The sequence below is a fragment of the Ancylobacter novellus DSM 506 genome, from assembly GCF_000092925.1.
GTDB classification, from domain to species: Bacteria; Pseudomonadota; Alphaproteobacteria; order Rhizobiales; family Xanthobacteraceae; genus Ancylobacter; species Ancylobacter novellus.
Genome location: NC_014217.1, coordinates 3,362,805 through 4,264,407, shown reverse-complemented (window position 1 = coordinate 4,264,407; position 901,603 = coordinate 3,362,805). Strand labels below are relative to the sequence as shown.

Below are 901,603 nucleotides of genomic sequence, written 5' to 3'. Positions count from 1 at the left end.
GCGTCCAAAGCTCCCATTCAGGCCCCATCATGGCATCCCTGCCGGACTTCGCTCATCAGGACCTGCAGCGACGCGCGCCGGACGAACCGCGCGCCGCGGCGGCGGCCGGGCTCGCCGCCGCCGGCCAGGGCCGCGAGAAGCGATGCCAGATCCTCAGGGGCGCGCGCGAAGTCTTCCTCGCTTGCGGCTTCGACGGCGCCAGCATGGGCGAGATCGCCCGCGCCGCCGGCGTCTCCAAGGGCACGCTCTATGTCTATTTCCCCTCGAAGGAGGAGCTGTTCGCGGCGCTGGTGACGGGCGAATGCCAGCGCACCGCCGAAGCCTGCTTCGACATGAGCGTCGAGGCGGATGTGCGCGAGGCGCTGATCGAGACCAGCCGCCGTTATGTGCGGGCGATGCTGGAGCCGGGCCATGTGCGCACGGTGCGCATGGTCATCGGCGTCGCCGAGAAGCTGCCGGAGATCGGCCGTGCCTATCTGCAGGCCGGGCAGGAGGCGGGCGTCGACCGGCTCACCGCCTGGCTGCGGGCCAAGATCGCGCGCGGCGAGCTCGTCATCGACGACGTCGAGCTGGCGGCCTGGCAGCTCCTCATCGGCTGCCATGCGCATCTGGTCATGCCGCTGATGTTCGGCGACGAAACCCGGCCGGACGCGGCGAGCATCGAACGCCTCGTCGCCCACACGGTGGATTCCTTCCTGCGCTCCTTTGCCGCGCCGCGCCGCAGCACCAGCCGGGCGCCGCTTCGTCAGCGCGGGCGCGATCCGGAGCGGCGGGGATCGAGCGCCGCCGCCTCGCCCTGCCCCAGCAGCGCGGTCAGCCCGTCGCGATAGGTCGGATAGGCCAGATTCCCGCCGAGCAGCGCATGCAGGCGCGCATTGCGCACGCGGCGATTATCGGCCCAGAAGGACAGCGCCATCGCCGACATGGTGGCGGAGGCCACCTCGAAGGGCTCCGGCGCCGGCCCTTCCACCCCGAGCAGCCCGGCGGCGAAGCGCACCGGCGCGCAGGCGGGCGCCGGCTCGTCGTCCACCACGTTGAGGATGCCGTCGAAACCCTGTTCGGCTGCGGCGCGGATGGCGCCGGCGATGTCGTCGACATGGATGCGGTTGAACATCTGGCCCGCACGCTCGATGCAGCGCGCCGAGCCGTCGGCGACGTCGATCAGCGCGTTGCGCCCCGGCCCGTAGATGCCCCCGAGCCTGAGGATCGCCACCGGGCGGCCCGCCCGTTCGCCGAGCGCGCGCCATTGCGCCTCCGCCGCGACGCGGCGTCTTGCGCGAGCGGATACGGCGCTGGGCGGGGCGTCCTCGTCGATCCAGGCGCCGCCGGTATCGCCATAGACGCCGATGGTGGAGAGATAGATGAGCGGCCCCCTGCCCCCGGCGAGCGCCTCGGCGAGGGACCTGAGGAAGGGGTCGCCCTCCTCGCCCGGCGCGGCGGTGGCGAGCACGACATCCGCCGTGCGGGCGGCGTCGAGCAGCTCGGGCGAGGCCGTGCCGTCGAAGCGGAGCGTCTCGACGCCCTCGCGGGCCGTGCCGTAGCGGCTGGTGGCGAGGCGGCGGGCGAACAGGCCGCCATGCAGCGCGACGAAGCGCTGGCCGCAATAACCGAGGCCAAGGCAGAGCAGCGTTTTCATGCGGCTTCGGACGCCCTGGCGAGCCGCCATTCCGCGCGCACCTCCGGGTCGCTCTCGCCGGCATGGGCGTCGCGAAGACGGGCGAAATCGGCGGGGTCGAGCAGGCGCGCGAGTGCCCACACCGCCGCGCCGCGCAGCAGCGGGTGATCGTCGGTGAGAAGCCGTTCCGCCTCCGGAACGAGTGCCGGATCGCCGGAATTGCCGATGGCGATCAGGACGTTGCGCAGGAAGCGCACGCGCCCGGTGCGCTTGATCGGGCTCTTGGAGAAACGGGCGCGGAAGGCCGCGTCGTCCAGCCGAGCGAGCTCAGCCAGCGCCGGCGCGCGGTTCTCGTCGCGGGCGGCGAGCCGCGCCTCGCGGCCGACTTGCGCGAACTTGTTCCACGGGCAGGCGGCGAGGCAGTCGTCGCAGCCATAGATGCGGTTGCCCATGAGCGGGCGCAGCTCGACGGGGATCGGCCCCTTATGCTCGATGGTCAGGTACGAGATGCAGCGCCGCGCATCGATGCGGTAGGCGGCGGGAAAAGCATTGGTCGGGCAGGCGTCGAGGCAGGCGCGGCAGCTGCCGCAATTGTCCCGTTCCGGCGCATCCGGCGGCAGCGCGAGGTCGGTGGCGACGGCGCCCAGCAGCAGCCAGGAGCCCTTCTCGCGCGAGACGAGATTGGTGTGCCGGCCCTGCCAGCCGAGTCCGGCGGCCTCCGCCAGCGGCTTCTCCATCAGGGGGGCGGTGTCGACGAACACCTTGACCTGCACCGCGTCAGGCCCGCCGACGCGCGGCACGAAGCGCGAGGCGATGCGCTTGAGCTTGCCCTTGATCAGCTCGTGATAGTCGTCGCCGCGGGCATAGACCGAGATGGCGCCGCGGGTCGCGTCCGCCAGCGCCGCGCGCGGGTCCTCGTCCGGGCCATAGTTGAGGCCGAGCATCAGGACGGAACGCACTTCCGGCCACATATTGCCGGGCGACGACCGCCGCGCGGCGGTCTCGGGCATCCAGTCCATGTCGCCATGCGCGCCGTCGGCGATCCACTGGTTGAGGCGCGGGGCGGCATGGGGAATGGCATCGGCCGAGGCGATGCCCATGGCGTCGAAGCCTTCCTCGCGGGCGAGCGCGAAGAGATGGGCCTTGGCGGCCTCCGGCGTCAGAAATCGAGGTCCGCGTAGCACGGCGCCGGCGGCATGCCCGCCACCGTCAGGGCGAGCAGCGGCCGGAAAGCCGGACGCGACTTGATGCGCGCGTACCAGATCTTCGCTCCCTCGTCCTCGTCCCACGGCACGTCGCCCAGATAGTCGACGCTGGATATATGGGCCGCCGCGGCGAGATCGGCATAGCTTAGCCGGTCGCCGGCGAGCCAGTTCCGCGCCTTCAGCAGCCAGCCGATATAGTGCAGATGATAGCGGATATTGGCGCGCGCCGCGCGGATCACCGCCATGTCCGGCGGGCCGCCGCCGAGCTCGCGCGGCATGTAGCGCTTGTAGACCTTCTCACGCACCAGCGGCTCGGAGACCTCGGCGAAGAACTTGTGGTTGAACCAGGCGGAGAGCCGGCGCACCTCGACGCGCGCGCCGATGTCGACCGGCAGCAGGCGGCGGTCGCCGAGCTTCGGCCCGCGGGTCTCGTCGAGATATTCGGTGATCGGGTCGATCCCCGGCACCACGAAGCCGTCATCCTCCACCAGCACCGGGGTGCTGCCTGCCGGATCCAGCATCAGGAAATCGGGCCGACGCTCCCACACCCGCTCCTCGATCAGCTCGGGCTCGATCCCCATCTCGCCGAGGGCGAGACGGACGAGACGCGAATGGGCGCAGAAGGGGTGATGATAAAGCTGCATTTTCCGGGAGAATTCGCGGCCGCCGCCGGGCGCGCCTGAAGATCGGTCTAGAAGGGTTCACACGACATCGCAAGCCATAGCGGCTTCAACATGGCAGGGTGTGCGTCCACGGAGCACCGCCACGGACGAGGATTTTTGCGCTATCGTATACGCCTCGTTAACGGGGCTGGGGAGCCACGCCATGGAAAACGCGCCCGCGCACGGCGTCTTCGTGTGGAACGAGCTCAACACGCATGACCTCGCGGCGGCCAAGGCCTTCTATGCCGCGACGCTGGGCTGGCGCTTCGAGACCATGCCCGTCGAGGGCCATGACGATTACTGCATCATCATGATGGGCGAGACGCGCGTGGGCGGCATCTTCATGCTGGCCGGCGCGCAGTTCGAGTGCGTGCCGGACGACTGGCTCGCCTATGTGGCGGTGGACGATGTCGACGCCCGCATCGCCGCCGTCGAGGCGAAGGGCGGCACGGTGCTGCGCGCGCCCTTCGAAGTGCCGGATGTGGGCCGCATCGCCATCGTGCGCGATTCGGGCGGGGCGGTTGCGGGCTGGATCACGCCCCGCATGTGAGTGCGAAAAGCCGGGCTAAACGCCCGTGGTCATTGACGATTCGGTCGATCTGTAACGCGCGTGCCATATAGGGGGCGTAAAAGCGGCGGCATATTTTACCGTCGCGCGCCGAGGCTATTTCGAGGGCACTCCTGCCGTTCGATATCTCTTACCCAAGGGAAGATCCACACGATGCAGCTGCACATCCCGACCTCCCCCGTCCGCGCTTCCGGCTATTCCATAAAGGAAGGCAGCCCTGAATTCGACGATGTCGGCCCCGGGCTCGACGAGGCCGAGGCGCTGGGGGTCGATGTGGTGGAGCTGCCGGTCTATGCGTGGCATCTGATCGTCGACGGCCGCGTGCTCTCCGACCGGGTGAACGACCTCAAGCGGGCGCTGGCCGGCCGCGAGCTCGGCTACACGGTGCACGGCACGCTCGCCATCAACCTGATGGACCTGCCCGAGCGCCTGCCGCGCCACGAGAAGGTGCTGGCGGCGAACATCGAGATCGCCTCGGCCATCGGCGCGCAGCACCTCGTCGTCCATACCGGCTTCGTGCGCGACGCCGCCGACGACATCGAGGTCGCCTATTCGCGCCAGCGCGACGCGCTCGCCCGCGCCGGGGAACTGGCGGCCGCGCGCGGCGTGACGCTGTGCGTCGAGAACATCTTCCGCTTCCCGCACACCCGCGAGACGGCGACCCCGTCCAAGCTCGCCGGCGAACTCGACGCCATCGACCACCCCTCGGTGAAGGCGACGCTCGACGTCAGCCACGCCTATATACGCTGCACCGACGCCCGGCTCGATCCGATCGCCGAGATGGCGGCGCTGGCGCGGCATGTCGCGCATTTCCACCTGCACGATTCCTTCGGCCGACCCAATGAGGGGCGCCCGACCGACATATGGACCTATCATCCCGCCGAGGCGGTGGCGTTCGGCGAGGGCGACCTGCATCTGCCGATCGGCTGGGGCTCGATCGACTGGGACGCGGTGGTGCAGGCGGTGCGTCCCGCGCCGGGCGCCATCGCGGTGCTGGAGCTGAACCCCGTCCACTGGCGCGAGCTGAAGGATCAGGTCCCGGTGCTGCAGGCCCTCGCCGCCCGCTTCCTGCCGGGCTTCGCGGCGGCGTCCTGACGCACTTCCGCCCGCGCCCGCCGAAGCTGCCGTCTTTAAGCGCATGCAGCTTCTTGCGGCGGAAACCGGCGCCCCCTATATCGGCCTCGAACGGCGCGCAGAGCGCCGTGCCCTATTGTTTGGGGGCCGGTCCGGGGGGACGGCGGGGCGCAAACCTGTCCGTTCTTCTCCGGGTGCTTCACGAAGGCCCGGCCGGCCTGCCGGAAGGAGAAACAATATGTCTAAAGTCATCGGCATCGATCTCGGCACGACCAATAGCTGCGTCGCCGTCATGGAAGGCACCTCGCCGAAGGTGATCGAGAATGCGGAAGGCGCGCGGACCACGCCGTCCATCGTCGCCTTCACCGAGGATGGCGAGCGCCTCGTCGGCCAGCCGGCCAAGCGGCAGGCGGTGACCAACCCCGAGCGCACCTTCTTCGCGGTGAAGCGCCTGATCGGCCGCCGCTACGACGACCCGATGGTCGAGAAGGACAAGAAGCTCGTCCCCTACCAGATCGTGCGCGCCGACAATGGCGACGCCTGGGTCGAGGCGGACGGCAAGAAGTATTCGCCCTCGCAGATCTCCGCCTTCACGCTGCAGAAGATGAAGGAGACCGCGGAGTCGTATCTCGGCTCGAAGGTGACGCAGGCGGTCATCACCGTCCCGGCCTATTTCAACGACGCCCAGCGCCAGGCCACCAAGGACGCCGGCCGCATCGCCGGCCTCGAAGTGCTGCGCATCATCAACGAGCCCACCGCGGCCGCGCTCGCCTACGGCCTCGACAAGAAGTCGGCCGGCACCATCGCGGTCTACGACCTCGGCGGCGGCACCTTCGACGTGTCGGTGCTGGAGATCGGCGACGGCGTGTTCGAGGTGAAGTCCACCAATGGCGACACCTTCCTGGGTGGCGAAGACTTCGACATGCGCCTGGTGAACTACCTGGCGGACGAGTTCAAGAAGGAGCAGGGCATCGACCTGCGCAACGACAAGCTCGCGCTTCAGCGCCTGAAGGAAGCGTCCGAGAAGGCCAAGATCGAGCTGTCCTCCGCGACCCAGACCGAGATCAACCTGCCCTTCATCACGGCGGATGCTAGCGGTCCGAAGCACCTGACCATGAAGCTCACCCGCGCCAAGTTCGAGGCGCTGGTGGACGACCTGATCCAGCGCACCGTCGAGCCCTGCCGCAAGGCGCTCAAGGATGCGGGCCTCTCGGCCGGGCAGATCGACGAGGTCGTCCTCGTCGGCGGCATGACCCGCATGCCGAAGGTGCAGGAAGTGGTGAAGCAGTTCTTCGGCAAGGAGCCCCACAAGGGCGTCAACCCGGATGAGGTCGTCGCCATCGGCGCCGCCATCCAGGCGGGCGTGCTGCAGGGCGACGTGAAGGACGTGCTGCTGCTCGACGTGACCCCGCTCTCGCTCGGCATCGAGACGCTGGGCGGCGTGTTCACGCGCCTGATCGACCGCAACACGACCATCCCGACCAAGAAGAGCCAGACCTTCTCCACCGCCGAGGACGGGCAGACCGCGGTCACCATTCGCGTCTTCCAGGGCGAGCGCGAGATGGCCGCGGACAACAAGATGCTCGGCCAGTTCGACCTCGTCGGCATCCCGCCGGCGCCGCGCGGCGTGCCGCAGATCGAAGTCGCCTTCGACATCGATGCCAACGGCCTCGTCAACGTGTCGGCGAAGGACAAGGGCACCGGCAAGGAGCAGCAGATCCGCATCCAGGCCTCCGGCGGCCTTTCGGATTCCGACATCGACAAGATGGTGAAGGACGCCGAGGCGCACGCCGAGGAAGACAAGAAGCGCCGTGCCGTCGTCGAGGCGAAGAACCACGCCGAGGCGCTGGTGCATTCGACCGAGAAGGCGCTCGCCGAGCATGGCGACAAGGTCGGCGCGACCGAGAAGGGCGCGATCGAGACCGCGATCGCCGAGCTCAAGAGCGCGCTGGAAGGTGACGACGCCGAGGCGATCAGCGCCAAGACCAACGCGCTGGCGCAGGCCTCGCTCAAGCTCGGCGAAGCCATGTACGCCGCCCAGCAGGGCGGTGACGACGCCGGCGGCGACGCGCCGAAGGACGATGTGGTCGACGCGGAGTTCACCGAGGTCGACGACGACAAGAAGAAGTCGGCCTGACCGGCTGATGCATCATGCCGCCGCCGGGACCCGTTCCGGCGGCGGATTTTTCTGGAGGCGCGGCTCGCGCAGGGCGTTTGCCGGCATGATTTCCTGCCCGGCAAGCTTCCTGCATGCCGGCCTTGACCGCCCTCCGGCCTGATGCCGGCCGGCGGCAATGGATGCGACGGCCCATCGACCCATGTCCAAGCGCGACTATTACGAGATCCTCGAGGTCACCAAGAGCTGCGAAGATGGCGAGCTGAAGAGCTCGTACCGCAAGCTCGCCATGAAGTGGCATCCCGACCGCAATCCCGGCAATGCCGATGCGGAGGTCCGCTTCAAGGAGGTCAGCGAGGCCTATGAGGTCCTCAAAGACCCGCAGAAGCGCGCCGCCTATGACCGCTTCGGCCACGCTGCCTTCGATGGCGGCATGGGTGGGCCCGGCGGACCCGGCTTCGGCGCCGACTTCGCCTCCACCTTCTCCGACATCTTCGACGACCTGTTCGGCATGGGCGGCGGGCGCCGCGGCGGCGGTGGCGGCGGCCGTGGCGGACGCGAGCGCGGGGCGGACCTGCGCTACAACATGGAAATCACGCTGGAGGAGGCCTTCTCCGGCAAGGACGCCACCATCCGGCTACCGACCTCCATCACCTGCGAGGCCTGCACGGGCACCGGCGCCAAGCCCGGCACCCAGCCCACCACCTGCCGCACCTGCTCGGGAAGCGGGCGCATCCGCCAGGCGCAGGGCTTCTTCACGCTGGAGCGCACCTGCCCGACCTGCCAGGGCCGCGGCCAGGTGATCGAGGATCCCTGCCCGGCCTGCGCCGGCGCCGGGCGCACCACCAAGGAGCGCACGCTGCAGGTGGCGATCCCCGCCGGCGTCGAGGACGGCACGCGTATCCGGCTCGGCAATGAGGGCGAGGCGGGCGTGCGCGGCGGGCCGCCGGGCGACCTCTACATCTTCCTGTCGCTGGCGCCGCACGACTTCTTCCAGCGCGACGGCGCCGACCTGTTCTGCCGCGCGCCGATCTCCATGGTCACTGCCTCGCTCGGCGGCTCCTTCGAGGTGCCGACCATCGACGGCGAGACCACCAAGGTGAAGGTCCCGGAAGGCACGCAGTCGGGCAAGCGCTTCCGTCTCGGCGGCAAGGGCATGCCGGTGCTGCGCACGCGCAACCGCGGCGACATGTATGTGCAGGTCGTCGTCGAGACGCCGCAGAACCTGACGCGACGTCAGCGTGAATTGCTGGCCGAGTTCGAGACCGAATGCTCGAAGGACACCCATCCCGAGGCGAGCGGCTTCTTCGCCAAGGTGAAGGATTTCTTCGCCGGCGACGCAGACTGAAGGTGGAAGCGTTATCACCACGTCATGGCAGGGCCTTAACATCGACAGCTAACCTCTCTAATGTCGGGCTCTGCTACTTTCGTGCTATCCATCCAAGCATGACCGCGCCTTCCCCCAACGGCTGACCGGAATCCAAGTCGCATGCCGCATCGTTCCGCTTTATCGACGGCGAAGACCCGCCCGGCCGCGAAGGGCCGTCCCGACGAAGTCCGCTTCCTTCAGTCCTGGCTGCAGAATCCGCTGGTCACCGGCGCGGTGTCGCCGTCTGGCCGGGCGCTTGCCCGCACCATGGCGAATTATGTCGATCCGAACGACGACGGCCCGGTCATCGAGCTCGGCCCCGGCACCGGCCCGGTCACTTCGGCGCTGGTCGCCCGCGGCATCGCGCCGGAGCGCCTGGTGCTGATCGAGTACAATCCCGAATTCTGCACCCTGCTGCGCATGCGCTTTCCCGGCGCCACGGTGATCCAGGGCGACGCCTACAACATGGCGGCGACCCTCGACGCGCGGCTCGACAAGCCGGCCGTCGCCACGGTCTCCAGCCTGCCGCTGTTCACCCGCCCGGCGCCGCAGCGCTACAGCCTGCTCGACCAGGCCTTCGGCCTGTCGCGCCCGCGCGCGCCCTTCATCCAGTTCACCTATGCGGTGGTCTCGCCGGTGCCGCTGGTGCCGGAGCGCTTCGACGCGCATGTGAGCCAGCGCATCTGGGCCAATCTCCCGCCCGCCCGCGTTTGGGTCTATCGTTCCAACGAGGCGCAGGCGCCGGCCGAACTGGACGCGGCCCGGGCCTGAACGCCGGCCCGCCGCCCTTTCCGATCCTGAAGCGAGAGGGAGCTCCCATGCGCGCCCCGCGTATCGTCGTCTTTGCCGGTTCCATCCGCACCGGCTCCTATTCGGCGCGCCTCGCCGCGCTGGCGGCGCGCGAGCTCGCGCTGATGGAATGCGAGCCGGTGCTGCTCTCGCTCGCCGACTATCCGCTGCCGATCTACGACGCCGACTTGGAGGCCGAATCCGGCGTGCCCGAGCCGGCGCGACAGCTGCGCGACCAGCTCGCCAGCGCCGACGGCGTGTTCATCGCCACCCCCGAATACAATGCCGGCTTCCCGCCGCTGCTGAAGAACGCCATCGACTGGGCGAGCCGCGTGCGCGGTGGCGAGGGCGACGCCTTCAAGGGCCCGGTCTACGCCATCGGCTCGACCTCGCCGGGCGGTCTCGGCGGCTACCGCGCCTCGATGATGTTGCGCCAGACGCTGGCGCTGGGCCTCAACGTGCTGGTGCTCGCCGAGCAGGTGATGGTGGCCGGCGCCGCCAACGCCTTCACCGAGGACGGCGACTTCAAGGACGAGCGCGCGCTTGAGAGGTTGCGCGCGGTGATGTCTACGCTTATCGAGCAAGCGGCGCTCAGGGCAGGTCTGCGCGCCTAGGGCATTTCGAAGAGAAATGCCCTAGCTTGTTCGATCCAGAGCACTTTCTTGTCGTTCCGATGGTTCCATCCGGACGGAAGGGGCTCTGAAGCCGCGGAGAGCTTCATGAGCGCGCCCATCCCCGACCCGCGAGACCGGCTCATCGTCGCGCTCGACCTGCCGTCGGTGGGCGCAGCCGAGAGCATCGTCTCCCGCCTCGGCGATACCGCGACCTTCTACAAGATCGGCTATGAGCTCGGCTTCGCCGGTGGCCTCGGCTTCGCCCGCGAGCTGATCGCCGAGGGCAAGAAGGTGTTCATCGACTTCAAGCTGCACGACATCGGCAACACGGTGGCGCGCGGCGTCGCCAGCCTCGCGGCGCTGGGCGCCAGCTTCGCCACCGTCCACGCCTATCCGCAGACCATGCGCGCGGCGATGGAAGGCAAGGGCGCGAGCCCGTTGCGCATCCTCGCCGTCACCGTGCTGACCTCCTATGACGATGCCGACCTCGACGAGGCCGGCTACCGCGCCGACGTCGCCTCGACCGTGGCGGCGCGAGTGGCGCAGGCGCGCGAGATCGGCGTCGACGGCATCGTCTGCGCCCCCACCGACGCGGCCAAGGTGCGCGGCCTGCTCGGCGCGAAGGGCGCCATCGTCACCCCCGGCGTGCGCCCGGACGGCGCCGCCACCGGCGACCAGAAGCGCGTCGCCACGCCCTTCGCGGCGATCCGCGCCGGCGCCGACCATCTGGTGGTCGGCCGGCCGATCCTCGCCTCGCCCGATCCCGCCGCCGCGGCAAGGGCGGTGCAGGCCGAGGTCGCCCGGGCCCTTTCCGCTCAGGTGCCGAGCGCCTGAGCGCCAAACAGAGGAACACGACGATGGCCAAGGGCTACTGGATCAGCCGCCTCGATGTGAACGACGCCGAGGGCTACAAGCCCTATATCCAGGGCGCCACCGCCGCCATCGCGGCCTTTGGCGGGCGCTTCCTGGTGCGCGGCGGCAAGTTCGAGGCGCTGGAAGGCGCGTCGCGCTCGCGCAACGTCGTGGTCGAGTTCAAGGACTACGAGACCGCGCTCGCCTGCTTCCACTCGCCCGAATACCAGGCCGCCTATACCCATCGCCTCGCCGCTTCCGAGGGCGACCATGTGATCGTCGAGGGCTATGAGGGCGTGCAGCCGGCCGCCCGCGTCATCTCCGGCCCGCCCGAAGGACCGGATCCGGGCTACTGGGTGATGCGCATCGATGTGCACGACCCGGAAACCTACAAGTCCTACGTCGCCGCCGACGCCATCGCGGTCGAGAAGTACAAGGGCTGGTTCCTGGTGCGCGGCGGGCGCTACGAGGCGGTGCACGGCATCGCGCGCTCGCGCAACGTGGTCCTCGCCTTCCCCGACTACACGACCGCGCTCGCGGCCTACAACTCGCCCGAATACCAGTACGCGCTCGGCTTCCGCACCAAGGCGGCGGTCGCCGAGGCGATCGCGGTCCATGGCGGCTGAGCCGTTTGCGCGCAGGAACGCGCGGCGGCGGAATCGGTCGAGCGGGGAGGCGAACGCGCAAGCGCGGCCGGCCCGTTGGCATTGCTGAGCCGGCGGCTTGTGGACAAGCGGGGCGCGTTCTGCTATCTGCGCCACCTTGACCGGCCGCCTGCCTCCTCGTGAGGTTACGCACCGGCCCAGAATTCAACGCATGCGTGAAGCGAAGCACGAAGAGGAACACACGTGCAGGTTCTCGTTCGGGACAACAACGTCGACCAGGCCCTCAAGGCGCTGAAGAAGAAGATGCAGCGCGAAGGCATTTTCCGCGAGATGAAGCTGCGCGGCCACTACGAGAAGCCGTCCGAGAAGCGCGCCCGCGAGGAGGCCGAGGCCATCCGCCGCGCTCGCAAGCTGGCCCGTAAGCGCGCCCAGCGCGAAGGCCTGCTGCCCTCGAAGCCGAAGACCGTTCCCGGCCGCGGCTGAGGCGACGGCTGCTTCCGCAGCCCGCAGCCGATTGAACATGCAGAGCGCGGTGACGAGGGTCGCCGCGCTTTTGTCGTTGGGGCTGCGTTGCAGCGCTGAGGATCGTCATGGCCGGGCTTGACCCGGCCATCCACGTCGTCGGCTCCACGCGGTGCGCGCTGGTCCCAAGTCGTGGATCCCCGGGTCAAGCCCGGGGATGACGGTTGGAAGGCGGCAATCACCATCCCGACGACCCTCATCCTTCGAGGCTCGCTGCGCAAGCACCTCAGGATGAGGGCGCTTTATGGGATCAGGTTTCGGGAGTACGACCGCCCAGCCTCACTGCCGGTTGAACGGCACCGTGTATTCGCCGGCGCGGATGCGGCCGGCGAGGCGCTCGGCGAAGCCCGCGGCGGCTTCCTCGCCATAGGTGGCGACCATGGAGCGGATGGCGGTGAACAGCGCCGCCTGCGCGAGGCAGTCCTCGTCCAGCCCGTCATAGACGGCCTCGTTCCACGCCTCGTCGAGATAGGCGAGCGCGGCGTGGCGCTCGTCCTCGAGCGCGCTGTCGGTCTTGCCATCGATGTCGTGCGTTTCCGGAAGCTGGGACAATTCGATCCTCCGCGTGCGAGCGACGCGCCATGAGTTGGACCTTAGCACGCCGTGCCGGCCGTTCCGCCCAAGAATTGAAGGACGGTTAATATGGCGCGGCAAAAATGCGACACGCCGGGCGAATTCGCGCCATCCTAGCCGGATCAGTTGCTGCCGTAGCGCGCCGCAATGTCGCGGGAGAGTTTTGCGCCCGTCTCCAGGTAGCGCTGGCTGGCCAGCTCGGCCGAGGGCGTGCAGGTGCGGTAGACCTGCTTGTAGCTCTCATAGCCGTTGTTGAAGGCGGCGATGAGCTGGCCGCGCCGGTCGCCGGAGGGCGCCTCGACGTCGAGCAGGCCGGCCATCTCGTCGCGCCAGCGCGTCGCCTCCGCCGCCCCGCAGAGCGGGCGGATGTAATGCAGCGCGCCGAGGATCTCCGCGAGGCGCAGCAGGTCACCCTCATAAGGCGGCGCCGCGCCCTGCGTTGTCTGCGCCGTCGCCGGCAGGGCAAGACCGAGCAGGAGGACGGCACCGAGGGCGGAGCGGAGGACGCGGTTCATGGCCGCTGTGGTGCGCTGCCTGAGAGCGAGCGTCAAGGGGCCGCGGGCGAAGGCCGGGCCCGGAGCCTCGATCTGCAATTCCCCTTCCTCATCCCCGGGCTTGACCCGGGAACCCAGACTTTCCGCCTGCACCCGGTCACTGGGTGGCCGGGTCAAGCCCGGCCATGAGGGGGAACCCCTGCGTCCCTCACGTCGAATGCGTGCTGGCGGCGGCGAAGGCGATGAGGCGCGCCGCCTCGACGATGCCGGCGAGGCCGGGCGTCGTCTCCTCGGGCAGCACGGATGGGTCGAACCAGCCGACCTCGGCCGCCTCCGGCCCGACCGCCGGCTCGCCGCCGGTCCAGCGCGCGGCATGGCTGACGACGACGAAATGGGCGGAAAGGCCGCCGGCCTCATCGCGCTGGATGACATCGAGCGCCCCGGCGAAGCCGAGTATGTCGCAGGCGACGCCGACCTCCTCCATCACCTCGCGCGCCGCGGCCTCGGCCAGCGTCTCGCCGGGTTCGACCCGGCCGCCGGGCAGGGTCCACAGCCCCGGCGAGGGCGCGCGGCCGCGCCGCGCCAGCAGCACGCGCCCGTCCCGGAAGACCGCGGTGCTGGCCGCGAGAACGGGCCGGATCGGCGTCGACATGCGCTCTTCTCCCATTGAGAGGCGAATCGGCGCCATGCTAGCGCAGGTGCCGGCGCCCGAAAGGGGCCGCATTCGGATCGGAGATTTCGGTGATGTTCAAGGGAGCGGCGATGAGACAGGTTCACGCAAGGACGGCGATCCTCGCCGCAATGCTGCTCACCGCCCTGCCGGCCGCGGCGCAGAACGGGCCGCAGGCCGCGACGACCGCCAAGCCGGACCCGGTCTGCGCCAGCTATGGCGCCGGCTTCGCCCGGGTTCCGGGCACGCAGACCTGCGTGAAGATGAGCAGCAGCGTGCAGACCGACGCCTATGGCACCGACGTCTCCGGCTCGGCCAGGGTCGATGCCCTCGCGCCGGCCCTGAAGAGCAAATGATCAGCGCCCGAACGCCGCGAAATAGCGCGCGATGATGCCGGCATAGACGTCGGTGAGCCGCTCGACCTCGTCGACCGGCGTCGCCTCGTCCACCTGGTGCATGGTGGTGCCGACCAGCCCGAACTCGACCACCGGGCAGTAATCCTTGATGAAGCGCGCATCCGAGGTGCCGCCGGTGGTGGAGAGCTCCGGCTTCTGCCCGGTAGCAGTGGCGATCGCGTCGACCACGAGGTCGACGAATTCGCCCGGCGCGGTGAGGAAGCTGTCGGAATTGCGCGGCTCGATGGCGAGCGAGAAGCGCACCTCGTTGCCGGCGGCGGCCTTCAGCCGGCGCTCGATCTCGGCGGTGAGCGTCGCCGGGGTCCACAGCTCGTTGAAGCGGATGTTGAAGCGCGCCCGCGCCTCGGCCGGGATGACGTTAAAGGCCGGGTTGCCGACGTCGACCGAGACGACCTCGAGGTTCGAGGCCTGGAAATGCTCGGTGCCGCGGTCGAGCGGCTCGGCCTGCAGCCCGGCGAGCAGCTTCACCATGCCGGGGATCGGGTTCTCGGCGAGGTGCGGATAGCCGACATGGCCCTGCTTGCCGTGCACGGTGAGCGAGCCCGACAGCGAGCCGCGCCGGCCGATCTTCACCATGTCGCCGAGCGCGGCGCGCGAGGAGGGCTCGCCCAGCACGCAATGGTCGATGCGCTCGTCGCGGTCGGCGAGCCAGCGCAGCAGCTTCTCGGTGCCGTTGATCGCCGGGCCTTCCTCGTCGCCGGTGATGAGGAAGGAGATCGAGCCCGGCAGCGCGCCGTCGCCCGACCAGCCATTGGCGCCGGCGAAATCGAGGCCGGCGGCGATGAAGGCGGCGACCCCGCCCTTCATGTCCACCGCGCCGCGGCCATAGATCAGCCCGTCATGGATGGCGCCCTCGAAGGGCGGGAAGCGCCAGTGCTCGGGATCGCCCGGCGGCACCACGTCGGTATGGCCGGCGAAGCAGAGGTTCGGCCCCTTGTCGCCGAAGCGGGCATAGAGGTTCTCGACGTCCGGCGTGTTGGGGCTGGTCAGCTTCACCCGATGGACGGTGAAGCCGGCGGCGCGCAGCAGCGATTCCAGGAAGGCGAGCGCCCCGCCCTCTTCCGGCGTTATCGACGGGCAGCGGATCAGCGCCCGCAGGATCTCGACGGGATCGGCCCTGACGACGTCTGCCATGCCACTCTCCTGTGTCCGCTCGCCGCCCGCCGGCGCCGATCAATCCCGCAGCAGGTCGTTGATCGAGGTCTTGGAGCGGGTCTGCTCGTCGACGCGCTTGACGATCACCGCGCAGTAGAGCGAGGGGCCGGGCGTGCCGTCCGGCAGCGGCTTGCCGGGGAGCGAGCCGGGCACCACGACGGAATAGGCCGGCACCTCGCCGACGAACACCTCGCCGGTGGCGCGGTCGACGATCTTGGTGGTGGCGGAGATGAACACGCCCATGGAGAGCACGGAGCCGCGGCGCACCACCACGCCCTCGACCACCTCGGAGCGGGCGCCGATGAAGCAGTCGTCCTCGATGATCACCGGGCCGGCCTGCAGCGGCTCCAGCACGCCGCCGATGCCGACGCCGCCGGACAGGTGCACATTGGCGCCGATCTGCGCGCAGGAGCCGACGGTCGCCCAGGTGTCGACCATGGTGCTGGCGCCGACATGGGCGCCGAGATTGACGAAGGACGGCATCAGCACGACGTTCGGGGCGATATAGGCCGAGCGGCGCACGATGGCGCCCGGCACGGCGCGGAAGCCGGCCGCGCGGAATTCGCTCTCGCCCCAGCCGTCGAACTTGGAGGGCACCTTGTCCCACCAATGCGCGCCGCCCGGCGCGCCGGGGATAGCGCTCATGTCGTTGAGGCGGAAGGAGAGCAGCACCGCCTTCTTGAGCCACTGGTTGACGGTCCACTTGCCGTCCGCGCCCGGCTCGGCGACGCGCGCCTTGCCGGCGTCGAGCAGGCCGAGCGCCTCGTTGACCGCGTGGCGCACAGCGCCGCCGGTCTCGAAATTGATCGACGCGCGGTCCTCGAAGGCCGCCTCGATGGTGCTCTGAAGCTCGCTCGACATGTCACTCTCCCGCTGTCCGGCGGGTCTTGTCCGGTCGCGGGCGGTTTCTGTCAACGGGGATGTGGGCGAACCGCTTGGGAGCCGGCGAACTTCGCCTCCACGGGACTGTCCTCATCCTGAGGTGCCCTATGGGGCGCGCAAGCTGTTCAGGAAGCCGGTCAGGTCGTCCGTCACCACGTCGATATGCTCGCCGTCGCGGCCCTCGTGCTCCCACGCCTCGCGGTCGGCGGGGTTCACGGCAAGGCCCGGCGGCACGACGAGCACGGTGCGCATGCCGAGCTGCGCCGGCACTTCGAGGTTCCGCGCGAGGTCCTCGAACATGGCGGCACGGCCCGGATCGACCTCGAAGCGGGCAAGGAAGCCGCGATAGGCGCTCTCCTGCGGCTTGGGATGAAACTCGGCCGAGACGATGTCGTGCACGTCGGCGAAGTGGTCGGAGATGCCGAGCTTGTTCAACACCTGCTCGGCATGGCCGCGCGAGCCGTTGGTGTAGACCAGCTTGCGACCGGGGAGCGCGCCGATCGCCTCGCCCAGCGCCGGCGCCGCCTCCAGCGAGGTCAGGTCGATGGCGTGGACCTCGGCGAGGAAGGCGTCGGGGTCCATGGCGTGCTCGATCATCAGCCCGCGCAGCGAGGTGCCGTATTTGCGGTAATAGCCCTTCTGCAGCGCGAAGGCCTCGTCGAGCGTGATGCCGAGGAAGCGCGAGATATAGGCGCGCATCTTCACATCGATCTGCCGCCACAGATCGAGGCCCGGCGGATAGAGCGTGTTGTCGAGGTCGAACACCCATGTCTCGACATGGGAGAAATCGATGGCGGAAGCATCGGCGCGGGCTGAAGTCGGCATGGCGCCATCCATAGCGAAGACCGATCAGCGAGGCGAGGCGGGATTCGCGCTCCCCGCCTGTCACGCCCTCATCCTGAGGTGCCCGGCCACAGGCCGGGCCTCGAAGGATGCTCGTCCGGGTGCGCTTAAGCGAGCATCCTTCGAGGCGCGCTGCGCGCGCACCTCAGGATGAGGTCGCGCGCGGGGTTGGATCAGCGCGTCATCAGCGTGCCGGAGCCGTGGTCGGTCAGCAGCTCCAGCAGCACCGAATGCGGCACCTTGCCGTCGAGGATCACCACCCCCTCGACGCCCTGCTCCAGCGCGTAGATGCAGGTCTCGACCTTCGGGATCATGCCGCCGGAGATGGTGCCGTCGGCGATCAGCGCCCGCGCTTGGGAGATGGTCAGCTCCTTGATCAGCTGCTTGTCGGCGTCGAGCACGCCCGGCACGTCGGTGAGCAGCAGCAGGCGCTTGGCCTTGAGCGCACCGGCGATGGCGCCGGCGAAGGTGTCGGCGTTGACGTTGAAGGTGCCGCCGTCAACGCCGGTGGCGACCGGCGCCAGCACCGGGATGAGATCGCGGCCGAGGATCTGGTCGAGCACGGTGGTGTCCACCGTCTCCGGCTCGCCGACGAAGCCGAGGTCGATCACCTGCTCGATGTTGGAATCCGGGTCGCGGACGGAGCGCGTCACCTTGGAGGCGAGGACCATGTTGCCGTCCTTGCCGCTGAGGCCGAGCGCCTTGCCGCCGGCCTCGTTGATGAAGCCGACCAGGGATTTGTTGATCGAGCCGGCCAGCACCATCTCGACGATCTCGACGGTGGCCTTGTCGGTGATGCGCAGGCCGGCGGCGAATTCGGACTTGATGCCGAGCTTGGCCAGCATGGCGCCGATCTGCGGGCCGCCGCCATGCACCACCACCGGGTTCACGCCGGACTGCTCGAGCAGCACGATGTCCTGCGCGAAGTCCCGCGCCACCTGCTCGTCGCCCATGGCGTGGCCGCCATATTTCACCACGACGATGGCGTCGTCGTAGCGCTGCATGTGCGGCAGCGCCTGCACCAGCACGCGGGCCTTGGCGTGGTCGTCGATGATGTCGGCGGCGGTCTCGGCGGCGGTCTCGGCGGTCATGGGCGGGAATCCGTGGACGCGGGCGGGCCGGTGGCGGCCGCAGGGGCGGGACAGGCGAGCCCTTCTAGCCGATTTCGGTGACGCTTCTCAATCGCCCTTGCCGGCCAGCGCCGCGGGCGTGCGCGCAAGCCAAAGGTTGCGGCCGCCCTCCTGTCCGCGACCGCCCTTCCGTGCCATATGCTCGGGCATGAGCAGGCCCGTCCCCAGCCCGCGCCCCATGCAGGCACGCTTCATCGAAGGCTCGACGCTGCGCCATGTCGCGGTGATGACCGCGACGGGATCGGTGGGCCTCGTCGCCGTCTTCGTCGTCGACCTGCTCAACCTCTTCTACATCTCGCTGCTCGGCGAGGAGGAGCTGGCGGCGGCCATCGGCTATGCCGGCACGGTGATGTTCTTCACCACCTCGGTCGCCATCGGCGTGATGATCGCCGGCTCGGCGCTGGTGGCGCGCGCGGTCGGCAGCGGCCGCATGCAGGACGGACGGCGGCTGTCGACCTCCGGCTTCCTCTACATGACGCTGGCGAGCGGGCTGATGACGGTGCTGATGCTGCCCGTGCTGGAGCCGATGCTGTCCCTGCTCGGCGCCAGCGGGCGCACGCTGGAATTGGCCGAGGACTTCCTCCTCATCGTGCTGCCCTCCACTCCGCTGCTCGGGCTCGGCATGGCCGCCTCCGGCACGCTGCGCGGCGTGGGCGATGCGCGCCGCTCCATGTGGGTGACGCTGTCGGGCGGCATCGCCACCGCGATGCTCGACCCGCTGCTGATCCTCGCGCTCGGCCTGGGCGTGGAGGGCGCCGCCATCGCCTCGGTGCTCTCGCGGGTGGTGATGGCCGCCTACGGCCTCTACGCGGTGGTGCGGGTCCACGGGCTCGCCGAGCGGCCGAGCCTGAAGGGCCTGCTGACCGACCTCGCGCCGCTCTCGGCCATCGCCGTGCCGGCGATCCTCACCAATGTCGCCACCCCGGTCGGCAACGCCTATGTCACCTATGCGCTCGCCCCGCATGGCGACGCGGCGGTGGCCGCCTGGGCGGTGATCGGCCGGCTGATCCCGGTCGCCTTCGGCCCGCTCTTCGCGCTCACCGGCGCCATCGGCCCGGTGATCGGCCAGAATGTCGGCGCGCTGCGCTATGACCGGGTGCGGCAGGCGATCCGCGACAGCCTGAAGCTGACGCTCGGCTATGTGCTGCTGGTCTGGCTGGTCATGGCGCTGGCGCGCCATCCGATCGCGACCGTGTTCGGCCTGTCGCCGGAGGGCGAGGCGCTGGTCGAGTTCTTCTGCCTCTTCGCCGCCGGCGCCTACATCTTCTTCGGCGCGCTGTTCGTCGCCAACGCCGCCTTCAACAATCTCGGCGCGCCGCTGCTCTCGACCCTGTTCAACTGGGGCCGGGCGACGCTCGGCACCATCCCCTTCGTCTGGGCGGGCGGGCATTTCTTCGGCGCCATCGGCGTGATCGCCGGCCAGGCGCTGGGCTCGGTCGCCTTCGGCGTGGCGGCTCTCATCTCGGCTTTCGCTGTGGTGAGGCGCCTCGACGCCCGCAGCCGCCCGCCCGAGCCTGCGTCCCCCCTCGCCGGAGCGGAACTGCCGCCCTTCTCGCGCGGCGAGGACGCCACCGCCATCGAGACCGAAGGGCTCAGATAGGCTCAGATGATCCCGGCGACGCCGAGCGCGGCGCCGGCGGCCAGCATCCACAGCGGGCTGAGGCGGGTGAAATAGAGCACCAACGCGGCGACCACGGTGAAGACCGCGGTCATCGGCGTACGCGCCGCGCCCTCCGCCAGCACGACACCGGAAGCGGCGATGAGGCCGATGGTCAGCGGCACCAGCCCGCCCTGCACGATGCGCCGCCAGCGCGCCGCGCGAAAGCGGTGCCAGACGCCGCCGACCACATAGGCCAGCACGCAGGTCGGCCCCATCAGCGCCAGCGTCGCCACGACGGCGCCGAGCGTGCCGGCGACATGCCAGCCGATCAGCGTGACGATGAGCATGTTCGGGCCCGGCGCCGCCTGCGCGATGGCGAAGGCCTGGGAGAACTGGGCGTCGGTCATCCAGCCGGCGACCTCGACGATCTGGCGGTGCATCTCCGGCACCACCGCGTTCACGCCGCCGACGGTGAAGGGCGAGATGGCGAGGAAATGCAGGGCGAGCGAGACCACCGGGTCGTTGTCGTTCATCGCCCCTTCCTCCGCTCGGCCCACCAGGACAGCCCGATCGACACCGGCGCCAGCGCCAGGATGACCATGGGCAGCGACCATTGCAGCACCGCGACGCCGGTGAAGGCCGCCAGCGCGATCAGCGCGGTGTGGACGCGCGGGCGCCGCCACAGCGGCTCGGCCATGCGCAGCGCCATCGAGATGACCAGTCCGGCCGCCGCCGCCGCCAGCCCCGCCAGCATGCTGGAGACCGCGCCGATATCGGCGTAGCGGGTGAAGACGACGCCCGCCAGCACCACGCCGACCGCCGGCACCACGGTGAGCCCGAGCACGGCGGCGACAGCCCCCGGCACGCCGCGGAAGCGCGCGCCGACCACGACCGCCAGGTTGACGATGTTCGGCCCGGGCAGGAACTGGGAGAGGCCGATCGCCTCGGTGAACTCGTCGGGGGTGAGCCAGCGATAGCGCTCGACCAGCGCCCGCCGGGCGATCGGCAGCACCCCGCCGAAGGCGACCATCGCCACCGAGAGAAAACCGACGAACAGCTCCAGCAACCCCGGATCGGGCGTGCTCGGGCTATCGGTCGGGGCGGGGCTGAGCATGGAATCGCAGGGCGGGCGAGCTGGCGATATCGCCGCTATAGACCAATCGCCGCCGGCTGATAATGCAAAATGCATCCTGGTACGGACAAATCCAACCGCCTCGCCTGTTCGCGGCCCCTTTCCTCCCGACGAGGAGAACGGATAGAGTACAGCCATGAGCGAACCCGCCCTCGTCATGCCCATAGACGGCCGCCAGTCGGAGATGGCCCGCGCCATCCAGCGCGGGGCGCTGCGCTATCTCGGCGCCCGTGGCCTCGTCGGCGTGCCGGAATTCTCCCTCGCCTCCGGCCGCCGCGCCGACATCGCCGCGATCGACATGCGCGGCGAGGTGTGGGTGGTCGAGATCAAGTCCTCGGTGATCGACTTCCGCACCGACCGCAAATGGACCGACTACCGCTTCCATTGCGACCGGCTGTTCTTCGCCGTCGGCCCGGACTTCCCGCTCGACATATTGCCGGAGGATACCGGCATCATGGTCGCCGACCAGTTCGGTGCCGGGCTGATCCGCGAGGCGCCGCACCACCCCATGCCGGGCGCCACCCGCAAGGCGCTCACGCTCCGCCTCGCCCGCACCGCCGCCGGGCGGCTGATGGGGCTGATGGACCCCGAGGCGCTACGCGGGATCGAGCTTTAGGGGCTGGTCGGCAGAGGAGCGTGCGTGCTTCGAGGCCAGCCTGCGGCCGGCACCTCAGCATGACGACGGTTCCTCGGTTGCACGTACTTCGTCATCCTGAGGTGCTCGCGCAGCGAGCCTCGAAGGACGCAGGCCCGTGCCGATATGCCCGATTTGAATCTGGACGGGGGAAAACCGCCCACCGCGCTTGAAACGCGACCTCCCCCTCTGCCAGCGTCTTTTCCATGGATGCCCGCGTGAACGAGATTCCACCGGACGAGGCCGCGCCCCTGCCCGCGTCGAAGGACGCGGCGGAGAACCGCGTCACGCCCAAAGCGCCCGCCGAAGGCGAGCGCGTCACGCCCATGATGGCGCAGTACATCGAGATCAAGACCGCCAATCCCGGCAGCCTGCTGTTCTACCGGATGGGCGACTTCTACGAGCTGTTCTTCGACGACGCCGAGACGGCGTCCCGCACGCTCGGCATAGTGCTGACCAAGCGCGGCAAGCACCAGGGCGAGGACATCCCGATGTGCGGCGTGCCGGTGGAGCGCGCCGAGGAATATCTGCACAAGCTGATCGCCGCCGGCCACCGCGTCGCCGTCTGCGAGCAGATCGAGGACCCGGCCGAGGCCAAGAAGCGCGGCCCGAAGAGCGTGGTGAAGCGCGACGTCATCCGCCTGGTCACGCCGGGCACGCTGACCGAGGACGCGCTGCTCGACGCGCGGCGCGAGAACGTGCTCGCCGCCGTGGCGCGGGTGCGTGGGGGCGACGGCGAGGACGGCTACGTCTACGCCCTCGCCTTCGCCGACATCTCGACGGGCAGCTTCCGCGTCGCCGAGACCGACGCTTTGCGCCTCGCCGCCGACCTCGCCCGTATCGAGCCGGCCGAGCTGCTGCTGGCCGACGCGGTCTATGACGAGCCGGCCTTCAAGGCGGTCTGGCGCGCGCTGCCTGCGGTGACGCCGCTGCCCAAGGAAGCCTTCGACGGCGCCAGCGCCGAGCGGCGCCTCGCCGGCTTCTTCCAGGTGGCGACGCTCGATTCCTTCGGCAGCTTCTCCCGCGCCGAACTCAGCGCTGCCGCCGCCATCGTCGCCTATGTCGAGCGCACCCAGCTCGGCGCCCGCCCGCCGCTGAACCGGCCGCAGCGCGAGGCGGCCGCCGACGCCATGGTCATCGACCCGGCGACGCGGGCGAATCTGGAGATCCTGCGCACCACCACCGGCGACCGGGCGGGGAGCCTGTGCGCCTCGGTCGACCGCACCGTCACCTCGGCCGGCGCGCGGCTATTGTCCCGCCGCCTCGCCGAGCCGCTGACCGACCCCTTCCGCATCGCCGCGCGGCTCGACGCGGTGGAGCATCTGGTCGACGAGACGGCGCTGCGCGCGCAATTGCGCGACCGCCTCGCCGGCGCGCCGGACCTTGCCCGTGCGCTCTCGCGTGTCGCGCTCGGCCGCTCCGGCCCGCGTGATCTTGCCGCCATCGGCCGGGGCCTCACCGAGGGTGCCACTATTTCCGCGCTGATCGCCGCCTCGCCGGCGCCGGCGGAACTGGCGGAAGCCGCGCGCATACTCGCCAGTGTCGATCCCACGCTCGCCGCCATGCTCGGCGCGGCACTCGACGACGAATTGCCGCTCAACCGCCGGGACGGCGGCTTCACCCGGCCGGGCTATAGCGAGGAGCTCGACGCCACCCGCGCGCTGCGCGACGAGAGCAGGCGCGTGGTGGCGGCGCTGGAGCGGCGCTATGTCGAGGAGACCGGCGTCCGGGCGCTGAAGATCCGGCACAATGCCGTGCTCGGCTATTTCGTCGAGGTCTCCCAGCAGAATGCCGACCGGCTGCGCGAGCCGCCCTTCGACGCCGTCTTCATGCACCGCCAGACCATGGCGGGGGCGATGCGCTTCACCTCCACCGAGCTCGCCGAGCTGGAGGCGAAGATCGCCAGCGCCGGCGAGCGGGCGCTGGCCCTGGAGCAGCGCATCTTCGACGAGCTCGCCGCCGCGGTGCTCACTCACTCGGAAGCCATCCGCGCCTGCGCCGAGGCGCTGGCGGTGATCGACGTCACCGCCGGGCTGGCGAAGCTCGCCGTGGACGAAACGCATGTGCGCCCGGACGTGCATGACGGGCTCGACTTCCTGATCGAGGGCGGCCGCCATCCGGTGGTCGAGCAGGCGCTGCGGCGCGACGGCGGGCCGTTCGTCGCCAATGACTGCGAACTCTCGCCGCCGGAAGCGGCCAATAGGGGCTCAACGTCCGGCCGCATCTGGCTGGTCACCGGCCCCAACATGGCGGGCAAGTCGACTTTCCTGCGCCAGAACGCGCTGATCGCCATCCTCGCCCAGGCCGGCGCCTTCGTTCCCGCGCGGCTGGCGAAGATCGGCGTCGTCGACCGCCTGTTCTCGCGCGTCGGCGCGGCGGATGACCTCGCGCGCGGGCGCTCGACCTTCATGGTCGAGATGGTCGAGACCGCCGCCATCCTCAACCAGGCGACGGAACGCTCGCTGGTCATCCTCGACGAGATCGGGCGGGGCACCGCGACCTTCGACGGCCTCTCCATCGCCTGGGCGAGCCTGGAGCACCTGCACGAGGTCAATCGCTGCCGCGGCCTGTTCGCCACCCATTTCCACGAGCTGACCGCCCTCTCCCAGCGCCTCGCCCGCCTCGTCAACGCGACGGTGAAGGTGAAGGAGTGGGAGGGCGAGGTGATCTTCCTGCACGAGGTCGTGCCGGGCGCCGCCGACCGCTCCTACGGCATCCAGGTCGCCAAGCTCGCCGGCCTGCCGCCGGCGGTGGTTTCCCGCGCGCGGGCGGTGCTCACCGAGCTGGAGAACGCCGACCGCGCGGCCCCGGCGCAGCGCATCCTTGACGACCTCCCCCTCTTCGCCGCCATCAACCGCGCGCCCGCGCCGGCCGCCAAGGCCGACCCGGCGGCGGAAGCGGTGAAGACGGCGCTCTCGGGCCTCGATCCCGACGAGATGACCCCGCGCGAGGCGCTGGAGGCGCTGTACCGGCTGAAGGCGGCGGCGAAGGGCGGGTAGGCAACCTCATTCTGCCAGTGGGACGGCGTGGCCAAGGATGATCGTCATGCCCGGGCTTGACCCGGGCATGACGTTGTTTTGGGAAGGCGCGGCGCTTTTTACGCCTGGCTCGCCGCCTGCGTCCTGAGCGCGGCCTGCGCCGCGGCGAGGCGGGCGATCGGGACGCGGAAGGGCGAGCAGGACACGTAGTCGAGCCCCACTTCCTCGCAGAAGGCGACGGAAGCCGGGTCGCCGCCATGCTCGCCGCAGATGCCGAGCTTGAGCTTCGGGCGCACGGCGCGGCCGCGCTCGGTGGCGATCTTCACCAGCTCGCCCACGCCCTCGACGTCGATCGACACGAAGGGGTCGACCTCGAAGATGCCCTTGCCGACATAGGTGCCCAGGAACGTGCCGGCGTCGTCGCGCGAGATGCCGTAGGTGGTCTGGGTCAGGTCGTTGGTGCCGTAGGAGAAGAATTCCGCCGTCTCGGCGATCTCGCCGGCCTTGAGCGCCGCGCGCGGCAGCTCGATCATGGTGCCGACCTGGTACTCGACCTTGGCGCCGGTCTCCGCCTCGACCTTCCTGGCCGCGGCGTCGATGACTTCCTTGACCAGATCGAATTCCTTCTTGCCGGTGATCAGCGGCACCATCACCTCCGGCACCACCGGCTTGCCGGTCGACTTCTGCGCGGCGACGGCCGCCTCGAAGATGGCGCGCGCCTGCATCTCGGCGATCTCCGGGAAGGCGATGGCGAGACGGCAGCCGCGGAAGCCGAGCATCGGGTTGAACTCGTCGAACTCGCGCTTGCGGGCGGCGAGCTTGGCGGCGGAAACCCCGAGGCCCTCAGCCACTTCCGCGATCTCGGCGTCGGTGTGCGGCAGGAATTCGTGCAGCGGCGGGTCGAGCAGGCGGATGGTGACGGGGAGCCCGTCCATGATCTCGAACAGCTCCTGGAAGTCCGAGCGCTGGGCGGCGAGCAGCTTCGACAGCGCGGCGCGGCGGCCCTTCTCGTCATCCGCCAGGATCATTTCGCGTACGGAACGGATGCGGTCGCCGTCAAAGAACATGTGCTCGGTGCGCGAGAGGCCGATGCCCTCGGCGCCGAAGTTCTTGGCGGTGCGGGCATCCAACGGGGTCTCGGCATTGGCGCGCACCTTGAGGCGGCGCACGCCGTCGGCCCAGCCCATCAGCGTGGCGAACTCGCCGGACAGCTCCGGCTGGAGGGTGGGCACCGCGCCGGCGATCACCTGGCCGGTGGCGCCGTCGATGGTGAGGATCTCGCCCTTCTTCAGCGTCACGCCGCCGGAGGTGAGCGTGCCCGCCGCGTAGTCGACGCGGATGGTGCCGGCGCCGCAGACGCAGGGCTTGCCCATGCCGCGCGCCACCACGGCGGCGTGCGAGGTCATGCCGCCGCGCGTGGTGAGGATGCCCTGAGCGGCGTGCATGCCGTGGATGTCCTCAGGCGACGTCTCGATGCGCACGAGGATGACCTTGCGGCCCTGCGACTTCAGCAGCTCCGCGTCATCCGCCGAGAACACGATCTCGCCGGAAGCGGCGCCCGGCGAGGCCGGCAGGCCGGTGCCGATAACCTTCTTCTCGGCCTTGGGGTCGAGCATCGGATGCAGCAGCTGGTCGAGTGCCGCCGGATCGACACGGGCAATGGCCTCCTCGCGGGTGATCACGCCGTCATTGGCGAGCTCGACCGCGATGCGCAGCGAGGCCTTGGCGGTGCGCTTGCCCGAACGGGTCTGCAGCATCCACAGCTTGCCGCGCTCGACGGTGAATTCGAGGTCCTGCATGTCGCGGTAGTGCTGCTCCAGCACGCCGGCGATGCGGTTAAACTCGGTGAACACCTCCGGCAGCGCCTTCTCCATGGACGGCTTGTCGGAGCCGGCCTCGATGCGCGCGGCCTCGGTGATGTTCTGCGGCGTGCGGATGCCCGCCACCACGTCCTCGCCCTGGGCGTTGATCAGGAACTCGCCATAGAGCGCGTTCTCGCCGGTGGAGGGGTTGCGGGTGAAGGCGACGCCCGTTGCGGACGTGTCGCCCATATTGCCGAACACCATGGCCTGCACGTTCACCGCCGTGCCCCAGCTCTCCGGGATCTGGTGCAGACGGCGATAGACGATGGCGCGCTGGTTCATCCACGAGCCGAACACGGCGCCGATGGCGCCCCAGAGCTGGTCGTGCGGGTCCTGCGGGAAGGCCCGGCCGAGCTCGTGCTGCACGAGCTTCTTGTAGCGGGCGACGATCTCCTTCCAGTCCCCGGCGGAGAGGTCGGTGTCGAGGTTGAGGCCGTTATCGGCCTTGTAGCCGTCCAGCACCTCCTCGAAATGATGGTGCGGGAAGTCCAGCACCACGTTCGAGTACATCTGGATGAAGCGGCGGTAGCTGTCATAGGCGAAGCGGGCATCGCCCGAGGAGGCGGCCAGCGCCTCCACCGTCGTGTCGTTCAGCCCGAGGTTCAGCACCGTGTCCATCATGCCGGGCATGGAGGCGCGGGCACCCGAGCGCACGGAGACGAGCAGCGGGTTGGCGGCATCGCCGAAAGTGCGGCCGGTGAGCTTGCCGACATGGGCGAGCGCGTCGTCGACGGCGGCCTTCAGCTCCGGGGGATAGCTGTTGCCGTTCGCGTAATAGTAGGTGCAGACCTCGGTGGAGATGGTGAAGCCGGGGGGCACCGGCAGGCCGAGATTGGACATTTCCGCGAGATTCGCGCCCTTGCCGCCGAGCAAGTTGCGCATATCCGCCGCACCTTCCGCAGTACCGTCGCCGAAGGCGTAGACCCATTTCGTCATGTCGGAAGCCCTGTTGAGGAGAGGCCGGAGGGGGCCTCTTCGCCGTGATGGAAATTCGACCAAGGCCGAATGTTGAGCACAGACAAATAGTTAGGCTACATCCCGGAAAATGGCCGAGACCCTTTTCCAAGGATCATCTAGCGCCCTGGCCCCATTCCTTCAATCCATCAATTCGCAGTGCACCATGATCCTTCGTGCCGCAGCGTCCCATCGGGGAGGCACCCGATTGCCGCGAGGTCAGCAATCAGGCAGGCTCGCGGCGCCGGCAACCCACTTCAGCCAAGGGACATTCCATGACTGGCACGTTGAACCGACTGGCCCCGCACGTCCTCAGCCTGCTGCGAATCGCCTCGGCCCTGCTGCTGCTGCAGCATGGCACCACCAAGATCCTCGGCTTCCCTCAGACCCAGGCGAGCGGCATCAGCCTGACCACCCCCGGTGGCATCGCCGGCATCTTCGAGCTGGTCGGCGGCGTGCTGCTGCTGATCGGGCTGTTCTCGCGCCCGACCGCCTTCATCCTCTCGGGCATGACGGCGGTAGCCTATTTCATGGTGCACGCGCCGCAGGACTTCTACCCGATCGTCAATGGCGGCGAGTTGGCGGCGCTCTACTGCTTCGTCTTCTTCTACCTCACCTTCGCCGGCCCCGGCCCGTGGAGCATCGACGCGCTGCGCTCGCGCGACGCGTGAGGTCGCCCCTGCAATGACGTCATCCCGGAACGGCCGTCAGGCCGTATCCGGGATCGCATGCAGGACGGAGAGCAATCCCGGCTCACGCTGCGCTTCGGCCGGGATGACGGATGTCGAGGGCTCAGAACGGCATGTGGCCGGAGCGGCCGAGCAGGCCCATCACGCCGATGAAGATCAGGTAGATGGCGACGATGTAGTTGAGCAGGCGCGGCATCACCAGGATGAGGATGCCGGCGATCAGCGCGACGATCGGCTGGATGCTGACGATGTTGATTTCCATGTGCGAACTCCCCGAGGCGGTAACTCAATAAGCGTCAGACGCGGGCGAAGTTCCAGCTTTTCCGTGAGGGAGCGGAGGGATTTCCCGCGCTGGCGCCCGGCCGCGTATCTCCCTTTCCAGTCCAATGGCCCTCATCCTGAGGTGCCCGGCCGAAGGCCGGGCCTCGAAGGATGCTCGTCCGGGTGCACGGTGTCGACCATCCTTCGAGGCTCGCTACGCTCGCACCTCAGGATGAGGTTGCTGGCTGGGGAGCGAAAAGGCGGGATGACGTCCGCCGCCCCGCTCAGCCCTCGATGCGGTCGAAATCGGCGATGGCGCGGGTCGCGGTGCGGATATCGGCGAGCAGGCGCAGGCGGTTCGCGCGCAGCGCCTTGTCCTCGGCGTTCACCGTCACCTTGTCGAAGAAGGCGTCGACCGGCGCGCGCAGGCGGGCGATCAGCGCCATGGCGCCCTCGAAGTCCTCGCTCGCCAGCGCCGCCTCGATCTGCGGGCGCAGGTCGGCGATGGCATCGGCCAACGCGCGCTCCTCCGGCTCGGCGAAGAGCGCGGTATCGACGCCGCCCTCATAGGCGATGCCGTCCTTCTTCTCCTCGATACGCAGGATGTTCGCCGCACGCTTGGTGCCGGCGAGCAGGTTCCTGCCGTCCTCTGAGCTGAGGAAGCGGCCGAGCGCCTCGACGCGCTTGACGATCAGCAGGAGGTCGTCCTGGTCCGGCAGCGCGAACACCGCGTCGACGAGATCGTGCCGCGCGCCCTGCTCGCGCAGATGAACCTTCAGGCGGTCGGCGAAGAAGGCGAGGAGGTCAGGCTCGACGAATTCGGTGAGCTTCAACCGCAGTCCATTCTCCAGCACTAACCGCACCACGCCCAGCGCCGCCCGCCGCAGCGCATAGGGGTCCTTGCTCCCGGTGGGCTTCTCATCGATGGCCCAGAAGCCGACCAGCGTATCGAGCTTGTCGGCCAGCGCCACGGCGACGGAGACCGGCGCGGTCGGCACGCGGTCGGTCGGGCCCTGCGGCTTGTAGTGCTCCTCGGCCGCGAGGGCGATCTCCTCCGGCAGCCCCTCCAGACGGGCATAGTATTTGCCCATCAGGCCCTGCACTTCGGGGAATTCGCCGACTACCTCGGTGCGCAGATCGCTCTTGGCGTAGAGCGCGGCGCGCTCGGCGAGCTCCGGATCGGCCCCGACCAGAGGCGCCAGCGCCTTCGCCAACGCGGCGATGCGCTGGATGCGCTCGAGCTGCGAGCCGAGCTTCTCGTGGAAGGTGACGTTGCCGAATTTCGCCAGCCGCTCTTCCAGCGGCACGGCGGCGTTGGTCTTCTTGTCGGTCTCCCAGAAGAACTTGGCGTCCGACAAACGCGCGCGGATGACGCGCTCATTGCCGGCGACGATGGCCTTGCCGCCGTCGCTGGCCTTGAGGTTCGACACCAGGATGAAGCGGTTGGCGAGGCGCCCGGTGGCCGGGTCCTTCAGCACGAAGCATTTCTGGTTGATGCGAATGGTGGCGCGGATCACCTCGTCCGGCACGTCGAGGAAGCCTTCCTCGAACGCGCCCATCAGCACCACCGGCCATTCGACGAGGCCGGCGATCTCGTCGAGCAGCCCCTCATCCTCGACCAGCTCCAGCCCCTGCGCCAGGGCGAGGTCCTTGGCATCATTGAGGATGATGTCCTTGCGGCGGTCGCGGTCGGCGACGACGAAGGCGGCCTCCAACTTGGCCATCCAGTCGTCGAGCCGGCGCACCCTGATCGCGCCTTCGGAGAGGAAGCGGTGGCCGCGCGTGGTGTCGCCGGATTCCAGCCCGTCGATCTCGAAGCGCACCACCTCCGGTTCCTCGGTCTCCGGGCCGAAGGTGCAGAGGATCGATTGCAGCGGGCGCACCCAGCGCAGGCTGCCGGTCTCGGCCGAGGCCTTGCCCCAGCGCATCGACTTCGGCCAGGGGAAGCCGCGCACGATCTCCGGGACGATCTCGGCGACGACGTCCGGCGTCGGGCGGCCATGGCGATGGATATGGGCGACGTAGGAATCGCCCTTCTTCGGGTCGCTCACGATCTTGGCTTCGTCCAGCGAGGACAGCCCGGCCGCCTTGAGGAAGCCCTGTATGGCCGCCTCCGGCGCGCCGACGCGCGGGCCCTTGCGCTCCTCATGCGTGTCCGGCTGGTGCGCGGGCAGGCCGTGGATCGCCAGGGCGAGGCGGCGCGGGGTGACGAAGGCCTTGGCGCCCTCATAGAGCAGGCCGCGCTCGACCAGCGCGTCGGTGACGAGCTTGCGCAAATTCTCCGCCGCGCCCGCCTGCATGCGGGCGGGGATTTCCTCGGAGAACAGTTCGAGCAGAAGATCGGGCATGGGCGCGGGTCACGTCGGCTGCGGGGGAAGAACGCCGGACGCCCTAGCACGGCGCGGCGCGCAAAGGGAGAGCGAAGTCAGCGCAGCGGGGTGGAGGCGCGCTCGGTCATGGTCAGCGCGGCGGCGAGCGGGCAGACGACGAGCAGCAGCACCATGGTCAGGGTGTTGATCTGCAGGGAGGTGCGGGCGGTGAGGCCGTCGATCCGAAGACGATGCCGCCGATGGGCCGCATCAGGAAGGAGGCGGCGAAGACCCCGAAGGCGGAGATGAGGCCGACGAAGGGATCGGAGGTCGGGAAGAAGTTCTTCGCGAACACCGCCGCCAGGAAGCCATAGGCGGCGAAATCGTACCATTCCAGCGTGTTGCCGATGACGCCGGCGAGCAGCAGGCGCGGCGACACCTTGCCCGGCCGCTCCCGCGGGCCCGTCTGCGCCGACGCGGTGGAAGCCAGGTCGGCGGTCGCGGCGAGGGACGGGCTGGTCAAGGGGCGGCTCAGGGCCGGAAGGGATCAGGCTTTTACGGCGTCGACCCCGCCCGCGGCAGTGGCGAGCCAGGCGGCGCCGCAGGCCTTGGCCAGCTCGCGCACCCGCAGGATGTAGCTCTGGCGCTCGGTCACCGAGATGACGCCACGCGCGTCCAGCAGGTTGAAGACGTGGCTCGCCTTGATGCACTGGTCATAGGCGGGCTGCGCCATCAGATGGCGGGCCCTGTCGTCGGCCCAGCCGGCCTCCAGGTACTTCGCCGCCGCGCTCTCGGCCATGCGGAACTGCTCGAACAGCATGTCGGTGTCGGCATGCTCGAAATTGTGCCGGGAATATTCCTGCTCGGCCTGCAGGAACACGTCGCCATAGGTGACCTTCTCGGCCCCCTCGCGGCCGTTGAAGTTGAGGTCGTAGACGTTCTCGACCCCCTGCACATACATGGCGAGGCGTTCCAGGCCGTAGGTCAATTCGCCCGCGACCGGGGCGCATTCGAAGCCGGCGACCTGCTGGAAATAGGTGAACTGGCTCACCTCCATGCCGTCGCACCAGCACTCCCAGCCGAGGCCCCAGGCGCCGAGCGTCGGGCTCTCCCAGTCGTCCTCGACGAAGCGCACGTCGTGCAACCTGAGGTCGATGCCGATGGCGTCGAGCGAGGCGAGGTAGAGGTCCTGGAGATCGGCCGGCGAGGGCTTCAGGATCACCTGGTACTGGTAATAATGCTGCAGCCGGTTGGGGTTCTCGCCATAGCGCCCGTCCTTGGGGCGGCGCGAGGGCTGCACATAGGCCGCCTTCCACGGCAGCGGCCCAAGCGCGCGCAGCGTGGTGGCGGGATGGAAGGTGCCGGCGCCGACCTCCATGTCGTAGGGCTGGAGCACGACGCAGCCCTTGTCCGCCCAGAAGGCATGGAGCGCGAGGATGAGCCCCTGGAACGACTTGTCGGGGCGCATATGGGGCGGCAGCGTGGGATCGATCATGGAGGCTCGGCGGATTGGCGGGAAAATCGCGCGCAACCTAGGCTGCGCAAGGTTCCCGATCAAGCTTGGAGCGACCTCCGACCCTGAACAACGTCATGCCCGGGCTTGACCCGGGCATCCACGACTTCGACTCCGCCTGGCGCCAAGGAAGACGTGGATGGCCGGGACAAGCCCGGCCATGACGGCGTGACGGCTGGGCTCCGTGTGTCATTCGGCATGCCCTCGTGTTCGTTTTGTCAGCGGCAAAAACGGACTATCTATCCGACATGTCCGACACGACGACCGAATCGCCGATCTCCAACGCCCCCGACTGGACCGTCTCCGAGCTTTCCGGCGCGCTCAAGCGCACGGTGGAGGACGCCTTCGGCCATGTGCGGGTGCGCGGCGAGATCTCGGGCTATCGCGGCCCGCACTCGTCGGGCCATGCCTATTTCAGCCTGAAGGACCAGAACGCCCGGCTCGACGCCGTGGTGTGGAAGGGCGTGTTCGGCCGCCTCAAGGTGCGGCCCGAGGAGGGGCTGGAAGTGGTCGCCATCGGCCGCATCACCACCTTCCCCGGCAAGTCGTCCTACCAGATCGTCATCGACCAGCTCGAATTCGCCGGCGCCGGCGCGATCATGGCGATGCTGGAGGAGAGGAAGCGCCGGCTCGCCGCCGAGGGGCTGTTCGCCGGCGAGAGGAAGCGCCGCCCGCCCTTCCTGCCTGTTGTCATCGGCGTCGTCACCTCGCCGACCGGCGCGGTGATCCGCGACATACTGCATCGCCTCTCCGACCGTTTCCCGCGCCATGTGCTGGTCTGGCCGGTCAGGGTGCAGGGCGACACCTGCGGGGCGGAGGTCACCGCCGCCATACGCGGCTTCAATGCTCTCACCCCCGGCGGGCCGATCCCGCGCCCGGACGTGCTGATCGTCGCGCGCGGCGGTGGCTCGCTGGAGGATTTGCTCGGCTTCTCCGAGGAGAGCGTGGTGCGGGCGGCGGCGGAAAGCGCGATCCCGCTCATCTCCGCCGTCGGCCACGAGACCGACGTCACGCTGATCGACTTCGCCGCTGATGTGCGCGCGCCCACCCCCACCGCCGCCGCCGAGATGGCGGTGCCGGTGCGCGCCGATCTGATCGCCGAGGTGGCCGGGCTGCATGCGCGGCTGCGCGCCTGCTTCGCCCGCGGCCTCGACCGCCGCGCCACCGATCTGCGCTCGCTCTCCCGCCTGCTGCCGAGCGCCGATGCGCTGCTCGCCTTGCCGCGCCAGCGGCTCGACATCGCCGGCCAGCGGCTGCCGCGCGCGCTGAAAGCCAATGCGGCGGCACATCGGCTGGCGCTGACCCGTGCCGAGGGGCGCCTGGCGCCGCAGCGCCTCGCCGTGCTGGTGGAGCGCCGGCGCGAGCGTTTCGAACTGTTCGCCGGGCGGCTCTCCAGCGCGCTGCGCGCCAATGCCAATGCCCATCGCGAGCGGATCGACCGCGCCCGCGAGCGGGTCAACGGCGTGCATGCCCGCCTCGCGCCCTGCCTGCGCCGCGGCCATGAGGAACGGGCGCGCAAGCTGCGCTCGCTCGAGCAGCTCATGCAGGCGCTGTCCTACAAGGGCGTGCTCGCGCGCGGCTACGCGCTCGTCCGCGACGCCAATGGCGAGCCGCTGCATGCAGCGGCCGAGGTCGCGAGCGGGCAGGCGCTGGAGATCGAGTTCCGCGACGGGCGCGTCAGCGCGGTGGCCACCGGCGAAGGAACGCCGCCGCGCCCGCCCGCGCGCAAGCCGGCCAAGCCCCGTGGGGCCTTGCCGGACGAGGACAGCCAACCCACCTTGTTCGGCAATTGAGCGCCCCGCCGCGCGGGCAGGCAAACCCGCGGACTTGCCGCCGGTGCCGGCGGGCCGCTATTGTCGGGCATTGAACAAGCAGGAAAGAGCGGCGCCATGAACCGCTTCGAACGTTTTTCCGCCTCCGGCGAGGCCGAGTTGCGCTATCTCGACGGCGACTTCCGGGTCGTGCGTCCGGGCACCTTCGTGCGCTGCGCCGTGACCGGCCAGCCGATCCCGCTCGACGAGCTGCGCTACTGGAGCGTCGATCTTCAGGAAGCCTATGCCAGTCCGGAAGCGGTACTGGCACGGCTGCATCCCGACCTCGCGCGCGGCCGCTGACGGCCGTTCAGCCGTTTCCCAATCCCGCCAGCATGCGGTCGAGCGCGCGCGCGCTCTGCGGCTCCAGCGCCATGCGCACGGGCAGCACGTCGGAGACGCCGAGCAGTTCCTGGCCGATCTCGCTGCCGGCGAGGCGCATCGCGTCCTTCTCGGTCGTCACCAGGAGGAGGTCCTCCTCCTCGGCCTGCGCGCGCAGCTCGGCGATCTCGGTCTGCGTGTAGACGTGGTGGTCGGGGAAGGCGCGCGTCGCCACCGGCAGCATGCCGAGCGAGCGCAGCGTGTCGAAGAACTTGGCCGGCCGGCCGATGCCGGCATAGGCGAGCACCCGCTTGCCGAACAGCCGCGCCACCGCCTGCGCATCCGGCGCGAGGCGCCCGCGCAGCACGACGATGCCGGCGGCATAGCCGTCGCGCGCCACCCGCTCGCCCGGCGCGCCCTCGCCGACGACCAGCAGCGCCTGCGCCCGCTCCAGCTGCGGCGCCAGCGGCGCGCGCAGGGGTCCGGCAGGCAGGCACAGGCCGTTGCCCACCCCCACTCCGCCGTCGACCACGAGGATGGACAGCGCCTTGGCGAGCGTCGGGTTCTGGAAGCCGTCATCCATGATGAGGATGTCGGCGTCGGCCTGCGCCGCCATCTGCGCCCCGGCGAGCCGGTCGCGGGCGACGAAGGTCGGCGCGGCGCGGGCATGCAACAGCGGCTCGTCGCCGACATCCTCGGCGCTGTGCAGCAGCGTATCGACCTTCACCGGCCCCTTGAGCCGCCCGCCATAGCCGCGGGTGAGGATGGCCGGCTGCAGCCCCTTGGCCATGAGCCGCTTGGCGATGGCGATCACCGCCGGCGTCTTGCCGGCGCCGCCCACCGTCGGGTTGCCGACGCAGACCACGGGAATGCCGACCTCGGCGCCCGGCCGGCGCATGCGCGCCAGCGTGGCGGCGCCGACCGCGGCGCCGAGCGGGGAGAGCAGCGCCGCCAGGGTGCTGCGTTCCCGCCGCCACCAGAAGTCCGGCGCTCGCATCGCGGTCAGTGCCTCTCCAGACGTATCTGAACGAGATAGGGATCGATCGCCGCCAAGGTACGCTCGAGCGCGCCGCCGAAGCTCTCGACCGTCGCCTGTCCGGCCTCGATCATATGCTGGCGCGAGGCGCGGTCCGCCAGCAGCATGAAGGCGCTCGCCGCCAGCGTGCGGGCATCGCTCACCGGCGCCGCGCCGTGCTCGGCGTCGAGCCTCGCATAAAGCTCGCTGAAATTCGTGACATGCGGACCGTGCAATATGGCGGTGTCGAGCTTGATCGGCTCGATCGGGTTCTGCCCGCCCCTGCGCACCAGCGAGCCGCCGAGCAGCGCCACCCCGGCCAGCCGATAGAACAGGCCGAGCTCGCCGATGGTGTTGGCGACGTAGATCGAGGTGCCCTTGTCCGGCAGGTAGCCGTCGCCGCGCAGCACCGCCGGGCAGCCGGCCTCGGTGGCGAGCTGCACCACCGCCACGCCGCGCTCGGGATGGCGCGGGGCGATGATGGTAAGAAGCCCCGGCATCTCCTTGGCGAGACGCTTGTGCGCCTCGATGATGATCTCCTCCTCGCCCGGATGGGTGGAGGCGGCGACCAGCACCTCGCGCCCGGCCGAGGCGGCGCGCAGCGCGTCGAAGGCGGCGAGGTCGACCGGCGGCGGCGGCGCGTCGAATTTGAGGTTGCCGGTGACGGTGACGCGCGGCGCGCCGAGCTTCTTCAGCCGCCCGCCATCGTCCGGCCCCTGCGCGAGGCACAGATCCACCCGCGCCAGCAGCGCCGCGACGCTGCGCCCGACGCGCTGCCAGCTCCCGAAGGAGCGCGGCGACATGCGGGCATTGACCAGCACCAGCGGCGTGCCGCGCGCGCTCACCTCGTTGATCAGGTTCGGCCACAGCTCGGATTCGACCAGCAGCACGAGGTCGGGCCGCCAGTGCTTCAGGAAGCGGCGCAGGAACAGCGGCGAATCGAGCGGCACGAACTGGTGCGGCACGTCGGGCGGCAGGCGCGTGCGGGCGAGCCGCGCCGAGGTCAGCGTGCCGGAGGTGAACAGCACCTGGAAGCCCCGCCCGCGCAGCCGCTCGATCAGCGGCAGCACCGCGATCATCTCGCCGACGCTGGCGCCGTGCAGCCAGACGAGCGGTCCCCTGGGACGCGGCGCCGAGGCGCGGCCATAGCGCTCGCGCAGCCGGGCCGGGTCCTCCTTGCCGCGCTTCAGCCGGCGCGCCAGCAGGAAGCCGATGAAGGGCGTCGCCAGCCAGGTCGCCATCCGGTAGAGGCGGATCAGGAAGGTGGAGCGCGCCTTAGCCATGCCGCGCCCCGGTCATCGCAGGCGCGATCCGGGCGCGCCGGTTCCCGGAGCCTGCTGGCCATGGGAAAGATTAGCCGGCTCCACATGCGCCTTGGCCGGACGCCCGACCAGCTCCTCGGCGCGGGCGGTGATCTCGTCGAGCTGGCGCTGCAACTCGCGGCGCGCGGCGTCGAGCTCTTCCGGGCCGGCATCGGCCGGCACCCTCAATCCGTCGCCGGCGACCACGGCGGCCCGGCCGAAGGGCAGATGGATGGCGGCGCGGTCCCAGCTCTTGGCGAGGATGCGGTTGGAGGTGGCGATGGCCACCGGGTAGATCGGCCGGCCGGAATGCTTGGCGATGGTGATCACGCCGAGGCCGACCACGCGCGAGATCTTCGGCACGTCGGCCGTCATCGCCACATTGGTGCCTTCGCTCAAATGGCGGATCATCTCCACCGTGGCGTTGAAGCCGCCCTTGGTGCGGAAGTCGCGCCCCTGCGCCCCCGAGCCGCGCACCGCGCCGATGCCGAGCGCCTCGGCGGCGATGGCGTTCACGTCGGCGTCGGCGCTGCGCGAGATCATCACGCGGGCGCGGTGATAGGGCCTGACGAGGAAGGGCGTGAGGAAGTGCTGGCCGTGCCAGAAGGTCAGGATCATCGGCAGCTGCGCGTCGGCCAGCTCGTAGAGATTGGCCGGCTCCATCACCACGCGCTGCGTGCGCCAGACGAGGCGCAGATAGGACGCCATCGTGCGTCCGAGCACGTTGCGGACCGTTGGGGAGGTGCGCAGTCTACGCCACATGTCGGAAGGGCCGGCGTTCAGCGGGTCGTGGCGCTGGCTTCCGGATCCAGCAGGCGATGCAGATGGACGATGAAATAGCGCGTCTGCGCGCTGTCGACGGTCTGCTGTGCCTTCGCCTTCCAGGCGGCGTGGGCGGTGGCATAGTTCGGATAGACGCCGACGATGTCGAGCTTGTCGAGATCCTTGAAGGTGATGCCGTCAATGGATTCGAGTTCGCCGCCGAAGACGAGATGGAGAAGCTGAGGACTGGCCTTGGTCTCGGTCATGCGGTTGCGTCCTAATGCGGGGCGCCGTCAGCGCGCCGCGACCATGAGGGTCGGGTGCAGCAGGGGTCCGGCGGACACCAGTGCCCCGTGCCGCGGCACCGGCGCGTTATAGGCGAGCGGACGGCCGTCCAGCGTGGTCAGGCGTCCGCCTGCTTCGTGCACCAAAAGGTCCGCGGCGGCAAGGTCCCAGTCGTTCCCGTTGGGTGACGCCAATGCCGCATCCAGCTCGCCCGTCGCCACCCGGGCGATGCGCAGCGCCAGCGAACGGATGCGCGGCACCCGGCGCAGCGTCCCGTTGCGGTCGATGTGACTGACGAAGGGCGCCGGGCCGTCGACCGTCGCGCCGGCCATCTCCGCCATCTGCGAGACCGTGATCGACCGTCCGTTGCGGGTGGCGCCGCCGCCCTGCACGGCGATGAACAGCTCCTCGGTGATCGGGGCGAACAGCGCGCCGGCGATGGGCCGGCCGTTCTCGACGAGCGCCGCCTCGACGCACCAGTCCGGCCCGCCGGCCATATAGGCGCGGGTGCCGTCGATGGGATCGACGATCCACACGCGCTTGCGCGACAGGCGCGAGGGCTCGTCCACCGTCTCCTCGGAGAGCCAGCCATATTCCGGGCCGATGAGGCTGAGCCGCTCGCGCAGCATCACGTCGACGGCGAGGTCCGCCTCGGTGACGGGCGAGGCATTGTGCTTCGACCAGGACTTCACGCCCTCGCGGAACATGGCGACGGCCACCGCGCCGGCGGCGACCACCGCGTCCGCCAGATGCCGCGCGGCGATGGCCGGGTCGGCGAGCGGGTCCGGGCGGGGCGTCTCAGGGTCGGAAATGGGATATGGCTCCATCATCGGGGATTAGTCGGCGCGGACGGCATGCGCAACCGCCATGTCGGCACGGCGGGCGCTTTCGACAAGGTTTCATCAAGCATAGGCGCCGTTTCCGGCCGCGAAGAAACGGTCAACCATTTCCTTTAAGCGGGTTGGGGGTACCGGGCGACTAGGGTGCTGCCACGACCGAGGCCATAGAGCCGGAAAATCGGCGGGGAGAGCATGATGCGTCAGCAGAAGGCAGAGGCCTGGCCTCACGATCCAGCCTATCCTTATGTCGCGCTGGAACGTCCGACCGGAGCGGAGGGATGGCCGCTCCTGTTCCAGTCGCTCGATCCGGGCGCCGATGACGGCGTGCGGCTCATCGCGCTGTGGCCGGATGCGGTGGCGCTGCGCCGCCGCGTCGCTGGCCTGCCGATGAAGATCGAGCGGCCGCTCACCGACTATGGGGGGCTGGCGGTGGCCCTGCTCGACCCGGAAGGCGACGACGAGGGCGTCGCCATCGTGCTGGTGCATGCCGATCCGGTTTTGTCGGTCACGCTCTACAGCGCCCCGCATATCGACGACGTGGTGGCCGAATGGCGCGGCTGGAGCGAGGCGCTGAGCCTGCCCATGCTGGTGACCGAGGCCGACGGCACGCGCCGCCCGGCCTATCCGATGATCGGCCGCCTCACCGTCGCCGCCGCACGGGCGCGCCGGCCGCGCCGCGGGCCGCTGAAGCACCGCCGCCCCAGCGTCTATCGGCGGCGCGCCGCCGGCCGGCCGCTGGCCGGGCTCGACGTGCATCGCGGCGAGCGCGAGCTGATCGCCAGGGACTGAACGCGCGACGGAGCGAGCCGCACCCATCATCAGGTATGCACGGCCGACACCAATGCCGCGCCCTGGTGGAACGTCGTGGTGCTAGAATGCGCGCGTCCGCCGCTGCCAGAGTTTCGACCCATGAAGCACATGCTGACCCCGCTCGCCGCCGCGCTTCTCCTCGGCTTCGCGCCGGCGGCCAACGCCTCGCCCTGCGCCGACGCGGTGACGAAGGCCCAGTCCGAGCTTGACCAGTACATCGACGCGCTCGCCGCCGCCGGCCCGAGCGCGCCGGAGACCACGGGCGCGCTGCTGAGCCACGATCCCTCGCCCGGCGAGATCGCCCGCACCGAAGCCGAGCTCGGCGACGGCGACCAGGCGGAGCAGGCGCAGGAGGCGCTCGACCGCGCCCGCGCCGCCGAGGCGAATGGCGACACCGCGACCTGCGAGGCGGAGGTCGCGAGGGCGCGCGCCACGATAGGCCGCAAATAGTCCGGCCTACTCGCCGCCCTCCCTCGCCAGCGGCCGGATGAGATGGCCGTGGAACAGGAAGGCCAGCCCGGTCAGAGCGGCCAGCAGCAGGCACGCCGCCGCCATGGCCGGGACCAGCCCCGCCGCCGCCAGCAGCAGCGCGCCGATGCAGGCGCCGGCGACGAAGGAGGCCCATGAGCCGGCATAGGCCAGTGCCTCGGACGGCCGCTCCTTGCCGCGCAGCCAGTGCGCCAGCGCCTGGCCGCAGCCGAACAGCGCGCCGGTGACGAAGCTCTTGCCGATATCGGCGCCGGCGATGACCTGATGCACGTTGTTCTGCATGCCCATCGCCACCGCGACCGGCAGCAGCGAAAGCTTGCCGATGCCGGCGGCGGTGAGCACCATCGCGAGCGCGAACAGCCCGACCTCGCTGCCGAGCACCGCCACCAGCTTCCATTCCTGGGCGGCGTCGGCGACCAGCGTGCCGAGGAGCGCGCCAAGGATGAAGCTGGCGATGACGGAGAGCGTGACCAGCACGACCTCCCACTGACCATCGGCGAGCTGGATGCCGAGCCTTGTGCTGTTGCCGCTCATGAAGGACAGGAACAACCCGCCGAGATAGGCATAGCCGACCGCGTCGACGAAGCCGGCGACGATGGTGGCGAAGCTGGCGAACAGCAGCGGGCGGCCGCCCGCGCGGAACATCTGCATCCTCACCCCAGCTTTCTCATCTTCGCACGTTCATTGGGACAGGCGCGAAAAAGGGCGCCGAGGGGCGCCCTTTCCGCGGGCCGCGACGCGGCTCGATGTCAGGCCGGGATCACCGGCAGACGTGCACCCAGCCGCCGCCCCAGGTGCGGCGCCAGAAGCAGCCCTGACGAACCGGCGGGCCCCAGGCGCGCGCATAAGGCGGCACGTACCAGTAGTTCCAGCCCGGACGCCACCAGCAATGCCAGACGCCGCAGACCCAGCGCACATTCTCGGTGAGCGGGGCGGTGGCGGGCAGGACGATGGACGAGGTGCCGAGCGCCGGGGTGGCGACGCCGGCCTGGGCAGTGCCGCCGCCAAGGCTGGTGGCGACGATCATTCCCAGCGCGAAGGCCGCGCCGAGGACGATCTTGCGGAAGGAGAGGATGAAAGACACGGAAAGGCTACGCATGAAGCACTCCCGAGCGTTGAAGACCGACGCTGAACGATAGCACGCCGCTTTTCCGACGCCAGACGTAACCCCATGGGACAGCGAAAAAAATCTGGCCCGCAGATGGCGTTTCGCGGACTGGCCCCCGGGTCAGTCCCGAGATGAGGGAGATACGAGCGTCAGGGTATGCCGGCGCCGGAACCGCTCAGCAGCGCGAGACCGACCAGCCCACCGCCCAGCACCAGGATCGCCGGATTGACCTTCTTCACGAAATAGACCCCGGCGAACACCGCCACCGCGATCAGAATCGTGAGCACGCCGTCGATGGCGGTGCGGGCGATGGAAATGGTGCCGGCCGCCATCAGACCGACCACCAGCGGCGCCATGCCCTGCTGCAACGAGCGCCGCCAGGGCGAGCCCTCGAAATGGTCCCACACCCGCGAGGCGCCCCAGGAGATGACGCCCGCCGGCACGAAGAACCCGAGGAAGGCGAGCAGCGCCCCGACATAGCCGGTGACGTGGTAGCCGATGACGATGACCATCAGCATGTTCGGCCCCGGCACCACCTGGCCGAGGCCGTATATGTCGCGAAAGCCGTCATCGGTCAGCCAGTGATGGCTCTCCACCACCAGCGCCTTGGTCTCCGGCAGCACGGCGGCGCCGCCGCCGACCGCCAGTACCGAGAGCAGCGCGAAGACGCCGAGGACGGAGAGGTTCTCGTTCATTCGGACGATCCCGGCGCATCGGCGGCCTGCCGGCGCGGCCGGTAGAGGAAGACCGCGACCGGCCCGACGGTGAGCAGCACCCAGATCAGCGAGATGTGCAGGAAGCTCACCATGCCGACGGTGACCAGGATGATGGCGATGTCGACCAGGCTGCCGAGCTGCTTGCGGCCGATCTGCAACGTCACCGCCGAGAGCATGCCCACCGCCGCCGCGCCGACGCCGACCAGTGCCGCGTTGACGTAGGGGTTGGAGGCGTTGGCGGCATAGGCGACGCCGAGCACCAGCACCATCGTGCCGCCCGGCAGGGTGATGCCGAGGAAGGCGATGATCGAGCCCCACACGCCGCGCAGCCGGTCGCCGACGATGATGCTCATATTGGTGGCGTTCAGCCCCGGCAGCGCCTGCGAGATCTCCAGCGCCGAGAGGAAGTGCTCCTCGTCGAGCCAGCGCTTGCGGATCACCAGCCCGGCCCTGAGATAGGCCACCACGCCGCCGCCGAAGCTGACCGCGCCGATGCCGAGGAAGGTGAGGAAGATGTCCCACAGCTTCACGTCGCGCGGCACCGCATAGGGCGCCGCTTCAGTGTCGGGAGCGGCGCCCGGTCCGGGCTGCGCAGGCGTGTTCATGCGGGGGAACTCGCGAGGAGGATCAGCTTTCGTGGCTGGCCACGAGCTGCTTGCCGAAATTGTAGACCAGCGCCGTCTTGGTGGCGCCGAGCTTCACCCATTCGGGGGCATGGGTCTGCGCCGCCTTGAAGAACTCCTCCGAGCGGGCGCGCGCCTTGACGTGCACCTCGTCATAGCGGTCGAACTTCGCCTGGAAGGCGAACTCGCCGATGATCGAGGTCTCGGTGGCGCGGTCGCGCCAGACCGAGATGGTCGCCTTGGCGACGAGGCCGTGGCCGAAGTCGAAGGAGCCGACATTCACCTGCACCTCCTCGACCGACAGGTTGTTCACCTGCCCGATCTTCTTCTCCTTGTCGGCCGGGCAATGCGCGGCGAGCTCGGGGAACACGGTGGCGATGCGCTCCAGCCCCTCGTCGAGCACGAGGCCGGGGCTGAGCAGCACGCAATTATGCGAGTAGAGCGAGCGGATGCCGCCCAGGCTGTCCTTCGCCGGCAGCAGCTCTTCCTTGAACTTGATGTCGGCCTTGCCGCTCAGATGCGGGATGACGTCGACGGCGGCGGCGGTGGCGAGGTCCGGGTGGCGAAACTTCAGCGCCAGCTCGTGCTCGTGGTCGGGCCAGCCATCAGTGTAGAAGGTGCGTTTCCGCAGGATGAAGGCGTTGCGGTAAAGGTCGTAGTCCGGCGTGTCGTAGAATAGCACCTCGCGGACCTGCCGCTTGAAGCCGTCCTTGTTGGTGGTGACGCCGACCTTGAACTCGGGTGCGATCAGGCACAGCTTATGCCAGTACACCTCGAACTGATGGGGGTCGAAGAAGCGTTCCGGCCGAAGCAGGATCTTGTATTCGCGGTAGTGAATATCGTCCATCGCAGGCCCCGCAGACGGCCGCTCGCCGTACGCCCGACGTCAAGCTTTACGCCGCCCCACAGTCGCCGACAAGGCCGGGTCACGCGCCCGTCACACGCGGCGGCTACCGGCGAGATACCTTGAAGAAGGCGGCTGAAGTGTGATCCAAGGAAGCTGATCACCGATCAGCGCCTGCGGAACGGCCGCCCGACGCCCGCCCCCCGCGAGAAGAGAGACAGCACCATGCCCTCCAAGCTCGACCAACTGCGTGCCATGACCGTCGTCGTCTCCGACACCGGCGACATCGAAACGGTACGCCGGCTGAAGCCGCAGGACTGCACCACCAACCCGACCCTGCTGCTCAAGGCCGCCGAGATGCCGGCCTATGCCCACCTCGTCGACGAGGCGATCGACTGGGGCGGCCGGCAGGGCGGCTCGCGCGAGGCGGCGATCAACGCCACCTGCGACCGGCTGGCGCTGAACTTCGGCGCCGAGCTCTCCACCATCGTGCCCGGCCGGGTCTCCACCGAGGTCGACGCGGACCTCTCCTTCGACACCCAGGCGACGCTCGCCAAGGCGCGGTCCTTCATCGCCGCCTATGAGGCGCGCGGCGTCGGACGCGAGCGCATCCTCATCAAGGTCGCCTCGACCTGGGAGGGCATCCGCGCCGCCGAGGTGCTGCAGAAGGAAGGCATCGACTGCAACCTGACGCTGCTGTTCTCGCTCACGCAGGCCGCGGCCGCCGCCGATGCCGGCGCCTTCCTGATCTCCCCCTTCGTCGGCCGCATCCTCGACTGGCACGTCAAGGCGGGCGAAGGTCCGTTCACCTCCGAGACCGATCCGGGCGTGAAGTCGGTGCGGCAGATCTACGCCTATTACAAGAAGCACGGCCTCCCGACCGTGGTCATGGGCGCCTCCTTCCGCAACACCGGCGAGATCGAGGCGCTGGCCGGCTGCGACCGCCTCACCATCGGCCCGGCGCTGCTCGACCAGCTCGCCGCCGATGACGGCGTGCTGGAGCGCAAGCTCGACCCCGCCAACACCGAAGGCGCGCCGGCGAAGCTCTCGCTCGACGAGAAGGCATTCCGCTTTGCCCTCAACGAGGACCAGATGGCGACCGAGAAGCTCTCGGAAGGCATCCGCCTCTTCGTCAAGGACCTGCGCACCCTGCGCGGCCTCGTCGCCAAGCGTCTGGAAGGGGCGCAGGCCGCCTGATAGAAGCGCGCTTTCGGAGGAGGGCGCCCGCCCTCCTCGCCCATCCTTCCGCGTGCCCTTCCATGATCACTCCCGACCTCGGCTTCGTGCTCGCCGCCGGCATGGCGGCGTTCTTCGTCGGCATGAGCAAGGGCGGCGTGCCGATGATCGGCGGCCTCGCCGTGCCGACCATGGCGCTGTTCATGTCGCCGATCACCGCCGCCGGCCTGCTGCTGCCGGTCTACGTCATCAGTGACATGTTCGGCGTCTGGGCCTACCGGCGCGAATTCTCCGGCCGCAACCTCGCCATCCTCATTCCGGCTTCCACGCTCGGCATCGGCATCGGCTGGGCCACCGCCTCCATCGTCACCGAGGCGATGGTGATGCTGATCGTCGGCGGCGTAGGGATCGCCTTCTGCCTGATGCGCTGGTTCGGCGGCGCGGGCAGGGTGGCGCGCCCGGCAGACCTGCCGCGCGGCGTCTTCTGGGGCGCGGTGTCGGGCTTCACCAGCTTCGTCAGCCATGCCGGCGGGCCGCCCTACCAGATGTATGTGGTGCCGCAGAAGCTGCCGAAGATGGTCTATGCCGGCACCACCACCCTCACCTTCGCCGTGGTCAACGCCCTGAAGCTGGTGCCCTACTGGGCGCTGGGGCAGCTCAACGCCGACAATCTCGCCGTCACCGCGCTGCTCATCCCGGTGGCGGTGGCGGCGACCTTCGTCGGCGTGAGGCTGACCCGTGTGCTGCCCGAGAAGCTGTTCTACCGGCTGGTGGTGGCGGCGCTGTTCCTGATCTCGCTCAAGCTCACCTGGGACGGCGCGAGCGAGATGCTCGGCTTCTGAACCCTAGTCCTCGACCGGCCGCGCCATCAGCGCCGCGCACCAGAAGCCGGCGGCGAACACCACCGAGAAGGCGATGACGGTGATCAGCACCGGGTCGTAGGAGCCGGCGGCGGTCCACAGCATGGCAAGGCCCACCGGAGCGAGCGCGCGCGAGATGGTGGCCGGCATGGCCAGCGCGCCGTTCACCGCGCCATAGGCGCGCCTTGTCAGCAGCTCCGGCACGACGAGGCCGCGCACGATGGTGACGAGGCCGTTCGCCACGCCGAGCGCAAGGGCGAACAGCGCCACCCATTCGAAATGCGGCGGCATGAACTCCAGCGCCAGGAAGGCGACGGGGAAGATCGCCACGATGAACGAGCCGACTACGCGCACCGGCACCCGCGGCGCCAGCACCGAGACGGCGACGCGCCCGGCCACCTGCGCCGGGCCGATCAGCGCGATGGCGCTGACCACGCTCGCCGTGTCGAAGCCGCGCTCGACCAGCAGCGGGTAGAGGTGGAAGGTGAAGCCGGAGAACATCGCCGCATAGGCGGTGAAGGCCGCCGCCAGCGCCCAGAACACCGGCCGGCGCAGCACCTCGGCGACCGCCCCGCGCCCCGGCGCGGGAGCACCCGCCACGCGCGGCGGGGCGGCGTCGAGCGAGGGATCGATGGAAAGGAAGTTCACCGTCCCGCAGATCACGATATTGACCGCGCCGAGCACCAGCAGCGTGTCGCGCCAGCCGACATTGTCGAGCAGGAGCTGGATCAGCGGGATGAACACGGTGGAGGCGAAGCCGCCCCAGAGCGTCAGCGCGGTGATGCCGGGCCGGGCGTTGAGCGGGCCGGCGCGCCGGGCGATCACCGCGAAGGCGGGATCGTACAGCGTCGCCGCCTGCATGCAGCCGATGCCGGCCACCGCCAGATAGAACAGCGCCATGCTGTCCGCATGCGCCCAAAGCACGAAGAGCAGTCCCGCCAGCAGCGAGCCGCCGGTCATGATCGCCCGGCCATGGCCGCGGTCTATGGCGGCGCCGACCGGATAGGCGGCGAGGCCGCCCAGCGCGAGGCCGAGGGTGGCGGCGCCGTAGAGCTCGGCCTTGGACCAGCCCAGCTCCACGCTCATCGCCTGGGCGATCTGCGGGAAGCTGTAATAGAGCGTGCCCCAGGAGCAGACTTGGCCGACGCCGAGCCCGACGATGAACAGGCTGCGCCCGTTGGGCGGGGGGACATGCGTGGCGGGGGCGGCGGCGGTCACGTCACGCGGACTCTCATGCGGCGGGGGCAGCGCCCGGCTTCAGCAGCGAATGGACGAGGTTGACCCAGTAGCTGGCGCCGACGGGGATGAGCCCGTCATTGAAGTCGTACTGGGCGTTGTGCAGGTTCGGGCCGGGGCCGCTGGCAAGGCAGAGATAGGCGCCCGGCACCCTTTCCAGCATATAGGCGAAGTCCTCGGCGGCCATGATCGGCTCGAAATCGGGGACGACGTTCTCCGCGCCGACCGTCGCGCCCGCGGCGGCCAGCGCCTGCCCGAACTCGGCGCGGTGGTTGACCAGCGAGGGATAGCGGCGCTCATAGCGAATCTCGGCGCTCGCCCCCTGCGCGGCGCAGACGCCCTCGACCACGGCGCGGAAGCGCTGCTCGACGAGGTCGCGCACCTCCGGCGTGAAGCTGCGCACCGTGCCGCGCAGCACCACTTCGTCGGGGATGATGTTCCAGGTCTCGCCGCCATGGATTTGGGTGACGGTGACCACCGCCGCCTCCTGCGGGCTCACCGAGCGCGACACGATGGACTGGAGCTGCGCGACGATCAGCGAGGCCGCCAGCACCGGATCGATGCCGCGCTGGGGCATGGCGGCATGGGCGCCCCGGCCGATCACCTTCACCTCGAAGATGTCGAAGGAGGCGAACATCGGCCCCGGCCGTCCGAGGAAGGTGCCGAAGGGCGCGTTCGGCCAGTTGTGCAGGCCGTAGACCGCCTGCGTCGGGAACAGGTCGAACAGCCCCTCCTCGACCATCACGCGCCCGCCGCCCTCGTTCTCCTCGGCCGGCTGGAAGATGAAATGCACCGTGCCGGCGAAGTCGGGATGCGCGCTCAGATGGCTTGCGGCGGCGAGCAGCATGGTCATGTGCCCGTCATGGCCGCAGGCGTGCATCTTGCCCGGCGTGTCCGAGCGATAAGGCAGGTTGGTCGCCTCGTGGATGTCGAGCGCGTCGATGTCGGCGCGCAGGCCGATGGCGGGGCCATCGCCCAACCGGCCCTTCAGCGTCGCCACCAGCCCGGTGCCGGCGAGGCCGCGATGCACGGGCAGGCCGAAGCTCTCCAGCTTTCCGGCGACGAAGGCCGAGGTGCGATGCTCGGTAAAGGCGGTCTCCGGCATGGCGTGCAGCGTGCGGCGCCATTGGGTGAACTCGTCCGCCTGCGCCGCGACCTCAGGGACGATGCCGACCGAACCGTTCTGCGCCACGCCGAGCCACCCTGCCCGTTCCATCTTCCGGTCGGATTATCGCGCCCCGGACAGGCCGACAAGGGCATGCGGCGCAGGGCTGCCGCGCGGCTTCGGCAGACAAGGCCGGCACGGGCGCCGGAACCTCTCATAGGCGAGCACGGTTGACGCAGCACAATCGCCCGCACGGAGACCTCGCCCGCGATGCCCGAGCCCGTCCATGATTTCGTCGAAAGCGCCCTCGCCGAACGTCCGGCGCCGCGCTCGGCCGGCCCGCCGGCACCGCTCGAATCCGGGCCGCTGCTGCGCCCCGGACGCAATGTCTGGCGTGTCGAGACCGCCGAGCGCGCCGCCGTGCTGGTCGACGGCGCCGCCTATTTCGGCGCGCTGCGCGAGGCGATGCTGAACGCGCGCGAGACCATCCACATCGCCGGCTGGGACCTCGACAGCCGCATGAAGCTGGTCGGCGAGAGCGGCACGGCCGATGACGGGCTGCCGGAGACGCTGGCGGCCTTCCTCTCGGCGCTGGTGGCGCGCAACCCGCATCTGCGCATCCGCCTGCTCCTGTGGGACTATTCGGTGCTGTTCGCCTTCGAGCGCGAGCTCACCCCGATCTATTCCTTCCTCTGGTCGACGCCGCCGCAGATCGAACTCTGCCTCGACGACGCGCTGCCGCTCGGCGCCTCGCACCACCAGAAGATCGCGGTGATTGACGACCGCGTCGCCTTCTCCGGCGGGCTGGACCTCACCGGCCGCCGCTGGGACACGCCCGCGCACACGCCCGACGATCCCGACCGCATCGATCCGGCCGGCAGCGCCTATGCGCCCTTCCACGACGTGCAGATGGCGGTGGATGGTGCGGCGGCGGAGGCCCTCGGCCGGCTGTTCCGCGACCGCTGGAAACGGGCGGCCTGCGAGCGCCTGCCGAACCGGCGGCGGCGCGGCGGGGCCGACCGCTGGCCCGAGCATCTCGTGCCGGAGTTCCGCGACGTCGAGATCGGCATCGCCCGCACGCTGCCACCCTATGCCGACGCGGCGGAGGTACGGGAGGTCGAGGCGCTGTTCTTCGACATGGTCGATGCCGCCGAGCGCTTCGTCTATGTCGAGAACCAGTTCGTCACCTGCGAGCGATTCACCGAGCGCCTGATCGAACGGATGCAAGCGCGCCCGCAGCTCGAGGCGCTGCTGGTGGCGCCGCAGACCTATCGGAGCTGGTTCGAGCACCAGTCCATGGGCCTCGGCCGCCAGCGGGTGATCCAGGCCCTACATGACGCCGGCATGGCCGAGCGCATACGCGTCGTCTTCCCGGAGGTCGCCGGCGAGGCCGAGACCGTGCCGGTGATGATCCACGCCAAGGTGATGATCGTCGACGACCGCCTGCTGCGGGTCGGCTCGGCCAATCTGTGCAACCGCTCCATGGGGTTCGACAGCGAGTGCGATCTGGTGATCGACGCCACCGATGCCGAGGAGCGTGCCGGCGTCGCCGCCATGCGCAACCGGCTGGTCGGCGAGCATGTCGGGCTGAGCGCCGAGGAGGTAGCGGCGGTGATCGAGCGCACCGGCTCGCTGCTGGCGGTGCTGGACGAGGCGAAAGAGGGGCGCCGGCTGGTCGAGGTGGCGCAGGTCGACACCACCGAGCTGCCTTTGCCCCTGCCGTTTGCCTCCATCGACGCGCTCGCCGACCCGATCGAACCGCTCTACGAAGAAACCGGTTCCGCCCGGAACGGATCCCGAAAGCCGCGCCGGCTGCTGCCGATCGCCATTGCCGTCGCGGTGTTCGCCGCTCTGGTGCTGGCCTGGGCCAACTCGCCCTTCGCCGAGCCGGAACGGCTCGTCGGCGCGCTCGATACCATCGCCGACCGGCCCTGGGCGCCGGCGCTGATGGTGGCGCTGTTCGTGCTGGGCGGGCTCGTGGCCTTCCCGGTCTCGGTGCTGATCGTGGCGACGGTGGCGATGTTCGACAGCTGGGGCGGGGCGGCGATCGCCGGGCTCGGCGCGCTGGCGAGCGCGGTCGTCACCTACATGATCGGCCGGCAGATCGGCACCGGCACGGTGCGCCGCTTCATCGGCCCGCGCATCAACCGCATCCGGCGAAGCCTGGCGGATCAGGGCGTCGTCACCGTCGCCACCGTCCGCCTCGTGCCGGTGGCGCCGTTCACCTTCGTCAATCTGGTGGCCGGCGCGGCGGGGCTGCGCTTCGTCGACTATGTAGTCGGCACCGCCATCGGCCTGCTGCCCGGGCTCATCGTGCTCACCGCGCTCGGCCGGCAGATCGTCGAGCTGTTCTCAAGGCCGTCGCTGTTCGGGGCCGCCGTCTTCGTCGGCTTCCTGCTGCTGTGGATCCTGTGCTCGATCGGCCTGCAACTCCTCGTGTCGCATTTCCGGAGGGCGGCTTGAACGGCCTCCCGCCGCCCGGCCGGCTGCGGCTGATGACCTGGAACATCCATGGCGGCATCGGCCCGGACCGCCGCTTCGACCTCGACCGCATCGCTAGCCTGGTGGCGAAGCACGCACCGGACGTGCTCGCATTGCAGGAGATCGACACGCGCGGGCGCGACATCGACTGCCTGGCGCCACTGCGCGGCCTCGACATCCACCATTTCACCGAGGCGCGCACCATCGCCGTGCCGGACGGGCATTACGGCCACGCGCTGTTCTCGCGCTGGCCGACCTCGGATGTCGTGCTGCACGACCTGTCGGTGTGGCGCTACGAGCCGCGCATCGCCATCGAGACGCAGATCGCCACTCCCTTCGGCCCGCTGCACCTCGTCGCCGTGCATCTGGGCCTGTTCATCTTCGAGCGGCGGCGCCAGGCCGGCATGCTCGCCGCCATGGCGCGGCGCGTGCGCGGCATGCCCACGGTGATGATGGGCGACTTCAACGACTGGTTCTCCTTCGGCCAGGTCACACGGACCATGAGCCATGTGCTGCCCGAGCGCACCCGGCTGCGCACCTTCCCGGCGCAGAAGCCGGCGCTGCGGCTCGACCGGGTCTATTGCAGCGCGCCGGGCATGCTGGCGGATGCCTTCACCGATCCCGCCGCGCGGGCGATCTCCGACCATCTGCCGATCATCGTCGATCTCGCTTTGCCCGCGCGCGGGAACGCCGTCCCGGCGGAACCGGCCGAAGCGGGACACGTTGATTCCGACACGGCACGAACGGGAGGAGTGATCGATGATCCCGAACCAGCCGAATCCCGATAGGGCAGAGACACCCGACAGGCCGGACACTCCCGTACCCGGCGTGCCGCCCATGCCCGACACCAACCCCATTCCCGACCCGGCGCCGATCCGCGATCCGGTGCAGCCGCCGGTCCACGACCCGGACGTGCCGGGCATACGCGACCCGGTGCCGCCCGACGTCAGTGACCCGCCGCCGGCGCCGCCTCCGCCGATCCGGCCGGGCGGGGCTTTGCTGAGCGGTGAGGATCCGCGCGACCCGCCGCGCGATCCCCCGCCGGACCGGCCACCGCCCGGCATCGACGATCCGACAGAGCCGCCCGACCCCGACCCCGACATCGTGCCCGATGTCGACGAGCCGATGGACGAGCCGCGCGCGCCGCCGATGGACCTGCCGCCGCGCGAGCCGGGCCAGCCGCCGATGCAGCCGGCCAATGCCGCGATTTTGCAGATAAATCCTGGAACGTTCCGCTAGCTGGTTGGTTTTTCCTGCATTCCGCAGCGCCGCTACGTGCCGCGCGCGCCAGGATACCACGCATCCTAAAGCAATACCGGCTCCTTAAGGAGGAAATTACCATGGGTCTGTTCTCGAAAGACATCAAGACCATGAACGATCTCTTCGTTCACACGCTGCAGGACATCTATTACGCGGAGAAGAAGATCGCGAAGTCACTGCCTACCATGATCGACAAGGCGACGGACGCGCAGCTCAAGGCTGACTTCAAGCACCATCTGGGCGAGACCGAGAACCACATCCTCCGCGTGGAGGAGGTCTTCAAGATGCACGGCGTGGAGCCGAAAGCGGTCAACTGCCCGGCCATCGACGGCATCATCGACGAGGCCGAGGAAGTCACCGGCGACGTGGCCGACAAGCAGGTGCGGGACGCCGCGCTGATCGCCGCCGCGCAGGCGGTCGAGCATTACGAGATGACCCGCTACGGCACCCTCGTCGCCTGGGCCAAGCTGCTCGGCCGGCCCGACTGCGCCAGCGTGCTCCAGAAGAACCTCGCCGAGGAGAAGAACGCCGACAGCAAGCTGACCAAGCTCGCCGAGTCGAAGGTCAACCTCTACGCCGCCGAGTAAGGCGCGCGTGGCCGGCGCCGGCTTCGGGGTCTCCCCTTCCCGGTCGGCGCCGGCTCCCCCAGCCGATGGAGAATCCCATGCCTGCCAAGTCCAAAGCCCAGCAGAAGGCCGCCGGTGCGGCGCTTTCCGCCAAGCGCGGCGAGACCAAGAAGAGCGAGCTGCGCGGCGCCTCCAAGTCGATGGAGAAGTCGATGAGCGAGAAGCAGCTCGAAGAGTTCGCCTCGACGAAGCGCAAGGGCAAGCCCGAGCACGTCGCCGGCCGCCACTAGGCCGACGGCCGCCGCCGCGGCCCGAAAAGAACCGAGCCCTTCGATCAGGGTGCTTTCCGTCATCGGAAAGGGCTCTGGGGGGAGTTTTTTATTGTGAGGAGACCCCGATGGACGCCGCCAATCCGAAGGCCCATCCCACGCCGCCCTTCCCGCGCCAGCCGCAACCCATGCCCGGCATGACCGCCTCGATGCAGCCGCGCCCCGACCATGGCGAGGAGAGCTACAAGGGTTCGGGCCGGCTGAAGGGCAAGCGCGCCATCATCACCGGCGGCGACAGCGGCATCGGCCGCGCGGTGGCCATCGCCTTCGCCCGCGAGGGGGCGGACCTCCTCATCTCCTATCTCAACGAGGGCGACGACGCCGCCGAGACCCAGCGTCTGGTCGAGGAGGCCGGCCGCAAGGCGGTGCTGGTGCCTGGCGACATCCAGCACGCGCAGAACTGCCGCGCGCTGGTGGAGGCGGCGATGGACGAGCTCGGCGGCATCGACATCCTCGTCAACAACGCCGCCCATCAGGCGACGTTCAAGGAGATCGGCGACATCTCCGACGAGGAGTGGGAGCTGACCTTCCGCGTCAACATCCACGCCATGTTCTACCTGACCAAGGCGGCCGTCCTGCACATGAAGCCGGGCAGCTCGATCATCAACACCGCCTCGATCAATTCCGACAAGCCGAACCCTTCGCTGCTCGCCTATGCGACCACGAAGGGGGCGATCCAGAACTTTACCGCCGGGCTGGCGCAGCTACTGGCGCCCAAGGGCATCCGCGCCAATGCGGTGGCGCCGGGGCCGATCTGGACGCCGCTCATCCCCTCGACGCTGCCGCCGGAATCGGTGGAGCATTTCGGCGAGCAGGTGCCGATGAAGCGGCCCGGCCAGCCGGCCGAACTCGCCACCGCCTACGTGATGCTGGCGGACCCACTGTCGAGCTACGTCTCCGGCGCCACCATCGCCGTGACCGGCGGCCAGCCGATCCTGTGAGTATGGGCGAAGTCCGCCTCCCCGCCCTGGCAACCTCATCCTGAGGTGCCCGGCCGAAGGGCGGGCCTCGAAGGATGTTCATCCAGGCGCGCTCGGGCGACCATCCTTCGAGGCTCGCTGCGCTCGCACCTCGGGATGAGGGTGCATGAAGATGAGCGCATCGCACGCCGGGGAACGAAGACGCCCACCGCCGCGTTCAAGCCCCGCAACGCGTATGGGGTACTTGTAAATGGCGTCGGGCAGCACCCAACCGGGCCGGCCTTCGCGGTCCTTCTTCACCCGCTTCGCGCAATGGGTCGCCGTGCAGGCGGGCAAGCCGACCACCTTCGCCGGCGCCGCCGCCATCATCGTGCTGTGGGCGATCAGTGGCCCCTTCTTCGGCTTCGGCGACACCTGGCAGCTAGTGATCAACACCTCCACCACCATCATCACCTTCCTGATGGTGTTCGTGATCCAGAACAGCCAGAACCGCGACACCGCGGCGCTGCACATCAAGCTCGACGAGCTGATCGCCAAGAACGACCTCACGCGCAACGTACTGCTCGACCTCGAGGAGCTCGACGACGGCGCGCTGGAGGAAATCCGCGGCGAGTACGAGGCGCTGGCGCAGGCCGAGCGCGACGGCAAGGCGCCGGTGGCCGCCAGCCGGAAAGGCAAGGCCGGGCCCGGCGCCTAGGTCCCGGCGGGCGGGTCAGCCTTTCCCCGCCTTGTCCTTCTTGCCGTTCTCCTTGTCCTTCTCGTCCCGCTTCATGCGCTTGGCCGCGGCCTTCTGCTCGGCATTGGGCCGTTCGCGATTGGTGAAGCGGGCATTGCCGAGCCCCGTGCCGATGGTCACCGCCCCCCAGCGCGCGACGTCCTGCATGAACGGCACCTCGCTCAGCCCCTGCACCACCGCGTCATTGTGCATGACCACGACGGTCTCGCGCCCATCGATCTCGGGGATGGCGTCCCACAGCGCCGCCGGCAGGTTGAAGCGGGCGCTCTCCCAATTGCCCGGCAGGTTCTGGCCGCCGGTCTCGATCGAGCCGTCCTCGGCGATGGCGCCGGGGCAGCCGACGCCGATGAAGGGGGCAAGCTTCACCCCCTCCTTCTCCGCCTTGCCGATCAGGTCCTTGAGCATGTCGACCATGCGGTCGATGGCCTTGTCGCGCGCGGGATCCTCGTCGCCATGGCGCCACAGCTCGATCTCGCGCACCTTGGCCTTGGAGAGGTCGTCGGCCTTGTCGAGGTTGAGGCGGACGATGCCGGCACGGATATTGGTGCCGCCAATGTCGACGGCGAGGATGTCGTCGAAGCTCTCGAACATCCAGCTCGGCGCCAGATGCACGGCACCGATCAGCCCGGCCTCGTCCGGATCGTTGCGGATCGGGTGCAGCTCGATCTCGATGTCGTCGGCGCGCAGCTTGAGCTCGGCGCGGGCCACCGCGATGGCGGCGAAGCGGCTGGCCGCGAGGCCGCCGCCGACGGCGATGCGCTGCGTGCCGCGCCAGTCCTTCGAGCGCAGCAGCCGGCGCAGCACCGCGGCGAGCTCGCCGGCATAATCCTCGATGGCGCTCAGGATCAGTGCCTGCTCGTGCGGCCTGCCCTCGGCCAGCGCCTCGTCGATCAGCGACTTGGAAAGCTCCTCCGTCGGGGTGTCGCCGAGCACGGGATGCTTGATCGCTGCGATCTTCCGCCAGCGATCGAGGCTCTCGAAGAAGGCGGCGCGGCGTGCGCGATCGCCGACGAAGCCGTCCTCGTCGCGGAGCTGGCTGTTGCAGGCGTCCACCGTGACGGCGGTGAGCGTCCCCGCGCCATGCACGCCGAGCGCAGGCGGGCTGTCCTTGGTTTCGGTCCTGGTGGCCTTCGTCTTCTCGGCAGCGGTCATGCGGAACTCCGTCATCACGCGGAAACGTCATGACGGCAAGTTGCGCACCGTCACGATAGGTAAGCTGTTAGTCTCTCGGGAGAACGGCCGAGGCGGCCGGTGCGTTCCCGCCCGTCAAGGCGCAGGGCCGCGCGAAATTTTCATCCCGCCACGGAATAGGAACGGCGGGCGCTCCGTATACGGGTCATGAGGCGCGATCAGGCGAACGGCCGGACCGGCAAATTCGACGTTCTCGGGCAGCTCGCCGTGATGCGGCGCTATGCCCGCTCGCTGACGCGCGACGATTCCGAGGCGGAGGACCTCGTCCACGACGCGCTGCTGCGCGCCTATGAGCGGCGCGGCAGCTTCGACGCCGGACGCGGCGAGGAAGGCCGTGGGCTTCGCGGCTGGCTGCTCTCGGTGCTGCACAACGTCTTCGTCGACCGCCGCCGCTCCCGCAAGGCCGAGGCGCGGCGCGAGGCCGAGGCGCTGGAGCTGGCGGAGACCGTCACGGCGCCGGCGCAGGAACACCAGTTGCGCCTGGCGCAGGTGCGCGACGCCTTCATGGAACTGCCCGAGGAGCAGCGCGCGGCGCTGCACCTCGTGGCCATCGAAGGGCTCGGCTACGCCGAAGCCGCCTCAACGCTCGACATCCCGCAGGGCACGCTGATGTCGCGCCTGTCGCGCGCCCGCGCGACGCTGCGCGCCATCGAGGACGGCACGGCGCGGCCCGCCCGCCTGCGCATTGTTGGAGGATCGGATGACCCCGCACATTGATCCCGTCTCCGACGAGGACCTGCAGGCCTATGTCGACGACCAGCTGACCGTCGCCCGGCGCATCGACGTCGAGGCCTATCTCAGCGCCAACCCTTCCGCCGCCTCGCGGGTGATGGCGGATCTGCGCATCCGCGACGAGTTGCGCCTGTCGCTCGCCGAGACCCCGCGCGGCGCGTCGACCGCCACCGCCCGCATCGCCACGGCGGAGGCAGCGCGGCGGCTGGAGCGCGCTCTGTCGCGCGAGCGCTGGCTGCGCGGCCTGCGCATCGCCGCGACGGTGGCGCTGCTCATCGGCGCCGGCTGGTTCGCCAATGCCCAGTTCGGCCATCTCGGGGTGAGCCGCGTCGTCGCCTCGGACCTACCGCCGGCCTATGTCGACGACGCCGTGCGCGCCCACCGCACCGCGCTGGTGCGCGCCGGCATGCCCTCGCAGCGCGCGGGGCAGGGCTACGACCCGGCGGAAATCCGCGCCGCCACCGCCATCGTCATGCCGGCGCTGCCGGAGGGCTGGCAGGTGGAGGACGTGCAGGTGTTCCCCTCCGCCTTCGGCCCCAGCGTCGAGCTGGCGGTGAAGACGAAGGATCTGGGCACCGTCTCGCTCTTCGCCGTCCGCCCGGGCGGCTTCGACGTAGTGCCGGCGACCACCGTGCCCAAGGACGAGCTCAACGCCGCCTACTGGCAGATGGGCGAGGTCGCCTATGCCCTCGTCGCCCAGCCCGGGCCGGAGGCGAGCCCGCGCGAAATCGACCGGGCCGCCGCCCGGCTGGCGAGATCACTTTACTGACCGCCCTCTACTGAACCGTGCCCGGCGGTAAGCCGGGCCTGTTGAAACCGCTGCACCCGACCCACATAGGTCATAGGAGACTGACATGAGCATGCCGAACCCCGGCTTCCAGTGGTCCCGCACCGCGACCGTCGACCAGGCCGTCTTCGACGAGGGCCTGCGCCGCCACATGCTGCGCGTCTACAACTACATGGCGCTCGGCCTCGTGCTGACCGGCGTCGTCGCCTTCATCGTCGGCACCACGCCGGCGCTCTACGTGCCGATCTTCTCCACCCCGCTGAAATGGGTGGTGATGTTCGCCCCGCTCGCCTTCGTGCTGTTCTTCTCGTTCCGCATGCAGTCCATGTCGGGCGCCGGCGCGCAGACGATGTTCTGGGCCTTCTGCGCGGTGATGGGCCTGTCCATGGCCTCGATCTTCCTGGTCTTCACGGGCACCTCGATCGCCCGCACCTTCTTCATCGCCGCGACCATGTTCGGCGCGACGAGCCTCTACGGCTACACGACCAAGCGCGACCTCTCGCAGTTCGGCTCCTTCCTGATCATGGGCCTGATCGGCGTGGTGATCGCGAGCCTGGTCAACATCTTCCTCGGCTCGACCATGCTGCAGTTCATCGTCTCGGTCGTGGGCATCCTCGTCTTCGTCGGCCTGACCGCCTGGGACACCCAGTCGATCAAGGAGCAGTACGCCGACTATTTCGACGCGGAATCGCAGCAGAAGCTCGCCGTCTTCGGCGCCTTCTCGCTCTACCTGAACTTCATCAACATCTTCCAGCTGCTGCTGAACTTCACCGGCGAGCGCGAGTGAGCCGGCAGCGGCGGCGCCCGAAGGAGACTTTCCGATGAATGAGCAAGACCGCCAGGCCATCGATGGCCTCTTCGCCAAGCTCGGCGAAGCGGAACGCCAGTCCGGCCCGCGCGACGCGGAGGCGGAAGGCTTCATCGCCCAGCGCATCGCCCAGCAGCCGGCGGCGCCCTACCTGATGGCCCAGACCATCGTGATGCAGGGCTACGCGCTGGAGCAGGCGCAGGCCCGCATCAGCGAGCTGGAACAGCAGGCGCAGCAGGTTCAGGAGGAGCGCCCGGCCTCGGGCGGTGGGCTGTTCGGCAGCCTGTTCGGCTCCAGCCAGCCGCCGCGCCGCAGCCCGGTGCCCTCCATGCCGCGTCCAGGCTCGCCCTTCGGGGCGGGGGCCGCGCAGGGTGGGGCGCAGGGTTATGGCCAGCAGCAAGGTGGATTCCAGCAGGGCGGCCTTCAACAGGGTATGCCCGGCCGTCCCGGCTTCGGCGGCGGTGGCTTCCTCGCCGGCGCGGCGCAGACGGCGATGGGCGTGGCAGGCGGCGTGCTGCTCGGCAATGCGATCGCCGGGATGTTCGGCGGCGACGAGGCCAAGGCGGCCGAAGCGCCCGCCGAGCCGGCGCAGCAGCCCGAGCCCGATGCCTCGGCGACCGACGCCTCCGCCAATGATCCCGGCGCGGACGACATCTCCGGCGCCGACAATGGCGGCTGGTTCGACGGCGGCGGCTGGTTCGGCGGCGACGAGGAAATCTGACCCTCGCCGCACGTCCAAGGCGTTTCCTCTCAAGGCCGGCCTTCGGGCCGGCCTCTTTTTTGGCCTCAGACCCGAAGCCCGTTCTCCAGCGCGAACTCCTTCAGCTTGCGCTCGGGGCGGGCGCCGATATGGCTGATGATCTCGGAGGCGCAGAGCGCGCCGAGCTTCAGGCAATCCTCGGCATCGAAGCCGCGGGAGAAGCCGTGCAGGTAGCCGGCGGCGAACAGGTCGCCCGCGCCGGTGGTGTCCACCACCTTCGCCACCGGGAAGGCCGGAACGCTGACGAGCTCGTCCGCCGTCATCGACAGCGCGCCCTTCTCGGAGCGGGTGACCACGGCCCGCTTCGCATCGGCGCGCAGCTGCGCCAGCGCGGTGTCGAAATCGGTCTCGTAGAGCGACATCAGCTCCGCCTCATTGGCGAAGACGAGGTCGACGACGCCCTTGCGCATCAGGTCGAGGAACTCGGCGCGGTAGCGCCCGACGCAGAAGGCGTCCGACAAGGTGAGCGACACGGTACGCCCCGCCTTGTGGGCGACGCCGGAGGCCTTGAGGAAGGCTTCCTTCGCCGCTGGCGGATCCCACAGATAGCCCTCGAGATAGGTGACGGTGGCGGCGGCGACCGTGGCTTCGTCGACATCGGCCGGGCCGAGGTCCTGCGCCGCGCCGAGATAGGTGTTCATGGTGCGCTCGCCGTCCGGCGTCACCAGGATGAGGCAGCGCGCCGTCGCCGGGCCGGAGCCGGCCGGGGGCGTGGCATAGGTGACGCCGGCGGCGCGGATATCATGGGCGAAGATGCCGCCGAGCTCGTCGTCGCGCACCTTGCCGATGAAGCCGGCCTGCCCGCCCAGCGCGGCGACGCCGACCATGGTGTTGGCGGCCGAGCCGCCGGAAATCTCCACGCCGGGCCCCATGGAGCTGTAGACCGTCTCGGCCCGCGCCTCGTCGATCAGCGTCATGCCGCCCTTGCGCATGCCTTGCCGGTCGAGGAAGGCGTCCTCGGTACGGGCGAGCACATCGACGATGGCGTTGCCGAAGCCGATCACATCGAGCTGCTGGACGGTCATGGGCGCTTTCTCTGGAGGTCGACGCTGGAGGGTGCCATCGCGGTAGCAGACGGGGCCCCGGCCCGCAACGCTTGCGGTGGCGCCGGGCCGCTTCTCGCCGCTCGCTTTCCCCTCTATTGCTTGCCGATGGCCCTGCTCCGCCGCGCCTCCACAGTCGCGCTCCTTACCCTCGCCTCGCGCGTGCTCGGCTTCGCCCGCGATGCCGGGGTGGCGGCGCTGTTCGGCACTGGAGTGGTGGCGGATGCCTCGGTGGCCGGCCTCGCCTTGCCGCAGCTCGCCCGACGGCTGCTCGGCGAGGGCGCGCTGAACGCCGCCATCCTGCCGCGGCTGGCAGGCGAGACCGAGCGACGCGCAAGGCTCGCCGGGGCGGCGCTGATCCTGTTCGGCCTCGCGGCGCTGGTGCTGGCGGGGCTCATCTTCCTGTTCATGCCGCAGGTGGTGGCGCTGCTGGCACCGGGCTTCCCCGATTCCGGCCCGCGCGAGGACGGCGCGGTGCTGGCCGGACGGCTCGCCATCGCCTGCCTGCCCCTCGCCTTGCTGGCCGGCGTCTTCGCCGCCTTCGCCAATGTCGCCGGCCGCTTCGCCCGCCCTGCCATGGCCCCCGCCGCCGCCAATGTGGTGGTGATCGCGCTGCTCGTCCTGCTCTGGCTCGCCGGCGGGACGCAGATGAGCGTGCCCGCCGCGCTCGCCTGGCTGGCGGCGGGAGCGGTGGCCGGGGCGCTGACCCAGTTCGCGCTGAACCTCATCGCCGTGCCGCGCGACTTCTTCGATCTGCGGGTCTCGAAGGCCGACCTCAAGGCCGCGCTGCCTATGCTCGCGGGCGCGGCGCCGACGCTGCTCGCCGCCGCCCTGCCGCAGCTGCGCTTCCTCCTCGCCGCCTCGGCCGCCTCCGGGATAGCCGGGGGCGTGGCGGCGCTGTTCTATGCCACCCGCCTCGTCGAGCTGCCGCTCGGCCTCGTCGGCGCCAGCGCGGGAGCGGTGCTGCTGCCGGCGCTCACCGCCAAGGACGAGGCGAAAGCCGGCATGGGCGGGATGGAGGCGGCGCTGGCGCTGTCTTTGCCGGCGGCGCTGGGCCTCGCCGTGCTCGCCCATCCCATCGTCACCGTGCTGTTCCAGCGCGGCGCCTTCGATGCCGAGGCGAGCGCGCTCACCGCCACGGCGCTGGCCTTGCTAGCGCTCACCCTGCCGTTGCAGGCAGTGGAGAAGGTGCTGGTCGCCATCGCCTTCGCCAGCGGCCTGTCGCGCCTCGTCACCATTGCGAGCCTTGCCGCTCTGCCCATCGGCGCCGTCATCGGCTTCCTTGCCGTGGATCGGCTGGGCATGGCCGGGCCGGCGCTGGGCGTGCTCGTCTCCAGCCTCGTCGGCCTGATGGGTCTCGGGACCGGCCTCGCGCGCCGCCGGCTGCTGGTGGTCCCGAACGAGGCGCGCCGTCGCCTTATCGGGCTCGGTCTCGCCACCCTCGCCATGGTGCTCGCCGTCGCGATTGCGGCACGCCTCGTCGAGGCCGCCTTGGCTGCCGGCGGGATCGTAGCCGCGACGGCGCTCGCTGGCCTCGTCCTGCTCGGTGTCGCGGTCTATGCCGGTGGCGCCCGGCTGTTCGGCGGCATGGAGATTGCGGCGCTGCGCGCAGGCCTGCGCCGATAGACAGCTTGCCCCATTGGGGCATGCGTGCCATTAGCGCCGTCGCGAAAACAGGGCGCAGACCACAGGACGTCCCCATGGCCTTTCAGCAGCGCGTGTTCTCCGGCGTCCAGCCGACCGGAAACCTGCATCTCGGCAATTATCTCGGCGCCATCCAGCGCTTCGTGGCGCTGCAGGACAGCTATGACTGCCTCTATTGCGTCGTCGACATGCACGCCATCACGGTCTGGCAGGACCCGGCCGAGCTGAAGAAGCAGATCCGCGAGGTCACCGCGGCCTTCATCGCCGCCGGCATCGACCCGACCAAGCACATCGTGTTCAACCAGAGCCAGGTCTCCGGCCATGCCGAGCTCGCCTGGGTGTTCAACTGCGTCGCGCGCCTCGGCTGGCTCAACCGCATGACCCAGTTCAAGGAGAAGGCGGGCAAGGACCGCGAGAACGCCTCGGTCGGCCTCTACGCCTATCCGAACCTGATGGCCGCCGACATCCTGCTCTACCGTGCCACCCATGTGCCGGTGGGCGAGGACCAGAAGCAGCATCTAGAGCTGGCCCGCGACATCGCGCAGAAGTTCAACAACGATTTCGGCCCGTCCATGGCCATGCTGGGGATCGAGGGCGCCTTCTTCCCGCAGCCCGAGCCGCTGATCGGCGGCCCGGCGGCGCGGGTGATGAGCCTGCGCGACGGCTCGAAGAAGATGTCGAAGTCGGACCCCTCCGACCTCTCGCGCATCAACCTCACCGACGACGCCGACACCGTCGCCTCGAAGATCCGCAAGGCCAAGACCGACCCCGAGCCGCTGCCTTCCGAAGCCGAGGGGCTCAAAGGTCGTCCGGAGGCGGAGAACCTCGTCGGCATCTATGCGGCGCTGGCGGACGTGTCGAAGGAGAAGGTGCTGGCCGAGTTCGGCGGCGGCCAGTTCTCCACCTTCAAGGCGGCGCTGGTCGATCTGTCGGTGGCCAAGCTCGGCCCGATCGGCGGCGAGATGAAGCGCCTCGTCTCCGAGCCCTCGCACATCGACGCCATCCTGCGCGACGGCGCGGCGCGGGCGCGGGTGATCGCCGACGAGACCATGCACCACGTCAAGGACATCGTCGGCTTCGTGCGCTGAGCCCGCTCAGGCGTTTGCCGCGGCGCGCGGCACCTCCTCGATCGGCATCGGCCGGCTGAGGAAATAGCCCTGCGCCCGGTCGACACCGAGCCGGCGCAGCATCTCGAACTCGCTTTCCGTCTCCACGCCCTCGGCGGTGATCGACGAGCCGATCTCATGGGCGAAGGAGATCAGCCCCTTGGCCAGCGCGCGGCGGGCGCCGTCGGTGTCGATGTCGCGCGTCAGGCTCATGTCGAGCTTGATGATGTTGGGCTGCAGATTGAGGATGTGCCGCATGCTGGCGAAGCCCGCGCCGGCATCGTCCACCGCCAGCCGCAGCCCCTTCTCGCGCATCGGCCCGAGCGCCTGCGCCAGCGCGCCGTAATCGACAACCGTGGCGTGCTCGGTGATCTCCAGCACCACCCGTGAAAGGTCGAGCCCCTCCAGCACCGGGCCGAGCCGGCCCGACAGGACCAGCTCGGGCGAAGTGTTGAGGCCGAGGAAGGCCGGCAGGGCCAGCCGCTCCAGCGCCGGCAGCGCGTTGAGGATGGCGCGCAGCTCCAGCTCCTCGCCCATGCCGACCTGCCCCGCCGCCTCGAACCATTTGTCCGGCCCGCGCTTCGGCTCGATATCGAAGCGGGCGAGGCATTCGACGCCGGCGACGCTGCGGTCGGCCACCTCGTGGATCGGCTGGTAGACCATGCGCGGCGTACCCGCCGCCATGGCGAGGCGCAGCCGGGCCGATTCGCGCTGCTTCAGCTTCTCCGCGGCGGCGGCCTCGTCGATGCGCCCGGCCAGTACCTCGGCGAAGGCATGCATCATCTTCATCTCGCGCGGGCCGAGGCTGCGGTCGCTCATATAGCTGAAGCAGCACAGCGTGCCGTAGATCTCGCCGTTCTCCAGCCGGATCGGCACGCTCAAATGCGAGCCGATCGGGATGGCGGTGGTGGCGGGGATGCACATCGCCGCCGGCACTTCGGCGGTGTCGGGAATGCATTCGGGCAATTCTCCGCGCACCACCTTCAGGCAGTAGCCCTCCTCCAGCGAGAGCGCCTGTTGCGGGGCGATCGGCGCCGGCCCGTCGGCGTCGACATGCTCGAACACCCGGTCATGGATGCGGAAATGCGAGATGAAGGCGACGTCCATGCCGAGATAGCGGCGTATGGTGCGCAGCACGCGGTCGAACCCCGAGCGCACCACCTCATGCGCGAAGACATCCTGGATAGGGCTCGACCGTTCCGAAATCGACTGACCCATGGCTCCCTCCTGGCGGCGTCTCCCCGGTCACGCATGGGAACGCCTTCGGCCGTTCGCTGTCGCGATTCTTCTGGCTCGGTACGTGTCGCGCCGGTCGGGCACGGAACGGACGAAGCCTGGCCGATTGTCGATAAATTAATTCAAATTTCTTTCGTGAAAATAGCTTCCCGCATTCGTGATGTCGGTGGGGAAGGCGGCGGGCGCAGCCGCTCACGGCGCGGCTGTGCTAAAAAGCGGGCGATGCCGCGATTCCCGGAGTGATCATGACGCGCCGGCGCCAGAGCCATGAACCCGGCCACCGCCGCAAGTTCCTCGTCGTCGCTGACGACACGCCGGAATGCGACCGCGCGCTCTATTACGCCGTGCGCCGCGCCACCCGCCTGCAGGGCGGCGTCGTGCTGCTCACCGTGCTGGAACTCGCCGACGTGCAGAGCCAGTGGCTCGGCGTCGCCGGGCTGATGCGGGCAGAGGCGACCGACAAGGCCGAGGCGCGGCTGGAGCATCTCGCCGCCCGTGCCCGCACGGTGGCCGGCGTCGAGCCGGAGCGGATCGTGCGCGAGGGCCGGATCGTCGACGAGATCCACAAGCTGATCGACGCCGACGAGGACATCGCCATCCTCGTGCTGGCCGCCGGCACCGGCCATGAAGGGCCCGGACCATTGATCGCCTCCCTGGCGACGGGGACATGGGCCGGCCTGCCCATCCCCGTCACCATCGTGCCCGGCACGCTCACCGACGCCGAGATCGACGCGCTGGCGTGATGCAGCGTGCTGCGTCTTTGCACGCCCTTCCCCTCCGGCGCGCGAGGGACTATCTAAATTCTAAATTCCCCCGTCGCCGCGGCCTTGAACCCCGGTTGGCAAGGAGAGACCCGATGTTCATCCAGACCGAAGCCACCCCGAACCCCGCCACGCTCAAGTTCCTGCCCGGCCGCACCGTTCTCGGCCACGGCACCTTCGAGGCCCGCGACGCGGACGAGGCCTCGCGCTCGCCGCTCGCCGCCCGCCTGTTCGAGGTGCCGGGCGTCACCGGCGTGTTCTTCGGCTCGGACTTCGTCACCGTGACCAAGGAGAAGGGCGAGTGGGCCCATCTCAAGCCGGCCATCCTCGGCGCCATCATGGAGCATTTCGTCTCCGGGCAGCCGGTGCTGCCGGAAGATCATGCCCATGTCGCCGACGACGCCTTCTTCGAGGAGAAGGACGCCGGCGTGGTCGACACCATCCGCGAATTGATCGACACCCGCGTGCGCCCGGCGGTCGCCAATGACGGCGGCGACATCACCTTCCGCGGCTACAAGGACGGCGTGGTCTTCCTCGCCATGAAGGGCTCCTGCTCGGGCTGCCCGTCCTCCACCGCCACGCTGAAGAACGGCATCGAGAACCTGCTCCGCCATTTCGTGCCGGACGTGGTGGAAGTCCGCCCGGTCTGATCGGCCGGGCCGGAAGGACCCGGCGCCCCTTCCCTTCGGCGGCGCCGGTGCGCATGGTGGGCGCGACAGGTATGTGACCATGCGTGATTCTCGGCCATGCTGATTCTTGCCCTCGACACCGCGCTTGAGGCCTGCTCGGTCGCGCTGCACGACCTCGAGGCGGACCGCACGTTGGTGCGCCTGCAGGAGCGCATGGCGCGCGGCCATGCCGAGGCGCTGATCCCCATGGTCGAGCGCGCGCTGGACGAGGCGGAGGTCGCGATCTCCGACGTCGATGCCTTCGCCGTCACCGTCGGGCCTGGCAGCTTCACCGGGCTGCGCGTCGGCATTTCCGCCGCGCGCGGCTTCGGCCTCGCTACCGGCAAGCCCGTCATCGGCATTCCCACGCTCACCGTGCTCGCCGCGCCGCTGCTGGCGCAGGACGACCGCGTGCCGGTCGCCGCCGCCATCGATGCGCGCCACGGCAATGTCTATCTGCAGATGATCGGCGCAGCGGGGCGGGTGCTGGTCACGCCGCGCGCCACGTCGGTGAAGGACGCGGCCCGCTCGATCGCCAACGGTCCGGTACGGCTCGTCGGCTCGGGGGCGCGGCTGCTTACCGAGGTCTGGCCCTCCGGCGAGCGGCTGCCGGTGGAAATCCAGATCGAGACCATGCCCGACCCGGTCTGGCTCGCCCGCCTCGCCGGCGTCGCCGATCCGGCCCGTTCCGAGCCGAAGCCGCTCTATCTGCGCGACGCCGACGCCAAGCCGCAGACCGCCCAGCGGATCGCCCGCCGATGACCGGGCTGCTGACGAGGCTCGGGCTGCGCCGCCGCGAGGTGGCGCTGCGCCGGGCTCGCGCGGGCGATGCCGAAGCGCTGGCGCGGCTGCACGCCCAATCCTTCCGCGTTGGCTGGGACGCCGCCGAGTTCGAACGCCTGCTCGCCAACCGGCTCAGCCGCTGCCTGGTGGCGACGGACGGGCCTTCCGGCGCACCCGTCGGCTTCATCCTGCTCAGCGGCGTCGCGCCGGAAACCGAGATCCTCTCCGTGGCCGTAGCGAGTGCCCGGCGGGGCGAGGGCATCGCCCGGCGGCTCGTCGAGGCGGCCTTCGGCACGCTGGCGGCGGAAGGCTTCACCACCGTGTTCCTGGAGGTGGAGGAGGGCAATGTGTCGGCCCTGCACCTCTATGCGCGTACCGGCTTCCGTGAAATCGGCCGCCGCAAGGGGTATTATCACAAGGCCGACGGCGAAGCGGTGGCCGCGCTGACCATGCGGCGGGATATCGCCTAGGTAGAGATTGCCCTCGGCCGGCACGCTGCGCCATAAGGCGTCGGGGACCCAAGACGGACTGACGGATGAACGACAAGCCGACCGCGATCGAGGAAGCCTGCGTCACGCTCGGCTTGCGCATGACCGACCAGCGGCGCGTCATCGCGCGCATCATCGCCGACGCGCAGGACCATCCCGACGTGGAGGAGCTGCACCGGCGCGCTGTGGCGATCGACGACCGCATCTCCATCTCCACCGTCTACCGCACGGTGAAGCTGTTCGAGGATGCCGGCATCATCGCCCGCCACGATTTCCGCGACGGCCGCTCGCGCTACGAGCCGGTGCCGGACGAGCACCATGACCACCTGATCGACATCCGTTCCGGCGGCGTGGTGGAGTTCCGCTCGGAGGAGATCGAGCACCTGCAGGAGGAGATCGCCCGCAAGCTCGGCTACCGGCTGGTGGGCCACAAGCTGGAGCTCTACGGGATCCCCCTCGACAAGCCCAAGCCCGCCGACGAACCGAAAGGCTGAGCCGTGCGCGCCTGGCTGGTGCTCGTGCCGGTGGTGCTGATTACCCTCGTCGGCATCCCGTTCCAGTGGGCCTCGGTGAAGTTGAAGCTGCCGACCCGCCGCATCATCCCGGTGCTCTATCACCGCGTCGTGCTGGCGCTGGTCGGCGTGCGGGTGACGGTGGTCGGCGCGCCCTCGCCGGCGCGCCCGCTTCTCATCGTCTCCAACCACGTCTCCTGGCTCGATATCCCCGTGCTCGGCTCGCGCCTGCCGCTGTGCTTCGTCGCCAAGAGCGAGGTTGCCGGCTGGCCGGGCGTCGGGCTGCTGGCCAGGCTCCAGCGCACCATCTTCGTCGACCGCACCTCGCGCAGCGCCACCGGCAAGGTCGCCGGCGAGATGGCCGAACGGATGAATGGCGGCGATCCGGTCGTGCTGTTCGCCGAGGGCACGTCGAGCGACGGCAACCGGGTGCTGCCCTTCCGCTCGGCGCTGGTCGGCGCGGCAAGGCACAGCATGGGCGAGGACGCCACCATCCAGCCGCTCGCCATCGCCTATGTCGGGCAGGGCGGCATCCCGCTCGGCCGCCCGCGCCGGCCGCGCCTTGCCTGGTATGGCGACATGGACCTCGCCCCGCACCTCCTCGACGTGCTCCGGCGCGGGGCGGTGGATGTGGAACTGCATTTCGGCACGCCTCTGCCGGCAGGGAATCGCAAGGCCGCCGCGCTGCACGCCGAGACCGCGGCTCGCACCATGCTGGCGGGCGCGCTCACCGGGCGCTCCGGCTGAGGCGGATATTGCGGCAAATAACGCCCCGCCTGTGGGTTCGCGCCGCCCGGCCGCATTCCCTTTTTCCGGGAATCCCGTTACACAGGGAGCATAGGTGTCATCCGTGGAGACGTAGACGATCTCGACCTGTGAGCGAGCGGCGATATGCGAGGGCGCCTGCGACTGGGCGCAACGCTCGTGCGCTCGGAATTCAAGGGAAATTGGCCGCGCCTTCCTTACCGGAAGTCACGCGGACGGGTCGATCGAGACGCAATGACTGAACCGCGCAAGCTTTACGTCCGTTCCTTCGGCTGCCAGATGAACGTCTATGACGCCCAGCGCATGACGGACACGCTGGCCAAGGAAGGCTTTGTCGAGACCGACAGCCCGGACGACGCCGACCTCGTCATCCTCAACACCTGCCATATCCGCGAGAAGGCGGCCGAGAAGGTCTATTCCGAGCTCGGACGCCTGCGGAAGGCGCAGGAGGAAGCCGGCCGCAGCCAGATGGTGGCGGTCGCCGGCTGCGTCGCGCAGGCCGAGGGCGCGGAGATCATCAAGCGCGCCCGTGCGGTCGACCTCGTGGTCGGCCCGCAGAGCTACCACAAGCTGCCGGAGCTGGTGGCGGAGGCGCAGGCCCGCCGCGACGGCAACGGCAAGCGCGCCAAGCTGGTCGAGACCGAGTTCCCGGTCGAGGACAAGTTCGACTTCCTGCCCCCACCGACATCGGCCGCCATCACCAAGCGGGGACCGGCCGCCTTCGTCACGGTGCAGGAAGGCTGCGACAAGTTCTGCACCTTCTGCGTCGTGCCCTATACGCGCGGCGCCGAGGTCTCGCGTCCGCTGTCGAAGATCCTCGACGAGGTGGTGCGGCTCGCCGATAGCGGCGTGCGCGAGATCACGCTGATCGGGCAGAACGTCAACGCCTATCACGGCCTCGATGCCGGCGGGCGCAGCGCCAACCTCGCCGAGCTGGTGCGCCGGGTGGCTGAGGTGCCGGGCATCGCCCGCGTGCGCTACACGACCAGCCATCCGCGCGACATGGACGAGGAGCTGATCGCCGCCCATGGCGAGATGCCGGCACTGATGCCCTATCTGCATCTGCCGGTGCAGTCCGGCTCCAACCGCATCCTCGCCGCGATGAACCGCAAGCACGACCGCGAGCTGTTCTTCGACATCGTCGAGAAGGTGCGCGCGGCGCGACCGGACATCGCCTTCTCCTCCGACTTCATCGTCGGCTTCCCCGGCGAGACCGACGAGGATTTCGCCGACACGATGGACCTCGTCGAGAAGGTCGGCTTCGCCTCGGCCTTCTCGTTCAAATACTCGCCGCGCCCCGGCACGCCGGCGGCCGGCATGGAGGCGCAGCTTCCCGAAGCGGTGAAGTCGGCGCGCATCCATGCGCTGCAGGCCCTGCTCGACGGGCAGAAGGCGGCCTTCGACGAGGGCTGCCGCGGGCGCCGCTTCGAGATCCTGCTGGAGAAGCCCGGCCGCTTCCCCGGCCAGCTCATCGGCCGCTCGCCCTATCTGCAGTCCGTCGTCGTCGAGGCGCCCGTCGAGGCAATCGGCACGCTGGCCATGGTGGAAGTCCGCGAAGTCAGCACCAAGAGTCTTTCCGGCGACATCATCGGCGGGGAATTCTTCGCCGAAGATTCGAAGTGGGAATCGCGTTTTACAAGGCAGAGCGAGAAGCTGGAGGCGTGAGCGTGCGTCGAGCTGGATCTGATACGGAACGTGCCTTGGTAGCCGCCCGCGCGGGCACTCCCGCCGGATCAACGACACAGACCGCGCCGCGCCCCAACCCACAGTGGATCGAGACCACCGAGGAGACGCCGAGCCAGATCGTGCTCGCCTTCGACGACAACCGCCTCGCCAGCCAGCTCTTCGGCCATTACGGCCAGAACCTCGCGCTGATCGAGCGCCGGCTGGAGATCGTCGCCGAGCAGCGCGGCAACCATGTCACGCTGGAAGGCCCGCGCGAGGCCTGCGAGCAGGCCCGCCACGTGCTGGAGACGCTCTACGCCCGGCTGAAGAAAGGCGTCGAACTGCTCCCCGGCGACGTCGAGGGCGTGCTGCGCGAAGCCGCGGCGCAGGGCTTCCTGTTCGAGTTCGACCCGGCGACCAAGAAGCAGAGCTTCGACGAGATCCAGCTGCGCCGCCGCCCGGTGCGCGCGCGCACCGCCGCGCAGGACGCCTATATCCGCGCGCTCAAGCGCCATACCCTCGTCTTCGGCGTCGGCCCGGCCGGCACCGGCAAGACCTGGCTGGCGGTCGCCTATGCCGTCCACCTTCTGGAGCGGCGGGTTGTCGACCGGCTGATCCTCTCCCGTCCGGCGGTGGAAGCCGGCGAGCGGCTCGGCTTCCTGCCCGGCGACATGAAGGAGAAGGTCGACCCCTATCTGCGCCCGATCTACGACGCGCTGCACGATCTGATGGACCGCGCCTTCGTCGAGCGCGCGCTGACCTCCGGCGAGATCGAGATCGCCCCGCTCGCCTTCATGCGCGGGCGCACGCTGGCGAACGTCTGCGTCATCCTCGACGAGGCGCAGAACACCACCTCGATGCAGATGAAGATGTTTCTCACCCGCCTGGGCGAGAACTCGCATATGATCATCACCGGCGACCCCAGCCAGGTCGACCTGCCGCCCGGCCAGACCTCGGGCCTTGCCGAGGCGGTGACGCTGCTCAAGGACGTCGAGGGCGTCGAGGTCTGCCAGTTCCACGCCGCCGACGTGGTGCGCCACGAGCTCGTCGGGCGCATCGTCGCCGCCTATGACAGGAAGGCCGCCGGCGCAACCGAGGCCCCGCCGCGATGAGCGACGACAGTAGCATCGAGGTCGACGTACTCGTGGAGGCCGACGCCTGGTCGGCCTTCCCCGAGGCGGCCGGCCTCGTCATCCGCGCCGTCGATGCCGCCTGCGAGGGTGCGTCGAGCGAGTACGAGCTCGATATCGACGGCGCCGAGATCGCCGTGAAGCTCACCGACGATGCCTCCATCCGCCTGCTCAACCGCGACTGGCGCGGCAAGGACTACGCCACCAACGTGCTGTCCTTCCCGACGCCGGAAATGGCGCGGGCCGGCGGCGATCCCCATCTCGGCGACATCGCGATCGCCTTTGAGACCCTGGCGCGCGAGGCGGCCGAGGAAGGCAAGCCCTTCGCCGACCATCTCGTGCACCTCGCCGTGCATGGTACGCTGCATCTGCTCGGCTACGACCACGAGGTCGCCGAGGACGCCGAGGAGATGGAGGCGATGGAGCGCCGCGTTCTCGCCGGGCTCGGCGTGCCCGATCCCTATTCCGAAACCGAACCCGTTCATCAACACGACTGAGGCCAATGTCCGACCCCGTTTCCAATCCTTCCTCCGGCCAGGGCAGCGAAGGCCCAAGTAGCGGCTCCGTTACCGGGCCAAGTACCGGCTCGGCTGCCGGCTCCGGCAGTCCCGGGCAGCGAAGCCCGGCCGACGCGCGCTCCAGCGAGCCGCGCGGCGGCATCTTCGACCGCCTGCGCGCGTTGATCGGCGGCTGGCGTTCCTCCGGCTCGCTGCGCACCGACCTCGCCGAGGTGCTGTCCGCCGCGAGCGCCGAGGCGGGAAGCGACCTGTCGGCCACCGAGCGGGCGATGCTGAAGAGCATCCTCGACCTGCGCGAGCTTCGGATCGGCGACCTCATGGTCCCCCGCGCCGACATCATCGCGGTGCAGAAGGACATCTCGTTGGGCGAATTGCTCACCGTCTTCGCCGATGCCGGCCATTCGCGCCTCGTCGTCTATGACGACACGCTCGACGATCCCGTCGGCATGGTCCACATCCGCGACCTCGTCACCTATCTGACCCAGCGCGCCATGACGCCGCGCCATCCGGCGCCGCGCGGCACCACCCCGAATACGTCGCCGGAGGAGAAGCCGGCGGAACAGCCGGCGGGCAAGCCTGTGCCGAGCTTCAATCTCAAGGCCATCGACCTCGGCACGCCGCTCAGCGCCGCCAAGCTGATCCGCCGCCTGCTGTTCGTGCCGCCCTCCATGCCCTCGATCGAGCTGCTCGCCAGCATGCAGGCGAGCCGCATCCACCTCGCCCTCGTCATCGACGAATATGGCGGCACCGACGGTATCGTCTCGATGGAGGACCTTGTCGAGGAGATCGTCGGCGACATCGAGGACGAGCACGACGAGGACGAGACCCCGGACATCGCCCGCCAGCCTGACGGCAGCTTCATCGCCGATGCCCGCGCCAGCCTCGAGGACGTCGCCGAGATGGTCGACCCCGCCTTCGCGCTCGGCGAGGAGGCCGAGGAGGTCGACACGCTGGGCGGGCTCCTGGTCACGCTCGCCGGCCGCGTGCCGGTGCGCGGCGAGATCGTGCTCGGCCCCGGCAATTTCGAGATCGAGGTGCTGGACGCCGATCCGCGCCGGGTGAAGCGGCTGCGCCTCTCGCCGGGCGGCGGGGAGAATGGCGGCTCCGGCTCCGCCACGGGTGAGGGCCGCCGGCCCGAGCGCACCGAAGGGCGCGCCGAGGAGCGCCCCGCCGGCAGCAGCCTGCCGCCGCCGGCCGAGCAGCAGCGCAAGGGCGCCTTCGGCACCGAGCGCACCCGCGGCACCGATGCCGCCTGAGCCGTGGCCTATCCCGAATCGGCCGCACGCCGCATGCTGACGCCGGAGCTGCTTCGGACGGCGCCACTGCGCTGGCGCGCGCTCGCCGCGCTGGCGGCCGGCGGGCTCTCCGCGCTCGCCATGCCGCCCTTCGGCCTGTGGCCGGTGCTGGCGCTCACCTTGCCGGTGCTGGTGTTCCTGCTCGACGCCTCGATGCGGCTCCCGCTCGGGCGCGCGCTGCGCTCGGCCTTCGCCGCCGGCTGGCTGTTCGGCTTCGGCTACTTCGTCGCCGGCCTGTGGTGGATCGGCGAGGCCTTCCTCGTCCAGGCGGACATGTTCGCCTGGTTGATACCCTTCGCCGTCCTCGGCCTGCCGGCCTATCTCGCGCTGTTCACCGGGCTCGGTTGCGCCATGGCGCGGCTCGCCTGGACGCCGGGGCCGGGGCGGCTGCTGATCTTCGCCGTGGCGCTCACCATGAGCGAATGGCTGCGTGGCATCGCGCTGACCGGCTTCCCCTGGAACGATTTCGGCTATGCGCTGGCCGGCGACCTGCGCTTTGCCCAGGCCGCTTCGGTGATCGGGCTGCTGGGGCTGTGCTTCCTCACCCTGGCGACGCTGGCCGCCCCCGCCGCGCTGTTCGACGGACAATTCTCCGCCCGCGCCCGGCGGGTGCCGCTGGCGCTCGCCGTGCTGGTGCTGGCGGGGCTATGGGGGGCCGGCCAATGGCGGCTCGCCACCACGCAGGTCGGCGACGTGCCCGGCGCGCGGCTGCGGCTGATGCAGCCGGACCTGCCGCAGGACGCCAAGTTCCGCTACGACGCCCGCCGCACGGTGATGGACCTCTATGTCGCCACGAGCCAGAGCCAGGGCGGGCTCGACGGCGTCACCCACCTGTTCTGGCCGGAATCGGCCTTCCCCTTCTTCCTCGAGCACGAGCCCGAGGCGATCGCGCGCATCGCGGAGCTGCTGCCGGACGGCGCGACGCTGATCACCGGCGCCGCGCGCATCAAGCCGGACCCGACCCGGGCGCGCCCGGACGTGTTCAACAGCCTCCGGGTGCTCGGCTCCGACGGCGCCGTGCTCGGCAATGCCGACAAGGTGCACCTCGTTCCTTTCGGCGAATATCTGCCGTTTCAGGAAACGATGGAATGGCTGGGCTTACAGCAGCTCACCCGCCAGCGCGGCGGCTTCGCAGCAGCGCAGGAGCGTTCCCTGCTCGCCATTCCCGGCCTGCCGGCGGCGGTGCCGCTGATCTGCTACGAGGCGATCTTCCCCGACGAGGTGATGCCCGCGGGCCTTGCCGCCGGGCAGAGGCCGGGCTTCCTGCTCAACATGTCCAACGACGCCTGGTTCGGCCTGACGCCCGGCCCGTACCAGCATTTCGAGCAGGCGCGACTCAGGGCGATCGAGCAGGGTCTGCCGCTGGTTCGGGTCACCAATAACGGCATTTCCGCCATCGTCGACCCGCTCGGACGAACCCGCGGCCTGCTACCTCTGGGTGCACGCGGAATTCTCGACGGAACGCTGCCGCTGACGCTTGAGTCGACAATATATGCTACATACGGCAATTTAATACCGCTTATCCTCGTCGTATTGGGCCTATTGCTAGCGATTGCGCTCCGGCAGCGCGATATGCACGTCTAGATTGATCGACGGTAGGATCAGCTTTGCCTAGACTGCAACCGGGCCTGGGCACTGCTTCTCTCCACCAGATCGGCGGAGGGAGGTATTTTTTTGTTTCCAGTCGGGGAAGCCGATGACCAAGAAGTCTCCTAATCCAATCGACAAGCACGTCGGCAGCCGGGTGCGCATGCGCCGCATGATGATTGGCATGAGTCAGGAGAAGCTCGGCGAGAATCTCGGCATCACCTTCCAGCAGATCCAGAAATACGAGAAGGGCACCAACCGGATCGGCGCCAGCCGGCTGCAGAACATCTCCAACGTGCTGGGTGTTCCGGTCTCCTTCTTCTTCGAAGGCGCGCCGAATGTGGGAATCGCCAATACCGGCTTCGCCGAGGATGCCTCGCCGGCCTATGTCTCGGATTTTCTCGCGACCACCGAAGGACTTGCGCTCACCCGCGCCTTCCTGAAGATCGCCGATTCCAAGGTCCGCCGCCGCATCGTCGATCTCGTCGAGGCGCTCGCCAGCGAGAACGCAAGCTAGACTCGCCGAGCCCCTGCGTTCTTTTTTCCGAACGAATCCGCCTTTACAACCTTGACCCGCCGGGGCCCGCTTGCGAAACATGCGGGGCCGGATGCCTTCCTCGCGCCGGCTTAGATCGAGGAGCCGACGCGTGTCCCGCCAAGCCTATCTGTTCACCAGCGAATCCGTTTCCGAAGGCCACCCGGACAAGGTGTGCGACCGCATCTCCGACGAGGTGGTGGACGCCTTCTTCAAGCACGGCCCGGAATATGGCTGGGATCCGAGCCAGCTGCGCGTCGCCGCCGAGACGCTCGCCACCACCAACCGCGTGGTGATCGCCGGCGAGACCCGCGGCCCGGCGCAGATCACCCGCGACTACCTCATCCACCGCGCCCGGCTCGCCATCAAGGACATCGGCTACGAGCAGGACGGCTTCCACTGGGAGAACGCCGAGATCGACGTGCTGCTGCACGCCCAGTCGGCCGACATCGCCCAGGGCGTCGATTCCGCCAACAACAAGGATGAGGGCGCCGGTGACCAGGGCATCATGTTCGGTTATGCCTGCCGCGAGACGCCCGAGCTGATGCCGGCGCCGATCTTCTATTCCCACAAGATTCTCAAGCGCCTCGCCGAGGCCCGCCATTCCGGCGAGAGCACCGTGCTCGGCCCGGACGCCAAGAGCCAGGTGACGGTGCGCTACGAGGACGGCAAGCCGGTCGAGGTCACCCAGATCGTCCTGTCGACCCAGCATCTCGACGCCGACCTGTCGTCGCACGACGTGCAGTCGATCGTGGAGCCCTATATCCGCGAGACGCTGCCGGAAGGCTGGATCACGCCGGCGACCGTGTGGCACGTCAACCCGACCGGCAAGTTCGTCATCGGCGGCCCCGACGGCGACTGCGGCCTCACCGGGCGCAAGATCATCGTCGACACCTATGGCGGTGCGGCCCCGCATGGCGGCGGCGCCTTCTCCGGCAAGGACCCGACCAAGGTCGACCGTTCCGCCGCCTATGCCGCGCGCTACCTCGCCAAGAACGTGGTCGCCGCCGGCCTCGCCGATCGCTGCACCATCCAGCTCGCCTATGCCATCGGCGTGTCCGACCCGCTCGCGGTCTATGTCGACCTCTACGGCACCGGCAAGGTGGAGGAAGCCAAGCTCGAGAAGATCCTGCGCGAGGTCATGAACCTTCGCCCGCGCGGCATCCGCGAGCATCTCGGCCTCAACAAGCCGATCTATGCCCGCACCTCGGCATATGGCCATTTCGGCCGCGCGCCGGAAGCCGATGGCGGCTTCTCCTGGGAGCGCACCGACCTCGCCGACACCATCAAGGCCGCGATGGCCTGACCGGCGCCGTTGCGCCGACAGAGCCAGTCGGAGATAAGCGGGGCGGACGGCGACGTCCGCCCTTCTCTTTTGTGTGCCGATGACCGAACCCGCCGACGATAACGCCCGCAGTGCCGCCTTCTATGGAAGGCGCAAGGGCAAGAAGCTGCGCACCGCGCAGGCCGACCATCTCGAACGCGACCTGCCGCGCCTCGCCGTCGATCTCGACACGCTGCCCGGCCGGCCGCTCGCCGACCTGTTCCCCCATCCCGTGCGCGCGGTTCGGCTGGAGATCGGCTTCGGCGGCGGCGAACACCTGATTTCCGAGGCGCAGCGCCATCCGGACATCGGCTTCATCGGCGCCGAGGCCTTCATCAACGGCATCGCCAAGGCGACCGCGATGGTCGCCGATCTCGGGCTTTCCAATGTCCGTCTCCACGGCGACGACGTGGTGCCACTGCTCGATCGGCTCCCCGAGGGCGGGCTCGACCAGGTCGACCTGCTCTATCCCGACCCCTGGCCGAAGCGCCGGCACTGGAAGCGGCGCTTCGTGCGCGCCGACAACATCGCCCGCATCGCCCGCATCCTCGCCTCCGGCGGGCGCTTCCGCTTCGCCACCGACATCGAATCCTACGCCGCCTGGACGCTGCGCCGGCTCACCGCCGATCCGCGCTTCGAATGGACCGCCGCGCGCGCCGACGACTGGCGGCGGCCCTGGGAGGGCTGGCCGGGCACCCGCTACGAGGCCAAGGCCAAGCGCGAGGGCCGCCTGCCGGGATATTACGAGTTCCGGCGCCTCTGATTACCGCCTATGCTCGGGGAACTTCGGTAACGGCGTCCGCGTTGAGGGATGTCCACCGTCAGCCGGTTTCAGGAGATCCCCATGGCTCAGCCGAACGCTCAGGAAGACTTCGCCAAGCTGTCCGCCGACCTCGCCGCGCTGCGGGGCGACGTCGCGAAGCTTGCCGAGACGCTCGCCGCCATCGCCAGGGCGGAAGGCGAGGCCGCCGCCGACGCGGTCTCCAGCCGGGTGCGCGCCGGCAAGGCCCGCGCCGAAGCCACCGCTGCCGGCCTGATGGACGAGGGCCTCGCCGCCTATGAGGATGCCAAGGGCAAGGCGCAGGCGCTCGGCGGCGACGTCGGCGCCGCCATAGAGCGCAACCCCTACGGCGCCGTGCTGGCGGCGCTCGGGGTCGGCTTCATCTTCGGCCTGCTGTCGCGGAGCCGTTGATGCTCCGCCTCCTGCTCGGGCTCGTCGGCGCCGAGCTGCGCTTCGCGGTTCGGCGCGCCACCACGACGGCGATCCTGCTCGCCATCGGCGTGCTTCTCATCAGCGTCTCGCTGTTCGCGCTTCTGGTGGCGGTCTTCATCCTGCTGGCCGAGCGCTACGATCCGGCCACCAGCGCGCTGATCATCTTCGGCTTCACCCTCGTCGTCGGGCTGATCTTCCTCGTCGTCGCGCTGATGCGCACGCGCCGGCGCCCGGCGCCGCTCGGCTACGGCGCCTATCCCGGCCTCGGCGCCGTCCCGCCGGTGACGCCGCCGCCCGGCCCCGCTCCGCCGCCCAAGGCGTCGACGGTGCTCACAATTGCAGCAGGCGCGGCGCTGATCGGCCTTATTCTCGGCCGACGTGTTTGACAATCTCGTGTCCGGGCCCTGTGGGGCCCGGTCCGCATTAGCCTCTCGTTATTGCAGGGGCGGCTAAAAAGGACCAATCTGCCAGAAAGGGGCCGAGGCCGTGCGCCGCCAGGATGCGGTGCCGCGTGGTCTGCCGCAGGAGGTTCTAGCTTTGACGTTCCGACGCTTGTCGCTGCGGCCGGGAGCGGCCATTCTCGCAATGCTCACGGCGCTGGGCGCGGCCTCGCCGGCGCTGGCGGAGGCCCCTCCGTCCGATTTCATCGCCCGCTCCGCGCCGGCCGGCAACTATCTCGCCGCCCGCCTCGCCATCGCTGAGCGCGACACCGGCGCCGCTGCCGCCTATTACCGTGAGCTGGTGCGCATGTTCCCGCGCAATGGCGAACTGATGGAGCGCGCCTTCCTCACTTTGCTCGCCGAAGGCTCGGTCGACGAGGCGGTGGACCTCGCCCAGCGCATCGTGCGCATCGATCCCGAGCATACGCTGGCGCGGCTCGTGCTCGGCGTTCGCGCCATCAAGACCAAGCAGTACGTCACCGCCCGCAGCAATCTGCGCCGGGCCGGCCAGGGCGCCATCGCCGAACTCAACGCCACCCTGCTCAGCGCCTGGAGCCAATTCGGCTCCGGCAACCCCAAGACCGCCGTCGCCATGATCGACGAGCTGCAGGGGCCGGAATGGTATGCGAGCTTCAAGGACTTCCACGCCGGGCTGATCCTCGATGCCGCCGGCATGAAGAAGGAAGCCGGCCCGCGGCTGGACGCGGCGCTCAAGATCGACCCGCGCACCCTGCGCGTGGTGGACGCCTATGCGCGCTGGGCCTCGCGCAGCGGCAACAAGAAGCTGGCGGTCGAGACCTACGAGGCCTTCGACAAGCTGGTGCCGAACGACCCGCTGGTCGCCCGCTCGCTGGAGCAGCTCGAGGCGGGCCGCACCCTGCCGGCTCTGGTGTCGACGCCCGCCGCCGGCGCGGCGGAAGTGCTCTACGGCCTCGGTGCAGCGCTCGGCCGCCAGGGCGGCGAGGACCTCGCCCTGGTCTATCTCCAGCTCGGCCGCTGGCTCGACCCCTCGCACCCGCTGATCGACATCACGCTGGCGGATCTCTTCGAATCGATGAAGCGGCACGATGACGCCATCGCGCTCTATGAGCGCGTGCCGGCCTCCTCGCCCTTCAAGGTGAATGCCGAGGTGCAGCGGGCGCTGAACCTCGACGCCGTCGACAAGTTCGACGAGGCGCGCGCTTCGCTGGAGAAGGTCGTCGCGGCCAATCCGAAGGACATGCGCGCGCTGATGGCGCTCGGCGACGTGCTGCGCTCCAACGAGAAGTACGCCGACGCCGCCGCCGTCTACGACAAGGCGATCGGCCAGCTGAAGACGCCGTCGGCCAATGACTGGATGCTCTTCTACTTCCGCGGCACCTGCTACGAGCGTTCGAAGGAATGGGCGAAGTCGGAAGCCGACCTGAAGAAGGCGCTGGAGCTCAAGCCGGACCAGCCGCATGTACTGAACTATCTCGGCTATAGCTGGATCGATCAGGGAGTGAACCTCGATCAGGGCACGGAGATGATCCGCAAGGCGGTGACGCTGCGCCCGGACGACGGCTTCTTCATCGACAGCCTCGGCTGGGCCTATTACCGCACCGGCCATTACGACGACGCCGTGCGCGAACTGGAGCGCGCGGTCGAATTGAAGCCGAACGAGACGGTGATCAACGACCATCTCGGCGACGCCTACTGGAAGGTCGGCCGCAAGCTGGAGGCGCGGTTCAAGTGGAACCATGCCCGCGACCTGAAGCCGGACGCGGACGAGCTCGCCGACATCGAGCGCAAGATCGCCGTCGGCCTCGACGAAGCCGAGCGCATCAAGGCGAAGGGCGGCGAAGTGCAGAAGACCGAGGTCGTCGCCCCGTCCGAGCCGCAGAAGGCGGCCCAGAAAGGCAATGGCGGCTGACGGCCGACGTTCGGCCGACGGACAAGGAAAAGGGGCGAGCCTCGCGGCGCGCCCCTTTTTTCATTCGGGAATCGTCACGCCACGGCGGGGCGGCCGACGAAGAACAGCGGGCGCGAGCGCAGGGCGAAGGCGCCGTCGCCGATCAGCCAGAGCGCGAAGGACGTCACGATCAGGAAGGCGGGATATTCCCAGCCGCCGCCGGTGGCCGAGAACAGCCAGCCATTGGGGATGTGCACGCTCATGGCGCCGGCCATCACCGGGATCAGCAGCAGCGCGACGTGGCGGGCATAGAAGCCGACGAGGATCAACAGGCCGCCGATAAGCTCGGCGAGGACCACCGGCCAGGCCAGCGCCTCCGGCAGGCCGAGGCTGCCGAGAAAGCCGGCGAAGCCGGGAATGGTGAAGACGACATATTTCAGCAGCGCGTGCGACACCCACATGGCGCCGAGCGCCACGCGGAGCAGGAAGACGCCATAGGGCGCGGTACGGGAATCGATCATGGCTGGTCTCGCGGAAGGTTGGAGTGTCGAAGTCAGGTCGACGCCTGAAGTGACTTCGAGGTACTCCACCGCTCCGCGCAACACGATAGCCACGAATGACGTAGCGTTATTGCGTCAGCGCAATGTCGTCGGATTGACAGGAGGACTGAAAGCGGTCCGCCGGCTCAGTTCGGCATATCGGCTTCGACGGTCTTGGTGTCGGCCGGCGCGTCGAGCGCCTTGGATTCGACCGGCACGGTCTGCGCGCGTGACACCGCCCGCTTGGCCGGCGCGCGGTTCGACCGTTCGGCGAGCCGGGTGCGCCCGCTGCCGCCGCGCTTGAACTCGCACCACAGCCGGTTGGCGCCGGCGAGGTTGCCGCGGAAGCTGGCCTCGCTGGTCTTCTCCACGTCGAAGCAGGGCTGGAACGCCATGCCCTTGAGCTTGGCGCAGACCGCCTGGCCCTTCACGAGGATGGTGCCCGCCGGCAAGGTGACATAGCGCGCCGCGCCCTTGCCGCGCATTTGGATGGTGCCGGCGACCGAGCCGTCCGGCATGATGCGGCCGGAGCCGACCGTGCCCTCGTAGCAGGTGTAGGTGAAGGTCCGGCCCATCACGAAGCGCTGCGCCTGCTGCGCGTTCAGCGTCTCGGCCGCCGCCGGCACCGCCAGAAAGGCGGCGACGAACGCAGCGGCCAGAAGGGCAGGGGTAGAGCGCATTACGGGGTCCATCGCTGGGAACGGGTTACGATGCGCTGCGAAAGCCCTGTCTTGTCAAGGCAGAGCGGCATGCCGGCCCCTCACCGCAAGGCACGCGACTTCCGCACTGTGGCATCGGCGCAACGCCTCCGGCACCACAGCACCATGATGAAGGACGATGGTTAATGTCGCGCAAACGCGCGGGCCGATTCAGGCCCGCGCCGGCTCGCCTCGTTCCACCGGCCGCTCGACGATCGGCAGGTTGATGGCGGCGGAGGCGAAGCTGAGCGCCACCGCCAGCCACCAGACGAAGTCGTAGGAGCCGAGCTGCTCATAGAGCACGCCGCCGAGCCACACGCCGAGGAAGCCGCCGACCTGGTGGCTGAAGAAGGCGAAGCCGTAGAGCATGGCAAGGTAGCGCGTGCCGAACATCAGCATCACCAGCCCGGAGGTCGGCGGCACGGTGGAGAGCCACAGCAGCCCCAGCACGATGCCGAAGCCGATGGAGGTGACGGGCGAGGCCGGCAGCAGCACGAAGGCGGCGATGGCGATGCCGCGGCCGAAATAGATCGCCGACAGCAGATAGCGCCGCGACATGCGACTCGACAGCCAGCCCGAGCTGAGCGAGCCGACCATGTTGGCGAGGCCGATCACCGCCAGCGTCCAGCCACCTATGGTCAGCGACAGGCCGCGGTCGGTGAGATAGGCCGGCAGATGGGTGGTGACGAAGGCGAGCTGGAAGCCGCAGGTGAAGAAGCCGAGCACCAAATAGATGTAGCTGGGGTGGCGGAACGCCTCGCCCAGCGCGCCGCCGATCGACTGCTGGGGCTCATGCGCCTTCACCGTCGGCTTCGGCGTCGCCAGCGCCAGCGCGAAGGGCATGACCAGCAGCATGGCGGCGCCGAACACGATCAGCGTCTGGTGCCAGCCGATGGTGGTGTTCAATCCCGCGGCGAGCGGCGGGAACAGGAACTGGCCGAAGGAGCCCGCAGCCGTGCCGGCGCCGAAGGAGATCGGCCGCCACTTCTCCGGCAGCATCTTGCCGAAGGCGGCGAGCACGATGTTGAAGGAACAGCCCGACAGGCCGAAGCCGATCATGACGCCGGCGGAGAGGTGCAGCATGCCGGGCGTGGCCGAGAAGGCCATCAACACGAGGCCGAGCGCATAGAGCACCGCACCGGCCCACAGCACCCGGACGACGCCGAAGCGGTCGGCGATGGCGCCGGCGAAGGGCGTGCCGACGCCCCAGAGCAGGTTCTGAATGGCGATGGCGAGGCCGAAAGTGTCACGGCCCCAGCCATATTCGCCGGTCATCGGAAGGAGGAAGATGCCGGAGGAAGCGCGCGGCCCGAAGGTCAGCATGGCGATCATGCAGCCGCACAGCACCACGAGCAGCGGGGCGCGGGCGGCAAGGCTGGGGCGCGGAGCGGGGCTCGTGGCGGCAGACATGGACGGACCTCGGGCAATTGGAGCAGGCAGGCGCGGTCGATTAGGAAGCACACGCGGACCGCGGCGCCACCCGATAAGGTGCCCCGGCGGCGGCGGTCACGCCGCGGCGGCATACCGCATCGCTATGTGAAATTAGCCTTCGCGACTGCATGTAGAGAAACAAATTATTTTCAGTATGAGCATCAGGAATACTGATGGAAAGTGCCGCAGCGGAAGATGCAGCGTCGCCCGGCAACCCCTTGGCAGGTGAGGCGTTTGCGCCACAGCAGGGGGCGAATGCAACCCATAACGCCACCGTGAACCTCCCGGTACGGAGCAAATCGGCGCCCCGCGCTTATAGGTGAGGCCTGCTGTCCCTTTCACTGTTGTGCGAACCATGCTCCTCGACCGTCGTCTGTTCCTTCTCGCCGCCCCCGTCGCCCTCGCCGGCTGCGCCAGCAACCCGAATGCGGGTGGCATGCGCGTGCTGCCGGCCTCCATGGACCCGCAATATCTCAGCATGTACGGGGCGATCACCGACGAGCCGTTCCCGGTGCCGGCGGTGGATCTGTCGAAGGTGGATCCGCGCTTCCTGCGCCAGGAGGTGGCCTACCAGACCCGCTACCCGGCCGGCACCATCGTCGTCGATCCGAACGAGCGCCACGCCTATCTGGTGCTCGGCAACGGGCGAGCGCTGCGCTACGGCGTTGGCGTCGGCAAGGAGGAAGGCTTCAACTTCCGCGGCGAGGGCATCATCGCCCGCAAGGCGAGTTGGCCGCGCTGGACGCCGACCCCGAACATGATCGCGCGCGAGCCCGAGCGTTATGGCCCCTATGCCAACGGCATGGCCGGCGGCCTGGACAACCCGCTGGGGCCGCGCGCGCTCTACATCTACAAGGACGGTCAGGACACGCTGTACCGCCTGCACGGCACCACCGAGCCCTGGACCATCGGCACCATGGTGTCCTCGGGCTGCGTGCGCTTCATGAACCAGGACATCATCGACCTGTTCCGCCGCGCGCCGACCGGCACCCGCGTCGTCGTCCTGCCGGCCCGCGGCACGCCGGTGAGCTGAGCTTTCGTCGACTCGCTCCCACGACGACGTCATCCCGGAACGGCCGCGAGGCCGTATCCGGGATCGTCCAAGAAGTCGTTATTACCGGGATGCCTGGATGCCCGTCATGGCCGGGCTTGGCCCGGCCATCCACGATTTCGGTAGGACCCGGCGCACCGGCAGGTCGTGGATCCCCGGGCCGAGCCCGGGGATGACGGTCCTTGCATGGGATTGGCGCATCCCATCTACGTCGCGCTCTCAGGAAGAGATCGTCACGCGATCCCGGCCCTCCGCCTTCGGCTCCGGCCGGGATGACGGCTTGCGTGACGTCCCTACGGCATGGCCACCGTCAGATACGGTCCCGACGGCTTCTCCGAGGGGCCGGTCATCGCCGGCACCTGGTTCGACACCGGCGGTAGGCTCTTCAGATAGGCGGCCAGCGCCGAGGCGTCGGCGTCGGTCAGCGCGCCGTAATGCTTGTAGGGCATGACCGGCGCCAGCACCCGCCCGTCCGGACGCGTGCCGGTGCGGATGGCGGCGATGATCTCCTTCTCGCTCCAACTGCCGAGCCCGGTCGCCTTGTCCGGCGTCAGGTTCGGCGGGAAGAACACGCCGAGGCCGGGGATCTGGAAGCCGACCTCCGAGCCGGCGAAAGGACGGCTGGCGTCCGGCTTGCCGAAGAACACGCCCGGCGTATGGCAGCCGCCGCAATCCATGATGGTGGCGAGATATTCGCCGCGCTTCACGCGGGCGTCCTTCGGCTTGGTGCTCTGCGCCTCAGCCCCCGCCGTCAGGCCAAGCAAAAGCGCGGCCGCCACGGCGACCTTCATCGTCCTATTCATGATAACGCTCCCCAATCAGCGCGGCCCGTTCCGCGCCTTCTCAAATCGACTCCCCGGCCCGGCCGGCTCCCGCAGCCGGCCTGTCGGTCGCTCGCGCGGCGCGCCATGCGCGGCACACCTCATGCGAGCGTCGCATGATGCACGCACGCGCGGCGGCCCGCCAGAGCGGTCATGGCTTCAGCTGATGGGAATCCGGGTTACGCCAGGCTGAGCTCGAAGGGCTCGTTCTCGAAGGCGTCGGCGCCGCGGCCGATGGCGGCGATGGCGGCGACCATGCGGCCGTTCCGGCCGAGCGCCGCGTCGGCGAGCGAGACGATCAGCGCGTTCGGCGTCGCCACCGGCGAGGCGGCGCGCAAGGCCAGGGCGATCTCCGCCTCGTCGCGCTCGGGCGCCAGCGCGCAGGCGGCGATATAGGCCGAGGCGGTGGAGCGGCTGATGCCGGCATAGCAATGCACCACCAGCGGCGCCGAGCGCGGCCAGCGGCGGGCGAAGCCGAGAATGGCGTCGACATGCTCGGCGGCCGGGTGGATCAGCCCCTCCTGCGGGGCGACGATGTCGTTCATGCCGACGAAGAGATGGTTCTCCTCGCTGATCCCGGTCGGCCGCACCACCGGCGTGCCGAGATTGATCACGCTGAGGATATGCGCCGCCCTGGTGCGGACGACGGTCTCTTCGAGGCGGGACAGCGGGCAGACATGGATCATGATGCGTTTCCGGCGGCAGTCGCAGCCGCGGGCTTTCCCGCGGCATCGGCCGGCGCGGCGGCCAGTTCGTGGAAGCGGGCGAGAAAGCGCGCCTTCGCCTCCTCGGCGCTCCAGGGGGTCAGGTACTCCCGCTCCGCCGCCATGTCGAGCGGGAAGGGCGTGCCGAAGAAGCGCCTGGCCTCGGCAAGCTCGAAGCCGGCGAGGCGCGTCGCCTCGAGGAAGGCGCTGGCACGGTCGGCGGATTTCACCAGCTTCACCAGCGTTGCCGGCCAATGCGCCGGCAAGCCGAAGCGCAGGCTCACCGCCATGAGCAGGCGCGCCTCTACGGCCTTGTAGTCGCCGCCCAGCACCGCCTTGAACGGGCTGATCATGTCGCCCACCACATATTCCGGCGCGTCGTGCAGCAGCGTGGCGAGCCGCCAGCGGCGGTCGAGATCGGCGCCGCGCGTGGTCGCCTGGCGGCGGGCGATCAGCTCCACCAGCACCGAATGCTGCGCCACCGAGAAGATGTGCCCGCCCTGGGTCTGGCCGTTCCAGCGCGCGACGCGGGCGAGGCCGTGGGCGATGTCCTCGATCTCGATGTCGAGCGGCGAGGGATTGATGAGGTCGAGCCGGCGCCCGGACAGCATGCGCTGCCACGCGCGGGCGTCCTTCGCACGGAAGGTCATATGGCGACACCGTGCCGGTGACAGGTGACGGCATGGTCGTTCACCATGCCGACCGCCTGCATGAAGGCGTAGACGATGGTCGGGCCGACGAAGTTGAAGCCGCGCGACTTCAGCTCCTTCGACATGGCCTGCGCCACCGGCGAGGTGACGATGGGCGGATCGCCCTCGCGGCGCCTGTTGTCCAGCACCGGGCCGTTGATGTCCCAGAGCAGCTTCGAGAAGCCCGGCCCGCGTTCCATGATGTCGAGATAAGACTGCGCCGAGCGCACGGTCGAGACGATCTTGGAGCGGTTGCGGATGATGCCGGCATCCTGCATCAGCGCCTCGACCTTTTCGGGCGAGTACCGAGCGATGATCTCCGGCTCGAACCCATCGAACGCCGCGCGGAAACCGTCGCGCTTGCGCAATATCGTGATCCAGGCGAGGCCGGCCTGGAAGCCGTCGAGGATCAGCTTCTCGAACAGCGCCCGGTCATCATATTCGGGCACGCCCCATTCGGTGTCGTGATAGGCGACATAGAGCGGATCGGTGCCGCACCAGGCGCAGCGTGTAACGCCGTCGGGATGATGATGCACGTTCACGCCAGGCTCTCCGTGCCGGGGACGGGGAAATTCACCCAGTCCGGCCGCTCGGGCACCAGCGCGGCGCCGTCGGCCTCGATGACATGGCGCGCCGCGCGCGCCTCCTCCAGCCGGTCGAGGCGGACGAGGCCGAGCGCCCGGCCCTCGACGCCCGAGCCGAGCCGGCCGATCGACTTGCCGCCGGCAAGGATCGGCGTGCCCTCGGCGGGCGAGGGGCCGCACAGGGCGAAGGGGATGATGCGGGTGCGCGCCGTGCCCCGGTGCTGCATGCGGCTGACGATCTCCTGGCCGACATAGCAGCCCTTGTCGAAATCGATGCCGCCGAGCTGGTCCATGTCCGCCTCGTGCGGGAAGGCGTCGCCATAGAGGAAGTCCATGCCGCCTTCCGGCACGCCGAGGGCGATGCGGTGGGCGTGCCACTGCGCCTCCGGCACCATGGCGATCTGCGAAGCTTCGCCCGCCGGCAGCAGAAAGCGGCGGCCGAGCTCGGGCAGGCGCGGATCGTCATAGGCGAAGGCATCGACCAGCGGGCTCGACCCGCCCCAGGCGACAGCAACGACGAGGTCGTCGAGCACGCCGATCTCCACCTTGGCCCGCAGCCGGTAGAGCTGCAGGCGCTTGACGAGGTCGGGCACCGCGAGGCGCGGCACGTCGAGCCGGAAGCCGCCCTCGGTGGCGACGACGATCATGTCGGCGACGATCTTGCCCTGCGGGGTGAGCAACGCCGAATAGCGCGCCTCCCCCGGCTCGGGCGTGCGGGCGGTGAGCAGATTGTCGAGGAAATGCGCGGCGTCGGCCCCGGCAATGCGGGCGACGGCGCGCTCCTTGAGGATCGCGATGGGCATCGGGCGCGTTCCGAATATGTGAGCCCGCAATGCGGGCGAGTTGCCCCGAGAGGTAAGCCCTGCGCCGGCTTCGGGCAAGGGAAAACGAAACGAAGCAAGAACATTGCCCGTTGCGCGGAGTTGCGCGTGCGCAGGGGAAACGCGGCGGCGCCCCTCCGGTTGCCCGCTCCCGCCGTCGCACCATCTTAGCAGGCGGCCCCCAGCCTTACGCCTGTCTCAGGGCACAACCTCCAAGGAGAGCTCCATGTCCGGCACCGTCCTCTTCACCGGCACCGCCACCGCCATTGGCGGGCGCAACGGCCACTCGCAGACCAGCGACGGCTCGGTCTCCGTCGACCTCGCCATGCCGAAGAACGGCGTGCTGGAGCCGGGCAAGACCACGCCCGAGCACCTGTTCGCCACCGGCTACGCCGCCTGCTTCGGCTCGGCGGTGGAGGCGGTCGGCCACCAGAAGAAGCTCGATGTCACCGGTGCCGCTGTCACCGTGGCAGTGTCACTGGTGAAGGGCGACGACGGCTTCAGCCTCGCCGCCAAGCTCTCGCTCAAGGCGCCGGCGCTCACCCAGCAGGAGACCAAAGAGGTGCTGGAGGCGGCGCACCAGATGTGCCCCTACTCCAAGGCGACGCGCGGGAATATCCCGGTGGAATTGAGCGTGGGGTGAGGCGGCTCATCGCACGCACTACGTCGTCCCCGGGCTTGGCCCGGGGATCCACGACTTCTTTCCAGTCCAAAGACGTGGATGGCCGGGACAAGCCCGGCCATGACGTCGTTTCAGCGGAACGGATGATCGGAAGAACCGCTCACGCCGAGCGCTTCATCTCCGGCGCGGCGCGGGTGACGAGCTCGTCGAGGCTCGGCAGGGCCTCCATCTCGCCGGTCGGGCTGACGAGGCCGCGGGCGCCTTCGAGCGCACCGGGGACCAGCTCCAGCCCGAGGAAGCGATTGCGGTCGAACGAACCCGGCAGCCACAGGCCCTCGGTCAGCGCGACGTCGAAGCCGAAGCGCGCGTAATAGGGCGCGTCGCCGACCAGCATGATCGCGCCATGGCCGCGCAGCGCCGCCTCGTTGATGGCGGTCGACATCATCGCCCCGCCCAGCCCGCGGTCGCGGAACCAGGGATGCACGGCCAGCGGGCCGAGCAGCAGCGCGGGACGGCCGGGGCCGGCCGCGACGTGCCACAGGCGCAGCGTGGCGATCACGCGCCCGTCCGGGCCGTGCGCGGCGAAGGCGAGGCCCTCGGCCGGCTTGCGGCCTTCGCGCAGGCGCTCGCTCGTCTTGGCGAGCCGGGCGGCGCGGCCGAAGGAAAGGTCGAGCAGCGCCTCGCGCTGGGCGATGTCGGCGTCGGTCTCGAGGGAGATGACCGGGGCGGCAGTGGCGAGCATGACGGCCTCCAAAACCCGGCGTGACCGGGAAAAAGAGGTGAAGGGGAATTGTGAGGGTCCGGGGGGTCGCCCCGCTCAGATCACGTAGGATCGGAGCGGTTCGAAGCCGTTGAACGCCACCGCCGAATAGGTGGTGGTGTAGGCACCGGTGGCCTCGATCAGCACCTTGTCACCGATGGCGAGCGACACCGGCAGCATCACCGGGGTCTTCTCGTACATCACGTCGGCCGAATCGCAGGTCGGGCCGGCGAGCACGCAGGGCTCCATCGCGTCGCCGTCATGCGGCGTCACGAGCGGATAGCGGATCGCCTCCTCCATCGTCTCGGCGAGGCCGCCGAACTTGCCGATGTCGAGATAGACCCAGCGCATGTCGTCATCCGCCGCCTTCTTCGAGATCAGCACCACCTCGGCCTCGATCAGGCCGGCCGCGCCGACCATGCCGCGGCCCGGCTCGATGATGGTCTGCGGGATGGCGTTGCCGAAGTGCCGGGACAGGGCGCGGAAGATCGCCTCGCCATAGGCCTCGGCGGCCGGGACGTCCTGCAGGTACTTGGCCGGGAAGCCGCCGCCGAGATTGACCAGCGACAGCGAGAAGCCGCGCTCCATGCACTCGCGGAAGATCTGCGACGCGGAAGCGAGCGCCGAATCCCAGGCCTCGACGTTCTTCTGCTGCGAGCCGACATGGAAGGAGACGCCATAGGCCTCCAGGCCCAGCCGGTGCGCGTGCTCGAGCACGTCGACCGCCATCTCCGGCACGCAGCCGAACTTGCGCGACAGCGGCCATTCGGCGCCGGCGCCGTCGCACAGGATGCGGCAGAACACCTTGGCGCCGGCGGCGACGCGGGCGATCTTCTCGACCTCGGCCTCGCAGTCGACGGCGAACAGGCGCACGCCGAGCTCGAAGGCGCGCGCGACGTCGCGCTCCTTCTTGATGGTGTTGCCGAAGGAGATGCGGTCGGGCGTGGCGCCGGCCGCGAGCGCCATCAGGATCTCGTTGACCGAGGCGCAGTCGAAGCAGGAGCCGAGCTCGGCGAGCGCGGAGAGGATCGCCGGATCCGGGTTCGCCTTCACCGCGTAGAAGACGCGGGTGTCCGGCAGCGCCCGGGCGAAGGCGGCATAGTTGGAGCGCACCACGTCGAGATCGACGACGACGCAGGGACCATCCTCGCGTCGGTTGCGCAGGAATTCGCGAATACGGTCGGTCATGGCAATTCCCCAAAGACCCGAAGCTTCGACCCGTGGATGTGAACACCCGCCCGCGGCGCGACTGTGCCGCGTCCATGGCGAGAATGCGCATCCGTTCGCCGGCCGCACGGCAATTGCCGAAAGGCCGGATAATGGTGAGCCGTGGCAGCGATGCGATCGCTCAGCGCATGTGGAGAGCGCCAGCGTCCGATCGATGCCTTCGCTTGGTTTGGGAGAACCCGAACCGCACGCCCGGCAAGAAGTAGTGCCTCTTCAGTTTCCCGACCTTTGGAGGGTCGACAGAGACCAAAAAAGCCCGCTACGTCGTTGCTTCAAGTCACGTTCCCCGCTGAGAGCGAGGTGCGCCGGTTTCGCCTCCGGCTACCGATCTTCCCGGCGGTACTCCGGCCTCTTGTCCGGAACTCCGCCGATCGGCACGCGACCACAGGCACGTGCGAAATTGGGCGAGACGCGATGTATGGATTTATGCCGTCATATGCAAGCGGGTTTTGCGAGAATTATCGCATACGCCCGAAATATCCGCGTGCTTAGAGATCAGGCGGTATTGCGAGGATGGACAACCCGCTCTGGCGGCTGTCCTTTTGTCGTCATCCCGGCCGAGCGAAGCGAGAGCCGGGATCGCGTGCCGCCTCTTCCTGGAGGCGATCCCGGATCGGCCTTCGGCCGTCCGGGATGACGTTTAACGAGAGAAGAGGAGCCGATTCGCCCCTCACCCCTCGACGAAGGGCTCGACAGACTTGGCCTTCATCACGAAACGATAGATGCCGTAGAGCGCCAGCAGGCCGAAGGCGCCCTCGAAGGCGAGCTCCCACATCCAGTTGGCATCGAACAGCGCCGCGATCGCCCAGCCGGCCGCCAGCCCCGCGCCGATCAGCTCGGCGCCGAGCAGGATGGCGGCGCTCAGCACCGTGCTGACATGGTCCCAGCGAATGCGTCGGCCCGTGGTCATACGTCTCTTCCGTCTTATTAGGCGGCGCGCAAACTGCTATGCCCGGCCGCGCGGGTCAAGCTGCCCGCCCGTCGGCGGAGATGAAGTTGGTCTACGACAGGGTTCACGAGAGCGCGCGCGCCGGCTCCGGCATGGTCGCGACCCCGCACTGGCAGGCGACGGAGGCCGGCCGCGCCGTGCTGGAGGAAGGCGGCAATGCGGTGGAGGCGGCGCTGGCCGCGGCGGCCGCCATCGCCGTGGTCTATCCGCACATGACACAGATGGGCGGCGACGGCTTCTGGCTGATCCGCGATCCCGCCGGCAAGGTCAGCTATATCGAGGCGGCCGGCTATGCCGGGGCTAGGGCAACCATCCCGTTCTACCGCGACCGCGGCCATGACGTGATCCCGCCGCGCGGCCCGCTCGCCGCGCTCACCGTGCCCGGCCAGGTCGGCGGCTGGATGCTGGCGCAGGAGGCGGCGAAATCCTTCGGCGGGCGCCTGCCGCTGCGCCGTCTGCTGGAGCCGGCCATCCACCATGCCCGCGCGGGCGTCACCGTTACCCGTTCGCAGCACGGCCTCACCGCCGAGAAGCTCGCCGAGCTGAAGGACGTGCCCGGCTTCGCCGCCACCTTCCTGGAGCCGGACGGCAAGGTCCCGGCGGTGGGCGCGGTGCAGCGTTACGGGCGGCTCGCCGACACGCTGGAGCAGCTCGCCGGCGCCGGGCTCGACGATTATTACCGCGGCGATGTCGGCCGCGAGATCGCCGCCGATCTGGAGCGCGCCGGCTGCCCGGTGACACGCGCCGACCTCGAGGCCTATCGCGCCGTCACCCGCGCGCCGCTGCGCGTGAAGCTCGCCAATATGGAGCTGTGGTCCTCGCCGCCGCCCACGCAGGGGCTGGCGACGCTGATGATCCTGTCGCTCTTCGACCGGCTCGGTGTGGCACAGCCCGAGGGCTTCGCCCATGTCCACGGGCTGATCGAGGCGACCAAGCGGGCCTTCCTGGTGCGCGACAGGGTGGTGACTGATTTCGACCATCTCACCCACGACCCCGCCGCCTTCCTCACCCCGGCCGCGCTCGCGCGCGAGGCCGCCGCCATCGATCCGCGCCGGGCCCTGCCCTGGCCGCACAAGGCCGGGCGCGGCGACACGATCTGGCTCGGCGCGGCGGACAGGAACGGCGTCAGCGTCTCCTATATCCAGTCGATCTACTGGGAGTTCGGCTCCGGCCTCTTGCTCCCCGCCACCGGCATTCTCATGCAGAATCGCGGCACCTCCTTCTCGCTCGACCCGCGGGCGAAGAATCCGCTGCAGCCGGGCCGCCGTCCCTTCCACACGCTCAATCCCGGCATGGCGGAGCTGCCGGACGGACGCTTCATCGCCTTCGGCTGCATGGGCGGCGAAGGCCAGCCGCAGACCAATGCGGCGGTGATCAGCCGCTACGGCATGTTCGGCGTGCCGCTGGGCGAGGCCATCGCCCGGCCGCGCTGGGTGCTGGGCCGCACCTGGGGCTCGGACAAGGTCAATCTGCGCCTCGAAGGGGCGCTCGACGGCGCGCTGGCGGAGCAGCTCGCAGACGCCGGTCACGATGTCGAGATCATCCCCGAGCCCTACTCCGACATGATGGGCCATGCCGGCGCGGTGATCCTGCATCCCGGCAAGGCCGGGCTGGAGGGCGCGCACGACCCGCGGGCCGACGGCGGCGCGGCGGGGGTGTGACCTACCCCAGGGGAGGTTCATGGAACGGTCACACCAACATGCGAGACGCGCGGCCATGGAAGTGATTCTCACAAATGTCCGCCTCGTCCTCGAAGACCGCGTCGTCGACGGCACGCTGGTCCATGAAGGCGGGCGCATCCGCGCGCTCGACGAGGGCCGCTCGCATGTCGCGAGCGCCATCGACGGCGAGGGCGCCTATCTCGCGCCCGGCCTGATCGACCTGCATACCGACGCGCTGGAAGGCCATTTCGTGCCGCGGCCGAAGGTGATCTGGCCGGATGCGCGCGCCGCCGCGCTCGCCCATGACGGCCAGATGGCCGCCTCCGGCGTCACCACCGTCTACGACGCCATCTGCGCCGGCGGCTTCGACCAGGCCAAGGCGGACCGGCGCGCGCTCTACGAGGTGATGCTCGACGCGGTGGAGCAGGGCTCCGCGCACGGCCTGTTCCGCGTCGACCACCGCATCCATCTGCGCTGCGAACTCACCGACCGGACGCTGCCGGAGCTGGTGGACGCCGCGATGGGCCGGCCGAACCTCTCGCTTGCGTCGCTGATGGACCACACGCCCGGCACGCGGCAGTGGCGCAATGTCGAGCACCTGAAGGTGTACCTGTCCGGCATCGGCAAGGGCGGCGCCGACATCGACGCCGAGGTCGCCGACCGGATCGAGCGTGCCAAGGGCGCGGTCTCCGGCAATTACGACAAGATGGTCGCGCTGTTCTCCTCCTCCGGCATCGTGCTGGCGAGCCATGACGACACCACGCCCGCCCATGTCGACGAGGCGGTGGCGGCTGGCTGCACTATCTCCGAATTCCCGACCACCATCGAGGCCGCCCGCGCGGCCAAGCGGGCGGGGCTCTCGACGATAGGCGGCGCGCCGAACGTGGTGCGCAGCGGCTCGCATTCGGGCGGCGTCTCCATGCGCGGCCTGGCGCAGGAAGGCCTGCTCGACGCCCTCGCCTCCGACTATGTGCCGGCGAGCCTTTTGCAGGCCGCCATCGCCCTGACCCGCACCGCCGGGCTCTCCATCCCCAAGGCGCTGGCGCTGGTCACTTCGGCGCCCGCCCGCCTCGCCCGGCTCGACGACCGCGGCCGGCTGGCCGAGGGGCTGCGCGCCGACCTTGTCCTGTTCGCCCTCGCCGACGACACGCCGGTGGTGCGCGAGGTCTTCCTCGCCGGCCGGCGAGTGTTCTGATGAGCGTCGCCGAGGCGGTGATCGCGAAGCCGGCCGAGCCGCGCTACGCGATCTATTTCGCCCCGCCGGCGCAGAGCCCGCTCTGGCGCTTCGGCTCCTCTGTGGTCGGCTACGACGCCGAGACCGGCGAGGACTGCCCGCCGCCGGCGCTCAGGCGCTTCGACGTGGCGCGCTGGCGCGAGATCACCGCCGAGCCGCGCCGCTACGGCTTCCACGGCACGCTGAAGGCGCCCTTCCGCCTGGCGCCGGGGCGCAGCGAGGCGGAGCTGCGTGCGGTCTGCGCGCGCTTCGCTAATGACCGCGCGCGCTTCGCCTGCGCCGGCGTGAAGCTCGCCGCCATCGGCCGCTTCCTCGCGCTCAGGCCGGCGGCGCCCAGCGCCGCGCTCGACCGGCTGGCCGCCGGCGCGGTCGCGGCCTTCGACGATTTCCGCGCGCCGATGAGCCCGGCCGAGCACGAGAAGCGCCTGCGCGCCCCGCTCACCCCGCGCCAGCAGGATTATCTCTCGCGCTGGGGCTATCCCTACGTGCTCGACGATTTCCGCTTCCACATGACGCTGACCGGCCCGCTGGACGACGAGGAGCGCGCGCTGGCCGAGGCCGAGCTCGGCGAGCATTTCACCGCCAGCGCCGCCGACGGACCGCTCATCATCTCGGAGATCGCACTCTACCGACAGGACGCCGGCCCGTTCCGGCTGATCGCCCGCTTTCCGTTCGGGAGCTGAAATTGGCGAAGAAGCTGGGGCTCGCGCCCACCCTCCACGACACCGCCGAGGTCACCCGCTCGACGCTCGGCCGCTACACCGAGGTCGGCGCCCGCACCAAGCTGCTGGAGGTCGAGCTCGGCGACTATTCCTATGTCGTGAACGATTCCGACATCGCCTATACGCGGATCGGCAAGTTCACCTCGATCGCCGCCATGACCCGGATCAACCCGGGCAACCACCCGATGGGGCGGGCAAGCCAGGCGCATTTCACCTATCGGGCCAGCGCCTATTTCGACGACGCCGAGGACGAGGCGGAATTCTTCGACTGGCGCCGCTCGCACGATGTGACCATCGGCAACGACGTCTGGATCGGCCATGGCGCCGTCATCCTGCCCGGCCGCAGCATCGGCGACGGCGCGGTGGTGGCGGCGGGCGCGGTGGTCACCAAGGACGTGCCTGCTTATGCCATCGTCGCCGGCGTGCCGGCGCGGGTGGTGAAGGAGCGCTTCCCCGCCGAGATCGGCGCCCGCCTCAAGGCGCTCGGCTGGTGGGACTGGGAGCATTCCCGGCTGCGCGCCGCGCTGGAGGATTTCCGCGCGCTGTCGGTGGAAGACTTCCTCGACAAGCACGGCGGGTAGGCGGCCCTCCCTTTCCGCCGTCATCCCCGGTCTTGGGCCGGGCATCCACGACTTCGTCGCGTGGCAGGCAAGGCGTGGATGGCCGGGCCAAGCCCGGCCATGACGTGGCTCTGCTTCTTGTGATGATGACCTTCGCAAGGGTGCGCCGCGACGTCGCCTTTCGTCCCCTTGCGCGCGCCACACTCGGCCTTTACCCCTGAGCGCACGGATGAAGGAGATGCCGCCATGGCCGCCAACGCGATGGATGTCGACGAGCTGCTCGCGCGCCGCCGGCTGCGGCGCAAGCTCGCCTTCTGGCGCGCCTTCACCCTCCTCGTAATCCTGCTCGGCGGCCTCGGCGCCTTCGCCTGGTGGAACGATGGCGGACTGCTGCCGCGCTCCTCGCCGCATGTCGCGCGCGTCGCCATTGGCGGCCTCATCCGCAACGAGCGCGAGCGGCTGGAGATGCTGGAGGACATCGGCAAGTCCGGCGCCAAGGCCGTGATCCTCTCCATCGACAGCCCCGGCGGCACGGTGGTCGGCTCGGCCGCGCTCTATGACGGGCTGCGCCGGCTCGCCGAGAAGAAGCCGATCGTCGCCGTGGTGGACGGCATCGCCGCCTCCGGCGCCTACATCGCCGCGCTCGGCGCCGACCACATCGTCGCACCGCGCAACGCGCTGGTCGGCTCCATCGGCGTCATCTTCCAGTTCCCGAACTTCGCCGAGCTGATGAAGTCGGTCGGCGTCGCCTATGAGGAGATCAAGTCGACCCCGCTGAAGGCGGCGCCGAACATGTTCGACCCGCCGAGCGAAGAGGCCCGCGCCGCCGTGCGCTCCCTCGTCGAGGACAGCTACGACTGGTTCAAGGGTCTCGTCTCCGAGCGGCGCCTGCTGGACGGCGACAAGCTCGCCAGCGCCTCGGACGGGCGGGTCTTCACCGGCCACCAGGCACTGCCGCTGCGGCTCATCGACGAGATCGGCGACGAGCGCACCGCCCGCGACTGGCTGGCCCGCGAGCGCGGCGTCTCCAAGGACCTTCCCGTCCGCGACTGGCATACGAAGCGCGTGGGCGACGAGTTCGGCTGGCTTCGCGGTACTTCGGTACGCCTTATGTCCCTGATCGGGCTGGGGGATCTGGCAAACCTAACTATCGGCGCCGCAAGCGACCTTGCCATGCAGGCGCGCCTTGACGGTCTTCTGGCCCTCTGGCAGGCTCGCTGACGGCTAGACGGGGCCAAGATTTTCCAAAATATGATGTTTTTGGATTTCCGACGAGCCGAACATAAAAAAGGGGCCGGGGCGTCGATGATCAAGTCCGAGCTTGTCCAGCGGATTGCCGAAGCCAATCCGCATCTTTATCAGCGAGACGTCGAGAACATCGTGAACGCGATACTCGACGAGATCGTCACGGCGCTGGCGCGTGGCGACCGGGTGGAACTGCGTGGTTTCGGTGCCTTCTCCGTGAAGTCGCGCCCCGCCCGCACCGGCCGCAATCCGCGCACCGGCGCGCATGTGGCCGTCGACGGCAAGGCCGTGCCCTATTTCAAGACGGGCAAGGAAATGCGCGAACGCCTGAACAACGGCGTCGATCTGGAATGAGCCCGCCGAGAGGTTATTCGTGCTGCTGCGCCGCCTGCTGCTGATCCTTATCGTCCTGCCGATCTCGGTGGGGCTCGTCATGCTCGCCGTGGCCAACCGCCACAGCGTGCAGCTCGTCGCCGACCCGTTCGGCGCCGATCCCGCCTTCACGCTCGACGCGCCGCTGTTCCTGGTGGTGTTCGGCGCGCTGATCGCCGGCGTGGTGCTGGGCGGCGTCGCCGTCTGGCTGAGCCAGGGCCGCTGGCGCCGTGCCGCCCGCCGCTCGGCCCGCGAGGCGCGCAACGCCACTGCGCAGGTCGAGGCGCTGCGGGCCGCCGCGGCTCCGCCCGCGCCGGCGCGTCCCGGCCTGACCTTCGGGCCGGAGCCAAGGGCGCTCGCCGACCGCCGCGACGCGGCCTGAGGATTTCGGCCGACATGAGTGAGCTGCGCTTCGTCTCGGCCGGCGAGATCGCCGGCCTTTTGACCTTCCCCGCCCTGATCGACGCGCTGGAGGCGGCCTTCCGCCGCCGCATCACCGTGCCGGTGCGCCATCATCACGGCATGCCGCGCCCCGACGGCGAGGCGACGCTGCTGCTCATGCCGGCCTGGACGAGCGAGGGCACCGAGGACGACGTGCTCGGCACCAAGCTGGTCACCGTCTTCCCCGGCAATGGCGCGCGCGGGCTCGACAGCGTGAGCGGGCTATACATCCTCAATTCCGGCGCGACGGGCGAACCGCTGGCGGTGATGGACGGGCGCTCGCTCACCGTCTGGCGCACCGCCGCAGCCTCGGCGCTCGCCGCCCGCTATCTGGCGCGCGCGGATGCGAGCCGGCTGGCGGTGATCGGCGCCGGCGCGCTGGCGCCCTATCTCGCCCGCGCCCATGCGAGCGTCAGGCCGATCCGCTCCATCGCCATCTGGAACCGGACGCTGGCCAAGGCCGAGGCGATGGCGGAGGCGCTTCGGGCCGAAGGCTTCGATGCGCGGGCGGAAGCCGACCGCGGCGCGGCCATCGCCGGCGCCGACATCGTCTCCTCGGCGACGCTCTCGCCGCAGCCCCTCGTCGAAGGGCTGTACCTGAACCCCGGCCAGCATGTGGACCTCGTCGGTGGCTTCACGCCGACCATGCGCGAGGCGGATGACGAGGCGATCCGGCGGGCGCGGGTCTATGTCGACACCCGCGCCGGGGCGGGCAAGGAAGCGGGCGACATCGTCGTCCCGCTGTCGACCGGCGTGCTGGCGCCGGACGCCATCCATGGCGACCTGTTCGAACTGACCGCCGGCACCGCCAAGGGACGCGGCAGCGATCAGGAGATCACGCTGTTCAAGTCGGTCGGCACCGCGATCGAGGACCTCGCCGCCGCCGAGCTGGTGTGGAAGGCGCTGAAGAAATAGGCCTCAATGCCCGGCGCGGCCGGCGGTCTTCTCCCGCGCGGCATCGAGCCGCTCGATGATCGTCTTGGCGATCAGCGTCACCAGCGCCACCGCGGTGAGCAGCGTCGCCACCGCAAAAGCCGCGATGGCGTTGTTGTCCTGGTAGAGCAGCTCGATCTGCAGCGGCAGCGTATTGGTCTGGCCGCGTATGTTGCCGGAGACCACCGACACCGCGCCGAACTCGCCCATGACGCGCGCATTGCAGAGTGCCGCACCGTAGAGCAGGGCGAAGCGCACATTGGGCAGGGTGACGAGGCGCAATATGCGCCAGCCGCCGGCGCCGAGCGTCACCGCCGCCTCTTCCTCCTCCGAGCCCTGCGCGATCATCAAGGGGATCAGCTCGCGCGCCACGAAGGGCGCGGTGACGAACAGGCTCGCCAGGATGATCGCCGGCACGGCGAACATGATCTTGATGTCGTGCGCCTCGAGCCAGGGGCCGAACAGGCCCTGCGCGCCATAGACGAAGAGATAGGCGACGCCGGCGATGATCGGCGAGATCGAGAAGGGCAGCTCCACCAGCGCCACCAGCAAATTGCGGCCGGGGAAGCGGAACTTGGCGATGCACCAGGCCGCCGCGATGCCGAAGCCGACATTGATCGGCACCACGATCAGCGCGGTGAACAGCGTCAGGCCGATGGCGTATTGCGTGTCGGGCGCCGCGAAGGAGGCGGCATAGGCCGCAGCGCCGTGGCGGAACGCCTCGGCGAAGATCGCCACCAGTGGCGCCACCAGCACCAGCAGCGTCACCACCAGCACCGCGCCGAGCAGCACGCTGCGCGCCACCGGGCCGTCGCCGACGCGAATGCGCCGCAGCGGGTGCTTCTTCTCCGGGGGAAGCGGCTCACGCGCCATCGCTCAATCTCCCGTCCCGATCCGGCGCTGCTGCCAGAGCTGGATCATGTTGACCGCGAACAGCATGACGAAGGCGAGGCCCAGCAGCGTCGCGGCGATGGCGGCGGCGGCCGGGTAGTCGTATTCCTCGATGCGGATGAAGGTCAGCAGCGACACCACTTCGGTCTTCAAGGGCAAATTGCCGGCGATGAAGATGATGGCGCCGAACTCGCCAAGCGAGCGGGCGAAGCCCAGCGAGGCGCCGGTGAGGAAGGCGGGGAAGATCGCCGGGAAGATCACCCGCAGGAAGATGCGCGTGTCCGAGGCGCCGAGCGTGGCGGCGGCCTCCTCGACGTCAGAAGCGAGATCCTCCAGCACCGGCTGCACCGTGCGCACCACGAAGGGGATGGAGGTGAAGGCCATAGCGACGGCGATGCCGAGCGGCGCATAGGCGACCTGGATGCCGAGGAGGTCGAGCGGCCCGCCGAACCAGCCATTCTTCACGAACAGCGCCGAGAGGGCGAGGCCGGCCACCGCCGTCGGCAGGGCGAAGGGCACATCAACGAGGGCGTCGAGCAGCCTCTTGCCGGGAAACTCGTAGCGCACCAGCACCCAGGCCAGCGCAAGGCCGTAGACCGCGTTGAAGGCCGTGGCGAGCGCCGCGGTCGACAGCGTGACGCGGAAGGCCGAGAGCGTGCGCGCGCCGCTCATTATGGCGAGATAGCGCTCCCAGCCGACATCGACCGCCTGCCACACCAGCGCGCCGAGCGGCAGCAGCACGATCAGGCTGAGATAGAACAGGGTGATGCCGAGCGAGAGCGAAAAGCCCGGTATGACGCGGTTCAACAGACGGGCTCCTCATAAAGGCCATGGCCGGGCTCGTCCCGGCCATGGCGCAATATGCTCGATATGTCCAGCCGCTAACGACGGTTCGTCCATTCTGACCGTCATGGCCGGGCTTGGCCCGGCCATCTACGCCTTCTGCTGAAGCTAAGTCGTGGATGCCCGGCCCAAGGCCGGGCATGACGTCGATCCCGAGGAACGGCCGGGATGACGATCAGGCGCGGGGCCGGGATGTCGGCTTCCGTCAGCCTCACGGCGCGACGAAGAGCTCCTCCAGCTTGCCGCCCGAGGCGAAGTGCGTCTTCTGCACCTTGTCCCAGCCGCCGAACACGTCCTCGACCTTGACCAGCTTCACCGGGGCGAACTTGGCCTTGAACTCCTCGGCGACCTTCGGGTCGACCACGCGGTTGTTGAACTGCGCGGCGATCTTCTGGCCTTCCGGCGAGTAGAGCCAGGTCAGGTAGTCGGTCGCCACCTGCCGCGAGCCGCGCTTGTCGACCACCTTGTCGACCACGGCCACGGGGAACTCGGCCAGCAGGCTGGTCGGCGGCACCACGACCTCGAAACCCTTGTCCTTGTAAGCGTCCTTCACGCCGATGACCTCGGCTTCGAAGGTGATCAGCACGTCGCCCTGCTCGCGCTCGACGAAGGTGGTGGTGGAGCCGCGCCCGCCGGTGTCGAACACCACGACGTTGGACAGCAGCTTCTTGGCGAATGCGTCGGCCTTGGCCTCGTCGCCCTTGAACTTGTCGAGCGCGTAGGCATAGGCCGCGAGATAGGTGTAGCGGGCGTTGCCCGAGGTCTTCGGGTTCGGGAAGACGAGCTTGACGTCGTCACGGACGAGGTCGTCCCAGTCCTTCACGCCCTTCGGGTTGCCCTTGCGCACCAGGAAGGCGGGGAAGGAGTACCAGGGCGACGCCGCGTTCGGCAGGCGGGTCTGCCAGTCCTTGGCGACGAAGCCCTTGTCGACGAGGAAGGTGATGTCGGTGATCTGGTTGAAGGTCACCACGTCGGCCTCGAGGCCCTCGACGATGGAGCGCGCCTGCTTGGAGGTGCCGGCATGGCTCTGGTTGACCTTGAGGTCCTTGCCGGTCTTGGCCTTGTAGGCGGGCTCGAACTGCTTGTTCACCGCGTCGAACAGCTCGCGCGCAATATCGTAGGAGGCGTTGAGGATGGCGTTCGGCGTATCCTGCGCGCGCGCCGGAGCGGAGGCGAGGACGAGCGGCGCCAGCGCGACGGCCAGGGTCGTCGTGAGGATGAGGCGGCGCGAGAGGCGCAAAGAACGCGACATGTGGGCAGTCTCCACGATGCGGCCCGACTCCAGCGCGGCCGCTATATGCATTAATATGACGTGAAATAGATAATTTCACAGATGATCGTGAGTAGCATGTCGATTGTCGTCGCGGAAGGGGTAAATTGAGGGGCGGGCGGCATTGCGATCCCCCGTCCATGCCGCGCTTCCTGCCATCCGATCGTCATGGCCGGGCTTGGCCCGGCCATCCACGCCTTGCCCGGCGTGGTGAGGCCGTATCGTGGATGCCCGGGTCAAGCCCGGGCATGACGCCGCGAGGGGTGGCCACCACCAAAATCTCGCCTCCGCCGCATGTTCCGTGCTAGGTGGCTCTCTTCGAGGAGGCGGCCTTGTCGCTTGAGATCAAAATCTGCGGGCTCAGCACCGCCGAGACGCTGGATACGGCGCTCGGCGCGGGTGCCGACATGGTGGGAATGGTGTTCTTCCCGCCGAGCCCGCGCCATGTCGATCTGTCGACCGCCGGCGCGCTCGCCGCCAAAGCGCGCGGCCGGGCACGGATCGTCGCGCTCACCGTCGACGCCGACGACGTCGCGCTCGCCGACATCGTCGCCGCCATCCATCCCGACATGCTCCAGCTCCACGGCAAGGAAAGCCCTGAGCGCGTCGCCGCCATCCGCGCACGCTTCGAGCTGCCGGTGATGAAGGCGGTCGGCATCGCCACCGCCGCCGACCTCGCCGCGCTCACCGCCTATGAGCGCGTGGCCGACCGGCTGCTGCTCGACGCCAAGCCGCCGAAGGACGCCGTGCTGCCCGGCGGCAATGGCGTGCCCTTCGACTGGGACCTGCTCGCCGGCCTCGACCTGTCCATCCCCTATATGCTGTCGGGCGGCCTCGACCCGGAGAATGTCCGCGAGGCGGTGCAGCGCCTGCACCCCTTCGGCGTCGACGTCTCCTCCGGCGTCGAGCGCGCGCCCGGCGTCAAGGACATTGCCCGCATCGTCGCCTTCATCCGCGAGGCGCGGGCGGCCGATCCATCCAACCCTTCGACCGGCGGCAAGCCGGCGCAGCCCTCATCTGCCAGAGAGACGAGCCTGTCGTGAACGTTCCCAATTCCTTCCGTACCGGCCCCGATGAGAGCGGGCATTTCGGCATATTCGGCGGTCGTTTCGTTGCCGAAACACTCATGCCGCTCATCCTCGACCTAGAGAAGGCCTATAACGAGGCCAAGGCCGACCCGGCCTACAAGGCGGAGATGGATGCCGGGCTGAAGCACTATGTCGGCCGGCCGAGCCCGCTCTATTACGCCGAGCGCCTGACCGAGCACCTGCGTGCGAAGTCCGAGCCCGGCAAGGGCGCGAAGATCTATTTCAAGCGCGAGGAGCTGAACCACACCGGCTCGCACAAGGTGAACAACGTCCTCGGCCAGATCCTGCTCGCCCGCCGCATGGGCAAGAAGCGGATCATCGCCGAGACCGGCGCCGGCCAGCACGGCGTCGCCACCGCCACGCTCTGCGCGCGCTACGGCCTCGAATGCGTCGTCTATATGGGCGCGGTCGACGTCTCGCGTCAGGCGCCCAACGTCTTCCGCATGAAGATGCTCGGCGCCACCGTGGTCCCCGTGCAGTCCGGTTCGAAGACGCTCAAGGACGCAATGAACGAGGCGCTGCGCGACTGGGTGACCAATGTCGACAGCACCTTCTACTGCATCGGCACCGTCGCCGGCCCGCACCCTTATCCAGGAATGGTCCGGGATTTCCAAAGCGTCATCGGCAACGAGACCCGCGAGCAGATGCTGGAGGCCGAGGGCCGGCTGCCGGACAGCCTCATTGCCTGCATCGGCGGCGGCTCCAACGCCATGGGCCTGTTCCATCCCTTCCTCGACGATCCCAGCGTGAAGATCTTCGGCGTCGAGGCTGCCGGCCACGGCATCCCGACGGGCGAGCATGCCGCCTCGCTCACCGGCGGCCGGCCGGGCGTCCTGCACGGCAACCGTACCTATCTGCTGATGGACGATGACGGGCAGATCGCCGAGGCGCACTCCATCTCCGCCGGCCTCGACTATCCCGGCATCGGCCCGGAGCATTCGTGGCTGCACGATATCGGCCGCGCCACCTACATCTCGGCGACCGACGAGGAGGCGCTCGCCGCCTTCCAGCTCGTCGCCAAGCTCGAGGGCATCATCCCGGCGCTGGAGCCGGCCCATGCCCTCGCCAAGGTGGCCGATCTCGCCCCGACCTTCCCGCAGGACCATCTGATGGTCGTCAATCTCTCCGGCCGCGGCGACAAGGACATCCCGCAGGTGGCGGACATTCTGGGGACCCGCCTATGACCACCCGCCTCGATGTGCGCTTCGCTTCCTGCGCGAGCGAAGGCCGCGCCGCGCTCGTGACCTTCGTCACCGCCGGCGATCCCGACTACGACACTTCGCTGGCGCTGCTGAAGGCGCTCCCCGAGGCCGGCGCCGACGTCATCGAGCTCGGCGTGCCCTTCACCGATCCGATGGCCGACGGCCCGGCGATCCAGGCCGCGGGTCTGCGCGCGCTGAAAGCCGGCCAGACGCTGCGGAAGACGCTCGCCATGGTCAGCGCCTTCCGCGAGACCAATGACGGCACGCCGATCGTGCTGATGGGCTACTACAACCCGATCTACATCTACGGCGTCGACCGCTTCCTCAAGGACGCCAAGGAAGCGGGCGTCGACGGGCTCATCGTCGTCGACCTGCCGCCGGAAGAGGACAACGAGCTCTGCCTGCCGGCGCTGCTGGCCGGGCTCGACTTCATCCGCCTGGCCACGCCGACGACGGACGACAAGCGCCTGCCGGCGGTGCTCGCGAACACGGCGGGCTTCGTCTACTACGTCTCCATCACCGGCATCACCGGCGCGGCGACGCCGAAGCCGGACGTCGTCGCCCAGGCGGTGGCCCGCATCAAGCGCCACACCGCCCTGCCGGTCGCGGTCGGCTTCGGCGTGAAGACGCCGGAGCACGCCGCCGCCATCGCCGCCGGCGCGGATGGCGTGGTGGTCGGCTCGGCGCTGATCGACGCGCTGCGCGCGACGCTCGATGCGGACGACAAGGCGACGCCCGCCACCATCCCCGCCGTCACCCGCCTCGTCGGCGCGCTCGCCGAAGCCGTGCACGGGGTGCGTCGGCAGGCCGCCGAGTAGCGGAGGCGCGGTGCGCGCTTTCCGCGCGCTTGCCTTTTCATCGCCGCCCTCGGCGATTAGATGAAGGCCGGCCGCGGCGAGCGGCCGTCCGACACCACCGTCCGGAGCCATACCATTGAACTGGATCTCGAACGTCGTCCGCCCGAAGCTCAACTCCTTCCTGAACCGCAGGGAGGTGCCGGAGAATCTCTGGGTGAAGTGTCCCGAGACCGGGCAGCTGGTGTTCCACAAGGACCTGGAGGCGAACCTCTTCGTCATCCCCGGTTCCGGCTACCACATGCGCATGGAGCCGACCGCGCGGCTGCGCTCCATGTTCGACGGCGGCAAATGGTACGACGTGGCGCTGCCGCAGGTCCCGGCCGACCCGCTGAAGTTCCGCGACGAGAAGCGCTACGTCGACCGCCTCAAGGACGCCCGCGCCAAGACCGGCGCGCAGGACGCGGTGAAGGTCGGCTACGGCAAGCTTGAGGGCCTGCCGGTCACCATCGCCGTGCAGGATTTCGGCTTCATGGGCGGTTCGCTCGGCATGGCCGCCGGCGAGGCCATCGTCACCGGGCTGGAGACCGCCGCCTCGCGCGGCACGCCCTTCATCATGTTCGCCTCCTCCGGCGGCGCGCGCATGCAGGAAGGCATCCTCTCGCTGATGCAGATGCCGCGCACCACCTGCGCCATCCAGGAACTGCGCGAGGCGCGCCTGCCCTACATCGTCGTGCTGGTGAACCCGACCACCGGCGGCGTCACCGCCTCCTACGCCATGCTGGGCGACATCCAGATCGCCGAGCCGGGCGCACTGATCGGCTTCGCCGGCCCGCGCGTCATCGAGCAGACCATCCGCGAGAAGCTGCCCGAGGGCTTCCAGCGCGCCGAATATCTGCGCGACCACGGCATGATCGACCTCGTCGTGCACCGCCACGAGATGCGCCCGACGCTGGCCCGGCTGTGCCGGCTGCTGATGCGCGCGCCGGCCGCCAACGGCGCGGCGAAGGCCTCGCTGAACGGTTCCGGCGCCGAGACCCCGGCCGTGCCGGCGGACGCCCCGGCGCTGCCGCCGCCCGCGCCGGCCGGCGTCTGAGGCCCGCCATGGCCGCCCTGCCCGCCGCCGGTTCCACCCCCGAGGGGCGCCGGCCGGTTGAGGACATATTCGACCGCCTGCTGGCGCTGCACCCCAAGCTGATCGACCTGTCGCTCGACCGCATGTGGCGGGTGCTGGAGCGGCTCGGCCATCCCGAGCGCCGGCTGCCGCCGGTGATCCACGTTGCCGGCACCAACGGCAAGGGCTCGACCGTCGCCTTCATGCGCGCCGTGCTGGAGGCCGCCGGCAAGCGCGTGCACGTCTACACCTCGCCGCATCTGGTGCGCTTCAACGAGCGCATCCGCCTCGCCGGCACGCTGGTCGACGACTCGACGCTGACCGACGCGCTGGCGCGCGCCGAGGCCGCCAATGACGGCGAGCCGATCACCTTCTTCGAGATCACCACCGCCGCGGCGTTGCTGCTGTTCTCGGAAGTGCCCGCCGACATATTGCTGCTGGAGGTCGGCTTAGGCGGCCGGCTCGACGCCACCAATGTCGTCGACAAGCCGCTCATCAGCGTCATCACGCCGGTCTCGATCGACCATGTCGATTTCCTCGGCGAGACGGTCAGCGCCATCGCGCGGGAGAAGGCCGGCATATTGAAGCGCGGCGTGCCCGCCGTGCTCGGGCGCCAGCCGCGCGAGGCGCTCGCCGCCATAGAGCGACAGGCGGCGCGTCTCGGCGTGCCCTTGCACATCATGGGCGAGCAGTATCAGGCGCATGAGGAAGGCGGCCGGCTCGTCGTCGCCGACGAAGCCGGCCTTCTCGACCTGCCGCGCCCGCGCCTCGTCGGCCCGCACCAGATCGGCAATGCCGGGCTCGCGGTGGAGGCACTGCGGGTGGCCGATCTCGGCCTGCCGTCCCATGCCTTCGAGGAAGGCATGCGCGCGGCGCAATGGCCGGCGCGGCTGCAGCGGCTCGGCCCCGGCCCTTTGACCCAGCGCGCGCCGGAAGGCGTCGACATCTGGCTCGACGGCGGCCACAACGCCGCCGGCGGGCAGGCGCTGGCCGCCGCGCTCGCCGATCTGGAGGATCGCGTGCCGCGCCCGCTGGTGCTGATCGTCGGCATGCTCGGAACGAAGGATTCCGGCGCCTTCCTGGCGCCCTTCGCCGGGCTGGCACGCGAATTGATCGCGGTGCCTGTGCCGGGCGAGCACAAGGCGCAACCGCCCGACGCCCTGGCCGCCGCCGCCCGCATCCACGGCATGGACGCCTCGACGGCGCCGAGCGTGGCCGAGGCGCTGGACGGGCTGCGCAACTTCCCCGTCGGCCCGCCGCCGCGCGTGCTGATCGCCGGCTCGCTCTACCTCGCCGGTGCCGTGCTGGCGGAGAATGGCAGCCTGCCGGAATAGGCGCGCGGCCAAATAAGCGCCGGCGAAGCGAACGCCATCATGGCCGGGCTTGTCCCGGTCATCCACGACTTCGGACTTGCTGCACGGGAACAAGACGTGGATGCCCGGGACAAGCCCGGGCATGACGTCGATCGGCGGCGGGCGTCGCGGCGACGCCAGACCATTTCGCGCTCAGCGCGGGGCGAGCACCATGGTCATCTGCCGGCCTTCCAGCGAAGGCTCGGACTCGACCTTGGCGATGGTCGCCAGCTCTTCCTTGACCTTGTTCAGCAGCTTGTAGCCAAGCTCCTGATGCGCCATCTCGCGGCCACGGAAGCGCAGGGTGACCTTCACCTTGTCGCCCTCGTCGAAGAAGCGGTGGATCGCCTTCATCTTCACGTCGTAGTCGTGCGTGTCGATGCCGGGACGCAGCTTGATTTCCTTGATCTCGACGACGTGCTGCTTCTTGCGCGCCTCGTTGGCCTTCTTCTGGTTCTGGTACTTGAAGCGGCCGTAATCGAGGATCTTGCAGACCGGCGGGACCGAATTGGGAGCGATCTCGACCAGGTCGAGGCCCGCGTCCTGCGCCATGACAATGGCCTCGCGCGTCGCGATGACGCCGAGGTTCTGCCCATCCTGGTCGATGAGCTGCACTTCGCGGATGCGGATGTCTTCGTTGACGCGCGGGCCTTCCTTCTCCGGCGCGACGGGTCTCATGGGGCGACGAATGGCGGTTCTCTCCTCTGCCATTTCAGAAGTTTCGTTTCACCGCGCCTCGGAAGGGTGCCGGCCGGCTCGTCTTGCGCGCGCGTGAAACGGTCGCAGAAGATCGTGACAAACCCGTCAGAAGTCAACGGCGTGACAGTGCGGAACGCGTGCATTTCCTGAATCGGTTGCACATCCGCGACGCTGGCGGCCTTCGCGCTGTTCGCGCGCGACGCCCACCTGTAAAGCCAAGATGGCGTGGCGGGCGCGAATCGCAAGCCGTCCCGGCCGTCGAGGAAGAGGTAAGCCGAGCATGACCGACGCCACCGAAACCCCGCCCCGCTTCATCACCGTCGGCGCGGATTCCCGCCGCATCGCGGTGCGGGTCACGCCCGGCCGTTCGACGCCCGAGCATCCCGGCGTGGTCTGGTGCGGCGGCTTCCTCTCCGACATGCGCGGCACCAAGGCGGAGGAACTGGCAAACTGGGGGGCGCGCACCGGCCGGCAGGTGGTGCGCTTCGATTATTCCGGCCATGGGGAATCGGAAGGCGCGTTCATCGACGGCACCATTTCGCGTTGGCTGGAGGACGCGCTCGCCGTGTTCGACCGCGAGACGGCCGGGCCGCAGATCGTCGTTGGCTCCTCCATGGGCGGCTGGATCGCGCTGCTGCTCGCCCGCGTGCTGGCCGCGCGCGGTGAGACGAACCGCCTCGCCGCCCTCGTATTGATCGCCCCCGCCCCGGACTTCACCGAGGAGCTGATGTGGAAGGCGATGCCGGAGAAGGTGCGCGCCGAGATCACCGGCAAGGGCGTCTGGTACCGGGAATCGCAGTACGGCCCGCCCCAGCCCATCACCCGCGGCCTGATCGAGGATGGACGCAGCAACCTCGTGCTCGGCGCGCCCTTCGCGGTCGGCTGCCGGGTGCGCATCCTGCAGGGCGTCGCCGACCCGGACGTGCCGTGGCAGCACGCGCTGCGCCTCACCACCTGCCTCGCCGAGGACGACGTGGTGCTGACCCTGGTGAAGGACGGCGACCATCGCCTGTCGCGCCCGGAGGACATCGAGCGGATCCTCAAGGCGGTGGAAGAGGTGGCGTGACGTATCCCCATAGCCGTCATCCCGGCCGAAGGCGAAGGCGCAGAGCCGGGATCGCTCTCCGTTCTGCCTGCGATCCCGGATCGGCCTGACGGCCGTCCGGGATGACGGCCTTCAGCCTGGCCCGCGCAAAATAACGATCTCGCTCGCGTCGTAGCGCCGGCGCTCCAGTTCCTCGAAGCCCTCAGGCGCGGCGAAGGCGGCCTCGACGGCCTCCTCGACGATGACCAGCGCGCCCGGCGCCAGCCATTTGCCGTCGCGCGCGCTCACGAGCGCCTTCTCGGCGAGGCCGCGGCCATAGGGCGGGTCGCAGAAGACGAGGTCGAAGGAATCGCTCGCCAGCGCCTCGCCGAGCTTGGTGGCGTCGCGGCGGAAGATGCGGGTGATGCCGCCGACGCCGAGCGCCTCGACATTGGCGCGGATGGTTCCGCGCGGCTCGGCCGCCTCTTCCACGAAAACGGCGAACTTCGCCCCGCGCGAAAGCGCCTCCAGCCCCAGCGCGCCGGTGCCGGCGAAGAGGTCGAGCACCCGCGCGCCGTCCGCCGCGTCGTCATAGGCATGGGCGAGCACGTTGAACAGCGCCTCGCGCAGCCGGTCGGAGGTCGGCCGCGTGGCGTTGGAAGACGGGCTCTTGAGCGCCCGCCCCCGGAAGCGGCCGCCGACGATGCGCATGACTTGCGTCAGCTACGCGGCGTGCGCGGCGGACGCCCGCCAGGCTTGCCACCCGGTTTTCCGCCGCCAGGTTTGCCGCCACCCGGACGTCCACCCGGCTTGCCGCCGAAGGGACGGCCGCCCGAGGGTTTGCCGCCGGGCCGCTTGTCGAAGGATTTTCCCGCCGGACGCTCGCCGCGCGGCGCGCGATCCTCGCGCTGCCCGAAGGAACGCTCGCCTTCCGGCCGGGTCGTGCGCCCACGGAACGGACGCGCCGGGCGATCACCCTCGCTGCGGGCCGGACGGTCCTCGCGGGAGCGGAAGGGCCGCTCGCCCTCCGGTCGCTCCCGACGCGGCGGACGCTCGCTGCGGTCTCCTTCGGGACGCGGGCCGCGCGGACGGAACGAACGTTCCCCCTCGGGCCGCTCGCGACGCGGGGGACGCTCATCGCCTTCCGGGCGCGGCGCACGCGGGCGGAAGGAGCGCTCGCCCTCAGGGCGGGGGCCACGCTCGCGGAACGGGCGATCTCCCTCCGGGCGAGGACCACGCTCGCGGAAGGGACGATCCCCTTCGGCGCGCGGCGTGCGCTCGCGGAACGGACGCTCGCCGCGCGGGGCGCGGTCGCCCTCGGGACGCGGCGCGCGTTCGCGGAACGGCCGCGCGGGACGCTCGCCCTCGCCACGCTCTTCGAAGCGGTCCGGTCGGCCGCGATGCTGCTCGGATTTCACCCGCCCGCTATAGGGCCGGTCGCTGCCCTCGCCGCGGAAGGTACGCCCGCCCTCGGGACGCTCGCGGCGGGGCGGACGCTCGTCGCCGGCGCCTTCGGGCCTCGGGCCGCGCGGACGGAAGGGGCGGTCGCCATCCGGCCGGGGACCGCGTTCGCGGAACGGACGATCTCCCTCGGGGCGCGGGCCACGCTCGCGGAAGGGGCGATCGCCGCGCGGGGCGCGGTCGGCCCGCTCCGGGCGATCATTACGGTTGCGGAACGGGCGTTCTCCCGCCTCGCTCTCATCACGCGGGGCGCGGTCCTCACGCGGGCGCGACGGGCGCGGCCCGCCGATCTGCCGGTCGCGGCTCGGCGTGCGCGCGGGGCGGGCGCGCATGGGGCGCTCCTCCTCGCCGCCGGGCGCCTCCTCGAAGGGTCGGGACGGACGCTTGCGGAAGGTGCGCTCGCCGCCTTCGGAACGGCCGCGGGGCGCTCGAGGCGCACGCGCGGCTTCTCGCTCGGCCTCGCGGCGTTCCACCTCACGCTGCGGACGGCGACGTCCCTCCGGCTCCGGCTCGGCCTCGGTCGAGCGCACGCGCTGCACCAGCACCTGGCGGCCCTTGCGGTCGGCGACGACGCCGGCGGTCACGCTGCGCCCCTCGCCCGGCTCGACGTCGATCGGCCGGCGGCGATGCCGGTCCTCGGCGCCTTCCGCCGCGGCGTAGCGGGCCTTGGCGCCACGCGGCTTGCCGGCCTTGGGCGCCTCGTCCTCGTCGTTGTGGTTGAACAGCGGACCCTCGAAGTCGGCCCCGGCCGCGGCGGAAAGCGCCTCGCCGAGCTGGTCGGCCAGCACGCGGGTGCGCACTTCCTCCACCTCGCCCTGCGGAATCTCGCCGAGCTGGAACGGGCCGTAGGAGACGCGGATCAGCCGGTTCACCTCGAGCCCGAGGCTGCCCAGCACGTTGCGCACCTCGCGGTTCTTGCCCTCGCGCAGCGCCAAGGTGAGCCAGCTATTGGCGCCCTGCACGCGGTCGAGCTTCGCCTCGATCGGGCCGTAATGCACGCCGTCGACGGTGACGCCCTCCATCAGCGCGTCGAGCTTGTCCTGGGTGATGTCGCCCTTGGCGCGCACGCGGTAGCGGCGCAGCCAGCCGGTCTCCGGCAGCTCCAGCACGCGCGAGAGCCCGCCATCATTGGTGAGCAGAATCAGCCCCTCGGTGTTGAGGTCGAGCCGGCCGACCGAGACCAGGCGCGGCAGGCCGGCGGGCAGGATCTCGAACAGGGTCGGGCGCCCTTCCGGGTCGTAGTTGGTCGTCACCACGCCCTTGGGCTTGTGGTACATGAACAGCCGCGTGCGCTCCTTGGCCGGCAGCGGGTTGCCGTCCACCGTGATGGCGTCCTCAGGCGTCACGGTACGCGCCGGGCTCTCCAGCACCTCGCCGTTCACCGCCACGCGCCCGGCGAGGATCCATTCCTCGATCTCACGGCGCGAGCCGAGCCCGGCGCGGGCGATCACCTTGGCGACGCGCTCGGCCTCGCGCGGCGCGGCCGGCTCCAATGCGCGCGGGGCGCGCGGCACGCGGTTGTGATCCTTGCGGGACGGCGGGTTTTTCGGCATGGGATTCAATCCAGTCTCAAGGCCGCGGGTGCTAGCACGTCCGGCGAGACGGTGCGAGCTTTTGCGAGCCGCGGGCGCGCTTTTGGGCAGGTGGGGACGTTGACGACGAACAATTCAGGCAACGGCGGCTCCGCGGCGGCGAATTCGGGTGCCGCGCGGGCACGCACCGACTTCATGCTGCTGGCACTGGCCGAGGCGGCCAAGGCCGGCGCGCGCGGCGAGGTGCCGGTCGGGGCGGTGCTGGTGCGGGGCGGCACCGCGCTCGCCGCCGAGGGCAACCGCATGCGCGAGCTCGCCGATCCCACCGCCCATGCGGAGATGATGGTGATCCGCGCCGCCGCCTCGGTGCTCGGCAGCGACCGGCTCGCCGAATGCGACCTCTACGTCACGCTGGAACCCTGCACCATGTGCGCCGGCGCCATTTCCTTCGCCCGGCTGCGGCGCATCTATTACGGCGCGCCGGACCCGAAGGGCGGGGCGGTGGAGAACGGCGTGCGCTTCTTCTCGCAGGCGACCTGCCACCACCGGCCGGAAGCCTATGGCGGCCTCGGCGAGCGCGAATCGGCGGAATTGCTGCGCGAATTCTTCGCCGAGCGGCGCTGGCCGGGGAAGCTCTAGCCCAGCACCGCTTCCAGCCGACGCTTCACCTCGTCCTTGACCGGCTCGGCGGCTTTCAGGATCGCGGTGGCGCGGAAGAAGTCGAGCACGCGGAAATCATGCACGTTCGGCCGGATCAGGATGTCCGGCGCGCCGGCCTTCAGCTTCTCGCCGACGATGGCGCTCGCCATGATCTGCAGCGTCGCGAACATGGCCTCGAAGGGCGCGGGCACGCCGCGCGTCTCCGCGCCGTGGCCGCCGGTGATGTCGACGGCGATCACGATGTCGGCCTTGGAGCGCAGGAGGTCGAAGGGCAGCGGGTTCACCGCGCCGCCGTCGAACAGCGTATGGCCGTCATGCTGCACGGCGCGGAACAGGCCGGGAATGGCGAGCGAGGCCGCCACCGCCGGGCGGATCGGCCCACCGGCGAAGGTGCGCTCGCAGCGTTCCCAATAGTCGGTCGCCACCACCTGCAGCGGGATCTGCAGATCCTCGAAATTCTGCGGCACGACGCCGGGGATGAAGCCGTCGATCACGCGCTCGGCGTCGACCAGCACCGGGTTGCCGAGGCCGCCGAACAGGTCGGTGATGCGCCCGACACGCGCGGCCAGCAGGCGCTTCATCACCTCGCCGCGGTTGCGCAGCGTGTGGGTAACGAGATGGCGGATGTCGCGGGCCGGCATGCCGGCGGCATAGGCGCTGGCGAACAGCGCGCCGATGGAAGCGCCGGCCATGGCGGTGGGGCGCAGGCCGAGCTCGTCCAGCGCCTCCAGCACGAGGATGTGCGACAGGCCGCGTGCGCCGCCCGAGCCGAGCGCAACCGCCAGGGAGGGGCGCCCCTCGGGCGCCGTCTCCGGCCCGGGCGAGACGATGACCGGCTCAGGCCGCTGCGGCGCGCGGACGCGATGGCCCGCCTCGTGCTCATGCGGCGCGTGGGGTTCCGAAGGCGAACGGCGATGCCGGGAAATGGTGGAAGAATCGTCCATGGCCACGCCCCATGCCACGGGAGCGCGGCATTTGTTTGAACATGGGGATCGGCCGCCCGCACCGCCAGAGCGGCGGCGCTATTCGCCGAGCGCGCGCCAGGCGATGTCGGTGCGGTGGAAGCCCTCCGGCCAGTCGATGCGGCCGATGGCGTCGTAGGCCCGCTCGCGGGCCTCGGCGACATTGGCGCCGATGGCGGTGACGGCGAGCACCCGCCCGCCATTGGCGACGATGTCCTCGCCCACGCGGCGCGTGCCCGCATGGAACACCTTCACGCCCGGCACGGTCTCCGCCTCCACGAGCCCGCCGATGCGCGAGCCCTTCTCGTAGGGACCGGGATAGCCGTTCGCCGCCATCACCACGGTGATGGCCGCCTCCGGCTTCATTCCGATGTCGTGGTCCTCGAGCCGGCCGGTGGCGACGGCGTGCAGCAGCGGCAGCAGGTCGCCCTCCAGTCGCATCGTCAGCACCTGGCATTCGGGATCGCCGAAGCGGACATTGTACTCGATCAGCTTCGGTCCCTGCGCGGTGATCATCAGCCCGGCGAACAGCACGCCGCGATAGGGGCTGGCGGCGTCGGCGAGCGCCCGGGCGGTCGGCCGGATGATCTCGTGCAGCGTGCGCCGCTCCATCTCGGCGCTGAAGATGGGCGCCGGGGAATAGGCGCCCATGCCGCCGGTGTTCGGGCCCTTGTCGCCGTCATAGGCGCGCTTGTGGTCCTGCGCCGAGCCGAAGGGCAGCACGGTCTCGCCGTCGACCAGGCAGAAGAACGAAACCTCCTCGCCATCGAGGAATTCCTCGATGAGGATCTCGGTGCGAAAGCCGCCGTCTTCGCCGCTCATGGCGAACACCTCGTCGACGCCGGCGAGCGCCTCCTCCAGCGTCATCGCGACGATGACGCCCTTGCCGGCCATCAGCCCGTCGGCCTTGAGCACGATCGGCGCGCCATGCTTGCGCACGAAGGCGCGAGCCTCTTCGGCCTGCGTGAACCGGCCGAAAGCGGCGGTGGGGATGTCGTGCGCCTTGCACAGCTCCTTGGTGAAGAGCTTGGAGCCTTCGAGCTGCGCCGCCACGCGGCGCGGGCCGAACACCGGGAAGCCCTCGGCGATCAGCCGGTCGGCGATGCCGTCCACCAGCGGCGCCTCGGGGCCGACCACCACGAGGTCGATCTTCTCCGCCGCGCAGACGGCGACGATGGCGTCATGATCGGTGAGCGGGATGGTCTCGAAGCAGGTGGCGTGCTCCGCGATGCCCGGATTGCCCGGCAGGGCGAAGAAGCGGCCCATGAGCGGGCTCTGCGCCAGCTTCCAGGCGAGCGCATGCTCGCGGCCACCCGAGCCGAGCAGGAGAACGTTCATGCGCCAAGCCCCTTGATGCGCCACCTCGTGCGTTCCGCCTAAACGTTCGGGCGGCGGCGGGCAAGGGTCAGCGCCGCCTATTCATAGGCCAGTGCGACCACCGGATCGAGCCCGGCCGCCTTGCGGGCCGGCAGGTAGCCGAAGACGAGGCCGGTGAGGAAGGCGCAGGCGAAGGCGATCAGCGGCGGGTGCAGCGAGAGCACGATGGAGGCGCCGAGCCATTCCAGCCCCAGCGCCGCCGCGAGCCCGAGCCCGACGCCGACCGCACCGCCGACCGAGCAGACAACCAGCGCCTCGGTGTTGAATTGCAGCATGATGTTGCTCATGCGCGCGCCGGTGGCCATGCGGATGCCGATCTCGCGCGTGCGCTCGGTGACGCTCACCAGCATGATGTTCATCACGCCGATGCCGGCGACCAGCAGCGAAATGGCGGCGACGCAGCCGAGCACGAGGGTGAGCGTGTTCTGGGTCTCCACCGCGGTCTCGAGGAACTGGGCGGTGTTGCGCACCTGGAAGTCCTCGGCCTGGTGGCGCTCGGCGATGATGCGGGTGATGGCGCTCTCCACCCGCGGAATGTCGGCAGCCTCCTGCACCTTCACCGTCACCGAATTGAGGAACTGCCGGCCGAACACCCGCACGAAGCCGGTGGAGAGCGGCACCAAGGCGACGTCGTCCTGGTCCTGGCCGAAGGCATTGGCGCCCCGGGCGCTGAGCACGCCGATCACCTGATAGGGCACGTTCTTCACCAGAACGTGCCGGCCGAGGGGATCGTCCTCGCCGAACAGATTGCGCACCACGGTCTGGCCGAGCACCACGACCGGCGCATAGGCGCGCACATCGGCGGGCGAGAACATCACGCCCTCGGCCATTGCCCAGTCGCGGGCGGTGAGATAGTCGGCGCTGGTGCCGGTGACGGTGGTGAAATAGTCCTCCGAACCGAAGCGCATGGTGAAGCGGCTGGACCGCTCCGGCGCCACCGCGTTGATGCCGGGAATGGCGCGCAGCGCCTCGGCATCCTCGGGCAGCAGCGTGGCGTTGTCGCCGGAGGAGCGTATGCCGGCGGCGCCGGGTCGCACGATCAGCAGGTTGGTGCCGATCTGCGAGATGCGCTCCAGCACGCTCGCCTTACCGCCGTCGCCCACCGCCAGCATGGTGATGACCGAGCCGACGCCGATAACGATGCCGAGCAGGGTCAGCGCAGTGCGGAAGATGTTGGCGACCATCGAGGCGAAGGCCATGCGCACGGCCTCCGCCAGATCGGGGAGGAAGCGCGCCAGCCCGCTGCGCCGGGCGGGGCCGGTGGCGGGCAGCGGCGTGCGGTCGGGCTCTCCCTCGTGCCGCTCGTCGGAGACGATGTGGCCGTCCTGGAACCGCACGATGCGCCGCGCATGCGCCGCCACGTCCGGATCGTGGGTGATGAGGATGACGGTGTGGCCGTCGGCGTTCAGCTCCTTCAGCAGCGCCAGCACGTCCTCGCCCGAGCGGGTGTCGAGCGCGCCGGTCGGCTCGTCGGCGAGGATCACCGGCGCCGCGTTCATCAGCGCGCGGGCGATGGAGACGCGCTGCTGCTGGCCGCCGGAAAGCTGGCTCGGGCGATGCTCGCTACGCTCGCCGAGGCCGAGCCGGTCGAGCAGCAGATGCGCCCGCTCGATCCGCTCCTCCTGCGGCGCGCCGGCATAGATGGCGGGGATCTCGACATTCTCCGCCGCGGTGAGGCTCGGCAGCAGATTGTAGCGCTGGAACACGAAGCCGAAAGTCGAACAGCGCAATTCGGCCAGCGAATCGGCATCGAGATCCTCGACGTCGACGCCGTCGACGAGGTAGCGCCCGGACGAGGGCCGGTCGAGGCAGCCGACGATGTTCATCAGCGTCGACTTGCCCGAGCCGGACTGGCCCATGATGGCGATGAACTCGCCGGGATGGATGGCGAGCGAGACGCGATCCAATGCCCGCACCACCGTCTCGCCGTTCGGGTAGATGCGGCTGACGTCGATCAGCTCGACGATAGGACGCGACACGCCATGCGCCGCGGTCTCATGCGCGCTTGTGGCCGGACTGTCGATGCGGGGCTGGACCTCGCTCATCGCCGCTCCTCAGCCGAGGCGCGGCGGCATGGGTGGGCGCTGCGGCCCGGCCGGGCGCGGGGTGGCCGGGGCGCCCGAGCCGACGATGACGGTGTCGCCGGGCTGAAGCCCCTCGGTGACCTGCGTCATGCTGCGGTTGGACAGGCCGGTCTTGATCATCCGCTCCTGCGGCCCCTGCGCAGTGAGCACCCGCACGCTCTGGGCGCCGCCACGCGCCGTGCGCACGGCGGCGGTCGGCACCAGCGGCACGCTTTTGGCCTCGCCAAGGCGGAAGAACACCTGCGCCGTCATGTCGGTCATCAGCATCAGATCAGCGTTCGGCACGTCGATCAGCACGTTGTAGAGCACCACGTCGTTGACGATGGTCGGCGTCGGCTCGATCTGCCGCACCGTGCCCTGCCAGCGCCGGTCGGGCAGGCCGAGGGTGGAAAAATAGGCCGGCGTGCCAACGGTGATCTTCGGGATGTCGCCCTCGGCCACCTGCGCGGTGACGGTCATGGTCTGCAGGTCGGCGATGCGCAGGATGATGGGCGCCGACTGGTTGGCATTGAGCGTCGAGCCCTCGCGGGCGGTGATCGACACCACCGTACCGTCCATCGGCGCGTAGATCTTGGTGTAGCCGAGATTGGCGAGGTCGCCCTCGAGCGTCGCCTGGGTCTGGGCGATCTGCGCCTTCAGCGCGTCGATCTTGGCTTCGCTGATGCGCTCGGTCGCTTCCGCCGCGTCGGCCGCGTCCTTGCTGCCGGACTGGTTCTTCAGGAGCTGCTGGGCGCGCTCGTTGCGCAGCTTGTCGAGGGTGAGCTGGGCTTCGGCCTGGGCCAGCTGGGCGCGAAGATTGTCGAGGCTGGCGCGGTCGCCGGCGACGCGGGTCTGGTAGACGGTGGGATCGATCTCGGCGAGCAGGTCGCCCTTCTTCACCAGCGCGCCGACATCGGGATGGATGGTGCGCAATTGCCCGGAGACCTGCGTGCCGACGTCGACATAGTTCTTCGGCTGCATCTTGGCGATGGCGGTGACCGTGGTCTCGATATCGCCGAGTTCGACCTTGGCGGTCTGCATCACCGGCGCCGCAGGCTCGGTGGTGCCGCCGTAATAGTAGTAGCCGCCCGCGGCGAGGAGCGCGACGAAGGCGAGCGCCCAGGGCCAGCGGCGGGCGCGCCGGCGGCGTGCCGTCTTTCCGCTCGTCCAGCCGCTTTCCGACTTCTGCAACATGGCGCCGTCACCCTCGTTCATCAAAAGGGGTAAGGCCCAAGTCCCGGCGGACAAAGTGAATTCGCGGTAATGATAGGGTTTGCCGGCCAGATTGGAGGCGTTCCAGGCCGATCATCCGCCACGACCTGAGAAGGCCCTCATCCTGAGGTGCCCGGCCATCGGCCGGGCCTCGAAGGATGGTCGTCCGGGCGCGCTCAAGCGAACATCCTTCGAGGCTCGCTCCGCTCGCACCTCAGGATGAGGTCGCTTTCGACGAAGGGCACTGCCCTACGAATCGCTCGGCCGGTACTCGCCGGTCGCCGGGTCGCGGCGCAGGGTGCGGCGGGACAGCGGCGCCTCCGGCTCCTCGCTGCGCCGCGCGGCGTCGAGCTCGGCATTCACGCGGCGGGATTCCCGGGCCAGCAGCTTGACCAGGGCGGCGGCGCCGAAGGCGCCGAGGGCGAGCACGATAACGGGGGGCATGGCGTGTTGTCCGGGTGTCGCGGGCGCCGGGCTATAGCCCGAAGCGCGCCCATGATGCGCGCTCCTCTGCGGCGGAAATGAGTGCTTCGGCGGCGCCCGCGCCGACCTCGCCACCGAATCCGTCGCCGAGCTTCATCACGCCCGGCGAGCGGCGGCCGAACAGGCCGCCCCTCGATTCGATCAGCGGGGTGCGGACCTTGTCGCCGTAGCGGGCGCGCAGGAAAGAGCGCATGTCGCCGATGGAATCGACGAGGCCGAGGCCCTGCGCCTGCGGCGCCGCCCAGAACTCGCCGGAGAACAGGGTGGAATCCTCCGCGCTCAGCACGTCGCCGCGCCGCTGCTTCACCAGGTCGACGAAGGCGGCGTGGATCTCCTGCTGGAGCGCTTTCAGCCGCTCGATGTCCTCTTCCTTCTCCGGCTGGAACGGATCGAGCATCACCTTGCGCTCGCCGGCGGTGTAGACGCGCCGGTCGATGCCCAGCTTCTCCAGCGCCCGCGGGAAGCCGAAGCCGGCGCTGACCACGCCGATCGAGCCGACGATGGAGAACACGTCGGCGACGATCTCGTCCGCCGCGCAGGCGAGCATGTAGCCGCCCGAGGCCGCCACATCCTCGACGAAGGCGATGACCGGCAGCTCTTTCTCTTCCGCCAGCGCGCGGATGCGCTTGTAGACGAGGTGCGACTGCGCCGGCGCGCCGCCGGGCGAGTTGATGATGAGCGCCACCGCCTTCGCACCCTTCACCGCGAAGGCGCGCTCCAGCGCCTTGGCGGTGTTGGCGAAGGTGACGCCGGGCCTGAACGGGGTCGCCATGCCGATGGCACCGCTGAGCCGCACCACCGGCACGACCGGCGTGTCGCCGCGGAACTTCGCGGGGAGGAGAGGATCGAGGCGGCGGCGGAGATCGGCGAGGAAGGATGAGTTGGCCATGGGGAAAGAGATAGGATGCGGATCGTTGCCGCTCAAGGCGCTTCGATCCCCTCTCCCCGCCGCAGCACCCTCTCGGCCTCGGTGCTGGGGCGGCCGTCGCGGTCGGCGAGCACGAAGCCGGGCAGCAGCGCCGGGGGCGTGCGCCTTCCCTTCACCGCACCGACGAGCACGCGGATCGCCGGTGCGTCCGGCGTCGCGTACACCGGACGGATCGTCACGGCACCGAAACGGCCCTTCATTCCCGCCAGTATCGCCTCCATCGCTTCCGGCCGGTGGATCAAGGCGAGCCGCCCGCCGGGTGCCAGGAGCCGCTCGGCGGCGCGCAGCCAGATGTCGAGGTCGCCATCCGCCACGCTGTGGGCCAGCGCCTTGGCCGCATGCGGCGAGGTGCGGTGGCGCGCCGGATCGTTGAAGGGCGGGTTCATAAGCACGAGGTCGGCCGCGCGGGCAGCGGGCAATGTCGGACCGGAGGGGCGGCCGAGAGCGGCGACATCCGCCGTAACCACCGCGATTCGCGCGGAAATGTCCGGCTGCTGGCGCGCCGCATTGCGCGCGGCGAGAGCGGCAGCCACCGGGTCGATCTCGACCAGCGTCACCTCGGCCTTCTCGATTCGCACGGCCAAGGCGAGCCCGGCGGCACCTATCCCGGCGCCGAGGTCGACCGCGCGGCGGGCGTCCCCCGGCGCGCTCGCCGCCAGGAGCATGGCGTCGTGGCCGGCGCGGTGGCCGCGCGCGGGCTGGAGCAGGCGCAATTTCCCGCCGAGGAAGATGTCGTCGGTGAGCACCGCGTCCGATGGCGCGTCGCGCGTGCCCGCGTCCATCGGCCTCAATCCGTGACGAGCTGGGCGGCGAGGCCGGCCTCCGCGAGCAGGCGGCGGGCGCGGACAAGCGCGTCGTCCTCCACCAGCAGCCGGCGCGGCAGGAGGCCGATGGAGCCTTCCAGCACGCTCATATGCTGGTCGAGCACGATATGGCCGATGCCGGCGCCGTCGAGCAGCGCCTCGACCGCGGAAATCAGCACGACGTCATTGGTGCGGAGCAGTTCACGCATGCCGCCATCATGGCATTATTCGACGCAAAAGCGGAGGTCGCTGCGATCTGCCGCTTTTCCCCCGTCACCGGATTGGGCTATTGCGAAGGGGCGGGGGCGTGCGGGCGCTCCGGGGGTAGGCGGTGGTGCTTCCGGTGGAGGACGGTACTTGCCGTCGCCGCCGGGCGTTCAATATGGTCTCGCGCCTCGTCAACCGGAAACAGCCCGTGGCCGTCGCTTTGCCTTTCGATCCTGCCGCCGAGGTCGCGGCCGAGCCCTCCATCGAGGGCATCGTTACCCTCGTGCGTGCCGACATGGACCGCGTCAACGCGCTCATCCTGTCGCGTACCGGCTCGGACGTGACGATGATTCCCGAGGTCGCCCAGCACCTCATCTCCTCCGGCGGCAAGCGGCTTCGGCCGATGCTCACCCTCGCCACCGCGGCGCTGTCCGGCTACGAGGGCGACGGCGCGGTGAAGCTCGCGGCGTCCGTGGAGTTCATGCACACGGCGACGCTGCTGCATGACGACGTGGTCGACGACAGCGAGATGCGCCGCGGCAAGCTCGCCGCCCGCATGCTGTGGGGCAACGAGGCGAGCGTGCTGGTCGGCGACTTCCTGCTCGGCCAGGCCTTCCGTATGATGATCGAGGTCGGCTCGATGCGGGCGCTCGACATCCTGTCGACCGCCGCCGTGGTGATCGCCGAGGGCGAGGTCGCCCAGCTCGCCGCCGCCAAGAACATCGCCACCGACGAGGACGCCTATCTCGCCGTCATCCGCGGCAAGACCGCCGAGCTGTTCGCCGCCGCCTGCGAGGTCGGGCCGGTGCTGGCCGGGCGGCCGGAGGCCGAGATGGCCGCGGCGCGCGCCTATGGCATGAATCTCGGCATCGCCTTCCAGCTGGTCGACGACGCGCTGGATTATGGCGGCTCGGGCGCCGATCTCGGCAAGAATGTCGGCGACGATTTCCGCGAGGGTAAGATCACGCTTCCAATCGTGCTGGCGGTGCGCCGGGCGAACGAGGATGAGCGCGGCTTCTGGCGCCGCTGCCTGGAAGAGGGCGAAATCGGCGAGGGCGATCTCGAGCGCGCCTTGGCGCTTCTCACCCGCCATGGCGCGCTGGCCGAGACGGTGGAGCGCGCCCGTTTCTATGGCGAAGAGGCGAAGGCGGCGCTCGTCGCCCTTCCCGCCGGCACGGCCAAGTCCGCGCTGATCGACGTGGTGGATTTCTGCATTTCGCGCGTGCGCTGACGTCTCAGCCGCGCGGCCCGAACACCACGATGGCCGCGCCGAGGACGCAGACCGCGCCGCCCATCATGTCCCAGCGGTCGGGCCGGAAGCCTTCGACCGCCCACAGCCAGATGAGCGAAGCGGCGACATAGACCCCGCCATAGGCGGCGAAGGCGCGGCCCGCCATGGCCGCATCCACTTGCGTCAGCACCGCGCCGAAGGCGATCAGGCTGACCACGCCCGGCGCCAGCCAAAGCGCGCTCGCGCCATTACGCACCACCGCCCAGAAGGCGAAGCAGCCGGCGATCTCGAAGAAGGCCGCGGCGGCGAAGAACAGGGCGGTGCGCATGTCTCTCCTCAGCCGAGAACCGTCGACTTCACCCACCACTGCGGATGGGCGGCCGCGACCATCTTCGCCGCCCGGGCGGCGGCGCGGCAATCGGCGTAGAGCGCGAACATCGTCGCGCCGGAGCCGGACATGCGCACCAGCAGCGCGCCCGGCGTCGCCTCCAGCGCCGCTTCGACCTCGCCGAGTACCGGGGCCAGCGCACGGGCCGGCGGTTCGAGGTCGTTCGGCTCCGTGCGCAGCCAGTCGAGGATCGCTCCGCGCCCCGACGGCGGCGCGACCGCCTCCCCGCGCCGGGTGCCGGGCGGGATGGCGAGCAGACGGAACACCTCGGCGGTCGACACCGGCACGCGCGGATTGACCAGAACGGCGCCGAAGCGCGGCAGCGCGAGCGGCGTGATGTGTTCCCCGCGGCCCTCCATCAGGCAGGCGCGGCCATGAAGGCAGGCCGGCACGTCCGAGCCGGTGGCGAGCGCGGCCTCATGGAGGCGTGGATCGTCTGCCGCCAGCCCGTTCGCCCGCGCCAGCAGGCGCAGCGCCGCCGCTGCATCCGACGAGCCGCCGCCGAGCCCCGCCGCCACAGGCAGGCGCTTGATCAGGTGGAAATGCCCGAGCTTCAGCCCCGGCACGCGGGCCGCCAGTGCGCGGGCGGCGCGCAGCACGAGATTGTCGTCCTCGCCGCCAAGCACGCCGGCGCCCGGACCGTCCAGCGTGAGCGACAGTTCCTCGCCGGGGATCAGGCTCAGCCGGTCGCCGGTGCCGGCGAAGGCGACAATGCTGGAGAGCTGGTGATAGCCATCCTCGCGCCGCCCCAGCACCCGCAAGGTGAGGTTCACCTTGGCCGGCGCGCGCTCGGAGAGGACGTCGGAATCCGTGTGGGGCAACAGGCTCGTGGCGGACATGGCCCGCTTATGCGCCGCCCATGCCCGGGCGACAAGCCGGCGTCATCTTGCGCCCATGCCGCCTTTGGCTATATAAGCGTCACATCCAATTATCTCACAAACGACCTGGTGGTCGGTTGAGAGTGGGTTCCGCCGCCGGGACCCGCTCTTTTTGCATTGCGGCTCGCATCGGCGATCCGGCGAGGACGATGAGCGAACAGGACACACGCGACAGCCAGACCAACGGCGCCCCGGAAGGCAGCACGGATTCGGGCCGCCTCGACGAGCCGCGCCTCGTCACCGAGAGCGGGCCGGCGGCGCGCGTCGCCGGCATTGTCGGCCCGGTGCTGGAAGGTCTCGGCTTCCGCCTCGTCCGGGTGAGGATCTCCGGCGGCAGCCCGCCGACCCTGCAGATCATGGCGGAGCGCCCGGACGGCAGCTTCGGCATCGACGAATGCGAGGCGGCGAGCCGCGCAATCTCGCCGGTGCTCGACGTCGAGGACCCGATCTCCGGCGCCTACAATCTCGAAATGTCCTCGCCCGGCATCGACCGGCCGCTGGCGCGCCTTTCCGATTTCGAGCGCTGGGCCGGCCATGACGTGAAGGTCGAGATGGCCGTGCCGGTGGACGGGCGCAAGCGCTTCCGCGGCATCCTTGTCGGTGCGCAGCGCGAGGAGGCGCTGGTGCGCCTGCCCGACGCGCCGGCCGACAAGCCCGACACCGTCGCCCTGCCCATATCCGACATCGGCGAAGCCCGCCTCGTCATGACCGACGCGCTGATCCGCGAGGCCCTGCGCCGCGACAAGGCGCTGCGCGAGGGCGCGGGCATCGACGAGGACGACATCGACACCGCCGATCTCGGCGACGTGTCCTTCGAGGACGAGGACGCGACCGAGGAAGACAATGAGGGCACCGTCGCCGTGCGCGTCGTGCCACCGAAGAAGATGCCTATCCGGGGCAAGCCCAAGGGCGCTGCCAAACCGACCAAGAAGTCCAACGCCAAACGTAGATCCACCTTCTAAGGAGACGCAGTGATGGCTGTCGTCAGCGCAAACCGGCTCGAACTCCTGCAGATCGCCGACGCGGTCGCGCGCGAGAAATCGATCGACCGGAGCATCGTCATCGCCGCCATGGAGGATGCGATCGCCAAGGCGGCGCGCTCGCGCTACGGCGCCGAGACCGACATCCATGCCGAGATCAGCCCGCGCACCGGCGAGCTGCGCCTTGCCCGCCATCTGCTGGTCGTCGACCAGGTGGATAACCCCGCGGTCGAGATCGACCTCGACGGCGCCCGCCGGCTGAACCCGGCCGCGCAGGTCGGCGATTCCATCGCCGACACGCTGCCGCCCTTCGATTTCGGCCGCATCGCCGCGCAGTCCGCCAAGCAGGTCATCGTGCAGAAGGTACGCGAAGCCGAGCGCGACCGGCAGTACGAGGAATACAAGGACCGCATCGGCGAGATCACCAACGGCGCGGTCAAGCGCGTGGAGTACGGCAACGTGGTCGTCGACCTCGGCCGCGGCGAAGCCTCGCTGCGCCGCGACGAGCTGCTGCCGCGCGAAGTGTTCAAGACCGGCGACCGCATCCGCGCCTATGTCTACGACGTGCGCCGCGAGCAGCGCGGCCCGCAGATCTTCCTCTCGCGCACCCATCCCCAGTTCATGGCGAAGCTGTTCGCGCAGGAAGTGCCGGAGATCTATGACGGCATCGTCGAGATCAAGGCGGTCGCCCGCGACCCCGGCTCGCGCGCCAAGATCGCCGTCACCTCGCGCGATTCCTCCGTCGATCCCGTGGGCGCCTGCGTCGGCATGCGCGGCTCGCGCGTGCAGGCCGTGGTGAACGAGCTGCAGGGCGAGAAGATCGACATCATCCCGTGGTCGCCGGACGTCGCGACCTTCATCGTCAACGCGCTGGCCCCGGCGGAAGTCGTGAAGGTCGTGCTCGACGAGGACCGCGAGCGTATTGAAGTCGTGGTGCCGGATGCCCAACTAAGCTTGGCGATCGGCCGCCGCGGCCAGAATGTGCGCCTCGCTTCCCAGCTCACCGGCTGGGACATCGACATCATGACCGAGGCGGAAGAGAGCGAGCGGCGCCAGAAGGAATTCGCCGAGCGCACCAAGATGTTCGCCGAGGCCCTCGACCTCGACGAGATGATGGGCCAGCTGCTCGCCTCCGAAGGCTTCGCCTCGGTCGAGGAGATCGCCTACGTGCCCGTCAACGAGCTCGCTTCCATCGAGGGCTTCGACGAGGACACGGCGCAGGAACTGCAGAATCGCGCGCTGAACCATCTGGCGCAGATCGAGGCCGATCTTGACGCCCGCCGCAAGGAACTCGGCGTCGAGGACGCGCTGCGCGAGGTGCCGGGCGTGACCTCCGCCATGCTGGTGGCGTTCGGCGAGAACGACATCAAGACGGTGGAGGACCTCGCCGGCTGCGCCACGGACGACCTCACCGGCTGGACCGAGCGCAAGGACGGCGAGACGGTGCGCATCGCCGGCGCGCTGGATGGTTTCGACCTCTCCCGCGAGGACGCCGAGGCACTGATCATGCAGGCCCGCGTCAGGGCCGGCTGGATCACCGAGGAAGAGCTCGCCGCTCCGGCGGAGGAAGCGGAAGAGACCGAGACCGACGAAGGCCAGGCCTGATCGACGGTCGTCGGCGGGAAATGGCAGGGGGCGACGGCGGTGCAGGACGAGGCGGCACTCACGGACGCCGATGAGACCGACGCCGGGCCGAACGAGGCCCGCGACGTTCTCACCCGGCAGTGCATCGCCAGCCGCACGGTGAAGCCGGTCGGCGAGATGCTGCGCTTCGTCGTGGCGCCGGACGGACAGGTGGTGCCGGACATCCATGCCCGGCTCCCCGGCCGCGGCGCCTGGGTCACGGCCCGGCGGGCCGCGCTCGCCGAGGCGATGAAGAAGAAGGCCTTCGGGCGCGCGTTCAAGGGTAAGGGTCGTGCCGATCCGGCATTGCCCGAGCTGGTGGAACGGCTGCTTGAGAAGGACGCGCTGGGCGCCCTCGCCCTCGCCAACAAGGCGGGGCAGGTGGTGGCCGGCAACGCCAAGGTGATCGAGGCGCTGCAGTCCGGCAAGGTCGCGGTGCTGGTGCATGCGAGCGATGCCGCCCCCGACGGGGCGGGAAAGCTCGACGCGCTGGCCCGGCGCATAGCCGAGGCGAGGGGTGGCGAGATCGCCCGCGTCGACGGCATGACAGGCGTGCAATTGGACTTGGCGCTTGGGCGGGCAAATGTGGTACATGCTGCCCTGCTCGCGCATCCGACGAGCGCGGGTTTCCTCGCGCGCATGAGAAGGCTCGACGGCTGGCGTGCCGATTAAGCACGCGAGTGCACGGAAAGTGGCGCATCCCCGCATGCGGCGGGGAGGCACAGGAACGGATACCGAATGACCGATACGAAGAACCCGGGCGAGAAGACGATGGGCGTTGGACAGGGGGCCAAGACCACCCTGACGCTCAAGCGACCTGTCGAGCAGGGCGTCGTCCGCCAGAGCTTCAGCCATGGACGGTCCAAGTCCGTGGTGGTGGAGAAGGTGAAGCGCCGCGTGCTCGGCCCGGGCGACAAGCCCGAGTCCCCGTCGGCCGCGCCCTCCGCACCTCCGGCATCCGCTCCGCAGGCGAGCGCCCCGGCGCCGCGCCCGGCCGCCCAGCCCCCGCGTCCCCCGCAGGGTCCGAGCGCCAGCGCGCAGCCCGGCCGTCCGCCGCTGCGCACCCAGCCGGCGCCCGGCGCCAATCTTTCCAGCCCCCGTCCGGCTCCGCAGGGCTCGCGCCCCGGCGGCGTGGTGCTGCGCACCCTCACCGAGGAGGAGGCCCGCGCCCGCGCCACCGCGCTTCAGGACGCCCGCGTCCGCGAGGCCGAGGAGCGCAAGCGCGCCGAGGAAGAGGCCCGCCGCCGCGCCGAGCGCGAGGCGCGCGAGAAGGTCGAGCGTGAGGCCGCTGAAGCGCGCAAGCGCGAGGAGGACGCCCGCCGCGCCTTCGACGAGGAGGCCAAGCGCAAGTCCGAGCAGGAGGCGCGCAAGCGTTTCGGCGAGGACACGCCGGCCCCGGCCGCTCCGACCGGCGCTGCCGCTTCCGCGCCCCGCGCGGCCCAGCCTTCCGCCCCGGCGCCGCGCCCGGAAGTCGGCGCCCCGCGGGTCGCCACGCCGCGCACCCAGACCATGGATGCCGAGGACGACGATCGCCGTCCCGTCCGCCGCGGTCCCGGCGGCAGTCCGGCCCGTCCGGCCGTTCCGCCCAAGCCGACGCGCGCGCCGGCCGGCGCCGAGAAGAGCCGCGGCCGCCTGACCGTCGTCACCGCGCAGTCGGCCGACGACGAGCGCCAGCGTTCCGTCGCCTCGTTCCGCCGCCGCACCCAGCGCATGAGCGGCCACCGCCATGTCGAGGCCAAGGAAAAGATCGCCCGCGAGGTGACGATCCCGGAGACGATCTCCATCCAGGAGCTCGCCAACCGCATGGCCGAGCGCGCGGTCGACGTCATCCGCATGCTGATGAAGCAGGGCCAGATGGTGAAGATCACCGACGTGATCGACGCCGACACCGCCCAGCTGATCGCCGAGGAACTCGGCCACTCCGTGCGCCGCGTCGCCGAATCCGACGTCGAGGAAGGCCTGTTCGACACGGCCGACACCGCCGAGGACCTGCAGCCGCGTCCGCCGGTCGTGACCATCATGGGCCATGTCGACCACGGCAAGACCTCGCTGCTCGACGCCATCCGCAAGGCCAACGTCGTTTCCGGCGAGGCCGGCGGCATCACCCAGCACATCGGCGCCTATCAGGTGACCTCGCCGCTCGGCGGCAAGATCACCTTCATCGACACGCCCGGTCACGCCGCCTTCACGGCGATGCGCGCCCGCGGCGCCAAGGTGACGGACATCGTGGTGCTGGTGGTGGCGGCGGATGACGGCGTGATGCCGCAGACGGTCGAGGCCATCAATCACGCCCGCGCCGCCAAGGTGCCGCTGATCGTGGCGATCAACAAGATCGACAAGCCCGACGCCAAGCCCGAGCGCGTGCGCACCGAGCTGCTGCAATACGAGGTGCAGGTCGAGAGCCTCGGCGGCGACACGCTCGAGGTCGAGGTGTCGGCCAAGGCGCAGACCAATCTCGATAAGCTGCTGGAGGCCATCAGCCTGCAGGCGGAAGTGCTCGACCTCAAGGCGAACCCCGACCGCGACGCGGAAGGCACCGTCATCGAGGCCAAGCTCGACCGCGGCCGCGGCCCGGTCGCCACCGTCCTGGTGCAGCGTGGCACGCTGCATGTCGGCGACATCGTCGTCGCCGGTGCCGAGATGGGCCGCGTGCGCGCGCTGATCGACGACAAGGGCAGTAATGTCGAAGGTGCCGGCCCGTCCTTCCCGGTCGAGGTGCTCGGCTTCAACGGCACGCCGGAGGCGGGCGACCGCCTCGCCGTCGTCGAGAGCGAAGCCCGTGCCCGCGAGATCACCGATTATCGCCAGCGCCAGAAGCGCGAGAAGGCGGCGGCCCGTTCCGCCACCGTCCGCGGCTCGCTGGAGCAGATGATGAGCCAGGCCAAGACGGCCGGCCGGAAGGAATTCCCGCTCATCATCAAGGGCGACGTGTCGGGCTCGGTCGAGGCCATCATCGCCTCGCTGGAGAAGCTCGGCACCGACGAGGTGCAGGCCCGCATCATCCACTCCGGCGCCGGCGGCGTGAACGAGAGCGACGTGACGCTGGCCGAGACGGCCGGCGCGGTGATCATCGCCTTCAACGTGCGCGCCAACAAGGAAGCCCGCGACGCGGCCGAGCGTGCCGGCATCGAGATCCGCCAGTACAACATCATCTACGACCTGGTGGATGACGTGAAGGCGGCGATGGGCGGCCTGCTCGCCCCGGTCAACCGCGAGACCATGCTCGGCAACGCGCTCATCAAGGAGATCTTCGCGGTCTCCAAGGTCGGCAAGGTCGCCGGCTGCCTGGTCACCGACGGCACGGTGGAGCGCGGCCAGCATGTCCGCCTCATCCGCGACAACGTCGTCATCCACGAGGGCAAGCTCGCCACGCTCAACCGCTTCAAGGATGCGGTCAACGTGGTGCAGTCGGGCCAGGAATGCGGCATGTCCTTCGAGAACTACCAGGACATGCGCGCCGGCGACGTCATCGAGTGCTACCGCGTCGAGGTCGTGCAGCGCACGCTCTGACGTCTTTAACCGCTCCCGCACGCGGGAGCGGATTTCCGCGGGGGTGAGCGGTCCAAACCCGTTCGCCCCGGTCGAGGCTGGCCATCCGTTCCGGCAATCCGGGCGAAGGCCGTGAAGGTTTGTGCATCATGAAGAACAGAGCGAGCTCGGGTTCCGGCCCGAGCCAGCGCCAGCTGCGCGTGGGCGAGCTGGTGCGCCATGCCCTCGCCGAGATACTGGCGCGCGGTGATCTGCCCGATCCCGCGCTGTCCAAGGTGATGATCACCGTGCCCGAGGTGCGGATGAGCCCGGATCTGAAGATCGCCACCTGTTACGTCATGCCACTCGGCGGCAAGGACCACAAGGCGGCGATCGACGCGCTGGCGACCAACGCCAAGCCGCTGCGCGGCGAGATCGCCCGCCGGGTGGAGCTGAAATTCGTCCCCGAGCTGCGCTTCCGCATCGACACCTCCTTCGAGGAGGGCGACCGCATCGACGCGCTGCTGCGCTCGCCGCAGGTGCAGCGCGATCTGGACAAGCACGACGCCGACAACGACAAAGAGGACGAGGAATGAACGCCCCGCTCGACCAGGACGCCCTGCGTTCCGCCGAGGCCGCCGAAGCGCCCGCCCGCAAGCGCCGCCCCAAGCGCGACGTCGACGGCTGGGTGCTGCTCGACAAGCCGGTCGGCATGACCTCGACCCAGGCGGTCGGCGCGGTGAAATGGCTGTTCCAGGCCAAGAAGGCGGGCCATGCCGGCACGCTCGACCCGCTCGCCTCCGGCTGCCTGCCGGTCGCGCTGGGCGAGGCCACCAAGACCGTTCCCTTCGTCATGGACGGGCGCAAGGTCTACCGCTTCACCGTCCGCTGGGGCATCCAGACCGACACCGACGACAGCGAGGGCAAGGCGGTCGAGACCTCCGAGGGGCGCCCTTCGCGTGAAGAAATCCTCGCCGCGCTGCCGGCGTTCCGCGGCGAGATCGAGCAGGTCCCGCCCGCCTATTCGGCGCTGAAGATCAATGGCGAGCGCGCCTATGACCTCGCCCGCGACGGCGTGCAGGTGGAACTCGCCGCCCGCATTGTCATCGTCCACTCGCTCGAGCTGGTCGAGATGCCCGATGCCGACCACGCGGTGTTCGAGACCGAATGCGGCAAGGGCACCTATGTGCGCTCCATCGCCCGCGACCTCGGCCGCGCGCTCGGCACGCGCGGGCATATCTCCGCCCTGCGCCGCACCCGCGTCGGCACCTTCGCCGAGGAGGAACTGGTGCCGCTCGCTGAGCTGCGCGCCACCTCGGAGGCGATGGACGACGCCCCGCCGATGCAGGCGCTGCGCCCGGTGGAGATCGGCCTCGACAGCCTGCCTTCGCTGCGCGTCTCGCCGGCCGATGCCGCCCGGCTCGTCCACGGCCAGCCGATCATCCTGCGCGGGCGCGACGCGCCGATCCTCGAAGGCCCGGTCGCCATCACCGCCGGCGGGCGCCTTGTCGCGCTCGGCGAAGCCGAGGCCGGCGAGATCCACCCCAAGCGCATCTTCCATTCGGGGAAGTGACGAGCACTTCGTGTTCAACGTCCTTATATTTTGTTGAACAACCGTATATGTTCAACGAAATCTCTGGACGTTGAACACTCCATGCGCCGCCGCATATCCCCGATCGCCCATGCCGCCTACCACGATCTCTTACAGTCGCTGAGAGACGAGGCGGTCTCCGAGATTCGGGGTACACCCACGCGGGTCGAGCGCAATGGAAAAGCTTACTGGTACGACACCTATCGCATCGGATCCGACGTCCGGAAGGCCTATATCGGCGAAGACACGCCGGAGCGGAGCGCAAGGATTGCGCGTCTGACTGAGATCGCCTCTGCCGGAGCAGAGCGCAGGTCCAACCGGGCGCGGCTCATCCGTATCCTGCGGGCCGAAGGCTTCCTGGGCGTGGACGCAGCGACGGGCTCCCTTCTCAATGCGCTGCAGAAGGCCGGGGCGTTCCGCCTCGGCGGGACGATCGTCGGCACCCTGGCCTTCCGCCTTTACGAAGGCGAACTCGGCATCCGCTACAGCGTCGAGCAGGCGGCTCAGACCAACGACATCGACATTGCGAGCTTCGAGCGCCTGTCCCTCGCGGTCGAGGACGTCGTTTCCGAGCCGCTCCAGCGCGTGCTCGATGGCTTCGCCTTCGATGCCGTGCCGTCGCTGGACAAGGAGAAAGTCTGGCGCTGGAAACAGAGCCGCAGCGAACTCCTGGTCGAATTCCTGACGCCGTCCTTCGAGGAGGCCGAAGAGTTGAAGCCGTTGGCGGCGCTCGGCGTGTATGCTCAGTCGCTTCACTACCTCAATTATCTGATCGCCGATCCGATCGACGTCGCGGTCACCTACCGCGATGGCGTCCTGGTCCAGATCCCTCGCCCGGAGCGTTTCGCCATCCATAAGCTGATCGTCTCCGATCGGCGGAAAGAGGGTCCGAACGGCGTGAAGGCCTACAAGGATCGACTGCAGGCCGCGTTCCTGATCGATGTGCTCGCGGATGACCGCCCCGACGATCTGGTGGAGGCCTATGACGATGCCGCGTCGCAGGGTCCTCGCTGGCGCGAGCGCCTGGCGGCGGCCCTGAAGCGCATGCCCGAAACCCAGGCTCGGCTCGCCGAGGCCGGCGTGCGGCTCCAGATGTAGGCCGTCGCCCCCTGTGTCGCCTCCTGTACATATGCCGCTAGCCTCGCTGGCGTTTTCGTGTATGTTGCGCGCGCGTTGCGGACCTTCGTCCGCGCGACCCGTTGCCATTTGACCGCGCTGGACGACATCCCGGCCCGGCCGAGCGGCAACTCCCGGCGAGGCGACCAAGGCCGAGGCCCGCGAGGGGCCGGCTACGCCCGCATCCACCGACGTCATGACCTGAAAGGATAACCGATGTCGATCACTGCCGAGCGCAAGCAGGCGCTCATCAAGGAATATGCGACCAAGGCCGGCGACACCGGCTCGGCCGAGGTGCAGGTTGCGATCCTCACCGAGCGTATCGTCAACCTGACCGGCCATTTCAAGGACCACGCCAAGGACAACCACTCCCGGCGCGGCCTGCTCAAGCTGGTCTCCCAGCGCCGCGGCCTCCTCGACTATCTCAAGAAGACCGAGGAATCCCGCTACAAGTCCCTGATCGAGCGGCTGGGCATCCGCCGCTGACCCACGCGAGGCTCGTGCCGGCACGGCGCGGGCCTTTCGTCCATTGAAAGACGGCGCATGCGGATGGTCCGCCGCGCCGAAGACCGCAAGAGCGGCGGGCATGGGGCTCGCCGCCACCGACGAGAAACGGCGCGCCATGGCAGGATCGCCGGATGCTCGGGGCCGATAGGCCGCTCTCTCCAGAGCCCATCGCCGGAGCCTCCCGCCGTCTTGCCCATGGCTCGCGTTTCGGAAAGCCAGAGACAGACATGTTCGATATTCACCGCGAGGAACTCGACTGGGGCGGGCGCACGCTCGTCCTCGAGACCGGCCGCATGGCGCGCCAGGCCGATGGCGCCGTGCTCGCGACCTATGGCGACACCACCGTGCTCGCCACCGCCGTTTCCGCCAAGGCGCCGAAGCCCGGGCAGGACTTCTTCCCGCTCACCGTCAACTACCAGGAAAAGGCCTACGCGGCCGGCCGCATCCCCGGCGGCTACTTCAAGCGCGAAGGCCGTCCGAGCGAGAAGGAGACCCTCGTCTCCCGCCTGATCGACCGCCCGATCCGCCCGCTCTTCGCCGAGGGCTACAAGAACGACACCCAGGTCGTCGTCACCGTGCTCTCGCACGATCTTGAGAACGATCCCGACGTCGTCTCCATGGTCGCCGCTTCCGCCGCGCTCACCCTCTCCGGCGTGCCCTTCATGGGCCCGATCGGCGGCGCCCGCGTCGGCTTCATCGACAATGAGTACGTGCTGAACCCGACTCTCGACGAGGTGAAGGAATCGGCCCTCGACCTCGTGGTCGCCGGCACCGCCGACGCCGTGCTGATGGTCGAATCCGAGGCCAAGGAACTGGCCGAGGAAGTGATGCTCGGCGCGGTCATGTTCGGCCACCGCCACTTCCAGCCGGTGATCGACGCCATCATCCGCCTCGCCGAGAAGGCCGCCAAGGAGCCGCGCGAGTTCGCCGCTCCCGACCATTCGGCGCTCGAGACCGAGCTGCGCGGCCTGATCGAGGCCGACCTGCGCGCCGCCTACAAGATCGCCCGCAAGCAGGACCGCTACGCCGCGGTCGACGCCGCCAAGGCCAAGGCCAAGGCGCACTACGCCGCGCTGGCGGCGGAAGGCCAGGCGGTTCCCGAGGCCCAGACCCTGAGCGAGGTGCTCAAGGAGCTCGAAGCCAAGATCGTCCGCTGGACCATCCTCGACGACGGCGTGCGCATCGACGGCCGCGACACCAAGACCGTCCGTCCGATCGTCTCCGAAGTCGGCGTGCTGCCGCGCGCCCACGGCTCGGCGCTGTTCACCCGCGGCGAGACGCAGGCCCTCGTGGTCGCTACCCTCGGCACCGGCGAGGACGAGCAGTTCATCGACAGCCTGGAAGGCACCTACAAGGAGCGCTTCCTGCTGCACTACAACTTCCCCCCCTTCTCGGTCGGCGAGACCGGCCGCATGGGCTCCCCTGGCCGTCGCGAGATCGGCCACGGCAAGCTCGCCTGGCGCGCCATCCGCCCGATCCTGCCGCCGGCGCATGAGTTCCCCTACACGCTGCGCGCCGTCTCGGAGATCCTGGAGTCGAACGGCTCCTCCTCCATGGCGACCGTCTGCGGCACCTCGCTGGCGCTGATGGACGCCGGCGTGCCGATGCGCCGCCCGGTGGCCGGCATCGCCATGGGCCTCATCCTCGAGGGTGAGAAGTTCGCCGTGCTCTCCGACATCCTCGGCGACGAGGACCATCTCGGCGACATGGACTTCAAGGTGGCCGGCACCGATAAGGGCGTCACCGCCCTGCAGATGGACATCAAGATCGCCGGCATCACCGAGGAGATCATGAAGGTCGCCCTCGCCCAAGCGAAGGATGGCCGCGCGCACATTCTCGGAGAGATGGCCAAGGCGCTGACCGGCGCCCGCGCCGAGCTCGGCGAGCACGCCCCGCGCATCGAGGTGATCCAGATCCCGGTCGACAAGATTCGCGAAGTGATCGGCTCGGGCGGCAAGGTGATCCGCGAGATCGTCGAGAAGACCGGCGCCAAGATCAACATCGAGGACGACGGCACGGTGAAGGTCGCCTCCGCCTCGGGCGAGTCGATCAAGGCCGCGCTGAACTGGATCAAGTCCATCGCTTCCGAGCCGGAAGTCGGCCAGATCTACGAGGGCACGGTGGTCAAGGTCGTCGACTTCGGCGCCTTCGTGAACTTCTTCGGCGCCAAGGACGGCCTCGTGCACGTCTCGCAGCTCGCCAAGGAGCGCGTGGCCAAGCCGTCCGACGTGGTCAAGGAAGGCGACAAGGTGAAGGTCAAGCTGCTCGGCTTCGACGAGCGCGGCAAGACCCGCCTGTCCATGAAGGTCGTCGACCAGGCGACCGGCGAGGACCTCGAAGCCAAGGGCAAGGGCGACGAGCCCGAGGCCGGCGCCGCCGAGTGATCGGCCGCAGCCTTGCAATGTTCCAGCGGGGCGCCTTCGGGCGCCCCGTTTCGTTTGGGGAACCCATTCCCCTGACGCATGGCGGCTGCGACTGACAGCTAATCGACAGCTTCGGTGAACAAGATTAGAGTAATTCTAATCAGGTTGCCGGACACCACCAATGAAACGCTTCGCCGACCTCACCGAGGCGGAAATCCTCGCCCTCGCCATCTCCAACGAGGAGGAGGATGCGCGCATCTACCTCCAGTTCGCCAACCGGGTGAAGGCGGACTATCCCGCGACCGCGCAGATGTTCGAGCGCATGGCGGAGGAGGAGAAGGGCCATCGCCATGCCCTGCACGAACTCTTCAAGCGCAAGTTCGGCGGCGAATTGCCCTATATCACCCGGCAGGACGTGAAGGGCTTCCTCAAGCGCAATCCGATCTGGCTGCTGGAGACGCTGCGCATCGACGCGGTGCGCCAGCAGGCCGAGATGATGGAATACGAGGCGCAGCAGTTCTACATCAAGGCCGCCGAGCGCGCGCGTGATGCCGATACGCGCAAACTGCTGGCCGACCTCGCCGAGGCCGAGAGCGTGCATGAGACGCTGGCGCAGGAGCTCGGCGGGGCGATCGAGACCGGCGGCGCCAAGGAAGCCGAGGACGCCACCGCCCACCGCATCTTCGTGCTGCAGATCGTCCAGCCAGGCCTCGCCGGCCTCATCGACGGTTCCATCTCGACGCTGGCGCCGATCTTCGCCGCCGCGTTCGCTACGCAGGATTCATGGGCTGCCTTCCTGGTCGGCCTTGCCGCCTCCATCGGCGCCGGCATCTCCATGGGCCTCACCGAGGCGCTGTCCGACGATGGCGAGATCACCGGGCGCGGCAGCCCCTGGCCGCGCGGCATCGCCTGCGGCGTGATGACGGTGCTGGGCGGCCTCGGCCACACCTTGCCCTATCTCATCCCAGATTTCTGGACCGCCACGGCGGTGGCCGGCGTCATCGTCGCCTTCGAGCTCGCCGCCATCGCTTATGTCCGCACGCGCTACATGGAGACGCCGTTCACCTCGGCGATCGTGCAGGTGGTGCTGGGCGGCCTGCTGGTGCTGGCCGCCGGCATACTGATCGGCAGTTCCTAAGCGTAGGCGGCCAGCGCCGCCGCGATTGCCGGCCGCTCCCATCCCGCCGCCAGGGCGAAGGTGAGCAGGAGCCGCGCCTTGGGGCCGCCGAGCAGGCCGGCAGGGAGGACGCTGCGGCCGATCAGGTCGATCTCCGAACCCGGATAACCATAGGTGCGCTCGAAGGCCGGGCCGGCCAGCGTTCGGCTCGCCAGCACCACGGGGATGGCGGCGGCGACCTCGCCGACGATCTCCGCCACCGCCGCCGGCACATGGCCGGCGCCCATGCCCTCGATGACGAGGCCGGCACAGCCGAGGCCGGGGACAGCGCGGAGGAGGCGACCGTCATCGCCCATCGTCATCTTGAGGAGCGCGACCGGCGGCAATTCGCCCTCCGGCAGCGGCAGGGACGGCAATGCGAGCGGTGCGACGCGGGTGAAAAGCCGTGCCCGACCCTCCGCCACCAGCCCGAGCGGGCCGGCATTCTCCGAGACGAAGGCGGAGGTCAGCGCCGTATGCGCCTTGCGCACGAAGCGGGCGGCGTGAATCTCGTCGTTCAGCACGACGAGCGTGCCCAGGCCCCGCGCGGCTTCGCTGGCGGCGGCGATGGCGGCGGCGAGAAGGTTCGCCGGACCATCGGCGCCGGCCTGCTGCGGCCCGCGCATGGCGCCGACGACGACCACGGGGCGCGCGTCGCGCACCAGCAGGTCGAGGATGAAAGCGGTCTCCTCGATCGTGTCGGTGCCCTGGATGACGACAGCGCCGTCGAAGTCCTCGGCAAAGGCCGCCCTTATGTCCCCGGCCACCGCGACGATGTTTTCGAGCGTGAGCGAGGAACTCGCCAGGCGGAAGGGCGAGCGCGCCTCGATCTGCGCGACCTCGTCGAGGCCCGGCACCGCCGCCACCAGTTCGGCCGCGCCGAGCGTCGGGGCGATGCCCCCGCCCGCCGCCGGCGTCATGGTGATGGTGCCGCCGAGCGAAAGGACGAGAAGGCGCGGAAGGGTCATGGGGGAAACCTTGGGAGAAAGGAGGCGCGGCGATAATAGCCGCGCCGCCGCGCTCCTGTCAGGCGGCGATGCGCACGCCGTCGAGCAGGCCCGGCTTCGGCCCGCCGGTCGCCCAGTCCAGCAGTTCGACTGTGTGCAGCACCGGGATCGAGGTGCCGCCGCCGATCTGCGTCATGCAGCCGATATTGCCGGTGGCGACGACCTGCGGCTGGGTGCGCTCGATATTGGCGACCTTGCGCGCGCGCAGGCGGCCGGCGATCTCCGGCTGCAATATGTTGTAAGTGCCGGCCGAGCCGCAGCACAGATGCCCCTCCGCCGGCTCCAGCACGGTGAAGCCCGCTTTCGCCAGCAGCGCCTTGGGCGCCACGCGCACTTTCTGGCCGTGCTGCAGTGAGCAGGCGGCGTGATAGGCGACGCGGATGCCGGCCGGGATCACCGGCGCGGGCAGTTCCTGCTCGGCGAGGAACTCGCTGACGTCCTTCGCCAGCGCCGAGACCTTGGCCGCGCGCTCGGCATAGGCCGGCTCGGTGCGCAGCATGTGGCCGTAATCCTTGATGGTGGTGCCGCAGCCCGACGTCGTGATGATGATGGCGTCCAGCCCCTCGCCCTCGATCTCGCGCCACCAGGCGTCGACATTGACACGGGCATTGGCGAGCGCGAGGTCTTCCTTGCCCATGTGGTGGGTGAGCGAACCGCAGCAGCCCCCGCCGACCGGACGCACGATCTCCACGCCCATGCGGGTGAGCAGGCGGATGGCCGCCTCGTCGATCTCCGGCCGCAGCACCGGCTGGGCGCAGCCGTCGAGCAGGGCGACTCGGGCACGGCGCGGTCCCTGGGCCGGGAAGCGGCGCTCGCTCTCGCTGGCCGAGCGCGTCGCCGGGCGGGCGGGGGCGAGGCGCAGCATGGCGGCGACGGGCTTCAGGCCGGGCACGGCGTCGAACAGGCCGGCGAAGGGACGGGCGACCATCGCGCCGCCTATGGCGAGGCGGAACAGCGCACGGCTCGGCAGCACCCGCGCCAGCATCGCCCGCAGCAGGCGGTCCATCAGCGGGCGGTTATAGGTCGCCTCCACATGGTCGCGGGCATGGTCGATCAGGTGCATGTAATGCACGCCCGAGGGGCACGTGGTCATGCAGGACAGGCAGGAGAGGCAGCGGTCGATATGCTTGGCGACCTCGGCCGTTGCCGGCCGGTCGTTCTCCAGCATGTCCTTGATCAGGTAGATTCTTCCGCGCGGACTATCCAGCTCGTCGCCGAGCAGCACATAGGTCGGGCAGGTGGCGGTGCAGAAGCCGCAATGGACGCACGCGCGCAGCACCTGCTCGGAGCGGGCGGTCTGCGGATCGGCGAGCTGGGCGAGGGAGAAATTGGTCTGCATCGCCTAAACTCCCGCATACATGCGGCCGGGGCTCAGCACCCGGCTGGGGTCGAAACCCTGCTTCATCCGCTTCACCAGCGCGCCGGTGACGGCGTCGAGCGGCTGGAACACCTCTTCGCTCGCGCGCGCCGCCGCGGAGGCGCGGATCAGCGTCGCGTGCCCACCGCCCACCGCCGCGACCGCCTCGCGCACCAGCGCGGTGCGCGGGGTGGCATCCGGCATCTCGATCCAGACGAGCCCGCCGGCCCAGTCGTAGAGGCAGGTCGCGCCCACGGCCCGCACCACCGCGCCGATGGCGGCGCCCTTCATCGGCGCGACGGAGACGCGCCAGACGGCCTTCGCGGTATCGATGTCGCCGCCCTCGGGCAGGGCGAAGGGCTCGACGTCCCGCAGCGTCCGCCAGAAGGCGATGGAGTTCTCCGCATCGAGGAAACTCAGCGTGCCCCGTGCACTCAGCATCTCCTCCAGCTTGCGGCGGCGGTGCTGGATCGACGGGCCGACGCCTTCCAGCCGCAGCGACGTCACCGCCCCGCCCGCCCCGGCGACGGCAGGGATGCGCGCGGCGACATCGGCCGGTACATGGGCGGCGCCGGAGACGTCGTAATAGGAGCCGACCGCCGCGCTCATCGCACTGGCAGCCGACGCGTCGTCGAGGCCGAGGACCAGCAACGTCTCCACCGTCTCGGGGCGCGGCAATATCTTGATGGTCAGCTCGGTGAAGGCGGCGAGCGTGCCGTAGGAGCCGGCGAGGCCGCGCGGCAGGTCGTAGCCGGTGACGTTCTTCACCACCCGGCCGCCGGCCTTGAACGCCTCGCCGCGGCCGGAGACAGCGCGCACGCCGAGCGCATGGTCGCGCGCGGCGCCGGCGCTGGGGCGGCGCGGGCCGGCGAGGTTGCAGGCCATCAGCCCTCCCAGCGTGCCACCGCCCGCCGGGCGGCCGAGCAGCGGGCCGAAATCCATCGGCTCGAAGGCCATCATCTGGTTGGAGGCAGCGACCAGCGCCTCGATCTCGGCGACGGGCGTGCCCGCCTTCGCGCTCAGCACCAGCTCCTCCGGCTCATAGAGCGTGACGCCGGTGAGCGCCTTCAATTCCAGCGTAAGGTCGGTCTGGATGTGGCGGCCGAGCGCCGCCTTGGAACCGGAGCCGGCGACGTCGAGCGTGCGCCCTTCCGCCAGCGCCCAACGCACGGCTTCCACCACTTCGGCCTCGTCGCGCGGGCCGATCCGCTGGCCCATCTCGCGCTCGCTCATCTCAGGCGCCTCCCGAAAGCGCGGCCAGCCGCGCGGCATGCTTGTTGTGCTCGGCGACGACCGCCGGCAGGTCGATGGTGACGATCTCGCCATGGGCGACGACCGGACGGCCATTCACCACGGTGAAGGCGGCGCGGCGCGGCGTGCAGAACAGCGCCGCGGCCACGGGGTCGGCGAGGCCGCCGGCGAAGGCGACATCGTCGAGCCGCAGCGCGAAGAAGTCGGCGCATTTGCCCGGCTCCAGCGAGCCGATATCCGAGCGTCCCAGCACCGCCGCGCCGCCGAGCGTCGCCAGCTCCAGCGCCTCGCGGGCGGTCATCCATTCGCCGTCGCGCGAGGGATCGGAAGTGGAAAGCTGCGTGTCCGGCCCTTCCGGCGGCCGCAGCGAAATCTGCAGCCGCGCCAGCAGCATGGCCTGGCGCGCCTCGGCCAGCAGGTTGTTGCCGTCATTCGAGGCCGAACCGTCGACGCCGAGGCCGACCTTCACGCCGGCCCCGCGATAGGCCCTCACCGGCGCGATGCCGGAGGCGAGGCGCATATTGGACGACGGGCAATGGCAGACGCCCACCCCGGCATCGGCGAAGCAGCCGATCTCATGCGCGTTCACATGGACCGCGTGGGCGAACCAGACGTCGTCGCCGAGCCAGCCGAGCTCCTCCATATAGGCGACCGGCCGCTTGCCGAAGCGCTCCAGCGTGAAGCGCTCCTCGTCGATGGTTTCGGCGAGATGGGTGTGCAGGCGCACGCCCTTGGCCCGCGCCAGCGCGGCGCTCTCCCGCATCAGCTCCGGCGTCACCGAGAAGGGCGAGCAGGGGGCCAGCGCCATCTGAAGCATCGAGCCGGGCGCGGCGTCGTGATAGCGGCCGATCACGCGCTCCGAGTCGGCGAGGATGTCGTCCTCATCCTCGACGCAATCGTCCGGCGGCAGGCCGCCTCGGCTTTCGCCCAGCGACATCGACCCGCGCGAGACCATGAAGCGCAGGCCGATCTCGCGGGCGGCGGCGATCTGGTCGTCGACCTTGCAGCCATTGCGGAAGACATAGGCGTGGTCGAAGCAGGTGGTGCAGCCGGACAGCGCCAGCTCCGCCAGCCCGACCAGCGTCGCGGTGCGCGAGGCCTCGGGCGTGCGCGCCGCCCACAGCCGGTAATGCGCCTTCAGCCAGCGGAAGAGGTTGATGTTCTGCGCCGCCGGCAAAGCGCGGGTCAGCGTCTGGTCGAGATGATGATGGGCGTTGACGAGGCCCGGCAGCACGACGTGGCCGGAAAGGTCGAGGATCTCGTCGGCTGTCGCCGGCAGCGCCTCGCTCGGCCCGACCTGTTCGATCACGCCATCGCGCGCGAAAAGGCCACCGCCGGCGATCTCGCGACGCGCGCCGTCCATGGTGACCAAAACGGTGACATTGCGGACGAGGAGGGTGGCCATCGGTGGCGTTCAGAACCTCGGAATGTCCGGGAAGGGCAGCTTGCCGCCCGACACATGCATGCGCCCCAGTTCGGCGCAGCGGTGGAGCTGCGGGAACACCTTGCCGGGGTTGAGCAGGGAGTTCGGATCGAAGGCGCATTTCAGCCGCTGCTGATGGGCGAGGTCGGTCTCGTCGAACATCGACCCCATCAGGTCGCGCTTCTCGACGCCGACGCCGTGCTCGCCGGTCAGCACGCCGCCGACCTCGACGCAAAGCAGCAGGATGTCGGCGCCGAAGGCCTCGGCCTTCTCCAGCTCGCCCGGCTTGTTGGCGTCGTAGCAGATCAGCGGGTGCAGATTGCCGTCGCCGGCATGGAAGACGTTGCCGCAGCGCAGGCCGTACTTCTCCGACATCTGCTCCATGCGGCTCAGCACCTCCGGCAGCGCCTTGCGAGGGATGGTGCCGTCCATGCAGAGATAGTCCGGCGAGATGCGCCCGACCGCCGGGAAGGCGGCCTTGCGGCCGGCCCAGAAGGCGATGCGCTCCTCCTCGCTGGTGGAGGCGCGCAGCGTCAGGCAGCCGAGCCCGTTGCCGATCTCGCCGACGCGCTCGATGAGGTGGTTCACCTCGGCCTCCGGCCCGTCGAGCTCGACGATCAGGAGCGCCTCGACGTCGAGCGGGTAGCCGACATTCACGAAGGCCTCGGAGGCGTGGATCATCATCCGGTCCATCATCTCCATGCCGCCGGGGATGATGCCGGCGGCGATGATGGCGGCGACGCAGGCGCCGGCGGCCTCGGAGGAGGGGAAGCCCATCAGCACGGCGCGGGCGGTCTCGGGCTTCTTGAGGATGCGCACCGTCACCTCGGTGACGACGCCCAGCAGTCCCTCCGAGCCGACGATGAGGCCGAGCAGGTCCAGCCCGCCGGAATCGAGATGCTGCCCGCCGATGCGGATGATCTCGCCGGTGATCAGCACCATCTCGACGCCGAGCACGTTGTTGGTGGTCAGGCCGTATTTCAGGCAGTGCACGCCGCCGGAATTCTCGCCGACATTGCCGCCGATGGTGCAGGCGATCTGCGAGGAGGGATCGGGGGCGTAATAGAAGCCCTCATGCGCCACCGCCGTGGTGATGCCGAGATTGGTCACGCCGGGCTGGGCGACCACGGTGCGGTTGGCGAAGTCGATGTCCAGGATGCGGTTGAACTTGCCCATGCCGAGCAGGATGCCGTCGGCGAGCGGCAGCGCCCCGCCCGACAGCGAGGTGCCCGCGCCGCGCGGCACAACGGGAATGCCGTTCGCATGCGCATAGGCCAGCACCTGCGACACCTGCTCGGTGGTCGAGGGCAGCACCACGGTGAGCGGCATCTGGCGATAGGCGGTCACCCCGTCGCTCTCGAAGGGGCGCATCTCGGTCTCGGTGTCGATGACCCCCTCGCCCGGCACGATGGCGCGCAAATCGGCGATGATCTGCGCCCGGCGGGCCAGGATATCGGCCTTCGGTTCCGGCATGACGAGACCGGCCATGGCGCTTCTCCCGTATGGTTCGACTGGCGTTCTTGCTTCGAGCCATTCTAGGGAAAAGGGTCTAGCGCGCCTATGGTCAAAAAACTAGACCACGGATGAAAATCCGTTGGCGGCGGCGGAGCGGGTGCAACGAAGCCGTAGACCGCCTCCCCCTTCTTCCCTCATGCCCGGGCTTGACCCGGGCACCCAGGGGGACTGGGGCGCACCGGCACCTCTGGATTCCCGGGTCAAGCCCGGGGATGAGCGCGGGAAATGTGGTGAAAGACCTACCGGCCGCCCTGCGATCACGCTGGCACGCGATCCCGGCTCTCCGCTACGCTTCGGCCGGAATGACGACGTTAGTTCACACCCGCCCGCGCAACCTTGCGCCGGATCAAGGAAGGGCACACCTCTCTCCTATAGCCGTGCGCTCTCGGCCCGGCTCAAGGAAGAGGGAGACGCCCATGAACAATGTCGCCGCCAAGCTCGCCCCGAAGGCGCTCCAGCGCATCAGGCTGCATCTCGCCCGCTCGAAGGATTTTCCCGACGGCAGCGCCCGCCATGGCTATGAGTTCGTCGCGCCGCTCGGCGAGGACGGCCATATCGATCCGGAGGCGTGGAAAGAGGTACGCGAGGCCTGCATCGTCACCCGCTTCTGGGGCAATGAGGAGCGCGAGGAAGGTCTGCTGGTGCATCGCGCCGGCGGCACGGGTGGCTCGAACTGGGTGTTCGACTACGAGCAGGGCGACAGCGAGGACGACGAGACCGGCTACCGCTTCGGCGACCACCCCTTCGTGCCCGGCGAATATGTCTCGCTGCGCGACGAGGACGGCGACATGCACACCTTCGTCGTGTTCTCGGTGGTGCCGGCCTGAAAATTCAACAAACGTCATCCCGGACGGCCGTCAGGCCGATCCGGGATCGTCGTCAGAATGGAGAGCGATCCCAGCTCTCGCTGAGCCAGTCCTCGGGCTTGCCGAAGGCAAGGCCCGTGGGCTCGGCCGGGATGACGTTTAGGTCGGGGGAACTCAGTTCGACGTGCCGACCCCGGCCGGGGCGACGACCGCGGCGCTCGGCGCGGCGGCGGTCTCGGTGCCCGCGGTGGCGGGGGCGGCGGAGCTGGAGGTCGAGGAGGCCGGCGCGACCGGGGCCGCCGGCGTGCTGGCGGGCGTCGCCGCCGGGGTCTCGGCGGGCGCGGAGGCCGGGGTCGCGTCCGGCGTGGCGGTGCTCGCCGCCGCGGCGTCGACCGGAGGCTTCGGCTTCGGCTTGGAGGCGATCGGACGCGTGCGCACCGGACGCTGGATCATGGCGATCACGCGGTTATGCAGCTCGGCCGCCTTGTCGATGTTGAAATGGCTGAGCGCGCCCGACGAGGTGAGATCGATGTTCTCCACCCGCGGGCCGGACACCGGCTTGCCCGACCCGCCGGCCTGGTAATAATTCACCACCTTGCCGATCTTGGCCGAGGCGACGGTCATGTTGACCGGGTCGAAGGTCACCACCAGCGGCACCGGCACGCCGGCGCCGGTCAGGCGGTTGCCCATATAGACAGCGGCGTCGGCGCCGAGCGAATGGCCGATGATGATCACCGGGGTCGCGCGCTTGCCCGTGGTCGCCTGCTGGATGGCGTAATTGCTCAGCGCCTGCAGGTCGGCATAGGAGTGCACGCTCGCCTTGATGCCGCGCGCATTGAGCTTGGCGGCGAGGTCGTCCATGCCCAGCGAGAAGATGTTGGCGAGGCCGCGCAGGAGATAGACGCGCGGCTGCTGCGTCTGTCTGGACTGGGCGCTGGCCGGAACGGCGAGGGCGGCGATGGCAATGGCGAAAACAGTCAGGAAAACGGCCCAGACCCGCGCGAATCTCATGTCACAAATCCTGAAACAACCGCTCATCTTCATGCGCTGCGCCCTAGACCCATTGCAAACGGGATTCTGATTCGCACCCGCTTTGCCAAAAGGCTGATGCCAAAGCGCAACAGTGCCGGACCCTAGGTAACGGAGGGCCGCGCCGCGCGCCTTCGCACCCGCTTTGTGACAGTCGGGTGACGGGCCCTGCGCGCCTTTCGACACTTGCCAGCGTCCCGCCAGCATGCAACCGACTCGGCCGCGGTAAGTTCCCTGCCCCCGTACCTTGGCAGGAGCATGCGAGGCAGAGGCATGCGATCAGGAGCAGGCGCATGAACGTGCCCACGCCGACGAAGACGGAGCCCGCCGCGGCGGGCCGGGCCTTCTACGACCACCCGCTGCGGGCGCCGGTGCTGGCGGAGCTGCATGCCCGCCCCTTCGTGCCGGTGTCGACGCCGGCGCGCATCCTGCACGTCGCCTTCCTGGTCGACCGCGCGCAGGCCATCGCCGACCGCGCCGCCTTCGCCGCCCTGTGCATGGCGCGCGGCCAGCCCGAGCCCTCGCGCGAGGCCAAGCAGCACCGCGTCTCGTTCGGCGGCGCGACGCTGCGCTGGGAGCGGCACGCCGAGTTCACCACCTATACCTGGGAGCTGCCGGCCGAGGACATCGTCGAGGGCGGCCTGCCGTTCCAGCCCTCCGCCGCCAGCCTCGCCGACGTGCTGGCGCAGCTGCCCCAGCCCGGACCGCTATTGGTGGCGGTCGACCTGCACCTCGTCACCGACACCGCCGACGCGCTGCCCCTCGACCGGCTGTTCGACCGCACCAGCCTCGCCCGTTCGGACGTCGAGGACGGCTTCGCCGAGATCGCCACCGATTTCCAGCCCGACCCCTCCGGCTTCGTGCGCATCCTCGTGCGCGATCGCGGCATGACGTCGGACGCGGCCGGCGCGCTGGTCCAGCGGGTGCTGGAGATCGAAACCTACCGCACCCTCGGTCTGCTCGGCCTGCCGGAGGCGCAGCGCCTCGCGCCGTCCGTCGCCCATATCGAGCACGAGCTCTCGGCGGTGACCGAGCAGATGCGCCAGAGCGAGGGGCTGGCGGCCAACAACAAGCTGCTGCAGGCGCTCACCTCCCTTGCCGCGGAGCTTGAGGCGGAGGCCGCCGCCTCGCTGTTCCGCTTCGGCGCCACCCGCGCCTATGAGGAGATCGTCACCTCGCGCCTCGCCACCATCGGCGAGCGGCCGATCTCCGGCTACCCGACCTGGCAGCAATTCCTGTCGCGCCGGATGCAGCCGGCCATGCGCACCTGCCAGGCCATCGAGCAGCGCCAGGGCAACCTGTCGGTGAAGCTGATCAGCGCCGCCAACCTGCTGCGCACCCGCGTCGACGTCGAACTGGAGCAGCAGAACCGCGACCTGCTCAGCTCCATGAACAAGCGCGCGCGCATGCAGCTGAGATTGCAGCAGACGGTCGAAGGGCTCTCCGTCGCCGCCATCTCCTATTACGTGATCAGCCTGCTGCACTATGCGCTGGAGGGCCTCCACGAGCGGGCCGAGGCGGCCGGCGTTCATTACGACGTCGGCATCACCACGGCGGTGGCGGTGCCGATCGTCATGCTGATGGTCTGGGCGGTGGTCCGCCGCATCCGCAAGGGCCATTTCGACGAGGTGTGAGCCACCTCGCCGCGCGCACTCGCTCCGCTACTATTGCGAGAAGCCGCCGGTCGAGGGCGCCGGGGCGCCGATCCACTGCGTCTGGCTGTCGTCCGGCTTGGCCGCGGGCGCGCTGGCGGCCGGCGCGGTCATCGGCGCCGACGGCGACGCGGCAGGGGCCGTCGTGGCAGGGGCCGTCGCCGTCGGAGCCGGCGTGGCCGGCGCGGTTCGGATGACCGGGGCGGCCGCCGCGGGCGCCGTCTGGACGGGCGCCGGCGCCGCGGTGGCCGCGGGCGTCGCCGGGCGCGGGCGCTGGGCCTGCGGCTGGGCGGAAGGCTGCGTCTGCGGACGCGGGCGCGCCTGGGTGGCCGGGCGTGCGCGCTGCGGCTTCTCCTGCGCCCCCTGCGGGTCGAAGCCGACATAGATGACATAGCGCTCGGACACCGCCGGCGTCGGGCGGGGGAAATTCACATCATCCGCCACGATGCCGAAATCGACCTGCATGACGCCGGGGCCGATCTCCACCGGCACCGAGTAGAACTTGGTCCAGACCGACTTGGGCTCGGGGCCTTCCTCCACCACGGCAAGGCGGATCGGCACGGTCAGCTTGCCCGGGCCGCCCTTGGCGCCGAGCAGCACGCGGCCCTGTATGCCGACGCGGATGTTCATGTCGGGCGCGGTGAAGCGGCATTCGCGCGAGAACTGGCCGAGCGTCGCCTGGTAGCGCACGCCGCCGTCCTGCGGATCGGTGACCTGCCAGGCGGCGGCGCCGCCGCGCACCTGGATCGGCGGGCAGGTGAACTGGGAGGCATCGAAATCGCCGGGCGAGACCGCGGCGGTGCCGGCCGGGGTTCCGCCGGCGTTAGAGGCGGCCGCGGTGGGCGAGACCGTAGTGGTCTGCATGGTCGAGCCGAACAGGCCCTGGTTGCCGGCATCGCCCGAGCCCATCGGCCCTTCATTGCCGTTGCCGCCACCAATGCCGCCCCCGGCGCAGCCGGCGAGCAGCAAGGCGAGCACCGGAAGCAGGACGAGAGCGCCCCCGCGCCCGTGTCCGAAGCCGATCTGCGTGCGCTTGCCCGCGTCCCCGTTACCCATACGCATACTCTCCCCGCCGCTGTTACGGCTGGCCGCGCGCCGCGCATATCGGTGCGCCGGCGGCCTTCTCTCCCCAATGGACCGCTGCCCGGACGCTCTTATAGCAGGCGCGGCGCGGCAGGGAACATGCTCCCGATGCAATCGCGCGACGCACCGCGCTACCGGCGCCCGAGGCCGGGCCCGGTCAGCCGCCCTTGGTGGGCGCGAGGCCGGCCGGCTTGCCGACCAGGCTGAACAGCAGCGCCGGATTCTGGTTGAACCGCGCCGCCACGCGCTTGATGTCGTCGAGCGTCACCGCCCCCACCAGCTGGTTGCGCACGTCGATATAGTCGATGCCGAGATTGTCGATCTGGATCTGCAGCAGCTGCGAGGCGACCTTGGCGGAACTGTCGAAGCGCAGCGCGAAGGAGCCGATGAGATAGCTCTTGGCGTCCTCCAGCTCCTCCTCGCTCGGCCCCTCGGTGAGCAGCCGGTTGTACTCGGCGCGGATGATCTCGATCGATTCCGCCGCGCGGTCGTTCTTGGTCGCCGTGCCGCCGAGGATCAGCGCTGCATGGTCGAGCGGGGCGAGGTGGCTGTAGACCGAATAGGCGAGGCCGCGCTTCTCGCGCACTTCCCGGAACAGGCGCGACGAGAAGGCCGAACCGCCCAGCATGTGGTTGAGCACGAAGGCGGGGATGAAGTCCGGGTCGTCGCGCTTCAGGCCGATGCCGCCGAACACCATCGAGGTCTGCGGCACGGCGAGTTCCTGAACCACCTCGGAACCGAGGCCCTGCGGGGTCACGTCCGGCACCGGGGTGAGCTGGGCCTTGGCCGGCAGCGCGCCGAACATCTTGTCCAGCGCCGGGCCGAGCTTCTCCGGCGTGATGTCGCCGACCACAGCGATCTTCAGATTGCCGCGCGCGAGGTTGCGGGCGACGAAATCCTTGAGGTCGCCCTGGCTGATCGTCGGCACGCTCTCCAGCGTGCCGTTGACCGGCCGTCCATAGGGATGGTTCGGGAAGGCGCGGGCCGACCAGTTGAGGCTCGCCAGCGTCGAGGGGTCGTTCAGCCGCCGGCGCAGCATGGCGAGCTGGCCCTGGCGGATGCGCTCCACCGCCTCGTCGTCGAAGCGCGGCGCGGCGACCGCGAGGCGCATCAGATCGAAGGCCTCGTCGACATTCTCCGACAGCGTGCGCAGCGAGCCGCCGAGCATGTCGCGCGAGGCGTCGAAGCGCAGCTCGATCGCCTTCTCGGCCAGCTTGTCCTGGAAGGCGCGGGAATCGAGATCGCCCGCGCCCTCGTCGAGCAGCGAGGCGGCGAGGTTGGCGACGCCGGGCTTGTCGGCCGGGTCCTGCGCCGCGCCGCCGAGGAAGGCGATTTCCACCGCCACCAGCGGCAGGGTGGTGTCATGCACCAGCCAGGCCTCGATACCGCCCGGGCTGATGACGCGCTGGATGCGCGTGGTCTCGGACTGGGCGGGGGAGACGGGGGCGAGGGCGATGGTCATGAGCGTGGCCAGGAGGGCGAGAGGGGTGGCGGCGAGGGAACGGAAGGGACGCGTGAGGCAGCGCGAGCCGCGTGCCGTTCCGCTCACGAACGGTCCTCCGGGGAGCGGCCGTCCGGGGCGCCGGGAGCCGGCGGCAGGGCGGCCGCAGGGGTGGGCTTGGCCTGCAGGAGCTGGCTGGTGACGGCCCGCGCCGGCAGCAGCCAGCGCCGCGCCGCCTCGCGGACATCCTCGGCGGTGACGCCCTTGACCATCTCGGGCCAGTTCTTCACGTCCTCGGCGGTGGAGCCGGTGGCGAGCGTCGCGCCATAGATGCGCGCCAGCGTCGCCTGGTTGTCCTGGGCGTAGATCGCCTCGGCGACGAGCCGGGTCTTGGCGCGCTCCAGCTCGCCGGCTTCCGGCCCGTCCGTCGCCAGCGCCCCGATCGCCTCGTCGAGCGCCTTCTCCATGGTCTCCATGGTGACTTCCGGGCGCGGCATGGCTGAGATGCCGAAGCGGGTCTCGTCGAGCGCCGTCGACTGGTACCAGGCGCCCGCGCTGGCGGCGAGGCCCTTCTCGATCACCAGCGAGCGGTAGAGGCGGCCGGTGGAGCCGCCGCCCAGCACCTGCGACAGCACGTCGAGCGCGACGCTCTCCTTGTTGTCGGTGCGGTAGGACGGCACGAGATAGGAGCGCGACAGGCTCGGCTGACCGACCCGCCCGTCCGCCAGGACAAGGCGGCGCTCGGCGCGCGGCTCCGGCTCCTGCGGGCGGATGCGCGCGGCGGTCTCGGCGCGCGGCTGCACCTTGCCGTAGGTCTCCTCGGCGAGCTTCTTCACCTCGGCCGGCTCGACGTCGCCGGCGACCACGAGGATGGCGTTGTTGGGCGTGTAGAAGCGGCGGTAGAAGGCGAGGGCGTCCTCGCGGTTGAGCTTCTTGATCTCGTCTTCCCAGCCGATGATCGGATGACCATAGGGATGGTTGACGAACATCGCCGCCTGCGAGGCTTCCGAGAGCTGGGCGCTGGGATCGTTGTCGGTGCGCATGCGGCGCTCCTCCAGCACCACGTCGCGCTCCGGCAGCACGACCTCGTCGGTGAGCACGAGACCGGTCATGCGGTCGGCCTCGAAGCCCATCACCGTGCCGAGATGCTGCTTGGCGACGCGCTGGAAATAGGCGGTGTAATCCTGCGAGGTGAAGGCGTTCTCCTGGCCGCCGAGCTTTGCCACCACCTGCGAGAACTCGCCGGCCGGGTGCTTGTCGGTGCCCTTGAACATCAGGTGCTCGAGGAAATGGGCGATGCCGGACTTGCCGGGCTGCTCGTCTGCCGAGCCGACGCGGTACCACACCATATGGGTGACCACCGGGGCGCGATGGTCGGGCACCACCACGACCTGCATGCCGTTGCCGAGGGTGAACTCGGAGACCTCGGCGGCCTGCGCGCGGGTCGGCGCGGCGGCGGTGGCAAGGCCGGCGGCACCGGCGGCAGCACCGGCGATCAGCATGAGAGCGGGCATCATTCTTCCAGTCACAGCGGCATCCGGTTGGGCGCCCGCCCGACTGGCGCCGGTTGGAAGGCGCCATGTGGCGCGCTGCCATAGGCGGCGGCGCGGGGCGGGATCGCGGGCGTCAATGTAGCGACGATGCGCCGCTCCTGCGAAGCACGGCGCGGCCCGATCACCACGAAGTGAGCGGGCCCAAGAGGTTACGCGGCCGACGTGACGCGGCCGACGTCACTTGTTCTGCTGCGTGCGGTCGAACCAGCTCGGCAGCGCCCATTCCTTTTCCTCCGCGCGGTCGGCGACGGTGCCATAGGCGGCGCCGGGCGCGGGGGTCTGGTAGCCGACCGGCGGCTGGGTCAGCAATTCGCGGTCAGGCTCGCCCTCGAACACCAGCTTCTCTTCCTTCTTGTTGCCCCAGCCGAAGAACTCGAGCTGGTTCACGGAGAGCCGGTTGTCGTCGTTCTTGCGGCTGTCGGCGAAGCCACTGCCATAGGCCGGTCTGTTGCCGGCCTTGGCGCCGCGCTCGATCTGCGAGGGCGAGAGCGTCTTGTGCGCGTTGAAGGTCTCGTCGACCAGGCTGCCGGGCGCGGAGGCCTTCTGGCGCGCCACGACGTCATGGTCCTTCGGCCAGTTCGGATTCTGCGCCATGGCGCCGGCGTCGCGCGGCGGCGGCAGCACGTCGCCGGTGGGGGGCACCACGAGGGGCGCGCGCTCGCGATAGTCGATCTCCGGCGGCGTCGGCGGGACGAGGCCGAGCCCGGTGAGCAGCTTCTCGGTCAGGCTGATTTCCGGCGGCGTGTCGTCGGCGAAGGCCGGCGCGCCACCGAGCGAAGCGGTGCAAAGCGCGGCAGCGGCGAACAGCATGGCGCGGGTCGAAAGGGTCGGTCTCGTCATCCGGTCGTCTCCTGCGGATCATGCACCGCGGGGCGGCGTCATCGCCACGCCAGCGGTCTCCGCGTCAGTCGCCGCGGAGGCTCATGCCAGTGCAGGGCGGCTATTTTGCGGCGCCGCCGATTAACGAGTCATACAAAAGCAGGCCGACGCCGGCAACAATGGCCACGTCCGACAGGTTGAACACGTACCAGTAGAAGCCGACGGCGTGCAGCGACACGAAATCGAACACCGCGCCATAGGCGGCGCGGTCGATGGCGTTGCCGAGCGCCCCGCCGATCAGCAGGCCGAGCGCCGCCGCCTCCAGCCTGCGGTCGACGCGGGCCAGCCAGAGCCAGAACAGCACGGCGGCGATCACCTTGAGCCCGCCGAGCAGCCACCAGCCATCCGCGCCCTGCGAGAACAGGCCGTAGCTGATGCCGGTGTTCCAGGCATAGACGATGTCGAGGAAGGGCGTGACGGGAACGATCCCGTTCGGCCCGAAGTCGACGCCGTGCAGCACCGCCAGCTTCGACGCCTGGTCGACGACCAGCGCGGCGAGCGCGAAGGCGCCGCCGTAGAGCGTCAAGGGACCCGCAAGACGCAGCTTCATCGGCGCAGCTTCACGGGATCATTCGGCGGCGCGGCGGGCGGTGGCGAGCTCGCGCAGCGCCATGGCGTCGCGCGGGGTTACGTCCGGATAGTCCGGATCGGTGCCGACCAGCGGCGAGATCTTCCACGAGCGCGCGCATTTGCGCCCCTCGGCCCGGTTCGGCACCACCGCCACGCCCGGCACGTCGTCGAGGCGGAAGGCGTCCTTCGGCCCCTCGTCCGGCATCAGATGCGCGTCGGAGGTGATGCACACCTCGGCGAGGTCGATGACGCTGACCGCCGCGAACAGGTTCGGGTCGGAGACGTGGATGACCGGCGCCGCCTCGAGGCTGGAGCCGATGCGCTTGGCCGCGCGCTCCACCTCCAGCGCGCCGAGCACGACGCGCCGCACCAGGCGGATCTTGCGCCACTCGTCGGCCAGCGCCTCGTCGCGCCACTTGGCGGGCGTCGGCGGGAAGGTGAGCAGGTGCACCGAGCCGGTCTCGGACGGGAAGCGCGCCAGATAGGACTCCTCCGCCGTGAAGGGCAGGATCGGCGCCAGCCAGACCACGAGGCGGTTGAACACCTCGTCGAGCACCGTCAGGCAGGCCCGCCGCGTCACCGAGGAGATCGGGTCGCAATAGAGCGCGTCCTTGCGCACGTCGAAATAGAAGGCCGAGAGCTCGCTGGTCATGAAGGACGACAGCGCCGCGTGCACGCGCTTGAAGTCGAAGGCCGCGTAGGCCTCGCGCACCAGCTTGTCGAGCTCGACGAGGCGGTGCAGCACCATGCGCTCCAGCGGCGGCATGTCGGCATAGGCCACGCGCTCGCTCTCGCGGTAATGGTGCAGCGAGCCGAGCAGCCAGCGCAGCGTGTTGCGCAGCTTGCGATAGGTCTCGACCGTGGTCTTGAGGATCTCCGGCCCGATGCGCAGATCGTCGGAATAGTCGGAGGCGCAGACCCACAGGCGGAGGATGTCGGCGCCGGACGACTTGATCACCTCCTGCGGGGCGACCACGTTGCCGATCGACTTCGACATCTTGCGGCCCTGCTCGTCGAGCACGAAGCCGTGGGTCAGCACCACGTCATAGGGCGGGCGCCCGCGCGTGCCGCAGCTCTCCAGGAGCGAGGAGTGGAACCAGCCGCGGTGCTGGTCCGAGCCTTCGAGGTACATCACCCGGTCCGGCCCGCCGGTGAAGGCGCGGTCGACCTTCAGGTCCTCGCGTACCTCCAGGGTGAAGGCATGGGTGGAGCCACTGTCGAACCAGACGTCGAGGATGTCGTCGACCTTGTGCCATTCATTGGCGCTGTAATCGGTCCCCAGGAAGCGCTGGGCGGCGCCGTCCTTGTACCAGGCATCGGCGCCTTCCGCTTCGAAGGCGTCGGCGATGCGCTTGTTCACCTTGTCGTCGCGCAGGATCTCGACCGTGCCGTCGCCCCTGTCGCGGACGAAGACGGCGATCGGCACGCCCCAGGCGCGCTGGCGCGACACCACCCAGTCCGGGCGGTTCTCGATCATGCCGGTGATGCGGTTGCGCCCGCTCGCCGGCACCCAGTCGACGCCGGCGATGCCGCCGAGCGCGCGGGCGCGCAGCGTGTCGCCGTCGGTGGTCGAGCCGTCGGTCGCCGCGATGTCCTTGTCCATCGCGATGAACCATTGCGGCGTATTGCGGAAGATGATCGGCGCCTTGGAGCGCCAGGAGTGCGGGTACTGGTGCTTCAGCCGGCCGCGTGCCATCAGCTTCTCGGCGGCGGCCAGCGCCTTGATCACCACGTCGTTGGCGTCGCCGTCCTTGCCCTTGTCGTCCATCACCCGATGGCCGGCGAAGAGCGGGACGTGGTCATAGTAGCGCCCGTCCGGGCCGACCGTGTGCGGCACCTCGCCGAGGCGGGCGGCGATGAAGAGGTTGAAGTCGTCGGCGCCGTGGCCCGGCGCCAGATGGACGAAGCCGGTGCCGGTCTCGTCGGTGACGAAATCGCCCGCCGCCACCGGCACAGGGAAGTCGAAATAGTCGCCGGCGCCCTCGACGCCCCTCAGCGGATGGGCGCAGACGAGGTGGCTCGGGTCGACTTCCTTGTGGCGCTCCCAGCCGGTGACACGCGCGGCCTTGAACACTTCCTCGGCCAGCTTGTCCGCGAGGATGAAGTGCTCGCCGACCTTGGCCCAGTTGTCGTGCGGCGCCTCGGTCACCTCGTAGACGGCATAGGTGACGTCCTTGGAGAAGGCGATGGCGCGGTTGCCGGGGATGGTCCAGGGCGTCGTCGTCCAGATGACGATGTTCGCCCCCTCATAGGAGGGGAACAGGTGGATGTCGTCCGCCTTGTCCGGCGCCTGCAGCCCGGCCGGGTCGCCGCCATGCGTCGAGTTGCACTCGCGATAGCCGGTGACGGGGAACTTCACATAGATCGTCGTCGAGGTGTGGTCGTGATACTCGACCTCCGCCTCGGCCAGCGCCGTGCGCTCCACCACCGACCACATCACCGGCTTCGAGCCGCGATAGAGCAGGCCGTTGGTGGCGAACTTCATGATCTCGCGGGCGATCTGCGCTTCCGCGTCGTAACTCATGGTCACATAGGGGTGGGACCAGTCGCCCTCGACGCCGAGCCGCTTGAATTCGGCGCGCTGGATGTCGATCCACCCTTGAGCGAACGCCCGGCATTCCTGCCGGAACTCGACGACCGGCACCTCGTCCTTGTTGCGGCCCTTGGCGCGGTACTGCTCCTCGATCTTCCACTCGATCGGCAGGCCGTGGCAGTCCCAGCCGGGGACGTAGTTCGAGTCATGGCCGAGCGCGCCCTGCGAGCGCACCACCACGTCTTTCAGGATCTTGTTCAGCGCGTGGCCGATATGGATGTTGCCATTGGCGTAGGGCGGGCCGTCATGCAGCACGAAGCGCGCGCGCCCGGCGGCCTCCTTGCGCTGCTGGCCGTAGAGGTCGATGCGCGCCCAGCGCTCCAGCAGTTCCGGCTCGCGCTGCGGCAGGCCGGCGCGCATGGGGAAGTCGGTCTGCGGCAGGAACAGGGTCGAGGAATAATCGCGCGGCGCCGTCTCCTCGGCGGCCTCGTTGTCGCTTCGACCATCGCTGTTGCGGCTCGTCATGACGCGCTCCTTACACTGCCGGACGGTTTAAGCGCAGGAGCAAGGCGGTGCAAGGGCGGGAGAGCACGCAAAGCCGTCATCCCGGACGGTCCGCAGGACCGATCCGGGATCGCGTGAAATTGGAGAGCGATCCCGGCTCTCGCTCCGCTCGGCCGGGATGACGAACCACAGGGGTGCTCAGTCCAGCGCCGCGCGTGCCCGCGCGCTGTCCTCGTTCATCTGCGCGATCAGCGCCTCGACGCTGTCGAACTTCAGCTCGGGCCGCAGATAGGCGTGGAACGCCACCCGCAGCACGCGGCCATAGAGGTCGCCTTCATAGTCGAAGATGAAGGTCTCCAGCCGCGGCGCGCCGTCGTCGAAGGTCGGGCGGCGGCCGAAGCTCGCCACGCCCTTGCGGGTGACGCCGTCGATCTCCACCGTCACCGCATAGATGCCGTGGGCAAGCGTCACCGCCGGGTCGAGCCGCATGTTGGCGGTGGGGTAGCCGAGGTTGCGCCCGCGCTTGTCGCCGTGGATCACCTCGGCCTCGATCTCCCACGGGCTGCCGAGCATGTGCGCGGCCTGCTCGACGCGGCCCTGCGCCAGCGCGGCGCGGATGACGCTGGAGGCGACCTGCGCCCCCTCGTCGAGCAGCGGCGCGACGATCTCCACCGCGAAGCCATGCCGCCGCCCGGCCTCCCGCAGGAAGGCCGGCGAGCCGCCGCGGCCCTTGCCGAAATGGAAGTCGAAGCCCGCCACCACCATGGCGACGCCGAGCCGCCCGACCAGCACGTCGGAAACGAAGGTCTCGGCATCGAGGCCGGCAAGGCCGGCGTCGAAGGTCAGCACCACCGCGCCGTCGAGCCCGGTGCCGGCGAGGCGGTCGAGCTTCATCGCTCCCGGCGTGAGCCGGAACATCGGCTCGGCCGGGCGGAAGAAGGCGCGCGGATGCGGCTCGAAGGTCACCGCCAGCGCCGGCCGGCCGAGCGAGCGGGCCTGGTCGACGGCGGTGCCGATCACCGCGCGGTGGCCGCGATGCACGCCGTCGAAATTGCCGATGGCGACCACGGGATTGGCGAGCGCGGGAGGAAGCGTCTCGGGATCGCGCAGGACGCGGAAGGGATGCGGGGAGGCGGCAGCGTGGGTCATGTCAGCCGATGCAAAGGACGGCGCCGGGTCGGGCTGGCGGATAAGTGGCGCCGCCCGCTCGCCGCGTCAATCGGGGCTTTCCCGTCCGCCGGTCCGATCCTCACCAGACGAGGCGCGTCGTCACCGCCACAGGCCGGCCCGGGCCGTCGGCGAGCAGGCGTTCGAGCGCCTTCGGGTCGACCTCGGCACCGTGCTCGAGGCCAAGTTCGCCGGCATGGATGCCGGCGGCGACGAACAGGCAGTCGATGCCCACCCCGAGCGCGCCGGCGAGATCCGTGCGCAGCGCGTCGCCGATGGCGATGGCGCGGGACTTGTCGACCGCGCCGCCGCGCAGCTTGGCGGCGACCTTGAACGCGGTCTCGTAGATCGGCCGGTGCGGCTTGCCGCAGAAGACCACGTCGCCGCCGAGCTCGGCATAGGCCTCGGCGATGGCCCCGGCGCACCAGATCAGCTCGCCGCCGCGCTCCACCACGATGTCGGGATTGGCGCAGATGAAGGGCAGTTCGCGCACCTTGGCCGCCTTCAGCGTGTCGGCATAGTCCTCCGGCGTCTCGACCGTGTCGTCGAACAGGCCGGTGCAGACGATGAGCTCGGCCGCGTCGAGGTTGGTCAGCGACAGGTCCAGCCCGTCATAGATGCCGAGGTCCCGCTCCGGGCCAAGATGCCACATCTTCGCGCCGGGACGCTCGGCCAGCAGCGCGTTGGTCACCATGCCGGAGGTGACGATGCCGTCATAGGCATCGCGCGGGATGCCGAAGCCGTCGAGGATGCGCGCCACCCCTTCCGCCGGCCGCGGCGCGTTGGAGACCAGCAGCACCGTCGCCCCGCCGGCGCGGGCCCGCTGCAGCGCGTCGGCGGCGGGCATGGAGCCCTGCGCGCCATTGTGCAGCACGCCCCAGACGTCGCAGAGCACGAGGTCGTAGCGCGGGGCGAGCGTGCCGAAGGATGGCACGAGGGGCGGCAGGGCGGTGATGGCGGAGGAGGTTGCGGTCGTCATGGGCGCGGCTTGCCACGCCGATGTGTCGAGCACAAGACCGGTACGGGCGGGCCGGGCATGCGCGGGCATCCCGGCCGCTTTCACCCACATGCCCTCATGGCCGGGCTTGACCCGGCCATCCAGGGGACCGGGTACGGGCGGAAAGTCTGGGTCCCCGGGTCAAGCCCGGGATGAGGGAAGAAGAGCGGTCTGCACGGTGGACACGCCCGCGTGGGCCGGTATTGCTAGGCAGTCCGCCCCGACCCGTCAGGAGCCCCCATGGACTTCGCCTTCGCGGCCAAGGTCTTCGCCGCCCTGTTCGCGATCATGAACCCGATCGCCAACCTGCCGATCTTCCTCTCGCTCACCTCCGACATGGGCGAGGCCGAGCAGCGCCGCACGGCGGTGCTGGTCAGCGCGACGGTGGCGGTCGGCTGCATCGTCTCGGCGCTCGCCGGCAGCGCGATCCTCGGCTTCTTCGGGCTGGACGTTGACCATTTCCGCCTCGCCGGCGGGCTGATCGTGCTCCTGATCGCGCTCTCCATGCTGCACGGCACGGACAGCGCCACCCATAGCGGCTCCGGCGAGGAGAAGGCGACCTTCGCCACCGCCAGCAACGTCGCCTTCTATCCGCTGGCCATCCCGATCCTGCTGGGTCCGGGCACCATTTCCGCCCTCATCGTCTACGCCCATGACGCGACCGGCCCCGACCGGATCACCGCGCTCGGCGCCGGCATGCTCGCCTTCCTGCTCCTGCTCGCCGCAACGCTGATCGCCGCGCCTACGCTTTCCCGCATCATTTCGCCGACGGTGATGAGCGTGACCAAGCGCCTGATGGGCATGATCCTCGCCGCCATCGCCATGGAGATGCTGGTGGCCAGCCTGCGCGCGCTGTTCCCGGGGCTGGCCTGAATCTCACGGCCGGAACGCCGGCCCGTTGGTGACGACGACGCCACCGCCGGCGACCTCGTTGCCGTTGGGATAGACGCCGCCCAGCACCTCGTCGAAATGCCGGCGCGTCTGCATGTGGCAGCCGCAGCACATGGCGCGCAGCCGGTCGGCGTCGGTGATGCGCAGCCGCCCGCGCTTCGGCTCAATGGCGCCGGCCACGCGCATGTCGCGGATCACCCGGCTGATATAGGAGCGCCCCACCGCCAGCATGCTCGCGAGCTGCTCCTGGGTGAGGCGCAGATCCTCGTCGCCGGTGCGGTCGAGCGCCGCCACTAGCCATTTGGCGGTGCGCTGCTCGATGGTGTGGGCGGCGTTGCAGGCGACCGACTGGAACACCTGCGCCAGCAGGCAATCGGCATAGCGCGCGAACAGGTTGCGCAGCGGCGGCGAGGTCGCCTTGGCGCGGTCGAGCTCGGCGGTGTCGAGCCGCAGCAGCGGGCCGCCGTTCTGCACCACGGCGCGGGCGAAGGCCGGCAGCCTGCCCTGGCTGACGATGCCGCCCACCGCGCCCTCGCGGCCGATGGTGGTGATCTCGACCACCCGTCCGTCCTCCAAGAGCACCATGAAGGAGACCAGCGTCTGCCCGCAGGGGAAATAGACGTGGCGCACGTCGTCGCCCGGCTCGTAGAGCACCGCGCCGGCGGTGCGGTCGATGCGCCGCAGATGCGGGCGCAGCAGGGTGAAATCGGCCGGACGCAGCGCCCCCAGCAGGTTGTTGCCGCCGGAGGAGACGTCGTCGCCTCCGCCCTGGCCGCCTTCGTTCTCCTCGCTGACGCGCATGCCGTCCTCCCATCCCACGGCATGCAACGCGCGGGCGGGCGAAAATGTTCACAAGGCGCTTGGGTCTATCTGGGGGTCTGCTAGAAGCAGCGACGTCTCAATCAAGGGAGCGCCGTCATGACCGAGACCTTCGACCTCCTGCTCAAGGGCGGCACGGTGGCCAACCAGGACGGCGTCGGGGCACGCGACGTCGGCGTCCGGCACGGGCGCATCGCCGGCATCGGCTCCTTCGATCCCTCCCAGGCCGGCGAGACCGTCGACTGCACGGGGCTGCACATCCTGCCCGGCGTCATCGACACGCAGGTGCATTTCCGCGAGCCGGGCCTGGAGCACAAGGAGGACCTCGAATCCGGGTCCCGCGCCGCGGTGATGGGCGGCGTCACCGGCGTGTTCGAGATGCCCAACACCAGCCCGACCACCACCTCGGGCGACGCGCTCGCCGACAAGATCAAGCGTGCCACCGCGCGCATGCATTGCGACTTCGCCTTCTTCGTCGGCGGCACGCATGAGAATGTGAACGACCTGCCGGAGCTGGAGATGCTGCCCGGCGTGCCCGGCGTGAAGGTGTTCATCGGCTCCTCCACCGGCTCGCTGCTGGTGGCCGACGATCCCGGCGTGCGCGCCATCCTCAAGGTGATCCGCCGCCGCGCCGCCTTTCATTGCGAGCACGAGCCGCGGCTCGACGAGCGCAAGCATCTGCGCGTGCCGGGCGACGCCTCCTCGCACCCGGTCTGGCGCGACGAGATCGCCGCGCTCACCGCCACCACGCGCCTCGTCAACCTCGCCCGCGAAGAGGGCAAGCGCGTGCATGTGCTGCACGTCACCTCGGTCGAGGAGATGGAGTTCCTGCGCGACGCCAAGGACGTGGCGACGGTCGAAGTGACGCCGCACCACCTCACCATGGACGATGCCTGGTACCACCGCCTCGGCACGCTGGTGCAGATGAACCCGCCGGTGCGCGGGCCGCATCACCGCGACGGGCTGTGGCGCGGGCTCAGTGAGGGCGTGGTCGACGTGCTCGGCTCCGACCATGCCCCGCACACGCTGGAAGAGAAGGCCAAGCCCTATCCCGGCAGCCCTTCCGGCATGACCGGCGTGCAGACGCTGGTGCCGATGATGCTCGACCATGTGAATGCCGGCCGGCTGACGCTGGAGCGTTTCGTCGACCTTTCCAGCGCCGGCCCCGCGCGCATCTTCAACATCGCCACCAAGGGCCGGATCGCGGTCGGCTTTGATGCCGACTTCACCATCGTCGACCTGAAGCGGCGCGAGACCATCCGCAATTCGTGGATCGCCTCCAAGCCCGGCTGGACTCCTTACGACGGCGTCGAGGTCACCGGCTGGCCGGTCGGGACGCTCATACGCGGCCGCAAGGTGATGTGGGAAGGCGAGCTCACGACGCCCTCGCAGGGCGCGCCGATCCGCTTCCTCGAATCCCTGCGCAGCCCCGCCCCGACCCGCGCGCCGACGCTGATCGAGCGGCTGGGCTAGTAGGTCACTTCCGCCAGATACAGCCCCGCCGACGGCGCCATCGGGCCGCAGCGCGTGCGGTCCTTCGCCTCCAAAGCGGCGGTGACGTCGTCGGGCGTCCAGGCGCCTTCGCCTACCTTCACCAGCGTGCCGACCATGGAGCGCACCTGGTGGTGCAGGAAGGACCGCGCGGCGGCGTGGACGCGGATCTCCATGCCCGGCCCTTCCAGCGCGACCTCTTCGACCTCCAGCCGGTCCAGCGTCTTCAGCGGCGAGGCCGCCTGGCAGCCCACCGCGCGGAAGGTGGTGAAGTCGTGCCGGCCGACGAGGCGGGCCGCGCCCTCCGCCATCCCCGCGACATCGAGCGGGCGCAGAACCCGCCACGCGCGGTTCCGCTCCAAAGCGAGGTCGGGCCGCCGCGCTATGATGCGATAGACATAGCGTCGGCCGGTGGCGGAGAAGCGCGCGTGGAAATCGTCCGCCGCACGCTCGGCGGACAGCACAGCGATGGGGTGCGGGCGTAAGTGCGCGTTCAGCGCGTCGCGCACCGTGTCCGGGCGCCAGTCGCGGGAGAGCTCGACATGCGCCACCTGCCCGGTGGCGTGCACGCCGGCATCCGTCCGTCCGGCGCCATGCACCGCGACCTGCTCGCCCGTGAGGCGCGTCACGGCTTGCGCCAGCGCGCCCTGCACGCTCGTCCCCTCGGCCTGGATCTGCCAGCCGACGAAGGGCGTGCCGTCATATTCGATGGTGAGCTTGTAGCGGGGCATCGATGAGTTCCTCGCGGCTCTGTAGCGCCGGGAAGGCGCGCCGTCACCCCAAGCACGCCCTCATGCCCGGGCTTGACCCGGGCCCCAGTCTTCTGGATCCCCGGATCAAGTCCGGGGATGAGGGAGAGGATGTCCATCGTCAACAACCACAGGCGACGTCATGCCCGGCCTCGGGCCGGGCATCCACGACTTCCTCCCGCCAAGACCAAGGCGTGGATGGCCGGGCCAAGCCCGGCCATGACGGCGTCCTGGATGGTTGCCCGGCCGATGGGCTTCGGGCATCGTGCGGCCGCCTGAGCGCAGCTCAGGCAATCGAGAATTGGGGTGGGCTTGCCCGCTCCAAACGGAGCCCCGAATGCCCGAGCACGACCCTCTGGAAGCCGGCGACCACGTCGTCCTGATCGACGGCTCCGCCTACATCTTCCGCGCCTATCACGCGCTGCCGCCGCTCACCCGTCCGTCGGACAAGCTGCCTGTCGGCGCGGTGGCGGGGTTCTGCAACATGCTGTGGAAGCTGGTGCGGGCTCAAGGATTCTCGCCGGCCCCGACCCATCTCGCCGTCGTGTTCGACAAGTCCGAGCAGACCTTCCGCAAGGACATCTACCCGCTCTACAAGGCGCAGCGCCCTGACCTGCCCGAGGACCTGATCCCGCAATTCCCGCTGATCCGCGAGGCCACCCGCGCGTTCGACCTCGCCTGCGTCGAGCAGGACAAGTACGAGGCCGACGATTTGATGGCGACCTATGCCGAACTCGCCAAGGCCAAGGGCGCGCTCGTCACCATCATCTCCTCCGACAAGGACCTGATGCAGCTCGTGGAAGGCTCCCGCGTGCGCATGTACGACCCGATGAAGGACCGCGCCATCGGCGTCGAGGAAGTGTTCGAGAAGTTCGGCGTCGGGCCGGAGAAGGTGGTCGACGTGCAGTCGCTCGCCGGGGATTCCGTCGACAACGTGCCGGGCGTGCCGGGCATCGGCATCAAGACCGCGGCGCAGCTCCTCGCCGAATATGGCGACCTCGACACGCTGCTGGCCCGCGCCGAGGAGATCAAGCAGACCAAGCGGCGCGAGAACCTGATCGAGTTCGCCGACCAGGCACGCCTCTCGCGCGAATTGGTGACGCTGAAGCGCGACGTGCCGCTGGAGGTGCCGCTCGACGACATCGCCGTTGTCGAGCCCGAAGGCAAGAAGCTCATCGCCTTCCTTAAGGCGATGGAGTTCAACACGCTCACCCGCCGCGTCGCCGAGACCTATGAGATCGAGGCCGCCGCCATCGAGCCCGATTCCGGGCTGAAGGCGGGCGGCCACGAAAGCGACGAGCTGCGCGCCGGCCTCGACCCGGACACCGACAGGTCGGCCATCCCCGAGGGCATCGAGCCCCCCGCGCCGGGCGAAAGCGGGCTCACCCCGCAGGCGCTCTCGGCCGCGCGCATCAAGGAGGCCACCGCCACCCCGGTCGACCGCTCGAAATACGAGACGGTGACCACGCTGGAGCGGCTGAAGGAATGGGTCGCCCGCGCCTTCGACCTCGGCTTTGTCGCGGTCGACACCGAGACCACCGGGCTCGACCCGATGCAGGCGGACATTGTCGGCTTCTCGCTGGCGACCGCGCCGAACGAGGCCTGCTACGTGCCGCTCAGCCACAAGGGCGGCGACGAGGGCCTGTTCAGCGAGGGGCTGCTGCCGGACCAGATCCCGATCCCCGACGCCGTCGCCGCCATCAAGCCGCTGATGGAGCATCCCGGCGTGCTCAAGATCGGCCAGAACCTCAAATATGACTGGCTGATCCTCAAGCGCCTCGGCATCGAGCTCGGGCCTTACGACGACACCATGCTCGTCTCCTATGTGCTCGACGCCGGCGCCTCGCCGCACGGCATGGACCCGCTCTCCATGCGCTGGCTCGGCCATACGCCGATCAAGTTCGAGGAGGTGTGCGGCAAGGGCAAGGGGCAGATCTGCTTCGACCGCGCCGCCATCGACAAGGCGACCGACTATGCGGCGGAGGACGCCGACGTCACGCTGCGGCTGTGGCGGGTGCTGAAACCCCGCCTCGCCGCCGAGGGCAAGACCACGGTCTACGAGACGCTGGAGCGCCCGCTGGTCACCGTGCTCGCGCAAATGGAAGAGCGCGGCATCACCATCGACCGGCAGATGCTCTCGCGCCTCTCCGGCGAGTTCGCTCAAGGCATGGGCCGGCTGGAGGCGGAGATCTCCGAGATGGCCGGGGAGACCTTCAACCCCGGCTCGCCCAAGCAGCTCGGCGACATATTGTTCGGCAAGATGCAGATCCCCGGCGGGCGCAAGACCCCGACCGGGGCGTGGTCGACCGGCGCCGACGTGCTGGAGGAGCTGGCCGAGCAAGGCCACGAGCTGCCGCGCCGCATCCTCGACTGGCGCCAGCTCCAGAAGCTCAAATCCACCTATACCGACGCGCTGCCCACTTACGTGAACAAGGAGACCGGGCGCGTCCACACCTCCTTCGCGCTCGCCGCCACCACCACGGGGCGGCTCTCCTCCTCCGAGCCGAACCTGCAAAACATCCCGGTGCGCACCGAGGAAGGCCGCAAGATCAGAAAAGCCTTCATCGCTGCGCCCGGCCACAAGCTGGTCTCGGCCGACTATTCGCAGATCGAGCTGCGTCTCTTGGCCGAGATCGCCGACACGCCGTCACTGCGGCAGGCCTTCCAGGACGGGCTCGATATCCATGCGATGACGGCGTCGGAGATGTTCGGCGTGCCGGTGGAAGGCATGCCGGGCGAGGTGCGCCGGCGGGCGAAGGCCATCAATTTCGGCATCATCTACGGCATCTCGGCGTTTGGTTTGGCTAACCAGCTCTCCATTCCCCGCGAGGAGGCCGGCGCCTACATCAAGCGCTATTTCGAGCGCTTCCCCGGCATCCGCGCCTATATGGACGAGACGCGCAACTTCGCCCGCGAGCACGGCTATGTGGAGACGCTGTTCGGCCGGCGCTGCCACTACCCGGACATATCAGCCAAGAACCCGTCCATCCGCGCCTTCAACGAGCGGGCGGCGATCAATGCAAGGCTACAAGGCTCGGCCGCCGACATCATCCGCCGCGCCATGGCGCGCATGGACGCGGCGCTGGAGAAGGCCGGCCTTTCCGCGCGCATGCTGCTGCAGGTGCATGACGAGCTGATCTTCGAGGTGCCCGACGATGAGATCGCCGCCACCATCCCCGTGGTGCGCGAGACCATGGAGCTGGCGCCGTTCCCCGCCGTGGCGCTGAAGGTGCCGCTGAAGGTCGACGCCCGCGCCGCGGAGAACTGGGACGAGGCGCACTGAGTTTTGGGGTGGTCGTCCCGGCCGAAGCGAAGCGGAGAGCCGGGATCGCGCCGCGAAAGCCTCGCCTTTGATGCATCCTCATCCTGAGGTGCCCGGCCATCGGCCGGGCCTCGAAGGATGCTCATCCGGGCGCTTCATAACGACCATCCTTCGAGGCTCGCTGCGCTCGCACCTCAGGATGAGGTCCCTTCGAAAAATCTCCCCTCAGAACTCGACGTCCAACTCCTCCATCTCCTCTGGCTCGTCGAGCGCGGCGGCGCTCCATTCCTGCATCGCCGGCAAGGCGAGCATGGTCTTGCAATAGGCCCGCGTCGGGGCGTCGAGCTTCACGTCATAGGTGGTGAAGCGCGAGCAGACCGGCGCGTACATCGCGTCCGCCATGGTCGGCGCAGGCCCGAACAGATACGGCCCGCCATATTTCTTCAGGCAGTCGCGCCAGATGGCGAGGATGTGCTCGATATCCGCCTGCGCGCCGGTCCACACCTTGAAGCCGGGATGGCTGGCCTTGATGTTCATCGGCAGCGCCGAGCGCAGATTGGCGAAGCCGGAATGCATCTCGCCTGAGATCGAGCGGCAATGCGCCCGCGCTGCCCGGTCCTTGGGCAGAAGCCCGGCGGCTGGCATCAATTCGTGCAGGTATTCGGCAATGGCGAGCGTGTCCCAGATGCGCAGGCCGTCATGGTCGAGCCGCGGCACCAGGAAGGACGAGGATTGCAGCAGCAGCTCGGCGCGGATCGAGGGATCGTCGGCCGAGACCCGCGCCTCGGCGATGTCCAGCCCGGCCAGCCGGCACAGCAGGAAGCCGCGCAGCGACCATGAGGAATAGTTCTTGCTACTGATGGTCAGGGTCGCCACAGGCGCCTTCGGCCGGGCTTTCGCCGTCTCGGATTTGGCCTTGGCGGCAGATTTGGCGCCCGCCGGCGCGGATGTGGCGGCTGCCGGCTTGCCTGCCGGCCGGGCCTTCGCCGCGGTTCTGGACTTGGAGGGCGAGGCGGGCATGGCAAGCGTCCTGTGCAGGGAAGCGTGATGATCGGTCGGCCTTCGGCAAACACTATTCGTGCCATCCCGGAGCCGGGAGCGCCCGACGGCCGTTCCTTCGCCTCTCCACCCCGCCGCCCCTACGATTTTGCCGTGAGCGCCGGGCCTATTTTCCTATCGTATGCTTTACGGCGCGGCCGCCGCGTGCTCGCATGCGACATGCGTATGACAGCCTCCCGCCTCCCCGGCGCCCGCCGCGGAACCCGCCCGACAAGCCGCCAGACCCGCCGCCGATGATCTATGCCGCCTACCAGGCCCAGGCCGACCTGTTCGATCCCGTCCGCATGGCGGCGCGCTTCACCCGCCGTGCGCTCGGCACGAGCCTGAACGGCTTCGGCGAGACCGCCTTCATGCGCAACTTCACCGCGGCGCTGGAGATGGTCGAGCGCGCCGGCCTCAGCCATGCCCGCCCGTCCTTCGGCGTCGACCGCGTGCCGGTGGGCAATCGCGAGGTCGAGGTTATCGAGGAAGTGGCGCTGGAACTGCCCTTCGGCTCGCTGCTGCATTTCGCCAAGGACGTCGACCAGCCGCAGCCGCGCATCCTCGTCGTCGCCCCGCTCTCCGGCCATTTCGCCACGCTGCTGCAGGACACGGTGAGGACGCTGCTGCCGGAGAACGACGTCTACGTCACCGACTGGGCCAATGCCCGCGACGTGCCGCTCTCGGCCGGGCGCTTCGGCTTCGACGACTACGTCGAGCACGTCATCCGCTTCATGGAGGCGATCGGGCCGGGCGGGCATGTGCTCGCCGTCTGCCAGCCCTGCGTGCAGGTGCTCACCGCCGCGGCAGTGATGGCGCAGCACGACAACCCCGCCCAGCCGCTCTCCATGACGCTGATGGCCGGCCCCGTCGACACCCGCGTCAGCCCGACCAAGGTGAACGAGCTCGCCACGTCCAAGCCGCTGGACTGGTTCGAGAAGAACCTCATCGCCACCGTGCCCGCGGGCTTTGCCGGCGCGGGCCGCCGCGTCTATCCCGGCTTCGTGCAGGTCGGCGCCTTCATGGCGATGAACATGGAGCGCCATGTGAAGGCGCATGTGGAGCTGTTCGAGAACCTCGCCATGGGCGAGCATGAGAAGGCGCACGCCACCAAGAGCTTCTACGACGAATATTTCGCCGTGCTCGACCTCGCCGCCGAGTTCTATCTCGAGACCATCGCCAAGGTGTTCCAGGAGCACGAGCTGCCGCGCGGCGTGCTCACCTATAAGGGCGAGAAGGTGGATTTCCGCGCTATCCGCCGCACGGCGCTGCTGACCGTCGAGGGCGAGCGCGACGACATCTGCGCGGTCGGCCAGACGGTCGCGGCGCAGGACATCTGCACCTCGCTGCGCCCGCATCTGCGCCGCCATCACATGCAGGCCGGCGTCGGCCATTACGGCGTGTTCTCCGGCCGCCGCTGGAAGGGCCAGGTCTACCCGCTGGTGCGCAGCCACGTGCTGGCGAGCGACGCGTAGGGCTTTTCCCTTCCCCCGCACGCCCTCATCCTGAGGTGCCCGGCCGCCGGCCGGGCCTCGAAGGATGCTCGTCCGGGCGTGCCAAGACGACCATCCTTCGAGGCTCGCTCCGCTCGCACCTCAGGATGAGGGCGTGCGGGAGAAGCGAGGCCTACCTTCCCCACCATTACCCCTGCAACCCGCCCGCACCTCGTCACGCACACGTCATCATTGACGCGGCACGCTGCGTCACCCCATGGTGCGCCCTCACTTTTCCCCTTGGAACCAAAGGAGTCCCCCCGAGAATGTCAGTTTGGCCGGTCTACGGAAAAATCGACGGTCCCATCGTGATGATCGGCTTCGGCTCGATCGGTCGCGGCACCTTGCCCCTCCTGGAGCGGCACTTCGATTTCGACAAGGATCGCCTGACCGTCATCGATCCGGTGGACGACCATCGCCACCTCCTCGACGAGCGCGGCATCACCTTCGTGCAGCAGCATGTGACGAAGGAAAACTATCGCGAACTACTCACCCCGCTGCTCACCACGGGCGGGCGCGGTTTCGTCGTCAATCTTTCCGTCGACACCGGCTCGGTCGACATCATGACGCTCGCCCGCGAACTGGGCGCGCTCTACATCGACACCGTCATCGAGCCGTGGCTCGGCTTCTATTTCGACAAGAACGCCACTCCCGCCAGCCGCTCCAACTACGCGCTGCGCGAATCCATGCTCAAGGCCAAGCGCGCCAATCCGGGCGGGCCGACCGCCGTCTCCTGCTGCGGCGCCAATCCGGGCATGGTGTCGTGGTTCGTGAAGCAGGCGCTGGTCGACGTCGCCCGCGACACCGGCGTCGCCTTCGAGGAGCCGACCACCCGGGAGGGCTGGGCGGCGCTGATGCAGCAGGCCGGCGTCAAGGGCATCCACATCGCCGAGCGCGACACCCAGCGCGCCCGCGATCCCCGGCCCTTCGGCACCTTCGTCAACACCTGGTCGGTCGAGGGCTTCGTCTCCGAGGGCCTGCAGCCGGCCGAGCTCGGCTGGGGCACGCATGAGAAATGGACGCCGGAGACCGCGCGCTCGCACAATCAGGGCTCGGGCGCGGCGATCTACCTGATGCAGGCCGGCGCCGCCACCAAGGTGCGCACCTGGTGCCCCTCGCTTGGCGCCCAGCACGGCTTCCTCGTCACCCATAACGAGTCGATCTCGATCGCCGACTATTTCACCGTGCGCAACGGTGCGCAGGTGGCCTACCGCCCGACCTGCCACTACGCCTACCATCCCTGCAACGACGCGCTGCTGTCCTGGCACGAGATGTTCGGCCATGAGGGCAAGGAGCTGGGCGACTGGACCATCCTCAGCGAGCACGAGATCGTCGACGGGCGCGACGAGCTCGGCGTGCTGCTCTTCGGCCACGCGAAGAACGCCTATTGGTTCGGCTCGCAGCTCACCATCGAGGAGGCGCGCGACCTCGCCCCCTACCAGACCGCCACCGGGCTCCAGGTCACCTCCGCCGTACTCGCCGGCATGGTGTGGGCGCTGGAGAACCCCGAGGCCGGCATCGTCGAGACCGACGAGATGGACTATCGCCGCTGCCTGGAGATCCAGAAGCCCTATCTCGGCACGGTGAAGGGCTACTACACCGACTGGACCCCGCTCGACGGCCGCCCCGGCCTGTTCCCCGAGGACATCGACACGAGCGACCCCTGGCAGTTCCGCAACATCCTGGTGCGGTGAGGCGCCGGACGGCACCGCCGAGGCGCGGTGCCGCGCCAGAGGAGCCAAGAGCCGAGGCGCGCCAAGTGCGCCGAAGGAGTTAAGGACCGAGGCGCGGTACCGCGCCTCGGGCACTCGTGATGGCGGAAGCCGCGCGAATTGGCTTATAAGCTCGCCCAGCGTAGTGGGTTTTCCCTGAGGCGAGGTGTGGCGATGAACGAGGCCGTTCCGGTGAAGGAGGGCGTTGCCCTGCGTCCCGGCCCCGATGGCGGGCTGCCGGCCGGCCATCCCGCCGTGGCCTATGGCAAGATCGGCGTGCTGATCGTCAATCTCGGCACGCCGGACGGCACCGACTACTGGTCGATGCGGCGCTATCTCAAGGAGTTCCTCTCCGACCGCCGCGTCATCGAGGTCAACCGCGCGCTGTGGTGGTTCCTGCTCAACGTCATCATCCTGTCCAGGCGCCCGCAGGCGAAGGGCAAGGATTACGAGACGATCTGGAACAAGGAGCGGAACGAGGGCCCGCTGCGCACCATCACCCGCTCGCAGTCGGACAAGCTCGGCGAGCGCCTCGGGCCGCTCGACGACCGCCTCGTCTTCGACTGGGCGATGCGCTACGGCAACCCCTCCATCGCCTCGCGCATCGAGGCCCTCCAGAGCCAGGGCTGCGAGCGCATCCTGCTGGTGCCGCTCTATCCGCAATATGCCGCCGCCACCTCGGCCACGGTCTGCGACGCCGCCTTCGACCAGCTCAAGAAGATGCGCTGGCAGCCGGTGCTGCGCGTCGCCCCGCACTGGCCGGACGAGCCGACCTATATCGAGGCGCTGGCCAATTCCATCACCTCGGAGCTGGCTAAGCTCGATTGGGAGCCGGAGCTGGTGCTCGCCTCCTTCCACGGCATTCCGAAGGAATATTTCGAGAAGGGCGACCCCTATCACTGCTACTGCTACAAGACCGTCCGGCTGGTGCGCGAGAAGCTCGGCTGGCCGGAGGGCAAGCTGCGCCTCACCTTCCAGTCGCGCTTCGGCAAGGCGGAATGGCTGCAGCCCTACACCGACAAGACGGTGGAGGCGCTGGCGCAGTCCGGCGTGAAGCGGCTCGCCGTCATCACCCCCGGCTTCGTCGCCGACTGCCTGGAGACGCTGGAGGAGATCGCCGGCGAGAACGCCGAGATCTTCCACCACAATGGTGGCGAGAAGTTCCACTTCATCCCGTGCCTCAACGAGAGCGAGGGCGGCATGAAGGTGCTGGAGGCCGTCATCCGCCGCGAGCTGAAGGGCTGGGCGGAGCTGGGGTAGAGCGGCGCGGCAGCGGGACGGGCCGACGCATCCCGAACAAGCGCCGTCATGCCCAGACTTGTCTGAGTTTCGGGCTCTCCCAAGACCAGCCTCATCCTGAGGTGCTTGGCCAACGGCCAAGCTCGAAGGATGCTCGTCCGGGCGCACTTGAACGAGCATCCTTCGAGGCTCGCGGAGCCTGTCCTCGGGCTTGCCGTAGGCAAGACCCGTGGGCTCGCACCTCAGGATCAGGATGCTCCCTGGTCGGTCCTCGAAGAGCCGAAGGCCGCACGTATCAGCCGCGAAACCCAACGTGTTTTGCACCGTCGCCCGGCTTGGCCGATGCAGGACGCCCCCGCGACATCCCCGACGAGGCGTGCCTTGCCCGACACCCCCTCCGCCGCCCGTACCGAAATGCAGAAGATGCTCGCCGGCGAGCTCTACCGGGCCGGAGACCCGGAGATCCAGGCCGCCGCCGCCGCGGCCTTCGCCTGGATGGCCCGCTACAATGCCTCCCTCGCCCTGTCGCGCGACGAACGCCGGGCGCTGCTGCGCGAAGGGCTGGGAGCGGTCGGGCCGGGCTCCGGCATCCGCCCGCCCTTCCATTGCGACTACGGCTTCAACATCAAGCTGGGCAAGGGCGTGTTCCTCAACTTCGACTGCGTCATCCTCGACGTGGTCGAGGTGACCATCGGCGACGACACGCAGATCGGCCCCGGCGTGCACATCTACACCGCCGACCATCCGCGCGATCCCGAAACCCGCGCCACGGGCCTGGAATTCGGCCGCCCCGTCCATATCGGCCGCAATGTCTGGATCGGCGGCAAGGCGATCATCCTGCCGGGGGTGACCATCGGCGACGACGCGGTGATCGGCGCCGGCGCGGTGGTGACGAAGGACGTGCCGGCCGGCGCCACCGCGCTGGGCAACCCGGCCCGGGTGCGCGGCTGAGGCGTCCCTAGCCCTCGTCTCCGCCATGGGTGAAGCGGTCGGTGAAGGCCAGCACCGCATAGGCGGCGAGGAACAGCACGCTCGCCGCCATCAGCCAGCGCACCTGCGTCTCGCTCACATCGGTCTCCAGCCGCATCAGCGCCTTGAGCAGGGTGATGGCGGCGATCGCCATCAGCGAGGCGAAGAGCTTGAGCTTCAGCCCGGAGAAGCTGATCCGCGTCATCCAGGCCGGCGAATCCGGCGCCTCGCGCCGGTCGATCCGCTCGACGAAATTCTCGTAGCCGGACTGGATCACGATCACCATCAGCCCGCCGACCAGCACGAGGTCGAGCAAAGTGAGCAGCTCCATGATCACCGCGGTCTCGCTGAGCGTGGTCAGCTGCATGGCGAACTGCCACAGCCGCAGCGCGAAGGCGACGACCAGCAGGACCAGCCCGATGGCGAGGCCGATGAACAGCGGCACCATCGCCCAGCGGCTCACCAGCACCAGCCGCACGACGAGGCGGCCGAACACTCCCGATTGCACGCGCGGCATGATCACCATGTCCCCCAGACGCGGCGGCAAGCACAGCCGATAGCGGGGGTCTGACGCATGGAAGCCTCCTATGGGCCGCGGCGGCGGCCGGAGGCGTGATGGTAACGGAGCCGCATGACGGCTTCAAAGATTCCTGCCGCTCGCGAGGCTCTCATTCATCCGTCATCCCGGACGGCCGAAGGCCGATCCGGGATCGGGCAAACATCGGAGGGCGATTCCCGGCTCTTGGGCTACGCCTACGGCCGGGATGACGGCTGGTGGAAAGCCGGGCACGCGTCGCCTCCGAAAACAAAACGGCCGGCGTGTCGCCACGCCGGCCGTCTTCGTGTCGTCTGCCGATCAGGTCGCCCGATCAGCCGGCGAGGATGATCCTCACTCGGCCTTCTCAGCCGCCTGCTTCTTCAGCGCGGCGCCGAGGATGTCGCCGAGCGAGGCGCCCGAATCCTGCGAGCCGAACTGGGCCACGGCTTCCTTCTCCTCGGCGATCTCCAGCGCCTTGATCGACACCTGGACCTTGCGGGCCTTGCGGTCGAACAGGATGACGCGGGCGTCGAACTTCTCGCCGACGGCGAAACGGTCCGGACGCTGGTCGCCGCGGTCGCGCGCGAGCTCCGAGCGCTTCACGAAGGTGGTCATGTCGGTGCCGGCGATCTTCACGTCGACGCCGCCTTCCTTCACGTCGATCACTTCGCAGGTCACGATCGCGCCCTTGCGGAGCTCGCCGGAATCCTGGAAGGGGTCGCCGCCGAGCTGCTTCACGCCGAGCGAGATGCGCTCCTTCTCGACGTCGACGTCGAGAACCTGCGCCTTGATCACGTCGCCCTTCTTGAACTCGTCGATGACCTGCTCGCCCGGACGGTTCCAGTCGAGGTCCGAGAGGTGCACCATGCCGTCGACGTCGCCGTCGAGACCCAGGAACAGACCGAACTCGGTCTTGTTCTTGACCTCGCCCTCGACGGTCGAGCCGGCCGGATACTTCTCGGCGAAGGCTTCCCACGGGTTCTGCAGGGTCTGCTTGAGGCCCAGCGAGATGCGGCGCTTGACCGGATCCACCTCGAGGATCGCGACTTCCACTTCCTGCGAAGTGGCGACGATCTTGCCGGGGTGGACGTTCTTCTTGGTCCAGCTCATCTCGGAGACGTGGATCAGGCCCTCGATCCCCGGCTCCAGCTCGACGAACGCGCCGTAGTCGGTGATGTTGGTCACGCGGCCCTTGAAGCGGGCGTTGACCGGGTACTTGGCCTCGATGCCCTCCCACGGATCGCCGAGCAGCTGCTTCATGCCGAGCGAGATGCGGTGGGTCTCGTGGTTGATCTTGATGATCTTCACCTTGACCGTCTGGCCGATGTTCAGCACCTCGGTCGGGTGGTTCACGCGGCGCCAGGCGATGTCGGTGACGTGCAGCAGGCCGTCAATGCCGCCGAGGTCGACGAACGCACCGTAATCGGTGATGTTCTTGACCACGCCGTCGATGACCTGACCCTCTTCGAGGTTCTGCACCAGCTCGTGGCGCTGCTCGGCGCGGGTCTCTTCGAGAACCGTGCGGCGCGAGACCACGATGTTGCCGCGGCGGCGATCCATCTTGAGGATCTGGAACGGCTGCGGGTTGTGCATCAGCGGGCCGACGTCGCGGATCGGACGGATGTCCACCTGCGAACGCGGCAGGAAGGCCACGGCGCCGTCGAGGTCGACGGTGAAGCCGCCCTTGACCTGGTTGAAGATCACGCCGGTGACCTTCTCCTGGGCGTTGAACGCCTTCTCGAGGCGGACCCAGCTCTCTTCGCGGCGGGCCTTGTCGCGCGAGAGGACGGCTTCGCCGAGCGCGTTCTCGACGCGCTCAAGGTAGACCTCGACCTCGTCGCCGACATTGATCGTCTGGTCACGGCCGGGGCCGGCGAATTCGCGCAGCGCCACGCGGCCTTCGGTCTTCAGGCCGATGTCGATGATCGCGAGATCCTTCTCGATCGCGACGACGATGCCCTTGACCACCGTGCCCTCGGCGGGCTCGGCATGGTTGAAGCTCTCTTCGAGCATCGCGGCGAAATCGTCGCGCGCGGCGCTCAGGGTTTGGGTTGCGGACATTAATGCTCCTGTCGCCAAAGCGCCGGCACGGGGTTGATCATCGTTCCGACCGCCGCGGGCATCGGGACATGGCGCTTCCCGATGCAACCTCTCGCGAAGCCCGGCGCATTGGCCGTGGCGTCCGGAACGTTTCCTTCGGCAGGCGCGGCGCGGGCCGTGCGGCCCGTCGGGCGATCTGCCGGAAGAAGCTGGATAGGCTCGCGCCGCCGGCGCCGAGGCGCCATCCGACGGGAGCGGAACTGATACTGGGTCGCCGCATGGAAGGTGCCGCGAAAGCTCGCGAACAGGACCGATGCGGCTCCGGCGCCGAAGCGCGGCAGGGGCGGGCTCGCCTCCAAGCTTGCGGCGACGCGCATCCCGCATCGCCGGCCCACCCGTCATCCGCCCTCATATAGGGCGCCGGGACGGGCGTTGCCATAGCGCAAGCACCCCGCAGACGCAAGGCACGAGCGGGTTATCGGCACGAGCGGGTTATCGGCACGCGCCGGCTATCGGCGGGATCATCCGGACATCCACCCGTTGAGACCGGGCGAAGATGCCGGAGCTGTGCTACCTTTGCCGAGAAGCAGAGGAACGTGCATGCGGCGCGCGCCGCCGGTCGGCCCTGCCCCGTGTCGGGTGGATCGCCGGGCGCCGCATCGAAGGAGTGCCCGTGCGTCGCTGGCGCGTGATCGTCGTCGCCGTGCTTCTTGCGCTGATCGGCACCACCGTGCCGCTCGCGGCGACGCTCTACATGTCCTGGCAGATGGCGCTGGCCGCCCAGCGCGAGCAGCTCGGCCACGCCGCCGAGCTCGCCCTCGCCCGCGCCGGGAGCATCTACGCCGACGCCGCCACGACGCTGCGCTCCATCGCGGCCACCGATTTCGAGCACTGCTCGCCCGCGCACATCGCCCTTATGCGCCAGTTCGCCATCGCCTCGCTGGCGACGCGGAACATCGGCTATGTGAACAGCGGCGTCCTCGAATGCGACATCTGGGGCATAACCCAGCAGCGCATCCCCCGCGAGGATGACGGCCGCCTGCAGCCCGACGGCCTCTCGCTCACCGTGAACGACAGGCCGCGCTACAGCGAGCAGCGCCCTTCCATGGTGCTGCGGTTCGGCGGCTACGAGGTGGTCGTCGACCAGCTGCGCTTCTTCCCCTCGCCCAGCCTGCAGCTCGCCGTGATCGAGATCCGCGCGCCGGGCGACATCCGCCTCGTCACCGAGGACCCCGGGCCGGAGGGGACGCCGATAGTCGCGGCCGAGATGAGGGCGACGCCGGGCGAGGCGCCCCTGGCGAGCGCCGCGCGCACCGCCAGGGGCTGGACGGTGATCGCCCGCGAGCCGCGCCTCTCGCTCGGCGAGCACATGCGCAACGCCCAGCTCCTGCTGCTGCCGCTGGCGCTGTTCCTCGCCGGGCTGTTCGCCGGCCTCGCCATATGGCTGTCGCGCCGGCGCCTCTCGCCGCGCGGCGAGCTGGCGCTCGCCGTGCGCAACCGCGAGTTCCTCGCGCATTACCAGCCGATCATCGAGCTCGCCACCGGCCGCTGCATCGGCGCCGAGGCACTGGTGCGCTGGCGGCGGCCGGACGGCAGCCTGGTGCGGCCGGACCTGTTCATCCCGCTGGCCGAGGAGACCGGCTTCATCGGCCCGATCACCGACCATGTGGTCGAGAGGGTCGTCGACGATCTCGGCGACCTGCTGCGCCGCGACCGGCGGCTGCACATCGCGATCAATCTCGGCGCCGCCGACATCAGCTCGGGGCGCATCCTGCCGGTGCTGGAGGCGGCGCTCGCCGACACCGGCATCGAGCCGCAGCAGATCTGGCTGGAGGCGACCGAGCGCGGCTTCGTCGACATAGAGGGCGCGCGTCACACGCTGGCGGCGCTGCGCCGGCGCGGCCACATGACGGCGATCGACGATTTCGGCACCGGCTATTCCGGCCTCAAATATCTCCAGCGCCTGCCGGTCGACGCGCTCAAGATCGACAAGTCCTTCATCGACGCGGTGGGCACGGAGGCGCCGACCAGCCACGTCACCGAGCACATCATCGCCATGGCGCGCGAGCTCAAGCTGCGCATCGTCGCGGAGGGGGTGGAGACCGAGGCGCAGGCCGCCTATCTGCGCCAGCGCGGCGTCGGCTTCGCGCAGGGCTGGCTGTTCTCGCGCGCTCTGCCGCCGGAGGAATTCGCCGCCTTCTGCACCCGCAACCGCAAGACCTTCGGCGTGCCGGCCAATGTGGAGACGCTGGCGGCGGAGTAGGGGCGGCCTGTCCGATAGTGCGCCCTCATGGCCGGGCTTGACCCGGCCACCCAGGGACCAGACCGTGCACCGGCGGAAGGTCTGGGTCCCGGGTCAAGCCCGGGGATGAGGGATTGTTGATCCCACCCAATCGCCTTCGGACGCCGGCAACCGAAGGTCTATCTTCCGACAGGCCCTAGCTGCGCGCCGCCCGCACCAGCGCGGCGGTCGAGAGCAGGATCGCCGCGATGAGGAAGCTCTGGCAACTCATAGATTGGCTAAGAGGGTGCTGTACTCATTCGACGAGGCCTTTAATGGTTAGAACTTTGGCTCCCTCACCAACCACACATCCATGATCCACCCGCGCTTCTCCCGCGCCTCGGCGCGCTGGCGCAGGATCTGCGGGCCGACCTGCGCCAGCGGGCCGGACATCAGAAGCTCGCCCTCCATGCCCAGATACGCGCCCCACCAGATGTGAAGCGGCGCGGCGCCGGCGGGGGGCACCTCGGCCTCGCGGGCGATCAGCGCGGCGAGCCCGGTGCCGTCGTCGAGCATGACGACCGTGGTGCCCTCACGGGAAAAATCCTCCAGCACCCGGCGGCCGGTGGTGAGGACGACCTTCGCGCCGACCTCGTTCAGCACCAGCCCGTGGGCGGTGGTGAGCGCCTGCACGGCGGAGATGCCGGGGACGACCTCGATGGCGAGGGGGAGCGTGGCGCGCACCGCCTCCAGCACGCGCAGGGTGGAATCGTAGAGCGCCGGGTCGCCCCAGACGAGCAGGGCGCCGACCCCGTCCTCGGGCAACTCCGCCTCGATCAGCGGGGCGAGCAGGGCCGCGCGGGCCGAATGCCAGTCCGCCACGTCGGCACGGTAGGTCGTCTCCCGCGCGGGCGTGCGGGCGCCGCCGTGGATATGCGCCTCGGCCCGGCGTTTCGGGCTGGCGAGCCGCGCCACCCGCCAGGGCGCGCGGCGATGGGCCTTGAGGATCGCTTCCCGTGCGGCCACCAGCTCGGCCGCCGCCTCGCTTTTGTCGAGTAGGAAGAACACCTCCGCCCGGTTGATCGCCTCGATCGCCTGTAGCGTGAGATGGCCCGGCGCGCCGGCGCCGATGCCGATGACGAGGAGGCGCCGGGTCATCGGCTGGCTCAGGGCTGCGGGGCGGAGGTCAGGCCGCGCTCGGCGAACACCTTGCGGGCGATGAACAGCGCGTCGAGCGCCGCCGGGAAGCCGGCATAGAGCGCCATCTGCATGATGACCTCCACCACCTCCTCCTTCGTCGCCCCGACATTCAGCGCCGAGCCGATATGCACCTCCAGCTCGCGCGCCGCATGGCCGAGCGCCACGAGGCCGGCGACGGTGGAGAGCATGCGGGTGCGCAGGTCGAGCCCCGGGCGGGAATAGATGTCGCCATAGCCGAACTCGAAGATGTAGCGGGCGAAGTCGGGCGCGATCTCGCCGAGCGCCGTCATCACCTCGGCGCCGGAACGGCCGGTGATCTCGGCGAGCTTCGCCTGGCCGCGGGCAAGGCGGTCGTCGGTGGTGCTGTCCTGCGTCATGCCGTCTTGCGTCCTCAGTTCCGGCCGATCCGTTCGGCGACGATGGCGAGCGCGCGGGCGATGCTGGCGTCGCGGTCGAGGCCGGTATTGTCGAGGGTGATCGCGTCCGGCGCCTGCACCAGCGGCGCGGCGGCGCGCCCGCTGTCGCGCGCATCGCGCCGGCGGATGTCGTCCAGCACCTGGTCGAAGGTCACCGCTTCGCCGCGCTTCAGGAGCTCGCTGAAGCGGCGCTCGGCGCGCGCCTCCGGCGTGGCGGTGACGAAGATCTTCACCTCCGCCTCGGGGGCGATGACGGTGCCGATGTCGCGCCCGTCCAGCACCGCCCCGCCCGGCTGGCGGGCGAAGTCGCGCTGGAGCTTCAGGAGCGCCGCGCGCACCTCCGGCACCGCGGCGACGCGGGACGCGGCCTCGCCCACCGGGCCGGCCTTGAGCGCCTCCTCGTCCAGCGCGGCGAGGTCGAGGCCGGCGGCGAGGGCGGCAAGCGCCGGGATGTCGTCGAAGCCGGTGCCGCTCGCCAGGGCGGCGGCGCCGACCCCGCGATAGAGCAGCCCGGTGTCGAGATGCGGCAGCCGGTGATGGCCGGCAAGCGCGCGGGCGATGGTGCCCTTTCCCGAGGCCGCCGGGCCGTCGATGGCGATGATCATGCCGCCGCTTCCACCCCTTCGACGATATCGGCGCCGAGCGCCCGCATCTGGGCCAGGAAGGTCGGGAAGCTGGTGGCGATGAAGGAGATGTCGTCCACCTTCAGCGGCGTGTCGGTGGCGAGGCCCATCACCAGGAAGCTCATGGCGATGCGGTGGTCCATATGGGTGGCGACCGTGCCGCCGCCGGCCGCGCCGGCCGCGCCCTCGACGAGGAGGTCGTCGCCCTCGATGCGGTGGGCGACGCCGGCGGCCTTGAGCCCGTCGGCGACGGCGGCGAGGCGGTCGGATTCCTTCACCCGAAGCTCGGACAAGCCGTTCATCCGCGTCGTGCCGCTGGCGAAGGCGGCGGCCACCGCCAGCACCGGATATTCGTCGATCATCGACGGCGCCCGCTCGGCCGGCACGTCGACCCCGTGCAGCGCGGAGGCGCGCACGCGGATGTCGGCGACGCTCTCGCCGCCCTCGACGCGCTCATTCTCGAAGGCGATGTCGGCGCCCATCTCCTTCAGCGTGATGAAGAGGCCGGTGCGCAGCGGATTGGTCATCACCCCCTCGATGACGACCTCCGAGCCGGGCACGATCAGCGCCGCCACCAGCGGGAAGGCGGCAGAGGACGGGTCGGCCGGCACGCGGATGGGCGCCGGCTTCAATTCCGGCCGACCCTTCAGCGTCACCTTGCGGCCATGCGCGCCATAGGGCTCGACCGAGACCTGCGCGCCGAAATGGGTGAGCATGCGTTCGGTATGGTCGCGGCTCGCCTCCTTCTCGATCACCGTGGTCTCGCCCGGCGCGCCGAGGCCGGCGAGCAGCACGGCCGACTTGATCTGCGCCGAGGCGACCGGGCTCTCATAGATGATCGGCACCAGTTCTTGCGGACCTTTGAGCGTCAGCGGCAGGCGCCCGCCCTCGGCGGCGTCGACCACCTGCACGCCCATCTTCTCGAGGGGATCGAGGATGCGGCGCATGGGGCGCTTGCGCAGGCTGGCATCGCCGTCGAAGGTGGCGACGATCGGGTTGCCGGCGACCACGCCCATCATCAGCCGCGAGCCGGTGCCGGCATTGCCGAAGTCGAGCACGCCCTCGGGCACCCGCAGCCCGCCGACGCCGACGCCCTCCACCCGCCATTCGCCCTCGCCGAGCCGCTCGACCGTGGCGCCGAGCGCGGCGCAGGCCTTGGCGGTGTTGAGCACGTCCTCGCCCTCAAGCAGGCCGGAGATGCGGGTCTCGCCGACGGCCAGCGTGCCGAAGATGAGCGAGCGGTGCGACACCGACTTGTCGCCGGGCACGCGCACCGTGCCCTTCAGCGCCGCCGAGCGGCGGGCGAAGGCGGGAACGGGGTTGGCTCCATGGCTGCTCATGACGGGATCCTGCTTGCGGAACGTTATTCGAGGCGGCCGGGAACGCGGCTTCCCGGCGCTGACGGGCGCTCGTCCTAGCACGAGCACGTTATTGCCGCCACGGCGCCCAAGATGCGGCTTGACTCCGCCTCACGGCCGGTTCAATGGGAGCACCCTTCAAATCACCTATTCCATTCCATCACCACCCGAGGTCCAAACCGTGGTGAAACCTGAACTTGGCACCAAGCGCATCTGCCCGGTCACCGGGCGGAAGTTCTACGACCTGAACAAGGATCCGGTGATCTCGCCCTATACCGGGCAGATCGTGCCGATCACGACGATCGTCGCCCGCGGCCGGCCCGAGGCTCCCCGCCCCGTCGCGGAGGCCGACAGCGACGTCGAGGAGAACACCGAGGTCGAGCTGGTCTCGCTGGAGGACGCCGACGAGGAAGCCGCCGGCACCAGCTCCAAGGCGGCGGCGACCGACGACGACATCGATGTCGACGAGGAAGTCGCCGGCGACGATGACGAGGACGCCTTCCTCGAAGAGGATGAGGACGGCGACGACGACGTCTCCGACCTGATCGGCGACGGCCTCGAGGACGACGAGGAAACCTGAAGCGCTGGGGATGGCGCGCCCGACGTGAAGTCGAGGCTTGCAGTCCGATCCGCCATGTGCTTTACGACCGTTCCGCTCCGGCCCGCGCCGGAGCGACCAGCCGGGTGAGACACCCAAGGCGTGGCGCTTTAAAAAGGCGCCCCGCGCATCCGGCGCCCCCGGTGGGGCCATAGCTCAGTTGGGAGAGCGCTTGAATGGCATTCAAGAGGTCGGCGGTTCGATTCCGCCTGGCTCCACCAATCATCTCCCTCAGATCAATCTAGAGCCTGTCGAGCCGCGACGCGGGCGTCTTGCCATGCGCCGGGTGCGACGCGTCGGTGATTCGCTCCGCCCGAGCCCTTCCCCCATCGCCACGGGCCGATTGTTAAGCTGAGCGCAACACCCCGTTTCGATCTGCGCCTATTATGCATGCCGCGGTGCACAACTATCTCCCGGTCATTCCAGGCGGCCCTAGGCCGCGCCTTTCGCCCTCTCCGGAGGAACGCAGGAGAATGACCATGAAGACGCTTGTCCTTACCCTCGCCGCCGCCACCGCGGTGCTCGCCCTCACCGCCACCGCCGATGCTGCCGGCGTCGACAAGACCTGGAACAAGGGCTGGCAGCAGAGCGTCAGCCAGACCGCTCCCGTCGTCGCGGCGCCCATCGAGGGCCGCAACGTCGCGGCCCCGGCGACGCAGGGCGTGGAGCCCTATATCGCCGACCAGATCGACGCCAACGCCCGCAGCTCGCGCTGACCGCCGGGCAGGCGACATCTCCCCGATCTTCGAGGAAGGCCCCGTTCGCGGGGCCTTCTTTTTATGGGCCCCGGCTAGGCGAAAGTTGAACGCGTTTCGCTGTCGTGCGCGTCACGCGCCCCATCTACCATGTCGGCAGTCAGACCCTCTGCCGGAGAACCCGACATGGCCCTCACCGTCATCCAGCACGTGCTCTCCCGCCTGCAGGACATCGGCATAGCCGACGTCTTCGGCGTGCCCGGCGACTTCGCCTTCCCGGTCAACGACGCCATCTGCCGCCAGCCCGGCATGCGCTGGATCGGCTGCGCCAACGAATTGAACGCCGCCTATGCCGCCGACGGCTATGCCCGCATCAAGGGCGTGGGCGCGCTCTCCACCACCTATGGCGTCGGCGAGCTCAGCGCGCTGGCCGGGGTCGCCGGCGCCTATGCCGAGCGGCTGCCGATCTTCCATCTCGTCGGCATGCCGCGCATGGCGGTGCAGCGGGCGCGCGCCATCGTCCATCACACGCTGGGCACCGGCGAGTACGAACTGTTCCGCCGCATGAGCGAGCCGGTGGTCTGCGCCCATGCGGTGATGACGCCGCAGAACGTCGCCTATGAGACCGAGCGGCTGATCGCTGAAGCGCTCTATCATCTGCGCCCGGTCTACATGGCCTTCCCGGCTGATCTCGCCAACCAGCCGGTGGTGAGCGCCGCCGCCCCGGTGCCGGCGCCGCAGAGCGACCCGACGCAGCTCGCCGCCGCGACACAGGCCGTCGTCGCCGCGCTGGAAGGGGTGGAGACCGCCTGCGTGCTGCCGGGCCTGCTGGTCGCCCGGCTGGGCATCGGCGACCGGCTGCAGGCGCTCATCGACGCCTCCGGCCTGCCCTTCGCCACCATGTTCCACGACAAGACCGTGCTCGACGAGCAGCAGCCCGCCTATGCCGGCATGTATGACGGCGCGCTGATGAACGAGGAGGTGCAGGCCTTCGTCGAGGACGCCGAGCGCATCGTCACCGTCGGCACGCTGATGACCGACTTCAACACCGGCGGCTTCACCTCCAACCTCGACCATGGGCGCACCATCGCCATCGACCATCACAGCGTCAGCGTCGACGGCCGCACCTATCCCAGCGTCGAGCTCGGCGACGTGCTGGCGTCGCTGGCGCAGGCGCTGCCGAAGCGCGACTGGCCGCGCCTCGTACCCGGCTCGCTCGGGCCGGTGACCGGCGCCGGCGACGAACCGATCACGGCCGAGGCGCTCTATCCGCGCTGGGCCGAGTTCATCCGTCCCGGCGACATCGTGGTGGCGGAGACCGGCACCGCCTCCATGGGCCTCGGCTTCGCCCGCATGCCCTCGGGCGCCAATTTCTACAATCAGGCGCTCTGGGGGGCGATCGGCTGGGCGACGCCGGCGGCGCTCGGCACCGCCGTTGCCGATCCCTCGCGCCGCACCGTGCTGATCACCGGCGAGGGCTCGCACCAGCTCACCGTGCAGGAGCTCGGCACCTTCGGCATGCTCGGGCTGAAGCCGGTGGTGTTCGTGCTGAACAATGACGGCTACCTGATCGAGCGGCTGCTCTGCAAGGACCCGGAGATCAGCTACAACGACGTCGCGCCCTGGCGCTATGCCGAGCTGCCGCGGGCGCTCGGCTGCGACGGCTGGACGGTCGCCCGCGCCGCCACCTGCGCCGAGTTCGACGCCGCGCTGACCGCCGCCGAAGGGGCCAATTCCGGCGCCTATGTCGAGGTCGTCACCGGCCGCTACGAGGCCTCGCCGCTGTCGCTGAAGCTGAGCGAGAAGCTGAAGCAGGCGGCGGCGGAGGGGTGAGGGCTACCGCCCCTCCACCCACGGGAAGGCCAGCACCTCGGCGGTATAGCTCTCGACCAGCGCGCTGAAGGGGCGGCCGTCCGGCAGGCTCAGCACCGCCCGGTGTTCCAGCACGAAGGGCGGCACGGCGAGCGGCGCGGCGCCGGCGGGCGGCAGGGGCGCACCCATCTCCCATCCCGCCGGCAGCGGCTGCCACAGCGGCTTGGCCGAGAGGGTCTGCCGGCGGAAGGAGAGCGGCTGCACCACCCGGCCGAAGGAAATATCGGTAGAATCTAGCTGCTTGTTCATGTCCTCGGTCAGCAGTGCCGGCACATACCAGTTGTCGGCCTCGGACAGCACGCGCTCGCCGCAGCGCAGCCGCACGCGGCGATATTTCACTTCTTCGTCTGGACCGACCTTCAAGACCCCGCGCATAGCGGCATCCGCCGGCTTGTCCTGGCCGGTGACCCGCTCGGCGAGGATCTTCGACCCCTCGGGTGCAAGACGGTGCGCCGCGCACCAGCGGTCCAACGTCAGCGTCGCGCTGGCATGGCTGAGCAGCTCGGCATTGAGGCTCTGCACCAGCGCCAGCGCCGCCAGCCGCGCGGTGAAGCTGTCCGGCCAGGCGGGACGCGCCGGCGGCTCCAACGCGTGCAGGGGCGAGGCGAGAAGGGCGAGGAAGCCGGCGGCGGCGAGCATTTGCGCGGCCGGGCGAGGAAGGCGGAAGGCGGGCACGGGCGGCACTCTCTGCGGGGACAAAGCGCGCCACCATGCCCGCTGCCGGCCAGATGGGGAAGGGCGGCTTACTCCGCCGCGCGGACCGGCGGCGGCTCCTGTTCCTTCGGGCGGATGGCGAGCACGGCGGCGACGTCCGGCTCGTCCATCTGGCCGCGGTCGAGATAGCGCTCGGCATAGTCGCGCCACAGGCCGGAGGTGAGGAACAGGTCCATGAGGTCCGGGTCGAGATGGTTGTCGCGCTTCATGAAGCCCATGATGCGGATGGCTTCGCTCAGCGACTTCGCCCTCTTATAGGGCCGGTCGGCGGCGGTGAGCGCCTCGAACACGTCGGCAATCGCCATCATCCGGGCGATCGGGCTCATCTGGTCGCGCGTCAGGCTGCGCGGATAGCCGGTGCCGTCCATGTGCTCGTGGTGGCCGCCGGCATATTCCGGCACCCGGGTCAGCGCGCCCGACAGCGGCAGGGCCTCCAGCATCAATATGGTGCGGGTGATGTGGCGGTTGATCTCGTAGCGTTCCTCGGCGGTCAGCGTGCCGCGCGCGATGGAGAGGTTGTAGACCTCGCCAAGGTTCAGCCGGTTGGCCGGGCGCACCAGGGTGAAGCCTTCCGCCGCCTCCATCTCGTCGAGGTGGTTGCGGAAGTGATGTATGATGTGGTGGGGGGCATCGGCCAGCAGCGGCTCCTCCACGGGGAGCGGCGCCTCGGCCACGCGCTCGCGGCGGCGGCGCTCGCTGGCGGAGATGCCGGCGCGGTCGCTCAGCGTGCGGGTCCAGGTCTGGGCGGCGATGCGCTTGAGGCGGGCGAGCCGCTCCGGCTCCATCGCCTCGCCACCGAGATTGCATTCGGCGACGAAGGCGAAGTCGTCGTCGATGCGCTGCAAGGCGGCATCGCGCGCGGCACGCAAAGCCGGCTCATCACCGCCCCCGGCGACGCCCTTCCAGTAGTCGGTCTCGGCCCTGGCCTTCAGCAGCTCGAAGCGCATCCGCACCTCATGGATGCGGTCGGTGATGGTCTCGAGCTTGGTCGCCTTGTCGATCACATATTCCGCCGTGGTCAGCTTGCCGCAATCGTGCAGCCAGCTCGCCACGTCGACCGCCTCCCATTCCTCCGGCGTCAGGTCGAAATCGGCGAAGGGGCCTTCACGCGTGTCGCAGGCGGCGCGGGCGAGCGCCTGGGTGAGCACCGGCACGCGCTGGCAATGGCCGTTCGTATAAGGCGACTTGGCGTCGATCGCCTGTGCCATCATGCGGATGACGGCGTCGAGCAGCGCCTTGCGCGACCTGAGCGCCAGCGTGGTCTCGATCGCCACCGCCGCATTGCCGGACAAGGCGCGGGCGAGGTCGAGATGGTCGTCGGAGATCTTGTCGTCCTGATCGACGCGGACGATCAGGACGAGCGCGCCGATGACGGCGTCGCCGCGGTCGAGCAGCGGGATGACGGAATGGCGCAGCACCTGTCCCAGCGTGAGCTTCAGCCCGCCGATGAGGGCCTGGCCGATGGGGTCCCCCACGAGATCGACGGCATCGAAATGCGACACCGTCTTGCGCCCGAGCGCATGGATGATGCGCCCGCCCATGCCGCCGGCATCGGCGGCGAGCCGGTTCGGCGCGTGCCCGCTCACCGGCCTGCCGTCGGCCCGGCGCATCACCAGCGCATAGCCCTTGCCGTCGTCCTCGCCGAGCAGGATCAGCCCCGCTTCGGCGCCGGTGATGCTGATCGTCTCCTGCAGCAGCCGGTCGACCAGCCGGTCCGGGTCGCGCTCGGCGGCCAGCGTGCGGCCGATCTCGATGAAGCGCTGGATGGTGAGGCGGGCATTGCGGATGGCGCGCGACAGCGTGTCGATCTCTGCCACCGAGGAATGCACGCCGTCCGGCGCGTCCTTGAAGCTGAAGGACTGGATCGCCTCGGCCTCGCGGGCGATGGCCATGAGCGGCAGGCTGACCGCACGGGCGGTGAGGCGGATGGCGACGATCACCAAGAGGATCAGGCCCAGGCTGATCCAGCCCAGCGTGGCGACGAGGCTGCGCACGCCGACCATCACCTCGTCATGCGGCATCGCCACCGCCATGGCGAAGGTCCAGGGCCCGGAATCCAGCGGCTCGACATGCATCATCCAGTCGCGGCCGCGCTCGACGATGGTGGCGGTCTCCTCGCGGGCGCCGCTGCGCACCGCCGCCAGCAGCGCCGGCACGATGGCGGGGATGGGGACGCTGTTGGCCCGGCTGCGGTTCGCGAGATTCCGGGCGGAGCTGGGCAGCGCCGCGTGCGGGTTGCTCGCCGCGATCACCGTCCCGTCCTCGTCGGCGATCAGGATCTCGGTCGAGGGCGTGCTCTTCATCCGCCGCAGCTCCTGCGACAGGTCGGCGAGGGACAGGTCGATGCCGACCACGCCGCGCCCGCTGGCCAGCCTGTGGGCGATGGTGACACCGATCTCCGCCGTGGCGAAGAAGCGATAGGGGGCGGTCAGCACCGGCCCGTCCCGCGCCATCGCCTCGTCGTACCAGCCGCGCCGGCGCGGATCGAAGGTGAAGTCCGGCCGGTCGAGCGAGCCGACGAGGCGCAGCGCGCCGTCGAGGAAGCTCAGCGTCGTCTTGGTGCCGGCCGGGCGGTGCTCGATGGTCTGCAGGAAATAGGCGGCGTCGTCCCCCGCCATCAGGCTGCGCCGGGCATCCTCGGAGGTGAGGTGGCGCAGCAGCAGGAAGTCGCCATTGTCGTAGCCGACATAGATCGCCGAGGTGTAGGGCATCGTGTCCATGACGACGCGGAACCGCTCGATCACCGCGCGCCGATCGACGATCTGCGGCGCGGCCAGCTCCGGCTCATTGGCGAAGACCCGCGTCAGCATGTCGAGCGTGTTGAAGCTCTTGTCGATATGCGAGCGACTTTCCCCGGCCATGCGGGCGAACAGGATCCCGGTCGCATCGTGCAGGATCGAGGCGGCGCGGCTGTTGACGAAGAAGACGATGCCGGCGAGCGCAACGGTGACGGTGACACCGAACACCAGCGCCAGATGGGTATCGAGACGCCTCTTCACCATGCCGGCGGCCTCCCGAGCGGACAGCGCCGCCATGCGACCGCTGCGAAGGTTCAGATTAGGAAGGGAATTCGAACTGATACAAGCGAATTTACTATCTCCGGCATGAAGAACCGCGCGGATGACGGTCTCGACGTCCGCCCCTTTCCAATTGTCGCATGCCCGGCATAGGGTTGGCCTAGATGTAACGGGCGCGGACCGTGATGGCGGACGCCCGTGCGGTCGGGGACGCTTCAGGAGGAAAATCGATGCAGCTCGGTATTGTCGGCCTCGGCCGCATGGGGGGAAACATTGCGCGCCGGCTCACCCTGGCGGGTCATAGCTGCGTGGTGTGGGACCGCAACGAGGCGGCCGTGCAGGGCCTGGCGGCGGAAGGCAACACGCCCGCCGGGGGCCTCGAGGACCTCGTCGCCAAGCTAGACGCGCCGCGCGCCGTATGGGTGATGCTGCCGGCCGGCGGGCCGACCGAGGCGACGGTGAAGGCGCTCGCCGAGGTGATGTCGCCGGGCGACGTCATCATCGACGGCGGCAACACCTTCTACAAGGACGACATCCGCCGCGCCGCCGAGCTGGCGCCCAAGGGCATCCATTATGTCGACGTCGGCACCTCCGGCGGCGTCTGGGGTCTGGAGCGCGGCTACTGCATGATGATCGGCGGCGCCAAGGAAGCGGTCGACCGTCTCGACCCGATCTTCGCCGCGCTGGCCCCCGGCCTCGGCGACATCCCGCGCACCCCCGGCCGCGAGAGCCGCGACGCGCGCGTCGAGCAGGGCTACATCCACACCGGGCCGGCGGGCTCGGGCCACTTCGTCAAAATGGTCCATAACGGCATCGAATACGGCTTGATGCAGGCCTATGCCGAGGGCTTCGAGATCCTGAAGAAGAAGGATTCGACCGACCTGCCGGAGAATGAGCGCTTCACGCTCGACATGGCCGACATCGCCGAAGTGTGGCGGCGCGGCAGCGTGGTCTCCTCCTGGCTGCTCGACCTCACCGCCATCGCCCTGACCAAGGACGACCAGCTCTCCGACTTCCCCGGCGCCGTGGCCGATTCCGGCGAGGGCCGCTGGACGGTGATGGCGGCGATCGAGGAGGCGGTCTCCGCCGAGGTGCTCTCGGCCGCGCTCTACACCCGCTTCCGCTCGCGCCAGGACCACACCTTCGGCGAGAAGCTGCTTTCGGCCATGCGCTTCCAGTTCGGCGGCCATACCGAATTCAAGTCCAAGTGAGCGGCGGGCGAGCGTTCCATGGGAAGCGAGACCGTCGTCCTCGGCCAGAAGGTGCTGGCGCCCGATACGGCGCCGGCGCCGGCCTCGACCTTCTTCATCTTCGGCGCCTCCGGCGACCTGACCAAGCGCCTGCTGCTGCCCTCGCTCTACAACCTCGCCCATGAGGGTGTGCTCGACGACGACTTTGCCATCATCGGCGTCGACCACATCGAGCAGAGCGAGGAGGACTACCGCGCCTATCTCAGCGACGAGGTGGCGAACCTGCCGGGCCATCTCGACACCGAGGGCGAGACCTGGAAATGGCTGATGGCCCGCATCGGCTACGTCGCCGGCGACTTCGAGGATCCGGCCACCTATGGCCGCATCCGCGAGAAGCTGGAACAGCGGGCGAAGCAGACCGGCAACGCGGTGTTCTACCTCGCCGTGGCGCCGCGCTTCTTCGCCACCATCTCCGAGCAGCTCGGCGCCGCCGGTCTGCTCAAGGAGGAAGCGGAGACCTTCCGCCACGTCGTGGTGGAAAAGCCCTTCGGCACCGACCTGCCCTCGGCCCGCGCCTTGAACCGGCGCCTGCTGGCGGTGGCCGGCGAGCGGCAGATCTACCGGATCGATCATTTCCTCGGCAAGGAAACGGTCCAGAACATGATGGCGCTGCGCTTCGGCAACGGCATCTTCGAGCCGATCTGGAGCAAGGAATATATCGACCACATCCAGATCACCGCCGCCGAAACGGTGACGGTGGAGCAGCGCGGGCGCTTCTACGACGCCACCGGCGCCATGCGCGACATGGTGCCGAACCATATGTTCCAGCTCCTCGCCATGACGGCGATGGAGCCGCCCAACTCCTTCGACGCCGACGCCGTGCGCACCGAGAAGACCAAGGTGATCGAGGCCATCCGGCACATGCGCCCGAACGACGCCATCGGCGCCGCCGTGCGCGGCCAATACCGCGCCGGCTTCGTCAATGGCGAGGCGGTGAAGGACTATCGCGCCGAGAAGGACGTCGACCCCAACAGCCGCACCGAGACCTATGTGGCGCTGAAATGCTTCGTCGATTCCTGGCGCTGGAACGGCGTGCCCTTCTATGTGCGCACCGGCAAGGCGCTGGCCACGCGGCGCACCGAGATCGCCATCCAGTTCAAGCGGGCGCCGGGCGTGCTTTTCCGCCATCTCCCGACCGCCTTGAAGCCTAATTTGATGGTGATCCACGTCCAGCCGGACGAGGGCGTCTCCCTGCGCTTCGCCGCCAAGGTGCCGGGCCGCAAGGTGAAGCTCTCCGAGGTGGAGATGGACTTCAAATACACCGACTACTTCAACGCCGCCCCGTCCACCGGCTACGAGACGCTGATCTATGACTGCCTGTGCGGCGACCCGACGCTGTTCCAGCGCGCCGACACCATCGAGGCGGGCTGGGAGGCGGTGGAGCCGATCCTCGAGGCCGTCGCCGGCGGCGAGGACGAGGTGCAGTTCTATTCCGCCGGCTCCAACGGACCGGCCATGGCCGACGTGATGCTGGCGCAGGACGGCTTCCAGTGGCTGCCGCTCGAAAGGGAACGCCGATGACCGCAACCGATGCCGCGCCCGCCACGAAGCACACGCCCTCCGGGCGCATCCGCCTCATGGTGTCGGATGTCGACGGCACGCTGGTGAACAAGGAGAAGCAGGTCACGCCCGGCACCATCGAGGCGGTGCGGCGGCTGCGCGAGGCGGGCGTCGCCTTCGCCGCCGTCTCGGCCCGTCCCCCGCGCGGCATGAAGCTGCTGGTCGAGGCGCTGAAGCTCGATTTGTTCGGCGGCTTCAATGGCGGCTCCATCCTGCGCGGCGACTTCTCGCTGGTGGAGCAGCACTTCGTGGCGGCGGACGCGGCGCGGAAGGGCATCGAGGTTATGAAGCCGCGCGGCGCCTATATCTGGGTGTTCGCCGACGACGAGTGGTTCATCACCGACCCCTCGAACCAGTATGTCGCCGGCGAGATCCGCACCGTGGCGTTCCAGCCGACGGTGGTGGAGGATTTCGGCGACCACGTCACCCGCGCCGGCAAGATCGTCTTCTCCTCGACCGATTTCGACATGCTGGCGGCGAGCGAGCCGGAGCTGCAGGCGCTGGTGGGCGACGGCGCCACGGCGCGGCGCTCGCAGGCCAAGTACCTCGACCTCACCCCGCCCGGCACCGACAAGGGCTATGCGGTGCGCGCCTTCGCCCGCCATTTCGGCGTGCCGCTGGAAGAGGTCGCGGTGATCGGCGACATGCAGAACGACCTGCCGATGTTCGGCGTCGCCGGCCTTCGCCTCGCCATGGGCAACGGCGCCGCGGAGGTGAAGGAGCAGGCCGACTTCGTCTCGACCGCCAACGACCAGGACGGCGTCGCCCACGCCATCGAGCAGTTCGTCCTGCCCCGCGCGGCGCGGTGATCGCCCCGCCGCCCGGCCATCCACGCCTTGGCTTCCATTGATCTGACGCGCTGAAAGTCGTGGATCCCCGGGCCAAGCCCGGGGATGACGGTGTAAATGCACCTCTCCCACAATACGCCCTCATCCTGAGGTGCGAGCGCAGCGAGCCTCGAAGGATGATCGCGACAGCGCGCCCGGGCGAGCATCCTTCGAGGCTCGGCGAAACGCCGAGCACCTCAGGATGAGGTCGCGACTGGGGGAAAGAGTCGGACCCTAGCCCGAGAACTCCGTCTCGTGCTTCAGCACGTCCTCGGCTTCCTCGTTCAGCGGGCGGGCGGTGCGCTCGGGCCGCATCAGCGGTTCCGGCGTGATCAGCGACGGGCCGCGATCCTCGCCCTCGACGATCTGCCGCCTGAGCCGCTCGAGATCGCGCTGGCGTATGTCAGCGATCGTCGTCTGCGCCGTCTCGGCGTCGATGCCGTTGGCGCGCAGCGTCGCCTCGCCGAAGGCGAGCGCGGATTCGAAGGTCTCGCGGATCTCGAAGTCGACCCCGCCATGGCGCAGCGCCACCGCATGGTTGCGGTCATAGGCGCGCACATAGAGCCGGGCATCCGGCATGTTGGCCTTCAATATCTCGACGATGCGGTCGGCGGTGCCGCGCTGGTCGACGCAGACCGCCACCACCCGCGCCCGCTCGGCGCCGGCGGCGCGCAGCACGTCGAGCCGCGTGCCGTCGCCGTAATAGATGCGGAAGCCGAACAGGCCGGCGCTCTGGATCATCTCGACGTCGTTGTCGATGATCGTCACCTCCAGCCCCTGCGCCAGCAGGCACTGCGAGACGATCTGGCCGAAGCGGCCGAAACCGACCACCAGCACCGCGCCATGCGCGTCGCTGAAATCGTCCACCGGCTCGCTCACCGTGCGCCGCTCCAGCCGGCGGGCCAGCCGCTCGCCGATCAGCGCCACCGGCGGGCCGAGCAGCATGGTCATGGCGGCGCAGGCGGCCAGCATGTCGGTCTGGCGGGAATCGATGAGGCCGAGTTCCAGCGCTAAGGGGAACAGCACGAAGGAGAACTCGCCGGCCGGGGTCAGCACCGAGGCCGAGCGTACCGCATCGGCGCGGGTGCCGTCGGAGAGGCGGAACACCGCCCAGACCGACACCGCCTTCACCAGCGTGACCAGCAGCGTGCCGGCGATCAGCAGCGGCGCATTGGCCAGCACCACGTCGAGATTCATCGACATGCCGACGCCCATGAAGAACAGCGCGATCAAGAGGCCGCGGAAGGCGTCGACATTGGCTTCCAGCTCGTGGCGGAAGCTCGATTCCGACAGCATGACGCCGGCCAGGAAGGCGCCGAGCGCCATCGACATGCCGGCCGAGGCCATCAGCACGCCGGCGCCCAGCACCACGAGCAGCGCCGCGGCGGTCATCACCTCGCGCGCGCCGGAATGGGCGAGGATGCGGAACATCGGGGTGAGCAGGTAGCGCCCGACGATGATCACCAGCGCCAGCGCGCCGAGGATCATGCCGACATGGCCGATCGATTCGGCAAGGCTCCGCTCCTCATGCGTGCCCTGCGCCAGCAGCGGCATCAGCGCGATCAGCGGCACCACCGCCATGTCCTGGAACAGCAGCACGCCGAACGCCCGCTGGCCGTAGGGCTGGGACATGCCGCCCTTCTCCTCCAGCAATTGCAGCGCGATGGAGGTAGCGGAGAGCGCCAGCGCCAGGCCGGCGACCAGCGAGGCGCGCCAGCCGAACTCGTCGCCGGCATAATGGGTGAGCACGGCGATGGCGGCGCCGCTGAAGATGAGCTGCGCCGTGCCGATGCCGAAGATCGCCTTCCTCAGCGCCAGCAGGCGCGAGACCTGCAATTCCAGCCCGATGATGAACAGCAGCAGCACCACGCCGATCTCGGCGACGGTGATGATGCGCTCGGGATCGCTGAAGGCGCCGATGCCGGCCGGGCCGATGGCGACGCCCGCCAATATGTAGCCGACGATGGGCGAGAGACCGAGCCGCCGCGCGATCGGTACCGCGATGACCGCGGTGGCGAGGAAGATCACCGCCCCGAGCAGCAGTCCGTGTCCGTCGTCATGCATGGATTGCCGCTCCTTCGCCCTGCCCGCGCCGATCCGAGGCTAGCGCATCCGATGCCGCCCGCGCATGGCGGAAGCGTGGTCGATTCGGGATGAATCGGCCATAGGCCGGGCGAGGAGATAATTTTCCGGATGGACCGGCCGGGCGGATGGCGGCCTTACTCGGCGTCATCCCGGCCGAAGCGAAGCGCGGAGCCGGGATCGCAAGCAGGAATCGGGACGCGATCCCGGCTCGCCCTATGGGCGTCCGGGATGACGGCTTCAGGGGTTGAGGCCGGGCGCCTCAGTGATGGGCGGCGGTCGGTCCGGGCGGGTTCAGCGTCGGATGGGCGGCCGGGATGGTGTCGCGCTTCACCGGCGGCAGGCTCTTCAGCGCCTCGAACACGGAGGGCGTGAGGCCCGCGCCGCCGGCGGCGATGTGGTCCTCGATGCGCGCGCGCATGCGCGGATCCCAGAAGTCCTTGATGTGCTTGGCGACGCCCTTGACGGCCTTCTCATGGCCCTGCGGCTCGAAGAACTTGCCGATCTGGTTCGCCATGTAGACGAGGCGATCCATCGTGTTAGCCGACATGGGCGATACGCTCCTTCTCTGCCCCGCCGATCTCGATGCGATGGGGGTGGGTAAACACTTCGAATCCGTCGTCGCGGGCGATGGCCGCCAGCGTGATGCCTGCCTTCTCCGCCGTGCGCACGGCGAGCGCGGTCGGCGCCGACACCGCCACCAGCACGCTCGCGCCGAGCATGGCGGTCTTCTGCACCATCTCGATCGACACGCGGCTGGTCAGCAGCACGATGCCTCCCGCGGCGTCGCGGCCCTCGCGCACGAGATGGCCGACGAGCTTGTCGAGCGCGTTGTGGCGGCCGACATCCTCGCGCACCGCCACCAGTCCCGTCGCCGGCTCCCAGAAGGCGGCGGCATGGACGGCGCGGGTCTCGTGGTTCAGCACCTGCGCCGGCGGCAGCGAGGCGATGGCACGGGAAATCTCCGCCGCGGTGAAGACACGCCCCTCCGCGACCTGCTTTGCCGGCTTCACCGCCAGTTCCAGGCTCTCGACGCCGCACAGGCCGCAGCCCGTGGGACCGGCGATCTGCCGGCGGCGCGCCACCTGCTGGCCGGCGCGCTCCTGGTTGAGCCACAGGCGGATCTCGACGCCTTCCTCGAACTCCAGCGTCTCGATCGCCTCGACGTCGGAAAGCGCGCCGATCACGCCCTCGGTGAGGCTGAAGCCGTAGCCGAAATCCTCGAGGTCGCTAGGCGTCGCCATCATCACGGCATAGGTCGAGCCGTTATGCACGATGGCGACGGGCGTCTCCTCGGGGATCGCCCGCTCGCCCGCCTTCGCTCCCGACGAGGAGACGGCAAGGCGCGAGACGCGGACGACCGGCGGGATCATCAGTCTCCTCCGCTCACTCCGCCGCGACGGCGATGCGCCGGCTCTGGCGGGCGAAGTCGTCATAGTCCTCCTGCCACTCGGACGGGCCGTTCGAGCGGGCGATCTGCACCGCCGTGACCTTGAACTCGGGGCAGTTGGTGGCCCAGTCGGAGAAGTCCGTGGTCACCACATTGGCCTGCGTGCCCGGGTGGTGGAAGGTGGTGTAGACGACGCCCGGCGCCACGCGGTCGGTGATCTCCGCGCGCAGCGTGGTGGAGCCGGCGCGGCTGTCGATGCGCACCCAGTCGCCGTCGCGCACGCCGCGCTGCTCGGCGTCGTGCGGGTGGATCTCCAGCACGTCCTCCGGATGCCAGGCGACATTCGCCGTGCGGCGGGTCTGCGCGCCGACATTGTAGTGCGAGAGGATGCGGCCGGTGGTGAGCAGCAGCGGGAAGCGGGCGCCGGTGCGCTCGTCGGTCGGCACGTATTCGGTGACGACGAACTTGCCCTTGCCGCGCGCGAACCCGTTGATGTGCATGATCGGCATGCCCTCGGGATTGGCGTCGTTGCAGGGCCACTGCACCGAGCCCATCTCGTCGAGCTTCTTGAAGGAGACGCCGGCAAAGGTCGGGGTCAGCGCCGCGATCTCGTCCATGATCTGCGCGGGGTGGGTGTAGTTCCAGTTCAGGCCGATGGCGTTGGCGAGGAGCTGGGTGACCTCCCAGTCGCCATAGCCGTTCTTCGGCGCCATCACCTTGCGCACGAGCTGGATGCGGCGCTCGGCATTGGTGAAGGTGCCGTCCTTCTCGAGGAAGGTGCAGCCCGGCAGGAAGACATGCGCGTAGTTGGCGGTCTCGTTCAGGAACAGGTCCTGCACGATCACCAGCTCCATGGCCGCGAGGCCCGCGGCGACATGCTTGGTGTCCGGGTCGGACTGGAGGATGTCCTCGCCCTGGATGTAGATCGCCTTGAAGGTGCCGTCGACGGCCGCGTCCAGCATGTTCGGGATGCGCAGGCCAGGCTCGGGATCGAGCGGGGTGCCCCACATCGCCTCGAAGGTGGCGCGGGTGGCGTCGTCGGAGATGTGGCGGTAGCCCGGCAGCTCGTGCGGGAACGAGCCCATGTCGCACGAGCCCTGCACGTTGTTCTGACCGCGCAGCGGGTTCACGCCGACGCCGCGGCGGCCGATATTGCCGGTCGCCATGGCGAGGTTGGCGATCGCCATGACGGTGGTCGAACCCTGCGAGTGCTCGGTGACGCCGAGGCCGTAATAGATCGCCGCATTGCCGCCGGTGGCGTAGAGCCGGGCGGCGCCGCGGATCAGCTCGGCCGGCACGCCGGAAAGCTTCTCGACCTCTTCCGGCGAGTGGCGCGCATCGGCGACGAACTCGGCCCAGTCCTGGAACTCGTCCCAGTCGCAGAACTGGCGGACATATTCCTCGTTCACCAGCCCCTCGGTGACCACGACATGCGCCAGCGCGGTGACGATGGCGACGTTGGTGCCGGGCTGCAGCGGCAGGTGGAACTCGGCCTTGATGTGCGGCGACTTGACGAGGTCGATGCGGCGCGGATCGACGACGATCAGCTTGGCACCCTCGCGCAGGCGCTTCTTCATGCGCGAGCCGAAGACGGGGTGGCCGTCGGTCGGGTTGGCGCCGATCACCATGATGACGTCGCTGTCCTCGACCGAGTCGAAGTCCTGTGTGCCCGCCGAGGTGCCGAAGGCCTGGTTCAGGCCGTAGCCGGTCGGCGAGTGGCAGACGCGGGCGCAGGTGTCGACGTTGTTGGTGCCGAAGCCGGCGCGGATGATCTTCTGGACGAGATAGGCTTCCTCGTTGGTGCAGCGCGAGGAGGTGATGCCGCCGACCGCCTTGCGGCCGTAGCTGTCCTGGATGCGCTTCAGCTCGAAGGCGGTGTGGTTGATCGCCTCCTCCCACGAGACCTCGCGCCACGGGTCGGTGACCTTGGCGCGGATCATCGGCTTGGTGATGCGGTCCTGATGGGTGGCGTAGCCCCAGGCGAAGCGGCCCTTGACGCAGCTATGGCCGCGATTGGCCTTGCCGTCCTTCCACGGCACCATGCGCACCACTTCCTGGCCGCGCATCTCCGCCTTGAAGGTGCAGCCGACGCCGCAATAGGCGCAGGTGGTGACCACCGAGTGCTCGGGCGTGCCGATCTCGATCAGGCGCTTCTCGGAGAGGGTGGCGGTCGGGCAGGCCTGCACGCAGGCGCCGCAGGACACGCATTCCGAGGTGAGGAAAGCTTCCGACTGGCCCGGCGAGACGCGCGAGCCGAAGCCGCGGCCGGAAATCGTCAGCGCGAACGTGCCCTGCACCTCTTCGCAGGCGCGGACGCAGCGGTTGCAGACGATGCACTTGGCCGGGTCATAGGTGAAATAGGGGTTGGACTCGTCCTTCGGCATGACGAGCTCGGAGGTGGGGGCGAAGTGGTTCGCGCCCTCCATGCCGTAGCGCACCTCGCGCAGGCCGACCGCGCCGGCCATGTCCTGCAGCTCGCAGTCGCCGTTGGCGGCGCAGGTCAGGCAGTCCAGCGGGTGGTCGGAGATATAGAGCTCCATCACGCCCTTGCGCAGCTGGGCGAGACGAGGCGTCTGGGTGTGGACCTTGATGCCCGGCGCCACCGGCGTGGTGCAGGAGGCCGGCGTGCCGTTGCGGCCCTCGATCTCGATCAGGCAGAGGCGGCAGGAGCCGAACGCCTCCAGGCTGTCGGTGGCACAGAGCTTGGGGATCTGCGTCCCCATCTCCATCGCCGCGCGCATGATGGAGGTACCCTCGGGCACCGTCACTTCCATGCCGTCGATGGTGAGCGTCACCATCTTGTCGGTCTTGGGAGCGGGTGTTCCGTAGTCGATCTCATGGACGAGGGACATGGTGGCTCCTCACTCGGCGGCTTCGAGGTGGCGCGGCGGCGCGCCGAAATCCTCGGGGAAATGGTTCAGCGCGCTCAGCACCGGATATGGGGTGAAACCCCCGAGGGCGCAAAGCGATCCAAGCTTCATGGTCTGGCAGAGGTCGGTGAGCGTGGCGAGGTTCGCCTCGACGCGCTGGCCGGCCATGATGCGGTCCATCAGTTCGACGCCGCGCGTCGAGCCGATGCGGCAGGGCGTGCACTTGCCGCAGCTCTCCACGGAGCAGAACTCCATGGCGAAGCGCGCCATCTTGGCGAGGTCCGTGGTCTCGTCGAACACGACGATGCCGCCATGGCCGATCAGCGCGTCCTTGGCCGCGAAGGCCTCGTAGTCGAAGGGCAGGTCGAACTGCCAGGTCGGCACATAGGCGCCGAGCGGGCCGCCCACCTGCGCCGCTTTGACCGGACGGCCGGAGGCGGTGCCGCCGCCGATGTCGTTGATCAACTCGCCCAGCGTGATGCCGAAGGCGGTCTCGAACAGGCCACCGAACTTCACGTTGCCGGCGATCTGGATCGGCATCGTGCCGCGCGAGCGGCCCATGCCGAAATTGGCGTAGAACTCGCCGCCATCGGCCAGGATATGCGGCACGGCGGTCAGCGAGAGCACGTTGTTGATGACGGTCGGCTTCTGGAACAGGCCCTTATGCGCCGGCAGCGGCGGCTTGGCGCGGACCACGCCGCGCTTGCCTTCCAGGCTGTCGAGCAGCGCCGTCTCCTCGCCGCACACATAGGCGCCGGCGCCCATGCGCACTTCCATGTCGAAGCTGTACTGCGAGCCGGCGATGTTGACGCCGAGCATGCCATGGGCGCGGGCGACCTCGATCGCCTTCTCCATCGCCCAGATGGCGTGGGGATATTCCGAGCGGGTGTAGACGAAGCCCTTGGTGGCGCCCACCGCGATGCCGGCGATGGTCATGCCCTCGATCAGCTCGAAGGGGTCGCCTTCCATGATCATGCGGTCGGCGAAGGTGCCGCTATCGCCCTCGTCGGCGTTGCAGACGATGTACTTGCGGTCGGCCTTGGCGTCCGCCACCGTCTTCCACTTGATGGCGGTGGGGAAGCCGGCGCCGCCGCGGCCGCGCAGGCCGGACTTCTTGACTTCCTCGATGATCTCCGCCGGGCCGAGCGCAAGCGCGCGCTCGAGGCCCTTATAGCCGCCATGGGCGCGGTAGTCGGCGTAGGAGGCGGGATCGATGATGCCGCAGCGCGCGAAGGTGAGGCGCGTCTGCTTGGCGAGGAAGGGGTGCTCCTCCGGCTTGCCGATGCGCAGCGCGTGGTCGCCGCCGGTCAGGAAGCCGGCCGCGAACAGGCCCTCGACGTCCTCCTCGGCCACCGGGCCATAGGCGATGCGGCCTTCCGGCGTCACCACCTCGATCATCGGCTCCAGCCACAGCATGCCGCGCGAGCCGTTGCGCACGATCTCGATCGGCTGGCGGCGGGAAAGCGCCGCCGCCTCGATGGCCGCAGCCACCTCGTCGGCGCCGCAGGCGATGGAACAGGCGTCCTTGGGAACGTAGATACGAACGCTCACGACTGCGCCTCCGCGATCAGCGCGTCGAGGCGACGCTCGTTGAGCCGGGCCACGATCCTGCCGTCCAGCATGGCGGACGGCGCGGTGGCGCACAGGCCGAGGCAGTAGATCGGCTCGACGGTGACGCGGCCATCGGCCGTCGTCTCGCCGAGCTTGCAGCCGAGCCGGTGCTCGGCATGGTCGGCCAGCGCATCGCCGCCCGCCGCCTGGCAGGCCTCGGCACGGCAGAGCTTCAGCACATGGCGGCCGGCCGGCTCGTGGCGGAAATCATGATAGAAGGTGACCACGCCATGGACTTCGGCGCGGGAGATGTTCAGCATCTCGGCGAGCATGGGCACGACGGCCTCCGGCACATAGCCGAAGGTTTCCTGCACCGCATGGAGCATCGGCATCAGCGGGCCTTCGAGGTGAGAGAATTCCTCGATCACCGCGCGGGCGCGCTCTTCGCTCCAAGGTTCGTAATGCGGCATTTTCTCCCGTGCCTTCTTTTGGATTTTTCCAAACGAAAGGATCGTACGCGGCGAAACTGAAATCAATTCAGGTGTTCCGTGCCTTGATAGAATTCTTCTATCGAAAAGGTGCCGTGCCGCTACGGCGCATTCCGCTGCGTCATTCGCGGCAAATGTTCGCTAAATGTTCTTGACGCGGCGCCGATAGACCTTAATCTGGCACCATCCGCGGAGGCATTCGGCGAGGGGCGGGAATGGTCCAGCGCGTGGCGACGGTGGCGTTCGAGGGTGTCGAGGCACGCCCGGTCGACGTTCAGGTGCAGGTTTCCCCGGGCCTTCCGGCCTTCAACCTCGTGGGGCTCGCCGACAAGGCGGTGACCGAGGCCAAGGAGCGGGTGCGTGCCGCGCTCATCGCCTCCGGCCTCGCGCTGCCGGCGCGGCGCATCACCGTCAATCTCGCCCCCGCGGACCTGCCGAAGGAAGGCAGTCATTATGATCTGCCTATCGCGCTCGGGCTGATGGCGGCCATCGGCGCCCTGCCGGCGGACGCGCTCGACGGCTTCACCGTGGTCGGCGAGCTGGCGCTCGACGGGCGCATCGCCCCGGTCGCCGGCGTGCTGCCCGCCGCCATCGGCGCCAATGCACGCGGCCATGGGCTGATCTGCCCCGCCGCCTGCGGCCCGGAAGCCGCCTGGGCGAGCCCGGACATGCCGGTGCTGGCGCCCCTCTCCCTGATCCAACTGGTCAATCACTTCGCCGGACGGCAGATGCTCTCGCGCCCGGAGCCGCGGCTGGAGCCGGGCACGTCGGTTCTGCCCGACCTCGCCGAGGTGAAGGGCCAGGAAGTCGCCAAGCGCGCTCTGGAGATCGCCGCCGCCGGCCGGCACAACCTCCTGCTCTCAGGCCCGCCGGGGGCCGGCAAGTCGATGCTGGCGCAGCGCCTGCCCTCCATCCTGCCGCCGCTCACCCCGGGCGAGCTGCTCGAAGTCTCGATGATCGCGTCGGTCGCCGGGGCGCTGCAGGGCGGGGCGCTCACCAGCCGGCGGCCGTTCCGCGCCCCGCACCATTCCGCCAGCATGGCGGCGATGGTGGGCGGGGGCATGCGGGCAAGGCCCGGCGAGGTCTCCCTCGCCCATAACGGCGTGCTGTTCCTCGACGAATTGCCGGAATTCGCCCCGGCGGTGCTGGATTCGCTGCGCCAGCCGCTGGAAACGGGGGAAGCGGTGATCGCCCGCGCCAATCACCGCATCTCCTATCCCGCCCGCTTCCAGCTGGTCGCGGCGATGAACCCCTGCCGCTGCGGGCGTGCCGGCGAACCCGGCCACAGTTGCGCGCGCGGCCCGCGCTGCGCCGCCGAGTATCAGGGCCGGCTGTCCGGCCCCTTCCTTGACCGGGTGGACCTGCATCTCGACGTGCCCTCGGTCTCCGCCGTCGACCTCGTGCGCCCCGGCCCCACCGAACCGAGCGCCGCGGTCGCCGCCCGCGTCGCCGAGGCGCGGGCGCTCCAGCGCGAGCGCTTCCTCGCGCTCGGCCGTCCCGATCTGTTCACCAATGCCGAGGCCAGCGGCCCGATCCTGGAGGAGATCGCCGCGCCCGACGCCGCCGGCACCGCGCTGCTGACCGAGGCGGCGCGGATCATGCGGCTGTCGGCGCGCGGCTATCACCGCGTCATGCGGGTGGCGCGCACGTTGGCCGATCTTTCCGGAGCCGAAACGGTCAGCCGCGGCCATCTCGCCGAGGCGCTGGCCTACCGCACCGCCGCCGACCGCACCGCCGCCGCGGCGTAAGGGCCGGGCCGTGGCGGGAGGACCTGCCTCGGCCGGAATGCCGACCCTTCTGTTGGCACTCTTTGGACGGTCTTATCGCGAGGGTGAGACAGGGAACTCACATCATTCCGATGCCCCTCATCCTGAGGTGCCCGGCCTCGGGCCGGGCCTCGAAGGATGTTCGCCTTGGTGTACGCTGACGAGTATCCCTCGAGGCTCGTGGCCTGTCCTCGGGCTTGCCGAAGGCAAGACCCGTGGGCTCGCACCTCGGGATGACGGTGTAGAGCGGGACTCCCAGGCTGGGCCGCTTTTCCGAAGAGAGTCCGGCGGGATGGCAACCCGAAGCGCCGTCCCGAGGCCTCTCCGGCACGCCCCGTCATCGGCCGCACCGTCCGCCACATGCCGCAACGGCATGTCCCGACCTGCCGGTCACGCTCTGTCACATGAGCGTCCGAGAAATGTGATTCTTGTCACAAATCGCTATAATGCGACCGGGCTGAGGGGCTGTTCATGACGCAAATGCTCGCCGACGGGAATGTCGAGGCGGCGCCGGCCGCGGGCGCTTCGGCGCTGCGGAATTTCCTGAAGCCGAGCCTGCTCAATCCCTTCACGCCCAAGCCCCGCGCCACGGAAGAGCGCGCCAAGGATCACGCAAAGGACCAGCGCGCCAGGATAGAGCCGCTGCGCCTCGTTCCGGCGGCCTTCACGCCCTCGCGCTTCATGCCGGCGCTGCGCTCCTATTCGGGCCTGCGCCACCGCGAGAGCCGCAGCGACCGCGGCCCGGTGACGCTCGGCCGCATCGGCCCGCTGGAGGTGCGCCTCGCCGTCACCGCGGCCGATGTGCGCCGCGCCCAGCGCCTGCGCTACGAGGTGTTCTACGAGGAGATGTCGGCCGTCCCCGCCGCCGCCATGCGGCTCGCCCGGCGCGACTTCGACGCCTTCGACGGCTTCTGCGACCACCTCCTGGTGCTCGACCACGATTCCTGCCGCATGGTGCGCGGCAAACGCGTGCCGCGCGTCGTCGGCACCTACCGCCTGCTGCGCCAGGAGATCGCCGCCCGCCATGGCGGCTTCTACACCGCCGGCGAGTTCGACATCGCCCCGCTGCTGGCGCGCCACCCGCACCGGCGCTTCCTCGAGCTCGGCCGCTCCTGCGTGCTCTCCTCCTACCGCAACAAGCGCACGGTGGAACTGCTCTGGCACGGCATCTGGGCCTATGTCCGCCACCACCGCATCGACGTGATGTTCGGCTGCGCCAGCCTCGAGGGCGTCGACCCGCGCTCGCTCGCCCGCCCGCTCGCCTTCCTGCACCATTTCGCCCCGACCGACCCGGAGTGGTCGGCCGACGCGCTGCCGAGGAACGCCGCGGCGATGGACCTGATGGCGGTGGAGGCGATCGACACCAAGGCGGCGCTCGTCGAGCTGCCGCCGCTGATCAAGGGCTATCTGCGGCTCGGCGCGCAGATCGGCCGCGGCGCCGTGGTCGACCGCCAGTTCGGCACCACCGACGTGCTGATCGTCCTGCCGATCGAGCGGATAAACCCCCGTTATCTCGATCATTTCGGCGTGAACGGCGAGCGCCACGCCGCCTGAAAACCCGCAGTCTTGCCGATTGCCCCGGCCCTTGGCGGCCGGCCTTAGGTCGCGCGCGGCGTTTTTCCGCCGTGCACGGCGGTGTCTTCTTGCGCACCCCCGCACCCCCGCCCATATGCTCACTCAACGGGATGCCCTTGTGGGGTCCCATCACGCAAAGTCGCTTCTAGACGAGGACTTTGGGAGCATGTCACGCATTCCCTCGCTGTCGAGCCCCTTCCTGCTCGGCTTCGATGAGGTCGAGCGAGCGCTCGACCGCGTCGTCAAAGGCTCCGACGGCTATCCGCCCTACAATGTCGAGCGGGTGGTGCTGCCGGGCCAGCCGGACAGGCTCCGCATCACATTGGCGGTCGCCGGTTTCACCCGGGACCAGCTGGATGTGACGGTGGAGGAGAAGGAGCTCGTCATCCGCGGCCGGCAGGTCGAGGAGCCGGAGCGGATCTATCTTCATCGGGGCATCGCCGCCCGTCAGTTCCAGCGCACCTTCGTGCTGGCCGACGGCATGAAGGTGCTCGGCGCCGATCTGAAGAACGGTCTGCTGTCGGTCGACCTTGTTCGGCCGGAACCGGAACGCGTCGTTCGGCGTATCACCATTGCGACCGACGAGTGAGGGCACCCGAAGCCGGTCTCGACAGTGAGTAACGAGGAGTCGTGGACCATGACGAACGAATTCCAGATCACCGGACCTGCCACGGGTGCCGCTCTCGCTGGTGCCCTGACCCCCGAGGCCTTCGCGAGCCTCGGTGACGGCCGCATCGCCTATGTGCGCTCCATCCGCTCGGAGGACGCTGCCGAGATGTTCCCGCAGGCGCACCTCGCGCCGGGACTGCAGCTCTTCACCCTGCACGCGGCGGACGGCACGCCGATCATGCTGACCGACAGCCGCGAGGCGGCGATCGCCAGCGCGACGCAGAACGAGCTGGTGACGCTCAGCGTGCACTGACCGCACGCACCCTAGGAATGGGATATGGGCCCGGCCGGCCGACGGCCGGGCCTTTTCTTTTGTCGGCCGCTCAGCCGCGCCGCTTGGCCTCGATCACGTCCCAGATCAGCGCCGCGATATCGGCGCCGCCGAGCCGGCGTATGGCGCGGATGCCGGTCGGCGAGGTCACGTTGATCTCGGTGAGGTTGCCGTCGATCACGTCGATGCCGGTGAAGAGGAGGCCCATGCGCTTGAGATGCGGGCCGAGCCGCTCGCAGATCTCCTTCTCGCGCGGGGTCAGGTCCGTCTCCTTCGCCGCGCCGCCGCGCACCATGTTGGAGCGCAGGTCGCCCTCGCTCGGCACGCGGTTGACCGCGCCGGCGAACTCCCCATCGACCAGGATGATGCGCTTGTCGCCGTGCTTCACCTCGGGGATGAAGCGCTGCACCACCCAGGGCTCGCGGAAGGTGGTGGCGAACAGGTCGTAGAGCGAGCCGAAATTCAGGTCGTCGCGGGTGAGGCGGAACACCGCCGCGCCGCCATTGCCGTAGAGCGGCTTGACCACGATGTCGCCGAACTCGTCGCGGAACGCCTTGATCTCCTCGAGGTCGCGGGTGATCAGCGTCGGCGGCATCAGATCGGGGAATTCGGTGACGAAGATCTTCTCCGGCGCGTTGCGCACATGAGCGGGGTCGTTCACCACCAGCGTCTTCGGGTGGATGCGCTCCAAGAGGTGCGTGGCGGTGACATAGTTCATGTCGAAGGGCGGGTCCTGCCGCATCAGGATCGCGTCGAAGCTGTCGAGCCGCACGCGGCGTGCCTCGCCAAGGGTGAAATGCTCGCCCTTCACGTCGCGGACCTCGAGGTCCTGCACGGTGCCGAACAATTCGCCGTCACGCAGGGCGAGGCGGTCGGTGGTGTAGTAGGCGAGCCTGTGCCCGCGGGCCTGCGCTTCCAGCAGCAGGGCGAAGGTGGAATCGCCCGCAATGTTGATGCGGTCGATCGGGTCCATCTGGACGGCGACGTTGAGGCTCATGGGGCGTCCCGGAACAGGAGGGGCCACGCGCGGCGCGGCATGTCCCCTCTTGTCTAGCCGCTCGCGGGGCGGGGCGCCACGCGCCCGATCTTGCACGATCGCAATGACGTCACTCGGCGTCGAAGGCGCCGGGCAGGTGCATGGGCGCGGCGCCGGGCGCCACCAGCACCACGTCGAGCCGCATGTCGAAGCCGTCATAAGACGGGTTGCGGGCGAGGAAGATCTCCGCCGCCCCGGCGATGCGTCGCCTCTGGCGCGGCAGGATGGATTCGGCCGCCACCGTCAGGCTGGCGCGTGCCTTCACCTCGACGAAGACCAGGAGCCCCTCGCGGGCGACGATCAGGTCGATCTCGCCGCGCGGCGTGCGCACGCGCTTCGCGACGACCTCGAATCCCTGCGCCTCGAACAGCGCCGCGGCCGCCGCCTCGGCGTCGAGGCCGCGGGTGAAGGCGGCGCGGCGCCGCTCAGTCATCGTCCCCTGCATCGCCCGCCTGCAAGGCGAGCGCGCGGGCATAGATGGTGCGCCTCGGCAGGCCGGTGGCGGTCGCCACCGCCGCCGCCGCGTCCTTGACCGAGAGCGTCGCCAGCGCCTGCCGGAGAGCCGCGTCGACATCCTCCTCGCGCGCCTCTTCCTCCAGCGGCGCACCGACGACCAGCACGATCTCACCCTTCGGCGCCCCGGCCTCGGCGTAATGGGCGGCCAGCGCGTCGAGCGGGCCGCGTCGCACCTCCTCGAAGCTCTTGGTCAATTCGCGGCACACCGCCGCCGGGCGCGGCCCGAGCACGTCGGCGAGGTCGGCGAGGCTCTCGGGCAGGCGCGGGCCGGTCTCGTAGATCACCAGCGTCGCCGGCAGCGTCTTGATCTCGGCGAGGCGGTTGCGCCGCGCCCCGCTCTTCGGCGGCAGGAAGCCCTCGAAGAAGAAGCGGTCGGTCGGCAGCCCCGCCGCCACCAGCGCGGCGAGGCTCGCCGAGGCGCCGGGAACGGGGATGACGCGGTGGCCGGCGGCGAGTGCCGCTTCCACCAGCTTGTAGCCGGGATCGGAGATCAGCGGCGTGCCGGCATCCGACACCTGCGCCACCGCCGCGCCTTCCTCCAGCCGCGCCAGCAGGCGCGGGCGCACCTGCTCGGCATTGTGGTCGTGATAGGCGACGAGAGGCGTTTCGATGCCGTAACGATCCAGCAGACGCCGCGTGATCCGCGTGTCCTCGCAGGCGATGAGGTCGGCCCCGGCCAGCGTCTCCAGCGCCCGCAGCGTGACGTCGCCGAGATTGCCGATCGGCGTGGCGACGATGTGCAGCCCGCGCTCGGGCCGGGCGGCGGGAAGGCTGTGGCCGGCGATGCGGAAGGAACGGCGGCTGGCCGCCTCGGTGGGAGCGTTCATGGCGCCGTCATTCTAGGCCGCGCGGCCGGCGGCGTCATGCCCGGCGGGCGCGTGCGGCGTGGATATGTCGGCGCAGCGCCCGTCACCGGCCGGTCACGAGGTGACAGGGCGCGCCCCGCCGTCCTACAAAGGGACAACGTCGGCCGGATGGCAGGCGCACCATCCGAGCCGAACCACGAGCCCGAATGAGCGAGAAGGACATATCCGCGCCGGCCGAGATCCGCAGCCCGGCGCGCGAGGCGACACGCGGCGCGGCGCATGGCGCGACCCGTCGCGGCTTCCTGCTCGCCGCCGGCGCGGCGGGAGCCGCTGTCGGGCTCGCCGCCTGTGGCTCCACGCTCGATTCCGCGCCGCCGCAGGCCGCGCTCCCCTCGTCCGAGCCGCTGCCCGATCCCAACGCCATGGCTGGCACCGGCACGCCGGTCGCGCTCATCCTGCCACTCGGCGCCAGCGGCAATGCCGCGGCGGTGGCGCAGGCGCTGCGCAATTCCGCCGAGATGGCGGTGGCCGAGTTCGCCGGCGCCCGCATCCGGCTCATCGTCAAGGATGACGGCGGCACCGGGCCGGGCGCGCAGGCCGCCGCCCAGCAGGCGCTCGACGAGGGCGCGCGCGCCGTCCTCGGCCCGCTCTTCGCCCACTCGGTGGCCGCCGCCGGCCAGGTGACGCGCCAGCGCGGCGTGCCGCTCGTCGGCTTCTCCACCGACACCAATGTCGCGACGCAGGGCGTCTATTTGCTCAGCTTCCTGCCACAGACCGATGTCGAGCGCGCCGTGCGCTACGCCGCCTCCACCGGCCGGCGCTCCTATGTCGGGCTGGTGCCGGACAATGCCTATGGCTCGGTGGTCGAGGCCGCCTTCCGCGAGACCGTGCCGACGGTGGGCGGGCGCATCGTCGGGCTGGAGCGCTACGCGGCGGGGCAATATGCCGAGGCCGCACGGCGCATCGCCGGCTCGGCGGTGCAGGCGGACGCGGTGTTCCTGCCCGACGCCGCCGACACCGTGCCGCAGGTGCTGCAGGCGATGACGGCCGCGGGGGTGAACCTTAACGGCAAGCAGCTCATCGGCACCGGCCTGTGGGACGACCCGAAGCTGTTCGCCGCGCCCTCGGTGAATGGCGGCATCTTCGCCGCGCCGGACCCGGCGGGCTTCCGCGCCTTCGCCGCGCGCTACCGCGCCCGCTACGGCCGCGAGCCGGTGCGCACCGCCGCCCTCGCCCATGACGGCGTGTCGCTGATGGCGGCGCTGGTGAACAGCTATGGCGAAGCCGGCATCACCGATCAGGCGATCCAGAACCCGTCGGGCTTCTCCGGCGTCGACGGCATCTTCCGCTTCCGCGCCGACGGCACCAACCAGCGCGGCCTCGCGGTCATGCAGATCTCAGGGGGCGCGACGCAGATCGTCAGCCCCGCCCCGCGCAGCTTCGCGCAGGGGATTTGAGCGTCCTTCTCGTCCGCCACATGGCGCGACGTCATCCTGAGGTGCAATCAACAACGCACCGTCATCCTGAGGTGCTCGCGCAGCGAGCCTCGAAGGATGGTCACCTAGGTGTGCCTGGATGAGCATACTTCGAGGCCCGGCTGACGCCGGGCACCTCAGGATGACGGTCTTCGGGAGCAGGTAGAAACGAGAGAACCTCACGCCGCCAGATCGGCCACGATGGCGTCCAGCACCGGCAGGCCGAGCGCGGTGGCGCGCAGGCGCTCGCCGGGCAGTTCCTCGATCATGGCGTCCTCGATGAGCGTCGCCACCCGGCCGGCGTCGAGATCGTGCCCGGCGAGGCGAGCGAAGCGGGCGCGGTCGATGCCTTCGGCAAGACGCAGGCCCATCAGCAGATATTCGTCGGCCTGCTCGGCGCGGGTCAGCCTCTCGTCGACGATCACGCCATGGCCGGCGTGCTCGACCCGCGCGACCCAGTCCTCCGGGCCGCGCTCGGTGGACGTGGCGACGCGCCCCTCCGGCGTGTCGAGCCGGCCATGCGCGCCCGGCCCGAGGCCGGCATATTCGCCATAGCGCCAGTAGAGCAGATTGTGCCGGCTCTCCGCGCCCGGGCGGGCGTGGTTGGAGACCTCGTAGGACGGCAGGCCGGCCTCGCGCGTCGTCTCCTGCGTCACGTCCCACAGCGCGCGGGCGACCTCGTCCTCCGGCACGATCAGCTTGCCGGCGCGGTGCAGCGCGGCGAAGGGCGTGCCGTCCTCGATGGTGAGCTGGTAGAGCGACAGGTGCTCGCAGCCCTCCTCGATGGCGCGCTTCAGCTCGGCCGCCCAGGCTTCCGGCTTCTGGTCGGGCCGGGCATAGATCAGGTCAAAGGACACCCGCTCGAAGGCCGCGCGCGCCACCGCCACCGCGCCGAGCGCCTCCTGCGCCGTGTGCATGCGGCCGAGCGCCTTCAGCGAGGCGTCGTCCAGCGCCTGCACGCCGAGCGAGACGCGGTTGACCCCGGCGGCGCGGTAGCCGCGGAAACGGCCGGCCTCGACGCTGGTCGGGTTGGCCTCCAGCGTCACCTCGGCGCGGGCGTCGAGCGGCCAGGCTTCATTGATGGCGTCGAGTATGGCGCCGACCGTTGCCGGCTCCATCAGCGAGGGCGTGCCGCCGCCGAAGAACACGCTCTGCGTCCGCCGCTGGCCGATGCGCTCGCGCGTATGGGCGATCTCGGCCCTGAAGGCTTTGAGGAAGCGCGCCTGGTCTGGCGGGGAATGGCGGACGTGGCTGTTGAAGTCGCAATAGGGGCACTTGGCCTTGCAGAACGGCCAGTGGACATAGACGCCGAAGCCGGGATCCACCGGAGGCGGCGGCGCGAGAGGCCGCCTATGGTCGACTTCAGTCAAAATTCGCCCCGAGGGAGGCCGTCGCCAGCGCGATGAAGGCGCGGGCGCGGTGCGACAGGCCGCGGCCGAGCGGCGGCAGGCCGTGCTTCTCCGCGCCGGTCATCTCGCCGAAGGTGCGCTCATAGCCGTCCGGCTGGAACATGGGGTCGTAGCCGAAGCCGGCCGGGCCGCGCGGCGGCCAGACCAGCGTGCCCTCGACCACGCCCTCGAAATCCTCGGCATGGCCGTCTGGCCAGGCGAGGCAGAGCGCGGAGATGAAATAGGCGCGGCGCAGGTCCGGCAGCTCGGCGCCGGCCGCGCGCAGCTCGGTCTCGACCCGCGTCATCGCCGCCATGAAGTCCTTCTCCGGCCCGGCCCAGCGCGCGGTGAGCAATCCCGGCGCACCGCCCAGCGCCTCGACGCACAGCCCGGAATCGTCGGCGAAGGCCGGCAGGCCGGAGGCCTTGGCGGCCGAGACCGCCTTGATGCGGGCGTTCTCGGCGAAGGTGAGGCCGGTCTCCTCCGGCTCCGGCAGGCCGAGCTCGCCGGCCGAGACCGCGTCGACGCCATAGGGGGCCAGCAGGCCGCGCATCTCCTCCAGCTTGCCGGGGTTATGCGTGGCGATGACGATGCGGCCTTCCAGGCGGCGGTGCGGCTCGGCGGCGCTCATGACACCGCCAGCTTCTGCAGGTCGACCAGCTTGGCGACGCCCTTGCGGGCAAGGCCGAGCATGGCGCCGAACTCGTCCTCGGTGAACGGCGTCTTCTCCGCCGTGCCCTGGATCTCGACGAAGCCGCCGGTGCCGGTCATGACGAAGTTGACGTCGGTATGGGCCGAGGAATCCTCCACATAGTCGAGGTCGAGCCGCGGCTCGCCGTCGACGATGCCGCAGGAGACGGCGGCGATGTGGTCGCGAAGGGGAATCGTTGCCAGCATTCCCCGCGTTTTCATCCAGCTCAGGCAGTCGTGCAGGGCGATCCAGGCGCCGGTGATGGAGGCGGTGCGGGTGCCGCCATCGGCCTGGATGACGTCGCAGTCGACGGTGATCTGGCGCTCGCCGAGCTTCTCCAGGTCCACCACGGTGCGCAGCGAGCGGCCGATCAGGCGCTGGATCTCGTGGGTGCGGCCGGAGGGCTTGCCGGCGGTGACCTCGCGGCGGGTGCGCTCATGGGTGGCGCGCGGCAGCATGCCGTATTCCGCCGTGACCCAGCCGCGCCCCTGCCCCTTCAGCCAGGGCGGCAGGCGCTCTTCCAGCGTGGCGGCGACGAGCACATGCGTCTCGCCGAACTTGACCAGGCACGAGCCCTCGGCATGGCGCAGCACGCCGCGCTCGAAGCTGACGGCCCGCATCTCGTCGGGCTGGCGGCGGGAAGGGCGCATGCGGAACTCTCCTGAAACCTTGATGGCCGGCCCTTGTAAGGGCGCCGCCGCCCCGGCGCAATCGGCCGGCCGGGCGCGGTTGCCGACGGTTGCTTGAATGCGCCGGCCGAATGCCGAAATATAGCGGGGTCACGAACGGAATAGGCGCGTGAACGCACAGATATGGTGATGCCCTTCGATCCGCTGCTCTCCGCCACCGCCCCGCAGCTCGCGCGGCTCGACGAGCGCTCGCGCGAGATCTTCCGCCAGATCGTCGAGACCTATCTCGCCACCGGCGAGCCGGCGGGGTCCCGGAATATTTCTCGCCTGATCCCCATGACGCTTTCCCCGGCCTCGGTGCGCAACGTCATGGCGGACCTGGAGGCGGCCGGGCTGATCTTCGCGCCGCACACCAGCGCCGGTCGGCTGCCGACCGAGCGGGGGCTGCGCTTCTTCGTCGACGCGCTGCTGGAGATCGGCGACGTCTCGGAGGACGAGCGCAACTCGATCGAGACGCAGGTGCGCGCCGCCGCCCGCGCCCAGACGGTGGAAGGCGTGCTGGCGGAGGCCTCGAACCTGCTGTCGGGCCTGTCGCGCGGCGCCGGCGTCGTCACCGCCGGCAAGACCGACGTGCGGCTCAAGCACATCGAATTCGTGCCGCTCGACCCGAGCCGCGCCTTGCTCATCCTCGTCTCCGAGGATGGCGAGGTGGAGAACCGGCTGGTGCCGCTGCCGCCGGGCCTCCCGGCTTCGGCGCTGGTGGAGGCGACCAATTTCCTCAGCGCGCTCACCCGCGGGCGCACCATCGCCGAATTGCGCGCCGAGGTGGAGCGCACGCTCGCCGCCCGCCGCGCCGAGCTGGACGAGGTCACCGCCCGCGTGGTCGAGACCGGCCTTGCCAGCTGGTCCGGCGGCGACAAGGCCGACCGGCGGCTCATCGTGCGCGGCCAGACCCGGCTGCTGCACGACCTCAAGGCCATCGAGGACCTCGAGCGCGTGCGCCTGCTGTTCGACGACCTCGAAGCCAAGCAGGAGGTGGTCGACCTGCTCGGCCGCGCCGAGGACGCGCAGGGGCTGCGCATCTTCATCGGCTCGGAGAACAAGCTGTTCTCGCTGTCGGGCTCCTCCACCATCGTCGCGCCCTATCGCGACGGGCAGGGCCGGGTGGTCGGCGTGCTCGGCGTCATCGGGCCGACGCGGCTCAACTATGCCCGCATCGTGCCGATGGTCGACTTCACCGCCCGCGTGGTGAGCCGCGTCCTGGCCGGTCCGGGCATCGACGCGGCTTGATTTTTCAACCATCCGACCCGATATGGCGGGCGTCCGCACGAAAAAGTGTGCGGGCAAATCCATTCTCCCGACGAGGTGCTTATGAGCGACGAGAACCGCAAGCCGGCGGACCAGCCTGATGTGGCGGACGAGGCGCGTGCCGCCGAGAACGACGCGCTCGCGGCGACCGACGACCTTGCCGCCCATTTCACCGCCGAGAAGGATCGGCTGGAAGGCGAGATCGCCACGCTCAAGGACAAGTTCCTGCGAGCCTTCGCCGAGGCCGACAATGTGCGCCGCCGCGCCGAGCGCGAGGTCGCCGACGCCAAGGTCTACGGCATCACCGGCTTCGCCCGCGACATCCTCACCGTGGCCGACGATTTCGAGCGGGCGCTCGGCGCCGTCGATGCCGAGGCGCGCGAGAAGGCGGAAGGGCCGCTGAAGACGGTGCTCGACGGCATCGACATCACCGCCCGCGCGCTGACCCAGACGCTCGCCAAGCACGGCGTCGCCCGCATCGAGGCGGAAGGCGCCAAGTTCGACCCGAACCTGCATCAGGCGATGTTCGAGGTGCCGAACACCGAGCTGCCCTCGGGCACGGTCGTGCAGGTGATCCAGCCCGGCTACAAGATCGGCGAGCGCGTGCTGCGCCCGGCGCTGGTCGGCGTCTCCAAGGGCGGCCCGAAGGCGGCCCCGGCCGAGACCCCCGCCGCCGAGGGGTGAGGGCAGGTCCTACCTACACAGGTCCTGCCTACACAGGTCCTGCCTACCAACTGAACGTCATGGCCGGGCTTGTCCCGGCCATCCACGTCTTTGGTGCCTAAGGAAGTCGTGGATCTCCGGGCCAAGCCCGGGGATGACGGCCGAGGGTGGCTCGGCAGCCGAGGACTGATCTTCAGCGCAGTTCGGTTCTGCTCGCGTCTTCCACCATTTCTGCCCTCATGGCCGGGCTTGACCCGGCCACCCAGGGGCCACGCCGTGCGTCGGCGGATAGGCTGGGTCCCCGGGTCAAGCCTGGGGATGAGGGAAGAGGAATGCCGAGCGGTGGTGATCCTCAGCGCAGCTCGATGCCGTCGCGCAGGCCGCGCATGGCGCCGAAATCGGCGTCGAAGCTCGCGGCCGGCGCCACACCCACCATACGCAGATTGGCGGTGCGGCCGAAGCGCAGCCACTGCGCCACCTTCACCGGCTTGCCGGACTTGGCGTCGAGCGCATTGGCGATCAGCTCATAGCCGGGCTGGCCGCCAATGCGCAGCGGGCCGCCACGCTCCACCCGCAGCTCCTTGACGCCCGGCACGCTGGAGATCGCCCGCTTGGCGACGCTCTCGCGCTCCTCCTCGCGCACCTCGCCCGGCCCGGCGGCGACGATGAAGAAGGGCTGGGTGGAGGGATCGGGCTCGGCATCGCCCTTGGTCAGCAGCACGGCGCTGCCGCCGAGCACCTTGAACACCTTGAAGCCTTCCATGTCGTCGAAGGTGAAGGGCAGCCGCGCCATCAGCTCCTCATTGCTGGGCGGGGCACGGAACACCACGGTCTTCAGCGCCGCCTCGACCGCCTTGTCGGGATAGCGGGCGGAGGCCTCCTCCGGGAACTGCACCGTGATCATGCCGGTCTGCTGCTTGCCGCCGGCGATCAGGATCCACTTCTTCAGCGTCGTGCCGGCGTTGGGAATGGACTGGTAGCCCTTGAGCAGCACCGCCTTGACCCCGTCGGCGAGCTCGACGTCGCGGCGCTCCTCCACCGTGACGTTCTGCTTCTTCAGTTCCGCCGGCGCGAAATGGCTGGTGATCTCCTGGAACGCCGGCTGCGGCATCTCCAGCACCAGGATCGAGGCCTTGGTGGCGCGGTCCTGGAAGCCCGGCACGTTGGGGATCTCGCTCATGCCTTCGGGCGGCACGAGGCCGATCGTACCCTGATTGGGGAAGACAGCCTGCGCGCCAGCGGGAACGCTGAGGGCAAGCAGCGGAAGAACCAGGGCGGCAACGCGGACAACAAGGCGCATTCGCAATCCTTCACATTCTGGGAGCCGACGATGGCTCAGCAGCGCAACTTGGCCTTTTCTGCGGGTTCAACAAGGCGGAATTTCGCTCGTCGCGCCCGGATGTACCCGGCGTAACGTCAGATTGATGCGGCCGGACTGCTTCAGCAGCGTCGAAGTGTCCGGCAGGATGCGGTCTATGCCGTGAAAGGCGAGCCGCGCCGGGCCGGAGAGCAGCAGCGCGTCGCCCGAGGCGAGGCGGATGGAACGCGTCGGGTCCTTTCGCGAGGTGCCGCCGACGCGGAACAGCGCGGTATCGCCCAGCGACAGCGAGAGGACGGGCGCGGCGAATTCCTCCTCGTCGCGGTCCTGATGCAGCCCCATGCGCGTGCCGGGCGCGTACCAGTTGATGAGGCAGGCCTCGGGCTGGAGCGGCGAGCCGGCGAGCGCGTCCCATGCTTTTAGAAGCATGTCCGGCATGGGCGGCCAGGGCTTGCCGGTCTCGGGATGGGTCGGCTGATAGCGGTAGCCGGTCTCGTCCGAGACCCAGCCGAGCGGCCCGCAATTCGACATGCGCACCGAGAAGGGCTTGCCGGTGCGCGGCATGCGCGGGGTGAACAGCGGCGCGCCAGCGAGCACCTGCCGGAGCTCCTCCGCCAGCGCCTCCTGCGCCGGCCGGTCGAGCCAGCCGGGCCAGTAGAGGCAGCCGGGAACGATCTCGACGGCGGCGGTCATTCTCTCACCCGTCATCCCGGACGGCCGAAGGCCGATGCGGGATCGCGACCCGATTGGAGAGCGATCCCGGCTCCACGGCTTCGCCTTCGGCCGGGATGACGACGAAGGGCATCACAGCTTCCTCAGCGAAACCGCCTCGACCTCATGGTCGCCGCCCTTGCGCAGGATAAGGTCGGCGCGCTGGCGCGTCGGCAGGATGTTCTCGCGCAGATTGACGAGGTTGATCGAGCGCCAGATCGAGCGCGCCGTGGCGTCGGCTTCCTCGTCGGAGAGGCTGGAATAGCGGTGGAAATAGGCCTTCGGGTCGCGGAAGGCTGAATCGCGCAGCCGCATGAAGCGCTCGACATACCAGCGCTCCAGGATCGCCTCGTCGGCGTCGATGTAGATCTTGAAGTCGAAGAAGTCGGAGACGAAGGGGATGGCCTTGCCGTCCTTGGGCGGCCGGCCGGTCTGCAGCACGTTCAGCCCCTCGACGATGAGGATGTCCGGCTGGTCGACCTCGACCGAGGCGTTCGGCATCACGTCGTAGTCGAAATGGCTGTAGACCGGCCCGCGCACCGGCCGCCGCCCGGCCTTGATGTCGTGCAGGAAGAGCAGCAGCGCCGGCAGGTCGTAGCTCTCGGGAAAGCCCTTGCGGCCCATCAGCCCTTCGCGTTCCAGCACCGCGTTGGGCAGCAGGAAGCCGTCGGTCGTGACCAGCGCGACCTTCGGGGTGTTCGGCCAGCGCCCCAGCAGCGCCTGCAGCACGCGCGAGGTGGTGGACTTGCCCACCGCCACCGAGCCGCCGACACCGATGATGTAGGGCATCTTGCCGTTCTCCTCGGGCCCGAGGAATTTCTGCATGGCCCGGAACAGCTTCTGCGCCGACCCGACATACATGGAAAGCAGGCGCGAGAGCGGCAGGTAGATGTCCTCGATCTCATGGATCGACAGGCGGTCGTTGAGGCCCTGCAGGCGCTGGATCTCGTCCGGCTGCAGGGGCTGGGGCGTATCGGCGCGAAGGCCGGCCCATTCCGAACGGGAGAAGTTGCGGAACGGCGATAGCCGCCCGGCTTCGTCGAGCTTCAGGTCCATAGATGCGTTTCCCGGCTCGCCCGGACATTCAAGCCGCCGGGCGTTGGTCGACTGTATACCACACGGGAACCGGCTTCGATACAGTGCCGGCCGAGGGCATCGGCCGGGCGCGGCACCGCTTCCTCATTCCTTCGAACGGGAAGCCTTCTCCTCGAGGCCGGACTGACGCGTCCGGCGGCCCAGTTCCGCATAGACGTCTTCCAGGGAAACGCCGCGCGCCTGAAGCAGCACGACCAGATGGTAGAGAAGATCGGCGGTCTCGGAAACGACCGCTTTGGTATCGGTGCCAACCGCCGCGAGCGCGGTCTCGACCGCCTCCTCGCCGAGTTTCTGGGCGCATTTGGCGACGCCCTTGGCGATCAGCGTGCGCGTATAGGAGGCCTCGCCCTCCCCGGCCGCGCGGCGGGCGACGAGCGCGGCGAGGTCGTCGAGTGTCACCCTTGATGTCACCGGTGCGGCCATGAATGTCACCTTATTGGTCACCACCGCCGAGGCGCACCGGAAGCCCGGCTTCGGCGAGGCGCTGCTTGGCGGCACCGATGGTGAAGGTACCGAAATGGAAGATCGAGGCGGCGAGCACGGCCGAGGCATGGCCGTCGCGGATGCCGTCGACCAGGTGATCGAGCGTGCCGACCCCGCCCGAAGCGATGACCGGCACCGGCACGGCATCGGAGATGGCGCGGGTCAAGGCGAGGTCGAAGCCCTCGCCGGTGCCGTCGCGGTCCATGGAGGTCAAAAGGATCTCGCCGGCCCCGAGCGCGACGACTTCCTTAGCATATTCAATGGCATCGATGCCGGTGCGGTTGCGTCCGCCATGGGTGAAGATCTCCCAGCGGTCGGGTTCACCCGGCTCCGAGACCTTCTTGGCGTCGATGGCGACGACGATGCACTGCTCGCCGAACTTCGTAGCCGCCTCGCGCACGAACTCGCGCCGATTCACCGCGGCGGTGTTGATCGACACCTTGTCGGCACCGGCATTGAGCAGCGCGCGGATGTCCTCCACCGTGCGCACGCCCCCGCCGACGGTCAGCGGCATGAAGCACTGCTCGGCGGTGCGGCTGACCACGTCGATCAGCGTACCGCGCGCCTCGTGACTGGCGGTGATGTCGAGGAAGCAGAGCTCGTCGGCGCCCGCGGCGTCATAGGCCTTGGCGGCCTCGACCGGGTCACCGGCGTCACGCAGATCGACGAACTTCACGCCCTTGACGACGCGGCCGTCCTTCACGTCGAGGCAGGGGATGACGCGCACCTTGAGCATGGAATCCCCGCCGGTTGTTGAGCGATTCATGCCGGCAATCCGGCGACGAGCGCCAGTGCGGCGTGCGGGTCGAGCCGGCCATCATAGAGCGCGCGGCCGGTGATGGCACCTTCGAGCTTGCTTGCGCGTGGCTCCAGCAGCGCCTTCACGTCGTCGAGGGAGGCGAGGCCGCCGGAGGCGATGACGGGGATGGTGATGGCGTCGGCCAGCGCGATGGTGGCGTCGAGGTTCAGCCCCTTGAGCAGGCCGTCGCGGGCGATGTCGGTGTAGATGATGGCGGCGACGCCGGCATCCTCGAAGCGCCGGGCGAGCTCGGCGGCCTCGAGGTCCGAGGTCTCCGCCCAGCCCTCCACCGCGACGCGGCCGTCGCGTGCGTCGATGCCCACCGCCACACGGCCCGGAAAGCGGCGCGCCGCCTCCTTCACGAAGGCCGGATCGCGCACCGCGGCGGTGCCGAGGATGACGCGGGTGATGCCCTTCGTAAGCCACGCCTCGACGCCCGCGAGGTCGCGTATGCCCCCGCCGAGCTGCACCGGCATGGCGACGGATTCGAGAATGCGCTCAACGGCATGGGCGTTGACCGGCTTGCCGGCGAAGGCGCCGTCGAGGTCGACGATGTGCAGATAGCGGAAGCCGTCATGCTCGAACTGCGCGGCCTGCTGCGCGGGATCGTGGTTGAACACGGTGGCGCGCGCCATGTCGCCCTGCACGAGGCGCACGCACTTGCCGTCCTTGAGATCGATGGCGGGAAAGAGGATCACGGCGTCCATTTCAGGAAATTGGCGAGGAGGGCGAGGCCGAGGCGCTGGCTCTTCTCGGGATGGAACTGGGTGCCGGCGATGTTGTCGCGGCCGACGACAGCGGTGACCTTGCCGCCGTAGTCGCTAGTTGCCACGACGTCGGCGGGGTTGGCGGCCGCGAGGTGGTAGGAGTGGACGAAATAGGCGTCCAGCCCTTCCGGACCCGTCGGAATGCCCTCCAGGATCGGGTGCGGGCGCACGACGTCGAGCGAATTCCAGCCCATATGGGGGATCTTCAGCGCGGAGTCACTGGTGACGATTTTGGTGACATCACCCTCGATCCAGCCGAGGCCACCGGTGACACCGTGCTCCAGCCCGCGCGTCGCCATCAGCTGAAGGCCGACGCAGATGCCGAGGAAGGGCCGGCCACGCTCGCGCACCACCTCGGTCAGCGCCTCGACCATGCCGGGAACGGCATCGAGCCCGCGCCGGCAGTCGGCATAGGCGCCGACGCCGGGCAGCACCACGCGGTCGGCGAGGCGCACCACTTCCGGGTCGGCAGTGACGAGGACCGTCTTGTTGGTGCCGCTCTCGCGCGCGGCCCGCTCCAGCGCCTTGCCAGCCGAGTGCAGATTGCCGGAGCCGTAGTCGATCAGGGCGACGGGGGCGGGCGGGATCATCGGCTCGCCTCCGGGAACAGGCCGAGCACGCCGCTTTCCGCCGGCCGGGCCGGGGCGTAAGCGCGGGGAGACGCTGGCACGGGCGCCACGGGCGTGAACGTGCCCAGCCGCGCCTCGAAATAGCGCTGCTCGGCGCCTTCCAGTTTCGGTGCGGCGACGGTGCCGACCTCCTCATAGCCGCGCGCGACCAGCTTGGCGCGGCGCAGGCCGGGAAGCTCCACCGCCACCATTATGTTGGCGACGAGAAGCAGCGCGAAAGCGTCGCCGTCGAGGTCGAGCAAGAAGATGGCAGCGACCACCGCCACCTGCACGAGGGCATAGACGATGAAGGCCAGCCACAGACGGTGGAACAGCAGCACCAGCGGCGCCAGCGGCAGCGCGCTCCACGACAGGCGCTCGGGCACGAAGGCGAAGCCGTCCGCCCAGTCGCGGGTCGTGCGCGCCTCGTCCGCCGCCTCGGGCTCGAAGACCGTCCACACCGCCATATTCGTCTCAGCCTTCCGTCTCAGCCAATGAGATCAGCCACCAAGGCTGCCCTTGGTGGAGGGGATCTCCCCCGCCGCCGCCGGGTCGATCGCCACCGCCGCGCGCAGTGCACGGGCGAGGCCCTTGAAGCAGCTCTCCGCTATATGGTGTGCGTTGACGCCATACAGAGTCTCGACATGCAGCGTCAGCCCGGCATTGATCGCGAAGCCCTGGAAGAACTCGCGCACCAGCTCGGTGTCGAACTCGCCGATCTTCGCCGCCGGGAACTCGGTGCGGAAGACCAGGAAGGGCCGACCGGAGATGTCGAGCGCGACGCGGGTCAGCGTCTCGTCCATCGGCAGATGCAGGCTGGCATAGCGGGTGATGCCGCGCATGTCGCCGAGCGCCTGCCGCACCGCCTGGCCGAGCGCGATGCCGACATCCTCCACCGTGTGGTGGAAGTCGATGTGCAGGTCGCCCGTCGCTTCGATCTCCATGTCGATGCGCGAATGGCGGGCGAGCAGGTCCAGCATGTGGTCGAAGAAGCCGACCCCGGTCGCGATCTTCGCCTTCCCCGTGCCGTCGAGGTCGACGGCGAGGCGGATCTGCGTTTCCTTGGTGGCGCGGGTGATGCTGGCCGTGCGCATAGCTTCGGGCTCCCGGAAGAGCCGGCGTCTTAGCAGCTATGCTGTTGCGATGCCATATGCGCGTCATCTACGCCCGCCGGGCTTGACGATGCGGTATCGCGCTGGCGCATCGTGCCGAATACCCGCATCATTCCCGCCTCGCCCCCCGGAGCCTCTCGATGGACATGGCCACGCTGCGCGCCCGCGCCCCGCTCTTCCTTGCCGTCTTCATCGACATCTTCTCCTTCGGGCTGATGTACCCGCTGCTGGTCGCCCTGTTCGAGAACGGATCGATCGTGGCGGGCTATGCGCCGGCGACGCGCGACACGCTGCTGTCGCTGGCCTTCGCGCTGTTTCCCATCGGCATGTTCTTCGGCGCCTCGCTGCTCGGCGACCTCTCCGACGCGCTCGGCCGCAAGAAGACGCTGATGATCTGCATGGCGGGACTGGCGGGAAGCTATGCGCTGATGTGGCTGGCGCTGGAGATCGGCCATCTCTGGCTGTTCTTCCTCGGCCGGCTCTCCTCCGGCCAGATGGCCGGCACCGCGCCCATCGCCCAGGCCTCGGTGGTCGATGCCGCGCCGGAGGACCAGCGCAGCGCCGCCATGGCGCAGGTTGTGCTGGTCAACACCATCGGCATGGTGGCGGGGCCGGCGATCGGCGGCGTGCTCGGCCATTGGGACTTCCGCCTCCCGCTCGGCGTGGCGCTGGTGCTGTGCCTTCTCACCCTCGCGCTGCTGAGCCGCGCGCATTTCGCCAAGGACGAGGCGCGCCGGGCGCTGAGCCTCGACTGGAAGCAGCCCTTCGTCCTGCTTGCCCGGGTCAAGGACCGGCCGGCGATCATCGTGCCGGCGCTGTCCTTCTTCCTGTTCCAGTTCGGCTTCCTGATCTACTACACCTTCATCCTCATCGAGATGCAGCGCTCCTACGGCTTCACCACCGCCGAGCTCGGCCTGTTTTCCATGGTGATGGGCATAGGCTGCGCCTTCTCCTCCGCCATCGGCTTCAAATTCGTCCGGGCCCGGCTCGGCAGCGACAAGCCGACCGCCCTGCTGGGCCTCGCGCTCTGCGGCATGTTCCTCATCATCAGCGGGCTGCCGCTGCCGGCCTGGGGGCAGGTCGCGGTCGGGCTCCTTTCGACCGCCAGCAACATCCTCGCCTTCATCACGCTGCTCGCCGCCATCTCCTCCTCGGTCGACGCGAGCGAACGCGGCTGGGCGCTCGGCATCGCCAATGCCGGAGTGGCGCTCTCGGTGTTCCTCGCCGGGCTGATGACGGGGCTGCTGGTGTTCCTGCCGGCGGATATCTTCCTCATCGCCGGCGGCGTCATCGTGCTCGCGGGCATCCTGCCGGGGCTGAAGCTGGCGGAGCCTGCGACGGGCGCAGAACCCGCCGCCGAGTTGCGCTGAAGCGGGGACGACTTAAGTAAGGCTCTCGACCCCAGCCTGCATCCAGCGTCCTGCATCCCGAGTCCTGAATGAACCACGCCCCCGACACGATCTACGGCACCACCATCGTCTCCGTCCGCTCCGGTTCGCGCGTCGCCATCGGCGGCGACGGGCAGGTGACGCTCGGCAATACGGTGATGAAGGCCAATGCCCGCAAGGTGCGGCGCCTCGGCAAGGGCGACGTGATCGGCGGCTTCGCCGGCGCCACGGCCGACGCCTTCACTTTGTTCGAGCGGCTGGAAGCCAAGCTCGAGCAGTATCCCGGCCAGCTGCAGCGCGCCGCGGTCGAGCTCGCCAAGGACTGGCGCACGGACCGCTATCTGCGGCGGCTGGAAGCGATGATGATCGTGGCGGACAAGAACATCACCCTCGTGCTCACCGGCACCGGCGACGTGCTGGAGCCGGAGAATGGCATCACCGCCATAGGCTCGGGCGGCGGCTTCGCGCTGGCGGCGGCGCGTGCGCTCGCCGATAGCGGGCAGGACCCGGAGGCGATCGTGCGCAAGAGCCTGGGCATCGCCGCCGACATCTGCATCTACACCAACGGCCAGCTCACCATCGAGACCATCGATGCGGCCTGAGACCGGCGCGACCTACGGCTTCCGGCCGCTGGCGCAGGCGGATTTCCCGCTGCTGGCGCGCTGGTTCGGGAAGCCGCATGTCGCGCAGTGGTGGAATCCGGCGGAGGAGGCGATGGCCGAGGTGGCGCAGGCGATGGCCGAGCCCTGGGTGCAGCCCTATCTCGTGCTGATCGACGGGCGTGAGGCCGGTTACATCCAGAGCTACGATCCGCATGCGGAGGACGGCCACCCCTATCGCGACCAGCCGCCGGGCACGCTCGGCATCGACCAGTTCATCGGCGAGCCGGAGCTGCTCGGGCAGGGCCATGGCTCCGCCTTCATCGCGCGCTTCGTCGAGCGATGCGGGCAGGCCGGCGCCTCCCATGTCGTCACCGATCCCGACCCGACCAATTCGCGCGCCATCCGGGCCTATGAGAAGGCCGGATTCGGCGCCCTCGACCACCGTTCTACGCCGTTCGGCCGCGTGCTCCTGATGAGACGTGCCGCAAGGATCTCCGCTCAATGACCAGCTTCTCCCCCCGCGAAATCGTCTCCGAGCTCGACCGCTTCATCGTCGGCCAGCACAAGGCCAAGCGCGCGGTCGCCATCGCCCTGCGCAACCGCTGGCGGCGCCAGCAGCTGGAGGGTCAGCTGCGCGAGGAGGTGCTGCCGAAGAACATCCTGATGATCGGCCCGACGGGCGTCGGCAAGACCGAGATCTCCCGTCGCCTCGCCCGGCTCGCCGGCGCGCCCTTCCTCAAGGTGGAGGCGACCAAGTTCACCGAGGTCGGCTATGTCGGGCGCGACGTCGAGCAGATCGTGCGCGACCTCGTCGAGGTCGGCATCGGCCTCGTGCGCGAGGTGCGGCGCAAGGGCGTCGAAGCCAAGGCACATCTCGCCGCCGAGGAACGCGTGCTCGACGCGCTGGTCGGCACCACCGCCTCGGCGGGGACCCGCGAGAGCTTCCGCAAGAAGCTGCGCGACGGGCTGCTCGACGACAAGGAGGTCGAGATCGAGGTGGCGAGCAGCGGCGGCCAGGGCATGCCGATGTTCGAGATCCCCGGCATGCCGGGTGCGCAGATGGGCGCGATCTCGATCGGCGACATGCTCGGCAAGGCCTTTGGCGGCCGCTCCAAGCCGCGCCGCGTCACGGTGAAGGACGCCCACCCGCTGCTGATGTCGGAAGAGGCCGACAAGCTCATCGACCAGGACGCCATCGTGCAGGAGGCGATCCGCGCGGTGGAGGAGAACGGCATCGTCTTCCTCGACGAGATCGACAAGATCGCCGGCAGCGACCGCCGCGGCGGCGCCGACGTGTCGCGCGAGGGCGTGCAGCGCGACCTGCTGCCGCTGATCGAGGGCACGACGGTCTCGACCAAGCACGGGCCGGTGAAGACCGACCATATCCTGTTCATCGCCTCGGGCGCCTTCCATGTGTCGAAGCCGTCCGACCTGCTGCCCGAATTACAGGGCCGCCTGCCGATCCGCGTCGAGCTGGAGGCGCTGACCCGCGAGGACTTCAAGCGCATCCTCACCGAGACCGAGGCGAGCCTGGTCAAGCAGTCGGTAGCGCTGATGGGCACGGAAGGCGTCGAGCTCTCCATCACCGAGGATGCGGTGGAGGCGATCGCCGACATCGCCGTGCAGGTGAATGCCAGCGTCGAGAATATCGGCGCGCGGCGGCTGCAGACGGTGATCGAGCGGGTGCTGGATGATCTGTCCTTCAACGCGCCGGACCGCTCGGGCGAGACCATCGTCATCGACGGCGCCTATGTGCGCGAGCGCGTGGCGGATCTGGCCGGCAATACCGACCTAAGCCGCTATATCCTCTGAGGCATAGCGGGACCGGTTTCACGTGAAACCGGCCTATCCCGGCCGGCCGAGAATCTTGAGCCGGCCGAGCAGCTCGGCCACGGCTTCCGGCGGCAGGGTGGCGATCTCGCGGGCGAGCAGGTTGGCGAGCTCGGTCGCCTCGGGTGAGAGGCCCGACGTGTCGACGACCACGCGCGGGTCGGAGATCTCCGCCAGCATGCGCAGCGCTTCCGCCTCGTCCCAGATGACGTTGAAATAGGCCGTGATGCGCTGGAGCATGAGGAAGGTCGGCTGGCCGCGCTTGCCGTGCTCCAGCGCCGAGAGATAGGCGGCGGAGACGCCGATGCCCTCGGCCATCTGGCTCAGCGTCACCCCGCGCTCGGCGCGCATCTCGCGCATGCGGCGGCCGAACGGGGTCATCGCCGGAACTCCCTGACGCGCCTTATCCGCACATAGAGCGCGCCCTCGCCGCCATGGCCGCGCGCGGCGGTCTGGAAGCCGACCACAAGCGCCCGCATCTCCGGCGCGGCGAGCCATTGCGGCACGAGGCGGCGCAGCACGCCGCGCCCGCCCTCGCCGGCCAATATCGTCGTGCCCTCGCCGCCCTTGCCCGTGATCACCAGCACCAGCGAATGGCCCTCGCCCTGCGCGCCGCGCAGGAAGCCGATCAGCCGGCCGTGGGCGGCAGCCTGGGTCATGCCGTGCAGGTCGAGCCGGGCGTCGACCTCGGCGCCGCGCGAGAGCTTTCGCCGCAGCTTCGGCTCCAGCGGCGCGAGCGGCGGCGGACCGGGCGGGGCTTTCGGTGCCGGGGCGGCGGCTTCGGCGATCCGACGCTTGGGCCGGGACTTCTCTGCCGCCTCCGCAATCTCTGCCGGCGGCTCGGCGGGCAGCGCCAGCTTCGGCGCCGGGCGCATCGGCGCGATGGAGCGGGTGACGTGCTCCCACAGCGCCTTCTCCTCCGGATGGAGGGGGCGCCGGCGCCGTGGCCGGCCGGTGCCGTCGGCGCTCATGGCGTTTCCGACATGGTGGCGGGAACAGCCGGGCGCGGCTTCGGCAGCGGCACATGCCGGCGCGAGGGATCGAGTGCCCGCGGCAGCAGCACGGCGAAGGCGCCGGGATGCTGGATGCGGCCCGCCACCGCGCCGGCCTCCTTGCCGGCACCGAAGAAAATGTCGGCCCGCGCCGGCCCGACGATGGCCGAGCCCGTATCCTGCGCGATCATCAGCCGCCCGAAGGGCTCGATCGCCCCCGCCTCGCCGGTCGGCAGGTCGGCGGCGATGAAGAAGGGCGTGCCATAGACATGGATCGCCTTGTCCACGGCGATGGAGCGGCCGGCGGCGAGCGGCAGGCCCTGCGCACCCACAGCGCCGTCGTCGCCCTTCAGCTCATGGGCGACGCGGAAGAAGATGTAGGATTTGTTCTGCCGCATCAGCTCGCGCCCTTCCTCGGGATGAGCCTCGATATAGGCGCGGATCGCGTCCATCGACATCTTCTCGCGCGGCACCAGGCCGCGATCGATGAGCAGGCGGCCGATGGGCGTGTAGGGCTGGCCGTTATGGCCGTCATAATTGAGCCGCAGCACATGGCCGTCCGGCAGCCGCACCCTGAGCGAGCCCTGTATATGGGCGAAGAAGGCGTCGGCCGGGTCGCGGATCCAGGCGACCTCCAGCCCCTTGTCCTTCAGCGCGCCGTCCTCGATGGCGGGCCGGTCGTAATAGGGCACGAGCTTGCCGTCGACCCGGCGATAGGCCGGCCCCTTGTTCACCGGCGGGCCATCCTTGGGCGGCGGGCCGAGGATGAGGTCGGGCGGGCGGCGGTAGAGCGGGATGCTGAATTCCGCCGAGCGCGTCAGCGATCCCTCCACCTCCGGCTCGTAATAGCCGGTGAGGAAGCCTGCCGGCTGGTCGATCGCGGCGATGCGGAAAGGGCGGAATTCCTTCTCGAAGAAGTGCCGGGCCGCGGCGTCGGACGGCTTGCGTGGCAGGTGTGCCGCCTGCGCGCAGACGTGCCGCAGCGCGGTGAAGACCGGGCGCGGCGGATCGACGAGATCGGGCTTGGCGTGGATGCGCCCGCAGCTCCGGCGGAAGGCGACCAGCGCACCGGCATGGTCGTCCTGCTCCCAGCCGGGCAGCGTGTCGAAACCGATGGGCTCCAGCGCGGCCTGCGGGAACAGCACGCGCGGCGGCGCCGCGGAAGCGAGGGCCGCTCCGCCGGTCAGGACACAGGAAAAAGCGAGGATGACGAGATGGGCGCGCACCTCGTCATATTCTCACGAAGCCGCTTCGGTGGCGACCAGCTTCCAGTTCGGGTCGCGCGTGCCGAGCTCGCGGGCGAAGGTCCACACATCGGTGACATCCGCCACCTGCTCGGGATCGCCGTCGATCACCCGGCCCGCCTTGTCGCGGGTCACCGAGATGAGCTGCGAGAGGAAGCGCAGGGTCATCTGGGCGCTACGGCCCTTCACCCCGGCCTCGATGATCTCGACCTTCTCGATGCCGACGAACTGGGTTTCCATCTTCTCGCCGCGCTGCTCACGCTCGGCGATGGCGGCGGAGAAGCCTTCGAACACCTCGCGGGCGAGGAGCTCCTTCAGCGCGGCACGGTCGCCATTGGCAAAGGCGACGACGATCATCTCATAGGCGGCGCGGGCGCCGGTGAGGAAATGCTGGGCGTCAAAGCCGCGCTCCTGCGCCGCGATGGCGTCGAGGCCGTTGGCCACCGCCGAGCCGACCTCGGCGACGCCGGCCCAGCGGGCGGGCGCCGGCTCGTCGCTCTCAGTGGCCTCGGCCGGCTCGGGAACGGACGGCTTCTCGGCGGCGCCGGGGAAGCTCACCACCTTGTCGGCAGGGCCGGCCGGCGCCTTGGCGGGATCACGGCGCGAATAGGGATCGTAAGGCGGGCGCTCGCGGCCCGTCCGCTGACCCAGCACACTGCGCAGCCGTATGAAGATGAACACGGCGAGGGCCAGGAAGATGATCGTATAGATATCGAACACGTCGCAGTTCGCCGTTGCTGTACGCCGCCGAAATACCCTTTCGGCGATGGGATGACTCTCATGTGGTGCGCATTCCGCCGCGTTCCAGTCGGAACAAGCCGAGGCACCCTCCATGACCTATTTACGACGTCTGGCCGATTTCGCCACCCCGTGAATGCCGCTGGGTCATCACTTCGCACGGAAGAGCCGTTGCCGGGCGATGCGATTTGAACAGTAGAGCAAGCCGGCGCACCGCGCCAAGCGGCTGCCAAGCCCCTCACCTTCATGGCGGCGGCGCAAGGCTTTCCACGGGCGCGCGCTTGCTAGCCTGCGGGCAACCATGTTAGCGACACCCGCCTTATCGCCCAAGACCGTCTGCGGCGGAATTACCGACCCAGCGGCACCATGCGCCGGCGCCCTCGCGGCGCGCCCGGCGGACCCCAGGAGATATTCATGGCCGAGACCGAAAACGCCGCGCCGATGCCGACGCTGCAGGTGCTGACGCAGTACACCAAGGACCTGTCGTTCGAGAATCCCGGCGCGCCGGAATCGCTGATCGTCAAGGGCCAGCCGCAGATCGGCATCCAGATCAACGTCAATGCGCGCCCGGTGCGCGAGGGCGGCGAGTACGAGGTCGAGCTGAAGATCGAGGCCAAGGCCGAGCTCTCCGGCAAGACCATGTTCGCGCTGGAGCTGGTCTATGCCGGCATCTTCCGCGCCCAGAACGTGGCACAGGAGACGATCCACCCCTTCATCCTGATCGAATGCCCGCGCATGCTGTTCCCGTTCGCGCGCCAGATCGTCGCCGACACCGTGCGCAATGGCGGCTTCCCGCCGCTGATGATCGATCCGGTGGACTTCGTCACCCTCTACCGCCAGCGCATGGCGCAGCAGCAGCCGAGCAACGTGCTCGCCTCCTGAGCCCTTTGGGCACAAGGCGCGGCCGGAAGAATCACTCGCCGGCCGCGTAGTCCTTCCAGATGGCGCTGTCGCCCAGCGTGGCGACGAAGGCCTCGTGCGTGGCGACCTGCGCGGCATCGAGCCGCGGCGCCAGCGGGCGCGGGCGCTGCAACGGTGCCGCTGACTGCCGCTCGGCCAGCACGACCGTGGTCTCTACGACGGTGAGCCCGAGAGCGGTCTGCCGGCCGCCGCACAGCTCGGCATAGACATCCGCCAGCAATTCCGAATCGAGCAGCGCCCCGTGCTTGGTGCGGCGCGAGCCGTCGATGCCGTAGCGGTTCATCAGGTCGTCGAGACGATTCGACGCACCGGGATGGCGGCGGCGGGCGAGGCTCAGCGTGTCCACCACCCGGTCGAAAGTGAGCGCCGGGCGGGCGAGGCGCGCCAATTCGGCATTGATGAAGCCGATGTCGAAGGCGGCGTTGTGGATCACCAGTGGGTCGCCGGCGATGAAGGCGAGGAAATCGTCGACGACCGCCGCGAAGAGCGGCTTGTCGGACAGGAATTCGGCGGACAGGCCGTGGACGTTGAACGCCTCGAGCGGCATGTCGCGCTCGGGGTTGAGATAGACGTGGAAGGTCTGGCCGGTCGGGATGCGGTTGAAGATCTCGACGCAGCCGATCTCCACCAGCCGGTCGCCGGTGAGCGGATTGAGGCCGGTGGTCTCGGTATCGAGCACGATCTCACGCATCGCGATCTCCGTTGCGCATCCCTTGCCGCAGCTCTGCCAGCAGCTTCTCGACCTCGGCGCGGGCATGGTCGAGGCCATGGCCGGTGTCGATCAGATAGTCGGCGCGGCGGCGCTTTTCCGAATCGGGCATCTGCCGAGCAAGGATCGCCGCGAATTTCTCCTCCGTCATGCCCGGACGGGCGAGAACGCGGGCGCGCTGCACAGATTCTGGCGCAGTGACGACGACGGTGGCGTCGACGCGGCCTTGCGCCCCGCTCTCGAACAGCAGGGGGATGTCGAGCACGGCGATGTCGTTGCCGGCCTGCGCCGCGCGTTCGAGGAAGGCGTGCTCGCGGGCCCGCACCAGCGGGTGGACGATGGCTTCGAGCCGCTTCATCGCCGCATCGTCGCCGAGCACCTTGGCGCCGAGCAGGGTGCGGTCGATCCGGCCACCGATGGCGACGCCGGGAAAGGCGGCCTCGACCGGCGCAACGCCCTCCTCGCCATAGATGGCGTGGACGGCCGCGTCGGCGTCATGCACGGGCACGCCGAACTCGCGGAAAATCTGCGCGGTGGTCGATTTGCCCATGCCGATCGAGCCGGTGAGGCCGAGGCGGAAGGGCTTTGATGCCGTCACGTGAGCTGCCCTTTGGCGGCGAGGTCTGCCAAGGCCAGCTCCCGCAGCTCGGGCGTGACTTCCGGGCGCACACCGAACCAGCGCTCGAAGCCGGGCACCGCCTGGTGCAGCAGCATACCGAGCCCGTCCACCGTGGCGAGGCCACGCGCCTTGGCGGCTTTGAGCAGCGGCGTCTCCAGCGGCACATAGACGATGTCGGTCACCAGCGCGTCCGGCGACAGGGCGGTGAGCTCGATATCGAGCGGCGGCTGGCCCTTCATGCTGAGCGATGTGGTGTTAACCAGAAGCCGGCAGCCATTGAGCCGCCCGGCGAGGTCGCGCCAGTCGACGGGAAGCACGCGCGGGCCGAATTTCTCGCGCAGCGCTTCTGCGCGGGCCAAAGTGCGGTTCGCCACCACCACACGGTCGATACCACGGCTGAGCAGGGCGTAGACGATGGCGCGCGAGGCGCCGCCGGCTCCCAGCACCACCGCCTCGCCGAGCGCACGGGTCCAGTCCGGCTCGGCGGCGTCGAGATTGGCGAGGAAGCCGTAGACGTCGGTATTGCCACCGCAGAGCCGCCCACCCTCCAGCCACAGCGTATTGGCGGCGCCGAGCGCGCGGGCGACCTGATCCGCCTCGGCCAGCGCCCGGAAGGCGGCTTCCTTGTGCGGCACGGTGACGTTGCAGCCCACGAGGCCACTGTCAGCAAAGTTCGCGAAGAAGGTATCCGCCTCCTCCGGCGCCACGTCGCGCAGGCCGTAAGTGCCGTCTATGCCGTGCTTCTTCAGCCAGTAGCCATGGATCAGCGGCGAGCGCGAATGGGCGACCGGATGGCCGATGACGGCGGCGTGGCGGGTCACAGGAGAACTCCGAGGCGGCGCAGGAAGGCGAGCAGCGGCAAGAGCGGCAGACCCAGTATCACCGAATGGTCGCCCTCGACACGCTCGAACAGATGGATGCCGAGCCCTTCCAGCTGGTAGCCGCCGACGCTGGAGCGCACCGCCTCGCCGGCAGCGGCGAGATAGGCGTCGAGCGCGGCGTCATCCAGCGGGCGCATGGCGAGATAGGCGCTCTCCACCGTCTCGAACAGGACCTTCCCATCCCGCGCTACCACGATGGCCGAATGCAGCGCATGGGTGCGGCCAGCTAGGCGGGCGATCTGCGCGCGGACGGCCGCGAGGTCCGCCGGCTTGTGGAAGGCCTGGTCGCCGAGGGCAAGCGTCTGGTCGGCGCCGATGACCAGCCTATCCGGGTGATGCGCGCTTCCCGCCAGCGCCTTGGCGCGGGCGAGAGCGGCGGCGACCTCGGAAGGACCGGCGCCACCGGCCACCGCTTCCGCCTCCAGCGCGCGTTCGTCGACCTCGACGCTGAGCGCCTCGAAAGGCAGCCGCGCCGCTTCCAGCAATGCCCGCCGGGCCGCGCTTTTCGAGGCGAGAACGAGCGGTGCCTCGCCCCGCCACAGAGGATTTTTCGGCGAACTATCCGACACTTGCGTCCTCGGACAGCTTGCGCCGGTGCTCCTGCAGCAGCCCGATGATGGCCGCCGCCGTCTCCTCGATGGAACGGCGGGTGACGTCGATCATCGGCCAGCCATGCTTGGCGCAGAGCCGGCGGGAGAAGGCAATCTCCTCGGCCACCGAGTCGCGATCGGTATAGGCGTCGGCCGCCTGCGCCGCGTTCAGCCCGAGCAGCCGGTTGCGGCGGATCTCCACCACCCGCTCGGCGCTGGCGACGAGCCCGACGACCAATGGCCGCTTCAATTCAGACAGGCCGGGCGGCACGGGAATGCTCGGGACCAGCGGTATATTGGCGGCCTTGATGCCGCGATTGGCGAGATAGATGCTGGTCGGCGTCTTCGACGAGCGGGAGATGCCGAGCAGCACCACGTCCGCCGCCTCCAGCCCGTCCACATGCTGGCCGTCATCGTGCATGACGGTGAAGTTCATCGCGTCGATGCGGCGGAAATAATCGCCGTCGAGCTGGTGCTGACCGCCGACGCGGGGCTCGGGAGCGCCGCCGAGATAGGCCTGGAACAGCCGCACCACCGGAGCGAGAACCGAAAGCACAGGTATGCCATTGGCGAGACAATAGGTTTTCAGCCGGTTACGCAGCTCCGGCTCGGTCAGCGTGTAGAGCACGATGCCGGGATATTCGTCGATCGCCTGGATGACTTTGTCGAGCTGCTTCTGCGTGCGCACCAGCGGATAGATGTGCTCGATCGGCTTCACGTCGTACTGCGCCGCCGCGGCGCGGCCGACGCTGATCAGCGTCTCGCCGGTCGAATCCGACACGAGATGCAGGTGGTAATAGCTTTCGGACGGGCGAGAGGGGTCAGTCACGCCGGTCATCCACAGGGCTGTGCATAGCGATGGAACAAGCCATGCCGAGCCGGCGTTAGCAAGTCCGGGCTGGGGAAAGCGGGGCACGTCCTCCACAGGGCTGCCCCTGTGATCGGAATCAAAGCCCTCTTTGCGAACTGCGTGGATAATCCGCCGCGGTTCGGATAAGCCCTTGTTTCGCCTCGATATCAGGCACGCCCGCGGGCGCCCGCCCGGAGGCCAGGCTGGGGGTGGCTTGTGAGGGCCGAGGAACCCGTCTAATGCCCTCACCTAAACAAAGACTACCTTCCTTCAATAGAGATTAAAAAAGTATGAAAGAGCCGGGGGACAAGGCGGGTTCATCCATCCTGCTGCAGGCGCTCGACGGCCATGTGCCGAAACGCACGCCGATCTGGATGATGCGCCAGGCGGGGCGCTATCTCCCGGAGTACCGGGAGGTGCGCGAAAAGGCCGGCGACTTCCTCACGCTCTGCTATACGCCCGAGCATGCGGTCGAAGTGACGCTTCAGCCGATCCGCCGCTTCGGCTTCGATGCGGCGATCCTGTTCTCCGACATCCTCGTCGTGCCGCACGCGCTGGGCTGTCCCCTCACCTTCGAGGCCGGCGAGGGTCCGCGCCTCCAGCCGGTGACCGATGCCGACGATCTCAAGGCATTGAGGGACGATCTCGATCCGTCGAAGATCGACCGCGTGCTGGAGACGGTCTCCCGCGTGCGTGCCGAATTGCCCGGCGAGACGGCGCTGCTCGGCTTCTGCGGCGCACCTTGGACGGTCGCGACCTACATGGTCGCCGGCCGCGGCACGCCGGACCAGGCGCCGGCACGGCTGGCGGCTTTGATCAACCCGGATTTCTTCGAGGCGCTGATCGACCGACTGGTCGAGGCCTCGGTGGGCTATCTCGTCGGGCAGCTCAGGGCCGGTGCCGATGCGGTGCAGATCTTCGACACCTGGTCGGGCGTGTTGGACCCGGAGAGCTTCCGGCGCTGGTCCATCCAACCGATCAAGCGGATTGTCGACGGCGTGCGGGCACAGGTTCCCGGCGCGCGCATCATAGCCTTTCCCAAGGGAGCGACGCTGGCCGGTCTGACCGAGTTGGTGCTGAGGACCGGGGTGAACGGCGTCGGCCTCGACTGGACGGCAGAGCGGCGCGCCACGCGGCTCGCTTTGGGCGGGCGCTGCGCCTTGCAGGGCAATCTCGATCCGCTGGCGCTGATCGCCGGCGGCGACGCGCTCGACCGCGGCATTGACGCGCTGATGGAGGATTTCCACGGCGCGGCGCATATCTTCAATCTCGGCCACGGCATCCGCCCGGAAACGCCGATCACGCATGTCGAGCGGATGGTCGCGAAGGTGCGGGGATTCTGAGGAAAGCGTGGATGGCCGGCGCGTCGCTCGGCCGGCACGGGGCGTAATGGGTTAGCCTTCGCCATGCTCTACGAATGGATCAAGGCGCTGCATGTGATCGCCGTCATCTCCTGGATGGCGGGGATGCTCTATCTGCCGCGGCTGATGGTCTATCACTGCGACGCGCCGGTCGGCTCGCAGCAATCCGAGACCTTCAAGGTCATGGAGCGACGGCTGCTCAAGGCGATCATCAATCCGGCGATGGGCGTCACCTGGCTCCCCGGGCTTTATCTCGCCTGGGACGGCGGCTGGTATCTCTCCGGCTGGTTCCACGCCAAATTCGCGCTGGTGCTCGTCATGAGCGGCTTCCACGGTGCGCTGTCGCGCTGGGTGAAAGATTTCGCCGCCGACCGCAACATCCGTCCGGCGCGATTCTACCGCATCGCCAACGAGGTACCGACGGTGCTGATGATCGGCATCGTCATCCTCGTCATCGTAAAGCCGTTTTGACGCGGTCAAAGCCTGTTGAGGCAGGCTTGCGTCGAATCGTGGCATTGCCTATGTTGCCGCTACTTCCACGAAGCTGGCTGACGCACCACTTTGAACGGCATCTTCCCCGGTGCTGTCCGGTGTGCCGGATAAGAGGCCGATAACCTTCGGCCCGTTCCGCAGACCAGCGCTTCCCATCTCTTCCGATGCCCGGCGAGTTGAAAGACTAGGCCGGGGTCCATCCAAAATTCGAGGCCTTTTCCCATGGGGGAAATGAAGCTCCAGGACCTCAAGTCCAAGAATCCGGCCGAACTTCTCGTGTTCGCGGAGGAACTTGAGGTCGAGAACGCCAGCACGCTGCGCAAGCAGGAGCTGATGTTCGCCATTCTCAAGCAGCTCGCCGCCCGTGAGACCGACATTATCGGCGAGGGCGTCGTCGAGATCCTCTCTGACGGCTTCGGCTTCCTGCGCTCGCCGGATGCCAATTATCTGCCCGGTCCCGACGACATCTATGTCTCGCCGAGCCAGATCCGCCGCTTCGGCCTGCGCACCGGCGACACCGTCGAGGGGCAGATCCGTAGCCCCAAGGACGGCGAGCGCTACTTCGCGCTGCTCAAGGTCAACACCATCAATTTCGAAGACCCGGACAAGATCCGGCACAAGATCAACTTCGACAACCTCACCCCGCTCTATCCCGACGAGCGGCTGAAGCTCGAGATCGAAGACCCGACGCGCAAGGACTTCTCCGCCCGCGTCATCGACATCGTGGCGCCGATCGGCAAGGGCCAGCGCGGCCTGATCGTGGCGCCGCCGCGCACCGGCAAGACGGTACTGCTGCAGAACATCGCCCAGTCCATCACCACCAACCATCCCGAGTGCTACCTCATCGTGCTGCTCATCGACGAGCGGCCGGAGGAAGTCACCGACATGCAGCGCTCGGTGAAGGGCGAGGTGGTGTCCTCCACCTTCGACGAGCCGGCCCAGCGCCATGTGCAGGTCGCCGAGATGGTGATCGAGAAGGCCAAGCGCCTCGTCGAGCACAAGCGCGACGTCGTCATCCTGCTCGATTCGATCACCCGCCTCGGCCGCGCCTACAACACCGTCGTGCCGTCCTCCGGCAAGGTGCTGACCGGCGGTGTCGACGCCAACGCCCTGCAGCGCCCCAAGCGCTTCTTCGGCGCGGCGCGCAACATCGAGGAAGGCGGCTCGCTGACCATCATCGCCACGGCGCTGATCGAGACTGGCTCGCGCATGGACGAGGTGATCTTCGAAGAGTTCAAGGGCACCGGCAATTCCGAGGTCATCCTCGACCGCAAGGTTTCCGACAAGCGCGTCTTCCCGGCGATCGACATCACCCGCTCGGGCACCCGCAAGGAAGAGCTGCTTGTGCCGGCCGACGTTTTGAAGAAAATGTACGTCCTGCGGCGCATCCTGAACCCGATGGGCACGGTCGATGCCATCGAGTTCCTGGTCGACAAGCTGCGCCAGACCAAGACCAATGGCGACTTCTTCGATTCGATGAACACCTGATCGGAGACGCCGCGAGGGCGGGGAGGAGAGAGCGATGCGTAGGAGCCGGTTCGATCTGGCGGCCGCCGCTCTCGCTTTCGCCGCCTTCGCCTCGATGGCGGCCGTCCCCGCTCATGCCACCGTCATCACCGAGCGCGAGCCGCCCTCCGCGGTGCTGTGGCTGCTGGTCATCGGCGTCGCGGCGCTGAGCTGGGTGATGGCCTGCCGGCGCTGGTGGCTGCCGCTCGCCATCTGGCTGCCCACCGCGCTGTTCGTCTCCAGCCTCGTCGCCGACTTCGCCGACCCGGTGATCGGGCCGGCGGTGCGCGAGGAGCTGGGGATCGCATACATCTTCCAGGCCGACCTCGTCGGGGCCCTTGTGCTGGTCATGCCGCTGATGTTCGCCAACATCCGCTTCACGCGGAAAGGCTGACGCGACAACTTCTGCAATCATCCATGCGAAATATACAACCAGAAATATAATTTCGCCTGCGAAACGACGCCCCTCACAATTGACTCAGGACGGCGATTTCGCATGTCGCCCGATCCATCGGTCGTAAACAGGCCCTAGCCTGCCAGCGGTCAATTCTGGCCAATCTGGCGCTTGCGGCCGTTTCATGCACAACTTGTCCACAGGCTTGTCCCCTACTGGCTGAGGACGCCCGCGCGCACCACTTCCACCAGCCGATTCGCGTCCGTAACGGGGAGCGAGCAGACAGAGCCGGCGCAGACGAAGGCGGCGGCGCCGTCGATCGACTCGGCCTTGGCGCGTGCCGGATGATTTTCCGGCAGGCTCGCCGGATCGCTGACGCGCTCGATCATCAGGTCGACGCGCGGCAGCCGGCGGGCGGCGTCGAGCAGTGCGTCTGCCACCTCGCCCGAACCGACCACGACGATCTCCGGCGCCCGCAGCCGCGTGTCGAGCGCGTTGAGCAGGCCGGCATGGCTGTAGAGGCTGGGCGCCGCGCGCGGCAGCAGGCCGTCGAACAACCGGTCCGCCCGCTCCCGATAGCCGTCATCGCCCGTCACCGCGGCGAGCCGCACGAGGTTGCGGGCGATCAGCGCATTTGGGTTGGTGACGGCATCGTCCGCCGCCGCATCCGGGCGCAGGATCAGCCCTTCGGCGTCGTCGGCGGTGAGGTAATAGCCGCCGTCCTCGGCCGCGTGATGTGCCTCCAATTGGGCCTGCCAGGCGACGGCGTGGTCGAAATAAGAGGCCTCGCCCGTCGCCTGGTGCAGGGCCAGCGCCGCGCCGATCATGGCCGCGTAGTCCGAGGACAGGCCCGGAAACACCAGCCGCCCCTCGCGCCAGCTATGGCCGAGCCGTCCCTCCCTGGCCATCGATTCGGCAATGAAACGGAAGGCGCGAGCCGCCAGCTCCACCCATTCCGGCCGCCCGAAGCGCGGCGCGACATTGGCGAGCGCGGCGATCATCAGCCCGTTCCAGTCGGCCAGCACCTTGTCGTCGCGGCCGGGCGGCACCCGCGTCTCGCGGACCTTGAGCAGCTTGTCGCGCAGCATGGCGAGGCGCATCTCGTCGGCGGGAGAGCGCTCCATCTCCTTGAGCCGGTTCGGGATCGACACGCCCTCCCAATTGCCGAAGGGCGCGATGTCATAGTGCCGAGCGAAGAACTCGGCATCCTCGGCGCCGAGCGCATCGAGAACCTGCTTCAGCGTCCAGACGTAATAGCGGCCCTCATGGCCTTCCGAATCCGCGTCGAGGCTGGCGGCGAAGGCGCCGCTTGTCGTGAGCATCTCGCGCTGAAGCCAGCCGACCGTCTCCTCGGCGCGGGCGCGGAACAGGTCGGCCAGCGTCTCGGAATAGGCGAGGCCGAGCAGCTCGAGGATCTGCGCATTGTCGTAGAGCATCTTCTCGAAATGCGGCACCAGCCAGCGCTCGTCGACCGAGTAGCGGGCATAGCCGCCGCCGACATGGTCGTAGATGCCGCCCTCGCTCATGCCGTCGAGCGCATGCAGCGCGGCGTCGCGCAGGCGCTGGCGGCCGGTGCGCTCCCAGGCCCGCCAGAGCAGCTCCAGGAAGGGCGTGTTGGGGAATTTGGGCGAGCCCTGCAGCCCGCCATGCTGCGAATCCATGATGCCGAGGATGCGGCCGGCGACGTCGTCGAGCTCGTTCGGCCCGATGGTGACCTTGCCCACCGGCGCCGCCTTCTGCCGCAGCCGCGCCAGCAGCGCCTCGCGGTTGGAGGCGATGCGCGGGTCGCCCGAACCATAGGCGTTCGCCATGGTCTTCAGCACATCGGTGAAGGCCGGCTGGCCGTAGCGCGCCTCCTTGGGGAAATAGGTGCCGCCCCAGAAGGGCGCGCCCTCGGCGTCGAGGAACATGGTCATCGGCCAGCCGCCCTGCACGCCGAGCTGCTGCAGGGCGGACATGTAGATCTGGTCGACTTCGGGCCGCTCCTCGCGATCGACCTTGATGTTCACGAACAGCTCGTTCATCACGGCGGCCGTCGCTTCGTCCTCGAAGCTCTCATGCGCCATGACGTGGCACCAGTGGCAGGCGGCGTAGCCGATGGAGAGCAGGATGGGCCGTCCGCTGCGGCGCGCCTCCTCGAAGGCTTCCGGCTGCCATTGCCACCAGTCGACGGGGTTGTCGCTGTGCTGGAGGAGATAGGGGCTGGCGGCATGCTGGAGGCGGTTCGGCACGCTGGTTCTCCGGCGAGGATCGATGGATTCGATAGATAGGGCGTAGCGGGTGGACGGTCAGCAGGAAAGCGCATTTGCCGCGGCGGGGAGGGACACCATCGCGGCCGTCTCCTCCGGCACCGGCGGCGCGGTGGCGGTGATCCGCATCTCCGGGCCGGCGGCGGGGGAGGCGCTTGTCGCGCTCGCCGACCGCCTGCCCGAGCCGCGCCGGGCGATGCTGGCGAAGTTGCGCGATCCGTCGAGCGGCGAGGTGCTGGACGAGGGGCTGGCGCTGTGGTTTCCCGGCCCGCGTAGCGCCACCGGCGAGGACATGGCCGAATTGCAGATCCATGGCGGGCGCGCCGTGGTCGCCGCCGTGCTTGGCGCGCTGTTCGCCCTGCCCGGCCTGCGCCCGGCCGAGCGGGGCGAGTTCACCCGCCGCGCCTTCCTCAATGGGCGGTTGGACCTCACCCAGGCCGAGGGCCTCGCCGACCTCATCGCCGCCGAGACCGAAGGTCAGCGCAGGCTCGCCTTCGCCCATGCCTTCGGCCATCTCGGCCAGCGTGTGGAGGAATGGCGGCGCCGGCTGATCCGCGCCATGGCGCTGATCGAGGCCGGCATCGACTTTTCCGACGAGGAGGACGTGCCGGCCGAGGCGCGGGTCATGGCGCGGCCGGAGGTGGAGGCGCTGCTCGGAGAGCTCGACGCCGCGCTCGCCGACCGGCGCGGCGCCATGGTGCGCGAGGGCGCGCTGATCGCCATCGCCGGCCTGCCCAATGCCGGCAAGTCGTCGCTGATCAACGCGCTCGCCGCGCGCGAGATCGCCATCGTCTCCGACGAGCCGGGCACGACTCGCGACGTGCTGGAGGTCGCGCTCGACCTCTCCGGCCATAAGGTGACGCTCGTCGACACCGCCGGCCTGCGCGAGGCGGAGGGAAAGGTGGAGGCGGAAGGCATACGCCGCGCCCATGCCCGCATCGCCGAGGCCGACCTGGTGCTGTGGGTGCACGATGCGGCCGAGGGTCCGCCCCCGGTCGCGCGGCCGCAGATCGAGGCGGCTGCCGGCGCCGAACTCTGGCTGGTCGCCAACAAGCTGGACGAAGTCGGCGCCGTGCCTCCCACTGGCGGCTGGACGGATCGTGCCTTTGCCATCTCAGCTAAGTACGGCACCGGGCTGGAAGCCCTGATCGACGCGGTCGGTGCCTTCGTGGCGGAACGCGCAAGAGGAGCCGAACATCCCGCGCTCATCCGCGAGCGGCATCGCATGAGCGCGCTGGAAGCGGCGGGGCATCTGCGCGTCGCGCTCTGGGAGTGGGATTGTCTCGACGACGAACTGCTCGCCGAGGAGCTGCGCCTCGCTGGCCGGGCGCTCGGCCGCATGACCGGCACGATCGGCGTCGAAGACCTGCTCGATGTCGTGTTCCGCGAATTCTGCATCGGCAAATGAGCCGCGCAGGATTCACGTGAAACAAGGCCCCGCCGGGCTCGATTCGTTAACGGAATGTTTCACGTGAATCAGCCGGCTGGGACCGGCACAGCCAAGCGTGCCTTGACGCCGCCGGCTTTCGCTGGCTTTGAAGGGCGATCATGAGCGCGCACGATCTTTCCTTCGACGTCGTCGTCATCGGCGGCGGCCATGCCGGCACCGAGGCCGCCGCGGCCGCGGCCCGCCTTGGCGCGCGCACCGCGCTGGTGACGCATGCCTTCGCCACCATCGGCGCCATGTCCTGCAACCCGGCCATAGGCGGGCTCGGCAAGGGGCACCTCGTGCGCGAGGTCGACGCGCTGGATGGGCTGATGGGCCGCGTCGCCGACCAGGGCGGCATTCAGTTCCGCGTGCTCAACCGCCGCAAGGGGCCGGCTGTGCGCGGCCCGCGCGCGCAGGCCGACCGCAAGCTCTATGCGCAGGCGATGCAGCGGGCGATCGATTCGCAGCCGAACCTTTCCGTCCTCGAAGGGGAGGCGGACACGCTGCTGATGCAAGACGGCCGCGTCGCCGGGCTGAAGCTGGCGGACGGACGGAGCATCGGCGCGGGCGCGGTGGTCATTACCACCGGCACTTTCCTCAACGGGCTGATCCATATCGGTGACCGGCAGATGCCGGCGGGCCGCATGGGCGAGCAGCCGGCGCGCGGCTTGTCCGGCTCGCTGACGGCGATCGGGTTGACGCTCGGCCGGCTGAAGACCGGAACGCCGCCGCGGCTGGACGGCCGCACCATCGACTGGGCCGGGCTGGAGATGCAGGACGGCGATTCGCCTCCGGAACCATTCTCGACCCTGACCGACGCCATCACCAATCCCCAGGTGAAGTGCGGCATCACCCGCACCACGCCAGCGACGCATGCGGTGATCCGCGCCAACATCGCCCGCTCGGCCATGTACTCCGGCAACATACAGAGCGTCGGGCCGCGCTACTGTCCGTCCATCGAGGACAAGATCGTCCGCTTCGGCGAGCGCGAGGGGCACCAGATCTTCCTCGAGCCGGAGGGGCTGGACGATCCCACCGTCTATCCGAACGGCATCTCCACCTCGCTGCCGGAGGATGTGCAACTCGCGCTGCTCGCCACGATTCCGGGACTGGAAAGGGTGGCGATGCTGCGGCCGGGCTATGCCATCGAATATGACCACGTCGATCCGCGTGAGCTGGAGCCGACGCTCGAGACCCGCAAGGCGAGGGGGCTGTTCCTCGCCGGGCAGATCAACGGCACGACCGGCTACGAGGAGGCGGCGGCGCAGGGGTTGGTCGCCGGGCTGAACGCGGCACGGCGGGCGGCTGGGATGGAGGGCGCGACCTTCGACCGGGCAGAGGCCTATATCGGCGTGATGATCGACGATCTCGTCACGCGGGGGGTGAGCGAGCCCTACCGCATGTTCACCTCGCGTGCCGAATACCGCCTGTCGCTGCGGGCCGACAATGCCGATCAGCGGCTGACTGCGCGGGGGGACGATCTTGGCTTGATAGGTTCTGAGCGACGCGCGCGCTATGCTGGGAAGAGCACAGCGCTGGCCCGCGTGCGCGAATGGAGCCGCTCGGTCGCGCTCACCCCGGCGGAGGGCGACCGCCATGGGCTGACGCTCAACCGCGACGGCCAGCGCCGCAGCGCCTTCGACCTGCTGTCCTACCCGCATGTAGGTTGGGCCGACATTTGCCGCATCTGGCCGGAGGCGTCAGGGGAGGATGCCCGCATCGGCGAGCAGGTGGAGATCGACGCAAAATACGCCGTCTATCTGCATCGCCAGGAAGCGGACATCGCTTCTTTCCGGCGGGACGAGGCGGCCCAGCTACCACAGGTCGATTACCGTTCGCTCGCCGGAATCTCCAACGAGATCAAGGCGAAGCTTGAATCGATTCGGCCCCGTACCATTGGCCAGGCGAGCCGCATCGACGGCATGACGCCGGCCGCACTGGCGCTGCTGGCGGCGCATGCGCGGCGCGCGCAATAAGCCTCGTCGCGCTATGATGGCGCATGAACGCTAGCGATTCGTCCGACCGCGCCCGAGCGCTCCGCCTCACACCTGTTTCACGTGAAACAGAGGACCGGCTGGTCGCCATAGTGGCACTTCTGGAGAAGTGGCAGCGCACGATCAATCTGGTGGCGCCAGCGACGCTGCCGGTCGTCTGGACCCGGCATGTCGCCGATTCGCTGCAGCTGATCCCGCTCGCCGGCGAGGCGACGCGCTGGGTCGATCTCGGTTCGGGCGGCGGCTTCCCCGGCCTCGTCGTTGCGGCGGTTCTCGCCGAGCGTCCGGGCGCCGACGTGACGCTGGTCGAGAGCGACAGCCGCAAGGCGGCCTTCCTGCGCGAGGCGGCGCGCATCGCCGAGCTGCCCGCGACCGTGCTGCCTTCCCGCATTGAGCAGGTGGCGCCCAAGATCGCTGAAGGCGTCGAGATCGTCTCCGCCCGCGCGCTTGCACCGCTGCCGAAACTTCTCGATCTTGCGGCGCCCTTCCTTGCGCAGGGAGCGACGGGACTGTTCCTCAAGGGACAAGATGTTGATAACGAATTGACCGAAGCCTCTAAATCTTGGAAGATTCAAGCCGAGATTAAGGACAGCCTGACCGACCCCGGCGGCCATGTCCTGATCGTCCGGGCGGCTGAGCCGCTGAAACCCGCATCCTAGGGCACCGTGCCCCATCAGCAGGGTCGACACCATGACCGATGAGGTTTCGCTCGCACCGACCGCGCCGCGCCCCGTGGCCCCGCGCGTGCTCGCCCTCGCCAACCAGAAGGGCGGCGTCGGCAAGACCACGACGGCGATCAATCTCGGCACGGCGCTCGCGGCAATCGGCGAGAGCGTGCTGGTGGTCGATCTCGACCCGCAAGGCAACGCCTCGACCGGCCTCGGCATCGACCGCCGCAGCCGGCGCGTCTCGACCTATGACGTGCTGACGGGTGAGGTGAGCTTGCGTGAGGCGATCCTCGAGACCGCGGTGCCGCGTTTGCACATCGCGGCCTCTACCATGGACCTCTCCGGCCTGGAGCTGGAGCTCGCCAGCCAGCGCGACCGCGCCTACCGGCTGCGGGATGCCATCCGTCGGCTGAACCTGCGTGACGACTCGTTCCAGGTTCGGAACAATGTCGAGTACAGCTACGTACTGATCGACTGCCCGCCCTCGCTGAACCTGATCACCGTCAACGCCATGGCGGCGGCGAACGCGATTCTGGTGCCGCTGCAATGCGAGTTCTTCGCGCTGGAGGGTCTGTCGCAGCTCCTGAAGACCGTTGAACAGGTGCGCTCGACCCTCAATCCCGAGCTTTCCATCCACGGCATCGTGCTGACCATGTACGATGCGCGCAACAACCTCTCGGCCCAGGTGGTCGAGGATGTGCGCCAGTTCATGGGCGAGAAGGTCTACGAGACCATCATCCCGCGCAATGTGCGGGTCTCCGAGGCGCCGTCCTATGGCAAGCCGGTGCTGCTCTACGATCTCAAATGCGTCGGATCGCAGGCCTATCTTCGTCTCGCATCCGAAATAATCCAGCGTGAGCGCGCTTTGCGCGCGCCAGCGGCGTAAGGGAGGCGCGTGATGGCGATGGCGGAAGATGGCGGACGTTCACGGCTCGGGCGCGGCCTAGCAGCGCTGATCGGCGACATGAGCGAGGATGCCGGCGCGGCGAACGACCGCGGTGGCCGTCCCTCCGGCGGCGGCGCGCGCAAGGTGCCGCTCGCCTTCCTCGCGCCGAATCCGCGCAATCCGCGGCGCAGCTTCGTCGAGGAGGATCTGGAGGACCTCGCTGCCTCCATCCACGAGCGCGGCATCATCCAGCCCATCGTGGTGCGCCAGGTCGCCGGCGAGCGTGACGCCTATGAGATCGTCGCCGGCGAGCGCCGCTGGCGCGCGGCCCAGCGCGCCGGCATCCACGAGGTGCCGATCGTCGTCGTCGAGGTCAATGACCGCGAGGCGCTCGAAATCGCCATCATCGAGAATGTGCAGCGCGCCGACCTCAACCCGCTGGAGGAGGCGGCCGGCTATCAGGCGCTGTCCGACCAGTTCGGCTATTCGCAGAACGACCTCGCCAAGGTGATCGGCAAGAGCCGCTCGCATGTCGCCAACACGATGCGGCTGCTGCGCCTGCCGGAGACGGTGAAGACCTATCTCGCCGATGGCCGCCTCTCGGCCGGCCATGCCCGCGCGCTGCTGACGCAGGACGACCCGGAGACGCTGGCCCGCGCCATCGTCGAGCAGGGCATGAATGTGCGCGCCATCGAGGCGCTGGCGCAGGAGCTGAACGTTGCCAAGGCGGAAGCGGCCGGCAAGCCGGCGCGCAAGGCCAAGGCGATACCCGCGCTCGACGCCGACACGGCGGCATTGCAGCGCAAGCTTTCCGACGAACTCGGCCTGCAGGTGGTGCTGAAGCACAATGGCGAGGCGGGCGAGATCCGCATCCGCTATTCCTCGCTCGACCAACTCGACGAGGTCTGCCGCCGCCTCGCAACCCACTGAGCGATCAGGCGAAAATCAGCCGCGCCGGGCCTGTCCGGCGACCTGCAGCAGCGCGCGCTCGGCGATTGCCGGGCCTAACGCCGCGTTGCGGCGGGCGGCGAGCAGCGCGTCGTCGAGGGCGAGCAGGGCGGCCTCCAGCCGGGCCGCGCTCCAGCTGCGGAGCGCCTTTTCGATCAACGGCTTGCGCCGGAAATGGATGGCTGGCCGGGCGCTCTCGATCGCCCGCTCTATGCTGCCGGCATCGGCTGCAAGCCGTAAGAGATGCAGTGCCTGACCAGTTCGGCATACCGAGCCGAGGATGATGTCCGCCCGCATGCCCTCGCCGGACGCCTTGGCGAAGGCCGAGGCCATCTCGGTCGGCTGCCCGGCAAAGGCGGAATCAGCGATCTCGTCGAGCGCCAGGCTGGAAGCGTCGCCGACGATGGCGCGCACATGCTCGGCGGTGATGCGCGGCTCGCCGGCGGCGTAGAGCAGAAGCTTGGCGATCTCGCCGCGCGAGGCCAGCCGGTCGCCGCCGAGCAGGCCCATCAGCTCGGCGCGGGCGTCGCGGTCGATCGAAAGGCCGGCCTCCGTCACCATGGTGTCGATCAGCCGGGTAAGGTCGCGGTCGGTGTCGGCATAACAGGTGATCGCCAGCGCGCGCGGGGAGGCCTCGCACAAGGCCCGCAGGCCCTGGCCACGCTTGAGGTCGCCAGCCTCGATCACCACGATCGCGTCGCCCGGCGGGGCGGCGAGCAGCGCCTCCACCGCCGGCACGACGTTGCGCGAGCCGACCCGGAGCGAGATAACCCGCCTTCCGCCGAACAGCGCCACCGTGCCCGCTTCGTCGACCAGGCGACCCGGATCGCCGGCGATCTCGTCGCCGTCGAGCCGCACCAGGCCGAAGGGGTCGCTGGAGCCTTCCGCGGCGCGGGCGAGATAGGCGCGGGCACGCTCGCGCACCAGCCCGCTATCCGGGCCGAACAGCAGCAGCACCGGACGCAGCGGATCGATGCGGGTGAGCGTCGCCTCGACGTCGGCGGGCCGGACCGCGACCATGGCGGCTCAGGTCTTGGGCGTGGCGTAGTTGGGCAGAGGCGGTGGCGCGGCGACCGGGGCGGCAGCCGTCGGGTTGACGAAATAAGCCGCCAGCTGCGTGCGGATCGATTCGGCGGCGACACGAGACGAGCGGTTCTCGGCGTCGCGTATGGCGCGGTTGCGGGCGAAGCGCTGATAGCCGCTGTCCAGCGAGGCCTTGCCGATGGCGTTGCCGGTGGCGACCGGAACCTTGAGGTTGCCAACGTCGTAGAGCTGCCAGCGGACGTCGACGGTGACCAGCTCAACCTCGGGCAGGCCGGTCAGAGGGCTCACCACCGCGGCGGCGGTGGTCGAGTTGCGGACGTTGAGCAGCAGGCGGTAGGGCGCCCCCGCCGGGTTGCCGGCGCCGCCGGTGAGCTCGAAGATGAGATCGTTGCGCACCTCGTTGGCGACACGCCCGCTGGCGAAGACGATCTCGATCTGCCCGAACTTGTCCGCCAGCGCGGAGCCCTCGCCGGGGCTCGTCTCGGCATACATGGGCCGGAAGCAGCCGGCGGTGGAGAGCGCGAGCAGCGCCGCGCAGGCGAGGCCAACGGCCCGTCGACGGGTGAGGCGGCGGGTCGGCATCGGGTTCATCCGGTCAGGCGACGACATTCACGATCCTCTGCGGCACCACGATGATACGCTTTGGCGCGCGCCCGTCGAGTGCCTGCGCCACGAGATCGAGTTCGAGCACGGCCTTCTCGACGTCGGCCGGGGCGGCATCCTTCGGCACGGTGATCTCGCCGCGCCGCTTGCCGTTGATCTGTATCGGCAGCGTAACGGTATCGTCGACCAGCAGTGCGGGGTCGACAACGGGCCAGGCGGCCTCGGCGATCAGACCCGTGCCGCCGAGCACGGTCCAGCACTCTTCGGCGAGATGCGGCACCATCGGCGAGACGGTGGCGACGAGGAAGTGCGCCGCTTCGCGCAGGGCGAAGGCAAGGTCCGCTGGCACGTCACCGGCCTTGCGGGCGGTGGTCAGCACGTCGCCGAACACATTGGCGAAGGCGTGCACGCGGGCGACGGCGACGTTGAAGCGCAGCCGCTCGACATCGTCGGCGACCTGCGCGGCCAGCTTGTGGGTGGCACGGCGCAGGGTGGTCGATTCGGCTCCGAAACTCTCCGGCCGGGCGATGTCGGCGGGCGCCAGCGCCGCCGCCTCGCCGACGAGGCGCCAGATGCGCTGGACGAAGCGCCAGGCACCTTCGATGCCGGCGCTGGTCCACTCGCTGTCGCGCTCGGGCGGGGTGTCGGCGAGCATGAACCAGCGGGCGCAGTCGACGCCGAACGTGTCGGCGACGATCTCCGGCGGCACCACGTTCTTCTTCGACTTCGACATCTTCTCCGGTGAGCCGATGGTCACCGGCTCGCTGGTGCCCGTCTTGACCGGCGTGCCGTCCTCGCGCTTCTCGACCTCCTCGGGGAACAGCCAGCGGCCTTCCGGGTCCTTGTAGGTCTCGTGGACGATCATGCCTTGTGTGAACAGGCCGGCGAAGGGCTCCTCCAGCGAGACACGGCCGAGCTTCTTCAGCGCGCGGATGAAGAAGCGCGAATAGAGCAGGTGCAGGATCGCGTGCTCGATGCCGCCAATGTACTGGTTGACCGGCAGCCAGTGGTCGGCCGCGCCCTTCTGCAGCGGCGCCGTGCCGGGCTCCGAGGCGAAGCGGGCGAAGTACCAGGACGAATCCACGAAGGTGTCCATGGTGTCGGTCTCGCGCCGGGCCGGGCCGCCGCATTGCGGGCAGTTCACGTGCTTCCAGGTCGGATGCCGGTCGAGCGGATTGCCCGGCGCATCGAAGGAGACGTCGTCCGGCAGCCGCACGGGGAGCTGGTCCTCGGGGACCGGCACCGGGCCGCAGGTCTCGCAATGGATGATCGGGATCGGGCAGCCCCAGTAGCGCTGGCGCGAGATGCCCCAGTCGCGCAGGCGGAAATTGATCGCCCGCTCGCCGACCGGCTCGTTGCCGAGCGTCTGCTTCTCCAGCTTCGCGGCCACCGCCTCCTTGGCGTCGGGAATGGAGAGCCCGTCGAGGAAGCCGGAATGATAGAGCGTGCCCTCGCCGTCATAGGCGACGTCGCCGATCTCGAACGCGGCCGGGTCGGTGTCGGGCGGCAGCACGACGGGGGTGACCGGCAGGCCGTATTTGCGGGCGAAGTCGAGGTCGCGCTGGTCATGCGCCGGGCAGCCGAAGATGGCGCCGGTGCCGTATTCCATCAGCACGAAGTTGGCGACGTAGACCGGCAGATGCGGTCCGCCCAGCGGGTGGGCGACCTTCAGGCCGGTGTCGTAGCCCATCTTCTCCTGGGTCTCGATCTCGGCGGTCGAGGTGCCGCCACGCCGGCATTCCTCGACGAAGGCGGCGAGCGCCGGGTCGTTGGCGGCGAGCGCCTCGGTTAGCGGATGGCCGGGCGAGAGGGCGAGGAAGGAGGCGCCGAACAGCGTGTCCGGACGGGTGGTGTAGACCTTGACCTCGCGCGGCAGCTCAGCCGGCGCGTTCTCCAGCGCAAAGCGCACATGCAGGCCCTCGGACCGGCCGATCCAGTTGCGCTGCATGAGGCGCACCTTGTCGGGCCAGCGATCAAGCGTGTCGAGCCCGTCGAGCAGCTCCTGCGCCAGTGCGGTGATGCGGAAGAACCACTGGGCGAGCTTGCGCCGTTCCACCAGCGCGCCGGAGCGCCAGCCGCGGCCGTCGATCACCTGCTCATTGGCGAGCACGGTGTTGTCGACCGGGTCCCAGTTCACCTCGCTCTCGCGGCGATAGACGAAACCGCCCTTGAGGAATTCGAGGAAGATGCGCTGCTGTTCGCCGTAATAGGAGGGGTCGCAGGTGGCGATCTCGCGCGACCAGTCGAGCGACAGGCCGAGCAGCTTGAGCTGCTCGCGCATGGTGGCGATGTTCTCGTAGGTCCATTCGCGCGGATGCGACTTGCGCTCGATCGCGGCGTTCTCGGCCGGCAGGCCGAAGGCGTCCCAGCCCATGGGATGCAGGACGTTGAAGCCCTTCATGCGCTTGAAGCGCGCGACCACGTCGCCCATCACATAGTTGCGGCCATGGCCGATATGGATGCGCCCGGACGGGTAGGGGAACATCTCGAGCACGTAGTACTTCGGGCGCGGGTCGTCGTTGCGGGTGCGGAAGATCCCGCGTTCGTCCCAGATCTTCTGCCAGCGGGGCTCGGCCTCGCGGGCATTGTAACGCTCGGTGCTCATGTCAGGCTTCTTGGGCAGGCAATGTCTTGAGGGATCTCGGTCCGAACGGGCCGATGGCGCGGGACTAGGCACCAAGTCGCGCGCCCGGTCAACCTTTCGCGCTGCAACGGCGGGCTAGATCGGCGCCAGCCGGGTACTGCCGGCGCTCGGCTGCACGGCACCGGCGACCCGCACCTCGTTGCGGCCGGCGGCCTTGGCCTCGTAGAGCGCCCTATCGGCGGCGACCATGAGGTCGCTGGAGGTCAGCCCAGGCTCCGGCTCGCAGGCGGCGCAGCCGATGCTCACCGTCACCACCCCAGCCGGTCCGCCGCGATGGGGTACGGCGACGGTCTCGACCGCCCGGCGCAGCCGCTGTGCCGCCTCGGTCGCCGCCCGCAGGCTGGCGCTGGGCATGAGCACGGCGAACTCCTCGCCGCCGAGGCGCGCCACCAGGTCGGTGCCGCGCAGCGTCGAGGCCATGGTCTGGGCGACGAGACGGATGCAGCTGTCGCCCTCCTTGTGGCCGTAGAGGTCGTTGAACGCCTTGAACTTGTCGATGTCGATCATCAGCACGGCCAGCTGGCTCACCGTGTTCCATTGCAGCGCCAGCGCGGCGTCGAAGCTGCGGCGGTTGGCGATGCCGGTCAGCGGGTCGAGGCTGGCGAGCGAGTTGAGCCGGTGGTTGGCGTTGCGCAGCGCCGATTCCCGCCGCGTCAGCTCGCTGGACATGGCCTCGAAGGCGGTGACCAGCGGCTGCAACTCGGTGATCAAGGTATGTGCCGTCGGCGCTTCGCCGGGCTCGCCGCGGCCGAAGCGGACCAGCCGGTCGGCCAGCGACTGCACCGGCGCGACGATGAGCCGTTCGCCGATGACCCAGAAGGTCACCAGGATGATGACGCCGAGCACCAGCAGTGCCAGGCCGGCGCTGAAGGTCGCGCGCTCGACGGGGGCGATGACGCGCCTCTCGTCGACGCCGACCAGCAGATGAAGGTTGGTGCCCGGCAGGCGGCTATAGGCATAGACCCGGCGCACATCGTCCGGTCCGGTGGCCAGTAGCGTGCCGCGGGTGCGGCTCATGGCGCGGGCCACCGGCGCCGTATCCGCAAGATTGCTGCCCAGGGTGGCTGAGCGGTCCGGATAGGCCATGATCACCGTGCCCTCGGGGCCGACGAGCATGACCTGCGCGGCGGCGCCCAGCTCGGCAAGGAAACGGCGCGGCAGCAGGTCGTTCAGTCCGATCCGCGCAAGCAGGACGGCGCTGACCTCGCCTTCCTCTACCACCACGGGCTGGGCCGCATAGAGGCTGGGCATGCCGGTCGCGTAGCTGCGCGTCACCGATTCGAGCGTCGGAATGCCCCGCATGGCGATGCGGAAATAATCGCGCCCGCTGACATCGAGACCCATGCCGGCGGCGTTGGTGCTGCAGCGGACCACGCCGTTCGGTGCGATGATCGAGATGGCATCGATCACGGCCGAACCTTCCGCGACCTTCGCCAGTCCCTGGCAGAAAGACGGCGCTTCCGGCGTGACGCCGGGATCGGGGGTCAAGGGGTCGGCGTCGCTCGGCGTGATAGAATAGCGGTCCAGCGGCACGGTGCCGGGCATGGCGGCGAGCGTCGACAACACCGCCCGGCCTTCCGTGGTCACGGTGCCGAACTGACTGACGCCGCGCTCCATCAGGTCCAGCACATGGTCCTGCGCGGCGGCGAGGTTGTCGCTGTGCAGCCGGACGATGCTGTAGAGGCGCTCGGCGGCGACGAGGGTCATGGCGAGCACGGCAAAGGCAACCAGCCGCAGCCGCAGGCTGACGGCATGCGGACGCCCCCGCTTGCTCCCGAGGAACGGGTGGCGCTCGGCCGGCTGCGCGGGAATGTCGGGGGCGAGGTGAGGACCCCGATGGCTGCTCACGTTCGTCTCGGCTGGCAATGCTCGACTAAAGGTTAACGGCGGGTTGTGCTTGCCGCAAGGACAGTTGGCGGCAAATGCCGACTTGATTTGACACTGCCGGCGCATATCAGCATTGCGTCGATCAAGGCGAGGGATGGCGATGACGGTCGAGACGGCTTCGAATGTGGCGGCGAGCGATCTGACGTCGAGGCTCGGCGAGGTGCGCGAGCGGATCGCGCGGGCGAGCCGCGATGCCGGCCGCAAGCCGGAGGAGGTGCATCTCGTCGCCGTCTCCAAGACTTTCGACGCCGAGCACATCCTCCCCGCGATCGAGGCCGGCCAGCGGATCTTCGGCGAGAACCGGGTGCAGGAGGCAAGGGCCAAGTGGCCGGCGCTACGCGCTGATTATCCCGATATCGAGCTGCACCTGATCGGCCCGCTGCAGACCAACAAGGTGCGCGACGCGCTCGGCCTGTTCGACGTGATCCACACGCTCGACCGGCCCTCGCTGGCCGCCGCGCTGGCCAAGGAGTTCGCGAAGCTGGAAGGCCGGCCGGCGCCGCGCCTGCTCATTCAGGTCAACACCGGCGAGGAACCGCAGAAGGCCGGCGTGGCGCCGCTCGAAGCGGACGCTTTCATCGCCGAGTGCCGCGACGTGCATGGCCTGACGATCGAGGGCCTGATGTGCATCCCGCCGGCGGACGAGCCGGCCGCACCGCATTTCGCGCTGCTGGCGAAGATCGCCCGCCGCAACGGGCTCTCCGCGCTCTCCATGGGCATGAGCGGCGACTACGAGACCGCCATCGGGCTCGGCGCCACCTATGTGCGGGTCGGCAGCGCCATCTTCGGCACGCGCTGAAACTCAGAGGTTCGTCATGGCCGGGCTTGGCCCGGCCATCCACGACTTCGGTTCGGCTGGGCGCTCAAGGCAAGTCGTGGATCCCCGGGCCAAGTCCGGGGATGACGGTCCGAGGGGTGGCGCAATTCAGCGAGAGCCGCCTAGCTCATCACACCACCTCGATCCGCGTGGCCCGCGTCAGCCGCGCCAGCAGGCGCTTGAGGTCCGGGCGGCGGAAGGCCACGCAGCCGGCGGTCGGCTCGAAATCTGCGCGCGCAAGGTGCAGGAACACGGCCGAGCCGCCCCGCGTCTTGCGGGGGCGTTGGTTATGGTCGAGCACGACGACGAGGTCGTACAGCCCATCGCGGCGCCACATCTCCTCATGCGAGGCCTTGAAGGGCAGCCGGACCGGGCGGTTGTAGCGCCCGTCGCGCGGGTCGTCGCACCAGCCATCCTCGGGGCGGGTACGACGCACCGGCAGGCGTGTCGTCGGCCGCAGGCCGTGATCGGCGCGGTAGCGGACCTCGCGTGGGTGCCAGACGCCCTTCGGCGTCGCGCCGTCGCCTTCGTGCTTGCCGGCCTTGATCCCCGCGCGGCCGAGCGCTACCGGGATCGCGCGTCCGTCGAGGACGAGCCAGCCGCGGGCGGGCGAGCCCGGACGCGCCACCACGCGCAGCCGCGATGCGCCCGGACGACGCGCGGCGGGGGATTTCCTGCTTGTTTCTTCGGGAAGGGGCTTCTTCTTCACGCGTTTTCCGTTCACGATCACGTCACGAACCCGCGCCTATGCCGTCCCGCGGGGCCGCCGACTCTTGCCGAACGCGTTTCGCCTGCCTACTCCGGACGCACGGCACCTCCATCCGACGCCGCGCGAGAGTGGACGCGCGGTGCCCTGCGAACAAGGGGCTTCGGGAAGCGGACCTGACGGGACGCGGTATTTTCGGGAAAGCGATATGGCGAACGCTCAGCGAGTTTTGGTGGTCGACGACGACAAGGACCTGCGCGAGGCGCTGGTCGAGCAGCTCTCGCTCTATGACGAGTTCGAGGTGGTCGCCGTCGACAGTGCCCAGGGGGCGATCAACGAGGTCGAATCCCAGCGCGTCGACCTGGTGCTGATGGATGTCGGCCTGCCCGACAAGGACGGCCGCGAGGCGGTCCGCATCATGCGCCAGGGCGGCTTCAAGGCGCCGGTGATCATGCTGACCGGCCACGACACCGACAGCGACACCATCATGGGCCTGGAGGCCGGCGCCAACGACTATGTCGCCAAGCCGTTCCGCTTCGCCGTGCTGCTCGCCCGCATCCGCGCGCAGATGCGCTCGCACGAGGCGAGCGAGGACGCGGTGTTCACCATCGGCCCGTACACCTTCCGGCCCGGCGCCAAGATGCTGGTGACGGAGCGCAACTCCAAGATCCGGCTGACGGAGAAGGAGACGGCGATCCTTCGCTACCTCTACCGTGCCGGCAAGAAGCCGGTGGCGCGGGAAATCCTGCTGCAGGAAGTGTGGGGCTACAATTCCGGCGTCACCACGCATACGCTGGAAACGCACATCTACCGCCTGCGCCAGAAGATCGAGAAGGACCCTTCGCACCCCAACCTTCTTGCCACCGAGGCGGGGGGGTACAAATTGCTGCCCTGAGCGGGGCGACTGATTCGTCCCGAGGAGGAGTTTCTCCCGCCGGATGTCCATCGAGGACGATATCGCCTTCCTGGAACGCGTGCCGACGCTGGCGCTGATCGGCCGCGAGGCATTGCGGGTGATCGCGATCAGTGTCGAGCGCTACGCCGTTCCTCGCGGGCAGGCGCTGTTTCGCGAGGGCGATGCGGCGGACTGCGCCTATGTGGTGGTGCACGGCACCTTCTCCGTCACCCGCGGCAATGACGAGGCCACCCGCCGGCCCGGCCAGGCGACGCGGGTGGGATCAACCGCGCTGCTGGGCGAGATGGCGCTGCTCACCGACACCAAGCGGCCGGCCACCGCCACGGCGCTGGAGGACGCGGAGGTGCTGCGCCTCCCCCGCATGGTGTTCCTGCGCACGCTGGAGAGCTATCCCGAGGCGGCGCACCGGCTGACGCGCGAGCTCACCGCCCAGATCAACGCCACCCTCGCCGAACTCGAAAAGGTACGCCGGCGGCTGGAGGCGATCGACGGGGAGCCGCGGCCGTGACGGCGGCCTTCCTGCGCCAGCGGCCATGATCCCGGTCACGCCGCGCATCTGGCTCGACGAGAACGAGATCGAGGAGAGCTTCGTGCGCGCCTCCGGTCCCGGCGGGCAGAACGTCAACAAGGTCTCGACCGCGGTGCAGCTGCGCTTCGACGTGCGCGGCTCGAAGACCCTGCCGGATGTGGTGAAGGCGCGGCTGGAGCGCATCGCCGGCCGGCGCCTCACCAAGGAAGGGGCGATCGTGCTGATCGCCCAGCGCTACCGCACGCAGGAGCGCAACCGCGAGGACGCGCTGGCGCGCCTCGTCGCCATGGTGCAGGAGGCGGCCGACCTGCCGGTGATCCGCCGCCCGACGCGCCCGACGCTCGGCTCCAAGGTCCGCCGGTTGGAAAGCAAGGCCCGCCGCGCCGGCGTCAAGGCGATGCGACGCGACAAGCCGGGGGGCGGCGGGGAGGAGTGAACCGCCCGCAACCCGGAGCATTTCCTTGCCGATCGGATGATTCCGCCGATCGGGAAAGGCCCTAATAGGGATGCCGGTCCTTCTTGTTCATCCACGCCTCATAGGCCTTGAGGCCGGTGGCGCGCTCGAAATTCTCGGTCACGGCGATCCGCCGCTCCGACCACGGCTTGGCGAAGTCCTCGTATTGGAAGGCGTCGTCGAAGCCGATGGCGCTGGTGTCCTTGAGGCTGGCGGCGAAATACACATGGTCGATGCGCGACCAGTAGATGGCGCTCATGCACATCGGGCAGGGCGCACCGTTGATGTAGATCTCGCAGCCTTTCAGCATCCGGGCGCGCTCGGGCACCGGATCGGGCGAGCCGGGCTCGCGCGGGATCATTTCGAGGATGGTGCCCGCGCCATAGTCGCTGCCGAGCAGCGCCTTGGGGTTGAGACGGGCCGAGGCGTCCATGATCGCCGTGATCTCGGCATGGAAGACCGGGATGCCGGTGAGCAGCACGCGGTTCTGCCCGCGGCCGATGATCTCGCCATCTTTTACGATGACGGCGCCGAACGGCCCGCCCCAGCCCTTCTCGACCGATTCGATGGCGAGGCGGGTGGCCTCCTCCATGAACTTCGCCTTGTCCGGGGAAGGCGCGGCCGCCACCGCCGGTGAAAAACCCAGGCCCGCCGCTCCGGCGGCGCCCGCCGCGGTCGCCATGAACAGGCGTCGGCTCAGTCCCCCGGGTTCGGGGCAGTTCCCGTCATGCACGGCGTCGCAGCAGCAGTTCACCGTCGTCGACATGTTCGCCTCCTTGGGCCGGTGCCGTAGGAGCGTCCGCCACGCAGACGCGCCGGAACCGGTCCCAGAAGAGCATGGGACACGGATAAGTTGAACAGCCAATCGAAATGTGGCCAGCCGGATGCCGGGTTCCGCCCGGGCGTTCAAAAATCCGAGGCGATGCCCTTCACTTCCCAGTCGCCATAGCGCACCGGCTCGGGGCCGTTGCGGCCGTCGATCTCCTTCGGCGCCTGCGCCTGCGTGCTGGCGGCGCGCCGCGCCGCGGCTTCCTCCAGCGCGCGCTTCGCGGCGGGGGTGAGCGGGCGGCGCTCGGCGGGCGCGGGCGGGGTTGGATCGGTCTTGCTCATGCGCCATTGGAACCACCGCTGGCGCGCGCCCGTCAAGGCGGGGGGCGGCGCGGCAGCCCTGCGCGGAAGGCGGTCTGACGCAGCGCCGGCAAGGATTGGCGGACGCCGTGCGATCTTGAAGCGCCCGGCGGCGCTTCCCATTCTATTGCCCACGGCCGCCTTCGCGGCCGAGATGAGGGACAGATGAACTATTTCCGCACGGCGATCCTGCTCGCGGGCATGACCGCGCTGTTCATGGGCGTCGGCTACATGCTGGGCGGCCAGGGCGGCATGGTCATCGCGCTGGTCTTCGCCGCCGGCATGAACATCTTCAGCTACTGGAATTCCGACCGCATGGTGCTGTCCATGTACGGCGCGCGCCAGGTGGATCGCGCCAGCGCGCCGGAATTCTACGGGCTGATCGAGCAGCTCGCCGCGCGGGCGCAGCTTCCCATGCCGCGCGTGTTCATCATCGACAGCGCGCAGCCCAACGCCTTCGCGACCGGTCGCAACCCGCAGAACGCGGCGGTGGCGGCGACCACCGGCCTCATCAACTCGCTGTCGCGCGAGGAGGTGGCGGGCGTGATGGCGCACGAGCTGGCGCATGTGAAGAACTACGACACGCTGACCATGACCATCACCGCCACGCTGGCGGGCGCCATCTCCATGCTCGCCAACTTCGCCATGTTCTTCGGTGGCGGACGCAACAACAACAATCCGTTCGGGCTCATTGGCACCATCGCCATGATGATCCTGGCGCCGCTCGCCGCCATGGTGGTGCAGATGGCGATCTCGCGCTCGCGCGAATACGAGGCCGACAAGCTCGGCGCGCAGATCTGCGGCCAGCCGCTCTGGCTCGCCTCGGCGCTGGCCAAGATCGCGGGCGCCGCGCAGCACATCCCCAACATGCCGGCCGAGCACAATCCGGCCACGGCCCATATGTTCATCATCAACCCGCTCTCGGGCGAGCGGATGGACAATCTGTTCTCGACCCACCCGGCGACCGAGAACCGCATCGCTGCGCTCCAGGTGCTGGCGCAGGAGATGGGTGGCGGGATGGGCACCGGATGGGGCGGCGGCGGGGCCTATGTCGAGCCCGAAGCCGCCGGTTCGGGCAGCGGATCCGGTCCTTGGGGCGGCGCCTCGCGGCGCCCGGGCTCGTCTGCGAGCCAGGCTTCGAGCAATGTCTGGGGCCGCACGGGCCGGGACGACGGCGGTCGCGGCAGCGGGCGCGGTCCCTGGGGCTGAGAAGCTTCCTGCGCGGGGTGACGCGTCCCGGCGCTTGAAAAAATGAGGCGTCGCGGCTATCAGAGCCGCGCGTGCCGCTTTAGCTCAGTCGGTAGAGCATCGCATTCGTAATGCGAGGGTCGCGTGTTCGAGTCACGCAAGCGGCACCATTTCCCCTTCCCGCGCCAGACGGCGCCGCGGGCTCATCCGACATTTCCCGCATGAACGCTCGATCCGCGCATGGGGTCGCCGCGCACAAATCGTTCGTTTTTGTCGAACGATTTGTGCGATATAATCCGTTGGATCGAATGATTTGAAGCTGCGAAGACGGATCGTCGCCGTGAGGGAGGGACGATCATGGTCGCGCATGTGGATGCTGCCGCCGATGCCCGGAAGGGTTCGAAGCTTCGTCACTACGGCCTCCTGCCGGGGCTCGCGCTCACCGCGGGCATTGCCGGCGCGGCCTTCGGCTTGCGGCAGGTGCCCATGCTCGGCGTGCTGAGCCCGATGATCCTGTCGATCCTCATCGGCATCTCCTTCCACAACCTGCTCGGCACGCCCGCCCGCGCCAAGGAGGGCGTGACCTTCGCCATGCGGCGCATCCTGCGCTTCGCCATCATCCTCTTAGGCCTGCAGCTCACCGCGGCCCAGGTCGCCGAGGTCGGCCTGAGCGGCCTTGCCGTCATCGCGCTGACCCTCCTCGCGACCTTCCTCTTCACCACCTGGTTCGGCCGGCTGATCGGCGTCGAGCGCGGCCTCGCCGAGCTGATCGCCGCCGGCACCTCGATCTGCGGCGCCTCGGCGGTGATCGCCACCAACACGGTGACCCGCGCGCATGACGAGGACGTCGCCTATGCGGTGGCCTGCGTCACCGTCTTCGGCTCCGTCGCCATGTTCCTCTACCCGTTGCTGCCGGATGTTCTGGGCCTCGCGCCGCATGCCTATGGGCTGTGGGCCGGCGCCTCGATCCACGAGATCGCCCAGGTCGTCGCCGCCGCCTACCAGGACGGCTCGGCGGCCGGCGAGTTCGGCACCATCGCCAAGCTCTCGCGCGTCATGCTGCTGGCGCCGATGGTGATCGCGCTCGGCTTCGCCGCCAGCCGCCGCGCCGCCCGGCACGGCCACGGCGCCTCCACTACGCGGCCGCCCATGCCCTGGTTCGTGCTCGGCTTCCTCGCCATGGTCGGGCTCAACAGCCTGGTGACCATGCCGGCGGAGCTGAAGGCGGCGATCGTGCTCGCCACCACCTTCCTGCTCTCCATGGCGCTGGCGGCGATGGGCCTCGAGACTGACATCGCCAAGCTGCGGGCCAAGGGGCTGAAGCCCTTCGCGCTGGGCTTCGCCGCCTTCGCCTTCATCGCCGGCTTCAGCCTGCTGCTGGTGAAGATCACGACATGAGGAAATCGGGCGGCGGATGACACTGGAGCAGCTGCGCATCTTCGTCGCCGTCGCCGAGCGTGAGCATGTCACCCGCGCCGCCGAGCAGCTCAACCTCACCCCATCGGCGACCAGCGCCGCCATCGCCGCGCTGGAGGCGCGCCATGCAGCGCGGCTGTTCGACCGGGTCGGCCGCGGCATCGTGCTGACGCAGGCCGGCCGGCTCTTCCTTCCGGAGGCGCGCGCCGTGCTGGCGCGGGCGGCGGCGGCGGAGAAGGTGCTGGCCGACCTTGCCGGCCTCGCCCATGGCTCGCTGGCCCTGGCGGGCAGCCAGACGACCGGCAATTACTGGCTGCCGGCGCTGGTCGCGCGCTTTCGCGCGCGTTATCCCGGCATCGCCGTGAGCCTCGTCATCGGCAACACCGATTTTGTCGCCGACTGCGTGCGCGACGGTGCCGCCGATCTCGGCTTCATCGAGGGCGGGATCGACGATCCCGTGCTGTCGGCGACGCCGGTCGCCGAGGACGAGATGGTGCTGGTCGCCCCGGTCACCCATCGCTGGACCTGGCGGGCACCGACCGCGCCCGAGCAGCTGCGGGAGGGGCCGTGGGTGCTGCGCGAGCCCGGCTCGGGGACGCGGGCCATCTTCGAGGCGCATCTGCGCAGCCTCGGCATTTCGCCGGGCGAACTCGACGTGGCGCTGGAATATCCCTCGAACGAGGCGGTGCGCGCGGCCGTGGAGGCGGGCAGCGGCGTCACCGTCATCTCGCGCCGCGTCGTCGAGGAAGCCTTGCGTGCCGGCGCGATGACGCTGGTCGGCTATCCCATGCCGCGCCGGTCCTTCCTCGCCCTGCGCCACCGCGAACGTTACGCCACCAAGGCGGCGCAGGCCTTTATCGACCTGCTCGGCGGGGGAGAGCCAGCGCGCCCGCGCCCGGCACCGCCCCAATGAGGAAGGGCGCGGGAATGGCGCTCCATCAGGGCATGGCAGTGGTATCCGTCGAGCCGAGCAGAGACCGACGAATCTTGTCCTTCGCGCGCTCGCCGATCAGCCTCGCGAACTCGTAGCTCAGGTGGTTCCTGTCCCAGGCGAAGGGGATCGATTTCGCGTCATCGACATAGAACTGGCATTCCGCAGGACCACACATGAGTTCGCGTTTGGACAGGAAGGTTGCGCCGTATTTGCTGGCGACCGCCTCTGCATCCTTTTCGAGCGCAAGAGGCGGCTCGAGGAATGCGGGATCGCTGCACGCCCCGCGGCCGGAGCGCTCGATGAGCTCCCAGCAGTTCTGCTTCAGCGTGTAATAGGCACCGAGTATCACTATCCTCGCATCGGGCGCCGCGGATCTGACCTGTTTCAGAAACGCTTCGAGATGGGCTGGTTTGTACCAGGACCATGAATTCGAGATCACGATTGCATCGAAATAGCGCAAGTAATCGGTATTAAATCGACGCTGATTGGCCGCGTTGCATTTGTCGATATTGGCCATACGGCCGGGGAAGATCTTCGCTATATCAGGATAGGGCGGACAACCGGGGACCGTATCGAGGATGAAATAGGCGTCGTGCAGGCTGACATCGACAATGTTCAGGCCATCAGGCGCATAGCTGTCGCCAACGACAAGCACCCGCTTCTTACTGGTCTCGACCGGCTCCCAGCACTTTGCCCACCCCCTCGCCGAGCAAAGGGCGTTCAGCGTCCGATAGCGCTTCGCGAGTTGGGCATCGACGAAGCCGGACGGGAAGTAGTTGGGCGAACGCCACGCCCAGCCGCCCTGAGCCCACACAGCGCCGGCGCCGAATATGATCGATGGAAGCACGACCACGATCGCCAGACGAGCGCCGGCCGTATGGCGGTTCCACAAGGAGCGCCGGAAGCGGTCCTCGACGGTCCAGAAAAGCATGTGCCCCGCCGCGAACGTAGCCACACCCATGGCCAGTACTTCAACGGGGGTCGGCGGGCGGAACAGGGCGTAGGTCCAGAAGACGATGATGGGCCAGTGCACGAGGTAGAGTGAATACGAAACCTCGCCGATGTAGCGGCCGGCGGGGTTGTCCAATATCCGGCCGGTCACGGCCGCTCTGCCGGCGAAGATCGCCAATGCCGTCGCGCCGCACGGCAGGAGAGCGGTCAGGCCGGGGAACGGCGTCGCTTCGCTGAGCAGGACGATGCTGGCGGCCAACGCCGCGAGCGCTGCGAGCAGAAGCACCTCCGCCACGAGCCCCCTTGGGCGGAATGTCGGAGGGGCGAGCGCCAGCAGGCCGCCTATGGCGAATTCGAAGAAGCGGAACGGCGTCAGGAAGAACGCCATCTCCGGGTCGCTTCGGGTCACCATCTCCGAGGCGATGAGCCCGGCGATCGACAGCCCGCCGAGCAGTCCGACGAGGTGCAACCGCGTGCGCTGGCGATAGGCGAGGACCAGCAGCACCGGCCAGACAAGATAGAACTGCGCCTCGACGCTGAGCGACCAGGTATGCAGGAGCGGCTTGGTAAGTGACGCGTTGGCGAAATAGCCGGCCTCCCTCCAGAAGAAGATGTTGGAGAGCCCGGTGATTGAATAGAGCGCCGATTGCGCCGTCTGCACGAACAGTGTCGGTGGAAAGAGAAGGCCTGCCGCGACCAGCGTCAGCGCTGCCGTCGCGGTCAGCGCCGGCAGGAGGCGGCGGAGGCGCTTGAGGAAGAAGGTCCCGAAGGAAAACGAACCGCTCGCGATGTCCTTCGCGATGGACGAGGTGATCACAAAGCCCGAGATCACGAAGAACACGTCGACGCCGACATAGCCGCCGGGAAAATAGGGCAGCCGGAGGTGGAACGCGATCACGGCAAGAACCGCCAGCGCGCGCAGCCCCTGGATGTCGTCACGCCTTTCCAGCATCTCGCGCCCAATCATCGAATCGGCAGGGAAGTGGTTAGCTGTCCTCGTTCATTGTGGAGCGGGCTTGGCGTTTTCTTGGCCGACGAGAATTATATCAAAGAGAGGAGCCCCGTCTCTCTGCGAGAAGTGCATCTCGAAATCCACCGGGCCACCGAAATCCGTAACTGTCCGGCGCTCCTTAACGCCGATGATGATGGCAATTTTTCCGTACTGCTTGACCAGGGTCGAGAATTCCGCGGTCGAGGGAGAGCCGATGAACGTATAGGGTATCCGTCCTCGCGTCTGGAACAGAAACTGCAGGTGCGAGCCCCAAGAAGCAAATACTGGACGGTAGTCTTTCAGCGTCGTACGGAATAATTCCGCTGGCACCGAATAAGCTTCGTTATGATAAGCGAGCCCCCCCGTCTTGTTCAGCGCTTTGTGTGCGGCATGGAGCGCGACCAAATTGGTGGCGATCAGCACGGAGCAGGCGGCAATGGCAATAGTCTTCACCACTCGGTCGGACGCGATGAGCGAAGCCATCAACATATAGACGACGACAGCGTAGGCGATGAAGTGGTGGTAATTTATCGCCTTAAGAAAAAAGGCGCCTGTGATGAAGGCCGCAACGCAGCCGGAAGCAACCAGGTAGAACGCGCTCTTGGTGCTATCGGGAGACCGGGAACGGAGTGCCGTCACCACAAGCAAAGCGAGCATCCCGCCAATGATGGCCAGCCGCACGGTGGAGTAGTTGTCGCGGAAATAGCCGACAACTCCCAGCGCATGTCCATAATAGCCGAATCCGCCCTGGATCAGGTTGGACATGCGGCGCAGATTTTCGACGCTGAATGTCGGAATAGATTCGGCCAAGGCGAAGCCCGGCATACCGAAGTTGGCTAATAATGCAGGACTTGCCAGATAGATCGAGACGACGGCGTAAATGACGGGCGAATAAGCGACGATGCCGGCGATAAGAAAGGCAACCAAGTGCCAAGGTCGACGGCGATAGGTCCAGATTGCCGTCAGGATCAACGGGATCGCGAAAAACACGCCGACGAAATAACACAGCACGGACAGGGCCGTGCTGCTGCCAGCGCCAATAGCGAGCCAAGGCGATCGGCGTGGTTGCCAGTAGTCGGAAAGCAAACAGTGCGCTGCCAGGGCGGCGAACAGGATGACATACCAGAAGTAGTGCGCCTGCGAGCGAGCCGAGAAAATATTGCTCGGGTCCGTGATGGCAATAAGGCCGAAGAAAAATGCCGGACCCCAGCCAAAGATACGGGCGATCAATGCGACTAACGACAATATAGCTCCGAAGGTCAGAAAACCTTCGAATATCCGTAAGCTTTCTACGGAGAAACCGATAGAGATGAATAATGGAATGCCGACATAGGCGCCGATGTCGGTATTATATAAGCTGCCGCCAACGATCGGGTATCGTGCTAGGCCGTCGAGCCGATCTATGAAATTGTCGGGGTAGCGATAGTGGTGGAGCCTCGCCGCACCTTCCGACAAGATGCCCGGCGCAAACGCGTAGTGATTTGCTTCGTCGGCCTGGAGACCTGGCAATCCAAAGTCCCAATAGACCATGAATATCCAGATAAGGGCGAGGATCGCAATCACGCTCCGCCCGCGTAGCGCCGCCATTCTATACCCTTGTTGCGATGGATTGATCGTCTTTGTCGGGATGAGGCGGTGTGCCAGCGGGGGGCCGCCTCGCCGGCCGAGAACGCTGGCTGTGCCAACTCATCGGAGTCACCACGGCATGCGCCAGCGCCGTCAAAGTTCGGCTGCCTTTATCCCTCGAGGACTCTCAGCTGGCTTGGTGTCCAGCTTCGGCTGAAGCGCGGCGACGAGCGACTCCTGCAACGCCTCGAGCGAGAAGTTTGCCTTGGCGAACCGCACCTGATCGTTCGAGACCTTCATCCATGCGTCGTCGTCGTTCAGCAGGGTAAGAATGCCGTCGGCGATCTCTCTCGCGCTCTCGCGGACCAGCGCGGCCTCGGTCACGCCGACGATGCCCTCCGCACCGATTGGCGTCGTAACGAGCGGGAGCCCTTGGCTCAGCGCTTCCACCACCTTCCCCTTGACCCCCGCTCCGAACCGCAGCGGCACCACGGCGAGCCTCGCTTCGGCGTAGTACTGCATCAGGCGCTCGTCGCTCACCCAGCCGGTCACCTCGATGTTTGCGGCGGCAAGGGCGCGCACGGCATTGGTCGGATGCGAGCCGACGATCGCCAGCCGCGCGTCGGGGCGGCGCGCGTAGACCAGCGGCATGATCTCGCGCACCAGGAACTCGGCCGCATCGACGTTCGGCGGGTGGGAGAATCCAGCGACGAACAGGATCGTGTTTCCTTCCGTCGGCTTGGTCCGCTCGTTGAAGTGATCGAAATGGAACGGCACGACCGCGTGCGCGTCCGTTTCGGGTTCCAGCTCCTCCACCAGCGCCGTTTCGACATGCGAGAGGTAGATGACCTTGTCGAACTGCCGCCAGAGCTGCCGCTCGGCCCGCTCCATCGCGGCTGCCTCGTTCAGAAGCTGCGGGTTGCCGGCGATCTCGGCCTGCCGCTTCATGCGCAGGAAATGGATGTCGACGCCATAGTAGCTGAGATGAGCGCGTGTGAAGGCGCGAAGATCAGGTAGAACGTCCTCCGCTATCGACGGACGACTGACGAGGACATGGTCCAGGAAGGGACCGTTCAGCCGAATCCAGTCTTCGAAGCTGCCGAGATAGCGATGGTCGAGAACCTCGACGCCGAGATCCTCAACCGGCCTCGTGTAAAGCTCCGAGTAGGCCCGGTTGTGGGGCCACAGCTTCACGACCCACCCTGCGCTTACCAGAGCGGTTAGGAAGCTCACGATCACGCGGGAGCCGGCGTCGCGGTCCGGCTCGGGCACATAGTGATCGACAACCAGTATGACCGGCTTGTGCCGGGCGCGGTCCTTGGCCCGGAAGAGATCGGCCGGGCCGTCAAAATGATCGCGCTGCAGGACGTCGCGCCACCGCTCCAGCATGCGCTCGGCATTCTTCACCTGGTGGGCCTTCACGCCGGTGTTTATATCCGTGCCGTGCGAGACGCCTTCGTGATGCACGACGGCCGATTGCGGCTCATAGACCACCTTGAACCCGGCCTGCCGGATGCGGAAGGCAAGATCGGTGTCTTCGTAATAGGCGGGTGCAAATATCGGATCGAAGCCCCCCAGTTGGGCGAACAGATCCTGCCGCACCATGATGGCCGCGCCCGAAATGTAATCGACCTCGCGTCGATAGTTATATTCCGGGCGATAGGGATCGCTTCCGCGTCCGAAGTTCCAGCCAGTGGCATCACTCCAGATGATCCCCCCCCGCCTCCTGCAGCTTGCCGTCCGGAAAGATCAGCTTCGAGCCGGTCAGGCCGACAGTCTGATCCGCCTCCAGAACGTCGACCAGGGCGTCGATGGCACCGGGAAACACCTCGGTGTCGTTGTTCAGGAAATACAGATACTTCCCGGACGCCTCCTTGGCGGCAATGTTGCAGGTATACAGGAAACCCTGGTTCTCCGGGTTCCGTATGAGCCTGATGCCCTCGACCTCGGTCTTGAGCCGCGCGACCTCCTCGCCGGGGAAGGCGTCGTCCATGACAATGATCTCGAACGGCACCTGCGGAGGATGGGCCGAGATCGACGACAGGCATCGGAGCGTGAACTCGACCTGCCCGTAGGTGGGGATGATCACCGAGACGACGGGATGCAGCGAATCCGGGATCCGGACCTTGTCGCCGCGGGGCGTGGAAGCCTCATAGCGGCGCCGTTCCAGGAACGACGGCTGGCGCGCCTCGGCGGCGAGCTGCGGGCTCCCTTGACCGCCGATTCGAGCAAAATGCCGCCCTTCGGCCTTTCCATGCGCGCAATAATGCAGAAAGGGATCCATGCCCGACGCGGCAACATCGGGATTGGCGGAAAGATATCCTCCGCGGTCGAACTCGGCGGCGGCGCGCGAAGGGAAGCGCCCTTCACCCTTGCCGTGCCTGAGGTAGTGCTCTTCTGCATCCATTCCGGACGCGGCGACATCGGCATAGGCCGAGAGATACCAGTCGCGTTCAAAACCGAAGGCTTCGTCGGCGTGGTCGAGTTTGGGCCTCGCGGACGCGGTCATGAATCGGGGTGCGCGTTCCTGCTTCCGACTTACTGATCGCGACGCTCCCGTCACCGCACGCAGCAGCGCTGTCATTCGCCAGGGCGTAGACCGCCGGAGGCGCCGGAGCTCCTGCTCCCGCAACGCCAGTTGCTGTGCCGCCGCGGCGAGTTCCCGCTCGTGCTGCCCGACCTGCGCGCGTAGGACGTTGTTCATGTTCAGCGTTTCGGCGGCTTCCCGCTCGCGCTGCTCGAGCTGCCCGTGCAGGACCTTGTTGTTCTGGGTCACGGCTTTGAGCGTCTCGGCCGCGCCGCGGGCGTCTCGACGAAAGGCCGCATTTTCCTCGGTCAGCTCGGCAAGTTGATCCCGAGCTGCCGCGATCGTCTCGTTCAGGTTGTCGCGTTCGCCCACCATCCCCGTCAGCCGGCGCGCCTCCGCCTCGGTCCGCGCCACCAATGTGCCGAGCCGCTCGATCTCGCCGACGGCACGATCCCGCTCCCTCGACAGTGCGGCGACTTCCGACCTGAGATGACCGGCGGCGTATTCGTTGGAGCAGGCTTTGCCGAGCCGGGCGAAGATCTCCTGGACGTTCCGTCGCTTCGCCTCGTCGCCGTCCGCTTCGAACAGTCGCTTCACCAGGGAGGGCTGGTCGGGGCCGACGCCGACGATGGCCAGGCCATGACCATGGGCGAACTCGAAGCAGGGGTAGGTTTTCCGCAGTTCCTCGATGAACTGGAAGACACCGAAATCGCCCTTGCGTTCGTTGCTGTCATGGAGAATGACGAGGCCTCGCTCGGACAGCTTGGGGAGCCATGCCTCGAAATCGTGCTTCACGGCTTCGAGCGTGTGGTACCCGTCGATGTGCAGCAGATCTATCTCGCCATCGGCAAAGAACGCGACCCCTTCGTCGAAGGTCGTCCGCATGAGGGCGGAGAAACGCGAGTAGAAACGGGCGTTGTGGGTGGAGACCTTCTCATAGACGTCGCCGCCGTAGAGGCCCGCATGCTCGTCGCCCTGCCAGCTGTCGACGGCGTAGCAGCGGGTGGACAGTCGCAGCCGCTCGACCGCCTGGCAGAACGCGAAATAGGACACGCCGTAATGGGTGCCCAGCTCGACGAATGTCCGCGGGCGATGGGCGCCGGTGAGCCAGAAAGCGAACGGAATATGCTCGTGCCAGGCCGAATGTTCCAAATGGATCGGCTGCATGAACGCCGCCGCGTTCACGGACAGGTTGGGCAGAGCGGGGTCGTCGTCGAAGCCGAGCGATATAGAGAAAGTAGTATCGTCAAATTCGCCGAACCTTTTACTGCTGATCGGCATAATGTCGTCCATAATTCAGTCGCTTCACTTGGCCAACGTTTCGTAAGCTCTTTGCGTATGTCGCCGGCGGCGTAAGGATCGGGAATCCTGCCTGCGGTCAACCGCGGCGGCATTCAAACATCCTCCGACGCGGCTGGCAATGAGACCGCGTTGACCCGGGGAGAAAGGACAGCGGTCCGGCTTCTCGGCGGTTGCAAATGGGGCGCGCTCATGCGCCCTTGGGCAGAATGGCCTTTGGAAAGGTTTCAGTAAGACATTAAGTGTTGCTACTGTGGTTGCACGAAACGTATGCTGGGGAAGTCAGGACTGATGGCTGTGGATATTCGTTCACTCGTCAACGGCTCAACGAATGTTACGAATTGATGTTGCTTCGCGCCGATGATTCACTGCGTTGTGCGTGGAGGCGCCGCTCCGGAATAGACAAGCGCCGTCGCGGCGCATCGCGCTCTCACGGTCGCGCAATTCTGCCATCGCCGGCGGCGTCTGGCGTCCGGTGGGGAGGCGTATGGACAAACACGCGACCCCGGTCGTCTGAGCATGCTGCATCGTCGAGGTCCAGCATTGGACCGCGGAAATGAGGCATTCAACCGGCGATGAAAGATCAATAGATACGGAGGCGCAGCTCAAAAGGATCGCGTTCGAGCCGCCGCGCCGGGAGGCGGCGCTGTTCGTCATCTGCTCACTCGGCGGACGGATCCGGGCGCATGTACGGCATTATGTTGAGTCGCTGACCGGCGCGGGGGTCGACGTCTATGTGCTGGTCCTGACCGACCGGCCGCTGACCGACGACGATTCCTGGCTGCGCCGATCGGCCAGGGGGCTTTTCCTGCGGGAAAACAGGGGGACGATCTTCGCTGCGTGGATGCAGCTCATGCGACGCTACCCTGCTCTCTCCGATGTCGAGATCCTGTACCTTGTGGATGACAGCCTGCTGGGCCCCACCAACCGGCCGGCGCTTCATGCGGCGATGGACTGCATCCGCAACAGTTCGGCAGATATTGTCGGCTTGACCGACAGCCTTGACGGCAGCTGGATGCCGGAGGGAAATTTCGTCGCGATAAAGCGCAAGGTATTGAGTTCGTTCGCGTTTCAGTCGTTCATCCGCGGCATTGCCGGCTACGTCCATCTGGGCGATGTCGGCGACAGCCAGAAAGAGCGGTTCGCGTCCCTGATGAAATCGACGGGCTTCGTCGTGGATGTCCTGTTCAGGACGGCGCAAGCGCGCCATGGAGGCGATCGCAACTGGCGCGAATTGCTCGCGGCGGGCTTCCCGTTCGTGGATATCTCCGTGCTCCAGGCTCGCGATCACCGGCATGCTGACGGCGGCTGGCGGGACGAACTGACGCGTTACGGCTACGACGTCGCCCTGGCGGAACGACTTCTGGCCGAACTGGCCTTCTATCGGAAATATCCACTCGGCCCTTCCCCGTCCGATCGCCGATTCCGGGTCAGCTTCACGGGTGCATGGAACGTCGACAACGCGCTCGGTGCCGTGTCACGCGGCTATTTGCGTGCCTTGATGCACGCCGATTTCGAGACGCGACTTCTACCCATCCAGGCGCTTTCCGCCCATCGCCGAATCAGCCCCAATATCCGCGTTTCGGATTTCGCCGGGCCGGCCGACATCGCCGTCATTCATCTCGATGCCTCGTCATGGGATGAATATCCCAACTGGGAACTGCGCGACGAGGTGGAGCGCGCTCTCAAGCGGGTCATCCTGCTCGATGCGGCTGAGGATTTCTCGCGGCGAAAGTTTCTCCACTGCTTCGAGAAGGCCGATGCGATCTGGACATCGAGCCGCTTCGTCGCCGATCTCGTGCGGCCCCATTTCCAGGGGCCGATCGACATCATCCCACATGTCGTGCCGTTGCGCGGCGTCACTTCGTCTCCATCAGAGCAGAACGCGCTGCGCCGCCGGCTGGGGATCCCCGAAGCTGCGCGCATTATGCTCGGCGCGGCCGAGCCCGGCGCTCCATCGATGGGCGGCGGGGTAGAGGATCTTGTGCGCGTCTTCGCCGAGTCGGGACTCGGCGCGCACGACTGGGTGCTTGTCCTTGAGCCGGAATGTTCTTCGGCCATCGTAGCAGGTTCGGCAACACCTGGTGTCATCGTCGCCAAGGCGATGACCAGGCAGGAGCTGAGCGTGCTCTCCGACCTCGCGGACATCTATGTTTCCAGCCGGTGCCTGCCGGGCTTCAATCCGGCGCTGGCGCAGGCGCTGGCGCGTGGAAACATCGTCGTGGCGGCCGATTACGGCGGTTCGCGTGATTACCTCGATGCAGAGACCGGTTTTCCGGTGCGCTGCGAAGGGCGGCCCCTGGATGGCGCCAGCGCCTTTGCCGCGACAGGCACTGCCGACCGGTGTATCGACATGGGCCACTTTGCCGAGTGCATGGTAATGGCCGCCGGTCTCCCGGCCGCCAAGCGCGAAGCTCTTGCGGCGCGCGCACGGGCGAAGATTGAACAGCTCCTGTCGCCTCGTACCGTCGCCCGAAGGATAGAAGATAGCATCAAGCGTGTACTGTCGGAGGTCTGATCGCCCGTGACGGCAACTGGATACCATAGAACTACATGAACACGTCATGCTGAACGCGCCGAAGCCCTTCTTCCTCACCATTCTCCTCACAGAGAGCGGCGAGCTGTCGGATCGCGTCGCCTTGAACGTTCTGCCCGAGGGCGATTCGTCCTGGTACGTGCTGACGGATGCGCAGGTGCAGCTTCATCCGACGCTTGCCGATCTCATCCGCCGATATTCCGAGCAGCGCCCGGATGTCGGCATCTTCTATGGAGACGAGGTTGCGCTCGACGAGGATACCGGCGCCGAACGGGATGTCCTCCTGAAGCCGTCCTTCGACGTCACCCAGCTCATCGCGCAGGACTATGTCGGCTGGCCGATCTTCATCCATGGACGGGCATTGCGGCGCCTGGGCCTGCCGGGCGAGGCCGGGACCGCGGTCACCTATGACCTTCTGCTGCGGGCGCAGGCTGCGGGAATAGCCGTCGAGCGCATTCCCGAGATCCTTGCGGTGCGTCGCGGCGCCCCTCGCCGCGCGAACCTTGAGGATCGCCGTCGCGTCGCGGCGACGTGGGCTGCCGGAGGGCTGGGCGATTTCGACGTCGTGCCAGGGCGCCGGCCGGATACGCTGCGCCTGACGCGGCGCCTTGCCGATCATCCGCCAGTCACCCTGGTAATCCCGACTCGGCGGGAGGCCCCGCGCGATGTCGATGGAAGGCCAGCGGGCCGGCCCTATATCCTCGACCTGCTCGAAAGCCTGACCACCGCATCATGGCCGGTGGACAGGCTGACCGTCCTTATCGGCGACGACATGGAGGACGACGGGTTCTACCGGCAGCGCGAATGGCCGTTCGACATGCGTTTTGTCGCGACGCCGCGCGCGCCGGGCGAGCGGTTCAACTATGCGCGCAAGATGAACGGTCTTTGGCGGCTAGCTGCGACCGAGCATGTCGTGCTAATGAACGACGATCTTGTCATAGCCACACCCGACTGGCTGGAGGCGTTGATGACCTTTGCGCTGGAGCCCGACGTGGGTGGCGTGGGCGCGCGACTGCTCTATCCGAGCGGGAGGCTCCAGCATGTCGGTATGGCGTTCGGCCCCAACGACGCCTGCGCTCATCTCTTCCTCGACGAGCCCGGCGCCGCGCCGACCTACGGCAACTGGGCCGATGTCCACCGGGAATATTCCGTCGTCACAGGCGCGGTCTTCGCGACCCGGCGCAGTCTGCTCGACGAGATAAATGGCTTCGAAGAGCGCTTTTCGCTTAGTTGGAATGACGTCGACATGTGCCTGCGCCTGCGCCTGCTGGGCCTGCGCATCGTCTACACGCCGCATGCCGAGCTGACTCACTATGAAAGCGCCAGCCGCGGGCAGAGTCGGGTATTGGGTAGCGAGATGGCGCTGTTCCTCGAGCGCTGGCGCGACTTGTTCGAGGACGATCCGGCCTATCATCCGCGGCTGTCGCGTACCTCCCTCATCCCGACGCCTCTCCCCGTCGATGATGTCCGGTGGTGGCAGCGCCACACATAAAGAAGGGCGCGGAGACCGCGCCCTTCCGTCTCGTTGCTTCGTGGCGATCAGTACCAGACCCAGCGGCAGCGGCGATAAGGCCGTCCCCAGCGGTTCCAGGCGCGCCGGCACACGCGGCGCTGGCGGCGGCGCCACCGACGCCGGCGACGGCGCCAGTAGCCGGGAGGCGGACCGGGGGGACCCCAATGCGCCGGCTCGACGGGGGTGCCGTCCGGCGTCGCGAGAGCCTCGTCGGCGAGCGCATCCTCGGCGAGTGCATCTTCGGGCAGTCCGTCCGGCGGCGTGAAGTCCTTCACCTGGCTGAGCGTCGTGGCCTGCGCTGGACTGAGCAGGGTGCCGGCGGCAACCATCGTTCCCGCCGCACCGGCGAGACCGAGCAGAAAACCTCGTCTGTCCACTTCAACCTCCACTATCGTCCGCTCCGGCAGGACCGGGGGCGTTCGACACCGGCAACGCGCCGGAGCGGAGATGGTTCGCCAACCGCCGATCATGCTGGCGTGTGATCACGGCCGGCGTGCGGTGGAATTGGAGCATTTACGTTACGGTCGCTTCCCGCGCCCATGCTCGAAAATCATTTTCAGCCAACAGCTTGGCGAGACAGGGTCGATGCGGCCACGTCGGGCTTCACCATCCTGCCGCAATCGCGCCTCCGGTATTCTCCTGCTTGTCCCCCGACGCCCGGCACGCGATAGTCGGCCCGACGATTCGCACGAGGCCGAACATGAGCGTTCTTCGATCGACACTGCGCGTCGGGCTTGCCCTCGCCATCGTTCTGCCGATGACGGCCGCGAGCCTGCCGGCACAGGCCAAGAACTCCACCGGCGCGCTGATCGGCGGCCTGGTGGCCGGCGCGCTGGTCGGGTCGGCCGTCACGGCCGCGACCCAGCCGAAGACCTATTACTATGCGCCGCCCCCGCCGCCTCCGCCGCCGGTCTACTACGCGCCGCGGCCGGCGCCGGTCTACGGCCCGGGCTATTGCGGCGCCCCGCCCTATCCGCCGTGCCGCACGCCGGTCTACTGAGACCCGCCCGCGGCTTCGCGTTTCCTCGGTCAAGCGCCAGGGTCATCCCATGCTCAAGACGACAGCCACCGCCCTCTGCCTGATGCTGGGCCTCGCCGCCGCGCATGCCCAAGCGCCCGCACCTTCCACGGCGCCCGCCCCGGTCGCTCAGGCCAACCCGCAAGCCAACCCGTCGGACGCCATGCCCCCGGCCGCACCGGCGGACGACGACGCGCTGCCGCCGCCGACCGCCTGCAGCTTCGACAAGGTCTATATCTGCGAGGCCAAGGGCTGCGGCCCCTCCACCGAGCTCGGCACCATCGACCTGCCGGCCCGCTTCCTCATCCATTTCGGCGAGCAGATCATCGCCAGCACGGCCGACAACGACCTGCCGCATATCAGCTCGATCCAGAGCGTGATCGGTGACGGCGACAGCCTGATCCTCGACGGCAATGACGACATGAGCGCTTGGGCGATCCAGCTCTCGCGCACCAAGCCCGAGGCCACGCTCACTACCCTTGCCGGCGGCAAGGTGCTGACCGCCTTCGGCACCTGCCAGCCGGCGCCCTGAGCACCGGCCCCATCGGTTTCCTAGAGGGTTGCCCGCGCCGCGCGGGCCGCTATAGTCCGCCGCGCTTCGCCGGCGCGGGATCGGCAGCGCGGGTGTGGCGGAACCGGTAGACGCGGCGGACTCAAAATCCGTTTCTGGTGACAGAGTGTCGGTTCGAGTCCGACCACCCGCACCACATCTCCCATGAAGGCCGAGCAGGCTGTGACGTTGGCGGCCGCCAGCGGCCACAAGGACCTGCCGACATGCGCGATTTCCAGAAGCCCGGCCGCTCCGCCGTCGTCACCCGCGAGGCGATGGCGGCGACCTCGCATCCCTCCTCGACGCTGGCGGCGATCCGCGTATTGGAGGCGGGCGGCAATGCGCTCGACGCCGCCATCGCCGCCTGTGCCGTGCAGTGCGTGGTCGAGCCCGGCTCGACCGGCTTAGGGGGCGACTGCTTCGCCCTGCTTGCCGGCGAGGACGGCAAGGTGCATGCCTTCAACGGCTCGGGACGCGCGCCGGCGGCGCTGACGGCGGCCTATCTGCGCGCCAAGGGCCTGACGCAGATCCCGCGCCAGTCGCCGCACGCCGTTACCATCCCCGGCGCGGTCGATGCCTGGACCAAGCTGCATGCCGTGCATGGCCGCATGCCCTTCGCCGAGCTGCTGGCGCCCGCCATCCGTCTCGCCCGCCACGGCTACGCCGTCGCCGAGCGCGTGCAGTATGACTGGGGCCGCGAGGCGGCGCTGCTTTCCGCCGAGGCCAGCACGGCGCGGGTCTTCCTGCCCGGCGGCAAGCCCCCCGCCGTCGGCGCGGTGCATCGCCAGCCGGAGCTGGCCGACACGCTGGAGACCGTCGCCCGCGAGGGGCGCGACGGCTTCTATCGCGGGCCGGTGGCGCAGGACATGGTCGCGTACCTGAACGGTCTCGGCGGCCTGCACACGCTGGAAGATTTTGCGCAGGCTGGTGGCGAATATGTCGAGCCGATCCGCACCAGCTTCCGCGGGCACGAGATCCATGAATGCCCGCCGAACGGCCAGGGCATCATCGCGCTGATGATCCTCAACATTCTCGCGCGCTTCCCGGCCAAGGGCGATCCGCTCACCGCCGACCGGCTGCATGTGGAGATCGAGGCGACGCGCCTTGCCTATGCCGAGCGCGACCGCTTCCTCGCCGATCCGGCGCAGGCCGAGGTGCCGGTCGCGCATCTGCTCTCCGACGCACTGGCGGACGAGCTCGCCGGCCGCATCCGGCTCGACCGTGCCGGTGAGCCGGCGCCCAGCCTCGCCGGTGCCGAGCATCGCGACACGGTCTATATCTGCGTGGTCGACAAGGACCGGAACTGCGCCAGCTTCATCAACTCGATCTTCAATCCCTATGGGTCGGGTCTGCTGGCGCCCCGCTCGGGCGTCCTGTTCCACAATCGCGGCCAGAGCTTCGTGCTCCAAGAGGGCCATCCGAACGAATTGGCGCCGCGCAAGCGGCCCATGCACACCATCATTCCCGGCATGGTGACAAAGGACGGCCGGCCGTTCATGCCGTTCGGCGTCATGGGCGGGCATTACCAGGCCATGGGCCACGCCCATTTCATCTCCAAAGTGCTGGATTTCGGCCTTGAGCCGCAGGCGGCGATCGACCTGCCGCGGCTGTTCCCGATCCCCGGCACCACGCAGATCGAGGCCGAGGACACCTTCCCGGCGGAGACCATCGCCGAGCTGCGCCGGCGCGGCTTCGACATCGTGCCCTCCGGCCGGCCGATCGGCGGCGCGCAGGCCATCCGCCTCGACCGGGCGAACGGCACCCTCACCGGCGCCTCCGATCCGCGCAAGGACGGCTGCGCGCTGGGGATTTGACGCTCAGGCGGCGCTCGCCCGGCGGTAGCGGGGGGCCGGGGTCGTGTGGCTGAGATGGCATCGACCATCGACTTCGTGCGCCGTGCCGCGGCGCAGGCAAGGCGCATCGCCGGCGCCGGCATGGGCGCCTTCCTGCTGGCCGAGGCGGGCCTGCTCGACGGCAGGCGGGCCACCACCCACTGGCTGCGCGCCCGCGAACTGGCCGAGCGCTTCCCGATGATCAAGGTCGAGGAGGACCGTATCTTCATCGCCGACGGTCCGGTCTGGACCTCGGCCGGCATGAGCGCCGGGATCGACCTGTCGCTGGCGCTGATCGAGGAAGACCTCGGCATCGAGGCGGCGCGCGCGGTGGCGCGCAAGCTGGTGCTCTATCATCGCCGCTCCGGCGGCCAGTCGCAGTTCTCCTCGCTGCTGGAGCTGGAGCCGAAGTCCGACCGCATCCAGAAGGTGCTCACCTATGCGCGGGCAAAACTGGCAAGCCGGCTGAACGTCGAAGAGCTGGCCGAGGTGGCGCATCTCTCGCCGCGCCAGTTCAGCCGCGCCTTCCAGAACGAGACCGGCCAGTCGCCGGCCAAGGCGGTGGAGCATATGCGGCTCGAGGCGGCGCGGGCGCTGATGGAGGACACCGCCCATCCCATCGACATGGTGGCCCGGCAGACCGGCTTCGCTGATCGCGACCGCATGCGCCGCGCCTTCCTGCGCAGCTTCGGCCAGCCGCCACAGGTGATCCGGCGGCAGGCGCGGGGACCGGCCCCGGCCGACGAGGCGGAGCTGGAGGACGCCTAGGGCCTGCGCCCGCCCTGCCTGCGCCAAGGCCGTCTCCGCCCTCATGGCCGGGCTTGACCCGGCCACCCAGGCTTCGCGCCGCATGATGGCGGCAAGGTCTCTGGGTCCCCGGGTCAAGTCCGGGGATGAGGGGACGTGGGACTATGGATCGGTGCCCCCCGCATAGTCCTTCAGCGCGTTGGCGAGGCGCTGGGCGAAGCGGGCGGGAGCGACGGGCAGCGAGCGCCCGCGCATCTGGCCGAGGATGAGGTTGCCGGTCGGCAGGTCGCGCTCGGCGATGGGGCGGAACACCAGCGAGCCGTCGCCGGGATCGCGCAGGCCGATGGGGATCTGGAAGCCGACCGCCCGCTCGTGCAGCACATAATGGCGGATCAGCTCGAAGCTCTCGGTCTCGACGATGGGCGCGACGCGGCGTGAGCCTTTCCGCGCGGCGAAGTCGAGCAGGTGCCGCACGCCGTACTTCGCCGCCGGCGCCACATGCGGGGCGTCTAGGCAGTCGCGCAGGCGCAGCTCCTGCTTACGCGCGAGCGGATGGTCGGCGGCCATCACCGCCACCACGGGCTGCGGCACGATGCGGATCACCTCGAAATCGACGAGATAGACCGGCTCGAAGACGAGGGCGAGGTCGCTTTCATAGGTGGCGAGCTCCTGCTCGGCTTCGGCGCGGTCGCGCACCTTCACGCCGAAGGTGACGCCGGGATGATCGGCGCGGTAGCGGGCGATCTGCTCGGGCAGGAAATAGGGCAGCAGCGCCTGCGAACAGGCGATGGAGACATGGCCGCGCCGCTCGCCGGAAAGATCGGCCACCTGTCCCTGCACGCGGGCGAGGTCGGAGAGGCTGGCGCGGTAATGGTGCAGCAGCAATTCGCCGGCGGGGTTCAGTCGCACGCCGCCGGGCAGGCGCTCGAACAGCTCGGCGCCGAACTCCGCTTCGAAACGCCGAATCCGCCGGTTCAGCGCCGAGGCGGTGATGGCCATGTCCTCCGCCGCCCGGCGCATCGAGCCGGCGCGGGCGACGGCCTCGATCAGGCGGAACGTGTACAAGTGCCGCATCGGACTGCCGATTTCCCCACGCGGTGCATTAATTGCAACGCCTTGGTGAAATCATAGCAATTTTGGCGAACACGGCGAGAGGGGCAGGATGGTAGTGGCGCAAGGAGTGGCGCCCTGCGAAGCTGTCCTTCCTTCCGCGAGGTCTCGCTCATGCCCGTTGCGCAATGTGATGCGGTGCCGCTTCTCGATCTCCCCTTCACCCTCGCCGCGCTGCGCGCCGCCTATGCCGGCGGGCTGAGCCCGGAGGCGGTGGTCGAGGAGGCGTTCCGCCGGCTCGATGCGCTCAGTGATCCCGGCATCTTCCTCTACGAGGCCCGCCATGCCGCGCTCGGCGAGGCGCGCGCGCTCGGCGCGCCGGACGGGCGCCCGCTCTGGGGCATCCCCTATGCGGTGAAGGACAATATCGACGTCGCGCGCATGCCGACGACGGCGGCGTGCCCGGATTTCACCTATGTCGCGGAGGCCGATGCGGCCGTCGTGGCCAGGCTGCGCGCGATGGGCGCCATCTGCCTCGGCAAGACCAATCTCGACCAGTTCGCCACCGGCCTCGTCGGCGTGCGCACGCCCTATCCGGTGCCGCGCAACGCCGTCGATCCCAAGCTGGTGCCGGGCGGCTCCTCCTCCGGCTCGGCGGTGGCGGTGGCGCGCAGGCTGGCGGTCTTCGCGCTCGGCACCGATACGGCGGGGTCGGGCCGCGTGCCGGCGGCGCTCAATGACATCGTCGGGCTGAAGCCGAGCCTGGGGGCGCTGTCCTCTATCGGCATGGTGCCGGCCTGCCGCTCGCTCGACACCGTCTCCATCTTCGCCGGCAGCGTGGCCGAGGCGTGGGAGCTGTTCGAATTGACCGCCTTCTATGATGCCGCCGATCCCTGGTCGCAGGCGCTGCCGGCGCAGCGCCTTTCGCCACCGCCGCCGCGGTTCCGCGTGGCGGTGCCGGATGCTCTGAGCCTGCGCACCTATGGCGACGAGGCGCAGGCGGCGCATTTCCGCGCCACCATCGCGAAGCTGCAGGCCGGCGGCGCCGAGGTGCGGGAGATCGATTTCTCGCCGTTCTACGCCGTCGCCGAGCTGCTCTATAGCGGCCCCTGGGTGGCCGAGCGCGTCGCCGCGGTGGGCGCGCGGGTGACGCAGGCGCCGGAGACGCTGCACCCGACGACGCGGGCGATCCTCAATCTGGGCCTGTCCCTCACCGCCGTCGATGCCTTCAAGGGGCTCTACCGGCTGCAGGAGCTGAAGCGGCGCTGCGAGGAGGCGCAGTTCATCTGCGTGCCGACCATCCCGACCTTCGTCACGCTGGAGGAAATCGGCGCCGACCCGATCGGGCCGAATGCGCGGCTCGGCACCTACACCAACTTCGTCAACCTGCTCGATCTGTGCGGCATCGCCGTGCCGACCGGCCCGCGCGGCGACGGCCGTCCCGGCAGCCTGACCATCCTCGCGCGCAAGGGCGAGGATGCGGCCTGCGCCTCGCTCGCGCTGAGGGTCGAGCGCGGCGGGCGCGCGCCTGTGCCCGTCCCGGCGCCGGCCGCGGACGAGATCGCCCTCGCCGTCTGCGGCGCGCATATGTCCGGCCTGCCGCTCAATCACGAGCTGATCCATCGCGGCGGGCGGTTCCTGCGCGCCTGCCGCACCGCCCCGCACTACAATCTCTACGCCCTGCCGGGCGGGCCGCCGGCGCGGCCGGGGCTGGTGCGCAATGCCGATGGGCAGGGCGCCGCCATCGCGGTCGAGATATGGGCGCTGCCGCGCACGGCGCTGGGCGACTTCCTCGCCGGCGTGCCGGCGCCGCTCGCCATCGGCACACTGATGCTGGAGGATGGCAGCGAGGTGAAGGGCTTCCTGTGCGAGAGCCATGCGCTCGCCGGCGCCCGCGACATCACCCGCGAGGGCGGCTGGCGGGAGGCGCTGGCGGCCGACGCGCCGGCGCCACGCGAATTGTCCCCGGTAGTGGAGCCTTAGGGCGCTCTGGATTCAACAAGCTGGAGCATGTGCCGGTCCGCAAAAGCCTTCAGCCTTTGCGCACAGTGCTCTGGTCGAGTTCCCGCAGCGCCTGCGCGATCCTCGTGCCGACCACCTCGAAGGAATGGTTGGCTTTGAGATAGGCATAGCCGGCGCGTGGCTTGGCCGCGGCCTCGGCCGGGCGGTCATAGATGGCGCGCAGGATCTCGGCGGCGTGGGAGACGTCGGGCTCCGCCCAGTAGCTGCCTTCCGACTCCGGATAGTCGTCCGGCGCCAGCCGCACCGGGCGGAAGGCCACCGGATAGCCGGTGGCGGGGGTGATCATGTCGCGCGGCCCGCCGAAATTGGTGGCGACGACGATCTTGCCGCTCGCCAGCGCCTCGGCGCAGCCGAGGCCGAAGCCTTCCGAGCGGTGCAGCGACAGGAAGACGTGGCAGCTCGCCATCAGCGCATCCATGCCCTCGCGGGTGAGGGTCTCGTCGATGATGACGATGCGCGGATCGCGTTCGATGAGCTCGTAGAGCCGCTCCTGCGCCTCGGTGCGCAGGTTGCCGCGCGCCTTGATGACGAGCTGGACATCCGACTTCACGACCGGGAAGGCGGCCATGAAGGCATGCACCGCGCCGAGCGGGTTCTTGCGCGTCATCACCGAGTCGTAGTCGAAGAAGCTGAGCACCCGCAGCGGCCCCTCGAAGGTCAGCATGGGCGGCGGCCGCGGCGACAGGCGGACCGGCTGCGGGATGAGGCGCACGGGCCGGTTCTGCTCGGCGGTGAGCATGTCGCGGATGAAGGTCGTCGGCGCCCAATAGGCGTCGAAGCGGTCGAAGATCGGCCGCACCGAGGACGGCGCCGTCGGCAGCTCCCAATAGGGATAGGCGATGTTGACCTGGTGCCGGGAGGCGCGGTCGGCAAAGGTCCGCAGGTCGATCAGGCCGAAGATCGACAGCGCCGCGGCGTGCTTGTCGGAGGCGGCGAGACGGCCCGCCAGCCGATCGTCGGCCTGGCGGCCGGGCAGCGGCACGTTGACCAGCCTTGAGGGGATCTGCGCGGCATCGAGCGCGCCGACCAGCAGGCGCGCCGCCTCGCCGAGCCCGATCTCGGACAGCAGATAGCCGACGACGTCGAGGCCGAAACGCTGGCGGGTCTTGTAGCCCTCGCCGATGCCGACCTCGGTCAGCAGGTCCTCGACGACATGGCCGAAGCGCCGGCGCGCGCTGCGTCTTTCCCGGCGCCCCGCCGGAACAAAGGCATGTCGAACCGACGCGTCGCTGCCGGACTTCATGGTATTATTATGACTGTCGGACGCGACATTCGAGATTCCATCGATTGCCGTCGCATCGTCCGGGCTGTCCGGCCCGGCGATAAGCTTCGCGTCACCCGGAATCTTCTTGGCCCCGTGCTCGCTCAGCCCTTTGCTCCCTGGCCACGCGCATAGACATCTTCATAGCGAACGATGTCGTCTTCGCCAAGATAGGTGCCGGTCTGCACCTCGATCAGCACCATCGGCACCTTGCCGGGATTCTCCATGCGGTGGACGGCGCCGAGCGGGATGTAGACGGACTGGTTCTCCGTCAGCAGCCGCGCCTCGTTGTCCACCGTGATGCGCGCCGTGCCGGAGACGACGATCCAGTGCTCGGAGCGGTGGAAATGGCTCTGCAGCGACAGCGACGCGCCGGGGTGCACGACGATCCGCTTGACCTGGAAGCGGTCGCCCAGCACCAGCGTCTCGAACCAGCCCCAGGGGCGGTGGTCACGCGGGAAATGCTCGGCCTGGCGCGATCCCTTGGCCTTCAGCGCGGTGACCGCCTGCTTGACGTCCTGCGCCCGCGAGCGGTCGGCCACCAGCACCGCGTCGGGCATGGCGACGACCAGCATGTCCTTCAGCCCGATGCCGACGAGCTCCAGCCCCTCGGCCTCCGAGCGCAGCAGCGATTCCTCGCAGTCGATGGCGGTGACCGGGCCATGCGCGGCGACGCCGTTCTCGTTCGGCCCGCCCTCGCGCAGCACCGACGACCAGTCGCCGAGGTCCGACCAGTCGCCGTCGAAGGGCACGACCTGCAGGTTCGACGAGCGCTCCATGATGGCGTAGTCGACAGAGATCTCCTCCGCCAGCTGCCACGGTGCCGGCGCGAGCCGCAGGAAGCCGAGGTCGGCCTGCGCCTCGCTCACCGCGCGCTTCACCGGCGCCAGCATGTCCGGCAGATGCGCCTCGAAGGCTTTGAGCGCGGTCTTCACCGACATCAGGAAGATGCCGGCGTTCCACAGATAGCGCCCATCCGCGAGCATGGTCGCGGCGCGGTCGGCGGCGGGCTTCTCGACGAATCGCTTGAGCGGGATCGCCGCCGGCTGGTCGCCCGCCGGCGGATGGGCGAGCTCCAGCCAGCCATAGCCGGTCTCCGGCCGGGTCGGCTTGATGCCGAAAGTGACAATCTGGCCGTCCTCCGCCGCTGCGAGGCCGGCCTCGACCGCGCGCACAAAGGCGTCGCGGTCGGGCATGACCTGGTCGGACGGCATGACCAGCATCGCCGCATCCGGATCGCGGGCGGCGAGGTATTGCACTGCAGCAAGAATCGCCGGGGCGGTGTTGCGCGGGCTGGGTTCGATGAGGATGGGACCGGCCTCGATCCCGGCTTCGGCGAGCTGCTCGGTGACGATGAAGCGGAAGTCGGAGTTCGTAATGATCAGCGGCGGCATGATCTTCGGGCCGGCCATCCGCCGCGCCGCCGCCTGAAAGAGCGTTTCACCGTCGCCCAGCTTGACGAACTGCTTGGGAAAACTTTTGCGGGAGAGCGGCCATAAACGTGTTCCGGAGCCGCCGCATAGAAGAACAGGGTAAAGGTTCGCCATGGGCCACGTGATGATCTGCGATGATGAAATGAGCTATCTTGGCCGGCCGGGGTCTAGAACGCAAGACGACCAAAATGACTTGACCACGATCCTTCGACAGAGTTGGCTACCGCACCGCAGCAGAGCGACGCTTTCACCGATCGATGGAGTGCCATGCCTATGCTCACCTGTTTCAAGGCTTATGACATTCGCGGACGTCTGGGAGAAGAACTTAATGAGGATATCGCCCGCCGCATCGGGCGTGCTTTCGTCGAAGCCCTCTCGGCGCGACGCGTGATCATCGGGCGCGACTGCCGCGCCTCGTCCGAGTCGCTGGCCGACGCCTGCATCGAGGGTCTCGTCGCCGGCGGTGCCGAGGTGTTGGACCTCGGCCTGTGCGGCACGGAGGAGATGTATTTCGCGGTGACGCATTTTGCCGCGGATGGCGGTATCGAGGTCACCGCCTCGCACAACCCGATGGACTATAACGGCATGAAGCTGGTGCGGAAGGGTTCCGCCCCGCTCGACACCGCCACCGGGCTCGCGGCGATCAAGATGCTGGCGGAAGGCCCGGCGCTGCCGTCGCGGCCGGGCGGGCATGTCGTCCCGGCGGAAGGCGCGCGCGCGGCCTATGTGGAGCGCGTGCTCTCCTTCGTCGACATGGCGGCGCTGCGTCCCCTGACCATCCTGGTCAATGCCGGCAACGGCGCGGCGGGGCCGACCTTCGACGCCATCGCCGAGGGCCTTGCCGCCCGTGGCGCGCCGCTGAGCTTCCTGCGGCTGCACCATGAGCCGGACGGCAGCTTCCCTAACGGCATTCCCAACCCGCTGCTGCCGGAGAACCAGCCGGTCACCGGGCAGGCGGTGGTGGCCGCCGGCGCCGACATGGGCGTCGCCTGGGACGGCGATTTCGACCGCTGCTTCCTGTTCGACCACACCGGCCGCTTCATTCCCGGCGAATATATCGTCGGGCTGCTCGCCGAGGTGTTCCTGACCAAGGAGCCGGGCGCGACCATCGTGCACGACCCGCGCGTCGTCTGGAACACCCAGCATGTGGTGGCGCGGGCCGGCGGCAACGCGGTGCAGGCGCGCACCGGCCACGCCTTCCTCAAGCAGGCGCTGCGCGACACCGGCGCCATCTATGGCGGCGAGATGTCGGCGCATCACTATTTCCGCGACTTCATGGCCTGCGATTCCGGGATGATCCCCTGGCTGCTGGTCGCGGAGCTGATGGGCCGGACGGGTAAGAGCCTGTCCGAGCTGGTGTCCGACCGCATGGCGGCCTTCCCGTCCTCGGGCGAGATCAACTTCCGCATCGCCGATCCGGAGGCGGCCATCGCCCGCGTCGAGGCGGCACTGTCGGGCCAGGAGCCGGCACGCGACGAAACCGACGGCCTGTCGCTGGCCTTCGCCGACTGGCGGCTGAACCTGCGCAAGTCCAACACCGAGCCCCTGCTGCGGCTCAATGTGGAGGCGCGGGCGCAGGACGGCATGATCGAGCGCCGGGTGGCGGAGCTGACCGACCTTATCCGGTCCTCGGCTACCCCCTGACGAATTGCCGGATGTCCAGCCGTTCCCGCGGCTGGACATCACGGACGAGTATGGTTACCTGCGGACCGAAGATTGTGGTCCCAAAGGGGGTTTTCGGTGAAGAAGGCGTTGGTCACGGGGGTGAGCGGGCAGGACGGTTCCTACCTCGCCAAATTGCTTCTGGAGAAGGGTTACAAGGTAACCGGCGCGATACGTCGCAATTCCCAGATCGAGATCGCGCGCCTGCAGAAGCTCGGGATCGCCGACGACATCGAATACGTCGATTTCGACCTCAGCGAGGTCAATAACATCACGCGCCTTATCCGCGGCACCGCCTTCGACGAGGTCTACAACCTCGCGGCGCAGAGCTTCGTCGGCTCGTCCTGGGAGCAGCCGATCTACGCGGCGGACGTGAACGGCCTCGGCGTCGTGCGCCTTCTCGATGCGATCCGCACCTTCACGCCCGAGGCGCGCTTCTACCAGGCCTCGACCTCGGAGATGTTCGGCCTGGTGCGGGCCGTGCCGCAGAACGAGGAGACGCCGCTCTACCCGCGCTCGCCCTATGGCGTGGCCAAGGTGTACGGGCACTTCATCACCATCAACTACCGCGAATCCTTCGGGCTGCATGCCTCCTCGGGCATCCTGTTCAACCATGAGAGCCCGCTGCGCGGTTCCGAATTCGTCACCCGCAAGATCACGCTGGGCCTGGCGCGCTTCGCCCATGGCCAGCATGTGCCGGTCGAGCTGGGCAACCTGAACGCCAAGCGCGACTGGGGCTTCGCCGGCGACTATGTCGACGGCATGTGGCGGATGCTGCAGCAGGACAAGGCCGACGACTATGTGCTCGCCACCGGCGTCACCACGCCGATCCGCGACTTCGTCAGCTTCGCCGCCGAGGCGCTCGACCTCGATCTCGAATGGTCCGGCGCCGAGGAGACCGAGCAGGCCGTCGACCGCAAGAGCGGCAAGGTGGCGATCAAGGTCAATCCGAAGTTCTACCGCCCGGCGGAAGTCGATCTCCTGCTCGGCGACGCCACCAAGGCGCGGACCAAGCTGGGCTGGGAGCCGAAGGTCGGCATCCGCGAGCTCGCGGGGATGATGGCGAGATCCGACTACGACGACTGGCGGGTCTGATCGGTGCGCACTGTTCCGCGCACATGAACGAAGGATCCCCGCGCGCCCTTCCTGGCGCGCGGTGGCCCGCGCGGGCGGGGATTTTCCGGCGCCACCCGCGGGCGAATGGCAGGGTCTTTGCTGAGGCCGAAGATGCCGGGCGAACGAACTGCGTGAGGCGCCGTGACGTTCATATCTTATGCGCAGAACTTTGAAGACGTCATGATCTGGCGTGCGCTCAAGCATGTGGAGCACGGCTTCTACATCGATGTCGGCGCCTTCTCCCCGGACCTCGACAGCGTCACCCGCGCCTTCAGCGAGAGGGGCTGGCACGGCCTCAACATCGAGCCGAACCCGCATTATCTGGCTGAGCTCGTGGCGGCGCGGCCGCGGGACATCAATCTCGGCGTCGCCGTTAGCGATTTCGACGGCGAGATCGAGCTGAGCGTGATCGAGGAGAGCGGCCTGACGACGGTCGATTCCTCGATCGCGAAAGGGCACGTCGATGCTGGCTGGGCACTGAACCCCATCAAGGTGCCGGCGCGGACGCTCGCCCGTCTGTGGGACGAGCACGTGCCCGCGGGGCAGGTGGTCCATTTCCTCAAGATCGACGTGGAGGGCCATGAGGCGGCGGTGCTGCGCGGCGCGGACTGGTCGCGTCACCGGCCATGGATCGTCGTGGTCGAGGCGACGCGGCCGAACACTCAGATCTCGACCCACGCCGAGTGGGAGGAGACGCTGATCCAAGCCGGCTATGCATTCGTCTACTGGGACGGCTTGAATCGCTATTACGTCGCCGGTGAACATCGCGCCCTCGCCGATTGCTTCGACGCTCCGCCTAATGTTTTCGATGGTTTCATTCTGGGCGCGCGGCAAATGGAGATCGAGAAAGTCGAACGCCTTTCGGGCGAGGTCGCCGAACTGAGGGAAGCGCTCGACCAACTGGCGGCCCGGTGGGCGAACCGGCAGGCGGGCCTCGAGCGGCGCCTGGATGAGGCGGCCGGCCGGCTGGCCCGCCTTTCCGATGAGCGGACCGAGCTGCGGCGCGCCCTTGACGAGATCAGCGGAGAGGCACGGCGGACGAGCCGCCATGTCGACTATCTCATCCGCCGCAGCATCCTGGAGCGGCTGCTGTTCCGGGCGTCGGGAAAGCCGAAGAAGACGTTCCGGCGCCTGATGTTCCACAATAGCGGCAAGCCGCGCGGCCTGTTCCGGCGCTGGGTGCTGCGCCGCGACGGCCAGCCGCGCAGCTTCTTCCGGATGTGGATGGCCAGCCCCGGCTACCAGGCGCTGCCGAAGGCCGTCGCGTTCCCCGGTGCCGGCACGGGGCTGGAGAGTGCACCGTCGGCGCCCGCCGAGCTCTCGCCCCGCGCCCGCTATTTCCAGAAGCGTCTCGACGCCTCGCAGACGCGCCGGCCGGAGGCCTGACGTGCGCATCGTCATCGACCTACAGGGCGCCCAGGGCGACAATTGCCGTCGCGGCATCGGCCGCTATTCGCTCGAACTCGCGCTCGGCATCGCCCGCCATCGCGGCGAGCACGAGGTACTGATCGCGCTCAACGGTCATTTCCGCGACACGATCGAGGATATCCGCGCGGCGTTCGACGGGGTGCTTCCGCGCGAGGCGATCCGCGTCTGGACGGCCCCCGGCCCGCTGGCCTGGCACGAGACGGCCAATGAACGGCGCCGGCAGGATGCGGAGCTGCTCCGCGAGGCGTTTCTGGCATCGCTGGAGCCGGATGCGGTGCTGGTGACAAGCCTGTTCGAGGGGCTGGGCGACGATGTCGTCACCAGTGTCGGGCGGCTGGTTCCACTGCCGACGGCGGTCGTGCTGTACGACCTGATCCCGCTGCTCAACGAGAAGGTCTACCTCGCGAACGACGTGGTGCGCGCGTGGTACCACGAGAAGCTCGGGCATCTTCGACGTGCCGACCAGCTCCTCTCGATCTCGCAGTCGGCCGCCGAGGAGGCCGTGACGGCGCTGGGCTGGGACCGGCAGCGCGTCGCGAACATCTCCACCGCCGCCGGGACGCAGTTCCGGCAGGCCGCTGTCTCGCCGCAGGACCGGGAGCTTCTTCGGCAGGGATATTCCCTGTCGCGGGACTACCTGATGTACACGGGCGGCATCGATCCCCGGAAGAACATCGAAGGGCTGATCCGCGCCTTCGCCCACCTGCCCGGCCCGGTGCGACAGGCGCATCAGCTCGCCATCGTCTGCAAGGCGAGCGCGCACGACAGGAAGCGGTTGACCGCGCTCGCCGCTTCCGTGGGACTGCCCGAATCGTCGCTCGTCATGACCGGCTTCGTGCCGGACGAGGATCTGGCCGTCCTCTACAATGGCTGCAAGGCCTTCGTGTTCCCGAGCCTGCATGAAGGCTTCGGCCTGCCGGCGCTGGAGGCGATGCAGTGCGGCCGGGCGGTGATCGCGTCCAACACGTCGAGCCTTCCCGAGGTCGTCGGCTGCGACGAGGCGCTGTTCGATCCGCGCGACGAGGCCGATATCGCGGCGAAGATCGAGCGGGTCCTGACCGACGACGCCTATCGCGTTCGGCTGGAAGCCCATGGGCTGTCGCAGGCGAGGCACTTCAACTGGGATGCGACGGCCATCCGTGCCATCGAGGCGCTGGAAGCCTCCTTCGGGACGCGCGGACAGCCGCTGCCGGATGCCTCGCCCGGCAAGCCTCGCCTCGCCTTCATCTCGCCGCTGCCGCCGGAGCGGTCCGGTATCGCCGATTACAGCGCCGACCTGCTTCCGGCGCTGGCGGAGCATTACGAGATCGAGGTGGTCGTCAGCCAGGACGACGTTTCGGATCCCTGGATCGTCGAAAACCTGCCCGTCCGGAACGTCGGCTGGTTCCGCCGAAATGCCGGCCGGTTCGATCGCATCCTCTATCATTTCGGCAATTCGCCGTTCCACGAGCACATGTTCGAGTTGCTGGAGACCATTCCCGGCGTCCTCGTCCTCCATGATTTCTTCCTGTCTGGCATCCAGATGTACCGGGGCATGAACAACTGGATGCAGTCGGTGCTGCACAGCCATGGCGTCGAGGGATTGGCCGCGCTCGCCCGCCCCGACAGCGAAGAGCACGGCGTCTGGACCTTTCCGGGCAATCTTTCCGTCCTGCAGAATGCGGCGGGCATCATCGTCCACAGCGAATGGTCGAAGCGGCTGGCCGAACAATGGTACGGCGCCGACGCCGCCCGCGACTGGGCCGTCGTCCCGTTGCTGCGCCGATCGGCCGACGGCGATGACGCCGCCCGCCTGGAGGCGCGGCGCCAGCTCGGACTGGCGGATGATCAGCTGGTCATCTGTTCGTTCGGCGACGTCACCCCGAACAAGCTGACGGTTGAGCTCGTCGAGGCCTTCGCCTCGGCCGTCGCAAAGCTCGGTCCCCGGGCGAAGCTGGTCCTCGTCGGCCGCGCGGGCGAAGCCTACAGCCATCGCGTCGAGCAGTTGAGCCGCACGTTCGGCCTGAAGAACCAGGTCGAGGTCACCGGCTGGGTCGATGCGGACACCTATCATCGCTACCAGCAGGCGGCCGATATCGCCGTGCAGCTGCGAACCATGTCGCGTGGCGAGACCTCCGCTGCCGCGCTCGACTGCATGAGGCACGGACTGCCGCTCATCGCCAATGCCAACGGCGCCATGGCGGAACTCGACGCCGATGCGGTTTGGCTCATTCCCGATCAGTTCGAGATCCCAGACCTGGCGAAGGCCCTCGTTCGCCTTGCGGAGGCACCCGATCTGCGCCAGCGCCTCGGCGCGGCGGCCCGCGCGCTGATCGCGGACCGGCACGCGCCGCCCCGCGCCGCACGGATGTACCGGGACGCCATCGAAGCCTTCAATACGCCGCTCCGGCGCGCGGTTCTCGGCCTGACCGATCGGCTGGCGCCGTCTCGTCCCGAGGCGGGGCACGATCGAGCGCTGGCGTCCGCGCTCGCCTCGAGCTTCCCGCCGCGGCCGCGCAGGCCATCCCTGTTCATCGACGTCAGCTACATTGCCGAGCTGGACGCGCGGACGGGGATCCAGCGCGTCACGCGCGCCATCGTGCAGGCGCTGCTGTCGCGATCCCATGCCTCGTTCTCGGTCGTACCTGTGCGTCGGGCGGCCGAGGGCCAATATGTCGTCGCCCTGCGATTCTCCGAGACGCTGGGTTGCATCGCGAAGACCTCGCTGCCGGAAGAGCCGATCGATGCTTTCCCGGGCGATGTTTTCCTGGGGCTCGATCTCGATGCCTTCAGGGATGAATTCGCGCAGGCCGAGGTCGACCGCATGCGCGCCATGGGGGTGAAGGTCGTGCACGTCGTGTACGATCTCCTGCCCGTGCGCATGCCGCAGCACTTCAACAGCGACACGCGCTGGTTCGTGAAATGGCTCTCGATGGTGGCCTCGCTCGACGGCGCCATCTGCATCTCCAGGGCCGTCGCCGACGATCTCGCCGCCTGGATGGTCGAGAGCGGGCCGGCGCGCAAGGTTCCGCTGGAGATCGGCTGGTTCCATCTCGGCGCCGACGTGACGAACTCCGCGCCGACCCGCGGCCTTCCGGCGGATGCCGAAGACGTGCTCGCCCGGCTTAAGCGATGCCCCACCTTCCTCGCGGTCGGCACGGTGGAACCGCGCAAGGGCTACGGGCAGACTCTCGCCGCCTTCGAGGCGCTGTGGGCCAAGGGGATCGACGTCAATCTGGTGATCGTCGGCAAGCCCGGATGGACCATGGGCGACCTCATCGACCGGCTGCGACGACACCCCGAGCTTGGGCGCCGCCTGTTCTGGCCGGACGAGGTCAGCGACGAATATCTCGAACGCCTCTATGCCGCCAGTAGCTGCCTCATCGCCGCCAGCGAGGGCGAGGGTTTCGGATTGCCGCTGATCGAGGCGGCGCAGCACAAGCTGCCCATCCTTGCCCGCGGCCTGCCGGTGTTCCGCGAGATCGCCGGCGTGCACGCCGCCTATTTCGACGGCGAGGCGCCGGAGGCTCTCGCGCAGGCGATCGAGCTCTGGCTTGCTGCTTTCCGCGAGGGACGGCATGTCCGCTCCGACGCGATGCCGTGGCTCACCTGGCAGGACAGCGCCGGGCAGTTGCTGCGCGCGGTAGGGGTGGAGGTTGAATCCGCGCCGCAAACCGCTTGTCAGTCCGCCTTCTCGAAGCGGTAGCCCGTAAGGGTCAGGTCGGTTTGATCGCTTACCCAGAGCCGGATTTCGACGTCAGCTGCAGAACCGGCGAGCTGTACCGTCTCGTCGAGTATCAAGCCGCTGGCTGCACCGTGACGGGTGATGGGGAAACGGCCGTGATTGATGGTGCCCTTTGACGAGGTCACATCGATCCAGGCTCCCGCCGGCGTTTCAAGCGTGCCCTTGACCGTCAGGCGATACGTGCCGGCTTCGGCCGGGAGATACGGACCATGGTAGAGGAATCCCGTCTGGCTGGTGGTGCGGAGCGTGCCTGCCGTCAGTTCGCCGACCTGGTGGGGCGTCTGCGCATTGAAGCTGTCGGTGCCTAGGGAATCCGGAGCGTTCCAGCGCAGCCGGCGGATGCTGTCATTCAGCGCCTGCTGGTCGGCAGCGGCGGCGAAGGCGGGAGCGAGCCTGACCACGGCATAGTTGTCCCGCTTGTCGACGGTCAGCAATCCCGTGCTCGCAAGCTCCTCGAGGATGGATTCCATGCTCTCGCGGAACACGGGCGGGCTCGGCCACGAATGGGCAGCCCACAGCAGATCGATATAAGGGAGCACGACCGCGTCGGCCTCCCTTCTTGCAAGCAGCAGCAGGACACGGCGGGCAAAATCCGCGTCGAGCTCGCCTGCCGAAAACCGGCGCATGACCGGCGGCCACTCTCGCCGTGCGAGAGATAGGTTCTTGTCGCCGCCGATGTTGTAGCTGCGGACGCCGACCGAGGGCGCGAGATAGTTGACGAAGAAGTCATTCCCATAGGGCAGGAAGGCCACCATCTCGCCCGGCCGGAGCGTCTGGCGCATATCCGTGACCAGATCACGGTCGATCGCCATGAAGCTCGCGCGGTTTGTGGTTGTCTCCCGCCAGTATCTCAGCGGATGCGGGAGGTTGCCGACGATCAGCAGCCCCGCGAGCAGGATCGCGAAGAAGGGGCGCCGGCCCTTGGCGAGGTGCGCCATCAGCAGCACCGTGAGCATCCAGAAGCCGAAGAATGCCAGCGCAACCCAGCGGTAGGAGGCGCGCATGTTTCGGAAGCCGGGAACGTTCTTCGACAGAATGGCGCTTCCGGTCGAGCCGATCGCCAGATTGCCCGGCATGAGCGCCTGGTCGACGGACATGTCCGGCGGCCGGACGGAGGCGAATTTGAGCGAGGGTCCGAGCGACATATAGAGGCCGAACAGAGCAATCAGCAGGATCGCCGTCGCGACCCATCCTTTCGATCGGGTCACGAACCATGCCGCGACACCGACGACCGCCACCGGCAGGATGAAGGTGGTGATCCAGACCGAGGCATCGCCGAAATAGCGCGCAGACGTGCGCGCCTCGCTCAGCCCGAGCATGTCCCATATCCACAGGACGCCCCTCGACGGCCAGAGGAAGAAGGTGACGTCGGCACCCCAACCCCTGAAGAAGGGAATGGACGCGGGTTCGAACTGCGGCTTGCCGATATAGGCGACATAGGCGAGGTAGGCCAGGATGAACGAGCCCGCGTGAAGAGGCGCGCCGAACAGCAGGAGATATCTCCTGCACTCCGGCATGGCGATGAATGCGCCGAGCAGGAACAGGCCCGCGCCGACCGCGAACATCATGAAGGTGTAGCCGTCCATGAACACGGCGACGAAGCAGGCGGCGAGATAGAAGGCGGCGATGCCGATCCGTCCCCGGATCTCGCGATCGAACGGAAAGACCAGCCGCACGACGGCGAGGAAATAGAACGGCAGCAAGGCGATGCCGATCGAGACCATCGAGAAGCCGGTATGTCTCCAGCCGACCGGCATGCTGATCCAGAGGAGAGCGGCGAGAATGGCGAGATAGGGGCCGAGCTGCAGGCGAAGCGCGATCCGCCAGGCCGACAGAAAGGCGACGGTGATCCAGAAGGCCGTCATCGCGGAATAGGCATCGGCAGGGTGCATCCCCGCTGCGATGAACAGTGCGGCAGGATAGGCACCGGCGAGCCCGAAGGCGATCGATGCCGGCTCGGGCGCGCCGAAATGAACGGCGAAAAGGCTCGGCGGAAAACTGTCGGCAAAGGACAGCGAAAAGCCGGAGGCCCATACGGCCTGGCCAAGGGTCGGTACGGCGATGCCGGGCAAGGCTCCGTATAGCGTCCATGCGAGCGCCAGCGCAGGGAGGAGCGCCAGATAAACGCCGATCGTCAGTTTCGGTATTGGCCCGTTCATTTCCGCATGCGCCCCAACGCCGTTCCCACGCCGAAGAAAAGCGCATCGCCGACCACGTTGACAATGCGTCCGAGCAGGACCGCCAGCAGCACCTCCGGCTCGGTGCCGATGCCGGCGAGCAGCACCAGCAGCACCGCCTCGCGCACGCCGAGGCCGGCGGGGGCGCCGGGCGTCACCAGCCCGACCAGCCACGACAGCACGAAGGCGCCGGCCACCGCCACCAGCCGTCCGGGCGCGGCGTCGATCTCCGGCGCGGCGATCACGAGGCAGCCGACGAACACCGCGCCCGACAGCGCCAGGAACAGCGCTTGCTCACCCAGCGCGATGGCGACGTGGCGCGAGAGGAAGCGGGCGGACAGCGCGATCGCAGCCGCCAGCGCGAGGGCGAAGGCGAGCAGGCTGGCGAAGGTGGGAATGTCCTTGAAGACGAGGTTCAGCGCCAGGCAGCCATAGATCGCCCCGGCGACGGAGATGAGCCCGAGCTCCCACAGCGTCGAGCGCGCCAGCGCCCATCCTCCGTAGCCGTCCGCCATGCCGATGGCGAGGCGGCCGGCGAACTGGAAGATGTTGCCGGGGATGTATTTGGCGAGCTGCGAGCTGCCATAGGCATAGATCGCCCAGCGCCGGGTCGTCGTCTCCCGGCAGAAGGCGAGCAGGTTGCGCCAGGCCAGCGCCAGGAAGGTGTTGGCGCCGCCATAGACCATGGCGAGCAGGACGAGCACCGCCAGATGCGCGCCGGTCAGCCGCTCGAAATCGATGCCGGCCGCGTGCTGGCGCAGGCGCAGGACCACGAACACGCCGCCGATGATCGCCAAGGCGCCGCCGGCCCAGTGCAGCAGGCGTTTCATCGGCCCGCAGCTAGCCGCGCGTGCTGCGGGCGCGGCACAGCATCATCGTCCACGGGATGGGCGAGCGGACCTCGATGACGTCGAAATAGCGCGAGACCAGGCCGGTGATCCCCGCCTTGGACCAGTGCTGGATGTGACCCTCGGTATTGCCGAGCGAGGTGAGGTACTTGCCGCGCGCCATGTTCATCGCACGCCACAACGGTTCGCGCGGCACGCTGATGATGAGATGGTCGGTGACGATCCCCTTCAGCGTCTCCAGCGCCGCCTCCGGCTGCTCGAGATGCTCCATCACCTCGCAGCACACGATGAGGTCGGCGCTGTCCTCCGGCGCCTTCAGCTCATAGATGCTCTTGACGCTGAAGATGTCCGAGGGGACGCCGATGGTCTGCGCGTTGGCGCGGGCCATGTCGATGACCTGCGAGGAGAAGTCGCTGCCGCGGGCCTTTATGCCCATGGCGTTCCACTGGTTGGTCCAGTAGCCCTCGCCGCACCCGACCTCGTGGATCGTCTTCGGCGCCGCCATGCCGACGAAGCCCGACAGGCTGTCGGAGAAGCCCTGCATCAGATAGCGCACGACGGGGTTACGCGACCCGTATTTGTCGAAGACATTGCCGATGGCGATGTCGTCTTCCTTCAGTCCGCCCGCGATCTTCATCTGTCCGGTCTGGTCCTGTTCCGGCCGGCTATGCCTGGCTCTGCTTCTTCTGCGCGTACCGCACCTCTTCCATCAGCCGGCGATTGGCGGCCAGGAGGTCGGCGACGAAGGCGATCAAGATGGTCTGGAAGCCCATGCCGAGCAGGATGCTGCCGAGGATGAGCGACTGAACGTGGCCTTCGCCGCTGCCTTCCAGGAAGAACCACACGAAGCGCAGGCCGATCAACGTGCCCAGCGCGAAGAGCACCGCGCCGATGGTGCCGAAGAAGCGGAACGGCCGGTAGATGACGAAGATGCGGATGATCGTCGCGATCGAGCGGCGCAGATAGGACGGGATGCTCTTGACCAGCCGCGAGGGGCGCAGGTCGCCGTTCACCCGCACCGGCACGGAGACGATCGGGATGCCGCGCTGGCCGGCCTGGATGATGGTCTCGAGCGTGTAGGTGTAGTTGTTGAAGACGATGAGCTGCTGCGCCGCGTCGCGCGAGATGGCGCGGAAGCCGCTCGGCGCGTCGGGGATGTCGGTCTTGCTCGCCACCCGGACGACCCAGCTGCCGAGCTTCTGCAAGAGCTTCTTGACCGGCGAGAAATGCTCGATGGTGGCGATGGGGCGCGCGCCGACCACGATGTCCGCGCGCCCTTCCAGCACCGGCGCGACCAGGGCGGGAATGTCGGCGGCGTTGTACTGGTTGTCGGCGTCGGTGTTGACGATCACGTCGGCGCCGAGGCGCAGGCAGGCGTTGAGCCCGGTCATGAAGCCGCGGGCGAGGCCCAGATTGACGCTGTGGCGCACGACATGGTCGACGCCGTTGGCGCGCGCGATGGCGGCCGTGTCGTCGCTGCTGCCATCGTCGATCACCAGCCACTCGACGACATCGAAGCCCTCGACCTGACGCGGCAGTTCGGCCAGCGCGATGGCGAGTGTTTCCGCCTCGTTGTAGCAGGGGATCTGGATGATGAGCTTCATGTACGGTGCGCGGCCCCGCTGGAGAGGTTGGTGTCCCTTGAGGAACCATCCATAAACAAACGACGCCGCCGTAGGAATACCCGGCTTCACGCTTTCGTGCGGAACGCGGCGGCTGAGAATCAGGGCCTCGATGCCGGCATCAGACCGCGCTCCGGCCCGTCCCGTCGGCTTCCACCACCTGACGCGGCCAGGGGTTGCGGCCGTCGCGCAGCCAGATCAGCGTGTCGAGCCAGAAGCCGGCGGCGTGGCTGTCGTGGAACAGCTCGAAATGCCCGATGGCGTCGCGGCCATAGTCGGCCGGAGCGATCCGCACCAGCGTGCGGGCCGCATTGGTGTAGTAGCGCAGCCCGCGGCGCACCGCCGGGATGGTGCCGAACTCGTCGTCGGTGACCGAGACGGCGAGGATCGCCGCCCGCACGCTCGCCATGCGGAACAGCACGTCGGCGCGCTCGGCGCGCGGATGGCTGGTCTCGAAGCGGGGGCCGCGGAAGCTCCATTCATGCGCCACGCCGGCCGGCAGGTCCTCCAGCCAGCCGAGCCGCCTTCCGGGAAAATAGCCGTACAACGCGGTCGCCGCCGGCATGGCGACATGCCATTTCAGCAGCAGAGGCAGCCGCCGGCGCGGCGCATAGTCCGGCCACCAGGCATATTGCGCGCCGACGGTGAGCATGCGCGCGATCAGCCGGCCGTTCTCGGCCATTCCCGGCAGGAAGCCGCCAATGCTGTGGCCGACCACCATGAGCGAGCCCGAGCGCGCCTGCCGCGCCATGAAGCCGAGCGCGGCGTCGACATCCTTCTCGCCCCAGTCGCGCCAGCGATAGCCGGAACCGCGCAGGCTCGCCGGACGCGAGGCGCCGATGCCGCGATAATCGAAAGTGAGCACGTCGAAGCCGTGGCCGGCGAGGAAGCGGGCGTAGAGGTGATAATAGCGCGCGAGCACGCCGGTGGCGGGATTGACGACGACCGCGCCGGCGGCGCCGCGCCGGCGTCCGGGCCAGAAATGCCCGCCCAGCACCACGCCGTCGCGGCAAGGAATCTCAACGGTGTGCGGCTCGGCCTCGAGCATGGCGTCCCTCGTCGATGCGCGAGACGCTAGAGGCGGGCCCGATCAATGTACATCGACTCGTTAGTATGCATCGGGTCCGGCGACGGCGCCGCGACGCGCCGCCCGCCAGTGATGTCAGGCCGGCGATGTCAGGCCGGCGTGGGGCGCGAGCGTACGCTGACGAGGATGATCAGCGCCGCGACGAGGAGCACCGCGCTGGCGGCGGCGAACACCGCCTGCGCGCCGCTGGCGTCGAAGATCATGCCGCCGCCGGCCGCGCCGATGGAGATGGCGAGCTGCACCGCCGCCACCAGGAGGCCGCCGGCGGTCTCGGCCTGGTCGGGCACGGTGCGGGTGAGCCAGGTCGACCAGGCGACCGGCACGGCGCCGAAGGCGAGGCCCCAGATCGCCACCATCAGCGAGTCCGCCAGCGGCGTGCTCTGCAGTGTCGCGAGACCCAGGCCGAGCGCGCCCATGAGCAGCGGCATGGAGACGAGGGCGAGGCGCAGGCTGCGCTCCAGCACCGGCCCGGCGAGCAACGTGCCGGCGAAATTGGCCACGCCGAAGCCGAGCAGAATGCCGGACACCGCGCTGATGCCGACCCCCGACACCGTCTCCAGGAAGGGACGGATATAGGTGAAGAAGGCGAAGTGCCCGGCGAAGACCAGCAGCGCCGAAAACAGGCCGATGCCGATGCGCGGCCGGCGCAGCACCTCGATAAGGGTGCGCAGGCCCGCCGTGCCGGCCGGCGGCATCTTCGGCAGGGTGGCGAGCTGGAAGGCCAGCGTGGCGACCGCGAGCCCCGCGGCGATCAGGAACACGGCGCGCCAGCCGAGCAGGTCGCCGACATAGGAGCCGACCGGCGCGGCGAAGATGGTGGCGGCGGAGACGCCGCTGAACATGAGCGACAGCGCGCGCGGCACCAATGCCTCTGGAACGAGGCGCATGGCGAGCGCCGCCGACATCGCCCAGAAGCCGCCCAGTGCCGCGCCGAGCAGCACGCGCCCGACGATCAGCGAGGCGAGGTCCGGCGCGAAGGCGACCAGGAGGTTGGAGACGATCAGCAGGAGGGTGAAGGCCAGCAGCACGATGCGCCGGTCGATGCGCCGCGTCGCCGCCGAGACGAGGAGGCTCGCCACCAGCGCCACGGTGGCGGTGGCGGTGACCGCCTGGCCGGCGGCGCCTTCGGTGATGCCGAGATCGGTCGCCATCGGCGTGAGCAGGCTGGCGGGCAGGAATTCCGCCGTCACCAGCCCGAACACGCCGAGCGTCAGTGAGAACACGGCGGCCCAGGCCGGCGCGATGGTCTGTTCGACAGGTGCCGGCATGTCGAAGGCGGACGGCTCGGCCGCGGCGTCGAGAGCCGGCGCGGGGCCGGCAAGCGCGCCCGCGTCGGCGGCGGCCTCCTGCCACTGCAATGCGTCGCTCATTGGGAGTCCTTTCGGAGAAGCGTTGTGCGTTGCAACACCAGATAGGCTGGATTCGCCGGACGATCCATGTCATCAATTCCGAGATGATTGATCATTCGTCCGGCAATGGCAGCAATGGCCGCGTGGGCCGTCTCACCGCCGATCTGGTGAGCGAGCTGCTGATGGGCATGCGCCTCGTCGGCATCGACTATCGCCGCATCGAGCTTTCCCCGCCCTTCGGGCTGCGCTTCGGCCTGGCGGAAGGGCGCGCGCAATTCCATTTCGTCGCGCAGGGGCCGGTGTTCCTGCGCCGTGCCGACGGCACCATGCACGAGATGGCGACGGGGGACGCGGTGCTGCTGCCGCGCGGCGGCGTGCACGACCTCGTCTCGGAGCCGGAACTGCCGTGCCGGGACGTGTCGGCCTATGCCGCCGCGCCGCTCTGCCCGAGCGTCAGCGCCATCAAGGCCTGCGCCGGGGAGATCTGCCCGACCACGCGGGTCCTGGTCTTCAGCGGCTGCATGGAGTTCGATCTCGGCGGCATGAACCCGCTCATCGCGCTGATGCCGGAGCAAATGTTCGCCGGCACGCTGCTCGGCCGCTATCCCGAGATAATGCCCATGCTGGAGGCGATGGAACGGGAGACGCGGGGCGACCGGGCGGGCTTTGCCGGCGTACTCGCGCGGCTCGCCGACGTCGTCTCCGCCTTCATCGTCCGCGCCTGGGTGGAATGCGGCTGCGGCGACGCCAGCGGCTGGATCTCGGCGCTGCGCGACCCGCGCCTCGGCCGGGTGATCGCCGCCGTGCACCGCGATCCCGGCCGCGACTGGACGGTGGCGGAGCTCGCCGCCGAGATGGGCGCGTCGCGCTCGGTCTTCGCCGAGCGCTTCCTCGAGGTGACCGGCATGACGCCGCTGCGCTACCTGACCGAGCTGCGCATGCGGCTCGCCGCGCAATGGATCGGCCGCGACCGCATGCCGATCGAGGTCGCCGCGCATCGGCTCGGCTATGGCTCGCAGGCGGCCTTCAGCCGGGCCTTCAAGCGCGTCACCGGCCATCCGCCCGGGGCGCTGCGCAGCGATGCGGTACCCAATCCCTGAAAACACAATCGGCCCGATCCTGCGATCGGGCCGATCAATGTCCACGCCCGAAGGCGTGATGTCCGACGGCTGAACTCAGCGAGTCGCGCGGGCGTCGAGCTCGACCTGGTTCTGGATCGCCGCGGCGCCGTTGCGCGCGGCGAAGGTGTCGGCAGCGTTGCGGCCTTCCACGACGACCGGCTGGCGGGGGCCGTAATAGGTGGCGGCGTCGGCGACGGAAACGGCGCCCAGGGCGACGGTGGCGGACAGGACGGCGAGGGTGAGGAACTTGTTCATGGTGGTTCTCCTTGATCGCTGGACCGTTGGGGGGCGTCCAGTCATGTAAGGAGGATAGGGACGGGCTCCGGCCGCCGACATCATGCCTGGGCTTAGCGCCGTCATAAGTTCGGCTGTGACCGTCATATCTTGGCATAGGTGCCCCAAGGGGACCTACCGGGCGCCGCCGACAGAGTTGGCGCGCTTTCGAAAGACCGCGCCTCGCGCCGCTCCTCAAATCGAGCCGCTGCCGATCCGGCGGCGCATGACCCGGCGAGTGCCGGGCGCTAGTCGAGGGCCCGATGATGACGTGGTGCAAGGGTGCGAGGACGGCCTGTGTCGCCGCGATGGTCCTGTCTCTCTGGCCGGGCCTCGCGCAGGCGAGCAATCCGGGCGATCCCTATGCGGCGGGTCCCCATCCGGCCGGCCCCGTCCAGGAAGGCTTCTATTCCGTCGCGCCGGCCGAGCTGCCGGGCCGCGCTGGCACGCTGATCCGCGCCGAGCCGGTTGCCCCGCCGCCCGGCGCCAGCGTCGCCTACCGCATTATCTACCGTTCGCGCAGCGATGCCGGCCGGCCCGTCGCCGTCTCCGGCGTCATCGCCGCCGGGCCGCAGGAGAGCCGGGCGCCGCGGCCGGTGGTCTCCTGGGGCCACGGCACGACCGGCATCGCGCCGGGCTGCGCGCCCTCGCTCATGCCGCAGCACGATTTCCGCTCCATCAGCGGCCTGCAGCAACTGCTCGCGGACGGTTATGTCGTGGTGGCGACCGACTATCAGGGGCTCGGCGAGGGCAGCGTCCATCCCTATCTCGACGGCCGCAGCGCGGCGCATGCGATGATCGACGCGGTGCGCGCCGCCCGCGCGCTTCCCGGCCTCCACGCCGGCAGCCGCTACGCGACCTGGGGCTTCTCGGAAGGCGGTCAGGCCTCGCTCTTCGCCGGGCAGGTCGCCCGCAGCTACGCGCCGGAGCTGCGGCTGGAGGGCGTGGCCGCGGTGTCGGCGCCGACCCAGCTTCGCCGCCTGCTGGCGTCGGATATCGGCACGCCGGCCGGCGACGTCGTCGCCTCCTTCGCCGCCTGGTCGTGGAGCCGCTCCTATGGCCTGCCGCTCGGCGAGGTCGTCCGGCCCGAAGCGGTGCCGACGGTGGCGCGCATCGCCACGCTGTGCAGCATCGGCCTGCCCGAGCGGCTGGCGCTGGGTCTGGCGGCGCTGACCTACGGCCAGACCGGCTTCCTGCAGCCCGGCGCCGCGCACCGCGCGGACTGGGGCCGCGTGATCGCCATGAACTCGGCGCAGCCGCGGCGCGGCGTGCCGGTCTTCCTCGCCCAGGGCGAGGGCGACGCGCTCGTCGCGCCAGCGGCGACACGGGACTTCGCCCGCCAGCTCTGCCGCGACGGGGTCAAGCTCGACTATCGGGAAGTTCCCTTCGCCTCGCATGGCGATGCGGCGACGGCGAGCGCCAGCGCGGCGACGGACTGGCTCGCCGCCCGGCTGTCCGGCGCGCGGCCGATAAGCGACTGTGCGACCCTCGCGGCGAGGGAACGCTCGCGCTAGCTTATTGAATCTAGAGCCCGCGCAGCTCCGCGCGCAGGCGGCGAAAGGCGCGCCGGATCCAGCGCTTCGCCGCCTCCAGGCGCAGCGCGACGACGATGCGGCGGCGCACGGCATTGGCGGTGTCGATCACCCAGGCCATCCAGCGAATCGTCATGAGCTGCGGCCGGCCGGCGGTGAAGACGCGCTCGATCAGCACGAAGCTGACGAGATGGGCGATGAGGAACAGTGCCGTGCCGCGTTTCGGCCAGCCGTCGGCGGCCCAGACGAGGCCGAGGAACTTCAGCGGCTCGACGATGGCGTAGGGCACCAGCAGCAGGATCAGCACGGCAAGCGCCGGCAGCTTCCCGATCCAGCGCTCGAAGGCCTGCATGATGCCGAGCGCGGCGAGGCGGGCGAGCAGCGGGCGGTAGATCGGCCGCACCAGCTCGTCGAGGATGATGACGAGGGCGGCGACGAGGCGGAAGATCCAGCCGAGCGCGGTGCCGAGCGTCCTGAAGAACGGGTATCGCCGGCGCGGGCCGGGCGACCGGGCGGGAAGCGGATCGGGAGCTCGGTCGCTGTCGGACATTCCGGGGCGATGATGCGTCTTATCGTCGGGATGGTCATCCATCCGCGTGGCGGAGCTCCGCGTGAAGGCGGCTCAGGCGCCCGCGGTGTCGCGCTCGCCGAGCGCACGGTCGATGCACTCGATCATGTCATGGCCGTCGAACGGCTTGGCGAGGAAGCCGACGGCGCCGGCGGCGTCCACCTGGCGGCGGATGCGCTCCTCGGGAAAGGCAGTGATGAAGATCAGCGGCGTGGCGTCGCCGTTCGAGCGCAGATGGCTCTGCAGCTCGACCCCGCTCATGCCGGGCATCTGCACGTCGGTGATGACGCAGGCGGTCTCCCCGAGCAGCGGCGAATTGAGAAAATCCTCGGCGGACGCAAAGGTGCGGGCCGAGAAGCCCAGCGACCGCACCAGGCTTTCGGTAGCGATGCGGACGGATTCGTCGTCATCGATGATCGTGATCATCGGGGGGGAGGACACGTCAGGACACCTCGATATGGAGTTTCCGGCACGCTCTCGATGGCCGGGCTGTCTTTGGTATAGCCCTGCTTATCCCCAACTTCGAATTATACACACGTTTGTCGAATTATCTTTTGGCACTGGATAGACCCAACGTTTCGGCCATGCGGACCAGCTCGGCGAGCGAATGGGCGCCCATTTTCCGCATCACATGCCCGCGGTGGATCTTCACCGTAATCTCGCTCAGGCCCACCTCCGCCGCGACCTGCTTGTTCATCAGGCCGGAGGTCACCAGCTCCATGACCTGCTTCTCGCGCGGGGTGAGCGTCTCGTAGAGGTTCTGCACGCCGGAGACCGCCTTGCGGGCCTCGCGCCGCTCGCGGTCGAGGCGGATGGCCGACGCCACCGCGTCGAGCATGTCCTGGTCGCGGAACGGCTTGGTGAGGAAGTCGACGGCGCCGGCCTTCATCGCCCGCACGGTCATCGGGATATCGCCGTGGCCGGTCATGAAGATGGTGGGCATCTCGATCTCCGAGCGCGCGAGCTGCGCCTGGAAGTCGAGCCCGCTCACCCCCGGCAGCCTTATGTCGAGGACGAGGCAGCGCGCCACCTCCGGGAGCTTGGCCGCGAGCAGCTCGGCGGCCGAGGCGAAGAGCTCGACCTGCAGGCCGACCGAGCGGAACAGGCTGGAAAGCGCCTCGCGCAGGGCGGGATCGTCGTCGACCACGATGACCAGCGGGTCGCTCGGCGGTGCGGAGGGACGGGGCTGCGGGCGTTGGGTCACGACAGTCTTTCCTTCGGCACGGGGAGCATGACGGTGAACAGCATGCCGCCTTCGACATGGAGCGTGGCGAGGATCTTCCCGCCATGGGCCTCGATGATAGAGCGCGATATGGACAGGCCCATGCCCATACCGTCCTTCTTGGTGCTGTAGAAGGCGTTGAACAGCTTGGCGAGACTGTCGGGATCGACGCCCGGCCCGTTGTCGCGGACCTCGATCAATACGGCGTCGCCTTCCTCGCTGCTGCCCATCCGGGTGGTGATCCAGAGCCGCCTGTGCCGCTCGTTCACGCCGGCCATGGCCTGGATGGCGTTGAGCGCCAGGTTGAGCGCCACCTGCTGCAGCTGCACCCGGTCGCCGAGCACTACGGGCAGCTGCTGCGCCAGAGCGAGGTCGAGCGTCACGCGGTGGTCGCTGCGCTCGCGCTCCACGAGCGGCAGCACCTCGTCGATCATCTCGTTGACGTCGACCGGCGCCTGTATCGGCTCGCCGCGGCGGGCCAGGGCGCGCAGCCGCGCCACCACCTCGCTGGCCCGGCGGCCATTGGCGATCATCCGCTCCACCGAGGCCTTGACCTCGGCGATGTCGGGCTCGGGGCGGCCGAGCCAGCGCAGCCCGGCCTCGCCATTGGTGACGACGGCGGCGAGCGGCTGGTTGATCTCGTGGGCAATGGAGGCGGTCAGCTCGCCCATGGTGGCGACGCGGGTGACGTGGGCGAGCTCGGCCTGGGTCTGGTGCAGCGTGTCCTCGGCATGCTTGCGCTCGGTGATGTCGCTGTTGGTCTCCATGGCGGCGAGCGGGCGCCCGCGCTCGTCGCGCTGAAGCGACCAGCGGCTCATCACCACGACCTTGGTGCCGTCCTGCTTGGTGTGGACGAGTTCGCCCTCCCAGCGGCCGGTGCGGAAGAGCTCGGCGCGGATGTCGGCGAGCGGGCCGGGGAACTCGGTCTTCAGCAGCTCGGCGGCCTTCAGCCCGACCGCCTGATCGCTGGTCCAGCCATAGAGCTCCTCGGCGCCCTTGCTCCAGTACTGGACGGTGTCGGCGATGTCGCGCACGAAGATGGCGTCGTGGGTGAGGTCGAGCAGGTCCGCCTGCGCGCGCAGCGACTGGGTGGCGGCCTGGTTCTCCAGGCAGAGCAGCGTGGTGACGGTGACGGCGGCGATGCTGACCAGCGCCCGCATGGTCGAGGAGAGGTCGTAGTCGCTGCCATGCATGATGAGGAAGCTGAGCACGGTCAGGCCGACGCACAGGCCGGCGATGGCGAGCAGGCCCTTGCGGTCGGAATAATTGGCCGAGAGCAGCACGACGACGACGTAGAGCACGGCGATCGCCATATCGAGCGCGGAGAAGGTGTCGATGATGAAGATCGCGGCGGCGAGTGCGGCGGCAATGACTGGCATGAACCAGCGGCTCGACGGGGTATCGTCCAAGATGACGCCTCTTGAAATGAACATCGTCCTCGCCTGCCTGTACGATCCGTCCGCCTTATTCCGGACGCTCATACTCTAAGCAAGCGCGTGACGCAGCGCGAGGCTGCCGGCTGGGAGGCCCGAGGTCTTTCCGTGGGGCCGGCCCGCTTGCGGATTCGCACGGCGGGCGATCAGATCCGGCGGGTGAAGGCGACCGCCACGGCGGCGACCAGCAGGACCCCGCCGAGCACGGCGAAGGTGTCGGAGAAGCCCATGATCAGCGACTGCTGCGCCACGAGGTTGCCCAGCAGGATCTCGGCCTGGTGATAGGCCGCGCCGGCGTCCGCCATGCCGCGCTGCATGAAATAGTGCTGCTGCTCGGTGAGGAAGTTGCGCACGGTCTCGCCATAGGGCGTCACCGACTGGCCGATGATGTTGGAATGGAACTGCTCGCGCTTGGTGATGATGGTGGCGAGGATGGCGGTGCCGATGGCGCCGCCCAGGCTGCGCATCATGTTGAACAGGCCCGAGGCCTGGCCGGAAAGCTCCGGCGGCATGCCGGCCATTGTGATGTTGGCGAGCGGCGAGAGCACGACGGCCTGGCCGAGCGCGCGCACGATGTTGGTCACCATCAGCTGGTCGCCGCCGTCGTTGAAGCTCAGATGCGTGTTCATGAAGCAGCTGGTGGCGAAGATGGCGAGGCCGATGATGACGAGGAGCCGCGGCTCGATCCGCTTCATCAGGAACGGCACGAAGGGGATGATGACGAGCTGCGGCAGGCCGACCCAGGCCAGCACCGTGCCGATCTGCTCGGAATTGTAGCCCTGCACCTCGTCGAGATAGGTCGGCAGCACATAGACCGAGCCGAACAGGGCGAAGCCGACGACGGTGTTGGCGATAATGCCGAGGGCGAAGTTGCGCCGCTTCAGCAGCCGCAGCTGGATGGTCGGCTTCTCTATCCTTAGCTGGATCACCAGGAAGATGATGAGGCAGACCGCGGCGATGATGGACAGCCGCACGATCAGCGGCGAGCCGAACCAGTCGTCCTTGTTGCCCTCGTCGAGCACGGTCTGCAGGCAGGCGAGGCCGACGATCATGAAGCCGATGCCCCACCAGTCGCCCTCGCGCAGCAGCTCAAGCCGCATCGGGCTCTTCTCCAGCGTCGGATAGAGCAGGCTCAGCATCACCGCGCCGGGGATGATGTTCACGAAGAACACGTAGGGCCAGCCATATTGCTCGGTGAGATAGCCGCCGATGGTCGGGCCGATGGCCGGGCCGAAAGTGGCGGTGAGCGCGAAGGCGGCGAGGCCGATCGGACGCTGATGCGGCGGCAGCCGGGTCAGCACCACGGTGAAGGCGAGCGGGATGAGGCAGCCGCCGAAGAAGCCCTGGAAGCCGCGCGTCACGATCATCTGGTTGAGGCTGGTGGCGAAGGCGCAGCCCATCGAGAACACCAGGAACATGACGGTCGAGCCCAGGATGAAGCGGCGCAGACCGAACATCCGGGTGAAGTAGTCGGTGAGCGGGATCATGATGATCTCGCCGATGAGGTAGGCGGTGGAGATCCAGGTGCCGTTGTCGGCGCCGGTGCCGATGCCGCCCTCGATCTGCGGCAGCGAGGAATTGGTGATCTGGATGTCCAGCACCGCGATCAGCGCGCCGAGCAGGCAGCCAAACACCGCGACCCAGGTGCGCAGGCTGGCGCCTTCGGGCCTAGCCGGCGCGGCGGCGGAGAGGGTGGCGGCGTCCATGGCTGTGCTCCCTTGGAGCGGGTTTCAAACTTCCTTCAGGCCGTCATCCTGAGGTGCCGCCACAGGCGGCCTCGAAGGATGCTCGCCCGGGTGCGCTGCAACGAGCATCCTTCGAGGCTCCCCCGGATCAAGTCCGGGGTCGCACCTCAGGATGACGGCGTGCCGGGCGGGGCCGAACGACGGTCGGTCCCACGTTCCTCACTTCCCCGCCGTCGCCGGCGGCTCGGCGGCCTGGAGCGCGGGCAGGACCCGGGCGGGCACGTCCTTTGCGGGCACCTGCTCATCCGTGCGGATCGTCGTCTCCACCGACATGCCCGGCCGGATCAGCCCGGCGAGCGGGTCGGTCGGGTCGAGGTCGACGCGCACCGGGATGCGCTGCACGATCTTGGTGAAGTTGCCGGTGGCGTTGTCCGGCGGCAGCAGGGCGAATTCCTGCCCGCTCGCCGGGGCGAGGCTCCTCACGAAGCCGCGTATGGTGACGCCCGGAAAGGTGTCGACCGAGATCGAGACCGGCTGGCCGGCCCTCACATCGGTGAGCTGCGTCTCCTTGTAGTTGGCGATGATGTAGGTCGCCTGCAGCGGCACCACGGCGAGCAGTTCGTTGCCGGGCTCGACGAATTGGCCGACGCGCAGCGTGCGCGCGCCCACCACGCCGTCGACCGGCGCCCGCAGCACCGTGTAGCCGAGATTGAGCCTGGCGGTGTCGAGCGCGGCTTCGTTGTGGCCGAGCGTCGCCTTGGCCTGCGCCAGCTGCGCATCCAGGATGGCGACCTGCTTCTGCGCGGCGTCGAGCGCGGCGGTGTCGTGGGCGAGCGTCGCCTGCGCCTGCGCGATCTGGGAAGCGGTCTGCTGCGCGGTCTCGACCGGGCCGTAGCCGTCCTTGGCCAGCTTCGTGAAGCGCTCGTCATTCTGCTGCGCGAAGGTGAGCGCGGCCTTGTCGGAATCGATCTGCGCCCTCGCCTCGGCGATCACCGCCTGCTGCTCGTCGAGCTGCGCCGCCTGGCTGTCGATCGTCGCCTTGGCCTGGGCGACGTCGGCCGTGGCCTGGTCGACGGCGGCCTGATAGTCGCGCTGGTCGATGACGGCGAGCACGTCGCCCTTACGCACCGGCTGGTTGTCGGTGACGTTGACGGTGGCGAGATAGCCGGAAACCTGCGGCGCGATCGGCACGACGTCCGCCTGCACATAGGCGTCGTCGGTCGTCGTCTCGTACTGCCACAGCGTCCAGTATTCGTAGCCGGCGTAGGCGGCGCCCGCCAGCAGGATGAGAGCCGCGAGCCCTTCAAGCGCGCGCCGGCGCCAAACTGTGCGCGAGGGCGCGGCTGGAGCGGCCGGCGCGGCGGCTTCGGCCGATGGCGGCAGTGGCGGCTGGGCGAGGGGCGGGGCAAGCGGAGGAACGGCCGGCGTCTTCAGGGGCTGGGCATCGAGCTTGTTGGGATTCGTGGAGATGTTCATCGTCGCCTCCACTCCGGTGGCGGGTTATGCCCGACCATGCGCCCGGGTGGGTCAGCGAATATTCCCTTTCTCCACGCCGCTTTCGCAATCGCACCGGCTCACGCGGTGCGCGTCAGGCGGCACTCTCGGCCGCATGGCCGGCGCGGGCGCGGCGCCGGCCGAGCCGGTCGAGATAGAGATAGATCACCGGCGTGGTGTAGAGGGTGAGCAACTGGCTCACGATCAGGCCGCCGACGATGGCGTAGCCGAGCGGCTGGCGCAGCTCCGAGCCGGTGCCGTGGCCGAGCATCAGGGGCACGCCGGCGAGCAGCGCGGCGAAGGTGGTCATCAGGATCGGCCGGAAGCGCAAGAGGCAGGCTTCGCGTATGGCGTCGTGCGGCGACAGGCCCTCGACGCGCTCGCGCTCGATGGCGAAGTCGACGATCATGATGCCGTTCTTCTTCACGATGCCGATGAGCAGGATCACGCCGATCAGGGCGATGATCGAGAAGTCGAAGCCGAACAGCCACAGCATGATCAGCGCGCCGAGGCCGGCGGAGGGCAGCGTCGACAGGATGGTGATCGGGTGGACGTAGCTCTCATAGAGCACGCCGAGGATCACATAGATGACCAGCAGCGCCGCGACCACCAGCAGCGGCTCGCTGGCGAGCGAATCCTGGAACGCCTGCGCATTGCCCTGGAAGGTGCCGACCAGCGTCGCCGGCTTGCCGATCTCGGTCTCCGCCTTGTGGATCGCCGCCACCGCGTCGCCCAGCGCCACGCCCGGCGCGAGGTTGAAGGACAGCGTCACCGAGGGGAACTGCGACTGGTGGTTGATCGACAGGAAGCTGGTCGGCTCGGAGGTCCATTTGGTCAGCACGCTGAGCGGCACCTGCTCGCCGGTAAGCGGCGACTTCACATAGATCTCGTCGAGCGCGTGCGGCGAGGATTGCAGCTCGGGCAGGATCTCCAAGATGACGTGGTAGCTGTTGAGCTGGGTGAAATACTGCGCCACTTGCCGCTGGCCGAAGGCGTCGTAGAGCGCGGCGTCGATGTCGTTCGGCGTGATGCCGAGCCGGGACGCCTGGTCGCGGTCGATGGTCAGCGTCAGCGTGGCGCCGCCATTCTGCTGGTCGGAGGCGAGGCCGGTGAGCTCGGGCAGCGTCTTCAGCTTAGCCAGCATCTTCGGCGCCCAGGTGTTGAGCTCGTCGATGTTGCCGTCCTGCAGCGTGTACTGGAACTGCGTGCGCGAGATGCGCCCGCCGACATTGAGGTCCTGCGAGGCTTGCAGGAACAGCGCCGCGCCCTCCACCTTGGCGAGCTTCTTCTGCAGCCGGTCGATGATCTGGAAGGCCGAGGCGCTGCGCTCGTCGCGCGGCTTCAGCGTGATGAAGAAGCGCCCGTTGTTGACGCTCTGCCCGCCGCCCGAGCCCACCGCCATGCCGACGGTGGCGACGTCCGGATCGGCCGAGACGATCCTCCCGAGCTCGAGCTGGTGCTTGACCATGTCGGGGAAGGAGACGTCCTGCGCCGCCTCGGAGATGCCGACGATGAGGCCGGTGTCCTGCAAGGGGAAGAAGCCCTTGGGGATGTAGTAGAACAGCGTGCCGGTGGCGATGAGCGCGGCGAAGAAGCTTGCCAGTGTGATCCGACGGTGGTCGAGCGCGAGGTCGAGCGTGACGCGGTAGCCGGCGAGCAGCGCGTCGAAGCCGCGCTCGGAGAGGCGGTAGAGCCGCCCGTGCTTCTCCTCGACCTTGGCTTTCAGGAACAGCGCGCACATGGTCGGGGTCAGCGTCAGCGACACGAAGGCGGACGCGGCGATGGTGATGGTGACGGTGACGGCGAATTCCTGGAACAGCTTGCCGACCAGCCCGCCCATGAGCAGCAGCGGGATGAACACCGCCACCAGCGACAGGCTGATCGACAGGATGGTGAAGCCGATCTCTGCCGAGCCGTCGAGCGCCGCCTGCAAGGGCGTCTTGCCCATCTCCAGATGCCGCTCGATGTTCTCCAGCATGACGATGGCGTCGTCGACGACGAAGCCGACGGCGATGGAGAGCCCCATCAGCGACAGGTTGTCGAGGCTGTAGCCGAAGGCATACATCGCCGCGAAGGTGCCGATGACGGCGAGCGGCACGGCGACGGACGGGATCAGCGTCGCCCACAGGCTGCGCAGGAAGACGAAGATCACCGCCACCACCAGGAACACGGTGATGACCAGCGTCGTCTCCACATCCATCACCGAGGCGCGGATGGTGGTGGTGCGGTCGCTGAGCACCTGCAGGTCGACGCCGGCCGGCGCGGTGGCGAGCAGCGAGGGAAGCTGCGCCTTGATGTCGTCGACGGTGGAGATGACATTGGCGCCGGGCAGCTTGAATACCGCCAGGATGATCGCCTGCTGCCCGTTGGCCCAGGCGGCGAGCTGGTCGTTCTCCGGCGCGTCGACCGCGGTGCCGACGTCGCGCACGCGCACCGGCGCACCGTTGCGGAAGGCGAGGATGGCGTCGCGCCAGGGCTTGGCCGAGGTGAGCTGGTCGTTGTCGTAGATGGTGAAGGTGCGGTGCGTGCCGTTCACGATGCCCTTGGGATTGTTCACCGTGAGGTTGACGATGGCCTGGCGCACGTCTTCCAGCCCCAGGCCGAGATTGGCGACCTTGGCCGGATCGACCTGGATGCGCACGGAAGGCTTCTGCTGGCCGAACACCAGCACCTGGCCGACGCCGCCGATCTGGCTGACGTGCTGCTCCAATATGTTCTCGGCGTAGTCGTCGACCTGGGTGATCGGCAGCGTGTGCGAGGTCAGCGCCAGCACGAGGATCGGCGGGTCGGAGGGGTTCACCTCGCGATAGGTCGGCGGCGAGGGCAGGTCGGTCGGCAATTGGCCGCCGGCGGCGTTGATCGCCGTCTGCACGAGCTGCGCGGCGGCGTTGATGTCCATATTCAGGTTGAACTGAAGGGTGATCGACGAATTGCCCAGCGTCGACACCGAGGTCATCTGCGACAGGCCGGGAATCTCGCCGAACTGCCGCTCCAGCGGCTGCGTCACCGAGGAGGCGATGATCTCCGGGCTGGCGCCGGGCAGCTGGGTGGAGACCTGGAGCGTCGGGAAGTCGACCTCCGGCAGCGGCGCCACCGGCAGGCGCGGGAAGCAGGCGACGCCGAGCACGAACAGCCCCGCCATCAGCAGCGACGTGCCGATCGGGTGGCGGATGAACCATGAGGAGAGCGACGCCCGCGGCGCCGCCGGGACATGGCTCTCGGCGGGCGCCTCGGGCGGGACCGGCGATGACGACATGATCAGCTTCCCGCCGCCCCCGGCTGTTCGGCGACCTTAGTGCCCGGCGCGAGGCGATACTGGCCACGCGTCACCACGCGCGTGCCTGCGTCGAGGCCGCTGTCGACGACGGCGACCTCGTCGGAGACCTGGCCCACCTTCACGGGCGCTGCGCTCACCTTGTCGTTCGGCCCGACGACGAAGACATAGTCGCCGTCGGGGCCGCGCTGGATCGCGTCGGAGGGCACGGTGACGACGCCCGACAGCGTCTTCACCCGCACCTCGACGTCGACGAACTGGCCCGGCCAGAGCTTGTCGGTCTTGTTGGGGAAGACGGATTTCAGCTTGAGCGTGCCGCTCTGCGGGTCGATCTGGTTGTCGATCAGTTCGACCGTGCCGACGTCGAGCACCGTGCCGTCGTCGCGCGAGACCGCCTGCGCCTCCACCGTCCCGGTGGCGAGCGCCACGCGGATCGCCGGCACGTCGCGCTGCGGCAGGGTGGAGATGACGCTGATCGGGTGGATCTGGTTGATCACCACCAGCCCGCCCGGATCGGTGGCATGGATGATGTTGCCCTGATCGACGAGGCGCAGCCCGGCGCGGCCCTCGATCGGCGAGGTGATCTGCGTATAGGAGAGCTGCGTCGCCGCGGAATCGATCATCGCCTTGTCCTGGGCGATCTGCGCATTGGTCTGGTCGACCGTGCTGCTCTCATTGTCGATCATCTGCTGGCTGGCGAAGGCGTCCTTGCCCAGCCGCGTGTCGCGGCTGAGGTTGAGCTTGTCGTTCTCCAGCGCGGCCTGGTCCTGCGCGAGCTTGGCCTTGGACTGGTCGAGCGTCGCCTGGAACACGCGCGGGTCGATGACCGCGAGCAGCGCGCCCTTCTTGATGTCCTGTCCTTCCTTGAACAGCACCTGCTGTAATTCGCCGTCGACGCGCGAGCGCACGGTCACGGTGTTGTAGGGCTCAACCGTGCCGATGCCGGTGAGATAGACCGGCACGTCGGAGCGGGCGGCCAGCACCGTCTGTACCGGCACCGCCGGTGGCGCCGGGGCCGGGAGGGCCTCGGAACGCTCGACGCGCCAGACCTGATAGCCGGCGCCGCCGAGCGTGGCGAAGAGGATGGCGAAGGAGGCGAGACGCAGGGCCGACGTTCTCTTCCGCGAACTTATCTTGGGCGAACTCATCTTGGACATGGGGCGTACACCCGAAAGACGCATGTTCGGCGCGGCGACCGGCGGAATTTCCGCGCAGGCCGGCCTTTACGGAGTTGTCGTCGATGTTGCGCTTTCGGGGGCCGAGGGTCTTTCCGGATCGCCCCACCCTTGCCGGAGCGCCGCGCCGTGAGGCTCCAGGTGGCACTTTGGACGTGCGCATACGAAGGTATGGGCCCCCCAAACTAATCATCGGTAGGTCCAAACCCACGTAGAATGGTGCCAAACAGCCCGCCCGTTACTCTGACCTCATCGCTAGCCGATGTCTGGATGCACCGAGTGATACGGGCGACTGACGGAATAGCTGCCGGGACCCACCCCTCCCCCCGGCGCATGTTGCGACAGACGACCATCGCGTGCCGGAGTTTCCAGCGGCTCTCTTTTTTCGAGGACCACGGAGTCCAGGCCATGTCGATCCATGTTTCGCCTTTCGCCGCCAGCTTCGCGCCGCGCCGCGGCACTCAGGTTTCCTCTTCCTATCCGCTCGCCGTGGCGGCTCCGCTCGCTGCCGACACGCCCGATGACGGCTTCTCGGTGCGGCTCGGCCACATGGGCGTCGTCGTCGCCATCAGCGCCCCGAACGCCGCGTCTCCCGCGGCCGAGGCGAGCGACACCATCCGCCTCGAAGTCGAGGCGGAAGGCTTCCGCCGCTGCGCCGATCTTTTCGCCGGCGGCCGCAGCGAAGCTTCCGACGGCAGCGATCCGGTGGTCCGCCGGCTGTCCCGCGCGCTGGAAGCGGCGGAACATGACGGACGCGAATTCGGCGGCCTCTATGCCGATGCCCTGCGGCTCGCCATCGTCACCCGCCTGCTGAGCACCCCGGCGCCGACCGACGGCGAGACGGGCTGCCCCCCGGCTGCCGAGACCCGGCTGGGCCACTCGCCCTTCGGCCGCCTCGATCCGGCCCCGGTGGAAGAGCCCGCCACGCCTTCGCGCCGCCCGAAGTCGGGCCTGCCCAAGTGGCGGTTCAAGCGCGTCGCCGCCTATATCGACGAGAATCTCGGCGAGAGCATCACGCTTGCCGAGATGGCCCAGGCGGCCGGCCTGAGCCGCATGCACTTCGCCGCCCAGTTCCGCATCGCCACCGGCGTGCGCCCGCACGAATATCTGCTGCGCCGGCGCATCGAACGGGCCCAGGCGATGCTGCTCGAGACCCGCGACCCGCTGGTGGAGATCGCTCTGGCGGTCGGCTTCCAGACCCAGGCCCACTTCACCACCGTGTTCCGTCGCTTCGTCGGCGACACCCCCTATCAGTGGCGCTGCGCCAACCGCGTCCGCAACTGAGCGACCCGTCTCCCTTCCCCCGAGGGGCTCCTCCCCTGAGCCCACCTTGACCCCGGCCTCCCCCAGGCCGGGGTCTTTTTCTTTGTCGCCGGAGAGTTGGCGACATTCCCCTTTCCCCTCATGGCCGGGCTTGACCCGGCCACCCAGACTTTGACCGGGGAGCAGGCGGAAAGCCCGGGTCCCCGGGTCAAGCCCGGGGATGAGGGAAAGAGGGGAAGGTCCGCCCCGTGGAGCGGACCTCGGATTCACTGCGCCGGATCGCTCGCCACGGCGGCAACCTCGCGCTCGCGCCGGCCATTTCCGGGCCGCAGGCTCGCCATGCTGCCGAACACGCCGTCGCGGAAGACGAAGCCATGGGCGAGGGCGGCGGCGAGATGGACGAGGAAGACCGCGAACAGCGTCAGCGCCAGCACGGTGTGGGCGCCGCGCAGTGCGGCATAGACCATGTCGTTCTGCGGCAGGATCGGCGGCAGCTGCAGCGTCCCGTAGAGGATGATCGGATAGCGCGCTGCCGACAGCATCGCCCAGCCGACCAGCGGCACGGCGAACATCAGCGCATAGAGCAGGAGATGCGAGGCATGCGCGGCGAGGCGCATGTAGCCGGGCATGCCGTCCGGCAGCGGCGGGGGCGGGTCGACGAGCCGGTTGATCAGCCGCACGGCCACCAGCGCCAGAATGGCGATGCCGAGCGGGCGGTGGATCGACAGCAGCCAATGATAGTCGGCTAATGAGCTCATCATGCCGATGCCGATGAACAGCATGGCGAGGATCATGACGGCCATCAGCCAGTGGAGCAGGCGGGAAAAGGCGGGGAAACGCTGCTGGGTCATGGTCAGCTGCCTTTCTGCGTGCCGGATGCCGGCGCGTCGGGAATCTGCGTGTCAGGGATCTGGACCTGGCTCGGCGTCTTCGCTTCGCCGGCCCGGCGGGTGAAGGAGGTGGAATAGGTGGCCGAGCGCGCGCTCAGGAGCGGGTCGTCGGAAGGGGCGATGCCATCGGGCAGCACCAGCGGGTCGTAATTGATGTCGCGGCAATTGCCGGGTGCCTCGGCCTCGACGTGGTCGAGGGTGAGGGTGCCGACATCGACCTGCGCGCGCTCCGCCGGCCACGGTTTTGTCGCGTCGTCGGTCGGGTCGCCCGGCTGGCCGATGGTGAAGACGAGCCGGTATTGCAGCGGCTTCTCTTCGACGCGTGCGATCAGCGCGTCGAACAGGTAGTTCGGATTGGTGTCCGGCGCCGGATCGGACGGCTCGGCCACGAAGGGATCGACCGCCACCAGCGCCCAGCGCACCGGCGTCGAGGCGCCGGCCGCATTCACCATCTGGAAGGCGTTGATGCTGTTGTAGCTCGCATTGGCGAAGCCGGTGGCGAAGGGCCGGGCGCGGATCAGCCCGAGCGCCGTGGCGCTCTCGGGATGGGCGGCGAGGAAGGCCTGGAGGCGCGCGGCATCCGGCTTGCCGGTCGCCGGATCGGGCGCGGAGGCCTGCATGAACTCGTAGAAGCTCTCCGGCGTGCGGACCGGGAAGTTCGGGATGTCGATCATCCCGCTGCGCCATTCCTCGCCGCCCGGCGGACGCAGGCTTATGGCGAGGCTGCGTACCTCGGTCTCGTTGTCGGGCATGAAGGGCTTGCCGATCGCCATGGCGAAGCGGCCGACGACCGGCACGCTGCCCGGCGCGAACACCGCCGCGCGCGAGAACTTCGCGCCGGCGCCGTTGCTGGCGAAGCTGCCGGTGGCGCAGACGCCCTTGGCATGGTTGCGGCGGAAGCCGGGATGCACGCCGTTGAGCGCCTGGAAGCGGTCGATGATGCGTGCCTGGGTGAGTTCGCCCGGCGTCAGGTACCCGCCGGTATAGGCGAAGGCGCCGGCGACGCCCGCCAGTATCAGGCCGGTGGCGCCAAACCCGGCAAGAGCGCGCCCGCCGATCGGCCACAGCCGGTAGCGCGCGCCGGGACTGTGCCCGTCGGTGTCGTGATCTTTCATCCGCTCCAACTCCCTCGGTTGCGGCGAGCCGGGCGGACGGCAGGGCGGCGCCCGGTCCTCGATCATGCTGACCAGTGGTCGGCGCGAAGATGATCGGGCGGATCGCGGCGGCGTATACCGAGTTCGAACGGATCACGCGCATGTCGCACGGAGCGGGGCGGCAATGACGCCGACGTGATCGAATAGCGTTGTGCGTCAAGCTATTATCCGAAGAAACCCACAAAGCGGGAGATGACGCTAGGTAATCGCTACTCCGATACGAAGGTTTCGTCCGCGCGAACGCTCATATGGGCCGAGGATATCTCAATAGGATTTATAGCCGTCGGCCCCGGGCGGACCATCAGGCCGAGTTCAACGCATCCCGGCCCGCCCGTTTGCTGAGCGGCGCCCCGTCCGGACGAGCATCATGCTGAACACCACCGAATCCATCTCCGCCGTCCCGCACTCCTTCATCAGCACCGCGCCGCGCCGCGCCGCGGAACGCCCGCATCCGGCGGGTCTCCTCTCGCTCGCCACCGCCGTGCCGCCGCACCGCATCGACCAGACGGAAGCGGCCGAGGCCATGCACCACATCTTTGCCGACATCTTCGCCAACTCGGCGACCATGTCCGGCGTCTTCGCCTCCACCGGCATCCGCCACCGCTACGCCGCCCGCCCGCTCGACTGGTATCTGCGGCCGCTCGGCTGGCCGGAGCGCACCGAGGTCTATGCCGAGGAAGGAACACGCCTTTTCATCGAGGTGGCGAACAAGGCGCTGGACGCCGCCGGCGTGACGCCGGGCGAGGTCGACGCCGTGGTCTTCGTCTCCTCCAGCGGCATCGCCACGCCGAGCCTCGACGCGGTGGTCCACAAGCAGATGGGCTTCCGCGCCGACATCGAGCGCGTGCCGGTGTTCGGCCTCGGCTGCGCCGGCGGCGTGACCGGGCTTGCCGTGGCGAGCCGGATCGCCGAGGCGCGGCCGGGCTCGACCGTGCTCATGGTCACGGTCGAGCTCTCCACCCTCTCCTTCCGGCTCGACCGGCCGGACAAGGCGAGCCTGATCTCCTCCGCCCTGTTCGGCGACGGCGCGGCGGCCTGCGTGCTGCGCTCGGGCGAGACCGGCCTCGCGGTGATCGAGGGCGCCGGCGAGCATCTGTGGCCGGACACGCTCGGCATCATGGGCTGGAGCATCGATCCGGTCGGCTTCGGCGTCATATTGGTGCCGGACGTGCCGAGCTTCGCCGCCACAAACCTGCGCCCGGCGGTGGAGGGCATCCTCGGCCGCATCGGGCTAAGTGTCGAGGATATCGGGCGTTTCGTCTGCCATCCCGGCGGCACCAAGGTGGTCGCGGCGATCGAGCGCTCGTTCAGCCTGCCGCAGGGCTCGCTCGATCACGAGCGCGGCGTGCTGGCCGATTACGGCAACATGTCCGCCCCGACCGTGCTGTTCATCCTCGATCGGGTGCTGAAGGAAGGGTTGCCGGAACGGGCGACGCTGGTCTCGATGGGGCCGGGCTTCACCGCCTCCTGCGTCTCGCTGGCGCGGGCCGCGTGAGGCGACAGCGCTGGTGACCGAAATGGTGACATTCGCGACGACAGCGGTGGCATTGCCGGTGACACCAGTGGTGGCATTCCTGGTGCTCGGCTTCGTCACCCTGCAACGGCTCTCGGAACTGGTGGTGGCGCGGCGCAACACGTCGCGTCTCCTCGCCGCCGGCGGCCATGAGGTCGGGGCCGGGCATTATCCGGTGATGGTCGCGCTGCACGCTGCCTGGCTCGCCGGGCTGTGGCTGCTCGCCCCCGGCCGGCCGATCGACACGATCGCGCTCGTCGCCTATTTCCTCGTCCAGCCGCTGCGGCTGTGGATCCTCATGACGCTGGGCGGGCGCTGGACCACGCGCATCATTGTGCTGCCCGGCGCGCCGCTGGTGGAAAGCGGTCCCTACCGCTTCCTCTCGCACCCGAACTACGTCGTCGTGGTCGCCGAGATCGCGCTGCTGCCGCTCGCCTTCCACCTCTACTGGTACGCGCTCGCCTTCTCGCTGGCGAACGCCGTGCTGCTCACCGTGCGCGTCCGCGCGGAAAACGCCGCGCTGGCCCGCGCGACATCTTAAGCCGGCTATACGCCGCGCAGCCGCGTCCGCGCGATGAGCAGCGCGACCAGCGTCGCGGCTACGCAGGCCAGCGCCGCGCGGTCGAGCGCATCGGTGAAGGCGGCGTGGGCGGCATCGAGCAGCGGCTCGGACAGCATCGCCGGCAGCCGCGCCGCCACCATCACCGCGCCGTCGAGCGTGCGCCGCGCCGGCTCCAAGAGGTCCGGCGCGATGGCGGGGATGTCGACGTTCGCCATGCTCAGCCGGTAGCTCGCCGCCACCAGGCTGCCGAGCACGGCGATGCCGAGCGCGCCGCCGAACTCGAAGCTGGTCTCCGAGATCGCCGAGGCCGCCCCGGCCCGCTCCGCCGGGGCGATGCGCATGACGAGATCGGTGGTGATGGTGCCGGCCGGCGACAGGCCGAGGCACATCAGCAGGATCGAGCCCATCAGCACCGGCAGCGGATCGGAGGCGTCGAGGCGGGTGAGCAGGGTGAAGCCGAGAACGGCCAGCACCAGCCCGCAGGACAGCACGTTCACCGGCCGGAAGTGCCGCACCAGCCAGGGGGTCGCCAGCGAGCCCAGCGCGAAGCAGATGCCCGAGGGCGCGGTCCACAGCCCGGCCTGCATCGGGCTCATGCCGAGCACCAGCTGCAGATATTGCGAGATGAAGACGAAGATGCCCATGGCGCCGAGCATCGCCGACATGTTGATGCCCAGCGCCGCGCCGAGGCCGGGGTGCTCGAACAGCGCGAGGTCGATCATCGGGTCGGCGAGGCGCTTCTGCCGGGCGACGAACAGCGCGCCGACGCCGAGGCCGAGCGCGATGGCTGCCGGCGCCTCCCAGCTCAGCCCGTGCTCGGCGATGTGCTTCATGCCGTAGATCAGCGCCAGCGTGGCGACGATGGATTGGACCGCGCTGATGAAGTCGAGCCGGCCGGCCTTCTCGTCGCGGAATTCCGGCAGCAGGATCGGCCCGGCGATCAGCAGGCCGATCATCACCGGCACCGCGGCGAGGAACACCGCGCCCCACCAGAAATAGGTCAGGATGACGCCGCCGATGAGCGGGCCGAGCGCCGCGCCGGAGGAAAAGCAGGCGATCCAGATGCCGATGGCGAAGGTGCGCTCGCGCTCGTCGAGGAAGATGTTGCGGATCAGCGAGAGCGTCGAGGGCGCCAGCGTCGCCCCGGCGATGCCGAGCAGAGCGCGGGCGGCGATCAGTTCCTCGGCGGTGCGGGCGAAGGCGGCGAGGATGGAGGCGGCGGCGAAGGCGGCGGCGCCGATGAGCAGCAGCCGGCGCCGGCCGATGCGGTCGCCCAACGTGCCCATCAGCATCAGCGTGCCGGCGACCATGAAGCCGTAGATGTCGATGATCCACAGAAGCTGCGAGGCCGAGGGCGCCAGATCCAGCGCCAGATGCGGCACGGCGAGGTTCAGCACCGTCAGGTCCATCGCATAGACCAGGCAGGGCAACGCGATGACGGAGAGCGCCAGCCAGTCGCGCGACGTCGCCTTGGCTGAAGTCGTCTCGGCGGGGTGGATCGGAGCCTGTGCCGCGTCCATGTCCTGCCTCCTGCCGTCCCTGCCCTGCCACGCGTCCCGCCTGAGCGGGGTGTGCTGGATACCCCATCCGGGCCGAAACGGCCAGCGCGGGGGGATTCCCGGGAAGCGGAGGGCCGCCGGAGGCTTTTAGCGGGCGCCGAGCACCATCTCGCGGATCCAGCCGACCAGCAGCGCGGAATAGGCGTCGCGCGCGGCCTTCTCGGAGAGCGCATGGTCGGCGCCGGCGATGACGCGGTAGGTCAGCGAATGCGCCTGGCGGAAGGCGGCGACGTAGTTGGCGATGGTGGTGTGCGGCACGAGGTCGTCGAACTCGGATTCGACCGCCAGCACGTCGCCCTGGAAGCGGGCGCAGGCGGCGAGCGCGCGGTTCTCCTCCGGGCTGATCTCGGAGTTGCGGTAGCTGGTCAGGTCCATGCGGTCGAGCTGGCCCTTGGCGAGCACCCAGTGCTCGTCGCGATAGAGCGCCGGCACGCGCAGCGACAGCCAGCGCACCGGGCGGAACGAGGTGAGGATGGTGGCGAGATAGGCGCCGTAGCTGGAGCCGACGATGGCCATGGCCGACTTGTCGACCATGGGGTGGTTCGCCAGCGCGTCATAGGCGGCCACCGCGTCGTGCAGGTTCTGGCGCGGCGTCACCTGCATGCGCATCGCCTCGGTGGCGGCATGGCCGCGCAGGTCGAAGGTCAGGCAGACGCAGCCGAGCGTGGCGATCTCGCGAGCCCGCTTGAGGTCGCTCTGCTGGCTGCCGGTCCAGCCGTGAAGGAAGAGGATGCCGGGAACCCCGGTGCGGGGGACGGCGAAGGTGCCGTCTATGTGGTCGTCATCGACGCTGATGCAGATGGAATCACAATGCACGGTGCCGGGCCTCGATCCTCGCATATTTGGTCAGCGGCCCGACCTCGGGGTCGTCGCCGGTGAAATAGACGAAGCCGTCCGCCGGCGGCTCCGGGCGGTCGCCATAGACTTCGACGCAGGCGGCGCGGACGCTGGCGAGCGTCGGGTCCTCGGCGAGGGCTTCGAAGGCGGCGATCTCCGCGCCGCTGGCGCCGCCGATGCGCCAGGACTGCTCGAGCACGCCGGTCTTGCGCATGCCGGCGGCATCCTGGCCGCAGATGACGTCGTAATTGCGCCGCGAGGCGATCAGGCCGGGGAAGTGTAGGAGCGCCGCATTGTCATAGGCGAGGGCGCAGCGCACCGCCGCGTGCGTGTCCTCGTCGAGGGGCAGCGCCAGCAGCCGGTCGAGCTCGCCCGGCATGACGGTGAGCGTCGAGCCGCCATAGGCGGCGCGGCCGGAATTGTCGATGGTGGCGCTCTGGAAGCCGTAATAGGACAGTACCGTGTCGCCGATGCGCACCCGGCCGATGCTGTAGACGACGTTCTCCGTGAGGTCCTGCTCCAGCACCAGCCCGCAGCGATCGAGCCGCTCCTGGTCGAGGCGGTCGAGCGCGGCGTCGAGCGCGTCGACGTCTGCGACCGCGTCCTGCTGGAGACCTCCATCGGCCCAGGCGGGCTTCAGCCGCACCGGCCCGGCCTCGATGAGCCGGCGGCCGGCCGCGTGCGCGCTTCTCAAGTCGAAGGCGGAGAAGCCGTCCAGCACGACGTGGCGCACGGCGCTCGCGAAGCCGGGCGAATAGCCGGCCGGCGCGTGCGCTTGCCTGCCGACCAGCCCATGGGTGATCGCCTTGCCGGCCTGCACCGTATAGGGCACCAGCCCGCCGAACAGGTCGAATTCGCTCTCTATGCCGAAGAGGGCCGCCTCCTCGCCGCCGATCAGCGTGGCCGTCGGCACGGCGTAATAGCGGGCGCCGGGGATCGGCGCCTCGTGGATGCCGAGGAACAGGCTGCCGCGCAGCCGGGCGATGCGCTCGGCCAGCGCGGCGGTGGTGCGCAGCCTGTGCCCGGCCGGGTCGCCGCCCTGCGGCAGCAGCACGACGGGGGCGGGCATCGCCGCGGCCGCGCCGGGAATTCCCGTCTCGTTCGCCGATAGGCGGTTCGGCATGCGACGCTCCCTGGCTGATCTTCTCGGCAGGCTAACCGTCCGGGCGGGCGGGGAGTTCCCCTATGGAGGGCGCCGGCATCCGCCGCTGTCACCAAAGCGCAATATGCTTCGCCTTACCTCGCAGCATCGCAGGAGGCTGGAAGATGACGAAACCCCAAGACGACACCGAAACCCGCGGTTGGCTGGACATCGAGCTCGAAGACGACATGGACGAGGAGCTCGAGCAGGAGGTCGACGACGCGCGCGTGCCGCCCGAGCTGCGCGCGCTGCTCGCCGAGCGCACCAAGAGCACCATCGACCGCCACACTTATTTCAACGAGCTGCTGCGCCTGCAGGGCGAATTGGTGAAGCTGCAGGACTGGGTGCGCTACAAGGGGCTGAAGCTCGTCGTCCTGTTCGAGGGCCGCGACAGCGCCGGCAAGGGCGGCGCCATCAAGCGCATCGCCCAGCGGGTCAACCCGCGCACCTGCCGGGTGGTGGCGCTGCCCGCGCCTTCCGACCGCGAGAAGACCCAGTGGTACTTCCAGTGCTACGTGCCGCATCTGCCGGCCGCCGGCGAGATCGTGCTGTTCGACCGCTCCTGGTACAACCGCGCCGGCGTCGAGCGGGTGATGGGCTTCGCGAACGAGGGGCAGGTCGAGGACTTCTTCCGCGACGTGCCGGAATTCGAGCGCATGCTGGTGCGCTCCGGCGTCGTGCTGGTGAAGTACTGGTTCTCCATCACCGACGAGGAGCAGCAGCTGCGCTTCCTCATGCGCATCTTCGACCCGATCAAGCAGTGGAAGCTCTCGCCCATGGACCTGCAGTCCCGCGTGCGCTGGGAGCAGTACACCAAGGCCAAGGAAGAGATGTTCGAGCGCACCAGCATTCCCGAGGCGCCCTGGCACATCGTGGAAGGCAACGACAAGAAGCGGGCGCGGCTGAACCTGATCTCGCATTTGCTGTCGGTCATCCCCTATGAGGAGGTGCCGCACGAGGAGATCACGCTGCCGGAGCGCGTGTTCGACCCCAATTACGAGCGCCGCACCTTGCCGGCCGAGCTCTACGTACCCCAGCGTTACTAACGGCAGCGCTATCGACTTTTGCGGGAGCGGTTTGGTCGTTCCCGCGCCCCCTAAGATAAGCCGGCAAATCAATTCGCCGCCGGCGTCATCGGAAAGCCTGACGCGGCCTGGAGGCGGCCCGGCCTTTGACACGGCTCGATGCCCCGACCGGCGCATATGCTAAGCATATAAATTGGAAGCGGCTTCGGCGGCGAACGCCAGCGCGGGGTAGACCCATGGTCTTCGCGGATCGGACGGAGGCCGGCCGCCGGCTGGCGGCGGCGCTCGAAAAATATGAGCCCTCCCATCCCGTCGTGCTGGCGCTGCCGCGCGGCGGCGTCCCGGTGGCGGCCGAGATCGCGCAGGCGCTCGGCGCGCCGCTCGATCTCCTGCTCGTGCGCAAGATCGGCCTGCCCTGGCAGCCCGAGCTCGCCATCGGCGCGGCGGTGGACGGCGCCGACCCGCTCATCGTGCGCAACGAGGCGATCATCGCCCATTCCGGGGTAAGCGAGGCCGAATTCCAGCGGGCGTGCCGCGAGGAGATGGCGGAGATCGAGCGCCGCAAGGCCCGCTATCTGCGCGGACGCGCCCGCGCGCCGCTGGCCGGGCGGGTGGTGATCGTCGTCGATGACGGCATCGCCACCGGCGCCACCATGAAGGCCGCCCTGCGGGCGATCCGCCAGCGCGGCCCTTCGAAGCTGGTGCTGGCGGTCCCCGTCGCCCCGGCCGACGCGCTCGCCGAATTGCGCCCCGAGGTCGACGAAATCGTCTGCCTCGACACGCCGGAACCGTTCGACGCGATCGGCTATTTCTACCGCGATTTCAGCCAGGTCAGCGACGAGGAAGTCATCGCCCTCCTCGCCCGCTTCCCGACCGGCCAGAGGCCCGCCAGCGGCTGAGCAACCCAGCCGCCGCTCTGGCCATCGGCACGCCGGCGGGCCAAGATCGGCCGGCGGCCGAAGGGTGCCGCGTCTGCGCGCGGGGGTGGAATGGCCGGTTTCGACTGCATGTACAGCCACGGCTTCCTGCGCGTCGCCTCCTGCGTGCCGCAGGGCCGGGTCGCCGATCCCGCCTTCGCGGCGCGCGCGCATCTCGACCTCGCGGCGCAGGGGCATGCGCGCCATGTCGGCGTGATGCTGTTCCCCGAGCTCGGGCTCTCCTCCTACGCCATCGACGACCTGCTGTTCCAGGACGCGCTGCTCGACCGCATCGAGGCCGCGCTCGCCGAGATCGCGGCGGCCTCGCGCGAGCTCTATCCGGTGCTGGTGGTCGGGGCGCCGCTGCGCCGCGAGGGGCAGCTCTTCAACACCGCCTTCGTCATCCATCGCGGGGCGATCCTCGGCGCCATCCCCAAGAGCTACCTGCCGAACTACCGCGAATTCTACGAGCGCCGGCATTTCACCCCGGGCCTCAGCGAGGGCGGCGGCACGGTGACGGTCGCCGGGCAGGAGGTGCCGTTCGGCACCGACCTCCTCTTCCGCTCGCAGGGCGACGTGGCCTTCACCTTCCATGTCGAGATCTGCGAGGACATCTGGGTGCCGCTGCCGCCCTCGACGCGGGCGGCGATGGCCGGTGCGGAGCTGCTGCTCAACCTTTCCGCCAGCAACATCACCATCGGCAAGGCGCGCCACCGCCGGCTGCTCTGCGCCAGCCAATCGGCGCGCTGCATCGCCGCCTATGCCTATTCGGCGGCGGGGCCGGGGGAATCGACCACCGACCTCGCTTGGGACGGCCAGACCGCCATCTTCGAGAATGGCGACGCGCTGGCGGAAAGCGAGCGCTTCCCGACCGAGCCGACCCTGACCGCCGCCGATATCGACCTCGAACGGCTGCGCCAGGAGCGCATGCGCACCGGCACCTTCGGCGACTGCGTGCGGGCCGAGGGGGTGGATGGCTTCCGCCTCGTCGAGTTCGGCCTCGACCGTCCGCAGGCGACGGTGGCGTTGGAGCGGGTGATCGAGCGCTTCCCCTATGTGCCGGCGGACCCGGCGCGGCTCGCCGAGGACTGCTACGAGGCCTACAACATCCAGGTGCAGGGGCTGGCGCAGCGGCTCGCGGCCACCGGTATCGCGCACGCCGTGATCGGCGTCTCCGGCGGCCTGGATTCGACGCAGGCGCTGATCGTCGCCGCGCGCGCCATGGACCTGCTCGGCCGCCCGCGTACCGACGTGCTCGCCTATACGCTGCCGGGCTTCGCCACCTCCGACGCCACCCGGGCCAACGCGCTGGCGCTGATCGCGGCGCTCGGCGTCACCGGCGGGGAGATCGACATCCGGCCGGCGGCGCGGCAGATGCTGGCCGATCTCGGCCATCCCTTCGGGCGCGGCGAGCCGGTCTACGACGTCACCTTCGAGAATGTGCAGGCGGGGCTGCGCACGGACTATCTGTTCCGCCTCGCCAACCAGAAAGGCGGGCTGGTGGTCGGCACCGGCGACCTCTCCGAGCTCGGGCTCGGCTGGTGCACCTATGGCGTCGGGGACCACATGTCCCACTACAACGTCAACGCCTCGGTGCCGAAGACGCTGATCCTGCACCTGATCCGCTTCGTCGCCGCCTCCGGCGACGTCTCGGCGGAGACGGTCGAGGTGCTGAACGCGGTGCTCGCCACCGAGATCTCGCCGGAGCTGGTGCCGACGGAGCCCGGTGCGGTCATCCAGTCGACGCAGCAGATCGTCGGGCCCTATGCGTTGCAGGACTTCAACCTGTTCTACCTCACCCGCCACGGCTACCGGCCCTCGCGCATCGCTTACCTCGCCGAGCAGGCCTGGGGCGATGCGGCGCGCGGAAGCTGGCCGGCGAACATCCCCGAGAGCGACCGGCGGGCCTTTACCCGCGAGGAGATCCGCCATTGGCTGCGGGTCTTCCTCACGCGCTTCTTCGCCAACCAGTTCAAGCGCTCGACCCTGCCGAACGGCCCGAAGATCACCTCCGGCGGCTCGCTGTCGCCGCGGGGCGACTGGCGCGCGCCCTCGGATGCGAGCGCCCGCGCCTGGCTGGAGGAGCTCGACGCCGCCCTGCCGCCGGAGGACTGACGCGGCTCACGGCGAGAGCAGCGTCTCCAGCCGATCGAGGAGCGGGCATTGGCTCGCCAGCAGCTTCACCCGCGCTTGCCGCAGGGCGAACCAGCCGGCGCGGTCGACCTCCGGATAGCTGAGCACCCGTCCGCTGCCGCGCGGCCATTCCAGCGTGACCAGCCCGCCGCCTTCTATGCGGGCGGGATCGAGATCGCCTTCGAGGGCGAAGGCGGTCACGACCTTCCCGCCGGCCTGCCGGATGCTGCCGAGCGGATGCAGCGTGCCTTTTGCCGGCCGCCCGAGCTCCTCTTCGAACTCCCGCCGGGCTGCGGCCTCGAGCTCCTCGTCCGGTTCCGGCAGGCCCTTGGGGATCGACCAGGCGCCCGCGTCCTTGCGGCTCCAGAAGGGGCCGCCGGGATGGACGAGCAGGACCTCGATGTCCCCGTCGCGGAGGCGGTACATCAGGATGCCGGCGCTCGATGTCATGCGTCTCGCCTCATCCGGACGCGCGGGAAGACATGGCCGGGCGCATGGCGGCGGGTATCAACTTTCCGGCGCCGGTCGCGAACGCGACGATCGGGGCGCGGGACTGCGGGCCGTTCCCGTTCGCCGAGGCGATGCGGGCGAGGCCCGTGGCGCGCGGGCCGGACGCGCATGAGCCGTGGTGCGCGCCGCCCCGGTGATCGCATCCGAGGTGGCCGCATCCGATGCGGCGTGGGATCCGATCCAGGTGGCGATGCGCGGCCAGACCTCGGCATGGGCGCGGCGGCCGGCGAGGATGGCGAGGTGCTGCAAGCCGACGCCGATCTCCGCCGGATGCGCCAGGATCTGCGTGTCGGTGCCGGTCATCCGGGCGAAGAAGGGCTCGACCGAGGCGCGCGGGCCGATCTCGTCGGCCTCGCTGACCGCGGCGAGCACCGGCAGGCGCAGATCGCCGGGGCCGAGCGTGCGGCCGCCAATGGCGAGGGTGCCCTTCTGGAAGCGGTTCTCCCGGTACAGCCAGTCGACCATCTGGTGGATGAGCCGTCCGGCCAGCGGCACCTCGTCCAGCGCCCAGCGCTCGATATGCATGTGGATGTCGAACGCCGCCGGATCGGCGAGGCTGAGCGCGCCGTCCATCCAGCGGTTCCAGATGAAGGTGCCGGGCGAGAGCATGGCGCAGGATTGCGACAGCTGCGAGCCCGCCACCGTGCCCTGCTCCGGCGTCGGACGCTTCTGCGCCGCCACCTGATCGCGGAACGGGCTCGATCCCGGCTCGAAGCTCAGCGGCGCGCCGAGCAGCACGAGGCCGCGGGCGATCTCCGGCTGCAGCGCGCAGGCGATGGCGGCAAGCGTGCCGCCGAGCGAATGGCCGAGGACGAAGCGGGCGGCGCCCGGCTGCTCGGCCGCGACCACCTTGCCGGCGGCGCCGATGGCGTCGACGTAGTCCGCGATGCCGTCGCTGCCGTCGCCCTGCGGCGGCAGCCATTCGATCAGATGGACGCCGAGGCCGCGTTCGAGGCAGAGGCGCACCACGCTGACGCCGGGCGTCAGATCCCAGATATAGGGCCGCTTGATCGGGGCCGGGACCATCAGCAGCGCCGCCGACGCCGCTTCGCCGGGATAGTGCCGCAGGCGCCAGTTCGGACCCGACGCGATCACATCGAAAACGCATTCGCGGGGGCCGAAGCCGAAGCGGTCGAGCGCGCCGGCCTGCAGCCGCCGCAGATTGTCCATCGCGCCGAGCTGGGCGCTGCGCAAGGCGCTGACGACATCGAAAGCGCCGATCTCCGGACTGTCGTGGAGGAAGGACCTGCTGCGCATGATGCTCTCCATGCCTGATGCCGGCGGCTGAACGGCCGGCGTGCCGCGTCCAACTCGGTTTCCCGTATCCGCCCGCACCCGATCCTCGCCCTGCATGACATAGGGCCCGTTCACCGTCGCACAGGCGCTGCGGAACGCGATTTTTCATCCAGGCATGCGCGGCGATGGTCCGCCTTGAGCCGCGTCAAGCGTCCGGCCGCCGGTGGCCGCCCCGGGCCCGCCATTTGCGCTACTCGTCATTTGAGCCCCCCATGATTGCAACATTGGGCGAGTTCACGCCTATGTTTCATGGATGTCCTACCGGGAAGGACCAGTCCGATCGACGCGCCGCATTCGCCCAACCGCCGCACAGGGGAGCCCGTCTTGAATCGTCGCGAAATTCCGGTCGATCCGCTTGCGGCGCTCTATGAGCCGATCATTCGGCATCGTCCTTCGCCGTTCGTGATCGCCCAGCTCGGCCAGTCGCTCGACGGACGGATCGCGACGCCGACCGGAAAATCCCGCGACATCAACGGCTGCTGCGGCATGGATCATCTGCACCGGCTGCGCGCCATCGCCGATGTGGTGGTCGTCGGCGTCGGCACCGTGCTGGCCGACGATCCCCAGCTCACCACGCGGCGGGTGCCCGGCCGCAGCCCGGCGCGCGCCGTCATCGACCCGAGTGGCCGCTCGTCGCGCCAGTCGCGATGGCTGCGCGAGGATGGCTGCCGGCGCATCGTGTTCTCGGAGAATGCGCACGGCTGGCCGGACGAGGTGGAGCGCATCGGCACCGACCACGACCCCGCTATTTTCGAACCCGCACGACTGATCGCCGCCCTGGCGGCGCGCGGCCACCGGACCGTGCTGGTCGAAGGCGGCGCCTCGACCATCTCGCGCTTCATCGATGCCGGCGTGGTCGACCGCCTGCACGTCTGCCTCTCCCCGATCATCCTCGGATCGGGGCGGCCGGGGCTTGACCTCAGGCCCATCGACGAACTCGACGACGCACTGCGTCCGCGGGCGCGGACCTATCTGCTCGACGACGGTAATATTCTCTATGATTGCGATCTGCGCAGCGCGGCCGACGGAGGGGCGGATGTCGTTTCCTGAGCAGGGTGCCGAGGCGGTCCGCTACAGCCTGGCCGCACGGAGGCTGCACTGGATCGTCGCGGCCTTCGTGATCTGCCAGCTTCCGCTCGGGCTCTACATGGTCGCCCGCGGCCAGGCGACGAATTTCGACGCCGCGACGGGCTCGCTCTACAGCCTGCACAAGCTGCTCGGCTTCACCCTGCTGTGGCTGGTGGTGCTGCGCGTGCTGGTCCGCCTCGGACGCGGCGCGCCGCCGCCGGTGGCGACGCTGACGCCGTTCGAGCGCATCGCCTCGCTCACCGTCCATTACGCGCTCTATGCGCTGCTGCTGGTGGTGCCGGTGCTCGGCTGGGCCGGCATCTCCGCCTATCCCGCCCTCGACATCTTCGGGCTGTTCAACCTGCCGGCGATCCTTCCCCCCGACCAGCCGCTCGCCAACCGGATCCTCGGCGTGCACGGCCTGCTCGCGCTGCTGCTCGGGCTTCTGGTGCTCCTTCATGTCGCGGCGGCGCTGCGCCACCGCTTCGTCAAGCATGACGGGGTGATGCGGCGCATGTGGCCGCCGGGCTGAAGCACCTAGCGCGCGGTCACGCCGCGAAGACGTCCCGATGGCCGATCGTCACCCGCACTGCTGCGGCGCGGCCCGCGCCCCATCGCGCAAAGGCGTCGCGTGCCTCCGGCTCGATCTCGCCGGCCGCTTGGGCGAAGCCTTCCGCGAGGCGGGCGATCAACGCGGCGTCCCGCTCCGCCAGCTCCCACGGGCTGTCGCCCGAGGCGGCGCGATAGCCGTGCTGCGACAGCAATTGCGCGAAGGTCTCGCCCGAGGCCGGCCCGAGCGCCGGCCCGAAGCCCTTGTCGCCGCGCTGGTGGCGGTTGAAGGCGGCGACCACGCGGGCATCGAGCGGGTTCTCGGGCTGCCAGCGGGCGGTGCCGTCATAGTTCAGCACGGAATAGAGCGGCACGCGTTGCCGCGCCGAGCACGCGACCAGCCGCTCCAGCCAGTCCTCTGAGACGAGATCGAACAGCGCCGCGGCCGTCACCAGCCCGGCGCCGAGATCTGTGAAGTCGAGGTCGCGGGTCGCGAGGTCCGCGCATTCGAGGTTGACCTCGATCCGGCGGCCGTCCTTGTGCAGCTCGACGCCGCCGGCGGTCGGGCGCACGTCGTCCGCCCAGTCGGCAAGGCGCTGGCGCGCCGCCGCCAGCAGGGCGGCATCGCCGTCGATCAGGCGCCAGTGCTGGCGGGGCGGCAGCGAGGGCGCCAGCGCCCGCAGGTTCGAGCCCGTGCCGCAGCCGAGATCGACCACGACGAGAGATTCCCGCCCGGCGAAATGCTCGCGCACCTGTGCCGCCAGCCCGGCGTGCCGGGAGGCGTGGTCGACGGGCTCGCGTAGGGCCAGCCAGCCGGCGTCGAAGCCGCTCATCGCGCGACGTCCCGCAGCACGGCCATGATGGTCGCCGCGGTGCGGGGCCAGTCGGGAAGCGAGGCCGCATGGTCCCAGGCGTTCTGGGCCAGCGCCTTCCGGCGGTCGGGATCGCGCAGCAGCGCACCGAGGCCCACCGCGAGGCCGGCAGCGTCGTTCGGGGCGACCAGCACGGAGGCCGCCGGCGGCACGGTGTCGGGGATCGCGCCGCCGCTTGTCGCCACCACGGGGAGCCCGTGCGCCAGCGCCTCGGTCAGCGCCATGCCGTAGCCCTCGAACAGCGAGGCGGTGACGAAGATGTCGGCGGCGTCGAACTCCTGCTCCAGCGCCTCGCCCAGAAGCGCGCCGGTCAGCGCGACGCGGTCGCCGAGGCCGTGCGCCGCGATGGCCCGGCGCAGCCGCCGCGTCTCCCCGGCGTCGCGATCGGTCGCCCCGACGATGCGGCAGGTCCAGTCGAATGAGGCGAGCGCGGCCAGCGCCTCGACGAGGACGCCATGGGCCTTGCGCGGGATGACCGTGCCGATGCTGAGCAGGCGCACCGGCGAGCCGGTGCCGCGCGCGCGCGGGCGCGGATCGGTGCCGGGCAGGGCGACGACGAGGCGGCCGGGCTCGACGCCATAGTCGCGTTCCAGCAGGCGGGCGGTCGAGGGGCTGGTGGCGATGACCGCCGAGGCGAGCGCGAGGGCGGCGCGCTCGCTGGCGACGAGGCTCGCCTTCTGCGCCTCGTCGAGCCCCTCCTCCAGCGCGAGGGGATGGTGGACGAGGGCGACGAGCGGGCGGTCGAGGCGGCGCAGTAGCTCTGGCGGCAGGACGCTGAAGGCGAGCCCGTCGATCAGCAGCGCCTGTCCCGCCGGGACGGCTTTCAGCTGCGCCTCGGTTTCGGCCAGCTCCCGCGGCGTGGGGAAGGGGAAGCCACCGGGCAGGGCGACATGCGTCACGATGCTCCCGGCGCGGCGGCCCTCCGTGATGACGCGCCGGTCATAGCCATAGCCGCCGGTGGGAAGGTCGATGTCGCCGGGAATGGCGAAGGCGAAGCCGGTCACGCGATGGTCCTCACCGCAGCCCGCCTTCATAGCTGGCGCGCGCCAGATCGGTCTCGTGCAGCGTCACCCGGATCTTGGCGAGGCCGTCCGCATCCTCACCGAGCGCTCCGCTCCGGGCGGCGGCGGCCATGGCGTCGAAGATGTGCTTCGCCAGGAATTCGGTGGTGGTGAGCTTGCCGGCGAATTCCGGCAGCGTGTCGAGATTCTGGTAGGCGAGCGGCTTCAGCGTCTGCTTGAGCACATCAAGCGCGGCGCCGATGTCTACGACGACGTTCTTAGTTGTCAGGCTTTCACGGAAGAAGGCGACGTCGACCACGAAGGTCGCGCCGTGCAGGCCCTGTGCCGGTCCGAAGAACGGGTCGGGCAGGGAGTGGGCGATCATGATCCGGTCGCGGACCTCGACGCAGTACATGCTTTTTCCTCATCGGTAATCGAGCAGGATCGCCAGCGCGTCCTCTCCGCCGGCCAGCAGGGACGGCAGGCGCGAGGGCGCCTCGTCGAACGGGACGACATGCGTGACCAGCCGGTCGAGGCGCGCATCGTGGAGCAGGTCGAGCGCCTTGGCGAGGCGGCGGGCGTGCGGCCAGCGCGGCCGGCGGGCCGGCGATACCGCGCCGACCTGCGAGCCGATCAGCTGCAGGCGGCGGCTGTGGAAGGCTTCGCCCAGCGGGACGGACGGGGCATGCTCGCCATACCAGCTCACTTCGACGATCCGCGCCTCGAAGCCGCCCGCCGCCAGCGCCGTCTTCAGCCCCGCCTCGCTGGCGCTGGCATGGAAGACGATGTCGGCATCATCGCGCACGGCATCAGGGAGGGCGAAGGCCGCACCGAGGGCTTCGGCCAGCGCCGCCCGCTCCGGCCTGATATCGACCAGCGTCACCTCCGCGCCGGGCAGCGCGGCGGCGAGCGCGGTGAGCAGCAGGCCGACCACGCCGCCGCCGACGATGGTGATGCGGTCGCCGGGGCCGGCCGCGGCATCCCACATCGCGTTGAGGGCAGTCTCCATATTGGCGGCCAGCACCGCGCGCTCCGGCGGGATGCCCGCCGGTATCGGCGTCACCGATGCGGCGGGCAGGGCATAGACATCCTGATGCGGGTGGAGGGCGAAGACGAGGCGGCCGAGCCATGCCGTAGGCCCCGCCTCGACGCGGCCGACGCTCTGGTAGCCATACTGCACGGGGAACGGGAACTCGCCCCTCTGGAACGGCGCGCGCATCCTCTGATGCTCGCTCACGGGCACCGCGCCCTCAAAGACGAGGCGCTCCGTGCCGCGGCTGACGGCCGAGACGATCGTGCGCAGGGTCAGCCCGTCGCCCTGCGCCTCGCCGAGCGGGGCCTGCCTCACCTCATAGCGTCCCGGCTCCACGCACCAGAGCTGTCGCGCGGCGCTGTGACCCGGTTTCGGCATCGCTGACTGCATTCCTGCCCGCTTTCACGACCTTCTTAACAGCCGCCGCCGGCGCTTTGGTCCAAAAAACCGTGAAGCGGCGAAGACGAGGCGGCGTACAAGATAAAGCCGTGGCGGCGTCCGAGATATGTGAAGAGCCAGCCCTGATGGGGGAGTGTGTCGACGGCATGAGTTTCGATGAGAAAGTCGACGGCCTCTTCACCGCCGCCGAAGCGGGCGAAGCCTGCGTGCCGACCGGCGTGCAGCCGTTGGCCGTACTGCGCCGCCGGCGCGCGCTGGTGCTGGCGCTGAACGCGGCGACCTATGCCGGCCTCGTCGGGCTGTTCGCCCATCTCCTCGCCTATAACGGCTTCAGCTTCCTGGACGGGCTGCTGCTGTTGGCCTTCTGCCTGTCGACGCCCTGGACTATCCTCGGCTTCTGGAACGCGCTGATCGGCCTGTGGCTGCTGCACGGCCCCGGCGATGCGCGGCACTCGGTCTATCCCTATGCGGGAAAAGCGTCCGACGAGGCGTCGGTCACCGCCCGCATCGCCGTGGTCATGGCGCTGCGCAACGAGGACCCCGGGCGCGCCTTCGCCCGCCTGCGCTCCATGCGCGAGGATGTCGAGCGCAGCGGCGCCGGCGGGCACTTCGCCTGGTTCGTCCTCTCCGACACCAACCGCGACGACATCGCCGCCGCCGAGGAGGCGCTCTTCCGGGCGTGGCGCGCCGAAGCCGGGTCGCGCGTGCATTATCGCCGCCGCAGCGACAATGCCGGCTTCAAGGCCGGCAATATCCGCGACTTCGTCGAGCGGAACGGCGACGATTACGACCTGATGCTGGTGCTGGACGCCGACAGCCTGCTCGGTGCGGCGACCATATTGCGCATGGTGCGGATCATGCAGGCGAATCCCATGCTCGGCATATTGCAGAGCCTCGTCGTCGGCATGCCCTCCCATTCGCCCTTCGCGCGCATCTTCCAGTTCGGCATGCGGCACGGCATGCGCTCCTACACGATGGGCGCGTCCTGGTGGGCGGGCGATTGCGGCCCCTATTGGGGGCATAATGCGCTGATCCGCATCGCCCCCTTCAAGGCGCATTGCGCGCTGCCGGTGCTGCCGGGCGACGGGCCGCTCTCGGGTCATGTGCTCTCGCACGACCAGATCGAGGCGGTGCTGATGCGCCGCGGCGGCTACGAGGTGCGCGTGCTGCCGGAGGAGACCGAGAGCTTCGAGGAGAACCCGCCGCATCTGACCGAGTTCACCCGGCGCGACCTGCGCTGGTGCCAGGGCAACATGCAGTACTGGCGGCTACTCTTCATGCCCGGCCTGTTGCCGATGAGCCGCTTCCAGATCGCCTGGGCGATCCTGATGTATGTCGGCGCCTGCGCCTGGATCGCCTTCATGATCCTCGCCGCGCTCAAGGTGTTCGACGTCGAGCCGACCGACGCGCCGTTTCCCGCCGGGCTCGGGCTGGCGCTGTTCGTGATCACCTTCCTAATGAGCCTCGCGCCCAAGATCGCCGGCCTTACCGACGTGCTGCTGCGCGCCGGGGAGCGCCGGCGCTATGGCGGCACGGCTAAGCTGCTCGGCGGGGCGCTGATGGAATTCCTGTTCTCCATGCTGCTGGGACCGGTGGTGGCGTTGCGGATCGCCATCTTCATGGTCGGCCTCACTTTTGGGCGGACCGTGACCTGGGAGGCGCAGGCCCGCGACGCCGAGCGCCTGTCCTGGCGCACCGCGCTCGCCGGGCTGTGGCCGCAATTCCTGTTCGGGTCGATGCTCGGCGGCATGCTCTACGCCTTCGCGCCCGGCGCCATGATCTGGGCGGTGCCGGTGCTCATTGGCCTGCTCGGCGCGGTGCCCTTCGCCGTGCTCACCTCGCAGCCGGCGCTGGGGCGGTGGCTGGTCCGGCGCGGCCTCTGCGCCACGCCGGAGGAGGCCGCCGCGCCTGATTTTGGCTAGGCCGCCGCGATCAGCTTCGAGATCACGTCGTCGAGCGATGTCGAACCCGTGCGCTGCTCCGCCCCCTCGCGCTGGAAGTCGATCCAGCCCTCGTTGAAGCCGTCCAGCATGCGCATGCGGTCTTCCGGATGCTGCATGCCCTCGGCACGGAAGCGCGGCTCCCAGGCTTCACGCGGGATCGCACGGACCTCCACCGGGCGACCGAGCGCCTTGGAGAAGGCGGCGGCGATGTCCTTCGGGCTGACCTTGCGGGGGCCGGCGAGTTCGACGATGCGGCGCCCCTGCCAGCTCTCCATCAGGAGCTCGGCGGCCAGACGGCCGATATCCCGGGTGCCAACCATGTCGATGGCGCGCTCCACAGGCTGGAGATAGCTCTCGATCCTGCCATTGCGGGCGGCGCTCACATCCCAGGCGGCATTGTCGAGGAACCAGGCGGCGCGCAGCAGCGCCACCGGCACCTTCGCCTGCCCCAGCATGGTCTCCATGATCGCGGAATTGTTCAAGAGGTTGAACTCCGGCACCTGCGCCCCGACGGTCGAGAGGAAGACCACCCGGCCGGGCACTGCCGCGGCGATGGCGGTGCGCACGGCCTCGGCGAGGGCGTGGACCCGCGGGAAGCCGGGCGCCGGGTCGTAATCGGGCGGCATCATCAGGAACACGCCGGCCGCGCCCTGCATTGCCGCCGACAGCGCCTGCGCATCGGTGGCATCCGGCACCACGGCGATCTCGCAGCCGCGGTCACGCCAGGCGCGCCCCTTCCCGGCCTCGCGCACCACGGCGCGCACGCGCTGGCCCTTGGCGAGGAGGGTCTCCGCGACCGCGGCGCCCACTTTCCCGGTAATTCCGGTGACGACGAACATCTGCTTCTCCTGTCGCTTCATCGCTCTCAGAGCGGCTCGACGGGAAGATAGGTGCTGGCGCATCGTTGAATTAGTACGATGAATGTCATCAGGATGCTGACGAAAAATCAGCTATCGGACAGTCGGGAGGTGGCCTCCATGGCATTCGACGGAAGGGTGCTCGCCGGGGTCGGCGTTCTCGCCGCCGTCGTCGAGGGCGGCAGCTTCGTCAGGGCGGCGACGCTCCTCGGGCTCACCGCGTCGGGCGTCAGCCGCGCCATCGGGCGCCTGGAAGCCCGGCTGCATGTGCGGCTGCTCGACCGGACGACGCGCGCGATCACGCTGACCGACGAGGGCCGGCGCTTCTACGAGGAGGTGCGACCGCATCTCGCCGCCATGGAGGAGGCCGCGGCGGCGGTGTCCGGCAGCGGAGGGGTGGTTCGCGGCCGGTTGCGGGTGGATGTCGACCCCTTCTTCCTGCCGCTGGTGCTCGCCGGCCGTCTCGGCATCTTCTGTGACCGCCATCCCGATCTCGCCATCGAGTTCGTGTCGAGCGAGCGACTGGGCGATTTGGTCTCGGACGGGATCGACCTCGCCATCCGTTTCGGCGAGCCGCGCCACACGGCGCTGGTGTCGCGCAAGCTCATCGAGGCGCCGATCCTGACCGTCGCGGCGCCGGCCTATCTCGCGAGGTTCGGAGCGCCGGCGCATCCTTCGGAGCTTTCAACGCACCGCTGCCTGCAATTCGTCGACCCCCATTCGGGCCGCCCCTATCCGTGGGAGTTCGTGAAGGGCCGGCAGAAGCTGCCGGTCGAGACTCGGGGGCCGCTCACCTTCACCAACCCGCAGGCGCTGCTCGAGGAATGCCTCGCCGGCACGGGCGTGGCACAGGTGATCGGCTGGGGCGTCGGCCAGCTTCTGAAGGAAGGGCGCCTCGTGGACCTGTTCCCCGCCTGGCATGGCGAGCGGTTCCCGCTCTACGCGCTCCACCCCTCCAAGAAGCACGTTCCCGCCAAGGTGCGGGCCTTCATCGACTTCTGCACGGAGATCGCCGCCACGCTGTGAACGGAGGACAGCGCGCTCGTCCGGGCGCCTTTCGTCGGTCAGGCGAAGAGCGGCACTATCTGCTGGAGCCCGTCGATTTCGAGGTCGACATCCTCGAAGCCGCCGCCGCCGGCACGATAGCCGACGACGTAGAGCCCGGCGGCGCGGGCCGAGCGCGCGCCGGAAAGGCTGTCCTCGACCGCCACCATCTCGTCCGGGGCGACGCCCAGCCGCTCGCAGGCCCGGCGATAGGGCTCGGGGTCGGGCTTGCCGCGGGCGACATCGTCGAGGCTGAGCGAGAAGGCGATGGCGTCGGATATGCCGAGCGCGTCGATATTGGCGTCCACCACGCTGCGACTGGAATTGGAGACGCAGGCCTGCGGCACGCCGAGCCTCGCCAGCACGCGAATGGTGGCCACGGCGCCGGGAAGCGCGACCAGGCTGTCGCGGTGGGCCACATAGTGGTCGTTGATGCGCGCCAGCCATTCGGCCTGCGCGACATCCGCCGGCAGGCGCGGCGCGATCTGCATCCACACGTCGCCCATATGGATGCCGCGAAACGCCTGGTCGGGCAGGTCGGAGATGTCCGAGCCCAGCGCCCGGCAGGCGGCGACGAGCGCGCGGTGATGCAGCGGCTCGCTGTCGATCAGCGTGCCGTCAATGTCCCACGCGACCGCGCGCAGCCGGCGGGCGCTCATGCCGCGCCTCTTCCCGCGTCCCTCGCCGCGAGGCGGCGGTAGAGGTCGCGGTAGCGCGCATAGCCGGCGGCGTAGGTCTGCGCATGGGCCGGGTTCGGCTCCAGCGTCTCGTCCTGCTGCACGAAGCGGGAGATGCCGGCCCAGTCCGCCGCGCCGATGCCGACCGCCGCCGTCCAGGCCGCGCCGAGCGAGGAGCCGGGATGCCCCTTCAGGCGATGGACGGGCTGCTGCAGCACATCGGCGACGATCTGCATCCACACCCGCGAATTCGAGCCGCCGTCCGAGACCATGACGCGCGTGGCGGCGTGCCCCATGTCGCGGAGCACCTCGACATGGTGGGCGCAGGCATAGGCGTAGCCTTCCAGCAGCGCCCGCCACACATGGCCGATATCGTGCGAGAGGGTGAGCCCGTCCACGACGCCCCGCGCCGCGGGGTCGTGGATCGGGGTCTTCTCGCCGAGGAAATAGGGCAGCACGGTCAACCCTTCCGCGCCGGCGGGATGGGCGTCCGCGAGGCGGTCGAGATGCTGGTGCAGGCTCAGCCCCGCGCGCTCGGCGGCGGCCGCCTCGCCGCCGGCGAAGTTGCGCACGAACCAGTTAAGCCCCGAGCCGCCGGTCGACATGCAGCCATTGGGCATGAACAGGCCGGGGATGAGGTGATAGTCGAGATAGAGGCGCGGGTCCGGCTTCACCTGGTCGGTGGCGACGAGGATGTCGACGGCGCCGCCGAACTTGAGCAGGATGTCGCCGCGCCGGGTGACGCCGGCGCCGAGCGCCGAGGCGATCATGTCCGCGGCCCCGCCGATGACCGGCGTGCCGGGCGCCAGGCCGGTTTCCGCCGCGCCTTCCGCCGAGACGCGCCCCATCACCTCGTGCGAGGCGGTCTTGCGCGGGACGGCGCTGCGCGGAATGCGCGCCCAGGCGACGAGATCGTCGTCGATCTCATGGCTCGCCACGTCGACGAAGCCGGCTTCCAGCGCCCAGTTCTGCTCCACCGCCCGCTCGCCGGTGAGGCGCCAGTTCACATAGTCATAGGAGCCGAACACGGTGGCGATGCGGGCGAACACCTCCGGCTCGTGGCGGGCGATCCAGCGCAGCTTGGCGGTGACGAGCTGCTGGTTGATGCCGTTGCCGGCCCTGGCGATGAAGGACGCCTCGTCGCGCTCGGCGCGCAGCTCGGCGACTTCCGCGCCGCAGCGCCCGTCGCTCTGCTGGATGGAGGGGCGCAGGAGCCGGCCTTCCGCATCCAGCAGCACGACGGCCGGCAGCATGCCGGTGACGCCGACGGCGGCGATCTCGGCCGGGTCGATCCCGGCCTTGTCGATCAGCTCGCGGGTGATGGCGCGCACATTCGCCCACCAATCCGCGGGGTCTTCCTCCGCCCAGCCGGCATGCTTCGAGGTCAGCGTCACCGGCCGTGAGACGACGCCGAGGATCTCCCCCGGGAGCCGCAAGAGCAGGCCGATGGTGGAGGTCGTGCCGATGTCGAGGCCGAGAACGCAGCTCATGAAGCAACCGGGCGGGAGAAGAGGGGATCAGCGGATGGCGTTCACGACGTCCATGAAGCGCGACACCCGCGCCGCCTCGACCGGGTTCCAGGTGTTGCCGCCGACCTTGAAGTGCGTGCCGATGACGACGCCCGAGGCGACCGAGAAGATGTCGCGGATATTGTCGATGTTGACGCCGGTATTGGCGAAGATCGGCACGTCCGTGACGGTCTCGGCGACCTTCTTGAGGTGCGACTGGTCGGCCGGCTGGCCGGTGATCGGGCCGGAGACGAGGATGGCGTCGGCGAGCGAGGAGAAGACGGCGCTCTTGGCGCGCAGCTCGATCGGGCGCTGGTCGAGCGAATGGGCGAACTCGGCATTGATGTTGAAGAGCATCTTCATGTCGTCGCGCTTCAGGTCGTGGCGCAGGCGTGCCGCCTCGGCGCAGTTCGGCTCCCACAGGCCCATGTCGGAGGCGAACAGGCCGGTGAAGATCTCGCGCACGAAGCTGGCGCCCGTCACCGCGCCGATGGCGACGGTGGCGACCGGGTCCCACAGATAGTTCACGCCGAACGGCACCTTCAGGCTCGGCTTGACCGCCTGGACGATGGCGGACATGGCGGCGATGGAGGCCGGGGAGCCCTTGAAGACATAGGGACGGTCGTTCTCGTTGCCGAACATGATGGCGTCGACGCCGCCGGCCTGCAGCTTTTCGACATCGGCGAGCACGCCCTCGATCAGCTTGTCGAGGCCGCCATCGGCGTCATAGAGCGGGGCGCCCGGAAGAGCCCCGATATGGGCCATGGCGATGACGACCTTCTTCTTGGCGCCGAAACACTCGAAAACCATTCCAACTACTCCTTGGGGGACGGGGGTGCGCGCAGGGCGCATCAATCTCCGGGGGCCGGCGGCGCGATGCGCACGTCGACGCGCGCGGCAGCGAGCGCGGCGGCGATGCGCGGGGGCGGCTCGGCATCGGTGATGAGGATGTTGATGTCGGCGAGGGCGCCGACCTGCACCAGCGACATGCGCTGGAACTTGGCGCTGTCGCACAGCAGGATGCGCAGGCCCGACCGGCGCAGATAGACGCGCTTCATGTCGGTGTCCTCGAAGGAATAGTCGAAGAATCCCTCGGCGGTGACGCCGGAGGTGCCGAGCACCGCCACGTCGAACCACAGCTTCTCGAACTGGGCGATGGCGGTGGGACCCCACACCGACATCTCCTCCGCGCGCACGCGCCCGCCGGCCACGTAGACCTCGGGCGCGCCGCCGTCGAGCAGGGCCGAGACGCGCAGGCTGTTGGTGAAGATCTTGAGGTGCCCGACATCGCGCAGATGGCCGGCCATCAGATAGGTGGTGGTGCCCACGTCGATGGCGGCGGTGCGGTAGCCGGCGACGAGGCCGGCGGCATAGGCGGCGATGGCGGTCTTGGCCTCGCTGCCGCGGCGCAGGCGCGCGTCGAAGCGCGGCTCCTCGCTGTCCATGGCGACGCTGGCCGGGGTCTCGGCCAGCACGGCGCCGCCATGCACGCGCACCAGCCGGCCCTCGCGCTCGAGCTCCAAAAGGTCGCGGCGGATGGTCATGTCCGACACGCCGAGCTCGGCGGCGACGGTGGTGACGCTGATCGAGCCGGAAAGCGCGAGCTGGTCGAGGATGCGGGCGTGGCGCACATGCGAGAGCATGCGCTGGCGGTCCTCGCCGGCCGCGAGTTCGGCAACGGATTTGTCCGGGAAAGACATGTCGTCGGCCATCATTGCACCCTGCCTCGTTGCGGATCCGTCGGAGGTGAACGGATTCGGCGCGCGTCGGCCACTCCTCTCTAGCGCATCAATCGAACAAGATCAAACATCAGATTGTTCTTGATGTGCGATGATGTTCGGATAAGGTGCGCGACGAACATGAGGAGCCGACGATGATCCCCGCGACCGCCCCGACGCCCGTCTACCCCGAACTTTCCGGCCGGCTGGCCTTCGTGACGGGGGCGGCGACGGGCATCGGGCGTGCCATCGCCACGGCTCTGGCGCGCCAGGGCGTGCGGGTCGCGATCGGCGACATCAATCTCGGCGCGGCCGAGGACGCGGCGGCGGCGATCGGCGGCGGTGCCGTGGCGGTCGAGGTGGATGTGCGCCGGCGCGCCTCCGTCGAGGCGGCGTTCGCCCGCGTGCTGGAGTTGCTCGGCGGCTGCGACCTGCTGGTCGCCAATGCCGGCGTCTCGACCATGCAGGCGGCGCTCGAGATCACCGACCAGGAGTGGGACTTCAACTTCGACGTCAACACCCGCGGCGTGTTCCTCACCAACCAGATCGTCGCCCGGCATTTCGTGGCGACCGGCAAGGGCTGCATCGTCAACACCGCCTCGCTCGCCGCCAAGGTCGGGGCGCCGCTGCTGGCGCATTACTCGGCCTCCAAATTCGCCGTCCTCGGCTGGACGCAGGCGCTGGCCCGCGAGCTCGCCCCCAAGGGCATCCGCGTCAATGCCGTCTGCCCGGGCTTCGTGGCGACCGGCATGCAGTCGCGCGAGGTGCAGTGGGAGGCGACGCTGCGCGGCGTGACCCCGCAGCGCGTGATCGACGACTACATCGCCCAGACCCCGCTCGGCCGGCTGGAGCAGCCGGAGGACGTCGCCGACGTGGTGGTGTTCCTGTGCTCGGAGCAGGCCCGCTTCATGACCGGGCAGGGCGTCAACGTCACCGGCGGCGTCTACACGACCTGAAGGCCGGAGGCGCTGTGCGAATATGATCGGTCGTGAAACCGGTCCGTTCGAATTAGTGCTTGCGATGTTTGTTTTTGTTCCACTACTATCCGCGAACTGCCGGTGCCCCGGCCCGGGAAGAGCCTCCGGTGCTTCCCGCGCCACGGGGCGGTTCCCGTTCCGGGCAGAGGATTGCTGATGTCGTCGATCGAGCTCGATCATGTCTCCAAGCTCTACGCCAACGGCGCCTATGGCGTGCGTGACGTCGACCTTTCCATCGGAGAAGGCGAGTTCGTGATCTTCCTCGGCCCCTCGGGCTGCGGGAAATCGACCACGCTGCGCATGATCGCCGGGCTGGAAGGCATTTCCTCGGGCGATCTGCGCATCGGCGGGCTGAGCGTGAACAACGTGCCCCCGCGCGACCGCAACATCGCCGTCGTGTTCCAGTCCTACGCGCTCTACCCGCATATGAGCGTGCGCGACAATATGGGCTTCGGCCTCAAGATGCGCGGCGTGGGCAAGGCCGTCATCGACGAGAAGATCCGCGAGGCGGCGGGCCTGCTCGGCCTCACCCCCTATCTCGACCGCAAGCCGGCGGCGCTCTCGGGCGGCCAGCGCCAGCGCGTCGCGCTCGGCCGCGCCATCGTGCGCGATCCCGTCGCCTTCCTCCTCGACGAGCCGCTGTCCAACCTCGACGCGCAGCTGCGCGCGGAGATGCGGCTCGAGCTCGTGAAGCTGCACCGCCGGCTCGGCCGCACCATCGTCCACGTCACCCATGACCAGGTGGAGGCGATGACCATGGGCGACCGCATCTGCATCATGCGCGAGGGCAGCATGATCCAGGTCGGCAAGCCGCTGGAAGTCTACGCCAACCCGGTGGACACCTTCGTCGCCCGCTTCCTCGCCACGCCGCCGATGAACCTGATCCCCGCCCGGCTGGAAGGCCGGGACGACGGGCTCGCCGTTGTCGGCGACGGCCTCGACGTGCCGGTGCCGGACATCCACCGGACCGCCTATGCGCGGGTGGCCGGGCGCGAGGTGATCTTCGGGCTGCGTCCCGAGGACCTGCACGAGGCGCCGCAGCCCGGCTTCGCGCGCATCGACGTCACCGTGGTGGCGATGGAGGCGCTCGGCGTCGAGAACATCCTCGTCGGCCAGATCGGCGGCGAGAGCGGAAAGCCGGTGGAGATCGCCGCCCGGCTCTCGCGTCATTTCACGGCGCCGGTGGGGGCGAGCGTCCCGCTCTACCTCGACGCGCAGCCCATGCATCTGTTCGACCCGGAGACGACGCGGGCCTTTCCGCGTCCCGCCCTCCGCATCGTCAGGTCCTGATCGAAGCGGAGGGGAGGCCATGCGGCGCGTCGCACTTCATTTCGGGTTGCTTCTGACCTGCGCCGTCATCCTCCTGCCCATCCTCTGGGTGGTCCGCACCAGCTTCCTGCCGGAGCCGCTGTCCTATTCGCCGGAGCTGATGCCGGCGGCGACGCTCGACAATTACGTCGCGCTGTTCACCTCGACCCGCTACGGCCAGTCCTATCTCAACAGCCTGATCGTCGCCCTCGGCTCGGTCGTGGTCGCGCTGCCCTTCGCGGCGATGACCGGCTATGCCTTCGCCCGCTTCAAGACCGGCGGGCGGACCGGGCGCTTCGCCGTGCTGGCGACGCAGATGCTGCCCCCGGTGGCGATCGTGCTGCCCGCCTTCGCGCTGCTGCGCACCGTCGGGCTCACCAATTCGCTGACCGGCCTGATCATCGTCTACGCGGCGGTGAACCTGCCCTTCCTCATCTGGATCCTGATGGGCTTCTTCGAGGGCATTCCGGTCGATCTCGAATGGGCGGCACAGACGGACGGGGCGACCGCCTGGGGCGCCTTCTGGCGGATCGTGCTGCCGGTCTCGCTGCCGGGCATCGCGGCCGCCGGCGTGCTCGGCTTCATCCTGACCTGGAACGAGTTCCTGTTCGCGCTGGTGCTGAGCGGTCCGCAGACCGCCACCGTGCCGGTGGCGCTCGCCTCGCTCCAGACCTCGAACGGCGTGCAGATCGCCAAGGTCTCCGCCGGGGTGGTGCTCGCCGTGCTGCCGCTGGTGATCGCCTCCCGCTTCATCCAGCGCTTCATCGTCCAGGGACTGACTTTCGGCAGCGTGAAGTGACGTCGATTTCGCCGCGCCCGGCCGGGCGCGCGCCAACAAGCGGGCGAAACAGTGCCCGTACCAGAGGAACAGGAGAATAAGATGCAGTTGAAGTGTAGCCTCAAGGCCGCCCTGCTCGGCGCCACCCTGCTGGCGACGGCCGGCTCGGCCCATGCCCAGAACGTCACGCTGCGCGCCCTGATGGAGGACGTGCCGGAGACGCAGATCATCGAGAAGCTGCTGCCGGAATTCGAGAAGGAGACCGGCATCAAGGTCGAGTTCGAGAAGATCGGCTATGGCGACATGCACGACAAGCTGGTGGCCCAGCTCGTCTCGCCGGAGAGCTACTACAACGTGTTGGAGGTCGACTTCCTGTGGGCCGGCGAGTTCCCCACCGCCGGCTGGCTGGAGAACCTGAACCCCTACATCGCCAAGTCCGGCTTCGACCTGAAGCCCTTCATCCCGTCCATGCTGGAGCTGCTCGGCCAGACCAAGGACGCGACGCCGATCCTGCCCATGTACAACTACTCGATGGGCCTGATCTACCGGACGGACCTGCTCGATGACGCCAAGGTCAAGGCCGACTACAAGGCCAAGACCGGCAAGGAGCTGGCCCTGCCGAAGACGCTCGCCGAGTATGTGGCGCTCTCCAAGTTCTTCAAGGCCGGCGGCAGCGTCGTCGGCGCCGCCATGCAGGCGCAGCGCGGCGATCCGAACGCCATGGAGTTCTCCAACTACCTGTTCTCCTCCGGCGGCGCCTATCTCGACGCCGGCCGCAAGGTGGTGCTGAACAGCCCGGAGGGGCTGACCGCGCTCAAGCTCTACGCCGACAACGTGCAGAACGGCGCCCAGCAGGGCGCGCTCTCCGCCACGCTCGACGACACGATGCGCCTGATGTGCGCCGGCAAGGCGTTCAGCATGGTCACCTACTGGTGGATGCTGCCGCAGCTCGACAGCAAGGAGAAGTGCCCGGAAGTCGCCGGCAAGCTGGCGCTGTCGGTCATGCCCGGCGGCCATGGCGAAAGCGGCGGCTGGGGCTGGGGCATTCCGAAGAACACCTCCGACGAATCCAAGGCCGCGGCCTGGAAGTTCATCGAGTGGGTGCAGGGCAAGAAGGTCTCGATCGCCCGCGCGATGGAAGGCCATGCGCCGGTGCGCTCGGACGTGTTCGAGGATGCGGCGGTGCTGAAGAAGTACCCCTTCTACAAGACCGGCCTCGACATCGTCGCCTCCGGCAAGTCCTTCCCGATCTTCGCCTATTCGGCGCAGTACGAGGACGTGCTGGGCGCCCAGCTCTCGCTGGCGGCCGGCGGCCAGGCCAAGCCCGAGGACGCGCTGAAGGCGGCGGCCGACGGCCTGACCCAGCTCCTCGCCAAGTGACCGCGCTCCTCACCAAGTGACCGCCTTGGCGGGCGCTTCCCCCGAAGTGCCCGCCGCCCGGCGCGCCAGCTACCCCCTCGACTTGGCGCGCCGGTTTTTCTGACCCTGACGAGACGGATAGACGAGCATGCGCGTTCCGGCATTTGCGGATCGGGATTGGCGGACCGGCTGGGCCTTCGCCGCGCCGGGGCTGCTGACGCTCGCCGTCGTCATGGGCTTCCCGCTGGTCTATGCGGGGCTCATCTCGCTTTCCTCGCTGACGCTGCTCAAGCCGATGCTCCAGCCCTTCGTCGGGCTGAAGAACTTCGCCACCGTCATGGCCGATCCGCTGTTCTGGAGCGCGCTGTGGCTGACCATCAAATATTCGCTCGTCACCGTCCTCGGCGAGTTCGTCGTCGGGCTCGGCATCGCGCTGATGCTGAACCGCACGGTGACGATGAAGCCGGTTTATTTCGCGGTGCTGACCATTCCGATGGCGATGTCGCCGGTCAGCGTGGCGCTGATCTGGCGCATGCTGCTGCAGCCCAATCTCGGCATCGCCAACCAGGTGATGGAGAGCCTCGGCCTGCCGCGCATCGACTGGCTGGGCAATGCGGACCTCGCCTTGTGGACGATGGCGGCCATCGACATCTGGCAGCAGACCTCCTTCGTCGTGCTGATCCTCGCCGCCGGCCTCGCCTCGCTGCCGCGCGACCCCTACGAGGCCGCGGAGGTGGACGGCGCCACACCGCTCCAGCAATTCTGGTACATCACCCTGCCGATGCTGCGGCCGGTGGCGGCAATTGCCGTCATCATCCAGCTCATCAACGAGTTCCGCACCTACGACCTGCCCTACATCCTCACCAAGGGCGGGCCGGGCAACGCGACCGAGGTGTTGAGCTTCTTCGCCTATCGCCGCGCCTTCCTCGGCCTCTCGCTCAACGAGGGCGCCGCCGCCGCCTTCGTGCTGCTGCTGATCGTGCTGGGCCTCACCATCCTGTTCTTCGCCACGCTGGAGCGCCGCCGCTAGCTGGCCGGGGCGTTCCACGAAGGTGCGCTCTTCCTGAAGCCGCGAATTCCCGCGTCTGGCGCGACCCGATCCCGCCCGCGCGACTGCAGCGGCCGGATCAAGCGTCACGGCGGGACGTCCGATATTGATAGGGGCGCAGCGCCGGCGCGCGCCAGACTCTCCGGCGGCCCGACGAGCCGGCCCGGAAGCACAACGTGTCCGCGGACACCCAGCAATATTCTGATGCTGTCGAGAAAAACTGGAGCGGGCGATGGGATTCGAACCCACGACCCCAACCTTGGCAAGGTTGTGCTCTACCCCTGAGCTACACCCGCTCGCTCCGTGTCCGTATGCCGGCGGGCTGATGCCGCGGCCCCGGACGGGCCGTCTCTATGCCCCATGAGCGCGGCGAATGCAACGGGCTTTCGACAGGAATCTCACGCTCATCTCATGCTCGTCTCACAGGGCCATGACAGCCCTCCGCCGGCGGCCGTCGCCCTCACACCGCGCGCAGCGTGAAGGCTTCCGCAAGGCGCGCGCCGTCGCCGGCGCGCTCCAGCAGGCAGCGATGCACCAGCCGCCCCTCGCCGCGCCGCGCCGCCAGCCAGCGCACGCGAAGCCGCTCGCCGGGGTCGACATTGCCATGGAAGAACACGTCGCGCGCCAGCGTCGTCGCGCGCTCGGCGCGGCGGCCGTCGAAATGCCATTCGGCACGGTCGACGAAGGCGACGAAGCTGGAGAAATAGAGGAAGCCGGCGCCGTTGAAGTCCTGCGCCGGACAGGGGTCGATCTCGAAGGCGGCGGAGGTTTCGGCCTCGGCGGCGTGAAGATCGAAGCCGAAATGGCGCTCGCGCCGCCCGGCGCGCAGTTCGGCGGCAAGCGAGGCGAGGCCGTCCGTTCGCGGCGCGGTCGGCGGGGGGAAGGCGTCGAGCGCGACGCGCGCCACCGTATGGTTGCCGCCGCCGCTGGCGCGCCGCACGAAGGCGGAGACCAGCTCGACCTCGCCGACCGGCTTCCCCGCCACGCTGAGCCGGTGGCGGCTCGCCGACTGCGTGCGCGAGACGCGGGAGATATCGGAGACGATGGTGAGCCGGTCGTTCTCGCCGAGCGCGGCGAAATCGGCGTCCTTCACCGACAGCGCGCAGAAGGCGGCATAGACCGGCGCACCGTCGGCATCGCGGAAGTCCGGCACGGCGCGGCCGGCGAGGCGCGCCAGCAGCATCCAGTGGCGGTGGCCGAGATCCTTCAGCAGCCAGCTCTCCGACAGGCCGCTCAATGAGAGCTGCGGCATGCCGAGCAGCACGATCTCGTGCAGCGCGGGCGCGGACGCTTCGCTCAGCAGCGCCTCGGGGGATACGGCGACGTTCATGCGGCGCTTTCCTTCAAGGAACGGGCGGCGATGTCGGCGACGATGTGCTCGGCATCGCGCCCGACGGCGCCGAAGCGGCCGGAGCCCCAGGTGTGCAGCCAGGGTAGGCCGATGAAGTAAACGCCTTCTTGCGCCGTCACGCCGCGCCGGTGCTGGGGATGACCGGCGCCGTTGAAGACGGGCGCGTCGAGCCAGCGGAAATCCGGCTTGAAGCCGATGCACCAGACGATGGAGGCGATGCCCGAGGCGGCGAGGTCCAGCGTCGGACGCTCGGCCGCGGGCGTCCATACCGGCTCATAGACCGAGGGCGGCGGCGCCTCGATCCCGTTCTCGGCGATGTATTTGTCGATGGCGGCGTTGATGCTGTTATAGGTCTTGTCGGCGTCGTCGAGCGCGCTGGCGAGGTTGGTGTCGAAGACGAGGCTGGCGCCGTCATAGTCGCGCAGCACGCCATAGAGCTCCATGCCCTCGCTGGCGAACTTCCGCAGGTCGATGTCGCGCCCGCCGTCGCGGCCGGTGACGTAGTGGTTGGTGTTGTCGCGCACGCCCTCGCGCAGCGGGTGCTGGTCGACGCTCATCTCGTAATAGCCCATGTCGGCGAGCCAGGTGACGACGTCGCGGCCGCGATAGAAGCGGGCGCAGCGCGGGGCGTGGCCGACCGCCAGCACCACCTTGCGCCCGGCGAGGTGCAGATCCTCGGCGATCTGCGCGCCGGACTGGCCGGAGCCGACGACCAGCACCGGGCCGTCCGGCAACTGGTCGGCGTTGCGGTATTCGGCCGAATGGATCTGGGCGATATGGCCGGGCAGGCGCTCGGCCATGCGCGGCACGATCGGCTCGTGATAGCCACCCGACGCCACCACCACATTGTCGGCGCTCACCTCGCCGGAGGTGGTGGAGACGAGGAAGCCGCCCTCGCTACGCGGGGTGACGCGGCGCACGCTGACGCCCTCGCGGATCGGCGGATCGACCTTGGCGCGGAAGCCTTTGAGGTAGTCGAGGATCTCGTGCTTGACCATGAAGCCGTCGGGATCGTCGCCCTGATAGGGATGGCCCGGCAGGGCGCATTGCCAGTTCGGCGTCACCAGGCAGAAATTGTCCCAGCGCTGGGTCTGCCAGGCATGCATCGCCTTGTGCTTCTCGAAGACGAGATGGTCGATGCCCTGCTGGCGCAGATGGTAGCTGGTGGAGAGGCCGGCCTGACCGCCGCCGACGATCACCACCGGGTAATGCTGGATGCGATTCTCGTTCATGCGGGGTTGCTCCTCACTCGTCGAAGGCTTCGACGGCGACGCGGGGATTGGGTTCGGTGGAGTAGGTGCGTGCCGCTGCCTCGATGCGGGCGAGCTGGCCCATGGCGCGCGAGCAGGGAAAGCCGTAGCGTTCCTCGACCCGCGCGCTGGCGATGTTCAGCGCCTCGCGGCTCTTCGCGACGAAGTCGGCGAGGTCGTAGCTCTCGCCGGGCGTCAGGTAATCCTTGATGACCAGCGAGGGCGAGTAGCAGCTCTCGGACCGCCCGTCCGGCCAGCGAATGGTGAAGCGCATCTCAGGCATGGGGCGCGCCCATGTCCCGTCGCTTCCCAGATCTCCTCATCCTGAGGTGCGAGCGCAGCGAGCCTCGAAGGATGCTGAAGCAGGGCGCGGGACGAGCATCCTTCGAGGCTCGGGCTCCGCCCGAGCACCTCAGGATGAGGGTGTTCTGACGATTCTCAAGCATGGGCGGGCTCCGCGAGGGATTGGTAGACGGCTAAATGACGGCGCGCGGTGGCGGCCCAATCGTGGCGGGCGGCCGTGCGGGGACCGATCTCGGCCAGCCGCTCGCGCAGCTCGGGCGTGAGCGCGACGGCGAGCGCATTGGCGATGGTGGCCGGGTTGAGCGGGTCGCACCACACCGCCTCGTCCTCGCCGATATGCTCGGTGAAGGGGGCGATGCGCGAGACCACGACCGGCGTGCCCGAGGCCATCGCCTCAAGCGCGACGAGGCCGAAGCCCTCTTTCACCGAGGCGAAGGCGAGCACGTCGGCGAGGCGGTAGAGCGTGGGCATGTCGTCCTGCGGCACGGCGCCGGTGCGGATCACCGCGTCGGCCGGCAGGCCAGAGGCGGCGAGCGTGGCGGCGAAGGCTTGTCTGTAGAGGTGATGGTCGAGCACCGAGGCGCCGCCGGCGATGACCAGCTGCGCCTTGGGATGCAGCGCGCGCAGCTGGATGAAGGCTTCGAGGATGCGCGTGGTGTTCTTGCGCTCCTCCACCCCGCCGACGCTGAGCACGACCGGGCCGTCGCCGAGGCCGAGGCGGGCTTTGAGCGCCTCTTCGCGCCCATCGGGGGCCGGCGAGAAGCGGGCGGTGTCGACGCCGTTGCCGACGATGGTCGCTTCCAGCGCGAACATCTCGGCGAGCAGGTCCTGCCAGAGCCGGCTGACGACGAAATGCCGGTCGGCCTCGACGATGGCCCGGCGCTGGAGGATGAGCAGCTCGGGATCGCGGAAGGCGTCGACATGGTGGACGGTGCGGGTGAAGCGGGGGATCAGCCCGCGCTGCTTCAGCGTCGCCAGCGCATTGCCGGAAATGCCGTCCTGCGCATGGAAGACGTCGAAATCGCGGTTCGCCGGCTGCTCGAAATGGCGGATATAGTCGCCGGCGCGGATGCGCACCATCTCGGTGACGTCCGCGCCCACCGGCGAGGCCGGCACGCTTAAGGTGGCGCATAGGCTCGGGCGGAAGAAGCCGGCGCCCTTCGGGTCGGGCGCATGCACCACGGCCTCGTGGCCGAGGCGGGTGAGCGCGTCGCCGAGCTCCAGCGCATGCACCACGCCGCCGCGCGGGTTGGTGGAATGGGCGAGGATGGCGATGCGCAGCGGGCGGCTCATGCGGCGTCCTCCGCCTTGGCGGCGGCGGGCCCGCAGCCGAGCAGAGCGCGCTGCGAAAAGTCCCAGATGGTTTCCCGCGCGGCGCCGTTCGCGACGGTGACGCGGCGGTCGGCCGTCACGCTGCCGATGGCCGCGTTTGCGATGCCGCGTGCCTCGAACAGTGAGAGGAGTGCCGGCACATCATCGGGCGTCGCCGAGAGCAGGTAGCCGTAGCTCGGGAAGCTCATCAGCCAGCGCGCGAGGTCGACGCCTTCCGGCGCCGGCACGCGCGAAAGGTCGATCTCGATGCCGACGCCGGAGCATTCCGCCAGCATGGCGCTCGTGCCGACAATCCCGCCCTGGCTGATGTCCTTGGCGGCGCGGGAGAGGCCGGCCTCGGCGATGAGCGGCAGCACTTCGAGGTCGCCGCGCAAACGGCTGGCGGGCGCGTCGGTCGCCGCCTCCCAGTTGGAGAAGGGCTCGCGGTAGCGCCCGCGCAGATCGATGGCGGCGATCAGCGTCTCGCCAGGGCGGGCGTCGAAGCTCGTCAGCAGCTTTTTCGCCCGGCCGAGCACGGCGACGGAAAGCTGGCCGCGGTCGGTCTTCAGGTTGGTGTGCCCGCCGACCAGCGGCACGCCGAAGCGTTCCGACGCCGCGCGCAGTCCCTCCAGCACCGGGGCGGCGCCTTCCTCGCCCTTCGCCCACACCGCGTCGACCACGGCGACCGGCCGGCCGCCCATGGCGGCGATGTCGGAGAGGTTGACCATCACCCCGCACCAGCCGGCGAACCACGGGTCGCCGGCGACGAACTCGTTCATGAAGCCTTCGATGGCGAAGAGCAGGAAGCCGTCGCCGTCCGGGATCGCCGCGCAGTCGTCGCCCACCGGAACCGAATCCGCCCCGCTCAGGCCGAGGCGCGCCACGGCGAGGCCGATATCGGCCTTGGCCGCCATGCCTTTGGAATCGCGCAGCCTGGCGGCGATGGCCTCGAAAGCGGTGGCGGAGAGCGGACCCATATCAGGCCGCCTTCCGTGGGAAGGTGCGGAAGCCGGTCTCGGCGTCGATGATCGGCGGGTAATGAGCGAGATCCGCCTGCATCAGGTAATGCGGGCGGCCATGCAGCTCCTTCTCCTCGACGATGTTCCAGTGCAGCCGTCGGAACAGCAGGCCGTTCTGCGCCTGCACATGGGCGAGGAAGCGGTGGCAGCCGCGCGCATGGGCGGAGGAGACGGCGAGCTTGATCAGCGCCGCGCCGAGCGCGCCGACTTTTCGATAATCCTCCGCCACGGCGAGGCGCGAGCCCCACCAGACGCCGGGCTCGGCTTCATGGATGCGAACCGTGCCGACCACATCGTCCGCCGCCACGCCGAGCATGGAGACGGCGACGATGGGGATGGCGGCCTCGTCGATGGCGTCGCGGTCGTCGCCGTCGAACAGGCCCTGCTCCTCGCAGAACACCTGCCGGCGCAGGAGGGCGGCGCAGCGGCGTTCCCAGGTGGCGGTGGCGAACTTCACCTGGAAATCGCTGGCGATGAAGGGGCGGAAGGGCTCGAAGATCATGAACAGGCCCTCCGCTCATAGGTAGAGAGCGCCGAGCAGGCGCCGCATTTGGCGCAGCCGGCCTTCACCTCGATGGATTTGAGCCCGCGCGCGATCATCATCCCCGACAGCGGGCCGAGGATGGAGTTCATGAAGGCGGGCGAGGGGGTGGGGTGGCTTTCCAGCGGCGTGCCGGAGATCGGCACGAAGGGCACCACGAAGGGATAGACGCCGATGCGGGTCAGCCGGTCGCAGACGGAGAGGATGTCCTCTCGGCTGTCGCCGAGCCCGGCGAGGATATAGGTCGAGACCTGTCCAGGCCCGAACACCGGCACGGCGGCCTCGAAGGCCTGGAAATAGCGCTCCACCGACACCTGCGCCTTGCCGGGCATGATGCGCGCGCGCACCTCCTCGGTGCAGGCTTCCAGATGCATGCCGAGCGCATCCGCCCCGGCCGCGCGCATGCGGGCGAACCAGTCGTCATCGTCCGGCGGCTCGCACTGCACCTGAATGGGAAGGTCCACCGCCGCCTTCACCGCTTGCGCGCTTTCGGTGAGGATGGCGGCGCCCCGGTCCTTGCCGGGCGGGGTGCCGGTGGTCATCACCATGTGCTTGACGCCATCGAGCTCGACCGCGGCCTTGGCGACTTCGGCGAGCTGGGCCGGAGTCTTGCGCTCGATGGTGCGGCCCGCCGCCAGCGACTGGCCGATGGCGCAGAACTGGCAGGTCTTGGTGCGGCTCTGGTAGCGGATGCAGGTCTGAAGGACCGTGGTCGCCAGCACGTCGCGCCCGTGCAGCACGGCGATCTTGGAATAGGGGATGCCGTCGGCCGTGGAGAGCCCGTAGAACTTGGGCTGCAAGGGGAACGACACCTCGCCGATCACCAGCCCGTCGCGGCTGATGCGGCTTCGCCCATAGGCGTCGGGCTTCTCGACCAGATACGGGCTCTCGAAGGCCGGCGCGGTGTGCACCGGCACCATCACCGTCACGCCGTCCAGCGTCAGCGCCTTGTGGTCCGAAGGGCCGGCGCCGCCGCGGCGACTGTCAGCCCCGGCCTTCGGATCGACGAGCCGCACCCCGTAGGACTGCAACTCGTTGATCAGATGCTCCGTCGGCAGCGGCTGCAATTCGCTCGCCAGGTCCATCGGCTTCATCGGACGCACTCCCATGGTTCGCTGGGAAGGGAGCGGCCTGCTGCATCGGTGCAGCCGGCCGGTTGTCGAGGTTGAGGCTGAGCAGTTCGGGCCGGGCGTAGTGGCCGACCGAATCCATCATCCGCTTGCGCTTGGTGATGAGGCCCATGTCGAGATCGGCGATGAGGATGCCCTCGCCGGAGGTGAGCGGGGGCACGACATGGCTGCCCTCGGGCGAGATGATCGCCGTCATGCAGCCGCCGGTGAGCGCCTTGCGCAGTTTCTCGTCGGGGGAGATGCGGGCGATCTGTTCGTCGGTGAGCCAACCGGTGGAATTGACCACGAAGCAGCCGGATTCCAGCGCGTGGTGGCGGATCGTCACCTCGATCTGCTCGGCGAAGATCGGCCCCACCAGCGAGCCGGGGAACTGGGCGACGTGGATCTCCTCATGCTGCGCCATCAGGGCGTAGCGGGCGAGGGGATTGTAGTGCTCCCAGCAGGCCAGCGCGCCGACCCGGCCGACGGCGGTGTCGACCGCCTTGAGGCCGGCGCCGTCGCCCTGCCCCCAGATCATCCGCTCATGGAAGGTCGGGGTGATCTTGCGCCGCTTGAGCATGAGGCTGCCGTCGGCGTCGAAGACGAGCTGGGTGTTGTAGAGCGAGCCGTGGTCGCGCTCGTTCACCCCGAGCACGACCACCACGCCGAGGCGGCGAGCGGCAGCCGACACCGCGTCCGTCACCGGGCCGGGTACGACGACCGCATTGTCGTAGAGCCGCAGATGCTCCGCCCCGGTCAGGACCGGCGGGAGCACGAAGGAGAAATAGGGGTACCAGGGCACGAAGGTCTCGGGGAAGACCACGAATCGCGCGCCCTTCCCCGCCGCCTCGTCCAGCGCGGCGAGCACGCGGGTGAGCGTGCCCTCCAGGCTGTCGAGGTCGGGCGCGATCTGCACCGCGCCCACCCTCACGATACGCTTCTCGGCCATCGCGGCCTCCCTGAGCGGTTCGGCGCCTACAGCGTCCGGGTCACAGCGTCCACGTGTGGAGCATGAAGGCGTTGTCGCGGCGGTGGACGAGCACGATGTCGAGCACGTCGAGCGGCGAGATCGGGATGACGCCGGGGATCAGCGCGCCCTCGCCATGGCCGTAGAGCGCCTGCAGGGCGAAGCGGCAGGCATAGACCTTGCCGCCGTCATTGATGATCTTCTCGATGCGGCCGTTGAAGTTGAGATGGCCGGGGAAGGCCTCGTCGCCGAGCTTGGGAAAGCCGCGCTGCACGCCGAGCGTGACGCCGGGGCCATAGAGCAGGACGGAGGTCTCGAAGCCCTTCTGGATCAGGCGCGAGGCCTGAAGCAGGTTCACGAGGCCGATCGAGCCTTCGAAGGCCACGGTGTGGAAGGTGACGAGCGCCTTCTCGCCGGGGGCGGCCTTTACGTCCTCGAACTTCTTGTCCTCGTAATCGACGAGGACGTCACCCTTCTGGTGGGCCGGCACGGTGATGGTGGCCATGTCGCTCTCCTTGACTGGACGGGACCGGCGGCGCCGGCCTCACGCCAGAGGGATTTGCAATCAATGTGCCAATTGACGGATTGATGAAAGAATCATCAGAACAGTCAAATTACATACAATAATACATTCAATTAGAGAGAGCGGCCGAGTCTGGAGTTGTTGAAAAATGATGCGGAAGCCTAACGAAACGGCGGGAAGATGCCCGCTTCATGCGCATGGGCCGGCACGTCGTAGGTAACTACCCTTACGCAGCAAATTGTGGACCAGAGGTGCCCGACAACCTCTGCAACATTTTCCAGTCAATTATGCTGTGCTACACAGGGTACCGTCATCCCGGCCGAGCCGACGGGTCTTGCCTCCGGCAAGCCCGAGGACAGGCTCCGCGAGAGCCGGGATCGCTATCAGGTCTGGCAGACGATCCCGGATCGGCCTTGCGGCCGTCCGGGATGACGACAAGCAAAGTGACGAACCGATGGCCGACTGGATTCCCGACCTCTCCCGCTCCGACAAGCCGCGCTACCTCGCCATCGCCGACCTGATCGCCGAGGACATACGCGCGGGCAAGCTCGCCATCGGCGACCGGCTGCCGCCGCAGAGGAAGCTCGCCACAAGGCTCGATATCGACTTCACCACCGTGGCGCGCGGCTATGTCGAGGCGCAGAAGCGCGGCCTGGTGGAATCGCGCGTCGGGCAGGGCACCTTCGTTACCGGCTCGCCGCGGCCGAAGACCCGCACCGCCAGCGCGGCGCGTCCGGGCACGGTGGATCTCTCGATGAACCTGCCGCCCGAGCCGGACGACCCAGTTCTGATCGAGCGCATGCAGGACGGCCTTGCCGAGGTGGCGCGCGATCTCGTGGCCCTCTTGCGCTACCAGGGCTTCGGCGGCACGCCGGCGGACAAGGACGCCGCCTCCGCCTGGCTGGGCCGGCGGGCGCTGGTGCCGGCCCAGGAGCGCGTCTTCGTTACGCCGGGCGCGCATCCGGCGCTGCTCGGCATTCTCGGCCTGCTGGCGAAGGCGGGCGACACCGTGCTGTGCGAGGCCGTCACCTATCCCGGCGCGCGGGCGGTGGCGGCGCAGCTCGGGGTGAGGCTCTGCGGCCTGCCGATGGATCGCGACGGCATCGATCCCGACGCCTTCGCCAGGGCCTGCGCCGAGCATGCGCCGAAGGCGCTCTACCTCAACCCGACGCTGCAGAACCCGACCACGCTGACCATCCCCGAAGCGCGGCGCACCGCCATCGCGCAGGTCGCCCGGCGCTTCGGCGTGCCGATCGTCGAGGACGACGCCTATGGCTTCATCCCCGCGCATGGCCCGCCGCCGCTCGCCGCCATCGCGCCGGACCTCACCTGGCACGTGGCGGGGCTGGCCAAATGCATCGGCGCCGGGCTGCGCGCGGCCTATGTCGTGGTGCCCGACGCGCGCTCGGGCTACCCCTTCGCCGCGGCACTGCGCACGGCGAACGTGATGGCCTCGCCGCTGACCACGGCGCTGGCGACGCGCTGGATCGAGGACGGCACCGCCGACACGCTGCTGCGCTTCATCCGCTCGGAGACCATGGCGCGCCAGCAGATGGCCACCGACATATTGCCGGCGGGCTCTTTCCGCGCCGACCCGCTCGCCTTCAATCTCTGGATCGAGCTGCCGGAACCGTGGACCCGTTCGGCCTTCGTCGGCCATATGCGATCGACCGGCATCGGCGTGGTGGCGAGCGACGCTTTCACCGTGGCGGGGCCGGCGATGGAAGCCGTGCGCGTCTGCCTCGGCGGCCCGGCGAGCCGGGCGCAGATCCGCTCGGCGCTCGACTTCATGGCGCACGCACTGGAGCAGTCGCCCGAGGCGGTGTCGTCGGTGGTGTGATCACCTCGTCCGTCATCCCGGCCGCAGCGAAGCGGAGCCGGGATCGCTTTCCATCGCTCGATGACCGTCATGGCCGGGCTTGGCCCGGCCATCCACGCCTTGGGTTCCGCCGGCGCACCGGCAAAGTCGTGGATCCCCGGGCCAAGCCCGGGGATGACGGCGTGTATGTGTGATGCGGAATTAGGCCAGCCTCAAAGCCGCCTCCAGCAGCAGGTCGACATCCTCCTCGGTCGTGGCGAAGGAGGTGACGAGCCGCGCCACCCGCTCGTCCCAGCGGCCAGTGTAGAAGCGGAAGCCCTGCGCCAAGAGCCCGTCGATCATGTTCTGCGGCAGGCGCACGAACAGCATGTTCGCTTCCACCTTGCCCTGTGGCTCCACGCCGGGGATCGCTTTGAGCCCGGCCGCCAGCCGCGCGGCCATGGCGTTGGCATGGCGGGCATTGGCGAGCCAGAGGTCGCCTTCGAGATACGCCTCCATCTGCGCGGCGAGGAAGCGCATCTTGGAGGAGAGGTGCCCCGCCCGCTTGCGGCGCAGGGCCAGCTCGTCCGCCTTCGCCTTGTCGAACAGCACGATGGCGTCGACCCCCATGGCGCCGTTCTTGGTGGCGCCGAAGGAGAGGATGTCCACCCCGGCCTTCCAGGTCAGCTCCGCCGGCGAGGCACCGAGCGCGGCGACCGCATTGGCGAAGCGCGAGCCGTCCATGTGCAGCCCGAGCCCCGCCTCGCGGCAGACCGCGCCGATGGCCCGGATATGCTCAAGCGAATATAGCGTGCCGAGCTCGCTCGCCTGGGTGATGGAGACGCAGGCCGGCTGCACGCGGTGGACGTCGCCCCGTCCATAGGCGGCTTCCTTCGCCAGCGCCTCGGGGTCGATCAGTGCCCTGTCGCCCGGCACATGCACCAGCTTGGCACCGCCGGTGAAGAATTCCGGCGCGCCGCACTCGTCGTTCTCGACATGGCTCTCGGCATGGCACAGCACGGCGCCCCAGGGCGGGGTGAGCACGGCGAGCGACAGCGCGTTCGCCGCCGTGCCGGTGGAGACCAGCAGCACCGCCACCTCGCGTTCGAACAAGGCGGAGAGCCGCGCCTCGACGCGGGCGGAGACCTCGTCGGCGCCATAGGAGGGCGCGGGGCTGTCATTGACGGCGGCGAGGGCCTGGAGGATGGCGGGCGAGACGCCGGCGACATTGTCGCTGCCGAAGCCGGGCATGCGGCGGAGGGAGGTGTCGGTCACGGGGAGATCCTGATCGGGCGGGCGTGAGCATTCACGTCATGCTTCTGCGCCATGCTTACGGCGAAACCGCGCGCCCGCCCACCGTGTTTCGCGCGATGGGAAGGCTGCGCAGCTTGCCGTATGGCGGGCCAGAACCCCTGCTGTAGAGTGCCCGCGATGAGTATCAGTGCCGACCACGTCGTCGCCGACCAGGAGCCGGTGTTCCGCCTGCTCGCCGATCCCGCGACCTATGGGCTGAAGGAAGCGGTGGGGCGCATCGACACCCATGGCGCCGTGGTCTTCCTCGCCGGCGCCGACGTCTACAAGGTCAAGCGCGCGGTGCGCTTTTCCTTCATGGATTTCTCGACGCTGGAGAAGCGCCGGCGCGCCTGCGCCCGCGAAATCGAGATCAACCGCGCCACCGCGCCGGAACTCTATCTCGGCCTCGTGCCCATTATCCGCCGCGGCGGCGCGCTGCATCTCGGCGGCGAGGGAGAGACCGTCGAATGGGCGGTGCATATGCGCCGCTTCGACGAAGAGGCCACATTGGACAAGGTGGCGGCGCGGGAGGGGCTCATACAGCCGCTGATCGCCGCGCTGGCGGAGCAGGTGGCGCAGATGCACGCGCGCGCCCCGGCCGCAAACCCGCCGCCCGGCACCCTGCGCAAGGTGGCGCAGGGCGTCGTCGCCGGGCTGGACGAGAGCCCGCAGGTGTTCGCGCCGGACCGCGTGGCCGGGCTCGACGCCGCCTTCACCGAGGCCTTCGACCGGCTGGAGCCGCTGCTGGCCCGCCGCGCCGAGGCCGGCGAGGTGCGCCGCTGCCATGGCGACCTGCATCTGCGTAACATCGCGCTCATCGACGGCCGGCCGGTGCTGTTCGACGCGCTGGAATTCGACGAGGCGCTGGCGACCACCGACCGGCTCTACGACCTCGCCTTCCTTTTGATGGACATCGGCGCGCGCGGCCTCGCCTTCGAAGCCAATCTGCTGCTCAACCGCTACCTCATCGCCTGCGGCGATGACCCGCCCTTCGACGGCCTCGCCGCGCTGCCGCTGTTCATCGCCCTGCGCGCGGCGATTAGGGCGCAGGTGCTCGCCGCCGCCCTCGGCCATCGCGCCGGCGGGGAACGCGCGGCGGCGGTGAAGGAGGCGCGCTCCTATCTCGCCTATGCGGAGGAAGCGCTTCGTCCGCGCGCGGTGCGGCTGGTGGCGGTCGGCGGGCTGTCGGGGTCCGGCAAGAGCACGCTCGCCGCCCGCCTCGCGCCGCTGGTCGGCCCGGTGCCGGGGGCGGTGCATCTGCGCTCGGATGTCGAGCGCAAGCGCCTGCACGGTACGCCGGAGCTGGAACGCCTCCCCTCGGGCGCCTATTCCATGGCGATGACCGAGGCGGTCTACGAGACGCTGCGCGCGCGGGCCGAAGCCGTGCTCGCCGCCGGCCACGGCGTGGTGGTCGACGCGGTGCACCAGCGCCCGGACGAGCGCGCCGCCATCGCCGAGGTCGCCCGCGCCTGCGGCGTCGATTTCCTCGGCCTCTGGCTGGAGGCGCCGGTCGACGCCCTCGCCCGCCGCGTCGAGGCCCGCCGCGGCGACGCCTCCGACGCCACGGCCGAGGTGGTTCAATGGCAGGCCGGCCGCGATATCGGCCCGCTCGACTGGGCGGTGATCGAGAGCTCGGGGACGCCGGACGAGGTGCTGGCACGGGCGGCGGGGCTGCTGTAGGGCGCTGCCTTGGCCTGGCAGTGCGGCGCCACCACCCCTCCGGCCGTCATGCCCGGGCTTGGCCCGGGCATCCACGACTTGGGCCGGGCACGGGCGGTGAGGAAGGCGTGGATGGCCGGGCCAAGCCCGGCCATGACGGTGCACCTATTGTGTAGCCGTCATCCCGGACGGCCGCAGGCCGATCCGGGATCGTTCGCAGGAAAGAAAGCGGCACGCGATCCCGGCTCTCGCGGAGCCTGTCCTTGAGCTTGCCGATGGCAAGACCCGTGGGCTCGGCCGAGATGACGGCCCCCTGAGTCCCCGGGTCAAGCCCGGGGATGAGGGAAGGACGGAGAGCGAGGGAAACAGAGCCCCTACTGCGCGGCGGCGCGGGCGCGGGCGTCCTTCACCACCTGCTTGAAGCCGTCATAGTCGAGCGCGGCCGCCACCTTGTAGGGGCCGACGAGATAGACCGGCGTGCCCGGCAGCTCCAGCGCCTCGGCCTGCTCGTTGTTGCGCGAGAGAAGCGCGCCGATCTCGCGGGCATGGGTCTTCAGGTCCTTGGCGAGCTTGGCCCGGTCGACGCCGGCCTCGCCCAGCGCCGCGCTCATGCGCTCGGTGGAGGCACGGCCCGGCAGCGTCATCAGCCTTTTGTGCGCCGCCTCGTACTTGCCCTGGTACTTCGCCGCCAAGGCGAGCTGCGCCGCCACCACGGAGGATTCCGACAGGATCGGCCAGTCCTTGTAGACGAGGCGGATCTTGCCGTCCTCCTTCACCAGCCGCTCCAGCTCGGGCGAGGCCTTGCGGCAATAGCCGCAATTATAGTCGAAGAAGGCGACGATGGTGACGTCGCCCTTGGGGTTGCCGCCGGTCGGCGCGTGCGGGTCGTTGAGCAGTGCCTCGACGTCGAGCGTCTTGTTCGAGGGCCGGCCGTCCGACGTCGCCGCCGCCAGGGGACCCGCCGACAGCAGGGCAGCGGACAGCAGGGCGGCCAGCCAGAGGCCGGCGGCGGACAGGAGCAGCGCGCGGCGCTTCATGACATGCACTTCCTTCATCGAGATCGGTGACAGGCGCGCCGCCGGGGCACCCATGCGCCCGTTCAGTCGTCCTTGCGCACGCGCAGCCCGTCGAGAATGATCCGCTGGACGTTCCGCGTAACCTCTTCGACAAAGCGCTCGTCGTCCAGCCCCGTATTCAGCAGCGCGTCGACCTGCGAGGCGAAATCGGCATAGTGCTGCGTCGTCGCCCAGATCGCGAAGATGAGGTGGTAGGGGTCGATCGGGCCGAGCTTGCCGGCGGCGGTCCAGCCGCGGATGACCTCGGCCTTGGCATCGACCAACTGCTTCAGCGAGGTCTCGAGCTCGTGGCGCAGCAGCGGCGCGCCCTGCACCATCTCCAGGCAGAACAGCCGCGAGGCCTCGGGGTGGGTGCGCGAGAACAGCACCTTGCGGCGGATATATTCGCCGATGCCCTCGATCGGGTCGGTGTCGAGCTGCAAGTCGCGCAGCGGCTCCAGCCACTGGTCGAGCAGCCGGCTCAATACCCCGACATAGACGTCTTCCTTCGAGGCGAAATAGTAGAAGAGATTGGTCTTGGAGACCGCGGCGGTGCGGGCGATCTGCTCCACCGTGGTGCCGTGCAGGCCATAGCGCGAGAACAGGGCGAGCGCCGCGTCGAGTATGGCGCCGCGCTTGGCCTCGATGCGCTTGAGCCGGTTGGCGGTCTTCGGCCGTGCCGGGCGCGCGGCGGCGGTCTTGAGCGCCAGGGGCTTGCCGGCGGGGGCATCCGGCTGCGCAGGCCGGCGGGACAGGCGACCCATGGATTGCCCCTGTGCCAATGGATGCTCCCGATCAAATCCGATGGTCATGACATGGCATGGAAATGATTCGCGCCGCAATATGCGGGGGTTCGTTACGGACCCGATTCGAGGAACCTTCCCGCTCATGACCGAGAGCTATGACCGCGTCGCCCGCATCCTGCACTGGCTGGTGGCGGCGCTGGTGCTGGTGCAGTTCGCCACGGGTTGGAGCTGGGGCTTCTTCGAACGCGGCACGGAGGGCCGGTTCTATCTCTTCCGCCTCCATCTGTTCTGCGGCTACGCCGTGCTGGCGCTGGCGCTCATCCGCATCGGTTGGCGGCTGACCCACAAGGCGCCGCTGCTGCCCGCCGGCATGTCGCGCCCGCTCGCCATCGCCGCGCATGCGACCCACGGCCTGCTCTACCTCGCCATCCTCGTGCAGCCGATCCTCGGCGCGATCACCGTCACGGCGCTGGGCAAGCAGCTCGGCACCGGGCGGGTGCATGTGGTCCTCGCCTTCGTCATCGCCGCCCTCGTCGCGCTGCATGTGGCGGCGGCGCTCTGGCACCAGTTCGTGCGGCGGGACGGGCTGATGCTGCGTATGCTGCCGGCGCGGCGTTGAGGGGGATCGGAATGCGTGCCTCGCTCGCCGCTCTCGCGCTTCTCTCCCTGTTCGCGCCCTCGCCCGCGCCGGCGGACCCCATCGCGATCACCGCCACGCCGATCGAGCGCTTCGACGTCACCGGCCTTACCCGCTTCGGGCCGCTGGAGTTCCGCGGCGGGCTGGTGCTGTCCTCGCCGGACGAGCATTTCGGCGGCCTCTCAAGCCTGCTGCTCGATCCCGACGGCGCACATTTCATCGCCGCCAGCGACCGCGGCTCCTGGCTGACGGGCCGCATCGTCAGCGAGGGCGACCGGCCGACCGGCATCGCGGAGGCGCATCTCGCGCCGATGCGCGTCGCCGGTGGCGGCACGCTGGCGCGGCGGGGACGCGCCGACGTCGAATCGCTGGCGCGCACCAAGGCCGGCATCCTCGCCGGCATCGAGCGCAAGCAGGAGGTCTGGATCTTCCCCGGCGCCGATCCGCTGAAATCGACCGGCCGCCGCCTGCTCGCCGATCCGGCGCTGGGCAAGCTCGGCAACAATGAGAGCCTGGAGGCGATGCTCGCCCCGCCCGACGGCAAGCCGGCACCGCTGATCGTCATCGCCGAGGAGAGCCCGGACGATCCGGCGATCCTGCCGGGCTTCCTGTTCGGACCGCTGAAGAAGCCCGCGCCCATGGGGCGCTTCGCCGTCCGCCGCACCGATGATTTCTCCGCCACCGACGCGGCGCTCGCCGATGACGGCAGGGTCTATCTGCTGGAGCGGCGCTTCGACATCTTTCGCGGCGTCGCCATGCGCATCCGCCGCTTCCCGCTGAGCGAGATCAGGCCCGGCGCGCTGATCGAGGGCGAGGTGCTGATCTCGGTGAGCCGGGTGATGGCCATCGACAATATGGAGGCGCTGGCGCTGCACCGGAACGCGAGCGGCGAACTCATCCTCACCGTGCTCTCGGACGACAATTTCTCCGCGCTCCAGCGCACGCTGCTGCTGCGCTTCGCGATCGTCGACTAGGATCGGGAGAAGTGCGCGCTCAGCGCGCGAAGGCCATCAGCGTGCGCAAATCTTCAGCGTGCGACGGACTGCGTGCCGCCCCAGGGCTTCAGCCAGCCCATCAGCGCGCCATAGGGCACCAGCGAGAGCAGTGCGCAGCCGACCTTCACCAGGAAGTCGAAGAAGGCGAGGCCGACCCAGAGCGGCACGGTAATGCCGGTGGAATAGGTGACGGGGAAGGACATCGCCTCGTCGCCGGCGAAGGCGAGCGAGAAGAACAGCGCGGTGTCCAGCGCCGAGCCGAAGAAGCTGCCGGCCAGCGGCGCCTGCCACCAGCTCATGCGGCGCAGCCGGTTGAACACGCTGATGTCGAGAAGCTGGCCGACCAGGAAGGCGGTGCCGGAGGCGAGCGCGATGCGCGGCGTCGCCAGCCAGATCGACAGCACCACGGCCAGCGCGAAGCCGAAATAGACCACCTGCCGGGCGACGGCGGGGCCGAAGCGGCGGTTGGTCAGGTCATTGACGAGGAAGGCGACCGGGTAGGTGAAGGCGCCCCAGGTGAGCGCCTCCTGCAGGCCGAACAGCTCGACAGGGTACTGGACCGCGACGTTCGAGGTCGCCACCACCGCCATCATGGCGATGACGGGGACGGCGAGCCTGGCCGCGGAGACCTCGGCGCCGGCGAGCTTCATCGGCTCAGGCGGCTGCCGCTTCCGACGAGGCCGCGAGATTGGCCTTCACCACGGCGCGCTTGAGCTCGGCCGCCTTCGGCGACAGCTCTTCGGTGCGGGCCTTGATCAGGAACGCGTCGAGGCCGCCGCGATGGTCGACGGTCTTCAGGGCGTTGGCGCTCACGCGCAGCTTCACCGACCGCTTCAGCACGTCGCTGGTGAGCGTGACGTTCACCAGGTTCGGCAGAAAGCGCCGACGGGTCTTGCGGTTCGAGTGGCTCACGAGATTGCCGGTCAGAACCGCCTTGCCGGTAAGTTCGCACCGACGGGACATCGTGGACTTCCTTATTCTTCGCAGCCGTTGCGCCGCGGGCCATAGGGCCCGACGATCCCGCATGCGGCATCCGTGGGAATTTAAGAGTGCGCTCCTATAAGGAACGCCCCCCGCGCCGTCAAGGCCGGCGGCGGGTCTGCGCATATTCCCCGGCCTCGCGCGAAGAATCCGGCGACCTCTCTCCCAGAACCCCGTCATGGCCGGGCTTGACCCGAAGTCGGCATTTGCCGACTTCGGTCTGCTTGAAACGGAACTCGGGCAGGCCCGAGTTCCGGCCATCCACGCCGTCGTTCAGGCCGGTGTGCCGGATCAAAGGCATGGATCCCCGGGTCAAGCCCGGGGATGACGGCATGCGGGGGAATGACGACGTTCGGAATAGCTGTCCCGTGAAAGAGTCGCCGCACCTCTGGAAACCCTTCGCTTGCGGCACTTTACAGTGGCGCAGCCGCTTGCGCATAGCCCGCCGCTTGCTATCCTGTCTGCGGGAATGGTGTCTCCCGTAAAACCGCGCTGATGCTGATGACGCCTGCTTTTCGCGCTGGGAGCGCAGAAGGAGGCGTGCGTGAGCTTTTTGCTGGTCTTTCTGGGCGCGGGCATCGGCGGCATGATGCGGCACGCCGTCAACCTGGGCACGCTGCGCTTCATCGGCGCCGAGCTTCCGTTAGGTACGCTGTTCGTCAACATCACCGGCTCCTTCTGCATCGGCCTCGTCGCCGAGTACTGGGCGCTGAAAAGCGGGTTGCCGCAGCCCATGCGCCTGTTCCTCACCACCGGCATCATGGGCGGCTACACCACCTTCTCGGCCTTCTCGCTGGAGACGGCGCTGCTTTATGAGCGCGGGCAGGCGGTGACCGCCCTCGCCTATGCCGTGCTCTCGGTGATCCTCTCCGTCGGCGCGCTGTTCGCCGCGCTCTGGCTGATCCGCACGCTGGACGCGCGGGGCGTGCTTTGAGCGACGACGCGGACGCGCGCCTGCGCCGCGTCGTCCTGATCGTGGCGCTGCTCAACCTCGCCTATTTCGGCGTCGAGTTCGCCGTGGCGCTCGCCATCGGCTCGGTGTCGCTGTTCGCCGACAGCGTCGATTTCCTCGAGGACGCGTCGATCAACGTGCTGATCTTCTTCGGCATGGCCTGGTCTATGCGTGCGCGGACTCGCCTCGGCATGGCGCTGGCGCTCATCCTCTTGGTGCCGGGGCTGGCGACCTTGTGGACCGCCGTCGACAAGTTCCTCGACCCGGTGCCGCCGCAACCCTTCCTCCTGACGGCGGCCGGGCTCGGCGCGCTCGTCGTCAACCTCACCTGCGCCTTCCTGCTGGTCGCCTGGCGCCACCATGGCGGCAGCCTCACCCGTGCCGCCTTCCTCTCCGCCCGCAACGATGCGCTGGCCAATGTCGCCATCATCGCCGCCGGTCTCGTCACCGCCTTTCTGTGGCGTTCGGCCTGGCCAGACCTCATCGTCGGCCTCGCCATCGCCGCCATGAATGCCGATGCGGCGCGCGAGGTCTGGGAGGCCGCGCGTGAGGAGCACAGGGCCCACGCCTGAGCGCGCGGCGCACGACGATGCCGTCTTCGTGACGAGGGCGGGCAGGGGGCGAGTCACAGTTCCGCCGCCTTCCAACGCCATGCGAAACGAGGATAAATGACGTTCCGGCACGGTTGGCCGGGCGATTCGGGATCTGTCGGGATCTTCAGCGGGACCTTGCCCTTGATGATGCGGCTCTGCCTCACGGCGGTAACGGTGCTCGCCGGCTTCGGCGCGGCGACGGTCGCGCATGCGGATGGCCGGCTCGAGGCCCGCTACCGCATGTCGCTCGGCGGGCTGGAGGTCGGCCGCGCCGCCCTGGTGATCGAGGTCGACGACAATTCCTATATCGCCTCCGGCAGCGGCCGCCTCACCGGCGTGGTGCAGGCGGTCTCGCCCGGCAAGGGCACGGCGGGCGCGCGCGGCGTCGTCGCCCGCGGCACGCTGGGCCCCCGCGCCTTCGCCATGGAGGCCGAATCCGACAAGAAGAAAGAGGCCATCCGCCTCGTTATGAACGGCGGCGGCGTCGCCCAGATGGCCGTCATGCCGCCGGTCGGCGCCTCCCCCGACCGCGTGCCGGTGACCGACAAGGACAAGAAGGGCATCTTCGACCCGATGACCGCGGCGCTGATCATGGTGCCGGGCACGGATGAGCCGCTCTCGGCCAAAGCCTGCGAGCGCACCCTCTCCATCTTCGACGGCCGCCAGCGCTACGACCTCGTGCTCAGCTTCGAGCGCATGGAGGCGGTGAAGGCGGAGAAGGGCTATGCCGGCCCCTCCGTGGTCTGCCGCGTCGCCTACCGCCCGGTCTCCGGCCACAAGCCGAACCGCACGGCGGTGAAGTACATGATGGCGAACAAGGAGATGTATGTGTGGCTGGCGCCGGTCGCCGGGACGCGCATGCTGGTGCCCTTCCGCGCCGCCGTGACCACCGCCATCGGCGTTGCCGCGCTGGAGGCGGAGAGCTTCGAGACCGAGCCCATGGTGGGCCGGAAGGCGAGCCCGGCCAAGGCGGCGGCGCCGTAGGCAAAAGCCTTTCCGACGGGCAATTCCGCGCCGCCATCCCCATATGGCGATTCCGTGCTAAAAGGGCCGCCCCGTCCGGCCCGACCAACCGATCGGCTTCATGAACATCGCCGCACCGCCGGCCCATTACCGCTCCGACGCCAAGCCGCTGCCGCCTTCGTTGCGCGCGCGCGGCGTCACCGCGGTGCTCGGCCCCACCAATACCGGCAAGACCAGCCTCGCCATCGAGCGCATGCTCGGCCACTCCTCCGGGTTGATCGGCCTGCCGCTGCGCCTCCTGGCGCGCGAGGTCTATGGCAAGCTGGTCGAGCGCGCCGGCGAGCACAATGTCGCGCTGATCACCGGCGAGGAGCGCATCAAGCCGGCCAATCCGCGCTACTGGGTCTCCACCGTCGAGGCCATGCCGCGCGACCTCGACGTCGCCTTCGTGGCGCTCGACGAGATCCAGATCGCCGCCGACCTCGACCGCGGCCATGTCTTTACCGACCGCATGCTCAATCTGCGCGGGCGCGAGGAGACGCTGCTGCTGGGCGCCGCCACCATGCGCCCGCTGGTGGAGAAGCTGTTGCCGGGCGTCTCCATCCTCGGGCGGCCGCGCCTGTCCAACCTCACCTTCGCCGGCGAGAAGAAGATCACCCGCCTGCCGCGCCGCTCGGCCATCGTCGCCTTCTCGGCCGACGAGGTCTACGCCATAGCCGAGCTGATCCGCCGCCAGCGCGGCGGCGCGGCGGTGGTGCTCGGCGCGCTCTCGCCGCGCACCCGCAACGCCCAGGTCGCCATGTACCAGAATGGCGACGTCGACTATCTCGTCGCCACCGACGCCATCGGCATGGGGCTGAACCTCGACGTCGACCATGTCGCCTTCGCCGGCGACGTGAAGTTCGACGGCTGGCAGTTCCGCAAGCTCAATCCGGGCGAGCTGGCGCAGATCGCCGGCCGCGCCGGCCGCGCCCAGCGCGACGGCACCTTCGGCACCACCGGGCGCTGCACGCCCTTCGACGCCGAACTGGTCGAGCGGCTGGAGGCGCACGCCTTCGATGCGCACCGGGTGCTGCAATGGCGCAACAGCGCGATGGACTTCGCGTCGATCGAAACCCTGAATCGTTCGCTCGCCATCCCGCCGCGCGAGGAGGGACTGACCCGCGCGCCCACGGCCGACGACGTGCTGGTGCTGGAGCGGCTCGCCGGCGACCCGGCGATCAGGCGCTTCGCCACCAGCGCCAATGCGGTGGAGCGGCTGTGGGAAGCCTGCCAGCTTCCCGACTATCGCAAGGTCTCGCCGGCCTCGCATTCCGACCTCGTGGCGACCGTCTACAGCGATCTGATGCAGCGCGGACGGCTCTCCACCGACTGGTTCGCCAAACAAGTGGCCTTGGCGGACCGAGCGGAAGGTGACATAGACACGCTGTCGGGACGCATTGCGCAGGTCCGCACCTGGACCTTCGCGGCGAACCGGCCGGATTGGCTCGACGACCCGGAACACTGGCAAGGCGTCACACGCCGTGTGGAAGACAGGCTTTCCGATGCGCTTCACGAGCGGCTCGCCCACCGCTTCGTCGATCGCCGGACCAGCGTGCTGATGAGGCGCCTGCGAGAGAACGCGATGCTCGAAACTGAAATCACCAAGACCGGCGACGTCGTCGTGGAAGGCCATGTGATCGGCCATCTGCTCGGCTTCCAGTTCGCGGCGGACGCTTCCGCCGGCGGTCCCGAGGCGAAGGCGCTGCGCTCGACGGCGCAGAAGGCGCTGGCCGGCGAGATCGAGGCGCGCGCCGCCCGGCTCGCCGAGGCGGCGGACGATGCCTTCGTGCTCTCCACCGACGGCACGCTGCGCTGGATCGGCGATCCGGTCGCCAAGCTCATCCCCGGCGAGGAAGTGCTCAGCCCCCGGCTGAAGATCATCGCCGACGAGCATCTCACCGGCCCGGCGCGGGATTCGGTGCAGGCGCGCATCGACCTGTGGCTGAAGGCGCATATCGAGAAGCTGCTCGGCCCGCTGATGGTGCTCGGCCGCGCCGAGGACGTCACCGGCATCGCCCGCGGCATCGCCTTCCAGATCGTCGAGTCGCTCGGCGTGCTGGAGCGCCACAAGGTCGCCGAGGAGATGAAGGGCCTGCCGCAGGAGGCGCGGGCGGTGCTGCGCAGCCACGGCGTGCGCTTCGGCGCCCACCACATCTACGTCCCGACCCTGCTGAAGCCGGCGCCGCGCGCGCTCGCCGCCCAGCTCTGGGCGCTCAAGCATGGCGGCCTGCAGCAGAAGGGGCTCGACGAGCTGCCGCATCTGGCCGCCTCGGGCCGCACCTCGATCCCGGTCGACCCGGAGATCCAGAAGGGGCTCTACCGCGCCGTCGGCTTCCGCGTCGCCGGCGAGCGGGCGGTGCGCGTCGACATCCTCGAGCGCCTCGCCGACCTGATCCGCCCGGCGCTGGCCTGGCGGCCGAGCGCTCCCGGCGAGAAGCCGGCCGGCGCCTTCGACGGCAACGGCTTCATCGCCACCGTCGCCATGACCTCGCTGGCCGGCTGCGCCGGCGAGGACTTCGCCTCGATCCTGCGCTCGCTCGGCTACCGCATGGAGCGCCGTCCCGCCCCGGTGGAAATTGCGCCGGTGGAAGCCGCGCCGACGGCTGAAGCGCCCGCCACCGAGATTGCTGCGGAAGCCGTCGCCGAAACGGTGGCCGAAACCGCGGCAGAAGTGCCGGTCGGCACCGACGTCGCTTTCGACCAGACGGTTGAGCCCGCGCTGGAAGAGGTGCCCGCCTCCGAGCCGGTGGAAATCGTCGAGACCATCACGGTCGATGCGACCGCGGTGAGCGGCGAGGTCTTCGCCGATCCGGTGTTCGACCACACGGTCGAGCCGGCCTTGGAAGAGGTTGCCGTCGTCGCGGCGGAATCCGAGGCGGTGGTGGAAGCCATCGTCGAAGAGGCCGTGATCGAAGAGGTGGCGGCCGAGGCCGTCGAGGCGCCGGTGGCGGAAGCCGCCGAAGCCATCGAAGCCATCTCGGCCGAAGAGCCTGTTGCCGAAGCCGCTTCGACCGAAGCCGCCCCCGCTGACGCCGCTCCTGCCGAGCCGGCGATGATCGAGGTCTGGCGTCCCGGCCGTCCGCCGGGGCAGCACCGCCCGGCGCATCAGCGCAAGGGGGCGCATTCGGGTGGAAACCAGGGCAATCGCGACGGCGCCCAACAGAATCGCGGCCCGCGCACCGACGCCGCCCCCGGCGCGCCGGCCGAGGGCGGGCGTCCCGATTTCCGCCGCGACCGGCCGGAGAATGGTGGCCGCCGTCCCCCTCGCGACGACCAGCGCCGCGAGCGCCGTCCCGAGGGCGAGGGCGCGCAGGCCCGTGGTGACCGCCGCGACGACCAGCGCCAGGGCAATCGCCCCCCGCGCCAGGATCGCGGCGACCGCCCGGACCGCGGCAACCGTCCCGACAACCGCCAGGACCGCGGGGACAACCGGCACGACCGCTTCGGCTCGCGCCCGGACAACCGCAACGATGCCCGCCGCGACAAGCCGGTCGATCCGGATTCGCCCTTCGCCGCCCTGCTCGCGCTGAAGGCGCGGATGGAGGCGGAGAAGAACGGCGGCTGAGCCCGGGCAAGGCGACGCGGGTGGTGGAGGACGCTGGCAGCCCCACGCGCCACCGCCTCGATGTCTGGCTCTGGCATGCGCGCTGCGTGCGCACGCGCTCAAGTGCTAGCGCGCTGGTGAAGGCCGGCCGCATCCGGCTCAACGGCACCCGCGTCACCACCCCGAGCCAGGCCGTGCGGCTCGGCGACGTGCTCACCATCACCCTCGATTCCAGCGTCAAGCTGTGGCGCGTCACCGGATTTATCGACCGCCGGGGGGATGCGCGCGCCGCTGCCACGACCTATGTGGAGGTGGAGGCGCCGGACGCTCAGGGCAGCCATGCGCCGTGAGCCGCTCGGCCTTGCGCCTCATGTTCCTTGCGCCTCCCGGAGAGGTGCGCTAGGGAGCGCCGCGGCCCAATTCACACCCGCCGTGCGGAGACCGGACGAATGACCTACGTAGTCACGGATAATTGCATCAAGTGCAAATACACCGACTGCGTCTCCGTGTGCCCGGTGGACTGCTTCTACGAGGGCGAGAACTTCCTGGTCATCCACCCGGACGAGTGCATCGACTGCGGCGTGTGCGAGCCGGAATGCCCGGCCGAGGCGATCAAGCCGGACACCGAGCCGGGGCTCGACAAATGGCTTTCGCTCAACGCCGAATACGCCAAGGTCTGGCCGAACATCACCGACCGCAAGGACCCGCTCCCCGACGCAAAGGAGTGGGATGGTGTGCCCGACAAGCTACAGTATCTGTCCCCCGAACCGGGTAAGCAGGACTGAGCGCGCTGCCCTTGAGGCACGCTGTGAGCTGTGACGTCGCCCGCCGCTGTCCGATTCAGCGGTGGCGGCGCGTCTTGCGCTGCAATGCGGCAGTATTTTGATTCTCACGGGATTTGTGCTATAAGACCCTTCGTGCAGTCGAATGGGTTTGCCATGGTGCAACGCTCCCGAACTGGAGCGCCCTTCCCGGAATTTATGTCGGGCCATCGTCCAGCGTGCGGAGATCGCACGCCGGGCTTCCCTGAGTTTTCCGTCGACGGCTGAAATACGGCTCCCGCATCCGCGGGGCGCCGGGGTGTTTCTTTTCCCTGCGGACGAGCCGCAGGCGGCAGCGCGCCGAGGGCGACGCGGCGCCGGTGAGAACCGAGACCCAGGAGCAGGCACAGCATGACGTCGACCAAGAAGCCGTCCACCAATATCCGCCAGGGCTTCAAGACGGGCGAGCACATCGTCTATCCGTCCCATGGCGTTGGACGCATCACCTCGATCGAGGAACAGGAAGTGGCGGGCTTCAAGCTCGAGCTCTTCGTGATCCACTTCGAGAAGGACAAGATGACGCTGCGCGTTCCTGTCCCGAAGATCGCTTCCGTCGGCATGCGCAAGCTCTCCGAGCCCACCATCCTGAAGAAGGCGCTGGAGACCCTGAAGGGCCGCGCCCGCGTGAAGCGCACCATGTGGAGCCGCCGCGCGCAGGAATACGAGGCCAAGATCAATTCCGGCGATCTCGTCGCGATCTCGGAGGTCGTGCGCGACCTCTACCGTTCCGAGGCGCAGCCCGAGCAGTCCTATTCCGAGCGCCAGCTCTATGAGGCCGCGCTTGACCGCATGGCGCGCGAGCTCGCCGCCGTCGACAACCTCACCGAGACCGAGGCGATCAAGCTGATCGAGCAGAACCTGCTCAAGGGTCCGCGCCGCGTCGGCAAGGGCGAGGCCGAGGCCGAGCTCGATGCCGCCGAGGAAGAGGCGGACACCGAGGAAGCCGCCGCCTGAGCGGCGCCTGTCCCAAACGCAAAGATCGAAGGCCCGGCCCCGCGCCGGGCCTTTTCTTTTAGGCATCCGGCTCTAGTTCAAAGCGATGCCCGGTCGCATGCGGAACTTTTCGGTCTCCCGCCGCGTTCTAGCCCCATTCGGGCCCGGCGCTTGCCGCGCGCACGCGGCAGCGCAGGCCCCGACAGCTCGGGGAGACGCGCATGAGCGACAAGGCCGGCCGCAGCACCCAGATCGCGCGCGCGGCGATGGCCGCGCCGCTGCTCGACCGCACCGAGGAATATGAGCTCGCCCGCCGCTGGGCCGAGCAGCATGACGAGAAGGCGCTGCACGCGCTGATCCACGCGCATATGCGCCTCGCCATCGCCATCGCCCGCCGCTTCCGCAATTACGGCCTGCCCATGCCCGACCTGATCCAGGAGGGCCATATCGGGCTGATGGAGGCCGCCTCCCGCTTCGAGACCACGCATGAGGTGCGCTTCGCCACCTATGCCTCCTGGTGGATCCGGGCGGCGATCCAGGACTATGTGCTGCGCAACTGGTCCATCGTGCGCGGCGGCACCTCCTCCGGCCAGAAGGCGCTGTTCTTCAACCTGCGGCGCGTGCGCGCAAGGCTGGAGCGGGCCAATGGCGGCGCCGGCGAGACCACGCGCGAGGAGATGCACCGCTCCATCGCCGAGAAGCTGGGGGTGAGCGAGATCGAGGTGGCGCGCATGGATGCGCGGCTCAACGTGCCCGATCTGTCGCTCAACGCGCCGCTCTCCTTCGGCGAGGAGGACGGGGCCGAGCGCATGGACCAGCTCGTGGCCGCCGATCCGCTGCCGGACGAGCAGGTGTCGATGGAGATCGACGGCGAGCGCCGCCGGCGCTGGCTGCAGGGCGCGCTGCGCGGCCTGAACGAGCGCGAGTTCCGCATCATCGAGGCGCGCCGGCTCACTGAGGACAGCGAGACGCTGGAAGTACTGGGCGAGCGGCTCGGCATTTCCAAGGAGCGGGTGCGGCAGATCGAGAGCCGCGCCATCGAGAAACTGCGCATCGCCCTGACCCGCAGCCCCGACGTCCCCGCGGGGGCGTTCTCGGCGTGAGGTCTGCGGCCTTCAAAGCAGCGTCATCCCGGCCGGAGGCGTAGCCGGAGAGCCGGGATCGCTTTCCAGTCTGGGTGACGATCCCGGATCGGCCTTCGGCCGTCCGGGATGACGGCTAATGGGATGTGGAGTTCCCCAGCGAGCGACCCCGCCCGCCCCTACTCGGCGATGATCTTGTACTGCTCGCCATAGGAGAGCTTGTCGCCCTTGTTCAGCCCGTTGAGGACGAGGAAGCGCTCCAGCGCGCGGTCCTGCACGTCCATCTTCGCCGCCATCCGTTCGGAATTGTCGGTCAGCCCCGCCGTGACGATGCGGATGCGCAGCGGCTTGACGTTCTCCGCCTCCTCGATGGAGACGCGGCGGAAGGTCTCGGCCGCCTCGCGGAACTGCTTGTCGAGCTCGGGGGTGAGCTGGCGCGCGGCGAAGATCAGCCGATAGACGTCGCTGCCGAAGCGGATGGCGAACATGCGGAACGACCACTGCTCGCCGCGCGCCACCGCGGTGGCGGCAGGGAAGCCGTTCAGCACCAGGCTCTCCACCGTCGAAATCTCGACGCCCTCGATCCAGCCGGAGGAGAGGTACTGCGCCAGCGACTGGTCGCCGGCGACGCGCACCGCGTCGAGCCGCAGCGCCTCACGGCCAGAGGTGCTGGCGCCGAGCACCGCCTGCGAGGTGTTCTCCAGCGTGAAGCCTTCCGGCGCGGTGAAGGTGAAGCCGAGCTTGGGATGGAAGAAGCGCCGGCCGCGCACGAAGCCTTCTTTCGGGTCGTCGCCATAGACGAGGCCGTCGATGGCGGCGAGGTACTGCTTGCGGTCGCGCTCGCCCGGCTTGTCCGGCGAGGCGTATTCGCGTGCATTGGCCATGACGATGGAGATGCGCTCCGGATTGGCCGGGTGGGTCGCCAGGAAGTCGGTGGCCTCGGCGCCGGCGCTCTGGCTCATCGAGGAGGAGCGGATCGAGGCCTGCCGGCCCATGGTGGTGAGGAAACGCTCGGCGCCATAGGGATCGAAGCCGGCGCGGGCGCTGATGCCGACGCCGATGGCGTCCGCCTCCAGCTCCTGCCCGCGCGAGAAGGAGGCGAGCGAGATGCGGCTGCGCGCCAGCGCCAGCGCGCCGAGGTCGGAATCGTTGACGACGTCGGAGATGACGCGGCTCACCAGCACCGCCTGCTTCATCTGGTCCTCGCGCGTCGCCGCATGGTTGGCGATGACATGCGCCATCTCATGCGACAGCACCGAGGCGAGCTCGGAATTGTCGGAGGCGAGCGAGAGCAGGCCGCGCGTGACGTAGAGCGAGCCGTTCGGCAGAGCGAAGGCGTTCACCGCCGGCGAGTTGAGGATGGTGACGCGGTAATGCAGGTTCGGCCGCTCGGAAGCGGCGACCAGACGGTTCACCACGCCCTCGATCTGCGCCTGCAGCTTCGGATTGTTGTAGGCGCCGCCATAGGAGGCGACGAGGCGCTCATGCTCCTGGCGCTGGGCCGGTGTGAGTGCTTCCTCGAGGCGCGGCGGCGGGGTGGGCGCGGTGGCGCTGGTGGAATCGTTGAGCGCGGCGCAGGCGCCGAGCAGGAGCGAGCCGCCGAGCGCGAGGGCGAGCGCAAGGCCGCGCGACAACGCGCGCGCTCCCGCGCGGCGTCCCGGCCGGCCTGTCCCGCTACTGCGCAACGATCCCCTCACTCTACCCCCGTTCGCCTCTTATCCTCGTTTCCGTCGGCCTGCCCGTCGATCTGCCCATCGATCTGCTCCGCGAAGCGCAGCTCGATCGCCGGCCCGCCGGATTCCGTCACGGTGCCGCGCAGCGCCACGCGCTTGCCCGCGAGCCCCGCCGGGTCCATGCCGCAGGCTTCGAGCGCGACTCGCGTCGACGGCGGCAGCCGTCCGGTCATGTCCTGCCGCCAAACCGGGCCGAAATTGAGGTAGCCCAGCGTGCGCGTGTTTCCAACACTCAGCACGCGCCCTGCCACGATCGTGAAGCGGCCCTCGCGGGCGCGGATCGCCGCGACATTGCGGGCGTCGAGTGGCAGCCTCGCCCAGACGCCGCGCCTCGCCTCGCGGGCCGGCCGTTCGGCGGCGAGGAGTGCGGCCATGCAGCCGAGGAAGCCGTGCTCCGGCCGAGCGACGGCGAGGCCGCGGGCGAGCAGTGCCGCCTGCACGGTCTCGGTGCTGCCGTCGAGGCGGACGAGGCCGGGCAGCCGGCCGTAGCGGTCCTTCGGACCGGCCGCGATGGCGACGTCGCGGCCGACGATTTCGTCCAGCGCCGCGCGCAATTCGGTTTCTGCGCCGGCGGCCGAGAGCCCGGCAAGGCGCAGCACGGCGCCGTCGGCCAATGCGAGGTCACCGGCCGGGCCGATGGCGGCGACACGGCCCTTGCCGGCATAGCCGTCCGGACAGGCCGCGGGCTCGGCATGCGCCGGAGCGAAGGCGAGCGCGGCGAGCAGGCCGCCAAGCAGGAGGCATGCAGCGAGACGATGCCGCGCGGCGCGGGCCGGCGCAGCGGCAGATGATGAAGAGGGCGCCCATATGCGTCCCGACATGATCGTCCCCGACCGTCCAACGCTGGAAAACGCCCCCATGCCCGGACGAGACACCCGGGCCGGAGCGCTCCAGAGCGTCGCGGTCGATCACCACCGCGACGGTTAACCATAGCGCAAGATCGTTCGTTTGCCCATGATATTGGCGCTGGCGTGTTTTGTGGCAGGCCAGTGGCGCCATTATACCGGCAGCCCGCAGGCTAATGCCCTCTTGATCGCGGACACCGATTGGAGTCATCTACGCGCGGTCTCTCCCGGTAGCTCAGCAGGATAGAGCACAGGTTTCCTAAACCTGGGGTCATAGGTTCGAATCCTATCCGGGAGGCCACGCAAAACTTCGCAACGGTGCGCCATCGCTTGCCAGAACCGCGGCAATCTGAGACATTTTGTCCATGTAAATGGCGGTGGGGGCCGACATGGGTCGTATTTGCCTGACGCTGGCGCTGGTTTCGACCGTCGCCGGGTTGAGTGCCGGCGCCGCGAACGCGCAGGGCGCCTGTTCAGCATCGGGTGTCCTCAGCAGCGTGCAGGGCACGGTTCTCGTCAATCGCGGCGCCGGCTTCGTTCCCGCCGCGCCCGGTTCCAGCATTCCCGGCGGCACGCAGGTCAGCGTGCAGGGTGCGGGACGCGCGGTGGTCGACTTCAGCGGCAACATGGTGACGGTGCCGGCCTCGACCACGGTGGCCGTGCGGCCGCCCGGATGCGCCACGGCCAGCGCCACGGTCGGCCAGGTGTTCGTCACCACCGCGATCGTCGGCAGCGTCATCGGCACGGCCATCGCCGTCAACGACAATGGCGGCACCCGGATCCCGATCAGCCCCTGATTGCCGTCCGTGGCCGGGGTTATTTTCGGGAGCATCCTTGCAGGACGCGAGGCGTGTCCTTACGCCGCCTTGGCCGGCGCCTCCTTCTCCCATTCCACATGCAGCAGCGCCATCAGCCGGGCGGCGTCCTCGGGCGCGTGCAGCTTGTCGGTGTTGTCGAAGAAGACGAACACATCGCGCGGGCGGGCCTCGGCCGGCTTCTCGCTCGCGAACTCGCCATCCTTCATCGACCGGCCCTGCGACCAGGCCCGCACCCGCGCGGCCCAGCGCTTCAGCGCCTCCTCGCTGTAGCGCGAGCGGTAGAGCTCCTGCGAGCCGTGCAGCCGGCAATAGACGAAGTCGGCGGTGGCATCCATCAGCAGGGGCCACTTCACCGTGTCGGCGCAGACCAGCGCGATGTCACGCGCGCGCAGCAGGTCGATGAAAGCGGGATCGCGAAAGCTCTCATGGCGGATCTCGACGGCATGGCGCAGCGGCCGCTGCGCGTCGGTCGTCGTCCAATCGCGCCCGTCGAGGCGATGATCGTGCCGGCCGGCGAGCCGCGCCGCGGCGCGAGTGTCGTGCGGCAGCAGGGCGAAGAAATCCTTCATCAGCGCGGCGTCGAACTGGAAATTCGGCGGAAACTGCCAGAGCAGCGGCCCGAGCTTGGGGCCTAACCGCAAGAGGCCGGAGGCGAGGAAGTTCGCCAGCGGCGCCTCGATGTCGAGCAGGCGCTTGGTGTGGGTGATGAAGCGCGAGCCTTTCACCGCGAAGACGAAATCGTCCGGCGTCTCCTCCGCCCAGCGGGCGAAGGCGTCCGGCCTTTGCAGCCCGTAGAAGGTGCCGTTGATCTCCAGCGCCGGGAAGCGCGACGCGGCGAAGCTCAGCTCGCGCTTCTGCGTCACGCCCTTCGGATAGAAATTCCCGCGCCAGGGGGCGTAGGTCCACCCGGACACGCCGATGCGGATGTCGCCGGTGCGCCTGTGTGCCATGGCGTCCTCCTGTTCTGGAGAACGGCAGGCCGCGGCGGCTTGTTCCGCGCCTAGCCCATGGCGGGTGCCGGCGTGCCGGAGAGCTCGGCCTCCTCCTCGATCTGCGCGGCGCGCTGGCGGCGGGCGGCCAGCGCATCGGCGCGGCGCTTGTAGAGCTCATAGCCGATGGCGCCGAGGATCGTGGCGGCGACGATCATCACCGCCAGCGCCGAGATCGCCGGGGTCGAGCCCTGCCGCACGCGTCCGGCCAGCACCGTGGTCAGCGTCTTGTCGGAGAGGATGGAGAAGGTGGTGGTGTTGTAGTTCTCGAAGGAGGACAGGAACGCCAGCACCGCCGCTGAGGCCAGCGCCGGCTTGAGGAAGGGCAGCAATATGTGGCGGAACACCTGCGGGTAGGTGGCGCCGAGGTCGAGCGCCGCTTCCTCCTGCGCGCGGTCGAAGCGCTGGAGGCGGGCGAGGATGATCAGCATGCAATAGGCGGAGATGAAGCTCGCCTGGCCAAGCACGGTGAGGATCACGCCGTCATAGAGGAAGCGCGTGCCGGTCTGGCCGGTGAACTGGCGCCAGAACACCACGGTCGAGATGCCGATGATGATGCCGGGGGTGAGCACCGGCGAGACCACGACGAGGTAATAGGCCGAGCGGGCGCGGGCCTGGATCTGCGTCATGACGATGGCGCCGGCGAGCCCGATCGGCACGGAGATCGCCACCACGAGGATGCCGATCCACACGCTCATCTGCAGGCCCGTCATCAGGTCCTGGTCGGCGAAGAGCGTGCCGAACCAGTCGAGGGTGAAGCCCTCGAACGGCCAGACCTGCGGGTATTGCGGGGTGTTGAAGGCCGACACCCCCATCACCGCCAGCGGGCCGAGCAGGTAGAGGAAGAAGACGACAATGTAGACCGCGAACATCACGCGCTGGAAGGGGCCGGCATTCATCGCGTGATCTCCATCATCGCGTGATTTCTCCGAGGCTGAGCCGGAACGCCTTCAGCACCAGCAGCACGAAGACGATGCAGGTGACCAGCAGGATGAAGGCGTAGGCGGCGCCCTGCGGCCAGTTGAAGGCCTGGTAGAAGCGGTCATAGACGATCGGCGTGAACCACAGCGTGCGCGGCCCGCCGAGCACCAGCGGCGCGGCCAGCGCGCCGGCGCACAGCATGAACACCAGCGTGCAGCCCGAGGCGATGCCGGGCTTGGCGTGCGGCATGACGATGAAGGCGTGGATGTGCCACCACGGCGCCCCGAGGTCCCGCGCCGCCTCGATCTGGTTCCTGTCGAGGCTCTCTATGGCGTTGTAGAGCGGGAAGATCATCATCAGCAGGTAGGCGTAGGAGAGGCCCATATAGAGGCCGACATCGGCGCCGAGGAAATCGACCGGCTCGGAGGTGACACCCAGCCCCATCAGCATCTGGTTGATGATCCCGCCGGAGGAGAGCAGCACCCGGAAGGCGAAGGCACGCAGGATCTCGTTCACCCAATAGGGCAGGATCAGCAGCAGCAAGAGGATGCGCAGCCGCGCCGCGGTGGAGGACTGCGCCATGTGGAAGGCGAGCGGGTAGCAGATGGCGAAGTTGAGCGCGGTTATCGCGATGCTCACGCCGATGGTGAGCAGGAAGGCCTTGATGTGCAACCAGTTCCATTCGGCGGTCGAGGTGGTCGAGCCGAACAGGAAGTAGCGGTAGTTCTCCAGCGTGTAGACGTCCTTCGGCCCACCCATCTGCGAGGGCGGCAGCTTCGGGCGGAACGACATGTCCACCATGGCGAGCTGCGGCAGCAGGATGATGAAGAAGGCCCAGAAGCCGACCGCGATCACCAGATAGAGCCCGATGACGAGGCCGTTGCGCTGGAAGAAGCCGGGGCCGGTGGCGACGCCGGTGCGCCGCTCATAGGTGGCGAGCGCGAAGAAGCCGAGCGCCACCACCAGCGGCATGCCGAAGACGAAGGCGAGGCCGCCGCTCATCAGTGCCGCTCCGGCCGGGCGAGCAGCAGGCCGTCCTCCGGCCGGAAGCCGATGCGCAGATTCTCGCCGCCGGTCGGCAGCGGGATGCCGGCGCTGGCGCTGAAGCTCGCCGTCACCTTCTGCCCGGTCCGTACCCGCAGCGTGACATGGGTGACACTGCCCTCATAGGCGACGTCGAGCGTCTCGCCGTCGAAGCCGATGGTCGAGCCGTTGGCGCGCAGCTGCATCAGCTCGGGCCGCACGAAGAGCAACGCCTCCTGCCCGGTCTCCAGCCCGACCGGGTTGCGGCCCTTCAGCTCGCCGAGCGGCGTGTCGAGCGTGGCGAGGCCGTCTGCCGTCTCGGTTATACGCCCGCGAATGGCGTTGTTCTCGCCGACGAAGGAGGCGACGAAGGGCGTGCGCGGCTCGGCATAGACGGCGCGGCCGTCGCCGACCTGCTCGATCACGCCGGCATTCATCACCGCGATGCGGTCGGACATGGTCAGGGCCTCGCCCTGGTCGTGGGTGATGTAGATGAAGGTGATACCGACCCGCTTCTGGATGGCGCGCAATTCGGTGCGCATGTGCTGCCGGAGCTTGAGGTCGAGCGCGGAGAGCGGCTCGTCGAGAAGCAGGACGGAGGGCTCGACGGCGAGCGCGCGGGCGATGGCGACGCGCTGCTTCTGGCCGCCGGACAATTCGGAGACGCGCTTGTGGCCGTGCTCGGAAAGCGCCACCTGGATGAGCAGGTTCTTCACCTTCTCGTCGCGCTCGTGGCGGGGCACGCCGCGCACGCGCAGGCCGTAGCCGATGTTCTCGGCCACCGTCATCATCGGGAACAGCGCGAGGTTCTGGAAGATCAGCGCGGTCGGCCGCCGGTTCGGGCCGATGCCCTTCATGTCCTCCCCGCCGATGCGCACCGATCCCCGCGTGGGCTCGATGAAGCCGGAGATGGTGCGCAGCAGCGTGGTCTTGCCGCAGCCGGACGGGCCGAGGAAGGAGAAGAACTCGCCCGGCTCGATGGTGAGGTTGGCGTCCTTCACCGCGACGAACTCGCCGAAGGTGACGTTGACGCCCTCAAGCTCGACGGCAGCGGCCATGGGTTCTCCAACTGATCAGAAGCCGGCTACAGATATCGGCCGCTCTTCGTTTGCCGTCATCCCGGACGCCGCGCAGCGGCGAGCCGGGATCGCGTGACTGCAGTGCCGGGCCTCGCCGACGATCCCGGATCGCGCCGATGGCGCGTCCGGAATGACGGAGGCCGGCTCACGCCGCCTTGAACTTCTCGGCGTACTGCGTGCGCAGCTCGGCGTACCAGGACGGCTCCGGCGGGCGGTTCCAGAGGTTGTCGAGCGCGTTGCCGGGATAGGCCTCGGCGAAGTTCTTCTTGGCGACCTCGGAGAGGAACTTGTCCGCGCCCTTCACCACCGGGTTGTAGCCCGAGCCGTTGGCGACCATCGCCGAGATTTCCGGCGTGTGCATGAAGTTGACGAACTCGTAGGCCTGCGGGACGTTCTTCGCCGCCTTGATCAGCGACCAGCCGTCGATCCAGGCGATGGCGCCTTCCTGCGGCGCCATGTAGGTGACGGGCTTGCCGTCCTTCTTCAGCGACAGCGCCGGGCCGTCCCAGGTCTGGCCGATGACGCAGCCATTCTCCATGAAGCCGGACTTGGTGTTATCCGCCGAATCCCAGAACTGCTTGACCTGCGCCTTGTTCTCGATGGCGAAGGGCAGGATCTGATCGTAGATCTTCTTCATCGTCGCCTCGTCCTTGAACGCATCCATCATGCGGTTGGACGGGAGCTTGCCGGTCTTGTCCCACCACAGGCCGATGCCGAGCAGCAGCGAGTGCGGGCGGCCCTGCATCTTGCCCTTGAACTCCGGCGCCCAGAGCGTGCCGTAGGAAAGCTTGTCATAGGTCAGGCCCGGCGCGAGGTCGGAGCGCCAGGCGATGGCCTCCGAGCCCCAGCAATGCGGCACATGGTAGAGCCCGCCATCCCAGGTCCACACGCTGGTGGAGCCCTCGAGCATGGCCGGCAGCACATTGTCGAGCTTCAGCTTCGCCATGTCGTAGGGGGCGAGCACGCCGAGTTCCTGGAACTGCGGGGCGCGGTCGCGCGTCGGGGCGCACAGGTCGAAGCCCTCGCCCTCGGTCGCCTGCAGCTTGTTGATCTGCTCCTCGTTCTGCGAGAACGGGGTGGAATTGACCTTGATGCCGGTCTTCTTGGTGAATTCCGGCAGCACCGGCTCGGGCAGTTCGTCCGCCCAGTTGAGGATGTTGAGCTCGCCGGAGGAGGAGAAGGCGTCGCGCACCAGATAGGGCCCGGCCGCGGCCATGGTGCCGGCCGCGAGGGCGCCCTTCATCGCGCCCTTGAACAGAACACGGCGCGTGAACGTGCGTGCCGCGAGCATCGTTTCGATCGACGAGTTGGGAGCGTCTGGCTTCTTCGTCACGTCACTGTTCCCCAATGAGGCCGCCCCGGCGGTTCGGTTCTGCGGGCGGCCGGACCGGGCGGAAGGGAGCAGGAAGCGTGCCACCGGGCCGCTTCGCGCGCCCCGGTTGAACGGAGGCGACGCCTCTTCTGCATGCAGGCGACGCGGGCCGGCGCAGCGGCGGGCCGGCGCGGATGCAGGCCGCAGCGCGCGATGGCGTCGGAAGCGGCAGGCCCTGCCGGTGGCGCCGTTTTCATCAGCCGATACCACCGCCTGCCCGCGTATGGGGCGCGGATGGGGCATTAGCGAAAGCCGCGCGGCTTTCGTTCGCGGGTGAAGCGCAAGGAATGTGAGTCCGATTTCGGCCGGAGCGGACCTTATCCCGAGAGCTGGCTCGTATGGCTTTTCGAGGCGGCGAGTGCCGCCTGTACACCGTCATCCCCGGGCTTGGCCCGGGGATCCACGCCTTGCCGCGGGTGCCAAGCTGGACCAAAGGCGTGGATGGCCGGGCCAGGCCCGGCCATGACGTTCCTTTTCACCCCACCGCCGCGACGATCTCCCCCGCCAGCGCGTGCAGGTCGTCGCGGTGGCCCGTGCGGCCGGAGGGCGTGTCCGCCACCGAGGTCATGACGAGGCTCATCCCCCGCGCGGGGATCACATAGAGCATCTGCCCGCCATAGCCCCAGCCGTAATAGGCGGGCGTGCCGGCGATGTCCCTGGTGAACCAGCCATAGCCGTAGCCGTCGCCGGTGAAGCGCGAATGGGTGCGCACCTGCCAGCTCGCCGCGATCCACGCCTCCGGCACGAACTGCACGCCCTCAGCGTTGCGCCCGCCATTGCGGTAGAGCTCGGCGAAGGCGAGGAGCGAGGTGGGCCGCATCGCCATCTCGTTGCCGCCGAAATAGATGCCCTGCGGGTCGCGCTGCCAGGAAGCGATCTCGAAGCCGTCGAGCGGCCCCAGCCAGTCCCGCGCCAGCGCCAGCGTCGAGCGCCCCGACGTTCGGGTGAGGATGGCGGAGAGCAGATGCGTCGAGCCGGTGGAATAGAGCATGTCGCCGCCCGGCGCGTCGACGAAGGGCCGGGCGAGCGCCGCCCGCACCCAGTTGGGCGAGGCGATCCAGCGCCCATAATAGGCGCCCGAGGTGCGCTCCAGCCCCGCCTGCATGGAGAGCAAATTGCCGAGCGTGATCTCGGCGAGCCGCGGGTCGGGGTCATCCGGCAGGTCGCGGCGCAGCAGCGGGGCGATCTTCTGGCCCGGCCCCTCCAGCACGCCCTTGTCTATGGCGATGCCGACCAGCGCCGAGACGATGCTCTTGGAGGCCGACTTGATATTGGTCGGCCGGTCGACCGACCCGCCGGAAAAGCCGCGCGCGGCGAGGCGCTTTCCGTCCTTGTAGACGAGCACGGTGCGCAGGGGGCTGAGCGCGCCGGCGCGATCGAGGATGGGGGAGAGGGCGTCCGCCGGGGCGGCTGGGGCTTCGGGTGCGCCGATGCCGGCAGGCGGGACGGTCGCGGAGGGGCTCTCAGGCGCACCCTGCGCGAAGCCGAGGCGCGGGGTCAGCAGCAGGAACGGGGCGGCAAGCAGGGAGCGGCGGTGCATGAAGGGGAGGATAGGGAAGGACGGCGGGCGGTGGGGTCACGATGGGGAGAGGGATCGGGACACGTCTCCAGATTAGTCCTTTTCCTCTGAACGGATGACGTCGTCGCGCCAGCGCGCTATAACTGGATACGGGTCCGGAAGGTCGCTCGAGCTTGAATGCTGCAATTGATCCATCTCTTTTCTTATTTTTAGTAGCTCTCTCTCCAATTTAAGCCTAGACTTAAAAATATCCTCAAACGTCGACAAATTTAGTTCAGAGGATGTCTTATTTTTGATTACAGCCTGAAGTACATCATCGATATTTGATATCGAAGTAGATATCTCATTATATCTCTCTATTAGATCTGGCATTCTTCGTGTTGATGCAATATGTCGATAATGATTGATCCAATTTAAATTCTGCCGAACGCTGCTCAGCGCCTCTCTTTCAGACTCCGCAACGTCGGCATTGAACTGGGCGCGCGCCTCTGCAACGGACGCTTCGCTAATAGCGCCTTCGCCCTGCTGGCGGGCCCGCTCTAGCCAACGCACAAGCGTATACATGTAAAATTTTCTTCCTGTCTGCTCGTAAAATTCTCTACGAAGCTCCGGGCGAGGACCAATTGTTCTGCCGCTCACACGCAACCACCAATCTTCTTTTATATCTTCTGTGATGAATATAATATTTTTACTATTATCTTTTGCATATTTTAATATCTGTAACCAAATCAAAAAGTCACCAATGCCGCCATCTTCTTTTGCAGCATCAGCGTATCCTGGTGGAATTTTGTTATCATAACGACTCTTTACCGTAACCTTATGGGCTTCCAATTCTTGCGAAGAAAACGCAGGCCCAACTTGGCCAGAAAATAGATCCGAAACTCGATGAACAATCAGTCTGTATTCTTCATCCGAGGGGTGGTCTTTCCTTGTAATTTCAAGTTTATTCTTAACAACACTAATTGCATTTTCAAATTCAATCTTATATTCATCAAAGTTAATAGAAGGATGCTGTCTATATTCTTTCTTGAATTCTTCAAGCTGACTATTTGTATTCTGAAGAACGTCCCTGCATATGCCACTTATTTTATCGTATATCGCATCCATGGAAACATGGACTTTGTGTTGATTTTTTAATAATTCATATGCTACTTGATGCGGAATCCATATTTTATCCGAGATAGACTCAAATAGCCGAATAAGTTCTTCGGATAGTTTTCTGCTATATCTGAATAGATTGAGAAGAACGTTTGCATCTGGAACTACGACAGCTCCGCGCCATAATTCTTCGAACTCATCATCATCAGGGCGAAAGTATTCAAAAAGATCGCTACGCATCTCGCCCCTCCCCTTATTGAGCTGAGCATTACGCTACGAAATATTTCTCTTGTAAAGTGTAATCATTTTTTCACCCACCCCCGCCCGCGATCACCAGATCGTCCCGGTGCACCATCGCGGTCCTTCCCTCGAAGCCGGTGATCGTCACGATCTCGTCGGATGAGCGCCCCTTGATGCGCTCGGCGTGGTCGTGGTCATAGGCGACCAGCCCGCGGCCGATCTCGGCGCCGTCGGGGCCGCGCAGGATCACCGCGTCGCCGCGCTCGAACACGCCTTCCACCTTCTTCACCCCCGCCGGCAAGAGCGAGGAGCCCCGGCGCAGCGCGGCGACCGCGCCGGCGTCGAGATGCAGCGTGCCGCGCGGCTCCAGCGCGCCGGCGATCCACCTCTTGCGCGAGGCGACGGGGTTGGCAGGCGCCAGGAACCAGGTGCAGCGCGCCCCCGTCTCGATGGCGCGAAGCGGGTTCTTCACCTTGCCGGAGGCGATGACCATGTGCGCGCCCGCCGTGGTGGCGATCTTGCCGGCCTCGATCTTGGTCTTCATGCCGCCGCGCGACAGCTCCGTGCCGGCGCCGCCGGCCATGGCCTCGATCTCGGCGGTGATGCGCGGCACCAGCGGGATGAACTCGGCCGAGGGGTCGTCATTGGGCGGGGCGGTGTAGAGCCCGTCGATGTCGGAGAGCAGCACGAGGAGGTCCGCGCTGGTCATGCCGGCGACGCGGGCAGCGAGGCGGTCATTGTCGCCGTAGCGGATCTCCGAGGTCGCCACCGTGTCGTTCTCGTTGATCACCGGGACGACCTTGAGCTCCAGCAGCTTGGCGATGGTGGAGCGGGCGTTGAGGTAGCGCCGGCGCTCCTCGGTGTCGCCGAGCGTGATGAGGATCTGCCCGGCGGCGACGCCCTCATGCGCCAGTGCCTCCGACCAGGCGCGGGCGAGCGCGATCTGCCCCACCGCGGCGGCGGCCTGGCTCTCCTCCAGCTTCAAAGGGCGCTTGGGCAGCTTGAGCACGTTGCGGCCGAGCGCGATGGCCCCCGATGAGACCACCATCACCTCCTTGCCCTCGCGGTGGAGATGGGCGACGTCCTCGGCCAGCGCCGCCAGCCAGGCATGGCGCAGCGTCCCGCGGCTCGAATCGACCAGAAGCGCCGAGCCGACCTTCACCACGATGCGGCGGAAGGCGGCGAGCTGCGGCAGCGTGCCGGCAGTGGCGGATGCGTTTGCGGTGGTTTTGGCGACTGAGGGCGGCGTGGTCGGGCGGTTCATCGGGCGGCGCTTCACGGGTGGCGGAACGAGCCGGCTTCATACGCCGATTTGTGCGGGCGCGCGTGGATTTTTCACGCGCTGGCTGCCCCGGAGCCATCCTGTGCAACGTCATGCCCGGGCTCGACTCGGGCATCCACGTCTTCCTGCTGCGCTCACCCAAGGCGTGGATGGCCGGAACAAGTCCGGCCATGACGATCAACTAGCGGAATGCGCAGTGCGGAAGGCGGATCAGTCTCACGGCCGCCAGGGCTCGGCGACCTCTTTGGCTTCCTCGTCCGCGCGGCCCTCGTCGATGACGGCGGCGAGCGCCCGCAGCGCCTCGCGCACGCCCTCGCCGGACTGGGCGGAGAGCGCCAGCGGCTTCTTCTTCGCCGCGCGCTGGAGGCGGGCGAGCTGGGTCTTCAGCGTCTCCGGATCGAGGGAGTCGATCTTCGACAGCGCGACGATCTCCGGCTTGTCCTCGAGACCCTGGCCATAGGCGTCGAGCTCGGCGCGCACGGTCTTGTAGGTCTGGCCGGCATGTTCCGAGGTGCCGTCGACGAGGTGCAGCAGCACGCGGCAGCGCTCGATATGGGCGAGGAAGCGGTCGCCGAGGCCGATGCCCTCATGCGCGCCCTCGATCAGGCCGGGAATGTCGGCGAGCACGAATTCGCGGCCATCCACCTTCACCACGCCGAGCCCAGGATGCAGCGTGGTGAAGGGATAGTCCGCGACCTTCGGCTTCGCCGCCGTGGTCGCCGCGAGGAAGGTCGACTTGCCGGCATTGGGCAGGCCGACGAGGCCCGCATCGGCGATCAGCTTCAGCCGCAGGATGATCCAGCGCTCCTCCGCCTCCTGTCCGGGATTGGCGCGACGCGGGGCCTGGTTGGTCGAGGTCTGGAAATGTGCGTTGCCGAAGCCGCCATTGCCGCCTTTCAGCAGGCGCACGCGCTGGCCGATTTCGGTCATGTCGGCGAGCACGGTTTCCCCGTCCTCGTCGAGCACTTCCGTGCCGGCCGGCACCTTCAGCACCACGTCGTCGCCCTTGGCGCCGGCGCGGTTCTTGCCCATGCCGAAGCCGCCCTTCTTGGCCTTGAAGTGCTGCTGGTAGCGGTAGTCGATCAGCGTGTTGAGGCCGTTGACGCACTCGATCCAGACGTCGCCGCCACGCCCGCCGTCGCCGCCGTCCGGGCCGCCGAACTCGATGAACTTCTCGCGCCGGAACGAGAGGCAGCCCGCGCCGCCGTCGCCGGCACGGACATAGATCTTGGCCTGGTCGAGGAATTTCATCGGTCGAACGCTCGGATCGTTAAGCCGGGCTCATGAGAGCCCGGCCAGCATAGCAGGAACCCGGTCCCGGCTGTCAGTGCCGGGTGGTGTCGATGTCGTGCCGCCGCGGATGCGCGCTGGCGCCCCAGGCGCGCAGCGAGGTCCACAGCCGCCGCTCCAGCCGGAAGCGGTCGACCGGCACGGAGGCGCCGATGGCGCGCACGCGGGCGAGGCCGACCCCGGTCCACTGGAAGCCGCACTTCTCCAGCACGTGGCGCGAGGCCGGATTGACGACGCGGGCGGAAGCGACCAGCGCCGGCAGCCCCCGGTCGCCGAAGGCGTGGTCGATCAGGGCGCGCACCATCTCGGTGGCGATGCCGCGCTCCCAATAGGGCTCGCCCAGCCAGTAGCCGATCTCCGGCGCGTCCTCGTCGCGGCGCACGAAACCGCACATGCCGACCGGGATGGGCGGACCGATGGCGGTGTCCGGCGCGCCCCTGAGGACGGCGTCGTTCTTCAGGAAGGCGGCGAAGGTCGCCGCCTCCCGCCCGCCCGGCAGGTTGGCGAGGAACGCTGCCGCGTCCGCCATGCCATAGGGGTGGGGGATGTTGGCGGTCATCTCGGCTACCTTGCGGTTGTCGGCGAGCTCGGCGATCCAGGCCATGTCCTCGATCCGGGGAGCGCGCAGGATCAGGCGGCCGGTTTCGAGGACGGCGGTACTGCTCTCGGCAAGGGTCGACCCGGGGGTCGCTTCGACGATCGTCATGGGGAGTCTCCTGGGGCCAGAACGACGAAGGGGAGGCGGTTTCCTCGCCTCCCCTGTCGGGTACCCGGGATGTCCCTTGGGACGTTCTCAGGAAATCCTACCGGTCGGGCGAGACCGGCGGGATTTCCAAGATCCTCACCGGCTTTATTCGGCGGCCTCGGCGGCCGGAATGACGGATACGTACGTGCGGGAATTGGCTTTGGTTCGGAACTCGACGCGGCCGTCGGTAAGCGCAAAGAGGGTATGGTCTTTGCCCATGCCGACATTGGTGCCGGGATGCCAGGTCGTGCCGCGCTGACGGACGATGATGTTGCCGGCCACGACCTTCTCGCTGCCGAACTTCTTCACGCCGAGACGGCGGCCGTCGGAATCGCGACCGTTGCGGGAGGAACCGCCTGCCTTTTTATGAGCCATCGTTGCTCTCCTTCTTCTCTACTGGCGGTCTCAGGCGCCGGTGATCGAGGTCACGCGCACGACGGTGAAGTCCTGGCGGTGGCCGATCTTGCGGCGGGAATTCTGACGACGGCGCTTCTTGAACGCAATGACCTTGTCGCCGCGCGTGTGCTTGACGACCTCGACCGTCACGCTGGCGCCGTCCACGAGCGGAGCGCCGGCCTTCGGGTTGTCGCCGCCGAGCATGAGAACCGGCAGGGTCACGGACTGACCAGCCTCGGCCTCGATCTTGCCGACGGTGACGACTTCATCGGGGGCGACCCGGTACTGCTTGCCGCCCGTCTTGATGACCGCGAACATGTTCTGTCCTTTCGTTCGAGCCCGGTCTCCTGCCTTTCGGCATGGACCGGCTTCTTTCGGTCGGTGGGTTTAGGAAGCGCGAAGGCACGAAGCGCCTATCACGCAGCGCCGCGCTCTTACCCGCCGGGGGCCGTCATGTCAAGGAAAGCCCGGCGGCCGGCCGCGTCCGGCGCGGCTCCCACGCCTTGCCGGGCGGGTGCGGCGACAGCGGTGAACCTTCGCCCCTTCCCGGCGTTGTTCCGCCACGAGCGCGGCGATGTGCGGCCGCGCGCAGATCGGAGGGATCGAGGCATGGACACGCAGCGTATCACGGGCGCGGCCAGGCAGATGGGTGGCAGGCTGCGCCGCGTCGCCGGCGATTCGGGCTACAGGGCGAGGCAGAGCGCCGAGGACGTCTATGACGAGGCGCTCGATCTCGGCGCGCGGGCGATGCGGCAGGCGCGCGGGCACGCCGCGCATCTGGCCGATGACGCGCTGGAGGCCGGGCAGGCGCTCTACGGGCGCAGCAGCGCCGCGCTGTCGCGCCAAGCGGGCGAGCACCCGCTGGTGCTGATCGCCGCCGCCGCGCTCACCGGCGCCGCCATCGCCTGGCTGCTTTCCAGCTCCTCGCAGCGGCGCTAGCGGTTCCCAGCGAGACATCTCTATAGCGCGATGCGGCCGGACCATCCCTCCGACCACATCGTTGCGTCGACCGTGATGGCGGCCGAACGGCTTCCTGAGCCGCCTCCGGTCGTAGCGTGTCGAACGAGGATTATGACGTGCGAAAGGCAGTCGGGTCTTGTGCGCCCGTCCGGCCTCGGCTATTGAGCCGGCGCTCCACGGCGCGGACGAGTTCCGCGCCTCGCGCGCGGAGAGGTGCCGGAGTGGTCGATCGGGGCGGTCTCGAAAACCGTTGTGCGTGCAAGCGTACCGTGGGTTCGAATCCCACCCTCTCCGCCAAGCGTCGCCGATTGCCCTCTTAGAATTCGATATCGCCGCCGGTCGTCGCATTGCCAACACGCAATGCCGGGCGCCTTCGACCTCAAAGGCCGACCTGACCCGTCGGCACGATCCGTCGGGCGCGTTGCGCGATCAGGCGGGAACGTAGGTCAGCCTGACCGTGTCCTCGCCGACGATATCGGTAGCAACAAGGCGGAGCGGTGGCCGTGGGCCGGCGAAGAAGGGCTTGCCGCGACCAAGCACGACGGGGTGGAAGTAGAGCCGATACTCATCGATGAGACCGAGGTCGGTCAGGCTGCGCGCCAGTTCCGGTCCGGAAACGGCGACCTCCCCGGCGAGCCGGGCCTTCAGGCCGCGGAGCACCGCCTCGACATCATCCTCGACAAGCGTGGCGTTGGGGCCGACCGACTTCAACGAGCGCGACACGACCCATTTCGGCTGGCGCCGCCACACCGCCGCGAACTCGTGGTGCTCGGCACTCCACTCGGGACGGTCTTCGTCCCAATAACGCATGGCCTCGTACATGCGGCGACCGTAAACACTGCCGGTCAGGTCGCGCACATGCTCTGTCCAGTGACGGAAAAGCATGGGCCCCGCCCGCATTTCCAGGTGGTCGACGTACCCGTCCAGGGACTGGTTCATTCCGAAGACAAACGTCGCCATCTACCGAATCTCCACCCCAAGGTCGGCCTTCACGATAGTACAGCAGCTTCCCGAAGGTCCGCTTCAGGCCGCGCCGCCGGCCTCGGAAGATACTTAGCAGATCGGCAAAGTTTTCCTTGTGCGGCGGGCGTATCGGGTGATAGTTAGCAACATGGCTAAGCATGATCCCGATCTCTCGTTGCTCTTCCACGCTCTGGCCGATCCGACCCGCCGGTCGATCCTGAACCGGCTCGCGGAAGGGCCGGCGCGGGTCACGGACCTGTCGGAGCCGACCGGCTTGCGCCTCCCCACGGTAATGCGACACCTGTCGGTGCTGGAGGAGGCGGGGCTGATTGCCACCTCCAAGGATGGGCGGGTACGCACCTGCGCCATCGTGCCCGAGGCGCTGCAGCCGGTGCGGTCGTGGCTCGACGAGCAGCGCGCCATCTGGGAGGCCCGCCTCGACCGGCTGGAGGCATTTGCGATGAACGCGATGAAGGAGCGTGTGAGATGACGTCGAATTTCAATCCGGCGTGGACGCCGGCGCGCGATCCTGCGCAAGGCCGATTCGCGACATTGACCTTCGAGCGGGACGTGGCCGCGCCACTGTCCGTGCTGTGGCAGGCCTGGACGGCTCCCGCGGCGCGGGCGGTCTGGGCGGCCCCGACGCCCTCGGTCGTCGTGGAATTCCTCGAGGCCGACACAAGGGTGGGCGGGCGCGAAGTCTCGCTCTGCAAGGTCGAGGGGCAGCCGGACATACGCTGCGAGTGCGGCTGGCTCGACCTGGAGCCGGCGCGCCGCAGCGTGAACTACGAGGTGGTCTCCTGCGAGGGCGTGACGCAATCGGCGGCGCTGGTGACGGCCGAGTTCTCCGGCACGCAGGAGCGCAGCCGGCTGGTGGTGACGGTGCAGCTTTCCTCGCTGGCGGAGGATATGGAAGCCGGCTACCGACAGGGCTTCGGCGCGGGGCTGGACAATCTCGCCGCCGTCGCCCGGCGGACCATGGTGCTGCAACGGGTGATACGGGCGCCGCGGAGCATCGTCTGGAACAGCTGGATGAACCCCGAGGCGCTGCCGCAATGGTGGGGGCCGGACGGCTATTCCTGCCGCACGACGAGGATCGACCTGCGGACGGGCGGCGAATGGGTGTTCGACATGATCGGGCCCGACGGCACGGTCTACCCGAACCACCATCTCTATCACGAGGTCCGGCCCGAGGAGCGGATCGGCTATGCGCTGCTCTGGGGCGAGAACGGGCCGAAGCACGCCGACGCTTGGGCCTTGCTGGAAGAGCAGGACGGGGCGACGAGGGTGACGCTGGGCATGGTGTTCAGCACGGAGGCCGAGTTCCAGCAGGCGAAGGGGTTTGGCGCCATCGAACTGGGCCAGCAGACGCTGGGCAAGCTGGAGCGCTTCGTCAAAGCCCGATGAAACGCTGCGGCTCGGCGGCCGACCTCGACAATCGGTCGAGAGGGCTGCGGGCTTATTGCCGTCACGTCGATTGGTGCACACCGAAGGCCGGATGATGAACCAGTTCCCCGCGCGGCTCGATGCCGTCGAACGGCAAGGCCAGAACGACCTCGGGCGGAATGCCGGCGACGCTCAGGCTGGGGAAGGCACGGAAGCCGAACCGGCCGTAATAGGCAGGGTGGCCCACCAGCGCCGCGCCCCGGCTGGTCACGCGCAATTGGCGGAGGGCCTCCGTCATCAGGGCGGTGCCGACGCCCTGGCGATGCCTTGACGGCAGGACGGCAAGCGGGCCGATCAGGCTCCAGCCGTCCTGCGTCCCGATGCGCGCCGCCGAGGCGGCCAGATGACCGACCACCTCGCCCTTCTCCTCGGCCACGAGCGAGAGGGCAAGTGCCCCCTCCGCCCGCAGCGTCTCTATGATGCGCGCCTCGGTTCCGGTGGATTGCGGAAGCGTCCGGAAGGCTTCGGTGACGAGCCGGCTAATCGTCGGGATGTCGTCGACGGTCTCGTTGCGGATCAACATGTCATGCACCGAACGACCCATTCTCATTTCTCGCGCCAGAGCGCGGCGCCGCCGGTCAGGCCGGCGTCGTTCGAGGCGATGGCGACGTTGTCCGGCAGCTCGATCTCCACATGCTTGGAGTTGCCGCCGCCGAGATAGAGCCGGTCATAGTGGAGCAGCACGTAGAGCAGCTCGACGACGCGCGCGACGTGATGGTTCCAGTGCTTCTTGCCGTGCTGCTCATAGGCGGCGACGCCGAGATATTCGTCATAGGTCAGGTTGTCGTGGACCGGATGGTGCGCCAGCTCCATGTGCGGCATCAGCTTGCCGTCGCGGAACAGCGCCGTGCCGGCCCCGGTGCCGAGCGTGAGCACCATTTCCAGCCCCTTGCCGGCGACGATGCCGTAACCCTGCATCTCGGCGTCGTTGATCAGCCGGGCGGGATGGCCGCCGAGCCGCTTCGACATGGCATCGGCCAGCGCGAAGCCCGCCCAGAGATCCGTGCCGAGGTTCGGCGCGGTCAGAACCGTGCCCTGGCGGACCACGCCGGGAAAGCCGATGGAGATGCGGTCGAAGGCCGGCAGCTTCGAAGCCATTCCCGCATAGGCATCGAGCAGCGCTGGCGGCGGACACGGATGGGGCGTGTCGACGCGCTCGCGCTCCGAGATCATCTCGCCCTCGTCGTCGATCACCGCAGCCTTCAGTCCGGTTCCGCCTATGTCGACTGCGAGGATTCCCGTCGCCTTGCCGTTCATCGGTCCTGCTCCCTCACTTCGTCGTTTCGGCGGGTTCGGCGACCCGACGGCTGGCGTCGGGCGCGTTCGGATCCTGGCTGCCGTGGAACATCGCGTCGTCGCCGTCGACGGCCACCGCGAAATCCGTGCCCTCCCACTTGTCCGCCCCGGACCAGTAGAAGGTGAAGCGCAGATGCCTGCCCTCCGGTGCCCCGGTCGTCGGCAGGTCGGCGATATGCAGGCCGAAGGCGTTCGCGGTGGTGGGCGTGTCGTGGGTGGTGGCCCAGCCGTCGAGCGACCAATGGATCAGCGCCGGCGCGGGCAGCTCGATGCGCAGCTTGAGGCCGGCGGGGATCGAGCGGAGCTTCTCGTTGAAGCGCCAGGTGCGGCGCGGCGAGGTCACCTTGTCCACGAGGTAGCGCTGCACGGTCTGCGGCGGCATGTCGAACACCTTGTCGTCCTTCAGCGAGCGCATCAGCTTGATGTGCTCGGCATGGGCCCACACCAGCGGCATGGCGCTGCCGGAAGGCCGACCCTTGAACAGCTCGCGATCGGGAATGTCCTCGCCGTCCCAGACCTGCTCGGGCAGCAGCCCGCCCGGTCCGGCCGAATCCTCCAGCGTGACCAGAAGCTGCTGCGCGCGCACGAGATTGCCGGCGGCGATCTCGTAATGGGCGCGCTCGCCGGTCAGCAGCGGCCAGGCGCGGCCGATGCCGGTGCCGTCGAAGGGCGAGCCGTCCTCGTGCTCGCCATAGCCGTCGCCATTGTAGCGGTACCAGAGCGGGCCCTGCGGCAGCTCCACCTTCAGCAGCGCGTCGATCGCCTTGACGGTGCCGAGTATGCGCGGATCGTCCGGCGCCCGCAGGCCGAAGCGCACGAGGGCGAGCGCGTCGGGGCTGATGAGCTGCGCCGCCGGCCGGTCGGTGTCGGCCGGGGGGCGGTTCTTCACCGGCACGAAGCCGTCCAGCGGGGAGGCAGCATCGGCGGTCTCGACCGGGGAGATGCGCACATAATAGCCCTCGACGCCGAGCTTCTCCGCCAGCTCGGTGTTGGTGGCGAAGGTCCAGCGCTCGACCGAATCGTTCCAGGCATCGGCCGTCTCGCGCAGATAGACGGCCTCCTCCTTGCGGCCGAAGAGCTCCATCATGTCGGCGGCGGCCAGCAGGGCGGCGATCTCCACCGCCAGCGTGAAGGGCGAGTAGCCGGCATCCTCCTCCCAGCGGTCCTGGCCGGTGACGGGGCCGTTGCGCAGGATGAAGGTGGCCGCCCGCTCGACCATGTCCATGTAGGAGTCGAGCTCGCCATGGGCGAAGTGGCCGCCGCGCCGGATCATGTCGGTGAGCAGGATCGGGAAGGCGCACTCGTCCATCTGCACGCCGCCCCAATAGGCGGAGCCGTCCAGCCAGACATTCTGCGACCAGTGGCCGTCCGCCTCCTGGATCGCCCGGAGATAGCCGAGCACGGACTTGGCTTCGTCGACCGCGCCGGCTGCGAGCAGGCCGCCGGCGTTCTCGACAAGGTCGCGCGGCCAGACGAGGTGGTAGCCGCCCAGATCCTCGTCGCCCTTGTTGAAGCCCCAGGGAATGGAGAGGCTGGCGATGATGGCGCCGGGCACGGAAGGCGGCTGGTGGGTGGCGAGCACGATGGTGCTGGCGCGGTAGGTGTTGATGTTGGCGCGGCTCTGCGGATGGTCGAGCGGCAGCAGCGCGTGCTGCCAGGCGCGCCAGCCCTGCACATAGTTCCGGCGCAGCTCCTCGAAACCCTCCGTGAGGCTGGAGACGGCGCGAAAGCCCGCTTCCTCCGGGCGCACGCCGAAGCCGAGCGCGATCAGCATGGTGCCGTCGCTGGCGGCGAGGTCGACCTCGGCGCTGAGCGCGACATTGCCGCGTTCGGCGCGCTGGTAGCGCTCGTCGAGGCAGCCGTCGCGGTTGAGCTGGCGCCAGCCGTCGGAGGCGCCGACATAGCCGACCGAGCGCGCCTTCCATGGCACCGAGCAGGCGAGCGCGAGCGAGACGCCCTGCCGGCCGGTGGCGAACAGCATGGGCGTGCCCTTGTAGTCGCCGACCCAGGCGGAATTGTCCGCGCCCGCATTGACGAGATGCGGCGCGAGCAGCGCGAACAGCCGGTAATCCTCGATGTCGCCGATCAGCGCCTCGAAGGTGACCTGCTGGATCAGCACCTCGCGGCGCGGGTCGGTGACGATCTGCTTCTGGATGCGCCAGCGCCCGTCCTGCGCCGTGTTGAGCAAATGATAGGCCGGCACGCCGTGCTCGAGCACGCCGACCTCGTGGTCGGCGTCGCGCTTCTCCTCGGCGAAATAGCCGTCCGCGGAGGTGACGAGGAAGCCGAAATCACGCGTGCAGGCGGCATCGACGCGCGGATAGTAGATCTCGTTGAGGATACCGTGGCTAAGCGTGAACCACAGCCGGCTCGCCGCCGTGCGGGCGGTGCCGACGCCCACCTTGGCGCTCGACGTCCAGCGCGCCGGGCCGCCGGGCCCGCCCGGCGGCGTGATGGCGTTGTCCTCCGTCATGGACGGTCTCCCCGAATTTCATTGGGCCGTCGGTCGTGCCGCGGCCGGGGGATAACCTGAGACCAGTCGCGCCGGCTGCCAAGCCCCTGCCGAAGATTTACGCAGGGCTTATTTTCGCGAAGCCGGTCAGGCACTTCGCCGCGATGCCGCTCACGGCCTCTGCGCGCCGCGCGTGTTCACGAAGATGCTGTAGAGCGAGGTGTGGCCGCAGATGAAGAGCCGGTTGCGCGCCGGCCCGCCGAAGACGAGGTTGCCGACCCGCTCGGGGACGCGGATCTTGCCGAGGAGGTCTCCGTCCGGCGTGTAGCAATGGACGCCGTCGCCCGCGCTCGACCAGAGCCGGCCGGCTTCGTCGACGCGCAGGCCGTCCGGGGCATGGGGTGTCACCTCGGTGACGACGTCGCCACCCGACAGCGCGTTGCCCGCTTCGACGCGGAAGGCGCGGATGTGGCGGTTGCCGCCGTCGCGGCCGATCCCGCCGGAATCGGCGATGTAGAGCACGCTCTCGTCCGGCGAAAAGGCGAGGCCGTTGGGTTGCTGGAAGTCGTCGGCCACCACGGCGAGCGAGCCGTCGCGTGGATCGAGGCGGAAGACATAGCGCCCCGGCTGCTCGGGCTCCGCCCGTCCGCCCTCATAGTCGCAGGCGATGCCGTAGGTCGGATCGGTGAACCAGATCGTGCCGTCCGACTTCACCACCACATCGTTCGGCGCGTTCAGCCGGCGACCCTGGTAGCGGTCGGCCAGCACGGTGATCGATCCGTCCGGCTCCGTGCGCGTGACGCGGCGGGTGCGGTGCTCGCAGGTCACCAGCCGACCTTCGCGGTCGCGCGTGTTGCCATTGGCGAAGTTCGAGTCGGGGCGGAAAACGCCCACGGCCTCCGTGTCCTCGCACCAGCGCATCAGCCGGTTGTTGGGAATGTCGCTCCAGATCACGCAGCGCTGGTCGGCCAGATAGGCCGGGCCTTCGCACCAGCGCATGTCGGTGTGGAGCTTCTCGAGCCAGGCGATGGGGATGATGAGCTCGCGGAAGCGGGGATCGAGGACCTCGAACACGTCCAGCATGGGTTCTCTCGGAATCTCGGTGGCACGGTCGGTGACGGCGCACGGAGACGATGGACCCGAGGATGGGCTTGCGCAACTGGTATAATGAGATAATGTTGCTACCATGGGCGACATGAGATCGCCGATCCTAGGGATCCACAAAAAGGCCCCACCAACGGGGCCGTTGGGAGGAATGTGATGCGCCTGAAAACCCTTGCGCGCGCCTGCGCGACCCTTGCTCTCATCGCTGCCGGCGCCGCCCCGGCGCTCGCGACGCCGGACAAGCCGGTGATCGCGCTCGCCAATGCGTATTTCGGCAATACGTGGCGTCACCAGATGGTCGACGCGTTCAAGGAAGCGGCCGAGAAGGCGAAGGCCGAAGGCAAGATCGCCGACTACATCATCCTGAACGGCGACGGCACCGTCGCCCAGCAGAACAGCCAGATCGCCGAGCTCATCCTCAAGAAGGTCGACGCCATCGCCGTAGATGCCGCCTCCGAGACCGCCGTGAACGGCATCATCGAGAAGGCGTGCAAGGCCGGCATCAAGGTCGTGTCCTTCGATTCCATCGCCTCCGCCCCGTGCAACTGGCAGCTCAATTTCGACTTCAAGGGCTACAAGCGCGAGCAGGCCGAGTGGGTGCTGAAGAAGATCGGCGGCAAGGGCAACGTCATCGTCGTGCGCGGCGTGAAGGGCTCCGCTCCGGACGCCGACATGTATTCGGCGCAGGAAGCGGTGCTGAAGAACTATCCGGACGTGAAGGTGGTGGCGACCGTGTACGGCCAGGCCACGGCTTCCGTCGCCCAGTCGGCCGTCGCCAATGCGCTGCCGAGCCTGCCGCATGTCGACGCCGTGCTCGGCCAGGGCGGCTCGGACGATACCGGCATCGCCCAGGCCTTCGACCAGTACGGCGGCGAATACGCCAAGAAGATGCCAGTGATCGAGGGCGGTGGCTCGTCCAACTTCATCCAGTGGTGGACCAAGCAGCGCGAGGCCAACAACTATTCCACCATCTCGATGAACACCACGCCGGGCATCGGCGGCGCCGCCTTCTGGCTCGCCTATGAGCTGGTGAAGGGCGCCAACCCGCCCAAGCTGATGATCATGCCGGTCGCCACCGTCACCGATGAGAACCTGAAGGACTTCTCCAGCCTTCCCGCCGGTGTCATCGTCAGCCCGTCCTATTCCCAGCAATGGGTGCAGGACAACCTGATCAAGGCCAAGGCCGGCAACTGACCGGCCGGCACGGACTTTCATGATGACGGCAGCCTATCCTGCCGCGCAGGGCGCACCGGCGACAGCCGCCGGTGCGTCGGCGCCCCACCTGCGCCTCGCCGCCAACGGCGCCGAGACCCTTCCCGCCGACGTGCCGGTCGCCCGGCTCGCGGGCATCTGCAAGGCGTTCGGCCCGACCAGGGCCAATGACGGCATCGACCTCGTAGTCGCGCCGGGCGAGGTGCTCGGCCTCGTCGGCGGCAACGGTGCCGGCAAGTCGACGCTGATGCGCATCCTGTGCGGTGTTACCCGCGCCGATGCCGGCAGCATCGAGATCCGCGGCGTTTCCATCGAGACCGACCTCTACGACACCACGCTGGCGCAGACCGGCGGCATCCGCATCGTCCATCAGGAATTGTCGCTTTGCGACAACCTCTCGGTGGCGGAGAACTTCTTCCTCGAGGCGCCGGAGGGCGCGCGTGCCGTGCCCGGCTGGCGCCGGCTCTATCGCGCCCGTGCCCGCGCCGCGCTGGACGAGGTGTTTCCCGGCCACGGCATCGCGGTGGACGCCCGCATCGGGCATCTGCAGATCGGCCAGCGGCAGATGGTCGAGATCGCCCGCGCGGTCACCGCCCCGCAGGTGCGCCTCGTCATCCTCGACGAGCCGACCTCCTCGCTCGGGCTGGAGCGCAGCCGCCAGCTGCGGGCCTTCATCAAGGCGCGCGCCGCGGCCGGGCTCTCCTTCATCTTCATCAGCCACAAGCTGCAGGAAGTGGTCGACATCGCCCATCGCGTCCTCGTGCTGCGCAACGGGCGCACCGCCTGGTCCGGCCCGGCCGCGCAGGCGAGCGTGAGCGCGCTGGTCAACGCCATGGGCGGGCCGACCGAAGGCGCCATGCAGGGCCGCCGGGCGGCGCGCGCCGGTATCGCCGAAGATGCCGCGGAGGTCGTGCGGCTGTCCGGCGACATCGTCGCCCCGCTCGGCCGCGACGTGGTGCTGCGGGCCGGCGAGGTGGTCGGGCTCGCCGGACTGGAGGGCTCGGGCCAGCGCGAACTCCTGCACCGGCTCTTCGACAGGTCGCGCGGCGGTATCTCGCGCAAGGGCGGCGCCAGCTTCGTCTCCGGCGACCGGCAGAAGGAGGGCGTGTTCCCGCTCTGGAGCGTGCTGTCCAACATCGCGCTCGGCCGGCTCGAAGGCCGCTCCCCGCTCGGCCTGGTGCATGAGAGGACGGAGCGCGAGGCGGCGCGCGGCGCCGCCGAGAAGCTGAAGCTCGACCCGCACCGCTTCGATTCCCCCATCCTCGACCTGTCCGGCGGCAACCAGCAGAAGGCGCTGGTCGCCCGCGCGCTGGTCGGCGACGCCGGCACCATCCTGTTCGACGATCCGACCCGCGGCGTCGACGTCGCCGCCAAGGAGGATTTCTACGCGCTGATCGGCCAGCTCTCGCGCGGCGACGGCGCCCGTGCCGGCCGGCTGGTGGTCTGGCATTCTACCGAGGACATCGAGTTTCTCGAATGCGACCGCGTGCTGGTGTTCTCCGGCGGACGCATCGTGCGCGAGCTCGTCGGCTCGGAGATCACCGAGCAGGCCATCGTCGACGCCTCCTTCGCCGGGGCCGGCGCGCTGGAGCGCGACGGCACGACGGGTGCCCGCGGCCTCGCCGACTGGCTCGTCGATCTCGCGCCCTTCGCCAGCCTTGCGGCGGTGTTCGCGCTGATGGCGTGGGTGAACCCGCTCACCGTCTCAATGTTCGGCCTCGAACTTCTGCTCGGTCCCGCCATCGCGCTGGTGCTGGTGGCACTGGCGCAGATGTTCGTCGTCGGCGGCAGCGAGATCGACCTCGGCGTCGGCGCCTTCGCCGGCCTCGTCAACGTGCTCAGCGCCACGCTTCTGGTCGACACACCCTGGCTCGGCGTGCTGGCGCTCGTCGCCGGTGTCCTCGCCTATGGGCTGATCGGCGCCACCATCCAGCTCCGGCGCATCCCGGCGATCGTGGTGACGCTCGGCGCCTCCTTCATCTGGATCGGCGTCGGCTACACCTTGCAGCCGACCCCCGGCGGCGCCGCGCCGGAATGGCTCTCGGCCGCCTTCGCCTGGACCATCGCCGAGGTGCCGGCGACGCTGATCCTGATCGCGGTCGCCGGCATTGTCGCCCTCGCCATCGACCGCTCGCCGCTCGGCGTGGTGCTGCGGGGCTTCGGCAACAATGCGCAGGCGATGACGCTCGGCGGCTGGTCGCCGCTGCGCTACGCCGTGGTGCGCTACATGGTGGCGAGCCTGTTCGCGCTGGCGGCCGGCCTGTCGCTCACCGCCATCAATACGGCGAGCGACATCAATGCCGGCGGGCCGTTTACGCTCATCAGCGTGGCGGCGGTGGTGATGGGCGGCTGCGCGCTGATCGGCGGGATGATCTCGCCGCTCGGGGTGGTGGCCGGCGCGCTCACCCTCGCCCTCGTCGGCGCGCTGCTCGGCGCGCTCAGCGTATCGACCGACTACAACGCCGCGGTGCAGGGCTGCCTGCTGCTGGCCATGCTGGTGCTGCGCGCCTTCGCCGAACGCCGGGAGGCCCGCCGATGAGCGCGCTGCTGGAAAGGCTGGAGCGTCACCGCTGGGTGTGGTCGGCGCTCGGAGTGCTGATCCTCTGGGCGATCCTGTCGGCGACCACCGGCCGGTTCAGCCTGCACTCGCTCTCCGGCGTCGCGGTGTCGGCGAGCTTCCTCACGCTGGTGGCGCTCGGCCAGATGCTGGTGGTGACGACGGGACGGGGCAATATTGACCTCTCCATCGCCAGCGTGCTGACGCTGAGCGCCTATGCCAGCATCATCGTCGCCGCCGGCGCCGATGCCCGCCTGCCGCTGGCCCTCGCAGCCGTCGTCGGCATCGGGCTGGTCACGGGCGCGGTGAATGCGCTGCTGGTGGTGCTGTTCCGCATACCCGCGATCATCGCCACGCTGGCGACGGGCTACATACTCGCCACCGGCACGCTGATCGCCAATCGCTGGGCGGCCGGCTTCTCCATGAGCCCGTTCCTCAAGACGCTGGCGGCGGGCCGCATCGAGGGCGTCCCAGTCATCCTCATCATCGCGCTGGTGGCGGTGGCACTGGTGGGACTGCTGCTGCGCCGCACCGTCTATGGACGGCGGCTCTCCGCGGTCGGGCAGAACGAGCGGGCGGCGGCGCTGGCGGGCATCCACACCGGCCGCGTCGTCGCTTCCGCCTTCCTCGCCTCGGCGACGCTGGCGGCGGTCACCGGCATGCTGCTCGGCGCCTATGTCGGCGGCGCCTTCCTGGAGATGGGCCAGCCCTATCTGCTGCAATCCCTCGGCGCCGTGGTGCTGGGCGGCTCGCTGATCTTCGGCGGTTCCTCCACCGCCCTCGGCACGCTGTGCGGGGCCTTCCTGCTGATCCTCATCGTCACCACCATGCAGATCGCCGGCCTGCCGGCCGGCACGCAGGACATCGTGCAGGGCCTCGTGGTCATCGCCGTGCTGGCGCTGGCGGGAGGGCGCGCGGTGCGCCGCCGCCGGGGCGCCGCTTCTGCCGTGGCGAAGGGCTGAGCGGTGAGCGCGGCCGCGTCGTCCGGCAACACGCAAGAGCGGGCGCGGCTCTCGCGCCTCGCGCTGTTCGGCACGGATCAGCCCGAACCCGTCCCGCGCCTTCTCGTAGCCGGGCCGCTGAGCTGCGAGCTGATCGGCGGCAATCTGCGCAACATCCGCTTCGACGGCGTCGAGGTGCTCAGGGCGATTTCCTTCGTCGTCCGCGACAAGGACTGGGGCACCTACGCGCCGATCATCCGCGACCTTGCGGTCGAGGAGGACGGCGACGGCTTTTATGTGAGCTACACAGCCGAGTGCATGGGTGGGGAAGGCGAGCGGCTCGTTTATCGCGCCAACATCTCCGGAAGCTCCGCCCATCTCGCCTTCGAGGGCGAAGCCGTCCCGGACGGCGACTTCCTGACCAATCGCTGCGGCTTCACCATCCTGCATCCCGTCGTCGGTCTCGCCGGCGAGCCGGCGGAGGTCACCCATGTCGACGGCACCGTCGAGCACTCGCGCTTTCCGGACCTGATCGAGCCGCTCCAGCCTTTCATGGCGATGCGGGCCATCAGCCATCAGGTGGCGCCGGGGGTGCGGGCGACCTGCCGGATGGAGGGCGACAGCTTCGAGATGGAGGACCAGCGCAACTGGTCGGACGCTTCCTACAAGACCTATGTCCGCCCGCTCGCTCTGCCCTGGCCCTATGTGTTGCCGGCCGGCGTGCCCGTCCGCCAGCTGGTGCGGCTGGATATCGAAGCGAAGGGCTCGTCCGCCGTTGCAAAGCGCGACGACGAGGCGGTGGCGCTTACGCTTGGCGGGGTGCAGGGACGGCTGCCGGGCTTCGGGCTGGTGATCACGCCGGAGGAGGCCGCCGCCAGCCTGGACGCGCTGGACGTGCTGGCGCAGATCGCGCCGCAGACGCTGCTGTTCCATTTTGATCCCACTGCCGGACATAGCACCGCCGAGCTCGCGGCGTTCGCGCGGATCGCGCAGGCGCATCCCGGCGAATGCGTGCTGGAATACGTGGCCGCATGCGAGGGCCCGCTCGACGCGGAATTCGGCGCGGTTGCGGAGCAGGTAAGGGCGGCGGGGTTGAGACTCGATGCCATCGCCGTCAGCCCATCGGTCGACCGCAAATCGACGCCGCCCGGTAGCGTGTGGCCGGACTGCCCGCCTCTGGCCGACATCTATGCCGCCGCGCGGCGGGCGTTTCCGGAACTGCGGCTCGGGGGTGGCATGTTCAGCTATTTCACCGAGCTGAACCGCAAGCGGCCGCTGGCGGAACGGCTGGACTATGTCACGCACTGCACCTGCCCCATCGTCCACGACGCCGATGATCGGTCGGTCATGCAGTCGCTGGAGGCGCTGCGCTTCATCCTGCGCTCGACCCGGGCGATCGTCGGGCCGGACAAGCCCTATCGCATCGGCCCTTCCACCCTCGGCATGCGGCAGAATCCCTATGGTTCGCGGGTGATGCCGAACCCCGGTCGGCGGCGGATGACCATGGCCGAGATCGATCCGCGGCAGGATGGATTGTTCGCCGCCGCCTGGATGGTCGGCTACGCCGCCCGGCTGGCGGAAGCGGGAGTGGAGAGCTTCGTCGGCGCGGCGCTCACCGGCCCGTTCGGCCTGATCGCGCCGGGAGCTCCGTCCGATGGGGCGCGCCTTCGGCCCGTGGCCCATGCCGCGAAATTCCTGGCCGGCATAAGCGGGGCTTCCGCACTCGCCGTTTCGTCGAGCACCCCCTCAAAGGTGCTCGCGCTCGGCGGCGAACCGGCTCCGGGGCGGCGGATGCTGCTGGTCGCCAACCTCACCGACAGCGACCAGTTTGTCCGCCTTCCCTTCGGCGGGACTGCCCTCCTTCTGGACGAGAGCGCCGTCTTCGCCGGGGAGAAGCCGCGCCATGTGACGCTCGCCGACGGGCCCGTGCTCCTGCCTGCCTATGCCGTCATGCGCATCGAGGGCTGACGGGTTCAGCCCTGCCGGGTGAACAGGGCGCTCGAGCGGTCGAGATGCTTGACCATGATCGCCTCGGCGCCGTCCGGGTCATGGTTGGCGATGTGGTCGATGATCTGCTCGTGCTCGACCAGGGTGACGTTCTCGCGGCCGGACCAGGTCAGCATCTCCGTGTAGTACTGCCGGAGCCACGACAGCATGGATTCGCTGACCGCCTCGAAGATCGGATTGCCGGAGATGGCGGCGATCTGGGTGTGGAACCGCATGTCCAGGCCGATGAACTGCTTGGGCTCGTTCACCGCCTTGGCCTGCTGATCCAGTATGTCGCGCAGCCGCTTGATGTCCTCGGCCGTGGCCCGCTGCGCCGCTTCGCGGGCCATGCCCCGCTCGAAGAAGCGCCGCGCCTGCTTGAGGTGCTCCAGACTGTCCGGCGACGCGGAGAGCAGGATCTGCGCGGAGAGGTCCACCTGCTGGAACAGCGAGCGGGCCGAGAGCTGCTGCACACGCGCGCGCTCGCCATGGGTGATGGTGATGAGGCCGATATTCGCCAAAGCCTGCATCGCCTCGCGGATCGCCGGGCGGCCCACGCCGAAGCGCTCCATCAGGTCGCGCTCGGACGGCATGGCGTCGCCGGGGCCGAGCTCGCCCGAGGTGATGAGCGTCTTCAGGCGGTCGAAGACTTCATGCGACAGCTTTCGACGCACTATGGTGTCGGACACATCAGCCATTCACACGCTCCTGCCTGTCCGCACCCGACGTCCGCCTGTCTCGCTGTCCGGGTCGCTCTGGTGCATTCAGCATACCACCGGCCTTTGCGCCGCGCACGGCTCAATGACCGATAAACCGCAGCGGCCACAGGACGAGCTGCGGGAACAGCACCATGAGGAAAAGCACGACGAACTGGGCGATCATGAATGGCGTGACGGCCTTCATGAGCGGCTCCAGCCGGATCCGGGCCACGCCGGACACCACGTTCAGCACCGTGCCGACCGGCGGCGTGATCAGGCCGATCGAGTTGTTCACGATGAACAGCACGCCGAAATAGACCGGATCGATGCCGGCCGCCTTGACGATGGGCATCAGCACCGGCGTCAGGATCAGGATGGTCGGCGTCATGTCCATGGCGGTGCCGACGATGATCACCACCGCCATGATGGCGAGCAGCAGCAGTGTCGGGCTGTCGAGCAGCGGCTCCAGCATGGCGACGAGGTCGCCGGTGATGTCGGACACGGTGATCAGCCAGGAGGCGACCAGCGCCGCCGCCACGAGGAACATGACCACCGCGGTGGTCTTCGCCGCGGTGACGAAGACGTCGAACAGCTCGGTGACCTTCAATTCGCGGTAGACGCAGGTCGCTACGAACAGCGAGTAGACCGCCGCCACCACCGCCGATTCCGTCGGGGTGAAGACGCCGAGCTTCAGCCCGAAGATGATGATGACCGGCAGCATCAGCGCCCAGATGCCGTCGACCAGCGCCTTGAGGAGCGCCGCGCCGCTCTGGCGCGGCGGGGGCTCGATGTTCTCCTTGCGCACCTCCCACCACCAGGCGAGCGCGAGGGCGACGCCGATGAGCAGTCCCGGCACCAGCCCCGCCAAGAACAGCTTGGTGATCGAGACGCCGCCGATGACGCCGAAGATGACGAAGCCGATGCTGGGCGGGATGATCGGGCCGATGACGCTGGAGGCGGCGATCAGGCCGGCCGAGCGGGCCTTGTCGTGCCCCGCGCGCACCATCATCGGCACCAGCAGGGCGGAGAGCGCGGCGGCGTCCGCCACGGCCGAGCCGGACAATGCCGAGATCACGCAGGCGGCGAGGATGGCGACATAGCCGAGGCCGCCCTTCACATGGCCGACGGCGGCGAGCGCCACGTTGACGATGCGCTTGGACAGGCCGCCGGTGTTCATCAATTCGCCGGCGAGCATGAAGAAGGGCACCGCCATCAGCGGGAAGGAATCGGCACCGTTGATCAGGTTCTGCGCGACGATCTGCGGATCGAAGATGTCGAGATAGTGCATCAGCGCGACGCCGGAGAGCAGCAGCGCGAAGGCGATCGGCATGCCGATCGCCATGCCCCCCAGGAGCGACAGGGAGAAGACGACGATGGTCATGCCGCTTCTCCCACGCGGCGGGTACCCGACAGCTCGCCGGCATCGGCGGCGAGGTGGCGACGCTGCACCTCGTCGACGCTCTCCTCCTCGGATTCGCGCACCGCGATGAGCTCGGCCTCGTCCGCCCGGCCGCTCAGCACGCGCCAGAGGTCGGCCAGCAGCAGCGGGACGGTGGAGATGCCGAAGACGAGCCCGACGCCATAGAACACGGCGACCGACGCTCCCGAGGCCGGGGCGACGACGTCCCAGTTGATGAGCGTCTGCTGCCAGGTGCCCATGACGAACAGCACGATGGCGTAGATGATGAGGCTATGGCTGACGACGAAGCACAGCTTCTTGCCCCAGAGCGGCAGGCGCCGCACCAGCGCGTCGACGCCGAGATGGCCGCGCTCGCGCAGGGCGATGATGGAGCCGAGGAAGGTCAGCCAGACGAACATCCAGCGGGAAACCTCTTCCGACAGGGTGATGCCGGAGTTGAAGCCGTAGCGCAGCACCACGTTGCCGAACACCAGCACCACCATGCCGGCGAGCAGCAGGGCGCAGAGGATCTTCAGCAGGGTGAAGTAGGCATCCACGAGCCGGGACATCCGCGTCTCCATTGGGCGTCGTTGTGAAGCGCCGGGCTATATGCAGCCGGCCCCGCCGCCGCTCCCGGGAGAAGGGAGAGAAGCGGCGGCGGGTCGGGTCATGGGCACCTTAGCCGCCGAGGCCGTCGTCAGACGACGAAACTCCGTGGCGGCTGGCGACAGGGGCTCACTGGGAAGCGGCGATGGAATCCTGCGCCTGCTTCACCAGGTCGGCGCCGAGGGTCTCGCTGTACTTGGCGATCACCGGCTGCATCTTGGCCTTCAGCTCGGCGAGCTGCGCCGGGGTCGGCTCGTTGATCTGCATGCCGCGCGCCTTCAGCTCGGCGATGATCTTCGCGTCCTCGGCGCGGCTGACCTGGCGCTGGTACAGCTTCGCCTCGTTGCAGCTGTCCATGAAGATCTTCTGCTCGGTGGGGGAGAGCTTGTCCCAGAGCTTCTTGCTCATCATCACCGCCCACGGCGAATAGGCGTGCTTGGTGACGCTGACGTACTTCTGCACCTCGTTCAGCTTGTTGACGTAGATGATGCCGAACGGGTTCTCCTGCGCGTCGATCGCGCCCGATTCCAGCGCCGTGTAGACCTCCGGCCAGGGCATCGGGACGGCGTTGGCGCCCAGCATCTTGAAGGCGTCGATATAGACCGGGTTCTGCATCACCCGGATCTTCAGGCCGGAGACGTCCTCGGCGGTGTTGATCGGGTGCTTGCTGTTGGTGACGTTGCGGAATCCGTTCTCGAAGAAGCACAGGCCGACGAGGTTCTTGTCCTGCAGCTTGGCGAGCAGTGCCTGGCCGACGGGGCCGTCGACCAGCGAGTCGGCCTGCTTCTCGTTGGCGAGCAGGAAGGGCAGGTCGAAGATCGCGTATTCCTTGACGAGGCCGACGATCGGCGCGGTCGAGGTGCCGACGATGTCCTGCACGCCGCCCTGGGTGGCGGAGATGGTCTGGGTCTCCGAGCCGAGCTGGGTAGCCGGATAGACCTTCATCTTGATCTTGCCGCCGCTCTTCTCGTCGACGAGCGCGACGAACTTGTTCGCGCCCTGGCCGAGCGGATGGGCTTCGAAGGTGCTGTAGCCGAATTTGAGCGTGCGCTCCTGGATGTCGTCGGCGGCGTGGCCGGCAAGGGGAGCGGCGATAAGCGCGACGGCGAGCGCGGCGGCGAGACGGGCATTAACGGGCATGGGCGTTCCTCGTGGTTGATGGCTTGGTGCGGACCGTTTTCCGGTTCTCGGCAAGGCACGGGAGGCGGCGGACCGCCTCCCGGAAGCATCGGCTGGTACTGGCCGCGCTCAGGCGGCCTTCGGCGGGTTGCAGATCTCCTCGACCGAGCGTTGCACGGCCTTCGGGTCGAAGATGCGGTCCAGCCAGCCTTCCTTGAAGATCTGCGGCCGGGCCTGGTCGATGGCGTAGAGCGCGCCGTCGGAGAACTTGCCTTCGGGGAACACCTCGAAGGCGATGGCGAGCTCGATGGTCAGGTGGCCGAGCAGGAAGTCGGTCGCCGCCTGGCGCGGCACGCCGCGGCGCACCGCCTCGTCGGTCGCCTCGCGCAGTGCAAGGCAGAGCGTGGCGCCGATGGTCTCGGCCAGCGCCGGTTCCATGATGGCGATCTGCTCGACGGTGCAGCGATGGGCGCGCATCACCGGCTTGTAGATGGTGCGGGCGATCTGCTCGCAGGCGGCGTAGTGCTCCTCGGGGCCCTGCATCAGCGCGCAGACGATGTGCTGTTTGGCGTGGACGCCGCCGAAGAAGTCGTTCTTCGCCTCCGCCGTCACCTCGTCGTTGAAGATCGGCGGGTGGCAGGGATGGGTGACGAAATAGGTGACGTCGTCGCGCTTGGGCAGCTCGCCGGCATGGGGAGCGGCGGCGTCGAGCATGATGATCGCCGTGCCGGGCTTCACCTTCTCGATGAAGGTGTGGGCGATCTTGCCGATCATCCGGTCGGGCACGGCCATGAGCACGGCGTCGGCATCGGCCAATGCGTTGTCGCCGTCGACGCAGTCGAGCCCGGTCTTCTCCTTCAGGCGGGCACGCCCGGCCTCGGTGGGCTCGACATGCATCACCTCATAGGGCGAATCCTGCAGGTTGGTGGCGAGGCGGACGCCCATCTTTCCGCCGGCACCCAGCAAAGCGATCTTCTTCATGTCGAGCATGCTCCGTTGTCAGTTGCTGGCCGGGGCGCCGTGCTTGGCGGCCCAGAAGAAATCGGGCCGGCCCATCTGGCCGCCCTTGAAGGTGATCTCGAGCCCGTCATGGGCATCGTCGGCATAGGCGCGGCAGAGCGGCGAACCGGGCGCCAGCGGTGCCAGCGCGGTCACGGCGTAGATGCCGAGCGCCATCCCCGCATGCCCCGACGTATCGCCGCCGGAGATGACAGCGCGCCTGAGGCCGGCGCCGCGCACCACCTCGTCGAGCACGCGCCCCAGGCCGTCGCCGATGCGGGCATTGACCTCGCCGACCGTGGCGCCGGCGACGTCGATTGCGTGGGCCAGGGCGGGCACCGCCGGGTCGTCCGGGCCGCTCGCGGTGAAGACGAGCGGATCGTGACCCTCGCCGAGCGCCCGCAAGGCGGCGGCCGAGCCGCGCGCGAGCTCGGCCTCCCACGCGGCGGCGTCGACGGCCCGCGTGGCGTCGAGGCGAATCTCCTCGAAGCCGTGGCCGAGCGCATAGCGGATCTGGCCGGCGGTGATCGGGGAGCAGGAGCCGGAGACCACAGCGATGCGCTCGCGCTCCTCGATCTTCCCGCCCGTCTGCGCATCGGCCAGCAGGCCGGCGCGGCGCCAATGGGCGACGAGCGCATATTCCAGCCCCTGCGAGCCGATGGCGAACAGGCGCTCGCCGCGATGTTCCCAGACGAGCCGCCCGGCTTCCGCCAGCGTGTCCTCGTCGAGCACATCGAGGGCGACGATGCGGGCGCCGGCCGCGCGTTCGGTGGCGAGGCGGGTATCGGCGGTGCCGGCCTTCATCGACACGAGATCGACGAGGCCGATCGGGATATCGGTCTGCCGCGCGAGATGGAGGCGGACATCCGCCTCGTTCATCGGCGTGACCGGATGCTGCGCCATGACCGGATGGCGATCGAGCCGATAGCCGGTGCCGTCGATGCCGGCGAAGAGATTGCCGAAGGCCTGGTAGCGGGCGATGGCGGGAGCGCCCACCACCAGCGGGTGCCAGGCGCCACCGAGAATGGGCTCGGCCAGCTCGGCAGCACGTCCGATCGAGCCGACATGCGGGGCGGAATCGAAGGTGGAGCAGACCTTGTAGTGGTTGATCGGGGCTTTCAGCGACGCCAGCAGCTCGAAGATCGGCGGCAGGTGCGCGTCCATCCATGCCGGCGGCTGCGAGCGCGCCACGCCGGCGATGCCGAGCGCGCGCACGCCATTGAAGCGGGCGAGTTGCGCCGGCGTCGGGACGCCGAGGAACAGCACCGTGTGCAGCCCGGCGAAGCTCAGCACCTCCATCACCGCCGACGAGCCGGTGTAGTCGTCGCCGTAGAAGGCGACGAGCGGCCCGTCCGGCAGCGCATGAGGTGAGGCGGGCGCGCTCATACCGCGTAGGTCTCCAGGGCTCGGGCGAGGGCGGTGTGGTCGCGGGCGTAATCGGCGAGCGGCACGCTTGCCATGGCCGCCTCCCACGCCTCCCGCAGCGAGGCGACGCCCGCCGCCGGGCCGTCGGGATGAGCCATGATGCCGCCGCCGGCGGCGAAGATGAGATCGGGCGAGCCGAGCGCGGCATAGGTGCCCGGCGCCTGCTTGGCCGACTGGCCGGAGGAGAAGACCGGCATGGCGATGCACGGCTTGTCCTCGAACAGCGGCGTCAGGCATTCGCGCGCCGAGGCGATGACGCTGTCGTCGGCTTCCGAGAACTTGTTGGAGAGGCCGTTGACGTGCATGTGGTCGGCGCCGGCCAGGCGCCAGATCTTCTGCCAGGCGACATAGGACCAGCCCAGCATCGGCGCGCGGGAGAGATAGCCCCAGCCGTTGCGATGGGCGTGGATCGGCAGCTCGGTGAAGCGGCCGAGCTCGACCATGCCGACGAGACCGACCGAGTTGAGGCTCGCCATCACGCAGGTGCCGCCGTGCTGCAGGACCACATCGTGGCGCCGGCGCATCTGGTCGAGCTCGCCGGTGATGTTGAAGGCGAACATCACCTTGCGGCCGGTGCGGTCGGCATGGTCGTTGACAACGCGCATCACCGCCCGCACCCGTTCCTCGAACGGGCAATGCGGGCCGTCGGACTGCAATTCGTCGTCCTTGACGAAGTCGATGCCGCCCTCGGCGAGAAGCTCCACGAGGTCCGCCGTCTCCTGTGGGCCGAAGCCGACGCTTGGCTTGACGATGGTGCCGATGAGCGGACGGCCTTCGACACCGGCGAGGCGGCGCGTGCCGGCGACGCCGAATTTCGGCCCGCCATAGGCGTCGGCGAAGGCGTGCGGCAGGCGGATGTCCAGCAGGCGCAGCCCGGAGAACTGCTTGAGTTCGAACAGGTTGCCGGCGACCGTCGCCATCAGGTTCGGCAGCGAGGGGCCGAGATTGTCGAGCGGCCAGGAAAGCGTGACGCGGGCGCGGCGGATCGGCGCTTCGCCCTTGGGATGGCCGGCCCCCGGCAGCGACGGCGCCTCGACGGTGTCGACGATCTCCAGCGCCTCGATGCGGGCGGCGGAGCGCTCCTTCAGCTCGGGCGTCTCGCCGGGTACCGGCACGAAGGTCCCGCTCGACTGCTCGCCGGCCATCGCCTCGGCTGCGGCGCGCGGGTCGTAGGCGGTTTCGATGAGGTAGTCGGCCTCGATGCGTGACAGCGGGGGCATGCGGTCGTCCTGTCTCGGCACGGGACACCGCCAACCCGCCGGCAGCGGCGGGAGCCCAAGCATCTCGGTGCGTTTCCTCACGGCGGGCCTGTGCCCACTCGTCTATTGATATAGTGATTATACCAGTTGCGAGGACATGACAAGGGAGCGCCGGGGCGTGCGTTCGCCCCGACGCTCGCCAGACGTCCGACTCTTTCCCGCTCTATGGCGCGTAGCGCGTGAAGACGAAGTCGTGGCCCTTCGCCAGTGCCTCGTGGCAGCCCCAGCAGGTCTCGTGCTGGGCCTTGTCGGCGGGGACGCCGTTCACGAAGCGACCAAAGCTCCAGCCACCAGTGGCGGCATAGCGGCGCGAATCCTTCACCATCACCTGCACGGTCGTCGCCGCGCCCGGAACCGTCGCCGGCCCGAATTCGGGCGAGGGCTTCTGCTTCCAGGCGGCTTCACCAGCACGGTGCCGTCCGGGAACGGGAGCGTGCCGGATCGATAGGTGTCGAGCGCGGTCTCGTTGCCGACGACCACGCGCAGCTCGTCGAGCGGCGCGGCCTCGATCGCCGGTGCGATGAGCTTCCAACTGCGATAGCCGTCCGGCAGCGTCACCCCGTAGATCGGCGAGGCATCCGGCGTCGGCGTGTCGCCGGCGGCACGGCTCGCCGCCGACAAAGCCAGCGGCGTCGCGATGGCGACGAGGCCGGCAAGTGCGTAGAGGCGTTTCATGCGCGCTCGCCTCAGGCCCGGTCCACGTCCACGATCGCCTTGGCGAAGGCCTCCGGCGCCTCCTGCGGCAGGTTGTGGCCGATGCCGCCGGTGATCAGCCGGAACTCGTATTTGCCGGTGAACTTCTTCGCATAGGCTTCCGGCGGCGGATGCGGCGCCCCGTTGGCATCGCCTTCCATGGTGATGGTGGGAACGCCGATGGTCGGCAGGGTCGCGAGCTTGCGTTCCAGCTCGTCGTACTTCGCCTGGCTGGGAGCGAGCCCGAGCCGCCAGCGATAATTGTCGATGCTGATGGCGACATGATCGGGATTGTCGAGCGCCACGGCGGAGCGGTCGAAGGTCGCGTCGTCGAACGCCCATTTGGGCGAGGCCAGCTGCCAAATCAGCCGGGCAAAGTCGTGGGTGTATTGCCGGTAACCCCTCACGCCGCGTTCGGTGGCGAAATAGTACTGGTACCACCATTGCAGCTCCGCCTTGGGCGGGAGCGGATTGCGGTTGGCCTCCTGGCTACCGATCAGATAGCCGCTGACCGACACCATGGCCTTGCAGCGCTCAGGCCACAGCGCGGCCATGATGTTGACGGTGCGTGCGCCCCAGTCGAAGCCGCCGAGCACGGCGCGATCGATCTTCAGCGCGTCCATGAAGGCGATGGCGTCGACGGCCAGCGCCGCCTGCTGGGCATTGCGCGGCGAGGCTTCCGACAGGAAACGCGTGCCGCCATAGCCGCGCAGATAGGGCACCAGCACGCGGTAGCCCTGTACGGCGAGGATGGGGACGACGTCGACATAGGCGTGGATGTCGTAGGGCCAGCCGTGCAGCAGAAGTACCGGAGGTCCGTCGGCCGGCCCTTCCTCGGCATAGGCGACGTCGAGCTCGCCGGCATGGACATGCTTGATGGTGGAAAAAGATGTGTGCGTGCCACGGCCGGCCGCCGCCGGCAGCGAGCCGGGCTTGCCCGTGTCCGGCTGGGCCGCGGCTACGGCGCCGAAGGGAATGGCGGCCAATCCAAGGGCGGTGACGCCGAGTATGCCGCGCCGCTGCCGATCGATCTCGTTGGTCATATGTGACTCCCGCGTCGTGACGCGCAGCGACAGGCGCCGCCGCGTCCTATCCGGCCGGTTGAACCGGATCGAATCCGAAAGCCGCCTAAGCTTTCGTGCGGACTACACATTCCGATAGAAGGCGCCGGGCAGGTGTCGTGAACGCACGGGCGCGCTCACATGGAGCGGCCAATTCGACAAGGGCGGGTGGCAGAGCGAACCGTCCGGTGCCGACGATGTGCCCGCATAGCCGCCTAATCGTGGCGGAAGCGCCCATGTTGCTGTCTTCCGCAGCGCAAACCATGGTCTCGGTTGAAAGATTCCGTCCATTAATCCAACAGTATGCCAGCATATGGCGTAAGCTGGCGGCGGCTTCGAGGGGTGGGATCGATGATGGCGGGTCGGATAATGTCGGGGCGAAAGATTCCGCGGCGGCTCTGCGCGAGCGTCGCTGCGCTCGGCGCGAGCCTCCTCCTCGCCGCATGCGGGCAGGAAACCGAGGCCGAGGCACCGGCGCCGCGGCCGGTGCGCGTCGTCACCGTCGAGAAGGGCCAGGGCGGGCAGCCGGTGACCTTCACCGGCCAGGTGCAGGCGCAGGACGAGGCGGCGCTCGCCTTCCGCGTCCCCGGCCGCATGATCGAGCGCAGCGCCCATGTCGGCGATCAGGTGAAGGCCGGGCAGATCGTCGCCCGCCTCGACCCGCAGAACGCGCTGAACACGCTGCGCTCGGCGCGCGCGGCGGTCGCCGCCGCCGAGAGCCAGCTGGTCACCGTAGCCAACACCTTCGACCGGCAGGAGCGGCTGCTCGCCAACGGCTTCACCACCCAGGCCAATCACGACGCCGCCCGCACCGCCCTGCAGGCGGCGCAGTCGGGTCTTGACGACGCCGAGGCGCAGCTCAAGATCGCCGAGGACAATGTCGGCTACACCGACCTCGTGGTCGACGCCTCCGGCACGGTGACGGCGCGCGGCGCCGAGCCGGGCGAGGTGGTGCAGGCCGGGCAGATGATCCTGCAGATCGCCCGCAAGGGCGGGCGCGACGCGGTGTTCGATGTGCCGGCGAATATATTGCGCGCGGCCCCCGCCGATCTCGCCATTACCGTGGCGCTGAGCGATGATCCGAACGTCACCGCCACCGGCCGCGTGCGCGAGGTGGCGCCGCAGGCGGACCCGGTGACCCGCACCTTCCGCGTGCGTGTCGGCCTCGACAATCCGCCAGAGGCGATGCGGCTCGGCTCCACCGTCGTCGGCCGGGGGCGGATCGCCAATGATCCGGTGATCGAGATTCCCGCCTCCGCGCTCACCGCGGTCAATAGCGAGCCGGCGGTCTGGGTAGTCGATCCCGCGAGTCAGACGGTGGCGCTGCGCAATGTCCAGGTCGCGAGCTTCTCGCCGGCCAATGTCGGCGTCGCCTCGGGCCTGACCGCCGGCGAGGTGGTGGTGAGCGCAGGCGTTCAGGCCCTGCATCCGGGCCAGAAGGTCCGCCTGCTCGGCGCGGGGTCGTGATGCGCTTCAACCTCTCCGAATGGGCGGTACGCGAGCGCTCGCTGGTCATCTTCTTCATGCTCGCCGTGGTCGGGGCCGGGCTGTTCGCCTATAGCCGCCTCGGCCGCGCCGAGGACCCGTCCTTCATCATCAAGACCATGGTGGTGCAGGCGGCATGGCCGGGCGCCAGCATCGAGGACACGCTGCAGCAGGTCACCGAGCGACTGGAGCGCACGCTGCAGGAGACGCCGCACCTCGACTTCATCCGCAGCTACACCAAGCCGGGCGTCACCACGATCTTCGTCGCCCTCAAGGGCAGCACCACCGCCGCCGAGGTGCCGGACACCTGGTACCATGTGCGCAAGAGCATCGGCGACATGGCCCATACGCTGCCGCGCGGCGTGGTGGGGCCGGGCTTCAACGACGAGTTCGGCGACACGTTCGGCCTGATCTACGGCTTCACCGCCGACGGCTTCACCCATCGCGAGCTGCGCGACTATGTCGAACAGGCGCGCTCGAAGCTGCTGCATGTGCCCGACGTCGCTAAGATCGAGCTGCTGGGCGAGCAGGACGAGCAGATCTTCGTCGAGTTCTCGATGCAGGAACTGGCCAATCTCGGCATTGACCGCTCCGCCCTCGTCGCCGCCCTGCGGGCGCAGAATGTCGTGCAGCCCTCCGGCACCATCCAGACCGGCGACGAGAAGCTTGCCATCGACGTCACCGGCGCCTTCGGCTCCGAGCAGGACATAGCCAACATCAACTTCGCAGTGGGCGGGCGCATGCTGCGGCTCGCCGACATCGCCACGGTGCGGCGCGGCTTCGTCGATCCGCCGCGGCCCTTGTTCCGTGTCGACGGCGAGCCGGGCATCGGCCTCGCCATCGCCATGCGCGAGGGCGGCGACATCCTCCAGCTCGGCCGCAACATCGACAAGGCGATGGCGGAGATCACCGCGGAACTCCCCATCGGCATCGAGCCGCACCGTGTGGCGGACCAGGCGGTGACGGTGCGCGGCGCCATCTCCGAATTCATGGAATCGCTGTGGCAGGCGATCCTCATCATCCTGGCGGTGAGCTTCGTCGCGCTCGGCGTGCGCGCCGGGCTGATGGTGGCGCTGACCATCCCGCTGACGCTGGCGGGCGTGTTCGCCATCATGTGGCTGCTCAACATCGACATGCAGCGCATCTCGCTCGGGGCGCTGATCATCGCGCTGGCGCTCATGGTCGACGACGCCATGACCACCACCGACGCCACCCTCGGCCGCCTCGCCGCCGGCGAGAAGAAGGAGGTGGCGGCGGTCTATGCGTTCAAGGCCTACGCCTTCGCCATGCTGGCGGGCACGCTGGTGACCATCGCCGGCTTCGTGCCGGTGGGCTTCGCCGCCTCCTCGGCGGGCGAATACACGTTCAGCCTGTTCGCGGTGGTGACCATCGCGCTGCTGGTGTCGTGGCTGGTGGCGGTGCTGTTCGCACCGCTGATCGGCCTCGTCATCCTCAAGGTGCCGAAGAACGCCGGCAGCCCGCCCGGCCGGGTGATGCGCCTCTATCGCGGCTTCCTCTCGGCCGCGCTCACCGCGCGCTGGATCACGATTCCCGTCACGCTGGCGCTGTTCGCCGCCGCGGTGCTGGCGCTGCCGCTGATCCCGCGGCAGTTCTTCCCCTCCTCCGACCGGCCGGAATTGCTGGTCGACCTGCAATTGCCGCAGAACGCCTCGATCTACGCCACCGAGCGGGCGATGCAGCGGCTCGACGCGGCGCTGAAGGGCGACCCGGACGTCGCGCGCTGGAGCGGCTATGTCGGGCGCGGCGCCATCCGCTTTTACCTGCCGCTCAACGCGCAATTGCCGAACGACTTCTTCGGCCAGGCGGTGGTGGTCGCCAAGGACGTCGCCGCGCGCGAGCGCCTGCACGCGAAGCTGGTAAAGCTCCTCGCCGACGAGTTCCCGAGCGTGGTCAGCCGCGTCTCGCCGCTCGAGCTCGGCCCGCCGGTCGGCTGGCCGATCCAGTACCGGGTGATCGGGCCGGACCTCTCCCAGGTGCGCGACGTCGCCTTCAGGCTGGCCGAGGTTATGGCCGCCGATCCGCTGACGCGCACGGTGAGCTATGACTGGATCGAGCCCGCGCGGGAGATCCGCATCCATGTGAACCAGGACCAGGCGCGCCTGCTCGGCCTCTCCACCGAGGCCATCGGCACCGTGCTCAACACGGTGGTGACCGGCGCGCCGGTGACGCAGGTGCGCGACGACATCTACCTCGTCGACGTGGTGCTGCGCGCCACCGACGAGCAGCGCGTCTCGATCGACACGCTGCGCACCCTGCAGGTGCCGTTGCCCGGCGGGCGCACCGTGCCGCTCAGCCAGTTCGCCACCTTCGACTATGAGCAGACCTATCCGCTGGTCTGGCGCCGGGACCGGCTGCCGGCGCTCACCGTGCAGTCGGACATCGCGGAGGGCGAGCTGCCGGAGACGGTGGTGGACCAGCTCAAGCCGAAGATCGAAGAGCTGGCGAAGACCCTGCCGGCCGGCTACCGCATCGAGACCGGCGGCACGGTGGAGGAGAGCGCCTCCTCGCTCGCCTCGGTGATGGCGGTGGTGCCGGTCATGCTGCTCATCATGTTCACCGTGCTGATGTTCCAGCTGCGGCGCTTCTCGCTGACGCTGCTCGTCATCAGCGTGGCGCCGCTGGGGCTGATCGGCGTGGTGCTGGCGCTGCTGGTCTCCAGCCGCCCTCTCGGCTTCGTCGCCATACTCGGCGTGCTGGCGCTGATCGGCATGATCATCAAGAACGCCGTCATCCTCATCGGCCAGATCGAGGCCGAGCGCGCCGCCGGCAAGGATGCGCGCACGGCGGTGGTCGACGCCTCCTGCGCCCGCTTCACGCCGATCATGCTGACCGCGGTCTCGACCGTGCTCGGCATGATCCCCATCGCCCCGACCGTGTTCTGGGGACCGATGGCCTTCGCCATCATGGGCGGGCTGCTGGTCGCGACGCTGCTGACGCTGATCTTCCTGCCGGCGCTCTATCTGGCGACGGTGGGACGCGAGCGCGCCGCCACCTAGTTCGGCGCGGCGGTCGGAGGCGCGCCTTCCGGAAGCGGCGGGCCGATGCGCTCGATCATGTAGTCGAAGAACGGGTTCGACGACATGCGCACCAGCGCGTCGAGATTGACGATCAGCGCCCCGCGCTCGCCGCGCACCGCCATCGCCCCAAGCTGAAGGCCGAAATTCTCCGCCGGGTCGGGATGCGAGCCGTAAAGCGCATCGCTCGGCGGGAAGGGCAGGGCGACGTGCGAGAGCGAATAGACGTCCGGCGGATAGGAGAGGCCGAGCGGACGCGAGACCTCCTCCGTCGCGCCGGCGGCGATGGCGCGCTCCACCACCTGGTCGCTGCCGGCATCCTCGTTGGTGATCACCACGGTGCGGAAATTGCGCGGCGCCGGCGGCAACAGCCGCATCAGCGCGGCGTAGGTGGTGGCGCGCAGCAGCGGACCGAGCTTGGTGTTGCGGTTGATGTCGAACAGCACCAGCTCGCTGCCATTCGCCGGCAGCCGGCCATAGAAGGCGTCGATGATGGCGCGGGTGGAGACGGTGAAGTCCATCACCGACTGAAAGGTCAGCGCCGGCGGCAGGTCGCCGAGCCGGCCGGCGCGGTCCCGCGCGATGATCGAGGCCTGGAGCGCCTGGGTGAGCCGATGCGACTGCACCGCGCCGTTGACCGGGAAACTGTTGTACTTGAACGGGTTGAACTCCGGCACGATGCCGAGCCAAGCGGTCTTCTCGAAGGCCGGCAGATAGGCCGGCAGCGCCGCCAGCCCGGCGAAGCGGGCGAAGCGGGTGATGCCGATCATCGGCGAGATCAGCACCAGCCGGGTCGGGCGGACGAGCCTGGTGTCCTCCAGTGCATCGAGCGCGTACTTCAAGGCGAGCGCGCCGCCATTGGAGAAGCCGACGATCTCCAAAGGCTTGTCCGGCACCCGCGCCGCCGCCTCACGCACCGCAAGGCGGGTCGCCGCCAGCCAGTCCTCCCATTCGACCTCGGTGAGCCCGGCCGGCACCGTGCCGTGGCCGGGCAGGCGGATGGCGACGACGAGGAAGCCGGCGGCGAGATAGCGCTGGGCGACATGGCGCAGGCTATAGGGCGAATCCGTCAGGCCGTGCAGCAGTACTACCGCGCCCACCGGCGGGCCATCGGGGGCCAGCTCGTAGGAGCGGTTCCAGTCGCTGGTGAGGTGCGGGGGATAGACGACGCTGCCGGAGAAGTAGCGGTTGGACGGGATGCGCTCGTCCTCGGGCAGCTTCTGCACCACCTGGCTTGTGACGTCGGCGAACAGCTTGTCCTCGCGGGCGAGATAGGCGTGCCAGTCGGCGGCGTCGAGCTCTTCGACGCTCATCTCTTCCGGCACGAAAGTGTGCCAGGGCTCCAGCGGAGGGCCGTTCTGCACCGCCCAGATGCGCCCGCCGAGGAAGGCGAGGAAGAGCAGCAGACCCAGTATCAGGGTCCAGCGGACGAGCCTGCGCAGCCGGGCCAGCATGTCAGTTCACCGGCTCGACGGGGATGGGCAGGCCCTTCTCTCGAAGGGCGGCGAGGCCGGATGTCGGACGCCGGCGAGGGCCGTCGTGCGGGAATGGATCGGCGCGCATGCTCATGAATCCCCAACGCTTTTGCCCGACCATAGCCGGATAAGCAGAGGCGGTACACAGCGGAGCCACGTCCGCCCGGCAGCACCTTTGGTCGCTCTGCGCAGTCGTCCCAAATCGCGCCCTTTTCCGTTCTGAGTCCGACCGGAGCGTCAGGCGGCGGACAAGGGGGCTTGATCTTCCGTCGTACATGATCATAGATAATATATGATACATCGTTGCCACACGGCCTTGCACAGCCGGGTCGGGCTGCGGTGGATGCGGCCGGCAGCGTGACGAATTCGCGCTTCGCGACGCCTTGTGAGCGCCGCCAATAACAATCTTGGAGCAGGAGGAGACTTGGATCGCCGGGCGCACGCCTGACCGCCCCTCGCAGGGCAAGCCGGTCCGGCCAGTGAGCACCCGATCCCAACTGCGTTGCGGCGTCCGCCAGGACGCCTCGGCCATCAGAAGTCGCGAAATGCGGCCGATCCGCCAGCCGGTGGAACGTGGCGCATTCATCTGACCAACCGGGGCAATGGTCGCCCCGAACGATAATCTGGGAGGAGAAAGATATGGCAATTCGCATCTCTCACGCCGGCGCCGCCGCGATGGCGCTGACCCTCGGCCTCGCCGCGCCGGGCGCCGCGCTCGCCGAATGGCAGCCGGACCGTCCGGTGGAACTGGTGGTCTCCGCCGGCCCGGGCGGCGGCTCGGACATCTTCACCCGCGTCGTGCAGGCGGCGCTGACCAAGAACGGCCTGGTGAAGACCCCGCTCCTCGTGGTCAACAAGCCCGGCGGCAGCGGCTCGGAAGCCTTCGCCTACGCCAAGGACAATCCGTCCAGCGCCTACAAGGTCTATTTCGGCACCCAGGACGCCTATGTCCTGCCGCTCACCACCAAGGTGAACTACGCCTATAGCGACCTGAAGCCGCTCGCCGCCATGGTGTCGGACGTCTTCATCCTGTGGGCGAACCCGAAGACCTCGGGCATCAACACCGCCAAGGATTTCATCGACAAGGCCAAGGCGGCGCCGGGCAAGGTCCGCGCGGCCGGCGCCAAGGCCAAGGACGCCGACGAGACGGTCATCACCCTGGTCGAGCGCGCCACCGGCACCGACATCGCCTACATCCCCTACAAGAGCGGCAGCGAGGCGGCGATCCAGGTGGCCGGCGGCCACATCGAAGCCAACACCAACAACCCGAGCGAGAGCCTCGAGCAGTGGAAGGCCGGCAACCAGAAGCCGCTCTGCGTCTTCACCAGCCAGCGACTCGCCGACAAGACCGTCGTCGCCGACGGCATGAGCTGGGCCGACATCCCGACCTGCGTCGAGGCGGGCATCGACGTGAAGGACTTCCTCCAGCCGCGCACCGTGTGGATGGGCAAGGACGCTCCGGCCGAGGCTGCCGCCTACTTCACCGACCTGATGAAGAAGGTCATGGAGACGCCGGAATTCAAGGAATACGCCGCCCGCAACGTACAGATCGTCAAGTTCCAGACCGGCGACGAGTACAAGGCGTTCCTCGACAAGCAGATCGCCAACTACAACGAAATCTACAAGGCGAACGGCTGGCTCCTTCCGAGCCAGTGACGACCCGTAGGTGATGACTGCGGGACGCGGGGCACGACCCCGCGTCCCGGCTTCGTGGAGTGGTTGGCATGAATATCTCGCGCAATGCCATGGAAGTGGCGACCGCCCTGGCGACGGCGCTGATCGGCGCGCTCGTCTGCTACGCCTCGCTGGAGAACGGCATAGGCTGGACCGAGAGCGGCCCCAAGCCCGGCTATTTCCCCTTCGGCATCGGTAGCCTGATCATCATCGGCAGCGCCGCCACGCTGGCGCAGGTGGCATGGAAGAGCATGGCCGCCCGCCCCGCCGGCGAGGCCGGTCACATCGGCACGTTCATCGACGGGCGGGGCCTGCGCACGCTCGCGGCCTTCTTCCTGCCCATCGTCATCATGACCGCCCTCTCGTCCTGGCTGGGCCTCTATATCGGCATGGCGCTGTACATCTTCTACGCCATGCGCTTCGCCGCCGGTTTCCGTATCTATAGCAGCCTGCTCACCACGGTAATCGTGGTCGTGGCCAACTTCATCGTCTTCGAGAAGCTGTTCATGGTTCCGCTCCTCAAGGGGCCGATCCTCGAATATTTCGGCATCTACTGAAGAAGAAAAGAACAGAGGAAGCGCGCCATGATGGGTAACTTCGGCCAGCTGATGGATGGCTTCGCCATCGCCCTCACCACCCAGCACGTCATGATCATGGTGCTGGGCGTGCTGCTCGGCCTCGTCGTCGGCGTGCTGCCGGGGCTCGGCGCGCCCAACGGCGTGTCGCTGCTGCTGCCGCTGACCTTCACCATGGATCCGATCTCGGCGATCATCCTCCTGACGTCGATGTACTGGGGCGCGCTGTTCGGCGGCTCCACCACCTCCATCCTATTCAACATTCCCGGCGAGCCATCCTCGGTCGCCACTACTTTCGACGGCCATCCCATGGCCAAGCAGGGCGAGGCGGTACGCGCGCTGACCCTCGCCTTCACCTCCGCCGGCATCGGCGCGCTGGTGGGCGTGCTGGTCATCACCCTCCTGTCGAGCTGGGTGGCGAACTTCGCCCTGCGCTTCGGCTCGCCGGAATATTTCGCCGTCTACTTCATGGCCTTCGCCAGCTTCATCGGCATGGCCGGCGGCTCGCCGTTCAAGACCTTGGTCTCGATCATGCTCGGCTTCGCCGTCGCCACCGTCGGCATGGACACGATCTCGGGCGAGGGGCGCCTCACCTTCGGGCTGGGCGAATTGTCGAACGGCATCTCCTTCCTCATCGTCGTCATCGGCCTGTTCGGCATCGGCGAGCTGCTGCTGACCATCGATGAGGGCTACAAGTTCGAGGGCGTGAAGGCCAAGCTCAAGCTCTCGACCATCTTTCGCACCCTCGCCGAGATGCCCCGCTACTGGGTCACGATCGTGCGCAGCGCACTGATCGGCTGCTGGATGGGCATCACGCCGGGCGGGCCGACCGCCGCCTCCTTCATGAGCTACGCGCTCGGGCGCCGCTTCTCCCGCCGCGGCAAGAATTTCGGCAAGGGCGAGCCGGAGGGCATCATCGCGCCGGAGACCGCCGACCATTCCGCCGGCTCCTGCGCCCTGCTGCCCATGCTGGCGCTCGGCGTCCCCGGCTCGGCGACCGCCGCGGTGATGATGGGCGGGCTGATGATCTGGGGCCTCAATCCCGGTCCCATGCTGTTCTCCACCCGGCCGGACTTCGTCTGGGGCCTGATCGCCTCCATGTATGCCGGCAACCTCATCGCTGTCGTGCTGGTGCTCGCCACCGTGCCGCTCTTCGCCTTCATCCTGCGCGCGCCCTTCACCGTGGTCGGGCCGCTGATCGCCATCATCTGCGTGATCGGCGCCTATACTGTGGCGAACCACATGTTCGACATCTGGCTGGCGCTGATCTTCGGCATCGTCGGCTACGCCTTCAAGAAGCTCGACTACCCGCTCGCGCCCTTCGTGCTGGCGGTGGTGCTGGGCGACAAGGCGGAGGACGCCTTCCGCCAGTCGATGCTCTCCTCGGGAGGCTCGCTCAGCGTCTTCTTCGAGACGCCGCTGGTGGCGACGATGATGGCGATCGGCTTCCTGCTGCTGCTTCTCCCCTTCATCAGCCGCGTCGTCGGCGCGGTCCTCGGCAAGGGGAACGCGGCCGAGGCGCGCGACGGCCGGCCCGCCTGAGGCCGACGAGATCATCGGCGGCGGCCGCGCGCCGCCTCCCCACCTTGAACGAACGAGTGAGACATGTTCGGAGCCTTGCGCCTGCCCCACACCATCCTCTTCGGCAATGGCCAGCGCCATGCCATCGGCACGGCGGCGGCGCGCATCGGTCGGCGCGCTCTGGTGTGCACCGATGCGCGGCTCTCGCAGCTCGCCGAGTTCGCCGCCCTCCTCGAGGATCTGAAGGCGCATAGCGTGGAATCGCGCGTCTATGACCGCACCATCGCCGACCTGCCGCTCGACTGCATCGACGACTGCGTGGCGAGCGTCGCCGACTTCAAGCCGGACCTCGTCATCGGCATCGGCGGCGGCAGCTGCATCGACCTCGCCAAAGTGGTGTCGGTGCTGATCACCCATGGTGGCGAGGTCAGCAAATATTACGGCGAGTTCGCCGTGCCCGGCCCGGTCGTGCCGCTCATCGCCGTGCCGACCACCTCGGGCACCGGCTCGGAGGTCACTCCGGTCGCGGTGGTGCTCGACAAGGCGCGCGGCTCCAAGATCGGCGTCGCCAGCCCCTACATCATCCCCTACATGGCGGTGTGCGACCCCGAGCTGACCGTCACCTGCCCGCGCGGGCTGACCGCCTGCTCCGGCGCCGACGCGCTCGCCCATGCGGTCGAGGCCTTCACCAGCAAGACCCGCCCGGCCGAGCCGCTGCTTACCGAGCAGCACGTCTTCATCGGCAAGAACCTGCTCTCCGACCATTTCGCCAAACTGGCGGTGGTCAACGTATTCGCCTACCTCGCCCGCGCCTGCAAGGACGGCAGCGACATCGAGGCGCGCGAGGGCCTGATGCTGGCCTCGCTGGCGGCGGGCTGTGCCTTCGGCACCGCCGGCACGGCGGCGGCGCACGCGCTGCAATACCCGGTCGGCAACCTCACCCACACCTCGCATGGCGACGGCGTTGGTGCGCTGCTGCCCTTCGTCATGCAGTTCAACCGCTCGGCCAACCCGCAGGCCTTCGCGCAGCTTGCCGAGGTGGTCGGGCTCGGCAGCGCCTCGATGAGCGTCGAGGCGCGCTCGCAGCTCTTCATCGACGAGGTGGCGGCGCTTTTCGCCGAGGTCGGCATTCCTCGCTCGCTGCAGGCGCTGGGCCTCGGCGAGGGCCATGAGAACGACGTCGCCGCCGGCGCGCTGAAGGCCGAGCGACTGGTCAAGAACAACCCGCGCCCGCTCGACCTCGCGGCCATGCTCCACATCACCCAGGCGGCCTTCACCGGCCAGCGCGCCGCGCTGCGCGACCTCTGATCACCAGGACGGAACGACATGTCTAGCAGCACCGCGAGCCTCGCCCCGACCGACGCCGGCCACACCTATGTCGTGCCGGACGCCAAGGGCGGATTTGCCATCCCCACCGACCTGCTGATCGCCGACAAGTGGACCGCTGGCACCAGCGGCAAGCGCATCGACGTCCTCAACCCGTCGACCGGCGAGGTGCTGACCTCGGTGGCCGACGCGACCGTGGCCGATGGCCTCTCCGCCGTCGACGCCGCCGCCGCGGCTGCCGCTTCCTGGGCCGCGACCCCGCCGCGGGCGCGCGCCAATGTCCTGCAGCGCTGCTTCCAGTCCATGCTGGAGCATGCCGACTGGCTGGCGCAGATCATCTCGCTGGAGAACGGCAAGGCGCTGCCGGATGCCCGCGGCGAGGTGCTCTACGCCGCCGAGTTCTTCCGCTGGTACGCGGAAGAAGCCGTGCGCATCAATGGCGACCTCGCCATCGCCCCGGCCGGCGGCAATCGCATCGTCGTGCAGTACCAGCCGATCGGCATCGCGCTGCTGATCACGCCGTGGAACTTCCCGGCGGCGATGGCCACTCGCAAGATCGCCCCGGCGCTGGCGGCGGGCTGCACCTGCATCCTGAAGCCCGCCGAGGAGACCCCGCTGACGGCCCTCGCGGTCGGCGAGATCCTGCGCCGCGCCGGCGTGCCGGCCGGTGTCGTCAACATGGTCAACACCTCCGATCCCGGCCCGCTGTGCAGCGCCATCCTGCGCGACATGCGCGTGCGCAAGCTCTCCTTCACCGGCTCCACCGAGGTCGGCAAAATCCTGCTGCGCGAGGCGTCCTACAACGTCATCAACTCCTCGATGGAACTCGGCGGCAACGCGCCCTTCCTCGTGCTCGACGACGCCGACCTCGACGCGGCGATCGAAGGCGCGATGATCGCCAAGATGCGCAATGCCGGCGAGGCCTGCACCGCCGCCAACCGCTTCTACGTGCAGGAGGGCATCTACCCGGCGTTCGTGGAGAAGCTGGTGGAGAAGATGGGCGCGCTGAAGCTCGGCGCCGGCACCGACACCACCACCCAGTGCGGCGCCATGATCAACCGCGCGGCGATCGAGAAGATCACCTCGCTGGTCGACGACGCCGTGGCCAAGGGCGCCAAGGTGAAGCTCGGCGGCAAGGTGGGCGAGGGCGCCGGCTTCTTCTATCCGCCATCCGTGCTGGCCGACGTGCCGCTGAACGCCAACCTCATCCGCGAGGAGATCTTCGGCCCGGTCGCCGCCATCGTGCCGTTCAAGGATGTCGAGGACGCCATCCGCATGGCCAACGACACCGAATACGGCCTCTCCGCCTATGTCTACACGGGCGACCTCAAGCGCGGCATGCAGATCTCCGAGCGGCTGGAATACGGCATGGTCGCGCTCAATCGCGGCCTCGTCTCCGACCCGGCCGCGCCCTTCGGCGGGGTGAAGCAGAGCGGGCTCGGGCGCGAAGGCGCCCATCATGGCCTGCTCGAATTCACCGAGGCCAAGTACATTGCGGTAAGCTGGTAATTCCTTGTAGCGGGCGCCGGCGTGCCGGCGTCCGCACGCAAGGCGCACGACCCTGCCTCCGGCGGCATCGCCGCGACCGATGGCTGTTCGAGTCGAAAGAGGGATTGTATATTTTATATCATTCCAAGCTGGAACTGATTCCATGGTCGCCAATAACAATCAGGAGCCGCTCTCCTTCGCCCGCCTGGTCGCGCTGGACGAGAAGCGTCCCATCTATCCGCAGACGCTGGTCGAGCTGGCCTATGAGCAGCTTCTGTCCATGCTCGTGACCATGAAGATCGCGCCCGGCCAGCACATCGGCATCGAGGCGCTGGCGCGGCAGCTGCAGATCTCCCAGACCCCGATCCGCGAGGCGCTGACGCTGCTCGAAGCGCAGAAGCTCGCCTACAAGACGCCCAATGTGGGCTTCCGGGCAGCCGACCTGCTGACGCGGCAGGAGATCAACGCGCTCTTCGCGCTGCGCCTGCTGATCGAGCCGAAGGCGGCGGCATGGGCGGCCGAGAACGCCGACGAGAACGCGCTGCGCGCCCTCGCCAAGCTCGCCGAGGAGATGGAGCGCGTGCAGAGCGGCGACGAGCTCGCCTATGCCCAGTTCGCCGAGGGCGACGCCCGGCTGCACGACCTCGTGGCCCGGGCGAGCGGCAACCGCTTCGTCGCGGAGACCATCGAGGGCCTGCACGTCCATCTCCACATCTTCCGCTTCCTCTACAAGACCAATGCGCCGGCCAAGGCGGTGAAGGAACACGCGGCCATCATCGACGCGCTGCTCGCCCGCGACCCGGTCGCGGCGGAGGAGGCGATGCGCGCGCATCTGCTCGCCTCGCAGGAGCGCATGGACGCGGCGTTTGCGGAGCAGGAGCACCTGCTTGCCGGCGAGGCGCCCTCGCAGGACGACGGGCGGCCGGCACGGGCCGGCCGCGGGCGCCGGCGGCGCTGAACATCGTCGCGAGGCTTTCGCCGATCATGGTTTGACACGGCCGGCGTGCGGATCATATATGATATAGACAACACGCCGCGTGGCGGGCATGGTGCTGGCCATCTCCCCGCCACTGCAAGGCATCAGGTTCCAGGCATCCGTGATCGCCGCCGCGCGGCCGGCCTCCGTGGAGCCTTCCGGCCAAGGAAGAATGGGAGGATTTCGATCATGGCACTGCCTCTCGCGGGCATAAGGGTGCTCGACATTTCGCAGGTGATGGCCGGTCCGTTCTGCTGCATGCTGCTGGCGGATATGGGCGCCGACGTCATCAAGATCGAGCCGCCGGGCACCGGCGATTCCACTCGCCACTCCATGGGCTTCCGGCTGAAGGGCTCGGACAGCCCCGGCTTCCTGGCGCTCAACCGCAACAAGCGCTCCATCACGCTCGATTTGAAGTCGCCCGAGGACCGCGAGGTGCTCTACGCGCTGGTCAAGACCGCCGACGTGCTGGTCGAGAACGCCCGCCCCGGCGTCGCCGCGCGCCTAGGTATGGACTACCCGACGCTGAAGGCGCTCAATCCGCGCCTCGTCTATGCCAGCATCTCCGGCTTCGGCCAGACCGGGCCGTGGTCGCAGCGGCCGGGCTTCGACCTGATCGCCCAGGCGGTGTCGGGCATCCTCTCCTCTAACGGCTTCCCCGGCATGGAGCCGGCGAAGAATTCCATCGCCGTGGCCGATCTCGGCGCCGGCCTGTTCACCGCCTATGCCGTGTTGAGCGCGGTGATCGGCCGGCAGGCCTCGGGCGAGGGCCAGTATGTCGACGCCTCGCTGTTCGAGGCGGCGCTGGCGCTCTCGGTCTGGGAGACCACCGAATTGTGGGGCACCGGCACCTCGCCGACGCCGATAGGCTCGGCCAACCGCATGTCCGCGCCCTATCAGGCGGTGGAGGCCTCGGATGGCTGGTTCGTCATCGGCGCCGCCAATCAGGGGCTCTGGCTCACCTTCCTCAAGGCACTCGACCGCGAGGAACTGCAGGACGACCCGCGCTTCTCCACCAATGCCGCGCGTGTGACCAACCGCATCGCGCTGATGGAGGAGCTGGCGCCGACCTTCCTCACCCGTACTCGGCAGGAATGGATCGACACGCTGATGGCGGCCGGCGTGCCGACGGCGCCGATCCTCGACTATGGCGAGGCGGTGGTGAGCGAGCAGGCGGTTGCCCGCGAGATGGTGCAGATGGTGCCGCACCCGGTCGAGGGCGAGTTCCGGGCCCTCGGCTTCCCGGTAAAGCTCAGCGCGACGCCGCAGGAAGTGCGCCTGCCGCCGCCGCTGTTGAACGAGCATGGCGACCAGATCAGGCAGGAACTGGTCAGCAAGGGCTTGCTTTCCCAGCCGGCAAAGGAAACCGCGTGATGAGCGCTCCCCGCATCGACTTCGAGAAGAAGGACGACGTCGCCTTCGTCCGCTTCAACAATCCGGAAGCGCATAACGCGCTCACCAGCGAGATGTGGCTCGGCCTGCGCGATGCGGCCCGCGCCATCGCGGACGATCCTTCGATCCGCGTCGCGGTGTTCCGCGGCGTCGGCGGCAAGGCCTTCGTCTCCGGCACGGATATTTCCGGCTTCACCAAGTTCACCAGCGGTGAGGACGGCATCGGCTACGAGCACCGGATCGACGAGTGCATGAGCGCCGTCGACGCGATCCCGGTGACCACCATCGCCGTGGTTGACGGCTGGGCGGTCGGTGGCGGGCTTAACATCGCCTCGGCCTGCGACTTCCGCGTCGCCACGCCGAATGCGCGTTTCGGCTCGCCCATCGGCCGCACGCTGGGCAACTGTCTGTCGGCGCAGAGCGTCGCCCGTATCGGCGGGGCGATCGGCGTCTCGGTTGCCAAGCGCATGGTGCTGCTGGGCGAGATCGTCCCGGCGCAGGAACTTCTCGCCAGCGGCTACCTGCTGCGCATCGTCGAGCCGGAGGCGCTCGATGCCGAGGTCGAGAGCCTGTGCCGGCGTGCGGCGGAGAACGCGCCGCTGACCACGCGCGCCACCAAGGCCACGCTGTGCCAGATGAAGTTCGCCAACCTGCCGGATATCGAGGCGATCGTGGCCGAGGTCTATGGCAGCGAGGATTTCCGCCGCGGCGTGCAGAATTTCCTCGCCAGGACCAAGGCGGTGCCCAAGTGGACCGGGTCCTGAACTCTCCGGCGTGAAACGCCGCGCCGGCGGCTTCAGCCCGGCGAGAGTTCGCCTTCCAGCACCCGGCGGGTGACGCGCCAGCCGTTGATGTGGTGCGTGCGTAGCAATTCGCGCAGCAGCGCGCCCTGGCGCTGCTTGAGTGCGTCGAGGATCTGCTCGTGCTCCATCACCGCGCGGGCCCAGCGCTCGCCGACGCGGTTGCCGGCGTAGCGGTAGCGGCGGATGCGCGCGGATTCAGTGCGGTAGACGCGCGACAGCGCCGGATTGTGGGCGCAGTCGACGATGAGCTGGTGGATTTCCTGGTTGAGGTGGAAATAGCCCATAAGGTCGCCGGCGCGCTGGCAGGCCACCATGCGGTCATGACGTGCCTCGATGGCGGCGAATTCGGCCGCGGTGCCGCGCGTGCAGGCGAGCTCGGCCGCCACGCTCTCAAGCCCGGTCAGCACCTCGAACGCCGCCTCGATGTCCGCCGGCGAAAGGTGGATCACCTCCGCGCCGCGGTTCGGCACGATGCGCACCAGCCCCTCGGCCTCCAGGATCTTGAAGGCCTCGCGCAGCGGCGTGCGGGTGACCCCGAGCCCCTCGGTGATCATCCGCTCGGAGATGCGCCCGCCCGCCGGCAGTTCGCCGGAGACGATCATGTCGCGGATGCGCTCCACCACATGCAGGGTGCGGCGCCCACGCAGCGCGCGGACCGGCTCGGCCGGCGGCTCCAGATCAGGGTGGGTGCCGCTGGGCGCGGGCAGATCGTCCAAGGATTGCATGCAAGAACCTTCCCACACTTCGATTTCGCCGTCCATAGGCGTTGACCTCTCGGCACTATTGCATGCAATATAGGGAATGAACTGCGAAGGCGCCGCGATCAGACGGTGGCCCGCGACAGGAAACGCCACGGGAAGGATCCGGCATGCCGCAGCTTCGCGCCGCCTCGCGCATCACGCGCCGCAGGGCATGGCGATGACCGTCCGTCCGTCCCAACTCCTGTCCGTTTCGGGATCGGCCGACGCCGACGACCTACCGATCATCGACGCGCACCACCATTACTGGGACCTGTCGCTGGGCAAGCATCCCTGGCTGAACAACGCCCCCTATCCCGGCAACCGCTACGGCGACTATCGCGGCTTCTGCGTCGACTTCATGCCGGACGACTACCGCCGCGCCTCCGGCCGGCATCGGATTGTCGGCAATGTCTACATGGAAGCCGAATGGGGCGACATCTTCGGCATCTGGATCCTGCTCGCGCTCGGCACAACCGCCTATTTCATGGAGGAGAACGGCTTCCCGATCGCGCCCATGGTGCTCGGCATCGTGCTGGGCGAGATCGTCGAGCAGAACTTCATGCAGGCGCTCATCAGCAGCAACGGCAACGTGCTGGGCCTGTTCAGCCGGCCGATCGCCGCGGTGCTCGGCGTCGTCACCATCATCGTCTGGACCGTACCGCTGATGCGCCTGGCCTGGTCCCGGCGCGGGCGGACCGCGCCGGCCTCCGTCACCGATGACGGCAATCGAGGACCCGCATGAACTTCCACCGCTATTTCAACGTCGACCGGCCGCCGGTCGAGACCTGCGTCGTCGGCACCGGCGATTTCGGGCGGAGCTTTCTGACGCAGGGCCTGCGGGTGCCGCGCATGCGCGCCCGGGTGGCGGTCGACCGCGACGCGCAGATCGCCGCCGCGGCGCTCAAGGCGAGCGGCGCCGATCCCGAGCGCATCCGCATCTGCACCACGGCGGCCGAGGCGGGAAAAGCCTTCGCGGCGGGCGATTTCGTCGCGGCGGACGACCTCGCGCTCGTCGTCGGCCTGCCGGTCGAGGTCGTCATCGAGGCGACCGGCCATCCCGAGGCCGGCGCGCGCCATGCCCGCCTCGCCATCGAGGCCGGCCGCCACCTCGCCGTGGTGTCGAAGGAGCTGGACAGCGTCGCCGGCCCCGGCATCGCCCATATGGCCGCCGCGCGCGGGCTGGTCTCGACGCCGGTCGACGGCGACCAGCCGAGCCTGCTCATCGGCCTCGTCACCTGGGCGGAGACGCTCGGATTCGAGATCATCGCCGCCGGCAAGTCGAGCGAGTACGACTTCGTCTTCGACCGTGCCACCGGCCTCGTCACCAGCAATGGGCGCACCGAGCCCGTGCCGGCGCTGGCCGACCATTGGGAGCTCGGCGGCCGCGCGGCGGCCGAGATCGTCGCTTCCCGTGCCGAGGCTGTCGCGGCGCTGCCGCAGCGTGCGGTGCCGGATTTGTGCGAGCTGCTCATCGTCGGCAATGCCACCGGCTTCGCCGCCGACCGGCCGGACCTGCACGCGCCCATCGCCCGCATCACCGAAGTGCCGACCCTGCTCGCCGGAAAGGCGGAAGGCGGGTTGCTGTCGGGCGAGCGCCGGCTCGACGTGTTCCACTGCCTGCGCGCGCCGGACGAGCCGAGCTTCGCTGGCGGCGTCTTCGTCATCGTGCGCTGCACCGACCGCCCGACCTGGGACATGCTGGCGGCCAAGGGCCATGTGGTGAGCCGCGACGGCGCGACCGCCATGCTCTATCTGCCGCGCCATTTGCTGGGGCTGGAGGCGGCGACCAGCGTGCTGGAGGCCGCCCTGCTCGGCGTGTCGAGCGGTGCCGTCGCCCCGCGCCCGCATCTCGACCTCGTCGCCCGCGCCACGCAAGACCTGCCCGCCGGCAGCACGCTCGCTATGGGCGGCCACCACCACACCATCGACGGCACCACCGCCGAGCTGGTGCCGGCGGTGGCGCTGTCGCCCGAGGCGGCCGCGCCCTTCTACCTCGCCGCCAATTGCCGGCTGGTGCGCACGGTCGAATGCGGCCGGCTGATCACCGTCGGCGACATCGAGATCGCGCCCGATTCCGAGCTGCTGGCGCTGCGCCGCTACCAAGATGCGGCCTTCTTCGGCGCGACGGCCGCCGGCAAGGTCGCCGAGAACGCCTGACCACGAGCCAATGCCGAACTTCAAGCGCGGCGGCGCGTTTCCGCCGCTGCGCTCGGCCTGAAGGAGAAGTCCCATGAAGCCCCGCATCGCCCTCGCCCTCGGCGATCCCGCCGGCATCGGCCCGGAGATCGTCGCCCGCCTGCTGTCCCGCGAAGAGAACCGCGCGGCCGCCGACATCCTGCTGGTCGCCGACCGCGGCGAACTGGAGGAGGGCATGCGGATCGCCGGGGTGCGCTTCGACTACAGCCTCGCCGAGGAGGGCGGCCGTCCCTCCTTCGCCCCCGGCGTGCCGGTGCTGCTCGACTATCGCGGCGCGGCGCAGCCGCCCTTCGAGCGGGCGGTCGCTACCGCCAATGGCGGGCGCTACGCGCTCGACACGCTGCGCCGGGCCGCCGAGCTCACCGTCGCCGGCGTCACCGACGGCATGTGCTTCGCGCCGCTGAACAAGCACGGGCTGCATCTGGCCGGCATCGGCCATTCCGACGAGACCCACTGGTTCGCCGAGATCCTGCGCGCCAACGGGCCGGTCGGCGAGATCAACACGCTGGACGGGCTGTGGACCAGCCGCGTCACCAGCCATGTGCCGCTGAAGGACGTCTCCAGCCTCATCACCGAGGAGCGCATCCTCGACGCCATCCGCCTCGTCCACGGGACGCTGATCCGCGCCGGCGTCGAGGCGCCGCGCATCGCCGTGTGCGGCCTCAACCCGCATAATGGCGAGAATGGCAGCTTCGGCCGGGAGGAGCTCGACGTGATCGGGCCAACGGTGGAGAAGGCGCGCGCGCTCGGCCTGCCGGTGGTCGGCATGTACCCGGCCGACACCATCTTCCTGAAGGCGAAGGAGGTCGACGCGATCGTCACCATGTACCACGACCAGGGGCAGATCGCGATGAAGCTCATGGGCTTCTCGCGTGGCGTCACCGTGCATGGCGGCATGCCGATCCCGATCGCAACCCCCGCACACGGCACCGGCTACGACATCTACGGTCAGGGCAAGGCCAATGTCGGCGCCATCCAGGCGGCCTTCGACGTGGTGCGCGCGCTGGCGAGCGCGCCGCGTGCCAGTGCTCCGGCATCGGCGAAGGACAGCGTTCACGGATGAGCCGGCGCGAAGCTCGGCTGTTCCACGAAAATCAAAGTCAAGAATGATTCCAGTCTGAGAAAATTATAGAAATGATAAAGTAGAGCCATGTAACTTACTTTACCTGGGGCTGCGTGATAAGCGTCTCGCACACGCCTCTTTGAGGTGGAGTGCGGGCCGGTTCATGCAGCCAGACTTGTCGCTTGTGTTTTCAACCCATCGCACCGAGCTGCGGAGCTATCTCCAGCACCGGCTCGGCGATGGGCATATGGCGAGCGACCTGGTGCAGGACACCTTCCTCAATGTGCTGGAGCGTCCGGACACCCGCATCGGCGACATAAGGGCCTACCTCTACGCCATCGCCCGCAACCTGCTGATCAACCACCGCAAGCAGGAGGCCCGGCGCCGTACCGATGCCTTCGCGCCGGAGGCCCTCGCACTGCTGGCGGCCGACCAGCCCTCGCCGGAGGACGTCGCCGATTCCCGCCTTCAGTTGGAGCGCGTCCATGCGCTGGTGCGCGAGCTGCCGCGCCGCACGCAGGAGATCTTCGTGCTGAACCGCATCGATGGGCTCAGCCATGCCGAGGTGGCCCGCGAACTGCGCATCTGCGAGAGCTCGGTGCAGAAGCACCTCGCCGTCGCCATCGCGCACATGACGCGCCGCCTGCGCGCCCGCTGAGGGCGCGGTCGGGCAAGGCCGATTTACGGTGTTGCCCCTCCTCGCTTGTCTTATAGGGATGGGCATCGATTTTACGGAAGTTCAGCGGTGAGCAGCGTCGACGAACGCGCGGATGAGATCGGCATGCGCGCCGCCGAATGGGTGGCGCGCCTCGGTGGCTCGCCGCTGAGCGAGGCCGAAAAACATGCGCTGCACGCCTGGCTGGAAGCGGACCCGGATCACCGCGCCGCCTTCGACGAGGCCGGCTCGACGTGGCGGGAGCTCTCGCTGCTGCGGCACGATCCCGGTCCCCTGCGCGACGTGCTGCCCGCCCGCCGCAAGGCCCGGGTAGGGCGCCGCGCGGCGGGCATCGGCGCGGTCCTTCTCCTCGCGGTACTCGCCGCCAGCCTCGCCCGCTTCCATTACGGCGACCTCTGGCTGCTCGCTGCCGCCGACTACCGCACCGCGCCGGGCGAATTGCGCACGGTCACCCTCGCCGATGGCAGCTCCGTCGAGCTGGGCCCGTCGAGCGCCATCGCGGTCGACTTCACCGACGGCGAAAGGCGGGTGAAGTTCCTCGCCGGCGAAGTGTTCTTCGCCGCCGCGCCGCGCAGCGAGAAGGAGCCGCGTCCCTTCGTGGTGGAAGCGGCCGGCGGCACCACCACCGCGCTCGGCACGCAATTCGTCATCGAGGAAGCCGGCGAGGGCGCCGACGTACTTGCCGTCGAGCATCAGATCGAGGTGGCGCTGCAGCAGGACGGGGAGGAGCAGGGCGTGGTGCTCTCGCCCGGCCAGGAGGTGCGCTACACTCCCGGCATCGGCATGGGGCGGGTGCGCATGCGCGACGTCGGGACGGCGACGGCCTGGCGGCGCGGCATGCTGGTGTTCAGCGACGCCTCGCTGCGCCATGTGGTCGAGACGCTGAACCGCTACCGGCGCGGGCGCATCGTCATCCTCGACGATGCGTTGGCGCGGCGCCGCGTCAGCGGCGTGTTCGCCACCAACGACCTCGGCGACGCCATAGAGACCATCACCTCCGAGCTCGGCATCGGCTCGCGGTCAATTTATCCTTTGATTACAGTGCTTTATTGATTTTCTGGCAGATTCTCGAAGTTTTTCTTACTGAGTCCGCCGCCCCGGTTGTCTTCCTTCCTGACGCGTCGCCGCGAACCGCGGAGCGGCGCGTGCATGCGCGATCTGGCAAGAAGGAAGAACAGCTCATGACGACCCGGGTTCATCTGCGCACGCGGCGCCTGCGGCGGCATTATCTTGGCGGCGTCGCGGGCAAGGCCCTGGTCCTCGGCCTGCTTGCGGCGGGATTCGGCCTGGCGGCTCCGGCGGTGCAGGCGCAGACGACGGCGAACGTCGCTCCCACCCGGATCGCCTTCGACATTCCGGCGCAGGACCTGAACGGCGCCATCCTCTCCTTCGCCCAGAAGGCCGGCGTGCGGGTGTTCTTCGACACGTCCAAGTTCGGCGGGCGGCGTTCCACCGCCGTCGCCGGCAGCCTGAGCGCGCCGGAGGCGCTGGGAACGCTGCTGCGCGGCACGGGCCTGACCTACCGCTTCACCGCGCCGAACCGGGTCACCATCGAGGACCCTACGGCCTCGGTCGCGGCTGGCGGCGCGACCGTCGGCATCGAGCTCGACACGATCGATGTGCAGGGCGAGGGCAATGGCACGGTCGGCTATGTCGCCACCCGCAGCACCGCCGGCACCAAGACCGACACGCCGCTGATCGAGACGCCGCAGTCGATCTCGGTCGTCACCCGGCAGGAGCTGGACGACCGCAACGTGCAGACGCTGACCGAGGCGGTGAACTATACGCCCGGCGTGCGCACCGGACAGAGCGGCTTCGATCCGCGCTTCGACGTCTTCACCATCCGCGGCTTCGACACGACCTATAACGGCATCTACCGCGACGGGCTGCGCTGGCCGGGCGCGAACATGTCGGTGTTCAAGATCGAGCCCTACGGCGTGGAGAGCGTCACCGTGCTGCGCGGCCCGAGCTCGGCGCTCTACGGCCTCGGCTCGCCGGGCGGCATGGTCGACGTCACCTCCAAGCGCCCGACCGAGGAAGCCTTCGGCGAGGTCGAATTCCAGGGCGGCAATTATGAGTGGTGGCAGGGCCAGTTCGACATGGGCGGGCCGATCGACAAGGAGGGCACGCTGCTCTACCGCCTGACCGGTCTCTACCGCGACGCCGGCTCGCCGAACACGCTCGGCGGCGGCGTCAACGACATGCACTTCATCGCCCCGGCGGTGACCTGGAAGCCGACCGACCAGACCCGGATCACCTTCCTCGGCGAGTACCAGGAATCCGAGACCCCGGCGTCGCTGCCCTTCTTCGGCTGGACCGGCACGGGCACCGAGACCTTCAGCCGCTCGCCCGGCGACTACAACAGCCAGCCGCAGGAGCAATGGCGCATCGGCTATCTCGCCGAGCACGATTTCAACGACGTCTTCACCTTCCGCCAGACCCTGCGCTACGGCAGCGCGGACACCACGGTGCGCTATACCAGCGTCTACGACATCGATGCGGTCACCAACATCGCCACGCGCGGCACCGGCTATGTCCACGACCTCTTGGATTCCTTCGTCGTCGACAACCAGCTGCAGGCCGACTTTGCCACCGGCGCCATCGAGCACAAGCTGCTCGTCGGCCTCGACTATTCCTACCTGTCGCTCGATGGCGGCATCGGCTTCGGCGAGGCGTCCGATTTCAATTTCAACACCGGGCAGCCGCTCGGCCCGACCTTCGATCCCGGTTTCAACTATTCCCGCTACCGTCAGACGCAGAGCCAGACCGGGCTCTATATCCAGGAGCAGGCGAAGTTCGACCGCTGGATCGTGACCCTGACCGGCCGGCAGGACTGGGTCGACAGCAAGGACGAGGACCTCCTCAACTACACGGCCGAGAACATCGACGACAGCGAGTTCACCGGCCGCGTCGGCCTGACCTACGTCTTCGACAACGGCATCGCGCCCTATGTCACCTATTCGACCTCCTTCGCGCCCAATATGGGCGTCGACATCAACGGCAATCCCTTCGCCCCGACGACGGCGAAGCAGATCGAGGGTGGCGTGAAATACGCGCCGGTCGGCTTCGACGGCTATTTCACCGCCGCGGTGTTCCAGATCAATCAGGAGAACGGCCTCGTCACCGACCCCACCGATCCGCTCTTCCAGGTGCAGACCGCCGAGGTGCGGGCGCGCGGCTTCGAGCTGGAGGCGGTCGCCAATCTCGGCGCCGGGCTGCGGGTGCGCGGCGCGTACACCTATCTCGACCTGACCAATGTCGCCGGCGATCCTGAGACCATCGGCCTGACGCCGTCGGGCCAGCCGCAGAACGCCTTTGCCGTGTGGGCGGACTACCAGTTCCAGCCGGGAACCAGGCTGGTCGGCCTCGGCCTCGGTCTCGGCGTGCGCTACACCGGCGCCACCTGGGGCGATCCGCTCAACAGCTTCCAGAACGATGCCTACACGCTGGTCGACGCCAAGCTGAGCTACGATTTCAGCTACCTCGCGCCGACGCTCAAGGGCTGGAGCTTCCAGGTCAACGCGCAGAACCTGCTCGACGAGGAATACGTCACCTGCGATGCCGGCTACTGCTACATGGGCGCCCCGCGCACCGTCATTGCGGGCCTGAAGTATCGCTGGTGACGCCGATGCCCACCCTTTCCCGCCGGGCGATGCTGCTCGGCGGGTTGGCGACCTCCCTCGCGCTGCCCCGACCGGCGGGCGCGCAGGCGGGAAGAGATGCGCCGGCTTTCCCACCTTCGCGGATCGTCTCGATGGATTTCGGCCTCGCCGAGACCCTCATCGAGATGGGCCTTCCGCCCATCGCCATTCCCAACCCCGGCGAATGGGCGGACTGGGTGGTCGAGCCGGCGCTGCCTCCCGGCATCGCCAATCTCGGCACCGACCGCGAGCCCAATCTCGAGGTGCTCGCCGCGCTGAAGCCGGACCTCATCGTCTCCACGCCCTATCTCGACGGCATCAAGCTGCTCTTGGAACGGTTCGCCCCGACGCGGACCTTCTCAGTCTATGCACCGCCCGTCGGCAGTGCCTACGCGCGCAGCATTAGTGCCACGCGCGCGCTTGCAGCCGATGTCGGCCGAAGGGATGCCGGCGAGGAACTGATCGCGCGGGCGCAGGCGACGATGGAGGAAACACGCCGCCAATTGGCCACCGCCGGCCTCGCCGGGCGCTCGCTGCTGGTGGTCAACTTCCTCGATACCCGGCATGTGCGGGTCTACGGCAAGGGCAGCCTCTTCGGCGACGTGATGGAGCGCACCGGCCTCGTCAATAGCTGGACGAAACCCAGCAATTACTGGGGGTTCAGCACGGTCGGCATCGAGGAACTGGCGGACAGCCCCGCCAGCAGCCTCGTCTATCTGGAACCGATCTCAACCGACACGCTGGACCGGCTGGCGGCGAGCCCGCTGTGGAACAGCCTACCCTTCGTGAAGGCCGGGCGGATCCACCGCCTGCCGCCGGTGCTGATGTTCGGCATGCTGCCCTCGGCCATGCGCTTCGCGCGCCAGATCGCCCGCGTCCTCGTCGAGGCGTCCTCCAATGGCTGATCTCGCGGTCGCCACCTCCGGATTGGCGCGTCCGCGCTTCGGCTCGGCGGCGCTGGTCCTGCTGCTCGCCGTGCCGGCGCTTGCGGCCAGTCTCGTCAACCTGTCCATGCGCCTGCCGCCGGAGCAGTGGTGGGGTGCGCTTGCCCATCCCGATCTCGACGACACCGCCGAGATATTGGCGCTCTACAGCTTCGCGCCGCGCCTTGTGGTCAGCCTGCTCGCCGGCGGCGCGCTGGGGCTGGCCGGTACCATCCTCCAGCAGGTGCTGCGCAATCCCATCGCCTCCCCGACCACGCTGGGCATCGAGGCGGGGGCGAGCCTCGCCCTTGCCGCCGCCCTCGTCTGGGCGCCGGGGCTGATCGGTCTCGGCCGCGAGTGGGTCGCGCTCGGCGGCGGGCTTCTGGCCATCGGCGTGGTGCTGGCGCTGTCGCGCCGCAGCGGTTTCTCGCCGCTGGTCGTGATCCTCGCCGGCATGGTGACGGGCCTCGCCTGCGCCGCGCTCGCCGCGCTGCTGGCTCTGTTCAACAGCCATTACCTCGCCGGGCTGTTCCTGTGGGGCGCCGGCTCGCTGAGCCAGCAGGACTGGTCGGCGCCCGCTTTCCTCGCGCCGCGCCTCGCCTTCGCCGGCCTCGCGACCATGCTGTTGCTGCGTCCGCTGACGCTGCTCGGGCTCGACGACGATGTCGCCCGCAGCCTCGGCCTGTCGCTGGCCGCCGCCCGCCTCGCGGCGCTGACGGTCGCGGTGGCGCTCACCACCTTCGTGGTGGCGAGCGTCGGCAGCATCGGCTTCGTCGGCCTCGCGGCGCCGGTGCTCGCCCGCGTCAGCGGCGCGCGCCGCGTCGGTGCGCGATTGCTCATCTCGGCGCTCACCGGCGCCGCCCTGCTGTGGCTCACCGACCAGATGGTGCAGCTCCAGTCGGGCGCCTATGGCGAGATGCTGCCGACCGGCGCGGTGACGGCAATGCTTGGCGCGCCGCTGCTTCTATGGATGGTGCCGCGGCTCCGTTTGCCGCCGCATACGGGTGCCGGGCTCATCTCGCATGCGAGGGGCCTCGTTCGTCCCGCTCCCCTGCTCGCCGGCCTGGTGCTGCTGCTGGTGTTCGCGGCGCTGGCGTCAGTCAGCGTCGGGCCGGGAGCCGATGGCTGGAGCCTCGCAGGACCGAGCGATCCGGTCTGGGCGCTGCGTATGCCGCGCATCCTGGCGGCCGTCGCCGGCGGGACGCTGCTGGCGGTGGCCGGCGGCATCCTCCAGCGCATGACCGGCAATCCGATGGCGAGCCCCGAAGTGCTGGGGGTGAGCGCGGGCGCGGCCTGCGGGCTCATCGTCGCGCTGTTCCTGTTCGACGCGGCAGGGCGCGCCGGCCAGACGCTTGCCGCCGCGCTCGGCGCCTTCCTCGCGCTCCTCGCCATATTGGCGCTCGCCCGCGCCTCGAAAGGCGCGCCGGAGCGCGTCATCCTCGCCGGCGTCGCCATCGGGGCGCTGCTCGATTCCCTCGTCAGCCTCCTTATGGCGAGCGGCGATCCGCGCGCAGTGCTGCTGCTCACCTGGATGGCCGGCTCGACCTACGGCATCGACCTCGCCACCGCCGCCGGCAGTCTGATGGCGGCGGCGCTGCTGCTTGCCGCGCTGCCGACGGTGGCGCGCTGGCTCGACATATTGCCGCTCGGCGACGTGTCGGCGCGGGCACTGGGCATGCCCTCGCTGTTCAGCCGCTCGCTGCTGCTGGCCCTCGCCGCGCTGGCCACGGCCATGGCGACGCTGCTGGTCGGGCCGCTGTCCTTCGTCGGGCTGATCACACCGCCGCTGGCCCGGCTCGCCGGCCTGCGTCGGCCGCTGCCGGAGCTCCTCGGCGCCGCGCTCATCGGCAGCTTCGTCATGCTCGGTGCCGATTTCGTCGGCCGCACCCTTGCCTTTCCGTGGCAGCTGCCGGCAGGCCTCATCGCCTCCATGCTCGGCGCGCCCGTCTTCCTCTGGCTTCTCACGCGCAGGCAGACCGCATGACCGACGCCCTCATTCCTGACACCACCGTCTTCGATTTCTTCCCCGGCGACGGCAGCGCGACCTGGCGCATCTTCCTCTATCGGCCGCCGGGTGAGCCGCCCGCCGAGGGCTGGCCGGTGCTGTACTACACAGACGCTAATGCGGTGGCCGGCACGGCGGCGGACATTATGCGCGTGCAGGCCGCGTGGCCGCTCGGCACCGGCATCGAATGGGGCGTGATGGTCGGCATCGGCTACCCGACCGACGGCGCCTATGACAGCGTGCGCCGTTCATGGGATCTGGGCCCGCCGCCCGGCCAGACCTATCCGCCGCACACGCCGGACGGGCCCGACGTGCGCACCGGCGGGGCGGACGACTTCCTCGCCTTCATCGAGGAGGCGCTGAAGCCGGAGATCGCCCGCCGCGTCGCGATCGATCCGGCGAGGCAGGCGATCACGGGTCATTCCTTCGGCGGGCTGTTCGTGTTGCACACGCTGTTCAGGCGCCCCGCCGCCTTCTCGCGCTGGATATCCGCCAGCCCCGCCATCTGGTGGGAGGGCGCCGGCATCGTCGGGGCGGCGGAGACGTTCGTCGCCGAGGGCAAGCCGCGCGATGGCCACATCCTGCTTCTCGCCGGCGAATACGAGCAGAAGCTGGCGCCGTTCCAGATCGGCGCGCCCGACGAGGAGAAGCGGCGCGCCGCTTTCGAGGAGAGCCGCATCGTCGACAATACGCGCCTCATGGCCGAGCGCCTCGCGCAGGTGCCGGGGCTCGTCTCGGAGTACGTCTTCCTGCCCGGCGAGACGCATATGTCGGTGCTGCCGGCCTGCCTCAACCACGCCATCCGCTTCGCCTTCGGCCGGGACCGCACATGAGCGCCGCCGCTCCGCTGTTCGAGCTTGCCGAGGTGCATTTCGGCGTCGAGGGACGCACGCTGCTGCACCCTCTCAGCCTTGCCGTGCCGGCGGGCCGCGTGGTCGGGCTGATCGGGCACAACGGCTCGGGCAAGTCGACGCTGCTGAAGCTGCTCGGCCGGCAGCTTGCGGCCAGCGGTGGGGAGATCCGCTTCGAGGGCCGGCCGCTCGCCGGCTGGGGCCCGCGCGACTTTGCCCGGCGCGTCGCCTATCTGCCGCAGTCCTCGCCGGCCACCGGCGGCATGACCGCGCGCGAACTGATCGCGCTCGGCCGCTATCCCTGGCATGGCGCGCTGGGTCGGTTCGGCGCCGTTGACCGGCAGAAGGTCGAGGAGGCGATCGCGCTGACCGACACCGCGGTCTTCGCCGACCGCCTCGTTGACACGCTGTCCGGGGGCGAGCGCCAGCGCGTCTGGATCGCCATGCTGGTGGCGCAGGATGCCGATTGCCTGCTGCTGGACGAGCCGATCTCGGCGCTGGACATCGCTCACCAGATCGAGGTGCTCACGCTGATCCGCAGTCTCTGCCGCGAGCGCGGGACCGGCGTCGTCGTGGTGCTGCACGACGTGAACATGGCGGCGCGCTTCTGTGACGACATCATCGCGCTGCATGGGGGGAGACTGATGGCGCGCGGCACGCCGGAGGAGATGGTCACGCCGCAGACGCTGGAGCGCATCTACGGCATCGCCATGGACGTGATCCGCCAGGACGGCAGGGGGCATGTCGCCGTGCCGCGCCTTTGAAGGCTGCCTGCCCGGGCCGGTTACGCCCGCTCGCGGGTCTCCGTTCGCGCGGTCACCAGTGAAGAGCGGATGAAGGCCGCGACGAAGACGAGGCTCATCAGCAGCACGATGGTCGGCGCCGGCGCGCTGTCGAGGAAGAAGGACAGGTAGACGCCGAGCAGCGACGCCCCGACCGCGACCGCGACCGACAGCACCAGCATGCCGCCGAAGGAGCGCGCCAGCAGGAAAGCGACGGCGCCCGGCGCGATCAGCATGGCGATGGCGAGGATCAGCCCCACCGCCTTCAGCGCGCCGACGATGGTCAGCGAGATCAGGCACAGCAGGCCGTAATGCAGCAGCCCGACGCGCAGGCCCACCGCCCGCGCCTGCGCCGGATCGAAGGCGTGCAGCAGGAAGTCCTTCCACTTCACCGCGATGATGCCGGCGACGACAGTGGCGATCAGCGCGGTCTCGCCGATGTCGCCCCAGGACACGCCGAGCATGTCGCCGAACAATATGTGGTCGAGATGCACCTCGGACTGGATCTTCACATAGAGCACCAGCCCCACCCCGAACATGCCGGAGAACACGATGCCCATCACCGTGTCCTGCTTGATGCGGCTGTTATCCTTGAGGAAGCCCGTCGCCACGGCGCAGAACATGCCGGCGGCGAAAGCGCCGATCGCGAAGGGCAGCCCGACGATATAGGCCAGCACCACGCCAGGGAACACCGCATGCGAGATGGCGTCGCCCATCAGCGACCAGCCCTTGAGCACCAGGAAGCAGGAGAGCAGCGCCATCGTCACGGCTACGAGGCCGGAGATGACGAGGGCGTTGACCATGAAGCCGAACTGGAAGGGGGAGAGCAGCGTGTCGATCATGGTCATGCCCCCACCCGGAGCGCCTGCGCCGCCCGACGCCGCGCTGCCAACATGCCGTGCTTGGGCGCGAAGACGAAGGCGATGAGGAAGATCAGCGTCTGCAGCACCACGATGATGCCGCCGGTGGCGCCGTCGAGGAAATAGCTGGCATAGGCGCCGATGAAGCTCGTCACCGCGCCGATGGCGACGGCGATGGTCAAAAGGCGCGGGAAGCGGTCGGCCAGCAGATAGGCGGTGGCGCCGGGGGTGACGACGAGGCAGATGACGAGGAAGGCACCGACCGTCTGCAGCGCCGCCACCGTCGAGGCGGAGAGCAGGGTGAAGAACATGATCTTCAGCGCGGTCGGCCGCAGCCCGATCGAGCGCGCATGCGCCTCGTCGAAGAAGGTCGCCATCAGATCCTTCCACTTCACCAAAAGGATCGCCAGCGAGACGAAGCCGATGAGGGCGAGCTGCAGCGTGTCCTCCGGGGTGATGGCGAGGATGTTGCCGAGCACGATGGTCTGGATGTTCACCGAGGTCGGCGACAGCGAGACCATGAACAGGCCGAGGCCGAAGAAGGAGGAGAAGATCAGCCCGATGATGGCGTCCTCCTTCAGCTTCGTGCGCTGGTTGAGGAACAGCATGGCGGCGGCGGCGAGCCCGCCGGAGAAGAAGGCGCCGATGGCGAAGGGCAGGCCGAGCATGTAGGCGCCGGCGACACCGGGCACGATGGCGTGCGAGAGCGCGTCGCCGATCAGCGACCAGCCCTTGAGCATGAGATAGCAGGAGAGGAAGGCGCAGACCGCACCGACGAGGGCCGAGACCCACATGGCGCTGCGCATATATTCGTAGCCGAAGGGCTCGAGGAGCAGCTCGATCACGAGGTCTTCTCCTCGGCGGGATGCTTCTCGCTCACATGTTCTTCCGCGGTCTGCTGCTGCATCGCGCCCTTCTCGCCATAGAGCACGAGCGGGCGCTCGTCGTCGGAGAGCACGGCGAGCTGTCGGCGGTCGTCGTCCGCGTGCAGCCCGGCGCCGCCGAGCACGAAATGGCGCAGCACGCCGCCGAAGGTCTTCTCCAGATTGGCCTCGGTGAAGGTCTGCGCGGTCGGGCCATAGGCGAGGACCGTGCCCTTGATCAGCACGGTGCGGTCACAGAATTCCGGCACGCTGCCGAGATTGTGGGTCGAGACCAGCATCACCCGGCCCTCGTCACGCAGCGCCTTGAGCAGGGCGATGATCGCCTCCTCGGTCTTCACGTCGACGCCGGTGAAGGGCTCGTCGAGCAGGATGACCTTGGCGTCCTGCGCCAGCGCGCGGGCGAGGAAGACGCGCTTCTTCTGCCCGCCGGAGAGCTCGCCGATCTGCCTGTGGCGGAACTCCCCCATCCCGACGCGGGCGAGCGCGTCGGTCACCGCGCGCCGGTCGGCGGCGCGGGGAATGCGCATCAGCCCCATATGGCCGTAGCGGCCCATCATCACTACGTCCTCGACGAGGACGGGGAAGTTCCAGTCGACCTCCTCGCTCTGCGGCACATAGGCGACGAGGTTGCGCTTCAAGGCCTGATCGACGTTGCCGCCGAGGATGGCGATCTCGCCCGCGGCGAGGCGCACGAAGCCCATGATCGCCTTGAACAGGGTCGATTTGCCGGAGCCGTTGACCCCGACCAGCGCCGTGATAGTGCCCGTCGGGATCGAGAAGCTGGCGTCGCGCAGGGCGGTGTGGCCGTTGCGATAGGTGACGGTCACGCCGGTGACCGCGAGGCCCGCATTCATTGCGACAATCCCTCGGCGAGGCCCTTCTCCAGCGTGCTCGTGGTCACGGCGAGCAGGTCGATATAGGTCGGCACCGGGCCGTCGGCCTCGCTGAGCGAGTCGACATAGAGCACGCCGCCATAATGCGCGCCGGTCTCGCGCGCCACCTGCCGGGCCGGTTTGTCGGAGACGGTGCTCTCGCTGAACACGGCGGGGATGCCGTTCTTGCGCACGGAATCGATCACCTTGCGCACCTGCTGCGGCGTACCCTGCTGGTCGGCGTTGATCGGCCAGAGATAGAGCTCCTTCAGCCCGAAATCGCGGGCGAGATAGGAGAATGCGCCCTCGCTCGACACCAGCCAGCGCTTGTCGGCGGGAATCGTGTCCAGCTTCGTCCGGATCGGCGCGACCGCGGCCTCGATCTTCGCCTTGTAGGCCTTCGCGTTGGCCTCATAGGTCGCGGCATTGGCCGGATCGTAATTCGCGAAGGCGTCGCGGATGTTGTCGACATAGATCAGCGCGTTGGACGGCGACATCCAGGCATGCGGATTGGGCTTGCCGCTGTAGGGGCCTTCCGTGATGCCCATCGGCTCGACGCCGGCCGAGACGACGACGCCGGGGACGTCCTTCAGGTTCTGGAAGAACTTCTCGAACCAGAGCTCCAGGTTCAGCCCGTTCCAGAGGATGAGCTGGGCGCCCTGCGCCCGCTGAATGTCGCCGGGAGTGGGTGCGTAATTGTGGATCTCGGCGCCGGGCTTGGTGATCGATTCCACGATGGCCGCGTCGCCCGCCACGTTGCGCGCCATGTCGGCAATCACGGTGAAGGTGGTCACGGCCTTGAACTTCGGCTTGCCGGCCTCCTGCGCCGAAGCGCCGGGGATGGCTGCCACGCCGATGATGCCGGCTGCCATCAGCCCGGCCAGAGCCGCACGCCTCGACCTTCCCCGCATACCTGTCTCCTGTTGCGAATGAGTTGCAGGAGCAGTTTACGCAGGGTTCGGCTTATGATGCAACTGCGAATGAATTGCATATCGAGCCGGAAGCCGAACGGTCGTCCGACGGGCCGGCGCGACAGTGATCCGGCCCCGCGCGGATCGCCTTGCGGAGGCGCTGGAAAGCTATATGGATTCATGAGTTCCATGCGCGGGGGCACGGATGGCCGACGAAGGATTGGTTCCGGTTCTCATCTCGGGCGCGGGCCCCACGGGGCTGTCGCTCGCCATCATGCTGCGCCTGCACGGCATCCCCGTGCGCATCATCGACCGCAACCTGTCGCCCGCCACGGTCTCCAAGGCGCTGGCGGTCTGGAGCGCCAGCCTCGAAGCGCTGGAGACCATGGGCGTGGTCCAGCAATTCGAGGAGAAGGGCGCGCGGCTCAAATCGCTCATCGCCGGCGACGGGGCGCATCGCCTCGCGACGCTTGCGGTCGGTGACGGCATCGACAGCCCCTATCCCTACCCGCTGCTCCTCGCCCAATCGCGCACCGAGGCGATCCTCGCCGAGCGCCTCGCCGCGCTCGGAGGCACCATCGAGCGCGGTGTCGAGCTCGTCGGCTTCGCACAGGACGCGGACGGCGTCGACGCGACGCTGACCCATGCCGACGGCCGCGAGGAGAGTGTCCGCGCCCGCTATCTCGTCGGCGCGGACGGAGCGCGCAGCCTGGTGCGCCGTACGCTCGGCATCGAATTCGAGGGCTATACCGAGCCGCAGATGTTCCTGCTGGCCGACGTGAAGATCGATGGCGGCGAGCTCGACCACCGGAGCATCCACATCTGGTGGCACAATGGCGGCACGGTCGCGCTCTTCCCCTTCGAGAACGACGTCTGGCGCATCTTCACCGCCCGCCCGGACGTGGAGGACGACAGCGCGCCGACGCTGGAGGAAATGCAGGGCTACATGGATCGCCACGGACCGCCGGGCACCCGCCTGCGCGACCCGAGCTGGCTCTCCTCCTTCCGCACCAATGAGCGCCTGGCGGAGAAATACCGCGTCGGCCGCGTCTTCCTCGCCGGCGACGCCGCCCACATCCACAGCCCGGCCGGCGGCCAGGGCATGAACACCGGCATCCAGGACGCGGTCAATCTCGGCTGGAAGCTCGCTCATGTGCTGACCGGCAGGGGCGATTCGGCGCTTCTGCTCGACAGCTACGAGGCGGAGCGCCGGCCGGTCGCCCGCGAGGTGATCAAGGGCGCAGCGCAGAAGCTCCATGCCGCCTTCGCCTCCAGCCGGGTGGCGCAGCTCGTGCGCGACATAGCCGTCACCATCGTCGGCAACCTCAAGGTGGCGCAGAGGAAGCTGCAGCTCGAACTGTCGGAGACCAGCATCGTCTATGAGGACGGCCCGCTGGTCGCGCTCGGCGCCCCGCTGCGCCGGCCGGCCCGCACCGATGTCGGCACGCGGGCGCGCGACGCGCAGTTCACCGATCCGCAGACCGGCAGCCCGACCACGCTGTGGCCGCGGCTGTGCGGCACGCATCATACGCTGCTGCTGTTTCCCGACGCGGCTCCGATTCCGGTGGACACGCTGCTTGCCGGGATGGACGGGGCGGTGGAGGTCGTCGACATCGCGCCCGGAAGCGATCCCGGTGCGGCGGTGCGCGAGCGCTACCATATGAGCGCGCCGGGCTGGGTGCTGGTCCGCCCCGACCATGTCATCGCGGCGCGCGGGACCGCCGATGATCTCGACCCGCTGGCCGTCTATGTCGATCGGGTGATACGGCCGGCGGCCGCCTCGTGAGCGCGGCCGTCACGGGTGGAACCTAGCCATGCCGAGCTATCGCCGGATCGCCCGGGGAGCGGGCTATGCCTGCCTCGTCGTCATCGTCGCGACGTCGCTGCTGCCGGCGCGGCAAATGCCCCGGACCGGCATTCCGGACTGGGGCGAGCATTTCATCGCCTATGCGGGAACGGCGTTCCTGTTCGCGCTGATCCTGCGGCGCCGCATCGGCAGGCTTGCGGCGCTCGTCGCCGCCCTGTGCCTGCTCGCCGGCGCGATGGAGATTCTTCAGCTCCTGTCGCCAGGGCGGGACACCAGCCTCGCCGACTTCGTCGCCGGGTCGGCGGGCGCCGCTTTCGGAGCGGCGCTCGCCATGTTGGCAGTCAGGGCGATCAGGCCGCCTTGCTGACCCCGAGCTCGATGTTGCCGCGGACCTCGACCTCGATTTCGAGGATCGACATCGGCGTGCCGCGCTCGAGGCGGACCTTCACATTGTCCTGTTCGCAGGGCACATGCTTGGCGACGACGGCGAGGATCTCCTCGCGCAGGCTGGAGAGCAGGTCGCTGCCCCCGAGCACCTGCCGCTCATGCGAGAGCAGGATCTGCAGCCGCTCGCGCGCCTGGGGCGCGCTGGTGCTTGAGAAAAGCCGCTTCCACAAGGTCATGCCGCCCTCCGCAGGAATTTCCCGAACAGGCCGAGACGCTGCTTCGGCGTCTCCATGGCGATGTCCTCGCCTTTGAGCCGCAGCGCCGCATCGTGATAGGCCCGCGCCGGGGCGCTGTTGGGATCGTTGATGGAGACAGGGACGCCCATGTTCGAGGCCTTGAGCACGTCGGGGCTCTCGGGCACGATGCCGAGCAGCGGCAGCGAGAGGATCTCGAGCACGTCCTCGGTCTTCAGCATGTCGCCGCGCGCCGCGCGGGCGGCGTCGTAGCGGGTCAGCAGCAGGCGCTTGTCCACCGTCTCGCCGCGCTCGGCCTTCAGCGTCTTGGCGTCGAGTATGCCGACGATGCGGTCGCTGTCGCGGACGGAGGAGACTTCCGGATTGGTGACGACGATGGCGATCTCGGCGTGGCGCATGGCAAGCGTCGCCCCGCGCTCGATGCCGGCCGGGCTGTCGCAGATCACCCAGTCGAAATGGCGGGAGAGGTCGCCGATCACCTTGTCGACGCCCTCTTCGGTGAGCGCGTCCTTGTCGCGGGTCTGCGAGGCGGGCAGCAGGAACAGCGAATCCAGCCGCTTGTCCTTGATCAGCGCCTGCGGCAGCCGGGCGTCGCCCTGGATGACGTTGACGAAGTCGTAGACCACGCGCCGCTCCGCCCCCATGATCAGGTCGAGGTTGCGCAGGCCGACGTCGAAGTCGACAACGACCACTTTGTCGCCGGTCCGGGCCAATGCGGCGCCGATGGCAGCCGTCGTCGTGGTCTTACCGACGCCGCCTTTTCCCGACGTGACCGTGATGATCTTAGCCATGCCTCGCTTCGCTCCTAAAGTGCGGCAATCCGCAGTGTTTCGTCGGCGGTTGATACCCGCACGGCCTTGCCCCTGAAGGCGTCGTCGATGTCTTCCGCCGTCCGGTAGATGCCGTCGACCGCAAGCAGTTCGGCCTCCAGCTTGGTGCAGAAGATCTGGGCGCGGGCGCCGAACGTCGCGCCGGCGATCGCCCGGCCGGCTAACGTCCCGTAAACATGGATAGATCCGCCGGCGATGATCTCGGCGCCGGCGCCGACGGAGCCGATGATGGTGACGTCGCCTTCGAGGCAGACGATCGACTGGCCGGACCTGATGCGCCGTTCCACCAGCATGTTCACCGGCTCGGCGGGCTTGCGGGGCTCGGCCGGGGTGGTGGCGGAATCGGTGACATTGTCGGTGACAACGAGGGTGGCATCGCGGCCACCGCGCAGCACCGGTGGCATGGTGGCGTCGACGAGGCTCGGGCGCACGCCCTCGATCCCGACGAGGCGCACGCCGCGGGTGGCGAGTTCGCCGATCCAGCGCTCGACATCCGCCTTGCTCTGCGCGGTATCGGCGAAATCGAGGACGACGATGCGGCCGGTGAAGAAGCCGGGCGAGCGCTGCAGCCAGACGTCGAAGTCGGCGAGCCACCCCTCCAGCGGACCGTCGGCCACCAGCGTCATCGCCATGAACGAACGTCCGCGGAAACGGATCGACGGCCCGGTTTGGCTGACAGCATTCACGGTGCGAATCTCCCCTCTTGAAGGACAGATTCGATTAATCTTGGTTAACGAGCGGTTAACCCGGTCGCGCCAAGGGTCCGGCCGCCCCGGCGGCGCGTCGCATACACCTACCCCACGGAGATTGCATGAGTATCGCAGAACCGTCGGCGCCCGCTTCGGCGCCAGCCTCCCCGAGCGTCCGCGACGCGCGGGAGGAGGACATGGCGGCCGTCACGGAGATCTACGCCCATCATGTGCTCAACGGCCTCGCCACCTTCGAGGAGGTGCCGCCCTCGCTCGCCGAGATGTCGCGCCGGCGCGCCGCCATCCTCGATCTGAACCTGCCCTATCTGGTCGCGGAGATCGAAGGCCGCATCGTCGGCTACAGCTACGCCACAAGCTACCGGCCGCGCCCCGCCTATCGCTACACGGTGGAGAACTCGATCTACATCGCCCCCGGCCAGCAGCGGCGCGGGATCGGGAGCGCCCTGCTCGATGCGTTGATCGCGCGCTGCTCCTCCGGCCCCTGGCGGCAGATGCTCGCGGTGATCGGCGACAGCGGCAATGCCGGCTCGCTGGCGGTGCACCGGCGTGCGGGGTTCCAGCCCGTGGGGACGCTGAGCTGCGTCGGCTTCAAGTTCGGCCGCTGGGTGGACACCGTGCTGATGCAGCGCCCGCTCGGGGAGGGCAGCGCGACGCTTCCCGCCTCGCCGGACCGTTCCGGGCGGTGATCGCCCGGAACGCGTGTCTCCCGCCGGTCACGTCGCGGCCGGGGCGGCGTCGTTCCGGCGCGCCCATTGCGACAGCAACACCGGCACGGTGAGCACCAGCCCCAGCAGCGAGGAATAGAGCTCCGGCGCCACCAGCAGCATGGCCGCCACGGCCAGGACGAGGCGTTCCCAGACGCGCAGATGGGTCAGCATCCATCCCGAGAAGGCGGCGCCCAGGCAGGTGATGCCGATGACGCAGCCGGCGAAGGCCAGCGCGAAATCGTGCCAGGTGAACCCCTTCGTCACGAGCAGCAGCGAGGGCGAGAACACGAAGACGAAGGGAACCAGCACCTTGCCCAGACCCAGGCGGAAGGCGGTGTTGCCGGTGCGGAACGGATCGGCATTGGCCATGCCGGCCGCTGCATAGGCGGCGAGGGCCACGGGCGGCGTGATGTCGGCTAGCACGCCGTAATAGAAGACGAAGAAATGCGCGACGAGCGGCTCGACGCCGAGCAGGCCCAGCGCCGGCGCGGCGATGGTCGCCATGATGATGTAGTTGGCGGTCGTCGGGATGCCGCATCCCATGAGGATGCAGACGATGCCGGTCATGATCAGGGTGAACAGCAGCGTCAGCGTCTGCGGCGCCACCAGCACCGCCGGCAGGACGGTGCCGATCCAGGCGGCCATGGCCGAGGCCGTCGAGGTGACGATGAAGGAGACCTTGAAGCCGACGCCGGTCAGCGTCACCACGCCGACGACGATGCCGACGGTGGCCGCCGCCGCACCGACCGCCAGCGCGTATTTGGCGCCGTCGCGCAGCCCCTCGGCGATGTCGCCGAGGCTCAGCCGGTTGCGCGGGTTGAGCAGGCGAACGGCGATGCACAGCGTGATGCCCCAGAAGGCGGCGAGATAGGGCGTGTAGCCGGCGAGCAGTATCGCGATCAGCACGACCAGCGGGATCGCGGTCGGCCAGTCGCGCTTCAGCGCCGCCTTCACGTCCGGCATCTCGTGCGGCTCGAGCCCGCGCAGCCCGCTGCGCTTGGCCTCGAAATGCACCTGCACCAGCACGCCGAAGAAGTGCATGAAGGCGGGCACGATCGCCGCCAGGATGATCGTCGTGTAGGGCAGGTTCAGGAACTCGATCATCAGGAACGCCGCGGCGCCCATGATCGGCGGCGTGATCTGCCCGCCGGTCGAGGCCGTCGCCTCCACCGCCGCCGCGAAGTTGCGGTTGTAGCCGAGGCGGATCATCGCCGGGATGGTGAGCGAGCCCACCGTCACCGTATTGGCGACGGAGGACCCCGAGATCATGCCGAACAGCGCCGAGCCGAAGATCGACACCTTGGCCGGCCCGCCGGCATAGCGGCCCGCCACCCAGGCGGCGCAGTCGAGGAAGAGCTGGCCGAGGCCGATGCGCGTGGCGAACACGCCGAACAGCACGAAGTGGAAGACGTAGGTCGCGACCACGCCGAGCGCGACGCCGTAAATGCCCTGCGTCGTCAGGTAGAGGTGGTCGACGAGCTGCGGGAAGCTGGCGCCGGGATGCACCAATATGCCCGGCATGTGCGGTCCCCACAGCGCATAGGCCATGAACAGCACCGCGATGATGGGCAGCGGCACGCCGAGCGAGCGGCGCGTCGCCTCCAGCAGCACCAGGATGAGCAGGCCGCCCAGCACCACGTCGAGCATGGTCGGGTTGCCGACCCGGAAGGCGAGGTCGTCGAGCGGGATGAGCGGGATGTGCATCACCGCGACCACGGCGACGATGGCCAGGACCCAGTCGGGCAGGCCGATGCCGAGCGGCCTCAGCAGGCCCGAGGCGGCGGGCTGCGTATAGCCGTGCCGCGAGGCGGGGAAGACGAGGAAGATGAGGCCGAGCACGAAGGACAGGTGAATGCCCCGGTGCATCGTCTCCTGCAGCAGGCCGAAGCCGGCCGTGTAGTAGTGGAACAGGGACAGGGCGACCAGCAGGCCGCCGACCAGATAGCCCGCTCCCGGCGCCAGCGGCCGGAAGCGGATCTCCGGGTCGTAGTGCTCCTCCAGCTCCCGTGCCTTGGCCTCGTCGAATTCGAGAGGTTTGCCATCGGACACGGGAGCCGCGCGCTCCTCGCCTGAGGTCATGACGCGACGCTTATTTCAGCACGCCGGCTTCCTTGTAGAAACGTTCCGCGCCGGGATGCAGCGGGATGCCGAGCCCGTTCGTCGCGTTCTTCAGCGTGATCATCTTGCCCTTGGCGTGGCCGGCGTCGAGGGCGGCGCGCGAGGCGTCGTTCCACAGCACCTTGACGATGTCGTAGACGAGCTGGTCGGGCTGCTTGGCGCTGGTGAGCCACTGCGCGTTGACCGAGATCGTCTCGGTCTCGCCGACATCCTTGTAGGTGCCGGCCGGCACCTTGTCCTTGGCGAAGAACTTGTACTCGCCGAGCAGCTTCTCGACCTCCGGCCCGGAGATCGGCACCAGCGCGATGCCCGAGGACGAGGCGAGCTCGGAGATGGCGCCGGTCGGGTAGCCGCCGACGAAGAAGAAGGCGTCGAGCGCGCCGTCGCGCAGCCGGTCGCCGGCGGGGCCGGGCTTGAGATATTCCGGCTTGATGTCCTTCTCGCTCAACCCATAGGCGGCGAGCACGATGCGCGCATCCACTAGCGTGCCGGAGCCCGGCTCGTCGAGCGCGACGCGCTTGCCCTTGAGGTCCTTCACCGACTTGATGCCGGAGGCCTTGGAGGCGACGAGGTGGATCGTCTCCGGATAGAGGGTGGCGATGATGCGCAGGTCCTCGACCTTGGGCTTGCCGTCATAGAGGCCCGTGCCGGTATAGGCCCAATAGGCGACGTCGGACTGGGAGAAGCCGGATTCCATCGCGCCGGACTGGATGCCGTTCACATTGGCGACCGAGCCGTTGGTCGCCATGGCGGTGGCGACGAGGCCGGGGACGCCCTTGTCGCCATTGCCGGAGATGGCGTTGGCGATGAGGCCGCCGATCGGATAGTAGGTGCCCGCCGTGCCGCCGGTGCCGATGCGGAAGAAGGCCGGCGTCTGGGCGAAAGCGAGGCCCGTGGCCGCGAGGCCCGCCGTGACCGCAAGCGCCGCGATGGCCGCCACAAGTTTCGATTTGCCGAAGAGCTTCATCACGTTCCCCTTGCTGCCATTTCCCGGGGCGCAGCATGGTCGAAGGACTCCGCCTTGTCGACCCGGTGCCGACGCCGGCCGGGTAATGACGTCGAACGGGGTCAAGGCGTCCACGGCCCGAGGCTCTCGGCCACCTCGGCGACGTGCTGCGGCCCGCCGAGCCCCATCCAGACCGCTACGGCGCAGGCGGCGAACAGCTTCTGCACCCGCATGTCGGTCTCGTCATAGATGTAGCGAGCCTGCGAGGCGGTGTTGAACATGCCGACCACCTCGCCCTTCCACATGACGGGGACATAGATCGAGCAGCCGACGCGGCCGGTCTTGATGATCTGGCGGAAGATCGGGTCCACATCGGTGTTCGGCACCACCGCCGCCTGCTTCGTCTGCACCGCGTGGCCCGGCCGGCTGTCGGTGACGGATATGCGGGCGCGGCCGAGGCCGAAATTGTCGGCGAAGACGATCATGTGGTCGCGGCTCGGGGCGATGAAGAAGCAGGCGGAGACGATGAACTGCGTCTCGCCGGGCTTGAGAGAGCCGGGCTGGTTCGGCATATCGGGATCGCCGAGCAGGCCGCGCGTGGCGTTGGTGAAGTGGCGCACGCCCTCTTCCGGGTCGGTCTCGCGCCAGGCGGCCTCGTTGGCGTCGTGCAGCACCGCGATGGCGCGGGCATGGAAATCGGCGGGACGGGTCATGAGGTTCACTCAGTGGCTGAAGCGGGCGGGATAGGTGTCGGCCGCGATCTCCATGCACTGGCAGCGGTGGTAGATGCGCTCGTAATAGGGCGAGATGCGCTCGACATCGGCCTCGGAGGCGGAGAGCTGCGGCTCGATGCGGGAATGCGCCTCGCGAATCTCCGCGATGATCGCCGCCTCGTCGATGCGGGTGAGCTTGCCGTCCTTCTCGATGATCTCGCCGTCGACCATGACGAGGTCGACCTCGGCGCGACCGGCGGAATAGACGAGCTGGTTCACCGCATTGTTGAGCGGGGCGAAGGGGATGGCGTCGAGCCGGTAGCCGACGATGTCGGCGGTGCGGCCGACCTCCACCGCGCCCAATTCCTTGTCGCGGCCGAGCGCGCGGGCGCCGCCCATGGTCGCGGCATAGAACGCCTCCTCGGCGCCGACCCAGTCGGTGTGCTCGCCGCGCAGCTTCTGCAGCAGCGCGGTCAGATAGAGCGCGTTCTGCATGTCGGTGCCCTCGATGGAGCCGCAGCCATCCGTGCCCATGGAGACGTTGACGCCCGCCTTGAGCAGCGCGCGCACCGGCGCGAGGCCGGAGCCGACCTTCAGGTTCGAGGGCGGGTTGTGCTGGATGGTGACGCCGGTGCGGGCGAGGATGTCGATCTCGCGCGGGTTCAGCCAGATGCCATGGATGAACGCCGTCTTCGGCTTCATGAAGCCGATGCGGTCGAGATACTCGATCATGGTCGAGCCGTAGAACAGATGGCCGGTGACCACCTGCATCCGCGTCTCCTGCACATGGATCATCAGCGGCAGGTCGAACTCGTCGGCCATGCGGCGCACGTCGAGCAGGAACTCCCGGGTGCAGCGCTGCGGCGCCGAGGGCGCGGCCATGTAGGCGACGCGGTTGGTCGAGGGGTGACGGCTGCGCGCCAGCCCGCGCACGAAGTCGAGCAGCTCGGCGCCGGAATACATGCGCGTGCCGTCGAGCTCGGTCAGCAGCTCCCTGGGGAATTCCTCGTCAACGAAGGGCACGGCGCGGAAGAACGGCCGGTCGAACAGGGTGATGCCGACATTGGCGCGGATGCCGATGTCCTCATAGGCCTGGAACACCTGCTCGACATGATCCGGGCGGATGCGCGGGCTCTGGTTGGTGTCGTCGCACAGCGTCGTGGTGCCGCTGCGCACCGCCTCGATGGCGCCGATCATGGTGCGCAGATAGACGTCGCGGGCGGTGAGCTCGATAGGCTTGAGCGGGCGGACATAGTTCATCCAGAGCTCGAGCGGCAGGTTGTCCTTGCGGCCCTTATAGAAGCCCTCATGGCTGTGGTGGTGGCCGTTGATCAGCCCCGCCGCGATGAGCAGGTCACGCCCGTCGATCACCGTCCCCGCCGCCGGCTCGCGTGCGCCGTGCGGGCGGATCTCGGTGATGGTGCGTCCGTCGATCTCGATGTCGACCGGGGCCGGCGTCGGGGTGGCGGCCTCGCCGATCAGCGCATGGCAGTTCACGATGGTGGTCTTCACGCGGCGTCTCCGGTGCTGGCTAGTTCGTTCGCGCGCGGCAGGGCCGGCAGGCGGCCCTCCTCGACGGCATGGCAGGCGACCTCCACCGCATCGACGCGGACCGGCCGTGGGCGCTCAAAGGCGCAGCGTTCATTGGCGAGCGGGCAGCGCGGATGGAAGGCGCAGCCCGAGGGCGGCGCGAGCGGGCTCGGCACCTCGCCGGACAGCCGGGCGCGGGCGCGGTTCGGCGCGCGCGGATCGGGCACGGTGTCGAGCAGCGCCCGCGTATAGGGATGGAGCGGGCGCGCGATGATCTGGGCGGCGTCGCCCTGCTCGACCAGCCGGCCGAGATACATCACCCCCATCGCCTCGGCCATGTGGGCGACGACGGCGAGGTTGTGCGAGATCAGGAGATAGGTGAGCCCCAGCTCGCGCTGGAGCTTCTTCATCAGATTGAGGATCTGCGCCTGCACCGAGACGTCGAGCGCCGAGGTCGGCTCGTCGCAGACGATGAAGGCCGGGTTCGAGGCCAGCGCGCGGGCGATGGAGATGCGCTGGCGCTGGCCGCCGGAGAACTGGTGCGGATATTTGCGCGCATCGGCCGGCGACAGGCCGACGGTCTCCAGGAGCTCGGCGACGCGCGCCTTCAGCGCCGCCCCGGGGTTCATCAGCGCGTGGGTCAGGATCGGCTCGGCCACGATGCGCCCGACCCGCCAGCGCGGGTTCAGGCTGGCATAGGGGTCCTGGAAGATCATCTGCAGATTGCGCCGATAGGGCATCGCGGCGTGGCGGGTGCGGAAGCCGGCGATGTCGACGCCCATGAAGGAGACGCTGCCGCCCGTCGGCGGCTGGATGCCGGCGATGGTGCGGGCGATGGTCGACTTGCCGCAGCCGGATTCTCCCACCAGCGCGAAGGTCGAGCCGCGTGCCACCTCGAAATCGACCTCCTCCACCGCGTGCACGGTGCGCCGCCCGACGCCGGTGAGGAGGCGCTTCAGCAGCGGCGGCGAAGCATCGAAGCGGACGGTGAGCCGGTCGACCGAGAGGAGCGTGTCCTTCGCCGCGCTCATGCCGCACTCCGCGCCGCAAGCCAGCAGGCGACCTGCGAGGCGCTGCGGGTGAATGTCGCGGGCCGCTCGGTGGCACAGCGTGCCAGCGCCTGCGGGCAGCGCGGATGGAAGGCGCAGCCCGGCACCGGCGCGTCCGGGCGCGGCATGGAGCCGGGGATCTGCGTCAGCTCGGCCTCGCGCCGGTGCATGTCGGGGATCGAGGCCATCAGCCCGCGCGTATAGGGATGCGCCGCCGCCGCGATCAGGCTCTCCGTCGGGCCGATCTCGACGAGGCGGCCGGCATACATCACCGCGACGCGGTCGGTGGCCTCGGCGATGACGCCCATGTCGTGGGTGACCAGCATGACGGCGGTGCCGCGTTCGCGGCACATGCGGCGCAGGAGGTCGAGGATCTGCGCCTGTATCGACACGTCGAGCGCCGTGGTCGGCTCGTCGGCGATGATCAGGCGCGGCTCGCAGCAGAAGGCGAGCGCCAGCACCACGCGCTGGCGCATGCCGCCGGACATCTCGTGCGGATAGCTTTGCAGCCGCTCGCGCGGCGCGGGGATGCCGACTTCCGCCAGCAGCCGCTCGGCGCGCGCGAGCGCCTCGACATGGGAGAGGTCGAGATGGGTCTGCATGGTCTCGACGAGCTGTTCGCCGATGCTCATCAGCGGGTCGAGGCTGGTCAGCGGATCCTGGAAGACGGCGGCGATCTCCTTGCCACGCAGGCCGCGCATTGCGTCCTCGCCCAGCGTGTCGATGCGCCGGCCGCCGAACAGGATCTCTCCGCCCGCCTGATAGGCCGGCCGCTCCAAGAGGCCGAGCACGGCGGTGCCCGTTACCGACTTGCCGGCGCCGGATTCGCCGACCACGCCGAGGATCTCGCCCTCGGCGATGTCGAAGGACACGTCGTCTATGGCGGTCAGCACGCGATGCCGCGCGGCGATCTCCACCCGCAGGTTCCGCACCGAGAGCAGCGCCGTCATGAGGCGAGCTTCGGGTTGAGCGCGTCGCGCAGCCAGTCGCCGAAGATGTTCACCGACAGCGACAGCAGCACCAGCAGCAGGCCGGGCAGCGCGCTGATCCACCAGTCGCCGGAGAATACGAACTCGTTGCCGATGCGCACCAGCGAGCCGAGCGAGGGCTGGGTCGGCGGCAGGCCGACGCCGAGGAAGGAGAGCGTCGACTCGGTCAGGATGGCCAGCGCCAGATTGATGGTGGCGATCACCAGCACCGGGCCGAGCACGTTGGGCAGGATGTGCGAGGCGAGGATGCGCGGCGTGCTGACGCCTGTGACCTTGGCCGCCAGCACATATTCGCGGCTGCGCTCCACCAGCACGAGGCCGCGCACCGTGCGGGCATATTGCACCCAGAAGGAGGCGGCGATGGCGGCGATGAGGATCGGCACGGCGAGCTGCTCGTGCAGCTCGCGCGGCATGGCGGTGCGGGTCACGCCGTCGATGAGCAGCGCGATGAGGATGGCGGGGAAGCTCAGCTGCACGTCTGCCGCGCGCATGATGACGGCATCGAGTATGCCGCCGAAATAACCGGCGACGAGACCGAGCAGCACGCCGGCGACGGCGGCCGCCGCCACGCTGGCGAGGCCGACCATCAGCGAGGTGCGCAGGCCGTAGAGCATGGCCGAGAGCATGTCGCGGCCCTGCGGATCGGTGCCGAGCAGATAATGGTCGCCGAACAAGCCCTCGCTGCCGGGCGGCAGCCGGGCATCGGCGGCATTGGCCGCGGCTGGATCGAAGGCGTCATAGGGCGCCAGAACCGGCGCGCCGAGCGCCGCCAGCAGCAGAGCGAGGCCGACCAGCGCCGCGAGGATCGCCACCGGCGAGCGACGGAAGCGCCAGGCGAGATCGCTGTCCCACCAGCCGCCGAGCGAACGCCGCATCTCGATGAAGGTCATGTCGCCCTCCTGAGGCCGCCGGCGCGCACGCGCGGGTCGATGGCGACATAGGCGAGGTCCACCGCGAGGTTGATCACGGCGAAGCACAGGGCGATCAGCACCAGATAGGCGGCGAGCAGCGGCACGTCGGCGAACTGGATCGCCTGGATCACGAGCAGCCCAAGGCCCGGCCACTGGAACACCGTCTCGACGATGATGGAGAAGGCGAAGACGTTGCCGAATTGCAGGCCGATCATGGTCACGACGGGGACGAGGGTGTTGCGCAGCGCGTGGCGGTACTCGATCGCCCGCGGCTTCAGCCCCCTTGCCCGGGCGAAGCGGATGAAGTCGGTGCGCATCACCTCCAGCATCTCGGCCCGCGCCAGCCGCATGATCAGGGCGAGCTGGAATATCCCGAGCGTGACGCTGGGCAGCACAATGGCGCGCAGGCCGCTCGTGGTGAGCAGCCCGGTGCTCCAGCCGCCGATCCGCACCACCTCGCCGCGCCCGAAGGAGGGCAGCCAGCCGAGCCAGACCGAGAAGAACAGGATGAGCGCGATGCCGATCAGGAAGGTCGGCAGTGCCACCCCGATCAGCGAGGCGGCGAGCAGCATCTGCGAGGCCCAGTGGTCGCGGTGCAGCGCGGTCCACACGCCGAGTGGCACGCCGAGGCCGGTGGCGATCAGCATGGAGATCAGCGCCAGCTCCAGCGTCGCCGGGAAGCGCTCGGCGATCAGCGTCGCGACCGGCTGGCCGAAGCGGTAGGACATGCCGAAATCGCCGGTGAGCGCATTGCCGACGAAGCGGGCGAACTGGACGACGAAGGCATCGTCCAGCCCGAGCGCGGCGCGCATCGCCTCGCGGTCGGCGAGGCTGGCGCTCTGGCCGAGCATGTTGTTCACGGGATCGCCGACATAGCGGAACAGCGAGAAGCTGACGAAGGCCGCGACCAGCAGGACGAGGATGGTCTGTCCGAGCCGGCCCAGAACGAAACTCATGTCGCGGCCTCCTTAATGCGGGGTCAGTCGAGGCTGACCCATTTCAGTTCGAGGCTGTCGTCGGAGCGCAGCACCACGTTCACGCCCTTGCGCACGCCCCAGGCGAGGCCCGCCTGATGCACCGGGATGTGGCCGTAATCCTCCTTGTCGAGGGTCATGGCCTCGAAGATCATCGCGTTGCGCTTGGCGGGGTCGACCTCGACCTCGATCTTCTGCGTGAGTTCGTCGACTTTCGGGTTGGAGTAGTTGCCGACATTGTAGGTGCCGACCTTGTCGACCGGCGTGTTCATGGTGTCCTGCAGCGTCGAGTGGGCGTCGTAGCTCAGCGGCTGCCAGCCGATCATGGCGAAGGAGGTGTCGCGGCCGAGCACCTTCTCGAAGAACTTGGTGCGGGTCTGGGCGTTCAGCGTCACCTTCAGCCCGACGCGGCCGAGCATGCCGACGATGGCCTGGCAGATGCGCTCGTCATTCACGTAGCGGTCGTTGGAGCAGTCCATGGTGAAGGAGAAGCCGTTGGGATAGCCGGCCTCGGCCAGCAGCTTCTTGGCGGCTTCCGGATCATAGGGCGCGGCGCGGGTGTCGAGTTTGGGGTCGTAGCCGTTGATGCCCGGTGCGATCATGGTGCCGGCGATGTGCGAGGTGCCGCCCATGATGCGGTCGCGGATCGCATTCATGTCGATGGCCTGATAGATCGCCTGACGGACGCGCTTGTCCTTCAGCGGGTTCTTGCCCTTCGCGTCGGAGTTCTGCAGCTCGTCGCGGTGCTGGTCCATGGCGAGCATCATGGTGCGCAGCTCGGAACCCTTGAGCACCTTGGTGGCGTCGTTGCCTTCGATGCGCGCGACGTCCTGCTGCGGTACCGGATAGACCATGTCCACCTCGCCCGACAGCAGGGCGGCGACGCGGGTGGCATCGGACTGGATCGGCGTGAACACGACCTTGGAGACGTTGGACTGCTTCTCGCCCCACCAGTTCGGGTTGGGCACGAGCTCGGTCTTCACGCCGGCCTGACGGCTCGCGATCGTGAAGGGGCCGGTGCCGTTGGCGTTGGTGGTGGCGAAGTTCTCCACCTTCGCCTTCACGCTCGCCGGCGCGGAGGCGCCGTTCTTCTCCGCCCACGCCTTGCTCATCATGTAGGTGGAGGTGATCTGAACGGGGAGGATCGGGTTCGGCTTCGCCATGACGAGGTCGACCGTGTAGTCGTCGACCTTCTTCATGTCGGTCACCGAGGCCACCGTATAGGCCATGTCGGAGCCGTCCTTCTTCACCCGCTGCAGCGAGAAGATGACGTCGTCGGCGGTGAAGGGCGTGCCGTCGGCGAACTTGACGCCCTGGCGCAGATGGAAGCGCCACACATTGGGCTCCGGCTGCTCCCATTTGGTGGCGAGCGCCGGCACCAGCTCGAGGTTCTTTCCGCGCCCGACGAGGGGCTCATAGACCTGGCCGAGCCAGGAGAGCGTGAAGGTCTCGGCCAGCGCGTGCGGGTCGAGCGAGGCCGGATCGACGCGGTAGGCGTAGCGGAAGGTCTTGCCCTCCGCTGCCGCGGCGGACGTCGGGAGGAGCGCCGGCGCGGCGACGAGGAAGGCGGCGGACAGCGCGGTGGTCAGCAAAAGGGGCAAGCGCATGACACGGCTCCTGGAAGGATTTTTGAATTCATTATCGAGGCAAAAGTCTGCAACAACTAAGTGTCCGCTTAAATGCCAAATAGTAGGCAGCAAGCCGCGTGTCCGCCCCGCGCGCTGCCGAGCGGCGCGCCACTCTCTGCATGATAACTGAGCAGAATCGTTTGTTTGAAAGCGATCTCGCGGATTGACGAAAGCCGACAGTCAGGGCAAGACCTAGGAGGAGCGGCGCGGCACGGCAGGAATGCGGGCTCGCGGCGAGAAGTCGGTCACAGCTTCGGTCGAGTCATTTTTGAATGCAAAATGTCGTTCCCTTCCCCCGGCACCTGATCGGCATGCTGACGCCCTCGTCGAATACCGTGCTGGAGCCCTACACCTCGCTGATGCTGGAGCCGCTGTTCCCGCGCGTCTCGGCGCATTTCGGCCGCTTCCGGGTGACGCGGATCGCGCTGGACGACGACGCCTCCGACCAGTTCCGACAGGAACCGATCCTCGCCGCCGCCGAGTTGCTGGCGGATGCGCGCACCGACGTCATCGCCTGGAACGGCACCTCGGCGAGCTGGCTCGGCTTCGACACCGATGAGCGGCTCTGTGCCGGGATCAGCGCGCGCACGGGGGTGAGGGCGACGAGCTCGATCCTCAGCCTCAACCGCCTCATCACTGAACGCGGCGTGAAGCGGCTCGCTCTGGTCACGCCCTACACCGACGATGTCGGCGAGCGCATCGTCGCCAATTACGCCTCCATCGGCGTCGAGGTGGTCGCCGGCGCCCATTGCGGCATGTCGGACAATTTCTCCTTCGCCGAGATAACGGAGGAGCGCATCGGCGACATGTGCGCGGATGTCGCCGCGGCGGCGCCGGACGCCATCGCCATCGTCTGCACCAATATGCGCGGCGCGCTGGTCGGCGCCGAGGTGGAACGCCGACTAAGCATCCCGGTCTATGATTCCGTCAGCACCACGCTGTGGGGCTGCCTGCGGGCGCTGAACATGCCAACAGCCTCGCTCGCCCGCTTCGGCTCGATGTTCGCCGCGCCGCTCGATCCCATGGCGCTTCCGGCGGAGTGAAATGATGACCGCGCTCGCACAGGCGACGGAGACGGCGGCGGAGACCGGCACGCTGCACGAGCAGATCGTCGCCAAGCTGCGCGGCGTGCTGCTCGATGGCGAGCTCGGCGACGGCGCGCGCATCCCGGAGGCGCAGCTCTGCCTGCGCTTCGGCATCTCCCGCACGCCGCTGCGCGAGGCGCTCAAGGTGCTCGCCGCCGAGGGCTTCGTCGAGCTGCGGCCCAATCGCGGCTCCATCGTCGCGCCGATCGATCCGGTCGAGGTCGCGCATGTCTTCGAATTGAAGGGTGCGATCGAGCACACGATCGGCCGGCTCGCCGCGGTGCGGGCAACGCCGGAGGACCGCGCGCGGATCGAGCAGGCGCATGCCGAACTGGGCGCCCATCCCGATCCCGCCGCCTATACGGCGCTGAACCAGGAATTCCACCGCGCGCTCGCCGAGGCGGCGCATAACCCAGTCCTCCTGCAGACCTATGACAACCTGCAGAAGCGGGTGCTGCGGCTGCGCTTCGTGGTCAATGAGAACCCGACGCGCGTGGCGCAGTCCTTCGTCGAGCACGAGAACATCATGGTCGCCTTCCGTGCCGGCGCGCGGCTCGACCTCGCCGAGCGGCTGGAGGAACACAACCGCCTTACCGGCGAGGCGGTGATGCGCATGCTGAAGGGCGAAGGCGCCTGAAATCGCCGGCCTGCAGTCTGACCCGTAATTCCATTCTCCCTCATCCCCGCGCTTAATCCGGGGATCCAGCCTTTCCACCGGGTATCCGATCCCCTGGGTGGCAGGAACTCGGGCTTGCCCGAACTCCTCATGAGGAGATCGAAGTCGGCAGATGCCGACTTCGGGCCAAACCCGGTCCTAAGAGCGAGAGGATGGCTGTCGCCGAACCAGACTGAATGACGGGTCGACCGCCCAAATGGCGGATCGAATCTTGGGCAATGCCTGCCCAAGCGGCATTCAGCGGCCGCCTTCGGCCCTAAAAATATCCATCAGAACAAAGCATTGGCTCCGATGGGGGAAGGCCAATGAATCGGCTTTACGACCCTCTCTGTGCCTCTCAAACTAAGTAAGTACTTAATTGTTATCGCTCCTGCCGGCGGAGCGATCGAACCGACCGCGAGCACGCAGCGATGACCCAACGCTCGACGACACCGAAAGCCATTTTCGTCGAAGGCCCGCGCGACTTCGCCCCCGCCGACATCGCCGCCATCGAGGAGGCGCGCGATGTCGTCCTCGCTGTTGCCGGCATGCCGCTGGATATCTGAGAGGAGCCTGCGCCGATGGACCTGATCATACGGAACGCCCGCCTGCCAAATCAGCCCGGCCGCACGGTCGACATAGGGATTCAGGCCGGGCGCATCGCGGTGATCGAGACGGGCCTCGCCGCCGAGGGCGAGGAGCTCGACGTCGGCGGGCGCCTCGTCTCGCCGGGCTTCGTCGAGACCCACATCCATCTCGACAAGTCCTGCATCCTCGACCGCTGCCAGTCCACGCGCGGCGACCTGCCCGAGGCGATCGGCGAGGTCGCCAGGGCCAAGGCCGCCTTCACACCTGAGGACGTCTATGCGCGGGCCAAGCGCACGCTGGAAAAATGCCTGATGCAGGGCACGACCCACATGCGCACCCATCTCGAGGTCGATCCCGGCATCGGCCTGCGCGGCCTCGAAGGGGTCCTGCCGCTGATCGAGGAATATCGCTGGGCCATCGACATCGAGATCTGCGTCTTCCCGCAGGAAGGCCTTCTCAACAATCCCGGCACCGACGAACTGATGGTCGCGGCGCTGAAGAAGGGCGCGCGGGTGGTAGGCGCGGCGCCCTACACCGACAGCAGCCCGCACGGCCAGATCGACCGGGTGTTCGAGATGGCGCGCGAGTTCGACGTCGACATCGACATGCATCTCGATTTCGGCCCGACCGCCGACAGCCTCGACCTCGACTATGTCTGCGAGCTGGCGGAGCGCTATCGCTGGGGCGGACGCACCGCCATCGGCCATGTCACCAAGCTGGCGGCGGCGAGCCCGACCCGCTTCGACGCGGCGGCACGGCGCATGCGCGATGCCGGCGTGGCGCTGACCTGCCTGCCCTCGACCGATTTGTTCCTGATGGGCCGCGACTGCGACTGCAACCAGCCGCGCGGCGTCACCCATACGCACAAGCTGCTCCACCATGGCGTGAATTGCTCGCTGTCGACCAACAACGTGCTGAACCCGTTCACGCCCTTCGGCGACTGCTCGCTGGCGCGCATGGCGAACCTCAACGCCAACATCTGCCATATCGGCGCCACCGACGACATCCGCGAATGCTTCAACATGATCACCGAGCGTTCCGCCCGGCTGATCAACGCCCGCGACTACGGGCTCGCCGCCGGCAAGTCGGCTGACTTCGTCGTGCTCGACTGCCTGACCAGCGAGGCGGCGGTCGCCGAGCTCGCCCCGGTCCTGTTCGCCTACAAGCGCGGACGACGCACCCTGACGCGGCCCGCCGCGACGCTGCATCGCCCGCCGCTCAACTGAGTTCCCCGCATGCCCGCAGACAATTACGACCGGCCACCGGCCGACCCCTTCGGCGCCTTCTGCCACGAGAACCATGTCGCCGGCCCGGCTATCGGCGACGGCCCGCTTTCGGGGCTGTCCTTCGCGATCAAGGACGTGTTCGACGTCGCCGGCAGCTGCACCGGCTTCGGGCACCCGACCTGGCTCGCTACGCATACGGCGGCGACGCAGACGGCTGCGGCGGTGACGCGCCTGCTCTCCACGGGCGCCGCGCTGCGCGGCCGCACGATCAGCGACGAGCTCTGCTACTCGCTGTCGGGCGAGAACTTCCACTACGGCATGCCGGTCAATCCGGCCGCGCGCGAGCGGCTGCCGGGCGGCTCGTCCAGTGGCTCGGCCGTGGCGGTCGCCGCCGGTCAGGTGGATTTCGCCATCGGCACGGATTGCGGCGGCTCCGTGCGCGTGCCGGCGTCCTATTGCGGGCTGTTCGGCCTGCGCCCGACCCATGGCCGGGTGTCGCTGGAGGGCGTCTCGCGCTTCGCGCCGCGCTTCGACACGGTCGGCTGGTTCGCCCGCGATGCCGCGCTGCTGAAGCGCGTGGGCGAGGTGCTGCTGGGCTCGACGGCGCCGCAGGGCTTCGACCGCGTGCTCGTCGCCACCGATGCCTTCGAGCAGTGCGATCCGCAAGCGCGCGCGTTGCTGGAGAAGGCGGTGGAGCGGCTCGGCTCGCCGTCACCGCTCCACCTGAGCCCGATCGGGCTCGATCGCTGGCTCGACACCTTCCGCACCTTGCAGGCGTGGGAGGTCTGGCAATCGCTTGGCGGCTGGATCAACCAGACGCGCCCGAGCTTCGGCGACGGTGTCGGCCAGCGGCTGGCGGCGGCCGAGCAGGTCGGCAGGGCCGATGCCGAGGCCGCCCGGCAGCGTGCCGACGCCATTGCTTTGGAACTGGACGAGGCCATCGGCGACGGACTGGTCCTCCTGCCGACGACGCCGGGTGCGCCGCCGCTGCGCGCCACCGCCTCCACCGAGATCGAGAACGCCTATCGCTACCGCGCCATGCAGCTTCTCTGCCCGGCCGGGCTCGGCGGCCTGCCGCAGCTCACCATTCCCGTGGGAACGGTGGACGGCGCGCCGGTAGGATTGTCGATCATGGCGCGACGCGGCAAGGATATGGACCTGATGGATCTGGCGGCGAAAGCCTTCGCCGACCTGCCGACCGCGCCGGGCACATGATGAGAGCGACGAAATCAGGGGCCGAGGCGCCAGAGGACGAAGCCGGCGCCTCGCCCGCGCCGGCGCCCGCGAAGCGCCGCGGGGCGGGCAAGCGCAATGCCGCCGTCACGCGCCAGCGCATCCTCGAGGTCGCCATGGCGGAGTTCGCCGAGCACGGCTTCAGCGGCAGCCGGATCGAGCGCATCTGCGCCGGCGCCGACATCAATGTCGGCATGATCTACCACTATTTCGGCAACAAGGATGACCTCTACCTCGCGGCGCTGGAAGCCTCCTACAAGGTCATCCGCGACCGCGAGCAGACGCTCGACGTCGACGCGGCCGAGCCAATGCTGGCGCTGAAGGCGCTGGTCGAGCTGACCTTCGACTTCCTCAGCACCGACCCGCATTTCGTCCGGCTGATCATGAACGAGAACCTGATGATGGGCCGCACCGCGCGGCGCTCGTCCACCATCCCGCACATGACGCGCCCGCTGCTGGATTCGCTGCGCACCATCCTCACGCGCGGCCAGAAGGAGAAGGTATTCCGCAGGAACATCGACGCCGAGAACCTCTATGTCTCGATCCTCGGCCTGTGCTTCATCCACGTCTCGAACCGCTACACGCTCAGCAGCATGTTCCAGCACGATTTCTCCGAGGCGGACTGGCTGGCCAAGCGCAAGCTCACCGTCGTCGACGTGGTGACGAGCTACATCGCCGACCGGAGCGGCGGGTGAGCGCCGCCCCGCTCCGCCGGCGTCACGATGTCGGCGCCTCGAACGCCTTGATGAGCGCGTCGGCGATATCGGGCACCACCTGCGCCAGCACTGCCTCGCCCTTCGCCGCCGAGGCGGCCTTCGCCGAGGAGAGCACGCCCGTCGGCGGGATCGGCCGCGTGTCGAAGGGGTAGATGTCGTAGGGCGGGAAATCCGCCGCCGGATCGTCGGGGATCAGCTCTTCCCGCACGAGGTCGGGGCGGATGTGCAGCATGACGGAGGTCTCCATCACCGCCGCATGCTCCAGCTCCCAGCTCGGGAAGCCGTCCGGGAACAGCACCTTCTCGGTCGCCTTGGTGATGAATTCCCAATAGCCGAGCTTGACGATCCGCACATCCGTGCGCCCCAGCATCGCCTGGTCGCGCAAGGCGAGGTCGGCGGCCTCGACGAGGAACCACTGGTTCTCCATGTGGCCGTCGAACAGCACGATGCGGCGCACGCCGTGCCGCACCAGCTCGTTGACGATGTTGCGCACCAGCCCGATCAGCACGCCCGCGTCGAGGCTCAGCGTGCCGGGGAAATGGTTGCCGCCGCCGGATTTCGGCTGCGACTTGTAGCCATAGGCCACCGGCGGCGCGACGAGGCCGCCGACGCGATCGGCCACCTGCTGGGCGACCGCGAGCGGCAGCAGCGTGTCGGTCGCCAGCGGCAGATGCGGGCCGTGCTGCTCGACCGAGCCGATCGGCAGGAAGACGATGGGGTCTTCCTTCACGCGCTCGGCGAAGTCGTACCAGGTGAGGTCGGCGATGAGGGTGCTGGCCATCTCAGTAGTTCCCCGCCGGAGTGGACGGCCACATGTCGCTATTGCCGACGAGACGGTGCACGCCGATGTCGATCTGGTTGCAGCGGCGGTGGATGGCGTCGAAATACGGCTCGAACGCCTGGTTCGCCCGCTCCACGCCCGAATGATACTCGTTGAAGCCCGGCATCGCCGCCCGCAGCTCGGCGAGCAGCGCGGCCTCGTCGATCTTGGTCAGGCGGCCGTTCTCGACCACGATCTCCCCGTTCACCATCACCTTCTCGATGGAGGAGCCGTTCTCGCTGTAGACGAGGTGGTTGAGGATGTCGTGGCGCGGGGTGAAGCACACCGTGTCGAGATTGATGATCAGCAGGTCGGCCTTCTTGCCGGCCTCCAGCGAGCCGGTCTCGTGGCCGATCAGCGCGCTGCGAGCGCCGGCGAGGGTGCAGGCGTGCAGCACCTCGGCGGAGCTCAGCCACTGCTTGTAGTCGGGCGTGGTGACCTTGTGGATCAGTCCGCAGGCATGCATCACGTCGAACATGCGCGGCGTGTCGTTGGTGGAGATGCCGTCCGAGCCGAGCGCGACGTTGACGCCGGCGTCGAGCAGCTGGCGCACCGGGGCGACGCCGGCACCGAGCTTCTGGTTGGAGATGGTGTTGTGGACGATGGAGACGCCCGCCTCGCCCATCAGCGCGATGTCGTCGGGCGTCACCCAGATGGAATGGGCGATGGTGGTGCCGGAATGCATGAGGCCGAGATCGGCCATGTAGCGCATCAGCGTCTTGCCATACATGGCCGGTCCGGTGACGCCCTGCACCTTGGTCTCGACGATGTGGGTGTGGAACGGCACCTTCCATTCCAGCGCCAGCTCGTTCACCGCCTGCATCAATTCGGCCGTGCAGCGCTGCGGCGCGGACGGGGCGAGCATGAAGCGGATGCGGCCGGAGCGGCCATGGAAGGCGGCATAGGCTTCCCTCGCGAAGGCGATGTATTCGTCCGTGGTCGGCGGGGTGAGCTTGGCGACCTCGGCCTGCAGCTCGGCCGGCACGTGCTCGCGCGAGAAGGGGATGGAATCGAGGAAGTCCTTGTCCATCACATGGCCGGAGACGGTGGCGCGGATGCCGGCATCGTCATAGGCCTGTACGGCGGCGCCGAGCTGCGACAGCGACTGGCGCGGCGCCTCGAAGATGTCGTCGGTCAGGCAGGTGACGCCGGTCTTCAGCGACTCGATGGCGACCACCATGGAGCGCAGATAGATCATGCGCTCGGACAGCCCCTTGGCGCCGAGGATCGGATAGGCGTAGAGCATCCACAGTTCGAGTGGCAGGTTATCGTAGCGGCCCTTGAACAGCGCCTCGCCGGAATGAAGGTGCGAGTTGATCAGGCCGGGCATCACCAGCTTGCCGGCGCCGTCGATGATGGTCGCGCCCTCCGGCACGGCGAGGCCGGTGCCGATCTCCCTGATGCGGTCGCCCTCGACGAGCACGTCGCCGACGAAAGGTGTGCTGCCTGTTGCGCCGCCCATGGCCAGCACGGTGGCGCCGCGGATGAAGGTCGACATCGGGTCACTCCATAGTAAGGCTGAAAGGGTGGTCAGGCCGGCAGGAAGAAGCCCTCGGCCTGCGGCCAGCGGGCGAAGACGGCCTGCCCCGGGCTGAGCGGCGTGTTCTCGATCTGGTGCAGCGAGCGCTGGACGCGCAGCTCGGCGCCGCCGGCGGTCTCCAGGAAGACGGTGACGGAGGAGCCGACGAATTCGAGCGTGACGACGCGCGCCTCGACCTCGTTCCCCGTCCCGGAAGGCGCCGGCGCGAGGTCGATGCGGTCGGCGGCCACGACCAGCGTCACCGCCTGCCCGTCGAGGATTTCGAAATCGCTCGGGCGCGGGGCGAGGGCGCTGCCGAAGGCGCCTTCCACCCGCACCACACCCTCGCCGGCATCGGACGCCGTGCCGGAGAACAAATTGTTGCCGCCGACGAACTCGGCGACGAAGCGGTTGGATGCGCGGCGGTAGATCTCGCGCGGCGCGCCGATCTGCTGCACCCGCCCCTCGCTCATGATCACCACGCGGTCGGCCATGGCGAAGGCTTCCGAATGGCTGTGGGTGACGCAGACGAAGGTGATGCCGAGCTCGCGGTGCAGGCGCACCAGCTCCGCCTGCATGCGCACCCGCAAATGCGGGTCGAGCGCGGAGAGCGGCTCGTCGAGCAGCAGCATCTCCGGCTCCAGCGCGAGGGCACGGGCCAGCGCCACGCGCTGGCGCTGGCCGCCGGAAAGCTGGTCGACGCCGCGATCGGCGAAGCCGGCGATGCCGAGCCGCTCCATCCATTCCATCGCCTTGCGGCGACGGTCGGCCGCCGGCAGGCCGCGCTGCTTGAGGCCGAACTCGACGTTCTTCACCACCGAGAGGAAGGGGAATAGCGCGTAGTTCTGCCAGACGAGCGGCGCCTCGCGCTCCCAGGGGGCGTCCTCATTGATGCGCCGGCCCCACAGGCGGATCTCGCCCTCGCTCGGCGTATCGAGGCCGGCGATCATGCGCAGCGTCGTGGTCTTGCCGCAGCCGGAAGGGCCCATCAGCGCGATGAACTCGCCCTTCTCGATGGTGAAGGAGACGTCGGCGACCGCGACGGTCTCGCCATAGCGCTTGGCGACGCGGTCGATCTCCAGCATCGGCGCGGCGGTGGCTCCCGTCATGGTTCAGGCTTCCTTGGCGTTGCGGCGGCCGCTCCGCCCCAGAAGCATCTGGGCGGCGACGACCAGGGTCATCGAGACGGCGAAGACGAGGGCGCCGATGGCGTTGATGCGCGGGCTCACTTGCCCCTGCAGCATGGCGAGCACGCGCACGGGGAGGGTCTCGTTCACGCCTGAGACGAACCAGGCGATCATGAACTCGTCGAAGGAGACCGCCGCGGTCAGGAACACCGAGGCTAGGATCGCCGGCAGGCAGAACGGGATGACGACGCCGGTGATGGTCGCCCAGGGCGTGGCGCCGAGATTCCACGCCGCGCGCTCGATGTCGGGATCGAGGTCGGCGAGGCGCATGCGCACCAGCGCCATGGCGAAGGGCGCAGCCAACACCACATGGCCGACGGTGATGCCGGTGAGCGTGCCGGAGAGGCCGATGCGCCCCTCGAAGGTCAGCATGGCCACCCCGAGTATGACCACCGGCACGGTCGGCGGCAGGGCGACGATGGAGATGTAGGCCATCTTGCCGAAGAAGCGGTAGCGGTAGTCGACATAGGCCGCGGCGAAGCCGAGGAAGGTGGCGATGGCCGAGGTCGCCACCGCCACGATCAGGCTGTTCATCAGCCCGCGCTGGATGGAGGCATCGGCGAAGATCGCCTCGTACCATTGCAGGCTGAAGCCACCCCAGGGCAGGCTGGGGAAGCGGTCGGCGTTGAAGGAGAACACCACCGTCGAGACGATGGGCGCGAAGATGAAGACGAAGACCAGCGCGGTGTAGAGCACCAGCAGCGCGCGGCGGGAGGTCGAGGCGTTCATCGCCGTGCTCCCTTGCGGCCATAGGCGAGCGCCAGCATCGCCGTCATCACGATGATCAGCGTGACGATCATCACCACCGCGACCACCGAGGCGCGCGGCCAGTTGTTGCCGGACTTCACCTGGTCGGCGATGAGGATGGAGAGCGTCGGCGGCTTGGAGCCGCCGAGATAGACCGGCGCGACGTAGTCGCCGAAGGCCAGCACGAAGGCGAAGGTGGCGGCGACGATCAGCCCGACGCGTGCGGACGGCACGATGACGGTGAGGATGGTCCGCAGCCGCCCGCAGCCGAGATTGTGCGCCGCCTCGACGAGCGTGCGCGGCACGTTGCCGAGCGCGAAGGTCTGGAGCAGCACGACCAGCGGCAGGGTGAGCACGAGATAGCCGACCACCGTGCCCGTCGGGCTGTTCAGCACCGAGACCGGGCCGAGGCCGAGCGGCTCGATCACCGCATTGATGATCCCCTGCGGGCTGAAGAAGATCTGCGTCGAGTAGATGCGGACGGGATAGGAGGTGAAGAACGGCACCACCAGCATGAAGACGAGGAAGCGCCGCGTCGCCGGCTTCAACAGGAACGCCATGGCGTAGGAGGCCGGGAAGGCGACGAAGCTGGCGAGCAGCGCCGTCAGCCCGGCGAGCCAGAAGGTGTAGATGTAGGCGTTGCGGAAGAAGCCGGCGTTGAGGATGAAGATCCAGTTGGCCAGCGTCGCGTCCGGGGTGAGCCGGAAGCTCTTCACCGACCAGAAGGTCATGGCGACGAGGAAGCCGAGCGGCACGACGAAGAACGCCAGCTGCCAGAGAAGCGGCGGCAGGCTCCAGAACGCGGCGAAGCGTAGCCGGCTCGCCTTCGCCGAGGCGGAGGGCGGCAGCGTCGGGACGGGGGAGGCGTCGGACATGGCCGGCTCGCAGGCTGATTCGGGTCAGGCAAGGACCGGGCGGAGGCAGCGCCCCCACCCGGCCGCTTCTCACATCGACTTGAATTCGGACCAGGCGTCGTTCCAGGTCTCGATGCTCTGCTTCACCGGCGTCTGGCGGATGAAGATCTTGCCGTCCTTGTATTCGTCCATGACGTTGCGCGCGTCATAGGTGTGGCGCAGCGCCTTGGCCTCGGCGGCGTGGTCCTTGATGAGGATGTCCCAGCCCTTCTTGTTGGGGATGGACGCCCAGTAGGAGGGCAGCAGCGCCGAGCGCGCCTGGCCTTCCGGCGAGGAGGCGTACTGGATGAAGGCCTTGGCGAGGTCCTTCTTGGTCGAGGACGAGACGATGGACATCGATTCCGTCCACTGGATGCCGCCCTCGTCCGGCACGGTGGCGGAAACCGGCACGCCGTTCTTCTGCAGCAGCAGCACGACCCAGTCGCCGACGCCGGGGATCGCCGCGGCGGTGCCGTTGGTCAGCATGGAGAACTGGTCGGCCATGGAATAGAAGCCCGAGGCCTGCGGCTTCAGCGAGAACATCGTCTCCTTCAGCTTGTCGAAGGCGGCGTCGGAGATGTCGAAGGGCGGCTTGTTGCCGTTGTAGAGGCTGAGGCAGCCCATGGTCGGCAGGTACCAGTCGAAGAAGCCGACCTTGCCCTTGATCTTCGGATCCCAGAGCACCTTGTAAGACTTCACGTCGGCTTCCGAGAGCATGTCGGTGCGGTAGGCGATGCCGAGATAGCCGAAGCGGATGAGCACCGAATAGAGGTCCTCGCCCACCCAGTGCGGGGCGAACTTCTGGAAGTCCGGCCAGTAGTCGGCGAGCGGGTAGTCGGCCGGGTCCATCTTGTCGATGAAGCCGCCTTCCTTGAGCATGTGGATGTATTCGGCGTCGGCCAGCACCACGTCGAAGGAGCCGGGAGGCGACTGGTTCATCAGCGCCAGCATCGGCTCGCCGCCGACATATTCCTTGGCGACGACCTTGCAGCCGTACTTCTCCTCGAACGGCTTCACGAAGGCCGGGTCGCCATGGCCGGGCCAGCTCAAGAGGTTCAGTACCTTATCCTGCGCATAGGCGGGCTCCGGGGCGCTGGAGGCGCCGACGGCGGCCGCGCCGGCGAGCGCGCTGGCGCCCTGCAGGAAGCGGCGGCGGTTGAGCATGGGAAGCAGCGCGCGGAAGTCCGTTATCTTTCCGTCGAACTCGTTCATTGACGATGGCTCCATCTGGAAGGTTCTTATTGGGGGGTCTTGCCAGCCTTCTCAGCCGGCGCGGCGAAGCGTCGGCACGTCACTGGAAGGCGTTGAAGGAGGGCGAGGCTGCCCATTCGTCGAGCACTTCGCGCGCTTCGGAGGCGAGAAGACGTTCGGCAGGAAGCGTGCGCTGCTCCACCTCGGACCGAACCATCTGCTTCAGCGGCTCGAGGTCGAAGCCGATCTCGGTGCAGTCCTTCAGCGTGTTCGCGTAGTACATCCGCGAAATCTTCGCCCAGAACATCGAGGCGACGCACATCTCGCAGGGCTCGCAGGTGGTGTAGAGCTCGCAGCCGGAGAGGTCCCAGCTCTTGAGCCGGCGGCCGGCGTCGCGGATCGCCTCGACCTCGCCATGCGAGGTGGCGTCGTGGTTGTTGACGACATTGTTGACGCCCTCGCCGACGATCACCCCGTCCTTGACGATGACGCAGCCGAAGGGCGCCGAGCCGTCGGAACGCATCTTCTCGCGGCTGATCTCGATGGCGCGGCGCATGAAGGCTTCGGGCGTGCTCATTGGAGAACCTCGCTCTGGGTTTGGCGCGGGAAGGGCGGGATGAGATCGATTTCGGGCCGCATCCGCTCGACGGCGGCGGCGACGCGCACCACGTCGGCCTCGCCGAGGGAGCGGCCGACGACCTGCAGGCCGACCGGCATGCCGTCCGCGTCGAGGCCGGCGCAGACGGCGGCGGCGGGCTGGCCGGTGAGGTTGAACGGGTAGGTGTAGAACACCCAGCTCACCAGGTTGCGGTCGGAGAGGTGCGCGGGCATGTCGAGCCCGGCGTCGAGCGAGGAGACCGGCAGCACCGGAGAGACGAGCGCGTCATAGCGCTCGAAGAAACGGCGCATCTCCTCGCGCAGCGCGTAGCGAGCGAAGACGGTCTCGTAATAGGCGCGCATCTCCTGCCCGAGCGCGGCTTCCAGCACTACGGCGACGGACGGATCGAGCAGGTCGCGCTGGTTCTCGACCACGCTGCGCAGGCGGGTGCCGACGCCGGCATAGAATTCGGCGATCCAGAGTTCGGCGGGGTCGGTCTCGAAGACGGTCTCGACCTCCTCCACCACGGCGCCGAGATCGGACAGGCGCTCCACCGCCGCCTTGGTGACGCGCAGCACCTCGGGCGAGGGGCGGGCATAGCCGAGCGTCGGGCTCCAGGCGATGCGCATGCCCTCGATGGGCTGCGTCACCGCCGCCTCGACATCGGGCACCGGGCCGGCGACGCTGAACGGGTCGCGCGCGTCATGGCCGGCGATGGCCGAGAACAGCAGCGCGGCGTCGTCCATATCGCGGGCGATGGGCCCGACATGGGCGAGCGTCGGCGTCGCCGAGGTAGGCCAGACCGGCACGCGGCCGAACTGCCCCTTCAGCCCGGCGAGGCCGGAGAAGGCGCAGGGGATGCGGATCGAGCCGCCGCCATCGGTGCCGAGCGCGAAGGGCGTGATGCCGGCGGCGACCGAGGCCGCCGCGCCGGCGCTGGAGCCGCCGGGGGTCTTGGCGAGGTTCCAGGGATTGCGGGTGATGCCGGTGAGCGGGCTGTCGCCGACCGGCTTGCAGCCGAACTCGCTGGTCGTGGTCTTGCCGATGAGGATGGCGCCCGCCGCCTTCGCCCGCTCCACCGCCGGCGCATCGACGCTGGCGACATTGTCGGCCATGGCGCGCGAGCCGGAAGCGTAGCGCGCGCCCCTCACCGCCATCAAATCCTTGGCGGAGAAGGGGATTCCGTGCAGCGGGCCGAGGGTCTCGCCGCGCATCACCGTCGCTTCGGCCTCGCGCGCGGCCGCCATCGCCTCTTCCTCGAAGATGAGGAAGAAGGCGTTGAGGCTCGCCTGCGTGGCGGCGGCCGTATCGAGGGCGGCGCGGGTGAGCTCGACCGGGGAAAGCTCCCGGCGCGCGACGCGGTCACGCGCCTCGCGGGCACCCATGCGGACAAAGGGGGTTCTCATGGCCGCGGCTCCTCAGCAAGAAGCGGGCCGGGCGGCGAGGCCTCCCGGCCGCCTTGCGTCAATCGACGAGGGCGAAGGCACGCACCGGGGAGCCGGAGCCGCCCTTGAATTTCAGCGGCACGCCGAAGAACTGGACCTCGCCCTTGCCGACCAGCTCCTCCAGATTGACCAGCCATTCCCAGTGGCTGATACCGAGGTCGCGGCACAGGCGATGCTGGGCGAAGATGTTGTCGGTCGGCTTGTCGGTGGACGGTCCCTCGACGCCGTGCATCTTCGATCCGCGCTCATGGAGCCAACGCGTCGCCTCGGCGGTCAGCAGCGGGTTCTTCCAGACGGAATCGAGGCCGGGATAGTTGCGCTGGTGGAAGCCGGTGCAGAGCAGGACGATGTGGCCGTCGATCTTCACGCCGGCCTTCTTCTCCGCTTCCTCCATGTCGGCGACGGTGATCTCGCCGAGGTCCGGGATATGGCGCAGGTCGAAGCACACGGCCTTGCCCATGAACATCTCCAGCGGCATCTCGTCGACCGGCGCCCCGTCCGGGTTCACGTGGCGATAGGCGTCCACATGGGTGCCGACATGGTCGATCATGGCGATGAAGTTGGTCTGGAAGGTCATGGCGTCGCCGGGCACGCCCAGGCCGAACGCCTTGGAGCTCTCATGGCTCAGATGGGTGGTGATGACCGGCCGCTGGAAGAGCTTGTGGGCCGGCATGTTGTCTTCGATGAGCAAGCTCAGGTCGACGACGCGAGACATGGTCACTCCTTGCACGTTGATGGCACGATGGGATGAGGGCGCGCCGCAGGGCGCGCTCAGGAAGCGGCTTTCTTCTTTCCGAGGAACGACTCCATCACCTCGGGGTCGCGCGCGATCTCTGTGCTCGGCCCCTGCCGCACGACGCGGCCATTGGCGATGACGTAGGCGTGGTCGGCGATGGCGAGCGCGTGCGCCGCCAACTGCTCGACCAGCAGGATGGCGAGGCCGCCTTCATTGAGCTCGGCGAGCACGCCCATCAGCTGGTCGACGATCTTCGGCGCCAGGCCGAGCGAGAGCTCGTCGATGACGAGAAGCTCCGGCTCGGCCATCAGCGCGCGGGCGATGGCGAGCATCTGCTGCTCGCCGCCGGACATGGAGCCGGCCTGCTGGGCGAGGCGCTCCTTCAGGCGCGGGAACAGCGTCAGCACGCGCTCGAAGGTCTGCCGCGCGCGGGCGCCCTTCAGTCCGCCATGCGCATAGGCGCCGAGGATCAGATTGTCCTCGACGCTCTGGTCGGGGAACAGCAGCCGGCCCTCCGGCACCATGACCAGCCCCTGCCGCACCTTGCGGTGGGCCGGCATCAGCGTCGTGTCGGCACCGCGGAAGAACACCTGCCCGCCGGCCGGGCGGACCAGCCCGGTGGCGCCGCGCAGCAGCGAGGACTTGCCCGCGCCGTTATTGCCGATGACGGCGACGAGCTGGCCCGGCTTCACGCTGAGCGAGATGTCGCGCACTGCCACGGCGGCGCCGTAGCGCAGCTCGAGGCTGCGGATGTCGAGGAGGATTGCGCCCGTCGCGCTCATGCCGGCACCTCCACAGGCGCATGGGTCGCGCCGGACGTGCCGAAATAGGCCTCGATGACGCGCGGATCGGCCTGCACCGCTGCGGGCGTGGCGCTGGCGATGACCTGCCCGTAGTCGAGCACGGTCACGGTGTCGGCCACCGCCATGATCAGCTCGACATGGTGCTCGATGAGCAGGACGCTGATGCCGAGATCGGCGATGCGGCGGATCATCGCCTCGAGATCGTCGATCTCCTGCGTCGTCAGTCCCGCGGCCGGCTCGTCGAGCAGCAGCAGGCGGGGATTGGCGGCCAGCGCGCGGGCGATCTCCAGCCGGCGCTGCAGGCCGAAGGGCAGGAAGCGCGCCTCCTCGTAGGCGTAGTCTTCGAGGCCGACGAAGGCGAGCAGGCCGATCGCCGCCTGCCGGCAATGCGTCTCCTCGCGGCGCATGGCCGGCGTGCGCAGGATCGAGGCGAGGACGCCGTAGCGCAGGCGCTGCTGGCCGCCGACCATGACGTTCTCCAGAACCGTCATCTCGCCGAACAGCTCGGTGTTCTGGAAGGTGCGGGCGAGGCCGGCGCGGGCGATCTCGTGCGAGGCCATGCCGGTGAGCTGGAGGCCGTCGAGCTCGAAGGCACCGGCGGTCGGGCGGTAGAAGCCGGAGATGGTGTTGATGAAGGTGGACTTGCCGGCGCCGTTCGGGCCGATCAGCGCGTGCACCTCGCCCGGCTTCACCCGCAGCGAGGCCTCGGAGAGCGCGGTCAGGCCGCCGAAGCGCACGGTGAGGTCGCGGGCGACCAGTTCGGCGCGCTGCTCGCTTGCCTCCCGCGCCAGCGTCGTCCGCGCGTCGGTGGCGGCGATGGCGCGCGCGGCGGGGCGCAGGCCGCTCCACAGCGCGCCGAGCGAGCCCATGATGCCGCGCGGCAGCACGAACATGACGATCAGCAGCAGCGCGCCATAGGCGAATTTCTGCCAGACGGCGAATTCCTGAAGATATTCGGGAAGATAGGTGAGGATGTAGGCGCCGATGACCGGCCCGAAGGTCGAGGCCGCGCCGCCGAGGATCACCATCAGCAGGAAGCGTATGCTGTCGGTGAAGGTGAAGATGTCCGGCGAGATGTAGGAATTGAGGAAGGCATAATAGGTGCCGGCGACGCCCGCCGTGACCGCGGCGATGACGAAGGCGAGGGTGCGCAGGGCCGTCGGGTCGAGGCCGAGCGCGCGCGCCGCCGTCTCGCTCTGCGCGACCGCCATGAGGCCGCGGCCGTAGCGCGAACCCTTGAGATTGTGCGCCGCCGCCACCAGCAGGAACAGCGACACCGCCAGTACGCCGTAATAGGCATAGCCCGACAGCCGCAGGCCGAAGACGTTTGGCGAGGGGATCGAGGTGATCCCGGTGGTGCCGCCGGTCAGCGACTGCCATTCGATGGCGACGTTCTCGACGATCAGTCCGAAGGCGATGGTGACGACCGCCAGATAGACGCCGCGCACCCGCACGGTCGGATAGGCCAGCAGCACCCCGAACAGGCCGGCGACGACCGCGGCGGTGAGGCCGGCGCCGACCATGTCGAAGCCGAGCCGCGTCGCGGTGATCGCGCCGGTGTAGGAGCCGAGCGCGAACAGCCCGGCCTGGCCGAGCGAGACGAGGCCGGCGAGGCCGATCAGCACGTTCAGCCCGACCGCGATGATCGCGTAGATCAGGAACAGCATGAACAGCCGCAGCTCGTACTCGTTGTCCGAGGCGAGCGGCACGGCGGTGAGCACCGCCGCGAGGGCGAGGAAGCCGAGGGCGTAGAGGCGGCTCATACCTTGGCCACCTCGCGCTTGCCGAACAGGCCCTGCGGGAAGGCGAGCAGCACCACGATCATCAGCGAGAAGCCGACGATCTCGCGCGCCGCGGTGGAGACGTAGCCCTCGACGAACTTCTCGATGACGCCATAGGCGAGGCCGGTGATCACCACGCCCGGTGCGGAGGTGATGCCGCCCATGATCGCGACGGCGAAGCCCTTGAGGCCCGGCAGCAGGCCCATGGTCGCCGAAGCCTGCACCACGGGGGCGATCAGCACGCCGGCGGCCGCGCCGAGCAGACTGGCGAGGGAGAAGGAGAAGGCGACGACGAGATCGACATTGATGCCCATCAGCGCCGCGGCGTTCTTGTTGTGGGCGACCGCCTGCATGGCGCGCCCGATCAGCGTGTGGCGCTGCAGCGCCTGCAGGCCGAGCATGGCGGCGAGGGCGATGACGGGGATCGCCAGCTCCTGCGGATAGAGCCCCGCGCCGAGGACCTGCACCGAGCCGGCGACGCCGGGCGAGGGCAGCGGCAGCGCGTAGCCCTGCGTCTCGATGGTGGCGTAGCTCTCCACCATGATGCCGACGGCGATGGTGGTGAGCATCCAGCCGATGGAATTGGGCTGGTGCGCGAAGGGGCGCACGGCGAGGCGTTCGAGCACGAAGCCGAACAGGCCGCCGACGAGGATCGCCAGCGCGCAGGCGAGGGCCAGCGGCCAGCCGCTCGCCACCAGATAGGCGGCGAGCAGGCCGCCGATCATCAGCGTGTCGCCATGGGCGAAGTTCACGGCGCGGGCGGCCGACCACATGATGTGGAAGCCGAGCGCCACCAGGGCGTAGATGCCGCCGATGGCCAGGCCGGAGAGAACATACTGCGCCACCGTCGACATCGGGTCGCCTCCTCGCTTGGCGAACGGAAGGGGCGCGGCCGGAGGCTGTCCGGCCGCGGCCGCGTCACTTGTCGTAGGGCGAGCCCTTGAAGGGGATCAGCTTGCCGTCGTGCCAGACCGCGAGCAGGTAGTGCTCGGGCAGGAGGGCGTCGTTGCGCTCGGGATCGGATTTGAGGAAGGCCGGGCGATAGGGCGCCACCAGCCCGTCGCGGTTCACCTCGTAGAGCGCCTTCTGCACCTTCGGCCAGTCATAGGAGCCGGCGATCTTGATGGCGTCGGCGAGGATGTAGACGGCGTCATAGGCGTCGGCGATGCCGGAGGCCGCCTTGATCGAGGCCGGGTCCTTCAGCCCGTATTGCGCGGCCAGCGCCGCCAGCACCTTCTTGCCGGTGTCGCCCTGCGGCGTGAGGAAGGAATAGGTCTGCATCACGCGCACGCCGTTGGCGAGCGGGCCGGCGAGCTCGCCGAGATTGCCGCTGATGCCCCAGGCGCCGATGACCGACGGCTTGTAGCCGATCTTGTCCATGGCCCGCAGGATCTGGTTGCCCTCGCGGTCCAGCGACCAGACGATCACCACCTCCGCTCCCGCGTCGCGGGCACGGATCGCCTGGGGCGACATGTCCTGGTCGTTCCAGTTGAAGGTCTCGGCGGCGACGAGCTCCTTGCCGCGCGCGGCCAGCGCCGCCTTCACGTCCGGCAGCGCGCCGTTGCCCCAGCCGGTGTTCTCGTAGAAGAAGGCGATCTTGCCGTCCTTCGCCAGCTTCAGCGCCTCGTCGACCAGGAAGCGGGCGACCCACTTGTCCTTGGCCGAGACGCGGAACATGAAGTTCGGGTCGCGCCCGTTCTCGATCGCCTTGGTGTTGGCGGCCCAGACGCCGACATAGGGGATGCCGATCTCGTGCACCGGCTCGACCTGCGCCACCGCGACGGTGGAATGGAAGCCGCCGAGTATGGCGATGCACTTGTCGGCGAGGGCGATGCGGCGGGTGTTGTCGACGCCGCGCGGCGGGGCGCCAGCGTCGTCATACTGCACCAGCCGCAGCTTCTTTCCGAGAACGCCGCCGGCGGCGTTGATCTCGTCGATGGCGATCTGCGCGCCCATCTTGATCGCCTGGCCGGAAAAGGCCGCCGGGCCTGTCACCGCCGCCGAATTGCCGATGCAGGGCTGCTGCTCCGCCTGGGCGGCCGAACCCACAAGGGCGAACGCCACCGTCGCCGCCAGCATCTGGCTGCGCGTAAGTCCTCTGAAAGACATGTTTAATTCTCCTGTCGGGACCAGGATGAACGTCTTGGATGGGCGTCGGAGCCCGTCTTTGTCGGATGCAGGGACAGGCTACGTATAAGTAGGGCCTATGGACAAAGATGATTTTCCAATCAGTGATATAGTCATATCCTATCGTATCGAATTATAGGCACACATGATTGAAGTTGAATGCATGCAACTCATTGATACCAAATTGCTAAATGAATCGATATGTCGATAGTTTGTGCATATGGCTGTTTTTTAGTCGTTTGACATTTGCTTGCGTGGCGACAGACTTGAGGCTCCGAAAGGTCACCCCATGGATCTGCGCCAGCTCAAATATTTCGTTCAGATCGCCGAAAGCGGTAATTTCTCACGCGCCGCCGAGGTGCTGCGCATCGCCCAGCCTTCGCTGAGCCAGCAGATGAAGAACCTCGAGGAGGAACTCGGCGTCGAGCTGCTGCTACGCCATGCGCGCGGCGTGACCCCGACCGAGATCGGGCAGCAGCTCTACGACCATGCGCGGCGTATCCTTGAGGAGGTCGAGCGCACCCGCGACGTGCTGCGCTCGCAGTCGCTCACCCCCTCGGGCCGCGTCTCGGTGGGGCTGCCCACTTCCGCCTGCCGCGGCCTGTCGCTGCCGCTGCTCGCCGCCATGGCCGAGCGCCAGCCCAACATCACCCTGCACATCGTCGAGGCGATGACCGGCTATCTCGACGACTTCATCCAGATGGGCCGGCTCGACGTCGCCCTGCTCTACGACCACAAGGCCTTCAAGCATGTGGCCTGGACCGAGATGATGGTCGAGGACCTCATGCTGTTCGCGCCGCCGGACCATCCGGTCGTGGCGCAGGGCAGCATCTCCTTCCGCGAGATGTTCGCGCTGCCGATCGTGCTTCCGGGCGCGCCCAATGTGATGCGCACAGTGATCGAGCAGTTCGCCGCCCGCCACGACGTGGTGCCGAACGCCATGGCCTGCGACAGCCTGCCGACCATCGCGCGCATGGTGTGCTCGCGCCGGGCGCTGGCGGTGATGCCGCATTTCGCCTTCTCCGACGAGATGGCGCGCGGCGAGATGGTGGCCGTTCCCATCGTCGATCCCACGCCCTCCTGGCGCCTGTCGGTGGTGGTCTCGCAGCGCACGATGAATGCGCGCGGCAGCGAGGCGGTGGCGAAGGTCATGGCCGACGTCATCGCCGAGATGGTGAGCGCCGGCGTCTGGCAGGCGAAGCTGCGCGGCGACCGCGCGCGCCCCGAGGCTGCGCGCGTGCCGATACGCTGACGCGCTCCTCACCCGTTCGTGCGGACGGATAGCCGTGGCTTCGCGGTTCGGGGCGTTGTCATGGGCGGGCCCGGCCGGGACAATGGCCGTGACTGGAGGGAGGAATGGATGGCCGATATTCGCGCCATGTGCGCCGTCGGGCTGAGCGGCCAGCTCGGCCTGCGCGGCAGCTTGCCCTGGGAGGGGCGGACGGAGCCGGAATTCGTGGCGGACGTCGCCCGGTTCTTCGACGCCACGCGCGGCCATGTGCTGCTGGCCGGCCCCGCCACCAAGGCCTCCATTCCGGATTTCGCCTATCGGGACCGCACCATCGTCGAGATCCGCTCCACCGAAGATCCGGAGGCGATGATCGCCGCCTTCCCCGGACGGGTGATCTATATCGGCGGTGGGCCGGCGGTGTGGGCGAGCTATGCGCACCTGATCCGGCATTGGGACGTCACGCGCCTGCCCTATGACGGCGAGGCCGATCGCTGGTTCGACCCGGCCTGGTTGACCACGGGCATGGGCAACGGCTGACGTCTCACCATCTTTTCAGTGAATTCCGGGGGGCGATGCCGATTACCGGCCGATGAAGGAATGCGCCCGTGGCAGGCATTCGAGGCCCGGCTCACTATCAAAGGCGCAGATTGTTTCAAAAAATTAACTAAAACGCTCCGACCATGACGCTATGCGCTGCCGATCTTGCCTTCGGTTATAATTGCTATTTCTTTGCCATTTTGCGGACATATTTCGCTCGATTGAAATAATAACTGAATGCATATTATAAGATGTAGGAATTATACTGAAGAATATATCCGAATTTTATTGATTATGATGGAATGTGAACAACAGAGCACACGCAAAGTAGCAGGAATTCCTTGTGCGGTTCTCTGTGGATTGCTACGAATTTCATGCCGCGTATCGAAGCCCAATCGGAGGAATGCGCGGAGCGGGCGCCGACCTTGCGGCGTGCACCCGCTGGTTGCTTGGGGGGACGAATGGCGGTTGCGGGTGGCCCGGGCGGGCAGGGACGGCGCGTTTTCGGCACGGGCGGGCAGCGGCGGACATATCTTCTCGGCACCACGGCGATGGCGACGCTGGCTACGGTGCTTCTGGCGGGAACGCCGGACGCACGCGCCGGCACGACCTACAGCGCCAATACCGTCACCACGATCGGCGACCGCTTGACGGAGCCGGCCGGCGGCCTGTCGCTGGAGAACGCCGTCGTCACCGTGAATAGCGGTGTCGTGGTCAGCGGCGCCGGCGCCGGCGTGCGCGGCAATCTGAACCTCAACCCCTTCGCCGTCGACGCCTCCTTCCACAATAACGGCCTCGTCATCAGCACGGTGCCGGGTGTGGACGGTGTCAACGTCGATGGCTATGCGCCGCTCGGCATCCCCGTGGGCAACGCCACCTATGTCGGCGGCGTCAATTCAGGCGTGGTCGGCGCCAGGCACGGCATCATGGCCACCGGCGTGAACGCCTATGTCACCATTCATGGCGGCAGCGTCATCGGCAATGATGGCGACGGCCTGCTGATCAAAGCCATCGGCGACCCGCTGATGGGCGGCGAGGCCGAGGTCACGCTCGGCCCCGGCACGGACGAGATCCGCGGCACGGTGGACGCCATCGACGTGCTCTCGACCGGCATCGGCACCGATGCGCGCAACGTGATCGACGTCCAGGGCGGTACCGTCACCGGCGACACCGACGATGACGGCGACGGCGACGGCATCGTCGCCACCGCGCTCGCCGGCGGCCTCGTCGTCCCGCGCGCGGCCTCCAACGAGATCACCACGGCCGGCGACGTCACCGGCGCCAACGGCATCACCGCGGTGGCGATGAGCGCCAACGGCCATGCCAGCAACACCATCGTCGCCAATGGCGACGTCACCGGCACCTATGGCGACGGCATCGTCGCGGTCTCCGCCAGCGCCGACGTAGAGGGTCTCGACGATCTCGACGGCGTCGAGCTGCCCGACCTGATGGATATCGGCAGCCTCGATCCGGACGCGCTCGACGACCTCCCGGTCGGGGCGGGCACGGCGAATGTCAGCATCACCGCCACCGGCAATGTCACCGGCGCCGGCAACGGCGTCACCGCCCTCGCCATGGGCCAGAGCGGCGTGGTGGACATCGACACCAGCGCCGGCTCGGTCACCGGGCAGGACGGTTTCGGCGTGATCGGCGCCGCCATCGGCCCGGGCGGCTCCGTCGACATCACCACCGGCAACGTCTCGGGCGCGCTGGGCGGCGTGCTCGGCCTCAACACGTCCGGCGATACGAATGTCACGGTGAACGGCCTCGTCACCGTCGAATCCGGTGGCCTCATCGGCGTCGGGGCCATCGCCGCGGGCGGCGGCGACGCCACGGTCGACTTCACCGGCATCATCGATCCGCCGATCATCGGCGCCGGCGCGCTGACGCTGGGCAGCGGCACCGCCACCGTCAACACGGCGGGCCTCATCGATGCCGACGTGATCGGCGTCATCGCGCTCAATATCGGCACCGGCCATGCGGCGGTGAACAACCGCGCCGACGTGTTCTCCAGCAGCGGCACGACACCGATCCTCGGCGTCGGCGGCGGCAAGATCGGCAATAACAGCGCCACCGGTGCTGAGGACGTGATCGTCAGCAACAGTGGCGACATCTCCGACTTCGCCATCGGCATGGGCGGCCTCGCCATCGGCAACGGCAACGACGTGCTGGTGCAGAACAGCGGCACCATCGAGGACGGCTATGTCGGTATCGCCGGCGCGGTGATCGGCAACGGCGCCGGCGGCTCGCTGGTGATCAGCAACACCGGCACGATCCAGAACAATCTCGGCGTCGGCGTCATCGGCCTCGGGATCGGCGACAGCCACACGGTCTCGGTCGGCAATGCCGGCACCGTCGACGCGGCCTATGTCGGCGTCGCCGGCGGCATTATCGGCAATAACGGGGCGCTCAACGTCGCCAGCACGGGACCGGTCACGGCCGACTATGTCGGCGTCGCGGGCCTCGTCATCGGCAACGGCAACAGCCTCGGCATCTCCGCCTCCAATGCCACCGGCACGGCCGGCGTCGGCGTCGTCGGCGCGCTGATCGGCGACGGCAATAGCGGGGCGATCAACACCACGGGGAGCATCACCGGCGCCTATCTCGGCGTCGGGGCGCTCGCCATCGGCGACGGCAACCAGTTCGGCGTGACCACCGGCGGGACGGTGACCGGCGACTATGTCGGCGTCGCCGGCGCCGCGATCGGCAACGGCAACCAGCTCTCCATCGACGCCAGCGGGACGGCGACCGGCCAATATCTCGGTGTCGGCGGCCTCGCCATCGGCGACAATAACCGCCTCTCCGTCGCGGCCGGCACGGCGAGCGGCACCGAGGGGCTGGGCGTGCTCGGGCTGAGCATCGGCAATGACAGCGTGCTCGACGTCACCACCCAGGGCGTGGTGACCGGGCGCTATGCCGGCGTCGGCGCTCTCAGCATCGGTAATCGCAACAGCACCAACATCGTCACCAACGGCCCGGTCACCTCGACCGACGGCGTCGGCGTGGCGGGTGCGGCCATCGGCACCTATACGGCGCTCAACATCACCACCGGCGACGTCAGCGCGCCGCTGATGGGCGTCGTCGGCGCCAGCATCGGCAACGGTTTCGTCACGATCGACGTCAACGGCACGGTGGAGGCCGACGCAGCCGGCGTGCTCGCCACCAAGCTCGGCGACGGCGATGTCAGCGTGAATGTCGACGGCTCGATCGGCGGCCTCACCAGCGCCGGGACGAATTTCGAAGGCGTTTTCGTGTCCAACAGCGTCGGCGACGGCCTCGCCAGCGTCAGCACCGGCGCCTCGGCCTCGATCGTCAGCGACCTCGACGCCATCGCCATACGCAAGCAGGACAGCGACAGCTTCGACGGCACCGCGATCAGCGTGTCCTCCTATGGCAGCCTGACCGCCGGCGAGCACGGCATCGACGTGCAGCACGTCGACGGCGACGGCACCGTCAATGTCGCCACCTACGGCACCATCAATGCCGGCCATGCGGGCATCTACCTGATCAAGGACCACGGTGCGGGCGACGTGAACATCGTCGCCGGCGGCATCATCAACGCCGAGGACGGCGTGCTCGCCTATGGCGACGGCCAGGACGGCGACCTCAATGTGAGCACCGGGGCGGGCGGGCAGATCAACGCCTCCTATGTCGGCATCCTCGCCGGCAAGGATTTCGGCGGCTCGGGCTCGGTGTCCATCGCCACCGGCGCCTTGAGCCTCGTGAATGCTGCCGACACCGGCCTCGTCGCCTATTCCCATCTCGGCGGCGGCGGCAATGACGTCTCCGTCTCCACCGGCCAGTTCAGCACGGTGACCGCCGGCGTCGACGCGATCTATGTCGAGAGCTGGGACAACGCCACGGTCAGCGTCGGCGACGGCGCCACGGTGCGCGGCGACGTGAACGGCGCCGGGCTCGGCAACGCCATCCACATCGTCAATGCCGACCTCGCCACGGTGAATGTCGGCGCCGGCGCTTTCGTGTTCTCGACGGCGGAGGGCTGGGCCGACGCGGTGATCTCGGTCACCAGCGACGACGGCGCCACCATCAATGTCGGCAGCGGCGCGCTGGTCTCGGCCTGGTCCTATAACGGCACCACGCAGCTCGATCTCGCCGACGCGGCGAGCCGCATCGTCATCGACGTCGACGGCGCGGCCGGCACGATCAACAATTACGGCACCATCGTCGGCCTGGTCGGGCTGACCGACTTCGCCGACACCTTCAACAATCTGAGCTCCGACACCTGGATCACCGTCGGCGACAATAATTTCGGCACCGGCACCGACGTGGTGAACAATACCGGCGTCATCGTGACCGCGGTGCAGGCCGGCGTCGCCGGGCAGACCAGTTTCCTGTCGCTGGAAAGCTTCGTGAACGGCAATCCGGCCGGCACCAGCGGCGGCGTGCTCTCCTCGATCGACGAGACGCCCGGCACGCTCGGCCGCACGGCGACGCGCGACGTGACCTATGTCAGCGGCATCTTCACCAGCGTCGGCAACAGCGCGGTCGGGCTCGACACCTATCTCGGCGGCCCCGGCTCGACTTCGGACCAGCTGGTCATCGGCGGCCTCGACGCCTCGGGCGTGCCGCTCACCGGCACCACTCTGAGCGGCACGACCTACCTCCTGATCCACGACGTCAATCCCGGCGCGGCGGCCTACAACATCGAGGGCATCCAGCTCCTCGAGGTCGAGAACGGCTCGGCGGCGGGCGCGGGCTTCGCCCTCGACCCGCGCTCCAGCTACTACTCGCCGCGCTTCGGCGGCGTGCTCGACAAGGGCCTGTTCATCTACGACCTCGTTACCGAGGTGAATGCGGACGGCCAGCCGGAAGTCCGGCTCGTCAGCGCGCCGGACGAGGAGGTGTTCGAGTTCCCCTCCTTCATCTCCGCCGCCCAGCAGATCTGGTACGAGACCTCCGGCGTGTGGCTGGACCGGCAGGCGGACCTGCGCGCCTATGTCGTCGATCCGGCGCTGTCGCGCGGGCCGGGCGGCGCGCCGGCCGAGGTCACGCCCGGCATATGGGGCAAGGTGATCGGCAACTGGGCGACCCGTGACGAGAGCGTGACCCATGTCGGGCGCGCCGGCACCTACCAGCACGACACCGGCTACAGCCAGGACACCTACGGCCTCATCGCCGGCGCCGACTTCGGCAAGACGTCGGGCGATACCACCTGGATCTTCGGCGTGCTCGGCGGCTACCTGTCGTCCTCGGTCGACATGGAGAAGTCGCTGAATTCCGGCTCCTTCACCGGCGGCACGGTCGGCGCCTATGCGACCTATCTGAATGGCAGCTTCTTCGTCGACGCCCTGTTCAAGGCGGACATCCTGACCTTCGACTACGACGCCATCGGGCTCTATCTCGACATCAACAAGCAATCGTCGGATGTCAACTCGCTCGGCTTCACCATCGACACCGGCTATCGCTTCAACTGGACCGAGACGCTGTTCGTCGAGCCGGTCGCGACGCTCTCCTATGTTGAGACCAATATCGACGACATCTGGCTGCCGCCGTCGGCCGCGGTCGACTTCCACGACGGCGAGAGCCTGCGCGCCAGCGTCGGTGCGCGCGTCGGCGGGCGGGTGCACGAGACGGAGAACTACGTCTTCGAGGGCTCGGTGACCGGCCGCTTCTGGTACGAGTTCAAGGGCGACAACTACGCCACCTTCACCTCGCCCGGCATCGAGGTGGTGGCGAACGACTCGCTCGAAGGCGCCTTCGGCGAGGTCGGCGCGGCGCTGAACTGGTTCGGCAAGGAGTCGGGCTGGAACGGCTTCGTCAACGCCAACATCAAGTTCAACGGCGACTACACCTCCGGCACGGCCAATGCCGGCATACGCTACCAGTTCTAGGATGTCGGGACGGAGGCGGGCGCCGGCGGCGATAGCAGGCGGGCAAGCGCCAGCAGGACGCCGATGGCGGCCACGGCGAGCGGCAGCCAGGCCTGGGCGTCGTCCATCGCCCACAGGGTGAGCCCGCTCACGAGGCACCAGAGCAGAGGGATCGGCAGCAGCACCGCGAGCCACGCGCCGCGGGCCGCCATGAGCAGGCCGAGCGTCACGATCGCCGTGGGATCGGGCGCGATGCCGAAGACCTCCGCGCTGGTCCACGGGCGGGAAAAGACGAGCGGCAGCGCCGGATAGAGCAGCAGTCCGACGAGGGCCAGCAGCAGGCCCGCCCAGCTAGTGGCGTCGTGCCGGGCGAAGGCGAGGCCGCGCGGCAGGAGCGCGGCGAGCAGCAGAAGGCCGGCCTGCAGGAAGAAGGCGGACGCCACATAGGCGACCGCCCAGTTGATGGCGGCGTAGCGGTTCATGAGGAACGACCAGCCGACGAAGGCCCAGAGGGCGGCGAGGACGAGCCCCGTCCAGAATCTTGCTCTATCGGGGCGCGACGCGATCAGCAGGAGGAGCGCCAGCCCGGCGGCCACGGTGACCGGATGCAGCGGCCACAGCGCCGCGTTCTGCGCCTCGAACAGCCGCCAATAGGTCCGCGGCGCGAACAGCAGGAAGTCGTCCAGCCTATAGGTCCACCATTCGGACATCAGAGCCCGCCGATGTGAGCGGCGATGCGCTCCCGCAGTTCCTTGTCCGGCAGCGCGCCGCCCGCCGCGGTGAGGTTCTCGCGCACATGATCGACCTGCGTGGTGGCGGGGATGGCGACGGTCACGGTGGGATGCGACAGGATGAATTTCAGGATCAGCTGCGCCCAGCTCGTCGCCCCCGCCTCGCTCGCCCAGCCGGGGAGCGGCTCGCCTTCGAGCCGGCGGGTCAGCGCCCCCTGCTGGAACGGCCGGTTGACGATGACGGCGATGCCGCGCTCGCCGGCGAGCGGCAGCAGGCGCTGCTCCGCCTCGCGGTCGACGGGGTTGTAGGTGAACTGCACGAAGTCGAGCGGATGGCGGCGCATGATCTCCTCGACGAGATCGTGCCGGCGGCCCTCAGAGGTGGTGATGCCGACATAGCGCAGCCGGCCCGCCGCCTTCATCGCCATGAGCGTGTCGAGATGCGCCTCCCAGGCGAGGAGATTGTGCACCTGCAGGAGGTCGAAGCGCTCCACGCCCCAGAAGCGGCGCGACTGCTCGATCTGCGCGGGTCCGTTCGTGCCGGAGGAGGTCCAGACCTTCTCGGCGGCGAACAGCGCCTGCGGCCGGCCGAGCTTTTCCAGCCCGCGTCCCACCACGGCCTGCGACGAGCTGTACATGGGCGAGGAATCGATCATGCGTCCGCCGCCGGCGAAGAAGGCGGACATGACCTGTGTCGACTCGTCCTGCAGCACCGGGTCGTCGCCGACATTGAAGGTGATCCAGGTGCCGAGCCCGACCGCGGGAATCCTCTCGCCGGAGGACGGGATCGTCCGCATCAGCGGCGCTGCTGGCTGCGCGGCCAGGCGGCCCGGCAGCAGGGCCGCGGCTGCACCGAGCGCGCTCGTGCGGATGAGATTCCTGCGGGTGATCCTCACCGGCTCTCCCTCTCCCTAGCCTTTCTTGCCCTCGACCATGCTGCGCACCGCCTCGCGCAGCTCGACCCGCGAGCCGTCGCGCCAGTAGAACATGTGGCCGCCGGGGAAGACCTCCAGCTTCACGCGGGAGGGATCGCCCAGCGCCGGCAACTGGTCGAGCAGGAGCTTGGATTCGAAATAGGGCGTGACCAGATCGGTGAAGCCGTGCGTCACCATCACCTTGAGGCGCGGATTGAGCGCCATCACGTTGCGCAATTCGCTCATGGATTCGCGGTCCCCGCGGCCCTCGCCATAGTCCCAGCGCCGGCTGACCTCGTCATTGAGCAGGAAGTAGCGCCCGTCGGGCCGCCATTTCAGCTCGTTGGCGTAGTAGTCGAGCATGGCGCTGGTCAGCGGTGCGGTGAGCGCCTCCAGCACCGCGTCCGGCGCGCGGTTGCGGGCGGAATCCGGGTCCGGGTCGAGGCCGGCGACGTTGGCGTCGTAGGGGCTGCCGACCATCCCCTTGTCGCGGTCGAGCGCGCGCAGGAAGGTGCCGTTGTCGAGCTTGCCGCCGCGGCGCTCCACCAACTTGGGGTCGATGCCGGTCAGCGCGGCGACCTTGCCGGCCATGCGGTTCACCGCCTCGCGGTCGCGCGGCCCCTTGATGAGGTCGGAGAGATATTCGCCCGTGGCGTAGCCCTCGGCCTCGGCGAGCGCCGCGCGCGACAGCTTGCCCTCCCGCTCCAGTTTCGTCGCCGCCATGGTCGGCAGCGCCACCACCCATTTGAACGGCGAGGTCCGGGCGTCGCGCTGATAGGTGAAGTCGAGCACGGGCGAGAGCATGACGATGCCGGAGACGCCGATGCCGTCGCTGGTCTGCAGCTCATGGGCGATCTTCGGCGCGCGGAAGCCGCCATAGCTCTCGCCGACCAGGAATTTCGGCGAGGTCAGCCGGTCGTTCTGCTTGAGCCAGTTGGTGACGAAGCGCGACAGCGACTTGTAGTCGCCTTCGACCGACCAGAACAGTTTGCGGGCGTCGTCGCCGCCCGAGGCGAAGCGGCTGAAGCCGGTACCGACCGGGTCGACGAAGACGAGGTCGGTGAAGCCGAGCCAGGTTTCGGCATTGTCGACGAGGATGGGCGGAGCCGAGGGGGTGTCGCCCTGCCGGCCGACGGGCAGCCGCTTCGGTCCCATCACGCCGAGATTGAGATAGGCCGACGCCGCGCCCGGCCCGCCGTTGAAGGCGAAGGTGACGGGCCGCGTGGCGACGCCGGCGCCGGGCTCGCGGTCCAGCACATAGGCGACATAGGCGATCTCGGCGAGCGTGCGCCCTTCTGTGTCGCGCACCGGCAGCGCGCCTGCCGTCGCCGTGTAGTGCAGCGTCCGGCCGTCGAGGGTCAGCTCGTGCCGGGTGACGGAGGCTGCCGGCAGCTCGCGGGAGGCGGACCGCCCCTCCCGCCCCTCCGGCTTCTTCTCTCCGTCCGCGGCATGCGCGGCAGGTCCGACATCCTGCGACCAGGCGCGGTCGGGCAGGACCAGCGGTGCCGTCAGGAGAAGCGTGGCGAAGGCGAAGACCGGGAGCGCGCGCAGCCGCATGACCTACCTCGTATCGGATCGAACCCGACACATAACGGGTCAAGGCGGCGAATGTGATGGCCCGGCGCCGCGTTCACGCGATCGGGATGAAGCCGCGCCGCTCATCGCGTCCGCCACATCAGCCACAGGAAATAGGGCCCGCCGATGAAGGCGGCGATCAGGCCGGCGGGAATCTGCCAGGGGAAGAACAGCACCCGGCCGCACCAGTCGGCCGCCATCAGCACGGCGCCGCCCAGGAGGCCGGAGGCGAGGAGGTGCGGCAGCGCGCGGCGGAAGCCGATGAGGCGCGCCATGTGCGGGCCCACCAGCCCGACGAAGGAGAGCGGCCCCATCGCCAGCGTCGCCGCCGCTATCGGCAGGGCGATGAGGGCGACGAGCTTCACCCGCTCGCGGCGCGGATCGATGCCGAGCGCGCGGGCGACCGCGCCGAGCGGCAGGATCTCCAACTGCCGCGCCGGCCGCGGCTTATGTTCAACGACGAGCGGCTGATGACCTTCGCCAACCTCATCGCCAGCGAGTGCCAGAGCCCGAACGCCTTCCACGAGCTCTACGGCGACAGCCTGACCACGGCGCTGTTCATCGACTTCCTGCGCTCGGCCGAGCGCCGCGACCGCAAGCGCAGCGCGCTCGCGACATGGCAGCTCCGGCGCGTGGTCGACTACATCGAGGATAATTGCCTGCGGGCGATCCGGCTGCAGGAGTTGGCGGAGCTGGTGAACCTGTCGCCGAGCTATTTCAGCCATGCCTTCAAGGCCGCCACCGGCGTACCGCCGCACCAGTGGCAGACCAATGCGCGGCTGAAGCGGGCGCAGGACCTGCTGCTCTCCACCGAGATGTCGCTGACCGAGGTGGCGGCGGCGACCGGCTTCTTCGACCAGGCGCACCTGACCCGGCTGTTCCGCAAACAGCTCGGCGCCACCCCCGCCGCCTGGCGCCGCGAGCGGCGCGGCTGACGCCGTTCCTCGCCGCCCGCCGCGGGTGCGGCATTCGCGCCGGCCCGGGAACCCCTCCCGCTCTGATCGCTTGTTGTGTTGCGCCGCACCCCTGCGGCCCTTTCACATGGCGAGAGGTGGCAATGCGGCGTCGAGAGGTCCTGCTGGGGGCGAGCGTATTGGCGGCCTCCCCCTTCCTTTCAATATTGGCGGGCGCCGCCCGCGCGCAGGGCGACAAGCCGGTGCCCTTCGACGCCCAGACCGTCCGCCAGATGGCAAAGGAACTGGCGGCCGCCCGCTTCGCACCGCTGGATTCCTCGCTGCCGCCTGAGCTCGACAAGCTGAGCTATGACGACTACCGCAACATCCGCTTCAACACCGACCGCTCGCTCTGGCGCGGCCAGGGCAGCGCCTTCGAGGCGCAGCTCCTGCATCGCGGCTTCCTGTTCCGCGACAAGGTGGACATCTACCTTGTCGCTGAGGGCCAGGCGCGCAAGCTCAACTACGACCAGAGCCTGTTCCGCTTCGAGCACGGGCTGAAGCCGCCCGACCCGAAGATCGATCTCGGCTTCTCCGGCTTCCGCCTGCACAGCCCGATCAACCGGCCGGACTATTTCGACGAGATCGCGGTCTTCCAGGGCGCGAGCTATTTCCGCGCCATCGGCAAGGGCCAGGTCTATGGGTCCTCGGCGCGCGGCCTGTCGATCAAGACCGGCGAGGCGGAGGGCGAGGAATTCCCGGTCTTCAAGGCGTTCTGGCTGGAGCAGCCGCGCGCCGGCGTCGATTCCGTGGTGATCCACGCACTGCTCGACAGCCCAAGCGCGGCGGCGGTGCACCGCTTCACCATCCGGCCTGGCACGTCGACGGTGATGGCGGTGGAGATGACGCTCTATCCGCGCGTCGATCTGGACAAGGCGGGGCTCGCCTCGCTCACCAGCATGTTCATGTTCGGCCCGAACGACCGCAACGACATCGACGATTTCCGCTCCATGGTGTGCGACGCCGACGGGCTCGCCATCCTCACCGGCACCGGCGAGCGGCTCTGGCGCCCGCTCACCAATCCGCTGCGGCTGCAGATCTCCGCCTTCGGCAGCACCAATGTGCGTGGCTTCGGCCTGATGCAGCGCCAGCGCTCCTTCTTCGACTATCAGGACCTCGAGGCGCGCTATGAGCGCCGGCCGAGCGTATGGGTCGAGCCGATCGGCGACTGGGGCGACGGCGCGGTCCATCTCGTGGAGATCCCGACGCCCGAGGAGGTGCATGACAACATCGTCGCCTTCTGGCGGCCGAAGGAGCCGATGCGCAAGGGCCGCGAATACGCCTTCACCTACCGCCTGCACTGGTGCTGGGACGGGCCGGACAATGCCCCCATCGGCCGCTTCGGCCTGACGCGGGTCGGCGGCACCGACGAGCGCCGGCAATTCGTGCTCGACCTCGCCGGCGACGCGATCAAGAGCCTTCCGCCGGAAGGGCTCGCCGCCCGCGTCACCGCCAGCGAGGGCGAGGTCTCCAACATCGTCCTGCAGCGGCATCCGGACATTGAGGGCTGGCGCATCGCCTTCGCCTTCGCGCCGAAGGGGGCGGAAGTCGCCGAGCTGCGCGCCGAGATGGTGCGCGGCGAGGAGCGCCTCAGCGAGAGCTGGGTCTACCGATGGACGGCGTAGCGCCATTGGCGGCGCGTGCGGCCGAGGTGGAGCGGCCGAGCTTTCCGCCGGCCCTGCCCGCGGAGGCGCCGCTGGCCATGCCGGTGCAGTCGCTGCGCGAGGCCCCGGCCGCCGAGCGCCTGCCGGGACGGGCGCGGCTGCTCGCCCGGCGCATTTTCGTCATCGGCGGGGCGGGGTTGCTGACGCTGTTCGCGGCGCATGAGATGTTTCTCGTGCTCAATGTCGGCGGACTGACGCTGCTGGAAGACGTCGTCCTCGCGCTCTTCGTCGTTCTTTTCGCCTGGATCGGCTTCTCCTTCACCAATGCGCTCGGCGGCGCCGTTGCCATGATCGGCCGGCGCGAGGACCCGCTCGGCATCGGTGCCGAACCGCCCACGGCGCTGACGCAGCGCACCGCCATCCTCATGCCGACCTATAACGAGGCGCCGGCCCGCATCTTCGCCGGGCTTCAGGCGACCTATGAATCGGTGGAGGCAACCGGCGCGATTGAGGCCTTCGACTTCTTCATCCTCAGCGACACCACCGACGCCGACACCTGGATCGCCGAGGAAGCCGAGTTCCTTGCCCTGCGCGCGCGCACCGGTGGGCAGGAGCGCATCTTCTACCGCCGCCGCCCGCGCAACATCGACCGCAAGGCCGGCAATATCGGCGAGTGGGTGACGCGCTTCGGCGGCGCCTATGAGAACATGCTGGTGCTCGACGCCGACAGCGTGATGACCGGCGACTGCGTCCTGCGCATCGCTGCCGCCATGGAACGCCATCCGCGCGTCGGGCTGATCCAGACGCTGCCGGTGATCGTCGGCGGCCGCACGCTGTTCTCCCGCATGCAGCAATTCGCCGGCCGGCTCTACGGGCCGCTGATCGCGCAGGGGCTCGCCTGGTGGCACGGGCCGGACAGCAATTACTGGGGCCACAACGCGATCATCCGCACCCGCGCCTTCGCCGGCTGCGCCGGGCTGCCGCATCTCTCCGGCCGCAAGCCGTTCGGCGGCCACATCCTCAGCCACGACTTCGTCGAGGCGGCGCTGATAAGGCGCGGCGGCTGGGCGGTGCACATGGTGCCGTGGCTGGAGGGTTCCTATGAGGAAGGCCCGCCCTCGCTCACCGACCTCGCCGTGCGCGACCGCCGCTGGTGCCAGGGCAACCTGCAGCACGCCGCCGTGCTGCCCTCGCGCGGCCTCCATCCCGTGAGCCGGCTGCACCTTCTCACCGGCATCGGCTCCTACATCACCGCGCCGCTCTGGCTGATCATGCTGATCGCCGGCCTGCTCACCGCCTTGCAGGCGCGCTTCGTGCCGCCGGACTACTTCCCTTCCGAGTTCTCGCTGTTCCCGAGCTGGCCGGCGCAGGACCCGGTGCGCGCCGCCTGGGTGTTCGTCGGCACCATGTCGGTGCTGCTCCTGCCCAAGTTCATCGCCCATGCGCTGATGCTGCCGAGAGGCGCGCTACGCCGCGGCTTCGGTGGTGGGTCGCGCGCCTTCCTCGGCCTGATCGTCGAGACGCTGATCGCCGGCCTCGCCGCGCCGGTGACGATGGTGGCGCAGTCGGCGGCGGTGGCGACCATCCTCGCCGGGCGGGACGGCGGCTGGCAGCCGCAGCGGCGCGACGACGGCAGCGTGCCGCTCTGGGCGACGGTGAGGCACTACATGCCGCACACGCTGTTCGGCGTGCTGCTGGGCGGGGCGGCGATCGCGATCTCCCTTCCGCTGTTCTTCTGGATGCTGCCCGTGGTGCTGGGGCTGGTGCTTGCCGCGCCGCTGGTGCTGTGGACCAGCCGGGCGCGCCATGCGCTGGCCGGCCTGCTGCGCACGCCGGAGGAAGCCTCCCCGCCGCCGGTGCTGGCGCGGGCGCTAAGCCTCACGCGCGAGATCGGCGGCCGTAATGGGACCGACGAGGCGGTGGAGCGGCTTCAGGCCGATCCGGCGCTGCTCGACGCCCACCGCGCCATGCTGCCTGATTACGGCGAGCGAATGCCCGGCGATTATGCGCCCGAGCGCCTCGTCGCCCGCGCCAAGGCGCATGACGCCCCGGACCTTGCCGCTGCCCTCGCCTTGCTCACCCCGCGCGAGAAGAGCGCGGCGCTCGGCGACGGCGAGGCGCTGGAGCGTCTGCTCGCCCTCGCCGCGCGCTAGGCTCCGGCCGCCGGCTGAAGGTGCGAAGATCGGCCGGCTTCACGTCATGCCGCGCTGGCGCAGCAGATGTTCGAGCCGCGAGGTCACCGCCTCGATCACGGCGGGCTCGCCGCTGCTGGCTGCCGCCATGAGCTGGTCCAGGGTGGAATCGATCTCCGCGCGGTCGGGGCAGGTGCCGGCATTGAGGAACTCGACGGCGGACAGAAGCGTGTCCAGCGTCCGCGGCGGGTTCGACTTCAGCACGATCGGCCGTGCCAGCGGCTTTTCCAGCTTCCCCGGCATGATGCTTCGCCCCGCATGGAGGAGGCTAGCCTAACCAGCGGGAAGGCCTGACGGCAAGCGCCTGAAGCGTCAGTTCGGCACCAGCGAGCGGAAGGGCGGCAGCAGCGCGATCTCGGCCGCCGTTCCCGAGCGCCGCACCAGCAGCACCGGGTAGGAGGTGCCGTCCTCGAGCGTCAGCAGACCGCGTCCGCCCGGCACGTCGGCGAGCACCCAGCTGTCGGATTCTATATGGCCCGACACCAGCGTCTCGCCGGCGGCGGGACCGCTGTCGCGCCGCTGCACGAGAAGCTCGTAGGTCGCGGTGGCTGACGTGAAACCCGTCGTTCGGAGCCAGCCATGCCCTGTAAGGCGACGCAGCGTCTCCATTTCCATCCCCAAGCACGCACGGCGGATAATTGGCGTGCAACGCACAATGGCGCGCAAAAGTTCCCCAGAGTCAGACGCCGATGTTCAGCTTGCCGCGCCGCACGGCCATGCATCGCGTGGCGTTGACCTACCGGCTGGAGCACCCATGTCTGGGAAGCGCCTCCTTCGGCCGCCCGGCCGGAGGACGGCGCGGTAGAGGACCGTGAGGCGACATGAGCGAAGATGCACCTTCTCTAAGGCCCCGCGTCGTCATCGTTGGCGCCGGTTTCGGCGGGCTGCAGGTGGCGCGCGGGCTTGCCGACGCTCCGGTCGACATCATCCTCGTCGACAAGCACAATTACCATTGTTTCCAGCCGCTGCTCTATCAGGTGGCGACCGCGGTGCTGTCGCCGGCCGATGTCGCCTGGCCGGTGCGCCACATCCTCTCCCGCCAGGACAACGTCACCATGCTGATGGCACAGGTGACCGGCGTCGACCGCGCCGCGCAGGCGCTCATCACCAGCGAGGGGCCGATCCCCTACGACTTCCTCGTCCTCGCCACCGGTGCCACCCATTCCTATTTCGGCCATGAGGAATGGGCGCCCTTCGCGCCGGGGCTGAAGGACATCCAGGACGCCACCCATCTGCGCCGGCGTATCCTCGTCGCCTTCGAGCGGGCGGAGGCGAGCGACGACGAGGCGGCGCGCCGGCGCCTGCTGACCTTCGTCATCATTGGCGGTGGCCCGACCGGCGTGGAGATGGCCGGCTCCATCGCCGAGATCGCCCGCCACGCGCTGGCGCCCGACTTCAAGCGGGTCGATCCGCGCACCGCGCGCATCCTCCTGATCGAGGCCGGCCCCCGGCTGTTGCCGGTTCTCACCGAGCCGCTCTCGGCCTATGCGCGCCGGCGGCTGGAGGCGATGGGGGTGGAGGTGCTGACCGGGCGGCCTGTCGTCGACATCGGTGCCGACCATGTCGAGCTTGCCGGCGGCGAGATCATTCCGGCCTCGACCAAGATCTGGGCGGCCGGTGTGCGCGCCTCGCCGGCGGCGCAATGGCTCGGTGTCGAGACCGACCGTGCCGGGCGCTGCCTCGTCGGCCCGGATCTGAGCGTGCCCGATGCGCCGGAGATCTTCGTCATCGGCGACACCGCGGCGGTCTCCGATCCGGCGGGCAAGCCGGTGCCGGGCATCGCGCCCGCGGCCAAGCAGATGGGCGACCATGTGGCAAAGGCCATCGAGGCGCGGCTCGCCGGCAGCACGGCGCCCGCCTTCCGCTACCGCCATGACGGCGACCTCGCCACCATCGGCCGCAATTCCGCGGTGGTGAAGCTCGGCCGGCTGGAACTGACCGGCTTCCTCGGCTGGATGTTCTGGGGCTTCATCCACGTCTATTTCCTGATCGGCACGCGGAACCGCATCGCCGTGGCGCTGGCCTGGCTGTGGAACTACGTCACGCACCAGCGCGCGGCCCGCCTGATCACCGGCGAGCCGGAGGTGTCGGAAGCGGAGTCGAAGAAGCCGCCGTTGCGGCAAGCTTCGTAAGCAGCGCGCTGCCGCGCGGAACACGGAACGGGGCCGGTGCGTTTTATACCGCTGCCAACGGGGCAGGGGTTAATGGGGAAGCACCATGGAAGACGCGCAGATCGGCTGGATCGCGGCCATCATCATCGGCGGGCTGGCGGGGTGGATCGCCTCCGCCATCATGAAGACCGGCACCGGCATCTTCATGAACATCATTCTCGGCATCATCGGAGCGGCGATCGCCAGCTTCCTGTTCAGCTTCATCGGCATCGGCTTCGGCGGCTGGCTCGGCTATCTCGTCGCCGGCATACTCGGCGCCTGCATCCTCATCTGGCTGGTGCGGGCGATAAGAAGCTGACGCCCGCCGGCGGGGTAAGGTCGCCGGCATCAGCTTTCACACTTCCGCGCTAGAACGGGGCGCCCGCGGCGAAGCCCTCGGGCGCCCATCCGCGCGAGCGCGCCCCGAACCGACCGTCCGCCACGACAGGAGGAGCCGCATGATCGACACCCGATGGTGGCAGCGAGGCATTTTCTACCAGGTCTATCCCCGCTCCTTCCAGGACACCGACGGCGACGGCATCGGCGATCTCGACGGCATCCGCCGGCGGCTCGACTACCTCGCCGGGCTCGGCGTCGACGCCATCTGGGTCTCGCCGATCTATCCCTCGCCCATGGCCGATTTCGGCTACGACGTGGCGGATTACTGCGGCATCCACCCGATGTTCGGCGACCTCGAAGCCTTCGACCGCCTGGTCGCCGACGTGCATGCGCGCGGATTGAAGCTGGTGCTCGACTTCGTGCCCAACCACACCTCCGACCAGCATCTCTGGTTCAGGGAGAGCCGCGCCTCGCGCGATAATCCCAAGCGCGACTGGTACATCTGGCGCGATCCCGCCCCGGATGGCGGGCCGCCGAACAACTGGATCAGCAATTTCGGCGGGCCGGCTTGGACCTTGGACGCGGCGAGCGGCCAGTACTACTACCACGCCTTCCTCAAGGAGCAGCCGGACCTCAACTGGCGCAACCCTGAAGTCCGCGCGGCCATGCACGACGTGCTGCGCTTCTGGATGGCGCGCGGCGTCGACGGCTTCCGCGTCGACGTCATCTGGCACCTGATGAAGGACGCCGATTTCCGCGACAACCCGCCCAATCCCGGCTACCGCCCGGAGGAGGGCGATATCGGCCGCTTCCTGCAGACCCATTCCGCCGACCAGCCGGAGGTGCACGACATCATCGCCGAGCTGCGGCGCGTGGTCGACGAGTTCCCGGATCGGGTGCTGATCGGCGAGATCTACCTGCCGATCGACCGGCTGGTCGCCTATTACGGCGAGGACCTCGCCGGCGCGCATCTGCCGTTCAATTTCCAGCTGATCTATGCCAGCTGGAACGCCGAGAGCCTTGCCGCCCTCATCGAGGAATATGAGGGATCGCTGCCGCGCGGCGGATGGCCCAACTGGGTGCTCGGCAATCACGACCGGCCGCGCATCGCCAGCCGCGTCGGCCACGACCGCGCCCGCGCCGCCGCCGTGCTGCTGCTCACCCTGCGCGGCACGCCGACCATGTATTACGGCGACGAGATCGGCATGGAGAACGTGCCGATCTCGCCGGAGGACGTGCACGACCCCTGGGAGAAGAACGAGCCCGGCCTCGGGCTCGGCCGCGACCCCGAGCGCACGCCCATGCAGTGGGATGCCTCGCCCAACGCCGGCTTCACCGCCGGCCGGCCCTGGTTGCCGGTGGCGGCGAACTTTGCCCATTGCAACGTGGCGGCGATGCTGGACGACCCGTTCTCCATCCTCGCGCTCTACCGCCGGCTGATCGCGTTGCGGCGTGTGCATCCCGCGCTCCAGACCGGCAGCTACCGGCCGGTGACGGCGCACGGCGACGTGCTGGCCTATCAGCGCGAACTCGGCGGCGAGAGCCTGTTCGTGGTGCTCAATCTCGGCGGCGAGACGCAGCGCGGCATCGCCTTGCCCGACGGGGTTGCGGAAGGCCATGTGCTGCTCTCCACCCGCCTCGATCGCGAGGAGAAGGTGACGAGCGGCTTTTCGCTCCGCGCCCATGAAGGGCTGGTCATCGCGCTGTCCGCGGCTACCTGAGCGGGCCTTCTACTCCGAGCGGCGGATGGCGTAGTCGAGGCTGCCGACGCGGAACCAGCGATAGCCATAGGGCTCCAGCGTGATGTGGTGGCGGCCCTTGCCGTCAGCCTCGCTGTGGTCGTCGGACAGCAGGTTGACCAGCTGGTCCGGCTCGCCATTGGGCGGGCGGGCCCGGAAGCTGATGCTCGCCCCTTCGGGGTGGAAGTTGTGCAGCAGCACCACGACGTTGTTGCGCCATGTGTAGCGCAGGCACAGCACCGCCTTGTTGCCGACGTCGACGATGTCGAAATCGCCCCAGCCGATCTCCGGCGTCTCCTGGCGGGTACGGATCATCCGCTCCATCCAGTTGAGCAGCGAGTCCGGGTCGCGCCGCTGCTCGGCGACGTTCACCTCCTGATAGCCGTAGCTGCCCTCGGAGATCACCGGCAGGATCGTCTTCCTGGCCTGGCTGAAGCCGCCATGCTTCTCGTTCGACCATTGCATCGGCGTGCGCGCGCAGTAGCGCTCGGGCAAATCGAGATCGTCGCCCATGCCGATCTCGTCGCCATAGCGCAGCACCGGCGTGCCGGGCAGCGACAGCATCAGGCTGTAGGCGACCTCCAGCCGGCGGCGGTCGTTCTGCAGCATCGGCGCCAGCCGCCTTCGTATGCCGCGGTCATAGAGCTGCATCGACTTCTCCGGCCCGAAGGCGTCGAACGCCTGCTGCCGTTGGCGCTCGGACAGCCGGCCGAGGTCGAGCTCGTCGTGGTTGCGCAGGAAGATGCCCCACTGCGCCGTGGCATAGTCCGGCCGCGTCGCCTTCAGGGCCTTCGTCAGCGGCCGTGTATCGGCGCTGGCCAGCGCGTAGAACAGCGTCTGGTTGACCTGGAAGTTGAACATCATGTGCATCCGGTCGCCGTCGACGCCGAAATATTTCTTGTCGTCGGCGGGCAGGATGTTCGCCTCGGCGAGAATGATGCTGTCGCCGCAGCGCCACTGCAGGAACTCGCGGAAGACCCTGAGCATGTTGAAGTGCTCGATCGGCTTGCCGTCGACATGCGGGCCCTTCTCGGCGATCACGAAGGGCGCGGCGTCCATGCGGAAGCCCGACACGCCGAGCTGCAGCCAGAACCCCATGATGCGCAGGATCTCCGACTGCACCTCCGGATTGGCGGTGTTGAGGTCGGGCTGGAATTCATAGAAGCGGTGGAAGTAGTAGGCCTTGGCGACGCTGTCATAGGTCCAGGTCGCCTTCTGCACGCCGGGGAAGACCATGCCCTCATGCGCGTTCTTGGGCTTCTTCTTCGACCAGACATACCAGTCGCGATAGGGCGAGCTGGGGTCGGAGCGGGCGGATTTGAACCAGGGATGCTGGTCGGAGGTGTGGTTGATCACGAGGTCGATCAGCACCCGCATGCCGCGCTGCTTGGCGGCATGGGTGAATTCGACGAAATCGCCGAGCGTGCCGTAGCGCGGGTCGACGCCGTAATAGTCGGCGACGTCGTAGCCGTCGTCGTGCCCGGGCGAGACCTGGAACGGCATCAGCCAGATGGCGGTGACGCCCAGGCCGTGCAGATAGTCGAGCCGGCGCATCAGGCCGCGGAAATCGCCGACCCCGTCGCCGTTCGAATCCATGAAGCTCTCGACCGAGAGGCAGTAGACGATCGCGTTCTTGTACCAGAGGTCGGGGATCACGCAGGAGGCTCTCGCTGGAAGGAACGAGAGCGCAACGCGCTCGGCGTGAGGGCGTTCCAGCGAGAAGCGGCTTTGCGCGTCGTTCCCGGCTAGAATTCGGCGCGCTCGCGCGAGCGCCCGACCCCGGCGACGATGGCGGCGTAGTCGAGCGCCTCGCCGTCGCGCTGCATGGCGTGGCGCAGGAAGCGGATGGGGAAGCGGATCGCTTCCACATTGGCCTCGCTCAGGCCGGAGGAGCGCGCGGAGGCGCCCTTCTCGGCGCAAACGAGCGCCTCGGCGATCTCCTCGCCGTTCAGCATGCCCTTGCGCTTGAGCGCCTCGCACAGCGCCGCGAGCGCGAGCAGCGTGCCTTCCATCTGCAGATTGGCGGTGTTCATCGGCTCCCCTCCGCACCATGGGCAGCCCGGCGCTGCCCAGATGAGAAAACCGGAGCGTACCCGCTTGGGTTCCCTCCGGGGAGCCTCAGTTGCGCAGGCCCGGCGCCTCCTGGCCGGTGCGGGCGACATATTCGGTGTAACCGCCGCCATATTGGTGGATGCCGTCCGGGGTCAGCTCCAGCACCCGGTTCGACAGCGCGGCGAGGAAATGCCGGTCGTGGCTGACGAACAGCATGGTGCCCTCATAGCTCGCCAGCGCGGCGATCAGCATCTCCTTGGTGGTGATGTCGAGATGGTTGGTCGGCTCGTCCAGCACCAGGAAGTTCGGTGGGTCGTAGAGCATCTTCGCCATGACGAGCCGCGCCTTCTCGCCGCCCGAGAGCACGCGGCACCTCTTCTCGACGTCGTCGCCGGAGAAGCCGAAGCAGCCGGCGAGCGATCGGAGCGAACCCTGCGCCGCCTGCGGAAAGACGTCCTCCAGCGTCTCGAACACGGTGCGCTCGCCCTCCAGCACCTCCATGGCGTGCTGGGCGAAATAGGCCATCTTCACGCTGCCGCCGAGCGCCACCGTGCCGTCGTCGGGCTCGGTGGAGCCGGTCACCAGCTTGAGCAGGGTCGACTTGCCGGCGCCGTTCACCCCCATCACGCACCAGCGCTCGCGCCGGCGCACATGGAAGTCGAGCCCCTCATAGATGCGGCGGGCGCCATAGCTTTTGTGCACGCCCTTGAGGCTGACCACGTCCTCGCCCGAGCGCGGCGCCGGCTGGAATTCGAACGCCACCGTCTGGCGCCGGCGCGGCGGCTCGACTCGCTCGATCTTGTCGAGCTTCTTCACCCGGCTCTGCACCTGCGCGGCGTGGGAGGCGCGCGCCTTGAAGCGCTCGATGAAGGCGATCTCCTTGGCCAGCATGGCCTGCTGACGCTCGAACTGCGCCTGCTGCTGCTTGTCGGCCAGCGCCCGCTGCTGCGCATAGAACTCGTAGTCGCCGGAATAGGAGGTGAGCGCGCCGGCGTCGATCTCCACCACCTTGTTGACGATGCGGTTCATGAAGGCGCGGTCGTGCGAGGTCATCATCAGCGCGCCGTCGAAATTCTTCAGGAACGCCTCGAGCCAGATCAGGCTCTCGATGTCGAGATGGTTCGACGGCTCGTCGAGCAGCATCACGTCCGGGCGCATCAGCAGGATGCGGGCAAGCGCCACGCGCATCTTCCAGCCGCCGGAGAGCTTGCCGACGTCGCCGTCGATCATTTCCTGGCTGAAGCCGAGGCCGGCGAGCACCTCGGCGGCGCGGCCCTCCAGCGAGTAGCCGTCGAGCTCCTCGAAGCGGCCCTGCACCTCGCCATAGCGCTCGATGATGGCGTCCATCTCGTCCATGCGGTCGGGGTCGACCATGGCGGCTTCGAGTTCGCGCAGCTCGGCGGCGATGGTGCTGACCGGGCCGGCGCCGTCCATCACGGCGGCGAGCACCGACTGGCCGGACATCTCGCCGACATCCTGGCTGAAATAGCCGATGGTGATGCCGCGATCGACCGAGACCTGTCCCTCGTCGGGCGCCTCCTCGCCGGTGATCAGCCGGAACAGCGTGGTCTTGCCGGCGCCGTTGGGGCCGACAAGGCCGATCTTCTCGCCCTTGAGGAGGGTGGCAGAGGCTTCGATGAAGACGATCTGCTTGCCGTTCTGCTTGCCGATGGAGTCGAGACGGATCATGCGCGCGAGAATTCCGAGAGGGAGTTGCCGCGCGCTTAGGCCATTTGGCGGCCGGAGGGAAGGGCGACGGCCTGCGGCGTGAGCGCCGTGCCGGCCGGCAAAGGCGATCAGGTCGCTTTGCTTATCCGGCTACGAATTGCGGTAACGGCCGAGGTGGGGCTGGTCAGCACCTCCCAGCCGAGCGCGTCCTCGACCGCCGCCTTGGCGCGGGAGGTGGAGAAATGCGCGAGCAGCACCGCATCGCAATGGCGCAGCTTCGGCGCGGCCTCGGCCACCAGCCGATTATGCGTCTCCGCGTCGCCGCCCTTCAGCGCGTCCATGGCGCCTGCGACCAGCACCGTCTCCAGCTCCGCATCCGAGCGGGCGGCCTGCGCCGCCTCGCGGAACTCGGCCTCCATGGTCGCCACCGCCGGGCCGAAGGTGGCGAGCATGCCGATGCGCCTTCCGGCGGCGAGGGCCTGGTCGAACATCGCCTCGTTCGGCTTCAGCACGGGGATGGGCAGGCGGCGCGCCGCCTCCTCGATCGCCGGCCCGAAGGCCGAGCAGGTGAAGAGAATGCCGTCCGCGCCCGTGAGCGCGGCATAGTCCGCCAGCATGTTGATGCGCTTCGTCATGCGCGGGGTGAGATCGCCCTCGCCCTCGGCGGCGCGGTCGGGCGAGAGGCTGTCGTCGAACAGATTGGTGCAGCGGGCCTCCGGCCAGAGCCGGGCGAAGGCGGAGGTGATCGGCGCGATGGCGACTTCCACAGCGTGGATCAGGGCAATTCTCGGCGCCATGGTGTTCCCCAGTCTATGGCCGTCGGAGCGCGGCGTCGGCGATGGCGGCCGCACGGTGCAGCATGCGCAGCCCACCGGCAATGGCGAGTTCCGGCGTCTCGCCTTCCGGCGTCTTCATCTCGATGCTGATCAGCGGCAGGCTCGTGGGCAGCGTGCGGGTGCCATAGCCGTTGCGCACCAGCGCGTCGAGGAAGGTCACGACGTCGTCGACGCCGACCGCGCCGCCCGGCGCGCCGAAGCGGCAATGGGAATCGCCGAAGGTTGCCGGCACCGCGCGGTCGAGGCCGCAATTGGCGACATGGGCATGGATCGTCACCTCGCGCGCCGCCGCCACCGCCCCGGCAATGTCCTCGCCGAGCTGCACGATGTGGCTGAGGTCGAGGGTGAGGCCGATATTGGCGTGCGTGCGGCGCACGCGCTTGACCAGCGCGGTGGCTTCGACCGTCGGGCCGAGCAGGCGCTTCTGATCGAGCTCGCGGTCGAAATGCTCGAAGGTCAGCCAGAGCGGATCGTGCGGCCGCACCGCGACCGCATGGGCGCACAATTCCTCCAGCACGCCGGCGAGCCGGTCGATGGCGGCGGCGCGCTCCTCCGGCGCCGTGTCCGGGCCGGAGCAGAGCAGCATCATCCGGCAACCGAGGCCGGCGGCGGTCTCCACGAGCGTCTTCAGCTCCGCCACGGCGGCGGCGCGCGTCGCCGGATCGTCCGCGCTGGGGTCGATGCCCTTGCGGCGCATGACGCCGCCGACCACCATCACCGCGTCGACGCCGGACCAGGCGAAACTGTCGCGCAGGGCGGCCATGCCGTCGGCATCCAGCGCCCAGGCGCCCTCGACGCCCTGCAGGTTCGCATCCCGCAGTAGCCGCTCGGTGGTTACCAGCGGGTCGTGCGGGGTGGTGGCGTAGGCCGCCACATGCACGACGCCGGCGCCGAAGATACGCTCTCCTATGCGCAGCATCGGCTCACAGCGCCCGCATGCTCTTGGCCGCCGCGATAATCGACAGCTCCATATTGGTGGAGCCGGCGATGCCCTTGCCGGCGATGTCGAAGGCGGTGCCGTGCGAGACGGTGAAGACCGGGATCGGCAGGCCGCCGATGAAGTTCACGAGATGGCCGAACTCCAGGATCTTGATGCCGGAATTGCCGTGGTCGTGATACATCGACAGCACGATGTCGAGGCCGAGCTTGTCGATGTCGACGAACACCGTGTCGGCCGGGATCGGGCCGATCACCTTGATGCCCTCGGCGCGGGCATCGTCGCAGGCCGGGCCGATATCGGTCATCTCCTCGGTGCCCATCAGCCCGTGCTCGCCATTATGCGGGTTGAGGCCGGACACGCCGATCACCGGATCGGGCAGGCCGACCATGGCGAGGCTGTCCTTCAGCACCCTGATCTGCGTGAGCACGCGCTCGCGGGTGCAGATATCGGCGACCTGGCGCAGCGGTACATGGTTGGTGACGCGGGCGAGGTTGTATTTCCGGCCCATGAGGATCTGGATCGAGCGCCCGGCGCCGGTGTAGTGGCGCGAGATCTCCTCGAAGCCGGTGTGCTCGTGGCCGCCGTCCTTCATCGCCCGCTTGTTGTTCGGCGAGACGACGACGGCGTGGGCCTCGCCGGCCATGCCCAAGCTGATGGCGTGGGCGATGCTGGCGCCGCTGTAGCGGCCGGCCTCGGCCGAGACCTCGCCGCGCGGGCACTGCGACAGGTCGAGCCTGTCGAAGGGCAGGATCTCCACCGTGCCCGGCGCGCCGGTGGCCTCGGAAGGGCTGGCGAGCAGCCGGATCTCCAGCGGCGCGCCCGCCAGCTTCAGGTCGCGCTCATACACCTCGGGGCTGCCAACGATGATCGGCGCGGCGGCCCGCCGGACTTCCTCGCTGGCCATCGCCTTGAGGGCGATCTCCGGGCCGATGCCGCTCGGGTCGCCGTTCGAGATCGCGACGATGGGCTTGCCGTCCTGGGTACGCATGTTCCGACTCTTTCCTTGGATGTTTTCCTGTCGAGGCAGCGACGCCGATGACACGGCACCAATCCTCGCGACGTCAGTCCTCGTGGTCCCAGACGCCCTCGAAGCGGGCGATCTGCTCCGGCATGGTGCGCAGCAGCCGGTTGCGCCCGGCGAGGCTGTGGTCGCGCAGCACCTCGGCGATGCGCGAGGGATTGCCGTTCCTCAACACTTCGAGGATCAGCGCGTGCTCGGCCGACGACGCCCGCACATTGCCGTCGAGGATGAGGGCGCGCTTGCGCCAGATGTGCAGCTCGCGGTCGAGGCTCTCATAGATGCTGGCGAGGTGCTTGTTGCGGGTGAACGCCATGATGCGCGAGTGGAAGCGCCGGTTCAGCACGTAGAACTGATCCGCCTCGCCCGCCGCCACCGCGGCCTCCATCTGCACATGCATGTCCGCCAGCTCGGCGATCTGCTCGCGGTTTATGCGCCGCGCCAGGATGCGCCCGGCATGGGAGAACAGCGCGGCGCGGACGTCGTAGATCTCCAGCACGTCCTGCAGGTCGAGCACGCGCACGAAGAAGCCGCGATTGGCCTTGAATTCGACGAGTCCGGCTTCCTCCAGCCGGCGGCAGGCCTCGCGCACCGGGCCGCGGCTGATGCCGCGCTGGTCGGCGAGCGCCTTCTCGTTGATGCGGTCGCCCGGCTCCAGCCCGCCGTCGATGATCGTGTTCTCGAGCTCGCGATAGATCTTGTCCGCGATCGACGAGGCGGTGGCGGCTTCGGCGTCATAGAGCATCTGGGGATTGGGCATGTGTCGCTCCTCGGCCGCCAAACTTGCCCAAGCGGACCTCAGTGTCAACAATAATGCCAAGATGTCGGCAATTGGATGCGGAAGCGCGTCATCTCGCGTCTGAATTCGGTCCTGCGAAGAATCCGTGACAGCGCGACAAGAGCGTAAAATCCAGTATTTTCAACGTGTATAGGGTCATTTACCGACAGGGTTAGCCGAAAATTATGTGTTGACAATATGACTGGCCGGCGTTTGGTTAGCGCCCGGAGAGCGCGTTGGCGCATCCCAATAAGGCCCCGGTTGCGGGCTCCTGAGCGGCACCGGCGGCCAGTTTGATTCAAAGGGAGGAGAGAATGCCGACAATTCGATCGACAAGGACCCGTCGTTCCGCGCCGGTTCGCGCCGGCCTGGTGGCCTCGCTGGCGCTTCTGGCTGCCACCGTTGGCTGGAGTCCTGCCGCCAAGGCCTTCGAGCCCGAGCGCGACGTCACCATCGTCGTTACCAGCTCGGCCGGCGGCGGCAGCGACATCATCACCCGCGTGCTTGCCGACACCATCACCAAGCTGAAGCTGACCAAGTCCAACTTCCTGGTCGAGAACCGCACCGGCGGCAGCGGCGCCGTCGGCTACACCTATGCCGCCAAGCGCACCGAAGACCCCTATCTCTGGGCCAATATCGGCGTGAGCTTCTTCACCACGCCGCTGCTCGGCCAGAGCCCGGTCACCTACAAGGACTTCAAGCCGCTCGCGGCGGTCTCCGAAGACCCGTACATCATGGTGGTGAAGGCGGATTCGCCCTTCAAGACGCTCGCGGACGTGAAGAAGGCCCGCCGCATCGTCTCTGGCACCACCGGTATCGTCTCCGACCCGGCGCTGCTGGCGAAGAGCCTGGAGACCGCGATGGGCATCAAGGCCGACATCGTGCCCTTCGGCGGCGACGGCGAGGTGGTCACCGCGCTGCTCGGCGGCCACATCCAGGTGCAGTTCGGCAATCCCAGCGAAGTGCTGCCGATGATCAAGGACGGCAAGGTGCGCGCCATCGGGGTGAGCACCAAGGAGCGCATCCCGGCGCTGCCGGACGTGCCGACCTTCCGCGAGAGCGGCTATGACGTGACCATCACCCAGCTGCGCGGCTTCGTCATGCCGAAGGACGTGCCGGACGAGGTGGTGGCCTACTGGGCCGGCATCATCAAGCAGGCGCTCGACAGCGACCTCTGGAAGACCAACTATCTCCAGCGCTTCGACGCGGTGCCGCTCTATCTCGCCGGCAAGGACTTCCAGGCCGAGATGGACAAGCGCAACGCCGACTACAAGACGCTCATGACCTCCCTCGGGCTGATCAAGTAGCCCTGTCCCGACACAGCGGGCCGGCACCAAATGCCGGCCCCGCCCTGCCAAAAGGAGGGATGGCATGGGAACCGCCCTGCTCGACCGCGCCTTCACCCTGGTGCTGCTCGGCCTCGGCCTGTTCATCACCTGGGGCGCGTGGAACTACGGCCTCTACCAGAATGGCATTCCCGGTCCCGGCTTCTTCCCGATCCTCGCCGGGCTGATGATGACGATCCTCGCGGCGGCGCTGCTGCTGCGCGACCTTTCCGGCCGCATGCGGCTCGCCGGACGGATCGATCCGGTGGTCATGCTGGCGATTGCCGCGGTGACCGGCGCCATCGTGCTGTTCGTCTATCTCGCGCCGCTGACCGGCATGGGGCTCGCCGCCTTCGCCGTCATGGTCGGCATCGGCTACGTCACCGAGGAATCCCACCGCCGCGGCCGCTTCTTCCTGCTGCGGCTGGTGCTGGTCTCGGCCGGCACGGTCGTCCTCTGCCACTTCTTCTTCGCCAAGGTGATCGGCACGCCGCTCGTCACCGGCCCGCTCGGATTCTGAAGGCGGCGCGCCGCCTTCGTCCGGAGACTGTTCCATGGAAACGCTCGCACTTCTCGGCCATGGCATCGCCAATGCCGCGACCGACCCGGCCATGCTGCTGGCCATCACGCTCGGCGCCTTCGTCGGCCTCCTGATCGGCGCCCTGCCGGGCCTCGGCCCGACGGCGGGCGTCGCCATCATGCTGCCCGTCGCGGTCGGCTTCGAGCCGACGGTGGCGCTCGCCATGCTGGCCGGCGTCTATTACGGGGCGATGTTCGGCGGCGCGGTGACGTCGATCCTGCTCGGCATACCCGGCGACGCGCCCTCGGTGATGACCGTGCTCGACGGCTATCCGCTGGCCAAGCAGGGACAGGCGGGCCGCGCGCTCGGCCTTGCCACCTACGCCTCCTTCATCGGCGGCCTCATCGGCCTGCTCGGCCTGACGCTGATGGCTCAGCTCGTCTCCAGCTACGCGCTGATGTTCGGCCCGACCGAGATGACAGCGCTGATGGTGCTCTCGCTGTCGCTGGTCACCGTGCTCGGCACCGAGGACCATCTGAAGAGCTTCCTCTCGCTCGCACTCGGCCTGTGGATCGGCATGATCGGGCTCGACCAGATCATGGGCGGGCCGCGCTTCACCTTCGGCTCCATGTTCCTGCTCGACGGCCTCGACTTCTCGCTCATCGCGGTCGGCATGTTCGGCCTCGGACAGATGTTCATGGCGCTGGAGGAGCAGACCCCCGACGCGATCGGCGCCGCCTCCTATTCCTACCGCTCGATGATGCCGAAATGGCGCGACCTGATCGCCACCCGCGGCTCGCTCGGCATCGGCTCGCTGATCGGCTTCCTCGTCGGCGTGCTGCCGGGCGCCGGCGCCACCGCCGCCACCATGATGGCCTATGGCGCGGCGAAGAAGATGTCCAAGGAGCCCGAGAAATTCGGCAAGGGCGCGCTCGACGGCGTCGCCGCGCCGGAGGCGGCCAATAACAGCGCCTCCTACGGCGCCATGGTGACGCTGTTCACCCTCGGCGTGCCGGGCTCGGCCACCACCGCCGTGCTGCTCGCCGGCCTCCTGATGGTCGGGCTGCAGCCGGGCCCGCGGCTGTTCGAGGAGCAGGGCGATTTCGTGTGGAACCTGTTCGGCACCTTCTACATCGGCAACCTCGTGCTGGTGTTCATGACCATCCTGCTCACGCCGATCCTGGCGGCGGCGATCTTCGTGCAGCGCGGCCTGCTCTTCGCCGGCGTCATCGGCATCGTCATCTACGGCATTTACGGCATCGACCTCGACCTCTCGGCGATTGCGGTGATGGCCGGCTTCGGCGTGCTCGGCTACGTCATGGAGAAGCTGAAATACCCCGCCGTGCCGCTGATCATGGGCGTGGTGCTCGGCCCGCTGCTGGAGCTCGGCGTGCGCCGCGCGCTCATCGCCTCGGGCGGCGACGTCGCGGTGTTCTACCAGCACCCGATCTCCGCCACTCTGCTGGTGGCGAGCGTCGTCGCGGTGGTGCTGCCTTATGTCGGGCCGCTGCTCTCCGGCCGGCTGCGGGCGGCGAAGATCTAAGTCGCGCTAATGTCTATACATATCCGGCGGCTTCGCTAGACTACGCGAGCCGCCGGCGCTGTCGCGGGCGGGCAGGAGGGCACGCCGGCGTGACAGTCCAGTCCCAGATCGTCGAGCCGGCCGCGAGCCTGCACCAGCGCATCCGCGCCGATATCGAGGCGCGGATCCTCTCGGGCGAATGGCCGCCGGGCCACCGCATCCCCTTCGAGCACGAGCTGATGGCGCAGTATGGCTGCGCCCGCATGACGGTCAACAAGGCGATCGCCGGGCTGGTCGCGGCCGGGCTGGTGGAGCGCCGCCGGCGCGCCGGCTCCTTCGTGGCGCAGCCGCGGCTGCACTCGGCCATGCTGCACATCCCGGACATCCCGGTCGAGGTGGCCGCGCGCGGCGAGGCCTATTCCTATGTGCTGCTCGGGCGCCGCCGCCGGCTGGCGAACGAGAAGGACCCGGTCGACTTCTCGGCGCAGAGCGAGACGCGGGAAGTGCTGGAGCTGTCCTGCCTGCATTCGGCCAATGGCCGCCCGCTCGGGCTGGAGGAGCGGCTCATCAGCCTCGCCAGCGTGCCCGAGGCGGCGGAGGCCGATTTCGCGGTGACGCCGCCCGGCTCCTGGCTGTTGCACCATGTGCCGTGGACCGAGGCCGAGCACCGCATCCGTGCCGTCAGCGCCAATGCCCGCGCCGCCGAGGCGCTGCATGTGCCGCGCGGCGCGGCCTGCCTGAGCCTGGAGCGCCGCACCTGGCGCGGCGGCGAGACCGTCACCTATGTGCGCCAGCTCTTCCGCGGCGACGCCTACGACCTCGTCGCGCGGTTTTCGCCGCAGGGGTAGCTGGAAAACGGCGTCATCCCGGACGCCGCGAAGCGGCGAGCCGGGATCGCTCGCCATTCTGGTGACGATCCCGGATACGGCCTTGCGGCCGTTCCGGGATGACGATGACGGGAAAGGCCGGAAAGCGCGCTCAGAAGCTCGCTTCGGTCACCTGGTCCGGCGTCTCCATCTCGGTGCCGAACCACTTCTTCTGCAGCGCCGCGAGGCGACCGTCATGCTTCATCTTGATGATGATCGCATCGACCGCGTCCATCAGCGACTTGGCGTCCTCGGCCTTGGTGCCGATATAGCCGAAATAGACCGGCTTGCCGAAAGGCGGCTGCACCACCTCGAACACGTCGGGCTTGGTCTTGGCGAGGAAGGCGATGTTCGGCAGCGAGTTGGCCACCGCCACGATGCGCCCGGCGCCGAGATCGGCATAGGACTGGCTGAAGTCGACATACTCCTGGATCGCCGAGGGCGGCGGGTTCAGCGTCTTGGCGAATTCCTGCAGCTGCGCGAGCTGGGCGGTCGCCTTGGCGCTGCCGACCTTCTTGCCGGCGATGTCCTCGGGCTTGGTGATCGAGGTGTCGCCCTTCTTCTTCAGGATCGCGACCGTCGCATTGGCGATCGGCGAGGAGAAGCGGTAGCGCTCCATGCGCGCCTTGGTGATGGTGGCGGGGCCGGCCACCATGTCGAACTTGCCGGCCTCGAGGCCCGGCAGCACGCTCGGCCAGGGCAGGTCGAGGAAGGTGATCTTGACGCCGAGCTCCTTGCCGATCTCGGCGAAGATCTCCTTGTTCATGCCGGCCTGCTTGCCGTCCTCGACGAAGTCGAAGGGCGCGAACTGAAGCTCGGTGCCGACCGTGAGCTCGCCCTTGGCCTTGGCCTTGGCGAGCACGTCCTCGGCCTTGGCGAGGCCGCTGAAGCTCATGGTGGCCGCGACGCCAAGCGCGGCAAGGCCGGCAAGGCGGGTCACGGCGGACCGCCGGGTAAGCTGCATCATCTGTCTCTCCTGTTCCCTTGGAAGCTTGGGGTGACGCGCTCGGTCCCCGGCTTGCCTTATGCGGTTAAGTATAGACATAAGCGTTTTCGCGCCGCAACAGCGCGCGCGGCCGCCTCACGGCGCCGGCACCTCGTCCGCGGTCTGCCAGAAGACGTTACGCTCGAAGTAGTTCTGCAGGAACTGGCGCAGGCGCGGGTTCTCATCGCGGCGGAACACCTGCTCGGGCGAGCCGGAGGCGCCGATCACGCCGTGGTCGATGAACACCACCGTGTCCGCCACCTGCGCGGCGAAGCCCATCTCATGCGTCACCACCGCCATTGTCATGCCCTCGGCTGCGAGGTCGCGCATCACCTGCAGCACCTCGCCGACCAGCTCGGGGTCGAGCGCCGAGGTCGGCTCGTCGAACAGCATGATGTGCGGCTCCATGGCGAGCGCACGGGCGATGCCGACGCGCTGCTGCTGGCCGCCGGAAAGCTGGCTCGGATAGGCCTCGGCGCGATTGGTGAGCCCGACCTTGTCCAGCATGGCGCGGGCGCGCTTCGTCGCGTCCTCGCGGGGGATGCCGCGCGCGAGCTTCAGCGGCATGGCGACGTTCTCCAGGGCCGTCATGTGCGGCCACAAATTGAACTGCTGGAACACGAAGCCGATGTTCCGCCGCACCCGCGCCACCTCGGCGTCGGAGACGCGCCGGCGCCGGCCGCCTTCCAGCGCGAAGCCGAGCAGCTCGCCCTCGATATAGATCTCGCCCTCGCTGTACTCCTCTAGGAAGGCGATGCAGCGCAGCAGCGTCGACTTGCCCGAGCCGGACGGGCCGATGATGCAGGTCACCTCGGACTTGCGGATGGCGAGGTCGATGCCGCGCAGCACCTCGGCCGGGCCGAAGCGCTTCCACACGCCGCGCACATCGATGATCGGGCGGGCATCCAGGCTTGTTTTCACGTTCATGTCCGCCCTTTCAGCCCTGGGTGCGCAGCATGAAGCGGCCGACCCGCTTCTCCAGCCGCCGCGCCGCGGCGGTGACGATTTCGAGGAACGCCCAGTAGACGAGCGCGAGGAACAGGAGCGTCTCGGCGAAGGCGAAGGTGGTGGAGCCGATCGACTGTATCACCGAGGTCAGCTCGTTCACCGTGATGACGGAGAGCACCGCCGTCTCCTTCGACAGCAACACCGTCATGTTGGCGAGCGCGGGGAGGATGATCACCAGCATCTGCGGCAGTTGCACATGGCGCACGATGGAAAGCCGGGAGATGCCCATTATCCGCGCCGCCTCGATCTGGCCGACAGGGACAGAGAGGAAGCCGGCGCGAAAAATCTCGGAGAAATAGGCGCCGCCATAGAGCGCGAGACCCGCCATGCCCGCCACCAGCGGCGTCAGGTCGAGGCCGAAGAATGGCCCGCCATAATAGATGACGAAGAGCTGGATCAGGAACGGCGTGCCGCGCATCAGCGCGACGTAGAAGGTCAGCGGCGCGGCGACCCAGCGATTGGTGAAAAGCTGGACGATGGCGACGACGAGGCCGATGACGAGGCCAAGTACGGTGCCGGCCACCCAGATGAGGATGGTCAGCAGCATCCCGTCGAGGATCTCGCGCCAATTGTCGGTGAGGATGGCGGGGTTGAAGGTCATGGGGCGACGCTCCAGCCAATGACCATCCTTCGAGGCTCGCTGCGCTCGCACCTCAGGATGACGGCGCACTTTACGAACGACGTCATCCTGAGGTGCCGGGCAAAGCCCGGCCTCGAAGGATCGTCGAAGAAGAGCGGGATATCGAAACGAGCAAGGCTCATCGCGCCTTCTCCACCCGGAAGCGGCTCTCGGCGAAGTCGCCGGCCAGCGTGATGGCGCCGTTGATGAGGAAATAGATCGCGCCCGCGGTCAGGTAGATCTCCAGCGGCTGGAAGGTCGAGGTGGCGATGTTCTGGGCGAGGCGGGTCAGCTCCAGCACGCCGACCACCGAGATCAGCGAGGAGGCCTTCACCATCATCGTGGTCTCGTTGACCAGCGAGGGGAGGGTGAAGCGCACCGCCATCGGCACCTCGATGCGGGTGAGGATCTGCACCCGGTTGAGGCCGACCATGCGCGCGGCCTCGATCAGGCCGGCAGGGATGCCGAGGAAGCCGCCGCGCAATATCTCGGCGATATAGGCGCCGGTGCACAAGGCGAGCGTGCCGACCGCCGCCACCGAGGAGGGCACGTTCACCCCGATCAGCGGCAGGCAGTAATAGGAGATGAGCAGCTGCACCAGGAGGGGCACGCCGCGGAAGAAGCTGACATAGAAGGCGGCAATGGCGCGCATCGGCTTCGATTGCGACAGGCCGGCCGCGCACATCAGCGTGCCGATGCAGAAGCCGATCGCCACCGAGGTCAGGGAATAGACCACGGTCCAGACCGACGCCTCCAGCAGCATCGGCAGGGATTTGACGATGATCGCGGTGTTGAACATCAAGGCACTCTCGCGGGGCGCGTATTCACGCTAGCCCGCCGGGGACGACGATAGGAAGCGATCCGAAGCAAATTTCCCGCCAGCCGGCGGTCAGGAGGCGTCCGCCAGCGCGCCCTTCTGCCGGCGCGCGCGGGCATAGCGGTTCTCCGGCGTCGGCAGGCCGAGATTGGCGCGCAGCGTCGTGCCCTCATATTCCTCGCGGAACAGCCCGCGCCGGCGCAGTTCCGGCACCACCAGCTCGACGAAATCCTCCAGCGCCGAGGGCAGGGTCGGGAACATCAGGATGAAGCCGTCGGCCGCAAAGCCCTCGAACCACTCTTCCATGAAGTCGGCGACCATTGCCGGCGTGCCGGTGATGCCGTTGCCGGTGTGCTTCTCGCTGAACAGGCGGATCAATTCGCCGACCGTGTGGCCCTTCATGACGAAGTCGGTCAGTTCGTCGAACAGCGCCTTCGAGCCCTTCGGCGCGGCCGGCAGCCGGTCCTTCGGGAAGGGCTCGTCGAGCGGCACGCCGGAGAGGTCGGCTTCGAGGAACTCGGCGAGCATCTGCCGGCCGACATCGGGGTGCAGCTTGTCGGCGAGGAAGGCGACTTTCTCGCGTGCCTCGGCCTCGGTGCGGCCGACATTGAGCACCACGCCGGGCATGACCTTCAATTCGTCCGGAGCGCGGCCGAACTTGCCCATTCGCTCCTTCAGCGTGGCGTAGAAATCCTGGCTGCGCTTGAGGTTGGAGGCGAGCGAGAACACCACCTCCGCCGTCTCCGCCGCCAATTCGATGCCGGCCTCCGAGCCGCCGGCCTGCGCGATCACCGGCCGGCCCTGCGGCGAGGCGGCGATGTTGAGCGGGCCGCGCACCTGGAAGTGCTTGCCCTTGTGATGGAGCGTGTGGAGCTTGTCCTTGTCGTAATAGACCCCGCTCTCGCGGTCGAGCTTCAGCGCATCGGCTTCGAACGAATCCCAGAGCCCGAAGACGACGTCGACGAACTCCTTGCCGCGCTCGTAGCGCAGCGCGTGCGGGTCCAGCCCCTCGCGGTTGAAGTTGTAGCCGGTCTCGTCATGGTCGGACGTGACGACGTTCCAGCAGGCCCGCCCGCCCGACAGATGGTCGATGGAGGCGAAGATGCGGGCGAGGTTGAACGGCTCGTAATAGGAGGTGGAGGCGGTCGCCACCAGGCCGAGATTCGCGGTCGAGACCGCGAGCGCGGAGAGCAGGGAGAGCGGCTCGAAGCGGTTCATCTTGGTCGGCAGGCGGCACAGCGCCTCGGGGTCGCCGATGGCGGCGGCGGGGGAATCCGCCATGAACATGAAGTCGAACTTCGCGGCTTCCGAAATCTGCGCGACTTTCAGCAGATGGCGGAAATCGTTGGCGCCATTGACGTCGCTCGCCGGGTGCAGCCAGCCGGCCGGGTTGTAGCCGAAAGTGTAGACGAAGGTTCCGAGCTTCAGCTTGTCCGCACGGCGCATGGCGGCCTCTCCTGTTCGCTCAACGAGCATCTTATGTATAGACCTAATTGTCGAGCCGCTCAGCCTTCGGCCCACAGCTCGACGAGGAAAACCTCGCCTTTCCCGACGATATTGAGCCGCGCCGGCGCGTCGAAAAGCAGGGCGTCGTCCACCCCCAGCCGCACATCGGCAGCGGTCAGCCCATCCACGCGGGCGAGCAGCAGGTTCGTGTCGCCCGTCGCCTCCAGCGCTGCCTTCCCGTCCACTACGTAGCGGGCCAGCCGGTGGGTGAAACGACCGCGCCGGCTCATCGCGTTGAGGTCGAGGATCGGCCCGCCGAGCAGCCGGCCGAAGGTCGGCGCGCCGCCGGGGAAGGACGCCGGTTCACCATCGCGCGTCACGCGGAGCGTCCCGCGCCCCTCGACGTCAAGCGCAATCCCCTCGCCCTCCAGCACCGCGAGCGTGCGGTCGATATCGGAGAAAGCCGAGAACGGCCCGTCCGCCGTCACGCCCGCCATGCTCAGGCGCCAGCCGAACGCCTCCAGCCCCGCGCCTTCGGGGAAGACCGCCACTTCGGTGGTCGAGCCGCCGCCATTCTTCCACGGCATGACCTTGTGGTCGGCCGTGCGGAGAACCCGCATCAGCCGAGAATCCCCGGCAGGTTGAGCTGGTGCTCCCTGGCGCATTCTATGGCGATCTCGTAGCCGGCATCGGCATGGCGCATCACGCCGGTCGCCGGGTCGTTCCACAGCACGCGGGCGATGCGGGCATCCGCTTCCGGCGTACCGTCGCAGCAGATCACCATGCCGGCATGCTGGGAGAAGCCCATGCCGACGCCGCCGCCATGGTGCAGCGACACCCACGTTGCGCCCGAGGCGGTGTTGAGCAGCGCGTTGAGCAGCGGCCAGTCGGACACCGCGTCCGAGCCGTCGCGCATCGCCTCGGTCTCGCGGTTGGGCGAGGCGACGGAGCCGGAATCCAGATGGTCGCGGCCGATGACGATGGGTGCCTTGAGCTCACCCGTGCGCACCATCTCGTTGAAGGCGAGGCCGAGCCGATGGCGGTCGCCGAGGCCGACCCAGCAGATGCGCGCCGGCAGGCCCTGGAAGTGGATGCGCTCGCGGGCCATGTCGAGCCAGTTGTGCAGGTGCGGATTGTCGGGGATCAGCTCCTTCACCTTGGCGTCGGTCTTGGCGATGTCCTCGGGGTCGCCGGACAGCGCCGCCCAGCGGAACGGGCCGATGCCGCGGCAGAACAGCGGGCGGATATAGGCCGGCACGAAGCCGGGGAAGTCGAAGGCGTTCTCGACGCCTTCTTCCAGCGCCATCTGGCGGATGTTGTTTCCATAGTCGACGGTCGGGATGCCGGCATGGAAGAAGTCGAGCATCGCCTTCACATGCACGGCCATCGACGCCTTCGCCGCCTTGGCGACACTCTTCGGGTCGACCGCACGGCGGTCCTCCCATTCGGCCAGCGTCCAGCCGAGCGGCAGGTAGCCGTTGATCGGGTCATGCGCCGAGGTCTGGTCCGTCACCATGTCCGGCCGCACGCCGCGCTTCACCAGCTCGGGCAGCACCTGCGCGGCATTGCCGAGCAGGCCGACCGAGAGCGGCTTACCCTCTTCGCAGGAGCGCTCGATCATCAAGAGCGCCTCGTCGACGCTGGTGGTCGAGGTGTCGAGATAGCCGGTGCGCAGGCGGAACTCGATGGAGGAGGGCCGGCATTCGACCGCGAGGCAGCTCGCCCCGGCCATGGTGGCGGCGAGCGGCTGCGCCCCGCCCATGCCGCCAAGGCCGCCGGTGAGGATCCACTTGCCCTTCAGCGAGCCGCCGAAATGCTGGCGGCCCATCTCGACAAATGTTTCGTACGTGCCCTGCACGATGCCTTGCGCGCCGATATAGATCCACGATCCCGCGGTCATCTGGCCGTACATGGCGAGCCCCTTGCGGTCGAGCTCGTTGAAGTGCTCCCAGGTCGCCCAGCGCGGCACGAGGTTGGAATTGGCGATCAGCACGCGCGGCGCGTCCTTGTGGGTGCGGAACACGCCGACCGGCTTGCCGGACTGCACCAGCAGCGTCTCGTCCTCGCCGAGCTTGCGCAACGCGCTAACGATGCGGTCGAAGCTCTCCCAGTCGCGCGCGGCGCGGCCGATGCCGCCATAGACCACCAGCTCGCCCGGCTTCTCGGCGACGTCGGGGTCGAGATTGTTCATCAGCATGCGCAGCGGCGCCTCGGTGAGCCAGCTTTTCGCCGAGAGCTCCGGGCCGCGTGGGGCGCGGATGGTGCGGCTGTTGTCGATGCGGGTCATGAGCGGGCTCCTTGCGAGCGGGCGAAGGCGATGCACGCCTCGAGGATGCGGATCAGCGCCGCGCGGCAGGGCGCGGCAAAGGCGGGGTCGTATTGCGTCGGCCAGTTCGCCGCGTCGACCGGGCCGAGCGGCTCGGCCATATAGGCACGGCAGGCGAGCTCCATCTGTACGGCATGGACGCCGCGTTCCGGCTGGCCGTAATGGCGGGTGATGTAGCCACCCTTGAAGCGGCCATTGCTGACGCGGTTGAGGTCGGTGGCGTCGCAGATCACTTCGATCTCCGCCTGCAGTTCGGGTGCGCAGCTCGCGCCGGAATTGGTGCCAATATTGAAGTGCGGCAGCGTGCCCTCGAACAGGCGCGGGATCACCGAGCGGATCGAGTGGCAGTCATAGAGCACGATCGTGCCGTGCGTGGCGCGGGCATGCTCGATCTCGGCCGACAGCGCCGCGTGATAGGGCTCGAAATACGCCGCCTTGCGCGTCGCGACGTCCGGCCCCTTGCCGGGCCTGTAGAGCGGCTCGCCGTCGAAGGTGGTGGTCGGGCACAGCTCCGTCGTCGCCTGCCCCGGATAGAGCGAGACGCCGGAGGGATCGCGGTTCACGTCGATGGCGGTGCGGGAGATCGAGGTGCGCACCACGCTCGCGCCGAGCCCGGCGGCGAAATCGTAGAGCTTTTCGATCCACCAGTCGCAGTCCTTGCGGGCGATCCACTCGGAGACGAGGTCGCCGGCGATCTCGTCGGGGATGTCGGTGCCGGTATGCGGCAGCGAGACCACGAGCGGCGCGGTGCCGCGGTGGACGGAGATGAAGGAGGGGGTCATCGCCTCACGCCCCGCTGATCGCCGGCAGCATGTCGCCCGCCAGCGCGGCGATCGCGCCCGAGCGCACCAGCGCGTTGGCGGCTTCCATGTCCGGGGCGAAATGGCGGTCGTCGTCGAGATGCGGCACCGCGGTCCTCAGCGTCTCCCGCACCTTCTCCAGCGCCGCCGAGGAGGCGAGGGGTGCGTGGAAGTCGCAGCCCTGTGCCGCCGCGAGCAATTCGATGCCGACGACGCAGACCGCGTTCTCCACCATCCCCGCCAGCCGGCGCGCGCCATGCGCGGCCATGGAGACGTGGTCTTCCTGATTGGCCGAAGTGGGGATGGAATCGACGCTCGCGGGATAGGCGCGCTGCTTGTTCTCCGAGACCAGCGCGGCGGCGGTGACCTGCGGGATCATGAAGCCGGAATTCAGCCCCGGCTTCGGAGTCAGGAAGGCCGGCATGCCCGACAGCGCCGGGTCGACCAGCATGGCGATGCGCCGCTCGGCGAGCGAGCCGATCTCGCAGACGGCCAGCGCGATCATGTCGGCGGCGAAGGCCACCGGCTCGGCGTGGAAATTGCCGCCCGATAGTGCCACCCCGTCCTCGGCGAAGATCAGCGGATTGTCGGAGACGCCGTTGGCCTCGGTCTCCAGCGTCGACGCGGCCTGCCGCAGCACGTCGAGGCAGGCGCCCATCACCTGAGGCTGGCAGCGCAGGCAATAGGGGTCCTGCACCCGCTCGTCGCCGACGAGGTGCGAGGCGCGGATCGCCGAGCCCGCCATCAGCCTGCGCAGCGCCTCGGCGGTCTCGATCTGGCCGCCATGCTTGCGCAGCGCGTGGATGCGCGGATCGAAAGGCGCGTCCGAGCCGCGCGCCGCATCGGTCGACAGCGCGCCGGTGACGAGCGCCGAGCGGAACAGGTTCTCGGCCTCGAACAGGCCGGCCAACGCATTGGCAGTGGAGAATTGCGTGCCGTTGAGCAGCGCCAGCCCTTCCTTCGGGCCGAGCTCGACCGGCGCGAGGCCAGCGTCGGCCAGTGCCGTCGCGGCGGGCAGGCGGGCGCCGCCGACGAAGATGTCGCCAACGCCGATCATGGTCGCGGTCATGTGCGACAGCGGCGCGAGGTCGCCGGACGCGCCGACCGAGCCCTGGCAGGGCACGACGGGGGTGAGGCCCCTGGCCAGCATGGTTTCCAAGAGTGCCAGCGTCGCCGGCTGGATGCCGGAGGCGCCCTGCGCGAGGCTGGCGAGCTTCAGCGCCATCATCAGCCGGGCGATGGGCACCGGCATGGGGTCACCGACGCCGGCGGCGTGGGAGAGCACGATGTTGCGCTGGAGCGTGGCGAGGTCCTCATCGCCGATGCGCACGGTCGCGAGCTTCCCGAAGCCGGTATTGATGCCGTAGACCGGCTCGCCCTTGGCCAGGATGTCCCGCACCGCCTTGGCCGAGCGCTCCACTGCCGGCAGGCAGGCGGGGTCGAGCCCGACCGGGGCACCGCGATAGACCGCGCGCCACTCGCCGAGCGAGACGGCGCCGGGTTTCAGGACGATCTCGCTCATTTCCCCCTCCAGACGCGAGCATGCAGCGGGTTGAACCCCATGCGGTAGACCAGCTCGGCCGGCCGCTCGATGTCCCATATGGCGAGGTCGCAGCTCTTGCCCGCCTCCAGCGTGCCGACATCGGCGAGACGGCCGAGTGCTCGGGCGGGTTCGCGGGTGACGCCCGCGATGCATTCCTCGACGGTGAGCCGGAACAGCGTCGCGCCCATGTTCATGGTGAGCAGCAGGGAGGTGAGCGGCGAGGTGCCCGGATTGCAATCCGTCGCCAGCGCGATCTTCGTGCCGTGCCGGCGGAAGAGGTCGACCGGCGGCAGCTTGGTCTCGCGGATGAAGTAGAAGGCGCCCGGCAGCAGCACGGCGACGGTGCCGGCAGCGCTCATGGCCGCCGTGCCTTCCTCGTCCGTATGCTCCAGATGATCGGCCGAGAGCGCGCCGAAATCCGCCGCCAGTTTCGCCCCGTGCAGATTGGAGAGCTGGTCGGCATGCAGCTTCACCGGCAGGCCGAGCGCCTTCGCCGCGGTGAAGACGCGCGCAACCTGCTCCGGCGAGAAGGCGATGCCTTCGCAGAAGGCGTCGACCGCGTCGGCGAGCCCCGCCTGCGCGATTTCCGGCAGCATCTCGATGACCTGGCCGATGTAGGCGTCCTTGTCGCCATTCGCCTCCGGCGGCAGAGCATGGGCGCCGAGGAAGGTGGTGGCGACCGAGACGGGCCGGGCCTCGCTCAGCGCGCGGGCGGCGCGCAAGCTCTTCAGCTCCGCCTCGCGCGAGAGGCCGTAGCCGGATTTCACCTCGATGGTGGTGACGCCCTCGGCGATCAGCGCGTCGAGCCGGCGAAGGGCGGAGGCGACGAGCTCCGCCTCCGTGGCGGTGCGCGTGGCCTTCATGGTCGAGACGATGCCGCCCCCTCGACGGGCGATCTCCTCATAGGAGGCGCCGGCGAGGCGCAGCTCGAATTCATGCGCGCGATCCCCGCCGAAGACCAGATGGGTGTGGCAGTCGATCAGGCCCGGGGTGATCCAGCGGCCTTCGCAATCGATGGTCTCCGTCGCCTCGAAGGCCGGCGCGTCGGCCGCATCGTCGGCATAGAGGATGCGCCCGCCGGCCGCGGCGATCAGCCCGTCCTCGACGATGCCGAGGCCCTCGCGGGCCGGGTCGAGCGTCGCCAGCCGCGCCCCTCGCCAGACTCGGTCGCAGCGCATCGGCATCTCCTCGACGATGGGTGACAGGGGCTGCAATAATGTCTATACATAATCGCACGCCGAACCTCTTGTCCATAGCCTTCCGGAGCGACGCCGCGATGACCCGCCTGTGGTTTGAATCCGCTTTCCTCGCAACGGGTTGGGCGAAGGACGTCGCCGTCACTATCGAGAACGGCGTCATCACGGCGCTCGTTCCCGGCAGCGCGCCCACCCCCGGCGACGAGCGCCACGCGCTTGCCTTGCCCGGCCTGCCGAACCTGCACAGCCACGCCTTCCAGCGCGCCTTCGCCGGCGCCACCGAGGTGCGCGGGCCGACCGGCGACAGCTTCTGGACCTGGCGCGAGGCCATGTACCGCGCGGTCGACCGCATGGACCCGGAGGACGTCGAGGCCATCGCGGCGCAGGCCTATGTCGAGATGCTGGAGGCCGGCTTCACCCGCGTCGGCGAGTTCCACTACCTGCACCACGACCGCGATGGACGCGCTTATGCCGACATAGGCGAGCTTTCCACCCGCATCGCCGGCGCGGCTGAGGCGACCGGCATAGCCCTGACGCTGCTTCCGGTCTTCTACGCTCACAGCGGTTTCGGCGGGCAGGTTCCGAGCCACGGCCAGCGGCGCTTCATCAACGATGTCGAAAGCTTCGGCCGGCTGATGGGATCGGCGGCGCGCGCCATCGCCCCGCTGCCCGACGCCGTGCTCGGCCTCGCCCCGCACAGCCTGCGCGCGGCGACGGTCGAGGAGATCGCCGCGATCCTGCCGCTCACCCATGGCCCGGTCCATATCCACGTCGCCGAGCAAATGAAGGAGGTCGAGGACTGCCTCGCCTGGAGCGGCCGGCGGCCGGTCGAGTACCTCCTGGACAGCGCGCCGGTGGATTCCCGCTGGTGCCTGATCCACGCCACCCACATGACCCCCGACGAGACCGTGCGGATGGCGCGGAGTGGCGCAATCGCCGGGCTCTGCCCGATCACCGAGGCCAATCTCGGCGACGGCATCTTTCCCGCGCCCGAATTCGTCGCGGCGGGCGGCGCCTATGGCGTCGGCAGTGATTCCAACGTGCTGATCGACGCGGCCGGCGAATTGCGCCAGCTCGAATATTCCCAGCGCCTCGCCCGCCGCGCCCGCAACGTGCTGGCGATGGCCGAGGGTCGCTCGACCGGCGCGACGCTGTTCCAGTCTGCACTCGCAGGCGGCGCGCAGGCGCTGGGCGGGACGGTGGGGCTTGCGGTCGGCGCCCCCGCCGACATCGTCAGCCTCGATATGCGCCATCCCGCGCTGGAAGGTCGGCAGGGCGACGCGGCGCTTGACGGCTGGGTCTTCGCCGTGGCGCAGGGCAGCGTCGACTGCGTCTGGCGCCGGGGTACGAAGCTGGTCGAGCGCGGCCGTCATCGTGATCGCGAGGCCGTGCGGCTACGCTTCCGCGCCGCGCTGGCCAGGATCGTCGCCTGAGCGTCCGGCGAGGGCCGCTGTGCAGCTATTGTCTTGCCGCGCCCGCGCCTAACCACCGGGCGGCGCGGTGCTGCCGCGTAGCACCAGCTCGACCGGCAATATGGTGTCGTCGGCTCTGTCGTCGCCGCCGATCCGGTCGAGCAGCCGTTGCGCCGCCCTGCGGCCCAGCGCCTCGCGCGGCTGGCGGATGGTGGAGAGCGCCGGCGTCATGTGCGACACCAGCTCGATGTCGTCGAAGCCCATCACCGAGACATCGCGCGGCACCATCACGTCGTGATGCTGGACTTCGCCGATGAAACCGCAGGCCATGGCGTCGCTGGCGAGGAAGACGGCGGTGGGCCGCTCATGCGGCGGTAGCGCCAGCCAGGCGGCGCCGGCGCGCCTGCCCGATTCCAGCGAGAAGTCGCCGGGAAAGACCATCGGCGCCGGCAATCCGTGCGCGGCAAGCGCCTGCTCGGTGCCAGCGAGCCGCGCCTCACTCAGCACATTGCCGCGCGGGCCGGCGACATGGGCGACGCTGCGGTGGCCGAGCCCGATGAGATGCTCGACCGCCATCATCGCCGCCTCGCGGTTGTCGATCTTCACCCGCGGCGCGGCGATGCCGGGTATCCATTCGCAGGCCAGCACCAGCGGCAGGCGGCCCGCGAAGCCTTCCGCCGGCAGCGTGCCGTCGAGCACGATCAGCCCGTCCGCCCGGCTCGGCTCGGCATAGGTGAGGATCGAGCGCCCGCCCTCCGCCCGCGTGTCGGCGACGAGCAGATTGTAGCCGGCCGGCGCCAGCACCGCCGCCATGCCCGCGAGGATCTGCGAGAAGAATGGATTCGACAGATTGGGCACCAGCGCCAGCACGCCGCCGGTGCGCCTTATGCGCAGATTGCGCGCGGCCTGGTTGAGCCGGTAACCGGTCTGGCGGATCGCCTCCTCGACGAGGCGGCGCGTCTCGGCGCTGACGATCTCGGGATTGGAGAGCACGCGGCTGACCGTCGCGGTGGAAACGCCGGCGAGCCGCGCCACGTCCACGATCTTCGGCCTCTGGTGCTGCATTGCCTCTCCTTAGACGCGCCGCAGGGTGGATGGCAATCGAATCGCCATGACGTCAAGGCACCCCTCTTGCAATCGATTACATAACTCCGTTACGCTGAATGCAACCGATTACAAGAACAGAGCGGTTGGCCGGTACGCCCCGGTCGGGAGGAAAAGATGCGGACGATCAAGGGACCGGGCCTGTTTCTGGCCCAGTTCATCGGCGCCGACGCGCCTTTCAATAGCTGGGACGGGATCACGCGGTGGGCCGCCGGTTGCGGCTATATCGGCGTGCAGGTGCCGACCAACGATCCGCGCATCCTCGACCTCGACAAGGCGGCCGCCTCGCGTAGCTGGTGCGAGGAATGGGCCGGACAGGGCGAGGCGAACGGCACCGTCGTCACCGAGCTGTCGACGCATCTGCAGGGCCAGCTCGTCGCGGTGCACCCCGCCTATGACGCGATGTTCGACGCCTTCGCCCCCGCGAGTGTGCACGGCAATCCGGCGGCGCGGCAGGAATGGGCCGTCGATCAGGTGAGGAAGGCGCTCACCGCCTCCCGGCATCTCGGCCTCACCGCCATGGTCAGCTTCTCCGGCGCCCTCGCCTGGCCCTATGTCTATCCCTGGCCGCAGCGCCCAGCCGGGCTGGTCGAGGAGGCCTTCGACGAGCTGGCCCGCCGCTGGCTGCCGCTGCTCGATTTCGCCGATGAGTGCGGCGTCGACATCTGCTTCGAGATCCATCCGGGCGAGGACCTGCATGACGGCGACACCTTCGAGATGTTCCTCGACCGGGTCGGCCAGCATCCCCGCGCGAAGATGCTCTACGACCCCTCGCACTACGTGTTGCAGCAGCTCGATTATCTCGACCATCTCGACATCTATGCCGAGCGGATCGGCATGTTTCATGTGAAGGATGCCGAGTTCAATCCGAACGGCCGCAAGGGCGTCTATGGCGGCTACCAGCCCTGGCTGAAGCGGGCCGGCCGTTTCCGCAGCCCCGGCGACGGGCAGGTCGATTTCGGCGCCATCTTCTCCAAGCTGGCGGCGATGGACTTCCCTGGCTGGGCGGTGGTCGAGTGGGAATGCTGCCTCAAGCATCCCGAGGACGGCGCGCGCGAGGGCGCGGCCTTCGTCAAGCACCACATTATCCGCGTCACCGAGAAGGCGTTCGACGACTTCGCCGCCGCCGGCACCGACAAGGCCGCCAATCGCCGCCTGCTGGGGCTGGATCGATGAGCCCGCCGATCCGTTTGGGCATGGTGGGCGGGGGCACCGGCGCCTTCATCGGCGCAGTGCATCGCATCGCCGCGCGGCTCGACGGCGAGTTCACGCTCGTCGCCGGCGCGCTGTCCTCGACGCCGGAGAAGGCGCGGGAATCGGGTGAGGCGCTCGGCCTCGCCCGTTCCTATGACGACTACGTCGCGATGGCGAAGAAGGAAGCCCGGCGCAGGGACGGCATCGAGGCGGTGGCCATCGTCACGCCGAACCATATGCATGCCGGCCCGGCCATCGAGTTCCTCAAGCGCGGCATCCACGTCATCTGCGACAAGCCGCTGACCGCCACCATGGCGGAGGCGAAGAAGCTCGCCCGCGTCGCCGAACAGGCGAAGGCGTTGTTCATCCTCACCCATAACTACACCGGCTATCCGATGGTGCGTCAGGCCCGCGCCATGGTGGCAGCGGGTGAGCTCGGCCGCCTCCGGCTGGTGCAGGTGGAATATGTGCAGGACTGGCTGACCGAGCCCGCCGAGCGCCACGGCTCCAAGCAGGCGGAGTGGCGTACCGATCCGGCGCGCTCGGGCGCGGGCGGGGCCACCGGCGACATCGGCACTCACGCCTACAACCTCGCCTGCTTCGTCTCCGGCCTGACGCCGGAAGCGCTGGCGGCGGACCTCTCCGTCTTCGTGCCCGGCCGCGCGCTCGACGACAACGCCCATGTGCTGCTGCGCTTCGAGGGCGGGGCGAAGGGCATGCTGTGGGCGAGCCAGGTCGCGCCGGGCAACGAGAACGGCCTGCGCCTGCGCGTCTATGGCGAGAAGGGCGGGCTCGAATGGGCGCAGGAGGACCCGAACTATCTGTGGTTCACGCCCTTCGGCAAGCCGAAGCAGCGCCTCACCCGCGGCGGCCCCGGTACGGTGCCTGACGCAGCCCGCGTGACCCGCACCCCACCCGGCCATCCCGAGGGATATCTGGAAGGCTTCGCCAACCTCTATGCCGAGGCGGCGCGGGCGATCCGCGCGCGGCAGGCGGGCGAGGCGATCCCGGCGGAAGTGACCTACCCGACGATTGCCGACGGGCTCGCGGGCATGCGCTTCGTCGAGGCCTGCGTGCGCTCCTCGGGTCGCAACGCCGCCTGGGTGAAGCTATGACGGTGGCCCCGGTGCTGGAGCTGCGGGAGGTCCGCAAGAGCTTCGGGCCGATCGAGGTGCTGCACGGCGTCGACTTCGCGCTCCATCCGGGCGAGGTGCATGCGCTGATCGGCGAGAACGGCGCCGGCAAGTCGACGATCATGAAGATCCTAGGCGGCTTCCTGGAGCCGACGTCCGGGCAGGTGCTGCTCGACGGCCAGCCGGCGCCCTATGCGAGCGGCGCCGAGGCCGAGGCGGCCGGCGTGGTGGTGATCCATCAGGAGTTCAACCTCGCGCCCGACCTCACCGCCACGGAGAACATCTGGCTGGGGCGCGAGCTCGGCCGTGTCTTCCTCGACCACAAGGCCATGCGTGCGGGCACGCAGGCTCTGCTCGACCAGCTCGATACCCACATCAGTCCGGATGCGCGCATCGCCGACCTGCCCGTCTCCGACCGGCAGATGGTGGAGATCGCCAAGGCGCTGTCGCGCAAGGCGCGGGTGCTGATCATGGACGAGCCCTCCGCCGTGCTCACGCGGCGCGAGGTGGAGATCCTGTTCCGCCAGATCGACCGGCTGCGCGAACAGGGCGTGGCGCTGCTCTACACCTCGCACCGGCTGGAGGAGGTCACCCGCCTCGCCGACCGCGTTACCGTGCTGCGCGACGGTGCCGTGGTGCGCCGGGCGATGCGCGGGGAACTGACCGAGGACGGCATGGCCACCGCCATGGTCGGGCGCGACCTGCAGGACATCTATCCCGAGCGCCGCCACACGAAAGGCGAGGTGGCGCTGGAGGTACGTGGCTTCCACGTGCCGCCGCTGGTGCACGACGTGTCCTTCACCCTGCGCCGCGGCGAGGTGCTGGGCATTTCCGGCCTCGTCGGCTCGGGCCGCACCGAACTCGCCGAAGGGCTGGTCGGGTTGCGTCCCGCGACCGGCGACATCAGGCGCAACGGCGTCGCCGTGCATATCCGCTCGGTGCGCGAGGCGGCGCATCACGGCATGGCCTACCTCACCGAGGACCGGAAGGAGCGCGGCCTGCTGCTCGACAAGACGCTGCGTGAGAACCTCACGCTCTCCACCCTGCCGCGCTTCGGCACGCCCTTCATCTCCGACGCGCGCGAGGAGACGGCGCTGACGGAGGCGATCGGCGAGTTCGACATCCGCGCGCCGCGCCGCGACATGAAGGTCGGCAACCTCTCCGGCGGCAACCAGCAGAAGCTGCTGCTCGCCAAGACGCTGCTGCCCGACCCGGAGATCGTCATCATCGACGAGCCGACGCGCGGCATCGACGTCGGCACCAAGAGCCAGATCTACGCCTTCATCGACAAGCTCGCCTCGGAAGGGCGCAGCGTCATCGTCATCTCCTCCGACATGCCGGAGATCCTCGGCCTGTCCGACCGGGTGCTGGTGATGCGGCAGGGCCGGCTCGCCGGCGAATTGGAGGGTGAGCGCATCAGCGAGACCAATGTGGTGCGGCTGGTGATGGGCACCAGCGAAGGCATCAACGGGGAGGCCGTCCATGGTTGATCAGGCCGCCTCCCGCCCCGCCTCCTCCTTCCGCCTGCCGAGCCTGTCGGCGCTGGGCCCGCTGCTGGCGCTGATCCTTCTGGTCGCGCTCGGCGCCTTCCTCAACGACAATTTCCTTTCGCACGGCAACATCACTAACGTGCTGGCGCGCTCGGCCTTCATCGGCATGATCGCGGTGGGCATGACCTTCGTCATCACCTCGGGCGGGCTCGACCTGTCGGTCGGCTCCATGGCGGCCTTCATCGCCGGGGTGATGATCCTCGCCATGAACGCTCTGCTGCCCTCGATGGGCGTCGGCGTGCCGCTGATCCTCGCCGGCATGGTCGTGGCGCTCGCCGTCGGTCTCGCCGCCGGCCTCGCCAACGGCCTGCTGGTGACGCGCGCCGGCATCGAACCCTTCATCGTCACGCTCGGCACGATGGGCATCTTCCGCTCGCTGGTGACGTGGCTGGCGGATGGCGGCACGATCAGCCTCGATTTCGCGGTGCGCCAGCTCTACCGGCCGGTCTATTACTCGGGTCTCTTCGGCATCGCCTGGCCGATCATCGTCTTCGCGCTCGTGGCCATCGCCGGGCAGATCGCCATGCGCCATACCCGCTTCGGGCGCTATTGCGAGGCCATCGGCTCGAACGACAAGGTGGCGCGCTATTCGGCGGTGAGCGTCGAGGGCATCAGGCTCGCGACCTATGTGCTGCTCGGCCTGCTCGTCGGCCTCGCCACCATCATGTACGTGCCGCGCCTCGGCTCGGCCTCTGGCTCCACCGGCATGCTGTGGGAGCTGGAAGCCATCGCCGCCGTCATCATCGGCGGCACGGCGCTGAAGGGCGGCTATGGCCGGGTCTGGGGCACGGTGGTGGGCGTGCTCATCCTCAGCCTCATCGACAACATCCTGAACCTTGCCGACCTGGTCTCGCCCTATCTCAACGGTGCGATCCAGGGCGTCATCATCGTGCTCGCGGTGGTTCTCCAACGCGGGAAGAAATCATCCGCCTGAGAGCGGAAGCAACGGGAGGAACACAATGGAACGCAGGACTTTTCTCGCGACGGCTGCCGCCGGCGTAGCGGCTGCCGGCCTCGCCGCTCCGGCGCTCGCGCAGGGCAAGAAGGCGGTGATCGGCGTCTCGATCCCCTCCGCCACCCACGGCTTCATGGGCGGGCTGAACTGGCACGCGCAGGAGACCATCAAGCGGCTGAAGGCCACCTATCCGAACCTCGACTTCGTGCTCGCCACCGCCGGCGCGGTCGGCAAGCAGGTGAACGACATCGAGGACATGATGGCCACCCGCAACATCGACGCGCTGGTGGTGCTGCCCTTCGAATCCGAGCCGCTGACCAGCCCGGTCAAGGCGGTGAAGGACGCCGGCAAATGGGTGACGGTGGTCGATCGCGGCCTGTCTCAGGCGGGCATCGAGGACCTCTATGTCGCCGGCGACAACACCGCCTTCGGCCGCGTGGCCGGCGAGTACTTCAAGGCCAACCTCAAGCCCGGCGCCAAGATCGTCGTGCTGCGCGGCATCCCGACCACGCTCGACAACGAGCGGGTGGATGCCTTCAGGAAGGCCATCGACGGCTCGGGGATCGAGATCCTCGACATGCAGCACGGCAACTGGAACCGCGACAAGGCCTTCTCGGTGATGCAGGACTACCTGTCCAAGCACAAGAAGATCGACGCGGTGTGGGCGGCGGACGACGACATGGCCATCGGCGTGCTGGAGGCCATCTCACAGGCCGGCCGGCAGAAGGAGATGTGGATCGTCGGCGGCGCCGGCATGAAGGAGATCATCAAGCGCGTCATGGATAAGGACCCGCAGATCCCGGTCGACGTCACCTATCCGCCGGCGCTCATCTCGACTGCGCTGGAGATCACCGCGCTGCGCTTCGTCTCCGATACGCCGGTCTATGGCCGCTTCATCATCGGCTCGACCCTCGTGACGCCGGCGAACGCCGCGCAGTTCTACTTCCCCAACAGCCCGTTCTGAGGCTCGTCATCCCGGCCGAAGCCGCAGGCGGAGGCCGGGATCGTTTTCCGACTATGGCTCGCGATCCCGGATACGGCCGCATGACCGTTCCGGGACGACGCACGCAGGCGGGCGCTTCGCTGGCGGCAGCGCGCGAAGCTATTGTCTACTAATCGACTAGAATATAGGAAGGCGCATCGATGCACCGTCGATGGCGCCGACGCCGGCGCGACCTATCTCTTGAAGGACGGGGACGCGGATCGCGCGCCCGCAATGCGGCAGCCCACTGCCGGGGAGTGACATGATGAACACCCTTCTGACCAGAGTCCTTGCCGCTGCCGGGCTCGCCGTGGCGCTCCAGCTGGGCGGCGCGGCGGTGGCAAGGGCCGACGACCTCGCCGCCATCAAGCAGGCCGGCGTCATCAAGATCGGCACCGAGGGCACCTATCCCCCCTTCACCTATCACGACGGCTCGAACCAGCTCGTCGGCTTCGACGTCGAGATCGGCCGCGAGATCGCCAAGAGGCTCGGCGTGAAGGCGGAGTTCCTGGAGGGCAAGTGGGATGGCCTGATCGCCGGCCTCGACGCCCGCCGCTACGACGTCGTCATCAACCAGGTCGGCATCACCGAGGCGCGCAAGGCCAAGTACGATTTCTCAGAGCCCTACATCGCCTCCAAGGCGGTGCTGATCGTTGCCGACGGCAATGATGCGATCAAGAGCTTCGAGGATCTGAAGGGCAAGCGCGCGGCGCAGTCGCTGACCTCGAATTTCGGCAAGCTGGCCGAGAAGTACGGCGCCACGCTGGTCGGCACCGACGGCTTCGACCAGTCGATCCAGCTGGTGCTGACCGGCCGCGCCGACGCCACGCTGAACGACAGCCTGTCCTTCCTCGACTTCAAGAAGCACAGGCCCGACGCGAAGGTGCGCATCGTTGCCGAGGAGAAGGATGCCGACCATTCCGGCGTCATCCTGCGCAAGGGCAATCCCGAGCTGGTCGCCGCCATCAACAAGGCGCTCGACGAGATCAAGGCCGACGGTACCTATGCGAAGATCGCCGACACCTATTTCGGCGCCGACGTCTCGAAGTAAGCCCTCCAAGGCGTCATGATCGTTGCAGGACCGGCCGCTCGGCCGGTCCTGTCGTATCGAGGGATGACCGACGTGCCCCACTGGCTCGACCTGATGCTGCAATCGCTCGGCCCTCTGCTCTGGGCCGGGCTGGTCTTCACCGTGCCGCTGACACTGCTCTCCTTCGCCCTCGGGCTGACGCTGGGCTTCCTCACGGCGCTCGCCCGGCTCTATGGGCCGCGCCCGCTGGCCGGGCTGGCGCGCTTCTATGTCTGGATCATCCGCGGCACGCCGCTCCTGGTGCAGCTCTTCGTCATCTTCTACGGCCTGCCGAGCGTCGGCATCCTGCTCGACGCCTTCCCGGCGGCGCTGATCGGCTTCACGCTGAATGTCGGCGCCTATTCGTCGGAGATCGTGCGGGCGGTGATCGCCTCCATCCCCAAGGGCCAGTGGGAGGCGAGCTATTCCATCGGCATGAGCTGGTCGCAGGCGCTGCGCCGCACGGTGCTGCCGCAGGCCGCGCGCACCGCCGTGCCGCCGCTGTCGAACACCTTCATCTCGCTGGTGAAGGACACTTCGCTCGCCGCCGCCGTCACCGTGCCGGAACTGTTCCAGGCGGCGCAGCGCATCGTCGCCGTCACCTATGAGCCTCTGATCATCTACATCGAGGCGGCGCTGATCTACCTGGCGCTGAGCTCGGTGCTCTCGGCGCTGCAGGACCGGCTGGAGAAGCGGCTCGCCCGCTCCAGCGGCCTCGTGGAGGCCGCGGCATGATCCGGCTGACCAACATAGAAAAGAGCTTCGGCCCCCTCGCCGTCTTGCGCGGCGTCAGCCTGACCGTCGCGGAGGGCAGCGTCACCGCCCTCATCGGCCCCTCGGGCTCGGGCAAGTCGACGCTGCTGCGCTGCGTGAACCTGCTGGAGATCCCGGAAGCCGGCGAACTCGTGCTCGGCGAGGAGACGGTGCGCTTCACCGCCCGCCCGCCGGACCGCGAAACCATACGCCGGGTGCGGCTCCAGACCGGCATGGTGTTCCAGAACTTCCAGCTCTTTCCCCACCGTACGGCGCTGGGCAATGTGATGGAGAGCCTTCTCGTCGTGCTGAAATGGCCGGAAGCGAAGGCCCGCGCCCGCGCCATGGAGCTGCTCGACAAGGTCGGGCTGGCGCACAGGGCCGATGCCTGGCCGGCGCAGCTTTCCGGCGGCCAGCAGCAGCGCGTCGCCATCGCCCGCGCGCTCGCTTCTTCGCCGCGCGTGCTGCTCTGCGACGAGCCGACCTCGGCGCTCGATCCCGAATTGGCGCTGGAGGTGGTGGAAGTGCTCACCCAGCTCGCCCGCGAGGGCACGACGATGATGATCGCCACTCACGATCTGCGCCTCGCCGCCAGCGTCGCGCAGGAGGCGGCGCTGCTGGAAGCCGGCGAGATCGTCGAGAGCGGGCCGGCGCGGGAGCTCTTCACCAGCCCCCGCCAGGAGCGCACCCGCCGCTTCATCTCCACCCTGCGTGCCGAGGCGCCGGGCATCGTGGCTACGTAAAGCCTGGCGCGGGTGTCTTTCGCGAATGCCCGCCTCCGCCGCCGGCTCGGCGACGTGCCTTTTTGCATCGCCTTGCGCCATTGATGTTGCGGCATCCGATGGTGCGGACCACCTCCTTCACGATGCGGAATCTCCGCGTCGATGGGAAGGAGATTGCCATGACGACGACCACGATCGATGCCGCGGCCGCGGGCAGCTTCAGCATAGGCGGCCAGATTTCGGTGCATCGCCTCGGCTTCGGCGCCATGCGCCTGACCGGGCGCGGCATCTGGGGCGAGCCGGCCGACCATGCCGAGGCCTTGCGGACCCTGAAGGCACTGCCCGAACTCGGCGTGAATTTCATCGACACCGCCGATTCCTACGGCCCGGAAGTCTCCGAGCGCCTCATCCACGAGGCGCTGCATCCCTATGACGGCCTCCTCATCGCCACCAAAGGCGGCCTGACCCGGCCGGGCCCGGACGTCTGGATACCCAATGGACGTCCCGACTATCTGATCGGCCAGGCACACAGGAGCCGGGAGATACTCGGCGTCGAGCGTATCGATCTCTGGCAACTGCACCGTATCGATCCGAACGTCCCGCGCGACGAGCAGTTCGCGGCGGTGAAGCAGCTCATCGACACCGGCGTGATCCGCTTCGCAGGCCTGAGCGAGGTCGCGGTCGACGACATCAAGGCGGCGCAGGCCGTCTTCCCGGTGGCGAGCGTGCAGAACCGCTACAATCTTGCCGACCGTGCCAGCGAGGACGTGCTCGACTATTGCACCGCGCAGGGCATCGGCTTCATCCCCTGGTATCCTCTCGCCGCCGGCTCGCTGGCGCAGCCGGGCGGGCCGCTCGATGCGGTCGCGCGCAATCACGGCGCCTCGCCGGGTCAGATCGCCCTCGCTTGGGTGCTGAAGCGCAGCCCGGTGATGCTGCCGATCCCGGGCACCTCGAAACGGGCGCATCTGGAGGAGAACGTCGCTGCCGCCGCGATCCGGCTCAGCGACGAGGAGTTCGCCTTGCTCGACCGCGCCGCGGTGGGCTGATCCCGCGGCCGACATCCGGACCACGTTCCCAACGACATCGGGCCGCAGCGGCGGAGTGCCGTGCGGCCCGAGGGAGGGGAGAGGCAGAGGCGGGCGGGTGACGGCCCGTCTGCCGGCTCAGCGCGAGGAACGGGCGTCCTGCTCGATGCTCTGCTCGATATAGGGCTCGACGGTGCCGAGCATCGGGACGCTCGCCGCCGCGTTGCGGCCTTCGGTGATCACCGGGGCGGCCTCGGTGGACTGGCTGCGCACGGTGGCGAGCCAGGCCTCGCGGTCGGCGTGGTCGAAGTCGCCGGCATAGGCCGAGCCGGTCAGTGTGGCGAAGGCAGCGAGGGCAAGGACGATCTTGTTCATGACATGTCTCCATCTGGATGAGCCCGGCCCCGCACCGTGCAGGTCCCGTCGGCTGATGGAGAGGAAGGTACGGGAGAGGCCTGTCCGCTGCCGTCCGATGCTTGCGGCGCCTGTCGCGATCTTGCGGCCGTATGCCGGGTACCGTGCCCGAGACGTTCGAAGTCTTCGGCTACCGTGGCCGACCCCGTGGTGGTCGGCGTTCAACGGGAATTGCTGAACTCACCGCGTCTGCCGCAGTGTTCGCAATGGTTTTGCTCGACCTAATGCCAAAGTATGCTTCCCAGCCGTGGTGGTCGGTTTAGCTTAGCCGCCATCGCACAGAGCCGAAGGGGACGGCGCTTGCAGAGGTACCAAAATATCCCGCAGGCCAAGCTTGGCGTCAGCGAGGCCGGATCGGTGGGGCGCGTCTATGTCGTGGACGACGACGCCAGCGTGCGCGCCGCGCTGAGCAGCCTGCTGCGTTCGCTCGATCTGGAAGTCCGGGCGTTCCCCGGCGTCGACCAGTTCCGCGCCGAGGCGGATGCCACCGCGCCTGCCTGCCTGCTGCTCGATGTGCGCATGCCCGGCATTTCCGGCCTCGAATTCCAGGACCAGCTCGCCGGTTTCGCCCCCGATCTGCCGGTGATCTTCATCACCGGCCATGGCGACGTGCCGATGAGCGTGCGGGCGATGAAGGCCGGCGCGGTCGACTTCCTGCAGAAGCCGTGGAGCGAGCAGGCCGTGCTCGACGCGGTGTTCTCCGCCCTCGCGCGCAGCCGGGCCAGGGCGCAGGTGAGCTCCGAACGTGATGCGCTGGCGCGGCGCGCGGCCACGCTCACTCCGCGCGAGCGGGAGGTGATGCTGCTGGTGACGCGCGGGCTCGCCAACAAGCAGATCGCCTATGAGCTCGGCCTGCAGCTGATCACCGTGAAGATCCACCGCGGCAATGTCATGCGCAAGATGCACGCCGCCTCGCTGGTCGATCTGGTGATGCAGGCGAAGACGCTCGGCCTGGCCGGCGGCGACTGATCCGGCCGATGCGTAGGCGGCTATGAGCCATGCCTCCCCGCCTCGGCGGCGGCTTCGAGCCCCTTGTCGGGCGCATCTCACTCCAGAACGGTCCCCGCGGCGACGCCCCCTCGGATGTCGGCTAAGCGTTACTACGGATATGCCGCCCGGCAGCGAGAAGCGCGCATTTTGCGCTCTAGACTCAAGGACTTGCGCTCGCTGCATCCACATCGGGACCCGGCTGCACCCCAAACCCGAGTATGATGTGCGCAGGGTGTACCGACGTCTAAGTTGCATGCCCAACCAGGTAAGGATGGACAAGTGACGTCACTTTCCAACGGCGCGCTCGCGGGACAACCGGTGGTCGCCATTGTCGACGATGAGCCGGATGTTCGTCGTGGGCTCGATCGCTTCATCCGGTCGCTCGATCTCGACACACGCCTCTATGCCAGCGCCGAGGAAGTGCTGGAGGACGCCGAGCTGCTCTCGGCCGTGGTCTGCCTCGTCTCCGACGTGCAGATGCCGCGGATGAGCGGGCTCGACCTGCAACTGGCGCTGCGCGCCCGCAACCACAGCTTCCCGGTGATCTTCGTCACCGCCTATCCGGACGAGAGCCTCGAGGCGCGGGCGATGGCGCAGGGCGCCTTCGCCTTCTTCGGCAAGCCGTTTAACACGGACATGTTCGCTGCGACGCTGCTGCGCGCCATCGGCCGCGAAACGGCGCAGTACTGAACCGGCCCAGAAGTTGGCTCGACAACGAGCCGGCTTCCGACAGGGAGCCTCAGATCTTCCCTGGATCTACGATCGCCGGTGCGTCGGCCGGGACCGGCGTTCGGCCCGCCGGATCGGAGGGAAACGGGTAGTCCTGCCCCGTCTGGCAGGTCCGCCGGACGCTTGGCTCCCCGTCCGCCGCTGCGGCCGCGCCGTGAAACCACACAGAGACGATGCCGACCATGAGCGCCGCGCCGGCGGTGAAGGAGATGACGCCGATCAGGATGCCATGGGTCACGGCGTTGAACCTGCAGGCGTTCATGCGATGGATCATGGCATGCGCCCTGAAAAAGTCCTCCCGGGGCGGACGGCCGGGCGACCGGCATCCACCCCGGGAGCAGTGAGCGGCGGAGGGAGGGGGAGCCGCCGCGGGGATTTCGCGTTGCAGACAGAGTAGGACGGGACCGGCCGGAAGGCCGTCGCGTCGTTGCGCCGATTATCGCCAGGTTGAGGCGAAAAGAGCCCTTTCTGCCCCCTACCGGCATGTCGCGGACTCAGCGCGAGGAACGGGCGTCCTGCTCGATGCTCTGGGTGATGTAGGACTCGACGCCGCTGAAGGTGGGTGCGACCGTCGCCGCGTTGCGGCCTTCCACCACCCGGCCGGTGCCGAAGCTCGCCGCATTCGGGTTCCAGCCCGGCTCCTCGTGGCGATAGCGCTCGCGCGCATCGGCCGAGCCGGCGGCGGCGAGAACGGACAGGGCGGCAAGGGCAAAGACGATCTTGTTCATGGCTTCATCTCCATCTGGATAGCCCGGCCTGCAGCGTGCAGGTCCCGTCGGCTGATGGGATGGAGGCTACGGGAGAGCCCGCCCCGCCGCTGTCCGGCGCTTGCGGCAGCTGTCGTGATCTTGCGGCGTCGACGGCTCCCGCGCGGCCTTTCCGGAAGACCGGGAACGAAGCCCGCCGCAACATCGCCATGGTCGCCGCAACGCCGCGGGGGAAACCTCGCAAGCGCCTGCCCTCGGCCTTCTCCGCGAGCTCGCCGGCGCGACACCGACGGAGTTCCGGCGTCGTCTATGAAAGCGCCCGCCACCGGCAATGCCCGAGGCTGGCTGTTCCCGTCCGCTGGTCACCGCAACATCGCGACAGTCGCCACAATCGACGGACGGTGCCGGGGCGGGACGGCGCGTAACCTTCCTCCATCAGCCAGGGGACCCGCGATGCGAGCCCCGGTTCATTGGAGGAGACCCGTCATGAACAGGCTCGTTCTCGCCGTCCTGACCGTCGCCATCCTGCTGATCGGCGGCACCGCCGAGGCCATGCTCGACAGTTCGCGACAGGCCGCTCCGGCCGTGTGCGTCCTCCCAGGAGAAGAGGCTCCGGTGGTGTTCGAGGGCCGGGGCCTCGCCTTCGTGCCGGGCGGCGGCAAGGAGCCGGTCATCGTCCGCCGCATCGTGCCCAAGCCTTGCAGCACGAGAAATCCCGCCGCCTGAGCCGAGCCGCGCCGTCGGGGCGCGAAGCCGGCGCGGCGACCCAACCGCTTCACCGAACTCAACGGACCGCCGGCCGGGCCCGACCGGGCGCCTGCGTCTGCGCGCCCTGCTGACGAGAAAGAGGGAGCTTTCACCATGTCCTTTACGCTCAACGTCAATGGCACGACCCATGCGGTCGACGTCGACGGCGACACGCCCCTGCTCTGGGTGCTGCGCGACGTCATCGGCCTGACCGGCACCAAGTTCGGCTGCGGCATCGCCATGTGCGGCGCCTGCACCGTGCATCTCGACGGCATGGCGGTGCGCGCCTGCGTCACCCCCGTCGAGACCGTCGGCGCGGCCGCCGTCACCACCATCGAGGCGATCGGCGCCACCGACGAGGGTGCGCGCGTGCAGAAGGCCTGGCTCGACGAGGAGGTCGTGCAATGCGGCTATTGCCAGTCCGGCCAGATCATGTCGGCCGCGGCGCTGCTGGCGGTGAATCCGTCGCCCACCGACGCCGACATCGACGCGGTGATGGCCGGGAACATCTGCCGCTGCGGCACCTATCCGCGCATCCGCGCCGCCATCAAGCAGGCGGCGACCGAACTCGCCGGCGGGGAGGGCCGCTGAGATGGGCGTCCTCGCAACCGCCATGGCGGGCGAGCTCTCCCGCCGCTCCTTCCTGATCTCCGCCGTCTTCGCCGGCGGCAGCCTGGTGGTCGGCCCGCGCCTGATCCCGTCGGCCGGCGCGGCCGAGAACACCGCGCTGAACCCCTTCATCCGCATTCCGTCGGCCGGCAAGATCGAGCTGGTCATCCCCTCCGCCGAGATGGGGCAGGGCGTCTATATGGGCATCTCGACCCTCATCGCCGAGGAACTCGAGGTCACGCTCGACCAGATCCAGGCGGTGCCCGCGCCGGCCGATCCGGAGGTCTACGGCCATCCGGTGCTGCGCGATCAGATCACCGGCGGCTCGGTCACCATTCGCGGCTTCTACGAGCCGATGCGGCGCGCCGGCGCCACGGCGCGGGTCATGCTGATCGCCGCCGCGGCACGCGAATGGGGCGTCGAGCCTTCCTCCTGCCGCGCCGAGGCCGGCGAGGTGCTGCATCCCGCCAGCGGGCGCCACGTCGCCTATGGCGCGCTCGCCGCAAAGGCGGCCGTCCTGCCGGTGCCGGAGACAGTCGAATTGAAGCCGGCTTCCGAGTTCAAGCTGATCGGCAAGCCGCATCTGCGCATCGATACGCCGGCCAAGGTCAACGGCACGGCGAAGTTCGGCCTCGATGCCCGGCCCGAGGGCGTGGCGTTCGCGGCCGTGATGATCAGCCCGAGCTTCGGCGGCACGCTGAAGGCAGTGGACGATACCGAGGCGCTGAAGATCAAGGGCGTGCGGCATATCGTGAAGCTGAGCGATGCCGTCGCCGTGGTCGCCGACCATACCGGCGCCGCCCGCAAGGGGCTCGCCGCGCTGCATCTCACCTGGGATGCCGGACCCAATGGCGGGCTCGACACTGCCGAGCTGGAGCGCCGCATCGAGACCGCCATGGACGGCGAGGCGCTGGTGGCGCTCGACCACGGCGATGTCGCGGCGGCGGAAGCGGCCGGCGGCCCGGGCATCGAGGCGGTCTATCGCATGCCGATCCTCGCCCATTCGGCGATGGAGCCGATGAACTGCACGGTTCATGTGCGCCCGGACTCCTGCGACGTCTGGGTCGGCACGCAAGTGGTGGCGCGCGCCCGCCAGGGCGTCGCCGCAGTCACCGGGCTGCCGCTCGACAAGGTGACGGTGCACAACCAGTTCCTCGGCGGCGGCTTCGGCCGGCGGCTCGACTATGACGGCGTCACCATGGCCGTGCGGGTCGCCCGGCAGGTTGACGGACCCGTTCAGGTGGTGTGGAGCCGCGAGGAGGACATCCGCCACGACAGCTACCGCTACCTCAACCTCAGCCGGCTGAGCCTCAGGCTCGGGCCGGACGGTATGCCGGTCTCCTGGCGCCACCGTGTGGTCGGCCCGGCGGTGATGGCGCGCTTCCTGCAGCTTTTGTTCAAGGACGGCATAGACCTCGACCAGACCGGCGGCGCCGAGAGCCCTTACGATATCGCCAACAAGCGCGTCGAATTCGTTCGCCACGAGGCGCCGCAGGGCATGCTGACCGGCAATTGGCGCGGCGTCGGCCCGACCCGCAATGCGCCGGCGCTTGAGGGCGGCATCGACGAGGCGGCGCATCTCGCCGGCCGCGACCCGGTCGCCTATCGCCGCGCCCTTCTCACCAAAAATCCGCGGCTGCGCGGCGTGCTCGACCTCGCCGCCGAGCGTGCGGGCTGGGGCGCCCCACTCGGTCCGGATCGCGGGCGCGGCATCGCGCTGATGCCGGATTTCGGCAGCTACTCGGCGATGGTGGCGCAGGTGCACGTCGCCGGTGACGGTAGGCTCACGGTCGAGCGCATCGTCTGCGCCGTCGATTGCGGGCAGGTCGTCAATCCCGGCGTGCTGCGCCAGCAGATCGAGAGCGGCGTGGTCTACGGCCTCAGCGCCGCGCTCTACGGCCGGCTGACCATGGAAAACGGCGCCATCGTCGAGGGCAATTTCGACGACGCGCCGGTGCTGCGCATCAACGAGTGCCCGCCCATCGAGGTGCACATCGTCGCCAGCACCGAATCCCCCGGCGGCGTCGGCGAGCTTGGCACGCCGGGCGTGGCGCCGGCGCTGATGAACGCGATCTTCGCCGCCACCGGCAAGCGCCTGCGCTCGCTGCCGCTCGACACCTCCCAGCTGAAGAGGACGTGACCATGTCGTTCCTCAATCGTGTTTCGGAAGTGGTGGTCGTCTCCATGGCGACCGGCACGGTCGTGGCGGGGACCATCCTGCTCGGCCTCGGCGCCGGGTTTGCCGATCCGTCGGCCCCCACCGCCACGGTGGCCGTCGCGCGCCCGCTGAAAGGCGTCGCGGACTTCTCGTCGATCGCGGATACCGGGGCGCGCTCGCGGGCGCTGTTCACCGAGGCGGCAAAGGTCATCACCGATCCGCGCTGCATGAACTGCCACCCGGCCAACCGCACGCCGACCCAGGGCAACGACATGCACACGCATGTGCCCTTCATCGACGCCGGGGCTTCCGGCATCGGCGAGCGGGGGATCATGTGCACCAGCTGTCACCGCAGCGAGAACACGCCGCTTGCCGGCAGCCGGCTGCGCTCGATCCCCGGCGCGACGCCGTGGCTGCTGGCCCCGGCCAGCATGAGCTGGCAGGGACTGACGCTCGGCGGCATCTGCCGGCAGCTGAAGGACCCGGCCCGCAACGGCAACCGGACCATGGCGAAGATCCTCGAGCACCTCGCCACCGACCATCTGGTCGGCTGGGCCTGGCATCCGGGCGAGGGGCGCCGGCCGGCGCCGGGCACGCAGCAGGAGTTCGGCGCGCTGGTCGCCGCCTGGATCGACACCGGCGCCGAGTGCCCGGAGTGAGCCGCGCCGGCGATCAGAGCCGGCCGGTCTCGAATTCCTCACAGGAATAGCCGAGCAGCGACAGCCCCTCTTCGAGGAAGTCGCCGATCAGCGGCATGCCGAGCAGATAGGCGGCAGTGCGGTCATTGTGCTTGCCGGCCGCCTCCTCGCGCACGCTCTCCCAGTCGCCGGCGTCGTAATCGTCGCGCCCGAGCCAGGCCAGTGCCACGAGGTCGATCTGCTCGTCTTCCGACAGCGCGTTGATGAAGGAGGTCAATTCCTCGACGACGGGGTCGTCGCCATGATCCTCCAGCACCGCGATGTCGTTGTCGTCGGACGGGTTGGAGCCGGGATCGGGATCGGTCAGCTCGTCCTTGGCGTCGAACTCCTTCGCCTTGATGATGATGAAGCAGACCTTCTCCGGCGAGATGGTCAGCGGGGATGCGTCGTCGGTCCCCTCGTCATTCCCTGGCTGTTTCGCCATGCTGCGTCTCCTCAATCGGCATTGGTCGACAAGCTCGGCGCGCCGACGATCCCGAAACCCGGTTGCCGAAGCAAGTCACTTTAGCAAGTCACTTTCGAACGCCTTGGCCGCCCTACCCGTTCCGGTTCCCAGCGGCTGGAACGCCTTGTACGCGGCGGTCGGGGCAGGTCTGGCATTTTCGCACGGCAATCGGTCAGGCCGATGCCCGACGGCGAGTATCGAGAATAATTTCTGAGAATTTCTTCCGCTTCTGCGTCTAAAGTCGCAATATGATTCAAGCTTTTAACTATTATTAACAGTATAGGCGGCCCTAAACCTCGGTATGGCAGACAGTGGCGTCGCGCGGGGAAATAATGACGGGATTCCGCAGCACTGCGACCATGCGGAGATCCGCAAGCCGGTGCAGTCGCGGTGGTGTGAAGACGCTTTGCAATAATTTGCACACAAACGAACGGCGTTTGCGTATGCTCCCGGTGCCCGCGAGGGATGCATCGGAGGTCGAGATGGTGATCGCAGCATCCGCCAATGGCAAAGGTTCCGCCGGCAGCGCCGGCAAGACCCCGCGCCCGTCTGGAAAGAGTCATGCCGCAGGCGGCAAGGCGAAGGTGCGGCGTGCCGGCAAGAACGGCACGGATGGGCATGCCGGCCATTCGAATGGCGGTGCCGGGGACGGGCAGCCCCGGCTGCAGATCGTCAATGCCATCACCGCCATTCTGCTGCACGCCGAGGTGGTCCGCCGGCAGGCGGACGGCGCCGACGACATCGCCGTCTCGTCCGGGCATATCGCCGACAACGCCCGGCGGCTGTGGCGCGTGCTCGGCGAGCTTGGGCCGCGTGAGGCTCTGCAGGCGGATGTCGTGACGGACAGCCCATAATCATGATGTTCCAGGCCATCCTTCTGGCGCTGGCGCCCGTGTTCTTCGTCATGGCGCTGGGCTACGGCGCCGGACGGCTGGGCGTCGTCGACCATCGCCATGTGGATGGCTTCAACGCGCTGGTGATGGACTTCGCGCTGCCGGCGTCGATCTTCGTCGCCACCGCCTCGGCCCCGCGCGACGAGACGCTGGCGCAGGCGCCGCTCTTCGCCATCCTCGGCGGCGTCATGCTGGCGGTCTATCTCGGCTGGTATGCCTTCGCCCGGATCAGCGGCGGTGCGGCGGCCAGGCTCATCCTGTCGGCGCAGTCGTTCCGGCCGGACTGGAAGGTCATCGGCGCGACCATCATGGGCGACGTCGTGCGGCCGCTGCTCACCGCCGCCGTGGTGTTCACCCTGGCGGTCGCCATCGCCCTGCTGTCGCCGTTCTGAGCGGCGGTGCTCCTGAAAAGGCAACGGCCGCCCCGGCGAGGCGGCGGCCGCTTTCTCGATGGCTGCCCGGCTCAGCCCTTGATGAAGGCGAGCAGGTCCGGGTTCAGCACGTCGGCATGGGTGGTGAGCATGCCGTGCGGGAAGCCCGGATAGATCTTCAGCGTGCCGTTCTTCAGCAGCTTGATCGACTTGTGGGCCGCCGCGACGATCGGCACGATCTGGTCGTCGTCGCCGTGCATGACCAGCGTCGGCACGGAGATCGCCTTCAGGTCCTCGGTCTGGTCGGTCTCGGAGAAGGCCTTGATGCCTTCGTAATGCGCCTTGGCGCTGCCGATCATGCCCTGGCGCCACCAATTCTGGATCACGCCCTGCGAGACCGTCGCGCCCGGGCGGTTGAAGCCGTAGAACGGCCCGGTGGGGACATCGAGGAAGAACTGCGCGCGGTTGGCGGCGAGCGCGGCGCGGAAGCCGTCGAACACTTCGAGCGGCAGGCCTTCCGGGTTGGACTCGGTCTTCACCATCAGCGGCGGCACGGCGGAGACCAGCACCGCCTTGGCGACGCGGCCCTGCGGCTCGCCGAACTTCGCCACATAGCGGGCGACCTGGCCGCCGCCGGTCGAATGGCCGATATGGACGGCGTTGCGCAGGTCGAGATGCTCCACCACCGCGCTGGCGTCGGCGGCGTAGTGGTCCATATCATGGCCCTCGCTCACCTGGGCCGAGCGGCCATGGCCGCGGCGGTCATTGGCGACGACGCGGAAGCCCTTGCCGAGGAAGTACAGCATCTGGGCGTCCCAGTCGTCCGAGCTCAGCGGCCAGCCGTGATGGAAGAAGATCGGCTGGGCGTCCTTCGGACCCCAATCCTTGTAGAAGATCTCGACGCCGTCCTTGGTCGTTACGTAACCCATGGTACTGGTCCTTTTGCTGGCTGAATAAGGCTTGGGCGCTGGCATGTTCGGGCCGCCTGTGCCGTCGGAACGCGTCGATCTCGGCGCTCGGCGTCGGGGGTCCGAAGTGGAAGGCTCGGAAGGGACTCTACCGTCCGTTCGGCTCTTTTAAGCGGGTTGTGCGTCACCTGTGGGACGACGCGTTCGGGAAAGAGCGTCGGCTTTAGCTGCCGCCGAGTTGCAGAGCGAAAGGCAGCAGGAACAGGCTGCTGCTGATGAGGCCGGCGTCAACGACGACGAAGGCCACCAGGACCCACCGGCGCGGGGCCGGGACATTGGCGATGAGGGTGCCGCCGACCGTCAGCAGCAGGAGCCCTGCGAGCAGATTCACGACGGCGATGGTGAGAGGCATCCCCTACTCCCGCTGCTGTGCGAAGAACGAAGCGGCGCAAGCCACCGTCTTTACGCACCCGTTTATCCCGACAACTACTCTATTACGGCAAAGTCTATCCCGCACGGCCGCATGCGTATGCGCGGTCTATACCCTGGTATAGGAACGCGCCCGGCCGCGCGGGAGGACAGCCGGGCGCGTGCTTTCAGTGGCCGCCGCCCTCGCCGCCATAGCCGCCTTCCAGATGCACGGTCTTGCCGCGGAACACCCAGTAGGCGTGGGTCTGGTAGGCGAGGACGATGGGCAGGATGATGATGAGGCCGACAGCGATGAAGGCCAGCGTCTGCGGATCGGAGGTGCTTTCCCACACGGTGATGTGGCGCGGCACCACATAGGGCCAGAGGCTGACCACGAGGCCGATCAGGCCGAGCGCGAACAGCGCGATGGCAAGCAGGAAGGTCCGTGGCTCGGCGCCGTTCCATATGCCGCGCCAGGCCGAGAGGATGACGGCGAGCGTCACCAGCGGCACCGGCGCCAGCAGGATGAGGTTCGGCCAGGCGAACCAGCGCGCGGCGACCTCGGGAACGGTGAGCGCGCTCCAAACGCTGACCAGCGCCATCATCACGGCGGTGAGGATCAGCGCCGCGTGGGCGATCTCGCGGGCGAAGACCTGCGTCGCCCCGTCCGTCTTCCAGATCAGCCAGCCGGCGCCGAGCAGCGCATAGCCGCCGATGAGGCCGATGCCGCAGAGAATGCCGAGCAGGCTGAGGAAGCTGAACGGCCCGCCGGCGAACATCCCGTTCTCCACCGGAACGCCGCCGATCAGCCCGCCGAGGATCAGGCCCTGGCAGAAGGTCGCCAGCATCGAGCCGGCCGAGAAGGCGATGTCCCAGACCAGGCGGAACCGCGTCGCCTGCAAACGGAAGCCGAAGGCGACGCCGCGGAAGATCAGCGCGAACAGCATGAACATGATCGGCAGGTAGAAGGCTGGCAGCAGGATGTAGTAGCCGGCCGGGAAGGCGGCGATGAGCAGCGTGCCGCCCATCACCAGCCAGGTCTCGTTGCCGTCCCACACCGGCTCGATCGAGGCCATCATCAGGTCGCGGTCCTGGTCGCGCGGGGCGACGAGGAAGATGATGCCGACCCCGAGGTCGAGCCCGTCGGCGAGCACGTAGACGGTGACGCAGAAGGCGGCGAGCGCGCCGAAATAGAGCGGAACATATTCCGCCTGCATGAGCTCGGTCATGACGTGGCTCCCGCCTGCTGGGCGCCGCCGATCGCGGCCGGCGCGGAGGTGTCGCTGTCGAACAGGCCCGCATTGGTCCGGTCGATGCCGGGATGCTCCAGCGCCGGCGGCGAGGTGTCGGCCGGACCCTTCAGGGCGACGCGGCCGGCGAACCAGATGAAGGCGAGCATCAGCACGTTGTAGACGACGAAGAAGATGAGCAGGCTCGTCGTCACCGCGCCGGCGGTCACCGGCGCCACGGCATCGGCCGTGCGCAGATGGCCGTAGATGACCCAGGGCTGGCGCCCGGCCTCGGTGGTGGTCCAGCCGGCGAGCACGGCCACGAAGCCGAGCGGGGTCACCGCCATGGCCAGCAACTGGAACGAGCGGGTGTCGAACAATCTTCCGCGCAGCCGCAATATGAGCCCGGTGATGGCGGTCGCCAGCAGGATCATGGCGATGCCGACCATGATGCGGAAGGCGAAGAACACCACCGGCACGTTGGGCTGGTCGGAGGGCGGCACCGCTTTGAGCCCCTGTACCTCGCCGTCCCAGCTATGGGTGAGATAGAGGCTGGCGAGATGGGGGATCTCGACGGCGTAGAGGTTGCGCTGCTCGGCCTGGTCCGGCCAGGCGATCACGGTCATGCCGGGGCCCTTGGTGGTGTCCCACAGCCCTTCCATCGCCGCGAGCTTGGTCGGCTGATGCTCGAGCGTGTTGCGCCCGTGCAGGTCGCCGATGAAGGCCTGCAGCGGCGCCAGCACGAGCGCCAGCCAGAGCGCCATGGAGAAGGCCTTGCGGCTGGCGACCAGATGGTGCCCGCGCCAGAGGTGAAAGGCGGAGACGCCCGCCACCACGAAGGAGCCGGTGAGGAAGCTCGCGCACACCATATGGGCGAGGCGGTAGGGGAAGGACGGGGTGAAGATCGCCTGCCACCAGTCGACGACATGGAAGATGCCGTCGGCATCCGCCACCGCGCCGGCCGGTGTCTGCATCCAGCTATTGGAGGCGATGATCCAGGTGGCGCTGAACACGGCACCGGAGGAGACCATTAGGCAGGCGAAGAAATGCGCCCCCTTGGACACCCGCCCCTCGCCGAACAGCATGATGCCGATGAAGCCGGCCTCGAGGAAGAAGGCGGACAGTGTCTCGTACATGAACATCGGCCCGAGCACGTTCGCCACCGAGCGCGAATAGCCCGCCCAGTTGGTGCCGATCTCGTAGCTGAGCACGATGCCGGTGATCACGCCCATGCCGAAGCCGAGGGCGAAGATCTTCATCCAGAACCGCATCAGGTCGCGATAGACCGTCCTGCCGGTGCGCCACCACAGGGCGCTGAGCAGGGTGATGAACCAGGCGATGCCGATGGTGAAGGTCGGCCAGAGGATGTGGAAGCCGATGGTGAAGGCGAACTGGAGCCGGGCGAGGTCGACCGCGTCCATGGTCAATGCGCTCCCTGTTCGGCCGCCACCTTGACGAGGCGGACCGGCACGCCCTTCGAGGCGGGGGTGAAGCTCTGGGGATCGTGCGCGTAGAGCGGGACCAGCGGGTTGGCCTCCGGGTAGTAGGCGGCGCAGCTCCCATCGGGGAACGCGTAGGGGACGACCTTGAAGGCACGCACCACGCGCTCCAGCCCGTCATCCGACAGGGTGACGATGTCGACCCGGTCGTCCGCCTGCAGCCCGCGCTTCTCCATCTCCTCCTCGTTGAGGAAGATCACGTCGCGCTGGCCGTAGACGCCGCGATAGCGGTCGGAGAGCGAGTAGAGCGTGGTGTTATACTGGTCGTGGCTGCGTATGGTGGTGAGCCACAGCATGTCCGGCTCGGCCGGGCGCGGGTCCTCGCCGAGCTTGTCGTAAACGAGGAAGTTGGCCTTGCCCGAGGGCGTCGCCCAGATGCGCTCGCGCGCCAGCGAGGTGAGGTGGAAGCCGCCCGGCACCTTGATACGGGTATTGTAGCCGTCGAAGATCGGGAACACCGCCTCGACGTCGTCGCGGATCAGGTCGTAATCGCCGATCAGCCGGTCCCAGTCGACGACCGAGCGCGTGCCGAGCGTCGCCTTGGCGATGCCGGCGATGATGGCCGGCTCGCTCTTCAGATGCTCGGATGCCGGATCGGCCCGGCCGGTCGAGGCGTGGACCATTGACATGGAATCCTCGACCGTCACCGATTGCGGGCCGCCCGCCTGCATATCGAGCTCGGTGCGGCCGAGGCAGGGCAGGATCAGTGCGTCGCGGCCGTGCACGAGGTGCGAGCGGTTGAGCTTGGTCGAGATGTGGACGGTGAGGTCGAGCCTGCGCATCGCCTCGCGGGTGAGCTGCCAGTCTGGCACCGCGGCGGCGATGTTGCCGCCGAGCCCGACGAACACCTTCACTTCGCCACGCACCATGGCTTCCAGCCCGGTGACGACGTTGTGGCCGTGCTTGCGCGGCGGCTCGAAGCCGAACCGCGCCTTCAGCTTGTCGAGGAACTCGGCCGTCGGCACCTCGGTGATGCCGACCGTGCGGTCGCCCTGCACGTTGGAATGGCCGCGCACCGGGCACAGGCCGGCGCCGTCGCGGCCGATATTGCCGCGCAGCAGGGCGAGATTGGCGAGCTGCTGGACGTTCTGGGTCCCGTGGCGGTGCTGGGTGACGCCCATGCCGAAGACGAGGATGGCTCGTTCGGCCTTGGCGTAGGCCGCGGCCGCCTCCTCGATCTCGGCCCGCGGCAGGCCGGAGATCTGTTCGATATCCGCCCATTGGGTGGCGTCGAGATCGGCGATCAGCGCCTCGATGCCGACCGTGTGGCCGCGGATGAAGTCCCAGTCGAGCACCGTCCCGCGATCCTCCTGCTGGGCGCGGCGGTCGGCCTCGACCAGCGCCTTCATCATGCCCTTGAGCAGAGCGACGTCGCCGCCGACCCTCACTTGGAACAGGCGGCCGGAGATCGGGGTGGAGGTGAGCGTCGCCATCTCCACCGGGTTCTGCGGCGCCTGGAAGCGTTCAAGCGCCCGCTCGCGGAACGGGTTGAACGACATGATGGTGCAGCCGCGCCGCGAGGCGTTGCGCAGGTCGGTCATCATGCGCGGCGAGTTGGTGCCGGGGTTCTGGCCGAAGATGAGGATCGCGTCGGCCTTCTCGAAGTCGTCGAGCAGCACCGTGCCCTTGCCGACGCCGAGCGACTGCGGCAGCCCGACGCTAGTGGCCTCGTGGCACATGTTGGAGCAGTCGGGGAAATTGTTGGTGCCGTATTCGCGGGCGAAGAGCTGGTAGAGGAACGCCGCCTCGTTCGACGCACGGCCCGAGGTGTAGAAATCCGCCATGTCGGGGTTCGGCAGCGCGTTGAGGTGCCGCCCGACCAGCGTGAAGGCGTCGTCCCAGCTCACCGGCTGGTAGGTGTCGGTTCCTGCGTCGTAGCGCATGGGATGGGTGAGGCGGCCGACCATTTCGAGGTCGTAGTCGCTCCACGTCTCCAGCTCGCTCACCTTGTGGGCGGCGAAGAATTCCGGCGTGCAGCGCTTGGCAGTGGCCTCCCAGGCAACCGCCTTGCCGCCGTTCTCGCAATATTCGAACGGCGAGGTGTGCTTGGGGTCGGCCCAGCCGCAGCCGGGGCAGTCGAAGCCGCCCGGCTGGTTCATGCGCGCCAGCAGCGCCATGCCGGAGACGGCAATGCCCTGCTCGGTCAGAGCGGTGCCCATGGCCCTGAGCGCGCCCCAGCCGCCGGCCGGCTCGTGATACGGCTTTATGGTCTTCACGATGCCCATGGCTCTCTCCTGTCGCCCGCGGTCACGGCATGGGGTGTTTCGACATGTCGGATGGCGGTGGGATCAGGCCGGCTGGATGCCGGCCTGGCCCTTGGGGAACTTCGCGATCACTGCGGGATCGATGTGGAGATGCTGGGCGACCAGTTCCGGCGGCGCATGGGTCAGCCAGTCGGAGAGGTCGACCTCCTGGTATTCCGGCGCCTTGAAGATCGCGAGGACCTGCACGTCCTCATCGCCGGTGTTGACGATGTAGTGGCCCTGGCTCTTGGGCACGACGCCGAGATCGCCCGCCTGGAAGTCGATGGTCACGGCGCGCGGGCCGGTGTTGAACACCGTCATGCGGCCCTTGCCCTTGATCCAGTACTGCCACTCGTCGGCATTGGGGTGCCAGTGCATGCGCCTGAGCGCACCCGGCTTGATGGTCTCGAGCGCCGCCGCGATGGTGTTGGAGGCCTTGAAGGTGCGGCTGTCGGCGAGCTGGATCTGGCCGCCGGCGTTCTGCTTGATCGGCTTGGCGCCGCCGAGCGAGAAGGTGAAGGGCTCGGCCGGCGCGCCGGCACCGGCGACGGCGGCAAGGTCCACCGACAGCGCCGGGGCCTGCTGGCCCTGGAAGATCCAGAGGTCGTTCAGCGGGATGTTCTTGAAGGTGTCCGCCGGCACGCCGAAATTCTGCGCCAGCACTTCGGGCGGCGTGTGTGCGAACCAGTCGGTCAGCAACAGCGTGTTGTATTCGGACTGGTAGGCATCGTCGAAGACGAGGAGGAACTCGGCGCCCTCCGGCCCGATGCCCTGCAGCGAATGCGGGCAGCCGGCGGGGAAGAACCACAGGTCGCCCGCACCGACATCGGCGATATAGGGATGGCCGAACTGGTCGAGCACGGTGACGCGGCACTGGCCGTTGGTCATCAGCGCCCATTCGCCGGCGAGGTGCCAGTGCATCTCGCGGATGCCGCCCGGCCCGAGGCGCATGTTGACGCCCGAGACTTCCTTGGCGGCGGGGAATTCGGAGTTGGTGATCTGCCGCGCCCAGCCGCCGGCCTGCACGCGCTTCGGCATGATGTTGAAGGACGACCAGAACATCGGCGAGTTGCCGACATCGGTTGCCGGCGGGTTCTGGAAGGCGGGGATCTGCGCTTCCAGCGCGGGATTGTGCGGGCCGGGCTCGGACAGGGCGCCGGGGGTCGAGTTGATCGCGCCCTCCGCCGGCTGGTCCGGGTTGCCGAAGGTCGCCGCATGGGCCGCACCGGCGGCGACGGCAGCGCCGCCCACTGCACTCAGCGCCAGCAGGGTACGCCGGGACAGGTCTTCCATCTTCCGCTCTCCTCGATTTTCCACTCGCCCCATCGGCTCGATCCGGACGAAGGCGCGCCGGCATTGGCGCGGCGTCTCGCGGGTCGGCGTGGCAGCTGGTGGCGCCTAAATTCGGAGGGAGGGCGCGCGATGTCTTCCGCGCTCGCATTGCCGGGAGCGGTGCGAGAGCCGGGCGGTTAGGAAAGAAAGGAGCCTTGGGTTTGGCCGGTGTCGACGAAGGTATCTGCCGGCGAGACGCGGGGAGGGCGTCGACCTCGGCGGTGCCGCCCTGCGACCGTCATCCCCGGGCTCGGCCCAGGGATTCACGACTTGGGGTTGGAGCGCGAGTATCGCCGAAGTCGTGGATGGCCGGACCAAGCCCGGCCATGACGAAGAACACGGCGGTCGCTCGGAGAATTCCGAGCCAGAGGCCGCCGCGTTCAGGCGGCGGCGCGGTGGTAGGTACGCGGGATGCCGGCCTTCACGACATTGCCCAGCAGGTGCTCGTCCGGCAGGCCGCGCTGCAGGATTTCGCGGGCGCGGATCAGCGCGTCGAGGTCGATGCCGGTGTCGAAGCCCATGCTCTCCAGCATGAACACCAGATCCTCGGTGACGATGTTGCCGGAAGCGCCCGGCGCGAAGGGGCAGCCGCCGAGGCCGGCGAGGGCGGAATCGAAGCAGCGAATGCCCTCGTCGAGCCCGGCCAAGGCGTTGGCGATGCCGAGGCCCATCGTGTCGTGCAGGTGCAGGCGGTCAAGCGTCTCGCCGACCTCGCGCTGCACCGCGCGCACGACGGAGCGCACCTGCGCGGGATTGCCGTAGCCGACCGTGTCGGCCAGCACGATGTTATCGACGCCGGCATCGGCCAGGGCCGCGGCCACCATCACCACGCGGTCCTGCGGCACGGCGCCCTCGATCGAGCAGCCGAAGGCGGTGGCGCAGCCGGCATCGACCTTCATCGGCCGCTCCTGCGCGCGCACCCATTCGACGATGGCGCGCACCTCGGCCACCTGCTCGAGGCTACCCTTGTTGGTGTTGGCGCAGCTGTGGCCCTCGCTCACCGAGACCGGGATCAGCGCGAGGTCGGCGCCGAACTCATAGGCGCGCTGCGCGCCCTTCAGGTTCGGCACCAGCGCGGCGACGGTGAGGCCGGGAATGGCGCGGCTCGCCCGCACGATCTCGCCGGTGTCGGCCATCTGCGGGATGAGCTTGGGGGGCACGAAGCTGCCGACCTCGATCTCATGAATGCCGGCGCCGGCCAGCGCCCTGATCCATTCGATCTTGACGTCGGTCGGCATGATCGACGTCGACATCTGCAGCCCGTCGCGCGGCCCGACCTCGCATATCCTGACCCGCTCGCCCATGGCGTCCTCCCTGGTCTTTTCTCGTCGGCGGAGTGATAAAACGTTTTCCATAGCAAGGCTAGGGCAGCCGCCATGCGCCGGTCAAGCCGCCTCGGTTGCCCGAAGGCCCGGTATTGTTGCCGCTGCAACCATTGGCCGATCGTCTGGTGGAGGGCCGCCTCGCAAGCATCGCGAAGCGGGATGAAATCGGCTAAGCATGGAACGTTACCCAGCGCCCGCCATGGGTGCGACGAGCGACAGGAACGATGGACGAGACCGAGTCCGGCGAAAGGCCGAAGGGGCCGCAGCCCCGTGCCACCATCAGCGATGTGGCACGCCGCGCCGGCGTGTCGATCGGCACGGTGTCGCGCGTGCTCAACAAGGCGCGCAACGTGCAGCCGGCGCTCCAGCGCCGCGTGCTCGACGCTGCTGCGGCGCTGGACTACCGCCCGGACAGCTTCGCGCAGGGCATGCGCTCGAAGAAGACGCACGTCATCGGCGTCATCGTGCCGGACCTGCGCAACCCGCTCTCCTCAGAGGCCGTCACCGGCGTCGAGGAGGAGCTGACGCGCCAGGGCTACACCTTCTTCCTCGCCAATTCGCGGTATGAGCGCGGGCGCGAGGAGAACATCATCAATGAGTTCGCCCGCCGCCGCGTCGACGGCATCATCGCCATCCTCGCCCGCGACCGCGACCCGCGCACGGTCGAGCAGCTGCACCGACTGCCCATGCCGGTGGTGCTGCTGGAGCGCGAGATCGGCAACGAGTTCGACGCCGTGCGCACCGACCAGGTGGCCGGCACCTACCGCGCCACGCGCTATCTGCTGGCGCTAGGCCACCGGCGCATCGCCCTCGTCACCGTCCCCACCGACAACATGTCCGGCCGCTACCGCCTGCAGGGCTACACCGAGGCGCTGACGGATATGGGCGTGCAGGTGAGCGAGGAACTGGTGCGCATGGGTGGCTATACCCGCGACTATGCGGTCGACGCCGCCTATGCGGTGCTCTCCATGCGCGAGATGCCAACCGCGCTGATCGTCTCCGGCGGCATGCTGTCGGGCGTGCTCGACGCTGCCCGCCAGCTCAACCTCGCCATTCCCGACCAGCTCTCGCTGGTGGCGCTGGGCGATACCGAGCTCGCCGCGCTGATGCGGCCGGGCATCACCGCCATACGCTATGACTGGGCGGAGACCGGGCGGGTGGCGGCGCGGCTTGCCATCTCCCGCATCGGCGGCAGCGAGACGCCGCCGGAGAAGGTCATCGTGCCCTACGAATTCGTGCGGCGGGAATCCTGCCTGGAGCTGGTGGCGGCGGGGTGAGCATTCCTCTGTCCCGCACGCATTCGCTCCCAAGAACACCCTCATCCTGAGGTGTGAACGCAGTGAGCCTCGAAGGATGCTCGTAACGGTGCACCCGGATGATCATCCTTCGAGGCCCGGCCTGTGGCCGGGCACCTCAGGATGAGGTGGTATCGCTTCACGCCGGCGGCAGCAGCGTTCCGGCGGCGCGGGCCTTGCCATAGGCGTCGTCTACCAGCCGCATGATCGGCACCATGTCGGAGAGACTCGCCAGCGGCGGCCTGCCGGCCTTCACCCGCTCCAGCACATCGAACACGAAGGTCCGGTAGTGCGGGACGTTGGTGGTGAGAGCGGGCCAGATCCGCGACGCGCCGTCATTGGCGAGGCTCTCCACGCTCTGCATGTCGTGGGCGATGGTGTAGTGCTGTGGTGAGCGCACGGCGTAATGCATGTCGAAATTGCTGGTCGGCGCCGGATAGAGATAGCCGGTCTCGACGACGCAGAGCGCACCGCTCCGCTCGAAGGTGACGACGGAATAATCCTCCACCCGCTCGCGCCAGGCATGGTTGGCCATGGTGGCGCTGAGCACCCGCACCTCGTCGCCAAATAGCCTTATGGCGAGGTCGAAGAAGTGGATGGCGAGGTTGATGGTGCAGCCGCCGCCCGACAGCGCCGGGTCGAGCATCCAGTCGCAGCCGGCCTGCCGGTAGCGCGCCGGGAAGCCGGCGATGAAGCGGAAGGTGGCGTAGCTCAGATCCCCCTCCGCCTTCAGGCCCTCCAGGTGCCGGGCGAAGTCGCCATTGCGGAACACCAGCGGCACCGAGGCGAAGGCGCCCCTGCGCTCGGCCAGTTCGGCGATGGAGGCGACGTCGGCTGTGTTCAGCCCACAGGGCTTCTCCAACGCGAAGGGGATACCCTCCTCGATCAGGAAGCGCGCCTCTTCGGGCATGTCGATGTGGCGGCCGAGGGCGAAGACGAAATCCGGCTTCAGTCGTCGGCACAGGGCGCGATAGTCGGTGTCGCCGGCGCAGCCGAGGCGCGCCGTCAGACGCGCCACCACCGCCGCATCGGGATCGGCGATGCCGACCAGCTCGGCGCCGGGCACCTCCAGCAGGGGGATGAGATAGAGGTCGAGGTGCCAGTGCGACGCCCCGATAAAAACGATTTTCACAACTTTTTCCTCCCGGCTGCCATTTCATTCGCGGCTCGGCCGCTTGTCCTTCTGCGGCGGCCAAATAGCCGCCCCGCGACGCGAGGTTAGCAATCTGCCACGCGGATTTCGTATTGAAAACGTTTCATCGGCATTTAGACTGACCGCCCGAACGTCGCGCGCCGGCCAACCCGTCGCGCGCGGCCCGGCAGAACAAAAGTCGCGAAGGGAGGACCACGCGAATGGCGGTTGACGAACTGGTCAACTACATCACCGGGGACGTGCGCGCCGTGATCGGCGCCGCGTCCGAATGGGTCGAGGCGCCGCATGCGGTGGAGGCGAGCGAGCTGCGCCGCTTCTTCCAGGCGCTGATGGACCCCAATCCGCGCTTCTGGGACGCCGACTACGCCGCCGGCACCCGCTATGGCGGCGTCGTCACCCCGCCGGGCTTTCCCGTGCACGCCTTCCGCCGCCCGGCGGACGAGTTGCACGATTCGCTCGCGGCCGCCGGCGATCCGGATTTCGACGGCGTCTCCCGCGCCATGCGGCCGGGCCTGCCGAAGCTGCCGATCCCGCTCTCGGGCATCCTCAATGGCGGCTACGAATACGAGTTCTACAGCTATCCCAGGCTCGGCGAGCACATCCAATGCCGCTCGATCTACCGCGACATCTACCAGAAGCAGGGCAAGGCCGGTCCGATGGTGATGGTCCTCATCGAGGACGGGTACCGGACCGCGGACGCACGTCCGCTGCTCAAGTCGCTCAACACCATGATCATGAGATAGACGATGGCCGAGCCCGTATCCTTCGAGAACATCACGGTGGGCGACGACATCCCCACCATCGTCAAGGGCCCGATGACCACGGCGCACATCATCCGCTGGTCGGCCGCCATGGAGAACTGGCACAAGATCCACTACGACTGGCGCTACGCCACCGAGCATGACGGCCTGCCGGACGTGCTGATCAACGGCTCGTGGAAGCAGCATGTGCTGGCGCAGGTGCTGGCCGACTGGGTCGGCGAGACCGGCTGGCTGTGGAAGATGAGCTTCCAGTATCGCGGCATGAACATTCCTGGCGACACGCTCACCGCCTGGGGCCGCGTGACGGCCAAGAGCCAGCGCGGCGATTACGGCGTGGTCGATCTGGAGATCGGGCTGAAGGACCAGAACGGCAAGGAAGGCTCGCCCGGCAAGGCCAGCATCGTGCTGCCGCTCAAGGGCGGCCCGGCGGTGCCCTACCCGTTCGATCCGGCCGTGCTGAACTGAGGGCGCGACCCTAATATCTCGCGTCATCCCGGACGTCCCGCAGGGACGATCCGGGATCGCTTTCCGCTCGGTAAGCAGAAGCGCCGTCATCCTGAGGTGCGACCCCGGACTTGGTCCGGGGGAGCCTCGAAGGATGGTCGCTACCGTGCGCTTTGCGAGCATCCTTCGAGGCCCGGCGAAACGCCGGGCACCTCAGGATGACGTTGCATCAAGCCGGTAGCCCTCAATACAGCGCGTAGCTGTTGACCAGGTCGAGATAGGGCGCGGCCTCGCCGAAGGCGTCGACGTCGAGCGTCGCCTCTTCCGGCTTGTGCAGGCCCGCCATCACCAGAAAATCGAACGCTCCGTCGCGCGGATAGGCGAAGACGCGCAGCTGCGCGGTATTTGCTTTGCCGGCGAAATTCGCCTTGGCGCCGGCGACCACCGTATCGGCAAGGTCCGCCGGCGTGCCGGAAAAGCGCAGCAGCGTGGTGCGCGGGGTCGCCTTCGTCACCTCGTCGCCCGGAAAGATCTGCTCGCCGGCCGAGCGGTAGATCCTCACCCGGCTGGTCACCCGCCGGGTCCACGGGCTGAAATTGGCGCCGGAGACGCGCATGTAGCTTTCGCTCTCCAGCGCCGATTCATGCACCATGTCGTACATGGCGAGATATTTCGGGTGGCCGTCGATGCAGACATAGCGCCGGCCGCTTTCGAAGCCTTCCACCGCGACGCGCTCGGGCACATGCTCGGTGTCGTACCAGGCGTTGAATTCCTCCTCGAAGGCCGGCGGCGGCTGCATCAGGACGAGGAGGAAGCCTTTCTTGCTCATGCGTGTCGCTCCGGAAGATCAGGCGAGGGCGGCCTCGCGGCCGAGGAAGTCGAGCACCAGCGCGGCGAAGGCGGCCGGCTGCTGGTAGGGGACGAAATGCGCCGCGTGCTCCATCACCGCGATGCGTGCATGCGGCACGAGCTTGGCCACCGCCTCGGTGCGTTCCATCGGCAGCAGCACGTCGTGGCGGCCGGGGACCAGCAGCGTCGGGCTGTCGATCGCGCGCAGCGCCGTCGAGGCATCCGCCTCGGCGGCCGCGAGCACTGCGAGAGCATAGGCTTCCGGGTCCTGCGCGGAGAAACGATTCATGTAGCGTTCATAGCGCGCATCGCGCGGCATCTCCAGGAAGGAGCGGTCGACGGCGCCCGGCAGCACCGCCGCGATGCCACCCTGGCGCACCGCCTCAGCCCGGTCGGCGAGCATTTGCCGCGCCTGCGGCGCGCTCGCCGGCGTCGGGTTGGTGAGGATGAGCGCGCTGGTGCGGGCCGGATGGGTCGCGGCATAGGTCGCGGCCGTCATGGCGCCGACGGCGATGCCGATGGGGCAGAGCTTCTCGATGCCGAGCGCCCCGCGCAGCGCTTCCAGCGCCTCGGCCTGCTCGGCGAGGCCGACCGGCCGGCCGGGGCCGGGCGAGCCGCCGGAACCGGGCAGGTCCATGGCGAGCGTGGTCACCCGGCCATCCAGCGCCGCGACGAAATCGTCCCAGATCGAAAGATCCGCGCCGAGCGGATGGATCAGCAGCAGCGCGAAATCGCGCTTTTCCCCGGTCAGGCGATGGTTGAGCAGCTCAGCCATGGAAGCGGTCACGTTGCACCGACGGACCGGGCGGCAAGGAAATCGCCGATGGTCTCGATGAACAGCCCGCTGGTCTCCAGCTGCATCATATGCGGCGCGCCGGCCAGGATGACGAAGCGCGCGCCGGGGACCGCCTTGGCGATCGTCGCCATGGCGGCCGGTGGCGCCGCAAGGTCGTGCTCGCCGGCGACGACCAGCGTCGGCACGTCGATGCCGCCGAGGCGCGGCAAAGCGTTGAAATTGCTGATCGCCTGCCAGCCCTCGGACCAGGCGCGCACCGAATCGGTGCGCAGGCGCTCGCGCACTCGCTCGACCACCGGATTGTCGACGAAGTCGGGGGTGAACCAGCGTTCGATGGTCGTCGGCACGACGGAATCCATGCCGCCGCGTTCGGCGGCGACGCCGCGCTCGCGCAAGGCGTCGCGCGCCTCGACGGGAATGCCGCCGGGACAGCCGCAGGCGATGAGCTTCGACACGCTGCCGGGGAAGTCGAGCGCCAGCGTCTGGGCGATCATGCCGCCGAAGGAGAGGCCGAGCACCGCCGGCTTCTCCAGCCCGTAGCGGCGGATGGCTTGGTGCACGTCGGCGGCATAGGCCTCGATCGGCGCCGCGCCCGCGCCGATGGGCGAGCCGCCGAAGCCGCGCAGGTCGAGCCGCAATATGCGCCGGCCGCGCCCCAGCATGGAGGGCAGCGCGCCCCAGAAGGAATTGTCGAGGCCGATGGGGTGGAGGAGGACGAGCCCCTCATCGCCAGCCCCTTCGACGATACCGTGCAGATTGACCGTTTCCATGCCCAGCGTGCTCGTGCCGACCGCTTACCCGCGGCTGACGATTTTTCGATTATGTCGACGAGGTCGGGGACGAGATTGGCCATTCTCGACCAATTACCGGCCATGTCGGCATATCGAAGACAGATAGTGTCGACAGATTGAGCAGCGGCGTTCGGTGGTGTCAAGCGCCGAGTCGTCCGTGCGGCTAGGCGCGGGCGTGCCCGGCCTCCGCCGTTGCGCACCCTTGCCGCCCTGGCCGGCCCATGCCTAGACTAGCCTGCCGCCGCGGCAACGGCCCGGCGCAACTGGCGAAGCCGTTGATCGAATCGTGAAAAAGCCGCGCCCGCCTTCGGCGACCGTCACCATCAAGCATGTGGCCCAGCATGCCGGCGTCTCGCTCGGTACGGTCTCGCGCGTGCTCAACAACGCCGCCAATGTCGACCCGTCGCTGCGCCAGCGCGTGGCGCAGGCCATCGTCGAGCTCGGCTACGAGCCCAACCCGGTGGCGCAGAGCCTGCGCTCGCGCCAGAGCCGGGTGATCGGCGTGCTGCTGCCGGACATCCAGAACCCGCTGACCGCCGCCGCCGTCACCGGCCTCGAGCCGGTGCTGGCGCGCGCCGGCTACACGCTGTTCCTGGCCAATTCGCATTCCGATCGCGCGCGCGAGAGCGACGTGCTGGAGCAGTTCAAGCGCCGGCGCGTCGACGGGGTCATCGTCATGGTCGGCGACGACAATGACGAGGCGACGAGGGCGCAGCTGCGCGACTTCTCGGTGCCGCTGGTCATGCTGGAGCGCGTCATCGACCTCGACGTCGACTGCGTGCTCACCAACCAGTACGAAGGCACCTACCGGGCGACGCGCTACCTGCTCGGCCTCGGCCATCGGCGTATCTGCCTCATCACCGTGCCGACCATCACCCATTCCGGGCGCGAGCGCCTGCGCGGCTTCGAGGCGGCCTTTACCGATCTCGGGATCGAGGTGCCGCGCGACCTCGTCCATTCGGAGGGCCGCGCGCATCCCTATGGACGCGACGCCGCCTATTCCTCGCTGATCGGCCGCGCGCCGGCCACCGCCATCGTCGTCAGCGGCGGCCATCTCGCCGGGGTGATGGAGGCGGTGCGGCTGCTCAACCTGTCCATCCCCCAGCATCTCTCGCTGGTCACGCTGGGCGATACCGAGCTCGCCCAGCTCATCGAGCCGCCGATCACCGCCATCCGCTACGACTGGCCGGCGACGGGGCGCTGCGCTGCCGAGCTCCTGCTGGAGCATCTGGCCGAGGGGCGGGACGCGGCCCGTCCGCCGTCGCGCCAACGCATCATCGTGACGCACGAATTCATCATCCGCGGCTCCTGCGCCCCGCTCGGCGGCACGATTCCGCGCAGCGAGCACGCGGTCCCGGCACGCTCCTGACACGCACGCGAGGCGCGCCGGGGGTGGCTGGCGATTAAGTGATGAACCGTTTCATTTCTTTCTTGCCACACGCGGCGCCTCGGCCTATCGTGCCTCTCAATAGACCTGCCGCGGCAGGCATAGGGACGCTGCCATCTCCGTCCGGGAACGCTCCGGAGGAGGCAAAAGGCGGTGCCGACCAGGAGGAAATGATGACCCAGCCGGGAGCGCCGCGCTGCCATGCGTGGCCGCGTGCGAATTCATCTGCGACATCATCGGCGATCGGGATCGCGACGCGGGCTCTGGCCGGCGGATTTTCGTTCCGCGCCCTTCCGCCGGTCATCGCCCCTGCCGGGCGTTGACCATGCTTCTCGCCTCTCCCTCATCGTCGAAGAGCCCGTTCGCCATGCTCGACACTTCCCGCACCGCGATGCCCCTGATGCGCCAAGGCGCCGGCCCGGCGAATGCCGCTCCGTTCCTGCGCATCTCCGGCATCGACAAGCGCTTCGGCAGTTTCTCGGCGCTCCGCAACGTCTCGCTCGACGTCGAGGACGGCGAGTTCATCTGCTTCCTCGGGCCCTCGGGCTGCGGCAAGTCCACGCTCCTGCGTATCATCGCCGGGCTGGAGCAGCAGAACGCCGGCACCATCCACAGCCTCGGCCAGGACATCTCCAACCTGCCGCCGGCGCAGCGCCAGTTCGGCATCCTGTTCCAGTCCTACGCGCTGTTCCCCAATCTCAATGTCCGCGAGAACATCGTCTACGGGCTGCGCAACCGGCGCATGCGCGGGGCGGAAATCGATTCCCGGCTGCATGAACTGCTGGAGCTGATCGACCTCAAGGGGTCGGAGCGGAAATATCCGGCGCAGCTCTCCGGCGGCCAGCAGCAGCGCGTCGCGCTCGCCCGCGCCATCGCCCCGGCGCCGCGCCTGCTGCTGCTCGACGAGCCGCTGAGCGCGCTCGACGCCAAGGTGCGCGTGCATCTGCGCCAGCAGATCCGCGACCTGCAGCGCCGCCTCGGCCTCACCGCCATCATGGTCACGCACGACCAGGAGGAGGCGCTGAGCATGGCCGACCGCGTGGTCGCCATGCGCGACGGCGAGGTCGAGCAGATCGGCACGCCGACCGAGATCTACCACACGCCGCGCAGCCTCTTCGTCGCCGGCTTCGTCGGCAAGATGAACATCCTGCCCGGCCGCGTCGCCGGCGGGCGGCTTTCCATCGGCAGCCTCAACTACGCGGTGCCGGCGCTCTACGACACGGCGGAGAACCAGGGCGAGGTCATTGCCTGCCTGCGCCCCGAGCAGATGCGCCTGCGCCCGCTCAACGCCAGCGAGGCCGGCGACGCCCTCCCTGCGCAGGTGACGCATCTGGAATTCCTCGGCTCCGCCTGGCGGGTGACGCTCGTCGTTCCGGCGCTGGGCGACATCGAAGTCACGGCCGACCTGTCGAGCCGCGACATGGCCGACGCGCCGGTCGCCATCGGCGACCGCATGGGCGTGGTGCTGCCGAGCGAGCGGCTGGTCGTGTTTCCCGCCTCGCAGACCAGCCAGGTCCGGGAAGCGGTGCAGTAATGACCGATCTCTCCACGCGCCAAGGCCCGGCGATCCGTCCCGCAATCCGCCCGGCCATCGACTGGGAGCACGTCTCGCGGCTGGCGGCGGGCGCCGTCATGCTGGTGATCGCCCTCGTCATCATCGTGCTGCCGCTCTATGCGCTGCTGTCGCAGAGCTTCGAGGACCACCAGGGCAATTTCGTCGGCCTCGCCAATTTCGTCAGCTATGCCAAGGACCCGATTCTCAGGCAGTCGCTGATCAACAGCCTCTGGGTCGCGGCGCTCACCGTCTGCATCGTGGTGCCGCTCGGCTTCCTCTATTCCTATGCGCTGACCCGCAGCTGCATGCCGCTGCGCGGCCTGTTCAAGGGCATCGCGCTGCTGCCGATCCTGGCGCCGTCGCTGCTGCCGGCCATCGCGCTGATCTACATCTTCGGCAATCAGGGCTACCTGAAATGGCTGATGTTCGGGAACAGCATCTATGGGCCCGTGGGCATCATCATGGCCCAGGTGTTCCACTGCTTCCCCTTCGTCGTGCTGATCATGACGACGGCGCTGGCCACCGCCGACGCGCGGCTCTATGAGGCGGCGGAGACGCTGAACACCTCGCGCTGGCGCATCTTCTGGACCATCACCTTCCCCGGCGCCCGCTACGGCCTGATCAACGCCTCCTTCGTGGTGTTCACCACCGCCATCGTCGATTTCGGCATCGCCAAGGTGATCGGCGGCAAGTTCAACATGCTGGCGGTCGACGTCTACCGGCAGATCATCGGCCAGGCCAATTTCCAGATGGGCGCGGTGATCGGCGTCATCCTGCTGCTGCCGGCGGTGCTGACCTTCGTGGTCGAGCGCATCACCTACAAGCACCAGACCTCGCAGCTCACCTCCCGCGCCGTCATGCTCCAGCCCAAGCGCTCGCCGCGCTTCGACCGGACGATGCTGCTCGCGGTGGCGCTGCTCGCCATTCCGATCCTCGGCATCATCGGCACGGCGATATTCGCCTCCTTCGTGACGCTCTGGCCCTACAACCTCGCCTTCTCGTTCAACAATTTCAATTTCGGCGCCTTCGACCCCGGCGGCTGGCTGTCCTACTGGAACAGCGTCGAGATGGCGGCGTGGACGGCGCTGTTCGGCACCATCATGGCCTTCACCGGCGCCTATCTGACCGAGAAGCACCGCAAGGGTTCGCAGGTCATGCTCGGCTACCACATCGTGGCGATGGTGCCGCTGGCGGTGCCGGGCATCGTGCTGGGCCTCGGCTACGTGTTCTTCTTCAACATGCCGTCGAACCCGCTCAACTTCATCTACGGCACGATGATCATCATGGTGCTGTGCACCATCGGCCACTACTACACCGTGCCGCATTTGATGGCGCTGACGGCGCTGAAGCAGATCGACGCCGAGTTCGAGGCGGCCTCGCAGGCGCTGGGCGTGTCGTTCTGGACCACGCTGCGCCGGGTGACGATCCCGATCTCGATCCCGGCGATCATCGACATGGCGACCTATTTCTTCGTCAACGCCATGACCACGGTGGCCGGCGTCATCTTCATCTACGCCTCGACCACCAAGGTGGCCTCGATCGCGGTGGTGGCGCTGAACGACACCGGCGACGAGGGCGCGGCCTGCGCCATGGCGATGATGATCCTCTACACCTCCGCCGGCGTGAAGCTGCTGCAGGTGATCGTGACCAGGCTGCTGCTGCGCGGCCAGCAGCAGTGGCGGTCGAACCTGCGCGAAGCGTGAGTCCAGCTTTCCCCGCCGCGAAGCCCGTCGACGAGCCCTGAGACAAGAGCATCCGGAATTGAGTTCGAGATTGATATGAATCGTTTCACACCTCCTCCGTTCGGTGGACCGCTGGTTGGGCTGAAGGTGCTCGAGCTGGGCTCGGACATGTCGGTGGCCTTCGGCGCGCGGCTGCTCTCCGATCTCGGCGCCGAGGTCATCAAGGTCGAGGCGCCGGCCGGCGACGCGCTGCGCCGCGAGGCGCCGCTGACGCCGGGCGGAGAGAGCGCGCTGTTCGCCTATCTCAACCGCGGCAAGCGCATCGTCGGCATCGACGGCGAAAGCGCGGACGGCTGGGCGCTGCAGGGCGAGCTCGCCGGGCAGGTCGACCTCGTCATCGCGACCGCTCCCGCCGTGCGCGGCGCGGCGCCGGACTGGCCGCAGCGGCCGGCGACCATCGTCGTCTCGCCCTTCGGCATGGCCGGCCCGTCGACGCAGCGGCCGTCCTCGCCCTTCATCCTCCAGCACGCATCCGGCTTCGCCTTCCACCAGGCGAGCCCGGTGACCGACCCCGAGGCGACGCCGCCGGTGGGCTGCGCCGACTGGGAGGGCGGCATGGCCGGCGGCCTCGTCGTCGCCATCGCCGCACTGTGGGCGGTCGAGGCGGCGGAAGGCGAGCGGCCCGGCCCGGTGGTCGACCTCTCGCATGAGGACCTGCTCGTCTACATGCTGGTCGAGCCCTTCGCCGACTGGCAGGCCGGCCGCGACGTCACCGACCGCCAGCGCGACGTCACCAAGGGCGTCACCATCGCCGGCGGCCTCGTCTGGTACCTGCCCTGCGCCGATGGCGCGGTGATGGTCTCGCCGCGCGAGGATCACCAATGGGCGCGCTGGTGCGAGGTGATGGGCCATCCCGCCTGGACCAAGGACGACAGCATCGCGGGCGACCGCTTCATCCGCACCGACAATGCCGCAAAGCTCCAGGAGCTGATGGCGCAGTGGTCCATCCACCAGCGCAACCGCGACGTCGTCGCCGCGGCGCAGGAGGCGCGCGTCGCCTGCTTCCCGGTCAGCACGCCGCACGACCTGCTGGAGAATGTGCAGCTCGGCGCCCGCAATTTCTTCGCCGATGTGCGCTTCGCCGACGGCACGGCGCTGCCCATGCCCTCGCTGCCGTTCCGCTTCGTCAGTCAGCGCGGCGAGGAGATGGCGCGCGGCGTCGAGATGGAGGCGCCCGGCACGGCCGAGAGCGGTCGCGAGATGTTCGACGCCCTCATCGCCGGCCGCGGCGGGGAAGCCAGGCGCCGCGCCATGGGAGGTCTGTGATGAACCCGCTCAGCCTGGACGGCATCCGCATCGTCGATTTCTCCTGGGTCATGGCCGGTCCCATGACCACCAAGATGCTCGGCGCCATGGGCGCGGAGGTGGTGAAGATCGAATCCGCCTCGCGGCCGGAATTCTCCGTGCGCGACGGCATGTTCTCGGTCATCAACAACAACAAGAAGAGCTGCACGCTCAACATCACCACGCCCGAGGGGCAGGACCTCATCCGCGAGCTGGTCAAGTCGAGCCATGTCGTGGTGGAGAACTTTTCCTCCCGCGTGCTGGTCAAGTACGGCCTGTCCTACGACGTGCTGCGCGAGATCAAGCCCGACATCATCTTCGTCTCGGCCTCCGGCATGGGCCGCACCGGCCCGGAGAAGGACCTCCTCGCCTATGGCTCGCTGCTGCAGGGCTATAGCGGGCGCGTCGGCATGATCGGCGAGCCCAACCCGGCGCTGGAGGCCATGGGTATCCTGCCGGCCTGGACCGACCCGATCACTGCGCTGTGGGAGACCACGGCGATCCTCTCGGCCATCCGCCATTGGCGGCAGACCGGGCAGGGCGCCTATGTCGACCTCTCCATGCTGGAGGCGACCGTCGCCCTGCTGCCCGAGGCGCTGCTGCATGCCGCGCTCGGACGCGAGGTGCCGGAGCGGCGCAGCGTCACCGAGACCGGCGCGGCGCCTTCCGGCTGCTTCCGCTGCGCGGGCGAAGATAGCTGGCTCGCGCTCTCCGTGCGGACGGAGGAGGAATGGCGCGGCCTGTGCCGCGTCATGAACGACGCTGACCTCGCCGGCGCGCCCTTCACGGCGGACGCCGCCTCGCGGCTCGCCGCCAAGGACGAGCTCAATGCCCGCGTCGCCTCCTGGCTGCGCGGCCAGGACGCGCGGGCGGTAGAGGCGGCGCTGCATGCCGCCGGCGTGCCGGCGTCGCGCTCGCGCGACATGGGCGAGATCGTCGCCGATCCGCACATGCGCGAGCGGGCGATGTTCCGCGAGATCGACGGCGAGGTGCAGATGGCCACCCTGCCGTGGCTCGCCGCCGACAAGTGGCGCGGCGCCTTCTCGCCGACCCCGCCGATCGGGCGGGACAACGACTACGTGTTCGGCACGCTGCTCGGGCTGTCGTCCGAGCGGCGCGCCGAGCTCGCCGAGGCCGGAACCATCCGCTGAAGGTGGGCCGGCCCCGACGGGCCCGAGCGTCGATCCAGAACGAGACCCGCTTGCATGCGGGCGATAAGGGCAGTGGAAACAAGGAGGACCAGATGAACAAGCTCAGTTACCTGCTGTCCACCGCAGTGGCGGTGGGCCTCGTTGCCGGCGTCGCGGCGACGCCGGCGGCGGCGAAGACCCAGTTGACGGTCTATTCGACGCTGCAGAAGGAGGTGCTCACTCCCTATGAGCAGGCCTTCGAGGCGGCGCATCCCGACATCGACATCACCTGGGTGCGCGATGCCGGCGGCGTCATCCATGCGCGCCTGCTTGCCGAGCGTGACAATGTCCGCGCCGACGTGCTGTTCGGCGTGCCCGTGACCAACATCGTGTCGCTCGCGCGCGACGGCCTCATCGAGCCCTACGCGCCGAAGGACTACATGAAGCTGCAGCCGATGTTCCGCGACAAGAACAACCCGCCCTACTGGACCGGGCTGGAGATGTATCTGAACATCGTCTGCTTCAACACGGTCGAGGCCGAGAAGCGCGGCCTTCCCAAGCCGAAGACCTGGGCAGACCTGGCGAACCCGATCTACAAGGGCCAGATCGCCATGCCGAACCCGACCATGTCGAACACCGGCTACGGCTATGTCCACAGCTGGATCCAGAAGATGGGCGAGGACAAGGCCTGGGCCTTCCTCGACAAGCTGCACGACAATGTCTCGGTCTACACCAACTCCTCGTCGACGCCCTGCAAATACGCCGCGACCGGCGAGTATGCGATCGGCCTCTCCACCGACCTCACCGGGCCTTTCCTGAAGACCAAGGGCGCGCCGATTGACCTGCTGGTGCCGAGCGACGAGACCGCGTGGGACATCGAGTCCACCGCCATGGTCAAGGGCAGCAAGAACCCCGAGGCGGCGAAGATCCTCATCGACTGGGGCGCGAGCCGCGAGGCGCACCAGCTGTTCAACAAGTATTACGGTGCGGTCGGCATGGACGACCTGAACAACGGCCCGCCGAACTCGATCCCGAACGGCGGCTCCAAGGCGCAGGACTACAGCGTCGAATGGTCGATCGACAACCGCACGCGCATCCTCACCGAATGGGCCAAACGCTACGATTCGAAGTCGGAGCCGAAGTCGAACTGATCCGATCCCCTTGGGGGCGGAGGGAGGGTCCCGGCGCGAGCCGGGGCCCTTTCTTTTTGTGGGCGCCTCGTTCCATTTTCCTAGTGATGACCGTCATCCTGAGGCGCTGGCCCAAGGCCAGCCTCGAAGGATGCTCGTCCGGGTGCGCTTGAACGACGATCCTTCGAGGCTCGCTTCGCTGGCACCTCAGGATGACGGTGCATTGGTTGGCAAAGGCGCCAAACGAAAACGCCGCCGAGGCTGGTGGCCCGGCGGCGTGATCGAATGACGCGAAGAACGCGAAGGAACGGACCGGCGCTCAGCCTTTGCTCTTTACCGTGGTCTCCAGCTTCGGGCGCGGCAGCTTGGGCTGGTAGCCGCGGCGGTAGAGCATGATGGTGCGCCTGAAGGTGATCACCACCACGCCGTCCTGATTAAAGCCGGTGGTGGAGACGCGCACGATGCCGACGCTCTCGCGCGACTTCGACAGGCGCTTCTCCAGCACCTCGGACTGCGAATAGATGGTGTCGCCCTCGAACACCGGGGCAGGCAGCCGGATCTCGTCCCAGCCGAGATTGCCGAACACGTTTTGCGACAGGTCGGAGACGCTCTGGCCCATCACCGTCGCCAGCGTCAGCACCGAGTTCACCAGCGGTTTGCCGAACTCGGTCTGCGCCGCATAGTGGTGGTCGAAATGCACCGGCGAGGGCGCCCCCATCAGCAGGGTGAACCAGCTATTGTCGCAGGAGAGCAGGGTGCGCCCGATCTGGTGCGGATAGACGTCGCCGACCTCGAAATCCTCGTAGAAACGTCCCTGCCAGCCGATCTTCTCTGCCATCTTGGCCTCCCTTTCGAACGGATTACGCTTGCTTGGCGGCGGCCGGCGCGGCGCCGGCGAATTCGGCGCGGATGCGCGCGGTGTCGGCGCCGAGCGGCGGCACCTTGGCTCCCGAGGCGACGATGCGGCCGGCCGGGCGCGGCATCTCCGCCATCTCGCCGCCGGGCATCTCCACGGGTATGCGCCGCAGCGCCGGATGGACGGAGAGGTCGTGCAGCGTCGACACGCGCGCCCAGGCGATCTGGCCCGCCTCCAGCCGCTCGATCATCTCGGCGCAGCTATGCGGGGTGAAGACGGCGTGGATGGCCTCGTCGAGCGCGTCGCGGTTCTGCACCCGCGCCCAGTTATCGATGAAGCGCGGGTCCTTCGCGAACTCGGGGCTCCGCAGCACGGTGGTGCAGAAACGCACCCATTCGGCCGTCGACTGGATGGAGACGACGATGTCGCCGTCGGCGCAGTGATAGGGCCGGTAGGGATAGACCGAGGCGTGGGAGAGGCCAAAGCGCGCGGTCTCGACGCCCATATAGTCGAAGTGCAGCAGCGGCAGCGACATCCATTCCGCCATGCAGTCGAACATGGCGACCTCGAGCGCCTGGCCACGGCCGGTGCGCTCGCGCTCGAACAGCGCCTCCAGCACCGCCGCATAGGCATTGGTGCCGGTGCCGATATCGGCGATGGAGATGCCGACCTTGGAGGGCACTTCGGGCGTGCCGGTCACGGCGCAGATGCCGCTCTCCGACTGCACCAGCATGTCGTAGGCGCGCTTGCTGGCGTAGCTGGTCTCGCGGCCATAGCCCATGATGTCGACGACGACGAGCCGCGGAAATTCCTTCGTCAGCTGCGCCGCGCCCAGGCCGAGCCGGTCGCTGGCGCCGGGCGCGAGGTTCTGCACGAACACGTCGGCGCGGGCGAGCATGGCCTTGACCAGCGCGAGGTCGCCCGGGTCCTTCAGGTTGAGGACGACGCTTTCCTTGCCTCGGTTGAGCCAGCCGAAGGCGGCGGAGGTGCTGCCCATGGCCTTGTCGTAGTCGCGGGCCCGGTCGCCGTCCTCAGCCTCGATCTTGATCACCCGCGCGCCGGCATCGGCGAGGCGCATGGCGCAGAGCGGACCGGCGACGGCCTGGTCGATGGAGACGACCAATATGCCGCTGAGCGGCCCGGCGGGCTTGGACCCGGCATCGGCCGGGGTGGAAGACGACATGATGGGCTCCGGTGTCATTTCTGTTGCCCGGCGACCTTGTCGAGGCCGACGAGCCGGTCGAGCAGGAAGACGAGGATGAAGGCGATGTAGATGGTGCCGGCGGAGACCGCCGCGATCATCGGGTCGACCGAGTATTGGACGTAGTTGAAGACCTTCACCGGGATCGGCGATTGCGCGATCACCGTGTTGAAGATGCTCACCTCGACGTCGATCCAGCTCATGATCAGGCCGAACAGGCAGCCGGCGATGATGCCCGGCTTGATCATCGGCAGCGTCACATAGAAGAACGTCGCGAAGCCGGAGGCGCCGAGGTCCTGTGCGGCCTCTTCCAGCGAATTGTCGAAGCCTTCGAGCGAGGCCAGCGTGGTGCGCACGATGTAGGGCAGGATGATCACCACATGCCCCACCAGCATCGCCTCGAAGCTGCGGGCGAAGCCGAGCGCGTCGGAGATCTGCAGCACGCCGACGCCGATGATGATGGCCGGCAGGATCAGCGGCGACAGGAACAGGTTGGCGATGAAGGTGGCGCCGCGCAGGGTGCTGCGCTTGAGCACCAGCGCCGCCGGCACGCCGAGCAGGAAGCCGATCAGCGTCGCGCCGAAGGCAAGCCGTGCGCTGAGCAGGATCGAATCGACATAGGACGGGTCGGCGAGGAAACGCTGATACCAGCGCAGGGTGAAGCCGACCGGCGGGAAGGCGAGATATTCCGTGGTGGTGAAGGAGATGGCGATCACCACGGCGAGCGGCAGCACCAGATAGAGCAGCACCACCCAGGCGACAGCCGAGAGGAGCACGGTGCCGAAGGAGTTGCGGGCTCTTGCGATGAGGTGTCGGGACATCGTCGGGGCTCCTATCGGGCCGGCTGCCGGCGCTCCAGCAGGAGCGTGTAGGCGACGATGAGCAGGAAGCAGGTCACCAGCAGGACGACCGCGATGGCGCTGCCGAGGAACGGATTGAACACCAGCATGAACTGGTCGTAGATCAGCATGGACGACACCACGGAGCGCCCGCCGCTCATGATGCGCGGCGTCACATAGCTCGAAATGCTCAGCGTGAAGACGATCAGCGTGCCGGCGACGATGCCGGGCACGCTCAGCGGCAGCGTCACCTTGAGGAAGGTGGTGAAGGCCCCGGCCCCAAGGTCGCGCGAGGCTTCGCGCAGCGACGGGTTCATGTTCTGCAAGACGCTCGCGATCGCCAGCACCATGAAGGGCAGCATCACGTAGATCATGCCGATGATGATCGCGGTCTCGGTGGAGAGCAGGCGCAGCGGCCGGTCGACGAGGCCGAGCAGCATCAGCGTCTCGTTGATCAGCCCCTCGCGGCCGAGCAGCACGATCCAGCCGAAGGAGCGCACGATGTTCGAGGTGAACAGCGGCATCAGGATGAGGATGAAGCAGAGGCGCCGCACGGCACGCCGCCGCTCGATCAGGCTCATGTAATAGGCGAGCGGGTAGCCGAAGATCAGCGTGGCGATACAGGTGATGAGCGCGATCCACAGCGTGTAGCCCAGCACTCGCCAGTAATAGGGATCGCCGAGGACGATGGCATAGTTCTCCAGCGTCAGCTCCCCCGCCTTGTTGGAGAAGCTGTCGACGAACACCATGCCGAGCGGCGTGACGAAGAAGACGATGAGGTAGATGAGCGGGATGCCGAGCAGGATCGCCGCCCAGAAGCGGTTGATGCGCATCGGTCAGCTCGTCAGCACGCGGGCGGCCTCGCGCGCCCAGCCGATGCGCACTTCCTCGCCCGGGCGCAGCGCGTTGTCGCGCTCGGCGCCGGCCTGCTGGATCACGATGGACTGGCCGTTGTCGAGCTTCACGAAGATGCGGGTGGCGTTGCCGATGAAGACGCGGTCGGTCACGGTGGCGGAGAGCGCGACGCCGTCCGCCGGCACCTCGCCGATGCGGATCTCCTCGGGGCGGACCAGCAGCGCCGGCTCGCCGGCGCCCGTGGCGCGGTAGGGCAGGTCGGCGGTCTGGCCGAGCAGGCGCAGCGCGCCGTCGGGGCGCACTTCCAGCGGCAATATGTTGGCCTCGCCGATGAAGTCGGCGACGTAGCGGCTCTCGGGGCGGGCGTAGATGTCCTCGCCGCTGCCGATTTGGGCGATGTTGCCGTCATGCATGACGACGATGCGGTCGGCCATCACCAGCGCCTCCTCCTGGTCGTGGGTCACGAACAGGAAGGTGATGCCGAGCTTCTGGTGCAGCTGCTTGAGCTCCATCTGCATGCGCTTGCGCAGCTTGAGATCGAGCGCGCCGAGCGGCTCGTCGAGCAGCAGCACCTTGGGCTTGTTGGCGATGGCGCGGGCGAGCGCGACGCGCTGCTGCTGGCCGCCGGAGAGCTGGGCCGGCAGGCGCTCGGCATAGGCGGACATGCCCACCGTCTCCAGCGCGTGCTGGACGAGGTCGGGGATGGCAGTCTTGTCGACGCCGTTGCGGCGCGGGCCGAAGGCGACGTTCTCGCGCACGCAGAGATGGGGGAACAGCGCGTAGTTCTGGAACACCATGTTCACCGGCCGCCGGTTCGGCGGCTCGCCGGTCATGGAGCGGCCGGCGATGGCGATGTCGCCGCCGTCGATGTCGACGAAGCCGGCGATGGCGCGCAGCAGCGTGGTCTTGCCGCAGCCGGAGGGGCCGAGGAGGGCGACGAACTCGCCCTCCTCGATGTTCAGGGACACGTCCTTCAGGACCTGGAGCGAACCGTATGACTTCGTCACCCGGTCGATGGCGATGAGCGGCATGGGCGACTCCAGTCGGCCCGCACGTCGGCGGCCGTGGAAGGCAGGGCGGCGGGGTCAGCGACGTCCGAGGACGTCGCGGTTCCACGTTTCCATGATCTGCTGGCGGTTCGCGTCGATCGCCACCGTGTCGGAGAAGTGCAGATCCTTGATCGAGCCGTTCGGCCCCCAGGGCAGGCGCGCCGTGGCCTTCTCGCTCAGCTTCAGGCCCTTCACCGAGGGACCGTAGAAATAGTTCTCGACGAAGCAGGTCTGCGCCTCGGGCGTGAGCGCGAAGTTGATGAAGTCATAGGCCGCCTTGGACGGCTTGATCAGGTGCAGGCGGGTGCCGGAGGCCATGCCGCCTTCCTTCGGGATGACGAAGCCGACCTTGAACGGGTTGGCGTCGGCCAGTGACCACACCGCGCCGCTGTCCAGCACGCCGATGGTGGCTTCCTTGCGGGAGAGGATGTTCGAGGCGTTGCCGCCGGAATCGTAGAAGGCGGCGACCTCCAGCGTCTTCAGCTTGTCGGCGCCGGGCTTCAGGTTGGTGACGCTGCCGCCGAGCAGCTCGGACAGGAAGACCAGCGCCGGGGCGCCGGAGCCGTCCGACATGGACGGCCAGGTGATGTCGCCGGCGAATTCCGGCTTCCACAGGTCGAACCAGGAGGTCGGCGCCTGCTTGATCTCGTCCATGTTGTAGACGATGCCGACCGAATAATAGTAGTCGCCGAGCCCGGTGATCTTGCCGTCCTTGTTCTTGTAGACGGCCTCCGGGATGATGTTGGCGATGTTCGGCACCTGCGCCGGATCGATCTCGGCGAAGACGCCTTCGCTTTCCGCCGCCTGCGAAACCTCGCCGTCGAGCCAGACGACATCGAGCGACGGGCTGGCCTTCTGCTGCTTCAGTTTGGCCACCGTCACCGACGAGACGCCCTGATCCACCGTCACCTTGGTGCCGGTCTTGTCCATGAAGGGCTGGACGACGCACTTCTGCAGGGTCTGGCCGTGCTTGCCGCCGAAGGCGGCGACGACGATGGAATCCTGCGCGACGGCGGGAACGGCGGCGAGCGAGACCGCGATGGTGCCGCTCAAGAGACAGGCGATAGCCGGTTTCATGACATTCCTCCCAGAGATTGTTCTTGTGTTTTGGCGCCGGCATTGAAGCCGATCGATTCGGGAGCGTCAAGTTATCTGTCGACAGATTGGAGAGCGTCTCGCCTGTTCCGATCTTGGGGAGCGCGACCGAGGTGCCGACGCTCTCCGGTGTCGGGGATAAAGAAACGCTCTGTTTTCCTGATAAATGTTCGATCAATCGCCGCCATGCTTGCTGCGGCGGGGCGAGTTGGGCGCCAACAGGCGCGTGGCGCCGCCATTCATTTTGTCGACATATAGACAGTCGCGTGGTTCTGAAGGGCAGGCGGCGGGCGCGGCGGGCAGGTGCGCGCTGCTACCGTCGCGTGCATCGCTATTTGTCGACAGATTATCGGCGCCCGGGTAGATTGTTTGTGGGCAAGCCGTCAGGTGCGGCGCCGGTGCGCAACGCGGGAAAGCAGAGATTTCCTTGGAGAAGATGGGTCTCGAGCGGGCGGATTCCTGGATCGCGACGACGCCGTCCAGCCAGTCCGCATCCTTCCTCAATGCGGTGCTGGTGGTGCGTCGGATCGTGGCCGAGCATCACGACCGGCCCTCGCTGGTCTCGCGCGTCGCCTGCGAGGTCGGCGCGGAGATCATCGAGAACATCCGCCAGAGCGGCGAGGACCTCAGCTCGGTCGAGCTCGCCGAGCGCTACGAGACCAGCCGCACGCCGATCCGCGAGGCGCTGCTGCTTCTGGAGAAGGAGGGGCTGGTGCGCATCCCGCAGCGCCGGCGCCCGCATGTGGCCGTGCTCGACATCGCCGAGGTGCGCGAAATCTATCGCGTCCGTGCGGTGCTGTTCGGCACGGTGGCCTCGGATGCGGCGCTGCTGCGCTCCGAGGACGACCTCGCCGCGCTGCGTGAGCTGGTTGGCCAGCTCAGCGCGGCGCATGACGCGCAGGATCTCTCCGCCTATCTCTGGGCGAACGTGGCATTCTACAACCGGCTGACCATCGCCGCGAACAACCAGACCGCCAAGCGCATCCTCGATTCGCTGCTACTGCGCACGCTGCGCCTGCGCCGCCTGTCGCTGTCGCTGCCCAAGCGCCGCGAAAAGTCCATGGCGCATCATTTCCAGCTGATGACCGCCCTCGAAGAGCAGGACGCCCCGCTCGCCGACGCGCTGATCCGCTCCAACCACCTGCACGCGCTGGCGGCGCTGGAGCAGCTCTTCGCCGATGGCGACGTGCCCTCGCCGACCCGCTCGCGCCGCCGCCGCCGCCAGGCCGCGGCCGACTGAACGGCCGGCAAGGAAAACCGGCCGGTCGTCCCGGCTGGTTCTTGCTCGCATCCGTTTACGCACCCCCATTCCCGAACCTCATCCTGAGGTGCCCGGCCGTTGGCCGGGCCTCGAAGGATGCTCGTCTGGGCGCACTTGAGCGACCATCCTTCGAGGCGATCCCGGGCAGGTCCGGGATCGCACCTCAGGATGAGGCCGTGCCAGGGGCAGGCATGTCTCCACTTCCGCCGGGCGGGCCCGGCGGAAGCGCGGTTCACTCGCCTTCGATCGGCACCAGGAACCGGCCGTCCTCGATGCGCTTGACGCCGTCGACATAGAGCGTCGGCTCCAGGATCACGCCGTCCATGTGGATCTTGGACATGATCGAGCCGCCGACATCGACATTGGTGCCGAGGCCGAAATGCATCGTGCCCATGATGTTCTTGTCCTCGCGCTGGATGCCGCGCACCACCGCCTTGGCGTTGACGCCGACCGAGGCCTCGGCCGGGCACATATAGGCGTTGTCGTCGCCATAGGTGGCGAGGAAGTCGCGCAGGATGCGCGCATCGGTGCCGCCGTCGATCTTGACGATCCGGCCCTTCTCCACCGTCAGCTCGATGGGTGAGCCGAGCAGGCCGAGATGGTGCATGGTGAGGTCGATCACCAGCTTGCCCTCGGCCGTGCCCTCGATCGGCGCGACGTTGAACTCGCCGGTTGGGTACAGATAATAGTAGAGCTTGCCGGCCGGCCGGTTCTCGTCCTTCTGGAAATTGATGATCTTGTAGGGATCGAAGCTGTCGGACGGCAGCGGCGGGATCCAGATCATGTTTTCGACGCTATAGGTGAAGTCGGTGCCGTGGCGCGACGTCACGCGGCAGCTCTTGGCGCCCTCGCCGAACACGTTCTTGCCGACATAATGCTTGCGCACCGCGATCTGCTTCATGTCGTCGGTGATGGCGCCGGACTGCAGCCATTCGAGGCGCATGCCGCCGTCGAGGCAGATGGAGGGGATGCCCGCTTCCATCGAGCGCAGGCTGGCGGCGCAGTGCAGCATGCCGGTGGACGAGCACAGGACGTTCACGTCCGACTTCATCATCGCTTCGCACACGGCGGCCGGCGGGTCGTAATAGTCGGCGGGCCTGCGGCTGAACAGGCAGAGCGTCGCGTCCGCCTCGATGTCGGCCAGGATCGTCATGATCGCCTGCCACACACGGGGGTCGTGCTCGGTGTCGGACAGCACCAGCACGCGCTGGCCCTTCTTGATGTTGCGCACCAGCGGGCGGCGCAGATGTTCCAGCGTGCCCGTGATCAGGCCACTCACTGCCGTCGTCATTGATCCTCTCCCAGACGCCCGAGCCGCTCTCATGCGGCTTCGGATGCCAATAGTGTCGACATTATAGGTATGACGGTCAAGGGGGCAAAAATCACCAGCCGTCGTTGCCAGCGCATTCATCACGTAAAAATAATAGGATAGGTCAGTTCGAGCGCAGCGCGGCCGCGTCTCGCGCGTGGTGAGATGTTTCTAATGTCGACTTAATTCGCGATGGCCGCGGCGGCGCGCCAGCACAGGATGGCGGCGGCGAAGGCCAGCACGCCGAAGGCCAGGAAGGCGGCGGAAAAGCCGATCAGCGCGGCCAGCGCGCCGAAGAGCGGCGGCCCGAGCACGATGCCGAGATAGGAGAACATCAGCGCGCCGCTGGCGGCGAAGCCGGCCTGGGTCGGCGGCGCCATGCGCATGAGATTGGCGAGGAACACGCCGTTCCAGCCGCTGGCGGTGCCGCCCAGCGCGAACACGACGATGGCCACCATCCAGTCCGGCGTCCGCGGCGTCATCAGGAAAGTCAGCGCGCAGGCCGCCGCCATGCCGGCGCCGACCGCGGCGAGCGTGCCGGCGAGCGCGTTGAAGCGGTCGGCGACATAGCCCCAGCCGATCCGCCCCGCCACCGCCGCCGCCTGGCTGATGCCGAGCATCACGCCGGCGGTAACGAGGTCGCGTTCCAGTTCGTGCATCAGGAACACCACCAGCAGCGACGAGACGATGAGCTGAAGCGCGGCATAGACGATGGAGGCGCAGGACAGGGCGAGCAGCGGCCGGTTGCGCAGCATCAGCCGGAACGCGCCGAGCAGGCCGGCGCCCTCGGCCGGCCGCTGCGCCGGCTTCTCGGCGCGCACGATGGCGAGCAGGGCCGCCGTCGCCAGCCCGCCGAGCGAGACGACGAGGCCGACCAGCACCAGCGCGGCGCCGAGGTCGAGCCGGATTACCAGCGGAGGAATGATGAGGCCGGCGAGCATGGCGCCGAGCGGTACGGCGGTCTGCCGGATCGACAGGAACAGCGCGATGTTGGCGATCGGCTCGCCATTGGCGATGGCCTGCTGGCTGGCGGGCGTCAGCGGGCCGTAGCACAGCCCCATCAGCGCCGTCGCCAGCAGCACGGCGGCGAGCGAGCCGAGCCCGAACAGCGCGAGCGCCAGGCCGCCGACGATGATGCAGGCGAAGCTTAGCCGCAACGGGCCGATCCGGGTCGTCAGCATGCCCGTGCAGAGCGTGCCGATGGCGACGAAGAAATAGCTGACCGCCGCATAGAGCCCCGCGGTTTCCGGCGGCAGTGCGAGGGTGTGGGTCAGGTGCTCCGCCACCACGGGCGGGGTGAACACCATCATCGACATGGCGGTCTGCGGGAACATGGTGGCGAACAGGAGGGCCGACGAGCCGTGCCGGGACATGTCTTTTCCGCAAGGCGGGAAGGGCGCGCCGCCTTGGAGACGGTACGGATGATCTGCGATTAATCGTTTTCCAAATGCGACCAACCGCTGGTCTATGTCAACGGCACGGTTGCTCAGCGGTCAATCCATGAAACGTTTGTCGAGCCGCACTCACCCTGCGAAGGCGATAGGGCGAGACGGCGCCTCAGCGCGGCCGGCCGGGAGAAGGGGATGGCGGAAGAGAGTGGGAGTCGAACCCACCAAGGACCGGCTCGCGGCCCCTCCCGGATTTGAAGTCCGGTCCCATCACCGGATGAGACGCTCTTCCAGAGCTAATTCGCTCGAAATATTAGGTGTTTAGACTCTCAGCCGTCGCGGCGGATACGTAGTCTGTCATACTGTCGCGAGGTCTGTCACCTTTCTGTTGGCTGCTCAAGCAGAACGTGTCGCCAGTGCTCAACGTGATTGGACCGCAAGGGTTATCGGAGAAGTCGAAGGCTTCGTCCCGCAATTGGTGATCCTTCGCAACAAGCCAGCGAGCGTGGCGTGGGTGAGTGCATCAAGAAATCTGCCGGTTCCTATAACGAGAATTCAATGCAGCGTCGAAGTCCCGTCGGAAGCTGAAAGTTGGACCGTTCGTAAGACAAGTGCGTACGGAAACGTGGATGCGTTGGGGCGCAGCGCTACGCAGAACGTCGATGCATTCTGGCGGAGCGAACGCTACGTACGTTACGTCGCCTACGGATAAGCACGTTCTCAGCGGTGTATCTGCAATCGGAATCGTAATCTCAACAAAGATCGTAGCTGAGAAATGCCATCAGTCAGTAAGATGCTCATTAAGATCGTCACAAGATAAAACGCGATCTGGTACGGATATTTGGTTCGTAAACTTAGGAGCAGAGAAATCGACGTCAAAGGTGTCACAAAACCTGAAAAACCTGAATAAATTATCTGATTTCGCTTACCGGATGACTTGCACTCGACCTCGTCACATGCCACCTTCGCTGTGCCCTCGCCGTATGGCAGGGGAACGAAGTGGAAGGCAGGGCTTCATCATGAAGCCCTGCCCGAAATTGGAGGTGTTGATGGAAGAAGAGCCGATATAGCTCCATCCGGCGTGCAAGCGGTTCGCCCCGGTTGCACGTCGCAGCCCCGTTGGGGGACTTACGAAGAAGAGGGGGTAGGCGATGCCTATCTCCTCTTTTTATTTAGTGGAGCCCGTGATTGCAGTCAAACGCCTTATTAGCGCGCGGCAGTACCTGCTGACTGCTCATTCCGCCGCCATTCCCGTCACGTATCTCCAATCATCGAGATGGTTCTCCCGGATTTGAAGTCCGGTCCCATCACCGGATGAGACGCTCTTCCAGCTGCCGGCGACGTCGCTGACGCCGGGTCATTTTCGCCGATCGCGCCGAACAGGTCCAGCCGGTGCGGGTTGATGCGGCGCAGGTCACCGCGGCGCAGCGTGACGCCGTGGCGGTCGAAGAATTCGAGGATCTGGATCGCCACCTTGCGCCCGACCGCGTGCTCGTCGCGCTCGATGCGGTCGCGGAAGGCGGCGGCGGGAAACTGGCCGCCCGGCGCGGCGGCGGCAAGCTCGCGCGCCATCGCCACCATGCCGGTGACGACCGGGCGCAGGAAGAAATGGTCGTGCGCCACCTCGTCCACCCTGCCCATGCGGCTCAGCAATTTCATGAGCCGGCGAATATCCGCCTCCGCTTCACCGGTGAGGCCGGCGAGATCGCGCACGCGCGGGGGGCGGAAGCGCTCGGTGCCAGACAGCTTCGGCTCGATCAGTTCCCAGAGCAGCTCGTCCGCGCGGGTGAGCCGTACCTCGTGGCCGGCGAGCCGGACCCAGGCGCCGTCCAGCCCCAGCGCGCCCTCGCCGGCAAGGCGGCGCAGCGCCTCGGTGAAGACCGGCTTGGCGAGGCGCGGCGGCACGGTGAGGCGCAGCCGCTCGGCGCCCATGCCCGGCAGGTCGGGATTGGCGTCGTGGAAGCGTTCGAGCTCGGCGAGCAGCGTTGCGCGGAAGATCTTCCAGCGCTCGGGCGAGAGGGCGGTGAGCGTTCCCCCGGCGGCAAAGGTGACAAGGCCCAGCCGCTGCGCAATGTCCTGCACCGCTTCCCCGCCCAGCGCCCTGTCGCGGGCGAAGGCGGAAAGGTCGAGATGGAACGGCTCGCCCGCGAGCAGCAGCGCCACGGCCGCGTCCGGGTCCGCTTCGCCCATCGCCGCGAGCTGGGCGAGGCGTTCCGGCGTGCGGCGCTTGCGGCCCGGCGCGCGCAGATCGATCAGCCTGCCGCCGCCGATGGTGCGCTGGGCCGAGGTATCGCGGATGACGTAGCGGTCGCCCGCTGCCGCCGCGATCGGCTTCTCCAGCACGATCTGCACCAGCCCTTCGCCGCCGGGCGGGATGGCGTCTTCCGACAGCGGCACCAGCCGCGCGCCGACCTCGGTTGAGCCGTGGTGGAAGCGCACCGGGAACCACTGGCCCAAGGGCTTGGGCTCACCCGCCAGCACCCGCAGCGAGGTGTCGATGCGCTCGGTCGGCGCATGCAGCGAGGCGTCGAGCACCATGTCGCCGCGATGGATCGCCTCGTGCGAGACGCCCTCGCCGGCGAGGTTGAGGGCGCAGCGATCGCCGGCGCGGCCTTCCTCGGCCTTGCGGTTCTGCGCGTGGATGGAGCGCACGCGGGCGGCAATGCCCGAGGGGCTGACGACGAGCTGGTCGCCGACCCTCACCCGGCCGGAGAGCACCGTTCCCGTCACCACCGTGCCGGCGCCGGAAAGCGTGAAGGAGCGGTCCACCGCGAGGCGGAAGCGGCCCTCTGCCGCCCGCGCGGAAAAATCGCGTCCCGCCGCGACGAGCCGGGCGCGCAGTTCCTCGATCCCCTCGCCGGTGACGGCGGAAACGGCAAGCACCTCCACGCCTTCGAGCGAGGTGCCGTCCAGCAGGGCGGCGATCTCGGCCTCCACCTCTCCGCGCCGCGCGGCGTCGGCGAGGTCGGCCTTGGTCAGCGTCACGAGCCCGCTGGAGATGCCGAGCAGGTCGAGCAGCGCGAGGTGCTCGCGGGTCTGCGGCATCACCCCGTCATCGGCGGCGACGATGAGCAGCGCGAAGTCGATGCCGCTGGCCCCCGCCAGCATGGTGTGGATGAACTTCTCGTGGCCGGGCACGTCGATGAAGCCGAGCGTGCCGGCCTCGGTCGGCAGGTAGGCGAAGCCGAGGTCGATGGAGATGCCGCGGGCCTTCTCCTCCTTTAGCCGGTCGGTATCGACACCGGTGAGCGCGCCGACCAGCGCGGTCTTGCCGTGGTCGATATGCCCGGCCGTGCCGATGATCATGACGGCCCCGCGCGGTGCGCCAGATCGATATGGTCCAGGCTGTCGATGAAGCCGGCCTCGTCCTCGAGGCAGCGCAGATCGAGCAGCAGCGCGCCCTCAGTGATGCGGCCGATGATCGGAACGGGGAGTTCGCGCAGCGCGCTTGCCAGCGCGTTGAGCTGTCCGCCGGAGGCCTCAAAGGCCGAGCGGATCGCCAGCGCCGCGCTGGGCAGCGTCTCCAAGGGGAGCGCGCCGGAGCCGATCTGGCTGGCGCAGTCGACCACCTCGACGTCGAAGGCGCCGTCCAGAATCTCGGCCACCGGCCCGGCGAGGTCGGCGGCGCGGGCGGCGATGTCCTCTCGTGTCCGCGCCAGCAGCCGCAGCGTCGGCAGCTTATGGGCGAGCCGCTCCGGATCGCGGTAGAGGCGCAGCGTCGCCTCCAGCGCCGCGAGGCGGATCTTGTCGACGCGCAGCGCCCGCTTCATCGGGTTCCTGTTGATCTTCTCGATCAGCGCAGCCTTGCCGACGATGAAGCCGGTCTGCGGCCCGCCCAGCAGCTTGTCGCCGGAGAAGGTGACGATGTCGGCTCCTTCAGTCACCGCCTCGCGCACGGTCGGCTCATGGGTGAGGCCGATACGGGAGAGGTCGACGAGGGTGCCGGAGCCGAGGTCGTTCACCAGCGGCACGCCGCGCGCATGGGCGATTTCCGCCAGCTCGCGGCCCGGGACCTCCTTGGTGAAGCCCTCGATGCGGTAATTCGAGGTGTGCACCTTCAGCACAAGCCCGGTTTCGGGCGTGAGCGCGCCGGCATAGTCCCTGGGGTGGGTGCGGTTGGTGGTGCCGACCTCGACCAGCTTCACCCCGGCGCGGGCCATGATGTCGGGCATGCGGAAGGCGCCGCCGATCTCGATCAGCTCGCCGCGCGAGACGATGGCTTCCTTAGCGAGGCCTAGCGTGTTCAGCACGAGCAGCACGGCGGCGGCGTTGTTGTTGACGACGGTGGCGTCCTCCGCCCCGGTCAGCTCGATCAGCAGCTCGCGCACATGGTCGTCGCGCTCGCCGCGCTTGCCGGTGGAAAGGTCGAATTCCAGCGCCACGGCCGAACGCATGGCGGCCGTCGCCGCCGCCACCGCCTCTTCCGCCAGCAAGGCGCGGCCGAGATTGGTGTGCAGCACCGTGCCGGTGAGGTTGAAGACGGGGCGGAGGCTGGAGCGGGCACCGCGTTCCAGCGCGTCGGCGGCGGCGGCGGCGACATGGTCGGCGCTCGGCAACGCGGCGAGCTGCCCGGCGAGCACGCAGGCGCGCACCTCGTCGAGCGCGGCGCGGATCGCGCCGGTGGCGGGCGCGCGGCCGAAGCGCGCGGCGGCATGCGCCCCGGCTGGCGTCCTCAGCACCTGGTCGACGGAGGGCAGGTCGCGAAGGGAGGGGCGGGCTTCGGCATCCATGGCCGCGCCCTCAATAGCCGAGCAGGAACGGGTTGAAGGCGGCGCGGCGATACGGCCCCTCGCGCATCATCAGGTCCAGCGCCAGCGTGCCGATATCGTCCGCCACCGGCTCGATGGTGACGTCCTTGTTCTGGTACATCACCTTCACATAGGTGCGGCACTCGTCGCAGGTCTCGGCCTTGACGGTGCCCGGGCTGCCCTCGATCTCCTGATAGCCGATGCCCTTGGTCGAGCCGCAGGAGCAGCAGCGGATGCGGACATAGTTCCACAGCGTGGAGCAGAGCGAGCAGGCGCAGAAGCGGTTACCGTGGGCGTTCGGCCATTCGACGATCAGCGAGGCGACCGGCGGGCCGCCGCAGGCGGGGCACACGCCGTCGCCGACCGGGACCAGTTTCTTGGGGTCGAGGCCGGCGGCGAGGCGCGCGAAATGCACCTGCAGGCTGGCGGCGACATAGACATGCTCGGCCAGCGTCTCGACCGGCATGGAATGGGCGAGCACGTCGCGCACCATCTGCGCGCGCTCGGCGCCGTCGGCGGCACGCACGCGGGTGAGCGCCTCGCCGGCTTCCGCCGGCATGGCGACGCCCGCTGCGGCGTCGAACAGCGCGTCGAGCGTCGCGTCCAGCGTGTCGTCGAGGGTGAAGTTGGAGCGGTCGAGCGGCGGCATCTCGAAGGAGCGGGCACGCTCGATCGCCTCCGCATCGGGCAGCTCGACCGGCGGCAGGGCCGGCACGATGGCGCCCTGCACCTCGACGAGGCCGGCGACGAAGTCGAGATAGGGCTTTAGCGGGCTCACCGCCGCATAGGTGCGCAGGCGCTTGGCGCGCGTAGCGAACAGCGTCGAGAGGTCGGGGGGAACCGCGAAGGGCGGGGTAGAGACATTGCCGATCGCCGTGGGATCGGGCTGAAGCTCAGCGGGCATGGCTTTCCTCACGAACCGCACGGGCCACGTGGTTATGCGGACTTGGGCCGGGCCGTCCGGAACGGCGGCGGGCCGCGTCCGGATCGTGCCGATATGGGGCGGCGCGGCCGCTCTTCGAGGCGGCCGCGCCCTGTTTCACTGCATCGTCATTCCGCCGGCGCGTGGGGCGGCTTCTTGCCCACCAGTTCGCGCAGCCATTTGCGGTGGTGGCGCCACGCCCAGCCGCCGGTCACCCGGCCCCGGGTCATGGCGCCGATGGTGCCCTTCACCCAGATGGCGGCGTAGACGTGGATGATCCACACGCAGATGATGCACACCGCCGCCACCGCATGGATGAGGATGGCGATGCGCTTCTGCTCGATGGTGGTGAGGTCGTAGAAGTACTGGTCCCACATCACCACGCCGCTGGCGATCAGCACGATGATGAGGCCGGACATCGACCAGAACACGAACTTCTGGCCGGCATTGTACTTGCCGACCTCCGGCATCTTCTCCTCGCGCCCCGCCAGCAGGTCGGCCGAGTGCGCCACCCAGGCGGCATCCTCCCGCGCGGGCAGGTTGGCCTTGAAGAAGCGCACGAACAGCATGAGGAAGGAGAAGAACAGGACGACGCCGATCCACGGATGGATGGCACGCGTCCACTGCCCGCCGCCGAACAGGCCGGTGAGGAAGAACAGCCTCGGCGTGAACAGCGCCATGCCGGACAGCGCCAGCAGCACCAGGCTGGTGGCGGTGATCCAGTGGTTGATGCGCGCGCCGACCGTGTAGCGGTCCACCGTCACCGGATGGCCGGGATGCACCGCATCGCCGGGCTCGACATCGTCCGGCGTCTTGGTCTTGTGGTCGTAGGCCGTGGTCATGGCGTACTCCCCTGACTATGGGTCGGATCGGGCGGCGGCGGGGGCGCCTTGCCCTCGGTGAGCTTCTCGGCGTTCTCCTCGTCCTCGGCCGAGACCTTGTTCGGCCCGGCGACGACGTAGTGCAGGAAGCCCGCCGCGGCGGCGAAGCCCATCACCGCGAGGCCGACATATTTCGTCACGCCCTTCCAGGCGTCGACGATCGGCGAGATGGTCGGGTTGTCCGGCAGGCCGGCATAGATGGACGGCGTGTCGGCGTGGTGCAGCACATACATCACATGCGTGCCGCCCACCCCCTGCGGGTCATAGAGGCCGGCCTTGTCGAAGCCGCGCGACTTCAGGTCCTTGATGCGGAAATCCGCCCAGTCCTTCATCTCCTGCTTGGTGCCGAAGACGATGGCCTGGGTCGGGCAGGCCTTCTGGCAGGCCGGGCCCTGGCCCACCGCCACGCGGTCCGAGCACAGCGTGCACTTGTAGGCCGTGTGGTCGACCTTGGAGATGCGCGGGATGTTGAAGGGGCAGCCCTTGATGCAGTAGCCGCAGCCGATGCAGTTCTCGTGCTGGAAATCGACGATCCCGTTGGAGTACTGCACGATGGCGCCTGGCGCCGGGCAGGCCTTGAGGCAGCCCGGATCCTCGCAATGCATGCAGCCATCCTTGCGGATGAGCCATTCGAGATTCTCGGTCTCGGGGTTCACCCACTCGGTGAAGCGCATCAGCGTGAAGGTGTTCGGCGTCAGGTCCATCGGGTTCTCATAGGTCCCGTGGTTGAAGCCGATCTCCTCGGTGAGGTTGTTCCATTCCAGGCACGCGGCCTGGCAGGCCTTGCAGCCGATGCACTTGGTGACGTCGATCAGCTTCGCCACCTCGGTCAGCCGCTCGGCGGGCGGCGTGACGGTCGAGGCGGAGCGGCGGACGACGTCCTTCTCGCCGAAGCGCGGCGTGGCGGCATCGGCGGCGACGGAGGGATTTGGGATTGGTGGAAACATCGCGCCGCCCTCCTACGCTACCGGTCCGGTGGACGCTTCGATATTGACGAGGAACGCCTTGAACTCCGGCGTCTCGATGTTCGCGTCGCCCACGAAGGGTGTCAGCACGTTCGCCGGGAAGCCCTTGCGGGCGGCACCGACGAAGCCCCAGTGGATGGGGATGCCGATGATGTGCACCGTCTTGCCGTCGACGGTCATCGGCTTGATGCGCTTGGTGACCACCGCCTTGGCGAGGATCTCGCCGCGCGTCGACCACACCCGCGCCCAGCCGCCCTTCTCGATGCCCTTCTCCTTCGCCAGTTCCTCGGAAATCTCGACGAACTGCTGCGGCTGCAGGACCGAGTTCACATGGTTGTTCTTGGTCCAGTAGTGGAAATGCTCGGTGAGGCGGTAGGAGGTCGCCGCATAGGGGAAGTCCGGCGAGCCGGTCTTGGCGAACTGCTTGAGGTCGTCCGGGAACACGCGCGCCACCGGATTGCCGACGATCTTCGGCGCGATCACGTTGGCGACGGGGCTCTCGAACGGCTCGTAATGCACGGGGAACGGCCCGTCGCGCATCATCTTGCGGGCGAATAGCCGCGACACCCCTTCCGGGTTCATGATGAAGGGGCCGACATCCCGCGGCTTGGCGGTCGGCGCGATGTCCGGCACGTCGTAGCCGGTCCATTTCGAGCCGTCCCACTCGATCAGCTTGCGCGAGGGATCCCACGGCTTGCCGTCGAGGTCGCAGGAGGCGCGGTTGTAGAGGATGCGCCGGTTTGCCGGCCAGGCGAACGCCCATTTGAGATAGGCGCCCGTGTCGTCCGGGTCGGAATTGTCCCGGCGCGCCATCATGTTGCCCGCCTCGGTGAAGCAGCCGGAATAGATCCAGCAGCCGCACGCGGTCGCGCCGTCGTCGCGCAGCACGGCGAAGCCGGGGATCTGCTTGCCGGCCTCGAGCACCTTCTTGGTCGGGTCGTTCGGGTCGAGCACGTCGGTGAGAACGTAGCCGTTCATCTCCTTGGCGAGCTCTTCGGCCGTCGGCTCGTTGGCGTCCTTGTAGTTCCAGACCAGGTTGAGGATCGGATCGGGGAAGGCGCCGCCTTCCTTGCGGTACAGCTCCTTCAGCCGCAGATGGATCTGCGCCATGATCCACACGTCGGTGTGCGCCTCGCCCGGAGGCGAGCCGCCCGGCCAGTGCCATTGCAGCCAGCGGCCGGAGTTCACCAGCGAGCCCTCATCCTCCGCGAAGCAGGTGGAGGGAAGCTGGATCACCTCGGTCTTGATGCTGGCCGGATCGGCCTTGTTGTAGATACCGTGGTCTTCCCAGAAGCGGGCCGTCTCGGTCTGGAGCGGGTCCATGATCACGAGCAGCTTGAGCTTGGCGAGCGCCTCGGCGAGCTTGGCCTTGTTGGGGAAGGCCTGCAGCGGATTGAACCCCTGGCAGAAATAGAGGTTCATCTTGCCCTGCTTCATCAGCTCGAAGGCGCGCAAGACGTCGTAGCCCGGCACGTCGAGCTTGGGCAGGTACTGGTAGGCCCACTCATTGTCCGCCGTCGCCGCCGGACCCCACATGGACTTCATGAAGCTGACGAAGAACTTCCTGTAGTTCTGCCAGTAGCTCATCTGGTTCGGCCGCAGCGGCTTGAAGCCGCGCGTCGACATGTAGGTGGTGAAGTCCGTCTCCTTGTCCGTGGGGATGTTGAGATAGCCGGGGATGAGGTTGCTCATCAGCCCGATATCGGTCAGCCCCTGGATGTTGGAGTGGCCGCGCAGTGCATTCATGCCGCCGCCGCGCACGCCGATATTGCCCAGGATGAGCTGCAGCATCGCCATGGTGCGGATGTTCTGCGAGCCCTTGGAATGCTGGGTCCAGCCGAGCGCGTACATGCTCGTCATCGTCTTGGTCGGCGACGAGCACTCGGCGATCATCTGCGCCACCTTCAGGAACTGGTCCTTCGGCGTGCCGCAGATGCGCTCCACCATCTCCGGCGTGTAGGTGGCGACATGCTGCTTCAGCAGGTTCCACACGCAGCGCGGATGGGTGAGCGTCTCGTCGGCCACGACATAGCCGTCGGGGCCGAGCTCGTACTCCCAGGTGTCCTTGTTGTAGTCGCGCTTGGCCTCGTCATAGCCGGTGAACAGGCCGTCCTGATAGGCGAAGCCCTCCTTCACCAGATAGGGCGCGTTGGTGAAGGCCTTGGTGTACTCCCACTGCACCTTGTCGTTCTGCATGCAGTAGTTGATCACGCCCAGCAGGAAGGCGATGTCGGTGCCCTGGCGGATCGGCGCGTAATAGTCCGCTACCGACGCCGAGCGGGTGAAGCGCGGGTCGACGACGATCAGCTTGGCGCCGCGGTTGGCCTTGGCCTCCGTGACCCATTTGAAGCCGCACGGATGGGCTTCGGCGGCGTTGCCGCCCATGATCACGACGAGGTCGGTGTTCTTGATGTCCGTCCAGGAGTTGGTCATTGCGCCACGGCCGAATGTTGGGGCGAGACTCGCCACCGTCGGGCCGTGTCAGACACGCGCTTGGTTATCGAACGCCAATATCCCGGTCGAACGCACCACCTTGTAGGTGCAGAAAGCCGTCTCGTTGGTCGTGGCCGAAGCCGCGAGGAAGCCGGTGGTGAGCCAGCGGTTGACCGTCACGCCATCCTTGTTGGTGGCGATGAAGTTCGCGTCGCGATCGTCCTTCATGGCGCGGGCGATCTTGTCGAGCGCCGCATCCCAGGAGATCGGCTCGAACTTGTCGGAGCCGGCCTTGCGCACCATGGGCTGGGTGAGGCGAGTCTCGGACTTGACGACGTCGCGCAGCGCCGCGCCCTTCGGGCACAGCGTGCCGCGATTGGTCGGATGGTCCGCATCGCCCTCGATATGGACGATGTCGGCCTTCTCGCCTTTCCTGAGGTCGCCCTTGGAATAGATGATGATGCCGCAGGCGACCGAGCAGTAGGTGCAGGTGTTTCGCGTTTCCGTGGTGTTCACCAGGTGGAACGGCTTCACGGCGGCGGCCACGGCGGCCTCCGCCTCGCTGAAGCCGAAGGCACCAAGCGTGGTGCCCGCGATCCCCGCACCCGACGTTTTCAGGAACGTGCGGCGCGAGAGCTCCATATTCATGCGAGACCCTCCCGAATTACCTCTGCGAAGCCGTCAACCGATAGGCTTCTTCGATGGAAAGGCTATTTTTTAGCTTCTCCAATGTCAAACAGACGAAAGGCTTAGGCGCGACAAAAACCCGTGTCTTTCCAAGCAATTCGCGATGTTGCCGTGCGGTTTGGAAATGCTGCGTCGCAATACGTAAGGGAACCTGCCCCTGGGCTGATTGACGATTACACGGCTTCGTCGCAGCATCGACACCGTGCTTGCGCCAGAGGCTCCCGCGTGCCGGGGCACGGTAACTTGGTATTACAGCAGTGTTGTCGCTGCCCTAGCGTTAACTACGCTGGGCGGCGGGCCGCTTCTGGCGCGTGAATCGCCTCTGCCGTTCGGGCAGGGAGTACCTTCGCTCGCGCTGAATTCGCTCAATCAGGGCCGGCAGGACCTTGCTGCACTGCAAGGAAAAGTTGTCCTCGTTCACTTCTTTGCGACATGGTGCGAGCCCTGCCGGGAGGAGAGGGCGGGGTTGTCGCGGCTCGCCGGGCGCCTGCCGAATCGGTCTTTTGCGGTGCTGGCGGTGGATGTCGGCGAGGTCGAGCTGCGCGTGCGCCGCTTCTTCGACGCCCATCCCGTGCCCTTCCCCGTGCTGCTCGACGAGGACCGCGCCGCGCTGAAGGCGTGGAAGGTCGTCGGCCTGCCGTCGAGCTTCGTGCTCGATCCCTCGCACACGCTGCGCCTTTATGCCGGCGGCCCGGTCGACTGGGACGACCCGGAAGCCGTGCGTCTTCTCGAAAGCCTTGCCGATCCGGCGGGCGCAACCGCCGGCGGCACCCTGCCGCCGCTCGACGAATGAAGAACCCACCGGGAGCCAACCTATGAACAATCGTCGTGAGTTCCTGAAAGCCGGTGCCGCGCTCGCCGCCGGCGTCGCACTTCCCCACCACGCCCTGGCGCAGGCTGCGGCTCCCGCGGGGGCTGCTTCCGGCGGTGCGGTGTTCGCGCCCAAGCCCGGCGCGTGGCGCAGCTTCACTGTCGTCACCCGGCTCGACGTCACCGCCCCCGCCGGCAAGTCAGGCCCGGCACAGGCCTGGGTGCCGCTGCCGGCCTTCTCCGCCGACGACTGGTTCAAGCCGGCCGGCAGCGAGTGGAAGACCAACGCCGCGAGCGCGCAGATCGTGAAGGACCCGAATTACGGCGCGCAGATGCTGCACCTGACGTGGAAGGAGGGCGAAGCCGCTCCCAGCGTCGAGATCACCTCGAAATTCGCCACTCGCGGCCGTGCCGCCGACCTGTCGACGCCCGGCAGCGTGGCGCCGCTCTCGGCGGATGAGCGCGCCTTCTTCCTCAAGGCGACCGACCTCATCCCGACCGACGGCATCGTCAAGGCGACCTCCGACAAGATCACCGCCGGCAAGGGAAGCGACGTCGAGAAGGCCCGCGCCATCTATGAATGGGTGGTCGACAACACCTATCGCAACGCCGCCACCCGCGGCTGCGGCACCGGCGATGTCGCCTCGCTGCTGCAAAGCGGCAATCTCGGCGGCAAATGCGCCGACCTCAACGCGCTCTATGTCGGCCTCGCCCGCGCCGCCGGCATCCCCGCCCGCGACCTCTACGGCCTGCGCGTCGCCCCCTCCGCCTTCGGCTACAAGAGCCTCGGGGCTAATTCCCCGACCGTGAGCAAGGCGCAGCACTGCCGCGCCGAGGTGTGGCTGGATGGCTTCGGCTGGACTGCGGTCGACCCGGCCGACGTGCGCAAGGTCGTGCTGGAGGAGCCGCCGGGCAAGAACGCCCTCGACGACGCCAAGGTCGTCGCCGCGCGCAAGGCGCTATTCGGCGCGTGGGAAGGCAACTGGCTCGCCTATAATGACGGCCACGACATCGCCCTGCCCGGCTCGAACGGGCCGAAGCTCGGCTTCCTCATGTACCCGCAGGCCGAGGTCGCGGGCCTGCGCCTCGACTGCCTCGACCCGGACACGTTCAAATACACGATCACGGCGACGGAGATGTCGGCGTAAGCGTCTGCGTGCTTCGAGACGCGGGGCTGCGCCCCGCTCCTCAGCATGAGGACGGACCGAATAGATCAGAGGACCGATCCTCATCTTGAGGTGCCCGGCGAAGCCGGGCCTCGAAGGACGCAGGACATGGCCGCGCTCACTCGCACCGCTAGGAAACGCGGCGCGTCTCAGGGATACCCATCATGCTCGACAAGCCCACCGAGACCCCGCCCTTCCGCCTCACCAGCCTCGCCCATGGCGGCGGCTGCGGCTGCAAGCTCGCGCCCTCCGTGCTGCGCGAATTGCTGGCGGAGCAGCCGGCGGCCGGGTCGTTCGAGAAGCTGCTCGTCGGCACCGAGACCGGCGACGACGCGGCGGTCTACCTTCTCGACGACGACACCTGCCTAATCGCCACCACCGACTTCTTCATGCCGATGGTGGACGACCCCTACGAGTTCGGCCGCATCGCCGCCACCAACGCCATCTCCGACGTCTACGCCATGGGCGGCAAGCCGCTGCTGGCACTCGCCATCCTCGGCATGCCGCTCGGCAAGCTGGCGCCGGAGATGGTGTGCGAGATCCTGAAAGGCGGCGCCTCGGTCGCGGCGGAGGCCGGCATCCCGGTGGCCGGCGGCCATTCCATCGATGCGCCCGAGCCGATCTACGGCCTTGCCGTCATCGGCACGGCGAAGCCTTCGAACATCCGGAAGAACAGCACCGCGAAGGCGGGCGACGCGCTGATCCTGACCAAGCCGCTCGGCGTCGGCATCTATTCCGCCGCCTTCAAGAAGGAGGCGCTTCCCAAGCCCGCCTATGAAGAGATGATCGGCTCGATGACGCTGCTCAACCGCATCGGCGCCGAGTTGGGCAAGGAGGAGGCCGTGCATGCCGTCACCGACGTCACCGGCTTCGGCATACTCGGCCACGGGCTGGAAGTGGCGCGGGGCTCCAACCTCGCGCTGGAGATCGCGGCCGACGCGCTGCCCGTGCTCGGCGAGGCCGGAGCGCTGGCGCAGGCGGGCCATGTCACCGGCGCCTCGCACCGCAACTGGGCGAGCTATGGCGAGGCGGTGCATCTCCCCACCGGCCTGCCCGACTGGCGCCGGCACCTCCTCACCGACCCGCAGACTTCCGGCGGCCTCCTCGTCGCCAGCGCCCCCGAGGCGGCGGAACGGCTGCTCGGGCAGATCCGCGCCGCCGGCTATCCGCGCGCGGCGATCATCGGCCGGGCGGTGGCAGGCGAGCCGGCAGTGACGGTGGTTTGAGCGGCCGACCCCGGCGCCCCTCATCCTGAGAGCACGACCCGTGGTTTACGACGTCATGGCCGGGCTTGGCCCGGCCATCCACGACTTCGGTGACATCTTGCGCGCCAGCCCAAGTCGTGGATCCCCGGGCCAAGCCCGGGGATGACGGTCCAAGGGCGGCAGCCGTCGACTCGAAGAGCAATAAGGGTCAGCACCTCAGGACGAGGCCCATCGGAGCCGTAAACGCGGCTTTCCCTCGCCGCCGCACCGGTTTATGACCGCGCCCCAGCGGGATATCATGATCCCTGACCCGCCCGCCGGTTCATAGGCGAGGCGACCGTTCCCCCGGGGGACGCGGACAGCTTGCTTAAGGAGCGATCATGCAGGGAACGGCTCTGGAACTGGCTTTCGGACGCGGCGCGCTGCCGCTCAACCTGCCGCCGAAGGCGAGGCCGACCGTGCTGCGCAAGGCCGAATTGCCGGCGCTGCCGGACGGCGTCGCCGCCATCCGCAACGCCTTCGCCAACCCGGTCAATTCCGCCCCGCTCGCCGAACTGGCCAAGGGCCGCAAGAGCGCCTGCATCCTCATCTGCGACATCACCCGCCCGGTGCCGAACCGGCTGTTCCTGCGGCCGATGATCGAGGCCATGATCGAAGGCGGCATCCCGGCCGAGGAAATCACCGTGCTGGTCGCCACCGGCCTGCACCGTCCCAACGAGGGCGAGGAGCTGGCCGAGCTGGTCGGCGATCCGTGGGTGCTGGACAAGGTGAAGGTGGTCAACCACTTCGCCCGCGACGAGCATGACCATGTGGACCTCGGCCCGACGGCCACCCGCGGCACGCCGGTCTTCATCGACCGCCGCTTCGTCGAGACCGATCTGCGCATCGCCACCGGCCTCGTCGAGCCGCATTTCATGGCCGGCTGGTCGGGCGGGCGCAAGGTGGTGGCCCCGGGCGTCGCCGGCCACCAGACCATCCGCACCTTCCATTCCGCCCGCTTCATGGAGGACCCGCTCGCGGTCCAGTGCAACCTCGTCGGCAATCCGCTGCACGAGGAGCAACTGGAGATCGTGCGCAAGGTCGGCGAGATCTACGCCCTGAACACGGTGCTGGACGAGGCGCGCAACCTCGTCTTCGTCTCCTTCGGCGAGATCATCGCCAGCCACCTCGCCGCGGTGGAGTATGTCGAGGCCTCGACCATCATCGAGGTGCCGCGCCGCTTCCACACGGTGGTGACCTCCTCCGCCGGCTACCCGCTCGACAAGACCTACTACCAGACGGTCAAGGGCATGGTGACGCCGATCGACATCCTCGAGCCTGGCGGCACGCTGATCATTGCCTCGGAATGCTCGGAAGGCTTCGGCAGCCACGAGTTCCGGGAGGCGCAGGCCCGCCTCGTCGAGCTCGGCCCGGAGCGCTTCCTCGCCACGCTCACCGCCAAGACGCTGGCCGATGTCGACGAGTGGCAGACCGAGATGCAGCTCAAGCCCATGCGGGTCGGGCGCATCCAGCTCTTCACCACCGGGCTCACCGCCGAGGAGCGCCGCATCACCGCGGTGGAGATCGTGCCCGACCTCGACGCCGCCATCGCAGCATCCCTCGCACGCTATGGCGACGACGCGCTCGCGATCATCCCCGAGGGACCCTATGTGATTCCCGTCTATCGGGAACGGCAGGCGGCGGCGTGACATCCGGCGGCGCGAGGCGGATTCATCTCGACCCGGTCGGCGGCGTCGCGGGCGACATGTTCGTGGCGGCGCTGGTCGATGCCTTCCCCGATTTGCGCGACCGCGTGCTTGAGGACTGTCGCGCCGTGCTGCCGGAAGGCGCGGGCGAGCCTTTCCTCACCGAGGGCGAGAGCGGCGCGGTGCGCGCCCTGCGCTTCGGGCTGGCGACGGGGCATGGGCACGCGCATGAGCATGGCCACGCCCATGCTCATGCCGAGGCCCACGCTCATTCCCATGATCACGGCCATGCGCATGCTCATGCCGAGGCGCATGCGCATCACGCGCATGACCACGGCCAGCACGATCACGGCCACGGCGCCGGCACCTATCTCGACATGCTCGCGCGCATCGAGCGGGCGAGCCTGCATCCCGGCACGGCGCGGCAGGCGAGCGCGATCCTCGGCATCATTGCCCGCGCCGAGGCGGCCATCCATCGCCTGCCGGTGGAGGAGGTGAATTTCCACGAGATCGCCGACTGGGATTCGCTGCTCGACGTGGTCGCCGCCGGTAGCCTCGCCGCCGCTCTCGACGGCGCGCAATGGACGGTGGCGCCGCTCCCACTCGGCGGCGGCATGGTGAAGACCCAGCACGGGCTGCTGCCGGTTCCCGCGCCGGCCACCGCCGCCATCCTCGAAACCTATGACTGGCGCGACGACGGCGTCGCCGGCGAGCGCGTCACCCCCACCGGGGCCGCCATCATCCGCCATCTGGCGAAGCCCGGCCGGCCGGTTTCCGGGCGGTTGGTGGCCTCGGGCACGGGCGCCGGCACCCGCCGCCTGCCGGGCATGCCCAACGTGCTGCGCGTGCTGGCGTTCGAAGAGGACGGCATCGAGACGGACCGCGTGGCGGTGATCGAGTTCGAGATCGACGACATGACCGGCGAGGAGATCGGCACGGCCTGCGAGTTCCTGCGTGCGCAGGAAGGCGTGCTCGACGTCAGCCTTGCCCATCGCTTCGGCAAGAAGGGCCGGCCGGTCGTGTCGCTGCGCCTGCTGGCGAAGCCGGAAGCGACCGACGCCGTGGCCCGCGCCTGCTTCGCCCAGACCTCGACCATCGGCCTGCGGCTCACCGAGGCGCGGCGGCTGACGCTCGCGCGGGCGGCCGACGATGTCGACGGCGTGGCGATCAAGTGCGTTCAGCGGCCCGGCGGCGCCACGTCGAAAGCCGAGAGCGACGCGCTTACCGGCGCGACGCTGGCCGAGCGGCGCGCCGCCAAACGCCGGGCGGAGCAGGGCGATGAGTGACGCAGCCCAAATGGAGCGGGTGCCGGCCATAGACCGGCCGGGCGACGCGCTGGCAAAGGCACTGGGGAACGTGCTGGATCGCTTCCCGGCGCTCGCCGTGGCGGTGAGCGGCGGTGTCGATTCGATGACGCTCGCCACTTTCGCCCATCGCCGCGGCATGCCGGTCACGGTGATCCATGCCGTCTCGCCCGCCGTGCCGGCGGAGGCGACGGCGCGGGTGCGGCGGCTGGCGGCCGTCGAGGGCTGGGACCTGCTCGTCACCGGCACCGGCGAGTTCGACGATCCGCGCTACCGCGATAATCCGGCCAACCGCTGCTATTTCTGCAAGACCAATCTCTATGACCGCATCGCCGGCCTGACCGAGCGGCCCATCGCCTCCGGCGCCAATCTCGACGATCTCGGCGACTACCGCCCCGGCCTCATCGCCGCCGCCGAGCGCAAGGTCGTCCACCCGATGGTGGAGGCCGGCATGACCAAGCGCGACGTGCGCGCGCTTGCCCGCAGCCTCGGCCTCACCGACATCGCCGAGATGCCGGCGCAGCCCTGCCTCGCCAGCCGGGTCGAGACCGGCATCGCCATCGACGCCGGCGACCTCGCCTTCGTCGAGAAGGTGGAGACGAGGCTCGCCGCGCTGGCGCCCGGCGGCACACTGCGCTGCCGCATCACCCATGAGGGCGTGGTGGTCGAGCTCGGCGAAGCCGAGATGGCGTTCAGTGCGGCCGTGGAGGCCATCGCCGCCCGGCTCTGCACTGAAGCCGGCCGCGTCTATGCCGGCACCCGCGCCTATCGCCGCGGCGCCATGTTCGTCAGGACCTAGGCCAATGGAATTCCAGATCGACTGGCAGCGCGCGGGGCGCACCGGCGTGCCGGAAGCCATCCTGTGCAGCCGCAAGACGCCGACGCAGCTCGCCGCCATTCTTGCCGAGGCGCGCGCTCGCGGCGCGCGGCTGCTGTTGACGCGGCTCGACGAGGCCGCCTTCGCCGCGCTGGACGAGGCGGCGCGGGACGGGCTCGACTACGACCCGGCCTCGCGCACCGCCGTGCTCGGCGGGGCGGTGCCGCTCGTCGCCGGAAGCGTCGCGGTGGTCGCCGCGGGCACGTCCGACCTTGCCGTCGCCCATGAGGCGGCGCGCACGCTCGCCTTTTGCGGCCATGAGGCGCTGCTCGTCGCCGATGTCGGCGTCGCCGGGCTGTGGCGGCTGATGGCGCGCATCGAGGACATCCGCGCCCATCGCGTGGTCATCGCGGTCGCCGGCATGGAGGGGGCGCTGTTCTCCGTCATCGGCGGGCTGGTGGCGGCGCCGGTGATCGCCGTGCCGAGCTCGGTCGGCTATGGCGTAGCGGAAGGTGGGTCGGCGGCGCTGCACTCGGCGCTGGCGAGCTGCGCGCCGGGCGTGGTGGCGGTGAACATCGACAACGGCTTCGGCGCCGCCTGCGCCGCCATCAAGATGCTCGGCGTCCCGGCGCCGGCCATGGTCGGCTAGCGCCGCGCGAAAGGCTTGGCGCTGCCGCGCCGTCCCAATAAGGTCGGCGCAGCTTTCGCCGGATCGCCTTGCCCATGCAGTATAGACCCGAGATCGACGGCCTGCGGGCCGTCGCGGTTCTCCCCGTCATCCTGTTCCATGCGGGCATCGCGCCGTTCTCGGGCGGCTTCGTCGGCGTCGACGTCTTCTTCGTCATCAGCGGCTACCTGATCACCACCCTCATCGCCGCCGAGATGGAGGAGGGGAAGTTCTCGCTGCTGCGCTTCTACGAGCGGCGGGCGCGGCGCATCCTGCCCGCGCTGTTCCTGGTCATGGCGTGCTGCATCCCCTTCGCCTGGATGTGGATGTTCCCCGCGCAGTTCGAGGAGTTCGCGGCCTCCGTCGTGGCGGTGGTGCTGTTCGTCTCCAACATCCTGTTCTGGTCGGAGGTCGGCTATTTCGGCCCCGTCGCCGATGAGCAGCCGCTGCTCCACACCTGGAGCCTCGCGGTCGAGGAGCAGTTCTACATCGTCTTCCCGCTGCTGCTGCTCCTCCTCTGGCGGTTCGGCCGGCAGCGCGTGCTCGGCTTCGTCATCGTGCTGTCGCTTCTGAGCCTGTGGCTCGCCGAGCAGGGCGCGCGCCACCATCCGGAGGCGAATTTCTACCTCATCCACACCCGCGCCTGGGAGCTCGGCGCCGGGGCGATCTGCGCGCTGGTGATGCGCGGCGGGCCGCCGCGTCCGCACACGCTGCTCTCGCTCGCCGGGCTCGGGCTGATCCTGTTCTCGGTCTTCGCCTATAGCGAGGCGACGCCCTTCCCCTCGCTCTACGCGCTGGCGCCGGTCGGCGGCACCGCGCTGATCATCCTCTTCGCCGGCCCGGCCACGCTCACCGGGCGGGTGCTGGCGCTGCCGCCGCTGGTCGGCATCGGGCTGATCAGCTACAGCGCCTATCTCTGGCACCAGCCGCTCTTCGCCTTCGCCCGCATCCGCAGCCTCGATGCGCCCGGGCCGGGGCTGATGCTGGCGCTCTCCGTCCTCTCCATCGGCCTCGCCTATTTGAGCTGGCGCTTCGTCGAGCGCCCCTTCCGTGCCGGCGGCACCAGGCGGATCGGCCGGCGCGCTGTGTTCGGCTCCGCATTCGGTGCCGCCGTGCTGCTCGTCGGCTTCGGCATGTTTGGCTATCTCAATGACGGCGCGCCGTTCCGGCTGCCCGACAAGGCGGTGGCGCTGCTCGCCTATGAGGACGACGTCGAGGCCACCGCCGCCGTCGAGCCCTGCCGCTTCAACGCCGCGCGCCCATTGCAGGCGCAGCCGGTCGCCGCTTGCAGCGGCTACATGGTCGACGGCAAGGCAGATGTCGTCTTCATCGGCGACAGCCATTCGGCGGGAATCTCGCCGGCGGTGCAGGAGGCGCTGAAGAAAGAGGGGATCTCCTCCTACGCCACCTCCTATGCCGCCTGCATCGGGCTGCCCGGCTTCTACCGCGTCGGCCTGCCGCGCCCGGAGGAATGCGATAAGTACAATCGCGACATGATGAAATTCGCCAAGGCGCACGGCACCAAGGTGGTGGTCATCACCTCGCGCTTCGCCGCCTATACGGAGGGGCGCGGCTTCGACAATCGCGAAGGCGGCGTCGAGACCCGCCTCACCCTTCCCACCGAGCTGATCGGCACGACGGGCCGCAACGCCTGGACCGACCCGGACCGGAAGGCGCGGATCGTCGGCGCGCTGAAGTCGAAGGTCGAGGCGGTCGCGGACGAGATCGACGTGGTGCTGGTCTATCCCATTCCCGAAGCCGGCTGGAACGTGCCCCGGCGCGCGGCGCGGATGGCGATGGCCGGCGAGGGCGGTGATTTCGCGCTCACCACCTCCTATGACGTCTACCGCACGCGCAATGCCGACGTCGTCGCCGCCCTCGACGCCGTCGATCGCCCCAATGTCTTCCGGGTGCACCCCGACGGCGTGCTCTGCGACGCGGCGAGCGGGCGCTGCCGCAACGCCGACCAGGACGTCGCGCTCTATGCCGACGGGAACCACCTCTCGGATGCCGGCGCGCAGCTCCTCGCCCCGGCGATCGTCAGCCAGATCAAGAAGGCGATGGCGTCGGGCGACGACCGGCAGGTGGCGCGCTGACCGGGCCGCGCGGCTAGAGCGATTCCTCAAGCATGCCGCGATAGTCGTCCTCGCTGGCGAGGCGCGGATTGGTGGCGTGGCAATGGTCCTTGAGCGCCTGTGCCGGGATCGGCGCCAGGTCCTCGCGGCTTATCCCCATGGCAGTGAAGCCGGTGGGCAGGCCGAGCCGGCTGTTCAGCGCGGCGAAGAAGCCGGCGGCGTCGCCGTCCTCGGGCAGGCCCAGCACGGCGTTGAGCCGGGCCCATTTGGCCCCGACCGAAGGCCGGTTGAAGCGCAGCACGGCGGGCAGGAGGATCGCGTTGAGCGTGCCGTGATGCGGGCGCTGCGGTAGCGCGCCGAGCGGATGGGAGAGCGCATGCACCGCGCCGAGGCCCTTCTGGAACGCCATGGCACCTTCCATCGCCGCCATCATCATGTTCCAGCGCGCGTCGCGGTCGGAGCCGTCCTTGGTCGCGCGCTCGATATGGGAGATGGCGCGGGAAAGGCCGTCCAGCGCGATGGCTTCCGCCGGCGGGTTGACCGCCGGGGCGAGGAAGGTCTCGACGCAATGCGAGATCGCGTCCATGCCGGTGGCGGCCGTGAGCATGGGTGGCAGGCCGAGCGTCAGCTCGGGGTCGCAAATGGCGAGCTCGGGCAGCAGATGCGGGCTGAGCAGGCCGAGCTTGCGGCCGGACTGCATGATGATCACCGCGGCGCGGCCGACCTCGCTGCCCGTGCCCGCCGTGGTGGGGATGGCGATCAGCGGCGCGACCGGGCCGATGCGGCTCACCCCGCCTTCGACGGCGGCATATTGCTGGAGCGGGCCGGGATGGGTGGCGATCAGCGCCACCGCCTTGGCCAGATCGATGGCCGAGCCGCCGCCCAGCGCGACGAGGCCGTCGCAGCCGGCCGCCTTGAACGCCTCGGCGGCCTTGAGCGCGGCGTCCTCGGTCGGGTTGGCCGGGGTGTCGTCATGGATGGCGGGCGCCAGCTCATCGCCGAGCACGCCGGTGACGCGGTCCAGCAGGCCGGCGGCGCGCACGCCCTTGTCGGTGACGAGGAAGGGCCGAGAAATGCCGAGCCTCTTCAGCTCCGCCGGCAGCAGGGTGAGCGCGCCGAAATCGAACTGCACGCTGGTGAGATAATTGATGAGCGCCATTCTCCCCTTCCCTTTTGCGGACCTCTGCAAGGTCTTGAAGCGAGAATAGAAATCGTTTCACCGGCCGTCCACCCGTCGAGGTTACCGATGACGCTGCGGCGCGTGGCGGGGGCCAAAACCGTGCCCATATGGGGGCGGGGCTCGGACAGGAAGGGAATCGGTCTTGGCGAAGGTTCTGGTTACCGGCGGCTCCGGCTTCATCGCCGCCCATGTCATGCTGCGGCTTCTCGAGGAAGGGCACGAGGTCCGCGCCACGCTACGCAAGCTCTCCCGCGCTGAGGAGGTGCGGGCCATGCTCATGACCGGCGGCGCGGCGGAGGCGAAGGTGGAGTTCCACGCCGCCGACCTCACCGCCGATGCCGGCTGGGCCGAGGCGGCGGCGGGGGTGGACTATGTGATGCATGTCGCCTCGCCCTTGCCGGCGGCGATGGCCGGCACCGACGCCGAACTCGTCGGCCCGGCCCGCGACGGCACGCTGCGCGTGCTGCGCGCCGCGCGCGAGGCGGGCGTGAAGCGCGTCGTCGTCACCTCTTCCTTCGCCGCGGTCGGCTATGGCCATGTGCCGGGCAAGCCGCGCTATGACGAGACCGACTGGAGCAACCCGGACGGGCCGGGGGTGGATGCCTATGTGCGCTCCAAGACGCTGGCCGAGCGCGCGGCCTGGGACTTCGTCGGCCGCGAGGGCGGCGGCATGGAGCTCGCCGCCGTCAATCCGGTCGGGGTGATGGGGCCGGCGCTCGGCACCGACCTCTCCGCCTCGCTGGACCTCGTCCGCACCCTGCTGGCCGGGACGCTGCCGGCGACGCCGCGGGTCTATTTCGGCCTGGTCGACGTGCGCGACGTCGCCGAGCTGCATCTGCGGGCGATGACCGAGCCGGCTGCTGCGGGCGAGCGCTTCCTCGCCACCGCCGGCGACGCGCTGTCGCTGCACGAGATGGCGCAGATGCTGCGGGCCGGCCTCGGCGCGGCGGCGCGGCGGGTGCCGCGCTTCGAGATGCCCGATTTCCTCGTGCGCCTCGTCGCGCTGGCGCTGCCCATGGCGCGCGCCGCGGTGCCGCGCCTCGGCATCGTCCGCAGCGCCAGCAACGAGAAGGCGAAGCGCCTGCTCGGCTGGGCGCCGCGCCCGCCCGAAGAGGCCCTCCTCGCCACCGCCGAGAGCCTGATCCGCTTTGGGGTGGTGAAGGGCTGAGGACCTAACCCCACAACACATCGTCATCCTGAGGTGCTGGCCGAAGGCCAGCCTCGAAGGATGGTCGTTGGAGCGTGCCTCAGCGAGCATCCTTCGAGGCCCGGCCGTTGGCCGGGCACCTCAGGATGACGTTGATCGAGGCGGAAACAGGAAGTGCCGGGGGGCCTACCCCGCCCGCCCCACCGGCTGCTGCTGGGTGATGCAGTGGATGTTGCCGCCACCGAGGACGATCTCGCGCGTCGGCACGCCGACCACCTGCCGATCGGGGAACAGCGTCGCGAGGATGCCACGCGCCTCCTCGTCATGCGCCGGATCGAGCAGCGGCATCAGGATGAAGCCGTTGCCGATGTAGAAATTGGCGTAGGACGCCCCGAGCCGCTCGCCGATGCCGCGCGACATGGAGCCGGCGGCGGGGCCGATGTCGATGGCTTCCTCCGGCGCGCGATAGAGCGGGCCCGGCAGCGGCAGCTTGACGATTTCCAGCGAACGGCCGCGCGCGTCCGTCATCGCCGAGAGCCGCTCATGGGCGTCGCGCGAGATGGCGTATTGCGGGTCGAGCGGGTCCTCGCACCAGGTCAGCGCGACGACGCCCGGCCGCACGAAGCAGGCGAGGTTGTCGATATGGCCGGAGGTCTCGTCGTCGACGAGGCCGGCGCCGAGCCACAGCACCTTGGAGACGCCGAGATAGTCCTTCAGGTACTGCTCGATGTCCTCGCGCGAAAAATCGGGGTTGCGGTTGGGGTTGAGCAGGCATTCCTCGGTGGTCAGCACCGTGCCTTCGCCATCGACATGGATCGAGCCGCCTTCCAGCACCAGCGGCGCGGCGTAGCGCGGGGCGCGCTCGGCCTCCAGCATCTTGGCGGCGATCATCTCGTCCTGGTCGTGGGGCGCGTAGAGCCCGCCCCAGGCGTTGAACTGCCAGTCGACGCCGCGCAGCCGGCCGGCGGCGTCGACGAGGAAGGTGGCGCCGCTGTCGCGGCACCAGGAATCGTCGCTCGTCGTCTCGATCAGCCGCACCGAAGCTGGCAGCATGTCGCGCGCATTGCGCCATTGCCGGGCGGAGACCAGCATGGTCAGCGGCTCGAAGCGGGCGATCGCCGCCGCCACCTCGGCGAAGGCGGCCTGCGCCGGGGCGGCGCCCTCGCGCCAATTGTCCGGCCGCTCCGGCCAGATCATCCAGGTGCCGGCATGCGGCTCCCATTCCGCCGGCATGCGGAAGCCGTCGGCGGCGGGCAGGCTCGTCAGGGTCTCGCTCATGATGCCCAGCCGGCCTTCCGCGTCAGCGCGCGCCCGTCGAGCGAGAGCAGCGGGCCGTAGAGTTCCGGCCGGCGGTCGCGGAACACGCCCCAGCTATGGCGCTGATGGGCGATGGCGTCGAGGTCGAAGGTGGCGGTCAGCACCTCCTGCCCGCTGCGGCCCGCCTCGGCGACCTTGGCGCCGGTCGGGTCGGCGATGAAGGACGAGCCGTAGAAGGTGAGGGAGGTGCCGTTGCGCCCCGCCTCCGTGCCGATGCGGTTGGACGCGATCAGCGGCATGAGGTTGGCCCCCGCATGGCCTTGCATCACGCGCTGCCAGTGGCCGGAGGAATCGAGGCTCGCATCATGCGGCTCGGAGCCGATGGCGGTGGGATAGAGCAGCACCTCGGCGCCGAGCAGCGCCATGGCGCGCGCGCATTCCGGGAACCACTGGTCCCAGCAGATGCCCACCCCGATACGCCCGACCGCCGTGTCCCACACCCGGAAGCCGGTATCGCCGGGCGAGAAGTAGAACTTCTCGGTGTAGCCCGGCCCGTCGGGGATGTGGCTCTTGCGGTAGAGGCCGAGGATGGAGCCGTCGGCGTCGACCATGGCGAGGCTGTTGAAGGCGGCGTTGCCGGCGCGCTCGAAGAAGCTCACGGGCAGCACCACGCCGAGCTCCTTCGCCAGCGCGGCGAAATGCGCGACGAGCTTGTTGCCCTCGAAGGGCGAGGCGAGCTCGAGGAATTCGTAGAGCTGGTCCTGGCAGAAATAGGGGGTCTCGAACAGCTCCTGCAGCAGGATGAGCTTGGCGCCGCGCCCGGCGGCCTCGCGCACCAATCCCTCGGCGCGGGCGATGTTGCCCTCAACATCCCAGTCACAGTGCATCTGGGTGGCGGCAACGGTCAGGTTGCGCATTCTGGTCTCCGGTCGAAAAGGTCAGCCGTGCTCAGTTTACCGCACGCAGCGGCTTTTCCAGCACCGCGATGACGCGGGAAAGCTCATGGCCGCGCTTGAGGATGAGGCCGGTCTGCGACACCACCGTGTAGGCGCCCTGCCGGCGGGCGAGGCGCGGGTCCTTCTCGATGCGGTAGATCGGCACCTCGGTCGAGCGCCGGAAGATGGAGAAGATGGCGCGGTCCCTGGTGAAGTCGATGGCGTAGTCGCGCCACTCGCCCAGCGCCACCATGCGCCCGTAGAGATCGAGGATCCGGTCGAGCTCGCGCCGGTCGAAGGTGACGAGGTCGGCACGACCTGCGACCGGCAATTGTATGGGGTCGATTTCCGCCACGCGGCTCCTCCGGCTTGGCCACTCGGGGCTCTGTGTCCCGGCAATGGCCGGTCACCCGGACTCACTTAGTCATTCGCCTGTTATGATCCACCGCTGTGCGGGCACCTTCAAGCCGCTTTCATGCGCTTTACCCTGCGTTGTTCACGGCCTCGTCAAGAGAAATCACAGAGCTGCCCGAATTCAGCCGTTGCGGCGCCCATCGGGGCTTCCAATCTCTTAACCATAGCGTTGGGCCGGTTCGCGTGGCGCATCGGTTTCCCAGCCCCCCAGCCCCCCGCGGCGCTCGTGGGCCGGCCTGACGCTAGTTCTAGGTTCAATCCCCGAATTGCTCTTAGGGCCGGCTCTGCCGGCCCTTTTTCTTTGCCGCAAGCGTCGGGGCCGGCTTTACCGGTCGCATCCTTTGCCGCGCGCGGCGCAGCCGGTCAGTGCAGGGGTTGCAGCGTGGCGCCGAGGATGGCGCCGGGCTCGGTCGAGGAGCCCGACTGCACGAACACCGCCACCGCATCGGTGGCGTCGCCCGGCAGACGGCGCACGGTCGCCTCGAAGCTCGCCTCGCCGCCGTTCCAGTCGCCGAGCTTGGTCCAGCCGCGTACCACATTGTGGTAGGTCATGCTGGTGCCCTCGTTCTCGCCGCGGCCGATGTCGACCTTCATCTGGCTCGCCACCGGGCACAGCCACACCTCGCCCGATCCCGAGCCCGGCGCGGCGCCGATCCTGATCTTCAGCTTGTCGCCGTCCTTGTTCACCGCCACCGGCACGGTGGGCCGGGCGATGGTCGAGAGCGTGCGCTCCAATGTCGAGCGGTCCGAGCCGATGGCCATGATGCGGCCGTTCACCACCGCCTGCGGGGTGAACATCTTGCCGTCGCCGCGCATGCGGGCATAGGCCTTCTGGCGCAGCGAATGGCCATGCTTGGCCAGCGTGTCCTTCCAGCCGAGATAGTCCCAGTAGTCCACCGCCAAAGTGAGGGCGATGACGTCCGGACGCTCCGCCAGCTCGCCCATCAGCTTGTCGGCGGGCGGGCAGGCCGAGCAGCCTTGGCTGGTGAAGAGCTCCACCATCGCCTTGGGGGCGGAGACCGGCTTGACCGGGGCATCCTCGGCATGGGCGGCGGCCGGCAGGATCAGCACCAGAGCCAGCAGCACCAACCCGATCCGCGCCACCCGGTCGCCACCTGGAAGGGCGGCACGCATGGGCAGGGGCGGGGCGGTTACGGCGGTGGGGGCGAACATGTCGAGCGGGTCGTCCTCGGCGCGAGCACAAAAAGAGAGGCTTGAGCCCACGCTGGCCGGATCGTCTTGATCCGGCACGCGGTCTCGTCGCACAGCTCTGAGACGGATCGCCGATACGGGCCAAGATCCGGAGCCAAGATCCGGAGGGCCATGGCCCGATCGCGTCCGGCCCTAGGCAATAGGACGCCGCGGACGCCGGGACCAGTCACATTCGGGTGTCGCCGCGCACGCAACGGTGAGGCGTCGCCGCCGCGCCACGGAGGATAGAGGGCCGGCGCGGCTTTCCGAATTCCGCTCCGATCAACCTCATCCTGAGGTGCCCGGCCGAAGGTCGGGCCTCGAAGGATGTTCGTCCGGGTGCTCTGCAACGACCATCCTTCGAGGCTCCCCCGGAGCAAGTCCGGGGGAGCACCTCAGGATGAGGGTGCGCTAGGTCAGGATCACGCCGCGAGGTTGCGCAGCACGTAGGGCAGGATGCCGCCGTTGCGGAAGTAGTCAAGCTCGTCGAGCGTGTCGATGCGGCAGGTCAGCGGCACATTCTTCACCGTGCCGTCGCCGAAGGCGATCTCGGCGATCAGCGTCTGGCGGGGCTTGAGGTCGCCCTCGATGCCGCGCAGCGTGACGATCTCGTCGCCCTTGATGCCGAGCGACTGCCAGGACTCGTCGTTCTGGAACACCAGCGGCACCACGCCCATGCCGACCAGGTTCGAGCGGTGGATGCGCTCGAAGCTCTGGGCGATGACGGCGCGGATGCCGAGCAGTGCCGTGCCCTTGGCCGCCCAGTCGCGCGAGGAGCCGGTGCCGTATTCCTTGCCGGCGAAGACGACGGTCGGCACGCCTTCCCGCTTGTAGAGCATGGCGGCGTCGTAGATCGGCATCTCCGTGCCATCGGGCCAGTGCGTGGTGAAGCCGCCTTCCTTGCCGCTCAGCATCTGGTTCTTGATGCGGATGTTGGCGAAGGTGCCGCGCATCATCACCTGGTGGTTGCCGCGCCGCGTGCCGTACTGGTTGAAGTCGGCCGGGCGGACCTGATGGTCGCGCAGATAGTGGCCGGCGGGGCTGGCTTCCTTGATCGAGCCGGCGGGCGAGATGTGGTCGGTGGTGATGGAGTCGAGGAACAGGCCCATCACCCGCGCCTTGATGATGTCGGTGACCGGCTCCGGCTCCATCTTCATGCCCTCGAAATAGGGCGGGTTCTGCACATAGGTGGAGCGGTCGTCCCAGGCATAGGTCTCGCCGGTGGGAATGGCGATCTTGCGCCAGTTCTCATCGCCCTTGAACACGTCCGCGTATTTCTCCTGGAACATCTTCTTGGTGACGTTCTCGCGGATGAACTTCGCGATCTCCTGGTTGGACGGCCAGATGTCCTTGAGGAACACCGGCTGCCCGTCCGAGCCCGTGCCGAGCGGCTCGGTGGTGAGGTCGATCTGCAGCGAGCCGGCGATGGCGTAGGCGACGACCAGCGGCGGGGAGGCGAGGTAGTTCGCCTTCACGTCCGGGTTCACGCGGCCTTCGAAGTTGCGGTTGCCGGAGATGACGGCGCCGGCGACGAGGTCGTTCTTGTTGACCGCCTCCGAGATCGCCTCGGGCAGCGGGCCGGAATTGCCGATGCAGGTGGTGCAGCCGAAGCCGACCAGGTTGAAGCCGAGCTTGTCGAGGTCGGGCTGGAGGCCGGAGGCGTTGAGATAGCCTTCGACCACCTGGCTGCCGGGCGCCAGCGAGGTCTTCACCCAGGGCTTGGAGGTCAGGCCCTTGGCGACGGCGTTGCGGGCGAGCAGGCCCGCGGCGATCAGCACGCTCGGATTCGAGGTGTTGGTGCAGGAGGTGATGGCGGCAATCGTCACGTCGCCATGGCCGAGCGTGTAGTCGGCGCCTTCCACCGCCACGCGCTTGGCCGCCTCGCCCGGCTTCTTGAACTCGCCCTCGAGCGCGGCGAGGAAGCCCTGCTTGGTGCCGGAGAGCAGCACGCGGTCCTGCGGGCGCTTCGGGCCGGCGAGCGAGGGCAGCACGGTCGAGATGTCGAGCTCGAGCACGTCGGTGAAGACGGGATCGGAGGTGCTCGCCTCGCGCCACATGCCCTGCGCCTTCGAATAGGCCTCGACGAGGGCGATGCGCTCGTCGGTGCGGCCGGTTTCGTCGAGATAGGCGATGGTCTCCGAATCGACCGGGAAGAAGCCGCAGGTGGCGCCGTATTCCGGGGCCATGTTGCCGATGGTGGCGCGGTCGGCGAGCGAGAGGTGGTCGAGGCCGGGGCCGAAGAACTCGACGAACTTGCCGACCACGCCCTTCTTGCGCAGCATCTGGGTGACGGTGAGCACGAGGTCGGTGGCGGTGATGCCCTCGTTGAGCTGGCCGGTCAGCTTGAAGCCGATCACCTCGGGGATGAGCATAGAGACCGGCTGGCCGAGCATGGCCGCCTCGGCCTCGATGCCGCCCACGCCCCAGCCGAGCACGCCGAGGCCGTTGACCATGGTGGTGTGGCTGTCGGTGCCGACGCAGGTGTCGGGATAGGCGACGGTCGCCCCATCCTCGTCCTTGGTCCACACGGTCTGCGCCAGATATTCGAGGTTCACCTGGTGGCAGATGCCGGTGCCGGGCGGCACGACGCGGAAATTGTCGAAGGCCGACTGGCCCCATTTCAGGAAGCGGTAGCGCTCCTGATTCTGCTTGTACTCTTCCTCGACATTCTTGCCGAAGGCGGCGTTGTTGCCGAAGAAGTTGACGATCACCGAATGGTCGATGACGAGGTCGACCGGCACCAGCGGGTTGATGCGCTTGGGGTCGCCGCCGAGATTGACCATGGCGTCGCGCATGGCGGCGAGGTCGACCACGGCCGGAACGCCGGTGAAGTCCTGCATCAGCACGCGCGCGGGGCGATAGGCGATCTCGCGCTCGGCCTTGCCGCGGTTGAGGAGCCAGTCCTTGATGGAGATGATGTCGTTCTTGGAGACGGAGCGGCCGTCCTCGAAGCGGAGCAGGTTTTCCAGCAGCACCTTCATGGAGAAGGGCAGGGCCGAGACGCCTTCGAGGCCGTTCTTTTCGGCCTCCGGCAGGCTGTAATAGACGTAGGTCTTGGTCCCGACGGTGAGAGTTTTCCGGCTTTTGAAGCTGTCGAGCGACGTCACGGCTGACTGATCCCCGCTAACGGTGTGGCAGGATGCGCCGGGCCTTGGAGGAGGGAGGGCTGGCGGGCTATAGCTCGCGCTGCCCTGTCTGCGGCGCGGGGCGCATCGTTCAGAATTCTATATAGAGCCATTTCAAACTCCGATCCTAGAGGGCACGACGCGATGCATCGGAAATTTGTGCGCTGCATCGCCTGCGGTAACGGGTGGAAGCGCTGATGCGCCTCGTCGTCGAGGATCTGGCCTGCCGGCGCGGGGCGCGGCTGCTGTTCGAGGGGCTCGGCTTCACCCTGGAATCGGGGCGCGCGCTCGTCGTCACCGGCCCGAACGGCACCGGCAAGTCCTCGCTCCTGCGCCTGCTGGCGGGGCTTTCCGGGCCGGCCGCCGGCCGCATCCGCCTCGAAGGCGCCGCCGAGCCGGAGGATTTCGCCGAGGAGGTGCACTATCTCGGCCATCTCGACGCCCACAAGGCGGCGCTCTCGGCCGAGGAGAACCTTTCCTTCTGGCGCGCCATGCTGGGCCGGCCGGCGCTAACGGTCACTGAAGCCATGGAGGAGGTCGGGCTCGGCGGCCTCGGCGGGCTCCCCGTCGCCGTGCTCTCGGCCGGGCAGAAGCGGCGGCTCGCGCTCGCCCGGCTTCTCGTCGCCGAGCGCCCGCTCTGGCTGCTGGACGAGCCGACCACGGCGCTCGACGTCGCCGCGCAGGCGCGCTTCGCCGCCCTCGCGCGTGCGCACGTCGACAAAGGCGGAATGATCGTCGCCGCCACCCACGCCCCGCTCGATCTCGGCCCCTCCGATGCGCTCGACCTCGGCGCCCGGCGCCCGGCGAGCCCCATAGCTTCGGTGGTCGCATGAGCCGCGCCTTCCTCGCCCTGCTCCAGCGCGACCTCAGGCTCGCCATCCGCGCCGGCGGCGGCGCCGGGCTCGGCGTCGTCTTCTTCCTCGCCGTCGTGGTGGTGACGCCCTTCGCCATCGGCCCGGACCTCGCTTTGCTCGCGCGCATCGGCCCGGCGATATTGTGGATCGGCGCGCTGCTCGCTTCGCTGATCGGCCTCGACCGGCTTTTCGCGGCGGACGCCGAGGACGGCTCGCTCGACGTCATGTCGATGCTGGAACTGCCGCTGGAGCTGATCGCCGCCGCCAAGGGCCTCGCCCACTGGATTGCGACGGGGCTGCCGCTCGTCATCGCCGCGCCGGTGCTGTCGCTGCTGCTCAACCTCGAGCCCGCCTCCATCGGCGCACTGACGCTGACGCTGCTCGTCGGCACGCCGGCGATCACCTTTCTCGGGCTGATCGGCGCGGCGTTTGCCGCCGCCTTCCGCCGCGGCGGGCTGCTGGTGGCGGTGCTGGTGATGCCGCTGACCATCCCCGTGCTGATCTTCGCGGTGGCGGCGACCGGCACCGCGCTCGGCGGCACCGTGCCCTTCGGCACGCCGTTCCGCATCCTTGCCGGCCTGTCGCTCGCCTCCCTCGTGCTCGGCCCGATCGCCGCGGCGGCGGCGCTGCGGGTGACCCGCGACTGATGTTATCTGGCATGCCAGAGCGGCGCCGAGCCGGCGCGACACGCCCGCGCAGGGGCGCGCCGGACGCGATCTGACGCTGCGTCACGGCGGTGGTGCAGCAAAGCGCCGCAGGTGGCGCAAAGCCTTGGCGTGATTGGTTTGCCGGCGTTTGACGGTGCTACGGGGCCGCTACGTCATTTGCCCCCCTCAATCCCTCACGTCCCCGTGTTGCAGCGTTCAAACAGCCGTGTTAGGGAACCGCCGACTTCGGGGGCGGGCGTCAAAGTCCGGTCCCGCTTGAGTTTGAACCTTTCCCGTCCGCGAGCCGGCGCCGTCCTGGCGGGCATCGCTTCGGACAAGTCCCGAGAGAGGCACAGTGGCCGAGACCTACGTATCCGGAGTGGCAGGACGTTACGCGACGGCGCTCTTCGAGCTCGCCCGCGACGCCAATGCCGTCGATGCGGTGAAGGCCGACCTCGACAGGTTCGCCGCCCTGATCGCCGAGAGCGACGATCTCAAGCGCCTGGTGCGCAGCGCGGTGTTCTCCTCCGAGGAGCAGGAAAGGGCGGTCGCCGCCATCCTCGACAAGGCCGGGATCGGCGGTCTCGCCGGCAATTTCTTCAAGACCGTGGCGGCCAACCGCCGCCTGTTCACGGTCGAGGCGATCATCCGCGCCTATGAGGCGCTGGTCTTCGCCTACAAGGGCGAGGTGATGGCCGAGGTCACGGTCGCCCAGCCGCTCTCTGAATCCCACGCCGCCACGCTGAAGCAGGCGCTCGACGCGATGACCGGCAAGAACGTCAAGCTTGCCGTCGAGGTCGATCCCTCGCTGCTCGGCGGGCTCAAGGTCAAGCTCGGCTCGAAGCTCGTCGACGCCTCGCTCAAGACCAAGCTCAATTCGATCCGCACTGCGATGAAAGAGGTTCGCTGATGGATATCCGCGCCGCTGAAATTTCCGCGATCCTCAAGGAGCAGATCAAGAATTTCGGCCAGGAAGCCGAAGTCTCCGAGGTGGGTCAGGTCCTCTCCGTCGGTGACGGCATCGCCCGCATCTACGGCCTCGACAACGTCCAGGCCGGCGAGATGGTCGAGTTCGAGAACGGCACGCGCGGCATGGCGCTGAACCTCGAAATCGACAATGTCGGCGTCGTCATCTTCGGCTCCGACCGCGAGATCAAGGAAGGCCAGACCGTCAAGCGCACCGGCGCCATCGTCGACGTTCCGGTCGGCAAGGGCCTGCTCGGCCGCGTGGTCGACGCTCTCGGCAACCCGATCGACGGCAAGGGTCCGATCGAGGCCACCGAGCGTCGCCGCGTCGACGTGAAGGCCCCGGGCATCATTCCGCGCAAGTCGGTGCACGAGCCGATGCAGACCGGCCTCAAGGCCATCGACGCGCTGATCCCGATCGGCCGCGGCCAGCGCGAGCTGATCATCGGCGACCGCCAGACCGGCAAGACCGCCATCGCGCTCGACACCATCCTCAACCAGAAGCCCATCAACCAGGGCACGGACGAGAAGGCCAAGCTCTACTGCGTCTACGTCGCGGTGGGCCAGAAGCGCTCGACCGTCGCGCAGTTCGTGAAGGTGCTGGAAGAGCAGGGCGCGCTGGAATATTCCATCGTCGTCGCCGCCACCGCTTCCGACGCCGCGCCGATGCAGTTCCTGGCGCCGTTCGCCGGCACCGCCATGGGCGAGTTCTTCCGCGACAACGGCATGCACGCCCTCATCATCCATGACGACCTGTCCAAGCAGGCCGTGGCGTACCGCCAGATGTCGCTGCTGCTGCGCCGCCCGCCGGGCCGCGAAGCCTATCCGGGCGACGTGTTCTACCTGCACTCCCGCCTGCTGGAGCGCGCCGCCAAGCTCAATGACGAGAACGGCGCCGGCTCGCTGACCGCCCTTCCGGTCATCGAGACCCAGGCCAACGACGTGTCGGCCTACATCCCGACCAACGTGATCTCGATCACCGACGGCCAGATCTTCCTCGAGTCCGACCTGTTCTTCCAGGGCATCCGCCCGGCGGTGAACGTCGGCCTCTCGGTGTCGCGCGTCGGCTCCTCGGCGCAGATCAAGGCGATGAAGCAGGTTGCCGGCAAGATCAAGGGCGAGCTCGCCCAGTACCGCGAGCTGGCCGCCTTCGCCCAGTTCGGCTCGGACCTCGACGCCGCCACGCAGAAGCTGCTCAACCGCGGCGCCCGCCTGACCGAGTTGCTGAAGCAGTCGCAGTTCTCGCCGCTGAAGGTCGAGGAGCAGGTGGTGGTGATCTACGCCGGCACCAACGGCTATCTCGACGCCCTGCCGGTCTCCAAGGTGCGCGAGTTCGAGAACGGCCTGCTGCTGGCCCTGCGCTCCAAGCACGCCGACATCCTCGACACGATCCGCACCTCCAAGGAGCTGTCGAAGGACACCACCGAGAAGCTCGTCAAGGCGATCGACGCCTTCGCGAAGACCTTCGCCTGAGCGCAGCGGAGCATCGGGGTAAATGGCCAGCCTTAAGGATCTGCGCAATCGCATCGCTTCGGTGAAGGCGACGCAGAAGATCACCAAGGCGATGCAGATGGTGGCCGCGGCCAAGCTGCGGCGCGCCCAGCAGGCCGCCGAGGCCGCGCGTCCCTATGCCCAGCGCATGGAAGGCGTGCTCGGCAACATCGCCAATGCCGTCGCCGCCGGCCCGGACGTGCCGCGGCTGCTCACCGGCACCGGCAAGGACGAGACGCACCTGCTGCTCGTGCTCACCGCCGAGCGCGGCCTGTGCGGAGCCTTCAACTCGTCGATCGTCCGCCTCGCCCGCGAGCAGGCTTTCCTGCTGATGAACCAGGGCAAGACGGTCAAGATCTACTGCGTCGGCCGCAAGGGCTACGAGCCGCTGCGCCGGCTGTTCCCGAAGCAGATCGTCAAGCTGGTCGAGCTGCGCGCCAATAAGGGCGTCACCTTCGCCGACGCGCAGGCGATCGCCCACGACATCGGCGACATGTTCGCCGCCGGCGAGTTCGACGTCGCCACCCAGTTCTTCAGCCGCTTCCACTCGGTCATCTCGCAGGTGCCGACGGCGCAGCAGCTGGTCCCCGCCACCTTCCCGGAGCAGCCGGCGGCTGCGGCCACGGGCGCGTCGGCGGTCTACGACTACGAGCCCGGCGAGGCCGAGATCCTCGCCGACCTGCTGCCGCGCAACCTCGCGGTGCAGATCTTCAAGGCGCTGCTCGAGAACGGCGCCTCCGAGCAGGGCGCGCGCATGAGCGCGATGGACAACGCCACCCGCAACGCGGGTGAGATGATCAAGAAGCAGACTTTGACCTACAACCGCACCCGCCAGGCGATGATCACGAAGGAACTGATCGAGATCATCTCCGGCGCCGAGGCGCTGTGAGGCACGGACCGGAAAAGGACGACAGACATGGCTAAGGTCGGACGCATCACGCAGGTCATCGGCGCCGTCGTGGACGTGCAGTTCGAGGATCACCTGCCGGAGATCCTGAACGCGCTGGACACCACCAATAACGGCGCGCGGCTCGTGCTCGAAGTGGCGCAGCATCTCGGTGAGAACACCGTGCGCACCATCGCCATGGACTCGACCGAAGGTCTGGTCCGCGGCGCCGAGGTGAAGGACACCGGCGGCCCGATCGCGGTGCCGGTCGGCGAGGCCACCCTCGGCCGCATCATGAACGTCATCGGCGAGCCGGTGGACGAGGCCGGCCCGGTGGTCGGCACGACCACCCGCGGCATCCACCAGCCGGCCCCGTCCTATGCCGAGCAGTCGACCGAGGCCGAGATCCTCGTCACCGGCATCAAGGTCGTCGACCTGCTGGCGCCCTACTCCAAGGGCGGCAAGGTCGGCCTGTTCGGCGGCGCCGGCGTCGGCAAGACCGTGCTCATCATGGAGCTCATCAACAACATCGCGAAGGCGCACGGCGGCTATTCCGTGTTCGCCGGCGTGGGCGAGCGTACCCGCGAGGGCAACGACCTCTACCACGAGATGATCGAGTCCAAGGTGAACGTCGATCCGCACGAGAACAACGGCTCGGCCGCCGGTTCCAAGTGCGCCCTCGTCTATGGCCAGATGAACGAGCCGCCGGGCGCCCGCGCCCGCGTCGCCCTGACCGGCCTCACCGTCGCCGAGTATTTCCGCGACCAGGGCCAGGACGTGCTGTTCTTCGTCGACAACATCTTCCGCTTCACCCAGGCGGGCTCGGAAGTGTCGGCGCTGCTCGGCCGCATCCCCTCGGCGGTGGGCTACCAGCCGACGCTCGCCACCGACATGGGCGCGCTGCAGGAGCGCATCACCACCACCACCAAGGGTTCGATCACCTCGGTGCAGGCGATCTACGTGCCGGCCGACGACCTGACCGACCCGGCCCCGGCCGCCTCCTTCGCCCATCTTGACGCCACGACCGTGCTGTCGCGCTCGATCGCCGAGAAGGGCATCTACCCGGCGGTGGACCCGCTCGATAGCACCTCGCGCATCCTGTCGCCGATGATCCTCGGCGAGGAGCACTACAACGTGGCGCGCCAGGTGCAGCAGACGCTGCAGCGCTACAAGTCGCTGCAGGACATCATCGCGATCCTGGGCATGGACGAGCTGTCCGAAGAGGACAAGACGACCGTCGCCCGCGCCCGCAAGATCGAACGCTTCCTGTCGCAGCCCTTCCACGTCGCCGAAGTCTTCACCGGCTCGCCGGGCAAGCTCGTCGACCTCGCCGACACCATCAAGGGCTTCAAGGGCCTGGTGGAAGGCAAGTACGACCACCTCCCGGAGCAGGCCTTCTACATGGTCGGCACCATCGAAGAGGCGATCGAGAAGGGCAAGAAGCTGGCTGCCGAGGCGGCGTGATCCTCTTCGCCCGGCGCCCCTTGAGGGCGCGGGGCGGTGATCGCTCAAGCTGACGCATCCCCTGGAGGACCCATGGCCACCTTCCCGTTCGAACTCGTCTCGCCCGAGCGCCTCGTCTATTCCGGCACGGTGAGCGAAGTCGTCGTGCCGGGCACCGAGGGCGAGTTCGGCATCCTCGCCGGCCATGCGCCCTTCGTCTCGACGCTCAAGCCCGGCATCCTGACCATCAAGGGCGACGGCGCCACGCGCAAGCTGTTCGTGCGCGGCGGCTTCGCCGAGGCGAACCCGCAGGGCCTGACCGTGCTGGCGGAGACCGCCATCCCGCTCGCCGAGCTGCACGCCGAAAACCTCACGCAGATGATCAAGGACGCGGAAGAGGACGTCGAGGACGCCAAGGACGAGACGACCCGCAACCGCCGCCTGGTCTTCCTCGAGCAGGTGAAGTCGGCGGCCGCGGCCGTCGAGGCCGATGCGCGCACGGCGCATTGATCGGCGCTTCCCGCCACAGCCACTATGATCCGGGCCGCTTCGACAGCGGCCCTTTTCATGTCCGGAGACCATGCCGATGAGCAGCGACGCGACGAGCTTCAGCGCCTCCACCTTCAGCGCGCATGCCTGGGGCCGCAACCTGCCGACCTATGAGGCGATCCGCAGCATGCCGTTCAACGACGCGCTGGCGGACGGAACGCTGTCGCTGGAGCGCTTCCGCCACTACATGGTGCAGGACGCGCATTACCTCATCGCCTTCGGCCGCGGCCTCGCCATCGCCGCCGCCAAGGCCGACGACCCGGACGGGCTGGTGCAGTTCGCCGAGGCCGCCAAGGTCGCGGTGGTGGTGGAGCGCTCGCTGCACGCCGACTTCTTCGACAAATTCGGCATCGGGCCGGAGGAGTTCGGGCGGACCGAGATGTCGCCGGTCTGCCACCATTATTCGAACTTCCTGATCGCGAACGCCTATGCCGAGCCCTATCCGGTGGTGCTGGCGGCGCTGCTGCCCTGCTTCTGGATCTATGCCGAGATCGGCCGCGACATACTCGGCCGCGCCGTGCGCCCAAACCCCTATGACGCCTGGATTGACACCTATGCCGGCGAGGAGTTCCACGAGGCGGTGCGCGCGGTGATCGCCACCACCGACCGCGCCGCGGCCGGCGCCTCGCCGGACGTGCTCACCCGCATGCACGCGGCCTATAAGCGCGCGACCCAGCTGGAATGGATGTTCTGGGATTCGGCCTGGCGCATGGCAGACTGGCCGGTCTGAATCCTGCATGCCGGTGCCCGATGGCGCATGGCGCCGCCGGGGGAAACATGCATGAATGGCAGGGTGACCGCACGGTCCGACGCTTCACGGGCCGAGACCCCTACGAGCCGGGACATGCACGAGCTGAGCAGCGAAGCGCCTGCGGCGGAACGGGGCCGTTCCGAGGCGCTTATCCGCGCCCGCATCCTCGAGGCGATCTTCGAGCGGCGGCTGCCGCCGGGCGAGAAGCTGACCGAGGATCGGCTGGCGGAGCTGTTCGGGGTCAGCCGTACCGTGGTGCGCCAGGCCCTGGCGCGCCTCGCGCAGGACGGCATCGTCGAGCAGCATCCCAATCGCGGCGCTTTCGTCGCGGCGCCGAGCCGGGCCTATGCCCGCCATGTGCTCGCCGCCCGCGCGGTGGTGGAGCCGGAGATCGCGGGAGCGGCGGCGTGCAGCTGCGATGATCACGCCCTCGCCCGTCTGCGCCGGCACATCGCCACCGAGGACGAGGCGCGCGCCGCCGGCGACCGGGCGACGCTGGTGCGGCTCACCGGCGCGTTCCATGTCGTGCTGGCGGAAGTGGCGGGAAACCCGGTCTTCGTCCGGCTGCTCACCGAGTTGCAGGCGCTGAGCTCGCTGTCGATCCTGCTCTATGCGCGCGGCGAGCATTCCGCCTGCCCGCCGGACGAGCACTCCAACATCGTCGCCGCCATCGAGCGCGGCGCATCGATGGAGGCGGCCGAGCTGATGCGCGCGCATATCGCGCATGTGGCGGCGGACATGGACTTAAGCGAGCCGGCCGGGCGGCCGGAAGGGCTGGCGCAGGCGCTGGGCTTCGCGCCGCGCGCGCGGCAACCGCGCTGAACGTCGCGCCGACCCCCGTCGAGGGTCAGCGAATCAGCGGCGGCGGCCGGGCGGCGGGCGGCGCTGGCCGGAACCGATCGGCGGGGTGGGGCCGCCGGTCTTGTGGCGGAAATTGATGCGCCCGCGCTCGAGGTCGTAGGGCGACATCTCGACGACGACGCGGTCGCCGACGATGGTGCGGATGCGGTTCTTCTTCATCTTGCCCGCCGCATAGGCGAGTATCTCGTGTTCATTGTCGAGCACGACGCGGAAGTTGCCGTCGGGCAGTACTTCCGTCACGGTGCCGTCGAACTCGAGCAGTTCCTCTTTCGCCATTAATGGCTCTCCTCGTACAGGTCGCCGCTAGGCAAATACCCTGATGGCAGGCTTTTGTCTCGCCTAGATATTGCCGCGCTGCGGCGGAAACAACTTCCGCCGCTCGTCGACGCGACATGGCAGGGCCGGGAACTGGTCCCGGCCCCTGGCACCTCAGTTCGCCGGGCGGAACGACTTGCGGCGCGGCGGGCGCCGGCCCTCGCGCGGCGGGCCGTCACGGCGCACGCCCTCGGGCCGGGCGCCTTCGTGGCGATGGCCCTCGTGACGATGCCCTTCATGACGGTGGCCGTCCTGGCGCTGCCCGTCGGCGCGGTGCGCATCCGGGCGCGGCCCGTCGTGACGATGCGCGTCCTTGCGGTGGCCGTCATGCGGGCGCTCGGGACGGAAGCCGCGCTCCTCGCTGCGGGCCTCGCCGCCGCGATGATCCGGGCGGGGACCGCGATGGAACGGGCGCTGTTCGCCCTCGCGGCGCGGGCCGCGTTCCTCGCTACGCGCCTCGCCGCTGCGATGCTCGGGACGCGGACCACGATGGAACGGACGCTGCTCGCCCTCGCGGCGCGGACCGCGATCCTGACGCGGACCACGGTCTTCGCGGGGACCGCGATGCTCGCGCGGACCACGCTCCTCGCGGAAGCTGTTGTCCTCGCGGCCGGCCACCGGCCGGGTGGTGCCGTCGCGGCGGGTCTCGCCGCGCCGGTCGACCGAGGGGATGGTCAGCTTGATCAGCCGCTCGATGTCGCGCAGGAACGGGCGCTCCTCGCCGTCGCAGAAGGAGATGGCGATGCCCTCGCGGCCGGCGCGCGCGGTGCGGCCGATGCGGTGGACATAGCTCTCCGGCACGTTGGGGAGGTCGTAATTGATGACGTGGCTGACGCCCGGCACGTCGATGCCGCGCGCGGCGATGTCGGTCGCCACCAGCACCTTCACCACGCCCTGCCGGAAGGCGGCAAGCGCGCGCTCGCGCTGCGGCTGGGACTTGTTGCCGTGGATCGCCTCGGCGTTGATGCCGGCGCCCGCGAGGCTCTTCACCACGCGGTCGGCGCCGTGCTTGGTGCGCGAGAACACCAGCGCCCGGTCGAGCGTGGGTTCGCCCAGCACCTCGACGAGGAGGTTCGGCTTGCCGGCGCGATCGGTGAAGAACACCTTCTGCTCGATCTTGTCGGCGGTCTTGGCGACCGGCGTCACCGCCACGCGCACCGGGTCGCTCAGCAGCGTGTCGGCGAGCTTCTCGATCTCGCGCGGCATGGTGGCGGAGAAGAACAGGTTGCGGCGCTTGTGCGGGAGCCGGGCGACGATGGAGCGGATGGCGTGGATGAAGCCCATGTCGAGCATCTGGTCGGCTTCGTCGAGGACGAAGACCTCGACCATGTCGAGCCGCACCGCATTGTTTTCGAGCAGGTCGACGAGGCGGCCGGGCGTGGCCACCAGCACGTCGACGCCGCCGGCGAGCGAGCGCGCCTGCCGGCCGATCGGCACGCCGCCGATGGCGAGCGCGGTCGAGGGGCGCACATGCTTGCCGTAGAGCCGGAAGCTCTCGAGGATCTGGCCGGAGAGTTCCCGGGTCGGGCTCAGCACCAGCGCGCGGGCCGAGCGGCGCTCGGGGCGCAGGCGCTTGGTGACGAGGTGGTGCAGGATCGGCAGCGCGAAGGCGGCGGTCTTGCCGGTGCCCGTCTGGGCGATGCCGACGAGGTCGCGGCCGGCGAGCACCTGCGGCACGGCCTGGGCCTGGATCGGCGTGGGAGTGGAATGGTTCGCTTCCGCGAGGGCTTTCAGGATCGGCTCGGCGAGGCCGAGCTCAGGGAAAGTGTTCAAGTAGCGTTCTTTCATGGGCGATCGGGTCCGCGCGCAAAAGGGGCGCGAACCGCGAATCACGGGGGGTGGCAGACACCCCGCGTGGCCTGGGACGTCAAAGTTTTCGGATGATCAGGGGCCGAAGACTGCCGCGGATGAACCGAAGCGGAAATCGTGCAACGCGGCCCCGAATACGGACGCTTGGTCCGCATGCAGCCCCTATGTGGCCTAAAAGGGTGGTGATTTCAAGGCGTCATCCGCCCGGCTATAACGTTGAGCCTATGTATCCCGATGTGGTCGGCCTTCGCAGCTTCTATGCCCAGCCGCTCGGCGTGGTGACGCGCCGGCTGGTCGGGCGCGCCATCCGCGCGCGTTTCGACAATGTGCGCGGGCTGTCGCTGCTCGGCATCGGCTATGCGACGCCCTATCTCGGCATGTTCCGCGAGGAATGCGAGCGCTCGCTCGCCTTCATGCCGGGCGCGCAGGGGGTGACGCGCTGGCCTTCCGCCGCGCCGACGCTGGCCGCCCTCGTCGACGAGACCGAGCTGCCGCTGCGCGACGGCATGATTGACCGCGTCATCGCCGTGCACCTTCTGGAGATGACGCCGGACGCCGAGGAAGTGCTGCGCGAGGTCTGGCGCGTGCTGGCGCCGGGCGGGCGGCTGCTGTGCATCGTGCCGAGCCGGCGCGGCATCTGGGCGCGCACGGAAAACAACCCGTTCGGTCATGGCCGCCCCTTCTCGCGCACGCAGATCACCGACCTCTTGCGCGGGGCGCTGTTCACGCCGGTGGGCTGGGACGAGGCGCTCTACATGCCCCCCGTGGCGCGCAACTGGTTCCTGCGCTCGGCGGTGGCGTGGGAGCGCGTCGGCGCCACGCTGTCGCTGCCCTTCGCCGGGGTGCACATCGTCGAGGCGACCAAGCAGGTCTACAAGCCCGTCGCCACCAAGCGCCGCTCGCGCCTGCGGGTGCTCAAGCCCGTGCTGGAGCCGGTGCTGGCGCCGAGGCCGGTGGGCGGGTGAAGGTCGGCCTTCTTTAAGGATCGGATTCGGACTATATTCGGTCCTGAAGGATGGAGCCGATCATGAAGCTTTCCGAACGCATCAAGCCGATCAGCTACCTCAAGGCCAACGCCGCCGAGGTGATCGCCAAGCTCGCCGAGCATCAGCAGCCGATGATCATCACCGTCAACGGCGAGGCCAAGGCGGTGCTGCAGGACATCGACAGCTACGAGGAGATGCAGGAGGCGATCGCGCTGATGAAGGCGCTCACCCTCACCGAGCAGCAGGTGAAGGAGGGCGGGGTTGAGCCGCTCGACGAGGCGTTCCGGCAGGTTCGGGACAGCTACAAGGGTTGAGCCGCGATGCCGCGCCGCGTTGTGGTCGCCGCCGACGCCCGCGCCGATCTGCAGGCGCTGTTCGCCTATATCGCCGAGCACGACTCACTGGCGGCCGCGGAGCGCGTTCTCGCCGGGCTTCGCGAGGCTGCCGCCAGCCTTGCCGAGCAGCCGCTGCGCGGCCGCATCCCGCAGGAGATGCAGCTCCTCGGCAGGACCGATTTCCGCGAGATCGTCGTCCACAAGACCTACCGCATCATCTACCGGGTGGAGGAGGATGCGGTCGTCGTCTATGGCGTCGCCGACGGGCGCCGCGACATGCAGGGTTTCCTCTACCGCCGCCTCGTGCGGTAGGGCCTCACCCCTTCCGCGACAGCAGGAACACCGCCTGCTCGCCGAGCAGGTTCCATACCGCCCAGGGCAGGTTGAAGCGCACCGGGTGGCCGGAGGCGTCGAGCGCGACCGCCCGCTCGATGCCGGCGCCCACCTCGTCCACCAGGTCGACGAAGTCGCGGATGGTGCAGAAATGGATGTTCGGCGTGTCGTGCCAGCGGTACGGCAGGTTCTCCGTGCTCGGCATCTTGCCGTTGATCAGCAAATCGAGCCGCATGCGCCAGAAGCCGAAATTGGGGAAGGAGACGATGGCGCGGCTGCCGACGCGCAGCATCTGCTCCAGCACCCATTTCGGCCGGCGCGTCGCCTGGATGGTCTGCGACAGGATCACATAGTCGAAGGCGTTGTCGGGATAGTCGGCGAGGTCGATATCGGCATCGCCCTGGATCACGGCGAGGCCGCGCGCCACGCCGGCATTCACCCCCTCGCGCGACAATTCGATGCCGCGCGCGTCGCAGCCGCGGGTGGTGGCGAGCAGCTCCAGCAATTCGCCGTCGCCCGAGCCGACATCGAGCACGCGCGAGCCCGGCTGCACCATCTCGGCGATGAGCAAGAGGTCGACGCGGGCGCCGGAGGAGGCCCGCGCCGCCTCGCGCATGGTGAGGTCGTGGGTCTTCAGGTCCTTCAGGGCGAGATCGCGCGGCGACATCAGCTCACCCCCACCGCGCGGGCGGCGGCGTCGATGAAGCCGCGCGTGATGGCGAAGAATTCCGGCTCGTCGAGCAGGAAGGCGTCGTGGCCCTTGTCGCTCTCGATCTCGGCGAAGGAGACCGGCGCGCCGGCGGCGTTGAGCGCATGCACGATGTTGCGCGAATCCGCCGTGGTGAACAGCCAGTCCGAGGTGAAGGACACCAGGCAGAACCGCGTCTTCGTCGCCTTGAACGCGTTCGCCAGCACGCCGCCATAGTCCGCGGCGAGGTCGAAATAATCCATCGCCCGGGTCATGTAGAGATAGGAGTTGGCGTCGAAGCGGTCGACGAAGGCCTCCCCCTGGTGGCGCAGATAGCTCTCCACCTGGAAGTCCGCGTCGAAGGAGAAGGTGTGGCCGTCGCGGTCCTGCAGCCGCCGGCCGAACTTCCGGTGCAGCGACGAGTCCGACATATAGGTGATGTGCGCCGCCATGCGCGCGACCGAGAGGCCGCGCCGCGGGCTGCTGCCCTCGGCGAGGTAGCGCCCGCCGCGCCATTCCGGATCGGCCATGATCGCCTGCCGGCCGACCTCGTGGAAGGCGATGTTCTGCGCGGAGTGGCGGGCCGCCGTGGCGATGGGGAAGGCCGCGAACACCCGCTCGGGGTAGCTCGCCGCCCATTGCAGCACCTGCATGCCGCCCATGGAGCCGCCGACGACCGCCAAGAGCTTCTCGATGCCGAGCTGGTCGACCAGCATGGCCTGCGCCCGCACCATGTCGCGTATGGTCAGGATCGGCAGGTCGAGCCCGTAGGCCTTCCCCGACGCCGGGTTGAGCGAGGACGGCCCGGTCGAGCCCATGCAGCCGCCGATGACATTGGTGCCGATGACGAAATAACGATCGGTGTCGATCGGCTTGCCCGGCCCGACCAGCGTCTCCCACCAGCCCGGCTTACCGGTGACGGGATGCACGTTCGCCACATGCTGGTCGCCGGAGAGCGCATGACAGATGAGGATGGCGTTGGAGCGCGCCGCGTTCAGCGTGCCATAGGTCTGGTAGGCGATCTGGAACGGGGTCAGCACGCCGCCGGCGTCGAGCTGCAGCGGCTTGTCCGCGCCGAAGCGCATGATCGCCGAATGGGGATGATCCGCTTCGCCGCGCGCGGGCTCGAAGGCCCGGATCTCGCCAAGCGTCGTGTCGCTGTCAGACATGGAAAAACCGACTTACCGGACGAAGAGTTCGTTATACCGGACGATCCGATGATCCCACAGCGGCGACTTGTCAATATCGCGCGGGATGAGATTTTGATTTGCGCCGCGCGCGGAGGGCGCTACGAACATCGGCCGATGAACAAGAACGCCACCAGCCCGGCCCCCGTTCAAGCCGCCGCCGTTCCGGCCCCGACCGAGGCGGTCGCGGACCTCTCCGTGCTGCGTGCGGAGATCGACCGCATCGACGCCAGCATGCACGCGCTTTTGATCGAGCGCAGCCAGATCGTCGACCGGCTCGTGCAGGTCAAGCGCACCCGCGGCGCCGAGGGCGGCTCGGCCTTCCGCCCGGCGCGCGAGGCCTCGATGATGCGCCGCCTCGTCGACCGGCACCGCGGCATCCTCCCCCTCGACACGGTCGAGGGCATCTGGCGGGTCATCATCTCGACCTTCACCTATGTGCAGGCGCCCTATGCGGTGCATGCGGACCTCGCCTCGGGCGAGGCGGCGATGCGCGACGCCTCGCGCTTCCATTTCGGCTTCACCGTGCCCTTCATCGGCCATATGGGCGCCTCCGGCGTCGTCGCCGCGGTCGCCCGCTCGCGCGGCGATCTCGGCCTGGTGCCGGCCTTCGCCGCGCCGGGCGCCGGCGCCTGGTGGACCGCGCTCGAAGGCGAGCACGCGCCGAAGATCATCGCCCGGCTGCCCTTCGTCGAGCGCGCCGACCATCCGGCCGGCCTGCCGGTGTTCTGCATCGCCCATCCCGTCACCGACGGCGCCGTGACCGAGGTGGAGGCGTGGAGCCTGCACGTCTCCGGCTGGAACGCGCAGGCCGCCCGCGCGCTGGCCCCGCTCGCCGAGGTCGTCGCCGTGCCCGACCGCGGCCTCGACGGCGCGGCGCTGCTCGCCTCGATTCCGGTCGGCGGCGAGCGGGTGAACGACGTCAGCCTCGACACCGTGCTGGCGGCGCTGCGCGATTCCGGCGCCTCCGTGCGCGCGGCGGCTCTCGTCGGCAGCCACGCAAGCCGCTATACCCACCAGCCGCAGGGCTGATCGTACCGTTTCCCGATCATCTCCTGACAATCGCCGACCATCCGCCATCGGAGCTATGTCATGTCGTCCGCCGCCCGTCCGACCCGCCCTGTCCCGCGCGCCAACGTGCTGGAGATCGAGGCCTATGTGCCGGGCAAGTCGCATGCGGCGCCGGGGGTGAAGGTGCACAAGCTCTCCTCCAATGAGAGCCCGCTCGGCGCCAGCCCGAAGGCGCTGGCGGCGTTCCAGTCCACGGATGCGCTGGAAATCTATCCCGACGGCTCCTCGACGAAGCTGCGCGAGGCGATCGGCGCCACCTACGGCCTCGATCCGGCGCGCATCGTCTGCGGCACCGGCTCGGACGAACTGATCAACCTGATCGCCCATGCCTATGCCGGGCCGGGCGACGAAGTGGTCTATTCGCAATACGGCTTCCTCATCTACCGCATCGCCGCGCTGGCGGCCGGGGCGACGCCGGTGGTCGCGCCCGAGAAGGACTACCGCACGGATGTCGACGCGCTGCTGGCGGCGGCGACCGACAAGACGCGCATGGTCTTCCTCGCCAACCCGAACAACCCGACCGGCACCTATCTGGCCTTCGACGAGGTGAAGCGGCTTCAGCGCGCGCTGCCGCCGCATGTGCTGCTGGTGCTCGACGCGGCCTATGCGGAATATGTGCGGCGCAACGACTATGAATCCGGCATCGAGCTGGTCGCCACCTGCACGAACGTCGTGATGCTGCGCACCTTCTCCAAGATCCACGGCCTCGCGGCGCTGCGCGTCGGCTGGCTCTACGGGCCGGCCGAGGTGGTGGACGCGCTCAACCGCATCCGCGGCGCCTTCAACATCTCGGCGCCCGGCATCGCCGCAGCGACCGCGGCCATCGGCGACGTCGCCCATACCGAGGCGGCGGTGACGCATAACGAGACCTGGCTGCCCTGGCTGACCCGCGAACTCACCGCGCTCGGCCTCGAGGTCACGCCGAGCGTCGCCAACTTCCTGCTGGTGCATTTCCCCGACGTGCCCGGCCGGACCGCGGGGGATGCCGACGCCTTCCTCATGCAGCGCGGCCTGATCGTGCGGCGGGTGGACGCCTATGGCATTCCCGGCGCGCTACGCCTCTCCGTCGGCACCGAGGAGGCGAACCGGCTGCTGGTGGCGACGCTGGCCGAGTTCCTCGGGAAAACGAGTAGCGGCCATGGTGCTTGATCCGCCGCTCGCCAGCCCGATCGTCGGCCGGCTCGTTGTCATCGGCGTCGGCCTGATCGGCTCGTCCATCCTGCACGCCGCGCGGGCGCGCGGGCTCGCCGGCACGCGCGTCGCCTATGACGCCTCGCCGGCGGTGCGCGAGCGGGTGCTGGCGCTCGGCCTCGCCGACCTCGTCGCCGCGACGCCCGAGCAGGCGGTGCGCGATGCCGACATCGTCATCCTCTGCGTGCCGGTCGGCGCCATGGGCGCGGTGGCGAAGGAGATCGGCCCGCACCTCAAGCAAGGCGCCATCGTCTCCGATGTCGGCTCGGTGAAGGGGGCGGTGCTCTCGGCGCTGCGCGCGCATCTGCCGGAAGGCGTGCACATCATCCCCGGCCATCCGGTGGCGGGCACCGAATATTCCGGGCCGGACTCGGGTTTTGCCACGCTGTTCAAGAACCGCTGGTCGATCCTCACCCCGCCGGAGGGCGCCGATCCCGCGGCGGTGGCGAAGCTCGTCGAGCTGTGGAGTGCGATGGGCGCCAATGTCGAGACCATGACGGCCGATCACCACGACCTGGTGCTCGCCATCACCTCGCATGTACCGCACCTCATCGCCTACAACATCGTCGGCACGGCGGCGGACCTCGAGACCGTCACGCAGTCCGAGGTGATCAAGTATTCGGCCGGTGGCTTCCGCGACTTCACCCGCATCGCCGCCTCCGACCCGACCATGTGGCGCGACGTGTTCCTCAACAACCGCGAGGCGGTGCTGGAGGTGCTCGGCCGCTTCACCGAGGACCTGATAGCGCTTCAACGCTCGATCCGCTGGGCCGAGGGCGACAAGTTGTTCGACCTGTTCACCCGCACCCGCGCCATCCGCCGCTCGATCATCGAGATCGGCCAGGAGACGGCGGCGCCGGACTTCGGCCGCGCCCACGACTGAGCGCGGCGCGGCCGATACTGTTTGTCGGCTACATGTCGCCGTCGGAGGCGTAGACCCGCAGGCGGTGGCCGTCGGGATCGAGCGCCACGAAGCTGCGGCCGAAATCGAGGTCGGTCGGCGGCAGCGCGATCGGCACGCCCTTGTTGGCCCAGCACTCATACTGGGCGTCGACCGCGGCGGCATCCGCCACGCGGAAGCCGATCTCGTTGCCGCCGGAGCGCAGATGCGGCAGCGGCTTCACCCCGTCGCGCCGCCACAAGGCGAGCGACATGCCGGGCGCCAGCTCCAGCACCGCCACGCTGGCGGTTTCCTTGATGGGTTCGCGTTCCAGCAGCGAGCCGTAGAAACGGGCGCTTGCCGCGGGATCGTTGACGTAGAGAAGGATCTTGCTTGCGTCGATCATGGTGCCCCCGATCGGTTCGTCAAAGGACGACCCTAGCCGATGCTGCTGCCAATTTTCGTCAGCATCATTCGGCGGTATGCACCTCATGCGCGGGCTGGGCGTGCTTCACCTGCTTCCATTGCTTCAGGAGGTCCGCCCGCCGCGTCGGGTAGCGGGTCTCCATCATCTCCACCATCGCGATGCGGTCGGTGCGGAAGCTGCGGAAGTCGTCGCGCAGCTCGCACCAGCTGATCAGCAGCCGCACCTGGTCGAAGAAGGCCAGCGCGAAGGGCCACACCACCCGCTCGCTCGGAGCGCCGTTGGCGTCGCTGTAGTTCAGCAGCAGCTTGCTCTCGGTGCGGATCGCCTTGCGCAGGATCGCCGCGTCGATGGCATCGGCGGGGATCGGCGCGCCCGGCGCGATGAACAGCGACGAGCCCTCCATCTCCTCGCGCAGGTCCGGCGGCAGCACCGCGCCGATGCGCGCCAGCGCCGAGCGGGCGGCCTCGGCGAGCCTGCCGTCGGCACGCCCCGCCACCCAGCGCGAGCCGAGCACCAGCGCCTCGATCTCCTCCGGCGTGAACATCAGCGGCGGCAGCAGGAAGCCCGGCCGCAGCACATAGCCGACCCCGGCCTCGCCCTCGATGGTGGCTCCCTGCGCCTGCAGGCTGGCGATGTCGCGGTAGAGCGTGCGCAGGCTGACGCCGATCTCCTCGGCGAGCGCGCGCCCGCTCACCGGCCGCCGATGGCGGCGCAGCACCTCGAGGAGGTCGAAGAGGCGTTCGGAGCGCGACATGGGCGGATCATAGCCCGAACGCTGCTGACGGATAGTGGCAGCAGCGGCGCTCCCGTTAACAACCGAAAGAACGCCGTCATCCTGAGGTGCGAGCGCAGCGAGCCTCGAAGGATGGTCGGCACCGCGCACCCCGGCGAGCATCCTTCGAGGCCCGGCCGTTGGCCGGGCACCTCAGGATGACGGAGCGCCGTGGTCAGTGTCGGACGGGCGAAAGCCTCACCCCGTCGTCGGCATGACGAACTGGGCGCCCTCGCGGATGCCGGTCGGCCAGCGGGCGGTGGTGGTCTTCATCTTGGTGTAGAAGCCCACGCCCTCCATGCCGTAGACGTTGCGGTCGCCGAAGATCGACCGCTTCCAGCCGCCGAAGGAATGGAACGCCACCGGCACCGGGATCGGCACGTTGATGCCGATCATGCCGGCCTTGGCGTCGCGGTCGAAGGCGCGCGCCGAGTCGCCGTCGCGGGTGAAGATGGCGGCGCCGTTGCCGTATTCGTGGTCGTTGACCAGCTTGAGTGCCTCGTCATAGCGGTCGACGCGCACCACCGAGAGCACCGGGCCGAAGATCTCGTCCTTGTAGATCTTCATCTCCGGCGTGACCTCGTCGAACAGGCAGCCGCCGATGAAGTAGCCGTTCTCATAGCCCTGCAGCTTCAGTCCGCGCCCGTCGACCACGAGCTTCGCGCCTTCCGCGACGCCGGTATCGACATAGCCCGAGACCTTGGCGAGGTGCTCCCTGGTCACCAGCGGGCCCATCTCGCTGTCGCGGTCCATGCCTGGACCGACCTTGAGCGAGCGCACCTTCGGCACCAGCTTCTCCATCAGCGCGTCGCCGACGCCGCCGACCGCGACCGCCACCGACACCGCCATGCAGCGCTCGCCGGCCGAGCCGTAGCCGGCGCCCATCAGCGCGTCGACGGTCTTGTCGAGATCGGCATCGGGCATCACCACGAGGTGGTTCTTGGCCCCGCACAGCGCCTGCGCGCGCTTACCCGACGCGGCGGCGGTCTTGTACACGTACTCGCCGATGGCGGTGGAGCCGACGAAGCTCACCGCGGCGACGTCCGGATGCGTCAGCAGCGTGTCCACCGCCTCCTTGTCGCCCTGCACCACGTTGAACACGCCGGCCGGAAGCCCGGCCTCGGCCAGCAGCTCGGCCAGCATCAGCGAGGGCGACGGGTCCTTCTCGGAGGGCTTCAGCACGAAGGTGTTGCCGCAGGCCAGCGCCACCGGGAACATCCACATCGGCACCATGACCGGGAAGTTGAACGGGGTGATGCCGGCGACCACGCCGACCGGATGGCGGGCGGAGAACACGTCGACGCCGCGCGCCACCTGCTCGGTGAAGTCGCCGCGCATGAGGTGCGGGATGCCGCAGGCGAACTCGACCACCTCGATGCCGCGGGTCACCTCGCCCTTGGCGTCCTCGAAGGTCTTGCCGTGCTCGGCGGTGATGGCGGCGGCGAGCGCGTCCATGTCGCGTTCCAGCAGCGCCTTGAACTTGAACAGGATGCGCGCGCGCGTCAGCGGCGGCGTGTCCGCCCAGGCCGGGAACGCCTTCGCCGCGGAGGCCACCGCCTCGCCCACCGTGGCGGTGGAGGCGAGCAGGACCTCGCCCGACTGCGCGCCGGTCGAGGGATCGAACACCGGCGCCGAGCGCCCGGAGGTGGTGACGGCCTTGCCGCCGATATAGTGACCGATGACCGCCATGCGCCTGTCTCCTTGCTGGTGCTGACGGTTGTGCTTGTCGAAGAAGCTCACTTCAACGACGATGCTCGCCCATCCGTTGTGCGCGGATTGGCTAAAGGGCATTGAGATGGACTGGGATCACCTGCGCATCTTCCTCGCCGTGGCGCGGGCCGGCCAGATGCTGGCGGCGGCGCGTCAGCTCGGGCTCGACCATGCGACCGTCGGCCGGCGGCTCGGCGTGCTGGAGGCGAGCCTCGGCAGCAAGCTGATCGAGCGCCGCACCACGGGGAGCGAGCTCACCCCGGCCGGCGAGCGCCTGCTCGCCCATGCCGAGCGGGTGGAGACCGAGATGCTGCAGGCGCAGGCGGCGCTCGGCAATGTCGATCTCGCCTTGGCGGGGACGGTGCGGATCGGCGCGCCGGACGGCTTCGGCACCTATTTCCTCGCCCCGCGCCTCGGCCGCCTCGCCGAGGAGCATCCGGGGCTCACCATCCAGCTCGCGCCGCTGCCGCGCAGCTTCTCGCTGCCCAAGCGCGAGGTGGACATCGCCGTGACGCTGCAGCGGCCGAGCGAGGGGCGCCTCGTCGCCCGCAAGCTCACCGACTATACGCTCGGCGTCTATGCCTCGCGCGGCTATCTCGAACGTACGGGCGCGATCGACGGGACGGGCGATCTCGCCGGCCGCCTGCTCATCACCTATGTCCCCGACCTCGTCTACTCGCCGGCGCTCGACTATTTCGAGGCCTTCCGCGAGATCGAGGCGCGGCGGCTCGAATGTGCCAGCGTGGTCGGGCAGATGGAGGCGGTGCGTGCGGGCGCGGGGGTCGGCATCCTGCACGACTATGCCGCGCGCACCCATGGCGAATTGGTGCAGGTGCTGCCGGAGCTGAGCTTCCGCCGCTCCTACTGGCTGGTCACCCATGCCGACATCCACGATCTCCGGCGCATAAGCGAGGTCGAGGATTTCATTGCGGGAGCGGTGCGCGAGGCGCGCGCGAGCTTCACGCCGGATGTCGAGCCCGAGCGGCTCACATCCCGAGCTCGTTGAGCACGGCGCGCAGCCGCGCGGTCTCCTCGCGCAGGAAGGTGCCGAAGGCGGCGCCAGGGAGATAGGCGCCGATCCAGTTGTAGCGGAACAGGGTCGCCTTCCAGTCGATGCCCGTCACCATCCGGTCGGTGAGCGCGATCAGGTGCCGGGCTCCTGCCGGATCGAGGCCGGGCGGGGCGAAGACGCCGCGCCAGTTGCTGAGTTCGATGTTCAGCCCCTGCTCGAGGAAGGTCGGCACGCCGCTGCCGGGCAGCCGCTGCGGCGCGGAGATCGCGAGCGCGCGCAGCTGGCCGAGGGCGAGATGCGGCTGCAGCTCGCTCAATCCGGCGATAACCAGCAACTCGTTGCCCCGCAGCGTCGCTTCGATGGGAGCGGTGTTGCCCAGATAGGGGCGGTAGCGCAGCTGGCGATCCCCGAGCCCCGTCCGCCGGGCGATCATCTTGGCGAGCAAATGGTCCATGGTGCCGATGCTGCCGCCGCAGAACTGGACGCCGGAAGGGCTCTTGGCCAGCGCGTTGAGGAGCTCGGCGAGCGACTGGTAGGGCTGCTCCGGCCGCACGGCGACGGCGAGATATTCGCTCGTCAGCCGCGCCACGGGGATCAGGTCGTCGAGACCGGCGGAAAGCCGCGCCATCAGAGCCCTGATGATCAGGCTGGCGCCGCTCACCATCAGCGCATCGCCCCGCCCGGCATAGTCGTGCCGGAAGCGCCGCAGGCCGGAAGGCGCTCCATGTGGCTCATAGAGGAGGACGGGCTCGATATCGGCCTCGCGCACGCTGCTGGCGATGGCCCGCGCCAGCACGGACCAGCCGGTATCTTCCGGCGCCGGCGAGAAAAGCGTCAGACGGCCGCCTGCGCCGGCCGCGTCCGCGACCTGGCCAAGCGCTACCGTGAGCGGAAGGCAGCCGGCCGCGAGGCCGGCGATGAACTGGCGACGATGCATCGGATCCGCGTACCGGGCAGATTGCCGAGAAATTACTTCTAATATCTGTACAGTTTCGGGCGCAACCTATCCGTGAGTGTGTAGTTCATCCGCGATGCCGCTTCTGCGCAAGGTGTTACCCGGGAACCACGCTTCCAATCGCCGAGAGGTATCTCACCACCTAGAGATTGCATTGGGAAAGACAGGCCAGTCCGCCCCATCCCCGGACAGCGCCGGCGAAGCTTATTGTCCGAACGCCGCCGGATCGGCCGGGCCGTCATGGAATCGGCATTCGCCATGGTCGGCGAGGATCTCGATCACCCGGCACTCGCCGACATGGCCGTGCGAGCAGCCCTCGACCATGCGCTCCAGCTCCGCCTTCAGCGCGGTGAGGCTGGCGATGCGCCGTTCCACCTCCATCAGGCGGTCGCGGGCGATGGCGTCGGCGGCGGCGCAGGACTGGTCCGGCTCGTCCTGCAGCCGCAGCAGCGTGCGGATGGCCTCGATCTCGAAGCCGAGCTCGCGCGCATGGCGGATGAAGGCGAGGCGGCGCATGTCCTCCGCGCCATAGGAACGGCGCCCGCCCTCGGTGCGCGGCGGCGAGGGCAAGAGGCCGATCTCCTCGTAATAGCGGATGGTCGGCACCTTCACGCCGCTGGTGCGCGCCACTTCGCCGATGCTGAACTGCGTCTTCGGGTTCTTCCCCATTTCCCGCTTGCTCCTCTAGTCGCTGGAGGAATTAGGCTCGCCGCCACGCTGAAGCAAGAGGTGCTGGAATGTCCGCCCTGAAGACCCGCTACCGCATCGAGGGCATGGATTGCGCGGCCTGCGCGACCAAGATCGACACGGCGGTGCGCCGCGTGACCGGTGTGGCGGAGGTGTCGGTCTCGGTGACGGCCGGGACGATGACGGTCGAGCATGACGGCGCCGACCTCGCCGTGCTGGAGAAGCGCGTCAGCGGGCTCGGCTACGGCATCGCCCTGCTGCCGGCGGCGGCGACCCCGCCGGTGGCGCCGGGTCTTCCGGAGAAGGCGCACGACCACGCGCATGATTCCTGCTGCGCCGGGCATGACCACGACCACGCGCACGACGATTGCTGCAGGCACGACCATGATCATGACCATGCCCATGATCGTGGCCACCACCACCCCGATGATGGCCACCGGTGGCACGGCGAAAGTCACCATTCTGGTCACCAGCTGGAAGCCACCTCCGCGGCGGCTCCGGCCGCTCTCGCCGGCCCCTCCTGGCTGCCCGGCCGCAAGGCACGTCTGACCATCGTCTGCGGCGCGGCGCTGGTCGCGGCCTATGTCCTCGGCCACTTCCTGCCGCAGCTCAACCCGTGGATCTTCATCGCCGCGCTGCTGGTCGGGCTGGTCCCGATCGCGCGGCGCGCCGTCGCCGCCGCCTTCGCCGGCACGCCCTTCTCCATCGAGATGCTGATGACCATCGCCGCCGTCGGCGCGGTGATCATCGGCGCTTCCGAGGAGGCCGCCGCCGTCGTTTTTCTCTTTCTTGTCGGTGAGTTGCTGGAAGGCTTCGCCGCCGGCCGCGCCCGCGATTCCATCCGCGCGCTGACGGCCTTGGTGCCGAAGACCGCCCGCCTCGTCCAAGGTTCGGGCACAAGCGAGGTGCCGGCGACAAGCCTCAGGATCGGCGACGTCATCCTCGTCCGCCCCGGCGAGCGCATCCCCGCCGACGGCGAGGTGCTGGAAGGCATCGGCGCGGTGAACGAGGCGCCGGTGACCGGCGAGAGCGTGCCGGTGCCCAAGCAGGCGGGCGATCCCGTCTTCGCCGGCACGGTGAACGCCGAGGCGGCGCTGACCATCCGCGCGACCACGGAACCTTCCGACAACACCATCGCCCGGGTGGTGCGGCTGGTGGAGGAGGCGCAGGAGAGCAAGGCGCCGACCGAGCGCTTCATCGACCGTTTCTCCCGCTATTACACGCCGTTGGTCGTGGTGCTTGCCGCGCTGATCGCGGTGCTGCCGCCGCTCGTCGCCGGCGCGCCGTGGGACGAGTGGATCTACAAGGGCTTGGCCATCCTCTTGATCGGCTGTCCCTGCGCGCTGGTCATCTCCACCCCGGCGGCGGTGGCCGCCGGCCTCGCCTCCGGCGCGCGGCGCGGCCTCCTCATCAAGGGCGGCGCGGTGCTGGAGAATCTGCGCAACGTCACCGCCGTCGCCTTCGACAAGACCGGCACCCTGACCGAGGGCAAGCCAGAGGTCACCGACCTCGTGGTCTTCGCCGGCGACGAGGCGGCCCTGCTCGCCCGCGCCGCCGCGCTGGAAGCGGGCTCCACCCATCCGCTAGCCAGCGCCATACTCGGCGAAGCCGCAGCGCGTGGGATCGCTTATCCGGCGGTGAGCGGGGCCGGCGCGCTCGGCGGCGAGGGCGTCAGCGGCATCGTCGAGGGGCGGGCGCTGTTCCTCGGCTCGCCCAAGGCTGCGGCCAAGCGGGCCTCGCTGTCGGAGGCGCTGCGCGCCGCCATCGGCCGGCTCAACGACGAGGGCAAGACCGTCGCGGTGCTGCTGGTCGACGGCGTGGTGGAGGGCCTCATCGCCATGCGCGACGAGCCGCGCGCCGACGCGGCCGAGAGCCTTGCCGCGCTGAAGGCGGCGGGCATCCGCACGATCATGCTCACAGGTGACAATGAGCGCACCGCCAACGCCATCGGCGCCGATCTCGGCATCGAGGTGCGCGCCGGGCTGATGCCGGCCGACAAGCAGCGCATCGTCGGCGAATTGAAGGCCGAGGGCTTCACCGTCGCCAAGGTCGGCGACGGCATCAACGACGCCCCGGCGCTCGCGAGCGCCGATGTCGGCATCGCCATGGGCGGGGGTACGGACGTCGCGCTGGAGACGGCGGACGCTGCCGTGCTGCATGGGCGCGTCGGCGATGTCGGCGCCATGGTCGAGCTGTCACGCGCGACCATGCGCAACATCCACCAGAACATCACCCTCGCGTTGGGGCTGAAGGCGGTGTTCCTTGTCACCACCATCGCCGGCATCACCGGTCTGTGGCCCGCCATCCTCGCCGACACCGGCGCCACCGTGCTGGTGACGGCCAATGCGTTGAGATTGCTCGGCCGGAAGGCTGACTGACGTCAGCCTTCCTTCGCCAGCTGCTTCAGCCAGCGCTTGGCCTGGGCGCGGACGTTCTTCGGCGCGGTGCCGCCATAGGAGACGCGGCTCTCCACCGACTTCGTCACCGACAGTACGCCGAACACGTCCTGGGTGATGCGCGGCTCCACTTCCTGCATCTCGGCCAGCGACAGCCGGTGCAGCGGCGCGTCCTTGGCGGCAGCGACGGCGACGATGCGGCCGGTGACGTGGTGCGCCTCGCGGAACGGCAGCCCGAGCACGCGCACCAGCCAGTCGGCGAGGTCCGTGGCGGTAGAATAGCCCGCGCCCGCCGCCGCCTTCATCTTCTTCTCGTCCGGCACCAGGTCGCGCACCATGCCGGCGGTGGCGGCGATCATCAGAGACAGGGTCGAGAATGCGTCGAAGGCGCCTTCCTTGTCCTCCTGCATGTCCTTGGCATAGGCGAGCGCGAGGCCCTTCATCACCATGAGCAGGCCGGAGAAGGCGCCGGCGATGCGGCCGATCTTGCCGCGCACCAATTCCGCCGCGTCCGGGTTGCGCTTCTGCGGCATGATGGAGGAGCCGGTGGTGAAGCGGTCCGACAGCTTCACCAGCCCGACCAGCGGCGAGGTCCAGATCACGATCTCCTCGGCGAAGCGCGTCAGATGCATGGCGCAGATCGACGCGGCGGCCAGCGTCTCCAGCACGAAATCGCGGTCGGAGACGGAATCGAGCGAATTCGCCGTCGGCCGGTCGAAGCCGAGCGCGCTTGCCGTGGCGAAGCGGTCGATCGGGAAGGAGGTGCCGGCGAGCGCCGCCGCGCCGAGCGGGCATTCGTTGAGTCGCTTGCGCGCGTCCGCGAGACGTCCACGGTCACGCCCGATCATCTCGACATAGGCGAGCAGGTGGTGGCCGAAGGTCACCGGCTGCGCGGTCTGGAGATGGGTGAAGCCCGGCATCACCGTGCCGGAATGGATCAGCGCCTTCTCGGCCAGCGCCTGCTGCAGGTCCTTGAGCTGAGCGTCGAGCGTGTCGACGGTGTCGCGCACATAGAGCCGGAAGTCGGTCGCCACCTGGTCGTTGCGCGAGCGGGCGGTGTGAAGGCGCCCGGCGGCAGGGCCGAGCAGGGTGGCAAGGCGCGATTCCACGTTCATGTGGATGTCTTCCAGCGCCCGCTGGAAGGTGAAGCCGCCGGATTCGATCTCTGACAGGATCGTGTCTAGACCGGCGACAATCTTTTCGGCATCAGCCTTGTCGATGATGCCCTGGGCCGCCAGCATCGAGGCATGCGCCTTCGAACCCGCAATGTCCTGCGCGTACAGGCGCTGGTCGAAACCGATGGAGGCGTTTATCTCCTCCATGATCGCATCGGGACCGGTCTCGAAGCGGCCACCCCACATCTTGTTGCTCATGTTCGACTTTTCTCCGCGAGGATGGCCATGACCGAACGACCTGAGGATGCTCCGGAGCCCGACAATCCGGGTCCGGCGCGATCCGGCGGCCGGTTCGCCCTCGTCGTGGCCGCCGCCGTGATACTTGGCGCCATTGCCGGGCTGGCAGGCGTATACGGGATCGGGGGCGGCACGCGCAACGCCATTGCCACCCTGCCGCCACCGGTTGCGGGCGACGCTGGCACCACTGCCACGGCTGCTGGGGCGGACGCCGCTTGCACGGCGGCGACCGATACCGCCAAGCGCATCGCAGGGCTTGCCAAGGGCGAGCTCGCCGCCTTCGCGCCGACGGAGAAGCCGACGCGCATCCCCGACCTCGCCTTCCTCGACCCCGAGGGCAAGCCGGTGAAGCTGTCGCAGGTCGGCGGCGACGGGCTGAAGCTCGTCAATATCTGGGCGACCTGGTGCGTGCCCTGTCGTGAGGAGATGCCGGCACTGGACGAATTGCAGGCGACGCTCGGTACCAAGGGCGGCGCCACGCCGGGCTTCGAGGTGGTGGCCATCAACATGGACACGCGCGACCCGGCGAAGCCGAAGGCATTCATGGACGAGACCGGGATAAAGAACCTCGCGCTCTATACCGATCCGAAGGGCGAGACCTTCCAGGAACTGCGCGCGGTCGGGCGCGGCTTCGGCCTGCCGACGACGATGCTGATCGACGCCAAGGGCTGCGAGATCGGCCATATCGCCGGCCCGGCGGAATGGGCGAGCCCCGACGCATTCGCCTTGCTGCGCGCGGCGCTGGCGGAGGGCGGGGCGACGCAATAGGCGCGCCGCCTCCCGGCGGCGGTCAGCCGCAATAGTCGATGTAGCCCAGCAGACGCGGCATGGCGATTTTCCGGCTCGAGCGCCGGAACACGCCGTAGCCCTCGCGTGAGCCGCCATTATTGGTGTTGCCCTCGAGCGTGACCAGCGTGCCGCTCGCGCCGTCAACGCCCTCGACGATGCCGGCATGTCCCTTGCCGCCACCGGTGTCCAGCGTGAACACCATGCCCGGACGCACGGTCCGGGCACTCGCCGTGCTCGGCTCGACGATGGCCGTCGAGCCGATCTTGCGCTGCTTCCAAAGGGCGTGGACGCCGGCCGTTGGGTAGAGCGGCGAATTGTCGAAGGCTTCCCTGAACACCCACTGCACGAAGGAGACGCACCAGGGATGGTCGCCGCTGCTCGGGTCGAGCCCGGCCGCGCGGTGATAGGCGTCGACCTGCGGCCCCCGGTTCGAGCCGACGGGAATCTCGCACACGCCGATCTGCGAGCGCGGGATGGCAAGCACGCGCCCGCGCGTGTCGCCGGCCGCTGGCTTCGCGGCACCAAGGCTTTCCGCGCCGAACAGCGCGGCCCAGGTTTCCGGCCCGACCCGGCCGTCGACTTCGATCTCCCCGCCGGTCGGATCGGTATAGCGCGCCTGGAACAGGCGCACGGCGTCTTCGGTGGCGACGCCGAAATCGCCATCTTCGATCAGGGCACTTCCCAGCACGTCATTCAGGCGCGCCTGCAGCCGCGCCACCTCCGGCGAACCCAGCATTCCGTTCTCCAGGACGACGCCGGCATAGATCGGTGCAGGATTGAGCATGTGGTTCATGGATGTCCCCCAAGCGCAGGCAATCTGCGCGCAGAGGATGAAATCATCAAAATATACCACTTAAAAGAGTAAAGATTGTTGTCTCGCGTTTCGCGCGATGGCGCCGCGCGGGCGCAACGGAAACGGGTGGCAATTTCCTCGCGGAAAGACTATCCCGCTGCTCTCGCGTTGCAGGAGCCTGCGCATGTCCGCCTCCGAGCCCGTCGCCCGCACCGGGCTCGCCGCGTCACCTTCCGCCGCCGGCCCGCTGCCCATGGCGACCTCCGACTGGGCGACGCTGGTGCTGCTGTCGATGATCTGGGGCGGCTCCTTCTTCTTCGGCAAGGTCGCCATCGCCGAAATCCCCCCGCTCACCATGGTGCTCGGGCGCGTCGGCATCGGCACTGCGGCGCTGTTCGTCATCGCGCGGCTGAGCGGGGTGCGCGTGCCGCTGAACCGCAGGCTCGTCGCCGAATTCGCCCTCATGGCGGTAATCGCCAACATCATCCCCTTCGGGCTGATCGCCTGGTCGCAGCAGCACATACCGAGCGGGCTGTCCTCCATCCTCAACGCCGCGACGCCGATCTTCACCGTGCTGGTGGTGCAGATCTTCAGCCGCGAGGAGAAGCTGACCGCCGGCAAGCTCTTCGGCGTGGTGCTGGGCTTTGCCGGCGTGGCGGTGATGATGGGGCCGGCACTGCTCGGCCAGCTCGGCGGACACCACCTGCCCGCGCAGCTCGCCGCCATCGGCGCGACCATCTCCTACGGCTTCGCGGCGGTCTATGGACGCCGCTTCCGCCATATGCCGCCGCTCGGCGTCGCGCTGCTGCAGCTCGCCGCCTCGGCGATATTGCTGGCGCCCGTGGCCCTGCTGCTGGACCGCCCGTGGGAGCTGCCGGTGCCGTCGCTGCATGTGATCGGCGCGCTGACGGGACTGGGCGTGCTCTCCACCGGCATCGCCTACATCCTCTATTTCCGCATCCTCGCCCGCAACGGCGCGACCAACATCTCGCTCGTCACCTTCCTCGTGCCGGTGAGCGCCATCCTGCTCGGCGCGCTGATCCTCGGCGAGGAGATGGAGCCGCGCGAATTCGCCGGCTTCGCCATCATCGCGCTCGGCCTCGCCGCCATCGACGGCCGGCCGGCGCGCTGGCTCGCCCGGATGATGCGCTAGGCGGCCACGGCGGCGTAGCGGCGGGGCGAAGAACCCATCACCCGCTTGAAGGCGATGCTGAAGGCGCTCTCGGACTGATAGCCGAGCGCCAGCGCGACCTCGGCGATGGACGCGCGCGAATGCGCCAGCCGGTCGGCGCCAAGCAGCATGCGCCAGTGGGTCAGGTACTCCATCGGCGGCGCCCCGACCGCCTCGCGGAAGCGGGCGGCGAAGGCTGAGCGCGACATGCCGGCGCGGGCGGCGAGTTCTTCGACCGACCAGCGTCTGGCGGGCTCGGCATGCATCGCTTCCAGCGCCGCGCTCATCTGCCGGTCGGCCAGCGCGAAGAACCAGCCGACGCCGTCTCCCGCTCCCGACAGGTGCAGCCGCAGCGCCTGCACCAGCATCATGTGGGCGAGGTACTGGACGACGAGGAAATTGCCCGGCCGCGCCTCGCGCAATTCCTGCATGATCCGCTCGGTCGACCAGCACAGCATGGCCGTCTCCGCGCCTTGCCGGATATGCACCAGCGGCGGCAGCAGGCGCAGCAGCATGTCCGCCTGCGGCCCCTCCAGCGCGAAGCGGGCGCTGACGATGGAGAAGTCGCCGCCGCCATTCAGCGTCGCCACGCCGCCATGGCGCACGCGCGGGAAGATGGTCTGCCCGTCCATGGGTTCGACATCGCGGCCGGAGGCGAGGCCGAAGCTGCGGCCCATGGGCAGCAGGAAGCAGTCGCCGCTCTCCAGCCGCACCGGCTCGGCAAGGCCGTCGACGGTGAGCCAGCAGGCGCCGGTGACCACCGCGCCGCTCTTGATGGTGCCGCGGGCCTCGGGAAAGCGCACCGCCCAGTCGCCACCCGCCTCGAAGCCGGCGGCCAGCAGGTTGCGCGGCTTCATCAGCGACAGGATGTCGGACAGCGGATCCATGTTCTGGACGATCTCGAAGAAATAGCGGACGTCGTCTCATAGATCGTATCGGACGGCGGGTCTATCTCAGGTCCCACGCGGCGGTCGCGTCTCGCGCCGCCGGATTTCAGGGACATCGCCATGCATATCTTCGTCACCGGGGCCACAGGCTTCGTCGGCTCGGCCGTCGTTCGCGAGCTTCTCGACGCCGGCCATAGCGTCACCGGCCTCGCCCGCTCGGAGACGGGCGCCGAGGCGCTCGCGCGGGCAGGCGCCGCCGTCCATCGCAGCGACTTCGACGACCTTCCCGATCTGCGCGCCGCCGCCGGCCGTGCCGATGGTGTGATCCATACCGCCTTCAATCACGACTTTTCGACCTTCAAGGAGAATTGCGAGGCCGACCGCCTAGTCATCGCCGCGCTCGGCGAGGCGCTCGCCGGCTCGGACCGACCGCTGGTGGTCACCTCCGGCATCGGCGTGCTGCCGCAGGGCGGGGTGACGAGCGAGGAAACGCGCCCGGCCGTCGGCGAGGCAGCGCATCCACGCGCGGCGAGCGAGCAGGTGGTGGACGAAATCGCGGTGCGCGGCGGGCGCGTTTGCGCGCTGCGGCTGCCGCCTTCCGTGCATGGCGAGGGCGACCATGGCTTCGTGCCCATGCTCGTCAAGCTGGCCCGCGAGAGCGGTGTCTCGGCCTATCCCGGCGAGGGTCGCAACCGCTGGCCGGCGGTGCATCGGCTCGATGCGGCGCGGCTCTACCGGCTGGCGGTGGAGGGCGGCGCGGCCGGGGCGCGCTACCACGCCGTCGCCGAGGAAGGCGTCGATTTCCGCGACATCGCCGCCGCCATAGGCCGCGGGCTCGGCGTGCCGGTGGTTGGCCTCACGCCGCAGGAGGCGCAGGCGCATTTCGGCTGGTTCGCGCATTTCGCGGCGATGGACGTGCCGTCCGTCAGCCGCTGGACGCAGGAGGCACTCGGCTGGCGGCCGACCGGGCCGAGGCTCCTCGCCGATCTCGACGGCCCGGCCTATTTCAAGGGGTGACGCGGCTTACCGCGTCGGCACCGGCTTCTCGCCGCGATAGTCGTAGAAGCCGCGCTGGGTCTTGCGGCCGAGCCAGCCGGCTTCGACATATTTCACCAGCAGCGGGCAGGGGCGATACTTCGAGTCGGCCAGCCCCTCGTGCAGCACCTGCATGATGGAGAGACAGGTGTCGAGGCCGATGAAGTCGGCGAGCTGCAGCGGGCCCATCGGGTGGTTGGCGCCGAGCCGCATCGCGGTGTCGATGGCGTCCACCGAGCCGACGCCCTCATAGAGCGTGTAGATCGCCTCGTTGATCATCGGCAGCAGGATGCGGTTGACCATGAAGGCGGGGAAATCCTCCGACACCGCATAGGTCTTGCCGAGCCGGGTGACGAAGCCCTTCGACAGCTCGAAGGTCTCGTCCTCGGTGGCGATGCCGCGCACCAGCTCGACGAGCTGCATGATCGGCACCGGGTTCATGAAGTGGATGCCGATGAAACGCTCCGGCCGGTCGGTGGAGGCGGCGAGCCGGGTGATCGAGATGGACGAGGTGTTGGTGGCGAGGATCGCCTCCGGCTTCAGGAACGGGCAGACGGTGGAGAAGATCTTGCGCTTGATCTCCTCCTTCTCGACCGCCGCCTCGATGACGAGGTCGGCGTCGGAAAGGTCGGAGGTCTGGTCCGTGCCGTGGATGCGGGCGAGCGCGGCCTTCTTCTCGTCCTCGCCGTACAGCCCCTTGGAAACCTGGCGCGCCATGTTGCCGTTGATGGTGGCGAGGCTCGACTTGATGCGGTCGGCTTCGAGGTCGTTCAGCACCACGTCGTAGCCGGCGAGCGCACACACATGCGCGATGCCGTTACCCATCTGCCCTGCGCCGATGATGCCGACGCGCTTGATCTCGAAACCCATCGCTACGCCCGTTCCCCCGTACTCTGGCTGCCAGTATACCGGCCCGTCAGGCTTTTGCCTTAGCTATTTCGGCTTGTAGCGCCGGCACGATCTCGAACAGGTCGCCGACCAGGCCGTAGTCGGCCACCTGGAAGATCGGCGCCTCCTCGTCCTTGTTCACCGCCACGATGACCTTGGAGTCCTTCATGCCGGCGAGGTGCTGGATAGCGCCGGAAATGCCGAGCGCGATGTAGAGGTCGGGCGCCACCACCTTGCCGGTCTGGCCGACCTGCCAGTCGTTCGGCGCGTAGCCGGCGTCGACCGCCGCACGCGAGGCGCCGACCGCCGCGCCGAGCGCGTCCGCCAGCGGCTCGACGACCTCGTGGAACTTCTCCGCCGAGCCGAGCGCGCGGCCGCCGGAGACGATCACGCGGGCGGCGGTGAGCTCCGGACGGGCGCTGGCGGCGATCTCCTCACTGAGGAAACGCGAATGCGCGGAAGGCTCGGAAATGTCGAGACTGCGGATCGGCGCCGAGCCACCTTCGCCCGCCGCGGGGAAGGAGGCGGTGCGGATGGTCAGCACCTTCTTGCCATCGGGGGCACGCACGCGCTGGATGGCGTTGCCGGCATAGATCGGCCGGTCGAAAGTGTCGGGGCCGACGATGCCGATCACATCGGAGACCTGCATGACGTCGAGCAGCGCGGCGACGCGCGGCAGCACGCTCTTCCACACCGCGGTGGAGGGGGCGACGAGCGCGTCATAATCCCTGGCCAGCGCGACGCCGAGCGCGGCGACCGGCTCGGCGAGGCGGTGGGCATAGGACGGGCCGTCGGCGACCAGAACCTCGGCGACGCCGTCGAGCTTGGCGGCGGCCTCGGCGGCGGCGCGGCAGTTCTCGCCCACCACCAGCACATGCACCGGGGCGCCTAAAGTCTTGGCGGCGCTCAGTGCGCGGGCGGTGACGGGGTTGAGATGGACGTCGTCATGTTCGGCAAACAGCAGGGTCGGCAAGCTATTGGCCATGGTCAGAGCACTCCCGCCTGCTTGAGATGGGCGACCAGCTCGGCGGGGGAGCCGAGCTTGATGCCGGCGCTGCGCCCGGCCGGTTCGGTGGTGGAGATCACCTGGAGCCGCGGGGCGACATCGACGCCGTAGGCGGCCGGCGACTTCTCGTCGATCGGCTTCTTCTTCGCCTTCATGATGTTGGGAAGGCTGGCATAGCGCGGCTCGTTGAGGCGCAGATCCGTGGTCAGCACGGCGGGCAGATCGAGGCTGACCGTCTGCAGGCCACCGTCGATTTCCCTGGTGACCTTAACGGTGACATTTCCGTCGCCACCGGTGGCATCGCCGAGCACCACCTTGGAGGCGAAGGTCGCCTGCGGCCAGCCCAGCAGGGCGGCGAGCATCTGGCCGGTCTGGTTGCAGTCGTCGTCGATCGCCTGCTTGCCGAGGATGACGAGGCCGGGCGCCTCCTCCTCGACCACCTTCTTGAGGAGCTTGGCGACGGTGAGCGGCTCGATGCCGGCTTCTTCCGTCTTCACCCAGATGCCGCGGTCGGCGCCCATGGCGAGCGCGGTGCGGATGGTCTCGTCGGTCTTCGCCGGTCCGATGGAGACGGCGACGACTTCGCTCGCCTTGCCCGCTTCCTTCAGTCGCAGCGCCTCCTCGACGGCGATCTCGTCGAAGGGGTTCATCGACATCTTGATGTTGGCGAGCTCGACGCCGGAGCCGTCCGGCCGGACGCGGATCTTGACGTTGTAGTCGACCACCCGCTTCACGGGCACCAGGATCTTCATCACATATCTCCCGCCCCGCGGGGCGCGAGGCCCCGCTTGTGGCAGCCGCATTCACAGGAAGGCGATGTCGCGGCAAGGCCGGGCGATGAGCGTGCAATCGGGCGCTCGGGAGCGGCGCTTGGGGTCGGCATCGGCCCGCGGAAAACGCCGGGGAAACTATGGTTCACCCCGAGGCCTGTCAACGCTGACCATGGGCCGATTTCACACCGGCGGGCGCCCGTCGGGCGTGCCGTCGCGGCTCATCACCCAGAGCGGCACGCCTTTGCGGCGCATGAAGACGATGAGCACGGCGCCGGTGACGAGCCCGCCAATATGCGCCCACCAGGCGGTGTCCTGCTCGCCGGACATGGCGAGGCTCCAGAGCTGGAAGGCGATCCAGGCGCCGAGCGGCCAGATGGCGGGAATGCGCAGCGGCAGGCGCAGGAAGAACAGCACCCAGATGCGCACATTGGGATGCAGCATCAGATAGGCGCCGACGAGCCCGGATATGCCGGCTGAGGCGCCGACGAGCGGGGAAGCCGAATCGGGCATGGCGAGCGAGTGCGCCAGCCCGCCGGCGATGCCGCAGAGCAGGTAGAAGACGAGGAAGCGGGCATGGCCGAGCGCGTCCTCGACATTGTCGCCGAACACCCAGAGGAAGGCCATGTTGCCGGCGAGGTGCATCCAGCCGCCATGCAGGAACATGTAGCTGACCAGCGTCAGCTCCGGCGGCAGGCGCACATATTCGGCCGGCAGCACGGCGGCATGCGTCACCACCGCCGGAATGGCGCCGAAGCCGAAGGCCGAGGCGACGTCGATCTCGGCGCGATAGCCGTGCTGGAGCAGCACGAAGACCAGCACATTCGCCGCGATCAGCGCCCAGGTGACATAGGCGTGGGTGATCCCTTCCAGCGGGTTGTCGTCGTTGAAGGGGATGAGCATGGGATCGAGTTGCCAAGGTACGAGAGTGTCAAACCAAATCTATCTCAGTTACGGCACTCCGGCGCGTTCCTGGATCAACGCTGAACTCGCTAGAGCTTAACCCTCACATCGATTTCTATGAGTTCGGGCCGTACGCCCATGTGCTCGGACAGCATTTGCTTGATGCGATCCATAATGCCCAACCCAGGCTCCTCACTACTCGTAGGAGCGTCGTCTGCCTTCTGGTTCGATTGAGAACCTTGAGGACTTAGAGAAACCCTCTCGGTCCATATAGCCTTGTCGCCGAATCCTGACCCGGTGAAGCGCCAAGCAGGTTCGTAGATCGGCCCAATCCAAGAAGGTATCTGTTCCATTGCGTGTTGCCGTTTTGCCGCAAAATTAAGCTCAAATGCCTCGCGAATAATTTCTTTCTCAAACATAGATACACAAACCTGATCTCGGCTGCTTGGCTTCTGCCACGCGTGAATGACATAATTTACATTATCCAAAACCTTCCATCTGCCGGTTGGCGCGCGCGTAAAGCTAATTCTTCCATGAGGTTGTGTTGTAATCTTAATCGCGCATAGCAGCCTTTCAGCGCCGCGCGTAGCTACGATTTGCGAAAACTCCGGCGAGCCCGACCCTTCAGCAATGCTCTCTACTTTATAGCCTTTATCCGCCAGCAGCCGAACGACTGTGAGGCGAATTTCTCTCTCCGACCTCACCTCAATTTCCATCACGCAATCTCCTCATAGGTAATGAGGGTAAAATTCCATATATCATTTCTACTGTCAATAAAGTAGGGGGGCAAAATATTTAACCCTCCTAAAAAGGCGAGGGTTAAAGGGGTCCGCTGCGACCGGCGGCCGGCACCCACAATACGTCGCCGCCGGCGCGGGCATTGGCCGCGCGGCTCATGACGAAGAGCAGGTCGGAGAGGCGGTTGAGATACTTCACCGCCGCCGGCGAGACGATCTCGCCTTCGGTGCGCGAGAGCTCCACCACGAGGCGCTCGGCGCGCCGGCACACGGTGCGGGCGACGTGCAGATGCGCCGCCGCCGGCGTGCCGGCCGGCAGCACGAAGGAGCGGAGCGGCTTCAACGGCGCGTTGAGCGTGTCGATGTCGCGCTCGATCCCGTCGACCTGAGAGGTGACGATGCGCAAGGGCTCATAGCTGAGCGGCTCGCCGGTATCGGGCACGGAAAGGTCGGCGCCGAGATCGAACAGGTCGTTCTGGATGCGCGCCAGCACCGCGTCGATGTCGGCAAGGTCCGGGTCGGCCTGCGTGGCGAGCCGGGCGACGCCGATGGCGGCGTTGGTCTCGTCCACCGTGCCATAAGCCGAGACGCGCAGATCGTATTTCGCCCGCCGCTCGCCGCTGCCCAGCGCCGTGGAGCCGTCGTCGCCGGTGCGGGTATAGATGCGGTTGAGCACGACCATGGCCGATGCGCCCTCTCGATGCGTCCCGTCGCCGCCTCAGCCCTGGTGCATCAGGATGATGGTGAGCAGCACGAAGCAGAGCGCCACCGCCTGCAACAGCACGCGCCACTGCATCAGCTTCTGCGAGCGCAGCGGCGAGCCGCCCCGCGCCATGTTGGTCAGGCCAAGGATCAGCACCACCGCAACCGCGCCGAGCGCGATCGGCAGGATGATGAACTTGGCGATGGTCACGAGATCCATCGAAGTCTCCGGCGACCCGACGCGCGGGCCGACTCTTAGTTCAGGGCGAGAATGGCAGCATTCAGTGCCGTCGCATAGGACACCCACAGTAGATAGGGGGTCAGCAGTCCGGCCGCTACGTGGTCAATGCGCGCGGCCGCCCAGATCGCCGCGGCAATGGCGAGCCACAGCACGAGGATGACCGCGAGCGCCGCGCCGATGGCCTCCATGCCGAAGAACACCGGCGACCACAGCGCGTTGAGGGCGAGCTGGACGAACCACAGCCCGATGGCGAGGCGCCGCCTCTGTGAGGGGCGGTGCAATTGCCAGAGCCGCCAGAGCGCCACCGCCATCAGCACGTAGAGCGTGGTCCAGACGATGGGGAAGAGCGCGTCCGGCGGGGTCCAGCCGGGTTTGGCGAGGCCGGCGTACCAGGTCGGGATCTTCGGCGTGGTCACCAGCGAACCGACGGCGCCGACCATCAGGCACAGGCCGACCGCGAGCACGAGGCGGAAGAAGGAAAGGGTCTTCATGCGGCTCCTTCACGATGCCAACCGATCTGCACTATGCCGCGATCCGGCCGCGAAGTGCATCAGCAACTGCGCCGTATCCGACCGTCATCCCCGGGCTTGGCCCGGGGATCCACGACTTCTCAGGGCTCACGAGCCGAAGTCGTGGATGGCCGGGCCAAGCCCGGCCATGACGTCGCTTGGAGGGGCACCGGACGGCGGGGCGCCGATGTCGCTCATGCCGGCTGCGGCGCGGCGCTCGGGGCGGGCGGGCGCTGGCCGAGGTCGCGGAAGGCCTTGGAGGCGGAATCGAGCCGCGCCGTCCAGTCCGGGTTCGGCGTCTGGCCGCGTATGGCGAGGTCGTAGGCCTGCAGCAGCGCGGCGATGCAGAGCGGCTCGATCAGCGCCGCGTTGAGCGCCCAGGCGGTGACGGCGGCGAGGACGACGCCGAAGCCGGTGAGCCCGCCCGGCATCGCATAGGCGAGGCCGACCGCCGGGCCGAGCACGAACAGGAAGATCGTGATCACCGCGGCGAGCTCGAACAGCACGATCCAGACGGCGTTGCGGATCATCGTGCCGCCGTTCTGGGCGTAGAGCACCAGCCCGTCGCGCGCCGCCTCGGCCGGGGGCGTGTCGCCGCGGCGGATGATGTAGGCGAGGATGATCTCGTCGACGAGCCCGAGCGCCACCTTGAGCACGGCGTTGACGAAGTCGTTGAGCGTCTTGAAGCCGGGAATCCACGAGGTCAGCATGTTCAGCAGGCCGACCAGCGCCCGCACCACGCCGCGGATCAATATGTCGATGCCGAACAGCACGTTCACTTCGAGGAAGCGGGCTTTCACGGTGGCGACGGCGTAGGAAATTTGCGCCTGCCCGCCGGGAATCTCGCCGCCTTGCAGCAGCGCGTCCATCGCCGCGACGTGGCCGGCCTTGACCAGGTAGATCAGATATTGCCGAACCCACCACAGCACGCCGCAGACGAGGCCGAAGCCGACAATGCCGCCGATCAGCGCGCCGGTGATCTCGCCGTCACCGCCGAAGCCGAGGCCGACGGCCCAGCCGACGCCGGTGCCCAGCGCGATGCCGATCACGAAGCCGGCGGCGATGGCGCAGTAGACGACGAGCCGCAGCAGCACGAAGGGCCAGGTGCGCATCACCAGCCCGATGGCCGTCCCGATGGAGAAGTCCCACATGCCTCGCCCCCAAAGCGCAACTCCCCGTCCCGGCGGTGCCGGGACGGGATAGCGAGAACCTTTGCCCGGCGGCGCCGGGACGGGAGTAGCGTAGAACCGTTTCGGGCGAAGGGAAATCGCCTGCTTCGCGTCAGGTCGCCGTCAGGCCGCGAGATGCTTCTCGATCTCGTAGACCGGCAGCCGCACCATGTCGCGGTCGACCTCGGCGGTGACGGCATCGCCGAGCTGCTTGCTGTAGAGCGGGCGCAGCACGCCGAGCGCGCGCGGCGCGGCGACGACGACGATGGACTTCACCTCGCCGGCGCCCACCGCCGCGTCGAGGCGGGCGGCGAGCTTGCGCAGGAACTCGCGCTCGGCCTCCTCGTGCCAGTCGGTCGGCTCGACCGAGGAGCGCGCGGTGCTGGCCGATTCATGCACGCGGCCGGGCGCGTCGCTGCCCTGCTCGCGGGTCGGCGGGTTGTCCTGCTCGCGGACCTCATGGGTGCGCAGATTGGGGAAGGCGGAATCCCCCTCATTGCGCAGGATGAGTGCCTTGCGACCGTCGCAGACGACGACCCAGGCGCCGGTTTCGATCTTGATCTTGTCGTAGCTGGTCATTCTCCGCCTCCTTCGGCTTCCAAGCCATTCGGCGCCGTTCGCGACCGGCGCGCCTTGACGAAAGTCAAGGAGGAAGGAGGGGTGGCGGTTCCCATGCCGAGGCTCAGCCGGGTCGCGCGGCGGCTACCAGCCGGATGGGGGTGCGCCGGCGGAAGCCGATCGATTCGTAGAGGCCGATCGCCACGTCGTTGCCGGCATAGGCGTGGAGATAGGCGATGTCGCCGCGCGCGCCGATCTGCGCCGAGACGAACAGCGACAGCGTGCGGCCGAGGCCGCGCCCGCGCAGGTCGGGATGCGCGCAGACCCCGCTCAGCTCGGTGAAGCCGGACTGGCGCAGCCGCTCGCCGGCCATCGCCACCAGCCGGCCGTCCTGGCGGATGCCCCAGAAGCGGCCGAGGCTCTGCGCCTTCAGGCTGAACGGTCCCGGCTGGGTGAGGGTGGCCAGCGCCAGCATCTCCGGCGCGTCGGCCGGGGTGAGCGGCTCGATGCGGAGGTCTCCCGGCGACGCGATGGGCGCCTGCGCGATCATCTGCACCACCTCGGCGGTGGCGACCGGCGACAGCGCTGCCGGCAGCACGATCTCGTCCGCCTGCACGATGAGTACGCGCTCGCCCGGCGCGACGAGCGCGGCGAGGGCATCGAGGGATTCCGCGTCGTCATCACGCGCCGCCGCGAAGGGCGCGATGTCGGCGGGGTAGCGCCGGGCGAGCGACCCGCCCAGTGCGAGCGGTGCGTGGGCGGTCGCGAGCGCCGACCAGATCGGGCGGTCGAGAAGATGTGCGGTCATGGGCGCGCCTCCCTGCGCCGGGCGACGCGCTTGTGCAGCGGCTCGGCGGCGAGCCGGTCCTCGATCGCCGCCAGCTGGGCGAGCAGCGGGCCGTCGAGCCCGGCGCAGAGCTCGGCGACGGCGGCATCGATCCGCGGCCAGATATCGCTCTTGGCGGTCGCCACCAGATGCCGGCCGGCGGCGGTGAGCGAGACGATCTTCTGCCGCTGGTCCTCCGGGCCCGGCCTCGCCTCGACGAGCCCGCGTTCGATGAGCCGCCCCACGGTGCGGGTCACGCCCGGCTGCGACACGCCGAGCGCTTGCGCGAGGTCGCCGATGGTCAGCGGCCCCAGCGCGTCGAGCGTGGCGAGGAAGGGATGCTGGCCCGAGGGCAGGCCGGCGTCGAGCGCGTCGAGCACATGCTGGGTGTCGGCCTGAAGCTGCTCGCCGAGCCGTTTCAGCCGGCTGCCGAGCGCGAGATGGCCGAGCCCGCGAAGAATGTCGTCCATCGGACAGGTTCCGTATTACATATCACGTTATATAACATGATATGTATCTGGGGCCAAGAGGTCGCGGCGATGCTGCGTCACCTCGGTCACGGTCGCGGGATGGGAAGCGTATCGGCAGGCGATCCCGGCTCTCGCTGCGCCCGGCCGGGATGACGGAGGTTCAGAGCCGCCCTTCGCGGGCGCGCCTTATGGCGGCGTTGAGTTCGCCGCCGTAAACGAAGATCGAGGCGGTGGTGTAGAGGAAGACGAGGGCGATCATCACCGAGGCGAGGCCGGCATAGGTGGTGACGTAGTTGTTGGCGAACTCGGCGAGGTAGCGGCCGAAGGCGGCGCCCGCCGCCAGCCACAGCCCCAGCGTCACCAATATGCCCGGCGCCACCTCGGCCAAAGTACGCCGTCCCGCCGGCAGCCACACATGCGCCACCACCAGCGCGACGATGAGGATGGCGGAGGTCGCGGCATAGCGCAGGAAGGTGATGACCCAGCCGAACGGTTGCAGCGCCGGCACCCAGCGCACCGCCGCCAGCCACAGCACCGGGCCGAGCACCACCAGGAAGGACAGCGCCAGCAGGCCGGCGGCGCCGACCACGACATAGCCGATCGATTCGAGGCGCAGCCAGTACCAGGCGCGGCTCTCGCGCACGCCATAGGCGCGGTTGAGGCCGATGCGCAGGCTCTCGATGCCGTTGGACGAGAAGTAGATGGCGAGCACCACGCCGATGGTCAGCACGTCGGTGCGCACCTGGGTGAGCACGTTGCGGATCTCGCGCCCGATGGGGGCGGCGACCTGCGCCGGCCAGGCCTCCAGCATCAATTGCACCGTCTCGTCGGCCAGCGTCTTCAGATCGAAGAACGCCGCCAGCGCGGTGACGAAGATGAGGAAGGGGAACAGCGACATCAGCGCCGAGAGCGCGATGTGGCTGGAGATCGCCCAGCCGTCGTCCTCGACGAAGCGCCAGAAGGCGTCCCAGGCGATGTCGAAGGCGCGCAGCAAGGGTTCCGGTCTCCTCGGGGAAGCGGACGGAAGGCGGGCAGGCGAAGCGCCGAGCGGTAGGCGCCGCGGGTGACATCGGACGTCGACGGGCAAATGGCAAGTGGGGGGCGACCCCAATCCCGCTACCGTCAGCGCCCGGCCGGTTCCTCCTGGGAAGGGCTCGACTACTTTCGCAGGCGGAAGACGGTCTGCACCGTCAGGTGGCCGAATCTCGGCGAGTGATACAGCTCGATCACGCAGTCCGAGAAGCCGCCGTCGCGGGCCATGTCGAATATGTCCCAGCCGAAATCGAAGAATACGAGCGATCCCTCGTTGGAAACCGGGTTGCCGTGATAGGCCGGAGGAAGCAGATGCTCCAGCTGGCCATCGACGATCCGCGCCCGCTGGAGGCTCTGGTCGTAACCGACGAAAAACGGCGTCGTCATCAGCATCTCGCCGCCCGGCCTGAGAACCCGGTGGCATTCGCCGAAGGCGATGGTCGGTGAGGGGATATGCTCGAATACCTCGTTGCTGACGATCAGATCGAACGATGCGTCGTCGAAGCTCAGGTCATGTATGTCTTCGTGGTGGATCCCGTTGACGATGTCGCCGGACTTGTATTCGTGGCCGAGATATTCGCTCCCCGTTATGGAGCTCACGTTCTCTAGATTCGCAACGGACCAGTGGAAGATGGCGGTCACTTCTTCCATAAAGTAGATGTCGGGCGCGCGGCTCGTTGATTTCGTCTGGTTTTTCAGCAGTGTCGCGATCAGTCGCTGGCGGTTGTTCAGCTCGGTGATCGGACAAGAAAGGCGCTCTCTCAGGTTCGGAATGGACTTCCCATTCTCGGTCCGGCCTCCCCACTGGAGATCGACGATAAAATCGACCTCGCTCTGAGCCGGCTCGGAATATCCGCGAAATACCCATTCCTGATCGTGACGATGAGCCTCTATGACCGAATTGTCATACTCATCGATTTTCCGTTTCGCGGAGCCGGCCTGAAACGCATCCCATTCCGCCCTCGATCTTATGCGAGCGATGGGCTCGGGGAATTTGCGGAGCCGACGATTAAACCAGTCAAACAAAGCGTAATTCATCCAGCAACGCACCATGAAGGGAATGATCGAACCAAGCTCCCGATCGGCGAGTGTACGATCCCAGCGTCAACTATCAAATTTCGCGCCACCGTTCCCACCTATAAAGCTGATCTCATTTCGCTTTGGCGCCGGGGTGCCCGCTTGTGGTAGATAAGGCGCCCGTTTTCGTGACCCAGTTTTGTGACCAGCGAGTGAAGCCCATGTCCGCCGCCTCTTCCCTGCGCGCCGTATCCGCCGCCGAGACCCGTCTCGACGCGCCGGCGCCGCGCGAGGACGGCTCGGACGTCCACGAGGTGATGCTGGAGATCGGCCGGCGCGCCCGCGCGGCCGCCCGCACGCTGGCGCTGGCCTCGGCCGAGGCCAAGACCGCTGGGCTGAAGGCCGCCGCCGCCGCCATCCGCGCCAATGTCGCCGCCATCCTCGCCGCCAATGCGGAGGATGTCGCTGCGGCCAAGGCCTCCGGCATGAGCGCCTCCATGCTCGACCGCCTCACGCTGAACGAGGCGCGGCTGGAGGCGACCGCGCGCGGGGTCGAGGAGATCGCCGAGCTGCCCGATCCCGTCGGCAAGGTGACGGAGAGCTGGGAGCGGCCGAACGGGCTGCGCCTCGAGCGCGTGCGCACGCCGCTCGGCGTCGTCGGCGTCATCTATGAGAGCCGGCCCAACGTGACCGCCGACGCCGGCAGCCTTTGCCTGAAGGCCGGCAATGCGGTGATCCTGCGCGGCGGCTCGGACAGCTTCAATTCTTCCCGCGCCATCCATGCCGCGATGGCCGAGGGGCTGACCACCGCCGGCCTGCCGGCCGACGCCATCCAGCTCGTGCCGACCCGCGACCGCGCGGCGGTGGGCGAGATGCTGGCCGGGCTCGGCGGCACTATCGACGTCATCGTGCCGCGCGGGGGAAAAAGCCTCGTCGCCCGGGTGCAGAGCGAGGCGCGGGTGCCGGTCTTCGCGCATCTGGAAGGCCTCGTTCACATCTATGTCGACCGGGCCGCCGACCTCGACAAGGCGCTGACCGTGGTTCGGAACGCCAAGCTGCGCCGCACCAGCGTCTGCGGCGCGGCGGAGACGCTGCTGGTCGACGAGGCCGGGGCGGGCGCGCTGCTGGCGCCGCTCGTCACCATGCTGCTCGACGAGGGCTGCGAGGTGCGCGGCGACGCGGCCGCGCAGAAGGTCGACGCCCGCGTGAAGCCGGCGACCGACGAGGACTGGCGCACCGAATATCTCGAGGCGATCATCTCGGTGAAGCTGGTCGGCGGGTTAGAGGCCGCCATCGACCATATCGAGACCTATGGCTCGCACCACACCGACGCCATCCTCACCGAGGACGCGGCAGTTGCGGAGCGTTTCCTGTCCGAGGTCGATTCCGCCATCGTGGTGCACAACGCCTCGACCCAGTTCGCCGATGGCGGCGAGTTCGGCTTCGGCGGCGAGATCGGCATCGCCACGGGGCGGATGCACGCGCGCGGGCCGGTGGGCGCCGAGCAGCTCACCTCCTTCAAATACCGGGTGCGCGGCACCGGCCAGATCCGGCCGTGAACGCCGCGCCCGGCGCGTTCCGCGCCGACCTCTCCCCGTCGGGGAGAGGTGAAGGGTTCACGCCCGACACCCGCATCCCCCCGCTTTTGCCGGGCATGCGCATCGGGCTCTATGGCGGCAGCTTCAACCCGGCGCATGCCGCCCACCGCGCCGCGAGTCTTTTGGCGCTCAAGCGCCTGCGGCTCGACAAGGTGTGGTGGCTGGTCACGCCCGGCAACCCGCTGAAGGACAATCAGCGCCTGCCGCCGCTCGCCATGCGGGTGGAGCAGGCGCGCAAGGTCGCCAACCATCCGGCGCTGGTGCCGACCGGGCTCGAGGCCGGGCTCGGCACGCGCTACAGCTACGACACGGTGGCGGCGCTGGTGACGCGGTTCCCTGACGTGCGCTTCGTCTGGCTGATGGGGGCGGACAACCTCGCCTCCTTCCACCGCTGGGGCCGTTGGCGGGAAATGGCGGACCTCGTGCCGATCGCCGTCATCGACCGGCAGGGCTGCACCTTCCCCGCCATGGCCGCCCCGGCGGCGCAGGCGCTGGCGCGCTGGCGCCAGCCCGAGAGCGAAGCCGCGCGCCTCGCCTCGATGCCCGCGCCGGCCTGGACCTTCCTGCACGGGCTGAAATCGCCGATGTCCTCGACGCAGCTCAGAGAGAAGGGCGACGGATAGCCGATTGAACCGCAGGGCACCAAGGCCGTTCACACGGGAGTGTCATCTGTCCGTGGCAGGTTGTGCCGATGTCGGAAGGTTCGAGGCGCGTGGGTTCCCGGCCGCTTTACGTCCTGTTCAATCCGCTTTCCGGCTCGGCCGCGGCGCTCGGCCTGACCGCCGCGGCGCTGGCCGGGAAATTCCGGGCCGCCGGCCTTGAAGCCGAGATCGACGCCGACAGTTCCCGGCCGCTGGAAGTGCGGGTGGCGAAGGCCCTCGCGAGCGACGCGGAGATCATCGTCGCGGCCGGCGGCGACGGCACCATCACCGCGCTGGCGCATGCGCTGGTCGATACGCCCAAGACGCTCGCCTTGCTGCCGCTCGGCACCGCCAACCTGCTGGCGCGCGACCTGAAGATCCCGCTCGACCTCGACCGGGCCATCGCCGAGCTCGCCACCATGGCGCCGTGCCGGATCGACGTCGGCGACGTCAACGGGCGCATCTTCCTGCACAAGGTGGTCATCGGCACCATCCCCGGCATTGCCGCGGCGCGCGAGACCATACGCGGCAGGGCCACGCTGCGCGCCCGGCTGGATTTCGTCCGCTATTTCCTGCAGCGCCTCTCCGAGCCCCGGCGGATCGCCCTGCACATCCATCCCGTGGACGGGGCGAGCCGGGTCGAGCGGGTGCGGGCGGTGGCGGTCGCGAACAACGCCTATGACGAGGGGCTGGGCCGCTTCTTCGCGCGCGAGCGGCTCGACCGCGGCACGCTCACCCTCTACGTGCTCAAGCGCCTCGGCCTCTCCGACACGCTGCGCCTGACGCTCGCCATGCTGATGGGCCGCTGGCGGCAGGACAGCGCGCTCGCCATCGAGGAGGTCGAGGGCGTGGTGCTGCACATGAAGAAGCACGACGTGCGGGTGATGATCGACGGCGAGGTGGTGCGGATGGACCCGCCGCTCACCTTTCGCATCCGGCCGCAGGCGCTGTCGATCCTGGCGCCGGCGGCGGTCGTGCTGCAAGCCGGCACGCCGAATGCGGCGGGGGCCGGCTGAATGCGCATCGTCCACCTCTCCGACCTGCATTTCGGCCGCCACGATGAACGCCTCGCCGAGGGGCTGGCCGAGGAGGTCACGCGGCAGGCGCCGGACCTCGTGGTGGTGAGCGGCGATTTCACGCAAGTCGGCTCGGTGGCGGAGTTCATGAGCGCCCGGCGCTTCATCGACCAGCTCGCCGCGCCGGTCTTCGCCGTGCCCGGCAATCACGACGTGCCGGCCTGGAACCTGCCGCTGCGCCTCGTCGATCCCTATCGCCGCTACCGCCGCCATATCCATCCCGAGCCGGAGCCGTTCCTCAACCTCGAAGGCATCGCGCTGGCCGGCATCAAGACCTCGCGCCGGCTGCGGGCGGGCCTCGACTGGTCGCACGGCTCGATCAGCCACGGGCAGCTGGAGCGGCTGGAGGCGCGGCTTTCCGGCGTGCACAAGGACAAGCTGCGCATCGTGGTGGCGCATCATCCGCTGATGCAGCCGGAGACGCCGATGGCGCGGCCGATGCGGCTGGTGGATCGCGCCGACAGGGCGCTCGCGACCTTCGCGCGGCTCGACGTGCGGCTCGTGCTGTCCGGGCACTTCCACATGTCCTATGTGCGCCACCACCACCGGGTGGAGGGCGAGCGCACCGGCCCCGTGCACGCCGCCGTGGCGCCGCTTCTGGTGGTGCAGGCCGGCTCCACCATCTCCACCCGCCTGCGCGACCACCGCAACGGCTACAACGTCATCGACATCAGCGACGGGAAGATCGCGGTGGCGGTGCGGGAGTGGAGCGGGAGCGAATGGGCGGCGCGGGTGTCGCAGCCGGCCTCATAATTCGTACCCCTCCCGATGAACCTCATCCTGAGGTGCTGGCCGCAGGCCAGCCTCGAAGGATGCTCGTCCTGGCGCGCTCGAGCGACCATCCTTCGAGGCTCGCTGCGCGAGCACCTCAGGATGAGGGTGCATTGCTGATCAGACTCAAGGGGACGGCAGGCACCGTCGAGGGCTATCATCGCCGCACGTCATGAACGGACGGGAGCCTATCGATGGCCGCGGTCCTGCTGTTCCACCACGCGCAGGGGCTGACGCCGGGCCTGCGCGCCTTCGCCGACGAATTGCGGGCCGCCGGCCATGCCGTGATCGCGCCGGACCTCTTCGGGGGGCGCCTCTTCGCCAGCATCGACGACGGCCTCGCCTATGTCGGCACGATCGGCTTCGACGCCATGCTGGAGCGGGGCACCCGCGCCGCCGACGCCCTTCCCGCCGGCCTCGTCTATATCGGCTTCTCGCTCGGCGTGCTGCCGGCGCAGAAGCTGGCGCAGACGCGGCCCGGCGCGCGCGGCGCGCTGCTGTTCCACGCCTGCCTGCCGCTCAGCGGCGACTGGACCTTCGGCCCCTGGCCGGCGGGCGTGCCGGTGCAGATCCACGGCATGGACAACGATCCCATCTTCGTCGGCGAGGGCGACATCGAGGCCGCCCGCGAGATCGTGGCGCAGGCGCAGGATGCCGAGCTGTTCCTCTATCCCGGCGACCAGCACTATTTCGCCGACAGGTCGCTCCCCTCCTATGACGCGCCCGCCGCCGCGCTGCTCACGCAAAGAGTGCTGGAATTTCTCGCCCGCGTCTGACGCAGGGGGCGGACGAGCGGCTATGATCCGGCGACGGGCGGGGACGAGGGGCTGATGTCGACCGCGATTTCCATCCTCGGCGGCGTCGGGCTTTTCCTGCTCGGCATGACCGTCATGACCGACGGGCTGAAGGCGCTGGCGGGCTCGGCCCTGCGCAGCGTGCTCGGCAAGGCGGCGGCGACGCCGCTGTCCGGCGCCTTCTGGGGCGCGATCGTCACGCTGCTGGTGCAGTCGTCGAGCGCGGTGACGATGACGACGATCGGCCTCGTCAGCGCCGGGCTGCTCACCTTCCCGCAGGGCCTCGGCCTCGTCTTCGGCGCCAATGTCGGCACCACCGGCACGGGCTGGCTGGTGGCGCTGATCGGCGTGCGCGTCTCGCTCTCGGCCTATGCGCTGCCGATGATCTTCATCGGCGCCCTGCTCAAGCTGCTGGCGGGCGGGCGGATCGCGGCGGCGGGCGGCGCGCTCGCCGGCTTCGCGCTGGTGCTCTACGGGCTGACCAATCTCCAGCAGGGAATGGACGGCCTCGCCGAGAGCCTGCATCCCTCCGACCTGCCCGCCGTGCTCGGCATGCCCGGCGTCGGCTGGGCGACGGGCTCGGTCGGGCTGATCACGCTGATCGCCGTCGGGCTGGCGATGACCGCGGTGATGCAGTCCTCGACCGCCGCCATCGCCGTCACCATCTCCGCCTTCTTCGCCGGGGCGGTGAGCCTGGAGCAGGGCGCGGCGCTGATCATCGGCCAGAACATCGGCACGGCGACCAGTTCCGCTCTGGCGGCCATCGGCGCCAGCGCGACGGCCAAGCGGCTGGCGCTGGCCTATGTGCTGTTCAAGCTCATCGCGGCGCTGATCGCGATCCTCGCCTTCCCGTTCACGGCGGCGCTGATGCAGGCCCTGAGCGACACCGCCGACGGCACGACGCTGCTCGCCGCCTACCACACGGCCTACAATGTCGTGGGCGTGGCGGTGCTGCTGCCGGCGACGCAATGGTTCACCCGCGTGGTGGAGCGGCTGCTGCCTTCAAGGGAGACCGCACTCCAGCGCGCGCTCGACCCGAGCGCGCTCGCCAACCCGGTGATCGCGGTCGAGGCCGCCCGGCGCGTGGTGGCGGACGTCGTCGCCACGATGGCCGCCTCGGTCGCGGCCGGGCTTTCCGGCCGGGCCGGCCCGACGGCGCAGGACGGCGTGACGGCCGCCGCGACAATCGAGGAGGTGCGGGACTTCCTGTCCGAATTGAAGCAGCCGCCCGAGACGGAGCCCGAGCGGCTGCGCCTGACCAGCACGCTGCACGCGCTCGACCATGCCGGGCGGCTGGCGGAGATAGTGGCGGGCGGCGTTCCTGCCGGACCGGGCGCCGCGCAGGATGCGCGCGCCGCCGGCCTGTGCGCGCAGGCCATGCGGGCGGCGCAGGCGGTCGGCGGCTCGATCACCGCCGAGACCGCCCTCAGCACGCAGGCCGCGCCCATCGGCTGGAAGGTCGCGCCCGAGGTCGCCGCGGCGCTTGGTGAAGCGGGCGGCGCGGCACGCGCGCTCGATGCGCTCCAGCGCGGCCATCGCGCCGCGACGCTGGCCGCGGTCGCGCCGGGCGAACTGACCGCCGCCGACGCGCTCGCGCGGATCGACACCGTCCGCCAGCTCGACGCCCTCGCCCACCACGCCTGGCGCGCGTCGGCGCATCTGGTGGGAAGGGGTGGGTAGGGCGAGGTGGGGGACGCAATTCAAAGAAACCATCGGTAGATCGCCTCCACTATCGCCATCTGCCTGCGCGACCACCACGATGGCTACAAGGTTATTTCCATAAGGGGCGGGAAGATTGGCGTGGCGGTCGGGATGTGGAACGGGAAGGAGTGGGTAGGAGGTGAGGCAGAGATTCTGCTAGGCCTTGCCGACCCATCAGTCCCGTGCGAGAAATGTGGTTAAACATTGTTAAGATTGCCAATCCTTGAGGTTTGCGATGGTTAATCGCATGATTATTGGCTCCACTGAACGTAAGTTCGATAATTCAAGAGCTGATATACTTAGATTTGAAAGTCGTGATCCTGCATTTCCTTTGGTTGTAACTTATTTGACGGCGCTATTTGGGTTTGTCGGTTTGTTGGAATTATACAATCCCGATGAAAAAGGCGCCCGCCCGTGGGCTGTGACCGATGTGGCGACATTCGATGGAAATTTATGTAATTCAAGGATTATTTGGTCCCCACACCATGTCGTGGAGCCTATGATATGCAATGCTTGGCCCCGTTTTGTTGAATTTGAGGTCTTCAAGGCTGATCCGATTCCGACTGGCCGTAAGCTAATGCTTGGTGTTTTGGAGAAATATCTATTCAACTTGGGTCAGTCATTGATTACGAATTTTGTTGAAGAATATAAGCATCATTTGGATTCAAAGTATGGAAAGAGGTCTAATTGGCCGCCAACATGGAATTTTGCTCGGGCAATTAGGAATGCTATGGCTCATGGTGGTCAAATTCGAATTGACGACGGTGCCGTCGTCAATTGGCATAACGCGTCATATTCAAAGGCGGATAATGGCAAATTGATTACGGATGATGTGTGGCCGGGGGATCTATTGTTCCTAGTCAAAGAAATGGAACGGGAGATAGCGGAAATAGTACCGAAGTGACGACAATTTCGTTGCGGGGTGACCAGTTTCGATCCCGGCGAGAGCCCTCAAGAGAGGGTGTGATCACGAACGCCCGTCTCCCCCGGTTGAAAAACACCCCCCTTACGCACTATCTTAAGAACGTATGAACGACGCGGAATCTCCCGCGCGTTCCCGTGGCCGTAATGACGAGAGGATCAGGACCCCTGTCCATCATGGCGCTTGCAGCAGCCGCCTCCAGCCCGGCGACTGCGCCCGTCTCCGAAGCGTCTTTCGACGCCGAGGAGATGCTAGCCCTCGTTCTCGCCCGTCTCGAAGATGACAAGGCCGAGGACATCGTCTCCATCGAACTTCGCGGCAAGACGACCATCGCCGACTACATGGTCGTCGCGTCCGGGCGCTCGCAGCGCCATGTCGGCGCCATCGCCGAGCACCTCGTCGAGGCGCTCAAGGCGCGCGGCGTCAAGGGCGTGCGCGTGGAAGGCATGCCCGCCTGCGACTGGGTGCTGATCGATGCGAGCGACGTCATCGTCCACATCTTCCAGCCGGAAGTGCGCGGGTTCTACAATATCGAGAAGATGTGGTCGGGCGCCGTGGCCGGCGGCTCGCCGAAGATGACGCGCGGCTAAAGCGCGTTGCGGCTGGTGATCATTGCCGTGGGCCGGCTCAAGGCCGGGCCTGAGAGAGAGCTTTGCGCGCGCTATCTCGACCGCGCGGGCAAGAGCGGGCGATCCCTTGGCCTGTCCGGTCCCGACGTGGTCGAGATCGCCGAGAGCCAGGCCCGCCGTCCCGAAGACCGCATGACGGATGAGGGCGCGGCCATCATCGACGCCCTGCCCGATCCCGGCGCGATGATCGCGCTCGACCCGCGCGGGCAGGAGATGACGAGCGAGCAGATCGCCGCCGACATCGCCGCCTTGCGCGACCACGGCTCGCGCGCGCTCACCTTCGTCATCGGCGGGGCGGACGGGCTCGGCGAGAATGTGCGCGGCTATGCCGACCGGATGGTGTCCTTCGGACGCGCCACCTTCCCCCATCAGCTGGTCCGCGTCATGATGGCCGAGCAGCTCTACCGTGCGACGACCATCCTTTCCGGCCACCCCTATCACAAGGCCTGACGGACCGGGCGTCGGGCGGCGCTAACCGAAGATTAACCACGCTGGCGCCTCCTGTGCCGATGCCCACCCGCCGCACCGTCCCGATCGCCCCGCGCCGCCCGCTTCTCGGGGCCGGCTGCGCCCTGCTCGCGCTTGTTCTCGCGGCGCCGGCGCCCGCCCAGAACGCCCCCGCGTCGGGGGCGCCCGCCGAGCGTACCGCCGGCCAGAGCCCGCCGCCGAAGGACCCGCCGCCGAAGGACCGCGCCGCCCAGCAGCAGCGCATGGAGCGGCTCAATGTCGAACTGAAGGATTCCACCGCCGCGCAGCAGCGGCTGATGGCGGAGATCGAATCCATCAAGGGCGACCGCGCCAAGCTGAACGCGGCGCTGCTCGACACCGCCATCCGCGTGCGCGAGGTCGAGGCCAAGCTCGACACCAGCGAGCAGCGCCTGCTCCAGCTCGGCCGCGAGGAGGCGGACATACGGGAATCGCTGGCCTCGCGCCGGGACGTGCTGGCCGAGGTGCTGGGCGGGCTGCAGCGGCTCGGCCGCCGTCCACCGCCGGCGCTGCTGGTGCGCCCCGACGACGCGCTGCAATCGGTGCGCTCGGCCATGCTGCTCGGCGCCGTGCTGCCCGAGCTGAAGGCGGAGACCGACCTGCTGGCGAGCGAGCTCGCCGCCCAGCAGCGGGTGCGCGAGGAAACCGCGCGCGAGCGCGACGCTCTCGCAGAATTGAAGCTTACGCTTGCGGATGAGCGCCGCCGCACCACGGCGCTGATCGACGAGAGGAAGAAGTCGCTGGCGCAGGGCGAGCAGGCGCTGGCCGAGGAGAAGAACCGCGCCACCGCGCTCGCCGCCGAGGCGGGCAATGTGCGCGAGCTGATGCAGCGCATGGAGACCGAGATCGCCGCCAGCCGCAAGGCGGCGCAGGAGGCGGCGAAAACCAAGCCCGATCAAGGCCCCGCGGCGCATCTGGCGGCACTGAAGGATCCCGGCCGCCTCTCGCCCGGCATTCCCTTCGACGAGGCCAGGGGCATGCTGCCGCCGCCGGTGGGCGGCGCGGTGCTGAAGGCCTTCGGCACCGAGGACGGCTATGGCGGGCAGGAGAAGGGCGTGTCGTTCGGCACGCGGACGGAGGCGCAGGTGGCCGCGCCGAGCGACGGCTGGGTGGTCTATGCCGGCCCGTTCCGCTCCTATGGACAACTATTGATCATCAATGCGGGCGGCGGATACCATATTCTTCTGGCAGGAATGGATAAGATCACCGTCGAGTTGGGTCAGTTCGTGCTGTCCGGCGAGCCGGTCGCGGTCATGGGGCGCGGCCCGCAGCTTGTGTCGTCGGTTAGCCTTGGAACCGCCCAACCTATTCTTTACGTCGAATTCCGTAAGGACGGGAATTCGATCGACCCAACCCCCTGGTGGGCGACGAGCGAGAGCGAGAAGGTACGCGGATGATGCGTAGGACGTCAGTATTTCTCTTCGGTGCGGCGGCCGGCGCCATTATCGCCGTGGGCGCCACCCAGCCGCGGCTGCTGCTTCAGCCGACCCAGGCGATGGCGGCCGCCTCGGACACCTATCGCCAGCTGAACCTGTTCGGCGACGTGTTCGAGCGGGTGCGCGCCGACTATGTCGAGAAGCCGGACGACGGCAAGCTGGTCGAGGCGGCCATCAACGGCATGCTCTCCTCGCTCGATCCGCACTCTACCTACATGGACGCGAAGGACTTCCGCGACATGCAGGTGCAGACCCGCGGCCAGTTCGGCGGGCTCGGCATCGAGGTCACGATGGAGGACGGCCTCGTCAAGGTCGTCGCCCCGATCGATGACACCCCCGCGGCCAAGGCCGGCGTGCAGGCCGGCGACCTGATCGCCAAGCTCGACGGCGAAGAGGTGAAGGGCATGACCCTGAACCAGGCCGTCGACAAGATGCGCGGCGCGGTCTCCACCCCGATCAAGCTGACCATCATCCGCAAGGGCGCGGACAAGCCGCTCGAGCTGACGCTCACGCGCGACATCATCAACATCAAGTCGGTGCGCGCCCGGGTCGAGTCCGACGACATCGGCTATATCCGCATCACCTCCTTCAGCGAGCAGACCGGCGAGGGGCTCAAGAAGGCGATCGCGGACCTGACCAAGCAGATCGGCGAGGACAAGCTCAAGGGCTTCATCATCGACCTGCGCAACAATCCGGGCGGCCTGCTCGACCAGGCGATCGACGTCTCCGACGCCTTCCTCGATCGCGGCGAGATCGTCTCCACCCGCGGGCGCAACCCCGAGGAGACCGAGCGGCGCAACGCCCGTCCGGGCGACCTCGCCACCAACAAGCCGGTGATCGTGCTGGTGAACGGCGGTTCGGCCTCGGCCTCCGAGATCGTCGCCGGCGCCCTGCAGGACCACAAGCGCGCCACCATCCTCGGCTCGCTCTCCTTCGGCAAGGGCTCGGTGCAGACCGTCATCCCGGTGTCCGGCAACGCCGCGATCAAGCTGACCACGGCGCGCTACTACACGCCGTCGGGCCGCTCGATCCAGGCCAAGGGCATCCAGCCGGACATCGAGCTGGTCCAGGACGTGCCGCAGGACGTCAAGGAGAAGGCCGAGGCCGCCGGCGTCGAGACCACGCGCGGCGAGGCCTCGCTCAAGGGCCACCTGAAGAACGGCGAGGACGAGCAGACCGGCTCGCCGGCCTATGTGCCGCCGGATCCGAAGGACGACACCCAGCTCAAGCTGGCCGTCGACCTGATGCACGGCGTGCAGAAGAACGCCGCCTATCCGGCCGACCCCAAGGCCGCCGTGCCGAACTGAGTTCGGCCGCGTCCCATAGCCGGCGCCGCCGGCTGTGACCGAAAAGCAACGAACCCCGCTCTTCCGCGAGAGCGGGGTTTCGTTTGCGCGGATGCCGCCGGGCCTGCCCGATTTCGCCGCGATCCCGCCTTGGTCGGCGCCGACAACGCCGCTCATGGAACGTTCGCCCTCGCTTCGCACGCCGATCGCCGCGCCGCCGCCTGCCGGGACCTTGCCGGGCAGCGACGCCGGGCGCGACAGCGCGCACCATTATGCGGCGGTGGGCATCTTCGCCCTTGCCGGCGTGGCCGTGCTCGGCCTCGCCGCCGGCGTGTGGCTCTCGCGCGGTGCCGGGCCCGAGCCCGACGACGCGCTGTTCTCCTTCGATCCGGGCTTCTCCACCGGCGTCGCCGTCGACGCCCCGGTGCTGCGTCCGGGCTTCGACTCGGCCGGCGCCGGCAGCATCATCCTGTTCGACGGCGCCACCGGCGAGAGGGAGGTGATGAGCGCGCCTCCCGCGCTCGACGCCGCCGACACGGCGCTCCTCGCCGGCGAGCACGGGTCGCTGCTGCGCTAGAACATGTTCCGCTGACGGCGGGCGGCTTATATCGGGCTGTCGTGATGGCCTATCATGATGCCCGTTCCTTCCCGATTCCGGTTGCCGCCATGATCCCCTTCGACCAACTGCCCTACCGCCCCTGCGTCGGTGTCGTGCTCGTCAATCGCGACGGGCTGGTGTTCCTCGGCCAGCGCGTCGGCGGGCCGGAGCATGTCGACGCGCATCATTCGTGGCAGATGCCGCAGGGTGGCATCGACGACGGCGAGAGCCCGGAGGAAGCGGCCCTGCGCGAGCTCTACGAGGAGACCAACGTCTCCTCCGTCGAGCCGCTGAAGACCGCCGCGGAATGGTTCGCCTACGACCTTCCCGAGCCGATCGCCCGCGAGGCGTGGAAGGGACGCTATCGCGGCCAGAAGCAGAAATGGATCGCGCTGCGCTTCCTCGGCGAGGACGGCGAGATCGACATCCACCAGCCGGGCGGCGGCCAGCACAAGCCCGAATTCATCAACTGGCGCTGGGAGCGGCTGGAGCGCACGCCCTCGCTCATCATCCCGTTCAAGCGCGCGGTCTATGAGCACGTCGTGCGCGAGTTCGAGCCGGTGGCGACGCCCGCCGAATAGGGCGCGGGCATTAAGGTTGACGGCGGCATTTCCGCCGGCGGGAACCGCGCCGCGCTAGGATGGCGCAGCGGTCGTTCGGCTTGCGACGCGTTCGGCAATGCTCCGACACACAATGACGCCGACCTGAAAAAGGCGGGAAACATTTGCGCGCGAGTGTCGGCGCCACCGCTGCGGGAGATCGACTCTGCGATGCGAACGAACGTTCGTTCTTGACATGCAACCTTGGGTCAATCTACATGCGAACGAACGTTCGCTCCAATTCCGGATGTCCATGACCGCTCTTGCGCCTCGCACCCGTGCCGCCCTTCCCAAGACCGCCGGCGGCTCCCGTGCGGCCAAGGCCGCTGGTGCCAAGGCCGCCGGTACCAAGACCGCCGGCACGTCCGCGCCCGTCGCCGGCGCGCCGGAGAGCGTGCGCCGCGACCCGCGCCGGCGCGTGCTGGACGCGGCCATCGCCTGCTTCACCCGCTCGGGCTTCCACGGCACCTCGATGCACGAGGTCTGCGCCGAAGCCGGCATGAGCCCCGGCGCGCTCTACCGCTACTTCCCCTCGAAGGAGGCGATCATCATCGCCATCGTCGAGGAGGAGCGGGCGGCGCGCGCGAGCCTGCTGGAGCGTCTCGACGCCGCGCCGAGTTTCGTCGAGGGGCTCGCCGCCATGGGCCATGCGCTGTTCTCCGGCGAGATGCCGATGGTCTGCGTCGAGCTCGGCCCGGAGATTTCCGCCGAGGCCTCGCGCAACCCGGTGCTGAAGGCGAAGTTCGACGAGGTCGAGGCCGAGATGACCGAGGCGATCCAGCGCGCCTTCGTCGCGGCGCAGGCGCGCGGCGAGATCGACCCCGCGCTCGACGCCGATGCGGCGCTCGTCATGATCAATGCCATCGGCGACGGCCTGCTGCTGCGCCGCCGCCTCGAACCCGAGCTGCCGCTGGCGCAGATGATGCCGGCGCTCGGGCAGCTCATCGGCCGCATGTTCGCGCCGGCTCACCGTTCCGTTTCCCCGGACAAGGCCCCATGACCGACAAGTCCTCCTCCTTCCGCGGGCGCGTGACGCTCGCCCTCACCATGACCGCCGTGGTGGTGGGCATCGCCGGCTATGCCTTCCGCGACCGCATCGCCGCGGGGCTGAGCCTTAGCGAGCCGGCGCAGGCCAATGTCGCCGCGCCCGAGCCCAACCAGGTGCGCGGCATCACCATCTCGGTGGTGCCGGCCGCACGGCGCGAGGTGATCGAGACCCTGCCCGTCACCGGCACGCTGGTGGCGCGCGAGGAGATCATGGTCGGGCCGGAGCTCGACGGCCTGCGCATCACCGACATTCTCGTCGAGGAGGGCGACTGGGTGGAGAAGGGCCAGACGCTCGCCCGCCTGTCGCGCGACACCATCGACACGCTGCTGGCGCAGAACACCGCCAACGCGGCGCGGGCGCAGGCCGCCATCGCGCAGCAGAAGGCGCAGCTCCAGCAGGCGCTGGCCCAGCACACCGAGGCGCAGGCCTCGGTGGAGCGCGCCCGCACCCTGATCAAGACCGGCGCCACCTCGCAGGAAGTGCTCGACCAGCGCGAGCGCGCCGTGAAGGTCGCCGCCGCGCAGGTGACGGCGAACGAGGAGGCGGTCGCCGCCGCCGAGGCCGACGCCGCCCAGACCAAGGCCAATCGCGACGAGCTGGAGGTCCGGCTCGCCCGCACCGACATCAAGGCGCCGGAAGCCGGCATCATCTCGGCGCGCTCGGCGCGCCTGGGAGCTATCGTGCTCTCCGCCAACACCGAGCCGCTGTTCCGCATCGTCAAGGACGGCGCCATCGACCTCGACGCCGAGGTGCCGGAATCGGCGCTGCCGCGCATCGCGCCCGGCCTGCCGGTGGCGGTGACGCCGGCCGGCTTCGACAAGCCGGTGGCGGCGAAGGTCCGCCTGGTCGGCGCCAATGTCGAGCGCGCCACGCGCCTCGCCCGCGTCGCCGTGGCGCTGCCCGCCGACGAGCGGCTGCGTCCCGGCGCCTATGGCCGCGGCATCATCGAGATCGCCCGGCATGAGGGCGTGGCGCTGCCGCAGTCGGCGGTGCAGTTCACCCCGGAAGGGGCCATCGTGCTGGTGGTCGAGGGCGAAATCGTCCGCCGCCGCGAGGTGAAGACCGGCCTCAAGGGCGAAGGCTATGTCGAGATCGTCGAAGGCGTGAAGCAGGGCGAGAGCGTGGTGGCCCGCGCCGGCGGCTTCCTGCGCGACGGCGACCGGGTGACGCCGGTGCCGCTCACCGAGGAGAAGGGCGGCGTCTGATGGCTCTCAACATATCCGCCTGGGCGATCCGCAAGCCGGTCCCCTCCATCGTGCTGTTCGTGGTGCTGACCGCGATCGGCCTCTACACCTTCGACCGGCTGCCGATCACGCGCATGCCGAACATCGACCTGCCCATCGTCTCCGTCACTATCACCCAGCCCGGCGCCGCGCCGAGTGAGCTGGAGACGCAGGTGACCAAGATCGTCGAGACCTCGGTCGCCGGCGTGCAGGGGGTGAAGCACATAACCTCGACCATCACCGAGGGCACCTCGCTGACCGTGGTCGAGTTCCAGCTCGAGACGCAGGTCGACCGCGCGGTCAATGACGTGCGCGACGCGGTGACCTCGGTCAGGTCCGAGCTGCCGCAGGACATCGAGGAGCCGCTGATCCAGCGCGTCGACGTCGAGGGCATGGCCATCGTCACCTATGCCGCGTCGGCGCCGGGCATGACGCCGGAGGAGCTCTCCTGGTTCGTCGACGACACGGTGATCCGCTCGCTGCAGGGCGTGCGCGGCGTGGCGCAGGTCAAGCGCGAGGGCGGCGTCGACCGCGAGATCCGCATCTCGCTCGACCCCGACAAGCTCGCCGCGCTCGGCGTCACCGCCGCCGACGTCAACCGCCAGCTCGTCGCCACCAATGTCGACCTCGCCGGCGGGCGCGGCGAGATCGGCACGCAGGAGCAGTCCGTGCGCACGCTGGGCGGCGCGCTCACCGTCGCCGACCTCGCCGAGACCCGCATCGCGCTGCCGGCCGGCAGCGACGGGTCCGCGCGCTATGTGCGCCTCGCCGATCTCGGCAGCGTCACCGACGGGGCGGCCGAGCCGCGCATCTTCGCCCGGCTTGACGGCAAGCCGGTGGTCGCCTTCGGCGTCTATCGCGCCAAGGGCTATTCCGACGTGGTGGTGGCGGAGAACGCGGAAGCGGAGCTGCGCAAGCTCGAGGCGGCGCATCCGGACGTGAAGATCACCCTGATCGATTCGACCGTGAAGTACACCAAGGCGGACTACGAATCCGCCATGCACACGCTCATCGAGGGCGCGGTGCTGGCGGTGATCGTGGTCATGCTGTTCCTGCGCGACTGGCGCGCCACCATCGTCACGGCGCTGGCGATCCCGCTGTCGATCCTGCCGACCTTCTGGGTCATGGACCTGCTCGGCTTCTCGCTCAACGGCGTGAGCCTGCTGGCCGTCACGCTGGTGACCGGCATCCTGGTGGACGACGCCATCGTCGAGATCGAGAACATCGTCCGCCACATGCGCATGGGCAAGTCGCCCTATCGCGCGGCCATCGAGGCGGCGGACGAGATCGGCCTCGCCGTGGTGGCGACCACGCTGACCATCGTCGCGGTGTTCCTCCCCGTGAGCTTCATGGGCGGCATCGCCGGCCAGTATTTCCGCCAGTTCGGCATCACCGTCGCGGTGGCGGTGCTGTTCTCGCTGCTGGTGGCGCGCCTGCTCACCCCCATGCTGTCGGCCTATTTCCTGCGCGACCACGGCCATCGCGAGGTCAAGGACGGGGCGCTGATGCGCTTCTATGTCCGGCTGCTGCACGCCTCGATCCGCCATCGCTTCATCACCGTGATGGCGGGCATCCTCCTGTTCATCGGCTCGATGTGGCTGTCCACGCTGCTGCCGTCGGGCTTCATCCCCAATTCCGACGTCTCGCGCTCGGTGCTGGCGCTGGAGCTGCCGCCCGGCGCGACGCTGGAATCGACGCAGCGCGTGGTCGACGAGATCTCTGCCAAGCTGAAGGCGCAGCCCGAGGTAGAGAGCGTCTTCGCCACTGCCGGCTCGGGCTCGACCAACGGCCCGGCGGGCGCGGCCGGCGAGGTGCGCAAGGCGACGATCATCGTCAACCTCGTGCCGCGCGCCGATCGCGAGGCGACGCAGAAGCAGTTCGAGATGCGCATGCGCGACAAGATCGCCAGCGTGCCGGACCTGCGCTTCAACTTCGGCGCCTCCGGCGGCGCCGGGCCCGGCCAGCGCGAATTCACCGTCATCCTGTCCGGCTCGGACGGCGAGCAGGTGGAGAAGGCGGCGCTGGAGCTGGAACGCGAGGTGCGCGCCAATGTGAAGGGCCTGAGCAATGTGATGACCAGCGCCGCGCTCGACCGGCCGGAGCTGCGCGTCGTGCCCAAGCTCGGCGAGGCCGCCGAGCTCGGCGTCTCCGTCGCCGACATCGCCCAGACCGTGCGCATCGCCACCATCGGCGACGTGTCGCAGAACCTCGCCAAGTTCTCCGCCGGCGACCGGCAGGTGCCGATCCGGGTGCAGCTCGACGAGCGCGCGCGGGCCGACCTCTCCACCTTCGAGACGCTGAAGGTTCGCACCGCCTCGGGCGCTTCGGTGCCGCTGTCGGCGGTGGCCGACATCTCCTTCGGCACCGGCCCCTCCAGCCTCGACCGCTACGACCGCGCCCGGCGCATCGCGCTGGAGGCGGATCTCGCCGGCAATACCCAGCTCGGCGAGGCGCTGGCCGAGGTCTATGCCCAGCCGGTGGCGAAGAACCTACCCCGCGGTGTGGTGCTGAAGGAGACCGGCGACGCCGAGATCATGTCCGAGGTGTTCGGCGGCTTCGCCGACGCCATGCTGGCCGGCGTGATGATGGTGCTGGCGGTGCTGGTGCTGCTGTTCGCCAATGTGCTGCAGCCGATCACCATCCTGATCGCGCTGCCGCTGTCGGTGGGCGGCGCCTTCATCGCGCTCTTGATCACCAACAACGCCATGACGCTGCCGGTGGTGATCGGCTTCCTGATGCTGATGGGCATCGTGACGAAGAACGCCATCCTGCTGGTCGATTTCGCCATCGAGGCGGTGCATGGCGGCGTCGCGCGCACCACGGCGCTGATCGAGGCCGGGCGCAAGCGCGCCCAGCCGATCGTGATGACCACCATCGCCATGACGGCGGGCATGGTGCCCTCGGCCATGGGGCTGGGCGAGGGCGGCGACTTCCGCTCGCCCATGGCGATCGCGGTGATCGGCGGCCTGATCGCCTCGACCGTGCTGTCGCTGGTGTTCGTGCCGGCGGTGTTCACGCTGATGGACGATTTCGGCCACTTCCTCTCCCGCACCTTCGGCCGCTTCATCGGCGAGCGGGACGAGCCGGACGAGCACGAGGTGCCGGCGGCGGTGCTGGCCACGGTCCACGCCGCGCGGCCGGACCCGCATTCCACCCCGCGCCCGCCGCTGGCGGCGGAGTGAGGGCGGTCAAACACGCAGCGTCATCCCGGACGCCGCTCAGCGGCGATCCGGGATCGTTCTACGGTCTCTTCCGCAAATCTTTCCCTCATCCCCGGGCTTGACCCGGGGACCCAGACTTTCCGTGTTAGCCCGGTCGAAAGTCTGGGTGGCAGGAACTCGGGCTTGCCCGAGTTCCTCATTGAGGAGACCGAAGTCGGCACATGCCGACTTCGGGTCAAGCCCGGCCATGAGGGCGGTTTGTGGTGGGGTCTTCGGCTACTGCAGCGAGCCGTCGCCTTCGCCGCCGGTGCGGGCCATCGCCATCTGCGTCACCGCGATCAGCATCTCCGCCCGTGCCGCTAGGCTCGGCGCCTCTAAGAGAGCCTGCTTCTCGCGCGGGCCGAAGGGCGACATCATGGCGAGCGCATTGACCAGCGCCTCGTTGGGCGCGTCCTTGATGCTCTCCCAGTCCGCTTCCAGCCGGTTGGCGTCGAGATATTCCGCCAGCGTGCGCAGGAGCGCACCGCGGTCCACCGCGTCGGCGCCGAGATTGGGCTTGAAGTCGTCGGCGAAGGGCTCGTAATCGACCTTGGCCTGGCGATAGGGCGTGCCCGCATCGACCTCGGAGACGATGCGGAAGCGGCAGACGCCGCTCAGGTTGAGCAGATAGCGCCCGTCGCCACTCTCGGCGATCTCGGTGATGCGGCCGACGCAGCCCACCGCCAGCAGCGCCGCGCCGCCGGCCATGGCGTGGCCGGTGGCATCGAGCGCCGGCTGCACCATGCCGATCAGCCGGCTGCCGGCCAGCGCCGCATCGATCATCGCCAGATAGCGCGGCTCGAAGATGTTGAGCGGAAGCTGGCAGCGCGGCAGCAGCAGCGCGCCTTCCAGCGGGAAGAGCGGGATGATCGGCGCCAGTTCCGACGGCCCGGTATAGGGACGGTTGATCGCCATCGGCGCTCCTTGGCCGTTAAGCAGCGTCAGGCGAACAGGATGGAGGACAGGCGCCGGCGGCCGGCGACCGTGTGCTCGTCGGTCGGGCCCCAGGCCTCGAAGAACTGCACCAGCTGCTTGCGGGCGCCGTCGTCGTTCCAGTTGCGGTCCTTGCGCACGATGGTGAGGAGCTCGTCGACCGCCTCCTCACGCTTGTCGTGCGCGGCGAGCGCCACGGCGAGGTCGAAGCGGGCCTGATGGTCGAGCGGATTGGCGGCGACCTTCGCCTCCAGCTCCTTCACGTCGCCCAGCGCCGCGGCGGCTTCCTCCAGCTCGATGGCGGCGCGCACGGCGGCAAGGCCGGCATCGTTCGCCGCGCTTTCCGGGGCGAGGGCGAGGGTGGCCTGGGCCTGCTCGGCATTGCCGGCGGAGAGCTGGGTGCGGGCGAGGCCGGCGATGGCCTTGAGGTTGGCCGGCTCCTCGGCGAGCACGGCGGCGAAGATCTCCGCCGCGCCGACGAGGTCGCCCTCGGCCAGCGCCGCCTCGCCGGAGGCGACCACCTCGGCCATGTCGTCGGCCCCGCCGGCGCCGGCGACGAGCCGGTCCACCAGAGCCTGCACCTGCGTCTCCGGCTGGGCGCCCATGAAGCCGTCGACCGGCTGGCCGTTGACGAAGGCGTAGACGGTAGGCAGCGACTGGATGCCGAGCTGCTGGGCGACGGCGGGGTGCTCGTCGGTGTTCATCTTGGCGAGGCGCACCTTGCCCTTGGCGCCGCGCACCACCTTCTCGATGATCGGGGTGAGCTGCTTGCAGGGGCCGCACCAGGGCGCCCAGAAGTCGACCAGCACCGGGCGGCGGCGGGATTCCTCCACCACGTCCTGCATGAAGCTACGGGTCGTGACGTCGATCACGACATCGTCGCCGGCCGGGGCGTCGGCGCCGTTCTGGGCCGGGTTGGCGGGCTGGTTCAGCAGCATGGGTCGTCCTCGCGATACTCGGTCTGCGGAGCGAAGCTATTCGCCGCATAAGATGGTCCGCTGCGCCGCGAATGCAACGGCGGATGCGGCCGCGGCTCAGTCTCGGGCTCAGCCCTCCTCGGCGGCATCGGTGCGGCGTGGCACCGCCATGACCAGCGGCTCGTGGCCGGTGGTGCGCAGGAAGCGGATCAGGTCGGCGCTGCGGATGGCGGTGGTGGCGGTGTTCACCAGCGGGTGGCAGTTGACGGTCTCATGCGTCATCAATTCGGCGTCGAGCACCACGGTGACGCGCCCTTCCGTGTCGTTCACCGGCCCGAAGGCGGTGACTGCACCCGGCTTCACGCCGAGCACCTCTTCCAGCAGCTCGGCGCTGCCGAAGGAGAGCCGGCTCGCCGCGCCCAGAGGCTGGTGCAGGCTCTTCAGGTCGACGCGCGTTTCCTCCTCGACGACGACGAGGAAGATGTTCCCCTTCTTGTCCTTGAGGAACAGGTTCTTGGTGTGCCCGCCGGGGATGTCGCCGCGCAGCGCCTGCGAATCCTCCACCGTGAACAGCGGCGGGTGCTCGACGGTGGTCGTCTCGATACCGAGCTCGGCGAGCCGGGCGAGCAGGTCCTGGGTGGTCAGCGGCATGGCGGGCTCGGGGAAATGAAGGGAGGCGCCGCTTTCTAGTGCGGGGCGGTGGCGTCCGGCAAGGGGCCGCCCGGCGCGGGAGTCTTGGGCGGTGCGCCGCTCACCGTCGCCGCAACGCCGCGCTTGCCGGCGCAGGGGAAGAAGCGCTCGGTCGGGGCGTAGATCAGTATGTCCGGCTTGAAGCGGTCGATCATGCCCTGATCGAAGTTGCAGAGCTGGTGGTGCGTCCAGACATAGGCCGAGCTGCGCGCCGCGAGCAGGCCGTGCCAGAAGCCGTTGGTGAAGGAATCGCCGATCACCATGATGCGCGGCCCGTCATGCCCGGTGGTGACGGCCCGCGAGACGAAGAGCGGGTTCTCCTTGCCGACGATGATGCCGGGCAGCGGCGCGAGATCGTCGCGCGGCGCGAATGCCGGCTTCCACGGATAGCGGATATCCGGCGGCTCGCGCTGGTCGAGCCCGCCGAGGCGCAGAAGGTCGCCGCCGGGCTTGACCTCCGCAGTGCCGAGCGCCTCCTGCGGGCTGACGGCGAGGTCCGGCCGGCCGACGGCTTCCATGGCGGCGTTGAAGGCGAGGAGCGCGCCGCGCTCGTTCCAGTGCGTGTCGTAGCGGAAATAGACCCGGCCGTCCTTCTTCGCCTCCGCGATCAGCGGCCGCAGGTCGACGAAGGGGATATTGTCCGCCTTCATCCGCGCGGCGACGAGGTCGTACTCGGTCGGCGTCTTTTTCTGCCCGCGCGCATAGGCCGGCAGCTCCTCGAAATCGGCCGTGTGGGCGTTGGGCGGGATCAGCGCCACGAAGCGCCCGCCGTGCGCCTTCATGTCGGCGTCGAGCTCCTTGGCGAGGCCGACGAAGCCGGCGACACGATGGGGCCGAACGACCTGGCCGAGCGACTGCTCGAGCGCGTCGTTGTCACGGATGAACAATACGCCGTGCGTGCCCTGCAGCACCCGCTCGCCCTGCGTCTCGTCGATGAAGCGCAGATAGGAGCGATGGGCGGCGAGCACGGCGCCGCGGAAGCCGAAGACGTTGTTGATGTAGGGGTCGAGGCGCTTGGCGGCGTCCTGCCACCAGTGCTGCTCCGGCGCCAGCACGGTGCGCATCGGCGCCGGCAGGTCGGGCGCCACCAGCCCGACGGTCGGCAGGGCGAGGATGGCGACGAAGAGGATCGCCCACCAGCGGCGGAAGGCCATCAGCAAGGGCATCGGCGCGCCTCCCTCAGAACCGGAAATACAGGAACGGCGAATAGGTCGCCGCGCCGACGGAGAGGATGCACAGCGCCAGCAGCACCGCCACCGCTGCCGTGTCGGTGAAGCCGTAGAGCGCGAGGCGCAGCTTCTGCGGCAGCTTGCGCGCGCCGGGCTTCGGCAGGCCGAACATGGCGAGCGGCCAGGCGAGGATCAGCACGACGATGGTCATCGGCTTGAGCTCGGCCATCAGCGTGACCGAGAGCGGTTCCACGCCGTTCAGCCCGGCGAGGCCGGCGAACAGGTCGAGCGCCTCGGGCAGCGAATTGGCGCGGAACCACACCCATGAGGTGAGCACCACCAGCAGCACATAGGCGTGGCCGAGGATGCGCGGGCCGGCCTTCAGCGCCGCGCCGAGGCGGGTGCGCTCCAGCACCAGGAAGGTGCCGTGATGGATGCCCCAGATGACGAAGGTCCAGCTCGCCCCGTGCCAGAGGCCGCAGAGCAGGAACACCGCCCAGAGATTGACCGCGGTGCGCAGATGGCCGTGCCGGTTGCCGCCGAGCGGGATGTAGAGATAGTCGCGGAACCAGCTCGACAGGCTCATGTGCCAGCGGCGCCAGAAATCGGTAATCGACAGCGCGCCATAGGGCAGGTTGAAGTTGCGCGGGAACTTCAGCCCCATGGCGACGGCGAGGCCGATCGCCATGTTCGAGTAGCCGCCGAAGTCGAAATAGATCTGCAGCGCATAGGCGGTGACGCCGACCCACGCCTCGGCGAGATTGGGCGTCGTGGTGCGGTCGAAGATGACGGCGACCACGGGCGCCACCTCGTCGGCGATCAGCACCTTCCAGGAAAGGCCGATGACGAAGATGCGCAGCCCCGCCGACACCCGCCCCAGCGTGGTGCGCCGCGTATGGATGCGGTGCGCGATGGTCGAGTAGCGCACGATCGGACCCGCCACGAGCTGCGGGAACATGGTGATGTAGACCGCGATCTCCTCGAAGCGCCGGCTGGCGCGCGCCTTTCGCCGGTAGACGTCGACCAGGTAGGAGATGGCGTGGAAGGTGAAGAAGGAGATGCCGAGCGGCAGCGCCGGATGCACCACCGGCAATTGCAGGCCCGCCGGCAGCAGCAGGTTGAGGTTCTCCGCCAGGAAGCCCGAATATTTGAAGGCGATCAGCCCGGCGAGGTTCACCGCCACGGCGAGCGCCAGCACGCGCAGCCGCCAGGGCTCGGAACGCGGATCGATCAGCAGCGCGAAGAAATAGTTCGCCACCATGGAGACGGCGAGTACGGCGACATTGGCGAGGCCGCCCCAGGCGTAGAACACCAGCGAGAAGGCGAGCAGGACGAGGTTCTTCGCCCGCACGCCCGGCATGGCGAAGTAGCAGATCAGGAACGCCGGCAGGAAATAGAACAGGAAGGAGACGGAGGAGAAAACCATGAGGCCTTGGTGCGCCTGCCCGCGATCGGTGATGTGCGGCCTCCTTCATACACGAAGCGCCTCATCGGGAAACCTTCGGCAACGGGCCGTGCCGGCAAAAGCCCGTGTCCAAAGGACGCCCTTCGGCCGTCGCATGGCCGCCGCGCCCGCGGCGCCGTTGACAGGAAAGGGGGGCCGGTCCCACATCAGGCCGAACAGTCAGGAAAGGCATCATGCGTCCAGTCATCGGCGTGATCAGTGACGTGAAGGCGAGCGGCGGCCATGTCGTCCATGGCGTGACCGAGAAGTACATCTATGCAGTGGCGCGCGGCGCGCAGGCCATGCCGGTGCTCATCCCCGGCACCGTCTCGGCGGTCGATGCCGACATGGCGCCGGAGCGGGTGGTGATCGACGAGATCTTCGACCTCGTCGACGGCATCTTCCTGCCGGGCAGCCCGTCCAATGTCGGCCCGCAGCATTATGGCGATGCGGCCTATGACCCGCCGCTGCCGGCCGACCCGCACCGCGACGACATCTCGCTGCCGCTGATCCGCGCCGCGCTGGAGCGGGGCGTGCCGCTGTTCGGCGTGTGCCGCGGCTTCCAGGAGATGAACGTGGCGCTCGGCGGCACGCTCTACCAGAAGCTCTACGAGCAGGCGGGCCGCTTCGACCACCGCGAGGATTCGAGCCTCGATATCGAAGGCCAGTACGGGCCGGCGCATGACGTCGCGCTGGAGCCGGGCGGGCTGCTCGCCGGCATCGCCGGCGCCTCGACCTGGCGGGTGAACTCGTTGCACGGCCAGGGCGTGGCGAAGCTGGCGCCGGGCGTCGCCATCGAGGCGCGCGCCGAGGACGGCACCATCGAGGCCTTCCGCGTGCCGGACGCGCCGGGCTTCAACATGGCGATCCAGTGGCACCCGGAATGGCGCTTCTGGCAGGACAAGCTGTCGACCGGCATCTTCACCGCCTTCGGCGCCGCCGCGCGGCTTTATGGCGAAAGCCGCTCGGGCAAGCCGAAGCTCAAGGCGGTGGGGTGAGGCGCCCCTTCGAAGGCCGCCATCCTTCGTGAGCCACGTCATGGCCGGCCTTGTCCCGGCCATCCACGTCTTTGGGTTCCACGCGGCATGAAGTCGTGGATGCCCGGGCCAAGCCCGGGCATGACGGTGTTCTTGCGAAAAGCCGTCATCCCGGACGGCCCAGCCTGCACCACGTCATCCCCGGGCTTGACCCGGGGATCCACGTCTTCCCGCATGCACCCGGTCCAAGTCGTGGATGCCCGGGTCAAGTCCGGGCATGACGGTGTTCTGCGTGGACCGCGCGATTAGTCCGGCTGGCTACCCCAGCTTCTCCATCAGATGCCCGATGCCGTCGCGTATGTCGGCCTCGATGGCGCGGCGCAGGGCCGCCTCGTCCTTCGCCTCCAGCGCCATCAGGGCCTCCGCATGGCGGTCGACGGGGTAATGGCGGTGCAGGTCGGCCAGCGCCATGCGCATGAACGGGCCGATCTGCAGCCACACCGATTCGATCAGCGGGAGGAGCACATTGTCCGGCCGGTCGCCATAGAGCGCGGCGTGGAAGGCGAGGTTGGTCTCGATCATCGCCTCGGTGTCGTCGGCCTCCACCGCCGCGTCCGAAGCGCGGTTGAGCGCGTCGAGCCGGCGCAGGAAGTCGCGGTCGGCGCGCGGCAAGGCGCGCGCGGCGGCCTCGCTCTCCAGCAGCGTGCGGGCGGCGACCAATTCCTCGAAGCGGCGCGCCGTCATCTCCGGCACGCGCACCCGCCGATTGTCGAGCAGCACCAGCGCGCGCTCGGCCACTAAGCGGCGCAGCGCCTCGCGCACCGGCATGGAGGAGACGCCGAGCGCGTCGGCGAGCCCGCGTATGGTCACCGCCTTGCCGGGCGGGAAGCGCCCCGTCATCACCGCGCGGCGTAATTGGCGGAACACCCATTGCTGCAGCGTCTCGCCGTCGAGGCGCGGTTCGGGCGCGAGGGCCGGGGCGAGGTCGAGGGCGGGTTGGTCCATGTCTTTCCGCAGGCGCGCGTGTCGGAACGGCGACGTGAGAATGTCAGCTTGCTGCGCTATATAGCCGGAATCAGGCGAATCCGGTCGCCAAGATTGAGACAGCTTGAGAGGGAATATGGCCGAGAAGCCCGACACGCCCGCCGTCCGCTCCGGCCACGAGATCGACCCGAAGCTCCTGGAGCTGCTGGTCTGCCCGGTGACCAAGGGGCCGCTCGACTATGACCGCGCCGCGCATGAGCTGATCTCGCGCCAGGCGCGCATCGCCTATCCGATCCGCGACGGCATCCCGATCATGCTCGCCGACGAGGCGCGCCCGCTGACCGACGCGGAGATGGCGGGGCGGTAGTCCCGTCTATCCATCGCGCTGTCATCCCGGACGGCCGAAGGCCGATCCGGGATCGCGCGAACATCGGAGAGCGATCCCGGCTCTCCGCTGCGCTTCGGCCGGGATGACGATTATTGCTTTAGAGCGTCTCGCCGCGCAGCAGCTTCGGCGCCTGGCCGCCGATGCCGGCGGCGTCGCGGATGAAGAAGGACTTCATCGCCGGCATGCGCTCGACCAGGCCGAGGCCGACGTCGCGCACGAGGCGCACCGCGTCCGAGCGGATGCCGAATAGCCGGTTCAGCCCGTCCGTCGCCATGCCCATGGCCAGCGTGTCGAAGCGGCGCCAGCGCTGGTAGCGCGCCAGCACGTCCGGCGAGCCGATGTCGAGCCCGAGCCGGGCGGCGTCGGTGACGGCTTCCGCCAGCGCCGCGACATCGCGCAGGCCCATATTGATGCCCTGCCCGGCGATGGGGTGGATGGTGTGGGCGGCATCGCCGACCAGAGCGAGGCGTTCGGCGACGAAGGCGCGCGCCATCTGGAAGCCGAGCGGGAAGGCCTTGGGATCGTCGAGGATCTCGATCTCGCCGAGCTCCAGCCCGAAGCGACGCTCCAGCTCGTCCTTGAGCAGCACGCGCGGCAAAGCGAGCAGGCTCTTCGCCGTCGCGGTGCTCTCGGTCCAGACGATGGAGCAGCGATTGCCGGTGAGCGGCAGCAGGGCGAAGGGGCCGGCGGGCAGGAAATGCTCGACCGCCTTGCCGCCATGCGGGCGCTCATGGCCGACCGTCATCACGATGGCGGACTGGCCATAGGGCCAGCCGGTCACGCCGATGCCGGCGAGGGCGCGCAGCTTGGAGCGCGCGCCGTCGCAGGCGGCGAGCAGCGCGGCGGAGGCCTCGCTTCCGTCCGAGAAGGCGAGCGCGACGCTGCCCGGCTTCGCGGTGAAGCGCGCGACAGGGGATGCCAGCAGCTCGATGCCGCGTTCGCGGGCGAGCTCGGTCATGGCGTCCTGCAGAAGCGCGTTCGGCACCATGTGGGCGAAGGGCTCGCCCGGCTCGACGTCGCCCTCGAAGGAAAGGAACACCGGTCGCGCGGCGTCGCCGAGCTTCGAATCGGTGATCTCCATCGCCAGGATCGGCTCGGCCTCGCCGGCGATGCGGTCCCACACGCCGAGCGCTTCGAACAGGCGCCGCGCGCCGGCGGCGATGGCGGAGGCGCGCATGTCGGTGCTGTGGGGTTTCTCGGCGACGAAGGCGGGGTCTGCGACCGCGAGGCGCGCGCCATCCCCGAGGCCCTGGCGCAAGGCGAGGGCGAGGGAGAGCCCGGCGAGGCCGCCGCCGGCCATCACCGCGTCGTAGCGCCTTGTCCGATCCATGGTTCCTGCCCCCGTACGCCATCCAAAGCGGCATTGTGCGGGCGGCATCATATGCCTTAGCTAGGCTCGGGGGACAATGAGCGCGGGGGCGCGTCCGCCGCAGCGCAGGGGAGCCGGAACCGCATGTCGACCACCGCCGAACTCATCGACCTGCTCGATCTCGAGACGCTGGAGGTCAACCTGTTCCGCGGCAACAACCCGCCAATGTCCTGGCCCTTCCGCACCCGCGTCTTCGGCGGGCAGGTGCTGGCGCAGGCGCTGGTGGCGACGCAGCGCACCGTGGAGGGCACGGCGCCCGCCATGGCCGCCCATTCCATGCACGCCTATTTCCTGCTCGGCGGCGACCCCAACATCCCGATCATCTACGAGGTGGAGCGCGTGCGCGACGGGCGCAGCTTCGCCACAAGGCGCGCCGTCGCCATCCAGCACGGGCGGCCGATCTTCATCATGTCGGTGTCGTTCCACCGCGAGGAGCAGGGGCTGGAGCACCAGCTCGACCTCGACGCGCCGGTGCCGCCGCCCGAGCAGGTGCCGAGCCTCTCCAACCTGCCGGAGGACATCGTCGCGACGCTGCCGGCGGGCGTGATCGAGTATTGGCGCCGGCCGCGTCCGATCGAACTGCGCCCGGTCGGCCTCGGCGAGCGCGGTGTCGTCGCGCGGCGGGCGGTCTGGTTCCGCGCGGTGGACGCGATGCCGGACGATCCCGGCCTGCACCAGGCGGTGCTGGCCTACGCCACCGACATGACGCTGCTGGAGACCGCGACGGCGGTGCATGGCCAGAGCGTGCTCGGCCAGACGCTGCAATCGGCCAGCCTCGACCATGCGCTATGGCTGCACCGGCCGTTCCGCGCCGACGACTGGCTGCTCTATGCGCAGGACAGCCCGAGCGCCTCCGGCGCGCGCGGTTTTGCCCGCGGATTGATCTATGACCGCGCCGGCCGGCTCGTCGCTTCGGTAGCGCAGGAGGGGCTGATCCGCCCTATCGTGCCTTCGGCTTCGGCATCTGCCTGAAAATTAGTCAGCTTGTGTCAATTGTTGGGCGGCGTATGATCCCGCGCGCCGCTGCCGATGAAGATTTGGGCAGCGTCAACTGGACCGCCTAGGCTCGATTTGAGCCGGCTCACGGCATCGCGAGCAGGGGCTGTTTGCGCGTTTGCGATGAAAAACCATTGGCCGCGCACGGTTGGCACGCGAATTGATTCCCTGTGCCCGGCTTGACCGAAGGGTCGGAACTAATCCGCCTGGCCGAGTCCGACATGAAACGCCCAGAACCCAATGTGCCACGGGTTAGGGGCCAAGCGGGGACAGGAACCATGAAGATCGTCATGGCTATCATCAAGCCTTTCAAGCTTGAGGAAGTCCGGGATGCGCTCACCGGAATAGGTGTGCATGGACTGACCGTCACGGAGGTCAAGGGATACGGCCGCCAGAAGGGCCATACCGAGATCTACCGCGGCGCGGAATACGCGGTGAGCTTCCTGCCGAAGCTCAAGATCGAGGTCGCCGTGCCTTCCGATCAGGTTTCCAAGGTCATCGACGCCATCACCACCTCGGCCAAGACCGGCCAGATCGGCGACGGCAAGATCTTCGTCTATGCGATCGACCAGGCCGTGCGCATCCGCACCGGCGAAACCGACGCCGACGCGCTGTGAGCCCGCGTCATTGATCCCGACATTTTCCGATTGCGACGGAGCATTGAAACCATGACGACGAAGAGTTGGATACGCGCGGGCCTTCCCGCGCTGGCGGCGACGGCGCTGTTCTCGGCGGCCGCTCTCGCCCAGGACGCCGCGGTGGCGGCCGCTCCCGCCGGCCCCTCCATCAACAAGGGCGACACCACCTGGATGATGGTCTCCACCATCCTGGTGCTGATGATGTCGGTGCCCGGCCTGGCGCTGTTCTACGGCGGCCTGGTGCGCGGCAAGAACATGCTCTCGGTGCTGATGCAGGTGTTCTACAGCGTCTGCATCGTCGGCATCATCTGGGTGCTCTACGGCTATTCGCTCGCCTTCACCGGCGGCTCCGCCTTCATCGGCGGCTTCAGCAAGGCGCTGCTGGGCGGCGTCGGCCTGGAATCGATGGGCGGCACCTTCTCGGTCGGCGTGGCCATTCCCGAGCTCGTCTTCGTCGCCTTCCAGATGACCTTCGCCATGATCACCCCGGCGCTGATCATGGGCGCCTTCGCCGAGCGCGTGAAGTTCTCGGCGGTGGTGCTGTTCATCCCGCTCTGGGTCACCTTCATCTATTTCCCGATGGCCCACATGGTGTGGTACTGGGCCGGCCCGGACGCGGTTGACGCCGCTGCCAAGGCCCTCGCCGCCGCCACCGATCCGGCCGCCAAGGAGGCCGCCCAGGCCGCCCTCGACGCCGTGCTGGCCGACACCGGCTACATCTTCTCGCTCGGCGCGATCGACTTCGCCGGTGGCACCGTGGTGCACATCAACGCCGGCATCGCCGGCCTGGTGGGCGCCCTCATCGTCGGCAAGCGCACCGGCTACGGCAAGGAGCTGATGCCGCCCCACTCGCTGACCATGACCATGATCGGCGCCTCGCTCCTGTGGGTCGGCTGGTTCGGCTTCAACGCCGGCTCGAACCTCGAGGCCGCCCCGCTCACCGTGCTCGCCATGATGAACACCTTCATCGCGACCTGCGGCGCGGCGCTGTCCTGGATGTTCATCGAGTGGCTGGCCAAGGGCAAGCCGAGCATGCTCGGCGTCGTCTCCGGCGCGGTCGCGGGCCTCGTCGCCGTCACCCCGGCGGCCGGCTTCTCGGGCATCATGGGCTCGCTGGTCCTCGGCCTGATCGCCGGCATCGTCTGCTTCGTCTTCTGCACCAGCATCAAGAACGCGCTGGGCTATGACGACGCGCTCGACGTGTTCGGCGTGCACTGCGTGGGCGGCATCGTCGGCGCCATCGGCACCGGCATCCTCGTCAGCCCGGCCCTCGGCGGCACCGGCGTCTACGACTACGTCGCCGGCGCGGTCGCGTCCTACGACATGGCCACGCAGGTCACCGCGCAGGTCAAGGCCGTGCTCATCACCCTGGTGTGGTCGGGCGTCGGCTCCGCGATCCTGTTCTGGATCGTCAACATCATCGTCGGCCTGCGTCCGTCGGTGGAGCGCGAGCGCGAAGGCCTCGACATCACCGACCACGGCGAGCGCGCCTACCACAGCTGATCCGACGGCGCGCCTCGCGCGCGCCGCCTCTACTCCCGCAGCCTCCCGCTGCCTTGAGACCCCGGCTTCGGCTGGGGTCTTTTTCGTTGAACGAGCCGGGCCTCGGCCGGAGTCCTTTTCGTTGGGCGGGGCGGGCTTCGGTCGGGGTCTTTTCATTGAGTGGTCGGGGCCCTGGCCGGGGTCCTTTTCATTCCGGCGGCAGGCCGCGCCGCCGCCGCGCGGGTTTCCCGCCCGCCGCCATTCTCTTTCCATGGTTAAGGACGCCTTTACCGCGGCGGTCCTATCCTGGGCCGAGACGCCGCATTCCCGCGGCATGGCGAGACCCTTTACGTGCCCGAACCCCGCCTCAAAGGCGCAGACGAGACGATCCCCGCCGCGGTGCCCGATCCCGGGCCTGCGGCGCGCTCGCCCTTCGTGCGCCTGACCGAGCTGCTCGCCGGCATCACGCCGGGCAAGCCGGCGCTGAGCCTCGCCGTCGGCGAGCCGCGCCATGCCATGCCGGATTTCGTCGGCGGGGTGCTGGCCGCCCATCTCGACGGTTTCGGCCGCTACCCGGCCGGCAAGGGCCTGCCCGAGTTCCGCCGCGCCGCCGGGGAGTGGTTCTCCCGCCGCTACACGCTGCCGCGCGCGCTCGATCCGGAGCGCGAGGTGCTGGTGCTCAACGGCTCGCGTGAGGGCCTGTTCTTCGCCGCGCTGATGGCGCGCCGGCTGATCTCGCCGAAGAAGCGGGCGCTGATGGGCAAGAGCGAGCCGGCGGTGCTGCTGCCCAATCCGTTCTACGCCGCCTATGGCGCCGGCGCCGAGGCGGCCGGCTGCGAGAGCGTCGACCTGCCGCTGCCGCCCGGCGGCGGCTGGCTGCCCGATCTCGACGCGCTGACGCCGGACCTGCTCGACCGCGCCATCGCGATCTATTTCGCCTCGCCGGCCAACCCGCAGGGCACCATCGCCCCGCGCGCCTATCTCGAGCGCCTCGTCGCCCTTTGCCGGGCGCATGAGGTGATGGTGTTCGCCGACGAGTGCTATTCGGAGATCTGGCTGGGCGAGGAGCCGCCGACCGGCGTCCTCGAAGTGGCGGGCGGCGATTTCGAGGGCGTCGTCGCCTTCAACTCGCTGTCCAAGCGCTCCAGCCTGCCGGGCCTGCGCTGCGGCTTCTGTGCCGGCGACGCGCGCTTCATCGAGGCCTTCGGCGAGTTCCGCAATGTCGCCGCGCCGCAGGTGCCCGAGCCGCTGCAATGGGTCGGCATCGCCGCGCTGGCGGACGAGGCGCATGTGAGCGCCAGCCGCGACCTCTACAAGGCGAAGTTCGACGTCGCCGACGCCGTGCTCTCCGGCCGCTTCGGCTATGAGCGGCCGGATGGCGGCTTCTTCCTCTGGCTGGATGTCGCTTCGGTCGGCGGCGGCGAGGAGGCGGCGAAGAAACTCTGGCAGCGCGAGGGGCTGCGCACCGTGCCCGGCGGCTATCTGTGCCGCAGCGGCGCGGACGGGCGCAATCCGGGCGCCGACTATCTGCGCATCGCGCTGGTGCAGGATCTCGCGACCACGCAGGCGGCATTGCCCCGCCTGCTGGCCGGGCTGTCCTGAGCGGGGATCGAGGGGCGAGGGAAACGGGATGGGCCGGCAGACGCAGACGATGAGGGCGCCTCGGCTTGAGGCCGCGCCCACCCGCGCCGGTGCCGGCCGCTCCGCCGCGCTCGGCAAGTCGGGCGCGAAATCCGGGGCCAAGGGCTCGGCCGCCGGCGTCCGCGGCTCCGCCCGGCGGCGCGGCACCCCCGGCGCCTTCCTGCCGGAAGAGGTGAAGGGCGCGCTCAGCCGCCGCGCACAGGAACTGATCGGCTTCGCTCTGCTCGCCCTGTGCGCGTTCATGCTGGTGGCGCTGGTGAGCTGGTCGGCGGACGACCCCAGCCTGTCGCGCTCCAGCGCGGCGGCGCCGTCCAACTGGCTCGGCCTGCCCGGCGCCGTCTTCGCCGACCTGCTGATGCAGCTCGCCGGCATCGCCGCCCTGGCGCTGGTGCTCCCGGTCGGCGTCTGGGGCTGGCTGATGCTCACCCATCGCCGGCCGAAGCGGGTGCGTGCGCGCCTGTTCGCGCTGGTCGCCGGCGTCGTCTTCGCCGCGGGCTTCGCCGCCTGCCTGCCGCGCTTCGGCGGCTGGCCGCTGCCGAGCGGGCTCGGCGGCGTGCTCGGCGAGGGCGTGCTGGCGGTGCCCGGCACCTTCCGCTCGACCTGGCTCGCCGCCATCGACTACGCCATCGTCGGCGCCATCTGCCTGTTCGGCGCCGTCGTCTCCCTGCCGATCGCCGTCGGCGCCGGGCTTAAGAACCCGGCCGACGACGAGGACGACGAGGCGGCCTCCGATCCGACCTATGAGGACGACGAGGAATCCAGCCGCTTCGCCTTCGTCATCGGCATGCTGGCGCATGCGGCGCTGTCGCTGAAGGCGCGGCTGACCAGCGATGCGCCGCGCCGCGCCTATCGCGAGCGCCCGCGCGGGCTGGTGGCGCGGCTGCGCGCCGCCCTCGGCCTCGATGAGGAAGAAGACGACCTGCCGGCGCTGCGACGCGGCCGGCACGAGCCGAATTTCGGCGGCCGCGAGGTGATGGACGACGAGGACGCCGAGGCCGGCTTCGCCAGCGTCGACGACGACCTGCCCTTCGACGTGGAGGAGGACGAGCCCGCCCCGCCGCCCGCGCGGCCGGGCAAGCGCCCGCCGCTGCGCTCGATCAAGGGCGGGCGTAGTGCGGCGGAGGAGCAGCGCCGCCGCTACACGCCGCCGGGCCTCGATTTGCTCACCCCGCCGCCGCCGCGCGGCGGGCCGGCGCTGCCGCGCGACCAGCTGGACGAGAACGCCCGCGACCTCGAAGGCGTGCTGGACGATTTCGGCGTGCGCGGCGCCATCGTCAATGCCCGCCCCGGCCCGGTGGTGACGCTCTACGAGCTGGAGCCGGCGCCGGGCATCAAGTCGAGCCGCGTCATCGGCCTCGCCGACGACATCGCCCGCTCGATGAGTGCCATCTCCGCCCGCGTCGCGGTGATCCCCGGCAAGAACGCCATCGGCATCGAATTGCCCAATCCGAAGCGCGACAAGGTGCTGCTGCGCGAGATCCTCGTCGCCAAGGATTTCGGCGAGGCCGCGCACAAGCTCGCCATCGCGCTGGGCAAGACCATCGGCGGCGAGCCGGTGATCGTCGACCTCGCGCGCATGCCGCATCTGCTGGTCGCCGGCACCACCGGCTCGGGCAAGTCGGTGGCGATCAACACCATGATCCTCTCGCTGCTCTACCGCCACCGGCCGGAGCAGTGCCGCCTGATCATGATCGACCCGAAGATGCTGGAACTCTCCGTCTATGACGGCATCCCACATCTGCTGACCCCCGTCGTCACCGATCCGAAGAAGGCGGTGGTGGCGCTGAAATGGGCGGTGCGGGAGATGGAGCAGCGCTACCGCAAGATGTCCAAGGTCGGCGTGCGCAACATCGACGGCTTCAACGCCCGCATCGCCGAGGCGCAGGCCAAGGGCGAGACCATCGTGCGCACGGTGCAGACCGGCTTCGACCGCGAGACCGGCGAGGCGATCTACGAGCGCGAGGAGATGGACCTCTCGCCCATTCCCTACATCGTGATCGTGGTCGACGAGATGGCCGACCTGATGATGGTGGCCGGCAAAGAGATCGAGGGCGCCATCCAGCGCCTCGCGCAGATGGCCCGCGCCGCCGGCATCCACCTGATCATGGCGACGCAGCGCCCCTCGGTCGACGTCATCACCGGCACCATCAAGGCCAACTTCCCGACCCGCATCTCCTTCCAGGTGACGTCGAAGATCGATTCACGCACGATTTTGGGCGAGATGGGCGCCGAGCAGCTGCTCGGCCAGGGCGACATGCTCTACATGGCCGGCGGCGGGCGCATCTCCCGCGTCCACGGTCCCTTCGTCTCGGATCAGGAGGTCGAGCGCATCGTCGAGCACCTGAAGGCGCAGGGCGCGCCCGCCTATCTCGAGGAAGTCGTCACCGACCTCGACGAGGAAGGCGAGGACGGCGCCGTGTTCGACAAGGGCAGCTTCGGCGGCGAGGAGGGCGGCGACCTCTACAGCCAGGCGGTGGCGGTGGTGATGCGCGACAAGAAGTGCTCCACCTCCTACATCCAGCGCCGGCTGCAGATCGGCTACAACCGCGCGGCTTCGCTGGTCGAGCGCATGGAGAAGGAGGGGCTGGTCGGCCCCGCCAACCATGCCGGAAAACGCGAGATACTGGTCGAGGCGGACGGGGCGGAAAGCTATTGAACCGGGGCCGGTCCCAGCCTGCCTCCGGGGGTGACGCTGCGGCGGGGCCACAGGATCGCCACAGCGGCGCGCTACCCGCATCGATGAAACCGAGATTCGCGCCGCGCCCGGATGTTCCGCGCCCCGCGCCCACCGAGACGTGCTCCATGCGCCATCTGATCCGCGTCTGCGCCGCTTCCGCCCTTCTCGTCCTGCCGCTCGGAGCGGCGTTCGGGCAGGTGGCGGGTCAAGTGGTGCCGCTCGCCAACGTGCCGACCCCGCCGAAGCGGCCGCCGCAGGCGGCGATCACGCGCACCGCGCAGGCTGCCCCGCCGAAGGCCGCCGCCCCGAGCCAGCCCGGCGCCGACCCGAACATCCAGGTGGCGGCGGTGGCGAACCGGCGCGCCGCGGCCGACACGGTCCAGCGCATCAACACCTATTTCAACAGCTTCAAGAACATGACCGGCAATTTCGTGCAGGTCGACCCGGACGGCACGCGCCGGCAGGGGCAGTTCTTCATCCTCAAGCCCGGCCGCGTGCTGTTCGAGTACGATCCGCCGAGCCGGATCGAGCTGGTGGCGGACGGGCGCTCGGTGGCGGTGCGCGACAAGCGGCTGAAGACGCAGGACATCTCCCCGCTCTCGGCGACGCCGCTGCGCTTCCTGCTGTCGGAGAATTTCGACCTCGCCCGCAACGCCAACGTCACCGGCGTCTACCAGGACGACCTCTTCGCCACCGTGGTGATCGAGGAGAGGCAGGCGATGACCGGCACCTACAAGCTGATGATCATGTTCGACGCCAAGACCATGCAGCTCAAGCAGTGGACGGTGACCGACCCGCAGGGCTACGACACCACGGTCGCGGTCTCGAACCTCGACACCGGCGAGCGCCCGGACCCGATGCTGTTCGTGATCAACCGGGATTGAGGCGGGAGCCTCCACCAGCCTGAGCATCCTTCGAGGCTCGCCTGCGGCTCGCACCTCAGGATGAGGTCGCTCTCTTGTTGAACCCTTATCCTGAGAGCCTGACCTGTAATTCGCGACCGGGATGCTTGGAGGATCGTCATGGCCGGGCTTGACCCGGCCATCCATGTCTTTTGCGGTGGAGCACGCGTCCAAGTCGTGGATCCCCGGGTCAAGCCCGGGGATGACGGCGTACTTTGGGGCGGCGGCGGGCACAGGGAGCCCGTTCACCTTCGGCGGCACATGCTCTAGGGTCGCGGCCGAATTCCCGCCGACACCCGCACAGGTCTCCCGCTTTGCCGCTCACCATCGCCACCTGGAACATCAATTCGGTGCGCCTGCGCATCGGGTTGGTCGAGAAGCTCGCCGCCGAATACCAGCCCGACGTCATCTGCCTGCAGGAGACCAAGACGCCGGACGACCGCTTCCCGCTGAAGGACGCGGCCAAGTTCGGCTATCCGCACGCGGCGATCCACGGCCAGAAGGGCTATCACGGCGTCGCCATCCTCTCGAAGCGGCCCTTCGATCAGGTGAGCCGGCAGGGCTTCTGCGACATCGGCGACGCACGGCACATCTGCGTCACGCTCGGCCGCGAGGCGGGGCTCGAGGCGCCGCTGACCATCCACAATTTCTACATTCCCGCCGGCGGCGACATCCCCGATCCCGCGCTGAACGAGAAATTCCGGCACAAGCTCGCCTTCCTCGACGAGGCGACGATGTGGGAGCAGCTTCACCCGGAGGACCCCACGGCGCGCTCCGTGCTGGTCGGCGACCTCAACATCGCCCCGCTGGAGACCGACGTGTGGAGCCACAAGCAGCTCCTCGACGTCGTCAGCCACACGCCGATCGAGGTGGAGAAGCTGGAAAAGCTGCAGGCCGCCGGCCGATGGGTCGACGTGATGCGCAACTTCGTGCCGCCGGACGAGAGGCTCTACACCTGGTGGAGCTACCGCGCCGCCGACTGGGAGGCCTCGAACCGCGGGCGCCGGCTCGACCATGTCTGGGCGACGCCGGCCTTCGCGCCGACCGCCCGCGCCATGAACGTGGTGCGCGCCGCCCGCTCCTGGGAGCGGCCCTCCGACCATGTGCCGGTGGTCGTCACCTTCGACGTGTGACGCGGTGCGGCATGTGACGTCTCGCCTTTCTCGGAACAGCGTTATAGGTTGCGGCTAACACCGAGTGACCCAGAGTCGAGGAAGCCTCCTTGTCCCGCCGATCCCAGCCCCGTCTCTCCCGCATCCTTGTCGCTTCGCTGATCCTCGGCGGCGCGCTGGCGCTTGGCGGCTGCGGCGTGAAAGGCCCTCTGGAGCCGCCGCCCGGCACTGCGCTCGGCACCCCCGGCCCGGACGGCAAGATGCCGAAGGACACCGGCCCGGTGAAGCCGAAGCAGCCCTTCATCCTCGACGGTCTGCTCTGATCTCTTAGGACTTTCAGGCCCCGCGCCATGCACCATTTCGCCTATCGCGACGGTCTCCTCCACGCGGAGGATGCCAGCCTCGTGGATATCGCCCACGCGGTCGGCACGCCGTTCTACGCCTATTCCACCGCGACGCTGGAGCGGCACTACAAGGTCTTCACCGAGGCCTTCGCGGATGCGCGCGCGACGCTGTGCTACGCGCTCAAGGCCAATTCCAACCAGGCGGTGATCGCCACCTTCGCCAAGCTGGGCGCCGGCGCCGACATCGTCTCCGGCGGCGAGTTGAAGCGCGCTCTGGCCGCCGGCATCGCGCCGCACAAGATCGTCTTCTCCGGCGTCGGCAAGACCCGCGAGGAGATGGCCGCCGCGCTCGACGCCGGGGTGATGTGCTTCAACGTCGAGAGCGAGCCGGAGTTGCTCACTCTCTCCGAGGTGGCGGTGAGCCACGGCGTCGCCGCGCCGATCTCGGTGCGCGTCAATCCGGACGTCGACGCCAAGACGCACCACAAGATCTCGACCGGCAAGTCGGAGAACAAGTTCGGCATCCCGATCTCGCGGGCGCGGGAGGTCTACCGCCACGCTGCCGCCCTGCCCGGCATCCGCATCACCGGCGTCGACATGCATATCGGCAGCCAGATCACCGATCTTACGCCGTTCGACAACGCCACCGCGCTGCTGGTAGAGCTCGCCCGCGACCTGATGGCGGACGGGCACCGGCTGACCCATCTCGACCTCGGCGGCGGCCTCGGCGTGCCCTACGTCGCCGGCGATCCGGAGCCGCCGCTGCCGCTGCACTACGCGGAGCTGGTGAAGCGGCACACGCATAATCTCGGCCTCGGGCTGGTCTTCGAGATCGGCCGCATGCTGGTGGCCAATGCCGGTATCCTCGTTACCCGCGTGCTCTATGTGAAGGAAGGCGAGGGCAAGCGCTTCGTCATCGTCGACGCGGCGATGAACGACCTCATCCGCCCGACGCTCTATGACGCACATCACGAAATTTTGCCCGTGCGCGAGGCAAAATCGGGCGAAGGGCAGATCGTCGCGGATGTCGTCGGGCCGGTGTGCGAATCCGGCGATTTCCTGGCGCTGGGGCGGCGGCTGCCCCCGCTCAAGGCCGGCGATCTCGTCGCGGTGATGACCACCGGCGCCTATGGCGCTGTGCAGGCCTCGACCTACAATACCCGCCCGCTGGTGCCGGAAGTGCTGGTGAAGGGCGAACAATTCGCGCTCGTGCGCCCGCGGGTCGATGCCGACGCGCTGATCGCGCTCGACCGCGTGCCGGACTGGCTGGCCTGAGGCCGCTTCCGAGCTCCGCCGCCACAATTCGGCGGGGGCTGGGCATCACAATCTGATGATGAACTGGGCACGCCTAATACCGCGGCAGGGATGGCGTGCCCGTCTCCCCATGTTAAGCTGACGCTGGGGCTGGTGTCAGACTTCGTGCGTCGGAGGCTCGAACGCGTGACGGCAACACCGGAAGGCATGGACGGCGGCGAGCCGCGCCCGGAAGCGGGCGGATCGGCACGCACCGAAAGGATGCGCACCGAGGTGCGCCGGGTCGAGCAGCGCGTGGGGCGTCAGATGGGCGCCGCGCTCCAGCGTGCCTGGGCGGCGCTGATGTGGGAGCGCGTCTGGCCGGCGCTGGCCGCCGCCGGCGCCGCGGTCGGCCTGTTCCTCATCGCCTCCTGGCTGGGCCTCTGGCTGGCGCTGCCGCCCTATGGCCGCGTCATCGGCGTCGTCATCTTCGCCGCCCTGTTCGTTCTCGCGCTGATCCCGGCGCTGCGCATCCGCTCGCCCTCCTCGTCGGAGGCGCTCTCGCGCCTCGACCGCGAGAGCCGCATGCCGCACCGGCCGGCGACGGCGCTGGCCGACCATCTCGCCAGCCGGCCGGATGACCCGGTCGCCGCCGCGCTGTGGCGCGCCCACATCTCGCGCATGTCGGGCCAACTCGGCCGGCTGCGCGCCGGCCTGCCCTCGCCGCGCCTCGCCGCGATCGACCGCAAGGCGCTGCGCGCGCTGGTGATGCTCGGCGTCATCGCCACCTTCTTCATGGTGCCGGGCGACCATGTCCGGCGCATCGCTGCCGCCTTCGACTGGCAGACGCTGGTGCCGCCCAAGCCCTATCGGGTCGATGCCTGGGTGACGCCGCCCGGCTACACCGCCCGTCCGCCGGTGATGCTGCCGGGCCTGCGCTCGCAGGAGACGGCGCAGAACGGCTCGGCGGCGGCGCAGGAGAGCGCGCAGCCCTCCACCTACGAGGCGACGGCGCTGACCGTGCCGGCCGGCAGCGCGCTGGTGGTGCGCATCATCGGCCTCGACAATGCGCAGCTGACCACGCAGGGCGGCATCGCCCCCGAGCCGGAGAAGAAGGACGAGGACGGCAAGCTGGCGACCGGCAAGACGGCTGGCATCTCGGCCGACAACGCGGGCGGGACCAAGCCGCAGACCGCGGCAGGCCCGGCTCCGCAGGGCGCCAATGGCGAGGAGCGCCGCTTCGTCATCGCCGCCGACGGCTCGGCCCGCATCGAGGGGCCGGACGGGCGCTTCGTCTCCTGGCATTTCCGCGCCCAGCCCGACCAGGCGCCGACCATCGAGCTCACCAAGGAGCCGCAGGGCTCCGGCAATACCGCGCTGGCGCTCAGCTACAAGGCCGAGGATGATTACGGCGTCGTCAACGCGAAGGCGCAGTTCGTCGCCGTGCCGCCGCCCCCGCCGCTGCATGCGCTGAAGAACGCGCCCAAGCCCGCGCCGCCGCGTCCGCTGGTCGAGGCGCCGGACTTCCCGCTGCCGCTCAGCGGCGGACGCGCCCGCACGGCGACCGGCCAGACCACCAAGGACCTCGCCGAGAGCCCGTGGGCCGGCACGCGCGTGACCATGACGCTGGTGGCGCGCGACGAGGCCGGCAATATCGGCCGCTCGCGCCCGCGCACCTTTGTGCTGCCGGAGCGCTCCTTCTCCAATCCGCTCGCCCGCGCGCTGATCGACGAGCGCCGCGTGCTGGCCTTCGACGCCAATCAGCGCGAACGGGTCGAGGCGGGCCTCGACGCGCTCGCCATCGCGCCGGAGAAGTTCACGCCCGATCCCTCGCACTATATGGGCCTGCGCAGCGCCTATTGGCGCCTCGCCAACGCCAAGAGCGACGAGGATCTGCGCGGCGTCGTCGCCTATCTCTGGGAGATCGCCGTCCGCATCGAGGATGGCGACCTGTCCGACGTCGAGAAGAAACTGCGCGACGCGCAGCAGGCGCTGCAGAACGCGCTCGAGAACAACGCCAGCGACGACGAGATCAAGCGCCTGACGCAGGAGCTGCGCGAGGCGATGCAGGAGTTCATGCAGGCGCTGGCCGAGGAGGCGCAGCGCAATGCCCAGGCTGACAGCGATCAGCCCATGGGCCCGAACACCCGCATGGTGCGCCCGCAGGACCTGCAGAAGATGCTCGACCGCATCGAGGACATGGCGCGCAACGGCGCCCGCGACGCGGCCCGGCAGATGCTCAGCGAATTGCAGAACATGCTGAACGGCCTGCAGGCCGGCCGCCAGCAGCAGCGCCGGCAGGGCCAGAACCAGATGTCGCAGGCGATGGACCAGCTCGGCGACATGATCCGCCGCCAGCAGCAGCTGCGCGACCGTACCTTCAAGCAGGGCCGCGAGCAGGGTCAGCAGGGCGAGCAGGGGCAACAGGGCCAGCAGGACCAGCGCTTCGGCGACCTGAAGCAGAGCCAGGAGCAGCTGCGCGAGCAGCTCCGCCAGCTGCGCGAGAAGATGCAGCAGGCCATGCGCGGCCGCCAGCAGGGCCAGGGTGAGCAGGGCCAGCAGGGTCAGGGCGAGCAGCAGGGCCAGAACGGCCAGGGCCAGCAAGGCCAGCAGGGCGAGGGCCAGCAGGGCCAGGGCATGCCCGGCGAGGGCGGCCTCGGCGAGGCCGAGCAGGCGATGCGCGAGGCCGAGCAGGCGCTCGGCCAGGGCGACGGCACCGGCGCCGTCGATGCGCAGAGCGAAGCCTTGCAGGCGCTGCGCAAGGGCGCCCAGCAGATGGCCGAGGCGATGCAGCAGCAGCCCGGTCAGGGTCAGGGGCAGGAGCCCGGCGGGCCTTCCGGCGAGACCGCCGAGCGCAACGACCCGCTCGGCCGGCCGATGCGCTCGCGCGACTATGGCGACGACGTCACGGTGAAGGTGCCGGACGAGATCGACATGCAGCGTGCGCGCCGCGTGCTGGAGGAACTGCGCCGCCGCTTCGGCGAGCCCGAGCGCCCGCGCCTCGAGCTCGACTATCTCGAGCGCCTGCTGCGGGATTTCTGAGCGGCAGCGATCCCCGTCCCGACAACGTCATCCCGGAACGGCCGACAGGCCGTATCCGGGATCGCATGCCAATTGGAGAGCGATCCCGGCTCTTCGGCTTCGCCTCCGGCCGGGATGTCCCCCGCCCCCTCACGTCTCCGCGTCGGGGATGTAGCCGATGAAGGGCAGCTGCCGGAAGGCGTGCGACACGTCCATGCCGTAGCCCACGACGAAATAGTCCGGGCATTCGAAGCCGACGAAATCCGCCTCGATCTGCACCGCGCGCTTGTGCGTCTTCTCCAAGAGCACGCAGACCATCACCCGCCGGGCGCCGCGCGCGACGAGGAGGTCCTTGGCGAAGGCGAGGGTGCGGCCGGATTCGAGGATGTCGTCGACCAGCAGCACGTCGCGCCCGCGCACGTCGCTCTCGACGTCGCGCAGCACCGTCACCTGGCCGGAGGAGATGCGCGCGTCGCGATAGCTCGACAAAGTGATGAACTCCACTTCCGGCGCCAGCCCGGCCGCGTGCATGGCGCGGATCAGGTCGGCGGCGAAGACGAAGCTGCCCTTGAGCACGGCGATCACGAGCAGCTTCTCGGGTCTCGCCGCGACCACTTCCTCCACCAGCTCGCGGTTGCGGGCGGCGATGGTCTCGGCGTCGAACAGCACCTCCACCTTGGCGTCGCGATAGGGCTGCGCGTCGGGCTGCCCGTCCTCGTCCGTGGCGGTGGTGCTGCTTGCGGGGGTCTTCGTCATGTCGTTCCTCACGCGGCGCCGGGCGCCCTCCATGGGGTGCAGGATGGACCTTCCGGCAGGTCGCCGTCCAGCCGGGCCCTCGCCGGTCTTCTCCTGGCTGCGCTTCCGCGCCGCATCCTTGTGGCCGTCTTTTGCCCGCTGGCGCACACGCTATGTTAGGGAGGCTGCGCCATCAGAATCAGCGCGGCGCGTCGGGCCAGCCTGAAGGATAGAGACTTGGTTCGTTTCGAGAATGTCGGCCTGCGCTACGGCATGGGGCCGGAAGTGCTGCGGGATGTCACCTTCGGCATTCCCGCGCGCTCCTTCCAGTTCCTCACCGGGCCGTCCGGCGCCGGCAAGACGACGCTGCTGCGGCTGCTGTTCCTGTCGCTGCGCCCGACGCGCGGGCTGATCAGCATCTTCGGCCGCGACGCCGCCAAGCTCGACCCGAACGAGACGGCGGCGCTGCGCCAGCGCATCGGCATCGTGTTCCAGGATTTCCGCCTGCTCGACCATCTCTCGACTTACGAGAACGTCGCCCTGCCGCTGCGCGTGCAGGGGCGCGAGGAGGCGAGCTACCGCGCCGAGGTGAGCGAGCTCTTGCAATGGGTCGGTCTCGGCGAGCGCATGCACGTGCTGCCCCCGGTGCTCTCCGGCGGCGAGAAGCAGCGCGCCGCCATCGCCCGCGCGCTGATCAGCCGGCCGGAGATCCTGCTCGCCGACGAGCCGACCGGCAACGTCGACCCGAGCCTCGCCCGGCGGCTGCTGCGGCTGTTCCTGGAACTTCACAAGAGCGGCACGTCGATATTGATCGCCACCCACGACATCGCGCTGATGGACCAGTTCGACGCGCGCCGGCTCGTCATCAATCAGGGGCGTCTGACCGTCTATGATTGAGATGAAGAGGAAAGCACGCGCGATGCTGGCGATGGCCGCCGGCCGACTGCCCCGGCTGCCCGCGCGGACGGCGGCGTCCCCGGCGCCCGAGCGCGGAGGCCGGCCGGCGGCGAACGGTGCGGGCAAGACGGCCGGCAAGCCGGCGCCCCGCTCGGCCGCGGCGAAATCGGCGGTGCTGCGCCCCATCGTGCCCGGCGCGACGGTGACGGCGCGGGCGCTGATCGCGGTGATCGCCATCATGACCTTCCTCGCCGGCATCACCATCGGCGCGGTCTCGGCGGTGAGCAACGTCGCCTCCGAATGGACCTCCGACATCGCCCGCGAGACCACCATCGAGATCAAGCCGGGCGACGGGCTCGACATCCCCGCGGCGCTGGCCAAGGTGGTCGCGGTCGCCAAGGGCACGCCGGGCGTCACCGATGCGCGCGCGCTCGACGAGCGGGAGACCGCGGCGCTGCTGGAGCCGTGGCTTGGCAGCGGCCTCGACATCGCCAATCTGCCGGTGCCGCGCCTCGTCGTGGTCAGCCTCGGGCCGGAGGCCGACGCGCAGACGCTCGCCACCCTGCGCGCGTCATTGGCCGAGCAGGTGCCGTCCGCCAGCCTCGACGATCATCGCCAATGGGCGGAACGGCTGTCGTCGACCGCCCGCACCGCCATGGCGATAGGCCTGAGCGTGCTGGCGCTGGTCGCGGCCGCGACGGTGCTGTGCGTGACCGTCGCCACCCGCGCGGCGGTGGATGCGGCGCGGGCGGTGGTGGAGGTGCTGCATTTCGTCGGCGCGCGCGACAGCTTCATCGTCGGCGAGTTCCAACGCCATTTCCTCACCGTCGGCCTGAAGGGGGCGGCGATCGGCGGTGGCGCGGCCATGGCGCTGTTCTTCCTCGGCGCGACGCTGCCCTCCTGGGTCGAACTCGACCGCTCGGTCGACACGCTGGTCGGGGCGCTCAGCATCGATGCGCGCGGCTATGGCGGCATACTCGGCGTGGCGGTGCTGGTGGCGCTGGTGACGACGCTCACCTCGCGCGCCACCGTCTATCGCACGCTGCGCGGCATCAGTTAGGCGGTGGCGGTGAGCGACGTTCCCACCCCGGAAACCCCGGTCACCGATCCGGCCGCGAGCCCGGCCCCGCGTCGCCGCTGGCTGCGCCTCGGCGGCGTGCTGCTGCTGGCGGCCACCGTGGCGCTGCTGGCCGGCTTCGGCCTCTTCGTCGCCGGCATCAAGGGCCGGGAGGCGCAGACCGCGCGGCGGGCGGACGGCATCGTCGTGCTGACCGGCGGCGCCGAGCGCATCACCGACGCCACCAACCTGCTGGTCGAGGGCCGCGGCACCCGCCTGCTGATCACCGGCGTGCATCCGGACACCACGCTGGCGGAGATCGGCCGCACCGTGCCGGCGACGCGGGAATCGCTGGAATGCTGCGTCGAGCTCGGCCGCGCCGCGCTCAACACCCGCGGTAACGCCATTGAGACGGCGCAATGGGCGCGCGAGCACCGCTTCCGCTCGCTGCTGGTGGTGACCTCGGCCTGGCACATGCCGCGCGCCCTCGTGGAGCTGCGCCGCGCCTTGCCGGATGTCGAGCTGGTGCCCTATCCGGTGGTGCCGAAGCGTGGCCCCGAGAACTGGGAAGCCTCGCTCGCCAATGTCCGGCTGCTCTTCGTCGAATATGTGAAATTCATCGGCGCCTGGCTGGGCGTGCGCTCCTGGCCGGAGCTCAGCACGCAGCTCGGCGAGCACGCCCGGCCGGCGACGCGCTGAGGCGCGCCGGCGCGAGAGCCGCGCCATCAACGGAACATTCAGCATGTTTGCGGATTCCCAACAGGAGGCGAGTTGACGCCCTGTGTGGATGTTCTAGATTTGTTCTCATGATGATGACACGCGACGCTCATTTTGCTGATTCGCTGCGGGATGACGGCCCGCTCAGCGCCACCGGCCTGCTGGCGCGGCGCTTCCGACTGTGGCGCGGCCCGGACGGGCGGCGGCAGGTCTATTCCGTCTATGCCGCCGACGAGGCGCCGGACTATCCGGACGCGGTGGCGATCGCCGTGCGCATGGAAGGCACGCGCCGCATCCCGGTCTGGACCGGCCCGGCCGGCGCCAAGGCCCGCACCGCCGCGCTCGCCACCGGCGCGCAGGAGATCCACCTGCGCATCCTGCCCGAGACCGAGAGCGGCACGCTGGCGCCGATGTGAGACGAGTTTCTCCGAGACGGACGCTCGCTCCCGGAGCGACCTCGTCCTGAGTACCAAAAGCGCACCGTCATCCTGAGGTGCGAGCGAAGCGAGCCTCGAAGGATGCCCGTTTGGGTGTCGCGCTGGAGCGGCCATCCTTCGAGGCCGCCTGCGGCGGCACCTCAGGATGACGCCGCACTGTGGCGGCAAGCCCCCGGAGCCACGTCTCCTACAGCCGCTCCACCAGCCAGCGCAGCTCCTCGTCGCGGATGCCGAGCTCGGCGAGGTGGCGGGCGGTGGCCTGCACATAGTCGGCATTCGGCCCGCCAATGCCGTGGCCCTGGCGGATGAGGTGCAGCCGCTCCTCGGCGGTGAGCGCGCCGGCATATTGCGCATGGCCGCGATCGACCAGGAACACCACGGCCGGCACGGCGCGTTCGCTGCCGTCCTTCAGCCACACGCGGCGGGTCGCCTCGCGATAGATGTTGGTGACCTGCTCGCGCTCGCGCAGATAGGCGAGCGTCGCCTCGGCGTGGAGATGGGCGACGCGGAAGGCGATGCCGACGCAGGCGCCGCCGCGGTCGAGCCCGAGCACCAGCCCCGGCCTTTCCGGCGTGCCGCGCCAATGCACCGACTTCACGCAGAAGGAGCGGTGCGCGCCGATGAGCTTGCCGGGCACGCGCTCGACATGCTCGAAGCCGGGATTCCACATCAGCGAGCCATAGCCGAAGACCCAGAGGTCCTCGGGCTGGGTGGACGATGCGGGGGTCATGGCGGGCCTTCGGTCCTGCGGTGCGGATGACGAGCTTCATGGCTTTGCCCGCGCCGGACGTCGGGCGCAAGTGCTGGGAGCCCTGGATCCGCTTGCAGTTGCAACGCGCGGTGGCGGCGCTACAAGCGATGCCTTAAGCCTGCCGTATCGCCATCCGAGGGTGCGCCCGCCTTCGACCCGTGGAGCTGCCGCATGAGCCTGTCCGACACCCCGTCCGCGCCGACCGCCGGGACGCCCGCCAAGCGCCGGCGCTGGCTGATCGCGCTGCCGGCCGTGGCCCTGGTTCTGGCGGCCGCCGGCTGGTCGGTCGCCTGGTTCTACGCCGCCGGCCGCGCCCAGACTGAGATCGACGCCTGGATCGCCCGCGAGGCGACCGAGGGGCGCAACTGGAGTTGCGCCAATCGCGAGCTCGGCGGCTTCCCCTTCCGCTTCGAGCTGATCTGCGCCGAGCCGACGGTGAGCTTCACCGGGGCCGGCCAATGGTCGGCGCGGATGGCGCGCGCCCATGCGGTGGCGCAGGTCTGGAACCCCAGCCATATCATCGCGGAATTCCAGGGGCCGGCGCGCTTGAGCGAAGCGGCGAGCGGGCGCGAGCTCGTCGGCAACTGGTCGCTGCTGCAGGTGAGCGGCGTCGGCCGCGAGGGCCGCGCCGAACGCCTCTCCGTCGCCGCCAACGACTATTCGCTGGCCGAGGGCGGCACCACCCTGTTCTCCGCCCGCCATGCCGAGCTGCATGTGCGCCACCATCCCGGCGAGGCGGCGGGCACGCTCGACATCGCCGCCGGCTTCAAGGGCGCGACCGGCATCGCGCCGGGCACGCCCGTGCGGGCCTCCATGAGCAATGCGCCCGGCACCAAACCCGCCGTCACCGCCGCCGTCACTCCCGCCGCCGCGCCGGCCGCGCCGACGGTCGATGCGGAATTCGAGGCGACGGTGACCGGCGTTCCGCCCTTCCGCTCCATGCCGCCGGCCCAGCGCCTCGCGCTGTGGCAGATGGCCGGCGGGCGGGTGAAGCTGCTGCAGGCCGAGGTGAACGGCGGCGGCGGCGCGCTCAGCGCCTCCGGCGATCTCGGCCTCGACGCGCTGCGCCGGCCGGACGGCAAGCTCGATCTCTCGCTGGTGAAGGCGCAGCAATTGTTCACGGCGCTGGCCTCGGCCGGGCTGATGCCCGACTTCATGGCCAACCTCGCCCCCGCCATGATGATGGCCGGCCTGCCGGCCAATGTGGACGGGGCGAAGGCGAGCACCTTCCCCTTCGTCTTCCGCGACGGCCGGGTGGCGCTCGGCATCCTGCCGCTCGGCAAGATCGGGCCGCTGTTCTGAGGGCTGACAGAAAGCCCTTCAGTACGCCGGTCGCAGCCTTTACGCCGTCATGCCCGGGCCAAGCCCGAGCATCCACGCCTGTTTCCGGCCAAGGAAGTCGCGGATCCCCGGGCCAAGCCCGGGGATGACGTCGATGGTGTAATCGAGGTCAGGCAATGAGCCGGCGCGATGACGCCTCGGCGGGGGCGACTCATACCGCGAAGATGGTCGCGCCGGTATCCGCCGTGCCCACCGCCGCGCGGAAGGAGGCGAAGAGCTCGCGTCCGACCCCGACATGCGACGGGGCGAGATTGGCCGGAGCGGGGGCACGCTCGGCCCACACTTCCGGATCGACCAGCACGGTGAGCGTGCCGGCGACCGCATCCACCCGGATCAGGTCGCCGTTGCGGATCAGCGCGATGGCGCCGCCATCGGCCGCCTCGGGCGTGACATGGATCGCCGCCGGCACCTTGCCGGAAGCGCCGGAGAGCCGGCCGTCCGTCACGAGCGCGACCTTGTTGCCGCGGTCCTGCAGCACGCCGAGCGGCGGCATCAGCTTGTGCAGTTCCGGCATGCCGTTGGCCTTCGGCCCCTGGAAGCGCACCACGGCGACGAAATCGCCCTTGAGGTCGCCGGCCTTGAAGGCGGCCTGAAGCTCCTCCTGCGAATGGAAGACCCGCGCGGGCGCCTCGATGACGTGGCGCTCGGGCGCGATGGCGGAAGTCTTGATGACGGCGCGGCCGAGATCGCCGGAGAGCAGCTTGAGCCCGCCGGTCGGCTGGAACGGCGCTGCGGCGCCGCGCACCACATTCTCGTCGCCGCTGGTGGCGGTGCCGTCGCGCCAGGCGAGTGAGCCGTCCTCGGCCAGCATCGGCTCGCGCGTATAGGCGTCCAACCCCCCGCCCCACACCGTCTCGACGTCGCGGTGCAGAAGGCCGGCGCCGAGCAACTCGCGGATGACGAAGCCCATGCCGCCGGCGGCGTGGAAATGGTTCACGTCGGCCTTGCCGTTCGGATAGACGCGGCAGAGCAGCGGGGTGATGTCGGCGAGCTCGGAGAAATCGTCCCAGGAGAGCTTGATGCCGGCCGTCGCCGCCATGGCGACGACGTGCAGCGTGTGGTTGGTCGAGCCGCCGGTGGCGTGCAGGCCGACCACGCCGTTCACGAACACCTTCTCGTCCAGCATCCGCCCCACCGGCACATAGTCGTTGCCGAGCGCGGTGATCGCCATGGCCCGCTCGGCGGCGGCGGTGGTCAGCGCCTCGCGCAGCGGCGTGTTGGGGTTGACGAAGGAGGCGCCGGGCAGATGCAGGCCCATGATCTCCATCATCATCTGGTTGGTGTTGGCGGTGCCGTAGAAGGTGCAGGTGCCCGGCCCGTGATAGGCCTGCGACTCGGCCTCGAGCAGCGCATCGCGCCCGACCTTCCCCTCGGCGAAGAGCTGGCGGATCTTCGCCTTGTCGTCATTGGAGAGGCCCGAGGTCATCGGTCCGGCGGGGATGAACACCGCCGGCAGATGGCCGAAGGAGAGCGCGCCGATGACGAGGCCGGGGACGATCTTGTCGCAGATGCCGAGGAAGACGGCGGCGTCGAAGGTCTGGTGCGACAGCGCCACCGCGGTCGCCAGCGCGATGACGTCGCGCGAGAACAGCGACAGCTCCATCCCCGCTTCGCCCTGGGTGACGCCATCGCACATGGCCGGCACGCCGCCGGCGACCTGCGCCACGCCGCCCATGCGGCGGGCGGCGGTGCGGATCAGCTCCGGGTAGCTCTCATAAGGCTGGTGGGCCGAGAGCATGTCGTTATAGGCGGTGACGATGGCGAGGTTGGCGCCCGCGCCCTCGCGCAGCATGGTCTTGTCGTCGACGCCGCAGGCGGCGAAGCCGTGCGCCTGGTTGGCGCAGCCGAGCTTGGCGCGGCTCGGGCCGCGCTCGGCGGCCGCGGCGATCCGTTCCAGATAGCGCTGGCGGGTGTCGTAGGACCGCCTGGCGATGCGCTCCGTGACCTCACCGAGACGTGCGTTCACGCTGGATGGAATGGCGTCGGCCATGCGGCTCTCCCTCAGGTCAACGGCCGGAGCGACCCGGCCGGTCGTGGTGGACGGCGCCCCGGCGGCGCCGCTGGAAAAGGTGGGGCTTTAAGGAGCCCAGAAGATGTCGAGCGGGCGAGGTGCCCGCAGCACGGCGCGGATCGGCATGTCGGTCGCCGGGCCCTCGCCCTGCGCCTTCACGAGAACCGCGCGCTTGCCCTCGCCCTCGATATGCAGCGCCAGCGCGTCGGCCGCCAGCAGCACGGGGAGGGTGAGGGTGATGCGCGGTTCGCCGGCGGCGGGCGCGTGCATCGGGATCAGGCCGAGGCTGCCCGCGGGGTCGATCGCCTCGTCGAGATGGTCGCCGCCGGGGAAGAAGGAGGCGGTGTGGCCGTCGTCGCCCATGCCGAGCACGGCCGCGGCCAGCGGCCAGGACAGGTCCTCCAGCGCCTCGTTGACGGCGAACAGGCCCGCTTCGGGCGTCGGTGCGTCATTGGCGAGGGGAACGAACTTCGCGCCGGCGGCGCGGTTCCTGAGCAGATGATGGCGCACCAGCGCGGCATTGGAGCGGTCCGAGGTCTCGCGCACCCAGCGCTCGTCGACCAGCGTGATGGCGATCTTGCTCCAGGGCAGGTCGCGGGTGGACAGCTCCTCGAAGAAATCGGTCGGCGTGCGCCCGCCCGACACGGCGAGGCTCGCCATGCCGTCGCGGGCGACCCGCGCGGCCAGTGCCGCTCCGATATAATCCGACAGGGCTTTCGCCAACGCTGCCCGCTCCGTGAATTCGTGCATGCTCGGCCCGCTCACGCGTCGTCTCCCTGATCTGCCGGCTCGATGGCCGGCTTTTGTTCGGCTACCAGCCTTGCGGCCTCATCCTGAGGTGCCCGGCCGACGGCCGGGCCTCGAAGGATGCTCGTTCGGGTGCCCTTAAGCGAGCATCCTTCGAGGCTCGCTGCGCTCGCACCTCAGGATGAGGGTGCATTATTCACGCGCCGTCCTCCAGCCACGTCCGGCCGTCGCGCTCGATGAGGGCGATGGCGGCGGACGGGCCCCAGGTGCCGGCGGTGTAGGGGCGCGGCGGCTCCTTGGCGCTGCGCCAGGCCTCCAGGATCGGATCGACCCAGCGCCAGGCCGCCTCGACCTCGTCGCGGCGCATGAACAGGGTCTGGTTGCCGCGCACCACGTCGAGGATCAGCCGCTCATAGGCGTCGGGATTGCGCACCTTGAACGCCTTGGCGAAGCTCATGTCGAGCGGCACATGTGTGAGGCGGATGCCGCCCGGGCCGGGGTCCTTGATCATCAGCCACAGCTTCACGCCCTCGTCCGGCTGCAGGCGGATGACGAGGCGGTTGGGATCGATCGGGCCGGCCGTGTCGTCGAACACCGAATGCGGCACGGGGCGGAAATTGACCACGATCTCCGAGACGCGCGAGGCGAGCCGCTTGCCGGTGCGCAGGTAGAACGGCACGCCGGCCCAGCGCCAGTTCTCCACCTCCGCCTTCACCGCGACGAAGGTCTCGGTCTGGCTGCGCGAGGAGCCGAGCTCCTCCAGATAGCCGGGCACCGCGCCGCCCGCCGAGGCGCCGGCGCGGTACTGCCCGCGCACGGTGACGGTCGCCATGTTGTGGTCGTCGATGGGCTTGAGCGCGCGCAGCACTTTAAGCTTCTCGTCGCGCACCGCGTCGGCGTCGAGCGAGGAAGGCGGCTCCATGGCGACGAGGCAGAGGAGCTGGAGCATGTGGTTCTGCACCATGTCGCGCATGGCGCCGGCGGTGTCGTAATAGCCGGCGCGCTCCTCGACACCGAGCGCCTCGGCGACGGTGATCTGCACATGGTCAATATGGGCGTTGTTCCACAAAGGCTCGAACAGGGCGTTGGCGAAGCGCAACGCCATCAGGTTCTGCACCGTCTCCTTACCCAGGTAATGGTCGATGCGGTAGACGCGGTCCTCGGGGAAGATACGCCCGACCTGCTGGTTGAGCGCGATGGCGGATTTCAGGTCCTTGCCGATCGGCTTCTCGATGACGACGCGGCCGTTCTCGGCGAGGCCGTATTTGCCGAGCTTCTCGCAGATCGGCCCGAAAAGCGCCGGCGCGGTGGCGAGGTAATAGACCGGGACGTGGTCGGCCTGCGCCGCGACGCGGCTTGCAAGCTCCGACCAGCCGGGCTCGGCGCCGGCATCGGCGGCGACATAGGAGAGGCGGCCGAGGAAGCGGTCGACCTCCGGCCCCTGCAACTCGGCGGCGGGGATGTGGTCGTTCAGCGCTTGCCGGGCGAAGGCGCGGAACTCGTCGTCGCTCAGCGGACGGCGCGACACGCCGATGATCGTCGCCTCGTCCGGGATCTGGCCGTCGAGGTCGCGATGGAACAGGGCGGGGATAAGCTTGCGGCGGGAGAGGTCGCCGGTCGCGCCGAAGACGGTCAGCGTGAAGGGAGCTACCGGAATCACGCGGCTGGTCATGGAGCAGTGTCTCCTCGTCTCGTGGTTCGCCTCGTAGCTCGCCTCATGGCGGCATCCGCGCCATCATATCCGTCCGCATCGCGGCCGGATTGCGGACGCGAACGCAGGCCTCGCGTCCAAGTCCTAGCAAAAACGATTCCGCACCGCGACAGCGCCGGGCACGGCCGCCGGAACTGTCGCGGCACTGTGCGACGGGGCGATGATGGGTGCCGGCTACCTCCGACATGGCTGCCTCTTTACATGTTGCACCGCAGCATTATGGCGTAAATGCGGACGATATGGGGACGAAATCGGGCGGGGTCGGTTGTGCAAAGTATTCCCGTCGCTGCACTTGCACAGCGGCCTCGACTGGCGCAGGTTGCACGTCGGCGGGTCGCCGAGCGGCGCCGAGGCCGGGATGCTTGATTAAAAAGGCTTCCTGATCAACGGTTTACTTAATAAGATATGCGCCCACACATTATTAGATATAAATTATTCCAAGTTTGGTATGCCAAATACATTATAATGTAAATACGTAATACCAGCTTACGTTGCGTTGCAGCAACGTAGTTTCGAAATTGCGCTTGGCTTTGATGCCGTCTTGGTACAAGTTATTCCACAGAATATCCGGCGAGAGACATAACAAGGTCGCCGGCTATCAGGCTGTGCCGGTCGCGACGAGAGGCACAGCCCAATCAGAAAGCCGACCAAAAGAGTCGGTCGTTCGCCACACCCCTTTGGGAAGGAAACGCCAAATGAAACACTTCCATGCTCTCGGCCTTGGCGCGATGACGGCGCTCGGCATGACGGCAATGTCCATGCTGCCGGCCGCCGCGGCCTGGCAGCCGACCAAGCCGGTCGAGTTCATCGTGCCGGCCGGTACCGGCGGCGGTGCCGACCAGATGGCCCGTACCCTTCAGGGCATCATCGCCAAGCATGAGCTCATGCCGACCCAGCTCGTCGTCATCAACAAGTCGGGCGGCGCCGGCGGCGAGGGCTTCCTCGACGTGAAGAGCAACAAGGGCAATCCGCACAAGATTGTCATCACGCTCTCCAACCTGTTCACCACCCCGCTTGCGACCGGCATTCCCTTCAACTGGAAGGACCTCACCCCCGTCGCCATGCTGGCGCTCGACGAGTTCGTGCTGTGGGTGAACGCCTCCGAGCCCTACAAGACCGCGCAGGACTACGTCGCGGCCATCAAGGCGGCGCCGGACAACACCTTCAAGATGGGCGGCACCGGCTCGAAGCAGGAAGACCAGATCATCACCGTCGCCTTCGAGAAGGCGGTCGGCAAGAAGATGACCTACATCCCGTACAAGGGCGGCGGCGAAGTCGCGGTGCAGCTCGTCGGCGGCCACATCAACTCCTCGGTGAACAACCCCATCGAGGCGGTGTCCCAGTGGCGCGGCGACAAGGTGCGCCCGCTCTGCGTGTTCGACTCCAAGACCCTGCCCTACACCGATAAGATCCAGGGTGACCTGTCCTGGTCGTCGGTCCCGACCTGCAAGTCGGCCGGCATCGACGTCGAGTATCTGATGCTGCGCGGCATCTTCATGCCCCCGGGCGTGAGCCAGGAGCAGGTCGACTACTTCGTCAACGTCTTCAAGAAGGTCCGCGAGACCCCCGAGTGGAAGCAGCTGATGAAGGATGGTGCCTTCAACCAGACCTTCATGGCCGGTGACGAGTTCAAGGCCTGGGTCGATCAGGCCGAGAAGACCCATAAGGGCCTGATGCAGGAAGCCGGCTTCATCGCCGGTAACTGACGCCGACTGACGGCGTAAGCCCGAGCACGGCCGGCCGGATGTCGTGATGGCACCGCCGGCCGCGCGATCCTCGCCGGATCGCGGCAAGAGTGGCCGCGGGGCGCATGAGCGTCCCCGCCCCACCGCCTCCGGGCGAGACACAACAAGAAACCTTTAGAGCGGGCTGGCGCCGAGTGTGCCGCCGGCGGGAGGACCCGCCGGCAGGTCTCTTGCGCGGGTTTGCCTTTGCGCGGATTTTCGGAGACATCGTCATGGAACAGGCTCATGGAGCGGGCGGCACGGGACCGAAGCAGCGCGCCGTCGAGATCGGCACCGCACTTCTAACCCTTCTGTTCGGCCTCATCGTCCTCTACGGCAGCTATCTCGTCGGCGTCGGCTGGGGCCCGGACGGCCCGCAGGCCGGCTTCTTCCCCTTCTATATCAGCCTCATCATCCTGGGTTGCAGCCTGATCAATCTCGTGCAGGGCATGCGCGAGGAGGACCGCACGCTGTTCGCCGAATGGGGGCAACTCGGCCAGGTGCTGAAGGTGCTGATCCCGTCCTGCATCTATGTCGCGCTGGTACCGTTCCTGGGCATCTACCTGCCGTCCGTGCTGCTCATCCTCGTCTTCATGATTTGGCTGGGCAAATATGGCTGGCCGCTGGCTATGGCCGTGGCCTTCGGCGTGCCGGCCTTCTTCTACATCACGCTCGAGCGCTGGTTCCTGATCCCGCTCCCCAAGGGGCCGATCGAGGCGATGCTCGGACTTTGATCAGGCACGAACAAGAAGGCCCGCCAAGGGAAAGCGCCCCATGAACATGATCGCTGAGAATTTCACATACCTCTACCACGGGTTCGGAATCGCTTCCGATCCGTTCAACATCCTCCTGATGGTGATCGGCATCCTGCTGGGTGTCATCATCGGCGTGCTGCCGGGCCTCGGCGGCGCCAACGGCGTCGCCATCCTGCTGCCGCTCACCTTCTCCATGTCGCCGACCTCGGCGATCATCCTGCTGACCTGTATCTACTGGGGTGCGCTGTTCGGCGGCGCCATCACCTCGGTGCTGTTCAACATCCCCGGTGAGCCGTGGTCGGTGGCTACGACCTTCGACGGCCATCCAATGGCGCGGTCGGGCCGCGCGGGCGAGGCGCTCACGGCGGCGTTCACGTCGTCCTTCGTCGGCGCCTTCTTCGCGATCGTCATGATCACGCTGATCGCTCCGCTGGTCGCGCAGTTCGCGCTGCAGTTCGGTCCGGCCGAGAAGTTCGCGGTCTACTTCCTCGCCTTCGCCTCCTTCGTGGGCATGAGCAAGGAGCCGCCGGCCAAGACCATCGTTTCCATGATGATCGGCTTCGCGCTCGCCGCGGTCGGCCTCGACATGGTGACCGGCCAGCTTCGCCTGACCTTCGGCATCACCGAACTGCTCAACGGCTTCGACTTCCTCATCGCGGTCATCGGTCTCTTCGGCATCGGCGAGATCCTGCTCACGATGGAAGAAGGCCTGGAGTTCCGCGGCAAGGCGGCGAAGATCGACCCGCGCGTGGTGTGGAAGACCTGGAAGACGCTGCCGCGCTTCTGGATGACCTCGCTGCGCTCCTGCATCATCGGCTGCTGGATGGGCATCACGCCCGCCGGTGCGACGCCCGCCTCGTTCATGTCCTACGGCATCGCCAAGCGCATGTCGAAGAACGGCAAGAACTTCGGCAATGGCGAGATCGAGGGCGTCGTCGCCCCCGAGACCGCCGCGCACGCCGCCGGTACGGCCGCCATGCTGCCGATGCTGGCGCTGGGCGTCCCCGGTTCGCCGACCGCCGCGGTTCTGCTCGGCGGCCTGCTGATCTGGGGTCTCCAGCCCGGCCCGATGCTGTTCGTCGAGCAGGCCGAGTTCGTGTGGGGCCTCATCGCCTCCATGTATCTCGGCAACATCGTCGGCCTCATCCTCGTGCTGACCACGGTGCCGCTGTTCGCCTCGATCCTGCGCATCCCCTTCTCGATCATCGCTCCGGTGATCCTGGTGATCTGCGCCATCGGTGCCTACACGGTGAACAACAACGTGTTCGACGTGCTGATGATGATGGTGTTCGGCGTCCTCGGCTATCTGCTGAAGAAGACGAACTACCCGCTGGCGCCGCTGGTTCTGGCGATCGTCCTGGGCGACAGCGCCGAGGAAGCCTTCCGCCAGGCCCTGCTCTACTCGGGCGGCTCGCTGACGGTCTTCTGGTCGAACGGGCTGGTGTCCTCGATCATGGGTCTCGGCGTCGTCGCCGGCCTGTGGCCGCTCATCGCCATCCTCTTCAGCAAGCTGCGCGGCCATTCCGCCCAGCCGGCCTGAGGTCGACCGATCAATACCCGCCGCGCCATGGCGCGGCGGGTTTCGGCCGAAACGGCGTTGCCCAGCGTAACGCCGGTACGGCGCCCAGGCGAAGGGCGGGGCAAATCGCCCTTCCGCCGAATCCCTCGCCCCCGGAGAGGGAGATCGGGCAATCGCCGGTCGCGACTATCCCGCTGCCAGAGCCACGCAGAGAAGGTGGCCGGCCAAGCGGGGCGCGTGCCGGTGTTTCGGGGACGGGAGGCAACGCCAATGTTCAATGCCGATCTCAGGCTTCATTCCCGACAGAGCGGGCACGCGCCCGTGGCCGGGTTCGGGATGGAAGCGTCATGATGAGCGTGGAAAGCACCATTCGCCGGGTCAACGGCGGCGCCGCCAAGCTCTCCGTGGCGCCGCTCGAGGACACCTCGACCTTCAAGAACCGCGCCTATGCCGCGCTGAAGGAGGTCATCGTCTCGCTCAACATCTACGACCAGCCCAACGAGGTGCGCCTCGACGAGCGCCAGCTCGCCCAGAGCCTGGGCGTCAGCCGCACCCCGGTGCGCGAGGCGATGGCGCAGCTCGAACGCGAGGGCTTCGTCCACTCGGTGCCGCGCCGCGGCATCTATGTGGTGCGCAAGACCAAGCGCGAGGTGATCGAGATGATCCAGGTCTGGGCGGCGCTGGAAAGCCTCGCCGCCCGGCTGATCACGATGAATGCGAGCGACGAGGAGATCGGCCGGCTGCGGCAGATGTTCGCCTCCTTCGACGAGGGCGATGAAGCTCCCCACGCCAAGCTCGACGAATATTCCGAGATCAACATCCAGTTCCACCAGACCATCATCGCCATGGGCGGCAACGGCATCCTCGAGGGCCTTGCCGAGAACCTGTTCACCCATATGCGCATGATCCGCCGCAAGACGATCGGCGAGGAGGACCGGGCCGACCGCTCGATCCAGGACCACCTCGCCATCATCCAGGCGCTGGAGGCGCGCGACACCGGCGCCGCCGAGGTGCTGGTGCGCAACCATGCGCTCGGCCTCGCCGAGCATGTGGCCCGCTTCGCCGACTATCTGGAATAGGCCGGCGGCGCGGGCCCGGTGGTCCGCGCCGCGCGGCGCGACATCTTTCTCCAACCTCTCCCCCGGCGGGTTCCTCGACCCCGTCGGGCGCTTTTTGTCTGGGGCAGGCCTTTTTTGGGAAGGCATCGACCGAACCGCCGCTGTCGCAAATGCCTGATCATGTGTGGCGTCGTTGCACCGCCGCACGGCGGATATGTCGTGCACGAGATGGCGGGCGTTGCGCCGCGCCGGCGATTACGTTAGGCACGACGAAGGCCTAGACGCCGGGCCCCCTTTCATTTTTCGCCCGTCCGCCACGCCGCAGGGGAGCCCGCCGGCATGCTGCGCTCGTTGACCGATTTCATCGCCGAGATTGCCGGCGGCGGCCGAGCTTCTGCCTTTGCCGAGAACGATTACCGCCTCGCCGCGGCGGCGCTGCTGGTGCATGTCGTCACCATTGACGGGGTGATCGGCGCTGATGAGATGGCCAAGCTGCGCCGCCTGCTCGCCGACCGCTTCAATCTCAACGAGGGCGACGCCGAGAAGCTGCTGGAAGCCGCGATCGCCCGCGACGCCGAGGCCGTCGACCTCTACGCCTTCACCAGCGTGCTCAACCGCGCCATGGACGAGGAAGGGCGCAAGCGCGTGGTCGAGATGATGTTCGAGGTCGCCTATGCCGATGGCGGCCTGACCGAGTTCGAGGACAATCTGGTCTGGCGCGCGGCCGAGCTGCTCAACGTCTCCTCGCGCGACCGCGTGCAGATCCGCAAGCGCGTGCGCGACGATTTCGACGACTGATCGAGATTGCGGGGCGCGTCGCGCCGCGGCTTGAACGCCGGTCCGATCCGTGGCGTCATCCTTGCTTGCCGGAACAGGCTCGCTTGAGTCGCCCGTCCATTCCTCCGGCCCGTGCCTGACGCAAAATGGCTTCCGCTTCCCATCCGCTGCCCGTCCTGATCGTGCTGCACCAGGAGCGTTCCTCGCCCGGACGGGTGGGGAGGCTGCTCGTCGAGCGCGGCTACCGGCTCGACGTCCGGCGCCCCTGCCTCGGCGAGATCCTGCCGGCGACGCTCGCCGGGCACGCCGGGGCGGTGATCTTCGGCGGGCCGCAGAGCGCCAATGACTGCCACGACTATGTGCGCGCCGAGATCGACTGGATCCGCGTGCCGCTCGGCGAGGGCAAGCCCTATCTCGGCATCTGCCTCGGCGCCCAGATGCTGGCCCGCCACCTCGGCGCGCAGGTGGCGCCGCATCCGCAAGGGCTGGTGGAGATCGGCTACTACCCGATCCAGGCGACGGGCGCCGGCGCGGCGCTGCTCGCCGGCGCGCTGGAGGGCGAGGACGCGGCGGCGTGGCCCGATCATGTCTATCACTGGCACCGCGAGGGCTTCGAGCTGGCGGAGGGTGCCGAGCTGCTCGCCGAGGGACAGACCTTTCCCAACCAGGCCTTCCGCTATGGTCCGGCGGCCTATGGGCTGCAGTTTCACCCGGAGGTGACGCATCACATGATGTGCCGCTGGACGGTGCGCGGCAGCGCGCGGCTCGACCTGCCCGGCGCGCGGCCGCGCGGCGCGCATTTCCTCGACCGGCTGCAGCATGACGGGCGCATCCGCCTGTGGCTGGACGCCTTCCTCGACCATTGGCTGGCCGGCGGCACCGCGCCGGCGCGATAGAAGAATTGTGATCGCCGCGAAAAGAAAAAAGCCGCGCTGAGCGAATCAGCGCGGCTTTTTATTTGTCCGGGCGTCGGCCCGAATCAGATGTGCGTCACGCCACCTTCTTGGCGCGGCCGCGGCCCTTGGCCGGAGCGGGCGCCGCAGGCTTCTTGCGCTGCTGGCCGAGGCCCATCTTCTTGGCAAGGTTCGAGCGGGCCTCAGCATAGCTCGGAGCGACCATCGGATAGTCGTTCGGCAGGCCCCACTTCGCGCGGTATTCTTCCGGCGTCATGTTGTACTTGGTACGCAGATGACGCTTGAGCGACTTGAACTTCAGGCCGTCCTCAAGGCAGATGATATATTCCGGCGTAACAGACTTCTTGACCGGAACGGCGGGCTTCAGAACCTCCTCGACCACGGCCGGGGCCGGGGTGGAGAGACGAAGCAGCGCGCCATGCACCTTGGCGATGAGATCGGGAAGCTCGGTGGCGGGAACGGAATTATTGCCGACGAAGGCGGCAACGACATCAGCGGTGAGGCCGAGATAGTCGACCGATGAGCTATCCTGATCCGACATTTATTTCCTCCATTGAGAACGACACGGATTTAGCACCAAAATAGGAAACGTCAATAAGCAATCGTAAAGCAGTGCGTGTTGGGAAAAGTTAAAATCTCGACAGGTTGGCCGAATTTACCGTTCGATTGCTAATGCATTCGTGATCTTACCGATGCGATGCCTGCCCAATGGTCTCAAGGCGAAGATGCTTCCGGCCTTTCGGCGATGGTGCACATAATCCCTGCTGGCAACGACATCATTTCTGAATATTTCCGGCCTTCGAACAATTTGCCGGGGCGGAAGCCTATCGGGAATGCCGTGGCTTCTTAGAAATAGAGCGCGATGTACGCATACGAACTATGCGCCGGACGCAAGTTGATAGTACACAATTTCGATCGCTCATTGCCGGCCGCCAGCCACAATTTCTGTTTCGGCGATCACATTCTGCTTAGTCATAGATGTGGTCGAAGAAGGCGCGCTCCAGCGCCACCGCGCGCTTGAAGAAGGCGCCGGCGCGGGCCTGCCCGGCCTCGTCGCTCGCCGCGCCGATGCGGTCGAGCTCGCCACGCAGCCAGGTCACGAAGCTGCGGAAGCCGTCATTATTGTGCAGGGTGATCCATTCCGCGTGCACGAAGTCCGCCGGCAGCGCCGCGCCGGGCCGGTCGGCCCAGGAGAGGTACAGCCATTCGGCCACGATGAGCACGGCGAGGCAGCTCGCATAGTCGTTGGTCTGCGCGGCGTCCTGCATCAGCTGCTGGAAGCCGGCGGTGGGCGCGGTGATGACCGGATGCACGCGTTCGGCCGCCGGCACGCCGAGCGCGTCGAAGGCGCGCTGGAAATAGGTGTTCTCGTCCGAGGTGATCATCGCCGCGAATTGCGAGAAGCGGATGCGCGACTCGAATTGGTCGGCGGTGGCGATGGCCATGCCGAGCAAGGCGACGAAGCGGTCGACGAACTGGTAGTCCTGCGTCAGGTAACGGCGCATCACGCCGGGATCGACCGCACCGGCGAAGATCTCGTCGACGAAGCGGTGCCCGACCGCCGCGTTCCAGTCCCCGCTGTTCTCCGCGCGCAGTTCGTCGCTGAAGCTCATCCCTCGTCCCTCCATTGCCGGTTTCGCCGGGGTTCTAGGGCGAGGGAGGGGGCGCGTCGAGGGCGAAGACCGCTACATGCGCACGGTCTGCCCGCCGTCGACCACCAGCACATGGCCGTTGACGAAGGAGGCCTCGTCGGAAGCGAGGAACACCGCCGCCGGGCCGATCTCCTGCGGGCGGCCCCAGCGGCCGAGCGGCACACGCACATCGACGAAGGCGGAGAAATCGGCATCGGCCACCAGCCGCTCGTTCGTCTGGGTCGCGAACATGCCGGGCGCGATGGCGTTCGAGGTGACGCCGGCGCGGGCATAGTCGATAGCGAGCGCCCGCATCAGCCCGGTGAGGCCGGCCTTGGCGGCGGTGTAGACGGGATCGCGCGGCAGGGCGACATGGCCGGCGATGGAGGTGACGAAGATCAGCCGCCCGTGCCCCTGCGCCGCCATGAGCGCGGCCGCCTCGCGCGCCAGCATGGTGGGCGCCACGAGATTGGTGGCGATGAGCGTGGCAGCCTCCTCCGCGGAGAAGTCGCTCAGCGGCCGCCGGTCGCGCACGCCGACATTGTTGACGAGGATGTCGAGCCTTCCATGGTCGCGGACGATGGCGGCGAGCGCCTCCCGCGCGGCGTCGAGGTCGGCGACGTCGAAGGGGGCGGTCCCGGCCTGCCGCCCGGTGGCCGCGCGGATCGCCTCGGCTGCCTCTTCCAGCCGGCCGGCGTCGCGCCCGTTGACGATCACGCTCGCCCCCGCGCTCGCCAGCGCCTTCGCCATCTCGAGGCCGAGGCCGCGGCCGGCGCCGGTGACGAGGGCGACGCGGCCGTCGAGGCGGAAGGGGCGTGGGAGGGTCGGATCGGTCATGAACGGGCTCGCGAGGACGATGGAAACGCCGCCACTGTCGCGCCCCGAACTGCCGCGCGCCACCCGCTTTCGGAGCCGACCATCGGCATGCCAGACTAATCGCACGGCGCCTCGCAGGCTGGCATCCGATTCGCATGACGCCCCGGCGAGACGCGCGATGACAGGGGGAGGTCGGCCATGCCGCTTATTCGCAACAGCTACGGCAAGGGCCGCGTTCGCATCATGCGGGTCAAGCGCGACAGCGCGCGGCACGAGGTGCGCGAGCTCTCGGTGCAGGCGATGCTGAGCGGCGACTTCGACGCCGCCTATACCGAGGGCGACAATTCGAAGGTCGTCGCCACCGACTCGATCAAGAACATCGTCAACATCGTCGCCCGCGACCATGTCGGCGCCGAGAACGAGGAATTCGCCGGTCTTCTCGCCAAGTATTTCCTCGATCGCTACGACCATGTATCGGGCGTCGACATCGCCGCCACCGAGACGAAATGGACGCGCATCGCCGTCGACGGCGCGCCGCACGACCATGCCTTCGTGCTCGACGGCAACGGCAAGCCCTTCGTCGAATTATCGGCGACGCGCGAGGCCTCGCGCCTCGTCTCCGGCGTCACCGGCCTGACCTTCCTGAAGACCACGCAGTCGGGCTGGGAAAACTATGTGTTCGACGAGGCGACGACCTTGAAGCCGACCGCCGACCGGCTCTTCGCCACCGCGATGGACGCCTCCTGGCTCTGGTCTTCCGTGCCCGCCTCCTATCCCCGGGCCAATGCGGCGGTGCTGGCAGCGGCGCTGAAGGTGTTCGCCGGCACCTACAGCCCCGGCGTGCAGAACACCATGTATCTCATGGGCGAGGCGGTGCTCGCCGCCGTGCCGGAAGTGGCCGAGATCACCATGGCCTGCCCGAACAAGCATTATCTGCCCATCGACCTCTCGCCCTTCGGCCGCGGCTTCGACGGGCAGGTGTTCACCCCGACCGACGAGCCGCACGGCCAGATCGAGTGCACGGTCGGGCGCGGCTGAGGCAGAAGGCGTGGATCTCAACACGGTCACGGCGGTTCTGCGGCCCCGCGCGCGGGCCGAGCTCGGCGGGCTGGAGGTGGGCGATGCCTTCCTCGCCGGCGGCACCTGGCTTTTCTCGGAGCCGCAGCCGGCGGTGCGCCGCCTCGTCGACCTGACCGACCTCGACTGGGTGCCCTTGCTGGCGGGCGAGGAAGGGCTGACGATTTCCGCCACCTGCACCATCGCCCAGCTCTACGCCTTCGAGCCGCCTTCGGGCTGGAGCGCAGCGGCGCTGATCCCGCAATGCTGCCGCGCCTTCCTCGCCTCGTTCAAGATCTGGAACATGGCGAGCGTGGGCGGCAATATCTGCCTCGGCCTGCCGGCGGGGCCGATGATCTCGCTCTGCGCGGCGCTCGACGGCACCTGCCTCGTCTGGTCGCCGGATGGCGGGGAGAGGCGCGTCAAGGTGGCCGACTTCGTGCGCGGGCCGCAGCACAACGCGCTGGAACCGGGCGAAGTGCTGCGTGCCATCGAGCTGCCGGCGAAGGCGCTGGCGTGCCGCACCGCCTTCCGCCGCGCCTCGCTCACGCCGCATGGTCGCTCCGGCGTGCTGCTGATCGGCACGCTCGCGCGCGACGGCGCTTTCGCCCTGACCGTGACGGCCGCCACCCGCCGCCCGATGCGGCTCGACTTTGACGCGCTTCCGGACCGGGCGGCGCTGGCGGAGCGGCTCGCGCAGGCGATCCCCGACGCGCTCTATTACGACGACATCCACGGCCGGCCGGACTGGCGCCGCCACATGACCGGGCTGTTCGCGCAGGAGATATGCGCGGAGCTGGCGGAGGGGGCGGCGTGAACCTCACCGTCAACGGTCATGTGCAGCAGGCGGCGCCACTCCCCGGCCAGTCCCTGCGCACGCTGTTGCGCGATCTCGGCTGGTTCGGGGTGAAGAAGGGGTGCGACGTCGGCGATTGCGGCGCCTGCACCGTGCATCTCGACGGGCGGCCGGTGCATAGCTGCCTCGTTCCCGCCCATCGCGCCGAGGGGCGGGCCGTCACCACCATAGAGGGGCTGGCCGCGACCGCCGAGGGGCCGGGCCTGCACCCGATGCAGCAGGCGTTCCTCGACGCGCAGGGTTTCCAGTGCGGCTTCTGCACCGCCGGCATGGTGATGACCGCGGCCAGCCTCGACCAGGGCCAGAAGGCGGAGCTTCCCGTGGCGCTGAAGGGCAACCTCTGCCGCTGCACCGGCTACCGCGCAATCGCCGACGCCATCGCCGGTGTGCGGGATGCGGATGATGAAGGCGCGGCGGCCGGCGGCAATCTGCCGGCACCGGCCGGGCCGGCCATCCTCACCGGCACGGCGCGCTACACCATGGACGCGGCGCCGGAGGGCGAGCTGGCCGGTCTGCTGCACATGAAGCTGCTGCGCTCGCCGCACCCGCATGCGCGCATCCTGCGCATCGACACGTCCGCCGCGCTGGCGCTGCCCGGTGTCGTCGCCGTGCTCACCCAAGAGGACGCGCCGGCCCGGCATTTTTCGAGCGCGCGGCACCACCACGACACGGACGACGTCGACGATACGCGGGTGCTGGACGATATTGTCCGCCATGTCGGCCAGCGCGTCGCCGCGGTGGTGGCGACGAGCGAAGCGGCGGCGGAGGCGGGACGCGACGCGCTCGTCGTCGAGTATGAAGTCCTGCCGGCCGTGTTCGATGCGGAACAGGCGATGACGCCTGGCGCGCCGCTGGTGCATGGCGGGAAGGCTGCGGGCTCGCGCATCGCCGATATCGGCCGCAACATCGTCGCCGAGCTGCATGGCGAGATCGGCGACATCGAAGCCGGCTTCAAGGCGGCCGACGTGATCCACGAGGCGACCTATGTGAGCCAGCGCGTGCAGCACGCGCATCTGGAGACGCATGGCTGCATCGGCTGGCGCGCCGCCGACGGGCGGCTCATCCTCCGCACGTCATCGCAGACGCCGTTTCTGACCCGCGACGCGCTGTGCACGCTCTACGACCTGCCGCGCGAAAAAGTGCGTGTCTTCACCGAGCGGGTCGGCGGCGGCTTCGGCGGCAAGCAGGAGATGCTGGTCGAGGACATCGTGGCGCTGGCGGTGCTGAAGACCGGCCGGCCGGTGAAGCTGGAATATACGCGGACCGAGCAGTTCGCCGCCTCGACCAGCCGCCATCCGATGCGGGTGACGGTCAGGCTCGGCGCCACGCGCGAGGGGCGGCTCATCGCCATCTCCATGCGCATGCTTTCCAACACCGGCGCCTACGGCAATCACGCCGCCGGCGTGCTGTTCCACGGCGCCGGCGAGTCCATCGCGCTCTATCGCTGCCCGAACAAGCGGGTCGACGGCTATGCCGTCTACACCCACACCCTGCCGAGCGGCGCCTTTCGCGGCTACGGGCTGAGCCAGACCAATTTCGCCGTGGAATCGGCGATGGACGAGCTGGCGGGAAAGCTCGGGCTCGATCCCTTCACGCTGCGCCGGCTCAACGTGGTGACGTCGGGCGACGCCATGGTGTCGTGGTCGCAGACGCACCACGACGTCGAGATGGGCAGCTACGGCCTCGGCCAGTGCCTCGACGCGGTGGAGGAGGCGCTGGCGAGGCCGTCGCCCGAGCGATTATCCGACGACTGGCTCGTTGGCCGCGGCATGGCGGCGGCGATGATCGACACCATCCCCCCGCGCGGCCATGTCGCCCAGACGCGGCTGCGCCTCACCACCGAGGGCCGCTACGAGTTGCTGACCGGCACTGCCGAGTTCGGCAACGGCACCACGACGGTTCACGTGCAGATCGCCGCCACCGTGCTCGGCGCGTCCGCCGGGCAGATAGCGGTGCGCCAGTCCGACACCGAGCATGTCGCCCATGACACCGGCGCCTATGGCTCGACCGGCACGGTGGTCGCTGGCGAGGCGACCCGCAAGGCGGCCGAGGCGCTGGCTGCCGCGATCCGGCAGGCGGCAGCGGCGAAGCTCGGCGTGGCGGCCGATCACTGCCGCATCGAGGGCGGGGAAGTGATCGCCGGCGCGCACCGCCTAACGCTCACTGATTTGGCGCCGCTCGAAGCCGTAGGCGACGCCGCCGGCACGCCGCGCTCCGTCGCCTTCAACGTGCAGGCCTTCGAGGTCGCCGTGCATCGCCGCACCGGCGAGATCCGCATCCTGCGCTCCCTGCACGGCGCCGATGCCGGCACCGTCATCAACCCGATGCAGTGCCGCGGGCAGGTGGAGGGCGGCGTGGCGCAGGCGATCGGCGCGGCGCTCTACGAGAAGCTGGTGATCGACGAGGCGGGGGCGGTGGCCAATCCGAGCTTCCGGGGCTACCACATCCCCGCCTTCGCCGACGTGCCGCGCACCGAGGTGTTCTTCGCTGAAACCCATGATTCCATCGGCCCGCTGGGCGCCAAGTCGATGAGCGAGAGCCCCTATAATCCCGTCGCCGCGGCGCTCGCCAACGCCATCTTCGACGCCACCGGCGTGCGTCTGCGCGAGACGCCGTTCACTGCGGATGTGCTCTACGCGCTGCTGCCCGACCAGAAGGACGCGGCTGAATGATCACCGTGCTGCGCGGCCCGGCGGCGACGCTGGTGGACGACCCGTTCGACAAGCCCTCGCGCGCCTGCCTCGACTATCATTCGGACGCGCTGGTGATCGTCGAGGACGGCGTCATCCGCGCCTTCGGCCCCTATGCCGAGCTGCGCGACGCCGTGCCCGAGGGCGTCGAGCCGGTGCACTATCCCGACCATCTCATCGTGCCCGGCTTCATCGACGCCCATGTGCACTATCCGCAGCTGCAGATGATCGGCGCCTTCGGCGCGCAGCTCTTGGAATGGCTGGACACCTACACCTTCCCCGCCGAGCAGAGCTTCGCCGATGCCGGCCACGCAGCGCGCGTCGCCAAGCTGTTCCTGCGCGAATTGCTGCGCGCGGGCACCACCACGGCGATGGTCTATTGCACCGTGCATCCCCAATCCGTGGAGGCGTTCTTCGCCGAGTCCGAGCGGTTCAACACCCGGATGATCGCCGGCAAGGTGCTGATGGACCGCCACGCCCCGGCTGCGCTGCTCGACACCGCCCAGCGCGGCCATGACGAAAGCCTCGCTTTGATCGAGCGCTGGCACGGTCGCGGGCGGCAGCTCTACTGCGTCACCCCGCGCTTCGCCCCGACTTCGACGGAGGCTCAGCTGGAGGCCGCCGGCGCGCTGCTGAAGAGCCGCGACGGGCTCTTCCTCCAGACGCATCTGTGCGAGAATCCCGGTGAGATCGAGTGGGTGCGCGAGCTCTTCCCCGCCCGCGCCTCCTATCTCGACGTCTACGCCCATGCCGGCCTCGTCGGCCGCCGCTCCATGTTCGGCCATGGCGTGCATCTGCACGAGGACGACTTCTGCACCTGCCATCAGAGCGGCGCGGCGCTGGCGCATTGCCCGACCTCGAACCTGTTCCTCGGCAGCGGGCTGTTCCGCCTGTTCGAGGCGGTCGATCCGCGCCGGCCGGTCAAGGTCGGGCTCGGCACGGATGTCGGCGCCGGCACCAGCCTGTCGAAGTTGCAGACGCTGAACGAAGCCTACAAGGTCGCAGCCATGGCCGGGCACAAGCTCGACGCGGTGCAGGGGCTCTATCTCGCCACGCTCGGCGGCGCGCGGGCGCTCTGCCTCGACGACCGGCTCGGCCGGCTGGCGCCGGGCTGCGAGGCCGATATCTGCGTGCTCGACCCGAAGGCGACGCCGCTGATGGAATTCCGCGCCGGCTATTGCGACTCGGTCGAGGAACTGCTGTTCATGCTGATGACGCTGGGCGACGACCGGGCGGTGCGCGCCACCTGGGTCGCCGGCGCCTGCGTCTACGACCGCGCCCGTCCGGGCGACCCGTTCCTTCCCGCCGACGCCGCATGAGAAGTGAGATCGCCGTGTCCGACCGCATCAGCCTCGACGACCTCAACGCCCTCGACAAGGCGGGCTTCGTCATCGCGCTGCACGACATCTTCGAGCATTCGCCCTGGGTGGCGGACGCGGCCTATCGCGAGCGGCCCTTCGCCACCGTCGCGGCGCTGCATACGGCGCTGATGGGGGTGGTGCGCGCGCGCGGCGAGGCCGAGCAGGCGGCGTTCGTCTCCATCCATCCCGACCTCGCCGGCAGGGCGGCGCGGGCCGGCGCCATCGCCCCGGCCTCGGTCTCCGAGCAGGCGGGGCTCGGCCTCGACCAGCTTTCCGAGGAGGAATACACGCGCTACGAGGCGCTCAACACCGCCTATCGCGAACGCTTCGGCTTTCCCTTCGTGATCTGCGTGCGCCGGCAGACCCGCGACGCCGTCCTCGACGCCTTCGAGCGGCGGCTGACCAATGACCGCGCCACCGAACTCGCCAACGCCATCGACGAGATCGACCACATCACCCGGCTGCGCCTGGCCGAGCGCATCGACGGGCCGGGCCTGCCGGACATCGCCGGGCGGCTCACCACCCATGTGCTCGACACCCACAAGGGCGGGCCGGCGGCGGGCGTGCGCGTCGAACTGTTCGAGGTCGGCGCCTCCGGCCGGGCGCGGCTGACGGAGGCGATCACCAATCAGGACGGCCGCACCGACGCGCCTCTGCTCGCCGACGTGCCGCTGCGCATCGGCACTTATGAGCTCGTCTTCCACATCGGCGCCTATTTCGCCGAGAGCGGCGCGGCGCTGCCGCACAAACCCTTCCTCGGCGAGGTTCCGGTCCGCTTCGGCATCGCCGAGCCGGAAGGGCACTATCATGTGCCGCTGGTGGTCACGCCCTGGAGCTACTCGACCTATCGGGGAAGCTGAGGGGCCCCAAGCGTCACTTCTTCGGCTGCACCACCACCGTCGCCGACATGCCGGCGGCGAGCTCCACGCCGGGCGGCAGCTTGCCGATCCTGATGCGCACCGGGATGCGCTGGGCGAGGCGGATCCAGTCGAACTCGGCCGGCACGTCGGCCAGCAGTCCCCGGCTGTCGGTGGTGTTGGCGATGGCCCGGCTCATGCCCTCGACCACGCCATCCAGCACCACATTGCCGGCCATCAACTCGATTCGGGCGGGATCGCCGTCGCGGATCGCCGGCAGCTTCGTCTCCATGAAATAGGCGTAGACATAGAAGGAATCGCTGTCGACGAGCGCCAGCACGCTCTCGCCGGCGGTGGCGTAGTTGCCGACGAAGATATTGAGGTTGGTGACATAGCCGTCGACCGGCGTGCGCACCTGGCTGCGGGTCAGGTTGATCTGCGCGGTGGCGAGCGCGGCGCGGGCGGCGTCGAGCTCGGCCTGCGCCTCGCCGGCGGTGGTCGTCGCGCGCTCGGTCGACTGGATGGAGATCGCCTCGTTGTCCTGCTGGCCGAGGGTGACGTCGCGCCTGGCGGTGTCCTGCGCGTACTTCAGCGCCTGCACCTTCAGCTCGACCTGCGCCTGCGCCTGCTGCACGGCGACCTGGAAGCGCTCCTGGTCGATGACGAACAGCACGTCGCCCTTGCTGACCTTCTCGTTGTCGGCCACGTTCACCTTGCTGACGAGGCCGGAGACGTCCGGGGCGATCTCCACCACATTGGCCAGCACCCGCGCGTCGCGGGTCCAGGGCGAGAGCGTGTAGTAGATCCAGAGCTGCCAGCCGACCGCGACCGCCGCGGCCACGGCAAGCAGCGTCACGCCGACGCGCAGCAGGATTCCGGCCAGATTCATCCCATTCCTCCCGCGAAGGCCGGCAGGCTGAAGATCACCGCCCCGAGCACGATGACGTAGAGCGCCGCGTCGAACAGCGCCCGGTGCCAGACCAGCTTGTAGAAACCGCCGCGCTTCAGCCCCAAGCGCAGCAGCAGGAAGGGCGGCACCGCCAGCAGGCACCACACCATCAGCGGCGGCAGATAGAAGCCGAGCACTTCAGGTGTGTGAAAGGCGATCTGCGAGGAAAACAGCACGCTCACTCCTCGAAGGACCGGGTGAGGAAGGCACGGTCGATGTCGAAACGGTCGGAGATGAAACGCAGCGACGCGCCAGCCCGCAAGGTCAGCGCCGCGCCGGGCGTGCCGGGCTGCAGCGGCAGGGCGGCAAGGCCGGCGCGCGCCTCATGCACGATCGCCTCCGCCGCGTCGACCTCCCGCGCGATGTTCCGGCCGGCGCGCGGCAGATGCTCGATGGCGGCGGCGAAGCGGGTGAGGAAGGGCGTGATGATCGCGAGGACGTCGGGCGGCAGGTCGGGGTTGGCCCGCACCCGGTTGAGGCGGCCGAGCTCGAGGCTCATCGACGCCGCGCCGAGCGTGCCACGCAGGAAGTCCTCTTCGCGTTGCAGGTCGAGCGAGAGGCGCGGCAGCAGCGGGGCGAGCCTGTCGACGATGTCGCCGAGGATCTTGCGCTCGTGGCGCACGCCGCGCGCCGCCTCCGGCAGCAGGCGGCCCATCACCGCCCTCCAGATACGGTCGCGGTTGGCCTGCGAGGTGACCGGGAACAGCGCGAGATAGACGAGGCCGACGGCCATGGCGCCCACCATGGCGAGGTTCGCATTCAGGAAGGTGAGCTCGTCGGGCTGGAAGACGTTGCCGGTGCCGATCTCGTCGCCGATGAAGCCGGCGAGGATGATGCCCGCCCAGGCATATTGCGGCGTGCCGGCCATCAGCCCGCCGGGGATCAGCGCGACGACCAGGAACACCGCCAGCGCCTCATAGCCTTCGAGCCGCGGCAGCACGAAGATCATCGCCGCATAGGCGACGGCGACGGCTGCGATCGACGCCAGCAGCACCGGCACGGCGGACTTGCCGGGGCGGTCCTGGTTGACCGCGAAGAACAGGATCAGCGCGAAGCCCGTGGCAGCGGAGAGGCCCTGCGTCCATTCGGTGGCGGCCCAGAAAGCGCAGACGAGGATGACGCCGAGCGCCGAGCGCAGGCCGATCAGCATCGCTTCGCGGTGCGCGGTGGGCAGCGGCGTGACCGGCCGCGGCCGACCGGAGGAGCGGGCGCGCAGGCTCGCCTGCTCGCTCACCATCACCATGGAAAGCCCGTGCAGCAGGTCGCCGGCGCGGCGCAGGATCAGCAGGCCGTCGGCGAGCGGATCGAACGGCACGCGGCCGGCCATCGCCTCCAGCTCGGCCGTGGCGGCGCCGAGGCCGGCGCGTGCCTTCAGGAGCTCGGCCCGCACGCGGCGGGGATCGGCGAAGGCATTCGGGTCTCCGGCGATGCGCTCCAGCGTCGCCGTGGTCGCCTGCGCCGCCGGCCGCAGCCGGTCGAGGACGGGGCCGGCGCCCTCCATCTGGAAATCCTCGATGCGCACGAAGAGGCCGCGCGCCACGGCGAGCACGCGCAGGAACTCGCGGGTGACGCGGCGCAGCAGTACGTCGTCGGCGCGCAGTTCCGGCGCCTCGAACACGGCGTAGGAACGCAGCGCGTCGAACTTGGTGACGCCGTCGACCATGGCGCGCCGCAGCGTCGAGAAGGTCGCCATCGGCACATTGGGATGCAGCGCGGTGGCGCCGAAATGGCAGAGCTGGCCGAAGAGCTGGGCAAGCGATTCGCGCAGCACCACGCCGGCATAGCGCGGCAGGATGAGCACGCTCGCCGCCGTGCCGCAGACGATGCCGATGACGATCTCGCCGGTACGGTCGGCGGCGAGCGACCAGGCATGGGTCGGGTCGGCCGCGCCTTCGAGCGCGATCAGCATCGCCGTGTAGCCGGCGAGCATGAAGGCGTAGGCGGTGTAGTTGGTGAGCCGCGCGCCGAGATAGAAGCAGAGCCCGACCATGAGCGCCACGCTGCCGACGAAGGGGATGGGCGCCTGCGACCACAGGCCGAGGATGACGAGGCCCATTGCGGCGCCGGCGATGGTGCCGCAGACGCGGAAGGTGCTCTTGGCGATGGCGGCGCCGGCGGTGGGCTGGGCGAGCAGGTAGACCGTCAGGATCGACCACTGCGGGTCCTGCATCTCCAGATAATAGGCGATGGCGAGCGCCGTGACGCCGGCGAGCGTGGTGCGCAGCGCGAAGACGAAGTTGCGCCAGCTCAGATCGATCGGGAAGGACGACAACGGGCTGGGACGGACGACACCGGCCACGCTCATGAAGTCTCCGGGCTCCCGACGCCATGGATGGCCCGCATGTGCGAAGCGGTGCGGGCATGCGCATTATCGCCGCCCCGGCCGGGGCAGGCAATTGCTCATGCCGGTGAAGAGGCGCGCATCACTTGTGAGCGTAGGCGTTGATGGTCTCTTGATAGCGTATGGCGGCGTCGCCATTGAGCGCCGCCTGGTTCATCGCCCCGCCCGGCGGGCTGTACGGGCGTTGCCATGGGAAGGTCGGCGCTCGCCAGCCCTGGTATTGCGGCCGGCCCTCATAGTAGCGCTGTGCGGCCGCCGGCGTGGCGAGCGCGCCGAAGGCGAGAAGTGCGGCGAGCGCCGCGAGCGTTGTCCTCGTTCTCATGATGGCGTTTCCGCGGTTCGGGGTTGGGCCGGAACGCGGATTATCGCCGAGCGGGATTCCGGCCGGCATTCACATCCGCGGCAAGCCGGTCTTCCTCACCGTGACTTGAAATCTCAGGGCATGGTCAGCCGGCGCACGGCGTCGCGCCAGCCGGCGAGCTTCTTCTCGCGGGTCGAGGTGGGCATGGAGGGGACGAAGCGCCGCTCCAGCCGCCAGGAATCGGCGAAGCGCTTCGGCTCGGGCAGGATGCCGGCCTGGTGGCCGGCGAGATAGGCGGCGCCGAGCGCCGTGGTCTCGCGGATGACCGGCCGGTCGACCGGCGCCGCCAGGAGGTCGGCGAGGCGTTGCATGGCGAAGTTCGAGGCCGCCATGCCGCCGTCGACGCGCAGCACCGGGGCGGCGCGCGAGCCGCCCGACTGCGCCCAGTCGGCGCGCATGGCGTCGATCAGGTCGGCGGTCTGGTAGCAGACGCTCTCCAGCGCCGCGAGGGCGAACTCGGCCGGGCCGGAGCCGCGGGTGAGGCCGAACATGGCGCCGCGCACGTCCGGATCCCAGTGCGGCGCCCCGAGGCCGACGAAGGCCGGCACCAGATAGACCTGCTGCGCGGGATCGGCGGCTTCCGCCAGCGCTTCGCTCTCGGCCGAGCTCTTGATGATGCCGAGCCCGTCGCGCAGCCACTGCACCGCGGCGCCGGCGACGAAGATCGAGCCTTCCAGCGCGTAGGTGCGCTTGCCGCCGAGCTGATAGGCGATGGTGGTGAGCAGGCGGTTCTTCGAGACCACCGCCGTCGCGCCGGTGTTGAGCAAGGCGAAGCAGCCGGTGCCGTAGGTCGACTTGATCATGCCCGGCTGGAAGCAGGCCTGACCGACGGTGGCCGCCTGCTGGTCGCCGGCGATGCCGCCGATGGCGATCGGGCCGTCGAACAGCTCCGGCAGGGTGGTGCCGAAATCGGCGGCGCAGTCGCGCACCTCCGGCAGCAGCGAGCGCGGCACGCCCAGCAGCGCCAGCAGCTCCTCGTCCCATTCGCCGGTGTGGATGTTGAACAGCAGCGTGCGCGCGGCATTGGTGGCGTCGGTGGCGTGGACCTTGCCGCCGGTGAGCTTCCACAGGATCCACGAATCGACCGTGCCGAAGGCAAGCTCGCCGCGCTCGGCCCGCGCCCGCGCGCCGGGCACATGGTCGAGGATCCAGCCGATCTTGGTACCGGAGAAATAGGGGTCGAGGATCAGGCCGGTGCGCTCGCTGACCAGCGGCTCGTGCCCTTCGTCGCGCAGCCGGGCGCAGCGCTCGGCGGTGCGGCGGTCCTGCCAGACGATGGCGCGGTGGATGGCGGCGCCGCTCTTGCGGTCCCACACGACCGTGGTCTCGCGCTGGTTGGTGATGCCGATGGCGGCGATGTCGCCGGCCTTGGCATCGACCTGCGCCATCGCCGCGCGGCAGGTGGCGAGCGTGGTGCGCCATAAATCCTCCGCCTCGTGCTCGACCCAGCCGGAGGCGGGGAAATGCTGCGGGAATTCCTGCTGCGCCTGCGCGGCGACGGAGGTATCCGGGCGGAACAGGATGGCACGCGAGGAGGTGGTGCCCTGATCGATGGCGAGGAGGTACGTCATGACCCTACGCTGCCTGATGATGCGGGATGGCGATGCCGGGCTGGCGAGTGTTTCGCGCGGGATGGGTCATGCAGGTCCTCCGCCTGAGCTGGCGGAGTTTGAAGTTTCGTTTTCCCGCCTGCGCAGAAGCTACATGCCTCGCATGGTCGGATTCAACGGTTCAAATGAAAGTCCCGCGCTTTCACATCGGCACATTCCGCGCTCAGCGGGGCCGCAGCGCCGCCCGCCCGCGCGCCTTCAGCTCGTCGATCGAGCGCATGCCCATCAGCCCGAGAGTGAGGCTCACCTCTTCAGTGAGATGGGCGAGGATGCGGGCGACGCCGGCCTCGCCCGCCGCCGCCAGCCCGTAGACATAGGCGCGGCCGAGCAGCACGCCGGAGGCCCCGAGCGCCAGCGCCTTGACGATATCAGCCCCGCGGCGAATGCCGCCGTCGAACAGCACCTCGATGCCGCCCTCGGTCGCGTCCACGATCCCCGGCAGGGCGGCGATGGTGGAGGAGGTGCCGTCGAGCTGCCGCCCGCCATGGTTCGACACCACGATGGCGTCGGCGCCGGCGGCGCGGGCGGTCAGCGCGTCCTCGGGCGAGAGGATGCCCTTCAGCACCAGCCGGCCCGGCCAGCGGGCGCGCAGGGCGTCGACGTCCCTCCAGGAGAGCCGCGTGTCGATGCGGCGCGACAGGTGGCTCGCCTGCTCCAGCACGCCCTTGCCGAATTCCGGCCGATGGGCGACGGCGCCGACCTCCGGCATGCCGGCGCGCAGCATGTCGAAGCACCAGAGCGGGCGGGTCATCAGCCTTGCGCCGAGGCCGGGGGAGATGCGGGTGAGCGAGCGGAAGCCGTTGCGCACATCGCGCTCGCGCACTGAGGTGATGGTGGTGTCGACGGTGAGGAACAGCGTGTCGACGCCGGCTTCGCGCGCCTGCGCCAGCAATTCGTCGCCGATGGCGCGGTCGCTCATGACGTAGAGCTGGAAGGCGAGCGGCCCGGTGGTCGCCTGCCGCAGCTTCGCCAGCGAGGCAATGGAGAAGGTCGACAGGCACAGGGGGATGCCCGCCGCATGCGCCGCCTTCGCCGCGGCGATCTCGCCGCCGCCGGCATAGAGGCCGAGGAAGCCGACCGGGCCGAGCATGAAGGGCAGCGGATGGTCGGCGCCGAGGAAGCGCGTGGCGAGGTCGCGCGTCGAGACGTCGTTGAGCACGCGCTGCACCAGCGTCCAGCGGGCGAAGTCGGCGCGGTTGGCGTGAAGCGTCTCCTCGCCGAAGGAGCCGCCGTCGATATAGTCGAAGAAGATGCGCGGCAGCCGCCTTCGCGCGGCCTCGCGGGCGTCCTCGACATTGATGATGTTCATCGGCGGGTTCCGGGTCGGGATGGGCGGGGGCGACGATTGTAATTGTAGCGACATGCCCCGATCCAGACCGTCATCCCCGGGCTTGACCCGGGGATCCACGACTTGGGGCGTCCCGGCGCAATGCAAAGACGTGGATGGCCGGAACTCGGGCCTGCCCGAGTTCCGTTTCAAGCAGACCGAAGTCGGCAAATGCCGACTTCAGGTCAAGCCCGGCCATGACGGCCTCTTGCTTCAGGACCTTGGCCTCACGACCATCCTTCGAGGCTCGCGGAGCCTGTCCTCGGGCTTGCCGAAGGCAAGACCCGTGGGCTCGCACCTCAGGATGAGGTTGTTCAGAGAGGGAAGAGGAGAAGGCTCATCCCTCCGGCGTGCCGGCGACCGCGTGGTAGCGGCGGCTGAAATAGATCAGGCCCTCGCGCCCGCCGCCCTCGGCGAGGCCGACCACCTCGCAGAACAGCACGTCATGCGTGCCGACCTCGACCGTCTTCACGATGCGGCAGTCGAAGGCGACGACCGCGCCGACCAGGATCGGCGCGCCGGTGGCGGAGGTGTGCCACTGGCCGGCGGCAAAACGCTCTTCGGGCGGCGTGCGGCCGCCGAACAGGTTGGACAGCGCCTCGTGGCCGGCGGCGAGCGTGTTGACGCAGACGACGCCGTTGGCGTGCACCGCATGCGCGGCCGACGAGCTCTTGTTCAGGCAGACCAGCAGCGTCGGCGGGCTGTCGGTGACCGAGCACACCGCCGAGGCGGTGAAGCCGGCGCGCCCGCCCGGCCCGTCGGTGGTGACGATGGTCACCGCCGCGCCGAGGCGCGCCATCGCGTCGCGATACTGCTCGCGGCTGATGGCCGGCGCCTTGGCCGCACCGGAATTCGTCTCGTCGAGCGGCGCCGATCTGGCCATGCCCGTCTCCTCCTGCCGGCCTTCGCCGGCCTGTCACGCGGGGCGCGGCTCAGGCGCCCCGCCTCGCGTCAGAACTCGCGCAGATTGTCGCGCAGCAGCTGGTGCTTGTACTCGGTGCGCACAAGGCCGCGCTGCTGCAGCTCGGGCACCAGCCCGTCGCAGATCTCGGCGATGTAGCGGCGCGAGACGCGCAGCACCGGCGTGGTGATGAGGAAGCCGTCGCCGCCGACCTCCGCCATGGCCTCGCCCATCTTCTCGGCCACCTGCGCCGGCGTGCCGATCAGCTCCATGGAGGAGACGAGGCCGCCGCCGCCATCGGCCGCGAGCTGGCGCAGCGTCTTGCCGCTTCCCCATTGCTGGAACTTGTCGAGCGTGCCGGATTCGCCGTTGGTCACCAGCTTTTCCGGCAGCGGCTTGTCGAGGTCGTACTGGGCGAAGTCGATCTCGGTGATGGCGGAGATGGAGATCAGCACGTCGGTGGCGAAATTGTCCGACATGGTGACATTTTCATAGCGGGCGCGCGCTTCGGCCTCGGTCTCGCCGAGGCTCGGCGTGATGCAGAAGAACACCTTTATCTCGTCCGGGTTGCGGCCGATCTTCTCGGCGCGGGCGCGGATGTCGGCGCGGAACGCCTTCATGCCCTCGACGCCGTTCGCCACCGAGACGATGGCGTCGGCATGCTGGGCGGCGAAGTCGCGTCCGCGCGGCGAGGCGCCGGCCTGCAGGTAGACCGGGCGGCGCTGCGGCGAGGGCACGGTGTTGAGCGGCCCGCGCACCTTGTAGAACCGGCCGTCATGGTCGACGGTGTGGACCTTGGAGCCGTCGGCATAGATGCCGTTCTTGCGGTCGAGCACCACCGCGTCCGGCTCCCATGAATCGAACAGCTTGCCGACCACTTCCATGTACTCGTCGGCCATGGCGTAGCGGTCCTCGCGCGGAGGCAGCTGGTCCATACCGAAATTCTTCGCCATCAGGTCCTCGGCCGAGGTGACGACGTTCCAGCCGAAGCGGCCCTTGGTGAGGCTGTCGATGGTGGAGGAGAGCCGCGCCAGCATGAAGGGCGGGTAGGCCATGGTCGACATGGTGGCGACCACGCCGAGATTCTTGGTGGCCATGCCCATGGCGACGGCGAGCGGCGCCGGATCGGCCTTCGGCACCATCATGGCGTGCTTGAGCGACAGGTCGCGGGAGCCGCCATAGGTCTCCGGCACCATCAGCTTGTCCTCGATCATGATGAGGTCGAAGCAGGCGCGCTCCATCGCCTGGGCCATCTCGATGTAAAACTGGCCGTCCCACGGATTGCCGCCCTGCCCGAACGGCTCGCGCCACTCGTCGGGCGTGAAGTTCATGAACCAGGCGAGGTGGAAGCGCTTGTCGGCCATTGCAGTCAGTCCTTCACGAGCGCCGGGACGAGGGCGTCGTCCTGCGGCAGGGAATATCCGGAAACCAAAGTGAGGCGCATCCGCTCGCGCTCCGCCTCGAACAGCCGGGATTCGCGCACGCTGCGGCACTTGGCTTCGAAGTCGGAGACGATGGTGGCGCCGAAGCGCTCGGGCGCCTGCGGGTCGGTGCGGCGGCGATCCACGGCGACGACGCGGGTGCCGAGCAGGAAGGCCTCGGGCAGGTCATGCGTGACCATGACGATGGTCATGCGGTTCTCCTCCCAGAGCTCGCCGACCAGCTCGTGCATGGACTTGCGCGTGCCGGGGTCGAGCGCGCCGAAGGGCTCGTCGAGCAGCAGCACCTTGGGCTTCATGATCAGCGCCTGCGCCAGAGCGAGGCGCTGCTGCATGCCGCCCGAGAGCTGGGCGGGGTACTTCGTCGCGTGCTCGGCGAGGCCGACGCGGGCCAGCAGCGCCATGGCGCGCTCCTCCAGTGCCCGGCGGGCGGCGCCGAACAGCCGGCCGAGGATCGGCGAGGCCGCCCATTGCGGGCCCATCATCACGTTGCCCAGCACGGTCCTGTGCGGGAACACCGAGTAGCGCTGGAACACCACGCCGCGGTCGGCGGTCGGCTCGGCGGCGATGGGCTCGCCGTCGATCAGGATGCGGCCCCGGGTCGGAATTTCCTGGCTGAGCAGCATGCGCAGCAGCGTGGTCTTGCCGACGCCGGACGGGCCGATGATGACGAGGAACTCATGGTCGTCGAGCGCGAGGTTCACGCGCTCGAGCACGACGTGCTCGCCATATTCCTTCCAGATGTTGTCGAAGACGATCGTGGTCATTCAGGCCGCCTTGATCCGGTCCCAGGGATAGGCGGCGTCCGCGAGCCTGCGCAGGCCGTAATCCATCAGGAAGGCGAGCAGGGTGATCCAGGCGACATAGGGCAGGATCACGTCCATCGCGAGATAGCGCCGTACCAGGAAGATGCGGTAGCCGAGGCCGCCCTCGGCGGTGATCGCCTCGGCGGCGATGACGAACAGCCAGGCGGCGCCGAGCGAGAGCCGCACCGAGTCGATCAGGCGCGGCATCACCTGCGGCAGCACCACCCCGGTGATCATCTGCCAGGTCGAGCCGCCGAGCGTCTGCGCCTTGATGATCTGCTCGGTCGGGATCGCCGCCACGCGCAGCATCACGTCGCGGATGATGAAGGGGGCGATGCCGAAGACGATCAGCACGATCTTCGACACCTCGCCGAGGCCGAAGATGATGAACAGGATCGGCAGCACCGCGAGCGGCGGGATCAGCGAGAAGGCGGCGAAGAACGGCTCGAAGGTCGAGCGCAGATAGGGGATGAAGCCGACGACGATGCCGAGCACGAGCCCCATAAGCGCGGAGATGCCGAGGCCGAGGAACAGCCGCTGCAGGCTGAGCCAGGTGTCCCACCAGAGCAGGTACTGCTTGGTGGCGACGTCGATGGTCGTCGCCATGCGCACGATCGTCGCCCAGAAGGAGGCGAAGGCGGGCATCAGCTTGTCGGCCGGCTCGACCGCGAGGCGGGCGTTGGAGGCCAGCAGATAGGCCACCACCACGAGGATGAAGGGCAGGGCGGCGAGGATCAGCCGGACGCCCGGACGGGGCGCGTAGTTGATGATGCGGCGCATGGGCGGGCCTTCGGTCTGGCGGTCACGGTCCTGGACGACGGTCGTTCTGGTGAACAGCCTCATCCTGAGGTGCCCGGCCGGAGGCCGGGCCTCGAAGGATGCTCGTCCGGGTGCGCTTGACTCTCCATCCTTCGAGGCTCGCTGCGCGAGCACCTCAGGATGAGGTGGCTTCGGAGCCGAGACTCCCACCTCCGCGCCAACTGGCGCGGAGGTGGGGCTCGCACTAGAGCTTGCCGTCGGCGGCGGCCTTGGTGGCGGTGGCGTTGACCCGCATCTTGATGTTGGCCTTGTCGCCCAGCACCGTGCCGTCGGCGACCTCGATGCCGATGGTGTCGACGCTGGTGGCGCCCTGGCCGAACAGGCCCTGCTGGAAGCAGAAGGTGCGGATGCTGTTCCAGATCTTCGCGTTCTCCGGCGAGAGCAGGAAGTCCGCGGCTTCCTTCGGCGTGTAGAAGAAGTGGGTGGTGTCGAGCTGCGACTGCAGGCCGCCCGCATCCGTGCCCATGGCGCTGGTCATCACCGCGCGCATCTCCTCGCCCTTCGGGCCGCCGTCCTTGAGGATGGCGAGCGCCTCGTACCAGGCGCCGACCACGGCCTTGGCGAAGTCGGGGTTGTCCTTCAGCGTCTGGGTGTTGCCGATGAACACGTCCATGATCTCGCCGGGGATCTTCGACGAATCGAACAGGTTGGTGGCGCCCTTGACCTTGAGCATGTCCTCGGTCAGCGGCTTCCACGACACGGCGTGCTTCATCGCGTCCTGCGAGACGAAGGCGGCGGAGATCTCGGCATCGGAGATGTTCACCGTCTTGGCGGCGGTCGGGTCGTCGATGCCGGCCTGCTGCAAGGCGCGGTTCAGCAGATAGTGCGAGACGCTGTACTGGAGCAGATAGACGTCCTGGCCGGCGAGTTCCTTGACCGTCTTGGCGGTCTTGGACAGCACGATGTCGTTGCCGTTGGAATAGTCGGTGATGAGGAAGATCGAGGTGTCGACCCCGCCGGCCGCCGGCATGGTCAGGCCGTCCATCGAGGCGACGCCGACCGCGTCGATCTCGCCGGCGATGAACTGGTTGATCGAGCCGACATAGTCGTTGGCCTGGATGATCTCGACGTCGATGCCGTACTTGTCCGCCCACTTCTTCATGATCCCGGAGGACTTGAGATAGGCGAAGGGCATGAAGCCGATATAGACGGTGTAGGCGACCTTGAAGCTCTTCTTGGAGGCAGCCTGCGCCGCAGGCATTGCCGCAAAAGCGGCGGCGGCGAGGCTGGTGAGCACGACTGCGGCCCTGAGAACGCGCATCGGACGGAATAGGCGCTTCATGAGAGGTGGCTCCGGTCGCTGAATGGGCTGGACCGGGCTATTAAACGGTGACTTAATATAGTCTGCAAGCCCAACAAATGGGCATGCATAGCACATGAGCAAGGCACAAAGTTCCGTACAATTGCGGAGGAAACGCAATGGCTTCCCGACCCGCCCGCAAGCGCCTCCAGCCCGCCGAGCGGCGGGTGATGATCCTGGAAGAGGCACTGCGGCTGTTCGCGGAGCGCCACTTCTCCGTCGTCACGGTGCGCGACATCGCGCTGGTCTGCGACATCAATGTCGGGCTGCTCTACCACTACTTCGACAACAAGGACGATCTGGTGCGCTGCGCCCTCGGCCACGCCATCGAGCAACTCGTCGCCGGCTATGAGGAGCGCCGCGCCGCCCGTGGCGAGCCACTGGAGGAGATCATGGCCTGGCTCGACACCCATATGGAGCTGGCGCCGACGCTGGCGCTGATGGTCAAGCTGATGTCCGACTATGCGAGCTCTGGCCTGCGCGACGAGGAACTGGACGGGCTGATCGCCGGCTTCTATTCCCGCGAGCAGCAGCTGCTCGAAGGGGCGCTGACGCGGGGCGTGGCATCCGGCGCCTTTGCGCCGGTCGACATTCCTCGCACGGCCCGGCGTATCGGCCTCATCCTCGACGGCATCTTCTATTCCTCCGCCAGCCGCGGCGACGACCGCATGGCCGAGGATGTGCGCGACCTTGCCCATTTCGTGCGCACCACGCTCGGGGTCGAGGCGGAGACGGCCTGACAGCCGCCCTCTTCCCCCATCCCCGGGCTTGACCCGGGGACCCGGACTTTCCACCCGTGTACGCCAGCCCCTGGGTGGCCGGGTCAAGCCCGGCCATGAGGGCGAGTGGGTGGTTTTCGCCGTGCCAGACGGAATTGCGGGTCAGGCTTTCGCCCTGCTGCTTTTGTAATGGTTCCAGGCAGCTCACGGTCAGGTGATTAGATGATGGCCGTCATGAAGCTTAGCTTCATAACCCGGAGCGCAGAAGGCATAGCAGAGGGGGGCGGCCGGCATTGCCGGCTGCCATGTCGTCTTGCGTCCTCATCCCGATTGGAGAGGGCAAGAGATGAAATTCACACTCAACGGAACCGAGCGGACGGTCGAGGCAGACGGGCAGATGCCCCTGCTCTGGGCGATCCGCGACATTGTCGGTCTGACCGGCACCAAGTTCGGCTGCGGGGCCGCGCTCTGCGGCGCCTGCACGGTCCATGTGGACGGCGCGCCGGTGCGCTCGTGCCAGACCGCGCTGGCCGATGTCGAGGGCAAGAACGTCACCACCATCGAGGGCGTCGCCGCCACCGGCGAGGTCGGCGAGGCGGTGGTCGCGGCGTGGCGCAAGCTCGACGTCGTGCAGTGCGGCTACTGCCAGTCCGGCCAGATCATGTCGGCGGTCGGCCTGCTCAGCGACAACCGCAAGCCGAGCGACGCGGACATCGATGCGGCGATGGACGGCAATGTCTGCCGTTGCGCCACCTATCAGCGTATCCGCGCCGCCATCCACGAAGCCGCCGCCAACCTCGCGTGAGCGCCATGCACATCATCACCCCCGAGCAATACGGCAAGATGCTGGCGAGCTTCGGTGCCGCCACCACGCCGTCCCGCCGCGGCTTCCTGCAAGGGGTCGCCGCCGTCTCCGGTGCCCTCGTCATCGGCGTGCATCTCGCGCCGGGCAAGGCATTTGCCGCCGCCGCGACCGATGGGCCGATGCCGAACGCCTTCGTGCGCATCGCCCCCGACAGCACGGTCACCGTGCTGATCAAGCACCTCGACATGGGCCAGGGCGTCACCACCGGCCTGCCTACCATCGTCGCCGAGGAACTCGACGCCGACTGGAGCCAGATGCGCGCCGCCTTCGCGCCGGCTGACGCCAAGCTCTACAACAACCTCGCCTTCGGCCCGGTGCAGGGCACGGGCGGCTCGACCTCGGTCGCCAACAGCTGGGAACAGCTGCGCAAGGCAGGCGCCGCCGCCCGGCAGATGCTCGTCACGGCGGCCGCCGAGAAATGGGGCGTGCCGGCGGACAGCATCACCGTCGAGAAGGGCGTGCTGAAGAGCGGCAACCATACCGGTTCCTTCGGCGAGTTCGCCGAGGCCGCCGCCAAGCTCGACGTGCCGAAAGAGGTGAAGCTGAAGGACCCCAAGGACTTCAAGCTCATCGGCACGCGGCTGCCACGCCTCGATTCGGCCGACAAGACCGACGGCAAGGCGGTCTATGCGCTCGACATCCGCCGCCCCGGCATGCTGACCGCGGTGATCCGCCGGCCGGACCGCTTCGGCGCCACGGTGAAGAGCTTCGACGCGAGCGCGGCGAAGAAGGTGCCGGGCGTGGTCGACGTCGTCACCGTGCCCGCCGGCATCGTCGTGCTGGCGCAGAACACCTGGGCCGCCATCCAGGGCCGCGACGCGCTCGACAAGATCGAATGGGACGAGGCCTCGGCCGAGACGCGCGGCACCGCCGAGCTGCTCGACGAGTACAAGAAGCTCGCCGCGACGCCGGGCCGGGTCGCCGCCCAGCGCGGCGACGCCGCCAAGGGCATCGAAGGCGCGGCCAAGACCATCGAGACCGAGTTCGCCTTCCCCTATCTCGCGCACGCGCCGATGGAGCCCCTGAACTGCGTGATCGAGAAGACGGGCGAGGGCGTCACCATCTGGACCGGCTCGCAGTTCCAGACCATCGAGCAGGCGGTGACCGCCGGCATCATGGGGATCAAGCCGGAGCAGGTGAAGATCGAGACGGTGTGGGCCGGCGGCTCCTTCGGCCGGCGCGCCAACCCGCCCGCCGACTATGTCGCCGAGGCCGCCTCGATTCTCAAGGCGACGGACGGCAAGGCGCCGATCCACCTCGTCTGGACCCGCGAGGACGACATCAAGGGCGGCTATTATCGCCCGCTCTTCTACCACAAGGTCCGCGCGGGGCTCACCGCCGACGGCAAGATCGCCGGCTGGGAGCAGCACATCGTCGGCCAGTCCTTCATGGTGGGCACGCCCTTCGAGGCCTTCGCCATCAAGAACGGCGTCGACGGCACTTCGGTGGAGGGGGCCTCCGACACCAATTACGCCATCCCCGACTTCTTCGTGGACCTGCATTCGCCGCAGGTGAAGGTGCCGACGCTGTGGTGGCGCTCGGTCGGCCACACCCACACCGCCCATGTGGTGGAGGTGACGATCGACGAGCTCGCCCATGCGGCGGGGCGCGATCCGGTCGAGTTCCGGCTGGAGCTGCTGAAGGACGAGCCGCGTCACAGCGCGGTGCTGAAGTTCCTGGCCGAGAAGGCGAACTGGGGGCCCAAGGCCGGTTCCGGCAAGGGTCGCGGCATCGCTCTGCACGAGAGCTTCAACAGCGTGGTCGGCAGCGTCATCGATGTCTCGGTGGTGAACGGGCAGATCAAGGTCGACAAGGTGATCTGCGCGGTCGATTGCGGCATCGCCGTCAACCCGGACGTCATCGTCGCGCAGATCGAGGGCGGCGTCGGCTTCGGCCTCGGCGCGGCGCTGCATGACGAGATCACCATGGACAAGGGCGTGGTGGAGCAGGCGAACTTCGACAGCTACATCCCGCTGCGCATGTCGGAGATGCCGAAGGTCGAGGTCTATATCCTGCCCTCGGCCAATGCGCCGACCGGCGTCGGCGAGCCCGGCGTGCCGGGCGTCGCCCCGGCGCTGTCCAACGCCATCTTCGACGCCACCGGCCAGCGGCTGCGCTCGCTGCCGTTCCGGCTGGAGGACTTCAAGGCGTGAACCGCCCCACAGTGTGAACGACGAAAGGCCGGCGCGAGCCGGCCTTTCTTTTTGGCGGCCGCGACAAGCGGTGGCGTCAGCCGGCGTTTTGCGTTTTCATGCGCATTCGAGCGTCCACTAGTGGACATATTGCGCCGAGAATCTGTGTTAAGCCCATTAACATGCGTCAAACGGAAGAAACGGCCCGGCGGATTTGCGCGCTCGATCTGCGCGCCAGAGGTATCGCCGAAAAAGACATCCCCGCCATGGTCGACCGATACTGGCCGGTGCTCGCCAACGAGATAAGGCAGGGCATCGTGGTCGGCGAATGGCCGTTCCAGGCCACCGACATCGAGCAACTGACGCAGGAATATCAGGGCCTGCTCGACGGGCGCTGAAGGGCGCCGCTCGGGCGCCCTTCACTTAGCCGGCTTCAGAGACCGACGCAGAGATATTTGACGTCGACATATTCGTCGATGCCGTATTTCGAGCCCTCGCGCCCGACGCCGGATTCCTTCACCCCGCCGAAGGGCGCCACCTCGGTGGTGATCACCCCGGCATTGATGCCGACCTGTCCGTAGCGCAGCGCCTCGGCGACGCGGAAGCTGCGGGCGAGGTCGCGGGTGTAGAAATAGCAGGCGAGGCCGAACTCGGTGTCGTTGGCGAGGCGCACCGCCTCCGCCTCGGTCTCGAAGCGGAACACCGGCGCGACGGGGCCGAAGATTTCTTCGCGGGCGAAGTTCATCTCAGCCGTCGCATCCGCGATCACGGTCGGCTGGAAGAACTGGCCGCCGAGCGCATGGCGCCCGCCGCCGCTGACGACGCGGCCGCCCTTGGCGAGCGCGTCGGCGACGAAGCTCTCGGTCTTCTCCACCGCCTTGCCGTCGATCAGCGGGCCCTGCACCACGCCTTCCTCCAGCCCCGAGCCGACCTTCAGCTTGCCGGACGCCGCCGCCAGCCTCTCGACGAAGGCGTCGTAGATGCCGGCCTGGGCGTAGAAGCGGTTGGCGCAGACGCAGGTCTGGCCGGAGTTGCGGTACTTCGAGGCGATGGCGCCCTCCACCGCCTTGTCGAGGTCGGCGTCGTCGAAGACGAGGAAGGGCGCGTTGCCGCCCAGCTCCATCGACACGCGCTTCACCGTGTCGGCGGCCTGTTTCATCAGCACCTTGCCGACCGGGGTGGAGCCGGTGAAGGTGATCTTGCGCACGGTCGGGTTCGAGGTGAACTCGCCGCCGATGGCCGAGGCCGAGCCGGTGAGGATGTTGACGACACCCGCCGGATAGCCGGCCTGCTCGGCCAGCACGCCCCAGGCGAGGCCGGAATAGGGCGTCTGCGTCGCCGGCTTCACCACCGAGGTGCAGCCCGTCGCCAGCGCCGGGCCGATCTTGCGCGCCAGCATGGAGGAGGGGAAGTTCCACGGCGTGATGGCGGCGACCACGCCGACGGGCTGCTTGACGACGAGGATGCGCCGCTCGCCCCAGGGCGAGGGGATGACGTCGCCATAGACGCGCCGCGCCTCCTCCGAGAACCACAGCACATAGGCGGCGCTGGCGCCGACCTCGCCCATGGATTCGGCGAGCGGCTTGCCCTGCTCGACGGTGAGCAGCTCGGCGAGCGCGCGCTGGTTGTCCATGATCGCGGCATGCAGGCGGCGCAGCATCCTGGCGCGCTCGTCGGCGGTGGTGTGCGAGAAGCTCTGGAACGCGTTCTCGGCCGCCTCGATGGCGCGGCGGGCCTCCGCGGCGCCGGCGTTCGGCACGGTGCCGATGACCTCGCCGGTGGCCGGATTGGTCACCTCGATGGTGCCGCCGCCATCGGCGCCCACCCATTTACCGCCGATGAAGTTCGCCTCGCGCTTGAAATCCGACCAGCTCATTTAGGCCTGCCTCCGCAACGCACGGTGCGGGCCCTCATGGCCGGCGCCGGGTGAGGCTATGTACCGCCCGCGCCCCGAGGCGGGCAAGGCCGCATCAGCCGCGATAGGCGGCTTCCAGCGCGGCGATGTCGAGCTTCACCATGGTGAACATCGCTTCCATCGCCCGCCTGGCCTTGGCGGGATCAGGGTCCTGGATCATGGCCAGCAGCGCGCGCGGCGTGATCTGCCAGTGCAGGCCGTAGCGGTCGACGATCCAGCCGCATTGCAGCGGCGTGCCGCCGTCCGACAGGGCGTCCCACAGCCGGTCGATCTCCTCCTGGCTGTCGCAGGCCACCATGAGCGAGACCGCCTGGGTGAAGGGAAAGCCCGGCCCGCCATTGAGGCCCATATAGGGGGCGCCGTTGAGCGTGAACGCCGTCGCGATGACGTCGCCCGCCTTGCAGCCGGGCGTGTCGACGGGGGAGCGGGTGACGGATTCCATATGGGAGTTCGGCAGCAGCGAGACGTAGAAGCCGGCGGCTTCCTCGGCCTTGCCGTCGAACCACAGGCAGGTGCGGATGGGCTCCATCGCTCTCTCCTTCCCGGAATGTAACGGACGAGGTGCGGTCAGGCCGCCTTCGCCTCGTCGACGATCGGCGCGAAGCCGCCGAAGATCATGCGCTGGCCGTCGAAGGGCGGCGTGTCGCCCATCTCCTTCAGGCGCGGGTCGTCCATGAAGGCCTTCATGCCGGCATCGCGCGTCTCCTTCGAGGGCCACACGATCCAGGAGAACACCACGCTCTCCTCCGGCGTCGCCTTCACCGCCATGCGGAAGTCGGTGACCTTGCCGTCCGGTATGTCGTCGCCCCAGCATTCCATGACATGCTGGGCGCCATGGTCGATGAAGATCGGCGCGCATTTCGCGGCGAGGATGCGGTAGTCGTCCTTCTTCGCGGTCGGCACCGCGAGGACGAAGCCGTCGACGTAGCTCATGGTTTCCTCCTGCGTTTCTTGGATCGGGACGTGGATCAGTACGCTTCGGCCGTGCCGGCGTCGGCGGCCTGCATGTTCATCCAGACCGCCTCCCAGATGTGCCCGTCCGGGTCCTCGAAGCTGCGCGAATACATGAAGCCGAGATCCTGCACCGGGCCGGGATCGGCCTTGCCGCCGGCGGCGACGGCATTCGTCACCACGGCATCCACCGCCTCGCGCCCGTCCATGGAAAGCGCGATCAGCACCTGGCTCGAGGCGTGCGCGTCGGCGATGGGCTTGGGCGTGAACTGCGCGAACTTCGGATGGGTGAGCACCATGACGAAGATGGTCTCGGAGATCACCATGCAGGCGGCGGTGTCGTCGGAGAATTGCGGGTTCTTCGTCGCCCCGACGGCCTCGTAGAAGGCGATGGCGCGGTCGAGGTCGCGCACCGGCAGGTTGACGAAGATCATCCTGGGCGGGGCGGATTGGGGCTGCGTGGGCGTATCGGACATAGGGATCCCTCGCTGGCGTGTCTGCCGTTACGGCAGGCGTCGATGGGAATAAGGGCGGCGGTCGGTCGGGACAACCACGGCCGCCGATGAAAATATCTGATGCGAACATAACCGCCGTGCGAAGACGCGGATCCCCAAAAGCAAAAAGCCCCGGCTCGCGCCGGGGCTTCGTCGTTCAGGCCGTCCCGAAGGAGCGTCAGTTGTTGCGGTTGCCGAACAGCTGCAGCAGCATCAGGAACAGGTTGATGAAGTCGAGATAGAGGGTGAGCGCACCCATGATCGCCTTGCGGCCCGCGACCACGTCGTCGTCGCCGGCGAAGTACATCTCCTTGATGCGCTGGGTGTCGTAGGCGGTGAGGCCGGCGAACACCAGCACGCCCACCACCGAGATGACGAACTGCAGCATCGACGAGCCGAGGAAGATGTTCACCAGCGACGCGATGATGATGCCGATCAGGCCCATGATCAGGAACGAGCCCATGCCCGAGAGGCTGCGGGTCGTGGTGTAGCCGTAGAGGCTGAGGCCGCCGAAGGTTGCCGCGGTGATGAAGAACACGCGGACGATGCTCTCATGCGCATAGACCAGGAAGATGCTGGCGAGCGACACGCCGACGAGGCCGGCATAGAGCCAGAAGATGCCCTGGGCGGCGCCGACGCTGAGCCGGTCGACCCGGAAGCTGAGGAAGAACACCGCGGCGAGCGGGGCGAGCATCACCACCCAGCGCAGCGGGCTGAAGAACATGGCGACGCCGAACTGCGTGAGATAGACGCCGGGCGCGATGGCGGCCTGGGTCGGCACGTCGGAGACGGCGAGCATGTAGATGCCGAGCGCCGCCGCGCCGGTGATGGCGAGGCCGAGCGTCATGTAGTTGTAGACGCGCAGCATGTAGGAGCGCAGGCCCAGGTCGATCTCGGCCTGCGTCCGCGCCGCCGTCGCCCCGAAGCGCGGCACGGAGACGTTGCGGTTAAAGTCGGACATGGTCGGATCCTCTCCCGATAACCCCTTGTTCCGCCGCGCCCGACGGAGTGCCGGACGGCCGAACGGAAAATCATGTGGAATATGAGGGGCGCTCCGCCCTGCCGCAAGTGAAGTTTGCGACAGGATTGACCCAGCGGCAGAGCCGGCGTGCGATCCAGCTTATTGAAGCGAGAGCACTTCTTTCCGTTCGGATGGTTCCATCCGAACGGAAAGGGCTCAGAGATGCCGCAGGATGCGCGCCGGCTTCTGCCCGAGCGCCCGCCAGGTGCCGATCAGCCCGAAGCCGATGGTGAGCACCAGAGCCACCGCGACCGCCCCGAGCGCCGCCGCGCTCGACCAGCCGAAGGCGAGCTCCATCACCATCACCACGACGACATAGGCGGCCGCCGTGCCGGCGCCGACGGCGACGGCGGCGGTCACGAGGCCGAGCGCGGCATATTCCAGCGCATAGGCACCGACGAGGCGCAGGCGCGTGGCGCCGAGCGTCTTCAGGATCACCGCGTCGTAGACGCGGTGGTGCTGGCCCGCCGCCAGCGCCCCGGCGAGCACCAGCACGCTGGCGAGCAGGGCGACGAGGCTCGCCGCCCTTATGGCGATGAGCAGGTTGGAGACGATCTCGCCGATGGTTTCCAGCGCCTCCTTCACCCGCACCGCGGTGACGGCGGGAAAATCGGTCGCCACGGCGCGGGCGATGGCGCGCTCGGCCGCCGGGTCGCCGCCGTCCGGCACGGCAAGCGTGGCGAGCGAGGTGTGCGGCGCGCCGGCGAAGCTGTTGGGCGAGAACACCATGACGAAGTTGATGGCGAGCCGCTCCCACTCCACGTCGCGCAGATTGGCGATGGTCGCGGTGATGGAGCGGCCGAGCACGTTGACCGTGACCTTGTCGCCGATCTTCAGCCCGAAGGCGTCGGCGATCTCGCGCTCGAAGGAGACCAGCGGCGGGCCGGAATAATCCGGCGGCCACCATTCGCCGGCGGCGAGCACGGAGCCTTCCGGCAGGTCCTGCGAATAGGTGATGCCGCGGTCGGAGGAGAGCACCCAGGCGAATTCCGGCGGCGGGGTGATGTCCTCCGCCGCGCGGTCGCCCAGCGTGATGATGCGCCCGCGCAGCATGGGCACGACCTCGACCTCGCCCTGCGGCGCCTTCTGCTTGAGATAGGCGGCGAAGCGGTCGGTCTCGCCGCTCTGTATGTCCAGGAAGAAGAAGCTCGGCGCCTCGTGCGGCAGCCGGGAGGTGAGCTCGCGGGTCAGGCTGCGGTCGATGAGCGCCAGCGTGACCAGCAGCGTCAGGCCGAGGCCGAGCGAGAGCACGATGGTCGGGGTCAGCGCCGCCGGCCGGTGGATGTTGGCCAGCGCCAGGCGCAGCGTGGTGGAGCGCGGGCGCGGCAGCCGGCGGGCCAGCGCCATGATGCCGAGGCCGACGAGGCGCAGCACGATCAGCACGCTGGCGGCGGCGGCGAGATAGTAGATCGCCACCCGCCGCTCCTCGGAGGCGGCGATCGCCAGCCCGGCGAGGGCGAGGACGGCCAGCGCCGTCAGCAGGAGATAGACGAGGCGCGGCCGGCGGCGGCCGGTCTCGACCTGGTCGCGGAACAGGCCGGAGACCGGCACGTCGTGCGACATGCCGAGCGGCCACATGGCGAAGGCGAGCGCGATCAGCACGCCATAGGCGAAGGCCAGCGCCAGCGCCATCGGCTGGATCGTGGGCTCGATCGGGATCGGCAGCAGATAGCCGAAGGCCGCGTTGGCGGCGAAGGGCAGGGCCGAGCCGACGACGAGGCCGATGACGATGCCGACCAAGGCGATCAGCCCGACCTCGGCGAGGTAGATGGCGAACACCGTGCCGCTGGGCGCGCCCAGGCTCTTCAGCGTGGCGATGACGCTGCGCTTGGCGTCGAGATGGCTCTTGACCGCATTGGCGACGCCGACGCCGCCGACCAAGAGCGCGGTGAGGCCGACGAGGGTCAGGTATTCGGTGAAGCGCCGGACATTGGTTTCCAGCCGCGGCGCGGCCGCCTCGCGGGTGCGGACCTCGAAGCCGGCCTCCGGCGCGCCATGCCGCACCTGTTCGACGAAGGCGGCGAGGCCCGCCGGATCGGTCATCCTCACCCGGTACTGCCAGCGCACCAGGCTGCCGGGCTGGAGAAGGTTGGTGGCGCGCAGCGCGTCGAGCGAGATCATCAGCCGCGGGCCGAAGCCGATGCCGGTGGAGAGCGCGTCGGGCTCGCGCAGGATGGTGCCGGCGAGCGTGAGCTGGGCGTCGCCGACCTGGAAGCGGTCGCCGGGCTTGAGGCCGAGCCGCTCGGCGAGCGCGGGATCAGCGACGGCGCCGAAGGTCCCGTCGCGCGGGCGCAGCGCTTCAGCGAGCGGCTGCGCCGGCTCGAGCTCCAGCGTGCCGACCATCGGATAGGCGCCGTCCACCGCCTTCACCTCGGCGAGCGTCGCTTCCAGCCTGTCGCCCTCGCCGGCCCGCGCCATGGCGCGGGTAGTGGCGACGGTGGAGACCTGGCCGCCGGCAGCGATCAGCCGGTATTCCTCCGGGCTCGCCTCGCGCTGGACCAAAGCGAAGGCGGCATCGCCGCCGAGCAGCGCGGCGCCTTCGCGGCCCAGCCCGTCGGTCAGCGCCCGCGAGAAGGCGCCGACGCCGGCGATCGCCGCAACGCCCAAGGCCAGGCAGGCGAGGAAGACGGCGAAGCCGCGCAGGCCCCCGCGCAATTCGCGCAGGGCGAAGCGCAGCGCCAGCGAGGAGCGGGCCGGCAGGCCGGGCGCCGCCGGAGGATTGTCCTCGCCGGCGGAGGACGAGAGTTGCGCCAGGCTCATGCGGGCGTCCCCGCGAGCGCCGCGGCGCCCTCGGTCTCGATGGCGCCCGAGCGCAGCCGCACGGTGCGGTCGCAGCGCTTCGCCAGCGTCGGGTCATGGGTGACGATGACCAGCGTCGCCCCGCGCCGCGCCTGCGCCTCGAACAGGAGGTCCATGATCTGCCGGCCGGTCGCCTCGTCGAGATTGCCGGTCGGCTCGTCGGCGACGAGGATGCGCGGCTCCGGCGCCAGGGCACGGGCCACCGCCACGCGCTGCTGCTCGCCGCCGGAAAGCTGGGCCGGGTAATGGTCGAGGCGGGCGCCGAGCCCCACCGCGGTCAGCTCGGCCGCGGCACGGGCGAAGGCGTCGGTGCGGCCGGCCAGCTCCAGCGGCACGGCGACGTTCTCGATCGCGGTCATGGTCGGGATGAGGTGGAAGGCCTGGAACACGATGCCGACATGCCGGCCGCGGAAGCGGGCGAGCGCGTCCTCGTCGAGCCCGGTCAGCCCCTGCCCGGCCACGGTCACCGTGCCGGAATCGGCGCGCTCCAGCCCGGCCAGCACCATCAGCAGGCTCGACTTGCCCGAGCCCGACGGGCCGATCAGGCCGACGGCCTCGCCCTGGCCTATGGTGAGCGACACGCCCTTGAGTATATGAACGCGGGCCGCGCCGGCACCGAGGGAGAGCTCCACCTTGTCGAGGCGGATGGCGGGCGCAATCTCGGAGTTGGACGGCATGTCTTCCTTTTCGCTTCTCGGCCTGCGGCGGCACTTTGCGGCACAATATGCTGCGCTGCGGCGTTTCCGGAAGGGTACGGCCCGCTCACGATTGCTCCACCTCGCCGCCGCTCTCGCAGGATTGACCATGCTGGCGCTGCCCGCGCATGCGGCGCCGCTACGCCTCGTGGCGCTGGGCGACAGCCTCACCGCCGGCTACGGCCTGCCCGCCAGCCAGGCCTTCCCCGCCCGGCTGGAGGCGGCGCTGAAGGCCGGGGGACACGATGTCGTGATCGAGAATGCCGGCGTCTCCGGCGACACCACCAGTGCCGGCCTCGCCCGCCTCGACTGGTCGGTGCCGGACGGCACGAGCGGGGTGATCCTCGAACTCGGCGCCAACGACATGCTGCGCGGGCTCGACCCCGCCATCGCCGAGAAGTCGCTCGACGCCATCCTCGCCCGGCTCAAGCAGCGCGGCATCCCCGTGCTGCTGATCGGCATGCAGGCCGCGCCCAATCTCGGCGCCGCCTACAAGCAGAGCTTCGACGCCATCTATCCGCGGCTGGCCGAGAAATACGGCGTGAAGTTCTACCCCTTCCTCCTCGACGGCGTGGCCGGCCACCCCAACCTCAACCAGCCCGACGGCCTTCACCCCACCGCCGCCGGCGTCGATGTCATCGTGGCGCGCATCTTACCGGCGGTGGAAGGCTTTCTTGCCACGCTGCCGGGAAAAGCGAACTGACCTCGGGGATCATCTCCCCCGCGCTCTCGACGTCCCCACGTCTCTACGCTAATGACGAATGGCAAGGACTTGATTGCTGCCGGCGCTTATTGCGTGCCCTGAGGTAATATGAAGTATAGAAGCGAGATCGACGGTTTGCGGGCCGTCGCCGTCGTTCCCGTCATCTTGTTTCACGCCGGCTTCAAGGTCTTCAGCGGCGGCTATGTCGGCGTCGACATTTTCTTCGTCATCAGCGGCTATCTGATCACCGTCATATTGCTGACGGAGATCGAGCGCGGCGAATTCTCCATCGCCCGATTCTACGAACGACGAGCGCGACGTATTCTTCCCGCGCTGTTTCTCGTCATGGCGGCCTGCATCCCCTTTGCCTGGCTCTGGATGATTCCCGAGCAGTTGAGGGATTTCGGCCGCAGCGTGGTCTCCGTCGTCTTCTTCGTGTCCAACTTCCTGTTCTGGAGGGAGGAGGGCGGCTATTTCGCCGCGGCCGCCGAATTGAAGCCGCTGCTGCACACCTGGAGCCTGGCGGTGGAGGAGCAATATTACCTGTTCGCTCCGCTCACCCTCGCCGTGTTCTGGCGCTTCGGCCGCCGTCTCCTGTTCTGGTGCGTGGCTGCCACCGCCGTCCTCAGCCTCCTCGCCACCGAATGGGGCTGGCGCTATGCGCCGGCGGCGAATTTCTACCTGCCGCAGTTCCGCATCTGGGAACTGCTCGTCGGCTCGCTCTGCGGCTTCATCGCCACCAGCCGGGCGCCCAGGCCGAACAACCTGTTGAGCGCGCTCGGGCTCGGAATGATCCTGTTCGCGATCTTCCGCTTCGACCGCTACACGCCGTTCCCCAGCCTTCTGGCGCTCGTGCCGGTCGGCGGGGCGGCGCTGATCGTGCTCTACGGCCATCAGGGCACATGGGTCGCGCGCCTGCTGTCGGTGCCGCTCTTCGTCGGCATCGGGCTGATCAGCTACAGCGCCTATCTCTGGCACCAGCCGCTCTTCGCCTTCGCCCGTATCCGCAGCATGGGCGAGCCGTCGGACATGCTGCTGCTCGCCCTCGCGGCGCTGTCGCTGGTGCTGGCCTATTTCAGCTGGCGCTTCGTCGAGCAGCCGTTCCGCCGCCGTCCCATCCCGCTGCTGCCGGGCCGGCGCACCGTGTTCGCGGCGTGTTCGGCGGCCGGCGTCGTCTTCGCCGTGATGGGCGTCTATGCGAGCGCGAGCGGCGGCATTCCCAGCCGCCTCGCCAATCCCGAGCTCAGCAGCCGCGAGGCTCGGCTGCTGGCGTCGGTGCGCACCCATACGCTCGCCGTCAAGTGCCGGCGGCCGGGCGATCTGGCGACGCGCGCCGACCTCTGCCCCATCTACATGCCGAAGGACCCGAAGCTGCGCATCCTGGTGGTCGGCGACAGCCATTCCTACGCCATCCTTCCGGCCTTCGCCGAGATCGGCAAGGAGAACGCCGTCTACCATTTCGGCGTCGGCAGCTGCCCGCCGATCAACCACACCTCCATCCAGCGTGGCGTGTTCGACATCGGTGTCTGCGAGGACGTCACCCGGCGGCAGATGCAGGCGGTGCGGGACGGGCATTACGACGTCGTCGTGATGGTCGCCCGCTGGTCGCTCTATCCCGGCTGGGACGACGCCGGGACTGCCCGCTCCTTCGCGCTGTCGCCGGAAGGCGACCCCTATTTCCCCTCGCTCGCCGCCTCGCGCGAGACCTTCGCCTCGCATGTGCCGGCCACGGTGAAGGACTATCTCGACCTCGGCGTCGCGGTGGTCGTGATCCAGCAGATGCCCGAACAGCAGGTGCTGCCGCAGAAGATCCTGCAGCAGGCCGCCCTGCTCGGGATCGGCAGCGGACTTTCCGACGAGCAGTTCGAGGCGGCGATCTTCGAGACCTCGACGCCCATTGGGGTGGCCGAGAAGCGTCTGGCCTTCGCCAAGGGCGTGCTGGAGAAGCTGAAGGGCGACAGGGTCTGGGTGCTGTCCCTGGAGGAGGCCTTCAAGCGCGACGGGCGCTATATCTGGGGCGACCGCAACGGCAGCTATTACATGGACCGCGACCATATCTCCGCCTATGGCGCCAGCTTCCTGGCGCCGGCGATGACGGCGGCCTTCGCCGACATCGAGGACAGCCTGCGCAGCCAGCAGGCGGCGGGGATGGCGCCGAAATCGCGGTTGTAGAGGCCACCGCGTTCGGCTTCCGGCATCTTGTCCGGCAGCAGGCTCGGGCCTACCATCCGTGCCTACCCGTCCCTGACATTCCCGAAAATCATCCCATGCAATACCGCCCGCTCGGCCGCACCGGCCTCGAGGTCAGCGCCATCTGTCTCGGCACCATGACGTTCGGCCAGCAGAACAGCGAGGCCGAGGGCCACGCCCAGCTCGACTACGCGCTGGACCGCGGCATCAACTTCCTCGACACCGCCGAGCTCTATTCGATCCCGCCGAAGCCCGAGACCCAGGGCTCGACCGAGCGCGTCATCGGTACGTGGTTCCGCGCCCGCGGCAACCGCGACAAGGTGATCCTCGCCAGCAAGGCCTGCGGCCTGTCGGAGATGACCTGGTTCCGCGACGACGGTTCGCCGGCGCGCCCGACCCGCGCCCAGCTGCGCGAGGCGATCGACAAGAGCCTGAAGCGGCTGCAGACCGACTATATCGACCTCTACCAGCTGCACTGGCCGGGCAGGCCGGTATCGGGCTTCGGCTCCAACCCGACGCGCTGGAAGTCCGCGCCCGGCGAGGAGACGCCGATCGCCGAGACGCTCGACGCCTTCGGCGAGCTGATCAGGGAGGGCAAGGTGCGCCATTTCGGCCTCTCCAACGAGAGCGCCTGGGGCACGATGAGCTTCCTCGCCGAGGCCGAGCGCACCGGCGGCCCGCGCCCGGCCTCGATCCAGAACGCCTACAACCTGCTCAACCGCACCTATGAGACGGCGATGGCCGAGGTGAGCCTGCGCGAGGATTGCGGGCTGCTGGCCTATTCGCCGCTGGGGCAGGGCTATCTCACCGGCAAGTATCTCGGCGGCGCCCGGCCGGCGGGCGCGCGCACCACTTTGTTCGAGCGCGGCCAGCGTTACGAGAAGCCGGGTGTGGACGCGGCGGTCGCCGACTATGTCGGCATCGCCCGCGAGGCGGGTCTCGATCCGGCACAGCTGGCCATCGCCTTCTGCCTGTCGCGCGAGTTTGTCACCTCGGTGATCATCGGTGCCACCACCATGGAGCAGCTTGTCACCGATATCGCCACCATCGATGTCACCATCACGGCGGAGCTGGAAGAGAAGATCGACGCCGTGCACCAGCTGCGCGGCAATCCGAGCCCCTAGGCGGCGCGACCCGCCTATTCGCCTGGTTTTTCAGCCGGTTCGGCGTTGTGCCGCGTCATCAGCGGCACCTGCGCCATGGCGAAGATGAGCGTCAGCGGCAGATAGCCGAAGGTCTTGAAGGCGACCCAGGTGTCGGTCGAGACGCTGCGCCAGATCACCTCGTTCAGCACCGCCATGACGAGGAAGAACGTCCCCCAACGGATCGTGAGCTCGCGCCAGCCCTGCTCGGTGAGCACGAAGACGTCGCCCAGCACATAGGGCAGCAGCGGTTTGCGCAGCCACAGCCCGCCCAGCAAGGCGAGGCCGAACAAGGCGTTGACGATGGTCGGCTTCATCTTGATGAAGTGATCGTCCTGCAGGACGATGGTCAGCGTACCGAACACCAACACGACGGCGGCCGAGACCAGCGGCATGACCGCGATCCTGCGGGCGATGATCCACATCACCGCCAGCGCCACCAGCGTGGCGATCATGAAGGCGGCGGTAGCGACATAAATCCCGCCGCGCCCATTGGCGACGAAGAAGACGACCAGCGGGCCGAGCTCCAGGATGAACTTCATCGCCGGGTGCATGCGGCGCAGCGGCGTGTTCTCGGCAGTGTTTCCGGCGGGCGCGTCGGCCATGTTCAGTTCTCCAATCCGACGATGGCGCGGGCGAAGTCGCGGGCCGCGAAAGGCTGCAGGTCGTCGATGCCCTCGCCGATGCCGATCATGTGTACCGGCAGGCCGTATTTGGCGGCGATGGCCACCAATATGCCCCCGCGCGCCGTCCCGTCCAATTTGGTCATGACGAGGCCGGTGACGCCGGCCACGCGGCGGAACGCCTCGACCTGCTGCAAGGCGTTCTGCCCGACCGTGGCGTCAAGGGTGAGCACCACGGCATGCGGGGCGGAAGCGTCCTGCTTCTTGATGACCCGGACCACCTTTTCCAGCTCCGCCATCAGCTCGGCACGGTTCTGCAGCCGGCCGGCGGTGTCGATGATGAGAACGTCGGCACCGACTTCGCGCGCCTGCTGCAACCCGTCGAAGGCGACGCCCGCCGCATCCGCGCCCGGCGGCCGGGCGACGATGGCGGCACCGGTGCGGTCGGCCCAGACCTTCAGCTGCTCGATCGCGGCGGCGCGGAACGTGTCGCCGGCGGCGAGCACGACCTTCTTGCCCTGCGCCCGCAGCGTCGAGGCGAGCTTGCCGATGGTGGTGGTCTTGCCCGAGCCGTTGACGCCGACCATCAGCAGCACGAAGGGCTTCGCGCCGGTGTTGAAGGCCAGCGGGTGGGCGACGGGCGTCAGCACCGCCTCGATCTCGGCGGCGACGAGGTTGCGCACCTCCTCCGGGTCGATGCCCTTGTCGTAGCGGCCCTTGCCGACCGCCTCGGCGATGCGGGCGCTGGTCTCGACGCCGAGATCGGCGCGGATCAGCACGTCCTCCAGCTCCTCCAGCGTCGTCGCGTCGAGCTTGCGCTTGGTGAAGAGGTCGGTGATGCCGGTCGAGAGCCCGGACGCGGTGCGCGTCAGGCCCTGCGTCAGGCGTTTCCAGAAACCGGGGCGGGACGTGGTGTCGTTCGTGTCGGTCATATCGGTCATGCCGCGATCAGCCGCGCGCCGTCATGGCCGGCGATGCGCACAGTGGTGAGGGTGCCGGGCGCGAGCGGGCGCCCCAGCCGGACGGGAGTGAAGCCGGCGGTGCGGGCGATGCCGCCGCGCTCGGCCAGCACCTCGCGGCTCATCCCGACCTCGCCGGCGAGGTGGCGCAGCAGCGCCTCCGCGCCCTTCTCGCGCAGGCGGCGGGCACGGTCCTTTATCACCTCGCCGGCGACCTGCGGCATGCGCGCGGCCGGCGTGCCGGGGCGCGGCGAGAAGGGGAAGACGTGCAGATGCGTCAGCCCGCATGCGTCGACGAGGTCGAGCGAGGCGCGGAACTGCGCCTCGGTCTCGGTCGGGAAGCCGGCGATGAGGTCGGCGCCGAGCACCATGTCGGGCCGCAGGCGCCGCACTTCGGCGCAGAAGCGAATGGCGTCGCGGCGCAGGTGCCGGCGCTTCATGCGCTTGAGGATCAAATCGTTGCCGGCCTGCAGCGAGAGGTGCAGATGCGGCATCAGCCGTTCCTCCTCGGCGAAGGCGCGCAGGAGATCGCCATCGGCCTCGATGGAATCGATGGAGGAGAGCCGCAGTCGCCGCAGTTCCGGCACATGCTTCAGCAGCGCGCGCACCAGCGCGCCGAGACGCGGCGTGCCGGGTAGATCGGCGCCCCAGGAGGTGAGGTCGACGCCGGTCAGCACCACCTCGCCGAAGCCTTGTTCCACGAGCGCGCGCACCCGCTCCACCACTGCGCCCATCGGCACGGAACGCGAGTTTCCGCGGCCATAGGGGATGATGCAGAAGGTGCAGCGGTGGTCGCAGCCATTCTGCACCTGCACGAAGGCGCGGGTGTGCCCGTCTATGGTGTCGGCCGGCCCGTCGAGGAGATGCGGCGCGGTCTCGCGCACCGCCATGATGTCGCCGACGAGGATCTTCTCCTCATTGTCGATACCGAAGTCGAGTGCGCGGCGCGTCGCCGCCCAGCTTTCGGGCGACAGCTTCTCTTCATTGCCGAGCACGCCGTCGACTTCGGCCATGCGGGCGAAGCCGGCCGGCTCGGTCTGCGCGGCGCAGCCGGTGACGACGATGCGCCGTTCCGGGTCCTCGCGCTTCAGCCGGCGGATCGCCTGGCGCGCCTGCTTCACCGCCTCGCCGGTGACGGCGCAGGTGTTGACGATGACGGCGCGCTCCAGCCCGGCGGCGCCGGCCATCGCCCTGGCGGTGGCGGAATCGAGCGCGTTCAGCCGGCAGCCGAAGGTCACGACCTCGACGGTGGAGGCTTGCGACATCAGGCGGCGCCGACGCCGGTGGGCGCGTCCAGCATGGCGGCGGTGAGCCGGCCGTCGAACTCGAACACGGCCGGGCCGGTCATGAGGATGTGGTCGTCGCTCTCGCGCCAATCGATCACGAGGTCGCCGCCGGGCAGGGTGACGGTGACGCGCCGGCCGGTGAGGCCGATGCGGGCGGCCGACACGGCGGCGGCGCAGGCGGCCGAGCCGCAAGCCTTGGTCAGGCCGGCGCCGCGTTCCCACACCTTGAGCACGATGTGGTCGGGGGAGACGACCTGAGCCGCCGAGATGTTGGCCCGCTCGGGGAACACGGGATGGTGCTCCAGCTCCGGCCCGTAGCGGCCGAGATCGACCGCCTCGATATCGTGCACCCAGAAGATGGCGTGCGGGTTGCCGACATTGACCACGGAGGGCGCGCGCAGCACCGGCGCCTCCGCCGGGCCAGCCTGCAATTCGATGGCGCGGGTGTCGGCCACCGGGCCGGCGAGGGGGATGTCGTGCCAGCCGAAATGCGGCACGCCCATATCGGCGGTGATCCCTTCCGGCGCCACGGTGCAGTCCAGCAGGCCGGCGACGCTCTCGAACACGACATGGTTGTCGCCGGTGCGGCCGGCCTCGTAGAGCGCGATGCAGCGCGTGCCGTTGCCGCAGGCGCCGGCCTCCGAGCCGTCGGCATTGATGATGCGCACGAAGGCGCGCGTGCCTTCGCTCTTCGGCGGATAGAGCGCCATGATCTGGTCGAAGGGCAGCACGTCCTCGCGCGCCAGCGCGCGCGCCTCCGCCGGCGGCACGGGGAGCGGCGCGTCGCGCAGGTCGAGGACGACGATCTCGTTGCCGAGGCCGTTCATCTTGACGAAGGGACGGTTTTCCAACGCGGCCATGACGGTTGCGGCTTTAGACCTGTGGACCGAAGGGTTGCCGCCCTTATATGGCGAAGCGCCAAGGATTGGCCAGACTTGTCGGCCAGAATCAGCCTGTGTTCGATGGTGCCGTCGGCGGTGCGGGCGGCATTGGAGGATGCTAAGAGAGCGGCTGCGTTCGCGCTGTTTCCGGTGACCTGAGATGATCGACCTACCGCCCGCTCGCGTCCTTGTGCGACGGCTGACCGTGCTGCTCGCGCTCGCGATTCTGCTGGCGCCGGCGGGGCTTCATGCCCAGAGCGCCGTTCCCGCCGACCCGCCGGCCGCAGCCCAGCCCGCGCCGCAGGGCGCTCCGGAGACACCGCCGCAAGATACGCCCAGTCAGGCGCCGTCCGGCGACGACAACATGGTGGCGCCGCCGGTGGTCGACCCCAAAGGCGTCGAGACGCAGGCCATCTCCCCGATGACGGACCCGCTGAAGCGGCCGGACGGCTTCGGTGATCCGGCGGAGATGAAGCCGGTGCCGGTGCTGATGAAGAAGGCGCACGCGACCTGGGACGAGGCCTTCCCGACTATCGTCGCCACGTTGAAGGAGATCGACGCCGAGATGGCGCGGCTGAAGCTGAAGCCGGCCGGCGCTTCCTTCGTCATTTACACGACGACGGACGATCTCGGCTTCGACTTCGAGGCGGCGGTGCCCTTCGAAGGCGCGACCACCGAGAAGCCGCAGAGCGGCGTCGAGTTCTCCGCCTCGCCGGCCGGCAAGGCGCTGCGCTTCACCCATCGCGGCCCCTATGACGCGATGGACCCGACCTATGAGCAGATCGCCAACCTGCTCGACGCCAAGGACCTCGAGGCGGAGGACCTCTATGTCGAGGAATATCGCTCCGACCCGCGCACGACCTCGCCGGACGATCTGGTGATCGACATCTGGGTGCCGCTGAAGTGAAGGGCCGATCTGCGGGGCGTGCATTCGCCACGCCCGCCGCTCTGTGCTATGAGGCGCGCAAACACTGACTTTTCGATAAAGCGATGAACCTGATCGATACCACTGCGGCCGCTGCCGCCGGGGCGCGGCCCGCCGTCGAGGCGCGCCCGGATACGCGCCGCTCGCTCGCCGGGCTGGACCGCGCCGGCCTCGCCGAGGCGCTGGCCGAGATCGGCGTGAGCGAGCGCGAGCAGCGCATGCGCGTTGCCCAGCTCTGGCACTGGATTTATCTGCGCGGCGTCACCTCCTTCGACGAGATGACCAATGTCGGCAAGGGTCTGCGCGCGAAGCTCGAGGAAGCCTTCACGCTGGCGCGACCCGAGGTGGTGGTCGAGCAGGTATCGAATGACGGCACCCGCAAATGGCTGCTGCGCCTGCCGCCCGACATTGCCGGCGACAAGCCGCACGATGTCGAGATGGTCTACATCCCCGAGAGCGACCGCGGCACGCTGTGTGTCTCCTCGCAGGTCGGCTGCACGCTCAACTGCTCCTTCTGCCACACCGGCACGCAGCGCCTCGTCCGAAACCTGACGGCGGCCGAGATCGTGGCGCAGGTGATGGTCGCTCGCGACCGGCTCGGCGACTATCCCGGGCAGGAGCGCGCCGTCGGGCCGGGCCTGCCGACCGAGGGCGACCGGCTCGTCACCAACATCGTCTTCATGGGCATGGGCGAGCCGCTCTACGCGTACGACTCGGTGGCTAGGGCCATCGAGGTGCTGGCGGATGGCGAAGGCCTCGGCATCGGCAAGCGACGCATCACCGTCTCCACCTCCGGTGTGGTGCCGGAGATCGAGAAGCTCGGCCGCGAGGTCGGGCCGATGCTCGCCATTTCGCTGCACGCGGTGCGCGACGAGCTGCGCGACGTGCTGGTGCCGATCAACAAGAAGTACCCGCTGAAGGATCTGCTCGACGCCTGCCGCACCTATCCGGCGGCGTCGAACGCCAAGCGCATCACCTTCGAATATGTGATGCTGAAGGGCGTCAACGACAGCCCGGCCGACGCCAAGGCGCTGGTGCGGCTGCTCGCCGGCATCCCGGCGAAGATCAACCTGATCCCGTTCAACCCGTGGCCCGGCACCAAGTACGAGTGCTCGGACTGGGAGACCATCGAACGCTTCTCCGACATCGTGTTCCGCGCCGGCTATTCGAGCCCGGTGCGCACGCCGCGCGGGCGCGACATCCTCGCCGCCTGCGGGCAGCTGAAGAGCGAGACCGAGAAGCTCTCCGCCCGCGAGCGGCTCGCGCTGCGCGCCATGGCCGCGGCGGCGGAATAGGCGGTGGACATGGATTGGCTGCTGCGCCTCCTGCTGCGGCTGATCGTGGTGCCGCTCGGCATGGTCGCCGGCTTTGTCGCCACCATGCTGGTGGTGCTGATCGGCTATTGGCGGCTCGGCGACGTGCTCGCCGACATCTCGCCGGACCAGGCCGTCGCCACCTTCGACACGCTGGCGGTCGCGAGCTATCTGCTCATGATCGTTTCACTTTCCATGTGGGCGGTGGCGACGATCGGCATATTGTTCGCCGAGGCCTTTGCCATACGCAGCTGGATCTTCCATGTGGCGAACGGCGCCGTGTCGGCCTGGCTCGCCACCTCGGTCTTCGCGCCCTACGACCGGGCGCCTTCCGACTTCAACGGCGACCTCTACATCGTCGCGGCCGGTCTCGCCGGCGGACTGGCCTACTGGCTGGTCGCCGGCTGGAGCTCCGGCTTCTGGAAGCCCGTCGGGCGCGCGACATCGCTGCCGCCATCGGCGGCGACTACGCCCCCGCCGCCGGCCGCCACTGCCGGGTCACCGCCGCCGGCGGGTCCGCCCGCGCCCTGAGAATGGTGCGGCGCAGGCGCGGCTTGCACATATGTCGGCCATGCCTATAGTCCGCGCGCTTTTCGGCCTCGGCTTCTTTCCTGGAATGTGACATGGCGAACGACGTGAAGAAGGTGGTGCTCGCCTATTCGGGCGGTCTCGACACCTCGGTCATCCTCAAATGGCTGCAGACCACCTATGGCTGCGAGGTGGTGACCTTCACCGCCGATCTCGGCCAGGGCGAGGAGCTGGAGCCGGCGCGCCGCAAGGCCGAGCTGCTCGGGATAAAGCCGGAGAACATCTTCATCGAGGACGTGCGCGAGGAATTCGTCTCCGAATACGTCTTCCCGATGTTCCGGGCCAACGCGCTCTATGAGGGGCTGTACCTGCTCGGCACCTCCATCGCCCGTCCGCTGATCTCGAAGAAGCAGATCGAGATCGCTAGGCAGGTCGGGGCCGACGCGGTCGCCCATGGCGCCACCGGCAAGGGCAACGACCAGGTGCGCTTCGAGCTGAGCTATTACGCGCTGGAGCCGGAGATCAAGGTGATCGCCCCCTGGCGCGAATGGGAGCTGACCTCGCGCACGCGCCTTCTGGAATTCGCCGAGACTCACCAGATTCCGATCGCCAAGGACAAGCGCGGCGAGGCGCCGTTCTCCGTCGACGCCAACCTCCTGCACTCCTCCTCGGAGGGCAAGGTGCTGGAGGACCCGAACGAGGAGGCGCCGGAATATGTCTACCAGCGCACCATCTCGCCCGAGGCTGCGCCTGACAAGGCGACCTACATCACCGTCACCTTCGAGAAGGGCGACGCGGTCGCCATCGACGGCGTGCGGCTGTCTCCGGCGAGCCTGCTCACGAAGCTGAACGAGCTCGGCAAGGAGAACGGCATCGGCCGGCTCGACCTCGTCGAGAACCGCTTCGTCGGGATGAAATCGCGCGGCGTCTACGAGACCCCCGGCGGCACGATCCTGCTTCAGGCGCATCGCGGCATCGAGAGCATCACGCTCGACCGCGGCGCGGCGCATCTCAAGGACGAGATCATGCCGCGCTATGCGGAGCTGATCTATTACGGCTTCTGGTTCTCGCCCGAGCGCGAGATGCTGCAGGCGCTGATCGACAAGAGCCAGGAATTCGTCACCGGCTCGGTGCGGATCAAGCTCTACAAGGGCAATGTCGAGGTGGTCGGCCGCGAGAGCCCGTATTCGCTCTACAACCAGGACCTCGTGACCTTCGAGGAAGGCGCGGTCGCCTATGACCATCGCGACGCGGCGGGCTTCATCAAGCTGAACGCCCTGCGCTTGCGCACGCTGGCGAGCCGCCACCGGAAGATGGGCTGACAGCCGAGAAGGCGTGGATGGCCGGGTCAAGCCCGGCCATGACGTTCTTCCGAGCTACCTCACGATCAGCCGCAGCACCTCGTAGGATGCGAGATAGGCGTCGTGCGCGCTGGTGCTGAAGGGCAGCCCGGACTGTTCCAGCGACAGCGTCAGGGCGCAGGCCGTGCCATAGGCGGCCTTGTGGCCGTCGATGGGCGCGCTCAGATAGTCGTCCTCGCCGGAAATGTCGGTCCATGCCGATACACGCCGCTCCTGCATCAGGCGGCGGGTCTCCTCCTTCAGCCAGGAGGAGCGCCGCGCCAGCACGCTCTGCGGCGAGCCCAGCGTGACCACCGACAGCTTCGCGAGCTCCGCCTCGTAGGGCCAGTCGGCGAGCACGTCGATCAGGATGATCGTCCCGAAGCTGTGGCCGACGATGACGATCTCCGAATAGGCCGGCTCGCCGTCGGACGTGCGGGCCTCCGCCGCGGCGCTGAGGACGTCGGCGACCGCCTTGCGCACCCGCGCCCGGCGGCCGATGCCCTTTTCGTCCATGGCGTTGGTCAGGAGGAGGCGGACCGCCTGCGCATGGTCGACGATCACCATGATCGGCGTGATCGGCAGCAGCAGCGAGATCAGCGGCCAGATCCTCCAGCTCGCGACATAGGCGATGGGCACGGCGAGCCAGTCGGCGAGCCACGGGGCGAAGGACATGAGCTGCTTCGCCTGCGCGGTGAGGTCCGAGGCCGGGTCCAGCCATTGGCCCGCGAACGTCGCCAGCAGCGACAGATACCAGAGCACCAGTGCGCCGCCGCCGAGCAGCAGCCCGGCCGGTATCTGCCAGCTCGTGCTGGAGAAGGCGCCCCACATCGGGCTGACGAACCAGTAGCGCAGCAGGGCGAGGCCGCGGGTCATGCGCCGCAGCGGCTGCTGTTCGGCGTCCACCGGAAGCTGGTCGCCCCAATAGGCCTCGAAGATGTCGATCTCACCCGGCGCCGGCGGGTCGGTTTCGGTGCCGGTCCTGGCGGCCTTCAGCCTGACGCCGGCCGTGCCGGCGATCTTGATCTCGTCGCCGTCGCTCGCCGAGCGGCGCAGCGGGACGTCCTCGTTCAAGAGCAGGTTCTCGACCAGCGCGTCCCGCTGCTGGTTGCGCTCGCGCCGCTTGAGGCCGGGAACGAAGATGACGGCCCGGCGCCTCGCGCGACTGACGGTCGCCGGAACCGGCGCGGGCTGGACTACTGCGGGAACGTTCATGGGCGCACCGTCGCAGGATCATCTCCCGCAACGGTACCATCGCCTCGCTCCGCAGTCACGGGTTGGCGCCTACTCCAGGGGCACCTTGCGGTTGTCGCCAAGATCGGCGCGCTCGCCCTTGAGGCGCGCGGCGGCCATCTTCAGCGTGATCATGATCGAGCTGGCCGTGCCGTCCCAATATTCCGCGTCGCTTGGCAGGAAGCGCAGCACGCGGATGTTGGGATCGCCCTTGCCCTCCGGCCAGTAGGCGCGGGCGGCGTCGTTCCACAATTCGTCGACCTTGGCGCGGTCGTCGCTCACCTCGCATTCGCCCGACACCGACAGGAAGTCGTTCTTCGAGGCGTTGGCGAAGGTGAGCGCGCCCTGCGGGTCGCGCCGGAGCTCGTCGTCGGCATGGCCGCGCCGGTCGGTGAGGAACCATATGCAGCCCTCCTCGCGCGAGGGGAAGGCATGCATCGGCCGGCCGCGCAGGGTGAGCCCCTGCTTGGTCACCAGCATGCAGGTGCGGATGTCCTCCATCATCTCCCAGACATGGTCGATGGCCTCTTCGGTGGTCTTGTGGTCCATGGGGGCCTCCTTGGCGTGTGCCGTGATCTCAGGGGCAACACGGCCGGCGGAAGGCCGGTTCCCTGTTAAGCGCTCGCGAAGCACGGGCAAATCCGCTGTCCTGTCACGGTGGTGCGGTTATGCTGTACGCAGCACGCCCTAGGAGATTCCTATGCCCTGGTCGCTCACCGTCGGACATGTCTATGGCACCGCGGTCCGCATCCACGTCACCTTCCTACTGTTTCTGATCTGGATCTGGGCCGCCTATTACCAGCGGGGCGGCTCGGGGGCGGCCTGGGAGGGCGTCGCCTTCGTGGCGCTGCTGTTCCTCTGCGTGCTGCTGCACGAGTTCGGGCACATCTTCGCGGCGCGCCGCTACGGCGTGAACACGCCGGAGGTGACGCTGTGGCCCTTCGGCGGCATCGCCCGGCTGGAGCGCATTCCCGAGAAGCCGTCCGAGGAGCTGATCGTGGCGCTGGCCGGGCCGGCGGTGAACGTGGTCATCGCGCTCGTGCTGCTCATCTTCCTTGGCGGCCAGATCGGCATGGAGCACATAGAGAGCATCGAGAATCCCAACACCAGCCTGCTGGCGAAGCTTGCGGCGGCCAACATCTTCCTCGTGGTGTTCAACCTCATCCCCGCCTTCCCGATGGATGGCGGGCGGGTGCTGCGGGCCATCCTCGCCATGAATATGAGCCACGCCCAGGCGACGCAGACCGCCGCCTCGATCGGTCAGGCGCTGGCCATCGGCTTCGGCCTGCTCGGCATCTTCGGCAACCCGATGCTGATCATCATCGCCGTCTTCGTCTTCCTCGCCGCTTCCAGCGAGGCGGGGGCGGTGCAGATGAAGCAGGCGGCGCAGGGGCTGCTGGTCGAGGATGCGATGATCACCCAGTTCGAGACGCTGGGGCCGCAGGCGAGCGTCGGCGACGCCGCCGAGGCGCTGATCCGCACCACGCAGAAAGAGTTCCCCGTCGTCGACGGCGCGACGCATCTGCGCGGCGTGCTCACGCGCGACGCCATGATCCATGCCTTGCAGGCGAAGGGGCCAACCGCCTCGGTCATCGAGGCGATGGCGGAGGCGCCGACCGTGCCGGTGCGCTCGCCACTCGACCGCGCGCTCAAGCTCATCACCGAGAGCGGCGCGCCGGTGGTCGGCGTCGTCGATGCGGGCGGCAGGCTGGTCGGGCTGCTGTCGCCGGAGAATGTCGGCGAGATGATGATGCTGCGCGCCGCGCAGCCGGAAGGGCGCTTCGGCCCCTGGGCGAAGAAGCCGGCAGGGTGAGGGCTGCTCAGGGGTGAACGGCCTGGTGCGCCATCATCCCCGGCCTGATCCGGGGGATCCACACCTTGGTCGGCTTGCACCGGCCGGGCCGAGGACGTGGATGGCCGGACCAAGTCCGGGGATGACGGAACCTGAAGCCTCAGCCCACTCCGGTCACGCCGGTGAAGGCGGGCGGGTCGCTGGCGGGAAACGTCTCCTCCAGCGCCTCGTCGATCTCTTCCTCGGTCGGCGGCTCGCGCTTGTCGGCCGGAGGCGGCTCGTCGCCGGTTATGCCGCTATGCGCCGGCGGGTCGCTGGCGGGGAAGGTCTCCTCGACCGATTCGTCGACCTCGCGCTCGGTATACTCCTTCGGATCGCCGGGCTTGCCATTGGTCTCGATCATCGCGGTCGCTCCCTGCCTCTCGTTTGAAACTGGGTTGGTCGCGGGAAGGCTTCAAGGCCCGCGCCGCGCCGCGACCGGTATTTTCGCAATGGTGGAACTTTTCGTCCTGCCGCGCGTTTTCAGCCACCGTCGCGTCCTCGCGCGGGGCGCGGCGCTTGTCGCTCGTCCCGTCTTCGAGGAGGAAGGTTCATGACGCCCGATCAGGAACCCGTCCGGCTGCAATACTGGCCGCCGTCCCATGCCGTCGATGCGCCGGACCACTGGCCCGATTCCTATGAGTTCAACTCGGTGGAGGACGCCGTCGCCTTCGCCATGACCCAGTCGCCGGCGAACCGCGAGGTCGCCTGGCTGCGCACCCCGGACGGCGACATCCTCAAGCCGCCGCAGATCCGGCGCCTGTGGGAGCTGCGGCAGGATCACTGACCCGCCGACAGGCCGTGCGGCGCCGTCGTTGCCTTCGCAGGCTTTCTGAGTATAGTGCGCCGCAAAATTCACGCGGGTCCGGGTCCGTCTCGGGCCCGCTTTTTGGTGTTTCCATATGAAGCTGCGCAATATCGCCATCATCGCCCACGTCGACCACGGCAAGACCACGCTGGTCGACGAGCTGCTCAAGCAGTCCGGCTCCTACCGCGAGAACCAGCGGGTCGCCGAGCGCGTGATGGATTCGAACGACCTCGAAAAGGAGCGCGGCATCACCATCCTTGCCAAGGCCACCTCGGTGGTCTGGAAGGACACCCGCATCAACATCGTCGACACCCCCGGCCACGCCGATTTCGGCGGCGAAGTGGAGCGCATCCTCAACATGGTGGACGGCGCCATCGTGCTGGTCGACGCCGCCGAAGGCCCGATGCCGCAGACCAAGTTCGTGGTCGGCAAGGCGCTCAAGGTCGGCCTCAAGCCGATCGTCGCCATCAACAAGGTCGACCGCGCCGACGCCCGCGCGCAGGAAGTCATCAACGAGGTGTTCGACCTGTTCGCGGCGCTCGACGCCAATGACGAGCAGCTCGACTTCCCCATCCTCTACGGGTCGGGCCGCAATGGCTGGATGGCGCATTCGCCGGAAGGCCCGAGCGACGAGGGCATGGCGCCGCTGTTCGACCTCGTGCTCAAGCATGTGCCGGAGCCGACCGTCGAGGACGCCCCGTTCAAGATGATCGGCACGCTGCTCGAGGCCAATCCGTTCCTCGGCCGCATGCTCACGGGCCGCATCACCTCCGGCTCGATCAAGCCGAACCAGGCGGTGAAGGTGCTGGCGCAGGACGGCTCGCTGGTCGAGCAGGGCCGCATCTCCAAGATCCTCGCCTTCCGCGGCATCGAGCGCCAGCCGATCGAGGAGGGCGTCGCCGGCGACATCGTCGCCATTGCCGGCCTGTCCAAGGGCACGGTGGCCGACACCTTCTGCGACCTCTCGGTCGACACGCCGCTCAAGGCGCAGCCGATCGACCCGCCGACCGTGACCATGACCTTCATCGTCAACGATTCGCCGCTCGCCGGCACCGAGGGCGACAAGGTGACGAGCCGCGTCATCCGCGACCGCCTGCTGCGCGAGGCCGAGGGCAATGTCGCGCTGAAGATCGAGGAATCGACCGAGAAGGACAGCTTCTACGTCTCCGGTCGCGGCGAACTCCAGCTCGCGGTGCTGATCGAGACCATGCGCCGCGAGGGCTTCGAGATCGCCGTGTCGCGCCCGCGCGTGGTGTTCACCAAGAACGAGGCCGGCGAGACGCTGGAGCCGATCGAGGAAGTGCTGATCGACGTCGACGAGGAGTTCTCCGGTGTCGTCGTGCAGAAGATGTCCGAGCGGCGCGCCGAGATGGTGGAGATGAAGCCCTCCGGCGGCAACCGCGTGCGCCTCGTCTTCTACGCCCCGACCCGTGGGCTCATCGGCTACCAGTCGGAACTGCTGACCGACACCCGCGGTACCGCCATCATGAACCGGCTGTTCCACGAATACGCGCCCTACAAGGGCGAGATCGCCGGCCGCACCAATGGCGTTCTGATCGCCAACGAGGCGGGCGAGGCGGTGGCCTATGCGCTGTGGAACCTTGAGGATCGCGGCCCGATGATGATCGAGCCCGGCTGGAAGGTCTATCAGGGCATGCTGATCGGCATCCACACCCGCGACAACGACCTCGAGGTGAACGTCCTCAAGGGCAAGAAGCTCACCAACATCCGCACGACGTCGAAGGACGAGGCGGTGCGCCTAACCCCGCCGATCCGCATGACGCTGGAGCGCGCGCTGGCCTGGATCCAGGACGACGAGCTGGTCGAGGTGACGCCGAAGTCGATTCGTCTGCGCAAGCGTCTGCTCGATCCGAACGACCGCAAGCGCGAGGAACGGCGCAAGGAAGCCGAGGGCGTGTGAGCCGAAGCCGAGGGCGCCCGCAACTGCGGGCGTTCTGGCCTTCGACGCCTGTCCGCTCGGTTCCCCGGCGTGGCGTCCGCGCAACGCCCTGGTGGATCGAACGTGCTTTTGACGATGAAAGCCCTTGATCGAAGGGAGCGCATTTGCTCCCATTAGATCGATGAGCACGCTTCTTATCGAGACGCGCCGGGCTCGCCCGGCCGATGCCGCCGACATCGCCGAGATCCATGACTCGGCGTGGCGCACGGCCTATCGCGGTCTCATCCCCGGTGCCGAGCTGGAAAAGATGATCCAGCGGCGCGGTCCCGCCTGGTGGGAGACGGCGCTGCGGCGGGGCTCCCGGGTGGTGGTGCTCACCTTCGGCGACGCGATTGCCGGCTACGCCAATGTCGGGCGCAACCGCGCCCGCGGCCTTCCCTATGAGGGCGAGATCTACGAGCTCTATCTGCGGCCGGAATATCAGGGGCTCGGCTTCGGCCGCCGCCTGTTCACCGATGCACGCAAGGAGCTCGTCACGGCCGGCTTCGAGGGGCTGGCGGTATGGGCGCTGGCCGCCAACGAGCCAGCGCTGGGCTTCTACCGCGCCATGGGCGGCACCGGCGTCGCCCGCTCGACCGAGACCTTCGGCGAGCGCACGCTGGAGAAACTGGCCTTCGGCTGGAACGGGTGAGCCCTAGGCGGCCCGCTGTCTTCTTCGCTCTCCCACAATAAAACCTCATCCTGAGGTGCCGCCGCAGGCGGCCTCGAAGGATGGTCGCGCGGGCGCGCTCGCTGGCCGGCTTCCATGAAGCCGTCATTCCGGTCGAGCGGAGCGAGAGCCGGGATCGCGTGCCGATTGCGCCTTTAGGGGAGAGCGATCCTGGATATTGCCTGCGGCAATTCCGGGATGACGGCTAACGGGTAGGTCGATGACGGCGAGGAGGCGTCCCGCCTCACTCCCCGATCAGCGCCTGCAGCCGCGCGGCGATTTCGGCGGCGTCGCCGTTCAGCTTGAAAGCCTTCGTCCTTCCGGTGGCGCCGGAGACGAGGTCCACCCGCGAGGGGGCGATGCCGGCGGCCTTGGCGAGGAGCTTGCCCAGCGCGGCGTTTGCTTTGCCGTCCTCCGCCGCGACGGAGACGCGCGCCTTCAGCGCCGTCCGCCCGTCGCCGAGCTCCACAAACCCGTCTATGGCGTCGCGCCCGCCGCGCGGCGTCGCCCGCACGGTCACCACGAGCCCGTCGGGCGCGAGCGTCCAGGGAAGCGGTGCGCTCACGCGCCCGCCACGACCTCGAAGACGAGGTTGCGGATGAAGTAGAGCAGGATGATCAGGATGACCGGCGAGATGTCGATGCCGCCAAGATTGGGCAGGATGCGGCGGATCGGCGCCAGCACCGGCTCGGTCACCCGCCAGAGGAACTCGCCGACATTGCGGACGAACGGGTTGTGCGGGTTGACGACATTGAACGCCACCAGCCACGACAGGATGGCCGAGGCGATGAGAATCCAGACGTAGAGCGTGATGATCGTGTCGAACAGCCAGAGAAGCGAGTACATCGCGAGCCTCGGAACGGGGGCGTCGGCGCGCAACGGAAGGGTGCGCCGCCAAGATGCTTAAAGGCGCTGCCGCATTGCGGCAACCCTCATTCACATGCTCCTTGCGCGAGGGCACGAACTCGCCTTGACAGCGGGCGGGCCGCGACCGTACAAGGCGCGGCCTGACAGCCTGGGGCCGTAGCTCAGTTGGGAGAGCGCTGCAATCGCACTGCAGAGGTCAGGGGTTCAAATCCCCTCGGCTCCACCAGGCCCTCACCGAAAATTCAGAAGTTTTCCCCTCCGGCGCTGCCCGCCGAGCGGCCTGGATTTTCGCGCATGCCGGCAATTTGGCGGCACCCCGCTGGGGATCGACCTTAACCTTTTCTTAAGCCACGCTCGCAAGTTTGCCTCTGTCACACTCGTAACGACAGGAGCTTCGAGCCCGATGATCGCAAGAACTGCCCTCGCTTTCGGCCTGCTGGCCTTCGCCGCTGCCGACGCCATGGCCGCCCAGGTGGCCGAGATGGGCCAGTTCAAGGACTGGAGCGCCTATACCTACAAGGTGGACGGGAAGTCGGAGTGCTATGCCATCAGCTGGCCGAGCGCGAAGTGGCCGGCAAACCTCAACCATGGCGACGTCTCCTTCTTCGTCACGGCGACCGAGCGCAGCCCGTCGCGCACCGAGGTCAGCTTCCAGACCGGCTATGAGTTCGCCCAGGGCTCCAAGGTCATCGCCAGCATCGGCGAGGACACTTTCACCATGTTCACCGACGGCAAGGGCGCCTGGCTGCGCCGGACCGAGCGCGAGCCGGCCTTCCTGGAGGCGCTGCGCAGCGGCTCGGAAATGGCGATCAGCGCCACCTCGGCGCGCGGCAACGACACCAGCTACGTGTTCTCGCTGGACGGGGTCACCGCGGCGACGCGGCGCATCCTCTCGCGCTGCCCCTGACGCCGGCGGCGCTCACTGCGTCGCGCCGAGCGTGTCCGCCATCTCGGCGCCGCGTGCGCCCATCGGCAGCGGCGGCCCCGTGGTAGTGTCGAGCGCCGTCTGGTGCTCGATCTCGGCGTTCAGCTCGGCGCCGAGCAGGACCACTGTCACCGAGAGCCAGATCCACACCATGAAGCCGACGACGGCGCCGAGCGAGCCGTAGGTCTGCTCATAGGAGGCGAAGCGGCTCACATACCAGGAGAAGCCGACGGACGTCGCCAGCCAGAGCACGGCGGCGACCGCGCTGCCCATGCTGACCCAGCGCCATTGCGGGCGCTGGCGGCAGGGGCCGAAGCGGTAGACGACGGTGATGACGAAGGCCACTACCACGGCGAGGGCCGGCCAGCGCAGCAGCGAGATCAGCCACTCCGTGCCGCTCGGCAGATAGAGCACCTTCAGCACCAGCGGCAGCGCCACCACGGCCGCGAGCGCCACCACCGCGAAGAGGATGGCGGCGAGGGTGAAGCCGAGGGTGGTGAGGGTGAGTCTGACGAAGGAGCGCCGCTCCTCCTCCTCATAGGCGATGTTGAGCGCCTCGATCACCGCCTTGGTGCCGGCATTGGCGCTCCATAGCGCCAGGGCGAGGCTGAAGAAGGATCGCAGGCCGAGGCTGGACGGGCCGTTCGCCAGCAGGCGCGCGATCTGGTCGCGCATCACCTCGACGGCGCCCGCCGGCAGGAACCAGGAGGCCGCCTCCAGCTGGCTCTGGATGCTCGCCGGATCGAGGAACAGGCCATAGAGCGAGATGAACGCCGCCAGCGCCGGGAAGATGGCGAGCAGCGTGTAGAAGGTGACGCCGGCCGACAGGCTCAGCACGCGGTCGGCGAAGAATTCGTTGAAGGTGCGGATGAGGATGTCGCGCCAGCCGCGATAGGGGATCTGCGTCGGCGCTTCGGCGACGCGGCCGCGCCCCGGATCAAGCGCGGTGATGCCGCCGAGGCGGTGGTCCACGGGGTCATGCGCGCCATCACCAGCGACACCGGCCTCCGAATCCTGGCGGAGGGCGGGGCGGAAGGCGGAGCTGGCATACGCCCCGATTGCCGCGCCGCAGAGGGCCGCGCTCCATATGGCCCGCTTGTCGCGCGTGTCCGCCGCGGCCATGGCCCGTCCCATAGGCTCAGTAGGCGGGCGGATCGCTGGCCGGGAAGGACTCGTCGATCGCCTGATCGACCTTGTCCCAGTCCTTCGGCGGATGCTCCATTTCCTCCGGCCCGGCATTGCGGGTCGAACCGGCGGCGACGAAATCCGACACGGCCTGTTCGCGCGACCTCTGGATGGCGAGCAGGGCGGTGGCGGTGGCGGCGAGGGTCATGAGGGGAAACAGACGCAGCGACATGGTGTGCCTCCTGAAAAGGTGACAGGAGAACGCGGCTGCCGAAGCGGTGTTCCGGCTCGGCAGGAGAGAGCTGCGATCGGCGCGCCCTGTGCGCTCAGGGCCGGGTGATGATCGGCGGGGTGTTGCAGGGGGCGGTGACGCAGCCGGGCGTGTTGGGGCGGGCGGCCGGCGGCAACACCATTCCCGGGCTCCAGGTGGTCGGAGGCGGGCCGGCGCGGCGCGGCGTCGGCGTGTAGGCGCCGGGATTCCTGAGCACGGGATTGCCGGTGTTGCCGCGCTGCCCAAGACCCAGCGGGGCCCTGTTCTGCGCGAAGGCCTCGCCCGCGCCCAGCGCGAGGACAAGGCAGCTTGCGCAGAGCGCGGCGCTGGCAGTGACGGCACGTGACGGCATTCGGGACTTCTCCGTTGCCCCCGATCCTATGATCAAGGGTATGAGCCCGGCCGGTCAACCCCGCCGGAGCTTTCCGCCGGTCGCCGGCGGGGCGTTCTGAAAACCTCAGTCGCCGTTGCCGCGGCCGACGCCGACATATTTGAAGCCTCGCTCGATCAGGTCTTCCGGCGGGTAGATGTTGCGCAGGTCGACCACGATCGGGCTCTTCAGCAGCGTCTTCAGCCGGTCGAGATCGAGGGCGCGGAAGGCGTCCCATTCGGTGACGATGACGAGGCAGTCCGCCGCGTCGGCGCAGTCATAGGGGCTCGACGCGTAGTCGATGCCGTCCGGCAGCACCTTCTTCGCCTCCTCCATGCCGGCCGGGTCGTAGGCGCGCACGCGCACGCCGCGGTCGAGCAGCGACTGCACGATGTGGATCGCCGGGCTGTCGCGCATGTCGTCGGTGTTCGGCTTGAAGGTGAGGCCGAGCACGCCGACGGTCGCGCCGCGCGCCGGGACCTCCAGCGCGTCGAGCACCCGCCTTCCCATGGCGGCCTTGCGGCTGTCGTTGACCGTGGTGACGGTCTCGATGAGGCGCAGCGGCGTGCCGGCCTCCTGCGCCGTACGCATCAGCGCCAGCGTGTCCTTGGGGAAGCAGGAGCCGCCATAGCCGGGGCCGGCGTGCAGGAACTTCGGCCCGATGCGCCGGTCGAGGCCGATGCCGCGCGCCACTTCCTGCACGTCGCCGCCGACCTTCTCGCACAGGTCGGCGATCTCGTTGATGAAGGTGATCTTCATCGCGAGGAAGGCGTTGCTGGCGTATTTGATCAGCTCGGCGGTGTTGCGCTCGGTGAACATGAGCGGCGCGGCGTTGAGCGAGAGCGGGCGGTAGAGCGCCGCCATCACGTGCTGGGCGCGCTCGTCGCCGGTGCCGATGACGATGCGATCCGGCCGCTTGAAGTCCTCGATCGCCGCGCCTTCGCGCAGGAATTCCGGGTTGGAGACGACGGCGATGTCGGCGTTCGGCGCCTCCTCGCGGATGATGTGCTCGAGGTCGGTACCGGTGCCGACCGGCACGGTCGACTTGGTGACGACGACGGTGAAGCCGTCCGCCGCGCGGGCGATCTCGCGCGCCGCCGCGTGGACATAGGAGAGGTCCGCATGGCCGTCGCCGCGCCGCGAGGGCGTGCCGACGGCGATGAACACCACTTCCGCCTCACGCACGGCATGCGTCAGGTCGGTGTCGAACTGCAGCCGGCCGGCGGCGGCGTTGCGGCGCACCAGGTCGTCGAGGCCCGGCTCGAAGATCGGCATCTCGCCGGCCTTGAGGCGCTCGATCTTGGCGGCGTCCTTGTCGATGCAGGTGACCTCGTGGCCGAAGTCGGAGAAGCAGGTGCCGGAGACCAGGCCGACATAGCCCGTACCGATCATCGCAACGCGCATGGAGCACTCTCAATCCAGGCTCCCGGCTGCGATCGACACGACCGCGCTCGGGCTTCACCGCCCCTTTAGCCAATCGCGCGGCCCATTTCGAGAGGGAAGGCGCAAGGGAAGGCCACGCGGCCTCGGGCGCACGGACGCGCGAACTCGACCCATGGCAGGATTCTGTATCGGTTTCGCGACAGGCGGCGCGGCTGGCGGGCGGCCCTGCGCGGCGGCGCGCGCAGCTCACACGGCGAATTGATGACGCGACGTCAAGTCATATCAGTTAATCCTAAGTAAAATTGATATCAGATAGGCAATAGTTCCACATTAGACTAATTAAAAACAAGCAATTACAAAATGTTTAGTTGACATGATCGCCGCCGAAGGGGGATTACGCCGCAGCAAGACATTCCTTCGTCCGGTGTTTTTCGCTCATGCACTTCGGCTCCCGTTACCCTGTTCGCCGGCCTGTCGTCGCCTGGAGCGGCTTGATGCTGGCGCTGGCGCTGGTTCTTCTCGCCGCGCGGCCGGCGAGCGCCGACATCGCGCTGAAGGACGTCACCGGCCGCGAGGTGAAGATTGCCGCGCCGGCCAAGCGGCTGCTGATCGATGACGGGCGCTTCCTCATCGCGCTCTCGCTCATCCATCCCGACCCGGTGAGCGTGATCGCCGCCTGGCCGCGCGACATCAACCGCATCGGCAAGCGCACCTATGAGGCCTACAAGGCCAGGTTCCCCGCCATAGACGGCCTCGCCAAGGTGGCGAGCTCGGCTGGCGCGCTCTCGGTCGAGCAGGTGGTGGCGGCCAAGCCCGACCTCGCCGTGTTCTCGCTCGGCTCGCAGCCCTCCGACGAGGAGCGCGCCCGCATCGAGGCGGCCGGCATCCCGGTGGTGGTGATCGACTTCTTCACCCATCCGCTGACCAATCTGGAGCCGAGCCTCACGCTGCTCGGCAAGGCCACCGGACGCGAGGAGCAGGCCGCGGCCTTCCTCGCCTTCCGCCGCGCCCATCTCGACGTGGTGAAGGACAAGCTCGCCGGCCTGAAGGACAGCGAGCGTCCGCGCGTCTTCCTCGAACCCCACGCCGCCATGACCGCCGATTGCTGCAATTCTCCCGGCCGCGGCAATGTCGGCGACATCATCGAGGCGGTGGGCGGCACCAATATCGGCGCGGCGGTCATCCCGCGCGCCTTCGGCAAGCTGAACCTCGAATACGTCATCTCGCAGGACCCGCAGGTCTACATCGCCACCGGCGGCAGCCATATGGAGGGCACCGCCGGGCTGCTGATCGGGCCGGAATACAGCCCCGAGCGGGCGCGCGAGACGCTGGCGCGCGTCATCGCGCGGCCAGGCTTCGCCGGGCTGGCGGCGGTGCGCGACAAGCGCGTCCACGGCCTGTCGCACCAGATGCTGAATTCGCCGCTGGATCTCTTCACCGTCGAGATCCTGGCGAAGTGGATCCATCCCGAACGCTTTGCCGATCTCGACGTGGACAAGACCGTCGACGAAGTGAACTCCCGCTTCCTCGCCGTGCCGGTCGAGGGGCCGAACTGGATCGATCTCGACTGATGCGCGCCGGTCGCCGGGGCCGGTTCGCATTCCTCCCGCCGCTGTCATCAATGGAGACGACCATGCCGATCGAAGCGCCCGTTGCCCGGCCCCGCCCGAAGCTGCTGCGTTTAGCGCCCTTTGCCGCCACTCTTGCCGCCCTCGCCTGGGCGGCGCTCGCCGGCACCGCCGCTGCCGAGCCGCAATATGTGAAGTCCGTGAAGCCGGGCGCCGGGCTCTACGAGATCGTCTTCAGCCCCGTGATGAACCGGGTCTATGTCGCCGCCGCCGGCACCCGCGGGGCGAGCGAGACCTTCGTCTACGGGCTCGATCCGGCGACGCTGGAGACCAAGGAGACGATCGCGCTCGGTGACGATCCGGTCTTCGGCCTCGGCATCAACAACAAGACCAGGACGCTCTACGGCACCCAGACCCGCGACGGCTCGCTGGCCGTGATCGACCTGACCACCGGCAAGCCGGTGGCCAAGCTCGCCAAGGGCGAGAAGGCGCATGTGCGCGAGGTCGCGGTCGACGAGGCCAATGACCGCGCCTATGTGACGGTGCTCGGCATGCGCGACAAGCCGAGCGCGGTCTGGATCGTCGACGGCGCCAAGAAGGAGATCGTCGACAGCATCGACGACCTCGCGGGCGGCATCGCCGGCATTTCGCTCGATGCCAGGAACAACCGTCTCTTCCTCTCGGCGCTGCAGGCCAACGAGGTCGTCGTGGTCGACCTCGCCACCAAGAAGGTGACGAACCGCTTCCCGTCGGGCGGCGAGGGTTCCATCAACCTCGTCTATGACGCCTCTGGCGACCAGGTGTTCGTCGCCAATCAGGGCTCCGGCGAGGTCACGGCGCTCGATGCCAAGGACGGCTCGGTGATCAAGAAGATCCCGACCGGCGGCGGCGCGCTGAGCGTCGCCATCGATCCCGAGCGCAGCATCCTCTACGTCGCCAACCGCACCGCCGGCTTCGTCAGCCTGATCGACACCAAGACGCTGGAGCCGATCGCCAATGTGGTGACGGGCTCGATGCCGCAGACCGTCGCGGTCGATGCCGCCACCGGCAACGCCTATGTCACCAACAAGCTGAAGACCGCCGGCCGCCCGCGCCCGCCGGCGCCGCCCGCCGGGGCTGCTGCTCCCGGCGCGACGCCCGCCGCTCCGGCGCCCGCTGCCGCCGCTCCCGCCGCGACGCCCGCTGCGGCTCCGTCGGCACCGCCGGCTGGCGAGCGCGCCCGCCCGGTGCCGATGGTCGACCCCTACGGCGACAGCGTCACGCTGATCAAGCCGTGACCGCGTGACCCCGGAGCCGGTTTTCCCGATGACAGTGCCGAGCGGAGCGATGCGCATGCGTAATGCCGCGAATGAGGCGGCCGAGGCGGCGTTCGTGCCCGCCTTGCCCTTCGCGCTTGTGTCGAACCGCGAGACGCTGGTCGGCCGCGGCTGCCTGCGCCTCGTCGGGGAGGCCGGCAAGTCTTCCGGCGAATCCTCCGGCACGCGGACGCGGGCCTTCTTCGCGGAACAGGCGTCCGGTCCCCGCATCATCGTCGGCGCGCTGCCCTTCGCGGCGGGCGCGCCGGCGCATCTCTACCAGCCGGCGGAGATCGCCCGCAGCGCCGGGCGTTCGCGCCTCGCCGCGGCCTTTCCTCCGGCGCTGGTGCGCGCGGCCGTGCCGGCGCTGCAATGGCGCGTCGAGGCCGAGCCGCCGCTCGCCGCCTACCGTGTTGCGGTGGCCGAGGTGCTGGCGCGCATGGCGCGCGGCGAGGAGGGCCTGCGCAAGGTCGTCCTCTCGCGCAGCCTGCGCCTTCTCTCCGACCGGCCGATCGAGGCGAGCGCGCTACTGCGTGCGCTGGCGCAGGACGCGCACGTCACCGCCTTCTGCGTGCCGCTGGCTGGCGGACCGAGCGGCCGTGCACTGGTCGGTGCCACGCCCGAACTGCTGGTCGCCCGGCAGGGATTGGATGTCATCTCGCACCCGCTCGCCGGCTCCGCCCGGCGCCTGCCCGACGCGGGCGCTGACCGCGCGGCGGCGCAGACGCTGATGGCCTCGGACAAGGACCGCCGCGAACATGCGGAGGTCGTCACCGCCATTCTCGACCTGCTGACGCCGCACTGCGCTGCGCTCGCCCATCCCGGCGAGCCGCAACTCTCCGCCACCGCCACCATGTGGCACCTCGGCACCCGCATCGAGGGCCGGCTGCGCGACGAAGCCATGTCCGCGCTCGACCTCGCCGCCCTGCTGCACCCGACGCCGGCCGTCTGCGGCACGTCGCGCGAGGCCGCCGCCCGCACGATCGCGGAACTCGAAGGCTATGAGCGTGGCTTCTATGCCGGCGCGGCGGGCTGGGTGGACGAGGGAGGCGACGGCGCCTGGCATGTGGCGATACGCTGCGCCGAGATCGCCGGCAACGAGGCGCGGCTCTATGCCGGTGCCGGCATCGTGCCGGGTTCCGATCCGGTCGCGGAAGGCGAGGAGACCTCCGCCAAGTTCGCCGCGCTGCTCGGCGCCTTCGGTATCGACGAGGACGGCCGCGCGGCCGGGGAGCCACGGGCGTGAAGCCTCTGTCGCAGGTCTGGCCGGACGACTTCGCCGCCCGCTACCGCGCCAAGGGCTATTGGCGCGGCGAGACCTTCTCCTCCTTCCTGCGCGCCCGCGCGGCCGAGCTGCCGGACCATCTCGCCGTGGTCGGCGGTGAACACCGCTGGACCTTCGCCGAGCTCGAAGCCCGCGCGGAAAACATCGCCCGCGGCCTGCTGGTGCTGGGGTTGAACCCCGGCGACCGGGTGGTGGTGCAGCTTCCGAACATCGCCGAATTCCTCTCCGTGGTGTTCGGCCTGTTCCGCGCCCGGCTCATCCCGGTCTATGCGCTCCCCGCCCACCGCATCGTCGAAATCACCCATTTCGCCCACACCGCTGAGGCGCGCGGCTACCTCATTGCCGCCAGCCATGACGGCTTCGACTACCGCACGCTGGCGCAGGAGGTGCGCGAGCAGGTACCCGCGGTGGAGCATGTCGTGGTGGTCGGCGAAGGCGGGCCGTTCACCGCGCTCGACGCGCTGCCGGCGGGCAGGGAGATCGCGCTACCAGAGGATGCCGATCCGTCCGAGGTCGCTTTCCTGCAAATCTCGGGCGGCTCGACGGGGCTCTCCAAGCTCATCCCGCGCACGCATGACGACTATATCTACTCGTTCCGCGCCAGCGCCGAGATATGCAAGCTAACGCCCGAGAGCGTCTATCTCGCCGCGCTTCCCGTCGCTCATAATTTCCCGATGTCATCGCCCGGCGTGTTCGGCGCGCTCTATGCCGGCTCGCGCGTGGTGCTCTCGCCCTCGCCGAGCCCGGAGGTCGCCTTCCCGCTGATCGCGCGCGAGGGCGTGACCATCACCGGCCTTGTGCCGCCGCTCGCGCTGCTCTGGCTGCAGGCGGCGCCGAGCACCGCGCACGACCTCTCCTCGCTGCAGGTGCTGCAGGTCGGCGGCGCCAAGTTCCTCACCGAATCCGCCCGCCGGGTGAAGCCGGTGCTCGGCTGCACGCTCCAGCAGGTGTTCGGCATGGCCGAGGGGCTGGTGAACTACACCCGCCTGGACGACGACGAGGAGAGCATCGTCTCCACGCAGGGCCGGCCGATCAGCCCCGACGACGAGGTGCTGATCCTCGACGACGAGGGCAACCCCGTGCCCGAGGGCGAGGCCGGCAACCTGCTGACGCGCGGCCCCTACACGATCCGCGCCTATCACAATGATGACGGGGCGAATGCCCGCTCCTTCACGCCGGACGGCTTCTACCGCACCGGCGACGTGGTGAAGCGCACGCCCGACGGTTATCTCGTCGTTCAGGGGCGGGCGACCGACCACATCAACCGCGCCGGCGAGAAGATCTCGGCCGAGGAGATCGAGGATCATCTCCTCGCCCATCCCGGCGTGTTCGATGCGGCAGTGGTCTCGCTGCCGGACGAATTCCTCGGCGAGCGCTCTTGCGCCTTCGTGATCCCGCAGGGCGAGAAGCCCAAGGCGGCAGCGTTGAAGGCGTGGATGCGCACGCGCGGCCTTGCCGACTTCAAGGTGCCGGACCAGGTCGTCTTCGTCGACGCCTTCGAGACCACGGCGGTGGGCAAGGTGAGCCGCAAGGAGTTGCGCGCCAGCCTGCGCCGGCGCTTCCTCGAAGCCGCCGAGGCGGAGAAGTGAACATGACTGCCAAACTGGGCGGAAAACCCGGGCTGCCGACCGTCGCCCCCTACGATCTCCCCCGCGCGGACGAGCTGCCGAAGCCGCGCGCGCCGTGGAAGCTGGACCGCGACCGCGCCGCGCTGCTGATCCACGACATGCAGAACTATTTCCTGCGCATCTTCGACGCCGATGCCGCACCCATCGCGCCGGTCATCGCCAATATCGCGGCGCTGGCGAAAGCCGCGCGGGCGGCGGGCGTGCCGGTGTTCTACACCGCGCAGGAAGGCAATCAGGACCGCCGCGACCGCGGGCTTCAGGCCGACCTCTGGGGGCCGGGCATGAGCGCGGCGCCGGAGCATCAGCCCGTCGTCGCGCCTCTGGCGCCGGAGCCGGGCGACTTCGTGCTGGTCAAGCACCGCTACAGCGCCTTCCAGCGCTCCAATCTGGAGGCGCTGATGCGCGCGCGCGGCCGCGACCAGCTGATCATCTGCGGCGTCTATGCCCATATCGGCTGCACGCTCACCGCCGCCGACGCCTTCATGCGCGACATTGAGCCCTTCATGGCGGCGGACGCGCTGGCGGATTTCTCCCGCGCCAAGCACGACCTCGCGCTTTCCTATGCCGCCGATGTCTGCGCCGTGCCGCTGATGACGGCGGCCATATTGGAGGTGCTGTGATGGCCATCGAGCCCGGCGACATCAAGCGCATCGTCACGCCCGTGGCGCCGGTGACGCGCGAGAAGATGCGCGCGGACATCGCGAAGATGCTGCACGAGGACCCGGAAGAGATCGACGGCGAGGACAGCCTGATCGATCTCGGCCTCGATTCCATGCGAGCGATGAACCTCGTGCTGCTGTGGAGCGAGGGCGGGCTGGAGCTCGAATTCTCCGAATTCGCCGAGAACCCGACGCTGGACGGCTGGTGGGAGCTCGTGTCGCGCAAACAGGCCGCGCGGGCGGGCTGACGCATGGAGGTCCCGGGGGAGGCGCATCCGCTCACCGAGGCGCAGTCGGGCCTGTGGTACGCGCAGCGGCTCGACCCGGTGAACCCGCTGTTCAATACCGGGCAGTATATCGAGCTTGCCGGCCCGCTGGACCTCATCGCCTTCGAGGCGGCGCTGGCGCGGGCGGTTGAGGAAGCCGACGCGCTGGCGCTGCGCATGATCGACGATCCCGCAGGGCCGTTGCAGTTCATCGATCCGGCCAACCGGCCCGTTCTCGACATCATCGACGTTTCGGAAGCCCCCGATCCGCTGGCGGCGGCGCAGGCCGACATCGCCCGCGACATGGCGACCCCGATCGACCCGACGCGCGAGAAGCTCTCGGCCGAGCGGCTCTTCGTGCTGGGGCCGAAGCGCCATATCTGGCAGCAGCGTATCCATCACCTCGCCATCGATGGCTATGGGATGATCCTGCTCACCCAGCGCGTGGCCGAGCTTTACAACGCCCGCCTGCGCGGGACGGAGGCCGGCGCGCCGCCGCCAGGCTTCGCCGTGGTGCTGGCGGAGGACGCCGCCTATCGCACTTCGGAAAAGCGGGCGAAGGATGGCGATTACTGGCGCGAGCTGTTCGCGGATCGCCCCGAGGTGGCGAGCCTCGCGCCGGGCAATCCGGTGAGCGCGCCGGGCTTCCATCGCCGCGCGGTGGAGATCGACGCCGGCGCCTTCGCCCGGCTGAAGGCGATAGGTGAGCGCACCAGCATCCCCTGGCCGGACGTCGTCACCGGGCTTTCCGCCGCCTATGTCCAGCGCCACACCGGAACGCCCGAGGTGATCCTCGGCGTGCCCTTCATGGCGCGGCTCGGCAGCGCGGCGGCGCGGGTGCCGGCCATGCTGATGAACGTGCTGCCACTGCGCGTGGCCGCCCCTGATGGGCCGCTGGATGATTTTCTCGGTGCGGTGGCTAAGAGTCTTACTAGCGCCCGGCGGCACGGCCGCTACCGCTCCGAGCAGCTGCGTCGCGACCTCAAGCTGATCGGCGGCCAGCGCCGGCTGCACGGGCCGCTCATCAATTTGCTGCCGTTCGACGAGACGCCGCGCTTCCACGGGCTGGAGAGCCGGCTGGAGGTCCTGTCCACCGGCCCGGTGGAGGACATCACCTTCACCTTCCGCCTGCACGGCACGGACGGGTTGCGGCTGGAGGTCGACGCCAACCCGGACCTCTACGACATCGGCACGGTCGAGGCGCATGCCACGCGGCTGAAGCACTTCATCGAGGCGGCGAGCGCGGTGGAAACGCTCGACGAGGTGCCGACGGCGACGCCCGATGAGGCGGAGCGGCATCTCTTCGCGCTCAACGCCACCGACCATCCGGTGCCGGACACCACGCTCGCCGCGCTGATCGAAGGGACGCTGCGCGCGACGCCCGACGCGCCGGCGCTGCGCTTTGACGGCGCGACGATGGACTATGCGACGCTCGACGCCCGCAGCCGGGCGCTGGCCGAGCAGTTGCGCGCGGCGGGGGCGGGACCGGATCGGATCGTCGCCGTGGCGCTGCCGCGCTCTTTCGATCTGGTCATCGCGCTGATCGCGATCCTGCGCGCGGGCGCCGCCTATCTGCCGCTCGACCTCGCCCAGCCCGACGCGCGGATCGACCGCATACTCGCCTCGGCGAAGCCGATTCTGGTGCTGGCCCAGCAAGGGGACGCCCATCGCTTTGCCGGCAAAGTTGATGTGCTGACGCCGGAGAACTGGAGCGCCCGGCCGGCCGGCGCAGCGCTCCCTTCGCCCCGGCCCGGCGACGCAGCCTATGTCATCTACACCTCCGGCTCGACCGGCGAGCCGAAGGGCGTGGTGATCGAGCACCGGGCCATCGTCAACCGGCTCGTCTGGATGCGCGAGCACTACGGCTTCTCGCCCGCCGACCGCATCCTGCAGAAAACGCCCGCCACCTTCGACGTCTCGGTGTGGGAGTTCTTCCTGCCCTTCCTCTCCGGCGCCTGCCTCGTCGTCGCCCCGCCCGAGGCGCATCGCGACCCGGTGGCCTTGGCGAAGATCATCGCTGAGGAGAAAATCACCACCGCGCATTTCGTGCCCTCCATGCTCGCGGCCTTCCTCGCCGAGCCGAGCGTGCGCGGCCTGTCGCTCGCCCGAATCTTCTGTTCCGGCGAGGAACTGCCGGCGGACCTGCGCGACCGCTTCCACCGCACGGTGTCGTCCGAGCTGCACAATCTCTACGGGCCGACCGAAGCGGCGGTGGATGTGAGCTACTGGCCGGCCGGGCCGGACGATCCTTCGCTGCCCGTGCCCATCGGCTTTCCGGTGTGGAACACGCGGCTCTATGTGCTGGACGAGAAGGGCCGCCCGCAGCCGCCGAATGTGCCGGGTCATCTGTATCTCGGCGGCGTGCAGCTCGCGCGGGGTTATCTCGGCCGGCCGGACCTGACGCAGGAGCGCTTCCTCCCCGATCCGTTCCGGCCGGGGGAGCGCATCTACGCCACCGGCGACCTCGCCTTGTGGCGACCGGACGGGGCGGTGGTGTTCCTCGGCCGCTCGGACCATCAGGTGAAGATCCGCGGCCTGCGCATCGAGCTTGGCGAGATCGAGGCGGCGGTGATGGCCTCCGGCCTGGTAAAGCAGGCCGGCATCGTCGCCCGCGAGGATGGCGGATCGAAGCGCATCGTCGCCTATGTGGTGCCGGAGCAGGGCGCCCACCTAGCCGATCTGAAGGCCCATGTCGCCGCCCGCGTGCCCGATTACATGGTGCCGGCCGCCTTCGTCGCGCTCGATGTCCTGCCGGTGAATGCCAATGGCAAGCTCGACCGTGCTGCCCTGCCGGCGCCTGACTTCGCCGGCACCGGGTCGCGCCCGCCGGAGACGCCGACCGAGCAGCGCCTCGCCGAACTCTTCACCGCACAGCTCGGCCTGACGTCGCCGGTCTTCGCCGAGGACGATTTCTTCTCGCTCGGCGGCGATTCGCTCGCCGCCGTCGCGCTGCTGCTGCGCGTGCGCGAGGAATGGGGCCGCGATCCCGGCTTGGGGGCGCTGTTCGCTCAGCCGACGCTCAAAGGCTTCGCCCGGCTGATCGACGCCGAGGAGCCGGAGCGGGATGCCGGCCTCGGGCCGATCATCACGCTGGTCGAGGGCGATCCGACCCTTCCCCCGCTTTTCGCCATTCATCCGGCCGGCGGAATCTCCTGGTGCTATGGGCGGCTCGCCCGCGCGCTCTCGCCCCGCCGCACCGTCTATGGCGTGCAGGCGCCGGCGCTGTCGCCCGACGTGCCGACGCCTACGAGCCTGGAAGCCCTCGCCACCGACTATGTCGCGCGCATCCGCAACGTTCGGCCGCACGGCCCCTACCACCTCGTCGGGTGGTCGGTCGGCGGCATCATCGCCCAGGCCATGGCGGTGCGGCTGAAGGAGATCGGCGCCGAGGTCGGGGTGGTGGCGATGCTCGATTCCTACCCCGCCGATTGCTGGCGCGCCGAGCCGGAGCCGGACGAGGGCGCGGCGCTGAAGGCAATGATCGCCATTGCCGGGCATGATCCCGACCGCCTGCCGGCGCTCGCCTTGAACCGCAAGTCGGTGCTGGCTTTCCTGCGCGCCTCCGACAGCCCGCTCGGCCTGCTGCCCGATGCGGCGCTTGACGGCGTGGTGCGCGTCGTCTCCGGCAACAGCGCGCTGGTGCGCGGGCATTTCCATCGCTTCTATGACGGGCCGGTCACCTATTTCCGCGCCGCGCTCGATCATCAGGGGCGCGACCTGCTCCCCGAGCAGTGGCGGCCCTATGTTGCGGGCATCGAGGTGACCGACATCGCCTCGCTGCACGCCTTCCTCACCGGGCCGGAAGCCTCGCAATCCATCGCCCCGGTGCTGGCGCGGGCACTGGCGGAAGCTGAAAAGGAGAGCGCCTCATGCGCGACAGCGGTCTGAGCGGCAAGGTGGCGCTGGTGACGGGAGCCGCGGGCGGCATCGGCGCCGCGGTGGTGCGCCAGCTTCACCTCGAAGGGGTGACGGTGGTGGCGACCGACATCGACGAGGGCGCGGTGGCGCGGCTTGCCGGAGAGCTCGGCGGCAGGGTCCATGCGGTGCTGCTCGACGTGCGCTCGACCGAGGCGGTGGATACGCTGGTCGCGCGCGTGGAGCGGGACATCGGCCCGATCGACCTGCTGGCGAATGTCGCCGGCGTGCTGTCCTACGAGCCGGTCGTCAGCCTCTCCGACCATGAATGGGAGCGCGTGCTCGACATCAATGCGGCCGGCGTGTTCCGCGTCTCGCGGGCGGTGGCGCGGGCGATGCAGGAGCGGGCGCGGGGAGCCATCGTCACGGTGTCGTCGAATGCCGCCGGCATTCCGCGCCATGCCATGGCGGCCTATGCGGCCTCCAAGGCGGCAGCGACCATGTTCACCCGCTGCCTCGGGCTGGAACTGGCGCCGCACGGCATCCGCTGCAACATCGTCGCCCCCGGCTCGACGCTGACCCCGATGCAGACCGCCATGTGGGCGGACGCGGACGGCGCCGCGCGCGTGATCGCCGGCTCGCTTGAGACCTTCAAGACCGGCATCCCGCTCGCCAAGCTGGCGACGCCGGACGACGTAGCGGATGCCGTGGTGTTCCTGCTCTCCGACCGCGCGGGGCACATCACCATGGCCGACCTCTATGTCGACGGCGGCGCGACGATGCGGGGGTGATCTGCGCGTTTATCTTGAGAACGACCTCATCCTGAGGTGCGAGCGTAGCGAGCCTCGAAGGATGCTCGCTTAAGCGCCCCCGGACGAGCATCCTTCGAGGCCCGGCCGATGGCCGGGCACCTCAGGATGAGGTGGCTCAGTGGAGAACGGCAAAGCGAAGCTACACCGCCCTATCTACGATCACCTGCAAGGTTCCATGCGAGCAGCGCTCGACGCGCGCCTCGACCTTGTAGACCCGAGCCAGCGTCGCCGGCGTGATCGCCTCGTCGGGCGGGCCATCTGCGGCGATCGCGCCCTGCTCCAGGAGCACGATGCGCTGCGCGTAGCGGGCGGCCTGGGCGATGTCGTGCAGCACGATGACGACGATGATGCCGCGCTCGCGCGCCACCTCGGCGACGAGCTGCATGACGCGCAGCTGATGGTGGATGTCGAGCGCGCTGGTCGGCTCGTCCAGCAGCAGCACGGTCGGCTCGCGCACGATGGACTGGGCGAGGCTGGCAAGCTGGCGCTGGCCGCCGGACAGCTCATCCAGCCCGCGCAAGGCGAGGTCGGCGATGCCGAGCCGGTCCAGCGCGTGCAGCGCGCGCTCATGCGCCTCGGCGGTGGAGATGGCGTCGTCGCGCGCCGACATCAGCGCCGACAGCGTCGCCTCGAACACGGTGAGCGCCACGCGCTGCGGCAGCGCCTGCGGCATGTAGGTGACGTGCCGCGCATGGCCCGCGACCGAGAGCGAGGTCAGCTCGGTGTCGTCGAGGTGGATCGATCCCTTGGCCGGGACGAGGCCGGCGAGCGCGCGCAGCAGCGTGGTCTTGCCGGCGGCGTTGGGCCCGATCAGCGCCGTCACCGCGCCGCCGGCAATGGCGGGAAGCGAGAGATTCTCGATGATCTTCCGCCGGCCGTAGCCGACCGACAGCGCTTCGATGGAAAGCTTCGGCGTGCCCATCACAGCCGCTCGCGCCGGGAGAAGATGAGGGCGATGAAGAAGGGCACGCCGATCAGTGAGGTGACGATGCCCACGGGGAGCAGCGCGCCGGGCACGATGGTCTTCGAGGCGACCGAGGCGAGCGACATGATGACGGCGCCCGCCAGCATGCTGCCCGGCAGGAAGAAGCGGTGGTCCTCGCCGACCAGCAGCCGGGCGATGTGCGGCGCCACCAGCCCGATGAAGCCGATGGTGCCCACAAAAGCGACCGAGGTGGCGGCGAGCAGGCTGACCCGCAGCAGCGAGAAGAAGCGCAGCCGCGCCACCGAGATGCCGAAGCTGCGCGCGCGGTCCTCGCCGAGCCGCAGCGCCGTCATCCGCCAGGAGGCTTTGAGCGAGAACGGCACGACGATCAGCGTCACCAGCCCGAGCACGCCGAGCTTGGTCCAGCTGGAGCGGGCGAGGCTGCCCATGCTCCAGAAGACGAGCTGCTGCAGCGCCTCCTGGCTGGCGACATATTGCACCAGCGCCACCAGCGCGTTGAAGGTGAAGACCAGCGCGATGCCGAACAGCACCAGCGTCTCCACCCCCGTGCCGCGCAGCCGCGCCATGGCCTGAAGCAGCAGCACGGAGGCGAAGGCGAAGAGGAAGGCGAAGGCCGGCAGGTTCCACTCGGCGGGGATGAAGGGCAGGCTCATCCCGAGCACCAGCGCCAGTGCCGCGCCGAAGGCGGCGGCGGAGGAGACGCCGAGCGTGAACGGGCTCGCCAGCGGGTTGTTGAGGATGGTCTGCATCTCCGCCCCGGCCAGCGCCAGCGCGGCACCCACCAGCACCGCCATCAGCGCATAGGGCAGGCGCACCTCCCAGATGATCACGCGGGAGGGCGCGTCGAGCGAGGAGGGGGAGAGGATGCCGGAGACGACGTCGGCTACGGCCAAGTTGGACGGCCCGGTGGCGATGTCGAACAGCATCGCCACCAGCATCAGCGCGCCGAGCCCGGCGACGATGAGCACGCGCCAGCGCACCAGCCTGGCATAGGCCGAGAGTTGCTGCGTGTGGGGGGGAAGCTCGCTCACGGCAAGGGTTCTGCATGAGCCCGGAGGAGGGGTCAAGCTCCTGTAAGGAGAGGGAAATTCCTTAGAGTCGTTCCATTTTCGAACGCCGTGCTTGCGCTCGCGCGCGCATGGGCTAGTGCTTGACCTCCCGCCGCACGACCCGAGCCGATGAACCCCGTCACCCTGCCAGATGCCGAATGGTTCGACCTCGCGCCCGAGGACCGCGGCGCCGATCCGCACGCCCCTTGGCGCATCTTCCTCGCGCGGCCGCAGGGCGAGCCGCCGCCGGGCGGCTTTCCGGTCGTCACCATGCTCGATGCCAATGCGGGATTTTCCACCTTCGTCGAGGTGATGCGGCGCGGCGCGGTGCGGCCGCAGGCGACCGGCATCGCGCCTTCGGTGATCGTCGGCATCGGCTATCCCGAGGGCGAGGATCATCGCGCGCGGCGCACCTTCGACTACACCGCCGGGCCGGGCGCCGAAGGGGCAGGGCGCGACGAGCGGGCGACCGGCGGGCGCGACGCCTTCCTCGCCTTCATCGAGCACACGCTCAAGCCTCGCATCGCGCGGGAGGTGCCAGTCGATGCGGCGAACCAGACCCTGTTCGGCCATTCGCTGGCGGGCTGGTTCGTGCTCGACGCGATGGCGCGCGATCCCGGCAGCTTCCGCACCCATGTCGCGGTCAGCCCGTCCATCTGGTGGGACGAGGCGCGGCTCGTCGAGGGGCTGGAGCGGGCGGACGGCGCCGGGCGGCGGCTGGCGATCATGGTCGGGGAGTGGGAGCAGGCGCTCTCGCCCTGGCAGGCAGCGCGGCCGGAGGCGGCGGAGATGGCGGCCCGCCGCGCGCGGCGGGCGATGGTCGACCGGGCGCGTGGCTTCTCCGACCGGGTGCGGACGGCGTGGCCGGGCGCGCGGGTCCATTTCGAGGTCATGCCGGGCGAGGACCATGCCTCCATCCTGCCGGCGGCGATGGCGCGGGCGCTGCGCTTCGCGCTGGCGGATTAGGTTGCGCGCAGCGCGCATCCTTCGAGGCTCGCTCCGCTCGCACCTCAGGATGAGGTGGTCCCGGGAGATTCAACCAAGGTTCCTCATGCTGAGGCGCTCGGGCAGCGCCCGAGCCTCGAAGCACGCAGACGCCTCCATCTCGCGAAATCGCATGAGCGTGATTGAGACGTGATGTTCGGCCCCATTTGCGCGGGCCGAGCGACGGGCTAGTTGTAGCGCGACACTCACGATCCGGTGCCTGCATGACCCACACGTCCCCCGCCCCTCGCGCGACCTTGAGCCCCGCCGTGCGCTCGCGCCAGATCACCGCCGCGCTCATCGTCGCCATCGGTGCCGCCGGCGCGCTGGCGGGCGCGTGGTATTTCCAGCTGGTGGTCGGCCTTGCGCCGTGCCCGCTCTGCCTGGAGCAGCGCGTTCCCTATTATGTCGGCGTGCCGATCGCGCTCATCGCCATCGTCTGCGTGGTGGGCGGCAAGGCCGGGCTGGCGCGCGTGGCGCTCGGGCTCGCCGGGGCGCTGATGGCGCTTTCCGCCTTCCTCGCGGTCTACCACGCCGGCGTCGAATGGGGCTTCTGGGCCGGGCCGGCCACCTGCTCGGGCACCGGGCCGGTGGTGGGCGGCGGCAATCTGCTCGAAGGATTGCAACAAGCCCGCGTGGTGCGCTGCGACGAGGCGCCGTGGCGGCTCTTCGGCCTGTCGCTCGCCGGCTACAACGCCTTCATCGGCAGCGCGTTGACGGTGGTGGCGATGTGGGGCGCCGCCGCTCGGGATTGAGCGACACCTTCACCTCTCCCCGACGGGGAGAGGTCGCCGCGTAGCGGCGGGTGAGGGGTGACACGATCGCGGAGCCGCAAAAGGCCCCTCACCCCAACCCTCTCCCCCACGGGGAGAGGGAGGAAGCGCCTCACGGATCCAGCTCGGTGTCCCAGTAGAGATAGTCGACCCAGCTGTCGTGCAGGTAGTTCGGCGGGAAGTGACGGCCGTTCTGGTGCAGGTCGAACACGGTCGGCTGGAACGGGCGCTGACGCGGGATCATGTGTGCCTCCGCCGGCATCAGCCCGCCCTTGCGCAGATTGCAGGGCGAGCAGGCGGCGACGACGTTCTCCCAGGTGGTCTGGCCGCCGCGCGAGCGCGGGATGACGTGGTCGAAGGTCAGCTCTTCGCGCGCGTCGCAATACTGGCAGGTGAAGCGGTCGCGCAGGAAGACGTTGAAGCGGGTGAAGGCCGGCTGGCGGGCGGGGCGGATGAAGGTCTTCAGCGAGACGACGCTCGGCAGGCGCATCTGGAAGGTCGCGCTGGAGACCTGCCGCTCGTAATATTCGACGATGTTCACCCGGTCGAGGAACACCGCCTTGATCGCATCCTGCCAGGACCAGACCGACAAGGGGTAATAGCTCAGCGGCCTGAAATCGGCGTTGAGCACAAGGGCAGGCCAGGCACCCGGTGACAATGTCGCCGTCAACACTCGCTCCCTGCCGGAGCCATTTCCCAGCGGAAACGGCTCCCGTTGCAAAGCCGGAGCATGTTCTCGTCGCAGAAGCCGTCCGATTTCTGCGGAACATGCTCAGGGGCGTCGTGCCAGCGACTCGGCGCCGCGCGACGCACCGCGATACTCTATATTTAGCGTGTCAATCTTGTGAAGCGCCTGCATCCATTCGGAGGCTGCGCAAGACCGTCCCAGCCGGTCAGTCGAGCACTTCCTGCAGGAAATTGCCGGCCAGCGTCAGGCCGGTCCGGTCGATGCCGTGGCCGAGGCCGCGGGTCATGTGGGCGCGCACATTCATGCCCCGCGCCTGCAGGCTCTCCACCGCGCGCGGCAGGTAGTCCGGCGCCACCACGGCATCCGCGTCGCCATGGATCAGCAGGATCGGCGGGCGGCTGGTGATCTCGGCGTCGAAGGCGTCGATGCCGGCCGCGGGCGGCAGCACATGGATGCCGGAGAAGCCGACGATGCCGGCGGGCGCCACCTTGCGGCGCAGCCCGGTGTGCAGCGCCATCATCGTGCCCTGGCTGAAGCCGACCAGAGCGAGCCGTCCGCCCGGCAGGTCCAGCCGCGCGAGCTCGGCGTCGAGGAAGCCGTCGAGCGCGGCGTTGGCGCTCTGCACGCCGATCCAGCGCTCGCGGTCGTCGCGCTCGGTGTAGCCGAACCACTGCCGGCCGACGGGCGCGATGGCCAGCGGCTCGGGTGCGTGCGGGGAGGCGAAGGCGGCGTCGGGCAGCAGCGGCGCCCAGTACTCGCCGAGGTCGATCAGGTCGCGCCCGTCGGCGCCGTAGCCGTGCAGCAGCACGACGAGCGAGGTCGCCTTGTTGCCCGAGCGGGGGGCGAGGCGCGGGTCATCGAGCATGGTCAGGCCCGCATCAGTTGGTGTCGCGCAGGGCGGCGGCGCCGGCGGCGACCTTGGCGGGGGCGTTGTGGTTCAGGAGCTGGTCGACGCGCTCGCGCTCGTCCTCGAAGCCGGCGAGGATGCGCCCGTCGAGCGCCCGGCCGCGCGGCAGGCGGATGCGCATCGGGTCGACGAAGCGCCCGTTCACCAGCACCTCATAGTGCAGATGTGCGCCGGTGGAGAGGCCGGTCGAGCCGATATAGCCGATCAGCTGGCCCTGCCGCACGCGCATGCCTTCACGGATGCCCTTGGCGAAGCCGGACTGGTGCGAATAGGTGGTGACGTAGCCGTTGGCGTGCTGGATCTCGATGCGGCGGCCATAACCGGAGGTCCAGGCGGCCTTCTTGATGGTGCCGTTGCCGGCGGCGTAGATCGGCGTGCCCGTGCGGTCGGCCCAGTCGACGCCGGAATGCAGGCGCGAATAGCCGAGGATCGGGTGGCGGCGCATGCCGAAGCCCGAACGAAGCTGGCCGGCGGAGATCGGCTTGCGCACCAGGAACTTCTTCGCGCTCTTGCCGTCGTCGTCATAGAAGTCGATCAGCCCGTCGTCGGGCGTCTGGTAGCGGTAATAGCGCCGCTCCTCGCCGCCGACGGTCAGCCCGGCATAGAGGACGCCGCCGGCGCCGCCCGCCTCGTCGGGCTCGTAGAGCACCTCGAAGCTGTCGCCCGCGCGCACCCGGCGCTGGAAGTCGACGTCGAAGGAATAGACCCGGATCATGTTCTCGATCACGGGGCGCGGCACCTCGTGGCGCAGCGCGGTCTCCCAGATGCTGTCATAGAGCGTGATGCGCCCGTTGCCTTCGTCGTCGCCGTCCTCGGGCGTCACGTCGGCGACCTGCATGTCGGCGGGCTCCTGCACGGGCAGGAACTTGCCGATGTCGGACAGCGCCACCGTGCCCTGGTTGCCGCTGTCGCCGAACACCGCCACGCGCAGCGGCACCACGCCGCCGCCGGCATTGTCGAGCAGCACCTTCAGCCGCAGGCCGGGCGTGAGCGCGCCCTGCAATTCGCGCGAGGCGAAGGCGGTCGAGGCGGCGCGGGCGGAGACTTCGGCGACGCCGAGATCCATGAGGATGGAGGCGATGGTGTCGCCCGACTTGGCGACGACGGTGCGCTCGGACCAGTCATTGCCGCCGGAAGCGTCCTCGGCCGACTTGTCGATCGAGGAGACGTTCTCGGGCTGCTGCAGCGCGCCGTTCAGCGGGTCGGCGGCGCCGGCCGGCGCATAGGCCATCACGCCGCCGATGCCGGCGAAGGCCGGGGCGCGGGCGTCGGCGGTCGGCATGCTGAACTCGGCGGTCTCGCGCACCTTCATCAGCACGTCTTCCATCGGCAGCTCGGCCGCGAACTTGGTGCTCGGCGGCAGGCTGGCGAGGTCGCGCATGACGATGGTGAGCTCGCCGGTTGGCTCGGCCTGGGCGTCGGCATCCTCGTCGACGGAGGATTCGGCGATCAGCTTGGCCGGGTTGAAGCGCGGCACGTCGACCGAGGCGGAGGTGACCGACTGGGCAAGGTTGGTGGCGACCTTGGTGACGGCGCGCACGCGGATGACCTCGCGGTCGCCCTCCTTCGCCGTGGTGGAGAGGCGCAGCGTCTGCTTGGCGCTGAAGCTCTCGGAGAGGATCGACATGCGGTCGCCCTTGCGGGCGACGTTGGAGGGGCGCTCGCCGGCGGCCAGCGCGCCGCGCAGGGCCGAGCGCACCGTCTCCGGGGTCTGGGCGAAACGGTACTCGCCGTCGAGCGCGGCATAGACCGCGCCGCCCATCAGGGCCGCGCCGCAAATGCCGGTGAGCAGCGTGGCCATGAGCCAGCGGATCGAGATACGGCGCCGGTTGATGGGCTCCTCGGCATCGCCGTCGACGCCAAGCGGGGGCTCGTCGCCGAGGTCGAACGCCGCGACATGGGAGCGCCTCATGCCGGCAGGTCCGCGCCTTGTCTCCAAAAAGCGTTCCCCACGTTCCCCCACGTCCGGAAGCGGCCGACGTTCGGCCCCGGGCGCACTGTACGGCTTGGCGCCCGCCGGGGCGGACGCAACGACACAATGGTTCGGCAATACCCCCGGAAGGGCGAGGCCGCGACGATGCCGTCCCGGACTAATGCCGTCAACCCGCGCAAAAATCGAATCGCTCGATCCTCACGGGACCGCGATGTAAAGCCCGGTGTGACGGCAAAAGCATGGCGGCGCGGTTTTTTCCGCCGCCGCCGTGGAGGTCTATTGCACGCTGGCGGCCTGCTAGCGCACCGGCGCGCGGGGCGGCCGCGGCGCCGCCGCCAGCTGGGTCGCGGCCGAGGCCGAGGCGTCCGCCGGCACGAAGGAGCCGGTCTGAAGCGGCATCGTCGCGCCGGCCACCATCGGCCGGTGCAGGGCGGGAATCTGCGCTTCGGGGAGCGGCTCCTGCGCCACCGCGACCGTCGTGGCCGCCGGCTGCGCGTCGGTGGGAGCGATGCCCTGCCAGGCCGTGGCGGCCGAATCCGGGTGGGACAGGATCGGCTTGGTGACGGTTGGTTGGGCGGTCACCGCCTGGGCTACGATCGGCTGAGCTGCGCTTGGCTTGGCGTCGATCGCCGGACGCGGCGGCGGCAGCGGCACCATGGCAAGCGCGGGCCCCTCGGCGAGCGCGGCGGAAGCGGCAGGCGAGCCGGCAGGGGCTGGCGCGCCGGCGGCCGCGATCTGCGGCTCGGCCTCCATCGGCTGGCCCGGACGCGGCCCGCCATAACGCTTGAAGAAGGACCAAATCTCCTCGGGCGCGTCGAGCCCGCTGCGGCGCGGGCCGAGCAGCACGCTGGCGAGCGCGTCGGTCACGCCGGTGGAGCTCGAGGGCGGCTGGTGGCCGCCGGCGATCTCGTAATAGGCGACCTCGCCGCCCGGGGCGCAACGCTTCCAGCGCCAGATGCGGGCGTTCGGCGCGCTGACCTGCTCGGGCGCCTTGCAGCCGTCGAGCCGGGCGAAGAGCGAGGCGGTGGAGCCGGCCGACATGAGCTGCGCGCCGGGCGTCGGCCGGCCGAACATCGGCACGATGGGATCGTAGGTGCCGTTCATCAAGAGGATCGGCACCGGCTTCGACGGCTTGCAGGACTGCTGGTAGCCGACCGGCACCGTCATCATCATGGTGGCGAAGGCGGCGAAGCGGTCGGCATAGCGGCAGGCGACGAAGGCGGTGAGGAAGCCGCCATTGGAGAAGCCCATCAGATAGGAGCGCGAGCGGTCGGCGATGCCGTCGGCGACCAGCCTGTCCATCACGTCGATGACGAAGCGGGCGTCGTCGCGCCGGTGCAGCAGCGGGATGAAGCCGGCGATGGAGCTGCGCCCGTCGTTCCACAAAAGGTTCATGCCCTTGGGATAGGCAACGACGAAGCCCTCGCGGTCGGCCACCTGGTCGAGGTCCAGATAGCGCTGCATCATGCCGGCCGGCTGCAAGGCGCCGTGCAGCGCGATCACCAGCGGCTTCGGCCCCGGCGGGGCGTTGCGCGGGACGTGCAGGATGTATTCGCGCCGGAGCCCGCCCGACACGACGGTCCGCTCGGTGTTGACCGCCTGGGCCGAGGCCGGGGTGGCGAGGAGCGGGAGAGCCGGCGGCAGCACGGCGGCGGCCAGCAACATTGCGCCAATCAGGACGCTGGGTTTCGCGAAACGCATAAGCTACGCAACCTCAACTCGTCGGGTTTGCGCGGAAACCCGTACAGAACGCGGATTTCCGTCAATTAAAAGGCAGAGATGGTTAATGGCTGGTGAGCGCTCGGCCGTGCTGGGGTTTGAGGCGCGCGCCGGGATACCGCCGGAAGGGGGGATGCGCGGGCCAGCCGCCGGCGCTAGGGTGGGGTTGTTGCGGCGCAACCGGAAGAGTTGGCGCCGCGGGAGGAATCGATAGAGCGCGCCTTTGGAATGATTGCGAACTGCAATCGTTTCCGCTACGCACACAGATATAAGCACTGAGAAAAGCCCGGGACACGGACATGGCAGGAGCGGCCGAGCGGCCCCTTTCCCCGCATCTGCAAATCTACCGCCCGATGCTCACGATGATGATGTCCATCGTGCACCGCATCACCGGCGTGGCGCTTTATTTCGGCACGCTTCTGCTCGTCATCTGGCTGGTCGCCGCGGCGAGTTCGCCCGCCGCCTTCGACACGGTGAACGGGCTCTATGGCAGCTGGATCGGCCTTCTCGTGCTGGTCGGCTACTCATGGGCGCTGATCCACCACGCGCTCGGCGGCATACGCCACTTCATCTGGGACACCGGCGCCGGCTTCGGCCCGCAGGCGCGCGAATGGATGGCCAGGGCCACCATAGGCGGCTCGATCGGCTTGACCGTCCTTCTGTGGATCATCATCTGGCTGGTGAAGGGCTGAACGATGAGTACCGCTTCCGGCTCCGGCTCGTCCGCTTCCATGCGCACCCCGCGCCGGCGCGTCGCCGGCCTCGGCTCGGCGCGCTCGGGCACCGGCCATTTCTGGCTGCAGCGCGTCACCGCGCTATCCAACCTGATCCTCGTCATCATCGCCCTGCCGATCGTCATCGCCGTCGCCGGCGAGGGCCATGCGGGGGTGGTGGCGACGCTCGGCAACCCGCTGGTCGCCATCGTGCTGCTGCTGCTGCTGCTCTCCGTCTGCATGCACATGCGCATCGGCATGCAGGTGGTCATCGAGGACTACGTCCATGCCGAGGGCGTGAAGGTGCTCGCGCTGATCGCCAATACCTTCTTCACGACAGCGGTTGGCTTCGCCGGGGCGTTCGCCATCCTCAAGATCAGTTTCGGAGGCTGAACCGATGGCCGAGACCATCTCCGCCAATGGCGCTTCCAACGGGGCGGGTCACGCCAACGGTGCGGCCCCCGGCTTCAACGGCGCGGCCTATCCGATCACCGACCATTCCTACGACGTCGTGGTGGTGGGCGCCGGCGGCGCGGGGCTTCGTGCCGTGGTCGGCTGCTCCGAGGCGGGATTGCGCACCGCCTGCGTGACCAAGGTCTTCCCCACCCGTTCGCACACGGTGGCGGCGCAGGGTGGCATCGCCGCCTCGCTCGGCAATATGAGCCGGGACGACTGGCGCTTCCACATGTACGACACGGTGAAGGGCTCCGACTGGCTCGGCGACCAGGACGCGATCGAATATCTCGTGCGCCAGGCCCCCGCCGCGGTCTACGAGCTCGAGCACTGGGGCGTGCCGTTCTCGCGCACCGAGGAAGGCAAGATCTATCAGCGCCCCTTCGGCGGCATGACCACCGACTACGGCAAGGGCACCGCGCAGCGCACCTGCGCCGCGGCCGACCGCACCGGCCACGCCATCCTGCACACGCTCTACGGCGCGGCGCTGAAGCACTCGGCCGAATTCTTCATCGAGTATTTCGCCCTCGACCTGATCATGGACGAGGACGGGCGCTGCCGCGGCATCGTCGCGCTGAAGATGGACGACGGCACGCTGCACCGCTTCCGCGCGCAGATGGTGATCCTCGCCACCGGCGGCTATGGCCGGGCCTATTTCTCCGCAACGAGCGCCCACACCTGCACCGGCGACGGCAACGCCATGGTGCTGCGCGCCGGCCTGCCGCTGCAGGACATGGAGTTCGTGCAGTTCCACCCCACGGGGATATACGGCGCGGGCTGCCTGATCACCGAGGGCGCGCGCGGCGAGGGCGGCTACCTCACCAATTCCGAGGGCGAGCGCTTCATGGAGCGCTATGCCCCCTCGGCCAAGGACCTTGCTTCCCGCGACGTTGTCTCGCGCTCCATGACCATGGAGATCCGCGAGGGCCGGGGCGTGGGCAAGAACAAGGACCACATCTACCTGCACCTCGATCATCTCGATCCGGCGGTGCTGCATGAGCGCCTGCCCGGCATCTCCGAGAGCGCGCGCATCTTCGCCGGCGTCGACCTGACCAAGGAGCCGATCCCGGTGCTGCCGACCGTGCACTACAACATGGGCGGCATCCCCACGAACTTCCACGGCGAGGTGCTGACCAAGAAGGGCGGCAATGCCGACCATGTGGTGCCCGGCCTGATGGCGGTGGGCGAATGCGCCTGCGTCTCCGTGCACGGCGCCAACCGGCTCGGTTCGAACTCGCTGACCGACCTCGTGGTGTTCGGCCGCGCGGCGGCGCTGCGCTGCGCCGAGCTGCTCACCTCCGGCGAGAAGCAGCGCGAGCTGCCGGCCGATTCGGCCGATGCCGCCATCTCCCGGCTCGACCGCTTCCGCAATGCGGATGGCGGCACGCCGACCGCGGAGCTGCGCCTGCAGATGCAGAAGGTGATGCAGAACAATTGCGCGGTCTACCGCACCGGCGAGGTGCTGGAGGAGGGCCGCAAGCTGATCGCCGAGGTGTTCGCCGGCACCGACGACATCGACGTCACCGACCGCTCGCTGGTGTGGAACTCCGACCTCATCGAGACGCTCGAATACGACAACCTGATCGGCCTTGCCACCGTCACCATGGAAGGCGCGGCGGCCCGCACCGAGAGCCGCGGCGCCCATGCGCGCGAGGACTATCCCGAGCGCGACGACGCCAACTGGATGAAGCACACGCTGGCCTTCGTCGACTTCGACAAGCGCAGCGTGCGCCTCGACGACCGGCCGGTGCACACCTACACGCTGTCGAACGACATCCAGTACATCGAGCCGCGCAAGCGGGTGTATTGAGGAGGCGAAATTGGGGCCTGAAACAGTAGGCTCTATATTTGGGCAGATTATTAAAGCAATTAACTTTTTAGATCCGGCAGAGCGCAGGCATGTAGCAAGAGCACTTAGAATTATTTATTTCTATCCTGATGAATTACTGGCTCTTCTAGAGAGACTGGCGGCTGAAGAAGATCCTAGGAAGATAATAATTGAAGCTGCTCCCTACATAAAGAATGAAGACGAGATTCAAAAAGAGATCAATTTCTTAACTTCGAAATCAGTCGCAACCAATTTGGGCCTGAGTATCGAAATGGTTGTGAAGCTGAGAGAGGTGGCCTCGATGAAGGGCGGCATTAGGGGTGGATTTAATGCCATATTTTTCACCCTCATGCTCACCGGGGATAAGAAAGAGATTGCAGAAATAGCAAGAAATCTGATTTCTGAGATAAATGAACTTAATAGTAAAATAAGAGAAGTCGACGACCAAGTCAGAGCGATAGGTTAATTCTAAAATGGTCCAGCTGACCCTGCCGAAGAACTCGCAGATCACCGAAGGCAAGGTGTGGCCCAAGCCCACCGGCGCCAACCGGCTGACCGAGTACAAGATCTACCGCTGGAACCCGGACGACGGGAAGAACCCGAGCGTCGACACCTATTATGTCGACCGCGACGACTGTGGCCCGATGGTGCTGGACGGGCTCATCTGGATCAAGAACAAGGTCGACCCGACCCTGACCTTCCGCCGCTCCTGCCGCGAGGGCATCTGCGGCTCCTGCGCCATGAACATCGACGGCACCAACACGCTCGCCTGCCTCAAGAGCATGGACGACGTGGACGCCTCGGCGGTGAAGATCTACCCGCTGCCGCACATGCCGGTGGTGAAGGATCTGGTGCCGGACATGACGCAGTTCTACGCCCAGCACGCCTCCATCGAGCCCTGGCTGCACACCGAGACGCCGGCGCCCGAGAAGGAGTGGCGGCAGGCGCGCGGCGACCGCGAGAAGCTCGACGGGCTGTATGAGTGCATCCTGTGCGCCTGCTGCTCGACTTCCTGCCCGAGCTACTGGTGGAACGGCGACCGCTATCTCGGCCCGGCGGCGCTTTTGCAGGCCTATCGCTGGCTGATCGACAGCCGCGACGAAGCCACCGGCGACCGCCTGGATGATCTCGAAGACCCGTTCCGGCTCTATCGCTGCCACACCATCATGAACTGCGCCAAGGCCTGCCCGAAGGGCCTGAACCCGGCCAAGGCGATCGCCGAGATCAAGAAGTTGATGGTGGCGCGGCAGTTCTGAGGGGCGGGGTTACGGCTGCCTGACCTCGCGAGTGCCATCCTCTCGCCCTCATGGCCGGGCTTGACCCGGCCACCTAGTGACCGGGTGCACCCGGTGGGGTGGAAAGGCTGGGTCCCCGGGTCAAGCCCGGGGATGAGGGAAGTGGAGTTACGGGTCGGGCTCTGAAGACGGATGCCGTTCCTACAGCAGAGCAAACCCCGTCATCCTGAGGTGCGAGCGGCAGCGAGCCTCGAAGGACGCAGACGGTCCGTGTCGCTCTCGCCTGCGTGCTTCGAGGCCGGCCGTTCCGGCCGGCACCTCAGCATGACGGATGGACGTCGTCGACCCACCCGTGTCTTCTCCTTCCATGTCCGATTCCCGCCCCGTCTTCCGCTTCGCCCCCAGCCCGAACGGCCTGCTGCATCTCGGCCATGCGCGCTCGGCGCTGATCAATCTCGAGATGGCGCGCCGCGCCGGCGGCCGCCTGCTGCTGCGCATCGAGGACATCGACGCCACGCGCTGCCGCCCGGAATATGAGGCGGCTATCTATTCCGACCTGAGCTGGCTCGGAATCGCGTGGGAAGAGCCGGTGCGCCGGCAGTCCGAGCACATGGCGGATTATCGCGCCGCGCTGGAAAAGCTCGCCGCGCTGGACGTGGTCTATGCCAGCTTCGAAAGCCGCGCCGATATCCGCCGCGCCGTCGAGGAGGAGGCCGGCTGGCCGCGCGACCCGGACGGCGCGCCGCTCTTCCCCTTCCCGCGCACGGCGATGAGCGAGGAGGAGCGTGCCCGCCGGATGCAGGCGGGCGAGCCCTATGCGCTGCGGCTCGACATGGCGAAGGCGGCGGCGCTCGCCGGTCCGCTGAGCTGGCGGGAGATCGGCTGGCCGGAGCCCATTGGGGAGACCGTCGCCGCCGATCCGCCCGCCTGGGGCGACGTGGTGATCGCGCGCAAGGAGGTGCCGACCAGCTACCACCTCGCCGTCGTGGTCGACGACGCGCTGCAGGGCGTCACCCATGTGGTGCGCGGCGCTGATCTGAAGGCTGCGACCTCGGTACACCGGGTGATCCAGGCGCTGCTCGGCCTGCCGGCGCCGCTCTACACCCATCACGCGCTGCTCACCGACGCCGACGGGCGCAAGCTCTCCAAGTCGCTCGGCTCGCAGAGCCTGCAGGACCTACGCGCCAACGGCGCGACGCCGGAGGAGGTTCGCCGGTTGGCCGGGCTCTAGCCGTGCCGGTCGTGCGGTCTCGGGCAGGCGCCTGCGCGCGAGGCCTCTTGTTCCGGCCCGGCGAACGGCGATACGAGTGGCCGATGATTCCCTGGTCCCTACTCGATACGGCGAAAGTGCCCGACGGCTTCGGCGAGCTGCGCCTGATGCGGCGCGGCGAAGAATTCTCCATCATGTCCGGCGCCATCGAGCTGATGAACAGCCGCCTCAGCGGCTCCGAGAAGGCGCTGGCCGCGCTGGCCTGCGCTCGGCTCGGGCCGGTCGCCAGGCCGCGCCTGCTGATCGGCGGGCTCGGCATGGGCTTCACGCTGCGCGCGGCGCTGGCCGAGACCGGGCCTGAGGCGGAGATCGTCGTCGCGGAGCTGGTCCCGGCTGTCGTCGCCTGGGCGCGCGGGCCAATGGCGGGCATCTTCGGGACCAGCCTGACCGATCCGCGCGTCAGCCTGTTCGAGGGCGATGTCGGCGACCTGATCCGCACCGGCGGGGCGGCCTATGACGCGATCCTGCTCGACGTCGACAACGGCCCCGGCGGGCTGATGCGCGCCGCCAATGACGGGCTCTATGACGCGAGCGGCCTGCGCGCCGCCCGCGCGGCGCTGCGTCCCGGCGGCGTTCTCGCCGTGTGGTCGTCCGGGCCGGACCGCGATTTCACCGCCCGCCTTCGCCGGGCCGGGTTCACCGTGGAGGAGGCGCGGGTCCGCGCCAACGGCAAGGGCGGCGGAGCGCGGCATGTGATCTGGATCGCCGCCAAGGCCGCCGGCGGCCGCGATCCCGCACCGGCGCGGCCGCGCAACTGACGCCATTCCTTCCGGCGCGCGCCTGACGCGTAGCCGAATACCTCTCTACTGCGCGTAACATCCGTGTCACCGGGAACGGCTAGCCATGGCGCACGTTTTCCCAGCCGCCGCAGGACGGAGCCCCCGATGAAGACCCCCGCCATCGCCCTTCTCGCCGCTTCGCTCGGCGTCTCCCTTGCCCTCGCCGGCAGCGCCGCCGCGCAGGCACCGGGCGGCCCCGCCGAGCTCGGCCCGCGGCCCTTCTATCTCGTCGATCAGATGGAGGACGGCCCGCTCAAGCAGCAGCTTGCGCAGTGCAAGGGCCCGTTCTCGACGAAGAATTTCTCGATCTCGCATCGCGGCGCGCCGCTGCAGTTCCCCGAGCACACGCGCGAGGGCTATGTCGCCGCTGCGCGCATGGGCGCCGGCGTGATGGAATGCGACATCGCCTTCACCAAGGACCTGCAGCTCGTGTGCCGCCACGCCCAGTGCGACCTCCACACCACCACCGACATCCTCGCCCGGCCGGAGCTGGCGTCGAAATGCTCCAGGGGCTTCGAGCCGGCCGATCCGGCGACGGGCCGCAAGGCCAGCGCCAAGTGCTGCACCAGCGACCTGACGCTGGCCGAGTTCAAGTCGCTGCACCCGAAGATGGACGGCGCCGACACCAACGCCACCACGGTCGAGGGCTACATGAACGGCACGCCGAGCTGGCGCACCGACCTCTATGTCGACCGCGCGACGCTGGTGACGCACAAGGAATATATCGAGCTGGTCAAGTCGCTGGGGCTGAAGTTCACCCCCGAGCTGAAGGGCCCGGAAGTGCCGATGCCCTTCGAGGGCCGCTACACGCAGGAAGATTACGCCCAGCAGCTGATCAACGAATACAAGGAAGCCGGCGTCGACCCGAAGGACGTCTATCCCCAGTCCTTCCATCTCGGCGATGTCGAGTATTGGCTCAAGGCCGAGCCGGCCTTCGGCGCGCAGGCGGTGTTCCTCGACGGCCGCGACGAGGAGGACAAGGCGTTCGACAACATGAAGCCGGAGACCTGGAAGCCCTCCATGCAGGAGCTGGCCGACAAGGGGGTGAAGATTCTCGCCCCGCCGCTGTGGATGCTGGTCACCGCGAAGGACGGCAAGATCGTCCCCTCCGTCTATGCGCAGGAGGCGAAGAAGGCCGGGCTCGGCCTGATCGCCTGGTCGCTGGAGCGTTCCGGCCCGCTGACCTCGGGCGGCGGCTATTACTACCAGTCGATCAAGTCGATCACCGACCGCGACGGCGACACGCTGGCCCTGCTCGACGTGCTGGCGAAGCAGATCGGCGTCATCGGCGTGTTCTCCGACTGGCCGGCGACCACGACCTTCTACGCCAACTGCATGAAGCTGGATTGAGGGGGAGCAAGAGGACTGTCATGGCCGGGCTTGGCCCGGCCATCCACGTCTTCTGCGTCGCGCCGGGCCCAAGTCGTGGATGCCCGGGCCAAGCCCGGGCATGACGCCGCGACGCAGGTGAATCGCCTCAGTTCACCCCGAGGATCAGGAACCACGCCGTGATGGTGAACAGGCTGGCGGCGGTCGACAGCGACACGGCGCTGGCCGAGGCGGTGACGCCGGTCCGGTGGCGCTGGGCCAGCAGATAGGCGTTGATGCCGCAGGGCATGGCGGCGAACACCACCGCCACGTCCGCCCACACCGGCGGCATGGGCAGCACCCGCGTCAGGGCGTAGACGATGAGCGGGTGCACCACCAGCTTGAGCGTGGTGATGACGACGGCGGGGCCGAGGTCGCCGCGGATCGGGTAGCGGTGCAAAGCGAGGCCGAGCGAGACCAGCGCGCAGGGCACGCCGGAGGCCGCGAGCATGTCGACCGTCTGGTCCAGCACGCCGGTCGGCACATAGCCGACCACCTTGGCGATGGCGCCGGCATAGATGCCGAGCAGGATCGGGTTGAAGGCCAGCATCCGCCCGAGCCGCTTGAAGGTGGCGACGGAAATGCCGGCGGCGGCGCCTTCGGCCAGCACGGTCGCCACCACCATCATCACCGGCAGGTGGACCGCGATGAGCAGGAACAGCGGCACCGCGCCCTGCGGCCCGAAGGCCTGCAGGATCAGCGGCACGCCGACGAACACCGTATTGGCCTGGCCGGAGGCGAAGCCCTGGATCACCGCCTCGGCGTGGTTGCGGCCGAAGACGCGCTGCGCCGTCACCATGCCGATGGCGAAGACGATGAAGGCGCCGGTGAAATAGGCGACCCAGTAGCCCCAGGGCTGGCCCTCCTGCGGCAGCGCCGCCTCGGCCAGCGTCTTGAAGATCAGCACCGGCACGGCCAGCCCGAACACGTATTCGGACAGGCCCTCGGCGGCGCGCTCGCGCAAATGGCCGGAGAGCGAGGCGAGGAAGCCGATGCCGATCAGCCCAAAGACCGGCGCCACGACGAGCGCGATGGCGCCGAGCTGGGCCAGCATGACGGCTTAGGCCGCCGCTTCTTCGGTCAGGGCGCTCGAGACGAGGTGGGAGGTGCGCACCGGCACCATCACGTCGATACGCGCCCACAGGCGCTCGGCGAGCTCGTGGGTGGCAAGAAAGGCGATCTCCGCCCGCATGTCGCCGGGATTGAGGATGTCCGCGCGCCCGTCGGCCGGGCCGTCGAGCCGGATGCGGGTCGGCTGAACGTCGTTGACGGCGAAGGGTTCGAGCAGGCGGAGCATGAGATTGGGATGGGCATCGGCCTCGACGACGAGGCGATGGCGGAAAAGGCCGGCGGTCATGGCTAGCGTCCGATGACGAGAGTATTGGGGAAGGCGCGCGTCAGAAATCCCGGCCGAACCTGTCGGCCGGGCGACGAATTCGCAGCCCGGGGCGCAGAAACGTGTCTTTGCGCCCGCTCTCGCTCGTGACCATCTTCATGGCCGGCAAGCTAGGCGCGTGCTCGCGCGGCGTCAATGGCCGGGAACCGCGCCTTGTTCGCTTCGCCGGTCAGGGCGTCGATGGCGGCGCGTCGGGCGCTTCCTCCAGCAGCTGATAGGTCGTCGGATTGTCCGGGCAGAGGCCGCCGGCGCATTCCAGAACCGTCGAGACGCCGTTGCCGAGCGCCAGCAGCGCGATCAGCGCGAAGGCGGCGAGCGCGAGTCCGCCGAGCCTGTATCGGGCGGTGCCCGGCGCGAATTGCCGGTCGAACAGCAGCAGCACGGCACAGCCGGCGGCGATGACGATGAACAGCACCAGCGCCCAGCTGTAGAAATGCAGGCCCAGGAAGTCGGCGCCGAAGGTGCCGCTGCCCGGCACGATGTGCAGCAGCACCTGCCGCGTCGAGATCACCCCGCCCGCCATGGCCGAGAGGATGGCGATGGCATAATGGCTCGGCCGCGGCCCGAAGCGCAGGTTGAGCGCGAGGCCGAGCCCGACGCCGACGAAGCCGGCGCGCTGCAGGATGCATAAGGGGCAGGGCAGCTCGCCGCCGACCAACTGGTCATAGAAGGCGAAGAGCAGCACCACGCCGATGGCGAGGAGGCCGAGCGCGTTGAGCGTGCGCGAGAGCTCGGGGGTGAGGAAGCCGCGCGGGGCTTGCGTGTCCATCGCCGGCCTCACAGCACGATGTCGAGCGGATCGGTGGCATGCAGGCGGAACAGCGCCAGCAGCACGGCGATCGAGAGCAGCCAGAACAGCACGGCGAGGCCGCGATGGCCCGTGCCGGTGAAGGCGAGGGCGACAAGGAGGCCGAAGAAGGGGAGGCTCATCATGAGGGATCACCAATGGGCGACGGACGGGTGCCCGATACCGCCGCCGGAGCTTAAGTCCGCGCCTGCCGCAAAGTCATGACGCGTTGCGGCGAACCCTGCGCGACTCCCCGTGGCGGCGCGCGCGCGGATCGTCGCGCGGGCGTCGTCCGGCGCGGGTATTTCGATTGACGCTGCGTGCGCCCGGCGTCAGGCTTCCCTTTGCCGGGCGGCCGAGGATCGGCCGGTGACCACGGCCAAGAAGATGCCGTCATCCAGTCTGGGGAAGAACCGATGAGATTGCTTTATGTGAGCCTCGCGCTCGCCTCCGCGCTGCTCGTCGCCTCGTGCGGCGAACCGACTCCCGGCCCTGCCGGTCCCGCCGGTCCGAAGGGTGAAACCGGCGCCGCCGGTCCTGCGGGCCCCGCTGGCCCGGCCGGCCCCGCGGGTCCTGCCGGTCCTGCCGGCGCCAAGGGTGAAGCCGGCGTCGCCGGTCCGGCTGGCCCTGCCGGTCCTGCGGGCCCACCCGGCCCCGCCGGTGTCGCGGGTGCTGCCGGCGCGAAGGGCGAGGCCGGCGAAGCCGGCCGGGCGGCCGAGGCGCCCGGCGCCGTGCGCGTCTATACCCGCCGCGAGTGCTTCTCGCCGGAAGGCTGCCGCCTGACCTGCGAGCCGGACGAAGCGGTGGTGAACGCCTATCTGGCGCCGCATGAGGGCGAGACCATCATCCTCAGCGAGCGCGAGGTGCGCTTCGCGCCCAAGCCCGCCGACGCCTCCCGCGCCCCGCTGATGGTGCTGATCTGCGCCAGGAAGTGAGCGTGGCCTGATGCCGACGCGACGGCCGGGGCGCAGGTCCCGGCCGTTTCGTTTCGCGGTTGCCTTCAACTTGGGAGGTCCGTAGCCCGGGTCCCTGGATGACCGTCATCCCCGGGCTTGGCCCGGGGATCCACGACTTGCCGGGCGCGCCGAGACGAACCGAAGGCGTGGATGGCCGGGCCAAGCCCGGCCATGACGAGCTTCCAAGTCGAGGCGGCGCTTCAGCGCGCCGTCTGACATGCAACAAGGGCCGCCGCTACAAGAAGCTCTGCGGGTCGATGTCGATCTCGACCCGCAGATTGCCCGTCGCGCGCGGGGCGCCGGCCATCCAGGCGCGGACATAGTTGGAGAGGTCGAAGCCGCGGTCCGAGCGGGCCAGCAGGCGGTAGCGGTGGCGCCCGCGCACCAGCGCCAGCGGGGCTTCCGCCGGGCCGAGCACGCGCACCTCGTTCGACAACGGCGAGCACGCCGCCAGCGCGCGGGCATGCGCCTGCGCGGCATGTGCGTCCGTTCCCGAGACGATGAGCGCGCAGAAGCGGGCGAAGGGTGGCAGATGCGCCTCCTCGCGCACCCCGATCTCGCGGTCATAGAAGGCGTCGCGGTCGCCGGCGACCAGCGCCTGCATCACCGGATGCTCGGGCATGTAGGTCTGGAGGAAGGCCCGGCCCTCCTTCTCGTGCCGACCGGCGCGGCCGGCGACCTGGTGCAGGAGCTGGAAGGTGCGCTCGGCCGCGCGCGGATCGCCATGGCCCAGCCCGACATCGGCATCGATGACGCCGACCAGGGCGAGGCCGGGGAAATTATGGCCCTTGGCGACGAGCTGGGTGCCGACGATGACGTCGACCGCGCCATCCTCGATCGCCTTGAGTTCGGCGCGCAGCCGCTCCACCCCGCCGGCGAGGTCGCTGGAGAGCACCTGAAGCCGGGCGTTCGGCATGAGCTTCGCCACCTCCTCATGCAGCCGCTCGACGCCGGGGCCGCAGGGGATGAGCGAATTGGGCTCATGGCAGTTCGGGCATTCGTTCGGCACCGGCGTGGCATAGCCACATTGGTGGCATTCGAGCCGGCGGCGGAAGCGGTGCTCGACCAGCCAGCTCGAGCAGGACGGGCAGCGTATGCGGTGGCCGCAGGCGCGGCAGAGCGTCAGCGGGGCATAGCCGCGGCGGTTGAGGAACAAGAGCGCCTGCCCGCCTGCCTCGATGGTGCGCTCCATCTCCGCGGCGAGGCGGGGGGCGATCCACTGGCCGCGCGGCGGGCCTTCCTTGCGCAGGTCGATGGGCTCGAGCCGCGGGACCTTGGTGCCGGCGAAGCGCTCGGGCAGATGCAGGCGGCTGTAGCGCCCGCGCCTTGCGTTCACCTCGGTCTCGATGGAGGGCGTCGCCGAGACGAGGACGACCGGCGCCTCCTCCAGCCGCGCCCGCACCACCGCCATGTCGCGGGCGTGGTAGTGGACGCCGTCCTCCTGCTTGTAGGCGCTGTCGTGCTCCTCGTCGACGATGACGAGGCCGAGGTCGCGGAAGGGCAGGAACAGCGCCGAGCGCGCGCCGGCGACCACGCTCACCTCGCCGGAGGACACGCCCTTGAAGACGCGCCCGCGCCGCTTGGTGCCGACCGCGGAATGCCACTCCGCCGGCTTGACGCCGAAGCGGCGGGCGAAGCGGTCGAGGAAGGCCTGAGTGAGGGCGATTTCCGGCATCAGGATCAGCACCTGCCGTCCCTGCCGGATCGTCTCCGCCACCGCCTCGAAATAGGTCTCGGTCTTGCCGGAGCCGGTGACGCCATCGATGAGATAGGGGCGGAAGGCGCGGGCCTTCACCGCCTCGACGAGGCGATCGGCGGCGTCGCGCTGCGCCGGCAGCAGCTCGGGCGCGGAATGGTCGGGGTCGGGCCTCTCGGCGGCGGGCTCGGGCGGCAGCACGACCGTCTCCAGCACGCCGTCGTCCACCAGCCCGTCGACCACGGAAGGGGAGACGCCGGCCTCGCGGGCCGCATCCGTTTTGGAGCGGACGAAGCCGTCGGCCAGCGCCTCGATCACCCGCTCGCGGGCAGCGGTGCGGCGCTGCGGGCGCTGGTCGGTGAGGCGCACGCCGGTGCGCTCGCGGGAAATGCCGGCGCTCTCGTCATGGCGCAGCGCGAGGCGCAGCACCATGCCCGGCGGCGTCACCGTGTAGTCGGCGATCCAGCGGATGAAGGCGAGCATCGCCGGCGAGAGCGACGCGACATCATATTTGCGGTGGATCGGCTTGAGCTTGGCGGGATCCACCGGCTTCGGGTTCTCCGCCGGCGGCCAGACGCAGCCGAGCATCATACGCGGCCCGAGCGGCACCACGACGATGTCGCCGGGCGCCACCTCCATGCCCTCCGGCACGCGATAGGAATAGGCCGAGCCGACCGCCACGGGCAGCAGCACGTCGACGACACTCTCGCGCGGCGGGAAGAGGGACATGGAATCGGCTAGACTCGTTAAGGCTCGGGAAGGGCTAGGGCGGCCAATCTAGCAGGGCTGTCAAGACGAAGCCGAGGCAGGAACATGGCCAGCACCGATGCGCAGAAGGCGGCGCGGGCGGAGATAGCGCTGCTCGCCGGCGCGGCGCCGGACGTGGCCGTCGCGCTGAAGGGCTGGCTGGCCCGGCTCGGCCATGAGCGCCGGCTCTCGCCCAAGACCCGCGAGGCCTATGCCCGCGACATGTCGATCTTCCTCGGCCTGCTCGCCCGCCAGATCGGCCGGCAGCCGGAGATCGCCGATCTCGCGAACCTTTCGCCGCGCGAGGTACGGGCGGTGATCGCCGCCCGCCGCGCGGAGGGCATCGAGGCCCGCACGCAGATGCGCTTCCTCGCCGCCGCCCGTTCCTTCGGCCGGCACATGGAACGCGAGGGGCTGGGCAAGGTCGGCGCGCTCACCGCCGTGCGCGCGCCCCGCATTGCCCGCACTTTGCCGCGCCCGCTCTCGCCGGCGGATGCCCGCGCCATGGCGGACCCCGCCACCCGCGCGGGCGAGGAGCGCGAGCCCTGGGTGCTGATGCGCGACGCGGCGGTGATCGCACTGCTCTACGGCTCGGGCCTGCGCATCTCCGAGGCGCTGGGGCTGATGCGCCGCGACATGCCCGAGCCCGGGCGCGGCGACCAGATCGTCGTCCACGGCAAGGGCGGCAAGACCCGCATGGTACCGGTGCTGCGGCAGGTCGCGGAGATGGTCGACGCCTATGTCTGCGCCTGCCCCTACGAGTTGGAGCCTTCGAGCTCGCTGTTCCGCGGCGCCAAGGGCGGGCCGCTCTCGCCGCGCATCGTGCAACTGGCGGTGGAGCGCATGCGCGGCGGGCTCGGCCTGCCGGACAGCGCCACGCCGCACGCGCTGCGCCATTCCTTCGCCACCCATCTGCTCGGGCGCGGCGGCGACCTGCGCTCGATCCAGGAACTTCTCGGCCACGCCTCGCTTTCCACCACGCAGATCTATGCGGCGGTGGATTCGGCGGCGCTGATGGCCGCCTGGCGCGCGGCGCATCCGCGCGCCCGCTAGGGACAGGCGCGGCGCATCCGCGGGCGCGGTGACAAGGGGGACGTGATGAAGCCCATCCAGCCGATGATCGAGCACATGTCGATCGGCGTTTCGGACTATCGGCGCTCGCTCGCCTTCTACGACGCGGTGCTGGCGCCGCTGGGCTTCGTGCGGGTGTGGGCGCATCCCGAGCCGGAGGGGGAATCGGCCTGCTGGGGACCGCCGGGCGAGGCACCCTCGCCGGAGGGCACGCCCGGCGCGGCACCGTTCTGGATCCAGCACCGGGCCGACAGGATCGCGCCGGTGCCCGGCTTCCATCTCTGCTTCATGGCGCCTTCGCGCAAGGCGGTCGACGCCTTCCACGCCGCCGGCATCGCCACGGGCGGGCGCGACGAGGGGGCGCCGGGGCTCCGGCCGCATTATGGCGAGGGGTACTATGCCGCCTTCCTGTTCGATCCCGACGGCTGGAAGATCGAGGCGCTCACCTACACGGATGCGTGAGACCGGCCGAAATGCCTACCATTGCGGCACTCCGGGACCGGCGGCGGGCTTTTCACCTTGGGTAAGCTGGGCAAGACTTGCCTCACCGGGACCACTCCAGAGGAGGCATTCGATGAAGCGTATCGTCCTCGTCTTCTGCGCGCTCGCATTCACCGGCGCGATCTCCAGCGCCGCCTTCGCCGATTGTTCGCAGGGTCATGCCGCGGCGAAGCCCGTGCAGACCGACAGCAAGGGCTCCTGACGGCGGGCCGCCAGGTTCTTCCCCCTGAACATGACACGGCCCGGAGGCGACTCCGGGCCGTTTTGTGTTTGGCTACGGGCCTGCGTGCTTCGAGGCTCGCTGCGCTCGCACCTCAGCATGACGAGATGCCTCAAGGGAGCAACGTCATCCTGAGGTGCCCGGCATCGCCGGGCCTCGAAGGATGGTTCGTTTCGGCGCGCCCGCCTCACATGTGGATGGCACGCTTCTCCACCGCCATCGCCGCTTCCTTCACCGCCTCGGAGCGGGTCGGGTGGGCGTGGCAGGTGCGGGCGAGGTCCTCGGACGAGCCGCCGAACTCCATCAGCACGGCGCATTCGTGGATCATCTCGCCGGCCTCGACGCCGATGATGTGGGCGCCCAGCACCTTGTCCGTCGTCGCATCCGCAAGGATCTTCACGAAGCCGTCGGTCTCGTCGTTCGCCTTGGCGCGGCCATTGGCGAGGAAGGGGAACTTGCCGACCTTGTAGGCGACGCCGGCTTCCTTCAGCTCCTCCTCGGTCTTGCCGACCGAGGCGACTTCCGGCGAGGTGTAAACGACCGCCGGGATCACGTCGTAATTCACATGGCCGGCCTGTCCGGCCAGCAGCTCTGCCAGCGCCACGCCCTCGTCCTCGGCCTTGTGGGCGAGCATCGGGCCGGCAATGGCGTCGCCGATGGCGAAGATGCCGGGCACGTTGGTACGGTAGTAATGGTCGGTGACGACGCGGCCGCGCTTGTCCTTCTCGACGCCCAGCGCTTCCAGCCCCAGCCCTTCGGTGTAGGGCACGCGGCCGATGGCGACGAGGACGACGTCGGCTTCCAGCGTCTCGGCAGCGCCACCGGCGGCGGGCTCGACGGACGCCTTGAGCGTCTTGCCCTTGCTGTCGACGCCGGTGACCTTCGAGCCGAGCTTGAAGGCGATGCCCTGCTTTTCGAGGATGCGCTGGAAGGACTTCGCCACGTCGAGGTCCATGCCCGGCAGGATGCGGTCGAGATATTCGACCACGGTGACCTCGGCGCCGAGGCGCCGCCACACGCTCCCTAACTCCAGCCCGATCACGCCGGCGCCCACCACGAGCAGCTTGCCCGGCACCTTTTCCAGCGCGATGGCGCCGGTGGACGAGACGATGCGCGTCTCGTCGATCTCGATGCCCGGCAGCTTGGCCACGTCCGAGCCGGTGGCGATGACGATCGCCTTGGTCTCCAGCGTCTGCTGCGACCCGTCCGCCATGGCGACGTCGACCTTGCCGGGCGCGGGGATCGAGGCGGTGCCGTGATAGGTGTCGATCTTGTTCTTCTTCATGAGGAAGGCGACACCCTTGGTGTTGCCGTCCACCGCCTTGTCCTTGAAGCCCAGAAACGCCTTGTGGTCGAGCGTCGGCGCGCCCACCCCGATGCCCATCTCGGCGAAGCGGTGGCCGGCCTCGTCGAACAGGTGCGAGGCGTGCAGCAGCGCCTTGGACGGGATGCAGCCGATGTTCAGGCAGGTGCCGCCGAAGGTGGCGCGCTTCTCGACCACCGCGACCTTGAGGCCGAGCTGGGAGGCGCGGATGGCGCACACATAGCCGCCGGGGCCGGTGCCGATGACGATCAGGTCGTAGGACATGCTCATCTTCTCGTGGATTGCCTGCTGGGAAAGTGCCTGCGGGGGACCCCTGCGCGAGCGTTTTCAAGGCGCGGGTGCAGGCGGGTGAGCCGCTCGAACGCGCCGGAAACTACACACCCCATGACCGGAAGTCACCTGCCCTCAGGGCGCGCCTGCTGCGCGTTTTCGGCGGAGCCTGACGATACGTAAAGTAATTATTCAACTTTCGTCTAAGTTGCAACTTTATTTCACCAGTGCAGGCTTAGTTCGCAAGAATATTTACATTACTTAGGGGAAGGTTTCGTCATGTGGAGTCAGGTCTACAATCCCTTGAATAGCATGGTATTGTCCACGGCTGCCGCGGCGATACCTGTCGTTCTTCTGCTGGTGATGATCGCGTCGGGCAAGATCAAGGCACATCTGGCCGCCGTCATTGCCCTCGTCGTTGCTATACTGATCTCGGTCGCCATTTTCACCATGCCGGCCGGCCTCGCCATACGTGCCGCCATTCTCGGCATCGTGACCGGCCTTTTCCCGATCGGCTGGATCGTCCTCAACGTCATCTTCCTCTACCGCCTCACCGTCGCCACCGGCCGGTTCAAGATTCTCGAACAGGCCATCGGCGGGGTGACGCCGGACCGGCGGTTGCAGCTCCTCCTCATCGCCTTTTCCTTCGGTGCCTTCTTCGAGGGCGCCTCGGGATTCGGCACGCCGGTGGCGGTGACCGGCGCCATATTGATGGGTCTCGGCTTCTCGCCGCTCGCCGCCTCCGGCCTGTCGCTGATCGCCAACACGGCGCCGGTGGCCTACGGAGCCCTTGGAACGCCGATCGTCGGCCTCGCCAGCGTGACCGGGCTCGACCCCTATATGCTCGGCGCCATGGTCGGCCGGCAGCTGCCCTTCTTCTCGATGATCGTGCCGTTCTGGGTGGTGTGCGCCTTCGCCGGCTGGCGGGGCATGAAGGAGGTGTGGCCGGCGATCCTGGTCTGCGCGCTCTCCTTCGCCATCCCCCAGTTCGTCATCTCGAACTTCATCAATCCGTGGATCGTCGACATCGGCGCCTCGCTGATCTCGATGGCGGCGCTGATCCTGTTCCTCAAGGTGTGGCAGCCCAAGAAGCTGTGGCTGTCCCCGGCGCTGCGCACGCACGACGAATCCGCCGGCACCATGCCGCCGGTCTCCGCCGAGCCGCTGGTGAAGCCGACGCGCGCGGAGGTGTGGAGCGCGCTGCTGCCGTGGATCATCGTCTGCGTGCTGCTGCTGATCTGGGGCTCGGGCTGGTTCAAGAACCTGGTGAACCCGATCTTCACCTGGAACTATACGGTCGAGGGCCTGCACAACATGGTGCAGAAGGTGCCGCCGGTGGTGGCCAAGCCCGCGACCGAGAGCGCGATCTTCTCCTTCACCTACCTGTCCTACACCGGCACGGCGATGCTGATCGCGGCGCTGATCTATGGCGCGGTGATCCGCTTCTCGCCGGTGCGGCTGTTCAGGGAGTACCTCCAGACCATCTGGATCCTGCGCGCCTCGCTCGCCACCATCGCCTCGATGCTGGCCATCGGCACGCTGACCCGCTTCTCCGGCCTCGACGCCACGCTGGGCTTGGCTTTCGCGGCGACCGGGGTGCTCTATCCCTTCTTCGGCACGCTGCTCGGCTGGCTCGGCGTGGCGCTGACGGGCTCGGACACGGCGTCCAACGTACTGTTCGGCGGGTTGCAGAAGATCACCTCCGAGCAGCTCGGCCTCTCGCCCATACTGATGGGCGCGGCGAACTCGTCGGGCGGCGTCATGGGCAAGATGATCGATGCGCAGTCCATCGTCGTCGCCTCCACCGCCACCAACTGGTTCGGCCATGAAGGCTCGATCCTGCGCTTCGTGTTCTGGCACTCCATCGTGCTGGCCTGCCTGGTCGGCTGCCTGGTGATGCTGCAGGCCTATGTCCACCCCTTCACGCTGATGGTCATCCATCCGTGAGGGCCTGAACGAGAAAGCCCCCGCGACCGGCCGGTCGCGGGGGCTTTTTTTGTCTGTCGGGCGTCGGCTGCGTCAGAGGTCCAGCACGAGCCGGGTCGGGTCTTCCAGCGCTTCCTTGACGCGGACCAGGAAGGTCACCGCGCCCTTGCCGTCGACGATGCGGTGGTCGTAGCTCAGCGCGAGGTACATCATCGGCCGGGCGACGATCTGGCCCTTCACCACGACGGGGCGCTCCTCGATGCGGTGCATGCCGAGGATGCCCGACTGCGGCGCGTTGAGGATCGGCGTCGACATCAGCGAACCGTAGATGCCGCCATTGGTGATGGTGAAGGTGCCGCCCTGCATGTCCTCGATGCCGAGCTTGCCGTCGCGCGCCTTGCGGCCGAGGCCGGCGATGGTCTTCTCGATCTCGGCGATCGACATCTGGTCGGCGTCGCGCACCACCGGCACGACGAGGCCCTTGTCGGTGCCGACGGCGATGCCGATGTGGTAGTAGTTCTTGTAGACGAGGTCCTGCCCGTCGATCTCGGCATTGACCTCCGGCACGTCCTTCAGGGCCTGGATCACCGCCTTGGTGAAGAAGCCCATGAAGCCCAGCTTCACGCCGTGCTTCTTCTCGAACACGTCCTTGTACTGCGCACGCAGGCTCATCACCGCCGACATGTCGACGTCGTTGAACGTCGTGAGCATGGCAGCGGCGTTCTGGGCTTCCTTCAGGCGGCGCGCAATGGTGACGCGCAGCTTGGTCATCTTCACGCGCTCTTCGCGCGAGGCATCGTCCGGCGCCGAGGGCGCGCGGGCGACGACCGGGGCGCTCGGCGCGGCCGCCGGCGCGGAGACGCCGGTAGCGATGGCCGCGAGCATGTCGCCCTTGGTCACGCGGGCGTCCTTGCCGGTGCCGGCGAGCATGGCCGGGTTGATGCCGCTCTCGCTGGCGAGCTTGGCGACCGCCGGGCCGTTGGCGCCGGCCGGCGCAGCGGCGGGCGCCGCAGGAACCGGAGCCGCCGCAGGCTTGGGCGCCTCGGCCTTGGGAGCTTCGGCCTTGGCCGGGGCAGGCGCCGCGGCGGGGGCCGCCTTGGCGGCGCCGCTGCCTTCACCGATCGAGCCGAGCAGGGCGCCGACGCCGACGGTCTCGCCGTCCTTGGCGACGATCTCGGAGAGCACGCCGGCCGCCGGCGCGGGCACCTCGATCGTGACCTTGTCGGTCTCCAGCTCGACGATCGGCTCGTCGGCCGCAACCGCCTCGCCGGCCTTCTTGAACCACTTGCCGATCGTCGCTTCGGTGACCGATTCGCCCAGCGTCGGAACGCGGATCTCGGTGGCCATGCTCTTTCTTCCTCACCGTTCGCCGGCCCGGTGGCCGGCTCTCCTCGAGTTTCGTGGAATGCTCAGCCCAGCGCGTCCGACAGGAACGCCTTGAGCTGCGCGAGATGTTTGGACATCAGGCCGGTCGCGGTGGCGGCGGAAGCCGGCCGGCCGGTGTAGCGGGGACGGGCGGAGGCGGAGCCCACCTGCTCCAGCACCCATTCCAGATAGGGCTGCACGAAGGCCCAGGCGCCCTGGTTCTTCGGCTCCTCCTGGCACCAGACGATCTCCGCCTGCTTGAAGCGCGAGAGCTCCTGCACCAGCGTCTTCAGCGGGAACGGGAAGAGCTGCTCGACGCGCAGGAGGTAGATGTCGTCGATGCCGCGGCGCTCGCGCTCCTCGTAGAGGTCGTAATAGACCTTGCCCGAGCAGAGCACGACGCGGCGGATCTTGTCGTCGGTCTGGAGCTCGATCGCCTCGGGCAGGCGGTGGCCGGACGCGCCGTCCGCATCGTCCCACAGCACGCGGTGGAACGAGGTGCCCGCCCCCATCTCGGCGAGCTTGGAGACGGCGCGCTTGTGGCGCAGCAGGCTCTTCGGCGTCATCAGAATGAGCGGCTTGCGGAAGTCGCGCTTCAACTGGCGGCGCAGGGCGTGGAAGTAGTTCGCCGGCGTCGTCAGGTTGGCGACCTGCATGTTGTCCTCGGCGCACATCTGCAGATAGCGCTCCAGGCGGGCCGAGGAATGCTCGGGGCCCTGGCCCTCATAGCCGTGCGGCAGCAGGCAGACGAGGCCGGACATGCGCAGCCATTTGCGCTCGCCGGAGGAGAGGAACTGGTCGAAGATGACCTGCGCGCCGTTGGCGAAGTCGCCGAACTGCGCCTCCCACATGGTCAGCGCGTTGGGTTCCGACAGCGAGTAGCCGTATTCGAAGCCGAGCACCGCCTCTTCCGAGAGCATCGAGTTGATGACCTCGTAGCGCGATTGCCCCTCGCGCAGATGGTTGAACGGGGTGTAGCGGTCCTCGTTCTCCTGGTCGATCAGCACCGAATGGCGCTGCGAGAAGGTGCCGCGCTCGCTGTCCTGGCCGGACAGGCGGACCGGATGGCCGTCGAGCAGCAGCGTCGAGAAGGCGAGCGCCTCGGCGGTCGACCAGTCGATCCCGGCGCCGTCCTCGAGGATCGCCTTGCGGCGGGAATCGAGGAAGCGCTGGATGGTGCGGTGGGCGTGGAAGCCCTCCGGCACGGTGGTGATCTTCTGGCCGATCTCCTTGAGCACGTCGAGATCGACGCCGGTGACGCCGCGGCGCGGATCGTCCTCGCTGGCGGCGGCCTTGAGGCCGGCCCAGCGGCCGTCCAGCCAGTCGGCCTTGTTCGGCTTGTAGGCCTGGCCGGCGTCATATTCGGTGTCGAGGCGCGAGCGCCAGTCGGCGCGCATGCGGTCGATCTCGCCCGCCTCCAGCACGCCTTCGGCTTCCAGCTTGCGGGAGTAGATTTCCAGCGTGGTCGGATGCTGCTTGATGAGCTTGTACATCAAGGGCTGGGTGAAGGCCGGCTCGTCGCCCTCGTTATGGCCGAAGCGGCGATAGCAGAACATGTCCACCACCACCGGCTTCTTGAAGCGCTGGCGGAACTCGGTGGCGATCTTCGCCGCGAAGGTCACGGCCTCCGGGTCGTCGCCGTTCACATGGAAGATCGGCGCCTCGATGGTCTTCGCCACGTCCGAGGGATAGGGCGAGGAGCGCGAGAAGCGCGGATAGGTGGTGAAGCCGATCTGGTTGTTGATGATGAAGTGGATCGAGCCGCCGGTGCGGTGACCCTTGAGGCCCGACAGGCCCAGGCACTCGGCCACCACGCCTTGACCGGCGAAGGCGGCGTCGCCGTGCAGCAGCAGCGGCATCACCTGCGTGCGCTCGGTGTCGCCGAGCAGGTCCTGCTTGGCGCGCGCCTTGCCGAGCACGACGGGATCGACGATCTCGAGATGCGAGGGGTTGGCGGTCAGCGACAGGTGCACCTGGTTGCCGTCGAACTCGCGGTCCGACGAGGCGCCGAGGTGGTACTTCACGTCGCCGGAGCCCTCGACCTCGTCGGGGGCCCAGGAGCCGCCCTTGAACTCGTGGAACAGCGCGCGGTGCGGCTTGCCCATGACCTGGGTGAGCACGTTGAGCCGGCCGCGATGGGCCATGCCCAGCACGATCTCCTTCACGCCGAGATTGCCGCCGCGCTTGATGATCTGCTCCAGCGCCGGGATCAGGCTCTCGCCGCCATCGAGGCCGAAGCGCTTGGTGCCGGTGTAGCGGACGTCGAGGAACTTCTCGAAGCCCTCGGCCTCGACCAGCTTGTTGAGGATGGCGCGCTTGCCCTCGCGGGTGAAGCTGATCTCCTTGTCCGGACCCTCGATGCGCTCCTGGATCCACGCCTTCTCCTCGGGCGAGGAGATGTGCATGAACTCGACGCCGAGCGTCTGGCAGTAGGTGCGCTGGAGGATGGCCACCATCTGGCGGACGGTGGCGAATTCGAGCCCGAGCACATGGTCGATGAAGATCGGCCGGTCGAGGTCGGCCTCGCGGAAGCCGTAGGAGGCGGGGTCGAGCTCGGGAGCCGAGCGCTCCGGCTCAAGGCCCAGCGGGTCGAGCTTGGCGTGCAGGTGGCCGCGCATGCGGTAGGCGCGGATCATCATCAGCGCCTTGACCGAGTCGCGGGTGGCCTGCTGCACGTCGGCGCTGGTCAGCTCGACGCCGGCCTTCTGCGCCTTCTCGGCGGCCTTGGTCTCGATCTTCTTGCCGACCGCCTTCTCGACCTCGATCCAGTTGCCGTCGAGCGCCGAGACCAGCTCGCCATTGGCGTGGATCGGCCAGCCCTCCTTCTTCCAGGAGGCGCCGCGGGCGCTCTTCTCGACGTCGGCCGGGGTGTCCTTCAGCCCGGCGAAGAAGGCCTGCCACTCGGCGTCGACCGAGGAGGGGTCGGCCTCGTAGCGGGCATAGAGGTCTTCGATCCAGGCCGCATTGGCGCCGTAGAGGAAGGAGGTGTTGAGGAAAGCTTCGTTCAAGTCCGCGCGCGACATCGTCGGCTCCTGGGGGACCGTTGCGGTCCGGGTGGCGGGGCTTTGCTGCCGAAGATCGGCCGGCCCGTCGGGCCTGATCGTCTGCGGTGCCTTGGTAGGCGAGGCGAAAGCCAAGTAGGCGTCTATATAGGTCTCGTGTTCACTTCATGAATGCCGCAGGAATGCGGCGCCGGAATGCAAAAAGCGCACGCCGGTATTATCAGGCACTATCAGCCTCTTGCGCCGGTTTGACCAGCAGCGGAGCCGTCTCCGCCGCCATCTTCCCGGCCTCAAGACCGATCACGTCCTCGCGACATCGGCGCGTGCGGGGCGGGCACCCGGTCGGAGCGCCCGCCTGCGTCGCTCACTTGCCGAGGTCGGGCGCGATCTTCTGGCACTCGCCGACCAGCTCCTTCACGGAGGCGATCGACTTGTCGAGCATGGCCTGCTCGGCCCCGTCGAGGCCGATCTCCACGATGCGCTCGACGCCGCCGGCGCCGATGATGACGGGCACGCCGAGATAGAGGTCGTCCACGCCGTACTGGCCGGTGAGATGGGCCGCGGCCGGCAGCAGGCGCTTCTTGTCGCGCAGATAGGAGGTCGCCATCTCGATGGCCGAGGCGGCAGGCGCGTAGAAGGCCGAGCCGGTCTTCAAGAGGTTGACGATCTCCCCGCCGCCCTTGCGGGTGCGCTCGACGATGGCGTCCACCTTCTCCTGCGTGGTCCAGCCCATCTTGACGAGGTCGGGCAGCGGGATGCCGGCGACGCCGGAATAGCGCACCAGCGGCACCATGTCGTCGCCATGGCCGCCGAGCACGAAGGCGGTGACGTCCTCGACCGAGACATTGAACTCGTCGGCGAGGAAGTAGCGGAAGCGCGCGGAATCGAGCACGCCGGCCATGCCGACGACCTTGCTGGTAGGCAGGCCCGAGGCCTTCTGCAGCGCCCACACCATGGCGTCGAGCGGATTGGTGATGCAGATGACGAAGGCGTTCGGGGCGTAGGTCTTGATGCCCTGGCCGACCTGCTCCATCACCTTCAGGTTGATGCCGAGGAGGTCGGAGCGGCTCATGCCCGGCTTGCGCGGCACGCCGGCGGTGACGATGACGACGTCGGCGCCCTGGATAGCCTCATAGCCGTTGGTGCCCACCAGCTTGGCGTCGAAGCCGAGAACCGGGGACGCTTCCGCGATGTCGAGAGCCTTGCCCTGCGGGATACCCTCCGCCACGTCGAACATGACGACGTCGCCGAGTTCCTTGAGACCGGCGAGAAGGGCGAGCGTGCCGCCGATCTGTCCAGCCCCGACCAGTGCAATCTTTGCTCGAGCCATGAGATATCCTGACTTTCCGAGGGAGGGTGCGGCGGTCCGCCGCGCGGGCTTCCGATAAACCTTATCGCCGTAGGGTTCAAGCGATGAAGGACGGCAGCGTAAACCCGTCCAACTACGACTTTCGACGCTACTTCTGGTATACGAAATACGAGATGCCTACCGTCGCCGTTCCGCGAGATCTTCCATCAATTCGATCTGTATCGCCTGTATCTCGGCAAGACGCTCCCATTGCCGCGTGAGCAGGTGGTCGATCTTCTCGTGCAGGTGCTGGATCTCCAGCTCGGCCTTGAGATTGACCCGGTAGTCGTTCTCCGAGCGCCGGCGATCCTTCGCCTCCTGGCGTTTCTGGCTCATCATGATGACGGGCGCTTGAAGGGCGGCGATGCAGGACAGCACGAGATTCAGCAGGATGAACGGGTAGGGGTCGAAGGCGCCGAGCAGCCCGGCGACGTTCAGCGCCATCCAGATGCTGATGAACACCATGAACGAGATGATGAAGGTCCAGCTGCCGCCGAAGGAGGCGATGAGGTCGGCGGCGCGCTCGCCCAAGGTGCGGTCGCTGTCGATCTCCCGTTCGATGTTCTGCGTGATGATGTCGTCGTCCGCGAGGCTGCGGATGACGTCGTGGTCGAGCTGGCTGAGGTCGCCGCGCTCGGCCTGCAGCGTGGCGGCGACATAGGCGGCGCGCTCCTTGGCCAGCGCGGCGCGGGAGATGTAGGCGTCCGGCGCGATGTCCGGGTGCATCGCCTTGATGTGCTCGGCGAGCGCCGGGCGGATCATGTCGAGCCGGACGCCGTTGCGGTCCGACACAATGCGGCCGGTGAGGGCGCATGTGTGCGTCGGCAGATCGCCCTTGTGATGTATGTGCTTGCTCATGCCGGAGCATCCGGAAGGAGGTGTCTTTTTTCCAGATTGGCGGCTGGCGCCCGGTAATCAAGTCTTGCGGTCAGGTCTCGACCAGGCCGGTCGTGTTGCCGCTGGCCTCGGAATCGCCGCGGCCGTGCGGGCGCGCAAGGTAGTCGTCCGAGCGCATCTCGTGCAGGCGCGAGACGGTGCGCGCCCATTCGAACGCTTCCGCGCCCTCGGTGCCGAGATAGAGCTGCTCGGGCTCGGCGTCGGCCGAGGCGACCAGCTTGACGCCCTTGTCATAGAGCTCGTCGATCAGGGTGATGAAGCGCTTGGCCTCGTTGCGCCGGTCCTGGTCGAGCTGGGGAATGTGGTCGATGACGATGGTGTGGTAGGCGCGGGCGAGGCGCAGATAGTCGGAGGCGCCGAGCGGCGTGCCGCACAACTGCTCGAAGGAGAAGCGCGCCGCGCCGCCGCCGGCGCGGGGGACGTGGATGATGCGCCCGCCCGAGGCGAGCTTTGCCGGTGCGCCGCCGTCGACGCCGGCGATGCGATGCCAGATCTTCTCCATCTCGCGGTCGATGTCGGCGAGCGTCTCGTGTGCCGCCGGCACGTACCAGGTGCGGGCGCCGCCGAGCTTCTCCATGCGGTAGTCGGTGGGCGAGTCGATGCGCACCACCTCCATATGCTGCTCGATCAGGCCGATGAATGGCAGGAACAGCGCGCGGTTGAGCCCGCCCTTGTAGAGGTCCTGCGGCGCCACGTTCGAGGTGGCGACGATGACCACGCCGAACTCGAACAGCTTCTCGAACAGCCGGCCGAGGATCATCGCATCGGCGATGTCGGTGACGTGGAACTCGTCGAAGCAGAGCAGCCAGGCTTCCTCGTAGAGCGCTACCGCGACGATGGCGATCGGGTCGCCCTCCTTGATCTTGCCCGCCTTCATGTCGGCGCGGACCTGGAAGATGCGCGCATGCACGTCGGCCATGAATTCGTGGAAATGCGCCCGGCGCTTACGCTTCTTGACCGCGACGCTCTCGTAGAACAGGTCGACCAGCATGGTCTTGCCGCGGCCGACGGCGCCGTGGATGTAGAGGCCGCGCACCTTCGGGATGGTGTCCTCGCGGCGGGCGAACAGCCAGCCCAGCGCGGAGGACTTGCGGGCGAGGCGGCGGGCGGCGATGCGTTGCTCCAGGGCCGCGAGCGCCGCGACCACCTTGGCCTGGCCGCTGTCCGGCAGGATGTCGCCGATAGCCATGCGGGCGACATACCGCGCCGCCAGCACCGAGCCGCCGGCCTCCGCCGTCACCGTGTCCATACGGACCTCACTCCCGCGCTATTGCAGCGCACGCTTAGCGGCAGCGGGCCGTCGCAGCAAGCGCCGGCGATTTCGCGGCGGCGGTGCGAAGGCGGCTCGGTGGAGGACGCGGCACGGTCGGCAGAAGCACAACGCGCCGCAGCCCGTTTGACGTCCGAACGGGCGCTGCTGCAAGCGCAACGGTAAGGTTTCGCATTTTGCATGGCAGATCTGCGGGAACCGAAGGCCTCGTCATCGCGTTGCTCGCCTCTTGCCTTGACGCTGTCACGGTCGTTCCCGCAATGTTCGAGCTCCAGAGTTCAGCGGGGGTCCCATGCAGCGGGAACGCGTTCTGAAGTCGGGCAGCGCCTTGTCGGCCCTTTGCCTGAGTGTGCTTGCCTTGTGCAACCTGTCCGGCACCGCCGCTGCCGTGGAAGCCAAGAACGCGGCGGGCAGCCTCGCCCCCTCCGCAATCGTGATCGACGAGGACAACCGTCTCAGCCGCGACCAGTACGCCCGCGCGAACGGGATGTCGGCCGCCGCCGTTGCCGGCCGCTTCGGCGCCACCGGCATCGTGCGCTGCGGCTCGGCCGCCGGCACGGGCCAACTGGTCGGCGCCAGCAACGTGCTGGTGACCGCCGCGCATGTGCTGTTCTCCCCCGGCGGGGAGCCGCGCGGCGAGGGCGCGAGCTGCACCTTCCAGATCGATGCCGGCGGGCGCCGGCAGGTCATCCCGATCATCGTCGACAAGGTGGTGTGCGGCGCGCGCGAGCCCTATGCCGAGCCGGCGGTGAAGGACTGGGCGGTGGTGCCGCTCGCTTCTTCGGTCAGTGGCGCGAAGCCCTACATGCCCGCGAAGATGAGCGTGCCCGGCGATGTCGTGCTCGCCGCGGCGGCGCGCTCGGGCGGGGTCGAGAGCTATTCGCTTCAGCGCTGCAAGGCCCGCAAGGTGACGGCGACCACGCCGAGCGGCCTGCGCGAGGTGGCGATAGACTGCGACGCCGAGGGCGGGGTCTCCGGCGCGGCGATCCTCTCGCCCAGCGGCGGCCTGGTCGGCGTCTATGTCGGCTTCCGCTCCGCCCATCCGGGCCAGGCCGGCCCGTTCTCCATGAGCCACTACAATTTCGGCGTCACCGCCGAGGGCTCGCTGCGCCAGGCGATCAGCCAGGTGGTCAGCCGCAACACGCAGAGCGCCAGCGTCGCTCCCTGAGGCTGTTGCGGCGGCGTATGTCGTCGGCAGTGCTACGCATTGGCCGCCGCCTGATTGAGGCGTAAAAAAGGGCTGGCTCGCCCTTCCGCATGCGAGCCATGCAGTCGCGTGAGTTGTATTGTTGTGCGTCGCGCATATTTCTGCTGCGCCGCACAATAACAAGGCGGCGCCAGACAGGCCGACGCTCATGACTACGCCCGCACTCGCCTCCGCCCCGGAGGACAACGCCTTGCCCCACGCCGCCCCGGAGCGGCTGGACGGCCATATCCGCAAGCTTGTGCCGGCGGAACGCCAGGCGGTGCTCGACCATTTTCTGCGCCTCGATCCTCTCAGCCGTTTCATGCGCTTCGGCGGCGTCGTCTCGGACGCGGCGCTGGCGCGCCATGCCTCCCGCGTCGTGTCGAGCGAGGCGAGCGCCATCGGCTATTTCGTCGATGGTGAATTGCGCGCCATCGCCGAGCTGCACCCGATCGGCCGGCGTCCCGGCAAGCCCGCCGCCGCGGAGGCGGCTTTCAGCGTCGAGCGGCCCTGGCAGGGCAAGGGCGTCGGTTCCGCACTGATGCGCCATCTCGTGCTGCTGGCGCAGAACCGCGGCATCGAGGAATTGCAGGTGATCTTCCTGCCCAATAACGGGCCGATGAAGCATCTTGCCGTGCACAACGCCGCCGAGCTCTCGCGCGACGACGAGGAGATGATCGGCCGCATGCGCGCCCCGCGCGCCACCCTGTTCTCGCAAACGCGCGAGTTCCTCGGCGACATCTTCGCCATCTTCTCCTCGGCCTTCGACCTGCAGGAGCGCCTGCTGCCGCCCTCCATGCGCGGCAACTAACGCGCGGGCCGCGCCGCTGCGTTAGGGCGGCGCCTTGACTTGGCCTTCATCGGGCCTGAGACAGAGGGTTCCCAGGCTCGAATCCCTAACGATGCTTCATCGCCCCATCGTCACCGATATTGCCATCGGCGAACGGCTGAGCACGCCGCGCAGGCGCGGCGCGATCCCCGCTTTCGTCCATCCCGTCCTCGCACAGCTCGTCGTCCTCGCGGTTGCCGCGCTGCTGGCATTCGCGCCGGCGGGCGCGGCATGGGCGCAGACCTCGCCCGAGCAGCAGGCGGTACAGGAGAAGCTCGAAGGCCAGCGGGCGGTGGTCGACAGCGTCGAGGCCGCGCTCGGCCGCGAAGGACTGCGCTCGGTCGACCTCGACGAACTGCGCAACCGCCTCGATCCGGTGCGCGGCACGTTGAGCGAGGGCATCGCCGCGCTCGACCCGCTGCTGGCCAATCTCAATCACCGCGTGAAGGAGATCGGTGCCAAGCCGGCCGCCGACGCTCCGCCCGAGGAGCCCTCCATCACCCGCGAGCGCGAGGCGCTGACCGCCAGGGCGAGCGAGCTCGACGCCGTGCTGAAGCAGGCGCGGCTGTTGAAGGTGCGGGCCGACCAGCTCTCCGACAGCATCACCAGCCGCCGCCGCGCTTTGTTCACCGACACGTTGCTGGCGCGCTCCTACAGCGTGCTCGACCCGACGCTGTGGCTGCAGGCGGCGGCCGCGCTGCCGGTCGAGCTGCGCGGCGTCCATTACCTGCTGAACGACTGGACCGCCTACGCCAATGGCCGCATGTCCGCCTGGGGGCAGGCCGGCGTCGCGCTGGGTGCGCTGGCGATCTCCATCCTCGTCATCATGGTACAGCGCATGTTCGCGCGGCCGCTGCACCGCACCGACCTGCGCGAAGGCGAGCCGCTGCCGCGGCTCAAGGCCTGCGGGCTCTCGGCGCTGGTGGCGCTGCTGCGCATGGTGGCGGCGCCGGCGGCGGCCTTCGCGGTGGTGGCGCTGTTCAACGCCTTCGACCTGCTGCCCGACCGCGTCAACGAGATCGCGCAGGGCGTGCTGCTGGCGATCACGGTCGTCGCCGTGGGCCGCGGCCTGCTGGACGGTGCGCTGGCCCCCGGCGAGCCGCGGCGGCGCGCGGTGCCGCTCTCCGAGGAGATGGCGGGCCTGATCTACGGCAACGCTGCGACCGGGCTGTGGATCATCGCCGCGGCGACGGTGCTCAGCACGCTGCACCGGGCGCTGGTGGCGCCGGTGCCGCTCACCGTCGCCACCAGCGCGGCCATGTCGCTCGGGCTGATGCTGGTCGCCTGGCGTGCCATGCGGGCGCTGAACGCCGAGATGGGCGACGGCGACGGGGAGGCCGGCGAGGACGGCAAGGCGGAAGCCAAGCCCTCCTCCTCGACGCTGCAATGGATCAAGCTGCCCTTCTGGGTGCTGAACGTGATCATCGCGGCGGCGCTGATCGGCGGCTATGTCAGCTTTGCGGGATTCCTCTCCTCGCGCGCGCTGGTCGCGGTGGTGATGGCGGGGGCGCTCTACCTCGTCGTCGCGCTGATCAACGCCTTCTTCATCGACGCCGTCGCCAGCGGGCCGCGCGCGCGCCACCTCGCCAAGACCATCGGCGTGCGGCCGGCGAGCCTGGAGCTGCTGGCGATCCTCGTCGCCGGCGTGCTGAAGGCGGTAGCGGTCGTCGTGATGCTGGTGCTGGTGGTCGGCACCTTCGGGACCTCCACCGCCGACCTGCGCGACCTCGTCAGCCGCATCACCTTCGGCTTCACCATCGGCACCTCGACCATCACGATCGGCGACGTGCTGAGCGCGGTGCTGTTCCTCGCCATCGGCATCGTCATCGCCCGGGCGGTGCAGCGCTGGTTCGCGGTGGCGATCCTGCCGAAGACCGCGTTCGATCCCGGCCTGCAGAACTCCATCGCCACCATCATCGGCTATATCGGCTCCATCGCCGTCATCGCCATGGCGATGGGCCAGCTCGGGCTCAATCTCGAGAACATCGCGCTGGTCGCCGGTGCGCTCTCGGTCGGTATCGGTTTCGGCCTGCAATCCATCGTCTCGAACTTCGTCTCCGGCCTGATCCTGCTCGCCGAGCGGCCGATCCGGGTGGGCGACACGATTTCGGTGAAGGGCGAGGAGGGCTATGTGCGCCGCATCAGCGTGCGCGCCACCGAGATCGAGACCTTCGACCGCGCGGCGGTGCTGATCCCCAATTCCGACCTGATCACCGGCATGGTGAAGAACTTCACCCATGCCAACACCACCGGCCGCGTCATCGTCGCGGTCAACGTCGCCTATGACGCGGATGCCGACGAGGTGCGCGACATCCTCATCGGCTGCGCCTGCGACCATCCGCAGGTGCTGCAGAGCCCGCCGCCGCGCGTGTTCCTGATGGCCTTCGGCGACAGCTACCTGAAATTCGAGCTGCGCTGCGTGGTGGCCAATGTCGACTACGCGCTCACCGTGAAGAGCGACCTGCATTTTGCCGTGCTGGACCGGCTGAAGGCCGCGAAGATCGGCATCCCCTACACCCCGTGGAGCGTCTATCGCGGCGGCGGCATCGGCCCGACGGGCGTGCCAGACACCCGCGACGATGCGAAGGACGCGGACGACACCAAGGGCGCGGACGACGCCTGAGCGTCCCGCCCGTTTCCCATTCCTCCGAGCCGAGACGCGAGACCTGCTTATGCCTTCTCTCTTCCTCAAGCGCCTCGCCGGAGCGCTTCTCCTGCCCCTGCTGATAGCCGGCTGCGCCACCGAGCCGAGCTCGAGCCCGGTCGACGAGACCTTCTACGCCAACATCGCCAAGGGTGGCGCGCTCGACCCGCAGGCGGCGGCGAACCTGATCAGCGACTACCGGCGCGGGCGCGGCCTGCCGGCGGTGACCATCGATCCCGGCCTGATGGCCGTGGCCGAGCGGCAGGCCAAGGCGATGGCGGCGGCGGACCAGCTCTCGCACAATATCGGCGGGCGCGGCCTCACCGTGCGGCTGAAGGCGGCGGGCTTCACCGGGCTCAGGGCGGCGGAGAATGTCGGCGCCGGCTACCACACGCTCGCGGAAGCCTTCTCCGGCTGGCGCGATTCCCCCTCGCACAACAAGAACATGCTGCTGCCCGGCGCCACCCGGCTCGGCATCGCCGCGGTGCGGGCGCCGCGCAGCAAGTACAGCGTCTATTGGGCGATGGTGATCGCCGTGCCCGACCCCAAGGTCGAGGCGGCGGCCGCTGCGGGCGGGGCGGCACCCGCCAAGCCCGCCCCCGGCCCGAAGCCCGGCGAGACCCAGCTCCTCATCAACGGCGCGCCGGCGCCGGGGCAGTAGGCGCCCCGTCCAGCGCCGCCAATTCAGCGCCGCATCGTCGCCGGCGCCAGCGGGTTGTCGGCCAGCACCCGTCCGTCCGGCTGGTCCGGCATGGGCAGGCCCATGAAGGCGTCGAACAGCCGGCGGATCACCGCCGGCTCCACGTCGCGCACGATCATCACGAGGCGCGTGCGCCGGTCCTCGTCCGGCCAGGCGGGAAGCTGGCTCGGCGGGTGCAGCACATGCTGCACGCCGTGCAGCACCAGAGGGTGCTCGGGATCCTCGGCAAGCTTCACGATGCCCTTGAGGCGCAACAGCTTGGCGCCGTGTGTGCCGCGCACCAGCTCCAGGAACATGTCGATGGCGGCGGCGGAGACCGGCGCGTCGGTCGCCACGGTGAAGGCGCGGATGCGCTCGTCATGGCGATTGGGGTCATGCGCATGGCCGCGCGATTCCGCCTCCGCCGCGGCGATCGCCTCGTCGGCGAGCCAGCGCGACACGTCGGGGATCTTGGCGGAAGGGTCGTAGAGCCCGGCATCGAGCAGGGCTTCCGGCGTCGCCTCGCCGCGCGCGGCATCGAGCACCGGGGCGCCGGGGGCGAGGCGCTTCAGGCGAGCGAGCAGCGCGTCGAGCGCGGCCCGGCGCTCCGGCGTGTCGACGAGGTCGGTCTTGGTCAGCACGATACGGTCGGAGATCGCCGCCTGGCGTACCGACTCGGGATGTTCGTCGAGCGTGGCATTGCCGTTCACCGCGTCGACCACCGTCACCACGCCGTCGAGCCGGAAGCGCAGCACCAGATAGGGGTGCATCATCAATACGTGCAGGATCGGCGCGGGGTCGGCGAGGCCGGTGGTCTCGATGACGACGCGGCGGAAGGGCGGGATGGCGCCGTTGTCCATGCGCCGCAGCAGCTGCTCCAGCCCCTCGACCAGATCGCCGCGCACGGTGCAGCACAGGCAGCCGGAGGCGAGCAGCACGGTGGAATCGTCGAAATGCTGCACCAGCAGATGGTCGAGGCCGATCTCGCCGAATTCGTTGATCAGCACGGCGGTATCGGCGAGGCCCGGCTGCTGCAGCAACTGGTTGAGCAGCGTGGTCTTGCCCGCGCCGAGAAAGCCGGTGAGCAGCGTGACCGGAATGGGCTCGGGCGGGAGACGGGTCTCCTCGCTCATCATGGGAATCCTGATGCGGGCGCGTGCCCGTGCGCCGGGAAAGGGATCGCCGCAGCGCGGACGCGCTATTGCGGCGGGGGCACGGTGGGATAGCTAGGCGCTGCCGCCGGCTTCGGCAACGGCTTGGCCGCCGGTTTGGGCGCCGACTTGGCATCCGCCTGGGCCGTGGCGGGCTTTTTCGCCGGTTTCGCGGCCGGTTTGGCCGCCGGTTTGGCGGCGGGTTTCTCATCGGGCGCGGCGGTCGGATCGCTGGTGTCGATCACCGCGGTCGTCGGGCCCTTCTTGCCCTTGTTCTTGGCGGTCGGGGCCGGTTTCTTCTTCTTTTCCGGCGGCGGCGGATAGGCCGCGGCGAGCGCCTCGGCGCTCGGGAACGGGCCGACGAAGACCTCGACCGGCGGCATGGAGGGCGGCAGGTTCTGCAAGAGGCTCGCGCCGGTCACCCTGTCGCCGAGGTCGCCCATGCCGGCGGCGACATAGCCGGCCGCCGTCGTCGTTCCCATCGAGGGGCTGTCGTCGTCCTCGGAGGCGGTGTTCTTGCGCTTGCCGCCGCAGACCTGGGCGCGCATGTCGGCGGGCGCGCCACCCTCGTTGCGCAGGGCTTCGACCGTCGGCGCCATGGCGCCGAAGATCTGCCAGGAATGCTGGAAGCCGCGCTCCAGCAGCAGCGCCGCCTGCTCGGTGCGGGCACGGCCGGATTGGGTGCCGAGCACGACGACGAGCAGATGCCGGTTGCCGCGCTTGGCGCTGGCGACGAGATTGAAGCCGGACGCGCAGATGAAGCCGGTCTTCATGCCGTCCGCGCCGGGATAGCGGTCGATCAGCTTGTTGTAGCTGCGGATGACGGCGGTGCCGAGCTTCATCGCCGGGATGCGGAAGAGGTCCGCCTGCTCGGGGAAGTCGAGGAAGATGTGCCGGGCGAGCACCGCGAGGTCGCGCGCGGTCGAGACGTTGTCCGGGTCGGGCAGGCCGTTGGGATTGGCGAAGTGCGAGCCGGTCATGCCGAGCTGGGCGGCGGTGGAATTCATCTCCGCGACGAAAGCCGGCAGCGAGCCGCTCACCCCTTCGGCCAGCACCACGGCCATGTCGTTGGCCGACTTCACCAGCATCATCTTCAGCGCGTTGTCGACGGTGAGCTGGGTGCCGGCCTTGAAGCCCATCTTGGAGGGCTTCTGCGCGACCGCATTGGCGGACACGGTGAGCAGTGTCTCCGGCGTCAGCCGGCCCTGGCGGATCGCCTTAAAGGTGACATAGGCCGTCATCAGCTTGGTGATGGAGGCCGGATACCACGGCTTGGTGGCGTCGTCGGCGAGCAGCACCTTGCCGCTTTCGACCTCGATCACCAGGGCGGGCGTGGCGCGGGCGGCAGCGGGAACCGCGAGGGCCGCCGCGACGAGAGCCGGAACCAGCCAGGCGAGGCGTTTGCGGGCGCGGAACAGGGGAAAGTTCAACACGCTTCGAGCATCCGTTTCCAGCATGGACCTGCGATGAGGTGCCTCATCGCCCTCCTGAATACCCCGATCCCTTCGGCGGTGCAAAAGGCAATGGCGTCGCTGTCCAATCACGCCGGCGCGAGGGAAGCCGCGTTATGTGCCGGCGGCCTGTGGTTTTCCCGCCATAACCTGTTCATGCGGTTGGACTTAGGATCGTCGCATGACTGATTCGATTCGCCGCCTGCATGCCGCCGTGGTTGCGACGAGGAAGGGAGACAATCCCTCGCCGCGAACGGCGCGGCTGTTTCGCAAGGGGCGCGCGGTCATCGCCAAGAAGGTCGCCGAGGAAGCGGTGGAAGTGGCGCTCGACGGCGTCGTCGGCGACGTGCCGGCGACGGTGCGCGAGAGCGCCGACCTGATCTACAACCTCGTCGTGCTGTGGGCCGAGCTCGGCATCGAGCCGGACGACGTCTGGGCCGAGATGCGCCGGCGCGAGCAATTGCTCGGCATGGCCGAGAAGATGCCCAAGCGCCGCGCCCCGCACGGCAAGGACAAATATGCCGACGCCCCGCTCCTGTGGGACGTGGCCGAGCGCGCCGCGGAAGCGCCGCCGCGTTCCGGCCGACGCCGCCGCCATTGACGGAAGCCCGCGCCGACCTTAACGCCGCGGGCGCACGCCCCTCCAGCCCCGAGCGGACCTCCATGCTGCGCCGCCTCTACCAATGGGTCATCGATCTCGCCGAGCGGCCCTCGGCCCCGTGGGCGCTCGCCGGCGTCTCCTTCGCCGAGAGCTCGTTCTTTCCGGTGCCGCCGGACGTGATGCTGGTGCCGATGTGCCTCGCGCGGCCGAAGCTCGCCTGGTTCTATGCCACGATATGCACCCTCGCCTCGGTGATCGGCGGGCTCGCCGGCTACGCCATCGGCGCGCTTCTCTATGAATCGCTCGGCCAGTTCCTGATCCATCTCTACGGCTATGGCGACAAGGTCGAGGCGTTCACGCAGGCCTATCAGCGCTACGGCCACTGGATCATCCTGATCAAGGGGCTGACGCCCATCCCCTACAAGGTGGTCACCATCACCTCGGGTTTCGCCCATTACAGCCTGTTCTGGTTCGTCGTCCTGTCGCTGATCACCCGCGGCCTGCGCTTCTTCATGGTCGCCGGCCTGCTCTACTGGATCGGGCCGACCGCGCGCACCTTCATCGAGGAGCGGCTGGGGCTGGTGACCGCCGTCTTCGCCGTGGTGCTGGTCGGCGGCTTCGTCGCGGCGGTGTACCTGTTCTGAGAGGGTGTCACCCTCGGGGCAGGATGCCACCGCTCGGGCGGGAAATGTCACCATTAATGCCCCCGCCCCGCGCGGCGGGCGTGGACGCGGCTCTCCAGGAAAGTCTTCGCCAGCAGCGTGACGATGGCGAGCGAGGCAAGCAGCGAGGCGACGGCAAAGGACGCCTGGAACTGGTACTCGTTGTAGAGAATCTCGACCTGCAGCGGGATGGTGTTGGTCTCCCCGCGCACATGGCCGGAGACCACCGACACCGCGCCGAACTCGCCCATGGCGCGGGCGTTGCACAGCAGCACGCCGTAGAGCAGCGCCCATTTGATGTTGGGCAAGGTCACCCGCGAGAACACGCGCCAGCCATGGGCGCCAAGCGTCACCGCGGCCTCCTCCTCCGTCGTACCCTGTTCCTGCATCAGGGGAATCAGCTCGCGCGCCACAAAGGGGAAGGTGACGAAGATGGTCGCCAGCGTAATGCCCGGCCAGGCGAAGATGATCTTGATATCGTGGTCGGACAGCCAAGGCCCGAAATAGCCCTGCGCGCCGAACAGCAGCACGAAGACGAGGCCCGCCACGACCGGCGAGACGGAGAAGGGCAGGTCGATCAGGGTGATGAGGAAGCTCTTGCCCCGGAAGGAGAATTTGGTGATCGCCCAGGCCATGACGAGGCCCATCACCGTGTTGGCCGTCACCGAGATGGCGGTGACGATCAGGGTCAGTTCGATGGCGGCGAGCGCGTCGGGCTCGACGAGCGCCGCGGCATAGGCCTCCCAGCCCTTCACCAGGGCCTGCGCGAAGACACTGATCAGCGGCAGCAGGATGAACAGGCCGATGAAGGCGGCTGCCAGCCCGACGACCGCCCATTTGACCATCGCCGGCTCGGAACGGACGGGCGCGTACTTCAACCGAGCCTCCCGGTGCGGCTCTCCGACCAGCGCTGCAAGCCATTGATAACAAAGAGCAAGATGAAGGCGGCGACGAGCATGGTGGCGGCGATGGTGGTGGCGTCGGCGTAGCGGAACTCCTCCAGCCGGATCACGATGAGCAGCGGCGCGATCTCGGAGACGTTCGGCAGGTTGCCGGCGATGAAGATGACCGAGCCGTACTCGCCGACCGCGCGGGCGAAGGCCAAGGCGAAGCCGGTGAGGAAGGCCGGCAGCACCGCCGGCAGCACGACGCGGCGTATGGTGGTCAGCCGCCCGGCCCCGAGCGTGGCGGCGGCCTCCTCCAACTCGTGGTCGAGGTCCTCCAGCACCGGCTGCACCGTGCGCACCACGAAGGGCAGGCCGATGAACACCAGCGCCACCCAGATGCCGAGCGGGGTGAAGGCGACCTTGATGCCGAGCGGCGCCAGAAAGGAGCCGATCCAGCCATTCTCGGCATAGAGCGTGGTCAGCGCGATGCCTGCCACAGCGGTCGGCAGGGCGAAGGGGATGTCGATCAGCGCGTCGAGCACGCGCCGGCCGGGGAATTCGTAGCGCACCAGCGCCCAGACGATGACTGCACCGGCGACGAGGTTGAAGGCGGCGGCGGCGAGCGAGAGGCCGAAGGAAATCTTCAGCGCGTTCAGCGTGCGCGGCGCCGTCAGGATGGCGACAATGCGCTCCGGCGGCAGCTCGGCGGTCTTGAGGAAGAGTGCCGTCAGCGGGATCAGCACGACCAGCGAGAGCCACAGAAGCGTCAGGCCGAGGGTGAGGCCGAAGCCGGGAATGACGCCATGGCGGCGGCGCGGCGCCGGAGGCGGCGGCGCGGCTCCAGCCATGGTGATGCGGTCCAGCATCGTGTCGCTCAAGGCTCGGCTCCCGGCGGCTCTGGGCAAGGCGAAGCGCCGGACCTCAGAAGAGGCTCGGCGCGGTCGGTTGCTCGAAAGGAGGGGCGTCAGTTCGAGTAGATCTGGTCGAACACGCCACCGTCCTCGAAATGGGTCTTCTGCGCCTTGCGCCAGCCGCCGAAGGTCGGATCGTCGATGGTGACGAGGTTCACCTTCGGGAAGACCTTCTCATACTGCTTGGCGATCTCCGGATCGCGCGGGCGGTAGAAGTTCTCGGCGGCGAGCTTCTGGCCTTCCTTGCTGTAGAGGTAGTCGAGATACGCCTCGGCGACAGCGCGGGTGCCCTTCTTGTCGACCACCTTGTCGACAACGGTGACCGGCGGCTCGGCGAGGATGGAAAGCGAGGGCACGACGATGTCGAACTTGTCGTCGCCGAATTCTTTCTTCGACAGGAACGCCTCGTTCTCCCAGGCGAGCAGCACGTCGCCAACGCCGCGCTCGGTGAAGGTCACGGTCGAGCCGCGCGCGCCGGTGTCGAGCACGGGCACGTTCTTGTAGAGCTTGGCGACGAAGTCCTTAGCCTGGGCCTCGGAGCCGTAGGTCTTCAGCGCATAGGCCCAGGCCGCGAGGTAGTTCCAGCGGGCGCCGCCCGAGGTCTTCGGGTTGGGGGTGACGACCTTGACGTCGGCCTTCAGCAGGTCGTCCCAATCCTTGATGCCCTTCGGGTTGCCCTTGCGCACTAGGAAGACGATGGTCGAGGTGTAAGGCGAGGAATTGTCGGGCAGGCGCTTCTGCCAGTCCCGGGCGATGAAGCCCCTGTCGGCGATGGCGTCGATGTCATAGGCGAGCGCCAGGGTGACGACGTCGGCCTGGAGACCGTCGATCACCGAGCGCGCCTGCTTGCCCGAGCCGCCATGCGAAGCCTTGATCTCCAAGGTCTTGCCGGTCTCGGCCTTGTATTGCGCGGCAAAGGCCTTGTTGAACTGCTGGTAGAGCTCACGGGTCGGGTCGTAGGACACGTTGAGCAGGCTGACATCGGCCGCGCGGGCCGCCAGCGGCGCGGCGACCGGGGCCATGAGGGCGGCAATGAGCGCGGCCGCGGCCGCCGGCCTGAAGTTGAACGACATCGGCAATCTCTCCCCAGCGGCGCCCGCGGCGCCGGTGCATTTCATGAGGCGAGAGTTCCATGGGTGGTTAGTAGGGTCAATAGAAAACTATAAAAAAGATAGGAAATAGGGGTTTCGGTTCGGCTACGCGTACGAAAAGGCAGCGAAGGCCCATCCCGGCCGGGAATTCCCAGATCGTATGACGCCCTGTGGTGCTTTCCGGGCCATTCCCGCCTGATGGCTGATGGAAGGTGCGGATGCCCCGGCCTGGCGGGGCAATGGCGGAGCCCCCAGAGGATCACGGCACCCGCACGGCGACGCTCCCGGACATAGCCTGCGGCAATTCCAGAATAACGACGTCATGGGTCAGAAGGAAACGCGGGTCGCCGCCTCAGCGCTCGATCGTGTTGAGCAGCGTATGGATGCCGCACTCGGTCTTGGCCTTGCCGCGCCAGCGGCCAGCGCGGACGTCCTCGTCGGGCGCCGCCCGGCTGGTGCAGGGCATGCAGCCAACGGAATTGAAGCCGCTCGCCACCAGCGGATGCTCCGGCAGGTTGAAGCGCAGCTTCGCCGCCTCGACCTCGGCGCGGTCCAGATTGGCAAGCGGATTGAACTTCAGCCGGGCGCCATCGCGCTCGACCACCGGGATGTTGGCGCGCAGGCCGCCCTGGTAGCGTTTGCGCCCGTTCAGCCAGCCGTCGAAGCCGGCGAGCGCGCGGGCGAGCGGCTCGACCTTGCGGATGCGGCAGCAGGCGTCGGGATCGGAGAACCAGAGGTCGCGCTCGGCATCGAGCGCCGCGAGCCGCTCCGGGTCGGGCCGGATGCTGCGCACGTCGGTGAGACCAAGCTGGTCCGTCAGCCGGTCACGATAGACAAGCGTCTCCTCGAACAGCCAGCCGGTGTCGAGGAAGACGACTGGGATCGAACGGTCGACCTCGGCCATATAGGCCAGCAGCACCGCCGATTCCGTGCCGAAGGAGGAGACGAGGCAGAGCTTGTCGGGGCCGACGGCCTCCTGAGCAGCGGCGATGATCTCGGTCGGGCCGGCATCGGCCAGCGCGCAGGCGAGCCCGCCCACATCGTCCCTGCAGGGGACGGCGGGGGTGAGATCGGCATCGGCGCGCTGGGCGATTGTCATCAGCGTACTCCCGAGACGGTACGGCCGAGGCGCTGGCGCAGGAGGCTGGGGCGCTCGTCGGTCGCGGGCTGGTAGAACACGGTGTAGCGGTGGACCGCCTCGTCGAAGGCTTCCGCGTCGGCTTCCTTCACCGCGTCGATCTGGTCGAAGCCGGAGCGCTCCATCAGCAGGAACTGGTCGCGCAGCACATTGCCGGTGGCACGCAGCGGGCCGCGCCAGCCGAGCCGCTCGCGCAGCAGCCGCGCCTGGCTGTAGGCGCGTCCGTCGCGGAAGATCGGGAAGACAAGGGCGATGAGCGAGAGCTGCCCGAGATAGGGCGCGATCTCGGCGATCGGCCGGTTGTTCGGCCAGATCACCCCCACCGGCGCCTTCCGGCCTTTGAGCATCTCCGCCTCCTTGAGGAAGCGGTCGATGCCGATCAGCACGGCCACACCTTCCGGCAGCGCCTCGTCGTCGGAGACGCGGATGAAGCGGTCCTCGATGAGCTTTCCATTCTCAATGAGCGGCATAGACGCGCTCCTTGAAGGGTTCGACGCCGAGCCGGGTGACGGTGTCGATGAAGAGTTCGTGCGGTCCGGCCCTGAGTTCCATGTAGGTGTCCACCACATCCTCGATAAGGCTCGGGACCTGCTCGTAGGGCACGGCTGGTCCGAGCAGGGTGCCGAGCTGGGCCTGCTCGTCGGCGCGTCCGCCGAGGGTGATCTGGTAGAATTCCTGGCCGTTCTTCTCGACGCCGAGAATGCCGATATGGCCCACATGGTGGTGGCCGCAGGCATTGATGCAGCCGGAGATGTTGATGTGCAGCCGGCCGATGCCGCGCGAGCGGTCGAGGTCGGAAAAGCGCTTGGCGATCTCCTGCGCCACCGGGATCGCCCGGGCATTGGCCAGGGCGCAATAGTCGAGCCCGGGGCAGGCGATGATATCGCTGATGTGGTTGACGTTCGGCGTCGCCAGCCCGGCCGCGTCGAGCCGGCGCCACAGCTCCGGCAGGTCCTTGCTCGCGACGTTGGGCAGGCAGAGATTCTGCTCGTGGCCGACACGGATCTCGCGGAAGCCGTAGTCGTCGGCGAGATCGGCGATGAGGTCCATCTGGTCCGCCGTGGCGTCGCCCGGAGGGGCGCCAATGGGCTTCAGCGAGATGGTGACGATCGAATAGCCGGGGATCTTGTGCTTGTGCACGGAGTTGCGGTGCCAGGTGGCGAAGAGCGGGTCCTTGAGAGCCTCGACGAGCGCGGCCGGCTGATCGTCGAGCGGCTCGAAATCCGGGTAGAGGAAGCGGCCGCGGATTTCCTCGATCATCTCGTCGGTGAGGCGCAGCGCGCCGTCGCGGGTGGCGGCGAACTCGGCCTCGACCGCCTTGGAGAACTCCTCGGCGCCGATCTCGTGGACGAGGATCTTGATGCGGGCCTTGTAGATGTTGTCGCGCCGTCCGTACTGGTTGTAGACGCGCATGATCGCTTCGACGTAGCTCAGAAGGTCGCGCACCGGCAGGAACGGGCGGATGTGCTTGCCGACGAACGGCGTGCGGCCGAGGCCGCCGCCGACCAGCACCTCGAAGCCGAGCTCGCCCTGATCGTTGCGGTGCAGGCGCAGGCCGATGTCATGCACCTTGGTGGCCGCGCGGTCGTGATCGGCGGCCGTGATGGCGATCTTGAACTTGCGCGGCAGGTAGGTGAATTCGGGGTGCAGCGTCGAGTACTGGCGCAGGATCTCGGCCCACAGGCGCGGGTCGTCGCATTCCTCCGGTGTGGCACCGGCCCACTGGTCGGTGGTGACGTTGCGGATGCAATTGCCCGAGGTCTGGATGCCGTGCACGCCGACCTCGGCGAGCGCCGCCATGGCCTCGGGGAGCTCCTCCAGCTTGATCCAGTTGAACTGGATGTTCTGCCGGGTGGTGAAATGGCCGTAGCCACGGTCATAGCGGCGGGCGACATGGGCCATGCGGCGAAGCTGGTCGGAATTCAGCGTGCCGTAGGGGATGGCGATGCGCAGCATATAGGCGTGCAGCTGCAGATAGACGCCGTTCATCAGCCGCAGCGGCTTGAACTCGTCCTCGCTCAGCGCGCCGGACAGGCGCCGCCCGACCTGGTCGCGGAATTCCGCGACCCGTTCGGCCAGGAAGGCGCGGTCGAATTCATCATACACGTACATCGTCAGGCTTCGCCTTATGCGTCTTCAGTTCAATGCGGCAGCTCGAAGGTGGGGCCGGCGACGCGGATGCGCTCGCGCAGGTTCCCCGGCAGGATCGCGCCGTCCGCTTCCAGCACGACCGGCGCGACATAGGCGCCGACGGCATCGATGTCGCGTTTCTGCGCGTCCGCCAGCAGCGCAATCGCCTCGTCCGCCGTCGTCACGATGGCGGCATCGGCCAGGTCGATCGACCAGCCGTCGCCCTGCGTGCGCCACACCACGGCGCCGTCCGTCAGGCGGTTGGCGGTGACGGCGACCGGGCCGTGGACCTTCAGTTTCTGTTGTTGCGGGGCCGCCATGGCGTACCAAATTCCTGTTGACGGATGGGTTGAGCCTGCATAACACCAATTTAGAACGTGCAAAAGAAATAAATGCACGTATTTTACGTGTAATTAGTCCTCGGCTATGCTCCGCGGGCGATTCAACGGGTCCCTAAAAGATGGCCACTGCCGACGACCGGCTCGACGAGCTCGAGGCCCAGAGCATCTACATCTTCCGCGAGGCTTTCGCGCGGATGAAGCGCATGGCGCTGCTCTGGTCGCTGGGCAAGGATTCCAACGTCATGATCTGGCTGGCGAGGAAGGCGTTCCTCGGCCATGTGCCGTTCCCCGTGCTTCACGTCGACACCGGCAAGAAGTTCAAGGAAATGTATGCCTTCCGCGACCATTACGGTAAGGAATGGAACCTCGATCTGCGGGTCGATCCCTGCCCGCCGCTGGAGCAGATGGACCCGACCCTGCCGCCCGCCACCCGCTCGGCAGCGCGCAAGACCGAGGGGCTGAAGCTGGCGCTCGAGAAGTATGGCTTCGATGCGCTGGTCGCCGGCATACGCCGCGACGAGGAGGCGACCCGCGCCAAGGAGCGCGTCTTCTCTCCGCGGGGGCTCGAAGGCGACTGGAACGTGCGCGAGCAGCCCCCGGAATTCTGGGATCACTTCAACGCGACCCTGCCCGCCGGCGCGCATCTGCGCGTCCATCCGATCCTGCACTGGACCGAACTCGACATCTGGGCCTACACCAAGCGCGAGGGAATTCCCGTCATCCCGCTGTATTTCTCGAAGGACGGCAAGCGCTATCGCTCGCTCGGCGACGAGGACATCACCTTCCCGGTGAGGTCGGACGCGGCGACCATCGACGAGATCCTGATGGAACTGGCGACGACCAAGGTGCCCGAGCGTTCCGGCCGCGCCATGGACCACGAAGCCGAGGACTCCTTCGAGCGGCTTCGCGTCGCCGGCTATCTGTGAGACGGATGATGTCCGCGAACGTCATGACTCTTCCTCTTCCCGTTCCCGCCGCCGACCGCCCACTGGTGCGCATCGTCATCGTCGGCCATGTCGACCACGGCAAGTCGACGCTGATCGGCCGGCTGCTGCACGAGACCGGTGGCATCCCCGCCCAGAAGATCGAACAGCTCAAGGCGATGTCGGCCCGCCGCGGCATGCCCTTCGAATGGTCGTTCCTGCTCGACAGCCTGCAGGCCGAGCGCGACCAGGGCATCACCATCGACACCAGCCAGATCCGCTTCCAGACCCCGTCGCGCGACATCATCCTGATCGACGCGCCGGGTCACGCGGAGTTCCTGCGCAACATGATCACCGGCGCGGCGCAGGCCGATGCCGCGCTGCTGCTGATCGACGCCGCCGAGGGCGTGCGCGACCAGACCCGCCGGCATGGGTACCTGCTGCATCTGCTCGGCGTGAAGCAGGTGACGGTGGTGGTGAACAAGATGGACCGCGTCGGCTTCGACGAGGCCGCCTTCCGCGCCATCGAGAGCGAGATCACCGCCTATCTCGCCGATCTCGGCGTCCGGGCGAGCGCGGTGATCCCGATTTCCGCCCGCGAGGGCGACGGCGTCTCCGTGCGCGGAGAGCGCACACCCTGGTATGACGGCCCGACGGTGCTCGAGGCGCTCGACGGCTTCGAGCCGGCGCGGGCGCCGCAGGACCTCGCGCTGCGCCTGCCGGTGCAGGCGGTCTACAAGTTCGATGACCGCCGCATCGTCGCCGGTCGCATCGAGACCGGCAGCCTGAAGGTCGGCGAGGAGATCGTCTTCCAGCCCTCCGGCAAGACCGCGGTGGTGAAGACCATCGAGAGCTGGCCGGTACCGGCGGCCGGCAAGGAGAAGGCACTGCTGAATGCCGGCGCCGCGGCTGCCATCACGCTCGACCGCGAGATCTTCGTCGAGCGCGGCGAGATTGTCTCGACGCCCGCCTCGCGCCCGCATGCGGCACGGCGCCTGCGCGTGCGCCTGTTCTGGCTTGCCGACGAGCCGCTGGAGACCGGCACCGTGGTCATTGCCCGGCTTGCCACCTCGGAATCGCGCGCCACCGTCGCGGCGGTGCACGAGGTGGTCGATCCGGGGCACCTGTCGACCTTCGAATCCAAGAGCATCGGCCGCAACCAGGTCGGCGAGGTCGAGCTGGTGCTCTCCCGCCCCATCGCCGCCGATCCGCATGGGCTGAACCCGCGCACCGGTCGTGTGGCGCTGGAGCTCGGCGGACGCATCGCCGGCGGCGGCCTCGTCATCTCCGTGCTCGACGGAGAGGCGACGAGGGCGGAGCCACGCAACATCACGCCCGTCTCCTCCGCCATGACGGAGGAGGAGCGCGTCGGCCGCTTCGGCCATGAGGGCGCGGTGGTGTGGCTGACCGGCCTGTCGGGTTCGGGCAAGTCGACCTTGGCGCGAGCGCTTGAGCGGCGTCTGTTCCATCGCGGCGGCATGGCGACGCTGCTTGACGGCGACACGCTGCGTGCCGGGCTGAACAGCGACCTCGGCTTCTCCGACGCCGACCGGGCCGAGAACAACCGCCGCCTCGCGGAGGTGGCGAACTTCCTCAAGAACCTCGGCCACATCGTGCTGGTGGCGGCGGTGTCGCCCTCGGCGGCGGCGCGGGGCAAGGTGCGCGCCATCGTCGGCGAGCGCTTCTTCGAGGTGCATGTCGCGACCCCGCTCGACGTGTGCGAGGCGCGTGACCCGAAGGGGCTCTATGCCAAGGCGCGGGCGGGCGAGATCCGCGGCTTCACCGGGATCGATGCGCCCTACGAGGCCCCCGCCGCCCCGGAACTGGTGATCGAGAACGACAAGCTCGATCCGTCCGCCGGCGTCGACCGGCTGGAGGCGATGCTGGCGCAGGCCGGCGTGTTCCGGCGGCCCTTCTCGGCGGGCGACGACGCGGGGCTGTAGCCTCAAGGCGTCATCCCGGCCGAAGGCGAAGCCGTAGAGCCGGGATCGCTCACAATGTTTGCGCGATCCCGGATCGGCCCGTGCGGGCCGTCCGGGATGACGTCCTACCCGTTCACGCACAGATGGCGATCGGCAGGCCGTGGGCGTCGCGCTCGGGCGGGGAGGGAAAGCTGACCGCCTCGTGCCGGGCGATGCGGCCGGCGGTCCAGGCGGCGGCGCAGGCGTCGATCAGGTCGTCCTCGCCAACACGCAATTCGCGCGCCTTGAATGGCGACATCAGCTCGGGCCGGAAGCCGGCAGCCTCCAGAAGGTGCCGGCGCAGGGTGAGGCCGGGCGGGTGCGGGGCGTTCTTCACCTTCTTCGGCTGATCGAGCGCCGTCCTGCCGTTCATCGCCCAGAACGCGACCTCGGGGTGGCATTCGAAGAGGCGCGTCTGCAGCGCCGGCTGCGCCCGCAGCATCAGGTCGATCTCCACGATCTTCGGGAAGATGTGGAAGGCCTGCTTGGCGACCGCCTTGGGCGGCACGGAGGTCTCGCGCGCGACCGCGCAGGCGTGGCGATAGCGATCCTCCTCTGGCACGGAAGCATCGACGCCGGCATGCACGGCCGCACGTGAGGGAATGGAGAAGACGCTCGACTGCCGACCGCCGAGCAGCGGGCGAACCAGCCGCTCCGGCGCGCGGCCCTTCGCCTCGACGCGCTCCGGCAGGCCGATGGGCATGTCGACCGCAGCGATCTGGGGGGCGAGCGGACGCTCGAACAGCTCGGCGACGTGGGCGATGCGTTCGGCATGGGCCGAGCCGTCCGGCTCGACGATGACGGCGACCCAGCCGCCCTTGCAGCCGTCGAGGCCGGCGATGCGCACCGGCACCCTCGATTCTCGACCAGAACTGTCCATTCCGCAGATCACCTCATCCTGAGGTGCCCGGCGCAGCCGGGCCTCGAAGGATGTTCATCCGAGTGTACTCGATGCTTCATCCTTCGAGGCTCGCTTCGCTCGCACCTCAGGATGAGGTTCTACTGTGGCTTGGCCCTCAGATGATGTTGAGCTCCGCATGCGGCCGTCCCGCAGCGATGCGCTCATAGGAGAACACGTCTAGGTCGAGCGAGACCGAGCGGCCATGGACGATCCATTCGGCAATGGCGCGGCCGGCGGCGGGGGCCTGTTGCAGGCCGTGGCCGGAGAAGCCGTTCATGAAGTAGAAATTCGCCACTTCCGGGTGCGGGCCGATGACCGCGTTGTGGTCGAGCAGGTTCATCTCGTAATGCCCGGCCCAGGCGCGGATGACCTTGAGCTCCTCCATCGCCGGGATACGGTGGGCGAGCGCCGGCCAGATGCCTTCCTCGAAGATCGACCAGTCGACCTCGAAGTCCCCGTCGGCGTCCGGATCATTGTCGGCGGCCGGCGGGGCGCCGCAGATCTGATAGGCGCCTTCCGGGCGGATGTAGAAGCCGGTCGGGTCCACCAGCAGCGGCAGCTTCGGGATCTCCGTGCGGCAATGCACGACGAAGACGCAGCGCTTCTTCCCCTCCACTGGCAGCTCGATCCCCGCCATGGCGGCGAGGCGGCCGCCGCGCGGACCGGCGGCGTTGACGAGGGCGCCGCAGCCGATGCGCCGCCCGTCGGCCAGCGTGGCGCCGGTGACGCGGTCTCCCTCGCGGGCGAGCCCGACCACTTCGCCGGTGATGAAATGGGCTCCTTGCGCCTTCGCCGCCGCGCGCACGGCCTGCAGCAGCGCGTGGGCGTCGAACCAGCCCTCGCCGGAGCGACCATAGGCGCCGGCGGCGAGGTCCTCGACATTGAGCCAGGGGAATTCGCGCTTCATCGCGGCCGGGTCGAGCAGGGCGATGTCGGCGCCCTCCGCCTGCTGCACGCGGTGATTGGCCTTGAGGATCGGCAGGCCCGCCTCGCTGGCGAGTATGAGATAGCCGCCCTCGTGCCAGGCGAGGTCGACGTCGCCGAAACGCTCCCTAGCGCTCCGCAGGAACTCCAGCCCGAAGAGCGACATGCGGATGTTCTCGGGGATGGAGAATTGCTGGCGCAGCGAGGCGGCCGAGAGGGTGGTCGAAGAGTAGGTGAAGGTCGGGTCGCGCTCGACCACGGCGACGCGGCCGCGGAAAGCCGGATCGAGGGTGAGGAAATAGGCGGCGGTCGCGCCCATGATCGCCCCGCCGACGATGAGCACATCGAAAGTCTCGTCCATTCTCTTCCACCCTGAAGCGCCGCCGACAGGCGGCGCGTGACCGATTGGCAGCCCGTCCTTCAGCGGGATAGGCTCATCCTTCTTTCCTGCCAATTAGCCGAGTGAATCATGCCCACAATCGTCCGACCGCGCCGCAGCGTGCTGTTCATGCCGGGCTCGAACGCCCGTGCCGCTTCGAAGGCGCGCAGCCTGCCGACCGACGCCCTCGTGCTTGATCTCGAGGATGCGGTGGCGCCGGAGGCGAAGGCGGACGCACGCGAGCAGATCGCAGCGACGCTGAAGGAGGGCGGCTTCGGCCCGCGCGAAGTGGTGGTGCGCACCAACGCGCCCGACACGCCCTGGTTCGAGGCCGATCTCGCCTTCGTCGCGCGCGCCAGCGCGCAAGGGGGTGGGCCGGATGCGGTGCTGGTGCCGAAGATCTCCGATCCGGAGACGCTGATCGCGATCGGCCGCCGGCTCGATGCGCTCGGCGCCGCCTCCTCGCTGAGGGTGTGGGCGATGATCGAGACGCCGATGGCGGTGCTCAAGGCGCTCGACATCGCGCTCGCCTCGCGCAACCCGGTCACGCGGCTCGCCGTGCTGGTGCTCGGCACCAACGACCTTTCCAAGGAGACGGGAACGCGCATCGTGCCCGGCCGCGCGCCCATGCTCTCCTGGCTGTCGCATTGCGTGCTGGCGGCGCGGGCGGCGGGCGTCGGCATCCTCGATGCCGTGTGGAACAATTTCCGCGATCTCGACGGCTTCGCGCGGGAATGCGCGCAGGCGGCCGAGCTCGGCTTCGACGGCAAGACGCTGATCCATCCGAGCCAAATCGAGGCATGCAACGCCGCTTTCTCGCCGCCGACGGCAGAGGTGGAGGAGGCGCGGACGCTGATCGCGCTGTTCGACCGGCCGGAGAATGCCGGCAGGGGCGTGGTGCAGATCGAGGGGCGGATGGTCGAGCGCATGCATGCCGACATCGCCCGCAGAACCGTGGCGCTGGCCGACGCCATCGCCGCGCGGGGCTGAGGAGGAAAAGATCATGAAGCTCTATCGCTATCTGACCGGGCCGGACGACGTCTCCTTCTGCAAGCGCGTCTCGGCGGCGCTGAACAAGGGCTGGCAGTTGCACGGCGACCCGACGCTGACTTTCGACCCGCTGAAGGGCCGGGTGATCTGCGGCCAGGCGATCGTGAAGGAGGTCGAAGGCGAGTGGTCGGACGACGTCGTGCTGTCGGATCACTGAGGGCGGAGGGGTCGAATAGAGGCCTGTCAAAGCCAGACGGCGCCTTGATTGGAGGCTCTTTTGGAGGGGTTTTCGGCCCCTTGGAAGGGCCTCCGGCGGAGCGGGAAGGGGGCGAAAAATTTCGCTGCCGAACTACGGATTCATTGGGGTCTCGCAGGACCCAGAAAATGGGTCAGAAATGCTAACTCATTGATAGGTCAGCATTTCTTCCTAGTTATCAACAGCGTCGTCGCCTTGTCATTTTTCTGAAAAAAGGCCGTTGACAGATCCGAGGGGCTCCCCCTATAAAGCGCCCATCGACGCGGCGCCACCGCAACGGCGGGTTCGGCGCTCCTCTGAAGCTCCTCTCGACGAGATGGTCGCTCAAACGACCGGCAAGTCGCCGGACGAAGAGGTGTCGATTGCTCTAAGGGTGTAGCCCATAGAGTGAGGGGTGAAAATCCCGACGGTGGCCTTCGGGTCAGCGTAAGAGTATATAGAGAGGCTTCGGCCTTGAATGGGAGCTTCTGCTCCTTATATGGAACCTTCGGTTCCGTGGGGTGCTCGGCACCTCGGCTGTTTGACAGGTTAATAGGAAGAAAGAGAAACGTGGACGGCGGAGTCCTTGCGGACTTTCCCGAGCCTTCGGGCAAAGGAAAGTCGGATGAGGTACGGTGTCATACGTTTCTACTCAAAGAGGCCCCGATCTCTGAGAAGAGAGCGGTGAGGTCTCGACCTCGTCAGAGGTTTTGAGTGCAAGCGACGATGATTGCCGGATTAATTCTCATTCAACTTGAGAGTTTGATCCTGGCTCAGAACGAACGCTGGCGGCAGGCTTAACACATGCAAGTCGAACGCACCGCAAGGTGAGTGGCAGACGGGTGAGTAACACGTGGGGATCTGCCCAATGGTACGGAATAGCTCCGGGAAACTGGAATTAATACCGTATGTGCCCGCAAGGGGAAAGATTTATCGCCATTGGATGAACCCGCGTCGGATTAGCTAGTTGGTGTGGTAAAGGCGCACCAAGGCGACGATCCGTAGCTGGTCTGAGAGGATGATCAGCCACACTGGGACTGAGACACGGCCCAGACTCCTACGGGAGGCAGCAGTGGGGAATATTGGACAATGGGCGCAAGCCTGATCCAGCCATGCCGCGTGAGTGATGAAGGCCTTAGGGTTGTAAAGCTCTTTCGCCGACGAAGATAATGACGGTAGTCGGAGAAGAAGCCCCGGCTAACTTCGTGCCAGCAGCCGCGGTAATACGAAGGGGGCTAGCGTTGTTCGGAATCACTGGGCGTAAAGCGCACGTAGGCGGATTGTTAAGTCAGGGGTGAAAGCCTGGAGCTCAACTCCAGAACTGCCCTTGATACTGGCAATCTCGAGTCCGGAAGAGGTAAGTGGAACTGCGAGTGTAGAGGTGAAATTCGTAGATATTCGCAAGAACACCAGTGGCGAAGGCGGCTTACTGGTCCGGTACTGACGCTGAGGTGCGAAAGCGTGGGGAGCAAACAGGATTAGATACCCTGGTAGTCCACGCCGTAAACGATGGAGGCTAGCCGTTGGTGAGCATGCTCATCAGTGGCGCAGCTAACGCATTAAGCCTCCCGCCTGGGGAGTACGGTCGCAAGATTAAAACTCAAAGGAATTGACGGGGGCCCGCACAAGCGGTGGAGCATGTGGTTTAATTCGAAGCAACGCGCAGAACCTTACCAGCCTTTGACATGTCTCGGAATTGGACCAGAGATGGACCAAGCTCTTCGGAGCCGGGAACACAGGTGCTGCATGGCTGTCGTCAGCTCGTGTCGTGAGATGTTGGGTTAAGTCCCGCAACGAGCGCAACCCTCGCCCTTAGTTGCCATCATTAAGTTGGGCACTCTAGGGGGACTGCCGGTGATAAGCCGAGAGGAAGGTGGGGATGACGTCAAGTCCTCATGGCCCTTACGGGCTGGGCTACACACGTGCTACAATGGCGGTGACAGTGGGATGCGAACCCGCGAGGGTGAGCAAATCTCCAAAAGCCGTCTCAGTTCGGATTGCACTCTGCAACTCGAGTGCATGAAGTTGGAATCGCTAGTAATCGTGGATCAGCACGCCACGGTGAATACGTTCCCGGGCCTTGTACACACCGCCCGTCACACCATGGGAGTTGGCTTTACCCGAAGGCGCTGCGCTAACCCGCAAGGGAGGCAGGCGACCACGGTAGGGTCAGCGACTGGGGTGAAGTCGTAACAAGGTAGCCGTAGGGGAACCTGCGGCTGGATCACCTCCTTTCTAAGGATGTTCCCTCAGTACGCCCTTGATCTTCGGATCTTGGTACGACTATCGGAACTCTTAGATACAAGCTCACAGTCAGTGAGCATTATGCGGGACGCCGCCGTCTTCGTTTCTCTTTCTTCATGGACGAGCCCAGGCCACTGGGTCTGGTTGCTCCGTTCGCGGATCGACCGACCCGACTGTAGGCTTGGGGCCTGTAGCTCAGGTGGTTAGAGCGCACCCCTGATAAGGGTGAGGTCGGACGTTCGAGTCGTCCCAGGCCCACCACTTAACCGAGGCGACTCTGATCGCTACGCACCTTCCGGGGCCATAGCTCAGTTGGGAGAGCGCGTGCTTTGCAAGCATGAGGTCGTCGGTTCGATCCCGTCTGGCTCCACCATCACCTCAGTGATGCGTGTAGAGCTCGGTGATCTCTCGTCCATGAGAACCTGAATTCGCACATTCCGCAGGATGATCCGGGAATGAGGCGTGTTGTCTGACATCGTAAAGAAGCATTCATTCGATCAGTCGCAAGACGGATCGGAACATGGGGCCTTCGGGCATCATGGATCCGGTTGTCGGGGCCTGACCGCACCGTCGTCGAATGATATGCGAAGCAAGCTGGTCTTTAGAATAGCTTCGATGCCGTGAGATGGGTCTCTCAAAACCATCTCGCCCCCGTGGAGCGCACGAGAGGTTGCACACCTCTTGTGAGCACGTTCCATGAAGTTCTGAGTGGGGTGGGCATCGAAGATGAGAACGATCAAGTGTCTTAAGGGCATTCGGTGGATGCCTTGGCGCTGAGAGGCGATGAAGGACGTGGTACGCTGCGATAAGTCACGGGGAGCTGCGAACAAGCTTTGATCCGTGAATTTCCGAATGGGGAAACCCACCTTCGATGACTGGAACTCTGAGGTCTTGCCTCGGGGTTCCACGCCAGTGGATCCTTGGCCGCAAGGCTTTGGAATTCCAGTTATCACATGAAGGTATCAAATCCTGAATACATAGGGGTTTGAAGCGAACCCGGGGAACTGAAACATCTAAGTACCCGGAGGAAAGGACATCAACAGAGACTCCGTTAGTAGTGGCGAGCGAACGCGGATCAGGCCAGTGGTGAATGTGCGACAAGTGGAACCGGTCAGGAAAGCCGGGCCTTAGTGGGTGATAGCCCCGTACACGTAATGCAATCATTCATCCTTGAGTAAGGCGGGACACGTGAAATCCTGTCTGAACATGGGGGGACCACCCTCCAAGCCTAAGTACTCCTCAGCGACCGATAGCGAACCAGTACCGTGAGGGAAAGGTGAAAAGCACCCCGACAAGGGGAGTGAAACAGTTCCTGAAACCGGATGCCTACAAACAGTAGGAGCCCAAGGTTCGTCCTGGGTGACTGCGTACCTTTTGTATAATGGGTCAGCGACTTAGTCTGGCGAGCAAGCTTAAACCGATAGGTGTAGGCGCAGCGAAAGCGAGTCTGAACAGGGCGTTCAGTTCGTCGGATTAGACCCGAAGCCGAGTGATCTAGCCATGAGCAGGTTGAAGGTGCGGTAACACGCACTGGAGGACCGAACCGGTGCCCGTTGAAAAGGTCTCGGATGACTTGTGGCTAGGGGTGAAAGGCCAATCAAACTCGGAAATAGCTGGTTCTCCGCGAAAACTATTTAGGTAGTGCCTCGCGTGAATACTCCAGGGGGTAGAGCACTGGATGGGCTAGGGGGATTTACCATCTTACCAAACCTAACCAAACTCCGAATACCTGGAAGTACTGCGCGGGAGACAGACGGCGGGTGCTAACGTCCGTCGTCGAGAGGGAAACAACCCTGACCTACAGCTAAGGCCCCCAAGTCGTGGCTAAGTGTGAAAGGATGTGAGAGTCCGAAAACAACCAGGAGGTTGGCTTAGAAGCAGCCATCCTTTAAAGAAAGCGTAACAGCTCACTGGTCTAGGATTCTTGCGCCGAAAATGTAACGGGGCTCAAGCCACGCGCCGAAGCTTAGGGTTTGCCTTCGGGCAAGCGGTAGCGGAGCGTTCCGTAAGCCTGCGAAGGAGGACCCGTGAGGGCCTCTGGAGGTATCGGAAGTGCGAATGCTGACATGAGTAACGACAAACAGTGTGAGAGACACTGTCGCCGAAAGTCCAAGGGTTCCTGCGTAAAGCTAATCTGCGCAGGGTTAGCCGGCCCCTAAGGCGAGGCCGAAAGGCGTAGTCGATGGGAATCAGGTGAATATTCCTGAGCCTGTGGGTAGTGACGAATCCCGTGTGTTGTCAGACGAATTGGTTCTGTTCTGGCTTCGAAGGGGTTCCAGGAAATAGCTCCCACTTATAGACCGTACCCGAAACCGACACAGGTGGACTGGTAGAGTATACCAAGGCGCTTGAGAGAACTATGCTGAAGGAACTCGGCAATTTACCTCCGTAACTTCGGGATAAGGAGGCCTTCCACTTGGGCAACCAGGTGGGAGGGGCACAGACCAGGGGGTGGCAACTGTTTAGCAAAAACACAGGGCTCTGCGAAATCGCAAGATGACGTATAGGGTCTGACGCCTGCCCGGTGCCGGAAGGTTAAGAGGAGAGGTGCAAGCTTTGAATCGAAGCCCCGGTAAACGGCGGCCGTAACTATAACGGTCCTAAGGTAGCGAAATTCCTTGTCGGGTAAGTTCCGACCTGCACGAATGGCGTAATGACTTCCCCGCTGTCTCCAGCATAGACTCAGTGAAATTGAATTCCCCGTGAAGATGCGGGGTTCCTGCGGTCAGACGGAAAGACCCCGTGCACCTTTACTGCAACTTTGCACTGGCATTCGTGTCGGTATGTGTAGGATAGGTGGTAGACTTTGAAGCGAGGGCGCCAGCTCTCGTGGAGTCACCCTTGAAATACCACCCTTATAGATATGGATGTCTAACCGCGACCCGTTATCCGGGTCCGAGACATTGCATGGTGGGCAGTTTGACTGGGGCGGTCGCCTCCCAAAGAGTAACGGAGGCGCGCGATGGTGGGCTCAGAGCGGTCGGAAATCGCTCGTCGAGTGCAATGGCATAAGCCCGCCTGACTGTGAGACTGACAAGTCGAGCAGAGTCGAAAGACGGCCATAGTGATCCGGTGGTCCCACGTGGACGGGCCATCGCTCAACGAATAAAAGGTACGCCGGGGATAACAGGCTGATGATGCCCAAGAGTCCATATCGACGGCATCGTTTGGCACCTCGATGTCGGCTCATCACATCCTGGGGCTGGAGCAGGTCCCAAGGGTTCGGCTGTTCGCCGATTAAAGTGGTACGTGAGCTGGGTTCAGAACGTCGTGAGACAGTTCGGTCCCTATCTGCCGTGGGTGTAGGAATATTGAGAGGATTTGTCCCTAGTACGAGAGGACCGGGATGAACGTACCTCTGGTGGAGCTGTTGTGGCGCCAGCCGCAGTGCAGCGTAGCTATGTACGGACGGGATAACCGCTGAAAGCATCTAAGCGGGAAACCCACCTCAAAACGAGTATTCCCTTGAGAACCGTGGAAGACGACCACGTTGATAGGCCGGGTGTGTAAGTGTGGTGACACATTGAGCTTACCGGTACTAATCGTTCGATTGGCTTGATCGTTCTCATCCTCGATGTCCACAAATGTGGAATGGATGAAGCTAGACCAAAGATCTGCTTGCTTCGCGAAAATGCTGTCCTTTGCCGGCCTGGTGGCCATTGCGAGGAGCCTGAACCCGATCCCATCCCGAACTCGGCCGTTAAACTCCTCAGCGCCGATGGTACTATGTCTTAAGACCTGGGAGAGTAGGTCGCTGCCAGGCCTGCCAAGGACAGCATTTGCTTCTATACGATGACTAGAAACGAAAACGCCGCTTCGGGCTGACGCTCGAGGCGGCGTTTTCGTTTGTCCGGTGCCTCGTGGCCGCGGAGGCGGGCGGATATGCCGCTCGTCGGAGTTTGTCGGTCCGATCTGTACGATCGTCACGCCGCCGCGCGCAGCATCTCCGCCACCTCGTCCGACACCCGGCGGTCATAGTCGTCCGCCAGCGCGCGCAACGCCGAGGCGCCGTCGCCCTCGAAGGACGGGCCGTGCATCAGCGCCAGCATGCGCGGGGCAAGGCAGGCGAGGCTGCGTATGGTCGTGCCCATCGCTGGGTTGAGGCTGGAATAGCGGAACATGTCCTCGGCGGCGATGGCGGGACCGACGACGTCGTTCGCCGTCAGCGCTGGGCCGTCGCCGAGTTGGGTGAACAGGTCGCCGCACATCAGCGTGCCGGTCGTTTCCTCGAACAGCACGCCGGCGTCCCAGCCATGCGGGGTGTGCGGCGTGTCGATGAAGCGCACGCGCTTGCCGCCGCCGAGCTCGATCACCTCGCCGTCGGCAAGTATCCGCGGGGCTCGCGTGGAAAAATCCTCCAGCGAGACCATGCAGCCGGTCTGGCCGTGCGCCGGCGTCGCCTGCGGCGCGGCCGCGAGCCACTCGTTCATCGCTCCGCATTCGTCCGATTCGAAATGGCCGAAGGCGATCCAGCGCAGCTTCGCGGGCGGAAGGATGCGGGCCAGCGCCTCGCAGTTCGAGGCGAACATCCGGCGCAGGCCGGTGTGGAACATCAGCGGCTCGTCGCCGAGGACGAGGAACTGGTTGAAGGTGAAGCCGGCCGGCGGCGCGATGTCGGGCACGTAGGTCGAAAGCCGATAGATGCCGTCGGCGATCTCGTCGATCCTGGTTTCCATGGAACTTCCCATCGTCGAAGCCATGCCCTTCCGTCCAAGGGCACGCATGCTGATCGGACGGTGGACGGCGTCGTATTTTTGGAAGTACGATGCTGTGTAATGAAAATATCCCACAGTGTCAATATGGGTGCACAGGTGCGTGCAGTTGAATTCGCATGAAGCGCGTCTACACGCTGAAGCGCCGCGCCGCGCAGCAGGCCGACACGCGCCGGCGCATCGTCGAGGCGGCGCTCGAGCTGCATGGCAGCGTCGGTCCGGGACGGACCAGCCTCAGCATCGTGGCCGAGCGCGCCGGGGTCCAGCGCCACACGCTCTATGCCCATTTTCCCGACGAGCGCAGCCTGTTCCTCGCCTGCTCCGGCCTGCATCTGGAGCGCGATCCACTTCCCGAGGCGGCACCTTGGGCGGAGATCGCCGAGCCGGCTGCGCGGCTGCGCGCTGGGCTCGGGGCGCTCTATGGCTGGTACGCGCGCAATGCGGCGCTCGCCGGCTGTGTGATGCGCGACGCGGAATTCCATGAACTCACCCGCCAGGTGGCCGCGCTGCGCTTCGGGCCGGCCATGGCGAGCTATGACGAGGTGCTTGGCGCGCCGCTCGCAGAAGGCCCGCAAAGGGCGATGCTCGCCCTCGCGCTGAGCTTCTTCACCTGGCGGTCGCTGACACAGGCCGGGCTCTCGCCGGAGCAGGCGGTCGAGGCCATGGCGCGCGCGGTCCTCTCCGCCGGTTGAACGCGCCACCATAAAGAAAAGCCCCGCGCCGTGAAGCGCGGGGCAGGTGCGTTCGCTGGTCGGTCTGTGTCTCGGGAGGGATCAGCCAGCCTTCTTGAACTTCGCGGCCTCTTCCGAACCGCCGGTCGCATTGCCCTTCGAGTAGGAATGCGCGCCGGTGCCGGCGAGCGCGCCGCCCTGCACGATCAGGTACTCGTCGCGGATCGGCCGGCCCTCGAAGAAGCATTCGAGGATCTCGCGCGTGCCCGCCGCGTAGCGCGCCTGGGCAGAGAGCGAGGTGCCGGAGATGTGCGGCGTCATGCCTTCCCACTTCATGGTGCGCCAGGGGTGGTCCTTCGGAGCCGGCTGCGGGAACCACACGTCGCCGGCATAGCCCGCGAGCTGCCCGCTCTCGATCGCGCGGACGATGGCGTCGCGGTCGGCGAGCTTGCCGCGGGCGGTGTTGACGATATAGGCGCCGCGCTTGAACAGCTTCAGCGTCTCGTCATTGATCATGTGCTCGGTTTCGGGGTGCAGCGGCACGTTGAGCGTGACCACGTCGCAATGCGGGTACATGTCCTCGCGGGTATCGTGCCAGACGAGGCCCAGCTCCTTCTCGACCGCTTCTGGCAGACGGTGGCGGTCGGTATAGTGCAGCTTCACGTCGAACGGCGCGAGGCGGCGCAGCACGGCGAGGCCGATGCGGCCGGCGGCCACCGAGCCGACGGTCATGCCCTCGAGGTCGTAGGAGTGCTCTACGCAGTCGGCTATGTTCCAGCCGCCCTTGCGCGCCCAGTCATGCGAGGGAATGTAGTTTCGTACCAGGCCGAGGATCATCATCACCACGTGCTCGGCGACGCTGATCGAGTTGCAATATGTGACTTCGGCCACAGTGATGCCACGGTCGATAGCTGACTGAAGATCGACATGATCGGAGCCGATGCCGGCGGTGAGCGCGAGCTTCAGGTTCTTCGCCTTGGCGATGCGCTCGGGCGTCAGATAGGCCGGCCAGAAGGGCTGCGAGATCACCACGTCGGCGTCGACGAGTTCCCTCTCGAACACCGAATCCGGGCCGTCCTTATCGGAGGTGACGACGAAGGTATGGCCGTTGGCTTCCAGGTATTTGCGCAGGCCGAGCTCGCCGGAGACCGAGCCGAGCAGCGCGCCCGGCGTGAAGTCGATCGCCTTGGGCGTGGGCAGCGTCTGCCCGCCCGGATAGTGGTCGATCTTCGGCAGGTCGTCGCGCGCATAGGTCTTCGGGTAGCCGTCGACCGGATCGTCATAGAGAACGCAAAGTATTTTCGCCATTTCCGAGATCTCCTCTCGCGCGCACGCGCCACGGGAACCGGAAGGATCTCCGCGACAGGAACATGCGCCCCATGTTGATCCGAAGCCCTGACCAGGACCTCGGGGGTGAGCGGGAACGCTTCCGCCGCCGGATGCAGCAGAATAAACGAACGCCGAAGCGAAATGTTTCCGGCGCGCACGCTTAAGTTATTTGCCGCTCTACTTGCATCGGCGGCGCGACGGGCGTCCTCCATACCGGGGCGCTACGGCTTGGATGCGCCGCTTCGCCCCGACATCGCGAGAGTGGGCGCACCACCGCGGGGTTTCAAATTGAAAGCGGCAAAGAATTGATAGATGCCGCCAATGAAACCGGCGTTACTTTAAACTATTTTCAATCGACTTATTCCGCACCAGCTCCTTCGCTGTCTTCAGTAGAGCGGCGGCGACCGGGCTGAGGGGATCGCGCTCGGACAGGACCAGCCCGATCGGCTGTACGTGGGTAGGCTCGACCAGCGGGATGGAGACGAGGTCGGCGGTGTCGCCAAGGCCGCGGAAGCTCGCCTCCGGCACGATGACGTTCCATGGGCCACGGCGCACGAAGCTCCATATGCCCATGAAGGAATTGGTCTCGATCGCCGGCTGCGACGTGATTCCCGCTTCCGCCATGACGTGATCGATGATGCGCCGATTCTGCATGTCGGGGGTGAGCAGGCACAGCGGCTGCGCCGCCGCCTCGGCCCAGCGCACGGTGCGCCGGCGCGCCAGCGGCTCGTCTGGCCGGGTGACGAAGACATATCGCTCCAGATAGAGGTCGAGCCGGCGCACCCGGTTCAGCGGCTCGTTCTCCAGATAGGTGATGCCGGCGTCGAGTTCCATCTCGTCGAGCCCGCGCTGGATCGCCACCGAGCTCAGGGTCAGCATCTGCACCTTCACTTCGGGATGCCGGTCACGGAACGGCGCCAGCAGCGCCGGTGCGGCAGCGGTCGCGGCGGGAATGGCGCCGATGCGCAGCGTGCCGGTGAGCCGGCCGCCGGTCTCCACCCGTTCCTGCTTGAGGCTCTCGTAATCGGCCGCGATCTGCCGTGCCCAGCCGAGCACGCGCTCGCCCTCGGCGGTGAAGCCGAGGAAGCGGTGGCCGCGCACCACGATGGGCACGCCGAGCTCCTGCTCCAGCTTGCGGATGCCGGCGGAGAGCGTGGGCTGGGTGACGTGGCAGGCTTCCGCAGCCCGGCCGAAATGCTTCTCGCGCGCCAGGGCGACCAGATATTGCATCTGCCGGACGAACATGCGCTCTAAGTCTCCGTCGCCCCGCCGCCTTCGTTATTCCCGATGGGACATAGCCGCCATATAGGCTGCGAGGCGGCGACGGAAGGCAGCGGGCTTCTCGGCGAAGAGCCGGCCGTGCAGCCGCAGGGCCGAGCGGGCGAGTTTCTGCTGCCGGGTGCGGGCGGCCTCGACGAGCGGGCCATGCCAGGCGAGCTGCGCCGGCGAGCGCGGCGGGCGGGCCTGCAGCCGCGCGATCAGCACCGAGAGGTCATGGTGCTTGCCGAGCTTGTCGCGCAGGCGCTGAAGCTCCTCGACCCACGCCTTGCCGAGCGTCGGCCAAGAGGAGATGGTGAGTTCCATCTGGTAGCGCTGCGCCACCACGGCCTTGCGCAGTTCGTGCAGTTCCTCGTCGTTCTCGGGGTCGAGCTTGCGCCCGAGCTTGCGGGCCTTGCTGAATTCGGCCGCCAGTGCGGCGATGAGCGCCTTGTCGCCTAGCGCGCCGGCGAGCTGGGGCAGTGCGGTGGTGAGCTGCGCAAGCAGCACCTGCAATTCTGTGCGGTGCGGGGCGAGATGGTCCTCCTTGCGCCGCGTCGCCGGGGCGAGGGAGCGGCCGGCCGAACGGCGCAGCGGCAAAGGCAGCAGCCCCTTGGCGACGAGATCGTCCAGCGCGTCGCGGCGGGCGACGACGTCGCGCGCGCCGGCGACGAGTCGTGCGCCCTCGGCCAATGCGCGGCGCAGCTCCCGCGCCCGCTTGCCGGTCTCCTTGTCGTCGGCGGTCTGCACGAGGCACAGCAGCGCCCGCAGCCGCTTGAACCCCTTTCGCAGATCATGCACGGCGCGCACGGGATCGTCGTGGTCGAGCGCTTGCATCGCCTCGCTTATGCCCGCTTTCAGCGCCTCGGCGAGAGGGCCGGAGGGCTGGAGAGCGAGGAGATCTGCGGCTTCAGGAGCGGCGGCGGAAGACGGGCCCAGGCTGTCCGGCATGAGAAACCCTTCTGCGTTCAGGCCTTTGTACGATACAGAGCGGGCCGGCGCGACGATCCGATGACAAAAATTAGCCCGGCCCCCTTTCATTTGGCCATCCGGATTGCTAGATACCCGGCGTCGGCGGACGAACATGGTCCCGAGCGGTGGTCACCGCAGCCGGCTCTGACGCGGGGTGGAGCAGCCCGGTAGCTCGTCAGGCTCATAACCTGAAGGCCGCAGGTTCAAATCCTGCCCCCGCAACCAAGTAAAACCCCAGCAAACTCAACGAGTTGCTGGGGTTTTGTTTTTAGTGGCCCATTTCACGCCAGCAGAATTCGCCTCAGTGCTGAACACGTGCCGGCCGGTCCCGGAGACCGTCGCCACGCAGAGGCTATCGCGCTTCGCGATGAGCGGCGGGACGATCTGATCAATAGGTCTTTGCCAGATAGTCGGCGATGGCCTTGGCGTCGGCTTCGTCCACCGGCGCGTGGTAAACCTTGATCATCTTCTGCACTTCCGCATCCCAGAAGGCCTGGCCTTTCCCCGGCGGCTGCGTGTTGATGTAGTCGACCGAATGGCAGGCTGCGCAATTGTTCTGCGCCGCCTCGAAGCCGGGCTGCGGCGCGGGCTTCAATTGAGCCGTCTCGTCGGGCAGCTCATATGTCAGGGGAGCCGCGAGACCGGAACCGGCAAAGGCGGCCGAGAGGCCGAGAACGACCGAGAAGGCCAGCGTGCGGGCGTTGTGTCTTTTCATCACGCAATCTCCTCAGGCCGCGATGACGCGCGTCGCTTCGACGACGTTGCGCATGTAGCCGGCCGGATTCCACGTCGCCTGCATCGGCTGCGTCTCGCCCCTGGCATTGGTCGCCCTGCACATCAGGACATGGTCGCCTTTTGTGAGAGGCAGGACGGCCTTCCACCCGCGGAACGAGTATTTTCCGAGGCCCGGGTCGAGCGTGGCGTTCGTCCAGGACTTGCCGGCATCGGCGGAGACCGAGACCTGCGTGATGCCGTAGCCGCCATCGAAGGCGATGCCGCGCAGCGGCACCTCGCCAGCCTTCACCGAGGCGCCGTTCTCCACATTGGTGATGAAGGAGCGGACGTCGAACCGGTTGATCGGGATGGTCGCCGTCGGCGCCTTGCCCGGCTCGGTGCAGGCGCACGCATTGTCCGGGATGCGGTAGGCGGTCTTCATCCAGAAACCGTCGAACTCCTTGTCGATGACGGTGATCTCGTTCAGGTGCTTGACCCAGTAGGTGCCGTAATAGCCGGGGACGACGAGCCGCAGCGGATATCCGTTGAGCCAGGGCAGATCGGCGCCGTTCATCGAATAGGCGAGCATCACCTCGCCATCGGTGGCGTGGTCGATGGAAAGCGCCTTCACGAAGTCCGGCGTTTCGGGAATGACCGGCCCGTCGAGCCCGCCGAAGGTGACTTGCTTCGCACCGGCCTGCACGCCGGCCTTCTCGAGCACGGCCTTGAGCGGCACGCCGCGCCAGCGGGCATTGCCCATAGCACCATTGGCGAGCTGGCCGCCGCCGACGCGCGGCTCGACGAAGCCGCGGCTGTTGCCGGAGCATTGATTGACGGCGACGACCTCGCTGGCCGGGAAGTCGTTCTTCAAATCCTGAAGCGACAGCGAGAGCGGCGTGCCCACCTTGCCCTTGATCTCAAGGCGGAATGCATCGGGGTCGATCTCGAGCGGTATACCGGCGAGATGGTAGCGCACGAAGAAGGCGTCGTTCGGCGTGATGAGGCCCTCGTCGAACACCGAAAAGGGCGTTTCGAGCTGCGGCGGCCGCGCCGTCAGGCCGATCAGCGGGCGCTTGCCCGGATACATCACCAGCGGCCGCTCGCCATTGGCGAAGGGCAGGGTGACGGTGTCAGCGGCAAAAGCGTGGCGGCCCGGCCAGCCGAGTGTCCCGGCACCCAGCCCCAAGGCGGCGGCACCGGCGGATTTCAGGATTTGGCGTCTGTTGAGCATGGCGTCCCTCCGAGGAAATTCCTCCTCGTTGAAGACGCCGCGAAGGGGCAGAATATTCCCTCCCTGCGAAAATCGCGTTCTACGTGTCGCATGGCTGGCCGATGCCGGGGATCGCGCGCAGGGCGGCGATCCGCTCGTCCTCCGCTCCCGGACCGCGAAGCGTCATATGCGCGACGATGTCGGCCAGCCAGTCCAGCCGCTCGGGGTCCATGCCGCGGCTGAGCAGGGCATAGTCCGCCCGATCCGAGCTCCAGGCGCGAATATGCAGGCCATCGCGATCGCTGCGCGACGGCGTGGCGCTCCATCGGCCGGAATGCGGACCGATCCAGAGGCCGAGCCTGCACCCGTGGGGCCCGCGATAGCCGGCCAGCAGCCCGCCGCCGTCACGCATCGCCGGATCGACGGAGATGTAGGACAGTTGCAGCAGGGCCATGCTCAGGTTCGGAAGGCCCTCGGCCTGATGGGAAGACAGATTCACCGGAATCCGGCCGCCCGGCGCAGGCGGCGTCTGCGAGAGCCATTGCCGGTGTGCGGCGATCGCCTCGCCGAGCAGCGGTTCCTTCGGCGCGAAGGCGTCCAGGTGCCACACCAGGGCGCCCGCAAGCACAAGCAGAGCCCCGACGGATGCGGCAAGGGCCATAGGCCGGCGCGAAAAGGCACGGGCACGGCCCGGCAGCAGCGGAGGCGGCGCATCTTCCCCTGCGGGAAGAGCCCTCACCGTGGACCTCAGCCGCGCGAGCGTCGCCACGCGCGCGGCGGTGGCGGGATCGCGCGCCACGGCCGCCGCCACTTCTGCCGCCGCGTGCGGCGAAAGCTCCTCATCGACATAGGCGTTCAGCACCTCCCAGGAGATGCCGTCCGCGCATGCCGTGTCGTCATTTTTCGCCATGCCGCCGCCTCGTCGAGAGTGGGAGCACGTTACCCTCCGAGATCACCGCCAGCAGGGACAGCCTCGCGCGGCTCAGCCGGCTCATCACCGTGCCCTGCGGCACGCCGAGGATGGCGGCCACCTCCGCATAGCGAAAGCCCGCAAGATCCACCAGTTCGATGATTTCCCGATGGATGGGCTCGATCCGCTCCAGCGCCTGCCGCACCGTGATCGCCGCAATGACGCGGTCATCGTAATGTTCGATCGGCTCGGCGAGCGGCTCGGCCGTCAGTTCCGCGTCCGCGCGGTTTCGCCGGAACTCGTCGATCCAGGCGTTGCGCAGGATCGTGAATATCCATGCTCTTACGCTGACGATGTCGGCCGGCAGGGACCGGCTCGACAGGGCCTTGACCACGCAGGACTGCAGCAGATCGCTCGCGGCCTCCCGGCTCCCGGTAAGATGCAGGGCGTAGGAGAACAATCGCCGCCAGTCCTGCTTCAGCGCAGCTTCGATCGCGGCGCGCATGCTTCGCTCCCTCTGCCATGGGGCACACATGCTAGCCAACGCCACGATCCGCTTCCACGTGAACTTGTCGCTCTTGCGTCAGGCGGGCCGAGCGCGGAGAGAGACGCCGGGAGTGGGCCTGGGTGGTCGCCGGATCGCGGGCGCGGCGGCCTTGATTATCGGGGCTCGCCCGCCGACACGCCCTCATGTCCAGCGCATGCGGAAACGGGCGGGAGCCACGATGCCAGGGCGCTCCGGCCTGTCTCGGTCAGCGCGTAGACCCCGCGGCCGGAGCGCTCGAACCAGCCATAGACGTTGCGGTGGAGGATTTTCTGCGCATCGGGAATGGATGGCTTCAGGTCGCGCGGCCGCTGGGGCGCCGACGCCATGGCTGCGGCACAGGCGAGCGCCTGCTGGCGATACGCCGTCATGATGGGCTTGCGCGTGCCGCCGCCGGCGACGGGGTCGCCCCGCCGCCGCCTGTGCTCCTCGACGAGCCTCGACCGGCGGCGCGGATCCTTGCGCGGCGTCGGCGCGGCAGGACTGACGAGCACCTCGACCTCGCCGGATCTGGAGACGCCGAGCAGGCCGAAGCCGAGGCGGCGGCAGAGGTTGCGGTAGCGCGGATCGCTTTCGCGCCCCTTGCCCCTCGCGGAGAGCTGCGCCGCCAGCCAGATCTCGTCGCCGACCTTCATCCTGTCGACGCCCTGAAGGATGAGCTCGAGGTTGAAGGTCAGCTTCAGCTCGCCGATCACCACCACGGCAGGGTCGTCGTCCCGCAGGCCGACGATGTCGCAGTGCCCGATCTCCCCCTTCACGGTGTAGCCAAGGCCTTCGAGGAAGCGCTTGACGGGTTCATAAAGGGACGTTTCCACATCGCATCTCCGACTGACGGACCGTGTGAACATGGCCCGGCAGTGGTTTCGGAGACGCAAACGGCCGATCGGGTAGGCGTGGGGCCGGCCCGCGCCGACCATCCTCTCAGCGGAACTGGGCCGGCAGCCAGAGCGACAGCGCCGGCACATAGGTGACGAGCAGCAGCACCGCGACGCTCGCCCCGAAGAACGGCCAGATCGTGCGCATCGCCTGCCGGATCGAGATGCCGCCCACCGCGCAGCCGACGAACAGCACCGTGCCCACCGGCGGGGTGTTCAGCCCGATGCCGGCGTTGAGGATCATCACCACGCCGAAATGCACGGGGTCGATGCCGAAGGCCTTCACCACCGGCAGCAGCACCGGCGTGCAGATGATCACCATCGGCGCCATGTCCATGAAGGTGCCGAGGAACAGCAGCACGAGGTTTATCAGCAGCAGCACCATGATCGGGTCTTCGGAGATCGAGCGGATCAGCCCGATCGCCGATTGCTGCACCTGCAGGTAGGACATCAGCCAGCCGAAGGACGCCGCGGCGCCGATGACCAAGAGCACCATCGCCGTGGTTCGTACCGCGCCGAGCGTCGCGTCGACGAAACCGGTCCAGTCGAGCTCGCGATAGACCAGCACCGCGACGGCGAGCGCGTAGAGCACGGCGATGCAGGAGCTCTCGGTGGCGGTGAAGATGCCCGAGCGCACGCCGCCGAAGATGATGGCGATGAGCAAGAGCCCCGGCAGCGAGGACAGGAAGAAGAAGCCCAGCCGCGCGAAGCCGGGGAACGGCTCGGACGGGTAGCCGCGCCGGCGCGCCACCCACCAGGCGGTGACCATCAGCGCCAACGCGAGCAGCAGCCCCGGCACGATACCGGCGGTGAACAGGTCGGCCACCGAGACATTGCCGCCGGCGGCGATGGAATAGAGGATCATGTTGTGCGAGGGCGGGATCATCAGCGCGATGATCGCCGCGTTCACCGTGACATTGACCGCATAGTCGCGGTCATAGCCGCGCTTGGCCATCTGCGGGATCATCAGCCCGCCGACTGCCGAGGCATCGGCCACCGCCGAGCCGGAGATGCCGCCGAACAGCGTCGAGGCGACGATGTTCACCTGCCCCAACCCGCCACGAAGATGGCCGACGAGGCCGGCGGCGAAGCGGATGAGCCTGAGCGCGATGCCGCCGCGCACCATCAGGTCGCCGGCGAAGATGAAGAACGGTATCGCCATCATGGCGAAGACGTTGATGCCGGAGTTCAGCTGCTGGAACACCACGATGGGCGGCAGGCCGAGATAGATCACCGTCGCCAGCGAGGAGATGCCGAGGCAGAAGGCGATGGGCGTGCCGATCGCCATCAGCAGGACGAAGCTGCCGAACAGGATGAGATGTTCCATCACACCAGCTCCGGAGTGGCGGTGTCGGCGGCGACCTCGACGCCGATCAGCGTGTCGACGAGGCGTTCCAGCGCGAACAGGCCGATGAGCGCGCCGCCGAGGACCAGCGGGAAGAAGTCGACGCCGCCCGGCCAGCCGAGCACGGGGATGGTCGCCGTCCAGGTGCCGATGGCGAGCTTGGCGCCGTACCAGGCCATGGCGAAGCCGAAGAGCGCCACGAGGGTGAGGCTCGTCACGTCCATCGCCTTCTGGGCCCAGCCTGGGGCGACGTGGTGGAGGAGGTCGAGCCCCAGATGCACGCTGTCGCGCACCCCGACGGCGGCGCCGAGGAGGATGAACCAGCTCATGAACTGCAGCGACAGCGGCTCGGCCCAGTTCGGCGTGTCGTTGAGGACGTAGCGGCCGAACACCTGCCAGCCAACCGACGCGGTCATGACCACCAGGAGCATGCCGGAAATCCACAGCGATACGGTGGACAGGAGCCCCAGCACCCGGCGGATTCTTCGCAGCGCGCCCATCCGGTGCCGCGCCTCCCTATTCGACGCGGCCCCCTCGTCGCCAGTGGCGGGGGCGGACCAGCCGGCCTTCGCCGGATTTAGCGGCGCGTTCATTTCACCGCCTGGATGCGGGCCACCAGATCCTTCATCTTCGGATCGCTGACGAAGCTGTCATAGACCGGCTTCATCGCCGCGATGAAGGGCTCCTTGTCGACGGTGATGACGTTGACGCCGGCGGCGCGGACCTTGTCCTCGGACGCCTTCTCGCGGGCCGCCCACAATTCGCGCATCTTGGCCACCGAGTCCTTGGCTGCTTGGCGGACGATCTTCTGGTCTTCCGGCGAGAGCTTGTCCCAGCTGATCTTGGAAATCACCAGCGCCTCTGGCGCCAGCGAGTGCTCGGTGAGCGTGTAGTTCTTCGCCACCTCGAAATGGCGCGAGGATTCGTAGGACGGCCAGTTGTTCTCGGCCCCGTCGACCACGCCGGTCTCCAGCGACGAATAGACCTCGCCGAACGGCATCGGCGTCGCATTGGCGCCGAAGGCCTTCATCATGGCGATCCAAAGGTCGGACTGCTGCACGCGGATCTTCATGCCCTTGAGATCGGCGGCCGACTTGATCGGCTTGCGTGTGGTGTAGAAGCTGCGCGCGCCGGAATCGTAGAAGGCGAGGCCGACAAGGCCGTGCGGCTCGAAGGCGGCGAGGATCTCGTCGCCGATCGGCCCGTCCACCACCTTGTGCATGTGGTCGACGGAGCGGAACAGGAAGGGCAGGCCGAGCACCTGGGTCTGCGGCACGAGGTTGTTGAACGGCGCGGTGTTGACGCGGTTCATGTCGATGACGCCGAAGCGGGTCTGCTCGATCGTGTCCTTCTCGCTGCCCAGCGAGGCGTTGTTGAAGACCTTGATGTCGAGACGCCCCCCGGTCCGCTCCTTGACGAGCTGGCCCATATAGATGACCGCCTCGACCGTCGGGTAGCCGTCGGGATGGATGTCGGCGGAGCGCAGCACCGTTTGCGCGCTCGCCGCGGGGGCAAGGCCGAGGGGAGCGAGCGCGAGCGCGCCGGTGACGCAGATCGTGCGTGCGAGATTCATGGGCGGGTCCTCTCCTAGGGGGCACAAGCGGCATTTGCTGCCGTCATTGCTGTTGTGCGCCTCACGGCGCGAAAGTCCGGGTCTCAGGCGGCGGCACGCTCCGGGCTGCGGGCATGGACGCGGATGCCGAAGCCTCCGATGCCGGGAAATTCGATGCGGGCCTCCCCGCCGATGCGCACATCGTGCACGCCGGTGGTCATGCCGGTCAGCACGACGTCGCCGGCCTTGAGCCCGCGGCCGCGCATGGCGAGTTGCGCGATGAGGAAGGCGACGGATTCATAAGGCCCGCCGGCGACGCGGGCGGCGCTGCCCTCACCGACCAGCTTGCCCTCGACGAAGGTGCGCGAGGCCAGGCGCTCCCAGTCGCCCTGCGCCTCCGGCGGGATCGCCGGGCCGACCAGCGCGCCGGCATTGTTGCCGTGATCGGCGATCACCGCGCCGGGACCGAGATCGTTGATGCTGGCGAGCGGGCTGGAGGCAATCTCCGCGCCGACATGCAGGCTGGTAAAGGCGGGAATGTCCGCCGCGGCGACCGGCCCCTTCGGCGCGTCGGCGAGGAGCCGCACCACGAACTCCGCCTCGACGGCGGCGAAGCCGCCTTCATGGACGAAGACGTCGGCGTCGGCGCCATCCGCCACCCCGGACACGACGTCGGCGAAGACCGGCCCGACAAGGCGGGGCGCATCGTAGCGGTCGCGGAAGAATGGCGGGATGCCCGCCACCTTCCAGCCGGCGAGGCGGCGCGGCGTCAGCCGCAGCACCTCCTCCTGCACCGCATAGGCGGAGGCGAGGTCCAGTGGCAGCACTCCGGGGAACGTCGCCAATGGGCGCGCCTCGCGCCGCGCGGCGATGAATTGCTCTGCCGTGCCGGGCATTCAGGTCTCCCCATCGCCTTTCTTCGTTTTTGGTATGGTAGATACTGCCTCTAGTATGGTAGACCGTCAAGCAGCAATCGAGACCGACTTCAAGGAGGAGTAGCCGAGTGAACGTGGAGACCGGCGACGTCGCGGAATCGAGCGCACGCCGCATCGAGCGCGAAATCCGCAAGGCGATCATCACGCTGGAGATCACGCCCGGCGCGCCGCTCTCCGAGCAGGAGATCGCCGAGCGCTACAAGGTCTCCCGCCAGCCGGTGCGCGAGGCCTTCATCGCGCTCGCCCGCGCCGGCCTGGTCGAGATCCTGCCGCGGCGCGGCACCTTCGTGGTCAAGATCTCGCTCGACCGCATGCTGGAGGCCCGCTTCATCCGCGAGACGCTGGAGGCGGGCATCGTGCGCCGCGCCTGCGAGCGCTTCGACGCGCGGATCCGCACCCGCATCGACTTCTATCTCGATGCCCAGGCCGCCGCCGCTGAGGCCGGTGCGCATTACGAGTTCCAGCGCGCCGACGAGCGCTTCCACGCGGCGCTGGCCGAGGGAGCCGGCTGCCCGACCGCCTGGTCGGTGATCGACGACATCAAGGCGCATATGGATCGGGTGTGCCACCTCACTTTGCCCTCGGCGACGGCGCTGCCGCGGCTCGTCGAGCAGCATCGCGCCATCCTCGCCGCCATCGATGCCCGCGAGCCCGACCGCGCCGAGGCCGAGCTGAAGACGCATCTGTCCGAGATACTGAAAGCCCTGCCGCAGGTGCGCGCCGACCATTCCGACCTGTTCATCTGAAGCCCCTTCAGCCCACCTCCAACGAGGCCGGACAACGGCCCGCCACGCTCAGTGAGAGAGCCCATGGACATCCGCCACGCGATCCATCCCGATCAGGCCGAGGCGCTCGATACCGCCGGGCTGCGCCGACACTTCCTCATCGACACGGTGTTCGACGAGGGCGGCATCCGCGCCACCTATTCGCACTATGACCGCATGATGGTGCTCGGCATCGCCCCGGCGGCGGCGGGGGCGCTCGCCTTCGACGCGGCGCTCGCCAAGGTGGCGGGGTCCGAATTCTTCCTCGAGCGGCGCGAGCTTGGCGGCATCAACATCGGCGCGGGGCCGCTGAGAGTGACGGCGGATGGTGAGAGCTTCACCGTCGCGCCACAGGAGGCGCTCTATCTCGGCATGGGCGCGCGGGACGTCACCTTCGCCAATGTCGATCCTTCGCGCCCGGCCCGCCTCTACGCCAATTCCGCACCGGCCCATAGCCGCCATCCGAGCCGCGTGGTGCGGCAGGAGGAAGCCTCGCCGCAGCCGATGGGCGCGCTGGAGACCTCCAACAAGCGCACCATCTTCAAATATCTGCATCCCGGCGTGCTGCCGACCTGCCAGATTGTGATGGGTCTCACCCGGCTCGAAGGCGGCAGCGTGTGGAACACCATGCCGGCGCATACGCATGACCGGCGCATGGAATCCTATTTCTACTTCGAGGTGCCGGCCGAGAGCTTCGTGCTGCATCTGATGGGCCGTCCGGAAGAGACCCGCCATCTCATGGTGCGCAACGAGCAGGCGGTGCTCTCGCCGCCCTGGTCGATTCATTCCGGCGCCGGCACGGGCTCTTATGCCTTCATCTGGGCGATGGCCGGCGACAACCAGTCCTTCGCCGACATGGATTTCGTCCCTATGGGAGAGCTGAGGTGAGCGTCGCTGGCCTGTTCGACCTCACCGGCAAGGTCGCGCTGGTCACCGGCGCGCGCACCGGCATCGGCCGGGCACTGGCGACGACGCTCGCCGAGGCGGGTGCCGACATCGTCGGCCTCAGCTCGCGCCCCATGCCGGAGACCCGCGCCGCGGTGGAGGCGCAGGGCGTGCGCTTCCACGAGATCGTCCGCGATCTCGAGGCCGGCGGGGATTTCGCGCCGATGCTGCGGGAACTGGCCGAAGGCTTCGGCGCGCCGGACATCCTCGTCAACAATGCCGGCATCATCCGCCGCGCCGACCTCGTCGACTTCACCGAGGCCGACTGGGACGCGGTGATGGCGGTCAACCTGAAGAGCCTGTTCTTCCTCTCGCAGGCCACGGCACGTCACTGGATCGCCCGCGGCGTCGCCGGCCGCATCATCAACATCGCCTCGCTGCTCTCCTTCCAGGGCGGGATCCGCGTGCCCTCCTACACGGCGAGCAAGCATGGCGTCGTCGGCCTCACCCGGCTGATGGCCAATGAGCTCGCCGGCAAGAACATCACCGTCAACGCCATCGCGCCCGGCTATATCGAGACCGACAACACCGAAGCGCTGCGCGCCGACCAGGTCCGTAGCCGGCAAATCTTGGAGCGCATCCCTGCCGGGCGCTGGGGTGTGCCGGAAGATCTCAAGACCGCCGTGCTGTTCCTCGCCGCGCCCGCCTCCGGCTATGTCACCGGCGCCGTGGTGCCGGTCGACGGCGGCTGGCTCGCGCGCTGAGAACCAAGGGATGGACGAGGCACCGGCAACGCGGCTGATCGTCGACAGCCGCTGCGCGATCGGCGAATCGCCACTCTGGGACGCGGCGCGCCGGGCGCTGTTCTGGGTCGATATTCCCGCCGGCACGGTGTTTCGGCTCGACATCGCCAGCGGCACCGTCCGCCGCTGGGAGTTCGGCCGGCCGGTCGGCAGCCTCGGCCTCGCCCGCTCCGGCCGGCTGGTGGTGGCTGTCGGCGGCGAGGTGCGGATGCTGGACCCCGACAGCGGCGCGCATAACCTCCTTGCCGAGGTGGAGCCGCGCTTCCCGGAGTTCCGGCTGAACGACGGCAAGGTCGGGCCGGACGGCGCCTTCTGGGTCGGCTCCATGCATGACGTGCCGCCGGACCGACAGCGACCGGAGGCCCGCCTCTACCGTGTCAGCGCGGACGGGCGGGTCGAGCGTCGGATCGACGGGCTCAAGGCCTCCAACGGCCTCGCCTGGACGGCCGACGGGCGCACAATGTTCTGCACGGATTCCCGCGGGCCGTGGATCGACCGCTGGGATTTCGATCCGACGACAGGCGGTCTTTCCGCCCGCCGCCGCCTGCGGGAACTGTCCGAGGCGGAGGGGCGCCCGGATGGCGGCGCCTGCGACGCCGCCGGCACCTATTGGAGCTGCGGCGTCTCCGCCGGTTGCCTCAACAATTTCGACGCCGAGGGACGCCTGCTCCGTCGCCTGACGCTGCCCGTGCCGGCGCCGACCATGCCCTGCTTCGCTGGTGAGCGGCTGGCCACACTCTATGTCACCAGCCTGCGCAAAGGCCTGTCGGACGCGGCGCTCGCGGCCGCACCGGCTTCCGGCGGCGTGCTGGCGGTGGACGCCGGCGTCGCCGGCGCGCCGGTGACCCTGTTCGAGGATCTGCCATGACCGAACCCGTCGCAGCCGGCCCCGTGCTTCTCACCGGCGCCTCCGGCACGCTCGGCCGACTGCTTGCCGAACGGCTGACGCGCGAGGGGCGGACGCTGGTCCTGACCGACCTCATCGAACCTGATTACGAGCTTCCGGCGGGCGTACGCTTCATGGTCGCCGATCTCGCCGACCGCGAGGCGGTACTGCGGCTCGGCAATGATTACGCCGCCATCGTGCATTTCGGCGCCGTCTCGACCGAGCGCGATTTCGCCGACATCTTCGGGCCGAACATCGCCGGCGCACACCACATCTTCGACCTCGCCCGAGCCTCCAAGGCGCGGGTGATATTCGCTTCCTCCAATCACGCGATCGGCTTCAATCGTCGCGACGTGAGGCTCGACGAGGACTGCGATCTGCGCCCCGACGGATATTACGGTCTGAGCAAGGCCTATGGCGAATTGCTGGCGCGGCTCTACTGGGACAAGCACGGGCTCGAGAGCCTGTCCCTGCGCATCGGCAGCTGCGTGGAGCGGCCGACGGAGCTGCGGCATCTGTCGACCTGGCTGAGCTTCGACGACCTCGTGCGCCTCGTCGAAGCCGGGCTGACGCATCCGGCGCTCGGCTGCCGGATCGCCTGGGGGGTGTCGGCGAACAGCCGCGCGTGGTGGGTGTCCAATGACGAGATCGGCACAGCGGCGAGGGACGATGCGGAGCGATTTGCCGGCGCCGTCGTCGCCGGGGCCGCGGAAGCCGACCCGGTGTCGTCGCGGTATCAGGGCGGAACGTTCTGTGCGTCCGGTTATGACCGGGAGGAGTTCTCGCCGCAGGAACTGTTCGGCTGGCGCGGGACCGGGCAGGCGATGCCCTCACGCACGGTCGAATGATCGTCGACCAGAGGATGCGGATCCTGCGGGATATCGAGGCCGCTTCGACGAGCCTCAAACGGCCGAAGCCCCCGGTTTGGCGCGGGTTAGCCTCTCCTCGATAAAGGACACCGCAGTTCCGATTCCGTCTTCCGACCGGATGGCTATGCCGAGCGCTTCGGCGTGAGTGCGCATGGCTGGATGGTCCATGCTTCGGAAAGCGGTGGCGAGATCGTCGGCGGTCATCCTGCGTTTGTCGAGCGGTCGCGTCCCGACTCCGAGCGCCTCGATGCGGCGCGCCCACAACGGCTGATCGCCCAGGAACGGACAGATGGCCATCGGCTTGCCGGCGCGCAGAGCCGCCCCCGTTGTGCCGGCACCGCCGTGATGCAACGTGGCATGCATGAGAGGAAACAGGCGGTCATGGGGGGCGCCGGCAATGAAATGGATGCGCTCGCCCGCTTCCGCACGGCCGAGCGCGCCGCCCCCGGTCGCGAGCAGGCCCCGCCTGCCCGCGCGGCGCAGCCCCTCAATCACCAGCCGGGTCAATCCCTCCGGATCGGTGCCGGGCATGCTGCCGAACCCGACATAGATCGGCGGCTCGCCGGCTCGGAGGAAGCCGGCCAGATCGGTGTCCGGGTTCCAGTTCGGCATGTCGAGGAACCAGTAGCCGCACACGGCGATGTCCGGCCCCCAGTCTGACGGCTTGGGGATCACTTGCGGACTATAGCCATAGAGGGTGCCGGCGAGCGGCGGGCGCCTGCTCCGGCCGGAGCTGCCGAAGGTCTCCGCCCGCCATGTGCGGATGGTCTTCGAGAACAGGACGTTGCCGCCATGGATCATCAGCGCGTGGCTGGCCCGGTTAAGCGGGCCGAGGGAGCGAACGGGCAGGAGGGGCGTCGGGAAGGCCGCCGTCGGGGTAAAGCCCGGCAGTGGCGAAGCCAGGAAGAGCGGGACGCCCAGCCTTTCGGCAATGTGAGGCGCGCCGAGAGCCTTGGGGTGAAAGAGGATCGCGTCCGGATGGAAGGCCCGCGCGGCCTCCCACTCGGCGTCGAGCAGGCCGCGGGCGAGATGGCGGTAATGCCCGATCAGCTTGAAACCCGCGCCGAAGCCGGCGCGGGACTTGCCGATCACAGCCCTGGCTTCGGGCGTTTCGAGCAACGCCAGGAAATCGCCGGGCAGCGGCGCGAAAGCCAGGTTTTCCGCTTCGGCCATGCCGGCGAACTGGGCCGGCGCCACGAGCAGTACCTCGTGACCACGTAGTCGCAGTCCACGCGACAGGGCGAGATAGGGCTGCACATCTCCGCGTGTACCAAGCACATGGATAGCGATGCGCACGCATTCGCTCCGTTAAGCGTGAGGCCCCTGCTCATTCCGGCCCGCGAAGAGCGCCGGTGCAAGCCTTATCCGGTGAATGTCGCGCCGTCGTGGTCATCTACCGCATGTCGAACAGTTCCTGATGGAAGCGCTCCTCGACGGGGAAGCCCTGAGCGGCCTCAAGCCGGTTCGGGCCGCGGCGGAGGCGGCGGTGGCGCGTTGGTAGGCGCGATGCGGAGCGCCCTGAGGGCATTGAGGATGACGGCGACGTCGATCGCCTCCTGGAGCAGGGCGCCCTGCACGGGCGTGAGATAGCCGAGTGCCGCCGCCACCATGCCGAGAACGGACAGCCCTATGCCGGCGACGACGCTTTCCAGCGCGATCCGGCGGGCGCCATGGGCGATCTCCATCCCGGCTCCCAGCCGATCGATGCGATCGACGAGAAGAACCACGTCGGCGGCTTCGGCGGAGGCGGCGGCACCGCGTGCGCCCATGGCGACGCCCACATCGGCTGCCGCGAGCGCAGGCGCGTCGTTCACGCCGTCCCCGACCATCATCACCGGCCCCCGCTTGTGCTCGGTGAGCACCAGCAGGACCTTCTGGTCCGGGGTCAGGCCCGCACGGATGCCGTCGAGGCCCAGGCCCTCCGTCACGCGCTCGGCCACTTCGCGGCGGTCCCCCGTGGCCAGCAGGATCCGTTCGACGCCCTGGCCGCGCAAGCCGGACAGCATGTCCTGCGCCCCGTCGCGCAGCGGGTCGGCCATGACCAGATGTCCGGCCAGCTGCCCGTCTACGCCGACCGCCACCAGCACCGCCCCTGCCGCGAGCGCCGGATGTTCCACCGCCGTCCGCCCCACGCGATCCGAGACGAACCCATGCCCGCCAACGAGGATGGCGCGGCCTTCCACCCGTCCGGCCACCCCTTCGCCCGGAACTTCCGTCACCTCCGAGGGCACGGGGAGCGACAGGCCCCTTGCTCTGGCGGCGGCGACGATTGCCTGCGCCATCGGATGCTTGGAAGCCTGTTCGAGGGCCGCCGCCAGGCGGAGGATGTCGTCCTCATCCATGCCGATATGGCTGTCCATCGAGACGATCCGGGGCTGGCCGTCGGTCAGCGTGCCGGTCTTGTCCAGGATCAGCGTCCGGATGTTCGCCATGGTTTCGAGGGCACCCGCGCCCTTGATCAACACGCCGAAATGCGCCGCGCGCGACAGCCCCGCTACCAGGGCGACGGGAACGGCAAGGATCAGCGGGCAGGGCGTGGCCACGACAAGGACGGCGACGGCGCGGATAGGGTCGCCGGTGAACCACCAGGCGGCGAAGGCGAGCCCGACGGTGACGGCCAGGAAGCCGAGCGACCAGCGGTCCGCCAGCCGCGACATCGGCGCCTTCGACCGCTGGGCTTCCTCGACCAGCCGGACGATGCCCGCATAGGTGCTGTCCTTCGCCGGGCGCAACGCGATCAGGTCGAAGGCCTCGCCCGCATTGGTCGAGCCGCTCATCGCCTCGCCGCCCGCGTTGATGCGAACGGGAAGCGATTCACCCGTCAGCGCGGAGGTGTCGAGGAAGGCCGAGGCGGACGCGACGGTGCCGTCGGCGGCGACCACGTCGCCCTGCCGGATCAGCAGACGGTCGCCGGGCACGATATCGTCCAGCGGGACGTCGACAAGGCCATCGTCGCGATATCGCGTCGCCATGCGAGGGACGCGCGAGAGGAGATCGCGCATCTCGCGGCGGGCGCGGCCCTCGGCGAAGCTTTCGAGGAAGGTGCCGCCGGAATACATGACGGCGACCACCGCCGCCGCCAGCGTCTCGCCGAAGGCGAGGGCGGAGGACATGGACAGCGCCGCCACGATGTCGAGGCCGACCTCGCCGCGCCACAGGCTGCGCAGGATTTCCACCAGAAGCGCGGCCAGGACGGGAATGACGCCCGCGAACCAGACGGTCTGTGCGAGATCCGGCCTTTCCGCGACATGGAGGATGAGGCCGGTCGCGAGGCCGCCGAACCCCACCAGCAGCAGCGCGATCTTCAGCCTGTCCCCGTTCGAATGCTCCACCGCGTTCAGCCTCCCCAAGCCCGAACCGACATCCGCGCATGTCGGTGCGAGCACGGTGACCGAAGCCGGAGATTCCGCAAGTGGGGCGCCGCAGGCGGGGGCCCTGGTGTGGGAGAAGCGCTAGCCCTGAACGTCTATCCAGTGGCGGTGGCGCCACCTCGCGTACTTGCCTTCGCCGTGCTCGCGCGCCAAAACGGCCGTTCCGGGTTTGCAGGAACCCTTGGCCAGGCGACGCGGGAAAGCGTCCAGCTGCAAGAAGCGCGTATGAGCGGCACGGTGCAGAACTTCGCAAGCGCAGACATGGGCTCGAACTCGGGTTCGGGCTCGGGTAGCGCGGCCTGGCGCGTCGGCGTGCTGTTTTCGCGCAAGGGCCACATGCGCGAACCGGAGACCGAGCATTTCCGCGGCACCGCCCTCGCCGTCGAAGAGATCAACCTCGCCGGCGGCGTGCTCGGCCGCCCCATCGAGCCGGTCTGCTACGATCCCGAATCGAGTCCCGAGCTCTATCGCCGCTATGCCGAGCGGCTTCTCACCGAGGACGGCATCAGCACCATCTTCGGCTGCTGCACCTCCTCCTGCCGCAAGGCCATCCTGGCGACGGTGGAGCGCCGCAACGCGCTGCTCTGGTACCCGTCCCTCTATGAGGGCTTCGAGTACTCGCCCAATGTGATCTACACCGGCGCCGCGCCTAACCAGAACAGCCTGCAACTCGCCCGGCACCTGCTGCTCAATTACGGGCCGCGCTTCTATCTCATCGGCTCGGACTACATCTATCCGCACGAATCCAACCGCATCATGCGCGATCTCGTTATGCGCGAGGGCGGCGAGGTCGTGGCGGAAACCTATCTTCCCGAGCAGCCGCACCAGGACCAGGTCGTCCGCGCGGTGGAGGACATCCGCCGACGCGCGCCGTCCGTCGTGTTCTCGACAGTGGTCGGCCAAGGGGCGCAGGTGCTCTACCGCATCTTCCGCGAGGCCGGCCTCGATCCGCGTACCATGCCGATCGCCAGTCTCACCATGGCCGAAGGCGAGATCCGCGCCATCGGGCCGGAGCTGTGCGTCGGCCACATCACCTCCGCGCCCTATTTCTCGACCGTCGACACACCGGCCAACCACCGCTTCGTGGAGGCCTATCGGGCCCGTTTCGGCACGGACGCGCCGGTGACGATGTATGCCGAGGCCGCCTATTTCCAGATCCGCCTCTTTGCCGACGCTCTCGCCCGAGCGAAGTCGCTGGACACCCAGCGTCTCGTCGACGCGGTGCTCGGCACCGAGCTCGACGCGCCGCAGGGCCGGATCCGGGTCGACCCGGACAACAACCACACCTACCTGCTGCCCCGCATCGGCATGGTCAACGAGCACGGCGATTTCGACATTGTCTGGGAGGCCAAGGCGCCGGTGAAGCCGGATCCCTATCTCGTCGACCACATCTACGACCATGCGTGAGCCGAGCCGGCGTCTTCCCTCCGGCCGCGGGCGCCCGGCATGAGCGCGTCGCAGCTCATCCAGAACCTGCGCAACATGCGCGTTGCGGTGGTTCATCCGCGCGATCAGGACGGCGACGACCTGGTGCGCCAGCTTCAGCGCATCGGCTGCCAGGTGCAGATGGTGTGGCCGCCGCCGCCGCAATTGCCGCTGCCGCTCGATGCCGTGTTCTTCCTGCTCGACCGCGACACCAAGAGCTCGATGCCGTGGCGCATGGCCGATCTCCAGATCGCCCATATCGCTATCGTCGACTACGAGAACCCGACGGTGCTAAAGGCGCTGCTCGATTCCAGCGCGCACGGCGTGCTGGTCCGTCCCATCCGCGCCTCCGGAGTGCTCTCGAGCCTCGTGCTGGCGCTGTCGCAGCGCGGCTATGAGGGGCGGCTTCTGGCGAAGATCTCGAAGCTCGAGGACACGCTGCGCACCCGCCGCGAGGTCGAGAAGGCCACGCGGCTGCTGATGGGGCTACGCAACCTTTCCGAGGACGAGGCCTACCAGTTCATCCGCAAGCAGGCGACCGCCAAGCGGGTGCAGATCGGCACGGTGGCTACCTCGATCATCAACGCCCATGCGATGCTGAAGGAACTGGATCGCGAGGGCGAGGCTGAGAAATAGGCTGCTTGCCGATGAAGTAGGCAGCGCGGGGTGTTGCCTTCATTCTTGGCATTTACTCTTGACACTACTCCGCTAACGCGCTTCGATAGCGCCATCGCTTTTTGAGCGTCGCGGCAGCGTTGCCGCCCTACATCCAGGCTATGCAGCCCTCGTTGGTGCCGGAAGGCGCCGCCGGGGGCTTTTTGTTTTTCGCGCTGCGGACCTCCGCGGCGAGAGGAGAAGTGTGTCCAGATGCCGAGTTCCAGCCTTGTCCGCGTGGCCTGCATTCAGATGGAGCCACGCTTCGGTGACACGAGCGCCAATGTCGAGCACTCGCTCGGGCTTATCGCGAAGGCCGCGGACAAGGGCGCCACGCTGATCGTGCTGCCGGAGCTCGCCAATACCGGCTACGTCTTCGAGACGCGCGAGGAGGCGTTCGCCCTGGCGGAGTCCATTCCCGACGGCCCGACCTGCCGGGCCTGGGCGGGGATCGCCGCCGAGCGCGGCCTGCACATTGTCGCCGGCATCACCGAGCGCGAGGGCGCCTCGCTCTACAACAGCGCGGTGGTCATCGGCCCGCAGGGCCATATCGGCACCTACCGGAAGATGCATCTGTGGGGCAACGAGAACCTGTTCTTCGAGCCCGGCAATAACGGCTTCCCGGTGTTCCACACGGCGATCGGCCGCATCGGTGTTGCCATCTGCTACGACGGGTGGTTCCCCGAGACCTACCGGCTGCAGGCCCTGCAGGGCGCCGACATCGTCTGCGTTCCGACCAATTGGGTGCCGATCCCCGGACAGGCGCAAGGCCGCGAGGCCATGGCGAACATCCTGGCCATGGCCGCCGCCCATTCCAATTCGCTCTACATCGCCTGCGCCGACCGCATCGGCACCGAGCGCGGCCAGCCCTTCGAGGGCCAGAGCCTGATCGTCAGCCACACCGGCTGGCCGGCCGCCGGCCCCGCCAGCCGGACCGGCGAGGAGATCGTGAGCGCGGAGATCGATCTCGGCGCCGCGCGCCGCGACCGCAACTGGAACGCCTTCAACCAGGTGCTGCGCGACCGCCGCACCGACGTCTACGCCGAGATGCTCGGCTCCGACATTCCTCGGGGCTGGTACTGACCCCTCAACCCACGACCCAGAAAACACCAATAACCTTCCGGAGAAAGCCTATGTCCCGCATTTCCCTGCTGATGGCCGGCGTCTTCGCCGCCGGTCTTCTCGCCGGCCAGGCGCTTGCCGCCGATGACACCATCACCATCGGCATCCCCGTCGGCCTGTCGGGCGCGAACTCGGTCGTCGCCCCGTCGGTGGTGCAGTCCGCCGAACTGGCGGTCGAGGAGATCAACGCCAAGGGCGGCATCCTCGGCAAGAAGGTCGTGCTCGAGGTCGCCGACGACGCGTCCGGCGCGGCCGGTGCGCAGAAGGCCTTCGACTCCCTGATCTTCCAGAAGAAGGTCGACGCGCTGATCTCCATGGAGACCTCGGCCGCGCGCAATGCCGGCCTGCCGATCGTCAACCGCGGCAAGGTCCCCTACATCTACACGTCCTTCTATGAAGGCCGCTCCTGCAGCCCGTACATGTATGTGAACGCCTGGGTGCCGGACCAGCAGGTCGCCCCCATCGTCGACTTCTTCAACAAGAAGGGCGCCAAGACCTACTTCTTGATCGGCTCAGACTACGCCTTCGGCCGCGGCATGCTGGCCTTCACCAAGGAGTACATCGAGAAGACCGGCGGCAAGGTGGTCGGCGACGAATACGCGCCGATGGACGCCACCGACTGGACGGCCATCCTCTCCAAGGTGAAGGCCGCCAATCCCGATGCCATCGTCACCTCGACCGCCGGCGGTGCGCCGAACGTGACCCTGACCAAGCAGCTGCGCGCGGCCGGCATCAAGTCGCTCTACGGCAACCTCGCCGTCGACGAGGGTACCGCCAAGAGCATGGGCCCGGATGCCGAGGGCATCTACATCGCCGGCTCCTACTTCACCAATATCGACACGCCGGCCAACAAGGCGTTCCTCGCCGCGATGGAGAAGAAGTTCGGCGCCGACCTGAAGACCCCGAACGACCTCTCCGTGCCGCAGTATGAGGCCGTCTACGCCTACAAGGCGGCCGTCGAGAAGGCCGGCACCACCGAGGCAGCCAAGGTGATCCCGCTGCTGGCGGAGGTTTCCGTGGAAGGCCCGCGCGGCACCATCGTCATGAACAAGCAGCGCCATGCGCCGCTGACCATGTATCTCGGCCAGGTGAAGGGTGACGGCTCGGTTGAGATGATCTCGACCTTCAAGGACGTCGATCCCGGCGAGCAGTGCCCGAAGCTGAAGTGAGCCGCTGAGGCTCGCTACCGCCATCCCCGGGCGCGCCCCGGGGATGGTCCTCCCGACTTCCGCCTTTCGAAGGACCTCGCATGATCGGCCAGACGCTGGACATCGTGACGACCGCCGCCATCCTCTATGCCGTGGCGACCGGGCTGCTGCTCGTCTTCGGCGTCATGAAGATCATCAACTTCGCCCATGGAGGGCTGATGACGCTCGGCGGCTACGCCGCGCTCGTCACCACCCAGGCGGGGCTGAACCCCTGGCTCGCCATCCCCGTCGCTGCGCTGTTCGGCGGAGTCGCCGGCATGGCGATCGAGCGCTTCGTGGTGCGCCCGCTCTATGCGCGTCCGCTCGACGCGATCCTCGCCACCTGGGGACTGTCGATCATCATCGGCCAGATCATCACGCTCGCCTTCGGCCGCGGCGTGCAGTTCACGCAGTCGCCGTTGAGCGGCACGATCGACCTGCTCGGCGAGAGCTATTCCGCCTACCGCCTCGCCCTAGTCGGCATCGCCGCCGTGCTCGGCCTGGCGCTCACCGCCCTGCTTCAGGGCACCCGCCTCGGCCTAGAGACCCGCGCGGTGATCATGAACGAGGATCTCGCGCGTGGGCTCGGCATCAATAGCGGGCTGGTGCGCTTCCTCACCTTCACGCTCGGCTCGGCGCTGGCCGGCATCGCCGGTGCACTGATCACCCCGCTCTCCAGTGTCGATCCGCAGATGGGCGTGCCCTGGCTCGTCAACGCCTTCATGCTGGTGCTCGTCTCCGGCGCATCGCTGGTCAGCTTGCTTGTCGCCTGCCTGGTGCTGGGCGGGGCGCAGGTGCTGGTCGCCACGCATTTCAGCCCCGTGCTCGGCGGGCTGACCATTGCGGTGCTCGCCGCCGTCATCCTGCGCATCCGCCCGCAGGGGTTCGCCCGTGACTGAAGCGCGCCGCCTTTCCCTCATCCTCGCCGTCGCCCTTCTCGCGCTGGCGGCGATCTTCGTCGGCCCCTATGTGCTCGACACCTATTCGGTGAACGTGCTCACCCGCTCGCTGCTCTACGCCGCGGTGGCGCTCACCGTCGACCTGCTGTGGGGCTTCCTCGGCATCCTCACCTTCGGCCAGTCGGTGTTCTTTGCCTGCGGCGCCTACGCTGCCGGGCTCGTCTTCACCCATATGGACTTCACCGAAGGCAATGCGCTGCTGGCTCTCGGACTCGGCGTCGGCGGCGCGCTGCTGGTCGCGGCCGTCATCGGCTGGCTGGCCTTCTGGCATGGCGCCTCGGCGCTCTACGCCTCGGTGATCACACTGGTCCTGCCCATCGTGGCGACGCAGCTGCTCTATTCCGGCGGCACCTTCACCGGCTCGTCGAGCGGCCTGTCGGGCTTCATGAGCTTCGACCTGTCGATGGAGGCCTGGTTCTGGCTAGCGGGCGGCTTCCTCGTCGTGGTCACGACGCTCGCCTACATCTTCGTGAAGAGCGATGCCGGCCGCTTGCTCATCGCGGTGCGCGAGAACGAGCAGCGGTGCAAATATCTCGGGCTCGACACCTCGCGGCTGAAAATCCTCGTCTATCTCGCCTGCGCCGCCATCGGCGCGGTCGCCGGTTATATCTACGCCGGCTATGCGATGGTGGTGGCGCCGGAGCTGGCTGGCTTCGTCTTCGGCACGGAGCTCGTCATCTGGACGGCATTAGGCGGCCGCGGGACTCTGCTCGGCCCGGTGTTCGGTGCCCTCATCGTCGACTATGAGAGCGCGCAACTCGCCGGCGACTACCCCTTCGTCTGGCAGCTCATCATCGGCTCGCTGTTCGTCTTGGTGATCATCGCCTTCCCGCGCGGCCTGCTGCCCGTGCTGTTCGACCTGCCGCGCAAGCTGCTCGGCCTGCTGCGTACGCGCCCCGCCATGCCGTCCCGGTCCATGACGCTGACCACGCTCGATCCTGCCGACACGCAGGGTGTCGAACCGGGCACGGGGCCGGCGCTGGCGGTGGCCGGGGTCGCCAAGCGCTTCGGCAGCCTCACCGTGCTGGAGGCGATCGATTTCGAGGCGCATGCCGGGGAGCTCGTGAGCCTCGTCGGGCCGAACGGCGCCGGCAAGACCACCCTGATGCGCTGCATCGCCGATGGCGCCGAACGTTCCAGCGGCACGGTCGTTATCAACGGCTATGATATCGGCCGCCGCCCGCCGGAGGGCTGCGTCGCGCTCGGCGTCGGCCGCAAGTTCCAGATGGCGAACGTGTTCGATACGCTCACCGTCGCGGAATGTCTGCAGATCGCCCGCGTGCGCCACGCCCGTCCCTCGCTGTGGCGCCGCGCCGGCGAGCTGCCGCTGCCCGAGGCGGCGATGCACGTCATCGCCACCACGGGGCTCGACAAGCAGCTCGCCACCCCCGCGCATCTGCTCTCGCACGGGATGAAGCAGGCGCTGGAGCTCTCCATGGTGCTGGCGCTGGAGCCGCGGGTGCTGCTGCTCGACGAGCCGACCGCCGGCCTCACCAAGACCGAGCGCATGCAGATCGGCTCCATCCTGATCGACCTCACGAAAAAGCAGGGGCTGTGCGTGCTGCTGGTCGAGCACGACCTCGACTTCGTCCGCGAGATCTCCTCGCGGGTGATCGTGCTGCACCAGGGCCGCATCGTGCTGGACGGCTCGGTCGAGGAGGTCGTCTCGTCCGAACTGGTCAAGCAGGTCTATGCCGGCTCCGGCCATGCCGGAATCGCGCACGAGACCGCCGCGAAGGCGACCGGGGAGGTGCCGGCATGAGCAACGCACTCAGCGTCAAAGGGCTGTCGAGCGGCTATGCCGGCGCCGTCGTGGTGCGCGAGGTGAGCCTGTCCATCGCGGCGGGCGAGATCCTCGCCGTGCTCGGCAAGAACGGCATGGGCAAGTCCACCCTGCTCAAGGCGGTGATGGGCTTCCTGCCGCGGATGGGCGGCACGGTGCTGATCGGCGGCGGCGAGGCGACGCGGCTTCCGCCGCACCGCGTGGCGCGCCTCGGGGTAGGCTATGTGGCGCAGGAAAAGGCGCTGTTCCAGGACATGACGGTGGAGGAGAATCTGCGCCTCGCCGTGCGGCGCCCGGATTTCGAGGTCGCGCTGGCGGAGGTCGAGGCGTCGTTCCCGTTCCTGCTCCAGCGCCTGAAGCAGCGTGCCGGCACGCTGTCGGGCGGCGAGCAGAAGATGCTGCTGATGGCACGCTCGCTGGCGACCGGGGCGAAGCTTCTGCTCGTCGACGAGATCACCGAAGGTCTGCAGCCCTCGGTCATCGACCGTCTGGCCGGTGTGATCCGCAGTGCGCGCGAGCGTCACGGTACCACCATGCTGCTGGTCGAGCAGCATCTGCCTTTCGCGCTGGCGGTGGCCGACCGCTGGGCGGTGCTCGACCGTGGCGAGATCGCCGAGACCGGCGCCTCGTCCGAGCCGGATGCGCGCGAGCGCGTGCTCAAGCATCTGAGCGTGTGAGGCGCCTATGACCTTCTCTATCGTCGCCCGCTGCCCGACGACCGGCCGCCTCGGCGTCGCGGTGGCGACCGCCGTGCCCGCGGTCGGCTCCATGTGTCCGTTTACGGGGGCCGGCACCGGCGCGGTCTCGACCCAGTCCTGGGTCAATCCCTATCTCGCGCTCGACGTGCTCGACGCCATCGCCGGCGGCCAGTCTGCGCTGGCGGCGATGGAGGCGGTGCTCGCCGGCGACGGCTCGCGCGAACTGCGCCAGATCGGCGTGGTGGACGGCGCCGGCGCGGCCGCTGCCTTCACCGGTGCCGACTGCACACCCTGGTGCGGACAGGAGGTCGGCGACGGCTTTGCCGTGCAGGGCAACATGCTCACCGGCCCCGAGGTGATCGCCGCCATGGCCGCCGCCTTCCGTGCCGGCGAGGGGATGCCGCTCGACGAGAGATTGATGCGCGCGATGGAAGCCGGCGACGCCGCCGGCGGCGACAAGCGCGGCCGCCAGTCGGCGAGCCTTCGCATCCAGGGCGAGGAAGCCTATCCCGCGCTCGACTTGCGTGTCGACGAGCACAGGCAGCCGGTCATGGAGCTGCGCCGCGTGCTGGAGATCGCGCGCCTGCAGCTCGTGCCCTTCGTGGAAGGGATGCCCCGGCGCGGCGTGCCGCCGGGCCCGGCGCCGGCCGAAGTCACCGCCATGCTGGCGCTCGCCCCGCCCGACCGGCCGGGCGGCGGCGGCAGCGGTCCCGGCTGAGCCGCATAGCGAGCCCGCCACGCGGCACGATCTTCAGGGCGTCGCTCGGCAGGCTCAGTCGCGAAAATAGTCCGGCCAGCGCGCCCGCAGGTCTGGGGTGAAGGCGAGCGACTTCGACAGGTGTTCGCGCAGCGCGCCCTGCGCCGCCGGCACGTCGCCCGCGGCGATGCCCGCCACGATGGCGCGATGATCTGCGATCACCTGCGGTGCCTTGCCGGGCATGGGCAGGTGCAGCCGGCGGATGCGGTCGATATGGCCGGAATAGCGGCGGCTCATCTTCCAGAGCTCCGGCACGCCGACGGTCTCGAAGAAGATGCGGTGGAATTCGCGGTCGGCATTCTCGAAGCCCGGTAGGTCGCCGCGGGCCAGCAGCGCGGCCTGGACGTCGATCACCGTCTCCAGCCGCCGCACCACCTCCGCGCGCTCATCCATCAGGGCGATGGTGCGCACCGCCTCCTGCTCGATGGACCGGCGCAGGAAATGCGCCTGCCGGGCGAGCTTCAAGTCGATCGGGCTCACCACTGTGGCGTGTTGCGGGAAGATCTCGACGAGCGATTCCTCCTGCAGCTTCAGCAGCGCGTCGCGTACCGGCGTGGAGGAGAACCCGAACAGCTCCTGCAGCTCGGTACGCGAGATCAGCGTCCCGGGCGGCAGCTCCAGTGCGATGATGCGTTCGCGCAGATAATCGAAGACCTGCGGAGCGGCGTGGCGGGAGGGGTCGCGCGTGGGGCGCAGGCGGGTCGGGGTGTCCATGGCGGCACCATAGCGCAAACTGAAGTTGACGACACTGATGCATTAGTGCTTCAGTTAGCATGCCCATAACGGCCAACCCCGCAAAGCCGGGGAACGGAGGAGACCAAGCGCCAACGCCAAACCGGCGCCGGCTCCTGCCCCATGCGTCATCCGACGCGACAGGAGGAACCATGTCCCATCTCAAGATCGCTCCGCTGGCGCTGGTTGCGGCGCTCTGCGTCGGCTCTGCCGCCGCGCCTGCCCTCGCTCAGTCATTTCCCGACCGGCCGTTGACCGTCGTGGTGCCGTTCCCGCCGGGCGGCGCCTCGGACAGCACGGCCCGCCTGCTCCTGCCGAAGATGCAGGAGAAGCTCGGCCAGCCCGTCGTGGTCGACAATCGCCCCGGCGCGAATGGCGCCACCGGCGCGCAGCATGTGAAGAACTCGCCCGCCGACGGCTACACGCTGCTGGTCGGCTCGATCGGCGTCTACGCCATCAATCCCGCGCTCAATCCCAAGCTCGGCTATGCGCCGGGCAAGGACTTCGACCTGCTCACCGTGGCGGTGCGCACGCCGAACGTGCTGGTCGCCAACCCGAATTTCCCGGCCAACACGGTGCAGGAGCTGGTGGCGTATCTGAAGAAGAACCCGGACAAGGTGACATTCGCCTCCTCCGGCGCCGGCTCGTCGGATCATCTGACGGCGGCGCTGTTCTGGCAGCAGACCGGCACCACGGGCATCCATGTTCCCTACAAGGGCGGCGGGCCGGCCATCGCCGATCTCATTGCCGGCCACTCCGACGTGTCGTTCCAGAACCTCGGGGCAGTGGCGAGCCACATCAAGGCCGGCAAGCTGAAGGTGCTCGGCGTCACCGCCGCGGCGCGCAACCCGGTGCTGCCGGACGTTCCGACGATGAAGGAGGCCGGTGTCGATGGCCTCGACGTCTATTCCTGGCAGGCGGCCGCGGCGCCGAAGGGACTGCCGCCCGAGGTGAGCAAGAAGGTGGTCGACGCCTTTGCCGCCGCGCTCGCCGATCCGGCGGTCAAGGAGAAGTTCAACGGCCTCGGCTTCGAGGTCGTCGCCAACACGCCCGAGCAGTTCGCCGCCTTCCAGAAGGCGGAGGAGGAGCGCTGGCGCCAGGTGGTGTCGGACGGAAAGATCGCCAGCCAGTGATGGAGTTCCGCCGGGCCTCGGCATCGAGGCCCGGCTTCGTACGGGTGTCCTGCATGAACGCTTACGCCAAGACCGACACGCGCAAGACGCCGGAGACGCTGCGCAGCGCGCGCTATTTCGCCCATGACGATCTGCGCAGCTTCGGCCATCGCTCGCGCCTGCGGCAGATGGGCTACGCGCCGGAGGACTGGGTGGGCAAGCCCGTCATCGGCATCCTCAACACCTGGTCCGACTTCAACCCCTGCCACGGGCACTTCAAGTCGCGGGTGGAGGACGTCAAGCGCGGCGTGTTGCAGGCCGGCGGCTTCCCGCTGGAGCTGCCGGTGCATTCGGCCTCGGAGACTTTCCTCAAGCCGACCTCGATGCTCTACCGCAACATGGCGGCGATGGAGGTGGAGGAGGGCATCCGCGCCCATCCGATCGACGGCGCGGTGCTGATGGGCGGCTGCGACAAGAGCACGCCGGCGCTGCTCATGGGCGCGACCAGCGCCGGTGTCCCCGCCATCTACCTGCCGGCCGGGCCCATGCTGCGCGGCAACTGGAAGGGCCGGACCCTGGGATCGGGCTCCGACGCCTGGAAGTTCTGGGACGAGCGGCGCGCCGGCGCGATCGACGAGAAGGCCTGGAACGAGATCGAGGGCGGCATCGCCCGGTCCTTCGGCCATTGCATGACCATGGGCACCGCCTCGACCATGACCGCCATCGCCGACGCACTCGGCATGACGCTGCCCGGCGCCTCCTCCATTCCCGCCGCCGATGCCGGCCACAACCGCATGGCCGCCGCCTGCGGGCGGCGCATCGTGGAGATGGTGTGGGAGGACCTCGTCCCCGCACGCGTCCTCACCCGACCCGCCTTCGAGAACGCGATCACCGTCGCCATGGCGATGGGCTGCTCGACCAACGCCATCATCCATCTGATCGCGCAGGCGCGCCGTGCCGGCGTCAACATCGGGCTGGACGATTTCGACCGGGCGAGCCGGATCGTCCCGGTCATCGCCAATGTCCGCCCCTCGGGCGACGTCTACCTGATGGAGGACTTCTTCTTCGCCGGCGGCCTGCCGGCGCTGATGAGCCGGCTGACCGACCATCTTCATCTCGATGCGCTCACCGTCACCGGCCGCACGCTCGGCGAGAACATCGCCGGCGCGCAGGTGCATGACGACGACGTCATCCGCACCGTCGACAACCCGATCTATGCCGAGGGTGCGCTCGCCGTGCTGCGCGGCAATCTCGCTCCCGAGGGCTGCGTCATCAAGCCGAGCGCCTGCGCGCCGCATCTGCGGGTGCACACCGGCCCGGCGCTGGTGTTCGACGACTATCCCAGCCTGAAGGCGGCGATCGACGACGAGAGCCTCGACGTCACGCCCGACCATGTGCTGGTGCTGCGCAATGCCGGCCCGCTGGGCGGGCCCGGCATGCCGGAATGGGGCATGCTGCCCATCCCGAAGAAGCTGGTGAAGCAGGGCGTGCGCGACATGCTGCGCATCTCCGACTCGCGCATGAGCGGCACGAGCTATGGCGCCTGCATCCTCCATGTCTCGCCGGAGAGCTATGTCGGCGGCCCGCTGGCGCTGCTGCAAACGGGCGATCTGGTGCGGGTGGATGTGCCCGCCCGCAGCATCGACATGCTGGTCGCCGAGGACGCGCTGGAGCGGCGCCGCGCCGCGCTGGTTCCGCCGCCGCCGCATTACGAGCGCGGCTATGGCTGGATGTTCTCGCGCCACATCCGCCAGGCGCATGAGGGCTGCGACTTCGACTTCCTGGAAACCTCGTTCGGCGCCCCTGTGGGCGAGCCGTCCATTTACTGACGCTGAGGGGATCGCTTCGTGGAACTGCCTGCCAATCACTTCAAGCGCGGCATCTATGCCGGGGAACAGCAGCTCGGCCTCTGGTGCAGCCTCGCCAGCAACCTCACCGTCGAGATCCTCGCCGGCTCCGGCTACGACTGGCTGCTGATCGACACCGAGCACTCGCCCAACGAGCTGAACATGGTGTTCTCGCAGTTGCAGGCCTGCATGGAGAACAAGGTTCAGCCGATCGTCCGCCCGCCGGTCACCGACGCGATCTGGGCGAAGCGCTATCTCGACGCGGGCGTGCAAAGCTTCCTCTTCCCGATGGTCGAGACGGCCGAGCAGGCGGCGGCCGCGGTCTCCTACACCCGCTATCCGCCCGAGGGCGTCCGCGGCTTCGCGGCGGCCTCGCGCGCCTCGCGCTTCGGGCGCGTGAAGGACTATTACAGTCGCGCCCATGAGGAGATCTGCGTGCTCGTGCAGATCGAATCCAGGCTGGGCATGGAGAATCTGGAGGCGATCTGCGCGGTGCCGGGGATCGACGGCGTTTTCATCGGGCCGGGCGACCTCTCCGCCGACATCGGCTATCTCGGCGACCAGGGCAACGAGGCGGTGGTCACGCTGATCGAAGGGCTGGTCGGGCGCATCGTGAAGGCGGGCAACCGCTCCGGCATCCTCACCGGCGACGAAGGTCTCGCGCGCCGCTACATCGCCGCCGGCAACATCTTCACGGCGGTGGGTTCCGACGCCGGGCTGCTGGCACGCGGCTCGGAAGCGCTGGCGCGCAAGTTCCGCTGACGCGGCTGGGCTACCGCACCACCACGGTGGCCGTGAGCCCAGCGACTAGCCGCGCATCGTCCGGCACGTTGTCGAGGGCGATGCGCACCGGCACGCGCTGGGCGAGGCGGACCCAGTTGAAGGTCGGGTTGATATTGGCGAGGAGGCCGTTGCCGACCGTGCGCTCGCGGTCCTCTATGCCGGCGGCGATGCTCTCCACATGGCCTTCCAGCGCCGCCGGCTGCCCCATCAGCCGGATGGTGACGGGAGCACCGACGCTGATGCGCGCCAGCTTGGTCTCCTCGAAATAGCCTTCGATCCGCAGCGAGTCGGTGTCGACGAGCGCCATCTCCGGCGTGCCCGCGGTGATGTAGTCGCCCGGCCGCAGGCTCAGATTGGTGATGGTGCCGTTGACCGAGGCCTTCACCTCAGAGCGCTCCAGGTTGAGCCTGGCGAGGTCGCGGTCGGCCAGCGCCTGCCGATGGGCCATCGCGGCCTCGGCCTCCTGCATGCGCGCCTGCTCGGTCTTCTGCTGCGAGACGACGTCCTTGAGCTGCTCGTAGCGCTCGCGGTCGCGCCGGGCCTGTTCGAGCGTCGCCTTGCGTCCCTCGACGGCGGCTTCGGCCTGCTCCAGCGCGATGGCGAAGCGGGCGCGGTCGATGCGGAACAGCACGTCGCCCTGCTTCACCGCCTGGTTGTCGCGCACCAGCACCTCGCTGACGAAGCCGGAGACGTCCGGCGCCACGCCGACGATGTCGGCGCGCACCTTGGCGTCGCGCGTCCAGGGCTCGTCCATGTAATGCGCCCAGAGCTCGTGCCCGGCACTGACGGCCGCGAGGAGGACGAGGAGCGTGATGCCGACGCGGACCGCGCCGCGCAGGGAGAAGGTCATGACAGCCACCATCGGGACAGCAGGGACATGCCCTGCAGCAGGACGACATAGAGGGCGACGTCGAACAGCCCGCGATGCCACACGAAGCCGTAGACGCCGAGATAGGCGAGCCCGCGACGCACGACGAGGCTGACGACCAGCGTCGCCAGCGCGAGGGCCAGCAGGTTGGGTATGTAGACGCCGTAGATATCGATTTCGCCGGACATGGGCCTACTCCGCGGCCATGAGGAACGGCCGGCCATGCTCGCGCGGCGCGAAGTCACCGGACGGACCGGGCGTGGCGGGGAAGAACACCCGGCGCAGCCCAACCAGGGCATCGACGGCACGGCGGCCATAGGCGCCCACCTGCTCGGCCGAGCGGTGCAGCGCCTCGTCGAGCGCGGCGCACAGCTCGGCCGACGGCTCGGTGAAGCCGCGCCGCGCCACGCGCCGGCGATAGAGGTCGGCCACGCCTTCCAGCACGGTTTCGACCGCGGCCCGGCCGGCCGGGTCGAGGCGGCGCCGCACCTTCTGCAGTTCGAGGATGTTGAAGCCGACGCGGACCTCGGCGAAGCCGTCGACCTTGGCGAGCTCCCGATCCTCGATGGCGGCGAGGCGCGGCACGAGCTGGCCGAGCCGGTCCAGCATGCGGCCGGCGAGGCGCTCCTGATCCTGCCGGTGCGCGCCTTCCGCAGTCTCGGCAAGGTCGGACCATCCCGCCCGGACGAGACGCCGTGCCGCCAGCTCCGCGCCGAAGGGCCGCGTGAGGATCGTCCACGCCAGCGCGAAGCCGAGGCCGGTCACCGCCGCCAGCCCCTCATTGGCGAACACGGTGAAGTCGACGCCATAGCGGTTCTGCAGCGCGACGAAGGACGCGGTGTTCACCGCCAGCAGCATGGCCAGCATGTTGTATTGCGGCCGCGGGATGAGGATGCCGAGCAGCAGGAAGGGCGGCGCGAACACCAGCACCAGCATCTCGAAATCGTGCACGAAGGGCAGGATGCCGAACAGATAGATGCCCGAAACGATGAGGCTGGCGGCGGACCAGAAGGTCATCATGCGGATGAACGGCGCCGGCCGGTCCATGGCCGCGAAGAAGGAGCAGGCGACGGCCGTCATCATCACCGCGCTGGCACCGTTGGCCCAGCCGCTGGAGATCCAGAAGGCGCTGATGACGAGAGTGGCGAGGACGCAGGAACCGGCCGAGAACAGCAGGAGGCCATAGTCGTAGTGGCGCGCCCGCGCCACCACGCGGCGATGGCGGAATCGCGGATGCCAGGCGCCGGCATGGCCGCCCTTTTCGATGGCGGCGCGCAGGCCGAGGCAATCGCTCCAGAGCTCGACGATCTCGCGCAGTCGGTCGAGCGCGCTGGCGAGGATGAGCTCCTGCCAGTCTGCCGGCCCCTCCGGCCGCACGGCGGCGATCTCGGCGATGAGGACATCAGTGCGGTCCGGCGCGTCGCCGCGGTCCTGCGTCAGCCATTCGGCGGCCCGCACGAGAAGCGCAGAGAGATCGGGCGGGAGGCGGCTTTCCGCGTCCTTCAGCGCATGGAGGCGGTCGGCGAGCGAAGAGAGCAGCGGCAGCAGCATGAGCAGCCGCCCGCGCAGCTCGCGCGCATGGCGGGTCGCGTCGCGCGTCGCCGCATCGTAGGAGAGCTGGCTGATGATGAGGTCGAGGCCGCCGATATCGGCGGCGAGCTTCTGCCGGCGCAGCGGCGTTGCCGGCAGCGCGCCCTCGCCGCGCAGGATCTCCCCCGCCCAGCCCGCGGCGTCGTCGAGCCAGGTGGAGATGCGCGCGGAAAGCGCCGTGCCGACGCTGGTCGGGAACACCACCGCGCCGACGATGCTGGCGCAGGTGATGCCGATGATGATCTCCTCGCTCCGCGCCAGCGCGACGTCGAAGATCGCCCCGGGCGTGTTCACCTCCGGCAGCGCGATCAGCGGCAGGCTGTAGCCCGCCAGCATGAACACGTAGCTGCGCGGCGTGCGGTCGAGCATGGAGATGTAGAGCAGGCAGCCGGTCCACAGCGCCACGACGAGGCTGAGCATTTCCGGCGCATTGACGAAGAGCGGCACGAAGAACACCGCCGCCGCGGCGCCGATGAGCGTGCCGAGGGCGCGGTACAGCCCCTTCGAGCTGGTGGCGCCGGCGAGCGGATTGGCGACGACATAGACCGCCGCCATCGCCCAGTAGGGCCGGGGCAGGTCGAAGGCGAGCGCGATGTAGAGCGCCAGCATGGAGGCGAGGAAGGCCTTTCCCGAGAACAGCCAGTCCCGCCAGGAGGGCAGGCTCACGGCACGACCTCCTCCGTCGCGGCGCGGATGGAGGCCTCGTCGAAGGCCTTCAGCACGCGCAGCGTCGCTTCGAGATCGGCCTTGCCGACATCGGCGAGCACCTGGCCGCGCAAGTCGACGAGCAGTTCCTCGATGCGTCCGCTCAGGCGTTCGCCCTCGTCCGTCAGCCAGATGGTCTTGGCGCGCCGGTCGGTGGGGTCGTCCCTGCGCACGATGAGGTCGGCCGCGGCGAGCTGGTCGAGCAGGCGCACCAGCGAGGGACCCTCGATGCCGACATAGGAGGCGAGCGTCACTTGCCGTACGCCGCCGCCGAGACGCCCGGTCCAGAGCAGGGGCGCGGCGCAGGCCTCGGAGATGCCGAGCTTTTCCAGCTCCTTCTCGGCGATGCGCCGCCACTGCCGGCCCGCCTGGAGGAGCTGGGCCGTGAGGAGGCGGCGGAGGGTCTCGATATCGTTCATAATAAAATAGATATCATGCTAATTATTTTAAAGCAATGATACTCGGTGCGCCGCCGCAAGGGGCGACTTGTGGCGGAGGGCCGCAAACAGAAACGGCACCGATGCCGGGCATCGGTGCCGTACTGGTTTCTTCCAGTGGGCTCGGCGGCGGCCGCCGCGTGCCCGCTCCTAGCGGAGGTAGGACTTAAGGATCGACGCGCCCATCGTGTATTTCGGGTCGACCATGTTGCCGAGGCGCACGCGGCCGCACTGGGTCAGCAGCATGTAGGCCTCGACCTCGTCGAAGCCGTAGTCGCTCGCCATCCAGCGGATGAGGTCGCGATAGGCCATGCGGGTGGCGTCCTCCATCGGGCGGGTCGAGCCGATGGACATGATGAAGTCTTCGGTCTCCAGCCGCGGCGTGTGGATGGTCCAGCCCTTGATCAGGTCGATCTGGATGGTGGTGACGGTGGGGTGCTCCAGCGCGACGCCGCACAATTCGCCGTCGCCCTGGGTGGCGTGGCAGTCGCCGAGATAGAGCAGCGCGCCCTTGGTGTTGACCGGCAGGTAGATCACCGCGCCGATGCCGACATCGGGCAGGTCCATGTTGCCGCCATAATAGTCCGGCTGCAGCGAGGTGATCGCCTCGATCTCCGGCGAGGTGCCGATGGTTCCGATGAACGGCACGTAGGGCAGGGTGATCTTGTCGTTCCACTTGGTGCCGGTCTCGGCGTCGACGTGGAGCTTCTTGACCTTGACCGGCAGCGCCTGGTTGAGCATCGCCGTGTCCTTGGTCGGCACCAGGCCGCCGAACTCCGGCATGATCAGCGTGGTGCCGACCGGCTGCTCGCCGCGCGGCACGATGTTCTTGATGTAGACCGCGAGCGTGTCGCCCTTCTCCGCGCCGTTGACGAAGATCGGGCCGTTCTGCGGGTTGAGATAGGGGAAGTTCAGGATGTCGAGGGGGTTATCCGTATCGTGCTTGATCTTGCCCTCGAAGGCGTCGTGGGTCTCGGCCGCGACCACTGCGCCGGGCTCGACCCTCAAGACCGGATCGACATAGGGGCCGTAAACATAGTGGTACGTGCCCTGCTCCGCCTCGGTGAGCGAGTGGGAGGCGCCCGCCTTGCCCCGGGCGAGACCTTTGCGGGCCATGAGGGATGTTTCGAGCCAGGACATGGTGTTCTCCTTGGGGGTTCGGCTGTCGCGGGGAGACGGTGATCGCGGTCAGACGGCGAGGTGGCGGCGCATCTCCTCGCCATCGGCGAGGGCGTCGTGCGCCAACTCGGCGACGATGCGGCCCTTGTCCATGACATAGCAGCGCTGGGCCATCGCCCGGATCATGTCGATGTTCTGCTCGACCAGGACGACGGTGACGCCGGTGTCCTTGTTGAGCTGGACGGCGATGCGGGCGATGTCCTGCACGATGTTCGGCTGGATGCCCTCGGACGGCTCGTCGAGCAGGATGAGCTGCGGGTTCGCCACCAGCACGCGGGCGATGGCGAGCTGCTGCTGCTGGCCGCCCGACATGGTGCCGGCGCGCTGCGACCAGCGCTCGCGCAGGATCGGGAAGTAGCCGAGCACGCGCTCGCAGTCGGCTTCGCTCACCTTGCCCTGCAGCATGCCGCCGACGGCGATGTTCTCGGCGACGGTGAGGCGGGGGAACACGTCGCGGCCCTGCGGCACATAGCCGATGCCGAGCCGCGCACGCTTGAAGGCGGAGAGCTTCTCGATCGGCGCGTCGCGATAGACGATCGACCCGCCCATGGTCGGCACGAGGCCGATGAGGCTCTTCATCAGCGTCGACTTGCCGACGCCGTTGCGGCCGATCACCGCGAGGATCTCGCCGTTGCGCGCTTCGAGGTCGAGCCCCTGCAGCACGGGCTTGCCGCCATAGCCGGCGCGCAGGCCGGCGGTCGAGAGCATGACGTTCTCAGCCATGGAGGCCTCCCTTCTGCTCGTGAGCCGTCGTCTCATGGGCCGTGGTCTTGCCGAGATAGATGGCCGCCACCTGCTCGTCGGCGACGATGTCGTCGATGGTGCCCTGCGCGAAGACGCGGCCGAGATGCAGCACAGTGACCTTGTGGGCGACCTGCCGCACGAAGGCCATGTCGTGCTCGACGGCAAGGACCGTCATGCCCTCGGCATTGAGCCGCTTGATCATTTCGCCGGTGGCGTGGGTCTCTTCCGGCGACATGCCCGCGGTCGGCTCGTCGAGCAGCAGGAGGCGCGGCTTGAGGCTGATCGCCATGCCGATCTCCAGCCACTGCTTCTGGCCGTGGCTGAGATTGCCGGCGAGCCGTCCACCGTCCGCCGACAGGTTGAGGAAGGCGAGCAGCTTTTCGATCTCCTCGCCGAGGCTCGCCGCCTCGTAGTGGCGCTGCATCGCGATCTCGAGGTTCTGGCGCACGCTCAGCGCCTTGAAGATGCCCGGCACCTGGAACTTCACGCTCATCCCGCGATGGATGCGCTGGAAGGACTTGAGGTGGGTGATGTCCTCGCCGCCGAACAGGATCGCCCCGCTGCTCGGCGCGTGTTCGCCGAGGATCAGCCGGAACAGCGTGCTCTTGCCGGCGCCGTTCGGCCCGATCAGGCAGTGCACCTCGCCCTCTTCGAGCGCGAAGTCGACATTGTTGGTGACGTGGAGGCCGCCGAAGCGCTTGTTCAGCGCGCGTGTCTCTAGGATCGGCATCACAGGTCTCCCGGCTGGCGCTTGGCGAAGGGACGGGAGAGCAGCCGCGCGAGCGCGAAGACGAGGCCGCGCGGCGCCAAGAGCACGGTGAGCACCAGAAGCGCGCCCATCACCACCAGCGCATACTGGCTGCCGTAGATGGTCAGCATCTGGAACACGGCGAGCACGGTCAGTGTGCCGACGAGCGTCGTCGTGATGTCCGAGCGTCCGCCCACCGCGACCCAGACGATCGGCAGCGCCGCCGCCGTCATGCCCATGCTGGAGGGCGTGATGTACTGGCCCCAGCTCGTGTAGAGCACGCCCGACAGCCCGGCGAGCGCCGCACCGATGACGAAGGTGCCGAGCTGGTACTTGCGAATGTCGTAGCCGAGCATCTCGGCCCGCTCGGGGTTCTCGCGGATGGCGACGAGGATGTTGCCGAAGGACGAGTTCACCAGGATGCGCAGGCCGAGATAGACGACGACCAGCAGCCCGAGCACGACATAGTAGAGCCCGATGTCGGGGAAGAGCACGATGTCGCCGCCCGGCCAGGGGATGGTGAGCGGCGGCATGCCGCTCATACCGTTGAAGCCGTTCAGGCGGGCGGAGCCAATGCGCCATTCCGGTCCCGCGGTCTGCGCCATGAAGCGTTCCAGCACCAGCGTGATCGACAGCGTCACGATGCCGAGGAACACGCCGGAGATGCGACCGAAGAACAGGAAATAGCCGAGCAGCGCCGCGAACAGCGCGGCGAAGGCGACCGCGAGCACCAGCGCCACCAGCGTGAAGCCGTAGGCGGCGCCGAAATTGATGGTGAGGATGCCGTAGCCATAGCCGGCAAGGCCGAAGAATGCCGTCTGGCCGAAGCTCAGCGAGCCGCCATAGCCCCAGATGAGGCTGAGGCCGAGCGCCATGAAGATCCAGGTGAAGAAGTAGACGGTGTTGCCGACCGTGTAGCCGTCGGAGAACTGCGGATAGAGGCAGGCGCCGATCAGCACGACGAGGAAGCCGATCCAGAAGGCCGGGCCCCGGCCCAGCGTCTGCGGGCCTTCCAGTCGGCGGAAGAAGCGGGAGAGCGCATTCATGAGGTCGTTCTCTTGTCCTTCGTCAGCCGCGCTCGCGCAGCAGGAAGCCGGAGATGCCGCGTGGCAGGACGCGAATGACGATGATGACGGCGACCAGCAGCCCGATCTGGCCGAACAACTGCCCGTACCAGGAGGTCAGCGTCGCCTTGACCACGGCGAGCAGGGCGGCGGCGGGGGCGGTGCCCAGGAACACGTCGGCGCCGCCGACGACCACCGTCACGAAGGCTTCCATGATGAAGGTGGTGCCCATGGTCGGTACCAGCGTCATGGTCGGGGCGTAGAGCCCGCCGGCGAGCCCAGCGAGGCCGGCGCCGAGCGCGAAGGTCAGGCTGTAGACCCGTCGCGTGTCGATGCCGAGCGCCGCCGCCATGTGCGGCACCTGGATGGTGGCGCGGGCCATCACGCCGAAGCGGGTCCAGTTGAACAGGGCGTAGAGCCCGACGAGGACGACGATCGCCGCCACGAACAGCATCAGGCGGTAGGCCGAATAGGAGTAGCCGCCGACCTGGAAGCTGCCGAAGGGCGTGCCGATGCCGGCCATGGTCGAGCCGAGCAGGATCAGCGTGCCCTGCGTGAAGATGAGGCTGAGGCCCCAGGTCGCGACGATGGTGTCGAGCGGGCGGTCATAGAGATGGCGGATCACCACGAGTTCCACCAGCGCGCCGACCATCGCCGCCACCAGCGAACCGATGAGGATGGCGAGGGGCAGCGGCAGGCCGGCATGCGCCGCGGAGACGGTGACATAGGCCCCGCACATGATGAACTCGCCATGGGCGAGGTTGATGACGCCCATCATGCCGAAGATGACGGCGAGCCCGCAGGCGGAAAGCACCAGAAAGGCGAAGGCGTCGCCGAACTGATAGAAGGCGGAGAAGGCGAGGGTGGCGACATCCATCGGCAGCGGCCCTGATCAGGAGAAGCAGGCCGCCCCGGCGGCAGGAGCGGCCGGGGCGACGCGCGGGCCGAATGATGGCCCGCGCGGAGATCGAAGAGCGATCAGTTCTTCGGCGGCGGGTTCGAGGGCGTGTACTGCTCGCTCGGGTCCTTCTTGGTCAGGTCGCAGCCCGCATCGCCCAGCCAGTACGGCTTGATGTCCTGCCAGACCTTCGGGAAGCTGATCGAGTGATCCTCGCCCACCTTCGCGAGATAGATGGTGTGGGACATGTGCTGGCTCTTCGGATCGAGGCAGACCTTGCCCTCCGGCGCGTCCATGCAGACGTCGCCCTTGGCGATCTCCTTGCGCAGGTCGTCGCGCTTGGTCGACTTCGCCCGCTCTACCATCTGCTTGTAGAGGTAGACCGCGAGGTAGGAGTTCTCGGCCTCCTGGTTGACGTAGGGTTCCTTCGGGAACTTGGCGCGGAACTTCTCCACGAACGCCTTGGAGGCGGGCGTGTCGATCTCCTCGATGTAGTTGGTGGTGACGTACATGTCCTTGAGGGACGGCGGCTTGAAGCGCTTGTGCTCGTAGCCCTGGCCGACGTTCACCGAGGAGGCCATCGGCAGGTTCACGTTGGCGGCGGCGGCCTGCTCGTAATAGGAGGCCTGCGGCGTGCCGACGAGCAGCGTCACCACGAAGTCCGGCTTGGCGCGCTGGATGTTCTGGATCGACTGCGAGAACTGCGACACGCCGAGCGGAATGAACTCCTCGCCGACCATCTCGCCACCGTTCTCCTTGACGATGTTGCGCACCCACTCGGCCGAGATCTGGCCGAAATTGTAGTCGGCGGCGAGCGTGTAGACCTTCTTGCCGTACTTCTCCATCATCCACGGGATGAGGGTGGAGAATTGCTGCTCGGGCACCGCGCCGGTGACGATCATGTTGGCGTCGCAGACGCCGCCTTCATACTGGTTGTTGTAGAAGGCCAGCCCGTCGAACTGGTTGACGATGGGCCGGTACGCCTCGCGCGAGGCCGAGGAGAAGCCGGCGAACACCGCGTCGACCTTGTCGCGCTGGAGCACGCGGCGCATGAACTCCTGGTAGCGGGTGTTGTCGGACTGCGTGTCGTAGATGACGAGCTCCAGCGGGCGGCCGTCGATGCCGCCGGCCTTGTTGATCTCCTCGGCCGCCAGCTCGATCGCATGGACCTTGCCCAGCGTCGCGGCGGCGAAGTCGCCGGACTGGTCTTCGAGGACGCCGAGCTTGATCGGGTCCGCGGCGAAGGCCGGGGTGAAGCTATGCACGGCGCTGAGCAAAAGCGTTCCCGTGAGGGCTGCGGCACGCAGCCCCCGGATGGTATTCCCAGTCATTTTCTACTCCTGTGAAAGGTTATCTTCTTCCCGCGCCGGTCTCCCGCAAAGGGAGGTGCGTGGGTTTATCGAGGGGCGCTGCCCTGATCGTCAGGAACATCTCGCAGTAGTCCTCCAGGGTCTGCCGCGAGCGCATGCTTTCGCGCCGAAGCCAGTCATAGGCCTCGTCGTCATCGCTGCCCGCCTCGGTCATGCGGGCAATGATCGCCTTCACCACCGCCCGGCGTCCGCGCCGGCGGCGATCCATGTCGTCGAGCCGCGCCCGAAGGTCGCCGCGCAACAGGAACTGGTTGATGCCAAGGAACAGCGCCGTGTAGACGGCGCCGCCCTGCACGGGTTTGCGCAGGAAGGCCGAGGCGCCGAGATTGATCAGGTGCTTCAGCCGGCTCGGCGCTTCCACGCCGACGAGGCCGATCACCGGCACCTGCGGGTGGCGCGAGGCGGCGTCGGTGTCGAGCGCGACGGGATTGTCGAGGTCGCCGTCGACGAACAGGATGTCGCGCTCGGCCTGCAGCGCGCCGAGGTCGATGTCGGCGCGCCCGTCCCTGATCTCGGGATAGACCGCGCTCACGCCGAGCTTGCCGAGCGTGTTTTCGAGGGCCTCCACGGCGCAGCGGTTGGCCGTGACGATGTGCGCCCGGCCCCCGTTGAAGTTCTGGAGCAGACGAGGAGCCATCACTTCACCACTCTCAGTGCCGGGTTGCGGGAGGCCACCGCGTAGCGCGGCGCCGATTGCACGAGATAGGGGTCCGGACGGACCGGGCCGGGGGCTTCGAACAGCAGGTCGAAGCGCGACTGCCTGTTGGACAGCCCGATACGCGGCGTCAGATAGGCGTGCAGGGTTTGCGGATCGACGCGCACCTCGCCCTGCGGCGCGAGCAGATGCTGGCGCGTGACCGCCTGCTTCACGACCTCCACATCGTCCGTCCCGGCCTCCGCCAGCGACAGGATGAGCAGCTTCATCGCGACATAGGAGGCTTCCGCATCGGCCGAGGTGGAAGGCCCCTGCGGGAAGGTGGTGCGGTAAAGCTCGGTGAAGGCCCGGTTGGCCGGCGTGTCGAGCGAGGAGAAATAGACGGAGGAGGACAGATGGCCGTCCACCGCCCCTTCGCCGATCTCCTCCAGCTCGGGCTCGGAGAGCGAGCAACTCACCACCGGTATATGCTTGGGCTGGTCGATGCCGCGGGCATTGCAGGCGGCGCGGAAGGCGCGGAAGAAGGCATAGGCGCTGGTGCCGATCAGCGTGTTGAACACGAAGTCGGGCCGCGCGTCGAGGATCGCCTCGACCACCTGGTCGATCTCGGTGTCGCCCACCGGCACGTAGCGTTCGGCAAGCACCCGCCCGTCCTGCGCCATCATCGCCTCGCGGAAGATACGGGTGTTCTCCCACGCCCATATATAGTTCGAGCCGACGCAGAAGGCGCTCGCCCCGACGCGCCCCAGCATGTGCTCGACCAGCGGGAGGACGTGCTGGTTGGGCGAGGCGCCGGTGTAGATGACGTTGTTGGAGCTCTCGAAGCCTTCGTAATGCGAGGGGTACCAGAGCAGCGCGTCGTGCTTCTCGAAGAAGGGGATGACTTCCTTGCGGCTGGAGGAGGTGTAGCACCCCACCACGTGCCGCACGCCGGACTGCAGCAGGTCGCGGGCGAGGCCCGCATAGGCGCCGAGATCGCCCGCGGGGTCGACGATCACCGGCTCGACCGAGACATGGGGGGGCGTGGCTTCCGCAACCGCCAGCAGCGCGCCGTTCAGCATGGAACGGGCGACGACGCTGTAGGGGCCGGTGGTCGAGAACATGACCCCTATGCGGTAGTGCTGCGACACCCTTTGCTCCGCCCCAAAACACAAAACGCCCGTCGGCCGATCGGCCGCGGGCGTCCTTGCCACCAACCTGCAGCGCAATGGGCGCCGTCGTTGGAAATGATGAAACTATTGCCGCGACATTGAGCAGCCTTGCTCATCGCATGTTTGTTAGGCTCCAACGCGGCCGCCTATTTGTCAAGCGGCGATCTCCAGGCGTCCGGCAATTTCCACTGGCACCTTCAGCAAGGGTGTTTCGCACCGGCGACGCAGAGGAAGCGCGGCTCCGGCCTGGCATGGGGCGACTGTTGACGTGCCGTCTCACGTAATCGCTTTATACCTAGGTATATATTTTTCTATACTACCCAGCAGAAGCAACATATACGCGGACTACATCTGATGACGGAGTATATAACATAAATATATAATAGGCGATCGCGTCCTCTGCCGGTAACCTCTCCCGTGTTCTGTTCAACACGTATGGGAGGATGTGATGACCATGCAGTATGCACCGGCCTCCTACGACGATCCGGCCACGGCGCGGCTGCTCGGATTGCTGAGCAACGACGCCCTCGTCTCGGACCCGTCATCGCGTGCCCTTCTCGAGCATGCCGTCGATCTCCTGTGTGCCCACCTGGTAAGGGGCTACGTCTCTCCGCTCGGGCAGACGAGGATCACCGCCCCGCGCCGAGGCCTCGCCGACTGGCAGGTCAGGAAGGTGACCGCGCATATGCGCGAGCATCTCGAGCGGAGCGTCACGCTCAAGGAGATGGCCGACCTTTTGAAGCTTAGCCGCCACCATTTCTGCACTGCCTTCCGGATGGCGACCGGCTACACGCCCTATGAATGGCTGACCCATCAGCGGGTGGCGCGGGCGAAGGACCTGCTCGCCGACCTCGAGACCAGCGTCACCGAGATCGCGCTTTCAGTCGGCTATGAGAACCCGTCGGCCTTCACTGCCAGCTTCCGTCGCACGGTCGGCATCACGCCCACGGAATATCGCCGCCGCCTGCACCGCTAGCAGGCCATGGGCGGGAGGCGTCAGCCCGGCGTCGCGGCCGCCGCGTTCGCCAGGGGCTCGATGCGCAGCGACTCGAACTGGATCTCGCCATTGGCGAACTGTTCGGACGCCGAGCGGGCGTCGTGGATGAGGCGCAGCTTCTGCGCGTCGCAGCCGCCGTCGTCGGGGATGGTGACGTCGAAGGAGAACTCCTGCCAGCCGCGCGCCGTCCCCATCAGCTGGTCGGACTGGCCGGCCATCACGCTGCTCGAATAGCACTGCACCTGCCACCGCATGCCGCGCTTGGCCGACATGCTGCCCTTCTGCATGCCGGTGAAGCGATAGGTGCCGGGCGCCAGGAAGGTCACTTGCGTCACGTCGTTGAACGCCACCCGGCCGATGCCGAAGCGTACCCGCAAGGTACGGCCCGAATTCGCCTCGCTGCGCGGCAGGAAATCCACGAAGGCATTTTTGGAGCGCGGAACGCTCCAGTTGAAGGGGAGCGTGCTCGGCGCGGCGGCGAAGTCGATATTGTTGACCGGGCGCACCTTGGCTAGCTCGTCGGCCGACAGCAGCTGCAGCCAGATATTGTAGGCGGCGCCGGCTGACTTGTCCGCGGCCATGCGGGCCCACAGGAACGGCACCAGTTCCTCCTCGGTCGGTGGGCTGCCCGCCACCTTCAGCTGCTGGAACAGCGTCAGCGGCGCGTCCGAGGCGGCCAGTTGCCGGCCAAGATTGCCGAGGAACGGAGAACGCCAGGATGGCTGGGCGACGAGGGCCGCAGCCAGCGCGTCGCGCCCTTCCGGCGTGAGCACCAGAGAGTTCAGATAGCTCAGCGTGAAGCGGTTGAGCTCCGGACGAGTGCGCAGCAGCACATTGGCCATGCGCACGACGCCTTCGGGATCGCCGCGCTCATAGGCCTGGTGCAGCAGCCAGAAGGCGGCCACGGTCTCGCGGCGCGAGCGCGCCACTGCCTCGGTCATCGCCCGGCGGGTGGCATCGAGGTCCTCGGACGTGTCGCCGAGCATACGATAGGCATCGGCGGCAAGCGGCGCCTGCGCGAGCGCGCGGGTGGCGAGGTCGCGGATGGCCTCGCGACGGGCGGCCAGTTCCTCCGGCGAGGCGGCGGGTGGCGGTGTAACGGATTCGGCGACCGCGGGCTCGCTCGTTCCGGCTGTCGGTGCCGGCACCTCGGCCGCCGCCGCCGCAGGATCGGCATCGCCGCCGGATGGGGCATCGGCCTGGGCGGGCGGAGAGGGCAAGGCCGCGGCGAGTGCTCGCTGCTCCTCGCGTGCCAGCGTCATCAGCGCCTGCGGGTGGTCGGAATAGAGCATCAGCGCCAGGCGCGGATAGCTCTCGGCCAGCGCCATGGGCAGGGACGAGGTGGCGATGAAGCCGATCAGCAGCAGGCCGATGACGCCAAGCGCCGCTGCCCGCCGCGGATGTGTGGCGATGGCGAGGCGCAGATTGCGCAGCCAGATGAGGCGCGGCGCGCGCGGCCCATCCTGCGTGCGAGGCCGGCGGTGACACCGCTTGTGCTTCTCCTGGCCAGGAGTGAGCAGCGTCATGGGCTCCTCCGGAACAGGTCGATGAGCCGCATCCAGAAGGAGCCGCCCACGCTGCGGCGGGAGCCAATGACAAAGCGGGGCCGCGTGCGCAGGGACGCCGGCTTGGGCGCGCTCCCCGGACGCCGGCCCTTCGACGCGCCATTGGCCGAACCCGTCTTTGCGATGCCGGGCTTTGCCGTGCCGGTCTTGGCCGGCGCCCGCGCGCTCTTGCGCGTCCCGCCGTTCGACGACGTGGCCGGCGGGTTCAGCCGATCATAGGCGCGCCGGCGCTCGTCGTTCTTCAGGTCTTCCCAGGCCCGCGTCACCCGGCTGCTGAACACCTCGCGGTCGGCAGCGGCGTGGTTGCGCAGCGCCTGCAGGTCGGGGTGCAGCCAGCGCATCAGCAGCGCCATGTTGTGGCGCAGCTCCTCATGGGTGGATCGGCGGCTGCCGCCCAGTACCCGGTAGCTGTCGGCATCGTGGTCGAGCAGCACCTGTTCGACGAAGAAGCCGGCGGCCTCCGTCAGCGCCGCGCGCGAACGGCCGGTATAGGCCTGCACCTCGGCCAGTGCCGCCTCCTCGCCGATCGCGATGGCGAGCACGGCCGGAATGCCGCCCGGCAGCTCGGCGCGCTGCAGCTTTCGCACCGAGACCGGGTCCTTTACGAGGACGAGGGCGGCGTGGAGCGCGTCGGACTCCGCCATGGCTCAGACCATTTCGGATTCGTTCGACTTCGCCTCGCGGCGGGTGAAGCTCGGCAGCAGCGACCGTTTCGTCTGGCCGCCCTCCGCGCCGTCCTGCTCGTAGCCATAGCCGTAGCCATAGGCGTGCCCGTAGCCATAGCTCGATTGCCGGCTATCGAATTTGGTGAGCACCAGGCCGATGGTCATGGCGCGCGCCATCTGCAGGCGGCGTAGCGCGCCGCGCAGCATGCCGCGCCGCGCATCGCCGGCGCCGACCACAAAGATGGTGGCGGAGGCGGCGGCGCCGAGCAACTGCGCGTCGGCGAGGCCGAGCATGGGCGGGCTGTCGAAGATGATGAGGTCGTACATCTCCAGCCCGACCGAGATCAGCGAGAACACATGCGTGCCGCCGAGGATGTCGGCCGCGTTCGGCGGCAGCGGGCCGGAGGCGAGGAACCAGAGATTGGGGATGTCGGTCGGCTGCACCACGTCGTGCAGCGTCGCCATGCCGGTCAGGCAGTTGGTCAGCCCGACCGCGTTGTCGTGGCCGAGCTTGGTGTGCAGCGACGGCCGACGCAGGTCGGCGTCGATGATCAGCACCCGCTTGCCGGTGACCGCGAAGTGGCGGGCGACGGCGATGGCGGTGCTGGACTTGCCTTCCGTGGCCTGGGCGCTGGTGACGACGATGGTGCGTGGCAGCCCGGTGTCGGTGGTGAATTGCAGCGAGGTGGCGAGCGAGCGGTAGGCCTCGGCGACGCCGGAACGCGGATTGGCGAGCTCCGGGAGCAGGCCGTTCGGGAACGACGCCTTGGGGATGATGCCGAGGATCGGCAGGCCGGTGGATTTTTCCGCGTCTTCCGGCGTGCGGATGCGGTCGTCGAGCAGCTCGATGAGGTTGGCGCTGCCGAAGCCGGCGAGCAGGCCGAGGAACAGCGAGCCGGCGGCGATGAGCAGGATGCGCGGGTGCGAGGGCGAGTTGGGCGGCAGCGCCCGGTCGACGATGAATACGTTGTTGGTGCCCACGCCGCTGGCGACGTCGACCTCCTTATAGCGCTGCAGGAGGTCGTTATAGAGGTTGCGGTTGGTTTCCGCTTCGCGCTGTAGGATGCCGTACTGGACGCTCTTCTTCTGCAGGTCGAGCACGTCGGCGCGCAGCTCGTCGATGCGCTGGCGCATCTGCGCTTCCTGATTGACCGAGGATTCGTAGGCCGCCTTGAGCGAGTTGCGGATGGTCGCCACCTCGGTCGCCAGCTGGCGGTCGGTCTCGGCGATCTTCTTCGAGATCTCCATCATCGCCGGATAGCCCGGCTTGAAGGTCTCGAGCTTCTCCTCATAGTCGCGCTTGAGCTCGTTGCGCTGGGTGCGCAGCCCGTCGATGACGCTGTTGGTCAGCAGCTGGGGCAGGTTGATCGCCGTGGCGTTCTCCACCTGCTTCCAGGTCTCCTCGTCGCGGATGCGGTTGGAGATGAGTTGCCCGAGGGCGGCATTGGCAGCCGCGAGATTGCTCTCGGCGATCGAGACCTTGTCGTTGGTCTGGACCATGTTCTCGCGCTCGGCGAAGGCGATCATGCCCCTTTCCGATTCCTCGAGCCGCAGCTTCAGCTGCTTGATCTGGTCCTCGAGGAACACCTTGGCGTAGGCGCTCGCCTCGAAGCGCTTGTCGAGATTGGAGGCGACATACGCATCGGCATAGGCATTGGCGATCGAGGCGGCGCGCAGCGGCGAGGGGTCGGTGTAGACGATGTCGACGAGGCGCGAGGCTGGCACCGGCTTGATGTCGACGCCGTTCTGGATCCGGCGCACCGCCTGGCTGCGGGCCTTGTCCTGCTGCTCGGCCTCGTCCGTCGGCTCGGATGACGCCGAGAACAAGTCGATCATGCCGCGCAGGAGACCCGTGGAGCCACCGGTAAAACTGGCATTCTGGTCAAGCGCCAGCGAGGCCACCACGCGCTCGGACATGCCGCGGCTCTTCAGAAGCTCATATTGCGTCTTCTGGAATTCCGCGCCGCCGAGCTCGGCCGGCGCCATGGTGCCGTTGTCGACGATCTTGCCCGGTTCGCGGTCGATCTGGATGCGCACATTGGCCGAATAGAGCGGGGTCGCGAGGAAGGAATAGGCAAGGCCGATCGCCAGGAAGGCGCCTGCGGTGCCGAGGATGAGCGTGCGCCATTTCCACGCTATGCCGATGAAATAGCGCAGCGTTGCCGCGAGCTCGGATTCTTCCGCGTAGTCGGGATAGCCCGCGACGCCGTAGCCATAGCTTTCGCGCATCGCGGGCACGTTGCGCGGCTCCATCGGTGCCGGCAGGTTCCGCTCGCCTGCGCCGGGCCGGCCGCCCTCCACCCCCTCATCCCGCATCAGATGGTCTCGATCCCTCGGTCGAATGTCGTCACAATAGCACGAAGGCGTTCAGGAGCGGCGCCGCCCTGAGGATGTACTGGATGCCCAGCCTCAGGTCTGAGGAGGGCACCATGACGATATCGCCCGCCTGCAGCGACGGGTCGTCCGCCCGCTGCGAGCGCAGGTCGTTCATGCTGAACCGCGCCACCGCGGTCTGTCCGTCGATCCGGCGGAAAAGGATGATCGAGCCATCGGACAATTCGTCCAGACCGCCCGCCGTGGCGAGCGCCTGCATCAGCGACATCGGCCCCTGCATGGGATAGACGCCGGCCTTCTTGACCGCGCCTTCTACCGTGACGCGGTGGCTGTTGTATTCCTTGACCAGCACGGTGACCTGCGGGTTGCGCAGATAGTTGCCGCCGAGCTTGGCGGCGAGGTCCTTCTCGATCTCGCTAACCGTCCGCCCGCCCGCCTGCACGTCGCCGACCAGTGGGAAGTTGAACCTGCCGTTTTCCGAGACCTGGACGATCTTCGACAGGTCCTCGACCTTGAACACCGTGATGTCGAGCACGTCGAGCGGGCCGACGCGGTAGCCTTCGCTGCCCGGCGTGCCTGCCGCGGTGGCCATGCTGACCTCGCTTGCCGGGACGTTGGCGGCATGGCCGCTCACCGGGATGGCGGCGGTTGCCGTCGGCTTCGGAGCGGCGGCGGTGCTCGTGGTGGCGCGTTCGGTCGGCTCGGCATAGCTGCTCGCCGTGGCGGGGGCCGACGACGCGCCTTCGCTGAGCGCCGCGGTCTTATCGGCTGAGGAAGCGACGCAGCCGGCCAAGTAGAGCGCCGCTGCCATGGCCGCGAACTGCCGGCAGATCGCCCCCGTCTTTCCCCCCAGCCCCATCGAACCTTTCCACCCCTATCGGCGCGCAGTCGGCGGGCGCCTTGTTCAACACCATGTCCAGCGGCCGTCCGGAGACCATCCGCTCGGCCTCATCCGCGCCGACCAGCCGTTCCGCAGCCTGCCGTCCGGCCGCAAGATCCGGCGGTCGGCTCGTTATATCATGGGCGTCGCTGGCGAGGATATGGACAATTCCTTCGCAGATCATGCGCTCGGCCCAGTATTTCGGCCGTCGTCCGAACCTGCCGACGAGTGATCCGGAGGTAACCTGCATCCAGATGCCGCGATCGGCCATGCGCTTGATGAGATCGTACTTGTCCTCGACCCATCTCAGCCGTTCGGGATGAGTGATGACCGGCACATAATCCGACAGCGCGATACCGAACACCAATTCGTCGAGCCGTGCCGGCGCAACGTTGTGCGGCGGCTCCACCAGCACATAGCGGGTGTCGCCGAGGGAGAGCAGCCGGCCCTGACGCAGCTCGGTGACGAAATTAGGCACTATATGGTTGTCTGCGCCGGGCATGAGCGCCAGCGGCAGGCCAGCCTCGTCGAGCGCATTCTGCAGCCTGTCCACCGCCTGGCGGATCTGCTGCCCCTCATTGTGGAACACGCCCGGGAGGATATGCGGCGTACAGGCGACGATCTCGACCCCTTGGTCGATCTGCATCCGCGCCATCTCCAGCGTGACCGACAGGTCAGCGGCACCGTCATCGATGCCGGGCAGCATATGGCTGTGGAGATCGATCATCTGCTGTGGTGGCTTCCGCCTCGGCCACCCCATTGCCCCCGGGGTGATCGCCGCCGTTCCCGCTCGGCTTCGACCCGCATCGCCAGCAGTCTCAGCGACGACGGATGGGTGCCACGCTTATAGGATTCGCGCCCGACGGTTGCAACCATACCGCGACGATTCGGCGGCGTGGCGGGTGAAGGATGCGAAATTTATGACGATTTCACTTCACATTAACCAGTTTCAGGTAATTTGTTGCTGCTTTCGCTGTGAATTTTGTTGCATTTCGGCCGCGCCAGTCGCCCAAATGCCACCTGTGGTCGATACACCGTGCCGCGCCGTTTGCCTGCCGCCGCGAAGATGGTACCAAGGTGCTAGGCTTTTCAGCTGTAGCCGATTAGGGAGTCCGGGGGGATGAATCGCATATTGTCGCTCATGGCGCTGGCGGGCGCCGTGGCGGTTGTAAGCGCGGGTGCCGCGAGCGCGCAGGGTGCCTGCTCGACGTCTGGCGTCCTTGTGGCGGCGCAGGGCACGGTGCTGGTGGATCGTGGGGCCGGATTTAAGCCCGCCTCGGTCGGCGCCTCGGTCTATTCGGGCAATCGCATTTCGGTTCAGGGTATCGGCAGCGCCACCGTCGATTTCGGTGGCGCCCGCACCGTGACCGTTTCGAGCTCCAGCACTCAGACGCTGCCGGGCTGCGGCCTGTTCCAGGATGCAAATACGGGCGCCGTGGTCGTCGGCACCGTGGTCATCGCGGGCGGCATCGGCGCCGCGATCGCTCTCTCCAACGACGACAGCAATACGCCGTTCTTTCCCATCAGCCCCTGATCGGGATTGGCTGCTCTGTTCCAGAGACCGCACGTCAAGGAAGGACCGGCGTACTGGACGTCGGTCCTTTTGCTTTTGGCCAGCATCATGCTGGGCGGAGCGACGCGGTCCGGCTATCTCGCCGATGTCTTGCTGCAGCTTCTCTCCATTCCGGCGCTGCTGCTGGCGGCATGGCTCTGGCTTGACAGGTTCGCAGTCGGCGCCTCGCGCCGCAATCCGTGGTCAGCGGAGCTCCTGCTCGGCCTCGCAATGGCGGCCTGCGGCGTGATCATCGTCCTCGCCCAGGCCGTGCCGCTGTTCGGTGTCTATGGATGGGCAGGAATCTCTGCGCATCTTTCTGCGGCCGGCGCTGCGCCGCAGGGACTGGCCGCCACGGGCAGTTCGTCTATCGATCCAGCGATGAGCCTCGCGGCGGTGGCGGCGGTGGTGCCTCCGCTGGCGCTGTTCCTGCTCGTGAGCGTGCTCGGGGGCGAGCAGCGCCTGCGGCTGCTCGGCTGGTTCGTCGTCTTCGGCCTGGTAAGCCTTGCCGTCGGCGTGCTGCAGGTGCTGCAGGGGCCGGACAGCCCGCTGCGCTTCTTCGCCATCAGCAATCGCGAGGAAGCGGTGGGCTTCTTCGCCAACCGCAATCACTTCGCCGCGCAGCTCTATGTGACGCTGCTGCTCGGCGTCGCCTGGCTCGCCACCCGCGATGAGCACCTGCTCTCCTCGCGCACGCCGACGTCGCGCAAGGTGCTGTGGCTGGCCGGCGTGTTCTGCGTCGCGCTGCTGCTGCTCGCGGGCATCGCCCTGGCTCGCTCGCGCGCGGGCATCCTGCTGGCGCTGGTTGCTTCCGCCGCCGTGGTGGCGATGTCGCCGACGCTGATGACGGCGCTGCGCGGCCGCGAGCGCCGGCCGAGGCGCGTGCGCGGCATCATCTTCGCCATCATGGCCGCGCTGCTGCTGCTGGTCGGCCAGCTCGGCGCCGACCGCTTCCTGTCGCGCTTCGATGCCGGCCTCGTCGACCAGATGCGCGCGACGCTGAACACCGTGACATTGCAGGCGGTGCGCGATGCGCTGCCCTTCGGCACCGGGCTCGGCACCTTCCCCTCGGTCTATGCCGTCTATGAGGGCAGCCGGGATCTGCGGCCCGAATATGTCAACCGCGCGCATGACGACTGGTTGGAGTTCCCGCTGGAAACCGGCATCGCCGGTATGCTGCTGGTCGCGCTGTTCCTCGCCTGGTTCGCGTTGCGGGTCTTCCATATCTGGATCCGCCCGGCGCCGGGGGAGGGCACGAGGCATTTGATCGTGCAACAATGCGCGTCGCTGGCCGTGCTGCTGCTGATGCTGCACTCCGTCGTCGACTATCCGCTGCGCACCGCGACCATGCTGGCCTATCTCGCCGCCTGCTGTGCGCTGATGACGCCGGCGCGGAGAGTGTCCGCTGCCTTCACCATGGGTGAGCCGGTGCGGGAGTCTATGCGCCGGGCGGCACATGAGGGCTTGGCTCCGGCGGGTGCGCCGACCGTATCGGTGCGGCCATGAAGCGAGTGTTCGACATGGTGGTGGCCGGTGTCGCGCTGGTCGCGTTGTCGCCGCTCCTTGTGATGCTGGCGGCGCTGATACGCTGGCGGATGGGCTCGCCCGTATTCTTTCGGCAGACCCGTCCGGGGCGGCACGGCGCTCTCTTCGAGCTGATCAAATTTCGCACCATGCGCGACAGCCGCGATGCCGACGGCATGCCACAGCCGGACGGAGAGCGGATCACGGGGCTCGGGCAGTGGATGCGTTCCACCAGCCTCGACGAGTTGCCGGAGCTCTTCAACGTGCTGAAGGGCGAGATGAGCCTGGTCGGCCCGCGACCGTTGCTGATCGAATACCTGCCGCTCTATTCCCCCGAGCAGGCGCGTCGGCACGAGGTGCGCCCCGGCATCACCGGCTGGGCGCAGGTGAACGGCCGCAACGCCATTTCGTGGGAGGAGAAGTTCGCGCTCGACGTCTGGTATGTCGACCATCGCAGCTTCGCCCTCGACATCAGGATATTGTGGCTGACGCTGGCGAAGGTCTTCGAACGCGAAGGTATCAGCGCCGCTGGGGAAGCGACCATGCCGAAGTTCACGGGAGCGGGCAGCAAGAGGTCATGAAAACCCCTCTCCTCATACTCGGATGCGGAGGGCACGGCCGCGTCGTCGCCGATGCCGCGCTCGATTGCGGCTATGAGGAGATCGCCTTTCTCGACGACCGTTACGACGCGCTGCCGGGGCCGGTGCCGTTCCCGGTTCTCGGCGCCATGAAGATGATGAGCGCGCTGGTCGACCGATGGCCGACCGCCATCGTGGCCATCGGTGACGGCCGGCGTCGGCTGGCGCTGTTTCACGATCTCAAACGAGCCGGCTATGCGACGCCGTCGATCGTTCATCCGTCGGCGGTGATCAGCCGCGGCGCGCGGCTGGGAGAGGGCGTTTTCATCGCGGCGGGCGCCATCATCAATACCGGGGCGAAGATCGCCGACGCGGTGATCGTAAATACGGGCGCGCGGATCGACCATGATTGCGAGATCGGCGACGGTACTCACATCGCGCCGGGCGTCACGTTGTCGGGCGCCGTGATCGTCGGCGCCACCTCGTGGATCGGCACCGGCAGTTCGGTCAAGCAGGACATCCGGATCGGCGACGACGTGACGATCGGCGTCGGTGCGGCGGTGGTGAAGCACATTCCCAACCCTGGCACCTACGTCGGCGTGCCGGCACGCCGACAAGACAAACGGAAGGACGGCCGTGCTTAACACCCCCTTCTCGCCCTGGCCCAGCTTCACGCCGGCAGAGATGGACGCGGTGCAACGCGTCCTCGCTTCCAATCGCGTGAACTACTGGACGGGCGAAGAGGGGCGCCTCTTCGAGCGCGAATTCTCCGACTGGGTCGGCACCCGGCATGCGATCGCGCTGGCGAACGGAACGGTGGCGCTCGATCTTGCCCTGCATGGCCTCGGCATCGGCCCGGGCGACGAGGTCGTCGTTACGCCGCGTACCTTCATCGCCTCTGTCTCCTGCGTGGTGAATGCCGGCGCCACGCCGGTCTTCGCCGATGTCGACCGCGATAGCGGCAATCTTTCCGCCGAGACCATCGCCGCTGTGCTGACGCCGCGCACGCGGGCGGTGATCGTGGTGCATCTCGCCGGCTGGCCGTGCGACATGGCGCCGATCATGGAGCTTGCCGAGCGCCACGGCTTCAAGGTGATCGAGGATTGCGCGCAGGCGCATGGCGCGCGCTATGGCGGCCGCAGCGTCGGTTCCATCGGCCATGTCGGCGCCTGGTCTTTCTGCCAGGACAAGATCATGACCACCGGCGGCGAAGGCGGCATGGTGACGACCGATGACGACGCCCTCTGGTCGCGCATGTGGGCCTACAAGGACCATGGCAAGAGCTGGAGCGCAGTCTATGAGCGCCAGCACCCGCCCGGCTTCCGCTGGCTGCACGAGAGCTTCGGCACCAACTGGCGGATGCTCGAGATGCAGGCGGCCATCGGCCGGATCCAGCTGAGACGCATGCCGGAATGGACGGCGGCGCGGCAGGCGAACGCCGACATCATACTGGACGCGCTGGAGCCGTACGCCGGCGAAGAGAAACCCCTGCGTTTGCCGGATCGATCCGGAAGCCGATCGCAGGTTCATTCGGCACATGGCCGCTACAGGCTGTATGCCTATGTCAATCCGCAGCGGCTGCGGGCGGGGTGGAGCCGGAACCGGATCGTTTCCGAGATCGGCGCGCGCGGCGTTCCCTGCTATCAGGGAAGCTGTTCGGAAGTCTATCTGGAGAAGGCGTTCGACGGGACGCCGTGGCGGCCGAAAACGCCGCTTGCCGTCGCGCGCGAGCTCGGCGAGACGAGCCTTGCGTTTCTAGTGCATCCGACATTGACCGAGGCCGAGGTTCGGCATACCGCGAACGTCGCTGCAGAGGTTGTCCGCGCCGCATCTTGATGGAGGGTCGATCGCTGCATTGCGGGCAGCGTCAGTTCCTCGGGGGAAATGATGGAGCTGCGCTCCGATTTTCTGGGCTATGCGTTTGGCCTTAGCCGGCGAAAGAAGCGGCTCGTCCTGTGCTTGCTGGACTCGGCGCTTCTCGGCGCAAGCTTCCTGCTGGCGATGGCGTTACGCCTCGACGGCTTCTCCTTGGCGCTCGTCGGCGAAAGCTGGGTCGCTTTTGCGATCATATTGCCCCCGACCATCGCGTTCTTCGCCTGGCTGGGGCTGTACCGCGCGGTGGTCCGGCATGTCGCGGCGAGCACCCTGCGCGTGCTCGCCCTCGGCCTCGCCATCTCCGCGGCCTCGCTCTTCGTGGTCGGGCAGCGGCTGGACCTGTTCCTGCCGCGCTCCGTCCCGATCATCTACTGGCTGCTCGCCATGTTTCTTCTGGGCGGCGGACGCTTCGGCCTGCGGGGGCTATATCGGCAGAGCCGCTCGCGTCTCTCCTCCCCGGTGCTGATCTATGGTGCTGGCAGCGCGGGGCGGCAGTTGCTCGCCTCGCTGCAGGCCAGCGGCGACTACGCGCCCGTCGCCTTCATCGACGACGCCCGGGAGCTGCACGGGCGCGAGATCGGCGGCTGCCGTATCTATTCACCGAACCGCATCGGCGAGCTGATCGCCCAGCACGATATCGGCAGCATGCTGCTCGCTATTCCCAGCGCTACCCGGCAGCAGCGCAAGGCGATCGTCGAACGCCTTGACCCCTTCGGCGTGCGCGTGCTTACGATTCCCGGCATGGCGGACATCGTCGTCGGCCGCGCCACTATCAGTGAGACGCGCGAGGTCGCCATCGAGGATCTTCTGGGCCGCGATCCCATTCCGCCCCGGCAAGACCTGCTCGATGCCAACATCCGCGGCAAGACGGCGATGGTCACCGGCGCCGGCGGCTCCATCGGCAGCGAGCTGTGCCGGCAGATCGCCCGGCAGCGCGTGGCGCGGCTGGTGCTGCTCGAGAACTCCGAATTCGCGCTCTACAGCGTGGAGCGGGAACTTGCGATGCTCGCCGCGCGCGAGAGGCTGGAGCTTCCCCTCGTGCCGTTGCTCGGCTCGGTGCAGGATGGGGAGCGCGTGAGCGCAGCGCTGCGCTCGCACGGCGTGCAGACAGTTTTTCATGCCGCGGCGTACAAGCACGTACCGCTGGTCGAGCAGAACGTCGTGGACGGCGTGCGCAACAACGTGTTCGGCACGGAGACGGTCGCGCGGTCGGCCATCGAGGCGGGGGTCGGCGCCTTCGTTCTGGTGTCGACCGACAAGGCGGTGCGCCCGACCAGCGTCATGGGCGCCTCCAAGCGCGTCGCCGAGCTGGTTTGCCAGGCGCTGGCGCGCCAGCAATCGGCGACGACCTTCTCCATCGTCCGCTTCGGCAACGTGCTCGGCTCGTCCGGCTCAGTGATCCCACTATTCCGGCAGCAGATCGAGGCGGGCGGGCCGATCACCGTCACGCATCATGAGATGACGCGCTACTTCATGACTATCCGGGAAGCGGCGCAACTGGTCATCCAGGCCGGCGCGCTGGCCCGAGGTGGCGACGTGTTCGTGCTCGACATGGGCGAGCCGGTGCGCATCATCGATCTCGCTATGCGCATGGCACGCCTGTCCGGCCTCAATCCCGTGATTCGCCAGCCCGGGCACGGCGATGGCGCGGGGGCGGGTGGCGACATCGAGATCGTGATGTCGCAGCTGCGTCCAGGCGAGAAGCTCTATGAGGAACTGCTCATCGGCGGCGACGCCGTCCCGACCGTGCATCCGCGCATCCTCACCGCCAGCGAGAGCAGCCTCGACTGGCCGGAACTCGCCTCGATCCTTCAGAACCTGAAGGAGGCATGCGACGTTCACGCGCCCGAACGTGTCCGCGCGATCCTTCGGGGCGCTCAGGTCGGCTTTTCTCCTGCCGCCGAGGGCGTGGAGCCCGCGGGTGGCGGGGCCGAGCTGCCCCTCATGCGAGACGAGGGTCGCGAGCATGCGGCTCCGGCGCATCTCGTGCGCGATGGAAGCTTTTAGGGGCGCTCGAGCCGGCAGCACGCAAATGGAACAGGCTCTCCAGGCGCAGCGCACAAGGCGGCTGCTGACCGGCATACTCGGCGGAGGGCTCGGCCGCGGCCTGGGGCTCGTCGCGCCCTTCATCGTCATGCCGGCGATGCTCGGCTATCTCGGCGACGCGGAATTCGGCATCTGGGTGATCGCCGTCTCGCTGACCAGCATGGCGGCGTTTTGCGACCTCGGTATCGGCAATAGCCTGCTGACCAAGCTCGCTGCCGCCTATGGCGCGGGCGACACAGCGACGATGCGGGAGCTGATCGCCTCGAGCTATGCGACGCTGACAATCATCGCGCTGGTGCTGACGAGTGGGGCGGTGCTTGTGGTTCTGGGCCTCGGGCTTCTGCCGGGCAGTCCAGTGGCGCCGCAATTTGTGCCGACCGTGCTTGTCACGCTCGTCACCTTCTTCGCCGGTCTGCCGTCTGCCATCATCCAGCGGGTCATGTACGCGTACCAGCAGGTCTGGCTGAGCAGCCTGTGGCAGGTCGCGGCTTCGCTGCTCTCGATCGCCCTCTGCCTTGTCGCGATCCGTGCCGCTCTGCCGTCCTGGCTGGTGATCCTCGCCTATTCCGGCGCGCCGGTCGCCATGCTCGCCGTCTCGACGGCGTGGTACTTCGGGCGCTATCCGCAACTGCGCCCGCGGCTTTCCGACGTCAGTCGAGGCGCTGCGCGCGATCTGCTTTCCACTGGCGCGAGGTTCCTGCTGCTTTCCTTGCTCGTCTCCGCCGCCCTGAACATGGACAATCTTGTCATCGCCCATAACGCGGGGGCGGAGGCGGTAACACAATATGCCGTGCCGGCGAAGCTGGGCTCGCTGATGGGGCTGATGATCACGGTGATCGGCCTCCCCTTCTGGGCAGCGAGCGGAGAGGCCTATGCTCGCCGCGACCTCGGCTGGATCCGCCGGAGCGCGCTGCGGATCAGCCTGCTCGGGGCGCTCGGCGTCGCGGCCGTCGGCATCGTTCTCGTGCTGTTCGGCGACCTGATCATCTCGCTCTGGATGCGGCAGAACTTCGTCGACCAGCGGATGACGCTGGCGATGCTTGCCGGCCTCTCCATCGTCATGGCGCTCACCTCGCCGTTCAACATGGTCCTCAATGCACGGGCGCAGATAAGCCCGCAGCTTTGTGTGTGGACGCTGATGCTGGCCTTCACTGCTGTCGCCAAGTTGACCTTCGTCACCGCCACTTCGGTGTGGATCGCGCCGATGATCACCATGATCGGCTATGGCGTGATCGTCCTGCCGACGATGTATTACTTCGCGATGAGGAGGTAGAACGTGCGCCAGTTGCTTCGGCGAAGATCGATTGCCCATTGCGAAGTGTTGCTGGCGCTCCCAAGCGCGCTTGATCAAGAACTCACGGAACGGCGCCGATGATCGCCCTGTCGGCGATGGATTTTCGCGCTCCCGGCGCTACGCAGGCGCGCCAAGCGAATTTCCTGCGCGCGCTAGCCTCGCAGGGTGCTGAGGTCGCGCTGATAAATCCGGCGCGCCGGCCGCCGCCCGACCTTGGCTTTCCCGTCGTCGGGCTCCCGGCCTTCGCGCGTCGTCTCCCCTGGCGGCTGGCGCTGGCGATCTGCGTCATGCCGCTGCTGATCTCGCAGCTCCGGCGCGCGCGGCAGGACCTGCTGGTGTTCAGCACCGATCCCCAGTTGCTTCTGCAATGCCTCGTCGTGGCCCGCCTCTTCCGGGTCCGCATCCTCCACGAGATCACCGAATATCCCTCCGAAGTGTTGCCGTGCTCCCTCTACGGCCGGTTTTCGCTGTGGTTCTGGGAGAAGGTCTTCGTGCGCGCGGTGGACCGGCAGGTCGTGATCTCGCGGGCGCTGCGCGCCTATGTCGAGGCGCTCAATCCCCACGCCGCCATCCTGACCATTCCGGCAACCACCGTGTTCGGCGCGCGCGAGGAGTGGGAGCCGCGCGGCGGGCCTTTCACCTTCGTCTACACCGGCTCGCTCAACGAGCGGAAGGACGGCGTGCTGAGCCTCGTCGCCGCGTTCCGCCGGTTGTTCGAGATCTATCCGGACAGCCAGCTCGACATGTACGGACACGGCTACCCGCATGAGGCCGAAGCGGTGCGGGAGATGATCGACGGGCAGGGCCTTGCGGGAATCGTCCGGCTGCATGCCGCCATTCCTTCCTCCGAGGTCCCGGCGGTCTTGCATGGGGCGAGCGCGCTCGTGCTCTGCCGGCCGAGCTCCAAGCAGGCAACGGGCGGCTTTCCCACCAAGCTCGCGGAGTATCTGGCGGCCGGCCGACCCGTGGTCGTCACCCAGACCGGCGACATCGGGCTCTATCTGGAGGACGGCGTCTCCGCCTATCTCGTGCCGCCGGACAGCGTGGAGGCCTTCGCCGAGGGCATGCGGCGCGTGGTGGACGATCCGGCGCAGGCTGAGCGGATCGGCCGGGTGGGCTGGGAGGTCGGCCGGCGCCATATGGACGTCGAAGCGGCGGCACGGCGGTTTCTTGCGTGGATAGGCGCGCCGGACGCCGCGGGTCCGGTTGGCAGGTAGGCGCGCGGCCATTGGGCGGCGTGCTAGAGATGATAGAGCTTGAGTGCCGCGACTTGCGGGCGGACGGATGCAGCGTGCAGGTGCCGGTTGCGACGGCTGATGCGGTGTCGATGGCCATGATCGCGGTAAGAAGAGGGGCGAGGATGAGCTATATTTCGTCACGAAGAAACGGCGGTTCGCCGGCGTTTCGTGGCGTCGCCGGTCGCTACCCGGCGCTGGCGCAGCGCCGTCAGATCCGCTCGATCCTGAATGCGCCGATCCGCTATTCAATGTATTACCTTTCGGCGACTTTCATCATATTCATCCTTGGCCCATTGGCCAGCGATGTCGACAATATGTTTACGCTCGTATCGTTTGTGGCGTCGTCTTATATCGCGTTCTATATTGGATATTTGACCTGCACCAATTCACATGTATCGGAATTCGACGGCTCAAAGTTGAATACTTATGAGTCCGCGCGGGGCAATGTGCTTATATTGCTCTCTGGGGCTGCATATTTTGTAATATTTGGACTGAATCAGCTTTATGAGTACGGTGCGCGTGATTTAGGTGGCGTCATCCAGACGATATTCGATGCTGGCTCCGCCTATAAGCAGAAATTCGATGTCTATCAGATCCAGGCACTAACCGGCCGCGTCAGCCTCGTCGGGCAGGTCCTCGTGATTTCCAGCCTGTTCTACGGGGCATTCATCCCTTTGGCGGTTCTGTTGTGGTCGAAGGTCTCGATGCTGATCAAGTTGAAGATAATCTTCGCCGTCTTCGTCTTTCAGGTGAGTTTTCTCTACATCGGAACGATGAAGGGAATTGGCGACACCTTTCTGTTTGCCGTCGCCGGCGGCGCCATCCTGGTTGGGAAGAGTCGTCTCAATGTGGCATTTGATGGTGTCCGTCCGGGTAACTCTTCGATGAGATATCTGAAGTTATTTATTGTTATCTTTGCGTTGGCGATTTTCATTTATATGGTCGACAATCAGATAAAGCGTGCGGTGGAATTTGGCATTGTCTACAGTAGAATTGTGGGAGACGTGTCGCGGACGTTCGTAAATTACTTATTCGGCTCGGATATCGCCTTCGGTATTTATTCGGTTCTTGCCTATCCAACCCATGGCTATTTCGGGCTGTCCCGCAGCCTCGCGCAGCCTTTCGAGTTCGCTTACGGCGCCGGGCTGTCGCCCGCGATGGAATCCTACCGTTTCCAGTTCCTCGGCGGCGACAATCAGATGCTGCTTACCTTTCCCTATCGGGCGGAGATCGCTACCGGCTGGCCGGCGGGCCAGTTCTGGTCGACGGCCTTTCCCTGGCTGGCGTCGGACATGTCGTTCCTTCTCGTTCCAGTCTTCATGTTCCTCATGGGCCTGCTTTTCGCGCGGGTGTGGATCACCTGCCTGCAGCGCGACTCGCTTCTGGCCATGGTCGCCCTGGGGCAGATCATGATCTTCGTGGCCTATCTCCCCGCCAACAATCAGGTGCTGATGCAGCGCCAGGGATTCTGGATCGTCGTGACCCTCCTCTCCCTGTGGTTCGCCGGCCTGTTCAGAAGGAAGCGCGCGCGTGCCTGACGTCTTGCAGCATTGCTTCGGCAGCCCGAGCACCGGCGGACCGGCGACGGCGCTGGCGCGCTTCCTCGAACATGCGGGCAGAAGCTATCCGACGATGTGGCAGCCGGGACCGGCGGGTGGGTTGTCGGTCGGGCTGATCCGCGATTTCATGCGCCAGATCCGGGCACAGCGCCCTCGGCTGATCCATGTGCGCGGCCTCGGCAATGAGGGGTTCCATGCCGCGCTGGCCGCCCGGCTCGCCGGCGTGCCGCAGGTGCTGGTCTCCATCCATGGCAGCCACCGCGACCTCCAGCAGCCGAGGAGCCGGCTGCGCCGCGCCATCGTGGCGCACGGGCTGGAGCCGGCGACGCTGTCGCTGGCCACGGCCATCGTCACCGTATGCGACTATGCCGCCCGCCGCGACTTCCTCCAGCGCCACCGCGCCAAGCTGCTGCCGCCGGTGCCAAACGGCGTGCCGTTGCCGGCGCTCGACCGCCCGCGGCGCGCGGCGGTGCGCGCGGAGCTCGGCGTCGGTGACGACCGTATCGTCGCCGTTTGCGTGTCGCGCCTGACGCCAGAGAAGGGCTATGGCGACCTCGCCGCGGCGCTGGCGCGGCTCGACGGGCTGGATGTTCCGCTCGATCTGGTGGTGGTCGGCGGCGGTGACGACGACGGATCGATCCGGGCGTTGTTCGCCGGCCTGCGGCACATAGGCGTGCATTTCGTTGGTCATCAGAGCGACGTCACGCCCTTCCTCGAGGCAGCGGACCTGTTCGTCTTCCCGACCTGGTCGGAGAATCTCTCCAATGCGCTGCTGGAGGCGATGTCTTACGCCTTGCCGGTGGTCACCACGCAGGTCGGCGGCAATACGGAGGTCATCGCCAAGGGGGGCGGCATCCTTGTGCCGTCCCACGATCCCGAACGCCTCGCCGCCGCGATACGGGAGTTGATCGGCGACCCCGGCCGCATGCGGGCGCTGGGGCACGCGGCGCGCGCCAATGTCGAGCGGCACTACTCCATCACGGCGATGGTGGAGGGATGGGAGCGGACCTATGCGCTCCTGCTGGAGCGCCGGGCCTGACGATGCGTCCGCTGCTACTCGGCTACACGGTTCCCGACGAGGTCATGGCGGAGATCACCGCCATCGATCCGAACCCGCCGGTGCAGACGCACAAATTCGCCTGGGCACTCGCCCGCAGTCTGCGCCAGGGCTTCGGCGAGGTGCGGCTTCTGTCGACGCTGCCGGTGCAGAGCTATCCGCTGGTTCGGCGTCTCCTGTTCCGTCGCTTCGCCTTCCGCAGCCAGGGGGTCGACGGCGTGGCGATGGGGTTCGTGAACCTCATCGTGCTGAAGCATCTCACGCGCCTTCTCGCCTGCTTGGGCTTTACACGACGCATCCGCGGGGAATGGGGCACGGACGTCCTGTTCATGCACGGCGTGCACAGCCCATTCCTGCTCTATGGCTGGCTTATGAGCCGGCTCGGCGTCGACGTCGTGCCGGTGCTGACCGACCCGCCCGGCGTCGAACTGGCGACCGACGGGCGGCTCGCCCGCCTGCTGAAGCGGATCGACCGAAGGATCGTCCCCCTACTGTTGGCGCGCGCGAGCGCGCTGGTCGCGCTGTCGCCGGTGTGGCTGGAGCTGTTCCCCGGTGTGAAAAAGGTACTGGTATTCCCCGGCATACTCGGCCGCGACTGGCTGTATGCGTTGGCCACTGTGGCGCCTGCGCCTCGGGTGGCGGATGCGCCGGTGACCGTGATCTATGCCGGAGGGGTCAGCGCCGCCTACGGCATGGACCGGCTGCTCGACGCGGCGGCGCGGCTGCCGCAGGTGCGGTTCCTGATCTTCGGCAAGGGGGATTACGTCCCGCGCATCACCGCTGGCGGCCCGCCGAACGTAGAGTATGGCGGCTTCGTCGATGCCCGCGCGCTCGCATCGCATCTGATGGCCGCCGACATCCTGATCAATCCCCGCCCGTCGGGCCAGGAGTTCGCACGCTATTCCTTCCCGTCCAAGCTGATCGAATATGTCGCCACCGGCCGACCGGTACTGACGACGCGCCTCGTCAGCATCCCGGCGGAGATCGTGCCGTGCTTCCACTATATCGACGACGAGAGCGGCGAGGGCGTTGCCCGCGCCATCGAAACGCTCGTCGCGCTGGGGACCGAGGAGAGGCTGGCGCGCGCGGGTGCTGCCCGCGAGATAATCATGCGCGAATGTTCGGAAGCGGCGATCGGCCGGAAGCTGGCGGCGCTATGCGGTGCGGTGCCGCCTGCCGACGAATAGGCCGGAATCTTGCGGCTCATGGGCAAGCTGAAACTGGTGCGACGGTTGAGGTTGCCGTATGAACGGCGCGGGGGAATCACAATGCAGAATGAAACTGTCCTGATCACCGGCGGAACGGGTTCGTTCGGCCGGACCATGCTGCAGGACCTGTTGGCGCGCGGCTGCCCGGAAGTGCGCGTCCTCAGCCGCGACGAGGAAAAGCAGGACATGCTGCGCAGCACCCTGCGCAGCAGCAATGTCCGCTTCTATATCGGCGACGTGCGCGACCGCGACAGCGTTGACCGCGCCACGGCCGGTGCCACCCGCGTCTTTCACGCCGCGGCGCTCAAGCAGGTGCCGTCCTGCGAGTTCTTTCCCCTGGAAGCTGTCCGCACCAACATCCTCGGCTCGGAGAATGTGGTGCGCTCGGCGGTGGCGGCCGGCGTGCGCAGCGTGGTCTGCCTGTCCACCGACAAGGCGGTGTTCCCGATCAACGCCATGGGCATCTCCAAGGCGATGATGGAGAAGCTGGCGCAGGCCATCGCACGCGCCATCGGCCCCGAGGCCGGCACGACGGTCTCGCTGGTGCGCTATGGCAACGTCATGTATTCGCGCGGCTCGGTGATCCCGCTCTTCGTGCGCCAGCTCAAGTCCGGCGCACCGATCACCGTCACCGAGCCGAGCATGACGCGCTTCCTCATGCCGCTGCGCGATTCCGTGGCGCTGGTGCATTACGCCTTCGAGCACGCCCGACAGGGCGACCTCTTCGTGCGCAAGGCGCCGGCAGCGACGATGGCCAATCTCGTGGTGGCGCTGAAGGAGTTGTTCGAGCGGCCCGAGCACCCGGTCGAGGTGATCGGCTGGCGGCACGGCGAGAAGCTCTTCGAGACGCTGGTGAGCGCCCAGGAGCTGTCGCAGAGCGAGGACATGGGCGACTATTTCCGCGTGAGCATGGATGGGCGCGACCTTAACTACCGGCCCTATTTCACCGAGGGCGACGTGCACGCCGGCGAGCACGCCGACTACCACTCGCACAATACCGAACGGCTGGATGTCGAGGGCGTGAAGAAGCTGCTACGCACCTTGCCCGAGATCGACGCCGAGCTGGCGACATGGACGGCGGCTTGATGAGGCGGGTCGTCGTCACCGGGGCGGGCGGTCTGCTCGGCTGGCACGCCGCGGCGCATCTGCGTGCGCGCAACTGTGCCGCCGGCTTCAAGGGTGAGCCGCTTCCTTTCGATCTGGTGGGGCTCGATCGTACCGCATTCAGCGATGATGCCGCGCTCGCCGCGGCGCTGACGGGGGTCGACGTAGTGCTGCACTTTGCCGGCGTCAATCGCGGCGCGGATGCCGATGTCGAGCGCGGCAATGTCGAGATCGCCGAGCGCCTCGCCACTGCCTGCCGCACGGCCGGCGTGGTGCCGCACATCGTCTATGCCAATTCGACCCATGCCGGCACGGATTCGCCCTATGGGCGCTCGAAGCGCGCGGCCGGCGACATCCTCGCCGCGGTGACGCCGCGCTTCACCGATCTTGTGCTGTCGCACATCTTCGGCGAGGGGGCGCGGCCCTTCTACAACAACGTCACCGCCACCCTCATCCACCAGGTGACACGTGGCGAGACGCCGACCATCAATGCCGGCGGCCAGGTGCGGCTGCTGCACGCCGGCGCAGCCGTCGAGGCGGCGATCGGCGCCTTCCTCGATGGCACCACCGGCGAGGTTCGTCCCGAGCCACGGCCGATGGGCGTCCAGGAATTGCTGTCACGCATCCAGACGTTTCATGCCGCCTATACCGCCGGTGTCTTCCCGGATCTTGCCGATCCCTTCGATCTCGCGCTGTTCAATTCCTACCGTGCCGCGCTCTACCCGGACTTCTTCCCGCGCTCGCTCAAGCTAAACAGCGATGCGCGCGGCGTGCTGTTTGAGGCGGTGAAGGGTGGCGGCGGCGGCCAAACCTTCCTGAGCTGGACCGAACCGGGCGTCACCCGCGGCAACCATTTCCACCTCGACAAGGTCGAGCGTTTCCTGGTGCTCGAGGGCGAGGCCGTCATCCGCATCCGCCGTGCGCTCGGCGGGCCGGTGTGGGAATATCGCGTGAGCGGCGCGGCGCCGGCGGCGGTCGACATGCCGACGCTGCACACGCACAGCATCGAGAATGTCGGCGACAAGCCGCTGCTGACCTTGTTCTGGACGCAGGCGATCTTCGATCCCGCCGCGCCCGACACCTATGCCGATCCGGTCCTGGGGTGAGACGATGCTCAAGGTGATGACCATATTGGGCACGCGGCCCGAGATCATCCGCCTGTCGCGGGTGATGGCGCGGCTCGACGAATATTGCGACCATTGCATCGTCCACACCGGCCAGAACTACGACTACGAGCTCAACGAGGTGTTCTTCGAGGACCTTGGCGTGCGCCGGCCGGACTATTTCCTCGGCACCGGTGGCGGCAGCCTCGGCGAGACGCTGGGCAAGATCCTGACCGAGAGCGAGAAGGTCATTGCCACTGAAAAGCCCGACGCGGTGCTCATCCTCGGCGACACCAATTCGGCGATCTCCGCCATCATGGCCCGGCGGATGAAGGTGCCGGTCTATCACATGGAAGCCGGCAACCGCTCCTTCGACCGCAACGTGCCGGAGGAGACCAACCGCAAGCTGGTCGACCACATCGCCGACTTCAACCTCGTCTACACCGAGCACGCCCGCCGGCACCTGCTGGCCGAGGGCCTGCCGCACCGGCGCCTCTATCTGACCGGCTCGCCCATGCGCGAGGTGCTGGAGCATTACCGCCCGCAGATCGAGGCCTCCGACGTACTGGAGCGGCTCGGCCTGCCGGAGCGCGGCTATTTCATCGTCTCGCTGCACCGCGAGGAGAATGTCGACCGGGGCGACCGCCTCTCCGAGCTGGTCGGCGCGCTCTCCGAACTCGCCGTGCGCTATGACCGCCCGCTCATCGTCTCGACCCATCCGCGCACCCGCAAGCGGCTGGAAGCGCTCGGCGCGGTGGCGGACCAGCGGGTGCAGTTCATGAAGCCGTTCGGCTTCCACGACTATAACCGCCTGCAGATGAGCGCCTTCTGCGCCATCTCCGACAGCGGCACCATTGCCGAGGAAGCCTCCATCCTCGGCTTTCCCGCCATCACGCCGCGCGATGCGATCGAGCGGCCGGAGGCGCTGGACACGGGATCCATCATGATCACCGGCCTCTCGCGCGAGGCGGTGCTGCGCGGCGTCCACGCCGTCACCCGCATGTTCGCCGCGCGCGAAGAGGAGGGCCGGCCGCATCCGGTGCCGGAGGATTACACGATCACCAACACGTCGGAGCGCGTGGTCAGCCTGATCCTCGGCACGGCGCACCTCTCGAATGGCTGGGATGGGATCAGGACGAACGATCTGACCTGATGAGCGATCCGACGACCGATAAGGCTCGCCCGAGACTGATCCTGCTCAAGCAGTGGTTCGATCCCGAGCAGACGATCAAGGGCCTGACCTTCGCGCGTCGCCTTCAGGAACTCGGCTTCGATGTCGAGGTGGTCACCGGCTTTCCCAACTATCCCGGTGGTAAGATCTTTCCTGGCTACCGCATCCGGCCGATTCAGCGCGAGCTCATGAACGGGATTTGCGTCTCCCGGCTCGCGCTCTACCCCAGCCATGATGCCAGCCGGATCGGCCGGGTGTTGAACTATGTGAGCTTCTTTCTGTCCGCAACGTTGTATCTCGTCTTTGTCGCGCGTCGGGCCGACGTGATCTACGTCTACCATCCACCCCTCACCGTCGCGATGGCGGCTGCCATCACCCGCCGGCTGCGTCGCATACCTATCGTCATCGACGTTCAGGATATGTGGCCGGACACGCTGCGGGCGACGGGGATGATCGGCAGCGAGCGCCTGCTACGCGTTGTGGGCGCCGTCTGCCGTTGGATCTGGTGTCAGGCCGACCGCATCACGGTGCTGTCGGATGGCTTTCGCCGTTTGCTGATCGAGCGCGGCGTGCCGCCGGAGAAGATCGCCGTCATCCCCAACTGGTCCGAAGAGGAAACGGAGCAGGCCTCCGCTGACAAGCGGCCGGAAGCCTTTCGCGACACCAGCAAGTTCCGCGTGTTGTTCGCTGGCAATATGGGCGCGGCACAGGCGCTGAGCTCAGTACTCGACGCAGCGGCGCTGGTGGGCGCCGACCATCCGCGGATCGAATTCTGCCTCCTCGGTTCGGGTATCGAGATGGAACGCCTCAAGGCGCGTGCGGCGCGCGACGGGCTCGCCAATGTCCGCTTCCTGCCGCGCGTGACCATGGCGGAGGTCGGCGCTTGGCTGAAGGCTGCCGATGTCCTGCTGGTGCATCTGAAGGACGATCCGCTTTTCGCCATCACCATCCCCTCCAAGACGCAGGCCTATCTCGCGGCTGGCAAACCGATACTCATGGCGGTGGCAGGCGACGCGGCCGAGTTGGTCCGGCAGGCGGGCGCGGGGCTCATCGTGCCGCCGGAGGACCCGCAGGCGCTGGCCGGCGCGGTCGTCCAGATGGCCGGGCTTGATCCCGCCGAACTCGCGACGCTCGGCGCTAATGGCCGCGTCTTCTATGAGCGCGAGCTCTCCTTCGACAAGGGCACCCGCGCCTTCGCGGCGATCCTCGGCGAGCTGGCGGGGCGCCGGACCGGCGCCGCCCGGAGCTAGAGCCGCAGGCCGGCCTCGTCGCGCGGCAGGATGTATTTGAGGTCGTACAGCACATGCTCGGGCTTGCCATAGGCCCGGATGGCCTCGGCGCCCATGCTTCGGAACGCCTCATGCGCGACGGCCAGCACGATGCCGTCATAGCTCGCGGCCTCCGGCTCGGCGATGACGGCGATGCCGTATTCGTGCCGAGCCTCGTCGGCGCTGACCCACGGATCGTGGACGTCGACCTCGACGCCGAAATCCTTCAACTCGCGCATCACGTCGACCACGCGGGTGTTGCGCAGGTCCGGGCAGTTCTCCTTGAAGGTGAGGCCCATCACCAGCACGCGCGCGCCCTCCACCTGGATGCGGCGCTTCAGCATCGCTTTCACCAGCTGGGCGGCGACATAGGCGCCCATGCCGTCGTTCAGCCGTCGGCCGGCGAGGATGATCTCCGGGTGGTAGCCGACGGTCTGCGCCTTGTGCGTCAGGTAGTAGGGGTCGACGCCGATGCAGTGGCCGCCGACCAGGCCCGGCCGGAAGGGCAGGAAGTTCCACTTCGTCTCGGCCGCCTTCAGCACCGCCTCGGTGTCGATGCCCATGCGGTTGAAGATGATGGCGAGCTCGTTGATCAGCGCGATGTTGAGGTCGCGCTGGGTGTTCTCGATCACCTTGGCCGTCTCGGCGACGCGGATGCTCTCGGCCTTGAAGGTGCCGGCGGTGACGATGCCGGCATAGAGCGCGTCGACGAACTCCGCCGCCTCCGGCGTCGAGCCGGCGGTCACTTTGCGGATAGTAGCGAGCCGGTGCCTGCGGTCGCCGGGATTGATGCGCTCCGGACTGTAGCCGACGAAGAAGTCGCGGTTGAAGACGAGGCCGGAGACGCGCTCCAGCACCGGAACGCAGTCATCCTCGGTGGCGCCGGGATAGACGGTAGATTCGTAGACTACCACGTCGCCGCGCTTCAGCACCTTGCCGACCGTCTCGGAGGCGCGGAGCAGTGGCGTCAGGTCAGGCCGCTTGTGGCCGTCGATGGGGGTGGGCACGGTGACGATGAAGGTGGTGCAGGCGCGCAGATCTTCCAGCTCGGCGGAGAAGCTCAGGAGATGCGCCTCGGCGAGCTCCTGCGCGCTCACCTCCAGCGTCGCATCGATGCCCTGGCGCAGCGCCTCGATCCGCGCCGGATTGATGTCGAAGCCGACGACGGGATGGTGCTTGCCGAACTCGACCGCCACCGGCAGGCCGACATAGCCGAGGCCGATCACGGCAAGGCGGGCAGTCTCGACGGTCTGGACCAGCATGCTCCGCCCCTCGCGCTCACGCGCCGTAATAGTCGCGATACCAGGCGACGAAGCGCGCCACGCCCTCGCGGAACGGCGTGTTCGGCTTGTAGCCGGTGAGCGCGTGGATCAGGTCGGCGTTCGCCCAGGTCGCCGGTACGTCGCCGGTCTGCATCGGCATGTAGTTGCGGATCGCCTTAGCGCCGAGCTCCTGCTCGATGGCGTCGACGAAGTCGAGCAGGCGCACCTTGTCGGAGTTGCCGATGTTCACCACGCGGAACGGCGCCGCCGGGCTCAGGCTGTCGCCGGGCACTTCGGTCTCCCGCGCGCCGGGGAGCGGCGGCACGGCGTCGATCAGCAGGCGGATGCCGCGCACGAGGTCGTCGACATAGGTGAAGTCGCGCCACATCTCGCCGTGATTGTAGATGTCGATCGGCGTGCCTTCGAGGATGCCGCGGGTGAACTTGAACAGCGCCATGTCCGGCCGGCCCCAGGGGCCGTAGACGGTGAAGAAGCGGAACATGGTGGTCGGCAGGCCGTAGATGTGGGCGTAGGAATGGCCCATCGCCTCCGTGGCCTTCTTGGTCGCGGCATAGATGGTGAGCGGAGTGTCGGCCTTGTCGGTCTCGTGGAACGGCATCTCCTCATTGGCGCCGTAGACCGAGGAGGTCGAGGCCATCAGCAGATGCTGCACCGGGACGGCGCGGGCGCATTCCATCACGTTGAAGGTGCCGACGATATTGGAGTCGATATAGGCGCGCGGCTTCTCCAGGCTGTAGCGCACGCCCGCCTGTGCGGCGAGATGGACGATGATGTCGGGACGGAACTCCTCGATCGTCCGCTCCAGCGTCTCCATGTCCTGCAGCATGGCCTCGGTGGAGGAGAAGCCCTCGCTCTGCGCCAGCATGGAGTGGCGGCGCTGCTTGAGGCGGACGTCGTAATAATCGGTCATGCCGTCATAGCCGTGCACCCGGAAGCCTTCCGAGAGCAGCAGCCGCGCGAGATGGAAGCCAATGAAGCCGGCCGTGCCGGTGATGAAGACGCGCCGCCCCGCCAAGCCGTTCCCCCATGCCGCGCCATGCGCGGCAATCATTGCCCCGCGGTTCTGTTACGCCGTGCCGCGGGGCTTGGGAAGCGTCCGCTTGCGCGTGCGGGCGCGATTGTCAGCTCACCATCCGCAGATGCCGGATCGGCCGGCCCGGCGCGATGGCCTGCGCCGCGCGGGCGATGCCCTGCGCGTCGATGCCGAAATGGCGGTAGAGGTCGGCGATGGTGCCGGTCTGGCCGAAATGCTCGACGCCGAGGGCGCGCGAGCGGTGGCCATGGACCGAGCCCAGCCAGCCGAGCGTCGCCGGATGGCCGTCCATCGCGCTGATGATGGCGCAGCCCGGCGGCACGGCGTCGAGCAGCGTCTCGACATGGGCGCGGGCGCCATAGTCGCCTTCCTCGCGCGCCCGCTGGGCGGCGGTCCAACCGGCATGCAGCCGGTCGGCCGAGGTGACGGCGAGCAGGCCGACATCGCGCCGGTCCTCGGCGATCAGCCCGACCGCCTCGATCGCCTCGGGCGCGAGCGCGCCAGTATAGGCGACGATAACTTGAGCGTTCGGACCCGGCCGGCGCAGCCAGTAGCCACCCTTGACGATGTCCTCAGCCAGCGCGTCGTCGATGGTGCGGCGCGGCTGCTCGATGGTGCGGGTGGAAAGGCGCAGATAGGTTGAGCCGCCATCCTCGTCTTGAGCGTGCGCGAAGGCGAAGCGCAGGATCACCGCCAACTCGTCGACGAAGGCCGGCTCGAAGCTGGCGAGCCCGTCCTGCGCCATGCCGATCAGCGGCGTGGCGATGGACTGGTGCGCGCCGCCCTCCGGCGCCAGCGTCACCCCGGAAGGCGTGGCGGCGAGGATGAAGCGGGCGTCCTGGTAGCAGGCATAGTTCAGCGCATCGAGGCCGCGCTCGATGAAGGGATCATAGAGCGTGCCGACGGGCAGCAGCCGCTCGCCGAACAGGGAGTGCGAGAGGCCGAGCGCCGAGAGCATGATGAACAAGTTCATCTCGGCGATGCCGAGCTCCATATGCTGGCCCCTGGGCGAGAACTCCCAGTTGAACGTCGAGGGGATCCGCTCCTTCTTGAAGGTGTCGGCCAGTTCCTCGCGCGCGAAGAGCTGCCGCCGGTTCACCCAGGCGCCGAGATTGGTGGAGACGGTGACGTCCGGCGAGGTGGTGACGATGCGGCTGGCGAACTCGCCTTCGCTTTTGCCGATCTCGTTGAGCAGCAGGCCGAAACCCTGCTGGGTCGACATGGCCGGCTGAAGCGGCACGTCGAGCTTGGCCGGGACCGCAATATGGGGCGCCTGATGGCGGCGCGTGCCCTCGGCATTGAAGGGCGCCGCCTTGATGAAGGCGTCGAGCTTCGCCGGCTCGGTCGCCAGGCCCTCGAACTTGTCCCATTCATGGCCGGGGCGGACACGGTGGCGGGCGCGCAGATCCTCGACCTGCGCCGGCGTCATCAGCCCGGCATGGTTGTCCTTGTGGCCGGCGAGCGGCAGGCCGAAGCCCTTGATAGTGTAGGCGATGAAGCAGACCGGTCGGTCGTGCGCGCGCGCCGCCTCGAAGGCGTCGACCAGCGAGGGCAGGTCATGGCCGCCGAGATTGCCCATGAGCTGCGCCAGCTGCTCGTCGGAGCGGCGCTCCAGCAGGGCCGAGACCGGCCCCTGGTCGCCGAGATCGTCGGTGAGGCGCTTGCGCCAGGCCTTGCCGCCCTGGAAGGTCAGCACCGAGTAGAGCTGGTTCGGGCATTCGTCGATCCAGCGGCGCAGCGCCTCGCCGCCCGGCTCCTTGAACGCCGCCTGCTGCAGGCGGCCATATTTCAGGATGACGACGTCCCAGCCGAAATTGCGGAAGATGGATTCGAAGCGCTCCCACAGCCCTTCGCGCACCACGGCGTCGAGGCTCTGGCGGTTGTAGTCGACGATCCACCAGGTGTTGCGCAGGCCGTGCTTCCAGCCTTCGAGCAAGGCTTCGAAGATGTTGCCCTCGTCCATCTCGGCGTCGCCGACGAGCGCGACCATCTTGCCCTCGGGCAGGGTGGTGCCGAGACCGGTCCCGAGGAGTCCTTTGGCGCGCAGATAATCCTGCACCAGCGAGGCGAACAAGGTCTGCGCCACGCCGAGGCCGACCGAGCCGGTGGAGAAGTCGACGTCGTCGATGTCCTTGGTGCGGGAAGGGTAGGACTGGGCGCCCTTGTAGCCGCGGAAATTCTCCAGCTTCTCGCGCGTCTGGTGGCCGGCGAGATACTGGATGGCGTGGAAGATCGGGCTGGCATGCGGCTTCACCGCCACCCGGTCCTCCGGGCGCAGCGCCTTGAGATAGAGCGCCGTCATGATGGTCGCCATGGAGGCGGAAGACGCCTGATGGCCGCCCACCTTCAGCCCGTCCGTGCTGGGACGGATGTGGTTGGCGTTGTGGATCGTCCACGTCGCAAGCCAGAGGATCTTGCGCTCCAGCTCTTCGAGAAGGGCGATGTCGTCGGCGGTCTTGGCCATGGGTCGGCGCTCCGGCTTACGCTGTAATGGCAGCCTAGGCACGATCATACGCGTTTTGCAGCTATTCTGCGCCAGTCAAGCGACCTATCTTGGCTCAATCCACCAATATGGAGCCCAAGCGTAGCTCGTCATGCCAGAAGCCAGGATCGACGACATCGACCGCAAGATTCTCGCCGTCCTGCAGGAGGATGCGCACACCACGATGGAGCGCCTCGCCGAGCTCGTCGGCCTGTCGCCCTCGCCCTGCGCAAGGCGGGTGCGCAACCTCGAGGCCGCCGGCGTCATCAAGCGTTATGTGGCGGTGGTCGATCAGGACAAGGTCGGCCTGCCGATCAGCGTCTTCGCTTCGATCAAGCTGGAGCGCCAGCGCGAGGACGAGCTCGACCGCTTCTCTAAGGCGATCCTGCGCTGGCCGGAGATCGTCGAATGCTATCTTATGACCGGCCAGCGGGACTATCTGCTGCGCATCGTGGTCAAGGACCTGCCGGCCTATGAGGCCTTCCTCAAGCGGACGCTGACCCGGCTGGAGGGCGTCGCTTCCATCGAGTCGAGCTTCGCCCTCAGCCAGATCAAGCACTCGCAGGCGCTGCCGATCGATTAGACTGGCGGGCGACCATTCGATCCCGGCACTGATGACAGCAGGGCGGCCCGGGCGGAGCGGACATGCCGGCGCATGAGCAGCTCGGCGACATCGCCGTCGCGTTCCATGAGGGCGGCGAGGATGCGGCGATGCTCGTTCCAGGCGGCGAGGCCGCGTCCTTTGACCAGCCCGTGGCGCGTACGGCAGAGCTTCAGCCGCGGGTAGAACTGATCGCAAAGGAGGTCGGTCAGCACCGGGTTGCGGCAGCCGCGGGCGATCCGCACATGGAAGTCGTTGTCGAAGTCATTCTGCACATAGGGGCCGTCGGGATTGCGCTGCAATTCCCGGCCGTGCTGCTCGACCACGTCGGCCAGCCTGTCGAGTTCGTCCGACGCCATCTCCGTGGCGGCGAGCCGGCTTGCCATGCCCTCCAGCGCCTCGCGCACATCCAGCAGCGAGAGGAAATCCTCCAGCGTCGGCGAGATCACCCGCACGCCCTGATGGGCGAC

826 protein-coding genes, 11 tRNA genes, 3 rRNA genes, 3 pseudogenes and 1 riboswitch (1 of these 844 running past the window's edge) are annotated in these 901,603 nt (G+C 68.6%); of the genes and pseudogenes, 410 read left to right on the top strand and 433 right to left on the bottom strand.

Features of this window, described 5'->3' with window-relative positions:
* Positions 1-29 precede the first annotated feature (29 nt).
* Positions 30-830 carry a TetR/AcrR family transcriptional regulator gene (locus tag SNOV_RS20075; protein ID WP_013168804.1) on the top strand — a complete coding sequence of 267 codons (801 nt, stop codon included), beginning with the start codon at positions 30-32 and terminating at the stop codon, positions 828-830.
* Here SNOV_RS20075 and SNOV_RS20070 read toward each other — a convergent pair.
* From SNOV_RS20070 to SNOV_RS20060, 3 genes are read right to left on the bottom strand one after another with little or no spacing between them, the layout of a single operon-like run.
* Positions 746-1,636 (bottom strand): NAD-dependent epimerase/dehydratase family protein, encoded by an 891-nt coding sequence (locus SNOV_RS20070; RefSeq protein ID WP_013168803.1) that lies wholly within the window; start codon positions 1,634-1,636, stop codon positions 746-748. The genes SNOV_RS20075 and SNOV_RS20070 overlap by 85 nt on opposite strands.
* Entirely contained in the window at positions 1,633-2,799 is a 1,167-nt protein-coding gene (queG, locus tag SNOV_RS20065; RefSeq protein WP_013168802.1) for a tRNA epoxyqueuosine(34) reductase QueG, read from the bottom strand. The genes SNOV_RS20070 and queG overlap by 4 nt, the downstream gene beginning before the upstream one ends.
* Positions 2,775-3,464 (bottom strand): glutathione S-transferase family protein, encoded by a 690-nt coding sequence (locus SNOV_RS20060; RefSeq protein WP_013168801.1) that lies wholly within the window; start codon positions 3,462-3,464, stop codon positions 2,775-2,777. The genes queG and SNOV_RS20060 overlap by 25 nt, the downstream gene beginning before the upstream one ends.
* 181 nt (positions 3,465-3,645) lie before the next feature.
* Here SNOV_RS20060 and SNOV_RS20055 point away from each other — a divergent pair, with 181 nt between their 5' ends.
* The 10 genes and pseudogenes from SNOV_RS20055 to rpsU all read left to right on the top strand — a co-directional run bounded on the left by SNOV_RS20055 (position 3,646) and on the right by rpsU (position 11,952).
* Entirely contained in the window at positions 3,646-4,032 is a 387-nt protein-coding gene (locus SNOV_RS20055; protein ID WP_013168800.1) for a VOC family protein, read from the top strand.
* Between the two features lie 171 nt (positions 4,033-4,203).
* The gene (locus SNOV_RS20050) at positions 4,204-5,145 is read left to right on the top strand and encodes a sugar phosphate isomerase/epimerase family protein (protein ID WP_013168799.1); all 942 of its coding nucleotides are present in this window, start codon (positions 4,204-4,206) and stop codon (positions 5,143-5,145) included.
* A 217-nt stretch (positions 5,146-5,362) separates the two neighbouring features.
* A complete protein-coding gene (gene dnaK / locus SNOV_RS20045) occupies positions 5,363-7,261 on the top strand; it encodes a molecular chaperone DnaK (RefSeq protein WP_013168798.1) in 1,899 nt (632 codons plus the stop codon).
* Positions 7,262-7,442: 181 nt separating this feature from the next.
* Positions 7,443-8,588, top strand: coding sequence for a molecular chaperone DnaJ (dnaJ, locus tag SNOV_RS20040; RefSeq protein ID WP_013168797.1), 1,146 nt, complete (start codon positions 7,443-7,445; stop codon positions 8,586-8,588).
* A gap of 141 nt (positions 8,589-8,729) precedes the next feature.
* Entirely contained in the window at positions 8,730-9,380 is a 651-nt protein-coding gene (locus SNOV_RS20035; protein WP_013168796.1) for a class I SAM-dependent methyltransferase, read from the top strand.
* 47 nt (positions 9,381-9,427) lie between these two features.
* On the top strand, positions 9,428-10,012 hold the full coding sequence (locus SNOV_RS20030) for an NADPH-dependent FMN reductase (protein WP_013168795.1): 585 nt from the start codon (positions 9,428-9,430) through the stop codon (positions 10,010-10,012).
* Between the two features lie 105 nt (positions 10,013-10,117).
* Positions 10,118-10,846, top strand: coding sequence for an orotidine-5'-phosphate decarboxylase (pyrF, locus tag SNOV_RS20025; RefSeq protein ID WP_013168794.1), 729 nt, complete (start codon positions 10,118-10,120; stop codon positions 10,844-10,846).
* A 23-nt stretch (positions 10,847-10,869) separates the two neighbouring features.
* Positions 10,870-11,169: pseudogene (locus tag SNOV_RS24180) on the top strand (DUF1330 domain-containing protein); the annotation flags it as partial.
* Positions 11,161-11,490 carry a DUF1330 domain-containing protein gene (locus SNOV_RS24175; RefSeq protein WP_417872119.1) on the top strand — a complete coding sequence of 110 codons (330 nt, stop codon included), beginning with the start codon at positions 11,161-11,163 and terminating at the stop codon, positions 11,488-11,490. The pseudogene SNOV_RS24180 and the gene SNOV_RS24175, both read left to right, overlap by 9 nt.
* A 222-nt stretch (positions 11,491-11,712) precedes the next feature.
* Entirely contained in the window at positions 11,713-11,952 is a 240-nt protein-coding gene (rpsU, locus tag SNOV_RS20015; protein WP_013168792.1) for a 30S ribosomal protein S21, read from the top strand.
* Positions 11,953-12,270: 318 nt separating this feature from the next.
* On the opposite strand, the gene SNOV_RS20010 is transcribed toward rpsU, so the two are convergent.
* The 3 genes from SNOV_RS20010 to SNOV_RS20000 all read right to left on the bottom strand — a co-directional run bounded on the left by SNOV_RS20010 (position 12,271) and on the right by SNOV_RS20000 (position 13,710).
* Positions 12,271-12,543, bottom strand: coding sequence for a hypothetical protein (locus tag SNOV_RS20010; protein WP_013168791.1), 273 nt, complete (start codon positions 12,541-12,543; stop codon positions 12,271-12,273).
* A gap of 143 nt (positions 12,544-12,686) precedes the next feature.
* A complete protein-coding gene (locus tag SNOV_RS20005) occupies positions 12,687-13,079 on the bottom strand; it encodes a TIGR02301 family protein (protein ID WP_041783699.1) in 393 nt (130 codons plus the stop codon).
* Positions 13,080-13,266: 187 nt separating this feature from the next.
* Complete coding sequence (locus SNOV_RS20000) at positions 13,267-13,710, bottom strand: NUDIX hydrolase (RefSeq protein WP_013168789.1); 444 nt, start codon at positions 13,708-13,710, stop codon at positions 13,267-13,269.
* A 110-nt stretch (positions 13,711-13,820) separates the two neighbouring features.
* Between SNOV_RS20000 and SNOV_RS19995 the strand changes: the two genes are divergently transcribed.
* Positions 13,821-14,084, top strand: a complete 264-nt coding sequence (locus SNOV_RS19995) for a porin (RefSeq protein WP_244412803.1) — start codon at positions 13,821-13,823, stop codon at positions 14,082-14,084.
* Here SNOV_RS19995 and dapE read toward each other — a convergent pair whose 3' ends face one another.
* From dapE to argB, 4 genes are all read right to left on the bottom strand, one after another.
* Entirely contained in the window at positions 14,085-15,278 is a 1,194-nt protein-coding gene (dapE, locus tag SNOV_RS19990; RefSeq protein ID WP_013168787.1) for a succinyl-diaminopimelate desuccinylase, read from the bottom strand.
* Between the two features lie 39 nt (positions 15,279-15,317).
* On the bottom strand, positions 15,318-16,160 hold the full coding sequence (dapD, locus tag SNOV_RS19985) for a 2,3,4,5-tetrahydropyridine-2,6-dicarboxylate N-succinyltransferase (protein ID WP_013168786.1): 843 nt from the start codon (positions 16,158-16,160) through the stop codon (positions 15,318-15,320).
* 126 nt (positions 16,161-16,286) lie between these two features.
* On the bottom strand, positions 16,287-17,006 hold the full coding sequence (locus tag SNOV_RS19980; RefSeq protein ID WP_013168785.1) for a pyrimidine 5'-nucleotidase: 720 nt from the start codon (positions 17,004-17,006) through the stop codon (positions 16,287-16,289).
* Positions 17,007-17,197: 191 nt separating this feature from the next.
* Positions 17,198-18,115 carry an acetylglutamate kinase gene (gene argB, locus SNOV_RS19975; protein ID WP_013168784.1) on the bottom strand — a complete coding sequence of 306 codons (918 nt, stop codon included), beginning with the start codon at positions 18,113-18,115 and terminating at the stop codon, positions 17,198-17,200.
* A 187-nt stretch (positions 18,116-18,302) separates the two neighbouring features.
* Between argB and SNOV_RS19970 the strand changes: the two genes are divergently transcribed.
* Complete coding sequence (locus SNOV_RS19970; protein ID WP_041782449.1) at positions 18,303-19,754, top strand: MATE family efflux transporter; 1,452 nt, start codon at positions 18,303-18,305, stop codon at positions 19,752-19,754.
* Between the two features lie 2 nt (positions 19,755-19,756).
* Here SNOV_RS19970 and SNOV_RS19965 read toward each other — a convergent pair whose 3' ends face one another.
* Both SNOV_RS19965 and SNOV_RS19960 read right to left on the bottom strand, forming a co-directional pair.
* A complete protein-coding gene (locus SNOV_RS19965) occupies positions 19,757-20,287 on the bottom strand; it encodes a chromate transporter (RefSeq protein ID WP_013168782.1) in 531 nt (176 codons plus the stop codon).
* Positions 20,284-20,868 carry a chromate transporter gene (locus SNOV_RS19960; protein ID WP_013168781.1) on the bottom strand — a complete coding sequence of 195 codons (585 nt, stop codon included), beginning with the start codon at positions 20,866-20,868 and terminating at the stop codon, positions 20,284-20,286. The genes SNOV_RS19965 and SNOV_RS19960 overlap by 4 nt, the downstream gene beginning before the upstream one ends.
* A 154-nt stretch (positions 20,869-21,022) precedes the next feature.
* Here SNOV_RS19960 and SNOV_RS19955 point away from each other — a divergent pair, with 154 nt between their 5' ends.
* Together SNOV_RS19955 and mutS are read left to right on the top strand one after the other, a co-directional pair.
* A complete protein-coding gene (locus tag SNOV_RS19955; RefSeq protein ID WP_013168780.1) occupies positions 21,023-21,502 on the top strand; it encodes an MmcB family DNA repair protein in 480 nt (159 codons plus the stop codon).
* Between the two features lie 224 nt (positions 21,503-21,726).
* Positions 21,727-24,519 carry a DNA mismatch repair protein MutS gene (mutS, locus tag SNOV_RS19950; RefSeq protein ID WP_013168779.1) on the top strand — a complete coding sequence of 931 codons (2,793 nt, stop codon included), beginning with the start codon at positions 21,727-21,729 and terminating at the stop codon, positions 24,517-24,519.
* A gap of 98 nt (positions 24,520-24,617) precedes the next feature.
* Here mutS and ppdK read toward each other — a convergent pair whose 3' ends face one another.
* A complete protein-coding gene (gene ppdK, locus SNOV_RS19945) occupies positions 24,618-27,296 on the bottom strand; it encodes a pyruvate, phosphate dikinase (protein WP_013168778.1) in 2,679 nt (892 codons plus the stop codon).
* A gap of 293 nt (positions 27,297-27,589) precedes the next feature.
* Here ppdK and SNOV_RS19940 point away from each other — a divergent pair, with 293 nt between their 5' ends.
* A complete protein-coding gene (locus SNOV_RS19940) occupies positions 27,590-27,985 on the top strand; it encodes a DoxX family protein (protein ID WP_013168777.1) in 396 nt (131 codons plus the stop codon).
* A 121-nt stretch (positions 27,986-28,106) separates the two neighbouring features.
* Here SNOV_RS19940 and SNOV_RS23170 read toward each other — a convergent pair whose 3' ends face one another.
* The 4 genes from SNOV_RS23170 to SNOV_RS19925 all read right to left on the bottom strand — a co-directional run bounded on the left by SNOV_RS23170 (position 28,107) and on the right by SNOV_RS19925 (position 32,068).
* Positions 28,107-28,265, bottom strand: coding sequence for a DUF3096 domain-containing protein (locus SNOV_RS23170; protein WP_013168776.1), 159 nt, complete (start codon positions 28,263-28,265; stop codon positions 28,107-28,109).
* A 283-nt stretch (positions 28,266-28,548) separates the two neighbouring features.
* Positions 28,549-30,612 (bottom strand): glycine--tRNA ligase subunit beta, encoded by a 2,064-nt coding sequence (gene glyS, locus SNOV_RS19935; protein WP_013168775.1) that lies wholly within the window; start codon positions 30,610-30,612, stop codon positions 28,549-28,551.
* A 157-nt stretch (positions 30,613-30,769) separates the two neighbouring features.
* Positions 30,770-31,096 (bottom strand): hypothetical protein, encoded by a 327-nt coding sequence (locus SNOV_RS24170; protein WP_013168774.1) that lies wholly within the window; start codon positions 31,094-31,096, stop codon positions 30,770-30,772.
* Between the two features lie 24 nt (positions 31,097-31,120).
* A complete protein-coding gene (locus tag SNOV_RS19925; protein ID WP_013168773.1) occupies positions 31,121-32,068 on the bottom strand; it encodes a glycine--tRNA ligase subunit alpha in 948 nt (315 codons plus the stop codon).
* Between the two features lie 266 nt (positions 32,069-32,334).
* Here SNOV_RS19925 and xseA point away from each other — a divergent pair, with 266 nt between their 5' ends.
* Positions 32,335-33,879 carry an exodeoxyribonuclease VII large subunit gene (gene xseA, locus SNOV_RS19920; protein ID WP_013168772.1) on the top strand — a complete coding sequence of 515 codons (1,545 nt, stop codon included), beginning with the start codon at positions 32,335-32,337 and terminating at the stop codon, positions 33,877-33,879.
* Between the two features lie 96 nt (positions 33,880-33,975).
* The gene (locus tag SNOV_RS19915) at positions 33,976-34,200 is read left to right on the top strand and encodes a DUF2093 domain-containing protein (RefSeq protein ID WP_013168771.1); all 225 of its coding nucleotides are present in this window, start codon (positions 33,976-33,978) and stop codon (positions 34,198-34,200) included.
* 7 nt (positions 34,201-34,207) lie between these two features.
* Here the strand turns inward: SNOV_RS19915 and lpxK are convergent, their stop codons facing one another.
* Genes lpxK through SNOV_RS19890 form a run of 5 tightly spaced genes read right to left on the bottom strand, consistent with a single transcriptional unit; the run spans position 34,208 to position 38,411 of the window.
* Positions 34,208-35,215: a tetraacyldisaccharide 4'-kinase gene (gene lpxK, locus SNOV_RS19910; RefSeq protein WP_013168770.1), complete on the bottom strand. Its 1,008-nt coding sequence runs from the start codon at positions 35,213-35,215 to the stop codon at positions 34,208-34,210.
* Positions 35,216-35,220: 5 nt separating this feature from the next.
* Positions 35,221-36,516, bottom strand: coding sequence for a 3-deoxy-D-manno-octulosonic acid transferase (locus SNOV_RS19905; protein WP_013168769.1), 1,296 nt, complete (start codon positions 36,514-36,516; stop codon positions 35,221-35,223).
* Positions 36,517-36,528: 12 nt separating this feature from the next.
* Positions 36,529-37,296 (bottom strand): lysophospholipid acyltransferase family protein, encoded by a 768-nt coding sequence (locus SNOV_RS19900; protein ID WP_013168768.1) that lies wholly within the window; start codon positions 37,294-37,296, stop codon positions 36,529-36,531.
* Between the two features lie 17 nt (positions 37,297-37,313).
* Complete coding sequence (locus SNOV_RS19895; RefSeq protein ID WP_013168767.1) at positions 37,314-37,562, bottom strand: DUF4170 domain-containing protein; 249 nt, start codon at positions 37,560-37,562, stop codon at positions 37,314-37,316.
* Positions 37,563-37,589: 27 nt separating this feature from the next.
* Positions 37,590-38,411: a 3'(2'),5'-bisphosphate nucleotidase CysQ gene (locus SNOV_RS19890; RefSeq protein WP_013168766.1), complete on the bottom strand. Its 822-nt coding sequence runs from the start codon at positions 38,409-38,411 to the stop codon at positions 37,590-37,592.
* A gap of 201 nt (positions 38,412-38,612) precedes the next feature.
* Here SNOV_RS19890 and SNOV_RS19885 point away from each other — a divergent pair, with 201 nt between their 5' ends.
* Both SNOV_RS19885 and SNOV_RS19880 read left to right on the top strand, forming a co-directional pair.
* Positions 38,613-39,209 (top strand): DUF6101 family protein, encoded by a 597-nt coding sequence (locus SNOV_RS19885; protein WP_244412799.1) that lies wholly within the window; start codon positions 38,613-38,615, stop codon positions 39,207-39,209.
* Between the two features lie 120 nt (positions 39,210-39,329).
* On the top strand, positions 39,330-39,680 hold the full coding sequence (locus tag SNOV_RS19880) for a hypothetical protein (RefSeq protein ID WP_013168764.1): 351 nt from the start codon (positions 39,330-39,332) through the stop codon (positions 39,678-39,680).
* A 6-nt stretch (positions 39,681-39,686) separates the two neighbouring features.
* Here the strand turns inward: SNOV_RS19880 and SNOV_RS19875 are convergent, their stop codons facing one another.
* The 5 genes from SNOV_RS19875 to SNOV_RS19855 all read right to left on the bottom strand — a co-directional run bounded on the left by SNOV_RS19875 (position 39,687) and on the right by SNOV_RS19855 (position 43,013).
* Positions 39,687-40,364, bottom strand: coding sequence for a YoaK family protein (locus SNOV_RS19875; RefSeq protein ID WP_013168763.1), 678 nt, complete (start codon positions 40,362-40,364; stop codon positions 39,687-39,689).
* Between the two features lie 115 nt (positions 40,365-40,479).
* Positions 40,480-40,818, bottom strand: a complete 339-nt coding sequence (locus SNOV_RS19870; protein ID WP_013168762.1) for a hypothetical protein — start codon at positions 40,816-40,818, stop codon at positions 40,480-40,482.
* Positions 40,819-40,976: 158 nt separating this feature from the next.
* Positions 40,977-41,522 carry a chromate transporter gene (locus tag SNOV_RS19865; RefSeq protein ID WP_013168761.1) on the bottom strand — a complete coding sequence of 182 codons (546 nt, stop codon included), beginning with the start codon at positions 41,520-41,522 and terminating at the stop codon, positions 40,977-40,979.
* Complete coding sequence (locus tag SNOV_RS19860; protein ID WP_013168760.1) at positions 41,519-42,148, bottom strand: chromate transporter; 630 nt, start codon at positions 42,146-42,148, stop codon at positions 41,519-41,521. Before SNOV_RS19860 ends, SNOV_RS19865 begins: the two co-directional genes overlap by 4 nt.
* 22 nt (positions 42,149-42,170) lie before the next feature.
* Complete coding sequence (locus SNOV_RS19855) at positions 42,171-43,013, bottom strand: hypothetical protein (RefSeq protein ID WP_013168759.1); 843 nt, start codon at positions 43,011-43,013, stop codon at positions 42,171-42,173.
* Positions 43,014-43,235: 222 nt separating this feature from the next.
* Here SNOV_RS19855 and tal point away from each other — a divergent pair, with 222 nt between their 5' ends.
* Both tal and SNOV_RS19845 read left to right on the top strand, forming a co-directional pair.
* A complete protein-coding gene (gene tal, locus SNOV_RS19850; protein ID WP_013168758.1) occupies positions 43,236-44,207 on the top strand; it encodes a transaldolase in 972 nt (323 codons plus the stop codon).
* A gap of 62 nt (positions 44,208-44,269) precedes the next feature.
* Positions 44,270-45,028: a sulfite exporter TauE/SafE family protein gene (locus SNOV_RS19845; protein ID WP_013168757.1), complete on the top strand. Its 759-nt coding sequence runs from the start codon at positions 44,270-44,272 to the stop codon at positions 45,026-45,028.
* Between the two features lie 3 nt (positions 45,029-45,031).
* On the opposite strand, the gene SNOV_RS19840 is transcribed toward SNOV_RS19845, so the two are convergent.
* Both SNOV_RS19840 and SNOV_RS19835 read right to left on the bottom strand, forming a co-directional pair.
* Positions 45,032-46,264: an MFS transporter gene (locus tag SNOV_RS19840; RefSeq protein ID WP_013168756.1), complete on the bottom strand. Its 1,233-nt coding sequence runs from the start codon at positions 46,262-46,264 to the stop codon at positions 45,032-45,034.
* A gap of 13 nt (positions 46,265-46,277) precedes the next feature.
* Positions 46,278-47,498 carry a M20 aminoacylase family protein gene (locus SNOV_RS19835; protein WP_013168755.1) on the bottom strand — a complete coding sequence of 407 codons (1,221 nt, stop codon included), beginning with the start codon at positions 47,496-47,498 and terminating at the stop codon, positions 46,278-46,280.
* Between the two features lie 159 nt (positions 47,499-47,657).
* Between SNOV_RS19835 and SNOV_RS19830 the strand changes: the two genes are divergently transcribed.
* The 7 genes from SNOV_RS19830 (at position 47,658) to SNOV_RS19800 (ending at position 53,640) form a co-directional block, all read left to right on the top strand.
* The gene (locus SNOV_RS19830) at positions 47,658-49,850 is read left to right on the top strand and encodes a VTT domain-containing protein (protein WP_013168754.1); all 2,193 of its coding nucleotides are present in this window, start codon (positions 47,658-47,660) and stop codon (positions 49,848-49,850) included.
* Positions 49,847-50,656, top strand: coding sequence for an endonuclease/exonuclease/phosphatase family protein (locus SNOV_RS19825; protein ID WP_013168753.1), 810 nt, complete (start codon positions 49,847-49,849; stop codon positions 50,654-50,656). The genes SNOV_RS19830 and SNOV_RS19825 overlap by 4 nt, the downstream gene beginning before the upstream one ends.
* Positions 50,628-51,107 carry a hypothetical protein gene (locus SNOV_RS19820; protein WP_013168752.1) on the top strand — a complete coding sequence of 160 codons (480 nt, stop codon included), beginning with the start codon at positions 50,628-50,630 and terminating at the stop codon, positions 51,105-51,107. Before SNOV_RS19825 ends, SNOV_RS19820 begins: the two co-directional genes overlap by 29 nt.
* 101 nt (positions 51,108-51,208) lie before the next feature.
* A complete protein-coding gene (locus SNOV_RS19815; protein WP_013168751.1) occupies positions 51,209-51,715 on the top strand; it encodes a YciE/YciF ferroxidase family protein in 507 nt (168 codons plus the stop codon).
* A gap of 77 nt (positions 51,716-51,792) precedes the next feature.
* Positions 51,793-51,984, top strand: a complete 192-nt coding sequence (locus tag SNOV_RS19810; RefSeq protein WP_013168750.1) for a DUF3008 family protein — start codon at positions 51,793-51,795, stop codon at positions 51,982-51,984.
* Between the two features lie 107 nt (positions 51,985-52,091).
* Entirely contained in the window at positions 52,092-52,964 is an 873-nt protein-coding gene (locus tag SNOV_RS19805; protein WP_013168749.1) for an SDR family oxidoreductase, read from the top strand.
* A 229-nt stretch (positions 52,965-53,193) separates the two neighbouring features.
* On the top strand, positions 53,194-53,640 hold the full coding sequence (locus SNOV_RS19800) for a low affinity iron permease family protein (RefSeq protein ID WP_013168748.1): 447 nt from the start codon (positions 53,194-53,196) through the stop codon (positions 53,638-53,640).
* Positions 53,641-53,655: 15 nt separating this feature from the next.
* Here SNOV_RS19800 and SNOV_RS19795 read toward each other — a convergent pair whose 3' ends face one another.
* Complete coding sequence (locus SNOV_RS19795) at positions 53,656-54,831, bottom strand: ROK family protein (protein WP_013168747.1); 1,176 nt, start codon at positions 54,829-54,831, stop codon at positions 53,656-53,658.
* Positions 54,832-55,017: 186 nt separating this feature from the next.
* Between SNOV_RS19795 and SNOV_RS19790 the strand changes: the two genes are divergently transcribed.
* From SNOV_RS19790 to SNOV_RS19775, 4 genes are all read left to right on the top strand, one after another.
* Positions 55,018-55,587 (top strand): sigma-70 family RNA polymerase sigma factor, encoded by a 570-nt coding sequence (locus tag SNOV_RS19790; protein ID WP_013168746.1) that lies wholly within the window; start codon positions 55,018-55,020, stop codon positions 55,585-55,587.
* Entirely contained in the window at positions 55,571-56,371 is an 801-nt protein-coding gene (locus SNOV_RS19785) for an anti-sigma factor family protein (RefSeq protein WP_013168745.1), read from the top strand. The genes SNOV_RS19790 and SNOV_RS19785 overlap by 17 nt, the downstream gene beginning before the upstream one ends.
* An 85-nt stretch (positions 56,372-56,456) precedes the next feature.
* Positions 56,457-57,176 carry a Bax inhibitor-1/YccA family protein gene (locus tag SNOV_RS19780; RefSeq protein WP_013168744.1) on the top strand — a complete coding sequence of 240 codons (720 nt, stop codon included), beginning with the start codon at positions 56,457-56,459 and terminating at the stop codon, positions 57,174-57,176.
* Between the two features lie 34 nt (positions 57,177-57,210).
* A complete protein-coding gene (locus SNOV_RS19775; RefSeq protein ID WP_013168743.1) occupies positions 57,211-57,918 on the top strand; it encodes a DUF2076 domain-containing protein in 708 nt (235 codons plus the stop codon).
* Positions 57,919-57,983: 65 nt separating this feature from the next.
* Here the strand turns inward: SNOV_RS19775 and SNOV_RS19770 are convergent, their stop codons facing one another.
* Positions 57,984-58,982 carry an adenosine kinase gene (locus SNOV_RS19770; RefSeq protein WP_013168742.1) on the bottom strand — a complete coding sequence of 333 codons (999 nt, stop codon included), beginning with the start codon at positions 58,980-58,982 and terminating at the stop codon, positions 57,984-57,986.
* Positions 58,983-59,108: 126 nt separating this feature from the next.
* Between SNOV_RS19770 and murJ the strand changes: the two genes are divergently transcribed.
* Both murJ and trpS read left to right on the top strand, forming a co-directional pair.
* Complete coding sequence (gene murJ, locus SNOV_RS19765) at positions 59,109-60,626, top strand: murein biosynthesis integral membrane protein MurJ (RefSeq protein WP_013168741.1); 1,518 nt, start codon at positions 59,109-59,111, stop codon at positions 60,624-60,626.
* Between the two features lie 74 nt (positions 60,627-60,700).
* Complete coding sequence (trpS, locus tag SNOV_RS19760; protein ID WP_013168740.1) at positions 60,701-61,732, top strand: tryptophan--tRNA ligase; 1,032 nt, start codon at positions 60,701-60,703, stop codon at positions 61,730-61,732.
* 6 nt (positions 61,733-61,738) lie between these two features.
* Here the strand turns inward: trpS and SNOV_RS19755 are convergent, their stop codons facing one another.
* Positions 61,739-62,968 carry a sensor domain-containing phosphodiesterase gene (locus tag SNOV_RS19755; protein ID WP_013168739.1) on the bottom strand — a complete coding sequence of 410 codons (1,230 nt, stop codon included), beginning with the start codon at positions 62,966-62,968 and terminating at the stop codon, positions 61,739-61,741.
* A 263-nt stretch (positions 62,969-63,231) separates the two neighbouring features.
* Between SNOV_RS19755 and SNOV_RS19750 the strand changes: the two genes are divergently transcribed.
* The 17 genes from SNOV_RS19750 to SNOV_RS19670 all read left to right on the top strand — a co-directional run bounded on the left by SNOV_RS19750 (position 63,232) and on the right by SNOV_RS19670 (position 78,561).
* A complete protein-coding gene (locus SNOV_RS19750) occupies positions 63,232-63,729 on the top strand; it encodes a universal stress protein (protein ID WP_013168738.1) in 498 nt (165 codons plus the stop codon).
* 113 nt (positions 63,730-63,842) lie between these two features.
* A complete protein-coding gene (locus SNOV_RS19745; RefSeq protein WP_013168737.1) occupies positions 63,843-64,397 on the top strand; it encodes a NifU family protein in 555 nt (184 codons plus the stop codon).
* Between the two features lie 96 nt (positions 64,398-64,493).
* A complete protein-coding gene (tsaB, locus tag SNOV_RS19740) occupies positions 64,494-65,177 on the top strand; it encodes a tRNA (adenosine(37)-N6)-threonylcarbamoyltransferase complex dimerization subunit type 1 TsaB (RefSeq protein WP_013168736.1) in 684 nt (227 codons plus the stop codon).
* On the top strand, positions 65,174-65,668 hold the full coding sequence (locus SNOV_RS19735) for a GNAT family N-acetyltransferase (RefSeq protein WP_013168735.1): 495 nt from the start codon (positions 65,174-65,176) through the stop codon (positions 65,666-65,668). Before tsaB ends, SNOV_RS19735 begins: the two co-directional genes overlap by 4 nt.
* Before the next feature lie 65 nt (positions 65,669-65,733).
* Positions 65,734-66,180, top strand: a complete 447-nt coding sequence (locus SNOV_RS19730) for a Fur family transcriptional regulator (RefSeq protein WP_013168734.1) — start codon at positions 65,734-65,736, stop codon at positions 66,178-66,180.
* Positions 66,181-66,183: 3 nt separating this feature from the next.
* A complete protein-coding gene (olsA, locus tag SNOV_RS19725; protein ID WP_013168733.1) occupies positions 66,184-66,945 on the top strand; it encodes a lyso-ornithine lipid O-acyltransferase in 762 nt (253 codons plus the stop codon).
* A gap of 252 nt (positions 66,946-67,197) precedes the next feature.
* Entirely contained in the window at positions 67,198-68,628 is a 1,431-nt protein-coding gene (gene miaB, locus SNOV_RS19720; RefSeq protein WP_013168732.1) for a tRNA (N6-isopentenyl adenosine(37)-C2)-methylthiotransferase MiaB, read from the top strand.
* A gap of 35 nt (positions 68,629-68,663) precedes the next feature.
* The gene (locus SNOV_RS19715; RefSeq protein ID WP_013168731.1) at positions 68,664-69,740 is read left to right on the top strand and encodes a PhoH family protein; all 1,077 of its coding nucleotides are present in this window, start codon (positions 68,664-68,666) and stop codon (positions 69,738-69,740) included.
* Complete coding sequence (ybeY, locus tag SNOV_RS19710) at positions 69,737-70,255, top strand: rRNA maturation RNase YbeY (RefSeq protein WP_013168730.1); 519 nt, start codon at positions 69,737-69,739, stop codon at positions 70,253-70,255. The genes SNOV_RS19715 and ybeY overlap by 4 nt, the downstream gene beginning before the upstream one ends.
* 5 nt (positions 70,256-70,260) lie before the next feature.
* Positions 70,261-71,532, top strand: a complete 1,272-nt coding sequence (locus SNOV_RS19705; RefSeq protein ID WP_013168729.1) for a hemolysin family protein — start codon at positions 70,261-70,263, stop codon at positions 71,530-71,532.
* Positions 71,533-71,565: 33 nt separating this feature from the next.
* A complete protein-coding gene (lnt, locus tag SNOV_RS19700) occupies positions 71,566-73,155 on the top strand; it encodes an apolipoprotein N-acyltransferase (protein WP_013168728.1) in 1,590 nt (529 codons plus the stop codon).
* Positions 73,156-73,267: 112 nt separating this feature from the next.
* Entirely contained in the window at positions 73,268-73,675 is a 408-nt protein-coding gene (locus tag SNOV_RS19695) for a helix-turn-helix domain-containing protein (RefSeq protein WP_013168727.1), read from the top strand.
* Positions 73,676-73,805: 130 nt separating this feature from the next.
* Positions 73,806-74,999, top strand: coding sequence for a methionine adenosyltransferase (gene metK, locus SNOV_RS19690; RefSeq protein WP_013168726.1), 1,194 nt, complete (start codon positions 73,806-73,808; stop codon positions 74,997-74,999).
* 79 nt (positions 75,000-75,078) lie between these two features.
* On the top strand, positions 75,079-75,780 hold the full coding sequence (gene trmB, locus SNOV_RS19685; RefSeq protein WP_013168725.1) for a tRNA (guanine(46)-N(7))-methyltransferase TrmB: 702 nt from the start codon (positions 75,079-75,081) through the stop codon (positions 75,778-75,780).
* Between the two features lie 81 nt (positions 75,781-75,861).
* The gene (locus SNOV_RS19680) at positions 75,862-76,209 is read left to right on the top strand and encodes a hypothetical protein (protein WP_013168724.1); all 348 of its coding nucleotides are present in this window, start codon (positions 75,862-75,864) and stop codon (positions 76,207-76,209) included.
* Complete coding sequence (locus SNOV_RS19675) at positions 76,209-76,616, top strand: phage holin family protein (RefSeq protein ID WP_013168723.1); 408 nt, start codon at positions 76,209-76,211, stop codon at positions 76,614-76,616. The genes SNOV_RS19680 and SNOV_RS19675 overlap by 1 nt, the downstream gene beginning before the upstream one ends.
* Before the next feature lie 199 nt (positions 76,617-76,815).
* Positions 76,816-78,561 carry a tetratricopeptide repeat protein gene (locus SNOV_RS19670; protein WP_013168722.1) on the top strand — a complete coding sequence of 582 codons (1,746 nt, stop codon included), beginning with the start codon at positions 76,816-76,818 and terminating at the stop codon, positions 78,559-78,561.
* A gap of 74 nt (positions 78,562-78,635) precedes the next feature.
* Here the strand turns inward: SNOV_RS19670 and SNOV_RS19665 are convergent, their stop codons facing one another.
* The 3 genes from SNOV_RS19665 to SNOV_RS19655 all read right to left on the bottom strand — a co-directional run bounded on the left by SNOV_RS19665 (position 78,636) and on the right by SNOV_RS19655 (position 81,187).
* Positions 78,636-79,061, bottom strand: coding sequence for a DoxX family protein (locus tag SNOV_RS19665; protein WP_013168721.1), 426 nt, complete (start codon positions 79,059-79,061; stop codon positions 78,636-78,638).
* A 164-nt stretch (positions 79,062-79,225) separates the two neighbouring features.
* On the bottom strand, positions 79,226-79,759 hold the full coding sequence (locus SNOV_RS19660; RefSeq protein WP_013168720.1) for a hypothetical protein: 534 nt from the start codon (positions 79,757-79,759) through the stop codon (positions 79,226-79,228).
* Between the two features lie 189 nt (positions 79,760-79,948).
* Positions 79,949-81,187 carry an MFS transporter gene (locus SNOV_RS19655; RefSeq protein ID WP_013168719.1) on the bottom strand — a complete coding sequence of 413 codons (1,239 nt, stop codon included), beginning with the start codon at positions 81,185-81,187 and terminating at the stop codon, positions 79,949-79,951.
* A gap of 376 nt (positions 81,188-81,563) precedes the next feature.
* Between SNOV_RS19655 and SNOV_RS19650 the strand changes: the two genes are divergently transcribed.
* On the top strand, positions 81,564-82,241 hold the full coding sequence (locus SNOV_RS19650) for a L,D-transpeptidase (protein WP_013168718.1): 678 nt from the start codon (positions 81,564-81,566) through the stop codon (positions 82,239-82,241).
* 311 nt (positions 82,242-82,552) lie between these two features.
* On the opposite strand, the gene SNOV_RS19645 is transcribed toward SNOV_RS19650, so the two are convergent.
* The 5 genes from SNOV_RS19645 to ygfZ form a co-directional block, all read right to left on the bottom strand.
* Positions 82,553-83,062, bottom strand: a complete 510-nt coding sequence (locus tag SNOV_RS19645; RefSeq protein ID WP_013168717.1) for a c-type cytochrome — start codon at positions 83,060-83,062, stop codon at positions 82,553-82,555.
* 197 nt (positions 83,063-83,259) lie between these two features.
* The gene (locus SNOV_RS19640; protein ID WP_013168716.1) at positions 83,260-83,766 is read right to left on the bottom strand and encodes a tyrosine phosphatase family protein; all 507 of its coding nucleotides are present in this window, start codon (positions 83,764-83,766) and stop codon (positions 83,260-83,262) included.
* On the bottom strand, positions 83,763-84,434 hold the full coding sequence (locus SNOV_RS19635) for a YfbR-like 5'-deoxynucleotidase (protein WP_013168715.1): 672 nt from the start codon (positions 84,432-84,434) through the stop codon (positions 83,763-83,765). The genes SNOV_RS19640 and SNOV_RS19635 overlap by 4 nt, the downstream gene beginning before the upstream one ends.
* Positions 84,431-85,015 carry a DNA-3-methyladenine glycosylase I gene (locus SNOV_RS19630; protein ID WP_013168714.1) on the bottom strand — a complete coding sequence of 195 codons (585 nt, stop codon included), beginning with the start codon at positions 85,013-85,015 and terminating at the stop codon, positions 84,431-84,433. The genes SNOV_RS19635 and SNOV_RS19630 overlap by 4 nt, the downstream gene beginning before the upstream one ends.
* Positions 85,012-85,860 carry a CAF17-like 4Fe-4S cluster assembly/insertion protein YgfZ gene (gene ygfZ / locus SNOV_RS19625; RefSeq protein ID WP_013168713.1) on the bottom strand — a complete coding sequence of 283 codons (849 nt, stop codon included), beginning with the start codon at positions 85,858-85,860 and terminating at the stop codon, positions 85,012-85,014. Before ygfZ ends, SNOV_RS19630 begins: the two co-directional genes overlap by 4 nt.
* A gap of 244 nt (positions 85,861-86,104) precedes the next feature.
* Here ygfZ and SNOV_RS19620 point away from each other — a divergent pair, with 244 nt between their 5' ends.
* The gene (locus SNOV_RS19620) at positions 86,105-86,521 is read left to right on the top strand and encodes an Ohr family peroxiredoxin (RefSeq protein ID WP_013168712.1); all 417 of its coding nucleotides are present in this window, start codon (positions 86,105-86,107) and stop codon (positions 86,519-86,521) included.
* 139 nt (positions 86,522-86,660) lie between these two features.
* Here SNOV_RS19620 and SNOV_RS19615 read toward each other — a convergent pair whose 3' ends face one another.
* The 3 genes from SNOV_RS19615 to SNOV_RS19605 form a co-directional block, all read right to left on the bottom strand.
* Positions 86,661-87,242 (bottom strand): GNAT family N-acetyltransferase, encoded by a 582-nt coding sequence (locus SNOV_RS19615; RefSeq protein ID WP_013168711.1) that lies wholly within the window; start codon positions 87,240-87,242, stop codon positions 86,661-86,663.
* Between the two features lie 75 nt (positions 87,243-87,317).
* Positions 87,318-88,448 carry a type III PLP-dependent enzyme gene (locus SNOV_RS19610; protein ID WP_013168710.1) on the bottom strand — a complete coding sequence of 377 codons (1,131 nt, stop codon included), beginning with the start codon at positions 88,446-88,448 and terminating at the stop codon, positions 87,318-87,320.
* 709 nt (positions 88,449-89,157) lie between these two features.
* Complete coding sequence (locus tag SNOV_RS19605; protein ID WP_013168709.1) at positions 89,158-89,397, bottom strand: hypothetical protein; 240 nt, start codon at positions 89,395-89,397, stop codon at positions 89,158-89,160.
* A gap of 131 nt (positions 89,398-89,528) precedes the next feature.
* Between SNOV_RS19605 and SNOV_RS19600 the strand changes: the two genes are divergently transcribed.
* The 8 genes from SNOV_RS19600 to lhpI all read left to right on the top strand — a co-directional run bounded on the left by SNOV_RS19600 (position 89,529) and on the right by lhpI (position 96,586).
* Positions 89,529-91,097, top strand: coding sequence for a gamma-glutamyltransferase family protein (locus SNOV_RS19600; protein ID WP_210160665.1), 1,569 nt, complete (start codon positions 89,529-89,531; stop codon positions 91,095-91,097).
* Between the two features lie 55 nt (positions 91,098-91,152).
* Complete coding sequence (locus SNOV_RS19595; protein WP_013168707.1) at positions 91,153-92,292, top strand: alpha-D-ribose 1-methylphosphonate 5-triphosphate diphosphatase; 1,140 nt, start codon at positions 91,153-91,155, stop codon at positions 92,290-92,292.
* Positions 92,292-93,014 carry a DUF1045 domain-containing protein gene (locus SNOV_RS19590; RefSeq protein WP_013168706.1) on the top strand — a complete coding sequence of 241 codons (723 nt, stop codon included), beginning with the start codon at positions 92,292-92,294 and terminating at the stop codon, positions 93,012-93,014. Before SNOV_RS19595 ends, SNOV_RS19590 begins: the two co-directional genes overlap by 1 nt.
* 2 nt (positions 93,015-93,016) lie before the next feature.
* Positions 93,017-93,634 (top strand): DapH/DapD/GlmU-related protein, encoded by a 618-nt coding sequence (locus tag SNOV_RS19585; protein ID WP_013168705.1) that lies wholly within the window; start codon positions 93,017-93,019, stop codon positions 93,632-93,634.
* A gap of 225 nt (positions 93,635-93,859) precedes the next feature.
* Positions 93,860-94,834 (top strand): signal peptide peptidase SppA, encoded by a 975-nt coding sequence (gene sppA / locus SNOV_RS19580; protein WP_013168704.1) that lies wholly within the window; start codon positions 93,860-93,862, stop codon positions 94,832-94,834.
* 84 nt (positions 94,835-94,918) lie between these two features.
* Positions 94,919-95,212, top strand: coding sequence for an integration host factor subunit beta (ihfB, locus tag SNOV_RS19575; RefSeq protein WP_013168703.1), 294 nt, complete (start codon positions 94,919-94,921; stop codon positions 95,210-95,212).
* A 19-nt stretch (positions 95,213-95,231) separates the two neighbouring features.
* A complete protein-coding gene (locus SNOV_RS19570; protein WP_013168702.1) occupies positions 95,232-95,612 on the top strand; it encodes a lipopolysaccharide assembly protein LapA domain-containing protein in 381 nt (126 codons plus the stop codon).
* Between the two features lie 14 nt (positions 95,613-95,626).
* On the top strand, positions 95,627-96,586 hold the full coding sequence (lhpI, locus tag SNOV_RS19565) for a bifunctional Delta(1)-pyrroline-2-carboxylate/Delta(1)-piperideine-2-carboxylate reductase (protein ID WP_013168701.1): 960 nt from the start codon (positions 95,627-95,629) through the stop codon (positions 96,584-96,586).
* A gap of 3 nt (positions 96,587-96,589) precedes the next feature.
* Here lhpI and cysW (SNOV_RS19560) read toward each other — a convergent pair whose 3' ends face one another.
* From cysW (SNOV_RS19560) to cysP, 3 genes are all read right to left on the bottom strand, one after another.
* Positions 96,590-97,477: a sulfate ABC transporter permease subunit CysW gene (gene cysW / locus SNOV_RS19560; protein ID WP_013168700.1), complete on the bottom strand. Its 888-nt coding sequence runs from the start codon at positions 97,475-97,477 to the stop codon at positions 96,590-96,592.
* A gap of 3 nt (positions 97,478-97,480) precedes the next feature.
* Positions 97,481-98,302 carry a sulfate ABC transporter permease subunit CysT gene (gene cysT, locus SNOV_RS19555; RefSeq protein WP_013168699.1) on the bottom strand — a complete coding sequence of 274 codons (822 nt, stop codon included), beginning with the start codon at positions 98,300-98,302 and terminating at the stop codon, positions 97,481-97,483.
* A gap of 247 nt (positions 98,303-98,549) precedes the next feature.
* Entirely contained in the window at positions 98,550-99,590 is a 1,041-nt protein-coding gene (gene cysP / locus SNOV_RS19550) for a thiosulfate ABC transporter substrate-binding protein CysP (RefSeq protein ID WP_187291079.1), read from the bottom strand.
* 350 nt (positions 99,591-99,940) lie between these two features.
* Between cysP and SNOV_RS19545 the strand changes: the two genes are divergently transcribed.
* From SNOV_RS19545 to SNOV_RS19525, 5 genes are all read left to right on the top strand, one after another.
* A complete protein-coding gene (locus tag SNOV_RS19545; RefSeq protein ID WP_013168697.1) occupies positions 99,941-100,651 on the top strand; it encodes a phosphoribosylanthranilate isomerase in 711 nt (236 codons plus the stop codon).
* Positions 100,648-101,880, top strand: coding sequence for a tryptophan synthase subunit beta (trpB, locus tag SNOV_RS19540; RefSeq protein WP_013168696.1), 1,233 nt, complete (start codon positions 100,648-100,650; stop codon positions 101,878-101,880). Before SNOV_RS19545 ends, trpB begins: the two co-directional genes overlap by 4 nt.
* Positions 101,877-102,716 (top strand): tryptophan synthase subunit alpha, encoded by an 840-nt coding sequence (trpA, locus tag SNOV_RS19535; RefSeq protein WP_013168695.1) that lies wholly within the window; start codon positions 101,877-101,879, stop codon positions 102,714-102,716. Before trpB ends, trpA begins: the two co-directional genes overlap by 4 nt.
* Positions 102,717-102,831: 115 nt before the next feature.
* Positions 102,832-103,788, top strand: a complete 957-nt coding sequence (accD, locus tag SNOV_RS19530; protein WP_013168694.1) for an acetyl-CoA carboxylase, carboxyltransferase subunit beta — start codon at positions 102,832-102,834, stop codon at positions 103,786-103,788.
* Between the two features lie 8 nt (positions 103,789-103,796).
* Complete coding sequence (locus tag SNOV_RS19525; protein WP_013168693.1) at positions 103,797-105,140, top strand: bifunctional folylpolyglutamate synthase/dihydrofolate synthase; 1,344 nt, start codon at positions 103,797-103,799, stop codon at positions 105,138-105,140.
* Positions 105,141-105,311: 171 nt separating this feature from the next.
* Here SNOV_RS19525 and infC read toward each other — a convergent pair whose 3' ends face one another.
* Positions 105,312-105,836 carry a translation initiation factor IF-3 gene (infC, locus tag SNOV_RS19520; RefSeq protein WP_013168692.1) on the bottom strand — a complete coding sequence of 175 codons (525 nt, stop codon included), beginning with the start codon at positions 105,834-105,836 and terminating at the stop codon, positions 105,312-105,314.
* Between the two features lie 301 nt (positions 105,837-106,137).
* Here infC and SNOV_RS19515 point away from each other — a divergent pair, with 301 nt between their 5' ends.
* On the top strand, positions 106,138-106,923 hold the full coding sequence (locus tag SNOV_RS19515; protein ID WP_013168691.1) for an alpha/beta hydrolase: 786 nt from the start codon (positions 106,138-106,140) through the stop codon (positions 106,921-106,923).
* Positions 106,924-107,034: 111 nt separating this feature from the next.
* On the opposite strand, the gene rsmD is transcribed toward SNOV_RS19515, so the two are convergent.
* Entirely contained in the window at positions 107,035-107,592 is a 558-nt protein-coding gene (gene rsmD / locus SNOV_RS19510; RefSeq protein ID WP_013168690.1) for a 16S rRNA (guanine(966)-N(2))-methyltransferase RsmD, read from the bottom strand.
* A gap of 8 nt (positions 107,593-107,600) precedes the next feature.
* Complete coding sequence (locus tag SNOV_RS19505; protein WP_013168689.1) at positions 107,601-109,895, bottom strand: pseudouridine synthase; 2,295 nt, start codon at positions 109,893-109,895, stop codon at positions 107,601-107,603.
* Between the two features lie 174 nt (positions 109,896-110,069).
* Here SNOV_RS19505 and SNOV_RS19500 point away from each other — a divergent pair, with 174 nt between their 5' ends.
* Positions 110,070-110,513 (top strand): nucleoside deaminase, encoded by a 444-nt coding sequence (locus SNOV_RS19500; RefSeq protein WP_049785848.1) that lies wholly within the window; start codon positions 110,070-110,072, stop codon positions 110,511-110,513.
* On the opposite strand, the gene SNOV_RS19495 is transcribed toward SNOV_RS19500, so the two are convergent.
* The 8 genes from SNOV_RS19495 to SNOV_RS19460 form a co-directional block, all read right to left on the bottom strand.
* Positions 110,510-111,478: a patatin-like phospholipase family protein gene (locus SNOV_RS19495; protein WP_013168687.1), complete on the bottom strand. Its 969-nt coding sequence runs from the start codon at positions 111,476-111,478 to the stop codon at positions 110,510-110,512. The genes SNOV_RS19500 and SNOV_RS19495 overlap by 4 nt on opposite strands.
* Before the next feature lie 78 nt (positions 111,479-111,556).
* Positions 111,557-112,834, bottom strand: coding sequence for a phosphoribosylamine--glycine ligase (gene purD / locus SNOV_RS19490; RefSeq protein WP_013168686.1), 1,278 nt, complete (start codon positions 112,832-112,834; stop codon positions 111,557-111,559).
* A 77-nt stretch (positions 112,835-112,911) separates the two neighbouring features.
* Positions 112,912-114,918, bottom strand: a complete 2,007-nt coding sequence (locus tag SNOV_RS19485; protein ID WP_013168685.1) for a MacB family efflux pump subunit — start codon at positions 114,916-114,918, stop codon at positions 112,912-112,914.
* A gap of 9 nt (positions 114,919-114,927) precedes the next feature.
* Positions 114,928-116,130 (bottom strand): efflux RND transporter periplasmic adaptor subunit, encoded by a 1,203-nt coding sequence (locus tag SNOV_RS19480; RefSeq protein WP_013168684.1) that lies wholly within the window; start codon positions 116,128-116,130, stop codon positions 114,928-114,930.
* A 267-nt stretch (positions 116,131-116,397) separates the two neighbouring features.
* The gene (locus SNOV_RS19475; RefSeq protein ID WP_013168683.1) at positions 116,398-116,592 is read right to left on the bottom strand and encodes a hypothetical protein; all 195 of its coding nucleotides are present in this window, start codon (positions 116,590-116,592) and stop codon (positions 116,398-116,400) included.
* 31 nt (positions 116,593-116,623) lie between these two features.
* The gene (locus SNOV_RS19470; protein ID WP_013168682.1) at positions 116,624-117,520 is read right to left on the bottom strand and encodes a S49 family peptidase; all 897 of its coding nucleotides are present in this window, start codon (positions 117,518-117,520) and stop codon (positions 116,624-116,626) included.
* Between the two features lie 32 nt (positions 117,521-117,552).
* Positions 117,553-118,341 (bottom strand): tRNA1(Val) (adenine(37)-N6)-methyltransferase, encoded by a 789-nt coding sequence (locus SNOV_RS19465; RefSeq protein ID WP_013168681.1) that lies wholly within the window; start codon positions 118,339-118,341, stop codon positions 117,553-117,555.
* A gap of 5 nt (positions 118,342-118,346) precedes the next feature.
* Positions 118,347-118,571: a putative signal transducing protein gene (locus SNOV_RS19460; RefSeq protein ID WP_013168680.1), complete on the bottom strand. Its 225-nt coding sequence runs from the start codon at positions 118,569-118,571 to the stop codon at positions 118,347-118,349.
* A gap of 218 nt (positions 118,572-118,789) precedes the next feature.
* On the opposite strand from SNOV_RS19460, the gene SNOV_RS19455 reads away from it, so the two are divergent.
* Positions 118,790-119,800, top strand: coding sequence for a polyprenyl synthetase family protein (locus SNOV_RS19455; protein WP_244413024.1), 1,011 nt, complete (start codon positions 118,790-118,792; stop codon positions 119,798-119,800).
* Between the two features lie 4 nt (positions 119,801-119,804).
* Here the strand turns inward: SNOV_RS19455 and SNOV_RS19450 are convergent, their stop codons facing one another.
* Together SNOV_RS19450 and SNOV_RS19445 are read right to left on the bottom strand one after the other, a co-directional pair.
* A complete protein-coding gene (locus SNOV_RS19450) occupies positions 119,805-120,128 on the bottom strand; it encodes a YnfA family protein (protein WP_013168678.1) in 324 nt (107 codons plus the stop codon).
* A gap of 8 nt (positions 120,129-120,136) precedes the next feature.
* Positions 120,137-121,027, bottom strand: coding sequence for a 4-(cytidine 5'-diphospho)-2-C-methyl-D-erythritol kinase (locus tag SNOV_RS19445; protein ID WP_013168677.1), 891 nt, complete (start codon positions 121,025-121,027; stop codon positions 120,137-120,139).
* Between the two features lie 188 nt (positions 121,028-121,215).
* Between SNOV_RS19445 and rimP the strand changes: the two genes are divergently transcribed.
* From rimP to mbfA, 10 genes are all read left to right on the top strand, one after another.
* Positions 121,216-122,028, top strand: a complete 813-nt coding sequence (gene rimP, locus SNOV_RS19440) for a ribosome maturation factor RimP (RefSeq protein ID WP_013168676.1) — start codon at positions 121,216-121,218, stop codon at positions 122,026-122,028.
* 12 nt (positions 122,029-122,040) lie between these two features.
* Positions 122,041-123,651: a transcription termination factor NusA gene (nusA, locus tag SNOV_RS19435; RefSeq protein WP_013168675.1), complete on the top strand. Its 1,611-nt coding sequence runs from the start codon at positions 122,041-122,043 to the stop codon at positions 123,649-123,651.
* Positions 123,652-123,690: 39 nt separating this feature from the next.
* Complete coding sequence (locus tag SNOV_RS19430) at positions 123,691-124,341, top strand: RNA-binding protein (protein WP_013168674.1); 651 nt, start codon at positions 123,691-123,693, stop codon at positions 124,339-124,341.
* 66 nt (positions 124,342-124,407) lie between these two features.
* Positions 124,408-127,179: a translation initiation factor IF-2 gene (gene infB / locus SNOV_RS19425; protein WP_013168673.1), complete on the top strand. Its 2,772-nt coding sequence runs from the start codon at positions 124,408-124,410 to the stop codon at positions 127,177-127,179.
* Between the two features lie 128 nt (positions 127,180-127,307).
* On the top strand, positions 127,308-127,733 hold the full coding sequence (rbfA, locus tag SNOV_RS19420) for a 30S ribosome-binding factor RbfA (protein ID WP_013168672.1): 426 nt from the start codon (positions 127,308-127,310) through the stop codon (positions 127,731-127,733).
* The gene (gene truB, locus SNOV_RS19415; RefSeq protein ID WP_013168671.1) at positions 127,730-128,710 is read left to right on the top strand and encodes a tRNA pseudouridine(55) synthase TruB; all 981 of its coding nucleotides are present in this window, start codon (positions 127,730-127,732) and stop codon (positions 128,708-128,710) included. The genes rbfA and truB overlap by 4 nt, the downstream gene beginning before the upstream one ends.
* Positions 128,711-128,791: 81 nt before the next feature.
* A complete protein-coding gene (locus SNOV_RS19410; RefSeq protein ID WP_013168670.1) occupies positions 128,792-129,826 on the top strand; it encodes a nucleotidyltransferase family protein in 1,035 nt (344 codons plus the stop codon).
* A gap of 234 nt (positions 129,827-130,060) precedes the next feature.
* On the top strand, positions 130,061-130,330 hold the full coding sequence (rpsO, locus tag SNOV_RS19405) for a 30S ribosomal protein S15 (protein ID WP_013168669.1): 270 nt from the start codon (positions 130,061-130,063) through the stop codon (positions 130,328-130,330).
* Between the two features lie 248 nt (positions 130,331-130,578).
* Complete coding sequence (gene pnp / locus SNOV_RS19395) at positions 130,579-132,735, top strand: polyribonucleotide nucleotidyltransferase (protein ID WP_013168668.1); 2,157 nt, start codon at positions 130,579-130,581, stop codon at positions 132,733-132,735.
* Between the two features lie 160 nt (positions 132,736-132,895).
* Positions 132,896-133,852 carry an iron exporter MbfA gene (mbfA, locus tag SNOV_RS19390; RefSeq protein ID WP_013168667.1) on the top strand — a complete coding sequence of 319 codons (957 nt, stop codon included), beginning with the start codon at positions 132,896-132,898 and terminating at the stop codon, positions 133,850-133,852.
* Here the strand turns inward: mbfA and SNOV_RS19385 are convergent.
* Genes SNOV_RS19385 through SNOV_RS19365 form a run of 5 tightly spaced genes read right to left on the bottom strand, consistent with a single transcriptional unit; the run spans position 133,849 to position 140,396 of the window.
* The gene (locus tag SNOV_RS19385; protein ID WP_013168666.1) at positions 133,849-134,838 is read right to left on the bottom strand and encodes an asparaginase; all 990 of its coding nucleotides are present in this window, start codon (positions 134,836-134,838) and stop codon (positions 133,849-133,851) included. The two genes, mbfA and SNOV_RS19385, sit on opposite strands and share 4 nt — an antisense overlap.
* A gap of 58 nt (positions 134,839-134,896) precedes the next feature.
* Positions 134,897-136,216 (bottom strand): glycolate oxidase subunit GlcF, encoded by a 1,320-nt coding sequence (glcF, locus tag SNOV_RS19380; protein ID WP_013168665.1) that lies wholly within the window; start codon positions 136,214-136,216, stop codon positions 134,897-134,899.
* 3 nt (positions 136,217-136,219) lie between these two features.
* Positions 136,220-137,467: an FAD-binding protein gene (locus SNOV_RS19375; protein WP_013168664.1), complete on the bottom strand. Its 1,248-nt coding sequence runs from the start codon at positions 137,465-137,467 to the stop codon at positions 136,220-136,222.
* 1 nt (position 137,468) lies between these two features.
* Positions 137,469-138,890: an 8-oxoguanine deaminase gene (locus SNOV_RS19370; protein WP_013168663.1), complete on the bottom strand. Its 1,422-nt coding sequence runs from the start codon at positions 138,888-138,890 to the stop codon at positions 137,469-137,471.
* A gap of 9 nt (positions 138,891-138,899) precedes the next feature.
* Entirely contained in the window at positions 138,900-140,396 is a 1,497-nt protein-coding gene (locus SNOV_RS19365; protein ID WP_013168662.1) for an FAD-linked oxidase C-terminal domain-containing protein, read from the bottom strand.
* A gap of 443 nt (positions 140,397-140,839) precedes the next feature.
* On the opposite strand from SNOV_RS19365, the gene SNOV_RS19360 reads away from it, so the two are divergent.
* Positions 140,840-141,250 (top strand): hypothetical protein, encoded by a 411-nt coding sequence (locus tag SNOV_RS19360; RefSeq protein ID WP_013168661.1) that lies wholly within the window; start codon positions 140,840-140,842, stop codon positions 141,248-141,250.
* Positions 141,251-141,403: 153 nt separating this feature from the next.
* On the opposite strand, the gene SNOV_RS23885 is transcribed toward SNOV_RS19360, so the two are convergent.
* Positions 141,404-142,240: an alpha/beta hydrolase family protein gene (locus tag SNOV_RS23885; protein WP_013168660.1), complete on the bottom strand. Its 837-nt coding sequence runs from the start codon at positions 142,238-142,240 to the stop codon at positions 141,404-141,406.
* Between the two features lie 311 nt (positions 142,241-142,551).
* Here SNOV_RS23885 and SNOV_RS19350 point away from each other — a divergent pair, with 311 nt between their 5' ends.
* A complete protein-coding gene (locus SNOV_RS19350; protein WP_013168659.1) occupies positions 142,552-143,892 on the top strand; it encodes a DUF3422 family protein in 1,341 nt (446 codons plus the stop codon).
* 30 nt (positions 143,893-143,922) lie between these two features.
* On the opposite strand, the gene SNOV_RS19345 is transcribed toward SNOV_RS19350, so the two are convergent.
* The 8 genes from SNOV_RS19345 to SNOV_RS19310 all read right to left on the bottom strand — a co-directional run bounded on the left by SNOV_RS19345 (position 143,923) and on the right by SNOV_RS19310 (position 154,619).
* Positions 143,923-144,966, bottom strand: a complete 1,044-nt coding sequence (locus tag SNOV_RS19345) for a hypothetical protein (protein WP_013168658.1) — start codon at positions 144,964-144,966, stop codon at positions 143,923-143,925.
* A 184-nt stretch (positions 144,967-145,150) separates the two neighbouring features.
* Positions 145,151-146,542, bottom strand: coding sequence for a M16 family metallopeptidase (locus tag SNOV_RS19340; protein WP_013168657.1), 1,392 nt, complete (start codon positions 146,540-146,542; stop codon positions 145,151-145,153).
* A complete protein-coding gene (locus tag SNOV_RS19335) occupies positions 146,539-147,948 on the bottom strand; it encodes a M16 family metallopeptidase (protein ID WP_013168656.1) in 1,410 nt (469 codons plus the stop codon). The genes SNOV_RS19340 and SNOV_RS19335 overlap by 4 nt, the downstream gene beginning before the upstream one ends.
* Positions 147,949-148,164: 216 nt before the next feature.
* Positions 148,165-148,827 carry a hypothetical protein gene (locus tag SNOV_RS19330; RefSeq protein WP_013168655.1) on the bottom strand — a complete coding sequence of 221 codons (663 nt, stop codon included), beginning with the start codon at positions 148,825-148,827 and terminating at the stop codon, positions 148,165-148,167.
* 100 nt (positions 148,828-148,927) lie between these two features.
* On the bottom strand, positions 148,928-149,416 hold the full coding sequence (lspA, locus tag SNOV_RS19325) for a signal peptidase II (RefSeq protein ID WP_013168654.1): 489 nt from the start codon (positions 149,414-149,416) through the stop codon (positions 148,928-148,930).
* Positions 149,417-149,434: 18 nt separating this feature from the next.
* Positions 149,435-152,494 (bottom strand): isoleucine--tRNA ligase, encoded by a 3,060-nt coding sequence (gene ileS, locus SNOV_RS19320; protein WP_013168653.1) that lies wholly within the window; start codon positions 152,492-152,494, stop codon positions 149,435-149,437.
* 177 nt (positions 152,495-152,671) lie between these two features.
* Entirely contained in the window at positions 152,672-153,622 is a 951-nt protein-coding gene (locus tag SNOV_RS19315) for a bifunctional riboflavin kinase/FAD synthetase (RefSeq protein ID WP_013168652.1), read from the bottom strand.
* Positions 153,623-153,722: 100 nt separating this feature from the next.
* Positions 153,723-154,619 (bottom strand): TIGR01459 family HAD-type hydrolase, encoded by an 897-nt coding sequence (locus tag SNOV_RS19310; protein WP_013168651.1) that lies wholly within the window; start codon positions 154,617-154,619, stop codon positions 153,723-153,725.
* A gap of 258 nt (positions 154,620-154,877) precedes the next feature.
* Between SNOV_RS19310 and SNOV_RS19305 the strand changes: the two genes are divergently transcribed.
* On the top strand, positions 154,878-155,510 hold the full coding sequence (locus tag SNOV_RS19305; RefSeq protein ID WP_013168650.1) for a MarC family protein: 633 nt from the start codon (positions 154,878-154,880) through the stop codon (positions 155,508-155,510).
* A 3-nt stretch (positions 155,511-155,513) separates the two neighbouring features.
* Here the strand turns inward: SNOV_RS19305 and SNOV_RS19300 are convergent, their stop codons facing one another.
* Complete coding sequence (locus tag SNOV_RS19300) at positions 155,514-156,329, bottom strand: Crp/Fnr family transcriptional regulator (protein WP_013168649.1); 816 nt, start codon at positions 156,327-156,329, stop codon at positions 155,514-155,516.
* A 117-nt stretch (positions 156,330-156,446) separates the two neighbouring features.
* Between SNOV_RS19300 and SNOV_RS19295 the strand changes: the two genes are divergently transcribed.
* Positions 156,447-157,820 carry a dihydroorotase gene (locus SNOV_RS19295; protein WP_013168648.1) on the top strand — a complete coding sequence of 458 codons (1,374 nt, stop codon included), beginning with the start codon at positions 156,447-156,449 and terminating at the stop codon, positions 157,818-157,820.
* On the opposite strand, the gene truA is transcribed toward SNOV_RS19295, so the two are convergent.
* Positions 157,817-158,569, bottom strand: a complete 753-nt coding sequence (truA, locus tag SNOV_RS19290; RefSeq protein ID WP_013168647.1) for a tRNA pseudouridine(38-40) synthase TruA — start codon at positions 158,567-158,569, stop codon at positions 157,817-157,819. The two genes, SNOV_RS19295 and truA, sit on opposite strands and share 4 nt — an antisense overlap.
* 355 nt (positions 158,570-158,924) lie before the next feature.
* On the opposite strand from truA, the gene polA reads away from it, so the two are divergent.
* The gene (gene polA / locus SNOV_RS19285) at positions 158,925-161,870 is read left to right on the top strand and encodes a DNA polymerase I (protein ID WP_013168646.1); all 2,946 of its coding nucleotides are present in this window, start codon (positions 158,925-158,927) and stop codon (positions 161,868-161,870) included.
* Between the two features lie 204 nt (positions 161,871-162,074).
* Here polA and SNOV_RS19280 read toward each other — a convergent pair whose 3' ends face one another.
* Positions 162,075-162,869 (bottom strand): glutathione S-transferase, encoded by a 795-nt coding sequence (locus tag SNOV_RS19280; protein WP_041782434.1) that lies wholly within the window; start codon positions 162,867-162,869, stop codon positions 162,075-162,077.
* Between the two features lie 272 nt (positions 162,870-163,141).
* Here SNOV_RS19280 and SNOV_RS19275 point away from each other — a divergent pair, with 272 nt between their 5' ends.
* From SNOV_RS19275 to SNOV_RS19260, 4 genes are all read left to right on the top strand, one after another.
* Entirely contained in the window at positions 163,142-164,362 is a 1,221-nt protein-coding gene (locus tag SNOV_RS19275; RefSeq protein WP_013168644.1) for a polyhydroxyalkanoate depolymerase, read from the top strand.
* Between the two features lie 284 nt (positions 164,363-164,646).
* A complete protein-coding gene (locus SNOV_RS19270; RefSeq protein ID WP_013168643.1) occupies positions 164,647-166,074 on the top strand; it encodes a homospermidine synthase in 1,428 nt (475 codons plus the stop codon).
* Positions 166,075-166,266: 192 nt separating this feature from the next.
* On the top strand, positions 166,267-167,352 hold the full coding sequence (gene hemH / locus SNOV_RS19265; RefSeq protein WP_013168642.1) for a ferrochelatase: 1,086 nt from the start codon (positions 166,267-166,269) through the stop codon (positions 167,350-167,352).
* 393 nt (positions 167,353-167,745) lie between these two features.
* Positions 167,746-168,282: a sugar O-acetyltransferase gene (locus SNOV_RS19260; protein ID WP_244413022.1), complete on the top strand. Its 537-nt coding sequence runs from the start codon at positions 167,746-167,748 to the stop codon at positions 168,280-168,282.
* Positions 168,283-168,289: 7 nt separating this feature from the next.
* On the opposite strand, the gene SNOV_RS19255 is transcribed toward SNOV_RS19260, so the two are convergent.
* Positions 168,290-168,817, bottom strand: a complete 528-nt coding sequence (locus SNOV_RS19255; RefSeq protein ID WP_013168640.1) for a YqhA family protein — start codon at positions 168,815-168,817, stop codon at positions 168,290-168,292.
* A 372-nt stretch (positions 168,818-169,189) separates the two neighbouring features.
* Positions 169,190-170,899 (bottom strand): 30S ribosomal protein S1, encoded by a 1,710-nt coding sequence (rpsA, locus tag SNOV_RS19250; protein ID WP_013168639.1) that lies wholly within the window; start codon positions 170,897-170,899, stop codon positions 169,190-169,192.
* A gap of 652 nt (positions 170,900-171,551) precedes the next feature.
* On the opposite strand from rpsA, the gene SNOV_RS19240 reads away from it, so the two are divergent.
* Positions 171,552-173,141 (top strand): EAL domain-containing protein, encoded by a 1,590-nt coding sequence (locus tag SNOV_RS19240; RefSeq protein WP_013168638.1) that lies wholly within the window; start codon positions 171,552-171,554, stop codon positions 173,139-173,141.
* Positions 173,142-173,438: 297 nt separating this feature from the next.
* Here SNOV_RS19240 and cobF read toward each other — a convergent pair whose 3' ends face one another.
* The 4 genes from cobF to aroA are packed head-to-tail and all read right to left on the bottom strand — an operon-like array spanning position 173,439 to position 176,678.
* Positions 173,439-174,257: a precorrin-6A synthase (deacetylating) gene (cobF, locus tag SNOV_RS19235; protein ID WP_013168637.1), complete on the bottom strand. Its 819-nt coding sequence runs from the start codon at positions 174,255-174,257 to the stop codon at positions 173,439-173,441.
* 8 nt (positions 174,258-174,265) lie between these two features.
* A complete protein-coding gene (locus SNOV_RS19230; RefSeq protein ID WP_013168636.1) occupies positions 174,266-174,676 on the bottom strand; it encodes a carboxymuconolactone decarboxylase family protein in 411 nt (136 codons plus the stop codon).
* A gap of 14 nt (positions 174,677-174,690) precedes the next feature.
* Positions 174,691-175,320, bottom strand: a complete 630-nt coding sequence (gene cmk, locus SNOV_RS19225) for a (d)CMP kinase (RefSeq protein ID WP_013168635.1) — start codon at positions 175,318-175,320, stop codon at positions 174,691-174,693.
* Positions 175,317-176,678: a 3-phosphoshikimate 1-carboxyvinyltransferase gene (gene aroA / locus SNOV_RS19220; RefSeq protein ID WP_013168634.1), complete on the bottom strand. Its 1,362-nt coding sequence runs from the start codon at positions 176,676-176,678 to the stop codon at positions 175,317-175,319. The genes cmk and aroA overlap by 4 nt, the downstream gene beginning before the upstream one ends.
* 199 nt (positions 176,679-176,877) lie before the next feature.
* Here aroA and SNOV_RS19215 point away from each other — a divergent pair, with 199 nt between their 5' ends.
* The 4 genes from SNOV_RS19215 (at position 176,878) to SNOV_RS19200 (ending at position 179,822) form a co-directional block, all read left to right on the top strand.
* Complete coding sequence (locus SNOV_RS19215) at positions 176,878-177,276, top strand: TIGR02300 family protein (RefSeq protein ID WP_013168633.1); 399 nt, start codon at positions 176,878-176,880, stop codon at positions 177,274-177,276.
* 163 nt (positions 177,277-177,439) lie between these two features.
* Positions 177,440-177,515 (top strand) — tRNA-Ala (locus SNOV_RS19210).
* Positions 177,516-177,773: 258 nt separating this feature from the next.
* Positions 177,774-178,010 (top strand): hypothetical protein, encoded by a 237-nt coding sequence (locus tag SNOV_RS19205; RefSeq protein WP_013168632.1) that lies wholly within the window; start codon positions 177,774-177,776, stop codon positions 178,008-178,010.
* 165 nt (positions 178,011-178,175) lie between these two features.
* A complete protein-coding gene (locus SNOV_RS19200) occupies positions 178,176-179,822 on the top strand; it encodes an alpha-keto acid decarboxylase family protein (RefSeq protein ID WP_013168631.1) in 1,647 nt (548 codons plus the stop codon).
* A 3-nt stretch (positions 179,823-179,825) separates the two neighbouring features.
* Here the strand turns inward: SNOV_RS19200 and SNOV_RS19195 are convergent, their stop codons facing one another.
* Both SNOV_RS19195 and SNOV_RS19190 read right to left on the bottom strand, forming a co-directional pair.
* Positions 179,826-180,500, bottom strand: a complete 675-nt coding sequence (locus tag SNOV_RS19195) for a hypothetical protein (protein ID WP_013168630.1) — start codon at positions 180,498-180,500, stop codon at positions 179,826-179,828.
* Positions 180,501-180,604: 104 nt separating this feature from the next.
* Positions 180,605-183,577: an HD domain-containing phosphohydrolase gene (locus SNOV_RS19190; protein WP_013168629.1), complete on the bottom strand. Its 2,973-nt coding sequence runs from the start codon at positions 183,575-183,577 to the stop codon at positions 180,605-180,607.
* A 245-nt stretch (positions 183,578-183,822) separates the two neighbouring features.
* Here SNOV_RS19190 and gnd point away from each other — a divergent pair, with 245 nt between their 5' ends.
* Genes gnd through SNOV_RS19175 form a run of 3 tightly spaced genes read left to right on the top strand, consistent with a single transcriptional unit; the run spans position 183,823 to position 187,211 of the window.
* A complete protein-coding gene (gnd, locus tag SNOV_RS19185; protein ID WP_013168628.1) occupies positions 183,823-184,803 on the top strand; it encodes a phosphogluconate dehydrogenase (NAD(+)-dependent, decarboxylating) in 981 nt (326 codons plus the stop codon).
* Between the two features lie 18 nt (positions 184,804-184,821).
* Entirely contained in the window at positions 184,822-186,363 is a 1,542-nt protein-coding gene (gene zwf / locus SNOV_RS19180; protein WP_013168627.1) for a glucose-6-phosphate dehydrogenase, read from the top strand.
* The gene (locus SNOV_RS19175) at positions 186,360-187,211 is read left to right on the top strand and encodes a Cof-type HAD-IIB family hydrolase (protein WP_013168626.1); all 852 of its coding nucleotides are present in this window, start codon (positions 186,360-186,362) and stop codon (positions 187,209-187,211) included. Before zwf (SNOV_RS19180) ends, SNOV_RS19175 begins: the two co-directional genes overlap by 4 nt.
* 252 nt (positions 187,212-187,463) lie before the next feature.
* Here SNOV_RS19175 and SNOV_RS19170 read toward each other — a convergent pair whose 3' ends face one another.
* From SNOV_RS19170 to SNOV_RS19145, 6 genes are all read right to left on the bottom strand, one after another.
* Positions 187,464-189,293: a monovalent cation:proton antiporter-2 (CPA2) family protein gene (locus SNOV_RS19170; RefSeq protein WP_013168625.1), complete on the bottom strand. Its 1,830-nt coding sequence runs from the start codon at positions 189,291-189,293 to the stop codon at positions 187,464-187,466.
* A gap of 280 nt (positions 189,294-189,573) precedes the next feature.
* Positions 189,574-189,861, bottom strand: coding sequence for a formate dehydrogenase subunit delta (locus SNOV_RS19165; protein ID WP_013168624.1), 288 nt, complete (start codon positions 189,859-189,861; stop codon positions 189,574-189,576).
* Complete coding sequence (gene fdhD, locus SNOV_RS19160; RefSeq protein WP_013168623.1) at positions 189,851-190,684, bottom strand: formate dehydrogenase accessory sulfurtransferase FdhD; 834 nt, start codon at positions 190,682-190,684, stop codon at positions 189,851-189,853. The genes SNOV_RS19165 and fdhD overlap by 11 nt, the downstream gene beginning before the upstream one ends.
* 13 nt (positions 190,685-190,697) lie before the next feature.
* Entirely contained in the window at positions 190,698-193,553 is a 2,856-nt protein-coding gene (gene fdhF / locus SNOV_RS19155) for a formate dehydrogenase subunit alpha (RefSeq protein ID WP_013168622.1), read from the bottom strand.
* 9 nt (positions 193,554-193,562) lie between these two features.
* The gene (locus SNOV_RS19150) at positions 193,563-195,122 is read right to left on the bottom strand and encodes a formate dehydrogenase beta subunit (RefSeq protein ID WP_013168621.1); all 1,560 of its coding nucleotides are present in this window, start codon (positions 195,120-195,122) and stop codon (positions 193,563-193,565) included.
* Entirely contained in the window at positions 195,119-195,592 is a 474-nt protein-coding gene (locus tag SNOV_RS19145) for a formate dehydrogenase subunit gamma (protein WP_013168620.1), read from the bottom strand. Before SNOV_RS19145 ends, SNOV_RS19150 begins: the two co-directional genes overlap by 4 nt.
* A 233-nt stretch (positions 195,593-195,825) precedes the next feature.
* Between SNOV_RS19145 and SNOV_RS19140 the strand changes: the two genes are divergently transcribed.
* The 4 genes from SNOV_RS19140 to SNOV_RS19120 all read left to right on the top strand — a co-directional run bounded on the left by SNOV_RS19140 (position 195,826) and on the right by SNOV_RS19120 (position 199,873).
* Entirely contained in the window at positions 195,826-197,358 is a 1,533-nt protein-coding gene (locus tag SNOV_RS19140; RefSeq protein WP_013168619.1) for a YifB family Mg chelatase-like AAA ATPase, read from the top strand.
* A 489-nt stretch (positions 197,359-197,847) separates the two neighbouring features.
* Positions 197,848-198,930 (top strand): l-ornithine N(alpha)-acyltransferase, encoded by a 1,083-nt coding sequence (gene olsB, locus SNOV_RS19130; RefSeq protein WP_013168618.1) that lies wholly within the window; start codon positions 197,848-197,850, stop codon positions 198,928-198,930.
* A gap of 187 nt (positions 198,931-199,117) precedes the next feature.
* On the top strand, positions 199,118-199,540 hold the full coding sequence (locus SNOV_RS19125; protein WP_013168617.1) for an Hsp20 family protein: 423 nt from the start codon (positions 199,118-199,120) through the stop codon (positions 199,538-199,540).
* A 48-nt stretch (positions 199,541-199,588) separates the two neighbouring features.
* Positions 199,589-199,873, top strand: coding sequence for a BQ00720 family protein (locus tag SNOV_RS19120; protein ID WP_013168616.1), 285 nt, complete (start codon positions 199,589-199,591; stop codon positions 199,871-199,873).
* A gap of 70 nt (positions 199,874-199,943) precedes the next feature.
* Here the strand turns inward: SNOV_RS19120 and gshB are convergent, their stop codons facing one another.
* From gshB to rsmI, 3 genes are all read right to left on the bottom strand, one after another.
* The gene (gshB, locus tag SNOV_RS19115; RefSeq protein ID WP_013168615.1) at positions 199,944-200,888 is read right to left on the bottom strand and encodes a glutathione synthase; all 945 of its coding nucleotides are present in this window, start codon (positions 200,886-200,888) and stop codon (positions 199,944-199,946) included.
* Between the two features lie 109 nt (positions 200,889-200,997).
* Positions 200,998-201,360: a YraN family protein gene (locus SNOV_RS19110; protein WP_244412794.1), complete on the bottom strand. Its 363-nt coding sequence runs from the start codon at positions 201,358-201,360 to the stop codon at positions 200,998-201,000.
* Positions 201,353-202,270, bottom strand: coding sequence for a 16S rRNA (cytidine(1402)-2'-O)-methyltransferase (gene rsmI, locus SNOV_RS19105; RefSeq protein ID WP_013168613.1), 918 nt, complete (start codon positions 202,268-202,270; stop codon positions 201,353-201,355). The genes SNOV_RS19110 and rsmI overlap by 8 nt, the downstream gene beginning before the upstream one ends.
* A gap of 185 nt (positions 202,271-202,455) precedes the next feature.
* On the opposite strand from rsmI, the gene SNOV_RS19100 reads away from it, so the two are divergent.
* Positions 202,456-203,706 carry a penicillin-binding protein activator gene (locus SNOV_RS19100; protein ID WP_013168612.1) on the top strand — a complete coding sequence of 417 codons (1,251 nt, stop codon included), beginning with the start codon at positions 202,456-202,458 and terminating at the stop codon, positions 203,704-203,706.
* A gap of 197 nt (positions 203,707-203,903) precedes the next feature.
* Here the strand turns inward: SNOV_RS19100 and hemW are convergent, their stop codons facing one another.
* Genes hemW through rph form a run of 3 tightly spaced genes read right to left on the bottom strand, consistent with a single transcriptional unit; the run spans position 203,904 to position 206,453 of the window.
* Complete coding sequence (gene hemW / locus SNOV_RS19095) at positions 203,904-205,049, bottom strand: radical SAM family heme chaperone HemW (RefSeq protein ID WP_013168611.1); 1,146 nt, start codon at positions 205,047-205,049, stop codon at positions 203,904-203,906.
* Positions 205,050-205,086: 37 nt separating this feature from the next.
* Positions 205,087-205,743 (bottom strand): non-canonical purine NTP pyrophosphatase, encoded by a 657-nt coding sequence (locus SNOV_RS19090; protein ID WP_013168610.1) that lies wholly within the window; start codon positions 205,741-205,743, stop codon positions 205,087-205,089.
* Positions 205,740-206,453 (bottom strand): ribonuclease PH, encoded by a 714-nt coding sequence (rph, locus tag SNOV_RS19085; protein WP_013168609.1) that lies wholly within the window; start codon positions 206,451-206,453, stop codon positions 205,740-205,742. The genes SNOV_RS19090 and rph overlap by 4 nt, the downstream gene beginning before the upstream one ends.
* Before the next feature lie 165 nt (positions 206,454-206,618).
* Here rph and hrcA point away from each other — a divergent pair, with 165 nt between their 5' ends.
* Positions 206,619-207,722: a heat-inducible transcriptional repressor HrcA gene (gene hrcA / locus SNOV_RS19080; RefSeq protein ID WP_417872118.1), complete on the top strand. Its 1,104-nt coding sequence runs from the start codon at positions 206,619-206,621 to the stop codon at positions 207,720-207,722.
* Between the two features lie 81 nt (positions 207,723-207,803).
* Positions 207,804-208,424, top strand: a complete 621-nt coding sequence (gene grpE / locus SNOV_RS19075) for a nucleotide exchange factor GrpE (protein ID WP_013168607.1) — start codon at positions 207,804-207,806, stop codon at positions 208,422-208,424.
* 331 nt (positions 208,425-208,755) lie between these two features.
* Here grpE and SNOV_RS19070 read toward each other — a convergent pair whose 3' ends face one another.
* From SNOV_RS19070 to hisB, 9 genes are all read right to left on the bottom strand, one after another.
* Positions 208,756-209,703, bottom strand: a complete 948-nt coding sequence (locus SNOV_RS19070) for a hypothetical protein (RefSeq protein ID WP_013168606.1) — start codon at positions 209,701-209,703, stop codon at positions 208,756-208,758.
* Positions 209,704-209,769: 66 nt separating this feature from the next.
* On the bottom strand, positions 209,770-210,414 hold the full coding sequence (locus SNOV_RS19065; RefSeq protein WP_013168605.1) for an alpha-ketoglutarate-dependent dioxygenase AlkB family protein: 645 nt from the start codon (positions 210,412-210,414) through the stop codon (positions 209,770-209,772).
* Positions 210,415-210,525: 111 nt separating this feature from the next.
* Complete coding sequence (coaA, locus tag SNOV_RS19060) at positions 210,526-211,488, bottom strand: type I pantothenate kinase (protein ID WP_013168603.1); 963 nt, start codon at positions 211,486-211,488, stop codon at positions 210,526-210,528.
* A gap of 123 nt (positions 211,489-211,611) precedes the next feature.
* A complete protein-coding gene (locus SNOV_RS19055; RefSeq protein ID WP_013168602.1) occupies positions 211,612-211,950 on the bottom strand; it encodes a phosphoribosyl-ATP diphosphatase in 339 nt (112 codons plus the stop codon).
* Positions 211,951-211,960: 10 nt separating this feature from the next.
* Positions 211,961-212,746 carry an imidazole glycerol phosphate synthase subunit HisF gene (gene hisF / locus SNOV_RS19050; protein WP_013168601.1) on the bottom strand — a complete coding sequence of 262 codons (786 nt, stop codon included), beginning with the start codon at positions 212,744-212,746 and terminating at the stop codon, positions 211,961-211,963.
* Positions 212,747-212,772: 26 nt separating this feature from the next.
* Entirely contained in the window at positions 212,773-213,516 is a 744-nt protein-coding gene (hisA, locus tag SNOV_RS19045; protein WP_013168600.1) for a 1-(5-phosphoribosyl)-5-[(5-phosphoribosylamino)methylideneamino]imidazole-4-carboxamide isomerase, read from the bottom strand.
* Positions 213,504-214,166: an imidazole glycerol phosphate synthase subunit HisH gene (gene hisH, locus SNOV_RS19040; protein WP_013168599.1), complete on the bottom strand. Its 663-nt coding sequence runs from the start codon at positions 214,164-214,166 to the stop codon at positions 213,504-213,506. Before hisH ends, hisA begins: the two co-directional genes overlap by 13 nt.
* Complete coding sequence (locus SNOV_RS19035; RefSeq protein ID WP_013168598.1) at positions 214,163-214,651, bottom strand: DUF2628 domain-containing protein; 489 nt, start codon at positions 214,649-214,651, stop codon at positions 214,163-214,165. Before SNOV_RS19035 ends, hisH begins: the two co-directional genes overlap by 4 nt.
* A gap of 33 nt (positions 214,652-214,684) precedes the next feature.
* The gene (gene hisB, locus SNOV_RS19030) at positions 214,685-215,278 is read right to left on the bottom strand and encodes an imidazoleglycerol-phosphate dehydratase HisB (protein ID WP_013168597.1); all 594 of its coding nucleotides are present in this window, start codon (positions 215,276-215,278) and stop codon (positions 214,685-214,687) included.
* A 158-nt stretch (positions 215,279-215,436) separates the two neighbouring features.
* On the opposite strand from hisB, the gene SNOV_RS19025 reads away from it, so the two are divergent.
* The 4 genes from SNOV_RS19025 (at position 215,437) to hslU (ending at position 219,098) form a co-directional block, all read left to right on the top strand.
* Complete coding sequence (locus tag SNOV_RS19025; protein WP_013168596.1) at positions 215,437-216,666, top strand: MFS transporter; 1,230 nt, start codon at positions 215,437-215,439, stop codon at positions 216,664-216,666.
* A 68-nt stretch (positions 216,667-216,734) separates the two neighbouring features.
* Positions 216,735-217,286: an ATP-dependent protease subunit HslV gene (hslV, locus tag SNOV_RS19020; RefSeq protein ID WP_013168595.1), complete on the top strand. Its 552-nt coding sequence runs from the start codon at positions 216,735-216,737 to the stop codon at positions 217,284-217,286.
* The gene (locus SNOV_RS19015; protein ID WP_013168594.1) at positions 217,276-217,791 is read left to right on the top strand and encodes a GNAT family N-acetyltransferase; all 516 of its coding nucleotides are present in this window, start codon (positions 217,276-217,278) and stop codon (positions 217,789-217,791) included. Before hslV ends, SNOV_RS19015 begins: the two co-directional genes overlap by 11 nt.
* The gene (gene hslU, locus SNOV_RS19010) at positions 217,788-219,098 is read left to right on the top strand and encodes an ATP-dependent protease ATPase subunit HslU (protein WP_013168593.1); all 1,311 of its coding nucleotides are present in this window, start codon (positions 217,788-217,790) and stop codon (positions 219,096-219,098) included. Before SNOV_RS19015 ends, hslU begins: the two co-directional genes overlap by 4 nt.
* Before the next feature lie 33 nt (positions 219,099-219,131).
* Here the strand turns inward: hslU and SNOV_RS19005 are convergent, their stop codons facing one another.
* From SNOV_RS19005 to SNOV_RS18990, 4 genes are read right to left on the bottom strand one after another with little or no spacing between them, the layout of a single operon-like run.
* Positions 219,132-219,497, bottom strand: coding sequence for a helix-turn-helix domain-containing protein (locus SNOV_RS19005; protein ID WP_013168592.1), 366 nt, complete (start codon positions 219,495-219,497; stop codon positions 219,132-219,134).
* Positions 219,494-220,087 carry a Smr/MutS family protein gene (locus SNOV_RS19000; protein ID WP_013168591.1) on the bottom strand — a complete coding sequence of 198 codons (594 nt, stop codon included), beginning with the start codon at positions 220,085-220,087 and terminating at the stop codon, positions 219,494-219,496. The genes SNOV_RS19005 and SNOV_RS19000 overlap by 4 nt, the downstream gene beginning before the upstream one ends.
* Positions 220,084-221,334 carry a murein transglycosylase A gene (gene mltA, locus SNOV_RS18995; protein ID WP_013168590.1) on the bottom strand — a complete coding sequence of 417 codons (1,251 nt, stop codon included), beginning with the start codon at positions 221,332-221,334 and terminating at the stop codon, positions 220,084-220,086. Before mltA ends, SNOV_RS19000 begins: the two co-directional genes overlap by 4 nt.
* A 12-nt stretch (positions 221,335-221,346) precedes the next feature.
* Positions 221,347-222,072, bottom strand: a complete 726-nt coding sequence (locus SNOV_RS18990) for a Tim44/TimA family putative adaptor protein (RefSeq protein ID WP_013168589.1) — start codon at positions 222,070-222,072, stop codon at positions 221,347-221,349.
* Positions 222,073-222,504: 432 nt separating this feature from the next.
* Between SNOV_RS18990 and secB the strand changes: the two genes are divergently transcribed.
* Complete coding sequence (secB, locus tag SNOV_RS18985) at positions 222,505-222,972, top strand: protein-export chaperone SecB (RefSeq protein WP_013168588.1); 468 nt, start codon at positions 222,505-222,507, stop codon at positions 222,970-222,972.
* A gap of 31 nt (positions 222,973-223,003) precedes the next feature.
* Here secB and dnaQ read toward each other — a convergent pair whose 3' ends face one another.
* The 5 genes from dnaQ to SNOV_RS18960 are packed head-to-tail and all read right to left on the bottom strand — an operon-like array spanning position 223,004 to position 226,648.
* Positions 223,004-223,702, bottom strand: a complete 699-nt coding sequence (gene dnaQ / locus SNOV_RS18980; protein ID WP_013168587.1) for a DNA polymerase III subunit epsilon — start codon at positions 223,700-223,702, stop codon at positions 223,004-223,006.
* Positions 223,695-224,318: a dephospho-CoA kinase gene (coaE, locus tag SNOV_RS18975; RefSeq protein WP_013168586.1), complete on the bottom strand. Its 624-nt coding sequence runs from the start codon at positions 224,316-224,318 to the stop codon at positions 223,695-223,697. The genes dnaQ and coaE overlap by 8 nt, the downstream gene beginning before the upstream one ends.
* A complete protein-coding gene (locus tag SNOV_RS18970; RefSeq protein WP_013168585.1) occupies positions 224,315-225,160 on the bottom strand; it encodes a shikimate dehydrogenase in 846 nt (281 codons plus the stop codon). The genes coaE and SNOV_RS18970 overlap by 4 nt, the downstream gene beginning before the upstream one ends.
* Positions 225,157-225,789: a Maf family protein gene (locus SNOV_RS18965; RefSeq protein WP_013168584.1), complete on the bottom strand. Its 633-nt coding sequence runs from the start codon at positions 225,787-225,789 to the stop codon at positions 225,157-225,159. Before SNOV_RS18965 ends, SNOV_RS18970 begins: the two co-directional genes overlap by 4 nt.
* The gene (locus SNOV_RS18960; protein WP_013168583.1) at positions 225,779-226,648 is read right to left on the bottom strand and encodes a pyruvate, water dikinase regulatory protein; all 870 of its coding nucleotides are present in this window, start codon (positions 226,646-226,648) and stop codon (positions 225,779-225,781) included. Before SNOV_RS18960 ends, SNOV_RS18965 begins: the two co-directional genes overlap by 11 nt.
* A 302-nt stretch (positions 226,649-226,950) precedes the next feature.
* On the opposite strand from SNOV_RS18960, the gene hemE reads away from it, so the two are divergent.
* The 4 genes from hemE (at position 226,951) to SNOV_RS18940 (ending at position 230,413) form a co-directional block, all read left to right on the top strand.
* Entirely contained in the window at positions 226,951-228,003 is a 1,053-nt protein-coding gene (gene hemE, locus SNOV_RS18955) for a uroporphyrinogen decarboxylase (RefSeq protein WP_013168582.1), read from the top strand.
* A 63-nt stretch (positions 228,004-228,066) separates the two neighbouring features.
* Positions 228,067-228,492 (top strand): protoporphyrinogen oxidase HemJ, encoded by a 426-nt coding sequence (gene hemJ, locus SNOV_RS18950; protein WP_013168581.1) that lies wholly within the window; start codon positions 228,067-228,069, stop codon positions 228,490-228,492.
* Between the two features lie 243 nt (positions 228,493-228,735).
* On the top strand, positions 228,736-230,001 hold the full coding sequence (gene rho, locus SNOV_RS18945; protein ID WP_013168580.1) for a transcription termination factor Rho: 1,266 nt from the start codon (positions 228,736-228,738) through the stop codon (positions 229,999-230,001).
* Positions 230,002-230,035: 34 nt separating this feature from the next.
* Positions 230,036-230,413, top strand: a complete 378-nt coding sequence (locus SNOV_RS18940) for a hypothetical protein (RefSeq protein WP_013168579.1) — start codon at positions 230,036-230,038, stop codon at positions 230,411-230,413.
* A gap of 212 nt (positions 230,414-230,625) precedes the next feature.
* Here the strand turns inward: SNOV_RS18940 and SNOV_RS18935 are convergent, their stop codons facing one another.
* On the bottom strand, positions 230,626-232,644 hold the full coding sequence (locus SNOV_RS18935) for a thioredoxin domain-containing protein (RefSeq protein WP_013168578.1): 2,019 nt from the start codon (positions 232,642-232,644) through the stop codon (positions 230,626-230,628).
* A gap of 49 nt (positions 232,645-232,693) precedes the next feature.
* On the opposite strand from SNOV_RS18935, the gene mnmE reads away from it, so the two are divergent.
* The 5 genes from mnmE to SNOV_RS18910 all read left to right on the top strand — a co-directional run bounded on the left by mnmE (position 232,694) and on the right by SNOV_RS18910 (position 238,569).
* Positions 232,694-234,070 (top strand): tRNA uridine-5-carboxymethylaminomethyl(34) synthesis GTPase MnmE, encoded by a 1,377-nt coding sequence (gene mnmE, locus SNOV_RS18930; RefSeq protein WP_013168577.1) that lies wholly within the window; start codon positions 232,694-232,696, stop codon positions 234,068-234,070.
* A 140-nt stretch (positions 234,071-234,210) separates the two neighbouring features.
* Entirely contained in the window at positions 234,211-236,067 is a 1,857-nt protein-coding gene (gene mnmG / locus SNOV_RS18925; protein WP_013168576.1) for a tRNA uridine-5-carboxymethylaminomethyl(34) synthesis enzyme MnmG, read from the top strand.
* Between the two features lie 23 nt (positions 236,068-236,090).
* Positions 236,091-236,744 (top strand): 16S rRNA (guanine(527)-N(7))-methyltransferase RsmG, encoded by a 654-nt coding sequence (gene rsmG, locus SNOV_RS18920; RefSeq protein WP_013168575.1) that lies wholly within the window; start codon positions 236,091-236,093, stop codon positions 236,742-236,744.
* 31 nt (positions 236,745-236,775) lie between these two features.
* Complete coding sequence (locus SNOV_RS18915; RefSeq protein WP_013168574.1) at positions 236,776-237,639, top strand: ParA family protein; 864 nt, start codon at positions 236,776-236,778, stop codon at positions 237,637-237,639.
* A 12-nt stretch (positions 237,640-237,651) separates the two neighbouring features.
* The gene (locus SNOV_RS18910; protein ID WP_013168573.1) at positions 237,652-238,569 is read left to right on the top strand and encodes a ParB/RepB/Spo0J family partition protein; all 918 of its coding nucleotides are present in this window, start codon (positions 237,652-237,654) and stop codon (positions 238,567-238,569) included.
* Between the two features lie 15 nt (positions 238,570-238,584).
* Here SNOV_RS18910 and holA read toward each other — a convergent pair whose 3' ends face one another.
* From holA to SNOV_RS18890, 4 genes are all read right to left on the bottom strand, one after another.
* Positions 238,585-239,607 (bottom strand): DNA polymerase III subunit delta, encoded by a 1,023-nt coding sequence (gene holA, locus SNOV_RS18905; protein ID WP_013168572.1) that lies wholly within the window; start codon positions 239,605-239,607, stop codon positions 238,585-238,587.
* A 6-nt stretch (positions 239,608-239,613) separates the two neighbouring features.
* Positions 239,614-240,240, bottom strand: a complete 627-nt coding sequence (locus SNOV_RS18900; RefSeq protein WP_013168571.1) for an LPS assembly lipoprotein LptE — start codon at positions 240,238-240,240, stop codon at positions 239,614-239,616.
* On the bottom strand, positions 240,227-242,839 hold the full coding sequence (gene leuS, locus SNOV_RS18895; RefSeq protein ID WP_013168570.1) for a leucine--tRNA ligase: 2,613 nt from the start codon (positions 242,837-242,839) through the stop codon (positions 240,227-240,229). Before leuS ends, SNOV_RS18900 begins: the two co-directional genes overlap by 14 nt.
* 114 nt (positions 242,840-242,953) lie before the next feature.
* Entirely contained in the window at positions 242,954-244,726 is a 1,773-nt protein-coding gene (locus SNOV_RS18890) for a GGDEF domain-containing protein (RefSeq protein WP_013168569.1), read from the bottom strand.
* A 139-nt stretch (positions 244,727-244,865) separates the two neighbouring features.
* Here SNOV_RS18890 and SNOV_RS18885 point away from each other — a divergent pair, with 139 nt between their 5' ends.
* Positions 244,866-245,564 (top strand): YggS family pyridoxal phosphate-dependent enzyme, encoded by a 699-nt coding sequence (locus tag SNOV_RS18885; protein ID WP_013168568.1) that lies wholly within the window; start codon positions 244,866-244,868, stop codon positions 245,562-245,564.
* 148 nt (positions 245,565-245,712) lie between these two features.
* On the opposite strand, the gene SNOV_RS18880 is transcribed toward SNOV_RS18885, so the two are convergent.
* Positions 245,713-246,291, bottom strand: a complete 579-nt coding sequence (locus SNOV_RS18880; RefSeq protein ID WP_244412793.1) for a L,D-transpeptidase family protein — start codon at positions 246,289-246,291, stop codon at positions 245,713-245,715.
* 205 nt (positions 246,292-246,496) lie between these two features.
* Here SNOV_RS18880 and SNOV_RS18875 point away from each other — a divergent pair, with 205 nt between their 5' ends.
* From SNOV_RS18875 to arfB, 3 genes are read left to right on the top strand one after another with little or no spacing between them, the layout of a single operon-like run.
* Positions 246,497-247,183, top strand: a complete 687-nt coding sequence (locus tag SNOV_RS18875; RefSeq protein ID WP_013168566.1) for a response regulator transcription factor — start codon at positions 246,497-246,499, stop codon at positions 247,181-247,183.
* Positions 247,184-247,226: 43 nt separating this feature from the next.
* Positions 247,227-247,712 carry a cyclic nucleotide-binding domain-containing protein gene (locus SNOV_RS18870; RefSeq protein WP_013168565.1) on the top strand — a complete coding sequence of 162 codons (486 nt, stop codon included), beginning with the start codon at positions 247,227-247,229 and terminating at the stop codon, positions 247,710-247,712.
* Positions 247,713-247,737: 25 nt separating this feature from the next.
* Entirely contained in the window at positions 247,738-248,169 is a 432-nt protein-coding gene (arfB, locus tag SNOV_RS18865; RefSeq protein WP_013168564.1) for an alternative ribosome rescue aminoacyl-tRNA hydrolase ArfB, read from the top strand.
* A 61-nt stretch (positions 248,170-248,230) separates the two neighbouring features.
* On the opposite strand, the gene SNOV_RS18860 is transcribed toward arfB, so the two are convergent.
* Complete coding sequence (locus SNOV_RS18860; protein ID WP_013168563.1) at positions 248,231-248,953, bottom strand: nucleoside deaminase; 723 nt, start codon at positions 248,951-248,953, stop codon at positions 248,231-248,233.
* A 140-nt stretch (positions 248,954-249,093) separates the two neighbouring features.
* Positions 249,094-249,297 (bottom strand): DUF1674 domain-containing protein, encoded by a 204-nt coding sequence (locus tag SNOV_RS18855; protein ID WP_013168562.1) that lies wholly within the window; start codon positions 249,295-249,297, stop codon positions 249,094-249,096.
* A gap of 183 nt (positions 249,298-249,480) precedes the next feature.
* Here SNOV_RS18855 and htpX point away from each other — a divergent pair, with 183 nt between their 5' ends.
* The 4 genes from htpX to SNOV_RS18835 all read left to right on the top strand — a co-directional run bounded on the left by htpX (position 249,481) and on the right by SNOV_RS18835 (position 252,832).
* On the top strand, positions 249,481-250,524 hold the full coding sequence (gene htpX / locus SNOV_RS18850) for a zinc metalloprotease HtpX (RefSeq protein ID WP_013168561.1): 1,044 nt from the start codon (positions 249,481-249,483) through the stop codon (positions 250,522-250,524).
* Between the two features lie 73 nt (positions 250,525-250,597).
* Positions 250,598-250,673: transfer RNA gene (locus SNOV_RS18845), tRNA-Thr, on the top strand.
* A gap of 187 nt (positions 250,674-250,860) precedes the next feature.
* Positions 250,861-251,901: a YeiH family protein gene (locus tag SNOV_RS18840; RefSeq protein ID WP_013168560.1), complete on the top strand. Its 1,041-nt coding sequence runs from the start codon at positions 250,861-250,863 to the stop codon at positions 251,899-251,901.
* A gap of 16 nt (positions 251,902-251,917) precedes the next feature.
* Entirely contained in the window at positions 251,918-252,832 is a 915-nt protein-coding gene (locus tag SNOV_RS18835) for a LysR family transcriptional regulator (protein WP_013168559.1), read from the top strand.
* 25 nt (positions 252,833-252,857) lie between these two features.
* On the opposite strand, the gene SNOV_RS22735 is transcribed toward SNOV_RS18835, so the two are convergent.
* From SNOV_RS22735 to SNOV_RS22730, 4 genes are all read right to left on the bottom strand, one after another.
* Positions 252,858-254,756, bottom strand: coding sequence for an acyltransferase family protein (locus SNOV_RS22735; RefSeq protein ID WP_187291076.1), 1,899 nt, complete (start codon positions 254,754-254,756; stop codon positions 252,858-252,860).
* A 48-nt stretch (positions 254,757-254,804) separates the two neighbouring features.
* Positions 254,805-256,382 (bottom strand): glycosyltransferase family protein, encoded by a 1,578-nt coding sequence (locus SNOV_RS18825; protein ID WP_013168557.1) that lies wholly within the window; start codon positions 256,380-256,382, stop codon positions 254,805-254,807.
* A gap of 132 nt (positions 256,383-256,514) precedes the next feature.
* The gene (locus tag SNOV_RS18820) at positions 256,515-257,966 is read right to left on the bottom strand and encodes a glycosyltransferase (RefSeq protein WP_013168556.1); all 1,452 of its coding nucleotides are present in this window, start codon (positions 257,964-257,966) and stop codon (positions 256,515-256,517) included.
* Positions 257,967-258,060: 94 nt separating this feature from the next.
* Positions 258,061-260,181, bottom strand: a complete 2,121-nt coding sequence (locus SNOV_RS22730; protein ID WP_049785761.1) for a class I SAM-dependent methyltransferase — start codon at positions 260,179-260,181, stop codon at positions 258,061-258,063.
* A gap of 562 nt (positions 260,182-260,743) precedes the next feature.
* Here SNOV_RS22730 and SNOV_RS18810 point away from each other — a divergent pair.
* Positions 260,744-262,705 carry a glycosyl transferase gene (locus tag SNOV_RS18810; protein WP_013168554.1) on the top strand — a complete coding sequence of 654 codons (1,962 nt, stop codon included), beginning with the start codon at positions 260,744-260,746 and terminating at the stop codon, positions 262,703-262,705.
* A gap of 46 nt (positions 262,706-262,751) precedes the next feature.
* The gene (locus tag SNOV_RS22725; RefSeq protein WP_013168553.1) at positions 262,752-264,215 is read left to right on the top strand and encodes a glycosyltransferase family 2 protein; all 1,464 of its coding nucleotides are present in this window, start codon (positions 262,752-262,754) and stop codon (positions 264,213-264,215) included.
* A gap of 47 nt (positions 264,216-264,262) precedes the next feature.
* Here the strand turns inward: SNOV_RS22725 and SNOV_RS18800 are convergent, their stop codons facing one another.
* Positions 264,263-264,613, bottom strand: a complete 351-nt coding sequence (locus SNOV_RS18800; RefSeq protein ID WP_041782414.1) for a hypothetical protein — start codon at positions 264,611-264,613, stop codon at positions 264,263-264,265.
* Positions 264,614-264,936: 323 nt separating this feature from the next.
* Between SNOV_RS18800 and SNOV_RS18795 the strand changes: the two genes are divergently transcribed.
* From SNOV_RS18795 to SNOV_RS18775, 5 genes and pseudogenes are all read left to right on the top strand, one after another.
* On the top strand, positions 264,937-265,236 hold the full coding sequence (locus SNOV_RS18795; RefSeq protein ID WP_013168551.1) for a hypothetical protein: 300 nt from the start codon (positions 264,937-264,939) through the stop codon (positions 265,234-265,236).
* A 49-nt stretch (positions 265,237-265,285) separates the two neighbouring features.
* Positions 265,286-265,786, top strand: a complete 501-nt coding sequence (locus tag SNOV_RS18790; protein WP_013168550.1) for a hypothetical protein — start codon at positions 265,286-265,288, stop codon at positions 265,784-265,786.
* A gap of 88 nt (positions 265,787-265,874) precedes the next feature.
* Positions 265,875-265,961 (top strand) — tRNA-Leu (locus tag SNOV_RS18785).
* Between the two features lie 67 nt (positions 265,962-266,028).
* Positions 266,029-267,618, top strand: a complete 1,590-nt coding sequence (gene ggt, locus SNOV_RS18780; protein ID WP_013168549.1) for a gamma-glutamyltransferase — start codon at positions 266,029-266,031, stop codon at positions 267,616-267,618.
* A 24-nt stretch (positions 267,619-267,642) separates the two neighbouring features.
* Positions 267,643-268,404 (top strand): annotated as a pseudogene (locus SNOV_RS18775) (GlxA family transcriptional regulator); the annotation flags it as partial.
* Between the two features lie 141 nt (positions 268,405-268,545).
* Here the strand turns inward: SNOV_RS18775 and SNOV_RS18770 are convergent.
* On the bottom strand, positions 268,546-269,457 hold the full coding sequence (locus SNOV_RS18770) for a LysR family transcriptional regulator (protein WP_013168547.1): 912 nt from the start codon (positions 269,455-269,457) through the stop codon (positions 268,546-268,548).
* A gap of 150 nt (positions 269,458-269,607) precedes the next feature.
* Here SNOV_RS18770 and atzF point away from each other — a divergent pair, with 150 nt between their 5' ends.
* Entirely contained in the window at positions 269,608-271,416 is a 1,809-nt protein-coding gene (gene atzF, locus SNOV_RS18765; protein ID WP_013168546.1) for an allophanate hydrolase, read from the top strand.
* Positions 271,417-271,465: 49 nt separating this feature from the next.
* Here atzF and SNOV_RS18760 read toward each other — a convergent pair whose 3' ends face one another.
* Both SNOV_RS18760 and SNOV_RS18755 read right to left on the bottom strand, forming a co-directional pair.
* The gene (locus tag SNOV_RS18760; RefSeq protein WP_013168545.1) at positions 271,466-272,698 is read right to left on the bottom strand and encodes a glycosyltransferase; all 1,233 of its coding nucleotides are present in this window, start codon (positions 272,696-272,698) and stop codon (positions 271,466-271,468) included.
* A gap of 122 nt (positions 272,699-272,820) precedes the next feature.
* Entirely contained in the window at positions 272,821-274,263 is a 1,443-nt protein-coding gene (locus SNOV_RS18755; RefSeq protein WP_013168544.1) for a mannose-1-phosphate guanylyltransferase/mannose-6-phosphate isomerase, read from the bottom strand.
* Between the two features lie 159 nt (positions 274,264-274,422).
* On the opposite strand from SNOV_RS18755, the gene SNOV_RS18750 reads away from it, so the two are divergent.
* The 4 genes from SNOV_RS18750 (at position 274,423) to SNOV_RS18735 (ending at position 282,040) form a co-directional block, all read left to right on the top strand.
* Entirely contained in the window at positions 274,423-275,793 is a 1,371-nt protein-coding gene (locus SNOV_RS18750; protein ID WP_013168543.1) for a phosphohexomutase domain-containing protein, read from the top strand.
* A gap of 96 nt (positions 275,794-275,889) precedes the next feature.
* Positions 275,890-276,906 carry a GDP-mannose 4,6-dehydratase gene (gene gmd, locus SNOV_RS18745; protein WP_013168542.1) on the top strand — a complete coding sequence of 339 codons (1,017 nt, stop codon included), beginning with the start codon at positions 275,890-275,892 and terminating at the stop codon, positions 276,904-276,906.
* Between the two features lie 162 nt (positions 276,907-277,068).
* A complete protein-coding gene (locus SNOV_RS22720; RefSeq protein WP_013168541.1) occupies positions 277,069-278,313 on the top strand; it encodes an FkbM family methyltransferase in 1,245 nt (414 codons plus the stop codon).
* 1 nt (position 278,314) lies between these two features.
* Complete coding sequence (locus SNOV_RS18735; protein WP_013168540.1) at positions 278,315-282,040, top strand: glycosyltransferase; 3,726 nt, start codon at positions 278,315-278,317, stop codon at positions 282,038-282,040.
* Here SNOV_RS18735 and SNOV_RS18730 read toward each other — a convergent pair.
* From SNOV_RS18730 to SNOV_RS18705, 6 genes are all read right to left on the bottom strand, one after another.
* Positions 282,016-284,238 (bottom strand): hypothetical protein, encoded by a 2,223-nt coding sequence (locus tag SNOV_RS18730; protein WP_013168539.1) that lies wholly within the window; start codon positions 284,236-284,238, stop codon positions 282,016-282,018. The two genes, SNOV_RS18735 and SNOV_RS18730, sit on opposite strands and share 25 nt — an antisense overlap.
* On the bottom strand, positions 284,235-285,086 hold the full coding sequence (locus SNOV_RS18725) for a hypothetical protein (RefSeq protein ID WP_013168538.1): 852 nt from the start codon (positions 285,084-285,086) through the stop codon (positions 284,235-284,237). The genes SNOV_RS18730 and SNOV_RS18725 overlap by 4 nt, the downstream gene beginning before the upstream one ends.
* A gap of 10 nt (positions 285,087-285,096) precedes the next feature.
* Positions 285,097-285,741, bottom strand: a complete 645-nt coding sequence (locus tag SNOV_RS18720) for a class I SAM-dependent methyltransferase (RefSeq protein WP_013168537.1) — start codon at positions 285,739-285,741, stop codon at positions 285,097-285,099.
* 28 nt (positions 285,742-285,769) lie between these two features.
* The gene (locus tag SNOV_RS18715) at positions 285,770-286,708 is read right to left on the bottom strand and encodes a glycosyltransferase family 2 protein (protein WP_013168536.1); all 939 of its coding nucleotides are present in this window, start codon (positions 286,706-286,708) and stop codon (positions 285,770-285,772) included.
* Between the two features lie 139 nt (positions 286,709-286,847).
* Entirely contained in the window at positions 286,848-287,774 is a 927-nt protein-coding gene (locus SNOV_RS18710; protein ID WP_013168535.1) for an alpha/beta hydrolase family protein, read from the bottom strand.
* Positions 287,775-287,902: 128 nt separating this feature from the next.
* A complete protein-coding gene (locus SNOV_RS18705; protein WP_013168534.1) occupies positions 287,903-289,183 on the bottom strand; it encodes an MFS transporter in 1,281 nt (426 codons plus the stop codon).
* An 83-nt stretch (positions 289,184-289,266) separates the two neighbouring features.
* Between SNOV_RS18705 and SNOV_RS18700 the strand changes: the two genes are divergently transcribed.
* Positions 289,267-290,262, top strand: coding sequence for an AraC family transcriptional regulator (locus SNOV_RS18700; RefSeq protein WP_041782412.1), 996 nt, complete (start codon positions 289,267-289,269; stop codon positions 290,260-290,262).
* A gap of 75 nt (positions 290,263-290,337) precedes the next feature.
* Here the strand turns inward: SNOV_RS18700 and SNOV_RS18695 are convergent, their stop codons facing one another.
* Entirely contained in the window at positions 290,338-290,538 is a 201-nt protein-coding gene (locus SNOV_RS18695) for a hypothetical protein (RefSeq protein ID WP_013168532.1), read from the bottom strand.
* A gap of 326 nt (positions 290,539-290,864) precedes the next feature.
* On the opposite strand from SNOV_RS18695, the gene SNOV_RS18690 reads away from it, so the two are divergent.
* Positions 290,865-292,070 (top strand): lipase family protein, encoded by a 1,206-nt coding sequence (locus SNOV_RS18690; RefSeq protein WP_049785759.1) that lies wholly within the window; start codon positions 290,865-290,867, stop codon positions 292,068-292,070.
* 10 nt (positions 292,071-292,080) lie between these two features.
* Here SNOV_RS18690 and SNOV_RS18685 read toward each other — a convergent pair whose 3' ends face one another.
* The 8 genes from SNOV_RS18685 to SNOV_RS18650 all read right to left on the bottom strand — a co-directional run bounded on the left by SNOV_RS18685 (position 292,081) and on the right by SNOV_RS18650 (position 302,921).
* Positions 292,081-292,638, bottom strand: a complete 558-nt coding sequence (locus tag SNOV_RS18685; protein ID WP_187291074.1) for a hypothetical protein — start codon at positions 292,636-292,638, stop codon at positions 292,081-292,083.
* A gap of 72 nt (positions 292,639-292,710) precedes the next feature.
* Positions 292,711-293,082, bottom strand: coding sequence for a response regulator transcription factor (locus SNOV_RS18680; RefSeq protein ID WP_041782410.1), 372 nt, complete (start codon positions 293,080-293,082; stop codon positions 292,711-292,713).
* A gap of 121 nt (positions 293,083-293,203) precedes the next feature.
* Positions 293,204-293,860, bottom strand: coding sequence for a response regulator transcription factor (locus tag SNOV_RS18675; protein WP_013168528.1), 657 nt, complete (start codon positions 293,858-293,860; stop codon positions 293,204-293,206).
* Complete coding sequence (locus SNOV_RS18670) at positions 293,857-295,287, bottom strand: PAS domain-containing sensor histidine kinase (protein WP_244412791.1); 1,431 nt, start codon at positions 295,285-295,287, stop codon at positions 293,857-293,859. The genes SNOV_RS18675 and SNOV_RS18670 overlap by 4 nt, the downstream gene beginning before the upstream one ends.
* A gap of 170 nt (positions 295,288-295,457) precedes the next feature.
* On the bottom strand, positions 295,458-297,017 hold the full coding sequence (locus SNOV_RS18665; RefSeq protein ID WP_013168526.1) for a DHA2 family efflux MFS transporter permease subunit: 1,560 nt from the start codon (positions 297,015-297,017) through the stop codon (positions 295,458-295,460).
* 198 nt (positions 297,018-297,215) lie between these two features.
* The gene (locus SNOV_RS18660; RefSeq protein WP_013168525.1) at positions 297,216-298,472 is read right to left on the bottom strand and encodes an HlyD family secretion protein; all 1,257 of its coding nucleotides are present in this window, start codon (positions 298,470-298,472) and stop codon (positions 297,216-297,218) included.
* Between the two features lie 112 nt (positions 298,473-298,584).
* Positions 298,585-301,746, bottom strand: coding sequence for an efflux RND transporter permease subunit (locus SNOV_RS18655; protein WP_013168524.1), 3,162 nt, complete (start codon positions 301,744-301,746; stop codon positions 298,585-298,587).
* A gap of 2 nt (positions 301,747-301,748) precedes the next feature.
* Positions 301,749-302,921 (bottom strand): efflux RND transporter periplasmic adaptor subunit, encoded by a 1,173-nt coding sequence (locus tag SNOV_RS18650; protein WP_013168523.1) that lies wholly within the window; start codon positions 302,919-302,921, stop codon positions 301,749-301,751.
* Between the two features lie 426 nt (positions 302,922-303,347).
* Between SNOV_RS18650 and SNOV_RS18645 the strand changes: the two genes are divergently transcribed.
* The gene (locus SNOV_RS18645) at positions 303,348-304,223 is read left to right on the top strand and encodes a helix-turn-helix domain-containing protein (RefSeq protein ID WP_013168522.1); all 876 of its coding nucleotides are present in this window, start codon (positions 303,348-303,350) and stop codon (positions 304,221-304,223) included.
* Positions 304,224-304,468: 245 nt separating this feature from the next.
* Here the strand turns inward: SNOV_RS18645 and SNOV_RS18640 are convergent, their stop codons facing one another.
* Together SNOV_RS18640 and SNOV_RS18635 are read right to left on the bottom strand one after the other, a co-directional pair.
* On the bottom strand, positions 304,469-305,053 hold the full coding sequence (locus SNOV_RS18640; RefSeq protein WP_013168521.1) for a cytochrome b: 585 nt from the start codon (positions 305,051-305,053) through the stop codon (positions 304,469-304,471).
* Positions 305,054-305,055: 2 nt separating this feature from the next.
* Positions 305,056-306,207, bottom strand: coding sequence for a catalase family peroxidase (locus tag SNOV_RS18635; protein ID WP_013168520.1), 1,152 nt, complete (start codon positions 306,205-306,207; stop codon positions 305,056-305,058).
* Positions 306,208-306,613: 406 nt separating this feature from the next.
* On the opposite strand from SNOV_RS18635, the gene SNOV_RS18630 reads away from it, so the two are divergent.
* Positions 306,614-307,741 (top strand): type III polyketide synthase, encoded by a 1,128-nt coding sequence (locus tag SNOV_RS18630; RefSeq protein ID WP_013168519.1) that lies wholly within the window; start codon positions 306,614-306,616, stop codon positions 307,739-307,741.
* A 22-nt stretch (positions 307,742-307,763) separates the two neighbouring features.
* The gene (locus tag SNOV_RS18625; RefSeq protein WP_013168518.1) at positions 307,764-308,300 is read left to right on the top strand and encodes an isoprenylcysteine carboxyl methyltransferase family protein; all 537 of its coding nucleotides are present in this window, start codon (positions 307,764-307,766) and stop codon (positions 308,298-308,300) included.
* A gap of 5 nt (positions 308,301-308,305) precedes the next feature.
* Here SNOV_RS18625 and SNOV_RS18620 read toward each other — a convergent pair whose 3' ends face one another.
* The 3 genes from SNOV_RS18620 to SNOV_RS18610 form a co-directional block, all read right to left on the bottom strand.
* Positions 308,306-309,841 carry an MFS transporter gene (locus SNOV_RS18620; protein ID WP_013168517.1) on the bottom strand — a complete coding sequence of 512 codons (1,536 nt, stop codon included), beginning with the start codon at positions 309,839-309,841 and terminating at the stop codon, positions 308,306-308,308.
* A 126-nt stretch (positions 309,842-309,967) separates the two neighbouring features.
* On the bottom strand, positions 309,968-310,696 hold the full coding sequence (locus SNOV_RS18615; RefSeq protein ID WP_013168516.1) for an alpha/beta hydrolase family protein: 729 nt from the start codon (positions 310,694-310,696) through the stop codon (positions 309,968-309,970).
* Complete coding sequence (locus SNOV_RS18610; protein ID WP_013168515.1) at positions 310,686-311,840, bottom strand: DUF3182 family protein; 1,155 nt, start codon at positions 311,838-311,840, stop codon at positions 310,686-310,688. The genes SNOV_RS18615 and SNOV_RS18610 overlap by 11 nt, the downstream gene beginning before the upstream one ends.
* Positions 311,841-311,983: 143 nt before the next feature.
* On the opposite strand from SNOV_RS18610, the gene ppk2 reads away from it, so the two are divergent.
* The 3 genes from ppk2 to SNOV_RS18595 all read left to right on the top strand — a co-directional run bounded on the left by ppk2 (position 311,984) and on the right by SNOV_RS18595 (position 315,915).
* Positions 311,984-312,904: a polyphosphate kinase 2 gene (ppk2, locus tag SNOV_RS18605; RefSeq protein ID WP_013168514.1), complete on the top strand. Its 921-nt coding sequence runs from the start codon at positions 311,984-311,986 to the stop codon at positions 312,902-312,904.
* A gap of 215 nt (positions 312,905-313,119) precedes the next feature.
* Positions 313,120-313,782, top strand: coding sequence for a phosphoribosyltransferase (locus SNOV_RS18600; RefSeq protein WP_013168513.1), 663 nt, complete (start codon positions 313,120-313,122; stop codon positions 313,780-313,782).
* Between the two features lie 90 nt (positions 313,783-313,872).
* The gene (locus tag SNOV_RS18595) at positions 313,873-315,915 is read left to right on the top strand and encodes an NAD(+) synthase (protein WP_013168512.1); all 2,043 of its coding nucleotides are present in this window, start codon (positions 313,873-313,875) and stop codon (positions 315,913-315,915) included.
* A 6-nt stretch (positions 315,916-315,921) separates the two neighbouring features.
* On the opposite strand, the gene SNOV_RS18590 is transcribed toward SNOV_RS18595, so the two are convergent.
* On the bottom strand, positions 315,922-316,383 hold the full coding sequence (locus SNOV_RS18590) for an NUDIX hydrolase (RefSeq protein ID WP_013168511.1): 462 nt from the start codon (positions 316,381-316,383) through the stop codon (positions 315,922-315,924).
* 57 nt (positions 316,384-316,440) lie between these two features.
* Entirely contained in the window at positions 316,441-317,700 is a 1,260-nt protein-coding gene (locus SNOV_RS18585) for a serine aminopeptidase domain-containing protein (protein ID WP_013168510.1), read from the bottom strand.
* 363 nt (positions 317,701-318,063) lie between these two features.
* On the opposite strand from SNOV_RS18585, the gene SNOV_RS18580 reads away from it, so the two are divergent.
* Positions 318,064-318,789: a RibD family protein gene (locus tag SNOV_RS18580; protein ID WP_013168509.1), complete on the top strand. Its 726-nt coding sequence runs from the start codon at positions 318,064-318,066 to the stop codon at positions 318,787-318,789.
* Complete coding sequence (locus SNOV_RS18575) at positions 318,776-319,339, top strand: cytochrome b (RefSeq protein ID WP_013168508.1); 564 nt, start codon at positions 318,776-318,778, stop codon at positions 319,337-319,339. Before SNOV_RS18580 ends, SNOV_RS18575 begins: the two co-directional genes overlap by 14 nt.
* Before the next feature lie 16 nt (positions 319,340-319,355).
* Here SNOV_RS18575 and SNOV_RS18570 read toward each other — a convergent pair whose 3' ends face one another.
* From SNOV_RS18570 to SNOV_RS18555, 4 genes are read right to left on the bottom strand one after another with little or no spacing between them, the layout of a single operon-like run.
* Positions 319,356-320,189: a methyltransferase domain-containing protein gene (locus SNOV_RS18570; protein WP_013168507.1), complete on the bottom strand. Its 834-nt coding sequence runs from the start codon at positions 320,187-320,189 to the stop codon at positions 319,356-319,358.
* Positions 320,186-321,232, bottom strand: coding sequence for a glycosyltransferase family 4 protein (locus SNOV_RS18565; RefSeq protein WP_013168506.1), 1,047 nt, complete (start codon positions 321,230-321,232; stop codon positions 320,186-320,188). Before SNOV_RS18565 ends, SNOV_RS18570 begins: the two co-directional genes overlap by 4 nt.
* 10 nt (positions 321,233-321,242) lie before the next feature.
* Positions 321,243-321,644, bottom strand: coding sequence for a 6-pyruvoyl trahydropterin synthase family protein (locus tag SNOV_RS18560; protein WP_013168505.1), 402 nt, complete (start codon positions 321,642-321,644; stop codon positions 321,243-321,245).
* 9 nt (positions 321,645-321,653) lie between these two features.
* On the bottom strand, positions 321,654-322,640 hold the full coding sequence (locus SNOV_RS18555; protein ID WP_013168504.1) for a zinc-dependent alcohol dehydrogenase: 987 nt from the start codon (positions 322,638-322,640) through the stop codon (positions 321,654-321,656).
* A gap of 167 nt (positions 322,641-322,807) precedes the next feature.
* On the opposite strand from SNOV_RS18555, the gene mdoH (SNOV_RS18550) reads away from it, so the two are divergent.
* The gene (gene mdoH / locus SNOV_RS18550) at positions 322,808-324,583 is read left to right on the top strand and encodes a glucans biosynthesis glucosyltransferase MdoH (protein ID WP_041782405.1); all 1,776 of its coding nucleotides are present in this window, start codon (positions 322,808-322,810) and stop codon (positions 324,581-324,583) included.
* Here mdoH (SNOV_RS18550) and SNOV_RS18545 read toward each other — a convergent pair.
* Positions 324,580-325,443 carry an NmrA family NAD(P)-binding protein gene (locus tag SNOV_RS18545; RefSeq protein ID WP_013168502.1) on the bottom strand — a complete coding sequence of 288 codons (864 nt, stop codon included), beginning with the start codon at positions 325,441-325,443 and terminating at the stop codon, positions 324,580-324,582. The two genes, mdoH (SNOV_RS18550) and SNOV_RS18545, sit on opposite strands and share 4 nt — an antisense overlap.
* A gap of 138 nt (positions 325,444-325,581) precedes the next feature.
* On the opposite strand from SNOV_RS18545, the gene SNOV_RS18540 reads away from it, so the two are divergent.
* Entirely contained in the window at positions 325,582-326,487 is a 906-nt protein-coding gene (locus SNOV_RS18540; protein ID WP_013168501.1) for a LysR family transcriptional regulator, read from the top strand.
* A 38-nt stretch (positions 326,488-326,525) separates the two neighbouring features.
* Here SNOV_RS18540 and SNOV_RS18535 read toward each other — a convergent pair whose 3' ends face one another.
* From SNOV_RS18535 to SNOV_RS18520, 4 genes are read right to left on the bottom strand one after another with little or no spacing between them, the layout of a single operon-like run.
* Positions 326,526-327,164, bottom strand: a complete 639-nt coding sequence (locus SNOV_RS18535) for an HAD family hydrolase (RefSeq protein WP_013168500.1) — start codon at positions 327,162-327,164, stop codon at positions 326,526-326,528.
* Positions 327,161-328,672, bottom strand: coding sequence for an FGGY-family carbohydrate kinase (locus SNOV_RS18530; RefSeq protein ID WP_013168499.1), 1,512 nt, complete (start codon positions 328,670-328,672; stop codon positions 327,161-327,163). The genes SNOV_RS18535 and SNOV_RS18530 overlap by 4 nt, the downstream gene beginning before the upstream one ends.
* A gap of 27 nt (positions 328,673-328,699) precedes the next feature.
* On the bottom strand, positions 328,700-329,500 hold the full coding sequence (locus tag SNOV_RS18525) for a BtpA/SgcQ family protein (RefSeq protein WP_013168498.1): 801 nt from the start codon (positions 329,498-329,500) through the stop codon (positions 328,700-328,702).
* A 41-nt stretch (positions 329,501-329,541) separates the two neighbouring features.
* Positions 329,542-330,390, bottom strand: coding sequence for a DeoR/GlpR family DNA-binding transcription regulator (locus SNOV_RS18520; RefSeq protein ID WP_013168497.1), 849 nt, complete (start codon positions 330,388-330,390; stop codon positions 329,542-329,544).
* A gap of 173 nt (positions 330,391-330,563) precedes the next feature.
* Here SNOV_RS18520 and SNOV_RS18515 point away from each other — a divergent pair, with 173 nt between their 5' ends.
* The 5 genes from SNOV_RS18515 to SNOV_RS18495 all read left to right on the top strand — a co-directional run bounded on the left by SNOV_RS18515 (position 330,564) and on the right by SNOV_RS18495 (position 335,860).
* The gene (locus tag SNOV_RS18515; RefSeq protein WP_013168496.1) at positions 330,564-331,364 is read left to right on the top strand and encodes an SDR family NAD(P)-dependent oxidoreductase; all 801 of its coding nucleotides are present in this window, start codon (positions 330,564-330,566) and stop codon (positions 331,362-331,364) included.
* 177 nt (positions 331,365-331,541) lie between these two features.
* On the top strand, positions 331,542-332,675 hold the full coding sequence (locus SNOV_RS18510; RefSeq protein ID WP_013168495.1) for an ABC transporter ATP-binding protein: 1,134 nt from the start codon (positions 331,542-331,544) through the stop codon (positions 332,673-332,675).
* 19 nt (positions 332,676-332,694) lie between these two features.
* Positions 332,695-333,492 carry a carbohydrate ABC transporter permease gene (locus SNOV_RS18505; RefSeq protein ID WP_013168494.1) on the top strand — a complete coding sequence of 266 codons (798 nt, stop codon included), beginning with the start codon at positions 332,695-332,697 and terminating at the stop codon, positions 333,490-333,492.
* A gap of 81 nt (positions 333,493-333,573) precedes the next feature.
* A complete protein-coding gene (locus tag SNOV_RS18500; RefSeq protein WP_013168493.1) occupies positions 333,574-334,851 on the top strand; it encodes an extracellular solute-binding protein in 1,278 nt (425 codons plus the stop codon).
* A 127-nt stretch (positions 334,852-334,978) separates the two neighbouring features.
* Entirely contained in the window at positions 334,979-335,860 is an 882-nt protein-coding gene (locus tag SNOV_RS18495) for a carbohydrate ABC transporter permease (protein ID WP_013168492.1), read from the top strand.
* Positions 335,861-336,099: 239 nt separating this feature from the next.
* Here SNOV_RS18495 and SNOV_RS18490 read toward each other — a convergent pair.
* The 10 genes from SNOV_RS18490 to SNOV_RS18445 form a co-directional block, all read right to left on the bottom strand.
* Positions 336,100-336,174: transfer RNA gene (locus tag SNOV_RS18490), tRNA-Gly, on the bottom strand.
* 164 nt (positions 336,175-336,338) lie between these two features.
* Positions 336,339-337,208: a Pnap_2097 family protein gene (locus SNOV_RS18485; RefSeq protein WP_013168491.1), complete on the bottom strand. Its 870-nt coding sequence runs from the start codon at positions 337,206-337,208 to the stop codon at positions 336,339-336,341.
* Complete coding sequence (locus tag SNOV_RS18480; RefSeq protein ID WP_013168490.1) at positions 337,205-338,461, bottom strand: MSMEG_0569 family flavin-dependent oxidoreductase; 1,257 nt, start codon at positions 338,459-338,461, stop codon at positions 337,205-337,207. The genes SNOV_RS18485 and SNOV_RS18480 overlap by 4 nt, the downstream gene beginning before the upstream one ends.
* Positions 338,462-338,474: 13 nt before the next feature.
* Positions 338,475-338,762 (bottom strand): MSMEG_0570 family nitrogen starvation response protein, encoded by a 288-nt coding sequence (locus SNOV_RS18475; RefSeq protein ID WP_013168489.1) that lies wholly within the window; start codon positions 338,760-338,762, stop codon positions 338,475-338,477.
* Positions 338,763-338,917: 155 nt separating this feature from the next.
* Positions 338,918-340,075, bottom strand: a complete 1,158-nt coding sequence (locus SNOV_RS18470) for an MSMEG_0565 family glycosyltransferase (protein ID WP_013168488.1) — start codon at positions 340,073-340,075, stop codon at positions 338,918-338,920.
* Complete coding sequence (locus SNOV_RS18465) at positions 340,072-341,070, bottom strand: sll0787 family AIR synthase-like protein (RefSeq protein WP_013168487.1); 999 nt, start codon at positions 341,068-341,070, stop codon at positions 340,072-340,074. The genes SNOV_RS18470 and SNOV_RS18465 overlap by 4 nt, the downstream gene beginning before the upstream one ends.
* 1 nt (position 341,071) lies before the next feature.
* On the bottom strand, positions 341,072-341,614 hold the full coding sequence (locus SNOV_RS18460; RefSeq protein ID WP_013168486.1) for an MSMEG_0567/Sll0786 family nitrogen starvation N-acetyltransferase: 543 nt from the start codon (positions 341,612-341,614) through the stop codon (positions 341,072-341,074).
* The gene (locus tag SNOV_RS18455) at positions 341,611-342,738 is read right to left on the bottom strand and encodes an MSMEG_0568 family radical SAM protein (protein WP_041782401.1); all 1,128 of its coding nucleotides are present in this window, start codon (positions 342,736-342,738) and stop codon (positions 341,611-341,613) included. Before SNOV_RS18455 ends, SNOV_RS18460 begins: the two co-directional genes overlap by 4 nt.
* Positions 342,638-343,711 (bottom strand): Nit6803 family nitrilase, encoded by a 1,074-nt coding sequence (locus SNOV_RS18450; protein WP_013168484.1) that lies wholly within the window; start codon positions 343,709-343,711, stop codon positions 342,638-342,640. Before SNOV_RS18450 ends, SNOV_RS18455 begins: the two co-directional genes overlap by 101 nt.
* Positions 343,712-343,751: 40 nt before the next feature.
* On the bottom strand, positions 343,752-344,234 hold the full coding sequence (locus SNOV_RS18445; RefSeq protein WP_013168483.1) for an MSMEG_0572/Sll0783 family nitrogen starvation response protein: 483 nt from the start codon (positions 344,232-344,234) through the stop codon (positions 343,752-343,754).
* A gap of 472 nt (positions 344,235-344,706) precedes the next feature.
* Between SNOV_RS18445 and SNOV_RS18440 the strand changes: the two genes are divergently transcribed.
* Positions 344,707-346,092, top strand: a complete 1,386-nt coding sequence (locus SNOV_RS18440) for an aminotransferase-like domain-containing protein (protein ID WP_013168482.1) — start codon at positions 344,707-344,709, stop codon at positions 346,090-346,092.
* Between the two features lie 180 nt (positions 346,093-346,272).
* On the opposite strand, the gene SNOV_RS18435 is transcribed toward SNOV_RS18440, so the two are convergent.
* Positions 346,273-347,325 (bottom strand): threonine aldolase family protein, encoded by a 1,053-nt coding sequence (locus tag SNOV_RS18435; protein ID WP_013168481.1) that lies wholly within the window; start codon positions 347,323-347,325, stop codon positions 346,273-346,275.
* 156 nt (positions 347,326-347,481) lie between these two features.
* Between SNOV_RS18435 and SNOV_RS18430 the strand changes: the two genes are divergently transcribed.
* Positions 347,482-349,023, top strand: coding sequence for a bifunctional aminoglycoside phosphotransferase/ATP-binding protein (locus SNOV_RS18430; protein WP_013168480.1), 1,542 nt, complete (start codon positions 347,482-347,484; stop codon positions 349,021-349,023).
* Positions 349,024-349,376: 353 nt separating this feature from the next.
* Here SNOV_RS18430 and SNOV_RS18425 read toward each other — a convergent pair whose 3' ends face one another.
* Both SNOV_RS18425 and rutR read right to left on the bottom strand, forming a co-directional pair.
* A complete protein-coding gene (locus SNOV_RS18425; RefSeq protein ID WP_013168479.1) occupies positions 349,377-350,039 on the bottom strand; it encodes a DsbA family protein in 663 nt (220 codons plus the stop codon).
* 62 nt (positions 350,040-350,101) lie between these two features.
* Entirely contained in the window at positions 350,102-350,821 is a 720-nt protein-coding gene (rutR, locus tag SNOV_RS18420; protein ID WP_013168478.1) for an HTH-type transcriptional regulator RutR, read from the bottom strand.
* A 124-nt stretch (positions 350,822-350,945) separates the two neighbouring features.
* Between rutR and SNOV_RS18415 the strand changes: the two genes are divergently transcribed.
* Entirely contained in the window at positions 350,946-351,422 is a 477-nt protein-coding gene (locus tag SNOV_RS18415; protein ID WP_013168477.1) for a cytochrome b, read from the top strand.
* An 11-nt stretch (positions 351,423-351,433) separates the two neighbouring features.
* Positions 351,434-352,414 carry an esterase-like activity of phytase family protein gene (locus SNOV_RS18410; RefSeq protein WP_013168476.1) on the top strand — a complete coding sequence of 327 codons (981 nt, stop codon included), beginning with the start codon at positions 351,434-351,436 and terminating at the stop codon, positions 352,412-352,414.
* Positions 352,415-352,467: 53 nt separating this feature from the next.
* Here the strand turns inward: SNOV_RS18410 and SNOV_RS18405 are convergent, their stop codons facing one another.
* The 3 genes from SNOV_RS18405 to SNOV_RS18395 form a co-directional block, all read right to left on the bottom strand.
* Positions 352,468-353,085 (bottom strand): queuosine precursor transporter, encoded by a 618-nt coding sequence (locus SNOV_RS18405; protein WP_013168475.1) that lies wholly within the window; start codon positions 353,083-353,085, stop codon positions 352,468-352,470.
* Between the two features lie 4 nt (positions 353,086-353,089).
* Complete coding sequence (gene rpmB / locus SNOV_RS18400; RefSeq protein WP_013168474.1) at positions 353,090-353,398, bottom strand: 50S ribosomal protein L28; 309 nt, start codon at positions 353,396-353,398, stop codon at positions 353,090-353,092.
* Between the two features lie 118 nt (positions 353,399-353,516).
* Positions 353,517-353,711, bottom strand: coding sequence for a hypothetical protein (locus SNOV_RS18395; protein WP_041782399.1), 195 nt, complete (start codon positions 353,709-353,711; stop codon positions 353,517-353,519).
* A 161-nt stretch (positions 353,712-353,872) separates the two neighbouring features.
* A riboswitch (Fluoride riboswitch) is annotated at positions 353,873-353,934 on the top strand.
* Between the two features lie 26 nt (positions 353,935-353,960).
* Between SNOV_RS18395 and crcB the strand changes: the two genes are divergently transcribed.
* From crcB to SNOV_RS18355, 8 genes are all read left to right on the top strand, one after another.
* Positions 353,961-354,350 (top strand): fluoride efflux transporter CrcB, encoded by a 390-nt coding sequence (crcB, locus tag SNOV_RS18390; RefSeq protein WP_013168473.1) that lies wholly within the window; start codon positions 353,961-353,963, stop codon positions 354,348-354,350.
* A complete protein-coding gene (locus SNOV_RS18385; RefSeq protein WP_013168472.1) occupies positions 354,347-354,940 on the top strand; it encodes a cation efflux transmembrane domain-containing protein in 594 nt (197 codons plus the stop codon). Before crcB ends, SNOV_RS18385 begins: the two co-directional genes overlap by 4 nt.
* 165 nt (positions 354,941-355,105) lie before the next feature.
* A complete protein-coding gene (locus tag SNOV_RS18380) occupies positions 355,106-355,945 on the top strand; it encodes a DUF3108 domain-containing protein (RefSeq protein ID WP_013168471.1) in 840 nt (279 codons plus the stop codon).
* A gap of 100 nt (positions 355,946-356,045) precedes the next feature.
* Positions 356,046-359,531 (top strand): helicase-related protein, encoded by a 3,486-nt coding sequence (locus SNOV_RS18375; protein WP_013168470.1) that lies wholly within the window; start codon positions 356,046-356,048, stop codon positions 359,529-359,531.
* A 20-nt stretch (positions 359,532-359,551) separates the two neighbouring features.
* A complete protein-coding gene (locus SNOV_RS18370) occupies positions 359,552-359,860 on the top strand; it encodes an RNA-binding S4 domain-containing protein (protein WP_013168469.1) in 309 nt (102 codons plus the stop codon).
* Positions 359,861-359,959: 99 nt separating this feature from the next.
* On the top strand, positions 359,960-360,295 hold the full coding sequence (gene fdxA, locus SNOV_RS18365; protein WP_013168468.1) for a ferredoxin FdxA: 336 nt from the start codon (positions 359,960-359,962) through the stop codon (positions 360,293-360,295).
* 387 nt (positions 360,296-360,682) lie between these two features.
* A complete protein-coding gene (locus SNOV_RS18360; protein ID WP_013168467.1) occupies positions 360,683-361,285 on the top strand; it encodes a CarD family transcriptional regulator in 603 nt (200 codons plus the stop codon).
* Between the two features lie 200 nt (positions 361,286-361,485).
* Positions 361,486-362,367 (top strand): RNA polymerase factor sigma-32, encoded by an 882-nt coding sequence (locus SNOV_RS18355; protein ID WP_013168466.1) that lies wholly within the window; start codon positions 361,486-361,488, stop codon positions 362,365-362,367.
* 158 nt (positions 362,368-362,525) lie between these two features.
* Here SNOV_RS18355 and SNOV_RS18350 read toward each other — a convergent pair whose 3' ends face one another.
* Positions 362,526-363,980, bottom strand: coding sequence for a M48 family metalloprotease (locus SNOV_RS18350; protein ID WP_013168465.1), 1,455 nt, complete (start codon positions 363,978-363,980; stop codon positions 362,526-362,528).
* A gap of 59 nt (positions 363,981-364,039) precedes the next feature.
* Entirely contained in the window at positions 364,040-364,900 is an 861-nt protein-coding gene (locus tag SNOV_RS18345; RefSeq protein WP_013168464.1) for a thermonuclease family protein, read from the bottom strand.
* A 248-nt stretch (positions 364,901-365,148) separates the two neighbouring features.
* Here SNOV_RS18345 and SNOV_RS18340 point away from each other — a divergent pair.
* Together SNOV_RS18340 and SNOV_RS18335 are read left to right on the top strand one after the other, a co-directional pair.
* Positions 365,149-365,225, top strand: a tRNA-Arg gene (locus tag SNOV_RS18340).
* Positions 365,226-365,313: 88 nt separating this feature from the next.
* Positions 365,314-365,721 (top strand): FecR family protein, encoded by a 408-nt coding sequence (locus SNOV_RS18335; protein WP_144296022.1) that lies wholly within the window; start codon positions 365,314-365,316, stop codon positions 365,719-365,721.
* Between the two features lie 59 nt (positions 365,722-365,780).
* On the opposite strand, the gene SNOV_RS18330 is transcribed toward SNOV_RS18335, so the two are convergent.
* The 12 genes from SNOV_RS18330 to rplU all read right to left on the bottom strand — a co-directional run bounded on the left by SNOV_RS18330 (position 365,781) and on the right by rplU (position 378,014).
* Positions 365,781-366,692 (bottom strand): DUF72 domain-containing protein, encoded by a 912-nt coding sequence (locus SNOV_RS18330; RefSeq protein WP_013168462.1) that lies wholly within the window; start codon positions 366,690-366,692, stop codon positions 365,781-365,783.
* A gap of 50 nt (positions 366,693-366,742) precedes the next feature.
* On the bottom strand, positions 366,743-367,630 hold the full coding sequence (locus SNOV_RS18325; RefSeq protein ID WP_013168461.1) for an ABC transporter permease: 888 nt from the start codon (positions 367,628-367,630) through the stop codon (positions 366,743-366,745).
* A 13-nt stretch (positions 367,631-367,643) separates the two neighbouring features.
* Positions 367,644-368,654 (bottom strand): ABC transporter permease, encoded by a 1,011-nt coding sequence (locus tag SNOV_RS18320; RefSeq protein WP_013168460.1) that lies wholly within the window; start codon positions 368,652-368,654, stop codon positions 367,644-367,646.
* A complete protein-coding gene (locus tag SNOV_RS18315) occupies positions 368,654-369,733 on the bottom strand; it encodes an ABC transporter ATP-binding protein (protein ID WP_013168459.1) in 1,080 nt (359 codons plus the stop codon). The genes SNOV_RS18320 and SNOV_RS18315 overlap by 1 nt, the downstream gene beginning before the upstream one ends.
* Positions 369,734-369,899: 166 nt before the next feature.
* On the bottom strand, positions 369,900-371,087 hold the full coding sequence (locus tag SNOV_RS18310) for an extracellular solute-binding protein (protein ID WP_244412789.1): 1,188 nt from the start codon (positions 371,085-371,087) through the stop codon (positions 369,900-369,902).
* A 514-nt stretch (positions 371,088-371,601) separates the two neighbouring features.
* Positions 371,602-372,666: a serine hydrolase domain-containing protein gene (locus SNOV_RS18305; RefSeq protein ID WP_013168457.1), complete on the bottom strand. Its 1,065-nt coding sequence runs from the start codon at positions 372,664-372,666 to the stop codon at positions 371,602-371,604.
* A gap of 72 nt (positions 372,667-372,738) precedes the next feature.
* Positions 372,739-373,983 (bottom strand): PIN-like domain-containing protein, encoded by a 1,245-nt coding sequence (locus tag SNOV_RS23620; RefSeq protein WP_013168456.1) that lies wholly within the window; start codon positions 373,981-373,983, stop codon positions 372,739-372,741.
* Positions 373,984-374,053: 70 nt separating this feature from the next.
* Positions 374,054-375,247 (bottom strand): glutamate 5-kinase, encoded by a 1,194-nt coding sequence (gene proB, locus SNOV_RS18300; RefSeq protein WP_013168455.1) that lies wholly within the window; start codon positions 375,245-375,247, stop codon positions 374,054-374,056.
* 234 nt (positions 375,248-375,481) lie between these two features.
* Positions 375,482-376,516 (bottom strand): GTPase ObgE, encoded by a 1,035-nt coding sequence (obgE, locus tag SNOV_RS18295; protein ID WP_041782397.1) that lies wholly within the window; start codon positions 376,514-376,516, stop codon positions 375,482-375,484.
* Positions 376,517-376,589: 73 nt separating this feature from the next.
* Positions 376,590-377,261, bottom strand: a complete 672-nt coding sequence (locus tag SNOV_RS18290) for a GNAT family N-acetyltransferase (RefSeq protein WP_013168453.1) — start codon at positions 377,259-377,261, stop codon at positions 376,590-376,592.
* 144 nt (positions 377,262-377,405) lie between these two features.
* Complete coding sequence (rpmA, locus tag SNOV_RS18285) at positions 377,406-377,675, bottom strand: 50S ribosomal protein L27 (RefSeq protein ID WP_013168452.1); 270 nt, start codon at positions 377,673-377,675, stop codon at positions 377,406-377,408.
* Between the two features lie 30 nt (positions 377,676-377,705).
* A complete protein-coding gene (gene rplU, locus SNOV_RS18280; protein WP_013168451.1) occupies positions 377,706-378,014 on the bottom strand; it encodes a 50S ribosomal protein L21 in 309 nt (102 codons plus the stop codon).
* 291 nt (positions 378,015-378,305) lie between these two features.
* On the opposite strand from rplU, the gene SNOV_RS22715 reads away from it, so the two are divergent.
* Both SNOV_RS22715 and SNOV_RS18270 read left to right on the top strand, forming a co-directional pair.
* On the top strand, positions 378,306-378,635 hold the full coding sequence (locus tag SNOV_RS22715; RefSeq protein WP_013168450.1) for a hypothetical protein: 330 nt from the start codon (positions 378,306-378,308) through the stop codon (positions 378,633-378,635).
* A 228-nt stretch (positions 378,636-378,863) separates the two neighbouring features.
* A tRNA-Ser gene (locus SNOV_RS18270) sits at positions 378,864-378,953 on the top strand.
* Between the two features lie 132 nt (positions 378,954-379,085).
* On the opposite strand, the gene SNOV_RS18265 is transcribed toward SNOV_RS18270, so the two are convergent.
* The gene (locus tag SNOV_RS18265) at positions 379,086-379,616 is read right to left on the bottom strand and encodes a dihydrofolate reductase family protein (RefSeq protein ID WP_013168449.1); all 531 of its coding nucleotides are present in this window, start codon (positions 379,614-379,616) and stop codon (positions 379,086-379,088) included.
* A 151-nt stretch (positions 379,617-379,767) separates the two neighbouring features.
* On the opposite strand from SNOV_RS18265, the gene SNOV_RS18260 reads away from it, so the two are divergent.
* The gene (locus SNOV_RS18260; protein WP_013168448.1) at positions 379,768-380,109 is read left to right on the top strand and encodes an ArsR/SmtB family transcription factor; all 342 of its coding nucleotides are present in this window, start codon (positions 379,768-379,770) and stop codon (positions 380,107-380,109) included.
* Positions 380,106-381,026, top strand: a complete 921-nt coding sequence (locus tag SNOV_RS18255; protein WP_013168447.1) for an SRPBCC family protein — start codon at positions 380,106-380,108, stop codon at positions 381,024-381,026. Before SNOV_RS18260 ends, SNOV_RS18255 begins: the two co-directional genes overlap by 4 nt.
* Positions 381,027-381,087: 61 nt before the next feature.
* Here SNOV_RS18255 and SNOV_RS18250 read toward each other — a convergent pair whose 3' ends face one another.
* The 4 genes from SNOV_RS18250 to SNOV_RS18235 all read right to left on the bottom strand — a co-directional run bounded on the left by SNOV_RS18250 (position 381,088) and on the right by SNOV_RS18235 (position 385,896).
* Positions 381,088-381,609 carry a GNAT family N-acetyltransferase gene (locus SNOV_RS18250; RefSeq protein ID WP_013168446.1) on the bottom strand — a complete coding sequence of 174 codons (522 nt, stop codon included), beginning with the start codon at positions 381,607-381,609 and terminating at the stop codon, positions 381,088-381,090.
* Between the two features lie 2 nt (positions 381,610-381,611).
* The gene (locus SNOV_RS18245; RefSeq protein WP_013168445.1) at positions 381,612-382,322 is read right to left on the bottom strand and encodes an ROK family protein; all 711 of its coding nucleotides are present in this window, start codon (positions 382,320-382,322) and stop codon (positions 381,612-381,614) included.
* A gap of 13 nt (positions 382,323-382,335) precedes the next feature.
* Positions 382,336-384,834, bottom strand: a complete 2,499-nt coding sequence (locus SNOV_RS18240; protein WP_013168444.1) for a glucan 1,4-alpha-glucosidase — start codon at positions 384,832-384,834, stop codon at positions 382,336-382,338.
* A gap of 150 nt (positions 384,835-384,984) precedes the next feature.
* Positions 384,985-385,896, bottom strand: coding sequence for an SMP-30/gluconolactonase/LRE family protein (locus SNOV_RS18235; RefSeq protein WP_013168443.1), 912 nt, complete (start codon positions 385,894-385,896; stop codon positions 384,985-384,987).
* 177 nt (positions 385,897-386,073) lie between these two features.
* On the opposite strand from SNOV_RS18235, the gene SNOV_RS18230 reads away from it, so the two are divergent.
* The 4 genes from SNOV_RS18230 to apnL are packed head-to-tail and all read left to right on the top strand — an operon-like array spanning position 386,074 to position 392,595.
* Positions 386,074-387,111, top strand: a complete 1,038-nt coding sequence (locus SNOV_RS18230) for an ABC transporter substrate-binding protein (protein WP_013168442.1) — start codon at positions 386,074-386,076, stop codon at positions 387,109-387,111.
* Positions 387,112-387,130: 19 nt separating this feature from the next.
* A complete protein-coding gene (locus SNOV_RS18225) occupies positions 387,131-389,668 on the top strand; it encodes an ATP-binding cassette domain-containing protein (RefSeq protein WP_013168441.1) in 2,538 nt (845 codons plus the stop codon).
* The gene (locus SNOV_RS18220) at positions 389,665-390,648 is read left to right on the top strand and encodes an ABC transporter permease (RefSeq protein WP_013168440.1); all 984 of its coding nucleotides are present in this window, start codon (positions 389,665-389,667) and stop codon (positions 390,646-390,648) included. Before SNOV_RS18225 ends, SNOV_RS18220 begins: the two co-directional genes overlap by 4 nt.
* Positions 390,649-390,651: 3 nt before the next feature.
* The gene (gene apnL, locus SNOV_RS18215) at positions 390,652-392,595 is read left to right on the top strand and encodes a D-apionate lactonase (RefSeq protein ID WP_013168439.1); all 1,944 of its coding nucleotides are present in this window, start codon (positions 390,652-390,654) and stop codon (positions 392,593-392,595) included.
* A 5-nt stretch (positions 392,596-392,600) separates the two neighbouring features.
* Here the strand turns inward: apnL and SNOV_RS18210 are convergent, their stop codons facing one another.
* The 9 genes and pseudogenes from SNOV_RS18210 to SNOV_RS18170 all read right to left on the bottom strand — a co-directional run bounded on the left by SNOV_RS18210 (position 392,601) and on the right by SNOV_RS18170 (position 401,854).
* Positions 392,601-393,311 carry a transcriptional regulator NanR gene (locus SNOV_RS18210; protein ID WP_013168438.1) on the bottom strand — a complete coding sequence of 237 codons (711 nt, stop codon included), beginning with the start codon at positions 393,309-393,311 and terminating at the stop codon, positions 392,601-392,603.
* Positions 393,312-393,411: 100 nt separating this feature from the next.
* Positions 393,412-394,692: a TRAP transporter large permease gene (locus SNOV_RS18205; protein ID WP_013168437.1), complete on the bottom strand. Its 1,281-nt coding sequence runs from the start codon at positions 394,690-394,692 to the stop codon at positions 393,412-393,414.
* Complete coding sequence (locus SNOV_RS18200; RefSeq protein ID WP_013168436.1) at positions 394,689-395,279, bottom strand: TRAP transporter small permease; 591 nt, start codon at positions 395,277-395,279, stop codon at positions 394,689-394,691. The genes SNOV_RS18205 and SNOV_RS18200 overlap by 4 nt, the downstream gene beginning before the upstream one ends.
* A 166-nt stretch (positions 395,280-395,445) precedes the next feature.
* Positions 395,446-396,456 (bottom strand): TRAP transporter substrate-binding protein, encoded by a 1,011-nt coding sequence (locus SNOV_RS18195; RefSeq protein ID WP_013168435.1) that lies wholly within the window; start codon positions 396,454-396,456, stop codon positions 395,446-395,448.
* Positions 396,457-396,564: 108 nt separating this feature from the next.
* Complete coding sequence (locus SNOV_RS18190; protein WP_013168434.1) at positions 396,565-397,416, bottom strand: phosphogluconate dehydrogenase C-terminal domain-containing protein; 852 nt, start codon at positions 397,414-397,416, stop codon at positions 396,565-396,567.
* A gap of 18 nt (positions 397,417-397,434) precedes the next feature.
* Positions 397,435-398,820, bottom strand: a complete 1,386-nt coding sequence (locus SNOV_RS18185; RefSeq protein WP_013168433.1) for a four-carbon acid sugar kinase family protein — start codon at positions 398,818-398,820, stop codon at positions 397,435-397,437.
* Positions 398,817-400,079, bottom strand: coding sequence for a ribulose-bisphosphate carboxylase large subunit family protein (locus SNOV_RS18180; protein WP_013168432.1), 1,263 nt, complete (start codon positions 400,077-400,079; stop codon positions 398,817-398,819). Before SNOV_RS18180 ends, SNOV_RS18185 begins: the two co-directional genes overlap by 4 nt.
* 202 nt (positions 400,080-400,281) lie before the next feature.
* Positions 400,282-400,793 (bottom strand): annotated as a pseudogene (locus tag SNOV_RS18175) (cytochrome P460 family protein).
* A gap of 11 nt (positions 400,794-400,804) precedes the next feature.
* Positions 400,805-401,854, bottom strand: a complete 1,050-nt coding sequence (locus SNOV_RS18170; RefSeq protein ID WP_013168431.1) for an alpha/beta fold hydrolase — start codon at positions 401,852-401,854, stop codon at positions 400,805-400,807.
* 387 nt (positions 401,855-402,241) lie between these two features.
* On the opposite strand from SNOV_RS18170, the gene SNOV_RS18165 reads away from it, so the two are divergent.
* The gene (locus SNOV_RS18165) at positions 402,242-403,339 is read left to right on the top strand and encodes an efflux RND transporter periplasmic adaptor subunit (protein WP_041782393.1); all 1,098 of its coding nucleotides are present in this window, start codon (positions 402,242-402,244) and stop codon (positions 403,337-403,339) included.
* Positions 403,339-406,374, top strand: a complete 3,036-nt coding sequence (locus SNOV_RS18160; protein ID WP_013168429.1) for an efflux RND transporter permease subunit — start codon at positions 403,339-403,341, stop codon at positions 406,372-406,374. Before SNOV_RS18165 ends, SNOV_RS18160 begins: the two co-directional genes overlap by 1 nt.
* Here the strand turns inward: SNOV_RS18160 and SNOV_RS18155 are convergent.
* Positions 406,371-407,846: an alpha/beta hydrolase gene (locus SNOV_RS18155; protein WP_013168428.1), complete on the bottom strand. Its 1,476-nt coding sequence runs from the start codon at positions 407,844-407,846 to the stop codon at positions 406,371-406,373. The genes SNOV_RS18160 and SNOV_RS18155 overlap by 4 nt on opposite strands.
* A gap of 660 nt (positions 407,847-408,506) precedes the next feature.
* On the opposite strand from SNOV_RS18155, the gene SNOV_RS18150 reads away from it, so the two are divergent.
* The 8 genes from SNOV_RS18150 (at position 408,507) to SNOV_RS18115 (ending at position 417,583) form a co-directional block, all read left to right on the top strand.
* The gene (locus tag SNOV_RS18150; RefSeq protein ID WP_013168427.1) at positions 408,507-409,523 is read left to right on the top strand and encodes a tripartite tricarboxylate transporter substrate binding protein; all 1,017 of its coding nucleotides are present in this window, start codon (positions 408,507-408,509) and stop codon (positions 409,521-409,523) included.
* Between the two features lie 68 nt (positions 409,524-409,591).
* On the top strand, positions 409,592-410,098 hold the full coding sequence (locus SNOV_RS18145) for a tripartite tricarboxylate transporter TctB family protein (protein WP_013168426.1): 507 nt from the start codon (positions 409,592-409,594) through the stop codon (positions 410,096-410,098).
* 30 nt (positions 410,099-410,128) lie between these two features.
* Positions 410,129-411,658, top strand: coding sequence for a tripartite tricarboxylate transporter permease (locus tag SNOV_RS18140; protein WP_041783643.1), 1,530 nt, complete (start codon positions 410,129-410,131; stop codon positions 411,656-411,658).
* Between the two features lie 63 nt (positions 411,659-411,721).
* The gene (locus SNOV_RS18135; RefSeq protein ID WP_013168424.1) at positions 411,722-412,945 is read left to right on the top strand and encodes an iron-containing alcohol dehydrogenase; all 1,224 of its coding nucleotides are present in this window, start codon (positions 411,722-411,724) and stop codon (positions 412,943-412,945) included.
* Between the two features lie 18 nt (positions 412,946-412,963).
* A complete protein-coding gene (locus SNOV_RS18130) occupies positions 412,964-414,472 on the top strand; it encodes an NAD-dependent succinate-semialdehyde dehydrogenase (RefSeq protein ID WP_013168423.1) in 1,509 nt (502 codons plus the stop codon).
* A 142-nt stretch (positions 414,473-414,614) separates the two neighbouring features.
* Positions 414,615-415,409 (top strand): GntR family transcriptional regulator, encoded by a 795-nt coding sequence (locus tag SNOV_RS18125; RefSeq protein WP_013168422.1) that lies wholly within the window; start codon positions 414,615-414,617, stop codon positions 415,407-415,409.
* Between the two features lie 207 nt (positions 415,410-415,616).
* The gene (locus SNOV_RS18120) at positions 415,617-416,801 is read left to right on the top strand and encodes a CaiB/BaiF CoA transferase family protein (RefSeq protein ID WP_013168421.1); all 1,185 of its coding nucleotides are present in this window, start codon (positions 415,617-415,619) and stop codon (positions 416,799-416,801) included.
* The gene (locus SNOV_RS18115; RefSeq protein WP_013168420.1) at positions 416,801-417,583 is read left to right on the top strand and encodes an enoyl-CoA hydratase; all 783 of its coding nucleotides are present in this window, start codon (positions 416,801-416,803) and stop codon (positions 417,581-417,583) included. Before SNOV_RS18120 ends, SNOV_RS18115 begins: the two co-directional genes overlap by 1 nt.
* A 32-nt stretch (positions 417,584-417,615) precedes the next feature.
* Here SNOV_RS18115 and SNOV_RS18110 read toward each other — a convergent pair whose 3' ends face one another.
* A complete protein-coding gene (locus SNOV_RS18110) occupies positions 417,616-418,347 on the bottom strand; it encodes a GntR family transcriptional regulator (RefSeq protein WP_144296021.1) in 732 nt (243 codons plus the stop codon).
* A 187-nt stretch (positions 418,348-418,534) separates the two neighbouring features.
* Between SNOV_RS18110 and SNOV_RS18105 the strand changes: the two genes are divergently transcribed.
* The 10 genes from SNOV_RS18105 (at position 418,535) to SNOV_RS18060 (ending at position 430,481) form a co-directional block, all read left to right on the top strand.
* The gene (locus SNOV_RS18105) at positions 418,535-419,104 is read left to right on the top strand and encodes a hypothetical protein (RefSeq protein ID WP_041782390.1); all 570 of its coding nucleotides are present in this window, start codon (positions 418,535-418,537) and stop codon (positions 419,102-419,104) included.
* Positions 419,101-420,519, top strand: coding sequence for an NAD(P)H-dependent oxidoreductase (locus SNOV_RS18100; RefSeq protein ID WP_013168417.1), 1,419 nt, complete (start codon positions 419,101-419,103; stop codon positions 420,517-420,519). Before SNOV_RS18105 ends, SNOV_RS18100 begins: the two co-directional genes overlap by 4 nt.
* A 73-nt stretch (positions 420,520-420,592) precedes the next feature.
* Complete coding sequence (locus tag SNOV_RS18095; protein WP_013168416.1) at positions 420,593-421,621, top strand: 4-hydroxythreonine-4-phosphate dehydrogenase PdxA; 1,029 nt, start codon at positions 420,593-420,595, stop codon at positions 421,619-421,621.
* Positions 421,622-421,784: 163 nt separating this feature from the next.
* Positions 421,785-422,279 (top strand): RNA polymerase sigma factor, encoded by a 495-nt coding sequence (locus tag SNOV_RS18090; protein ID WP_013168415.1) that lies wholly within the window; start codon positions 421,785-421,787, stop codon positions 422,277-422,279.
* An 87-nt stretch (positions 422,280-422,366) separates the two neighbouring features.
* Positions 422,367-423,350, top strand: a complete 984-nt coding sequence (locus SNOV_RS18085; RefSeq protein ID WP_013168414.1) for a FecR family protein — start codon at positions 422,367-422,369, stop codon at positions 423,348-423,350.
* Between the two features lie 128 nt (positions 423,351-423,478).
* Complete coding sequence (locus SNOV_RS18080) at positions 423,479-425,920, top strand: TonB-dependent siderophore receptor (protein ID WP_013168413.1); 2,442 nt, start codon at positions 423,479-423,481, stop codon at positions 425,918-425,920.
* 5 nt (positions 425,921-425,925) lie between these two features.
* The gene (locus SNOV_RS18075; RefSeq protein WP_013168412.1) at positions 425,926-426,843 is read left to right on the top strand and encodes an iron-siderophore ABC transporter substrate-binding protein; all 918 of its coding nucleotides are present in this window, start codon (positions 425,926-425,928) and stop codon (positions 426,841-426,843) included.
* Positions 426,836-428,845, top strand: a complete 2,010-nt coding sequence (fhuB, locus tag SNOV_RS18070; RefSeq protein WP_013168411.1) for a Fe(3+)-hydroxamate ABC transporter permease FhuB — start codon at positions 426,836-426,838, stop codon at positions 428,843-428,845. The genes SNOV_RS18075 and fhuB overlap by 8 nt, the downstream gene beginning before the upstream one ends.
* Entirely contained in the window at positions 428,842-429,699 is an 858-nt protein-coding gene (locus SNOV_RS18065; RefSeq protein ID WP_013168410.1) for an alpha/beta hydrolase, read from the top strand. The genes fhuB and SNOV_RS18065 overlap by 4 nt, the downstream gene beginning before the upstream one ends.
* Positions 429,696-430,481 carry an ATP-binding cassette domain-containing protein gene (locus SNOV_RS18060; protein WP_013168409.1) on the top strand — a complete coding sequence of 262 codons (786 nt, stop codon included), beginning with the start codon at positions 429,696-429,698 and terminating at the stop codon, positions 430,479-430,481. The genes SNOV_RS18065 and SNOV_RS18060 overlap by 4 nt, the downstream gene beginning before the upstream one ends.
* A 20-nt stretch (positions 430,482-430,501) precedes the next feature.
* On the opposite strand, the gene SNOV_RS18055 is transcribed toward SNOV_RS18060, so the two are convergent.
* From SNOV_RS18055 to SNOV_RS18040, 4 genes are read right to left on the bottom strand one after another with little or no spacing between them, the layout of a single operon-like run.
* Positions 430,502-431,347 (bottom strand): metal ABC transporter permease, encoded by an 846-nt coding sequence (locus SNOV_RS18055; RefSeq protein ID WP_013168408.1) that lies wholly within the window; start codon positions 431,345-431,347, stop codon positions 430,502-430,504.
* Complete coding sequence (locus SNOV_RS18050; protein ID WP_013168407.1) at positions 431,344-432,204, bottom strand: metal ABC transporter permease; 861 nt, start codon at positions 432,202-432,204, stop codon at positions 431,344-431,346. Before SNOV_RS18050 ends, SNOV_RS18055 begins: the two co-directional genes overlap by 4 nt.
* Complete coding sequence (locus tag SNOV_RS18045; protein WP_013168406.1) at positions 432,201-433,097, bottom strand: manganese/iron ABC transporter ATP-binding protein; 897 nt, start codon at positions 433,095-433,097, stop codon at positions 432,201-432,203. Before SNOV_RS18045 ends, SNOV_RS18050 begins: the two co-directional genes overlap by 4 nt.
* Positions 433,094-434,026 carry a metal ABC transporter substrate-binding protein gene (locus SNOV_RS18040; RefSeq protein WP_013168405.1) on the bottom strand — a complete coding sequence of 311 codons (933 nt, stop codon included), beginning with the start codon at positions 434,024-434,026 and terminating at the stop codon, positions 433,094-433,096. Before SNOV_RS18040 ends, SNOV_RS18045 begins: the two co-directional genes overlap by 4 nt.
* 205 nt (positions 434,027-434,231) lie before the next feature.
* Between SNOV_RS18040 and SNOV_RS18035 the strand changes: the two genes are divergently transcribed.
* Complete coding sequence (locus SNOV_RS18035; RefSeq protein ID WP_013168404.1) at positions 434,232-435,812, top strand: FAD-dependent monooxygenase; 1,581 nt, start codon at positions 434,232-434,234, stop codon at positions 435,810-435,812.
* 28 nt (positions 435,813-435,840) lie between these two features.
* Positions 435,841-436,200, top strand: coding sequence for a VanZ family protein (locus SNOV_RS18030; RefSeq protein WP_013168403.1), 360 nt, complete (start codon positions 435,841-435,843; stop codon positions 436,198-436,200).
* On the opposite strand, the gene minE is transcribed toward SNOV_RS18030, so the two are convergent.
* From minE to minC, 3 genes are read right to left on the bottom strand one after another with little or no spacing between them, the layout of a single operon-like run.
* Positions 436,184-436,456: a cell division topological specificity factor MinE gene (gene minE, locus SNOV_RS18025; RefSeq protein ID WP_013168402.1), complete on the bottom strand. Its 273-nt coding sequence runs from the start codon at positions 436,454-436,456 to the stop codon at positions 436,184-436,186. The genes SNOV_RS18030 and minE overlap by 17 nt on opposite strands.
* Complete coding sequence (minD, locus tag SNOV_RS18020) at positions 436,453-437,265, bottom strand: septum site-determining protein MinD (RefSeq protein WP_013168401.1); 813 nt, start codon at positions 437,263-437,265, stop codon at positions 436,453-436,455. Before minD ends, minE begins: the two co-directional genes overlap by 4 nt.
* Before the next feature lie 14 nt (positions 437,266-437,279).
* On the bottom strand, positions 437,280-437,936 hold the full coding sequence (minC, locus tag SNOV_RS18015) for a septum site-determining protein MinC (protein ID WP_244412787.1): 657 nt from the start codon (positions 437,934-437,936) through the stop codon (positions 437,280-437,282).
* Positions 437,937-438,115: 179 nt separating this feature from the next.
* Between minC and SNOV_RS18010 the strand changes: the two genes are divergently transcribed.
* Positions 438,116-438,700 (top strand): GNAT family N-acetyltransferase, encoded by a 585-nt coding sequence (locus tag SNOV_RS18010; protein WP_013168399.1) that lies wholly within the window; start codon positions 438,116-438,118, stop codon positions 438,698-438,700.
* A gap of 27 nt (positions 438,701-438,727) precedes the next feature.
* On the opposite strand, the gene SNOV_RS18005 is transcribed toward SNOV_RS18010, so the two are convergent.
* From SNOV_RS18005 to SNOV_RS17965, 9 genes are all read right to left on the bottom strand, one after another.
* Positions 438,728-440,800 carry a TRAP transporter permease gene (locus SNOV_RS18005; RefSeq protein WP_013168398.1) on the bottom strand — a complete coding sequence of 691 codons (2,073 nt, stop codon included), beginning with the start codon at positions 440,798-440,800 and terminating at the stop codon, positions 438,728-438,730.
* Between the two features lie 10 nt (positions 440,801-440,810).
* Positions 440,811-441,806, bottom strand: a complete 996-nt coding sequence (locus tag SNOV_RS18000; protein ID WP_013168397.1) for a TAXI family TRAP transporter solute-binding subunit — start codon at positions 441,804-441,806, stop codon at positions 440,811-440,813.
* Positions 441,807-441,907: 101 nt separating this feature from the next.
* A complete protein-coding gene (locus SNOV_RS17995; RefSeq protein ID WP_013168396.1) occupies positions 441,908-442,498 on the bottom strand; it encodes a GAF domain-containing protein in 591 nt (196 codons plus the stop codon).
* Positions 442,499-442,507: 9 nt separating this feature from the next.
* Positions 442,508-444,010: an amidohydrolase family protein gene (locus SNOV_RS17990; RefSeq protein WP_013168395.1), complete on the bottom strand. Its 1,503-nt coding sequence runs from the start codon at positions 444,008-444,010 to the stop codon at positions 442,508-442,510.
* On the bottom strand, positions 444,007-445,059 hold the full coding sequence (locus tag SNOV_RS17985) for an ABC transporter ATP-binding protein (protein ID WP_013168394.1): 1,053 nt from the start codon (positions 445,057-445,059) through the stop codon (positions 444,007-444,009). Before SNOV_RS17985 ends, SNOV_RS17990 begins: the two co-directional genes overlap by 4 nt.
* The gene (locus SNOV_RS17980; protein ID WP_013168393.1) at positions 445,056-446,027 is read right to left on the bottom strand and encodes an ABC transporter ATP-binding protein; all 972 of its coding nucleotides are present in this window, start codon (positions 446,025-446,027) and stop codon (positions 445,056-445,058) included. The genes SNOV_RS17985 and SNOV_RS17980 overlap by 4 nt, the downstream gene beginning before the upstream one ends.
* Positions 446,024-446,956, bottom strand: coding sequence for an ABC transporter permease (locus SNOV_RS17975; protein WP_013168392.1), 933 nt, complete (start codon positions 446,954-446,956; stop codon positions 446,024-446,026). Before SNOV_RS17975 ends, SNOV_RS17980 begins: the two co-directional genes overlap by 4 nt.
* A complete protein-coding gene (locus tag SNOV_RS17970; protein WP_013168391.1) occupies positions 446,953-447,933 on the bottom strand; it encodes an ABC transporter permease in 981 nt (326 codons plus the stop codon). The genes SNOV_RS17975 and SNOV_RS17970 overlap by 4 nt, the downstream gene beginning before the upstream one ends.
* Positions 447,934-447,956: 23 nt before the next feature.
* Positions 447,957-449,558 carry an ABC transporter substrate-binding protein gene (locus SNOV_RS17965; protein ID WP_013168390.1) on the bottom strand — a complete coding sequence of 534 codons (1,602 nt, stop codon included), beginning with the start codon at positions 449,556-449,558 and terminating at the stop codon, positions 447,957-447,959.
* A 293-nt stretch (positions 449,559-449,851) separates the two neighbouring features.
* Between SNOV_RS17965 and SNOV_RS17960 the strand changes: the two genes are divergently transcribed.
* From SNOV_RS17960 to SNOV_RS17940, 6 genes are all read left to right on the top strand, one after another.
* Entirely contained in the window at positions 449,852-450,622 is a 771-nt protein-coding gene (locus SNOV_RS17960) for a maleate cis-trans isomerase family protein (protein WP_013168389.1), read from the top strand.
* Positions 450,623-450,626: 4 nt separating this feature from the next.
* On the top strand, positions 450,627-451,301 hold the full coding sequence (locus SNOV_RS17955) for a GntR family transcriptional regulator (RefSeq protein WP_041783634.1): 675 nt from the start codon (positions 450,627-450,629) through the stop codon (positions 451,299-451,301).
* Positions 451,302-451,750: 449 nt separating this feature from the next.
* Complete coding sequence (locus SNOV_RS24285; RefSeq protein WP_272481026.1) at positions 451,751-451,885, top strand: hypothetical protein; 135 nt, start codon at positions 451,751-451,753, stop codon at positions 451,883-451,885.
* A gap of 15 nt (positions 451,886-451,900) precedes the next feature.
* The gene (locus tag SNOV_RS17950; protein ID WP_013168387.1) at positions 451,901-453,133 is read left to right on the top strand and encodes an amidohydrolase family protein; all 1,233 of its coding nucleotides are present in this window, start codon (positions 451,901-451,903) and stop codon (positions 453,131-453,133) included.
* A gap of 9 nt (positions 453,134-453,142) precedes the next feature.
* The gene (locus SNOV_RS17945; protein WP_013168386.1) at positions 453,143-454,348 is read left to right on the top strand and encodes an amidase; all 1,206 of its coding nucleotides are present in this window, start codon (positions 453,143-453,145) and stop codon (positions 454,346-454,348) included.
* Positions 454,345-455,061: a TetR/AcrR family transcriptional regulator gene (locus SNOV_RS17940; protein ID WP_013168385.1), complete on the top strand. Its 717-nt coding sequence runs from the start codon at positions 454,345-454,347 to the stop codon at positions 455,059-455,061. The genes SNOV_RS17945 and SNOV_RS17940 overlap by 4 nt, the downstream gene beginning before the upstream one ends.
* Positions 455,062-455,083: 22 nt before the next feature.
* On the opposite strand, the gene SNOV_RS17935 is transcribed toward SNOV_RS17940, so the two are convergent.
* The 13 genes from SNOV_RS17935 to SNOV_RS17875 all read right to left on the bottom strand — a co-directional run bounded on the left by SNOV_RS17935 (position 455,084) and on the right by SNOV_RS17875 (position 468,911).
* On the bottom strand, positions 455,084-455,863 hold the full coding sequence (locus SNOV_RS17935) for a creatininase (RefSeq protein WP_013168384.1): 780 nt from the start codon (positions 455,861-455,863) through the stop codon (positions 455,084-455,086).
* 1 nt (position 455,864) lies between these two features.
* Positions 455,865-457,400 (bottom strand): amidohydrolase family protein, encoded by a 1,536-nt coding sequence (locus tag SNOV_RS17930; protein WP_013168383.1) that lies wholly within the window; start codon positions 457,398-457,400, stop codon positions 455,865-455,867.
* Positions 457,401-457,432: 32 nt separating this feature from the next.
* A complete protein-coding gene (locus SNOV_RS17925; RefSeq protein WP_013168382.1) occupies positions 457,433-458,530 on the bottom strand; it encodes an ABC transporter ATP-binding protein in 1,098 nt (365 codons plus the stop codon).
* A 3-nt stretch (positions 458,531-458,533) separates the two neighbouring features.
* Positions 458,534-459,337, bottom strand: a complete 804-nt coding sequence (locus tag SNOV_RS17920) for an ABC transporter permease (RefSeq protein WP_013168381.1) — start codon at positions 459,335-459,337, stop codon at positions 458,534-458,536.
* A complete protein-coding gene (locus SNOV_RS17915) occupies positions 459,334-460,230 on the bottom strand; it encodes an ABC transporter permease (protein ID WP_013168380.1) in 897 nt (298 codons plus the stop codon). The genes SNOV_RS17920 and SNOV_RS17915 overlap by 4 nt, the downstream gene beginning before the upstream one ends.
* Positions 460,231-460,299: 69 nt before the next feature.
* Positions 460,300-461,460 carry an ABC transporter substrate-binding protein gene (locus tag SNOV_RS17910; RefSeq protein ID WP_013168379.1) on the bottom strand — a complete coding sequence of 387 codons (1,161 nt, stop codon included), beginning with the start codon at positions 461,458-461,460 and terminating at the stop codon, positions 460,300-460,302.
* Positions 461,461-461,539: 79 nt separating this feature from the next.
* Positions 461,540-462,016, bottom strand: a complete 477-nt coding sequence (locus SNOV_RS17905) for a nucleoside deaminase (protein ID WP_013168378.1) — start codon at positions 462,014-462,016, stop codon at positions 461,540-461,542.
* Complete coding sequence (locus tag SNOV_RS17900) at positions 462,013-463,443, bottom strand: amidase (RefSeq protein WP_013168377.1); 1,431 nt, start codon at positions 463,441-463,443, stop codon at positions 462,013-462,015. The genes SNOV_RS17905 and SNOV_RS17900 overlap by 4 nt, the downstream gene beginning before the upstream one ends.
* A gap of 58 nt (positions 463,444-463,501) precedes the next feature.
* Entirely contained in the window at positions 463,502-464,197 is a 696-nt protein-coding gene (locus SNOV_RS17895) for a cyclase family protein (protein ID WP_013168376.1), read from the bottom strand.
* A 56-nt stretch (positions 464,198-464,253) separates the two neighbouring features.
* Positions 464,254-465,000 carry an ABC transporter ATP-binding protein gene (locus tag SNOV_RS17890; protein ID WP_013168375.1) on the bottom strand — a complete coding sequence of 249 codons (747 nt, stop codon included), beginning with the start codon at positions 464,998-465,000 and terminating at the stop codon, positions 464,254-464,256.
* Positions 464,997-466,784 carry a branched-chain amino acid ABC transporter ATP-binding protein/permease gene (locus SNOV_RS17885; RefSeq protein ID WP_013168374.1) on the bottom strand — a complete coding sequence of 596 codons (1,788 nt, stop codon included), beginning with the start codon at positions 466,782-466,784 and terminating at the stop codon, positions 464,997-464,999. The genes SNOV_RS17890 and SNOV_RS17885 overlap by 4 nt, the downstream gene beginning before the upstream one ends.
* The gene (locus SNOV_RS17880; RefSeq protein WP_013168373.1) at positions 466,781-467,656 is read right to left on the bottom strand and encodes a branched-chain amino acid ABC transporter permease; all 876 of its coding nucleotides are present in this window, start codon (positions 467,654-467,656) and stop codon (positions 466,781-466,783) included. Before SNOV_RS17880 ends, SNOV_RS17885 begins: the two co-directional genes overlap by 4 nt.
* A gap of 64 nt (positions 467,657-467,720) precedes the next feature.
* Positions 467,721-468,911: an ABC transporter substrate-binding protein gene (locus tag SNOV_RS17875; protein ID WP_013168372.1), complete on the bottom strand. Its 1,191-nt coding sequence runs from the start codon at positions 468,909-468,911 to the stop codon at positions 467,721-467,723.
* Positions 468,912-469,218: 307 nt separating this feature from the next.
* Here SNOV_RS17875 and SNOV_RS17870 point away from each other — a divergent pair, with 307 nt between their 5' ends.
* From SNOV_RS17870 to SNOV_RS23880, 3 genes are all read left to right on the top strand, one after another.
* A complete protein-coding gene (locus tag SNOV_RS17870; protein ID WP_013168371.1) occupies positions 469,219-470,181 on the top strand; it encodes a LysR family transcriptional regulator in 963 nt (320 codons plus the stop codon).
* Positions 470,182-470,289: 108 nt separating this feature from the next.
* On the top strand, positions 470,290-470,697 hold the full coding sequence (locus tag SNOV_RS17865; RefSeq protein WP_013168370.1) for a dihydrofolate reductase family protein: 408 nt from the start codon (positions 470,290-470,292) through the stop codon (positions 470,695-470,697).
* Positions 470,698-471,158: 461 nt separating this feature from the next.
* A complete protein-coding gene (locus tag SNOV_RS23880) occupies positions 471,159-476,549 on the top strand; it encodes an autotransporter outer membrane beta-barrel domain-containing protein (RefSeq protein ID WP_013168369.1) in 5,391 nt (1,796 codons plus the stop codon).
* Here SNOV_RS23880 and SNOV_RS17855 read toward each other — a convergent pair.
* The 4 genes from SNOV_RS17855 to SNOV_RS24165 all read right to left on the bottom strand — a co-directional run bounded on the left by SNOV_RS17855 (position 476,546) and on the right by SNOV_RS24165 (position 480,176).
* Positions 476,546-477,238, bottom strand: coding sequence for a DUF6064 family protein (locus SNOV_RS17855; protein WP_013168368.1), 693 nt, complete (start codon positions 477,236-477,238; stop codon positions 476,546-476,548). The two genes, SNOV_RS23880 and SNOV_RS17855, sit on opposite strands and share 4 nt — an antisense overlap.
* Complete coding sequence (locus SNOV_RS17850; protein WP_013168367.1) at positions 477,238-478,155, bottom strand: aldo/keto reductase; 918 nt, start codon at positions 478,153-478,155, stop codon at positions 477,238-477,240. Before SNOV_RS17850 ends, SNOV_RS17855 begins: the two co-directional genes overlap by 1 nt.
* A gap of 15 nt (positions 478,156-478,170) precedes the next feature.
* Entirely contained in the window at positions 478,171-479,730 is a 1,560-nt protein-coding gene (locus SNOV_RS17845) for a S10 family peptidase (RefSeq protein WP_013168366.1), read from the bottom strand.
* Between the two features lie 101 nt (positions 479,731-479,831).
* On the bottom strand, positions 479,832-480,176 hold the full coding sequence (locus SNOV_RS24165; protein ID WP_049785754.1) for an iron chelate uptake ABC transporter family permease subunit: 345 nt from the start codon (positions 480,174-480,176) through the stop codon (positions 479,832-479,834).
* A 42-nt stretch (positions 480,177-480,218) separates the two neighbouring features.
* Here SNOV_RS24165 and SNOV_RS24160 point away from each other — a divergent pair, with 42 nt between their 5' ends.
* The 3 genes from SNOV_RS24160 to mdoH (SNOV_RS17825) all read left to right on the top strand — a co-directional run bounded on the left by SNOV_RS24160 (position 480,219) and on the right by mdoH (SNOV_RS17825) (position 484,458).
* Positions 480,219-480,683 (top strand): helix-turn-helix domain-containing protein, encoded by a 465-nt coding sequence (locus SNOV_RS24160; RefSeq protein WP_244412785.1) that lies wholly within the window; start codon positions 480,219-480,221, stop codon positions 480,681-480,683.
* A 122-nt stretch (positions 480,684-480,805) separates the two neighbouring features.
* A complete protein-coding gene (locus tag SNOV_RS17830) occupies positions 480,806-482,326 on the top strand; it encodes an OpgD/OpgG family glucan biosynthesis protein (protein WP_013168365.1) in 1,521 nt (506 codons plus the stop codon).
* Positions 482,314-484,458 (top strand): glucans biosynthesis glucosyltransferase MdoH, encoded by a 2,145-nt coding sequence (gene mdoH, locus SNOV_RS17825; protein WP_013168364.1) that lies wholly within the window; start codon positions 482,314-482,316, stop codon positions 484,456-484,458. Before SNOV_RS17830 ends, mdoH (SNOV_RS17825) begins: the two co-directional genes overlap by 13 nt.
* Positions 484,459-484,497: 39 nt before the next feature.
* Here mdoH (SNOV_RS17825) and SNOV_RS17820 read toward each other — a convergent pair whose 3' ends face one another.
* Together SNOV_RS17820 and SNOV_RS17815 are read right to left on the bottom strand one after the other, a co-directional pair.
* Entirely contained in the window at positions 484,498-484,740 is a 243-nt protein-coding gene (locus SNOV_RS17820) for a hypothetical protein (RefSeq protein ID WP_013168363.1), read from the bottom strand.
* A 69-nt stretch (positions 484,741-484,809) separates the two neighbouring features.
* On the bottom strand, positions 484,810-485,106 hold the full coding sequence (locus SNOV_RS17815; protein WP_013168362.1) for a hypothetical protein: 297 nt from the start codon (positions 485,104-485,106) through the stop codon (positions 484,810-484,812).
* Positions 485,107-485,318: 212 nt separating this feature from the next.
* Here SNOV_RS17815 and SNOV_RS17810 point away from each other — a divergent pair, with 212 nt between their 5' ends.
* The 3 genes from SNOV_RS17810 to SNOV_RS17800 all read left to right on the top strand — a co-directional run bounded on the left by SNOV_RS17810 (position 485,319) and on the right by SNOV_RS17800 (position 488,707).
* Complete coding sequence (locus SNOV_RS17810) at positions 485,319-486,629, top strand: NAD(P)/FAD-dependent oxidoreductase (protein ID WP_013168361.1); 1,311 nt, start codon at positions 485,319-485,321, stop codon at positions 486,627-486,629.
* An 85-nt stretch (positions 486,630-486,714) separates the two neighbouring features.
* A complete protein-coding gene (locus SNOV_RS17805; protein ID WP_013168360.1) occupies positions 486,715-486,966 on the top strand; it encodes a GlsB/YeaQ/YmgE family stress response membrane protein in 252 nt (83 codons plus the stop codon).
* A gap of 139 nt (positions 486,967-487,105) precedes the next feature.
* Positions 487,106-488,707 carry an alpha-amylase family glycosyl hydrolase gene (locus SNOV_RS17800; protein ID WP_013168359.1) on the top strand — a complete coding sequence of 534 codons (1,602 nt, stop codon included), beginning with the start codon at positions 487,106-487,108 and terminating at the stop codon, positions 488,705-488,707.
* A 9-nt stretch (positions 488,708-488,716) separates the two neighbouring features.
* Here the strand turns inward: SNOV_RS17800 and SNOV_RS17795 are convergent, their stop codons facing one another.
* The 7 genes from SNOV_RS17795 to SNOV_RS17765 all read right to left on the bottom strand — a co-directional run bounded on the left by SNOV_RS17795 (position 488,717) and on the right by SNOV_RS17765 (position 495,999).
* Positions 488,717-490,381 carry an alpha-amylase family protein gene (locus SNOV_RS17795; RefSeq protein ID WP_013168358.1) on the bottom strand — a complete coding sequence of 555 codons (1,665 nt, stop codon included), beginning with the start codon at positions 490,379-490,381 and terminating at the stop codon, positions 488,717-488,719.
* Between the two features lie 89 nt (positions 490,382-490,470).
* Entirely contained in the window at positions 490,471-490,758 is a 288-nt protein-coding gene (locus SNOV_RS17790) for a hypothetical protein (protein WP_013168357.1), read from the bottom strand.
* 85 nt (positions 490,759-490,843) lie between these two features.
* A complete protein-coding gene (locus SNOV_RS17785) occupies positions 490,844-492,466 on the bottom strand; it encodes an ABC-F family ATP-binding cassette domain-containing protein (protein WP_013168356.1) in 1,623 nt (540 codons plus the stop codon).
* A 107-nt stretch (positions 492,467-492,573) separates the two neighbouring features.
* On the bottom strand, positions 492,574-493,242 hold the full coding sequence (locus SNOV_RS17780; protein WP_013168355.1) for an aspartate/glutamate racemase family protein: 669 nt from the start codon (positions 493,240-493,242) through the stop codon (positions 492,574-492,576).
* 13 nt (positions 493,243-493,255) lie between these two features.
* Positions 493,256-494,200, bottom strand: coding sequence for a sugar phosphate isomerase/epimerase family protein (locus SNOV_RS17775; protein ID WP_013168354.1), 945 nt, complete (start codon positions 494,198-494,200; stop codon positions 493,256-493,258).
* A gap of 4 nt (positions 494,201-494,204) precedes the next feature.
* Positions 494,205-495,209 (bottom strand): PdxA family dehydrogenase, encoded by a 1,005-nt coding sequence (locus tag SNOV_RS17770; protein WP_013168353.1) that lies wholly within the window; start codon positions 495,207-495,209, stop codon positions 494,205-494,207.
* Positions 495,210-495,282: 73 nt separating this feature from the next.
* Positions 495,283-495,999 (bottom strand): GntR family transcriptional regulator, encoded by a 717-nt coding sequence (locus tag SNOV_RS17765; RefSeq protein WP_013168352.1) that lies wholly within the window; start codon positions 495,997-495,999, stop codon positions 495,283-495,285.
* 332 nt (positions 496,000-496,331) lie between these two features.
* On the opposite strand from SNOV_RS17765, the gene SNOV_RS17760 reads away from it, so the two are divergent.
* The 4 genes from SNOV_RS17760 (at position 496,332) to hutC (ending at position 500,232) form a co-directional block, all read left to right on the top strand.
* Positions 496,332-497,324 (top strand): Bug family tripartite tricarboxylate transporter substrate binding protein, encoded by a 993-nt coding sequence (locus tag SNOV_RS17760; protein ID WP_013168351.1) that lies wholly within the window; start codon positions 496,332-496,334, stop codon positions 497,322-497,324.
* A 64-nt stretch (positions 497,325-497,388) separates the two neighbouring features.
* Positions 497,389-497,862, top strand: a complete 474-nt coding sequence (locus tag SNOV_RS17755; protein ID WP_013168350.1) for a tripartite tricarboxylate transporter TctB family protein — start codon at positions 497,389-497,391, stop codon at positions 497,860-497,862.
* A gap of 34 nt (positions 497,863-497,896) precedes the next feature.
* Positions 497,897-499,405 carry a tripartite tricarboxylate transporter permease gene (locus SNOV_RS17750; RefSeq protein ID WP_013168349.1) on the top strand — a complete coding sequence of 503 codons (1,509 nt, stop codon included), beginning with the start codon at positions 497,897-497,899 and terminating at the stop codon, positions 499,403-499,405.
* An 89-nt stretch (positions 499,406-499,494) separates the two neighbouring features.
* Entirely contained in the window at positions 499,495-500,232 is a 738-nt protein-coding gene (gene hutC / locus SNOV_RS17745; RefSeq protein WP_013168348.1) for a histidine utilization repressor, read from the top strand.
* Positions 500,233-500,362: 130 nt separating this feature from the next.
* On the opposite strand, the gene SNOV_RS17740 is transcribed toward hutC, so the two are convergent.
* The 10 genes from SNOV_RS17740 to hutI form a co-directional block, all read right to left on the bottom strand.
* Positions 500,363-501,214, bottom strand: a complete 852-nt coding sequence (locus tag SNOV_RS17740) for a transporter substrate-binding domain-containing protein (RefSeq protein WP_417872117.1) — start codon at positions 501,212-501,214, stop codon at positions 500,363-500,365.
* A gap of 117 nt (positions 501,215-501,331) precedes the next feature.
* Positions 501,332-502,162 carry an amino acid ABC transporter ATP-binding protein gene (locus SNOV_RS17735; RefSeq protein ID WP_013168346.1) on the bottom strand — a complete coding sequence of 277 codons (831 nt, stop codon included), beginning with the start codon at positions 502,160-502,162 and terminating at the stop codon, positions 501,332-501,334.
* 10 nt (positions 502,163-502,172) lie between these two features.
* On the bottom strand, positions 502,173-502,844 hold the full coding sequence (locus SNOV_RS17730) for an amino acid ABC transporter permease (protein ID WP_013168345.1): 672 nt from the start codon (positions 502,842-502,844) through the stop codon (positions 502,173-502,175).
* A 157-nt stretch (positions 502,845-503,001) separates the two neighbouring features.
* Positions 503,002-503,646: an amino acid ABC transporter permease gene (locus SNOV_RS17725; RefSeq protein ID WP_417872116.1), complete on the bottom strand. Its 645-nt coding sequence runs from the start codon at positions 503,644-503,646 to the stop codon at positions 503,002-503,004.
* A gap of 105 nt (positions 503,647-503,751) precedes the next feature.
* A complete protein-coding gene (locus SNOV_RS17720) occupies positions 503,752-505,125 on the bottom strand; it encodes an LLM class flavin-dependent oxidoreductase (protein ID WP_013168343.1) in 1,374 nt (457 codons plus the stop codon).
* Positions 505,126-505,184: 59 nt separating this feature from the next.
* Positions 505,185-505,745, bottom strand: coding sequence for a HutD/Ves family protein (locus SNOV_RS17715; RefSeq protein ID WP_013168342.1), 561 nt, complete (start codon positions 505,743-505,745; stop codon positions 505,185-505,187).
* A complete protein-coding gene (gene hutU, locus SNOV_RS17710; protein WP_013168341.1) occupies positions 505,745-507,412 on the bottom strand; it encodes a urocanate hydratase in 1,668 nt (555 codons plus the stop codon). The genes SNOV_RS17715 and hutU overlap by 1 nt, the downstream gene beginning before the upstream one ends.
* Entirely contained in the window at positions 507,409-508,233 is an 825-nt protein-coding gene (gene hutG / locus SNOV_RS17705; RefSeq protein ID WP_013168340.1) for an N-formylglutamate deformylase, read from the bottom strand. Before hutG ends, hutU begins: the two co-directional genes overlap by 4 nt.
* A gap of 4 nt (positions 508,234-508,237) precedes the next feature.
* Entirely contained in the window at positions 508,238-509,773 is a 1,536-nt protein-coding gene (gene hutH / locus SNOV_RS17700) for a histidine ammonia-lyase (protein WP_013168339.1), read from the bottom strand.
* Positions 509,770-510,978 (bottom strand): imidazolonepropionase, encoded by a 1,209-nt coding sequence (hutI, locus tag SNOV_RS17695; RefSeq protein WP_210160663.1) that lies wholly within the window; start codon positions 510,976-510,978, stop codon positions 509,770-509,772. Before hutI ends, hutH begins: the two co-directional genes overlap by 4 nt.
* A 92-nt stretch (positions 510,979-511,070) precedes the next feature.
* On the opposite strand from hutI, the gene SNOV_RS17690 reads away from it, so the two are divergent.
* Positions 511,071-512,423 carry a formimidoylglutamate deiminase gene (locus tag SNOV_RS17690; RefSeq protein ID WP_013168337.1) on the top strand — a complete coding sequence of 451 codons (1,353 nt, stop codon included), beginning with the start codon at positions 511,071-511,073 and terminating at the stop codon, positions 512,421-512,423.
* A 48-nt stretch (positions 512,424-512,471) separates the two neighbouring features.
* Here SNOV_RS17690 and SNOV_RS17685 read toward each other — a convergent pair whose 3' ends face one another.
* A complete protein-coding gene (locus SNOV_RS17685; protein ID WP_013168336.1) occupies positions 512,472-513,467 on the bottom strand; it encodes a LacI family DNA-binding transcriptional regulator in 996 nt (331 codons plus the stop codon).
* Between the two features lie 156 nt (positions 513,468-513,623).
* Between SNOV_RS17685 and SNOV_RS17680 the strand changes: the two genes are divergently transcribed.
* From SNOV_RS17680 to SNOV_RS17640, 9 genes are all read left to right on the top strand, one after another.
* Positions 513,624-514,682, top strand: a complete 1,059-nt coding sequence (locus SNOV_RS17680) for a sugar phosphate isomerase/epimerase family protein (RefSeq protein ID WP_013168335.1) — start codon at positions 513,624-513,626, stop codon at positions 514,680-514,682.
* A complete protein-coding gene (locus tag SNOV_RS17675; RefSeq protein WP_013168334.1) occupies positions 514,679-515,815 on the top strand; it encodes a Gfo/Idh/MocA family protein in 1,137 nt (378 codons plus the stop codon). The genes SNOV_RS17680 and SNOV_RS17675 overlap by 4 nt, the downstream gene beginning before the upstream one ends.
* Positions 515,812-517,323, top strand: coding sequence for a sugar ABC transporter ATP-binding protein (locus SNOV_RS17670; protein WP_013168333.1), 1,512 nt, complete (start codon positions 515,812-515,814; stop codon positions 517,321-517,323). The genes SNOV_RS17675 and SNOV_RS17670 overlap by 4 nt, the downstream gene beginning before the upstream one ends.
* Entirely contained in the window at positions 517,316-518,317 is a 1,002-nt protein-coding gene (locus SNOV_RS17665) for an ABC transporter permease (protein WP_013168332.1), read from the top strand. The genes SNOV_RS17670 and SNOV_RS17665 overlap by 8 nt, the downstream gene beginning before the upstream one ends.
* Positions 518,318-518,342: 25 nt before the next feature.
* Positions 518,343-519,302 (top strand): ABC transporter substrate-binding protein, encoded by a 960-nt coding sequence (locus SNOV_RS17660; protein ID WP_013168331.1) that lies wholly within the window; start codon positions 518,343-518,345, stop codon positions 519,300-519,302.
* A gap of 283 nt (positions 519,303-519,585) precedes the next feature.
* Complete coding sequence (locus tag SNOV_RS17655) at positions 519,586-520,371, top strand: amino acid ABC transporter substrate-binding protein (RefSeq protein ID WP_013168330.1); 786 nt, start codon at positions 519,586-519,588, stop codon at positions 520,369-520,371.
* Positions 520,372-520,443: 72 nt separating this feature from the next.
* Positions 520,444-521,124 carry an amino acid ABC transporter permease gene (locus tag SNOV_RS17650; protein ID WP_013168329.1) on the top strand — a complete coding sequence of 227 codons (681 nt, stop codon included), beginning with the start codon at positions 520,444-520,446 and terminating at the stop codon, positions 521,122-521,124.
* On the top strand, positions 521,121-521,885 hold the full coding sequence (locus SNOV_RS17645) for an amino acid ABC transporter ATP-binding protein (RefSeq protein WP_013168328.1): 765 nt from the start codon (positions 521,121-521,123) through the stop codon (positions 521,883-521,885). The genes SNOV_RS17650 and SNOV_RS17645 overlap by 4 nt, the downstream gene beginning before the upstream one ends.
* Before the next feature lie 158 nt (positions 521,886-522,043).
* On the top strand, positions 522,044-522,913 hold the full coding sequence (locus SNOV_RS17640) for an aldo/keto reductase (protein WP_013168327.1): 870 nt from the start codon (positions 522,044-522,046) through the stop codon (positions 522,911-522,913).
* Between the two features lie 117 nt (positions 522,914-523,030).
* On the opposite strand, the gene SNOV_RS17635 is transcribed toward SNOV_RS17640, so the two are convergent.
* Positions 523,031-523,267 carry a hypothetical protein gene (locus SNOV_RS17635; protein WP_013168326.1) on the bottom strand — a complete coding sequence of 79 codons (237 nt, stop codon included), beginning with the start codon at positions 523,265-523,267 and terminating at the stop codon, positions 523,031-523,033.
* Between the two features lie 339 nt (positions 523,268-523,606).
* Here SNOV_RS17635 and SNOV_RS17630 point away from each other — a divergent pair, with 339 nt between their 5' ends.
* Both SNOV_RS17630 and SNOV_RS17625 read left to right on the top strand, forming a co-directional pair.
* A complete protein-coding gene (locus SNOV_RS17630; protein WP_013168325.1) occupies positions 523,607-524,275 on the top strand; it encodes a response regulator transcription factor in 669 nt (222 codons plus the stop codon).
* Between the two features lie 300 nt (positions 524,276-524,575).
* Positions 524,576-524,986: a response regulator transcription factor gene (locus tag SNOV_RS17625; RefSeq protein ID WP_013168323.1), complete on the top strand. Its 411-nt coding sequence runs from the start codon at positions 524,576-524,578 to the stop codon at positions 524,984-524,986.
* 49 nt (positions 524,987-525,035) lie between these two features.
* On the opposite strand, the gene SNOV_RS17620 is transcribed toward SNOV_RS17625, so the two are convergent.
* Together SNOV_RS17620 and SNOV_RS17615 are read right to left on the bottom strand one after the other, a co-directional pair.
* Entirely contained in the window at positions 525,036-525,299 is a 264-nt protein-coding gene (locus tag SNOV_RS17620) for a hypothetical protein (RefSeq protein WP_013168322.1), read from the bottom strand.
* 220 nt (positions 525,300-525,519) lie between these two features.
* Positions 525,520-525,753 carry a hypothetical protein gene (locus SNOV_RS17615; RefSeq protein WP_013168321.1) on the bottom strand — a complete coding sequence of 78 codons (234 nt, stop codon included), beginning with the start codon at positions 525,751-525,753 and terminating at the stop codon, positions 525,520-525,522.
* 465 nt (positions 525,754-526,218) lie between these two features.
* Between SNOV_RS17615 and SNOV_RS17610 the strand changes: the two genes are divergently transcribed.
* From SNOV_RS17610 to SNOV_RS17595, 4 genes are all read left to right on the top strand, one after another.
* On the top strand, positions 526,219-526,458 hold the full coding sequence (locus SNOV_RS17610) for a hypothetical protein (protein ID WP_013168320.1): 240 nt from the start codon (positions 526,219-526,221) through the stop codon (positions 526,456-526,458).
* Between the two features lie 135 nt (positions 526,459-526,593).
* Positions 526,594-527,070, top strand: a complete 477-nt coding sequence (locus tag SNOV_RS17605; RefSeq protein WP_013168319.1) for a (2Fe-2S)-binding protein — start codon at positions 526,594-526,596, stop codon at positions 527,068-527,070.
* A 1-nt stretch (position 527,071) separates the two neighbouring features.
* Positions 527,072-529,228: a xanthine dehydrogenase family protein molybdopterin-binding subunit gene (locus SNOV_RS17600; protein WP_013168318.1), complete on the top strand. Its 2,157-nt coding sequence runs from the start codon at positions 527,072-527,074 to the stop codon at positions 529,226-529,228.
* A 2-nt stretch (positions 529,229-529,230) separates the two neighbouring features.
* Entirely contained in the window at positions 529,231-529,905 is a 675-nt protein-coding gene (locus tag SNOV_RS17595; protein WP_013168317.1) for a hypothetical protein, read from the top strand.
* 13 nt (positions 529,906-529,918) lie between these two features.
* Here SNOV_RS17595 and SNOV_RS17590 read toward each other — a convergent pair whose 3' ends face one another.
* A complete protein-coding gene (locus SNOV_RS17590) occupies positions 529,919-530,368 on the bottom strand; it encodes a DUF3775 domain-containing protein (RefSeq protein WP_013168316.1) in 450 nt (149 codons plus the stop codon).
* Positions 530,369-530,871: 503 nt separating this feature from the next.
* Between SNOV_RS17590 and SNOV_RS17585 the strand changes: the two genes are divergently transcribed.
* Positions 530,872-531,243 carry a hypothetical protein gene (locus tag SNOV_RS17585; protein ID WP_013168315.1) on the top strand — a complete coding sequence of 124 codons (372 nt, stop codon included), beginning with the start codon at positions 530,872-530,874 and terminating at the stop codon, positions 531,241-531,243.
* Between the two features lie 2 nt (positions 531,244-531,245).
* On the top strand, positions 531,246-531,674 hold the full coding sequence (locus SNOV_RS17580; protein WP_013168314.1) for an AEC family transporter: 429 nt from the start codon (positions 531,246-531,248) through the stop codon (positions 531,672-531,674).
* Between the two features lie 71 nt (positions 531,675-531,745).
* Here SNOV_RS17580 and SNOV_RS17575 read toward each other — a convergent pair whose 3' ends face one another.
* The 7 genes from SNOV_RS17575 to SNOV_RS17545 all read right to left on the bottom strand — a co-directional run bounded on the left by SNOV_RS17575 (position 531,746) and on the right by SNOV_RS17545 (position 540,576).
* Positions 531,746-532,582 (bottom strand): alpha/beta fold hydrolase, encoded by an 837-nt coding sequence (locus SNOV_RS17575; protein WP_013168313.1) that lies wholly within the window; start codon positions 532,580-532,582, stop codon positions 531,746-531,748.
* Positions 532,583-532,784: 202 nt separating this feature from the next.
* Positions 532,785-532,973, bottom strand: a complete 189-nt coding sequence (locus tag SNOV_RS17570; RefSeq protein ID WP_013168312.1) for a hypothetical protein — start codon at positions 532,971-532,973, stop codon at positions 532,785-532,787.
* 184 nt (positions 532,974-533,157) lie between these two features.
* A complete protein-coding gene (cydB, locus tag SNOV_RS17565; RefSeq protein ID WP_013168311.1) occupies positions 533,158-534,198 on the bottom strand; it encodes a cytochrome d ubiquinol oxidase subunit II in 1,041 nt (346 codons plus the stop codon).
* A complete protein-coding gene (locus SNOV_RS17560; RefSeq protein ID WP_013168310.1) occupies positions 534,195-535,619 on the bottom strand; it encodes a cytochrome ubiquinol oxidase subunit I in 1,425 nt (474 codons plus the stop codon). Before SNOV_RS17560 ends, cydB begins: the two co-directional genes overlap by 4 nt.
* Before the next feature lie 2 nt (positions 535,620-535,621).
* Entirely contained in the window at positions 535,622-537,922 is a 2,301-nt protein-coding gene (locus tag SNOV_RS17555; RefSeq protein ID WP_013168309.1) for an FdhF/YdeP family oxidoreductase, read from the bottom strand.
* 63 nt (positions 537,923-537,985) lie between these two features.
* Complete coding sequence (locus SNOV_RS17550) at positions 537,986-539,233, bottom strand: cupin domain-containing protein (protein WP_013168308.1); 1,248 nt, start codon at positions 539,231-539,233, stop codon at positions 537,986-537,988.
* A gap of 419 nt (positions 539,234-539,652) precedes the next feature.
* The gene (locus tag SNOV_RS17545) at positions 539,653-540,576 is read right to left on the bottom strand and encodes a hydroxymethylglutaryl-CoA lyase (RefSeq protein ID WP_013168307.1); all 924 of its coding nucleotides are present in this window, start codon (positions 540,574-540,576) and stop codon (positions 539,653-539,655) included.
* A 245-nt stretch (positions 540,577-540,821) separates the two neighbouring features.
* On the opposite strand from SNOV_RS17545, the gene SNOV_RS17540 reads away from it, so the two are divergent.
* Positions 540,822-541,874, top strand: coding sequence for a LacI family DNA-binding transcriptional regulator (locus SNOV_RS17540; RefSeq protein WP_013168306.1), 1,053 nt, complete (start codon positions 540,822-540,824; stop codon positions 541,872-541,874).
* A 157-nt stretch (positions 541,875-542,031) separates the two neighbouring features.
* Here the strand turns inward: SNOV_RS17540 and SNOV_RS17535 are convergent, their stop codons facing one another.
* Entirely contained in the window at positions 542,032-543,024 is a 993-nt protein-coding gene (locus tag SNOV_RS17535; protein ID WP_013168305.1) for a Gfo/Idh/MocA family protein, read from the bottom strand.
* Positions 543,025-543,245: 221 nt separating this feature from the next.
* On the opposite strand from SNOV_RS17535, the gene SNOV_RS17530 reads away from it, so the two are divergent.
* Both SNOV_RS17530 and SNOV_RS17525 read left to right on the top strand, forming a co-directional pair.
* Entirely contained in the window at positions 543,246-543,788 is a 543-nt protein-coding gene (locus SNOV_RS17530; protein WP_013168304.1) for an FAS1-like dehydratase domain-containing protein, read from the top strand.
* A 3-nt stretch (positions 543,789-543,791) separates the two neighbouring features.
* Positions 543,792-544,271: a hotdog family protein gene (locus SNOV_RS17525; protein WP_013168303.1), complete on the top strand. Its 480-nt coding sequence runs from the start codon at positions 543,792-543,794 to the stop codon at positions 544,269-544,271.
* Between the two features lie 223 nt (positions 544,272-544,494).
* Here the strand turns inward: SNOV_RS17525 and SNOV_RS22710 are convergent, their stop codons facing one another.
* From SNOV_RS22710 to SNOV_RS22705, 3 genes are read right to left on the bottom strand one after another with little or no spacing between them, the layout of a single operon-like run.
* The gene (locus tag SNOV_RS22710; protein WP_013168302.1) at positions 544,495-545,079 is read right to left on the bottom strand and encodes a DUF4286 family protein; all 585 of its coding nucleotides are present in this window, start codon (positions 545,077-545,079) and stop codon (positions 544,495-544,497) included.
* 18 nt (positions 545,080-545,097) lie between these two features.
* A complete protein-coding gene (locus SNOV_RS17515; protein WP_013168301.1) occupies positions 545,098-545,874 on the bottom strand; it encodes an alpha/beta fold hydrolase in 777 nt (258 codons plus the stop codon).
* An 8-nt stretch (positions 545,875-545,882) separates the two neighbouring features.
* Positions 545,883-546,665, bottom strand: a complete 783-nt coding sequence (locus SNOV_RS22705; RefSeq protein ID WP_013168300.1) for an alpha/beta fold hydrolase — start codon at positions 546,663-546,665, stop codon at positions 545,883-545,885.
* A 307-nt stretch (positions 546,666-546,972) separates the two neighbouring features.
* Between SNOV_RS22705 and SNOV_RS17505 the strand changes: the two genes are divergently transcribed.
* The 6 genes from SNOV_RS17505 to SNOV_RS17480 all read left to right on the top strand — a co-directional run bounded on the left by SNOV_RS17505 (position 546,973) and on the right by SNOV_RS17480 (position 554,935).
* The gene (locus SNOV_RS17505; protein ID WP_013168299.1) at positions 546,973-548,055 is read left to right on the top strand and encodes a LacI family DNA-binding transcriptional regulator; all 1,083 of its coding nucleotides are present in this window, start codon (positions 546,973-546,975) and stop codon (positions 548,053-548,055) included.
* A gap of 385 nt (positions 548,056-548,440) precedes the next feature.
* Positions 548,441-549,607, top strand: a complete 1,167-nt coding sequence (locus tag SNOV_RS17500; protein ID WP_013168298.1) for a putative 2-aminoethylphosphonate ABC transporter ATP-binding protein — start codon at positions 548,441-548,443, stop codon at positions 549,605-549,607.
* Entirely contained in the window at positions 549,607-551,331 is a 1,725-nt protein-coding gene (locus SNOV_RS17495) for a putative 2-aminoethylphosphonate ABC transporter permease subunit (RefSeq protein ID WP_013168297.1), read from the top strand. The genes SNOV_RS17500 and SNOV_RS17495 overlap by 1 nt, the downstream gene beginning before the upstream one ends.
* Positions 551,332-551,406: 75 nt before the next feature.
* A complete protein-coding gene (locus SNOV_RS17490; RefSeq protein ID WP_013168296.1) occupies positions 551,407-552,636 on the top strand; it encodes a CoA transferase in 1,230 nt (409 codons plus the stop codon).
* The gene (locus SNOV_RS17485; protein ID WP_013168295.1) at positions 552,636-553,805 is read left to right on the top strand and encodes a CaiB/BaiF CoA transferase family protein; all 1,170 of its coding nucleotides are present in this window, start codon (positions 552,636-552,638) and stop codon (positions 553,803-553,805) included. The genes SNOV_RS17490 and SNOV_RS17485 overlap by 1 nt, the downstream gene beginning before the upstream one ends.
* Before the next feature lie 92 nt (positions 553,806-553,897).
* The gene (locus SNOV_RS17480; protein WP_013168294.1) at positions 553,898-554,935 is read left to right on the top strand and encodes an extracellular solute-binding protein; all 1,038 of its coding nucleotides are present in this window, start codon (positions 553,898-553,900) and stop codon (positions 554,933-554,935) included.
* A gap of 298 nt (positions 554,936-555,233) precedes the next feature.
* Here the strand turns inward: SNOV_RS17480 and SNOV_RS17475 are convergent, their stop codons facing one another.
* Genes SNOV_RS17475 through SNOV_RS17450 form a run of 6 tightly spaced genes read right to left on the bottom strand, consistent with a single transcriptional unit; the run spans position 555,234 to position 560,791 of the window.
* Positions 555,234-555,752 carry a MaoC family dehydratase gene (locus tag SNOV_RS17475; protein WP_013168293.1) on the bottom strand — a complete coding sequence of 173 codons (519 nt, stop codon included), beginning with the start codon at positions 555,750-555,752 and terminating at the stop codon, positions 555,234-555,236.
* Between the two features lie 22 nt (positions 555,753-555,774).
* Positions 555,775-556,953 (bottom strand): CaiB/BaiF CoA transferase family protein, encoded by a 1,179-nt coding sequence (locus SNOV_RS17470; protein WP_013168292.1) that lies wholly within the window; start codon positions 556,951-556,953, stop codon positions 555,775-555,777.
* Positions 556,954-556,967: 14 nt separating this feature from the next.
* Positions 556,968-557,792 carry an ABC transporter permease gene (locus SNOV_RS17465; protein ID WP_013168291.1) on the bottom strand — a complete coding sequence of 275 codons (825 nt, stop codon included), beginning with the start codon at positions 557,790-557,792 and terminating at the stop codon, positions 556,968-556,970.
* An 11-nt stretch (positions 557,793-557,803) separates the two neighbouring features.
* Positions 557,804-558,643 carry an ABC transporter permease gene (locus tag SNOV_RS17460; protein WP_013168290.1) on the bottom strand — a complete coding sequence of 280 codons (840 nt, stop codon included), beginning with the start codon at positions 558,641-558,643 and terminating at the stop codon, positions 557,804-557,806.
* A 3-nt stretch (positions 558,644-558,646) separates the two neighbouring features.
* Complete coding sequence (locus tag SNOV_RS17455; protein WP_013168289.1) at positions 558,647-559,696, bottom strand: ABC transporter ATP-binding protein; 1,050 nt, start codon at positions 559,694-559,696, stop codon at positions 558,647-558,649.
* A 54-nt stretch (positions 559,697-559,750) separates the two neighbouring features.
* Entirely contained in the window at positions 559,751-560,791 is a 1,041-nt protein-coding gene (locus SNOV_RS17450) for an ABC transporter substrate-binding protein (protein WP_013168288.1), read from the bottom strand.
* A 454-nt stretch (positions 560,792-561,245) separates the two neighbouring features.
* On the opposite strand from SNOV_RS17450, the gene SNOV_RS17445 reads away from it, so the two are divergent.
* Complete coding sequence (locus SNOV_RS17445) at positions 561,246-562,049, top strand: GntR family transcriptional regulator (protein WP_013168287.1); 804 nt, start codon at positions 561,246-561,248, stop codon at positions 562,047-562,049.
* Between the two features lie 253 nt (positions 562,050-562,302).
* Here the strand turns inward: SNOV_RS17445 and SNOV_RS17440 are convergent, their stop codons facing one another.
* The 9 genes from SNOV_RS17440 to fdnG form a co-directional block, all read right to left on the bottom strand.
* Positions 562,303-563,361 (bottom strand): aminopeptidase, encoded by a 1,059-nt coding sequence (locus SNOV_RS17440; protein WP_013168286.1) that lies wholly within the window; start codon positions 563,359-563,361, stop codon positions 562,303-562,305.
* Between the two features lie 200 nt (positions 563,362-563,561).
* Positions 563,562-564,752 carry an MFS transporter gene (locus SNOV_RS17435; protein ID WP_013168285.1) on the bottom strand — a complete coding sequence of 397 codons (1,191 nt, stop codon included), beginning with the start codon at positions 564,750-564,752 and terminating at the stop codon, positions 563,562-563,564.
* Positions 564,753-564,963: 211 nt separating this feature from the next.
* Positions 564,964-565,059, bottom strand: a tRNA-Sec gene (locus SNOV_RS17430).
* 962 nt (positions 565,060-566,021) lie between these two features.
* Positions 566,022-568,073 carry a selenocysteine-specific translation elongation factor gene (gene selB, locus SNOV_RS17425; RefSeq protein ID WP_013168284.1) on the bottom strand — a complete coding sequence of 684 codons (2,052 nt, stop codon included), beginning with the start codon at positions 568,071-568,073 and terminating at the stop codon, positions 566,022-566,024.
* Positions 568,070-569,497, bottom strand: a complete 1,428-nt coding sequence (gene selA, locus SNOV_RS17420; protein ID WP_013168283.1) for an L-seryl-tRNA(Sec) selenium transferase — start codon at positions 569,495-569,497, stop codon at positions 568,070-568,072. The genes selB and selA overlap by 4 nt, the downstream gene beginning before the upstream one ends.
* Positions 569,498-569,507: 10 nt before the next feature.
* Positions 569,508-570,419 (bottom strand): formate dehydrogenase accessory protein FdhE, encoded by a 912-nt coding sequence (gene fdhE, locus SNOV_RS17415; protein WP_013168282.1) that lies wholly within the window; start codon positions 570,417-570,419, stop codon positions 569,508-569,510.
* Between the two features lie 146 nt (positions 570,420-570,565).
* Positions 570,566-571,279: a formate dehydrogenase subunit gamma gene (locus SNOV_RS17410; RefSeq protein ID WP_013168281.1), complete on the bottom strand. Its 714-nt coding sequence runs from the start codon at positions 571,277-571,279 to the stop codon at positions 570,566-570,568.
* On the bottom strand, positions 571,276-572,265 hold the full coding sequence (fdxH, locus tag SNOV_RS17405) for a formate dehydrogenase subunit beta (protein WP_013168280.1): 990 nt from the start codon (positions 572,263-572,265) through the stop codon (positions 571,276-571,278). The genes SNOV_RS17410 and fdxH overlap by 4 nt, the downstream gene beginning before the upstream one ends.
* Before the next feature lie 12 nt (positions 572,266-572,277).
* Entirely contained in the window at positions 572,278-575,364 is a 3,087-nt protein-coding gene (fdnG, locus tag SNOV_RS17400) for a formate dehydrogenase-N subunit alpha (protein ID WP_013168279.1), read from the bottom strand.
* A 241-nt stretch (positions 575,365-575,605) separates the two neighbouring features.
* On the opposite strand from fdnG, the gene SNOV_RS17390 reads away from it, so the two are divergent.
* The 8 genes from SNOV_RS17390 to SNOV_RS23160 all read left to right on the top strand — a co-directional run bounded on the left by SNOV_RS17390 (position 575,606) and on the right by SNOV_RS23160 (position 585,153).
* A complete protein-coding gene (locus SNOV_RS17390; RefSeq protein ID WP_013168278.1) occupies positions 575,606-576,196 on the top strand; it encodes a TlpA family protein disulfide reductase in 591 nt (196 codons plus the stop codon).
* 22 nt (positions 576,197-576,218) lie between these two features.
* Positions 576,219-577,361 (top strand): transglutaminase-like domain-containing protein, encoded by a 1,143-nt coding sequence (locus tag SNOV_RS17385; RefSeq protein ID WP_013168277.1) that lies wholly within the window; start codon positions 576,219-576,221, stop codon positions 577,359-577,361.
* Positions 577,362-577,543: 182 nt separating this feature from the next.
* Positions 577,544-578,605 carry a selenide, water dikinase SelD gene (selD, locus tag SNOV_RS17380; protein WP_013168276.1) on the top strand — a complete coding sequence of 354 codons (1,062 nt, stop codon included), beginning with the start codon at positions 577,544-577,546 and terminating at the stop codon, positions 578,603-578,605.
* 359 nt (positions 578,606-578,964) lie between these two features.
* Complete coding sequence (locus tag SNOV_RS17375) at positions 578,965-580,272, top strand: nickel-dependent lactate racemase family protein (protein WP_013168275.1); 1,308 nt, start codon at positions 578,965-578,967, stop codon at positions 580,270-580,272.
* Complete coding sequence (larC, locus tag SNOV_RS17370) at positions 580,269-581,555, top strand: nickel pincer cofactor biosynthesis protein LarC (RefSeq protein WP_013168274.1); 1,287 nt, start codon at positions 580,269-580,271, stop codon at positions 581,553-581,555. The genes SNOV_RS17375 and larC overlap by 4 nt, the downstream gene beginning before the upstream one ends.
* On the top strand, positions 581,548-582,372 hold the full coding sequence (gene larE, locus SNOV_RS17365; protein WP_013168273.1) for an ATP-dependent sacrificial sulfur transferase LarE: 825 nt from the start codon (positions 581,548-581,550) through the stop codon (positions 582,370-582,372). The genes larC and larE overlap by 8 nt, the downstream gene beginning before the upstream one ends.
* 4 nt (positions 582,373-582,376) lie before the next feature.
* Positions 582,377-583,039 (top strand): nickel pincer cofactor biosynthesis protein LarB, encoded by a 663-nt coding sequence (gene larB / locus SNOV_RS17360; protein WP_013168272.1) that lies wholly within the window; start codon positions 582,377-582,379, stop codon positions 583,037-583,039.
* 74 nt (positions 583,040-583,113) lie between these two features.
* A complete protein-coding gene (locus tag SNOV_RS23160) occupies positions 583,114-585,153 on the top strand; it encodes an acyltransferase family protein (protein WP_013168271.1) in 2,040 nt (679 codons plus the stop codon).
* Positions 585,154-585,166: 13 nt separating this feature from the next.
* Here the strand turns inward: SNOV_RS23160 and SNOV_RS17350 are convergent, their stop codons facing one another.
* On the bottom strand, positions 585,167-586,291 hold the full coding sequence (locus SNOV_RS17350) for an iron-containing alcohol dehydrogenase (protein ID WP_013168270.1): 1,125 nt from the start codon (positions 586,289-586,291) through the stop codon (positions 585,167-585,169).
* Positions 586,292-586,454: 163 nt separating this feature from the next.
* On the opposite strand from SNOV_RS17350, the gene SNOV_RS17345 reads away from it, so the two are divergent.
* The gene (locus SNOV_RS17345) at positions 586,455-587,480 is read left to right on the top strand and encodes an SDR family oxidoreductase (protein ID WP_013168269.1); all 1,026 of its coding nucleotides are present in this window, start codon (positions 586,455-586,457) and stop codon (positions 587,478-587,480) included.
* Positions 587,481-587,645: 165 nt separating this feature from the next.
* On the opposite strand, the gene aguA is transcribed toward SNOV_RS17345, so the two are convergent.
* From aguA to acnA, 5 genes are all read right to left on the bottom strand, one after another.
* The gene (gene aguA / locus SNOV_RS17340) at positions 587,646-588,737 is read right to left on the bottom strand and encodes an agmatine deiminase (RefSeq protein ID WP_013168268.1); all 1,092 of its coding nucleotides are present in this window, start codon (positions 588,735-588,737) and stop codon (positions 587,646-587,648) included.
* Positions 588,734-589,633, bottom strand: coding sequence for an N-carbamoylputrescine amidase (aguB, locus tag SNOV_RS17335; protein ID WP_013168267.1), 900 nt, complete (start codon positions 589,631-589,633; stop codon positions 588,734-588,736). Before aguB ends, aguA begins: the two co-directional genes overlap by 4 nt.
* Positions 589,634-589,664: 31 nt before the next feature.
* Positions 589,665-590,006 carry a DUF2794 domain-containing protein gene (locus tag SNOV_RS17330; protein ID WP_013168266.1) on the bottom strand — a complete coding sequence of 114 codons (342 nt, stop codon included), beginning with the start codon at positions 590,004-590,006 and terminating at the stop codon, positions 589,665-589,667.
* Between the two features lie 422 nt (positions 590,007-590,428).
* Entirely contained in the window at positions 590,429-591,238 is an 810-nt protein-coding gene (locus SNOV_RS17325) for a DUF1223 domain-containing protein (RefSeq protein ID WP_013168265.1), read from the bottom strand.
* Between the two features lie 440 nt (positions 591,239-591,678).
* Positions 591,679-594,363 (bottom strand): aconitate hydratase AcnA, encoded by a 2,685-nt coding sequence (acnA, locus tag SNOV_RS17320; RefSeq protein WP_013168264.1) that lies wholly within the window; start codon positions 594,361-594,363, stop codon positions 591,679-591,681.
* 215 nt (positions 594,364-594,578) lie between these two features.
* Between acnA and ccmA the strand changes: the two genes are divergently transcribed.
* The 9 genes from ccmA (at position 594,579) to SNOV_RS17275 (ending at position 602,790) form a co-directional block, all read left to right on the top strand.
* A complete protein-coding gene (ccmA, locus tag SNOV_RS17315; protein ID WP_013168263.1) occupies positions 594,579-595,214 on the top strand; it encodes a heme ABC exporter ATP-binding protein CcmA in 636 nt (211 codons plus the stop codon).
* Positions 595,211-595,882: a heme exporter protein CcmB gene (ccmB, locus tag SNOV_RS17310; protein ID WP_013168262.1), complete on the top strand. Its 672-nt coding sequence runs from the start codon at positions 595,211-595,213 to the stop codon at positions 595,880-595,882. The genes ccmA and ccmB overlap by 4 nt, the downstream gene beginning before the upstream one ends.
* Positions 595,883-596,237: 355 nt before the next feature.
* Complete coding sequence (locus SNOV_RS17305; protein ID WP_013168261.1) at positions 596,238-596,792, top strand: F0F1 ATP synthase subunit delta; 555 nt, start codon at positions 596,238-596,240, stop codon at positions 596,790-596,792.
* A complete protein-coding gene (gene atpA, locus SNOV_RS17300) occupies positions 596,792-598,321 on the top strand; it encodes a F0F1 ATP synthase subunit alpha (RefSeq protein WP_013168260.1) in 1,530 nt (509 codons plus the stop codon). The genes SNOV_RS17305 and atpA overlap by 1 nt, the downstream gene beginning before the upstream one ends.
* A 22-nt stretch (positions 598,322-598,343) precedes the next feature.
* Entirely contained in the window at positions 598,344-599,228 is an 885-nt protein-coding gene (locus SNOV_RS17295; protein WP_013168259.1) for a F0F1 ATP synthase subunit gamma, read from the top strand.
* A gap of 27 nt (positions 599,229-599,255) precedes the next feature.
* Positions 599,256-600,689 (top strand): F0F1 ATP synthase subunit beta, encoded by a 1,434-nt coding sequence (gene atpD / locus SNOV_RS17290; RefSeq protein ID WP_013168258.1) that lies wholly within the window; start codon positions 599,256-599,258, stop codon positions 600,687-600,689.
* A gap of 72 nt (positions 600,690-600,761) precedes the next feature.
* Positions 600,762-601,178, top strand: a complete 417-nt coding sequence (locus SNOV_RS17285) for a F0F1 ATP synthase subunit epsilon (protein ID WP_013168257.1) — start codon at positions 600,762-600,764, stop codon at positions 601,176-601,178.
* A 76-nt stretch (positions 601,179-601,254) separates the two neighbouring features.
* The gene (locus SNOV_RS17280; protein WP_013168256.1) at positions 601,255-601,947 is read left to right on the top strand and encodes a TenA family protein; all 693 of its coding nucleotides are present in this window, start codon (positions 601,255-601,257) and stop codon (positions 601,945-601,947) included.
* 114 nt (positions 601,948-602,061) lie between these two features.
* Positions 602,062-602,790: a GntR family transcriptional regulator gene (locus tag SNOV_RS17275; protein ID WP_013168255.1), complete on the top strand. Its 729-nt coding sequence runs from the start codon at positions 602,062-602,064 to the stop codon at positions 602,788-602,790.
* A gap of 33 nt (positions 602,791-602,823) precedes the next feature.
* Here SNOV_RS17275 and infA read toward each other — a convergent pair whose 3' ends face one another.
* On the bottom strand, positions 602,824-603,105 hold the full coding sequence (infA, locus tag SNOV_RS17270) for a translation initiation factor IF-1 (protein WP_013168254.1): 282 nt from the start codon (positions 603,103-603,105) through the stop codon (positions 602,824-602,826).
* Between the two features lie 153 nt (positions 603,106-603,258).
* The gene (locus SNOV_RS17265; RefSeq protein WP_013168253.1) at positions 603,259-604,932 is read right to left on the bottom strand and encodes a DEAD/DEAH box helicase; all 1,674 of its coding nucleotides are present in this window, start codon (positions 604,930-604,932) and stop codon (positions 603,259-603,261) included.
* A gap of 245 nt (positions 604,933-605,177) precedes the next feature.
* On the opposite strand from SNOV_RS17265, the gene SNOV_RS17260 reads away from it, so the two are divergent.
* The 3 genes from SNOV_RS17260 (at position 605,178) to SNOV_RS17250 (ending at position 606,586) form a co-directional block, all read left to right on the top strand.
* Positions 605,178-605,918, top strand: a complete 741-nt coding sequence (locus SNOV_RS17260; protein WP_013168252.1) for a class I SAM-dependent methyltransferase — start codon at positions 605,178-605,180, stop codon at positions 605,916-605,918.
* 62 nt (positions 605,919-605,980) lie between these two features.
* Complete coding sequence (locus SNOV_RS17255) at positions 605,981-606,253, top strand: type II toxin-antitoxin system Phd/YefM family antitoxin (protein WP_013168251.1); 273 nt, start codon at positions 605,981-605,983, stop codon at positions 606,251-606,253.
* Between the two features lie 6 nt (positions 606,254-606,259).
* On the top strand, positions 606,260-606,586 hold the full coding sequence (locus SNOV_RS17250; RefSeq protein WP_013168250.1) for a type II toxin-antitoxin system RelE/ParE family toxin: 327 nt from the start codon (positions 606,260-606,262) through the stop codon (positions 606,584-606,586).
* Positions 606,587-606,590: 4 nt separating this feature from the next.
* On the opposite strand, the gene metW is transcribed toward SNOV_RS17250, so the two are convergent.
* Both metW and metX read right to left on the bottom strand, forming a co-directional pair.
* Positions 606,591-607,223, bottom strand: coding sequence for a methionine biosynthesis protein MetW (metW, locus tag SNOV_RS17245; protein WP_041783576.1), 633 nt, complete (start codon positions 607,221-607,223; stop codon positions 606,591-606,593).
* Positions 607,224-607,273: 50 nt separating this feature from the next.
* The gene (metX, locus tag SNOV_RS17240) at positions 607,274-608,464 is read right to left on the bottom strand and encodes a homoserine O-acetyltransferase MetX (RefSeq protein ID WP_013168248.1); all 1,191 of its coding nucleotides are present in this window, start codon (positions 608,462-608,464) and stop codon (positions 607,274-607,276) included.
* A 135-nt stretch (positions 608,465-608,599) separates the two neighbouring features.
* On the opposite strand from metX, the gene SNOV_RS17235 reads away from it, so the two are divergent.
* Genes SNOV_RS17235 through SNOV_RS17225 form a run of 3 tightly spaced genes read left to right on the top strand, consistent with a single transcriptional unit; the run spans position 608,600 to position 611,627 of the window.
* A complete protein-coding gene (locus SNOV_RS17235; protein ID WP_013168247.1) occupies positions 608,600-609,514 on the top strand; it encodes a chorismate mutase in 915 nt (304 codons plus the stop codon).
* A gap of 60 nt (positions 609,515-609,574) precedes the next feature.
* Complete coding sequence (gene hisC, locus SNOV_RS17230) at positions 609,575-610,702, top strand: histidinol-phosphate transaminase (protein ID WP_013168246.1); 1,128 nt, start codon at positions 609,575-609,577, stop codon at positions 610,700-610,702.
* Positions 610,692-611,627: a prephenate/arogenate dehydrogenase family protein gene (locus tag SNOV_RS17225; protein WP_013168245.1), complete on the top strand. Its 936-nt coding sequence runs from the start codon at positions 610,692-610,694 to the stop codon at positions 611,625-611,627. Before hisC ends, SNOV_RS17225 begins: the two co-directional genes overlap by 11 nt.
* Before the next feature lie 28 nt (positions 611,628-611,655).
* Here the strand turns inward: SNOV_RS17225 and SNOV_RS17220 are convergent, their stop codons facing one another.
* The 3 genes from SNOV_RS17220 to SNOV_RS17210 all read right to left on the bottom strand — a co-directional run bounded on the left by SNOV_RS17220 (position 611,656) and on the right by SNOV_RS17210 (position 614,512).
* Positions 611,656-612,030 (bottom strand): VOC family protein, encoded by a 375-nt coding sequence (locus tag SNOV_RS17220; RefSeq protein WP_013168244.1) that lies wholly within the window; start codon positions 612,028-612,030, stop codon positions 611,656-611,658.
* A gap of 64 nt (positions 612,031-612,094) precedes the next feature.
* The gene (locus tag SNOV_RS17215; RefSeq protein WP_013168243.1) at positions 612,095-612,805 is read right to left on the bottom strand and encodes a helix-turn-helix transcriptional regulator; all 711 of its coding nucleotides are present in this window, start codon (positions 612,803-612,805) and stop codon (positions 612,095-612,097) included.
* A 216-nt stretch (positions 612,806-613,021) separates the two neighbouring features.
* Entirely contained in the window at positions 613,022-614,512 is a 1,491-nt protein-coding gene (locus SNOV_RS17210) for a CoA-acylating methylmalonate-semialdehyde dehydrogenase (protein ID WP_013168242.1), read from the bottom strand.
* 106 nt (positions 614,513-614,618) lie between these two features.
* Here SNOV_RS17210 and SNOV_RS17205 point away from each other — a divergent pair, with 106 nt between their 5' ends.
* The gene (locus tag SNOV_RS17205) at positions 614,619-615,539 is read left to right on the top strand and encodes a LysR family transcriptional regulator (RefSeq protein ID WP_013168241.1); all 921 of its coding nucleotides are present in this window, start codon (positions 614,619-614,621) and stop codon (positions 615,537-615,539) included.
* Here the strand turns inward: SNOV_RS17205 and SNOV_RS17200 are convergent.
* Both SNOV_RS17200 and SNOV_RS17195 read right to left on the bottom strand, forming a co-directional pair.
* The gene (locus tag SNOV_RS17200; protein ID WP_013168240.1) at positions 615,520-616,482 is read right to left on the bottom strand and encodes a Bug family tripartite tricarboxylate transporter substrate binding protein; all 963 of its coding nucleotides are present in this window, start codon (positions 616,480-616,482) and stop codon (positions 615,520-615,522) included. The two genes, SNOV_RS17205 and SNOV_RS17200, sit on opposite strands and share 20 nt — an antisense overlap.
* Before the next feature lie 222 nt (positions 616,483-616,704).
* Positions 616,705-617,169 (bottom strand): MerR family transcriptional regulator, encoded by a 465-nt coding sequence (locus SNOV_RS17195; RefSeq protein WP_013168239.1) that lies wholly within the window; start codon positions 617,167-617,169, stop codon positions 616,705-616,707.
* A gap of 68 nt (positions 617,170-617,237) precedes the next feature.
* Here SNOV_RS17195 and SNOV_RS17190 point away from each other — a divergent pair, with 68 nt between their 5' ends.
* Complete coding sequence (locus tag SNOV_RS17190; RefSeq protein WP_013168238.1) at positions 617,238-619,565, top strand: heavy metal translocating P-type ATPase; 2,328 nt, start codon at positions 617,238-617,240, stop codon at positions 619,563-619,565.
* 2 nt (positions 619,566-619,567) lie between these two features.
* Here the strand turns inward: SNOV_RS17190 and argH are convergent, their stop codons facing one another.
* Complete coding sequence (argH, locus tag SNOV_RS17185; RefSeq protein WP_041782365.1) at positions 619,568-620,956, bottom strand: argininosuccinate lyase; 1,389 nt, start codon at positions 620,954-620,956, stop codon at positions 619,568-619,570.
* Between the two features lie 27 nt (positions 620,957-620,983).
* Between argH and tlpA the strand changes: the two genes are divergently transcribed.
* Positions 620,984-621,763, top strand: coding sequence for a thiol:disulfide interchange protein TlpA (tlpA, locus tag SNOV_RS17180; RefSeq protein WP_013168236.1), 780 nt, complete (start codon positions 620,984-620,986; stop codon positions 621,761-621,763).
* Between the two features lie 22 nt (positions 621,764-621,785).
* Here tlpA and SNOV_RS22695 read toward each other — a convergent pair whose 3' ends face one another.
* A complete protein-coding gene (locus SNOV_RS22695) occupies positions 621,786-622,577 on the bottom strand; it encodes an NlpC/P60 family protein (protein WP_013168235.1) in 792 nt (263 codons plus the stop codon).
* 184 nt (positions 622,578-622,761) lie between these two features.
* On the opposite strand from SNOV_RS22695, the gene SNOV_RS17170 reads away from it, so the two are divergent.
* A complete protein-coding gene (locus SNOV_RS17170) occupies positions 622,762-623,730 on the top strand; it encodes a DMT family transporter (protein WP_013168234.1) in 969 nt (322 codons plus the stop codon).
* Here the strand turns inward: SNOV_RS17170 and SNOV_RS17165 are convergent.
* Positions 623,727-624,635, bottom strand: coding sequence for an AraC family transcriptional regulator (locus tag SNOV_RS17165; protein ID WP_013168233.1), 909 nt, complete (start codon positions 624,633-624,635; stop codon positions 623,727-623,729). The genes SNOV_RS17170 and SNOV_RS17165 overlap by 4 nt on opposite strands.
* 120 nt (positions 624,636-624,755) lie before the next feature.
* On the opposite strand from SNOV_RS17165, the gene SNOV_RS17160 reads away from it, so the two are divergent.
* A complete protein-coding gene (locus tag SNOV_RS17160) occupies positions 624,756-625,652 on the top strand; it encodes an SDR family oxidoreductase (RefSeq protein ID WP_013168232.1) in 897 nt (298 codons plus the stop codon).
* 6 nt (positions 625,653-625,658) lie between these two features.
* On the opposite strand, the gene SNOV_RS17155 is transcribed toward SNOV_RS17160, so the two are convergent.
* The 14 genes from SNOV_RS17155 to SNOV_RS17095 form a co-directional block, all read right to left on the bottom strand.
* Entirely contained in the window at positions 625,659-626,540 is an 882-nt protein-coding gene (locus SNOV_RS17155; protein ID WP_013168231.1) for a 3-hydroxybutyryl-CoA dehydrogenase, read from the bottom strand.
* Positions 626,541-626,586: 46 nt separating this feature from the next.
* Positions 626,587-627,543 carry an electron transfer flavoprotein subunit alpha/FixB family protein gene (locus tag SNOV_RS17150; protein WP_013168230.1) on the bottom strand — a complete coding sequence of 319 codons (957 nt, stop codon included), beginning with the start codon at positions 627,541-627,543 and terminating at the stop codon, positions 626,587-626,589.
* Positions 627,544-627,545: 2 nt separating this feature from the next.
* Positions 627,546-628,316 (bottom strand): electron transfer flavoprotein subunit beta/FixA family protein, encoded by a 771-nt coding sequence (locus tag SNOV_RS17145; RefSeq protein ID WP_013168229.1) that lies wholly within the window; start codon positions 628,314-628,316, stop codon positions 627,546-627,548.
* Between the two features lie 201 nt (positions 628,317-628,517).
* Entirely contained in the window at positions 628,518-629,237 is a 720-nt protein-coding gene (locus SNOV_RS17140; RefSeq protein ID WP_013168228.1) for a rhomboid family intramembrane serine protease, read from the bottom strand.
* 89 nt (positions 629,238-629,326) lie between these two features.
* Positions 629,327-629,953, bottom strand: a complete 627-nt coding sequence (locus tag SNOV_RS23605; RefSeq protein WP_144296017.1) for a hypothetical protein — start codon at positions 629,951-629,953, stop codon at positions 629,327-629,329.
* A gap of 103 nt (positions 629,954-630,056) precedes the next feature.
* Complete coding sequence (locus SNOV_RS17135) at positions 630,057-630,656, bottom strand: cob(I)yrinic acid a,c-diamide adenosyltransferase (protein ID WP_013168226.1); 600 nt, start codon at positions 630,654-630,656, stop codon at positions 630,057-630,059.
* A gap of 36 nt (positions 630,657-630,692) precedes the next feature.
* Positions 630,693-630,896 (bottom strand): twin transmembrane helix small protein, encoded by a 204-nt coding sequence (locus tag SNOV_RS17130; protein WP_013168225.1) that lies wholly within the window; start codon positions 630,894-630,896, stop codon positions 630,693-630,695.
* A gap of 35 nt (positions 630,897-630,931) precedes the next feature.
* Positions 630,932-631,408 (bottom strand): TspO/MBR family protein, encoded by a 477-nt coding sequence (locus tag SNOV_RS17125; RefSeq protein ID WP_013168224.1) that lies wholly within the window; start codon positions 631,406-631,408, stop codon positions 630,932-630,934.
* Positions 631,409-631,620: 212 nt separating this feature from the next.
* Positions 631,621-632,577 carry a hypothetical protein gene (locus SNOV_RS17120; RefSeq protein WP_013168223.1) on the bottom strand — a complete coding sequence of 319 codons (957 nt, stop codon included), beginning with the start codon at positions 632,575-632,577 and terminating at the stop codon, positions 631,621-631,623.
* Between the two features lie 141 nt (positions 632,578-632,718).
* Entirely contained in the window at positions 632,719-633,174 is a 456-nt protein-coding gene (locus SNOV_RS17115) for a baeRF12 domain-containing protein (RefSeq protein ID WP_013168222.1), read from the bottom strand.
* Between the two features lie 103 nt (positions 633,175-633,277).
* Entirely contained in the window at positions 633,278-633,961 is a 684-nt protein-coding gene (locus tag SNOV_RS17110) for a GNAT family N-acetyltransferase (RefSeq protein WP_013168221.1), read from the bottom strand.
* Complete coding sequence (locus SNOV_RS17105; protein WP_013168220.1) at positions 633,958-634,449, bottom strand: MarR family winged helix-turn-helix transcriptional regulator; 492 nt, start codon at positions 634,447-634,449, stop codon at positions 633,958-633,960. Before SNOV_RS17105 ends, SNOV_RS17110 begins: the two co-directional genes overlap by 4 nt.
* 160 nt (positions 634,450-634,609) lie before the next feature.
* A complete protein-coding gene (locus SNOV_RS17100) occupies positions 634,610-635,443 on the bottom strand; it encodes a YihY/virulence factor BrkB family protein (RefSeq protein ID WP_013168219.1) in 834 nt (277 codons plus the stop codon).
* Positions 635,444-635,607: 164 nt separating this feature from the next.
* Entirely contained in the window at positions 635,608-636,519 is a 912-nt protein-coding gene (locus SNOV_RS17095) for a class I SAM-dependent methyltransferase (RefSeq protein ID WP_144296016.1), read from the bottom strand.
* Between the two features lie 200 nt (positions 636,520-636,719).
* On the opposite strand from SNOV_RS17095, the gene SNOV_RS17090 reads away from it, so the two are divergent.
* From SNOV_RS17090 to SNOV_RS17020, 16 genes are all read left to right on the top strand, one after another.
* Positions 636,720-638,057 carry a glutamate-5-semialdehyde dehydrogenase gene (locus SNOV_RS17090; protein ID WP_013168217.1) on the top strand — a complete coding sequence of 446 codons (1,338 nt, stop codon included), beginning with the start codon at positions 636,720-636,722 and terminating at the stop codon, positions 638,055-638,057.
* On the top strand, positions 638,054-638,719 hold the full coding sequence (locus SNOV_RS17085; protein ID WP_013168216.1) for a nicotinate-nucleotide adenylyltransferase: 666 nt from the start codon (positions 638,054-638,056) through the stop codon (positions 638,717-638,719). The genes SNOV_RS17090 and SNOV_RS17085 overlap by 4 nt, the downstream gene beginning before the upstream one ends.
* Before the next feature lie 89 nt (positions 638,720-638,808).
* Positions 638,809-639,753, top strand: coding sequence for a diacylglycerol/lipid kinase family protein (locus SNOV_RS17080; protein WP_210160636.1), 945 nt, complete (start codon positions 638,809-638,811; stop codon positions 639,751-639,753).
* Entirely contained in the window at positions 639,754-640,566 is an 813-nt protein-coding gene (locus SNOV_RS17075; RefSeq protein ID WP_013168214.1) for a metallophosphoesterase family protein, read from the top strand.
* 212 nt (positions 640,567-640,778) lie between these two features.
* Positions 640,779-641,360: a dienelactone hydrolase family protein gene (locus tag SNOV_RS17070; RefSeq protein ID WP_013168213.1), complete on the top strand. Its 582-nt coding sequence runs from the start codon at positions 640,779-640,781 to the stop codon at positions 641,358-641,360.
* A 54-nt stretch (positions 641,361-641,414) separates the two neighbouring features.
* Positions 641,415-643,058, top strand: a complete 1,644-nt coding sequence (locus SNOV_RS17065) for a Na/Pi cotransporter family protein (RefSeq protein ID WP_013168212.1) — start codon at positions 641,415-641,417, stop codon at positions 643,056-643,058.
* A gap of 256 nt (positions 643,059-643,314) precedes the next feature.
* The gene (locus tag SNOV_RS23600) at positions 643,315-643,983 is read left to right on the top strand and encodes a hypothetical protein (protein ID WP_013168211.1); all 669 of its coding nucleotides are present in this window, start codon (positions 643,315-643,317) and stop codon (positions 643,981-643,983) included.
* A 194-nt stretch (positions 643,984-644,177) separates the two neighbouring features.
* A complete protein-coding gene (rsfS, locus tag SNOV_RS17060) occupies positions 644,178-644,591 on the top strand; it encodes a ribosome silencing factor (RefSeq protein WP_013168210.1) in 414 nt (137 codons plus the stop codon).
* A 6-nt stretch (positions 644,592-644,597) separates the two neighbouring features.
* Positions 644,598-645,080 carry a 23S rRNA (pseudouridine(1915)-N(3))-methyltransferase RlmH gene (gene rlmH / locus SNOV_RS17055; RefSeq protein ID WP_041782363.1) on the top strand — a complete coding sequence of 161 codons (483 nt, stop codon included), beginning with the start codon at positions 644,598-644,600 and terminating at the stop codon, positions 645,078-645,080.
* Positions 645,081-645,139: 59 nt separating this feature from the next.
* The gene (locus SNOV_RS17050) at positions 645,140-646,513 is read left to right on the top strand and encodes a murein hydrolase activator EnvC family protein (protein WP_013168208.1); all 1,374 of its coding nucleotides are present in this window, start codon (positions 645,140-645,142) and stop codon (positions 646,511-646,513) included.
* Positions 646,510-647,859, top strand: a complete 1,350-nt coding sequence (locus SNOV_RS17045; RefSeq protein WP_013168207.1) for a S41 family peptidase — start codon at positions 646,510-646,512, stop codon at positions 647,857-647,859. Before SNOV_RS17050 ends, SNOV_RS17045 begins: the two co-directional genes overlap by 4 nt.
* A gap of 154 nt (positions 647,860-648,013) precedes the next feature.
* Positions 648,014-648,415 (top strand): hypothetical protein, encoded by a 402-nt coding sequence (locus tag SNOV_RS17040; protein WP_041783567.1) that lies wholly within the window; start codon positions 648,014-648,016, stop codon positions 648,413-648,415.
* An 89-nt stretch (positions 648,416-648,504) separates the two neighbouring features.
* Positions 648,505-649,017, top strand: a complete 513-nt coding sequence (locus SNOV_RS17035) for an RNA pyrophosphohydrolase (RefSeq protein ID WP_041783565.1) — start codon at positions 648,505-648,507, stop codon at positions 649,015-649,017.
* Positions 649,018-649,288: 271 nt separating this feature from the next.
* Entirely contained in the window at positions 649,289-650,035 is a 747-nt protein-coding gene (locus SNOV_RS17030) for a TetR/AcrR family transcriptional regulator (protein ID WP_013168204.1), read from the top strand.
* Positions 650,032-651,288: an efflux RND transporter periplasmic adaptor subunit gene (locus SNOV_RS17025; protein WP_013168203.1), complete on the top strand. Its 1,257-nt coding sequence runs from the start codon at positions 650,032-650,034 to the stop codon at positions 651,286-651,288. Before SNOV_RS17030 ends, SNOV_RS17025 begins: the two co-directional genes overlap by 4 nt.
* Positions 651,288-654,488 carry an efflux RND transporter permease subunit gene (locus tag SNOV_RS17020; RefSeq protein WP_013168202.1) on the top strand — a complete coding sequence of 1,067 codons (3,201 nt, stop codon included), beginning with the start codon at positions 651,288-651,290 and terminating at the stop codon, positions 654,486-654,488. The genes SNOV_RS17025 and SNOV_RS17020 overlap by 1 nt, the downstream gene beginning before the upstream one ends.
* 255 nt (positions 654,489-654,743) lie before the next feature.
* On the opposite strand, the gene SNOV_RS17015 is transcribed toward SNOV_RS17020, so the two are convergent.
* The 5 genes from SNOV_RS17015 to SNOV_RS16995 form a co-directional block, all read right to left on the bottom strand.
* On the bottom strand, positions 654,744-655,421 hold the full coding sequence (locus SNOV_RS17015) for an LON peptidase substrate-binding domain-containing protein (protein ID WP_013168201.1): 678 nt from the start codon (positions 655,419-655,421) through the stop codon (positions 654,744-654,746).
* A gap of 26 nt (positions 655,422-655,447) precedes the next feature.
* Entirely contained in the window at positions 655,448-656,377 is a 930-nt protein-coding gene (gene trxA, locus SNOV_RS17010; protein ID WP_013168200.1) for a thioredoxin, read from the bottom strand.
* Positions 656,378-656,485: 108 nt separating this feature from the next.
* On the bottom strand, positions 656,486-657,007 hold the full coding sequence (locus tag SNOV_RS17005) for a prolyl-tRNA synthetase associated domain-containing protein (RefSeq protein ID WP_013168199.1): 522 nt from the start codon (positions 657,005-657,007) through the stop codon (positions 656,486-656,488).
* Between the two features lie 35 nt (positions 657,008-657,042).
* The gene (locus tag SNOV_RS17000) at positions 657,043-658,212 is read right to left on the bottom strand and encodes an alginate O-acetyltransferase AlgX-related protein (protein ID WP_013168198.1); all 1,170 of its coding nucleotides are present in this window, start codon (positions 658,210-658,212) and stop codon (positions 657,043-657,045) included.
* 13 nt (positions 658,213-658,225) lie between these two features.
* On the bottom strand, positions 658,226-659,641 hold the full coding sequence (locus SNOV_RS16995) for an MBOAT family O-acyltransferase (RefSeq protein ID WP_013168197.1): 1,416 nt from the start codon (positions 659,639-659,641) through the stop codon (positions 658,226-658,228).
* Positions 659,642-659,853: 212 nt separating this feature from the next.
* Between SNOV_RS16995 and SNOV_RS16990 the strand changes: the two genes are divergently transcribed.
* Positions 659,854-660,657: a gamma-glutamyl-gamma-aminobutyrate hydrolase family protein gene (locus SNOV_RS16990; protein WP_013168196.1), complete on the top strand. Its 804-nt coding sequence runs from the start codon at positions 659,854-659,856 to the stop codon at positions 660,655-660,657.
* Positions 660,658-660,954: 297 nt separating this feature from the next.
* Here the strand turns inward: SNOV_RS16990 and SNOV_RS16985 are convergent, their stop codons facing one another.
* On the bottom strand, positions 660,955-661,641 hold the full coding sequence (locus SNOV_RS16985) for a GntR family transcriptional regulator (RefSeq protein ID WP_013168195.1): 687 nt from the start codon (positions 661,639-661,641) through the stop codon (positions 660,955-660,957).
* Between the two features lie 115 nt (positions 661,642-661,756).
* On the opposite strand from SNOV_RS16985, the gene SNOV_RS16980 reads away from it, so the two are divergent.
* Positions 661,757-661,987, top strand: a complete 231-nt coding sequence (locus SNOV_RS16980) for a Trm112 family protein (protein ID WP_013168194.1) — start codon at positions 661,757-661,759, stop codon at positions 661,985-661,987.
* Between the two features lie 118 nt (positions 661,988-662,105).
* Here the strand turns inward: SNOV_RS16980 and SNOV_RS16975 are convergent, their stop codons facing one another.
* Positions 662,106-663,338 carry a ubiquinone biosynthesis hydroxylase gene (locus tag SNOV_RS16975; protein ID WP_013168193.1) on the bottom strand — a complete coding sequence of 411 codons (1,233 nt, stop codon included), beginning with the start codon at positions 663,336-663,338 and terminating at the stop codon, positions 662,106-662,108.
* Positions 663,339-663,461: 123 nt separating this feature from the next.
* Between SNOV_RS16975 and SNOV_RS16970 the strand changes: the two genes are divergently transcribed.
* The 10 genes from SNOV_RS16970 (at position 663,462) to SNOV_RS16925 (ending at position 677,444) form a co-directional block, all read left to right on the top strand.
* Positions 663,462-664,349, top strand: coding sequence for an acyl-CoA thioesterase (locus SNOV_RS16970; protein WP_013168192.1), 888 nt, complete (start codon positions 663,462-663,464; stop codon positions 664,347-664,349).
* 302 nt (positions 664,350-664,651) lie between these two features.
* Entirely contained in the window at positions 664,652-664,990 is a 339-nt protein-coding gene (locus SNOV_RS16965) for a P-II family nitrogen regulator (RefSeq protein ID WP_013168191.1), read from the top strand.
* A gap of 51 nt (positions 664,991-665,041) precedes the next feature.
* Positions 665,042-666,514, top strand: a complete 1,473-nt coding sequence (locus tag SNOV_RS16960; protein WP_013168190.1) for an ammonium transporter — start codon at positions 665,042-665,044, stop codon at positions 666,512-666,514.
* 330 nt (positions 666,515-666,844) lie between these two features.
* On the top strand, positions 666,845-668,095 hold the full coding sequence (locus tag SNOV_RS16955) for an aminotransferase class I/II-fold pyridoxal phosphate-dependent enzyme (RefSeq protein WP_013168189.1): 1,251 nt from the start codon (positions 666,845-666,847) through the stop codon (positions 668,093-668,095).
* Positions 668,096-668,123: 28 nt separating this feature from the next.
* Positions 668,124-670,790 carry a DNA translocase FtsK gene (locus SNOV_RS16950; protein WP_013168188.1) on the top strand — a complete coding sequence of 889 codons (2,667 nt, stop codon included), beginning with the start codon at positions 668,124-668,126 and terminating at the stop codon, positions 670,788-670,790.
* A 146-nt stretch (positions 670,791-670,936) separates the two neighbouring features.
* Positions 670,937-671,695 carry a LolA family protein gene (locus SNOV_RS16945; protein ID WP_013168187.1) on the top strand — a complete coding sequence of 253 codons (759 nt, stop codon included), beginning with the start codon at positions 670,937-670,939 and terminating at the stop codon, positions 671,693-671,695.
* Between the two features lie 332 nt (positions 671,696-672,027).
* Entirely contained in the window at positions 672,028-672,846 is an 819-nt protein-coding gene (locus SNOV_RS16940) for an exodeoxyribonuclease III (protein ID WP_013168186.1), read from the top strand.
* A gap of 89 nt (positions 672,847-672,935) precedes the next feature.
* A complete protein-coding gene (lptM, locus tag SNOV_RS16935; RefSeq protein WP_013168185.1) occupies positions 672,936-673,148 on the top strand; it encodes an LPS translocon maturation chaperone LptM in 213 nt (70 codons plus the stop codon).
* Positions 673,149-673,175: 27 nt separating this feature from the next.
* Entirely contained in the window at positions 673,176-674,444 is a 1,269-nt protein-coding gene (gene lysA, locus SNOV_RS16930) for a diaminopimelate decarboxylase (RefSeq protein ID WP_013168184.1), read from the top strand.
* Between the two features lie 165 nt (positions 674,445-674,609).
* On the top strand, positions 674,610-677,444 hold the full coding sequence (locus SNOV_RS16925) for a TIGR02302 family protein (protein ID WP_013168183.1): 2,835 nt from the start codon (positions 674,610-674,612) through the stop codon (positions 677,442-677,444).
* A 129-nt stretch (positions 677,445-677,573) separates the two neighbouring features.
* Here SNOV_RS16925 and hpt read toward each other — a convergent pair whose 3' ends face one another.
* Positions 677,574-678,179, bottom strand: coding sequence for a hypoxanthine phosphoribosyltransferase (gene hpt, locus SNOV_RS16920; RefSeq protein ID WP_013168182.1), 606 nt, complete (start codon positions 678,177-678,179; stop codon positions 677,574-677,576).
* A 216-nt stretch (positions 678,180-678,395) separates the two neighbouring features.
* On the opposite strand from hpt, the gene ftsE reads away from it, so the two are divergent.
* The 4 genes from ftsE to SNOV_RS16900 all read left to right on the top strand — a co-directional run bounded on the left by ftsE (position 678,396) and on the right by SNOV_RS16900 (position 681,245).
* The gene (gene ftsE, locus SNOV_RS16915) at positions 678,396-679,055 is read left to right on the top strand and encodes a cell division ATP-binding protein FtsE (protein ID WP_013168181.1); all 660 of its coding nucleotides are present in this window, start codon (positions 678,396-678,398) and stop codon (positions 679,053-679,055) included.
* A 22-nt stretch (positions 679,056-679,077) separates the two neighbouring features.
* Positions 679,078-680,115 carry a cell division protein FtsX gene (locus SNOV_RS16910; RefSeq protein ID WP_013168180.1) on the top strand — a complete coding sequence of 346 codons (1,038 nt, stop codon included), beginning with the start codon at positions 679,078-679,080 and terminating at the stop codon, positions 680,113-680,115.
* 9 nt (positions 680,116-680,124) lie between these two features.
* A complete protein-coding gene (locus SNOV_RS16905; RefSeq protein ID WP_013168179.1) occupies positions 680,125-680,811 on the top strand; it encodes a YdcF family protein in 687 nt (228 codons plus the stop codon).
* Between the two features lie 107 nt (positions 680,812-680,918).
* Positions 680,919-681,245, top strand: coding sequence for a hypothetical protein (locus SNOV_RS16900; protein ID WP_013168178.1), 327 nt, complete (start codon positions 680,919-680,921; stop codon positions 681,243-681,245).
* Between the two features lie 208 nt (positions 681,246-681,453).
* On the opposite strand, the gene SNOV_RS16895 is transcribed toward SNOV_RS16900, so the two are convergent.
* Positions 681,454-681,996 (bottom strand): gamma-glutamylcyclotransferase, encoded by a 543-nt coding sequence (locus SNOV_RS16895; protein WP_013168177.1) that lies wholly within the window; start codon positions 681,994-681,996, stop codon positions 681,454-681,456.
* A 192-nt stretch (positions 681,997-682,188) separates the two neighbouring features.
* On the opposite strand from SNOV_RS16895, the gene SNOV_RS16890 reads away from it, so the two are divergent.
* Complete coding sequence (locus tag SNOV_RS16890) at positions 682,189-683,319, top strand: DUF2125 domain-containing protein (RefSeq protein ID WP_013168176.1); 1,131 nt, start codon at positions 682,189-682,191, stop codon at positions 683,317-683,319.
* Between the two features lie 190 nt (positions 683,320-683,509).
* On the opposite strand, the gene edd is transcribed toward SNOV_RS16890, so the two are convergent.
* The 3 genes from edd to zwf (SNOV_RS16875) form a co-directional block, all read right to left on the bottom strand.
* Positions 683,510-685,348: a phosphogluconate dehydratase gene (gene edd / locus SNOV_RS16885; protein WP_013168175.1), complete on the bottom strand. Its 1,839-nt coding sequence runs from the start codon at positions 685,346-685,348 to the stop codon at positions 683,510-683,512.
* Positions 685,349-685,435: 87 nt separating this feature from the next.
* Entirely contained in the window at positions 685,436-686,119 is a 684-nt protein-coding gene (pgl, locus tag SNOV_RS16880) for a 6-phosphogluconolactonase (protein WP_013168174.1), read from the bottom strand.
* Between the two features lie 193 nt (positions 686,120-686,312).
* The gene (gene zwf, locus SNOV_RS16875) at positions 686,313-687,788 is read right to left on the bottom strand and encodes a glucose-6-phosphate dehydrogenase (protein WP_013168173.1); all 1,476 of its coding nucleotides are present in this window, start codon (positions 687,786-687,788) and stop codon (positions 686,313-686,315) included.
* Positions 687,789-688,522: 734 nt separating this feature from the next.
* Between zwf (SNOV_RS16875) and SNOV_RS16870 the strand changes: the two genes are divergently transcribed.
* From SNOV_RS16870 to SNOV_RS16845, 6 genes are all read left to right on the top strand, one after another.
* Positions 688,523-689,533 carry a Bug family tripartite tricarboxylate transporter substrate binding protein gene (locus SNOV_RS16870; protein ID WP_013168172.1) on the top strand — a complete coding sequence of 337 codons (1,011 nt, stop codon included), beginning with the start codon at positions 688,523-688,525 and terminating at the stop codon, positions 689,531-689,533.
* 251 nt (positions 689,534-689,784) lie between these two features.
* Positions 689,785-690,285: a tripartite tricarboxylate transporter TctB family protein gene (locus tag SNOV_RS16865; RefSeq protein ID WP_013168171.1), complete on the top strand. Its 501-nt coding sequence runs from the start codon at positions 689,785-689,787 to the stop codon at positions 690,283-690,285.
* Between the two features lie 46 nt (positions 690,286-690,331).
* Entirely contained in the window at positions 690,332-691,846 is a 1,515-nt protein-coding gene (locus tag SNOV_RS16860; RefSeq protein ID WP_041783551.1) for a tripartite tricarboxylate transporter permease, read from the top strand.
* Between the two features lie 326 nt (positions 691,847-692,172).
* A complete protein-coding gene (locus SNOV_RS16855; protein ID WP_013168169.1) occupies positions 692,173-692,904 on the top strand; it encodes a GntR family transcriptional regulator in 732 nt (243 codons plus the stop codon).
* Positions 692,905-693,222: 318 nt separating this feature from the next.
* Positions 693,223-693,681 (top strand): tellurite resistance TerB family protein, encoded by a 459-nt coding sequence (locus SNOV_RS16850; protein WP_013168168.1) that lies wholly within the window; start codon positions 693,223-693,225, stop codon positions 693,679-693,681.
* A gap of 125 nt (positions 693,682-693,806) precedes the next feature.
* Complete coding sequence (locus tag SNOV_RS16845; RefSeq protein ID WP_013168167.1) at positions 693,807-694,556, top strand: glutamine amidotransferase; 750 nt, start codon at positions 693,807-693,809, stop codon at positions 694,554-694,556.
* A 94-nt stretch (positions 694,557-694,650) separates the two neighbouring features.
* Here SNOV_RS16845 and SNOV_RS16840 read toward each other — a convergent pair whose 3' ends face one another.
* The 3 genes from SNOV_RS16840 to SNOV_RS16830 all read right to left on the bottom strand — a co-directional run bounded on the left by SNOV_RS16840 (position 694,651) and on the right by SNOV_RS16830 (position 697,042).
* Positions 694,651-695,115 (bottom strand): Ros/MucR family transcriptional regulator, encoded by a 465-nt coding sequence (locus tag SNOV_RS16840; protein ID WP_013168166.1) that lies wholly within the window; start codon positions 695,113-695,115, stop codon positions 694,651-694,653.
* 427 nt (positions 695,116-695,542) lie between these two features.
* On the bottom strand, positions 695,543-696,187 hold the full coding sequence (locus SNOV_RS16835) for a TenA family protein (RefSeq protein ID WP_013168165.1): 645 nt from the start codon (positions 696,185-696,187) through the stop codon (positions 695,543-695,545).
* 72 nt (positions 696,188-696,259) lie between these two features.
* The gene (locus SNOV_RS16830; protein WP_013168164.1) at positions 696,260-697,042 is read right to left on the bottom strand and encodes an SDR family oxidoreductase; all 783 of its coding nucleotides are present in this window, start codon (positions 697,040-697,042) and stop codon (positions 696,260-696,262) included.
* 177 nt (positions 697,043-697,219) lie between these two features.
* Between SNOV_RS16830 and pucL the strand changes: the two genes are divergently transcribed.
* Genes pucL through uraD form a run of 5 tightly spaced genes read left to right on the top strand, consistent with a single transcriptional unit; the run spans position 697,220 to position 703,844 of the window.
* Positions 697,220-698,059, top strand: a complete 840-nt coding sequence (gene pucL / locus SNOV_RS16825) for a factor-independent urate hydroxylase (RefSeq protein ID WP_013168163.1) — start codon at positions 697,220-697,222, stop codon at positions 698,057-698,059.
* 10 nt (positions 698,060-698,069) lie between these two features.
* A complete protein-coding gene (locus tag SNOV_RS16820) occupies positions 698,070-698,894 on the top strand; it encodes an FAD binding domain-containing protein (RefSeq protein WP_013168162.1) in 825 nt (274 codons plus the stop codon).
* Complete coding sequence (locus SNOV_RS16815; RefSeq protein ID WP_013168161.1) at positions 698,891-701,605, top strand: molybdopterin-dependent oxidoreductase; 2,715 nt, start codon at positions 698,891-698,893, stop codon at positions 701,603-701,605. Before SNOV_RS16820 ends, SNOV_RS16815 begins: the two co-directional genes overlap by 4 nt.
* Positions 701,602-702,942, top strand: coding sequence for a guanine deaminase (gene guaD, locus SNOV_RS16810; protein WP_013168160.1), 1,341 nt, complete (start codon positions 701,602-701,604; stop codon positions 702,940-702,942). The genes SNOV_RS16815 and guaD overlap by 4 nt, the downstream gene beginning before the upstream one ends.
* Positions 702,939-703,844 carry a 2-oxo-4-hydroxy-4-carboxy-5-ureidoimidazoline decarboxylase gene (uraD, locus tag SNOV_RS16805; protein WP_013168159.1) on the top strand — a complete coding sequence of 302 codons (906 nt, stop codon included), beginning with the start codon at positions 702,939-702,941 and terminating at the stop codon, positions 703,842-703,844. The genes guaD and uraD overlap by 4 nt, the downstream gene beginning before the upstream one ends.
* 13 nt (positions 703,845-703,857) lie before the next feature.
* Here the strand turns inward: uraD and SNOV_RS16800 are convergent, their stop codons facing one another.
* From SNOV_RS16800 to SNOV_RS16750, 11 genes are all read right to left on the bottom strand, one after another.
* Positions 703,858-704,730: an efflux RND transporter periplasmic adaptor subunit gene (locus SNOV_RS16800; RefSeq protein ID WP_013168158.1), complete on the bottom strand. Its 873-nt coding sequence runs from the start codon at positions 704,728-704,730 to the stop codon at positions 703,858-703,860.
* Positions 704,727-704,966: a DUF1656 domain-containing protein gene (locus SNOV_RS16795; protein WP_013168157.1), complete on the bottom strand. Its 240-nt coding sequence runs from the start codon at positions 704,964-704,966 to the stop codon at positions 704,727-704,729. Before SNOV_RS16795 ends, SNOV_RS16800 begins: the two co-directional genes overlap by 4 nt.
* A 2-nt stretch (positions 704,967-704,968) precedes the next feature.
* Positions 704,969-707,095, bottom strand: a complete 2,127-nt coding sequence (locus tag SNOV_RS16790) for an FUSC family protein (RefSeq protein ID WP_013168156.1) — start codon at positions 707,093-707,095, stop codon at positions 704,969-704,971.
* 118 nt (positions 707,096-707,213) lie between these two features.
* Positions 707,214-707,453, bottom strand: a complete 240-nt coding sequence (locus SNOV_RS16785) for a hypothetical protein (RefSeq protein WP_144296015.1) — start codon at positions 707,451-707,453, stop codon at positions 707,214-707,216.
* 113 nt (positions 707,454-707,566) lie between these two features.
* Positions 707,567-709,063 (bottom strand): glycerol kinase GlpK, encoded by a 1,497-nt coding sequence (gene glpK, locus SNOV_RS16780; protein ID WP_013168154.1) that lies wholly within the window; start codon positions 709,061-709,063, stop codon positions 707,567-707,569.
* Between the two features lie 202 nt (positions 709,064-709,265).
* Positions 709,266-710,411 carry an alpha-hydroxy acid oxidase gene (locus SNOV_RS16775; protein ID WP_013168153.1) on the bottom strand — a complete coding sequence of 382 codons (1,146 nt, stop codon included), beginning with the start codon at positions 710,409-710,411 and terminating at the stop codon, positions 709,266-709,268.
* A gap of 355 nt (positions 710,412-710,766) precedes the next feature.
* Positions 710,767-711,312: a flavin reductase gene (locus tag SNOV_RS16770; protein ID WP_013168152.1), complete on the bottom strand. Its 546-nt coding sequence runs from the start codon at positions 711,310-711,312 to the stop codon at positions 710,767-710,769.
* Between the two features lie 68 nt (positions 711,313-711,380).
* Positions 711,381-712,694, bottom strand: coding sequence for an NtaA/DmoA family FMN-dependent monooxygenase (locus SNOV_RS16765; protein ID WP_013168151.1), 1,314 nt, complete (start codon positions 712,692-712,694; stop codon positions 711,381-711,383).
* Between the two features lie 5 nt (positions 712,695-712,699).
* Positions 712,700-713,536: an ABC transporter ATP-binding protein gene (locus tag SNOV_RS16760; RefSeq protein ID WP_013168150.1), complete on the bottom strand. Its 837-nt coding sequence runs from the start codon at positions 713,534-713,536 to the stop codon at positions 712,700-712,702.
* Positions 713,537-714,355: an ABC transporter permease gene (locus SNOV_RS16755; protein WP_013168149.1), complete on the bottom strand. Its 819-nt coding sequence runs from the start codon at positions 714,353-714,355 to the stop codon at positions 713,537-713,539.
* 223 nt (positions 714,356-714,578) lie between these two features.
* A complete protein-coding gene (locus SNOV_RS16750; RefSeq protein ID WP_013168148.1) occupies positions 714,579-715,676 on the bottom strand; it encodes a putative urea ABC transporter substrate-binding protein in 1,098 nt (365 codons plus the stop codon).
* Positions 715,677-715,813: 137 nt separating this feature from the next.
* Between SNOV_RS16750 and SNOV_RS16745 the strand changes: the two genes are divergently transcribed.
* The 4 genes from SNOV_RS16745 to SNOV_RS24280 all read left to right on the top strand — a co-directional run bounded on the left by SNOV_RS16745 (position 715,814) and on the right by SNOV_RS24280 (position 719,808).
* A complete protein-coding gene (locus tag SNOV_RS16745) occupies positions 715,814-716,434 on the top strand; it encodes a TetR/AcrR family transcriptional regulator (protein ID WP_013168147.1) in 621 nt (206 codons plus the stop codon).
* Between the two features lie 325 nt (positions 716,435-716,759).
* On the top strand, positions 716,760-717,218 hold the full coding sequence (locus tag SNOV_RS16740) for a (2Fe-2S)-binding protein (protein ID WP_013168146.1): 459 nt from the start codon (positions 716,760-716,762) through the stop codon (positions 717,216-717,218).
* A 5-nt stretch (positions 717,219-717,223) separates the two neighbouring features.
* Positions 717,224-719,431 carry a xanthine dehydrogenase family protein molybdopterin-binding subunit gene (locus SNOV_RS16735; RefSeq protein WP_013168145.1) on the top strand — a complete coding sequence of 736 codons (2,208 nt, stop codon included), beginning with the start codon at positions 717,224-717,226 and terminating at the stop codon, positions 719,429-719,431.
* 245 nt (positions 719,432-719,676) lie between these two features.
* Entirely contained in the window at positions 719,677-719,808 is a 132-nt protein-coding gene (locus SNOV_RS24280; protein ID WP_272481024.1) for a hypothetical protein, read from the top strand.
* 35 nt (positions 719,809-719,843) lie between these two features.
* On the opposite strand, the gene SNOV_RS16730 is transcribed toward SNOV_RS24280, so the two are convergent.
* The 7 genes from SNOV_RS16730 to SNOV_RS16700 all read right to left on the bottom strand — a co-directional run bounded on the left by SNOV_RS16730 (position 719,844) and on the right by SNOV_RS16700 (position 727,267).
* On the bottom strand, positions 719,844-721,286 hold the full coding sequence (locus SNOV_RS16730; protein ID WP_013168143.1) for an NAD-dependent succinate-semialdehyde dehydrogenase: 1,443 nt from the start codon (positions 721,284-721,286) through the stop codon (positions 719,844-719,846).
* A gap of 94 nt (positions 721,287-721,380) precedes the next feature.
* A complete protein-coding gene (locus SNOV_RS16725; RefSeq protein WP_013168142.1) occupies positions 721,381-721,854 on the bottom strand; it encodes a VOC family protein in 474 nt (157 codons plus the stop codon).
* Positions 721,855-721,892: 38 nt separating this feature from the next.
* Positions 721,893-722,258: a DUF1428 domain-containing protein gene (locus SNOV_RS16720; RefSeq protein WP_013168141.1), complete on the bottom strand. Its 366-nt coding sequence runs from the start codon at positions 722,256-722,258 to the stop codon at positions 721,893-721,895.
* Positions 722,259-722,293: 35 nt separating this feature from the next.
* On the bottom strand, positions 722,294-722,752 hold the full coding sequence (locus tag SNOV_RS16715; protein WP_013168140.1) for a VOC family protein: 459 nt from the start codon (positions 722,750-722,752) through the stop codon (positions 722,294-722,296).
* A gap of 196 nt (positions 722,753-722,948) precedes the next feature.
* Positions 722,949-723,731: a Bax inhibitor-1/YccA family protein gene (locus SNOV_RS16710; RefSeq protein ID WP_013168139.1), complete on the bottom strand. Its 783-nt coding sequence runs from the start codon at positions 723,729-723,731 to the stop codon at positions 722,949-722,951.
* A 216-nt stretch (positions 723,732-723,947) separates the two neighbouring features.
* On the bottom strand, positions 723,948-726,551 hold the full coding sequence (locus tag SNOV_RS16705) for an ABC transporter permease (RefSeq protein WP_013168138.1): 2,604 nt from the start codon (positions 726,549-726,551) through the stop codon (positions 723,948-723,950).
* Entirely contained in the window at positions 726,548-727,267 is a 720-nt protein-coding gene (locus SNOV_RS16700) for an ABC transporter ATP-binding protein (RefSeq protein WP_013168137.1), read from the bottom strand. The genes SNOV_RS16705 and SNOV_RS16700 overlap by 4 nt, the downstream gene beginning before the upstream one ends.
* 127 nt (positions 727,268-727,394) lie before the next feature.
* On the opposite strand from SNOV_RS16700, the gene SNOV_RS16695 reads away from it, so the two are divergent.
* The 3 genes from SNOV_RS16695 to SNOV_RS16685 all read left to right on the top strand — a co-directional run bounded on the left by SNOV_RS16695 (position 727,395) and on the right by SNOV_RS16685 (position 731,302).
* Positions 727,395-727,988: an arylesterase gene (locus SNOV_RS16695; RefSeq protein ID WP_013168136.1), complete on the top strand. Its 594-nt coding sequence runs from the start codon at positions 727,395-727,397 to the stop codon at positions 727,986-727,988.
* A 108-nt stretch (positions 727,989-728,096) separates the two neighbouring features.
* Positions 728,097-730,160 (top strand): acyltransferase family protein, encoded by a 2,064-nt coding sequence (locus SNOV_RS16690; RefSeq protein ID WP_013168135.1) that lies wholly within the window; start codon positions 728,097-728,099, stop codon positions 730,158-730,160.
* Between the two features lie 95 nt (positions 730,161-730,255).
* Complete coding sequence (locus tag SNOV_RS16685) at positions 730,256-731,302, top strand: aldo/keto reductase (protein ID WP_013168134.1); 1,047 nt, start codon at positions 730,256-730,258, stop codon at positions 731,300-731,302.
* Between the two features lie 14 nt (positions 731,303-731,316).
* Here SNOV_RS16685 and SNOV_RS16680 read toward each other — a convergent pair whose 3' ends face one another.
* Genes SNOV_RS16680 through dapF form a run of 4 tightly spaced genes read right to left on the bottom strand, consistent with a single transcriptional unit; the run spans position 731,317 to position 735,048 of the window.
* Positions 731,317-731,925 (bottom strand): septation protein A, encoded by a 609-nt coding sequence (locus SNOV_RS16680; protein WP_013168133.1) that lies wholly within the window; start codon positions 731,923-731,925, stop codon positions 731,317-731,319.
* Positions 731,926-731,927: 2 nt separating this feature from the next.
* Positions 731,928-732,884, bottom strand: coding sequence for a signal recognition particle-docking protein FtsY (gene ftsY, locus SNOV_RS16675; protein WP_013168132.1), 957 nt, complete (start codon positions 732,882-732,884; stop codon positions 731,928-731,930).
* Positions 732,881-734,167: a tRNA (N(6)-L-threonylcarbamoyladenosine(37)-C(2))-methylthiotransferase MtaB gene (gene mtaB, locus SNOV_RS16670; RefSeq protein ID WP_013168131.1), complete on the bottom strand. Its 1,287-nt coding sequence runs from the start codon at positions 734,165-734,167 to the stop codon at positions 732,881-732,883. Before mtaB ends, ftsY begins: the two co-directional genes overlap by 4 nt.
* Positions 734,167-735,048: a diaminopimelate epimerase gene (gene dapF / locus SNOV_RS16665; protein WP_013168130.1), complete on the bottom strand. Its 882-nt coding sequence runs from the start codon at positions 735,046-735,048 to the stop codon at positions 734,167-734,169. The genes mtaB and dapF overlap by 1 nt, the downstream gene beginning before the upstream one ends.
* A gap of 181 nt (positions 735,049-735,229) precedes the next feature.
* On the opposite strand from dapF, the gene SNOV_RS16660 reads away from it, so the two are divergent.
* From SNOV_RS16660 to SNOV_RS16645, 4 genes are all read left to right on the top strand, one after another.
* Entirely contained in the window at positions 735,230-735,976 is a 747-nt protein-coding gene (locus SNOV_RS16660) for a GyrI-like domain-containing protein (RefSeq protein ID WP_013168129.1), read from the top strand.
* 83 nt (positions 735,977-736,059) lie between these two features.
* Positions 736,060-737,289: a dual-specificity RNA methyltransferase RlmN gene (rlmN, locus tag SNOV_RS16655; RefSeq protein ID WP_013168128.1), complete on the top strand. Its 1,230-nt coding sequence runs from the start codon at positions 736,060-736,062 to the stop codon at positions 737,287-737,289.
* A gap of 9 nt (positions 737,290-737,298) precedes the next feature.
* Positions 737,299-737,838: a hypothetical protein gene (locus SNOV_RS16650; protein ID WP_013168127.1), complete on the top strand. Its 540-nt coding sequence runs from the start codon at positions 737,299-737,301 to the stop codon at positions 737,836-737,838.
* Positions 737,839-737,930: 92 nt separating this feature from the next.
* Positions 737,931-739,157 carry an argininosuccinate synthase gene (locus tag SNOV_RS16645; protein ID WP_013168126.1) on the top strand — a complete coding sequence of 409 codons (1,227 nt, stop codon included), beginning with the start codon at positions 737,931-737,933 and terminating at the stop codon, positions 739,155-739,157.
* A 54-nt stretch (positions 739,158-739,211) separates the two neighbouring features.
* Here the strand turns inward: SNOV_RS16645 and SNOV_RS16640 are convergent, their stop codons facing one another.
* Together SNOV_RS16640 and SNOV_RS16635 are read right to left on the bottom strand one after the other, a co-directional pair.
* Entirely contained in the window at positions 739,212-740,390 is a 1,179-nt protein-coding gene (locus SNOV_RS16640; protein ID WP_013168125.1) for a hypothetical protein, read from the bottom strand.
* A 69-nt stretch (positions 740,391-740,459) separates the two neighbouring features.
* Positions 740,460-740,957 (bottom strand): pyridoxamine 5'-phosphate oxidase family protein, encoded by a 498-nt coding sequence (locus tag SNOV_RS16635; protein WP_013168124.1) that lies wholly within the window; start codon positions 740,955-740,957, stop codon positions 740,460-740,462.
* 151 nt (positions 740,958-741,108) lie between these two features.
* On the opposite strand from SNOV_RS16635, the gene SNOV_RS16630 reads away from it, so the two are divergent.
* Positions 741,109-742,221 (top strand): site-2 protease family protein, encoded by a 1,113-nt coding sequence (locus SNOV_RS16630; protein WP_013168123.1) that lies wholly within the window; start codon positions 741,109-741,111, stop codon positions 742,219-742,221.
* Between the two features lie 139 nt (positions 742,222-742,360).
* Here SNOV_RS16630 and SNOV_RS16625 read toward each other — a convergent pair whose 3' ends face one another.
* Positions 742,361-742,603, bottom strand: coding sequence for a hypothetical protein (locus SNOV_RS16625; protein WP_013168122.1), 243 nt, complete (start codon positions 742,601-742,603; stop codon positions 742,361-742,363).
* A 189-nt stretch (positions 742,604-742,792) separates the two neighbouring features.
* On the opposite strand from SNOV_RS16625, the gene SNOV_RS16620 reads away from it, so the two are divergent.
* The 3 genes from SNOV_RS16620 to SNOV_RS16610 all read left to right on the top strand — a co-directional run bounded on the left by SNOV_RS16620 (position 742,793) and on the right by SNOV_RS16610 (position 745,638).
* On the top strand, positions 742,793-743,026 hold the full coding sequence (locus SNOV_RS16620) for a hypothetical protein (RefSeq protein ID WP_013168121.1): 234 nt from the start codon (positions 742,793-742,795) through the stop codon (positions 743,024-743,026).
* 115 nt (positions 743,027-743,141) lie between these two features.
* The gene (gene typA, locus SNOV_RS16615) at positions 743,142-744,968 is read left to right on the top strand and encodes a translational GTPase TypA (RefSeq protein WP_013168120.1); all 1,827 of its coding nucleotides are present in this window, start codon (positions 743,142-743,144) and stop codon (positions 744,966-744,968) included.
* Positions 744,969-745,128: 160 nt separating this feature from the next.
* Positions 745,129-745,638, top strand: a complete 510-nt coding sequence (locus SNOV_RS16610) for a GNAT family N-acetyltransferase (RefSeq protein WP_013168119.1) — start codon at positions 745,129-745,131, stop codon at positions 745,636-745,638.
* 262 nt (positions 745,639-745,900) lie between these two features.
* Here SNOV_RS16610 and SNOV_RS16605 read toward each other — a convergent pair whose 3' ends face one another.
* Both SNOV_RS16605 and SNOV_RS16600 read right to left on the bottom strand, forming a co-directional pair.
* A complete protein-coding gene (locus tag SNOV_RS16605) occupies positions 745,901-746,221 on the bottom strand; it encodes a DUF167 family protein (protein ID WP_013168118.1) in 321 nt (106 codons plus the stop codon).
* Positions 746,218-746,502, bottom strand: coding sequence for a YggT family protein (locus SNOV_RS16600; RefSeq protein ID WP_013168117.1), 285 nt, complete (start codon positions 746,500-746,502; stop codon positions 746,218-746,220). The genes SNOV_RS16605 and SNOV_RS16600 overlap by 4 nt, the downstream gene beginning before the upstream one ends.
* Positions 746,503-746,673: 171 nt before the next feature.
* On the opposite strand from SNOV_RS16600, the gene SNOV_RS16595 reads away from it, so the two are divergent.
* Positions 746,674-746,749: transfer RNA gene (locus SNOV_RS16595), tRNA-Ala, on the top strand.
* 177 nt (positions 746,750-746,926) lie between these two features.
* Positions 746,927-747,430 (top strand): invasion associated locus B family protein, encoded by a 504-nt coding sequence (locus tag SNOV_RS16590; protein ID WP_013168116.1) that lies wholly within the window; start codon positions 746,927-746,929, stop codon positions 747,428-747,430.
* 12 nt (positions 747,431-747,442) lie between these two features.
* Here the strand turns inward: SNOV_RS16590 and SNOV_RS16585 are convergent, their stop codons facing one another.
* From SNOV_RS16585 to SNOV_RS16570, 4 genes are all read right to left on the bottom strand, one after another.
* Positions 747,443-748,570: a YihY/virulence factor BrkB family protein gene (locus tag SNOV_RS16585; RefSeq protein ID WP_013168115.1), complete on the bottom strand. Its 1,128-nt coding sequence runs from the start codon at positions 748,568-748,570 to the stop codon at positions 747,443-747,445.
* 16 nt (positions 748,571-748,586) lie between these two features.
* Entirely contained in the window at positions 748,587-748,805 is a 219-nt protein-coding gene (locus SNOV_RS16580; protein WP_013168114.1) for a hypothetical protein, read from the bottom strand.
* 94 nt (positions 748,806-748,899) lie between these two features.
* Positions 748,900-749,196, bottom strand: coding sequence for a hypothetical protein (locus SNOV_RS16575; protein ID WP_013168113.1), 297 nt, complete (start codon positions 749,194-749,196; stop codon positions 748,900-748,902).
* A gap of 105 nt (positions 749,197-749,301) precedes the next feature.
* Positions 749,302-750,618 (bottom strand): UDP-glucose dehydrogenase family protein, encoded by a 1,317-nt coding sequence (locus SNOV_RS16570; RefSeq protein ID WP_013168112.1) that lies wholly within the window; start codon positions 750,616-750,618, stop codon positions 749,302-749,304.
* Between the two features lie 473 nt (positions 750,619-751,091).
* Here SNOV_RS16570 and SNOV_RS16565 point away from each other — a divergent pair, with 473 nt between their 5' ends.
* From SNOV_RS16565 to SNOV_RS16530, 8 genes are all read left to right on the top strand, one after another.
* Complete coding sequence (locus SNOV_RS16565; protein WP_013168111.1) at positions 751,092-752,168, top strand: ABC transporter substrate-binding protein; 1,077 nt, start codon at positions 751,092-751,094, stop codon at positions 752,166-752,168.
* 62 nt (positions 752,169-752,230) lie between these two features.
* Complete coding sequence (locus SNOV_RS16560; RefSeq protein ID WP_013168110.1) at positions 752,231-753,442, top strand: YncE family protein; 1,212 nt, start codon at positions 752,231-752,233, stop codon at positions 753,440-753,442.
* Between the two features lie 55 nt (positions 753,443-753,497).
* Positions 753,498-754,706 carry an isochorismate synthase gene (locus SNOV_RS16555; RefSeq protein ID WP_013168109.1) on the top strand — a complete coding sequence of 403 codons (1,209 nt, stop codon included), beginning with the start codon at positions 753,498-753,500 and terminating at the stop codon, positions 754,704-754,706.
* Complete coding sequence (locus SNOV_RS16550; protein ID WP_013168108.1) at positions 754,703-756,334, top strand: (2,3-dihydroxybenzoyl)adenylate synthase; 1,632 nt, start codon at positions 754,703-754,705, stop codon at positions 756,332-756,334. The genes SNOV_RS16555 and SNOV_RS16550 overlap by 4 nt, the downstream gene beginning before the upstream one ends.
* A 2-nt stretch (positions 756,335-756,336) precedes the next feature.
* Complete coding sequence (locus SNOV_RS16545; RefSeq protein ID WP_013168107.1) at positions 756,337-756,993, top strand: isochorismatase family protein; 657 nt, start codon at positions 756,337-756,339, stop codon at positions 756,991-756,993.
* Positions 756,993-757,280, top strand: coding sequence for a phosphopantetheine-binding protein (locus SNOV_RS16540; protein WP_013168106.1), 288 nt, complete (start codon positions 756,993-756,995; stop codon positions 757,278-757,280). The genes SNOV_RS16545 and SNOV_RS16540 overlap by 1 nt, the downstream gene beginning before the upstream one ends.
* A 3-nt stretch (positions 757,281-757,283) precedes the next feature.
* The gene (locus SNOV_RS16535) at positions 757,284-761,186 is read left to right on the top strand and encodes an enterobactin synthase subunit F (protein WP_013168105.1); all 3,903 of its coding nucleotides are present in this window, start codon (positions 757,284-757,286) and stop codon (positions 761,184-761,186) included.
* The gene (locus SNOV_RS16530; protein ID WP_013168104.1) at positions 761,168-761,944 is read left to right on the top strand and encodes a 2,3-dihydro-2,3-dihydroxybenzoate dehydrogenase; all 777 of its coding nucleotides are present in this window, start codon (positions 761,168-761,170) and stop codon (positions 761,942-761,944) included. Before SNOV_RS16535 ends, SNOV_RS16530 begins: the two co-directional genes overlap by 19 nt.
* Positions 761,945-762,104: 160 nt before the next feature.
* Here the strand turns inward: SNOV_RS16530 and SNOV_RS16525 are convergent, their stop codons facing one another.
* On the bottom strand, positions 762,105-762,887 hold the full coding sequence (locus SNOV_RS16525) for an ABC transporter ATP-binding protein (protein ID WP_013168103.1): 783 nt from the start codon (positions 762,885-762,887) through the stop codon (positions 762,105-762,107).
* Positions 762,887-763,942 (bottom strand): FecCD family ABC transporter permease, encoded by a 1,056-nt coding sequence (locus SNOV_RS16520; protein ID WP_013168102.1) that lies wholly within the window; start codon positions 763,940-763,942, stop codon positions 762,887-762,889. Before SNOV_RS16520 ends, SNOV_RS16525 begins: the two co-directional genes overlap by 1 nt.
* A 147-nt stretch (positions 763,943-764,089) precedes the next feature.
* Here SNOV_RS16520 and SNOV_RS16515 point away from each other — a divergent pair, with 147 nt between their 5' ends.
* Positions 764,090-764,926 carry an alpha/beta hydrolase gene (locus SNOV_RS16515; protein ID WP_013168101.1) on the top strand — a complete coding sequence of 279 codons (837 nt, stop codon included), beginning with the start codon at positions 764,090-764,092 and terminating at the stop codon, positions 764,924-764,926.
* Between the two features lie 242 nt (positions 764,927-765,168).
* Positions 765,169-765,699, top strand: a complete 531-nt coding sequence (locus SNOV_RS16510; RefSeq protein ID WP_013168100.1) for a disulfide bond formation protein B — start codon at positions 765,169-765,171, stop codon at positions 765,697-765,699.
* A 130-nt stretch (positions 765,700-765,829) separates the two neighbouring features.
* Here the strand turns inward: SNOV_RS16510 and SNOV_RS16505 are convergent, their stop codons facing one another.
* The 4 genes from SNOV_RS16505 to SNOV_RS16490 form a co-directional block, all read right to left on the bottom strand.
* Positions 765,830-766,387 (bottom strand): HNH endonuclease, encoded by a 558-nt coding sequence (locus tag SNOV_RS16505; RefSeq protein WP_013168099.1) that lies wholly within the window; start codon positions 766,385-766,387, stop codon positions 765,830-765,832.
* Between the two features lie 223 nt (positions 766,388-766,610).
* Complete coding sequence (locus SNOV_RS16500; RefSeq protein ID WP_013168098.1) at positions 766,611-767,270, bottom strand: alpha/beta hydrolase; 660 nt, start codon at positions 767,268-767,270, stop codon at positions 766,611-766,613.
* 13 nt (positions 767,271-767,283) lie between these two features.
* Complete coding sequence (locus SNOV_RS16495; RefSeq protein WP_013168097.1) at positions 767,284-769,224, bottom strand: M23 family metallopeptidase; 1,941 nt, start codon at positions 769,222-769,224, stop codon at positions 767,284-767,286.
* Positions 769,225-769,542: 318 nt separating this feature from the next.
* On the bottom strand, positions 769,543-770,910 hold the full coding sequence (locus tag SNOV_RS16490; RefSeq protein WP_244412779.1) for a CE1 family esterase: 1,368 nt from the start codon (positions 770,908-770,910) through the stop codon (positions 769,543-769,545).
* 353 nt (positions 770,911-771,263) lie between these two features.
* On the opposite strand from SNOV_RS16490, the gene sdhC reads away from it, so the two are divergent.
* The 8 genes from sdhC (at position 771,264) to SNOV_RS16455 (ending at position 778,592) form a co-directional block, all read left to right on the top strand.
* Positions 771,264-771,656 (top strand): succinate dehydrogenase, cytochrome b556 subunit, encoded by a 393-nt coding sequence (sdhC, locus tag SNOV_RS16485; RefSeq protein WP_013168095.1) that lies wholly within the window; start codon positions 771,264-771,266, stop codon positions 771,654-771,656.
* Between the two features lie 3 nt (positions 771,657-771,659).
* Positions 771,660-772,070, top strand: coding sequence for a succinate dehydrogenase, hydrophobic membrane anchor protein (gene sdhD / locus SNOV_RS16480; protein ID WP_013168094.1), 411 nt, complete (start codon positions 771,660-771,662; stop codon positions 772,068-772,070).
* 4 nt (positions 772,071-772,074) lie between these two features.
* Positions 772,075-773,940, top strand: a complete 1,866-nt coding sequence (sdhA, locus tag SNOV_RS16475) for a succinate dehydrogenase flavoprotein subunit (protein ID WP_013168093.1) — start codon at positions 772,075-772,077, stop codon at positions 773,938-773,940.
* 10 nt (positions 773,941-773,950) lie between these two features.
* Positions 773,951-774,424, top strand: coding sequence for a hypothetical protein (locus tag SNOV_RS23595; RefSeq protein WP_144296014.1), 474 nt, complete (start codon positions 773,951-773,953; stop codon positions 774,422-774,424).
* Between the two features lie 7 nt (positions 774,425-774,431).
* Positions 774,432-775,214 carry a succinate dehydrogenase iron-sulfur subunit gene (locus tag SNOV_RS16470; RefSeq protein WP_013168092.1) on the top strand — a complete coding sequence of 261 codons (783 nt, stop codon included), beginning with the start codon at positions 774,432-774,434 and terminating at the stop codon, positions 775,212-775,214.
* A gap of 346 nt (positions 775,215-775,560) precedes the next feature.
* Positions 775,561-776,424, top strand: coding sequence for a tRNA glutamyl-Q(34) synthetase GluQRS (gene gluQRS, locus SNOV_RS16465; protein ID WP_013168091.1), 864 nt, complete (start codon positions 775,561-775,563; stop codon positions 776,422-776,424).
* An 83-nt stretch (positions 776,425-776,507) separates the two neighbouring features.
* Positions 776,508-777,221 carry a spermidine synthase gene (locus tag SNOV_RS16460; protein WP_013168090.1) on the top strand — a complete coding sequence of 238 codons (714 nt, stop codon included), beginning with the start codon at positions 776,508-776,510 and terminating at the stop codon, positions 777,219-777,221.
* A 126-nt stretch (positions 777,222-777,347) separates the two neighbouring features.
* Positions 777,348-778,592 (top strand): glycerophosphodiester phosphodiesterase family protein, encoded by a 1,245-nt coding sequence (locus SNOV_RS16455; protein ID WP_013168089.1) that lies wholly within the window; start codon positions 777,348-777,350, stop codon positions 778,590-778,592.
* A 127-nt stretch (positions 778,593-778,719) separates the two neighbouring features.
* Here SNOV_RS16455 and SNOV_RS16450 read toward each other — a convergent pair whose 3' ends face one another.
* From SNOV_RS16450 to SNOV_RS23875, 4 genes are all read right to left on the bottom strand, one after another.
* Positions 778,720-779,664 (bottom strand): AEC family transporter, encoded by a 945-nt coding sequence (locus tag SNOV_RS16450; RefSeq protein ID WP_013168088.1) that lies wholly within the window; start codon positions 779,662-779,664, stop codon positions 778,720-778,722.
* A 6-nt stretch (positions 779,665-779,670) separates the two neighbouring features.
* Positions 779,671-779,967 (bottom strand): hypothetical protein, encoded by a 297-nt coding sequence (locus SNOV_RS16445; RefSeq protein ID WP_013168087.1) that lies wholly within the window; start codon positions 779,965-779,967, stop codon positions 779,671-779,673.
* Positions 779,968-780,175: 208 nt separating this feature from the next.
* Positions 780,176-780,775: a disulfide bond formation protein B gene (locus SNOV_RS16440; protein WP_013168086.1), complete on the bottom strand. Its 600-nt coding sequence runs from the start codon at positions 780,773-780,775 to the stop codon at positions 780,176-780,178.
* Positions 780,776-780,783: 8 nt separating this feature from the next.
* Positions 780,784-780,939, bottom strand: coding sequence for a DUF5993 family protein (locus SNOV_RS23875; RefSeq protein WP_013168085.1), 156 nt, complete (start codon positions 780,937-780,939; stop codon positions 780,784-780,786).
* A gap of 270 nt (positions 780,940-781,209) precedes the next feature.
* Between SNOV_RS23875 and SNOV_RS23870 the strand changes: the two genes are divergently transcribed.
* Positions 781,210-781,728, top strand: a complete 519-nt coding sequence (locus tag SNOV_RS23870; protein ID WP_013168084.1) for a collagen-like triple helix repeat-containing protein — start codon at positions 781,210-781,212, stop codon at positions 781,726-781,728.
* Positions 781,729-781,984: 256 nt separating this feature from the next.
* Here the strand turns inward: SNOV_RS23870 and SNOV_RS16425 are convergent, their stop codons facing one another.
* The gene (locus tag SNOV_RS16425) at positions 781,985-784,174 is read right to left on the bottom strand and encodes a primosomal protein N' (RefSeq protein WP_013168083.1); all 2,190 of its coding nucleotides are present in this window, start codon (positions 784,172-784,174) and stop codon (positions 781,985-781,987) included.
* Positions 784,175-784,258: 84 nt separating this feature from the next.
* Here SNOV_RS16425 and SNOV_RS16420 point away from each other — a divergent pair, with 84 nt between their 5' ends.
* From SNOV_RS16420 to SNOV_RS24275, 3 genes are all read left to right on the top strand, one after another.
* Positions 784,259-785,245 carry a tyrosine recombinase XerC gene (locus SNOV_RS16420; RefSeq protein ID WP_013168082.1) on the top strand — a complete coding sequence of 329 codons (987 nt, stop codon included), beginning with the start codon at positions 784,259-784,261 and terminating at the stop codon, positions 785,243-785,245.
* 63 nt (positions 785,246-785,308) lie between these two features.
* On the top strand, positions 785,309-785,725 hold the full coding sequence (locus tag SNOV_RS16415; RefSeq protein WP_187291154.1) for a VOC family protein: 417 nt from the start codon (positions 785,309-785,311) through the stop codon (positions 785,723-785,725).
* 112 nt (positions 785,726-785,837) lie between these two features.
* Complete coding sequence (locus SNOV_RS24275) at positions 785,838-785,966, top strand: hypothetical protein (protein WP_013168080.1); 129 nt, start codon at positions 785,838-785,840, stop codon at positions 785,964-785,966.
* 205 nt (positions 785,967-786,171) lie between these two features.
* Here the strand turns inward: SNOV_RS24275 and lpdA are convergent, their stop codons facing one another.
* Positions 786,172-787,572 (bottom strand): dihydrolipoyl dehydrogenase, encoded by a 1,401-nt coding sequence (gene lpdA / locus SNOV_RS16410; protein WP_013168078.1) that lies wholly within the window; start codon positions 787,570-787,572, stop codon positions 786,172-786,174.
* A gap of 285 nt (positions 787,573-787,857) precedes the next feature.
* Between lpdA and SNOV_RS16405 the strand changes: the two genes are divergently transcribed.
* Entirely contained in the window at positions 787,858-789,525 is a 1,668-nt protein-coding gene (locus SNOV_RS16405) for an L-lactate permease (RefSeq protein WP_013168077.1), read from the top strand.
* Between the two features lie 72 nt (positions 789,526-789,597).
* Here the strand turns inward: SNOV_RS16405 and odhB are convergent, their stop codons facing one another.
* From odhB to zapE, 5 genes are all read right to left on the bottom strand, one after another.
* Entirely contained in the window at positions 789,598-790,851 is a 1,254-nt protein-coding gene (gene odhB, locus SNOV_RS16400) for a 2-oxoglutarate dehydrogenase complex dihydrolipoyllysine-residue succinyltransferase (protein WP_013168076.1), read from the bottom strand.
* A 62-nt stretch (positions 790,852-790,913) separates the two neighbouring features.
* Positions 790,914-793,892, bottom strand: coding sequence for a 2-oxoglutarate dehydrogenase E1 component (locus SNOV_RS16395; protein WP_013168075.1), 2,979 nt, complete (start codon positions 793,890-793,892; stop codon positions 790,914-790,916).
* 343 nt (positions 793,893-794,235) lie between these two features.
* Positions 794,236-795,201: a malate dehydrogenase gene (gene mdh / locus SNOV_RS16390; RefSeq protein ID WP_013168074.1), complete on the bottom strand. Its 966-nt coding sequence runs from the start codon at positions 795,199-795,201 to the stop codon at positions 794,236-794,238.
* A 156-nt stretch (positions 795,202-795,357) separates the two neighbouring features.
* Positions 795,358-796,077: a DUF1003 domain-containing protein gene (locus tag SNOV_RS16385; protein ID WP_013168073.1), complete on the bottom strand. Its 720-nt coding sequence runs from the start codon at positions 796,075-796,077 to the stop codon at positions 795,358-795,360.
* Between the two features lie 70 nt (positions 796,078-796,147).
* Positions 796,148-797,365, bottom strand: a complete 1,218-nt coding sequence (gene zapE / locus SNOV_RS16380) for a cell division protein ZapE (RefSeq protein WP_013168072.1) — start codon at positions 797,363-797,365, stop codon at positions 796,148-796,150.
* Between the two features lie 370 nt (positions 797,366-797,735).
* Here zapE and SNOV_RS16375 point away from each other — a divergent pair, with 370 nt between their 5' ends.
* From SNOV_RS16375 to SNOV_RS16360, 4 genes are all read left to right on the top strand, one after another.
* Complete coding sequence (locus SNOV_RS16375) at positions 797,736-798,554, top strand: trypsin-like peptidase domain-containing protein (RefSeq protein ID WP_417872115.1); 819 nt, start codon at positions 797,736-797,738, stop codon at positions 798,552-798,554.
* A 187-nt stretch (positions 798,555-798,741) separates the two neighbouring features.
* Positions 798,742-799,383 (top strand): GNAT family N-acetyltransferase, encoded by a 642-nt coding sequence (locus tag SNOV_RS16370; protein ID WP_013168070.1) that lies wholly within the window; start codon positions 798,742-798,744, stop codon positions 799,381-799,383.
* 91 nt (positions 799,384-799,474) lie between these two features.
* Positions 799,475-802,024, top strand: a complete 2,550-nt coding sequence (locus SNOV_RS16365) for a DUF3772 domain-containing protein (protein ID WP_013168069.1) — start codon at positions 799,475-799,477, stop codon at positions 802,022-802,024.
* A gap of 49 nt (positions 802,025-802,073) precedes the next feature.
* Entirely contained in the window at positions 802,074-802,706 is a 633-nt protein-coding gene (locus SNOV_RS16360; RefSeq protein WP_013168068.1) for a CAP domain-containing protein, read from the top strand.
* A gap of 23 nt (positions 802,707-802,729) precedes the next feature.
* On the opposite strand, the gene SNOV_RS16355 is transcribed toward SNOV_RS16360, so the two are convergent.
* Positions 802,730-803,857, bottom strand: coding sequence for a CobW family GTP-binding protein (locus tag SNOV_RS16355; RefSeq protein ID WP_041783528.1), 1,128 nt, complete (start codon positions 803,855-803,857; stop codon positions 802,730-802,732).
* A 65-nt stretch (positions 803,858-803,922) separates the two neighbouring features.
* Positions 803,923-805,305 carry a D-alanyl-D-alanine carboxypeptidase family protein gene (locus SNOV_RS16350; protein WP_041782342.1) on the bottom strand — a complete coding sequence of 461 codons (1,383 nt, stop codon included), beginning with the start codon at positions 805,303-805,305 and terminating at the stop codon, positions 803,923-803,925.
* 202 nt (positions 805,306-805,507) lie between these two features.
* On the opposite strand from SNOV_RS16350, the gene hisE reads away from it, so the two are divergent.
* Positions 805,508-805,927: a phosphoribosyl-ATP diphosphatase gene (gene hisE, locus SNOV_RS16345; protein ID WP_013168064.1), complete on the top strand. Its 420-nt coding sequence runs from the start codon at positions 805,508-805,510 to the stop codon at positions 805,925-805,927.
* A 62-nt stretch (positions 805,928-805,989) separates the two neighbouring features.
* Positions 805,990-806,571: a YqaA family protein gene (locus tag SNOV_RS16340; protein WP_013168063.1), complete on the top strand. Its 582-nt coding sequence runs from the start codon at positions 805,990-805,992 to the stop codon at positions 806,569-806,571.
* A gap of 53 nt (positions 806,572-806,624) precedes the next feature.
* On the opposite strand, the gene cysW (SNOV_RS16335) is transcribed toward SNOV_RS16340, so the two are convergent.
* From cysW (SNOV_RS16335) to SNOV_RS16305, 7 genes are all read right to left on the bottom strand, one after another.
* Positions 806,625-807,434: a sulfate ABC transporter permease subunit CysW gene (cysW, locus tag SNOV_RS16335; protein ID WP_049785836.1), complete on the bottom strand. Its 810-nt coding sequence runs from the start codon at positions 807,432-807,434 to the stop codon at positions 806,625-806,627.
* 29 nt (positions 807,435-807,463) lie between these two features.
* Complete coding sequence (gene cysT, locus SNOV_RS16330; RefSeq protein ID WP_013168061.1) at positions 807,464-808,324, bottom strand: sulfate ABC transporter permease subunit CysT; 861 nt, start codon at positions 808,322-808,324, stop codon at positions 807,464-807,466.
* Between the two features lie 116 nt (positions 808,325-808,440).
* Positions 808,441-809,409, bottom strand: coding sequence for a sulfate ABC transporter substrate-binding protein (locus tag SNOV_RS16325; protein WP_041783526.1), 969 nt, complete (start codon positions 809,407-809,409; stop codon positions 808,441-808,443).
* Between the two features lie 421 nt (positions 809,410-809,830).
* A complete protein-coding gene (locus SNOV_RS16320) occupies positions 809,831-810,577 on the bottom strand; it encodes a phosphoadenylyl-sulfate reductase (protein ID WP_013168059.1) in 747 nt (248 codons plus the stop codon).
* Positions 810,577-811,086, bottom strand: a complete 510-nt coding sequence (locus SNOV_RS16315; RefSeq protein ID WP_013168058.1) for a DUF934 domain-containing protein — start codon at positions 811,084-811,086, stop codon at positions 810,577-810,579. Before SNOV_RS16315 ends, SNOV_RS16320 begins: the two co-directional genes overlap by 1 nt.
* On the bottom strand, positions 811,073-812,728 hold the full coding sequence (locus SNOV_RS16310; protein WP_013168057.1) for a nitrite/sulfite reductase: 1,656 nt from the start codon (positions 812,726-812,728) through the stop codon (positions 811,073-811,075). Before SNOV_RS16310 ends, SNOV_RS16315 begins: the two co-directional genes overlap by 14 nt.
* Positions 812,729-812,757: 29 nt before the next feature.
* Positions 812,758-813,066, bottom strand: coding sequence for a DUF2849 domain-containing protein (locus SNOV_RS16305; RefSeq protein ID WP_013168056.1), 309 nt, complete (start codon positions 813,064-813,066; stop codon positions 812,758-812,760).
* Between the two features lie 140 nt (positions 813,067-813,206).
* On the opposite strand from SNOV_RS16305, the gene cysD reads away from it, so the two are divergent.
* Both cysD and cysC read left to right on the top strand, forming a co-directional pair.
* Positions 813,207-814,013, top strand: a complete 807-nt coding sequence (gene cysD / locus SNOV_RS16300; RefSeq protein WP_013168055.1) for a sulfate adenylyltransferase subunit CysD — start codon at positions 813,207-813,209, stop codon at positions 814,011-814,013.
* 23 nt (positions 814,014-814,036) lie between these two features.
* Complete coding sequence (cysC, locus tag SNOV_RS16295; protein WP_081441041.1) at positions 814,037-815,953, top strand: adenylyl-sulfate kinase; 1,917 nt, start codon at positions 814,037-814,039, stop codon at positions 815,951-815,953.
* 112 nt (positions 815,954-816,065) lie between these two features.
* On the opposite strand, the gene SNOV_RS16290 is transcribed toward cysC, so the two are convergent.
* Complete coding sequence (locus tag SNOV_RS16290; protein WP_144296012.1) at positions 816,066-816,851, bottom strand: DUF429 domain-containing protein; 786 nt, start codon at positions 816,849-816,851, stop codon at positions 816,066-816,068.
* Between the two features lie 136 nt (positions 816,852-816,987).
* Positions 816,988-818,157 (bottom strand): NAD(P)/FAD-dependent oxidoreductase, encoded by a 1,170-nt coding sequence (locus SNOV_RS16285; protein WP_013168052.1) that lies wholly within the window; start codon positions 818,155-818,157, stop codon positions 816,988-816,990.
* Positions 818,158-818,265: 108 nt separating this feature from the next.
* Here SNOV_RS16285 and SNOV_RS16280 point away from each other — a divergent pair, with 108 nt between their 5' ends.
* From SNOV_RS16280 to rrf, 7 genes are all read left to right on the top strand, one after another.
* Complete coding sequence (locus SNOV_RS16280; RefSeq protein WP_013168051.1) at positions 818,266-819,165, top strand: HpcH/HpaI aldolase/citrate lyase family protein; 900 nt, start codon at positions 818,266-818,268, stop codon at positions 819,163-819,165.
* 13 nt (positions 819,166-819,178) lie between these two features.
* Positions 819,179-819,382, top strand: a complete 204-nt coding sequence (locus SNOV_RS16275; protein ID WP_013168050.1) for a DUF1737 domain-containing protein — start codon at positions 819,179-819,181, stop codon at positions 819,380-819,382.
* 768 nt (positions 819,383-820,150) lie between these two features.
* A 16S ribosomal RNA gene (locus tag SNOV_RS16270) occupies positions 820,151-821,635 on the top strand.
* A gap of 193 nt (positions 821,636-821,828) precedes the next feature.
* Positions 821,829-821,905: transfer RNA gene (locus tag SNOV_RS16265), tRNA-Ile, on the top strand.
* A gap of 36 nt (positions 821,906-821,941) precedes the next feature.
* Positions 821,942-822,017, top strand: a tRNA-Ala gene (locus SNOV_RS16260).
* Positions 822,018-822,378: 361 nt separating this feature from the next.
* A 23S ribosomal RNA gene (locus SNOV_RS16255) occupies positions 822,379-825,207 on the top strand.
* A gap of 85 nt (positions 825,208-825,292) precedes the next feature.
* Positions 825,293-825,407, top strand: a 5S ribosomal RNA gene (gene rrf / locus SNOV_RS16250).
* The 16S, 23S and 5S rRNA genes sit together here with 2 tRNA genes alongside, the layout of an rRNA operon.
* Positions 825,408-825,567: 160 nt before the next feature.
* Here rrf and SNOV_RS16245 read toward each other — a convergent pair.
* Positions 825,568-826,320, bottom strand: a complete 753-nt coding sequence (locus SNOV_RS16245; RefSeq protein WP_013168049.1) for an MBL fold metallo-hydrolase — start codon at positions 826,318-826,320, stop codon at positions 825,568-825,570.
* Positions 826,321-826,475: 155 nt separating this feature from the next.
* Between SNOV_RS16245 and SNOV_RS16240 the strand changes: the two genes are divergently transcribed.
* A complete protein-coding gene (locus tag SNOV_RS16240) occupies positions 826,476-827,048 on the top strand; it encodes a TetR/AcrR family transcriptional regulator (RefSeq protein WP_013168048.1) in 573 nt (190 codons plus the stop codon).
* Positions 827,049-827,129: 81 nt separating this feature from the next.
* Here SNOV_RS16240 and SNOV_RS16235 read toward each other — a convergent pair whose 3' ends face one another.
* The 3 genes from SNOV_RS16235 to SNOV_RS16225 form a co-directional block, all read right to left on the bottom strand.
* The gene (locus SNOV_RS16235; protein ID WP_013168047.1) at positions 827,130-828,335 is read right to left on the bottom strand and encodes an NAD-dependent formate dehydrogenase; all 1,206 of its coding nucleotides are present in this window, start codon (positions 828,333-828,335) and stop codon (positions 827,130-827,132) included.
* Positions 828,336-828,689: 354 nt separating this feature from the next.
* Positions 828,690-829,601, bottom strand: coding sequence for a LysR family transcriptional regulator (locus SNOV_RS16230; protein ID WP_013168046.1), 912 nt, complete (start codon positions 829,599-829,601; stop codon positions 828,690-828,692).
* A 33-nt stretch (positions 829,602-829,634) separates the two neighbouring features.
* Positions 829,635-830,564 carry a CHAD domain-containing protein gene (locus SNOV_RS16225; RefSeq protein ID WP_013168045.1) on the bottom strand — a complete coding sequence of 310 codons (930 nt, stop codon included), beginning with the start codon at positions 830,562-830,564 and terminating at the stop codon, positions 829,635-829,637.
* A gap of 169 nt (positions 830,565-830,733) precedes the next feature.
* Here SNOV_RS16225 and SNOV_RS16220 point away from each other — a divergent pair.
* Positions 830,734-830,810 (top strand) — tRNA-Met (locus SNOV_RS16220).
* A 163-nt stretch (positions 830,811-830,973) separates the two neighbouring features.
* Here SNOV_RS16220 and sorB read toward each other — a convergent pair.
* The 9 genes from sorB to SNOV_RS16175 form a co-directional block, all read right to left on the bottom strand.
* The gene (gene sorB, locus SNOV_RS16215) at positions 830,974-831,300 is read right to left on the bottom strand and encodes a sulfite dehydrogenase c-type cytochrome subunit SorB (protein WP_013168044.1); all 327 of its coding nucleotides are present in this window, start codon (positions 831,298-831,300) and stop codon (positions 830,974-830,976) included.
* A 12-nt stretch (positions 831,301-831,312) separates the two neighbouring features.
* Positions 831,313-832,530 (bottom strand): sulfite dehydrogenase catalytic subunit SorA, encoded by a 1,218-nt coding sequence (sorA, locus tag SNOV_RS16210; protein ID WP_013168043.1) that lies wholly within the window; start codon positions 832,528-832,530, stop codon positions 831,313-831,315.
* Between the two features lie 79 nt (positions 832,531-832,609).
* Positions 832,610-833,419 carry an anti-sigma factor family protein gene (locus SNOV_RS16205; protein WP_013168042.1) on the bottom strand — a complete coding sequence of 270 codons (810 nt, stop codon included), beginning with the start codon at positions 833,417-833,419 and terminating at the stop codon, positions 832,610-832,612.
* Entirely contained in the window at positions 833,406-833,924 is a 519-nt protein-coding gene (locus SNOV_RS16200) for an RNA polymerase sigma factor (RefSeq protein ID WP_013168041.1), read from the bottom strand. The genes SNOV_RS16205 and SNOV_RS16200 overlap by 14 nt, the downstream gene beginning before the upstream one ends.
* 155 nt (positions 833,925-834,079) lie before the next feature.
* Positions 834,080-834,778: a DUF2161 domain-containing phosphodiesterase gene (locus SNOV_RS16195; protein WP_013168040.1), complete on the bottom strand. Its 699-nt coding sequence runs from the start codon at positions 834,776-834,778 to the stop codon at positions 834,080-834,082.
* A gap of 106 nt (positions 834,779-834,884) precedes the next feature.
* On the bottom strand, positions 834,885-836,165 hold the full coding sequence (locus tag SNOV_RS16190; RefSeq protein ID WP_013168039.1) for a TRAP transporter large permease: 1,281 nt from the start codon (positions 836,163-836,165) through the stop codon (positions 834,885-834,887).
* A complete protein-coding gene (locus SNOV_RS16185; RefSeq protein WP_041782338.1) occupies positions 836,165-836,683 on the bottom strand; it encodes a TRAP transporter small permease in 519 nt (172 codons plus the stop codon). The genes SNOV_RS16190 and SNOV_RS16185 overlap by 1 nt, the downstream gene beginning before the upstream one ends.
* A gap of 89 nt (positions 836,684-836,772) precedes the next feature.
* Positions 836,773-837,756, bottom strand: a complete 984-nt coding sequence (locus tag SNOV_RS16180) for a TRAP transporter substrate-binding protein (protein ID WP_013168037.1) — start codon at positions 837,754-837,756, stop codon at positions 836,773-836,775.
* A gap of 83 nt (positions 837,757-837,839) precedes the next feature.
* A complete protein-coding gene (locus tag SNOV_RS16175) occupies positions 837,840-838,631 on the bottom strand; it encodes a 2-keto-4-pentenoate hydratase (RefSeq protein ID WP_013168036.1) in 792 nt (263 codons plus the stop codon).
* 107 nt (positions 838,632-838,738) lie between these two features.
* Here SNOV_RS16175 and SNOV_RS16170 point away from each other — a divergent pair, with 107 nt between their 5' ends.
* The 5 genes from SNOV_RS16170 to SNOV_RS16150 all read left to right on the top strand — a co-directional run bounded on the left by SNOV_RS16170 (position 838,739) and on the right by SNOV_RS16150 (position 842,856).
* Entirely contained in the window at positions 838,739-839,416 is a 678-nt protein-coding gene (locus SNOV_RS16170; RefSeq protein WP_013168035.1) for a GntR family transcriptional regulator, read from the top strand.
* 63 nt (positions 839,417-839,479) lie between these two features.
* A complete protein-coding gene (kduI, locus tag SNOV_RS16165) occupies positions 839,480-840,322 on the top strand; it encodes a 5-dehydro-4-deoxy-D-glucuronate isomerase (protein ID WP_013168034.1) in 843 nt (280 codons plus the stop codon).
* Positions 840,319-841,083, top strand: a complete 765-nt coding sequence (gene kduD / locus SNOV_RS16160; RefSeq protein WP_013168033.1) for a 2-dehydro-3-deoxy-D-gluconate 5-dehydrogenase KduD — start codon at positions 840,319-840,321, stop codon at positions 841,081-841,083. Before kduI ends, kduD begins: the two co-directional genes overlap by 4 nt.
* A gap of 10 nt (positions 841,084-841,093) precedes the next feature.
* On the top strand, positions 841,094-841,990 hold the full coding sequence (locus SNOV_RS16155; RefSeq protein WP_013168032.1) for an SMP-30/gluconolactonase/LRE family protein: 897 nt from the start codon (positions 841,094-841,096) through the stop codon (positions 841,988-841,990).
* A complete protein-coding gene (locus tag SNOV_RS16150) occupies positions 841,987-842,856 on the top strand; it encodes an NAD-dependent epimerase/dehydratase family protein (RefSeq protein ID WP_013168031.1) in 870 nt (289 codons plus the stop codon). The genes SNOV_RS16155 and SNOV_RS16150 overlap by 4 nt, the downstream gene beginning before the upstream one ends.
* A gap of 54 nt (positions 842,857-842,910) precedes the next feature.
* On the opposite strand, the gene SNOV_RS16145 is transcribed toward SNOV_RS16150, so the two are convergent.
* Complete coding sequence (locus tag SNOV_RS16145; protein WP_013168030.1) at positions 842,911-844,173, bottom strand: glycosyltransferase; 1,263 nt, start codon at positions 844,171-844,173, stop codon at positions 842,911-842,913.
* Positions 844,174-844,331: 158 nt separating this feature from the next.
* On the bottom strand, positions 844,332-846,209 hold the full coding sequence (locus SNOV_RS16140) for a heavy metal translocating P-type ATPase (RefSeq protein ID WP_013168029.1): 1,878 nt from the start codon (positions 846,207-846,209) through the stop codon (positions 844,332-844,334).
* Positions 846,210-846,509: 300 nt separating this feature from the next.
* On the opposite strand from SNOV_RS16140, the gene SNOV_RS16135 reads away from it, so the two are divergent.
* The 8 genes from SNOV_RS16135 to SNOV_RS16100 all read left to right on the top strand — a co-directional run bounded on the left by SNOV_RS16135 (position 846,510) and on the right by SNOV_RS16100 (position 854,794).
* Complete coding sequence (locus SNOV_RS16135; RefSeq protein ID WP_041783516.1) at positions 846,510-847,655, top strand: transporter substrate-binding domain-containing protein; 1,146 nt, start codon at positions 846,510-846,512, stop codon at positions 847,653-847,655.
* 39 nt (positions 847,656-847,694) lie between these two features.
* On the top strand, positions 847,695-848,309 hold the full coding sequence (locus tag SNOV_RS16130; RefSeq protein ID WP_013168027.1) for an ANTAR domain-containing response regulator: 615 nt from the start codon (positions 847,695-847,697) through the stop codon (positions 848,307-848,309).
* A 231-nt stretch (positions 848,310-848,540) separates the two neighbouring features.
* Positions 848,541-849,410, top strand: coding sequence for a nitrilase family protein (locus tag SNOV_RS16125; RefSeq protein ID WP_013168026.1), 870 nt, complete (start codon positions 848,541-848,543; stop codon positions 849,408-849,410).
* A gap of 71 nt (positions 849,411-849,481) precedes the next feature.
* Complete coding sequence (locus SNOV_RS16120; protein WP_417872114.1) at positions 849,482-850,618, top strand: substrate-binding protein; 1,137 nt, start codon at positions 849,482-849,484, stop codon at positions 850,616-850,618.
* Between the two features lie 80 nt (positions 850,619-850,698).
* The gene (locus SNOV_RS16115; RefSeq protein ID WP_013168024.1) at positions 850,699-851,535 is read left to right on the top strand and encodes a branched-chain amino acid ABC transporter permease; all 837 of its coding nucleotides are present in this window, start codon (positions 850,699-850,701) and stop codon (positions 851,533-851,535) included.
* The gene (locus SNOV_RS16110) at positions 851,528-853,357 is read left to right on the top strand and encodes a branched-chain amino acid ABC transporter ATP-binding protein/permease (RefSeq protein ID WP_013168023.1); all 1,830 of its coding nucleotides are present in this window, start codon (positions 851,528-851,530) and stop codon (positions 853,355-853,357) included. Before SNOV_RS16115 ends, SNOV_RS16110 begins: the two co-directional genes overlap by 8 nt.
* Entirely contained in the window at positions 853,354-854,055 is a 702-nt protein-coding gene (locus SNOV_RS16105) for an ABC transporter ATP-binding protein (protein WP_013168022.1), read from the top strand. The genes SNOV_RS16110 and SNOV_RS16105 overlap by 4 nt, the downstream gene beginning before the upstream one ends.
* Before the next feature lie 7 nt (positions 854,056-854,062).
* Positions 854,063-854,794, top strand: coding sequence for a DUF1028 domain-containing protein (locus SNOV_RS16100; protein WP_013168021.1), 732 nt, complete (start codon positions 854,063-854,065; stop codon positions 854,792-854,794).
* 54 nt (positions 854,795-854,848) lie between these two features.
* On the opposite strand, the gene SNOV_RS16095 is transcribed toward SNOV_RS16100, so the two are convergent.
* Positions 854,849-855,547 (bottom strand): GntR family transcriptional regulator, encoded by a 699-nt coding sequence (locus tag SNOV_RS16095; RefSeq protein WP_013168020.1) that lies wholly within the window; start codon positions 855,545-855,547, stop codon positions 854,849-854,851.
* 170 nt (positions 855,548-855,717) lie between these two features.
* On the opposite strand from SNOV_RS16095, the gene SNOV_RS16090 reads away from it, so the two are divergent.
* From SNOV_RS16090 to SNOV_RS16080, 3 genes are read left to right on the top strand one after another with little or no spacing between them, the layout of a single operon-like run.
* Positions 855,718-856,698, top strand: coding sequence for a Bug family tripartite tricarboxylate transporter substrate binding protein (locus SNOV_RS16090; RefSeq protein WP_013168019.1), 981 nt, complete (start codon positions 855,718-855,720; stop codon positions 856,696-856,698).
* 53 nt (positions 856,699-856,751) lie between these two features.
* Positions 856,752-858,506, top strand: coding sequence for an L-arabinonate dehydratase (gene araD, locus SNOV_RS16085; RefSeq protein WP_013168018.1), 1,755 nt, complete (start codon positions 856,752-856,754; stop codon positions 858,504-858,506).
* 18 nt (positions 858,507-858,524) lie between these two features.
* Positions 858,525-859,286, top strand: a complete 762-nt coding sequence (locus SNOV_RS16080; protein WP_013168017.1) for an HpcH/HpaI aldolase family protein — start codon at positions 858,525-858,527, stop codon at positions 859,284-859,286.
* Between the two features lie 10 nt (positions 859,287-859,296).
* On the opposite strand, the gene SNOV_RS16075 is transcribed toward SNOV_RS16080, so the two are convergent.
* The 12 genes from SNOV_RS16075 to SNOV_RS16020 all read right to left on the bottom strand — a co-directional run bounded on the left by SNOV_RS16075 (position 859,297) and on the right by SNOV_RS16020 (position 870,695).
* Complete coding sequence (locus tag SNOV_RS16075; RefSeq protein ID WP_013168016.1) at positions 859,297-860,157, bottom strand: efflux RND transporter periplasmic adaptor subunit; 861 nt, start codon at positions 860,155-860,157, stop codon at positions 859,297-859,299.
* Positions 860,154-860,363 carry a DUF1656 domain-containing protein gene (locus SNOV_RS16070; protein ID WP_013168015.1) on the bottom strand — a complete coding sequence of 70 codons (210 nt, stop codon included), beginning with the start codon at positions 860,361-860,363 and terminating at the stop codon, positions 860,154-860,156. Before SNOV_RS16070 ends, SNOV_RS16075 begins: the two co-directional genes overlap by 4 nt.
* Before the next feature lie 4 nt (positions 860,364-860,367).
* A complete protein-coding gene (locus SNOV_RS16065; protein ID WP_013168014.1) occupies positions 860,368-862,431 on the bottom strand; it encodes an FUSC family protein in 2,064 nt (687 codons plus the stop codon).
* The gene (locus SNOV_RS16060; RefSeq protein WP_013168013.1) at positions 862,428-862,889 is read right to left on the bottom strand and encodes a MarR family winged helix-turn-helix transcriptional regulator; all 462 of its coding nucleotides are present in this window, start codon (positions 862,887-862,889) and stop codon (positions 862,428-862,430) included. Before SNOV_RS16060 ends, SNOV_RS16065 begins: the two co-directional genes overlap by 4 nt.
* 168 nt (positions 862,890-863,057) lie before the next feature.
* On the bottom strand, positions 863,058-864,047 hold the full coding sequence (locus tag SNOV_RS16055) for an acetamidase/formamidase family protein (RefSeq protein ID WP_013168012.1): 990 nt from the start codon (positions 864,045-864,047) through the stop codon (positions 863,058-863,060).
* Positions 864,048-864,095: 48 nt separating this feature from the next.
* On the bottom strand, positions 864,096-864,809 hold the full coding sequence (locus tag SNOV_RS16050) for an ABC transporter ATP-binding protein (protein WP_013168011.1): 714 nt from the start codon (positions 864,807-864,809) through the stop codon (positions 864,096-864,098).
* Positions 864,802-865,560, bottom strand: coding sequence for an ABC transporter ATP-binding protein (locus SNOV_RS16045; RefSeq protein ID WP_013168010.1), 759 nt, complete (start codon positions 865,558-865,560; stop codon positions 864,802-864,804). Before SNOV_RS16045 ends, SNOV_RS16050 begins: the two co-directional genes overlap by 8 nt.
* Complete coding sequence (locus SNOV_RS16040; RefSeq protein ID WP_013168009.1) at positions 865,560-866,624, bottom strand: branched-chain amino acid ABC transporter permease; 1,065 nt, start codon at positions 866,622-866,624, stop codon at positions 865,560-865,562. Before SNOV_RS16040 ends, SNOV_RS16045 begins: the two co-directional genes overlap by 1 nt.
* 22 nt (positions 866,625-866,646) lie before the next feature.
* Positions 866,647-867,519, bottom strand: a complete 873-nt coding sequence (locus SNOV_RS16035) for an ABC transporter permease subunit (protein WP_013168008.1) — start codon at positions 867,517-867,519, stop codon at positions 866,647-866,649.
* A 101-nt stretch (positions 867,520-867,620) separates the two neighbouring features.
* Positions 867,621-868,871 carry an urea ABC transporter substrate-binding protein gene (locus SNOV_RS16030; RefSeq protein WP_013168007.1) on the bottom strand — a complete coding sequence of 417 codons (1,251 nt, stop codon included), beginning with the start codon at positions 868,869-868,871 and terminating at the stop codon, positions 867,621-867,623.
* Positions 868,872-868,890: 19 nt separating this feature from the next.
* Entirely contained in the window at positions 868,891-869,547 is a 657-nt protein-coding gene (locus tag SNOV_RS16025) for an ANTAR domain-containing response regulator (protein WP_013168006.1), read from the bottom strand.
* A complete protein-coding gene (locus tag SNOV_RS16020) occupies positions 869,547-870,695 on the bottom strand; it encodes a transporter substrate-binding domain-containing protein (protein WP_013168005.1) in 1,149 nt (382 codons plus the stop codon). Before SNOV_RS16020 ends, SNOV_RS16025 begins: the two co-directional genes overlap by 1 nt.
* 469 nt (positions 870,696-871,164) lie before the next feature.
* Between SNOV_RS16020 and SNOV_RS16015 the strand changes: the two genes are divergently transcribed.
* On the top strand, positions 871,165-871,692 hold the full coding sequence (locus SNOV_RS16015) for a helix-turn-helix domain-containing protein (RefSeq protein WP_049785747.1): 528 nt from the start codon (positions 871,165-871,167) through the stop codon (positions 871,690-871,692).
* A gap of 20 nt (positions 871,693-871,712) precedes the next feature.
* Here SNOV_RS16015 and SNOV_RS16010 read toward each other — a convergent pair whose 3' ends face one another.
* The 5 genes from SNOV_RS16010 to SNOV_RS15990 are packed head-to-tail and all read right to left on the bottom strand — an operon-like array spanning position 871,713 to position 877,884.
* Positions 871,713-873,239 carry a hypothetical protein gene (locus SNOV_RS16010; RefSeq protein ID WP_013168003.1) on the bottom strand — a complete coding sequence of 509 codons (1,527 nt, stop codon included), beginning with the start codon at positions 873,237-873,239 and terminating at the stop codon, positions 871,713-871,715.
* Positions 873,236-873,922, bottom strand: coding sequence for a J domain-containing protein (locus SNOV_RS16005; protein WP_013168002.1), 687 nt, complete (start codon positions 873,920-873,922; stop codon positions 873,236-873,238). The genes SNOV_RS16010 and SNOV_RS16005 overlap by 4 nt, the downstream gene beginning before the upstream one ends.
* A 3-nt stretch (positions 873,923-873,925) precedes the next feature.
* Entirely contained in the window at positions 873,926-876,259 is a 2,334-nt protein-coding gene (locus SNOV_RS16000) for a GumC family protein (protein WP_013168001.1), read from the bottom strand.
* A gap of 31 nt (positions 876,260-876,290) precedes the next feature.
* Entirely contained in the window at positions 876,291-877,088 is a 798-nt protein-coding gene (locus SNOV_RS15995; RefSeq protein WP_013168000.1) for a polysaccharide biosynthesis/export family protein, read from the bottom strand.
* Positions 877,039-877,884, bottom strand: coding sequence for a tyrosine-protein phosphatase (locus SNOV_RS15990; RefSeq protein ID WP_013167999.1), 846 nt, complete (start codon positions 877,882-877,884; stop codon positions 877,039-877,041). The genes SNOV_RS15995 and SNOV_RS15990 overlap by 50 nt, the downstream gene beginning before the upstream one ends.
* Positions 877,885-878,277: 393 nt before the next feature.
* Here SNOV_RS15990 and SNOV_RS15985 point away from each other — a divergent pair, with 393 nt between their 5' ends.
* The 15 genes from SNOV_RS15985 (at position 878,278) to SNOV_RS15915 (ending at position 895,716) form a co-directional block, all read left to right on the top strand.
* The gene (locus SNOV_RS15985) at positions 878,278-878,691 is read left to right on the top strand and encodes a hypothetical protein (protein WP_013167998.1); all 414 of its coding nucleotides are present in this window, start codon (positions 878,278-878,280) and stop codon (positions 878,689-878,691) included.
* An 87-nt stretch (positions 878,692-878,778) separates the two neighbouring features.
* Entirely contained in the window at positions 878,779-880,215 is a 1,437-nt protein-coding gene (locus tag SNOV_RS15980; RefSeq protein ID WP_013167997.1) for an O-antigen ligase family protein, read from the top strand.
* Positions 880,212-880,814, top strand: a complete 603-nt coding sequence (locus SNOV_RS15975) for a sugar transferase (RefSeq protein WP_013167996.1) — start codon at positions 880,212-880,214, stop codon at positions 880,812-880,814. The genes SNOV_RS15980 and SNOV_RS15975 overlap by 4 nt, the downstream gene beginning before the upstream one ends.
* Positions 880,715-881,455, top strand: a complete 741-nt coding sequence (locus SNOV_RS15970; RefSeq protein WP_244412776.1) for an acetyltransferase — start codon at positions 880,715-880,717, stop codon at positions 881,453-881,455. The genes SNOV_RS15975 and SNOV_RS15970 overlap by 100 nt, the downstream gene beginning before the upstream one ends.
* A 40-nt stretch (positions 881,456-881,495) precedes the next feature.
* The gene (locus tag SNOV_RS15965; RefSeq protein ID WP_049785745.1) at positions 881,496-882,647 is read left to right on the top strand and encodes a DegT/DnrJ/EryC1/StrS family aminotransferase; all 1,152 of its coding nucleotides are present in this window, start codon (positions 881,496-881,498) and stop codon (positions 882,645-882,647) included.
* Positions 882,648-882,695: 48 nt separating this feature from the next.
* The gene (locus SNOV_RS15960) at positions 882,696-884,693 is read left to right on the top strand and encodes a polysaccharide biosynthesis protein (protein ID WP_244412772.1); all 1,998 of its coding nucleotides are present in this window, start codon (positions 882,696-882,698) and stop codon (positions 884,691-884,693) included.
* The gene (locus SNOV_RS15955) at positions 884,653-886,005 is read left to right on the top strand and encodes a lipopolysaccharide biosynthesis protein (protein WP_144296009.1); all 1,353 of its coding nucleotides are present in this window, start codon (positions 884,653-884,655) and stop codon (positions 886,003-886,005) included. The genes SNOV_RS15960 and SNOV_RS15955 overlap by 41 nt, the downstream gene beginning before the upstream one ends.
* A 98-nt stretch (positions 886,006-886,103) precedes the next feature.
* Complete coding sequence (locus SNOV_RS15950; RefSeq protein WP_013167991.1) at positions 886,104-887,243, top strand: glycosyltransferase family 4 protein; 1,140 nt, start codon at positions 886,104-886,106, stop codon at positions 887,241-887,243.
* 29 nt (positions 887,244-887,272) lie between these two features.
* Positions 887,273-888,802, top strand: coding sequence for a hypothetical protein (locus SNOV_RS15945; protein WP_041782333.1), 1,530 nt, complete (start codon positions 887,273-887,275; stop codon positions 888,800-888,802).
* Positions 888,795-889,862: a glycosyltransferase gene (locus SNOV_RS15940; RefSeq protein WP_013167989.1), complete on the top strand. Its 1,068-nt coding sequence runs from the start codon at positions 888,795-888,797 to the stop codon at positions 889,860-889,862. The genes SNOV_RS15945 and SNOV_RS15940 overlap by 8 nt, the downstream gene beginning before the upstream one ends.
* Before the next feature lie 2 nt (positions 889,863-889,864).
* On the top strand, positions 889,865-891,067 hold the full coding sequence (locus SNOV_RS15935) for a glycosyltransferase (protein ID WP_013167988.1): 1,203 nt from the start codon (positions 889,865-889,867) through the stop codon (positions 891,065-891,067).
* Positions 891,068-891,148: 81 nt separating this feature from the next.
* Positions 891,149-892,174, top strand: a complete 1,026-nt coding sequence (locus SNOV_RS15930; RefSeq protein ID WP_013167987.1) for a polysaccharide biosynthesis protein — start codon at positions 891,149-891,151, stop codon at positions 892,172-892,174.
* Positions 892,174-893,298 carry a polysaccharide biosynthesis C-terminal domain-containing protein gene (locus tag SNOV_RS15925; protein WP_041783508.1) on the top strand — a complete coding sequence of 375 codons (1,125 nt, stop codon included), beginning with the start codon at positions 892,174-892,176 and terminating at the stop codon, positions 893,296-893,298. Before SNOV_RS15930 ends, SNOV_RS15925 begins: the two co-directional genes overlap by 1 nt.
* A 4-nt stretch (positions 893,299-893,302) precedes the next feature.
* Positions 893,303-894,448 carry a non-hydrolyzing UDP-N-acetylglucosamine 2-epimerase gene (wecB, locus tag SNOV_RS15920; protein WP_041782331.1) on the top strand — a complete coding sequence of 382 codons (1,146 nt, stop codon included), beginning with the start codon at positions 893,303-893,305 and terminating at the stop codon, positions 894,446-894,448.
* Complete coding sequence (locus SNOV_RS15915; RefSeq protein ID WP_013167984.1) at positions 894,448-895,716, top strand: glycosyltransferase family 4 protein; 1,269 nt, start codon at positions 894,448-894,450, stop codon at positions 895,714-895,716. The genes wecB and SNOV_RS15915 overlap by 1 nt, the downstream gene beginning before the upstream one ends.
* On the opposite strand, the gene tviB is transcribed toward SNOV_RS15915, so the two are convergent.
* From tviB to SNOV_RS15900, 3 genes are all read right to left on the bottom strand, one after another.
* Positions 895,713-896,996, bottom strand: coding sequence for a Vi polysaccharide biosynthesis UDP-N-acetylglucosamine C-6 dehydrogenase TviB (tviB, locus tag SNOV_RS15910; protein ID WP_013167983.1), 1,284 nt, complete (start codon positions 896,994-896,996; stop codon positions 895,713-895,715). The two genes, SNOV_RS15915 and tviB, sit on opposite strands and share 4 nt — an antisense overlap.
* Positions 896,997-897,012: 16 nt before the next feature.
* Positions 897,013-898,032, bottom strand: coding sequence for an NAD-dependent epimerase/dehydratase family protein (locus tag SNOV_RS15905; protein ID WP_013167982.1), 1,020 nt, complete (start codon positions 898,030-898,032; stop codon positions 897,013-897,015).
* Positions 898,033-898,138: 106 nt separating this feature from the next.
* On the bottom strand, positions 898,139-900,514 hold the full coding sequence (locus tag SNOV_RS15900) for a transketolase-like TK C-terminal-containing protein (RefSeq protein ID WP_013167981.1): 2,376 nt from the start codon (positions 900,512-900,514) through the stop codon (positions 898,139-898,141).
* 130 nt (positions 900,515-900,644) lie between these two features.
* Here SNOV_RS15900 and SNOV_RS15895 point away from each other — a divergent pair, with 130 nt between their 5' ends.
* Positions 900,645-901,115: an Lrp/AsnC family transcriptional regulator gene (locus SNOV_RS15895; RefSeq protein WP_013167980.1), complete on the top strand. Its 471-nt coding sequence runs from the start codon at positions 900,645-900,647 to the stop codon at positions 901,113-901,115.
* Here SNOV_RS15895 and SNOV_RS15890 read toward each other — a convergent pair.
* A protein-coding gene (locus SNOV_RS15890) for a GntR family transcriptional regulator (protein WP_013167979.1) crosses the window boundary here: on the bottom strand, positions 901,112-901,603 show its 3' portion. Its footprint extends 222 nt past the window's final position; the window shows 492 of its 714 coding nt (coding positions 223-714); its start codon lies beyond the right edge, outside the window — the gene reads right to left on this strand; its stop codon occupies positions 901,112-901,114. The two genes, SNOV_RS15895 and SNOV_RS15890, sit on opposite strands and share 4 nt — an antisense overlap.

What these genes read in the sequence shown, in the direction of transcription:
- SNOV_RS20075 (WP_013168804.1), top strand. Translation starts at nt 30, where the DNA reads ATGGCATCCCTGCCGGACTTCGCTCATCAGGACCTGCAGCGACGCGCG.
- SNOV_RS20070 (WP_013168803.1), bottom strand. Translation starts at nt 1,636, where the DNA reads ATGAAAACGCTGCTCTGCCTTGGCCTCGGTTATTGCGGCCAGCGCTTC.
- SNOV_RS20060 (WP_013168801.1), bottom strand. Translation starts at nt 3,464, where the DNA reads ATGCAGCTTTATCATCACCCCTTCTGCGCCCATTCGCGTCTCGTCCGT.
- SNOV_RS20055 (WP_013168800.1), top strand. Translation starts at nt 3,646, where the DNA reads ATGGAAAACGCGCCCGCGCACGGCGTCTTCGTGTGGAACGAGCTCAAC.
- SNOV_RS20050 (WP_013168799.1), top strand. Translation starts at nt 4,204, where the DNA reads ATGCAGCTGCACATCCCGACCTCCCCCGTCCGCGCTTCCGGCTATTCC.
- dnaK (WP_013168798.1), top strand. Translation starts at nt 5,363, where the DNA reads ATGTCTAAAGTCATCGGCATCGATCTCGGCACGACCAATAGCTGCGTC.
- dnaJ (WP_013168797.1), top strand. Translation starts at nt 7,443, where the DNA reads ATGTCCAAGCGCGACTATTACGAGATCCTCGAGGTCACCAAGAGCTGC.
- SNOV_RS20035 (WP_013168796.1), top strand. Translation starts at nt 8,730, where the DNA reads ATGCCGCATCGTTCCGCTTTATCGACGGCGAAGACCCGCCCGGCCGCG.
- SNOV_RS20030 (WP_013168795.1), top strand. Translation starts at nt 9,428, where the DNA reads ATGCGCGCCCCGCGTATCGTCGTCTTTGCCGGTTCCATCCGCACCGGC.
- pyrF (WP_013168794.1), top strand. Translation starts at nt 10,118, where the DNA reads ATGAGCGCGCCCATCCCCGACCCGCGAGACCGGCTCATCGTCGCGCTC.
- SNOV_RS20005 (WP_041783699.1), bottom strand. Translation starts at nt 13,079, where the DNA reads ATGAACCGCGTCCTCCGCTCCGCCCTCGGTGCCGTCCTCCTGCTCGGT.
- SNOV_RS20000 (WP_013168789.1), bottom strand. Translation starts at nt 13,710, where the DNA reads ATGTCGACGCCGATCCGGCCCGTTCTCGCGGCCAGCACCGCGGTCTTC.
- SNOV_RS19995 (WP_244412803.1), top strand. Translation starts at nt 13,821, where the DNA reads ATGAGACAGGTTCACGCAAGGACGGCGATCCTCGCCGCAATGCTGCTC.
- dapE (WP_013168787.1), bottom strand. Translation starts at nt 15,278, where the DNA reads ATGGCAGACGTCGTCAGGGCCGATCCCGTCGAGATCCTGCGGGCGCTG.
- dapD (WP_013168786.1), bottom strand. Translation starts at nt 16,160, where the DNA reads ATGTCGAGCGAGCTTCAGAGCACCATCGAGGCGGCCTTCGAGGACCGC.
- SNOV_RS19980 (WP_013168785.1), bottom strand. Translation starts at nt 17,006, where the DNA reads ATGCCGACTTCAGCCCGCGCCGATGCTTCCGCCATCGATTTCTCCCAT.
- argB (WP_013168784.1), bottom strand. Translation starts at nt 18,115, where the DNA reads ATGACCGCCGAGACCGCCGCCGAGACCGCCGCCGACATCATCGACGAC.
- SNOV_RS19970 (WP_041782449.1), top strand. Translation starts at nt 18,303, where the DNA reads ATGAGCAGGCCCGTCCCCAGCCCGCGCCCCATGCAGGCACGCTTCATC.
- SNOV_RS19965 (WP_013168782.1), bottom strand. Translation starts at nt 20,287, where the DNA reads ATGAACGACAACGACCCGGTGGTCTCGCTCGCCCTGCATTTCCTCGCC.
- SNOV_RS19960 (WP_013168781.1), bottom strand. Translation starts at nt 20,868, where the DNA reads ATGCTCAGCCCCGCCCCGACCGATAGCCCGAGCACGCCCGATCCGGGG.
- SNOV_RS19955 (WP_013168780.1), top strand. Translation starts at nt 21,023, where the DNA reads ATGAGCGAACCCGCCCTCGTCATGCCCATAGACGGCCGCCAGTCGGAG.
- mutS (WP_013168779.1), top strand. Translation starts at nt 21,727, where the DNA reads ATGGATGCCCGCGTGAACGAGATTCCACCGGACGAGGCCGCGCCCCTG.
- ppdK (WP_013168778.1), bottom strand. Translation starts at nt 27,296, where the DNA reads ATGACGAAATGGGTCTACGCCTTCGGCGACGGTACTGCGGAAGGTGCG.
- SNOV_RS19940 (WP_013168777.1), top strand. Translation starts at nt 27,590, where the DNA reads ATGACTGGCACGTTGAACCGACTGGCCCCGCACGTCCTCAGCCTGCTG.
- SNOV_RS23170 (WP_013168776.1), bottom strand. Translation starts at nt 28,265, where the DNA reads ATGGAAATCAACATCGTCAGCATCCAGCCGATCGTCGCGCTGATCGCC.
- glyS (WP_013168775.1), bottom strand. Translation starts at nt 30,612, where the DNA reads ATGCCCGATCTTCTGCTCGAACTGTTCTCCGAGGAAATCCCCGCCCGC.
- SNOV_RS19925 (WP_013168773.1), bottom strand. Translation starts at nt 32,068, where the DNA reads ATGATCGATCCCACGCTGCCGCCCCATATGCGCCCCGACAAGTCGTTC.
- xseA (WP_013168772.1), top strand. Translation starts at nt 32,335, where the DNA reads ATGTCCGACACGACGACCGAATCGCCGATCTCCAACGCCCCCGACTGG.
- SNOV_RS19915 (WP_013168771.1), top strand. Translation starts at nt 33,976, where the DNA reads ATGAACCGCTTCGAACGTTTTTCCGCCTCCGGCGAGGCCGAGTTGCGC.
- lpxK (WP_013168770.1), bottom strand. Translation starts at nt 35,215, where the DNA reads ATGCGAGCGCCGGACTTCTGGTGGCGGCGGGAACGCAGCACCCTGGCG.
- SNOV_RS19905 (WP_013168769.1), bottom strand. Translation starts at nt 36,516, where the DNA reads ATGGCTAAGGCGCGCTCCACCTTCCTGATCCGCCTCTACCGGATGGCG.
- SNOV_RS19900 (WP_013168768.1), bottom strand. Translation starts at nt 37,296, where the DNA reads ATGTGGCGTAGACTGCGCACCTCCCCAACGGTCCGCAACGTGCTCGGA.
- SNOV_RS19895 (WP_013168767.1), bottom strand. Translation starts at nt 37,562, where the DNA reads ATGACCGAGACCAAGGCCAGTCCTCAGCTTCTCCATCTCGTCTTCGGC.
- SNOV_RS19890 (WP_013168766.1), bottom strand. Translation starts at nt 38,411, where the DNA reads ATGATGGAGCCATATCCCATTTCCGACCCTGAGACGCCCCGCCCGGAC.
- SNOV_RS19885 (WP_244412799.1), top strand. Translation starts at nt 38,613, where the DNA reads ATGATGCGTCAGCAGAAGGCAGAGGCCTGGCCTCACGATCCAGCCTAT.
- SNOV_RS19880 (WP_013168764.1), top strand. Translation starts at nt 39,330, where the DNA reads ATGAAGCACATGCTGACCCCGCTCGCCGCCGCGCTTCTCCTCGGCTTC.
- SNOV_RS19875 (WP_013168763.1), bottom strand. Translation starts at nt 40,364, where the DNA reads ATGTTCCGCGCGGGCGGCCGCCCGCTGCTGTTCGCCAGCTTCGCCACC.
- SNOV_RS19870 (WP_013168762.1), bottom strand. Translation starts at nt 40,818, where the DNA reads ATGCGTAGCCTTTCCGTGTCTTTCATCCTCTCCTTCCGCAAGATCGTC.
- SNOV_RS19865 (WP_013168761.1), bottom strand. Translation starts at nt 41,522, where the DNA reads ATGAACGAGAACCTCTCCGTCCTCGGCGTCTTCGCGCTGCTCTCGGTA.
- SNOV_RS19860 (WP_013168760.1), bottom strand. Translation starts at nt 42,148, where the DNA reads ATGAACACGCCTGCGCAGCCCGGACCGGGCGCCGCTCCCGACACTGAA.
- SNOV_RS19855 (WP_013168759.1), bottom strand. Translation starts at nt 43,013, where the DNA reads ATGGACGATATTCACTACCGCGAATACAAGATCCTGCTTCGGCCGGAA.
- tal (WP_013168758.1), top strand. Translation starts at nt 43,236, where the DNA reads ATGCCCTCCAAGCTCGACCAACTGCGTGCCATGACCGTCGTCGTCTCC.
- SNOV_RS19845 (WP_013168757.1), top strand. Translation starts at nt 44,270, where the DNA reads ATGATCACTCCCGACCTCGGCTTCGTGCTCGCCGCCGGCATGGCGGCG.
- SNOV_RS19835 (WP_013168755.1), bottom strand. Translation starts at nt 47,498, where the DNA reads ATGGAACGGGCAGGGTGGCTCGGCGTGGCGCAGAACGGTTCGGTCGGC.
- SNOV_RS19830 (WP_013168754.1), top strand. Translation starts at nt 47,658, where the DNA reads ATGCCCGAGCCCGTCCATGATTTCGTCGAAAGCGCCCTCGCCGAACGT.
- SNOV_RS19820 (WP_013168752.1), top strand. Translation starts at nt 50,628, where the DNA reads ATGATCCCGAACCAGCCGAATCCCGATAGGGCAGAGACACCCGACAGG.
- SNOV_RS19815 (WP_013168751.1), top strand. Translation starts at nt 51,209, where the DNA reads ATGGGTCTGTTCTCGAAAGACATCAAGACCATGAACGATCTCTTCGTT.
- SNOV_RS19810 (WP_013168750.1), top strand. Translation starts at nt 51,793, where the DNA reads ATGCCTGCCAAGTCCAAAGCCCAGCAGAAGGCCGCCGGTGCGGCGCTT.
- SNOV_RS19805 (WP_013168749.1), top strand. Translation starts at nt 52,092, where the DNA reads ATGGACGCCGCCAATCCGAAGGCCCATCCCACGCCGCCCTTCCCGCGC.
- SNOV_RS19800 (WP_013168748.1), top strand. Translation starts at nt 53,194, where the DNA reads ATGGCGTCGGGCAGCACCCAACCGGGCCGGCCTTCGCGGTCCTTCTTC.
- SNOV_RS19795 (WP_013168747.1), bottom strand. Translation starts at nt 54,831, where the DNA reads ATGACCGCTGCCGAGAAGACGAAGGCCACCAGGACCGAAACCAAGGAC.
- SNOV_RS19790 (WP_013168746.1), top strand. Translation starts at nt 55,018, where the DNA reads ATGAGGCGCGATCAGGCGAACGGCCGGACCGGCAAATTCGACGTTCTC.
- SNOV_RS19785 (WP_013168745.1), top strand. Translation starts at nt 55,571, where the DNA reads ATGACCCCGCACATTGATCCCGTCTCCGACGAGGACCTGCAGGCCTAT.
- SNOV_RS19780 (WP_013168744.1), top strand. Translation starts at nt 56,457, where the DNA reads ATGAGCATGCCGAACCCCGGCTTCCAGTGGTCCCGCACCGCGACCGTC.
- SNOV_RS19775 (WP_013168743.1), top strand. Translation starts at nt 57,211, where the DNA reads ATGAATGAGCAAGACCGCCAGGCCATCGATGGCCTCTTCGCCAAGCTC.
- SNOV_RS19770 (WP_013168742.1), bottom strand. Translation starts at nt 58,982, where the DNA reads ATGACCGTCCAGCAGCTCGATGTGATCGGCTTCGGCAACGCCATCGTC.
- murJ (WP_013168741.1), top strand. Translation starts at nt 59,109, where the DNA reads ATGGCCCTGCTCCGCCGCGCCTCCACAGTCGCGCTCCTTACCCTCGCC.
- trpS (WP_013168740.1), top strand. Translation starts at nt 60,701, where the DNA reads ATGGCCTTTCAGCAGCGCGTGTTCTCCGGCGTCCAGCCGACCGGAAAC.
- SNOV_RS19755 (WP_013168739.1), bottom strand. Translation starts at nt 62,968, where the DNA reads ATGGGTCAGTCGATTTCGGAACGGTCGAGCCCTATCCAGGATGTCTTC.
- SNOV_RS19750 (WP_013168738.1), top strand. Translation starts at nt 63,232, where the DNA reads ATGACGCGCCGGCGCCAGAGCCATGAACCCGGCCACCGCCGCAAGTTC.
- SNOV_RS19745 (WP_013168737.1), top strand. Translation starts at nt 63,843, where the DNA reads ATGTTCATCCAGACCGAAGCCACCCCGAACCCCGCCACGCTCAAGTTC.
- tsaB (WP_013168736.1), top strand. Translation starts at nt 64,494, where the DNA reads ATGCTGATTCTTGCCCTCGACACCGCGCTTGAGGCCTGCTCGGTCGCG.
- SNOV_RS19735 (WP_013168735.1), top strand. Translation starts at nt 65,174, where the DNA reads ATGACCGGGCTGCTGACGAGGCTCGGGCTGCGCCGCCGCGAGGTGGCG.
- SNOV_RS19730 (WP_013168734.1), top strand. Translation starts at nt 65,734, where the DNA reads ATGAACGACAAGCCGACCGCGATCGAGGAAGCCTGCGTCACGCTCGGC.
- miaB (WP_013168732.1), top strand. Translation starts at nt 67,198, where the DNA reads ATGACTGAACCGCGCAAGCTTTACGTCCGTTCCTTCGGCTGCCAGATG.
- ybeY (WP_013168730.1), top strand. Translation starts at nt 69,737, where the DNA reads ATGAGCGACGACAGTAGCATCGAGGTCGACGTACTCGTGGAGGCCGAC.
- SNOV_RS19705 (WP_013168729.1), top strand. Translation starts at nt 70,261, where the DNA reads ATGTCCGACCCCGTTTCCAATCCTTCCTCCGGCCAGGGCAGCGAAGGC.
- lnt (WP_013168728.1), top strand. Translation starts at nt 71,566, where the DNA reads ATGCTGACGCCGGAGCTGCTTCGGACGGCGCCACTGCGCTGGCGCGCG.
- SNOV_RS19695 (WP_013168727.1), top strand. Translation starts at nt 73,268, where the DNA reads ATGACCAAGAAGTCTCCTAATCCAATCGACAAGCACGTCGGCAGCCGG.
- trmB (WP_013168725.1), top strand. Translation starts at nt 75,079, where the DNA reads ATGACCGAACCCGCCGACGATAACGCCCGCAGTGCCGCCTTCTATGGA.
- SNOV_RS19680 (WP_013168724.1), top strand. Translation starts at nt 75,862, where the DNA reads ATGGCTCAGCCGAACGCTCAGGAAGACTTCGCCAAGCTGTCCGCCGAC.
- SNOV_RS19675 (WP_013168723.1), top strand. Translation starts at nt 76,209, where the DNA reads ATGCTCCGCCTCCTGCTCGGGCTCGTCGGCGCCGAGCTGCGCTTCGCG.
- SNOV_RS19670 (WP_013168722.1), top strand. Translation starts at nt 76,816, where the DNA reads ATGCTCACGGCGCTGGGCGCGGCCTCGCCGGCGCTGGCGGAGGCCCCT.
- SNOV_RS19665 (WP_013168721.1), bottom strand. Translation starts at nt 79,061, where the DNA reads ATGATCGATTCCCGTACCGCGCCCTATGGCGTCTTCCTGCTCCGCGTG.
- SNOV_RS19660 (WP_013168720.1), bottom strand. Translation starts at nt 79,759, where the DNA reads ATGCGCTCTACCCCTGCCCTTCTGGCCGCTGCGTTCGTCGCCGCCTTT.
- SNOV_RS19655 (WP_013168719.1), bottom strand. Translation starts at nt 81,187, where the DNA reads ATGTCTGCCGCCACGAGCCCCGCTCCGCGCCCCAGCCTTGCCGCCCGC.
- SNOV_RS19650 (WP_013168718.1), top strand. Translation starts at nt 81,564, where the DNA reads ATGCTCCTCGACCGTCGTCTGTTCCTTCTCGCCGCCCCCGTCGCCCTC.
- SNOV_RS19645 (WP_013168717.1), bottom strand. Translation starts at nt 83,062, where the DNA reads ATGAATAGGACGATGAAGGTCGCCGTGGCGGCCGCGCTTTTGCTTGGC.
- SNOV_RS19640 (WP_013168716.1), bottom strand. Translation starts at nt 83,766, where the DNA reads ATGATCCATGTCTGCCCGCTGTCCCGCCTCGAAGAGACCGTCGTCCGC.
- SNOV_RS19635 (WP_013168715.1), bottom strand. Translation starts at nt 84,434, where the DNA reads ATGACCTTCCGTGCGAAGGACGCCCGCGCGTGGCAGCGCATGCTGTCC.
- ygfZ (WP_013168713.1), bottom strand. Translation starts at nt 85,860, where the DNA reads ATGCCCATCGCGATCCTCAAGGAGCGCGCCGTCGCCCGCATTGCCGGG.
- SNOV_RS19620 (WP_013168712.1), top strand. Translation starts at nt 86,105, where the DNA reads ATGTCCGGCACCGTCCTCTTCACCGGCACCGCCACCGCCATTGGCGGG.
- SNOV_RS19615 (WP_013168711.1), bottom strand. Translation starts at nt 87,242, where the DNA reads ATGCTCGCCACTGCCGCCCCGGTCATCTCCCTCGAGACCGACGCCGAC.
- SNOV_RS19610 (WP_013168710.1), bottom strand. Translation starts at nt 88,448, where the DNA reads ATGACCGACCGTATTCGCGAATTCCTGCGCAACCGACGCGAGGATGGT.
- SNOV_RS19605 (WP_013168709.1), bottom strand. Translation starts at nt 89,397, where the DNA reads ATGACCACGGGCCGACGCATTCGCTGGGACCATGTCAGCACGGTGCTG.
- SNOV_RS19600 (WP_210160665.1), top strand. Translation starts at nt 89,529, where the DNA reads ATGGTCGCGACCCCGCACTGGCAGGCGACGGAGGCCGGCCGCGCCGTG.
- SNOV_RS19595 (WP_013168707.1), top strand. Translation starts at nt 91,153, where the DNA reads ATGGAAGTGATTCTCACAAATGTCCGCCTCGTCCTCGAAGACCGCGTC.
- SNOV_RS19590 (WP_013168706.1), top strand. Translation starts at nt 92,292, where the DNA reads ATGAGCGTCGCCGAGGCGGTGATCGCGAAGCCGGCCGAGCCGCGCTAC.
- sppA (WP_013168704.1), top strand. Translation starts at nt 93,860, where the DNA reads ATGGCCGCCAACGCGATGGATGTCGACGAGCTGCTCGCGCGCCGCCGG.
- ihfB (WP_013168703.1), top strand. Translation starts at nt 94,919, where the DNA reads ATGATCAAGTCCGAGCTTGTCCAGCGGATTGCCGAAGCCAATCCGCAT.
- lhpI (WP_013168701.1), top strand. Translation starts at nt 95,627, where the DNA reads ATGAGTGAGCTGCGCTTCGTCTCGGCCGGCGAGATCGCCGGCCTTTTG.
- cysW (WP_013168700.1), bottom strand. Translation starts at nt 97,477, where the DNA reads ATGGCGCGTGAGCCGCTTCCCCCGGAGAAGAAGCACCCGCTGCGGCGC.
- cysP (WP_187291079.1), bottom strand. Translation starts at nt 99,590, where the DNA reads ATGTCGCGTTCTTTGCGCCTCTCGCGCCGCCTCATCCTCACGACGACC.
- trpA (WP_013168695.1), top strand. Translation starts at nt 101,877, where the DNA reads ATGACCACCCGCCTCGATGTGCGCTTCGCTTCCTGCGCGAGCGAAGGC.
- SNOV_RS19525 (WP_013168693.1), top strand. Translation starts at nt 103,797, where the DNA reads ATGGCCGCCCTGCCCGCCGCCGGTTCCACCCCCGAGGGGCGCCGGCCG.
- infC (WP_013168692.1), bottom strand. Translation starts at nt 105,836, where the DNA reads ATGAGACCCGTCGCGCCGGAGAAGGAAGGCCCGCGCGTCAACGAAGAC.
- SNOV_RS19515 (WP_013168691.1), top strand. Translation starts at nt 106,138, where the DNA reads ATGACCGACGCCACCGAAACCCCGCCCCGCTTCATCACCGTCGGCGCG.
- rsmD (WP_013168690.1), bottom strand. Translation starts at nt 107,592, where the DNA reads ATGCGCATCGTCGGCGGCCGCTTCCGGGGGCGGGCGCTCAAGAGCCCG.
- SNOV_RS19505 (WP_013168689.1), bottom strand. Translation starts at nt 109,895, where the DNA reads ATGCCGAAAAACCCGCCGTCCCGCAAGGATCACAACCGCGTGCCGCGC.
- SNOV_RS19500 (WP_049785848.1), top strand. Translation starts at nt 110,070, where the DNA reads ATGCTGCTGGCACTGGCCGAGGCGGCCAAGGCCGGCGCGCGCGGCGAG.
- SNOV_RS19495 (WP_013168687.1), bottom strand. Translation starts at nt 111,478, where the DNA reads ATGGACGATTCTTCCACCATTTCCCGGCATCGCCGTTCGCCTTCGGAA.
- purD (WP_013168686.1), bottom strand. Translation starts at nt 112,834, where the DNA reads ATGAACGTTCTCCTGCTCGGCTCGGGTGGCCGCGAGCATGCGCTCGCC.
- SNOV_RS19485 (WP_013168685.1), bottom strand. Translation starts at nt 114,918, where the DNA reads ATGAGCGAGGTCCAGCCCCGCATCGACAGTCCGGCCACAAGCGCGCAT.
- SNOV_RS19480 (WP_013168684.1), bottom strand. Translation starts at nt 116,130, where the DNA reads ATGTTGCAGAAGTCGGAAAGCGGCTGGACGAGCGGAAAGACGGCACGC.
- SNOV_RS19475 (WP_013168683.1), bottom strand. Translation starts at nt 116,592, where the DNA reads ATGCCCCCCGTTATCGTGCTCGCCCTCGGCGCCTTCGGCGCCGCCGCC.
- SNOV_RS19470 (WP_013168682.1), bottom strand. Translation starts at nt 117,520, where the DNA reads ATGGCCAACTCATCCTTCCTCGCCGATCTCCGCCGCCGCCTCGATCCT.
- SNOV_RS19465 (WP_013168681.1), bottom strand. Translation starts at nt 118,341, where the DNA reads ATGGACGCGGGCACGCGCGACGCGCCATCGGACGCGGTGCTCACCGAC.
- SNOV_RS19460 (WP_013168680.1), bottom strand. Translation starts at nt 118,571, where the DNA reads ATGCGTGAACTGCTCCGCACCAATGACGTCGTGCTGATTTCCGCGGTC.
- SNOV_RS19450 (WP_013168678.1), bottom strand. Translation starts at nt 120,128, where the DNA reads ATGCGCACCGCCCTGTTCTTCGCCGCCGCGGCCTTCTTCGAGATCGCC.
- SNOV_RS19445 (WP_013168677.1), bottom strand. Translation starts at nt 121,027, where the DNA reads ATGTCCGCCACGAGCCTGTTGCCCCACACGGATTCCGACGTCCTCTCC.
- rimP (WP_013168676.1), top strand. Translation starts at nt 121,216, where the DNA reads ATGAGCGAACAGGACACACGCGACAGCCAGACCAACGGCGCCCCGGAA.
- nusA (WP_013168675.1), top strand. Translation starts at nt 122,041, where the DNA reads ATGGCTGTCGTCAGCGCAAACCGGCTCGAACTCCTGCAGATCGCCGAC.
- infB (WP_013168673.1), top strand. Translation starts at nt 124,408, where the DNA reads ATGACCGATACGAAGAACCCGGGCGAGAAGACGATGGGCGTTGGACAG.
- rbfA (WP_013168672.1), top strand. Translation starts at nt 127,308, where the DNA reads ATGAAGAACAGAGCGAGCTCGGGTTCCGGCCCGAGCCAGCGCCAGCTG.
- truB (WP_013168671.1), top strand. Translation starts at nt 127,730, where the DNA reads ATGAACGCCCCGCTCGACCAGGACGCCCTGCGTTCCGCCGAGGCCGCC.
- SNOV_RS19410 (WP_013168670.1), top strand. Translation starts at nt 128,792, where the DNA reads ATGCGCCGCCGCATATCCCCGATCGCCCATGCCGCCTACCACGATCTC.
- rpsO (WP_013168669.1), top strand. Translation starts at nt 130,061, where the DNA reads ATGTCGATCACTGCCGAGCGCAAGCAGGCGCTCATCAAGGAATATGCG.
- pnp (WP_013168668.1), top strand. Translation starts at nt 130,579, where the DNA reads ATGTTCGATATTCACCGCGAGGAACTCGACTGGGGCGGGCGCACGCTC.
- mbfA (WP_013168667.1), top strand. Translation starts at nt 132,896, where the DNA reads ATGAAACGCTTCGCCGACCTCACCGAGGCGGAAATCCTCGCCCTCGCC.
- SNOV_RS19385 (WP_013168666.1), bottom strand. Translation starts at nt 134,838, where the DNA reads ATGACCCTTCCGCGCCTTCTCGTCCTTTCGCTCGGCGGCACCATCACC.
- glcF (WP_013168665.1), bottom strand. Translation starts at nt 136,216, where the DNA reads ATGCAGACCAATTTCTCCCTCGCCCAGCTCGCCGATCCGCAGACCGCC.
- SNOV_RS19375 (WP_013168664.1), bottom strand. Translation starts at nt 137,467, where the DNA reads ATGAGCGAGCGCGAGATGGGCCAGCGGATCGGCCCGCGCGACGAGGCC.
- SNOV_RS19370 (WP_013168663.1), bottom strand. Translation starts at nt 138,890, where the DNA reads ATGGCCACCCTCCTCGTCCGCAATGTCACCGTTTTGGTCACCATGGAC.
- SNOV_RS19365 (WP_013168662.1), bottom strand. Translation starts at nt 140,396, where the DNA reads ATGGCCGGTCTCGTCATGCCGGAACCGAAGGCCGATATCCTGGCCCGC.
- SNOV_RS19360 (WP_013168661.1), top strand. Translation starts at nt 140,840, where the DNA reads ATGAACAATGTCGCCGCCAAGCTCGCCCCGAAGGCGCTCCAGCGCATC.
- SNOV_RS23885 (WP_013168660.1), bottom strand. Translation starts at nt 142,240, where the DNA reads ATGAGATTCGCGCGGGTCTGGGCCGTTTTCCTGACTGTTTTCGCCATT.
- SNOV_RS19350 (WP_013168659.1), top strand. Translation starts at nt 142,552, where the DNA reads ATGAACGTGCCCACGCCGACGAAGACGGAGCCCGCCGCGGCGGGCCGG.
- SNOV_RS19345 (WP_013168658.1), bottom strand. Translation starts at nt 144,966, where the DNA reads ATGGGTAACGGGGACGCGGGCAAGCGCACGCAGATCGGCTTCGGACAC.
- SNOV_RS19335 (WP_013168656.1), bottom strand. Translation starts at nt 147,948, where the DNA reads ATGCCCGCTCTCATGCTGATCGCCGGTGCTGCCGCCGGTGCCGCCGGC.
- SNOV_RS19330 (WP_013168655.1), bottom strand. Translation starts at nt 148,827, where the DNA reads ATGACGAGACCGACCCTTTCGACCCGCGCCATGCTGTTCGCCGCTGCC.
- lspA (WP_013168654.1), bottom strand. Translation starts at nt 149,416, where the DNA reads ATGAAGCTGCGTCTTGCGGGTCCCTTGACGCTCTACGGCGGCGCCTTC.
- ileS (WP_013168653.1), bottom strand. Translation starts at nt 152,494, where the DNA reads ATGACGAGCCGCAACAGCGATGGTCGAAGCGACAACGAGGCCGCCGAG.
- SNOV_RS19315 (WP_013168652.1), bottom strand. Translation starts at nt 153,622, where the DNA reads ATGACCCACGCTGCCGCCTCCCCGCATCCCTTCCGCGTCCTGCGCGAT.
- SNOV_RS19310 (WP_013168651.1), bottom strand. Translation starts at nt 154,619, where the DNA reads ATGACGACCGCAACCTCCTCCGCCATCACCGCCCTGCCGCCCCTCGTG.
- SNOV_RS19305 (WP_013168650.1), top strand. Translation starts at nt 154,878, where the DNA reads ATGGACTTCGCCTTCGCGGCCAAGGTCTTCGCCGCCCTGTTCGCGATC.
- SNOV_RS19300 (WP_013168649.1), bottom strand. Translation starts at nt 156,329, where the DNA reads ATGCGCGTCAGCGAGGAGAACGAAGGCGGCCAGGGCGGAGGCGACGAC.
- SNOV_RS19295 (WP_013168648.1), top strand. Translation starts at nt 156,447, where the DNA reads ATGACCGAGACCTTCGACCTCCTGCTCAAGGGCGGCACGGTGGCCAAC.
- truA (WP_013168647.1), bottom strand. Translation starts at nt 158,569, where the DNA reads ATGCCCCGCTACAAGCTCACCATCGAATATGACGGCACGCCCTTCGTC.
- polA (WP_013168646.1), top strand. Translation starts at nt 158,925, where the DNA reads ATGCCCGAGCACGACCCTCTGGAAGCCGGCGACCACGTCGTCCTGATC.
- SNOV_RS19280 (WP_041782434.1), bottom strand. Translation starts at nt 162,869, where the DNA reads ATGCCCGCCTCGCCCTCCAAGTCCAGAACCGCGGCGAAGGCCCGGCCG.
- SNOV_RS19275 (WP_013168644.1), top strand. Translation starts at nt 163,142, where the DNA reads ATGATCTATGCCGCCTACCAGGCCCAGGCCGACCTGTTCGATCCCGTC.
- SNOV_RS19270 (WP_013168643.1), top strand. Translation starts at nt 164,647, where the DNA reads ATGTCAGTTTGGCCGGTCTACGGAAAAATCGACGGTCCCATCGTGATG.
- hemH (WP_013168642.1), top strand. Translation starts at nt 166,267, where the DNA reads ATGAACGAGGCCGTTCCGGTGAAGGAGGGCGTTGCCCTGCGTCCCGGC.
- SNOV_RS19260 (WP_244413022.1), top strand. Translation starts at nt 167,746, where the DNA reads ATGCAGAAGATGCTCGCCGGCGAGCTCTACCGGGCCGGAGACCCGGAG.
- SNOV_RS19255 (WP_013168640.1), bottom strand. Translation starts at nt 168,817, where the DNA reads ATGCCGCGCGTGCAATCGGGAGTGTTCGGCCGCCTCGTCGTGCGGCTG.
- rpsA (WP_013168639.1), bottom strand. Translation starts at nt 170,899, where the DNA reads ATGTCCGCAACCCAAACCCTGAGCGCCGCGCGCGACGATTTCGCCGCG.
- cobF (WP_013168637.1), bottom strand. Translation starts at nt 174,257, where the DNA reads ATGACCCGGCGCCTCCTCGTCATCGGCATCGGCGCCGGCGCGCCGGGC.
- SNOV_RS19230 (WP_013168636.1), bottom strand. Translation starts at nt 174,676, where the DNA reads ATGACGCAGGACAGCACCACCGACGACCGCCTTGCCCGCGGCCAGGCG.
- cmk (WP_013168635.1), bottom strand. Translation starts at nt 175,320, where the DNA reads ATGATCATCGCCATCGACGGCCCGGCGGCCTCGGGAAAGGGCACCATC.
- aroA (WP_013168634.1), bottom strand. Translation starts at nt 176,678, where the DNA reads ATGAGCAGCCATGGAGCCAACCCCGTTCCCGCCTTCGCCCGCCGCTCG.
- SNOV_RS19205 (WP_013168632.1), top strand. Translation starts at nt 177,774, where the DNA reads ATGAAGACGCTTGTCCTTACCCTCGCCGCCGCCACCGCGGTGCTCGCC.
- SNOV_RS19200 (WP_013168631.1), top strand. Translation starts at nt 178,176, where the DNA reads ATGGCCCTCACCGTCATCCAGCACGTGCTCTCCCGCCTGCAGGACATC.
- SNOV_RS19195 (WP_013168630.1), bottom strand. Translation starts at nt 180,500, where the DNA reads ATGCTCGCCGCCGCCGGCTTCCTCGCCCTTCTCGCCTCGCCCCTGCAC.
- SNOV_RS19190 (WP_013168629.1), bottom strand. Translation starts at nt 183,577, where the DNA reads ATGGTGAAGAGGCGTCTCGATACCCATCTGGCGCTGGTGTTCGGTGTC.
- gnd (WP_013168628.1), top strand. Translation starts at nt 183,823, where the DNA reads ATGCAGCTCGGTATTGTCGGCCTCGGCCGCATGGGGGGAAACATTGCG.
- zwf (WP_013168627.1), top strand. Translation starts at nt 184,822, where the DNA reads ATGGGAAGCGAGACCGTCGTCCTCGGCCAGAAGGTGCTGGCGCCCGAT.
- SNOV_RS19175 (WP_013168626.1), top strand. Translation starts at nt 186,360, where the DNA reads ATGACCGCAACCGATGCCGCGCCCGCCACGAAGCACACGCCCTCCGGG.
- SNOV_RS19170 (WP_013168625.1), bottom strand. Translation starts at nt 189,293, where the DNA reads ATGCATGACGACGGACACGGACTGCTGCTCGGGGCGGTGATCTTCCTC.
- SNOV_RS19165 (WP_013168624.1), bottom strand. Translation starts at nt 189,861, where the DNA reads ATGTCGGCTAACACGATGGATCGCCTCGTCTACATGGCGAACCAGATC.
- fdhD (WP_013168623.1), bottom strand. Translation starts at nt 190,684, where the DNA reads ATGATCCCGCCGGTCGTCCGCGTCTCGCGCCTTGCCGTCTCCTCGTCG.
- fdhF (WP_013168622.1), bottom strand. Translation starts at nt 193,553, where the DNA reads ATGTCCCTCGTCCATGAGATCGACTACGGAACACCCGCTCCCAAGACC.
- SNOV_RS19145 (WP_013168620.1), bottom strand. Translation starts at nt 195,592, where the DNA reads ATGCCGCATTACGAACCTTGGAGCGAAGAGCGCGCCCGCGCGGTGATC.
- SNOV_RS19140 (WP_013168619.1), top strand. Translation starts at nt 195,826, where the DNA reads ATGGTCCAGCGCGTGGCGACGGTGGCGTTCGAGGGTGTCGAGGCACGC.
- olsB (WP_013168618.1), top strand. Translation starts at nt 197,848, where the DNA reads ATGACGCAAATGCTCGCCGACGGGAATGTCGAGGCGGCGCCGGCCGCG.
- SNOV_RS19125 (WP_013168617.1), top strand. Translation starts at nt 199,118, where the DNA reads ATGTCACGCATTCCCTCGCTGTCGAGCCCCTTCCTGCTCGGCTTCGAT.
- SNOV_RS19120 (WP_013168616.1), top strand. Translation starts at nt 199,589, where the DNA reads ATGACGAACGAATTCCAGATCACCGGACCTGCCACGGGTGCCGCTCTC.
- gshB (WP_013168615.1), bottom strand. Translation starts at nt 200,888, where the DNA reads ATGAGCCTCAACGTCGCCGTCCAGATGGACCCGATCGACCGCATCAAC.
- SNOV_RS19110 (WP_244412794.1), bottom strand. Translation starts at nt 201,360, where the DNA reads ATGACTGAGCGGCGCCGCGCCGCCTTCACCCGCGGCCTCGACGCCGAG.
- rsmI (WP_013168613.1), bottom strand. Translation starts at nt 202,270, where the DNA reads ATGAACGCTCCCACCGAGGCGGCCAGCCGCCGTTCCTTCCGCATCGCC.
- SNOV_RS19100 (WP_013168612.1), top strand. Translation starts at nt 202,456, where the DNA reads ATGAGCGAGAAGGACATATCCGCGCCGGCCGAGATCCGCAGCCCGGCG.
- SNOV_RS19090 (WP_013168610.1), bottom strand. Translation starts at nt 205,743, where the DNA reads ATGAGCGCCGCCGAGCCGCACCGCCGCCTGGAAGGCCGCATCGTCATC.
- rph (WP_013168609.1), bottom strand. Translation starts at nt 206,453, where the DNA reads ATGCGCCCTTCCCGCCGCCAGCCCGACGAGATGCGGGCCGTCAGCTTC.
- grpE (WP_013168607.1), top strand. Translation starts at nt 207,804, where the DNA reads ATGAGCGACGAGAACCGCAAGCCGGCGGACCAGCCTGATGTGGCGGAC.
- SNOV_RS19070 (WP_013168606.1), bottom strand. Translation starts at nt 209,703, where the DNA reads ATGCGCCTTGTTGTCCGCGTTGCCGCCCTGGTTCTTCCGCTGCTTGCC.
- SNOV_RS19065 (WP_013168605.1), bottom strand. Translation starts at nt 210,414, where the DNA reads ATGACCGCCGCCGTCGAGATCGTTCCCGGCTGCCTCTACTGGCCCGGC.
- coaA (WP_013168603.1), bottom strand. Translation starts at nt 211,488, where the DNA reads ATGGACCTGAAGCTCGACGAAGCCGGGCGGCTATCGCCGTTCCGCAAC.
- SNOV_RS19055 (WP_013168602.1), bottom strand. Translation starts at nt 211,950, where the DNA reads ATGGCCGCACCGGTGACATCAAGGGTGACACTCGACGACCTCGCCGCG.
- hisF (WP_013168601.1), bottom strand. Translation starts at nt 212,746, where the DNA reads ATGCTCAAGGTGCGCGTCATCCCCTGCCTCGACGTGAAGGACGGCCGC.
- hisA (WP_013168600.1), bottom strand. Translation starts at nt 213,516, where the DNA reads ATGGACGCCGTGATCCTCTTTCCCGCCATCGATCTCAAGGACGGCAAG.
- hisH (WP_013168599.1), bottom strand. Translation starts at nt 214,166, where the DNA reads ATGATCCCGCCCGCCCCCGTCGCCCTGATCGACTACGGCTCCGGCAAT.
- SNOV_RS19035 (WP_013168598.1), bottom strand. Translation starts at nt 214,651, where the DNA reads ATGGCGGTGTGGACGGTCTTCGAGCCCGAGGCGGCGGACGAGGCGCGC.
- hisB (WP_013168597.1), bottom strand. Translation starts at nt 215,278, where the DNA reads ATGCGCACGGCCAGCATCACCCGCGCCACCAAGGAAACGCAGATCCGC.
- SNOV_RS19025 (WP_013168596.1), top strand. Translation starts at nt 215,437, where the DNA reads ATGGACATGGCCACGCTGCGCGCCCGCGCCCCGCTCTTCCTTGCCGTC.
- hslV (WP_013168595.1), top strand. Translation starts at nt 216,735, where the DNA reads ATGAACCACGCCCCCGACACGATCTACGGCACCACCATCGTCTCCGTC.
- SNOV_RS19015 (WP_013168594.1), top strand. Translation starts at nt 217,276, where the DNA reads ATGCGGCCTGAGACCGGCGCGACCTACGGCTTCCGGCCGCTGGCGCAG.
- hslU (WP_013168593.1), top strand. Translation starts at nt 217,788, where the DNA reads ATGACCAGCTTCTCCCCCCGCGAAATCGTCTCCGAGCTCGACCGCTTC.
- SNOV_RS19005 (WP_013168592.1), bottom strand. Translation starts at nt 219,497, where the DNA reads ATGACCCCGTTCGGCCGCCGCATGCGCGAGATGCGCGCCGAGCGCGGG.
- SNOV_RS19000 (WP_013168591.1), bottom strand. Translation starts at nt 220,087, where the DNA reads ATGAGCGCCGACGGCACCGGCCGGCCACGGCGCCGGCGCCCCCTCCAT.
- secB (WP_013168588.1), top strand. Translation starts at nt 222,505, where the DNA reads ATGGCCGAGACCGAAAACGCCGCGCCGATGCCGACGCTGCAGGTGCTG.
- dnaQ (WP_013168587.1), bottom strand. Translation starts at nt 223,702, where the DNA reads ATGCGTGAGATCGTGCTCGATACCGAGACCACCGGCCTCAATCCGCTC.
- SNOV_RS18960 (WP_013168583.1), bottom strand. Translation starts at nt 226,648, where the DNA reads ATGACCGGCGTGACTGACCCCTCTCGCCCGTCCGAAAGCTATTACCAC.
- hemE (WP_013168582.1), top strand. Translation starts at nt 226,951, where the DNA reads ATGAAAGAGCCGGGGGACAAGGCGGGTTCATCCATCCTGCTGCAGGCG.
- hemJ (WP_013168581.1), top strand. Translation starts at nt 228,067, where the DNA reads ATGCTCTACGAATGGATCAAGGCGCTGCATGTGATCGCCGTCATCTCC.
- rho (WP_013168580.1), top strand. Translation starts at nt 228,736, where the DNA reads ATGGGGGAAATGAAGCTCCAGGACCTCAAGTCCAAGAATCCGGCCGAA.
- SNOV_RS18940 (WP_013168579.1), top strand. Translation starts at nt 230,036, where the DNA reads ATGCGTAGGAGCCGGTTCGATCTGGCGGCCGCCGCTCTCGCTTTCGCC.
- mnmG (WP_013168576.1), top strand. Translation starts at nt 234,211, where the DNA reads ATGAGCGCGCACGATCTTTCCTTCGACGTCGTCGTCATCGGCGGCGGC.
- rsmG (WP_013168575.1), top strand. Translation starts at nt 236,091, where the DNA reads ATGAACGCTAGCGATTCGTCCGACCGCGCCCGAGCGCTCCGCCTCACA.
- SNOV_RS18915 (WP_013168574.1), top strand. Translation starts at nt 236,776, where the DNA reads ATGACCGATGAGGTTTCGCTCGCACCGACCGCGCCGCGCCCCGTGGCC.
- SNOV_RS18910 (WP_013168573.1), top strand. Translation starts at nt 237,652, where the DNA reads ATGGCGATGGCGGAAGATGGCGGACGTTCACGGCTCGGGCGCGGCCTA.
- holA (WP_013168572.1), bottom strand. Translation starts at nt 239,607, where the DNA reads ATGGTCGCGGTCCGGCCCGCCGACGTCGAGGCGACGCTCACCCGCATC.
- SNOV_RS18900 (WP_013168571.1), bottom strand. Translation starts at nt 240,240, where the DNA reads ATGTCGTCGCCTGACCGGATGAACCCGATGCCGACCCGCCGCCTCACC.
- leuS (WP_013168570.1), bottom strand. Translation starts at nt 242,839, where the DNA reads ATGAGCACCGAGCGTTACAATGCCCGCGAGGCCGAGCCCCGCTGGCAG.
- SNOV_RS18885 (WP_013168568.1), top strand. Translation starts at nt 244,866, where the DNA reads ATGACGGTCGAGACGGCTTCGAATGTGGCGGCGAGCGATCTGACGTCG.
- SNOV_RS18875 (WP_013168566.1), top strand. Translation starts at nt 246,497, where the DNA reads ATGGCGAACGCTCAGCGAGTTTTGGTGGTCGACGACGACAAGGACCTG.
- SNOV_RS18870 (WP_013168565.1), top strand. Translation starts at nt 247,227, where the DNA reads ATGTCCATCGAGGACGATATCGCCTTCCTGGAACGCGTGCCGACGCTG.
- arfB (WP_013168564.1), top strand. Translation starts at nt 247,738, where the DNA reads ATGATCCCGGTCACGCCGCGCATCTGGCTCGACGAGAACGAGATCGAG.
- SNOV_RS18860 (WP_013168563.1), bottom strand. Translation starts at nt 248,953, where the DNA reads ATGTCGACGACGGTGAACTGCTGCTGCGACGCCGTGCATGACGGGAAC.
- SNOV_RS18855 (WP_013168562.1), bottom strand. Translation starts at nt 249,297, where the DNA reads ATGAGCAAGACCGATCCAACCCCGCCCGCGCCCGCCGAGCGCCGCCCG.
- htpX (WP_013168561.1), top strand. Translation starts at nt 249,481, where the DNA reads ATGAACTATTTCCGCACGGCGATCCTGCTCGCGGGCATGACCGCGCTG.
- SNOV_RS18840 (WP_013168560.1), top strand. Translation starts at nt 250,861, where the DNA reads ATGGTCGCGCATGTGGATGCTGCCGCCGATGCCCGGAAGGGTTCGAAG.
- SNOV_RS18835 (WP_013168559.1), top strand. Translation starts at nt 251,918, where the DNA reads ATGACACTGGAGCAGCTGCGCATCTTCGTCGCCGTCGCCGAGCGTGAG.
- SNOV_RS22735 (WP_187291076.1), bottom strand. Translation starts at nt 254,756, where the DNA reads ATGCTGGAAAGGCGTGACGACATCCAGGGGCTGCGCGCGCTGGCGGTT.
- SNOV_RS18825 (WP_013168557.1), bottom strand. Translation starts at nt 256,382, where the DNA reads ATGGCGGCGCTACGCGGGCGGAGCGTGATTGCGATCCTCGCCCTTATC.
- SNOV_RS18820 (WP_013168556.1), bottom strand. Translation starts at nt 257,966, where the DNA reads ATGGTGCGGCAGGATCTGTTCGCCCAACTGGGGGGCTTCGATCCGATA.
- SNOV_RS22730 (WP_049785761.1), bottom strand. Translation starts at nt 260,181, where the DNA reads ATGGACGACATTATGCCGATCAGCAGTAAAAGGTTCGGCGAATTTGAC.
- SNOV_RS18810 (WP_013168554.1), top strand. Translation starts at nt 260,744, where the DNA reads ATGAGGCATTCAACCGGCGATGAAAGATCAATAGATACGGAGGCGCAG.
- SNOV_RS22725 (WP_013168553.1), top strand. Translation starts at nt 262,752, where the DNA reads ATGCTGAACGCGCCGAAGCCCTTCTTCCTCACCATTCTCCTCACAGAG.
- SNOV_RS18795 (WP_013168551.1), top strand. Translation starts at nt 264,937, where the DNA reads ATGAGCGTTCTTCGATCGACACTGCGCGTCGGGCTTGCCCTCGCCATC.
- SNOV_RS18790 (WP_013168550.1), top strand. Translation starts at nt 265,286, where the DNA reads ATGCTCAAGACGACAGCCACCGCCCTCTGCCTGATGCTGGGCCTCGCC.
- ggt (WP_013168549.1), top strand. Translation starts at nt 266,029, where the DNA reads ATGCGCGATTTCCAGAAGCCCGGCCGCTCCGCCGTCGTCACCCGCGAG.
- SNOV_RS18770 (WP_013168547.1), bottom strand. Translation starts at nt 269,457, where the DNA reads ATGCGGCACTTGTACACGTTCCGCCTGATCGAGGCCGTCGCCCGCGCC.
- atzF (WP_013168546.1), top strand. Translation starts at nt 269,608, where the DNA reads ATGCCCGTTGCGCAATGTGATGCGGTGCCGCTTCTCGATCTCCCCTTC.
- SNOV_RS18760 (WP_013168545.1), bottom strand. Translation starts at nt 272,698, where the DNA reads ATGAAGTCCGGCAGCGACGCGTCGGTTCGACATGCCTTTGTTCCGGCG.
- SNOV_RS18755 (WP_013168544.1), bottom strand. Translation starts at nt 274,263, where the DNA reads ATGGCGAACCTTTACCCTGTTCTTCTATGCGGCGGCTCCGGAACACGT.
- SNOV_RS18750 (WP_013168543.1), top strand. Translation starts at nt 274,423, where the DNA reads ATGCTCACCTGTTTCAAGGCTTATGACATTCGCGGACGTCTGGGAGAA.
- SNOV_RS18730 (WP_013168539.1), bottom strand. Translation starts at nt 284,238, where the DNA reads ATGAACGGGCCAATACCGAAACTGACGATCGGCGTTTATCTGGCGCTC.
- SNOV_RS18725 (WP_013168538.1), bottom strand. Translation starts at nt 285,086, where the DNA reads ATGAAACGCCTGCTGCACTGGGCCGGCGGCGCCTTGGCGATCATCGGC.
- SNOV_RS18720 (WP_013168537.1), bottom strand. Translation starts at nt 285,741, where the DNA reads ATGAAGATCGCGGGCGGACTGAAGGAAGACGACATCGCCATCGGCAAT.
- SNOV_RS18715 (WP_013168536.1), bottom strand. Translation starts at nt 286,708, where the DNA reads ATGAAGCTCATCATCCAGATCCCCTGCTACAACGAGGCGGAAACACTC.
- SNOV_RS18710 (WP_013168535.1), bottom strand. Translation starts at nt 287,774, where the DNA reads ATGCTCGAGGCCGAGCCGCACACCGTTGAGATTCCTTGCCGCGACGGC.
- SNOV_RS18705 (WP_013168534.1), bottom strand. Translation starts at nt 289,183, where the DNA reads ATGAGCGACGCATTGCAGTGGCAGGAGGCCGCCGCCGACGCGGGCGCG.
- SNOV_RS18700 (WP_041782412.1), top strand. Translation starts at nt 289,267, where the DNA reads ATGATTGATCATTCGTCCGGCAATGGCAGCAATGGCCGCGTGGGCCGT.
- SNOV_RS18695 (WP_013168532.1), bottom strand. Translation starts at nt 290,538, where the DNA reads ATGAACAAGTTCCTCACCCTCGCCGTCCTGTCCGCCACCGTCGCCCTG.
- SNOV_RS18690 (WP_049785759.1), top strand. Translation starts at nt 290,865, where the DNA reads ATGGTCCTGTCTCTCTGGCCGGGCCTCGCGCAGGCGAGCAATCCGGGC.
- SNOV_RS18685 (WP_187291074.1), bottom strand. Translation starts at nt 292,638, where the DNA reads ATGTCCGACAGCGACCGAGCTCCCGATCCGCTTCCCGCCCGGTCGCCC.
- SNOV_RS18680 (WP_041782410.1), bottom strand. Translation starts at nt 293,082, where the DNA reads ATGATCACGATCATCGATGACGACGAATCCGTCCGCATCGCTACCGAA.
- SNOV_RS18665 (WP_013168526.1), bottom strand. Translation starts at nt 297,017, where the DNA reads ATGGACGCCGCCACCCTCTCCGCCGCCGCGCCGGCTAGGCCCGAAGGC.
- SNOV_RS18660 (WP_013168525.1), bottom strand. Translation starts at nt 298,472, where the DNA reads ATGAACATCTCCACGAATCCCAACAAGCTCGATGCCCAGCCCCTGAAG.
- SNOV_RS18655 (WP_013168524.1), bottom strand. Translation starts at nt 301,746, where the DNA reads ATGTCGTCATCGCCGGTCCCGCCCGAGGCGCCCGCCGAGAGCCATGTC.
- SNOV_RS18650 (WP_013168523.1), bottom strand. Translation starts at nt 302,921, where the DNA reads ATGTCCAAGATGAGTTCGCCCAAGATAAGTTCGCGGAAGAGAACGTCG.
- SNOV_RS18645 (WP_013168522.1), top strand. Translation starts at nt 303,348, where the DNA reads ATGTCGATCCATGTTTCGCCTTTCGCCGCCAGCTTCGCGCCGCGCCGC.
- SNOV_RS18640 (WP_013168521.1), bottom strand. Translation starts at nt 305,053, where the DNA reads ATGACCCAGCAGCGTTTCCCCGCCTTTTCCCGCCTGCTCCACTGGCTG.
- SNOV_RS18635 (WP_013168520.1), bottom strand. Translation starts at nt 306,207, where the DNA reads ATGAAAGATCACGACACCGACGGGCACAGTCCCGGCGCGCGCTACCGG.
- SNOV_RS18630 (WP_013168519.1), top strand. Translation starts at nt 306,614, where the DNA reads ATGCTGAACACCACCGAATCCATCTCCGCCGTCCCGCACTCCTTCATC.
- SNOV_RS18625 (WP_013168518.1), top strand. Translation starts at nt 307,764, where the DNA reads ATGGTGACATTCGCGACGACAGCGGTGGCATTGCCGGTGACACCAGTG.
- SNOV_RS18620 (WP_013168517.1), bottom strand. Translation starts at nt 309,841, where the DNA reads ATGGACGCGGCACAGGCTCCGATCCACCCCGCCGAGACGACTTCAGCC.
- SNOV_RS18610 (WP_013168515.1), bottom strand. Translation starts at nt 311,840, where the DNA reads ATGCCGAACCGCCTATCGGCGAACGAGACGGGAATTCCCGGCGCGGCC.
- ppk2 (WP_013168514.1), top strand. Translation starts at nt 311,984, where the DNA reads ATGACGAAACCCCAAGACGACACCGAAACCCGCGGTTGGCTGGACATC.
- SNOV_RS18600 (WP_013168513.1), top strand. Translation starts at nt 313,120, where the DNA reads ATGGTCTTCGCGGATCGGACGGAGGCCGGCCGCCGGCTGGCGGCGGCG.
- SNOV_RS18595 (WP_013168512.1), top strand. Translation starts at nt 313,873, where the DNA reads ATGGCCGGTTTCGACTGCATGTACAGCCACGGCTTCCTGCGCGTCGCC.
- SNOV_RS18590 (WP_013168511.1), bottom strand. Translation starts at nt 316,383, where the DNA reads ATGACATCGAGCGCCGGCATCCTGATGTACCGCCTCCGCGACGGGGAC.
- SNOV_RS18585 (WP_013168510.1), bottom strand. Translation starts at nt 317,700, where the DNA reads ATGCGCAGCAGGTCCTTCCTCCACGACAGTCCGGAGATCGGCGCTTTC.
- SNOV_RS18575 (WP_013168508.1), top strand. Translation starts at nt 318,776, where the DNA reads ATGTCGTTTCCTGAGCAGGGTGCCGAGGCGGTCCGCTACAGCCTGGCC.
- SNOV_RS18570 (WP_013168507.1), bottom strand. Translation starts at nt 320,189, where the DNA reads ATGAGCGGCTTCGACGCCGGCTGGCTGGCCCTACGCGAGCCCGTCGAC.
- SNOV_RS18560 (WP_013168505.1), bottom strand. Translation starts at nt 321,644, where the DNA reads ATGTACTGCGTCGAGGTCCGCGACCGGATCATGATCGCCCACTCCCTG.
- SNOV_RS18555 (WP_013168504.1), bottom strand. Translation starts at nt 322,640, where the DNA reads ATGCCGAAACCGGGTCACAGCGCCGCGCGACAGCTCTGGTGCGTGGAG.
- mdoH (WP_041782405.1), top strand. Translation starts at nt 322,808, where the DNA reads ATGAGTTTCGATGAGAAAGTCGACGGCCTCTTCACCGCCGCCGAAGCG.
- SNOV_RS18545 (WP_013168502.1), bottom strand. Translation starts at nt 325,443, where the DNA reads ATGTTCGTCGTCACCGGAATTACCGGGAAAGTGGGCGCCGCGGTCGCG.
- SNOV_RS18540 (WP_013168501.1), top strand. Translation starts at nt 325,582, where the DNA reads ATGGCATTCGACGGAAGGGTGCTCGCCGGGGTCGGCGTTCTCGCCGCC.
- SNOV_RS18535 (WP_013168500.1), bottom strand. Translation starts at nt 327,164, where the DNA reads ATGAGCGCCCGCCGGCTGCGCGCGGTCGCGTGGGACATTGACGGCACG.
- SNOV_RS18530 (WP_013168499.1), bottom strand. Translation starts at nt 328,672, where the DNA reads ATGAGCTGCGTTCTCGGCCTCGACATCGGCACGACCTCCACCATCGGC.
- SNOV_RS18525 (WP_013168498.1), bottom strand. Translation starts at nt 329,500, where the DNA reads ATGGTTTTCGAGTGTTTCGGCGCCAAGAAGAAGGTCGTCATCGCCATG.
- SNOV_RS18520 (WP_013168497.1), bottom strand. Translation starts at nt 330,390, where the DNA reads ATGTCTTTCCCGGACAAATCCGTTGCCGAACTCGCGGCCGGCGAGGAC.
- SNOV_RS18515 (WP_013168496.1), top strand. Translation starts at nt 330,564, where the DNA reads ATGATCCCCGCGACCGCCCCGACGCCCGTCTACCCCGAACTTTCCGGC.
- SNOV_RS18510 (WP_013168495.1), top strand. Translation starts at nt 331,542, where the DNA reads ATGTCGTCGATCGAGCTCGATCATGTCTCCAAGCTCTACGCCAACGGC.
- SNOV_RS18505 (WP_013168494.1), top strand. Translation starts at nt 332,695, where the DNA reads ATGCGGCGCGTCGCACTTCATTTCGGGTTGCTTCTGACCTGCGCCGTC.
- SNOV_RS18500 (WP_013168493.1), top strand. Translation starts at nt 333,574, where the DNA reads ATGCAGTTGAAGTGTAGCCTCAAGGCCGCCCTGCTCGGCGCCACCCTG.
- SNOV_RS18495 (WP_013168492.1), top strand. Translation starts at nt 334,979, where the DNA reads ATGCGCGTTCCGGCATTTGCGGATCGGGATTGGCGGACCGGCTGGGCC.
- SNOV_RS18485 (WP_013168491.1), bottom strand. Translation starts at nt 337,208, where the DNA reads ATGAACGTCGCCGTATCCCCCGAGGCGCTGCTGAGCGAAGCGTCCGCG.
- SNOV_RS18480 (WP_013168490.1), bottom strand. Translation starts at nt 338,461, where the DNA reads ATGAACGAGAATCGCATCCAGCATTACCCGGTGGTGATCGTCGGCGGC.
- SNOV_RS18475 (WP_013168489.1), bottom strand. Translation starts at nt 338,762, where the DNA reads ATGCCTGAGATGCGCTTCACCATTCGCTGGCCGGACGGGCGGTCCGAG.
- SNOV_RS18470 (WP_013168488.1), bottom strand. Translation starts at nt 340,075, where the DNA reads ATGAGCCGCCCGCTGCGCATCGCCATCCTCGCCCATTCCACCAACCCG.
- SNOV_RS18465 (WP_013168487.1), bottom strand. Translation starts at nt 341,070, where the DNA reads ATGGGTCCGCTCTCCGCCACCGCTTTCGAGGCCATCGCCGCCAGGCTG.
- SNOV_RS18460 (WP_013168486.1), bottom strand. Translation starts at nt 341,614, where the DNA reads ATGATCTTCGAGCCCTTCCGCCCCTTCATCGCCAGCGATTTCCAGGTG.
- SNOV_RS18455 (WP_041782401.1), bottom strand. Translation starts at nt 342,738, where the DNA reads ATGGACCTGGCGAGCGAATTGCAGCCGCTGCCGACGGAGCATCTGATC.
- SNOV_RS18450 (WP_013168484.1), bottom strand. Translation starts at nt 343,711, where the DNA reads ATGGCCGAGAAGCGTATCGTGAGGGTGGGCGCGGTGCAGATCGCGCCC.
- SNOV_RS18445 (WP_013168483.1), bottom strand. Translation starts at nt 344,234, where the DNA reads ATGGCCACCATCACCGTGCCGGCCCACCAGAAGGGTGACGTCCTCGTC.
- SNOV_RS18440 (WP_013168482.1), top strand. Translation starts at nt 344,707, where the DNA reads ATGGCCGACTGGATTCCCGACCTCTCCCGCTCCGACAAGCCGCGCTAC.
- SNOV_RS18430 (WP_013168480.1), top strand. Translation starts at nt 347,482, where the DNA reads ATGAGTATCAGTGCCGACCACGTCGTCGCCGACCAGGAGCCGGTGTTC.
- SNOV_RS18425 (WP_013168479.1), bottom strand. Translation starts at nt 350,039, where the DNA reads ATGAAGCGCCGCGCGCTGCTCCTGTCCGCCGCCGGCCTCTGGCTGGCC.
- rutR (WP_013168478.1), bottom strand. Translation starts at nt 350,821, where the DNA reads ATGGGTCGCCTGTCCCGCCGGCCTGCGCAGCCGGATGCCCCCGCCGGC.
- SNOV_RS18415 (WP_013168477.1), top strand. Translation starts at nt 350,946, where the DNA reads ATGACCGAGAGCTATGACCGCGTCGCCCGCATCCTGCACTGGCTGGTG.
- SNOV_RS18410 (WP_013168476.1), top strand. Translation starts at nt 351,434, where the DNA reads ATGCGTGCCTCGCTCGCCGCTCTCGCGCTTCTCTCCCTGTTCGCGCCC.
- SNOV_RS18405 (WP_013168475.1), bottom strand. Translation starts at nt 353,085, where the DNA reads ATGAAGCTCGCCGGCGCCGAGGTCTCCGCGGCCAGGCTCGCCGTCCCC.
- rpmB (WP_013168474.1), bottom strand. Translation starts at nt 353,398, where the DNA reads ATGTCCCGTCGGTGCGAACTTACCGGCAAGGCGGTTCTGACCGGCAAT.
- SNOV_RS18380 (WP_013168471.1), top strand. Translation starts at nt 355,106, where the DNA reads ATGATGCGGCTCTGCCTCACGGCGGTAACGGTGCTCGCCGGCTTCGGC.
- SNOV_RS18375 (WP_013168470.1), top strand. Translation starts at nt 356,046, where the DNA reads ATGAACATCGCCGCACCGCCGGCCCATTACCGCTCCGACGCCAAGCCG.
- fdxA (WP_013168468.1), top strand. Translation starts at nt 359,960, where the DNA reads ATGACCTACGTAGTCACGGATAATTGCATCAAGTGCAAATACACCGAC.
- SNOV_RS18360 (WP_013168467.1), top strand. Translation starts at nt 360,683, where the DNA reads ATGACGTCGACCAAGAAGCCGTCCACCAATATCCGCCAGGGCTTCAAG.
- SNOV_RS18355 (WP_013168466.1), top strand. Translation starts at nt 361,486, where the DNA reads ATGAGCGACAAGGCCGGCCGCAGCACCCAGATCGCGCGCGCGGCGATG.
- SNOV_RS18345 (WP_013168464.1), bottom strand. Translation starts at nt 364,900, where the DNA reads ATGTCGGGACGCATATGGGCGCCCTCTTCATCATCTGCCGCTGCGCCG.
- SNOV_RS18335 (WP_144296022.1), top strand. Translation starts at nt 365,314, where the DNA reads ATGGGTCGTATTTGCCTGACGCTGGCGCTGGTTTCGACCGTCGCCGGG.
- SNOV_RS18330 (WP_013168462.1), bottom strand. Translation starts at nt 366,692, where the DNA reads ATGGCACACAGGCGCACCGGCGACATCCGCATCGGCGTGTCCGGGTGG.
- SNOV_RS18325 (WP_013168461.1), bottom strand. Translation starts at nt 367,630, where the DNA reads ATGAATGCCGGCCCCTTCCAGCGCGTGATGTTCGCGGTCTACATTGTC.
- SNOV_RS18320 (WP_013168460.1), bottom strand. Translation starts at nt 368,654, where the DNA reads ATGAGCGGCGGCCTCGCCTTCGTCTTCGGCATGCCGCTGGTGGTGGCG.
- SNOV_RS18315 (WP_013168459.1), bottom strand. Translation starts at nt 369,733, where the DNA reads ATGGCCGCTGCCGTCGAGCTTGAGGGCGTCAACGTCACCTTCGGCGAG.
- SNOV_RS18305 (WP_013168457.1), bottom strand. Translation starts at nt 372,666, where the DNA reads ATGCACCGCCGCTCCCTGCTTGCCGCCCCGTTCCTGCTGCTGACCCCG.
- SNOV_RS23620 (WP_013168456.1), bottom strand. Translation starts at nt 373,983, where the DNA reads ATGCGTAGCGATCTTTTTGAATACTTTCGCCCTGATGATGATGAGTTC.
- proB (WP_013168455.1), bottom strand. Translation starts at nt 375,247, where the DNA reads ATGAACCGCCCGACCACGCCGCCCTCAGTCGCCAAAACCACCGCAAAC.
- obgE (WP_041782397.1), bottom strand. Translation starts at nt 376,516, where the DNA reads ATGAAATTCCTCGACCAGGCCAAGATCTATGTCCGTGCCGGCGACGGC.
- SNOV_RS18290 (WP_013168453.1), bottom strand. Translation starts at nt 377,261, where the DNA reads ATGACGATCGTCGAAGCGACCCCCGGGTCGACCCTTGCCGAGAGCAGT.
- rpmA (WP_013168452.1), bottom strand. Translation starts at nt 377,675, where the DNA reads ATGGCTCATAAAAAGGCAGGCGGTTCCTCCCGCAACGGTCGCGATTCC.
- rplU (WP_013168451.1), bottom strand. Translation starts at nt 378,014, where the DNA reads ATGTTCGCGGTCATCAAGACGGGCGGCAAGCAGTACCGGGTCGCCCCC.
- SNOV_RS22715 (WP_013168450.1), top strand. Translation starts at nt 378,306, where the DNA reads ATGGACACGCAGCGTATCACGGGCGCGGCCAGGCAGATGGGTGGCAGG.
- SNOV_RS18265 (WP_013168449.1), bottom strand. Translation starts at nt 379,616, where the DNA reads ATGGCGACGTTTGTCTTCGGAATGAACCAGTCCCTGGACGGGTACGTC.
- SNOV_RS18260 (WP_013168448.1), top strand. Translation starts at nt 379,768, where the DNA reads ATGGCTAAGCATGATCCCGATCTCTCGTTGCTCTTCCACGCTCTGGCC.
- SNOV_RS18255 (WP_013168447.1), top strand. Translation starts at nt 380,106, where the DNA reads ATGACGTCGAATTTCAATCCGGCGTGGACGCCGGCGCGCGATCCTGCG.
- SNOV_RS18250 (WP_013168446.1), bottom strand. Translation starts at nt 381,609, where the DNA reads ATGGGTCGTTCGGTGCATGACATGTTGATCCGCAACGAGACCGTCGAC.
- SNOV_RS18245 (WP_013168445.1), bottom strand. Translation starts at nt 382,322, where the DNA reads ATGAACGGCAAGGCGACGGGAATCCTCGCAGTCGACATAGGCGGAACC.
- SNOV_RS18240 (WP_013168444.1), bottom strand. Translation starts at nt 384,834, where the DNA reads ATGACGGAGGACAACGCCATCACGCCGCCGGGCGGGCCCGGCGGCCCG.
- SNOV_RS18235 (WP_013168443.1), bottom strand. Translation starts at nt 385,896, where the DNA reads ATGCTGGACGTGTTCGAGGTCCTCGATCCCCGCTTCCGCGAGCTCATC.
- SNOV_RS18230 (WP_013168442.1), top strand. Translation starts at nt 386,074, where the DNA reads ATGCGCCTGAAAACCCTTGCGCGCGCCTGCGCGACCCTTGCTCTCATC.
- SNOV_RS18225 (WP_013168441.1), top strand. Translation starts at nt 387,131, where the DNA reads ATGATGACGGCAGCCTATCCTGCCGCGCAGGGCGCACCGGCGACAGCC.
- SNOV_RS18220 (WP_013168440.1), top strand. Translation starts at nt 389,665, where the DNA reads ATGAGCGCGCTGCTGGAAAGGCTGGAGCGTCACCGCTGGGTGTGGTCG.
- SNOV_RS18210 (WP_013168438.1), bottom strand. Translation starts at nt 393,311, where the DNA reads ATGGCTGATGTGTCCGACACCATAGTGCGTCGAAAGCTGTCGCATGAA.
- SNOV_RS18205 (WP_013168437.1), bottom strand. Translation starts at nt 394,692, where the DNA reads ATGACCATCGTCGTCTTCTCCCTGTCGCTCCTGGGGGGCATGGCGATC.
- SNOV_RS18200 (WP_013168436.1), bottom strand. Translation starts at nt 395,279, where the DNA reads ATGTCCCGGCTCGTGGATGCCTACTTCACCCTGCTGAAGATCCTCTGC.
- SNOV_RS18195 (WP_013168435.1), bottom strand. Translation starts at nt 396,456, where the DNA reads ATGCCCGTTAATGCCCGTCTCGCCGCCGCGCTCGCCGTCGCGCTTATC.
- SNOV_RS18190 (WP_013168434.1), bottom strand. Translation starts at nt 397,416, where the DNA reads ATGAAGAAGATCGCTTTGCTGGGTGCCGGCGGAAAGATGGGCGTCCGC.
- SNOV_RS18185 (WP_013168433.1), bottom strand. Translation starts at nt 398,820, where the DNA reads ATGAGCGCGCCCGCCTCACCTCATGCGCTGCCGGACGGGCCGCTCGTC.
- SNOV_RS18180 (WP_013168432.1), bottom strand. Translation starts at nt 400,079, where the DNA reads ATGCCCCCGCTGTCACGCATCGAGGCCGACTACCTCATCGAAACCGCC.
- SNOV_RS18170 (WP_013168431.1), bottom strand. Translation starts at nt 401,854, where the DNA reads ATGACCAACGAGATCGATCGGCAGCGGCGCGGCATACTCGGCGTCACC.
- SNOV_RS18165 (WP_041782393.1), top strand. Translation starts at nt 402,242, where the DNA reads ATGTCGGGGCGAAAGATTCCGCGGCGGCTCTGCGCGAGCGTCGCTGCG.
- SNOV_RS18160 (WP_013168429.1), top strand. Translation starts at nt 403,339, where the DNA reads ATGCGCTTCAACCTCTCCGAATGGGCGGTACGCGAGCGCTCGCTGGTC.
- SNOV_RS18155 (WP_013168428.1), bottom strand. Translation starts at nt 407,846, where the DNA reads ATGCTGGCCCGGCTGCGCAGGCTCGTCCGCTGGACCCTGATACTGGGT.
- SNOV_RS18150 (WP_013168427.1), top strand. Translation starts at nt 408,507, where the DNA reads ATGGCAATTCGCATCTCTCACGCCGGCGCCGCCGCGATGGCGCTGACC.
- SNOV_RS18145 (WP_013168426.1), top strand. Translation starts at nt 409,592, where the DNA reads ATGAATATCTCGCGCAATGCCATGGAAGTGGCGACCGCCCTGGCGACG.
- SNOV_RS18140 (WP_041783643.1), top strand. Translation starts at nt 410,129, where the DNA reads ATGGGTAACTTCGGCCAGCTGATGGATGGCTTCGCCATCGCCCTCACC.
- SNOV_RS18135 (WP_013168424.1), top strand. Translation starts at nt 411,722, where the DNA reads ATGTTCGGAGCCTTGCGCCTGCCCCACACCATCCTCTTCGGCAATGGC.
- SNOV_RS18130 (WP_013168423.1), top strand. Translation starts at nt 412,964, where the DNA reads ATGTCTAGCAGCACCGCGAGCCTCGCCCCGACCGACGCCGGCCACACC.
- SNOV_RS18125 (WP_013168422.1), top strand. Translation starts at nt 414,615, where the DNA reads ATGGTCGCCAATAACAATCAGGAGCCGCTCTCCTTCGCCCGCCTGGTC.
- SNOV_RS18120 (WP_013168421.1), top strand. Translation starts at nt 415,617, where the DNA reads ATGGCACTGCCTCTCGCGGGCATAAGGGTGCTCGACATTTCGCAGGTG.
- SNOV_RS18115 (WP_013168420.1), top strand. Translation starts at nt 416,801, where the DNA reads ATGAGCGCTCCCCGCATCGACTTCGAGAAGAAGGACGACGTCGCCTTC.
- SNOV_RS18110 (WP_144296021.1), bottom strand. Translation starts at nt 418,347, where the DNA reads ATGCAATCCTTGGACGATCTGCCCGCGCCCAGCGGCACCCACCCTGAT.
- SNOV_RS18105 (WP_041782390.1), top strand. Translation starts at nt 418,535, where the DNA reads ATGGCGATGACCGTCCGTCCGTCCCAACTCCTGTCCGTTTCGGGATCG.
- SNOV_RS18100 (WP_013168417.1), top strand. Translation starts at nt 419,101, where the DNA reads ATGAACTTCCACCGCTATTTCAACGTCGACCGGCCGCCGGTCGAGACC.
- SNOV_RS18095 (WP_013168416.1), top strand. Translation starts at nt 420,593, where the DNA reads ATGAAGCCCCGCATCGCCCTCGCCCTCGGCGATCCCGCCGGCATCGGC.
- SNOV_RS18090 (WP_013168415.1), top strand. Translation starts at nt 421,785, where the DNA reads ATGCAGCCAGACTTGTCGCTTGTGTTTTCAACCCATCGCACCGAGCTG.
- SNOV_RS18080 (WP_013168413.1), top strand. Translation starts at nt 423,479, where the DNA reads ATGACGACCCGGGTTCATCTGCGCACGCGGCGCCTGCGGCGGCATTAT.
- SNOV_RS18075 (WP_013168412.1), top strand. Translation starts at nt 425,926, where the DNA reads ATGCCCACCCTTTCCCGCCGGGCGATGCTGCTCGGCGGGTTGGCGACC.
- fhuB (WP_013168411.1), top strand. Translation starts at nt 426,836, where the DNA reads ATGGCTGATCTCGCGGTCGCCACCTCCGGATTGGCGCGTCCGCGCTTC.
- SNOV_RS18065 (WP_013168410.1), top strand. Translation starts at nt 428,842, where the DNA reads ATGACCGACGCCCTCATTCCTGACACCACCGTCTTCGATTTCTTCCCC.
- SNOV_RS18060 (WP_013168409.1), top strand. Translation starts at nt 429,696, where the DNA reads ATGAGCGCCGCCGCTCCGCTGTTCGAGCTTGCCGAGGTGCATTTCGGC.
- SNOV_RS18055 (WP_013168408.1), bottom strand. Translation starts at nt 431,347, where the DNA reads ATGACCATGATCGACACGCTGCTCTCCCCCTTCCAGTTCGGCTTCATG.
- SNOV_RS18045 (WP_013168406.1), bottom strand. Translation starts at nt 433,097, where the DNA reads ATGAATGCGGGCCTCGCGGTCACCGGCGTGACCGTCACCTATCGCAAC.
- SNOV_RS18040 (WP_013168405.1), bottom strand. Translation starts at nt 434,026, where the DNA reads ATGCGGGGAAGGTCGAGGCGTGCGGCTCTGGCCGGGCTGATGGCAGCC.
- SNOV_RS18035 (WP_013168404.1), top strand. Translation starts at nt 434,232, where the DNA reads ATGGCCGACGAAGGATTGGTTCCGGTTCTCATCTCGGGCGCGGGCCCC.
- SNOV_RS18030 (WP_013168403.1), top strand. Translation starts at nt 435,841, where the DNA reads ATGCCGAGCTATCGCCGGATCGCCCGGGGAGCGGGCTATGCCTGCCTC.
- minE (WP_013168402.1), bottom strand. Translation starts at nt 436,456, where the DNA reads ATGACCTTGTGGAAGCGGCTTTTCTCAAGCACCAGCGCGCCCCAGGCG.
- minD (WP_013168401.1), bottom strand. Translation starts at nt 437,265, where the DNA reads ATGGCTAAGATCATCACGGTCACGTCGGGAAAAGGCGGCGTCGGTAAG.
- minC (WP_244412787.1), bottom strand. Translation starts at nt 437,936, where the DNA reads ATGGCGATGACGCTGGTGGCCGACGGTCCGCTGGAGGGGTGGCTCGCC.
- SNOV_RS18010 (WP_013168399.1), top strand. Translation starts at nt 438,116, where the DNA reads ATGAGTATCGCAGAACCGTCGGCGCCCGCTTCGGCGCCAGCCTCCCCG.
- SNOV_RS18005 (WP_013168398.1), bottom strand. Translation starts at nt 440,800, where the DNA reads ATGACCTCAGGCGAGGAGCGCGCGGCTCCCGTGTCCGATGGCAAACCT.
- SNOV_RS18000 (WP_013168397.1), bottom strand. Translation starts at nt 441,806, where the DNA reads ATGAAGCTCTTCGGCAAATCGAAACTTGTGGCGGCCATCGCGGCGCTT.
- SNOV_RS17995 (WP_013168396.1), bottom strand. Translation starts at nt 442,498, where the DNA reads ATGACCCGTCCCGCCGATTTCCATGCCCGCGCCATCGCGGTGCTGCAC.
- SNOV_RS17985 (WP_013168394.1), bottom strand. Translation starts at nt 445,059, where the DNA reads ATGAGCGCGGCGAAGGACACGCTCCTCTCGGTCGACCGGCTCACCGTC.
- SNOV_RS17980 (WP_013168393.1), bottom strand. Translation starts at nt 446,027, where the DNA reads ATGACGGCGCTGCTCTCGGTGCGGAACCTGCGGGTGGAGATCGCCGCG.
- SNOV_RS17975 (WP_013168392.1), bottom strand. Translation starts at nt 446,956, where the DNA reads ATGACCTTCATCGAGATGCGGCGTTCGCTCGGCGGCTGGTGGGACAGC.
- SNOV_RS17970 (WP_013168391.1), bottom strand. Translation starts at nt 447,933, where the DNA reads ATGAGTTTCGTTCTGGGCCGGCTCGGACAGACCATCCTCGTCCTGCTG.
- SNOV_RS17965 (WP_013168390.1), bottom strand. Translation starts at nt 449,558, where the DNA reads ATGCGCTTGCCCCTTTTGCTGACCACCGCGCTGTCCGCCGCCTTCCTC.
- SNOV_RS17960 (WP_013168389.1), top strand. Translation starts at nt 449,852, where the DNA reads ATGCAAAATGTCGTTCCCTTCCCCCGGCACCTGATCGGCATGCTGACG.
- SNOV_RS17955 (WP_041783634.1), top strand. Translation starts at nt 450,627, where the DNA reads ATGACCGCGCTCGCACAGGCGACGGAGACGGCGGCGGAGACCGGCACG.
- SNOV_RS24285 (WP_272481026.1), top strand. Translation starts at nt 451,751, where the DNA reads ATGACCCAACGCTCGACGACACCGAAAGCCATTTTCGTCGAAGGCCCG.
- SNOV_RS17950 (WP_013168387.1), top strand. Translation starts at nt 451,901, where the DNA reads ATGGACCTGATCATACGGAACGCCCGCCTGCCAAATCAGCCCGGCCGC.
- SNOV_RS17945 (WP_013168386.1), top strand. Translation starts at nt 453,143, where the DNA reads ATGCCCGCAGACAATTACGACCGGCCACCGGCCGACCCCTTCGGCGCC.
- SNOV_RS17940 (WP_013168385.1), top strand. Translation starts at nt 454,345, where the DNA reads ATGATGAGAGCGACGAAATCAGGGGCCGAGGCGCCAGAGGACGAAGCC.
- SNOV_RS17935 (WP_013168384.1), bottom strand. Translation starts at nt 455,863, where the DNA reads ATGGCCAGCACCCTCATCGCCGACCTCACCTGGTACGACTTCGCCGAG.
- SNOV_RS17930 (WP_013168383.1), bottom strand. Translation starts at nt 457,400, where the DNA reads ATGTCGACCTTCATCCGCGGCGCCACCGTGCTGGCCATGGGCGGCGCA.
- SNOV_RS17925 (WP_013168382.1), bottom strand. Translation starts at nt 458,530, where the DNA reads ATGACGGGAGCCACCGCCGCGCCGATGCTGGAGATCGACCGCGTCGCC.
- SNOV_RS17920 (WP_013168381.1), bottom strand. Translation starts at nt 459,337, where the DNA reads ATGAACGCCTCGACCTCCCGCCGCGCGCTGCTGGTGCTCTACACCGCG.
- SNOV_RS17915 (WP_013168380.1), bottom strand. Translation starts at nt 460,230, where the DNA reads ATGTCCGACGCCTCCCCCGTCCCGACGCTGCCGCCCTCCGCCTCGGCG.
- SNOV_RS17910 (WP_013168379.1), bottom strand. Translation starts at nt 461,460, where the DNA reads ATGAACGAGTTCGACGGAAAGATAACGGACTTCCGCGCGCTGCTTCCC.
- SNOV_RS17905 (WP_013168378.1), bottom strand. Translation starts at nt 462,016, where the DNA reads ATGAGCACGCCCGAAGCCTTCATGCGCCGCGCCATCGAGATCAGCCGC.
- SNOV_RS17900 (WP_013168377.1), bottom strand. Translation starts at nt 463,443, where the DNA reads ATGAGAACCCCCTTTGTCCGCATGGGTGCCCGCGAGGCGCGTGACCGC.
- SNOV_RS17895 (WP_013168376.1), bottom strand. Translation starts at nt 464,197, where the DNA reads ATGTCTCGCGTCGTCGACCTGAGCTTGCTCATCGAAGACAACATGCCG.
- SNOV_RS17890 (WP_013168375.1), bottom strand. Translation starts at nt 465,000, where the DNA reads ATGAGCGCGACGGGCGCAATCCTCCTCGACATCCGCAGCCTCGAGCTG.
- SNOV_RS17885 (WP_013168374.1), bottom strand. Translation starts at nt 466,784, where the DNA reads ATGAGCCGCCTCTACGCCCTCGGCTTCCTCGCCCTCGCGGCGGTGCTC.
- SNOV_RS17880 (WP_013168373.1), bottom strand. Translation starts at nt 467,656, where the DNA reads ATGTCGACGGTGGCGCAGTATGTTCTCTCCGGCCTGGCCATCGGCGGC.
- SNOV_RS17875 (WP_013168372.1), bottom strand. Translation starts at nt 468,911, where the DNA reads ATGTCTTTCAGAGGACTTACGCGCAGCCAGATGCTGGCGGCGACGGTG.
- SNOV_RS17870 (WP_013168371.1), top strand. Translation starts at nt 469,219, where the DNA reads ATGGATCTGCGCCAGCTCAAATATTTCGTTCAGATCGCCGAAAGCGGT.
- SNOV_RS17865 (WP_013168370.1), top strand. Translation starts at nt 470,290, where the DNA reads ATGGCCGATATTCGCGCCATGTGCGCCGTCGGGCTGAGCGGCCAGCTC.
- SNOV_RS23880 (WP_013168369.1), top strand. Translation starts at nt 471,159, where the DNA reads ATGGCGGTTGCGGGTGGCCCGGGCGGGCAGGGACGGCGCGTTTTCGGC.
- SNOV_RS17855 (WP_013168368.1), bottom strand. Translation starts at nt 477,238, where the DNA reads ATGTCCGAATGGTGGACCTATAGGCTGGACGACTTCCTGCTGTTCGCG.
- SNOV_RS17845 (WP_013168366.1), bottom strand. Translation starts at nt 479,730, where the DNA reads ATGCGGCTGCGCGCGCTCCCGGTCTTCGCCTTCGCCACGCTTCTCCTG.
- SNOV_RS24160 (WP_244412785.1), top strand. Translation starts at nt 480,219, where the DNA reads ATGACCTTCGCCAACCTCATCGCCAGCGAGTGCCAGAGCCCGAACGCC.
- SNOV_RS17830 (WP_013168365.1), top strand. Translation starts at nt 480,806, where the DNA reads ATGCGGCGTCGAGAGGTCCTGCTGGGGGCGAGCGTATTGGCGGCCTCC.
- mdoH (WP_013168364.1), top strand. Translation starts at nt 482,314, where the DNA reads ATGGACGGCGTAGCGCCATTGGCGGCGCGTGCGGCCGAGGTGGAGCGG.
- SNOV_RS17820 (WP_013168363.1), bottom strand. Translation starts at nt 484,740, where the DNA reads ATGCCGGGGAAGCTGGAAAAGCCGCTGGCACGGCCGATCGTGCTGAAG.
- SNOV_RS17815 (WP_013168362.1), bottom strand. Translation starts at nt 485,106, where the DNA reads ATGGAGACGCTGCGTCGCCTTACAGGGCATGGCTGGCTCCGAACGACG.
- SNOV_RS17810 (WP_013168361.1), top strand. Translation starts at nt 485,319, where the DNA reads ATGAGCGAAGATGCACCTTCTCTAAGGCCCCGCGTCGTCATCGTTGGC.
- SNOV_RS17805 (WP_013168360.1), top strand. Translation starts at nt 486,715, where the DNA reads ATGGAAGACGCGCAGATCGGCTGGATCGCGGCCATCATCATCGGCGGG.
- SNOV_RS17800 (WP_013168359.1), top strand. Translation starts at nt 487,106, where the DNA reads ATGATCGACACCCGATGGTGGCAGCGAGGCATTTTCTACCAGGTCTAT.
- SNOV_RS17790 (WP_013168357.1), bottom strand. Translation starts at nt 490,758, where the DNA reads ATGAACACCGCCAATCTGCAGATGGAAGGCACGCTGCTCGCGCTCGCG.
- SNOV_RS17785 (WP_013168356.1), bottom strand. Translation starts at nt 492,466, where the DNA reads ATGATCCGTCTCGACTCCATCGGCAAGCAGAACGGCAAGCAGATCGTC.
- SNOV_RS17780 (WP_013168355.1), bottom strand. Translation starts at nt 493,242, where the DNA reads ATGGCGCCGAGAATTGCCCTGATCCACGCTGTGGAAGTCGCCATCGCG.
- SNOV_RS17775 (WP_013168354.1), bottom strand. Translation starts at nt 494,200, where the DNA reads ATGCTGCGCATAGGAGAGCGTATCTTCGGCGCCGGCGTCGTGCATGTG.
- SNOV_RS17770 (WP_013168353.1), bottom strand. Translation starts at nt 495,209, where the DNA reads ATGCGTACCCAGGACGGCAAGCCCATCGTCGCGATCTCGAACGGCGAC.
- SNOV_RS17765 (WP_013168352.1), bottom strand. Translation starts at nt 495,999, where the DNA reads ATGCCCAATCCCCAGATGCTCTATGACGCCGAAGCCGCCACCGCCTCG.
- SNOV_RS17760 (WP_013168351.1), top strand. Translation starts at nt 496,332, where the DNA reads ATGCCGACAATTCGATCGACAAGGACCCGTCGTTCCGCGCCGGTTCGC.
- SNOV_RS17755 (WP_013168350.1), top strand. Translation starts at nt 497,389, where the DNA reads ATGGGAACCGCCCTGCTCGACCGCGCCTTCACCCTGGTGCTGCTCGGC.
- SNOV_RS17750 (WP_013168349.1), top strand. Translation starts at nt 497,897, where the DNA reads ATGGAAACGCTCGCACTTCTCGGCCATGGCATCGCCAATGCCGCGACC.
- SNOV_RS17740 (WP_417872117.1), bottom strand. Translation starts at nt 501,214, where the DNA reads ATGCAGCTTACCCGGCGGTCCGCCGTGACCCGCCTTGCCGGCCTTGCC.
- SNOV_RS17735 (WP_013168346.1), bottom strand. Translation starts at nt 502,162, where the DNA reads ATGAACGTGAAAACAAGCCTGGATGCCCGCCCGATCATCGATGTGCGC.
- SNOV_RS17730 (WP_013168345.1), bottom strand. Translation starts at nt 502,844, where the DNA reads ATGACCTTCAACCCCGCCATCCTCACCGACAATTGGCGCGAGATCCTC.
- SNOV_RS17720 (WP_013168343.1), bottom strand. Translation starts at nt 505,125, where the DNA reads ATGCGCCGTGCGGACAAGCTGAAGCTCGGAACCTTCGTCTACACTTTC.
- SNOV_RS17715 (WP_013168342.1), bottom strand. Translation starts at nt 505,745, where the DNA reads ATGCGGGTTCTCCGCACGGCCGACCACAAGGTCATGCCGTGGAAGAAT.
- hutU (WP_013168341.1), bottom strand. Translation starts at nt 507,412, where the DNA reads ATGACCCGCATCGACAACAGCCGCACCATCCGCGCCCCACGCGGCCCG.
- hutG (WP_013168340.1), bottom strand. Translation starts at nt 508,233, where the DNA reads ATGACCCCCTCCTTCATCTCCGTCCACCGCGGCACCGCGCCGCTCGTG.
- hutH (WP_013168339.1), bottom strand. Translation starts at nt 509,773, where the DNA reads ATGAGCGAGATCGTCCTGAAACCCGGCGCCGTCTCGCTCGGCGAGTGG.
- hutI (WP_210160663.1), bottom strand. Translation starts at nt 510,978, where the DNA reads ATGCCGATGCGCTGCGACCGAGTCTGGCGAGGGGCGCGGCTGGCGACG.
- SNOV_RS17690 (WP_013168337.1), top strand. Translation starts at nt 511,071, where the DNA reads ATGACCCGCCTGTGGTTTGAATCCGCTTTCCTCGCAACGGGTTGGGCG.
- SNOV_RS17685 (WP_013168336.1), bottom strand. Translation starts at nt 513,467, where the DNA reads ATGCAGCACCAGAGGCCGAAGATCGTGGACGTGGCGCGGCTCGCCGGC.
- SNOV_RS17680 (WP_013168335.1), top strand. Translation starts at nt 513,624, where the DNA reads ATGCGGACGATCAAGGGACCGGGCCTGTTTCTGGCCCAGTTCATCGGC.
- SNOV_RS17675 (WP_013168334.1), top strand. Translation starts at nt 514,679, where the DNA reads ATGAGCCCGCCGATCCGTTTGGGCATGGTGGGCGGGGGCACCGGCGCC.
- SNOV_RS17670 (WP_013168333.1), top strand. Translation starts at nt 515,812, where the DNA reads ATGACGGTGGCCCCGGTGCTGGAGCTGCGGGAGGTCCGCAAGAGCTTC.
- SNOV_RS17665 (WP_013168332.1), top strand. Translation starts at nt 517,316, where the DNA reads ATGGTTGATCAGGCCGCCTCCCGCCCCGCCTCCTCCTTCCGCCTGCCG.
- SNOV_RS17660 (WP_013168331.1), top strand. Translation starts at nt 518,343, where the DNA reads ATGGAACGCAGGACTTTTCTCGCGACGGCTGCCGCCGGCGTAGCGGCT.
- SNOV_RS17655 (WP_013168330.1), top strand. Translation starts at nt 519,586, where the DNA reads ATGAACACCCTTCTGACCAGAGTCCTTGCCGCTGCCGGGCTCGCCGTG.
- SNOV_RS17645 (WP_013168328.1), top strand. Translation starts at nt 521,121, where the DNA reads ATGATCCGGCTGACCAACATAGAAAAGAGCTTCGGCCCCCTCGCCGTC.
- SNOV_RS17640 (WP_013168327.1), top strand. Translation starts at nt 522,044, where the DNA reads ATGACGACGACCACGATCGATGCCGCGGCCGCGGGCAGCTTCAGCATA.
- SNOV_RS17635 (WP_013168326.1), bottom strand. Translation starts at nt 523,267, where the DNA reads ATGAACAAGATCGTCCTTGCCCTCGCTGCCTTCGCCACACTGACCGGC.
- SNOV_RS17620 (WP_013168322.1), bottom strand. Translation starts at nt 525,299, where the DNA reads ATGATCCATCGCATGAACGCCTGCAGGTTCAACGCCGTGACCCATGGC.
- SNOV_RS17615 (WP_013168321.1), bottom strand. Translation starts at nt 525,753, where the DNA reads ATGAACAAGATCGTCTTTGCCCTTGCCGCCCTGTCCGTTCTCGCCGCC.
- SNOV_RS17610 (WP_013168320.1), top strand. Translation starts at nt 526,219, where the DNA reads ATGAACAGGCTCGTTCTCGCCGTCCTGACCGTCGCCATCCTGCTGATC.
- SNOV_RS17605 (WP_013168319.1), top strand. Translation starts at nt 526,594, where the DNA reads ATGTCCTTTACGCTCAACGTCAATGGCACGACCCATGCGGTCGACGTC.
- SNOV_RS17600 (WP_013168318.1), top strand. Translation starts at nt 527,072, where the DNA reads ATGGGCGTCCTCGCAACCGCCATGGCGGGCGAGCTCTCCCGCCGCTCC.
- SNOV_RS17595 (WP_013168317.1), top strand. Translation starts at nt 529,231, where the DNA reads ATGTCGTTCCTCAATCGTGTTTCGGAAGTGGTGGTCGTCTCCATGGCG.
- SNOV_RS17590 (WP_013168316.1), bottom strand. Translation starts at nt 530,368, where the DNA reads ATGGCGAAACAGCCAGGGAATGACGAGGGGACCGACGACGCATCCCCG.
- SNOV_RS17585 (WP_013168315.1), top strand. Translation starts at nt 530,872, where the DNA reads ATGGTGATCGCAGCATCCGCCAATGGCAAAGGTTCCGCCGGCAGCGCC.
- SNOV_RS17580 (WP_013168314.1), top strand. Translation starts at nt 531,246, where the DNA reads ATGATGTTCCAGGCCATCCTTCTGGCGCTGGCGCCCGTGTTCTTCGTC.
- SNOV_RS17575 (WP_013168313.1), bottom strand. Translation starts at nt 532,582, where the DNA reads ATGGGTTACGTAACGACCAAGGACGGCGTCGAGATCTTCTACAAGGAT.
- SNOV_RS17570 (WP_013168312.1), bottom strand. Translation starts at nt 532,973, where the DNA reads ATGCCTCTCACCATCGCCGTCGTGAATCTGCTCGCAGGGCTCCTGCTG.
- cydB (WP_013168311.1), bottom strand. Translation starts at nt 534,198, where the DNA reads ATGACCGAGCTCATGCAGGCGGAATATGTTCCGCTCTATTTCGGCGCG.
- SNOV_RS17560 (WP_013168310.1), bottom strand. Translation starts at nt 535,619, where the DNA reads ATGGACGCGGTCGACCTCGCCCGGCTCCAGTTCGCCTTCACCATCGGC.
- SNOV_RS17555 (WP_013168309.1), bottom strand. Translation starts at nt 537,922, where the DNA reads ATGGGCATCGTGAAGACCATAAAGCCGTATCACGAGCCGGCCGGCGGC.
- SNOV_RS17550 (WP_013168308.1), bottom strand. Translation starts at nt 539,233, where the DNA reads ATGGAAGACCTGTCCCGGCGTACCCTGCTGGCGCTGAGTGCAGTGGGC.
- SNOV_RS17545 (WP_013168307.1), bottom strand. Translation starts at nt 540,576, where the DNA reads ATGGGCGAGCGGGTCAGGATATGCGAGGTCGGGCCGCGCGACGGGCTG.
- SNOV_RS17540 (WP_013168306.1), top strand. Translation starts at nt 540,822, where the DNA reads ATGGACGAGACCGAGTCCGGCGAAAGGCCGAAGGGGCCGCAGCCCCGT.
- SNOV_RS17530 (WP_013168304.1), top strand. Translation starts at nt 543,246, where the DNA reads ATGGCGGTTGACGAACTGGTCAACTACATCACCGGGGACGTGCGCGCC.
- SNOV_RS17525 (WP_013168303.1), top strand. Translation starts at nt 543,792, where the DNA reads ATGGCCGAGCCCGTATCCTTCGAGAACATCACGGTGGGCGACGACATC.
- SNOV_RS22710 (WP_013168302.1), bottom strand. Translation starts at nt 545,079, where the DNA reads ATGAGCAAGAAAGGCTTCCTCCTCGTCCTGATGCAGCCGCCGCCGGCC.
- SNOV_RS17515 (WP_013168301.1), bottom strand. Translation starts at nt 545,874, where the DNA reads ATGGCTGAGCTGCTCAACCATCGCCTGACCGGGGAAAAGCGCGATTTC.
- SNOV_RS22705 (WP_013168300.1), bottom strand. Translation starts at nt 546,665, where the DNA reads ATGGAAACGGTCAATCTGCACGGTATCGTCGAAGGGGCTGGCGATGAG.
- SNOV_RS17500 (WP_013168298.1), top strand. Translation starts at nt 548,441, where the DNA reads ATGCTCGACACTTCCCGCACCGCGATGCCCCTGATGCGCCAAGGCGCC.
- SNOV_RS17495 (WP_013168297.1), top strand. Translation starts at nt 549,607, where the DNA reads ATGACCGATCTCTCCACGCGCCAAGGCCCGGCGATCCGTCCCGCAATC.
- SNOV_RS17490 (WP_013168296.1), top strand. Translation starts at nt 551,407, where the DNA reads ATGAATCGTTTCACACCTCCTCCGTTCGGTGGACCGCTGGTTGGGCTG.
- SNOV_RS17485 (WP_013168295.1), top strand. Translation starts at nt 552,636, where the DNA reads ATGAACCCGCTCAGCCTGGACGGCATCCGCATCGTCGATTTCTCCTGG.
- SNOV_RS17480 (WP_013168294.1), top strand. Translation starts at nt 553,898, where the DNA reads ATGAACAAGCTCAGTTACCTGCTGTCCACCGCAGTGGCGGTGGGCCTC.
- SNOV_RS17475 (WP_013168293.1), bottom strand. Translation starts at nt 555,752, where the DNA reads ATGGCAGAGAAGATCGGCTGGCAGGGACGTTTCTACGAGGATTTCGAG.
- SNOV_RS17470 (WP_013168292.1), bottom strand. Translation starts at nt 556,953, where the DNA reads ATGTCGTCTTCCACCCCGGCCGATGCCGGGTCCAAGCCCGCCGGGCCG.
- SNOV_RS17465 (WP_013168291.1), bottom strand. Translation starts at nt 557,792, where the DNA reads ATGTCCCGACACCTCATCGCAAGAGCCCGCAACTCCTTCGGCACCGTG.
- SNOV_RS17460 (WP_013168290.1), bottom strand. Translation starts at nt 558,643, where the DNA reads ATGCGCATCAACCGCTTCTGGGCGGCGATCCTGCTCGGCATCCCGCTC.
- SNOV_RS17455 (WP_013168289.1), bottom strand. Translation starts at nt 559,696, where the DNA reads ATGCCGCTCATCGCCATCGACCGGGTGACGAAGTCATACGGTTCGCTC.
- SNOV_RS17450 (WP_013168288.1), bottom strand. Translation starts at nt 560,791, where the DNA reads ATGAAACCGGCTATCGCCTGTCTCTTGAGCGGCACCATCGCGGTCTCG.
- SNOV_RS17445 (WP_013168287.1), top strand. Translation starts at nt 561,246, where the DNA reads ATGGGTCTCGAGCGGGCGGATTCCTGGATCGCGACGACGCCGTCCAGC.
- SNOV_RS17440 (WP_013168286.1), bottom strand. Translation starts at nt 563,361, where the DNA reads ATGACGACGGCAGTGAGTGGCCTGATCACGGGCACGCTGGAACATCTG.
- SNOV_RS17435 (WP_013168285.1), bottom strand. Translation starts at nt 564,752, where the DNA reads ATGTCCCGGCACGGCTCGTCGGCCCTCCTGTTCGCCACCATGTTCCCG.
- selB (WP_013168284.1), bottom strand. Translation starts at nt 568,073, where the DNA reads ATGATCATCGGCACGGCCGGGCATATCGACCACGGCAAGACCGCGCTG.
- selA (WP_013168283.1), bottom strand. Translation starts at nt 569,497, where the DNA reads ATGGATGCCGAAGCCCGCCCCTCCCTTCGCGACCTGCCCTCCGTCGAC.
- fdhE (WP_013168282.1), bottom strand. Translation starts at nt 570,419, where the DNA reads ATGCCCGCTGAGCTTCAGCCCGATCCCACGGCGATCGGCAATGTCTCT.
- SNOV_RS17410 (WP_013168281.1), bottom strand. Translation starts at nt 571,279, where the DNA reads ATGACCACGGCCTACGACCACAAGACCAAGACGCCGGACGATGTCGAG.
- fdxH (WP_013168280.1), bottom strand. Translation starts at nt 572,265, where the DNA reads ATGTTTCCACCAATCCCAAATCCCTCCGTCGCCGCCGATGCCGCCACG.
- SNOV_RS17385 (WP_013168277.1), top strand. Translation starts at nt 576,219, where the DNA reads ATGAACAATCGTCGTGAGTTCCTGAAAGCCGGTGCCGCGCTCGCCGCC.
- selD (WP_013168276.1), top strand. Translation starts at nt 577,544, where the DNA reads ATGCTCGACAAGCCCACCGAGACCCCGCCCTTCCGCCTCACCAGCCTC.
- SNOV_RS17375 (WP_013168275.1), top strand. Translation starts at nt 578,965, where the DNA reads ATGCAGGGAACGGCTCTGGAACTGGCTTTCGGACGCGGCGCGCTGCCG.
- larE (WP_013168273.1), top strand. Translation starts at nt 581,548, where the DNA reads ATGAGTGACGCAGCCCAAATGGAGCGGGTGCCGGCCATAGACCGGCCG.
- larB (WP_013168272.1), top strand. Translation starts at nt 582,377, where the DNA reads ATGGAATTCCAGATCGACTGGCAGCGCGCGGGGCGCACCGGCGTGCCG.
- SNOV_RS23160 (WP_013168271.1), top strand. Translation starts at nt 583,114, where the DNA reads ATGCAGTATAGACCCGAGATCGACGGCCTGCGGGCCGTCGCGGTTCTC.
- SNOV_RS17350 (WP_013168270.1), bottom strand. Translation starts at nt 586,291, where the DNA reads ATGGCGCTCATCAATTATCTCACCAGCGTGCAGTTCGATTTCGGCGCG.
- aguA (WP_013168268.1), bottom strand. Translation starts at nt 588,737, where the DNA reads ATGAGCGAGACCCTGACGAGCCTGCCCGCCGCCGACGGCTTCCGCATG.
- aguB (WP_013168267.1), bottom strand. Translation starts at nt 589,633, where the DNA reads ATGCGCAACCTGACCGTTGCCGCCACCCAGATGCACTGTGACTGGGAT.
- SNOV_RS17325 (WP_013168265.1), bottom strand. Translation starts at nt 591,238, where the DNA reads ATGTTCGCCCCCACCGCCGTAACCGCCCCGCCCCTGCCCATGCGTGCC.
- ccmA (WP_013168263.1), top strand. Translation starts at nt 594,579, where the DNA reads ATGCGCCTCGTCGTCGAGGATCTGGCCTGCCGGCGCGGGGCGCGGCTG.
- ccmB (WP_013168262.1), top strand. Translation starts at nt 595,211, where the DNA reads ATGAGCCGCGCCTTCCTCGCCCTGCTCCAGCGCGACCTCAGGCTCGCC.
- atpA (WP_013168260.1), top strand. Translation starts at nt 596,792, where the DNA reads ATGGATATCCGCGCCGCTGAAATTTCCGCGATCCTCAAGGAGCAGATC.
- SNOV_RS17295 (WP_013168259.1), top strand. Translation starts at nt 598,344, where the DNA reads ATGGCCAGCCTTAAGGATCTGCGCAATCGCATCGCTTCGGTGAAGGCG.
- atpD (WP_013168258.1), top strand. Translation starts at nt 599,256, where the DNA reads ATGGCTAAGGTCGGACGCATCACGCAGGTCATCGGCGCCGTCGTGGAC.
- SNOV_RS17285 (WP_013168257.1), top strand. Translation starts at nt 600,762, where the DNA reads ATGGCCACCTTCCCGTTCGAACTCGTCTCGCCCGAGCGCCTCGTCTAT.
- SNOV_RS17280 (WP_013168256.1), top strand. Translation starts at nt 601,255, where the DNA reads ATGAGCAGCGACGCGACGAGCTTCAGCGCCTCCACCTTCAGCGCGCAT.
- SNOV_RS17275 (WP_013168255.1), top strand. Translation starts at nt 602,062, where the DNA reads ATGCACGAGCTGAGCAGCGAAGCGCCTGCGGCGGAACGGGGCCGTTCC.
- infA (WP_013168254.1), bottom strand. Translation starts at nt 603,105, where the DNA reads ATGGCGAAAGAGGAACTGCTCGAGTTCGACGGCACCGTGACGGAAGTA.
- SNOV_RS17265 (WP_013168253.1), bottom strand. Translation starts at nt 604,932, where the DNA reads ATGAAAGAACGCTACTTGAACACTTTCCCTGAGCTCGGCCTCGCCGAG.
- SNOV_RS17260 (WP_013168252.1), top strand. Translation starts at nt 605,178, where the DNA reads ATGTATCCCGATGTGGTCGGCCTTCGCAGCTTCTATGCCCAGCCGCTC.
- SNOV_RS17255 (WP_013168251.1), top strand. Translation starts at nt 605,981, where the DNA reads ATGAAGCTTTCCGAACGCATCAAGCCGATCAGCTACCTCAAGGCCAAC.
- SNOV_RS17250 (WP_013168250.1), top strand. Translation starts at nt 606,260, where the DNA reads ATGCCGCGCCGCGTTGTGGTCGCCGCCGACGCCCGCGCCGATCTGCAG.
- metW (WP_041783576.1), bottom strand. Translation starts at nt 607,223, where the DNA reads ATGCGCGAGGCGGCGCGGGCCTCCTCCGGCGCCCGCGTCGACCTCTTG.
- metX (WP_013168248.1), bottom strand. Translation starts at nt 608,464, where the DNA reads ATGTCTGACAGCGACACGACGCTTGGCGAGATCCGGGCCTTCGAGCCC.
- SNOV_RS17235 (WP_013168247.1), top strand. Translation starts at nt 608,600, where the DNA reads ATGAACAAGAACGCCACCAGCCCGGCCCCCGTTCAAGCCGCCGCCGTT.
- hisC (WP_013168246.1), top strand. Translation starts at nt 609,575, where the DNA reads ATGTCGTCCGCCGCCCGTCCGACCCGCCCTGTCCCGCGCGCCAACGTG.
- SNOV_RS17225 (WP_013168245.1), top strand. Translation starts at nt 610,692, where the DNA reads ATGGTGCTTGATCCGCCGCTCGCCAGCCCGATCGTCGGCCGGCTCGTT.
- SNOV_RS17220 (WP_013168244.1), bottom strand. Translation starts at nt 612,030, where the DNA reads ATGATCGACGCAAGCAAGATCCTTCTCTACGTCAACGATCCCGCGGCA.
- SNOV_RS17215 (WP_013168243.1), bottom strand. Translation starts at nt 612,805, where the DNA reads ATGTCGCGCTCCGAACGCCTCTTCGACCTCCTCGAGGTGCTGCGCCGC.
- SNOV_RS17210 (WP_013168242.1), bottom strand. Translation starts at nt 614,512, where the DNA reads ATGGCGGTCATCGGTCACTATATCGGCGGCAAGGCCGTCACCACCTCC.
- SNOV_RS17205 (WP_013168241.1), top strand. Translation starts at nt 614,619, where the DNA reads ATGGACTGGGATCACCTGCGCATCTTCCTCGCCGTGGCGCGGGCCGGC.
- SNOV_RS17200 (WP_013168240.1), bottom strand. Translation starts at nt 616,482, where the DNA reads ATGCATCGTCGCCAGTTCATCGCCGGCCTCGCGGCCGGCTGCCTTCCG.
- SNOV_RS17195 (WP_013168239.1), bottom strand. Translation starts at nt 617,169, where the DNA reads ATGGGGAAGAACCCGAAGACGCAGTTCAGCATCGGCGAAGTGGCGCGC.
- SNOV_RS17190 (WP_013168238.1), top strand. Translation starts at nt 617,238, where the DNA reads ATGTCCGCCCTGAAGACCCGCTACCGCATCGAGGGCATGGATTGCGCG.
- argH (WP_041782365.1), bottom strand. Translation starts at nt 620,956, where the DNA reads ATGAGCAACAAGATGTGGGGTGGCCGCTTCGAGACCGGTCCCGATGCG.
- tlpA (WP_013168236.1), top strand. Translation starts at nt 620,984, where the DNA reads ATGACCGAACGACCTGAGGATGCTCCGGAGCCCGACAATCCGGGTCCG.
- SNOV_RS22695 (WP_013168235.1), bottom strand. Translation starts at nt 622,577, where the DNA reads ATGAACCACATGCTCAATCCTGCACCGATCTATGCCGGCGTCGTCCTG.
- SNOV_RS17170 (WP_013168234.1), top strand. Translation starts at nt 622,762, where the DNA reads ATGTCCGCCTCCGAGCCCGTCGCCCGCACCGGGCTCGCCGCGTCACCT.
- SNOV_RS17165 (WP_013168233.1), bottom strand. Translation starts at nt 624,635, where the DNA reads ATGGATCCGCTGTCCGACATCCTGTCGCTGATGAAGCCGCGCAACCTG.
- SNOV_RS17160 (WP_013168232.1), top strand. Translation starts at nt 624,756, where the DNA reads ATGCATATCTTCGTCACCGGGGCCACAGGCTTCGTCGGCTCGGCCGTC.
- SNOV_RS17155 (WP_013168231.1), bottom strand. Translation starts at nt 626,540, where the DNA reads ATGGGTTTCGAGATCAAGCGCGTCGGCATCATCGGCGCAGGGCAGATG.
- SNOV_RS17150 (WP_013168230.1), bottom strand. Translation starts at nt 627,543, where the DNA reads ATGGCCAATAGCTTGCCGACCCTGCTGTTTGCCGAACATGACGACGTC.
- SNOV_RS17145 (WP_013168229.1), bottom strand. Translation starts at nt 628,316, where the DNA reads ATGAAGATCCTGGTGCCCGTGAAGCGGGTGGTCGACTACAACGTCAAG.
- SNOV_RS17140 (WP_013168228.1), bottom strand. Translation starts at nt 629,237, where the DNA reads ATGCTCATCCCCTTCAACGACGACAACCCGCTGGAAGGGATCACCCAC.
- SNOV_RS23605 (WP_144296017.1), bottom strand. Translation starts at nt 629,953, where the DNA reads ATGGAAATTGAGGTGAGGTCGGAGAGAGAAATTCGCCTCACAGTCGTT.
- SNOV_RS17135 (WP_013168226.1), bottom strand. Translation starts at nt 630,656, where the DNA reads ATGGTCGTGCTCAACCGCATCTATACCCGCACCGGCGACGACGGCTCC.
- SNOV_RS17130 (WP_013168225.1), bottom strand. Translation starts at nt 630,896, where the DNA reads ATGGATCTCGTGACCATCGCCAAGTTCATCATCCTGCCGATCGCGCTC.
- SNOV_RS17125 (WP_013168224.1), bottom strand. Translation starts at nt 631,408, where the DNA reads ATGAAGACCCTTTCCTTCTTCCGCCTCGTGCTCGCGGTCGGCCTGTGC.
- SNOV_RS17120 (WP_013168223.1), bottom strand. Translation starts at nt 632,577, where the DNA reads ATGTGGGACTTCTCCATCGGGACGGCCATCGGGCTGGTGATGCGCACC.
- SNOV_RS17115 (WP_013168222.1), bottom strand. Translation starts at nt 633,174, where the DNA reads ATGACCAGCTACGACAAGATCAAGATCGAAACCGGCGCCTGGGTCGTC.
- SNOV_RS17110 (WP_013168221.1), bottom strand. Translation starts at nt 633,961, where the DNA reads ATGACCGCACATCTTCTCGACCGCCCGATCTGGTCGGCGCTCGCGACC.
- SNOV_RS17105 (WP_013168220.1), bottom strand. Translation starts at nt 634,449, where the DNA reads ATGGACGACATTCTTCGCGGGCTCGGCCATCTCGCGCTCGGCAGCCGG.
- SNOV_RS17095 (WP_144296016.1), bottom strand. Translation starts at nt 636,519, where the DNA reads ATGAATTACGCTTTGTTTGACTGGTTTAATCGTCGGCTCCGCAAATTC.
- SNOV_RS17090 (WP_013168217.1), top strand. Translation starts at nt 636,720, where the DNA reads ATGTCCGCCGCCTCTTCCCTGCGCGCCGTATCCGCCGCCGAGACCCGT.
- SNOV_RS17075 (WP_013168214.1), top strand. Translation starts at nt 639,754, where the DNA reads ATGCGCATCGTCCACCTCTCCGACCTGCATTTCGGCCGCCACGATGAA.
- SNOV_RS17070 (WP_013168213.1), top strand. Translation starts at nt 640,779, where the DNA reads ATGGCCGCGGTCCTGCTGTTCCACCACGCGCAGGGGCTGACGCCGGGC.
- SNOV_RS17065 (WP_013168212.1), top strand. Translation starts at nt 641,415, where the DNA reads ATGTCGACCGCGATTTCCATCCTCGGCGGCGTCGGGCTTTTCCTGCTC.
- SNOV_RS23600 (WP_013168211.1), top strand. Translation starts at nt 643,315, where the DNA reads ATGGTTAATCGCATGATTATTGGCTCCACTGAACGTAAGTTCGATAAT.
- rsfS (WP_013168210.1), top strand. Translation starts at nt 644,178, where the DNA reads ATGGCGCTTGCAGCAGCCGCCTCCAGCCCGGCGACTGCGCCCGTCTCC.
- SNOV_RS17050 (WP_013168208.1), top strand. Translation starts at nt 645,140, where the DNA reads ATGCCCACCCGCCGCACCGTCCCGATCGCCCCGCGCCGCCCGCTTCTC.
- SNOV_RS17045 (WP_013168207.1), top strand. Translation starts at nt 646,510, where the DNA reads ATGATGCGTAGGACGTCAGTATTTCTCTTCGGTGCGGCGGCCGGCGCC.
- SNOV_RS17040 (WP_041783567.1), top strand. Translation starts at nt 648,014, where the DNA reads ATGGAACGTTCGCCCTCGCTTCGCACGCCGATCGCCGCGCCGCCGCCT.
- SNOV_RS17035 (WP_041783565.1), top strand. Translation starts at nt 648,505, where the DNA reads ATGATCCCCTTCGACCAACTGCCCTACCGCCCCTGCGTCGGTGTCGTG.
- SNOV_RS17030 (WP_013168204.1), top strand. Translation starts at nt 649,289, where the DNA reads ATGACCGCTCTTGCGCCTCGCACCCGTGCCGCCCTTCCCAAGACCGCC.
- SNOV_RS17025 (WP_013168203.1), top strand. Translation starts at nt 650,032, where the DNA reads ATGACCGACAAGTCCTCCTCCTTCCGCGGGCGCGTGACGCTCGCCCTC.
- SNOV_RS17020 (WP_013168202.1), top strand. Translation starts at nt 651,288, where the DNA reads ATGGCTCTCAACATATCCGCCTGGGCGATCCGCAAGCCGGTCCCCTCC.
- SNOV_RS17015 (WP_013168201.1), bottom strand. Translation starts at nt 655,421, where the DNA reads ATGGCGATCAACCGTCCCTATACCGGGCCGTCGGAACTGGCGCCGATC.
- trxA (WP_013168200.1), bottom strand. Translation starts at nt 656,377, where the DNA reads ATGCTGCTGAACCAGCCCGCCAACCCGGCCCAGAACGGCGCCGACGCC.
- SNOV_RS17005 (WP_013168199.1), bottom strand. Translation starts at nt 657,007, where the DNA reads ATGCCGCTGACCACCCAGGACCTGCTCGCCCGGCTCGCCGAGCTCGGT.
- SNOV_RS17000 (WP_013168198.1), bottom strand. Translation starts at nt 658,212, where the DNA reads ATGCCCTTGCTGATGGCCTTCCGCCGCTGGTGGGCGATCCTCTTCGTC.
- SNOV_RS16995 (WP_013168197.1), bottom strand. Translation starts at nt 659,641, where the DNA reads ATGGTTTTCTCCTCCGTCTCCTTCCTGTTCTATTTCCTGCCGGCGTTC.
- SNOV_RS16990 (WP_013168196.1), top strand. Translation starts at nt 659,854, where the DNA reads ATGCGTCCAGTCATCGGCGTGATCAGTGACGTGAAGGCGAGCGGCGGC.
- SNOV_RS16985 (WP_013168195.1), bottom strand. Translation starts at nt 661,641, where the DNA reads ATGGACCAACCCGCCCTCGACCTCGCCCCGGCCCTCGCGCCCGAACCG.
- SNOV_RS16980 (WP_013168194.1), top strand. Translation starts at nt 661,757, where the DNA reads ATGGCCGAGAAGCCCGACACGCCCGCCGTCCGCTCCGGCCACGAGATC.
- SNOV_RS16975 (WP_013168193.1), bottom strand. Translation starts at nt 663,338, where the DNA reads ATGGATCGGACAAGGCGCTACGACGCGGTGATGGCCGGCGGCGGCCTC.
- SNOV_RS16970 (WP_013168192.1), top strand. Translation starts at nt 663,462, where the DNA reads ATGTCGACCACCGCCGAACTCATCGACCTGCTCGATCTCGAGACGCTG.
- SNOV_RS16965 (WP_013168191.1), top strand. Translation starts at nt 664,652, where the DNA reads ATGAAGATCGTCATGGCTATCATCAAGCCTTTCAAGCTTGAGGAAGTC.
- SNOV_RS16960 (WP_013168190.1), top strand. Translation starts at nt 665,042, where the DNA reads ATGACGACGAAGAGTTGGATACGCGCGGGCCTTCCCGCGCTGGCGGCG.
- SNOV_RS16950 (WP_013168188.1), top strand. Translation starts at nt 668,124, where the DNA reads ATGGGCCGGCAGACGCAGACGATGAGGGCGCCTCGGCTTGAGGCCGCG.
- SNOV_RS16945 (WP_013168187.1), top strand. Translation starts at nt 670,937, where the DNA reads ATGCGCCATCTGATCCGCGTCTGCGCCGCTTCCGCCCTTCTCGTCCTG.
- lysA (WP_013168184.1), top strand. Translation starts at nt 673,176, where the DNA reads ATGCACCATTTCGCCTATCGCGACGGTCTCCTCCACGCGGAGGATGCC.
- hpt (WP_013168182.1), bottom strand. Translation starts at nt 678,179, where the DNA reads ATGACGAAGACCCCCGCAAGCAGCACCACCGCCACGGACGAGGACGGG.
- SNOV_RS16910 (WP_013168180.1), top strand. Translation starts at nt 679,078, where the DNA reads ATGCTGGCGATGGCCGCCGGCCGACTGCCCCGGCTGCCCGCGCGGACG.
- SNOV_RS16900 (WP_013168178.1), top strand. Translation starts at nt 680,919, where the DNA reads ATGATGATGACACGCGACGCTCATTTTGCTGATTCGCTGCGGGATGAC.
- SNOV_RS16895 (WP_013168177.1), bottom strand. Translation starts at nt 681,996, where the DNA reads ATGACCCCCGCATCGTCCACCCAGCCCGAGGACCTCTGGGTCTTCGGC.
- SNOV_RS16890 (WP_013168176.1), top strand. Translation starts at nt 682,189, where the DNA reads ATGAGCCTGTCCGACACCCCGTCCGCGCCGACCGCCGGGACGCCCGCC.
- edd (WP_013168175.1), bottom strand. Translation starts at nt 685,348, where the DNA reads ATGGCCGACGCCATTCCATCCAGCGTGAACGCACGTCTCGGTGAGGTC.
- pgl (WP_013168174.1), bottom strand. Translation starts at nt 686,119, where the DNA reads ATGCACGAATTCACGGAGCGGGCAGCGTTGGCGAAAGCCCTGTCGGAT.
- zwf (WP_013168173.1), bottom strand. Translation starts at nt 687,788, where the DNA reads ATGACCAGCCGCGTGATTCCGGTAGCTCCCTTCACGCTGACCGTCTTC.
- SNOV_RS16870 (WP_013168172.1), top strand. Translation starts at nt 688,523, where the DNA reads ATGAAACACTTCCATGCTCTCGGCCTTGGCGCGATGACGGCGCTCGGC.
- SNOV_RS16865 (WP_013168171.1), top strand. Translation starts at nt 689,785, where the DNA reads ATGGAACAGGCTCATGGAGCGGGCGGCACGGGACCGAAGCAGCGCGCC.
- SNOV_RS16860 (WP_041783551.1), top strand. Translation starts at nt 690,332, where the DNA reads ATGATCGCTGAGAATTTCACATACCTCTACCACGGGTTCGGAATCGCT.
- SNOV_RS16855 (WP_013168169.1), top strand. Translation starts at nt 692,173, where the DNA reads ATGATGAGCGTGGAAAGCACCATTCGCCGGGTCAACGGCGGCGCCGCC.
- SNOV_RS16850 (WP_013168168.1), top strand. Translation starts at nt 693,223, where the DNA reads ATGCTGCGCTCGTTGACCGATTTCATCGCCGAGATTGCCGGCGGCGGC.
- SNOV_RS16845 (WP_013168167.1), top strand. Translation starts at nt 693,807, where the DNA reads ATGGCTTCCGCTTCCCATCCGCTGCCCGTCCTGATCGTGCTGCACCAG.
- SNOV_RS16840 (WP_013168166.1), bottom strand. Translation starts at nt 695,115, where the DNA reads ATGTCGGATCAGGATAGCTCATCGGTCGACTATCTCGGCCTCACCGCT.
- SNOV_RS16835 (WP_013168165.1), bottom strand. Translation starts at nt 696,187, where the DNA reads ATGAGCTTCAGCGACGAACTGCGCGCGGAGAACAGCGGGGACTGGAAC.
- SNOV_RS16830 (WP_013168164.1), bottom strand. Translation starts at nt 697,042, where the DNA reads ATGACCGATCCGACCCTCCCACGCCCCTTCCGCCTCGACGGCCGCGTC.
- pucL (WP_013168163.1), top strand. Translation starts at nt 697,220, where the DNA reads ATGCCGCTTATTCGCAACAGCTACGGCAAGGGCCGCGTTCGCATCATG.
- guaD (WP_013168160.1), top strand. Translation starts at nt 701,602, where the DNA reads ATGATCACCGTGCTGCGCGGCCCGGCGGCGACGCTGGTGGACGACCCG.
- uraD (WP_013168159.1), top strand. Translation starts at nt 702,939, where the DNA reads ATGAGAAGTGAGATCGCCGTGTCCGACCGCATCAGCCTCGACGACCTC.
- SNOV_RS16800 (WP_013168158.1), bottom strand. Translation starts at nt 704,730, where the DNA reads ATGAATCTGGCCGGAATCCTGCTGCGCGTCGGCGTGACGCTGCTTGCC.
- SNOV_RS16790 (WP_013168156.1), bottom strand. Translation starts at nt 707,095, where the DNA reads ATGAGCGTGGCCGGTGTCGTCCGTCCCAGCCCGTTGTCGTCCTTCCCG.
- SNOV_RS16785 (WP_144296015.1), bottom strand. Translation starts at nt 707,453, where the DNA reads ATGAGAACGAGGACAACGCTCGCGGCGCTCGCCGCACTTCTCGCCTTC.
- glpK (WP_013168154.1), bottom strand. Translation starts at nt 709,063, where the DNA reads ATGACGTACCTCCTCGCCATCGATCAGGGCACCACCTCCTCGCGTGCC.
- SNOV_RS16775 (WP_013168153.1), bottom strand. Translation starts at nt 710,411, where the DNA reads ATGAACATCATCAATGTCGAGGACGCCCGCGAGGCCGCGCGAAGGCGG.
- SNOV_RS16770 (WP_013168152.1), bottom strand. Translation starts at nt 711,312, where the DNA reads ATGGCCAGATCGGCGCCGCTCGACGAGACGAATTCCGGTGCGGCCAAG.
- SNOV_RS16765 (WP_013168151.1), bottom strand. Translation starts at nt 712,694, where the DNA reads ATGGCCGACAAGCGCTTCCACCTCGCCTGGTTCATGAACTTCACGCCC.
- SNOV_RS16760 (WP_013168150.1), bottom strand. Translation starts at nt 713,536, where the DNA reads ATGACCACGATCGTCTTCGACAACATCTGGAAGGAATATGGCGAGCAC.
- SNOV_RS16755 (WP_013168149.1), bottom strand. Translation starts at nt 714,355, where the DNA reads ATGCGCCGCATCATCAACTACGCGCCCCGTCCGGGCGTCCGGCTGATC.
- SNOV_RS16750 (WP_013168148.1), bottom strand. Translation starts at nt 715,676, where the DNA reads ATGAAGCGCCTATTCCGTCCGATGCGCGTTCTCAGGGCCGCAGTCGTG.
- SNOV_RS16745 (WP_013168147.1), top strand. Translation starts at nt 715,814, where the DNA reads ATGGCTTCCCGACCCGCCCGCAAGCGCCTCCAGCCCGCCGAGCGGCGG.
- SNOV_RS16740 (WP_013168146.1), top strand. Translation starts at nt 716,760, where the DNA reads ATGAAATTCACACTCAACGGAACCGAGCGGACGGTCGAGGCAGACGGG.
- SNOV_RS16735 (WP_013168145.1), top strand. Translation starts at nt 717,224, where the DNA reads ATGCACATCATCACCCCCGAGCAATACGGCAAGATGCTGGCGAGCTTC.
- SNOV_RS24280 (WP_272481024.1), top strand. Translation starts at nt 719,677, where the DNA reads ATGGTCGACCGATACTGGCCGGTGCTCGCCAACGAGATAAGGCAGGGC.
- SNOV_RS16730 (WP_013168143.1), bottom strand. Translation starts at nt 721,286, where the DNA reads ATGAGCTGGTCGGATTTCAAGCGCGAGGCGAACTTCATCGGCGGTAAA.
- SNOV_RS16725 (WP_013168142.1), bottom strand. Translation starts at nt 721,854, where the DNA reads ATGGAGCCCATCCGCACCTGCCTGTGGTTCGACGGCAAGGCCGAGGAA.
- SNOV_RS16720 (WP_013168141.1), bottom strand. Translation starts at nt 722,258, where the DNA reads ATGAGCTACGTCGACGGCTTCGTCCTCGCGGTGCCGACCGCGAAGAAG.
- SNOV_RS16715 (WP_013168140.1), bottom strand. Translation starts at nt 722,752, where the DNA reads ATGTCCGATACGCCCACGCAGCCCCAATCCGCCCCGCCCAGGATGATC.
- SNOV_RS16710 (WP_013168139.1), bottom strand. Translation starts at nt 723,731, where the DNA reads ATGTCCGACTTTAACCGCAACGTCTCCGTGCCGCGCTTCGGGGCGACG.
- SNOV_RS16705 (WP_013168138.1), bottom strand. Translation starts at nt 726,551, where the DNA reads ATGAGCCTGGCGCAACTCTCGTCCTCCGCCGGCGAGGACAATCCTCCG.
- SNOV_RS16700 (WP_013168137.1), bottom strand. Translation starts at nt 727,267, where the DNA reads ATGCCGTCCAACTCCGAGATTGCGCCCGCCATCCGCCTCGACAAGGTG.
- SNOV_RS16695 (WP_013168136.1), top strand. Translation starts at nt 727,395, where the DNA reads ATGCTGGCGCTGCCCGCGCATGCGGCGCCGCTACGCCTCGTGGCGCTG.
- SNOV_RS16690 (WP_013168135.1), top strand. Translation starts at nt 728,097, where the DNA reads ATGAAGTATAGAAGCGAGATCGACGGTTTGCGGGCCGTCGCCGTCGTT.
- SNOV_RS16685 (WP_013168134.1), top strand. Translation starts at nt 730,256, where the DNA reads ATGCAATACCGCCCGCTCGGCCGCACCGGCCTCGAGGTCAGCGCCATC.
- SNOV_RS16680 (WP_013168133.1), bottom strand. Translation starts at nt 731,925, where the DNA reads ATGGCCGACGCGCCCGCCGGAAACACTGCCGAGAACACGCCGCTGCGC.
- ftsY (WP_013168132.1), bottom strand. Translation starts at nt 732,884, where the DNA reads ATGACCGATATGACCGACACGAACGACACCACGTCCCGCCCCGGTTTC.
- mtaB (WP_013168131.1), bottom strand. Translation starts at nt 734,167, where the DNA reads ATGTCGCAAGCCTCCACCGTCGAGGTCGTGACCTTCGGCTGCCGGCTG.
- dapF (WP_013168130.1), bottom strand. Translation starts at nt 735,048, where the DNA reads ATGGCCGCGTTGGAAAACCGTCCCTTCGTCAAGATGAACGGCCTCGGC.
- SNOV_RS16660 (WP_013168129.1), top strand. Translation starts at nt 735,230, where the DNA reads ATGATCGACCTACCGCCCGCTCGCGTCCTTGTGCGACGGCTGACCGTG.
- rlmN (WP_013168128.1), top strand. Translation starts at nt 736,060, where the DNA reads ATGAACCTGATCGATACCACTGCGGCCGCTGCCGCCGGGGCGCGGCCC.
- SNOV_RS16650 (WP_013168127.1), top strand. Translation starts at nt 737,299, where the DNA reads ATGGATTGGCTGCTGCGCCTCCTGCTGCGGCTGATCGTGGTGCCGCTC.
- SNOV_RS16645 (WP_013168126.1), top strand. Translation starts at nt 737,931, where the DNA reads ATGGCGAACGACGTGAAGAAGGTGGTGCTCGCCTATTCGGGCGGTCTC.
- SNOV_RS16640 (WP_013168125.1), bottom strand. Translation starts at nt 740,390, where the DNA reads ATGAACGTTCCCGCAGTAGTCCAGCCCGCGCCGGTTCCGGCGACCGTC.
- SNOV_RS16635 (WP_013168124.1), bottom strand. Translation starts at nt 740,957, where the DNA reads ATGGACCACAAGACCACCGAAGAGGCCATCGACCATGTCTGGGAGATG.
- SNOV_RS16630 (WP_013168123.1), top strand. Translation starts at nt 741,109, where the DNA reads ATGCCCTGGTCGCTCACCGTCGGACATGTCTATGGCACCGCGGTCCGC.
- SNOV_RS16625 (WP_013168122.1), bottom strand. Translation starts at nt 742,603, where the DNA reads ATGATCGAGACCAATGGCAAGCCCGGCGATCCGAAGGAGTATACCGAG.
- SNOV_RS16620 (WP_013168121.1), top strand. Translation starts at nt 742,793, where the DNA reads ATGACGCCCGATCAGGAACCCGTCCGGCTGCAATACTGGCCGCCGTCC.
- typA (WP_013168120.1), top strand. Translation starts at nt 743,142, where the DNA reads ATGAAGCTGCGCAATATCGCCATCATCGCCCACGTCGACCACGGCAAG.
- SNOV_RS16610 (WP_013168119.1), top strand. Translation starts at nt 745,129, where the DNA reads ATGAGCACGCTTCTTATCGAGACGCGCCGGGCTCGCCCGGCCGATGCC.
- SNOV_RS16600 (WP_013168117.1), bottom strand. Translation starts at nt 746,502, where the DNA reads ATGTACTCGCTTCTCTGGCTGTTCGACACGATCATCACGCTCTACGTC.
- SNOV_RS16590 (WP_013168116.1), top strand. Translation starts at nt 746,927, where the DNA reads ATGATCGCAAGAACTGCCCTCGCTTTCGGCCTGCTGGCCTTCGCCGCT.
- SNOV_RS16585 (WP_013168115.1), bottom strand. Translation starts at nt 748,570, where the DNA reads ATGGCCGCGGCGGACACGCGCGACAAGCGGGCCATATGGAGCGCGGCC.
- SNOV_RS16580 (WP_013168114.1), bottom strand. Translation starts at nt 748,805, where the DNA reads ATGTCGCTGCGTCTGTTTCCCCTCATGACCCTCGCCGCCACCGCCACC.
- SNOV_RS16575 (WP_013168113.1), bottom strand. Translation starts at nt 749,196, where the DNA reads ATGCCGTCACGTGCCGTCACTGCCAGCGCCGCGCTCTGCGCAAGCTGC.
- SNOV_RS16570 (WP_013168112.1), bottom strand. Translation starts at nt 750,618, where the DNA reads ATGCGCGTTGCGATGATCGGTACGGGCTATGTCGGCCTGGTCTCCGGC.
- SNOV_RS16565 (WP_013168111.1), top strand. Translation starts at nt 751,092, where the DNA reads ATGCTGGCGCTGGCGCTGGTTCTTCTCGCCGCGCGGCCGGCGAGCGCC.
- SNOV_RS16560 (WP_013168110.1), top strand. Translation starts at nt 752,231, where the DNA reads ATGCCGATCGAAGCGCCCGTTGCCCGGCCCCGCCCGAAGCTGCTGCGT.
- SNOV_RS16555 (WP_013168109.1), top strand. Translation starts at nt 753,498, where the DNA reads ATGCGTAATGCCGCGAATGAGGCGGCCGAGGCGGCGTTCGTGCCCGCC.
- SNOV_RS16545 (WP_013168107.1), top strand. Translation starts at nt 756,337, where the DNA reads ATGACTGCCAAACTGGGCGGAAAACCCGGGCTGCCGACCGTCGCCCCC.
- SNOV_RS16540 (WP_013168106.1), top strand. Translation starts at nt 756,993, where the DNA reads ATGGCCATCGAGCCCGGCGACATCAAGCGCATCGTCACGCCCGTGGCG.
- SNOV_RS16535 (WP_013168105.1), top strand. Translation starts at nt 757,284, where the DNA reads ATGGAGGTCCCGGGGGAGGCGCATCCGCTCACCGAGGCGCAGTCGGGC.
- SNOV_RS16530 (WP_013168104.1), top strand. Translation starts at nt 761,168, where the DNA reads ATGCGCGACAGCGGTCTGAGCGGCAAGGTGGCGCTGGTGACGGGAGCC.
- SNOV_RS16525 (WP_013168103.1), bottom strand. Translation starts at nt 762,887, where the DNA reads ATGGGCACGCCGAAGCTTTCCATCGAAGCGCTGTCGGTCGGCTACGGC.
- SNOV_RS16515 (WP_013168101.1), top strand. Translation starts at nt 764,090, where the DNA reads ATGAACCCCGTCACCCTGCCAGATGCCGAATGGTTCGACCTCGCGCCC.
- SNOV_RS16510 (WP_013168100.1), top strand. Translation starts at nt 765,169, where the DNA reads ATGACCCACACGTCCCCCGCCCCTCGCGCGACCTTGAGCCCCGCCGTG.
- SNOV_RS16500 (WP_013168098.1), bottom strand. Translation starts at nt 767,270, where the DNA reads ATGCTCGATGACCCGCGCCTCGCCCCCCGCTCGGGCAACAAGGCGACC.
- SNOV_RS16495 (WP_013168097.1), bottom strand. Translation starts at nt 769,224, where the DNA reads ATGAGGCGCTCCCATGTCGCGGCGTTCGACCTCGGCGACGAGCCCCCG.
- SNOV_RS16490 (WP_244412779.1), bottom strand. Translation starts at nt 770,910, where the DNA reads ATGTTGCTGGCCGCCGCCGTGCTGCCGCCGGCTCTCCCGCTCCTCGCC.
- sdhC (WP_013168095.1), top strand. Translation starts at nt 771,264, where the DNA reads ATGGCAGGAGCGGCCGAGCGGCCCCTTTCCCCGCATCTGCAAATCTAC.
- sdhD (WP_013168094.1), top strand. Translation starts at nt 771,660, where the DNA reads ATGAGTACCGCTTCCGGCTCCGGCTCGTCCGCTTCCATGCGCACCCCG.
- sdhA (WP_013168093.1), top strand. Translation starts at nt 772,075, where the DNA reads ATGGCCGAGACCATCTCCGCCAATGGCGCTTCCAACGGGGCGGGTCAC.
- SNOV_RS16470 (WP_013168092.1), top strand. Translation starts at nt 774,432, where the DNA reads ATGGTCCAGCTGACCCTGCCGAAGAACTCGCAGATCACCGAAGGCAAG.
- gluQRS (WP_013168091.1), top strand. Translation starts at nt 775,561, where the DNA reads ATGTCCGATTCCCGCCCCGTCTTCCGCTTCGCCCCCAGCCCGAACGGC.
- SNOV_RS16460 (WP_013168090.1), top strand. Translation starts at nt 776,508, where the DNA reads ATGATTCCCTGGTCCCTACTCGATACGGCGAAAGTGCCCGACGGCTTC.
- SNOV_RS16455 (WP_013168089.1), top strand. Translation starts at nt 777,348, where the DNA reads ATGAAGACCCCCGCCATCGCCCTTCTCGCCGCTTCGCTCGGCGTCTCC.
- SNOV_RS16450 (WP_013168088.1), bottom strand. Translation starts at nt 779,664, where the DNA reads ATGCTGGCCCAGCTCGGCGCCATCGCGCTCGTCGTGGCGCCGGTCTTT.
- SNOV_RS16445 (WP_013168087.1), bottom strand. Translation starts at nt 779,967, where the DNA reads ATGACCGCCGGCCTTTTCCGCCATCGCCTCGTCGTCGAGGCCGATGCC.
- SNOV_RS16440 (WP_013168086.1), bottom strand. Translation starts at nt 780,775, where the DNA reads ATGGACACGCAAGCCCCGCGCGGCTTCCTCACCCCCGAGCTCTCGCGC.
- SNOV_RS23875 (WP_013168085.1), bottom strand. Translation starts at nt 780,939, where the DNA reads ATGATGAGCCTCCCCTTCTTCGGCCTCCTTGTCGCCCTCGCCTTCACC.
- SNOV_RS23870 (WP_013168084.1), top strand. Translation starts at nt 781,210, where the DNA reads ATGAGATTGCTTTATGTGAGCCTCGCGCTCGCCTCCGCGCTGCTCGTC.
- SNOV_RS16425 (WP_013168083.1), bottom strand. Translation starts at nt 784,174, where the DNA reads ATGTCCCTCTTCCCGCCGCGCGAGAGTGTCGTCGACGTGCTGCTGCCC.
- SNOV_RS16420 (WP_013168082.1), top strand. Translation starts at nt 784,259, where the DNA reads ATGGCCAGCACCGATGCGCAGAAGGCGGCGCGGGCGGAGATAGCGCTG.
- SNOV_RS16415 (WP_187291154.1), top strand. Translation starts at nt 785,309, where the DNA reads ATGATCGAGCACATGTCGATCGGCGTTTCGGACTATCGGCGCTCGCTC.
- SNOV_RS24275 (WP_013168080.1), top strand. Translation starts at nt 785,838, where the DNA reads ATGAAGCGTATCGTCCTCGTCTTCTGCGCGCTCGCATTCACCGGCGCG.
- lpdA (WP_013168078.1), bottom strand. Translation starts at nt 787,572, where the DNA reads ATGTCCTACGACCTGATCGTCATCGGCACCGGCCCCGGCGGCTATGTG.
- SNOV_RS16405 (WP_013168077.1), top strand. Translation starts at nt 787,858, where the DNA reads ATGTGGAGTCAGGTCTACAATCCCTTGAATAGCATGGTATTGTCCACG.
- odhB (WP_013168076.1), bottom strand. Translation starts at nt 790,851, where the DNA reads ATGGCCACCGAGATCCGCGTTCCGACGCTGGGCGAATCGGTCACCGAA.
- SNOV_RS16395 (WP_013168075.1), bottom strand. Translation starts at nt 793,892, where the DNA reads ATGTCGCGCGCGGACTTGAACGAAGCTTTCCTCAACACCTCCTTCCTC.
- mdh (WP_013168074.1), bottom strand. Translation starts at nt 795,201, where the DNA reads ATGGCTCGAGCAAAGATTGCACTGGTCGGGGCTGGACAGATCGGCGGC.
- SNOV_RS16385 (WP_013168073.1), bottom strand. Translation starts at nt 796,077, where the DNA reads ATGAGCAAGCACATACATCACAAGGGCGATCTGCCGACGCACACATGC.
- zapE (WP_013168072.1), bottom strand. Translation starts at nt 797,365, where the DNA reads ATGGACACGGTGACGGCGGAGGCCGGCGGCTCGGTGCTGGCGGCGCGG.
- SNOV_RS16370 (WP_013168070.1), top strand. Translation starts at nt 798,742, where the DNA reads ATGACTACGCCCGCACTCGCCTCCGCCCCGGAGGACAACGCCTTGCCC.
- SNOV_RS16365 (WP_013168069.1), top strand. Translation starts at nt 799,475, where the DNA reads ATGCTTCATCGCCCCATCGTCACCGATATTGCCATCGGCGAACGGCTG.
- SNOV_RS16360 (WP_013168068.1), top strand. Translation starts at nt 802,074, where the DNA reads ATGCCTTCTCTCTTCCTCAAGCGCCTCGCCGGAGCGCTTCTCCTGCCC.
- SNOV_RS16355 (WP_041783528.1), bottom strand. Translation starts at nt 803,857, where the DNA reads ATGAGCGAGGAGACCCGTCTCCCGCCCGAGCCCATTCCGGTCACGCTG.
- hisE (WP_013168064.1), top strand. Translation starts at nt 805,508, where the DNA reads ATGACTGATTCGATTCGCCGCCTGCATGCCGCCGTGGTTGCGACGAGG.
- SNOV_RS16340 (WP_013168063.1), top strand. Translation starts at nt 805,990, where the DNA reads ATGCTGCGCCGCCTCTACCAATGGGTCATCGATCTCGCCGAGCGGCCC.
- cysW (WP_049785836.1), bottom strand. Translation starts at nt 807,434, where the DNA reads ATGGTCAAATGGGCGGTCGTCGGGCTGGCAGCCGCCTTCATCGGCCTG.
- cysT (WP_013168061.1), bottom strand. Translation starts at nt 808,324, where the DNA reads ATGGCTGGAGCCGCGCCGCCGCCTCCGGCGCCGCGCCGCCGCCATGGC.
- SNOV_RS16325 (WP_041783526.1), bottom strand. Translation starts at nt 809,409, where the DNA reads ATGGCCCCGGTCGCCGCGCCGCTGGCGGCCCGCGCGGCCGATGTCAGC.
- SNOV_RS16320 (WP_013168059.1), bottom strand. Translation starts at nt 810,577, where the DNA reads ATGACAATCGCCCAGCGCGCCGATGCCGATCTCACCCCCGCCGTCCCC.
- SNOV_RS16315 (WP_013168058.1), bottom strand. Translation starts at nt 811,086, where the DNA reads ATGCCGCTCATTGAGAATGGAAAGCTCATCGAGGACCGCTTCATCCGC.
- SNOV_RS16310 (WP_013168057.1), bottom strand. Translation starts at nt 812,728, where the DNA reads ATGTACGTGTATGATGAATTCGACCGCGCCTTCCTGGCCGAACGGGTC.
- SNOV_RS16305 (WP_013168056.1), bottom strand. Translation starts at nt 813,066, where the DNA reads ATGGCGGCCCCGCAACAACAGAAACTGAAGGTCCACGGCCCGGTCGCC.
- cysD (WP_013168055.1), top strand. Translation starts at nt 813,207, where the DNA reads ATGGCCACTGCCGACGACCGGCTCGACGAGCTCGAGGCCCAGAGCATC.
- cysC (WP_081441041.1), top strand. Translation starts at nt 814,037, where the DNA reads ATGACTCTTCCTCTTCCCGTTCCCGCCGCCGACCGCCCACTGGTGCGC.
- SNOV_RS16290 (WP_144296012.1), bottom strand. Translation starts at nt 816,851, where the DNA reads ATGGACAGTTCTGGTCGAGAATCGAGGGTGCCGGTGCGCATCGCCGGC.
- SNOV_RS16285 (WP_013168052.1), bottom strand. Translation starts at nt 818,157, where the DNA reads ATGGACGAGACTTTCGATGTGCTCATCGTCGGCGGGGCGATCATGGGC.
- SNOV_RS16280 (WP_013168051.1), top strand. Translation starts at nt 818,266, where the DNA reads ATGCCCACAATCGTCCGACCGCGCCGCAGCGTGCTGTTCATGCCGGGC.
- SNOV_RS16275 (WP_013168050.1), top strand. Translation starts at nt 819,179, where the DNA reads ATGAAGCTCTATCGCTATCTGACCGGGCCGGACGACGTCTCCTTCTGC.
- SNOV_RS16245 (WP_013168049.1), bottom strand. Translation starts at nt 826,320, where the DNA reads ATGGAAACCAGGATCGACGAGATCGCCGACGGCATCTATCGGCTTTCG.
- SNOV_RS16240 (WP_013168048.1), top strand. Translation starts at nt 826,476, where the DNA reads ATGAAGCGCGTCTACACGCTGAAGCGCCGCGCCGCGCAGCAGGCCGAC.
- SNOV_RS16235 (WP_013168047.1), bottom strand. Translation starts at nt 828,335, where the DNA reads ATGGCGAAAATACTTTGCGTTCTCTATGACGATCCGGTCGACGGCTAC.
- SNOV_RS16230 (WP_013168046.1), bottom strand. Translation starts at nt 829,601, where the DNA reads ATGTTCGTCCGGCAGATGCAATATCTGGTCGCCCTGGCGCGCGAGAAG.
- SNOV_RS16225 (WP_013168045.1), bottom strand. Translation starts at nt 830,564, where the DNA reads ATGCCGGACAGCCTGGGCCCGTCTTCCGCCGCCGCTCCTGAAGCCGCA.
- sorB (WP_013168044.1), bottom strand. Translation starts at nt 831,300, where the DNA reads ATGAAAAGACACAACGCCCGCACGCTGGCCTTCTCGGTCGTTCTCGGC.
- sorA (WP_013168043.1), bottom strand. Translation starts at nt 832,530, where the DNA reads ATGCTCAACAGACGCCAAATCCTGAAATCCGCCGGTGCCGCCGCCTTG.
- SNOV_RS16205 (WP_013168042.1), bottom strand. Translation starts at nt 833,419, where the DNA reads ATGGCGAAAAATGACGACACGGCATGCGCGGACGGCATCTCCTGGGAG.
- SNOV_RS16200 (WP_013168041.1), bottom strand. Translation starts at nt 833,924, where the DNA reads ATGCGCGCCGCGATCGAAGCTGCGCTGAAGCAGGACTGGCGGCGATTG.
- SNOV_RS16190 (WP_013168039.1), bottom strand. Translation starts at nt 836,165, where the DNA reads ATGGAACATCTCATCCTGTTCGGCAGCTTCGTCCTGCTGATGGCGATC.
- SNOV_RS16185 (WP_041782338.1), bottom strand. Translation starts at nt 836,683, where the DNA reads ATGGGCGCGCTGCGAAGAATCCGCCGGGTGCTGGGGCTCCTGTCCACC.
- SNOV_RS16180 (WP_013168037.1), bottom strand. Translation starts at nt 837,756, where the DNA reads ATGAATCTCGCACGCACGATCTGCGTCACCGGCGCGCTCGCGCTCGCT.
- SNOV_RS16175 (WP_013168036.1), bottom strand. Translation starts at nt 838,631, where the DNA reads ATGCCCGGCACGGCAGAGCAATTCATCGCCGCGCGGCGCGAGGCGCGC.
- kduI (WP_013168034.1), top strand. Translation starts at nt 839,480, where the DNA reads ATGGACATCCGCCACGCGATCCATCCCGATCAGGCCGAGGCGCTCGAT.
- SNOV_RS16155 (WP_013168032.1), top strand. Translation starts at nt 841,094, where the DNA reads ATGGACGAGGCACCGGCAACGCGGCTGATCGTCGACAGCCGCTGCGCG.
- SNOV_RS16150 (WP_013168031.1), top strand. Translation starts at nt 841,987, where the DNA reads ATGACCGAACCCGTCGCAGCCGGCCCCGTGCTTCTCACCGGCGCCTCC.
- SNOV_RS16135 (WP_041783516.1), top strand. Translation starts at nt 846,510, where the DNA reads ATGGGCTCGAACTCGGGTTCGGGCTCGGGTAGCGCGGCCTGGCGCGTC.
- SNOV_RS16130 (WP_013168027.1), top strand. Translation starts at nt 847,695, where the DNA reads ATGAGCGCGTCGCAGCTCATCCAGAACCTGCGCAACATGCGCGTTGCG.
- SNOV_RS16125 (WP_013168026.1), top strand. Translation starts at nt 848,541, where the DNA reads ATGCCGAGTTCCAGCCTTGTCCGCGTGGCCTGCATTCAGATGGAGCCA.
- SNOV_RS16120 (WP_417872114.1), top strand. Translation starts at nt 849,482, where the DNA reads ATGGCCGGCGTCTTCGCCGCCGGTCTTCTCGCCGGCCAGGCGCTTGCC.
- SNOV_RS16115 (WP_013168024.1), top strand. Translation starts at nt 850,699, where the DNA reads ATGATCGGCCAGACGCTGGACATCGTGACGACCGCCGCCATCCTCTAT.
- SNOV_RS16105 (WP_013168022.1), top strand. Translation starts at nt 853,354, where the DNA reads ATGAGCAACGCACTCAGCGTCAAAGGGCTGTCGAGCGGCTATGCCGGC.
- SNOV_RS16100 (WP_013168021.1), top strand. Translation starts at nt 854,063, where the DNA reads ATGACCTTCTCTATCGTCGCCCGCTGCCCGACGACCGGCCGCCTCGGC.
- SNOV_RS16095 (WP_013168020.1), bottom strand. Translation starts at nt 855,547, where the DNA reads ATGGACACCCCGACCCGCCTGCGCCCCACGCGCGACCCCTCCCGCCAC.
- SNOV_RS16090 (WP_013168019.1), top strand. Translation starts at nt 855,718, where the DNA reads ATGTCCCATCTCAAGATCGCTCCGCTGGCGCTGGTTGCGGCGCTCTGC.
- araD (WP_013168018.1), top strand. Translation starts at nt 856,752, where the DNA reads ATGAACGCTTACGCCAAGACCGACACGCGCAAGACGCCGGAGACGCTG.
- SNOV_RS16075 (WP_013168016.1), bottom strand. Translation starts at nt 860,157, where the DNA reads ATGACCTTCTCCCTGCGCGGCGCGGTCCGCGTCGGCATCACGCTCCTC.
- SNOV_RS16070 (WP_013168015.1), bottom strand. Translation starts at nt 860,363, where the DNA reads ATGTCCGGCGAAATCGATATCTACGGCGTCTACATACCCAACCTGCTG.
- SNOV_RS16060 (WP_013168013.1), bottom strand. Translation starts at nt 862,889, where the DNA reads ATGAACGATATCGAGACCCTCCGCCGCCTCCTCACGGCCCAGCTCCTC.
- SNOV_RS16055 (WP_013168012.1), bottom strand. Translation starts at nt 864,047, where the DNA reads ATGTCCTGGCTCGAAACATCCCTCATGGCCCGCAAAGGTCTCGCCCGG.
- SNOV_RS16050 (WP_013168011.1), bottom strand. Translation starts at nt 864,809, where the DNA reads ATGGCTGAGAACGTCATGCTCTCGACCGCCGGCCTGCGCGCCGGCTAT.
- SNOV_RS16045 (WP_013168010.1), bottom strand. Translation starts at nt 865,560, where the DNA reads ATGCCGATCCTAGAGACACGCGCGCTGAACAAGCGCTTCGGCGGCCTC.
- SNOV_RS16040 (WP_013168009.1), bottom strand. Translation starts at nt 866,624, where the DNA reads ATGAATGCGCTCTCCCGCTTCTTCCGCCGACTGGAAGGCCCGCAGACG.
- SNOV_RS16035 (WP_013168008.1), bottom strand. Translation starts at nt 867,519, where the DNA reads ATGGATGTCGCCACCCTCGCCTTCTCCGCCTTCTATCAGTTCGGCGAC.
- SNOV_RS16030 (WP_013168007.1), bottom strand. Translation starts at nt 868,871, where the DNA reads ATGACTGGGAATACCATCCGGGGGCTGCGTGCCGCAGCCCTCACGGGA.
- SNOV_RS16025 (WP_013168006.1), bottom strand. Translation starts at nt 869,547, where the DNA reads ATGGCTCCTCGTCTGCTCCAGAACTTCAACGGGGGCCGGGCGCACATC.
- SNOV_RS16015 (WP_049785747.1), top strand. Translation starts at nt 871,165, where the DNA reads ATGACCATGCAGTATGCACCGGCCTCCTACGACGATCCGGCCACGGCG.
- SNOV_RS16010 (WP_013168003.1), bottom strand. Translation starts at nt 873,239, where the DNA reads ATGACGCTGCTCACTCCTGGCCAGGAGAAGCACAAGCGGTGTCACCGC.
- SNOV_RS16005 (WP_013168002.1), bottom strand. Translation starts at nt 873,922, where the DNA reads ATGGCGGAGTCCGACGCGCTCCACGCCGCCCTCGTCCTCGTAAAGGAC.
- SNOV_RS16000 (WP_013168001.1), bottom strand. Translation starts at nt 876,259, where the DNA reads ATGCGGGATGAGGGGGTGGAGGGCGGCCGGCCCGGCGCAGGCGAGCGG.
- SNOV_RS15995 (WP_013168000.1), bottom strand. Translation starts at nt 877,088, where the DNA reads ATGGCAGCGGCGCTCTACTTGGCCGGCTGCGTCGCTTCCTCAGCCGAT.
- SNOV_RS15990 (WP_013167999.1), bottom strand. Translation starts at nt 877,884, where the DNA reads ATGATCGATCTCCACAGCCATATGCTGCCCGGCATCGATGACGGTGCC.
- SNOV_RS15985 (WP_013167998.1), top strand. Translation starts at nt 878,278, where the DNA reads ATGAATCGCATATTGTCGCTCATGGCGCTGGCGGGCGCCGTGGCGGTT.
- SNOV_RS15980 (WP_013167997.1), top strand. Translation starts at nt 878,779, where the DNA reads ATGCTGGGCGGAGCGACGCGGTCCGGCTATCTCGCCGATGTCTTGCTG.
- SNOV_RS15975 (WP_013167996.1), top strand. Translation starts at nt 880,212, where the DNA reads ATGAAGCGAGTGTTCGACATGGTGGTGGCCGGTGTCGCGCTGGTCGCG.
- SNOV_RS15965 (WP_049785745.1), top strand. Translation starts at nt 881,496, where the DNA reads ATGGACGCGGTGCAACGCGTCCTCGCTTCCAATCGCGTGAACTACTGG.
- SNOV_RS15960 (WP_244412772.1), top strand. Translation starts at nt 882,696, where the DNA reads ATGATGGAGCTGCGCTCCGATTTTCTGGGCTATGCGTTTGGCCTTAGC.
- SNOV_RS15955 (WP_144296009.1), top strand. Translation starts at nt 884,653, where the DNA reads ATGCGGCTCCGGCGCATCTCGTGCGCGATGGAAGCTTTTAGGGGCGCT.
- SNOV_RS15950 (WP_013167991.1), top strand. Translation starts at nt 886,104, where the DNA reads ATGATCGCCCTGTCGGCGATGGATTTTCGCGCTCCCGGCGCTACGCAG.
- SNOV_RS15945 (WP_041782333.1), top strand. Translation starts at nt 887,273, where the DNA reads ATGATAGAGCTTGAGTGCCGCGACTTGCGGGCGGACGGATGCAGCGTG.
- SNOV_RS15935 (WP_013167988.1), top strand. Translation starts at nt 889,865, where the DNA reads ATGCGTCCGCTGCTACTCGGCTACACGGTTCCCGACGAGGTCATGGCG.
- SNOV_RS15930 (WP_013167987.1), top strand. Translation starts at nt 891,149, where the DNA reads ATGCAGAATGAAACTGTCCTGATCACCGGCGGAACGGGTTCGTTCGGC.
- SNOV_RS15925 (WP_041783508.1), top strand. Translation starts at nt 892,174, where the DNA reads ATGAGGCGGGTCGTCGTCACCGGGGCGGGCGGTCTGCTCGGCTGGCAC.
- wecB (WP_041782331.1), top strand. Translation starts at nt 893,303, where the DNA reads ATGCTCAAGGTGATGACCATATTGGGCACGCGGCCCGAGATCATCCGC.
- SNOV_RS15915 (WP_013167984.1), top strand. Translation starts at nt 894,448, where the DNA reads ATGAGCGATCCGACGACCGATAAGGCTCGCCCGAGACTGATCCTGCTC.
- tviB (WP_013167983.1), bottom strand. Translation starts at nt 896,996, where the DNA reads ATGCTGGTCCAGACCGTCGAGACTGCCCGCCTTGCCGTGATCGGCCTC.
- SNOV_RS15900 (WP_013167981.1), bottom strand. Translation starts at nt 900,514, where the DNA reads ATGGCCAAGACCGCCGACGACATCGCCCTTCTCGAAGAGCTGGAGCGC.
- SNOV_RS15895 (WP_013167980.1), top strand. Translation starts at nt 900,645, where the DNA reads ATGCCAGAAGCCAGGATCGACGACATCGACCGCAAGATTCTCGCCGTC.